Annotated in this window: 813 protein-coding genes, 21 tRNA genes, 9 rRNA genes, 2 other RNA genes, 37 pseudogenes and 2 riboswitches (2 of these 884 cut by a window edge); of the genes and pseudogenes, 382 read left to right on the top strand and 500 right to left on the bottom strand. The window is 58.9% G+C overall.

Annotated elements, in window-relative coordinates:
• The 3 genes from ACYZTL_RS24515 to ACYZTL_RS24505 all read right to left on the bottom strand — a co-directional run.
• Window positions 1-4274 carry the beginning of an amino acid adenylation domain-containing protein gene (locus tag ACYZTL_RS24515; RefSeq protein ID WP_461953893.1) on the bottom strand. Its footprint begins 4969 nt before the window's first position, so 4274 of the gene's 9243 nt are visible here — the first part of the coding sequence; it begins with the start codon at window positions 4272-4274; the stop codon falls past the left edge of the window.
• A 215-nt stretch (window positions 4275-4489) separates the two neighbouring features.
• Complete coding sequence (locus ACYZTL_RS24510) at window positions 4490-5224, bottom strand: thioesterase II family protein (protein ID WP_461953892.1); 735 nt, start codon at window positions 5222-5224, stop codon at window positions 4490-4492.
• A 220-nt stretch (window positions 5225-5444) separates the two neighbouring features.
• Window positions 5445-6617, bottom strand: coding sequence for an MFS transporter (locus ACYZTL_RS24505; protein WP_461953891.1), 1173 nt, complete (start codon window positions 6615-6617; stop codon window positions 5445-5447).
• A 277-nt stretch (window positions 6618-6894) separates the two neighbouring features.
• On the opposite strand from ACYZTL_RS24505, the pseudogene ACYZTL_RS24500 reads away from it, so the two are divergent.
• From ACYZTL_RS24500 to ACYZTL_RS24480, 5 genes and pseudogenes are all read left to right on the top strand, one after another.
• A pseudogene (locus ACYZTL_RS24500) lies at window positions 6895-8111 on the top strand (glycoside hydrolase family 15 protein).
• Between the two features lie 338 nt (window positions 8112-8449).
• Window positions 8450-8839, top strand: coding sequence for a hypothetical protein (locus tag ACYZTL_RS24495; protein ID WP_461953890.1), 390 nt, complete (start codon window positions 8450-8452; stop codon window positions 8837-8839).
• An 11-nt stretch (window positions 8840-8850) separates the two neighbouring features.
• Window positions 8851-9483: pseudogene (locus ACYZTL_RS24490) on the top strand (BRCT domain-containing protein).
• 28 nt (window positions 9484-9511) lie between these two features.
• The gene (locus ACYZTL_RS24485) at window positions 9512-10414 is read left to right on the top strand and encodes an alpha/beta fold hydrolase (protein WP_461953889.1); all 903 of its coding nucleotides are present in this window, start codon (window positions 9512-9514) and stop codon (window positions 10412-10414) included.
• Between the two features lie 62 nt (window positions 10415-10476).
• A complete protein-coding gene (locus ACYZTL_RS24480) occupies window positions 10477-11658 on the top strand; it encodes a PIN-like domain-containing protein (protein WP_461953888.1) in 1182 nt (393 codons plus the stop codon).
• A gap of 22 nt (window positions 11659-11680) precedes the next feature.
• Here ACYZTL_RS24480 and ACYZTL_RS24475 read toward each other — a convergent pair whose 3' ends face one another.
• On the bottom strand, window positions 11681-12640 hold the full coding sequence (locus ACYZTL_RS24475) for a GlxA family transcriptional regulator (protein WP_461953887.1): 960 nt from the start codon (window positions 12638-12640) through the stop codon (window positions 11681-11683).
• A 90-nt stretch (window positions 12641-12730) separates the two neighbouring features.
• On the opposite strand from ACYZTL_RS24475, the gene inhA reads away from it, so the two are divergent.
• Window positions 12731-13426, top strand: coding sequence for an isonitrile hydratase (gene inhA / locus ACYZTL_RS24470; RefSeq protein WP_461954369.1), 696 nt, complete (start codon window positions 12731-12733; stop codon window positions 13424-13426).
• 754 nt (window positions 13427-14180) lie between these two features.
• Here the strand turns inward: inhA and ACYZTL_RS24465 are convergent.
• Window positions 14181-14669 carry an SRPBCC family protein gene (locus ACYZTL_RS24465; protein ID WP_461953886.1) on the bottom strand — a complete coding sequence of 163 codons (489 nt, stop codon included), beginning with the start codon at window positions 14667-14669 and terminating at the stop codon, window positions 14181-14183.
• 199 nt (window positions 14670-14868) lie between these two features.
• Here ACYZTL_RS24465 and ACYZTL_RS24460 point away from each other — a divergent pair, with 199 nt between their 5' ends.
• Entirely contained in the window at window positions 14869-15792 is a 924-nt protein-coding gene (locus ACYZTL_RS24460; protein WP_461953885.1) for an ADP-ribosylglycohydrolase family protein, read from the top strand.
• Between the two features lie 49 nt (window positions 15793-15841).
• Window positions 15842-16243 (top strand): lysozyme inhibitor LprI family protein, encoded by a 402-nt coding sequence (locus ACYZTL_RS24455; protein ID WP_461953884.1) that lies wholly within the window; start codon window positions 15842-15844, stop codon window positions 16241-16243.
• Between the two features lie 138 nt (window positions 16244-16381).
• Here the strand turns inward: ACYZTL_RS24455 and peaD are convergent.
• Window positions 16382-16849 (bottom strand): annotated as a pseudogene (gene peaD, locus ACYZTL_RS24450) (quinohemoprotein amine dehydrogenase subunit beta); the annotation flags it as partial.
• A gap of 277 nt (window positions 16850-17126) precedes the next feature.
• Here peaD and ACYZTL_RS24445 point away from each other — a divergent pair.
• A complete protein-coding gene (locus tag ACYZTL_RS24445; RefSeq protein ID WP_461953883.1) occupies window positions 17127-17483 on the top strand; it encodes a hypothetical protein in 357 nt (118 codons plus the stop codon).
• Between the two features lie 50 nt (window positions 17484-17533).
• Here the strand turns inward: ACYZTL_RS24445 and ACYZTL_RS24440 are convergent, their stop codons facing one another.
• Window positions 17534-17788 (bottom strand): DUF1652 domain-containing protein, encoded by a 255-nt coding sequence (locus ACYZTL_RS24440; RefSeq protein ID WP_461953882.1) that lies wholly within the window; start codon window positions 17786-17788, stop codon window positions 17534-17536.
• A 275-nt stretch (window positions 17789-18063) separates the two neighbouring features.
• Here ACYZTL_RS24440 and ACYZTL_RS24435 point away from each other — a divergent pair.
• A pseudogene (locus ACYZTL_RS24435) lies at window positions 18064-19553 on the top strand (aldehyde dehydrogenase family protein).
• A 146-nt stretch (window positions 19554-19699) separates the two neighbouring features.
• A pseudogene (locus ACYZTL_RS24430) lies at window positions 19700-19858 on the top strand (LysR family transcriptional regulator); the annotation flags it as partial.
• A 12-nt stretch (window positions 19859-19870) separates the two neighbouring features.
• Here ACYZTL_RS24430 and mrdA read toward each other — a convergent pair.
• From mrdA to ACYZTL_RS24400, 6 genes and pseudogenes are all read right to left on the bottom strand, one after another.
• Window positions 19871-21764, bottom strand: a pseudogene (mrdA, locus tag ACYZTL_RS24425) (penicillin-binding protein 2).
• 404 nt (window positions 21765-22168) lie between these two features.
• Window positions 22169-22284 (bottom strand): 5S ribosomal RNA (gene rrf / locus ACYZTL_RS24420).
• Between the two features lie 145 nt (window positions 22285-22429).
• Window positions 22430-25321: ribosomal RNA gene (locus tag ACYZTL_RS24415) — 23S ribosomal RNA — on the bottom strand.
• 236 nt (window positions 25322-25557) lie between these two features.
• Window positions 25558-25633, bottom strand: a tRNA-Ala gene (locus tag ACYZTL_RS24410).
• A gap of 28 nt (window positions 25634-25661) precedes the next feature.
• Window positions 25662-25738, bottom strand: a tRNA-Ile gene (locus ACYZTL_RS24405).
• Window positions 25739-25820: 82 nt separating this feature from the next.
• Window positions 25821-27357 (bottom strand): 16S ribosomal RNA (locus ACYZTL_RS24400).
• The 16S, 23S and 5S rRNA genes sit together here with 2 tRNA genes alongside, the layout of an rRNA operon.
• Before the next feature lie 669 nt (window positions 27358-28026).
• Between ACYZTL_RS24400 and rhtA the strand changes: the two genes are divergently transcribed.
• Both rhtA and ACYZTL_RS24390 read left to right on the top strand, forming a co-directional pair.
• Complete coding sequence (gene rhtA, locus ACYZTL_RS24395; protein ID WP_461953881.1) at window positions 28027-28914, top strand: threonine/homoserine exporter RhtA; 888 nt, start codon at window positions 28027-28029, stop codon at window positions 28912-28914.
• A 169-nt stretch (window positions 28915-29083) separates the two neighbouring features.
• Complete coding sequence (locus ACYZTL_RS24390) at window positions 29084-29365, top strand: hypothetical protein (protein WP_461953880.1); 282 nt, start codon at window positions 29084-29086, stop codon at window positions 29363-29365.
• Between the two features lie 15 nt (window positions 29366-29380).
• Here the strand turns inward: ACYZTL_RS24390 and ACYZTL_RS24385 are convergent, their stop codons facing one another.
• Window positions 29381-29941 carry a TetR/AcrR family transcriptional regulator gene (locus ACYZTL_RS24385; RefSeq protein ID WP_461953879.1) on the bottom strand — a complete coding sequence of 187 codons (561 nt, stop codon included), beginning with the start codon at window positions 29939-29941 and terminating at the stop codon, window positions 29381-29383.
• A 91-nt stretch (window positions 29942-30032) separates the two neighbouring features.
• On the opposite strand from ACYZTL_RS24385, the gene ACYZTL_RS24380 reads away from it, so the two are divergent.
• Together ACYZTL_RS24380 and ACYZTL_RS24375 are read left to right on the top strand one after the other, a co-directional pair.
• Window positions 30033-30761, top strand: a complete 729-nt coding sequence (locus ACYZTL_RS24380; protein ID WP_461953878.1) for an SDR family oxidoreductase — start codon at window positions 30033-30035, stop codon at window positions 30759-30761.
• 36 nt (window positions 30762-30797) lie between these two features.
• Entirely contained in the window at window positions 30798-31388 is a 591-nt protein-coding gene (locus ACYZTL_RS24375; RefSeq protein WP_461953877.1) for a 2-hydroxychromene-2-carboxylate isomerase, read from the top strand.
• Here ACYZTL_RS24375 and ACYZTL_RS24370 read toward each other — a convergent pair.
• A complete protein-coding gene (locus tag ACYZTL_RS24370; protein WP_461953876.1) occupies window positions 31385-32383 on the bottom strand; it encodes a zinc-dependent alcohol dehydrogenase family protein in 999 nt (332 codons plus the stop codon). The genes ACYZTL_RS24375 and ACYZTL_RS24370 overlap by 4 nt on opposite strands.
• 104 nt (window positions 32384-32487) lie before the next feature.
• Here ACYZTL_RS24370 and ACYZTL_RS24365 point away from each other — a divergent pair, with 104 nt between their 5' ends.
• The gene (locus ACYZTL_RS24365) at window positions 32488-33408 is read left to right on the top strand and encodes a LysR family transcriptional regulator (protein WP_461953875.1); all 921 of its coding nucleotides are present in this window, start codon (window positions 32488-32490) and stop codon (window positions 33406-33408) included.
• Here the strand turns inward: ACYZTL_RS24365 and ACYZTL_RS24360 are convergent.
• From ACYZTL_RS24360 to ACYZTL_RS24345, 4 genes are all read right to left on the bottom strand, one after another.
• Window positions 33401-35209: an aminopeptidase P family protein gene (locus ACYZTL_RS24360; protein ID WP_461953874.1), complete on the bottom strand. Its 1809-nt coding sequence runs from the start codon at window positions 35207-35209 to the stop codon at window positions 33401-33403. The two genes, ACYZTL_RS24365 and ACYZTL_RS24360, sit on opposite strands and share 8 nt — an antisense overlap.
• A 64-nt stretch (window positions 35210-35273) precedes the next feature.
• Entirely contained in the window at window positions 35274-36431 is a 1158-nt protein-coding gene (locus ACYZTL_RS24355) for a cysteine desulfurase family protein (RefSeq protein WP_461953873.1), read from the bottom strand.
• A 161-nt stretch (window positions 36432-36592) separates the two neighbouring features.
• On the bottom strand, window positions 36593-37207 hold the full coding sequence (locus ACYZTL_RS24350; protein ID WP_461953872.1) for a LysE family translocator: 615 nt from the start codon (window positions 37205-37207) through the stop codon (window positions 36593-36595).
• Between the two features lie 96 nt (window positions 37208-37303).
• On the bottom strand, window positions 37304-37573 hold the full coding sequence (locus ACYZTL_RS24345; protein WP_461953871.1) for a hypothetical protein: 270 nt from the start codon (window positions 37571-37573) through the stop codon (window positions 37304-37306).
• Window positions 37574-37975: 402 nt separating this feature from the next.
• Here ACYZTL_RS24345 and msuE point away from each other — a divergent pair, with 402 nt between their 5' ends.
• The 4 genes from msuE (at window position 37976) to ACYZTL_RS24325 (ending at window position 42215) form a co-directional block, all read left to right on the top strand.
• Window positions 37976-38539: an FMN reductase gene (msuE, locus tag ACYZTL_RS24340; protein ID WP_461953870.1), complete on the top strand. Its 564-nt coding sequence runs from the start codon at window positions 37976-37978 to the stop codon at window positions 38537-38539.
• Between the two features lie 10 nt (window positions 38540-38549).
• Entirely contained in the window at window positions 38550-39695 is a 1146-nt protein-coding gene (gene ssuD, locus ACYZTL_RS24335) for an FMNH2-dependent alkanesulfonate monooxygenase (protein ID WP_461953869.1), read from the top strand.
• A 207-nt stretch (window positions 39696-39902) separates the two neighbouring features.
• Window positions 39903-41090 (top strand): acyl-CoA dehydrogenase family protein, encoded by a 1188-nt coding sequence (locus ACYZTL_RS24330; RefSeq protein WP_461953868.1) that lies wholly within the window; start codon window positions 39903-39905, stop codon window positions 41088-41090.
• 21 nt (window positions 41091-41111) lie between these two features.
• Window positions 41112-42215, top strand: coding sequence for a sigma-54 interaction domain-containing protein (locus tag ACYZTL_RS24325; RefSeq protein ID WP_461953867.1), 1104 nt, complete (start codon window positions 41112-41114; stop codon window positions 42213-42215).
• On the opposite strand, the gene ACYZTL_RS24320 is transcribed toward ACYZTL_RS24325, so the two are convergent.
• Window positions 42212-42577 (bottom strand): antibiotic biosynthesis monooxygenase, encoded by a 366-nt coding sequence (locus tag ACYZTL_RS24320; RefSeq protein WP_461953866.1) that lies wholly within the window; start codon window positions 42575-42577, stop codon window positions 42212-42214. The two genes, ACYZTL_RS24325 and ACYZTL_RS24320, sit on opposite strands and share 4 nt — an antisense overlap.
• 95 nt (window positions 42578-42672) lie before the next feature.
• Between ACYZTL_RS24320 and soxR the strand changes: the two genes are divergently transcribed.
• Window positions 42673-43128, top strand: coding sequence for a redox-sensitive transcriptional activator SoxR (gene soxR / locus ACYZTL_RS24315; RefSeq protein ID WP_461953865.1), 456 nt, complete (start codon window positions 42673-42675; stop codon window positions 43126-43128).
• Between the two features lie 156 nt (window positions 43129-43284).
• Here soxR and ACYZTL_RS24310 read toward each other — a convergent pair whose 3' ends face one another.
• The 3 genes from ACYZTL_RS24310 to ACYZTL_RS24300 all read right to left on the bottom strand — a co-directional run bounded on the left by ACYZTL_RS24310 (window position 43285) and on the right by ACYZTL_RS24300 (window position 46016).
• The gene (locus ACYZTL_RS24310) at window positions 43285-44055 is read right to left on the bottom strand and encodes a MetQ/NlpA family ABC transporter substrate-binding protein (RefSeq protein ID WP_461953864.1); all 771 of its coding nucleotides are present in this window, start codon (window positions 44053-44055) and stop codon (window positions 43285-43287) included.
• A gap of 78 nt (window positions 44056-44133) precedes the next feature.
• Entirely contained in the window at window positions 44134-44799 is a 666-nt protein-coding gene (locus tag ACYZTL_RS24305) for a methionine ABC transporter permease (protein WP_461953863.1), read from the bottom strand.
• A gap of 2 nt (window positions 44800-44801) precedes the next feature.
• Window positions 44802-46016 carry an SfnB family sulfur acquisition oxidoreductase gene (locus ACYZTL_RS24300; protein WP_461953862.1) on the bottom strand — a complete coding sequence of 405 codons (1215 nt, stop codon included), beginning with the start codon at window positions 46014-46016 and terminating at the stop codon, window positions 44802-44804.
• A gap of 327 nt (window positions 46017-46343) precedes the next feature.
• Here ACYZTL_RS24300 and ACYZTL_RS24295 point away from each other — a divergent pair, with 327 nt between their 5' ends.
• From ACYZTL_RS24295 to ACYZTL_RS24250, 10 genes and pseudogenes are all read left to right on the top strand, one after another.
• Window positions 46344-46802: a VOC family protein gene (locus tag ACYZTL_RS24295; RefSeq protein ID WP_461953861.1), complete on the top strand. Its 459-nt coding sequence runs from the start codon at window positions 46344-46346 to the stop codon at window positions 46800-46802.
• 238 nt (window positions 46803-47040) lie between these two features.
• A pseudogene (locus tag ACYZTL_RS24290) lies at window positions 47041-47916 on the top strand (alpha/beta fold hydrolase).
• Window positions 47917-48259: 343 nt separating this feature from the next.
• On the top strand, window positions 48260-49462 hold the full coding sequence (locus ACYZTL_RS24285; protein WP_461953860.1) for a PepSY-associated TM helix domain-containing protein: 1203 nt from the start codon (window positions 48260-48262) through the stop codon (window positions 49460-49462).
• Window positions 49459-50001, top strand: coding sequence for a thiamine pyrophosphate-binding protein (locus tag ACYZTL_RS24280; RefSeq protein ID WP_461953859.1), 543 nt, complete (start codon window positions 49459-49461; stop codon window positions 49999-50001). The genes ACYZTL_RS24285 and ACYZTL_RS24280 overlap by 4 nt, the downstream gene beginning before the upstream one ends.
• Complete coding sequence (locus tag ACYZTL_RS24275; RefSeq protein WP_008032642.1) at window positions 49998-50327, top strand: hypothetical protein; 330 nt, start codon at window positions 49998-50000, stop codon at window positions 50325-50327. The genes ACYZTL_RS24280 and ACYZTL_RS24275 overlap by 4 nt, the downstream gene beginning before the upstream one ends.
• Window positions 50324-50896, top strand: a complete 573-nt coding sequence (locus ACYZTL_RS24270) for a DUF6162 family protein (protein ID WP_461953858.1) — start codon at window positions 50324-50326, stop codon at window positions 50894-50896. The genes ACYZTL_RS24275 and ACYZTL_RS24270 overlap by 4 nt, the downstream gene beginning before the upstream one ends.
• Before the next feature lie 35 nt (window positions 50897-50931).
• Window positions 50932-51858 carry a metal ABC transporter substrate-binding protein gene (locus tag ACYZTL_RS24265; RefSeq protein WP_461953857.1) on the top strand — a complete coding sequence of 309 codons (927 nt, stop codon included), beginning with the start codon at window positions 50932-50934 and terminating at the stop codon, window positions 51856-51858.
• Window positions 51855-52715 (top strand): metal ABC transporter ATP-binding protein, encoded by an 861-nt coding sequence (locus ACYZTL_RS24260; RefSeq protein WP_461953856.1) that lies wholly within the window; start codon window positions 51855-51857, stop codon window positions 52713-52715. Before ACYZTL_RS24265 ends, ACYZTL_RS24260 begins: the two co-directional genes overlap by 4 nt.
• A complete protein-coding gene (locus ACYZTL_RS24255) occupies window positions 52715-53614 on the top strand; it encodes a metal ABC transporter permease (protein WP_461953855.1) in 900 nt (299 codons plus the stop codon). The genes ACYZTL_RS24260 and ACYZTL_RS24255 overlap by 1 nt, the downstream gene beginning before the upstream one ends.
• Window positions 53615-54517 carry a metal ABC transporter substrate-binding protein gene (locus tag ACYZTL_RS24250; protein ID WP_461953854.1) on the top strand — a complete coding sequence of 301 codons (903 nt, stop codon included), beginning with the start codon at window positions 53615-53617 and terminating at the stop codon, window positions 54515-54517.
• Between the two features lie 196 nt (window positions 54518-54713).
• Here the strand turns inward: ACYZTL_RS24250 and ACYZTL_RS24245 are convergent, their stop codons facing one another.
• The 5 genes from ACYZTL_RS24245 to ACYZTL_RS24225 all read right to left on the bottom strand — a co-directional run bounded on the left by ACYZTL_RS24245 (window position 54714) and on the right by ACYZTL_RS24225 (window position 59223).
• Complete coding sequence (locus tag ACYZTL_RS24245) at window positions 54714-54941, bottom strand: MbtH family protein (protein WP_008033724.1); 228 nt, start codon at window positions 54939-54941, stop codon at window positions 54714-54716.
• An 81-nt stretch (window positions 54942-55022) separates the two neighbouring features.
• Window positions 55023-56435 (bottom strand): diaminobutyrate--2-oxoglutarate transaminase, encoded by a 1413-nt coding sequence (locus tag ACYZTL_RS24240; RefSeq protein WP_461953853.1) that lies wholly within the window; start codon window positions 56433-56435, stop codon window positions 55023-55025.
• Window positions 56436-56512: 77 nt separating this feature from the next.
• On the bottom strand, window positions 56513-56998 hold the full coding sequence (locus ACYZTL_RS24235; protein WP_461953852.1) for a GNAT family N-acetyltransferase: 486 nt from the start codon (window positions 56996-56998) through the stop codon (window positions 56513-56515).
• Between the two features lie 219 nt (window positions 56999-57217).
• Window positions 57218-58543: an ATP-binding protein gene (locus tag ACYZTL_RS24230; RefSeq protein WP_461953851.1), complete on the bottom strand. Its 1326-nt coding sequence runs from the start codon at window positions 58541-58543 to the stop codon at window positions 57218-57220.
• The gene (locus ACYZTL_RS24225) at window positions 58540-59223 is read right to left on the bottom strand and encodes a response regulator (RefSeq protein ID WP_461953850.1); all 684 of its coding nucleotides are present in this window, start codon (window positions 59221-59223) and stop codon (window positions 58540-58542) included. Before ACYZTL_RS24225 ends, ACYZTL_RS24230 begins: the two co-directional genes overlap by 4 nt.
• A gap of 270 nt (window positions 59224-59493) precedes the next feature.
• On the opposite strand from ACYZTL_RS24225, the gene ACYZTL_RS24220 reads away from it, so the two are divergent.
• The 6 genes from ACYZTL_RS24220 (at window position 59494) to dsbG (ending at window position 65766) form a co-directional block, all read left to right on the top strand.
• Window positions 59494-60216, top strand: a complete 723-nt coding sequence (locus ACYZTL_RS24220) for a hypothetical protein (RefSeq protein ID WP_461953849.1) — start codon at window positions 59494-59496, stop codon at window positions 60214-60216.
• A gap of 133 nt (window positions 60217-60349) precedes the next feature.
• A complete protein-coding gene (locus ACYZTL_RS24215; RefSeq protein WP_461953848.1) occupies window positions 60350-61042 on the top strand; it encodes a hypothetical protein in 693 nt (230 codons plus the stop codon).
• 272 nt (window positions 61043-61314) lie between these two features.
• Window positions 61315-62268 (top strand): SEL1-like repeat protein, encoded by a 954-nt coding sequence (locus tag ACYZTL_RS24210; protein ID WP_461953847.1) that lies wholly within the window; start codon window positions 61315-61317, stop codon window positions 62266-62268.
• 149 nt (window positions 62269-62417) lie between these two features.
• Window positions 62418-64154, top strand: coding sequence for a protein-disulfide reductase DsbD (gene dsbD / locus ACYZTL_RS24205; RefSeq protein WP_461953846.1), 1737 nt, complete (start codon window positions 62418-62420; stop codon window positions 64152-64154).
• On the top strand, window positions 64154-65020 hold the full coding sequence (locus ACYZTL_RS24200; protein ID WP_461953845.1) for a TlpA family protein disulfide reductase: 867 nt from the start codon (window positions 64154-64156) through the stop codon (window positions 65018-65020). The genes dsbD and ACYZTL_RS24200 overlap by 1 nt, the downstream gene beginning before the upstream one ends.
• Entirely contained in the window at window positions 64996-65766 is a 771-nt protein-coding gene (gene dsbG / locus ACYZTL_RS24195) for a thiol:disulfide interchange protein DsbG (protein WP_461953844.1), read from the top strand. The genes ACYZTL_RS24200 and dsbG overlap by 25 nt, the downstream gene beginning before the upstream one ends.
• A 139-nt stretch (window positions 65767-65905) precedes the next feature.
• Here dsbG and ACYZTL_RS24190 read toward each other — a convergent pair whose 3' ends face one another.
• Window positions 65906-78919 carry a non-ribosomal peptide synthetase gene (locus tag ACYZTL_RS24190; RefSeq protein ID WP_461953843.1) on the bottom strand — a complete coding sequence of 4338 codons (13014 nt, stop codon included), beginning with the start codon at window positions 78917-78919 and terminating at the stop codon, window positions 65906-65908.
• 409 nt (window positions 78920-79328) lie between these two features.
• On the opposite strand from ACYZTL_RS24190, the gene ACYZTL_RS24185 reads away from it, so the two are divergent.
• Window positions 79329-79877, top strand: coding sequence for an RNA polymerase factor sigma-70 (locus ACYZTL_RS24185; protein ID WP_461953842.1), 549 nt, complete (start codon window positions 79329-79331; stop codon window positions 79875-79877).
• Window positions 79878-79951: 74 nt separating this feature from the next.
• Here ACYZTL_RS24185 and ACYZTL_RS24180 read toward each other — a convergent pair whose 3' ends face one another.
• The 5 genes from ACYZTL_RS24180 to ACYZTL_RS24160 all read right to left on the bottom strand — a co-directional run bounded on the left by ACYZTL_RS24180 (window position 79952) and on the right by ACYZTL_RS24160 (window position 83826).
• Window positions 79952-80746 (bottom strand): IS3 family transposase, encoded by a 795-nt coding sequence (locus ACYZTL_RS24180; RefSeq protein WP_461950135.1) that lies wholly within the window; start codon window positions 80744-80746, stop codon window positions 79952-79954.
• 35 nt (window positions 80747-80781) lie between these two features.
• Complete coding sequence (locus tag ACYZTL_RS24175) at window positions 80782-81078, bottom strand: transposase (protein WP_461951414.1); 297 nt, start codon at window positions 81076-81078, stop codon at window positions 80782-80784.
• A 131-nt stretch (window positions 81079-81209) separates the two neighbouring features.
• Window positions 81210-82214 carry a GNAT family N-acetyltransferase gene (locus tag ACYZTL_RS24170; protein ID WP_461953841.1) on the bottom strand — a complete coding sequence of 335 codons (1005 nt, stop codon included), beginning with the start codon at window positions 82212-82214 and terminating at the stop codon, window positions 81210-81212.
• Between the two features lie 100 nt (window positions 82215-82314).
• The gene (locus ACYZTL_RS24165) at window positions 82315-83109 is read right to left on the bottom strand and encodes a substrate-binding periplasmic protein (protein ID WP_461953840.1); all 795 of its coding nucleotides are present in this window, start codon (window positions 83107-83109) and stop codon (window positions 82315-82317) included.
• Between the two features lie 90 nt (window positions 83110-83199).
• Window positions 83200-83826, bottom strand: a complete 627-nt coding sequence (locus ACYZTL_RS24160) for a TetR/AcrR family transcriptional regulator (protein ID WP_461953839.1) — start codon at window positions 83824-83826, stop codon at window positions 83200-83202.
• A 175-nt stretch (window positions 83827-84001) separates the two neighbouring features.
• Between ACYZTL_RS24160 and ACYZTL_RS24155 the strand changes: the two genes are divergently transcribed.
• From ACYZTL_RS24155 to ppnP, 8 genes are all read left to right on the top strand, one after another.
• Window positions 84002-85792, top strand: a complete 1791-nt coding sequence (locus ACYZTL_RS24155; protein WP_461953838.1) for an acyclic terpene utilization AtuA family protein — start codon at window positions 84002-84004, stop codon at window positions 85790-85792.
• Window positions 85793-85804: 12 nt separating this feature from the next.
• The gene (locus ACYZTL_RS24150) at window positions 85805-86674 is read left to right on the top strand and encodes an SDR family oxidoreductase (RefSeq protein ID WP_461953837.1); all 870 of its coding nucleotides are present in this window, start codon (window positions 85805-85807) and stop codon (window positions 86672-86674) included.
• A gap of 3 nt (window positions 86675-86677) precedes the next feature.
• Window positions 86678-88294, top strand: a complete 1617-nt coding sequence (gene atuC, locus ACYZTL_RS24145; RefSeq protein WP_461953836.1) for a geranyl-CoA carboxylase subunit beta — start codon at window positions 86678-86680, stop codon at window positions 88292-88294.
• A 24-nt stretch (window positions 88295-88318) separates the two neighbouring features.
• Window positions 88319-89476, top strand: a complete 1158-nt coding sequence (atuD, locus tag ACYZTL_RS24140) for a citronellyl-CoA dehydrogenase (RefSeq protein WP_461953835.1) — start codon at window positions 88319-88321, stop codon at window positions 89474-89476.
• Window positions 89473-90270: an enoyl-CoA hydratase/isomerase family protein gene (locus ACYZTL_RS24135; RefSeq protein ID WP_461953834.1), complete on the top strand. Its 798-nt coding sequence runs from the start codon at window positions 89473-89475 to the stop codon at window positions 90268-90270. The genes atuD and ACYZTL_RS24135 overlap by 4 nt, the downstream gene beginning before the upstream one ends.
• Window positions 90271-90401: 131 nt before the next feature.
• Window positions 90402-92363: an acetyl/propionyl/methylcrotonyl-CoA carboxylase subunit alpha gene (locus ACYZTL_RS24130; protein ID WP_461953833.1), complete on the top strand. Its 1962-nt coding sequence runs from the start codon at window positions 90402-90404 to the stop codon at window positions 92361-92363.
• Window positions 92364-92434: 71 nt separating this feature from the next.
• Entirely contained in the window at window positions 92435-92977 is a 543-nt protein-coding gene (locus tag ACYZTL_RS24125; RefSeq protein WP_461953832.1) for a 3'-5' exonuclease, read from the top strand.
• A gap of 69 nt (window positions 92978-93046) precedes the next feature.
• Entirely contained in the window at window positions 93047-93331 is a 285-nt protein-coding gene (ppnP, locus tag ACYZTL_RS24120) for a pyrimidine/purine nucleoside phosphorylase (RefSeq protein ID WP_017339983.1), read from the top strand.
• A gap of 71 nt (window positions 93332-93402) precedes the next feature.
• On the opposite strand, the gene ACYZTL_RS24115 is transcribed toward ppnP, so the two are convergent.
• Window positions 93403-94209, bottom strand: coding sequence for an MOSC domain-containing protein (locus tag ACYZTL_RS24115; RefSeq protein WP_461953831.1), 807 nt, complete (start codon window positions 94207-94209; stop codon window positions 93403-93405).
• A 209-nt stretch (window positions 94210-94418) separates the two neighbouring features.
• Window positions 94419-95354: a chemotaxis protein CheV gene (locus ACYZTL_RS24110; protein ID WP_008030297.1), complete on the bottom strand. Its 936-nt coding sequence runs from the start codon at window positions 95352-95354 to the stop codon at window positions 94419-94421.
• A gap of 464 nt (window positions 95355-95818) precedes the next feature.
• Between ACYZTL_RS24110 and ACYZTL_RS24105 the strand changes: the two genes are divergently transcribed.
• The 3 genes from ACYZTL_RS24105 (at window position 95819) to ACYZTL_RS24095 (ending at window position 98178) form a co-directional block, all read left to right on the top strand.
• Window positions 95819-96289 carry a hypothetical protein gene (locus tag ACYZTL_RS24105; RefSeq protein WP_461953830.1) on the top strand — a complete coding sequence of 157 codons (471 nt, stop codon included), beginning with the start codon at window positions 95819-95821 and terminating at the stop codon, window positions 96287-96289.
• A 339-nt stretch (window positions 96290-96628) separates the two neighbouring features.
• The gene (locus ACYZTL_RS24100; RefSeq protein WP_461953829.1) at window positions 96629-97522 is read left to right on the top strand and encodes a sensor histidine kinase; all 894 of its coding nucleotides are present in this window, start codon (window positions 96629-96631) and stop codon (window positions 97520-97522) included.
• Window positions 97519-98178 (top strand): response regulator, encoded by a 660-nt coding sequence (locus tag ACYZTL_RS24095; protein WP_461953828.1) that lies wholly within the window; start codon window positions 97519-97521, stop codon window positions 98176-98178. Before ACYZTL_RS24100 ends, ACYZTL_RS24095 begins: the two co-directional genes overlap by 4 nt.
• On the opposite strand, the gene yegS is transcribed toward ACYZTL_RS24095, so the two are convergent.
• Complete coding sequence (gene yegS, locus ACYZTL_RS24090; RefSeq protein ID WP_461954368.1) at window positions 98162-99079, bottom strand: lipid kinase YegS; 918 nt, start codon at window positions 99077-99079, stop codon at window positions 98162-98164. The two genes, ACYZTL_RS24095 and yegS, sit on opposite strands and share 17 nt — an antisense overlap.
• Window positions 99080-99305: 226 nt before the next feature.
• On the opposite strand from yegS, the gene ACYZTL_RS24085 reads away from it, so the two are divergent.
• Window positions 99306-99614, top strand: a complete 309-nt coding sequence (locus ACYZTL_RS24085) for a hypothetical protein (protein ID WP_461954367.1) — start codon at window positions 99306-99308, stop codon at window positions 99612-99614.
• A gap of 66 nt (window positions 99615-99680) precedes the next feature.
• Here ACYZTL_RS24085 and ACYZTL_RS24080 read toward each other — a convergent pair whose 3' ends face one another.
• Complete coding sequence (locus tag ACYZTL_RS24080) at window positions 99681-100907, bottom strand: molybdopterin molybdotransferase MoeA (protein WP_461953827.1); 1227 nt, start codon at window positions 100905-100907, stop codon at window positions 99681-99683.
• Entirely contained in the window at window positions 100891-101430 is a 540-nt protein-coding gene (gene moaB / locus ACYZTL_RS24075) for a molybdenum cofactor biosynthesis protein B (protein WP_461953826.1), read from the bottom strand. The genes ACYZTL_RS24080 and moaB overlap by 17 nt, the downstream gene beginning before the upstream one ends.
• An 81-nt stretch (window positions 101431-101511) precedes the next feature.
• On the opposite strand from moaB, the gene mobA reads away from it, so the two are divergent.
• Entirely contained in the window at window positions 101512-102114 is a 603-nt protein-coding gene (gene mobA, locus ACYZTL_RS24070) for a molybdenum cofactor guanylyltransferase MobA (RefSeq protein ID WP_461953825.1), read from the top strand.
• A 78-nt stretch (window positions 102115-102192) separates the two neighbouring features.
• Window positions 102193-102414: a YgdI/YgdR family lipoprotein gene (locus tag ACYZTL_RS24065; RefSeq protein ID WP_461953824.1), complete on the top strand. Its 222-nt coding sequence runs from the start codon at window positions 102193-102195 to the stop codon at window positions 102412-102414.
• A gap of 71 nt (window positions 102415-102485) precedes the next feature.
• Here the strand turns inward: ACYZTL_RS24065 and ACYZTL_RS24060 are convergent, their stop codons facing one another.
• The 3 genes from ACYZTL_RS24060 to ACYZTL_RS24050 all read right to left on the bottom strand — a co-directional run bounded on the left by ACYZTL_RS24060 (window position 102486) and on the right by ACYZTL_RS24050 (window position 104167).
• Window positions 102486-103376 carry a pseudouridine synthase gene (locus tag ACYZTL_RS24060; protein WP_461953823.1) on the bottom strand — a complete coding sequence of 297 codons (891 nt, stop codon included), beginning with the start codon at window positions 103374-103376 and terminating at the stop codon, window positions 102486-102488.
• A 71-nt stretch (window positions 103377-103447) separates the two neighbouring features.
• Window positions 103448-103768, bottom strand: coding sequence for a transcriptional regulator (locus ACYZTL_RS24055; protein WP_461953822.1), 321 nt, complete (start codon window positions 103766-103768; stop codon window positions 103448-103450).
• Between the two features lie 162 nt (window positions 103769-103930).
• Window positions 103931-104167 carry a glutaredoxin family protein gene (locus ACYZTL_RS24050; RefSeq protein WP_461953821.1) on the bottom strand — a complete coding sequence of 79 codons (237 nt, stop codon included), beginning with the start codon at window positions 104165-104167 and terminating at the stop codon, window positions 103931-103933.
• Between the two features lie 202 nt (window positions 104168-104369).
• On the opposite strand from ACYZTL_RS24050, the gene ACYZTL_RS24045 reads away from it, so the two are divergent.
• Window positions 104370-106082, top strand: a complete 1713-nt coding sequence (locus tag ACYZTL_RS24045; protein WP_461953820.1) for a cation:proton antiporter — start codon at window positions 104370-104372, stop codon at window positions 106080-106082.
• A gap of 1 nt (window position 106083) precedes the next feature.
• Here ACYZTL_RS24045 and ACYZTL_RS24040 read toward each other — a convergent pair whose 3' ends face one another.
• Window positions 106084-107292, bottom strand: a complete 1209-nt coding sequence (locus ACYZTL_RS24040) for an ammonium transporter (RefSeq protein ID WP_461953819.1) — start codon at window positions 107290-107292, stop codon at window positions 106084-106086.
• Between the two features lie 305 nt (window positions 107293-107597).
• Between ACYZTL_RS24040 and ACYZTL_RS24035 the strand changes: the two genes are divergently transcribed.
• From ACYZTL_RS24035 to ACYZTL_RS23995, 9 genes are all read left to right on the top strand, one after another.
• Entirely contained in the window at window positions 107598-107912 is a 315-nt protein-coding gene (locus tag ACYZTL_RS24035; RefSeq protein ID WP_461953818.1) for an ElaB/YgaM/YqjD family protein, read from the top strand.
• Window positions 107913-107914: 2 nt separating this feature from the next.
• Entirely contained in the window at window positions 107915-108304 is a 390-nt protein-coding gene (locus ACYZTL_RS24030; RefSeq protein ID WP_461953817.1) for a phage holin family protein, read from the top strand.
• A complete protein-coding gene (locus ACYZTL_RS24025; RefSeq protein WP_461953816.1) occupies window positions 108301-108642 on the top strand; it encodes a hypothetical protein in 342 nt (113 codons plus the stop codon). Before ACYZTL_RS24030 ends, ACYZTL_RS24025 begins: the two co-directional genes overlap by 4 nt.
• A gap of 124 nt (window positions 108643-108766) precedes the next feature.
• Window positions 108767-109930, top strand: a complete 1164-nt coding sequence (locus tag ACYZTL_RS24020; protein WP_461953815.1) for an EAL domain-containing protein — start codon at window positions 108767-108769, stop codon at window positions 109928-109930.
• A gap of 68 nt (window positions 109931-109998) precedes the next feature.
• Window positions 109999-111327: a deoxyguanosinetriphosphate triphosphohydrolase gene (locus tag ACYZTL_RS24015; protein ID WP_461953814.1), complete on the top strand. Its 1329-nt coding sequence runs from the start codon at window positions 109999-110001 to the stop codon at window positions 111325-111327.
• 171 nt (window positions 111328-111498) lie between these two features.
• Window positions 111499-111903 (top strand): response regulator, encoded by a 405-nt coding sequence (locus ACYZTL_RS24010; protein WP_461953813.1) that lies wholly within the window; start codon window positions 111499-111501, stop codon window positions 111901-111903.
• Between the two features lie 243 nt (window positions 111904-112146).
• Complete coding sequence (locus ACYZTL_RS24005; RefSeq protein ID WP_461953812.1) at window positions 112147-112773, top strand: response regulator; 627 nt, start codon at window positions 112147-112149, stop codon at window positions 112771-112773.
• Between the two features lie 8 nt (window positions 112774-112781).
• Window positions 112782-116087: a transporter substrate-binding domain-containing protein gene (locus tag ACYZTL_RS24000; RefSeq protein WP_461953811.1), complete on the top strand. Its 3306-nt coding sequence runs from the start codon at window positions 112782-112784 to the stop codon at window positions 116085-116087.
• A gap of 50 nt (window positions 116088-116137) precedes the next feature.
• Window positions 116138-119137 (top strand): HD domain-containing phosphohydrolase, encoded by a 3000-nt coding sequence (locus ACYZTL_RS23995; RefSeq protein WP_461953810.1) that lies wholly within the window; start codon window positions 116138-116140, stop codon window positions 119135-119137.
• Here ACYZTL_RS23995 and ACYZTL_RS23990 read toward each other — a convergent pair.
• Window positions 119083-119565 (bottom strand): GAF domain-containing protein, encoded by a 483-nt coding sequence (locus ACYZTL_RS23990; RefSeq protein ID WP_461953809.1) that lies wholly within the window; start codon window positions 119563-119565, stop codon window positions 119083-119085. The two genes, ACYZTL_RS23995 and ACYZTL_RS23990, sit on opposite strands and share 55 nt — an antisense overlap.
• Complete coding sequence (locus ACYZTL_RS23985; protein WP_461953808.1) at window positions 119562-120452, bottom strand: ATP-binding protein; 891 nt, start codon at window positions 120450-120452, stop codon at window positions 119562-119564. The genes ACYZTL_RS23990 and ACYZTL_RS23985 overlap by 4 nt, the downstream gene beginning before the upstream one ends.
• A gap of 168 nt (window positions 120453-120620) precedes the next feature.
• Here ACYZTL_RS23985 and ACYZTL_RS23980 point away from each other — a divergent pair, with 168 nt between their 5' ends.
• The gene (locus ACYZTL_RS23980; RefSeq protein ID WP_461953807.1) at window positions 120621-122942 is read left to right on the top strand and encodes a hybrid sensor histidine kinase/response regulator; all 2322 of its coding nucleotides are present in this window, start codon (window positions 120621-120623) and stop codon (window positions 122940-122942) included.
• Here ACYZTL_RS23980 and ACYZTL_RS23975 read toward each other — a convergent pair.
• The 3 genes from ACYZTL_RS23975 to msrB form a co-directional block, all read right to left on the bottom strand.
• On the bottom strand, window positions 122926-123387 hold the full coding sequence (locus ACYZTL_RS23975; protein WP_461953806.1) for a MarR family winged helix-turn-helix transcriptional regulator: 462 nt from the start codon (window positions 123385-123387) through the stop codon (window positions 122926-122928). The genes ACYZTL_RS23980 and ACYZTL_RS23975 overlap by 17 nt on opposite strands.
• Complete coding sequence (locus ACYZTL_RS23970) at window positions 123384-123869, bottom strand: glutathione peroxidase (RefSeq protein WP_461953805.1); 486 nt, start codon at window positions 123867-123869, stop codon at window positions 123384-123386. Before ACYZTL_RS23970 ends, ACYZTL_RS23975 begins: the two co-directional genes overlap by 4 nt.
• Window positions 123870-124064: 195 nt before the next feature.
• A complete protein-coding gene (gene msrB / locus ACYZTL_RS23965) occupies window positions 124065-124460 on the bottom strand; it encodes a peptide-methionine (R)-S-oxide reductase MsrB (RefSeq protein WP_033059242.1) in 396 nt (131 codons plus the stop codon).
• A gap of 225 nt (window positions 124461-124685) precedes the next feature.
• On the opposite strand from msrB, the gene ACYZTL_RS23960 reads away from it, so the two are divergent.
• Both ACYZTL_RS23960 and htpX read left to right on the top strand, forming a co-directional pair.
• Window positions 124686-125897, top strand: a complete 1212-nt coding sequence (locus ACYZTL_RS23960) for a pyridoxal phosphate-dependent aminotransferase (protein ID WP_008030363.1) — start codon at window positions 124686-124688, stop codon at window positions 125895-125897.
• 318 nt (window positions 125898-126215) lie between these two features.
• A complete protein-coding gene (gene htpX / locus ACYZTL_RS23955) occupies window positions 126216-127103 on the top strand; it encodes a protease HtpX (protein ID WP_084321112.1) in 888 nt (295 codons plus the stop codon).
• 200 nt (window positions 127104-127303) lie between these two features.
• Here htpX and ACYZTL_RS23950 read toward each other — a convergent pair whose 3' ends face one another.
• Window positions 127304-127960 (bottom strand): thiopurine S-methyltransferase, encoded by a 657-nt coding sequence (locus ACYZTL_RS23950; RefSeq protein ID WP_461954366.1) that lies wholly within the window; start codon window positions 127958-127960, stop codon window positions 127304-127306.
• A 103-nt stretch (window positions 127961-128063) separates the two neighbouring features.
• Here ACYZTL_RS23950 and ACYZTL_RS23945 point away from each other — a divergent pair, with 103 nt between their 5' ends.
• A complete protein-coding gene (locus ACYZTL_RS23945) occupies window positions 128064-128831 on the top strand; it encodes a DODA-type extradiol aromatic ring-opening family dioxygenase (protein ID WP_461953804.1) in 768 nt (255 codons plus the stop codon).
• Window positions 128832-128861: 30 nt separating this feature from the next.
• Here the strand turns inward: ACYZTL_RS23945 and ACYZTL_RS23940 are convergent, their stop codons facing one another.
• Window positions 128862-129575, bottom strand: a complete 714-nt coding sequence (locus tag ACYZTL_RS23940; RefSeq protein WP_461953803.1) for a UTRA domain-containing protein — start codon at window positions 129573-129575, stop codon at window positions 128862-128864.
• Between the two features lie 350 nt (window positions 129576-129925).
• Between ACYZTL_RS23940 and ACYZTL_RS23935 the strand changes: the two genes are divergently transcribed.
• From ACYZTL_RS23935 to ACYZTL_RS23910, 6 genes are all read left to right on the top strand, one after another.
• The gene (locus ACYZTL_RS23935) at window positions 129926-130990 is read left to right on the top strand and encodes an ABC transporter substrate-binding protein (RefSeq protein ID WP_461953802.1); all 1065 of its coding nucleotides are present in this window, start codon (window positions 129926-129928) and stop codon (window positions 130988-130990) included.
• Between the two features lie 126 nt (window positions 130991-131116).
• A complete protein-coding gene (locus ACYZTL_RS23930; RefSeq protein ID WP_461953801.1) occupies window positions 131117-131923 on the top strand; it encodes an alkaline phosphatase family protein in 807 nt (268 codons plus the stop codon).
• A 5-nt stretch (window positions 131924-131928) separates the two neighbouring features.
• The gene (locus tag ACYZTL_RS23925) at window positions 131929-132765 is read left to right on the top strand and encodes an ABC transporter permease (protein WP_461954365.1); all 837 of its coding nucleotides are present in this window, start codon (window positions 131929-131931) and stop codon (window positions 132763-132765) included.
• The gene (locus ACYZTL_RS23920) at window positions 132752-133552 is read left to right on the top strand and encodes an ABC transporter permease (protein ID WP_461953800.1); all 801 of its coding nucleotides are present in this window, start codon (window positions 132752-132754) and stop codon (window positions 133550-133552) included. Before ACYZTL_RS23925 ends, ACYZTL_RS23920 begins: the two co-directional genes overlap by 14 nt.
• Complete coding sequence (locus ACYZTL_RS23915) at window positions 133549-134538, top strand: ABC transporter ATP-binding protein (protein ID WP_461953799.1); 990 nt, start codon at window positions 133549-133551, stop codon at window positions 134536-134538. Before ACYZTL_RS23920 ends, ACYZTL_RS23915 begins: the two co-directional genes overlap by 4 nt.
• 34 nt (window positions 134539-134572) lie before the next feature.
• Window positions 134573-135226: an HAD family hydrolase gene (locus ACYZTL_RS23910; protein WP_084321105.1), complete on the top strand. Its 654-nt coding sequence runs from the start codon at window positions 134573-134575 to the stop codon at window positions 135224-135226.
• A 114-nt stretch (window positions 135227-135340) separates the two neighbouring features.
• Here the strand turns inward: ACYZTL_RS23910 and ACYZTL_RS23905 are convergent, their stop codons facing one another.
• Complete coding sequence (locus tag ACYZTL_RS23905; protein ID WP_461953798.1) at window positions 135341-136303, bottom strand: zinc-binding dehydrogenase; 963 nt, start codon at window positions 136301-136303, stop codon at window positions 135341-135343.
• 138 nt (window positions 136304-136441) lie between these two features.
• On the opposite strand from ACYZTL_RS23905, the gene ACYZTL_RS23900 reads away from it, so the two are divergent.
• Both ACYZTL_RS23900 and ACYZTL_RS23895 read left to right on the top strand, forming a co-directional pair.
• Window positions 136442-138523, top strand: coding sequence for a carboxy terminal-processing peptidase (locus tag ACYZTL_RS23900; protein WP_461953797.1), 2082 nt, complete (start codon window positions 136442-136444; stop codon window positions 138521-138523).
• Between the two features lie 147 nt (window positions 138524-138670).
• The gene (locus ACYZTL_RS23895; RefSeq protein WP_461953796.1) at window positions 138671-140461 is read left to right on the top strand and encodes a bifunctional diguanylate cyclase/phosphodiesterase; all 1791 of its coding nucleotides are present in this window, start codon (window positions 138671-138673) and stop codon (window positions 140459-140461) included.
• Window positions 140462-140542: 81 nt separating this feature from the next.
• Here ACYZTL_RS23895 and ACYZTL_RS23890 read toward each other — a convergent pair whose 3' ends face one another.
• From ACYZTL_RS23890 to ACYZTL_RS23855, 8 genes are all read right to left on the bottom strand, one after another.
• A complete protein-coding gene (locus ACYZTL_RS23890; RefSeq protein WP_461953795.1) occupies window positions 140543-140869 on the bottom strand; it encodes a hypothetical protein in 327 nt (108 codons plus the stop codon).
• A gap of 341 nt (window positions 140870-141210) precedes the next feature.
• Window positions 141211-141588 (bottom strand): hypothetical protein, encoded by a 378-nt coding sequence (locus ACYZTL_RS23885; RefSeq protein WP_461953794.1) that lies wholly within the window; start codon window positions 141586-141588, stop codon window positions 141211-141213.
• On the bottom strand, window positions 141581-146245 hold the full coding sequence (locus ACYZTL_RS23880) for an RHS repeat-associated core domain-containing protein (RefSeq protein WP_461953793.1): 4665 nt from the start codon (window positions 146243-146245) through the stop codon (window positions 141581-141583). The genes ACYZTL_RS23885 and ACYZTL_RS23880 overlap by 8 nt, the downstream gene beginning before the upstream one ends.
• 238 nt (window positions 146246-146483) lie before the next feature.
• Window positions 146484-146891, bottom strand: coding sequence for an SEL1-like repeat protein (locus ACYZTL_RS23875; RefSeq protein ID WP_461953792.1), 408 nt, complete (start codon window positions 146889-146891; stop codon window positions 146484-146486).
• Window positions 146892-147263, bottom strand: coding sequence for a hypothetical protein (locus tag ACYZTL_RS23870; protein WP_007898892.1), 372 nt, complete (start codon window positions 147261-147263; stop codon window positions 146892-146894).
• Entirely contained in the window at window positions 147260-147601 is a 342-nt protein-coding gene (locus ACYZTL_RS23865) for a helix-turn-helix domain-containing protein (RefSeq protein WP_461953791.1), read from the bottom strand. Before ACYZTL_RS23865 ends, ACYZTL_RS23870 begins: the two co-directional genes overlap by 4 nt.
• 113 nt (window positions 147602-147714) lie before the next feature.
• Complete coding sequence (locus ACYZTL_RS23860; RefSeq protein ID WP_461953790.1) at window positions 147715-148170, bottom strand: YkvA family protein; 456 nt, start codon at window positions 148168-148170, stop codon at window positions 147715-147717.
• 293 nt (window positions 148171-148463) lie between these two features.
• The gene (locus ACYZTL_RS23855) at window positions 148464-149180 is read right to left on the bottom strand and encodes an FKBP-type peptidyl-prolyl cis-trans isomerase (protein WP_461953789.1); all 717 of its coding nucleotides are present in this window, start codon (window positions 149178-149180) and stop codon (window positions 148464-148466) included.
• A gap of 269 nt (window positions 149181-149449) precedes the next feature.
• Between ACYZTL_RS23855 and ACYZTL_RS23850 the strand changes: the two genes are divergently transcribed.
• A complete protein-coding gene (locus tag ACYZTL_RS23850) occupies window positions 149450-151258 on the top strand; it encodes a di-heme-cytochrome C peroxidase (protein ID WP_461953788.1) in 1809 nt (602 codons plus the stop codon).
• Window positions 151259-151287: 29 nt separating this feature from the next.
• On the top strand, window positions 151288-152424 hold the full coding sequence (locus tag ACYZTL_RS23845; protein ID WP_461954364.1) for a catalase family protein: 1137 nt from the start codon (window positions 151288-151290) through the stop codon (window positions 152422-152424).
• Window positions 152425-152653: 229 nt separating this feature from the next.
• On the opposite strand, the gene ACYZTL_RS23840 is transcribed toward ACYZTL_RS23845, so the two are convergent.
• From ACYZTL_RS23840 to ACYZTL_RS23825, 4 genes are all read right to left on the bottom strand, one after another.
• Window positions 152654-152730: transfer RNA gene (locus ACYZTL_RS23840), tRNA-Asp, on the bottom strand.
• A gap of 19 nt (window positions 152731-152749) precedes the next feature.
• Window positions 152750-152825 (bottom strand) — tRNA-Val (locus ACYZTL_RS23835).
• 188 nt (window positions 152826-153013) lie between these two features.
• Window positions 153014-153090: transfer RNA gene (locus ACYZTL_RS23830), tRNA-Asp, on the bottom strand.
• A gap of 19 nt (window positions 153091-153109) precedes the next feature.
• Window positions 153110-153185, bottom strand: a tRNA-Val gene (locus ACYZTL_RS23825).
• 160 nt (window positions 153186-153345) lie between these two features.
• On the opposite strand from ACYZTL_RS23825, the gene rdgC reads away from it, so the two are divergent.
• Window positions 153346-154266, top strand: coding sequence for a recombination-associated protein RdgC (gene rdgC / locus ACYZTL_RS23820; RefSeq protein ID WP_017340046.1), 921 nt, complete (start codon window positions 153346-153348; stop codon window positions 154264-154266).
• Between the two features lie 225 nt (window positions 154267-154491).
• Window positions 154492-154806 (top strand): quaternary ammonium compound efflux SMR transporter SugE, encoded by a 315-nt coding sequence (sugE, locus tag ACYZTL_RS23815; protein WP_461953787.1) that lies wholly within the window; start codon window positions 154492-154494, stop codon window positions 154804-154806.
• 82 nt (window positions 154807-154888) lie between these two features.
• On the opposite strand, the gene ACYZTL_RS23810 is transcribed toward sugE, so the two are convergent.
• The 7 genes from ACYZTL_RS23810 to ACYZTL_RS23780 form a co-directional block, all read right to left on the bottom strand.
• A complete protein-coding gene (locus ACYZTL_RS23810; RefSeq protein WP_461953786.1) occupies window positions 154889-155650 on the bottom strand; it encodes a TenA family transcriptional regulator in 762 nt (253 codons plus the stop codon).
• Between the two features lie 78 nt (window positions 155651-155728).
• The gene (locus ACYZTL_RS23805; protein ID WP_461953785.1) at window positions 155729-158188 is read right to left on the bottom strand and encodes an EAL domain-containing protein; all 2460 of its coding nucleotides are present in this window, start codon (window positions 158186-158188) and stop codon (window positions 155729-155731) included.
• 250 nt (window positions 158189-158438) lie between these two features.
• The gene (locus ACYZTL_RS23800) at window positions 158439-160256 is read right to left on the bottom strand and encodes an ABC transporter ATP-binding protein (RefSeq protein WP_461953784.1); all 1818 of its coding nucleotides are present in this window, start codon (window positions 160254-160256) and stop codon (window positions 158439-158441) included.
• A complete protein-coding gene (locus ACYZTL_RS23795; RefSeq protein ID WP_461954363.1) occupies window positions 160249-160851 on the bottom strand; it encodes a DsbA family protein in 603 nt (200 codons plus the stop codon). The genes ACYZTL_RS23800 and ACYZTL_RS23795 overlap by 8 nt, the downstream gene beginning before the upstream one ends.
• Before the next feature lie 39 nt (window positions 160852-160890).
• A complete protein-coding gene (gene trhO, locus ACYZTL_RS23790; protein WP_461953783.1) occupies window positions 160891-161832 on the bottom strand; it encodes an oxygen-dependent tRNA uridine(34) hydroxylase TrhO in 942 nt (313 codons plus the stop codon).
• Window positions 161833-162117: 285 nt separating this feature from the next.
• Window positions 162118-162417, bottom strand: coding sequence for a BolA family protein (locus tag ACYZTL_RS23785; RefSeq protein ID WP_017340055.1), 300 nt, complete (start codon window positions 162415-162417; stop codon window positions 162118-162120).
• Window positions 162418-162429: 12 nt separating this feature from the next.
• On the bottom strand, window positions 162430-162960 hold the full coding sequence (locus tag ACYZTL_RS23780; RefSeq protein ID WP_461953782.1) for a DUF2059 domain-containing protein: 531 nt from the start codon (window positions 162958-162960) through the stop codon (window positions 162430-162432).
• A 192-nt stretch (window positions 162961-163152) separates the two neighbouring features.
• Between ACYZTL_RS23780 and ACYZTL_RS23775 the strand changes: the two genes are divergently transcribed.
• Window positions 163153-164547: a class II fumarate hydratase gene (locus tag ACYZTL_RS23775; protein WP_461953781.1), complete on the top strand. Its 1395-nt coding sequence runs from the start codon at window positions 163153-163155 to the stop codon at window positions 164545-164547.
• Between the two features lie 152 nt (window positions 164548-164699).
• Here the strand turns inward: ACYZTL_RS23775 and ACYZTL_RS23770 are convergent.
• Window positions 164700-165659, bottom strand: a pseudogene (locus ACYZTL_RS23770) (DMT family transporter).
• Window positions 165660-165859: 200 nt separating this feature from the next.
• Between ACYZTL_RS23770 and ACYZTL_RS23765 the strand changes: the two are divergent.
• A complete protein-coding gene (locus tag ACYZTL_RS23765) occupies window positions 165860-166054 on the top strand; it encodes a DUF6316 family protein (protein WP_145314937.1) in 195 nt (64 codons plus the stop codon).
• A gap of 144 nt (window positions 166055-166198) precedes the next feature.
• On the opposite strand, the gene ACYZTL_RS23760 is transcribed toward ACYZTL_RS23765, so the two are convergent.
• Both ACYZTL_RS23760 and pap read right to left on the bottom strand, forming a co-directional pair.
• Window positions 166199-167383 carry a thiolase family protein gene (locus tag ACYZTL_RS23760; protein ID WP_461953780.1) on the bottom strand — a complete coding sequence of 395 codons (1185 nt, stop codon included), beginning with the start codon at window positions 167381-167383 and terminating at the stop codon, window positions 166199-166201.
• Window positions 167384-167484: 101 nt separating this feature from the next.
• Window positions 167485-169008 (bottom strand): polyphosphate:AMP phosphotransferase, encoded by a 1524-nt coding sequence (gene pap, locus ACYZTL_RS23755; protein WP_461953779.1) that lies wholly within the window; start codon window positions 169006-169008, stop codon window positions 167485-167487.
• 335 nt (window positions 169009-169343) lie between these two features.
• Between pap and mnmC the strand changes: the two genes are divergently transcribed.
• Together mnmC and ACYZTL_RS23745 are read left to right on the top strand one after the other, a co-directional pair.
• The gene (mnmC, locus tag ACYZTL_RS23750) at window positions 169344-171326 is read left to right on the top strand and encodes a bifunctional tRNA (5-methylaminomethyl-2-thiouridine)(34)-methyltransferase MnmC2/FAD-dependent 5-carboxymethylaminomethyl-2-thiouridine(34) oxidoreductase MnmC1 (protein WP_461953778.1); all 1983 of its coding nucleotides are present in this window, start codon (window positions 169344-169346) and stop codon (window positions 171324-171326) included.
• Between the two features lie 337 nt (window positions 171327-171663).
• Entirely contained in the window at window positions 171664-171891 is a 228-nt protein-coding gene (locus tag ACYZTL_RS23745; RefSeq protein ID WP_003199186.1) for a YheU family protein, read from the top strand.
• A 5-nt stretch (window positions 171892-171896) separates the two neighbouring features.
• Here ACYZTL_RS23745 and csrA (ACYZTL_RS23740) read toward each other — a convergent pair whose 3' ends face one another.
• The 3 genes from csrA (ACYZTL_RS23740) to ACYZTL_RS23730 form a co-directional block, all read right to left on the bottom strand.
• Window positions 171897-172082: a carbon storage regulator CsrA gene (gene csrA, locus ACYZTL_RS23740; protein ID WP_461953777.1), complete on the bottom strand. Its 186-nt coding sequence runs from the start codon at window positions 172080-172082 to the stop codon at window positions 171897-171899.
• 142 nt (window positions 172083-172224) lie between these two features.
• A complete protein-coding gene (locus tag ACYZTL_RS23735) occupies window positions 172225-172557 on the bottom strand; it encodes a YnfA family protein (protein WP_084323730.1) in 333 nt (110 codons plus the stop codon).
• A gap of 64 nt (window positions 172558-172621) precedes the next feature.
• A complete protein-coding gene (locus ACYZTL_RS23730; RefSeq protein ID WP_461953776.1) occupies window positions 172622-173437 on the bottom strand; it encodes an SDR family oxidoreductase in 816 nt (271 codons plus the stop codon).
• Between the two features lie 281 nt (window positions 173438-173718).
• Here ACYZTL_RS23730 and ACYZTL_RS23725 point away from each other — a divergent pair, with 281 nt between their 5' ends.
• Window positions 173719-173877 carry a DUF3309 family protein gene (locus tag ACYZTL_RS23725; RefSeq protein ID WP_174602692.1) on the top strand — a complete coding sequence of 53 codons (159 nt, stop codon included), beginning with the start codon at window positions 173719-173721 and terminating at the stop codon, window positions 173875-173877.
• Window positions 173878-173937: 60 nt separating this feature from the next.
• On the opposite strand, the gene ACYZTL_RS23720 is transcribed toward ACYZTL_RS23725, so the two are convergent.
• The 10 genes from ACYZTL_RS23720 to ACYZTL_RS23675 all read right to left on the bottom strand — a co-directional run bounded on the left by ACYZTL_RS23720 (window position 173938) and on the right by ACYZTL_RS23675 (window position 184103).
• Entirely contained in the window at window positions 173938-176031 is a 2094-nt protein-coding gene (locus ACYZTL_RS23720; RefSeq protein ID WP_461953775.1) for an LTA synthase family protein, read from the bottom strand.
• A 772-nt stretch (window positions 176032-176803) separates the two neighbouring features.
• Window positions 176804-177409: an START domain-containing protein gene (locus ACYZTL_RS23715; RefSeq protein ID WP_461953774.1), complete on the bottom strand. Its 606-nt coding sequence runs from the start codon at window positions 177407-177409 to the stop codon at window positions 176804-176806.
• Window positions 177410-177450: 41 nt separating this feature from the next.
• Window positions 177451-177705 carry a YkgJ family cysteine cluster protein gene (locus ACYZTL_RS23710; RefSeq protein WP_207286298.1) on the bottom strand — a complete coding sequence of 85 codons (255 nt, stop codon included), beginning with the start codon at window positions 177703-177705 and terminating at the stop codon, window positions 177451-177453.
• 165 nt (window positions 177706-177870) lie between these two features.
• Window positions 177871-178344, bottom strand: a complete 474-nt coding sequence (locus tag ACYZTL_RS23705; protein WP_461953773.1) for a translation initiation factor 2 — start codon at window positions 178342-178344, stop codon at window positions 177871-177873.
• A gap of 98 nt (window positions 178345-178442) precedes the next feature.
• Window positions 178443-179882: an aminotransferase-like domain-containing protein gene (locus ACYZTL_RS23700; RefSeq protein WP_017340075.1), complete on the bottom strand. Its 1440-nt coding sequence runs from the start codon at window positions 179880-179882 to the stop codon at window positions 178443-178445.
• Window positions 179883-180222: 340 nt separating this feature from the next.
• Window positions 180223-181035 carry an OmpA family protein gene (locus ACYZTL_RS23695; RefSeq protein ID WP_461953772.1) on the bottom strand — a complete coding sequence of 271 codons (813 nt, stop codon included), beginning with the start codon at window positions 181033-181035 and terminating at the stop codon, window positions 180223-180225.
• Window positions 181032-181388: a DUF4398 domain-containing protein gene (locus ACYZTL_RS23690; RefSeq protein ID WP_461953771.1), complete on the bottom strand. Its 357-nt coding sequence runs from the start codon at window positions 181386-181388 to the stop codon at window positions 181032-181034. The genes ACYZTL_RS23695 and ACYZTL_RS23690 overlap by 4 nt, the downstream gene beginning before the upstream one ends.
• A gap of 9 nt (window positions 181389-181397) precedes the next feature.
• Entirely contained in the window at window positions 181398-182225 is an 828-nt protein-coding gene (locus ACYZTL_RS23685; RefSeq protein WP_461953770.1) for a substrate-binding periplasmic protein, read from the bottom strand.
• 198 nt (window positions 182226-182423) lie between these two features.
• On the bottom strand, window positions 182424-183353 hold the full coding sequence (locus ACYZTL_RS23680; RefSeq protein ID WP_461953769.1) for an electron transfer flavoprotein subunit alpha/FixB family protein: 930 nt from the start codon (window positions 183351-183353) through the stop codon (window positions 182424-182426).
• Window positions 183354-184103, bottom strand: coding sequence for an electron transfer flavoprotein subunit beta/FixA family protein (locus ACYZTL_RS23675; protein ID WP_007942046.1), 750 nt, complete (start codon window positions 184101-184103; stop codon window positions 183354-183356).
• Window positions 184104-184650: 547 nt separating this feature from the next.
• Here ACYZTL_RS23675 and ACYZTL_RS23670 point away from each other — a divergent pair.
• Window positions 184651-186315 (top strand): electron transfer flavoprotein-ubiquinone oxidoreductase, encoded by a 1665-nt coding sequence (locus ACYZTL_RS23670; RefSeq protein WP_461953768.1) that lies wholly within the window; start codon window positions 184651-184653, stop codon window positions 186313-186315.
• A 214-nt stretch (window positions 186316-186529) separates the two neighbouring features.
• On the opposite strand, the gene ACYZTL_RS23665 is transcribed toward ACYZTL_RS23670, so the two are convergent.
• A complete protein-coding gene (locus ACYZTL_RS23665) occupies window positions 186530-187012 on the bottom strand; it encodes a GNAT family N-acetyltransferase (protein WP_031319060.1) in 483 nt (160 codons plus the stop codon).
• A 358-nt stretch (window positions 187013-187370) separates the two neighbouring features.
• Between ACYZTL_RS23665 and ACYZTL_RS23660 the strand changes: the two genes are divergently transcribed.
• Entirely contained in the window at window positions 187371-187706 is a 336-nt protein-coding gene (locus ACYZTL_RS23660) for a hypothetical protein (protein WP_461953767.1), read from the top strand.
• A gap of 40 nt (window positions 187707-187746) precedes the next feature.
• On the top strand, window positions 187747-188001 hold the full coding sequence (locus ACYZTL_RS23655; RefSeq protein ID WP_461953766.1) for a hypothetical protein: 255 nt from the start codon (window positions 187747-187749) through the stop codon (window positions 187999-188001).
• 174 nt (window positions 188002-188175) lie between these two features.
• Here ACYZTL_RS23655 and ACYZTL_RS23650 read toward each other — a convergent pair whose 3' ends face one another.
• From ACYZTL_RS23650 to ACYZTL_RS23570, 17 genes are all read right to left on the bottom strand, one after another.
• Window positions 188176-188736, bottom strand: a complete 561-nt coding sequence (locus ACYZTL_RS23650; RefSeq protein ID WP_461953765.1) for a DUF1285 domain-containing protein — start codon at window positions 188734-188736, stop codon at window positions 188176-188178.
• A 16-nt stretch (window positions 188737-188752) separates the two neighbouring features.
• A complete protein-coding gene (locus ACYZTL_RS23645; protein ID WP_461953764.1) occupies window positions 188753-189361 on the bottom strand; it encodes a DUF4823 domain-containing protein in 609 nt (202 codons plus the stop codon).
• A gap of 169 nt (window positions 189362-189530) precedes the next feature.
• On the bottom strand, window positions 189531-190499 hold the full coding sequence (locus ACYZTL_RS23640; protein WP_461953763.1) for a GTP 3',8-cyclase MoaA: 969 nt from the start codon (window positions 190497-190499) through the stop codon (window positions 189531-189533).
• A gap of 139 nt (window positions 190500-190638) precedes the next feature.
• Complete coding sequence (locus ACYZTL_RS23635) at window positions 190639-191277, bottom strand: TetR/AcrR family transcriptional regulator (RefSeq protein ID WP_461953762.1); 639 nt, start codon at window positions 191275-191277, stop codon at window positions 190639-190641.
• A gap of 394 nt (window positions 191278-191671) precedes the next feature.
• The gene (locus ACYZTL_RS23630; protein ID WP_461953761.1) at window positions 191672-192463 is read right to left on the bottom strand and encodes a TatD family hydrolase; all 792 of its coding nucleotides are present in this window, start codon (window positions 192461-192463) and stop codon (window positions 191672-191674) included.
• Between the two features lie 14 nt (window positions 192464-192477).
• Window positions 192478-192834, bottom strand: a complete 357-nt coding sequence (locus ACYZTL_RS23625) for a PilZ domain-containing protein (RefSeq protein WP_461953760.1) — start codon at window positions 192832-192834, stop codon at window positions 192478-192480.
• 32 nt (window positions 192835-192866) lie between these two features.
• Window positions 192867-193853, bottom strand: coding sequence for a DNA polymerase III subunit delta' (locus ACYZTL_RS23620; protein ID WP_461953759.1), 987 nt, complete (start codon window positions 193851-193853; stop codon window positions 192867-192869).
• Window positions 193846-194478 (bottom strand): dTMP kinase, encoded by a 633-nt coding sequence (gene tmk / locus ACYZTL_RS23615; protein ID WP_253430481.1) that lies wholly within the window; start codon window positions 194476-194478, stop codon window positions 193846-193848. Before tmk ends, ACYZTL_RS23620 begins: the two co-directional genes overlap by 8 nt.
• A gap of 19 nt (window positions 194479-194497) precedes the next feature.
• Entirely contained in the window at window positions 194498-195742 is a 1245-nt protein-coding gene (gene mltG / locus ACYZTL_RS23610) for an endolytic transglycosylase MltG (protein WP_461953758.1), read from the bottom strand.
• A 3-nt stretch (window positions 195743-195745) separates the two neighbouring features.
• Window positions 195746-196561, bottom strand: a complete 816-nt coding sequence (gene pabC / locus ACYZTL_RS23605; protein WP_461953757.1) for an aminodeoxychorismate lyase — start codon at window positions 196559-196561, stop codon at window positions 195746-195748.
• Window positions 196561-197805, bottom strand: a complete 1245-nt coding sequence (gene fabF, locus ACYZTL_RS23600; protein ID WP_461953756.1) for a beta-ketoacyl-ACP synthase II — start codon at window positions 197803-197805, stop codon at window positions 196561-196563. Before fabF ends, pabC begins: the two co-directional genes overlap by 1 nt.
• A 108-nt stretch (window positions 197806-197913) precedes the next feature.
• Window positions 197914-198150, bottom strand: coding sequence for an acyl carrier protein (acpP, locus tag ACYZTL_RS23595; protein WP_003442511.1), 237 nt, complete (start codon window positions 198148-198150; stop codon window positions 197914-197916).
• 191 nt (window positions 198151-198341) lie between these two features.
• Window positions 198342-199085 (bottom strand): 3-oxoacyl-ACP reductase FabG, encoded by a 744-nt coding sequence (gene fabG, locus ACYZTL_RS23590; RefSeq protein ID WP_007942004.1) that lies wholly within the window; start codon window positions 199083-199085, stop codon window positions 198342-198344.
• A 17-nt stretch (window positions 199086-199102) separates the two neighbouring features.
• Entirely contained in the window at window positions 199103-200041 is a 939-nt protein-coding gene (fabD, locus tag ACYZTL_RS23585; RefSeq protein ID WP_461953755.1) for an ACP S-malonyltransferase, read from the bottom strand.
• Between the two features lie 125 nt (window positions 200042-200166).
• Window positions 200167-201177: a phosphate acyltransferase PlsX gene (plsX, locus tag ACYZTL_RS23580; protein WP_461953754.1), complete on the bottom strand. Its 1011-nt coding sequence runs from the start codon at window positions 201175-201177 to the stop codon at window positions 200167-200169.
• 4 nt (window positions 201178-201181) lie between these two features.
• Complete coding sequence (rpmF, locus tag ACYZTL_RS23575; protein ID WP_003179396.1) at window positions 201182-201364, bottom strand: 50S ribosomal protein L32; 183 nt, start codon at window positions 201362-201364, stop codon at window positions 201182-201184.
• Between the two features lie 13 nt (window positions 201365-201377).
• Window positions 201378-201905, bottom strand: a complete 528-nt coding sequence (locus ACYZTL_RS23570) for a YceD family protein (protein WP_004371317.1) — start codon at window positions 201903-201905, stop codon at window positions 201378-201380.
• A gap of 105 nt (window positions 201906-202010) precedes the next feature.
• Between ACYZTL_RS23570 and ACYZTL_RS23565 the strand changes: the two genes are divergently transcribed.
• The gene (locus ACYZTL_RS23565; RefSeq protein ID WP_461953753.1) at window positions 202011-202589 is read left to right on the top strand and encodes a Maf family protein; all 579 of its coding nucleotides are present in this window, start codon (window positions 202011-202013) and stop codon (window positions 202587-202589) included.
• 215 nt (window positions 202590-202804) lie between these two features.
• On the opposite strand, the gene sppA is transcribed toward ACYZTL_RS23565, so the two are convergent.
• Genes sppA through rluC form a run of 3 tightly spaced genes read right to left on the bottom strand, consistent with a single transcriptional unit; the run spans window position 202805 to window position 205430 of the window.
• Window positions 202805-203794, bottom strand: coding sequence for a signal peptide peptidase SppA (gene sppA / locus ACYZTL_RS23560; protein WP_461953752.1), 990 nt, complete (start codon window positions 203792-203794; stop codon window positions 202805-202807).
• Between the two features lie 24 nt (window positions 203795-203818).
• The gene (locus tag ACYZTL_RS23555; RefSeq protein WP_461953751.1) at window positions 203819-204481 is read right to left on the bottom strand and encodes an HAD-IA family hydrolase; all 663 of its coding nucleotides are present in this window, start codon (window positions 204479-204481) and stop codon (window positions 203819-203821) included.
• Window positions 204468-205430 carry a 23S rRNA pseudouridine(955/2504/2580) synthase RluC gene (gene rluC, locus ACYZTL_RS23550; protein WP_461953750.1) on the bottom strand — a complete coding sequence of 321 codons (963 nt, stop codon included), beginning with the start codon at window positions 205428-205430 and terminating at the stop codon, window positions 204468-204470. Before rluC ends, ACYZTL_RS23555 begins: the two co-directional genes overlap by 14 nt.
• A gap of 701 nt (window positions 205431-206131) precedes the next feature.
• Here rluC and rne point away from each other — a divergent pair.
• Complete coding sequence (gene rne / locus ACYZTL_RS23545) at window positions 206132-209356, top strand: ribonuclease E (RefSeq protein WP_461953749.1); 3225 nt, start codon at window positions 206132-206134, stop codon at window positions 209354-209356.
• A gap of 295 nt (window positions 209357-209651) precedes the next feature.
• On the opposite strand, the gene murB is transcribed toward rne, so the two are convergent.
• The 8 genes from murB to ACYZTL_RS23505 form a co-directional block, all read right to left on the bottom strand.
• On the bottom strand, window positions 209652-210671 hold the full coding sequence (murB, locus tag ACYZTL_RS23540; RefSeq protein WP_461953748.1) for a UDP-N-acetylmuramate dehydrogenase: 1020 nt from the start codon (window positions 210669-210671) through the stop codon (window positions 209652-209654).
• Window positions 210668-211132 (bottom strand): low molecular weight protein-tyrosine-phosphatase, encoded by a 465-nt coding sequence (locus tag ACYZTL_RS23535; RefSeq protein ID WP_461953747.1) that lies wholly within the window; start codon window positions 211130-211132, stop codon window positions 210668-210670. The genes murB and ACYZTL_RS23535 overlap by 4 nt, the downstream gene beginning before the upstream one ends.
• Window positions 211132-211896, bottom strand: a complete 765-nt coding sequence (gene kdsB, locus ACYZTL_RS23530; RefSeq protein WP_461953746.1) for a 3-deoxy-manno-octulosonate cytidylyltransferase — start codon at window positions 211894-211896, stop codon at window positions 211132-211134. Before kdsB ends, ACYZTL_RS23535 begins: the two co-directional genes overlap by 1 nt.
• A complete protein-coding gene (locus ACYZTL_RS23525) occupies window positions 211893-212078 on the bottom strand; it encodes a Trm112 family protein (protein ID WP_007945752.1) in 186 nt (61 codons plus the stop codon). The genes kdsB and ACYZTL_RS23525 overlap by 4 nt, the downstream gene beginning before the upstream one ends.
• A gap of 25 nt (window positions 212079-212103) precedes the next feature.
• Window positions 212104-213114 (bottom strand): tetraacyldisaccharide 4'-kinase, encoded by a 1011-nt coding sequence (gene lpxK, locus ACYZTL_RS23520; protein ID WP_461953745.1) that lies wholly within the window; start codon window positions 213112-213114, stop codon window positions 212104-212106.
• Window positions 213114-213545 (bottom strand): ExbD/TolR family protein, encoded by a 432-nt coding sequence (locus ACYZTL_RS23515; RefSeq protein ID WP_461953744.1) that lies wholly within the window; start codon window positions 213543-213545, stop codon window positions 213114-213116. Before ACYZTL_RS23515 ends, lpxK begins: the two co-directional genes overlap by 1 nt.
• Window positions 213542-214180 (bottom strand): MotA/TolQ/ExbB proton channel family protein, encoded by a 639-nt coding sequence (locus ACYZTL_RS23510; protein WP_461953743.1) that lies wholly within the window; start codon window positions 214178-214180, stop codon window positions 213542-213544. Before ACYZTL_RS23510 ends, ACYZTL_RS23515 begins: the two co-directional genes overlap by 4 nt.
• Before the next feature lie 98 nt (window positions 214181-214278).
• Window positions 214279-216501: a DNA internalization-related competence protein ComEC/Rec2 gene (locus tag ACYZTL_RS23505; protein ID WP_461953742.1), complete on the bottom strand. Its 2223-nt coding sequence runs from the start codon at window positions 216499-216501 to the stop codon at window positions 214279-214281.
• A 137-nt stretch (window positions 216502-216638) separates the two neighbouring features.
• Between ACYZTL_RS23505 and ACYZTL_RS23500 the strand changes: the two genes are divergently transcribed.
• A complete protein-coding gene (locus ACYZTL_RS23500) occupies window positions 216639-217157 on the top strand; it encodes a DUF2062 domain-containing protein (protein ID WP_461953741.1) in 519 nt (172 codons plus the stop codon).
• A gap of 840 nt (window positions 217158-217997) precedes the next feature.
• Here ACYZTL_RS23500 and ACYZTL_RS23495 read toward each other — a convergent pair.
• The 4 genes from ACYZTL_RS23495 to ACYZTL_RS23480 form a co-directional block, all read right to left on the bottom strand.
• Window positions 217998-218777: an ABC transporter permease gene (locus ACYZTL_RS23495; protein WP_008152390.1), complete on the bottom strand. Its 780-nt coding sequence runs from the start codon at window positions 218775-218777 to the stop codon at window positions 217998-218000.
• Entirely contained in the window at window positions 218774-219706 is a 933-nt protein-coding gene (locus ACYZTL_RS23490) for an ABC transporter ATP-binding protein (RefSeq protein ID WP_461953740.1), read from the bottom strand. The genes ACYZTL_RS23495 and ACYZTL_RS23490 overlap by 4 nt, the downstream gene beginning before the upstream one ends.
• A gap of 133 nt (window positions 219707-219839) precedes the next feature.
• Window positions 219840-220463, bottom strand: coding sequence for a glutathione S-transferase family protein (locus ACYZTL_RS23485; RefSeq protein WP_461953739.1), 624 nt, complete (start codon window positions 220461-220463; stop codon window positions 219840-219842).
• Window positions 220464-220506: 43 nt separating this feature from the next.
• A complete protein-coding gene (locus tag ACYZTL_RS23480) occupies window positions 220507-221166 on the bottom strand; it encodes a transglutaminase-like domain-containing protein (protein WP_461953738.1) in 660 nt (219 codons plus the stop codon).
• Between the two features lie 245 nt (window positions 221167-221411).
• Between ACYZTL_RS23480 and ACYZTL_RS23475 the strand changes: the two genes are divergently transcribed.
• Window positions 221412-223859 (top strand): acyl-CoA dehydrogenase, encoded by a 2448-nt coding sequence (locus ACYZTL_RS23475; protein WP_461953737.1) that lies wholly within the window; start codon window positions 221412-221414, stop codon window positions 223857-223859.
• Window positions 223860-223933: 74 nt separating this feature from the next.
• Window positions 223934-224341, top strand: coding sequence for a PA2817 family protein (locus ACYZTL_RS23470; RefSeq protein ID WP_461953736.1), 408 nt, complete (start codon window positions 223934-223936; stop codon window positions 224339-224341).
• A 156-nt stretch (window positions 224342-224497) separates the two neighbouring features.
• On the opposite strand, the gene ACYZTL_RS23465 is transcribed toward ACYZTL_RS23470, so the two are convergent.
• Entirely contained in the window at window positions 224498-225505 is a 1008-nt protein-coding gene (locus tag ACYZTL_RS23465; protein ID WP_461953735.1) for a LysR family transcriptional regulator, read from the bottom strand.
• A 91-nt stretch (window positions 225506-225596) separates the two neighbouring features.
• Between ACYZTL_RS23465 and ACYZTL_RS23460 the strand changes: the two genes are divergently transcribed.
• The 3 genes from ACYZTL_RS23460 (at window position 225597) to ACYZTL_RS23450 (ending at window position 227728) form a co-directional block, all read left to right on the top strand.
• Window positions 225597-226223: an alanyl-tRNA editing protein gene (locus ACYZTL_RS23460; RefSeq protein ID WP_461953734.1), complete on the top strand. Its 627-nt coding sequence runs from the start codon at window positions 225597-225599 to the stop codon at window positions 226221-226223.
• Window positions 226224-226314: 91 nt separating this feature from the next.
• Window positions 226315-227085 carry a 2OG-Fe(II) oxygenase gene (locus ACYZTL_RS23455; RefSeq protein WP_461953733.1) on the top strand — a complete coding sequence of 257 codons (771 nt, stop codon included), beginning with the start codon at window positions 226315-226317 and terminating at the stop codon, window positions 227083-227085.
• A gap of 1 nt (window position 227086) precedes the next feature.
• Window positions 227087-227728, top strand: coding sequence for a LysE family translocator (locus ACYZTL_RS23450; protein ID WP_461953732.1), 642 nt, complete (start codon window positions 227087-227089; stop codon window positions 227726-227728).
• A gap of 53 nt (window positions 227729-227781) precedes the next feature.
• Here the strand turns inward: ACYZTL_RS23450 and ACYZTL_RS23445 are convergent, their stop codons facing one another.
• From ACYZTL_RS23445 to ACYZTL_RS23425, 5 genes are all read right to left on the bottom strand, one after another.
• Window positions 227782-229143 (bottom strand): MATE family efflux transporter, encoded by a 1362-nt coding sequence (locus tag ACYZTL_RS23445; protein WP_461953731.1) that lies wholly within the window; start codon window positions 229141-229143, stop codon window positions 227782-227784.
• A gap of 173 nt (window positions 229144-229316) precedes the next feature.
• Window positions 229317-229392: transfer RNA gene (locus ACYZTL_RS23440), tRNA-Gly, on the bottom strand.
• A 3-nt stretch (window positions 229393-229395) separates the two neighbouring features.
• Window positions 229396-229471, bottom strand: a tRNA-Glu gene (locus ACYZTL_RS23435).
• 104 nt (window positions 229472-229575) lie between these two features.
• Window positions 229576-229651, bottom strand: a tRNA-Gly gene (locus tag ACYZTL_RS23430).
• 4 nt (window positions 229652-229655) lie between these two features.
• Window positions 229656-229731: transfer RNA gene (locus ACYZTL_RS23425), tRNA-Glu, on the bottom strand.
• 393 nt (window positions 229732-230124) lie between these two features.
• Between ACYZTL_RS23425 and ACYZTL_RS23420 the strand changes: the two genes are divergently transcribed.
• The 3 genes from ACYZTL_RS23420 (at window position 230125) to ACYZTL_RS23410 (ending at window position 232805) form a co-directional block, all read left to right on the top strand.
• On the top strand, window positions 230125-230883 hold the full coding sequence (locus tag ACYZTL_RS23420) for a hypothetical protein (RefSeq protein ID WP_461953730.1): 759 nt from the start codon (window positions 230125-230127) through the stop codon (window positions 230881-230883).
• A gap of 45 nt (window positions 230884-230928) precedes the next feature.
• Window positions 230929-231528 (top strand): hypothetical protein, encoded by a 600-nt coding sequence (locus tag ACYZTL_RS23415; RefSeq protein ID WP_461953729.1) that lies wholly within the window; start codon window positions 230929-230931, stop codon window positions 231526-231528.
• Window positions 231529-231764: 236 nt separating this feature from the next.
• Window positions 231765-232805, top strand: a complete 1041-nt coding sequence (locus ACYZTL_RS23410; protein WP_461954362.1) for an IS110 family RNA-guided transposase — start codon at window positions 231765-231767, stop codon at window positions 232803-232805.
• Between the two features lie 349 nt (window positions 232806-233154).
• On the opposite strand, the gene ACYZTL_RS23405 is transcribed toward ACYZTL_RS23410, so the two are convergent.
• The 4 genes and pseudogenes from ACYZTL_RS23405 to ACYZTL_RS23390 all read right to left on the bottom strand — a co-directional run bounded on the left by ACYZTL_RS23405 (window position 233155) and on the right by ACYZTL_RS23390 (window position 238401).
• The gene (locus tag ACYZTL_RS23405) at window positions 233155-233859 is read right to left on the bottom strand and encodes a methyl-accepting chemotaxis protein (RefSeq protein ID WP_461954361.1); all 705 of its coding nucleotides are present in this window, start codon (window positions 233857-233859) and stop codon (window positions 233155-233157) included.
• A gap of 204 nt (window positions 233860-234063) precedes the next feature.
• Window positions 234064-234240: pseudogene (locus tag ACYZTL_RS23400) on the bottom strand (HAMP domain-containing protein); the annotation flags it as partial.
• A gap of 987 nt (window positions 234241-235227) precedes the next feature.
• Complete coding sequence (locus tag ACYZTL_RS23395; protein WP_461953728.1) at window positions 235228-236610, bottom strand: aminotransferase-like domain-containing protein; 1383 nt, start codon at window positions 236608-236610, stop codon at window positions 235228-235230.
• 1029 nt (window positions 236611-237639) lie between these two features.
• Entirely contained in the window at window positions 237640-238401 is a 762-nt protein-coding gene (locus ACYZTL_RS23390) for an SDR family oxidoreductase (RefSeq protein WP_461953727.1), read from the bottom strand.
• Between the two features lie 236 nt (window positions 238402-238637).
• Between ACYZTL_RS23390 and ACYZTL_RS23385 the strand changes: the two genes are divergently transcribed.
• Window positions 238638-239642: an NADP-dependent oxidoreductase gene (locus ACYZTL_RS23385; protein ID WP_461953726.1), complete on the top strand. Its 1005-nt coding sequence runs from the start codon at window positions 238638-238640 to the stop codon at window positions 239640-239642.
• Window positions 239643-239746: 104 nt separating this feature from the next.
• Here the strand turns inward: ACYZTL_RS23385 and pyrF are convergent, their stop codons facing one another.
• From pyrF to ACYZTL_RS23330, 11 genes are all read right to left on the bottom strand, one after another.
• Window positions 239747-240445, bottom strand: a complete 699-nt coding sequence (gene pyrF, locus ACYZTL_RS23380; protein WP_166675900.1) for an orotidine-5'-phosphate decarboxylase — start codon at window positions 240443-240445, stop codon at window positions 239747-239749.
• A gap of 143 nt (window positions 240446-240588) precedes the next feature.
• Window positions 240589-241644 carry an AI-2E family transporter gene (locus ACYZTL_RS23375; protein ID WP_461953725.1) on the bottom strand — a complete coding sequence of 352 codons (1056 nt, stop codon included), beginning with the start codon at window positions 241642-241644 and terminating at the stop codon, window positions 240589-240591.
• A 69-nt stretch (window positions 241645-241713) separates the two neighbouring features.
• Window positions 241714-242520, bottom strand: a complete 807-nt coding sequence (locus ACYZTL_RS23370) for a DUF4892 domain-containing protein (RefSeq protein WP_461953724.1) — start codon at window positions 242518-242520, stop codon at window positions 241714-241716.
• 8 nt (window positions 242521-242528) lie between these two features.
• A complete protein-coding gene (locus tag ACYZTL_RS23365; protein WP_461953723.1) occupies window positions 242529-243188 on the bottom strand; it encodes a glutathione S-transferase family protein in 660 nt (219 codons plus the stop codon).
• 50 nt (window positions 243189-243238) lie between these two features.
• Entirely contained in the window at window positions 243239-244093 is an 855-nt protein-coding gene (locus ACYZTL_RS23360) for an alpha/beta hydrolase (protein WP_461953722.1), read from the bottom strand.
• On the bottom strand, window positions 244090-244896 hold the full coding sequence (locus ACYZTL_RS23355) for an alpha/beta fold hydrolase (RefSeq protein WP_461953721.1): 807 nt from the start codon (window positions 244894-244896) through the stop codon (window positions 244090-244092). The genes ACYZTL_RS23360 and ACYZTL_RS23355 overlap by 4 nt, the downstream gene beginning before the upstream one ends.
• A 310-nt stretch (window positions 244897-245206) precedes the next feature.
• Window positions 245207-245650 (bottom strand): hotdog fold thioesterase, encoded by a 444-nt coding sequence (locus tag ACYZTL_RS23350; RefSeq protein WP_461953720.1) that lies wholly within the window; start codon window positions 245648-245650, stop codon window positions 245207-245209.
• 32 nt (window positions 245651-245682) lie between these two features.
• Window positions 245683-247350, bottom strand: coding sequence for an AMP-binding protein (locus ACYZTL_RS23345; RefSeq protein WP_461953719.1), 1668 nt, complete (start codon window positions 247348-247350; stop codon window positions 245683-245685).
• A gap of 217 nt (window positions 247351-247567) precedes the next feature.
• Complete coding sequence (gene sixA, locus ACYZTL_RS23340; RefSeq protein WP_461953718.1) at window positions 247568-248020, bottom strand: phosphohistidine phosphatase SixA; 453 nt, start codon at window positions 248018-248020, stop codon at window positions 247568-247570.
• On the bottom strand, window positions 248017-248364 hold the full coding sequence (locus ACYZTL_RS23335; protein ID WP_008029309.1) for a DUF4389 domain-containing protein: 348 nt from the start codon (window positions 248362-248364) through the stop codon (window positions 248017-248019). The genes sixA and ACYZTL_RS23335 overlap by 4 nt, the downstream gene beginning before the upstream one ends.
• A 32-nt stretch (window positions 248365-248396) precedes the next feature.
• Window positions 248397-249422, bottom strand: coding sequence for an NAD(P)H-dependent glycerol-3-phosphate dehydrogenase (locus ACYZTL_RS23330; protein ID WP_461953717.1), 1026 nt, complete (start codon window positions 249420-249422; stop codon window positions 248397-248399).
• Between the two features lie 197 nt (window positions 249423-249619).
• On the opposite strand from ACYZTL_RS23330, the gene ACYZTL_RS23325 reads away from it, so the two are divergent.
• From ACYZTL_RS23325 to ACYZTL_RS23300, 6 genes are all read left to right on the top strand, one after another.
• Complete coding sequence (locus tag ACYZTL_RS23325; protein ID WP_461953716.1) at window positions 249620-251743, top strand: TonB-dependent receptor plug domain-containing protein; 2124 nt, start codon at window positions 249620-249622, stop codon at window positions 251741-251743.
• On the top strand, window positions 251744-252676 hold the full coding sequence (locus ACYZTL_RS23320; protein WP_461953715.1) for an ABC transporter substrate-binding protein: 933 nt from the start codon (window positions 251744-251746) through the stop codon (window positions 252674-252676).
• Window positions 252673-254574 carry an ATP-binding protein gene (locus ACYZTL_RS23315; RefSeq protein ID WP_461953714.1) on the top strand — a complete coding sequence of 634 codons (1902 nt, stop codon included), beginning with the start codon at window positions 252673-252675 and terminating at the stop codon, window positions 254572-254574. Before ACYZTL_RS23320 ends, ACYZTL_RS23315 begins: the two co-directional genes overlap by 4 nt.
• 247 nt (window positions 254575-254821) lie before the next feature.
• Window positions 254822-255337: a 3-hydroxyacyl-[acyl-carrier-protein] dehydratase FabA gene (fabA, locus tag ACYZTL_RS23310; protein WP_003179264.1), complete on the top strand. Its 516-nt coding sequence runs from the start codon at window positions 254822-254824 to the stop codon at window positions 255335-255337.
• 11 nt (window positions 255338-255348) lie between these two features.
• Window positions 255349-256569 (top strand): beta-ketoacyl-ACP synthase I, encoded by a 1221-nt coding sequence (fabB, locus tag ACYZTL_RS23305; protein ID WP_461953713.1) that lies wholly within the window; start codon window positions 255349-255351, stop codon window positions 256567-256569.
• 433 nt (window positions 256570-257002) lie between these two features.
• Window positions 257003-257191: a hypothetical protein gene (locus ACYZTL_RS23300; RefSeq protein ID WP_461953712.1), complete on the top strand. Its 189-nt coding sequence runs from the start codon at window positions 257003-257005 to the stop codon at window positions 257189-257191.
• A gap of 69 nt (window positions 257192-257260) precedes the next feature.
• Here ACYZTL_RS23300 and ACYZTL_RS23295 read toward each other — a convergent pair whose 3' ends face one another.
• From ACYZTL_RS23295 to ACYZTL_RS23250, 10 genes are all read right to left on the bottom strand, one after another.
• On the bottom strand, window positions 257261-258208 hold the full coding sequence (locus tag ACYZTL_RS23295; protein WP_461953711.1) for a hypothetical protein: 948 nt from the start codon (window positions 258206-258208) through the stop codon (window positions 257261-257263).
• 225 nt (window positions 258209-258433) lie between these two features.
• Window positions 258434-258976: a DUF2058 domain-containing protein gene (locus ACYZTL_RS23290; RefSeq protein ID WP_461953710.1), complete on the bottom strand. Its 543-nt coding sequence runs from the start codon at window positions 258974-258976 to the stop codon at window positions 258434-258436.
• Window positions 258977-259004: 28 nt separating this feature from the next.
• Window positions 259005-259838, bottom strand: a complete 834-nt coding sequence (mazG, locus tag ACYZTL_RS23285; RefSeq protein ID WP_461953709.1) for a nucleoside triphosphate pyrophosphohydrolase — start codon at window positions 259836-259838, stop codon at window positions 259005-259007.
• Window positions 259839-259976: 138 nt separating this feature from the next.
• Window positions 259977-262220 (bottom strand): GTP diphosphokinase, encoded by a 2244-nt coding sequence (relA, locus tag ACYZTL_RS23280; protein WP_461953708.1) that lies wholly within the window; start codon window positions 262218-262220, stop codon window positions 259977-259979.
• 124 nt (window positions 262221-262344) lie between these two features.
• Window positions 262345-263697 (bottom strand): 23S rRNA (uracil(1939)-C(5))-methyltransferase RlmD, encoded by a 1353-nt coding sequence (rlmD, locus tag ACYZTL_RS23275; RefSeq protein WP_461953707.1) that lies wholly within the window; start codon window positions 263695-263697, stop codon window positions 262345-262347.
• Window positions 263697-264599 (bottom strand): cysteine synthase CysM, encoded by a 903-nt coding sequence (cysM, locus tag ACYZTL_RS23270; RefSeq protein WP_461953706.1) that lies wholly within the window; start codon window positions 264597-264599, stop codon window positions 263697-263699. Before cysM ends, rlmD begins: the two co-directional genes overlap by 1 nt.
• Window positions 264600-265367: 768 nt before the next feature.
• Window positions 265368-265889: a hypothetical protein gene (locus ACYZTL_RS23265; protein ID WP_461953705.1), complete on the bottom strand. Its 522-nt coding sequence runs from the start codon at window positions 265887-265889 to the stop codon at window positions 265368-265370.
• 63 nt (window positions 265890-265952) lie between these two features.
• Window positions 265953-266969: a PDDEXK nuclease domain-containing protein gene (locus ACYZTL_RS23260; protein WP_461953704.1), complete on the bottom strand. Its 1017-nt coding sequence runs from the start codon at window positions 266967-266969 to the stop codon at window positions 265953-265955.
• 197 nt (window positions 266970-267166) lie between these two features.
• On the bottom strand, window positions 267167-268588 hold the full coding sequence (locus ACYZTL_RS23255) for a histidine kinase sensor domain-containing protein (protein WP_461953703.1): 1422 nt from the start codon (window positions 268586-268588) through the stop codon (window positions 267167-267169).
• Complete coding sequence (locus tag ACYZTL_RS23250; RefSeq protein ID WP_461953702.1) at window positions 268575-269297, bottom strand: response regulator transcription factor; 723 nt, start codon at window positions 269295-269297, stop codon at window positions 268575-268577. Before ACYZTL_RS23250 ends, ACYZTL_RS23255 begins: the two co-directional genes overlap by 14 nt.
• A gap of 214 nt (window positions 269298-269511) precedes the next feature.
• On the opposite strand from ACYZTL_RS23250, the gene ACYZTL_RS23245 reads away from it, so the two are divergent.
• The 4 genes from ACYZTL_RS23245 to ACYZTL_RS23230 all read left to right on the top strand — a co-directional run bounded on the left by ACYZTL_RS23245 (window position 269512) and on the right by ACYZTL_RS23230 (window position 274347).
• On the top strand, window positions 269512-272265 hold the full coding sequence (locus tag ACYZTL_RS23245) for a response regulator (protein ID WP_461953701.1): 2754 nt from the start codon (window positions 269512-269514) through the stop codon (window positions 272263-272265).
• Between the two features lie 173 nt (window positions 272266-272438).
• Window positions 272439-273431: a 2-hydroxyacid dehydrogenase gene (locus ACYZTL_RS23240; RefSeq protein WP_461953700.1), complete on the top strand. Its 993-nt coding sequence runs from the start codon at window positions 272439-272441 to the stop codon at window positions 273429-273431.
• Window positions 273432-273508: 77 nt separating this feature from the next.
• Window positions 273509-273943 (top strand): hypothetical protein, encoded by a 435-nt coding sequence (locus ACYZTL_RS23235; protein ID WP_017340176.1) that lies wholly within the window; start codon window positions 273509-273511, stop codon window positions 273941-273943.
• Window positions 273943-274347: an META domain-containing protein gene (locus ACYZTL_RS23230; RefSeq protein WP_017340177.1), complete on the top strand. Its 405-nt coding sequence runs from the start codon at window positions 273943-273945 to the stop codon at window positions 274345-274347. The genes ACYZTL_RS23235 and ACYZTL_RS23230 overlap by 1 nt, the downstream gene beginning before the upstream one ends.
• Window positions 274348-274523: 176 nt before the next feature.
• Here the strand turns inward: ACYZTL_RS23230 and ACYZTL_RS23225 are convergent, their stop codons facing one another.
• Window positions 274524-274991 (bottom strand): TlpA disulfide reductase family protein, encoded by a 468-nt coding sequence (locus tag ACYZTL_RS23225; RefSeq protein WP_461953699.1) that lies wholly within the window; start codon window positions 274989-274991, stop codon window positions 274524-274526.
• 114 nt (window positions 274992-275105) lie between these two features.
• Here ACYZTL_RS23225 and arsC point away from each other — a divergent pair, with 114 nt between their 5' ends.
• From arsC to ACYZTL_RS23210, 3 genes are read left to right on the top strand one after another with little or no spacing between them, the layout of a single operon-like run.
• The gene (gene arsC / locus ACYZTL_RS23220) at window positions 275106-275459 is read left to right on the top strand and encodes an arsenate reductase (glutaredoxin) (RefSeq protein ID WP_461953698.1); all 354 of its coding nucleotides are present in this window, start codon (window positions 275106-275108) and stop codon (window positions 275457-275459) included.
• Window positions 275456-276052: an NAD(P)H:quinone oxidoreductase gene (wrbA, locus tag ACYZTL_RS23215; protein ID WP_461953697.1), complete on the top strand. Its 597-nt coding sequence runs from the start codon at window positions 275456-275458 to the stop codon at window positions 276050-276052. The genes arsC and wrbA overlap by 4 nt, the downstream gene beginning before the upstream one ends.
• Window position 276053: 1 nt before the next feature.
• Window positions 276054-276482, top strand: a complete 429-nt coding sequence (locus ACYZTL_RS23210; RefSeq protein ID WP_461953696.1) for a DUF2069 domain-containing protein — start codon at window positions 276054-276056, stop codon at window positions 276480-276482.
• Window positions 276483-276564: 82 nt separating this feature from the next.
• Here ACYZTL_RS23210 and ACYZTL_RS23205 read toward each other — a convergent pair whose 3' ends face one another.
• Window positions 276565-277239, bottom strand: a complete 675-nt coding sequence (locus ACYZTL_RS23205; protein WP_461953695.1) for a DNA-3-methyladenine glycosylase I — start codon at window positions 277237-277239, stop codon at window positions 276565-276567.
• 126 nt (window positions 277240-277365) lie between these two features.
• On the bottom strand, window positions 277366-278190 hold the full coding sequence (gene ttcA, locus ACYZTL_RS23200) for a tRNA 2-thiocytidine(32) synthetase TtcA (protein ID WP_461953694.1): 825 nt from the start codon (window positions 278188-278190) through the stop codon (window positions 277366-277368).
• 435 nt (window positions 278191-278625) lie between these two features.
• On the opposite strand from ttcA, the gene ACYZTL_RS23195 reads away from it, so the two are divergent.
• Together ACYZTL_RS23195 and ACYZTL_RS23190 are read left to right on the top strand one after the other, a co-directional pair.
• On the top strand, window positions 278626-279228 hold the full coding sequence (locus ACYZTL_RS23195; protein ID WP_007899096.1) for a Yip1 family protein: 603 nt from the start codon (window positions 278626-278628) through the stop codon (window positions 279226-279228).
• Window positions 279229-279372: 144 nt separating this feature from the next.
• Window positions 279373-279867 carry a SprT family zinc-dependent metalloprotease gene (locus tag ACYZTL_RS23190; RefSeq protein ID WP_461953693.1) on the top strand — a complete coding sequence of 165 codons (495 nt, stop codon included), beginning with the start codon at window positions 279373-279375 and terminating at the stop codon, window positions 279865-279867.
• A gap of 135 nt (window positions 279868-280002) precedes the next feature.
• Here ACYZTL_RS23190 and ACYZTL_RS23185 read toward each other — a convergent pair whose 3' ends face one another.
• Entirely contained in the window at window positions 280003-281184 is a 1182-nt protein-coding gene (locus ACYZTL_RS23185; protein ID WP_461953692.1) for a CaiB/BaiF CoA transferase family protein, read from the bottom strand.
• 145 nt (window positions 281185-281329) lie between these two features.
• Window positions 281330-282664 (bottom strand): dicarboxylate/amino acid:cation symporter, encoded by a 1335-nt coding sequence (locus ACYZTL_RS23180; protein ID WP_461953691.1) that lies wholly within the window; start codon window positions 282662-282664, stop codon window positions 281330-281332.
• Window positions 282665-283001: 337 nt separating this feature from the next.
• Here ACYZTL_RS23180 and ACYZTL_RS23175 point away from each other — a divergent pair, with 337 nt between their 5' ends.
• Window positions 283002-284000, top strand: coding sequence for an AraC family transcriptional regulator (locus tag ACYZTL_RS23175; RefSeq protein WP_461953690.1), 999 nt, complete (start codon window positions 283002-283004; stop codon window positions 283998-284000).
• Between the two features lie 97 nt (window positions 284001-284097).
• Here the strand turns inward: ACYZTL_RS23175 and ACYZTL_RS23170 are convergent, their stop codons facing one another.
• The 3 genes from ACYZTL_RS23170 to ACYZTL_RS23160 all read right to left on the bottom strand — a co-directional run bounded on the left by ACYZTL_RS23170 (window position 284098) and on the right by ACYZTL_RS23160 (window position 286900).
• Window positions 284098-285444 (bottom strand): ATP-binding protein, encoded by a 1347-nt coding sequence (locus ACYZTL_RS23170; protein WP_461953689.1) that lies wholly within the window; start codon window positions 285442-285444, stop codon window positions 284098-284100.
• Window positions 285441-286118 (bottom strand): response regulator, encoded by a 678-nt coding sequence (locus tag ACYZTL_RS23165; protein ID WP_461953688.1) that lies wholly within the window; start codon window positions 286116-286118, stop codon window positions 285441-285443. Before ACYZTL_RS23165 ends, ACYZTL_RS23170 begins: the two co-directional genes overlap by 4 nt.
• 179 nt (window positions 286119-286297) lie before the next feature.
• Window positions 286298-286900 carry a hypothetical protein gene (locus ACYZTL_RS23160; RefSeq protein WP_461953687.1) on the bottom strand — a complete coding sequence of 201 codons (603 nt, stop codon included), beginning with the start codon at window positions 286898-286900 and terminating at the stop codon, window positions 286298-286300.
• A 146-nt stretch (window positions 286901-287046) separates the two neighbouring features.
• On the opposite strand from ACYZTL_RS23160, the gene ACYZTL_RS23155 reads away from it, so the two are divergent.
• Both ACYZTL_RS23155 and ACYZTL_RS23150 read left to right on the top strand, forming a co-directional pair.
• Entirely contained in the window at window positions 287047-287838 is a 792-nt protein-coding gene (locus ACYZTL_RS23155) for a dienelactone hydrolase family protein (protein ID WP_461953686.1), read from the top strand.
• A 223-nt stretch (window positions 287839-288061) separates the two neighbouring features.
• Window positions 288062-288787, top strand: coding sequence for a 4'-phosphopantetheinyl transferase family protein (locus tag ACYZTL_RS23150; RefSeq protein ID WP_461953685.1), 726 nt, complete (start codon window positions 288062-288064; stop codon window positions 288785-288787).
• Between the two features lie 116 nt (window positions 288788-288903).
• Here the strand turns inward: ACYZTL_RS23150 and ACYZTL_RS23145 are convergent, their stop codons facing one another.
• Together ACYZTL_RS23145 and ACYZTL_RS23140 are read right to left on the bottom strand one after the other, a co-directional pair.
• Window positions 288904-290514: an ATP-binding protein gene (locus tag ACYZTL_RS23145; protein WP_461953684.1), complete on the bottom strand. Its 1611-nt coding sequence runs from the start codon at window positions 290512-290514 to the stop codon at window positions 288904-288906.
• A complete protein-coding gene (locus ACYZTL_RS23140) occupies window positions 290511-291233 on the bottom strand; it encodes a response regulator (protein WP_461953683.1) in 723 nt (240 codons plus the stop codon). Before ACYZTL_RS23140 ends, ACYZTL_RS23145 begins: the two co-directional genes overlap by 4 nt.
• A 730-nt stretch (window positions 291234-291963) precedes the next feature.
• Here ACYZTL_RS23140 and ACYZTL_RS23135 point away from each other — a divergent pair.
• Window positions 291964-294858 (top strand): ribonucleoside-diphosphate reductase subunit alpha, encoded by a 2895-nt coding sequence (locus ACYZTL_RS23135; RefSeq protein WP_461953682.1) that lies wholly within the window; start codon window positions 291964-291966, stop codon window positions 294856-294858.
• A gap of 256 nt (window positions 294859-295114) precedes the next feature.
• Here ACYZTL_RS23135 and flgE read toward each other — a convergent pair whose 3' ends face one another.
• From flgE to ACYZTL_RS23105, 6 genes are all read right to left on the bottom strand, one after another.
• Complete coding sequence (gene flgE / locus ACYZTL_RS23130) at window positions 295115-296437, bottom strand: flagellar hook protein FlgE (RefSeq protein WP_461953681.1); 1323 nt, start codon at window positions 296435-296437, stop codon at window positions 295115-295117.
• Between the two features lie 31 nt (window positions 296438-296468).
• Window positions 296469-297191, bottom strand: a complete 723-nt coding sequence (gene flgD / locus ACYZTL_RS23125; RefSeq protein WP_461953680.1) for a flagellar hook assembly protein FlgD — start codon at window positions 297189-297191, stop codon at window positions 296469-296471.
• Between the two features lie 18 nt (window positions 297192-297209).
• A complete protein-coding gene (gene flgC / locus ACYZTL_RS23120) occupies window positions 297210-297653 on the bottom strand; it encodes a flagellar basal body rod protein FlgC (RefSeq protein ID WP_461953679.1) in 444 nt (147 codons plus the stop codon).
• A 3-nt stretch (window positions 297654-297656) separates the two neighbouring features.
• Complete coding sequence (gene flgB, locus ACYZTL_RS23115; protein ID WP_461953678.1) at window positions 297657-298064, bottom strand: flagellar basal body rod protein FlgB; 408 nt, start codon at window positions 298062-298064, stop codon at window positions 297657-297659.
• 339 nt (window positions 298065-298403) lie between these two features.
• Entirely contained in the window at window positions 298404-299231 is an 828-nt protein-coding gene (gene cheR / locus ACYZTL_RS23110; protein ID WP_461953677.1) for a protein-glutamate O-methyltransferase CheR, read from the bottom strand.
• 46 nt (window positions 299232-299277) lie between these two features.
• The gene (locus ACYZTL_RS23105) at window positions 299278-300210 is read right to left on the bottom strand and encodes a chemotaxis protein CheV (RefSeq protein ID WP_461953676.1); all 933 of its coding nucleotides are present in this window, start codon (window positions 300208-300210) and stop codon (window positions 299278-299280) included.
• A gap of 81 nt (window positions 300211-300291) precedes the next feature.
• Here ACYZTL_RS23105 and flgA point away from each other — a divergent pair, with 81 nt between their 5' ends.
• The 4 genes from flgA (at window position 300292) to ACYZTL_RS23085 (ending at window position 302899) form a co-directional block, all read left to right on the top strand.
• Window positions 300292-301053, top strand: coding sequence for a flagellar basal body P-ring formation chaperone FlgA (gene flgA, locus ACYZTL_RS23100; RefSeq protein WP_461953675.1), 762 nt, complete (start codon window positions 300292-300294; stop codon window positions 301051-301053).
• 164 nt (window positions 301054-301217) lie between these two features.
• Window positions 301218-301544, top strand: coding sequence for a flagellar biosynthesis anti-sigma factor FlgM (flgM, locus tag ACYZTL_RS23095; RefSeq protein ID WP_461953674.1), 327 nt, complete (start codon window positions 301218-301220; stop codon window positions 301542-301544).
• A gap of 48 nt (window positions 301545-301592) precedes the next feature.
• Window positions 301593-302060 carry a flagella synthesis protein FlgN gene (locus tag ACYZTL_RS23090; RefSeq protein WP_461953673.1) on the top strand — a complete coding sequence of 156 codons (468 nt, stop codon included), beginning with the start codon at window positions 301593-301595 and terminating at the stop codon, window positions 302058-302060.
• A gap of 92 nt (window positions 302061-302152) precedes the next feature.
• Window positions 302153-302899 carry a flagellar brake protein gene (locus ACYZTL_RS23085; protein WP_461953672.1) on the top strand — a complete coding sequence of 249 codons (747 nt, stop codon included), beginning with the start codon at window positions 302153-302155 and terminating at the stop codon, window positions 302897-302899.
• Between the two features lie 64 nt (window positions 302900-302963).
• Here the strand turns inward: ACYZTL_RS23085 and ACYZTL_RS23080 are convergent, their stop codons facing one another.
• The 4 genes from ACYZTL_RS23080 to ACYZTL_RS23065 form a co-directional block, all read right to left on the bottom strand.
• A complete protein-coding gene (locus ACYZTL_RS23080; RefSeq protein ID WP_461953671.1) occupies window positions 302964-304334 on the bottom strand; it encodes an MFS transporter in 1371 nt (456 codons plus the stop codon).
• Window positions 304335-304404: 70 nt separating this feature from the next.
• Window positions 304405-305646: a glutamine synthetase family protein gene (locus ACYZTL_RS23075; RefSeq protein WP_461954360.1), complete on the bottom strand. Its 1242-nt coding sequence runs from the start codon at window positions 305644-305646 to the stop codon at window positions 304405-304407.
• A gap of 288 nt (window positions 305647-305934) precedes the next feature.
• Window positions 305935-306627 (bottom strand): sensor histidine kinase, encoded by a 693-nt coding sequence (locus tag ACYZTL_RS23070; RefSeq protein WP_461953670.1) that lies wholly within the window; start codon window positions 306625-306627, stop codon window positions 305935-305937.
• Window positions 306624-308228, bottom strand: a complete 1605-nt coding sequence (locus tag ACYZTL_RS23065; protein ID WP_461953669.1) for a response regulator — start codon at window positions 308226-308228, stop codon at window positions 306624-306626. The genes ACYZTL_RS23070 and ACYZTL_RS23065 overlap by 4 nt, the downstream gene beginning before the upstream one ends.
• Before the next feature lie 329 nt (window positions 308229-308557).
• Between ACYZTL_RS23065 and ACYZTL_RS23060 the strand changes: the two genes are divergently transcribed.
• A complete protein-coding gene (locus tag ACYZTL_RS23060) occupies window positions 308558-308752 on the top strand; it encodes a chemotaxis protein CheB (RefSeq protein ID WP_461954359.1) in 195 nt (64 codons plus the stop codon).
• Window positions 308709-309943: pseudogene (locus ACYZTL_RS23055) on the top strand (ATP-binding protein); the annotation flags it as partial. The gene ACYZTL_RS23060 and the pseudogene ACYZTL_RS23055, both read left to right, overlap by 44 nt.
• Window positions 309944-310321: 378 nt before the next feature.
• Here the strand turns inward: ACYZTL_RS23055 and rrf (ACYZTL_RS23050) are convergent.
• The 5 genes from rrf (ACYZTL_RS23050) to ACYZTL_RS23030 all read right to left on the bottom strand — a co-directional run bounded on the left by rrf (ACYZTL_RS23050) (window position 310322) and on the right by ACYZTL_RS23030 (window position 315589).
• Window positions 310322-310437 (bottom strand): 5S ribosomal RNA (gene rrf / locus ACYZTL_RS23050).
• Window positions 310438-310582: 145 nt separating this feature from the next.
• Window positions 310583-313474, bottom strand: a 23S ribosomal RNA gene (locus ACYZTL_RS23045).
• 236 nt (window positions 313475-313710) lie between these two features.
• Window positions 313711-313786: transfer RNA gene (locus ACYZTL_RS23040), tRNA-Ala, on the bottom strand.
• Window positions 313787-313814: 28 nt separating this feature from the next.
• A tRNA-Ile gene (locus tag ACYZTL_RS23035) sits at window positions 313815-313891 on the bottom strand.
• A gap of 161 nt (window positions 313892-314052) precedes the next feature.
• A 16S ribosomal RNA gene (locus ACYZTL_RS23030) occupies window positions 314053-315589 on the bottom strand.
• A 579-nt stretch (window positions 315590-316168) separates the two neighbouring features.
• Between ACYZTL_RS23030 and ACYZTL_RS23025 the strand changes: the two genes are divergently transcribed.
• Window positions 316169-317380, top strand: coding sequence for a tyrosine-type recombinase/integrase (locus ACYZTL_RS23025; RefSeq protein WP_461953668.1), 1212 nt, complete (start codon window positions 316169-316171; stop codon window positions 317378-317380).
• On the opposite strand, the gene ACYZTL_RS23020 is transcribed toward ACYZTL_RS23025, so the two are convergent.
• A complete protein-coding gene (locus ACYZTL_RS23020) occupies window positions 317377-317874 on the bottom strand; it encodes a hypothetical protein (protein ID WP_461953667.1) in 498 nt (165 codons plus the stop codon). The genes ACYZTL_RS23025 and ACYZTL_RS23020 overlap by 4 nt on opposite strands.
• A gap of 158 nt (window positions 317875-318032) precedes the next feature.
• Between ACYZTL_RS23020 and ACYZTL_RS23015 the strand changes: the two genes are divergently transcribed.
• The 10 genes from ACYZTL_RS23015 (at window position 318033) to ACYZTL_RS22970 (ending at window position 326460) form a co-directional block, all read left to right on the top strand.
• On the top strand, window positions 318033-318221 hold the full coding sequence (locus tag ACYZTL_RS23015) for a helix-turn-helix domain-containing protein (RefSeq protein ID WP_461953666.1): 189 nt from the start codon (window positions 318033-318035) through the stop codon (window positions 318219-318221).
• Between the two features lie 27 nt (window positions 318222-318248).
• Window positions 318249-318533, top strand: coding sequence for a helix-turn-helix domain-containing protein (locus ACYZTL_RS23010; protein WP_461953665.1), 285 nt, complete (start codon window positions 318249-318251; stop codon window positions 318531-318533).
• A gap of 58 nt (window positions 318534-318591) precedes the next feature.
• Window positions 318592-319002 carry a hypothetical protein gene (locus ACYZTL_RS23005; protein WP_461953664.1) on the top strand — a complete coding sequence of 137 codons (411 nt, stop codon included), beginning with the start codon at window positions 318592-318594 and terminating at the stop codon, window positions 319000-319002.
• Between the two features lie 596 nt (window positions 319003-319598).
• Window positions 319599-320306 (top strand): hypothetical protein, encoded by a 708-nt coding sequence (locus ACYZTL_RS23000; protein ID WP_461953663.1) that lies wholly within the window; start codon window positions 319599-319601, stop codon window positions 320304-320306.
• A 745-nt stretch (window positions 320307-321051) separates the two neighbouring features.
• A protein-coding gene (locus ACYZTL_RS22995; protein WP_461953662.1) for an IS3 family transposase occupies window positions 321052-322604 on the top strand; the annotation gives its coding sequence in 2 pieces (ribosomal slippage) (window positions 321052-321514 and window positions 321514-322604; 1554 coding nt in all).
• Between the two features lie 621 nt (window positions 322605-323225).
• Window positions 323226-324257 (top strand): IS110 family RNA-guided transposase, encoded by a 1032-nt coding sequence (locus tag ACYZTL_RS22990; protein WP_461953661.1) that lies wholly within the window; start codon window positions 323226-323228, stop codon window positions 324255-324257.
• A 403-nt stretch (window positions 324258-324660) separates the two neighbouring features.
• Window positions 324661-324936: a metal/formaldehyde-sensitive transcriptional repressor gene (locus tag ACYZTL_RS22985; protein ID WP_461953660.1), complete on the top strand. Its 276-nt coding sequence runs from the start codon at window positions 324661-324663 to the stop codon at window positions 324934-324936.
• Window positions 324937-324955: 19 nt separating this feature from the next.
• Complete coding sequence (gene dmeF, locus ACYZTL_RS22980; protein WP_461953659.1) at window positions 324956-325879, top strand: CDF family Co(II)/Ni(II) efflux transporter DmeF; 924 nt, start codon at window positions 324956-324958, stop codon at window positions 325877-325879.
• 39 nt (window positions 325880-325918) lie between these two features.
• Window positions 325919-326275 (top strand): hypothetical protein, encoded by a 357-nt coding sequence (locus ACYZTL_RS22975; protein WP_461953658.1) that lies wholly within the window; start codon window positions 325919-325921, stop codon window positions 326273-326275.
• 2 nt (window positions 326276-326277) lie between these two features.
• Window positions 326278-326460 (top strand): DUF1289 domain-containing protein, encoded by a 183-nt coding sequence (locus ACYZTL_RS22970; protein ID WP_461953657.1) that lies wholly within the window; start codon window positions 326278-326280, stop codon window positions 326458-326460.
• A 92-nt stretch (window positions 326461-326552) separates the two neighbouring features.
• On the opposite strand, the gene ACYZTL_RS22965 is transcribed toward ACYZTL_RS22970, so the two are convergent.
• The 3 genes and pseudogenes from ACYZTL_RS22965 to ACYZTL_RS22955 all read right to left on the bottom strand — a co-directional run bounded on the left by ACYZTL_RS22965 (window position 326553) and on the right by ACYZTL_RS22955 (window position 328578).
• A complete protein-coding gene (locus ACYZTL_RS22965; RefSeq protein ID WP_461953656.1) occupies window positions 326553-327524 on the bottom strand; it encodes a CorA family divalent cation transporter in 972 nt (323 codons plus the stop codon).
• Window positions 327525-327566: 42 nt separating this feature from the next.
• Window positions 327567-327749, bottom strand: a complete 183-nt coding sequence (locus ACYZTL_RS22960; protein WP_461953655.1) for a hypothetical protein — start codon at window positions 327747-327749, stop codon at window positions 327567-327569.
• Between the two features lie 79 nt (window positions 327750-327828).
• Window positions 327829-328578: pseudogene (locus ACYZTL_RS22955) on the bottom strand (MgtC/SapB family protein).
• 744 nt (window positions 328579-329322) lie between these two features.
• On the opposite strand from ACYZTL_RS22955, the gene ACYZTL_RS22950 reads away from it, so the two are divergent.
• The 8 genes and pseudogenes from ACYZTL_RS22950 to ACYZTL_RS22915 all read left to right on the top strand — a co-directional run.
• A complete protein-coding gene (locus tag ACYZTL_RS22950; RefSeq protein WP_461954358.1) occupies window positions 329323-330933 on the top strand; it encodes an ABC transporter permease in 1611 nt (536 codons plus the stop codon).
• A gap of 12 nt (window positions 330934-330945) precedes the next feature.
• Window positions 330946-332250 (top strand): ABC transporter ATP-binding protein, encoded by a 1305-nt coding sequence (locus ACYZTL_RS22945; RefSeq protein WP_461953654.1) that lies wholly within the window; start codon window positions 330946-330948, stop codon window positions 332248-332250.
• Window positions 332251-332334: 84 nt separating this feature from the next.
• Complete coding sequence (locus ACYZTL_RS22940) at window positions 332335-333399, top strand: sensor histidine kinase (protein ID WP_461953653.1); 1065 nt, start codon at window positions 332335-332337, stop codon at window positions 333397-333399.
• A complete protein-coding gene (locus ACYZTL_RS22935; RefSeq protein ID WP_461953652.1) occupies window positions 333399-334043 on the top strand; it encodes a response regulator transcription factor in 645 nt (214 codons plus the stop codon). The genes ACYZTL_RS22940 and ACYZTL_RS22935 overlap by 1 nt, the downstream gene beginning before the upstream one ends.
• Before the next feature lie 112 nt (window positions 334044-334155).
• Window positions 334156-334491 (top strand): chromate resistance protein ChrB domain-containing protein, encoded by a 336-nt coding sequence (locus ACYZTL_RS22930; protein ID WP_461953651.1) that lies wholly within the window; start codon window positions 334156-334158, stop codon window positions 334489-334491.
• Window positions 334492-334827: 336 nt separating this feature from the next.
• Window positions 334828-335046, top strand: coding sequence for a hypothetical protein (locus ACYZTL_RS22925; RefSeq protein ID WP_461953650.1), 219 nt, complete (start codon window positions 334828-334830; stop codon window positions 335044-335046).
• 115 nt (window positions 335047-335161) lie between these two features.
• Window positions 335162-335779 (top strand): recombinase family protein, encoded by a 618-nt coding sequence (locus tag ACYZTL_RS22920; RefSeq protein WP_218424194.1) that lies wholly within the window; start codon window positions 335162-335164, stop codon window positions 335777-335779.
• A gap of 747 nt (window positions 335780-336526) precedes the next feature.
• Window positions 336527-336970: pseudogene (locus ACYZTL_RS22915) on the top strand (transposase); the annotation flags it as partial.
• A gap of 421 nt (window positions 336971-337391) precedes the next feature.
• Here the strand turns inward: ACYZTL_RS22915 and ACYZTL_RS22910 are convergent.
• From ACYZTL_RS22910 to ACYZTL_RS22900, 3 genes and pseudogenes are all read right to left on the bottom strand, one after another.
• Window positions 337392-337955 carry a thioesterase family protein gene (locus ACYZTL_RS22910; protein ID WP_461953649.1) on the bottom strand — a complete coding sequence of 188 codons (564 nt, stop codon included), beginning with the start codon at window positions 337953-337955 and terminating at the stop codon, window positions 337392-337394.
• 24 nt (window positions 337956-337979) lie between these two features.
• Window positions 337980-338843, bottom strand: a complete 864-nt coding sequence (locus tag ACYZTL_RS22905; RefSeq protein ID WP_461953648.1) for a helix-turn-helix domain-containing protein — start codon at window positions 338841-338843, stop codon at window positions 337980-337982.
• Window positions 338844-339211: 368 nt separating this feature from the next.
• Window positions 339212-339544, bottom strand: a pseudogene (locus tag ACYZTL_RS22900) (alpha/beta fold hydrolase); the annotation flags it as partial.
• On the opposite strand from ACYZTL_RS22900, the pseudogene ACYZTL_RS22895 reads away from it, so the two are divergent.
• Window positions 339539-340033, top strand: a pseudogene (locus tag ACYZTL_RS22895) (helix-turn-helix transcriptional regulator); the annotation flags it as partial. The pseudogenes ACYZTL_RS22900 and ACYZTL_RS22895 overlap by 6 nt on opposite strands.
• Window positions 340034-340423: 390 nt before the next feature.
• Window positions 340424-340828, top strand: coding sequence for a DUF6632 domain-containing protein (locus tag ACYZTL_RS22890; RefSeq protein WP_461953647.1), 405 nt, complete (start codon window positions 340424-340426; stop codon window positions 340826-340828).
• 481 nt (window positions 340829-341309) lie between these two features.
• On the opposite strand, the gene ACYZTL_RS22885 is transcribed toward ACYZTL_RS22890, so the two are convergent.
• Window positions 341310-341386 (bottom strand) — tRNA-Arg (locus ACYZTL_RS22885).
• A gap of 292 nt (window positions 341387-341678) precedes the next feature.
• Here ACYZTL_RS22885 and ACYZTL_RS22880 point away from each other — a divergent pair.
• Window positions 341679-341915: a hypothetical protein gene (locus ACYZTL_RS22880; protein ID WP_461953646.1), complete on the top strand. Its 237-nt coding sequence runs from the start codon at window positions 341679-341681 to the stop codon at window positions 341913-341915.
• A 22-nt stretch (window positions 341916-341937) separates the two neighbouring features.
• Window positions 341938-342117 carry a PA3371 family protein gene (locus ACYZTL_RS22875; RefSeq protein ID WP_461953645.1) on the top strand — a complete coding sequence of 60 codons (180 nt, stop codon included), beginning with the start codon at window positions 341938-341940 and terminating at the stop codon, window positions 342115-342117.
• A 40-nt stretch (window positions 342118-342157) separates the two neighbouring features.
• On the opposite strand, the pseudogene ACYZTL_RS22870 reads toward ACYZTL_RS22875, so the two are convergent.
• Together ACYZTL_RS22870 and ACYZTL_RS22865 are read right to left on the bottom strand one after the other, a co-directional pair.
• Window positions 342158-342281: pseudogene (locus ACYZTL_RS22870) on the bottom strand (phosphonate metabolism protein/1,5-bisphosphokinase (PRPP-forming) PhnN); the annotation flags it as partial.
• A 121-nt stretch (window positions 342282-342402) separates the two neighbouring features.
• Complete coding sequence (locus tag ACYZTL_RS22865; RefSeq protein ID WP_461954393.1) at window positions 342403-342591, bottom strand: hypothetical protein; 189 nt, start codon at window positions 342589-342591, stop codon at window positions 342403-342405.
• Between the two features lie 78 nt (window positions 342592-342669).
• Here ACYZTL_RS22865 and ACYZTL_RS22860 point away from each other — a divergent pair, with 78 nt between their 5' ends.
• Window positions 342670-342996 (top strand): Arc family DNA-binding protein, encoded by a 327-nt coding sequence (locus tag ACYZTL_RS22860; protein ID WP_003178899.1) that lies wholly within the window; start codon window positions 342670-342672, stop codon window positions 342994-342996.
• A gap of 99 nt (window positions 342997-343095) precedes the next feature.
• On the opposite strand, the gene mgtE is transcribed toward ACYZTL_RS22860, so the two are convergent.
• Entirely contained in the window at window positions 343096-344538 is a 1443-nt protein-coding gene (gene mgtE / locus ACYZTL_RS22855; RefSeq protein WP_461953644.1) for a magnesium transporter, read from the bottom strand.
• Window positions 344539-344858: 320 nt separating this feature from the next.
• On the opposite strand from mgtE, the gene ACYZTL_RS22850 reads away from it, so the two are divergent.
• Window positions 344859-345341: a cell envelope protein SmpA gene (locus ACYZTL_RS22850; protein ID WP_461953643.1), complete on the top strand. Its 483-nt coding sequence runs from the start codon at window positions 344859-344861 to the stop codon at window positions 345339-345341.
• A gap of 55 nt (window positions 345342-345396) precedes the next feature.
• Here the strand turns inward: ACYZTL_RS22850 and ACYZTL_RS22845 are convergent.
• The 7 genes from ACYZTL_RS22845 to ltaE form a co-directional block, all read right to left on the bottom strand.
• Window positions 345397-345473 (bottom strand) — tRNA-Arg (locus ACYZTL_RS22845).
• A gap of 72 nt (window positions 345474-345545) precedes the next feature.
• Window positions 345546-345622, bottom strand: a tRNA-Arg gene (locus tag ACYZTL_RS22840).
• Window positions 345623-345730: 108 nt separating this feature from the next.
• Window positions 345731-345821, bottom strand: a tRNA-Ser gene (locus ACYZTL_RS22835).
• A 62-nt stretch (window positions 345822-345883) separates the two neighbouring features.
• Window positions 345884-346072, bottom strand: coding sequence for a carbon storage regulator CsrA (gene csrA / locus ACYZTL_RS22830; protein ID WP_002554426.1), 189 nt, complete (start codon window positions 346070-346072; stop codon window positions 345884-345886).
• A 187-nt stretch (window positions 346073-346259) separates the two neighbouring features.
• The gene (locus tag ACYZTL_RS22825; RefSeq protein ID WP_008033100.1) at window positions 346260-347501 is read right to left on the bottom strand and encodes an aspartate kinase; all 1242 of its coding nucleotides are present in this window, start codon (window positions 347499-347501) and stop codon (window positions 346260-346262) included.
• Between the two features lie 91 nt (window positions 347502-347592).
• Entirely contained in the window at window positions 347593-350214 is a 2622-nt protein-coding gene (gene alaS / locus ACYZTL_RS22820; protein ID WP_461953642.1) for an alanine--tRNA ligase, read from the bottom strand.
• A gap of 145 nt (window positions 350215-350359) precedes the next feature.
• Entirely contained in the window at window positions 350360-351364 is a 1005-nt protein-coding gene (ltaE, locus tag ACYZTL_RS22815; protein ID WP_461953641.1) for a low-specificity L-threonine aldolase, read from the bottom strand.
• A 306-nt stretch (window positions 351365-351670) separates the two neighbouring features.
• A riboswitch (FMN riboswitch) is annotated at window positions 351671-351841 on the top strand.
• Window positions 351842-351943: 102 nt separating this feature from the next.
• Here ltaE and ACYZTL_RS22810 point away from each other — a divergent pair.
• On the top strand, window positions 351944-352453 hold the full coding sequence (locus ACYZTL_RS22810; protein ID WP_461953640.1) for a 6,7-dimethyl-8-ribityllumazine synthase: 510 nt from the start codon (window positions 351944-351946) through the stop codon (window positions 352451-352453).
• A gap of 120 nt (window positions 352454-352573) precedes the next feature.
• Here ACYZTL_RS22810 and astE read toward each other — a convergent pair whose 3' ends face one another.
• The 7 genes from astE to ACYZTL_RS22775 all read right to left on the bottom strand — a co-directional run bounded on the left by astE (window position 352574) and on the right by ACYZTL_RS22775 (window position 360411).
• On the bottom strand, window positions 352574-353584 hold the full coding sequence (gene astE, locus ACYZTL_RS22805; RefSeq protein ID WP_461953639.1) for a succinylglutamate desuccinylase: 1011 nt from the start codon (window positions 353582-353584) through the stop codon (window positions 352574-352576).
• A gap of 12 nt (window positions 353585-353596) precedes the next feature.
• The gene (locus ACYZTL_RS22800; RefSeq protein ID WP_008033108.1) at window positions 353597-353884 is read right to left on the bottom strand and encodes a hypothetical protein; all 288 of its coding nucleotides are present in this window, start codon (window positions 353882-353884) and stop codon (window positions 353597-353599) included.
• Window positions 353885-353904: 20 nt separating this feature from the next.
• A complete protein-coding gene (gene astB, locus ACYZTL_RS22795; RefSeq protein WP_461953638.1) occupies window positions 353905-355251 on the bottom strand; it encodes an N-succinylarginine dihydrolase in 1347 nt (448 codons plus the stop codon).
• Window positions 355252-355412: 161 nt separating this feature from the next.
• A complete protein-coding gene (gene astD, locus ACYZTL_RS22790; protein WP_461953637.1) occupies window positions 355413-356879 on the bottom strand; it encodes a succinylglutamate-semialdehyde dehydrogenase in 1467 nt (488 codons plus the stop codon).
• Window positions 356879-357904 carry an arginine N-succinyltransferase gene (gene astA, locus ACYZTL_RS22785; RefSeq protein WP_461953636.1) on the bottom strand — a complete coding sequence of 342 codons (1026 nt, stop codon included), beginning with the start codon at window positions 357902-357904 and terminating at the stop codon, window positions 356879-356881. The genes astD and astA overlap by 1 nt, the downstream gene beginning before the upstream one ends.
• 71 nt (window positions 357905-357975) lie before the next feature.
• Complete coding sequence (gene aruF, locus ACYZTL_RS22780) at window positions 357976-358995, bottom strand: arginine/ornithine succinyltransferase subunit alpha (RefSeq protein WP_461953635.1); 1020 nt, start codon at window positions 358993-358995, stop codon at window positions 357976-357978.
• A gap of 195 nt (window positions 358996-359190) precedes the next feature.
• Window positions 359191-360411 carry an aspartate aminotransferase family protein gene (locus ACYZTL_RS22775; RefSeq protein WP_461953634.1) on the bottom strand — a complete coding sequence of 407 codons (1221 nt, stop codon included), beginning with the start codon at window positions 360409-360411 and terminating at the stop codon, window positions 359191-359193.
• A 287-nt stretch (window positions 360412-360698) separates the two neighbouring features.
• Between ACYZTL_RS22775 and ACYZTL_RS22770 the strand changes: the two genes are divergently transcribed.
• Complete coding sequence (locus ACYZTL_RS22770) at window positions 360699-365399, top strand: dermonecrotic toxin domain-containing protein (RefSeq protein WP_461953633.1); 4701 nt, start codon at window positions 360699-360701, stop codon at window positions 365397-365399.
• 30 nt (window positions 365400-365429) lie between these two features.
• On the opposite strand, the gene ACYZTL_RS22765 is transcribed toward ACYZTL_RS22770, so the two are convergent.
• The 9 genes from ACYZTL_RS22765 to tnpB all read right to left on the bottom strand — a co-directional run bounded on the left by ACYZTL_RS22765 (window position 365430) and on the right by tnpB (window position 372475).
• Window positions 365430-366410: a GlxA family transcriptional regulator gene (locus ACYZTL_RS22765; RefSeq protein WP_461953632.1), complete on the bottom strand. Its 981-nt coding sequence runs from the start codon at window positions 366408-366410 to the stop codon at window positions 365430-365432.
• Between the two features lie 192 nt (window positions 366411-366602).
• Complete coding sequence (locus tag ACYZTL_RS22760) at window positions 366603-367367, bottom strand: ABC transporter ATP-binding protein (protein ID WP_461953631.1); 765 nt, start codon at window positions 367365-367367, stop codon at window positions 366603-366605.
• Between the two features lie 27 nt (window positions 367368-367394).
• A complete protein-coding gene (locus tag ACYZTL_RS22755; protein ID WP_461953630.1) occupies window positions 367395-368507 on the bottom strand; it encodes a M14 family metallopeptidase in 1113 nt (370 codons plus the stop codon).
• Window position 368508: 1 nt separating this feature from the next.
• A complete protein-coding gene (locus ACYZTL_RS22750; protein WP_461953629.1) occupies window positions 368509-369207 on the bottom strand; it encodes an ABC transporter permease in 699 nt (232 codons plus the stop codon).
• Window positions 369204-369893, bottom strand: a complete 690-nt coding sequence (locus ACYZTL_RS22745) for an ABC transporter permease (protein WP_017340229.1) — start codon at window positions 369891-369893, stop codon at window positions 369204-369206. The genes ACYZTL_RS22750 and ACYZTL_RS22745 overlap by 4 nt, the downstream gene beginning before the upstream one ends.
• Before the next feature lie 91 nt (window positions 369894-369984).
• Window positions 369985-370758 (bottom strand): ABC transporter substrate-binding protein, encoded by a 774-nt coding sequence (locus tag ACYZTL_RS22740; protein ID WP_461953628.1) that lies wholly within the window; start codon window positions 370756-370758, stop codon window positions 369985-369987.
• A 681-nt stretch (window positions 370759-371439) separates the two neighbouring features.
• Window positions 371440-371820, bottom strand: coding sequence for a hypothetical protein (locus tag ACYZTL_RS22735; RefSeq protein ID WP_009043509.1), 381 nt, complete (start codon window positions 371818-371820; stop codon window positions 371440-371442).
• A gap of 37 nt (window positions 371821-371857) precedes the next feature.
• Complete coding sequence (locus ACYZTL_RS22730; RefSeq protein ID WP_461953627.1) at window positions 371858-372088, bottom strand: hypothetical protein; 231 nt, start codon at window positions 372086-372088, stop codon at window positions 371858-371860.
• Window positions 372089-372115: 27 nt separating this feature from the next.
• Window positions 372116-372475 carry an IS66 family insertion sequence element accessory protein TnpB gene (gene tnpB, locus ACYZTL_RS22725; RefSeq protein ID WP_461953626.1) on the bottom strand — a complete coding sequence of 120 codons (360 nt, stop codon included), beginning with the start codon at window positions 372473-372475 and terminating at the stop codon, window positions 372116-372118.
• 166 nt (window positions 372476-372641) lie between these two features.
• Here tnpB and ACYZTL_RS22720 point away from each other — a divergent pair, with 166 nt between their 5' ends.
• Window positions 372642-373670, top strand: coding sequence for an IS110 family RNA-guided transposase (locus ACYZTL_RS22720; protein ID WP_461950982.1), 1029 nt, complete (start codon window positions 372642-372644; stop codon window positions 373668-373670).
• Between the two features lie 364 nt (window positions 373671-374034).
• On the opposite strand, the gene acs is transcribed toward ACYZTL_RS22720, so the two are convergent.
• On the bottom strand, window positions 374035-375990 hold the full coding sequence (gene acs / locus ACYZTL_RS22715) for an acetate--CoA ligase (protein WP_461953625.1): 1956 nt from the start codon (window positions 375988-375990) through the stop codon (window positions 374035-374037).
• Window positions 375991-376463: 473 nt separating this feature from the next.
• Here acs and ACYZTL_RS22710 point away from each other — a divergent pair, with 473 nt between their 5' ends.
• The 9 genes from ACYZTL_RS22710 (at window position 376464) to ACYZTL_RS22670 (ending at window position 385765) form a co-directional block, all read left to right on the top strand.
• Window positions 376464-376727, top strand: coding sequence for a DUF2790 domain-containing protein (locus ACYZTL_RS22710; RefSeq protein WP_461953624.1), 264 nt, complete (start codon window positions 376464-376466; stop codon window positions 376725-376727).
• 88 nt (window positions 376728-376815) lie between these two features.
• Window positions 376816-378368, top strand: a protein-coding gene (locus tag ACYZTL_RS22705; RefSeq protein WP_461950368.1) for an IS3 family transposase whose coding sequence is annotated in 2 segments (ribosomal slippage) — window positions 376816-377278 and window positions 377278-378368 — 1554 coding nt in all. Because the reading frame shifts where the segments join, the coding sequence is not laid out codon by codon here.
• A 218-nt stretch (window positions 378369-378586) separates the two neighbouring features.
• The gene (locus ACYZTL_RS22700; RefSeq protein ID WP_461953623.1) at window positions 378587-378844 is read left to right on the top strand and encodes a hypothetical protein; all 258 of its coding nucleotides are present in this window, start codon (window positions 378587-378589) and stop codon (window positions 378842-378844) included.
• Between the two features lie 515 nt (window positions 378845-379359).
• Entirely contained in the window at window positions 379360-380610 is a 1251-nt protein-coding gene (locus ACYZTL_RS22695) for a ribonucleotide-diphosphate reductase subunit beta (protein WP_461953622.1), read from the top strand.
• Between the two features lie 407 nt (window positions 380611-381017).
• Window positions 381018-381551, top strand: coding sequence for a BRO-N domain-containing protein (locus ACYZTL_RS22690; RefSeq protein ID WP_461953621.1), 534 nt, complete (start codon window positions 381018-381020; stop codon window positions 381549-381551).
• A 110-nt stretch (window positions 381552-381661) separates the two neighbouring features.
• A complete protein-coding gene (locus ACYZTL_RS22685) occupies window positions 381662-382375 on the top strand; it encodes an HNH endonuclease (protein WP_461953620.1) in 714 nt (237 codons plus the stop codon).
• Between the two features lie 319 nt (window positions 382376-382694).
• Window positions 382695-383684, top strand: a complete 990-nt coding sequence (locus ACYZTL_RS22680; protein ID WP_461953619.1) for a hypothetical protein — start codon at window positions 382695-382697, stop codon at window positions 383682-383684.
• A 110-nt stretch (window positions 383685-383794) separates the two neighbouring features.
• Window positions 383795-384808, top strand: a complete 1014-nt coding sequence (locus ACYZTL_RS22675; RefSeq protein ID WP_461953618.1) for a response regulator — start codon at window positions 383795-383797, stop codon at window positions 384806-384808.
• A gap of 3 nt (window positions 384809-384811) precedes the next feature.
• Complete coding sequence (locus ACYZTL_RS22670) at window positions 384812-385765, top strand: GGDEF domain-containing protein (RefSeq protein ID WP_461953617.1); 954 nt, start codon at window positions 384812-384814, stop codon at window positions 385763-385765.
• Window positions 385766-385806: 41 nt separating this feature from the next.
• Here ACYZTL_RS22670 and ACYZTL_RS22665 read toward each other — a convergent pair whose 3' ends face one another.
• A complete protein-coding gene (locus ACYZTL_RS22665; RefSeq protein ID WP_461953616.1) occupies window positions 385807-386622 on the bottom strand; it encodes a sulfite exporter TauE/SafE family protein in 816 nt (271 codons plus the stop codon).
• Window positions 386623-386734: 112 nt separating this feature from the next.
• On the opposite strand from ACYZTL_RS22665, the gene ACYZTL_RS22660 reads away from it, so the two are divergent.
• From ACYZTL_RS22660 to ACYZTL_RS22650, 3 genes are all read left to right on the top strand, one after another.
• Complete coding sequence (locus ACYZTL_RS22660; protein WP_461953615.1) at window positions 386735-387502, top strand: AraC family transcriptional regulator; 768 nt, start codon at window positions 386735-386737, stop codon at window positions 387500-387502.
• Window positions 387503-387595: 93 nt separating this feature from the next.
• On the top strand, window positions 387596-387913 hold the full coding sequence (locus tag ACYZTL_RS22655) for a helix-turn-helix domain-containing protein (RefSeq protein WP_461953614.1): 318 nt from the start codon (window positions 387596-387598) through the stop codon (window positions 387911-387913).
• A gap of 141 nt (window positions 387914-388054) precedes the next feature.
• Entirely contained in the window at window positions 388055-388375 is a 321-nt protein-coding gene (locus tag ACYZTL_RS22650; RefSeq protein WP_461953613.1) for a helix-turn-helix domain-containing protein, read from the top strand.
• Between the two features lie 46 nt (window positions 388376-388421).
• Here the strand turns inward: ACYZTL_RS22650 and ACYZTL_RS22645 are convergent, their stop codons facing one another.
• Together ACYZTL_RS22645 and ACYZTL_RS22640 are read right to left on the bottom strand one after the other, a co-directional pair.
• The gene (locus ACYZTL_RS22645) at window positions 388422-389879 is read right to left on the bottom strand and encodes an amidase family protein (RefSeq protein WP_461953612.1); all 1458 of its coding nucleotides are present in this window, start codon (window positions 389877-389879) and stop codon (window positions 388422-388424) included.
• A gap of 212 nt (window positions 389880-390091) precedes the next feature.
• Window positions 390092-391132, bottom strand: a complete 1041-nt coding sequence (locus tag ACYZTL_RS22640; RefSeq protein WP_461953611.1) for an MBL fold metallo-hydrolase — start codon at window positions 391130-391132, stop codon at window positions 390092-390094.
• A gap of 213 nt (window positions 391133-391345) precedes the next feature.
• Between ACYZTL_RS22640 and ACYZTL_RS22635 the strand changes: the two genes are divergently transcribed.
• The gene (locus tag ACYZTL_RS22635) at window positions 391346-391954 is read left to right on the top strand and encodes a TetR/AcrR family transcriptional regulator (RefSeq protein ID WP_461953610.1); all 609 of its coding nucleotides are present in this window, start codon (window positions 391346-391348) and stop codon (window positions 391952-391954) included.
• A gap of 87 nt (window positions 391955-392041) precedes the next feature.
• Here ACYZTL_RS22635 and ACYZTL_RS22630 read toward each other — a convergent pair whose 3' ends face one another.
• Complete coding sequence (locus ACYZTL_RS22630) at window positions 392042-392992, bottom strand: LysR family transcriptional regulator (RefSeq protein WP_461953609.1); 951 nt, start codon at window positions 392990-392992, stop codon at window positions 392042-392044.
• A gap of 15 nt (window positions 392993-393007) precedes the next feature.
• Between ACYZTL_RS22630 and ACYZTL_RS22625 the strand changes: the two genes are divergently transcribed.
• Window positions 393008-393715: a CTP synthase C-terminal region-related (seleno)protein gene (locus ACYZTL_RS22625; RefSeq protein WP_461953608.1), complete on the top strand. Its 708-nt coding sequence runs from the start codon at window positions 393008-393010 to the stop codon at window positions 393713-393715.
• Window positions 393712-394029, top strand: a complete 318-nt coding sequence (locus ACYZTL_RS22620; protein ID WP_461953607.1) for an antibiotic biosynthesis monooxygenase family protein — start codon at window positions 393712-393714, stop codon at window positions 394027-394029. Before ACYZTL_RS22625 ends, ACYZTL_RS22620 begins: the two co-directional genes overlap by 4 nt.
• Window positions 394030-394180: 151 nt before the next feature.
• Here ACYZTL_RS22620 and ACYZTL_RS22615 read toward each other — a convergent pair whose 3' ends face one another.
• Window positions 394181-394507: a DUF2025 family protein gene (locus ACYZTL_RS22615; RefSeq protein WP_461953606.1), complete on the bottom strand. Its 327-nt coding sequence runs from the start codon at window positions 394505-394507 to the stop codon at window positions 394181-394183.
• A 221-nt stretch (window positions 394508-394728) separates the two neighbouring features.
• Here ACYZTL_RS22615 and ACYZTL_RS22610 point away from each other — a divergent pair, with 221 nt between their 5' ends.
• From ACYZTL_RS22610 to ACYZTL_RS22600, 3 genes are all read left to right on the top strand, one after another.
• Window positions 394729-395856 (top strand): glycerophosphodiester phosphodiesterase, encoded by a 1128-nt coding sequence (locus ACYZTL_RS22610; protein ID WP_461953605.1) that lies wholly within the window; start codon window positions 394729-394731, stop codon window positions 395854-395856.
• A 197-nt stretch (window positions 395857-396053) separates the two neighbouring features.
• On the top strand, window positions 396054-396362 hold the full coding sequence (locus ACYZTL_RS22605; protein WP_461953604.1) for a PepSY domain-containing protein: 309 nt from the start codon (window positions 396054-396056) through the stop codon (window positions 396360-396362).
• 158 nt (window positions 396363-396520) lie between these two features.
• Window positions 396521-396826, top strand: a complete 306-nt coding sequence (locus tag ACYZTL_RS22600; RefSeq protein WP_461953603.1) for a PepSY domain-containing protein — start codon at window positions 396521-396523, stop codon at window positions 396824-396826.
• Window positions 396827-396901: 75 nt separating this feature from the next.
• On the opposite strand, the gene ACYZTL_RS22595 is transcribed toward ACYZTL_RS22600, so the two are convergent.
• Window positions 396902-398527 (bottom strand): methyl-accepting chemotaxis protein, encoded by a 1626-nt coding sequence (locus ACYZTL_RS22595; RefSeq protein ID WP_461953602.1) that lies wholly within the window; start codon window positions 398525-398527, stop codon window positions 396902-396904.
• 275 nt (window positions 398528-398802) lie between these two features.
• Between ACYZTL_RS22595 and ACYZTL_RS22590 the strand changes: the two genes are divergently transcribed.
• The 3 genes from ACYZTL_RS22590 (at window position 398803) to ACYZTL_RS22580 (ending at window position 401614) form a co-directional block, all read left to right on the top strand.
• Entirely contained in the window at window positions 398803-399825 is a 1023-nt protein-coding gene (locus ACYZTL_RS22590; RefSeq protein WP_461953601.1) for a transporter, read from the top strand.
• Between the two features lie 203 nt (window positions 399826-400028).
• A complete protein-coding gene (locus ACYZTL_RS22585; RefSeq protein ID WP_461953600.1) occupies window positions 400029-400895 on the top strand; it encodes a hypothetical protein in 867 nt (288 codons plus the stop codon).
• Window positions 400892-401614: a TylF/MycF/NovP-related O-methyltransferase gene (locus ACYZTL_RS22580; protein ID WP_461953599.1), complete on the top strand. Its 723-nt coding sequence runs from the start codon at window positions 400892-400894 to the stop codon at window positions 401612-401614. The genes ACYZTL_RS22585 and ACYZTL_RS22580 overlap by 4 nt, the downstream gene beginning before the upstream one ends.
• A 284-nt stretch (window positions 401615-401898) precedes the next feature.
• Here the strand turns inward: ACYZTL_RS22580 and ACYZTL_RS22575 are convergent, their stop codons facing one another.
• Window positions 401899-402336 carry a multidrug/biocide efflux PACE transporter gene (locus tag ACYZTL_RS22575; protein WP_461953598.1) on the bottom strand — a complete coding sequence of 146 codons (438 nt, stop codon included), beginning with the start codon at window positions 402334-402336 and terminating at the stop codon, window positions 401899-401901.
• An 89-nt stretch (window positions 402337-402425) separates the two neighbouring features.
• Between ACYZTL_RS22575 and ACYZTL_RS22570 the strand changes: the two genes are divergently transcribed.
• Window positions 402426-403280 (top strand): LysR family transcriptional regulator, encoded by an 855-nt coding sequence (locus ACYZTL_RS22570; protein WP_461953597.1) that lies wholly within the window; start codon window positions 402426-402428, stop codon window positions 403278-403280.
• A 46-nt stretch (window positions 403281-403326) separates the two neighbouring features.
• Here the strand turns inward: ACYZTL_RS22570 and ACYZTL_RS22565 are convergent, their stop codons facing one another.
• The 3 genes from ACYZTL_RS22565 to ACYZTL_RS22555 all read right to left on the bottom strand — a co-directional run bounded on the left by ACYZTL_RS22565 (window position 403327) and on the right by ACYZTL_RS22555 (window position 405456).
• Window positions 403327-404562 carry an RNA polymerase sigma factor gene (locus ACYZTL_RS22565; RefSeq protein WP_461953596.1) on the bottom strand — a complete coding sequence of 412 codons (1236 nt, stop codon included), beginning with the start codon at window positions 404560-404562 and terminating at the stop codon, window positions 403327-403329.
• Window positions 404563-404619: 57 nt separating this feature from the next.
• Window positions 404620-404964 carry a YciI family protein gene (locus ACYZTL_RS22560; RefSeq protein ID WP_461953595.1) on the bottom strand — a complete coding sequence of 115 codons (345 nt, stop codon included), beginning with the start codon at window positions 404962-404964 and terminating at the stop codon, window positions 404620-404622.
• Window positions 404965-405030: 66 nt separating this feature from the next.
• Window positions 405031-405456, bottom strand: coding sequence for a YybH family protein (locus ACYZTL_RS22555; RefSeq protein ID WP_461953594.1), 426 nt, complete (start codon window positions 405454-405456; stop codon window positions 405031-405033).
• A 141-nt stretch (window positions 405457-405597) separates the two neighbouring features.
• Between ACYZTL_RS22555 and ACYZTL_RS22550 the strand changes: the two genes are divergently transcribed.
• Together ACYZTL_RS22550 and ACYZTL_RS22545 are read left to right on the top strand one after the other, a co-directional pair.
• Complete coding sequence (locus ACYZTL_RS22550; protein WP_461953593.1) at window positions 405598-406083, top strand: GNAT family N-acetyltransferase; 486 nt, start codon at window positions 405598-405600, stop codon at window positions 406081-406083.
• A gap of 38 nt (window positions 406084-406121) precedes the next feature.
• Window positions 406122-406439: pseudogene (locus tag ACYZTL_RS22545) on the top strand (PNPOx family protein); the annotation flags it as partial.
• A 111-nt stretch (window positions 406440-406550) separates the two neighbouring features.
• On the opposite strand, the gene ACYZTL_RS22540 reads toward ACYZTL_RS22545, so the two are convergent.
• The 8 genes from ACYZTL_RS22540 to ACYZTL_RS22505 all read right to left on the bottom strand — a co-directional run bounded on the left by ACYZTL_RS22540 (window position 406551) and on the right by ACYZTL_RS22505 (window position 416385).
• Entirely contained in the window at window positions 406551-407048 is a 498-nt protein-coding gene (locus tag ACYZTL_RS22540) for a GNAT family N-acetyltransferase (RefSeq protein WP_461953592.1), read from the bottom strand.
• Between the two features lie 406 nt (window positions 407049-407454).
• Window positions 407455-408147 carry a response regulator gene (locus tag ACYZTL_RS22535; protein ID WP_461953591.1) on the bottom strand — a complete coding sequence of 231 codons (693 nt, stop codon included), beginning with the start codon at window positions 408145-408147 and terminating at the stop codon, window positions 407455-407457.
• The gene (locus ACYZTL_RS22530) at window positions 408144-410837 is read right to left on the bottom strand and encodes a DUF4118 domain-containing protein (RefSeq protein WP_461953590.1); all 2694 of its coding nucleotides are present in this window, start codon (window positions 410835-410837) and stop codon (window positions 408144-408146) included. Before ACYZTL_RS22530 ends, ACYZTL_RS22535 begins: the two co-directional genes overlap by 4 nt.
• Before the next feature lie 54 nt (window positions 410838-410891).
• Window positions 410892-412961, bottom strand: a complete 2070-nt coding sequence (gene kdpB, locus ACYZTL_RS22525) for a potassium-transporting ATPase subunit KdpB (protein WP_461953589.1) — start codon at window positions 412959-412961, stop codon at window positions 410892-410894.
• Window positions 412958-413653 (bottom strand): K(+)-transporting ATPase subunit C, encoded by a 696-nt coding sequence (gene kdpC / locus ACYZTL_RS22520; RefSeq protein WP_461953588.1) that lies wholly within the window; start codon window positions 413651-413653, stop codon window positions 412958-412960. Before kdpC ends, kdpB begins: the two co-directional genes overlap by 4 nt.
• A gap of 10 nt (window positions 413654-413663) precedes the next feature.
• Window positions 413664-415370 (bottom strand): potassium-transporting ATPase subunit KdpA, encoded by a 1707-nt coding sequence (gene kdpA / locus ACYZTL_RS22515; protein ID WP_461953587.1) that lies wholly within the window; start codon window positions 415368-415370, stop codon window positions 413664-413666.
• 167 nt (window positions 415371-415537) lie between these two features.
• Entirely contained in the window at window positions 415538-415636 is a 99-nt protein-coding gene (locus tag ACYZTL_RS22510) for a potassium-transporting ATPase subunit F (protein ID WP_461953586.1), read from the bottom strand.
• A gap of 263 nt (window positions 415637-415899) precedes the next feature.
• Complete coding sequence (locus ACYZTL_RS22505) at window positions 415900-416385, bottom strand: GyrI-like domain-containing protein (RefSeq protein ID WP_461953585.1); 486 nt, start codon at window positions 416383-416385, stop codon at window positions 415900-415902.
• 205 nt (window positions 416386-416590) lie between these two features.
• Here ACYZTL_RS22505 and ACYZTL_RS22500 point away from each other — a divergent pair, with 205 nt between their 5' ends.
• Together ACYZTL_RS22500 and ACYZTL_RS22495 are read left to right on the top strand one after the other, a co-directional pair.
• Entirely contained in the window at window positions 416591-417631 is a 1041-nt protein-coding gene (locus tag ACYZTL_RS22500) for a tyrosine-type recombinase/integrase (protein WP_461953584.1), read from the top strand.
• A 35-nt stretch (window positions 417632-417666) separates the two neighbouring features.
• The gene (locus tag ACYZTL_RS22495; protein ID WP_461953583.1) at window positions 417667-417855 is read left to right on the top strand and encodes a hypothetical protein; all 189 of its coding nucleotides are present in this window, start codon (window positions 417667-417669) and stop codon (window positions 417853-417855) included.
• 148 nt (window positions 417856-418003) lie between these two features.
• Here the strand turns inward: ACYZTL_RS22495 and ACYZTL_RS22490 are convergent, their stop codons facing one another.
• The 3 genes from ACYZTL_RS22490 to ACYZTL_RS22480 form a co-directional block, all read right to left on the bottom strand.
• A complete protein-coding gene (locus ACYZTL_RS22490; protein WP_461953582.1) occupies window positions 418004-418405 on the bottom strand; it encodes a hypothetical protein in 402 nt (133 codons plus the stop codon).
• 106 nt (window positions 418406-418511) lie between these two features.
• Entirely contained in the window at window positions 418512-419582 is a 1071-nt protein-coding gene (locus tag ACYZTL_RS22485) for a hypothetical protein (RefSeq protein ID WP_461953581.1), read from the bottom strand.
• Between the two features lie 342 nt (window positions 419583-419924).
• Window positions 419925-420587 (bottom strand): LysE family translocator, encoded by a 663-nt coding sequence (locus ACYZTL_RS22480; RefSeq protein ID WP_461953580.1) that lies wholly within the window; start codon window positions 420585-420587, stop codon window positions 419925-419927.
• Between the two features lie 143 nt (window positions 420588-420730).
• Between ACYZTL_RS22480 and alaC the strand changes: the two genes are divergently transcribed.
• Window positions 420731-421942, top strand: a complete 1212-nt coding sequence (gene alaC / locus ACYZTL_RS22475) for an alanine transaminase (RefSeq protein ID WP_461953579.1) — start codon at window positions 420731-420733, stop codon at window positions 421940-421942.
• A 241-nt stretch (window positions 421943-422183) separates the two neighbouring features.
• Here the strand turns inward: alaC and ACYZTL_RS22470 are convergent, their stop codons facing one another.
• Window positions 422184-423536, bottom strand: coding sequence for a GntP family permease (locus tag ACYZTL_RS22470; RefSeq protein WP_461953578.1), 1353 nt, complete (start codon window positions 423534-423536; stop codon window positions 422184-422186).
• Between the two features lie 79 nt (window positions 423537-423615).
• Window positions 423616-424149 carry a gluconokinase gene (locus tag ACYZTL_RS22465; RefSeq protein ID WP_461953577.1) on the bottom strand — a complete coding sequence of 178 codons (534 nt, stop codon included), beginning with the start codon at window positions 424147-424149 and terminating at the stop codon, window positions 423616-423618.
• On the opposite strand from ACYZTL_RS22465, the gene ACYZTL_RS22460 reads away from it, so the two are divergent.
• From ACYZTL_RS22460 to ACYZTL_RS22450, 3 genes are all read left to right on the top strand, one after another.
• The gene (locus ACYZTL_RS22460; RefSeq protein WP_461953576.1) at window positions 424141-424368 is read left to right on the top strand and encodes a hypothetical protein; all 228 of its coding nucleotides are present in this window, start codon (window positions 424141-424143) and stop codon (window positions 424366-424368) included. The genes ACYZTL_RS22465 and ACYZTL_RS22460 overlap by 9 nt on opposite strands.
• Window positions 424365-425396 carry an HTH-type transcriptional regulator GntR gene (gene gntR / locus ACYZTL_RS22455; RefSeq protein ID WP_461953575.1) on the top strand — a complete coding sequence of 344 codons (1032 nt, stop codon included), beginning with the start codon at window positions 424365-424367 and terminating at the stop codon, window positions 425394-425396. Before ACYZTL_RS22460 ends, gntR begins: the two co-directional genes overlap by 4 nt.
• Window positions 425397-425749: 353 nt before the next feature.
• Window positions 425750-426382: a glutathione S-transferase family protein gene (locus ACYZTL_RS22450; protein ID WP_461953574.1), complete on the top strand. Its 633-nt coding sequence runs from the start codon at window positions 425750-425752 to the stop codon at window positions 426380-426382.
• A gap of 251 nt (window positions 426383-426633) precedes the next feature.
• Here ACYZTL_RS22450 and ACYZTL_RS22445 read toward each other — a convergent pair.
• From ACYZTL_RS22445 to ACYZTL_RS22420, 6 genes and pseudogenes are all read right to left on the bottom strand, one after another.
• A pseudogene (locus ACYZTL_RS22445) lies at window positions 426634-427065 on the bottom strand (methyl-accepting chemotaxis protein); the annotation flags it as partial.
• A 111-nt stretch (window positions 427066-427176) separates the two neighbouring features.
• Window positions 427177-427848: pseudogene (locus ACYZTL_RS22440) on the bottom strand (PAS domain-containing protein); the annotation flags it as partial.
• Between the two features lie 739 nt (window positions 427849-428587).
• Entirely contained in the window at window positions 428588-429601 is a 1014-nt protein-coding gene (locus ACYZTL_RS22435; protein WP_461953573.1) for an ABC transporter substrate-binding protein, read from the bottom strand.
• Window positions 429598-430131 carry a sigma-70 family RNA polymerase sigma factor gene (locus ACYZTL_RS22430; RefSeq protein WP_461953572.1) on the bottom strand — a complete coding sequence of 178 codons (534 nt, stop codon included), beginning with the start codon at window positions 430129-430131 and terminating at the stop codon, window positions 429598-429600. The genes ACYZTL_RS22435 and ACYZTL_RS22430 overlap by 4 nt, the downstream gene beginning before the upstream one ends.
• A 244-nt stretch (window positions 430132-430375) precedes the next feature.
• Entirely contained in the window at window positions 430376-431167 is a 792-nt protein-coding gene (locus ACYZTL_RS22425) for a phosphate/phosphite/phosphonate ABC transporter substrate-binding protein (RefSeq protein ID WP_461953571.1), read from the bottom strand.
• A gap of 151 nt (window positions 431168-431318) precedes the next feature.
• Window positions 431319-432260 (bottom strand): fatty acid desaturase, encoded by a 942-nt coding sequence (locus tag ACYZTL_RS22420; protein ID WP_461953570.1) that lies wholly within the window; start codon window positions 432258-432260, stop codon window positions 431319-431321.
• 423 nt (window positions 432261-432683) lie between these two features.
• Here ACYZTL_RS22420 and ACYZTL_RS22415 point away from each other — a divergent pair, with 423 nt between their 5' ends.
• Window positions 432684-433106: a GNAT family N-acetyltransferase gene (locus ACYZTL_RS22415; protein ID WP_461953569.1), complete on the top strand. Its 423-nt coding sequence runs from the start codon at window positions 432684-432686 to the stop codon at window positions 433104-433106.
• A 52-nt stretch (window positions 433107-433158) separates the two neighbouring features.
• Here ACYZTL_RS22415 and def read toward each other — a convergent pair whose 3' ends face one another.
• From def to ACYZTL_RS22400, 3 genes are all read right to left on the bottom strand, one after another.
• A complete protein-coding gene (gene def, locus ACYZTL_RS22410) occupies window positions 433159-433698 on the bottom strand; it encodes a peptide deformylase (RefSeq protein WP_461953568.1) in 540 nt (179 codons plus the stop codon).
• Entirely contained in the window at window positions 433695-434657 is a 963-nt protein-coding gene (locus ACYZTL_RS22405; protein ID WP_461953567.1) for a YihY/virulence factor BrkB family protein, read from the bottom strand. Before ACYZTL_RS22405 ends, def begins: the two co-directional genes overlap by 4 nt.
• Window positions 434658-434827: 170 nt before the next feature.
• Window positions 434828-435019, bottom strand: coding sequence for a CsbD family protein (locus ACYZTL_RS22400; RefSeq protein WP_461953566.1), 192 nt, complete (start codon window positions 435017-435019; stop codon window positions 434828-434830).
• A gap of 200 nt (window positions 435020-435219) precedes the next feature.
• Between ACYZTL_RS22400 and ACYZTL_RS22395 the strand changes: the two genes are divergently transcribed.
• Window positions 435220-435597: a hypothetical protein gene (locus ACYZTL_RS22395; RefSeq protein ID WP_077047210.1), complete on the top strand. Its 378-nt coding sequence runs from the start codon at window positions 435220-435222 to the stop codon at window positions 435595-435597.
• A 126-nt stretch (window positions 435598-435723) separates the two neighbouring features.
• On the opposite strand, the gene fadD1 is transcribed toward ACYZTL_RS22395, so the two are convergent.
• The gene (gene fadD1, locus ACYZTL_RS22390) at window positions 435724-437424 is read right to left on the bottom strand and encodes a long-chain-fatty-acid--CoA ligase FadD1 (protein WP_461953565.1); all 1701 of its coding nucleotides are present in this window, start codon (window positions 437422-437424) and stop codon (window positions 435724-435726) included.
• Between the two features lie 360 nt (window positions 437425-437784).
• Window positions 437785-439473, bottom strand: a complete 1689-nt coding sequence (gene fadD2, locus ACYZTL_RS22385) for a long-chain-fatty-acid--CoA ligase FadD2 (protein WP_461953564.1) — start codon at window positions 439471-439473, stop codon at window positions 437785-437787.
• Window positions 439474-439699: 226 nt separating this feature from the next.
• Between fadD2 and ACYZTL_RS22380 the strand changes: the two genes are divergently transcribed.
• Window positions 439700-440644 (top strand): lysophospholipase, encoded by a 945-nt coding sequence (locus ACYZTL_RS22380; protein WP_461953563.1) that lies wholly within the window; start codon window positions 439700-439702, stop codon window positions 440642-440644.
• Between the two features lie 41 nt (window positions 440645-440685).
• Complete coding sequence (locus ACYZTL_RS22375) at window positions 440686-441156, top strand: MaoC family dehydratase (RefSeq protein ID WP_461953562.1); 471 nt, start codon at window positions 440686-440688, stop codon at window positions 441154-441156.
• Between the two features lie 153 nt (window positions 441157-441309).
• Here ACYZTL_RS22375 and ACYZTL_RS22370 read toward each other — a convergent pair whose 3' ends face one another.
• From ACYZTL_RS22370 to ACYZTL_RS22355, 4 genes are all read right to left on the bottom strand, one after another.
• Window positions 441310-442167, bottom strand: a complete 858-nt coding sequence (locus tag ACYZTL_RS22370) for an efflux RND transporter periplasmic adaptor subunit (RefSeq protein ID WP_461953561.1) — start codon at window positions 442165-442167, stop codon at window positions 441310-441312.
• A gap of 10 nt (window positions 442168-442177) precedes the next feature.
• On the bottom strand, window positions 442178-442372 hold the full coding sequence (locus ACYZTL_RS22365; protein WP_461953560.1) for a DUF1656 domain-containing protein: 195 nt from the start codon (window positions 442370-442372) through the stop codon (window positions 442178-442180).
• Window positions 442359-444347 (bottom strand): FUSC family protein, encoded by a 1989-nt coding sequence (locus tag ACYZTL_RS22360; RefSeq protein WP_461953559.1) that lies wholly within the window; start codon window positions 444345-444347, stop codon window positions 442359-442361. Before ACYZTL_RS22360 ends, ACYZTL_RS22365 begins: the two co-directional genes overlap by 14 nt.
• Window positions 444348-444542: 195 nt before the next feature.
• Complete coding sequence (locus ACYZTL_RS22355; protein WP_461953558.1) at window positions 444543-445010, bottom strand: ferritin-like domain-containing protein; 468 nt, start codon at window positions 445008-445010, stop codon at window positions 444543-444545.
• Between the two features lie 203 nt (window positions 445011-445213).
• On the opposite strand from ACYZTL_RS22355, the gene ACYZTL_RS22350 reads away from it, so the two are divergent.
• Entirely contained in the window at window positions 445214-445450 is a 237-nt protein-coding gene (locus ACYZTL_RS22350) for a DUF3820 family protein (protein ID WP_003213031.1), read from the top strand.
• Between the two features lie 9 nt (window positions 445451-445459).
• Complete coding sequence (locus ACYZTL_RS22345; RefSeq protein WP_461953557.1) at window positions 445460-446641, top strand: aminotransferase class V-fold PLP-dependent enzyme; 1182 nt, start codon at window positions 445460-445462, stop codon at window positions 446639-446641.
• Between the two features lie 2 nt (window positions 446642-446643).
• Here ACYZTL_RS22345 and ACYZTL_RS22340 read toward each other — a convergent pair whose 3' ends face one another.
• From ACYZTL_RS22340 to zwf, 4 genes are all read right to left on the bottom strand, one after another.
• Window positions 446644-447369: an intradiol ring-cleavage dioxygenase gene (locus ACYZTL_RS22340; protein WP_461953556.1), complete on the bottom strand. Its 726-nt coding sequence runs from the start codon at window positions 447367-447369 to the stop codon at window positions 446644-446646.
• Between the two features lie 342 nt (window positions 447370-447711).
• Window positions 447712-448377 carry a bifunctional 4-hydroxy-2-oxoglutarate aldolase/2-dehydro-3-deoxy-phosphogluconate aldolase gene (locus ACYZTL_RS22335; RefSeq protein ID WP_017340425.1) on the bottom strand — a complete coding sequence of 222 codons (666 nt, stop codon included), beginning with the start codon at window positions 448375-448377 and terminating at the stop codon, window positions 447712-447714.
• 17 nt (window positions 448378-448394) lie between these two features.
• Window positions 448395-449108, bottom strand: coding sequence for a 6-phosphogluconolactonase (gene pgl / locus ACYZTL_RS22330; protein ID WP_461953555.1), 714 nt, complete (start codon window positions 449106-449108; stop codon window positions 448395-448397).
• Window positions 449095-450564 (bottom strand): glucose-6-phosphate dehydrogenase, encoded by a 1470-nt coding sequence (zwf, locus tag ACYZTL_RS22325; protein WP_461953554.1) that lies wholly within the window; start codon window positions 450562-450564, stop codon window positions 449095-449097. Before zwf ends, pgl begins: the two co-directional genes overlap by 14 nt.
• A gap of 242 nt (window positions 450565-450806) precedes the next feature.
• Between zwf and ACYZTL_RS22320 the strand changes: the two genes are divergently transcribed.
• Window positions 450807-451667: a MurR/RpiR family transcriptional regulator gene (locus ACYZTL_RS22320; protein ID WP_214384917.1), complete on the top strand. Its 861-nt coding sequence runs from the start codon at window positions 450807-450809 to the stop codon at window positions 451665-451667.
• A gap of 131 nt (window positions 451668-451798) precedes the next feature.
• Here ACYZTL_RS22320 and ACYZTL_RS22315 read toward each other — a convergent pair whose 3' ends face one another.
• From ACYZTL_RS22315 to edd, 11 genes are all read right to left on the bottom strand, one after another.
• The gene (locus tag ACYZTL_RS22315; protein ID WP_461953553.1) at window positions 451799-452653 is read right to left on the bottom strand and encodes a D-hexose-6-phosphate mutarotase; all 855 of its coding nucleotides are present in this window, start codon (window positions 452651-452653) and stop codon (window positions 451799-451801) included.
• 296 nt (window positions 452654-452949) lie between these two features.
• The gene (locus ACYZTL_RS22310; RefSeq protein ID WP_461953552.1) at window positions 452950-454296 is read right to left on the bottom strand and encodes a carbohydrate porin; all 1347 of its coding nucleotides are present in this window, start codon (window positions 454294-454296) and stop codon (window positions 452950-452952) included.
• A gap of 192 nt (window positions 454297-454488) precedes the next feature.
• Complete coding sequence (locus tag ACYZTL_RS22305; protein ID WP_461953551.1) at window positions 454489-455649, bottom strand: ABC transporter ATP-binding protein; 1161 nt, start codon at window positions 455647-455649, stop codon at window positions 454489-454491.
• A gap of 4 nt (window positions 455650-455653) precedes the next feature.
• The gene (locus ACYZTL_RS22300) at window positions 455654-456499 is read right to left on the bottom strand and encodes a carbohydrate ABC transporter permease (RefSeq protein WP_461953550.1); all 846 of its coding nucleotides are present in this window, start codon (window positions 456497-456499) and stop codon (window positions 455654-455656) included.
• Window positions 456492-457400: a carbohydrate ABC transporter permease gene (locus ACYZTL_RS22295; RefSeq protein WP_461953549.1), complete on the bottom strand. Its 909-nt coding sequence runs from the start codon at window positions 457398-457400 to the stop codon at window positions 456492-456494. The genes ACYZTL_RS22300 and ACYZTL_RS22295 overlap by 8 nt, the downstream gene beginning before the upstream one ends.
• A gap of 157 nt (window positions 457401-457557) precedes the next feature.
• Window positions 457558-458865, bottom strand: coding sequence for an ABC transporter substrate-binding protein (locus ACYZTL_RS22290; protein ID WP_461953548.1), 1308 nt, complete (start codon window positions 458863-458865; stop codon window positions 457558-457560).
• A gap of 117 nt (window positions 458866-458982) precedes the next feature.
• Window positions 458983-460242, bottom strand: coding sequence for a D-mannose isomerase (locus ACYZTL_RS22285; protein ID WP_461953547.1), 1260 nt, complete (start codon window positions 460240-460242; stop codon window positions 458983-458985).
• A gap of 271 nt (window positions 460243-460513) precedes the next feature.
• Window positions 460514-461983, bottom strand: a complete 1470-nt coding sequence (locus ACYZTL_RS22280) for an ATP-binding protein (protein WP_461953546.1) — start codon at window positions 461981-461983, stop codon at window positions 460514-460516.
• Window positions 461973-462704, bottom strand: coding sequence for a response regulator (locus ACYZTL_RS22275; protein WP_123409256.1), 732 nt, complete (start codon window positions 462702-462704; stop codon window positions 461973-461975). The genes ACYZTL_RS22280 and ACYZTL_RS22275 overlap by 11 nt, the downstream gene beginning before the upstream one ends.
• A gap of 192 nt (window positions 462705-462896) precedes the next feature.
• On the bottom strand, window positions 462897-463847 hold the full coding sequence (locus ACYZTL_RS22270) for a glucokinase (protein ID WP_461953545.1): 951 nt from the start codon (window positions 463845-463847) through the stop codon (window positions 462897-462899).
• A complete protein-coding gene (gene edd / locus ACYZTL_RS22265; protein WP_461953544.1) occupies window positions 463844-465670 on the bottom strand; it encodes a phosphogluconate dehydratase in 1827 nt (608 codons plus the stop codon). The genes ACYZTL_RS22270 and edd overlap by 4 nt, the downstream gene beginning before the upstream one ends.
• Before the next feature lie 220 nt (window positions 465671-465890).
• On the opposite strand from edd, the gene gap reads away from it, so the two are divergent.
• The 10 genes and pseudogenes from gap (at window position 465891) to ACYZTL_RS22215 (ending at window position 477002) form a co-directional block, all read left to right on the top strand.
• Entirely contained in the window at window positions 465891-466892 is a 1002-nt protein-coding gene (gene gap / locus ACYZTL_RS22260; RefSeq protein WP_461953543.1) for a type I glyceraldehyde-3-phosphate dehydrogenase, read from the top strand.
• 155 nt (window positions 466893-467047) lie between these two features.
• The gene (locus tag ACYZTL_RS22255) at window positions 467048-467512 is read left to right on the top strand and encodes a methylglyoxal synthase (protein ID WP_461953542.1); all 465 of its coding nucleotides are present in this window, start codon (window positions 467048-467050) and stop codon (window positions 467510-467512) included.
• 77 nt (window positions 467513-467589) lie between these two features.
• A complete protein-coding gene (locus tag ACYZTL_RS22250; RefSeq protein WP_461953541.1) occupies window positions 467590-468108 on the top strand; it encodes an RNA polymerase sigma factor in 519 nt (172 codons plus the stop codon).
• An 82-nt stretch (window positions 468109-468190) separates the two neighbouring features.
• Window positions 468191-469153: a FecR family protein gene (locus ACYZTL_RS22245; protein ID WP_461953540.1), complete on the top strand. Its 963-nt coding sequence runs from the start codon at window positions 468191-468193 to the stop codon at window positions 469151-469153.
• Window positions 469154-469275: 122 nt separating this feature from the next.
• On the top strand, window positions 469276-471864 hold the full coding sequence (locus ACYZTL_RS22240) for a TonB-dependent receptor (RefSeq protein ID WP_461953539.1): 2589 nt from the start codon (window positions 469276-469278) through the stop codon (window positions 471862-471864).
• A gap of 115 nt (window positions 471865-471979) precedes the next feature.
• The gene (locus ACYZTL_RS22235; RefSeq protein WP_461953538.1) at window positions 471980-472582 is read left to right on the top strand and encodes a biliverdin-producing heme oxygenase; all 603 of its coding nucleotides are present in this window, start codon (window positions 471980-471982) and stop codon (window positions 472580-472582) included.
• A gap of 162 nt (window positions 472583-472744) precedes the next feature.
• On the top strand, window positions 472745-473140 hold the full coding sequence (locus tag ACYZTL_RS22230) for a YbaN family protein (RefSeq protein WP_461953537.1): 396 nt from the start codon (window positions 472745-472747) through the stop codon (window positions 473138-473140).
• A gap of 201 nt (window positions 473141-473341) precedes the next feature.
• Window positions 473342-474622: pseudogene (locus ACYZTL_RS22225) on the top strand (methyl-accepting chemotaxis protein); the annotation flags it as partial.
• 102 nt (window positions 474623-474724) lie between these two features.
• Window positions 474725-475480, top strand: coding sequence for a methyl-accepting chemotaxis protein (locus tag ACYZTL_RS22220; RefSeq protein WP_461954357.1), 756 nt, complete (start codon window positions 474725-474727; stop codon window positions 475478-475480).
• A 190-nt stretch (window positions 475481-475670) separates the two neighbouring features.
• Window positions 475671-477002, top strand: a complete 1332-nt coding sequence (locus ACYZTL_RS22215) for a CoA transferase (RefSeq protein WP_461953536.1) — start codon at window positions 475671-475673, stop codon at window positions 477000-477002.
• 136 nt (window positions 477003-477138) lie between these two features.
• Here ACYZTL_RS22215 and ACYZTL_RS22210 read toward each other — a convergent pair whose 3' ends face one another.
• Together ACYZTL_RS22210 and arcD (ACYZTL_RS22205) are read right to left on the bottom strand one after the other, a co-directional pair.
• Window positions 477139-478002 carry a DNA-3-methyladenine glycosylase family protein gene (locus ACYZTL_RS22210; protein ID WP_461953535.1) on the bottom strand — a complete coding sequence of 288 codons (864 nt, stop codon included), beginning with the start codon at window positions 478000-478002 and terminating at the stop codon, window positions 477139-477141.
• Window positions 477999-479426, bottom strand: a complete 1428-nt coding sequence (gene arcD, locus ACYZTL_RS22205) for an arginine-ornithine antiporter (protein WP_461953534.1) — start codon at window positions 479424-479426, stop codon at window positions 477999-478001. The genes ACYZTL_RS22210 and arcD (ACYZTL_RS22205) overlap by 4 nt, the downstream gene beginning before the upstream one ends.
• A 537-nt stretch (window positions 479427-479963) precedes the next feature.
• On the opposite strand from arcD (ACYZTL_RS22205), the gene arcD (ACYZTL_RS22200) reads away from it, so the two are divergent.
• From arcD (ACYZTL_RS22200) to ACYZTL_RS22145, 12 genes are all read left to right on the top strand, one after another.
• Window positions 479964-481391, top strand: a complete 1428-nt coding sequence (gene arcD / locus ACYZTL_RS22200) for an arginine-ornithine antiporter (protein ID WP_461953533.1) — start codon at window positions 479964-479966, stop codon at window positions 481389-481391.
• Between the two features lie 35 nt (window positions 481392-481426).
• Entirely contained in the window at window positions 481427-482683 is a 1257-nt protein-coding gene (arcA, locus tag ACYZTL_RS22195) for an arginine deiminase (RefSeq protein ID WP_461953532.1), read from the top strand.
• Between the two features lie 70 nt (window positions 482684-482753).
• A complete protein-coding gene (locus ACYZTL_RS22190) occupies window positions 482754-483764 on the top strand; it encodes an ornithine carbamoyltransferase (protein ID WP_461953531.1) in 1011 nt (336 codons plus the stop codon).
• Window positions 483765-483949: 185 nt separating this feature from the next.
• On the top strand, window positions 483950-484879 hold the full coding sequence (arcC, locus tag ACYZTL_RS22185) for a carbamate kinase (RefSeq protein WP_461953530.1): 930 nt from the start codon (window positions 483950-483952) through the stop codon (window positions 484877-484879).
• Between the two features lie 12 nt (window positions 484880-484891).
• Window positions 484892-485254: a DUF5064 family protein gene (locus ACYZTL_RS22180; RefSeq protein WP_461953529.1), complete on the top strand. Its 363-nt coding sequence runs from the start codon at window positions 484892-484894 to the stop codon at window positions 485252-485254.
• Window positions 485255-485483: 229 nt separating this feature from the next.
• Window positions 485484-486992, top strand: a complete 1509-nt coding sequence (locus ACYZTL_RS22175; RefSeq protein ID WP_461953528.1) for a sigma-54-dependent transcriptional regulator — start codon at window positions 485484-485486, stop codon at window positions 486990-486992.
• A 441-nt stretch (window positions 486993-487433) separates the two neighbouring features.
• The gene (gene gcvH / locus ACYZTL_RS22170; protein WP_461953527.1) at window positions 487434-487817 is read left to right on the top strand and encodes a glycine cleavage system protein GcvH; all 384 of its coding nucleotides are present in this window, start codon (window positions 487434-487436) and stop codon (window positions 487815-487817) included.
• A gap of 11 nt (window positions 487818-487828) precedes the next feature.
• Window positions 487829-490681: an aminomethyl-transferring glycine dehydrogenase gene (gcvP, locus tag ACYZTL_RS22165; RefSeq protein WP_461953526.1), complete on the top strand. Its 2853-nt coding sequence runs from the start codon at window positions 487829-487831 to the stop codon at window positions 490679-490681.
• Window positions 490682-490865: 184 nt separating this feature from the next.
• The gene (locus tag ACYZTL_RS22160) at window positions 490866-492242 is read left to right on the top strand and encodes an L-serine ammonia-lyase (RefSeq protein ID WP_008027809.1); all 1377 of its coding nucleotides are present in this window, start codon (window positions 490866-490868) and stop codon (window positions 492240-492242) included.
• Window positions 492243-492283: 41 nt separating this feature from the next.
• Window positions 492284-493408, top strand: coding sequence for a glycine cleavage system aminomethyltransferase GcvT (gcvT, locus tag ACYZTL_RS22155; RefSeq protein ID WP_461953525.1), 1125 nt, complete (start codon window positions 492284-492286; stop codon window positions 493406-493408).
• Window positions 493409-493812: 404 nt separating this feature from the next.
• Entirely contained in the window at window positions 493813-494025 is a 213-nt protein-coding gene (locus tag ACYZTL_RS22150) for a cold-shock protein (protein WP_007977299.1), read from the top strand.
• 96 nt (window positions 494026-494121) lie between these two features.
• On the top strand, window positions 494122-494610 hold the full coding sequence (locus tag ACYZTL_RS22145; RefSeq protein ID WP_461953524.1) for an RDD family protein: 489 nt from the start codon (window positions 494122-494124) through the stop codon (window positions 494608-494610).
• A 67-nt stretch (window positions 494611-494677) separates the two neighbouring features.
• On the opposite strand, the gene ACYZTL_RS22140 is transcribed toward ACYZTL_RS22145, so the two are convergent.
• The 20 genes from ACYZTL_RS22140 to ACYZTL_RS22045 all read right to left on the bottom strand — a co-directional run bounded on the left by ACYZTL_RS22140 (window position 494678) and on the right by ACYZTL_RS22045 (window position 510369).
• Entirely contained in the window at window positions 494678-495472 is a 795-nt protein-coding gene (locus tag ACYZTL_RS22140) for an IS3 family transposase (RefSeq protein ID WP_461950135.1), read from the bottom strand.
• Between the two features lie 35 nt (window positions 495473-495507).
• The gene (locus ACYZTL_RS22135; protein WP_461951414.1) at window positions 495508-495804 is read right to left on the bottom strand and encodes a transposase; all 297 of its coding nucleotides are present in this window, start codon (window positions 495802-495804) and stop codon (window positions 495508-495510) included.
• Window positions 495805-495932: 128 nt separating this feature from the next.
• Window positions 495933-496991, bottom strand: coding sequence for a quinolinate synthase NadA (gene nadA / locus ACYZTL_RS22130; protein ID WP_008027802.1), 1059 nt, complete (start codon window positions 496989-496991; stop codon window positions 495933-495935).
• A 273-nt stretch (window positions 496992-497264) separates the two neighbouring features.
• A tRNA-Lys gene (locus tag ACYZTL_RS22125) sits at window positions 497265-497340 on the bottom strand.
• Window positions 497341-497403: 63 nt separating this feature from the next.
• The gene (gene queC / locus ACYZTL_RS22120; RefSeq protein ID WP_461953523.1) at window positions 497404-498096 is read right to left on the bottom strand and encodes a 7-cyano-7-deazaguanine synthase QueC; all 693 of its coding nucleotides are present in this window, start codon (window positions 498094-498096) and stop codon (window positions 497404-497406) included.
• 1 nt (window position 498097) lies between these two features.
• Window positions 498098-498745 carry a 7-carboxy-7-deazaguanine synthase QueE gene (gene queE / locus ACYZTL_RS22115; protein ID WP_046032066.1) on the bottom strand — a complete coding sequence of 216 codons (648 nt, stop codon included), beginning with the start codon at window positions 498743-498745 and terminating at the stop codon, window positions 498098-498100.
• A 165-nt stretch (window positions 498746-498910) separates the two neighbouring features.
• Window positions 498911-499762 carry a tol-pal system protein YbgF gene (ybgF, locus tag ACYZTL_RS22110; RefSeq protein WP_461953522.1) on the bottom strand — a complete coding sequence of 284 codons (852 nt, stop codon included), beginning with the start codon at window positions 499760-499762 and terminating at the stop codon, window positions 498911-498913.
• Between the two features lie 6 nt (window positions 499763-499768).
• The gene (gene pal / locus ACYZTL_RS22105; protein WP_461953521.1) at window positions 499769-500266 is read right to left on the bottom strand and encodes a peptidoglycan-associated lipoprotein Pal; all 498 of its coding nucleotides are present in this window, start codon (window positions 500264-500266) and stop codon (window positions 499769-499771) included.
• A 52-nt stretch (window positions 500267-500318) separates the two neighbouring features.
• Window positions 500319-501599, bottom strand: a complete 1281-nt coding sequence (gene tolB / locus ACYZTL_RS22100; RefSeq protein WP_461954356.1) for a Tol-Pal system beta propeller repeat protein TolB — start codon at window positions 501597-501599, stop codon at window positions 500319-500321.
• 17 nt (window positions 501600-501616) lie between these two features.
• Window positions 501617-502696, bottom strand: coding sequence for a cell envelope integrity protein TolA (gene tolA, locus ACYZTL_RS22095; RefSeq protein ID WP_461953520.1), 1080 nt, complete (start codon window positions 502694-502696; stop codon window positions 501617-501619).
• Window positions 502696-503148, bottom strand: coding sequence for a protein TolR (gene tolR, locus ACYZTL_RS22090; RefSeq protein WP_461954355.1), 453 nt, complete (start codon window positions 503146-503148; stop codon window positions 502696-502698). The genes tolA and tolR overlap by 1 nt, the downstream gene beginning before the upstream one ends.
• Before the next feature lie 23 nt (window positions 503149-503171).
• Complete coding sequence (tolQ, locus tag ACYZTL_RS22085) at window positions 503172-503867, bottom strand: protein TolQ (RefSeq protein WP_461953519.1); 696 nt, start codon at window positions 503865-503867, stop codon at window positions 503172-503174.
• Complete coding sequence (gene ybgC, locus ACYZTL_RS22080) at window positions 503857-504324, bottom strand: tol-pal system-associated acyl-CoA thioesterase (protein ID WP_054044992.1); 468 nt, start codon at window positions 504322-504324, stop codon at window positions 503857-503859. The genes tolQ and ybgC overlap by 11 nt, the downstream gene beginning before the upstream one ends.
• A 127-nt stretch (window positions 504325-504451) precedes the next feature.
• A complete protein-coding gene (gene ruvB / locus ACYZTL_RS22075) occupies window positions 504452-505513 on the bottom strand; it encodes a Holliday junction branch migration DNA helicase RuvB (protein WP_461953518.1) in 1062 nt (353 codons plus the stop codon).
• Complete coding sequence (ruvA, locus tag ACYZTL_RS22070; RefSeq protein ID WP_461953517.1) at window positions 505514-506131, bottom strand: Holliday junction branch migration protein RuvA; 618 nt, start codon at window positions 506129-506131, stop codon at window positions 505514-505516.
• Between the two features lie 115 nt (window positions 506132-506246).
• Window positions 506247-506771 (bottom strand): crossover junction endodeoxyribonuclease RuvC, encoded by a 525-nt coding sequence (gene ruvC / locus ACYZTL_RS22065; RefSeq protein ID WP_461953516.1) that lies wholly within the window; start codon window positions 506769-506771, stop codon window positions 506247-506249.
• Between the two features lie 155 nt (window positions 506772-506926).
• Complete coding sequence (locus ACYZTL_RS22060; RefSeq protein ID WP_461953515.1) at window positions 506927-507673, bottom strand: YebC/PmpR family DNA-binding transcriptional regulator; 747 nt, start codon at window positions 507671-507673, stop codon at window positions 506927-506929.
• 120 nt (window positions 507674-507793) lie between these two features.
• Window positions 507794-509569, bottom strand: a complete 1776-nt coding sequence (gene aspS, locus ACYZTL_RS22055) for an aspartate--tRNA ligase (protein WP_461953514.1) — start codon at window positions 509567-509569, stop codon at window positions 507794-507796.
• Between the two features lie 100 nt (window positions 509570-509669).
• Complete coding sequence (locus ACYZTL_RS22050; RefSeq protein ID WP_010457489.1) at window positions 509670-509891, bottom strand: FmdB family zinc ribbon protein; 222 nt, start codon at window positions 509889-509891, stop codon at window positions 509670-509672.
• Window positions 509892-510030: 139 nt separating this feature from the next.
• Entirely contained in the window at window positions 510031-510369 is a 339-nt protein-coding gene (locus ACYZTL_RS22045) for a ribbon-helix-helix domain-containing protein (protein WP_461953513.1), read from the bottom strand.
• A gap of 585 nt (window positions 510370-510954) precedes the next feature.
• On the opposite strand from ACYZTL_RS22045, the gene ACYZTL_RS22040 reads away from it, so the two are divergent.
• Window positions 510955-511557 (top strand): cold-shock protein, encoded by a 603-nt coding sequence (locus ACYZTL_RS22040; protein WP_461953512.1) that lies wholly within the window; start codon window positions 510955-510957, stop codon window positions 511555-511557.
• Between the two features lie 88 nt (window positions 511558-511645).
• Here the strand turns inward: ACYZTL_RS22040 and ACYZTL_RS22035 are convergent, their stop codons facing one another.
• The 3 genes from ACYZTL_RS22035 to ACYZTL_RS22025 form a co-directional block, all read right to left on the bottom strand.
• Complete coding sequence (locus ACYZTL_RS22035; protein WP_461953511.1) at window positions 511646-511852, bottom strand: SlyX family protein; 207 nt, start codon at window positions 511850-511852, stop codon at window positions 511646-511648.
• Between the two features lie 3 nt (window positions 511853-511855).
• Window positions 511856-512281: an HIT domain-containing protein gene (locus ACYZTL_RS22030; RefSeq protein ID WP_461953510.1), complete on the bottom strand. Its 426-nt coding sequence runs from the start codon at window positions 512279-512281 to the stop codon at window positions 511856-511858.
• Window positions 512282-512788: 507 nt separating this feature from the next.
• Window positions 512789-513022: a hypothetical protein gene (locus tag ACYZTL_RS22025; protein WP_461953509.1), complete on the bottom strand. Its 234-nt coding sequence runs from the start codon at window positions 513020-513022 to the stop codon at window positions 512789-512791.
• 171 nt (window positions 513023-513193) lie between these two features.
• On the opposite strand from ACYZTL_RS22025, the gene ACYZTL_RS22020 reads away from it, so the two are divergent.
• Window positions 513194-514540: an OprD family porin gene (locus ACYZTL_RS22020; RefSeq protein WP_461953508.1), complete on the top strand. Its 1347-nt coding sequence runs from the start codon at window positions 513194-513196 to the stop codon at window positions 514538-514540.
• A gap of 74 nt (window positions 514541-514614) precedes the next feature.
• On the opposite strand, the gene ACYZTL_RS22015 is transcribed toward ACYZTL_RS22020, so the two are convergent.
• Window positions 514615-515457, bottom strand: coding sequence for a mechanosensitive ion channel family protein (locus tag ACYZTL_RS22015; protein ID WP_008029242.1), 843 nt, complete (start codon window positions 515455-515457; stop codon window positions 514615-514617).
• 136 nt (window positions 515458-515593) lie between these two features.
• Window positions 515594-516079, bottom strand: coding sequence for a YajQ family cyclic di-GMP-binding protein (locus ACYZTL_RS22010; RefSeq protein WP_007906601.1), 486 nt, complete (start codon window positions 516077-516079; stop codon window positions 515594-515596).
• Window positions 516080-516219: 140 nt separating this feature from the next.
• Here ACYZTL_RS22010 and ACYZTL_RS22005 point away from each other — a divergent pair, with 140 nt between their 5' ends.
• Genes ACYZTL_RS22005 through ACYZTL_RS21995 form a run of 3 tightly spaced genes read left to right on the top strand, consistent with a single transcriptional unit; the run spans window position 516220 to window position 519803 of the window.
• Complete coding sequence (locus tag ACYZTL_RS22005) at window positions 516220-517137, top strand: putative 2-dehydropantoate 2-reductase (RefSeq protein WP_461953507.1); 918 nt, start codon at window positions 516220-516222, stop codon at window positions 517135-517137.
• A gap of 45 nt (window positions 517138-517182) precedes the next feature.
• The gene (locus ACYZTL_RS22000) at window positions 517183-519219 is read left to right on the top strand and encodes a sensor histidine kinase (RefSeq protein WP_461953506.1); all 2037 of its coding nucleotides are present in this window, start codon (window positions 517183-517185) and stop codon (window positions 519217-519219) included.
• Window positions 519220-519221: 2 nt separating this feature from the next.
• On the top strand, window positions 519222-519803 hold the full coding sequence (locus tag ACYZTL_RS21995) for a cob(I)yrinic acid a,c-diamide adenosyltransferase (RefSeq protein ID WP_461953505.1): 582 nt from the start codon (window positions 519222-519224) through the stop codon (window positions 519801-519803).
• 106 nt (window positions 519804-519909) lie between these two features.
• On the opposite strand, the gene ACYZTL_RS21990 is transcribed toward ACYZTL_RS21995, so the two are convergent.
• The 4 genes from ACYZTL_RS21990 to secA all read right to left on the bottom strand — a co-directional run bounded on the left by ACYZTL_RS21990 (window position 519910) and on the right by secA (window position 525728).
• A complete protein-coding gene (locus tag ACYZTL_RS21990) occupies window positions 519910-520860 on the bottom strand; it encodes a Nudix family hydrolase (RefSeq protein WP_461953504.1) in 951 nt (316 codons plus the stop codon).
• Window positions 520857-521489: a glutathione S-transferase family protein gene (locus tag ACYZTL_RS21985; protein WP_461953503.1), complete on the bottom strand. Its 633-nt coding sequence runs from the start codon at window positions 521487-521489 to the stop codon at window positions 520857-520859. Before ACYZTL_RS21985 ends, ACYZTL_RS21990 begins: the two co-directional genes overlap by 4 nt.
• Window positions 521490-521652: 163 nt before the next feature.
• A complete protein-coding gene (gene argJ / locus ACYZTL_RS21980; protein ID WP_461953502.1) occupies window positions 521653-522870 on the bottom strand; it encodes a bifunctional glutamate N-acetyltransferase/amino-acid acetyltransferase ArgJ in 1218 nt (405 codons plus the stop codon).
• 122 nt (window positions 522871-522992) lie between these two features.
• Window positions 522993-525728, bottom strand: coding sequence for a preprotein translocase subunit SecA (gene secA, locus ACYZTL_RS21975; RefSeq protein ID WP_461953501.1), 2736 nt, complete (start codon window positions 525726-525728; stop codon window positions 522993-522995).
• Between the two features lie 307 nt (window positions 525729-526035).
• Between secA and ACYZTL_RS21970 the strand changes: the two genes are divergently transcribed.
• Entirely contained in the window at window positions 526036-526491 is a 456-nt protein-coding gene (locus ACYZTL_RS21970) for a DUF721 domain-containing protein (RefSeq protein ID WP_461953500.1), read from the top strand.
• 90 nt (window positions 526492-526581) lie between these two features.
• Here the strand turns inward: ACYZTL_RS21970 and ACYZTL_RS21965 are convergent, their stop codons facing one another.
• Window positions 526582-528069, bottom strand: a complete 1488-nt coding sequence (locus ACYZTL_RS21965; protein WP_461953499.1) for a helicase HerA-like domain-containing protein — start codon at window positions 528067-528069, stop codon at window positions 526582-526584.
• A 175-nt stretch (window positions 528070-528244) separates the two neighbouring features.
• On the opposite strand from ACYZTL_RS21965, the pseudogene ACYZTL_RS21960 reads away from it, so the two are divergent.
• From ACYZTL_RS21960 to ACYZTL_RS21935, 6 genes and pseudogenes are all read left to right on the top strand, one after another.
• A pseudogene (locus tag ACYZTL_RS21960) lies at window positions 528245-529276 on the top strand (HAMP domain-containing protein); the annotation flags it as partial.
• 93 nt (window positions 529277-529369) lie between these two features.
• Complete coding sequence (locus ACYZTL_RS21955) at window positions 529370-530134, top strand: methyl-accepting chemotaxis protein (RefSeq protein ID WP_461954354.1); 765 nt, start codon at window positions 529370-529372, stop codon at window positions 530132-530134.
• A gap of 233 nt (window positions 530135-530367) precedes the next feature.
• A complete protein-coding gene (locus ACYZTL_RS21950; RefSeq protein ID WP_461953498.1) occupies window positions 530368-531489 on the top strand; it encodes a glycosyltransferase family 4 protein in 1122 nt (373 codons plus the stop codon).
• A complete protein-coding gene (locus tag ACYZTL_RS21945; protein ID WP_461953497.1) occupies window positions 531482-532258 on the top strand; it encodes a DUF2334 domain-containing protein in 777 nt (258 codons plus the stop codon). Before ACYZTL_RS21950 ends, ACYZTL_RS21945 begins: the two co-directional genes overlap by 8 nt.
• Window positions 532255-533250, top strand: a complete 996-nt coding sequence (locus ACYZTL_RS21940) for a lysylphosphatidylglycerol synthase transmembrane domain-containing protein (RefSeq protein WP_461953496.1) — start codon at window positions 532255-532257, stop codon at window positions 533248-533250. The genes ACYZTL_RS21945 and ACYZTL_RS21940 overlap by 4 nt, the downstream gene beginning before the upstream one ends.
• Before the next feature lie 293 nt (window positions 533251-533543).
• A protein-coding gene (locus tag ACYZTL_RS21935) for an IS3 family transposase (RefSeq protein WP_461950368.1) occupies window positions 533544-535096 on the top strand; the annotation gives its coding sequence in 2 pieces (ribosomal slippage) (window positions 533544-534006 and window positions 534006-535096; 1554 coding nt in all).
• A gap of 688 nt (window positions 535097-535784) precedes the next feature.
• Here ACYZTL_RS21935 and ACYZTL_RS21930 read toward each other — a convergent pair.
• Complete coding sequence (locus tag ACYZTL_RS21930; RefSeq protein WP_461953495.1) at window positions 535785-535976, bottom strand: hypothetical protein; 192 nt, start codon at window positions 535974-535976, stop codon at window positions 535785-535787.
• An 86-nt stretch (window positions 535977-536062) separates the two neighbouring features.
• Window positions 536063-536911, bottom strand: a complete 849-nt coding sequence (gene purU, locus ACYZTL_RS21925; RefSeq protein ID WP_017340494.1) for a formyltetrahydrofolate deformylase — start codon at window positions 536909-536911, stop codon at window positions 536063-536065.
• A gap of 340 nt (window positions 536912-537251) precedes the next feature.
• On the opposite strand from purU, the gene mvaT reads away from it, so the two are divergent.
• Entirely contained in the window at window positions 537252-537629 is a 378-nt protein-coding gene (mvaT, locus tag ACYZTL_RS21920) for a histone-like nucleoid-structuring protein MvaT (protein WP_007933316.1), read from the top strand.
• A 90-nt stretch (window positions 537630-537719) separates the two neighbouring features.
• Here mvaT and sbcB read toward each other — a convergent pair whose 3' ends face one another.
• Window positions 537720-539150 carry an exodeoxyribonuclease I gene (sbcB, locus tag ACYZTL_RS21915; protein WP_461953494.1) on the bottom strand — a complete coding sequence of 477 codons (1431 nt, stop codon included), beginning with the start codon at window positions 539148-539150 and terminating at the stop codon, window positions 537720-537722.
• 184 nt (window positions 539151-539334) lie between these two features.
• Here sbcB and ACYZTL_RS21910 point away from each other — a divergent pair, with 184 nt between their 5' ends.
• Genes ACYZTL_RS21910 through ACYZTL_RS21895 form a run of 4 tightly spaced genes read left to right on the top strand, consistent with a single transcriptional unit; the run spans window position 539335 to window position 543725 of the window.
• Complete coding sequence (locus tag ACYZTL_RS21910; RefSeq protein WP_461953493.1) at window positions 539335-540060, top strand: RDD family protein; 726 nt, start codon at window positions 539335-539337, stop codon at window positions 540058-540060.
• Window positions 540057-541034 carry a stage II sporulation protein M gene (locus tag ACYZTL_RS21905; protein ID WP_461953492.1) on the top strand — a complete coding sequence of 326 codons (978 nt, stop codon included), beginning with the start codon at window positions 540057-540059 and terminating at the stop codon, window positions 541032-541034. Before ACYZTL_RS21910 ends, ACYZTL_RS21905 begins: the two co-directional genes overlap by 4 nt.
• Complete coding sequence (locus tag ACYZTL_RS21900; RefSeq protein WP_461953491.1) at window positions 541021-542565, top strand: DUF4129 domain-containing protein; 1545 nt, start codon at window positions 541021-541023, stop codon at window positions 542563-542565. The genes ACYZTL_RS21905 and ACYZTL_RS21900 overlap by 14 nt, the downstream gene beginning before the upstream one ends.
• A complete protein-coding gene (locus tag ACYZTL_RS21895; protein ID WP_461953490.1) occupies window positions 542562-543725 on the top strand; it encodes a DUF4350 domain-containing protein in 1164 nt (387 codons plus the stop codon). The genes ACYZTL_RS21900 and ACYZTL_RS21895 overlap by 4 nt, the downstream gene beginning before the upstream one ends.
• A 153-nt stretch (window positions 543726-543878) precedes the next feature.
• Here the strand turns inward: ACYZTL_RS21895 and ACYZTL_RS21890 are convergent, their stop codons facing one another.
• Window positions 543879-547202, bottom strand: a complete 3324-nt coding sequence (locus tag ACYZTL_RS21890) for an Ig-like domain-containing protein (RefSeq protein ID WP_461953489.1) — start codon at window positions 547200-547202, stop codon at window positions 543879-543881.
• Between the two features lie 779 nt (window positions 547203-547981).
• Between ACYZTL_RS21890 and ACYZTL_RS21885 the strand changes: the two genes are divergently transcribed.
• From ACYZTL_RS21885 to ACYZTL_RS21875, 3 genes and pseudogenes are all read left to right on the top strand, one after another.
• A complete protein-coding gene (locus ACYZTL_RS21885) occupies window positions 547982-548983 on the top strand; it encodes an AAA family ATPase (protein ID WP_461953488.1) in 1002 nt (333 codons plus the stop codon).
• A 115-nt stretch (window positions 548984-549098) separates the two neighbouring features.
• A complete protein-coding gene (locus tag ACYZTL_RS21880; RefSeq protein ID WP_461953487.1) occupies window positions 549099-550430 on the top strand; it encodes a DUF58 domain-containing protein in 1332 nt (443 codons plus the stop codon).
• A 291-nt stretch (window positions 550431-550721) separates the two neighbouring features.
• Window positions 550722-550940 (top strand): annotated as a pseudogene (locus ACYZTL_RS21875) (DUF6124 family protein); the annotation flags it as partial.
• Between the two features lie 102 nt (window positions 550941-551042).
• On the opposite strand, the gene ACYZTL_RS21870 reads toward ACYZTL_RS21875, so the two are convergent.
• Both ACYZTL_RS21870 and ACYZTL_RS21865 read right to left on the bottom strand, forming a co-directional pair.
• Window positions 551043-551402, bottom strand: coding sequence for a PilZ domain-containing protein (locus ACYZTL_RS21870; RefSeq protein WP_461953486.1), 360 nt, complete (start codon window positions 551400-551402; stop codon window positions 551043-551045).
• A gap of 247 nt (window positions 551403-551649) precedes the next feature.
• Complete coding sequence (locus tag ACYZTL_RS21865; protein WP_461953485.1) at window positions 551650-552024, bottom strand: tetratricopeptide repeat protein; 375 nt, start codon at window positions 552022-552024, stop codon at window positions 551650-551652.
• A 173-nt stretch (window positions 552025-552197) separates the two neighbouring features.
• Here ACYZTL_RS21865 and pyk point away from each other — a divergent pair, with 173 nt between their 5' ends.
• Window positions 552198-553649 (top strand): pyruvate kinase, encoded by a 1452-nt coding sequence (gene pyk / locus ACYZTL_RS21860; protein WP_461953484.1) that lies wholly within the window; start codon window positions 552198-552200, stop codon window positions 553647-553649.
• A 239-nt stretch (window positions 553650-553888) separates the two neighbouring features.
• Window positions 553889-555187: a hypothetical protein gene (locus tag ACYZTL_RS21855; RefSeq protein ID WP_461953483.1), complete on the top strand. Its 1299-nt coding sequence runs from the start codon at window positions 553889-553891 to the stop codon at window positions 555185-555187.
• A 199-nt stretch (window positions 555188-555386) separates the two neighbouring features.
• On the opposite strand, the gene ACYZTL_RS21850 is transcribed toward ACYZTL_RS21855, so the two are convergent.
• From ACYZTL_RS21850 to ACYZTL_RS21840, 3 genes are all read right to left on the bottom strand, one after another.
• Window positions 555387-556136 (bottom strand): enoyl-CoA hydratase-related protein, encoded by a 750-nt coding sequence (locus ACYZTL_RS21850; protein WP_461953482.1) that lies wholly within the window; start codon window positions 556134-556136, stop codon window positions 555387-555389.
• A 146-nt stretch (window positions 556137-556282) separates the two neighbouring features.
• Entirely contained in the window at window positions 556283-557218 is a 936-nt protein-coding gene (locus ACYZTL_RS21845) for an iron-sulfur-binding ferredoxin reductase (RefSeq protein WP_461953481.1), read from the bottom strand.
• The gene (locus ACYZTL_RS21840) at window positions 557211-558317 is read right to left on the bottom strand and encodes a GGDEF domain-containing protein (protein ID WP_461953480.1); all 1107 of its coding nucleotides are present in this window, start codon (window positions 558315-558317) and stop codon (window positions 557211-557213) included. The genes ACYZTL_RS21845 and ACYZTL_RS21840 overlap by 8 nt, the downstream gene beginning before the upstream one ends.
• Before the next feature lie 487 nt (window positions 558318-558804).
• Between ACYZTL_RS21840 and ACYZTL_RS21835 the strand changes: the two genes are divergently transcribed.
• From ACYZTL_RS21835 to ACYZTL_RS21810, 6 genes are all read left to right on the top strand, one after another.
• A complete protein-coding gene (locus tag ACYZTL_RS21835; RefSeq protein ID WP_438662558.1) occupies window positions 558805-560328 on the top strand; it encodes a fumarate hydratase in 1524 nt (507 codons plus the stop codon).
• Window positions 560329-560556: 228 nt separating this feature from the next.
• Window positions 560557-562323, top strand: coding sequence for a sensor histidine kinase (locus ACYZTL_RS21830; RefSeq protein WP_461953479.1), 1767 nt, complete (start codon window positions 560557-560559; stop codon window positions 562321-562323).
• A complete protein-coding gene (locus tag ACYZTL_RS21825; RefSeq protein WP_461953478.1) occupies window positions 562317-563648 on the top strand; it encodes a sigma-54-dependent transcriptional regulator in 1332 nt (443 codons plus the stop codon). The genes ACYZTL_RS21830 and ACYZTL_RS21825 overlap by 7 nt, the downstream gene beginning before the upstream one ends.
• Window positions 563649-563782: 134 nt before the next feature.
• Complete coding sequence (locus ACYZTL_RS21820) at window positions 563783-564811, top strand: IS110 family RNA-guided transposase (protein WP_461950982.1); 1029 nt, start codon at window positions 563783-563785, stop codon at window positions 564809-564811.
• Between the two features lie 445 nt (window positions 564812-565256).
• On the top strand, window positions 565257-566576 hold the full coding sequence (locus ACYZTL_RS21815) for an MFS transporter (protein ID WP_461953477.1): 1320 nt from the start codon (window positions 565257-565259) through the stop codon (window positions 566574-566576).
• 207 nt (window positions 566577-566783) lie between these two features.
• Complete coding sequence (locus ACYZTL_RS21810; RefSeq protein WP_461953476.1) at window positions 566784-567413, top strand: flavin reductase family protein; 630 nt, start codon at window positions 566784-566786, stop codon at window positions 567411-567413.
• Here ACYZTL_RS21810 and ACYZTL_RS21805 read toward each other — a convergent pair whose 3' ends face one another.
• Both ACYZTL_RS21805 and ACYZTL_RS21800 read right to left on the bottom strand, forming a co-directional pair.
• Entirely contained in the window at window positions 567414-567644 is a 231-nt protein-coding gene (locus ACYZTL_RS21805) for a hypothetical protein (RefSeq protein ID WP_461953475.1), read from the bottom strand.
• Window positions 567645-567685: 41 nt separating this feature from the next.
• The gene (locus ACYZTL_RS21800) at window positions 567686-568039 is read right to left on the bottom strand and encodes a putative quinol monooxygenase (protein ID WP_461953474.1); all 354 of its coding nucleotides are present in this window, start codon (window positions 568037-568039) and stop codon (window positions 567686-567688) included.
• Between the two features lie 334 nt (window positions 568040-568373).
• Here ACYZTL_RS21800 and ACYZTL_RS21795 point away from each other — a divergent pair, with 334 nt between their 5' ends.
• Window positions 568374-569303: an AraC family transcriptional regulator gene (locus ACYZTL_RS21795; RefSeq protein ID WP_461953473.1), complete on the top strand. Its 930-nt coding sequence runs from the start codon at window positions 568374-568376 to the stop codon at window positions 569301-569303.
• A 152-nt stretch (window positions 569304-569455) separates the two neighbouring features.
• Here ACYZTL_RS21795 and ACYZTL_RS21790 read toward each other — a convergent pair whose 3' ends face one another.
• The 6 genes from ACYZTL_RS21790 to ACYZTL_RS21765 all read right to left on the bottom strand — a co-directional run bounded on the left by ACYZTL_RS21790 (window position 569456) and on the right by ACYZTL_RS21765 (window position 576902).
• Entirely contained in the window at window positions 569456-570511 is a 1056-nt protein-coding gene (locus tag ACYZTL_RS21790; protein WP_461953472.1) for an ABC transporter ATP-binding protein, read from the bottom strand.
• Between the two features lie 17 nt (window positions 570512-570528).
• Complete coding sequence (locus ACYZTL_RS21785; protein WP_461953471.1) at window positions 570529-571377, bottom strand: ABC transporter permease; 849 nt, start codon at window positions 571375-571377, stop codon at window positions 570529-570531.
• On the bottom strand, window positions 571374-572282 hold the full coding sequence (locus ACYZTL_RS21780) for an ABC transporter permease (RefSeq protein ID WP_461953470.1): 909 nt from the start codon (window positions 572280-572282) through the stop codon (window positions 571374-571376). The genes ACYZTL_RS21785 and ACYZTL_RS21780 overlap by 4 nt, the downstream gene beginning before the upstream one ends.
• A gap of 204 nt (window positions 572283-572486) precedes the next feature.
• Window positions 572487-573590 carry an extracellular solute-binding protein gene (locus ACYZTL_RS21775; protein WP_461953469.1) on the bottom strand — a complete coding sequence of 368 codons (1104 nt, stop codon included), beginning with the start codon at window positions 573588-573590 and terminating at the stop codon, window positions 572487-572489.
• Window positions 573591-573807: 217 nt separating this feature from the next.
• Window positions 573808-575268 (bottom strand): aldehyde dehydrogenase family protein, encoded by a 1461-nt coding sequence (locus ACYZTL_RS21770; RefSeq protein WP_461953468.1) that lies wholly within the window; start codon window positions 575266-575268, stop codon window positions 573808-573810.
• Complete coding sequence (locus ACYZTL_RS21765; RefSeq protein ID WP_461953467.1) at window positions 575265-576902, bottom strand: 5-guanidino-2-oxopentanoate decarboxylase; 1638 nt, start codon at window positions 576900-576902, stop codon at window positions 575265-575267. The genes ACYZTL_RS21770 and ACYZTL_RS21765 overlap by 4 nt, the downstream gene beginning before the upstream one ends.
• A 159-nt stretch (window positions 576903-577061) precedes the next feature.
• Between ACYZTL_RS21765 and ACYZTL_RS21760 the strand changes: the two genes are divergently transcribed.
• A complete protein-coding gene (locus ACYZTL_RS21760) occupies window positions 577062-577943 on the top strand; it encodes a LysR substrate-binding domain-containing protein (protein WP_461953466.1) in 882 nt (293 codons plus the stop codon).
• A 109-nt stretch (window positions 577944-578052) separates the two neighbouring features.
• Here the strand turns inward: ACYZTL_RS21760 and ACYZTL_RS21755 are convergent, their stop codons facing one another.
• Together ACYZTL_RS21755 and ACYZTL_RS21750 are read right to left on the bottom strand one after the other, a co-directional pair.
• Window positions 578053-578667: an NAD(P)-dependent oxidoreductase gene (locus ACYZTL_RS21755; RefSeq protein WP_461953465.1), complete on the bottom strand. Its 615-nt coding sequence runs from the start codon at window positions 578665-578667 to the stop codon at window positions 578053-578055.
• A 213-nt stretch (window positions 578668-578880) separates the two neighbouring features.
• Complete coding sequence (locus tag ACYZTL_RS21750; RefSeq protein WP_461953464.1) at window positions 578881-579759, bottom strand: MBL fold metallo-hydrolase; 879 nt, start codon at window positions 579757-579759, stop codon at window positions 578881-578883.
• Window positions 579760-579968: 209 nt separating this feature from the next.
• On the opposite strand from ACYZTL_RS21750, the gene ACYZTL_RS21745 reads away from it, so the two are divergent.
• Together ACYZTL_RS21745 and ACYZTL_RS21740 are read left to right on the top strand one after the other, a co-directional pair.
• Window positions 579969-580874: a LysR family transcriptional regulator gene (locus tag ACYZTL_RS21745; protein ID WP_461953463.1), complete on the top strand. Its 906-nt coding sequence runs from the start codon at window positions 579969-579971 to the stop codon at window positions 580872-580874.
• A 190-nt stretch (window positions 580875-581064) separates the two neighbouring features.
• The gene (locus ACYZTL_RS21740; protein WP_461953462.1) at window positions 581065-581241 is read left to right on the top strand and encodes a hypothetical protein; all 177 of its coding nucleotides are present in this window, start codon (window positions 581065-581067) and stop codon (window positions 581239-581241) included.
• 9 nt (window positions 581242-581250) lie between these two features.
• Here the strand turns inward: ACYZTL_RS21740 and ACYZTL_RS21735 are convergent, their stop codons facing one another.
• Complete coding sequence (locus ACYZTL_RS21735) at window positions 581251-582147, bottom strand: helix-turn-helix domain-containing protein (protein ID WP_461953461.1); 897 nt, start codon at window positions 582145-582147, stop codon at window positions 581251-581253.
• Between the two features lie 188 nt (window positions 582148-582335).
• On the opposite strand from ACYZTL_RS21735, the gene pobA reads away from it, so the two are divergent.
• Together pobA and ACYZTL_RS21725 are read left to right on the top strand one after the other, a co-directional pair.
• Complete coding sequence (pobA, locus tag ACYZTL_RS21730) at window positions 582336-583520, top strand: 4-hydroxybenzoate 3-monooxygenase (protein WP_461954353.1); 1185 nt, start codon at window positions 582336-582338, stop codon at window positions 583518-583520.
• Between the two features lie 79 nt (window positions 583521-583599).
• Window positions 583600-585117 (top strand): MDR family MFS transporter, encoded by a 1518-nt coding sequence (locus ACYZTL_RS21725; protein ID WP_461953460.1) that lies wholly within the window; start codon window positions 583600-583602, stop codon window positions 585115-585117.
• 87 nt (window positions 585118-585204) lie between these two features.
• Here ACYZTL_RS21725 and ACYZTL_RS21720 read toward each other — a convergent pair whose 3' ends face one another.
• The 4 genes from ACYZTL_RS21720 to ACYZTL_RS21705 all read right to left on the bottom strand — a co-directional run bounded on the left by ACYZTL_RS21720 (window position 585205) and on the right by ACYZTL_RS21705 (window position 589097).
• Entirely contained in the window at window positions 585205-586053 is an 849-nt protein-coding gene (locus ACYZTL_RS21720) for a cache domain-containing protein (RefSeq protein WP_461953459.1), read from the bottom strand.
• Window positions 586054-586172: 119 nt separating this feature from the next.
• Window positions 586173-587048 carry an ATPase gene (locus ACYZTL_RS21715; RefSeq protein ID WP_461953458.1) on the bottom strand — a complete coding sequence of 292 codons (876 nt, stop codon included), beginning with the start codon at window positions 587046-587048 and terminating at the stop codon, window positions 586173-586175.
• A gap of 108 nt (window positions 587049-587156) precedes the next feature.
• A complete protein-coding gene (locus ACYZTL_RS21710) occupies window positions 587157-588149 on the bottom strand; it encodes an NAD-dependent epimerase/dehydratase family protein (RefSeq protein WP_461953457.1) in 993 nt (330 codons plus the stop codon).
• Window positions 588150-588203: 54 nt separating this feature from the next.
• On the bottom strand, window positions 588204-589097 hold the full coding sequence (locus tag ACYZTL_RS21705; RefSeq protein ID WP_461953456.1) for a LysR family transcriptional regulator ArgP: 894 nt from the start codon (window positions 589095-589097) through the stop codon (window positions 588204-588206).
• A gap of 94 nt (window positions 589098-589191) precedes the next feature.
• Between ACYZTL_RS21705 and ACYZTL_RS21700 the strand changes: the two genes are divergently transcribed.
• From ACYZTL_RS21700 to ACYZTL_RS21655, 10 genes are all read left to right on the top strand, one after another.
• Window positions 589192-589593: an ACT domain-containing protein gene (locus tag ACYZTL_RS21700; RefSeq protein ID WP_461953455.1), complete on the top strand. Its 402-nt coding sequence runs from the start codon at window positions 589192-589194 to the stop codon at window positions 589591-589593.
• Between the two features lie 6 nt (window positions 589594-589599).
• On the top strand, window positions 589600-590202 hold the full coding sequence (locus ACYZTL_RS21695) for a LysE/ArgO family amino acid transporter (RefSeq protein WP_461953454.1): 603 nt from the start codon (window positions 589600-589602) through the stop codon (window positions 590200-590202).
• A 225-nt stretch (window positions 590203-590427) separates the two neighbouring features.
• Complete coding sequence (locus tag ACYZTL_RS21690; RefSeq protein WP_149419098.1) at window positions 590428-591024, top strand: superoxide dismutase; 597 nt, start codon at window positions 590428-590430, stop codon at window positions 591022-591024.
• A 464-nt stretch (window positions 591025-591488) separates the two neighbouring features.
• On the top strand, window positions 591489-593486 hold the full coding sequence (locus ACYZTL_RS21685) for a putative bifunctional diguanylate cyclase/phosphodiesterase (protein WP_461953453.1): 1998 nt from the start codon (window positions 591489-591491) through the stop codon (window positions 593484-593486).
• 237 nt (window positions 593487-593723) lie between these two features.
• Window positions 593724-595070, top strand: a complete 1347-nt coding sequence (locus ACYZTL_RS21680; protein ID WP_461953452.1) for an imelysin family protein — start codon at window positions 593724-593726, stop codon at window positions 595068-595070.
• 299 nt (window positions 595071-595369) lie between these two features.
• On the top strand, window positions 595370-596797 hold the full coding sequence (locus ACYZTL_RS21675; RefSeq protein WP_461953451.1) for a di-heme oxidoreductase family protein: 1428 nt from the start codon (window positions 595370-595372) through the stop codon (window positions 596795-596797).
• 27 nt (window positions 596798-596824) lie between these two features.
• Window positions 596825-597889 (top strand): imelysin family protein, encoded by a 1065-nt coding sequence (locus tag ACYZTL_RS21670; protein WP_461953450.1) that lies wholly within the window; start codon window positions 596825-596827, stop codon window positions 597887-597889.
• A gap of 14 nt (window positions 597890-597903) precedes the next feature.
• Window positions 597904-599001, top strand: a complete 1098-nt coding sequence (locus ACYZTL_RS21665; protein WP_461953449.1) for a DUF1513 domain-containing protein — start codon at window positions 597904-597906, stop codon at window positions 598999-599001.
• Window positions 599002-599238: 237 nt separating this feature from the next.
• Window positions 599239-600387 (top strand): efflux RND transporter periplasmic adaptor subunit, encoded by a 1149-nt coding sequence (locus ACYZTL_RS21660; RefSeq protein ID WP_461953448.1) that lies wholly within the window; start codon window positions 599239-599241, stop codon window positions 600385-600387.
• A 13-nt stretch (window positions 600388-600400) separates the two neighbouring features.
• Window positions 600401-603439: a multidrug efflux RND transporter permease subunit gene (locus ACYZTL_RS21655; RefSeq protein ID WP_461953447.1), complete on the top strand. Its 3039-nt coding sequence runs from the start codon at window positions 600401-600403 to the stop codon at window positions 603437-603439.
• Window positions 603440-603549: 110 nt separating this feature from the next.
• Here the strand turns inward: ACYZTL_RS21655 and ACYZTL_RS21650 are convergent, their stop codons facing one another.
• The 5 genes from ACYZTL_RS21650 to colR form a co-directional block, all read right to left on the bottom strand.
• Window positions 603550-603777 carry a hypothetical protein gene (locus tag ACYZTL_RS21650; RefSeq protein ID WP_253431340.1) on the bottom strand — a complete coding sequence of 76 codons (228 nt, stop codon included), beginning with the start codon at window positions 603775-603777 and terminating at the stop codon, window positions 603550-603552.
• Entirely contained in the window at window positions 603774-604493 is a 720-nt protein-coding gene (locus ACYZTL_RS21645; RefSeq protein WP_461953446.1) for a lipopolysaccharide kinase InaA family protein, read from the bottom strand. Before ACYZTL_RS21645 ends, ACYZTL_RS21650 begins: the two co-directional genes overlap by 4 nt.
• Window positions 604494-604497: 4 nt before the next feature.
• A complete protein-coding gene (locus ACYZTL_RS21640; protein ID WP_461954352.1) occupies window positions 604498-605166 on the bottom strand; it encodes a class I SAM-dependent methyltransferase in 669 nt (222 codons plus the stop codon).
• Window positions 605167-605363: 197 nt separating this feature from the next.
• Window positions 605364-606644 carry a sensor histidine kinase gene (locus ACYZTL_RS21635; protein WP_461953445.1) on the bottom strand — a complete coding sequence of 427 codons (1281 nt, stop codon included), beginning with the start codon at window positions 606642-606644 and terminating at the stop codon, window positions 605364-605366.
• Window positions 606634-607317, bottom strand: coding sequence for a two-component system response regulator ColR (gene colR, locus ACYZTL_RS21630; protein WP_008032118.1), 684 nt, complete (start codon window positions 607315-607317; stop codon window positions 606634-606636). Before colR ends, ACYZTL_RS21635 begins: the two co-directional genes overlap by 11 nt.
• 219 nt (window positions 607318-607536) lie before the next feature.
• Here colR and ACYZTL_RS21625 point away from each other — a divergent pair, with 219 nt between their 5' ends.
• Window positions 607537-608280 carry a phosphatase PAP2 family protein gene (locus ACYZTL_RS21625; protein ID WP_461953444.1) on the top strand — a complete coding sequence of 248 codons (744 nt, stop codon included), beginning with the start codon at window positions 607537-607539 and terminating at the stop codon, window positions 608278-608280.
• Between the two features lie 134 nt (window positions 608281-608414).
• Here the strand turns inward: ACYZTL_RS21625 and groL are convergent, their stop codons facing one another.
• From groL to ACYZTL_RS21605, 4 genes are all read right to left on the bottom strand, one after another.
• Window positions 608415-610058 (bottom strand): chaperonin GroEL, encoded by a 1644-nt coding sequence (gene groL, locus ACYZTL_RS21620; protein ID WP_027922861.1) that lies wholly within the window; start codon window positions 610056-610058, stop codon window positions 608415-608417.
• Between the two features lie 49 nt (window positions 610059-610107).
• Window positions 610108-610401, bottom strand: a complete 294-nt coding sequence (locus ACYZTL_RS21615; RefSeq protein WP_007948593.1) for a co-chaperone GroES — start codon at window positions 610399-610401, stop codon at window positions 610108-610110.
• Between the two features lie 247 nt (window positions 610402-610648).
• Window positions 610649-611125, bottom strand: coding sequence for an FxsA family protein (locus ACYZTL_RS21610; RefSeq protein ID WP_461953443.1), 477 nt, complete (start codon window positions 611123-611125; stop codon window positions 610649-610651).
• A gap of 66 nt (window positions 611126-611191) precedes the next feature.
• Complete coding sequence (locus ACYZTL_RS21605; RefSeq protein WP_461953442.1) at window positions 611192-611923, bottom strand: HugZ family pyridoxamine 5'-phosphate oxidase; 732 nt, start codon at window positions 611921-611923, stop codon at window positions 611192-611194.
• 164 nt (window positions 611924-612087) lie between these two features.
• Here ACYZTL_RS21605 and ACYZTL_RS21600 point away from each other — a divergent pair, with 164 nt between their 5' ends.
• Window positions 612088-612846 carry an SDR family oxidoreductase gene (locus ACYZTL_RS21600; protein WP_461953441.1) on the top strand — a complete coding sequence of 253 codons (759 nt, stop codon included), beginning with the start codon at window positions 612088-612090 and terminating at the stop codon, window positions 612844-612846.
• Between the two features lie 110 nt (window positions 612847-612956).
• On the opposite strand, the gene apbC is transcribed toward ACYZTL_RS21600, so the two are convergent.
• Window positions 612957-614051 (bottom strand): iron-sulfur cluster carrier protein ApbC, encoded by a 1095-nt coding sequence (apbC, locus tag ACYZTL_RS21595; RefSeq protein WP_461953440.1) that lies wholly within the window; start codon window positions 614049-614051, stop codon window positions 612957-612959.
• 332 nt (window positions 614052-614383) lie between these two features.
• On the opposite strand from apbC, the gene metG reads away from it, so the two are divergent.
• The 8 genes and pseudogenes from metG (at window position 614384) to ACYZTL_RS21555 (ending at window position 621469) form a co-directional block, all read left to right on the top strand.
• On the top strand, window positions 614384-616435 hold the full coding sequence (gene metG / locus ACYZTL_RS21590) for a methionine--tRNA ligase (protein WP_461953439.1): 2052 nt from the start codon (window positions 614384-614386) through the stop codon (window positions 616433-616435).
• Window positions 616436-616651: 216 nt separating this feature from the next.
• Window positions 616652-617221, top strand: coding sequence for an Rnf-Nqr domain containing protein (locus ACYZTL_RS21585; RefSeq protein ID WP_461953438.1), 570 nt, complete (start codon window positions 616652-616654; stop codon window positions 617219-617221).
• A 17-nt stretch (window positions 617222-617238) separates the two neighbouring features.
• Window positions 617239-617613: pseudogene (gene rsxB, locus ACYZTL_RS21580) on the top strand (electron transport complex subunit RsxB); the annotation flags it as partial.
• Between the two features lie 805 nt (window positions 617614-618418).
• Window positions 618419-619408 carry an RnfABCDGE type electron transport complex subunit D gene (locus ACYZTL_RS21575; protein ID WP_461953437.1) on the top strand — a complete coding sequence of 330 codons (990 nt, stop codon included), beginning with the start codon at window positions 618419-618421 and terminating at the stop codon, window positions 619406-619408.
• A complete protein-coding gene (locus ACYZTL_RS21570; RefSeq protein WP_461953436.1) occupies window positions 619405-620016 on the top strand; it encodes an RnfABCDGE type electron transport complex subunit G in 612 nt (203 codons plus the stop codon). Before ACYZTL_RS21575 ends, ACYZTL_RS21570 begins: the two co-directional genes overlap by 4 nt.
• Window positions 620009-620518, top strand: coding sequence for an Rnf-Nqr domain containing protein (locus ACYZTL_RS21565; protein ID WP_461953435.1), 510 nt, complete (start codon window positions 620009-620011; stop codon window positions 620516-620518). Before ACYZTL_RS21570 ends, ACYZTL_RS21565 begins: the two co-directional genes overlap by 8 nt.
• 25 nt (window positions 620519-620543) lie before the next feature.
• Window positions 620544-621182, top strand: coding sequence for an endonuclease III (gene nth, locus ACYZTL_RS21560; protein ID WP_461953434.1), 639 nt, complete (start codon window positions 620544-620546; stop codon window positions 621180-621182).
• 107 nt (window positions 621183-621289) lie between these two features.
• Window positions 621290-621469, top strand: a complete 180-nt coding sequence (locus ACYZTL_RS21555; protein ID WP_461953433.1) for a PA3496 family putative envelope integrity protein — start codon at window positions 621290-621292, stop codon at window positions 621467-621469.
• Between the two features lie 89 nt (window positions 621470-621558).
• On the opposite strand, the gene ACYZTL_RS21550 is transcribed toward ACYZTL_RS21555, so the two are convergent.
• On the bottom strand, window positions 621559-622185 hold the full coding sequence (locus ACYZTL_RS21550; protein WP_461953432.1) for a response regulator: 627 nt from the start codon (window positions 622183-622185) through the stop codon (window positions 621559-621561).
• Window positions 622186-622670: 485 nt separating this feature from the next.
• Here ACYZTL_RS21550 and ACYZTL_RS21545 point away from each other — a divergent pair, with 485 nt between their 5' ends.
• The gene (locus ACYZTL_RS21545; RefSeq protein WP_461953431.1) at window positions 622671-623279 is read left to right on the top strand and encodes a hypothetical protein; all 609 of its coding nucleotides are present in this window, start codon (window positions 622671-622673) and stop codon (window positions 623277-623279) included.
• Between the two features lie 164 nt (window positions 623280-623443).
• Here the strand turns inward: ACYZTL_RS21545 and ACYZTL_RS21540 are convergent, their stop codons facing one another.
• On the bottom strand, window positions 623444-624661 hold the full coding sequence (locus ACYZTL_RS21540) for an argininosuccinate synthase (protein ID WP_007898502.1): 1218 nt from the start codon (window positions 624659-624661) through the stop codon (window positions 623444-623446).
• 129 nt (window positions 624662-624790) lie between these two features.
• On the bottom strand, window positions 624791-625699 hold the full coding sequence (locus ACYZTL_RS21535; protein ID WP_461953430.1) for a flagellar protein MotY: 909 nt from the start codon (window positions 625697-625699) through the stop codon (window positions 624791-624793).
• Window positions 625700-625858: 159 nt separating this feature from the next.
• Between ACYZTL_RS21535 and pyrC the strand changes: the two genes are divergently transcribed.
• Window positions 625859-626905: a dihydroorotase gene (pyrC, locus tag ACYZTL_RS21530; protein ID WP_461953429.1), complete on the top strand. Its 1047-nt coding sequence runs from the start codon at window positions 625859-625861 to the stop codon at window positions 626903-626905.
• Window positions 626902-627579: a ribonuclease T gene (gene rnt, locus ACYZTL_RS21525; RefSeq protein ID WP_007938919.1), complete on the top strand. Its 678-nt coding sequence runs from the start codon at window positions 626902-626904 to the stop codon at window positions 627577-627579. The genes pyrC and rnt overlap by 4 nt, the downstream gene beginning before the upstream one ends.
• Before the next feature lie 227 nt (window positions 627580-627806).
• Here rnt and ACYZTL_RS21520 read toward each other — a convergent pair whose 3' ends face one another.
• On the bottom strand, window positions 627807-628409 hold the full coding sequence (locus tag ACYZTL_RS21520; RefSeq protein WP_461953428.1) for a peroxiredoxin C: 603 nt from the start codon (window positions 628407-628409) through the stop codon (window positions 627807-627809).
• Window positions 628410-628723: 314 nt separating this feature from the next.
• On the opposite strand from ACYZTL_RS21520, the gene ACYZTL_RS21515 reads away from it, so the two are divergent.
• Window positions 628724-628942 (top strand): bacterioferritin-associated ferredoxin, encoded by a 219-nt coding sequence (locus ACYZTL_RS21515; RefSeq protein ID WP_008032160.1) that lies wholly within the window; start codon window positions 628724-628726, stop codon window positions 628940-628942.
• Window positions 628943-629140: 198 nt separating this feature from the next.
• Window positions 629141-629614: a bacterioferritin gene (gene bfr / locus ACYZTL_RS21510; RefSeq protein WP_008155586.1), complete on the top strand. Its 474-nt coding sequence runs from the start codon at window positions 629141-629143 to the stop codon at window positions 629612-629614.
• A gap of 170 nt (window positions 629615-629784) precedes the next feature.
• Here the strand turns inward: bfr and grxD are convergent, their stop codons facing one another.
• The 3 genes from grxD to ACYZTL_RS21495 form a co-directional block, all read right to left on the bottom strand.
• On the bottom strand, window positions 629785-630126 hold the full coding sequence (gene grxD / locus ACYZTL_RS21505) for a Grx4 family monothiol glutaredoxin (RefSeq protein ID WP_150631199.1): 342 nt from the start codon (window positions 630124-630126) through the stop codon (window positions 629785-629787).
• A 97-nt stretch (window positions 630127-630223) separates the two neighbouring features.
• Complete coding sequence (locus tag ACYZTL_RS21500; protein WP_461953427.1) at window positions 630224-632329, bottom strand: molybdopterin oxidoreductase family protein; 2106 nt, start codon at window positions 632327-632329, stop codon at window positions 630224-630226.
• A gap of 134 nt (window positions 632330-632463) precedes the next feature.
• Window positions 632464-632754, bottom strand: coding sequence for a hypothetical protein (locus tag ACYZTL_RS21495; RefSeq protein ID WP_461953426.1), 291 nt, complete (start codon window positions 632752-632754; stop codon window positions 632464-632466).
• Window positions 632755-633159: 405 nt separating this feature from the next.
• On the opposite strand from ACYZTL_RS21495, the gene argF reads away from it, so the two are divergent.
• Both argF and ACYZTL_RS21485 read left to right on the top strand, forming a co-directional pair.
• A complete protein-coding gene (argF, locus tag ACYZTL_RS21490) occupies window positions 633160-634080 on the top strand; it encodes an ornithine carbamoyltransferase (protein ID WP_461953425.1) in 921 nt (306 codons plus the stop codon).
• A complete protein-coding gene (locus ACYZTL_RS21485) occupies window positions 634077-635186 on the top strand; it encodes an ABC transporter ATP-binding protein (protein WP_461953424.1) in 1110 nt (369 codons plus the stop codon). Before argF ends, ACYZTL_RS21485 begins: the two co-directional genes overlap by 4 nt.
• A 103-nt stretch (window positions 635187-635289) precedes the next feature.
• On the opposite strand, the gene ACYZTL_RS21480 is transcribed toward ACYZTL_RS21485, so the two are convergent.
• Both ACYZTL_RS21480 and ybaK read right to left on the bottom strand, forming a co-directional pair.
• A complete protein-coding gene (locus tag ACYZTL_RS21480) occupies window positions 635290-636072 on the bottom strand; it encodes a PhzF family phenazine biosynthesis protein (RefSeq protein ID WP_461953423.1) in 783 nt (260 codons plus the stop codon).
• Window positions 636073-636087: 15 nt separating this feature from the next.
• Window positions 636088-636558 carry a Cys-tRNA(Pro) deacylase gene (gene ybaK / locus ACYZTL_RS21475; RefSeq protein ID WP_007971306.1) on the bottom strand — a complete coding sequence of 157 codons (471 nt, stop codon included), beginning with the start codon at window positions 636556-636558 and terminating at the stop codon, window positions 636088-636090.
• Between the two features lie 370 nt (window positions 636559-636928).
• Here ybaK and ACYZTL_RS21470 point away from each other — a divergent pair, with 370 nt between their 5' ends.
• From ACYZTL_RS21470 to ACYZTL_RS21420, 11 genes are all read left to right on the top strand, one after another.
• A complete protein-coding gene (locus tag ACYZTL_RS21470; RefSeq protein WP_461953422.1) occupies window positions 636929-637780 on the top strand; it encodes an MIP/aquaporin family protein in 852 nt (283 codons plus the stop codon).
• A 75-nt stretch (window positions 637781-637855) separates the two neighbouring features.
• Window positions 637856-639361, top strand: a complete 1506-nt coding sequence (gene glpK, locus ACYZTL_RS21465) for a glycerol kinase GlpK (protein WP_461953421.1) — start codon at window positions 637856-637858, stop codon at window positions 639359-639361.
• A gap of 95 nt (window positions 639362-639456) precedes the next feature.
• On the top strand, window positions 639457-640212 hold the full coding sequence (locus tag ACYZTL_RS21460) for a DeoR/GlpR family transcriptional regulator (RefSeq protein ID WP_007916700.1): 756 nt from the start codon (window positions 639457-639459) through the stop codon (window positions 640210-640212).
• 330 nt (window positions 640213-640542) lie between these two features.
• The gene (glpD, locus tag ACYZTL_RS21455) at window positions 640543-642081 is read left to right on the top strand and encodes a glycerol-3-phosphate dehydrogenase (RefSeq protein WP_461953420.1); all 1539 of its coding nucleotides are present in this window, start codon (window positions 640543-640545) and stop codon (window positions 642079-642081) included.
• A gap of 449 nt (window positions 642082-642530) precedes the next feature.
• Window positions 642531-643445 (top strand): glutamate/aspartate ABC transporter substrate-binding protein, encoded by a 915-nt coding sequence (locus ACYZTL_RS21450; RefSeq protein ID WP_461953419.1) that lies wholly within the window; start codon window positions 642531-642533, stop codon window positions 643443-643445.
• Between the two features lie 194 nt (window positions 643446-643639).
• On the top strand, window positions 643640-644386 hold the full coding sequence (locus tag ACYZTL_RS21445) for an amino acid ABC transporter permease (protein WP_461953418.1): 747 nt from the start codon (window positions 643640-643642) through the stop codon (window positions 644384-644386).
• Window positions 644386-645057, top strand: a complete 672-nt coding sequence (locus ACYZTL_RS21440) for an amino acid ABC transporter permease (protein ID WP_461953417.1) — start codon at window positions 644386-644388, stop codon at window positions 645055-645057. The genes ACYZTL_RS21445 and ACYZTL_RS21440 overlap by 1 nt, the downstream gene beginning before the upstream one ends.
• Complete coding sequence (locus tag ACYZTL_RS21435; protein WP_461953416.1) at window positions 645054-645788, top strand: amino acid ABC transporter ATP-binding protein; 735 nt, start codon at window positions 645054-645056, stop codon at window positions 645786-645788. The genes ACYZTL_RS21440 and ACYZTL_RS21435 overlap by 4 nt, the downstream gene beginning before the upstream one ends.
• A gap of 217 nt (window positions 645789-646005) precedes the next feature.
• Complete coding sequence (aauS, locus tag ACYZTL_RS21430) at window positions 646006-647907, top strand: two-component sensor histidine kinase AauS (RefSeq protein WP_461953415.1); 1902 nt, start codon at window positions 646006-646008, stop codon at window positions 647905-647907.
• Entirely contained in the window at window positions 647904-649232 is a 1329-nt protein-coding gene (aauR, locus tag ACYZTL_RS21425) for a two-component response regulator AauR (RefSeq protein WP_461953414.1), read from the top strand. The genes aauS and aauR overlap by 4 nt, the downstream gene beginning before the upstream one ends.
• Window positions 649233-649240: 8 nt before the next feature.
• The gene (locus tag ACYZTL_RS21420) at window positions 649241-649570 is read left to right on the top strand and encodes a GlpM family protein (protein WP_461953413.1); all 330 of its coding nucleotides are present in this window, start codon (window positions 649241-649243) and stop codon (window positions 649568-649570) included.
• A gap of 70 nt (window positions 649571-649640) precedes the next feature.
• Here ACYZTL_RS21420 and ACYZTL_RS21415 read toward each other — a convergent pair whose 3' ends face one another.
• The 5 genes from ACYZTL_RS21415 to metE form a co-directional block, all read right to left on the bottom strand.
• A complete protein-coding gene (locus ACYZTL_RS21415; protein WP_461953412.1) occupies window positions 649641-650546 on the bottom strand; it encodes a hypothetical protein in 906 nt (301 codons plus the stop codon).
• A complete protein-coding gene (locus tag ACYZTL_RS21410; RefSeq protein WP_461953411.1) occupies window positions 650543-651238 on the bottom strand; it encodes a hypothetical protein in 696 nt (231 codons plus the stop codon). Before ACYZTL_RS21410 ends, ACYZTL_RS21415 begins: the two co-directional genes overlap by 4 nt.
• Before the next feature lie 99 nt (window positions 651239-651337).
• Window positions 651338-652003 (bottom strand): DsbA family oxidoreductase, encoded by a 666-nt coding sequence (locus tag ACYZTL_RS21405; RefSeq protein ID WP_461953410.1) that lies wholly within the window; start codon window positions 652001-652003, stop codon window positions 651338-651340.
• Between the two features lie 155 nt (window positions 652004-652158).
• Complete coding sequence (locus ACYZTL_RS21400; RefSeq protein ID WP_461953409.1) at window positions 652159-653190, bottom strand: alpha/beta fold hydrolase; 1032 nt, start codon at window positions 653188-653190, stop codon at window positions 652159-652161.
• A 173-nt stretch (window positions 653191-653363) separates the two neighbouring features.
• The gene (gene metE, locus ACYZTL_RS21395) at window positions 653364-655676 is read right to left on the bottom strand and encodes a 5-methyltetrahydropteroyltriglutamate--homocysteine S-methyltransferase (RefSeq protein ID WP_461953408.1); all 2313 of its coding nucleotides are present in this window, start codon (window positions 655674-655676) and stop codon (window positions 653364-653366) included.
• A 109-nt stretch (window positions 655677-655785) separates the two neighbouring features.
• Between metE and metR the strand changes: the two genes are divergently transcribed.
• Window positions 655786-656703 carry a transcriptional regulator MetR gene (metR, locus tag ACYZTL_RS21390; protein WP_461953407.1) on the top strand — a complete coding sequence of 306 codons (918 nt, stop codon included), beginning with the start codon at window positions 655786-655788 and terminating at the stop codon, window positions 656701-656703.
• 142 nt (window positions 656704-656845) lie between these two features.
• Here metR and ACYZTL_RS21385 read toward each other — a convergent pair whose 3' ends face one another.
• The 4 genes from ACYZTL_RS21385 to ACYZTL_RS21370 form a co-directional block, all read right to left on the bottom strand.
• Window positions 656846-657361: a GNAT family N-acetyltransferase gene (locus ACYZTL_RS21385; RefSeq protein WP_461954351.1), complete on the bottom strand. Its 516-nt coding sequence runs from the start codon at window positions 657359-657361 to the stop codon at window positions 656846-656848.
• Between the two features lie 2 nt (window positions 657362-657363).
• A complete protein-coding gene (locus ACYZTL_RS21380) occupies window positions 657364-658002 on the bottom strand; it encodes a LysE family translocator (protein ID WP_461953406.1) in 639 nt (212 codons plus the stop codon).
• A gap of 24 nt (window positions 658003-658026) precedes the next feature.
• Complete coding sequence (locus ACYZTL_RS21375; protein WP_461953405.1) at window positions 658027-658461, bottom strand: NUDIX hydrolase; 435 nt, start codon at window positions 658459-658461, stop codon at window positions 658027-658029.
• A 206-nt stretch (window positions 658462-658667) separates the two neighbouring features.
• Entirely contained in the window at window positions 658668-660038 is a 1371-nt protein-coding gene (locus tag ACYZTL_RS21370) for an HD domain-containing phosphohydrolase (RefSeq protein WP_461953404.1), read from the bottom strand.
• Window positions 660039-660293: 255 nt separating this feature from the next.
• On the opposite strand from ACYZTL_RS21370, the gene ACYZTL_RS21365 reads away from it, so the two are divergent.
• From ACYZTL_RS21365 to ACYZTL_RS21345, 5 genes are read left to right on the top strand one after another with little or no spacing between them, the layout of a single operon-like run.
• On the top strand, window positions 660294-662555 hold the full coding sequence (locus tag ACYZTL_RS21365; RefSeq protein WP_461953403.1) for a GGDEF/EAL domain-containing response regulator: 2262 nt from the start codon (window positions 660294-660296) through the stop codon (window positions 662553-662555).
• Entirely contained in the window at window positions 662552-664426 is a 1875-nt protein-coding gene (locus ACYZTL_RS21360; RefSeq protein WP_461953402.1) for a putative bifunctional diguanylate cyclase/phosphodiesterase, read from the top strand. Before ACYZTL_RS21365 ends, ACYZTL_RS21360 begins: the two co-directional genes overlap by 4 nt.
• A gap of 44 nt (window positions 664427-664470) precedes the next feature.
• Entirely contained in the window at window positions 664471-665430 is a 960-nt protein-coding gene (locus ACYZTL_RS21355) for a cytochrome-c peroxidase (RefSeq protein WP_461953401.1), read from the top strand.
• Window positions 665427-667238: a DAHL domain-containing protein gene (locus tag ACYZTL_RS21350; protein ID WP_461953400.1), complete on the top strand. Its 1812-nt coding sequence runs from the start codon at window positions 665427-665429 to the stop codon at window positions 667236-667238. The genes ACYZTL_RS21355 and ACYZTL_RS21350 overlap by 4 nt, the downstream gene beginning before the upstream one ends.
• The gene (locus tag ACYZTL_RS21345; protein ID WP_461953399.1) at window positions 667235-668638 is read left to right on the top strand and encodes an ATP-binding protein; all 1404 of its coding nucleotides are present in this window, start codon (window positions 667235-667237) and stop codon (window positions 668636-668638) included. The genes ACYZTL_RS21350 and ACYZTL_RS21345 overlap by 4 nt, the downstream gene beginning before the upstream one ends.
• A 161-nt stretch (window positions 668639-668799) precedes the next feature.
• On the opposite strand, the gene ACYZTL_RS21340 is transcribed toward ACYZTL_RS21345, so the two are convergent.
• Both ACYZTL_RS21340 and ACYZTL_RS21335 read right to left on the bottom strand, forming a co-directional pair.
• On the bottom strand, window positions 668800-670125 hold the full coding sequence (locus ACYZTL_RS21340; protein WP_461953398.1) for an APC family permease: 1326 nt from the start codon (window positions 670123-670125) through the stop codon (window positions 668800-668802).
• Window positions 670126-670372: 247 nt separating this feature from the next.
• Window positions 670373-671194, bottom strand: coding sequence for a carbon-nitrogen hydrolase family protein (locus ACYZTL_RS21335; RefSeq protein ID WP_461953397.1), 822 nt, complete (start codon window positions 671192-671194; stop codon window positions 670373-670375).
• Window positions 671195-671320: 126 nt separating this feature from the next.
• On the opposite strand from ACYZTL_RS21335, the gene ACYZTL_RS21330 reads away from it, so the two are divergent.
• The 3 genes and pseudogenes from ACYZTL_RS21330 to ACYZTL_RS21320 all read left to right on the top strand — a co-directional run bounded on the left by ACYZTL_RS21330 (window position 671321) and on the right by ACYZTL_RS21320 (window position 674177).
• The gene (locus tag ACYZTL_RS21330; RefSeq protein WP_008032237.1) at window positions 671321-672121 is read left to right on the top strand and encodes a helix-turn-helix transcriptional regulator; all 801 of its coding nucleotides are present in this window, start codon (window positions 671321-671323) and stop codon (window positions 672119-672121) included.
• A 227-nt stretch (window positions 672122-672348) separates the two neighbouring features.
• Window positions 672349-673089, top strand: a pseudogene (locus ACYZTL_RS21325) (glutamate synthase-related protein); the annotation flags it as partial.
• A 485-nt stretch (window positions 673090-673574) separates the two neighbouring features.
• Entirely contained in the window at window positions 673575-674177 is a 603-nt protein-coding gene (locus tag ACYZTL_RS21320; protein WP_461953396.1) for a hypothetical protein, read from the top strand.
• A 95-nt stretch (window positions 674178-674272) separates the two neighbouring features.
• Here the strand turns inward: ACYZTL_RS21320 and ACYZTL_RS21315 are convergent, their stop codons facing one another.
• Both ACYZTL_RS21315 and ACYZTL_RS21310 read right to left on the bottom strand, forming a co-directional pair.
• Window positions 674273-674422, bottom strand: coding sequence for a type II toxin-antitoxin system prevent-host-death family antitoxin (locus ACYZTL_RS21315; RefSeq protein WP_461953395.1), 150 nt, complete (start codon window positions 674420-674422; stop codon window positions 674273-674275).
• A 186-nt stretch (window positions 674423-674608) separates the two neighbouring features.
• Window positions 674609-675109: an antitoxin Xre/MbcA/ParS toxin-binding domain-containing protein gene (locus ACYZTL_RS21310; protein ID WP_461953394.1), complete on the bottom strand. Its 501-nt coding sequence runs from the start codon at window positions 675107-675109 to the stop codon at window positions 674609-674611.
• Window positions 675110-675287: 178 nt separating this feature from the next.
• Here ACYZTL_RS21310 and istA point away from each other — a divergent pair, with 178 nt between their 5' ends.
• The gene (gene istA, locus ACYZTL_RS21305; RefSeq protein ID WP_461950425.1) at window positions 675288-676787 is read left to right on the top strand and encodes an IS21 family transposase; all 1500 of its coding nucleotides are present in this window, start codon (window positions 675288-675290) and stop codon (window positions 676785-676787) included.
• A complete protein-coding gene (gene istB, locus ACYZTL_RS21300; protein ID WP_461950426.1) occupies window positions 676780-677583 on the top strand; it encodes an IS21-like element helper ATPase IstB in 804 nt (267 codons plus the stop codon). The genes istA and istB overlap by 8 nt, the downstream gene beginning before the upstream one ends.
• A gap of 167 nt (window positions 677584-677750) precedes the next feature.
• Here the strand turns inward: istB and ACYZTL_RS21295 are convergent.
• Window positions 677751-677909, bottom strand: a pseudogene (locus ACYZTL_RS21295) (metal-sensing transcriptional repressor); the annotation flags it as partial.
• Between the two features lie 356 nt (window positions 677910-678265).
• Between ACYZTL_RS21295 and ACYZTL_RS21290 the strand changes: the two are divergent.
• Window positions 678266-679576 carry an MFS transporter gene (locus tag ACYZTL_RS21290; protein ID WP_461953393.1) on the top strand — a complete coding sequence of 437 codons (1311 nt, stop codon included), beginning with the start codon at window positions 678266-678268 and terminating at the stop codon, window positions 679574-679576.
• Window positions 679577-679617: 41 nt separating this feature from the next.
• On the opposite strand, the pseudogene ACYZTL_RS21285 reads toward ACYZTL_RS21290, so the two are convergent.
• The 3 genes and pseudogenes from ACYZTL_RS21285 to ACYZTL_RS21275 form a co-directional block, all read right to left on the bottom strand.
• A pseudogene (locus ACYZTL_RS21285) lies at window positions 679618-680362 on the bottom strand (TraX family protein).
• Entirely contained in the window at window positions 680359-680796 is a 438-nt protein-coding gene (locus ACYZTL_RS21280) for a YqaA family protein (protein ID WP_461953392.1), read from the bottom strand. The pseudogene ACYZTL_RS21285 and the gene ACYZTL_RS21280 overlap by 4 nt, the downstream one beginning before the upstream one ends.
• Before the next feature lie 54 nt (window positions 680797-680850).
• Window positions 680851-681150 (bottom strand): metal-sensing transcriptional repressor, encoded by a 300-nt coding sequence (locus tag ACYZTL_RS21275; RefSeq protein WP_461953391.1) that lies wholly within the window; start codon window positions 681148-681150, stop codon window positions 680851-680853.
• A 512-nt stretch (window positions 681151-681662) separates the two neighbouring features.
• Here ACYZTL_RS21275 and ACYZTL_RS21270 point away from each other — a divergent pair.
• Complete coding sequence (locus ACYZTL_RS21270) at window positions 681663-682400, top strand: HupE/UreJ family protein (RefSeq protein WP_461953390.1); 738 nt, start codon at window positions 681663-681665, stop codon at window positions 682398-682400.
• 12 nt (window positions 682401-682412) lie between these two features.
• The gene (locus ACYZTL_RS21265) at window positions 682413-683078 is read left to right on the top strand and encodes a transmembrane anchor protein (protein ID WP_461953389.1); all 666 of its coding nucleotides are present in this window, start codon (window positions 682413-682415) and stop codon (window positions 683076-683078) included.
• A gap of 434 nt (window positions 683079-683512) precedes the next feature.
• On the opposite strand, the gene arsJ is transcribed toward ACYZTL_RS21265, so the two are convergent.
• From arsJ to ACYZTL_RS21210, 11 genes are all read right to left on the bottom strand, one after another.
• Window positions 683513-684733: an organoarsenical effux MFS transporter ArsJ gene (arsJ, locus tag ACYZTL_RS21260; protein WP_461953388.1), complete on the bottom strand. Its 1221-nt coding sequence runs from the start codon at window positions 684731-684733 to the stop codon at window positions 683513-683515.
• A 9-nt stretch (window positions 684734-684742) separates the two neighbouring features.
• Window positions 684743-685747, bottom strand: coding sequence for an ArsJ-associated glyceraldehyde-3-phosphate dehydrogenase (locus ACYZTL_RS21255; protein ID WP_461953387.1), 1005 nt, complete (start codon window positions 685745-685747; stop codon window positions 684743-684745).
• Between the two features lie 23 nt (window positions 685748-685770).
• Window positions 685771-686283: a cyclin-dependent kinase inhibitor 3 family protein gene (locus tag ACYZTL_RS21250; protein ID WP_461953386.1), complete on the bottom strand. Its 513-nt coding sequence runs from the start codon at window positions 686281-686283 to the stop codon at window positions 685771-685773.
• 12 nt (window positions 686284-686295) lie between these two features.
• Window positions 686296-687012, bottom strand: a complete 717-nt coding sequence (arsH, locus tag ACYZTL_RS21245; protein ID WP_461953385.1) for an arsenical resistance protein ArsH — start codon at window positions 687010-687012, stop codon at window positions 686296-686298.
• Window positions 687005-688078 (bottom strand): ACR3 family arsenite efflux transporter, encoded by a 1074-nt coding sequence (gene arsB / locus ACYZTL_RS21240; RefSeq protein WP_461953384.1) that lies wholly within the window; start codon window positions 688076-688078, stop codon window positions 687005-687007. Before arsB ends, arsH begins: the two co-directional genes overlap by 8 nt.
• Window positions 688079-688095: 17 nt before the next feature.
• On the bottom strand, window positions 688096-688566 hold the full coding sequence (locus ACYZTL_RS21235; RefSeq protein WP_461953383.1) for an arsenate reductase ArsC: 471 nt from the start codon (window positions 688564-688566) through the stop codon (window positions 688096-688098).
• Between the two features lie 42 nt (window positions 688567-688608).
• Complete coding sequence (locus ACYZTL_RS21230; RefSeq protein WP_175375644.1) at window positions 688609-688965, bottom strand: metalloregulator ArsR/SmtB family transcription factor; 357 nt, start codon at window positions 688963-688965, stop codon at window positions 688609-688611.
• A gap of 8 nt (window positions 688966-688973) precedes the next feature.
• Window positions 688974-689387, bottom strand: coding sequence for an arsenate reductase ArsC (locus ACYZTL_RS21225; protein ID WP_461953382.1), 414 nt, complete (start codon window positions 689385-689387; stop codon window positions 688974-688976).
• Window positions 689388-689716: 329 nt separating this feature from the next.
• Window positions 689717-691072, bottom strand: a complete 1356-nt coding sequence (locus ACYZTL_RS21220) for an FAD-dependent oxidoreductase (protein ID WP_461953381.1) — start codon at window positions 691070-691072, stop codon at window positions 689717-689719.
• A 14-nt stretch (window positions 691073-691086) separates the two neighbouring features.
• A complete protein-coding gene (locus tag ACYZTL_RS21215; RefSeq protein WP_461954350.1) occupies window positions 691087-691590 on the bottom strand; it encodes an arsinothricin resistance N-acetyltransferase ArsN1 family A in 504 nt (167 codons plus the stop codon).
• Window positions 691591-691656: 66 nt separating this feature from the next.
• Window positions 691657-692154, bottom strand: a complete 498-nt coding sequence (locus ACYZTL_RS21210) for a MarR family winged helix-turn-helix transcriptional regulator (RefSeq protein ID WP_461953380.1) — start codon at window positions 692152-692154, stop codon at window positions 691657-691659.
• A gap of 122 nt (window positions 692155-692276) precedes the next feature.
• Between ACYZTL_RS21210 and ACYZTL_RS21205 the strand changes: the two genes are divergently transcribed.
• Complete coding sequence (locus ACYZTL_RS21205) at window positions 692277-693497, top strand: MFS transporter (protein WP_461953379.1); 1221 nt, start codon at window positions 692277-692279, stop codon at window positions 693495-693497.
• 106 nt (window positions 693498-693603) lie between these two features.
• Here the strand turns inward: ACYZTL_RS21205 and ACYZTL_RS21200 are convergent, their stop codons facing one another.
• The 4 genes from ACYZTL_RS21200 to ACYZTL_RS21185 all read right to left on the bottom strand — a co-directional run bounded on the left by ACYZTL_RS21200 (window position 693604) and on the right by ACYZTL_RS21185 (window position 699678).
• Window positions 693604-694488, bottom strand: a complete 885-nt coding sequence (locus tag ACYZTL_RS21200) for a hypothetical protein (RefSeq protein ID WP_461953378.1) — start codon at window positions 694486-694488, stop codon at window positions 693604-693606.
• Between the two features lie 368 nt (window positions 694489-694856).
• Window positions 694857-695780, bottom strand: coding sequence for an AAA family ATPase (locus tag ACYZTL_RS21195; RefSeq protein WP_461953377.1), 924 nt, complete (start codon window positions 695778-695780; stop codon window positions 694857-694859).
• On the bottom strand, window positions 695777-697813 hold the full coding sequence (locus ACYZTL_RS21190; RefSeq protein WP_461953376.1) for a site-specific integrase: 2037 nt from the start codon (window positions 697811-697813) through the stop codon (window positions 695777-695779). Before ACYZTL_RS21190 ends, ACYZTL_RS21195 begins: the two co-directional genes overlap by 4 nt.
• A 5-nt stretch (window positions 697814-697818) precedes the next feature.
• A complete protein-coding gene (locus ACYZTL_RS21185) occupies window positions 697819-699678 on the bottom strand; it encodes a hypothetical protein (protein ID WP_461953375.1) in 1860 nt (619 codons plus the stop codon).
• Window positions 699679-700221: 543 nt separating this feature from the next.
• Here ACYZTL_RS21185 and ACYZTL_RS21180 point away from each other — a divergent pair.
• Window positions 700222-701109: pseudogene (locus ACYZTL_RS21180) on the top strand (glutamate synthase-related protein); the annotation flags it as partial.
• A gap of 15 nt (window positions 701110-701124) precedes the next feature.
• On the opposite strand, the gene ACYZTL_RS21175 reads toward ACYZTL_RS21180, so the two are convergent.
• Both ACYZTL_RS21175 and ACYZTL_RS21170 read right to left on the bottom strand, forming a co-directional pair.
• Window positions 701125-702633 (bottom strand): glucosyltransferase domain-containing protein, encoded by a 1509-nt coding sequence (locus ACYZTL_RS21175; protein ID WP_461953374.1) that lies wholly within the window; start codon window positions 702631-702633, stop codon window positions 701125-701127.
• A 1-nt stretch (window position 702634) separates the two neighbouring features.
• Entirely contained in the window at window positions 702635-703576 is a 942-nt protein-coding gene (locus tag ACYZTL_RS21170; protein ID WP_461953373.1) for a glycosyltransferase family 2 protein, read from the bottom strand.
• A gap of 262 nt (window positions 703577-703838) precedes the next feature.
• Here ACYZTL_RS21170 and ACYZTL_RS21165 point away from each other — a divergent pair, with 262 nt between their 5' ends.
• The gene (locus ACYZTL_RS21165) at window positions 703839-704963 is read left to right on the top strand and encodes an OpgC family protein (protein ID WP_461953372.1); all 1125 of its coding nucleotides are present in this window, start codon (window positions 703839-703841) and stop codon (window positions 704961-704963) included.
• 881 nt (window positions 704964-705844) lie between these two features.
• On the opposite strand, the gene ACYZTL_RS21160 is transcribed toward ACYZTL_RS21165, so the two are convergent.
• The 3 genes from ACYZTL_RS21160 to ACYZTL_RS21150 form a co-directional block, all read right to left on the bottom strand.
• Window positions 705845-706951, bottom strand: coding sequence for an NADH:flavin oxidoreductase/NADH oxidase (locus ACYZTL_RS21160; RefSeq protein WP_461953371.1), 1107 nt, complete (start codon window positions 706949-706951; stop codon window positions 705845-705847).
• A 257-nt stretch (window positions 706952-707208) separates the two neighbouring features.
• The gene (gene recJ, locus ACYZTL_RS21155; RefSeq protein ID WP_461953370.1) at window positions 707209-708918 is read right to left on the bottom strand and encodes a single-stranded-DNA-specific exonuclease RecJ; all 1710 of its coding nucleotides are present in this window, start codon (window positions 708916-708918) and stop codon (window positions 707209-707211) included.
• 58 nt (window positions 708919-708976) lie between these two features.
• A complete protein-coding gene (locus ACYZTL_RS21150; RefSeq protein WP_007944886.1) occupies window positions 708977-709519 on the bottom strand; it encodes a YaeQ family protein in 543 nt (180 codons plus the stop codon).
• Between the two features lie 147 nt (window positions 709520-709666).
• Here ACYZTL_RS21150 and ACYZTL_RS21145 point away from each other — a divergent pair, with 147 nt between their 5' ends.
• Entirely contained in the window at window positions 709667-710866 is a 1200-nt protein-coding gene (locus ACYZTL_RS21145) for a CaiB/BaiF CoA transferase family protein (RefSeq protein WP_461953369.1), read from the top strand.
• Window positions 710847-711773, top strand: coding sequence for a TIGR02285 family protein (locus ACYZTL_RS21140; protein WP_461954349.1), 927 nt, complete (start codon window positions 710847-710849; stop codon window positions 711771-711773). The genes ACYZTL_RS21145 and ACYZTL_RS21140 overlap by 20 nt, the downstream gene beginning before the upstream one ends.
• 175 nt (window positions 711774-711948) lie before the next feature.
• Here the strand turns inward: ACYZTL_RS21140 and ACYZTL_RS21135 are convergent, their stop codons facing one another.
• The 10 genes from ACYZTL_RS21135 to ffh form a co-directional block, all read right to left on the bottom strand.
• Window positions 711949-712233, bottom strand: a complete 285-nt coding sequence (locus ACYZTL_RS21135) for a DUF3509 domain-containing protein (protein ID WP_461953368.1) — start codon at window positions 712231-712233, stop codon at window positions 711949-711951.
• A gap of 1072 nt (window positions 712234-713305) precedes the next feature.
• Window positions 713306-714715, bottom strand: a complete 1410-nt coding sequence (gene thrC / locus ACYZTL_RS21130; RefSeq protein ID WP_461953367.1) for a threonine synthase — start codon at window positions 714713-714715, stop codon at window positions 713306-713308.
• A gap of 66 nt (window positions 714716-714781) precedes the next feature.
• Window positions 714782-716086 carry a homoserine dehydrogenase gene (locus ACYZTL_RS21125; RefSeq protein WP_027924910.1) on the bottom strand — a complete coding sequence of 435 codons (1305 nt, stop codon included), beginning with the start codon at window positions 716084-716086 and terminating at the stop codon, window positions 714782-714784.
• Between the two features lie 134 nt (window positions 716087-716220).
• Window positions 716221-716952, bottom strand: a complete 732-nt coding sequence (gene dsbC / locus ACYZTL_RS21120; RefSeq protein WP_214380869.1) for a bifunctional protein-disulfide isomerase/oxidoreductase DsbC — start codon at window positions 716950-716952, stop codon at window positions 716221-716223.
• A 312-nt stretch (window positions 716953-717264) separates the two neighbouring features.
• Window positions 717265-718161, bottom strand: coding sequence for a site-specific tyrosine recombinase XerD (gene xerD, locus ACYZTL_RS21115; RefSeq protein ID WP_008025604.1), 897 nt, complete (start codon window positions 718159-718161; stop codon window positions 717265-717267).
• A 99-nt stretch (window positions 718162-718260) separates the two neighbouring features.
• Entirely contained in the window at window positions 718261-718611 is a 351-nt protein-coding gene (gene rplS / locus ACYZTL_RS21110; RefSeq protein WP_003175895.1) for a 50S ribosomal protein L19, read from the bottom strand.
• A gap of 45 nt (window positions 718612-718656) precedes the next feature.
• Window positions 718657-719409 carry a tRNA (guanosine(37)-N1)-methyltransferase TrmD gene (gene trmD, locus ACYZTL_RS21105; RefSeq protein ID WP_007897583.1) on the bottom strand — a complete coding sequence of 251 codons (753 nt, stop codon included), beginning with the start codon at window positions 719407-719409 and terminating at the stop codon, window positions 718657-718659.
• A 2-nt stretch (window positions 719410-719411) separates the two neighbouring features.
• Window positions 719412-719948: a ribosome maturation factor RimM gene (gene rimM, locus ACYZTL_RS21100; RefSeq protein ID WP_461953366.1), complete on the bottom strand. Its 537-nt coding sequence runs from the start codon at window positions 719946-719948 to the stop codon at window positions 719412-719414.
• Between the two features lie 5 nt (window positions 719949-719953).
• On the bottom strand, window positions 719954-720205 hold the full coding sequence (rpsP, locus tag ACYZTL_RS21095) for a 30S ribosomal protein S16 (protein WP_007944872.1): 252 nt from the start codon (window positions 720203-720205) through the stop codon (window positions 719954-719956).
• Between the two features lie 250 nt (window positions 720206-720455).
• The gene (ffh, locus tag ACYZTL_RS21090) at window positions 720456-721832 is read right to left on the bottom strand and encodes a signal recognition particle protein (RefSeq protein WP_017340267.1); all 1377 of its coding nucleotides are present in this window, start codon (window positions 721830-721832) and stop codon (window positions 720456-720458) included.
• A 195-nt stretch (window positions 721833-722027) separates the two neighbouring features.
• On the opposite strand from ffh, the gene ACYZTL_RS21085 reads away from it, so the two are divergent.
• The 3 genes and pseudogenes from ACYZTL_RS21085 to ACYZTL_RS21075 all read left to right on the top strand — a co-directional run.
• Entirely contained in the window at window positions 722028-722840 is an 813-nt protein-coding gene (locus ACYZTL_RS21085) for a cytochrome C assembly family protein (RefSeq protein WP_461953365.1), read from the top strand.
• 12 nt (window positions 722841-722852) lie between these two features.
• Window positions 722853-724088 (top strand): transporter associated domain-containing protein, encoded by a 1236-nt coding sequence (locus tag ACYZTL_RS21080; protein ID WP_461953364.1) that lies wholly within the window; start codon window positions 722853-722855, stop codon window positions 724086-724088.
• A gap of 328 nt (window positions 724089-724416) precedes the next feature.
• Window positions 724417-724992: pseudogene (locus tag ACYZTL_RS21075) on the top strand (MFS transporter); the annotation flags it as partial.
• A gap of 133 nt (window positions 724993-725125) precedes the next feature.
• On the opposite strand, the gene purT reads toward ACYZTL_RS21075, so the two are convergent.
• The 5 genes and pseudogenes from purT to ACYZTL_RS21050 form a co-directional block, all read right to left on the bottom strand.
• The gene (purT, locus tag ACYZTL_RS21070; protein ID WP_461953363.1) at window positions 725126-726307 is read right to left on the bottom strand and encodes a formate-dependent phosphoribosylglycinamide formyltransferase; all 1182 of its coding nucleotides are present in this window, start codon (window positions 726305-726307) and stop codon (window positions 725126-725128) included.
• A gap of 100 nt (window positions 726308-726407) precedes the next feature.
• Window positions 726408-726551 (bottom strand): annotated as a pseudogene (locus tag ACYZTL_RS21065) (preQ0 transporter); the annotation flags it as partial.
• A gap of 234 nt (window positions 726552-726785) precedes the next feature.
• On the bottom strand, window positions 726786-727001 hold the full coding sequence (locus ACYZTL_RS21060; RefSeq protein ID WP_461953362.1) for a DUF1289 domain-containing protein: 216 nt from the start codon (window positions 726999-727001) through the stop codon (window positions 726786-726788).
• Window positions 726998-727522, bottom strand: a complete 525-nt coding sequence (locus tag ACYZTL_RS21055; RefSeq protein WP_027924900.1) for a gamma carbonic anhydrase family protein — start codon at window positions 727520-727522, stop codon at window positions 726998-727000. Before ACYZTL_RS21055 ends, ACYZTL_RS21060 begins: the two co-directional genes overlap by 4 nt.
• A gap of 53 nt (window positions 727523-727575) precedes the next feature.
• Window positions 727576-728175, bottom strand: coding sequence for a CoA pyrophosphatase (locus ACYZTL_RS21050; protein WP_461953361.1), 600 nt, complete (start codon window positions 728173-728175; stop codon window positions 727576-727578).
• A gap of 146 nt (window positions 728176-728321) precedes the next feature.
• Between ACYZTL_RS21050 and ACYZTL_RS21045 the strand changes: the two genes are divergently transcribed.
• Complete coding sequence (locus tag ACYZTL_RS21045; RefSeq protein WP_461953360.1) at window positions 728322-728873, top strand: NUDIX hydrolase; 552 nt, start codon at window positions 728322-728324, stop codon at window positions 728871-728873.
• Window positions 728874-728969: 96 nt separating this feature from the next.
• Window positions 728970-729473: a L,D-transpeptidase family protein gene (locus tag ACYZTL_RS21040; protein WP_461953359.1), complete on the top strand. Its 504-nt coding sequence runs from the start codon at window positions 728970-728972 to the stop codon at window positions 729471-729473.
• A 372-nt stretch (window positions 729474-729845) separates the two neighbouring features.
• Here the strand turns inward: ACYZTL_RS21040 and ACYZTL_RS21035 are convergent, their stop codons facing one another.
• Window positions 729846-730157, bottom strand: coding sequence for an NGG1p interacting factor NIF3 (locus ACYZTL_RS21035; protein WP_461953358.1), 312 nt, complete (start codon window positions 730155-730157; stop codon window positions 729846-729848).
• A gap of 5 nt (window positions 730158-730162) precedes the next feature.
• Complete coding sequence (gene purL, locus ACYZTL_RS21030; RefSeq protein WP_461953357.1) at window positions 730163-734059, bottom strand: phosphoribosylformylglycinamidine synthase; 3897 nt, start codon at window positions 734057-734059, stop codon at window positions 730163-730165.
• A gap of 274 nt (window positions 734060-734333) precedes the next feature.
• Here purL and mltF point away from each other — a divergent pair, with 274 nt between their 5' ends.
• A complete protein-coding gene (gene mltF / locus ACYZTL_RS21025; RefSeq protein WP_461953356.1) occupies window positions 734334-735794 on the top strand; it encodes a membrane-bound lytic murein transglycosylase MltF in 1461 nt (486 codons plus the stop codon).
• A 98-nt stretch (window positions 735795-735892) separates the two neighbouring features.
• Here the strand turns inward: mltF and pdxJ are convergent, their stop codons facing one another.
• From pdxJ to lptF, 8 genes are all read right to left on the bottom strand, one after another.
• The gene (gene pdxJ / locus ACYZTL_RS21020; RefSeq protein ID WP_192228539.1) at window positions 735893-736639 is read right to left on the bottom strand and encodes a pyridoxine 5'-phosphate synthase; all 747 of its coding nucleotides are present in this window, start codon (window positions 736637-736639) and stop codon (window positions 735893-735895) included.
• 49 nt (window positions 736640-736688) lie between these two features.
• Window positions 736689-737378: a DNA repair protein RecO gene (recO, locus tag ACYZTL_RS21015; RefSeq protein ID WP_461953355.1), complete on the bottom strand. Its 690-nt coding sequence runs from the start codon at window positions 737376-737378 to the stop codon at window positions 736689-736691.
• A 211-nt stretch (window positions 737379-737589) separates the two neighbouring features.
• Complete coding sequence (era, locus tag ACYZTL_RS21010) at window positions 737590-738492, bottom strand: GTPase Era (protein ID WP_008026691.1); 903 nt, start codon at window positions 738490-738492, stop codon at window positions 737590-737592.
• On the bottom strand, window positions 738485-739174 hold the full coding sequence (gene rnc, locus ACYZTL_RS21005; RefSeq protein WP_017340629.1) for a ribonuclease III: 690 nt from the start codon (window positions 739172-739174) through the stop codon (window positions 738485-738487). The genes era and rnc overlap by 8 nt, the downstream gene beginning before the upstream one ends.
• Window positions 739175-739359: 185 nt before the next feature.
• Window positions 739360-740214, bottom strand: a complete 855-nt coding sequence (lepB, locus tag ACYZTL_RS21000) for a signal peptidase I (RefSeq protein WP_461953354.1) — start codon at window positions 740212-740214, stop codon at window positions 739360-739362.
• A gap of 5 nt (window positions 740215-740219) precedes the next feature.
• Complete coding sequence (lepA, locus tag ACYZTL_RS20995; RefSeq protein ID WP_461953353.1) at window positions 740220-742019, bottom strand: translation elongation factor 4; 1800 nt, start codon at window positions 742017-742019, stop codon at window positions 740220-740222.
• 172 nt (window positions 742020-742191) lie between these two features.
• Window positions 742192-743253: an LPS export ABC transporter permease LptG gene (lptG, locus tag ACYZTL_RS20990; protein WP_461953352.1), complete on the bottom strand. Its 1062-nt coding sequence runs from the start codon at window positions 743251-743253 to the stop codon at window positions 742192-742194.
• A complete protein-coding gene (lptF, locus tag ACYZTL_RS20985) occupies window positions 743246-744364 on the bottom strand; it encodes an LPS export ABC transporter permease LptF (RefSeq protein WP_461953351.1) in 1119 nt (372 codons plus the stop codon). The genes lptG and lptF overlap by 8 nt, the downstream gene beginning before the upstream one ends.
• 127 nt (window positions 744365-744491) lie before the next feature.
• Between lptF and ACYZTL_RS20980 the strand changes: the two are divergent.
• The 4 genes and pseudogenes from ACYZTL_RS20980 to ACYZTL_RS20965 form a co-directional block, all read left to right on the top strand.
• A pseudogene (locus ACYZTL_RS20980) lies at window positions 744492-744611 on the top strand (outer membrane lipoprotein carrier protein LolA); the annotation flags it as partial.
• 152 nt (window positions 744612-744763) lie between these two features.
• Entirely contained in the window at window positions 744764-746254 is a 1491-nt protein-coding gene (locus ACYZTL_RS20975) for a leucyl aminopeptidase (RefSeq protein WP_461953350.1), read from the top strand.
• Between the two features lie 148 nt (window positions 746255-746402).
• Complete coding sequence (locus tag ACYZTL_RS20970) at window positions 746403-746831, top strand: DNA polymerase III subunit chi (RefSeq protein WP_461953349.1); 429 nt, start codon at window positions 746403-746405, stop codon at window positions 746829-746831.
• An 8-nt stretch (window positions 746832-746839) separates the two neighbouring features.
• Window positions 746840-747229, top strand: coding sequence for a DNA polymerase III subunit chi (locus ACYZTL_RS20965; RefSeq protein WP_461953348.1), 390 nt, complete (start codon window positions 746840-746842; stop codon window positions 747227-747229).
• An 89-nt stretch (window positions 747230-747318) separates the two neighbouring features.
• On the opposite strand, the pseudogene ACYZTL_RS20960 reads toward ACYZTL_RS20965, so the two are convergent.
• A pseudogene (locus tag ACYZTL_RS20960) lies at window positions 747319-747478 on the bottom strand (transposase); the annotation flags it as partial.
• 216 nt (window positions 747479-747694) lie between these two features.
• Here ACYZTL_RS20960 and ssrA point away from each other — a divergent pair.
• The 3 genes from ssrA to rlmF all read left to right on the top strand — a co-directional run bounded on the left by ssrA (window position 747695) and on the right by rlmF (window position 752753).
• Window positions 747695-748100, top strand: a transfer-messenger RNA (tmRNA) gene (ssrA, locus tag ACYZTL_RS20955).
• 508 nt (window positions 748101-748608) lie between these two features.
• Window positions 748609-751455 carry a valine--tRNA ligase gene (locus tag ACYZTL_RS20950; RefSeq protein ID WP_461953347.1) on the top strand — a complete coding sequence of 949 codons (2847 nt, stop codon included), beginning with the start codon at window positions 748609-748611 and terminating at the stop codon, window positions 751453-751455.
• Between the two features lie 275 nt (window positions 751456-751730).
• Window positions 751731-752753 carry a 23S rRNA (adenine(1618)-N(6))-methyltransferase RlmF gene (rlmF, locus tag ACYZTL_RS20945; RefSeq protein ID WP_461953346.1) on the top strand — a complete coding sequence of 341 codons (1023 nt, stop codon included), beginning with the start codon at window positions 751731-751733 and terminating at the stop codon, window positions 752751-752753.
• A 137-nt stretch (window positions 752754-752890) separates the two neighbouring features.
• On the opposite strand, the gene ACYZTL_RS20940 is transcribed toward rlmF, so the two are convergent.
• On the bottom strand, window positions 752891-753172 hold the full coding sequence (locus tag ACYZTL_RS20940; protein ID WP_007905514.1) for an HU family DNA-binding protein: 282 nt from the start codon (window positions 753170-753172) through the stop codon (window positions 752891-752893).
• A 393-nt stretch (window positions 753173-753565) separates the two neighbouring features.
• Here ACYZTL_RS20940 and yejK point away from each other — a divergent pair, with 393 nt between their 5' ends.
• Window positions 753566-754570, top strand: a complete 1005-nt coding sequence (yejK, locus tag ACYZTL_RS20935) for a nucleoid-associated protein YejK (protein ID WP_461953345.1) — start codon at window positions 753566-753568, stop codon at window positions 754568-754570.
• A complete protein-coding gene (locus tag ACYZTL_RS20930; RefSeq protein ID WP_461953344.1) occupies window positions 754570-754920 on the top strand; it encodes a glutaredoxin family protein in 351 nt (116 codons plus the stop codon). Before yejK ends, ACYZTL_RS20930 begins: the two co-directional genes overlap by 1 nt.
• 128 nt (window positions 754921-755048) lie before the next feature.
• Here ACYZTL_RS20930 and ACYZTL_RS20925 read toward each other — a convergent pair whose 3' ends face one another.
• From ACYZTL_RS20925 to ACYZTL_RS20885, 9 genes are all read right to left on the bottom strand, one after another.
• Window positions 755049-755987 (bottom strand): glutathione S-transferase family protein, encoded by a 939-nt coding sequence (locus ACYZTL_RS20925; RefSeq protein ID WP_461953343.1) that lies wholly within the window; start codon window positions 755985-755987, stop codon window positions 755049-755051.
• A gap of 88 nt (window positions 755988-756075) precedes the next feature.
• Complete coding sequence (locus ACYZTL_RS20920; protein WP_461953342.1) at window positions 756076-756393, bottom strand: GIY-YIG nuclease family protein; 318 nt, start codon at window positions 756391-756393, stop codon at window positions 756076-756078.
• A gap of 39 nt (window positions 756394-756432) precedes the next feature.
• The gene (locus ACYZTL_RS20915) at window positions 756433-756903 is read right to left on the bottom strand and encodes a nuclear transport factor 2 family protein (RefSeq protein ID WP_461953341.1); all 471 of its coding nucleotides are present in this window, start codon (window positions 756901-756903) and stop codon (window positions 756433-756435) included.
• 111 nt (window positions 756904-757014) lie between these two features.
• Entirely contained in the window at window positions 757015-758313 is a 1299-nt protein-coding gene (locus ACYZTL_RS20910) for a CynX/NimT family MFS transporter (protein ID WP_461953340.1), read from the bottom strand.
• On the bottom strand, window positions 758303-758962 hold the full coding sequence (locus ACYZTL_RS20905; protein WP_461953339.1) for a FadR/GntR family transcriptional regulator: 660 nt from the start codon (window positions 758960-758962) through the stop codon (window positions 758303-758305). The genes ACYZTL_RS20910 and ACYZTL_RS20905 overlap by 11 nt, the downstream gene beginning before the upstream one ends.
• Before the next feature lie 279 nt (window positions 758963-759241).
• Window positions 759242-760006: an amino acid ABC transporter ATP-binding protein gene (locus tag ACYZTL_RS20900; protein WP_461953338.1), complete on the bottom strand. Its 765-nt coding sequence runs from the start codon at window positions 760004-760006 to the stop codon at window positions 759242-759244.
• Window positions 760007-760034: 28 nt separating this feature from the next.
• Entirely contained in the window at window positions 760035-761132 is a 1098-nt protein-coding gene (locus tag ACYZTL_RS20895; RefSeq protein WP_461953337.1) for an amino acid ABC transporter permease, read from the bottom strand.
• A gap of 10 nt (window positions 761133-761142) precedes the next feature.
• Window positions 761143-762324 carry an amino acid ABC transporter permease gene (locus ACYZTL_RS20890; RefSeq protein ID WP_461953336.1) on the bottom strand — a complete coding sequence of 394 codons (1182 nt, stop codon included), beginning with the start codon at window positions 762322-762324 and terminating at the stop codon, window positions 761143-761145.
• A 65-nt stretch (window positions 762325-762389) separates the two neighbouring features.
• Window positions 762390-763421, bottom strand: a complete 1032-nt coding sequence (locus tag ACYZTL_RS20885; RefSeq protein WP_461953335.1) for an amino acid ABC transporter substrate-binding protein — start codon at window positions 763419-763421, stop codon at window positions 762390-762392.
• A gap of 467 nt (window positions 763422-763888) precedes the next feature.
• Here ACYZTL_RS20885 and ACYZTL_RS20880 point away from each other — a divergent pair, with 467 nt between their 5' ends.
• The 5 genes from ACYZTL_RS20880 (at window position 763889) to ACYZTL_RS20860 (ending at window position 769388) form a co-directional block, all read left to right on the top strand.
• Window positions 763889-764545: an alpha/beta hydrolase gene (locus tag ACYZTL_RS20880; protein ID WP_461953334.1), complete on the top strand. Its 657-nt coding sequence runs from the start codon at window positions 763889-763891 to the stop codon at window positions 764543-764545.
• 91 nt (window positions 764546-764636) lie between these two features.
• Window positions 764637-766124, top strand: a complete 1488-nt coding sequence (rhlB, locus tag ACYZTL_RS20875) for an ATP-dependent RNA helicase RhlB (protein ID WP_461953333.1) — start codon at window positions 764637-764639, stop codon at window positions 766122-766124.
• A gap of 311 nt (window positions 766125-766435) precedes the next feature.
• A complete protein-coding gene (locus ACYZTL_RS20870) occupies window positions 766436-767383 on the top strand; it encodes an ornithine cyclodeaminase family protein (RefSeq protein ID WP_461953332.1) in 948 nt (315 codons plus the stop codon).
• Between the two features lie 160 nt (window positions 767384-767543).
• Window positions 767544-768671: an NAD(P)/FAD-dependent oxidoreductase gene (locus ACYZTL_RS20865; RefSeq protein WP_461953331.1), complete on the top strand. Its 1128-nt coding sequence runs from the start codon at window positions 767544-767546 to the stop codon at window positions 768669-768671.
• Window positions 768672-768761: 90 nt separating this feature from the next.
• Window positions 768762-769388 carry a helix-turn-helix transcriptional regulator gene (locus tag ACYZTL_RS20860; RefSeq protein WP_461953330.1) on the top strand — a complete coding sequence of 209 codons (627 nt, stop codon included), beginning with the start codon at window positions 768762-768764 and terminating at the stop codon, window positions 769386-769388.
• Between the two features lie 140 nt (window positions 769389-769528).
• Here ACYZTL_RS20860 and hmpA read toward each other — a convergent pair whose 3' ends face one another.
• Window positions 769529-770710, bottom strand: a complete 1182-nt coding sequence (gene hmpA / locus ACYZTL_RS20855) for an NO-inducible flavohemoprotein (RefSeq protein WP_461953329.1) — start codon at window positions 770708-770710, stop codon at window positions 769529-769531.
• A gap of 147 nt (window positions 770711-770857) precedes the next feature.
• Between hmpA and norR the strand changes: the two genes are divergently transcribed.
• From norR to ACYZTL_RS20830, 5 genes are all read left to right on the top strand, one after another.
• Window positions 770858-772408, top strand: coding sequence for a nitric oxide reductase transcriptional regulator NorR (norR, locus tag ACYZTL_RS20850; protein WP_461953328.1), 1551 nt, complete (start codon window positions 770858-770860; stop codon window positions 772406-772408).
• A gap of 269 nt (window positions 772409-772677) precedes the next feature.
• Window positions 772678-773580, top strand: coding sequence for a chemotaxis protein CheW (locus ACYZTL_RS20845; protein WP_461953327.1), 903 nt, complete (start codon window positions 772678-772680; stop codon window positions 773578-773580).
• 26 nt (window positions 773581-773606) lie between these two features.
• Window positions 773607-774065: a GNAT family N-acetyltransferase gene (locus ACYZTL_RS20840; RefSeq protein ID WP_461953326.1), complete on the top strand. Its 459-nt coding sequence runs from the start codon at window positions 773607-773609 to the stop codon at window positions 774063-774065.
• 141 nt (window positions 774066-774206) lie between these two features.
• Window positions 774207-774533, top strand: a complete 327-nt coding sequence (locus tag ACYZTL_RS20835) for a hypothetical protein (RefSeq protein ID WP_461953325.1) — start codon at window positions 774207-774209, stop codon at window positions 774531-774533.
• Between the two features lie 83 nt (window positions 774534-774616).
• A complete protein-coding gene (locus ACYZTL_RS20830) occupies window positions 774617-775366 on the top strand; it encodes a YkgJ family cysteine cluster protein (protein WP_461953324.1) in 750 nt (249 codons plus the stop codon).
• Here ACYZTL_RS20830 and ACYZTL_RS20825 read toward each other — a convergent pair.
• The 3 genes and pseudogenes from ACYZTL_RS20825 to ACYZTL_RS20815 all read right to left on the bottom strand — a co-directional run bounded on the left by ACYZTL_RS20825 (window position 775363) and on the right by ACYZTL_RS20815 (window position 777354).
• Window positions 775363-776469, bottom strand: coding sequence for a methyl-accepting chemotaxis protein (locus tag ACYZTL_RS20825; protein ID WP_461954348.1), 1107 nt, complete (start codon window positions 776467-776469; stop codon window positions 775363-775365). The two genes, ACYZTL_RS20830 and ACYZTL_RS20825, sit on opposite strands and share 4 nt — an antisense overlap.
• Window positions 776470-776664: 195 nt before the next feature.
• Window positions 776665-776946 (bottom strand): annotated as a pseudogene (locus ACYZTL_RS20820) (PAS domain-containing protein); the annotation flags it as partial.
• 150 nt (window positions 776947-777096) lie between these two features.
• On the bottom strand, window positions 777097-777354 hold the full coding sequence (locus ACYZTL_RS20815) for a hypothetical protein (RefSeq protein ID WP_008026610.1): 258 nt from the start codon (window positions 777352-777354) through the stop codon (window positions 777097-777099).
• 290 nt (window positions 777355-777644) lie between these two features.
• Here ACYZTL_RS20815 and ACYZTL_RS20810 point away from each other — a divergent pair, with 290 nt between their 5' ends.
• The 6 genes from ACYZTL_RS20810 (at window position 777645) to ACYZTL_RS20785 (ending at window position 786241) form a co-directional block, all read left to right on the top strand.
• Window positions 777645-778805, top strand: coding sequence for an efflux RND transporter periplasmic adaptor subunit (locus ACYZTL_RS20810; RefSeq protein WP_461953323.1), 1161 nt, complete (start codon window positions 777645-777647; stop codon window positions 778803-778805).
• The gene (locus ACYZTL_RS20805) at window positions 778802-781906 is read left to right on the top strand and encodes a multidrug efflux RND transporter permease subunit (protein WP_461953322.1); all 3105 of its coding nucleotides are present in this window, start codon (window positions 778802-778804) and stop codon (window positions 781904-781906) included. Before ACYZTL_RS20810 ends, ACYZTL_RS20805 begins: the two co-directional genes overlap by 4 nt.
• Before the next feature lie 9 nt (window positions 781907-781915).
• Entirely contained in the window at window positions 781916-782593 is a 678-nt protein-coding gene (locus ACYZTL_RS20800; protein WP_007916978.1) for a heavy metal response regulator transcription factor, read from the top strand.
• Window positions 782583-783947 carry a heavy metal sensor histidine kinase gene (locus tag ACYZTL_RS20795; protein WP_461953321.1) on the top strand — a complete coding sequence of 455 codons (1365 nt, stop codon included), beginning with the start codon at window positions 782583-782585 and terminating at the stop codon, window positions 783945-783947. The genes ACYZTL_RS20800 and ACYZTL_RS20795 overlap by 11 nt, the downstream gene beginning before the upstream one ends.
• Window positions 783948-784153: 206 nt before the next feature.
• Entirely contained in the window at window positions 784154-784378 is a 225-nt protein-coding gene (locus tag ACYZTL_RS20790) for a hypothetical protein (protein ID WP_461953320.1), read from the top strand.
• A 366-nt stretch (window positions 784379-784744) separates the two neighbouring features.
• Window positions 784745-786241 carry a diguanylate cyclase gene (locus ACYZTL_RS20785; RefSeq protein WP_461953319.1) on the top strand — a complete coding sequence of 499 codons (1497 nt, stop codon included), beginning with the start codon at window positions 784745-784747 and terminating at the stop codon, window positions 786239-786241.
• A 149-nt stretch (window positions 786242-786390) separates the two neighbouring features.
• Here the strand turns inward: ACYZTL_RS20785 and lpxC are convergent, their stop codons facing one another.
• The 18 genes from lpxC to rsmI all read right to left on the bottom strand — a co-directional run bounded on the left by lpxC (window position 786391) and on the right by rsmI (window position 805894).
• Entirely contained in the window at window positions 786391-787302 is a 912-nt protein-coding gene (gene lpxC / locus ACYZTL_RS20780; protein WP_017340679.1) for a UDP-3-O-acyl-N-acetylglucosamine deacetylase, read from the bottom strand.
• Between the two features lie 112 nt (window positions 787303-787414).
• The gene (ftsZ, locus tag ACYZTL_RS20775; RefSeq protein WP_017340680.1) at window positions 787415-788608 is read right to left on the bottom strand and encodes a cell division protein FtsZ; all 1194 of its coding nucleotides are present in this window, start codon (window positions 788606-788608) and stop codon (window positions 787415-787417) included.
• A 70-nt stretch (window positions 788609-788678) separates the two neighbouring features.
• A complete protein-coding gene (gene ftsA, locus ACYZTL_RS20770; RefSeq protein WP_461953318.1) occupies window positions 788679-789938 on the bottom strand; it encodes a cell division protein FtsA in 1260 nt (419 codons plus the stop codon).
• Window positions 789939-789953: 15 nt separating this feature from the next.
• Window positions 789954-790823 (bottom strand): cell division protein FtsQ/DivIB, encoded by an 870-nt coding sequence (locus tag ACYZTL_RS20765; RefSeq protein WP_461953317.1) that lies wholly within the window; start codon window positions 790821-790823, stop codon window positions 789954-789956.
• A gap of 4 nt (window positions 790824-790827) precedes the next feature.
• Window positions 790828-791796, bottom strand: coding sequence for a D-alanine--D-alanine ligase (locus ACYZTL_RS20760; RefSeq protein ID WP_461953316.1), 969 nt, complete (start codon window positions 791794-791796; stop codon window positions 790828-790830).
• A complete protein-coding gene (gene murC / locus ACYZTL_RS20755; protein WP_461953315.1) occupies window positions 791793-793253 on the bottom strand; it encodes a UDP-N-acetylmuramate--L-alanine ligase in 1461 nt (486 codons plus the stop codon). Before murC ends, ACYZTL_RS20760 begins: the two co-directional genes overlap by 4 nt.
• Window positions 793246-794316 (bottom strand): undecaprenyldiphospho-muramoylpentapeptide beta-N-acetylglucosaminyltransferase, encoded by a 1071-nt coding sequence (gene murG / locus ACYZTL_RS20750; RefSeq protein ID WP_461953314.1) that lies wholly within the window; start codon window positions 794314-794316, stop codon window positions 793246-793248. Before murG ends, murC begins: the two co-directional genes overlap by 8 nt.
• Entirely contained in the window at window positions 794306-795523 is a 1218-nt protein-coding gene (gene ftsW, locus ACYZTL_RS20745) for a putative lipid II flippase FtsW (protein ID WP_461953313.1), read from the bottom strand. Before ftsW ends, murG begins: the two co-directional genes overlap by 11 nt.
• Complete coding sequence (gene murD / locus ACYZTL_RS20740) at window positions 795520-796866, bottom strand: UDP-N-acetylmuramoyl-L-alanine--D-glutamate ligase (RefSeq protein ID WP_461953312.1); 1347 nt, start codon at window positions 796864-796866, stop codon at window positions 795520-795522. Before murD ends, ftsW begins: the two co-directional genes overlap by 4 nt.
• A 5-nt stretch (window positions 796867-796871) precedes the next feature.
• Entirely contained in the window at window positions 796872-797954 is a 1083-nt protein-coding gene (mraY, locus tag ACYZTL_RS20735) for a phospho-N-acetylmuramoyl-pentapeptide-transferase (RefSeq protein ID WP_008025976.1), read from the bottom strand.
• The gene (locus ACYZTL_RS20730; protein WP_461953311.1) at window positions 797954-799321 is read right to left on the bottom strand and encodes a UDP-N-acetylmuramoyl-tripeptide--D-alanyl-D-alanine ligase; all 1368 of its coding nucleotides are present in this window, start codon (window positions 799319-799321) and stop codon (window positions 797954-797956) included. Before ACYZTL_RS20730 ends, mraY begins: the two co-directional genes overlap by 1 nt.
• Window positions 799314-800777, bottom strand: coding sequence for a UDP-N-acetylmuramoyl-L-alanyl-D-glutamate--2,6-diaminopimelate ligase (locus ACYZTL_RS20725; RefSeq protein WP_461953310.1), 1464 nt, complete (start codon window positions 800775-800777; stop codon window positions 799314-799316). Before ACYZTL_RS20725 ends, ACYZTL_RS20730 begins: the two co-directional genes overlap by 8 nt.
• Window positions 800777-802516: a peptidoglycan D,D-transpeptidase FtsI family protein gene (locus tag ACYZTL_RS20720; RefSeq protein ID WP_461954347.1), complete on the bottom strand. Its 1740-nt coding sequence runs from the start codon at window positions 802514-802516 to the stop codon at window positions 800777-800779. The genes ACYZTL_RS20725 and ACYZTL_RS20720 overlap by 1 nt, the downstream gene beginning before the upstream one ends.
• Window positions 802516-802809 (bottom strand): cell division protein FtsL, encoded by a 294-nt coding sequence (gene ftsL / locus ACYZTL_RS20715; RefSeq protein ID WP_032828607.1) that lies wholly within the window; start codon window positions 802807-802809, stop codon window positions 802516-802518. The genes ACYZTL_RS20720 and ftsL overlap by 1 nt, the downstream gene beginning before the upstream one ends.
• Window positions 802806-803753: a 16S rRNA (cytosine(1402)-N(4))-methyltransferase RsmH gene (gene rsmH / locus ACYZTL_RS20710; protein WP_461953309.1), complete on the bottom strand. Its 948-nt coding sequence runs from the start codon at window positions 803751-803753 to the stop codon at window positions 802806-802808. The genes ftsL and rsmH overlap by 4 nt, the downstream gene beginning before the upstream one ends.
• The gene (mraZ, locus tag ACYZTL_RS20705; protein WP_008025967.1) at window positions 803750-804205 is read right to left on the bottom strand and encodes a division/cell wall cluster transcriptional repressor MraZ; all 456 of its coding nucleotides are present in this window, start codon (window positions 804203-804205) and stop codon (window positions 803750-803752) included. The genes rsmH and mraZ overlap by 4 nt, the downstream gene beginning before the upstream one ends.
• A 354-nt stretch (window positions 804206-804559) precedes the next feature.
• Window positions 804560-804913, bottom strand: an RNA gene (gene rnpB, locus ACYZTL_RS20700) — RNase P RNA component class A.
• Between the two features lie 75 nt (window positions 804914-804988).
• Complete coding sequence (gene rsmI / locus ACYZTL_RS20695; RefSeq protein WP_461953308.1) at window positions 804989-805894, bottom strand: 16S rRNA (cytidine(1402)-2'-O)-methyltransferase; 906 nt, start codon at window positions 805892-805894, stop codon at window positions 804989-804991.
• Window positions 805895-806070: 176 nt separating this feature from the next.
• Between rsmI and ACYZTL_RS20690 the strand changes: the two genes are divergently transcribed.
• From ACYZTL_RS20690 to ACYZTL_RS20675, 4 genes are all read left to right on the top strand, one after another.
• Complete coding sequence (locus ACYZTL_RS20690; RefSeq protein WP_461953307.1) at window positions 806071-807882, top strand: penicillin-binding protein activator; 1812 nt, start codon at window positions 806071-806073, stop codon at window positions 807880-807882.
• A complete protein-coding gene (locus tag ACYZTL_RS20685) occupies window positions 807882-808244 on the top strand; it encodes a YraN family protein (RefSeq protein WP_461953306.1) in 363 nt (120 codons plus the stop codon). Before ACYZTL_RS20690 ends, ACYZTL_RS20685 begins: the two co-directional genes overlap by 1 nt.
• Window positions 808245-808348: 104 nt before the next feature.
• Window positions 808349-808942: a phosphoheptose isomerase gene (locus ACYZTL_RS20680; protein ID WP_008025961.1), complete on the top strand. Its 594-nt coding sequence runs from the start codon at window positions 808349-808351 to the stop codon at window positions 808940-808942.
• Window positions 808939-809517 carry a BON domain-containing protein gene (locus tag ACYZTL_RS20675; RefSeq protein WP_214378574.1) on the top strand — a complete coding sequence of 193 codons (579 nt, stop codon included), beginning with the start codon at window positions 808939-808941 and terminating at the stop codon, window positions 809515-809517. The genes ACYZTL_RS20680 and ACYZTL_RS20675 overlap by 4 nt, the downstream gene beginning before the upstream one ends.
• Window positions 809518-809696: 179 nt before the next feature.
• Here ACYZTL_RS20675 and ACYZTL_RS20670 read toward each other — a convergent pair whose 3' ends face one another.
• The 7 genes from ACYZTL_RS20670 to rplM form a co-directional block, all read right to left on the bottom strand.
• Window positions 809697-810110 (bottom strand): ClpXP protease specificity-enhancing factor, encoded by a 414-nt coding sequence (locus tag ACYZTL_RS20670; protein ID WP_461953305.1) that lies wholly within the window; start codon window positions 810108-810110, stop codon window positions 809697-809699.
• Window positions 810111-810126: 16 nt separating this feature from the next.
• A complete protein-coding gene (locus tag ACYZTL_RS20665; protein ID WP_007905304.1) occupies window positions 810127-810744 on the bottom strand; it encodes a glutathione S-transferase N-terminal domain-containing protein in 618 nt (205 codons plus the stop codon).
• 150 nt (window positions 810745-810894) lie between these two features.
• On the bottom strand, window positions 810895-811677 hold the full coding sequence (locus ACYZTL_RS20660) for a cytochrome c1 (protein WP_461953304.1): 783 nt from the start codon (window positions 811675-811677) through the stop codon (window positions 810895-810897).
• Window positions 811677-812888: a cytochrome b gene (locus tag ACYZTL_RS20655; protein ID WP_461953303.1), complete on the bottom strand. Its 1212-nt coding sequence runs from the start codon at window positions 812886-812888 to the stop codon at window positions 811677-811679. Before ACYZTL_RS20655 ends, ACYZTL_RS20660 begins: the two co-directional genes overlap by 1 nt.
• Entirely contained in the window at window positions 812888-813481 is a 594-nt protein-coding gene (gene petA / locus ACYZTL_RS20650) for a ubiquinol-cytochrome c reductase iron-sulfur subunit (RefSeq protein WP_247292083.1), read from the bottom strand. Before petA ends, ACYZTL_RS20655 begins: the two co-directional genes overlap by 1 nt.
• A 267-nt stretch (window positions 813482-813748) precedes the next feature.
• Window positions 813749-814141 (bottom strand): 30S ribosomal protein S9, encoded by a 393-nt coding sequence (rpsI, locus tag ACYZTL_RS20645; RefSeq protein WP_461953302.1) that lies wholly within the window; start codon window positions 814139-814141, stop codon window positions 813749-813751.
• A 14-nt stretch (window positions 814142-814155) separates the two neighbouring features.
• Entirely contained in the window at window positions 814156-814584 is a 429-nt protein-coding gene (gene rplM, locus ACYZTL_RS20640) for a 50S ribosomal protein L13 (protein WP_007905295.1), read from the bottom strand.
• Window positions 814585-814829: 245 nt separating this feature from the next.
• Between rplM and ACYZTL_RS20635 the strand changes: the two genes are divergently transcribed.
• A complete protein-coding gene (locus ACYZTL_RS20635; protein ID WP_461953301.1) occupies window positions 814830-815870 on the top strand; it encodes an NADP(H)-dependent aldo-keto reductase in 1041 nt (346 codons plus the stop codon).
• A 109-nt stretch (window positions 815871-815979) separates the two neighbouring features.
• On the opposite strand, the gene ACYZTL_RS20630 is transcribed toward ACYZTL_RS20635, so the two are convergent.
• Entirely contained in the window at window positions 815980-817116 is a 1137-nt protein-coding gene (locus ACYZTL_RS20630) for an acyl-CoA dehydrogenase family protein (protein WP_461953300.1), read from the bottom strand.
• Between the two features lie 244 nt (window positions 817117-817360).
• Between ACYZTL_RS20630 and ACYZTL_RS20625 the strand changes: the two genes are divergently transcribed.
• The 5 genes from ACYZTL_RS20625 to ACYZTL_RS20605 all read left to right on the top strand — a co-directional run bounded on the left by ACYZTL_RS20625 (window position 817361) and on the right by ACYZTL_RS20605 (window position 823933).
• Window positions 817361-818257 carry a GlxA family transcriptional regulator gene (locus ACYZTL_RS20625; RefSeq protein WP_461954346.1) on the top strand — a complete coding sequence of 299 codons (897 nt, stop codon included), beginning with the start codon at window positions 817361-817363 and terminating at the stop codon, window positions 818255-818257.
• Between the two features lie 338 nt (window positions 818258-818595).
• On the top strand, window positions 818596-820542 hold the full coding sequence (locus ACYZTL_RS20620; protein ID WP_461953299.1) for a flavin monoamine oxidase family protein: 1947 nt from the start codon (window positions 818596-818598) through the stop codon (window positions 820540-820542).
• 206 nt (window positions 820543-820748) lie between these two features.
• Window positions 820749-821636: a nitrilase family protein gene (locus ACYZTL_RS20615; RefSeq protein WP_461953298.1), complete on the top strand. Its 888-nt coding sequence runs from the start codon at window positions 820749-820751 to the stop codon at window positions 821634-821636.
• A gap of 16 nt (window positions 821637-821652) precedes the next feature.
• A complete protein-coding gene (locus tag ACYZTL_RS20610; RefSeq protein WP_461953297.1) occupies window positions 821653-822864 on the top strand; it encodes a hypothetical protein in 1212 nt (403 codons plus the stop codon).
• A 70-nt stretch (window positions 822865-822934) separates the two neighbouring features.
• Window positions 822935-823933, top strand: a complete 999-nt coding sequence (locus ACYZTL_RS20605) for an asparaginase (protein ID WP_461953296.1) — start codon at window positions 822935-822937, stop codon at window positions 823931-823933.
• Between the two features lie 157 nt (window positions 823934-824090).
• Here ACYZTL_RS20605 and zapE read toward each other — a convergent pair whose 3' ends face one another.
• The 3 genes from zapE to ACYZTL_RS20590 form a co-directional block, all read right to left on the bottom strand.
• Window positions 824091-825185, bottom strand: a complete 1095-nt coding sequence (gene zapE / locus ACYZTL_RS20600) for a cell division protein ZapE (RefSeq protein ID WP_461953295.1) — start codon at window positions 825183-825185, stop codon at window positions 824091-824093.
• Window positions 825186-825275: 90 nt separating this feature from the next.
• A complete protein-coding gene (locus tag ACYZTL_RS20595; RefSeq protein WP_461953294.1) occupies window positions 825276-826631 on the bottom strand; it encodes a tryptophan--tRNA ligase in 1356 nt (451 codons plus the stop codon).
• Between the two features lie 24 nt (window positions 826632-826655).
• On the bottom strand, window positions 826656-827285 hold the full coding sequence (locus ACYZTL_RS20590) for an alpha/beta hydrolase (RefSeq protein ID WP_461953293.1): 630 nt from the start codon (window positions 827283-827285) through the stop codon (window positions 826656-826658).
• 144 nt (window positions 827286-827429) lie between these two features.
• On the opposite strand from ACYZTL_RS20590, the gene ACYZTL_RS20585 reads away from it, so the two are divergent.
• Entirely contained in the window at window positions 827430-827864 is a 435-nt protein-coding gene (locus tag ACYZTL_RS20585; RefSeq protein ID WP_461953292.1) for a Z-ring associated ZapG family protein, read from the top strand.
• Between the two features lie 195 nt (window positions 827865-828059).
• Here the strand turns inward: ACYZTL_RS20585 and ACYZTL_RS20580 are convergent, their stop codons facing one another.
• The 7 genes from ACYZTL_RS20580 to ACYZTL_RS20550 form a co-directional block, all read right to left on the bottom strand.
• Window positions 828060-828788: an OmpA family protein gene (locus ACYZTL_RS20580; RefSeq protein ID WP_461953291.1), complete on the bottom strand. Its 729-nt coding sequence runs from the start codon at window positions 828786-828788 to the stop codon at window positions 828060-828062.
• 101 nt (window positions 828789-828889) lie between these two features.
• Window positions 828890-829531, bottom strand: a complete 642-nt coding sequence (locus ACYZTL_RS20575) for an MBL fold metallo-hydrolase (protein WP_214378588.1) — start codon at window positions 829529-829531, stop codon at window positions 828890-828892.
• Window positions 829532-829616: 85 nt separating this feature from the next.
• Entirely contained in the window at window positions 829617-832355 is a 2739-nt protein-coding gene (locus ACYZTL_RS20570; protein ID WP_461953290.1) for a LuxR C-terminal-related transcriptional regulator, read from the bottom strand.
• Window positions 832356-832530: 175 nt separating this feature from the next.
• Complete coding sequence (locus tag ACYZTL_RS20565; protein ID WP_461953289.1) at window positions 832531-833895, bottom strand: DUF1329 domain-containing protein; 1365 nt, start codon at window positions 833893-833895, stop codon at window positions 832531-832533.
• 26 nt (window positions 833896-833921) lie between these two features.
• Window positions 833922-835784, bottom strand: coding sequence for a DUF1302 domain-containing protein (locus ACYZTL_RS20560; RefSeq protein WP_461953288.1), 1863 nt, complete (start codon window positions 835782-835784; stop codon window positions 833922-833924).
• A gap of 337 nt (window positions 835785-836121) precedes the next feature.
• Window positions 836122-837804: a fatty acid--CoA ligase gene (locus ACYZTL_RS20555; RefSeq protein ID WP_461953287.1), complete on the bottom strand. Its 1683-nt coding sequence runs from the start codon at window positions 837802-837804 to the stop codon at window positions 836122-836124.
• A gap of 250 nt (window positions 837805-838054) precedes the next feature.
• Window positions 838055-838684, bottom strand: coding sequence for a LysE family translocator (locus ACYZTL_RS20550; RefSeq protein WP_461953286.1), 630 nt, complete (start codon window positions 838682-838684; stop codon window positions 838055-838057).
• A 242-nt stretch (window positions 838685-838926) separates the two neighbouring features.
• On the opposite strand from ACYZTL_RS20550, the gene ACYZTL_RS20545 reads away from it, so the two are divergent.
• The 3 genes from ACYZTL_RS20545 to ACYZTL_RS20535 all read left to right on the top strand — a co-directional run bounded on the left by ACYZTL_RS20545 (window position 838927) and on the right by ACYZTL_RS20535 (window position 841773).
• Entirely contained in the window at window positions 838927-839892 is a 966-nt protein-coding gene (locus ACYZTL_RS20545) for a 2-hydroxyacid dehydrogenase (RefSeq protein ID WP_461953285.1), read from the top strand.
• A gap of 33 nt (window positions 839893-839925) precedes the next feature.
• Window positions 839926-840924 (top strand): methyltransferase, encoded by a 999-nt coding sequence (locus ACYZTL_RS20540; protein WP_461953284.1) that lies wholly within the window; start codon window positions 839926-839928, stop codon window positions 840922-840924.
• Between the two features lie 50 nt (window positions 840925-840974).
• Window positions 840975-841100, top strand: a riboswitch (yybP-ykoY riboswitch).
• Window positions 841101-841188: 88 nt separating this feature from the next.
• Window positions 841189-841773, top strand: a complete 585-nt coding sequence (locus tag ACYZTL_RS20535) for a TMEM165/GDT1 family protein (RefSeq protein ID WP_461953283.1) — start codon at window positions 841189-841191, stop codon at window positions 841771-841773.
• Window positions 841774-841951: 178 nt separating this feature from the next.
• Here the strand turns inward: ACYZTL_RS20535 and ACYZTL_RS20530 are convergent, their stop codons facing one another.
• Window positions 841952-842770: a M48 family metallopeptidase gene (locus tag ACYZTL_RS20530; protein WP_461953282.1), complete on the bottom strand. Its 819-nt coding sequence runs from the start codon at window positions 842768-842770 to the stop codon at window positions 841952-841954.
• A 137-nt stretch (window positions 842771-842907) separates the two neighbouring features.
• Between ACYZTL_RS20530 and ACYZTL_RS20525 the strand changes: the two are divergent.
• Together ACYZTL_RS20525 and ACYZTL_RS20520 are read left to right on the top strand one after the other, a co-directional pair.
• Window positions 842908-844329 (top strand): annotated as a pseudogene (locus tag ACYZTL_RS20525) (methyl-accepting chemotaxis protein); the annotation flags it as partial.
• 12 nt (window positions 844330-844341) lie between these two features.
• Window positions 844342-845184: a methyl-accepting chemotaxis protein gene (locus tag ACYZTL_RS20520; protein ID WP_461954345.1), complete on the top strand. Its 843-nt coding sequence runs from the start codon at window positions 844342-844344 to the stop codon at window positions 845182-845184.
• 113 nt (window positions 845185-845297) lie between these two features.
• On the opposite strand, the gene ACYZTL_RS20515 is transcribed toward ACYZTL_RS20520, so the two are convergent.
• Genes ACYZTL_RS20515 through ACYZTL_RS20505 form a run of 3 tightly spaced genes read right to left on the bottom strand, consistent with a single transcriptional unit; the run spans window position 845298 to window position 846412 of the window.
• Window positions 845298-845921, bottom strand: coding sequence for an SOS response-associated peptidase (locus tag ACYZTL_RS20515; RefSeq protein WP_214378623.1), 624 nt, complete (start codon window positions 845919-845921; stop codon window positions 845298-845300).
• Between the two features lie 35 nt (window positions 845922-845956).
• Window positions 845957-846217, bottom strand: a complete 261-nt coding sequence (locus tag ACYZTL_RS20510; protein ID WP_461953281.1) for a putative signal transducing protein — start codon at window positions 846215-846217, stop codon at window positions 845957-845959.
• Window positions 846218-846229: 12 nt separating this feature from the next.
• On the bottom strand, window positions 846230-846412 hold the full coding sequence (locus ACYZTL_RS20505) for a CPXCG motif-containing cysteine-rich protein (RefSeq protein WP_008153387.1): 183 nt from the start codon (window positions 846410-846412) through the stop codon (window positions 846230-846232).
• Between the two features lie 139 nt (window positions 846413-846551).
• Between ACYZTL_RS20505 and ACYZTL_RS20500 the strand changes: the two genes are divergently transcribed.
• Window positions 846552-847718: a 1-acyl-sn-glycerol-3-phosphate acyltransferase gene (locus tag ACYZTL_RS20500; RefSeq protein WP_461953280.1), complete on the top strand. Its 1167-nt coding sequence runs from the start codon at window positions 846552-846554 to the stop codon at window positions 847716-847718.
• A gap of 97 nt (window positions 847719-847815) precedes the next feature.
• On the opposite strand, the gene ACYZTL_RS20495 is transcribed toward ACYZTL_RS20500, so the two are convergent.
• Window positions 847816-848094 carry a hypothetical protein gene (locus ACYZTL_RS20495; RefSeq protein ID WP_461953279.1) on the bottom strand — a complete coding sequence of 93 codons (279 nt, stop codon included), beginning with the start codon at window positions 848092-848094 and terminating at the stop codon, window positions 847816-847818.
• Between the two features lie 194 nt (window positions 848095-848288).
• Between ACYZTL_RS20495 and ACYZTL_RS20490 the strand changes: the two genes are divergently transcribed.
• Window positions 848289-848498 carry a hypothetical protein gene (locus tag ACYZTL_RS20490; protein ID WP_461953278.1) on the top strand — a complete coding sequence of 70 codons (210 nt, stop codon included), beginning with the start codon at window positions 848289-848291 and terminating at the stop codon, window positions 848496-848498.
• A 126-nt stretch (window positions 848499-848624) separates the two neighbouring features.
• On the opposite strand, the gene ACYZTL_RS20485 is transcribed toward ACYZTL_RS20490, so the two are convergent.
• Window positions 848625-849209 carry a YajG family lipoprotein gene (locus ACYZTL_RS20485; RefSeq protein WP_461953277.1) on the bottom strand — a complete coding sequence of 195 codons (585 nt, stop codon included), beginning with the start codon at window positions 849207-849209 and terminating at the stop codon, window positions 848625-848627.
• 206 nt (window positions 849210-849415) lie between these two features.
• Here ACYZTL_RS20485 and ACYZTL_RS20480 point away from each other — a divergent pair, with 206 nt between their 5' ends.
• Both ACYZTL_RS20480 and mqo read left to right on the top strand, forming a co-directional pair.
• Complete coding sequence (locus tag ACYZTL_RS20480; RefSeq protein WP_461953276.1) at window positions 849416-849649, top strand: hypothetical protein; 234 nt, start codon at window positions 849416-849418, stop codon at window positions 849647-849649.
• Window positions 849650-850386: 737 nt separating this feature from the next.
• The gene (gene mqo, locus ACYZTL_RS20475; RefSeq protein ID WP_461953275.1) at window positions 850387-851895 is read left to right on the top strand and encodes a malate dehydrogenase (quinone); all 1509 of its coding nucleotides are present in this window, start codon (window positions 850387-850389) and stop codon (window positions 851893-851895) included.
• A gap of 261 nt (window positions 851896-852156) precedes the next feature.
• Here the strand turns inward: mqo and ACYZTL_RS20470 are convergent, their stop codons facing one another.
• The 4 genes from ACYZTL_RS20470 to ACYZTL_RS20455 all read right to left on the bottom strand — a co-directional run bounded on the left by ACYZTL_RS20470 (window position 852157) and on the right by ACYZTL_RS20455 (window position 854124).
• The gene (locus tag ACYZTL_RS20470; protein WP_461953274.1) at window positions 852157-852444 is read right to left on the bottom strand and encodes a PA4642 family protein; all 288 of its coding nucleotides are present in this window, start codon (window positions 852442-852444) and stop codon (window positions 852157-852159) included.
• Window positions 852445-852507: 63 nt separating this feature from the next.
• On the bottom strand, window positions 852508-852993 hold the full coding sequence (locus ACYZTL_RS20465; RefSeq protein ID WP_461953273.1) for a hypothetical protein: 486 nt from the start codon (window positions 852991-852993) through the stop codon (window positions 852508-852510).
• 95 nt (window positions 852994-853088) lie between these two features.
• The gene (locus tag ACYZTL_RS20460) at window positions 853089-853562 is read right to left on the bottom strand and encodes a WbuC family cupin fold metalloprotein (RefSeq protein ID WP_461953272.1); all 474 of its coding nucleotides are present in this window, start codon (window positions 853560-853562) and stop codon (window positions 853089-853091) included.
• A 4-nt stretch (window positions 853563-853566) separates the two neighbouring features.
• A complete protein-coding gene (locus ACYZTL_RS20455; protein WP_047533108.1) occupies window positions 853567-854124 on the bottom strand; it encodes a hypoxanthine-guanine phosphoribosyltransferase in 558 nt (185 codons plus the stop codon).
• A 172-nt stretch (window positions 854125-854296) separates the two neighbouring features.
• On the opposite strand from ACYZTL_RS20455, the gene upp reads away from it, so the two are divergent.
• Together upp and ACYZTL_RS20445 are read left to right on the top strand one after the other, a co-directional pair.
• A complete protein-coding gene (gene upp / locus ACYZTL_RS20450) occupies window positions 854297-854935 on the top strand; it encodes a uracil phosphoribosyltransferase (RefSeq protein WP_461953271.1) in 639 nt (212 codons plus the stop codon).
• A 2-nt stretch (window positions 854936-854937) separates the two neighbouring features.
• Window positions 854938-856212 (top strand): uracil-xanthine permease family protein, encoded by a 1275-nt coding sequence (locus tag ACYZTL_RS20445; RefSeq protein WP_461953270.1) that lies wholly within the window; start codon window positions 854938-854940, stop codon window positions 856210-856212.
• A gap of 140 nt (window positions 856213-856352) precedes the next feature.
• On the opposite strand, the gene hemH is transcribed toward ACYZTL_RS20445, so the two are convergent.
• Both hemH and ACYZTL_RS20435 read right to left on the bottom strand, forming a co-directional pair.
• Window positions 856353-857375, bottom strand: coding sequence for a ferrochelatase (hemH, locus tag ACYZTL_RS20440; RefSeq protein ID WP_461953269.1), 1023 nt, complete (start codon window positions 857373-857375; stop codon window positions 856353-856355).
• A gap of 13 nt (window positions 857376-857388) precedes the next feature.
• A complete protein-coding gene (locus tag ACYZTL_RS20435; protein ID WP_461953268.1) occupies window positions 857389-858291 on the bottom strand; it encodes a TIGR01777 family oxidoreductase in 903 nt (300 codons plus the stop codon).
• Window positions 858292-858487: 196 nt separating this feature from the next.
• Here ACYZTL_RS20435 and ACYZTL_RS20430 point away from each other — a divergent pair, with 196 nt between their 5' ends.
• From ACYZTL_RS20430 to ACYZTL_RS20400, 7 genes are all read left to right on the top strand, one after another.
• Window positions 858488-859474, top strand: coding sequence for an NAD(P)/FAD-dependent oxidoreductase (locus ACYZTL_RS20430; RefSeq protein ID WP_461953267.1), 987 nt, complete (start codon window positions 858488-858490; stop codon window positions 859472-859474).
• Window positions 859471-859686 carry a TIGR02450 family Trp-rich protein gene (locus ACYZTL_RS20425; protein WP_461953266.1) on the top strand — a complete coding sequence of 72 codons (216 nt, stop codon included), beginning with the start codon at window positions 859471-859473 and terminating at the stop codon, window positions 859684-859686. Before ACYZTL_RS20430 ends, ACYZTL_RS20425 begins: the two co-directional genes overlap by 4 nt.
• Before the next feature lie 216 nt (window positions 859687-859902).
• Window positions 859903-860862 carry a YbgA family protein gene (locus tag ACYZTL_RS20420; protein WP_461953265.1) on the top strand — a complete coding sequence of 320 codons (960 nt, stop codon included), beginning with the start codon at window positions 859903-859905 and terminating at the stop codon, window positions 860860-860862.
• Window positions 860862-861803, top strand: coding sequence for a MerR family transcriptional regulator (locus ACYZTL_RS20415; RefSeq protein ID WP_461953264.1), 942 nt, complete (start codon window positions 860862-860864; stop codon window positions 861801-861803). Before ACYZTL_RS20420 ends, ACYZTL_RS20415 begins: the two co-directional genes overlap by 1 nt.
• 20 nt (window positions 861804-861823) lie before the next feature.
• The gene (phrB, locus tag ACYZTL_RS20410) at window positions 861824-863269 is read left to right on the top strand and encodes a deoxyribodipyrimidine photo-lyase (RefSeq protein ID WP_461953263.1); all 1446 of its coding nucleotides are present in this window, start codon (window positions 861824-861826) and stop codon (window positions 863267-863269) included.
• 78 nt (window positions 863270-863347) lie between these two features.
• Window positions 863348-864130, top strand: coding sequence for an SDR family NAD(P)-dependent oxidoreductase (locus tag ACYZTL_RS20405; protein WP_461953262.1), 783 nt, complete (start codon window positions 863348-863350; stop codon window positions 864128-864130).
• 120 nt (window positions 864131-864250) lie between these two features.
• Complete coding sequence (locus ACYZTL_RS20400) at window positions 864251-864556, top strand: YkgJ family cysteine cluster protein (protein WP_084320418.1); 306 nt, start codon at window positions 864251-864253, stop codon at window positions 864554-864556.
• 144 nt (window positions 864557-864700) lie between these two features.
• Here the strand turns inward: ACYZTL_RS20400 and ACYZTL_RS20395 are convergent, their stop codons facing one another.
• The 6 genes from ACYZTL_RS20395 to hemA all read right to left on the bottom strand — a co-directional run bounded on the left by ACYZTL_RS20395 (window position 864701) and on the right by hemA (window position 870046).
• Window positions 864701-865219, bottom strand: a complete 519-nt coding sequence (locus ACYZTL_RS20395; RefSeq protein WP_461953261.1) for an acyloxyacyl hydrolase — start codon at window positions 865217-865219, stop codon at window positions 864701-864703.
• Between the two features lie 101 nt (window positions 865220-865320).
• Window positions 865321-866112, bottom strand: a complete 792-nt coding sequence (murI, locus tag ACYZTL_RS20390; RefSeq protein WP_461953260.1) for a glutamate racemase — start codon at window positions 866110-866112, stop codon at window positions 865321-865323.
• Complete coding sequence (locus ACYZTL_RS20385) at window positions 866105-866860, bottom strand: molybdopterin-synthase adenylyltransferase MoeB (protein WP_461953259.1); 756 nt, start codon at window positions 866858-866860, stop codon at window positions 866105-866107. Before ACYZTL_RS20385 ends, murI begins: the two co-directional genes overlap by 8 nt.
• On the bottom strand, window positions 866854-867684 hold the full coding sequence (gene prmC, locus ACYZTL_RS20380) for a peptide chain release factor N(5)-glutamine methyltransferase (protein WP_461953258.1): 831 nt from the start codon (window positions 867682-867684) through the stop codon (window positions 866854-866856). Before prmC ends, ACYZTL_RS20385 begins: the two co-directional genes overlap by 7 nt.
• Window positions 867681-868760: a peptide chain release factor 1 gene (prfA, locus tag ACYZTL_RS20375; RefSeq protein ID WP_461953257.1), complete on the bottom strand. Its 1080-nt coding sequence runs from the start codon at window positions 868758-868760 to the stop codon at window positions 867681-867683. The genes prmC and prfA overlap by 4 nt, the downstream gene beginning before the upstream one ends.
• Window positions 868757-870046: a glutamyl-tRNA reductase gene (hemA, locus tag ACYZTL_RS20370; RefSeq protein ID WP_461953256.1), complete on the bottom strand. Its 1290-nt coding sequence runs from the start codon at window positions 870044-870046 to the stop codon at window positions 868757-868759. Before hemA ends, prfA begins: the two co-directional genes overlap by 4 nt.
• A gap of 270 nt (window positions 870047-870316) precedes the next feature.
• On the opposite strand from hemA, the gene ACYZTL_RS20365 reads away from it, so the two are divergent.
• The 8 genes from ACYZTL_RS20365 (at window position 870317) to ychF (ending at window position 877235) form a co-directional block, all read left to right on the top strand.
• Window positions 870317-872041, top strand: a complete 1725-nt coding sequence (locus tag ACYZTL_RS20365) for a tetratricopeptide repeat protein (protein ID WP_461953255.1) — start codon at window positions 870317-870319, stop codon at window positions 872039-872041.
• Between the two features lie 4 nt (window positions 872042-872045).
• Window positions 872046-872663: a lipoprotein insertase outer membrane protein LolB gene (gene lolB, locus ACYZTL_RS20360; protein ID WP_461953254.1), complete on the top strand. Its 618-nt coding sequence runs from the start codon at window positions 872046-872048 to the stop codon at window positions 872661-872663.
• 2 nt (window positions 872664-872665) lie between these two features.
• Window positions 872666-873517: a 4-(cytidine 5'-diphospho)-2-C-methyl-D-erythritol kinase gene (gene ispE / locus ACYZTL_RS20355; RefSeq protein WP_461953253.1), complete on the top strand. Its 852-nt coding sequence runs from the start codon at window positions 872666-872668 to the stop codon at window positions 873515-873517.
• Window positions 873518-873553: 36 nt separating this feature from the next.
• Window positions 873554-873628: transfer RNA gene (locus tag ACYZTL_RS20350), tRNA-Gln, on the top strand.
• A gap of 46 nt (window positions 873629-873674) precedes the next feature.
• Window positions 873675-874616, top strand: a complete 942-nt coding sequence (locus ACYZTL_RS20345; protein ID WP_003208392.1) for a ribose-phosphate pyrophosphokinase — start codon at window positions 873675-873677, stop codon at window positions 874614-874616.
• A gap of 141 nt (window positions 874617-874757) precedes the next feature.
• The gene (locus ACYZTL_RS20340) at window positions 874758-875357 is read left to right on the top strand and encodes a 50S ribosomal protein L25/general stress protein Ctc (RefSeq protein ID WP_018929567.1); all 600 of its coding nucleotides are present in this window, start codon (window positions 874758-874760) and stop codon (window positions 875355-875357) included.
• A gap of 170 nt (window positions 875358-875527) precedes the next feature.
• Window positions 875528-876112 (top strand): aminoacyl-tRNA hydrolase, encoded by a 585-nt coding sequence (gene pth, locus ACYZTL_RS20335; RefSeq protein ID WP_461953252.1) that lies wholly within the window; start codon window positions 875528-875530, stop codon window positions 876110-876112.
• A gap of 22 nt (window positions 876113-876134) precedes the next feature.
• Window positions 876135-877235: a redox-regulated ATPase YchF gene (gene ychF, locus ACYZTL_RS20330; protein ID WP_461953251.1), complete on the top strand. Its 1101-nt coding sequence runs from the start codon at window positions 876135-876137 to the stop codon at window positions 877233-877235.
• A gap of 201 nt (window positions 877236-877436) precedes the next feature.
• Here the strand turns inward: ychF and ACYZTL_RS20325 are convergent, their stop codons facing one another.
• The gene (locus ACYZTL_RS20325) at window positions 877437-878654 is read right to left on the bottom strand and encodes an MFS transporter (RefSeq protein ID WP_461953250.1); all 1218 of its coding nucleotides are present in this window, start codon (window positions 878652-878654) and stop codon (window positions 877437-877439) included.
• A 185-nt stretch (window positions 878655-878839) separates the two neighbouring features.
• Here ACYZTL_RS20325 and ACYZTL_RS20320 point away from each other — a divergent pair, with 185 nt between their 5' ends.
• Window positions 878840-881035, top strand: a complete 2196-nt coding sequence (locus ACYZTL_RS20320; RefSeq protein WP_461953249.1) for a methyl-accepting chemotaxis protein — start codon at window positions 878840-878842, stop codon at window positions 881033-881035.
• Window positions 881036-881151: 116 nt separating this feature from the next.
• Window positions 881152-881228, top strand: a tRNA-Met gene (locus ACYZTL_RS20315).
• A 166-nt stretch (window positions 881229-881394) separates the two neighbouring features.
• On the opposite strand, the gene ACYZTL_RS20310 is transcribed toward ACYZTL_RS20315, so the two are convergent.
• Window positions 881395-882504: a DUF2817 domain-containing protein gene (locus ACYZTL_RS20310; RefSeq protein ID WP_461953248.1), complete on the bottom strand. Its 1110-nt coding sequence runs from the start codon at window positions 882502-882504 to the stop codon at window positions 881395-881397.
• 152 nt (window positions 882505-882656) lie between these two features.
• On the opposite strand from ACYZTL_RS20310, the gene ggt reads away from it, so the two are divergent.
• Complete coding sequence (ggt, locus tag ACYZTL_RS20305; protein WP_461953247.1) at window positions 882657-884489, top strand: gamma-glutamyltransferase; 1833 nt, start codon at window positions 882657-882659, stop codon at window positions 884487-884489.
• An 87-nt stretch (window positions 884490-884576) separates the two neighbouring features.
• Here the strand turns inward: ggt and ddlA are convergent, their stop codons facing one another.
• The 3 genes from ddlA to ACYZTL_RS20290 all read right to left on the bottom strand — a co-directional run bounded on the left by ddlA (window position 884577) and on the right by ACYZTL_RS20290 (window position 886549).
• The gene (ddlA, locus tag ACYZTL_RS20300) at window positions 884577-885671 is read right to left on the bottom strand and encodes a D-alanine--D-alanine ligase (protein ID WP_461953246.1); all 1095 of its coding nucleotides are present in this window, start codon (window positions 885669-885671) and stop codon (window positions 884577-884579) included.
• A gap of 97 nt (window positions 885672-885768) precedes the next feature.
• On the bottom strand, window positions 885769-885981 hold the full coding sequence (locus ACYZTL_RS20295; protein WP_461953245.1) for a helix-turn-helix domain-containing protein: 213 nt from the start codon (window positions 885979-885981) through the stop codon (window positions 885769-885771).
• Window positions 885982-885988: 7 nt separating this feature from the next.
• Window positions 885989-886549: a DUF2975 domain-containing protein gene (locus ACYZTL_RS20290; protein ID WP_461953244.1), complete on the bottom strand. Its 561-nt coding sequence runs from the start codon at window positions 886547-886549 to the stop codon at window positions 885989-885991.
• A 166-nt stretch (window positions 886550-886715) separates the two neighbouring features.
• Here ACYZTL_RS20290 and ACYZTL_RS20285 point away from each other — a divergent pair.
• Window positions 886716-886928: pseudogene (locus ACYZTL_RS20285) on the top strand (AraC family ligand binding domain-containing protein); the annotation flags it as partial.
• Window positions 886928-887053, top strand: a pseudogene (locus ACYZTL_RS20280) (cupin domain-containing protein); the annotation flags it as partial. The pseudogenes ACYZTL_RS20285 and ACYZTL_RS20280, both read left to right, overlap by 1 nt.
• Before the next feature lie 4 nt (window positions 887054-887057).
• Here ACYZTL_RS20280 and ACYZTL_RS20275 read toward each other — a convergent pair.
• The 4 genes and pseudogenes from ACYZTL_RS20275 to ACYZTL_RS20260 form a co-directional block, all read right to left on the bottom strand.
• Window positions 887058-887657, bottom strand: a complete 600-nt coding sequence (locus tag ACYZTL_RS20275) for a flavin reductase family protein (protein WP_461953243.1) — start codon at window positions 887655-887657, stop codon at window positions 887058-887060.
• A 156-nt stretch (window positions 887658-887813) separates the two neighbouring features.
• Window positions 887814-888248: pseudogene (locus ACYZTL_RS20270) on the bottom strand (methyl-accepting chemotaxis protein); the annotation flags it as partial.
• Between the two features lie 153 nt (window positions 888249-888401).
• Window positions 888402-889040, bottom strand: a pseudogene (locus ACYZTL_RS20265) (PAS domain-containing protein); the annotation flags it as partial.
• 219 nt (window positions 889041-889259) lie between these two features.
• Complete coding sequence (locus tag ACYZTL_RS20260) at window positions 889260-890573, bottom strand: MFS transporter (RefSeq protein WP_461953242.1); 1314 nt, start codon at window positions 890571-890573, stop codon at window positions 889260-889262.
• Window positions 890574-890912: 339 nt separating this feature from the next.
• On the opposite strand from ACYZTL_RS20260, the pseudogene ACYZTL_RS20255 reads away from it, so the two are divergent.
• Window positions 890913-892330: pseudogene (locus tag ACYZTL_RS20255) on the top strand (short-chain fatty acid transporter).
• Window positions 892331-892362: 32 nt separating this feature from the next.
• Here ACYZTL_RS20255 and ACYZTL_RS20250 read toward each other — a convergent pair.
• Together ACYZTL_RS20250 and ACYZTL_RS20245 are read right to left on the bottom strand one after the other, a co-directional pair.
• Window positions 892363-892707, bottom strand: a complete 345-nt coding sequence (locus tag ACYZTL_RS20250; RefSeq protein ID WP_461953241.1) for a HepT-like ribonuclease domain-containing protein — start codon at window positions 892705-892707, stop codon at window positions 892363-892365.
• Window positions 892704-892994 carry a nucleotidyltransferase family protein gene (locus tag ACYZTL_RS20245; protein ID WP_461953240.1) on the bottom strand — a complete coding sequence of 97 codons (291 nt, stop codon included), beginning with the start codon at window positions 892992-892994 and terminating at the stop codon, window positions 892704-892706. The genes ACYZTL_RS20250 and ACYZTL_RS20245 overlap by 4 nt, the downstream gene beginning before the upstream one ends.
• A 143-nt stretch (window positions 892995-893137) precedes the next feature.
• Between ACYZTL_RS20245 and ACYZTL_RS20240 the strand changes: the two genes are divergently transcribed.
• Together ACYZTL_RS20240 and ACYZTL_RS20235 are read left to right on the top strand one after the other, a co-directional pair.
• The gene (locus tag ACYZTL_RS20240) at window positions 893138-894310 is read left to right on the top strand and encodes a hypothetical protein (protein ID WP_461953239.1); all 1173 of its coding nucleotides are present in this window, start codon (window positions 893138-893140) and stop codon (window positions 894308-894310) included.
• Between the two features lie 181 nt (window positions 894311-894491).
• On the top strand, window positions 894492-895013 hold the full coding sequence (locus ACYZTL_RS20235; RefSeq protein WP_461954344.1) for an SET domain-containing protein-lysine N-methyltransferase: 522 nt from the start codon (window positions 894492-894494) through the stop codon (window positions 895011-895013).
• Window positions 895014-895019: 6 nt separating this feature from the next.
• Here the strand turns inward: ACYZTL_RS20235 and can are convergent, their stop codons facing one another.
• Window positions 895020-895664 (bottom strand): carbonate dehydratase, encoded by a 645-nt coding sequence (can, locus tag ACYZTL_RS20230; RefSeq protein ID WP_461953238.1) that lies wholly within the window; start codon window positions 895662-895664, stop codon window positions 895020-895022.
• A 168-nt stretch (window positions 895665-895832) separates the two neighbouring features.
• Between can and ACYZTL_RS20225 the strand changes: the two genes are divergently transcribed.
• Window positions 895833-896237 (top strand): serine kinase/phosphatase, encoded by a 405-nt coding sequence (locus ACYZTL_RS20225; RefSeq protein WP_461953237.1) that lies wholly within the window; start codon window positions 895833-895835, stop codon window positions 896235-896237.
• 121 nt (window positions 896238-896358) lie between these two features.
• Here ACYZTL_RS20225 and rimI read toward each other — a convergent pair whose 3' ends face one another.
• Window positions 896359-896811: a ribosomal protein S18-alanine N-acetyltransferase gene (rimI, locus tag ACYZTL_RS20220; protein ID WP_461953236.1), complete on the bottom strand. Its 453-nt coding sequence runs from the start codon at window positions 896809-896811 to the stop codon at window positions 896359-896361.
• Window positions 896804-897544 carry an energy transducer TonB gene (locus ACYZTL_RS20215; RefSeq protein ID WP_461954343.1) on the bottom strand — a complete coding sequence of 247 codons (741 nt, stop codon included), beginning with the start codon at window positions 897542-897544 and terminating at the stop codon, window positions 896804-896806. Before ACYZTL_RS20215 ends, rimI begins: the two co-directional genes overlap by 8 nt.
• Before the next feature lie 238 nt (window positions 897545-897782).
• Here ACYZTL_RS20215 and mksB point away from each other — a divergent pair, with 238 nt between their 5' ends.
• Genes mksB through mksF form a run of 3 tightly spaced genes read left to right on the top strand, consistent with a single transcriptional unit; the run spans window position 897783 to window position 902585 of the window.
• The gene (gene mksB, locus ACYZTL_RS20210) at window positions 897783-899057 is read left to right on the top strand and encodes an Mks condensin complex protein MksB (RefSeq protein WP_461953235.1); all 1275 of its coding nucleotides are present in this window, start codon (window positions 897783-897785) and stop codon (window positions 899055-899057) included.
• Window positions 899047-899748 carry an Mks condensin complex protein MksE gene (mksE, locus tag ACYZTL_RS20205; RefSeq protein WP_461953234.1) on the top strand — a complete coding sequence of 234 codons (702 nt, stop codon included), beginning with the start codon at window positions 899047-899049 and terminating at the stop codon, window positions 899746-899748. The genes mksB and mksE overlap by 11 nt, the downstream gene beginning before the upstream one ends.
• The gene (gene mksF, locus ACYZTL_RS20200; protein WP_461953233.1) at window positions 899745-902585 is read left to right on the top strand and encodes an Mks condensin complex protein MksF; all 2841 of its coding nucleotides are present in this window, start codon (window positions 899745-899747) and stop codon (window positions 902583-902585) included. Before mksE ends, mksF begins: the two co-directional genes overlap by 4 nt.
• Window positions 902586-902791: 206 nt before the next feature.
• Here the strand turns inward: mksF and ACYZTL_RS20195 are convergent, their stop codons facing one another.
• The 14 genes from ACYZTL_RS20195 to ACYZTL_RS20130 form a co-directional block, all read right to left on the bottom strand.
• Window positions 902792-905095, bottom strand: coding sequence for a PqiB family protein (locus ACYZTL_RS20195; RefSeq protein ID WP_461953232.1), 2304 nt, complete (start codon window positions 905093-905095; stop codon window positions 902792-902794).
• Complete coding sequence (locus tag ACYZTL_RS20190; RefSeq protein WP_461953231.1) at window positions 905088-905711, bottom strand: paraquat-inducible protein A; 624 nt, start codon at window positions 905709-905711, stop codon at window positions 905088-905090. The genes ACYZTL_RS20195 and ACYZTL_RS20190 overlap by 8 nt, the downstream gene beginning before the upstream one ends.
• The gene (locus ACYZTL_RS20185) at window positions 905698-906357 is read right to left on the bottom strand and encodes a paraquat-inducible protein A (protein WP_461953230.1); all 660 of its coding nucleotides are present in this window, start codon (window positions 906355-906357) and stop codon (window positions 905698-905700) included. Before ACYZTL_RS20185 ends, ACYZTL_RS20190 begins: the two co-directional genes overlap by 14 nt.
• A gap of 148 nt (window positions 906358-906505) precedes the next feature.
• Window positions 906506-906621: ribosomal RNA gene (rrf, locus tag ACYZTL_RS20180) — 5S ribosomal RNA — on the bottom strand.
• A gap of 160 nt (window positions 906622-906781) precedes the next feature.
• Window positions 906782-909673, bottom strand: a 23S ribosomal RNA gene (locus ACYZTL_RS20175).
• A gap of 236 nt (window positions 909674-909909) precedes the next feature.
• Window positions 909910-909985, bottom strand: a tRNA-Ala gene (locus ACYZTL_RS20170).
• A gap of 28 nt (window positions 909986-910013) precedes the next feature.
• Window positions 910014-910090, bottom strand: a tRNA-Ile gene (locus ACYZTL_RS20165).
• Between the two features lie 161 nt (window positions 910091-910251).
• A 16S ribosomal RNA gene (locus tag ACYZTL_RS20160) occupies window positions 910252-911788 on the bottom strand.
• Between the two features lie 544 nt (window positions 911789-912332).
• A complete protein-coding gene (msrQ, locus tag ACYZTL_RS20155) occupies window positions 912333-912953 on the bottom strand; it encodes a protein-methionine-sulfoxide reductase heme-binding subunit MsrQ (protein WP_461953229.1) in 621 nt (206 codons plus the stop codon).
• Window positions 912953-913966, bottom strand: coding sequence for a protein-methionine-sulfoxide reductase catalytic subunit MsrP (msrP, locus tag ACYZTL_RS20150; RefSeq protein ID WP_461953228.1), 1014 nt, complete (start codon window positions 913964-913966; stop codon window positions 912953-912955). The genes msrQ and msrP overlap by 1 nt, the downstream gene beginning before the upstream one ends.
• 58 nt (window positions 913967-914024) lie before the next feature.
• Window positions 914025-914879 (bottom strand): CDP-diacylglycerol--serine O-phosphatidyltransferase, encoded by an 855-nt coding sequence (gene pssA / locus ACYZTL_RS20145; protein ID WP_084323071.1) that lies wholly within the window; start codon window positions 914877-914879, stop codon window positions 914025-914027.
• A gap of 144 nt (window positions 914880-915023) precedes the next feature.
• Window positions 915024-916040 (bottom strand): ketol-acid reductoisomerase, encoded by a 1017-nt coding sequence (gene ilvC, locus ACYZTL_RS20140; protein WP_007948647.1) that lies wholly within the window; start codon window positions 916038-916040, stop codon window positions 915024-915026.
• A 48-nt stretch (window positions 916041-916088) separates the two neighbouring features.
• On the bottom strand, window positions 916089-916580 hold the full coding sequence (gene ilvN, locus ACYZTL_RS20135) for an acetolactate synthase small subunit (protein WP_003205610.1): 492 nt from the start codon (window positions 916578-916580) through the stop codon (window positions 916089-916091).
• Window positions 916581-916582: 2 nt separating this feature from the next.
• Entirely contained in the window at window positions 916583-918307 is a 1725-nt protein-coding gene (locus tag ACYZTL_RS20130) for an acetolactate synthase 3 large subunit (protein ID WP_461953227.1), read from the bottom strand.
• Window positions 918308-918707: 400 nt separating this feature from the next.
• Between ACYZTL_RS20130 and ACYZTL_RS20125 the strand changes: the two genes are divergently transcribed.
• Window positions 918708-919130, top strand: a complete 423-nt coding sequence (locus ACYZTL_RS20125; protein WP_461953226.1) for a DUF4124 domain-containing protein — start codon at window positions 918708-918710, stop codon at window positions 919128-919130.
• Window positions 919131-919257: 127 nt separating this feature from the next.
• Here the strand turns inward: ACYZTL_RS20125 and ACYZTL_RS20120 are convergent, their stop codons facing one another.
• The 3 genes in view from ACYZTL_RS20120 to mrcB are tightly spaced (at most 16 nt apart) and all read right to left on the bottom strand, a layout consistent with a single transcriptional unit that may run on beyond the window.
• On the bottom strand, window positions 919258-919593 hold the full coding sequence (locus tag ACYZTL_RS20120) for a YqcC family protein (protein WP_461953225.1): 336 nt from the start codon (window positions 919591-919593) through the stop codon (window positions 919258-919260).
• The gene (locus ACYZTL_RS20115; protein ID WP_461953224.1) at window positions 919593-920327 is read right to left on the bottom strand and encodes a tetratricopeptide repeat protein; all 735 of its coding nucleotides are present in this window, start codon (window positions 920325-920327) and stop codon (window positions 919593-919595) included. The genes ACYZTL_RS20120 and ACYZTL_RS20115 overlap by 1 nt, the downstream gene beginning before the upstream one ends.
• Before the next feature lie 16 nt (window positions 920328-920343).
• Window positions 920344-920735, bottom strand: the 3' end of a protein-coding gene (gene mrcB / locus ACYZTL_RS20110) for a penicillin-binding protein 1B (protein ID WP_461953223.1). The gene runs 1933 nt beyond the window's last position; the window shows 392 of its 2325 coding nt (coding positions 1934-2325); its start codon lies off the right edge, out of view; it ends in the stop codon at window positions 920344-920346.

The raw sequence follows: 920735 nt of genomic DNA, 5'->3' as shown, positions 1-920735 counted from the left end.
TGGGCCGGCTTACCGAGGTAACGCAGCAGGCCATAACCCAGGCCTTTGTCGGGGACGGCGCGCAGTTGCTCTTTGATCGTCTTGATCGTGCTCGCCGTTTGCGTGTGAGGTTGCAGGCGCACCGGGAACAGGCTGGTGAACCAGCCCACGGTACGCGTCAGGTCGAGGTCGTCGAACAGGTCTTCACGGCCATGGCCTTCGAGCTGGATCAGTGTCGAGTTGTGCCCGGTCCAACGGCAAATCACCCGCGCCAGCGCGGTCAGCAGCAAGTCATTGACCTGAGTGCGATAGGCCGCCGGGGCTGTTTGCAGCAGTTGCCGCGTCAACCCGGCACCGAGCTTCGATTCGATTTTGTGGCCGTGGCGATGCTGCAAGTTGCCCAGCGGATTTTCACACGGCAGGTCGCGGGCATCGGCGTGTTGCGCCTGCCAGTACGGCAGTTGCTGATCCAGCGTGCGGGCATGCGCTTGCAGGTGTTTGGCCCAGTTTTGATAGGCGCTGGTTTTGTCGGGCAACGTTGCGGCGCTGCCACCCGCCAATTGCGCATAGGCCTGCTGGAGGTCTTCGTGCAGCACCCGCCAGGACACGCCGTCCACCACTAGATGGTGGACCGCCAGCAACAGGCGTTGCGTGCCGTCGTCGAGGCTGACCAGCAGCGCACGCAGCAACGGCCCGTCGGCCAGATCGAGACTGCGTTGTGCTTCGTCGCACAGGGCCGACAACGCCTCGGTCGACGCCGCGTGCCGCTGCCACAGCCCCGCTGTTTCAACCGGCGATCCGTGACACTGCTGCCAGCCATCGACACTCGCGGTAAACCGCAGGCGCAAGGCATCGTGATGGTTGATCACCGCCACCAGCGCGGCTTCAAGTGCTTCAGGGTTCAGCGCCTCGCGCGGCGTCAACAGCAAGGACTGGTTCCAGTGTTGCGGTTGCGCGATGGCTTGTTCGAAGAAGTAGTGTTGCGCCGGGGTCAGGATCACCTCACCGCTGACCGGCCCCTGGTCGATGGCACTGCGATTGTCGAATGCCGCCACCAGCGCGAGGCTGCGCACGGTCTGGTACTGAAACAGGTCGCGTGGGCTGAGACGGATGCCGGCCTGACGGGCGCGGCTCACCACTTGAATGGAGATGATCGAGTCGCCGCCCAGCTCGAAGAAGTTGTCTTCAAGGCCCACGCGCTCCAGACCCAACACGTCCTGCCAGATCTGCGCCAATGCCGTCTGCATGGCATCTTGCGGCGCGACGAACGCTTGTTGCGGTGCCGCGTCCGGTTGCGGCAGGGCCTTGCGGTCCAGTTTGCCGTTGGCGGTCACCGGCAAGGCATCGAGCGGCATCAGGTAGGTCGGCACCATGTATTCCGGCAAGCTATTAAGAAGCCAGCCCTTGAGGGTTTCTGGCCACTGCGCCTCGGCGTTTTCCAGCACCAGGTACGCCACCAGATGCTTGCCGCCCTGCACCAGAACCACCGCCTCGCGCACCAGCGGATGCTGCATCAGGCGGGTTTCGATTTCCCCCAGCTCGATACGCAGACCGCGCAGTTTCACTTGATGGTCGAGGCGACCGAGGTATTCGATCACCCCGTCGGCACGCTGGCGCACACGGTCGCCGGTGCGGTACAAACGCGCGCCGTCATGAAACGGGCACGGCACAAACCGCTCGGCCGTCAGCCCCGGACGACGGAGATAACTGCGCGCCAGACCAGCGCCGCCCAGGTACAACTCCCCCGCCACACCCGCCGGCACCGGCAGCAACTGCGCGTCCAGAACGTGGGTGCGTAAATTGGCAATCGGCCGGCCAATGGGCACGCTGTCGGCACCTTCGTCAACGCACGTCCAGTGGGTCACGTCGATGGCCGCCTCGGTCGGCCCGTACAGATTGAACAGACCGGCACCCGGCAATCTGGCGAACACCTGAAGCTGGGCATCCAGCGGCAGAGCTTCACCGCTGCACGCGATGCGTTTGAGGCTGGTGCAGGCTTCAACGCCCGGCTCGTGGATAAACGCCTGAAGCATCGACGGCACAAAGTGCAAGGTGCTGATGCCGTGTTCGCCGATGAGGCGAATCAACCGCGCCGGTTCGCGATGCGCGCCCGGCGGCGCCACCACCAGACGGGCGCCGGTCATCAGCGGCCAGAAAAATTCCCAGACCGACACGTCGAAACTGAACGGGGTTTTCTGCAACACCGAGTCGCTGCCGTCCAGCCCGTACGCCTGTTGCATCCAGCACAAGCGGTTGACCAGCGCCGCATGGCTGTTGCCGGCGCCCTTGGGTTTGCCGGTGGAACCGGAGGTGTAAATCACATAGGCCAGGTTCAGCGGATTCACCGCCACCGACGGGCAGGTTTCGCTATAACAGTCCAGCCAGTCCTCGTCCTGATCCAGTGCGATGACCTTGATGCCCTCGGTCGGCAGTGTGCCAACCAGGGCGCTCTGGGTCAGCAACACACCAATCGCACTGTCTTCGATCATGTAGGCCAGGCGCTCCGCCGGATACTCCGGATCGAGCGGCACATAGGCGCCGCCGGCCTTGAGAATCGCCAACAGGCCAATGACCATTTCCAGCGAACGCTCGACGGCGATCCCCACCAGCACATCGGGGCCGACACCCTGCTCGCGCAGGTAATGCGCCAACTGATTGGTGCACGCATCGAGTTGTGCGTAAGTGAGCTGACGGCCACCGAACACCAGCGCCGGCGCCTCGGGCGTGCGCAGGGCCTGGGCGTGGATCAATTGATGAACGCATTGCTCGACGGGATAAACTTCGGCGGTGCGGTTCCAGTCGTGCACCAGCACCTGTTGCTCATCCGCCGTCAGCATCGGCAGCTCGCCGACCCGCTGATTCGTATCCACCACCATCGCCTGCAACAGGTGCGTCCAGTGCTGCGCCATGCGCGCGATGGTCGGCGCGTCGAACAGGTCACTGGCGTAGGTCAGCGCGGCGTGCAACTTGCCGCCCTTTTCGTAGGTGTCGAGGGTCAGGTCGAACTGCGTGGTGCGCCCTTCCCACTCGATCGCGCCCAACACCAGGCCGGACGCGGTGCTGATGCTGGACATGTCTGCAACCTGCGGCTGATGGTTGTACATCACCTGGAACAGCGGCGTGTGGCTGAGGCTGCGTTCCAGTTTCAGCGCTTCGACCAGACGCTCGAACGGCAAGTCCTGATGAGCCTGGGCACCGAGGGCGGCTTCCTTGATGGCGCGCAGCAGATCGTCGACGCGGGTGTGACCATCGAGCTGTGTGCGCAGCACTTGGGTGTTGACGAAGAAGCCGATCAGGCCTTCGATTTCGGCACGGTTGCGGTTGGCAATCGGCACGCCGACACGGATGTCGGTCTGCCCGGTGTAGCGATGCAGCAGCGCGTTGAACGCACCGAGCAATAGCATGAACAGGGTGATGTTGTGTTTCTGCGCGGTGATTCGCAGTTGCTCGGCCAGTTGCGTGTCGACGGCGAATTCGTAGCGCGTGCCGCGATAGCTCGGCATCGCCGGGCGCGAGTGATCGGTAGGCAACTCCAGCACCGGGTGTTCGTCGCCGAGTTGCGCTTGCCAGTAATCGAGTTGGCGCGCCTGTTCGCCCGCCTCCAGCCAGCGGCGTTGCCACAAGGCGTAGTCGCTGTACTGAATCGGCAATGGCGCGAGTTGTGGTTGCGTGCCTGCCTCGTAAGCGTCGTAGCAACGGATGAATTCGTCGATCAGCACGTTCATCGACCAACCGTCGGAAACGATGTGGTGCTGGGTCAGCAGCAGGACGTGTTCCTGCTCGGCGAGTTTGAGCAGGGTGACACGCAGCAACGGGCCGACGGACAAATCGAAGGGCAGCACTGATTGTTGCTCGGCCGCCTGAGCGACAGCGCTTTCACGATCCGTGGCCGGCAACGCGCTGAAATCCACATGCTGGATGACCAGCGACGCGCTGGCCGGTACTTGCCGCAAAGTCTCGTCGGCCTGGCGCTGGAATACCGTGCGCAGGGTTTCGTGACGCTCCACCAGGCTGACGAAGGCCTGCTCCAGCGCAGGCAGGCTCAACTGTCCGGTCAGACGCACCGCGCCCGGCAGGTTGTAGGCGCCACTTTGCGCGTCCAGTTGCCAGAGAAACCACATGCGCTGCTGGGCGTACGACAACGCCTGACGATCCTCGGCCTCAACGCCGGCAGGAATCGGGAACCGGGCGAAATCAATGCCTTCCTTTTGCAAGGCCGCAAGGAACATCTGGCGCTTTTCCAGGGGCAACCCGATAAACCGGCGAGCAAGTTTCAAGGAGTCTTCAGCATTCATTTCTAAGCATCCGGATCAGTGGCGGGAAGCACAAAGGCACGTCGTCCCTATAAAACGAATGCAGACCGGAAAAATTAGCGAATGAGAATTTGTAGGAGCGAGCTTGTCTCCGGGCGGCGTTCCGACGATGGAGATCAACGATGACGCTGCAAGCCTGACACTCAGAGGTGTGCTCGGGCTCATCGCGAGCAAGCTCGCTCCTACAGGGTATCGGGTCAGGCAGTGACGGCCATGGCGTGCCGTCGATGGTGAACGTCGAGCTGATCCTTGATCACCCGCAATACCTTGGCTTCGTGCTCATGGATGAAGAAGTGACCGCCAGCCAACATGTCCACGGAAAAGCTGCCGTGGGTTTCCCTGCTCCAGCCGATCAGTTGTTCGGTGGTCGCGCGATCAGCCTTGCCGCCGAGCACGTGCACCGGGCATTTCAGCAGCGGACGCTGGATCGGCTCGAAACGGCCGCACAGCAGGAAGTCTGCGCGCAGGATCGGCAGCGTCAGGCTCATCAGTTCTTCGTTGGCCAGCACTTCTTCGCTGGTGCCATTGAGAGTACGCAGTTGCTCGATCAGTTCGGCATCGGTTTTCGGGTCGGCAAAACCCTGGTCGTAATCAGCCCGCATGGTCGGCGCGGCCGTGCCTGACGCGAACAGCGCCACCGGTTCCGCGCATCCCAGCGAACGAAAGGCATGGGCCATTTCGCAGGCCAGCAACGCACCGAGACTGTGGCCGAACAGCGCGTACGGCGCCTTGAGCGTGGCTTTCTGTTCCTGCGCGAGTTGCAGCGCCAGGCGCCGCATGTCGGTGTGCAACGGCTCGCCGAACCGCGCGCCGCGCCCCGGCAGTTCCACCGGTTGCAACTTGAGCCACTCCGGCAGTTTGCGCCGCCAGCGGCTGTAAACCATGGCGCTCGCGCCTGAATAGGGCAAGCACAGCAATGTCAGCTGGGTCACCGGGCTTACCTCGAAAAGTTGTCTGTAAAGAGAACGGATGAGGTCCGCAGGGAATTAGTTTGACAATGAATTGTGGCGAGGGAGCTTGCTCCCGCTGGGCTGCGAAGCAGCCCCCGATACCAACCGACTCTGTGTGTCAGGTAGCGCTTGGTTGCAGGGTTTACGACGGCTTTGCCGCCGAGCGGGAGCAAGCTCCCTCGCCACAGGTTCGGTGAATGACTTACTTAAGGTGGCGATAACTTTGGATGGCGGAACCGAGCACCACCGCCCCTGCCGCAATCGCCACCCAGAACCCACTGCGCGCCCCGAATGCATCCACCAGCCAACCCGAGCTGGCCGCGCCAATCGCCACGCCAATGCTCACCCCTGTAACCAGCCAAGTCAGGCCTTCGGTGAGTCTGGCGGGTGGCACAATGCGTTCCACCAAGGCCATCGCCACAATCAGCGTCGGCGCAAAAAACAGCCCGGCGACGAATACCGCCAGCGACAACCCGACAATGTTGGTCGCCAACAGCAACGGCAACGTAGTCACCGCCGTCGCCACCCCGCCGTACAGAAACAGGCGCGGCAGCGGCACTTTCGAGCGCAACGCCCCAAACGCCAATCCGGCCAGGCATGAGCCAATCGCATACACCGACAACACAATGCTCGCCGCCGCCGGTTGACCCTGCTGCTGGGCGAAGGCAACGCTGACCACATCCACCACGCCGACAATGGTGCCCATGGCAAGCATCAACAGCATCAGCAACTGAATCTCGCCGGAACGAATGATCGAGCCCTGATGATGTTCTTCATGGGGATGAATCGCCGGCTCGGTGTCCCGTTGCAGGACGAACGCCGTGACGCCAATCGCCAGCATCAGCAACGCCGCCAACGGCCCCGCCTCGGGGAACGCCACCACGCACAAGCCCACCGACAACGGCGGCCCAACGATAAAACAGACTTCGTCGAGCACCGACTCCAGGGCATACGCGGTTTGCAGTTGCGGCTCGCCGCGATAGACCTCGGTCCAGCGTGCCCGCGACATCGCCGACATGCTCGGCATGCAACCGGCCAGCGCGGCGAACACAAACAGCGTCCATTGCGGCGCCTGCAAACGCGTGCACAGCAACACAAGCAACAACGCCCCGCCACCGATCAGTGCCGACACCGGCAAAATCCGGCGTTGCCCGAAACGGTCCACCAGCCGCGAAACCTGCGGCGCGCAAAACGCCGTGGCCAAAGCAAACGTCGCCGCCACCGCGCCGGCCAGTCCGTAGCCGCCTTGCAGCTGCGAGAGCATGGTGATCAGGCCGATGCCGGTCATGGAAATCGGCATGCGCGCGATCATCCCGGCGAGCACAAAGGCTCGACTGCCCGGGGCTTTGAACAGTTCGCGGTAGGGGTTGGCCATGGTTCGGGTCTCGACAAGGGCCTGCAAGTTGCCATAAGGGTGCTTGAGGGGAAAGCGGCTAATTGTTGGTTGAATGTGAAGGCCTTGAAGATCAAAAGATCGCAGCCTTCGGCAGCTCCTACGTTGGAATGCGATCTTCTGTAGGAGCTGCCGAAGGCTGCGATCTTTTGATCTTCTCGCTGAACTCTCCACCGCCCAAACCAGTCTGCTGATTAAGCCCTCATCTCAAGGCGCTAACCTTCCCGCGGCATGAGCCTCTATCCGGAGTTTCGCGGCAATGGCTGATCATCATCCCGAACGACAAAGCGCCATCGACGCCCACGGCATCATTGGCGACATGCGCAGCGCGGCGCTGGTCAACGACAAGGGCAGCGTGGATTTTTTCTGCTGGCCGGAATTCGACAGCCCGTCGATCTTCTGCTCGCTGCTCGACACACCCGAGGCCGGCATTTTCCAACTGTCGCCGGACCTGCCCGACGCCCGTCGCGAGCAAATCTACCTGCCCGACACCAACGTGCTGCAAACCCGCTGGCTCAGCGACAGCGCGGTGGTCGAGGTCACCGACCTGCTGCCGATCGGCGACAGCGAAGATGATCTGCCGGTGCTGATGCGCCGGGTTCGGGTGGTCAGCGGGAACTGCCGGAAACCGAACTCTCGCACCTGTCCGGCCATGGCGGCGCCACGCCGGTGCGCATCGGCAACGGTGCGTACGATCAGGTCCAGCTCGACATCTTTGGCGAGCTGATGGACGCGGTGTACCTGGTCAACAAGTACGGCGACGCCATCTCCCGTGAAGGCTGGAAACACGCGGTGGAAGTGGTCGATCAGGTCTGCGAAACCTGGCAGCAAAAAGATGTCGGCATCTGGGAAATGCGCGGGGAGCAGCATCATTTTCTGCACTCTCGATTGATGTGCTGGGTGGCGCTGGACCGGGCAATTCGCCTCGCCTCAAAACGCTCCCTGCCCGCCCCGTTCGCCCGTTGGGACCAGACCCGTCAGGCGATCTACGCGGACATCTGGGAAAACTTCTGGAACGAAGAGTGCGGGCATTTCGTCCAGCACATCGGCGGCACTGCGCTGGATGGTTCGATGCTGCTGATGCCGTTGGTGCGCTTCGTCAGCGACAAGGATCCGCGCTGGCTCGCGACCCTCGATGCCATCGAAAAAAACCTGGTGCGCGATGGCATGGTTTACCGCTATCGCAATGACGATACCCGGATTGATGGCCTCGATGGCACCGAAGGCGCCTTTGCCGCGTGTTCGTTCTGGTATGTCGAATGTCTGGCCCGGGCCGGTCAGGTGGAAAAGGCGCACCTGGAGTTTGAACAACTGCTGCGGTACGCGAATCCGCTGGGGTTGTATGCCGAAGAATTCGACAGCCATGCGCGGCATCTCGGCAACACACCGCAAGCGCTGACGCACCTGGCGCTGATCAGCGCGGCATGTTTTCTGGACCGGAAACTGAGTGGGGAGAAGAATTACTGGCAGCCTTGAGACCGAGGCGCGCCCTTTCGCGAGCAGGCTCGCTCCCACAGGGTTCAACGATGTTCACACAATAGTGATCACGCTGAAGATCCAATGTGGGAGCGAGCCTGCTCGCGAAAGCGGTATCAGCCAAACACAAGACTTAGGGTTCAACGCAAGGCTAAAAAACCGGTGGGCAATGTAGGTCAAATTCCTACAACCACTAAACAAAACCCGATAACCAACGCACATAAAATCATTCCAACACCCGAAAATACTCTGTTGCCAGTCGTTACATCCCCACCTAACATCGACCCTCAACGGGCACAGCGGAGCTGTCCAACAAAACCCGAATTCAAGGAACCCGAATGACCCAGCGCATCCACCGCAGCATCGACTCCCCGCTCCGCTCAGGCCTGAACCGCGATGAACTGTGGGAAGGCCCCGACAAAGGCCTGATCAAATGCTGGGAAATCGGCCGCCAACGCGCCGCCCGTTTCCCCGAACTCGCCCAACAATGCCTGGCCGGTGAACTACCAGTGCTGGGCTGGAAAGGTGGCGTCAGCCGCAGCCTTAAAAAGCTCGAAAAGTATGGATCACTCAAGTACCTCGCCCAGTGGCAAGGTTTGCGCGGGGAAGATCTGGAGGTTGATTTGGGCGAAGAGCGGGCGTTGACCTGCTCGCGGACCAGGATGGTGGTGACGTTTACGCCGGATCGGGCGAAGTATTTTAATCAGGTAATGGAAACGGAAGCTTAAGGAGAAGGAAGATGGTGGACCTGCATCAGGAGTTTCAGAAAAGCGCTTTTTTCCATAAAGAACGGATAGACCGTCGCTCCGCCGATGCACTGGTGGGCATTGCCGCCGGGCTCGCCGCCGACGGCAAGATCAACCAGCAGGAGGCCGAATTTCTCAAGATATGGATCGAATCCCATCTGACGCATCTTGGTGATCCGGTGGTGAACATCCTCTACTAACGCCTCGCCAGCATGCTGAGCGATGGCGTGCTGGATGCTGAGGAATCCATCGAGCTTCTGGAGATGCTGCACCAATTTACCGGCCTTTCGGTAGGTTCCGGGCAAACCTCAACTGCCCCCACGAGCCTTCCCCTTGATCATCCGGCCCCGCCGTTAAACTGGACCGAACGAGTCTTCCTGTTTACAGGAGTCATGGCCTACGGACCTCGCAAAGAGTGTGAATCGCTGATTGTCGAGCGCGGCGGTTTGATTAGCGGCTCGGTTAGTAAGAAAGTTCACTATCTGGTAGTGGGCAGCATTGGTAACGATCAGTGGCTGCATAGCAGTTATGGAACCAAGATAAAGAAAGCCGTCGAACTTAGAGAAAGCGGTGTACCGATAGCCATTGTCAGTGAAGATCACTGGCAAAGTGTGATGTTCGGATAACACCTCTACCGGTCATCTGGAGCCTCGAATGAACAACGCCCTACAGATCCGATATGCCCAGACCCCAAGCCTGACACTCGCCTACGAACAACACGGCCCCATCACCGGCGATCCTGCCATCCTGCTCCACGGCTTCCCTTACTCACCCCGCGCCTACGACGAAATCGCCCCAACCCTCGCAGCGAAGGGCTACCGGGTTATCGTCCCGTACTTGCGCGGCTACGGCCCTACCCGTTTTAACAGCACTGACACCCTGCGCTCCGGTCAACAAACCGCCCTCGCCCAGGATCTTCTGGACTTGATGGACGCGTTGAGCATCAAACAAGCCGCCCTCTGCGGCTACGACTGGGGCGGTCGGGCTGCTTGCATCGTGGCGGCGCTGTGGCCGGATCGAGTTCGTTGCCTAGTCACTGGCGACGGTTACAACCTTCAGGACATCCCCCGTTCCACCCGGCCGCTGGACCCGGAAACCGAGCATCGCCTCTGGTATCAGTATTACTTCCACACGCCACGGGGCGTAGAAGGCCTGACCGAAAATCGCCGGGACCTATGCGAATTACTCTGGAAATTGTGGTCGCCAACCTGGATACAAGGTTCCGAGCGATACTCGCTTAGCGCGCCGGCCTTCGATAACCCTGACTTCGTCGAGGTCGTGATTCACTCCTACCGCCATCGCTTTATGTATGCCCCCGGCGACCCGGCGCTGGAATGGATCGAGGAAGCACTGACCAGACAACCACCAATCAGCGTACCAGCGATTTCCCTGTGCGGTGCCGACGACGGCGTAGGGCCCGCACCGGAAATCGACGAAGACATCGCCCATTTCACCGGACACTATGAGAGGCGCGTGTTGGCGGGTGTCGGGCACAACATTCCCGAAGAAGCGCCCGAGGCGACCGTCAGAGCATTACTGGATCTGCTGGCACGCTGAAGAGAAACATCCCACCCCACCCGCCTCAATTCATCTCAACCACCAATTTCACAGGAACCACCATGGCAAAAGACACCTCTCCCGAAAATGATAAAGACTCCATCAACTCATACAAGGAGCGATTTTCAAATCCAGAATTAATATTTTCCCGAGACTGGAAAGATGTACATAAATTAAAAAACACCTGCATCGTAACTCTTGACACAAATGTCCTCCTTGCGCCATACAAACTTCGAAAAGAAAGCATAAATGAAATTGAAAAAATATATAAAGAACTAAAAAATCAAAAAAGGATATTTTTATCAAAACAAGCAGCCAGAGAATTCGCTGCAAACAAATCCACTAAATTATCAGAAATACACAACAGCATTTACGACAGAAAAGTAAAGCTGAAACAACTTCCAGAATACCCAATACTTTTCGACCTTCCGGAATACAAGGATCTTCAAAAATCCACTAACGAACTAAAAGAATACATTGAAAAATACAACTCAAACTTAGAATCAATTGGCGACAAGATTAAAAGCTGGGTATGGCACGATCCAGTCGTCCAAATGTACAAATGTACAAATGTACAAATGTACAAAGGTATTTTTTCTCCAGAGGTAGTAGTTGAACATGAACTCACAGATGAAGAGCTGGCTAAAGATTTAATTCGTCGTGAAAAATACAAAATCCCTCCCGGTTATAAGGATGCATCTAAAGACGATAATTCAGAGGGAGACCTTTCTGTCTGGCATACGATTCTTAACTTAGGAAAAAAATACAAAACCGATATGGTTTTTGTTTCCGAAGACCGAAAACCCGACTGGTGGAACCGAAGCAACGGTAACCCGCTCGTACCAAAATATGAACTAATTCACGAATACCAAAATGTAAGCGAAGGCGCAAGCATTCACCTCCTGATACTTTCAGAATTCTTGAAAATTTTTGACGCACCTCAAGAAGTGATCAAGGAAGTACAATCAGAAGAGCAAAAATCCAAAGAAACTCAACACTCAAAAGTGAGTGACGAAATAAACTCAAGAGTACAGAATCTGCTAAAACGCCAAAGCATCATAATCAACTTAAAGATGCAAAACATTACCCGCGCCAACTGTTCACTGTGCAACAACCCCTTCGAATTTGATCTTTACAAAACAAGGATTGAACACATTATGCCTCTTAGCCAAGGAGGATCTAACGAACTCAGCAATCTTTCGTTTATATGCCAAAATTGTAACTCCCATACGGCGACAATTTAGAGAGTCTCCCTTAAATCCAAACTTAACTCACCGAAAACCGCTCGCGATAGGCTTGCGGTGTCACGCCCATGGCGCGCAGGAAACTGCGCCGCAGTGTCTCTTCGCTGCCGAACCCGCACTGCACCGCGACCCGTTTGATCGGCACGCCTGTGTCGCTGAGCAAGCGTCGCGCCGTCTCGACCCGAATCAGTTCGATGGCCCGCGCGGGTGTCTGACCGGTGTCGGCGCGGTAGTGGCGGACGAAGCTGCGTTCGCTCATGCCCGCCTGTAGCGCCAGGGTGGGAATACCCAGATCCATGGTGAGATTTTCGCTGATCCAGGCATGAAGATCGTCAAAACGACTGCCTTCCTTTTGCAGCGACAAGGTCACGCTGAACTGCGACTGGCCGCCCGGCCGTTTCAGAAAAACCACCAATTGCTGCGCCACTTCCAGCGCCATGGTGCGACCGAGGTCAGCTTCGACCATGGCCAGCGCAAGGTCGATGCCGGCAGTGACTCCGGCCGAGGTCCACACCGGGCCGTCATTGATGAAAATCGGATTGGGCTCGACCCGCAGACGTGGATGTCTCTGCGCCAACTGCTCACAACGAGTCCAGTGCGTAACCACCCGACGGCCATCGAGCCAGCCACTGGCCGCCAGCAAAAACGCCCCGGTACACACCGATGACACTCGACGGCATCCCGCCGCATGCTCACGCACCCACGCCACCAGCGCCGCATCCTCCGCCGCCGCGTAAACGCCCCAGCCGCCGGCAATGATCAAGGTGTCGCTGCCCTGCCCGGGCAACGGTTCGGCCAACAGCACCAGCCCCGCCGACGACATCACCGCCCCGCCGCCGCTGGCAATCACCGTCGGCGCGTAAGGCGGCGGCAAACCTTTCTGGCGGGCAATGTCGTTGGCTGAGGCGAATACCTGCAACGGCCCGGTGACGTCGAGTAGTTGCACGTTGGCGAAAGCGAGCACATGAATGGTCTTGGGCATGTCTGGCGTAATTCGTGGGGTAATTGGCGTATGCGCCAAATCCTACGAGCCTAGAGTGAAGCCGTCCACCCACTTCACGAGAAAAACACCATTACGTTGCAGATCGGTTTTCTGTTGTTCCCGCAGGTTCAGCAACTGGACCTGACGGGCCCTTACGACGTGCTGGCCTCACTGCCGGACGTGAAGGTGCATCTGATCTGGAAGGACCTGATGCCAGTCACCGCGAGCACGGGTCTGGTGCTGAAACCCACCGTCACCTTCGACGATTGCCCGGCACTGGATGTGATCTGCATTCCTGGCGGCAGCGGTGTCGGGCCGTTGATGGAGGATGACGAAACGTTGGCGTTCATCAAGGCTCAGGCGGCCCATGCGCGGTATGTCACTTCGGTTTGCACGGGAGCGCTGGTGCTGGGCGCTGCGGGTCTGCTCAAGGGTAAACTCGCCACCACTCACTGGGCATATCACGAATTGCTCGCGCCATTGGGTGCGATCCCGGTGAAGGATCGGGTGGTGCGCGATGGCAATCTGGTGACCGGTGGCGGGATCACCGCGGGCATCGATTTCGCCCTGACCCTGGCCGCTGAATTGTTCGATAAGGACACGGCAGAGCTGGTGCAGTTGCAGCTGGAATATGCTCCGGCGCCGCCGTTTGCTTCGGGCTGCCCTGAGACCGCGCCGGTCAGCGTGCTGGAAAACGCGCGGAAACGGGCTGCCGGGTCGTTGAAATTGCGCTCGGAAATTACCGAGCGTGCTGCGGCGAAGCTCGATCAGGTATCAGTACGCTGATCCATTCCTCGGTGCAGCCAGTGTCCGGCTTCATCGAGGACTTTCCATCGCCCACAAAAAAACCCGCCGAAGCGGGTTTCTCAAGACCATTACGACATCCTGTCAGCAGCCATCCAGGCCTATGGTCGATCATCCGTGATCCTGAGTGCATCCTGCGACTCAGTTGATGGATCCAGACTAAGCCTATTGTTGAAGCGTAAACAGACGACATACCCGCGCTCTGGTGTAAGCCATTGACCATCAAAGCCCCAAATCTGTACGCCGACATGGAATCGAGCCTGTGTGGCGAGGGGATTTATCCCCGTTCGGCTGCGGAGCAGTCGTAAAACCATTCTATGCGGTGTACCTAAAACACCGCAGTTTTCCATTTCGGGGCCGCTTCGCAGCCCAACGGGGATAAATCCCCTCGCCGCACAGTCTCGCTCCCACAAAGAAAATGGTCAGCTTTTCAGCAGACGAAAAAAAACCCGCCGAAGCGGGTTTTTCCCAAGACCATTGTCGACTCCCTGTCGGTAGCGAATCCTTGCTGATGGTCGATCGTCCGTGATCCTGAAGCGCTTCCTGTGCTTCAGTTGATGTAGCCAGATTACGCATCGGATCCAATCCGCAACAGACGACATAGTTACCGCTACGTGTAAGACATTCGCTATACCACCCCTTCCGAAAACCCTTAGACGCGTCAGGTATCGGGCCTGGAAGCCGCGAGTTTCCGGGCCTGCAGCCGCGCTTTAACCAAGGTTCGAACTGACAGCCATTACTCTTTCTGATGCTCGCGAGCCTTGGTGTTGATCTTCAGAAACTCTTCGATGTTGCTCATCTGCTCATCCCAGCCACGGCTGTCCATGCGGAACGCCTTGAGTCGGCGCGTCTGTGGAACGTGATCGAAACCGGACTCGACGACCGTCAGCAATGTGCCTTCCTCCAGGTCCTGAAGTTCGAATTTCACCAGCGTGGTGGGTTCCTGGGAGTAATCGACTTCCGGCTCGACGGCATACGGGTGCCAGCGAAACGAAAAAACCCGCTCCGGCTCGACTCGCTCCACCAGGACATTCCACAACAAATACTCATAACCGGGGTAAGTAATCTGCCCCTGAGTCCACTCACCGGCGACAAAACGCTTGCCCTCCAGTGCCACGCCAAACCACTGCCCGAACGCTTCGGCATTGGCCAGCACACGCCAGACCTGCGAGCGCGGCGCTTTAAGCAGGATCTTCCTTTCGATGCGATCTGATGCTGGGTTCATATGTCACCTCCTGTAATGAACAGTAGGCCTGTAAGACCACATGTCCAACCCTAAAGTTGTATCAATCGGGCTTATCAATCAACCCTGCCTGAAATATTCGGCCGCACATCCGTGCCAAAGTTCGGGGTTGAGAACGAGAGTCAACCGATTGGAACTGCTACCGTTTGCAGGGACGACATTGACCAGACAAGGAAGCTTCATGCAGCCCTCACTCACCGAACGTTATCGCGGCGCCCTGCTGGGCCTGGCCTGCGGTGATGCCGTCGGCACCACTGTCGAGTTCCAGCCACGCGGTTCGTTCAGGCCCCTGACCGACATGGTGGGTGGCGGCCCTTTCAATCTGAAGCCCGGGCAATGGACCGATGACACCTCGATGGCGTTGTGTCTGGCCGAAAGCCTGCTGAGCAAAAACGGCTTCGATGCCGCCGACCAGATGGGCCGCTACCTCAATTGGTGGCAATGGGGTTACCTGAGTTCAACCGGGGAATGCTTCGACATTGGCATGACTGTGCGTGATGCCTTGACCCTGTATCAGGAAACCGGCGAACCCTTCGCAGGTTCAACCGATCCCTACACGGCGGGAAATGGCTCGTTGATGCGGCTGGTGCCGGTGGTTTTGTACTATTTCCCCGACAACGACCACATCAGGACATTTTCCGCGAACAGTTCCCGCACGACCCACGCTGCGCCAGAGGCTATCGAATGTTGTCAGTTGTTCGCTGAGCTGATCTGCAACGCATTACAAGGCGTGGCCAAGGCGGATCTACTCAGCTTGCCGGCCACTTCATTCCTGGAACCCAAAGTCGCGGCCATCGCCCGAGGCGATTACCTCGTTAAACCTGAAAGCGATATCCGGGGCAGCGGTTACTGTGTCGCCTCACTGGAAGCGGCGCTGTGGTGTTTTCATCACACCGACAGTTTCGAAGCCGCCATTCTGAAAGCCGCCAACCTGGGCGATGACGCCGATACCACCGCAGCCATCGTCGGCCAGTTGACTGGGGCTTTTTACGGTGTACAGGCTATCCCCGACCGTTGGTTGAAGAAGTTGCACATGCACGAGGAAATCGAAGCTTGCGCAGATCAATTGCTCAAGGCTTCAACCGCCCCCACCGCAAGCGGATGAGGCTTCGCTAAACTGCACCTCAACTTTTTCTGTCACAGCGAGAATCCCCATGCACTCACGCTTGCTTCTGGCGCTGACGCCGTTGCTGTTCACCACCGTTGCCCATGCCGTCGATTGCGCCAACGCCACCGACCAGGCCACGATGAATCAATGTGCGGCGCAGCAGAACAAGGCGGCGGACAAGGAGTTGAATGCGCTTTACCAGCAGATCACCGCGCGTTTGAAGGGCAGTCCCGACAACCAGAAGCTGTTGGTCGGCGCCCAGCGGGCCTGGATTGGGTTTCGGGACGCCGAGTGCAAGTTTTCCGTGTCAGGGGTTGAGGGCGGGAGTGTTTATCCGTTGATTTACAGCAATTGCATTACGGATCTGACCAAGGCGCGGGTGGGGGCTTTCAAAATTTACTTGAAGTGTCAGGAGGGGGATTTGAGTTGTCCGGTGCCCGGGGTTTGAGGCTTCGGTGATCTTGAGGGCCCCTTCGCGGGCAAGCCTCGCTCCTAGTGGATCTACAGTGTGATCACAATAGTGTGAACATCATCGAACCCTGTAGGAGCGAGCCTGCTCGCGAAGGCGGCTTCTCAGGCGCCGCAACTACCGGACAAATATCTGCGCCGTAGTAATCGCCATATCCCCAACCGGCAATTTGATGCTGCTCACCTGTTTCAGGCTGTCGGCATCAAAAATCGCCACATCGTTAAAGGTCCCCGCCAGGTAAATCTTGCTGCCATCCTTGTTGAAGGAAATGCAGTAGTAGGAATGATCCAGCGTCGCTGCCTGCAGCATTTTCTTTTCCTTTATGTCGTACTTCGCCAGGCGATTCAGCACGCCGAACATCAGGTTCGGGTCCTTCGGCGAGCGCATGCCGCTGAAGTAGATTTCCGTCAGCGGGCCGAAGTCGGTGGTTTCGGTCTTGCCGGTTTTCAGGTCGATGCTGAACAGCCCGTAAAGGTACTCGGCGGTTGCTGGATCCTGCTTCTTGTCCTTGAACTTCGCCGCGGTGTAGAGCAGTGAAAAGTCGTGACGATAAGTCTGCTGGTTCCACACGTAGAGCACATCCGGCGGCGCACCGCAGACGGAGGCAAGAGAAACGTCTGCGATGAGCAAGACACGGAGCGTGCCAGCTTGCCGATTACCTTTTTTATCAAGCGGTTGCGTGAAGTTGACTGTTGTTGGCCCTGTCTGATCGAGAGCGCCTGCGTCTAATATCGCGACAGGTGTTGCAGTCTGAGACAAGCATAGATGCCGGGACCGGAACAGCTCATCGCCCGAAGATTGACGGCAGTCCCCTTCGGGCGCGAAATAGTTGTTCACCAATTGCCAGTCAGGGAGTCACAAAATGGCAAGCATCACTGTCCTGGCGGGGGACTTTCTGCAGGGTGACGGAGAGTACAGAGACGACGTTTTCACCCTGAGAACGTCGCTTCACCCGTGGCCCGGCATCACCCTGCCCATCTCCTCGTTCAAAAGCGTGGAAGTCGCCAACGAGGATTCGATCAACAACATCAAGGACGCCATCGGCTTCGGCGTCGCCGGCGCCATGCTGCTCGGCCCCATCGGCGCGATTGCCGGTTTCATGCTGGCAGGGAAAGAAACCGAAGTGACCTTTCTGGCAACGCTGAAGGACGACAGAAAGCTGCTGGCTGCCGTGGATGGCCACACATTCGACGAGATTTCCCGGAAAATCGCGGCCTGATTGCTCAGCGCGAGCCGCACCGGGTTTCAACGGTGCGGCTTGACGACGGTTCAGATTGAATAGGTGGGATGAATGCTCTTGTGCGCCTCGATCTCCTGGCGCATGTCCGCCACCAGCGTGGCGATGGCATGGGGACTGTCCAGTGTCCATAACGGAACGTGGGTGGCGATCAGGTCCACTTTGCCCGTCATGCAGTCACAGACCCGGATCGTCAGGCACTGGTCTGCCTCCATGTTGCACGTGCACACGGCGGGCAGAAAACTGTGTTCGATGATGTTTTGAATTTCCAGGGTTGAAAGGAACATCGTTACCTCCCTTGCACCACATGTGTTGCCGGATGAATGGTCCGTCATGTCACCCACCGAGCCAGAAAATTCTAATCCTCAATGGTGGGGGTCTCAAGGTCGCAACCCGGTTGTTCGTCGTCTCGGCCACTGTCGCAATTTGCGAAAGAAATCGCGACCACCGTCATTCCATTGCGTCCTGCCATACCCGCCACTCAAGGCCCGGCTTGCGTTTACGGGTACTTGGCACATCCATTGCGGAAGCCTCGTTCTCACGAACAACAAGAGGCCTCGCCATGACGCTCCCCTACCTGCTTCCCGCCACCTCGGCGTTCATCCAGCGCGCCCCGCGCATGCTTATCGGCGGCGACTGGGTCGAGGCCGCCGACGGCCAGACCATGCCCCTGCACAACCCGGCCACCGGCGATGTGCTGTGCGTGGTGCCGCGGGCCACGCCGGAAGACGTTGACCGCGCGGTACTCGCCGCCCGTCAGGCCTTCGATGATTCGGCCTGGACCCGCACCCGCCCCCGGGAGCGGCAGAACCTGCTGTGGAAACTCGCCGACCTGATGGCGCGCGACGCCGAACTGCTCGCGCAACTGGAATGCCTGAACAACGGCAAAAGCGCGGCGGTGGCCCAGGTCATGGACGTGCAGCTGTCCATCGACTTCCTGCGCTACATGGCCGGATGGGCGACCAAGATCGAAGGTTCCAGCGTAGAAGTGTCGTTGCCGTTGATGCCGAACGATCAGTTCCACAGCTTCATTCGTCGCGAAGCGGTGGGCGTGGTCGGCGCCATCGTAGCCTGGAACTTTCCGTTGCTGCTGGCCTGCTGGAAACTCGGCCCGGCCCTGGCTACCGGCTGTACCGTGGTGCTCAAGCCTGCCGACGAAACCCCGCTGACCGCGCTGAAACTCGCCGAACTGGTGCTGGAAGCCGGTTACCCCGAAGGCGTGTTCAACGTGGTCACCGGCACCGGCATCACCGCAGGCGGTGCACTGACCCACAACCCGCTGGTGGACAAGCTGACCTTCACCGGGTCCACCGCCGTGGGCAAGCAGATCGGCAAGATTGCCATGGACTCCATGACCCGGGTCACCCTGGAACTGGGCGGCAAATCGCCGACCATCGTCATGGCCGATGCCGATCTGAAGACCGCCGCCGCGGGCGCCGCCAGTGCGATCTTCTTCAATCAGGGCCAGGTGTGCTGTGCCGGTTCGCGCCTGTATGTGCAGCGCAAGCATTTCGACAATGTGGTGGCGGATATCGCCGACATTGCCAACGCCATGAAGCTCGGCAACGGGCTGGACCCAAGCGTGGAAATGGGGCCGCTGATCTCCGCGCGGCAGCAGGAACGGGTTTATGGGTACATCGAAAAGGGCCGGGAAAGTGGCGCGACCATCGCCTGCGGCGGTGAGCAATTCGGGCCGGGATTCTTCGTCAAACCGACGGTGATCGTCGATGTCGATCAAAAGCACCCGCTGGTGCAGGAAGAGATCTTCGGCCCGGTGCTGGTGGCGATTCCGTTCGATGAAGAGGCCGATGCGTTGCGCATGGCCAATGACAGCCCTTATGGGTTGGGGGCGAGTATCTGGTCGAATGATCTGGCGGCGGTGCACCGGATGATTCCGCGGATCAAGTCCGGCTCGGTGTGGTCAATTGCCACAGCGCCCTGGACCCGGCGCTGCCGTTTGGCGGGTACAAGATGTCGGGGGTTGGGCGTGAGATGGGGTATGCGGCGATTGAGCATTACACGGAGTTGAAGTCGGTGTTGATCAAGTTGTAATTGCGGCGTTCTCTAGGCCGCCTTCGTCGGAACGCCGCCCGGAGCAAGCCCGGCTCCCACAGGAGGGCTGCGTTTACTCGACTTTCTCGGCGCGGGACAGCACCGCGTTAAGCAGCACATCCGTACCCTGCCACACATCTTCGGGTATTTGCGCAGACTACGAAATTGGCTGCCTACCGAGGCATCTGGTGCGAAGGGATGTCGATATCCAGCTGTGGAATCGCGAGCAGAAGATGAGCCAGGCCGAAACCGTGCTCCTCGAAAGCTTCCAGCACATGCTCAGCATTCGTGAGCCTGTGCTATGAAGCTTTGATCAGTTAAACGTGAGGATCGCCAGACGCTTTACTCGGCGTGGCGTATTGCGGTTTCAGGTGGCCCTCCTGATCGAGTAACCAGGCGCCCATGATCTGCCGCACCACAGGGCCGGCGACGCGACCGCCGGCCTCGCCGTTCTCGATCATCACCGAAATCACAATCTTCGGATGCTCGGCCGGTGCAAAACCGACAAACAAGGCGTTGTCGCGGTTACGCTCCAGGGTTTTCGCCCGGTTGTAGCGCTCACCCTGTTTGATCGCGACCACTTGCGCCGTACCACTCTTACCGGCGATCCGGTACTGAGCGCCCTGCGCGGCCGCTCGGGCAATCCCGCGTGCGTCGTGCATCACCATTTGCATGCCGTGGTTGACCTGCTCCCAGTCACGCGGGTCCTTCAACTGGATGTTGGACATCGGATGCTCATCCACCGGCGCAACACCGTCAACGGTCTTGGCCAAGTGCGGTCGGTTCCAGACACCTTTGTTGGCGATCAGCGCAGTGGCTTGAGCCAGCTGCAGCGGTGTGACTTGCATATAACCCTGGCCGATGCCGAGGATCACGGTCTCGCCGGGGAACCATGCCTGACGGCGCGTGGCACGTTTCCAGGCCTGGGATGGCATCAGGCCGGCAGACTCTTCGAACATGTCCAGCGAGACCTTCTCACCGAGGCCGAACATCGCCATGTAGTCGTGCAGGCGATCAATGCCCAGCTTGTGCGCCAGGTCGTAGAAGTAGGTGTCGTTGGAGCGCATGATCGCTGTGTCCATGTCCACCCAGCCATCGCCGCCGTGGTTCCAGTTGCGGTACTTGTGATCGAAGTCCGGTAGCTGGTAATAACCAGGGTCGAAGACCCGGGTCTGCGGCGTGACCACGCCAGCGTCAAGACCGGCGATCGCCACTTCCGGCTTGATGGTCGAGCCCGGAGCATAGAGACCGCGCAGCACACGATTAAACAGCGGCCGGTCGATGGAATCGTGTAGCGCCGCATATTCCTTGAAGCTGATCCCGGTCACGAACAGGTTCGGGTCGAAGCTCGGTTTGCTAACCATGGCCAGGACTTCGCCGGTCGAGGGGTCGAGCGCGACCACGGAACCGCGACGATCACCCAAGGCCTCTTCAGCGGCTTCCTGAAGTTTGACGTCGAGGCTCAGGACGATGTTTTTGCCAGGGATCGGATCGGTGTGCTTGAGCACCCGCAGCACGCGGCCCTGAGCGTTGGTTTCGACTTCCTCGTAACCAACGTGGCCGTGCAACTCTGACTCGTAGAACTTTTCAATCCCGGTCTTGCCGATGGATTGGGTACCTCGGTACTCGACCGTATCCAGGGCTTTGGATTCTTTTTTCGTTGATGCGACCGACGTAGCCGATCGAGTGCGCGAAGTGCGCACCCATCGGGTAGTGACGAACGAATTGCGGCTCGACATCGATCCCGGGCAGGCGGAATTCGTTGACGGCGAGTACTGCGATTTGTTGTTCGCTCAGTTCATAGAACAAGGTGACAGGCACGAATGGGTGGCGTGCCTGCTTCATCGCCTTGTCGAACAGCGTCCTGTCTTCAGCGGGTAGTTGCAGGAGGTTGACCACCTCGTCCAGTTCTTCTTTGACGTCGGAAGCGCGTTCGCGAGTGATGGTCAGGTTGAAACTGGGGCGGTTGTCGGCAAGGACCACACCGTTGCGGTCGTAGATCAGCCCTCGAGTGGGGGTGATCGGCAAGACATGGACGCGATTGTTTTCGGAGATGGTCGAGTGATAGTCAAACTCGACCACCTGCAGTACGTACATGCGCACCACCATTGCGCAGGTAATGGCGACGACGAACAACGCGCAGGCCATCAGCCTTTTGTTGACCAGGCGCGTCTCTTTTTCGTGGTCCTTGATCGGAATCGGCTCAGGCATTTCTGCAGCTGCTCTTTGACTAAAAATGAGGCGCCGATCCGTAGACGTGAAATCAGTCTGTTAAAAAACGAGCTGCACCATACCAAAAACCGTGCGGTCGCTTTAGTGCGATTTCCTCTAACGGTTGTCCTTGATGGCCAAAACAACGGTCGGCGGCGGATTGCCGAGGAACGGCCTTTCGGTGTTCCGGATCTGAAGCAACATGCGGCGATGGCATGTGCGGCGTAGCGAACGCGCGGTTACCGACGTTATCGAAGAGATCGCTGAATACGTTCTACCGAAGTTTCACTAGCTATGGCAGTGAATTCAGGGACAGCTGATGAGGCTGTCCTATTTTTCGTCACTTTCCTGCGGGCAAAACAAAACCCCTACCTGCATACGCAGATAGGGGTTTCGGAATTAAATCTTGACGATGACCTACTCTCACATGGGGAAACCCCACACTACCATCGGCGATGCATCGTTTCACTGCTGAGTTCGGGATGGGATCAGGTGGTTCCAATGCTCTATGGTCGTCAAGAAATTCTTGAGCTGACGCGTCTTTCGACGTTCCAGCGAATTGGGTATGCGATAGTTTGTGTGTTTCTCTCGAACTTTCGGTTCGTTTCGTCTTCACACACCGCAATCTGGTGCCTCTTCAGGTCAGCAAATTGCTTGGGTGTTATATGGTCAAGCCTCACGGGCAATTAGTATTGGTTAGCTCAACGCCTCACAGCGCTTACACACCCAACCTATCAACGTCGTAGTCTTCGACGGCCCTTCAGGGGACTCAAGGTCCCAGTGAGATCTCATCTTGAGGCTAGTTTCCCGCTTAGATGCTTTCAGCGGTTATCTATTCCGAACATAGCTACCCGGCAATGCCACTGGCGTGACAACCGGAACACCAGAGGTTCGTCCACTCCGGTCCTCTCGTACTAGGAGCAGCCCCTCTCAAATCTCAAACGTCCACGGCAGATAGGGACCGAACTGTCTCACGACGTTCTAAACCCAGCTCGCGTACCACTTTAAATGGCGAACAGCCATACCCTTGGGACCGGCTTCAGCCCCAGGATGTGATGAGCCGACATCGAGGTGCCAAACACCGCCGTCGATATGAACTCTTGGGCGGTATCAGCCTGTTATCCCCGGAGTACCTTTTATCCGTTGAGCGATGGCCCTTCCATACAGAACCACCGGATCACTAAGACCTACTTTCGTACCTGCTCGACGTGTCTGTCTCGCAGTCAAGCGCGCTTTTGCCTTTATACTCTACGACCGATTTCCGACCGGTCTGAGCGCACCTTCGTACTCCTCCGTTACTCTTTAGGAGGAGACCGCCCCAGTCAAACTACCCACCATACACTGTCCTCGATCCGGATAACGGACCTGAGTTAGAACCTCAAAGTTGCCAGGGTGGTATTTCAAGGTTGGCTCCACGCGAACTGGCGTCCACGCTTCAAAGCCTCCCACCTATCCTACACAAGCAAATTCAAAGTCCAGTGCAAAGCTATAGTAAAGGTTCACGGGGTCTTTCCGTCTAGCCGCGGATACACTGCATCTTCACAGCGATTTCAATTTCACTGAGTCTCGGGTGGAGACAGCGCCGCCATCGTTACGCCATTCGTGCAGGTCGGAACTTACCCGACAAGGAATTTCGCTACCTTAGGACCGTTATAGTTACGGCCGCCGTTTACCGGGGCTTCGATCAAGAGCTTCGCGTTAGCTAACCCCATCAATTAACCTTCCGGCACCGGGCAGGCGTCACACCCTATACGTCCACTTTCGTGTTTGCAGAGTGCTGTGTTTTTAATAAACAGTCGCAGCGGCCTGGTATCTTCGACCGGCATGAGCTTACGGAGCAAGTCCTTCACCCTCACCGGCGCACCTTCTCCCGAAGTTACGGTGCCATTTTGCCTAGTTCCTTCACCCGAGTTCTCTCAAGCGCCTTGGTATTCTCTACCCAACCACCTGTGTCGGTTTGGGGTACGGTTCCTGGTTACCTGAAGCTTAGAAGCTTTTCTTGGAAGCATGGCATCAACCACTTCGTGTTCTAAAAGAACACTCGTCATCAGCTCTCGGCCTTAGACTCCCGGATTTACCTAAGAGTCCAGCCTACCACCTTAAACTTGGACAACCAACGCCAAGCTGGCCTAGCCTTCTCCGTCCCTCCATCGCAATAACCAGAAGTACAGGAATATTAACCTGTTTTCCATCGACTACGCTTTTCAGCCTCGCCTTAGGGACCGACTAACCCTGCGTCGATTAACGTTGCGCAGGAAACCTTGGTCTTTCGGCGTGGGTGTTTTTCACACCCATTGTCGTTACTCATGTCAGCATTCGCACTTCTGATACCTCCAGCAAGCTTCTCAACTCACCTTCACAGGCTTACAGAACGCTCCTCTACCGCATCACCTAAGTGATACCCGTAGCTTCGGTGTATGGTTTGAGCCCCGTTACATCTTCCGCGCAGGCCGACTCGACTAGTGAGCTATTACGCTTTCTTTAAAGGGTGGCTGCTTCTAAGCCAACCTCCTAGCTGTCTAAGCCTTCCCACATCGTTTCCCACTTAACCATAACTTTGGGACCTTAGCTGACGGTCTGGGTTGTTTCCCTTTTCACGACGGACGTTAGCACCCGCCGTGTGTCTCCCATGCTCGGCACTTGTAGGTATTCGGAGTTTGCATCGGTTTGGTAAGTCGGGATGACCCCCTAGCCGAAACAGTGCTCTACCCCCTACAGTGATACATGAGGCGCTACCTAAATAGCTTTCGAGGAGAACCAGCTATCTCCGAGCTTGATTAGCCTTTCACTCCGATCCACAGGTCATCCGCTAACTTTTCAACGGTAGTCGGTTCGGTCCTCCAGTTAGTGTTACCCAACCTTCAACCTGCCCATGGATAGATCGCCCGGTTTCGGGTCTATTCCCAGCGACTAGACGCCCTATTAAGACTCGCTTTCGCTACGCCTCCCCTATTCGGTTAAGCTCGCCACTGAAAATAAGTCGCTGACCCATTATACAAAAGGTACGCAGTCACCCAACAAAGTGGGCTCCCACTGCTTGTACGCATACGGTTTCAGGATCTATTTCACTCCCCTCTCCGGGGTTCTTTTCGCCTTTCCCTCACGGTACTAGTTCACTATCGGTCAGTCAGTAGTATTTAGCCTTGGAGGATGGTCCCCCCATATTCAGACAAAGTTTCTCGTGCTCCGTCCTACTCGATTTCATGACCAAGAGATTTTCGCGTACAGGGCTATCACCCACTATGGCCGCACTTTCCAGAGCGTTCCGCTAATCTCAAAGCCACTTAAGGGCTAGTCCCCGTTCGCTCGCCACTACTAAGGGAATCTCGGTTGATTTCTTTTCCTCAGGGTACTTAGATGTTTCAGTTCCCCTGGTTCGCTTCTTAAGCCTATGTATTCAGCTTAAGATACCTAACTTATGTTAGGTGGGTTCCCCCATTCAGACATCTCCGGATCAAAGTCTGTTTGCCGACTCCCCGAAGCTTTTCGCAGGCTACCACGTCTTTCATCGCCTCTGACTGCCAAGGCATCCACCGTATGCGCTTCTTCACTTGACCATATAACCCCAAGCAATCTGGTTATACTGTGAAGACGACATTCGCCGAAAATTCGCGATTAAACTCACAAATTTTACCTTAGCCTGAATAAACACCAGTGAAAGTGCTATCCAGTCTATCTTTCTATCACATACCCAAATTTTTAAAGAACGATCTAGCCAAAGACTAGAAATCAACATTCACCATGATCACCATGGAATGCTCATTTCTAAGCTTTCAACAAACAGAAGCAGTAGTGGTGGAGCCAAACGGGATCGAACCGTTGACCTCCTGCGTGCAAGGCAGGCGCTCTCCCAGCTGAGCTATGGCCCCGTATTGCTACAGGTTCCCACACAAAAATTGGTGGGTCTGGGCAGATTCGAACTGCCGACCTCACCCTTATCAGGGGTGCGCTCTAACCAACTGAGCTACAGACCCAATTTCGGGCTGCTTCTTATCGTCTTCTTCAATGAATCAAGCAATTCGTGTGGGAACTTATAGAGCAGCTGATGTCGTCGATTAAGGAGGTGATCCAGCCGCAGGTTCCCCTACGGCTACCTTGTTACGACTTCACCCCAGTCATGAATCACACCGTGGTAACCGTCCTCCCGAAGGTTAGACTAGCTACTTCTGGTGCAACCCACTCCCATGGTGTGACGGGCGGTGTGTACAAGGCCCGGGAACGTATTCACCGCGACATTCTGATTCGCGATTACTAGCGATTCCGACTTCACGCAGTCGAGTTGCAGACTGCGATCCGGACTACGATCGGTTTTATGGGATTAGCTCCACCTCGCGGCTTGGCAACCCTCTGTACCGACCATTGTAGCACGTGTGTAGCCCAGGCCGTAAGGGCCATGATGACTTGACGTCATCCCCACCTTCCTCCGGTTTGTCACCGGCAGTCTCCTTAGAGTGCCCACCATGACGTGCTGGTAACTAAGGACAAGGGTTGCGCTCGTTACGGGACTTAACCCAACATCTCACGACACGAGCTGACGACAGCCATGCAGCACCTGTCTCAATGTTCCCGAAGGCACCAATCCATCTCTGGAAAGTTCATTGGATGTCAAGGCCTGGTAAGGTTCTTCGCGTTGCTTCGAATTAAACCACATGCTCCACCGCTTGTGCGGGCCCCCGTCAATTCATTTGAGTTTTAACCTTGCGGCCGTACTCCCCAGGCGGTCAACTTAATGCGTTAGCTGCGCCACTAAGAGCTCAAGGCTCCCAACGGCTAGTTGACATCGTTTACGGCGTGGACTACCAGGGTATCTAATCCTGTTTGCTCCCCACGCTTTCGCACCTCAGTGTCAGTATCAGTCCAGGTGGTCGCCTTCGCCACTGGTGTTCCTTCCTATATCTACGCATTTCACCGCTACACAGGAAATTCCACCACCCTCTACCATACTCTAGCTTGTCAGTTTTGAATGCAGTTCCCAGGTTGAGCCCGGGGATTTCACATCCAACTTAACAAACCACCTACGCGCGCTTTACGCCCAGTAATTCCGATTAACGCTTGCACCCTCTGTATTACCGCGGCTGCTGGCACAGAGTTAGCCGGTGCTTATTCTGTCGGTAACGTCAAAACACTAACGTATTAGGTTAATGCCCTTCCTCCCAACTTAAAGTGCTTTACAATCCGAAGACCTTCTTCACACACGCGGCATGGCTGGATCAGGCTTTCGCCCATTGTCCAATATTCCCCACTGCTGCCTCCCGTAGGAGTCTGGACCGTGTCTCAGTTCCAGTGTGACTGATCATCCTCTCAGACCAGTTACGGATCGTCGCCTTGGTGAGCCATTACCTCACCAACTAGCTAATCCGACCTAGGCTCATCTGATAGCGCAAGGCCCGAAGGTCCCCTGCTTTCTCCCGTAGGACGTATGCGGTATTAGCGTCCGTTTCCGAGCGTTATCCCCCACTACCAGGCAGATTCCTAGGCATTACTCACCCGTCCGCCGCTCTCAAGAGAAGCAAGCTTCTCTCTACCGCTCGACTTGCATGTGTTAGGCCTGCCGCCAGCGTTCAATCTGAGCCATGATCAAACTCTTCAGTTCAAACATTTTTGGATTTTTAAGAAACCCTAAACTTGGCTCAGCAATCGTTGGTTACATCTTTGATTTCTCGCGGAGTAACTTGTGATGCTGATAATCTTGTTGACTATCAGTCTGACTCCACAAGCACCCACACGAATTGCTTGATTCAGTTGTTAAAGAGCGGTTGGTTAAGATCTTTCGTCTCAACCGAGGCGCGCATTCTACAGCGTCCTCCGTATCTGTCAAGCGGTTATTTTAGAAGTTTTCAAAGTTTCCTTTGCAACTTCAACCACTTGCGCTTCCGATCTCTCGTTAGCGGGAGGCGAATTCTACAGCGTTACTCGCTGCTGTCAACACCTCTTTTTCTCCGCTTTCGACCGAGACGATCGAAACGTCAATAAGGCGAAAACACACTGCCTTACCAACTCCTTCTGGGCTTCGATGATCTGAAGCACCTCGCTGTCGAAAACTGCGTAACTCCTTGTTTACCAAGGAGTTTTCCGTTTCGACTGCGCCGGAAGTGGGGCGAATTATAGACTTCCAGAATCTACCGTCAACCCTTAATTACACTTTTCTATCAGGATGTTCAAAATCACCGCTTATATATAGACGCGCCCGTCTTGAATGCGCAGTATATTGCCCAATACACGAAACAACTCTTTCGCTCCCTGCCTTGGACGATGCCACGCAATGAATGACCAGCCTCGCAGCTTTGCCTCGACCCTGTTCTCGGTGGGCCTGCTATTAATAGCCATGGCGTCGATCCAGTCCGGAGCTTCCCTGGCCAAAAGCATGTTCCCTGTTATCGGCGCTCAAGGAACGACAACCCTGCGATTGATCTTCGCCAGCCTGATCATGATCGTGCTCCTGCGCCCCTGGCGGGCGAAGCTCACCACAAAATCCCTGCGTACCGTTATCGTCTACGGAATGGCGCTGGGCGGTATGAACTTCCTCTTCTATATGTCCTTGCGCACAGTTCCTCTGGGCATCGCGGTAGCGCTGGAGTTCACCGGCCCCTTGGCGGTGGCCATCTATGCCTCGCGTCGCGTGATCGACTTTTTGTGGATCGCCCTGGCGGCGATCGGATTGCTGCTGTTAATACCGACAGGAGCAACAACTGCCAGTATCGATCTGCTCGGCGCAGGCTATGCCTTGGGCGCTGGTGCCTGCTGGGCGTTGTATATCCTCTTCGGCCAGAAGGCCGGCGCCGACAACGGCGTGCAGACTGCCGCACTGGGGGTGATGATCGCCGCGCTGTTCGTCGCGCCTATCGGCATTGTTCATGCTGACGCCGCGCTGCTGACGCCATCGTTGATCCCTGTGGCCATCGGCGTTGCCATCCTCTCCACTGCCTTGCCCTATACGCTGGAGATGGTCGCCCTGACCCGAATGCCGGCCCGCACGTTCGGTACGCTGATGAGTATTGAGCCTGCGTTCGGCGCGCTGTCAGGTTTGCTGTTCCTCCATGAGTTCCTTTCCCTGTCACAGTGGATGGCTATCCTGTGCATCATTCTGGCTTCCGTCGGTGCGACCATGACCATGGGAAGCGCCGCCAAGCCCGTCGTCGCGGCGGATTGATACAGGATTTGACGAAGCTCTGGTATTTACCGCGCATTTAGGCCATGTTTAGGCCCACAACCCAATGTCAGACATGGACTTTTCAGGATAGGGATATCAGAAACGCTTCGAGCAAAAGCGAATGCAGCCAGACCCGGGCACAAAGATCCGGGACGCTTTAAGGACAGCAATGAAACGAATTTTGATACTGATCGCCGTACTTGCAGTTGCGGGCTGCGCGGCGACATCGGAAACCCATACCAAACGTGGCAAAAAAGGGTTGCATGTCAACTGTTCCGGGCTCTCGTCATCCTGGGACAAGTGTTACACCAGCGCCACCAATTCGTGCGCGCCGAAGGGATACAAAGTCATCGCCAAGTCAGGGGATGGCGTGGAGGAACCGGGCGATTATCCATTTGGTCTCAATCCCGCCGGCTATACAAGCCGCAGCATGATCGTCATCTGCAAATAGATTGATACCGTCTCTTCAGGCCCGTGGGCTTGCAATCTGGCGGCCAATCTCATTGTAACTGGACTTCAACACCGTGCGCTGGATCTCTGGAGTGGCCAGCATTCGCGCCACCACCAATGCACCGATGCATTGCGACAGAATGGCCCATGCCAGGCTGTCGCTCTCAAGAATCTGCGCCCAACTCTCCTGAAGCCGACAAATCCATTTCTCCGCCTGCTGGCGAATCAATAAGTCTGAACGGGCAATTTCCGCACCCAATGCCGGTAACGCACAACCGGATTCCGGGTGTTCGACATGGGACATGCTCAGGTAGTGCTTCAGGCAGCGTTCGAGCCTGTCACGGTCCTGGTCGGCCCCCAAGCGTTCCAGACTCTGACACAGCTCTCGCTCGACAATTGAAGCGAAGAGTTCATCCTTCGACGAAAAATGGCTGTAGAACGCTCCGCCACTCAAGCCAATTGCCTTCATCATGGCATCGACACCGACCGTAGAGAAACCGGACTTCTTCGCCGACACCGCACTGCTTTCCAGCAGCTTCTCCCTGGTTTCCAGTTTGTGGCTGGCCGAGTAACGCATTGCCTTTCCCTCAGATTGATCGTCTTGACGCCTGTCAAATCGTAGCATAACGTTCGTTTAGTTAACGATCGTTTAGCAAAGGGATCTACCCATGAATAACAAGAAGGTCGTACTGGTTGTCGGCGCAGGTGATGCCACCGGCGGCGCTATCGCCAAACGTTTTGCGCAAGAAGGTTTCGTTGCCTGTGTCACCCGGCGCAGTGCCGACAAACTCCAGCCGTTGGTGGACGCCATTAACGCTGTTGGCGGTGAAGCCCATGGCTTTGCCTGCGATGCCCGCAAGGAAGAGGACGTGATTGCGCTGGTCGAGCAGATTGAAAGCCAGATCGGCCCCATCGAAGCGTTTGTGTTCAACATCGGCGCCAACGTGCCGTGCAGTATTCTCGAAGAAACCGCGCGCAAGTATTTCAAGATATGGGAAATGGCCTGCTTCTCAGGCTTTCTCAATGCCCGTGAAGTGGCCAAGCGCATGGCCACGCGTCAACGAGGCACTATCCTGTTTACCGGTGCCACCGCCGGCCTGCGTGGCGCAGCAGGTTTTGCGGCATTCGCTGGCGCCAAGCATGGCATTCGTGCGCTGGCCCAGAGCATGGCACGCGAACTGGGACCGATGAACATTCACGTTGCTCACGTCGTCGTCGATGGCGCCATTGATACCGATTTCATTCGCGATACGTTCCCCGAGAAGTATGCGACCAAGGATCAGGACGGCATCCTCAATCCCGAGCACATTGCCGAGAACTATTGGTACTTGCACAGCCAGCCCCGCGACGCCTGGACCTTCGAGCTGGACCTGCGCCCCTGGAGCGAACGCTGGTAAGCCCTCCCCTACAACAATAATCAGAGAGCATCGACCATGAGCAAAACCGTGGAGTTCTACTTCGACCTCGGCAGCCCCGCCACCTACCTGGCTAATACTCAACTGCCGAAAATCTGCGCGCAGACCGACAGTCAGCTGATCTACATTCCGATCCTGCTGGGCGGCATCTTCAAGGCCACCGGCAATGCTTCACCAGCGACCATTCCAGCCAAGGGCCTCTATATGTTTCAGGACCTTGATCGTTATGCCAGACGCTATGGCGTGCCGCTGAAGTTCAATCCGAACTTTCCCATCAATACGCTGATGCTGATGCGCGCGGTCACCGGCATGCAACTACGCCATCCGGAACGCTTCCAGGCCTTCATCGACTGTCTGTTTCATGCGATTTGGGTTGAGGGTCGCAGCCTCGATGACCCGGCGACCGTCGCCTCGGTGCTGGCGCAGAACGGTTTTGATCCCAATGAAGTGCTGGCTCTGACTGCTGATGAAGACGTCAAAGCCGCGCTCAAGGACAACACCGAGAAGGCCGTGCAACGCGGTGTATTCGGCGCACCCAGCATGTTTGTCGATAACCAGTTGTTCTTCGGCCAGGACAGACTGGACTTCGTCCTTGGAGCCCTGCGTTAAATCTCGATGACCAACCGTCCCTGAGCCGCTCCCGAAACGAGCAGCTCATGGGCGGACTCGGCAGTTTCCAGTGTGAACGTCCGGGGATCCATCAACGGCCTCAGCTTGCCCGTCTCAATCAACCGCGCCGCCTCGCGAAGAATCTCCCCGTGATGCTCGCGCCCCACACCGGTGAGCAACGGCAACAACGTGAACACGCCGGAATAGGTTGCCCCGCGAAACGAGAGAGGCGCCAGACTGTGCTGCCCCCAACCGAGGCAACTCAACACATGACCGTGATAAACCCGCGCCGCCTTGAATGAAGCATCGAGGGTTTCACCGCCCACCGTGTCGTAAACGATATCGAAGCCCTCTCCGGCCGTATGCTGCGCTACATAATGCTCGACCGAAGACTGGCGGTAATCAATAAACGTCGCGCCGAAACCTTCGATGATTGCCTGCTGCCGTGCAGAACCTGTAGCAAACACCTGGGCACCAAAGGCGCGGGCAATTTGTACCGCAACATGACCCACACCACCCGCCCCACCGTGAATCAACACCTTCTGGCCTGCTTGTACCCGCGCCCGATCCACCAATCCTTCCCACGCCGTGATCAGCACCAGCGGCAATCCCGCTGCCTCACGCATGCTCAAATTGCCTGGCTTACGCGCCAGCAACCGGGCATCGACCGCTGCGTACTCGGCCAAAGAACCCTGCGCACCGCCAATTCCGGTGGCCATGGCATAAACCTCATCGCCCGGCCGCCATCCGCTGACACCCTCCCCCACAACTTCAACGATACCCGCCAGATCAATGCCCACTGTCGTCGGCAACGGCTGACGCGCATGAGCCGCCTGGCCGGCACGGATTTTCCCGTCCAGCGGATTCACCCCGCTGGCCTTGATCCGGACCAGCACCTGCCCCGCTTCGGGCACCGGCCGTTGAATGGAAGCCAAGCGTAGCGGCGCATTAGCCGAGTCGACAATCAGAGCGCGCATTTCAATTGAGTCCGTCATTTCGCATATTCCCGTCAGAGGTGTCTGTGGGATAAATTTTCCTCCTGTTCACTCATACCGATAAGACGCTATATCGCTATAGTGATCATGCCCGCTTGGCATCAATGAGAAACCCCGTGGATAAACTCAATGCAATGGCGATCTTCGTACGCGTCGTCGAACGCGGCAGCTTTTCTGCCGTTGCCCGAGAGATGCAGACCAGCCAGCCAACCATCAGCAAAGTATTAAAAGCGCTGGAAACCGAACTGGGTGGAAAATTGATCGCCCGCAGCACCCGTCAGCTTTCCCTGACCGATGAAGGTCAGCGCTACTACGACGAATGTCGACAAATCCTAGCGGCCGTCGATGCTGCCGAGCACTGCTTCCAGTCCGGTCGGGAGCGCATTGCCGGTCACTTGCGTATCGGCTCCTCGGTCAGCTTCGGGCGCTTGCAGATTGCCCCGCGCCTGGCGCAATTCCTGAAGCGCCATCCCGGTATCGACATTGACCTGCAACTGAGTGATCAAAACCAGGACCTGGTCCGCGAAGGGCTGGACGTCACGTTCAGAATCGGCGAGCTGAACGACAGCGGCCTGATTGCCCGCCACATCGGCACTACTTATCGCGTGACCGTCGCAGCATCGGACTACCTCAAGCAACACGGAAAACCGCGATCACCGGAAGAACTGAGCGGGCACAATTGCCTGCAGTTCAATCTGTTGAACAGTCAGAATTTATGGGTTTTCGAGAAAAACAATCAACGCCACGAGGTGCGGATCAGGGGCAACGCACAGAGCAATAACTCGGAGGCTATCCGCGAGATGGTGCTGGGAGGACTGGGAATTGCACTGTCGCCGGTGTGGCTGTTCAGCGAGGATCTGAAAGCCGGGCGAGTGACGGCGATTCTGCCGGACTACATTGCGCAGTCGCTGCCGATCCATGCCGTGTCCCCGGCGAATCGTCGCCAATCCGCCAGGGTCAAAGCCTTCGTCGATTACATGAGCCAGGCGCTGCATTCAGCGCCTGAGCTCAGGCCGATCAGATAGCGGCGGTTCGAGTGTTCAACCACTCCAGCGCTGCGCCGTCAAGCAACGGGCTCAAACGTTCGCGCACTTCGGCGTGATAGGCGTTGAACCATTGTTTTTCGTCCGACGTCAGCAGCGACGGCTCGAGGCAGCGGGTGTCGATTGGGCACAGGGTCAGGGTTTCGAATTTCAGGAACTCACCGAATTCGCTCTTGCCCGCTTCACGGTTCAACACCAGGTTCTCGATCCGCACACCCCAGCGGCCCGGACGGTAAGTGCCCGGTTCGATGGAGGTGATCATGCCCGGCTGCATCGCGGTTTGCGGTGCTGCAGCGGCTTGATAGGCAATCACTTGCGGGCCTTCGTGAACGTTGAGGAAGTAGCCGACACCGTGCCCGGTGCCGTGGCCGTAATCGACGCTTTCCGCCCAAATCGGCGCACGGGCGATGGAGTCCAGCAACGGCGACAAAATGCCCCGAGGGAATTGCGCACGGGACAGTGCGATGACGCCTTTGAGCACTCGCGTGCAATCACGCTTCTGCTCGTCGGTCGGCGTACCGACCGGCACCATTCGCGTGATGTCGGTGGTGCCGCCCAAATATTGGCCGCCGGAGTCGATCAGCAACAGACCGTCGCCTTCGATCACCGCGTGCTCTTCTTCGGTGGCGTGGTAATGCGGCATCGCACCATTGGCATTGAACGCGGCAATGGTGTTGAAGCTCAGCGACACATAATCCGGACGACGAGTGCGCGCCGCGGTCAGGTGTTCGTCGATGGTCAGTTCGGTGATGCGCTCGCGGCCCCACGCCGACTCCAGCCAGGCGAAGAATTCGCACAGCGCCGCGCCATCCTGCTCCATGGCCTGACGGATGTGCTCGGCATCGGCCAGGCTTTTTTGCGATTTGGCCAGTGTCGTCGGGTTCAGGCCTTCAACCAGTTTTACGCCGCTGTCCAGGTTGTCCAGCAGACCGGCAGTGACGCGCGCCGGATCGACTTGCAGGCTCGCGCCGCTTGGCACCGCGCGCAAGGCGTCGGCCACTTCGCTGTAGTCGCGCAGGGTTACGCCGTCCTGCTCGAGGATCGCGCGCAACTCGGCGCTGACTTTGCTCAACGCCACGAACAGGGTCGCCTGTTGTTGGCTGATCAGCGCAAAGGAAACAAACACCGGGTTGAACGACACATCGCCGCCGCGCAGGTTGAACAGCCAGGCGATGTCGTCCAGGGTGGCGATGAAATGCCAATCGGCGCCCCGCTCTTTCAACACCTCGCGCAGACTGGCGAGTTTTTCGCCACGGCTGACCGTCGCCTGAGGCGGCAAGTGCTGATAGATCGGCTCGTTCGGCAGTGTCGGGCGATCGCTCCAGACATCGTTCAACAGATCGATGTCGGTACGCAAACGGGCGCCGCGTTCTTCGAGTTTGCCCCCCAGCGTGCGAGCCGAGGCCACGGCCATCACCGCACCGTCCACCGCGACCACGCCGCCTTCAGGGGTTTGCTCGGCCAGCCAGTCCAGCGGCCCGGGCTGACCCGGTTGCAGCTTGACCAGCTCGATGCCGCTGCCGTTGAGTTCCTTGGTCGCTTGTTCCCAATAACGGCTGTCTGCCCAGACGCCGGCGAAATCCGGCGTCACGATCAGCGTGCCGACCGAGCCGTGAAAGCCCGACAGCCATTGCCGCCCTTGCCAGTAACCGGGCAGGTATTCCGACAGGTGCGGGTCGGCCGACGGCACCAGCAGGGCATGAATGCCCTCCCGGCTCATCAGCTCGCGGGTGTGCGCCAGGCGCTCGGGCACCGATCCATTGATCGAAGGCTGCGTACTCATCATCTCTCCTGCTAATCACTTCATCATTGTTGTTGAGCGCCGATCAGCGTCGGCACTTAAGGCGTTATTGCCAAAATGCCGGAGCACTGGCGCAGGCCGCTTTAATCAGGTGTATCGCCTGGTCGATATCCTGCTCGGTGGTAAACCGGCCCAGGCTCAAGCGAATGGTGCGACTCGCCGAACGGGCGTCATGCCCCAGGGCAAGCAGCACGTGGGATGGCGCATTACTGGCGGAGTTGCAGGCCGAGGTCGCGGAAAAGGCGATCGAGGTGCTCAATGCCGCCGAGTTGAACTCGCCTTCGTTGAAGGTCAGGCTCAGGGTATGGGGAATTCGCTGGGTGGCGCTGCCGTTGAGGCGAACGCCTGGAATGCTCAGTAGCTGCTTAAGCAAGCGCTCACGCAGACGCACGATCGTGGCTTTCTCTTCATCGAACAGTTGCGCCGCCAACGCGAAGGCCACGCCCATGGCGGCAATCTGATGAGTCGCCAACGTACCTGAACGCAAACCGCCTTCGTGGCCGCCACCGTGAATCTGCGCCTGCAAACGCTGCTGCGCGCGAAGCCCGACATACAAGGCGCCGATGCCTTTGGGGCCGTAGATTTTGTGCGCCGAAAACGACATCAGGTCCACTGGCAACCGCGCCAGGTCGATTGCCACTTTCCCCGCGCCCTGAGCGGCGTCGACATGGAACAGTGCATCGCGGGCGCGCACCACTTCGCCGATGGCGGCGATGTCATTGACCGTGCCCAGCTCGTTGTTGACCAGCATCAGCGACACCAGAAAGGTGTCTTCGCGCATCGCCTCGCTCACGGCTTGCGGGGTGATCAGACCTTCCTCGTCCGGCACCAGATACGTCACCGCAACACCCGCGTCCTGCAATTGCTTCGCAGTGTCGAGAATCGCCTTGTGTTCGATCTGGCTGGTGATGACATGGCCGCCGGATGTGCCCCGGGCCTGGGACACGCCCTTGAGGGCGAGGTTGTTGGATTCGGTGGCGCCGGAGGTCCAGACGATCTGGTCTGCTTGCGCGCCGACCAGTTCGGCCACCTGCTGCCGCGCCTGCTCGACCGTTTGCCGGGCCTGCTGGCCGAACGCATGGGAGCTGGACGCCGGGTTGCCGAAATTTCCGGAGAAACCCAGACATTCGACCATGACCTGGATGACCCGCTCATCCACCGGCGTGGTGGCGGCGTAGTCGAAATACAACGGACGTTTATTCATAAAAGACTCGCAGAGCTTGTTCCGGGATCAGGTGCTGGAAACCAGTCAACCAGCAATACCTGATCGAATGCGTAATAGAAGTACGACTTCATTGAAAAGTGCGTAGGAACGCTCCTGAAGTCGAGCTTAACAGGCATCGGGCAACCGGATGAAGCAATGCGTCAGCTAAAGCTTTCGAGCAACAACGGATAGAGCGAAACCACCAGCAGCGCGGACATGCCCCAGTTGAACAGGCGCAACCAGCGATGGTCCTTGAGCACGTTGCGCAACAGCGTGCCGCACGCCGCCCAGACACCGACGCTCGGCAGGTTGATCAGGGCGAAGACCGCGGCAATCACGACAACGTTGGTGAAATAGCCCTGCATCGGCGTGTAAGTGCTGATCGCACCGATGGCCATGATCCAGGCCTTGGGGTTGACCCACTGGAACGCCGCGGCGCCGAGGTAACTGATCGGTTTGCTCTCCCCCTGTTCACCGTCGGATACCGGCCCGGAATGCGCGATTTTCCATGCCAGGTACAGCAAATACGCCGCGCCGACGTATCGCAGCACCGTGTAGAGCAACGGATAGGTTTGAAACACTGCACCCAGGCCGAAACCTACTGCCATGACGAGCACAAAGAAGCCGCAGGTAATGCCAAGCATGTGCGGGATGGTGCGGTTAAAGCCGAAGTTCACGCCCGATGCCAGCAACATGGTGTTGTTCGGGCCGGGAGTGATCGAGGTGACGAGGGCAAACAGGGCAAAGCCCAGCAGCAAATCGAGCGAGAGCGTCATGGGTGGCAGTCCATCAGGGTCAGTCAGGTATTGACCCTATCGCACACCCTGCGGGAAACCCATGGACAGTTGCGTGAAACTTCGAGCAGTACAGTCTCAGCTTGGACGGCCGTGAAGCTGAACAGCACGCTCGGCGTTCATCTCGCCTTGCTTATCGAAACTGAAGGACTTCTGCGGTTCGCCGAGCAATTCGGCTTTTTTCGCGTGGTATTCGTCGAAGGACAAGCCGCGACGATTCAACGCCTCCAGCGCCAGTTCCTTGGTTTCTTCAGCGGTGTAAGGCCGCAGTTCCGGGGAAACATGGCTGGCACATCCGGCGAGTACGGAGACCGCAAGCAGCAAGAAAGTGGCAAGTAGAGGTTTCATGGTGTGACGTCCTGACATCTGGGTTCGGGTCAATGAACACAGGCTACCCGCGCCATTCGATGGGCAGAAATCAACGCTTTCGATAGTGGCTATCGACTTTGCCTAATGACGGTCAATCCACATCTTTCATATCTCCGAATGATCTATAAATATTAATTTATGGTCTTTTACGGAATAACAACGAAGCTTTATAACAACGCCATCGCCTTACACAACTGTTGCCCACGCAACTGTTTGCCAGGCAACAGTCATTCAACAAACAGTCCTTTAAATCGAACAGCGCGCTTTCATCAATACGCTGCAAGCCACGGAAAACATGGGCTCGATGGATTGGTACAGCTCTTGCTCAAGCCCTGTGACTACTCACTGCTCGCTGAGCAACTGTTTAAAAAGGAACTGTTCATGTCGCGTCCATTGAAAGTCGTTGCCCTGTCCGGCGGTACCTGGCGGCCGTCCCGCACGTTGGTGCTGACCCAAGCGCTGTTGGCCGAACTGGCTGGGCAATTACCGATCGAGAGCAAGCTGATCGAACTGGGCGACATTGCCCGGCCATTGGGCGCCGCACTGTCACGCCAGGAACTGAGCGCCGACATCGAAGCCGAGCTGCAAGCCATCGAGAACGCCGATTTGCTGATCGTCGCCGCGCCGGTTTATCGCGGTTCCTATCCGGGCCTGCTCAAACACCTTTTCGACCTGATCGATCTAAACGCGCTGATCGATACGCCGGTGCTGCTCGCCGCCACCGGTGGCAGCGAACGGCATGCGCTGGTTCTCGATCATCAGTTGCGCCCACTGTTCAGTTTCTTCCAGGCGCTGACCCTGCCAATCGGCGTCTACGCCACCGAAGCCGATTTCGCCAATTACCAAATAATCAGTGAGCCCTTGAAGGCCCGCATTCGCCTTGCTGCAGAACGCGCCGCGCCGTTGTTCGGCGTGCCCTCCAAAAATCTGCTGAAAATCGCTTAAGGATCTCTTCATGGATGTTTTCTGGTTTCTGCCGACCCACGGCGACGGCCATTATCTGGGCACCACTCAGGGCGCCCGTCCGGTGACCCTCAATTATCTGAAACAAGTGGCCCAGGCCGCCGACAGCCTCGGCTACCACGGCGTGCTGATTCCCACCGGGCGCTCCTGCGAGGATTCGTGGGTGATCGCTTCGGCGCTGGTGCCGTTGACCGAACGCCTGCGCTATCTGGTGGCGATACGTCCGGGCATCATCTCGCCGACGGTCTCGGCGCGCATGGCGGCTACGCTGGATCGACTGTCCAACGGCCGTTTGCTGATCAACGTGGTGACCGGCGGCGATCCGGACGAAAACCGTGGCGACGGCATTTTCCTCGATCACGGCGAACGCTACGAAGTCACCGACGAATTCCTGCAGATCTGGCGCCGTGTGCTGCAAGGCGAAGCGGTGGATTTCGAAGGCAAACATTTGCAGGTGCAGAACGCCAAGGCGCTGTATCCACCGGTGCAGAAACCCTATCCACCGTTGTACTTCGGTGGCTCGTCCGAAGCCGCCCATGAACTGGCCGCCGAACAGGTCGATGTCTACCTGACCTGGGGTGAACCGCCGGCCGCCGTGGCAGAAAAACTCGCCGATGTACGGGAGCGCGCGGCACGCAACGGGCGCACGGTGAAGTTCGGGATTCGCTTGCACGTGATCGTGCGCGAGACCGCCGAAGAGGCTTGGAAAGCCGCGGACAAACTCATCGAACACATCAGCGACGAGACCATCGCCGCCGCGCAGAAGTCGTTCTCGCGTTTCGATTCCGAAGGCCAGCGGCGCATGGCGGCGCTGCATGACGGACGTCGCGACAACCTGGAAATCGCCCCCAACCTCTGGGCCGGTGTCGGCCTGGTGCGCGGCGGTGCCGGGACAGCGCTGGTGGGCGATCCGCAGCAAGTGGCGGCGCGAATCAAGGAATACGCGGATTTGGGGATCGAGAGCTTTATCTTCTCCGGCTATCCGCACCTTGAAGAGGCGTATCGCTTTGCCGAATTGGTGTTCCCGCTGTTGCCTGAACCGTATGCCAGCCTGGCCGGACGCGGCGTCACCAACCTCACCGGGCCGTTTGGCGAAATGATCGCCAATGACGTCCTGCCCACCAAAGCCACGGCCTGACACGAATCTCGAAGGGACAGCGAATACTGTGGCGAGGGAGCTTGCTCCCGCTGGACTGCGCAGCAGTCCGATACAGGCCTGCACGGTTTTTTTGAAGGATCGCGTTAGCCTATTTACGACTGCTGCGCAGCCGAGCGGGAGCAAGCTCCCTCGCCACAAAGGCCGCCCCCCGAAAGGTTTGTATCGAATTTCATGAGGAACCCCCGCGTGACTGCCAAGCCGCAAAGCGCCCTGTTATCCCCCCTGCAAACCGCCCGCCAGTTGGCCGCCGAGTTTGCCTTGACCGCTGTCGAGCGCGATGAACGTGGCGGTACGCCAAAAGCCGAACGCGACGCCCTGCGCCACAGCGGCCTGCTCGCCTTGAGCATTCCAGTCCAGTACGGCGGCCTCGGCGCCAGCTGGAGTGAAACCCTGACCATCGTGCGCGAGTTCGCCAAGGTCGACAGTTCGATTGCCCACGTCTTCGGTTTTCATCACCTGATGCTCGCCACCGTGCGTCTGTTCGCCCGGCCCGAGCAATGGCAGCCGTGGTTCGAACAAACGGCGCGCAAGAACTGGTTCTGGGGTAATGCCCTCAACCCGCTGGACACCCGCACTGTGGTGAAGAAACTCAGTGGCTGGCGCGAGTTTTCCGGCAAGAAAAGTTTCTGCTCCGGTGCCAGCGATTCGGAAATGCTGATCGCCTCGGCGGTGGACGAAAGTGTCGGCGGCAAGCTGTTGATCGCCGCCATTCCCAGTGGCCGTAGCGGCATCACCCTGCACAACGACTGGAACAACATGGGCCAGCGCCAGACCGACAGCGGCAGCGCCACGTTCGAACGGGTGCGGGTCGAGGAATCGGAATTGCTGCTCGACCCGGGCCCGTTGAGCACACCGTTCGCCTGCCTGCGACCATTGATCGCGCAGTTGACGTTCACCCACATGTTCCTCGGCATTGCCGAAGGCGCCTTCGAAGAAGCGCGGCAATACACCCTCACCGAAACCCGCCCATGGCACAAATCCAACGCTCAGGATGTGCGTCAGGATCCGTACGTGCTCGGCCATTACGGTGAATTCTGGGTGGCGCTTGAAGGAGTTCGATTGCTGGTGGAACGCGCTGCCGATCTGCTCGACAAGGCCTGGGCGAAAGGCCCGAACCTCAGCGCCGAAGAGCGCGGACATCTGGCCACGGCCATCGCCACGGCCAAGGTCGCCGCCACCCGCAACGGCCTCGAACTTTGCAGCCGGCTGTTCGAAGTGACCGGCGCGCGTTCGACTCACGCCTCCCTGCGGCTGGACCGCCACTGGCGCAACCTGCGCACGCAAACCCTGCACGACCCGGTGGATTACAAACTCCATGAACTGGGCGATTGGGCACTGAACCAGTCCCTGCCGATTCCGACTTTCTATTCATAGCCCTCTCATGGAGCCTGCCCCATGCAACTGCTGACCTTACCGCCCTCGCCCGCCCTGGCCACCTCGATCCGCGCCACGGCTCAAGTGTTCGAAGACCCGAAATCCCAGGCCTTGCTCGCCCATATCCAACAAGTCGCGCCAAGCGAAGCCAGCGTGCTGATCATTGGCGAAACCGGCACTGGCAAGGAGTTGGTGGCGCGGCATATCCACAACCTCAGCGCCCGTCGCAGCCGGCCGTTCGTGGCGGTGAACTGCGGTGCGTTCTCCGAATCCCTGGTCGAGGCCGAGCTGTTCGGCCACGAAAAAGGCGCCTTCACCGGGGCCTTGAGCGCCAAGGCTGGCTGGTTCGAAGAGGCTGATGGCGGAACGTTGTTCCTCGATGAAATCGGCGATCTGCCGATGGCGATTCAGGTCAAGTTGCTGCGGGTGTTGCAGGAACGCGAAGTGGTGCGACTGGGTTCGCGCAAGAGCATTCCGATCAACGTGCGCGTGCTGGCGGCGACCAACGTGCAACTGGAAAAAGCCATCAACGCCGGGCATTTCCGCGAGGATCTGTATTACCGCCTCGACGTGGTCAGCCTGGAACTGAGCCCGCTGCGTGATCGTCCCGACGACATCCTGCCGCTGACCCGGCACTTCGTCGAATCCTACAGCCAGCGCCTGGGTTACGGCTCCATCACCATCAGCAAAGAGGCCGAACTGAAACTGCGCAGTTACAGTTGGCCGGGCAACATCCGCGAACTGGAAAACGTCATTCATCACACCCTGCTGATCTGCCGAAACGGCGTGATCGAGCGCGACGACCTGCGCCTGTCGAACATGCGCATCGAGCGTCAGGACGACTACCACAGCCACCTCGACGATTCACCGGAAGCCTTGCTTGATCGGGCGTTTCAGAAACTCTTCGAGGAACAGGCCGGTGCGCTGCACGAGAAGGTCGAAGACGCCCTGTTGCGCGCGGCCTACCGCTTCAGTCATTACAACCAGGTGCACACGGCAGCGCTGCTGGGGTTGAGCCGCAACGTGACGCGCACGCGATTGATCAAGATCGGTGAACTGGCGGTGAACAAGCGCCGCCCCACGGAAAACCTGCAGGGCGAGCGCTTGATGCAGCTGTCGATCTAACCCACCAGATTGCAGTGCAACGCGTTGTCGTGGCTGCGTTCCAGGCTGTGTAAAACCTGGAACGAGCCGAACGTCACGGTTTTCGCCTGATGGGCGCGGATCAGTTGCCAGAAATCCTGCTCGCCGCTTTCAAAACTGCGGAACGCGGCCTCCCCTGCCTCGCGAGATTGCCATTGCAGGTAATTGAGCACCCGCTGGCCATCGTCGCTGGGCTGGATACTGGCACTCAGAAATCCGCTGTAGCCTTGGGCCAGGCGTTCGGTTTGCTGCGATAACGCCGTCACCAATGCAGGTTGCTGATGAGGTTCGATCTCGAATTCGATCAATTGGGTGAAGCTGCGATTTTTCTCTGGCGCTTGCATGAAGAGTCCCCACTGACGTGTAAGCCGGATCTTGCGATCCGAAGGCCTGCAGGGTAAAACCTCGAGTTAACTAGAGGTCAAGGGGCAATTTTCAAATGATCACCTCGGAAAATCTGCATAAAGAACTCACTGTCGGCCAATTGGCCGCGCGCAGCGGCGTGGCGGTCACGGCGCTGCATTTTTATGAATCCAAAGGTTTGATCAAAAGCACTCGCAATCAGGGCAACCAGCGGCGTTATCCACGGGAAGTGTTGCGGCGGGTGGCGTTGATCAAAGTGGCGCAGCGGCTGGGGATTCCGCTGGCGGAGATTGGTGAAGCGTTGAAATCCTTGCCGGATAACCGGGCGCCGACGGCGGCGGACTGGAAGGTGCTGTCGGCGCAGTGGAGTCGGGAGCTGGATGAGCGGATCAATCAGCTGACCTTGCTGCGGGACAAGCTCAATGGCTGTATAGGGTGTGGGTGGTTGTCGATGGAGGCGTGTCCGTTGCGCAATTTTGGTGATGTGTTGGGGGAACAGGGGTCGGGGGCGCAGCTGTTGGAATCGAGTTGATCGCATAACTGTGGCGAGGGAGCTTGCTCCCGCTGGGTCGCGAAGCGGCCCCAATCCAGGCTGCGGTGTCCTTTCATGGGAAACCCGTCGTCTGGTATTACGACTGCTGCGCAGCCGAACGGGAGCAAGCTCCCTCGCCACAGTTTATGAGTGAACTTAGAACCCCGGCGCAATCTGCCCTTTATAGCGGCTCAGGATGAACTGCCGCACCTCATCGGAATTCAACGCCTTGGCCAGTTTCTGCAAACCCGGGTCATTGATGTTGTCCGGCCGGGCCACCAGAAACTCGATGTACAGGCTCTTGCCCTTCTCGACGATCAACGCACTGTGGGTGTCGATCCCCGCTTCCAGCGCGTAGTTGGCAAACACGAACGCCAGGTCCACCTGGCTCACCGAACGCGCCAGCAACGCACCTTCCAGTTCACGGATTTTCAGGTGTTTCGGGTTTTCGATGATGTCGCGCTGAGTGGCTAGCGTGTTGCTCGGATCCTTGAGTTTGATCAGCCCGGCTTCGTGCAGCAGCACCAGCGCGCGGCCGGTGTTCACCGGGTCGTTGGGGATGGACACGGTGGCGCCATCCTTCAGCTCGGCGATGTTTTTGATTTTGGTCGAATAGACCCCGAACGGTTCGATGTGCACGCCCACCACCGGCACCAGGTCGGTGTGGCGGGTTTTGTTGTAGTCATCGAGAAACGGCCGGTACTGGTAATAGTTGGCGTCGAGGTTCTTCAACGCCAACTGCTGGTTGGGCTGGATGAAGTCAGTGAAGACCTTGATGTCCAGGTCCACGCCTTCCTTGGCCAGGGTCGGTTTGACGAATTCGAGGATTTCCGCGTGCGGCACCGGCGTGGCGCCGACGGTGAGTTTTTCGTTGGCGTGAACGCTCAACGATACGAGGGCAGCCAGAATGGCCAGGGTCTTTTTCATGGTGTGCTCCTAGGCAGATTGAGTGGCCGTCGTGGGGCGGACGTGGGGCCGTTTTTTTTTAATGGTTGAATCAAATTTTTATCGTCGGCTGTAGCGCGCCACCAATCGGTCGCCGGTCATTTGCAGTGCCTGAACCAGAATCAGTAAAAGCACCACGGTGACCACCATCACGTCGGTCTGAAAACGCTGGTAGCCGTAGCGGATCGCCAGGTCGCCCAGTCCGCCACCGCCAATCACCCCGGCCATCGCCGTGTAATCCACCAGCACGATCGCCGTCACCGTGACCGCCGCCAGCAACCCTCCCCGGGCCTCGGGCAACAAGGTGTGACGGATGATTTGCCAGGTGGTGCCGCCCATGGCCTGGGTCGCTTCCACCACCCCGCGATCGACTTCGCGCAATGCGGTTTCCACCAGCCGCGCGAAGAACGGTGTGCAACCGACCACCAGCGGTGGAATGGTCCCCGGCACGCCCAGCGAGGTGCCGACCAGCAGCGTGGTCAGGGGAATCAGCACGATCAGCAAAATGATGAACGGCAGCGAACGCAGCATGTTCACGATCACCGACAGCACCCGGTAAACGCCGACCGCTTCGTGCAACTGGCGCTTGCCGGTGAGGAACAGCACCACGCCCAGCGGCAACCCTAGCAGCACGGTGAAACCGAGGGCGGCACCGAGCATGCTCAACGTGTCGAGGCAGGCCTGACCGATATCGGCCCAGTAAATGTTTTTGAACAACTCGGCCATGATCAGGACCAGTCGTGGCGCGGCGGTTTGACGCCGTTGAGCAGCCAGTTGCCGACGACGTGGTACTTCCAGCGCACCGGATCATGCAACGTGTGGACACGGGCGTTGCGCCAGTGACGGTCGAAGTTGTGCTTCTTCAGGGTCGAACGGGTGCCGCCGAGTTCGAACAGTTTGTTGCTGGCCTCGATGGCGATTTCGGTGGTCAGTACTTTGGCCTTCGCAACTGCGAGGGACGCTTGGGCGACGTTGTCTTCATCGGGTGCCGGACGTGCCGCATCCAGCGCTCGACCGGCGCGTTCGAGCAAGGCTTCGGCGGCTTCCAGACGAATCTCCAGAGCGCCGACCTGAATGATGGTCAACGGATCTTCGCTGGCCTTTTCCACGCCGGCATCGATCCATGGCCGGGCGAATTGCTGAACGAAGGCGATAGTGTCACGCAGCGCCGCGCGGGCGATCCCAGCGTCGATGGCGGCGGTGGTCAATTGCGCGAACGGGCCGGCCAAGGTCGGGCTTTCATAGGAACGATACGTCGGGAATACATTGAATGCCGGGACGTGCAGGTCCTCGGCCAGCACGGTGCCGCTGGAGGTGGTGCGCTGACCGATGCTGTCCCAGTCGTCGACGATCACCAGCCCTTTGGTGCCGCGGTCGACGAAGGACAACTGGCCCTTCTGTTCTTCATCCAGCGCCAGCACCGCCAGCCAGTGGGCGTAAAGCGAACCGGTGCAATAACCCTTGCGGCCGTTGATCACATGGCCGTCGCCATAACGGCGAATGGTCGCTTGAATGTCCTGCACGTTCTTGCCGCCGGTTTCCGACAGGGCATTGGCGAAGCGATGCCCTTGCAGCGCCAGGCCAAAGAAGTGCGCCTGCTGCTCGGGCGTGCCTTGCAGGCGGATATCTTCCAGCAGGCAATAGTGGTTTTGCGGAATTTGCCCGAGGGACGGATCGGCCGCCGAGATGATCGCGATGACCTGCGCCAGCACCGCGTAAGAGACCTGCGCGCCGCCGAATTCCTTCGGCACGCTGATGCCCCACAAACCGCTGTTGGAATACAGGTCGACGATCTCGGCGGGCACCTCGCGACTGCGGTCGCGCTCGGCGTCCTGTTCCAGCAAGACTGCGGCGACGCGCTCGGCCACGCGTAAGGCCTCGGCTTCATTGGTGATCCGATGGGCGGCCGGCGGGTTGATCGGATAAACGGCAGATTCAGGCATACATGTCTCTCGGCAACAGTGTTTACCGGAGGACATTGCAGCTTCTGTGCCTGAGCGTCCGAGTCCCTGATTTCGGGCTGTTCGGGGCTATTTTGAGGACTTGAAGAGGCGCAACCCGAGCATTCTGCTGCTTTGCTGTTGATTGCTGAACAGTGGCGTTGTTATGCCTTACACCCTGTAGGAGCTGCCGGAGGCTGCGATCTTTTGATCTTGATTTTCGTCGGTCTCGCCGACGCCAGAGTCAAAAGATCGCAGCCTTCGGCAGCTCCTACTATATTTGTACGCTCGCGACATTTTTATCCCATAACAAAATCAGGGAGAACCGTCATGAGCGTCAAACCCATTCCAGAGGGTTATCACAGCATCACCCCGTATCTGGGCATCCAGAAAGCGGCGGAAGCCATCGAGTTCTACAAGAAAGCCTTCGGAGCCACTGAAGTCATGCGCCTGTCCATGCCCGACGGCAGCATCGGCCACGCCGAACTGCGCATCGGCGATTGCCCGATCATGCTTGGCACGCCGTGCGATCAGGGGCCGTTGAGCAATCCGGACACGTCACCGTCCGTGGGCTTGCACCTGTATGTGAACGATGTGGACAAGTCTTATAAGCAGGCAATTGCGGCCGGCGGCACGGTGGTGTCCGAGGTCAAGGATCAGTTTTATGGCGACCGCTCGGGAACCTTGAAGGATCCGTATGGGCATTTGTGGTTTCTGGCCACGCGCAAGGAGGATTTGACCCAGGAGCAGATTGAGCAGCGGGCCAAGGAGATGTTTCAGCAGGGTTGAGATCTTCGGTGCCTGATCTGGCCTCTTCGCGGGCAAGCCCGCTCCCACAGGGTTTTGTGTTGTATGAAAATGTTGCGAACGACACAAAACCTGTGGGAGCGGGCTTGCCCGCGAAGAGGCCATCAGCAACACCACACATCCCTCAAACACACTTCATGAACAAGCCCACCACGCTTTGCGCCTTGCCGTAGCCGCTCAACACTTTCAGGATGCAGGCAACTACAACAAGGAGACCTCCATGTTCGCCGGATTCCTCAAAGACCAGCGCCACGTCAACGGTGTCGACATTGCCTACCGCATCGGCGGCAGCGGCCCGGGCCTGCTGTTGCTGCATGGCCACCCGCAGACCCATGTCATCTGGCACAAGGTCGCCGAACAACTGGCCGAGCACTTCACCGTGATCGCCGCCGACCTGCGCGGTTAGGGCGACAGCGGCAAACCGCCGGCCAACGATCACCACACAAATTATTCCAAACGCGAAATGGCCAGGGACGGTGTCGAGTTGATGAAGTCCCTGGGCTTCGACCAATTCTCGGTGCTGGCCCACGACCGCGGCGCCCGTGTGGCCCATCGCCTGGCGCTGGATCATCCGGCAGCCGTGCAGCGAATGGTACTGCTCGACATCGCCCCCACGCTGTCGATGTACGCGCAAACCAACGAGGCCTTTGCCCGCGCCTACTGGCACTGGTTCTTCCTGATCCGCCCCGCGCCGTTACCGGAAAACCTGATCGAAGCCGACCCCGAATCCTATTTGCGCAGCGTGATGGGCAGTCGCAGTGCCGGACTCAAACCCTTCACCGCCGAAGCGTTTGGCGAATACCTGCGCTGCCTGAAACTGCCGGGCACTGCGCGCGGGATCTGCGAGGATTACCGCGCCAGCGCCAGCATCGACCTGGAGCACGACCGCGCCGACCTCGACGCCGGCCGTCATCTGAATCTGCCATTGCTGGTGTTGTGGGGCGCCGAAGGCACGGTCGGGCGCTGCTTCGAACCGCTCAGGGAATGGCAACAGGTGGCCACCGACGTGCGCGGCAAAGCGCTGCCCGCCGGTCATTACATCGCCGAAGAAGCCCCCGAAATGCTGTTTGCCGAAGCGCTGGCGTTCCTGCGCTGACACCCGCAGCGCACTGCGGGGTTGTCGGTGTAGTCGGGGTCAACGCAAAAAAACTGTGGGAGCGGGCTTGCTCCGGGCGGCGTTCCGACGAAAGCGGTGTGTCAGTCGACATTTTCTTTGACTGACACACCGCTTTCGCGAGCAAGCCCGCTCCCACAAGGTTTTTTCGCTCACGGGAACGCGAAACATTTACTTTCATATCCCGGTTCGGGATTTCTGATTCTCATTCGTCTTATAAAGATGCAGTCGGTTCGCGTAGGCAAAAGCCACGACCGTACTTTTCATGGACCCCACGCTGGGAAGCCCGCAGCAGAGGCCCTCTCATCGATACAAGACTTTAATCATGTCGAAGAAATCCCGTTCAAAACTCTGGTTCCTGGTCCATAGCTGGCTGGCACTGCCCATCTGGTTTTTTGTGCTGATCGTCTGTGTGACCGGCACGCTGGCGGTGATCAGTCAGGAAATCGTCTGGCTGGCCAACCCGCAGATGCGCGCCAGCCAACCCGCCGACGATGCGCCGCTGTTGAGCTATGACCAGCTCATTGCCGCGATCAAGCAGGCCGAACCGCAGATCCTGGTCGAGAGCATCAGCCGACCTGACGAAACGCATTTCGCCCTGGACGTGGAAGTCACCTACCCCGACGGCCGCTCGGTGGTGGTCTACGTCAACCCGTACAGCGGCGTGATCCAGGGCACGGCTCCGCAATTCAACTTCAGGGCCTTTACCCGCGCCTTGCACGGTTGGTGGCTGGTGCCGTTCACCAATGGCTACAGCTGGGGCTGGTACCTGGTGTCGTTTCTCAGCCTGCCGCTGCTGGCTTCGCTGATTACCGGGCTGGTGGTCTACAAGCGCTTCTGGAAAGGTTTCTTCCGGCCGACCCTGCGCATACGTCACGGTGCACGGATTTTCTGGGGCGACTTTCACCGCCTCAGCGGCATCTGGTCGATCTGGTTCATCGCGGTGATTTCCGTTACCAGCACCTGGTTCCTGATCGAAGCGTTCATGTTCGATAACCAGATTACGATTTCCACCGCCCCAGTGGCGCCAGTGGTCCCGCGGGAAAGCGTGCCCCTCACCGCCGATGGCTCGCCAGCGCCGATGATCAGCCTGGAAACGGCGATCCGTGAAGCGAAGGCACGCATTCCCGGCCTCGAAGACAGCTTCATCAGCCTGCCCGCCAATGCCTACAGTTACCTCTCGGTGGGCGGCCGCAGTTGGTATCCGCTGATGTTCCAGACTGCCGAGATCAACCCGTACACCGGCGACGTCGCCGTCACCCGCCTGCTCTCGGACCGCTCGGGCCTGGAGCTGGTGACCGAATCGATGCGTCCGCTGCACACCGGTGATTTCGGCGGGATCTGGATCAAGCTGATCTGGTTCTTCTTCGGCCTGCTCCTGAGCATGATGGTCCTCAGCGGCCTGCTGATCTGGACCAAGCGCACTGCGTTGGCCACCGCTAATGCCCTCAAGCGCAGCAACAAACGTCCTCGCGCTGCCGATGCCGCTCAAGCCACGAGCCGCGCCACCACGGAGGTCAGCCAATGAGCCTGTTCGCCGCCGAAAAACCGGGGTCCAGACTGAGCCGCTTCTGGCACAAATGGCGCTTCCACATCAACGTCCTGCTGTTGCTGGTGCCGCTGGGCTTCATGCCTAAATACTTCGCCGATGCCGCCCTGTTTCGTGGGGACACCGGTCTGGGTGAGCGGGAAATCGGTGAAGTTCAGGTCGGGCCGTGGAGCCTGCGCCTGGCGGAATTCCGCAACGAAGCACCGCGGCTCGATGGCCCGGCCGGCTACATGAAGAGCTTCAATGCGGCGTTGTGCGACAGCTGCCGCGAGCAGGTCAAGGCCACTTATCTGCGTATCGGCAAACCCCGCAGCCTGCGCGCCGCCGGGGTAATTTTCTTTGGCACGCCTTACCGCATGGGCGCGATGCTGCCGATTCCGGAAAAAACCAGGGCCGACGCCGAGCTGTGGATCACCATGGAAGGTTGGGACGGCGCGATGCACCAAGCGTCCATTCCCCTGAGCCAGGCATCCCCCGCCACCCTTGAGTGGCTGAACAAACAAGGAGGCAAACCATGAGCAACGCATTTCGCCCTCTCCACGCTGTTTTGCTGGTGCTATGCGCCGGTTTCAGCGCCAGCGCCCTGGCCCACAACCCGATGTGCGAGTGCAAGGCCATCGACGCCGAGCAGATCCAGTGCACCGGCGGTTTTTCCGACGGCAGCGGCGCACCGGGCGTGACCCTGGATGTGATCGGCTACGACGAAACCATCCTGGTGCCGGGCAAGCTCGGTGCCGACTCCAAACTGACCTTCAAGAAACCCAGTGCCGAGTTCTACGTGCTGTTCGACGCCGGTCCCGGCCACGTCGTCGAGATCGACCAAGCGGACATCCAAGCCCCATGAGTACGCCTACTACGCACGTCGTCCGCCCGGCCGGTGCCGGCCATGAAACCCTGTATGTGCTGCTGTTGTGCCTGATGATCCTGGCGGTCGCCGGCTCGGTGGTCGCCTGGCGCCATGAGTCCCGGGAAACCAGTCACGTCAGCAGCCATCAACTGGATGCCCGCCGCGACCTGAGCGCCTCCGAGCAAGGCATCTATGCCGACCTGCGGGTGACGCTGGACGAGATTCACCTGCTGCGTCAGGAACAGCAAACCCTGCCGACACCTAAAGCCCTCGCCGACGAGGGTTTTGCGCCGTTCGCCCAGGACGCCAGTTCCGTCAGCCGTGGCGCTCATGCCTGGCAATTGCTCGACGCCAAGGGTTACTTCGGTCAGAGCCAGACGCCCTCAGTGGCCGGTTCGTTTCTGATGCGCCTGACCGCTGACGATGATGCCCCGGACATCTGGCTCAACCGTGCCGCCGACCTCAAGGCCCCGACCGACATGGCCGACGCCGCGCTCGAAAGCGCCGGCTGGCAGCAGATCGTCGCGCAATTCGATGCCGGCGTGACCCGCCAGCACCGGCACTGAACCCTCGCCTTCACCCGAGAGAAGACCGCTTTCCCATGCCTATTTCATCTCAACATTCTTTCTTGCGCCCGCTGCTGGTCGGCCTGCTTGCCTTGCTGCTGACGCCACTGGCCAGCGCCGACGAAGCCAAGCGCCTGCGCATCGGCATCACCCTGCACCCTTATTACAGCTACGTGGCCAACATCGTAGGCGACAAGGCCGAAGTGGTGCCGCTGATTCCCGCCGGTTTCAACCCGCATGCCTACGAACCTCGCGCCGAAGACATCAAGCGCATCAGCGGGCTGGACGTGATCGTGCTCAATGGCGTCGGTCATGACGACTTCGCCGACCGTATGATCGCTGCCAGCGAAACGCCGAACGTACCGGTGATCGAAGCCAACGAAAACGTACCGCTGCTGGCCGCCACCGGTGTCGCCGCTCGCGGTGCCGGCAAGGTCGTGAACCCGCACACCTTCCTGTCGATCAGCGCGTCCATCGCCCAGGTCAACAACATCGCCCGGGAATTGGGCAAGCTCGACCCGACGAACGCCAAGACCTACACCCAAAACGCTCGCGCCTACGGCAAACGCCTGCGGCAGATGCGCGCCGACGCCCTGGCGCAACTGACCCAGGCGCCGAATGCCGAACTGCGGGTGGCCACGGTTCACGCAGCTTACGACTACCTGCTGCGTGAATTCGGCCTCGAAGTGACAGCTGTAGTCGAGCCGGCGCATGGCATCGAACCGAGCCCGAGCCAGTTGAAAAAGACCATTGATCAACTGCGCGAACTGGACGTGAAAGTGATCTTCTCGGAGATGGATTTCCCGTCCACCTACGTCGACACCATCCAGCGTGAATCCGGGGTGAAGCTTTACCCGCTGTCACACATTTCCTATGGCGAATACACCGCCGACAAATACGAAAAGGAAATGACCGGCAACCTCAACACCGTGGTCCGGGCGATCCAGGAGTCTGGCGCATGACGGCTAAAGAAATCATCACCCCCAACTCCGAATCCCCTGTGGGAGCGGCGGTGCGACGATTCGACTTGCTCGCGAAGGCGTCCAGCCAGTCAACATCATCTTTAAATGACACACCGCATTCGCGAGCAAGCCCGCTCCCACAAAGTACCGGGCCGACGCTGGATTTTGCGGAGGTCAGCCTGACGCTGGGCCGCACGACGATTCTCGACAAGGTGACCTTCCAGGTCCAGCCCGGCAGCGTGCATGCGCTGGTCGGCCCCAACGGTGGCGGCAAGAGTTCGCTGATCAAGACCCTGCTCGGGCAGATGCCGCATCAGGGTCGCTTGAGCCAGCAATGGCCGGGCGAGCCCGGCAACATCGGCTACGTGCCGCAAGCCCTGGAGTTTGATCGCGGCTTGCCGATGACCGTCGACGATTTCATGGCCGCGATGTGTCAGCGGCGTCCGGCGTTTCTAGGTTTGAGCAAGCATTACGCGGCGGCGATTGGCGAAGCGCTGGAACGGGTCGGCATGCAGGACAAACGCAAACGGCGCATGGGCGCGTTGTCCGGTGGCGAGCGTCAGCGCGTGTTGCTCGCGCAGGGGCTGATTCCGGCGCCGCAGTTGCTGGTGCTCGACGAGCCGATGTCGGCCCTCGATGAGGCGGGCATCCAGGTGTTTGAACGGTTGCTGGGTGACTGGCGCCAGAGCGGGATTACCGTGCTGTGGATCGAGCACGATCTGGAAGCGGTCGGACGTCTGGCGGATCGCGTCACCGGGCTCAATCGCCGGGTGTTGTTCGATGCCACGCCGAAACAGGCACTGACGCCCGAAAGATTGTTGACGCTGTTTTCCACCCATCCACGGAGCGCTGCCTGATGAGTTACGAAGCCATTCGTTTGATGGTTCAGGGTTGGGCATCTTCTGGTTATCTGCCTGAAGCGCTGGCCTACGGATTTGTGGTCAACGCGCTGCTCGCCGGTTTGCTGATCGGCCCGGTGCTGGGCGGTTTGGGGACGCTGGTGGTGGTCAAGCGCTTCGCGTTTTTCTCCGAAGCGGTGGGACACGCGGCATTGACCGGCGTCGCCATCGGCATTCTGCTCGGCGAACCGTACACCGGGCCTTACGGCAGCCTGTTCGGTTACTGCCTGTTGTTTGGCATTTTGCTCAACTACCTGCGCAACCGCACGGGTCTGGCGCCGGATACGTTGATCGGCGTGTTCCTGTCGGTGTCGTTGGCGCTGGGCGCGAGTCTGCTGCTGATTCTGGCGGGCAAAATCAACGTGCACATTCTGGAAAACGTGTTGTTCGGCTCGGTGCTGACGGTCAACGGCAATGACTTGCTGGTATTGGCCATCGTCGGTTCGCTGGTGATGGCGCTGGCCTTGCCGCTGTACAACCGCATCATGCTCGCCAGTTTCAACCCGCAACTGGCGGCGGTGCGTGGTGTGGCGGTGAAGACTCTGGATTACTTGTTCGTGATCCTGGTGACGCTGATCACCGTGGCGGCAGTGAAAGTCATCGGCGCGATTCTGGTCGGCGCCCTGTTGGTGATTCCGGCGGCGGCGGCGCGCTTGCTCAGCCAATCGTTGAAGGGTTTCTTCTGGTGCTCGGTGCTGATCGCTACGGTCAGCACGCTGTGCGGGATCCTTGCGCCGATTGTCTTCGACCTGCCTATCCCGTCCGGCGCCGCGATCATTCTGGTGGCCGGTATCGCCTTCGCCCTCGCCGCCATTGCGCGTGGCGTCGTCCCAAGTCTGAAAGGGAACCTCGGATAAATGTCATTTTCTCTGCGTCAACTGACCCTGGCCGTCGCCCTCTGCGGGCTGGTCAATACCTCGTTTGCGGCGGACAGCGCCAAACCGCTGCATGTGCTGGCGTCCCTGCCGATCACTTACGGTCTGGGCGAAGTGCTGCTCAAGGGCACTAACGTCAATCTTGAACGTGCGGCGCCGGCGAATCTGCCTGGCAGCCGACAGACTGCTTATTTCACCGGGCGGGGTGCGCCGGCATTGGCGAAACTGGCGACCGACGCCGATGCGGTGATCGGCCTGCGTTCGCTGTGGGCGGATGATCCGCTGTACCCGATCTCCCGGCGCAGCAACATACGCATCGTCGAAGTCGATGCCGCGCGCCCGGTGGACGGTGCCCTGCCCGGCATCGCCGTGCAACCGGGCAACAAGGTCGATGGTTTGAACAGTCAGCCGTGGTTTTCCAGCAACAACATGGGGCGCATGGCAGATGTGATGGCGGCGGATCTGGTGCGTCTGGCGCCGGAGGCCAAGCCGAAAATCGAGGCCAACCTGGCAGCGCTCAAGCAGCGCTTGCTCAAGTTCAGTGCCTACAGCGAAGCGCGGCTGGCCAGTGCCGACAACCTGAGCGTGATGAGCCTCAGCGATCACTTTGGCTATCTGATTGGCGGACTCAATCTGGAACTGATCGACCTCGATGCGCGGCCGGATACCGAGTGGACGCCAGAAGCGTTGAAGCAATTGGGCGCGACGCTGAAGGACAATGGCGTGGCGCTGGTGTTGCATCACCGACAGCCGTCGGATGCGGTGAAAGCGGTGATTGCCGAGGCTGGAAGCCGGTTAGTCATTTTGAGTGTGGATGCGGCGGATCCGGTGGCCGAGCTGGAAGGGAATGTGGATTTGGTGATCAAGGGGTTGAGCGGCGCGTGACACGAATCCCTGTGGGAGCGAGCCTGCTCGCGAAGGACGCCAACGATAACGCGTGCTGTCTGAATGAACGCAGTGTCCGGAGGTTTTTCGCGAGCAGGCTCGCTCCTACAAGTCCCCTGCCAGGCGAAAAATCGTCCAGACGCAAAAAAGCCCGCTGACCTTACCGGTTCAGCGGGCTTTTCTTTGCTCGAAAACTTTAGTGAGCCACAGCCGCCTGCTCTTCCATCTTCTTGCGCAGGCTCAACGGACGCATGTCCGTCCAGGTTTCTTCGATGTAAGCCAGGCATTCCTTTTTCAGGCCGCTCTTGCCCACGGTGCGCCAGCCTTCCGGCACGGCTTTGTAGTCGGGCCAGATCGAGTATTGCTCTTCATGGTTGACCACGACCTGAAAGAGGATGTCCTCGCGGTCGAATACTGACGTCATGGTGTCTCTCCATCGCTGTAAGGTGGGCTGCACTGCGTGCGCAGCGGTTATGTAGAAAGAACGTTCCGGGGCCCGGAAAATTTAGAGGCTGGCGGTGGCAGCGGCCATCGCCCGGCCGAAAATCTCCGCGACCCGATCGATTTCCGCGGCGGTGATCACCAGTGGCGGCAGGAAACGCACCACGCCGCCATGACGGCCGCCCAGTTCAAGAATCAGCCCACGCTTGAGGCATTCACGCTGCACCAACGGCGCCAGACGAGCAAAAATCGGCGGGTGCCCCTGAGCATCCAGCGCGCCAGTCGGATCGACCAACTCCACACCCAGCATCAAACCGCGACCGCGAATATCGCCCAGTTGCGGGAAGTCCCGCTGCAAGATGCGCAGGTGTTCGCTCAAGCGGTCGCCCATGGCAGCAGCGTGCTCGCACACCTTGTGTTCGAGCAGATAACGCATCACCGCCGAGCCCGCTGCCATCGCCATTTGATTGCCGCGGAAAGTGCCGGCATGGGCACCCGGCAGCCAGGTGTCGAGCCAGTCGCGATACACCACCACCGCCAGCGGCAGGCTGCCGCCGATGGCTTTGGACATCACCACCACGTCCGGAATGATCCCGGCGTGTTCGAAAGCGAACATCTTGCCGGTGCGAGCAAAACCGCTCTGGATTTCGTCGACGATCAGCGCCACGCCCGCCTTCTCGGTGATGCGCCGCACGCCGCGCAACCAGTCAAGGTCAGCCGGGATCACCCCGCCCTCGCCCTGCACGACTTCCACGATCACCGCGGCTGGCAATTGCACGCCGGCCTCGGGATCGTTCAGCAAATTGTCGAGATAGTTGAGGTTGACCTGCACGCCCTGCGCACCACCGAGACCAAACGGGCAGCGGTAATCGTACGGATACGGCATGAACTGCACGCCGCTGCTGAGTAGCGCGCCCAAGGGGTTTTTCGGCCCCAGGCTGCCCATCAGGCTCAACGCGCCCTGGCTCATGCCGTGATAACCGCCCTGGAACGACAGCACGGTGCTGCGCCCGGTGGCGGTGCGCACCAGTTTCAGCGCGGCTTCCACCGCGTCGGTACCGGTCGGGCCGCAAAACTGGATCTTTGCTTCAGCGGCGAGCGCCGGCGGCAGCAGACCGAACAGGTCCTGGACGAACTGGTCCTTGACCGGGGTGGTCAGGTCGAGGGTGTGCAGCGGCAGTTCATCGGTCAGCACTTGCTGGATCGCTTCGATCACCACCGGATGGTTATGCCCCAGGGCCAGTGTCCCGGCGCCGGCCAGGCAGTCAATGAAACGGCGGCCTTCGACGTCTTCGACATAAATGCCCTTGGCACGCTTGAGGGCCAGGGGAATGCGTCGCGGGTAGCTGCGGGCATTCGATTCCTGCTGACTCTGGCGTGCCAGCAACGGCGATTCGTTGAACTGATACAGCGTCTCGGCCGGCGCCGGAGTGATCCGGGCCGACTGATCTTCCATAAGGCTGGTAGCGACTGACATCTCTCGACCCCTCAATAAGGTTTTCCTGTTCTGGAAACGCATCAGCGCGCCGAGGATTTAGACCCTTGATCAGCTTTCTATGAAGGTGGCGTCAGCGCCTTGTGCATGGGGATGGCGTAGAGCCCGGCGACGGTGAAGGTTTCGGCGCAGGGCTGATAACCCAGATGACGGTAAAAGGCTTCGCTGGTTCGGGTGCTGTTGAGTCGGGCCTTGGCCAAGCCCTTGTCCATCAACCAGCTTTCGAGGTCGTGTACCAGTGCCTGCCCTGCACCGCGCCGGAACCACTCCGGTTGCACGTAACAGAACGCGACCTTGCCACTGACCGCCGCCATCGCAACGCCCACCGGTTTGTCCTGCAACAGAGCGATATTCAGGTACAACCGTGGGTCGCTCAACCACGGCTGAATGTGGTGGACGGTTTTGTTGTGAGTCCAGGTGGCGACGGTTCGCGGGTCGTTGCGGTGGTCGAGCGCACAGCCGACGCGGATCGAACGCTCGACGATCCGGCTGATGATACCGGCGTCGGCGGGGGTTGCCTTGCAGATGAGTAAAGGTGCATCCATGGCGCTGTTACCTCAATCCATTGAGAAAAAGCTGTCGGGGACGATAGCGCTGGTGAGGACAGGAACGCCAATGGAGAGAGGTTACATTTAATGTGCAACACAAAACCAAATGTGGGAGCGGGCTTGCTCGCGAAAGCGGACTGCCAGTCAACATGTATGTTGAATGTTAAATCGCCTTCGCGAGCAAGCCCGCTCCCACATTGGGATTGGGGGTGTTGGTTAGATGGGTTGCAACGGCATGCTCAACTCAACCCGTAACCCATCCGGCCGGCTGTCGAAATGCAGCGTGCAGCCACACCGCTGAACAATCGCCTGAACAATCGCCAGGCCCAGCCCGCAGCCGGTGCTCTGGCCGTTGCGCCAGAAACGTTGGGTCAGGTGCTGCAGATCGTCTTCGGCAATGCCCGGGCCATGGTCGCGCACCACGAACTGTACGCGGTTGCCGGTGGTTTCCAGGCTCAGTTCCACGGGTCCCTCGTTCGGCGTATGCCGCAGGGCGTTGTCCAGCAGATTGCGCAGCGCGGCAATCGACAGCACGGCAGGCATTTGCACCGGCGCGTGGGAGATCTTCGGCGGCACCTTGAATTTGATCCGCTGACGATCACCGCTGGCCGCGTCCTGAATCGCCAGTTTCGCCACTTGCTCGGCGCTGCATTGCACGCCGTCATCGAACGACAGACTGCCTTCGACCCGCGCCAGCAATAGCAATTGTTCAAGGGTGCGGTGCAGGCGGTCGGCGCCCTCTTCAGCCCGGGCCAGAGATTGATCCCGCGCTGCACCGTCGGTCATGCGCGCCACTTGCAGGTGGGTCTTGATCGCCGTCAGCGGGCTGCGCAGTTCGTGGGCCGCGTCACCGGTCAGCCGGCGTTCGCGCTCGATGGTCTTGCCAATGCGCTGAAACAACTGGTTCTGGGTATCCAGCAACGGTTGCAATTCACTGGGCAACGGCTGGATCTGCAAGGGTTCCAGCGAGTCGGCGCTGCGTCGCATCAAGGCATCGCGCATGCGGTTCAGCGGCGCCAGTCCCTGGCCGATGCCCAGCCAGAGCAGGCACAGGCAACCGAGCAACGCCACGCCGACCGGCACCGAGGCCGCCAGCAGGATCGACATGTTCAGCGCTTCACGCTCGATCTGCCGATCAGCGGTGGTGATGCGCAGATCGCCACGGGCCAGAGTAAAGCTTCGCCACGGCGCGCCGTCGATCATCTGGTCGTGGAAGCCCATTTTCTCGGCTTCCAGGGTTTGTTGCGGATCGGTGTGACTGCGGGCGAGGATTTCGCCGCGCAGCGAGCTGACCTGGCACGCCATGCCGCCCGGAATGTTCAGTTGTTCCGCGCTGAAATGGGTGCCCTCGCCCTTGGTCGGCAATGCCGGCAATTGCTCCATCAGGCCAGCGACCATGCGCGCTGACGCCACCAGCCGCTGGTCGAGGGAAAACATCATCTGGTTGCGCAGGTCGCTGAGCATCCAGGCTGCCGCCAGGGCCCAGATCAGCGCAAAAGCAGCGCCGAGTGTCAGGCTCAGGCGCAAACGCAGGCTCATCACTTTTTCAATTCCTCTGCACCATCGGCCGGCCCCAGGCGATAGCCCAGGCCGCGCACGGTTTCGACAATCCCGTTGCCGAGTTTGCGCCGCAGGTGATGGATATGCACGTTGAGGGCGTTGCTTTCCAGTTCGTCGTTGAAACCGTAGACGCTGTCTTTCAATTGCTCAGTGGACAGCACTCGGCCACGGTTATGCAGCAAGGCTTGCAACAGCGACTGTTCGCGACGGGAAAGGTCTATCGGTTGACCGCCGAGCATGGTTTCCCGGCTGCTCGGGTCATACGTCAGCCGGCCGTGTTCGATCAGGTTGACGCTACGCCCCGCCACACGCCGCAATAAGGTGTGCAGGCGTGCGGCGAGTTCGCGCAAGTCGAACGGTTTGAGCAGGTAATCGTCAGCGCCGGCCTGCAAACCATCGACGCGGTCAGTGACCGAATCCCGCGCGGTGAGGATCAGCACCGGGATTTCCAGACCGCTGTGGCGCAGCTGCTGCAACAGCTTCAGACCGTCTTCATCGGGCAGACCGAGGTCGAGCACCATCACGTCGAACTCCGCCACTTTCAGCATCGCCCGGGCTTTTGAGGCCGTGTTGACATGCTCAACCGTCAGTCCCTGAGCGGTCAGGCCGGCAACGATGCCGCTGGCGATCAACTCGTCGTCTTCGCAAACCAATACGTGCATGGGCACTCCATGAGTAAAAATGCGAGTCAAGCAGGTGAGGATTAAGGCGCAATTATGCCAAAGGCAAAGATCAACGAACAGCACGGCTTTTTTCGAGATTCAGACCAAATACATTTACTCCACTTAGTTTCAAACAGAAACACTCAACCACTATAAAAAAACCAATAAGAAAACATACGATGTATCCCACAACACAGCAAACCCACTAACAAAACGGAAGACCTTTTCTCTAGCAATAAAAAAGGTCTCTCAAACCGACAGGAAGCAATAATGTCAAAACTAAATAACTTCGTCGCCGTCGACTGGCGCTCGGGAAGAGATCGCTGTTATTTCTTCTTCAAAGACACCAATACCTACTCACGATACAACAACAGTGAAAACGAGGTTCCAGCTGATCATCCCGCTGCGATAAACCAAGACAACTGGGGGGCATTCCACAAGCACGCAAAAAATTTGCGCTTCGGATTCTCCACGGACCGAATAGTTGGCACCAACAGGCTTGAATGGGACGCTGATATTCTTTGGTTGTTTTACTACGATGAAAGCACACCAATGGTGTGCGAATACGATCAGGATTCAGACGCTCCTGTAAGTTTCACGCCTATCAGCGAATCGATATGGAGCATGCTACTACCCCACTTCGACAATATTATTGCAGGCACCTTCTGGGAACGACCGTTCAGATCCAACGGCGAAACCATCTTCAGGTTCATTTTAAACAATGGCAAATACCTGAACCTTGACTGGCATAGTAAAAAAATTGTCAGCACCGACATCAACGACACAACCTGGCCAGGAATGGGACAGTATGCCGCTTATGCAGACCAATTTATCACCGCGGTACAGATTGATGGCGACCTACTTGATCACAGCTATCTATATATCTTCATGACCGGAGACGTATACCTAAAATACAATATTAGTAGAAAACGTCTGGAAGGCGGGAGTGTAAAAAACGTTGGCGATCACTGGAATGGCTTGATCCGCGGTTGAATTGACTTACATCGTTTGCAGTCCGAGAGCGGTCAATCATCGGTTGATCGCTGCTCTCTGCGCACCTCAGCAATAAAGGCAATACTAAACACTGCATTAAAATTAGAACTTGGAAAACCGAAAGGAATCGAACATGCCAATACTTAAAAATTTTGTTGCAGTTGATTGGCGCTCCGGGAAGGACGCCATTCACTTCTTCTTCAAGGACACCGAAACTTATTCGCGCTTTAATGTCGAAAACAACGAAGTTCCTGGTGGCTACCCCACGTCTGTATACGGCCGATGGGATACCTTCGCCCCGCATGTCAAAGACCTGCGTTTTGGATTTACTGTCACGGGGCTTAACATCGGTATATTTGACACTGATGTAGATGTGTCATACCTATTCTACGCTGACGGTGATACGCCAATGGTTTGCGAATACAATCAGGACACTGACAAAGTCATTTCGAAATCCGCGATCAAACACACACCTTGGTCGCCGATTCTGCCTTACTTTGGAAAAATTGTTGCTGGAACGTGGTGGGAAAGCTATTCATCCACTTTTATCTTCAGATTTATTTTGAACGATGGAAGCTTAATACAATTTGATTACAAAGAAAAAACCCTAAAACGCATAGGTCATTACAGACCGGAATTTGGCCTGGAGCGCTTTAAGGGCCGCATCATTACAGCTGCGCAATATGACCAGACTTTTAACAACAGCCTCTGGTACATTTTCCTGACCAACAATCAGTATGTGGTCTATAACATTTTTCACGGCTATGTGGCCCGTGAGCCACACGACGTGAACGACGGCACTTGGCCGGGACTGCTGCGCAACTGAGACCCGTCGACTCCGCTAGACAGGAATCGAATCGCATGGGCTCGAGATCCGTTTACAGGCGCGGTTAATCATCGGTTAATCGCCGCCCGCCACTGTGCACCTCACCTGCACAGGAATAAGGTTACGCATCGTCTGTTTGTTTTTTGCCCCCCCTTGATCCGAGTATGGAATTTCATCAACGCAATACATATATACCGCACATAGGGGTGCACTGTTCAATAGTCTGGATCGGGCAACAATCAATCCAATCCACCCTAAAACAGGTATTCATCATGTATTCCCATGCAAGCGCTTTAAGCATCCTATTCAATCTCTGTACAACCCTGAACGGACAAGTGTCCCGAATCAAAGACCAGACGAAAGAACCGATCACCAAAGGCTTGGCTTTGTATAACCTCGGCGAGTTTGACCAAGCGAAAGTTTATCTGACGATTGGCGCCACCTCGGGCGACAGTGCCTCGCAATACGCGCTGGGAGAAATAGCAAGGCGTAAGGCAGGTAGCGTGACCGAAGAAGCAAGAAAATGGTATCTACTGGCTGGCGCCCAGGATCACGTTTACGCCCTGTTACGACTGGCAGATGCCGGCTCACTCAAAAAAGCCAAGGAACTGGCACAGGCAAAAGCCGACAAAGGCGATTCTGAAGCCATGCTTGAGTTGTACGAACTGGATCAAAAAATCGAAACATTGAAAAAAGCCGCGGACGCCGGTTCCATGGAGGGCAAGTACATCCTTGCGGTTAAATATGACAAGGACCAAACGCTGATTGCCGACAGTTCATTACGTCGAGCAACCATCGATACACTGTTGCAAACCGCCGCGGTTGCCGGTTTTTCGAAAGCGATCCACTGGTACGCAAACCGTCCCCCTGTCAGCGTGAATCTTCCTGTCAGGCGCCAGTGGATGGAAAAACGCGCAGCGCTCAGTGACGTCAATGGGGTGTTGGAATACGGTTATGCACTCGGCGGTGTATACGCAGATGACGACGGCGTCGATACCCAATACGGAACCACGAAAGACCTGGTCAAAGGTTATGGCTTGATCTGGCTGGTCAGCGAAACCACGCGAGAGTTTCGTCGACACGCCGAAGCGAGTGAGAACCTTGAGGCTATCGCCGAGGATATGACCCCGGTCCAAATCACCGCCGGTAAAGCCTTCGCAAAACAATGGGAGATGTCTCATCCTCCAATGTCCGAATTCAGACTGACTTTCAACGACGTTGCCTGATCCGACCAGGTGACTCTCTCCTTGCCGTACCCGAACTACTACCGTAGTTCCGAACGACACTGATCACGCAGACAGAGGCGCGCGGTTAATCACCGGTTAATCGCCGCCTCCCATTGTGCACCTCATCTGCACAGGGATAAGGCTTACCCATGCGTCGTCTGTTTTTGTTTTTTGTTCTCTTGATCTCGGGTGTGGCCCAGGCAGGGACTAATCCGTTCGATATCAAACCTGAGTTCTTGCCGGTGGAAAAGGCGTTTGTCTTTACGTCCGAGCGCCTCGAATCAGGTGAAACACAGCTCTTTTGGCAGATCACCGACGGTTATTACCTTTATCAGAAACGCCTGAAGTTCGATGGTTTGTCCGCCGACCACCAGCCCGTATTGCCCGAGGGCGAATCTCACAGCGATGAGTTCTTCGGCGAACAGCAGGTTTATCGTCAGGGTCTGGAATTGAAGATTCCGGCCGGCGCAACAGGCCAGATCAAGGTCGGCTTCCAGGGCTGTGCCGATGCAGGCCTGTGTTATCCACCGCAAACCCAGGTGGTGGATCTGGGCGGCAATGCGATCGGATCCTCGACCTACGAAGCACCGGATCAAGCCCTGGCCAGCAGCCTGCAACAACGGGCGCTGGGCTGGAGCCTGCTGGTGTTCTTCGGTTTGGGCCTGCTGCTGGCCTTCACCCCCTGCTCGTTGCCGATGCTGCCGATTCTCGCCGGTTTGATCGTGGGCAGCGGTGCCACGCTCAAACGCGGTTTTGCGCTGGCCACCAGCTACGTCGTGAGCATGGCACTGGTGTATGCGGCGATGGGTGTTGTCGCCGCGCTCCTCGGCGCGAACCTTCAAGCACTGTTACAGAATCCCTGGTTGCTGGGCAGTTTCGCCGCGGTGTTTGTGCTGCTGGCGTTGCCGATGTTCGGTTTCTTCGAGTTGCAACTGCCGGTGGCGGTGCGTGATCGGCTGGAAAACGTTTCGCGCAATCAACGCGGTGGCAGCCTGATCGGCGCGGGTGTACTGGGCGCGTTGTCCGGTTTGCTGGTCGGTCCGTGCATGACCGCCCCGCTGGCGGGCGCCCTGCTCTACATCGCGCAAAGCGGCAATGCGCTGCACGGCGGGTTGATTCTGTTCGCCATGGGCATCGGCATCGGTGTGCCGCTGCTGTTGCTGGTGACTGTCGGTAATCGCTTTCTGCCCAAACCCGGCGCCTGGATGAACCTGCTCAAAGGCGTGTTCGGTTTCTTGTTTCTTGCCACTGCGCTGCTGATGTTGCGGCCGGTGCTGGATGAATCGTTGTGGATCGGTCTGTGCGGTGCGTTGTTGCTGATTGCCGCCTACAGCGCCTGGAAACAGTCGGAAGGCTTCGGGCGCGTCGCGCATCTGTTCGGTGCCAGCTCATTGCTGCTCGGCGTGTGGGGCAGTCTGTTGATGATCGGTGCGGCGGGCGGCAGTGATGACCTGTTGAAACCGCTGCAGGTCTATAGCGCTGCAAATGCGGGCAATGTCGCCCGCCCGGTCGGCCACGACGCCTTCACCACGATCAAGGACCCGGCCGCTCTGCAACGGGAACTCAACGCGGCGCGGACTCAGGGCCAATGGGTGCTGCTGGACTACTACGCCGACTGGTGCGTGTCGTGCAAGGTCATGGAAAAACAGGTCTTCGGCCAACCCCGTGTCCTCGACGCCTTGAGCGATGTGCGCTTGCTACGGTTGGACGTGACCGCCGACAATACCGCCAGCCGCGAACTGCTCGGCCGCTATAAAGTGCCGGGGCCACCGAGTTTTCTGTGGATCGGCGCCGACGGCGAAGAGCGTCGCGGCCAGCGCATCACCGGCGAGGTCGATGCCGACACCTTCCTGCAACGCTGGACCCATACCCGAGACGCCCGTTAATGCTGACTTTTACCCTCGGCACGTTTGCCATCGCGCTTAACCACCTGCTGCTGATCAGCGCCTTGGCGCTGGCGACGTTTGTCGGCTGGCGGGCGGCCAAGCGCGGTGGCGAGAATCCCGAGTCGGCGCTGTTCAGCCTGTTCCTGATCGGCATGCTGGCCGCCCGGATCAGTTTCGTGGCGCTCTACTGGGCGCATTACCGCAATGATCCGTGGCAAGTCATCGACTTGCGCGACGGCGGTTTCCTCGCATTGCCCGGGGTAATCGTGTTGCTGCTCGCCGCGTTGTATCGCGGCTGGCGTCGCCCGGGCTTGCGTCGTCCGTTGGGCTTCGGCGTGGGCAGCGGCCTGGCATTCTGGTTGCTGGCCACCTTCTCGCTGACGATTTACGAACAAGGCACGCGCCTGCCGGAGATTGCCCTGCGCAATGCCGCCGGCGAAACTGTGCAACTGGCGGACTACAAAGGAGGCCCGTTGGTGATCAATCTCTGGGCCACCTGGTGCCCGCCGTGCCGTCGGGAAATGCCGGTACTGGAAAATGCCCAGCAACATCGCCCGGACCTGACCTTTCTGTTCGTCAATCAGGCCGAAAGCATGCAAAGCGTCAGCACCTTTCTGGAAACCCAGGGCCTGAGTCTGTCCAACGTGCTGTTCGACGGCAGTGGCCGGTTGGGCCAGGCCGTCGGTTCGATGGCGTTGCCGACTACGTTGTTCTATAGCCCCGACGGTCGTCTGTTGGGCAGCCACTTGGGCGAGCTGTCAGAAGCCAGCCTGGCTCGCGCCCTGGAAAACTTCGATACCCCGAATCCGGCCACACCTTCCACCTCGTCAAGGAAACTGCCATGCCCCGCCTCCGCCACCTGCTGACGCTGACCCTGGGCGCCGCCCTGCTGCACCTGCCGTCGGTGCAGGCCGCTGAAGAGCTGCCCGAGGCGATCAAAAAGATCGAAGCCAAGGGTGCCAAAATTGTCGGCCAGTTCGACGCACCCGATGGTCTTCGAGGTTATGCCGCGCAGTACCAGAACCGTGGCATGGCACTGTACCTGACACAGGATGGCAAACATGTGTTGTTGGGCAATTTGTACGACGCCGACGGCAATGACCTGAGCAGCGCGCCCTTGCAGAAACTGGTTTACGCGCCGATGGCCAAGGAAGTCTGGGGCAAGATGGAAGCCAGCAACTGGATTGGTGACGGCAACAAGGACGCGCCGCGCGTGGTGTACCTGTTCAGCGATCCCAACTGCCCTTACTGCAACATGTTCTGGGAACAGGCGCGACCATGGGTGAAAGCCGGCAAGGTGCAGTTGCGGCACATCATGGTCGGCATCATTCGTGAGGACAGTCCGGGCAAATCTGCGGCGCTGCTGGCGGCCAAGGATCCGCAGAAAGCCCTGCAAGACCACGAAGGTGCCGGCAAGGCCAGTACACTCAAGGCGCTGAAAGACGTACCGCCGGCGATTCAGGCGAAACTGGCGGCGAACATGACGTTGATGGAAGACCTGGAGTTGCAGGCAACGCCGGCGATTTTCTATATGGACGACAAAGGCGAGTTGCAACAACAGCAAGGCGCGCCTTCGCCGGAGAAGTTGGTGAAGATTCTCGGGCCAAAGTAGTTTCTTTCAGAGGTTTAGTGACCTCAATGACGCCTTCGCGAGCAAGCCCGCTCCCACATTTGACCGTGTCCTCCATGAGTACGCGGTCAAATGTGGGAGCGGGCTTGCTCGCGAAGAGGCCCACACAGACGCCAGAGAATTACAGGCCCTCCAACTCCGCCATCAAGTCATTCAACCGATCCACCTTCTCCTCGGTGATGTCACTTGCGGCCAACCCGTCGATGTACTCCGCCAGTTCCTCCACCGTGCTGCACTCGAACATCGCCCGCAGCGGCACATCCCGTTGCAGGGCTTTTTGCACCCGCGACGCAATCTGCGTCGCCAGCAGCGAATGCCCGCCCAGTTCGAAGAAATTGTCGCGAATCCCCACCTTCTCGACCTTCAACACCTCGGTCCAGATATCCGCCAGAGTCTGCTCAAGTTCATTGCGTGGCGCCTGGTAGTCCTGGCTCTGCAACTGGCCGATCTCCAGCGCCGGCAGTGCCTTGCGATCCAGTTTGCCGTTGGCATTGAGCGGCATCCGCTCCAGCCACAACCAGTGCAGCGGCACCATGTATTCCGGCAGCTCGGCGCGCAGTCGTTGCTTGATGCGCTCCAGTCGCTCGGTCGGATTGAGTGATGAATCAGTCGCGACCAAATAGCCGACCAGATGCTTGCCGTTCACGCCTTCCTGCACCCCGACCGCCGCTTCGCGGACTTCCGGTTGCTCATGCAGACGCGCTTCGATTTCACCCAGTTCGATGCGGTAACCGCGAATCTTCACTTGATGGTCGATGCGGCCAACGTACTCCAGCACGCCATCACTGCGACGGCGGGCCAGGTCGCCGGTGCGATACAAACGATCACCCGGCTCGCCAAACGGATTCGGCACAAACACCTGTGCGGTGCGCAGCGGATCGCTGACATAACCGCGTCCGACACCGGTGCCGGCCACACACAACTCACCGACCGCACCCAACGGCACCAGGTCCAGCGCGCCATCGAGCAGGTACAAACGGTTGTTGTCGGTCGGCGTACCGATCGGCAAATAACTGCCGCGGGTCGAGGCCATGTCGACGCGGAAGAACGCCACGTCGTCCGAGCATTCCGCCGGCCCGTAAGCATTCACCAGCCCGATGTCCGGGTAGCGCAGCAACCACTGATGCGCGAGTTCCGGCGGCATCGCTTCACCCGTCGGCAGCATCCAGCGCAAGCCATCGAGGCTCATGCGTTCCTGGGCGAGCATGCCCTGAATCAGCGAAGGAACGCTTTCCAGCACGGTGATGCCCTGGGCCGACACATGTGCCAGCAAGCCTTGCGGATCGTGGGCGATGGTGTTCGGCACGATGTCCACCCGCGCACCAAACAACGGTGCGGCGAGGAACTGCCAGACCGAAATGTCGAAGCTTTGCGAAGCGGTCTGGGCGATCACATCGGCGTCGCCGAGATTGAGGTACGGCACCTTGCTCAACTGGTTATTGAGCATGCCGCGCTGTTCGACCATCACACCTTTCGGCAGCCCCGTCGAACCCGAGGTAAAGATCACGTAGGCGAGGTTATCCGGGCCGCTGTAGATGCCCGGATTCGCCACCGACACATTGCTCGCCTGAACCTCTTCCCACACCAGCAACTTCGGCCGATTGGCGCAACCGAACTCTTCCAGCAGCGCCACCGCCTGTTCGCGACAGGCCTGCGTGCACACCAGCAACGGCGTACGGCTCAGGTCGATGATCCGGCTCAGACGCTGACTCGGCAGCCCCGGGTCCAGCGGCAGATAACCCGCACCCGCCTTGAAGCTGCCGATAATCATCCCGAGCAGATCGAGGTTACGTTCGGCCAGCAACGCCACCGGTTGATCCAGCCCCACACCCGCCGCGATCAACCCATGGCCGAGACGGTTGCTGCGCTGGTTCAGCTCGACATAACTGTGTTGTTGATCGAGGCAACTGGCGGCGATTCGCTGCGGATGCTCAGCGACCTGCGCTTCAAACAACGCAACGTAGCTCTGCTCCAGTGGGTAATCGTGCGAGCTCTGGTTGCAGCCGTGGATCAGGAAATCCTGTTCCTCGGCACCGAGCAACGGCAAGTCCGCCATGTCGCCGTGGAAGCCTTCAACCAGCGCCAGCAGCAAGCGCTTGAACTCACCCAGCATGCGTTCAACGGTCGACTCGTCGAAATAACGTTGGTCGTAAGACAGGTGCAAGCCCAGGTCATCGCCCGGATAACACACCGCTGTCAGCGGGAAGTTGGTGTGGGTCCGGCCCGAATCCGAGGTCGCGTTGAGGCTCTGCGCACGGTCCAGTACCGAGACTTCCACTGGCGCATTTTCGAAAACGAACAGGCTGTCGAACAGCGGTTGGCCCTTCGGCAACTCGCTGTTTTCCTGAATGCTCACCAGCGGCAGGTATTCGTACTCGCGCAGCTGCATGTTGCTGTCGAGCAAACCGCTGAGCCACTGGCGAACGCTGCAACGCTGGTCGTCCTCGGGCATCTTCACCCGCAGCGCGATGCTGTTGATGAACAGTCCGACGGTGCGCTGCATCTCCGGCATTTCCACCGGGCGCCCGGCCACCGTAACGCCGAACAGCACGTCGCGATCACCGCTCAAACGCCGCAGCACCAAGGCCCACGCCGCTTGGGCGAAGGTGTTGATGGTCAACTGATGGGCCTGCGCCAGTTCACGCAGTTGCGCACCGTCGCGGGCATCGAGTCGGGTGTAGCGGTCGCCGACAATCATCCCGCCGCTGTCACCGGCATGCTCGCGCAGGAACGGTCGGTCGCTCGGGATCGGCGTGGTTCGTTCGAAGCCTTGCAGGTTGGTTTTCCACCACTGTCGAGCCTCGGCCAGGCTCTGGCGTTGCAGCCAGCCGATGTAATCGCGATAACGTGGCGGCACGGCGAGTTGCGCATCCCGACCTTCGCCGAGGGCCATGTAAATTTCGAAGAAATCGTTCATCAGCAGCGAGCGACACCAGGCATCGATCAGGATGTGGTGGTTGCTCATCATGAACCAGTAACGCGCCTCGCCCACGCGGATCAGGCGCAGATGGAACGGCGCCTGGTTAAGCAGATCGAAACCGGCTTCGCGTTCGCTTTTCAGCAATGCTTGCAACTTCGGTTCTTGCTCGGTCTCGGCGATGGCGGTCCAGTCGAGGTATTCGATCGGCGTGCTGCCCGGCTTGTGGATCACCTGCAACATGTCTTCGCCGACGTTCCAGCAGAACGACGCACGCAAGGCTTCATGACGGGCAATCACCGCTTGCCAGGCCTCGGCGAAACGCTGCGGATCGAGCTCGCTGTTGATGCGGTAGCGGTCCTGCATGTAATAGAGGCCGGTGCCCGGTTCCAGCAAGGTGTGCAGCAGCATGCCTTCCTGCATCGGCGTCAACGGGTACACGTCTTCGATGGCGGCGGCCGGAATCGGCAGTGCGTCGAGTTGCGGCTGGGTCAGCTTCGCCAGCGGGAAGTCCGACGGCGTCAGGCCGCCCGCCTCGTCGCGCAGGCAATGCTCGATCAGGCTCTGCAATTCGCCGAGGTAGGCGTCCGCCAGTTCGCTGATGGTTTGCGGATCGTGACGTTCGGCGCTGAAGGTCCAGCGCAGTACCAGTTCACCGCCGTAAACCTGACTGTCGACGCTCAGCTCGTTGGGCAGCGGCGCTTTCGGATCGTGGGCGGCGCCGACGGCTTCATCGAGCGGACGGAACAACGCGTCCGCGCCGAAACTCTGGTCGAACTGGCCGAGGTAGTTGAAGGTGATCGGCGCCACCGGCAACGCAGCCATGGCTTCACGGCACGGGTCATCAGCGAGGTAACGCAGCACGCCATAACCCAGGCCTTTGTGTGGCACGCCGCGCAGTTGTTCCTTGATCGCCTTGATCGACGCGCCCTGCCCGGCGGCTTCTTCGATGTTCTGCGGGGTCAGGCGCAGCGGGTAGGCGCTGGTGAACCAGCCAACGGTACGGGTCAGGTCGATCTCGTCGAACAGCGCCTCGCGACCGTGGCCTTCGAGTTGAATCAACGCCGATGCATGACCGCTCCAACGGCACAGCACGCGGGCCAATGCCGTCAGCAACAGGTCGTTGACCTGCGTGCGATAGGCGCTCGGTGCCCGTTGCAGCAGTTGCCGGGTGTACTCGCTATCGAGGCGCACGCTGATGGTTTGCGCATGACGATTCTGCCGGCCGCCTTCAGGTCGATCACACGGCAATTCGGCGCCCGGCCCGGCCAACTGCGACTGCCACCAGCTCAGCTCTTCACGCAAGGATTCGCTGCCGGCATACGCCTGTAAGCGTGCAGCCCAGTCCTTGAAGGCGCTGGTTTTCGCCGGCAGTTTGACCGACTGTTCAGCCGCCAGTTGGCGATACACCGTTTGCAGATCGTCGAGCAATACGCGCCAGGAAACGCCGTCCACCACCAAGTGATGGATCGCGAAGAACAGCCGTTGCTGGCCTTCGGGACCATCGACCAGCAGCGCACGCATCAACGGCCCCTGTTCGAGATCGAGGCTGCGCTGGGCATCGGCAAACAGCGCCGCGCATTTATCCATCGCCGCCACACGCACTTGCCACAGCACCGGCGCGCCTCCCACCTTCTGGTGCGCCGCCGTCCATTCGCCCGCAGCTTCAGTGAAACGCAGGCGCAAGGCGTCGTGCTGTTCGATCACCGCCAGCAGCGCTTGCTCCAGACGATGAGGCTCCAGCGCAACGGTCGGTTCCAGCAACAACGCCTGGTTCCAGTGCTGACGCTCGGGAAGGTCGGTGTCGAAGAACCAGTGCTGGATCGGCGTCAAACGCGATTCGCCGGTGAGCAAGCCTTGCTCGGCCGTGACCTGCTCCGTGCGGCCCGCCACAGCGGCGAGTGCTTGTACGGTCTGGTGCTGGAACAGGTCACGCGGGCTGAAGTGAATGCCCTGCTGCCGCGCACGGCTGACCACCTGGATCGACAGGATCGAGTCGCCGCCCAGTTCGAAGAAGTTGTCGTTGAGACCAACCTGCGCGACGTTCAGCACTTCGCACCAGGTCTGCGCCAACGTCAGTTCCAGCTCGTTGCTCGGCGCCACATAGTCCTGACGATTCAGCTCGGGGTCCGGTGCCGGCAATGCACGACGGTCGAGTTTGCCGTTGGCGGTCAGCGGCATGCTGGCCAGCAGGATCAGGTGCGCGGGCACCATGTAATCCGGCAATTGCGATTTCAAATGAGCCTTGAGGGTTTCGCGCAGCTCGGCTTGTTGCGTTTCGTCTTGCTCCGCGACGTCGGTGACCCCAGTGCTTGCCACAAAGTACCCGACCAGTTGTTTGCCGCTCGGTGCATCGAGCGCCAGAACCACAGCTTCACGGATCGATTCATGCTCCAGAAGACGGGTTTCGATCTCGCCCAGCTCGATGCGGAAACCGCGAATTTTCACTTGATGGTCGATGCGCCCAAGGTATTCCACCAACCCGTCGGCGCGCTGACGCACCAAGTCGCCGGTGCGATAAATCCGCCCGCCATCGGCCGCAAACGGATTGGCCACAAAGCGCTCCGCCGTGATGCCCGGACGGTCGTGATAACCCTGCGCCAGACCGGCACCGCCGACATACAACTCACCGGTCGCGCCTTGCGGCACCAACGTGAGATCAGCGTCGAGGATGTACGCCACACGCGCACCAATCACGCTGCCGATCGGCACACTGCCCAGCCCTTCTTCAAGCTGTTCCGGCGCGAGACTGGCCAACGGCATGACCACGGTTTCGGTCGGGCCGTAAGCGTTGAAGAACAGGCTCGGTTTGAACGCCGCGCGAATCCGCTGCAAATGTTCGCCCGTCAGCGCTTCACCACCGGTGATGCACATGCGCACCGGCAGGGTTTCGCCTTGAGTCGCCAACCACTGCGCCAGTTGGCTGCCGTAGCTTGGGGTGAAGCCGAGGATGTTGATGTGATGGCGACGGATCAGCCCGCAGATTTCTTCCGCGTCCCACTGGCCTTGAGCGCGCAAGACCACTTGAGCGCCGCTCAACAACGGCACCAGCAGACGTTCGGTCGCGGCGTCGAAGTTGATCGAATAGAAATGCAGCTCACAGTCGTCCGGGCGCATGCCGAAACGCTCGATCACGGCGCGGCAGTGCATGGCGATTTCACCGTGGGACACCACGACGCCTTTCGGCTTGCCGGTGGAGCCCGAGGTGTAAATCAGGTACGCCTGATGTTGCGGCAGGCTGATAAACGGCAGCTCGGTGGCCGGGTAATTGGCCAATTCGGCGGCGTCATCTTCGAGGCACCAGCGACCTACGGTTGCCGGCAGATCACCGAGGGCTTTGAACATCGCCGCATCGCTGAGCAGCAAACCGACGCAGCTGTCTTCGATCATGTAGTGCAGACGATCGAGCGGGTATTCCGGGTCCAGCGGCACGTAGGCGCCGCCCGCCTTGAGGATCGCCAGCAGGCCGATGACCATTTCCAGTGACCGCTCAAGCGCCAGACCGACGCGGACCTGCGGGCCAACACCCCGCTCGCGAAGCATCCAGGCCAGGCGATTGGCGCGGCTGTCGAGCTCGGCGTAACTCAGGGTTTCACCGGTGAACGTCAGCGCCGGCGCATCCTTGCGCACCAGGGCCTGCTCGCTGAACAGGTGATGAATGCACTGATCCAGTCGATGTTCGCCCGGCTCGACGCCGAGGCTGTCGAGCAACCTTTGCTGTTCCGTGGCTTCGAGCAACGGCAGTTCACTGAGGCGCTGTTGCGGATCGGCCAGCAGCGCTTCCAGCAGATTGCGCCAGTGCCCGGCCATGCGCGCAATGCGTGGCTCGTCGAACAGATCGGTGCTGTAAGTCAGGCAGCAACCGAGGCGATGATCGAGGTCGGTGACTTCCAGATTGAGGTCAAATTTGGTCGCGCGCGCATCGTTGGCCAGGTACTCGACGGTCATGCCGGCGAGCGTGCGGCTTTGCTGGAATTCCCAGCGCTGCACGTTGCACATCACCTGGAACAACGGGTTGTACGCGGCGCTGCGTGGCGGCTGCAACGCTTCAACCAAATGATCGAACGGCAAGTCCTGATGGGACTGGCCTTCGATCACGGTGTGACGCACCTGCTCGAACAATTCACCGACCGACATTTGCCCGTCGAGCTGGCAACGCAACACTTGAGTATTGAGGAACGCACCGATCAGCCCTTCGCTTTCCGGACGAATACGGTTGGCTACGGGTGCGCCGATGCGCAGGTCGGTCTGGCCGCTGTAGCGGTAAAGCAGCACAGCCAGCGCGGCGGTCATGGTCATAAACAGGGTCAGACCGTTTTGGGCATTGAAGGCGCGAACCCGTGCGGCGAGGTCGTCGCTCAGGTCGAAACGGAACAGCTCGCCCTGATGGCTTTGCACCGGCGGACGCGGACGGTCAGCAGGCAATTCCAGCAGCGGATGTTCGCGGCCCAGTTGCGCGGTCCAGTAGTCGAGCTGCCGCTGACGCTCGCCGGATTCCAGCCACTGACGCTGCCAGACGCTGTAATCGAGGTATTGCACCGGCAGCGGCGCCAATGGCGATTCGCGGTCATCGACAAACGCTTCGTAGAGCGCGCTGAGCTCCCGGGCGAAAATGTCCATCGCCCAGCCTTCGGTGACGATGTGGTGCAGGGTCAGCACCAGGTAATGTTCGTGCTCGGCGGTCTTGACCAGGCTGGCGCGCAGCAGCGGTCCGGTTTCGAGATCGAAGGGTTTGTGCGCCTCGTCGTCGGCCAGTTGCTGGACCGCCCATTCTCGGCTGTCTGCATCCAGCGCCGAGAAATCCTTCCAGTCCATGCGCATTCCGGTTTCCGGGTGCACTCGCTGTTGCGCCACGCCGTCGACACTCGGGAACGTGGTGCGCAGGGTTTCGTGACGCATGATCAGCGCTTGCAACGCGGTCTCGAAGCGCCCGACATCCAGCACCCCGCGCAACCGCGCCATGCCGCCGACGTTGTAGGCCGGGCTGTCCGGCTCCATCTGCCAGAGGAACCACATGCGCTGCTGGGAATAGGACAGCGGCACCGGTTGGCTGCGGTCGACTTTCTCGATCGGCGGCTGTTGGTTGGTACGACCGCTGGCCTGGATCTGTTGAATCTGCTCGGCGAATGCGCCCAGTTCGCTGTTTTCGAACAAGGCTCGTAGCGGCAACTCGACGTCGCAAGCCTGACGAGTGCGGGAGATGATTTGTGTGGCCAGCAGCGAGTGACCGCCGAGGGCGAAGAAGTCGTCGCGCAGGCCGATCTGCTTCAGGCCCAGCACTTCACGCCAGATCGCGGCGATCTGCTGTTCAAGTTCAGTGACCGGTTCAACGTGTTCGCGCGCTTGCCACTGAGGTTCAGGCAAGGCGCGACGGTCGAGCTTGCCGCTTGGGCTGAGGGGCATTTCGTCGAGACGCATCAGCTGCGCCGGGACCATGTACTCCGGCAGCTCGGCCGCCAGCGCGGTTTTCAGGCGTGCGGTTTGAGTGTCTTCGGATTCGCTGGATTTGGTGGCGGTGTAGTAGCCGACCAATTGCCCGCCGGCCGCAGTTTCACGCACCAGCAGCACGGCTTGCTCGACGCCATCCTGAGCCAGCAGACGCGCTTCGATTTCTTCCGGTTCGACGCGGAAGCCGCGCAGTTTGACCTGCTGATCGAGGCGGCCGAGGTATTCGATCACGCCCTCGGCGGTCCAGCGTGCACGGTCGCCGGTGCGATACAGACGTGCGCCCTGCTCGCCCAGTGGATCGACGACAAAGCGTTCAGCCGTCAGACCCGGACGCCCGAGATAGCCTCGGGCCAGACCGATGCCGCTGATGCACAGCTCACCCGGCACACCGGCCGGCACCGGGTTGAGATCGCTGTCGAGCACGCGGCAGATAGCGTTGCCCAGCGGACGGCCAATCGGCGAGCGTTCGCCATCGACCGTGCTGCAATGCCAATGAGTGACGTTGATCGCGGTTTCGGTCGGGCCATAACGGTTGTGCAGTTGCACGGCCGGCAGTTGCTCCAGCACGCGGTTGCGCAACTCGGCAGGCAAGGCTTCGCCGCCGGAGAACACCCGGCGCAGGCTGGTGCATTCGGCGGTGAGCGGTTCGTCGATGAACAGTGAAAGCAGTGGCGGCACAAAGTGCAGCGTGGTCACGCCGTACTGCTGAACCAGCTGTGCAATGCGGTGCGGATCGCGGTGTTCGCCGGGGCCGGCGATCAGCAAGCTGCTACCTGTGATCAGCGGCCAGAAGCATTCCCACACCGACACGTCGAAACTGATCGGCGCTTTTTGCATCAGCACATCGGTGTCGTTCAGGCGATAGGTGTTCTGCATCCATTGCAGGCGTTCGGCGAGGGCCGCGTGGGTGTTGCCGACGCCCTTCGGCTGGCCGGTGGAGCCGGAGGTGTAAATCACGTAAGCGAGGTTGTCGCCGTGCAGATGCAAACCCGGCGCCTGGCTCGGCCAGTTCTCAAGATGCAGCGCATCCATGGCGATCACGCTGACGCCGTCGCTGGCCGGCAGTCGGTCGAGCAATCGGGTTTGGGTCAGCAGCAATTCCACGCCGCTGTCGCAGAGCATGTACGCCAGGCGTTCGGCCGGATAATCCGGGTCCAGCGGCACGTAGGCTCCGCCGGCCTTGATGATCGCCAACAGGCCGATCAGCAACTGCGGCGAACGCTCGGCGGCGATGGCCACGCAAACGTCCGGGCCGACGCCTTTGTCGCGCAGGTAATGCGCGAGACGGTTGGCTTGGGCGTGCAGTTCGGCGAAGTCCAGACTGCCGCCGTCCCACGTCAATGCGATGCGTTCCGGGGTCAGGCGAGCCTGTTCGTTGAGCAGTTCCGGCAGCCATTGGTTTGCCGGCGTGCACGGTGCGGCGCTCCACGAACGTTGCTGATCGTGCTCGCTCGACGCCAGCAATTGCAGGTCGCCGACGGCAGTGGCCGGCTGCTCGCAGATGGCACGCAGCAGGTTGCTGAAATGCTCGGCCAGTCGCTCGATGGTCGCGGCGTCGAACAGTTCGCTGGCGTAGTCGAAGGACAGGCTCAGACGACCGTTACGGTCTTCTTCGCTGTGCAGTTGCAGGTCGAACTTGGCTTCGCGGCTGTGCCACGGCAGTTCTTCGGCCAACAGTCCAGGCAAGCGACGCAGTGCGCTCAGGTCCCGTTGCTGATGGTTGAACATGACCTGGAACAAGCCTTGTTCGCGGGCTTGCGGGAAGGCTTCCAGCAGTTGTTCGAACGGCAGGTCCTGATAGGCTTGCGCGCCCAAAGCCGCCTGGCGGGTTTGCGCCAGCAGCTCAATGAATGGCAGCCGCGAATCCACCTCGGCACGCAGCACCTGGGTGTTGATGAAAAAGCCGATCAGTCCCTGGGTTTCCAGGCGCGGACGGTTGGCGTTCGGCACGCCGATGCGGATGTCGCGTTGGCCGCTATAGCGATGCAGCAGGCTCTGGAACGTCGCGAGCAACAGCATGAATGAAGTGGATTCGTGGGCCCGGGCAGTCTGGCGAACGGCATCGCTGAGGGTCGCGCCCAACCGTACGGTGTGGCGTGCGGCGCTGTGCAGGTGTTGCACCGAACGCGGGTGATCGGTGGCCAGGCTCAGGGTCGGATGCTCATCGCCCAACTGCGTTTTCCAGTAGGCCAGTTGCCGTTCGCCCTCGCCTTGCGCCAGCCACTGGCGTTGCCAGCTGCCGTAATCGGCGTATTGAGTCGGCAATGGTGCGAGCGCCGCCGTTTGTCCCTGGGACGCGGCAGCGTACAGGCGCGAGAATTCGTCGATCAGCACATTCAGCGACCAGCCATCGGCGATGATGTGGTGCATCGTCACCAGCAATTGGTGATCCTCATCATCGAGGCGCACCAGCGTCACCCACAACAGCGGGCCTTTCTCCAGATCGAACTGGGTGTGCGCTTCGTCCTCGCGGATTTGCTGCGCGCGGACTTCACGCTCGGCGACGGGTAAATCGCTGATGTCGATCCGTTGCAGGTTGAATTCGCCAGCGGCATCGACCTGTTGCAGCGCCACCCCGTCACGTTCGAAGAAGCGTGTGCGCAGGGATTCGTGGCGTTCGATCAGTTGCTGGAAGCTGGCGCGCAAGGCGTCTTCATCCAGTTCACCGCGCAAACGCAAGGCGCCGGGAATGTTGTAGGCGCTGCTTTGCGGGTCGAGCTGCCAGGTGATCCACAGACGGTTTTGCGCGAGGGATTGCGGCAGCGCTTCGCTGCGCGACCGCGTGCTGATCGCGCCTTGGGCCAGGCCGCCGTCCTGTTGTTGCTGCGCGACCGCGGCGGCAAATGCGCCAAGGGTCGGCGCTTCGAACAGCAGGCGCAGGTTCAGCTCCAGACCGAGCTCTTCGCGCAGGCGCGCGACCACTTGAGTGGCGGCGATGGAGTTGCCGCCGAGCAAGAAGAAGTGGTCGTCGGCACTGATCTGTTTCACCTGCAACTGCTCGGACCAGATCTGGCCGATCAGGGTTTGCAGCTCGGAACCCGACTCGGTTTTTGCTTCGTTTGCAGTGGCCGCCGACGGGAACACCGCGTAGCTGTCGAGGCTGCTATCCGCCAGGCGATTGCGGCACGCCGAGCGTTGCAGTTTGCCGCTGGAGGTCTTGGGCAATGCGCCCGGATTGAGCAACACCACCACGCTCGGCGCTTCCTGATACGCCTCGGCCACGGCTTTGCGAATGGCTTTGATCAGCGCCTCGGGCGGCAGGATTTTCTGCACGCTGCGGCTGATTTCCGCAGCGATGCCGATGCCTTCCTGACCGTCGATGTTCACCGCGAACGCAGCGACGCGACCTTTGCGCACCACTTCCACTTCACGCTCGACGGTCTGTTCGATGTCTTGCGGGTACAGGTTGTGACCGCGAACGATCAGCATGTCTTTCAGGCGCCCGGTGATGAACAGTTCACCGTCGCGCAGGAAGCCCAGGTCACCGGTGCGCAGCCAGGTTTTTCCACGGTGTTGCACGAAAGTCTTGGCGCTGGCCTCGGGGTTGCGCCAATAGCCGTGGGCGATGCTCGGCCCGGTGGCCCAGACTTCGCCGACCGCGTTGTCTGCCAGTTCGGTAAGCGCCAATAGGTCGATAATCAGGACCGCGTGATCCGGCTGGCTGATGCCGCAACTCATGATCGCGCTGCCCTCACCCGCCTCCGCACGGTTCTGCGCCAACGCTTGATCGTCCACGCGCACGTTGCCGATGCCTTGGCCACGGGGTGTGCCGGCGACGAACAAGGTGGCTTCCGCCAGTCCATAGGACGCCATGAAACTGTCCGGGGTGAAACCGCGGCTCGCGAACTTCTCGGCGAAACGGTCCAGGGTGTCGAGGCGAATCGGTTCGGAACCGGAATACGCCACGCGCCAACCACTCAGGTCGAGGCGCTCCAGCGCCGATTCGCTGACCCGCTCACTGCACAGTCGATAGGCAAAATCCGGCCCGCCGCTGATGGTGCCGCCGTACTCGCTGATCGCCTCCAGCCAGCGCAACGGCCGGCCAAGGAAGTACGCCGGCGACATCAACACGCACGGCACGCCGCTGAAAATCGGTTGCAACAGACCGCCGATCAAACCCATGTCGTGGTACAGCGGCAGCCAGCTGACGATCACGTCGTCAGGGTTCAGGTCGATGCCGAAACCGTGGCGAATCAGCAGTTCATTGGCCACCAGGTTGCCGTGGCTGACCTGCACACCTTTAGGCAACGCCGTGGAGCCGGAGGTGTATTGCAGGAAGGCAATGTGATCGTCTTTCAGGTTCGGCTCGACCCAACGCTGCGCCAGCGCAGCATCAAGGGTGTCGACGCACAGCAGCGGCGGTGCGCCTTCGATTTGCAGCAAGGCGTCGCGCAGGCCGGCGCTGGTCAATAGCAGACGCGGTTCGGCGTCGCTGATGATCGACAGCAGACGCTCCTGGTGATGACGCTTGGTCGACTCCGGCGGATAAGCCGGCACCGCAATCACGCCCGCATACAGGCAACCAAAAAACGCCGCGACGTAATCCGGACCGCTGGGAAACAACAGTACAGCGCGATCACCAAAATCCGTCTCGGCCTGCAACGCACTGGCAATGGTGCGCGCCCGTTGATCCAGCTCGCGATAACTGAGCACCACCGCCTGATCCGGGATTTCGGCGAGAAAACGCAAGGCCACCCGATCCGGCGTCAGGGCTGCGCGGCGCTGAAGAGCTTGGACCAGTGTGCCAGGTATTTCGAACGCGTCGGTCATGAGGTTTCCTGCCTGAATTCGGCTGTAGGAGCGAGCTTGCTCGCGAAAAAAAGGAGAACGCCGCGGGGTGTCAGGCGCCCATCGCCATCGCCATCGTTGACGACCATCGCGAGCGATCGAGCGTCGACCGGCTGCTCCTACAGGGTTATGAGGATTGCGCTGTTCCATTCACCAATGAGAACGGATGACGTCTTGAAATAATTAGTCGGCAGGCGTGATCGTCAACGGGGGCGGCTGCCTCAGACGTGTGCGACAGCGTGTCGCAGTTCTCACTCTGCACCAATGAGAAGCATTAGTTCTCTTTCTCAATTGACAATCATTATCATCCAGAATAATTTGTCGCTCGATGTGTAGGACGGCTCCTCTTCTCCTGTCGTCCCACGACCCCATTTGCAGCAAGGTGACTTCCATGACGGAACAAGTATCCACAAGCAGGTGCGATTCACCGCTACTTCAGGCATTCGTGGAAAACCGACTGATTCTGGTCAAGATTGCCGCCCGTATTACCGGCTGCCGGTCACGTGCCGAAGATGTGGTTCAGGATGCGTTCTTCCGTCTGCAATCGGCGCCGCAGATCACATCCTCGATCAAGGCTCAGCTCAGTTACCTGTTCCAGATCGTGCGCAACCTGGCGATCGATCACTACCGCAAACAGGCGCTGGAGCAGAAGTATTCGGGGCCTGAAGAGGAAGGGTTGAACGTGGTGATTCAAGGCGCTTCGCCGGAAACCTCGCACATCAACTTCTCGACCCTGGAAAACATCGCCGACGCGTTGACGGAGCTGCCGAGCCGCACCCGCTACGCCTTCGAGATGTACCGCCTGCACGGTGTGCCGCAAAAGGACATCGCCAAGGAGCTCGGTGTTTCGCCGACCCTGGTGAACTTCATGATTCGTGATGCGCTGGTGCATTGCCGCAAGGTGTCGGGCAGTCGCGCGGATACCTTTGTCCGTCGTTGATTGGCATCGTCAGATCAAAAGATCGCAGCCTTCGGTGTAGTGGTTCAGTTTTTTTGCACCACTCCGTAGGAGCATTAAGCCGCCTGCTGCTCAAACAGCGCAGGCGGCAAGTTGTTCGAGGCTGAGTGGCAACGGCGATGGTTGTAGTGCGAGATGAAATCCATCACATCCTTCTCCGCTTCGAAATGATTCTGGTATCCGTTTTCCGGCATCCAATCGTGCTTCAACGTCCTGAAGTAGCGCTCGACTACTGCGTTATCCCAGCAGTTACCTCGACGACTCATGCTCTGAACGATCCGGTTTTCTGCCAAGCACTCAACAAAGCGATCGGCGGTGTATTGGCAGCCCTGATCAGAGTGAAATAGCAGTTCAGGCATCGGACGGCGTAGTGCTACCGCAAGCTTCAGTGCCTTCATAGACAGCTCGGCATCCGCTGTTCGTGAGCAAGCCCATCCCACAATCCTGCGCGAAAACAGGTCCATCACCACTGCCAGGTACAGCCAGCCATGTCCCACTCTGATGTAGGTGATATCACCTGCCCAAAGCGTGTCTGACCGGGCTGGATTGAAACGACGATCAAGTATGTTCGGTGCAACGACAGCTGGCTTCGTGGCCCGGCGATAGTGCGCATAACGTGGCCTGCGCCGCTGTAGGTCAAAGGTCTTGATCAAGGTACGCATTCGATAACGCCCTATAAAAACTCCCTCTTTCCTCAACTCCTTGGATAGCCCGCGAGTACCCAATGCTTCTCGATGCTGCTTATGCAACGCACGAAGTTTACTCCCCAGATCTCCCAAAACTGGTCGCTGCCGCACGGCTTTACGTTTCACGTAATAGCTGCTGCGGGCCAAGCCGAACAAGACACACATACGCCGAATCGACATTGCCCCTCTGATGCCATCAATCACTTGGTTCGACCGAACAGAACCTTTAGATGAGAGGGCAATTGCTTTTTTAGCACTTGGTTCTCGGCTTCAAGTAGCGCCAGTTTCGCCTGGAGCGACTCAATCAGCTCCTGATCCTGTAGGCGAGGAGCTTGCACAATTCCTTCCTGCTCCCGGCGCCAGCGTGAAACCCAGCGGCGTAACGCTGTTGGCCCCACACCTGTAGCCTCACAGGCTTTAGGTATGGAGTAATTCATCTCCACAACCAAGCGAATGGCTTCCGCTTTTTCCTCAGAGGTAACAACCCGATATCCCATGATGCTTCCTTAAATCGACGCTCCTACATCATGGTCCAAAAACGTTCGACCACCACACGGCAGCTCCTACATGGAATGCATAACCCCGTAGGAGCTGCCGAAGGCTGCGATCTTTTAGGTTTAACGCCAAATCAAGACAACACACACCGCTCAAAAAACCGCTCCCGCCCCAGCACCATCAACGCCGCGCGCTTGTGCGGGAAGTCGAACTCTTTCTCGCAGTAAAAACGCTGACCCTGCATATAACCGATCATCTTCGCGTTATCGGCGCGCGGCTCGGCGACCACCCGTTGGGTGCGGGGATCGTCGAGAAACAGGTAATGCGTCAACGCGGATAACCAGCTCGCCACCTTGTGCGGACCGCGATGGTTTTCCTCGCCGACCAACATGTGAATGCCGCGATCGTAATCACCTGCCTCGTAGAACGGCGCGATGCGGTCTTCCTTGGCCCAGTAGGCTTCGAAATAGGCAAACGGCTGATCATCGAAACAGCCGATCAGCGTCACGGTGTGCGGATCGGCTTCGAGTTTGCCCAGGTACTCACGATGCTGTTCGAGGCTGCCCTCTTCCTGCCAGAAACTCGCCACCCGCGCACTGTTTTGCCAGCGGTTGAACCGCGCAAGGTCCAGGTCGATATCCACCGTTCGCAGGGAAATCCACGCGCCCAGCCGTGCATCGAAACGCCGATACACTTCACCGCGTGGCTTCACTGGCCGTAACGGATGACGCTTGCCGCCGCTGACCACCATGCGCTGTGGATAGCTGCCAGTCAGCGACGCCCCCAGCCAAGGCTGCGGTAACTGCCAGAACAACGTGCGCTCGCAGCGATACTGACCGGTGATTTCCGTCGGGATCAGCAATCCACTGAGCAAGGCTTCAACGGGAACTTCAGCGAGGTGCAAGGTCAGGTGCTGGCAGGCCGGATCACGGGCGAACAGCCAATAAGTGGCGGCCCACATTGCCTGAGTGTCGAAGCGCGTCTCGACCCCCACCTGCAAGCCGGACTCACGCGTCAGGCGAAGGGTGATTAGCGGCTGCGCATTCAGGCTCAGACTCAACCGGTTTTCGCTTTCTTCAGCGACAAGGCGACGCCCTGTCGGCAAGGCCAGGGCAGTCAGGTCATTCAGATCGGGCATGGGTCGGGCTCACGGTAATCGTCGACAGTTCAACGATGTGACGTCAGCCAACACGGAAAATTTAAGCAATGCAGGCAGACACGCGATCTGTAACGCGTGTTCAACTGCCCGGAATCGGCACCACTGCGATCTTGTACGGATCGAAAATCTTCAGCATCTGGCCGTTATCGCGCAATCCTTTCAGCAACTTGCCGAATGCCTCGCCGTTGATCGGCGCCTCGGGACGAAGAATGGCGTAGTGGTGATAGACCTGATCAATGCGCTGGGACACCAGCAACTGATCAGCGACCTTCTCGTTGCGCAGCAGGTAATCGAACAGGTAAGAGCGCGTCACCAGGGCAATGTCGGCGCGCCCGCGCAGCACCATTAGCAGATTGCTGTCATGGGAATAGGTCAGTGTGGCGTTGTAGTTTTGTGCGAGGACTTTCGGGTCGGCATTGAAGTTGGCGAATTCATAGTGATAGCCGCTGAACACGGCCAGCCGCTTGCCGGTGAGGTCGGTAAAATAGTTCTGCTTACGGTCCGGCATACGTTGTGCGACAAAAATCTCGGCATCCTCGAGCCCCATGTCGACGCTGGTGTGGGGAATGTCCTTCCAGCCCCAGTCCGGGTTCTCGAAAATCGCCATGTCCACCCGGCCCTGCTTGAAGTCACCGAAGCGTCGCGGAATGGAAGTCGGCACCAGCTCGAACTTATATTCGCTTTGTAACGCATTGAGCGCTTCGACCAGTTGCGGCAACAGGCCGGTGTCGGCACCGGATTCCGGGCGCACGGTATAAGGCGGAAAATGCGCGGCACCGACCCGCACCAGCTGCGCAGCTGGAGACGGCAATACCCACAACGCCGCAAGCGCCGCCAGCAAAAGCCGCGAGGCCATCCTAATTGGCGAAGACATCAGACTCCCACTCCCCAAAAAATACGCATCAATCCAATCAAGCTAGGCGTTTTCCGCCACTTAGCCAGTTTTCTGTTGTCCTGCGCGAAACTATTGTTTTTCTTCCAGCACCAGAATCAACGCCTCATCGGCCAATTGATCGAGGTTCATGCTGCCATCCGCACGATACCAGGTCGTGGTCCAGGACAGCGCACCGGTCAGAAAACGGCGGGTGATGAACACGTCCCCGCGGATGAATCCCGCGTCCTTGGCTTCCCCCAGCACCTTCAGCCAGATGTCTTCATAGATGTCGCGCAGTGCCAGCACCTTTGCCTGGCCGTCTTCGGACAGCGAACGCCATTCATACACCAGCACCGCCATGGCCTCGCCGCTGCCGCCCATGATCGACTGCAATTCGCAGCGAATCAACGCCAGCACGCGCTCGCGCACGTTTTCGGTTTCGGCGATCGCGGCACGCATCAACGCGGTGTTGTAGCGAATGGTTTCCTCCATCACCGCCCGCAGGATCTCGTCCTTGCTTTTGAAGTGATGAAAAATGCTCCCCGACTGTATGCCCACTGCGCCGGCCAGATCGCGTACCGTGGTGCGCTCGAAGCCTTTATTGCGAAAAAGGTGAGCCGCGACTTGCAGCAGTTTGCCACGGGCACTGTCCGGGTCGGTCAACTGGCCGCTGTCAACCAGTTCGCGCATGACCCTCAGGGCTTTTTGCTCATCCACCCGTTCTCTCCTACAGTCGTATTCACCGCTAAAACAGCGGGGTTGCGCGGGCAATTTAAGCTGACAATGGCAACCAAGCAAGCGCTCGGGCAGAAGATATTTCAGTCGTTTACAAACCAAGCGCTTGCTTGGTAGTCTCGATGCACGTCTGTCGGAGGTGGCTATGGAAAGGGCTGTGCCTGGAACGATTCGCATTGGTTGCGCCAGCGCCTTCTGGGGCGACACCTCGACCGCCGCCGCGCAGCTGGTGGAAGGCGGGCATCTGGACTACCTGGTATTCGATTATCTGGCCGAGATCACGATGTCGATCATGGCCGGTGCGCGGATGAAAGATCCACAGGCCGGCTACGCCAGCGACTTCATCGAAGTCCTCAGCCCTCTGCTGGGGCCACTCGCCGAACAGAAAATCCGCGTCATCAGTAACGCGGGTGGCGTCAATCCACACGCCTGCGCCGCCGCGCTGCAAGCGGCTTGCGACAAGGCCGGCGTGCCGCTGAAGATTGCCGTACTGCTGGGCGATGATTTGCAACCGCAGTTCAAACAGCTGAGCAGCCGCGGCCTCCACGAAATGTTCAGCGGCGCCCCTTTGCCGCCGATGTGCGTTTCCACCAACGCCTACCTCGGCGCGCCGGGCATTGTCGAAGCCTTGCGTCTGGGTGCGGACATAGTGATCACCGGGCGCGTGGTCGACAGCGCCGTGGTCAGTGCCGCGCTGGTGCATGAATTCGGCTGGTCCTGGCACGACTACGACAAACTTGCTCAAGCCGCCCTGGCCGGGCACATCATCGAATGCGGCGCCCAGTGCACCGGCGGCAACTTCACCGACTGGCGCGACGTGCCCGATTACGAACACATCGGTTTCCCCATCGTCGAAGTCAGCGCCGACAGCCAGTTCATCGTCAGCAAACCCGAAGGCTCCGGCGGCCTGGTTACACCCCTCACCGTCGGCGAACAAATGCTCTATGAAATCGGCAACCCGCAGGCTTATTTCTTGCCCGACGTGGTTTGCGATTTCACTCACGTCAAACTTCAGCAACAAGGCAGGAACGCGGTTCAGGTGCACGGCGCCAAAGGTTTGCCTCCGACCGATCAGTACAAGGTCAGTGCCACGTATCCGGACGGTTTCCGCTGCACCGCCAGTTGCCTGATCGCCGGGATCGATGCGGTCGACAAGGCCCGTCGTGTCAGCGAAGCGATCATCAACAAGACCTCGGAAATGTTCAGCCAGCGCGGCTGGGCGCCCTACAGCGAAGTCAATATTGAACTGCTCGGCAGCGAGGCGACCTACGGCCCGCATGGCCAGCGCCAGGACAGTCGCGAAGTGGTGATCAAACTCGCCGTGCGCCACCCGAACAAGCAGGCGTTGATCGTGTTCTCCCGGGAAATCGCCCAAGCCGCCACCGGCATGGCGCCAGGGCTGACCGGGATCGTCGGCGGGCGGCCGACGGTGTATCCGCTGATCCGGCTGTTCTCGTTCCTCATCGACAAAAGCGCCTGCACGCTGGACATTGATCTGAACGGTCAGCGTCACCCGTGCGCCCTGCCCGCCCTCGACGCACTCGTCACCGCGGACCTGCCGGTGCCGTTCGACCCACCGAAACCCACCGGCCGCGCCGATGCCAGCGTGGCGCTGATCAAACTGGCGGTCGCGCGCTCCGGTGACAAAGGCAATCACAGCAACATCGGCGTCATGGCCCGCGAGCCGGAGTACCTGCCGTGGATCGCCGAAGCCTTGACCCCGGAAGTGATCGTCGACTGGATGAGCCACGTGCTCGACCCGGTTCACGGCCGCGTCGAGCGCTGGTATCTGCCCGCGACCCACAGCCTTAATTTTCTGCTGGAAAACGCCCTGGGCGGGGGCGGCGTGGCCAGTCTGCGGATCGATCCGCAAGGCAAAGCCTTTGCCCAACAACTGCTGGACATCCAGATTCCGGTGCCTCAGCGCATCGCCGACCAGGTCAACTAGAGGACTGCCGCCGTGGCCTACGATTCGATTTTCAAAGCCGATCTGTTTGCCGGCCAAAACATCATCGTCACCGGTGGCGGCAGCGGCATCGGCCGCTGCACCGCCCATGAACTGGCGGCCCTCGGCGCCCATGTGCTGTTGATCGGGCGCAATGCCGACAAACTGAAATCCGTGACTGCCGAAATTGTCGAGGATGGCGGCAAGGCCGATTGGCAGACCTGCGATATTCGCGACGAAGAAGCGGTCAAGCATCTGGTCAGCGAACTGATCCGCAAGCACGGTCCGATTCATGGACTGGTCAACAATGCCGGCGGCCAATTCCCGTCGGCGTTGGCCTCGATCAATCAGAAGGGTTTCGAAACCGTGATGCGCACCAATCTGGTGGGCGGTTTCCTGATGGCCCGGGAAGTGTTCAATCAATCCATGAGCAAACACGGCGGCGCCATCGTCAACATGCTCGCCGACATGTGGGGCGGCATGCCCGGCATGGGCCACTCGGGCGCGGCGCGCTCGGGCATGGACAACCTGACCAAGACCGCGGCGTTCGAATGGGGTTACGCCGGGGTGCGGGTCAACGCGGTGGCGCCGGGCTGGATCGCCTCCAGCGGCATGGACACTTACGAAGGCGCGTTCAAAGCGGTGATTCCAACCTTGCGCGAGCACGTGCCGCTGAAACGCATCGGCACCGAATCGGAAGTCAGTGCGGCGATCGTTTTCCTGCTCAGCCCGGCCGCGGCGTTTGTCAGCGGCAGCACCTTGCGCATCGACGGTGCCGCCAGCCTTGGCGGTCGGGCATGGCCGATCCACAAGGCGACGAACAGTGAGTCGTACAACGGTTTCCACCGCGCGTACTTACCCGAAGTGCTCAAGGACAAGGAATAAGTCATGCCGGTCATTCAGTCGCAAGTCGACCCGTTCAGCGAACAGTTCGCCCAGAACCGTGCAGCGATGCTGGCCGGTATCGAGCAGGTCCTTCAGCTCGAACAAAACCTGCTGAACAAAGCGACCGAAGCCAAACCGAAGTTCGACAAGCGCGGGCAATTGCTGCCCCGTGAACGCCTCAACCTGTTGCTCGACCCCGGTGCGCCGTTCCTTGAACTGGCAAGCCTGGCCGGCTACAAGTTGCATGACGACAAGGACGGCAGCTCGGCGGGCGGTGGCTTGATCGCCGGGATCGGTTATGTGTCCGGCGTTCGAGTGTTGGTAGTAGCCAACAACAGCGCGATCAAGGGCGGGACCATTTCTCCCAGTGGTTTGAAAAAGTCCCTGCGCCTGCAACAGATCGCCATGGAGAACAAACTGCCGGTGATTACCCTCGCCGAAAGCGGTGGCGCCAACCTTAATTACGCTGCGGAGATTTTCGTCGAAGGCGCACGCTGCTTTGCCAATCAGGCGCGGATGTCGGCCATGGGGTTGCCACAGATCACCGTGGTCCATGGCTCAGCCACGGCAGGTGGCGCGTATCAACCGGGGTTGTCGGATTACGTGGTGGTGGTGCGTGGCAAAGCCAAGCTGTTTCTCGCCGGCCCGCCCTTGCTCAAGGCCGCCACCGGAGAGGTCGCCACCGATGAAGAACTGGGCGGCGCCGAGATGCATGCGCAAACCGCCGGCACCGCTGAATACCTGGCCGAAAACGATGCCGATGGCGTGCGTCAGGTGCGGGAGATTGTCAGGCTGTTGTCATGGAATGATCAGTTGTCCTGGTTACCCGAGCGCCGATGGGAAGAACCGTTGTACCCCATCGATGAACTGCTCGGGCTGATTCCCGATGACCCGAAAAAACCCTACGACGTGCGCGAAATCATCGCGCGAGTTGCCGACGGTTCTAACTTCCTCGAGTTCAAGGGGGAGTTCGATCAACAGACCGTCTGCGGTCATCTGCAGATTCAGGGTCGCGCCTGCGGGTTCATCGGCAACAACGGCCCGATCACGCCCAAAGGCGCGAGCAAGGCTGCGCAGTTCATTCAGCTGTGCGACCAGAGCCGGACGCCGCTGCTGTTCTTCCACAACACCACCGGGTTCATGGTCGGCACCGAGTCGGAGCAACAAGGCGTGATCAAGCACGGCGCCAAGATGATCCAGGCGGTGGCCAACGCCCGGGTGCCGAAATTGACGATTGTTGTCGGTGGTTCCTATGGCGCCGGCAACTATGCGATGTGCGGCCGCGGCCTCGACCCGCGCTTCATCTTCGCCTGGCCCAACAGCCGCACTGCGGTGATGGGCGGCGCTCAGGCCGGCAAAGTCCTGCGGATCGTCACCGAGGCCAAACAGCTCAAGGACGGTCTGGTGCCTGACCCGAAAATGCTCGACATGCTGGAGCAGGTCACCGCGCAGAAACTCGACAGCCAGTCCACCGCGCTGTATGGCAGTGCCAATCTGTGGGACGACGGTTTGATTGATCCCCGGGATACCCGGACCTTGCTCGGTTACTTGCTGGACATCTGTCATGAGGCCGGCGTACGGCCGCTGCAAACCAACAGTTTTGGCGTGGCCCGGTTCTGAACCGGCCAGAGGAGAACAATAAAAATGATCTTCACCCAGGAACACGAAGCACTGCGCCGCACCGTTCGCCAATTCGTCGATCACGAGATCAACCCGCATGTCACGGAGTGGGAAAAGGCCGGGCGTTTTCCGATCCACGACATCTTTCGCAAGGCGGGTGAGCTCGGCTTGTTGGGGATTTCCAAACCAGAAAAATTCGGCGGCATGGGGCTCGACTATAGCTATTCGATCGTCGCCGCCGAAGAGTTCGGCACCATTCATTGTGGCGGGATCCCGATGTCCATCGGCGTGCAGACCGACATGTGCACGCCGGCGCTGGCGCGTTTCGGTTCCGATGAACTACGTGAAGAGTTCCTGCGGCCAGCGATTAGCGGCGAACAGGTCGGTTGCATCGGCGTGTCGGAAGTCGGTGCCGGTTCCGACGTGGCCGGCTTGAAAACCACCGCCCGCAAGGAAGGCGACGACTACGTGATCAACGGCAGCAAGATGTGGATCACCAACTCGCCGAGCGCCGATTTCATCTGCCTGTTGGCCAACACCTCGGATGACAAGCCGCACATTAACAAGTCGCTGATCATGGTGCCGATGAACACCCCCGGCATCAGCCTCAGCTCGAACCTGGACAAGCTCGGCATGCGCAGCTCGGAAACCGCCCAGGTGTTTTTCGACAACGTGCGCGTACCGCAGCGCAACCGCATCGGTCATGAAGGCGCGGGGTTCATGATGCAGATGCTGCAATTCCAGGAGGAACGTCTGTTCGGTGCCGCGAACATGATCAAGGGCCTGGAATACTGCATCGACAGCACCATCGAGTACTGCAAGGAACGCAAAACCTTCGGCAATGCACTGATCGACAATCAGGTCATCCACTTCCGCCTCGCCGAGCTGCAAACCGAAATCGAATGCCTGCGAGCGCTGGTCTATCAGGCCACCGAGCAATACATCAAAGGTCAGGACGTCACGCGTCTGGCGTCGATGGCCAAACTCAAGGCCGGGCGACTGGGTCGCGAAGTCAGCGACAGCTGCCTGCAATATTGGGGCGGCATGGGCTTCATGTGGGACAACCCGGTGGCCCGCGCCTACCGCGATGTGCGACTGGTATCGATTGGCGGTGGAGCGGATGAAATCATGCTGGGGATCATCTGCAAACTCATGGGCATCCTGCCGGGGAAAAAGAAATGAGCACCCTGCCGGTTTGCCAGACGTTATTGCTCGAACCGCATAACGGCGTGTTGCACATCACCCTCAACCGCCCGGAAAGCCGCAATGCCATGAGTTTGCAGATGGTTGCCGAGTTGCGTTCGGTGCTGTCGGCAGTGCGTGATGACCGTGAGATTCGGGCCCTGGTCATTGGCGGTGCCGGCGGGCACTTCTGCGCCGGCGGCGACATCAAGGACATGGCCAATGCCCGCGCCCAAGGACAGTCGGCCTACCGCGATCTGAACCGGGCGTTTGGCGCGCTGTTGCAGGAAGTGCAACACGCGCCGCAAGTGGTGATCACGGTGCTGCAAGGCGCGGTACTCGGCGGTGGATTGGGGCTGGCGTGCGTCAGCGATGTCGCCCTGGCGGATCATCAGGCGCAATTCGGCTTGCCGGAAACCAGCCTCGGCTTGCTGCCCGCGCAGATCGCGCCGTTCGTGGTTCAGCGCATCGGTTTGACCCAGGCTCGACGGCTGGCGCTCACCGCGGCGCGGTTCGATGGCACACAGGCCCGACGCATGGGGCTGGTGCATTTTGTCGAGCATGACGCACAAGCGCTGGCCGAGCGTCTCGACGAAATTCTGGCCCATGTGCTGTGCTGCGCGCCGGAAGCGAATGCGACGACCAAAAAGCTGTTGCTGGCGAGTGCGGGGCAGCCGTCGGACGCGTTGCTGGATGAGGCGGCCGAGTGGTTCAGCGAAGCGGTGACCGGGGCTGAAGGGGTCGAGGGCACGATGGCTTTTGTGCAGAAGCGTAAACCCGGGTGGGCCTCTTAAAAGCTTCGTCGGAACGCCGCCCGGAGCAAGCCCGCTCCCACAGTTGATTTGAGTCGTTCACAACACCCAGTGGGAGCGGGCTTGCTCGCGAAGAGGCCATCACATTCACCGCAAAAACCAGGGAAAAACCCATGCCCGGACTCAGCAAAATCCTGATCGCCAACCGCGGTGAAATCGCCTGTCGCATCCAGCGCACCGCCCAGGCTTTGGGCTACCGCACCGTCGCCATCTTCAGCGACGCCGACGCCGATGCCCTGCACGTACAAATCGCCGACGAAGCCGTCAACATCGGCCCGGCCCCGGTGCAACAATCCTATCTCAACATCCCGGCCATCCTCGACGCCGCCCGCCGCACCGGCGCCGACGCGATCCACCCCGGCTACGGCTTCCTCTCGGAAAACGCCGAGTTCGCCCGTGCCTGCCAAGACGCCGGCGTGACCTTTATCGGCCCCAGCCCCGAAGCCATCGAACTGATGGGCAGCAAGCGCCTGTCGAAACTCGCCATGCTCGACGCCGGTGTGCCGTGTATCAAAGGCTATCAGGGCGCCGGGCAGGATGATGCGACGCTCAGCCGCGAAGCCGAACGCATCGGTTTTCCGCTGATGATCAAGGCCAGTGCCGGCGGTGGCGGACGGGGCATGCGTCTGGTGCACGAGGCCAGTGATTTGCTGGCGCAGATCCGCACCGCACGCTCCGAAGCGCTGCATGGGTTTGGCAACGATGAGCTGATCCTCGAACAAGCGTTGATCGACCCGCGTCATGTCGAGGTTCAACTGTTCGGCGACCAACAGGGCAACCTGATCTACCTTGGCGAACGCGACTGTTCGATCCAGCGCCGCCACCAGAAAGTCATCGAGGAAGCGCCCTGCCCGGTCATGACTGTTGAACTGCGTCAGGCCATGGGCGAAGCAGCGCTCAAGGCCGGGCGCGCGGTGAACTACGTCGGCGCTGGCACCGTGGAATTTCTGCTGGATGCACGCGGACAGTTTTACTTTCTGGAAATGAACACCCGGTTGCAGGTGGAACACCCGGTAACAGAACTGATCACTGGCCTCGATCTGGTGGCCTGGCAACTGCACGTCGCCGAAGGGCTGCCGTTGCCGTTGCGCCAGGAGCAAGTGCAACTCAACGGCCATGCCATGGAAGTGCGCTTGTATGCCGAAGACCCGACCCGGGGGTTTCTGCCGCAAACCGGGCGGATCGCAGCCTGGGAACCGGCATCGCAGGGCGGCGTTCGGATCGATCATGGCCTGATCGAAGGCCAGCAGGTCAGCCCATTCTACGACCCGCTGCTGGGCAAGATCATCGCCCACGGCGCCACCCGTGAAGAAGCCCGGCGCAAGCTGCTGCGGGCGGTGCAGGACAGCGTGCTGCTGGGCCTGGCGAGTAATCAGCGCCTGCTTGCCAACCTGCTGGAGCATTCGCAATTCATCAGCGGCGAGTTCAACACCGGGTTCATCCCGACGTATTTTGCCGACCATCCCTGCCTGCATCCTCACGTACCCGGCGCCGAAAAACTGGCGATTGCTGCCGCGCTGTTCTATCAGGCTTCAGCCCAGGCTCATCCCACCGCGCTGGCCGGTTGGCGCAATAACGCCAGTGTGCCGCTGCACTATCGTATCGGCCTGGAGGATCAGGACTGGCCGGTGCAATTGAACGCGGTGCCGGGCGAGCCTTACCGGATACAAGTCGCCGCGCAGGCCTTCGAACTGAGCGTCATCCAGTGCGACGGACGCTGGGCCACCCTGGACATCGATGGCATCCGCCAGCGTCATGCCTACCGTCTCGACGCCGGGCAACTCTGGCTCTTCACCCGTCCCGGAAGTCTGCGGCTGAAGGATTGCACACAGGCGCTGGTCAGCAGCGAGGCCAGCCCCAGCTCCGGAACGCTCAAGGCGCCGATGGACGGCGCCATCGTCGATGTGCTGGTCACTGAAGGCAGCCCGGTCAGCAAAGGCCAGCTACTGGTGGTGCTGGAAGCCATGAAAATGGAGCATCCGCTGAAATCCGGCATCGACGGCGTGCTCAAACGCTTGCAGGTCAGGGTCGGCGACCAGGTGAAAAATCGTCAGATTTTGTTGGAGGTCGAATAACCCGCTAGGCGGATCCGCCGGGTTTGGCTACGCTCAAGCCCTATCAGGATGCGGATACCAGGAACCCTGCAATGCCTCACTGGCTGGTCATTGATCTGGAAGCCACCACCGATGAAGGGGGTTGGCCGGTTACGGAAATGGAAATCATCGAAATCGGTGCCACGCTGGTGGACCGCCAAGGTCGGGAGCTGGATCATTTCCAGCGCTTCGTGCGCCCGTTGCGCCGGCCCCTGCTCACGCCGTTTTGCCGGGAGCTGACCCGCATCACACAGGCCAATATCGACAGCGCACAGTCGCTGACCGAGGTCTGGCCGGCCTTCGAGCGCTGGCTCGGCCAACATCATTCGCGGCTGGAAGGCTGGGCCAGTTGGGGCGATTACGACCGTAAACAACTGGTCCAGGAATGGCAGCGCCTGCAACTCGACAGCCAACTGAGCCGCGTGCCGCACATGAACCTCAAGCAGCGCTTTGCCAAGGCCCGACGCCTGGAACGCCCGCTGGGACTCAACGGTGCGCTGCAACTGGCGGGCATGCAGTTCACCGGCCAGCAGCACCGGGCGCTGGAGGATGCGCGCAATACAGCGCGTCTATTACCGCTGATTCTGCCCCTCTAGAGAGGTGACGCAGCCAAGAGCCTTGTGCATACTGGCCGGCCCTTTTTAGCCCTTTTCGAGGAATCGCCCATGTTTAAAGTCAACGAGTACTTCGACGGCACCGTCAAGTCGATCGCCTTTGGCACCGCTGAAGGTCCGGCGACCATCGGCGTCATGGCTCCGGGCGAATACGAATTCGGCACCAGCCAGCGTGAAATCATGCACGTGGTGACCGGCGCCCTGACCGTCAAACTGCCGGACAGCACCGACTGGGAAACCTTCGAAGCTGGCAGCCAGTTCAACGTGCCTGCCAACAGCAAGTTCCAGCTGAAAGTGGCCGTCGACACCGCTTACCTGTGCGAATACCGCGGCTAAAACCCCAGGTTTTCACAGCGCAAAAAAAATGCCCGTGTCCTTGGACACGGGCATTTTTCATTCAGGGTCGTTTATTCCAGCACCGTGACCGGCATACCGACTTCAAGTTGGCCATTGCCGTCGTTGACCAGATTCTGGCCGAACATCGCGCCTTCTTCCTGAGCGCGGTATTTCTGCAAGGTCGCGAGCGGTTCACGATCATCGCTGCGTTCGCCGGTTTGCGGATCGATGGTGGTCAGAATGCAGCGTGAACACGGTTTGACCACGCGGAACTCGACATCGCCGATGCGGATACGCTTCCAGCCATCCTCGGCGTACGCCTCACTGCCCTCGATGACCAGATTCGGTCGAAAGCGCAGCATCTCCAGTGGGCGGCCGACTTTCAGCGACAAGTCTTCCAGAGACGCCTGCCCGATCAGCAACAACGGGAAACCATCGGCGAAGGCCACCTGATCGTCATCTTTTCCGTAGCCAGCCTGAGTGGTGCGCGCACGATCCAGCGGTACTTGCACAAGGCGAGTCGGTTTGCCGATGAATTCACTGACCCAGGCCCCCGCCTCGTCACCGGCATCGGGGACGCGCAAAGTGTCATGCCAGATGGTCACGCCACGCAGTTCAGCGTCGCTGGCGGGCAAGGCAATATCGATCGGCGAGTGGCCCGGAGCGCTGAGGGTCAAGCCACCGTCGGCATTCCATAACGCCGACAACTGACTCATCTGCGCCACCGCACGCTGGGTCAGGAAGCGCCCGCTGGCTTCGTCCACCAGCATCCAGCGTCGATCCCCGTCCAGCCCCAGTTTGTCGAGGCTGACCTGTTGCAGGGGCTCGCCCTTGCCGGATTTCAACGGAAAACGATAAAGCGCGCTCAGACGCAGCATGGCCAGCTCCCTGGTGGGCAAAAAACGCCACCCTATACGAGCTTGATCGCCGAATCAAAGACTGAGAACCGGACACGGCATACATACCCTGTGGGAGCGGGCTTGCTCGCGAAGGCGGTGGGACAGTCGACATAAATGTTGAATGTTAAACCGCTTTCGCGAGCAAGCCCGCTCCCACAGTTTGATCGTGGGTAGTCTTTACATCGTTATCAGGCAGGCACTTCATCGAGCATCAGGCGCTGGCGCACCACGTCGACCAGTTTGTCCGGCTGGAATTTGGAGAGGAAGTTGTCGCAACCGACCTTCTTCACCATCGAGTCGTTGAAGCTGCCGGACAGCGACGTGTGCAGCACGACGTAAAGTCCGCGCAGACGCGGATCGTTACGGATCTCGGTGGTCAGGCGATAGCCGTCCATTTCCGGCATTTCTGCATCGGTGAAGATCATCAGCAGTTTGTCGGTCATGTTCACGCCGGTATCGGCCCAACCCTTGAGCATGTTCAGCGCTTTCAAGCCATCGCTGGCAATGTGCATCTTCACGCCCAACTGGCCGAGGGTGTCGCGCAATTGCGAGAGCGCCACATTGGAGTCGTCCACCAGCAGCACTTCGCGGCCACGGGCGCGTTCCAATACCGGATCGTCGAGCTTGTCGCGGGACACCTTGGCGTTGTACGGGACGATTTCGGCCAGGACTTTCTCGACGTCGATGATTTCCACCAACTGATCGTCGACCTTGCTGATGGCGGTCAGGTAATGCTGACGGCCGGCGCTGGTCGGCGGCGGCAGAATGGCTTCCCAGTTCATGTTGACGATGCGGTCCACGCCGCCGACCAGGAACGCCTGCACCGAACGGTTGTACTCGGTGACGATGATTGTACTGGTCGGGCTCGGCACCAGCGGACGCATGCCGATGGCCTGGGACAGGTCAATCACCGGCAACGTCTGGCCACGCAGGTTGACCACACCGCAGACAAACGGATGGCGCTGGGGCATCAAGGTCAGCTTCGGCAGCTGCAACACTTCCTGGACCTTGAAAACGTTGATCGCGAACAATTGCCGCCCAGCCAGCCGGAACATGAGAATCTCCAGGCGATTCTCACCCACCAGTTGCGTGCGTTGGTCTACCGTGTCGAGAATGCCGGCCATCAATGACTCCTGGGCTTGTTCTGATGAATTCACTAAAGAGGGTTATCGGCCGCTTTTTCCGGACCTTGACCCCCGTACAAAATGCCACGCTCAGGCATTGATGTCACATTAACATCATGCTTTACTGCCCCCCCTCGACTTCATCTGCTTCAATCCCTGCGGCGCGACCACGGTTGGGACGTCGGGTTCCCGTGCGTAAGGGATTCCCCTAGTAACAATCAGGCCCAACCTGATATTCGCAATATCCAATAGCCATTAATGTGACACCGTTCTCACTGCATGAATGGAGTCAGGCTTTTGTGTGCGATCGCAGGTCAGTGGCCATCCGCCCTCTCGAATTCTCCCGTCTGCATCCGCGCCGGCCGAAGCGCGATCTCACAACGGGACTGCAACGCCGGGCCCCTGATCGTCTTCGCCGACACACACGACATTCCCTAATTTGACATGACGTTGTGGAGATAAGCATGCCGAACGACCGTAAAGAGTGGGCCAAGCGGCTCCCGGAATTTCTCGTCGAGGCTCAAACGCTCCTGGCCAAATCCGAGGAATGCCTGAGTCATTTGCAACTCATCAGCAATGACAAGGACGCCATCGACTGCATGATGAGCACCCTGCTCAAACTGGCCAGCAAGGCCGATGCCCTCGCGCTACTCGCCGTTTCGGAGTTTTCGCTGCACATTCATGGCCTGCTCAATCATGCCCAGAATCATGTAGACCTGCATGATCAGGCGCTGAGCGCGTTGAAAGACTGTTTCACATTGATGGCGTGGCAGCTCGAACTGATCGATCAAAACACCGGCCAGCTCAGCCTGGATGACAGCGAACAGACATCGCTGATCGAGGCCTTTGCCTTTCAGGTCGGACAAAGCCAGTTTCAGCCACCCGCTCATTCAAAACCGTTCAGCCTCGTTTCTTTTTCGGAACGCCAAGCTTAATTTTCCGGATAACTATGCGATGGCTCGTATTCTTATTGCCATGAAGCCACTCTGTAACTTGAGCACGCTCATGTCGCAATTGAATACCTCATATCTGTTAACGACAGCTCGATACAAATAAACCTCCCTGCCATCAAACTTTTTCCATTGTGGACTGACGTCCAGATCCTTTATTTCCTGACTGTACGGACATATATACCAAACGCGACCAACGGTATCTTAAGTGGTATTATGCCGACCATTAGTTGACGTCAATTAATGGCAGAGTGACTCAGACAGAGGCCCGTCAGTCAAAATGACCGGTCTGCCCGCAGCGAACATCCATTGGCTCGATCCGCTATGTACGCCAGTCTCAAGTCAATCACCATGTGGCCACCCTCCCGAGAAAACGCGCGCCGGTTGACGCTGTTGCTGTGCACCTGCTCGGCGCTCGGCAGTCTGGCAATCTATTGCCTGTCCACTCGACTGCCACTAAGTCTGCTGCTGCTCAATATTGCGGCGCTGGCTTGCGTCCTTGTGCAGCATCGCCTCTCGCGCAAGTCTATAAAGTTCGAACCCCAGGAACTGGCCGACCGATTACTGAAGGTTCAGGAAAACGAACGTCACCGGCTCAGTCGGGAACTGCATGACGATATCGGCCAGTTACTGACCGCGGCAAAACTTCAAAGTGAATGGCTCAAACGCCGAATGCCCGAAGAGCTGCAAGATCAATGCTCTGTGCTCTGCGACACGCTGGAAGAAACCCTGACCAAAGTTCGTGATGTATCGGCCATTCTCAATCCCAGGCAGCTGACCAGCCTTGGGCTGGAAGCCAGCTTGCGTGCGCATTTGCTCAAGACACTGGGCAATACGCCGGTGCACTGGAGCCTTGAGTGCCACTCACGATTGACCGGTATACCGGAAGAAATGGCCGTGGCCGCCTTCCGAATCACCCAGGAAGCGGTGACAAATATTTTGCGCCATGCCGAAGCGAAAAATCTGTTGGTACGCCTGCAACGCCAGCCTCAAGGCCTGACGCTGTTGATCAGCGATGACGGCCTGGGTTTTGCTCCGGCGACAGATCCCGGCCGTGAGGGACAACGTGGAATGGCCGGGATGTCGGAACGGATCGACCAGTTGGGCGGCACCTTGCGCGTGACCAGCGAGCCGGGCAAAGGCACTCAAATCGAAGCTCTCTTCCCGTGGGCGCCACGTGCGCTGGAACGGGCCAGTACGAATAAGGTTATGCATTGACTTGTAACTTACTTCTGGTGGATGACCACTCGCTGATCAGGGCTGGCGTGCGCGCTCTGGTGCTGGATATTCCCGGCTACGCGGTAATCGGTGAGGCCAATGACGGCTCGCAGTTGCTCGATATGGTCGAGCGACTGTCCCCGGACATCGTGCTGCTGGATATTTCCATGAAGGAAACCGGAGGCCTTGAAGCCTTGCAGCGACTCAAACGAGTACGCCCGCAAAGCAAAGTGCTGATCCTGTCGATGCACACCGACCCGGCGATCATCATGCAGGCACTGGAATCCGGCGCCCACGGCTACCTGCTCAAGGACACAACGGCCACCGAACTCGAACATGCGCTGGATGCCCTGCGCAATAACGAGCGCTACCTGAGTCCGGCCATTGCCCATACCGTTATCAATCAGGCGCTGACCCGGAACCAGAAACACCAGCCGGAACCCGTCGACTTGCACAACCTGACGGCGCGCCAGCTGGAAATCCTGCGGCTGATTGTTCGCGGAAAATCCACCCGGGAAATCGCCAACGGCCTGAGCCTGAGCATCAAGACGGTTGAAACCCATCGCTCGCAGGTCATGAAGCGTTTGCAGATCTACGATGTGGCAGGCCTGGTCCTGTTCGCCGTGCGTGAGCAAATCATCAGCCTGGACGATTGATCGCTGCAGGAACACTCAGCAGTGGCGAATTCTCGGGCAAATGCACCCGCAGTGCCGCCGGGCGCGCCGAGAAGCGCAGGCTGTCACCTTCCAGCGGTTCGCCATCAAGGTTGATGTAGAGGCCTTCCGAAACCTTGATCTCGACCCATGGCAAGCGAGCGCGCACAAACATGCTGTCGATGCCGAAGCCATCGGCGAGCAAGCTTTTCAAGGTCCCGACCACTTCCTGCGGCGCAGGCAGAATGCTGATATCCAGCAGACCGTCGTCTGCCAGTGCGTGCGGGCACAGCACATGACCACCGCCCGCCTGGCGGCCATTGCCGATGCCCAATGCCAGCAGCTCGCCACTCCACTGAAAATCCGGGCCATGCAGCTCACCATAAGCCGCATGCAGCTCACTGAAGCGTGACAAACCGGTGAACAGATAAGCCGCACCCCCCAGCACTTTTTTCAAGTCTTCCGAAGTGTTCGCCGTGACCTGGCTACCGAAACCGCCCGTGGCCATGTTCAGGAATACCTGTTCGCCGACCTCGCCCAGATCAATGGCACGCGGTTCGACGTCGAGAAGATTCAAGGCTTGAGCGGGTTCCAGAGGCACACCGGCAGCGCGGGCGAAATCGTTGGCGGTTCCCAGTGGCATCAGCACCAGACTGGCCTGCGTCGAATGCGCCGCCATGGCCTCGGCAATATCGCGCAACGTCCCGTCACCACCGCCGGCGATGAGCCGCGTGTAGCCTGCCGCCAGCGCTTCATCTACCAACCGCTGTGCGTCGCCGGCCTCCCAGGTCAGTCGAACAGCCAACTCCCAGCCTTGTGCGCGCCGTTCGTCGACGGCTGCCCGGACTGCCTCGTTGAGCGCTTGCTTGCCGTGCAGGATCAACAGTGCCTTGCGTTCGCTCATTGTGGTCACTCCCATGATTGAATTCCGTGTGGGAGATGTGACCCCGTCGCGCCCCATAAAAGTCGCAAAAAAATGAATTATTTCAAGTCGAGCGGTATTGAGGTCCTACAAGGCGGGATTTTTTCTTACAAAACGTGAGGAATCGGCTCAATTGACCCCCAACTCTGATTGGTACAACTTGGCGGTACGGTTTATCAGTCATCAGCAGGAACTACAGGGACGTATCATGCAAAACCATGACATCAGGTTACCGGTTACTCCGGTCACACCGCTCGCAGAAAGGCGGGCCAGCTATCAAGCCGAATTCAATAAATGCGCAAAACCCACTGGAGAAGTTGAAATGGAACCTCGTGTCGTTGAACTGGAAACGCACCTCAAGTACATCCGCAGAGACATGGAAGAAGTCCGGGGTGACGTCAAATCCATCAAACACAGACTTGCCTACTCAGCCGGCGGAACAGCCGTGGTTCTCGGGCTTCTGGGATGGATCGCCAACAGCCGTTTTGACCAGTTGGTGGCACTTCTCGCTCGATAAGAAGACGCCATAAACGCAAAACCCGGCTCAATGAACCGGGTTTGTGTGACAGGTGTGCGGCAGGGATCAGCCCAGGACTTCACTCAGCGGGATGAAGCCTACGCTGTCACCTTCAACCAGCGTGCGATCTTCCCGCACTTCGACCAGACCATCGGCCCACGCAGCGCTGCGCAGCACACCCGAGCTCTGATTCTTGTAAATGATTGCCCGGCCGTTCTCCAGACGTCCTCGCAAGTACTCGCGTCGATTGCCTGCCTTGGGCCAGACAAATCCTGCCGGCACCAACACCTTCAAGGGCTCAACGTCTTTTACACCCTGACGGCGCAAGAGATAGGGCCTCGCCAACAAGGCAAAGGTCACGAGGGTCGACGCCGGGTTACCGGGTAACCCGATCACCGGAACCCCACGAAAATGCCCGAACGTCAGCGGCTTGCCCGGTTTGATAGCGAGTTTCCACAACGTGAGCTCGCCCTCTTCCCGCAGGGCAATGCCCAGAAAATCTGCTTCACCTACCGATACACCACCGGTCGCCAGTATCAAGTCGACATCCTTCAACTCGCCGAGGCGAGCACGAGTCGTCTCAAGGTTATCTGGAAGAATGCCGGCGTCGATCACTTCACAGCCCAAACGCTCCAACCAGCTGCAGAGCAACACTCGGTTGCTGTTGTAGATCTGGCCCGGCCCCAGCGCCTGACCCGGCTCAACCAGTTCATCGCCGGTGGAGAGTACCGCAACGCGGACCTTGCGAATCACATCCAGCTCGGCGCATCCCAGTGATGCAGCAAGCCCCTGCTCGATCGGCCCAAGGCGTGTGCCCGCCGCCAGAATCAGCTCACCAACAGTGGCTTCCTGGCCTTGTGGACGGATGTTTTTTCCTGACGTGAGGGCCTCGATGAAACGTACTCGCTCATCCGCCAGGACCTCGGCGTTTTCCTGCATCTCGACACAGTCGGCACCTGCAGGAACAGGCGCACCGGTAAAGATTCGCGCGCAGGTGCCGGGCTTCAAAGGTTCCGGAGCGTTACCTGCAAAAATCTTCTGGCTGACTGACAACGGCTCTCCCGTCCAGTCGGCCATGCGCAAGGCGTACCCGTCCATCGCACTGTTGGGCCACGGCGGCAGATCAAGTGTCGAGACCAGGTCGGCGGCCAACACCCGGCCTTGAACCTGCGCCAACGGCAAGCGTTCACGCTCGGCAATCGGCGTGGCTTCGGCCATTTCCAGCAAGCGCGCCAGAGCCACCTCGACGGCCATCAGGCTGCCTGTCTTGCCTGGCTTACCCGCGGGATTCACAGGGAGCCGCCTGTTTCAGATGAGCAACGAAATTGCACGGGCGGTGCCGGGAATCCAGTTGCTCGGCAAGAATGCCATCCCAGCCTGTGCGCACGGCGTTGGTCGAGCCCGGCAAGCAGCACACCAGCGTGCCGTTGGCGAGACCGGCAAGGGCACGGGATTGAACAGTGGAGGTGCCAATATCCGCCACCGATATCTGGCGAAACAGCTCACCAAAGCCGTCGACCTGTTTGTCCAGCAGGCAGCTCACCGCTTCGGGGGTGCTGTCGCGCCCCGTGAAGCCGGTACCGCCGGTGATCAACACGACCTGCACGACATCGTCGGCAATCCAGTTGGCCACTTGCGCGCGAATTTTGTAGAGGTCATCTTTTAGCAGAACCCGGAAGGCCAGGTTATGTCCGGCAGCGCTCAAGCGGTCAACAAAGACCTGGCCTGACGTGTCGGTTTCCAGGGTACGGGTATCGCTGACCGTCAGCACCGCGATGTTGAGCGGCGCGAAAGGTACATCAGCCTTGGCGTTCATTGGCTCGTCCAGTTGTAGGAGAAACAGCCCGGTGTTATATCACAGCGCCCCCCTTTTTTGCCGCCCCCATGGAGACCTGCCATGACCTTGAATAAACAGTTGTCACCCTGCTCCATTCTGCTCCTGGCAGGTGGTCGCGGCCAACGTATGGGCGGTAAGGACAAAGGGTTGATCGAGTGGCAGGGTGAGCCGCTGATTGCACATCTTCATCGCAAAACCCGCTCGCTGAGCGATGACCTGATCATCTCCTGCAACAGAAACCTGGAAAAGTACGCGCCCTACGCCGACCGGCTGGTCCATGACGACGAAGGTGACTTTCCGGGGCCCTTGGCCGGTATCTGTGCAGGCCTGAAGGCCGCTCGCCATGAATATATGATGGTTTTGCCGTGCGATGTACCGCGCATCGATGCGGCGCTGCTCCACAGCATGCGCGAAGCTGCCAGCCAGCACCCGGACAAACCCATGATGTTGCGTCATGGCGAGCACTGGGAACCGTTGCTCTGCATCATCCCCGTAGCCCTGAGCGAAGCGTTCGAAAGGGCCTGGCAGGACGGCGAACGCAGCCCGGGTCGCTTTATGCGCAAACTGGGCGCTACGGCCCTGCAATGCCCTGACAACGATCCTCGCCTGGCCAATCTCAACACTCCGGAGCTGTTGAGCGCTCACAACACCGTGTCAGATTGACACTAGCCAAGGAACTTGCGCGCGTTGTATACGTCTGACGGTCAGTAACCAAAAGAATTCCTATTCGGAGACACACTCATGACACACCGGACCCTCGCCTCTTTCATGCTCGCACTGGGCCTCGCGACCCTTGCAGGTTGCTCATCGCCTGCTGTGATCACCTTGAATGACGGTCGCGAAATCCAGGCCGTCGACTCGCCAAAATACGACGACGACTCTGGTTTCTATGAGTTCGAGCAACTGGACGGCAAGAAAACCCGCGTCAACAAGGATCAGGTTCGTACCGTTAAAGAGTTGTAATCCTTACGGCGATACCGGATACAGAAAAGCCCGCTTTAAACGCGGGCTTTTTCATGGCTGAAAAACGGCCATCACCATTGCAGGGTGATGGTGCTTTCAAAGTCTCTTTGCTCACCGGTAACCGGGTCCACAAACCGCAGCCCCTGAGCCAGAAGCTTCAACGGGTTGGCATAGTCGTCTTCGACATCCTTGAGCACGTGCGGATAGAACGGGTCATTACAGATACTGGCGCCCAAGGCCGTCATGTGTACCCGCAGCTGATGCTTCTTGCCCGTCACCGGGTAAAGCCCGTAACGCCAGAGATCACCGTTCTTCTCCCTGACTTCGACAGCGGTCTCGGTATTGCTGGCGCCCGGTCCTTCCTGCATGCGGAAGAAAGGCTCGCCATCGATGAGCCGACTCTTGTGAACCAAGGGAAAGGCCCGTTCAGGCAATGCCCTGGCAATGGCTTCGTAGCGTTTTTCGATCTGTCGCGTGGGAAACAACGACTGGTAGGCGGAACGGCTCTGGGGGTTGGCTGAAAACAGCACCAGCCCTGCCGTATGCCGGTCAATGCGATGCAAAGGCACGAGATGCGGGTTATCGAGTCTGCGGATCAACCTCCGTAGCAGCGTCTGCTCTACGTATTCGCCCGCCGGCGTCACTGGCAGAAAATGCGGTTTGTCTGCCACCACCAGATGCTCATCCGCATACAGAATCGACTCGATCGCAGGGATCGGCTTTTCGTCCGGTACTTCCCGAAAGTAGTGAATTCGCAGACCTTCCTTGTAAGCAAGATCAAGGGCAATCGGCACACCTTGCCCGTCAAGGACGCGGCCACGAGCAATTCTGTCCAGCCATTGTTCGCGACCGATGGCACTGAAGTGTTCACACAAGCAATCGAGCACGGTCTGCCACGGCCCAGGCGGCAAGTAGAGTGTGCTGGCCTGGTTGTGTGCAGCAGAAAAAGATGAAGTGGACATACGAACGCTCTAACCCTCAATACAGGGCGGCATTATCCAGCAGTGGCTGGAACGAACCTAGAAGAGAATCCTCAGGCCGGGATCGACTGCGTGCGCGCCGCCGCTTCGGTGAACTCCTTGAGCCAGCGCAACACATCGACCGCTTCCCAGCGCCCCGGATCATAAAGTGCGTACAACAACCCCTGATAGCCCACGACATCTAGCTGCCGGTGATAACCTGCACGCTGGAAGAGTGCTTCGATTTCGGCGAAACAGGTATTGAAATGCAGCTTGTTGAACGGGGTTTTCCCTTCCGTGACCAGGCCGTCCAGACGCAACTCGGTAACGGCGTCACGCACCACGTCCACCGACATCCGGTTCACGCTGTTCTTCAATTGTTCGACATTGACCACGACTCACCCCTCTCACGCCCGGCTTGCCCCTATCCGGATTACAAAAATTGCAAGGGCAGGCTTTTGAATAGCTGTATGCGCATACAGTACCCGAACACGAAGATTTAAGCCAAGGGATCAATCGTAAAGCTCGACCGCCGGGAAGATTGTGACAAAACCCGATCAGCGCAGGAAACTCACCACCTGATCGGCACCGAACGGCCAGCCCAGTTCAGCGCCGGTATCGACTCGCCGTAACACCGGAATACGCAGGCTGTAGGCTTCGAACCATGTTTCGTCCTCAGCGATATCTACCAGCTCCACCAGCAAACCGCGTTCGACGAACTCCATCAGCATGGCTTCCGCCACTTCACAGAGGTGGCACCCAAGGGTGCCGAACAGCTGACATTCAGGAAGCATGAGCGCTCAACCGAAAAATTAAGTGATTATTCTAGGCTTGCCCCGAAAAGCCGTCGAGCCATTGAATCGTCGGCTGGAGCATGATCGGAGCGGCTGCGGTAAAACCCTGACGCACATCAGTCGCCCGGAATGTCTTTTACGCGATGCTCACGGCTTTTTTGCCTCTACGCTGGAGTAGCCAGCGCTTGTCATCGGAGTTTTCGTGTTCGCCAACCTGCTGATCATTCTCGCCTCCTCCCTGGTGGTGATTGCACTGTTCCAGCGCCTGCGCCTGCCACCGGTGCTGGGTTACCTGTGCGTGGGGCTGATGATTGGCCCGACGGCATTCAACTGGATCAATGAAAGTGAAGAGTTGCCCGACCTCGCCGAACTCGGGGTGGTGTTCCTGCTGTTCTCCCTCGGGCTCGAGTTTTCCCTGTCGAAAATGCTCGCATTGCGCAAAGTGGTGTTCAGGCTCGGCAGCCAGCAAGTGCTGGTCACCTCGATACTGCTGGGCAGTTTGCTGATGCTGCTCGGCATGCCGGCTACGCCTGCGCTGTTGCTTGGAGCCGGTCTGTCGCTGTCTTCCACTGCCATTGTCAGCAAGGAACTGGGCAGCCTTGGCGAGATTTTCAGCAGCCACGGCCAGAATGCCATCGCCGTACTGCTGTTCCAGGACGTCGTGGCAGTGTTGCTGTTGACCCTGGTGCCCGTGTTCGCCGGCAGCAGCGATCAGCCTTGGTATTGGGCACTACCCGTGACACTGGGCAAGACCGTTGTGCTCTTTGTCGGCCTGCTGATGGCCAGTCGATGGTTGCTGCCACGGCTGTTCCATGAAGTGGCCGCCGCCCGTTCCGCGGAACTGTTTGTACTGTTGGCGCTGGTGATTGTTTTGCTGACGGCCTGGCTCACTCACTTGCTCGGACTCTCCCCTGCCCTGGGTGCCTTTCTCGCCGGCATGTTGCTGGGAGAAAGCCACTATCGCCATCAGATCGAAGCCGACATCCGCCCGTTCCGCGACATTCTGCTCGGAGTGTTCTTCGTCAGCATTGGCATGCTCATCGACTTGCAGTTGTTCGTCAGCCACGGTTTGTTGATTTTCGGTCTGACCCTGGGGTTGCTGCTTATCAAGGGTTGCGTGGTCGCGCTCTTGGTCAAATGGCGCGGCAGTGATGTTGAAACTGCCTGGCGCAGCGGTCTGGCACTGGCTCAGGGCGGCGAGTTCTGCTTCGCGCTGATGGCGCTGATGCAACAGAACAAACTGATGCCGGCCGACATCGGCGGATTACTGCTGGCTGCGACCTTCTGTTCGATGCTGCTAACGCCGTTGCTGCTGCGCGCAGCGCCCCGCATCGCAACTCGTCTGCACCGCAAGCCCAACGAAGAAGCCAAGCTCGAGGAAATCAGCGCACTCAATGCCGGATTGCACAGCCATGTGGTGATCTGTGGCTACGGTCGCGTGGGTCAGTCGATCGGGCGAGCACTGCGCAATGCGCTGCAGCCCTATATCGCGCTGGACACCGATCCGGTGCGTGTCCAGGAAGCCGCCGTGGGTGAAACCTGTGTGCATTATGGCGACTCACGGCGCGGTGAACTGCTGCTGGCGGTAGGGCTGGCGCGCGCCAGGCTGCTGGTGATTGCCGTGGACCAGGCCGATATCGCGTTACTGATTCTCAAGGAGGCGCGCCGATTAAACTCGACCGTTCCAATTCTGGTACGCACTCGGGACGACAGCCAACTGGCCGAGTTGAAAGCAGCCGGCGCCAGCGAAGTCGTGCCCGAATTACTGGAGTCGAGCCTGATGCTCGCCTCCCACGCGTTGATCATGCTGGGTTTACCCGCGCATCAGGTCCAAGAGCGGGCCGACCAGATACGGCGTGACCGCTATCGCCTGCTGCACGGTTTTTATCCCGGCGCCAACGATGAAGAGAACTGACTCAATCCTGGCTCACAGCGCCGATCTTGTGCACCGAGAGGTCTGCGCCGTAATACTCTTCTTCCTGGCTCAGGCGCAGGCCATGAAGCGCCTTGATCACGCCATACACCGCGAAGCCACCGGCCAGCGCCACGACCACTCCCAGCGTGGTCCCGATCAACTGGCTGATCAGGCTCACGCCGCCCAGACCACCCAATGCACTCTGGCCGAAGATGCCGCAAGCGACTCCGCCCCAGACACCGCACAGGCCATGCAACGGCCAGACACCTAATACATCATCGATGTGCCATTTGCCTTGGGCAGCGGTAAAGCACCAGACAAACATCGCCCCGGCGATGGCGCCCGTCGCCAGCGCACCCACCGGGTGCATCAGATCGGAACCGGCGCAAATCGCCACCAGCCCGGCCAGCGGGCCGTTATGCAGAAAGCCCGGGTCATTGCGCCCGATGATCAGCGCCGCCACGGTGCCGCCGACCATCGCCATCAACGAGTTCACCGCCACCAGCCCGCTGACACCTTGCAAGGTTTGCGCACTCATCACGTTGAAACCGAACCAGCCAACGATCAGGATCCACGACCCCAACGCCAGAAACGGAATGCTCGAAGGAGCAAAAGCCACCAGTTTTCCGTCGCGATAGCGACCTTGTCTTGGCCCGAGCAACAACACCGCCGCCAGTGCCAGCCAGCCGCCCATGGCGTGAACCACCACCGAGCCTGCGAAATCATGGAAACTGGCACCAAAGCGCGCCAGCAACCAGGCTTGCAGGCCAAAGTTGCCGTTCCAGATCATGCCCTCGAAAAACGGATAAATGAACGCTACGATCAACGCTGTCGCACACAACTGCGGCACGAACCGGGCGCGCTCGGCGATGCCCCCGGAAATGATCGCGGGTATCGCTGCCGCAAACGTCAGCAGAAAGAAAAACTTCACCAGGCCATAACCATGATCGGCGTTGATCACCGCCGCCGGTTGCAGAAAGGTCACCCCGTAGGAAATCCAATAGCCTATAAAGAAGTAGGCCAGAGTCGAAATGGCGAAGTCGCTGAGGATCTTCGACAAGGCGTTGACCTGATTCTTTTGTCGAACCGTACCGACTTCGAGAAAGGCAAAACCGGCGTGCATGGCCAAAACCATGACAGCACCAATCAAGATGAACAACGTATTGGAGCTATGGACCAGACTGTCCACAGCGCTTTGCAGATTTTCCATAAAGTTGGCAGACCTGAAGGCTAAAAAGCACCAAAGCAGTTCGCGCAGACAATTCATGCACCAAGTTGCAACCTGCCCGGATCCACACATTGATCCTGATGAGTCGCTTTGGCGCACAAGGCGGGAACCCTTTGCGCGGGTTTTCATTATTTGAGATAAGGTTTTGCTTGTTTCCTGCCCAGCAACAGCGCAATCACGCGGGCTGGCGCACCACGACATAGCAAAAGTTGTACCAGTGATTTGTACTGAACCTTCACGCAAGGCTCATACTCGAACGCAACAGAAGCCACTTACGGAGATCACCCATGGCCAGCATCAAGGCAAAGACTGCTCAAGAAATCCTGATGAACGATTTTCAGACACTGGTCAGCGACACTGAACGGTTGCTGGAACACACCGCAACGTTGGCTGGCGATCAGGCTGATGAGTTGCGGGAGCAAATCCACGACAGTCTGCTGCGTGCACGGGAAACCTTGAAACTGACCGAAGACTCCCTGCACGAACGTGGGAAAGCTGCCGTTACCGCCACCGAAGACTATGTACAGGCCAACCCATGGCAATCGGTCGGGATCGCGGCGGGTGTGGGTTTCCTGATCGGTCTGCTGGCAACCCGGCGCTGATTATGGCGATCGGCGAATCCGGCTCGTCTGCGACGGGCCCAAGCTCCTCACCCCGGCGCGTGGGTGCCGCATTTCTTGGATTGCTGCACAGCCATGTCGAATTGTTCGGCATCGAATTGCAGGAACAAAAAGCCCGCACCGTCAGCCTGTTGCTGTTCGCAGGCCTGGCGCTGGTGTTTGCCTTGCTGTTGCTGGTGGGGTTGTCGACACTGGTGTTGATCCTGTTTTGGGACACCTATCGCCTGCCCGCCATCATCAGTCTCTGCGCGTTCTACACCCTTGCCTGCATCTTCTGCGCGATGCGTTTGAGGGCGGCGATTTTCGATGAATCCTCACCCTTCCATGGCACCCTGGAAGAATTGGCCAATGATCGGGAGCGCCTGCTGCCATGAGCCTTCCTGAACTGCCTCACAACAGCTCGCGCGCGGAAATGCGCAAGGCGTTGATTCGCCTGCGCATGGAAATGTATCGCCAGGAAATTCGCCACGAATCCGCGCATCTGCTGCAACCCTTGCAGCGGGTGCGCGGGATGACGCAAAACCTGCAAGACGGGTTTGGCATCAAGCATGCCCCGCTCTGGGGCATGGCGGCCGTGACCCTGCTGGGCTTTTTGACCGCCAAGGGCGCCAAGAGCGGCGGCTTGAGCAGCCTGACTCGACTGGTACAGCTGGGCACCACACTGGGCCCTTTGATCAAGTTGGTCATGCAAGGCTCTTCGCCGAAACACTAAAGCCAGTATCTGGCTGCATTCTTGCAACATCACCGGTATGACCTCTTTAACGAGAGGTTCATACCTGCGTGCCTTCCCGGCCATCAGGTTTCATCCAAAAAAAAAGACCTACCAAGGAGGCCTCGTGATCGACGGGCAACCGCTCGCCTGCTTTCAACCGTTCATCGATACCGCCACCGGTCGTATCGCCGGCGTCGAAGCATTGGGTCGACTGCGCCAGACCGACGGTCAACTGGCTTCTGTGGGACCGCTGTTTGCTGACCCGCGAACCCCTGCCGTCGCCCTCCGTCGTCTGGATCGCCAGATCCGTGATAACGCCCTGAGCCGTTTGAACGCAGCGCCCGCCGACTGGTTTCTCAGCCTGAACATTTCGCCGCGCTGGATCAGTCGCTTGCGCCCGGACCAGGCGTTGCCGAGCCTCAAGCAATTGGACCGGCACGGCGTCGACCCACGGCGAATCGTTTTCGAAATCACCGAACTGGGTGGCGACATCCAGCGCCTGGCAGACGTGGTAGCGCGATACCGGCAAGCAGGTGCACGGATCGCCATTGATGATTTCGGCGCCGGTTACTCACAGCTCGATCGTGTGCTCGCCCTGCAACCGGACATCCTCAAACTGGATATGCGGCTGTTCCAGGCCGCTGCGTTGGGTGGGCCGAGCAGCGATGTGGTCAAGGCCCTCGCGCAAATGGCGGAAAAAACCGGGTGCTGGATCATTGCCGAAGGGGTGGAAACCGAAGCACAACTGAATTTTGCCCTGGAGTGTGGCTCGCGCTACGTGCAGGGTTTTCTGTTCGCCCGCGCGCAAGTGGACTTCTTTGCCACCGACGCTTTTGTCGAGCGCTTCGCCGAACTGCGTCAGCGCTATGTCCAACAAAAACTGGCTGAACGCGGCCGGCTGATGATGATGCGTCAGCAACTCGCCGAGCTGATGGCGATCCTGCAACCCTGGGCCCAGGCTCACGCGCCGCTCAGTGCCTTGCCACAGCTGGACGCCTTTCCCTGGCTGTTGCGCTTCTATCAATGCGACCGCCACGGCACGCAATTGACGCCGAACCTGGAATGGCGCAACAACGGCTGGGAAGCCGATGATCGCTACCTGGGACACAACTGGTCATGGCGTCCGTACTTCTATCATTTGTTGGCAGAGGGTTGGGATGAGCGCCGGCTGACGCTTTCCAATACTTACCGTGATGCCACCAGCAACCAGTACTGCCTCACTGCCGGACAGTTTTTCAACAACGGCGAGCGACTGCTGCTCATCGATATCGACGCCGCCGGGCTGTAGTTCCGCTTGCAGGCACCGTTGCGAAACGGGAAGCTAGGCGCTCAGTCACCTGACGGAGAGAACCAGCCTTGGATTGGCAAACCCTGCTCACCCGCGAACGCCTCGGAAAGCCTCTGCACAGCCCGGAAGAGCTCGGCCGCAGCCCTTTCCATAAAGACCACGACCGCATCATTTTCTCCGGAGCCTTTCGCCGCCTCGGGCGCAAGACCCAAGTCCATCCCGTCACTAGCAACGATCACATCCACACGCGCCTGACCCACTCACTGGAAGTCAGTTGCGTCGGCCGTTCGCTGGGTATGCGCGTCGGTGAAACCATCCGCAGCGCCCTGCCTGACTGGTGCGAACCCAGCGACCTGGGCATGGTGGTGCAATCGGCTTGCCTGGCCCACGACATTGGCAACCCGCCTTTCGGTCACTCCGGTGAAGACGCGATCCGTCACTGGTTCCAGCAAGCCGCCGGCCGTGGCTGGCTGGAAGCAATGAGTGAAGTCGAACGCAATGACTTCCTCAATTTCGAAGGCAATGCCCAGGGTTTCCGGGTACTCACCCAGCTGGAATATCACCAGTTCGATGGCGGCACCCGGCTGACCTACGCCACGCTGGGTACGTATCTGAAATACCCGTGGACGGCCAAGCACGCCGATTCACTGGGTTACAAGAAGCACAAGTTCGGCTGTTATCAGAGTGAACTGCCGCTGCTGGAGCAGATCGCTCAAAAACTCGGCCTGCCGCAACTTGAGGAACAGCGCTGGGCACGCCATCCGCTGGTGTATTTGATGGAGGCCGCCGATGACATCTGCTACGCGCTGATCGACCTCGAAGATGGCCTGGAAATGGAGTTGCTGGAGTACGCCGAAGTCGAGTCCCTGCTGCTGGACCTGGTGGGCGACGATCTGCCGGAAACCTATCGTCAGCTCGGCCCGCGTGATTCACGTCGGCGCAAACTGGCAATCCTGCGGGGCAAAGCCATCGAGCACCTGACCAACGCCGCAGCCCGTGCCTTTGTCGAGCAACAGGACGCGTTGCTGGCCGGCACGCTGCCTGGAGATTTGGTGGAACACATGCACGGTCCCGCCAAACGCTGCGTCCTGAATGCCAAAGACATGGCGCGCAAAAAGATCTTCCAGGACAAACGCAAGACCCTGCACGAGATCGGCGCCTATACCACGCTGGAAATCCTGCTCAACGCCTTCTGCGGCGCGGCGCTGGAACAGCACAACGGTCGGACGCCGTCCTTCAAGAGCCGTCGCATCCTTGATCTGTTGGGCAACAACGCGCCCGACCCTTATGGTCCGTTACACACTTCGTTCTTGCGCATGATTGATTTCATCGCCGGCATGACCGACAGCTATGCCAGCGAAATGGCGCTGGAAATGACCGGCCGTTCTAGCCACTGATAAAACCTGGCTGATCCGCCATTACGCCATCAGGAATGGCTGATCAGCCCCTGAAAGCCCAAGTGCGTTCAGCATTCGCCGAATTCCCCTACACCTCGCGCCGAGCAAACTGATCGTTTGCTCGCCATTCTCGCGAAATAATGACAGGCCCCTCTGCATGAGAGATTAAGCGTGAGTAATCCAACGTTCGAAGACGATTTGCGCATCCTGCTGGTGGAAGATCATCCCTTTCAACTAAGGGCGACTCAGTACCTGCTTGAAAGTTACGGTTTCACTCAACTGACGACCTCCGACAGTGCCCAAGGGGCCTTGCAACAAATGCTGGCGGCGGTGCAACCGTTTGACATTCTGTTGTGCGATCAATGTTTGCCCGATCTTCCCGGACTGGATCTGGTCAAATTCGCCAGTCATCGAGGAATGATCAGGCAGGCAATACTATTAAGCAGCCTGACGTGTACAGAACTTGACGGGCTTGAGAAAACCGCGAATGCACATGGACTGCCTTTACTTGGCTACTTGATAAAACCATTGAAACAATTCGAATTCAGAAAATTATTGAACTCAATCCAATTATAAAAATGAAGTTCTATACACCCCACCCCGACACTACTTGAAACTTGTGAAATAAAACTTTGAAACACCGACTAACCATCAACAACTCTGCCCGTCCTCATTCAAAACCTAGTTGATTCGTAGCCCCATTCCTTTTCGCTTGTAGGACTATTCCTATATTGCTGCTTGAGGTTCGTCAGTTCATGCGTCCCATCAGGTATCTGAGCTAAGGTGCGCGCTTTATTTGAGCTCGTATGGGATTTGATTATGAACTCCGTTTTTATTGTCGACGATCACCCTGTCATCCGCCTTGCCGTCCGAATGTTGCTGGAGCATGAAGGTTACAAAGTTGTCGGCGAATCCGATAATGGGGTCGATGCCATGCAGATGGTGCGTGAATGTATGCCTGACCTGGTCATTCTCGATATCAGCATTCCAAAACTGGATGGCCTCGAAGTTCTCGCGCGTTTCAACGCAATGAGTACACCGCTGAAAACACTGGTATTGACTGCGCAGTGCCCGACACTGTTCGGTATCCGCTGTATGCAATCTGGCGCGTCAGGTTATGTCTGCAAACAGGAAGACCTCAGTGAGCTGGTCAGCGCCATAAAAGCGGTATTGTCAGGTTACAACTACTTCCCGAGTCAGGCCTTGAATCCAGTCCGTGGTGATGACGTGCGTTGCGCCGAGCTGGAACTGTTCAAGACAGTCAACGATAGGGAATTGATGGTATTGCAACTTTTTGCACAAGGCCGTACCAACAAGGAAATTGCCAAAGGCATGTTTCTAAGTAACAAGACCGTCAGCACCTATAAAAAACGACTTATGCAGAAACTCAAAGCCAAATCCCTGGTTGAACTCATCGAGATGGCAAAACGTAACGCATTAGTGTGAGACACAGGATGCCACCTCGTATAAAGGATTATCTGATTCTCGTGGCCGCAGGTTTATGCCTGAGCACTTCAGTGCCTGCTTCGCAGACTGCCAGCGAACATTTCAGCCTGCTCAGTCGCTCGACTGTCAAGCATCTGGACGTCCAACTGGATCCATCACAACAACAATGGGTAACGAGCAAGCGCGAACTGATCCTGGGCACGTCGGCCCCGGACTATCCTCCTTTTGACCTGACCGTCAGCGGCAAGGACTACGAAGGTTTCACCGCCGATTACGCGGGCATCCTCGGCAAGACCCTCGGTTTGCCGGTCAAGGTCCAGCGCTTTGCGTCCCGCGGGGCTGCCATCAAGGCACTTGAAAAAGGCGAGGTCGATCTGCTCGGCACTGCCAATGGATTTGAAGCTCACAATGCCGATATCGTGCTTTCCACGCCCTACGCCGTGGACCAGCCGGTTCTGGTGACACGGGAAGGAGAAACCCGATCCCTGACCGATGGCCTTGCCGGCTTGCGGCTGAGCATGGTGTATCACTACTTGCCACTGGAGGAAGTCAGGGCCCTGTACCCCAAAGCGACCATTACGTCCTATCCGTCCTACCAGAATGCGATCAATGCAGTGGCCTTTGACCAGGCCGACGTCTTCCTGGGCGACACCATCTCGACCCATTACATGATCAACAAGGGTTACCTGAACAACATCCGCATGGCCAACTTCGGCAAACACGAAGCCCACGGTTTCAGCTTTGCCGTGCACAGGCACAACCCGCAATTGCTCGGGATCATCAATGCCATGCTCATGGCCATCCCCGCCAGCGAACGGCAGAACATCGCCGAGCGCTGGAGTGCCGGCATTGACATTCTTCTCACCGACCAGAAGTTACAACTCACCGACCTTGAGGAACAGTGGCTGGCGCAACATCCGGTTGTGCGCGTGGTGGTCAATGAGGCCCTTGCGCCGTTATCGTTTTTCGACAGCAATGGCAATTTTCGCGGTGCCACCGCAGACCTGCTCGAACTGATCAGATTGCGTACCGGCCTGCGTTTCGACATCCTTCGCAGCCGGAGCGATGACGAGATGATCGAGCAGATAAAGGACAATAAAGCCGACGTGATCGCCGCCCTGCTCCCCAGCGTCGAACGTGATTCAGAGCTGAACTTCACCCGCCCCTATCTACAAAACTCCTTTGTCCTGTTGACTCGCAAAGCCGCCGACAGCCCGGCAAACCTTGAGCAGTTGGCGGGCAAACGCCTGACCATCGCCCAGGGCAACCCACTGGTGGATTACCTGCGCCGCGAGTTCCCGCGGATCAAGTTGATTGAAACACCGGACACGTTCAGCGCCGTGGAGTTGCTCGCCGAAGGCAAGGCAGAAGGTGCGGTGAATTCACTGGTCATCGCCAACTACTTCATTTCATCACGGCTGTTCGAGCACACCCTTCAGATCCGGACCACCATCGGCACCCGGCAGGCCGCGTTTTCCCTGGCGACCGGGCGAGATGCCAAAGAGCTGAACGCCATCCTCAACAAGGCACTCCTGAGCATCGCACCGGAAGAACTGGGCATCATCAACAGCCGCTGGCGTGGCTATTCGGCGTCCTCGCAAAGCACCTGGCGCAACTACCAGCGATTGTTCTATCAGATTGTTATCGGGGCCGGCGTGCTGCTGCTGCTTTCCGCTGCCTGGAACGCTTACATGCGTCGCCAGATCAAGCAGCGTCAAGCGGCCGAGCGCGCACTGAACGATCAATTGACGGAGCGGCGCCAACTGTTCGAGGAGCTGCGCTGCGCGAAGGAGCGCGCCGATGAAGCCAACCGCGCCAAAAGCACGTTTCTGGCGACCATGAGCCATGAGATCCGCACGCCGATGAATGCGGTCATCGGTATGCTCGAACTGACGCTGAAACGCATCGAGAGCAACCATCCAGACCGTCCGGCCATTGACGTGGCATACAACTCGGCCAAGGACTTGCTGGAACTGATCGGCGACATTCTCGACATTGCACGAATCGAATCCGGGCGTATGAGCCTGAGCCCGGAACGTGTGAATCCGAGTGAAATCGTGGGGTCTGTCGTGCGGATCTTCGAGGGCCTGGCTCGTCAGAAAAACCTTGAGCTGCTGCTGGAACTCAACCCGGCCAATCCGGCGATCGATGTCCTGCTGGACCCGATGCGTTTCAAACAGGTGCTGTCGAACCTGGTCAGCAACGCCATCAAATTCACGGAACAGGGCCAGGTCAGGATCACCGTCGAGTTGCTTGCGACGGCAGAACCCGAGCAAGTCCGGATGCTGTTGCAGGTTGAGGACAGCGGCATCGGGATCAGCGAACAGGATCAACGACGACTGTTCGAACCTTTCGCCCAGGCCGATGATACAGGGCAGTCAGGCAGAGGCGGCGCGGGCCTGGGTCTGGTGATCAGCCGAAGTCTGTGCGAAATGATGGGCGGCAGCCTGCAATTGGGCAGCCAGCCGGGAGTCGGCACGCAGGTCCAGGTTTCGCTGCTTCTGCCCACCCTGCCAGTCGAGCAGGTGCCGCCAACCACCGAAACGCCAATCCACACGTCCACTGTGGCCTTGAACATTCTGGTGGTCGACGATCACCCGGCCAATCGCTTGCTGATGTGTCAGCAGCTGGAGTTTCTGGGCCATCGGTTCAGCATTGCCGAGGAGGGTCAGGCAGGCTTGGAGGCGTGGAAAATCGAGCCGTTCGATCTGGTGATTGTCGACTGCAACATGCCGGTCATGAATGGATACGAACTCGCTCGCGCGATCCGCGACCATGAACGGCAATCCGATCGTACCCCCTGCACCGTTCTCGGCTTTACCGCCAACGCACAACCGGAAGAACGACAGCGCTGCAAACAGGCCGGGATGGACGACTGCCTGTTCAAGCCACTGACGCTGACCGCCTTGAGTCAATGGGTGGCAGGCATTGTACCGGTCAACCGCGTTCCCGCCTTCAGCCTGAAAGGGCTGCACTTGTTGACGGGGGGCAACCCGGCATTGGACCTGCGATTGTTGACCGAACTGCTCACCAGCAACCGTCTGGACCGACAAGCGCTGCAAGCGTTATCCCGGTCAAACGACCCGCAGTTGTTTCTCGATATCGCCCATAAAATCAAGGGCGCAGCGCGGATTGTCCAGGCCATCCGTTTGATCGATAGCTGCGAGGCGCTCGAACAGGCCTGCCATCAAGTTTTTCATCATGACAAAGTCGCCGAATGCAGGATGGCCGTAGAACGCGCAATGCTCGAACTGGATCAGGCATTGCAGCAACAAATTGCTCAAAACGACAAAAGCAGAATGATGGTGCCTTAACTATGCTTGGTCGCTGAGCAGTGTGTTAACCATCATGGAGAGACCCCGCAATGCCCAGCCCACTGCGCCCGGTTCAACGGCGGTTTCCCCTGCACGTGCACATCAGTGTGATGTTTACCCTATTGTTGCTGCTGACCGGCGTGGTGCTGGGCATTTTCAACTATCGGCAAACCACGCGGGTGATTCTTTCCAGCAGTGAAAAGCTCTTCGAGCGCATCGAGCAGGACGTCCGGCTGGACCTGCATGCCACCTATGAACCCATCCGTCATCTGTTGAGCCTGCTGGTGTACAACCCGGCGGCGCAGGCTCCCGACCTGGAACAACGCCTGGCGTTGCTCGGCCCCTTCAGCCAGTCGCTCAAGGACAACCCTGACCTGGCCTCGCTGTACCTGGGCTACGACAACGGTGATTTCTTCATGGTTCGCCCCTTGCGAACCGCCGCCCTGACAACCTTGCTCAACGCACCGGACGTCGCGGCTTATCAGGTGTGGAGCATCGAGAGAAGCAGCAGCGACCAGGTGCACTCCCAATCATTGTTTTTCGATCGGGACCTGAACCCGGTCAGCCGTCAGGACAACCCCGACGACACCTACGATCCGCGAACACGTCCCTGGTTTTCCAGTGCCCGCCGCGACAGCGATCAGATCACCACCGAACCCTACCTCTTTTTCTCCACCCACAACGTCGGCACCACCCTGGCCCGCCGCAGCGGTGTGCATGCAGTCATGGGCGCCGACCTGACGCTGGCCGAACTGTCCGAGACCCTGGCCGAACATGTCGTCACCCCCAGTACCGAAATCGTGCTGTTCGATGCCGAAGGCAATGCCATCGCTTACCCCGACAGCAGCAAACTGATCGTCGACGACCAGACCGCCCGCCTGAGCAAGGCCGCCGACCTGAGTCCAGGCCTCGGCGCATTGCTGAACAATCCGCCAGCAGGCAACCGGCTGAAGGCCGCCGGTCGTCAATGGATCGTTGCCCGCAGCCGCATGCAGGAAGGTGGTCCCCAGGGACTGCAACTGGCGCTGCTGGTACCGGAAGACGAATTGCTCGCCGATGCCTACCGCATGCGCTGGCAAGGTGCGTTGATTACGCTGGCCACGTTGCTGTTGTGCCTGCCGCTGGGCTGGCTGACCTCGAGAATTCTGGTCAAACCCCTGCGCGCATTGGTGCAGGAAGCCGATGCCATTCGCAGTTTCAATTTCCACTTCCCGGTTTCCCGCCGCTCGCCGGTGCTCGAAGTCGACCAACTGAGCGTGTCGATGACCCGCATGAAAGATACCCTGGCGAGTTTTTTCCAGATCACCGACAGCCTGAGCGCCGAGACCCGGTTCGCGCCCTTGCTGGAACGAGTATTGTTCGAAACCGTGAAGATCGGCCAGGCCCAGGCCGGTCTGATCTACCTGCGGGAAAATGACGGTGATCGCATGGAGCCTCACGGTCTGGTCATCAACGACATTTCACAGGCATTGCCAGCGTTCGACATTCGCGGCCACGAACTTCAGGACCCACAAAGCCCTGCATGGCTGCGGCAACTGTCGAATGCCGACAATGTGGTGACCAGTCTCGGTTTCGAACAGGCAGGGGATTTGCAGAAAGTGTTGCTGGCAATGGAGTGTCCGCGGGTGCACCTGATCGGTATCCGCCTGCACAATCGTCATAACGAAACCGTGGGCCTGCTGATCCTGTTGCTGGAGGACAGCGGCAACCAAAGCGATCTCGAGAAGCTTCGTCCGGACCGCATTGCGTTCCTTCAGGCCGTGTCCGGTGCGGCCGCCGTGAGTATCGAAAGTCAACGCCTGCAAGCCAAACAGAAACAGTTACTGGACGCCTTCATTCAACTGCTGGCCGGCGCGATTGATGCCAAAAGTCCCTACACCGGCGGTCACTGCCAGCGAGTTCCGGCGCTGACCTTGATGCTCGCCCAGGCTGCCGCGGCCAGTCAGGACCCCGCCTTCAGCGGTTATCAACCCACCGAAGACGAGTGGGAGGCGCTGCATATCGCTGCGTGGCTGCATGACTGCGGCAAGGTCACGACGCCGGAATACGTCGTCGATAAAGCCACGAAGCTGGAAACCCTGAACGACCGCATTCACGAAATCCGCACCCGTTTCGAAGTGCTCAAGCGAGATGCCTGGATCAGCTACTGGCAGGCCGTCGCCCTGGGCGGTGACGAGCAGTGCCTGGCTGAACTGCGCAATGCCACTCTGGCAGGGCTCGACGATGATTTCGCGTTTGTTGCCCGTTGCAATCTGGGTGGCGAGGCAATGGCCGATGCCGATCAGCAACGCCTGCGCAGCCTGGCCCGACGTACCTGGACCCGAACCCTGGACGACCGATTGGGCGTTTCCTGGGAAGAGAACCGGCGCCAGACGCGAACACCGGCGCCAACCCTGCCGGTCAGCGAGCCGCTGCTGGCGGACAAACCCGAGCACCTGTTCGAGCGCGCCGAGAGCGAACTGATTCCGGAAGACAACCCCTGGGGTTTCAAACTCGATGTGCCGCGCTACAAGTACAACCGGGGCGAGCTCTACAACCTGAGCATTGCCCGAGGCACATTGACTCGCGAGGAGCGTTACATCATCAACCACCACATGGTGCAGACGATCCTGATGCTCAGCCACCTGCCCTTCCCCGGCCACCTCGACAACGTCGCGGAAATCGCCGGCGGCCACCACGAAAAAATGGACGGCACCGGTTATCCCAAACAGTTGAAGCGCGAAGAAATGAGCCTGCCGGCGCGGATGATGGCGATTGCCGATATTTTCGAAGCGCTGACCGCCGCTGATCGCCCTTACAAGAAAGCCAAATCCTTGAGCGAAGCGCTGGGCATCATGGCCACCATGTGCCGTGACGCCCACATCGACCCGGAACTGTTCGGGCTGTTCATCAACGCCGAAATCTACCGTCAGTACGCCGATCGATACCTTGATCCACAGCAGATTGACGCGGTGGATCCGTCAGGCCTGCTGGTCAAGGCAGGCCTCAGGCATGATCAGCAATCGGTCAGGCGCAGGAAAATGGCCGCCAGTTTTTCAATGCCGGCTTGATCGTCAGCGGTAAACCGCGCGAGCTTCGGGCTGTCGAGGTCCAACACGCCGATCAGGCGGCCGTCCTTGACCAGTGGCACGACCAGCTCGCTGTTTGAGGCACTGTCGCAGGCGATATGCCCGGGAAAGGCGTGCACGTCTTCGACCAACTGCGTCTGCAACGTCGCCGCCGCCGTGCCGCACACGCCGCGACCGAAGGGGATGCGCACGCAGGCGATTTGCCCCTGGAACGGGCCGAGCACCAGTTCTTCATTACGATTGAGGTAGAAACCGGCCCAGTTCAGGTCATCGAGCTGGTTGTACAGAAACGCGGAAAACTGCGCGGCGTTGGCGATGAAATCCCGCTCGTCCGCCAGCAAGGATTCCAGCTGTGCGTGCAGCATGCCGTAGCCTTCGAGGCCCTGGCCGCTTTTTTGCATATCGATCATGCCTTGTGCTCCAACAGCTTCAGCCCGACCCAGTAGCGGGCAAATTGATAGGCGCAACGTCCGTTGCGATTGCCTCGGCCGGTGGCCCAGCGCACCGCGAGGATGTCCAGTTCTTCGTCACGCTGCCATTTCAGACCGGCCTTGTCGGCCAACTGACCGATCCAGTGCTCGACCACATTGAGGAAATGTTCCTGGGTAAACGGATAAAACGACAGCCACAGACCGAAACGGTCCGACAGCGCGATCTTGTCTTCCACTGCCTCGCTGGGATGCAGTTCGCCGTCGACCCGTTTCCAGTTTTCGTTATCGCTTTCCTTTTCCGGCACCAGATGGCGACGGTTGGAAGTGGCGTACAGCAAAACGTTATCCGGCGCCTGTTCGAGGGAACCATCGAGCACGCTCTTGAATACGCGGTAGTCGCCTTCTCCCGACTCGAACGACAGGTCATCGCAGAACAGCACAAAACGCTGGGGCAGTTTGGCGATCTGTTCGACCACCCGCGGCAAGTCCGCCAGGTGATCGCGCTCGATTTCGATCAACCGCAGACCGGCCTTGGCGTGTTCGGCCAGCAACGCGCGCACCAGCGACGATTTACCGGTACCACGCGCGCCCCAAAGCAATGCATGGTTGGCCGGCATGCCGTCGATGAATTGCTGAGTATTGCGCCCCAATTGCTCCAGTTGCCGATCGACACCGATCAGGTCGGACAGGCGCATGTCGAGGCTGACTTCCAGCGGCAACAGAAAACCACTGCGCCCCTCGCGCTGCCAGCGTGCGGCCAGACATTGCGTCCAGTCGATGGCTTGCCGAGGTGCGGGCAGTAGTGGTTCGATACGGGCCAGAACGGCATCGGCGCGTTCAAGAAAAGCATTCAATCGGGAATCCACGTCTTCTCCTCGGGCACGTTCACAGTAATGATGGCGCTACAGCGACGAAACACGGCGTTCGGTGCCCGGGTCATCCCCTGTTGCACAAGGGCTCGCGAGAACATCAGTATCCATGCATGATCGACTATGCTTGAGCAGCGAAGGGAAACGGAAGTGGTTCAACACCCCATGGATATCAAGTTCACCAACCGGCTGTCCTACAAGCAAGCCCGGCTTACCGTGCTGGTCGGTTTCATTCTGGGCACGCTGCTCAGCCTGCTGCAAATAGGCATCGATTATGCCAGTGAAGACGCCTCCATCAACCGGGAAATACTGTCTTTACTGGAAATCAGCCACAACCCCGCCTCACGCATTGCCTACAACATCGACGCCGAGCTCGCCCAGGAGCTGGCACTGGGCCTGCTGCGTTCACCGGCGATCATTGGCGCGCAATTGATCGACAACAACGGTTCGGTGCTGGCCAGCGTCAAGCGCCCTGGCGTACAGAACGGCTATCGGATGATCAGTGACTTCCTGTTCGGTGCCGACCGAGCGTTCGAAGACCGTCTGTATCTGGATCACTTGCCGAGCGAATCCCTCGGCACGCTGCGTCTGGACGTCGACACCTACTCCTTCGGCAACCGGTTCCTGCGCCGGGCCGAAATCACCCTGCTCAATGGATTCGCCCGCAGCCTGCTCCTGACCGGCATCCTGCTGGCGTTGTTCTACGTGATGCTGACCAAACCGCTGGTGCGAGTCATCCGCGAACTCAGCAGCCGCGACCCGCGCAGCGTCGAACCCACCTGGCTGGAGTACCCGACGGGCCATGAAAACGATGAGATCGGTGTGCTGGTACAGGTTGCAAACCAGCAGTTTGAAAACATCGCCACCGAAATCCAGCAGCGACGCAACGCCGAAAACCGTCTGACCGACTACCTCGGGCAACTGGAAAACATCGTGTCGGCGCGCACCGCAGAGCTCAAGGCGATCAACACCCGGCTCAGCCAGTCCAATCAGGAACTGGAAGTCGCGCGCAGAACGGCCCTGGACATGGCCGAAGCGCGCTCGGCTTTCCTCGCCAACATGAGCCACGAGATCCGCACGCCCCTCAATGGCTTGCTGGGGATGATCGCACTTTCCCTGGACGGCCCGCTGAATGCCGAGCAACAGCAACAACTGTCCATCGCCCATGACTCGGGCAAAGTGCTGGTGGAATTGCTCAACGATATTCTCGACCTGTCGAAATTCGATGCCGGCCAGCTCGAACTCGAACACATTCCGTTCGACCTCGGTTCGCTGATCGAGGACACCGCCAACCTGCTGTCGCAGAACGCAGCGCCAAGCGTCGAACTGACGTGCCTGATCGACCCGGCATTTCCGGCGCTGGTGCTCGGCGACCCGACCCGCGTGCGGCAGATCGTCAGCAACCTCTTGTCCAACGCACTCAAGTTCACCCGATTCGGTCGGGTCGATGTGCGCCTGTCGACATTCGAAGAAGGCGTCAGAATCGAAGTCTGCGACACCGGCATCGGTATCGCCCAGGACGCCCAGCTCAAGATCTTCCAGCCTTTTACCCAGGCTGGCGCCGGCATTACCCGACAATTCGGCGGCACCGGGCTGGGGCTGGCGCTGACCTACAACCTCTGCGAAGCCATGCAGGGGCGCCTCACCATCAGCTCGGAAGTGGGTTTCGGCAGCCAGTTCTGCGCTGATCTGCCGCTGCCCTGCCACACCCGCGTCCTGCCACCGGCGACACTGCGTGGCAAGGTCATCGCGATTACCGCGGCCAGCAGCGGGCTGGCTGAGCTGTTAAAGAGTCTGTTGCCGGGTTGGGGCCTCGATTACCAGCAGCGTTCGATCGATGACTCAATGATCGGTCTGAAGCCCGACATGGTGATCACCGATTGCCCGGAATGCCTGTTTGGTCTGCGCCCCAACTGTACCGCGCCAATTTTGCTGGTGACCGCTTACGGCAGTTTCTTGCCCAGCGAACAAGCCAGCGCCCTGGCGCCTCTCCAACAACAGGCGCGCCCGCTGGCGCGCAATGCGCTGTACCAGACACTGCGGCGAACCCTGCAGCCGGAACTCAATATCCTCAACGATGCCCGACTGGAAGCCCTCTCACCCCAACGGCGTGGACGGGTGCTGCTGGTGGAGGACAACCCGGTGAATCAGTTGGTGGCCAAGGGCATGCTAGGAAAACTCGGCTGCGAGGTGATTGTCGCGGCCCACGGCGGCGAAGCGCTGGATCAGCTGGAATACAGTGAGTTCGATCTGGTGCTGATGGACTGCAACATGCCGGTGATGGACGGCTACGAAGCCAGTCGGCAAATCCGTCGCAGCGGACGCTGGCCGCAGTTGCCCATCGTTGCCCTGACCGCCAACGCCATGTCCGAAGAAAGGGAACGCTGCCGTGCGGCGGGCATGAGCGATTACCTGGCCAAACCGTTCCGACGGGAAGAACTGGCCGCAGTGCTGGATTTATGGATGCCGACTACGACAGTGACCTGATCTGCCCCAACAGGTGATCGAGGCCATCGCGCAAGTCGTTGAGCCGATCCAGATCGACGCCGCTGTCGCACAACAGACGGGCCTTGAGCGGCCCGACCTGATCACGCAACGCCTTGCCGGTTGGCGACAGGCTCAGATGCACCTCACGCTCATCCCGCGCCGAACGTTGGCGCTGAACCAGTTGCAATTGCTCAAGTCGCTTGAGCAGCGGCGTCAACGTGCCGGAGTCCAACGCCAGGCGCTCGCCCAGTGCCTTGACCGTAGGCTGCTCCGGCGCTGCATCCTGCCATTCCCACAACACCAGCATCGCCAGGTATTGCGGATAGGTCAGGCCGAGCTGATCAAGCATCGGCTTGTAAGCGCGGATCACCGCCCGCGAGGCGGCGTACAGCTTGAAGCAGAGCTGGCTGTCGAGCTTCAGGGAATCGACGGACAAGGTGTTCATTTGAGCAGGGCTTCGATCTCGCGGCTCATGTCCTGAGGTTTGGTCGCCGGAGCAAAACGCTTGACCAGCTGGCCGTCCTTGCCGATCAGGAACTTGGTGAAGTTCCACTTGATGCCTTGGGAACCCAGCACACCCGGCGCACGTTTTTTCAACTGCACGAACAGCGGATGAGCGCCGGCGCCGTTGACGTCGATTTTTTTGAACAGCGGGAAACTGACGCCGTAGTTCAGCTCGCAGAACTCGGAAATCGCCCCTTCGTTACCCGGCTCTTGCTTGCCGAACTGGTTGCAGGGAAAACCGAGCACCACCAGCCCCTGGTCCTTGTAGGTCTGCCACAGTTCCTCAAGGCCTTTGTATTGCGGAGTAAAGCCACATTTGCTTGCGGTGTTGACCACCAGCACGGCTTTGCCGGCGAAATCAGCCAGGGTCTTTTGCTCACCCTTGATGGTGGTGCACGGGATGCTCAACAGGTTGTCGCTCATGATTATGGCTCCGGGTTCAGGTAGATGAGCCAAACATAGCGAGCAATTGAATTGTGTGCAATTTAATTAATCGATCGCCTAGCGACTGTAGGAGCGAGCTTGCTCGCGAAGAACTTCAAGACACCGCGTTTATCCTGGATGCACGCGTAATCGTTGATGTTTTTCGCGAGCAAGCTCGCTCCTACAGGGCTCGTATTACGAGCGCGGTACCAGGTCCAGGCACACCGAGTTGATGCAATACCGCAGGCCTGTCGGCGGCGGACCGTCCGGGAACACGTGCCCCAAGTGCGCATCGCATTTGGCGCAGACCACTTCGGTGCGGATCATGCCGTGGCTGACATCGCGGATTTCGACCATGGCGCTGTCGCCGATCGGCGCATAGAAGCTCGGCCAGCCGCAGCCGGAATCAAATTTGGTTTTTGAGTCGAACAGCGGCTCGTTGCAGCAGATGCAGTGGTAAACACCGTCGACCTTGCTGTCGTTGTATTTGCCGGAGAACGGGCGTTCGGTGCCCTTGAGACGGCAAACGTTGTACTGCTCCGGATCGAGCATCGCCCGCCATTCTTCAAGGGTTTTTTCCAACTTTTCCATCATCACACCTCAGCAGTTGAAAAAGCCCGATCTGTACCTTTTCCACGGATCGGGCGGCACGTATGATTGCGCCTCGTCAAACGCCAGTCTGGCAGCCAGACCACGCGCATTCAAACGGATTTATGGGTGCTGCCTCTCAAGGCGTCAGCCTGTGTGAATACGCAGGATTCCCAGTACGGTTGGTCAAACGCCGCCTGGATCGTTCATTTTCGGGAACACATCGCCATGCAGGTCAGCAAATCGAACAAGCTCGCCAACGTCTGCTACGACATTCGCGGCCCAGTGCTCAAGCACGCCAAACGCCTGGAAGAGGAAGGCCATCGCATCCTCAAGCTGAACATCGGCAACCCGGCGCCCTTTGGTTTCGAAGCGCCGGACGAAATTCTCCAGGACGTGATCCGCAACCTGCCGACGGCCCAGGGCTACAGCGACTCCAAGGGCTTGTTCAGCGCGCGTAAAGCTGTCATGCAGTACTACCAGCAGAAGCAGGTAGAAGGCGTCGGCATTGAAGACATTTATCTGGGCAATGGCGTTTCCGAACTGATCGTCATGTCGATGCAGGCCCTGCTCAACAACGGCGACGAAGTGCTGGTGCCGGCTCCCGACTATCCGCTGTGGACCGCTGCCGTGAGTCTGTCGGGCGGCAACCCGGTGCATTACCTGTGCGATGAGCAGGCCAATTGGTGGCCGGACCTGGCGGACATCAAGGCCAAGATCACGCCGAACACCAAGGCGCTGGTGATCATCAACCCGAACAACCCGACCGGCGCGGTGTATTCCAAAGAAGTCCTGCTGGGCATGCTGGAGCTGGCCCGTCAGCACAATCTGGTGGTGTTCTCCGATGAGATCTACGACAAGATTCTGTACGACGATGCCGTGCACATCTGCACCGCCTCGCTGGCGCCGGACCTGCTGTGCCTGACCTTCAACGGCCTGTCCAAGTCCTACCGCGTCGCCGGTTTCCGTTCCGGCTGGATCGCCATTTCCGGTCCGAAACATCACGCGCAAAGCTACATCGAAGGCATCGACATGCTGGCCAACATGCGCCTGTGTGCCAACGTGCCGAGCCAGCACGCGATCCAGACCGCCCTCGGGGGTTATCAGAGCATCAATGACCTGGTGCTGCCGCAAGGGCGCCTGCTGGAACAGCGCAACCGTACCTGGGAACTGCTCAATGACATTCCCGGCGTGAGCTGCGTCAAGCCGATGGGTGCGCTGTATGCGTTCCCGCGCATTGACCCGAAAGTATGCCCGATCCACAACGACGAAAAGTTCGTGCTCGACCTGCTGCTGTCGGAAAAGCTGCTGGTGGTGCAAGGCACCGCCTTCAACTGGCCATGGCCGGACCACTTCCGCGTCGTGACCCTGCCTCGCGTCGATGACCTGGACATGGCCATCGGACGGATCGGCAACTTCCTCAAGTCCTACCGCCAGTAATTGGCTTGGCCTCGTGCGACTTTTTCACGAAAGTCGCACGAGGATGAATTCAGCAACATATCTTTATCCCTCGCCGGACATCCCGGCTTCAATCGTCGACCGACTCTCTGTTTCGCGACCGCGTCCAACAATGACGGGGTTTGCGACGCGAATCGGCTGACAAACGCTTCCCGTATCCACGTCGGAAATGCCCTTCAAGCGGCTAGACTCTTGCTGTAGGACACAGTTTGAAATAGTCACCCGGTTGAATAGCCCGGTGCAGCACCTTATATACCCCGCAGTACGCTACATCTTTAGCAAAAGGAGATTTCTACAACCATGATGCGCATCCTGCTGTTTTTGGCCACTAACCTGGCGGTCGTGCTGATTGCCAGCATCACCCTGAGCCTTTTCGGCTTCAACGGGTTCATGGCGGCCAATGGGGTTGATCTCAACCTCAATCAGCTGCTGATTTTCTGTGCGGTCTTTGGTTTCGCCGGTTCGTTGTTCTCGCTGTTCATCTCCAAGTGGATGGCGAAAATGAGCACCAGCACCCAGATCATTACCCAGCCGCGCACACGTCACGAGCAATGGCTGCTGCAAACGGTCGAGCAACTGTCCCGCGAAGCCGGGATCAAGATGCCGGAAGTCGGGATTTTCCCGGCCTACGAGGCAAACGCCTTCGCCACCGGCTGGAACAAGAACGACGCGCTGGTCGCGGTCAGCCAGGGCCTGCTCGAGCGATTCTCGCCGGATGAAGTGAAAGCCGTTCTGGCCCACGAAATCGGCCACGTGGCCAATGGTGACATGGTCACTCTGGCGCTGATCCAGGGCGTGGTGAACACCTTCGTCATGTTCTTCGCGCGGATCATCGGCAACTTTGTCGACAAGGTGATCTTCAAGAACGAAGAAGGCCAGGGCATTGCCTACTACGTGGCGACCATCTTCGCCGAACTGGTCCTGGGCATTCTCGCCAGCGCCATCGTCATGTGGTTCTCGCGTAAACGCGAATTCCGCGCCGACGAAGCCGGCGCACGCCTCGCGGGCACCAACGCGATGATTGGCGCCCTGCAACGCCTGCGTGCAGAACAAGGCCTGCCGGTGCACATGCCGGACACCCTGAATGCGTTCGGCATCAACGGTGGCATCAAACAAGGGTTCGCCCGCATGTTCATGAGCCACCCGCCGCTGGAAGAGCGCATCGACGCGCTGCGTCGTCGGGGCTGACAGGCTCGGCACCAAAAGAAAAGGCCCGCAGTGATGCGGGCCTTTTTTTGTCTGCTTGATTATTGTGGTGCTCATTCCGGCCCCTTCGCGAGCAAGCCCGCTCCCACATTGGATCTTCAGTGGACACAGGATATGTGTACGACAGAGATCAAATGTGGGAGCGGGCTTGCTCGCGAAGAGGCCGGCACAGCTAACATAAATTACCGACTGGAAACCCGGTATACCCGCTCCTCAAGCCGCGTCACTCCGCTCTCGACAAACTTCCAGCTCTCACCCAGAACATCCTGATCTTCCAGAATCTTCAGAGACCACACAGCCCCAAACAACCGTTGCACTTCATCATCAAGCACGGCAAACGGCGGTCCGTCCATTTGCGCCTGGTCGTAATCCAGCGTGATCAAAAGCCCCAACGAATCCTTTGGCAGAATCCGGTTCAAATGAGCTGCGTATTGCTCGCGCATGGTCGGCGGCAGGGCAATCAGCGCGGCGCGGTCATACAGAGCGGCGCAATCGGCAACATCTCCGGCGGTCAACTCGAAGAAATCACCACACCACAATTCGATCGATCCCGCACGGTAGACCTTGAACGGCCCTTGTTCACTGACGTGCGGATCAAATTGGTGCTCGTCGAAGAAATCCTCAACGGCCTTTTCCGACAGTTCGATCCCCAGGACTTCATGACCCTGGTGCGCCAGCCACAACAAATCCAGACTCTTCCCACACAACGGCACCAGTACGCGCGCGCCCTCCTCCAGACCCAATTGCGGCCAGAAACGCTGCAGATATGGATTCACTTCCGGCAGGTGGAAGCCGATCTGATTCGACTGCCACCGCTTGTGCCAAAACTCCGGCTGCATAAATATCTCCGAAAATTCGATCAAAACACCCTAAAACTTATATTAGATTTAGATCAATGATCTGACTGAAGATGACGCCATCTTAACTCTCAGGAGCTCATTCATGTTGCCCAGCCTGTACATATCCCATGGCTCCCCCATGCTGGCCCTGGAACCCGGCGCCAGCGGACCGGCCCTCGCGCGCATTGCCGCCGAATTGCCGAAACCCAGGGCCATCGTGATTGTTTCCGCACACTGGGAAAGCAATGAGCTGCTGGTCAGCGGCAATCCGCAACCTGAAACCTGGCATGACTTCGGCGGCTTCCCCAAAGCGTTGTTCGAGGTGCAATACCCGGCACCCGGCGATCCACAACTGGCGGCAGAGGTTGTCGAGCTGCTGAATACCGCCGACCTGCCTGCACGCATCGACACCAAACGGCCCTTCGACCATGGCGTATGGGTGCCTTTGTCGTTGATGTATCCGCAGGCCGATATCCCGGTGGTGCAAGTTTCGCTGCCTACACGCGGCGGCCCTGCCCTGCAGACCCGCGTCGGGCACGCACTGAGCAGCCTGCGCGAACAGGGCGTTCTGTTGATCGGCTCCGGCAGCATTACCCACAACCTGCGCGAACTGGACTGGCATGCCGGCCCGGAAAGCGTCGAACCGTGGGCCAGGGTATTCCGCGACTGGATGATCGAAAAACTTCAGGCCAACGACGAAGCCGCGCTGCACGACTATCGTCAGCAAGCTCCGAACGCCGTGCGCAACCACCCAAGTGATGAACATTTGCTGCCGTTGTACTTTGCGCGCGGTGCCGGAGGTACATTCAGCGTGAGCCACCAGGGATTCACCATGGGCGCCCTGGGCATGGACATTTACCGCTTCGGATAATGAAAGAACCCGGACCTGCGGCGGCCAGGCTCAGACCACGTCAACGCCGACATGAATCGCATCGTGCCGCCAAAACTCCAGGTCACAATCGATCAGCCGCTCATGCTGGTCGTAATTGACTCGGGCAATGCGCAACCCCGGGCTCCCCACCGACACCCGTAACGCCGCAGCGGCATCCACCGACAGTGCCGTCGGCACGATCTCGAAGCGCACACGCCCGTAATGCAAGTCGTAATGCCGCGCGTACAGCTCGGTAATCGACTGATTCAAATCAAACTCCAGGATCCCTGGAAAATACTGCGGATTGAGGTAGTGCTCCACGTACAGCACCAGCCGCTCGTCAATCCGCCGCGCCCGGCAGACCTGTATCACGCTCGACAACGCCGGCAACTGCAGCCAGGCACAGACCGCTGCCGACGCCGGCTGCAGCCGCGCCGAAATCACTTCGGTGGACGGCACCCGCCCCTGAGCACTGACCATCGCGTGAAAGTGACTACGCTGCATCAGGTTGTAAGCCAGGCGCGGCGGCGACACGAACCAGCCGCGACGCTCCTCGCGATAAATCTGCCCTTGGGCCTCCAACTGCAGCAACGCTTCGCGCACGGTAATTCGTGTAGTACCGAACAACTCACTGAGCTTGCGCTCCGCCGGTAACTTGCTGCCCGGCGCCAACAGCCCGTGATCGAGCTGTTCCTGAAGAACCTGCCCGATGGCTGTCACCGCTTTGGTTGTCTCGATGCGCATCAACGTTACCTATCTGGACTAGACCAGCACTGTTTCTGGGCGAAGCCGTCATTTGAAACGGCTCCGTCAACTTCCCGCAAGCCTAGGCACTGCACATGACTGACAGATGACAAAGGCGCTGAACGGTTCAACAAAAAGGCTGCAATTTCACGGCCAAGTCCTTTCATATCAGCTCTTTAACCATGGTCTACGCTTACTCCGAAGCCTGAGCGCTGATCTTGTAGAAAATGCAGACGGACCGCTGGTCGACATCAAAATGTCATCAGCGGCGCCTAGATTGGCTCAGGTATTGCTGACCTAGACCAACACCACCGCAATCGCAGCGTTGAAAACGCCCAAAGGAGCTTCGGATGAAAAAGCTTTTCCTGGCATCACTGTTAGGTTCGACCATTGCCATGTGCACTGCCGCCATGGCTGCTGATGATTTGAAAACCCTCGAAGCCGCTGCGAAAGCGGAAGGTGCGGTCAACAGCGTCGGCATGCCCGATGACTGGGCCAACTGGAAAGGCACTTGGGAAGACCTGGCCAAAAACTATGGCCTGAAACACATCGACACCGACATGAGCTCGGCCCAGGAAATCGCCAAGTTCGCCGCTGAAAAAGACAACGCCACCGCCGACATCGGCGACGTCGGCGCTGCGTTCGGTCCGATCGCAGTCAAGCAAGGTGTGACGCAACCTTACAAACCGTCGACCTGGGATCAGGTTCCGGCCTGGGCCAAGGACAAGGACGGCAACTGGGCACTGGCCTACACCGGCACCATCGCGTTCATCGTTAACAAAAAGCTGCTGCACGGCTCGGACGCACCGACCAAATGGGCTGACCTGAAAAACGGCAAATACAAAGTCTCCATCGGTGACGTGAGCACCGCCGCGCAAGCCGCCAACGGCGTACTGGCTGCTGCCCTTGCCAACGGTGGCGATGAGAAGAACCTTCAGCCTGCGCTGTTGCTGTTCGCCGACATTGCCAAACAAGGCCGCCTGTCCATGGCCAACCCGACGATTGCCACCATGGAGAAGGGTGAAATCGAAGTCGGCGTGGTTTGGGACTTCAACGGTCTGAGCTACAAGGCCAAGATGGCAAACCCGGATGACTACACCGTGCTGATTCCATCCGATGGCTCGGTGATTTCCGGTTACACCACCATCATCAACAAGTACGCGAAAAACCCGAACGCCGCCAAGTTGGCTCGCGAATACATCTTCAGTGATGCCGGCCAGATCAACCTGGCGCGCGGTAACGCCCGACCGATCCGCGCCGAACACGTAACACTGCCGGATGAAGTCAAGGCCAAACTGCTGCCTAACGAGCAGTACAAAAAAGTAACGCCGATCAAGGACGCGGATGCGTGGGAGAAGACCTCCAAGGCCCTTCCTCAGAAGTGGCAGGAAGAAGTCATTATCAACATGCAGTAATGCTGCATCCGTAGGAGCTGCCGCAGGCTGCGATCTTTTGACTTGGCTTTTTAAGATCAAGATCAAAAGATCGCAGCCTGCGGCAGCTCCTACACCGTTCAGCTTTGATTTCGGAGTTCCGCCCCTATGAAGCACAACGTCATCCTTGTCGTGCTCGACGGTCTCAATTACGAGGTTGCGCGCCACGCCATGGGGCACCTGCAGGCTTACGTTGGCGCTGGACGCGCGGCGCTCTACAAACTGGAGTGCGAACTGCCGGCCCTGTCTCGCCCGCTGTATGAATGCATCCTGACCGGCGTCACGCCGATCGACAGTGGCATCGTCCACAACAACGTCTCGCGCCTGTCCAACCAGCGCAGCATCTATCACTACGCTACTGACGCCGGACTGAAAACCGCCGCAGCGGCCTATCACTGGGTCAGCGAGCTGTATAACCGTTCGCCGTTCGTGCCCGCCCGTGACCGTCACACCGACAATCCCGATTTACCGATTCAACACGGACATTTCTACTGGAGCGACCATTACCCGGATTCGCACCTGTTCGCCGACGCGGAAAACCTGCGCCTGCGCCATGCGCCCAATTTCCTGCTGGTGCACCCCATGAATATCGACGACGCCGGGCACAAGCACGGCCTCGACACCCCGCAATACCGCAACAGCGCCCGTTCGGCGGACATCATCCTCGCCGACTACCTGCAAGGCTGGCTCGAAGCCGGTTATCAGGTGCTGGTGACCGCCGACCACGGCATGAACAACGATCGCTCCCACAACGGCTTGCTGCCCGAAGAGCGCGAAGTGCCGCTGTTCGTGCTCGGCGATGCCTTCAGTTTCAACGCGAGCGCCGCACCGAAACAGACTGAAATTTGCGGCACCGTTTGCGAACTGCTGGGCGTGGCCCACGACAAACCTGTGTGCCGGGAGCTGCTCAAGTGAATGCCATGACTCGCGGCAAATGGCTGGCGGCGCTTTGCCTGGTGCCCTTCACCCTGTTCTTTATCGTGTTCGAGATCGCCCCGCTCGTCTGGGTGATGATCAACAGCCTGCAATCGGAAGAGTTCGGCTGGGGCCTGGCCAACTTCACCAAGATCTTCAATTCGAAGTTCTATCTGCAGGCGATCCAATACAGCCTCGAGATCAGTTTCTGGTCCAGTGTGTTCGGGATCATCATCGCTGTGCTCGGCGCTTATTCCCTGCGCCGGGTCGACTCGAAGCTACGCAACTTCGTCAACGCCTTCGCCAACATGACCAGCAACTTCGCCGGCGTCCCCTTGGCCTTTGCGTTCATCATCCTGCTGGGTTTCAACGGCAGCATCACCATCATGCTCAAGCAGGCCGGGATCATTCAGGACTTCAACCTGTACTCGAAAACCGGGCTGATCATTCTCTACACCTACTTCCAGATTCCTCTGGGCGTGCTGCTGCTCTACCCGGCATTCGACGCCCTGCGCGAAGACTGGCGCGAGTCCGCCGCGCTGCTCGGCGCCAACGGCTGGCAGTTCTGGCGCCACATCGGTCTGCCGGTGTTGACGCCTGCGCTGCTTGGCACCTTCGTGATCCTGCTGGCCAACGCCCTCGGCGCCTACGCCACGGTGTACGCCCTGACCACTGGTAACTTCAACGTGCTGCCGATCCGGATTGCCGCGATGGTCTCCGGTGATATTTCCCTGGACCCGAACCTGGCCAGTGCCCTGGCCGTGGTGCTGGTGGCGTTGATGACCCTGGTGACCGTCGTGCATCAGCTGCTGTTGAAGAGGAGCTACCATGTCTCGCGCTGAATTGGGGCCCGTCGGTGTCTATCATCGTGTCGTGGTTTATCTGCTGTTTGCCATCCTGTTACTGCCGCTGCTCGGGACGCTGATTTACTCAATCGCCAGCAGTTGGTCGGCGACCATCCTGCCCAGCGGCTTCACCCTCAAATGGTACGTGGCGCTGTGGAGCGATCCGCGCTTTCTCCATGCCTTCGGCCAATCGCTGCTGGTCTGCGTCGGCTCGCTGATCCTGTCGGTGGTGCTGATTCTGCCGCTGCTGTTCGTGGTGCATTACCACTTCCCGAAACTCGATGCGCTGATGAACATCCTGATCCTGCTGCCCTTCGCGGTGCCGCCGGTGGTGTCGTCGGTGGGGCTGTTGCAGCTCTACGGCTCGGGGCCGTTTGCGATGGTCGGCACACCGTGGATTCTGATCGGCTGCTACTTCACCGTGGCGCTGCCATTTATGTACCGGGCGATCACCAACAACCTGCAAGCGATCAACTTGCGCGACCTGATGGACGCCGCCCAACTGCTCGGCGCCAGCACCTGGCAAGCGGCGTTCCTGGTGGTTCTGCCGAACCTGCGCAAGGGTCTGATGGTGGCGTTGCTGCTGTCGTTCTCATTCCTGTTCGGTGAGTTCGTGTTCGCCAACATCCTCGTCGGCACCCGCTACGAAACCCTGCAGGTCTACCTCAACAACATGCGCAACAGCAGCGGCCACTTCACCAGTGCGCTGGTGATTTCCTACTTCTTCTTTGTGCTGGTTCTGACCTGGGCGGCCAATATCTTGAACAAGGACAAAAGCGAATGAGCTATGTCAGCGTCCAACATCTTCAAAAAAATTACGCCGGCACCACGGTATTCAGCGACATCAATTGCGAAATCCAGAAAGGCGAATTCGTTACCCTGCTCGGCCCGTCCGGTTGCGGAAAATCCACGCTGCTGCGCTGCATCGCCGGGCTGACCTCGGTTGATGGCGGCAAGATTTTGCTGGATGGTGTCGATATCGTGCCGTTAAGTCCGCAGAAGCGCGGAATCGGCATGGTGTTCCAGAGTTACGCCCTGTTCCCCAACATGACCGTTGAGCAAAACGTCGCTTTTGGGTTACGCATGCAAAAGGTCAACAGCGACGACAGCCAAAAACGCGTTGCCGAAGTGTTGAAACTGGTGGAGCTGAACGACTTTGCCGCGCGTTATCCGCATCAGTTGTCAGGTGGTCAATGCCAACGTGTCGCCCTCGCGCGCTCGCTAGTGACCCGGCCGCGTTTGTTGTTGCTCGATGAACCGCTGTCTGCACTGGATGCGCGCATTCGCAAGCATTTGCGCGAACAGATCCGTCAGATCCAGCGCGAACTCGGCCTGACCACGATCTTCGTCACACACGATCAGGAAGAAGCGCTGACCATGTCTGACCGGATTTTCCTGATGAATCAGGGAAAGATCGTACAAAGCGGCGACGCGGAAACCCTGTACACCGCGCCGGTGGATGTGTTCGCTGCCGGGTTCATCGGCAACTACAACCTGCTCGACGCCGACAACGCATCGAAATTGCTGCAACGACCGATTACTCATCGCATCGCGATTCGCCCGGAAGCCATCGAACTGAGCCTGAATGGCGAACTCGATGCACAAGTGCGCAGCCACAGTCTGCTGGGCAACGTGATTCGCTACCGGGTCGAGGCCCGGGGCGTGGAGCTGGTGGTGGATGTGCTCAACCGCTCGGCGGCCGATCTGCATCCCGATGGTCAGCGTCTGGCACTTTCCATCGATCCGACGGCCCTGTGTGAGGTAGCCTGATGCCTTTGCTGATGTTGAAGAGAGAACTGCACTGATGGCCCTGGCAATTTTTGATCTGGACGAAACCCTGATCCACGGCGACTGCGCCACCCTCTGGAGCGAGCAGATGGGCCGCCTGGGCTGGGTCGATCCCGAGTCGTTCATGCGTCAGAACAACGAATTGATGGACGCTTACAGCCACGGCAAGCTGCGCATGGAGGATTACATGACCTTCAGCCTCGAGCCGATGATCGGGCGCACGCCCGAAGAGGTCGACCATCTGGTAGGGCCGTGGGTGGAAGATTTCATCGAGCCGATCATCTTCAGCGACGCAACCAAAGCCATCGCCGCGCACCGCAAGGCCGGTGACCGGATTCTGGTGATCTCGGCGTCGGGCACGCACCTGGTCAGGCCGATTGCCGATCGCTTGGGCATCGACGAGATTCTCGGCATCGAGCTGGAAGTGTTGCATGGGGTTTATAGCGGCCACACCGTTGGCACGCTGACCTACCGCGAAGGCAAGATCACGCGCTTGCTGGAATGGCTGGATGCGGAAGAGGAAAACCTGGAAGGCGCGAGTTTTTACTCGGATTCACGCAACGATTTGCCGTTGTTGCTGAAGGTAGATTTCCCACACGTGGTAAACCCTGATCCGGTATTGCTCGAGCACGCCGAAAAAGCCGGCTGGCCCATCCATATCTGGAAGTAACGCAAAACCCTGTAGGAGCGAGCTTGCTCGCGATGGACGTGAACGATGACGCTTGCTGCCAGGTAAAACGCGTCGCCTTCAAATTCATCGCGAGCAAGCTCGCTCCTACAAGGGTCAGGTCAGGCTTTCGTCGATCACCAACACCAACTTCCCCGCCACCTTATTGGTCGCCAACTCGGCAAACGCCGCTTCGGCGTCCTTGATCGGAAAAGTCTTCGCCAACTGCGGGCTCAATCGCCCTTCGGCAAACAGCGGCCAGACATGCTGGCTCAAATCACTGAACAGATCTGCCTTGAACTGATCGTCGCGACTGCGCAAAGTCGAACCCAGCAGCTGCACACGCTTGGCCAGCACCTGGGCCAGATCCAGCTTCGCTTCACGGCCGCCCATCAGGCCGATCAGCACCCAGCGGCCATCGCGGGCCAGCAGTTTCAGGTTCAGTGCGGCGTAGTTGCCGCCGACCGGATCGAGAATCACATCGAACGGACCCAAGTCGCTCAGACTTTCAAGTTCGTCGGTGCGTACCACGCCCCCCTGAGCACCCAGCGCTTCGCAGTAAGCCAGCCGTTCGGCAGAACCGACGCTGACCCAGCACGGGTTGCCAAACGCCTTGCACAGCTGAATGGCAGCTGAACCGATTCCACTTGCTCCGGCGTGCAGAAGAACTTTCTCACCCGGCTTGAGCGCAGCCAATTGAAACAAATTCAACCAAACGGTCGCATAGACTTCGGGTAGCGCTGCCGCCTCGGCCAGGGACAATCCTTCGGGCACCGCCAGCACATGCCGTCCGTCGACAACCACCTCTTCGGCCATCCCCCCCCCGGCCAGCAAGGCGCAGACCCGATCACCGACCTGCCACGACGAGCCAGGGCCGACCTCGCTGATCACCCCGGAACACTCTAGACCCAGTACCTGACTGGCCCCCGGCGGTGGCGGATAAAGTCCCGCCTTCTGTAACAAATCGGCGCGATTGAGGCCCGCTGCCGCCACACGAATGCGAACTTGCCCTACATCACATGTAGGACTGGGCTCTTCAAGCCACTCCACTTGACCTTCCACGCCTTGCAATGCTTTCACAGTGCCTCCATAGTGAGTCTGGACTGAGCCCGAAGCTGTATCGCCGGGCTTTTTGCATTATGCGACCGGCCCTTGTGGAACCGGCGACTTCAAAGACGGCCTAATATGCGTTATCAATTGTCCCCGCGTCGAATCAGCATGAAGCATTTGTTCCCCAGCACCGCCCTCGCCCTATTTATTGGCATCGGCCTGATGCCGATGTCGAGCAATACGTTCGCAGCGAATAGCTGGGACAAGCTTCAGCCTGATCGTGACGAAGTGATCGCCAGCCTGAATGTCGTCGAGTTGCTCAAGCGCCACCACTACAGTAAGCCGCCGCTCGATGACGCGCGCTCCGTGATCATCTACGACAGCTACCTCAAGCTGCTGGATCCGTCGCGCAGCTACTTCATGGCCAGCGACATTGCCGAATTCGACAAGTGGAAAACCCAGTTCGACGACTTCCTCAAAAGCGGCGACCTCAACGCCGGTTTCACCATCTACAAGCGCTACCTGGACCGCGTAAAAGCGCGTCTGGACTTTGCCCTTGCCGAGCTGAACAAGGGCGTCGACAAGATCGACTTCACCGCCAAGGAAACCTTGCTGATCGACCGCAAGGACGCGCCTTGGCTCAAGTCCACCGCAGAGCTCGACGACCTGTGGCGCAAACGCGTCAAGGACGAAGCGCTGCGGATGAAAATTGCCGGCAAGGATTCCAAGCAGATTCAGGAAACCCTGACCAAGCGATACAAGAATCAGCTTGCGCGTCTGGACCAGACCCGTCCGGAAGACATCTTCCAGGCCTACATCAACACCTTCGCCATGTCCTACGACCCGCACACCAATTATCTGTCGCCGGATAACGCGGAGAACTTCGACATCAACATGAGCCTGTCCCTCGAAGGCATCGGCGCCGTGTTGCAGAGCGACAACGATCAGGTGAAAGTCGTGCGTCTGGTGCCTGCCGGCCCGGCCGACAAGACCAAGCAGGTTGCACCGGCCGACAAGATCATCGGCGTTGCCCAAGGCAACAAAGAGATGGTCGACGTGGTCGGCTGGCGCCTGGACGAAGTGGTCAAGCTGATCCGTGGCCCGAAAGGCACCGTGGTGCGCCTGGAAGTCATCCCGGCCAGCAACGCGCCGAACGACCAGACCACCAAGATCGTGCCGATCACCCGCGAAGCGGTAAAGCTTGAAGACCAGGCGGTGAAGAAGTCGGTCCTCAACCTGAAACAGGATGGCAAGGACTACAAGCTCGGCGTCATCGAGATCCCCGCCTTCTATCTGGACTTCAAGGCTTTCCGTGCCGGCGATCCGGACTACAAGAGCACCACGCGCGACGTCAAGAAACTGCTGACCGAGTTGCAGAAAGACAAAGTCGACGGCGTGGTCATCGACTTGCGCAACAACGGCGGCGGCTCCCTGCAGGAAGCCACCGAGTTGACCAGTCTGTTCATCGACAAAGGTCCGACCGTACTCGTGCGTAACGCCGATGGCCGCGTCGATGTGCTTGAAGATGAAAACCCGGGCGCGTTCTACAAAGGCCCGATGGCGCTGCTGGTCAACCGCTTGTCCGCCTCGGCTTCGGAGATTTTTGCCGGCGCCATGCAGGACTACCACCGCGCACTGATCATCGGCGGCCAGACCTTCGGCAAAGGCACCGTGCAGACCATTCAGCCGCTGAACCATGGCGAACTGAAACTGACCCTGGCCAAGTTCTACCGGGTTTCCGGCCAGAGCACCCAGCATCAAGGCGTTCTGCCGGACATCGATTACCCGTCGATCATCGACACCAAGGAAATCGGTGAAAGCGCCCTGCCGGAAGCCATGCCGTGGGACACCATCCGCGCGGCGATCAAGCCGGCGACCGATCCGTTCAAACCGTACATCACCCAGCTCAAATCCGAGCATGACGTGCGCTCGGCCAAGGATGCGGAGTTCGTGTTCATCCGCGACAAACTGGCCCTGGCACAGAAACTGATGGCGGAAAAAACCGTCAGCCTCAATGAAGCCGATCGTCGTGCTCAACACGCCGATATCGAAGCCAAGCAGCTTGCCATGGAGAATCTCCGTCGCAAGGCCAAAGGCGAAGAGCCGCTCAAAGAGCTGAAGAAAGAAGACGAAGACGCCCTCGCGGCCGAGCCGGACAAGACCAAACCAGAAGACGATGCCTACCTGAGCGAGACCGGTCGGATTCTGTTGGACTACCTGAAGCTCAACACCGCGGTGGCCAAGCACTAAGTTGTCACAAGCAAGATGATGGCAATTTAAAGCTGACGCACCCCGTAGCGTCATCAAACAGTCATCATTCTGTCGTGAAATACAGGACTGGGAGCACCTCTTTATCCAAGAGTGCTCCCAGTCCTTTTTTTATCGCCAGAGATCGCCATGACCACTACCGAACAGCTGAGTGCGCTGAGTTCAATACTGACTCAAAGCGGTTTGCACAGCTTGTTCCAGCCGATCATTTCGCTCTCTGAACGACGGATTATCGGCTACGAAGCCCTCAGCCGCGGGCCCTCCAACAGCCCACTGCACTCGCCCATCGCCTTGTTCGCCGTCGCCCGCCAGGCCGGCCGTTTGAACGAACTGGAAATTGCCTGCCGCGAGAGCGCTTGCCGGCGCTTCAATGAACAGCAACTGCCGGGCAAACTCTTTCTCAACGTGTCACCGGAATCCCTGCTCGAAGCGGCCCACCAACCGGGTCGCACCCTGCAACTGTTGCAGGATTTCGGCATACCGCCCAGTCAGGTGATCATCGAACTCACCGAACACACCCCGACCGACGATTTCCAGCTGCTGCAAAACGCGCTGCATCACTATCGGGCGATGGGCTTTTCCATTGCACTGGATGATTTGGGAGCCGGTTATTCGAGCCTGCGCCTGTGGTCCGAGCTGCGGCCTGACTATGTGAAGATCGACCGGCACTTCATCGACGGCATTCATCAGGATGCCCTCAAACGTGAATTCGTCGGATCCATTATGCAAATCGCCAAAGCCTCTCGGGCTCAAGTGATTGCTGAAGGTATCGAGCTGCCAGAGGAACTCGCGGTGTTGACCGAGATGGGCGTCGATCTGGTCCAGGGTTACCTGTTGTGCCGGCCCCAGGAACATCCGCCAAAGGATGCTCGTAGCCTGATGCCCAAGCAGGACAACTCCGCCGTGGCGCTGAACGACGAAGGCAGCGACCTCAGCGACCTTTTGAACGATCAGCCAGCGGTCACGCGGAATACGCCTACTGCGACGGTGCTGGAGGCCTTTCGCCGCCAGGCCAACCTGAACTCGCTGGCGGTGCTCGACGAACACGGCCATCCCTGCGGCATCGTTCACAGGCATTCGCTCTCGGACGCGCTGCTCAAGCCCTTTGCCACCGACCTGTTCGCCCGCAAGCCGATCAGTCGGCTGATGAGTGACGACTTCCTCGCCGTTGAGATGAGCCAGTCGCTGCAACAGGTCAGCCGCCTGATTACCAGCCGCGCCCGCCAACGCATTGAAGAAGACTTCATCATTACCCTGAACGGCGTGTATCTGGGGTTGGGCCGGGTGATCGACGTACTGAAGCTGATTACCGAACTGAAGATTCAGCAAGCCCGCTACGCCAACCCGCTGACCCTGCTGCCGGGCAACGTGCCGATTCAGCAATGCCTGACGCGCCTGCTGCAACAGCAACGCGAGTCGGTGATCTGCTACGTGGACATCGACAGTTTCAAGCCCTTCAACGACATCTACGGCTACGGTCGCGGGGATGAAGTCCTGCTGTGCCTGGCGCAATGTCTGAATGATCGCGTCGACCCTTCCCGCGACTTTGTCGGCCATATCGGCGGTGACGATTTCCTGCTGGTGCTCGGGCCGGAAGACTGGCGCAAACGTTTGAACCAGTTGCTCGATGATTTCCAGAGCCAGTGCCGGCGCTTCTACCGCAGCGAACACCTGGAGGCCGGCTGCTTCATCGCGCCGAACCGCCAGGGTGTGCGGCAGGAGTTTCCGCTGCTGTCACTGTCGATTGGCGTGGTGCATTTACATCCACAGGCCTGCGGACAACTCGATGCGAGCCAGTTGGCGGAAATGGCTTCGCAGGCCAAGCATCACGCGAAGAATGTGCCGGGGTATAGCGTGCACGTGATTGATAGTCTGGCGCCTTCGCGGGCAAGCCCGCTCCCACAGGTTTTGTGTCGTTAGCAATATTCACATTCGACACAAAACCCTGTGGGAGCGAGCTTGCCCGCGAAGAGGCCAGATCAAACACCGCAAATCTTCGAACTAAAGCTCCACTGACCGAGCCTGCAACCGCTGCCTGATCTCTTTCAGCAGGTCACAGCCATCGCGCAACGGAATAGCGCAGAGCAAGGCAAAATCACTGAGGATGAACGACTCGCACTCGATCGAACCGCGCATGCCGAGGTTTTCCAGCACTTGGGTGACGGCTTTGATCCGGAATACAGCGGCGTCGTTCAGCACATACAGCGGGGCTTGGGTGTCGAAGAAGAGCGTCGGCATGTCGTCGCAGTTGCTGGTGAGGGGTTTGAAGCGGTTTTCGGGGTGGGGGGTTGGTTTTTCGTAGGGTGGGTCGGGGGTTAATGTTTTCATTTTTTAGAGACCTCGGAGTTTTGATTTGAAGCTACCAAAGGCCTTTCCTACGGGCTTGGGTGGCAGCCGTACGCGGGAGTAGGAAACTGAGAAACTCCAACTCAGCCACGCCGAAGCGTGTCCCGCGCACAGCCGCCGCGAACGATGTTACGGACACATATTAAGTGCCGCAATCAAACGACAGCGCTGATGCGCTTTGGAGTTCAGGGTTCCTACACCCTGCCACTGCATTTGCAGCGACAGCCAAAGACTATCCATGGATCTCACTCCGCACCAGTTCATGCAAACCGCTAAAACTTGAAGGAAACTTCCGACGACCTTGCCCGGAAATTTCGCCTTTCCTACCCGAACACCACATCAATTCTTTCCACGCTGACTTTCACATATTTCTCATTGAACTGAGGGAATTCGTAGTGAAGCTCAAGATTCATGAAATCTACGAATGACCGAAGAATAGGTCCGTCCAAGTACCCAGAAACAAAGCAGGAAAATCCGCGATCCGTCATCTCAGCTTTTCGATCAGCCCCTTGGGCGAGCATTACGCCGTCGGAGTCAGGTAAAACCAAGTCGAATTCCACGGCATATTGCTTTCCCGCTTCAATCGCAAAGGGGCAGTAGCTCGCAAAGCACTTAACCGTTACACCTTCAACAAGCAATACAACTGCCTCCTCAACGACTTCGTCGATTTCAAGAACTAATGCGTTGTATTTTTTAGTCATTCAAAGGCCTCACTGTTTTGTCTTGAGCGTCACCATTTATTGCCCTCCAAAAGTCTTTCCCGCTTTTTGTATGCAAAGTCGTAATCTCTTGGCTGTTGTTCGTGCCTACGAAGGCAAACTTAGCTTCGCCCCTCCGATTATTGCCAATCAGCTGTAAATAACCCGTTCGAAATTCACCTCTGTATTCGTATTCCGCATGAGTTCCCTGATTCACAACATCTCGGGCTATCTGGAGGTACTCTTCTTTGCTCGTCGCTCCAAATTCGGCACCGTGTTTTTCATAGTGCCCAGTTAGCTTCTCTTCACTACCAAAATCTTGAGGGCGTGATTTCGGACGGGGAGCATCAGGCTCACCCTCCTCAACCTTAGCTCCAGCCGTATCATCCGGCGCCCCGCACCCAGACTTATCCGACTGCGGACAATTCCCGTTCAACCCCAACGGATCAACCCACCCCGTCGGGTTCAGCGCGTATCGGTACTGGTTCAGCCCACCCGCCAACTTCACCGGGTCCGGCGTCAGGTACCGCCCCACCTCCGGATCATAGTACCGATGCCGGTTGTAGTGCAGGCCGCTCTCGGCGTCGAAGTATTGCCCCTGAAACCGCAACGGCTGTTCGAGCTGTTCTCCCCCGCCAAATGCCAGATACGTGACTTTTCCGTAGGCGTTGTACTTCGCCGACCAGACGATTTCGCCGCTGTAATCCGTCAGTTCCTGCGGTGTACCCAGGTGATCGAGCTGGTAGTAAAACGGGCAAGCCTTCCGTGGGCCTTTGCCGTCGAGCAGGGCCAATGGGCGAAAGGTGCCCGGTTCGTAGACGTAGCTGCGGTAGTGCTCGCGGCTGCTTTCGGCGACGAGGTTGTCGCCTTGCCAGAAGAATTCGGTGGTGTGACCGTCGACGGTTTTGGCGATGCGGCGGCCGAAGGCGTCGTAGCGGTAGCTGGCGCAGCGGCCGTCCGGGGTCGTGACGCCGATCATCCGGTGTTGGCAGTCGTAGGCGTATTCGGTGACGAGTGTTTGCCCGGTGCCGCGACGTTCGCGGATCAGGTTACCGAAGGCGTCGTAGTCGTAATGGCGGTCGCCTTGCATGAGCAGGCGGTTGCCTTTGACGGTCGACTGGCCGGGGCGGTCGTGCATCAGCAGGTTGCCGGCCGGGTCGTGGGCGAAGCTTTCCGGCGGGGCGTCGCGGGTGTGACGCACGCGGGTCAGGCGGTTGAGCGGGTCGTAGTGATAGCTGCGCTGGCCGTGTCGGCTGTCGGCGATGGTGGCCAGGTTGCCGTTGACCGCGTAGCTGTAGTGGCGCAGGTACAGCGGTCGGGTTGACTGGTTGATCGCGTGGGCCTGCAACCGCCCCTGTTCGTCGTAGTGGTACTGGCTGGTGAGTTGGCCTTGCTGGCGCTGTTGCTCGCGACCGAAGGTGAATTGGTGAGTGGTGAGCCGCGCGCCGTTGAGGTCGATGGCGGTCAGCCCGCCGCCCTTTTCGTGGTGGTAATCGAGTTTGCTGCCGTCCGGCAGGCGCATCCGGTTGAGCTGGCCGCAGGCGTCGTAGCCATAGCGCAAGGTGCCCCAACCTTGGTGTTCGGTGATCAGCCGATCCTGTGGGTCGTACTCGAATTCCAGCGGATGGTCACAACCGTCATCGACGCTGATCAGTCGGCCGAGGCGGTCGTAGCGATATTCGACCTTGATGCCATCGGGCAGCGTCTTGACCAGCAACCGCCCTGCCGAGTCTCGTTCATAAGCAGTAAGCAATTGCGAACCGTCAGCGCCGAACTCGGTTTTCTCCAGCAGATGGCCGTTGAGGTCGTAGGCATACGCCGTACGTTGGCCATCGAATCCGCTTTCCTGTCGGATCAATCCGTTGGGGGTGTAATCCAGCTGATATTTTTCGCCGGATTCGTTTTCGATTTCCGTGAGTAACAGCTGCGCGTTGTCGTAGCGGTACTTGATATGGGTGCCGTCGGCATTGAGGCGTCGGCTGACCAGATGCAAATCATCGAGGTATTCATAGCGCGTGACGTGGCCGAGTTCGTCGCGTTCGGCGGTGATTTTTCCGTAGGCGTTGTAGCTGAAGGCGCGAGTCGCACCTGTGGGAAGCGTCGTTTGGATCAGTCGTCCGACCGCGTCCCACGCGTACCGGGTGACCGCACCGTGTTCGTCCTGACGGGTAATCTGCCGTCCCAGCACATCGTAGGAAAACCGCCGCTGGCCGCCGTCCGCCAGGGTTTCTTCGAGCAACTGCCCCAAGGCATTCCAGACAAAGGCATGTCGGCTGTTATCCGGGTAACGGATCGACAGCAGCCGACCTTTTTCATCGTAGTGGTAATGGGAGACATGGCCGTCAGGATCGGTCGCCTCGGTGACATCGCCCTGGGTATTGCGCTGATATTTCCAGACGGCCTTGCCGCGGTACTGCGCATGCAGGAAACCGTTGCGGTACTCGTAGGACGTCGGCTCGTCTTCCGGCGGAATCAGCGCGACCAGGCGTCCGACGTCGTCGTAGTGGTATTCGGTGATGGCGCCGAGCGGATCCTGCTCGGCAATCAACCGACCTTGATCGTCGTAGACGTTGAAGTGTTCGCCGCCATCCAGCCCGACCTTGCGCACCAGCCGTGCCCGATCGTCGTGCTGGTAAACCTCTTCGCTGCCATCAATGTTGTGGACGGTGACGCTGCCCTCGTCATCCCAGACATACCGCGCCTCCATCTGTGCAAACGACGCCCAATGTCGGACGCATCGCGCAGCCTTGCCGGACCTTTCCCACTCCCAGAAGAAACTCGCCCCACCGGCCAGTTGCCGCTGCAGGATCACGTGCTGATCGTCGTAGTCGTAGCGCTCGCTGTCGTCGGCGGCGTTGGTCGCTGCGATCAGTCGAGCGCGTTCGTCGTAGCCGTAGCGGACCAGTGTCTGCTCGGTGACCCAAGCCTCGTCCAACGTGTCCGCCGGGACAAACACCTGATAGTCGACAGCGATCAAATGGCGGCGGTCATAGCGCAACAGCAAGGCACGACCGGCGCCATTGTCGAGACGTTTGATGCGGTCCTGGCGGTCGCGGGTGATGCGCAAGCGGTTGTCGTAACCGTCGCTGATCGTTGTCAGGCGACCGTTGATGAAGTGATAAAAACGCGTGTCCTCGCCGGCCTGGGCGAGGATCAGTTCTTCGGGTTCGTCACCGAGAAAAATCGCCGCGCGTGAGAGGCTGTTGTGGATCGCCGGCCGCTCGACAGTCGGCAACGGGAAGGTGGTGCGGCGGTTTTCGTGGTCGATCCAGATCACGCTCTCGCCGTCGATTTCCAGTCGATGCGCAAGGCTGTGACTCCAGCCGTAACCGAGTCCGCAGTCGATCTCGACGGCGCTGGTGCGATAGAGCCGGGTGAAGTCGAAGGGCAGGATGCCGTCCAGCGAACCGTCGGTGAGGGTCAGCAGTTCTTCGCCGGTGACCATCGACACCGGGCATTGGTGGGTGGCGGTGTTGTCGGCGGAATCGGCGCTGTCGCCGTTGGGGTTTTTCGCTTGGGACGGGGCGTCGTCGCGGTGTTCGTTTTGCTTGAGCATGGTGTTGCGTTTGGCGTCCCAACTCAGTTGTATTTGCCCCTTATTGATTCTGGGTACGACGCCGCGTGCGGCAACTTTTTTGTAGTCATCGACATAATTAGTAAACGTGCTGAGAAGATTGAAAGTCGCCTCAACGAAACGCATCGCCAGGTCTGCCAACACCGCTCCGTACTTGAGTCCCCGAGCAGTCAAGTAAGCTTTGGCGACGGGCAAACCAACTCGCGTGAAAGCCAGTGCCGAAGCAATCAGAATGTCGATCAGCACCGCGACGATGACCTGACTGGTCACCGTCGCCGAGTTACCCGCAACCACGCTCGGCGGTAAGGCCAAAAGCCAAATTCCAGCGGTGCGAAACAGTAGGCAAAGTGCAGCCTCATCGCTGGCCAGCAGCATGGCTTTTTCCATCGCGGCAGGTGATTGCTCTGCCAGATCGATTAATCGCTGCGCACTGCTGCCAAGCTGTTCCAGGTGATTGCCTGGATTCTTGAGGATGTCAAAAACAAGGCCCAGACCATCCCAAACGCCAATGATCGCAGCCCAACTTCCCGCAAGCATGCCGTTACCGGCGGCGGCGAAAGCCGACTGCGACCATTGCGGCTTGAACCCTTGCCACTCCTTGCGCAGCCAGTCTTCCAATTGTTGGGTCAGGCCGTCGTAAGACTTGAAAAGGTCATCGACTTGCTTCGGGGTCACCGCGCTGTGGACATGAACGCGGTAGAACTTGCCGGGCTTACCTTTGAACCGTCCTTTGCCGTTTTTATCCAGCATGACGGTCGTCTTTTCACCCCCATCAACGGCAATTACATCAACCTGAATGTTCCCCAGCGGAATGTCGTAAACCGATTCGAACTTGCTCTCGATCTCGAGAATTCCGCCTTCCTGGCATTGAGCGACGCTAGAAAAATGGTCGTCGTTAATGCCGACGACTGTGGTGGTATCCCCAAACTTGAATTGGCGCTCCATATCCATCAGCGACGGCATATCCATCGCCCGACTGACCCCGTCTGCAGCCTGATTGAACCAGCGGTCGAGCTGTTTGCGATAAAGCGACAGTGTGTCTTTGAAACCGTCGAGTTCCTGCTCGATGCGTTCGATGTGGTCCATCAACGCACCGGATGACACGAAGTGAGCTGGAAAATCGGGTCGATCATGAACAATCCCTCGCGCAAAAAATGGGCGCGCGAGACTTTGCTAGGGATCAACCGAGAAAGAAGTCGGGAAAGTAGGATATGGCTGTAGGGCAAATCTCTAAGCAGCGATCACCGAATGACCAGCAGGCTAAAACGCAAACGTGGCGGGAGGTTTCCCTCACGCCACGTTTATTTATCGGACAACTATGGGTTTATTGCGTTGAGTCGCGAGACGCCAACTCTTTGAGCTTGATTTCGGCCAATGGATGGCCCGCTTTCGCGGCGATCCGCCAAAACCGCGCCGCCTCAACCGGATCCGGCGCCTTGCTCGCCGTCCCCGCCAGGCTGATCACGCCCACCTGATACGCCGCCTTGCCGTCGCCCGCCAACGCCGCCAGGCGCAACAATCGGACACCTTCCTCACGAGCCCCAAGCCCAACGCCGCGAAAGGTCAGAATGTGGCCATAGAAGCTTTGAGCGCCGACGTCACCCAAGTTGGCCATGCGTGCGAACTGGCCTTCGAGCCAGCTCCAGCCACGGGGCTGGCGGACGAACCATGGCCAATGAAACAACCTGCGGGCCAACCAGTAACCGGCCCGCGCCTTGAGTCGCAAAAACACTCAGGCCTCGGCCGATTCGGGGTACTCGTACTCGAACACTCGCACCACTTCCGAGGCATGCCAGGACGCAGCAGCGACACCATCGGACGGCCCTGAGAAACGCCCCAGACGCTCGACGCATTCAAAAAACCCGGTGCGCGGCAGGCGACTGGCGCCCTGGCTGATCACCAGCGAACTGCGCAAGGGTTGTTCGGCCCTGGCGTCCAGCGCGGCCAGATGTTCAAGGGCTGCAGTCAAGGTTTGCATGGCCGGCGTCGGGAGCTGCAGACGCTCCAGCAACGCGCGATAAGTCAGCAGATGTCGCTGGCGGCGCGCCTGATCCAGCTCGCCCAGCAACCCGTCCCAATGTTGACGACTGATGCGTACGCTCACGATTCATCCCTCCACCCTGGCACCGTCAATTCCCAGGCCAGACTGCGGCGAATCGCAGCGTCGGGTTGACGCTCGCCACTTTCGATCAAGGCCAGATAAGACGGGCTTATGCCTACCGTGCGGGCAAGCGCCTCGATGGCGATGCCCTTCCCTTCGCGCAAACTGCGTAGTTGATCCAGACCCGGAAGAATCTGGTCGGGTGTTGCCGCGTGACGCACTGTTGCCTCGCGCGGCGGTTGCTCATTGATGCCTGCTGCTTTCAGTAGAGCCTGATACTGAGCCCACGGCAGAACCGCATACTCGGGCTCGCCTTCGCGTGTGATTATCTGAATATCCATGACTTCCCCGTAGGACAACGACACTTAGCGAGTCGGCGCTTTTTCCTAGAAGTGTAATCCTAACAGCGGCCAAGGTCGCGGGGCCATGAATATAGGGATGATCCTGAATCGGCTCAGTTTTTTTTCGGCCCCTGAAGCTGAAGTTGCTCCAGGGTATCGGGCAGTCGCTCGACCACCGCGAGCTTTTCCGGCGCCTGCCGTTTGCGCCAGGCGCGAAACGCATTGAGTTCGTCATCGAGGACTTTCATCAGCCAGGCGAGCACGGCGATGTCATCGAGCATGCCGAACACTGGAATGAAATCCGGAATCGCATCCACCGGACTCAGGAAGTACATCAGGCCCGCCACCACCGAGATCAGCGCTTTCGGACTGATGGCGCGGTACTCGCCACGCCAGTACGCCAGGCACAAAGCCTGCAACAGGCGCAGGTCGTCTTTGAGCTTGCCCAATCGGTTGCCTTGGCTCGCGCCTTTGCTGGCCACCGCGAACAACAGCGCTGGCAATCGTCCACGGGCGAGCAGGCGTCCGGCCAATGGCAGGAAATGAGCGAAATTCCAGGGTGCCTTCATTATTTTTCCCGCTGAAATGTTATCCACACAAATTGTGGATAACCTTGTGAACAGACCTGCATTTCACGGCTGAAAGCCCCGTTTCATATGGGCTTTGCTCAGATCGGGCGTTTTTTACTCACATAAAAAAACCCAAGATTTCATTGACTTGGCGCTCTGGCGCGGTTAGCGCAGGCGTCCTCAATGGCTATGACTCCATCCTACCGCATCCGTTCGCTTTGTTTACCCTCACCAACCGCCAGATGCAACAACGCCCCGCATAAGCGAGGCGTTGTTGTCAGAGCGGACGCTGATTACTTCGCGGCGTCGTCTTGCTTGGATGGATCCTTGATCGCCAGCAGCTCGAGGTCGAATACCAGCACCGAGTTGGCTGGAATCGCCGGGCTTGGGCTTTGGGCGCCGTAAGCCAGTTCGCTAGGGATGAACAGTTTGTACTTCTCGCCAACGTGCATCAGTTGCAGGCCTTCGACCCAACCCGGGATCACACCGCTGACCGGCAGATCGATCGGGCTGCCGCGCTCGACGGAGCTGTCGAAGACGGTACCGTTGGTCAGGGTGCCGGTGTAGTGAACAGTGACTACGTCAGTCGGCTTTGGCTGTGCGCCGTCGGCTTTCTTGACCACTTCAAATTGCAGGCCCGAAGCAGTGGTGGTGACACCGGCTTTCTTGGCGTTGTCTTCGAGGAACTTCTTGCCGGCGGCTGCCGACTCTTCGCTCATTTTGGCCATGCGTTCTTCAGCACGCTTTTGCAGCGCGGCGAAGGCTTCGACCAGTTCTTCGTCCTTCAGCTTCTGTTCTTTCTTGCCGACGGCATCTTCGATGCCCTGGGCTACGGCTTTGGAGTCCAGATCATCCATGCCTTCCTGAGCCAGGCTCTTGCCCATGTTCAGGCCAATCCCGTAGGAAGCTTTTTGCGCCGGGGTTTTCAGCTCTACGCTGGTCTGCGAGTCACAACCCGCGAGTACCAGGCTAACCAGGGCCACCGCCGCCGCCAACCGATGCTGTTTCATGCTATTTCCTTGTTCATGCGCCTAAAGGGCAATCGAATAAAGTCGCGAGCTTATCAGGCGGCCACGACCAATGGCTACCGGCATGAGAGCAGGAAACTTCTGATAAGTTCAGGTGTTTTAACGCATTTCCGGAATCGGATGATGAAGCTTCTGTCATCTTCGCCTCACAGACACAACTGACCTGTCCCACAAAACCTGGCGTAATGGCCACTTGCCGCACATCTGCGGCTGAGGCATAAGAGAGCGTCAAATCGACAAGGATGTTTATCTTGCGCCTCTTTTATCGCTTGCTGGTTCTGATCGTTGCGTTGCTGGGCATGTGCCTGGCCGTGATTCTGTATTACGTCGCCAACCCGAAACTGCCGACCTGGACGCCTGCGCAGCAGGTGCATTACCTCGAGCAGTGGAGCGCGACCGACCGCCAGACCTACTACTTCACGCCTCAGGGTACTCAAGTCAAAGGCTTGCGCTACGACTGGTTCAACGCGCTCGAACTGCCTTTTTCGCAACAGCGATTTGCCGCTCCGGAGTACCTCGCACGCTTCGGATTTCTGGTCGACCCCGGGCAGAAAGCCACGCCGAACAACCCCGGCAACCTGCCCGTGGGCTTTGCCCGTCATCAAAACCCCGGCAACCCGGACCAGTTTCTGGACATCACCTGTGCCGCCTGCCACACCGGCGAATTGCGCTTCAACGGCCAGGCCATCCGCATCGATGGCGGTTCGGCGCAGCATGTCTTGCCGTCCAGCGTTCCTACACTGCGCGGTGGCAGTTTCGGACAGGCATTGGTCGCCAGTCTTGCTTCGACTTACTACAACCCATGGAAATTCGAACGTTTCGCTCGCAACGTGCTGGGCCAGGACTACGACGCCCGGCATCAACAACTGCGTAAAGACTTCAAGACCTCTCTCGACACCTTCCTGAAAGTCGCCTGGAACGACACCCACCGAGGGCTCTACCCGACCGAGGAAGGCCCTGGCCGTACCGACGCGTTCGGGCGTATTGCCAACGCCAGTTTCGGTGACGCGATTTCACCTGCCAATTACCGGGTTGCTAACGCGCCGGTCGATTACCCGCAGCTGTGGGAAATGTGGACCTTCGACTGGGTGCAGTGGAACGGCTCGGCACAGCAACCGATGGCTCGCAATATCGGTGAGGCCCTGGGCGTAGGCGCCACGCTGAACTTCTTCGACAATAACGGGCAGCCACTCAAGGGCGACAACCGTTATCCGTCCAGCGTCCGGGTGCGCGATTTGCACCAGATCGAAGAAACCCTGCAGCGACTCAAACCGCCGGCCTGGCCGGAAGATCTGCTGGGCGCCATCGACAAACCGCTGGCGGCCAAGGGGCGTGCGCTGTTTGCTGAAAACTGTGCTGGCTGCCACGTCCCGCGGACGACCCAGGAAGGTGAGCGCTGGGTCCAGCATTTGCACATGCTGGCCGTCGACGTCATCGGCACCGATCCGACGGCGGCGAACAACATCGCCAACCACCGTTTCGATCTGACCGCCCTGCAATGGGATCCGGCGGAGCTTGCACAGATGGACGTGAAGTTGCACCCCACCCCCAAGGAACCGCTGGACTTGAGCCAACTATCAGTGGCCAAGGGCCTGGCTTACGTCACTGCATTCGTCGAGAACCGCGCTTACCGCGAGACCAAGGTCACAGCGGAGGAAAAGCCAAAGCTCGACGGTTTCGGCCTGCCGATCGGGGTTCGTGAAAAAGTGGCCTACAAGGCTCGGCCACTGTCGGGTGTATGGGCGACGGCGCCGTTTCTGCACAACGGTTCGGTGCAGAGCATTTATCAACTGCTCTCGCCCCAGGATGAACGCGCGACCACCTTCTACAAAGGCACGTTCGACTACGACCCGCGGCACCTGGGCTATCGCACCGAAGCCTTCACCAACGGTTTCCTGTTCGATACGCACATTACCGGCAACCACAACAGCGGCCATGAATTCCGTGCCGGTGAACGCGGCAACGGGGTGATCGGCCGGTTGTTGCAACCCGAGGAGCGCTGGGCGCTGCTGGAGTACCTGAAAGTGCTGGGCGGCCCGCTGGAGGCGCAACTGCCATGATCATGACCCCCTTCAAAAAGGATTTGCCGATGCTCGCCCGGCTCTGGTTGTGGCTGGGGCGCCTGCTCGGCAAAACCCTGCTGATTCTGTTGTGCATCGGCCTGCTTGGCTGGGGGCTGGTCACTGCATGGTATGCCTGGCAGCACCGAGGCCCGGTCTCGGAACTGGAGCAGATTCCGGACGGCGAAGCAGCCATGACCCAGGATGTGATCCAGACCGCCGTGCGGATTGTCGATCAACACCGCGAAAACACCCGCTATTTGCGTGATGCGCACGCCAAGGCCCATGGCTGCGTGAAGGCCGAGGTGCAGGTGTTGCCGGAACTTGCGCAGGACCTGCGCCGCGGTGTCTTCAGCGAACCGGGCAAGCGCTGGCAGGCGACCATGCGCCTGTCCAACGGCAACGCATATCCGCAGTTCGACAGCATGCGTGATGCCCGGGGCATGGCGATCAAACTGTTGGATGTACCGGGCAAGCCGCTACTCGGCGACCGGCAAGAGCAACACGAGCAGGACTTTGTGATGTTCAGCCATCCGAACTTCTTTGTCAGCGATGTCGCCGAGTACCGTCAGAATGTCGCGGCTCAGGCTGACGGAAAAAAGGTCATGGCGTTTTTTCCTGGCTGGGATCCGCGCACCTGGCAGGTCCGTCATTTGTTCATCGCCCTGGCGACGCTGTCCCCGCCACCTGAAAGCCCGACACGTACCACCTATTTTTCGGTATCGCCGTATAAATTCGGTGAGGCCAATGCCAAGTTCCGGGTCATGCCGGATTCGGATAACTGCCCGGCCTACACCTTGCCCAAGCAGAACCAGGATCTGCCGAACTTCCTGCGTAACGCCCTGACCCAACAGTTGTCCACGGATCGGGTGCCGGCGTGTTTTGTATTGCAGATCCAGCGCCAGGATGCGAACAGGTTCATGCCGATCGAAGACACCAGCATCGAGTGGCGCGAGCAGGATGCGCCGTTCGAAACCGTGGCCAGGATCACCCTACCCCCTCAGGACTTCGACACCCCGGCGCAGAATCTGCAATGCGACAACCTGTCGTTCAACCCGTGGTTCGGTCTGGAGGATCATCGCCCCATTGGCGGTATCAACCGGCTGCGCAAAGCCGTGTACGAAGCGATCAGCGACTACCGGCATAGTCGAAACGCCAAGCAATAAGAAGGGATAGAACAACGAATGACTTGTGGCGAGGGAGCTTGCTCCCGCTGGGTCGCGAAGCGGCCCCACTTTCCAACAAAAAGAATGGGACTGCTACGCAGCCCAACGGGAGCAAGCTCCCTCGCCACTGAATGCTTTGTCAGCGAGAAAACCCCAGACAGCAAAAAGCCCGCATAAAGCGGGCTTTTTCCGTGGTGACCTGGCGTTCAGTGTTCCAGGTTACCGAATATGGCGCAGCGGACGGGACTCGAACCCGCGACCCCCGGCGTGACAGGCCGGTATTCTAACCGACTGAACTACCGCTGCGCGTAGCGTTGAAAGTAAATGGTGGGTGATGACGGGATCGAACCGCCGACATTCTGCTTGTAAGGCAGACGCTCTCCCAGCTGAGCTAATCACCCTTTACCTTCGTTGCGGGGCGCATTGTGCCACAGATTTTCATAAGGTGTTGATTTAATTGATAAATAATTCAAAAAAATCTGAAAACCGGTGAAACGATGCATCCAGCAGGAACTTCAGACAGAAAAAAACCCGCGTTAGCGGGCTTTTCCGTGGTGACCTGGCGTTCAGCGTTCCAGGTTACCGAATATGGCGCAGCGGACGGGACTCGAACCCGCGACCCCCGGCGTGACAGGCCGGTATTCTAACCGACTGAACTACCGCTGCGCGTAACACTTTAAGCGAATGGTGGGTGATGACGGGATCGAACCGCCGACATTCTGCTTGTAAGGCAGACGCTCTCCCAGCTGAGCTAATCACCCTTCACTTTCGGTGTGGCGCGCATTCTACGGAGCGACCTCACCTCTGGCAAGCACTTTTTTAAATAATTTTTTCAGGCCTTCCAAAGGCTTAGAGAAGGGTTGGCCTATGGCGCCACGAAGAGAATAATGCCCCACTTTGTATAAAGGAGAGACACGCCCCATGTGGTTCAAAAACCTGCTTATCTATCGCCTGACCCAAGATCTGCCTTTTGATGCCGAGGCGTTGGAAACTGCACTGGCCACCAAACTGGCGCGTCCCTGTGCAAGCCAGGAGTTGACCACCTACGGTTTCGTCGCGCCATTCGGCAAAGGCGAAGATGCACCGCTGGTGCATGTCAGCGGCGACTTCCTGCTGATTTCCGCCCGTAAAGAAGAGCGCATTCTGCCGGGCAGCGTCGTGCGTGACGCGGTGAAGGAAAAGGTCGAAGAGATCGAAGCCGAACAAATGCGCAAGGTCTACAAAAAGGAACGCGACCAGATCAAGGATGAAATCATCCAGGCCTTCCTGCCTCGCGCCTTTATCCGTCGTTCGTCGACCTTCGCAGCGATCGCGCCGAAACAAGGCCTGATTCTGGTCAACTCGGCCAGCCCGAAACGCGCCGAGGACCTGCTGTCCACCCTGCGTGAAGTGATCGGCACGCTGCCGGTACGTCCGCTGACCGTGAAAATGTCCCCGACCGCCACCATGACTGAATGGGTCACTACCCAGAAAGCCGCGGACGATTTCTTCGTGCTGGACGAGTGCGAACTGCGCGACACCCACGAAGATGGCGGTATCGTGCGCTGCAAGCGTCAGGATCTGACCAGCGAAGAAATCCAGCTGCACCTGAGCACTGGCAAAGTGGTCACTCAGCTGTCGCTGGCGTGGCAAGACAAACTGTCTTTTGTCCTCGACGACAAGATGGTGGTCAAGCGCCTGAAGTTCGAGGATCTGCTGCAAGATCAGGCGGAACAGGACGGTGGCGAAGAGGCCCTCGGCCAGCTGGATGCCAGCTTCACCCTGATGATGCTGACTTTCGGCGACTTCCTGCCGGCGCTGGTTGAAGCGTTGGGTGGTGAAGAGACTCCGCAAGGAATTTAAAGCCTTGTGATCTCCAATGTGGTGTTAGTTAAAAACAAAGATCAGGCCATGCGTGCACTGGTAGAAAGAAGATCGGGAAACGGCGGCTCGGCAAGCGACTGAATAAGCGGCCAACTTGATCCCCGATTTAATGATGGGCACTATACTGCGCAACGCGAGGACGACCTCGCGGCTCGATCGAGTCATTAATCTGGGGACGACCCCGTCAATCGATGGAGGTCTCTCATGTCCTGGATCATTCTGTTTTTCGCCGGCCTGTTCGAAGTAGGCTGGGCTGTCGGCCTGAAATACACCGATGGTTTCAGCCGCCCTCTTCCCACCGCGCTGACCGTTGCCGCCATGGCCATCAGCCTTGGTCTGCTCGGCCTTGCCATGAAGGAATTGCCACTGGGCACCGCCTATGCGATCTGGACAGGCGTGGGTGCGGTCGGAACGGTCATCGCCGGGATCATTCTGTTTGGTGAATCCATGGCGTTGTTCAGGCTCGCCAGTGTGGCGTTGATCATTACCGGGTTGATTGGACTGAAAGTCAGCACCTAGCCATTGCCGGTCCATACGAAAAAGCCCGCCCCCCCCCTGGCGATACCGGGGGAGCGGGCTTTTTCAGTGGCGTGAAAACGAATCAGCTTTCAGCCAGCGCCATGCGCTCACGCGCGACCGGAGCCTTGTCCACATGTTCAAGCTGCATGCAGCGTTCCAGGAACAGGAACATGTAGTCGTAGCTTTTGCACACCGCCTGACGCAACTCCGCCTGCAAGGACTGGCTCGGGTTCATTCCTGCCAGCGTGCAAATGATTTCCAGTGCTTCCCACGGATGGGCGTCGTCGCACTGGGCGTGCATCTTCAGCCACTTCATGGCCCGCTTGCGATCTTCCTCGGGGAACGCTGCCGCATAGATACCACTGGAACAGACCAGCGCCGACCACTCACCTGTCGCGCCTTCAATGGCGTAGTTGGTGGCGGCAATGGCAACGATCAGCGAATCCGCCGAACTGGTGTGCCAGCACCAGTGGCTCAAGGCATGAAGCTCAGGGGCAACCTTTTGTGCCTGCAGATCTTCCAGGCTGACACCGTGAGCGCGGCTCCAGTGCACCCAGTAATCGGCGTGGTTCAATTCCACCCGGATGTTGCGCATCAACCAGCGGCGCGCCATGTCCTCGCCCGGATGGTGGGCAAAACGGGTCTTGGTCAGGTTCTGGGCCATATATAACGCGAACTGTTCAACCACCGGCCAACCACCAATCAGGTAGTGACGCATGGTTCTGGCGCTGAGTTTGTTGTCTCGCATGCGCCTGTACAGTTCGTGTTCGACAACCCGGCGTTTACTCTCGCTGCAATCCTGGATCAGTTGCTGAGCCCAGGCGGGATAACTTGCAGCTTCCATGAGGGGTCCGGTTCTGTTGAATGTGTCGATCACTGTCGTGTTCCTTTTGATTGTGATTGTAAGGATCGACAGGAAATTTCAACGAAACGTGCCAGGCGCCTTGAATAACAAGGGTTGTGGCCTGGCAGGACGACTTTGCAGACTATCGCAGGTAAACAGATGCGGGCGCTCAATCACATACCCTTGAGCGTAATCCACCCCGATCTCCAGCAATGCCTGCTCGATCTGAGGTGTCTCAACAAACTCGGCAATAGTACGCTTACCCATGACATGACCGATGTGATTGATCACCTCGACCATGGCGCGGTTAATCGGGTCGTCCAGCATATCCTTTACGAAACTCCCGTCGATCTTCAGGAAGTCTACAGGCAAATGTTTCAAGTACGCGAATGAGGACATTCCGGCACAAAAGTCGTCCAGCGAAAAATAACAACCTAACCCTTTGAGCTCATTAATAAATTTGATTGCACTGCCAAGATTGGAAATTGCACTGGTTTCAGTGATTTCAAAACAAATCATTTCAGGCGGTATGGAGTAAGCAATGAACTGTTGACGCAGGAAGTCCAGGAACTCCTCATCTCCGATAGTTGTGCCTGACAGATTAATCGCACACATCGCCAACGGACCTTTGCGTTCTTCGGCCATGCACTGGGCAATGATCTTGAACACGTTCTGCACGACCCAGCGATCAATGGACGTCATCAGGCCATAACGTTCCGCGGCCGGAATAAAACTGTCGGGCAGAATCATCCGCCCGGCTTCGTCATGCAGGCGCAGCAGAACTTCAATATGCCCGCCGCCCTCTTCAACATGACCCAGGGGCGCGATTTCCTGGGCGTACAGACAGAAGCGGTTTTCTTCCAGCGCCATGTGCAAGCGCTGTACCCAGGCCATCTCGCCAAAGCGCAGAGACAACTCCGAGTCGTCGGCGTGATAGACCTGAACCCGGTTACGGCCCTTTTCCTTGGCCATGTAACAGGCCATATCGGCGGAGCGCAGCGATGTTTCGAGGGTGGTCGGGTGCTGGGTGACATGCACCAGCCCGATGCTCACGGTGGTCACGAACGGCCGGCCCTTCCAGACGAAGTGCAGGTTCTGCACGGTCTGGCGCAGGCCCTCGGCGATTTTCTCCGCCGCTTCCGGCGAACAGTTCTCCAACAGGATGCCAAACTCGTCGCCGCCCAGTCGGGCCAGGGTATCGCCTTCGCGCAAACCCGATTGCAACAGCGCGCAGATATGCCGCAGCAACTCGTCTCCCGCGGCGTGGCCACAGGTATCGTTGACCAGTTTGAACTGGTCCAGATCGAGGAACATCAGGGCATGCCGCCCCGGCTGCCGTGTCAGGTTGTGCAACACCTGTTCCAGGCGATATTCGAATTCGCGGCGGTTGGCGAGACCAGTCAAGGCGTCATGGGTCGCCTGCCAGGACAGATTGGCAATGTATTGCCGCTCCTGGGTCATGTCGTGCAGGACCAGCACGGTGCCGCTGACTTTGCCGGCGTTGCGGATGGGCGCACCGACCAACGTGACCGAAACCGTGCTGCCGTCCAGGCGTTGAATCAGCTTGGAATGTTCGCCGCCGCCGCTGAGTTGACCGCTAAGGATGTGCTCGATCAGCGTAAAGCCGTCGGCCTGAGCGTTTTCGTCCAGCAGATTGAACAACGCTGCCAAGGGCAAACCTGTCGCCTGTTCGGCTTTCCAATGGGTCAACGCCTCGGCAGCCGGGTTCATGTAGGCAATCGCGCCTTCGACATTCGTGGTGATCACCCCGTCGCCGATCGATTGCAAGGTGATCTGCGCCCGGTCTTTTTCCAACTGCAGGGCGTCGGCAAATGCATGGCGCTGCTTGAGCAGTTTGTGCGTACGCATCAGGGCCAGGACAATCAAGCCCAGCGCCGTGGCAAGGTTGGTCACCAGCAGCAGACGAAGGATGACCCGCGAGCCTTCGCCCAAGGCATCGCTAAAGGCCTTCGCCGCCGGCGTCACATCATCGTTGATGACGAAAATCTGATCCTTCCAGTGTTTGATATCGCTCTCTGAGGCCTGGCCGGCGGTGATGTGCTCGTGCATATCCCGCGCGACGTCATCGAGCTTGACCAGATACGCGTCACCCACCATCCAGAGTTCGATGGCTTTTTCGAGGTAGGTGAAGTGGCGGAAATTGAGATACAGCCAGATCAGGCTGGAAGCGTCATCCGGATGGTTGCCACCCTTGAGGATCGCCGCACGTGCCATCTCGATATTCGGCGGTTGATGATCCAGCGCTACACGCAAGTCCTGGCTACCCAGGGGCACGGCAATGGCGTTCTGATACTTATGAAAAATCGCTTCGTCGCCGCTTTCGGCGTAGAGAGTGAGGTAATAGATTGCGTCTTTCTGGCTCTTGGACCACAGGCTTTCACCGGCAACGTAACCACGGACCGCCGAAAGAACATAAAGGCTGACGCCGCCAAGCAAGGCCTGAAACAGCACGACGGCAATAAATGGCCAGACGATGCCCAATAACCGTGGCGTTCCGAGAGTCCGCGTTTGATTCATGAGGTCCCTTGTTTTTGCCTTGCCAGATCAGCATCCAACGTGATCCCTACAGCTAGACTAGGGTGCGTTTTGGATCCCGGCAAGCGGGAAGCCCTTTCTACGGGCCATTGCAGGTAAATAACTGTTCCAGTGAGAGGGCGGCACATACAGCGAGAGACAGTTCCTATGAAAATGTCCCTGTATAGCGCGCTGGCCCACCGTTTTTTCTTGAAACCGTACGCGGACACCTTGTCCATGGGCGATGCGCAGATCAGTGCTGCTGCAAATGCCCATAAAGCTTGGCGTACAAACCACCATCGGCAATCAACTGCTGATGGTCGCCATCCTCGGCAATTTGCCCGCCATCGAACACCAGCACCCGGTCGGCCTGCTTCACGGCCGACAACCGGTGCGCAATGATCAGCGTGGTGCGGTGGCTCAAGAACCGCGCCAGCGCCTGGTGCAGGTTGTATTCGGTGGCGGCATCCAGTGCCGAGGTGGCCTCGTCGAGGATCACCACTTTCGGCTCGGCCAGCACCATCCGGGCAATTGCCAGGCGTTGACGCTGACCGCCGGACAAGCGCACGCCGGAACGCCCGACGATGCTGTCCAGACCATTGGGCAGTTCTCGAACGGTCTGGTGCAACTGCGCAATTTCCAGTGCTTGCCAGCAGGCCTCGTCACTGCGCTCACGGCCCATGGTCAAGTTGGCCCGAACGGTGTCGTTGAACAGCGCCGGATGTTGCAGGACCACGGCAACGTTTTCACGTACGGTTTCCAGACCGATCTCTTGCTGGGTCGAACCGCCGAAGCGAATCGTCCCGGCGAGCGGCGTGTACAAACCGAGCAGCAACTGCACCAGCGTACTTTTGCCGCCCCCGCTGGCGCCGACAATCGCGACTTTTTCACCGGGAGCGATCGACAGGTTCATCTGGTTCAACACCAGCTCGTCGCCGTAACCGAAACTCAAACCCTGGACTTCGATGCCCACGGTCTCACGACCGTTGAACGGGTCTACACCACCCGCGTATTCAGGTTCATCGGCCCTGGCCAGCAGCTCGTTGATCCGCGATAGCGCACCGCCCGCCGCGTAATAGGCGTATTGCAGGTTAAGCAGTTGTTCCACCGGACCGATCATGAACCACAGGTAGCTGAACACCGCGAGCATCTGGCCGATGGACAAGTCGGAGAACAACACCGTGAGCATGGCGGCGGCGCGGAAAATATCGATGCCGAACTGGAACAGCAAACCGCTGGCACGGTTCGATGCATCGGTTTTCCACTGCGAAGTCACCGCGTAATCGCGTACCTCGCGCGCGCGCTGACCGAGGCGCCCGAGGAAAAAGCCCTGACGGTTGCCGGCGCGCACTTCCTGGATGGCATCGAGGGTTTCGGTCAGCGCTTGAGTGAAGCGCGAGGTGCTGTCGTTCTCGAGTTTCTTCAGGTGTTTGACCCGCTTGCCCAGCAGTACCGTGGCGTAGATCACCAACGGGTTGAACAGCATGATCAGCAGCGCCAGCTTCCAGTGCATCCAGATCAGGATGCTCGCCGTACCGACCAGGGTCAGCATGGCCACGAGGAAACGGCTGAGGGTTTCGCCGACGAATTTGTCCAGCGTGTCGAGATCAGTCACCAGGTGAGTGGTGACCGTGCCGCTACCCAGGCTTTCGTATTCGCCCAGCGAGATGCGCTTGAGCCGCTCGATCAGCCGTGTGCGAATACGGTACACGATGTCTTTGGCCAGTGCCGCGAACAACTTTGCCTGCACCACGTTGAATAACAGGGCACCGCAGCGCAGCAACAAGGTCACCAGCAGCATCAGGCCGATGTACCCCGCTGCTTTCTGCCAGCCTTCGGGCAGCGCGTGGTTCATGACCTTCAGCGCGGAGTCGCCATGGCCCAGCAGCACTTCGTCCACCAGCAACGGCAGGAGCAAGGGGATCGGCACGCTGCACAACGTTGCCAGCACGGCAACGCCGTTGGCGATCCACAGGGATTTCTTGTGTTGCAAGGCCAGGCGACGGATTTCCGCCCAGCTCAGACGGTCGACACGTGTAGCGGTTGCGGCGTCGTCAGGCAGGTCATGCACAGGCAGCGCGCTCCAGCCAGCGGCCGAGCAGCGGTGACAGGACGCTGAGAGGTTGATAGCCATTGGTCAACAACGCCAATTGACCATCGCGCTCAGCCAGCAAGGTGGGGAAACCGGCGATGCCGAGGTCCTGCACCCAGGTGAAATCGGCCGCTGTCGCGGCATGTTGATCGGCGCGGTCGAACGCCGCGGCGAACTCGATGCGCGGCAGACCGGCCTGCTCCGCCAGTTCCACCAGCACACTGGCGTGGGTGACGTCGCGGCCCTCTGCGTAAAACGCATGCTGAATCAGACCGAGCAGTTTCCACGCGCAATCCGGCGCCAGGCTGCGCGCCGTCACCAACGCCCGACAGGCGGGCTCGGTGTCGTAGACAAAACCGTCGGGCAACGCGCCTTCGATCTTGAACGGCTGGCCGGTGGCCTCTGTGACCGCCTGCCAATGTTCAAGAATGTAGCGCCGGGTGGTCGGCTCCAACGCCGAACCACTGCCGGTGCGCAAACCACCCACCACCAGATGCAGCTCCACACCCGCCGCCTGCGCCTGTTCGACCAGCGCATTGGCCACCGGCGCAAAGCCCCAGCACCAGGAACACATCGGGTCCATCACATAGAGCAGGCGGCGTGCAGACATGGTTCAAGCCTCGGAAGGGGTTAGCTTGTAGTTGTAGCCGATCGGGTGAGGCATGTTGCGAGCCTTGGCCAGTTCGATCTGCTTCTGCCGATCGATGGCACTGCGACGGGTCTTCTCGCTCAGCTTATCCCAGCAATGCGGGCAGCTGATGCCGGCCACATAGTGCTCGGACGCGCGGTCTTCGACGCTTACCGGCGTACGACAGGCATGACACTGATCGTAGTCGCCTTCGCTGAGGTCGTGACGCACGGTCACGCGGTTGTCGAACACGAAGCAGTCGCCCTGCCACTTGGTTTCTTCCTGCGGCACCTCTTCGAGGTACTTCAGAATGCCGCCCTTGAGGTGATAGACCTCGTCAAAACCCTGGCTGAGCATGTAGCTGGAAGCCTTTTCGCAACGAATGCCGCCGGTGCAGAACATCGCGACTTTCTTGTGCACGGCCGGGTCGAAGTTGGCTTTGATGTAATCGGGGAATTCACGAAAACTGGTGGTCTTCGGGTCGATGGCGCCTTCGAAGGTGCCGATCGAGACTTCGTAGTCATTGCGCGTGTCGATCAGCAGCACTTCCGGATCGCTGATCAGCGCGTTCCAGTTCTCTGGATCAACGTAGGTGCCGACCTTTTTGTTCGGGTCCACGCCTTCGACGCCAAGGGTGACGATTTCTTTCTTGAGTTTGACTTTGGTGCGATAGAACGGCTGCTCGTCGCAGTACGACTCTTTGTGATCGATGTCGTCCATGCGCGGGTCATTCTTGAGCCAGGCCATCAGCCCGTCGATGCCTTCACGGCTGCCGGACACGGTGCCGTTGATGCCTTCTTCGGCGATCAGCAGCGTGCCTTTGATGCCGTTGTCGACCATCGCCTGCAGCAGGGGCTCGCGCAGGTCGACGTAGTTTTCCAGGGTGACGAACTTATACAGTGCCGCCACGACAATCTGTTGTGTCATGGGTGATTCTCCAGGTGGCTACCCTCGTAAGGGGTGAACCGGATTCAAAAAAAACGCGCCGGGTAAGCGGCGCGTTGCGGATTCTAGCAAAAAACATGTGGTTTTAGGACTGGTGATACCTTCCGTGGCGAGGGAGCTTGCTCCCGTTCGACTGCGTAGCAGTCGTAATGCTGGCGACTGCACTCTTTCAGACAGAACGCTGTTGCAGGTTTTGGGACTGCTTCGCAGTCCAGCGGGAGCAAGCACCCTCGCCACAACAGCCCATCAAACCATCAGCCCTTCACATTAATGCTTGCTGCCGCCAGCACAGGTCGGCGAAGCCGGAGCCGCGTCGATCTGTGCCCATTCTTCCGGCGTGTAGGTATGCAGCGCCAACGCATGGAACTCGCCCATCAGCTCGCCGAGCGTGCCGTAGACCTTTTGGTGACGCTTGACGCGGTTGAGCCCTTCGAACTGCTGGCTGACCACCACGGCTTTGTAATGGGTTTGCAACCCACGACTGTGCATATGGCTTTCATCCAGCACTTGCAGGTGCTCGGGCTGTAACAGGCCCAGCGTCGATTCGATGCGTTGTTGCATGGTCATACCCGGCTCCGCTTAAGGCTTTTTCTTGGCAGCAGGAGCTGCGGCGCCGGCTTTAGGGTCCAGCTCGTTGGTCATGTCAGCCAACAGCTTGTTGACCACAGGCACCGCGCTTTCGAGCTTGGCCTGGGTCATCTGAGCCGATTGCTGGGTCAGCTGCGGCATTTTTTCCAGGACTTTCCTGCCCAGTGGCGACTGGTAGAACGCAACCAGGTCTTTGAGCTCGGATTCGCTAAAGTTGGTGGTGTACAGCTTGACCATGTCCGGCTTCAGCTTGTTCCAGCCAATGGCTTGGTCCAGAGCGGCGTTGGCTTTGGCCTGGTAGGTTTCCAGCAAGGCTTTTTTCGATTCAGGGGCTTTGGTCTGTTCAAAGCGCTGAGCGAACATTTGCTGCACTTGCATGTACACCGGAGTGCCCAATTTGTCAGCGTGCGCCAGGGTCAGGAAAGCTTCGGCACTGGCGTTGTGGCTAGCGGTATCGGCAAAAACAGGGCCGCTGGCGCAAACCAGTGCAACCGCGGTACAGATGGCACGAAGACGAGTCATCGAGTTTCCTTTTCTAGCAGGCGAGGTAAAACCCCAAGGGCGTCCATTCTGCGCCTAAAAAACTGTGTCGCTCAACCCCAAGCCTTGTCGGGCCTGATTTAGAGGGGTTGAATGGTCAAAATACAGACCTATGGAACCACGGCCGGCGATCACGGCCTAAACTGCGCTATCAGACTGACAGGAGTGTGCATGATGAGCCGTATCGAAACCGACAGCCTTGGCCAGGTGGAAGTGCCGGATGAGGCCTACTGGGGCGCTCAGACGCAACGCTCACTGATTAACTTCGCCATCGGCAACGAGCGCATGCCGCTGGCGGTGCTGCATGGGCTGGCGCTGATCAAGAAGGCCGCGGCGCGGGTCAATGACCGCAACGGGGACCTGCCCGCCGACATCGCCCGACTGATCGAACAGGCCGCCGACGAAGTGCTCGACGGCAACCATGACGACCAGTTCCCGCTGGTGGTCTGGCAGACCGGCAGCGGCACCCAGAGCAACATGAACGTCAACGAAGTGATCGCCGGGCGTGCCAACGAACTGGCCGGCAACCCGCGCGGCGGCAAGTCGCCGGTACACCCCAACGATCACGTCAATCGCTCGCAGAGTTCCAACGACTGCTTCCCCACCGCGATGCACATCGCCGCCGCCCAGGCCGTGCAGCAACATTTGCTGCCGGCGATCAGCGAACTGTCCGGCGGGTTGGCGGAGTTGTCCGCACGGCACATGAAACTGGTCAAGACCGGTCGCACCCACATGATGGATGCCACGCCGATTACGTTCGGCCAGGAACTCTCGGCGTTCATCGCGCAACTGGACTACGCCGAACGGGCGATCCGCAGCGCCCTGCCGGCCGTGTGTGAACTGGCTCAGGGCGGCACCGCCGTCGGCACCGGGCTGAATTCACCGCACGGTTTTGGCGAAGCCATTGCCTCCGAACTGGCCGCGCTTTCCGGCCTGCCGTTTGTCACCGCACCCAACAAGTTCGCCGCGCTGGCGGGCCATGAGCCGCTGACCACGTTGTCCGGCGCGCTGAAAACCCTTGCCGTAACCCTGATGAAAATCGCCAACGACTTGCGCCTGCTGGGCTCCGGACCGCGTTCCGGTTTTGCCGAAGTGAAATTGCCGGCCAACGAGCCGGGCAGTTCGATCATGCCGGGCAAGGTCAACCCGACCCAGTGCGAAGCGCTGTCGATGCTGGCGTGTCAGGTGCTGGGCAACGACGTTGCCATCGGTTTCGCCGCCAGTCAGGGACACTTGCAACTGAACGTGTTCAAACCGGTGATCATCTATAACCTGCTGCAATCTATCCGCCTGCTGGGCGATGGCTGCAGCAACTTCCAGCAGCATTGCATCGCCGGCCTGGAGCCGGATGCCGAGAAAATGGCTGAACACCTGGAACGTGGGTTGATGCTGGTGACGGCGCTGAACCCGCATATCGGTTATGACAAGTCGGCGGAGATTGCCAAGAAGGCGTACGCAGAAGGGCTGACGTTGCGGGAGGCGGCGTTGCAGTTGGGGTATCTGACGGATGAAGAGTTTGATGCGTGGGTGCGGCCGGAGAATATGCTTGAGGCTGGGGCCAAGGGTTAAGTTTTATAGTGCCTGACAGTCAGTCTTCGCGAGCAAGTCGGATCGCCGCACCGCCGCTCCCACATTTGACCGAGTTCTCACAGAGGAATGCGGTCGAATGTGGGAGCGGCGGTGCGGCGATCCGACTTGCTCGCGAAGAACGATGACACGGTCTAACTGGCCGCCATCCGCACGCGGCGCGCCTTGAGCCCCGCTATCAACGACGGCCCCAACGCCACCAGCGCCGATCCCAGCACCACCAACACCGCCCCGCCATACCCCAGACCATTGATCGTCTCGGCATGCACATACTCCGGCCACAACCAGGCCGCCATGGCCACCGCTGCAAACGTCACCAACGGCGTGATCGCCAGCGTCGCACTCACCCGCGAAGCTTCCCAGTGCGCCAGCGCTTCGGCAAACGCGCCATACGCAATAAGTGTGTTCATGCAGCACGCCAGCAACAGCCAGCCCTGCAGCGGAGTCAGTTTCAACGCTTCCAGCGGATGTACCCACGGCGTCAGCAACAACCCGCAGAACAGATAGATCACCATCATCACCTGCAACGAATTCCACACCGTCAGCAATTGTTTCTGCCCCAGGGCGTAGAACGTCCAGACCGTCGACGCCAACAACACCAGCAGCACGCCCGCCGTGTAATCAGTCAGCGAGGTGAGCAACTCGGCCAGGCGCTGGTTGAAAAACAGCCCGAAACCAATCAGCAACACCAGCAGACCAATCCCCTGCCCCACGCTGAAGCGTTCCTTGAACACAAACAGGCTGGCGATCAGCAACATGATCGGGCCCATCTACACCACCAGTTGCGCGGTGCCGGGGCTGAGCAGGTTCAGGCCCATCAAATACAACACGTAGTTGCCCACCAGACCGAGCACCGCCATCAGCACCAGCCAGCCACCGCGCGGGCCGAGCACTTTGCGACTCGGCAGGCGGCTGGTCGCTGCCAGGTAAATGAACAGGCACCCGCCGGACACCATCAGCCGAAACCAGGTCACCGTGACCGGGTCCATCACCAGCAGCACTTGCTTGAGTTTGATCGGCAGGATTCCCCACAACAACGCGGTCAACAAGGCCAGGAACAGACCATAAACCCAGCGACCGGATGAAATGTGCATGCGTACCCCAAAGCCGGATGGCGAGAATCGTCATTCTAGGCGCAGCGGTGTCTGGCACACAGGGACAGTTGGCGAACGGACGCAAATGAAACGGTGCGGGTCGCAGCAAAAAATTGGCGCTTTGCCGTCGATCGGTTCACCAGGCGCTGTAAGCGGTTCATGCATAAGCTCATTGGATCCCCCACCTTCAGGAGACCGCCATGTATGGCATGCGCGCCCAGGACAACGCCCCCGCCACGCACTTTCGCAGTGACCGCATGTGCCGGGTAAACGGGGAGTTGTATTTCAGCACCCGGGAAAACACGCTGGAGGGGCCGTTTGAAAATCCGGAGGCGGCTGCGCGGGAGATTGAGGCTTACATCGCGCGGATGCAGCTTTTGAGCGCCAGTCGATAGACCGAGGCGCTGCCTTCGTCGGAACGCCGCCCGGAGCAAGCCCGCTCCCACAAATTGACCGCATTCCTATGGGAGAACTCGGTCAAATGTGGGAGCGGGCTTGCTCGCGAAGGCGATGTAACAATCACCACAAACGCTTAAGGCTTAACGCACCGCTTCAAACAACCCGGTCGCGCCCATCCCGCCCCCCACACACATGGTGACAATGCCGTAACGCAAATCCCGTCGCTGCAACTCCCGCACAAGATGCCCGACCTGACGCGACCCGGTCATGCCGAACGGATGACCGATGGAAATCGAGCCGCCATTGACGTTGTATTTCTCGTTATCGATCCCCAACCGGTTGCGGCTGTACAGGCATTGTGAAGCGAACGCTTCGTTGAGTTCCCACAGGTCAATATCGGCAACCTGCAAACCCTTGGCCTTGAGCAACTTCGGCACCGAGAACACCGGGCCGATGCCCATTTCATCCGGTTCGCAACCCGCCACGGTGAAACCGCGGAAGAACGCTTTCGGTTTCAGCCCCAGTTCCAGCGCTTTTTCCAGACTCATCACCAGCGTCATCGAAGCACCATCGGACAGCTGCGACGAGTTGCCAGCCGTGACCGAACCGTCTTCGGCAAACACCGGTTTCAACCCCGCCAGACTTTCCAGCGTGGTGTCCGGGCGATTGCAATCGTCGCGATCGACGATGCCGTCAAGGATCTGCACTTGCCCGGTGGCCTTGTCTTCAACGCGATACTGCACCGCCATCGGCACGATTTCGTCGTCGAACAAACCGCCGGCCTGCGCCTGAGCCGTACGCAGCTGACTTTGCAACGCGTACAGGTCCTGTTCTTCACGGCTGACGCTGTAACGACGGGCGACGATTTCGGCGGTCTGGCCCATGGGGAAGTAGATGCCCGGCACCTGTTCTTTCAGCAGCGGATTGATAAGGTTGTCGGTGTTGACGCTTTTCATCGTCAGGCTGATGGACTCGACGCCACCGGCGACGATGATGTCGCTGCACCCCGAAGCAATCTGGTTGGCCGCGATGGCAATCGCCTGCAAGCCCGACGAGCAGAACCGGTTGAGGGTCATGCCGGCGGTGCCGGTACCCAGGCGCGACAGCACCGCCACGTTGCGACCGATGTTGTAACCCTGGGCGCCTTCGTTGGAGCCGGCACCGACGATGCAATCCTCGACGCTGGCCGGATCGATGCCCGAGCGTGTCAGCAGTGCATTGACGCAGTGAGCCGCCATGTCGTCCGGACGGGTCTGGTTGAACTTGCCGCGAAAGGACTTGGCCAGGCCGGTCCGCACGCTGTCGACGATCACCACTTCACGCATGGCATACCTCATTATTGTTGTTGGTTGAGAGTGGACCGAGCATAAATCCACCCGTTACCGGTCGCGACAATCATTCACCCCGCGTATGCGTCACCATCGGTTCACACCTTCAGTTTTTTCTGTTTTTTCTCGTGCTTGTCGGACTTTTCGAACGCCTCTTCCAGCGCCTGGTTGAGCGTGCGCAAAACCTTGATCCGCGCCCAGCGCTTGTCGTTGGCTTCCACCAGGGTCCAGGGCGAAATTTCGGTGCTGGTGCGGTCGACCATGTCGCCGACCGCGGCCCGGTAGGCATCCCACTTTTCCCGATTGCGCCAGTCATCTTCGGTGATCTTGAAGCGCTTGAAGGGGATCTGCTCGCGCTCTTCGAAGCGCTCCATTTGCGTTTCTTTGTCGATGGCCAGCCAGAACTTGACCACGATCACCCCGGCGTCGGCGATCTGCTCTTCGAAGTCATTGATCTCACTGTAGGCGCGTAACCAGTCGGCCGGGCTGCAAAAGCCTTCGATACGTTCCACCAGCACCCGGCCATACCAGGAGCGGTCAAACACGGTGAATTTTGCCCGTGCCGGAATATATCGCCAGAAACGCCACATGTACGGGTGTGCACGCTCCTCCTCGGTGGGCGCAGCAATGGGCACGATGCTGTACTGACGCGGGTCAAGCGCAGCAGCAACCCGCCGGATCGCCCCACCCTTGCCTGCCGCGTCGTTGCCTTCGAAGACCGCGATCAAGGCGTGGCGGCGCATGCGTTTATCGCGCATCAACCCCGAGAACCGCGCCTGCTCGGTGATCAGTTGCTCTTCGTAATCGTCCTTGTCCAGATGCAGGGTCAGGTCGAGGCTGTCGAGCAGGTTGACCTGATCGACGCTGCTGCCCAAGGGTGCGGCGCTGACTTTATCCGGGTGAATCTTCGGTCTTTTCAAGGCGCCTTGCAGGCCTTCGAGCAGAATCTTGCCGACCACCAGGCTCCGATAGCGCGGGTCCATCCCGGCGATCACATGCCACGGCGCATAGTCGCGGCTGGTGCGGCGCAGAATGCGTTCGCCATATTTCACGAACTTGTCGTACGTCTGCGATTGCTGCCAATCCAGTGGGCTGATGCGCCAACTGTGCAGCGGGTCGTCGGCCAGGGACTTGAGGCGCGCCTTCATTTGTTTCTTTGACAGGTGGAACCAGAACTTGAAGATCAGGGCGCCTTCGTCGCACAACATCTTCTCCAGCCGTTCGGCAGTATTGATGGCTTGATCGAATCGCGGGTCCTTGAACACGCCATGCACCCGGGCCTGCAACATCTGGCTGTACCAGTTACCGAAGAAAATCCCCATGCGGCCCTTGGCCGGGAGCATCCGCCAGTAACGCCAGGCCGGTGGCCGCGCCAGTTCTTCGTCAGTCTGCTGATCGAAGGTGCGGACCTCGATCAGCCGCGGGTCCATCCATTCGTTGAGCAACTTCACCGTCTCGCCTTTGCCGGCGCCTTCGATGCCGTTGATCAAAATGATCACCGGAAAACGCTTTTGCTGCTGAAGTTCGAACTGCGCCTCGAGCAGCGCTTCACGCAACGCCGGCACTTCGGCTTCATAGGTTTCTTTATCGATGACGTGACCGATTTCGGCAGATTCGAACATGGGACGGCTCCTTCCAAGATTGAACAAGACTAGCGGATTGACCTCTCCTGCGTGGGAGAAATCCATTCTTGAGGCGGATATGAATCCTGTGGCGAGGGAGCTTGCTCCCGCTGGACGGCGAAGCCGTCCCCGACATCGGCAAACTCGCATTCTGGTAGTACACAGATATCCAGCATGCGGCTGCTTCGCACCCGCGCGGGAGCAAGCTCCCTCGCCACAAAAGTCCCTCTTCCGACCAGGAAGTTTCGCTGATCCAAATCGGCGAGCCTTGCCATGGATCAAGCACCTCGGTGGCGATCAGCTAGAATGGCCGCCTTGCCGTTGCCGAGCCTGCCATGAAACCTGTATTGCCCCACGCCCAGCTCGACTGGGACGACCAAGGCCTCCCGCGTTCGCGGGTGTTCGATGATGTGTATTTTTCCGACCTGTCCGGGCTGGACGAAACCCGCTACGTCTTCCTTGAACAGAACGCGCTGCGTGAGCGTTTTGCTGCGTTGCCGGTGGGTGGGCGGCTGGTGATTGGCGAGACCGGTTTCGGCACCGGGCTGAATTTCCTGTGCGCCTGGCAGTTGTTCGAAAAACACGCAGTGGCCGGTGCGCGTTTGCACTTTGTCAGTGTCGAAAAGTACCCGCTGAGTGCATCTGATCTGCAACGGGCGCTGGCGTTATGGCCGGAACTCAAGCTGTTTGCCGATCAGTTGCTCGCGCAGTACGTGGCGATCCATCAAGGCTTCCAGCGGCTGGTACTGGATAACGGTCGCGTGACGTTGACCCTGTTGATCGGCGATGCGCTGGAGCAGTTGCCGCAACTGGACGCACAGATCGATGCCTGGTTTCTCGACGGTTTCGCCCCGGCGAAAAACCCCGACATGTGGACCGCCGAACTGTTTGCCGAACTCGCCCGGCTGGCGGCGCCCGGCTCGACCATCAGCACCTTCACCAGCACCGGTTGGGTGCGCCGTTTGCTGAACGCGGCGGGCTTCAAGATGAAGCGCACGCCCGGCATCGGCCACAAATGGGAAATCCTGCGCGGCACGTTCCTCGGCTGGCCTGAAGAAGTGCCAGCGCCCGTCGCGACCAAACCATGGTTTGCACGCCCGACGCCCCTGACCGGCGAACGTCGGGCACTGGTGATCGGCGCCGGCCTGGCCGGTTGCGCCACGGCCGCCAGCCTCGCGGCGCGGGGTTGGCAAGTCAGTCTGCTGGAGCGTCACGATGCGCTGGCGCAGGAAGCTTCGGGCAATCCTCAAGGCGTGCTTTACCTCAAGTTGTCCGCCCACGGCACGGCGTTGTCGCAGTTGATTGTCAGCGGTTTCGGTCACACCCGGCGGTTGCTCGAGCAGTTGCAGCGGGGCGTCGACTGGGACGATTGCGGTGTGCTGCAACTGGCGTTCAATGCCAAGGAAGCCGAACGACAAGCGCAATTGGCGCAGGCGTTTCCCGATGACTTGCTGCACGCACTCGATAGAGAACAGGCCGAGGCGCGTGCCGGTATCGGCCTGCAATGGGGTGGACTGTTTTACCCCGAAGGCGGATGGGTGCATCCGCCGGCGTTGTGCCAACGGCAAGCGAAGCACCCCGACATCCGGATTCTGACGCATCACGATGTACTGGAGCTGCGTCGAACGGAAGGTCACTGGCAAGCCTGGGATGGCGACACGTTGTTGGCGGATGCACCGGTGGTGGTATTGGCCGGCGCTGCCGAGATCAAGCGTTTCCCTTACAGCAGCGAGTTGCCGCTCAAGCGCATTCGCGGACAGATTACCCGACTGCCCCAGACACTTGAGAGCCAACGCCTGAGCACCGTGGTCTGCGCTGAAGGTTATGTCGCCCCGGCACGCTTGGGTGAACACACGCTGGGCGCCAGTTTCGATTTCAACAATGACGATCTGACGCCGACAGCGGCGGAGCATGCCGGCAATTTGCAGATGCTCGAAGAGATTTCAGTGGACCTGGTCGCGCGGCTACGAGCGGCTGCGATGCAGCCAGAGACACTCGAAGGCCGCGCGGCATTTCGCTGCACCAGCCCGGATTACCTGCCGATTGTCGGCCCACTGGCCGACGCTCAGGCGTTCGCCGATGCCTACTGCGCCCTGAGCAAGGATGCCCGTCAGGTTCCAGACATTCCTTGCCCATGGCTGCAGGGTTTGTACGTCAACAGCGGCCACGGTTCCAGAGGGTTGATCACCGCGCCGTTATCTGGCGAATTGCTGGCTGCCTGGCTCGATGATGAACCCTTGCCACTGCCCAGAGCCGTGGCCGAGGCGTGTCATCCGAACCGCTTCGCGTTACGCCGCTTGATTCGAGGCAAGGCCTGAGTCGCAGGAAGCAGGACTTCGACTCGTCCGCCTTCATGGTTTCTTCAGTCAGACGCTTCAACAGGCTGGTTTCACCCTCACGAGCCGCAGCCGACGGCGGAGCGGTTTGTGGATTTGTTGTTTCCGCATAGTCAGGCGGCGGTCTCCTAAATATGTGTCGCCTGAGTTGACGCCTTCGCCGGCAAGCCGGTCTCGCTCCCACGGGGGAATGCGGTCGAATGTGGGAGCGAGACCGGCTTGCCGGCGAAGGCACCAGATCAGGCAACACATCAGCTTGAAGCTAGCCGCAGCCCATCATTCGCCGTAGCATCGCGCCCATTGTTTAGCCGAGGTGCCTATGCTGATTCCCCACGACCAACTTGAAGTCGACACCCTGACCCGCCTGATCGAAGATTTCGTGACCCGTGACGGCACGGACAACGGCGATGACACGCCGCTGGAAACCCGCGTATTGCGGGTTCGCCAGGCGTTGACCAAGGGCCAGGCGCTGATTGTCTTCGACCCGGAAAGCGAGCAGTGCCAGTTGATGCTCAAACACGATGTGCCCAAGCACCTGTTTGACTGACGCCTTCAACGTGCCTTGGTTTTCGCCAGTTTGACCTGGATGCGCTCGTAGACCTCGGCCCGGTGCACGTTGACGCTCCGCGGCGCTTCGACGCCGAAGCGCACAGTGTTGCCGCTGACGGCCACAATACGCACTGAAATGTCGTCGCCGATGGCAATCATTTCCCCCACTACGCGGCTGAGTACAAGCATGGCATTCGTCCTTCAGGGTTATCGAACCCTGACGATGCCCGGCGCGCGGCTAGCGTTCAATGCGATGAAAGCAAATCAGACCCGCCCTACAGCCCAGGACGAACGCCTCTTTCGGAAACGTCCGACAAACTCTGAGATTGCTTCAGGAAGCCGAAAAACGCGGGCCGAACAGGATGACGCTCGCACCGATCACGCACAGCGCCACGCCGATCCAGTCCGAACCCAGCGGCCGAATCCGTTCGACCACCGCCAGCCAGCCAATCGACGCAATGATGTAGATGCCACCGTAGGCGGCATAGGCGCGCCCGGCGTAGGTCGCCTCGACACGGGTCAGCAACAGCGCGAACAACGTCAGGCTGAGCAGTGCCGGCACAACCCACCAGACGCTTTTGCCCTGGCGCAACCACATCCAGAAGGCAAAGCAGCCGGCGATTTCAAGCAGCGCGGCAAGAAAGAACCACAGGTAATTGAGCATGCAAACGTCTCGCGAGGATGACCGATGGCGGTCACCCTAACGACGGCGTTGCCGACGGGCAAGTTCAGCCTGCGGTCTGTTTGGCCTTGGCGCGCATTTTATCGGCCATGACGGTCATCTCATCGTAGAGCAGTTGCGGATTCTTCTGCTTGAGCGCCCACGCCATGCGGCCCTGTTCGTGGGGCAGGATCATGAATTCGCCGGCGGCAATTTGCTGATAGATGTAGTCGGCAATGTCGGTCGCGGTGATCGGCGAGCTTTCCAGCAGTTTGCCGACCTGGGCTTTCATCGCCGGCGTCGGGCCACGGAAGGAGTCCAGCAGGTTGGTCTGGAAGAACGACGGACACACCACGTGCACACCGATTTCCTGATGTGCCAGTTCGATCAGCAGGCTTTCGGACAACGCCACCACGCCGGCCTTCGCCACGTTGTAGTTGCTCATGGCCGGGCCTTGCATCAACGCGGCCATCGACGCGATGTTGATGATCTTGCCTTTGCTTTTTTCCAGCAGCGGCAGGAACGCCTTGCAACCTTTGACCACGCCCATCAGGTTGATCGCGATCTGCCAGTCCCAGTCCTCCAGGGACAGTTCGCTGAAGAACCCGCCCGAGGCGACGCCGGCGTTGTTGACGATGACATCGATGCCGCCGAGTTTCACTTCACAGGCCTGGGCGAAAGCGGTGAGCTGACTGTAATCGCGCACATCACAGCGCTGGATAAAACCATCGCCGCCGGCTTCGCGAACCAGCTTCAAGGTTTCCTGCAGACCGGGCTCGCTGACATCCGACAAGGCCAGCTGCCAGCCTTCACGCGCCCAGCGCAGCGCGATTTCGCGACCCAGGCCCGAGCCCGCGCCAGTGATCATCATGCGATTTTGCATAGCAAACAGCCTTGTTGTTCCGGGGAAGTTGCGTCGAGTGTAGCGAAGGACATCGCCCAACCCACGCTCCATCAGATTGCTGAATGGCCCGAGCAAACCGCGCCAGCGTGCGGATCAACTTACCTCTCTAAAAAGAAATAAGCCTGTCTTCGAAAAACATTAAAAAAAACTTGGAATTTTCTCTCATGCACGACAGTCGGACTTTGTAAGCAGCTTGGGTTTATTTGCATTCCAGCTGAACCTTAAACGCCAGGTAATTCCAGAACACTTCCAACAAGGAAATAGACATGGGCACAATTTTAATCATTATTCTGATCCTCCTGCTGGTAGGCGGCCTGCCGGTCTTCCCACACTCCAGAAGTTGGGGTTATGGCCCGTCGGGTATCATCGGCGTGGTGTTGGTGGTGCTGTTGATCCTGCTGTTACTCGGCAAGATATAAAAAGTTAGAAGGCAAAAAAAAGAGGCCCTTGAAGGGCCTCTTTTTTATTGCGCCGGACACTCAGTCCGGCTTGCCGTCCACCACACCAGCGGTGTTGTCGATGAGGCTTCTGGTCGCCGTCTGAATGAACGATTCGAGTTTCTGTTTAAGGGCCGCTTCGTCAGCCGACGCCGGGATCACTGCACCTTTCGGATTGGCGCCCAGTTCGTATTGATACAGCTTCGCCGGCATATCTTTGGGCAGTACCAACACGCGGTCTGCGGTCAGCAACGCGACGGTCTGATCGCTACCCGACGGTTTGATCACGCCGAAACCCTTGTCGCCTTCCGGCAGGTTCAGCAAATCACGACCCCAGCACTGGTGGACCACATCGCCACCGATACGGCCCATGATGGTCGGCACGATGTCGATCTGGGTGCCTACGGTGTGGTCGACCTGGCCGAACTTGTCCTGAACGCCCGGTCCGATCAGCAGCATCGGTACGTTGAAACGGCCCAAGTCCATTTCAGTGATCTGCTGTTCATTGCCGAAGCCGTGGTCGCCGACGACCACGAACAGGGTTTCCTTGAAGTACGGCTCCTTGCGCGCCTTCTCGAAGAACTGACCCAACGCCCAGTCGGCGTACCGCATGGCGGTCAAGTGTTCGTTGAGGCTGCCACGGTCGGTCACGCGCTCGACCGGCAACGGTGTCGGCAATGCGTATGGCGTGTGGTTGGACAAGGTCTGCAGCAAGGCATAGAACGGTTTTTTGTCCTTGCCGTCGCGGGCCTTCAACTCTTCCAGCCCCCGGTTGAACATGTCCTGGTCGGACACGCCCCAGGTCGGGTCGGAGAACACCGGGTTCACGAAGTCGTTACGCCCGATGAAGTTGGTCATGCCCTGGTTGCTGAAGAAGCCCGACTGATTGTCCCAGGCGAAATCGCCGTTGTAGACATACACGTCGTCGTAGCCACGGGCGCTGAGCAGTTGTGGCAGGCCAGACAGTTTGTGGCTGCCTTCCGGCGTCTGCATCAGGTATTCGAAACCCGGCAGGTTCGGGAAGCAGGCCATGGTGGCGAACATACCCTGGTGGGTGTGCGTGCCGTTGGAGAAGAAGCGGTCGAACAACAGGCCTTCTTTCGACAGTTTGTCGAGGTACGGCGTGATGTTGCCCGGCGCACCCAGGGCGCCGACCGAATGACCGGCCATGCTTTCCATCAGGATGACGACAACGTTCTTGATCGGCAGTGTCTTGTCAGCCGGCGGCGTGTAGTCGCGACGTACCGCTGCGATATCGGCATCCACCAGTTTGTCGTTCGGCATTACCAGCATGTCGCGCACGATTTGCTGCGCTTGCGGCTGCGGCAGCGTGGCCTTCCAGATGTTGTCGCGTTCTTCGGACATCCGGCTCTTGGCCGCCGCGACCAGTTGCAGAGTGCCGTTGAGGCCCAACTGATTGGCGAAGTTCGAGTCGGTGGTGTAGACGTCACCCCAGCGCAGCGGTGGGCCTTGGCGCAGCGTGCCGCGAGCCGCGACCACGCAGACCAGTAAACACACCACAAACACTGCGATGCGCGAATACCACGGGGCGATCTGGCGAGTGCCGATGCTGCCGCCGCTGAACGGACCGCGAGGACGGGTTGCGCGGTCGGCGCCCTTGAACGCCAGCGTCAGGATCAAGGTGCCCACGGCCCAGGCCAGCAGGTAGCGAACCACCGGGAAACCGTACCAGAGCATGCTCATCACGGTTTTCGGGTCTTCCTTCACATACTGGAAGACCAGGCCGTTGAGGCGCTGGTGGAATTCGCGGTAGAAGTCCATCTCCATCAGGCCGAGGAACAACGCGATGCTTGAAGCGATGGTCAGCCAGAAACGGAAGAACCCGCGGGCAGCCATGGCCCGGGCGCTGAACAGGGCCAGCAGCAGCGGAATGCTGAGGTAGACCACCAGGCGCAGGTCGAAACGCAGACCGTTGGCGAACGCTTCGAAAAAGGTCGAGGCCGGGGTGTCGAGGATCATCTCGCGGTTGTAGACCAGCAGCGCCACGCGCAGCAGGCTGAACATGACCATCATGACCAGGGCACACAGCAGCGTGTAGGCCAGATGCGATTTGACGGTCGGTTGCAGCAGGCGACTAGAAGCTCGCTGCTGACTCAGGGCGTCCGGGATTGCCATGTCGTTTTAGGACCCATTGGAAGTTGAAGTTTCAAAAATACAGCTGCGCCCTGCCCTCTGTCGGCCAGTTCTCGGCCCCGGGGTTTGCGCGGTGCGCAAATGTTGCACGATCAACCGCGGCATTGCCATTGATTACTGACCTGCACGGCTGGCGCGGGCAAATTGTCTTGGAGGCTTTGTGAAAATTTCGTGCAACGCATATTCGGAAACACAATAAAGTCCTCCAATCGGTGGTGATGAAGTTGTTCTCGTAGATTGGATACTTGATCGGGGGCATATCCATTTCTGTAGGAGCGAGCTTGCTCGCGAAAAACGTCTGGACACCGTGTTCCTTCAGGCAGCACGCGTTATCGTTGGCGTCCATCGCAGGCAAGCCAGCTCCCACAGGGAAATGCGTACGAGCAAAGAGCCAGGTCGGCTGGCAGGCCGCCTCGGCTGCTGTGGCGGTAGTCGCCCCCTCGAGAGGCCGAGCGCAGGTTCTGCGCAGTGGGCAACCCGGCATGGATGCCGGGTTAGCCGCGCACGGCCATGGATGGCCGATCGCGGCGGGCCCACGGAGCAGGACCGGAGCGAGGGCATGCCGAGCCCTAGCGAGGCACCGAACGAAAGGGGCAAAAGCGCTTGGTTACTTGGCGCTTCTCCAAGTGACCCGCTGTAAAAGCGGAACCAATAGCTGCCGTTACCCCAACAACGGATATGAACACCAATCAAACCCGCCAAAAAAACAAACGCCCCGATCAACTCAGGGCGCTTTATCAAAGGAACGGCGCGATTACTTCTCGGCGCGTTCCTTCAGCGCTTTCAAAGTATTAAACGGCGCATCAACCACAAACTTGTTGGCAATCATCGATGGCACGCTGCCGCCCGGCTCGGTGTGAACCTGATACGTCACTTCGATCTGGTCACCCTTTGGCACGAACTTCCAGAAACCGTCAACCTTGGTGACCCGCACGAAACCCTTTTCTTCAGGAATGTACTTCGGCACGCCTTCCAGTTTGCGCGTCAGGCTACCATCGGCACCTTCGGTGGTCGTCACGTGCAGCACCGAATCACGCGCAGTCACCGGCCATGGGGTATTGAACTGGGTGTAGGTCCAGCTCTGGTCACCTTCGTGCTTGAGCAGCTTCTGCATTTTGCACTCGTGAATCCAGGTGCAGGCGCCTGCTACGTCGTCCTGGAGTGCGCGCAGTTTGGCCACGGTGGTTTTCATCAAGGTCACGCCCTGATAAGCCTTGTAGTCAGAGCCGGCCACTTCACTCAAGGACACCTTGATGCCGTCTTCATTCTTGGCCACCTTCCAGTCTTCGGCCTGTGCGGCGGAAGTCGCCAACACAACCGTCAAACCACACAGCACAGCCATACGATGCAGCGAACCCATAGTCTTATTCCTTGTTGTTGAAGTTCCGTTCGTTGAATACATCACGCAGCCGTCATTTGCTCCCACCAACCCAGCAATCTGATCGCTTCGTCACTGCTGCTTCCGCAGACTTCGACGTCGGCTTCGAACGCCGAACACACAGCAGGACGTTCCGGTTGGCCGAAAATACTGCACAGGTTTTCGGCAGAGAGTTGTACGCATCGTTCTCCGGCGGCTTTGCCATTGGGCATGCCGGGAATCGGTGAACTGATGGAAGGGGCAATGCAACAGGCGCCACAGCCTTCACGGCATTTCATGACGACGAGCTCCTCGCGAAGGGCGATGTGTTAATGGACGGGGCACAGAGTAACCGCTAAAACAGTTGTTTTAAATTACCCGAAGCCGGGTTTTTACGCTTAACCGAACGTGACTGACCAGTCTCCGACAAAGCGTCTGGCGAACGGGTCACTGAGGGGAAGGCATTATCGCTTGAACTCGAATTCCAGCGCGGCGCCTTCAACATCACGGCGCTCTTCGTTACGCAGTTGCAACTTCATTTCGTTGCTGATCAGTCGCCCGTTGAGCTGAAAGGGAGAGCTGCCGGCCTTGTCACCGAACATCTGCGGCAGCACAGCGTCGTGCCGGGGCAACGGAACTGTACCGATTGGCTTCAACTCTTCGGCCATCTCCTGGGGCAGACTCAAATCCAGGTCGACCGAAGGAAGCTGGGTTTTCACGACCTCGCTGGCGGCTTTGGACTTGGAGGCAATCGGTGGACGTTTCTTCACCTTGGCCACGTTTTTTTTGGCCGGTGCGGCGTCCTTGACCGTTGCGGGTTTTTTCGAGGCCGTGCTCGCTGCGGGTTTTTCCGGAACGGAAGCCGCCATGATGCTTTCCGCCTGAAAGGTCATCAACAGGCAGATCGATAGCCAGACGGCGGAAAAAATCGGTTTCATGGACCCAACGGAGCTAACGGCACTATCGGCGGAGTGGCATATGCTCGCTTGTTGGACGCGACATGACAAGCTCGGGCGGGAATTACCCGCCCGTCCCGTCAAATGCCGCCAGCCATCTCCTGGCAAAGTTGCGTGGCGAGCATGCCTAGGGTCATCAAGGCGCGCTCGGCTTCACGATTCCAGGGCGTGCCGCAATTGAGCCGGATGCAGTGATTGAACTGCTCGGTGTTACTGAAAATCAGCCCCGGCGCAATGCTGATGCCTTGTTGCAATGCACGCACGTGCAGTTCTTGTGTGTTGACCCTGCCTGGCAAACTCACCCACAGAATGAAACCGCCGGTCGGCCGGGTCATCTGCGTGCCTTCCGGAAAATACTGCTGCACCGCGAGCTGGAAGGCGCTGAGGTTCTTGCGGTATTCCTGACGGATGTAACGCAGATGCCGGTCGTAACCGCCATTTTCCAGATAAGCCGCAATGCCCATCTGCGTGACGCTGCAGGCGGAATGCGTACTGAAGGTCTGCAGGCGCTGGATTTCCTGCTGGTACTTGCCCGCGATCATCCAGCCGATTCGCACGCCCGGTGACAGGGTCTTGGAGAAGCTTGAGCAATAGATCACCCGATCCAGCCGGTCGTAGGCCTTGAGCGACTTGGTGCGGCCCTGCTCGAACATCAGTTCGCCGTAGATATCGTCTTCGACCACCTGGATATCGAAATCCGAGGCCAGGCGCAGCAGTTGTTTCTGCCGCTCTTCGGGCATGGTGCCACCCAGCGGATTGCTCAGGCGCGTGGTCAGCACCAGCGCCTTGATCGACCATTGATTGGCCGCCAGTTGCAGGGCTTCAAGGCTCATGCCGGTGGCCGGATCGCTGGGAATCTCGATGACTTTGAGGCCCAGCAGATCGGCCAGTTGCAACAAACCGTAATAGGTCGGCGACTCGGCGGCGATCAAGTCGCCCGGCCGGGTCAGCACACGCAGGGACATCTGCAAGGCATCGACGCAGCCGTGGGTGATCACCACTTCGGACGGATCGACCACCACGCCGGCATCGCGCATGCGAATCGCCACTTGGCGGCGCAGCGGCTCGAAACCGGGGCTGAACATGTAGCTGAAGGCACGCGGGCTATGAAAACGGGTGACCTTGGCCAATTGCTGATGCAGCGCCCGCACCGGCAGGTAATCGACACTCGGGACCGCCGCGCCCAAGGGGAACACGCCCTCGCGGCGGGATTCGACCAACACTTGTTGAATGATGCTGCTGCGGGTGACCAGACCGGGACGCTCGACCCGGGCGATGTCCGGGGTCGGCGCAGTCAGGGCCGGCGTCTGGTGCACGTAATAACCCGACTGCGGCCGGGCACGGATCAGCCCCTGATCTTCGAGATTGGCGTAGGCCTGCAACACCGTGGCATGGCTGACGTTGAGCTGCGAGCTCATCTTGCGCACCGAAGGCACGCGCTCCCCCGGTTGATAGACTCCACGGCGGATGTCTTCGGCCAGTTGCTGAGCAATACGTTGGTAGAGCAAGAGATTGGTCATGACGCAGCACTCGATTTCACGGGCATTTTATTCTTGTGCGAAACAATACCGGAACAGTTTAGAAGTGTACTGGGACAGTTGCCACAATAGTCGACCGTACAGTGCAGTGTCAGCAAAAACTGTACTGTTTTTATTGAAAAGCGTGTGGCAGTTGGCAGGCGCAAAAAAACCCGGCGCTGACGGGCAGGCCGGGTTGTAGGAGCTGTGTAGGAGCTGTCGAGTGAAACGAGGCTGCGATCTTTCCTGGCCCACTTGAGTATCAAGAGCAAGATCAAAAGATCGCAGCCTCATTTCATTCGACAGCTCCTACAGGATTTCTGGTGTCGCGATGAAGCAACCGTTAACGGGCGGCGCCGAGCTGGCCTTTTTCGTCGGAGAACACAATTTCCACCCGCCGGTTCTGCGCACGGCCCCGTTCGGAGGCGTTCGCGTCCACCGGGTATTCGTCGCCATACCCTTCGACCTGAATGCGTTTATCGTCGATGCCCAGGTCCATCAGCACATTGGCCACCGATTGCGCACGGTCTCGGGACAGCTTGAGGTTTTCCTGCTTGCCGCCGGTGCTGTCGGCGTAACCTTCAATGCGTACGACGCGTTTGGGGTTGAGCTGCAGGAACTGCACGATCTTCAACACCACGCGGTTCGCCGAGTTTTTCAACTCCGCTTCGCCGGTGTCGAACAGCACATCGCCCAAGGTCATCACCAGACCGCGGTCGGTCTGGGTGGTGGCGAGCGAGACAATCTGTTCTTCGAGCCACTTGCCCTGCTGTTGCACGCTGAGCAACTTCGACTCGCGCAAAGCCAGTTGCAGGCGCTGACGCTCCAGTTCGAGCTTCGCCGCGCGCTCTTCGTTGAGCACCTGATTGGTGTGCTCCCGGGCGATGTCGCTGTAGCGCTGGCTCAGGTAGGCGTAATGCACCACGTCCGAACCGCTGCCCCAGTAGCTGGAAAGGCGATCGGCGCGGGCCAGGGACTCACCGGCGCGAATCACGTCTTTCGGCGCGATTCGCAGCACGTTGGAATCTTCCTTGACCTTCTGGAAGTCGGCACTCGCGTTTTGCAACGCACTCTCGCTGTGCTGGCCGGCGCAGCCATACAGGCTGGCGCAACCTGCCAGGATCAAGCCGCCGATGACGCTGGACTTGAGGCTCATTGGGCATCTCCCACTTGCTTGCGCAGACGAGTGATGCGGGTATTGAGCACGTTCAACTGCTCTTCACTTTTGAGGGTAAGGACCTTGGCTTCGGCCAGACGTGCGTCCAGTTCGGCCTGTTCAGCGCGCATCCGTGCGTGCTTGTAGGATTGATCGGTCATGTCGCCCTGGGCACGGCTGAACTTGTCTTCGGCCAGTTTCAGTTCCGGCACCTCGTCGGCGGTGGCGCCCACGGCTTTGGCTTGTATCAGTGCCTGTTCGGTCAGGCGTATTTGTTCATTCGGCGCCGGATCGGCTGCACAACCCGCCAGAGCCAGAACGGCCAGGGCAGCGAAAAGAGGTCGAATACTCACTAAAAATCCCTACTGTTTTGGGGTGCTGACGGGTTGTTTCTGTTGCTGTTGCTGCGCTTTCCAACGCTCGATGTTGCGTTGCAGCACAGCTTCCGTCAGTCCGGACGCGGGCAATTCTGTCATCTTTTTGGCCAGCTGTCCGCGCAACCACGGATCGTTGCAGGCGGAGTTATGGGAAACCGCGAGGAACAGACCAGGTTTGTCTACCGGCTGTGAACGTGCCACCAGATCGTTGGCCATGCTCAGTGTTTGTGCGGCCGCCATGCCGGAGTAACGTCCCGCGAGAACAAATTCCACCTCGCCCAACAGCAATTTCTGAAAGGCCTGGGTCAGGTTTGGTGTACGCACAAGGGTCAATTGCTGCTCGGCGAACGTACCAAATGCCTGGGTCATTCGAGACTTTTCCGACAACGCGCCGGGATGACCGTGGAGGTCTTGTGTTTCGTTGTAGACCAGAGACGAATCTTTTCGGGTCCAGACCAGGTAATCGTTTTCCAGCAACGGAGGATGGATGTAATCCAGGGTTTCCAGTTCGCTGACCGTCAACGGCGCGTCCGCCAGCATGTCCATGCGCCCGCTGCGCACTTCATCGAGGGCCTGGGAGCGTTTGCCGGCATACAGCAACTCGACCTTGATCCCCAACTCCCCCGCCACTTGCTGCAACAGATCGGCACTGGCGCCGATCAGGTGTTTGGGATTTTGCAGGTCTTGCCACAGGTACGGCGGCGCGTCCGGACTGCCGGTGACCACCAGGCGTTCGCACTTGCCCGCGGCAACGGACAGTGTCGGTAATACCGTCAGGCCCAGCAGTAATGACCAACCGAATACTCGGCGCACGACACTCTCCCACCCAAATCCGTTTAATTCGCCTGTAGGAGCTGTCGAGTGAAACGAGGCTGCGATTTTTTCAGGTCTACTTGAATTAAAAGCAAAAGATCAAAAGATCGCAGCCTCGTTTCACTCGACAGCTCCTACAGAAGAACAAAAAAAAAGCCCGACCAAAAGGTCGGGCTCTTTATAGGTCAAGCCGCTGGATTAGACCAGCTTCTCGAACTCAGGGATGGCTTCGAACAGGTCCGCCACCAGGCCGTAATCGGCCACCTGGAAGATCGGCGCTTCTTCGTCCTTGTTGATCGCAACGATCACTTTGGAGTCTTTCATGCCGGCCAGGTGCTGGATCGCGCCGGAGATACCGACGGCGATGTACAGCTGTGGAGCAACGATCTTGCCGGTCTGACCGACCTGCATGTCGTTGGGTACGAAACCTGCGTCGACCGCGGCGCGAGAAGCACCAACGGCAGCGCCCAGCTTGTCGGCCAAGGCGTACAGGTGTTTGAAGTTGTCGCCGTTCTGCATGCCGCGACCGCCGGAAACGACGATCTTGGCAGCGGTCAGTTCCGGACGATCGGACTTGGCCAGTTCTTCGCCAACGAAGCTCGAAGTACCAGCATCGTGAGCAGCAGCAACCGCTTCAACAGCAGCCGAACCGCCTTCCGCAGCAACCGGGTCGAAACCGGTGGCACGCACGGTGATCACCTTGACCGCAGCGTTCGATTGAACGGTAGCGATGGCGTTACCGGCGTAGATCGGGCGCTTGAAGGTGTCAGCGCTTTCGACCGAGATGATCTCGGAGATCTGGTCAACGTCCAGCTGAGCGGCAACGCGCGGCAGGATGTTTTTGCCGTTGGAGGTCGCGGCAGCCAGGATGTGGCTGTAAGCAGCGCCCAGTTCGACCACCAGCGGCGCAACGTTTTCCGGCAGTTGGTGAGCGTAGGCGGCGTTGTCGGCCACCAGCACTTTAGTCACGCCAGCGATTTTCGCAGCGGCTTCAGCCACGGCGCCAGCGCCCTGACCTGCAACCAGCACGTGGATGTCGCCGCCGATTTTGGCAGCAGCGGCCACGGTGTTCAGTGTGGCCGGGGCCAGCACTTTGTTGTCGTGTTCAGCAATAACCAAGATAGTCATTTAGATTACCTTCGCTTCGTTTTTCAGTTTCTCGACCAGTTCAGCCACCGACTTGACCTTGATACCCGCGCTGCGTGCAGCTGGCGCTTCGACTTTCACGGTCTTGTTGGTGGAGGCGGTGGAAACGCCCAAAGCGTCCGGAGTCAGCACTTCGAGAGGCTTCTTCTTGGCTTTCATGATGTTTGGCAGGGACGCGTAGCGCGGCTCGTTCAAACGCAGGTCGGTGGTGACGATGGCTGGCAGTTTCAGGGAAACCGTCTGTGCGCCGCCGTCGATTTCGCGGGTCACGGCAACGCTGTCGCCGGACACTTCGACTTTCGAAGCGAAGGTGCCCTGACCGTAACCGCTCAATGCAGCGAGCATCTGGCCAGTCTGGTTGTTGTCGCTGTCGATGGCTTGTTTGCCAAGGATCACCAGCTGAGGCTGTTCCTTGTCGACAACAGCTTTCAACAGTTTGGCAACGGCCAGGGAAGTCAGATCTTCAGCGGATTCGACGAGGATGGCGCGGTCGGCACCCAGAGCCAGCGCAGTGCGCAGTTGCTCTTGAGCGGTGGACGGGCCGATGGAGACGACGACGATTTCAGTCGCAACACCTTTCTCTTTCAGGCGTACGGCTTCTTCCACTGCGATTTCGCAGAACGGGTTCATCGACATCTTGACGTTGGCGAGGTCGACGCCGGAATTGTCCGCCTTGACGCGAACCTTGACGTTGTAATCCACAACGCGTTTGACAGCTACAAGAACCTTCATGGATTCCTCGTTACTCTCCGGTGAAAAGAAAGTCGCCTAGGCGAACCTGGCGGTTGATGCTCATCGGGCGCAAGGGCACCTCTAAAAACGCCGGCATACGTGTCAAGTGACCACCGCTCATGATGTTGATGACCGTTCGTCAGTGGTGACCAACAAGTCATTCAATATCGCGGCGTGTAAACTGCGCGCCAACACTGCGCGGCGCATCACCTTGCACTGCCATCGCCCTGTCTTTAGAGGTGCTCTTGAAACCAACAGTCAGCCTACGGCGAGCGCAAAACCGCCCGTATCTTGACCGGAACGCCTATTCCGGTCAATACGGCAAAATAGCCGTTCATAAGCCGCGTGACTTTGATTTCTCTGGCTTTGAGCCAATTCAAACAAACGTTTGTATTGGACGCTGAGAGTGGTGTAGATATAATGCGCCACCCAGAGAGAAAGGTGGTCCATCGATTGTCCTCTTCCTGCATTGCGCAGGATTTCATGGATGCGACACCAAACCTCCAATTAGAAAAAAAACTGTTGAGCCTTGAGTAGGAGATTACCTGTGGAACGCGAATACATGGAATTCGACGTGGTCATCGTCGGTGCCGGCCCCGCTGGTCTTTCCGCCGCCTGCCGCTTGAAGCAGAAGGCTGCTGAAGCCGGTAAGGAAATCAGCGTCTGCGTGGTCGAAAAAGGCTCCGAAGTGGGTGCTCACATCCTGTCCGGTGCCGTGTTCGAACCACGCGCCCTGAACGAATTGTTCCCGGACTGGAAAGAACTCGGCGCCCCGCTGAACACGCCGGTGACTCGCGACGACATCTTCGTTCTCAAGAACGCCGACAGCGCGCAAAAAATTCCTGACCTCTTTGTGCCCAAGACCATGCACAACGAAGGCAACTACATCATCTCCCTGGGCAACCTGTGCCGCTGGCTGGCTCAGCAGGCCGAAAACCTGGGCGTAGAAATCTACCCGGGCTTCGCCGCTCAGGAAGCGCTGATCGACGAAAACGGCGTGGTTCGCGGGATCATCACCGGTGATCTGGGCGTTGACCGCGAAGGTCACCCGAAAGAAGGCCTGTACACCCCGGGCATGGAATTGCGTGGCAAATACACGCTGTTCGCCGAAGGTTGCCGCGGCCACATCGGCAAGCAGTTGATCAAGCGCTTCAACCTCGACAGCGAAGCCGACGCCCAGCACTACGGCATTGGCCTGAAGGAAATCTGGGAAATCGACCCGGCCAAGCATCAACCAGGCCTGGTGGTTCACACCGCCGGCTGGCCGCTGGACATCATGGGCACCGAGAACACTGGCGGTTCGTTCCTTTATCACCTGGAAAACAATCAGGTGGTCGTCGGTCTGATCGTCGATCTTTCCTACAGCAACACCTACCTGTCGCCGTTCGACGAGTTCCAGCGCCTCAAGCATCACCCGGTGCTCAAGCAGTACCTGGAAGGCGGCAAGCGCATCAGCTACGGCGCCCGCGCCATCTGCAAGGGTGGCCTGAACTCGCTGCCGAAAATGGTCTTCAAGGGCGGCGCGCTGATCGGTTGCGACCTCGGCACCCTGAACTTCGCCAAGATCAAAGGCAGCCACACCGCGATGAAGTCCGGCATGCTCGCCGCTGAATCCGTTGCCGAAGCGCTGTTCGCCGAGAAGGACGGCACCGAAGAGCTGACCACTTACGTCGACGCGTTCAAGAAGAGCTGGCTCTACGACGAACTGTTCGCCAGCCGTAACTTCGGCCCGGCGATCCACAAGTTCGGCGCCATCGTCGGCGGTGGTTTCAACTGGCTGGACCAGAACATCTTCGGCGGCAAACTGCCGTTCACCTTGCACGACACCAAGCCGGATTACGCTTGCCTGAAGCTGGCGGTCGACTGCAAGAAGATCGACTACCCGAAACCGGACGGCAAGATCAGTTTCGACAAACTCAGCTCGGTGTTCATCTCGGGGACCAACCATGAAGAAGAGCAGCCTTGCCACCTGAAGTTGACCGACCTGAGCATCCCGATCGCCAAGAACCTGCCGATGTACGATGAACCTGCCCAACGCTACTGCCCGGCCGGCGTGTACGAAGTGGTGACCCAGGAAGATGGCGAGAAGCGCTTCCAGATCAATGCCCAGAACTGCGTTCACTGCAAGACCTGCGACATCAAGGACCCTGCACAGAACATCACCTGGGTGGCACCGGAAGGTGCTGGCGGCCCGACTTATCCGAACATGTAAGTTGAATCGCTGAACAACAAGGCTCCCGAAATGGGGGCCTTTTTGTTGCCCGGGATCCACAATCCAACACAGATCCCCTGTGGGAGCGGGCTTGCTCCCACAATGGTTCTGCGTTGGATCAGGCAGCGCGCTCGTCACCAGCATTACGCTCAAAGTAGCGCTTGCACTCCCCCTCCCGAAGGCTCGGGCCGCGTTCGGACGATCTTTTAAAGATTCAATTGCCCGCGGCAAAATCCCTTAACACCGCCCCATCCATCCGATACCGCACCCACTCCTCCTGTGGCTGCGCACCCAACGATTTATAGAACTCGATCGCCGGCTTGTTCCAGTCCAGCACGCTCCATTCAAACCGTCCGCAATCATTGGCGCAGGCGATTTTCGCCAAGTGCCGCAGCAGGGTTTTACCGGCGCCGCCACCGCGCTGTTCGGGGGTGATGTAGAGGTCTTCCAGGTACAGGCAGTTACTGCCGAGCCAGGTGGAATAACTGAAGAAGAACACGGCGAAACCGATCGGCAAGCCGTCACGCAGGCAGATCAGGCCATGGGCGGTGGCGCCTTCGCTGAACAGGCTGCGTTCGATATCGGCGACGCTGGCAATGACTTCGTGGCGGGCACGCTCGTAATCGGCCAATTCGGTGATGAACCCGAGGATTTGCGGTGCATCGCTGGGGGTCGCCGGGCGGATTTCGATTGTCATGGACGTGCCTTCGTCAGAAGTGGAAAACGCCATACTAAGTCGACGAGCAGTTTGTGGCGAGGGAGCTTGCTCCCGCTGGGTTGCGCAGCAGCCCCAAAACAAGCGACGCGGTCTTTCAGGTAAACAGAGTCATCTGTGACAGGGACTGCTTCGCAGTCCAGCGGGAGCAAGCTCCCTCGCCACAAAAGCTCTTCAGTCGCACATGGGGGTCATGTGTAGGCATTACTCCGGCCAGTCGCGCCGCTTCAGGGTCAAGACGCTGCAGCAGGCCTGAACCGTTCGTCGTTCATCAGGCACCAAACCAAATCGGGGGCGGACCAACATCAGGTAAGGACTCTAATTAAATGGAGACGACACCATGAGCATGTTCCGATTGACCGTCCTCGCTCTCGCTACCCTGCTGTCCTCTGCTGCCTTCGCCGCCACCACCGCCGGTACCGGCCCGACCGACCCGGTCGAAAAACCAAAATCCCCCGCCATCCCAAGTGCACCCGGCAACAACACCAATGGCACGGGCGTCGACAGCAGCCTGCCTCCGTCCACGGGCACCGACCCGCGGATCCAGGGAAACGACGCGGGCCGTCAAGGTGGAATGAACATGCCCGACACCCGGACACCCGATAACGCCGGCACCGGCATCGGCTCGAAAACCACCACCGGTGGCTCGGGTTCCGAAGGTGGCGCCAGCCAATAAATCGCCCACGCGAGCTTTCCACATCCATGAAGAGGTAACCATGAACGTCGATAAAAACCTTGAGAAAGAAGTCCTGACCCGTCTGCTGCACGCCCACCCGAGTGGGCTGGGCAAGGAGGTCCTGGACAACTACCGGGGGGAGAAAGTCGTGGCCAGCACCCTCGCCACGCTGCAGGATCGCGGGTTGATCCAGCAGGGTCATGTGATCTGCAACGAGGCCGGTGAGCACTCGTTGAACTTGCCGATCAAGCTCAGCGCGGCCGGGGTTGAGGCGGCGCGCAAGCTGGATATCTAAACGACTGAAGGCCCCTTCGAGGGCAAGCCCGCTCCCACACCTGACCGAATTCCTCCAGTTAAAACGCAATCAAATGTGGGAGCGGGCTTGCTCGCGAAAGCGGTCTGTCTGGCGCATCAATATTGGATGTGCCGACGCCTTCGCGAGCAAACCCGCTCCCACATTTTGATACCGTTACGGCTCGAGTCCGATGGGGAAGAATAGGCCGCCGCTCCACACGCCGAGCCAACGCTGCCCGTCGATCTCGCGGGTCACCGCCAGCTCTACCAATTGATAAAACACATTGCGGTGAATCAGGGCTTCCAGGTTGGTGCGCACATGCACGTAAGGAGCAGGCTCTTGTGTCACCGGATCGATCACCACGCGGATCGCATGTTCCGCACCGGCCTCGGCGGTTTCATCGACGTTGGTGGTGAAGCGCAAGACCTGGGCTTCACCCTCGCCTTCGACATCCACGGCAATTGCCACAAACGGTGCATCGTCGACCTTGATGCCGACTTTCTCGACCGGGGTAATCAGGAAATAATCATCGCCGTCGCGGCGAATGATGGTGGAGAACAGTTTGACCATCGGCTTGCGCCCGATCGGCGTGCCCAGGTAATACCAGGTGCCGTCGCGGGCGATGCGCATGTCGATGTCGCCGCAGAAGTCGGGGTTCCACAGGTGGACCGGTGGCAAGCCTTTGGTCTTGGGGATTTGCCCCAACAGGTCGTTGGCTTTTTGCGGACCACTCATGGCGTTCTCCTTGGAATTACTGGTCGCTGAGCCCCAACAGGCTACGCGCGTATTGCTCCAGCGGCGGGCCCATCAGGTCTTCTGGCTTTTTGTCGTGGAACGTCAGCAAACCGCCACGACTCTTGATACGCGCAGTATCAATCAAATACTGGGTGCCGGTCTCGATCAACATGATCTGAATCACGCCGGTGTCGATACCGAGGCGATCCACGGCTTCCTGATCAAGCCATTCGTCCGAGTTGCCGATGCGATCATCAGACTTGGCGAAACGGGTATAGAGCAGGTAATGCGCACCGGCCGCACGGGCTTCGCCCATGGCCTGTTCGAGGCCTTCCGGCGCACGTGCGCGGCGGACCATCGGGAAGTATTCGATAAAGCCGTCGAAGGCGACCTCGGCAATCACGTTAGGTCGCGGGTAAACCGCGCTGCCCGGCGGCGCAAAAGCGCCTTGGGCGATATAGACGAACGAGTCCGGCTGAATGCGCAGGTTGTTCACCCGGCGACTATCGCTGTGGTCGAGCAGACCCGCGTCGCTCATGTGGTAGCGAGTCCCTTCAGCCAGATCGCTGACATTCATGCAGCCGCCAAGCGCCAAAACGGCCAGCAGCAAAACCAGGCTACGCATCCTACCCTCCAGAGGCCGGTGACGGAAAACCGGCGAATGGCCATGGGATGCAGCTTCCGCGCCAGCTCATGTTCATCGTCGCCTGATAGATCGCATCGCGGGCAAGCCACGCTCCCACAGGTTTCGCGTTAATCCCTGTGGGAGCGGGCTTGCCCGCGAAGAGGCCGAATCAGCCGCCGATAATCTTCATGACTGTGGCACCACCCGAGAACGCCACTTCCTGCTTGTCACCCAACGCCTTCACCAAAAGTCTCTGCAAGGCAGGCAGCGCCTGATGGCGAGGCTTGTCCAACAGATCACCAATATAGTGACGGTTGCTCGACGACAGGCAGCCATGCAGCCAGCCAGTCGACGACAAGCGCAGTCGCGAGCAGGTGCGGCAGAACGGAACGCTTTCGTTGGCGATCACACCAAAGTAACCCTGCCCCGGAATTTCATAGCGCACCGCGGTGGCATCGACGGGCGCATTGGCCTGAAGATATTCATAGCGATCACCGATCAGGCTCAGCAACTGGTGAAGGCTGACGAACTGTTGCAGAAAAGCGTTGTTGTCACTGGCCAGGTGCCCCATGCGCATCAGCTCAATGAAGCGCAGCTCATAGCCACGCTCCAGACAGTAATCGAGCAGCGGCATCACCTGATCGAGGTTCTGCCCGCGCAACGGCACCATGTTGACCTTGATCTTCATACCGGCGGCGCTGGCCTGGTCCATGCCGTCGAGTACCGTCGCCAGATCACCGCCGCGGGCAATGCTGCGGAATGCACTAGCATCCAGCGTATCGAGGGAAACGTTGATGCGGCGGATGCCGGCGTCGACCAGAAGGGGGAGTTTTTTCGCCAGCAGTTGACCATTGGTGGTCAGGCTGATGTCTTGCAAGCCCATCTGCCCGACGGCGGTCATGAAGGCTTCTAGTTTGGGGCTGACCAGCGGCTCACCGCCGGTAATACGCAGTCGCTCGATGCCGGCGGCTTCGATCAGATACGCCACACCGCGTGCCATGGCTTCGGCCGACAGTTCATCCTGCGCAGCGACCAGCCGCTTGCCGTTGGGCACGCAGTAGGTACACGCGTAGTTGCAGGCGGAGGTCAGGCTGATGCGCAGATTGCGAAAACGCCTGCCTTGACGGTCAACGATCATGATCACTCCGGCACAAGGAAATCGGACGGCGTAAAAACTGACTTACAAATCAAGTTTTAGCAAGTCCCATGCCTGAGTATATTCCTGACGCATTGCGCCATGGTGCGAATATCATGGCGCAATAAGGCAGCTGAATGACTTAGCTGCTGGGGGTGTCACTGTCGCGCTTGCGCTTGTTGCCCATCCGCACGCCGATGTCCATCAGGAACTGGAAGAAACCTTCCTGATCTTCCAGCACATTGCTCCAGAACGGCGAGTGATACAGCGCCACGGCGCCGTGCACCAGCGCCCAGGACGCGCAGTAATGGTAGTAAGGCGGCACGTCTTCGAGTTTGCCTTCGCTGATCCGGCCCTTGATCAGCAGGGTCAGGCGTTCGAAGTTCGAGGCGCGGATCTTGTGCAACTCCTCGACCAACTCCGGCACCTGGTTGCCCTTGACCACCTTTTCTTCAAGGCGATCGAACAAGCGGTAGCGTTGCGGATCGCGCATGCGGAATTCGAAGTAGGCCCGGGACAGGGCTTCCTTGTCCTTGTCGACGTCTGCCGAATGCAACAGCTCGTTCAAATCGCGCTCGTAATCGAGCATCAGGCGCAGATAGATCTCCGCCTTCGATTTGAAGTGCTTGTAAATCGTGCCTTTGCCGATACCGACGGCATCAGCAATCATCTCGACGGTGACACTGTCTTCACCTTGGTCGAGGAACAGCTTGAGCGCGGTATCGAGAATTTCTTGCTCGCGGCGACGAAATTCACGGACCTTACGAGGTTCTTTATGCATAAGAAAAGGTCTGTTGGGGTCAAAATTCGAAGCCGCGTATTATGCCTAACTTGCGGCAAAATGCACGGATCATCCGACCATATCTGTGTTTCTTGATGAATTCTGGCAGGGCCGCCATTTAATGAGAACGCTTCCGAAGCGCACGTATTCCAAAATTGTTTAAAAACCTCGGCCGGCAAACTGGACTCGGCGCAATACTGATCAATACTTCAACTGTCGGCGGGGCATCTCCCCCAAGTGCCGCGCCGATATTGGTACCAACGGACCGCGTACCATTGTTTTACTCCTAATGGTCTTAGCCCGGATTCACCCCCCAGAACCCGGGTTTTTTTTGCCTGCGATTCAGGGGGCATCGCCCCCGTAGGAGCTGCCGAAGGCTGCGATCTTTCCGGCGTTACGCCGACGCCCTGACGTGCGCCAACGGAAACAGCCGCTTGAAATTCTCAGTGGTCTGCTCGGCAAACCGCTCATAGGACTCACCGCGCAACATCGCCAGAAACTCTGCCACTTCCCGCACATACTGCGGCAGGTTCGGCTTGCCGCGATAGGGGATCGGCGCCAGGTACGGCGAGTCGGTTTCCACCAGCAAGCGGTCAGCGGGCACCTTGCTGGCCACGTCACGCAGCGCATCGGCATTGCGGAAGGTGACTATGCCGGACAAGGAGATGTAATACCCCATGTCCAGTGCCGCTTTAGCCATGTCCCAGTCTTCGGTAAAGCAGTGCAGGACGCCGGCCTGAGGCAGCGCGGCCTCACGCAACAGGCTCAAGGTGTCGGCCCGGGCGCCACGGGTGTGAATGATCACTGGCTTACCGGTCTGCTGCGCGGCTTGCAGGTGCAAGCGAAACGATTCCTGCTGCAACTCCGCCGCTTCGGGCTCGTAGTGATAATCCAGGCCGGTTTCACCGATCGCAACCACACGCGGGTGGTTGAGCTCCTGCAACAGCCAATCCAGCGCCGGTGCAGCACCCGGTTGCACATCCAGCGGATGCACACCGACGGAACAGTCGACGTCGTCGTAACGGTCGGCCAGGGCTTTGACGTCAGCCGCGTTGTCGACGCTGACGCCGATGCACAGAAAATGCCCTACCCCGCGCTGTCGGGCCGCATCGAGTGCGGCATCCAGGGAACCGTCGTGGGCGGCGAGGTCGAGGCGATCAAGGTGGCAATGGGAATCTACGAGCATAAAAGGACTGCAACTTACATCGTATGGGTGGGACGGTCGGACTTCAGGGATCCGGCCAGATGGGTTTCAATTCGACTTCGGGCGGTGTCGTCGCCGTCGTTGAACTGCACGCCGACGCCAGCGGCGCGATTGCCTTGAGCGCCTTTGGGCGTGATCCAGGTGACCTTGCCGGCTACCGGGATTTTTTCCGGCTCGTCCATCAGGTTCAGCAGCATGAATACCTCATCGCCCAACTTGTAGCTTTTGTTGGTCGGAATAAACAGGCCACCGTTCTTGATGAACGGCATGTAGGCCGCGTAAAGCACGGACTTGTCCTTGATGGTCAGGGACAAAATGCCATTGCGCGGGCCCGGATTGACGGCTTCATTCATGCTGACCTCCACTGCTGATGTTCAGAGTCTAGTCATTTTTGGCCAGGCAAAGACGCCCATTGCACCAGCAACGCTTCCAGCAACAGCACCCGATTGAGGTTGGCTTTACTCATGACCTTCTGGCGCTGTGCCAGGATCCAGTCCTGAATGTTCAGGACTTTGTCCTGTGCGCTTTTCTGGGCCAGGTACTGAATGACTTTGCGCATATCGGCCAGCCCCAGCCCTGCTTCGTCCTGCGTCAGCTGATAACGCAGGATCAGGCTCGACCAATCGCAGAACCAGTCGAACAGCAGCAACAGCGGAATCGCGTTCCAGCCTTCGGCCAGTTGCGTCGGCGATTGCTGCTGCTTGAGCAACTTCTTGACGCCATCGACCACCAGCGCCCGCTGTTCGCGCACGCCCTGGGCCTGCAAGTTGACGGCAGCCAGCGGCGAACCGGCGGCCAGGGTCAGCAGTTCGATGCGTTCTTCTTCGGAACAGTCCGGCAGTGACTTGGCCAGCCACGCCAGACTCATGGCCTCGCTCGGCAGCGGGCAGGCCTGCTGCACGCAACGGCTCTTGATGGTCGGCAACAGACGGCTGGTCTGATGGCTGACCAGCAGCAGAACCGTATCGCCGGACGGCTCTTCAAGACTTTTGAGCAAGGCGTTGGCAGCGTTGATGTTCATCGACTCGACCGGCTCGATCAATACCACTTTGCGGCCACCCATCTGCGAGGTCTGCACCACGAAGCTGACCAGATCACGCACCTGATCGACCTTGATCGCCTTGTCGGCTTCTTCCGGTTCCAGGATGTAGTTGTCGGGATGACTGCCCGCCTTCAGCAACAGGCAGGATTTGCATTCGCCGCAAGCATCCTGCGCCGTCGGGCGCTGGCACAGCAGGCTGGCCATCAAACGCTCGGCCAGCGCACGCTTGCCGATCCCGGCCGGGCCGTGCAGCAGATAGGCGTGAGCATGTTGCTTGCGACCGGCCAATTGCTGCCAGAGACCGTCCTGCCACGGATAGGCTTCAGCCACGGGTCAACTCCAGCAAACGCGGCAGCAACGCATCCAGCGACTGTTGAACCTGCGCCAGCGGTTGAGCGGCATCGACCAGCACATAACGCGCCGGATCAGCTTCAGCACGCTTGAGAAACGCACTGCGCACGGCGTCGAAAAACGTCCGGCCTTCCAGCTCGAAGCGATCCAGGCGACCGCGAGCGCTGGCGCGAGCCAGACCCACTTCCACCGGCAGATCGAAAATCAATGTCAGGTCCGGGCGCAGATCGCCCTGAACGAACGTTTCCAGCGTCGCGATGCGCTCCAGCGACAAGCCACGACCGCCACCCTGATAGGCATAGGTCGAATCGGTGAAGCGATCACACAACACCACCGCACCACGGGCCAGCGCCGGACGGATCACACCGGCCAGATGCTGGGCGCGCGCGGCAAACACCAGCAACAACTCGGTGTCCGGGTCCATGACTTCATCGACCGGCGCCAACAGCACCTCGCGGATCTTCTCGGCCAAAGGCGTGCCGCCCGGCTCGCGGGTCAGCACCACTTCGATACCGGCGGCGCGCAGGCGCTCGGCCAGGTATTCACGGTTGGTGCTCTTGCCGGCGCCTTCGGGGCCTTCCAGGGTAATAAACAAGCCAGTCACGGGCAGTCCTTAGTCAGAATCATTGCGGGCTTTGCGGCGCGGTTGCATCCGGTTCGGGCACAGGCGCAGCAGCGGGCTCTTGGGCAGGTTCCTGAGCCGGTTCTTGGGTTGCCTCTTGAGTCGGTGGCTGAACCGGCTCTTGCGGCGTCACCGGTGACAAAGCCTCAGGGGCCGTGTCGGGCGAAGCCGCGGGGATCAGCGCCTGTTGATCTGTCGCTTCTGGCGCGGTGACCGGCGCCGGGCTGGAGCGATAATCGGCGCGGCGCTTGAGCTGGAATTCGCGCACCGCATTGTTATGGGCGTCCAGATCATCGGAGAACACATGGCTGCCATCGCCGCGCGCGACAAAATACAGACTGTTGCCGGCCACCGGATTCAACGCTGCGTGGATCGCTTCGCGGCCGACCATCGCAATCGGCGTCGGCGGCAGGCCGGAGATCACGTAGGTATTGTAAGGGGTCGCTTCCTTGAGATGCGCGCGGGTCAACTTGCCGTTGTAACGATCACCGAGGCCGTAGATCACGGTCGGATCAGTCTGCAACAGCATGCCCATTTCCATGCGCCGCACGAACACGCCGGCGATCTGCCCCCGCTCTTGCGGTACGCCAGTTTCCTTTTCCACCAGCGAAGCCATGATCAGCGCTTGATAAGGTTCGGTGTACGGCACGTCCGCCGCGCGCTGCCCCCACTCCCTGGCGAGGACTTCATCGAGGCGGTCGTAGGCTTTTTTCAGCAGCTCGACGTCAGTCATGCCCCGCACGAATCGGTAAGTGTCCGGGAAGAATCGCCCTTCCGGAAAGATCCCGGTGTGACCGAGCTTGTCCATCACTTCGCTATCGCTCAAGCCGTTCAGCGTCTGCTCGAGCTTTTCATCCTTGGCCAGGGCCGCACGAACCTGATGAAAATTCCAGCCTTCGACCAGGGTCAGGCTGTACTGAACCATTTCCCCGCGCTTCCACAGGTCGATCAGGCTTTCAACGGTCATGCCGGGCTGCATGCGGTACTCACCTTTGTGCAGCGGTTGTCCGGCCAGGTTGAAGCGCCAGTACACGCGCAACCAGAAAGCGTCCTTGATGACGCCATCGGCTTCGAGTCGATAGAAAGTGCGGGTGGGTGTCGTGCCTTTGGGCACTTCCAGCAGTTGTTCCTGGGTAATGTTCAGCGGCTGTTCCAGCGCCGAATGGATTTTCCAGGCCGAAGCGCCCAGACATAGCCCTGCCAGAACCAGGCCGGTTTCCAGCAGCAGCAAGAATTTACGTCTCACGTATCAAGCATCCAGTAGCGCGCGGGCAATGGTTTGGAGTTTACGGGTGAGCGGCCCAACCGGCCAGCTCAGTGCTGCGTAGGCGCGCACCGGCCAAACGCCATACACGCTGTTGCAGACAAAGACTTCATCAGCCCATTGCAGTTGTTCGAGGGTGATGTCGGTGATTTGCGTGGGGATTCCCAACGACTCGGCTTGAAACAATAATTCCGCACGCATCACGCCGGCGACACCGCAGCGTTTGAGATCGGCGGTGATCAACACACCGTCGCGCACCATGAACAGATTGCTGAACACGCCTTCGACCACGCGCCCGGCGTGATCGAGCATCAAGCCTTCGGCATGCTCGGTGTCTTGCCATTCGGAGCGGGCAATGACTTGCTCAAGACGGTTCAGATGTTTGAGCCCGGCGAGCAAGGGTTGTCTGGACAGTCGTGTGGTGCAGGGGAAGAGGCGAACGCCCTGCTCTCCATGAACCACAGGATAAGCAGCAGGAGGATTGCCTTGCAGAATGCGTCGGGTCTGGGCCGCAGGATCGGGGGCGTAACCGCGCAAGCTGTCGCCACGAGTGAGGATGAGTTTAAGCACACCCTCACCCAGAACAGCGGCGTAGGTCAGCAGTTCGCTGCGGATCAGCGCGTGATCGGCAGTAATCGCCAGGCGCGAACAGCCATCGGCCAGACGCGACAAATGCCGGTCTAGCAACAGCGGCTGCCCGCCGCGCACGGCGATGGTCTCGAACAGACCATCGCCGTAGGCCAGGCCGCGATCCTTCAGCGACAGAGCGTCAGCCGGCTGACCGTCGACCCAGCTGTCCATCAGCCAGCAAACCGGCGGAACACCAGCGAGCCGTTGGTACCACCAAAACCGAAGGAGTTGGACAGCACCACGTCGATATCCATATTGCGCGCGGTGTGCGGCACGAAATCGAGGTCGCAGCCTTCGTCCGGCTCATCGAGGTTGATGGTCGGCGGCGCCACCTGGCTGTTGATTGCCAGCACACTGAAGATCGCTTCGACCGCGCCCGCCGCACCCAGCAGGTGACCGGTCATGGACTTGGTCGAACTGACCGCCAGCTTGTAGGCGTGATCGCCGAACACCGATTTGATCGCGCAGGCTTCCGCGAGGTCGCCGGCCGAAGTCGACGTGCCGTGGGCGTTGATGTACTGGACTTGATCGCTATTGATCTTCGCATCGCGCAGGGCGTTGGTAATGCAACGTGCAGCGCCTGCACCGTCCGCCGGCGGCGAAGTCATGTGGTAGGCGTCGCCACTGGTGCCGAAGCCGATCAGCTCGGCGTAGATGGTCGCACCACGAGCCTTGGCGTGCTCCAGCTCTTCAAGCACCAGCGCACCGGCACCGTCGGACAACACGAAGCCATCACGGCCCTTGTCCCATGGACGGCTGGCGCGGGTCGGCTCGTCGTTGCGGGTCGACAGTGCGCGGGAGGCACCGAAGCCGCCCATGCCCAATCCGCAAGCCGCCATCTCGGCGCCGCCGGCAATCATCACGTCGGCTTCGTCGTACATGATGTTGCGTGCCGCCATGCCGATGCAGTGCGTACCCGTGGTACACGCAGTGGCGATGGCGTAGTTGGGGCCCTGTGCACCCAGGTGGATCGACAGGAAACCGGAAATCATATTGATGATCGAGCCAGGCACGAAAAACGGAGAGATCCGTCGTGGCCCGGAATCATGCAGCGTGCGGCTGGTTTCTTCGATATTGGTCAGACCGCCAATACCCGAACCCATGGCCACGCCGATGCGCTCACGGTTGGCGTCGGTGACTTCAAGACCTGCGTTACGCACAGCCTGGAAACCGGCTGCCAGACCGTACTGAATGAACAGGTCGAGCTTGCGAGCTTCCTTGACCGACAGGTATTCCTCGACATTGAAGCCCTTTACCGAGCCGCCAAAACGGGTGGAATAGGCAGAAAGGTCGGTGTGTTCGATCAGACCAATGCCACTGCGGCCAGCCAGAATGCCCTGCCAACTGCTCGGCACATCCGTGCCCAGTGGAGACAACATACCCATACCGGTGACTACGACGCGTCTACGCGACACAGCACTCTCCTTTTTCAAATGACGACTTTGCATCAGGCCTAAAGAAAAAACCGCACGCCATGATGGCAGTGCGGTTTTTCCATGACAGCAAGCAACGATTACAAGCTATTAAGCCTGGTGGTTTGTAACGTAATCGATTGCAGCTTGTACAGTAGTGATCTTTTCAGCTTCTTCGTCAGGGATTTCGGTCTCGAATTCCTCTTCCAGAGCCATCACCAGCTCAACGGTGTCAAGGGAGTCGGCACCCAGGTCTTCAACGAAGGAAGCAGTGTTGACCACTTCTTCTTCTTTAACGCCCAGTTGCTCAGCAACGATTTTCTTGACGCGCTCTTCGATGGTGCTCATACCTTGTTTTCACTCCTAATGGACAAATTCAGGCAGCTGGCCAGTGGGTAAGTGTATAGAAAGACTTTTCAGTTTTTCAACTGAAAGCTTCACTCCTCAAACCCGGTGGCCCTCTGTCTATAAATAGATTGCAGCTTTATAACGGATTTTAGACAGCTCGTATGACATTTTTTTGAAGCAGTCCGTCACATTTAACTCATGTACATCCCGCCGTTCACCGGGATTGTAGCCCCAGTAACGTAAGCCGCACCGTCGGATGCAAGAAAAGCGACCACAGACGCGATCTCTTGAGCTTGCCCCAGACGGCCCAGCGGAATTTGCGTCTGCAAGGCTTCACGCTGTGCCTCGGGTAGTTCGCGGGTCATATCGGTGTCGATGAACCCAGGGGCCACCGAGTTTACCGTAATCGAACGCGAACCAACTTCACGCGCCAGTGCGCGGCTGAAACCTTCCAGACCGGCCTTGGCGGCAGCGTAGTTTACTTGGCCTGCGTTGCCCATGGCACCCACAACCGAGCCAATACTGATAATTCGTCCCCAACGGGCTTTGGTCATGCCACGCAAAACGCCCTTGGACAGGCGAAACAGACTGTTCAGATTGGTATCGACGACGTCATGCCATTCGTCATCTTTCATGCGCATCATCAGGTTATCGCGGGTGATACCGGCATTGTTTACCAGGATCGCCGGCGCACCGAACTGCTCCTGGATGCTCGCCAGCACCGCCGCAACGGATTCGTCGCTGGTGACATTGAGCTCCAGGCCAGTGCCTTGAATACCGTTCTCCTTCAGGGTCGCGGCGATGCGTTCGGCACCCGAAGCGGATGTCGCGGTGCCTACAACGATGGCCCCCTGACGACCCAGTTCCAGGGCGATGGCCTGACCAATACCGCGGCTCGCACCGGTGACCAGTGCAACTTTACCTTGCAGACTCATGCAAGCTTCTCCTGATTTCAGGCCAGTGCTGCACGGGCGGCAGCAAAGGCGTCTGGGGTATTGAGGTTGGATGTCGACACGCCTTCGGCGCAGCGTTTGTTCAGGCCGGCCAGCACTTTGCCAGGACCGCATTCGACCAGCTGGGTCGCGCCCTTGGCAGCCAATGCCTGGACCGACTCGACCCAGCGCACAGGCTTATAGAGCTGTTCAAGCAGATCGCGCTTGAGGGTTTCGAGATCAGTCGGCACGTTCGCGCTGACGTTTTGTACCACAGGAATCTGTGGTGCCTGCCAGTCGATCGCAGCAATCGACTCGGCGAAACGTTCTGCCGCCGGACGCATCAGCTCGCAATGGGACGGCACGCTGACCGGCAACGGCATGGCGCGCTTTGCACCACGGGCCTTGCAGCCTTCGATGGCGCGTTCGACCGCAGCCTTGGCACCGGCGATGACGACTTGACCCGGGGAGTTGAAGTTGACCGCGCTGACCACTTCGCCTTGCGCCGCTTCGGCACAGGCTGCCAGTACGTCAGCATCGTCCAGACCGAGGATGGCAGCCATCCCGCCCTGCCCGGCCGGAACGGCTTCCTGCATCAGCTGGCCACGACGCTCTACCAGCTTCACCGCGTCGCCCAGACTCAGGCTACCCGCAGCGACCAGTGCGCTGTATTCGCCCAGGCTATGACCGGCAACGTAAGCCGGACGCGCGCCGCCTTCAGCCAGCCACAGACGCCACAGGGCGATCGAGGCGGTCAGAATCGCCGGCTGGGTTTTATCGGTTTGATTGAGTTGCTCTTCCGGCCCTTGCTGGGTCAGTGCCCACAGGTCGTAACCGAGAGCGTCGGATGCTTCTTTGAATGTTTCGAGGACCACCGGATGTTGCGCGCCCAACTCGGCCAGCATGCCGAGGGACTGCGAACCCTGTCCTGGAAAGACGAATGCGAGGGAAGCAGACATGTAACAAGCCCCTAATGATCTTGTCGTCGGAGAATTGACGTCCCGTTTTGGGGACGCAAGAAACTGACAGTTGGATGGCAAATTGAACTGAGCGGTCACATTTAAGCATTGTCCGACGAAAACGCCTAAAGCAACAAATCCTCCAGGCGCCCGTGAATCCGTTCCGGCAGGTTTTCCTGAATCTCGATCAAGGCACGCTGAATCGCACTCTGCAAGCCCTGAACCCCTGCAGAACCGTGGCTTTTCACCACAATTCCCTGTAAACCCAGGAAGCTTGCACCGTTATGCCGTGCGGGCGCCAGATCCGCTTGCAGGCGCTTCATCAGTGGCAGCGCCATTGCGCCGACTATTTTTGATGCAAAGTTTTTTTTGAACAGGGCTTCGATGCGACCGGAGATCATGGTCGCCAACCCTTCGCTGGACTTGAGCAGGATATTGCCGACGAAGCCGTCACACACCACCACATCCGCCTCGCCCCGGTACAAACCATCACCTTCGACAAAACCGATGTAGTTGATGCCGCGAGCACTCTGCAACAAAGTCGCCGCCAGCTTGACCTGCTGATTGCCCTTGATGTCTTCGGTGCCGATGTTCAGCAACGCGACCCGCGGGCGAACGATGCCGAGGGTTTCCGCTGCGACTGAACCCATCACCGCAAACTGCAGCAGATACTCGGCACTGCAATCGACGTTGGCGCCCAGATCGAGCAACTGGCAATAACCCTTCTGCGTCGGAATCGCCGCGACCATGGCCGGCCGATCAATGCCCGGCAAGGTCTTCAGCACGAACCGCGACAATGCCATCAGCGCGCCGGTGTTGCCGGCGCTGACGCAGGCCTGAACCTTGCCATCACGCAACAACTCGAGCGCCACACGCATCGACGAATCCGGTTTGCCGCGCAAGGCCTGGGCAGGTTTTTCGTCCATGGTGATCACTTCGGATGCCGGAGTAATCGACAGCCGCGAGCGATCCGCAGCCGATTGGCCAGCGATCAATTCTTCAAGAAGGGAGGGTTGACCGACAAGGGTCAGGTGCAGCGAGGGCGTAGCATTCAGGCAAGCGAGGCTGGCCTGAACAATGCTGCGGGGACCGAAGTCCCCGCCCATTGCGTCAATCGCGATGACTTGAGCGGACAAGTGATTACTCGTCAGCGCCCTTGTCGATCACTTTACGGCCACGGTATACGCCTTCTGGCGATACGTGGTGACGCAGGTGAACTTCACCGGTGGTTTTTTCTACAGACAGGGTGCTAGCCTCGAGAGCGTCGTGCGAACGACGCATGTCACGGGCGGAGCGGGATTTTTTGTTCTGCTGAACAGCCATAATTGATTAACTCCTAAACGTTTGGGTCACGCTTTAACTGCGCCAATACACTGAACGGGTTGGACCGCGTTACCTCGTCCTCGCTCGGTTCGGGCTCATCGAGACCCGCCGGCTGCTGGCATTCTTCCGGATGATGAGCAGGCACAATGGGCAAGGCGAGCAGAAGCTCCTCCTCGATCAGTGACTGCAGATCCAAAGGATCTTCGCCCAGTTCCAGCACGTCATAACCTTTCGGCAACGACTGGGTATTCGCACCCTCCTTCACCACAGCATAACTGCATTCGCTGTGGATCGGCAGGGTGACCAGCTCAAGACAACGCTGGCAAACCATTTTGACTTCGGTGTCGATAAAGCTGTGGATTACCACAGACTTACGTTCATCTCGTTCAAAAACGAATTTAGCCTGCACCGTACCGACAGTATCGGAAAGCGGGTCGCAGAGTCTCTCCAAATCGGCCAGCAGCAGTTCACCTTGAAGGGTGGTGCCACGGTCAGCCAATTTGCGCGGGTCAACGTGAGGTGGAATCGGGTCATTCAACATAGGCGCAGCATTATAGGGATGCCCCCGGCCATGTCAAAGGAAATTCAGCCCTGTCCGTCACCTGGAAGCCTCGCTAGAATTCGCGCCTGCCTTCTGGAGATGCGCATGCTGCCTTTATTACTTGCTTCAAGCTCGGTATATCGCCGGGAATTGCTGGCCCGCTTGCAGCTACCGTTCACCTGCAGCTCGCCAGACATCGATGAAAGTCATCGACCGGGAGAGTCCGCCATCGAGCTGGTAAAGCGCCTCGCCAAAGAAAAAGCCCAGGCCCTTGTCGGCAGCCACGCCGCTCACCTGATCATCGGCTCCGATCAGGTCGCAGTGCTCGGCGACCGCATTATCGGCAAACCCCACACCTTCGAAAAGGCCCGTGAACAGTTGCAGGCTTCAAGCGGCGCCAGTGTGACCTTCCTGACCGGCCTCGCCCTGCTCAACAGCCAGACCGGACACTGCCAGGTCGACTGCGTGCCATTCACCGTACACATGCGCACACTCGACACCGCACGCATCGAACGCTACCTGCGCGCAGAACAGCCCTACGATTGCGCAGGCAGCTTCAAGGCCGAAGGATTGGGGGTGAGCCTGTTTCAAAGCACGGAAGGCCCTGACGCCACCAGCCTGATCGGCCTGCCGCTGATTCGCCTGATCGACATGCTGCTGAAGGAAGGCGTGCAAATTCCCTGAACACAAAAAACCGGCCAAAAAGGCTAATGCCAGCCAGTTAAGAGAATTTGTAGGAGCGAGCTTGCTCGCGATGGACTTCAGGACGACGCGTGTATCCAGAGAATACGCGTTATCGTTGGCGCCCATCGCGAGCAAGCTCGCTCCTACAAGAGTCAGCTTTCGCTTAACTGATCGGCATTAGCCAAAAAGGCCGGTTTTTTTATGCTACCTGAAGTTCAGCGCAGCGATGGACCGTGAAACCCCATCCACATCGCCAACTGCTCAGCCACGCTGGCGCCCAGTTTTTTCGAGAAACGATCGAACGGTGATTCCTGAACAGTGAAGTCCACCAGTTCTTTCTCGCCGATGACATCACGCGCCACCGAACTGGCATTACCCAGACCATCGATCAGCCCCAGCGGCAGCGCCTGCTCACCGGACCAGACCAGCCCGGAGAACAACTCCGGATGCTCCTTGTCCTTGAGGCGATCGCCACGACCCTTCTTGACGCTGCTGATGAACTGCTGGTGCGTCGTATCGAGCACGCCCTGCCAGAACCGGGTTTCCTCAGGCTTCTGCGGCTGGAACGGATCAAGGAACGACTTGTGCTCGCCTGACGTGTAGGTCCGACGCTCGACACCCAGCTTCTCCATGGTGCCGACAAACCCGTAACCCGCCGCCGTCACACCAATGGAACCCACCAGACTCGCCTTGTCGGCGTAAATCTGATCCGCCGCACTGGCGATGTAATAAGCACCGGAAGCACCCAGGTCGGAGATCACCGCGTAAACCTTGGTGTCCGGGTGCAAGCCGCGCAACCGGCGAATCTCGTCATAAACGTAACCGGATTGCACCGGACTGCCGCCCGGACTGTTGATACGCAGGATGACACCTTTGACCTTCTCATCTTCGAAGGCCGCACGCAGGCTACCGACGATGTTGTCGGCGCTGGCGGGCTCCTTGTCGGCGATCATGCCCGTCACGTCGATCAGCGCGGTGTAATTGGCGCTACGGGTGGCGGCTTTTTCCATGTCCATCAGCGGCGTGAACAGAATCAGCGCGCCAAACAGATAAACAAAGGTCAGCAGCTTGAAGAAAATCCCCCAACGCCGCGACCGGCGCTGCTCCTGCACACTGGCCAGCAGAGTCTTCTCCAGCAGCTTCCAGCTCTTCTCGTCACCGCTCTCCGCGCTCGCCTTGGCGGGCGCTTTCCATTCGTCGGTCATGACATCTACCCCAGCAAAAATCTATTAGGCCCGCTGACTCAGCCAGGCATGCAATTCTGAAAAATGATCGATGGCCAGTGTCGGTTCGAACAGCTTCAGCGCCTCAATCGATTGCGCACCGTAGCTGACCGCCACCGAATCCATGCCGGCGTTGCGCGCCATCTGCAGATCGAAGGACGAATCGCCGACCATCAATGCCTGCTCCGGACGAACCTCGCAATGGGCGAGAATCTGCTCAAGCATCAACGGATGGGGCTTGCTGGCGGTTTCGTCGGCCGCGCGGGTGATATCGAAATAATCTTCCCAGCCGTGGGCCTTGAGCACCCGATCCAGCCCGCGACGCGCCTTGCCGGTGGCGACCGCCAAGTGATAACCCTCGTCGCGAAACGCCGCCATCGACTCGACCACACCTTCGAACAACGGCGAAGGCACAGCTTCCGAGGCGATGTAGTGATCAGCATAGTGCTGACGGAAAGCCACCAGTTCGTTGTCGCCGATTTCCGGATACAACGTACGAATGGCCTCCGGAAGGCCCAGCCCGATAATGCCTTTGACGGCAAAGTCATCGCACAATTGAAAACCGGAGCGTTCGGAAGCGACATGCATCGCCTCGACAATCCGACCAATGGAATCGGCCAAGGTGCCGTCCCAATCGAAAATCAGCAGTTTGTAATCAGAGGGGTGCACTCAGGCGCTCCACAGTCTTGGCCCACATCTCGTCGACAGGCGCCTGCAACTTCAGCTCGCCGCCATCGGGCAACGGCACGGTCAGCATGTAGGCGTGGAGGAATAGGCGCTTGCCGCCCAAATCCCGAATCTCTTTGCTGAAATCGTCATCGCCGTACTTGGTATCGCCAGCAATGCAGTGCCCGGCGTGCAAGGTATGCACGCGGATCTGGTGGGTGCGGCCGGTGATCGGCTTGGCTTCGATCAGGGTGGCAAAGTCGCCAAAACGACGCAGGACCTTGAACACGGTCACAGACTCCTTGCCCTCTTCCTCGTCGACCTCAACCATACGCTCGCCGGAGCGCAGATTGCTCTTCCCGAGCGACGCACGAACTTGCTTGATCGAGGCCGCCCAGTTACCGCGGACCAGCGCCATATAGCGCTTATCAACGCCATCGCCGCGCAATGCCGTGTGCAAGTGACGCAGCATGCTGCGCTTCTTGGCGATCATCAGCAGACCAGAGGTGTCACGGTCGAGGCGGTGAACCAGTTCGAGCTCCTTGCAATCCGGACGCAACTGACGAAAGGCTTCGATCACCCCGTAAGTCAGGCCGCTGCCGCCATGAACCGCAATGCCGCAAGGCTTGTTGATCACGATCAGTGCCTTGTCTTCGAAGACAATCGAGGCTTCGAGCCGTTGCAGCAGGCCTTGGGCCAGAGGCACCGGTTCGTCGCGCTCGGGCACGCGAACCGGCGGCACGCGCACGATATCGCCCGCCTGCAGCTTGTATTCGGGCTTGATCCGGCCTTTGTTCACTCGCACTTCGCCCTTGCGCAAAATGCGGTAAATCAAAGTCTTGGGCACGCCTTTGAGCCGAGCGAGAAGGAAGTTATCAATACGTTGGCCGGCATATTCCGGCGTGACCTCAAGCAGTTGTACGGCTGGGGTCGAGGGGGCAGTAGTCGTCATGGCGCGGATGATATCAATTTTTTATGGAATTGAAGCACTTAATCATTGCTGCTATAGTCGCGAACGTCGCCAAAAGCGGCCTGGACAGCGGACCAACGGTCAAAAACCGGCCCTGACCAATGCAGTTCACCAGGACGCGAGGCCGTCCTACGGGGCTTTCGCTACGTAACGGTGGAGTTTGCAGGTGTAACGAGCGCAGGTGACATGAGGCCTGAATCACGCCGCAAAGCAGAGTTTTCACTCGCCACGCGAGCCAATATTCACGGCCAGTTCACAAAGTGCAGTCAGCTGCGAATGACCCCGAGCGAACGCTTCGGAAACAACGCCTAAATTAGCCATGATGCGTGACCTCCCCTTTCGGAGCTCACGGTAAATGCCAACCCGCTGCGGATTCTGCGCGCGGCAGCACCCGAATTATCAGGGATACGTGTAGGGTGGAGATGCACAACCGCTGGACTGTGTAGCAATAGGCTTTATCAAGACGCTTCATCTCGTCCACAGCCACTGGTTGATTCCTCCTCCTGACTGAGTGCTTAAGTAGCCACAGCAAGCAGGACGCGTACGTCGCGACGAAGGCCCACATTGGCCGGACATCGCTGGACACGGGAATGGCCAACCACTCCCGACGCACCTGACACCGACCATGAGAAGTCGTGTGTGCCGAACGCCGTTTCCGGCAGCCCGGAAACCGACGGTACTACATGAAAAGAATGCTGATTAACGCAACTCAACCCGAAGAGTTGCGTGTTGCACTGGTAGATGGCCAACGCCTCTACGACCTGGACATCGAATCCGGTGCACGCGAGCAAAAGAAGGCCAACATCTATAAAGGCCGGATTACTCGCATCGAACCAAGCCTTGAGGCTGCCTTTGTCGATTTCGGCTCCGAGCGCCACGGCTTCCTGCCCCTCAAAGAAATCTCCCGCGAATACTTCAAGAAAGCGCCTGAAGGCCGCGTCAACATCAAGGACGTCCTGAGCGAAGGCCAGGAAGTCATCGTTCAGGTCGAAAAAGAAGAACGTGGCAACAAGGGCGCCGCCCTGACCACCTTCATCAGCCTGGCCGGTCGTTACCTGGTACTGATGCCGAACAACCCGCGTGCCGGCGGTATCTCCCGTCGCATCGAAGGTGAAGAGCGCAACGAACTGCGTGAAGCCCTGAACGGCCTGGTTGCCCCGGCCGACATGGGTCTGATCGTGCGCACTGCCGGCCTCGGCCGCAGCAGCGAAGAAATGCAGTGGGACCTCGATTACCTGCTGCAACTCTGGACCGCCATCAAAGAAGCCTCGCTGGATCGCTCCGCGCCATTCCTGATCTACCAGGAAAGCAACGTGATCATCCGCGCCATCCGCGATTACCTGCGCCAGGACATCGGCGAAGTGCTGATCGACAGCGTTGAAGCCCAGGACGAAGCCCTGACCTTCATTCGCCAGGTGATGCCGCAGTACGCCAGCAAGATCAAGCTGTACGAAGACAGCGTTCCGCTGTTCAACCGTTTCCAGATCGAAAGCCAGATCGAGACCGCTTTCCAGCGCGTCGTCGAACTGCCTTCCGGCGGCTCCATCGTCATCGATCCGACCGAAGCCCTGGTGTCCATCGACATCAACTCGGCGCGCGCCACCAAAGGCAGCGATATCGAAGAAACCGCCCTGCAGACCAACCTTGAAGCCGCCGAAGAAATCGCCCGTCAGTTGCGCTTGCGCGACATCGGCGGCCTGATCGTCATCGACTTCATCGACATGACCCCTGCCAAGAACCAGCGCGCCGTGGAAGAGAAAGTCCGCGAATGCCTGGAAGCCGACCGCGCTCGCGTGCAAGTCGGTCGCATCTCGCGCTTCGGCCTGCTGGAAATGTCCCGTCAGCGTCTGCGTCCATCGCTCGGCGAAAGCAGCGGCATCGTTTGCCCGCGTTGCAACGGCACCGGCATCATCCGTGACGTTGAATCGCTGTCGCTGGCGATCCTGCGCCTGATCGAAGAAGAAGCCCTGAAAGACCGCACCGCCGAAGTTCGCGCACAAGTGCCGATTCCGGTTGCAGCCTTCCTGCTCAACGAAAAACGCAACTCGATCACCAAGATCGAACTGCGCACCCGTGCCCGCATCGTCATTCTGCCGAACGATCACCTCGAAACGCCGCACTTCGAAGTTCAGCGTCTGCGTGATGACAGCCCGGAAGCCAGCATCAACCAGTCCAGCTACGAAATCGCCGCTGCCGCTGCCGAAGTCGAAGAAGTCCAGCCAGCCGCCGCGACCCGCACCCTGGTTCGCCAGGAAGCCGCGGTCAAGACCGCTCCGGCCCGCGCCAACGCTCCGGTTCCAACCGAAGTCGTCGCCGCACCGGTTGCTGCGCCGGCCGTCGCACCAGAGCCAAGCCTGTTCAAAGGCCTGGTGAAGTCGCTGGTCAGCCTGTTCGCTACTAAAGAAGAGCCGGCCGCTCCGGTTGTGGTTGAAAAACCAGCGACCACCGAGCGCCCGGCCCGCAACGAAGAGCGTCGCAACGGTCGTCAGCAGAGCCGCAACCGTAACGGTCGCCGCGATGAAGAGCGCAAGCCTCGCGAGGAACGTGCACCGCGTGAAGAACGCGCACCACGTGAGCCACGCGAAGCTCGTGAAGAAACCCCGGCCGTCGCTCGCGAAGAACGCGCTCCACGTGAAGAACGCGCACCGCGCGCACCTCGTGAAGAACGTGCACCGCGCGCACCTCGCGAAGATCGCAAGCCACGTGGCGAGCGTGAAGAACGTGTGCGTGAACTGCGTGAGCCGCTCGACGCCACCGCACCGGCTGCCGCCGCTACCGCTACTGCTGAAGAGCGTCCTGCCCGTCAGCCACGCGAAGAACGTGCGCCACGTCCACCGCGTGAAGAACGTCAACCGCGTGCCGAGCAAGCGGCTGCCGCCGTTGCTGAAGAAGAACTGACTGGCAACGAAGAGCAACTGCAGGAAGACGGTCAGGATGGCGCCGAGGGCGATCGTCCACGCCGCCGCTCCCGTGGTCAGCGTCGTCGCAGCAACCGTCGCGAGCGTCAACGCGATGCCAACGGCAACGTGATCGAAGGTTCGGAAGAATCCGAGTCCGCCGAAGGTAACGAAGGCGCCGAAGGCCGCGAAGCGCCAAGCGCTGCCGATCTGGCCGCTGGCCTGGCTGTTACCGCAGCCGTTGCCAGCACCGTGATCAGCGCTCCGGCCGAAGCACAAGCCAACGAGCAAGCCGAACGCGCCACTGCCGCCACACTGGAAACTGCTCCAGTGGAAGCGCCAGTCGTTGAAGCGACCACGCCTGTAGAAGCAACCGCCGCTCCGGAAATCGAAGTAGCACCGGTTCAAGAAGCACAGCCTCAGGTTGAAGTTGCTGCTGAACCGGCCGTCGTTGCTGAAGCACCTGCCGTGGTTGCAGAACCGGTTGTCGAAACCGTTGCTGAGACCGTGACCGAAACGGTTCGTGAAGTTCGCGAAGAGCAAACCGCGTTCAACTGGGTTGCCGAGCCGGTAACAGTCGAAACTCCAGCGCCAGCCGCTGAAGTAGCGGTTGTCGAGCCAGCGGTTGTGGCTGCTGAACCAGAAGCTGCTCCAGTTGTTGAAGCCCCTGTTGCCGCCGAAGTGGTTGCGCCAGTGGTTGAAGCAGCCCCGGTCAGCGCCCTGACGCCAAGCGGTCGCGCGCCTAACGACCCGCGTGAAGTGCGTCGTCGCAAGCGTGAAGAAGAGCGCCTGCAGAAGGAAGCCGAACTGGCTGCCGCTGCTGCTCCGGCCGCTGTCGAAGTGGCACCGGTTGTTGCTGAAGTCGTCGAGGCTGCTCCTGCCCCGGCTGCTGAAGTTGCTGCCGAGCCAGCTGACTCCGTGATCGACGAAGCACCGCGTTCCGTTCAGGAAGCGGTAGAGCAACACGAGCAAGCCCTGGAAAAAGAGCACGAGCCTAAACCTCTCGTCTGATTCCATCGGCCATTAAAAAGCCCCGTCTGGTAACCCAGGCGGGGCTTTTTTTATGTCAAATTCAACATCACCACGATCCAATGTGGGAGCGTCTAGTTGAAGACCAACGCAGCAGGCACATCCACATCCCACAACACCCCATTCTGCTTCAGCTCGACGCCGTTCTTGATCGCCACAATTTCGGCCAGAAACAAACGCTTGATCGTCAGATAGCTAAGCTAACCCGGCATTAACAAAAAAGCCCTGCACAGTTAATGCTGTGCAGGGCTTTGAGATCAGTCTTGAAAGCGTAGCCTCAATACCGATTCGGCTCCATTTCCAGGTCGACATGGAAACGTTCTGCAATGTCTTTCTGGATACGCTGCGCCAGGTTCAGCAGCTGCAGGCCCGTCGCGGCCCCGTAGTTGACCAGCACCAGCGCCTGCAGCTTATGCACGCCAGCGTCGGCTTCGCGGAAACCTTTCCACCCTGCCCGCTCGATCAGCCAGCCCGCGGCCAGTTTCATCTGCCCGTCGGGCTGCGCGTAGGCCACCAGATCCGGGTATTCACCCTTGAGCTGCGCCACCATCGCGGCCGACACCAACGGATTCTTGAAGAAGCTGCCGGCATTACCGAGCACCGCCGGGTCTGGGAGTTTTTCGTTGCGGATGCTGCAAATCGCCTGGCTGACGTCGGTGGCGGTCGGGTGATCGATGCCTTGCTCGGTCAGGCGCTGACGCACCGGACCGTACTCCAGATGCAGGTGTGCGGCGCGATCCAGGGCGAACCGAACCCGCAGGATCAACCAGCGCCCCGGTTCCTGTTTGAACCGACTGTCGCGGTAAGCGAAGTTGCATTCGGCCAGCGTGAAGTCCCGCAACTCACCTGTCTGGCGATCCAGAGCGGTCAGGCCGGCAAACACGTCCTTGATCTCCACACCATAGGCACCGATGTTCTGCATCGGTGCCGCGCCGACGGTGCCGGGGATCAGGCTGAGGTTTTCCAGACCCGACAACCCCTGCGCCAGCGTATGTTGCACGAACGGATGCCAAGGCTCGCCGGCCTCGGCTTCGATCACGACTTTGCTGCCGTCGTCGCTCAGGATACGAATCCCGCGTGTCGCCATGCGCAGCACCAGCGACTGGATGTCAGCGGTCAGCAGCAGATTGCTGCCACCGCCAATCACCAGCAGCGGCACGTCATGCTCCGCCGCATAAGCCAGCGCCTCACGTACGTCCGCATCACTGCGGGCTTCGGCAAACAACCGGGCTTGAACGTCCACGCCAAAGGTATTGAACGGTTTGAGCGAAACCTGCGGTTGAACCTGCAAACTCATAACCGGCCCTTCAATTCGATCACCAGCAGATCAGTGGCGCGCTCGATCAAATCGAGCACCAGCTCAAAGCCCTGTTCGCCGTCGTGATACGGATCGGGGACTTCATCGATGTCCGACTGGTAACGACGCAGAAACAGGTCCAGCTCAGCCTTGCCCCTGGCCGGTTGCAGGGCCTTGAGGTTGCGCAAGTTGCTGTTGTCCATCGCCAGAATCAGGTCGTAGGTGGCGAAATCGGCGCGGGTCACTTGCTGGGCGCGCTGGGCGGACAGGTCGTAACCGCGCAGCCTGGCCGCCGCCTGGCTGCGTTTGTCCGGCGCCCTGCCGACGTGCCAGTCACCGGTGCCGGCGGAGGCCACTTCAACCTTATCGGCCAGCCCCGCTTCACGCAGTTTATGCCGCAGCACGCCTTCGGCCGTCGGTGAACGACAGATGTTGCCCAGACAGACGAACAAAACCCGCATCAGGCCTCCAGCAGGCGACGAACGCGCTCGAGGTCTTCGACGGTGTCGACACCGGTGGGCGGTGCGATCAATGCGTCGGCAACGTGAATCCGCACGCCGTGCCACAGGGCACGCAGTTGCTCCAGGGATTCGGTGTTTTCCAGCCAGCACGGGCCCCAGCTGACGAAGTCATGCAGGAAACCGGCGCGGTAGGCATAGATGCCGATGTGACGGCGATACGGCACGCCTTCCGGCAGCGCATCGCGACTTTTCGCGAACGCGTCCCGGGCCCACGGCAACGTTGCGCGACTGAATGTCAGCGCCAGGCCATTAAGGTCGCTGACGACCTTGACCACGTTGGGGTTGAACAGGGTTTCAACGTCTTCAATCGGCTCGGCCAATGTGGCCATGCGTGCTTCGGTGTGAGCGGCCAGATTGGCCGCAACCTGATCAATCACGCTTGGCGGGATCAGCGGTTCGTCACCTTGAACGTTGACCACGATGGCGTCAGGCGCCAGACCGAGTTTTGCGGCGACTTCGGCCAGGCGGTCCGTGCCGGAGTTGTGATCTTCGCGGGTCAGCACCACTTCGGCGCCAAACGCGTTGCACGCCTCGACAATGCGCGCATCGTCGGTGGCAACGACCACACGCTCGGCGCTGCTTTTGCTCGCCTGTTCCCAGACGTGCTGGATCATCGGCTTGCCGGCGATCAGCAGCAGCGGTTTACCCGGCAGGCGGGTGGAGGCGTAACGCGATGGAATGACAACGGTAAAGGCTGTGGTCATTTATCCAGACGCTCGTCGGTGGTCAGGGTGCGGGCTTCGGTTTCGAGCATCACCGGGATGCCGTCGCGAATCGGGTACGCTAGGCCGGCGCCCTTGCTGATCAGCTCGGTTTTGTCGGCGCTGAGCTTGAGCGGGCCTTTGCAGACCGGGCAAGCGAGGATGTCGAGCAATTTGGTGTCCATGAGCATTCCCTGGATAAAAACGGATTTAAGGCAAAAGACGAGCCGGCAACAGGCGCATCAGCTGCGTATCGAACCAGGCCACGAAGGCCGGCGATGGCGCAGCATCGACCGCCAGGTACCACCAATCGGCGGCGGCGAAGGCACGGCACTTCACCGCGTCCTTTTCGGTCATCACCAACGGCAATGACGGTGTGAAATTCAAGGCCTGCACGCTGTACTCGGCGTGATCGGCAAAGGCATGCGGAACTGGCTGCCAGTGTAGCGTTTCGAGGGTCGTGAAGAAACGCTGCGGATTACCGATCCCGGCCACGGCGTGCAGCGCCTGGCCTGCGGGAAAATGATCGAGGGGACGGCGTTCGCCGCTCTGCAGATTGACCAGTTCGGTGGGTTGCAGTTGAAAGGCAAAACCGTCCGGGCGGTCATCGGCGGCGCCGTTGTACAGCACCGCGTCAACACTTTGCAGACGCTCGACCGGTTCGCGCAACGGTCCGGCGGGTAGGCAACGTTTATTGCCCAGGCCACGGGCAGCGTCGATCAACACCAGTTCGAGGTCCCGCGCCAGCCGGTAATGTTGCATGCCATCATCAGACAGGATCAGGTCCAGCGGCTCGCTCGCCAGCAGCGCTTTGACGGCGCGGCTGCGGTCCGGGTCGATCATCAACGGAACGCCGGTGCGCTGGACAATCAACAGCGGTTCATCGCCCGCCACATCGGCGCTTTGCTCGGCCTCGACGCGCCACGGCAGTTGCGCCGGTTTAGCACCATAGCCGCGGCTGACCACGCCGACCCGCAAGCCGCTGCGCTGACAATGCTGGATCATCCACAGAATCAGCGGTGTCTTGCCAGTACCGCCCACGGTGATGTTACCGACGACGATCAGCGGCACCGGCGGCTGATAAATCTCGCCCTTACCCGCCAGAAAGCGCTGGCGCTTGTTCGTGACCACGCGCCGGTACAGCCACTCCAGCGGCTGCAACAACTTCAGGGCAGGATGACCGTCGTACCACGCGGCGAGCAAGCGATCGGACATGGCCATCAGGGCGCGGGCGGCGCCGCCTCGACTGTGGTCATGCGCAGGTGACTGAAACCGAGTTTGCCGGCGGCGTCCATGGCGGTGATGACAGACTGATGTTGAGTCTTGCCGTCAGCACTGATGGACAACGGCAGGTTGGTGTCGCCGCTGGACTCTTTCTGCAACGCTTCCATGAGCGTGGTCAGGTCGTTCTTCTGCAAGATCTGATTGTTCACCGAGAACACGCCTTCGGCACTGATGGCGACGTCCAGGTGTTTGACCTGCTGGTCTTCGGCAGGCGAACCGCTGACCGCTTCCGGCAGATCGACGCGCAACTGGGTTTCACGGGTGAAGGTGGTGGTCACGACGAAAAACAGCAGCAGGATAAACACCACGTCGATCAGCGACGCGAGGTTGATGTCCACATTCTCCCGTTGCTTGCGGCGAAATTTCACGCTCTTTTGCCCTCGGACAGGTCCACGTCACGGTCACCCTGCACCACCTCGACCAGTTTGATCGCTTCCTGCTCCATGCCCACCACCAGCTCATCGATCCGGCGTTGCAGGAAACGGTGGAAGAACACCGACGGGATACCGACCATCAGGCCCGCAGCCGTGGTGATCAGCGCCTTGGAAATACCACCGGCCAGCACCGCGGCGTTGGTGGTCATGCCCGAGCCCATGAACGCGCTGAAAATATCGATCATGCCCAGCACCGTGCCCAGCAGGCCCAGCAACGGGGCCATGGCGGCGATGGTGCCCAGTGCATTGATGTAGCGTTCGAGTTCGTGAATCACTCGCGCGGCGGCCTCTTCGATGCACTCCTTCATGATCTCGCGACCGTGTTTGGAGTTGGCCAGGCCCGCCGCCAGAATCTCGCCCAATGGCGAATTGGCACGCAGTTCCTTGAGTTTGTCTTTATTGAGTTGCTTGTCCTTGATCCACACCCAGACCTGCCCGAGCAGATGCTCCGGGGTCACACGGCTGGCTCGCAGGGTCCAGAGACGCTCGGCGACAATCGCCATGGCCGCGATGGAACTCAGAATGATCGGCAGCATCATCCAGCCGCCGGATATGACCAATTCCCACACAGTGACAGTCCCCTCGAAAAAGTGCGCCACTCTAACATAGGGGGTCGGCGCACCGAAGACCGTGATGTCGCATCCGGTCGGGCTTCAGTAACGCGCGATTATGGCGCGGCACGCCAGAAACGCCGTTCCTGACGCATCGTCCACACTGGCTTGAAGCGTCCGAGGTGCAGACGAATGGCGCCCTGCTCGGCGCTGTCATGGGTCGCCATGCCACGTTTTCTGTAGCGGGCCATGACCGTGGGATGCGGGTGACCAAAGGAATTGCCATTGCCGCGCGAGATCAGCACCGCTTTGGGCTGCAACGCGGCGAGCAGCGCCATCGACGATGAACTGCGGCTGCCGTGGTGCGGCGCCTGCAGCCAGTCGGTGGGCACGGCCAGGGGACTGTCGAGCAGGGCTCGTTCGGCTGCGGTGTCGATGTCACCGGTCAATAATATTCGCTCGCCATTGGCTTCAATTTGCAGCACGCAGGACTTTTGATTGCTGTCCGAAGCCAAAGGCCATTGCCAGATCTGAAACCTCACGCCGTCCCAAGTCCATTGCTGACCACTTTCGCAGGCCTCGGCGTGCAATTCGACGGGCAGCGCCTCGGGGTCACCGCTGAGCACGCGCGTCACCGGCAAGCCATGGGTAACCGCTCGCGCACCGCCGGCGTGATCGGCGTCGGCATGGCTGAGCAACATCAGGTCGAGTTCCGCCACGCCCAGTTTGCGCAAGGTGGGCAGCACCACTCGCTCGCCGAGGTCGAAGTCACCGAAGCGCGGGCCAGTGTCATACAACAGTGTGTGATGGCGGGTTCGCACCAGGATCGCCAATCCCTGGCCGACATCCAGCTGCCAGACTTCGGCGATTCCCTCCGGCAGCAGTGGCCGAGGTGGAAAAACCAGCAGCAGTAACAGCGGCCAACCCAATGGGCGCAGCGGTACGCCGCGCGGCATCAACAGCAGAAACGCGCCGAGGGTGCCCAGTGCCCATATCCACAATGGAATTGCCACGGGCACCCACGCGGGCAATTGACCGGCCATCAACCCAAGACCCTTGAACAGCCAATCGATCAGCCCACCCGCCAGCCACAACAATCCCTCGCCCACATAAGGCAGCGGCAACAACAGGGTTCCCAGCAAGGCCGGCGGCAATACCAGCAAACTGATCCAGGGCACCGCCAGCAGATTGGCGACCGGCCCGCTGAGACTGATCGGCAATCCCAGCACCAGCAGCAACGGACCCAGGCCGATCGCGATCAACCATTGAGCGCGGGTCCAGGTTTGCCACCATCGCCAAGGGCCGAGGCGACCGCCGAAGGTGAAAATCAACACTGCCACGGCGGCGAAGGACAACCAGAAACCCGGTTGCAGACTCGCCAGCGGATCCAGCAATAACACCGCGTTGAGCGCCAGCAACAATGGCCACCAGGCGCCGAGATGGCGAAAGCGCAGGCGCCAAAACAGCACCAGACCGATCATCACGCAGGCTCGCCGCACCGGCACTTCGAATCCCGCCAGCAGTCCGTAGCCGAGGGCCGCGGCGAATGCCAGTCCGCACGCCCATGGCAGCCACGGCAAGTGATTCGGCCACATACCGTAGCGAGCCAGCCCGGCGATCAGTAGATACACCACGCCGGCCAGCAACCCGACGTGCTGCCCGGATATCACCAGCAAATGCACGGTGCCGGTGTCTTGCAACACCTGCCAGTCCTCGCGACTGAGCCCGGCACCGTCCCCCAGTACCAGCGCCGTCAGTGCACCGGTTCGTCCTTGGGCATCCACGGCTTGCAAACGCTGGCGGATGCCGTCGCGCCAGGCCCATCGGGCTTCGGCAAGGCGCTGACCATCCTTGACGGTCCCAGTTGCGCCGATGCGTTGCGCCAGCAGCCAGGCGTCGTAATCGAAGGCATGGGGATTGAGCAGCCCGGCGGGACGCTTCAATTTCACTGCCAGCCGCCAGCGTTCCCCGCTGTTGACCGGCGGTCCGTCATACCAGGCCAGACGTATCAGTGACGGCACCTTTGCCTGCCGTGACCGGGCGTCCGCCAATTCGAAACGCACAACCCCTTCATTGTTTTGGGGCAAACCGGTCACCCGGCCTTCGACCCAACGGGTTTCGCCATCAAGATTCGCTGGCAAACGATCATCCAGCGCCCACTGCGCATTCGCGCCGGCCCAACTGAAGCCGAACAGGAAGAACGCCAATGGATAAGTCCTGAACGGCAGCAACATCAGGCCCACGAGTGGCAACAGCATCCACAACCAGACCGGTGGTAACACCGGCAAAAAACGCAGGGCCAGCAGACCCAACGCCAGCGCCATCATCCCTGTGCGCATACGCCCGTCCTTGAGAGTCCCCTTCCCTAGGCATAGCCGGCTCACGGCACGTGCATCGTTATTAATTGTCACAAAGTCTGAATGGGCGGCTCATAGAATCCAGACATACTTGCCGCCTTAACCGACCGAGAAGCCTTATGCCCCGGCGCTTATTCAAACGTTACATGCCAGACCCGACCAGCATCAGGGAACACAAATCCTTACGCTTTCTCGGCACCCTGCTGCATGACCCGAACCTCTGGCACCTCAACCGTCACTCGGTCGCACGGGCGATGGCGGTGGGCATGTTCGCGGCGTTCCTGCCGATTCCGTTGCAGATGTTGGTGGCGGCCATCCTCGCCATCGTCGTGCGCGGCAATATGCCTATTGCGGTCAGTCTGGTCTGGCTGACTAATCCGATCACCATGCCGGCCGTGTTCTTTTGCACGTATCAGACTGGTGCGTGGCTGATGGATGTCCCGACTCGTCATCTGCCCGATGAGTTGACCTGGGAATGGATTAGCGGCGAGCTGTCTACGTTGTGGCAGCCGTTTTTGCTGGGTTCGGTTGTGGTGGGGCTGGTGCTGGGTGCGCTCGCCTATTGCTTGGTGATGATGTATTGGCGGTGGTGGGTGAGTCGGCAGTGGGCTCGGAGGAAGAAGAAGCGGATGTTGTAAATGTTGAAAGGCCTCCCAGCGCGGGAGGCCTTTTTTGTGATGCATGGATCGGGGTACATATCCGTTGCTGCGGTAACGGCGGCTATTGGTTCCGCTTTTACAGCGGGTCACTTGGAAGAGCGCCAAGTAACCAAGCGCCCGCGCCCCTGACGTACGGTGCCTCGCTAGGGCTCGGCATGCCCTCGCTCCGGTCCTGCTCCGTGGGCCCGCCGCCATCGGCCATCCATGGCCGGGGGCGGCTAACCCGGCATCCATGCCGGGTTGCCCACTGCGCAGAACCTGCGCTCGGCCTTCCGACGGGGCAGATCAAGATCAAAAGCAAGATCAAAAGCCAAAGCAAGATCAACAGCCAGAGCCAGAGCCAGAGCCAGAGCCAGAGCCAGAGCTTCATTGAACCTGTAGGAGCGAGCCTGCTCGCGAAAAAACTCCAGACAACACGTTCATTCAGACAGCACGCGTTATCGTTGTCGTCCTTCGCGAGCAGGCTCGCTCCCACAGGGGAATGAGTCAATCTGAGGAGCCAGGCCGGCCGGTAGGCCGCCTCGCGGTGCTGTTGCGGTAGTCGCCCCCTCGAGAGGCCGAGCGCAGGTTCTGCGCAGTGGGCAACCCGGCATGGATGCCGGGTTAGCCGCGCACGGCCAGGGATGGCCGATCGCGGCGGGCCCACGGAGCAGGACCGGAGCGAGGGCATGCCGAGCCCTAGCGAGGCACCGAACGAAAGGGGCAAGAGCGCTTGGTTACTTGGCGCTTCTCCAAGTGACTCGCCGTAAGGGCGAAACCATAAGTCGCCGTTACCGCAGAACCGGATATGTACTCAGACCCAAACCACACAGGGAGAGCTTACGTACGCATCCCCCGCCCACTCACCAGCAACCGCGCACAACCGATATACAACACAACCGTCGCCACCAGCATGAACGTAATCGCCACGCTGATCCGGATATCCGAAACCCCAAGAATCCCGTACCGAAACGCATTGACCATATGCAAAACAGGATTCGCCAACGACACAGTCTGCCAAAACGGCGGCAGCAACGAAATCGAGTAAAACACCCCACCCAGATAAGTCAGCGGCGTCAGCACAAACGTCGGAATGATCGAAATATCATCAAAGTTGCGCGCAAACACGGCGTTGATGAAACCCAGCAACGAGAAGATCGTCGCCGTCAGCACCACCACCAGAATGGTCACGCCCAGGTGATGCACCTGCAACTGGGTGAAGAACAGCGACAGCAGCGTCACGATGAGCCCGACCATCAACCCGCGCAGCACGCCGCCCAGGGTGTAGCCGATCAGAATCGTGTGCGGCGACACCGGCGACACCATCAACTCTTCGATGGAACGCTGGAATTTGCTGCCGAAGAAACTCGACACCACGTTGCCATAGGAGTTGGTGATCACCGACATCATGATCAGCCCCGGCACGATGTATTCCATATAGGTGAAGCCACCCATGTCACCGATCTGCCGACCGATCAGGTTACCGAAAATCACGAAGTACAAAACCATGGTGATGGCCGGCGGCAGCAGCGTCTGCGGCCAGATCCGGGTGAAGCGCTTGACCTCACGGTAAACGATGGTATTGAGGGCGACGAGGTTGGGTTGCAGCTCGGAACTCATACCGCCACCTTCGACAGATTTTTCTCCACCAGGGACACGAACAACTCCTCGAGGCGATTGGTTTTGTTACGCAAGCTCAGCACTTCGATGTTCTGCTGCGCCAGTTGGGTGAACAGCGCGGTGATGCCCATGGACTTGTCGACCTGGACCTCAAGGGTATGACCGTCGAGCAACCGGGTCGGGTAACCCAGCAACTGCGGCGCAACGCTCAGCGTGTTTTTCGTGTCGAGCAGGAAGGTTTCCACATGCAACTGGCCGAGCAGCTGTTTCATGCTGGTGTTCTCGACGATGGTGCCGTGATCGATGATGCCGATGTTGCGGCACAACTGCTCAGCCTCTTCCAGATAGTGCGTGGTGAGGATGATGGTGATGCCTTTCTGGTTCAGTTCGGTGAGGAAGGTCCACATCGAGCGACGCAGTTCGATATCCACCCCCGCTGTCGGTTCATCGAGGATCAGCAGGCGCGGTTCATGAACCAGCGCGCGGGCAATCATCAGTCGACGCTTCATGCCGCCTGACAGCGAACGCGATGGCACATCGCGCTTGTCCCACAGACCGAGCTGAGTCAGGTACTGCTCGGCGCGTTCCTTGGCGATTTTCGGCGGAATGCCGTAGTAACCGGCCTGTGTCACGACGATATCGAAGGTTTTTTCGAACTGGTTGAAGTTGAATTCCTGCGGCACCACGCCGATGGAGCGTTTGAGCGCCGCAGGATTCTTGTCCAGGTCATGACCGAAGATATTCACCGTGCCGCTGGTCTTGTTCACCAGGGTCGAGAGAATGCCGATGGTCGTCGATTTGCCGGCGCCGTTCGGGCCGAGCAAGGCGAAAAAGTCACCTTCGGCGACGTCCAGATCGATACCACTCAGGGCCTGGAAACCGTTGCCGTAGGTTTTGGTTAGCTGCCGGATGGACAGAGCGGAACTCATATCGGATTTACGCACCAAGAAGGGAAGAATGGGATCAATAAGGGCGAGCGGCGGACAATGCAACCGCGGCGCATGAGCGCAATGGTGCTTGTCGCCGCCACACAAGTACAGTCAAGTGTGTCGATAGTGAGTATTAAGTCAACGCGGTCATGACGGCTTTCCTGTACGCCGGACGCTGCTGCAGTCGCGCATACCAGGCTTGCAGATGAGGCTGCGGTGCACGCTCGATCGGCATCTCGAACCATGCATAAATGAAACTGCCGAGGGGAATGTCGCCCATGCCGATTTTATCGCCGGACAAGTACGGTTTGGCCACCAGCGCCTGATCGGCCATCGACAGCAGACCGTCGCATTCCTTGATCGCCGCGTTAATGGCCGGCCAGTCCTGCTTGTCTTCCGGCGTGCGCAAGACGCCCCAGAACACGGTGCGGAACGGGCCGGAAAAACTTGAAGTGGTCCAGCCCATCCATTTGTCGGCAGCGGCGCGGGCCTTCAGATCCGCTGGATACCAAGCGGTGCCGCTGGCGTGAAGGGCCATCAGGTAACGCACAATGGCGTTGGATTCCCACAGCACGAAGCCGTCGTCCTCGATGACCGGCACACGGCCGTTGGGGTTCATCGCGCGGTACTCTGGCGTGTCGACGACACCAAAGGCACCGCCTGCATCGATGGCCTCATAGGCCAGGCCAAGTTCCTCGGCGGCCCACAAAGGTTTTCTGACATTCGACGAGTTTTTCCGACCCCAGATCTTCAGCATGACCGCTTCTTTATGGATGAATGCGCAGGCAGCATACGCCGGATCAGGCTCGACTCAAATCGCTCTGCATGTCACCCAGAAGCGGCGGCAGCTGTTCGCTGAACAGGTGCGGGTAGCACTTTTCCAGGTGCTCGAAAAAGAACGTTTCCGGCACGTCGGTGAACTGGCCATGATCGATCAGGTACTCCATCAATTGCTCGCCGTCGCGATTGAAAGGATGGAAAACACTGTCGTTGATCCCGTCGAACTCCAGCGGCGCAACGTTGAACAGTTCGCAGAGTTTCTGGTTGAACGCCGGCGTGGCTTTGACCCAGCGGCCGTTCAGGTACAGCTCTGTATAACCATGCATGGCGAACACGTCACTCTTGAGCAATTCCAGCAGACGCGGGGTCGACAAATGATTGCGCACATCCGCCAGGCCGATCCGCGCGGGAATCCCGCAATGCCGGGCCGCACCTGCCAGCAGCGTGGCTTTGGGCACGCAATAACTTTCCCCGGCGGCCAGCGCATAACTGCCACGCAAGGTGACTGGATCGCGGCTGAACGTGTAGGGGTTGTAACGCACGGCCTCGCGCACCGCGTAATAGAGATTGATCGCCTGCTCGAGCGGATCGCGACGGATGCCACGATGTTTTTCGGCGAACTCCACCACCGACGGGTGGTCACTATCGATGAAGCGGCCGGGACTCAAATACTCGTGCATGAGAACAATCTCCTGGGGAAGCCACGAGTCTAGCGACAGGTTCAGCACAGAGATAACGACGTTTCGGCCAAACATGGACGCTTAGCCGCCCGCCCAACGAAATGATCTGGCCTGGTGCCAACTGTCCTACAAAACTCATCAGAGGTTTCCCACGAATTCAATCACCTCGCTCCGACGACCCTGTTTTGCGGATGCCGTCTAAGCTCTGAAGGTTGTTTTTGCCCTTGTTTCACGGAGGATTAAATATGCTGCTGTTGTGGATACTGGTTCTGGTTGTCGGGATTGCGTATGTAGCCCACCGCCGTATCGCCCCGCTGCCCGCTCTGTGCATCGTTGCCGTCTACGTGGTGGCGATGGGTGCCTTCAGCCGCGCGCCAGGCTGGTTGCTGCTGGTGCTGTGGGTACTGATCGCAGCTGTCGCGGCACCCTTGTTGCTGCCCGATCTGCGCCGTAAATACTTCAGCGCGCCGCTGTTCAACTGGTTCCAGAAAATCCTGCCGCCGATGTCGGAAACCGAACGCGATGCCATCGACGCCGGCACTGTGTGGTGGGATGGCGAACTGTTCAGCGGGCGCCCGGACTGGGACAAACTGCTGTCCTACCCAAAAGCTCAATTAACCGAAGAGGAACAGGCCTTCATCGATGGCCCGACCGATGAGCTGTGCGCGATGGTCACTGACTGGCAGATCGGGCAAGACATGGACCTGCCTGCCGAAGCCTGGACACACATCAAGGAAAACGGCTTCTTCGCCCTGATCATTCCCAAGGAATACGGCGGCAAAGGTTTTTCTGCCTACGCCCACTCCCAGGTGGCAATGAAACTGGCGACCCGCAGTGGCGACCTCGCGTCCACCGTGATGGTCCCCAACTCCCTCGGCCCGGCCGAGCTGCTGCTGCATTACGGCACCGACGAACAACGCAATTATTACCTGCCACGTCTGGCACGTGGCGATGACATCCCGTGCTTCGCATTGACCGGCCCACTGGCCGGCTCCGATGCCGGCTCGATGCCCGACACCGGGGTGATCTGCAAAGGCGAATGGGAAGGCAAGGAAACCCTCGGTCTGCGCCTGAACTGGGAGAAGCGCTACATCACGCTCGGGCCGGTCGCCACTCTCCTCGGCCTGGCGTTCAAGGCGTATGACCCGGATCACTTGCTGGGCGATGAAGAAGATTTAGGCATCAGCCTCGCGCTGATCCCGACTGACACCGCCGGTGTTGAAATCGGCCGTCGTCACTTGCCGTTGGGCGCAGCCTTCATGAACGGTCCGAACTCCGGCAAGGACGTTTTCATTCCGCTGGACTTCCTCATCGGCGGCCAGGACATGCTTGGCAAAGGCTGGATGATGTTGATGAACTGCCTGTCGGTCGGACGCTCGATTTCGTTGCCTGCCGTCGGCACTGGCGCGGCCAAGTTCACCAGTCTGGTGACCGGTCAGTACGCGCAGATTCGTGAGCAGTTCAACGTGCCGTTGTCGGCGTTCGAGGGCATTCAGGAAGCGATGGCGCGCATCGGCGGCAACACATGGATGATGGACGCGGCGCGGATGCTGACCGCCAACGCGGTGGACCTGGGCGAGAAACCGTCGGTGCTGTCGGCGATTCTCAAGTATCACCTCACCGAACGAGGCCGCGAGTGCATCAGCCACGCCATGGATGTTCATGGCGGCAAGGCGATCATCATGGGGCCGAACAATTACCTGGGTCGCAGCTGGAATGGCGCGCCGATCTTCATCACCGTGGAAGGCGCGAACATCCTCTCGCGCAACCTGATGATCTTCGGCCAGGGGGCAATTCGCTGCCATCCATTCGTCCTGAAAGAAATGTCCCTCGCCGGACGTGAAGACAAGGATCAGGCCCTCACCGAGTTCGATGGCCTGCTGCTCAAACACATCGGTTTTGCCGTGAGCAACGCTGCCAGCACGCTGGTGCTGAACCTTGGTTTCGGTCACTTCGAACATGCCCCGGGAGACAAGCTCAGCCAGGGTTACTTCCGTGCGCTCAATCGTCAGGCGGCTGCGTTCGCCCTGCTCGCCGACTTGAGCATGATGCTGCTCGGCGGCGAACTGAAACGTCGCGAACGCCTGTCGGCGCGTCTGGGGGATGTGCTCAGCAACCTGTACCTCGCTTCCGCCGCGCTCAAGCGTTATCACGACCTTGATTCACCCGGGCACATGGCGCCGCTGTTCACCTGGGCCATGGAAGAAAGCCTTGGCCAGTCGGAACGTGCGCTGGATGAATTGCTGACCAACTTCCCGAACAAGGTATTGGGTTGCCTGTTACGGGTCATCGTGTTCCCGTTTGGTCGTCGACACAAAGGGCCGTCGGACAAACTCGGTGCCGAAGTGGCCGCGGTGATTGGCCGGGCCAAGGGCGATCCGACCCTCGAAGAATTGCTTGGCGGTTGCTTCCGTCCGCAATCGGCCGATGACGCCGTCGGTGCCCTGCAACATGCTTGCGACTTGTTGAACGCGGTGCAGCCAGTGCAGAAAAAACTGCATGTGGCGCTCAAAAGTGGTCAGGTCAAACCGGTTGCCGGGGAAAACGTCATCGATGCCGCGCTGGAGGCTGGCGTGTTGCAGCCGGCGGAAGCGCAAAAACTGCGGGATGCCGAAGTGGCGCGGCGCAAGGTGATCGATGTCGATGATTTCGACAAAGAGGAGCTGGCGCTGGCGACAGGAAAAGTCCGCTGATCCAGCCAGCCATGTAAAAAGGTCCGCGGGAGCTTTATACTCCCGCGCCCGTTTTGCTCTTGAGGACTTATCTCGTGTCCAACGTCGTTGCCGATCATCTCGTCTTGCTTGACCACTTGCGCAGCATCCTGGTCGCCGTGGGTGAGGCCGAACAGGTTCCCGAAGAAAGCCATGCCTTGTTCCTGGAGCGCTTCGACGAACTGCGGGCGTTGCTGCCGGTCGACCCGATCGAAAGCCAATACCTGGGCCAGGACATCCTGTGCCAGGTAATCACCCGTTATCCGCAAATCGCCCACCTGGTCCCGCGCGACCTGCTGTGGTACTTCGCCGGTGACTGCCTGCATTACATGCCCGATGATGAAATCGACTTGTATCAGGCACTGGAAGAACGTCGCTTCGAAGCTGAACAGAACGATGAACCGTTCGACTGGAATCAGGAAAAACAGCTGCTGACGATGTCGAACGATGACAGCAAGCACTGATTGCTGATCAGGAATGCAGAAGGCCCGCACGGTTGAACATGCGGGCCTTTTTTATTATCACAAAGATCAAAAGATCGCAGCCTGCGGCAGCTCCTACATTGGGAATTGCGTTCACCCTGTAGGAGCTGCCGCAGGCTGCGATCTTTTGATTTTGCTTTAAAGCAACCCATCACTCTCGGGCAACTCATACTCCGCCGCGACCTTGCCCAACGCACCGGGCTTACCCGGCTTCCCTGGCTTGCTCAGTGTCGGCTCCCTCTCCAGACATTCCACCAGATAATCGATCAGCACCCGCAGCTTCGGCGGCATGTAACGGGTCGGCGAATGCAGCAGCCACGCGCCGCCGTGGTACGACGCCAGAAACGTCCAGTCCGGCAACACCTGCACAATCAAGCCCTGCTCCAGCGCATAACGCGCGGTGAAGTACGGCAAACTGCCAATTCCGATGTGCTGCAACACCGCCCCGAGTCGCACGCCAGTGTGATTGGCGGCATAACGTCCACGCACACCGACGGTGACAGCCTTGGTGCCTTTCTTGAATTTCCAGCGCGCATCACTCGGCGTTTCGCCCAGGTAAATGCAGCTGTGGTTGAGCAAGTCGTGGGGATGCGTCGGCGTGCCATGCTCTGCCAGGTACTGCGGTGTTGCGCAGAGCAAATGGTCGATGGTCAACAATTGCCGTCCCACCAGCCCGGCCGGTGGACGGTCGGTAATACGAATCGCCAGATCGACGTTGTCATCGATCAAATCCACCTGACGATCTTCGAGTAACAGTTCCACATCCACTTTGGGATAACGCCGCAGAAATTCCGGCATATGCGGATGAATCACGAATCGCCCTACGGCTTTGGGTACGCTGACTCGCACCAGCCCTTCCGCTTCATGGGTGAACTGACCACTGATTTCCATCACCGACTTGGCGGCGCTCACCATCTCCTGGCAGCGCTTGAATACTTCCTCGCCACCGTCGCTCAGCCGCAACTTGCGCGTAGTGCGTTGCAGCAGACGGGTGGCGAGCGCCTTCTCCAGACGCGAAATGCTGCGACTGACCGCCGACGGTGAAGAGCCCAACTGGCGCGCCGCTTCGGAGAAGCTTCCGGTCTCGACAACCTTGACGAAAATCGCCATTTCACCCAGCAACGGCAGTGGAAGATTTATGCTCACGACGCAACAGTCCTTTGATGTTTGAACGGATTATCACGCAATTCCACGCTTCATATAATAAAAAACAGAATCTCTAATGAGGGCATGGAATATGACGCTACGCCTCTTTTTCCATAGTGATGACCTCAAGGCCAATGTGGAAGTACTGGAATGCACGCCTTACGAGAACGAGTTCGCCGTGGAGCTGCGCGCAACACTGTTTCACCCTCAGGGCGGCGGACAGCCGTTTGACACCGGCTGGATCGGCGAAAGCCAGGTGCTGCGCGTGGTGCAGGATCCTGACCGGATCATTCATTTCGTCGACCGCCCGTTGAATCTCGGCATGACCCCGATTCGCGTCGATGAGCCACGTCGTCAGTTCAATACGCGGATGCATTCCGCCGGCCATCTGATCGGCCATTTCGTACAGGCCATGGGCTGGATGCCGATCAAGGCGCATCACTGGCCGGGCGAAGGACGTGTGCAGTTCAAACCGACGGACTCCGCGCAGGAGGTTGATGCCCGAACCGTCGAGTTCGGCATTGAACAGTGGATCGCCCATGACCTGCTGCGTCTGACATCGCTGCGCGAAGGCGCACGGGAAATCGGTTTCGGTGAACTGCCCGCTTACGGCTGTGGCGGCACCCATGTACGGAGCCTGAAGGATTTGGGCGCCGTCACGATCGCTTCTGTTTCACAGAAGAAAGGAACGCTGTCAGTCCACTACAGCGTGGATTGAGCAAGTGGGCGATACCGAACCCGGCATCGCCTGGCGCCGGGGAGCCTGCATTCGCGGGTTCCGTTGACTACCCGATAGATGGACCTGAACCATGATGCTTGACGTCGAGCGTCTCGATGAGACGTGCATAAAAAAACTGGCCAACGAAGAAGTCCTCGCCATCCGGGTCAAAAGCTTCCTGGCCCCGCCGCTGGCGATTCAGATCGGCGACAAGATTCTCGCGCCCGGCTTCGAAGGCTATATCAACGCACCGAGCATCGGTCGTATCGGCATGGCGTTTTACGAAGCGGAAAATCAGCCACTGCTGATCGAGGATTATTTCGAACGCGCCACGCGCAACATCGCGGAATTGCGCAATCGTTGCGCGCCCTATTCGTCTCCGGTCGACACCCTGCGCTGCATGCTCGATGAGTCCTGGCCGGCGGGTGCGCATCTGGAGAACCTCTACGGTCGCAAGATGTACGTCGGGCTGTCCCGGGTGGTGAAACCCGGCGTGTGTTTTTTGGCCCACCACGACATTTTCGCCAAGGACGCTCCGGATAGTTTTCAGGCCAAAAGCCTCGATGCTCAGTTCGCCTGCAATGTTTACCTGAACATGCCCACCGAGGGCGGCGCGCTGCAGATGTGGGACCACGACATTTCCCCGGACCAGTTCGACGAAATGCGCGGCGACAGTTACGGCATCGATCCGGCACTGCTCGGCACTCCAGTCCTGGAAGTCTGTCCCGAGCCTGGTGATTTCATCATGTTCAATTCGCGCTGCATGCACTCGGTAACACCGGGTGTGGCCGATCCGCGCTTGAGCCTTTCATTCTTTGTCGGCTATCGCGGCAATGCTTCACCCCTTACGTTCTGGAGTTGAGATGCAGTATTCGAATTACCTGGGCGAGTTTCTGGCGCTGGCGACTATCCACTTTCTGGCCGTGGTCGCACCCGGGCCGGACTTCGCAGTCACCATCCGCCAGAGCGTGCGTTTCGGTCGAGGGGTGGGAATCTGTACGGCGCTCGGCATCGGTGCGGGCATTTCCGTGCATGTGCTTTACACCCTGCTCGGCGTCGGCGCATTGATGCACACCACGCCCTGGTTATTGACGGTGGCCAAGGTCGTGGGCGGAGCCTACATCCTGTACCTCGGCGTCAGTCTGTTGCGCAGCCAACCCAAATCGGTGCTGGAGGGCGAAAAGGATGCAGACGAACCTATGGTCGAGCAAACGCTGCTGAAGGCGTTCACCACCGGGTTTCTGACCAATGCTACCAACCCCAAGGCCACGCTGTTTTTCCTGGCGATCTTCACCACCCTCATCAGCGCCACGACACCGCTCAGCATTCAGGCGCTTTATGGCGTGTGGATGTGTTTCGTCAATGCGATGTGGTTTGTCATCGTCGCGCTGTTCTTCTCCAGCTCCCGGGTACGTGTGCTGTTCATGCGCATGGGGCATTGGTTCGAACGGACGATGGGAGTGGTACTGATCCTGTTTGCCGGACGACTGATAATGTCCTGGTAAGAATGACCAAAACGCAAAAGGCCCACCGCTCGACATCGGTGGGCCTTTTCGCTTTAGCAGGCGGTTGGCAGTCTGGCTCGACTGCTATGAATAAATCGTCCGCCCATCAAAACCGTTGCCAGCGTCAGCGCCGTAATCAAGCCCAGCCAGACCCCTTGCGGCCCCCATTCCAGTCCAAACGCCAGTCCCGCCCCGAGCGGCACACCGACGCCCCAATAGCAAAAGATCGCCAGCCACATTGGCACTTTTGTGTCCTGCAAACCGCGCAGCGCGCCCGCCGAAAGCATCTGCAACCCATCGGGAAACTGCAATGCCGCGGCGTAAAGCAGAAGCGTCGAGGCCAATGCGGTGACGGCGATGTCCGAGCTATAGAGATTGGCAATCGCTTCATTTCCCAGCAGCAAGATTGCAATCGACACGCTCTGCGCTGCCAGGACGATTACGCACCCTGCCCAGGCAGCCTGCCTGACACCCTTTTGATCTCCGCGACCGAGCGCATGACCGACCCGAACGGTCGTTGCCTCTGCCACCGCGACCGGGATCATGAAACACAACTGCGCCAGGTTGACCGCAATCTGGTGGGCCGCGAGGTAAGTCGAACCCAGGCGGCCGATCAGCAACGAGGTGACAATGAAAAGACTGCCCTGCATCAAAATGGCAATGCCGATGGGCATCCCGGTTTTGAGCAGGTCAACGATGCCGTCACGCCGAGGCGGATCGAATCGGGCAAACAGCTGCAGATGCGCCATACGCGCGCTTCGCCAAAGGTAGAACGCAAAAAGCAATGCTTGCAGCCACATCATGATTGCCGAGGCGATGCCCAAGCCTTGTGCCCCCAACTCGGGAAAGCCCAGCTTGCCGTTAGTCAGCACATAGCCCAAGGGTGCCAACACCAGCAGGCCACCGAGACTGAAAAACATGGTCGGTCGCATCCAGTGCATGCCTTCACAGAGATAGCGCATGCAGAAAAACAGGGTCAATGCGGGACTGCCCCATCGCACCGCGTGCAAAAACGCCTGAGCCCCGGGAATCATGTCCTCGGCGATCCCGGCGGGCGCCAGCAGCGCAGGCGCAAGACTCAGGAAGCCGAACATGAAAAGCCCCATGAACAGCGCCAGCCACAAGGCTTGCCGGAAAATCGGTCCGATTTCGTTTAACCGGTCTGCACCCTGCAAGCGTGCCACTGATGCGGTCAGCGCGATTAATGTGCCAATCGGCACCAGCATCGGCAACCATAGCAACGCGGTCCCCAGCGTCACCGCCGCCAGGGTATCGGTGCCGTGATTACCGGCAATCAGGTTATCTACGAAGGCGACCAATCCAACGCACACATGACCGACGACCAAGGGCAGGGCCAGTATCGCCGTTGCGCGGATTTCGGGGACAGCACGAAGGGATGCGGATTTCTGTGACATTAAAGGGCGTTCCTGAGAGCCAACGAGCTTGTCGTTATCCCAGAATTCTCATGTCCAGGCTGTCAGACCGTTCCGGACTTCGCATTTTCGCTGTAGGAAATTTGTAACAGGAGGGAAAAATCAAAAAATGCACAAACAAAAACGCCGCTCAGTGAGCGGCGTTTTTGTGAAATTGGAGCGGGAAACGAGACTCGAACTCGCGACCCCGACCTTGGCAAGGTCGTGCTCTACCAACTGAGCTATTCCCGCAAATGGCGTCCCCTAGGGGACTCGAACCCCTGTTACCGCCGTGAAAGGGCGGTGTCCTAGGCCACTAGACGAAGGGGACACGCTGCCCGGAACACATGGTGTGTGTTTCGGTGCCCAGACCCGCATCCGAAGACTTGGTTCTGGTTTCACTCAGCCCTGCCCGAAAGCAACGCTGTTTAAAATTGGAGCGGGAAACGAGACTCGAACTCGCGACCCCGACCTTGGCAAGGTCGTGCTCTACCAACTGAGCTATTCCCGCATATTGGCGTCCCCTAGGGGACTCGAACCCCTGTTACCGCCGTGAAAGGGCGGTGTCCTAGGCCACTAGACGAAGGGGACACACGTACAACATTCACTCCCTACCGCGTTTCGCTGTGTGCTTTACGCTGTAAGTGGCGCGCATTCTATGGATGGATTGAGGGGTCGTCAACCCCCAGATATAAATTTATTTAAATCAATGACTTCGCCCTGCTTTGGGCGGTGAATACGGCTTTTTGGCTGCCCGAGGTTTGACGCCTATATTCTGACACCCGCCAAGACGTTATAGTCCACCCACGCAACAGATGATGGCAATGTGCACCTCACGCGCTATTACTTATATAAGCAGCGTTGCGGTCGATACAGACTGAAGAATGTACGATCCAACCCGTCGAGCGGCCCTATGCGCTCCCATGCTAAGCCACTACACTCGCACGCGAACCCCATAAAGAGGTCTTACCGTTGACACCACTCATGATCACCCTGCTAGTCCTGGCCGGGATCGCACTATTGATCGCCATTGGGTACATGAACCATGTGGTGGAAAACAACAAGCTGGAAAAGACCCGTACCAAGGTCGAGCTCAACGACCGCCTGCGTCGCTGCGGCGAACTCACCGAGACCTTTCCCGGCCAGTTGATGACACCGGCTCTCAAGTTGCTGTTGACCCGCCTGGAGCTGAACGTCTGCCAGCGCCTGTTGAACCTCGAAAAATCCAGCGCCAACCTCAAGGTGCGAATCAGTGAACTGAACACCCTGGTTGCCCAGGGTGAATCGATCCCGGTCAACAACCCGCCGGCACCGATCCAGACCGAAGCCAAAGCCAAGGACGTACGCTTCCTGCTCGAAGCCCTGCACGGCCAGATCACCCGCGCGGCACAGGACGGCTTCCTGCCGCCCAACGAAGCCAAACGCTGGATTCGCGAAGTTCGCCACATCCTGGTCCTGCTGCACATCGAATTCTTCAATAACCTCGGCCAGCATTTCCTGCAACAAAACCAGCCTGGCCAGGCTCGCCTGGCATTCGAACGCGGCGTGCAGTACCTGCGTAAACAGCAGGAACCTCAGGTCTACGCCGAACAGCTCGAATACCTGGAAAAGCTCCTGGCCCGCGCCAACGCACAAGTCATGGACAACATTGCGCCGGTTGAAGGCGAAGTGAACCAACTGACCGAAGGCCTCAAAGACGTCGAGGCGGATGCGGACTGGAAGAAGAAAGTTATTTACGACTGATCAGGGAAAGCAGAAGAGCCACCGACAAGGTGGCTTTTTTTTGCGTTGAACTTTATCGGCGAGTACATCCCGGAAAGATTGGTCGGCTGTCAGGCCGTCATCGCAGGCAAGCCAGCTCCCACAGGGTCCGAGGACATCCGCGAAAATCTGGTCGGCTGTCAGGCCGCCTTCGCCGGCAAGCCAGCTCCCACAGGGTCCGAGGACATCCGCGAAAATCTGGTCGACTGTCAGGCCGCCTTCGCAGGCAAGCCAGCTCCCACAGGGTCCGAGGACATCCGCGAAAATCTGGTCGGCTGTCAGGCCGCCTTCGCAGGCAAGCCAGCTCCCACAGGGGCCGAGGACATCCGCGAAAATCTGGTCGGCTGTCAGGCCGCCTTCGCCGGCAAGCCAGCTCCCACAGGGTCCGAGGACATCCGCGAAAATCTGGTCGGCTGTCAGGCCGCCTTCGCCGGCAAGCCAGCTCCCACAGGGTCCGAGGACATCCGCAAAAATCTGGTCGGCTGTCAGGCCGCCTTCGCCGGCAAGCCAGCTCCCACAGGGTCCGGGCACAACACGACAACTTTGTCGGATGTCAGGTCGCCTTCGCGAGCAGGCTCGCTCCCACAATGGGAATGCGACAAACCAGACCACGAGGCCGAGCGTTAGCTCGCCTCGCCTGCTTTTGATCTGCCCGCCCCTTCGGGAGGCTGAGTGGAGGTGTTCATCCGGGGAGTGGCGCGCAGCGCCGTTCGACGCAGTCGAACACGCTGCATGTAGGTCGTCGCGAAGCAGACCGGAGGGCAGTGTCCCCGGATGAATACCGGAGCGAAGGAACGCCGAGCCTAAGCGAGGGGCCGGACGCTGGGGCAAGACTTTTTGGTTCCTTTTGGGGCGTTCCCTCCGTGTCAGTCGATCTGGCCAAGCAGGTCTTTCAGGTCGCGGGGGAAGATGCCCTCGGCCAAGTTCTTTACGAAGAGCGCATCCAGTCGCGGGAAACCTTCCATGCCTTCCTGTGCAAACTACCGCCCAACGTAGTGGTACTGGTGGAAACTGGCCCAGGCGCTCAAGCATGGGCACGGCAGTTACAGGCTCAGGGCAACCTGACGCGAATTCTTCCGGCGCAGCTGGTGGCTAAACATCGCAGCGGTGCAAAAAATGATCGCAATGATGCACTGGCCATATTGCGCGCGGGGCGCGACAGCAAAATTGCGGCAGTCCCCATCAAAAGTGCGGCAGCACTGGCGATGCAGGCACTGCACCGTGCTCGGCAGGGTTATGTGCGTCGGCGCACGGCCATGAGTAATCAGATGCGGGGCTTACTGTTGGAGCATGGTGTTGCCTTGGCGCAGGGCGATGTCGCCATCAGCCAGGCCCTGCCTAGGGTGTTGGAAGATGCCACACAGCCGCTGCCAGACATGTTGCGCGAACTGATCGACGAGCTGCTGGGCGAATGGCGCCAACTGGGCGAGCGGGTCAACGTGCTGACCGGTCGCCTGGAGAGCGCCGCGAACGAGGATAAAACAGCGAGGCGACTGATGACCGTGCGCGGTATTGGCCCGATCATCGCCACAGCGCTTTTGGCCAAGCAAACTGAACCTGAACGCTTTGCCAGTGCACGCCAGTTCGCGGCCTACTTTGGCATGGTGCCTGAGCAGTACAGCAGTGGGCAGAAAGTTCGCCTGGGCAAGATGAGCAAACGAGGCGACAGCTATGTGCGCAGCTTGATGGTTCAAGGTGCGCACGCGGTATTGAGGCATTTGCGCCCCGATTCGGAGCAGCCCGACGATCGCCGGTTGCAACGCTGGCTGAGTCGGCTGGGACGCAAGGAGGCTGCGATACGGCTGGCGAACCGCAACCTGCGAATCGTCTGGGTACTGCTACAGAATGACCTGACTTATCGCCGCCAACCGGCCGATGGCCGGCAGGCGGCGCCAAGTCTCTGATCAACAGCGTTCTGCCACCGGGGTGCCAAGGCACTCCAGCCCCTGCTAGAAAACATTGACCCCAGGTCAGACCGTCGCGGATTGATGCCTGCGCCCTTACCGGCCCTCGAGGCCTGAATGTAATCGGCATACCGCGAGCTCAACCAATGTTGGCCAGAAGCCGAAGACAGCTTCCTCGAACAGGCCTTATACATAGATGCAACCGGGTAGCAGTGTTTGAAAAGCGGGTAGACAGTGGTGGCGAGTCCATACATAAGGGCGAAACCCTAAGCAGCCGTGACCGCAGGAACGGATATGTACACCCACAGCAAGAACCTGGTCGGCTACCAGGCCGCCAAGTTCTCAAGCGTCAAAGCCTGAAATGCCCGACCATCCCCTTCAACTCAACCCCCAACTGCGCCAGCTCGATACTCGAAGCCGCATTCCCCTGCATCGCCAACGAAGACTGATCCGCACTGGCGCGAATACTGGTCACACTGCGGTTGATCTCCTCAGCCACCGAACTCTGCTCCTCCGCAGCCGCCGCGATCTGCTGGTTCATCTGCTGAATCAACGACACCGCCGCCGCAATGCTGCCCAGCGCGCTCTCGGTCTGCAGCGCATCACTGACCGCGAGCTTCACCAACTCGCCACTGCTTTGAATCTGCTGCACCGACGAATGCGCCGCCGACCTCAAGGCGCTGACCAGTCGCTCGATTTCCTCGGTCGATTGCTGGGTCCGCCTGGCCAAGGCCCGCACTTCATCGGCGACCACCGCAAAGCCCCTGCCCTGCTCGCCGGCGCGCGCCGCCTCGATGGCTGCGTTGAGAGCCAACAAGTTGGTCTGCTCGGCCACACTCTTGATGACGCCGAGCACCGTACCGATATTCTGGATTTCCGCACTCAGACTTTCGATGCTCGAACTGGCGGATGACGCCGAGTCCGCCAGTTGCTCGATTCGCGCCATGCTCTGGCGCACCACCGCCTGGCCACTTTCGACCTTGCCGTCCGCCGTCTGTGCGGCCTGGGCAGCCTCTTCCGCGTTACGCGCAACGTCGTGCACGGTAGCCGTCATCTGATTCATGGCCGTAGCGACCTGCTCGGTTTCTTCCTTCTGACTGCTGACTTCAAGATTGGTCTGCTCAGTCACTGCCGACAGCGACTGAGCCGAACTGGCCAACTGTTCGATGCCCGCCTGCAAACCGCTGACAATACTGCTGAGCCCCGCGCCCATCTGCTGCATGGCCTGCATCAATTGGCCGATCTCATCACGACGGGTCACTTCAACAGTCGCACTCAAATCGCCCGCGGCGATCTGCTGAGCGACACGAATCACACTGCGCAGCGGTCCGACGATCAATCGGGTAATCACCCACGCCGCGATCAACCCGACCAGCAAGGCCAAGGCCGACGAGCCGATAATCAGCAACGAGTTCTTCTTCAGCTCGGTCTGCATCGACTGGTCTTCGGCGACATAGGCCTGGTCCACCCGCTCCACTACCTGCGCGGCGCGCTGATGCAACTGCTCGTAGACGGTTTTTTCCTGAGCCAGCAGGCCAGTGTATTCAGCCAGTTTTTCGCTGAAACCACCGATATGCCCGACCACTTCATTGAGGACAGTCAGGTAGCCCTCATCCTTGACTGTGGTTTTCAGTTGCTCGGCCTGAGTCAGCGCCTGATCAGCCTGCTCGATCTTGCCTTGCCCGGCGCTGTCGTCGCCCTTGCGGCTTTGGTCGAGCCGCACGCGTGCTTCGTTCATGGCTTGCAGCATCAGCCGCGATACCTGGCTGACCTGATTGGCCTGCTCGATGAACTGGGAACCGTCCTTGCCTTCGGATTCCTTCAAGGTATAGGCGCCATCATCGGCGAGCCCGGCCTGCAGCACGTCGAGATTATTGGCCACGCTGGAGACCGACCAACTGGCCATTTCCAACGCCAGATCCTTGGCCTGGCTCAGCGAGACGAACTCGTCAAAGGCTTTGCGGTAAGCCCCCAACGACTGCTCGACGTCGCTCATCACGGGAATGTTGGCCGGCGATTGCGCTTTCAGCTGATTCGCCAGAACGACCAGACCATCGACCCCTTCGTGCAAGGCCGTGACAATTTTCGGGTTGCCGTGCAAGGCGTACTCCTGCTCGAGCAGGCGCACCTTGAGCAAGCCACTGTTGAGCGACGACATCTGTTTGAGCCCGTCGAAGCGATGACTGATGGTTTGCAGGGACCACACGCCGATGGCCGCCACCAGGGCTGTCAGCAGTAGCACCAGCACAAACCCGACACCCAGTTTTTTTGCCATACCGAGGTTGGCAAAACGTCCTTGCACGGCCGAAATCATTGCACTTAGTCCCCTGACATAGTCTGTTGACGCAGATTCGCAACGGGCCTGTGTCAACACAAGTCTCTGGCGTCGGAATAATGGCAAAAAGCTACGCCAACGTCGTTTTCAGAACGCTTGAGGTCGATCCGGAGCGGTGGCCTGAAAAAACGCCCGGGCTCGCGGATCACAGGCGCGGGCCACATTGATACGCTGCCAGTCACTGGCCTCACTGGCGGGACTGAATGCCGTCGCGGAAGACAGCAGGACGCCGAAGCGCCGTGCCTGTGTCCGCACGTGATCGTAGTCGGACTTGCGCGACCGCGCCCAGATGAACAAACCGCCGACGGGTTTGCCGAACACCTCCCACTCGGCATCTTCCAGCACCTGCAGTGCGGCCTCCCGGTCATGTCTCAGACGCTGTCGCAGCCGCAGCACCAACTTGCGATAAGCACCGCTGGCCAGCAGGCAGGCCAGCACCGACTCGCAAAACCCTGAAGCGCCCAGACTGCTGATCCTCTTGACCTCAGCCAGTCGCGAAACAACGTCGGCACCGGCCACTACAAAACCGACCCGCAACGAACTGCTGAGGGTTTTGGAGAAGCTGCCGACGTAGATGACGTTGTCATCGGTATCCAGAGCGGCAAGCCGCGTACCGGGGCCACTGTGCAAATCCGCGTAGACGTCGTCTTCAATCACCAGCACGCCATGGGTTTTGGCCAGTTGCAGAACCCGCTGCGCCACCACCGGCGCCAGGTTGCTGCCTGTCGGGTTGTGATAGAAGCTGTTGATGAACAAAGCTCGGGGCTTTTTCTCAAGCAGCAGAGCCTCGAGCACCTCGATGTCAGGCCCACGCGGCGTACGCGGCACTTCAATCATCGAGACACCGTGCAACCTGAGCAGCTCGAACAGCAGGGAATAACCGGGACTTTCGACCACGACGCAATCACCCGGTTTGAGCAAGGTACGCACGATCAGGTCGAGCCCCTGACTGGCCCCTGCTGTCGTCATGATCCGGTTTTCGTCTGCGTTGATATCAAGCAGGCTCAAGCGCTTGATGATTTGTTGACGCAACGCAAGCAGACCCAGCGGCGCGCTGTAGTTGAACAGGCCAGCCATGTCGGTACGGCTGACCTCCCGGACCGCGTAAGTCAGGTCATCCGTCTCGCGCCAGCTTTCGGGGAGCCCGCCACATCCCAGTTTCAGCTCACCCGCGGCGTTGACTGGCTGCAACTCCGCGCCCTCAAACCAGGGTGAATCCGCAGCGGCCAACGTTGGGGCTGCGACAATGAATCCGGCACCATGACGCGACGCCAGCACCCCTTGAGCCACCAGCCGATCGCACGCTTCAACGACGCTGGACTGGCTGAGTAAATTGGTCCGCGCGATTTGCCGTGCAGAAGGCAAACGCGTCCCCGGTACTATGTCGCTCTGTCGCAGCCAGCACGCTAGCGCATCGACGACTTGCTGTACGACCGGCACCAAGGCCTGTCGATCGATTCTCAATTCCATGAGCAAGCAAACTCCTGTTCGTTTGACGGAATCAGTTAATCACAGGCGCGCTCGATGGGCTGTGCGACAACGCCGCCAAAACTTGCGATTCTAACCATTTGAAACACATTGCCGAGTCCTCTCACGAAGCAAAAAAAAACCGCGCAATGAGTGATGCCGTTCACTTAAAAAATGGATGGCGGCCTGATGGTCGATCGTAGTTTTTTACATTCGGTCTGCGGTAGCGGCGGTTGGAGCTGGGGCTGGGGCTGGGGCTGGGGCTGAGTGTACATATCCATTGCTGAGGTAACGGCGGCTATTGGTTCCGCCTTTACGGCGGGTTACTTGGAAAAGCGCCAAGTAACCAAGCGCCAGCGCCCCTGACGTACGGTGCCTCGCCTAGGCTCGGCATGCCCTCGCTCCGGTCCTGCTCCGTGGGCCCGCCGCCATCGGCCATCCATGGCCGGGGCCGGCTACCGCGGCATCCTTGCCGCGCTGCCCACTGCGCAGAACCTCCACTCGGCCTCCCGACGGGGCAGATCAAGATCAAGATCAAAAACCAAAGCCAGAGCCAGAGCCAGAGCCAGAGCAGAGCCAGAGCAGAGCCACTGGAAACTGTAGGAGCGAGCTTGCTCGCGAAAATCATCTGGAGAACGCGTTCATTCAGACAGCACGCGTAATCGTTGGCGTCCATCGCAGGCAAGCCAGCTCCCACAGGGGAACGCGTACACCTGAAATCAGGTCGGCTGGCAGGCCGCCTCGCGGTGCTGTTGCGGTGCCCGCCCCCTCGAGAGGCCGAGCGCAGGTTCTGCGCAGTGGGCAACCCGGCATGGATGCCGGGTTAGCCGCGCACGGCCATGGATGGCCGATCGCGGCGGGCCCACGGAGCAGGACCGGAGCGAGGCACCGAACGAAAGGGGCAAGAGCGCTTTGGTTACTTTCGCCTGGGCCGGCATTCCGGATTTTCGAAAGTGACCCGCCGTCAGGGCGGAACCATTAGCAGCCGTTACCGCAGCAACGGATATGTACACAATCAACAAAAGACGCGATTCAAAACGCCGTAACACCACCATCCACCGCCAGGGAATGACCGGTGGTGAACGCAGCACCGTCGCTGCACAGGTACAGCACTGCACTGGCAATTTCCTCGACCTTGCCGATGCGGCCCACCGGGTGCATGGCGTTGGCGAACTCGCCTTTCTTCGGGTCCGCTTCATAGGCGCGGCGGAACATGTCGGTGTCGATGACCGCCGGGCATACCGCATTCACGCGGATTTTTTTCTTGGCGTATTCGATGGCCGCCGATTTGGTCAGGCCGATTACCGCGTGTTTCGACGCCGCATAAATGCTCATCTTCGGCGCAGCGCCGAGGCCGGCGACCGAAGCGGTATTGACGATCGCGCCACCGCCCTGGGCCAGCAACAACGGCAACTGGTACTTCATGCACAGCCAGACGCCTTTGACGTTAACGCCCATGATCGCGTCGAACTCGTCGACCGTGCCTTCGGCCAGTTTGCCTTTCTCGATCTCGATACCCGCATTGTTGAAGGCGTAGTCGAGGCGGTCGTAGGTATTCACCACCTCGTCCATCAGATTTTTTACATCGCTTTCCACGGTGACATTGCAGCGCACGAAGGTCGCTTCGCCGCCTGCCGTGCGAATCAGCGCCACGGTGCCCTCGCCACCGGCCGTGTCCATGTCGGCCACCACCACTTTCAACCCTTCGGCGGCGAACGCCTGGGCGGTCGCGCGGCCGATACCGTTGGCGGCGCCCGTTACGACAGCGACCTGACCGGAAAACGTCATGCTCATTGTTATGTCCTCGAAGAGAAGAATGCGTGGGTTCGCGTGCGCCCAGTCTAGCCACAGGCGTTACCGCCACGGCAGCACTATCAGAAGGCCGGTTGAGCGCCCATGAGTTGCAGTGATAGAACGGACGGCCTGACTATCACTGCACTGGATCAATGTGCATTCGCCGCATCAGCCAAACTTGCGGCAACAACAATGAAGGTCTATCAACAAGGCTTCATTCATCTTGAGTGCCTGTCATGACTACCCAGACCAATCGCCAGTTCCTGCTCGCCAAACGTCCGGTGGGCGCGGCTACCCGTGAGACTTTCACCTATCAGGAAGTACCGGTCAGCGAACCGGCTGCGGGTCAGATCCTGGTCAAAAACGAATATTTGTCCCTGGACCCGGCCATGCGCGGCTGGATGAACGAAGGCAAGTCCTACATCCCGCCAGTCGGAATCGGCGAGGTCATGCGTGCATTGGGTGTAGGCAAAGTCGTGGCGTCGAACAATCCAGGCTTTGCGGTCGGTGACTACGTCAATGGCGCCCTGGGGGTGCAGGATTACTTCCTTGGCGAGCCGCGCGGTTTCTACAAGGTCGATCCGAAACTGGCACCGCTGCCACGTTATCTGTCCGCGCTGGGCATGACCGGGATGACCGCCTACTTCGCCCTGCTCGATGTCGGTGCACCGAAGGAAGGTGACACCGTGGTGCTGTCAGGCGCGGCCGGGGCGGTAGGCAGCATTGCCGGGCAGATTGCCAGGATCAAGGGCTGCCGTGTGGTCGGCATCGCGGGCGGCGCGGACAAGTGCAAGTTCCTGATCGACGAACTGGGTTTTGACGGCGCCATCGATTACAAGAGCGAAGACGTCGTCGCCGGCCTCAAGCGCGAATGCCCGAAAGGCGTCGACGTTTATTTCGATAACGTCGGCGGCGATATCCTCGACGCGGTGCTGAGCCGCCTGAACATGAAGGCACGGGTGGTGATTTGCGGCGCCATCAGCCAGTACAACAACAAGGAAGCGGTCAAAGGCCCGGCCAACTACCTGTCGCTGCTGGTAAACCGCGCGCGGATGGAGGGCTTTGTAGTGATGGACTACGCCGCGCAGTTCGCCGCTGCCGGGCAGGAAATGGCTGGCTGGATGGCCAAGGGGCAGCTCAAGAGCAAGGAAGACATTGTTGAAGGACTGGAGACATTCCCGGAGACGCTGATGAAGTTGTTCAGCGGCGAGAATTTCGGGAAGTTGGTTCTGAAGGTTTAACGCCAATCTGTAGGAGCCGGCTTGCTGGCGATGGCATCACCGCGGTGATTCAGGTAGACCGCGGTGATGCCATCGCCAGCAAGCCGGCTCCTACAGATTCGGGTTTAAGCGATTTCGGCTACTACGGCCGCCAACGCCTTGGCCGGGTCCGCCGCCTGGCTGATCGGACGGCCGATCACCAGATAATCGGAACCGGCATCCAGCGCCTGGCGCGGGGTCAGGATGCGGCGTTGATCGTCCTGAGCGCTGCCCGCCGGACGAATCCCCGGGGTCACCAGTTGCAACGACGGGTGAGCCGATTTCAAGGCCTGGGCTTCCAGGGCCGAGCACACCAGCCCGTCCATCCCGGCTTTTTCCGCCAGCGCAGCCAGGCGCAGCACCTGTTCCTGCGGTTCGATGTCCAGACCGATGCCGGCCAGATCTTCACGCTCCATGCTGGTCAACACGGTCACGCCAATCAGCAGCGGTTTCGGGCCGGTGCGCTGGTCCAGCACTTCACGGCAGGCTGCCATCATGCGCAGACCGCCGGAGCAATGGACGTTGACCATCCACACGCCCATTTCCGCCGCGGCTTTTACCGCCATGGCGGTGGTGTTCGGGATGTCGTGGAACTTGAGGTCGAGGAACACTTCGAAACCCTTGTCACGCAGGGTGCCGACGATTTCCGATGCGCAACTGGTGAACAGTTCCTTGCCGACTTTGACCCGGCACAGTTTCGGGTCCAACTGATCGGCCAGCTTCAGTGCGGCGTCACGGGTGGGGAAATCCAGGGCGACGATGATAGGAGTCTGGCAGGCGGACATGTGCGGGCTCTCAGGCAGGACGAAATCGGCGCGCATTGTAGCGGAACCAACGCGGCTGCGGGACCCGATGATCGGTAAATCGTCGTCGGCGCTCAGCCAAGACTAGCCCTTTCGCCGATTGTGTCGAGCATCGACAAAAAACCTCAAGGCCGACGATCTTCCACCCGCGCCTGACTCTTGCTCCAGTCGTTCAACAAGCTATACGCCACGGCCAACAACGTCGGCCCGATGAACAGACCGATGAACCCAAACGCAATCAACCCGCCAAACACCCCCAACAGCACGATCACCAACGGCAAATTCCCACCGCGACTGATCAGGTAAGGCTTGAGCACATTGTCGACCCCGCTGATGATGAACGTGCCCCAGATCCCGAGGAACACCGCCATCCCGTACTCGCCCTTCCAGGCCAGCCAGGCGGTCGCCGGTATCCACACCAGCGGCGGCCCCATGGGAATCAGACTGAGCAGGAAGGTGACGATGCCGAGCACCAGCGCGCCAGGCACTCCGGCAATCAGGAACCCGATCAACGCCAGCACCGCTTGAGCCGCCGCCGTCCCGATCACACCGTTCACCACCCGTTGCACCGTACCCGCCACCAGTTCGATGTAATACCCGGCGCGATCACCGATCAACCGCTGCAGCAGCCCATGGACAAACGCCGCCAGGCGCGGACCGTCCCGGTAGAAAAAGAACACGAACACAATGCTCAGCGTCAGCTCGAGAATGCCGCCGCCAATCTGTGCACTGCGCGCCAACAACCAGTTACCGACCTGCCCCAGATAAGGTTTGAGCGACACCATCATCGCCGCGCCTTGCTGGTCGATGCTGTTCCAGATCACCACCAGCCGCCCGCCCACTAAAGGAATGCTGCCCAACCAGGTCGGGGCCTCGGGCAAGCCATCCATCTGCACATCCTTGATGAACGCCGTGGCGTCGCGCACATGGTCCGCCAGGTTGAAACCCAGCCACACCAGCGGCACCGCCACCAGCAACATCCAGCACAGGGTCAGCAATGCCGCCGCCAGGGATTCGCGACCATTGAGCCAACGCGTCAGCAAACGCATCAGCGGCCAACTGGCAAACGCCAGCACCGCGCCCCAGAACAACGCCGACCAGAACGGCGCCATTACCCAGAAGCTCGCGCCAAACAGCACCAGGAGCAGGATTTGCACCAACAGCCGATCGTTATTGATCATCCGTATCTCGAAAAAAGTCAGTCCGCAAAAGAATAGGCGAACGCGACCGGCGCGTCCGCCTGATACAGCTTATCGCAACAGTTCGATGTGCAGGCCAGAGCCTTCGACGCTGCCCGTCTCCATCCGCGCCGACCGTACGCCCTGACTCATTAATGCCTGACGCCAGGCTTCGGCATTCGGCCCGGAAACGCTCACCCGCAGGGTCGTGTCCAGGTTCAGGCCACGCGAGAGCAAGCGCAGCCAGGTCTCGTCGGGCGCAGCGGTCAGTTTCGGGAAGTCGAGCTCGCCGGTGCTTTTGAGCTCTCGCAACAAGGTAGCGGAGGTGGGCAGCAGATCACCCAGCGGTGCGGCAGCGTCGAACTGTTCGACGTGCAGATAGGCTTTGCGATTGCCGCGAGTGATGCTGTACAGCGCCACCAGGGTGTTGTCCTTTGGCGCCGCCAACCGCAACAGCAAATACGCTTGCTGATCGTCAGCGCCATAGAGCTTGGCATTGCCGAAGACTTCATTGGCCCACAGGCTGCTTTCACCGCAATCACGGGCCTGGCACCAGAAAAGCAACTGCGCGTCCTGCTTCTGCAAGGCTTCGCGAGCGGCGGTAAACGCCTCGATGGACGAATGCTCCGATGGCAACTCGTAGGTCACCGAAGTGGTTTGTCCACGGGCGCTGACCTGACCGTCGAAACGCAACTGGCCACTGATCTTGCGGATTGAACCCAGCGGGTAGATCCGTTCGAGTTCGACCGCCGGGCGATAGTCGACGATCTGCGAATCGGCCACGCGCGGCACGATCGGCAGGTCCTGACTGCCCGGCACATCGGCGGCAAACAACAGAGGACTGAAACAACACAGCGCCAGCAGACTGATTGAACGCATGGATAAGTTCATCGGATCAGCATGGCCTGGGCACCCTTGACGACGCTGGCGTCGTCGATGCGTTCTGGCACCAGCAACCCACGCTGCACCGCCGGACGCGCCTCCATACTCGCCATCCAGCGTTGCAAGGCCGTCAAGCCGTCCACGGCGACACCTGACCACTCGTGGCCACGCACCCACGGATAGGTGGCGATATCGGCAATGCTGTAATCGCCGGCCAGAAATTCCACATCTTGCAGGCGCGTATCGAGCACTTCATAGAGCCGACGGGTTTCATGCTGATAGCGGTCGATGGCGCCCTGGAGTTTTTCCGGAAAGTATCGGAAAAACACATTGGCCTGCCCCTGCATCGGGCCGATTCCGCCCATCTGGAACATCAGCCACTGCAAAACTACCGAACGCCCTTTGGGGTCCTTGGGCAGCAGTTTGCCGGTCATTTCAGCGAGGTAAATCAGGATGGCGCCGGATTCGAACACGGCAAAATCGCCGTTGGTGCGGTCGACAATCGCCGGGATCCGGCCATTGGGATTGATCTTGAGGAAGTCCGCGGACTTCTGTTCCTTCTTGTCGAAACTCAAGGCGTGCACCGTGTAGGGCAGGCCGAGTTCCTCGAGCACGATAGAAACCTTGTGGCCATTCGGGGTCGCAGCGGTGTAGAGATCTATCATGGTTGTCTCCCTTTTCAACCCGCCCAGCCTCGACAGTTGCCCGGCGCAAGTCAAGGAACGGCGAAGAACCGATTGAAACAGTCTGCGACAAGGTCGGCACCGCGCTCGTCATTCAAGTGCAAATGATGGCCGCCAGGCAGCTGTTCACGGCTAAAGGGTAGACGCTCCAGCAGCTCGGGATGTTTGGCGAGCATGCCGTCGGCCGCGACGACCAGCAACGCAGGACAGCTGACCCGCTGGACGAAGGCCATGGCCTGTTCGCTGGTCAGACGCAGCGGCGACGGCAGCGTCAGGCGGTTGTCGGTACGCCAGGTGTAGCCGCCCGGCACCGGCATCAAGCCACGCTGGGCCAGCAGTTCTGCGGCTTCGCGGCTGACGGCCACCAGACCTTTCATGCGCGCTTCGATAGCGCGGTCGAGGGTGTTGTAGACCGGTTTGCGTTTCTCCCGCAGATCCAGCTGCGCTTGCAGGGCCATGCCCATGCGCTCGGCGGCATTTTCGCCTTTGTCTGTAGGAGGAATGATGCCGTCGATCAAGGCCAGATGGGTGACACGCTCAGGCAACGACCCGGCAATGATCAACGAAGCGATCGCGCCCATGGAGTGCCCCATCAGCGCAAAACGCTTCAAGCCAAGCTGTTCGGCGACTTGCAGCACGTCATGGGCGTAGTCCCACATCGCGTAACCGGCCCCGGTCGGGCGATGTCCCGAGTGACCGTGACCGGCCATGTCCAGTGCAATGATGCGCAGCCCTTTGAGCTTCGGCGCCAACCGGGCAAAGCTGTTGGCGTTGTCCAGCCAGCCGTGCAAGGCGATTACCGGCAAACCGTCTTCGGGACCGAACAGGTGCGCTGCCAGCTCGATGTGCGGCAGGCTCAGGCGGACTTCTTCGACGACATGGCTCATGCACAATCCTGCTGATGGCGACCGTCCCAGCGGCTGAACAGGTTTTTCAGCAGCAAGGCCGTGTCCTGGGGACGTTCGAGGGGAAACATGTGCCCGCCAGGCATGGTCAGGGATTCGCCCAACGGCATGCGACCGACAGAACTGGCGTGATGACGCATCACCACGCGGCTCTTGTGCCCGCGCACCACTGCCAACGGCACCTTCAACTGCCGAGCGCGACCAGGGCTGGTGTGGGGCACGCCACGGTAGATGCTGATTTCCGTGGCAGGGTCGAAACGCAGGCGCAGTTTGTCGCCGACCTTGTACAAACCGTGTTGCAGGTAAGCGTCAAAACATTCCGGATCGAAGCTGCGGAACAGGGTTTTGCCCGCGAAATAGCGGCGCGCGCTTTCGAGGTCGGCGAACTCTTCCCGACGCCCCAGCGTACGACCCGCCGGAGTCAGTCGGTCAATAAAACCGAAGCGTTTGGCAGCGCGGATCACCCATTGATCGGCGCGGGTCAGCACCGGCGAATCGAGCATCACCACGCCGCGGTACAGCTCGGGACAGCGCAAAGCGGCGTGCAGGTGCAGCACGCCACCGAAGGAATGGCCGACGCCCCACACCGGTTCCGCCTGCTGCTTGAGGTGATGAATCAGCTCGTCCACCAGGTTGTGCCAGTTGTCGTCCGCCGGGAAACGCGGGTCGTGTGCGTGCTGCTCCAGATGCGTCACCTGATACTCGGGCGCCAGCGCCGCGAACAACTTGCCGTAGGTCCCCGAAGGAAAACCATTGGCGTGGGCGAAAAATATCTGCTGCGACATACCGGTCGATCCATCAACGAAAAACAGAACCCGATTGTCCGCAAGCCCACCGCGATCCGCAATGACCGTAACTGCCAGGGAGGATGACAGTCCGGTCAGGACCATGGGCCGTTCAGATATCGGAGAACCTTGTGGCGAGCGAGCTTGTCGGATCGCCGCACCGTCCCGTTCGGCTGCGCAGCAGCCGCAAAACCGGTGAACGCCGTGTGCCAGAAGACGGGGTGTCCAGGGGTCTGCTTCGCAGCCCAGCGGGAGCGAGCTCCCTCGCCACAGGAAATCATTGCCCCGAAAAATGTCGGTCATTCGACAATCAACGGGCCGGCGGATTCTCTCCCAACGGCACCACTGCCATGGTCAACCGCGACACACAACTGGCCTTGCCCTCATCGCTGGTCAGCCGTATATCCCAGACATGGGTCGTACGCCCGATGTGAATCGGCTTGGCCACTGCTGTCACCCGCCCACTGCGCAGCCCCCGCAAATGGTTGGCGTTGATTTCCAGGCCCACGCAGTAAAACTTGCTGGCATCGATGCACAAATAGCTGGCCATGGAGCCGACGGTCTCGGCCAGCACCACCGAAGCACCGCCGTGCAGCAGACCATAAGGCTGGTGCGTGCGGTGGTCGATGACCATGCTCGCGGTCAGGGACTCTTCGTCAACGGCCTCGAAGCGGATATCCAGCACTTCGCCGATGGTGTTTTTCTGGAATGCGTTCAACTGCTCGATGTTGGGAGTGGTGCGCCACAAGCTCATTGCAGACATCCTTTGTTAATTTTGTTCGTGACTCAATCCTGCCACAGCACCGCTTCGCTGCGCTCGCTCCATTCTTCGAACCGGGCACCGTAAGCCGCTTCGATCACGTTGCGCTTGATCTTCAGGGTCGGAGTCAGAAAGCCGTTTTCCACCGCCCAGTTGTCTTTGACCACCACGAGGCGGCGCAGGCGCTCATGTTTGTCGAGGGCGTCGTTGACCTCCTCCAGCAGTTTTTCCAGGCTTGAATGCAGACCGGCGCGCGCGGTTCCGCCCGCGTCCTGCTGTCCGACCGCCGAGAGCACACACAGTCCCAGCGGCGCGCTCAAACCGTCGCCGACCACGCACACCTGTTCGATCCGCGAATGTACCGCCAGGCGGTTTTCGATCGGTGCAGGGGCCACGTATTTGCCTTTGCTGGTCTTGAAAATCTCCTTCAGCCGACCGGTCAGGCGCAGGTTGCCTTCGGCATCTTGCTCGCCCTTGTCACCGGTGCGCAGGAAGCCGTCCTCGGTGATCGTGTCGGCGGTTTTTTCCGGCTCCTTGAAATACCCGAGCATGGTCGCGCCGCTGCGCACCATGACCTCGCCCGATTCAGCGATCCGCACTTCAACCTCCGGGCAAGGCTTGCCGATCCAGCCGGGCTTGTTCTCGCCGGACCGGCCGATGTGGGAATAACCGCAGCTTTCGGTCATGCCGTACACCTCCAGCACGTCCAGCCCGAGCTTTCGATACCACAGCAGCAAGGTCTGTGGCACCGGCGCAGCGCCGGACAGCGCGACGCGCAAGGCGTCCAGCCCAAGCCCGGCAAGCACTTTGTGCCCTACCCGCTTGCCGATGAAGGGCAAACCGAGCAGGAAGTCGAGACGTTTCGCCGGGATCTTGCTGTACACGCCCATCTGGAACTTGGTCCAGATGCGCGGCACGCCGAACAGTGCCGTCGGCCGCGCACGCCGCAAATCGGCAAGAAAAGTATCGAGGCTCTCGGCAAAGAACACGGTTTGCCCGGTATAGATCGACGCCAGTTCAACAAACATTCGTTCGGCAACATGGCACAGCGGCAGGTAGGACAGCAGCCGATCCGACTCATTGAGGCCGAACAATTGCGTGCCGTGGGTGGTGGCGAACCCCAGAGTGCCGAAGCTGTGCATCACGCCTTTGGGCATGCCGGTAGTGCCGGAGGTGTAAATGATGGTCGCCAGTTGGTCGGCGGCAGGTTTGGGGTCGTCCTGGATCGGTGAACACGCTTGCAGGTCGGCCCAGCTGAAATCGAAGCTGCCCGGCGGATGCAGTGGCAGGCTGATGGTCGGCAGGTCGGGGCTCACTCCGCGGGACATGCCGGGCCAGTCATCGAGCTTGCCGATGAACGCCAGCGCCGCTTCGGAGTGGTCGAGTACTTGCGCGACGGTCTCGGCGGTGAGGTTCGGGTACAACGGCACCGAAACGTGCCCGGCCATCCAGATCGCCAGATCGGCGATGATCCAGTGCGCACAGTTTTTCGAGATCAGGGCGATGTGGCTGCCTTGCGGCAATTCCCGCGCCCGCAACCAGTGCGCGGCGCAACGGGCCTGATGGCCGACGTCTTCCCAGGTCAGGGTTTCGACCTGACCGCCGCCCACCGGTTGAACCAGAAAGCGCTGACGGGGATGACGGGCTTCACGCTCGTAAAAAACGTCCAGCGGCAAACGAAAAGTAGCAGACATGCGACTCGCTCCTTTGTTTTTGATCTGGAGCAAGCGTAGTCAACCAAGCAGTTGCTTGGTTGACTATTTCACACAAAGAAACACAACACCGCTGGCCGTTGTAGGAGCGAGCTTGCTCGCGATGGTCGTGAACGATAACGCGTGCATTCAGGATAAACGCGTCATCGTTCACGTCCATCGCGAGCAAGCTCGCTCCTACATCTATGGTTAGGCAGGTTTACGGGTGTTTGATGCTGTTGAGCTTCATCGCCCCCGCGAGTGGCAAATCCCCTTCGAGTTCCGCGAGACCGGCGGTGGCCACCCTTTCCGGGTCCTGAACATGGCCATGCTGCAGATATCCCAGCAAATTGCCCACCAGCGGGTTATGACTGACGAGCAATGCGCGATCCACGGACACCAATTGCTCCGAGACCACTTGTGGGCTGTAGTCGGGGGCCAACCATTCGACGGTGCGAATCTCCGGCGCGAACCCCAGCGTCTCGCGCACCAGTTGCGCGGTCTCCTGCGCACGGCGGTAGGGACTGGCATAAATGGCGGTCAGCTTTTTGTCCATCAGTTCGGCAGCCGTGCGCAACACTTCTTCACGACCGTGTTCTGTCAATGCCCGCTCGGAATCAGGACGTTTGCCGTGTGGCTCGGCTTCACCATGACGCAATACCCAGAGTTTCATAGCTTGGGTTCCTCATCTCGGGCCGGATGCGGCGCAGGTGCCACGACGTGTGGCGCTTCACCTTCCGGCGTACGCGGCGTTGGCCAGTCGGCGAACGGCCAGGGTTTCTGGTCGCTGTGGAACGTGCCGAAACGACCGATCTGCGCCAGGAACTGGCTCAGGCTGTCACCGAAATTCATCAGGCTGGCGCTCGGGGCGCCATAGATCAAACGATAGACCAGTTGCACCAGCACCACGGCGCCGAGGATGAATTGCGCCACCTGCCAGACCAGCAGGAAGACGATCATCCACAACACCCGCAGCAGGATGGATTCGTATTGGGCTTCTGTTTTCGGATCGTTCATGTCTCGCTCTCCTGCTCCTTATGGGAGCGTGCTCAGTTAAAACCACTGGTGGAAATAAAGTCGACATCGGTTTTCGGTTCGCCGCGCATCAACAATTCAATCACCTGATTCAGCGTGCGCCCTTCGAACAGAATCGCGTGCAACCCGGCGACCAGCGGCATGTACACGCCCACTTCCTGGGCCTTGGCCTTGAGCACTTTCAGGGTGTTCACGCCTTCCGCGACTTCGCCCAGCCGCGTCACTGCGTCTTCCAGGCTCAAGCCTTGGCCGAGGGCGAATCCGACCTGGTAGTTGCGGCTTTTCGGCGACGAACAGGTCACGATCAGATCACCCACTCCCGCGAGCCCCAGGAAGGTCATTGGGTTGGCGCCCTGATTCACGGCAAAGCGGGTCATTTCCGCCAACGCTCGGGTAATCAGCATGCTCTTGGTGTTTTCGCCCATGCCCAGCGCCACCGCCATGCCGGCGATGATCGCGTAGACGTTTTTCAGCGCCCCGCCCAACTCCACGCCGAAGCGGTCGGCGCTGGCGTACACGCGAAAGGTGCGACCGTGCAGCGCGGCCTGAACTTGCTGGCAGAGTTCTTCGTCTTCACTGGCAACCACGGTGGCCGTCAGTGCGTGTTCGGCGATTTCACGAGCCAGGTTCGGTCCGGACAGCACGCCGATGCGCGCTCGCGGAGCGATATCTTCGAGGATCTCGCTCATCAGTTTGAAGGTGTGGGCTTCGATGCCTTTGGTCAAGCTCACCAGCATCTTGCCGCTCAAGCGGTCAGCGTGAGGCGCGAGCACCGCGCGCAACGCGCTGGAAGGCAGCGCGACGAAACACAGTTCGCAGGCCTCCAGAGTGGCGAGCAGGTCAGTGACCGCTTCCACGGCCGGAAGAACCTTGATGCCTTTGAGGTAACGCGGGTTCTCGCGATTGACCCGAATGGCCTCGGCCTGTTCGGGGTCTCGCATCCACAAGCGGACCTGATGCCCGTTCTCGGCCAGCAGGTTAGCCACGGCGGTACCAAAACTTCCGCCTCCCAGGACCGCAATCGGGCGCTGTTCAGTCATATGCAATCCGTTAATCCATACCAGTGGCGATGTCGGCATTATACGGAGCGGCCCAGTGGCGGCCAGCCCCCGCGTCAATTACAGGCACTTGTCTGAAGAAGACCAATAAATCCGAGGAAAATGCGGTCATCGTGACTGGAAAAGTCGACCGGCTCGGTTAACATGCTCGCCAGTAAAAGCGCTATCAAGGATGTGTTGTGTCGTTTTACTCTTCTTCACCCCACTCGCCGCTGGTTCTGGCGCTGATCATCAGCCCGCCGTTGCTGGCCGACGACCTGTTTCTCGACAGCGAGCCACTGCCGCACGTGCTGACGGCGACGCGCCTGAAACAGTCGCCGGCCGCGGTGCCGGGGAGCATGACGGTGATCGACGGCGAATTGATCAACGCCAGCGGCGCCCGGGACATCAGCGAGTTGCTGCGGCTGGTGCCGGGAATGATGGTCGGCAACGTCACCGGCAATCAGGCCGCGGTGAATTACCACGGCACCAACGCCAGCCAAGCACGGCGCATGCAGGTATTGATCGACGGCCGCTCGGTGTATCGCGCCGGCCTGGCCACGGTGGACTGGAGTGACATTCCGGTGGCCATGGAAGACATCGAGCGCATCGAAGTCTTCCGCGGTCCGAACACCGTCAGCTATGGCGCCAATGCGCTGATGGCGGTGGTCAACATCATCACCCGCAATCCGGCCGACAGCCAAGGCACGCGGATGAAGGTCACCCGCGGCCAGCGCGGCATCGACGATTTTTACGCCAGTCAGGGCGTGAATTGGGACGGTGGCGACTTGCGCCTGTCGCTGTCCGGCCAGCAGGACGATGGCTTCGACTCAGACCGCAAGGGCGCCGACTACCGCGACAGTCGTCGCCTGAACCGCCTCAACCTCGCCGTCAGCCAGACGCTCAACGAACAGCAAAGCTTCGACTGGCAATTTGATGCCAAGGACGGAAGCAATCAGCGGCCTTATACCTACCGCCCGGTGTTTTCGGGGATTACCGCCGCCGGGAACAATTCCGACGTCGTCGCCAAAGACTACGCCGGCTCCTTGCGTTGGAACCTCGACATCAATCCCGATCACAGCCTTTATATTCAAGGCTCGGCCCAGCGCTGGGATCGTCAGCAGACCTGGCGCGCCTGCGACGCCGAGGTCTCGTTCAGCCCTGAACTGACCGCGCTCTGGCAACTCAACCCGAATTACACCGAACGCCTGGCGCGCAACATCGAGCGCTACGTCGGCCTTGGCGCACCCGCCGGCACGGCGGCAGAGCAAGCGCTGGCCGATCAAGTGCTGGACCAGTGGGGAAACGGCGCCCGGCAAACCCTGTGCGGTGACATTGACCAGAGCACCAAGGAATCGCGCTACGACCTCGAATTGCAGGACACCCTCAGCCTGTCCGACAGTCTGCGACTGGTCAGCGGCCTGAACTATCGTTACGACCGGGCGGATTCCGAAACCTACTTCAACGGCACGCTCGATGACACTACGTGGCGGGCGTTCGGCCAACTCGAGTGGCGAGCGACCGAACACTGGTTGTTGCAGGGCGGTGCGATGTTCGAAGACACGCAATTGACCGGCAACTCGCTGACCCCACGGGTGGCGGTCAACTATCTGATCAATCCGCGCCACGGATTGCGTGCAGTATATTCGGAAGCTATCCGTTCTCCGGACATGTTCGAGAACAACGTCAACTGGAGTTACCAGGTGACCAACCTGCAACCCGCTGCCTACGGCCAGAGCAGCGCCCGTTATTTCGTCAAGACCCGCGGCCCCGGCAACCTCGAGCAGGAACACATGCGCTCAAGGGAGCTGGGCTACAACGGCTTCTTCGCCGAGCGGGGCCTGGCAGTGGACGTGAAGGTGTTCCACGACGAGATCACCGACATGATCAGCGAGCCGTTGCGCAACAATCAGTACATCGCCAGCAACGCCAACAGCTCGCGCTTTACCGGGGCGGAAACCCAGCTCGACTGGCGCCTCGGCAGTGCCGACCGACTGCGCCTGACCTATGCCTACGTCGATGCCCAGGCGAGCAATCCGCTGGATGCGCAACAGACCGCGCGCAACAGCGGCTCCGCCGGTTGGCTGCGCAACTGGGGCCACGGCTGGAACAGCGCACTCTTCTATTATGGTAACGACGCGCTCAACAGCTATCGCTTCGAACGGATCGACACACGCATCGCCAAGCGCATCGGCCTGGGCAAGGCCAGCCTGGATCTGGCCGGCGTGCTCCAGCAACGTCTCGACAATCAACCCACCACTTTCGTTGATAACAACTACGACGAGCGCCGAGTGATGTACTTCAGCGCGGAGCTGGCGTTCTAGATGCTTCGGTGTCCGTCGCGCAAGACGCCAATCCTTGGCCGCCTGCTGGCCGGGTTGTGCCTGGTGTTTGCCGGTTGGCTGGCGAGCCTGTCGGCCAGCGCCGCGGACATTCTGCTGACCGGTGCCGATGACAGCCCCGGCATGCGGGCGTTTGCGACGGCCCTTGGCGAATTGCGCCCTGGCGACACGGTGCGATTCCAGCCTTTGGCCAGTCTGCCGGCACCGGGCAAGTTGCCCGCCAGCCTGCGTTTGATCCTGCTGGATCTGCCCAGCCTCGACTGGCGCCTGCAAGATACCCAGGGCCCGGTAACGTTGGTATTGCGCATCAGTCGCCTGCAAGCCCGTCAGCGCTTGGGTGTCGCCCTGCCCGCTCGTTTGAGCCTGCTCTGGAGCGATCCGCCGCCTGATCGGCAATTACGCCTGGCACAAATCCTGCTTCCTCAGGCCAAACGAGTCGGCGTGCTGTACGACAACCATAGTGAATTCCTCTTGAATGAACTGCGTCAGGCCGCCCAACCGCTTGGTCTTGAGATCGTCACCGAGCGATGGGACAACACCAATGACAGTCGACCGTTACAGACGTTGCTGAGAAACAGCGACGTGTTGCTGGGCCTTGAGGATCCCGACCTGTACAACCCCAAGACCGCGAAAAACCTGCTACTCAGCAGCTACGCGCGGCAAACCGCGCTGATCGGACCCAACGCCGGGTTCGTCAAGGCCGGAAGCCTGACCAGCACCTACAGCGATCAGAGCGACTGGCTGGCGATTCTCGGCGAACTGCTCGACCAACCACCGACCACCTGGCCACGCACGCAATACGCCAATCGCTTCAAAGTCTTGAGTAACCCGCAAGTGGCTCGTTCATTAGGCATTGAACAGATCAATGAAGCGTTTGTCGCAACTCAGTTGGCCGAAGGAGAAAGCCGTCCATGACTTTCCGTCGTCGTTGGGACATCAATACCCGCACCCAGATCATCAGCCTTGGCCCTGCCCTGCTGCTGACCTTGCTGCTGATCAGCTTCTTCACCTTCGTGCGGATCCAGGACCTGCGTCAAGAGCTCAATCACACCGGTCAACTGATTGCCAACCAACTGGCGCCGGCCGCCGAATACGGAGTGATTTCGGGCAACAACGAGGTGCTCGAAAGTCTGCTCAAGGCCACTCTGGCCACGCCCAGTGTGCGCTTTCTGGAAGTGCAGGACAGCGCCAACCGGATTCTGGTGTATGTCGAGCACCCGTCGGAAACCCACTTCCGCTCGCAACAGGTCGAAGTGTTCCAGGCGCCGGTGCGCTTGCAACGGATCGCGCTGCACAATGATTTCTTCCAGGGCAGCAAAGTCGCCAGCACCGCCCCCGCCGAGGATTATCTGGGCCGGGTGATCGTCGGTCTGTCAAATGACGCCTTCAGCAAGCGCCAACAGGAAATCCTGTTCAAGGCCGGCGTCCTGGCGCTGTTCGCCCTGCTGTTTACCTTCCTGATCGCCCGACGCCTGGCCGGCAGTCTGTCGCAGCCGATCCGCGATATCGGCAACGCGGTCAAGGCGATCCAGAGCGGCGACTACAAGACGCCGCTGCCGATTGTCGACGACACCGAACTGGGCGCGCTGTCGCAGCACATCAACAACCTCGCCAGCGGCCTCGAACAGGCCAGCCGTGAACAGCATCAGGCCATGGCGCAGTTGATCCAGACGCGCGAAGAAGCGGAAAAGGCCAACAACGCCAAATCCGATTTCCTGGCAATGATGAGCCACGAACTGCGCACGCCGATGAATGGCGTGCTCGGCATGCTGCAACTGCTGGAAACCACCGAGATGACCGAGGAGCAAGTCGAGTACGCGGCGCTGGCAGCGGAATCCACCGAACACCTGCTCAAAGTCATCAACGACATTCTCGACTTCTCGCGCATCGAGCGCTCGGAACTGGAGCTGGAACACATTCCCTTCAATCTTGCGGACCTGATCGGCAGTTGCGCCCAGTCGTTCCAGCACAGCGCGTTGCAACGCGGGCTCGATCTGGCACTGATGATCCCCGAAGACATGCGTGCATTGCAGGTTCAGGGCGACCCGACGCGGATCCGGCAGATTCTGGTGAACCTGGTGGGCAATGCGCTGAAGTTCACCGAGCAGGGCCGCGTCTCCATCGAACCGCAGTGGCAGTCGCTGGATCACGAATTGTTGTGGTTCACCTGCACCGTGCGCGACAGCGGGATTGGAATCCCGGCCGAAAGCCTGGAGTTGATGTTCAACGCGTTCCAGCAGGCCGACAGCTCTATTTCAAGGCGTTACGGCGGCACCGGGCTGGGACTGCCGATTGCCCGCACCCTGGCGGAACGCATGGGCGGCACCTTGCGCGCCCAGAGTGAGGAAGGTCTCGGCTCGGTATTCACCCTGGAAATCCCGCTGGCGCGGTCTAAACAGATGCTGCCGGTGCTGACGCCGCGCGCACCGACAGGCAGTGGTGATGGCGAAGGCCGCAATGTGCTGCTGGTCGAGGACAACCCGGTCAACCAGACCGTCGTCGAAGCGATGTTGCGCAGCCTGGGCTTTACTGTCAGCGTCGCCACCGACGGCGCTCAGGCAGTACGCAGCGCCGAAAGTCTGATCTTCGAAGCCATTCTGATGGACTGCCGACTGCCGATCATTGATGGCTACGAAGCCACCCGACAGATTCGCCAACTGCCCGGTTGCACCGACCTGCCGATCATTGCGCTGACTGCCAACGCCTTGCAGGGCGACCGTGAAGCCTGTTTATCGGCAGGAATGAACGATTACCTGGCCAAGCCGTTCAAACGCACTGATTTGCAGCAAATTCTGCAGCGATGGGTGCAGTAGTGCAGGCCTTTCGACCATCTGCGACTGGCGTGAAAGGCGAAAGTGCGGCAGTCTTAGGCACCCGAACAGGCCCGAAAAGGGGCTTGAATAAAAATTTCAGTGCACAAGTGTACATTCATGTCCTTGGTGCTGTGACTTTCACCACAACGCAATAGTCTATGAGTAGGCTGCTGATTCGAGGCATGAACGCTTCGATCGGCCGGGAAGATTTGCCCCACCTGCCGCATGGGACTATTGAGGAGCTCGCATGACCAAACAAAACGCCTTTACTCGGGAAGACCTGCTGCGCTGCAGTCGCGGTGAGCTGTTCGGCCCAGGTAACGCGCAACTGCCCGCCCCGAACATGCTGATGGTGGACCGCATCACCCTGATCAGCGAAGAAGGCGGCAAGTACGGCAAGGGTGAATTGGTCGCCGAGCTGGATATCACTCCGGATCTGTGGTTTTTCGCCTGTCACTTCGAAGGTGACCCGGTGATGCCAGGCTGCCTGGGCCTCGACGCCATGTGGCAACTGGTCGGCTTCTTCCTTGGCTGGCAAGGCCTGCCGGGCCGCGGCCGCGCCCTGGGTTCGGGTGAAGTGAAGTTCTTTGGTCAGGTTCTGCCGACCGCGAAGAAAGTGACCTATAACATTCATATCAAGCGCGTCCTCAAAGGCAAGCTGAACCTGGCCATCGCCGATGGTTCGGTGACTGTCGACGGTCGCGAGATCTACACCGCCGAAGGCCTTCGGGTCGGCGTTTTCACCTCCACTGACAACTTCTAAGGGTTATCCGCATGCGCCGCGTCGTTATCACTGGTCTGGGCATCGTTTCGTGCTTGGGCAATGACAAAGAGACCGTCTCCGCTAACCTGCGTGCAAGCCGCCCTGGCATCCGGTTCAACCCGGAATATGCCGAAATGGGTCTGCGTAGCCAGGTTTCCGGCTCCATTGACCTTCCCCTCGAAGAGCTGATCGATCGCAAGATCTATCGCTTCGTCGGCCACGCGGCGGCTTACGCCTACCTGGCCATGAAAGACGCCATCACCGACTCCGGTCTGACCGATGAGCAAGTCTCCAACCCGCGTACCGGCCTGATCGCCGGTTCCGGTGGCGCCTCCACGCTGAACCAGATGGAAGCGCTGGACATCCTGCGCGAGAAAGGCGTGAAACGCGTTGGCCCATACCGCGTCACGCGGACCATGAGCAGCACCGTTTCCGCTTGCCTGGCCACCCCGTTCAAGATCAAGGGCCTGAACTACTCCATCGCTTCTGCCTGCGCCACCAGTGCTCACTGCATCGGTACGGCCATGGAACAGATCCAGATGGGCAAGCAGGACATCGTGTTCGCCGGCGGCGGTGAAGAAGAGCATTGGAGCCAGTCGTTCCTGTTCGACGCCATGGGCGCACTGTCCAGCCAGTACAACGAAACCCCGGAAAAAGCTTCCCGTGCCTACGACGCCAAGCGTGACGGTTTCGTCATCGCCGGCGGTGGCGGCATGGTCGTGGTCGAAGAGCTGGAACACGCTCTGGCCCGCGGCGCGAAGATCTACGCGGAAATCGTTGGCTACGGCGCGACCTCCGACGGCTACGACATGGTCGCCCCAAGCGGCGAAGGCGCCATCCGCTGCATGCAGATGGCCATGTCCACCGTTGACGCACCGATCGACTACCTGAACACCCACGGCACTTCGACTCCGGTCGGCGACATTGCGGAAATGAAAGGTGTGCGTGAAGTGTTCGGCGACAAGGCCCCGGCCATCAGCTCCACCAAGAGCCTGTCCGGTCACTCCCTGGGCGCCGCCGGCGTTCACGAAGCGATCTACTGCATGCTGATGATGGAAGGCAACTTCATGGCGGGTTCCGCCAACATCGACGAACTGGACCCGGAAGTGGCAGACATGCCGATCCTGACCAAGACTCGTGAAGACGTCGCCTTCAACACCGTGATGAGCAATAGCTTCGGCTTCGGTGGCACCAACGCCACATTGGTACTGAAGCGCTGGCAGGGTAAGTAATACCCCGCCGCTACGCTGCACATAAAAACGCCCCGACTGGTTCGGGGCGTTTTTTTTGTGCTCGAAAAAGGGCGGACAACGCAGTCCTTGTGGGAGCGGCGGTGCGACGATTCGACTTGCTCGCGAAGGCGGCTTATCAGGCAACATATCTGTTGAATGTCAGACCGCATTCGCGAGCAAGTCGAATCGTCGCACCGCCGCTCCCACAGGTTTTGTGTTTTGCCTGCAGTTTGTTCTTCGCAAACATGAAGCTTTTGTCATGAAACTCAGAGCCCTGCGACTGAATGTCGCGCATTACGCGGGCTGCAGCACTTTTGCAAAATTCGCAATGGTTCGTTACCAAACTCAGTCATTTACTTAGCAAACTAACAAAACATATAAAAGAGTCCTGCACACGCCTTGCTGCAGATATCACAGAGATTGGAGCTAGCAGATGACTGTAAAAGTAACTGAACGCGACGATTCACATAAATCCCATGAAGGCGTAGCCGCCGGTATCCGAATCTGGGACGTGCACCAACAAGGCATGTTGGTCGGGATGTTCCACTCCGAAACCGACGCCCACAGCTACAAGGCCGAACTGGAACTGCAGGAACATAAGCGAGAGTCCGCGAACGGCTGAGGCGAATCCAGATACTGATTACAGCCTGCTTCAGCCGCCGCGAGCAGGCTGTAGTCGGATCGCACCGCTTTAAGCGACATCAATGGAAACCAGGTAAAGGTTGTTGTCGATCATCTCCGAAGGGACTGCAGCGACGATCTCACCATCCTCTAGCCTCACGAACTCGCACTCTCCGCTGCCCATGCCATCGTTCCTGATCGCAAACTGGATCGAGGACGGGTGACGCTTGAAGTAATTGAAGGGCATGCCGCACGCAATCAGAAAATCAATCTTCGCATCTATGATTTCAATTTCGCTGTCGCGCTCACCCTCTTTCTGTACCACATAATCGAGGCATAAATTAATGCCGAACGGACAACCTGGCACGAGACTGTTTACAAACGTTTGCCTGTAACCGCCAAAATAACTGTGCTCTGCCTGCACACTGCTGAGTTCTTTAACTTTCACCAAAACCTCATCAAACAACTTAAAAACCCAATAGCCGTTCTCAAAGGCAACATGATCTCCAAAATCGATACCGGACACGTACCGTTTTGGCCACATCGACATGAGTGGAGTGTCGACTTCATATTCTTTATTGGTCATCGCCAGTAAATAATTTATAACATCATAGTAACTGCCTTCACCCTCACCGACCTTGATCAGCGCTGCGCAACTTCCTGCGAGCAAAACTATCTTCCCATATTCTTCAACAGGTAGATCTGCCATTAAGGATTTTACGCACGTCGGAACTTTGTTCAGATAAGCGGTTGTCAGTTCATGAAGTTCCTCTTCACTGTCGACTTCGCGCCAGGGAATATTCCAGAAAAACTCGGGTAGGGTGAAGAATAGACAGGCCGCCCCCGGAAATCTCCCACGCGCTGCAAGCGCCGCGATTTCAAGTTTCCGGCGCACATAGGAAACTCGTGCATCCAGTTCACTCGTTACATAATCAGTGATGGACTGCCGTGGGGCGCGCAAATTTGAAAACTGTGGCGTAAACGTCGGCTGACGCAAAGAAGCAATATTTATCAACATTATTATTATCCTTGTAAATTATTTATTAATTGCCAATCCTCCTTAAACAAAAAAAACACTGATCCCGGATAACACGCAGCCGACATCTCGGCGAACAGGCTATCGAGACAAAACAATAAGCGTTATTAATTTTGAAAAAAAGAAAGCCCGAAAGATCGTATCGACACGTTCTTTCGGGCTCAATATATAAATCACGCAAACACTAGTTAATATGTAACAACACAACTACCACATTAAATCATCAGGAATTTGATACGCCGCGTACGGATCGTCTTCAGCAGCCGCTTCTTCAGTCTGCACGTTCAGCTGAACAATGCGCTGTGGATCGCGCTCCTGAATCTTCAGGGCCGCTTCACGGGGAATCACTTCGTAACCGCCGGCATGGTGCACGATCGCCAGCGAACCGTTACTGAGCTTGTTGCGCATCAACGTGTTGACGGAGAGGCGCTTGACCTTCTTGTCGTCGACGAAGTTGTAGTAATCCTCGGTGGCCAGCTTCGGCAGACGCGAGACTTCAATCAATTGCTTGATCTGCGCGGCGCGGGCCTTGGCCTCGGCCTTCTCCTGCTGCTGACGGTTCAGCTCCTGGTCGCGCTTGACCTTTTCGGCCATGGCTTCCTGAGCGGCACGCTGCTGGGAATCATCGAGTTCGATCTGGCCTTTATGGGCCAGACGCTGCTGTTTCTGCTTCTCTTTGCCGACCTGTTTGGCCTGCTTTTGGTTGACCAGCCCTGCCTTTAGCAACTGGTCGCGAAGGGAAATGCTCATGGTGCTTATTTCTCACTTAGGCCACTGCTCAACCGCAGCTGGGCAAATTCTTTTCCTGACGTTTGGCTTCGCCCCACAAGGCGTCCAACTCTTCGAGGGTGCAATCTTCCATGGGACGGTGGGTGTCGCGCAATGCCTGTTCGATAAAACGGAAGCGTCTTTCGAATTTGCTGTTGGCGCCACGCAGTGCGGTTTCCGGATCAACCTTCAAATGCCGCGCCAGATTGACCACGGAAAACAGCAGGTCGCCGACTTCATCGGCAATCGCTACCGAGTCATTGTCGGCCATGGCTTCGAGCACTTCATCGAGCTCTTCGCGGACCTTGTCCAGCACCGGCAAGGCGTCCGGCCAGTCGAAACCGACCTGCCCTGCACGCTTCTGCAACTTGGCTGACCGGGATAACGCCGGCAGCGCGGCGGGCACATCATCGAGCAAGGACAGTTGTTCTGGCGTCGCGGATTTCTCGGCGCGTTCTTCAGCCTTGATCTCTTCCCAGCGCTGCTTGACCTGTTCTTCACTCAGACGCGGAACATCCAGCGGGGCATACAGATCACCGGTCGGAAACACGTGGGGATGACGACGGATCAACTTGCGGGTGATGCTGTCGATGACACTGGCGAATTCGAAGCGCCCTTCTTCCCGGGCCAGTTGGCTGTAATAAACCACCTGGAACAGCAGATCGCCCAATTCACCCTGCAAGTGATCGAAGTCCCCGCGCTCGATGGCGTCGGCGACTTCGTAGGCTTCCTCGAGGGTATGCGGGACGATGGTGGCGTAGGTTTGCTTGATGTCCCACGGGCAACCGAACTGCGGGTCGCGCAGACGGTTCATCAGGTGTAGCAAGTCTTCAAGTGAATACATCGATCAATCTCTGTCCGCTCTGTGTAGGAGCGAGCTTGCTCGCGATGGACGTTAACGATGACGCGTCCTGCCTGGATGAACGCGCCGCTCTCTGATTCTTCGCGAGCAAGCTCGCTCCTACAGTAAAGCGTACCCGTCTTAGGGCGTACGGTTACGCCGGGTTTCGATGATGTTCGGCAACTGGGAAATCCGCCCCAGCAACCGACCCAATGCATCCAGCCCCGGAATCTCGATGGTCAGGGACATCAACGCGGTGTTGTCCTCCTTGTTCGAGCGGGTGTTGACCGCCAGCACGTTGATCCGCTCGTTGAGCAACACTTGCGAGACGTCACGCAGCAAACCGGAACGGTCGTAGGCGCGAATGATGATGTCCACCGGGTAGGTGAGCACCGGCACCGGCCCCCAACTGACCTGGATGATCCGCTCCGGCTCGCGCCCGCCCAGTTGCAGCACCGAGGCGCAGTCCTGACGGTGAATGCTCACGCCACGGCCCTGGGTGATGTAACCGACGATGGCATCGCCCGGCAACGGCTGGCAGCAGCCAGCCATCTGAGTCATGAGGTTGCCGACGCCCTGGATCTGGATGTCGCCGCGCTTGCCCGGTTTGTAGCCGGTGGCCTTGCGCGGAATCAGCTCCAGCTGTTCGTTGCCGCGCTCCGGTTCGACCAGTTGCTGCGCCAGGTTCACCAGTTGCGCCAGGCGCAAATCGCCTGCGCCCAACGCGGCGTACATGTCCTCGGCGGTTTTCATGTTGGCCTTGTCGGCCAGCTTGTCGAAGTCCACCGCTGGCAAGCCAAGGCGACTGAGTTCGCGTTCGAGCAAGGTTTTACCGGCCGCGACGTTCTGATCGCGGGCCTGCAATTTGAACCAGTGAACGATCTTCGCCCGCGCCCGTGAGGTGGTGATGTAACCCAGGTTCGGGTTCAGCCAGTCGCGGCTCGGAGTGCCGTGCTTGCTGGTGATGATCTCGACCTGTTCACCGGTTTGCAGGCTGTAATTGAGCGGTACGATGCGCCCGTTGATCTTCGCGCCACGGCAGTTGTGACCGATTTCGGTGTGCACGCGGTAGGCGAAATCCAGCGGCGTCGCGCCTTTCGGCAAGTCAATGGCGTGACCGTCCGGAGTGAAGATGTACACCCGGTCCGGTTCGATATCGACCCGCAGCTGTTCCGCCAGACCGCCGATATCGCCCAGCTCTTCGTGCCACTCGAGCACCTGACGCAGCCAGGAGATTTTCTCCTCGTAGTGATTGGAGCCGGATTTGACGTCGGTGCCTTTGTAGCGCCAGTGCGCGCAAACGCCCAGCTCGGCTTCTTCGTGCATGGCGTGGGTGCGGATCTGCACTTCCAGCACCTTGCCTTCAGGCCCGATCACCGCAGTGTGCAATGAGCGGTAGCCGTTCTCTTTCGGGTTGGCGATGTAGTCGTCGAATTCTTTCGGGATGTGCCGCCACAAGGTGTGGACGATGCCGAGCGCGGTGTAGCAGTCGCGCATTTCCGGCACCAGCACGCGCACGGCGCGCACGTCGTAGATCTGGCTGAACTCCAGACCCTTGCGCTGCATTTTGCGCCAGATCGAATAGATGTGTTTGGCCCGGCCGCTGATGTCGGCCTCGACGCCAGTGGCCTGCAATTCATTCTTCAGCTGGCTCATCACATCGCTGATGAAGCGCTCGCGATCCAGACGCCGTTCGTGGAGCAACTTGGCGATCTGCTTGTACTGATCGGGTTCGAGGTAACGGAAGGACAAGTCCTCCAGCTCCCACTTGATGTGACCGATACCGAGACGGTGGGCGAGCGGCGCATAGATGTCGAAGACTTCACGGGCCACACGGTTGCGCTTTTCGTCATCGGCGGTTTTCACCGCACGGATCGCGCAGGTGCGTTCGGCCAGTTTGATCAGCGCGACGCGAACATCGTCGACCATGGCCACGAGCATTTTGCGCAGGTTTTCCACCTGCCCCTGAGTGCCCATCACCATGGATTTACGCGGGCTCAGGCTGTCGCTGATCGCCGCCATGCGTTGCACGCCGTCGATGAGTTTGGCCACCACGGGACCAAAGCGCTGGCTGACCGCCGGCAACTGGATCTGGCCTTCGCGCACGCCGCGGTACAGGACCGCGGCGACCAGCGAATCCTGATCGAGTTTGAGGTCGGCGAGGATCTCGGCGATCTCAAGGCCCGTGCGGAAACTGGAGTTTCCTTCGGACCACAAATTCTTCGCCGCATTGGCTTGTTGTTCGGCCTCGCGAGCGTACTCGCAGGCTTCTTTCAAGGCTTCGCGATCCAGTGCCAGATCGACACTGACCGCATGATCGAGCCAAGCCTCGAGATTGATACTGCCGTCGGTGTTGATCGGCTGGTGTGCTCTCACCTGTACCATCTTGCTTTACCTTCCCTACGACGCAGATTCAATGCGTCAAATCGCTGACCTTCGTTGCCGTGGATGCACTCGCGGGGCCAGAACGAGTGCTGCACGGGCGGGTCAGCGGACCAAACGAGCCGTCCTAGCTCGCTTCAAATAACGCCATGGCCTCGACATGTGCCGTCTGAGGAAACATATCGAGAATCCCGGCACGTTTTAACCGGTAGCCCTGCTTGATCAATTCCACCGTGTCGCGCGCCAGAGTTGCAGGGTTGCACGACACATACACCAATCGTTCGGCGCCCAAGGCCTTGAGCTTGCGCACCACCTCGAAAGCACCGTCGCGCGGTGGGTCCAAGAGTACCGCACAAAAGCCTTCGCGCGCCCATTCGGCATCGGTCAAAGGCTGGGACAAATCGGCCTGAAAAAACGTCGCATTATGCAGATTGTTGCTAGCGGCGTTCGCGGCTGCCCGCTCGACCATCGCTTGCACACCTTCGACCGCCACCACCTCACGAACGGCTTTGGCCAGCGGCAAGGCAAAGTTACCCAAACCACAGAATAGATCGAGAACGCGCTCATCCGCTTTCGGCTTCAGCCAGTCCAGCGCCTGGGCGACCATTGCTTCGTTGACCGCCGCATTGACCTGAATGAAATCTCCCGGCCGGTACGCCAGGTTCAAATCCCACTGTTCAAGGCGATAGCCCAACGACTGATCGGCCTCGACAGGTTGCGGTTCGCCCTCTCCATGCAGCCACAATTGAGCTTCATGAAACGAGCAGAAATCCTTGAGGATCGTCATATCGGCGTCGGACAACGGCGCCATGTGCCGCAGCAACACTGCCAGCTTCGAGCCGCTGAACAATTCCACATGCCCCAACGCCTGAGGTTTGCTCAAGCGTCGCAACATCTCCGGCAAGCGGGTCATGATCGGCTGCAAGGGCTGTACCAACACCGGGCATTCGTTGATCGCAACGATGTCCTGACTGCCTGCCGCGCGGAAACCGACTTCGAGTTTTTTCGCCTTCATGTCCCAGCGCACCGCCACCCGGGCACGGCGGCGGTAAGCGAATTCCGGCCCGCTCAAGGGTGCGGCCCACTCTTCGGGTTCGACACCGGCGACCTTGGACAATTGCTCGGCGAGCATGCGCTGTTTCAGGGCGAGTTGTTCACTATGAGGCAGGTGCTGAACACTGCAGCCACCACAGCGACCGGCATGCGGACACGGCGCCGGGCGCCGCAGTTCACTGGCCAGGAACACCCGCTCGGTACGCGCTTCGACCACTTTGCCGTGGGCACCGAGTACGCGCGCCTCGACTTCTTCCCCGGCCAATGCGCCGAGGACAAACCAGGTACGACCTTCGAAAAACGCTATGCCGCGACCGTCATTGGCCAAGCGCTCGATGGTCAGGCGCTGCTTTTTGCCGGTCGGAATTTGCGGGGCCTTGCTGCCGCCGGTGGGCTGGAAGCGCAGGCCTCTCTCGTGCTTGGCCATCAGTTGGGCGCGTCGAAAATGCCGGTCGACAGGTAACGGTCGCCACGGTCACAGATGATCGCGACGATCACCGCGTTTTCGACTTCCTCGGACAGGCGCAGCATCGCTGCCACGGCACCGCCCGAGGACACGCCGCAGAAGATGCCTTCTTCGCGGGCCAGACGACGGGTCACGTCCTCGGCTTCGCTTTGCGCCATGTCGACGATGCGGTCCACGCGCTCGGCCTGATAAATTTTCGGCAGGTATTCCTGCGGCCAGCGACGGATGCCCGGAATCGCCGAGCCTTCCATCGGTTGCAGTCCGATGATCTGCACGCTGTCATTCTGCTCTTTCAAGTAGCGCGACACGCCCATGATGGTGCCGGTGGTGCCCATCGAGCTGACGAAATGAGTGATGGTGCCCTCGGTCTGGCGCCAGATTTCCGGGCCGGTGGTGGTGTAGTGCGCTTCCGGGTTGTCACCGTTGGCGAACTGGTCCAGCACCTTGCCACGGCCTTCGGCTTCCATTCGTTGGGCGAGGTCGCGAGCGCCTTCCATGCCTTCTTCCTGAGTGACCAGAATCAGCTCGGCGCCATAGGCCGTCATCGCGGCTTTGCGCTCGGCGCTGGAGTTGTCCGGCATGATCAGGATCATCTTGTAACCCTTGATCGCGGCGGCCATCGCCAGGGCGATCCCGGTGTTGCCCGAGGTCGCTTCGATCAGCGTATCGCCGACGTGGATCTGCCCGCGCAACTCGGCGCGGGTGATCATCGACAACGCCGGACGGTCCTTGACCGAACCCGCCGGGTTGTTCCCTTCAAGCTTGAGCAAAAGGGTGTTGCTGGTGGCGCCGGGCAGGCGCTGCAAACGGACCAGCGGAGTGTTGCCGACGCAATCGGCGATGGTTGGGTACTGCAAGGTCATGGCGTATTCGCAATCCAGACTGCGGGGGCGCCTATCATACCGGCAAACGTTCGCAGGCCATATCACGCAAAGTGCGGTGCTTATGGCTTATGGGAATAAGGGGCACCATTTGAGCAATCGCTTGATTGCACGCTTCGCCGTACAGACAAGGGCATTAGATAGGTAGGAAAAACTCTTTTTCTCAAAAATATCGGCCTTTAAGAGCGCTTTCGTCGGACGTTTCACTCAAGGTTTGGCGGTTGGCGTGAACTGGTGGGCAAGGTGCTTCATCGATAACCTTTTGTCATACGGAACACGCACTGCGCCCCTACCGCACAACCAACTAACTTCATAGCGAGCGTATCTATGAAAATCCTTATTGCGTTTTCTTTCGCAGGCCTAATCCTTGTGAGTCAGGCTTCTGTAGCATGCATCAGCATTCGTGATACCTACAGCGGCACCGCCCCCGCCAACACCGATGTCATAGCACAAGGGCCCTTTACTATTACGGGTGCAAACGGATGCCGCCAAGCCAACATTTCTTCCACTATTACTGCCGTAGGTACGGGTTCTCCCCCGGATTTATATATTGACAGACTGACGGGTTCAAACTGGACCAAGGTCGCCGGCGATACCGGCAATACTGCCTCAGTGCTTGGCCCTCTGGGGACTTACAGAATCCGCCACTCGAATACACTAACTGTCGACAGACAGTATTCTGGAACCACCCGCTACGGCCGATAGACAACAGTGTACCGGCGCCCAAAAATTTTTCGGGCGCCGGGTGACTCAGACTTGAATACTGACGGACAGATCATTTCTTGTTGAATGGGCAAAATAGGAGAGCGCGTTGATGACTTGATTCGCGCCCAGCAAAGCCCTCATCACCACCTTGAATGACTCTTGATGAGCGTACATAGGCCAAGTACTGGCATATGCTTCGGTATCTCCCAACATCTGATTGAACATCGCGATCGCGTTATATTTGACGTCTTTTTCAGTCTGGTAACCATATTGATCAAAGGCCATATTCCCGGATATGAATTGCCCGGCCACATGCCCGTCTACCAGATCAATCTCATAGAGTTTAGATCCGATTTTCGCGAGCTCATTAGTGCTTATCGACGTAAAATCATATCCTTTAATCAAATCCTTCAACTCGCCAATTAAAGTCTCGCTCGTCAGGTTTAATACCCCAGCAGCGTCTTTGGCATCGGTTATCGTGTGCGCATTGTTTGTTTCGTGCGGATTTTTAATAAAATAGGCATCAGCTTGTTTCGACAAGACAGGCGCTCTTATTATTACGTTCATTGACTATCCTTCTTGAGTCACAGCCACAAGTTGAATATCGCCCCCCCCTAAAAACAATGCTTGTTACGTCAAACCGGCGACATTCAAGGCATAGAATTCATGCAACTTGGCCTGCAGCAATTGTTTGTCGGGAAGTTGGACCTGGTATTCAGCGATCAGCGCTGGCGACAGGCTGCGGTTAAGGGCGTACTCGACCACTTCGTCATCCTTGCTGGCACAGAGAAGTACACCAATGGCAGGGTTTTCGTGGGCCTTGCGCTCACCACGATCCAGCGCCTCCAGATAGAAATTCAGCTTGCCCAGATACTCCGGTTCAAAACGACCGACCTTGAGCTCAATGGCCACCAGGCAGTTGAGCCCCCGGTGAAAGAACAACAGGTCCAGGGCGAAATCCCGGCCGCCAACTTGCAACGGGTATTGGGAGCCGACAAAGCAGAAATCACGGCCAAGCTCGATCAAGAATTCCTTGAGACGCCCCAGCAAGCCACGATGCAGGTCGGCTTCGCCATGGGCACCGGGCAGGTCGAGAAACTCGATCATGTAGGCGTCGCGGAATATCTCAAGTGCTGAGGGGTGGGTTTGTCTCAGCGCTGCGGAGGCTTTGACCGGTTGGGTCATGCTGCGCTCGAACAACGCAGCTTTAAACTGACGCTCCAGCTCGCGCTTTGACCACTTTTCATGAACCGCCATCCGCAGGTAGAACTCGCGCTCTTCCGGGTGTTTGCTTTGGCTGAGGACGATCATGTTATGGGTCCAGGGTAATTGTCTCACCAGCGGTGAGACAATTACGTCGTCCCGATAAGTCTCGTAGAACTGGCGCATGCGGAACAGATTTGGCCGGGTAAACCCACGCAACCCTGGCTGAGTTTGAGCCAGATGCTCAGCCAATTGACTGACGACGGAGTCCCCCCATTCCGCCAGTTCGATCTTGCGACTGATGTAACCACCCACCTGCCAATACAGCTCGATCAGACGTGTATTCACCGCCTGCATGGCCTGCTGCCTGGCGCCGTGAATCAGCGCAAGCACTTCATTGAAACGGTCGTCGGTTGTGTTGTCGGGAACGTGGGGAGCAGTCATGCCTGATTCCTTGAACATGAGTTAAAGCGTGAGCTTAAACCGTCAAGGAAGCTTGAAATGACCGGTGATACCCTTTGGGAAATGTCGTACAGAATCTCGGGAACGCTCTGGCAAAATCAGAGCGGTGGTGACCCGAAGGGCCTCTTCGTCGGAACGCCGCCCGGAGCAAGCCCGCTCCCACAGGGGATTCGGGGTGATCACACTATTTGTGGTTGGCACCGCTCCACTGTGGGAGCGGCGGTGCGGCGTTCCGACTTGCTCGCGAAGGCGTCATCGGCCAACAACCGCATGTTGAGCCGCAACCCTGCCCCAGTGTTCTCCGCCCAAAGCCGCCCGCCCTGCCGCTGCACCGCATTCCTCGCAATGCTCAACCCCAATCCGAATCCGCCATTCCCGGGCCGCGCACCATCAAGTCGAGTGAACGGCGAGAAGATCCGTTCCAGATCCTCTTCAGCCACCCCGCCACCCTCATCTTCAATCCACAAATGCCAATAATCACCATCGCGTCGCCCACCCAGGTGCACAACGCCGCCCTTGGGCGAATGACGAATGGCATTGCGCAGAATGTTTTCCAGCGCCTGCGCCAGGGTATTGAGATTGCCGCGCACCCAGCAGGATGAATCCACCGCACACTGCAACTGGCCCACCGGGCAGCAGCTTTCATAGCAGGCGTTTTCCGTGAGCATTTCCCACAGCGCCTGAATCTGGATTGCTTCGTCGGGCAAGGGTGAGCGCTCGGTGTCGAGCCAGGCCAGTTGCAGCGTGTCTTCGACCAAGCGCTGCATGCCATCGACTTCGCGGCCAATGCGTTCGCGCAGTTGCGTCAGACTTTGCTCGCCCTCGCTGGCCACGCGCAAACGGCTCAATGGCGTGCGCAATTCATGGGACAGGTCACGCAGCAGCTGTTGTTGCAGGGCCACCGTGCTTTGCAGGCGTTCGGACATGTGATCGAACGCGCGGCCCAGCTCACCCAATTCATCGGAACGGTTGGTTGTGTGGCACGACAGCCGCACGCCCAGTTGGTCGGCACGCCAGGCATTGGCCTGCTCGCGCAGTTGATTGAGGGGAACCACCAGTAATCGATACAGCCCGACGCACAGCAGCAGGGTAAACAATCCAGGAATGACGCCATTGGTGATCACGCGCCAGAGCACCCGATAGCGCCCGGGCTTGAACCGCTGGGGCAGTTCGATCACCAGGCTGCCGGCGGACGGGTCGCCGGGAAACGGGATGCGCAGCCAGGGCAGTCGCTTTTTGTGGATCGGCCAGTCCAGGCCGCGCAGGAAAGTCAGGCGCTCGATTTCCCGGTCCGTCAATGGCTGATTGCTCAATGACTGTAAATCACTGCCAATGACGCCCGCCCAGCCCGTTTCACGTTGACGCATCACCTGCAGCCAGGCATCAACGCCCTCGCTCTGGCGCTGCTGCCAAGCCTGTTCGGCTTCGGCGGCATAGCGCGTCAGAGTGCCTCGGGCCTCGTTCGACAGAAACTGGTTGCGCTCTTCCATGTAGCGGCCCCAGGACCAACTCAGCCAGATCATCAGCAGACAGAACGCCACCAGCAGACAGGCGAGTTTCCAGAACAGCGAATGCCTGCCCGGCAGGTCAGACCATTTCATCGGCAGCACTCAAGACATAACCCTTGCCCCAGACCGTGCGCACTTCCCGCTCGGTGTAGCCGATGGCTTTGAGCTTGCGACGGATCTGGCTGATGTGCATGTCGAGGCTGCGGTCGTGGGCCGCGTAACCCCGCTGCAGCACATGCTGATAAAGGAAGGCTTTGCTCAGTACTTCATCGCCGTTGCGGTTGAGCGTGTCCAGCAACCGGTACTCGCTGCGGGTCAGACCGGCGGCGTGCGAGCCAAAGAACACCTCGAAGCGTTCATCGTCGAAATGCAGACTGTCCACCAGCAGGACAACCGGTTCGACTGCCGGCCGACGATCCAGCGCAACGCGCCGCAGGATCGCTTCGATGCGCACGCGCAGTTCCGCCATGCTGAAGGGCTTGGGCAAGTAGTCATCGGCGCCGAGGTGAAAACCGCTGATGCGATCCGCCTCGGCCCCCAGCGCCGACATCAGCACCACCGGGGTGGAGTGGCTCTGGCGCAACTGGGTCAGCACGTTAAGGCCGTTCATGCCCGGGAGCAGAATGTCCATCAGCACTACATCGAAGGCTTGTTCACGGGCAATCGCCAGGCCTTCCTGACCGTTCTGGCACCAGGTCACCTGGAAACCGCTGCGGCCCAGTTGCTCGTGAACATAGGCTCCGAGCACCAGATCGTCTTCGATGGAAAGGATGCGGGGATGGCCGACAGAAATGGGAGCCATAAGTATCTGCAAATAATTCTCAGTTGGCGATTATTCAAGATTGCCTCGCCGGGGGCAACCCAAGGTTTGCCCTCAACGCCAACGCATTGAACGGCCCGACGAATGACGTCATCAATTTTACGAAGATTGCCCGCATGCAAATCGCTACACTGCGCAAGTGGCGCGTGCCGGATGTACGCGCAGGTTCCTAAATGGCTGGATGCAGGAGAGAGGCGTGCTCAAGAAACTGGGAATTAAAGGCCGCGTGCTGTTGCTGACCTTGCTTCCGACCAGCCTGATGGCCCTGGTGCTGGGCGGCTATTTCACCTGGATGCAGCAATCCGACCTGCAGACCCAACTCATGCAGCGCGGCGAAATGATCGCCGAACAGCTCGCACCCCTCGTAGCCCCGGCCATGGGTCACAAGGACACCGAACTGCTGGAACGCATCGCCACCCAATCTCTGGAAACGGCCGACGTGCGCGCGGTGACCTTCCTCGCCCCGAACCGCACGCTACTCGCCCACGCCGGCCCGACCATGCTCAATCAGGCGCCATTGGGCAATGGCTCCCAGATGCTACGCCGCAGCGGCAACGATGCGACGCGTTACCTGCTGCCGGTGTTCGGCAAGCACCGCAATCTGGCCGGCGACCTGATTCCCGAAGAAACCGACCGCCTGCTGGGCTGGGTCGAGCTCGAACTGTCCCACAACGGCATGCTGCTGCGCGGTTATCGCAGCCTGTTCGCCAGCCTGTTGTTGATCGGCGCGGGCCTCGCCGGCGCGGCGCTGCTGGCGTTGCGCATGGGCCGAACCATCAACCGGCCGCTGAGCCTGATCAAGCAAGCGGTGGCGCAACTCAAGGACGGTCATCTGGAAACCCGCCTGCCGCCCCTCGGCAGTCAGGAACTGGATGAACTGGCGTCCGGCATCAACCGCATGGCCGGCACCCTGCAAAACGCCCAGGAAGAATTGCAGCACAGCATCGACCAAGCCACCGAAGACGTGCGCCAGAACCTGGAAACCATCGAAATCCAGAACATCGAGCTGGACCTTGCACGCAAAGAGGCGCTGGAAGCGAGCCGGATCAAATCCGAGTTCCTGGCCAACATGAGCCATGAAATTCGCACGCCGCTCAATGGCATTCTCGGTTTCACCCACCTGCTGCAAAAAAGCGAACTGACCCCGCGCCAGCTCGATTATCTGGGCACCATCGAGAAATCCGCCGACAGTCTGCTGGGGATTATCAACGAGATCCTCGACTTCTCGAAAATCGAGGCCGGCAAGCTGGTACTCGACCATATTCCGTTCAACCTGCGCGATCTGCTCCAGGACACCCTGACCATCCTCGCCCCCGCCGCCCACGCCAAACAGCTGGAGCTGGTGAGCCTGGTGTATCGCGACACGCCGTTGTCGCTGGTCGGCGATCCACTGCGACTCAAGCAGATCCTCACCAACCTGGTGAGCAACGCGATCAAGTTCACCCGCGAAGGCACCATCGTCGCCCGCGCCATGCTCGAAGAAGAACACGATGACAGCGTACAGCTGCGCATCAGCATTCAGGACACCGGCATCGGCCTGTCGAACGAGGACGTGCGGGCGCTGTTCCAGGCCTTTAGCCAGGCTGACAACTCACTGTCCCGGCAACCCGGTGGCACCGGTTTGGGACTGGTGATATCCAAGCGTTTGATCGAACAGATGGGCGGCGAGATCGGCGTCGACAGCACGCCGGGCGAAGGCTCGGAGTTCTGGATCAGCCTGAACCTGCCCAAAACCCGCGACGACGCTGAAGACCTGCCCGGTCCGCCGCTGCTCGGGCATCGCGTCGCCGTGCTGGAAAACCACGAACTGGCCCGTCAGGCGTTGCAGCATCAGCTGGAAGATTGCGGCCTGGAAGTGACACCGTTCAACACCCTGGAAAACCTGACCAATGGCGTGACCGGCGCGCACCAGACCGATCAGGCGATCGATCTCGCCGTGCTCGGCATCACCAGCAACGACATGCCGCCGGAACGCCTGAATCAGCACATCTGGGACCTCGAACACCTCGGCTGCAAAGTGCTGGTGTTGTGCCCGACCACCGAGCAGACGCTGTTTCACCTCTCGGTGCCCAACCCGCACAGCCAGCTCCAGGCCAAACCGGCCTGCACCCGCAAGCTGCGCCGGGCCTTGTCCGATCTGGTCAATCCGCGCCAGCAACGCAGCGACCCCGGCGAACCGGTGTCCAGCCGTGCGCCGAAGGTGCTCTGCGTCGACGATAACCCGGCCAATCTGCTGCTGGTGCAAACCCTGCTTGAAGACCTGGGCGCCAAGGTGCTCGCGGTGGAAAGCGGTTACGCCGCGGTCAAAGCGGTGCAGAGCGAGACCTTTGATCTGGTGCTGATGGACGTGCAGATGCCTGGCATGGACGGACGCCAGAGCACCGAAACCATTCGCCAGTGGGAAAGCGAACGGCATTGCACGCCCCTGCCGATCGTGGCCCTCACCGCCCACGCCATGGCCAACGAAAAACGCGCGCTGCTGCAAAGCGGCATGGACGATTACCTGACCAAGCCGATCAGCGAACGGCAACTGGCGCAGGTGGTGTTGAAGTGGACTGGCCTGGCGCTGCGCAATCAGGGGCCGGAGCGTTCCAGCGACAGCCATGGCGGCAGCCACGAGTTGCAGGTGCTGGATCACGAAGAAGGGTTGCGCCTGGCCGCTGGCAAGGCAGATCTGGCAGCGGACATGCTGGCGATGCTGCTGGCCTCCCTGGAAGCCGACCGCGAAGCGATACGCGTGGCCCGGGAAACCAACGACCACAATGCCTTGATCGAACGGGTGCATCGCCTGCATGGCGCGACCCGTTATTGCGGCGTGCCGCAACTGCGCGCGGCCTGCCAACGCAGCGAAACCCTGCTCAAGCAAGAAGATCCGAAAGCGCCCGGTGCGCTGGAAGACCTCGACCGCGCCATCAATCGCCTGGCGGCTCACGCCCGTATAAATGCGTGATGCGGCGCAATGGCGTTGATCACCATCAGCGCTAAGCTCACCGCAACCTCTGTAGGAGCGAGCTTGCTCGCGAAAAACGTCCATACAATGCGTTCATTCAGACAGCCCGCGTGATCGTTGACGTCCATCGCGAGCAAGCTCGCTCCTACAAAAACCGGGACAAGGAGGAAATCATGCGCACGATTCTTTTCAGCAGCCAGACCTACGACCGCGACAGCTTCCTGAGCGCCGACCTCCCCGCCGGCATCGACCTGCACTTTCAATCAGCACGACTGAGCCTCGATACCGCGGCGCTGGCGGAACATCACGAAGTCGTCTGCGCCTTCATCAATGATGACCTCAGCGCCCCGGTGCTCGAACGCCTCGCCACCGGTGGCACACGCCTGATCGCACTCCGATCGGCCGGTTACAACCATGTCGATCTCGCGGTGGCGAAGCGGCTGGGGTTGTCGGTCGTGCGGGTTCCGGCCTACTCGCCCCATGCAGTGGCCGAGCATGCGGTGGCGTTGATCCTGGCGCTCAACCGGCGCCTGCATCGCGCCTACAACCGCACCCGCGAAGGGGATTTCAGCCTCCACGGGTTGACGGGTTTTGACCTGGTGGGCAAGACCGTCGGTGTGGTCGGCACCGGGCAGATCGGCGCGACCTTCGCGAAAATCATGAACGGTTTCGGCTGTCAGCTACTGGCTTACGATCCCTTTCCCAATCCGCAAGTCGAAGCCCTCGGCGCGCGTTATCTGAGTTTGCCGCAGCTGCTGGCCGAGTCGCAGATCATCAGCCTGCATTGCCCGCTCAACGAACAGAGCAAACACCTCATCAACAGCGAGTCACTGGCGCACATGCAACCCGGCGCCATGCTGATCAACACCGGGCGTGGCGGTCTGGTGGACACGCCGGCGCTGATCGACGCGTTGAAGGATGGCCAACTGGGTTATCTGGGGCTGGACGTGTATGAGGAGGAAGCGCAGCTGTTCTTCGAGGACCGTTCCGATTTGCCGCTGCAGGACGATGTGCTGGCACGCCTGCTGACCTTCCCGAACGTGATCGTCACCGCACACCAGGCCTTCCTGACCCGTGAAGCCCTGGGCGCAATTGCCACGACAACGTTGCAGAACATTGCAGCCTGGGCGGCGGGCAATCTACAAAATCAGGTCGATGCCGGCTGAACCGGATCGAAGGTCATTTCCCCGCGCGGTGCAGCGTCGATGTCCGTGCTAGCATGCCGCGCATATTTGGAGGACCCATGGTCGAACACGATTTCCGCTATAGCCTGATGAACCCGCAACACACCCTCACCGAATGCCGCGCCCTGGTGCCGGGGCGTTATCAAGTCACCGGCAACGGCGGCTCGATTCGCAATAACGACGTGCTGGTTGTGACCCTCAAAGGTGCCAAGGACTTGTCCATGCGCCTGACCGTCGAAACGGTTCGCCACCTGATCAACCCACCCGGCCAATGGGTCGCGGTGGCCAGTGGCCCGGTGTTCGGCGAACTGGCGATCCACACCTGGAAAGTCAATTGCGACAGCTGCGCCAAAGAGCTGAGCTTCGAGTTCGCGGTTGACGCCAAACTGGGCAACAAGGCCGAAAAGCCTGCCGCTACTGCGCGGATTGCCGAGTTGGGCTGGAAGTCGGTCGGCGAGAAGCACCTGTGCCCGAAATGCCAGGAGCCTGCGTGATGAAACGCCTTGCTCTGACCGCGATGGTCGGCGCCAGCCTGCTGGGCTGCGCCGCCGAGCCGGTGCAATTGCAACAAAACCGCAGCTACATTCTGGAATGGATCGGCGAACGCCCGCTGATGGATTACAGCCATCTGACCGTCACCCTCGGTGAAGATGGCCGGGCTTATGGCAATGGCGGCTGTAACCATTGGTTCGCGCCGTACACGCTCGACGGTGACAAGCTGAGCTTCGGCAAGGTCGGCAGCACGCGCAAACTGTGCGCGCCGGCGCTCATGGAACAGGAAAAGCGCTTCCTCCAGGCCCTGGAAAACGTGCAGCGCTGGGATGTTTCGCCGATCGACCAGATGCGTTTCTGGCCGGCCGAAGGCAAACCGCTGCGTTGGTGGCTTGAAGAGGGTTGATAACCCTCTGCTGAATCCAGTGACTTACTGTGGCGAGGGAGCTTGCTCCCGCTGGGCTGCGAAGCAGCCCTAAACCCAGCTACCCCATTTAGTCAGGCACACCGAATACACCGGTTTTGCGATTGCTGCGCAATCGAGCGGGAGCAAGCTCCCTCGCCACAAAAGCCCCTGCGCAATCAGTTAGTCGCCTGCAACGCCTCAAGCTTCGCCATCACTCCCGCCGCCGTCTGCTCGCCCATCAGCTGATCGCGCACCTTGCCCTTGTTATCGATGATGTACGTCACCGGCAACGCCTCGCTGCGCGGCAATTCAAACAGCTCCGCCGGATCAGAAGCCAATACGGTGAACCTGATCCCCAGTTTCTCACTGGCGCTTTTCAGTTCTTCACCCTGCACATTGTCGAAGTTGACCCCGAACACACCGATCTTCTTGTCCTTCAACTGATCGGCCAGCCTGTTCAACTCCGGGATCTCGGTCCGGCAAGGGCCACACCATTCCGCCCAGTAGTTGAGCACCAGCCATTGATTGTCCAGACGTTCGGCACCGACTTTATGGCCGTCCTGATCGATACCATAGTCGTTGCCGCAGCCCCCCAGCATCAGCGCCCCGAAGATCGCCAATGCCGCTGCCAGTCGCCTTGTCATGTCGTGATCCTTGTTCAAAATTGAATGCGCCTGCGACCCATCGCCTCCCAAGGTTCTGGATTCCGCGCTGCACAGTTAGAATAGCCGCCACCTTACGCAAGATGCGACCCGCACATGACCGATCTGACGCTTTATCACAACCCGCGCTGCTCGAAATCCCGCGGTGCGCTCGAACTGCTCGAAGCCCGTGGCCTGACCCCGACCGTGGTCCGCTACCTCGAAACCCCGCTGGACGCCGCGCAACTGCAGAGCCTGCTGAAAAAGCTCGGCCTCAGCGCCCGGCAACTATTGCGCACCGGTGAGGACGAGTACAAAACCCTCAACCTCGCCGACGCCAGCCTGAGCGAGGCGCAATTGATCGCCGCCATCGCCGCGCACCCGAAACTGATGGAGCGGCCGATTCTCGAAGTCGGCGACAAAGCCATCATCGGCCGTCCGCCGGAGAACGTGCTGGAGTTGCTGCCGTGAGCGCGCCGTACATTTTGGTTTTGTATTACAGCCGCAGCGGCTCGACCAATGAAATGGCCCGGCAGATCGCCCGTGGTGTCGAGCAGTCCGGGATGGAAGCGCGCCTGCGCACCGTGCCGGCGATCTCCACCGAGTGCGAAGCGGTGTCGCCGGACATTCCGGACGAAGGCGCGCTGTACGCCAGCCTCGATGACCTGAAGAACTGCGCGGGCCTGGCCCTCGGCAGCCCGACACGCTTCGGCAACATGGCGGCACCGCTCAAGTACTTCCTCGACGGCACCAGCAACCTGTGGCTGACCGGCGCGCTCGTCGGTAAACCGGCCGGTGTATTCACCTCCACCGCGAGTCTGCACGGCGGTCAGGAAACCACGCTGTTGTCGATGATGCTGCCGTTGCTGCACCACGGCATGCTGATCACCGGCCTGCCGTACAGCGAATCCGCGTTGCTGGAAACCCGTGGCGGCGGCACGCCGTACGGTGCCAGTCATCACGCCGGCGCCGACGGCAAACTCGGTTTGAACGAACATGAAGTGGCGCTGTGCCGAGCCTTGGGTCTGCGCCTGGCGAAGACCGCGCAAAAGTTGGTGAACTGACATGGCCAAAAAGCCGAAGGTGCTGCCTTCCATTGAATGGCTCGAACCGCGGGTTCGGGCGATGCGCGTCATCAGTCTGCTGTGCTATTTCGGCCTGGTGGGATTGCTCTGCGCTTATTACCTGGTGGTTGCCGACCTGCATGGCGCGCGGCCGTGGGTGATTCTGCTGATCGAACTGGTTCCGCTACTGTTGTTGGCGCCGGGGATGATCATCGGCAGCGCGCGCGGGCATTCGTGGATGTGTTTTGTGGTGAACCTGTATTTCATCAAGGGCGCATTGGCGGCGTATGACCCGAACCGGCAGGTGTTTGGTTTGCTGGAGATGGGCGCGAGCCTGGCGGTGTTTTGCTCGGCGTTGCTGTATGTGCGGTGGCGGTTTCAGTTGAATCGCAAGTTGGCTGGGGAGGGAGAGATCTCCGCCGCCCGATAAGAAAAGATCGCAGCCTTCGGCAGCTCCTACATGGGATCGCGTAATCCTGTAGGAGCTGCCGAAGGCTGCGATCTTTTTTGCTTCAATGATTGACGGTGTATGCCAGCATCATCGAAATCTGGCTCATCGGCCGCCCGCCACTCTCTTCATGCCACTGGTTGAACACGCCCTGCACCGTCGCCAGATCCCGAAGACTGGTCGGCACCTTGTCGACGATCTTCTGCGCATTCAACGCCGCCACCACGTCATAGCTCGGTACAAACGTGTCCTTGCCGACCATCCGCAAAAATCGCGGTGCCGACAACCCGCCCAATTGATGGCCGCGTTTTTTCAGGCAGGTCCACAACCCGACAATATCGGTCACCGGCCAATCGGCGATGAACGCACCAAAGCTGCCCTGCTCATGCGCCACGTCCAGCACGAACTGCGCATTGCGTGGCACGCTCTTGAGCTTGCCCAGGTGGCGGATGATCCGCGCGTCCTGCATCAGGCGTTCAAGGTGTTCGGCGCTCATCAGCACGACTTTTTCCGGGTCGAACATGAAGAACACTTCTTCGAAGGCCGGCCACTTCGCGTCCACCAGGCTGTGCTTGAGCCCGGCGCGGAACACGCGCAGCGCCATAGTCGAGAGGTAGCGGTCATCGCTGATCTTGCGCAATTGCGCCGCGCTCTTGGGAACGGGCAGATGGGCTTCCAGCTCAGCCGCTGAACCGAAGCGGTTCAGACAGTATTCGTGCAGCCACTTGTAATCGCGCATGCCCTCTCCTGAGGTTAACGAAAAACCTGTGGGAGCGGGCTTGCTCGCGAAGGCGGTGTGTCAGCCAACATAAATGCTGAATGACACACCGCCTTCGCGAGCAAGCCCGCTCCCACACAATTTGTGTCAGAGGTTGACGACATTGACGAACCGCGAAGCTGCGGTTTCGTCGATCTTCAAACTGGTGAAGTCAAACAGATTACGGTCCGCCAGTTGCGACGGCTGCACATTCTGCAAGCTGCGGAAAATGCTTTCGGTGCGGCCCGGCGTCTTGCGCTCCCACTCCTGCAGCATCTCCTTGACCACCTGACGCTGCAGGTTCTCCTGAGAACCGCAGAGGTTGCACGGGATGATCGGGAATTGCTTGAGGTCCGAGTAGGCCTGAATGTCTTTTTCGTTGCAGTAGGCCAGCGGGCGGATCACCACGTTGCGGCCATCGTCGGCGCGCAACTTCGGCGGCATGGCCTTGAGCGAGCCGTTGAAGAACATGTTGAGGAAAAACGTCTCGACGATGTCGTCGCGGTGATGACCGAGGGCCATTTTGGTCGCACCGATTTCATCGGCGAAGGTGTAGAGCGTGCCACGACGCAGACGCGAACACAGCGAGCAGGTGGTCTTGCCTTCGGGGATCAGCTCCTTGACCACCGAGTAGGTGTCTTTCTCGACGATGTGGTACTCGACCCCCAGGGTTTTGAGGTAAGCCGGCAGCACGTCTTCAGGGAAACCCGGCTGCTTCTGGTCCATGTTCACGGCCACGATCTCGAATTTGATCGGCGCGACTTTCTGCAAATGCATCAGCACATCGAGCATGGTGTAGCTGTCCTTGCCACCGGACAGGCAGACCATGACCTTGTCGCCGTCTTCAATCATGTTGAAATCGGCAACAGCCTCACCGGCCTGTCGGCGAAGGCGCTTTTGCAGTTTGTTCTGGTTGACCGTGAGAGTGCCCATGACGCGAAATCCGTGAGGTGTGACGAAAGGCCGGCATTTTACGCAAAAACCCGCCGTCGGCGAATAGCCTGGCAACTGCACTTTATCTGAGCTGAGCATACCCCTGTGGCGAGGGAGCTTGCTCCCGCTCGGCTGCGCAGCAGTCGCAAAAACAGCCGACGCGGCTTGCCTGACACTGCGGGGTGGATGGTTTTGGGGACGCTGCGCGACCCAGCGGGAGCAAGCTCCCTCGCCACAGTAGTTTGCGCAAGTCCCAGCGGCGATTAGCAGGAGGTTTTACAGCGCGATTTGCTCTAAGCCCTGCCACCTGCGTGGTTAAGACCTTCCTATACTGCGAATTAAGGTCGCACACATATCCAGACCTTTCTTACGTGGCCACTTTGGCCTGTAAGCGCTCCACTGGGGGGCGACGGTAAAACAAGAGGAGTGACTGGCATGATCCATCACGTAGTGGGGCTCTTCACCCACCCCGACCAGGAATGGAAAGAAATCCGTGGCGACCAAGAGGAAAGCATCAGCCACATGTACCTGACCCACACGCTGATTCTGGCGGCGATCCCCGCCGTGTCGGCGTTTATCGGCACCACACAGGTCGGCTGGGTCATTGGCAGCCGAGCGCCGGTGATGCTGACGACAGAGAGTGCGCTATGGATGACGATCATGTCGTACCTGGCGATGCTCGGCGGCGTTGCAGTGATGGGCGCGTTCATCCACTGGATGGCGCGCACCTATGACGCCAATCCGAGCCTGGCCCGTTGCGTTGCGTTTGCGACCTATACCGCGACCCCGCTGTTCATTGGCGGCCTCGCGGCGCTGTACCCACACATGTGGCTGGGGATGATCGTCGGGACGGCGGCCATCTGCTACACGGTGTACCTGTTGTATGTGGGGCTACCCACTTTCATGAACATTCCATCAGACGAGGGATTCCTGTTTTCAAGTTCGGTGCTTGCCGTAGGCCTGGTTGTGCTGGTGGCCATTATGGCGTTCACGGTTATTGTCTGGGGACTCGGCGTGGGGCCGGTCTATACGAATTAGTCACATCACTCAAAAACAAGATCTGCCAATACAGGCCGCCGCAGGGCGGCCTTCTAATGTGAGGGTAACAACCACTCGGCGCCTCGGCGATTCGCAAGCCCCCAGGGTTGCGGCATACTCAACGTCTCTGGAGATCCATCAAGCATGCCCGAGCAACTCAATATCCGCGTCGAAGACTGTTTCCAACAAGCCGAATCCTTTTTCAAACGAACCTTCCAACGCCCCGTGGTGAGCCTCAAGCTGCGCGGGCAAAAAGCCGGTGTCGCGCATCTGCACGAGAATCTGCTGCGCTTCAATCCACAGTTGTACCGGGAAAACAGCGAAGACTTCCTCAAGCAGACCGTGGCCCACGAAGTGGCGCACCTGATCGCTCATCAGTTGTTTGGCGATCGCATTCAGCCCCACGGCGAAGAGTGGCAATTGATCATGCGCGGCGTGTACGGACTGCCGCCCAATCGTTGCCACACCTATGACGTCAAGCGTCGCAGCGTGACCCGCTATATCTACAAGTGCCCGTGCGTCGATAGCGATTTCCCGTTTTCGCCGCAGCGCCATGGTCTGGTGCGGCAAGGGCGGCGGTATTTGTGTCGGCGGTGTCGGAGCACGTTGGTGTTCAGTGGGGAGATGCGGGTCGAATAGGTCAGATTTGTGGTGTTATTGCCGGCCTCTTCGCGAGCAAGCCCGCTCCCACAATGGATCTATGTCACACCGAAGATCCCCTGTGGGAGCGGGCTTGCTCCGGGCGGTGTTCCGACGAAGAGGCCGGGGCAGGCGCTAGAGAACCACCTTGGCACGCCGCAACTCGGCAATCCGCTCAGCACTAAACCCCAACTCCCCCAACACCTGATCCGTATGCTGCCCCAGCGCCGCGCCAATATGCTTCGGTTCCGGCAATCCATCTGAAAATTTCAAAGGACACGCCATCTGCGCCTGGCTCGTCCCGTCCTCCCGCGGCACCTCAGTGACCAACTCCCTCGCCTGCAACTGCGGATGCCGAACCGCCTCACCCAATGTCAACACCGGCTCGACACACGCATCCAGCTCGGCAAACAGCGCACACAACTCGGTAAAGTCGTGTTTCTCGAATTCGGTCTTCAGCGCGTCCTTGAGCTTCTTTTGCTGGGCGGGTTGAGGCGACAAGCCCAGGGCCGCCAGCTCCTCCAGTCCCAGCGCCGTGCACAGTTGCTTCATGAAGGCCGGCTCCAGACTGCCCACCGATAACCAGCGGCCATCCCGCGAACAGTAATAATCGTAAAAACTGCCGCCATTGAGCATCTGGTCCTCCCGTCCCGCTTCCTCGCCACAGGCCAGATATCCCGCACCGGCCATGGCATTCAGGCTGAACGCGCAGTCGGTCATGCTCACATCCAGATGCTGCCCCAATCCGGTTTGCTGCCGGGCAATCACCGCTGCCAGCAGGCCTATTACCCCGTGCAACGAGCCACCGGCGACATCCGCCACTTGCATGCCCAAAGGCAACGGCCCGCTCTCGGCGCGGCCGGTGTAGCTCGCCAGCCCCGCCAGCGCCAGGTAATTGATGTCGTGACCGGCGCGGTCCTTGTAGGGACCGGTCTGACCGTAACCGGTGATCGACACGTAGATCAGCTTCGGGTTGATCGCCTTCAACGCTTCATACCCCAGGCCCAGACGCTCCATTACGCCGGGACGGAATTGTTCCAGGACAATGTCGTAGTCCTGCAACAACTGCTTGATCACCTCCAGCGCCTCGGGCTGCTTGAGGTCCAGCGCGAGGCTGCGCTTGTTGCGGTTGAGGTAGGCGTGGCTGGCCGACACGCCCTGGTCATGGGGCGGCAGCACGCGCAGCAGGTCCATGCGGTTCGGCGATTCGATGCGCAACACCTCGGCGCCCATGTCGGCCAGTAACAGCGAGGCAAACGGCCCCGGCAGCAATGTCGAGAAATCCAGAACCTTGAGTGATGCCAGTGGGCCGAGCATGAGCGATCTCCGTAAACGATGCCTCAAGCCTAGGCAGCCGATGGCATTGCAGCAATCACCTGATGTGTCAGCAACTGTGACCGTTACGCTCAAATCGCAGGCATGAAAAAACCCGCCGAAGCGGGTTTTTCCTTTACTGCGAGTGTTACTTGACGTTGCTTGGGGTTGGGCCTTCGGCCACACCCAGGTCGTCTACTTCACGCTCATCGGAGATACCGCGACCGCCGGAAGCCAGCTCGACTTGCAGCTTGTCTTCGTCCAGCTCTTTCACCCACTTGGCCACGACCAGCGTCGCAACAGCATTACCAACGAGGTTGGTCAGCGCACGAGCTTCGGACATGAAGCGGTCGATACCGAGGATCAGCGCCAGGCCGGCAACCGGCAGGTGGCCAACGGCGGACAGGGTGGCGGCCAGCACGATGAAGCCGCTGCCGGTTACGCCCGCAGCACCTTTGGAGGACAGCAACAGCACCAGCAACAGGGTGATCTGGTGGGTGATGTCCATTTGGGTGTCGGTCGCCTGAGCGATGAACACAGCGGCCATGGTCAGGTAGATCGAAGTACCGTCGAGGTTGAACGAGTAACCCGTCGGAATCACCAGACCCACAACGGATTTCTGTGCACCCAGGCGTTCCATCTTGATCAGCATGCGTGGCAAAGCCGATTCTGAAGACGAAGTACCCAGCACGATCAGCAGTTCTTCACGGATGTAGCGAATCAATTTGATCACGCTGAAGCCGTGTGCGCGGCAGATGCCGCCCAGTACGACGAGCACGAACAGGATGCAGGTGATGTAGAAGCAGATCATCAACTGACCGAGCTGTACCAGCGAGCCAACACCGTAAGCACCAATGGTGAAGGCCATGGCGCCGAAGGCACCGACCGGCGCAAGCTTCATGATCATGTTGATGATGTTGAACATCACGTGAGCAAAGCGATCGATAAAGTCCAGCACCGGCTTGCCGTACGCACCCAAGCGATGCAGGGCGAAACCGAAGATCACCGAGAACATCAGAACTTGCAGGATATCGCCGTTGGCGAAAGCGCCGACGATAGTGTTCGGGATCACATTGAGGATAAAGGCGATGATGCTCTGGTCTTTACCGGCCGAGATGAAGCCAGCGATTTTGCTGGTGTCCAGAGTCGTTACGTCGATGTGCATGCCGGCGCCCGGTTGCACGACGTTGACTACGACCAGACCGATCAGCAAGGCAATAGTGGAAACGATTTCGAAGTACAGCAGCGCAAAGCCGCCGGTCTTGCCGACCGATTTCATGTTCTGCATGCCGGCGATACCGCTGACGACCGTACAGAAGATGATTGGCGCGATGACCATTTTGATCAGTTTGATGAACCCGTCACCCAGTGGCTTGAGGGCCACACCGGTCTGCGGGTAGAAGTGACCGAGCAGGATGCCGATGGCGATAGCAACGATCACCTGGAAATACAGGGATTTGTACAGTGGCTGACGAGTCGTCATTGCAAAGTTCCTCAAGAGCGTCCCGCGACAACATCCATCTGTTGTCAACGACACCTCATTTGCGAACCCTCCTGCACTGGAGGGATTTGTTTTGTCGAGCTGCGCAATGGCAGGCATCTGCTCGTTGCATCGCAAGCGGCGTGCCACCTTTGCCGAAACCCCTGCACGCCTTTTGACATCAGGGGTTACAGGTTTAACGTGCCCTTCGCTCACCACAAAACAGTGGCGGATTTCCGCCCATCCGCCGAACCTCGTCCTGCAATTTGGCGGATATCCGCCTTGTTCATTGTCAGACAGCGCGACTACCATCCGTCGTTCACTGACGGACCTGCCTGCCATGCGCGAACGCACTATCGCCAGTCATTTCGCCCGTGCCGCCCTCGGTGGCGCGCGTCGCTTGGGTCATGACTGCTCAGAGCTGTTGCAACAACTCGGCATCAGCCCGGAGTTGCTGGATGAGCCGCGTGCGCGAATCGCGCCTGAACAGTTCACCCGATTGATCCAGGGTTTGTGGCTGACACTCGACGACGAATACCTCGGTTTCGGGCCGGTCCCGAGCAAAACCGGCAGCTTCGCAATGATGTGCCACGCCGTGATTCACTGCCGCAATCTCGATAAGGCGCTGCATCGCGGCTTATTGTTTTATAGCCTGTTCCCCGAGGGCCCCCGGCTGACCCTCACCCGCGAAGACGAAATGATCCGCCTGAGTCTCGACGATTCGCGGTTCCGCGACCCGGACCATTTCCTCACCGAAAGTCAGTTGATGGTCTGGCATCGACTCGGCAGCTGGCTGATCGGCCAGCGCATGCGGCTGGAGCAGGCGACGTTCAGTTACCCAAGGCCCGCGCACGGCGCCGAATATGATTTGCTGTTCCCCTGCCCGATGGAGTTTTCCGCGCCGCAGAGCAGTTTGCTGTTTCACAGTCGCTACCTGAACATGCCGTTGTTGCAGGACGAACGAACCCTCAAGCATTTCCTCGAACGCTCGCCCGCCGACCTGTTGTCGCGCCCCGACGATGGCGACAGTCTGAGCAGTCAGTTGCGCCGCTTGCTCAGCCGCGAAAGCGCACGCTGGCCAGACCTGGAAGCGGTAGCCGCGCACCTGCACATCAGCCCGCAGACGTTGCGTCGGCATTTGCGTGAAGAGGGCTCGAGTTTTCAGGAGTTGAAGGATCAGTTGCGCCGGGACATCGCGATTTATCACCTGGGGCGCGCGGACCTGTCGTTGCAACAGATTGCCGAGCAATTGGGGTTTTCCGAGCCTTCGGCGTTTCATCGGGCGTTCAAGAAGTGGACGGGGCTCACACCCGGCGCCTACCGCGCACAGGAAAATTAAGATCAAAAGATCGCAGCCTTCGGCAGCTCCTACATGGATTGGTGTACGCCTGTAGGAGCTGCCGAAGGCTGCGATCTTGTCCGTCGCGCTGCCGATTTCACACCACCGGAAAATGAATCCGGAACGCCGCGCCGCCCATGGGTGAATCCCCCAACGTCAGCTTCGCGCTGTAGCTCTCGATGATGTCCTTGACCACCGCCAACCCGATCCCCTGCCCCGGATGCTGACGGTCCAGCCGTTCGCCGCGCCGCAGAATCCGCGCGCGCTGATCCGGCGGCACACCCGGCCCGTCGTCCTCAACGCACAACTCGATCCCGCTCAGGGTTTCGCGCACGCTGATGCGCACTTCGCCGAGGCACAGGCGATAGGCGTTCTCAAGCAAGTTGCCCATCATCTCCAGCAAGGCGCCCTGCTCGATCGGCACATAACAGTGTTCCGGCAGATCGAAAGCCACCCGCACGCGCTTGTCGCGGTAGACCTTGTCCAGCGTATCGCAGAGGCTTTGCAGCACCGGCCGCAGCCGCACCTGATGGCGCACCAGACCGCTTTTGCGCAGGCTGGCGCGCTGCAACTGATAGCTGATCTGCTGGCTCATGCGCTCGATCTGGGATTGCAGCACCCAGGCCTGATCACGATCCTCCGGCCGCTGGGCCATGTCCTCACTGACTCCTTGCAACACGGTCAGCGGGGTTTTCAGGCTGTGGGCCAGGTCGTCGAGGGAATCTCGATAACGGCTGCGTTGTTCGCGCTCGCTGTGCAGCAACCGGTTGAGGGAGCCGGTCAGGCGCAGCAGTTCGCGCGGGTGCTGTTCGCTGAGGCTTTCGCGGGTGCCGCTTTCGATTTCATCCAGCTCCTGGCTGAGCCGGCGCAACGCCTGCAAGCCCCAGGTCAGGCCGATCCACAGCAGCGCGAGCAACACCAGCAACGCGGCGCCGAAACCCAGGTAGAGATTTTCCCGCAGGCCTTCGAGGGTGACTTCGTACTCGCGCACCGGTTGCAGGGCGACGATGCTGAACGCCGCGCTTTTGCCGCCGAGCAGTTTGACTTCGACGTCATAGACGAAGAACTCCTGACCGTCAGCTTCGCTGATCCTCGCGAACTCATTACCGCGCCCGTCGTAACGCGGTTTGTAATTGATGTTCTCTTCCCGGGTGCCTTTCGAGCGCCACACCAGGTGGCCTTCGCGGTCATAGATGTAACCGAGCAAACGGCTGTCGGTGAGGTTGAAGCGTTCATCGGGCAACTGCGCCGGCATCTGCAAGCGGTTGCCCTCGACCCGGGCGGCGGAAATCAGCGTGGTGACGTCCGACGCCAGGCGTTGCTCGATGGAATCCTGCAACGCGAGGCTGAACGCGCCCTGCATCGCCGGCAGCAATGCCAGCATGAACAACACCGCCAACAGGGTGGCGGCGAGCATCAAGCGGACACGAAGGGAACGAATCAAGTGCAGCGCTCATTGAACAGGTAGCCGAGGCCACGCACGGTGTCGATCGGCTTGAACCCGGCCGGGCCTTCCAGTTTGCGGCGCAGACGGCCGACCAGCACTTCGATCACGTTCGGATCGCGCTCGTCGTCGTCCGGGTAGAGCTGCTCCATCAAGCGGTCCTTGGCCACCACTTGTTGGTGATGACGCATCAGGTACTCGAGAATCCGGTACTCATACGCGGTCAGTGCCAGCGGCTGTTCGTCGAGGGACGCCTGTTTGCGATTGAGGTCGAGCAGCAGCGGCCCGGCGACAATGGTCGACTGGGTGAAACCGCTGGAGCGACGCAGCAAGGCGTTCAGGCGCGCGTCCAGCTCTTCGAACTGGAACGGCTTGACCACGTAATCGTCGGCGCCGGCGGCGAGGCCTTCGACCTTGTCCTGCCAGTTGCCGCGCGCAGTGAGGATCAGGATCGGAAAGGTCTCGCCCCGGGAGCGCAACTGGCGGATCAGGTCGAGCCCGCCCATGCCCGGCAACCCGAGGTCGATCACCGCCAAGTCATGGTTGAACTGCTCGGTCTGGTACAGCGCCTCTTCAGCGTTGGCCACGGACTCGACCACGTGGCCGCTGTCCGTCAGGCGGGTGTGCAGGTGATGGCGCAACAGCGCTTCATCTTCGACGACCAGCAGTTTCATGACGCTCTCCTACGCAAATCGATATCTCCAACAGCAGTTTCGAACCAACGCAGAACCTGTGGGAGCGAGCCTGCTCGCGATAGCGGTGTGTCAGTCGACATCAATGTCGAATGTGCTGGCCCCATCGCGAGCAGGCTCGCTCCCACAGGGGGTTGCGCTTAACTGCCCGGCAATGCTTGTCAGAAAGCGTAGTTGGCGGACAGGTACGTCTGGGCGCTGCTGGTCAGGTCCAGCGAACCCTGTTTGCTGCCACCGCGCTCGCTCATCTCGGTGCTGGCATTGCTGCGCAGGTAACGGTAACCCAGTTCAACCGAGGTGTTTTGCGAAACCTGTTGCAGCACACCCAACTGGCCGCCGACGGCGTAACCGATGTCGCTGTCGCGGCTGAAGCCTGGGGAATCCTGAGTCAACTTGGTCAGACCGGCCGTGGCGCCGCCAAACAGTTTGGTGCTGCCGCCCACCGGGTAGAACAGATCGTAGCTGCCCAGCAGGTTTTCCTGACGCAGTTTAATGCCATTGTGCGAGCCCGACACATTGTCGTAAGTGGCGTAGTAGCGGCCCTGGCTGTTTTGCTGACCCAGACGCAATCCCCAGGTATTGTCCTTGCCGATCACGCCATCGGCGTTCGGGTTGTTTAGGTTGGTGTTCAGGGCGTTGGACTTTTTGACCTTGTCGCTGGTCTGTCCAAAAGTAAGGCTGGCAAAGTTATCGTCGGCAGCGTGGGCGGCTACGCTTGCACCCATGATGGTGAAAGCCAGCAGCAGTTTCTTGAATGCAGTCATTGGGGAGTTTCCTCATGTGCCATGTGCTTTTCGGGTATGGCGCAAGGTTACTCACCTGGCCCTGAACTCCCCCTGAACGCACTCTGAACCTGAGCTGAACCGAATCGTACCGGCTGTTTTAACGACTTTTTGCAGGAGATCCGACCATGCGCGTATTCCTCGCTTTGCTTTTGCTGGCCTTGAGCGGGCTCAGTCAGGCTGCCATCAAGACCCAGGAAATCCCTTATCAGAGCCCCGACGGCACGAAGCTGATCGGTTATTACGCCTACGACGACGCAATAAAGGGCCCGCGCCCGGGCGTGGTGGTGGTGCATGAATGGTGGGGGCTCAACGACTACACCAAGCGTCGCGCCCGCGATCTGGCCGGTCTGGGCTATAGCGCATTGGCCATCGACATGTATGGCGACGGCAAGAACACCGAGCACCCCAAGGACGCCATGACCTTCATGCAGGCCGCATTGAAAGACAGCGCTGCGTCCAGCGCTCGATTCCAGGCCGGGCTCGATCTGTTGAAGAAACAGGCGCAAACCGACCCGAACAAGGTGGCTGCGATTGGTTATTGCTTTGGCGGCGCGGTGGTACTGAATGCGGCACGTCAGGGCTTGCCGCTGCTGGGCGTTGTGAGTTTTCACGGGGCGCTGGCGACGAAAGCGCCTGCGACGCCGGGCAGCGTGAAGGCGAAAATCCTGGTCGAGCATGGAGCACTGGACAGCATGGTGACGCCGGATAATGTGGCGGCGTTCAAGAGCGAGATGGACAAGGCCGGGGCCGATTATCAATTCGTCAGCCTTGAGGGTGCCAAGCATGGGTTCAGTAACCCGGATGCGGATCGGTTGAGCCATGGCGATCATGGCGGGCCGGATATTGGTTACAACAAGGCGGCGGATGAAAAATCGTGGGCGGACATGCAGGCCTTCTTCAAGAAGATTTTTAGCTGATCCCTGTGGCGAGGGAGCTTTTGTGGCGAGGGGATTTATCCCCGTTGGGCTGCGAAGCGGCCCCAAAACCTGCAACCGCATTTCAGCAGGAAAATGCGTTTGTCGGGTTTACGACTGCTGCGCAGCCGAACGGGGATAAATCCCCTCACCACAGATAAATCCCCTCGCCACAAAAGCCCACTGCTACTACCCAGCTTCAAGGCAACCCGGCAAAATGCCCGACATGAATTCCCTCCCCGCCCTGCCCGCTTGCTGCACCCCGCTCGATGCCCATTGGCCGCTGCCGTTTGTGCTGCCCGATACGGTGTTGCTGAGCACCCAATTCGACACCTCGCAACTGGCCATCGATGATTTCCAGCGCAGCGCCATCGAGCCTCCCGCGACTATCCAGCGCTCAGTCGCCAAGCGTCAGGCAGAGTTTCTGGCCGGGCGGATTTGCGCGCGGGCCGCACTGCAACAGCTGGAAGGGCTGAATGTCGTCCCGGCCATCGGCGACGACCGCGCGCCGGTCTGGCCGGCGCACATCAGCGGCTCGATCACCCACAGCACCGGCCGGGCGGCAGCGATTGTCGCGCAGAAAACCCACTGGCGCGGCTTGGGCATGGACCTGGAAAACCTGCTCAACCCTGAACGGGCGGAACGCCTGGCCGGGGAAATTCTTACGCCAGCGGAATTACAGCGCATGACCGCCGGACCTCGCGATCAACTGGCGATGCTGGTGACGCTGACGTTTTCGGTGAAGGAAAGTCTGTTCAAGGCGCTTTACCCGATCGTTCAGCAACGCTTTTATTTTGAACATGCCGAAGTGCTGGAATGGAGCGAGGCTGGTGAGGTGCGGTTGCGGTTGCTGACCGATTTGTCCGGTGAATGGCAAAAGGGTACGGAGCTGGATGCGCAGTTTGGGATGATGGATGGGCAGTTGTTGAGTCTGGTCAGTATCAAGGCCTGAGGATTTTCGGTGTTTGGGAGGGCCACTTCGCGAGCAAGCCCGCTCCCACATTGGAATGCATTTCAAATGTGGGAGCGGGCTTGCTCGCGAAGGCGATAGACCAGACAACGAAGATCTCAGCGCTTCTCCTGATTCCGTGGCCAACTCAGGCTAAAGCAAGCCCCGCCCAAACTCTTGCTCTTGCTGATCAACGCCCGCCCGTCGTGCCAATGGATGATCCGCCGCACGATCGACAAGCCCAACCCATGCCCGCCCGACGCGCGGGTCCTGCTGTCATCCAGTCGCAGGAATGGCGTAAAGATTTTCTCCCACGCCGATTCGGGAACGCCCGGCCCGTCGTCTTCTATATCCACCCGACACCGCTGCTGCCCCACCTGATAACTGACGGTCACCCGCGATTGCGCATGACGCATGGCGTTGCTCACCAGGTTCTGAATCGCCCGGTGTAAATAGCGCGGCTCGGCTTCGACCCAGGCGTCGTCACAATCGGCCGCCGACAGGCACAAGCCGCGCTGCACCGTGACATCGGCGCGCAGTGGCGCCAACTCCTCGATCACCTGATTGACCAGCGCATCCAGATCGATGCGCTGGAAATTCAGCGCCGGCGAACCCTGTTCCAGCCGCGCGTAGGTGAGCATCTCGTCCACCAGCCGGTCGAGATCCTCGATGTCGTGGTCCATGCCTTCGCAATATTTCTCCAGGGCCTGAGGCGTGGTGGCCGAGCCGATCATCTCAAGGCCAAAACGCAGGCGCGCCACCGGCGTGCGCAACTCGTGGGAGACCGCACGCACCAGCTCGCGCTGGATCGCCAGCAACTGCTGCAAGTGTTCGGCCATGCCGTTGAACGCCGACGCCAGACGCCCGACCGAATCCGCCCCGCGTGCCGGCACGCGGGTTTCCAGGCTGCCTTTGGCAATGCGCGTGGCGGCTGCTTCGAGGCCTCGCAAACGGCGCTCCAGTTGCCGTACCAGCAAATAGACGATCAAGCCGATCAGGCTCAAACCGAGGGCCGCGATCAGCACCAACCATTCCGGCGGGTAAGGATTCATCTGGTACAGCGGACCGATTTCCAGCACCCACGGCGTGCCGACCATGCCGGCAAACACCCGGATCGAATCGCCCTCCTTGCCCAGCGCCATCACCGTGTCGCCTTCGGCCACGCGGCGGCTCTGGTCTTCATCCATGTCAGCCTGATCGATCGTGACCAGCCGCAGATCGAAACCGAAGCTCTTCTCTTCCTTTATCTGCGCAAGACGCTTGGGTTGCTCGGCCACTGGTACGCGCACCAGTTCGTCGGCGAGCAGGTAAATCGTCGCCCGGGCCAGTTGCTCGCTGATCTGCTGCACCTCGCCGGTCAGCACCAACTGTTCCTTGTCGCTGACCAGTCGATACACCTTCGCCGCATGGGGGCCGGTTTGTTCCACCAGTGCCTGGCCGCGCAGCACGCGGGTGCGCTGGGTCAGATCGAGGTCGGTCTGGGCGAAGGTTTTCAGCGCCAGCGGAATCCCGAGCAAACGCTCCCACACTAGCAAGGCGCGGTGACGCTGGGTTTCGTTCATGGGTTGCAGGTTGTCGGCCATCAGCGAAAACGTGCCATGGGCCAGGCGCTCACGGTATTGCTCGCTGCGCACCTGGTTGAGCATGTGCAACGCCAGCACGCCGAGCACCGCCACCAGAATCAGGGCCGCGCACATGCCGCCATAGATGCGCAGGAAGATCGAATTCACAGCGACGGGTCTACGCAGGCTTCAGGCACGAACAGGTAGCCTTTGCTGCGGATGGTCTTGATCAGCCGCGGATGGTCCGGGTCGTCGCCGATCTTCGGCCGGATGCGCGAAATGCGCACGTCGATGGAGCGGTCCTGACCGTCATAGCCGATGCCGCGCAGCGCGGTGAAAATCTCTTCGCGGGACAGGATTCGTCCGGCGTTGGCCACCAGCAGCCACAGCAGATCGAACTCGGCGCTGGTCAATTCGATGCCGTTGTCCTGCAGCCAGGCTTCACGCAAGGCGTTGTCGACCACCAGCGGACCGAACTGCAGACGCCGCAATTTTTCCGGGACCGGTTCAGGCGCTTCACTGCGTCGCAGTAACGCCTGGATGCGCGCCAGCAGCAAGCGCGGGCGCACCGGTTTGCACACGTAGTCGTCGGCGCCCAAGTCGAGACCCAGGATCTGATCGGTGTCGTCGGTGCGGGCGGTGAGCATCAGGATCGGGCCGTCGAACTTGTCGCGGACCTTGCGACAAATGCTCAGGCCATCTTCGCCCGGCAGCATCAGGTCGAGGATCACCAGGTCCGGCTTCTCATTGATGATGCGGGCTGCGGCCAAGGCGCCATTGCCCTCGATCGACACCCGCAGGCCATTGGCTTCCAGGTAATCGCGGGTCAGTTCGGCCAGACGCTGGTCGTCTTCCACAATCAATACCTGCCAGGCTTCTTGCTCCACGGTGACCTCTGCTTGCCAACACTTATAAGGAAGGATCCACCCGTCTTTTTGTAATGATTGGGGAGGATAAGAATGCGTATGCACCGGCCGATTGTATAAACGCCACTCGTCCAGAACACAAGCCGGCAAATGCGTTCGGACACGCCGTTTTTTTGTGATAGGGTTCGCGCCCTTAAAAATCCGAATGACTGTTTTCGATCACTGAAAATCAGTGAAAAACGGTCCGCTCCAGCTAGGTCGCGGCCTACACGCCCGTTCCATCTTTCACGCACAATTTACGCACAGGTTTATCCACAGGTAGTACGTTGCAACCCCCCCTAAAACGCATTATCTTGTAGCACGGCGCTAAAAAAACCCTACATGTAGGGTTTTTGCTCAAAAGCCCAACCACATTTAAGACCAGAAACTCAAGCGCTTTATTGCCTGTTTATGGTTGAACCCAGCGTGATTTTACAAGCCAAAACCGCTCCTGCGGAGGGCACCGTTTTATCAGGTCGGTACGGCCAGAACGGTACGGGTGTTGCAGTCATTACTGTCACCCGGAATGGAATCCGGTTACGAGCCCAGGCCCGCGACCAAAGACTTCGGCAAGGACGCGGCATCATTAGCCTTTTTCCTACTGTCCCGAAGTTGTTATGCCCGACGCTCGTCGGTTGTAGTGCTTCAGGACAGAACGGTGGGCACCGTGACGGTGCCCAAACAAACATAGAGAATGTGGAGACAACCCCTAATGCAAACCGACACAACTCGCGAGAACCCGCAGGGCACCTTGCCGCAGGCCGCTGATTCGAATTCGGATCTGTCCGCCACCGCGCCTGGCCAGCTGCGCGTGATCAAGCGTAATGGCACTGTCGTTCCTTACACCGAAGACAAGATCACCGTCGCGATCACCAAAGCGTTTCTCGCAGTTGAGGGCGGCACCGCTGCCGCTTCGTCGCGAATCCATGACACCGTTGCCCGCCTGACCGAACAGGTCACCGCGACCTTCAAGCGTCGCATGCCGTCGGGTGGCACCATCCACATCGAAGAAATCCAGGACCAGGTTGAACTGGCCCTGATGCGTGCCGGCGAGCAGAAAGTGGCTCGCGACTACGTGATCTACCGCGACGGTCGTTCGAAGCAACGCGCTGCCCACGCCCCGGCAGAAGAAGCGGTCAACGCTCACCCGTCGATCCGCATCACCCGCGCCGATGGCACCTTTGCACCGCTGGACATGGGTCGTCTGAACACCATCGTTACCGAAGCGTGCGAAGGCCTGGAAGAAGTCGACGGCGACCTGATCCAGCGCGAAACCCTGAAAAACCTGTACGACGGCGTAGCACTGACTGACGTCAACACCGCCCTGGTGATGACCGCCCGTACCTTGGTCGAGCGTGAGCCGAACTACTCGTTCGTGACCGCCCGCCTGCTGATGGACACCCTGCGTGCCGAAGGCCTGGGCTTCCTTGGCGTCGCCGACAGCGCCACTCACCACGAAATGGTCGACCTGTACGCCAAGGCGCTGCCTGCGTACATCGCCAAAGGTATCGAATTCGAATTGCTGAACCCGGTCCTGGCCACCTTCGACCTGGAAAAACTCGGCAAGGCGATCAACCACGAGCGCGATCAGCAGTTCACGTACCTGGGCCTGCAAACCCTGTACGACCGTTACTTCATCCACAAGGACGGTATCCGCTTCGAACTGCCGCAGATCTTCTTCATGCGCGTGGCCATGGGCCTGGCGATCGAAGAGAAGCAGAAAGAAGACCGTGCGATCGAGTTCTACAACCTGTTGTCGTCCTTCGACTACATGTCCTCGACCCCGACCCTGTTCAACGCCGGCACCCTGCGTCCACAGCTGTCGAGCTGCTACCTGACCACCGTGCCGGATGACCTGTCGGGCATTTACCACGCGATCCACGACAACGCCATGTTGTCGAAATTTGCTGGCGGCCTGGGCAACGACTGGACTCCGGTTCGTGCGCTGGGTTCGTACATCAAGGGCACCAACGGCAAATCCCAGGGCGTCGTGCCGTTCCTGAAAGTAGTGAACGACACCGCCGTCGCCGTTAACCAGGGTGGCAAGCGCAAGGGCGCTGTCTGTGCCTACCTGGAAACCTGGCACATGGACATCGAAGAGTTCATCGAACTGCGCAAGAACACCGGTGATGATCGTCGTCGTACCCACGACATGAACACCGCCAACTGGATCCCTGACCTGTTCATGAAGCGCGTCTTCGATGACGGCAAATGGACCTTGTTCTCGCCATCCGAAGTACCGGATCTGCACGACCTGACCGGCAAGGCTTTCGAAGAGCGTTACGAGTACTACGAAGCCCTGTCCGAGTACCCGGGCAAGATCAAGCTGTTCAAGACCATCCAGGCCAAAGACCTGTGGCGCAAAATGCTGTCCATGCTGTTTGAAACCGGCCACCCATGGCTGACCTTCAAAGACCCGTGCAACCTGCGCAGCCCGCAGCAGCACGTCGGCGTGGTCCACAGCTCGAACCTGTGCACCGAGATCACCTTGAACACCAACAAGGACGAGATCGCCGTTTGCAACCTGGGCTCGATCAACCTGCCGAACCACATCGTCAACGGCAAGCTGGACACCGCCAAGCTGGAACGCACCGTGAACACCGCCGTGCGCATGCTCGATAACGTGATCGACATCAACTACTACTCGGTGCCACAAGCGAAGAACTCCAACTTCAAACACCGTCCGGTCGGCCTGGGCATCATGGGCTTCCAGGACGCTCTGTACCTGCAGCACATTCCTTACGGTTCAGACGCGGCTGTCGAGTTCGCCGACAAGTCGATGGAAGCGGTCAGCTACTACGCGATCCAGGCGTCCTGCGACCTGGCCGACGAGCGCGGCGCGTACGAGACGTTCCAGGGTTCGCTGTGGTCCAAGGGCATCCTGCCGCTGGATTCGCAACAGATCCTGATCGAGCAACGTGGCCAGAAGTACATCGACGTTGACCTGAACGAATCCCTGGACTGGGCACCGGTTCGCGCCCGTGTACAGAAAGGCATTCGTAACTCCAACATCATGGCCATCGCACCGACCGCGACCATCGCCAACATCACCGGCGTCTCGCAGTCGATCGAACCGACCTACCAGAACCTCTATGTGAAATCGAACCTGTCGGGCGAATTCACCGTGATCAACCCGTACCTGGTTCGCGACCTGAAGGCTCGCGGTCTGTGGGACGCGGTCATGATTAACGACCTGAAGTACTACGACGGTTCGGTGCAGCAGATCGAGCGCATCCCGCAAGAACTCAAAGAGCTCTACGCGACCGCGTTCGAAGTGGACACCAAATGGATCGTCGACGCGGCCAGCCGTCGTCAGAAGTGGATCGACCAGGCTCAGTCGCTGAACCTTTACATCGCCGGCGCATCGGGCAAAAAACTGGACGTGACCTACCGCATGGCCTGGTACCGTGGTTTGAAAACCACTTACTACCTCCGTGCCCTGGCCGCGACCAGCACCGAGAAGTCGACCATCAACACCGGCAAGCTGAACGCTGTTTCCAGCGGCGGCAACCACGGTGAAGATTCGGTTCTGGCGGCTCCTGCCGGTCCAGCTCCAGTGCCGAAGGCTTGCGCCATCGACGAGCCGGATTGCGAAGCTTGCCAATAAGCTGAGCCGGTAGGCGCTGAAAGGCGCTTACCCGAAAACCCCCGATCGGTCCTCTGGATTGGTCGGGGGTTTTCTTTTGCCCCTTTCAGATCAAAAGATCGCAGCCTCGTTTCACTCGACAGCTCCTACAAGGGATCGCATCTCAAGGTAGGAGCTGTCGAGTGAAACGAGGCTGCGATCTTTTGATCTGTATCTGACAGCCACAAAAAAAACCCTCTTGCGAGGGGTTCTTTGTGCAGCAATCAGCCAACCAGCATCAAGTCATCTGAATGATGGTCTGCATGATGGTGCTCTGGGTCGAGATGGTCTTGGCGTTCGCCTGGTAGTTGCTCTGCGCCTTGATCAGGTCGACCAGTTCGCTGGTCAGGTTGACGTTGGACTCTTCCAGAGAGTTGGAGTGGATCTCGCCCAAGGTACCAGTGTTCGGAGCATCGTAACCCGGGATACCCGACGAGTAGGTTTCTTTCCAACTGGTGCCGCCTACAGGCTGCAAACCTTGTTCGTTGGTGAAGCTGGCGAGCGAGATCTGGCCGATAGCCTTGGTCTGGCTGTTGCTGAAGTTGGCGAGCATCACACCGCTGGTGTCGATGGTCAGGTTGGTGATCTGGCCCGTGGCGTAACCGTTCTGCGTAGGAATCGAACGCGCGGTGTCGGCGTTGAACTGCGTGGTATTGCTCATGGAGACGGTCACACCGGCCGGGTCGGCGGCGGCGCCGTTGGCTGCCCACACGCCATTGGTCACCTTACCGGGAATCCAGCCGGTGACCTTCAGGTCAGGGCTGACGATCGGCACCGGGAGGGCTGGAGTGGTCACCGAAACCAGCTTGCCCGAGGTGTCGAACACCATGGTCGAAGCGACCGGTGGGGAAGCTGCAAGAGTAGGGTCGCTGCCATCCGGATTGCGACCATCGATCAGCGTGTAGGTATCCCAGGTGTTCGCGCCAGTCTTGACCATGTATTGATCCATGGTGTGCTGGTTACCCTGAGTGTCGTAAATCGGGGTGCTGAACTGCTTGGTAAAAGTATCCGACTTCGCCGGGTCGAACTTGTTGGCGGGAAGTGTCTGGTCGATGATCGGCGCCGTGGAATTCAGGTTGATCGTCGACGAAACCATGGTGGTGGTTTTCGGTGCCAGGTTCGAGGTGTCGATGCGCAGGTCGGTCAACACACCGTTGACGATCTTGCCATTGGCATCCACACCGTAACCCTGCAGACGCGCAGAGCCATCGGTGTTGGTGACGTAACCGTCCTTGTCGACCTTGAACGTACCGGCACGGGTGTAGGACATTGAGCCGTTGCTGTTCAGCACGAAGAAGCCGGAACCGTTGATACCCATGTCCAGCACGTTGCCGGTGTTGTTGACGTCACCCTGGGTGAACTGCTGGGAAACGTTGGCCAGGCGCACGCCGTTACCGACGGTCTTGCTGCCGGAACCCAGCTTGGTGGCCGAGTAAACGTCTTCGAATTCCGTACGGGACGATTTGAAACCGGTGGTCGCAACGTTGGCGATGTTGTTGCCGGTCACGTCCAGTTGTTTGTTGGCTGCATAGAGACCGCTAAGGCCGATATTGAAAGACATATTCCACTCCTTTGTGCCGTGTTAGTCGGCTCTACATACCAATGGTTTGTACTTTGGACAGGGCGATGCTGCCCGCCCCGGCGAGGTTGAGCATCAACTCACCGCCGGTCTGGCTGATGGTCACGCTGTTGACGGTCGCCGGCAGGTACGTCACCAGCGAAGTCGCCTTGCCGTCGTAGGTCGCGGTGGCGCCAAAGGTGTATGTACCCGCCTTGGCCACTTCGCCTGCATCGTTCTTGCCGTCCCAGATGAAGCTGGCGTTGCCGGCTTTCTGGCTGCCCAGGTCGATGGTGCGGATGACCTTGCCATCGGCATCAGTGACCTTGAGCTTGACCGGGTCGGCCGACGCGGGTACGGCGATTGTCCCGTTGAAGCTCTTGGCGGTATCGACCACGGCCTTGTCGCCCGGCGCGATGACCGAACGCCCCACCAGCGACGAAGCCTGCAAGGCCTGGGACGAGTTGTAGTTGCTGGCCAGGCCACTCACGGTGGTGTTGAGCGTGGTGATGCCTTCCAGACTGCTGAACTGCGCCAACTGAGCAACGAACTCGCTGTTGTCCTGCGGTTCCAGCGGGTTCTGGTTCTTCAGCTGTGTCACCAGCAGTTGCATGAACGCGTCCTTGCCCAGGGACTTTTTGCCGGTGGCGCTGTTCGTCGCGGACGTCAGGCCGTCGGCACTGGCGCTGGTCTTGACCGAAGAGTTGGCCAGGATGTCTTTGAGGCTAATGCCGCTGGTGGTATCGGTAACACTCATCTGAGTCGCCCCTTATCATCACTGACCGAGGGTCAGGACCTTCTGCATCATGGTTTTGGCGGTGTTCATCATTTCGGCGTTGGTCTGGAACGAACGGCTCGCGGAAATCATGTCGGCCATTTCTTCGACCACGTTGACGTTCGGGTAGTAGACGTAACCCTTGGCGTCAGCCGCCGGATGGTTCGGTTCGTAGCGGGCTTCCAGGCTGCTCTGGTCTTCGACCACGCCCAGCACCTGCACGCCCTGGCCTGCGGCGTCCTGGTTCTGGAACAGCGAATCGCTGCCGCCGCTCTGGCCACCCTGGAACATGGTGGCGAACACCGGGTGACGGGCGCGGTAGGTCTGGTCGATGCTCGACGAAACGGTTTCGGCGTTGGCGATGTTACTGGCGACGGTGTTCAGGCGAGTGGTCTGGGCACTCATGCCGCTACCGGCGATATTGAAAACACTGGCTAGAGACATGACTTACTCTCCACGCAGGGCGGATATCAGCCCTTTGAATTTGCTGTTGAGCAGGGTGAAGCTGGCCTGGAAGTTGACCGCGTTTTCCGCGTAGTTCGACTGTTCCAGCTGAGCGTCCACGGTGTTCTGGTCGATCGACGGTTGCATCGGCGTGCGATACAGCAGCGACTCGTCACCATTGCCCAGGCCTTCTGCTTCGATATGACGGCTGTTGGTCATGTTCAAGGCGAAAGTGCCGTTTTTGGTTTTCTCGCTCTGCTCGGCGAGCACTTTCGAGAAGTCCAGATCCCGAGCCTTGTAGTTCGGGGTGTCGGCGTTGGTAATGTTGTTGGCCAGAACTTCGGCACGCTGAGCGCGGAAGCCCAGGGCTTGTTCGTGGATACCGAGCGCTTTATCGAAGCTGATGCTCATGTCGGGAAACCTTCGGGTGACCTGATTTTTCGTACGATGAACTTAGCAAGCGGCGTGCCAATTCAGAAAACCCCATAAACCGGGGCTTTGCGGGCAGGGGCAATGCGGCAATGCCAGAAAAGCGGCAACGGGTTTCCGCCGCCTGCCGCTTTTCTGCCGCTTTCCTGAATCGCGCGCCGCCCCTGTAGGAGCTGCCGCAGGCCGCGATCTTTTGATCCTGTTTTTCAAGATCAAGATCAAAAGATCGCAGCCTGCGGCAGCTCCTACGTGATGCAAAAGCGGCAGGCATAAAAAAGGGAGCCCTGAAGGACTCCCGTTTTTATGCCTGCCGCTTTTGCATCACTTCGCCTGGTAAATAATCCCCGGGCTGCACTGGACCATCTGGTAATGATCCGGCAAACCGTTCAGCGCTTCCGATGCGCCAAGGAACAGATAACCGCCCGGCTTCAGCGTGCTGTGGATGCGCAACAGGATGTCCTTCTTCACCTCGGCGGAGAAGTAGATCAGTACGTTGCGGCAGAACACGATGTCGAACTTGCCAAGGCTCGCGTAGCTGTCCAGCAGGTTGAAGGAGCGAAACTCCACCCGGCTCTTGATCGGCGCCTTGATGGCCCAGCGCCCCGGCCCTTTTGGGTCGAAGTAACGCTGCAGGCGCTCGGGCGACAGACCGCGGCCGATGGCCAGGCTGTCGTACTCGCCGGTCTTGCAGTTGGTCAGCATGGTACCGGACAAATCAGTGGCGACGATCTGCACGCCCATCTTCAACTGGCCCATGTTGACCCGCTCGAACTCGTCGATGGACATCGACAGCGAATACGGCTCCTGCCCCGACGAGCAGGCCGCCGACCAGATCCGCAGACGCTGGCCGGGAGCTGCCTTGATGGACTCGGGCAGCACCTTGTTCTTCAAGACTTCAAACGGATATGTGTCACGAAACCACAGGGTTTCGTTGGTCGTCATGGCATCCACCACCATCTCGCGCAAACCGCTGCGCGGCTGGGTCTGGATGCGCTGGACCAGCTCACCCAGGGACTTGATGCCTTGCTGTTCCATCAGTTTGTTGAGACGGCTCGAGACCAGGTACTGCTTGTTTTCACCGAGCAAAATGCCACAGGCTTTTTCCAGGAAGACCCGGAACTGTTCGAAATCCAAATTACCCGTAGACAATGATGCCGCCTCTTAAATCGTGTTAACCGCCAGGGGCAGAAGGCCCCTAGCTGATGTCTGCTGCTTTGATCCGGTCGACTACCCGGGATGCCAGGTCATCAGGACGGAATTTGGCCAGGAAGTCATCGGCACCGACTTTCTTGACCATCGCCTGATTGAACACACCCGACAACGAAGTATGCAGGATGATATGAAGCTTTTGCATGCGAGGGTCGTTGCGGATTTCGGCCGTCAGGGTGTACCCGTCCATTTCCGGCATCTCGATGTCGGAAATCATCATCAGGAACTCTTCTTCCGGCTTCTTGCCCTCGTCGACCAGTTTGCGCAGGTAATCCAGCGCTTGCCGACCGTCGTTCAACGCCTCCACTTCAACACCGATCGTTTGCAGGCAGCGCGTGACCTGCTTGCGCGCCACCGACGAGTCATCGACCGTCAGTACCCGCAGCGACAGCGCCTTGTGCTGCGTCTCGACATCGACCACGCCGACGGAAATCGCTTCCGGTGTCGGCGCCACTTCAGCCAGGACCTTCTCGACGTCGATGATTTCGACTAACTGATTGTCGACCCGAGTCACAGCCGTCAAGTAATGATCGCGCCCGGTGCCCTTGGGAGGCGGATGAATCTCCTCCCAGTTCATGTTGACGATGCGTTCCACCGAGCGCACCAGGAAACCCTGGGTCTTGGTGTTGTACTCCGTGATGATCACGAAGGGATTGCTTTGATCTTTAAGCGCCCCGGAACCGGTCGCCATTGCCAGATCAAGGATCGGAATGGTCGCTCCCCGGATATTTGCTACACCGCACACGACAGGACTGGACTTGGGCATCAGGGTCAGCTTGGGGCATTGCAGCACCTCACGAACCTTGAACACGTTGATCCCATACAGCTGCTGGCCGTCAAGACGGAACAACAACAGCTCCAGGCGATTCTGCCCTACCAGTTGCGTGCGCTGGTTTACCGAATCCATTACACCAGCCATGCCCAGACTCCTACACCAACGCTAAGTGTGTTGCGACGCACATTCATCACTAAACGGCACGGCGCTTGCTTTTTAACCCTTATGAACACAGAACTGACATTTTTTCGACGCCTGACATCACCCTTCCGCAGATTGCTCTGTGCGATGTCGGCCGTTTGCCTGTTCAACGCTGGCAACCCTGCCCTTGCTGACGCGGTTACCTTGCCTGACATGCTTATCGGCGTCACCCAGGGCTTTCTTGAATTCACCGTTGAAGACTATTTGGCGACCAGTCAAACGGAAGGTCGCTACGAAATCCAGGTCAACCAGCTCGATCCGCGACTGCGCATGCCCATGTGCGACAAGGAATTGACAGCCAGCCTCGAGAGCCCGGCCAAGCCGCTGGGCCGGGTTACGGTCAAGGTTCGCTGTGAGGGAAGCTCCCCCTGGACGGTCTTCGTACCCGCTCAAGTCCGCCTGTTTCGCGACGTCGTGACCACCACCCGGCCCCTGCGCCGCACCGACATTGTCGAGCCCGCTGACGTGCTCTTGCGCGAACGCGATATCAGCCTGATCAACCAGGGTTACCTGACGACCCTCGACCAGGCGATCGGCCAGCGACTTACCCGACCAATGGTCGCCGATCAGGTGATTACCCTCGTTCACCTCGAACAGGCGGAAGTCATTCGCAAAGGCGATCAGGTCGTGATCACCGCCCGCAGTGGTACGCTCAGCGTGCGAATGCCCGGCGAAGCGTTGTCCAACGGCGGTATGAGCGAGCAGATTCGCGTGAAAAACCTCAATTCCAGGCGGGTCATCAAGGCGCAAGTCACCGCGCCGGGCCAGGTGGAAGTGTCTATGTGAGATCCCTGTTCTGAAGATGTGGCGTTGCCTGAGGCTGTTCCCTAAACTGTGCCGCATGCGGAAGAAGTGCTGGCGCATGCAGGCTCATTGATAAATGGGTCTAAAGTTTTCACAGGGATAGCCGAAAACATGGCAAGCGTCCAAATACTCAGAGGTTTTTTACCATGGTCATCGATTTCAGCCGTTTTAACAGTTCCTCGTCACTTACGGGCAGTACACGTACCAGCGCTGCCAAGGAAACCGCCGAAGCCGGCAAATCCGCGCCGCTGAATACCCCGGCCGAACAGGCCAGTACCGTCAAAAGCGGGGAATCGGTACACCTCAGCCATGAGGCTCAACAGTTGCAACAGGTCACTGACAAGCTGCGCGATCAGCCTGCCGTCGACAAAGCCCGCGTGGCCGAGTTGAAAGCAGCGATTGCCGATGGCAGCTACAAAGTCGACAGCAGCCGTGTAGCCAGCAAACTGCTCAACTTCGAAGCCCAGCGCTAGGCCACGGCCCGCGCCAGGCTTTTGGACGCTTAAACCCCAAGGCCAGCCATGCACGACACTAATTTACTGCAACTGATCACCGACGACTTTGCTCCAGCGCAACACTTGCTGGAGTTACTGCAAACCGAGTCCCTCGCCTTGCACGGTCGTGACATGCCTCTGCTGGAAGAAATTCTGGCGCAGAAACAGGCATTGATCATTCAGCTCGAACAGCATGGCCGCAAGCGCAGTGAAATCCTCGCCAGTCTCAATCTGCCGGTCAATCGCAACGGTCTGGAGCAACTGGCCAGCCATTCGAGCATTGGCGAAGAGTTGCTGGCGCAGAGCGATGTACTGACCGATCTTCTGGCTCAATGCCAGGCGGCGAACGGCAATAATGGCCAGTCGATCCTGGTCCAGCAGGCTGCCACGGCCAATCAGTTGAAAATCCTCACCGGCGGCGAACCGCCGGCACTTTATGATGCCCGCGGATCAACCGCCAAGCTTGCGAAGCCGCGCCCGCTCAGTCAGGCTTGAGCCTGCAAATGACCACGCCCTATCAAGACTCGCAACATGCTGGCAATATGCTGGCCAGCCGTAGTCATATTTTGTCTGGAGATTGATGAACCGTGTCCAATGCCTTAAACGCGGAAGATGCCCCGCAGCCACCCAAGGTGCTTACCACGCCTTTGGAAATCTCCGGCAACCTGCGCCAACTGCAAGACAGCCATGACCCGCTGATCATCACGTTCCATGAGCGCACTCAGCGCTTCCAGAGCTATCTGGTGGACGTGAACCGTGAAAGTCGCACCATCGCGCTCGACGAAATGATCCCGCGTGACGGCGAACGCTTCCTGCTGGCCGGCGAACCGTTCAGGGTCGAAGGCTTTCACGAAGGCGTGCGCATTGCCTGGGAAAGCAACGGTCAATTGACCATCGACGAATCCGGTGACAGTCGCTGCTATCGCGGCCCCCTGCCGGATGAAGTGGTCTATCACCAGCGCCGCAATGCCTTCCGCGCAGCCTTGAAGCTGGCGCAACTGGTCAACGTCGATCTGGACGGTGAAAAGCTCAAGGCACCGATCAGCGGCAAGTTGCTGGATATTTCCGCCACCGGCTGCAAGTTGCGCTTCGACGGCGACATTACCGGCAGCCTGCAACTGGGTCAGGTCTACGACCGCTTCGCCGCCGCCCTGCCCTTCGGCAAAATGACGGCACCGGTCGAACTGCGCTACCTGCACTTCGAAGAAAGAATCTCCACCACCTTCGCCGGCATACGCTTTCATAACATGAGCGGATTGGTGCAACGTCAGGTCGAACGGTTCGTCTATCAGCTTCAGCGTGAAGCACGGCGCTTCGACAAAGACGACATGTAATACGAGCGTCAATAAAAAACGGGCAGTCCCTTGCGGTGACTGCCCGTTTTTTATGCCTCCGGTTTTAAGGCCTGGCTTCGGTGAAGCTTTGCTCGCGCCCCGTGTCAGGATCTTCTGGAGGCGACGTTTTTTCTGTCTCCGCCTCCGGCTCAGGACTTGGCTCAGGGTTGATCGGGTTGTGCATCTGATCCTGCACCACTTGTTCATCGACCCGTGGATCAAGGCAAGCCACCAGCGGCGAACTCGACATGCTGTCCGGCATGGCGACGTGATGCAGCGGCGCGTCGTCCACCTGATGCAGGTTGGTCACCGCTTTCGGGCGGATTCGCCACACCAGCACCAACGCGAAGAAACTGAAGAAGGCATAGAGCATCTGGCTGCCGAACATCTTCATCAGCACCCCGGCGACCAACGGCCCGATACTGGCGCCGACGCCGTAGGTCACCAGCAACATGGCCGTCAGTGACACTCGCCGATCAGCCTCGACGTGGTCATTGGAAAACGCGACCGCCAGTGGATACAGGCAGAATTTCACCAGCGAGCAGATAAAACCGGTGACGAACAACACCTGCAGCGGCGCCTGCTGCATGATCGCCAGCGGCAATGCGGCAACCGCCAGCACCAGTGCAAAACAGCGGATCAGCAGTGCCCGGTCATAACGGTCGGACAACCAGCCCAACGGCCACTGCACCAGCAGGCCGGCAAAAATGCAGCTACCCATGAACAGACCGACCTGCTCCGTGGACAACCCTTGCTGCGAGGCATACAGCGGCGCCAGACCGTAGAACGAACCGATGATCAGTCCCGCCCCCAGCACCGTACTCAACGACTGCGGTACGCGTTTGATGAAGAATCGCGGCTCCATCGGCGCGGGGTGGAGCGCCGCCGGGTGAATCCGCCGGGTCAGGGCCACCGGCACCAGGCACAGGGCAAAGCACAGGGCGACCAGCATCAACAGCTCCAGACCGAGCGCCGGGTGCATGACCAGAATCAGTTGACCCAGCACCAGCCCCAGATAGGACGCGATCATGTAACCGCTGAACACCGTCCCGCGTTGCGAGGCTTCGGCCTGCTCATTGAGCCAGCTTTCGATGACCATGTACTGGCACATCATGCCGAGGCCGACGATGACCCGAAGGAATATCCAGGCAGGCAACCAGTCCACCAGACCATGGCCCAGCACCGCCGCGCCGACAATCCCGGCGCAGGCCGAATAGGCCCGGATATGCCCGACCCGGGCAATCAACCGGTGACCGATCTTGCCGCCCAGCACCAGGCCGAAATAGTTGGCCGCCATCAACGCACCGACCCACAGGCTGTCGACATGGTCGGCCGCCAGGCGCAAGCCCAGGTAAGTACTCAGCAAGCCCGAGCCGATCAACATCATCAGCGAGGCAAAATACAGCGCTCGAAAGGGTTTCCAGATTTGGCGCATCGGCGTTCCGAGCGGCTCCTTGCGGTGAGAAACGGGCTATCCGAAAAGATAGCCCGAAGACGAAGGTTCGTCAGGCCTGGGCGGCTAAAACACGGCGCTCCCAGGGCGTAATTTCATCATAGAAGCTGGTCAACTCCATGGTCTTCGAAGCGACGTAGCCTTCGATGAACTCCTTGCCAAACAGTTCCTTCGCCAATTGGCTACGTTTCAGACGTTCGAGAGCGGCATGCAAGGTACACGGCAACGAAAGATTATCCGGCACCTCGAATTCACCCTGGATCGCTGCGCTTGGCTCCAGCTCGTTTTCAATACCGTACAGCCCCGCCGCCAGGCTCGCGGCAATCGCCAGATACGGGTTGGCATCCGCCCCCGGCAAGCGGTTCTCGACCCGACGAGCGGCCGGCGAACTGGCCGGAATACGCAAACCGGCCGCACGATTGTCGTGGGACCAGCAGGCATTATTCGGTGACGCGAACGGATGGCACAAGCGCTGATAAGAGTTCACGCTCGGCGCAAACAACGCAGTGAAATCCGCCATCCCGGCCTGCTGGCCACCGATAAAGTGACGGAAGGTGGCTGTCGGCTCACCGGCCGCGTCGCTGAACACGTTACGCCCGCTGCCGATCTCGACGATGCTCTGGTGAATGTGCATCGAACTGCCCGGTGTGTGCGCCAGCGGCTTGGCCATGCAGACCACGGTGAGGCCGTGCTTGAGCGCGACTTCCTTGAGCAGATGCTTGAACAGGAGCGTCTGATCGGCCAGCAGCAGCGGATCGCCGTGCAGCAGATTGATCTCGAACTGGCTGACGCCCATCTCGTGCATGAACGTATCGCGAGGCAGACCCAGAGCCGCCATGCATTCGTAGACTTCGCTGAAGAACGGGCGCAGACCGTTGTTGGAGCTGACGCTGAATGCCGAATGGCCAGCCTCGCGCCGACCGTCCAGGCCCAGCGGCGGCTGGAAGGGTTGTGTCGGGTCGGTATTGGGTGCGAAGACAAAGAATTCCAGTTCGGTCGCCACCACCGGCGCCAAGCCGAGTGCCGCGTAGCGCGCGATGACGGCCTTGAGTTGGCCGCGGGTCGACAGACGGGAGCTTTCGCCGGTCAGCTCGTCGGCATCGCAAATGGCGAAGGCTCGTGGTTGCTGGCTCCAGGGCAGGCGGTGAATCTGCGCAGGATCGGGCACCAGCGCCAGGTCGCCGTCATCGCTGCCGTAAAAACGCGCTGGCGGATATCCGCCCATGATGCATTGCAGCAGCACACCCCGCGCCATCTGCAAACGCCGCCCCTCGAGAAACCCCTCGGCCGTCATGACCTTGCCACGGGGCACGCCGTTCAGGTCCGGCGTAACACATTCAATCTCATCAATGCCCGTCAGTCGCTGCGCGAGTGAACGTTGGCCATCGGTAGTCATGACGCAATCCTTTGTTGTTGTGCAAGCCGCGAACGGCGACCGTACAAAATAGGCTCCGCCTGTTCGGAATATCAAGCACTGCACACAAAAATGTAGGAGCTGCCGAAGGCTGCGATCTTTGATCTTCCGGTGCCATGCTCGAAAATCAAAAGATCGTCCGAACGCGGCCCGAGCCTTCGGCAGCTCCTACGGGAGGTAAAGGCTGAACACGCCGCCGCCCAACGAGCCGCCATTGCTGATTTCGGTGCGTCCACCGATGCCGTTGCGCTGATGCAACGCGGCAATCCGCCCGGCGAAATACAGACCCAGGCCGGTGCTGCCGCTGCTGTGGTTGATGCCCTGCACGTAATCGGCCTGACGCTCGATCATCTGCGCCGGATAGCCGTCGCCATCATCGTTGATCGTCAGCACCAGTTGCCCGGCCTCATCGCTGACGCTGATCAACACCGCGTGGCGGGCGTAACGGATGGCGTTGTTGATGCAATTGCCCAACACCGAGGCAATCAACTCCCGGTCGAAGAAACCCAGCGGGCTCAATGGGTCCACTTCATAAGTCGCCATGATGCCGCGGCTGGCGAACACGTCTTGATGGCAGGCCAGTTGCGCTTCGATGAAGTCATCCAGTTCATGGTAGGCCGGTTGCAACGGCATCTGATTGACACCGAGTTTGTACAGCCCCAGCAACTGCACGAGCATGCCGTTGAGGTGGGCAAACTCGAATTCGATCACGCCCTGCTCCGGGGTATGCCGCGCCGGGTCGGGCAAGCGCGCCAGCCATTGGCTGTGGGCCTGCATCAACATCGCCAGCGAGTTCTTCATGTCGTGCACGGTGGAGGCAATCACCGTGGAGAAATCCAGTGCCGGGTCGTTTTGGGTCATGCGCCGAACGCCTTGATTTTCAGTTTCTGATAACGCGCATTCCGCGCGTCGGTGTCGGGCATCAGGCCGACCGTTTTCAGGCAGGCCCGACATTCTTCAAGTTCCGCCGACGGCACGCTAGTGTCGGTGCCGTGCAGCAGCGACTGCGCCATGTTCAGCGCGATACTGATGTTTTTCGGTTGCAGCGCCAGGGCTTTGCGGAACACCGCCCGCGCCTCCACCAGGTTGCCCGTCTTGTACACCCGCACGCCTTGACGGTTGAGCTCCGCCGCATCGTTGCCGGAGTTGAGGATGGTTGGGTCGTCGGTCAGCTTGGCGATGCCCTTCATCACCGTCGGATCATCGCCGTAGATTTCTGCGCAGTTTTTCAGCATCGAAGCACCGGCGTCGGCCTGCCCGAGCATTTGCAACTGCTTGGCCACCAACAGCGCCGCTTCGGCACTCATGAACTGCTCCATGCCATCGAGGCGCAACATGGCTTGCTCGGTGAGTTTCTCCGCGGTTTCGGCATCGTTGAGCAGCAGGCTGGTGGCCTTCATCAGCCGCGCACGAATCTGCAGGCCCGGGTCAGACGGGTTTTCCTTGGCCACGGCACTCAGCGTGGTGTTGATCTCCAGCCGCGTGCGGGTATCCAGGCCTTTTTCGCTGCCCTTGCTGATTAAGGCATGGGCCAGACCGAGATTGCTTTCCGCGTCCTTGAAGCGTGACTGGGCGCCCTGGCTGACCGCCTGTCGATAAGCCTTGGACGCCGTGTCGAAATCTTCGTTGGCCATCGCCAACTTGCCCAGCAGCGCTTGCCGGCGCACGGCCAGCGGCGACAGACGAATGGCCTCTTCCAACACCTGCTGCGCGGCCTTGCTGTCGCCTTCTGCGACCAGCACATCCGCCATGCCGTCGTACAGCGCCGGCATCATCGGGAACACTTTCAGGGCTTTTTCGTAGACGCCTTTGGCCTGACTGACCTGACCGCGCTTGAACAGCAACTTGCCCAACCCGGCAAACGCCCACGGCAAAGGCCGATCGGCAATGATGCCGTCGTAGAGTCGCTCCAGCGCCTCATTCTGATTCAAGTCACGCAAGGCATCGGCGCGGTAGCGCAGGCACAGCGGCGAATAGCGGATGTCCTGTTTGCACAGCGCGATGCAGGCGTTGAGCACTTCGACCGGTTTACCGCGATCGAGGGCCTGCAGGATCGGCTTGAGCAACGTCTTGCGCTGCTCCAGACGCTCAAGGCGCTGGGCCAGGCCGGAGCGATTGAACGGTTTGGTCAGGTAAGCATCGGGCTCGTGTTCCAGGGCGCTGAGCACCATCGCCTGACTGGTCTCGGCGGTGACCATCACAAACACGGCTTCATGGCTGATCAGCTTCTCGACCATCAGGTCTTCGAGCACCTGCTGACCATTCTTCTTGCCGTCGCCGAGGTGGAAATCCTGCAGGATGAAATCGTAAGACTTCTGAGAACACATGCGCAGCGCCTGCTCGCCGGTGTCGGCGGTGTCCACGTCCTTGACGCCCAGCTCTCGCAGCATGGAACGGACCGAACTGCGGAAATCGGAGAAATCATCGACGATCAGAAAACGCTTTTGGTGATACGACAGCATCGAAGATTTCCAGGCAATGTTAAGAAGAAGGTCATGACTGTCCGGGTTATCGGCCAGCAGGCCCATTCACTTGAAGAAATGGGAATGCATTTGCGCAGTTGGAGTCGAAATTTCAGAGGGATGCGAATGCGGGCTAAATATTTGAAGGCGTTACTGAAAAACGGGATTATCCTGATTTATTGCGCCGCGTCTGCTACCCGTTTCAGATCCAGACGCTCCCGGCGTTGGCAAAGGCAGGAATCGACCCGGATGCCGGTCCTGCAGGTCACCGAAACGGTGTCCATCGAGAAAACCGGGTGTACGTCATTTCACCCGCGCAACGCCTGTCGATGAATGATGGCTTTCTTGAGGTCAGTACCAGCGAAACACGGGAGTCCCGTCACGCCTCGATCGACCTGTTCTTCCGCGACCTGGCGGATGCACACCGGGAAAGAGCCTTCTGTCTGGTGCTGTCGGGCACCGGCTCCAATGGTGCCGTCGGTCGACATCACCCATCGCCTGCATTACGACAACCTGGCCGGTGACGCGGCGCTGGTTTCGGATCGCTGAACATGATCGAGCGCAAAGTCAGCAGTACCGACAACCACTGGTACATCGCCTGCCTGCTGCCTTATCGCTCCTGCGAAGACCATATCGACGGCACCGTGCTGACTTCCATCGACATCACCAAGCGTCGAGCGGCTGAAGAAGAGTTGCGCCTGGGCGAAGAGCGCATGCGCCTGGTGGCCGAAAGCACCCGCGACTACGCGATCATCACCCTCGATGAACAGGGCGTGATCACCAGTTGGAACAAAGGCGCGGAGTTGATTTTCGGCTACAACAAGGCCGAGGCCGAGGGGGCTTACTACGACTTTATTTTTTCCCCTGAAGACCGCGCGGCGGGCATACCGGAAAACGAGCTGCTGGCGGTGCGCACCCATGGTCGCAACGACGATGAACGCTGGCATCTGCACAAGGATGGCAGCCGCTTCTTCTGCAGCGGCAAAGTAACCCTGCTCAGCGGCGACCACCTCAAGGGCTACGTGAAAATTGCCCGTGACCTGACCGGCCAAAAACGCCAGCACGAAGAACAGCGCCAGGAACTGGCCGAGACTCGCAACACCAATAACCTCAAGGATGAGTTCTTCGCGGTCATGTCCCATGAACTCAAGCATCCGCTGAACCTGATCCAGCTCAACGCAGAACTGCTGCGGCGCTTGCCAGTGACCAAGTCGCAGGCTCCGGCGGCCAAGGCGGTGAACACCATTTGCGACGCGGTCACCAGCCAGGTGCGGATCATCGACGATCTGCTGGATGTCGCTCGGGTCCGTACCGGCAAGCTCAAGCTGCAACCGGTCGCCATCGATCTCAGTAGTGTGCTGCGCGATATCCACACCGTCGTGCTCAATGACCAGCACGACGTCACGGTCGAACTGCTGGTGCCAGCCGGCGCGTTAATGATCCAGGCCGACCCGACGCGACTGGAGCAAATCATCTGGAACCTGGTGAACAATGCACTGAAATTCACCCCGGCCATGGGTCGCGTGCAATTGATTGCCAGCCAGGCCGGAGGCATGGTGCGACTCGACATCAAACACAACGGTGCCGGCATTGCCCCGGAAAACCTCGATCATGTGTTTGACCTGTTCGGTCAGGCGGAAAAGCAACATGTCACCCACAACAGTGAAGGGCTCGGGATTGGTTTGTCACTGGTCCGCCAGTTGGCCGAAGCGCAATGAGGCGCCGATCCGTAGACGTGAAATCAGTCTGTTAAAAAACGAGCTGCACCATACTAAAAACCGTGCGGTCGCTTTAGTGCGATTTCCTCTAACGGTTGTCCTTGATGGCCAAAACAACGGTCGGCGGCGGATTGCCGAGGAACGGCCTTTCGGTGCTCCGGATCTGAAGCAACATGCGGCGATGGCATGTGCGGCGTAGCGAACGCGCGGTTACCGACGTTATCGAAGAGATCGCTGAATACGTTCTACCGAAGTTTCACTAGCTATGGCAGTGAATTCAGGGACAGCTGATGAGGCTGTCCTATTTTTCGTCACTTTCCTGCGGGCAAAACAAAACCCCTACCTGCATACGCAGATAGGGGTTTCGGAATTTAATCTTGACGATGACCTACTCTCACATGGGGAAACCCCACACTACCATCGGCGATGCATCGTTTCACTGCTGAGTTCGGGATGGGATCAGGTGGTTCCAATGCTCTATGGTCGTCAAGAAATTCTTGAGCTGACGCGTCTTTCGACGTTCCAGCGAATTGGGTATGCGATAGTTTGTGTGTTTCTCTCGAACTTTCGGTTCGTTTCGTCTTCACACACCGCAATCTGGTGCCTCTTCAGGTCAGCAAATTGCTTGGGTGTTATATGGTCAAGCCTCACGGGCAATTAGTATTGGTTAGCTCAACGCCTCACAGCGCTTACACACCCAACCTATCAACGTCGTAGTCTTCGACGGCCCTTCAGGGGACTCAAGGTCCCAGTGAGATCTCATCTTGAGGCTAGTTTCCCGCTTAGATGCTTTCAGCGGTTATCTATTCCGAACATAGCTACCCGGCAATGCCACTGGCGTGACAACCGGAACACCAGAGGTTCGTCCACTCCGGTCCTCTCGTACTAGGAGCAGCCCCTCTCAAATCTCAAACGTCCACGGCAGATAGGGACCGAACTGTCTCACGACGTTCTAAACCCAGCTCGCGTACCACTTTAAATGGCGAACAGCCATACCCTTGGGACCGGCTTCAGCCCCAGGATGTGATGAGCCGACATCGAGGTGCCAAACACCGCCGTCGATATGAACTCTTGGGCGGTATCAGCCTGTTATCCCCGGAGTACCTTTTATCCGTTGAGCGATGGCCCTTCCATACAGAACCACCGGATCACTAAGACCTACTTTCGTACCTGCTCGACGTGTCTGTCTCGCAGTCAAGCGCGCTTTTGCCTTTATACTCTACGACCGATTTCCGACCGGTCTGAGCGCACCTTCGTACTCCTCCGTTACTCTTTAGGAGGAGACCGCCCCAGTCAAACTACCCACCATACACTGTCCTCGATCCGGATAACGGACCTGAGTTAGAACCTCAAAGTTGCCAGGGTGGTATTTCAAGGTTGGCTCCACGCGAACTGGCGTCCACGCTTCAAAGCCTCCCACCTATCCTACACAAGCAAATTCAAAGTCCAGTGCAAAGCTATAGTAAAGGTTCACGGGGTCTTTCCGTCTAGCCGCGGATACACTGCATCTTCACAGCGATTTCAATTTCACTGAGTCTCGGGTGGAGACAGCGCCGCCATCGTTACGCCATTCGTGCAGGTCGGAACTTACCCGACAAGGAATTTCGCTACCTTAGGACCGTTATAGTTACGGCCGCCGTTTACCGGGGCTTCGATCAAGAGCTTCGCGTTAGCTAACCCCATCAATTAACCTTCCGGCACCGGGCAGGCGTCACACCCTATACGTCCACTTTCGTGTTTGCAGAGTGCTGTGTTTTTAATAAACAGTCGCAGCGGCCTGGTATCTTCGACCGGCATGAGCTTACGGAGCAAGTCCTTCACCCTCACCGGCGCACCTTCTCCCGAAGTTACGGTGCCATTTTGCCTAGTTCCTTCACCCGAGTTCTCTCAAGCGCCTTGGTATTCTCTACCCAACCACCTGTGTCGGTTTGGGGTACGGTTCCTGGTTACCTGAAGCTTAGAAGCTTTTCTTGGAAGCATGGCATCAACCACTTCGTGTTCTAAAAGAACACTCGTCATCAGCTCTCGGCCTTAGACTCCCGGATTTACCTAAGAGTCCAGCCTACCACCTTAAACTTGGACAACCAACGCCAAGCTGGCCTAGCCTTCTCCGTCCCTCCATCGCAATAACCAGAAGTACAGGAATATTAACCTGTTTTCCATCGACTACGCTTTTCAGCCTCGCCTTAGGGACCGACTAACCCTGCGTCGATTAACGTTGCGCAGGAAACCTTGGTCTTTCGGCGTGGGTGTTTTTCACACCCATTGTCGTTACTCATGTCAGCATTCGCACTTCTGATACCTCCAGCAAGCTTCTCAACTCACCTTCACAGGCTTACAGAACGCTCCTCTACCGCATCACCTAAGTGATACCCGTAGCTTCGGTGTATGGTTTGAGCCCCGTTACATCTTCCGCGCAGGCCGACTCGACTAGTGAGCTATTACGCTTTCTTTAAAGGGTGGCTGCTTCTAAGCCAACCTCCTAGCTGTCTAAGCCTTCCCACATCGTTTCCCACTTAACCATAACTTTGGGACCTTAGCTGACGGTCTGGGTTGTTTCCCTTTTCACGACGGACGTTAGCACCCGCCGTGTGTCTCCCATGCTCGGCACTTGTAGGTATTCGGAGTTTGCATCGGTTTGGTAAGTCGGGATGACCCCCTAGCCGAAACAGTGCTCTACCCCCTACAGTGATACATGAGGCGCTACCTAAATAGCTTTCGAGGAGAACCAGCTATCTCCGAGCTTGATTAGCCTTTCACTCCGATCCACAGGTCATCCGCTAACTTTTCAACGGTAGTCGGTTCGGTCCTCCAGTTAGTGTTACCCAACCTTCAACCTGCCCATGGATAGATCGCCCGGTTTCGGGTCTATTCCCAGCGACTAGACGCCCTATTAAGACTCGCTTTCGCTACGCCTCCCCTATTCGGTTAAGCTCGCCACTGAAAATAAGTCGCTGACCCATTATACAAAAGGTACGCAGTCACCCAACAAAGTGGGCTCCCACTGCTTGTACGCATACGGTTTCAGGATCTATTTCACTCCCCTCTCCGGGGTTCTTTTCGCCTTTCCCTCACGGTACTAGTTCACTATCGGTCAGTCAGTAGTATTTAGCCTTGGAGGATGGTCCCCCCATATTCAGACAAAGTTTCTCGTGCTCCGTCCTACTCGATTTCATGACCAAGAGATTTTCGCGTACAGGGCTATCACCCACTATGGCCGCACTTTCCAGAGCGTTCCGCTAATCTCAAAGCCACTTAAGGGCTAGTCCCCGTTCGCTCGCCACTACTAAGGGAATCTCGGTTGATTTCTTTTCCTCAGGGTACTTAGATGTTTCAGTTCCCCTGGTTCGCTTCTTAAGCCTATGTATTCAGCTTAAGATACCTAACTTATGTTAGGTGGGTTCCCCCATTCAGACATCTCCGGATCAAAGTCTGTTTGCCGACTCCCCGAAGCTTTTCGCAGGCTACCACGTCTTTCATCGCCTCTGACTGCCAAGGCATCCACCGTATGCGCTTCTTCACTTGACCATATAACCCCAAGCAATCTGGTTATACTGTGAAGACGACATTCGCCGAAAATTCGCGATTAAACTCACAAATTTTACCTTAGCCTGAATAAACACCAGTGAAAGTGCTATCCAGTCTATCTTTCTATCACATACCCAAATTTTTAAAGAACGATCTAGCCAAAGACTAGAAATCAACATTCACCATGATCACCATGGAATGCTCATTTCTAAGCTTTCAACAAACAGAAGCAGTAGTGGTGGAGCCAAACGGGATCGAACCGTTGACCTCCTGCGTGCAAGGCAGGCGCTCTCCCAGCTGAGCTATGGCCCCGTATTGCTACAGGTTCCCACACAAAAATTGGTGGGTCTGGGCAGATTCGAACTGCCGACCTCACCCTTATCAGGGGTGCGCTCTAACCAACTGAGCTACAGACCCAATTTTGAGCTATCAGGCCGACCTCACCCTGCTCTTTACCACAAAGCATGGGGTGCGCTCTAACCAACCAAGCTACAACCCGTCAGGGCTGCTTCTTATCGTCTTCTTCAATGAATCAAGCAATTCGTGTGGGAACTTATGGAGCAGCTGATGTCGTCGATTAAGGAGGTGATCCAGCCGCAGGTTCCCCTACGGCTACCTTGTTACGACTTCACCCCAGTCATGAATCACACCGTGGTAACCGTCCTCCCGAAGGTTAGACTAGCTACTTCTGGTGCAACCCACTCCCATGGTGTGACGGGCGGTGTGTACAAGGCCCGGGAACGTATTCACCGCGACATTCTGATTCGCGATTACTAGCGATTCCGACTTCACGCAGTCGAGTTGCAGACTGCGATCCGGACTACGATCGGTTTTATGGGATTAGCTCCACCTCGCGGCTTGGCAACCCTCTGTACCGACCATTGTAGCACGTGTGTAGCCCAGGCCGTAAGGGCCATGATGACTTGACGTCATCCCCACCTTCCTCCGGTTTGTCACCGGCAGTCTCCTTAGAGTGCCCACCATGACGTGCTGGTAACTAAGGACAAGGGTTGCGCTCGTTACGGGACTTAACCCAACATCTCACGACACGAGCTGACGACAGCCATGCAGCACCTGTCTCAATGTTCCCGAAGGCACCAATCCATCTCTGGAAAGTTCATTGGATGTCAAGGCCTGGTAAGGTTCTTCGCGTTGCTTCGAATTAAACCACATGCTCCACCGCTTGTGCGGGCCCCCGTCAATTCATTTGAGTTTTAACCTTGCGGCCGTACTCCCCAGGCGGTCAACTTAATGCGTTAGCTGCGCCACTAAGAGCTCAAGGCTCCCAACGGCTAGTTGACATCGTTTACGGCGTGGACTACCAGGGTATCTAATCCTGTTTGCTCCCCACGCTTTCGCACCTCAGTGTCAGTATCAGTCCAGGTGGTCGCCTTCGCCACTGGTGTTCCTTCCTATATCTACGCATTTCACCGCTACACAGGAAATTCCACCACCCTCTACCATACTCTAGCTTGTCAGTTTTGAATGCAGTTCCCAGGTTGAGCCCGGGGATTTCACATCCAACTTAACAAACCACCTACGCGCGCTTTACGCCCAGTAATTCCGATTAACGCTTGCACCCTCTGTATTACCGCGGCTGCTGGCACAGAGTTAGCCGGTGCTTATTCTGTCGGTAACGTCAAAACACTAACGTATTAGGTTAATGCCCTTCCTCCCAACTTAAAGTGCTTTACAATCCGAAGACCTTCTTCACACACGCGGCATGGCTGGATCAGGCTTTCGCCCATTGTCCAATATTCCCCACTGCTGCCTCCCGTAGGAGTCTGGACCGTGTCTCAGTTCCAGTGTGACTGATCATCCTCTCAGACCAGTTACGGATCGTCGCCTTGGTGAGCCATTACCTCACCAACTAGCTAATCCGACCTAGGCTCATCTGATAGCGCAAGGCCCGAAGGTCCCCTGCTTTCTCCCGTAGGACGTATGCGGTATTAGCGTCCGTTTCCGAGCGTTATCCCCCACTACCAGGCAGATTCCTAGGCATTACTCACCCGTCCGCCGCTCTCAAGAGAAGCAAGCTTCTCTCTACCGCTCGACTTGCATGTGTTAGGCCTGCCGCCAGCGTTCAATCTGAGCCATGATCAAACTCTTCAGTTCAAACATCTTTGGGTTTTTAAGAAACCCTAAACTTGGCTCAGCAATCGTTGGTTACATCTTTGATTTCTCGCGGAGTAACTTGTGATGCTGATAATCTTGTTGACTATCAGTCTGACTCCACAAGCACCCACACGAATTGCTTGATTCAGTTGTTAAAGAGCGGCTGGTTAAGATCTTTCGTCTCAACCGAGGTGCGCATTCTACAGAAGCCACCAAGTACGTCAAGCAATTAAATCAAGAATTTGAAATTTTATTCTTAGCTTTCAAATACTTGATTCCCACCCTTCTATAACCGCCTTTGCGATCGGTTACGGCTACGTAACACCCAGCAAACCAAGGGGATGCTTGATTTTTTGGATATCACGAAGATCGGCGAGCAGTAAAGAAGGGGGAGAACAACAAAATATGGTGTCCCAGGGCAGGTTCGAACTGCCAACCTTCCCCTTAGGAGGGTCAATTTTACAACCGGCCCGCATGGCCAAACCCAATAAACACGGGACTTTCCGTCCGGTTGCGTCCGTGAAAACGGCACCGTATAGTACTTTTTGCTGCCACGGTGCTGTCACGGAGCTTTATTACTTGAAAACGAAGATCACCCAGAAGCTCATCAACAGCTTGCCTACCGAGCCGAAGGCGTACCGGGTGCATGATACCGCGCAGCCGGGACTGTTCATTCGCGTGCTGCCGAGTGGGCACAAGTCCTACATGGTTACGTGGGGCCGCAACAAGAATGCCACCCTCGGCCGCGTAGGTGTGGTGACACTCGATCAGGCTCGCACCGAGGCTGCTCAGTACCTGGCTGATGCTCACGCTCATGGGGAGCCGCTGGCCATAACTCAGGGAAGAAAAGGCGCTACCCTCCCCACCCTGCGCGAGTTCATCGACGACACCTATATGCCCTGGTTCAAGATCCAACATAAAGGGTATGAGAAAACTCAGCACACGCTCGACAACAACTTCGACGGGATCATGTCTCAGCGACTCGACTCAATCACCGGCCGCGACCTGGAACACATCCGCACCGGATGGATGCAGTCAGGCAATAAGCCGTCGACGGTCAATCGTAAAATGGGCTCGATCAGCGGCCTCTTCAGCAGAGCTATTGAGTGGGAGTACATCAGCGCCCACCCGATGGAGAAGCTCAAAGCGATCAAGGTCGACTCCATGGGTCTGGTCCGGTATCTAAATGCCGATGAAAGCAAGCGCCTGCGTGAAGCGCTGGACGCGCGCCAGGACGAAGCGCGGGCCGAGCGCGAAACGGCGAACAAGTGGCGAGCAGACCGCGGCAAAGAGCAGATGCCAAGTTTGCTGCAGGTACCCTTCACTGATCACTTGAAGCCCATGGTGCTGGTATCACTGAATACCGGGATGAGGCGTGGCGAGCTATTTAACCTGAAATGGTCGGCAGTGAACTTCCAAACGAAGACGATCACCGTCGCCGGAGCCACCAGCAAAACAAGCGACACGCGGCATATCCCGATGAACAAGGAAACCGTCAGCGCGCTGAAAGACTGGAAAAAACAGGCCGCGAATTCCCTGTACGTTTTCCCGAGCCAGGATGGTGGCCGCCTCGAGGATGTTAAAAGCGCCTGGCTCAACCTCCTGGAGCGAGCGAAGATCGAAGGCTTCCGTTGGCACGATATGCGCCACGACTTCGCATCACGGCTGGTAGTGGCCGGAGTTCCGCTCAACACGATACGGGATTTGCTTGGGCACGCAGATATCAAGATGACGCTTAGATATGCTCACTTGGCGCCGGACACGAAGGCCGCAGCGGTGGAGCTAATTTAATGCGGGGGTTTGAAAGGAACAATTGTTCTACTGTCTCTGTTTTCTTCAACATGCTCTAAAAGAGAGTCCCAGTATCTCCCAATGATCTCTCTATCAAGAGCGCCTACACCCTCGATCTCCCAGTCAGTGGACAACGATGTAGAAGCGCTATGCAAAAAGACAGCCGACGACTTTATCGTCTCCCAGATACGCTGCTCCTCATATGTCAGCAGCGTTGGAAAGCGATGGCACATATTGATGAACCTCACGCTTTCGTCGGTCGACCAAACGTCTGAAAGAATAGACCCAAGCGCATAGTTGTTCATCTTACCGTCGTCGAAATAGGGCACATCAGTATTGTATGCGACCTCTTCAATTGCAGCCTCGACAACCCCGGTAATCGACTGGCGACGTATCCGCGAAATCAGCTCGATCATCATCTTAACCTTTGGGTCAAGACGCAAAGTTAAAGCCTCCGTCTTCCGAGGCCCCTGCCCAGACTTGTTCTTTGCCATTTCGTTACCACCCGGTTCGATTTTCTAACCAAATCTTACCTTTTGCGTCCAACGAAGTCCATGAACCCACAACGAACCAATGATTGTAGTTGACGTGCACAATTCGGAACAATAGGATCTCCACCCCAATTACTTTCGATGGGCATCTGGAGAAACCTATGGAACAAGCCTCACTCTCGGTGGGCGTTGAGGAAGCGGGACGGATTCTCGGAATCTCTCGCTCGGCCACCTACGAGTTTATTGCCAAGGGCGAAATCAAAACTTTCAAGATCGGCCGTCGTCGCCTGGTGCTCATGTCCGAGCTGAAGGCATTTATCGAACGCACCGCGAAGGAGAACGCCCGGTGACAGTCCGCATCATCGGCCTGAGCCGTGATGTCCTCCGCACAGTTAGCTCCCGGCCAGCATCCGCTTGGTGGAACTGACATATCTGCCCTGTCTTGGCGCCCCACCAGTGGAGTTGATCAACGCCCTCAACAAACGCCGGTGCAATCAAACGCGGCTGCGCATTACTTGGACATTGTCCACACGCCGCCCACTATCCATCACCTGACGCGCCAGGGGTGGGGATTCAGGACCCGGTGGTGCTATCAAGCTGCAAGGCGTGCCCGGCGACCGCACCGCGTCGGGCTCTATGTCCTGACCCAGGAGAACGATTAATCCAACAGCTGAGATGCGATCTCAAATCGTTTCTTAGCGCCTGCCTGCGAGTTTCTGAATGGCCTCATGGAAGCAGAAACGGAAATACAAGGTTGACTTTGGCGGCGGCCGAGTATTGGCGCTGCCTTATCGGATGTTGGTCCTTCCTGCATTCGACAACCTGACGCCGAAAGCGATAGCGGTGCTCATTAAGTTAGCCAAGAACTACAACGGCTCAAACAATGGTGATCTGTCGTGCACGGCACAGATGATGGCCAAGGGTAGGCCTATGGATGCAAAGACGCTTGCGTCTGCCCTGCAGGAGCTTATAGAGGCCGGGTTGATCGTTCGTACCCGCGAGTACCGGAAAGGACGTGAAAAGGGGATGGCGCGCTGTGCGCTGTATGCAGTCACTTGGGCGGCCATCGATGAATGCCCAGGAAAGGATCTTGAGGTCAAACCCGGGCCGCCCACCTTCAAGTTCGACTGATTTTGATTTTTTCGGTGGGATTTTTTCCGGTTGCTACTGGGATTTTTTCCCAGTCATGAAAATTGATCTGTACGGTTGAGTCCGGTTGCGTATGGCGTACGACCACCTACTGGGATTTTTTCCCAGTGGTTTTGCCGAAAACTACGGCCTGCAGCCGAGGGCAGTAAACGGAAAAAATCCCAGTCTTATTAAATTACCACCACCAGGTTTACCAATATGGGTATCAAAGTCATCAAGCAGACACGTTGCCCTTACCGTTATGCAGGCAGATGCAGACGCGCCGGTGGCGTGACTTTCCTTGTCCTGGACTTCCTTCTTTGGACGCGAATAGGGATGTGTCGACCGTGTGCTGTCGAAGTTCGTCCGGACCTGATTTATCTGACCGATAAGGCAATTCACCAAAAGCATACCTAAAAGAAACGCACCATAAGAAACTTGGCAACTCACGAATGAAGTCAGATTGACGATAAAACACCATTACAGTCGGGCCCCATATAGCACTGGCTGCGGAGTTCCTGGGTGCCTCAGTGCTGATCACCCTCAAGGAGAAAACTGGAATCTGACGCGGTTCGAATTTAGAACCATTGAACTGCGAATTGACCGCGCGCACCGAGGAGACGACCGGAAGCGAACGGCCAGAAGCGGACGGTGGGTTCGCGGTATCGATAACGAATTTTCCAATTGATTTAGGTTCCAAAATGGGCAGAGCCAAGGAAAAGAACTCGACAGAGGACTACCGTTCCCTCGACATTCGGGCGCTACACCGTGCCGGGCTGCTGCGCACTGGCTTTGCTTGCAACTGGATGTGGAAGCGCAGTGGTGAATTGGTCGGGACAATCAGCATCGGCGTCGAAAGTCTGACCCGTCTGCGCCTGCGGTATCGATTGACAACGAATGGAGAATCCGAGTCGAAGGATTACCCCGTCCCGATCACCTGGACACCCTGCCACTTAGGGGGCAATCGAGCGTGGTTTCTGTGTCCCTGTTGTGGCCGGCGAGTCGCCAAGCTGTACCTGAGCCGCGTGTTCGCCTGCCGTCACTGTCTGCACCTCAACTACGAGAGCCAGCAGGCCAACAAGCGCGACCGTGCCGCAGATCATTCGTGGAAGCTGCGCAGCGCCCTAGGCTGCCCCGAAGGTTTCCTAACCTTTCCTGCCGAATACATTCCAAAGCCGAAGGGCATGCACTGGCGGACCTTCGAGCAAAAGGTGGAACAGCTCAAGCGTGTAGACGCCGCCGCCTGGGCCGATGCCGGGCCTATGCGAGAAAGCATCGAACGCTGGCTGGAACATGGCCACTGGTGATTGAGAAGCTCAAATTCAAAGCAGCGCACCTGTCATACCGAAACGGGAGGTCAGAACGGTTGACTGGCTAGGGGCAGACCTACCCTTCCTATTCTGATCACTCTCCAATTCCTTCCGAGCTGAGCTGAGCTCGCAAACGGATCAAATAAAAAACTGATACCTGTATCACTTTGCCTACTTCAGACTTACTGCAACGGAAAAGCCTTCCCACCCGCCCCTACAAATCACTTATTTCAGCGCCATTGAATCCCTATTGCGCGTAACACTTTAAGTGCACCTAAAAAACAACACTGCGATGGGGATGTGACAACGCCCCTGATAGGGTCGCCCCAATGAGTGAATCACCCAAAATTTCCCAGCGCGACAATAAAAAAACATCGCAATCGGGAGCCCGCATAAAACTAACCCCCCAGAGCCGAATACTCCCGTGCTGATCGCCGGCTTTCAAAAAGAAACTGGAGCAAACGTGGTCCCAATCCAAAACCATTGAGCTGTTTCAGCAATCGTCACAAAGCGATTGGTGATTTCTGCCCCCCCCTGAGGGACGTGAAAAACTCATACTTTCTTAACCAGTACGAGCGTGGACCTTCGCCAGGCGGCCAAGTGAACGGGCCAGTCTATTAGCAAAAATTGGCTTGGTACTGACCATCGTTTACACCTGGCTTGACCACCCCCGGTGTCAGGATAGTTGTCGCCTCTCCGGTTTTTCCTAAAAAAGCATATCGGGGGCGGAAAGAGACTGGTCGTGCCGTACTATTCACCTGAACGCAGAGCCGCATTACTCAAGATGCTGCTTCCCCCACTGAACCTGTCGATGGCCGAGGTTTCCCGGCGCGAAGGGGTCAGCGAAATGTCTTTGTCCAACTGGCGCAAGCAGCTCAGTTCTGAAGGAAGTGCAGTGTCCGAAAACAAGCAATCGGCTCAGAACTGGTCAGCCGAAACCAAGTTTGCTGTCGTCCTTGAAGCGGCCGGTTTGTCCGAGATCGACCTGGGCGAGTATTGCCGCCGCAAAGGCCTTTACCCCGAGCAAATCACTGCCTGGCGACAAGCCTTCATCACCGGCCAGAAATCGGAAAAGGCCCAGCAAAAAGAAGATCGGGAGCAGTCTCGCAAAGATAAGAAACGCATCCAGGAACTTGAGCGCGAACTGCGCCGCAAAGACAAGGCGCTCGCTGAAACAGCGGCGTTGTTGGTGCTGCGAAAAAAGCTCAACGACTACTGGGGGACCGACAACGAGGACAACTGACGTCTTTGCCAGAACGGCAGTTACTCGTGGACTGGCTGAGCAACGCGGTCGCGGCGGGAGCCAGAAAAATCAGGGCCTGCCTGGAAATCGGTCTATCGCTGCGGACTTTGCAACGGTGGACTGAAACAGACGTTATCCAGGCCGATGCCCGAACGACTGTCACACGGCCAACGCCGCGAAATGCACTAAACGAGGCTGAGCGACAGACCATTGTGACGCTGTGCAACAGCCTGGAGTACGCCCATCTGCCGCCGAGCCAGATCGTGCCGCGCCTGGCCGATCAAGGGCGCTATCTGGCGTCGGAGGCAACGTTTTATCACGTCTTGCGTGCGGCGGGTCAACAGCAGCATCGAGGTCGTAGCCAGCGCCCCAGGCGGCACGCGGCCCCAACGACGCATGCGGCTGAAGCGCCCAATCAGGTGTGGTCATGGGACATCACGTATCTGCCGTCGCCGATACGCGGCAAGTATTACTACCTCTATCTGATCGAGGATATTTACAGCCGCAAGGCCGTGGGCTGGGAGGTCTACGACGCGGAAAGCGGCGAGAAAGCCGCCGCGCTGCTGCAACGCAGCGTGATCGGCGAGCAGTGTTTACACGAACCGCTGGTGCTGCACTCGGACAACGGAGCGCCGATGAAATCGGTGACGCTGTTGAGCAAGATGTACGAACTGGGCATCACGCCCTCGCGGGGCCGACCGCGGGTGAGCAACGACAATCCCTACTCGGAGTCGCTGTTTAGAACACTGAAGTACTGCCCGCAATGGCCGCAGCATGGCTTTGCCAGTCTGGACGCCGCACGAGCTTGGGTGAGGGATTTCATGCGCTGGTACAACAACGAACACCGGCATAGCCGTATCCGGTTCGTCACACCGGCTGAGCGGCATCGAGGACTGGACCATCAGGTCTTGGCCCGGCGACATGAGCTGTACGAACGAGCCAAAGAGAAAAAGCCGGAACGGTGGTCGGGTTGCACACGTAACTGGGAGCCGATCGGCACCGTGCTGTTGAACCCGGATCGAGAGCAACAGGTCGAGAAAAGAGCGGCATAGTTAGACGGTTGACGCGACAACTACCTTGAAAAACGCCGACCAATACGGGGCAGTTTGTGCGAGACGTACAACCACACTCCCTTAAGCATCCTGTATGACTTCTCGCTTCCATCGAGGAGAAACTGGCCTTGAAGTGGTTCGATTTCAGAACCAATGAAGTGATTCAGCAATCGCGCCAAAAGGAAATTGATGACATCTGAAAGCCTTAGGCAAGAGTTTTGATGATTTTCGGACCAGTACGCGCGCGGCGCGCGCGTAGATCACCACCAGGTAGTTTGTCCACTGAAAAGCCAACCGTGGCCGTCCTATTTGGGTCAAATAAAGCACTGCCGATATAACCCTTCGTGAGAGGCAGCAACCGGCGGAGGCTGTGTAAAAACGTTTTTCAGCGCGATTGGAGCCCAGTGTTGGACTGAAAATCGCGTTTCTACGCAAAATCCAGATCGGCTCTGAGCAGCCGATAATTTTCAGATTTCGCATAGACTCGCAAACTTCAATTTTGACGAAGCGTTTTTACACACTCTGGGCCATAAGCAATGGGATGGACTCCTCCTCACTTCGGCATCTTGAGTGCCAGACTGAAGGTGCGAACCACAGTCAATAGTGAGAAGGAGTCCACACATGAAGCTTATGCGCATTGGGGTCGACCTGGCGAAGAACGTGTTTCAGATTCACGGTGTGGATCGTCATGAGCAGCCCATCTGGCGGCAGCGTTTACCTCGCGATCGCTGGCTTCAAACGGTGCTGGAGAAGATCGAGCCCGGCTGTGAGATCGGCATGGAAAGTTGTAGCGGTGCGCACCATTGGGCGCGGCAGCTACAGGCGCGCGGATTTCAGGTGAGGCTGATCGCGCCTCAGTTCGTCAAACCGTACGTCAAGAGCAACAAGAACGACGCCAACGATGCCGAGGCAATCTGTGAGGCGATGAGCCGCCCCAGCATGCGCTTCGTCGCCGTCAAGACCATCGAACAACAGGATATCCAGGCGACGCATCGCATCCGGGCCGGCTTAATCGAACAGCGGACGGCCAAAGCCAATCAGATTCGTGGGCTGATCGCCGAGTACGGCCTCGTTGCGCTGAAGGAATTACTGATGCTGCGTCGCGCAATACCGTGCTGGCTAGAAGATGCCGATAATGGTTTGACGGCACGCTTTCGTCGTCTGCTGAACGGCTTGTGGGAAGACCTGCGCGCACTTGATGAGCGCGTGAGTGAACTCGATAGCGAGATATCAGCGATCGCGGCAAGTGACCCAGCGGCTGCCCGTCTGCAACAGCTGCGTGGCGTCGGTCCGATGATTGCCACCGCACTTGTTGCGGCCATCGGTGACGCCAGTCAGTTTGCCAATGGCCGACAACTGGCCGCCTCGCTAGGGTTGACGCCAAAGCAACACAGCTCTGGCGGCAAGGATCGACTGCTTGGCATCAGCAAGCGTGAAGATGCTTATCTGCGAACGTTGATGGTCCACGGTGCGCGGTCGGCACTGCGTACAGCCAAGTCCAAAGAGGATCGACTCAGCCAGTGGGTCGTCCGCTTAGCCGAGCGCTCACATCCCAATGTGGCCGCTATCGCACTAGCGAACAAAACTGCACGCATGGCCTGGGCGATGCTGCGCAACGGCACTGATTACCAACCGAATCGGGCAGCGGCCTGACCCATTCATCCAAGGTGAAGCACCTCTACACCACGATTGCGAAGCAACCCGAGCAATGGCAACCGGTCGAACCGGCGTCGGCAAAACCCTTTAATGTCCAGGTGCGTAAAGCACGGAAAAGCGATTGGGAGCTGACGCGCGAATAGCCCATCATGGCCCGCATCAAAACGATGCTGCATCTAGAGGCCGAATATACGTGCGCAATCGGCACGGGCGCCAAAGCAAAGGAGGCTTGCAACGAGGAGGAGTCCATATACGGACATTCCCAGCCCCTCGTCCAACCTCATGCATGAGGCCTCTTTTTCCAGTCGATAACTTGTGGAAGCCTATCCGTCGAACGGCCCTTGCATAGGGGTAGCGGTTATACCTATTATGAAACCAATATAGGTAAGGGGGGTATCCCATGGGTCATATCGCAGCCAACAAAGACGATCTTCTCAAGCGCGTCAAACGCATCGCCGGACAAATCCAGGCCGTTGAACGGGCACTGGAATCAGATCTCGATTGCGCCAAAACACTGCACCTTGTCGCCGCCACCCGCGGAGCCATCAACGGATTGATGGAAGAAATCATTGAGGACCACGCCCGGGAGCACGTCGCGAACCCGACACTCAGTGAAGAAGAGCGCAACAAGGGCGTTGAAGAGCTTCTTGAAGCCATTCGCCGTTATTCCAAGTGAAGAATGCAGGTATAGGCTCATGAGCAGCACCAATATCAACATTAACCACGTACACGATCACGTGTTCCTTGGCTCAGCGCACGACGAAAATGCCAAGCGCACGCTTTGGGTCGTGGCGCTGACGGTGGTGATGATGGTTGGCGAGATCACCGCCGGCTACATCACCGGCTCGATGGCGTTACTTGCCGATGGCTTTCACATGGCGACCCATGCCGGCGCATTGGGCATCGCGGCGGCCGCTTACGGATACGCAAAACGCCACGCTTTCAGCCAGCGCTTCAGCTTCGGTACCGGAAAGGTTGGAGACTTGGGCGGGTTCGCCTCAGCGCTGATTCTCGGCATGGTCTCGCTGTCAATTGGCGTTGAGTCTGTCATGCGCCTCTTGCAGCCAACGGAAGTTCAGTTCGGCACCGCTACGCTCATCGCGATTGTTGGTTTAATCGTTAACATCGTCAGTGCCCTGCTGCTGGGCCACGGGCACAGTCATGGGCACGATCATGATGATCATGGCCATGCCCATCACGGGAACGACAACAATCTGAAATCGGCCTACGTCCATGTCATCGCAGACGCGCTGACTTCGGTTCTGGCCATTGCTGCACTGCTCGCCGGCCGGTATCTCGGTTGGGTGTGGCTGGACCCGGTCATGGGCATTGTCGGCGCCATCGTTATCGCGCGTTGGGCATGGACCTTGATGGGGGTCACCGCAGGTGTACTGCTGGATCAGACAGATGCGCACGTTGCCGAGGAAATCCGCGAACTAGTTGAGAAACCGGGGGATGCCACCATCACGGACTTGCACGTCTGGCGGGTTGGACCGCAAGCCCATGCGGCCATCGTCAGCGTCCTTGGTGAGGCCACTGCGAACGCCGACAGCATTCGAGAACGTCTCAAGACGGTTCACGAAGTCAGCCATCTGACGGTCGAGTTTCGACCGGCCTGATTCAGCGCCTCGCCTCCATTGTCTCCAAAGGAACCCGTAATGCCCCCAGGCAAACGTGAACTGGCGCGGATCGAACGCAGGTTGATTACCACGCTCACCGAAGCGTGCGAAACAGCAAAAGGTGAAATCAAAGGCTTTGCCTGGCTCACCCACACCGCTGACTTGAACGCGCTAGTTGAAACACTGAAGATCACCTGGGTGTTCGAAACCATGGCCGACAAAAAACTCGCTCAGGCCAACGCGAAGGTGCGCATCTTTGAGCTGGCGGCCATCGCGTTGAACGAGGCAAACATCGACCTGGGTCCATCAGACCACACTATCCGCTTCGACTCTGAGGAGGAGTGTCAACGCACTCACGGTGGCGATTGGCAAAAGCGCCTGGCCACAGGTTATTGACGATGGCTAAAGAAGTCGAAAATCCATGCATCTCGGTTTGCCAGCTGAGTGGTGATCTGTGTGTGAGTTGCGGGCGAAGCAAGGAAGACATCAGGAAGTGGAAACGCATGAAGCGGCCTGAAAAAATGGCCGCTGTGCAAAGGGCGAATGTGTGCTTGAAAGGACTGAAGAAAGCACACGGATAACCATTGTAGCGAAGGGCGTTGACAACCAACGTGAAGGCCGGCAGAAACTGCCGTCGGCTCAAATCTCTCGACGCACCAGTGAGCATTCTCAATTAGCGCAGCCAGCCCTTGCGCTTGATGTAAACCAGTGGAAGAACCGCAGCCGAAAGTGTCAGTCCCATCGAATAGATGAAGCCGTGCTCCCACGAAAGCTCTGGCATCACCGCGAAGTTCATGCCGTAGAACGTGCCGACCAGTGTGGGCGGCAGGAAAACAGCCGTAATGATGGTGAACACTTTGACGATTTGGTTCTGTTTTATGTTGAGAATGTTCGTCACGGCGTTTTGCAGGTACCGTACCTTCTCGTGTTCGAAGTAGGCATGCTCCTTGACTCCAGCAACGTCGGCGGTGAGCTCATTCACCAGACCCTGCAAATCCGCTTCGGTTGCGTTATCCACCTCACTGCTTAGGTAGCGCACTGCGCGTGCAAGGGATAACTGTGCCTCAATACAGAGAGAAATCAGTTCTTCCTTGTCGTTGAGAGCGCGCATTGTTTCAATCAAGTCCGGTACCCCCAACTCCTTGCCACTCGCGTTGTAGCCATCGGATATTTCGGAGATTTCCTCAGCACTTTTTTCCAGCTCGTCGGCAATACGGTCGATGACAGCGTCAGCACCGTCATTGGCCATCTGCAGTAACACCCGCAACATTGCTTTCGGGCTCTGGGTGTTGGCAGGTTTGCGGCGCAGGCGTTGCAGGGCGATATCAAAGGGGCGGAAGTCTGCGTCATCGCAGAGAATCGCTACCACCTGCTCACCCAAGACGAAGGTCACACCTCCAAAATGCGGGGCTCCGGTCGCATCCAGCGCGAGCAGTTTGGCACGCATATACAGAAAGTGACCGTCCTCGACGACACTACTGTTTTTTGGGGCGGTTTCGATGCCAAAACGCTGCTGCAGACTCGCGCTTTCTTCGGCTGTCGGTGCGTTTACCTCAAGCCAAACGACGTCACGATCATGCTCCGATTGCGGCAGTCCCTGAGCGATAGAAAGTGTTGCGTGATTCTTGATAATGCTGCGGATCATGTTTGATTACTCGAATGCTGGCCGGTAGATGGGCAACTGCCCTTACTTGGTCTCTGGCTTGAGCTCGCTATGGGAAGGCGAGGTTGATGATGTCGTGGTTTCCTGATCCGCTGGCTGCATGTAATGCACAGCCGTCATGACTATTGCGAGCAGCAGGTACAACACGATCACCGCAACGATCACTTCGTTCTCAAGGCTGGTGCGGTTTGGCGGCTTCTTTTTCATGGCAAGCTCCTGGGTTCTTCTCTACGAGAGGGGAAAATAGAAAGACCGGCGAATGAGTTCATAGTGTCTCCGGTGAGTGCTAAAGCCGAAGGAGATACGTATATCGGCAGAGTGATTGCTCGTCTTGCTGATTGCTGTTGAACAACTGCCAACGTACGGAGCTCACGCCTTTTTCCAGGCTCACCATGCTAGCCAACTGCTCCAGTTGGCTTGGACTTGCAGGCGTGCCAACCAGTTCAGCGCGCACTTCGAGTTTGTCCGGGTTGGCCAAGTCTTCACTGTGCGGTGATTGCAAACGTAGGGCGCTACCGTTAAAACCATGCAGAACCAGGGTGGCGCACATGCACTTCGTCCTCGGCCCTGCAGACGATGTTGAAGGTGAAGCGCTGGTCGACTTCCACGGCTGCGGCTGCGCCCTGGCGGTTTATGCGCTGGGCGGCCTCGCGCAACAGGATGTTGGCGCAGAGCACTACCAGAGTACCGATGGCAGCCTCCAACATATGCCCCATACCGGACAGGATGCCTATCGCAGCAGAGCACCAGAGAGTGGCTGCGGTATTGAGACCGCGTACATTGAGACCCTCGCGCATGATCACGTCGGCACCAAGAAAACCAATACCGGAAACGACTTGCGCGGCGATTCGCGCGGCGCCGGAGTTGTCGCCCTGCGAGGTGAGCAGCGACATCATGACGAACAAAGCCGCCCGGTTGAAACCAGAGCATTGGTGCGCAATCCAGCCAGGCGCTGGCGGAGTTGACGTTCGGCACCCACCAGGGCGCCTAGTGCGAGCGCGACGGTCACGCGCAGAAAGAAGACTTTCCAATCCATAATTTACTTCCATACCGACGATTGTTCGCAGAGCGAACAGAGTTACGGGGATGGATCGCGAAAGGCATGAGCGAAACCCACAGACACGCTTAAGCACTCGCGTGCATGCGTTGGGGAAAGCTCAGGGGAAAATGGAGGGTCGAATCCCAGGTCGGGAACGAAATACCACTATCCGCCGTAGTACGGCAAGACAGTGGCAGAGAAGGACTCTGCTGAACTAGCTCGCCGCTTTAGCCTGTCGTGATCGACTGGGGCAACTGTCCAAGACTGGTCTCCTGTGTGGACTAAAAAAGCGGGGCGAAGGTAATTTTTTTCACTGGAGAAGTCAAACGTTCGATTCCTCGGGTGTCAGCAAAGTCCCCCACCCTGTCCGGCGTAAGGAATACGGCTATACCAAGGTATAGTTTTTCGCCCTTTTGCGTTGTAGCGAACACCGCTGTCAGTCCCTAACCTAGCCCTGTCTTCGCGTTCGACTGTGACACTCTCGCAGCGGTCGCACATTGATATTTCCACGCCCCGTTCATGCGGTCCGTCTATCGACCGCAGGTCAGGTTGCGCGAGCATTCCGGCCTCGGCTTGGGGGCTATGACGAGGTGAATCATGCGTCTTCCATCTGCAGCGCCCATTGCCAGATCCCTTACCCAAGGCTCGCTACCGCGTACTGGCTCATCCTGGTGGGCCGACATCGGCTTTTTTATCCTGTTGGCGCTGGGGGCAATACTGATCGTTCACGGTGTCGAGCAAATGAGCCAATCGCTGACGGTGCTCGATTCGGCGCCCGTGACATTGGAACTCGCCCACTTACCCGAATACGCCTTGCGCACAACCATGCGCATGTTCGTGGCCCTGGCCGCTTCGCTGGTGTTCACTCTAGTGATTGCCACCTTGGCGGCCAAGAGCCGCAAGGCCGAGCTGATTATCCTGCCAGCGCTGGACATCCTGCAGTCGGTGCCGGTGCTGGGGTTTCTGACCTTCACCGTGAGCTTCTTCATGGGCCTGTTCCCCGGCGGCCAGTTGGGGGTGGAGTGCGCGGCAATCTTCGCCATTTTTACCAGCCAGGCGTGGAACATGACGTTCAGCTTCTATCAGTCGCTGCGGACGGTGCCCAACGATCTGCATGAAGTGAGCCGCCAGTTCAACTTCTCGGCGTGGCACCGCTTCGTACGGCTGGAGTTACCGTTCGCCATGCCAGGGTTGGTATGGAACATGATGATGTCGATGTCCGGTGGCTGGTTTTTCGTGGTGGCATCCGAGGCCATTACCGTCGGCGACACCACAGTCAACCTGCCCGGTATTGGTTCGTGGTTGGCCCTGGCGATTGCCCAGAAAGACATGGCCGCCATCGCCTGGGCGGTGGCGACCATGGCGGTGGTGATTCTGGCCTACGATCAGTTGCTGTTCCGCCCCATCGTCGCGTGGGCCGACAAGTTTCGTTTCGAGCAGACTGCATCGCAAAAGCGTCCGCGCTCCTGGGTGTACGACCTGGTCAGGGCCACCCGGCTGGTACCGGTTCTGATGCGCGGGTGTGCGAACATCAAGAGCGTCTTAATGCTGGTGAGCATGCCAAAGCTTGGCCCGCTGTTGAAACTCACGCCCAGCGCCCGTTTTAGCCGTGCTACCGACCTGATCTGGCTGGGTCTGGTATTGGCTGCCTGTGCCGTCGGTAGTTTGTATCTGGCGCGTTTCATTGGCACCACCCTGGGCCTGGAGGACGTGCTTGGTGCCTTTGGCCTTGGGCTCACTACCATGACACGGGTCGCAGTGCTGATCGTTATCGCCAGCGTGATCTGGGTGCCCATCGGCGTGTGGATCGGTTTGAACCCGGTATGGGCAGAGCGCTTGCAACCCATGGCGCAGTTTCTCGCTGCGTTTCCGGCCAACGTCTTGTTCCCGTTCGCCGTGATCGCCATCGTCGGTTTGGAGCTCAACGCGGATATCTGGTTGTCGCCGCTGATGGTGCTGGGCACCCAGTGGTACATCCTGTTCAACGTAATCGCCGGCGCCAGCGCGTTGCCCACCGATCTGCGCGAAGCCGCGCGGATGTTTGACATGCGAGGGTGGCAGTGGTGGCGCCAAGTCGCCTTGCCGGGAATCTTCCCCTATTACGTGACTGGTGCGCTCACTGCCGCTGGCGGTTCGTGGAACGCCAGCATCGTGGCTGAAGCAGTGTCCTGGGGAGATGAACATTTGCAGGCATACGGGCTGGGCTCTTTTATCGCCCAGGCTACCGAAGCAGGGGATTTCCCGCGCGTGGCGTTGGGCATTGTGGTGATGTCGCTGTTTGTCGTCAGTTTCAACCGCTTGTTGTGGCGCCCTTTGTACCGTTATGCCGAACGCCGTCTGCGTCTTGATTGAGGAGTGAATCACATGAATGTCATGAAGAAGCGTTGCCTGGTGGATGTGCGGGAAGTACGGCATGTATATGGCACTCCCGGCGGGACCGAACGCCTGGTACTGGACAATGTCGCCATGCGCTTGAACGACGGCGAGATCGTCGGGCTGTTGGGGCGCTCAGGCTCTGGCAAATCAACCTTGCTGCGCTCCATTGCCGGCCTGATTTCGCCCACCTCAGGCGTGGTGGATTTCCCTGCCGGCCCTCACGGTTTGCCCAGTTCGGTCAGCATGGTGTTCCAGAGCTTTGCGCTATTCCCCTGGCTGACCGTGCTGCAAAATGTCGAAGTGGGCCTGGAGGCGCGTAATGTGCCTGCACCTGAGCGACGCAAGCGGGCATTGGCTGCCATCGATCTGATCGGCCTCGACGGTTTCGAAAGTGCCTACCCCAAGGAACTGTCCGGCGGTATGCGCCAGCGCGTCGGTCTGGCCCGCGCTTTGGTAGTCGACCCTAATGTGTTGCTGATGGACGAGCCGTTCTCGGCGCTGGACGTACTGACTGCCGAAACCCTGCGTACCGACCTGCTGGATCTCTGGTGCGAGGGGCGGATGCCAATCAAGTCGATCTTGATGGTCACTCACAACATTGAAGAAGCTGTGCTGATGTGTGATCGCATCTTGTTGTTCTCTTCCAACCCAGGGCGGGTGGTGAGTGAAATCGTGGTAGACCTGGCACAGCCTCGTAACCGCCTGGACCCGGCGTTCCAGGCTTTGGTCGAGCACATTTACGTGCAGATGACTGGGGGCGGCGAGGTGGATGCGCAACGTCAGGGGCTGTTCCCTGGGATGGGGGTGGGCATGGTCCTGCCGCTGGTGTCGACCAACGCTTTGGCCGGATTGATCGAGGCGGTGAATGCGCATCCTTATGATGGTCGTGCCGACTTGCCAGCGCTGGCCAGTACGCTGCACTACTCCGCCGATGAGTTGTTCCCGATTGCCGAAGTACTGCAACTGTTGCGCTTTGCAGAACTGCAGGGTGGCGACATCCAGCTGCTGCCGGCCGCTCGCAGTTACGCCAGATCCGATGTTGATGGGCGTAAGCAACTGTTCGCCCAGCATCTGCTCAGTTACGTACCCCTGGTCGCTCATGTGCGCCGGGTGCTGGACGATCGCTCCACCCGCACCGCGCCCGCCCGGCGGTTTCGTGACCAGTTGGAAGACTTCATGTCCGAACAAGATGCTGTCGCTACCCTGGACTGTGTCACACAATGGGGGCGTTATGCTGAGCTGTACGCTTACGACGAAGTGGCCGACCTGTTCAGTCTGGACAACCCGTCCTGAGTCAACAAGCGCTCTGTAACCTGGAGCGCGTCGCCGTCCTGTAGATGGTAGAAATGTCAGTCGACGGCGCCGACAGGAGGAGCGATGCGAGAGAAAAACAGAGTGGAAAGGGCCAAACTGGCGATTCGCCTGACGTTACTGCTTGGGCTGGCGCTGGGCATCACTGTGGCCGACACCGTCACCGACCTGGAAATTGCAGCGGGGGTGTTCCAGATCATGGTGGTGCTCATCGCCGTGAGTTTTTTGCCATCGTGTGGGGTGCTCGGCGTCGCGGCCATCTGCATGGTGTTGACGATTGTCAGTTACTGGCTCACGCCCTCCGGTGACGCCGAGGCGGGGTTGATCAACTGTTTGATCAGCCTCGCCGTCATTGCCTGTACCACTTACCTGGCGTTACGCATGTCTGCGGCGATTCGTGCCGTGCATCAGGCCCGCGAGCACTTGGCCCACATCGCCCGGATGAATATGCTCGGTGAACTCACAGCCTCTATTGCCCACGAAGTGAATCAGCCGCTGGCGGCAATCGCCACCAGCGGCAACGCTTGCCTGCGTTGGATGGCGGCGCAACCAGCAAACCTTCCCAAGGCCCGGCAGGCGGTGGAGAGGATTATCGCCGATACCCATCGCGCCAGCGAAATCATTGCCCGGGTACGCGGCATGGCCCAGCGTCAACCGCCGACCAAACAGTGGTTGAATGTCACAGACACGGTGACTGGCATCCTGCAGCTGTTGCGCAGCGAGTTGGACCAGCAAGGCATCACGTTGCGGTTGCATATTAACGAGGGGCTGCCGCCAATGTTGGCAGACCAGGTACAAATCCAGCAGGTGTTGTTGAACCTGGCCATGAATGCTGTGGACGCCATGCGCGATGTCGACCCCGATCGGCGTACTTTGGAATTGCATGTCGAACACGGTCCACGCGATCAATTGCACTTCTCGATCTGCGACCAAGGCAGTGGCTTGGCCCAGGAGGATTGCGAGCGGGTCTTCGATGCCTTCTACACCACTAAGCACGACGGCATGGGCATCGGGCTGGCTATCAGCCGCTCTATCATCGAAGCCCATGACGGGCGTATCTGGGCCTGCGTCAACCCGCAGCTCGGTGCTACCTTCCACTTCACCTTACCCTGCGGCTACAAGGAAAATTGATGACAGACCCTGTCGTTCTGGCCCAAGTCGAATCCATGGTTTACGTCGTCGACGACGACGTCTCGGTACGCGCCTCACTGGAAGACCTGCTGGCTTCGGTCGGGTTGACCAGCATGACGTTCGGTTCCACTCGCGAATTCGTCGAGGCCCGACGTCCGGACGTACCCGGCTGCCTGATCCTGGATGTGCGCATGCCGGGCATGAGCGGGCTGGACTTTCAGGACGAAATGCTGCGTTCCGGGATCTTGCTGCCGGTGATATTCATCACTGCCCATGGCGACATCCCCATGTCGGTGAGGGCCATGAAAGCCGGTGCTCTAGAGTTTTTGACCAAGCCGTTTCGCGAGCAGGACCTTCTTGACGCCATTGAACGGGGTCTGCGCAATGACCGCGAAAGGCGTGAGGCGGTCGCGGTATTGGCTGATTTGCACGGCCGCCATGCTAGCCTCTCCAAAGGTGAGCGTGATGTTATGAATCTGGTGGTAACCGGGCTTTTGAATAAACAAGTTGCCGCAAGGCTGGGAGTCAGCGAAGTCACGGTGAAAGTACGACGCGGCGCCTTGATGCGTAAGATGAAAGCCAACTCCCTGGCCGAACTGGTCAAGTTGTCCGAACGTCTTAAGGAGGGGGGCGCTAGGTTCTGACAAGATAAGTAGCTAACGAAATCCAGCCTGGCACTGGGCTTTTCTCTTTTCAGTGGCCCCCCTGGCTGGAACTGGCCGAGCTGCTGCTCCCTTTCCCGTCAGTGGCGCTACCATGATCGGCGACGGTATTCATGAGGACGCCTTGGCGCACCTGGTGTACCTGAACGCGGTGCGCGAGTTCCTCGTCGGCCGTGATGTCGGTGGGCTGAAATGGACCGTTTCAGTGCGCGTGGGCGGACCGTCGTCGCCCCTGGTGGCCGTGCGCTCGCGACGAGCCGGCCTTGCAGAAACTGGCGCTGATAGTGCGCGGAGCCGACACCTCAAGCTCGATCTCACGCCACAGTCGGCAGGGCTGTATGCCATTTCGCTGGGACTGTCGCAAACCTTTGCCAATGACCACGACATGCTGCGCCAGGGTCTAGTCATGTACGACGCCCTGTATGCCTGATGCAAGGGCTGTCAGGGCGAGTCGCATAACTGGTCTCCGCAGATGTGATACGCCGGCCACGCGCTGCCAACCACACAACACTGCCTGGACTTCAGGATTGAATCTCCGCTTCTGGCCGGTACATACCTGCCAGGACTGGCCGCTTTGGGTCATTCACTGCCGGTCATGTTTGCTAAGGGGGCGGGTCAAATCCGACGCAGATGGCTGGTTAGGTCGAATGCAAATGGGTGGTCAAGTCAGTGTAATTGCCCAGGCGTCAGCGGATCTGGAGAAGTGGCTCGAGCCAGCGGCGAGTTCAGCTAGTCTTCTCGCACCAGTTACTCAAGGACGATACCCATGTCAGATAACTCTGAAGCCAACATAGCCACAGCAGACGCACTCACACTGGTCCTGCACAACCAGCACGCCATATGTGCGGCCATTGAGGAGGTGACCAAGTGGCTTTCTGAGAATGGGGTGGGGAGCGTTGCCGCTAACGCAATTGCGGCCATGGAAACGCTGGACCGGAATGCTCAAGACATCACAGGCGCCATCATGCGACTAAGGCAGTTATAGGTATGCCTTGGCTGATACGCGCGCGTTTAAATTTATTTGCCCTTGCCGCTTGATAAGTGACACTCATAGTGCAACAGTATTAGTAGAACACCCTAACTGATACGGAAGGCACATCATGTTCATCCGCGCATATCTCCGAGCATCCACCGAAGAACAAGACGCCAGTCGCGCCCAAGCCTCGCTTGACCAGTTCGCCAGCGAACATAACAAGGTCATCGCGAGCGTGTATTTGGAGAATGCCAGCGGCGCCTCCGCAGACCGGCCCGAGTTGCTGCGTCTGCTCAAAGATGCGCGTAAGGGTGACGTGCTGCTGGTGGAGTCGATAGACCGGCTCTCCCGCCTACCGGTGGAGGACTGGCAGAAGCTCAAGGCCACGATTGACTCCAAGGGCCTGCGCATCGTCGCGCTCGATCTACCGACCAGTCACCAGGGTATGCAGGACACGAAGGGCGACGAGTTCACCGGGCGGATGCTTGGTGCTATCAACTCTATGCTGGTGGAAATGATGGCCGCCATTGCGCGCAAGGATTACGAGCAACGCCGCGAGCGTCAGGCCCAGGGTATCGAGAAAGCCAAAGCTGCCGGTAAGTATCAGGGCCGGCCGATTGATGAAGATCTGCACAAACGCGTTACGGAACTGCTCGGTGCAGGCCTTGGCATCCGCGCAACAGCCAGGCACGCCAACTGCTCAACCACCACAGTCCTCAGGATCAGGGACTTGGCCAGCGCCTAAAGGCACCAATAAAAAGGCTTTTGCGGCCACTTGTCGCGACCTAAAAGCCGGCACTGCGCTGGCAGCTCCGATCTGCGTTGGCGATATGACAACACAACCAATGGAGTCACCCCTCAAGCGGATCACTCACAATTTCCCAGCGCGACGAAAAAACACCGTCCCAGTTGGGGAACCCGCATAGCACTCACTCCGGAGTGCCTAAGGGCCGTCGTGCCGATCACTTTCAAAAAAAGCTTGAGCATGACATGGTTCGAATCCAGAACCATTGAGCTGTTTTCAGCAGTCGCTACAGAGAAATCTATGATTTCGGAGCCCCTAAAGGGCAAGAAGATTTCATAGTTTCTTGAACAGTACGCGCGTGGATCATCGCCAGGCGGCCAGTCTATGGCATAGCCGATTGGACTGGCCGGCCTATTACCAAAAAACTGGTTTGGTGCTGACCGTCGTTTACATCCAGATTGAACCAATGCACTCCGATAGAAGGCCCGGTAGAGAGCGATCAGTTGCAGCCCTTCTCGACAGACAGCAACCGGCCCAGAGTGTGTAAAAATGCCTCCGCGAACCCTTGCTATGATTTCTGAGGATTTCATCGCCAGGATCACCCATGAAGCGCTTTATCCAAGGTGAACATCGAGGCCAAAGCATCTTCCTTAATCCTGCGTTGCTGCCTGCTTTAAGGGTGGCCGGATGAGCGTGGAACGGGTGGCCGGATCACCGTGGAATCAGTGGCCGGATGGCCGTGGAATCCGCATCAATAACGATGCCTTTATCTATGACACGGCAAAAAACGAATACATTTGTCCCGCTGGAGAGGTGCTGATCTGGCGCTATACCAACGTTGAAAAAGGCCTGACGTTACACCGTTACTGGAGTTCGAAATGCCGGGGCTGCGCAATGAAATCGCAGTGCACACCGAGCACGGAACGACGAGTTCGACGCTGGGAGCATAAAGCCGTATTGGAGGAAATGCAGCTTCGACTGAGCAAAGCACCGGAGATGATGCGAGTCCGAAAACGGACGGTTGAGCATCCCTTCGGGACGCTCAAACAATGGATGGGCGCGACACACTTCCTGACCCGAAAGCTTAACGGGGTGAGTGCAGAGATGAGCCTGAATGTGCTCGCCTACAACCTGAAAAGGGTCATAAAAATCATCGGCACCACTGGCTTGATGAAAGCGTTAACGGCGTAAAAACCGGTCTATTTACACCAGCCAAAGGGCTTTAAGAGGTTGCTAAGCCGTTTTAACTGTTCCAGAAAACGTCGTGACCTTGATCAGCTTGCGAAACGTGAGAGCGGTCTCCTAGCGTCGATATAGAAAACCCAATCTGACGTTTTTACACACTCTGGGCCAGAAGCAGCCGTTTGCGAAGGACCGAAGAGACCTATAACGGACGGTGGTCACCACATAGAATTGGCCAACCATAGGCCGCAGGCACATATGAGTCAGAAGCTGCTCAGTTTGCAGAGCTAGCTAGTGCATTCGAACTGCATCGTCAGCCCACATTTCTGAGATTCGCCTACCTTACGGTCCAGCCTGCAGCTGTTACTCCTGTTAATCGTTGCGGCTTGCCTGGCTCTAGCTCAAGAAAGCCTAAACAGGTTCTGGGCGGTCAGGTGCCGGTGGCCATGGCTGGTTGCTCTTCCTCCTCGCGCAGGGCTTGGCTCATGCTGTCGCAGCTCTGGTGCCATTCCTGCACCCAGCGCGGCAGTGCCGGCGAGACGGGACTCTGACCCAGGGCTAGGGCGAAATCCTTTGGATCGAGGGTGCCGCTGGGCGTCTTGAACAACCCGCGTACCAGTACTACGCCGAGCACCCGCTCGTGGCGCACGAAACGATGCTCGATGAAGGTCCACTTGCCTTCCCAGCCCAGCACCCGGCTATGCACGTCAAAGCGCTGGAAGGGCTTGAGGTCGCGGCGGAACTTGGCCAGCGCATCGCCGACGATCGGCAGCGCCCGATGCTTCAAGGCTACACGTGCCGCCCCCGTGCGCAGGACGAAATCCATCCGCGCCACGTCGGCCAAGGTCAGATAGCGCCCGTTGTTGACATGCCCATTGAAGTCCAGATCGTTGGGCAGCACGGTCATGCGTAGACTGCTGCTGGCCAGCGGGTCGACGCTCTTGCGCCAGTAAACGGTGAGCAGCATCCAGATCAGGCGGAACCACAGGTTCATGGGGTATCTCCGGTCGCAGGGTAGTCAGGCGTTCGGCAGCAGTTGCTGCATGAAGCGTTCAGTGGCGTCGTCCGCCGGGAAGTAGGACTCCAGGCGCAGTTGCTCCAGGCCTGCATCCAGCGGCGCGCCAAGGGTGGTAAGGGTCGTGAAGAAGCGAAGGTCGCTGGCGCCCTTGCGAAAGTGGGTCATCAGTACCGGGTTGTCCAGCTGGCTCGCATCCAGCACCGGCCAGTACGGCGGCATGCCAGGGAAGTGGCTGACTTCCTCGAGCAGCCGCGCGGTCTGCTCGTCGCCACCACAGCGCAGGGCCTCGGCTTTCAGGCGCTGGATAAGGAAGGCGGCAATCTCCTGCCAGTTGACCACATAGGGGCGCACGCCCTGGGGATGCAGCAACAGCTTGATCAGGTTGGGATGGCCGTCTGGGCTGAGCGTTGCCTGTGGCGGCTGGCCGTCCAGCAGGACTGCGAAAAAGCGCTCTCCCGCCTGGTTGGTGCGTAGCTGATTCCAGCGGCTGTCGATCAGCGCTGCTGGGTAGGGCTCCTGTTTCGCCAGCAACAGGTCGATGGCCTGGCGCACGAAGCGCGAGGCCGGGTGGTCGAGCGGGCTTTCCCGGTAAACCGGGGCAAAGCCGGCGGCTATAAGTAGCGCATTTCGCTCGTGCAGTGGCATGTCGAGGGTGGCTGCGAGCTGCAGGGCCATCTGCCGACTGGGCTGCGAACGCCCGCATTCGAGAAAGCTGATATGCCGCTGCGAGGTGCCGGACACTTCGGCGAACGCCAGCTGGCTGAGGCCGCGACGTTGCCGCCAGGCCTTCAGCAGCGGCCCAAAGGGCTCGCGCTGGCGAGTGGCGGCGCGGGCACTTGCGGTCTCGGTGGGAAGCGTATTCATCGGAAGCGCCTGTGTAGACATGGCCGGAGTGGCAACGCAGTGGAAACAGGCCTTCTTTTTACCGGGGGCAGATACCCCCCGCAATTACATTGGAGGTAATAACAGGATGTGCGCTCTGATGAGCGTCGCGAAGAATCTGATTCGCCGCACATCTATCGGCATAAGAGAGGTGGCCGAGCGTGCAGACTGGCGCAATCAGTGCGGGGCTCAGCCGGTACATGGGCCTGCCGCCGAATCACCATGCAAAAAGTGGCGCGCCCTAACGGCGCGCCACTTCCGACTTTATCGTGATCGTGCTTTGCGCGAACTGCTCATACCACGCTTTTGGTGTTTTGCGAGCCGCGTAACCACGCTGCATCAGCCAAGGTCTAAAGGTTGTCCTGAGTCTTTTGGACCGCCTGGATAATGACCTTGGCCACTTCAGCCGGGCGAGACTGCTGCGGCACATGACTGGCTTCGATTTCGGTACGTGCGCCGATTTTCTTGGCGAATGCACGCTGCAAATCGGGCTGGATCATCCGATCTTCGCGGGCGACAACAAACCAGCTCGGCTTATTCTTCCAGGCCGCTGCAGTGGTTTTATCATCGAATGCAGATGCACGGATCGGCCCTTGTGTCGCTGCCATGACAGCGGCTTGCTCAGGAGGAAGGTCCTGAGCAAAGCCGGTGGCCATGCCTTTTGGCGTCATGTATAGATACCCGAACTGGCAGTACCAGGTCGACTGGCTGCCAACGCTTACGAACGACTAGATGGCAGTGGCTACTTCCGGGGACTCGATGGCGATGCCCTTCCACCTGAGCAACGCCTACTTGCGGCAGCGTTGGCATGGCCGGCACTGCGCTCTGAGCGCCCCTGGCGATCGGCCTTGAACGAAAATGAAGCGGCGAAGCTATTGCTCGGCGAAGCCGCTCAAGGGCGTTTCGACTCCCGGGCCTGCCATACGGTCATCGCTACAGCTCGCGGCGAGAACGCTGTAGCGCCATGCAGAATTTATAGCAGTCCACTGACCGACCGTGAGACGCAAATCCTGCAGCGCATCAGCATGGGGGGTAGCAATAAAGAGGTGGCCCGCCAGCTCTGCATCAGCCCGAGTACGGTGCGCACCCATGTCGAAAGTGTGTTCCGCAAATTGCAGTGCACCACCCGTGCTACCGCGACACTAAAAGCGCTAACCCAAGGGTTCATATAAACATTAGATGGGGATACCGGCGGCAATGATGCACAGCCATAGATCGCATGCGTCGCCTTCAGACTCGTAGATATACGAAAGCTGCTGATGACGACAGTCAGCTTTGGGTCGACTTCTGCCCTTCATGACAGGCAGAAATCGGCCAGAAGCACTCGGTGGACGGAGCGATAGCAAATGAGTAGCTATGCTGGGTCTACTGCCGGAACTGATTGAGCAGATTGGGCTTTCCGTCCATGGTGTATAAACCCCTTCAGCGGTCACCCGACTGTCACAATGCCCGGCCTAGTCAGGGATAGACGACAGAACAAGGAATGTTATCCACCAAGCCCGTGAAGGCGTTATCACCCCACTTGGGGTCTATTTAGAGTTAGGCCCAAAGAGGAGTCCGCCATGACCGTAGTCGATCGCCTCAGGTATTTGCGCGTCGTTCTAGTTTTGGCTGGCCTCGCGTGCCTTGCTCTCTACCCACTTATGTTGTTCTGGCCGTCCGGCTGGGCCTGGCACGTCGGTCACTCGGACTACCCGATGATGATCGTTGGCATCTACGCCACACTTGGCGTGTTCTTGATCCTGGCCGCACGTGATCCATTAGCTAATCTGAGCCTAATCTGGTTCACCGTGTGGTCTAGCGCCGTACACGGAGGAATCATGGCCGTCCAGGCGGTCACCCAGCCGGGGCAAATGGGGCACTTGGCAGGTGACGTGCCGGCGCTCTTCATCGTGGCGGTTGCCTTGGCCATCTTGACGCCCCGCTCGCAATTGGCCGCTCGGCCCCGGACACACAATGGGGCCTAAGAGCAGGTTTGACAGTCAGGATCGAGACGAAAATCGCGTTTCTACGCAAATTTTTGGTCTGCTGATCAACCAACGCCGACAGATTTTACGTAGCAACGCAGTCTTCAAGACTGTGCCCGCGTTTTTTCACAGCCTGGGGCGTTTTCTGCCTGCGTACTGGCCAGATCGAATGCGAATGGATGGGCAAGTCTGTGCAACTGCCTAGCGACTTCAACCAGACCTATCAGCTGCTGCAACGCGCCTATCAATCGACCCAAGCGAGGATTGAAGGAGCCGAGTTGATCCGCACCGGGGTCCTGGGTTCGTTGCAGGCTCACACCCATCATACTGGTGGATGGGTAATCTTCGCCCCGAAAATGTTTGGAATAAAAAGCCCCGCCCGAGCATAGCCCGGCGGGGCTTTCTTTTGCCTGCTGCTGCCACCCTGCTGTCACAGCTAAACCGATCTGTCAGGTAAAAGTCTTGAGAGGCCCGAATTATATGGTGTCCCAGGGCAGGTTCGAACTGCCAACCTTCCCCTTAGGAGGGGGATGCTCTATCCAATTGAGCTACTGAGACACATGTCGCCCGCGAGAAAACGCGGTGCGGGGGACGGCGTGCATGTTAACGGGCGGGTCTGCTTTTGTCATGTCGTCCTTAGCGCTTTTTAAGTGTAGGCAGGCGCCCATCGACGGCGAGGGATTTGTTTACCGTGCAAATTGCATCAGCGCAAAAAGCCATCATTGCAAATTGCAATGACTGCATTTCTCTGAAATGTCCTAATTTGTTGTTTTTAAAGGATTTAATAGACGCTAGACTCTTGGCACGTCGGCTGCTTCTCTGCTCTCAAAGAACAACGGAGGCCAGCCTCATGAACAGCGCCCTTTTACTCTTCTCGAACGCAATCGCTCTGGCGGTTCTGCTGGGTTTTCATTTTGCCCCCGAGAGCGGCGCAAAGCCGGTCGTCCAACGCATGCCCCATTACCTCCAGGTACAGAGAGCGCCGCAATTGGTGGTGCTGAGCGATCAGCATGGCTCTGCCGGTAAAGAAGTGAGTCAGGAGAATATCCTGCTAACGGCACAGTCTTCCGAACGCCTGGTATTTTGAACACCCTCATCAGGAGCACAGCATGTCCAAATCAGCCGCAGGATTTTTCATCCTAGCCCTACTCAGCGGCATTCTTTATTTGTCACTGGCCCAGGATTCGGTTGTCACCCTGCCCCTGATTGCCTGCGGTGTTTTCAGCGCACTGTTCGTGCTGGCGCTGATCGCTGGCCGCAAGATCAAGTTTGATCCCGTCTTGCGTTAATTAGCAGCAGATTCAACAGATGGGCAACACAGCGCGAAGTCGCCCTCGTAATCACCCGCCGCTCCACTTCGCAGCGTTGAGCCTTCAGAGGCTTTCCAGCCTCAATGAGACTGCACTTGCCGGCCCCGGAGCGGCCCCAACAAGCAAATCAGTCTGCCATCCATCCTGAAATAGCTCCCCATGACGTGGTTGCCACTAGTAAATCGGCCATTTGCCACTATCCTATACAAGGCAAGGAATCGTGATCGACCCCGCATAACATGAACCTTCAGGCGTCTTCGGACATTACCTGTCGGGGCAACAGGACGCGACCAGCAATACGGACAGGTCAAACTTTTCAAACCAGTCCGCATTTCTGATAATTGGTGTTGGCATAACGCCGGTATCCAGCTCAATATTTGTCACAGAATTGACGCCAATGAACTGGCTGCTTTGAGGCATGATGCGAGCCCCTATCAATTCCAGGTTGAACATTTGGCCAGAGTCCTTGTCCTATCAGACATCGTGCGGCCAATCCCGAGAACCGCTCCCCTGAACTAACCGGTTAAATATATGCGCCCATTGAAACAGGCAATTTATTCCAGCCGTACGGCTGACAAGTTCGTCGTACGTCTGCCAGACGGAATGCGTGAACGCATTGCCGAGGTGGCTCGCAATCATCATCGCAGCATGAACTCCGAAATCATTGCGCGCCTTGAGCAGAGTCTTATTCAGGAAGGCGCACTGGGCGAAGAGTTGAGCATGCGCCTGGACAGCCCGGAGCTGTCACTGCACGAACGCGAACTGCTGCAACGCTTCCGCCAACTTTCCCATCGTCAGCAAAACGCACTTGTTTCGCTGATTGCCCATGACGCCGAGATGGCCGCAGACGCCTCCTGATTCATCCGAAAGCTCAAGCCAGCATAATCGCTGGCTTTTTTTTGCCTGAAATTCGAGCACAAAAAAACCCGCCGATTGGCGGGTTTTGATTGTCTGGCTTCAGAGCAGGAAGATCGTCGCCAGCCCAAGGAATATAAAGAAGCCGCCGCTGTCGGTCATCGCCGTGATCATCACACTGGCGCCCATCGCCGGGTCACGCCCCATCTTCGCCAGGGTCATAGGGATCAAGACTCCCATCAACGCCGCCAGCAACAGGTTAAGCGTCATGGCGGCGGTCATCACCACGCCAAGCGACCAGCTGCCGTACAGCATGTAGGCGACCATACCGATCACGCCGCCCCATACCAGGCCATTGATCAGGCCTACGGCCAATTCCTTGCGCATCAGGCGCGAGGTGTTGCCGGTGCTCACCTGGTCCAGCGCCATGGCGCGAACGATCATGGTGATGGTCTGGTTGCCCGAGTTGCCACCGATACCCGCTACGATCGGCATCAATGCCGCCAGCGCCACCAGCTTCTCGATCGAACCTTCGAACAAACCGATCACGCGGGAGGCAATGAACGCGGTGATCAGGTTCACCGCCAGCCAGGCCCAGCGGTTACGCAGGGATTTCCAGACCGACGCGAAAATATCTTCCTCTTCACGCAGACCCGCCATGTTGAGAACTTCGTTTTCGCTCTCTTCACGAATCAGGTCGACCATTTCATCGATGGTCAGACGGCCGATCAGCTTGCCGTTCTTGTCGACCACAGGCGCCGAGATCAAGTCGTAACGTTCGAACGCCTGTGCGGCATCGTAGGCATCTTCGTCCGGGTGAAAACTCACCGGATCGCTGGCCATGACTTCCGAAACCTGTTTTTCCGGGTCGTTGACCAACAGGCGCTTGATCGGCAACACGCCCTTGAGCACACCGTCGTAATCGACCACAAACAGTTTGTCAGTGTGGCCCGGCAGCTCCTTGAGCCGACGCAGGTAGCGCAAAACCACCTCAAGACTGACATCCTCACGGATCGTCACCATCTCGAAGTCCATCAGCGCACCGACCTGCTCCTCGTCATAGGACAACGCGGAGCGAACGCGCTCACGCTGTTGACCATCGAGGGTTTCCATCAGCTCGTGGACGACGTCTCGCGGCAGCTCGGAAGCCAGGTCAGCCAGTTCGTCGGCATCCATGTCCTTGGCCGCGGCCAGGAGCTCGTGATCGTCCATGTCGGCGATCAGGGTTTCACGAACCGAGTCGGAGACTTCGAGCAGGATGTCGCCGTCGCGATCAGCCTTGACCAATTGCCAGAGCGTCAGACGATCGTCCAGCGGCAAGGCTTCAAGAATGTAGGCGACGTCGGCGGAGTGCAGGTCATCGAGCTTGCGTTGCAGCTCGACGAGGTTTTGCCGGTGAACCAGGTTCTCGACCCGGTCATGATGCGGACCTTCCTGGCGGTGAGTCAGGTCTTCGACCACCCGCTGACGCTGCAACAGCTCAACGACTTGAGCGAGGCGGTCCTGCAGGCTTTCTTGCGTTTTCTTTACTTCAACTTCGGACATAGGCGAACTCCACTCCCAGCAGCGGGGCACGCCGGAAGGATCAATCAGTCAATTCATGATTGGAAAAACGGTTTACTGAGTTACTACTGGGTAAGTCCATGGAGGTATTCCACAAGCCCCGGCGGGGCTGACGGGCGCAATGATACACCGCCCGACGGTTTTAAACGTTAAAAAATCTCGGCTGAAACAAGCGCTTGCGAGACAAAGCTGAGCGCCATACTGATCCATGAAAATGCGACGACTCATTCTGAAAAGAAAACACACCAGCGCTGAAAAATGTAACGGCTACCCTTGAGTCAGACCGTCATGGAGGACGTTTGATGCTATTGAATGCACAGTTTTTTTTGCTGATCACCCTGCTCTGCCTGCCGCTCGAGGCATTTGCTACTACCGTTCACCGCTGCGAGGCAGCCAACGGCCGCATTACCTTCACCACGTTGAGTTGCGGGACCGGTGAGAGTCTTTCACTCCAGGATGTGCGCACCTTCACACCCGGCAGCACGGTAGTCCTTATGCCGGAAGCGGACACACGCGAAACATCAGGTATGAAAAACAAAAGGAGGGAGCCGACGGTCGTCGGCCAGACCGAGGACAAATGTGGGAACGTGATCAACGCGCGGGAGCGACGGGAAGCGATCATCAATCAACGGGTGGTTGCCGGCATGAGCCAGCAGGATGTCGAAAGCGCGCTCGGCAAACCCGACAAGGTCACTGTTCGCAATTCGACCACGAGCTATCGTTACGATTTCAAGCGAGGTCGTAGCGCACAAGTTGAGTTTGATGAGAAAGGGTGTACCAAGTGAAAAGCCAAATCCCAGACGGCAAAAAGCCCGCGTTAAACGCGGGCTTTTTGGTGTTTGGTGCACTCGACAGGATTCGAACCTGTGACCGCTCGGTTCGTAGCCGAGTACTCTATCCAGCTGAGCTACGAGTGCAATTTGTGTTTTTAGACCAGATCACAACTGGTTGAAACAGAGTAGCTCACATTACTGCAAACAACTCTTAAATGGTGCACTCGACAGGATTCGAACCTGTGACCGCTCGGTTCGTAGCCGAGTACTCTATCCAGCTGAGCTACGAGTGCATTTGTTGCCGCGCATTATAGGCCGTTAAATCTTTTTGTAAAGCGCTTTTTTCTAGTAATTTCAACAACTTACCGAAGAAGCCAGATTACAACGTACTACGCAAATAATGGCGGAGAACGGGGGATTCGAACCCCCGACACCCTTTTGAGGTGTACTCCCTTAGCAGGGGAGCGCCTTCGGCCACTCGGCCAGCTCTCCGCAACACGGGGCGTATATTAACCAGCTTCTTCCCCGTTTGCAAACATAAAAAACGATAAAAATTAATGGCTTGGTTCTTCGTCCTTCTCTTTCTTTATACGCAGGTAAATTTCCTCACGGTGGACCGCAACCTCTTTCGGGGCGTTGACACCGATACGCACTTGATTTCCTTTAACGCCGAGCACGGTCACGGTGATTTCGCCATCACCAATAATCAGGCTTTCTGCGCACCGACGAGTCAGAATCAGCATACCTTTCTCCTCACGCATTTCATTTCAGGGACAACAGTCTGCAAAAAAAAGGCACTCGACCTACAACCTGAACGATCGCAGCCCTACATGCCTGAGTATTGACTAGCGCGGGCAAAAGAACAGCTTCAGGCCGCACCATTCAAAAAAACAAAAGGGCGCGGTCAGACCGCGCCCTTCAGCAAACGCATCACTCGCCCGTGCGGGCCGGCGCGTCCAGTTCGAAAGCCGTGTGCAGGGCGCGCACAGCCAGTTCCAGGTACTTCTCTTCGATCACCACGGAGACTTTGATTTCCGAGGTCGAGATCATCTGGATGTTAATGCTTTCTTTCGCCAGGGATTCGAACATGCGGCTGGCCACACCTGCGTGGGAGCGCATGCCGACACCGACGATCGAGACCTTGGCGATCTTGATGTCACCAACGACTTCACGGGCACCGATCTCGCGAGCGGTGTTTTCCAGCACGGTTTGCGCGGCCTGGAAGTCATTGCGATGCACGGTGAAGGTGAAGTCGGTGGTGTTATCGTGCGCAACGTTCTGCACGATCATGTCGACTTCGATGTTCGCGGCGCTGATCGGGCCGAGAATCTTGAATGCAACGCCCGGGGTGTCTGGCACGCCACGGATGGTCAGCTTGGCTTCATCGCGATTGAAAGCGATGCCGGAAATGATCGGCTGTTCCATGGTTTCCTCTTCATCAATAGTAATGAGGGTGCCCGGACCCTCCTTGAAGCTGTGCAGTACGCGCAGCGGAACGTTGTACTTGCCGGCGAACTCGACCGCACGGATCTGCAACACCTTGGAACCGAGGCTGGCCATTTCCAGCATCTCTTCGAAGGTAATCTTGTCCAGGCGCTGAGCCACGGACACCACACGCGGGTCGGTGGTGTAGACACCGTCGACGTCGGTGTAGATCTGGCATTCGTCAGCCTTCAAGGCTGCCGCCAGCGCCACGCCGGTGGTGTCGGAACCGCCACGACCGAGGGTGGTGATGTTGCCGTGCTCGTCGACGCCCTGGAAACCGGCGACAACCACCACGCGACCTGCTTTCAGATCACCGCGAATCTTCTGGTCATCAATCTGCAAGATACGCGCTTTATTGTGCGCGCTGTCCGTCAGAATCCGCACCTGGTTGCCGGTGTAGGACACCGCTGGCACACCGCGTTTGATCAGCGCCATGGCCAACAAGGCAATCGTCACCTGCTCACCGGTGGAAACGATCACATCCAGTTCACGCGGAACCGGTTGGCCGTCGCCACTGATTTGCTTGGCCAGATCGATCAGACGGTTGGTTTCGCCGCTCATTGCAGACAGCACAACCACCAGGTCATCGCCGGCATCGCGGAATTTCTTAACCTTGTCGGCGACCTGCTCGATTCTCTCGACAGTGCCGACCGAGGTGCCTCCAAATTTCTGTACGATCAAAGCCATTTCAAAGCCGCCTCTGCCCATGAAGGGCGCCCAAATTATCACTCAAACAGCGTTCCGGCCCGCCACTAGACTGCGGGCCGGGCACACTGCCTTATAAACCCTGCTCTACAAATGGAACGGTCAGGGCCAATGCTGCATCCAGTGCGCCAGCGTCAGTACCACCGCCCTGCGCCATGTCCGGACGACCACCGCCCTTCCCGCCCACTGCCGCAGCGGCTTGCTTCATCAAATCACCGGCTTTGAGTTGGCCAGTCAGGTCTTTGGTTACGCCTGCAACCAGAACGACCTTTTCCTCATGGACACTGCCGAGCAGGATCACTGCGCGGCCGAGTTTGTTTTTCAGTTGATCGACCAGCGCCAGCAGCGCCTTGCCGTCCTGACCGTCCAGACGCACGGCCAGCACTTTCACGCCGTTGACGTCCAGAGCAGAGGCCGACAGATCGTCGCCCGCCGCACTGGCAGCCTTGGCTTGCAACTGCTCGAGTTGCTTCTCCAGCAGACGGTTGCGCTCCAGCACAGCTGACAGCTTGTCGATCAGGTTGTCGCGGCTGCCCTTGACCAGGTTGGCCGCTTCCTTGAGTTGTTCTTCGGCAGCGTTCAAGTATGCCAGCGCTGCGGCGCCGGTGACCGCTTCGATACGACGCACGCCAGAGGCCACACCGCCTTCGCTGATGATTTTCAGCAGGCCGATGTCGCCGGTACGGTTGGCGTGGATGCCACCGCACAGCTCGACGGAGAAATCGCCCATGCTCAGCACGCGCACGTTGTCGCCGTATTTCTCGCCGAACAGCGCCATGGCGCCTTTTTGCTTGGCGGTTTCGATATCGGTTTCTTCGGTTTCAACTTCGGAGTTCTTGCGAATTTCGGCGTTGACGATGTCTTCCAGCGCTTTCAGTTGTTCAGGCTTGATGGCTTCGAAGTGGCTGAAGTCGAAGCGCAGGCGCTGACTGTCGACCAGCGAGCCTTTCTGCTGAACGTGATCGCCCAGCACCTGACGCAATGCGGCGTGCAGCAAGTGAGTCGCGGAGTGGTTCAGCGAAGTGGCGTGACGTACGTCGGCATCCACCTGCGCCTGAACTGGCGAGCCAACGATCAGACTGCCCGAGTCCAGCACACCGTGGTGCAGGAACGCACCGCCGGTCTTGGTGGTGTCGCGCACATCGAAGCGCGCAGCGCCAGCCTGGAGGAAGCCGCAATCACCAATCTGACCACCGGATTCCGCATAGAACGGCGTCTGGTTAAGAACAACCACGCCCTCTTCGCCTTCATTCAACACGTCGACCGATTGGCCGTCTTTATAGAGAGCAACGATTTTTGCCGAACCGCTGTGAGCGGTGTAGCCGGTGAACTCGGTGTCGACATCAACCTTGACCAGGCTGTTGTAGTCCAGGCCGAAGGAGCTGGCGGAACGAGCACGGACGCGCTGGGCTTCCATTTCGCGCTCGAAGCCTTCTTCGTCGATGGTCAGGCTGCGCTCGCGAGCGATGTCGCCGGTCAGGTCCATCGGGAAACCGTAGGTGTCGTAGAGTTTGAACACCACGTCGCCCGGTACCACGTCGCCTTTGAGTTCGGCCAGATCCTGCTCGAGGATTTTCAGGCCGTGCTCCAGGGTCTTGGAGAACTGCTCTTCTTCGGCTTTCAGCACGCGTTCGATGTGCGCCTGCTGGGATTTCAGCTCAGGGAAAGCTTCGCCCATTTCGGCGACCAGGGCCGCAACGATCTGGTAGAAGAAGCTGCCCTTGGCGCCCAGTTTGTTGCCGTGACGGCAGGCGCGACGGATGATCCGGCGCAGCACGTAGCCGCGGCCTTCGTTGGACGGCAGCACGCCGTCGGCAATCAGGAAGCCGCAGGAACGAATGTGGTCAGCCACGACTTTCAGGGAAGCCTGGGCGTCGTTGGTGCAACCGATGGCCTTGGCCGATGCGCTCAGCAGGCTCTGGAACAGGTCGATTTCATAGTTCGAGTGAACGTGCTGCAGCACGGCACTGATCCGCTCCAGGCCCATGCCGGTGTCGACCGACGGTGCTGGCAGCGGGTGCAACACGCCATCGGCGGTGCGGTTGAACTGCATGAACACGTTGTTCCAGATTTCGATGTAACGGTCGCCGTCTTCTTCCGGCGAGCCCGGTGGGCCGCCCCAGATGTCGGCGCCGTGATCGTAGAAAATCTCGGTGCAAGGACCGCACGGGCCAGTATCGCCCATGGTCCAGAAATTGTCGGAAGCGTATGGCGCGCCCTTGTTGTCGCCGATGCGAACCATGCGCTCGGCCGGAACCCCGATTTCCTTGGTCCAGATGTCGTACGCCTCGTCATCGCTGGCGTAGACAGTGACCCAGAGCTTTTCTTTCGGCAGGTTCAGCCACTTGTCGGAGGTCAGGAAGTTCCAGGCGTAGGTGATCGCGTCGCGCTTGAAGTAATCACCGAAGCTGAAGTTACCCAGCATTTCGAAGAAGGTGTGGTGACGGGCGGTATAACCGACGTTTTCCAGGTCGTTGTGCTTGCCGCCGGCGCGCACGCATTTCTGGCTGCTGACGGCGCGGGTGTACGCGCGCTTTTCCTGGCCCAGGAAGCAGTCCTTGAACTGGTTCATCCCCGCGTTAGTGAACAGCAGGGTTGGGTCGTTGCCCGGAATCAAAGAGCTGGAGGCTACACGGGTGTGGCCTTGCTCTTCGAAGAAGCGAAGGAAGGCTTCACGGATTTCTGCGCTTTTCATTAGGTTCTTCCACGGAGGCTGCGGCCAAAGGCCTGTGCGAAACGTCAACAGACGAAGCGACGGCAAAGGGCCGCATTATATCGGCCCTGCGCGCGGGGTACAGCGTGTTTATCGATAGAAACGGTCAATTGGACGGCTAACGCTGTCAGTTGCGCGAAAACTCGACGAATGTCGCGATGACTTGCTCGATTTGCGCGCGGCTGACGTCCATGTGCGTGACCATTCTAAGGCGGCCTGCGGCGCTGAGCTTGATCCCGCGCTCAGCGGCAAAGGCCTTGATCGCTTCGGCCTTGTCGCCCATCTGTACGTAAACCATGTTGGTCTGGACTGGTTCGACGTCGTAACCGGCGTTACGGAGTCCGTCCGCCAGAAATAGCGCGTTGGCATGGTCGTCGGCCAGACGCTGGACATTGTTATCCAGCGCGTACAAACCCGCCGCCGCCAGAAGACCCGCCTGCCGCATGCCGCCACCGACCATTTTGCGCAGTCGACGCGCCTTGCCGATCAACTCGACCGAGCCGCACAACACCGAGCCAATCGGCGCGCCCAGGCCTTTGGACAAGCAAACCGACACCGAATCGAAATGCCGGGTGATCTCGCGGGCATCAACGCCCAGTTTCACCGATGCGTTGTACAGCCGCGCGCCGTCCAGGTGCAGGGCCAGACCGTGTTCACGGGTGAAGCTGCGAGCCCGGGCCAGATACTCGAGCGGCAAAACCTTACCCTGCATGGTGTTTTCCAGCGCCAGCAAACGGGTACGGGCGAAATGGAAGTCGTCCGGCTTGATCGCCGCCGCTACCTGGGCCAGATCCAGCGAACCGTCGGCCTGCACTTCCAGCGGTTGAGGCTGGATCGAACCGAGCACTGCCGCACCGCCACCTTCGTACTTATAGGTGTGGGCCTGTTGGCCGACGATGTATTCGTCTCCACGCTCACAGTGCGCCATCAAGCCCAGCAAATTGCTCATGGTGCCCGTCGGCACGAACAGCGCCGCAGCAAAACCCAACCGATTGGCAAGCTCGGCTTCCAGATGATTGACCGTCGGATCTTCGCCGTAGACGTCATCACCGGTGGCCGCCTTGGCCATCGCGTCGAGCATCCCTGAGGTCGGTTGAGTGACGGTGTCGCTGCGAAGATCGATAACGCTCATGAATCTGGCCTCGGTAAGCAGGGGAAAATCCCGTTCAGTAATGGAGTTACTGCGGTCATGACGACGAATAATCAACCCTTGGACGAGGAAAAGACGTTTAGTACCTGGAAAAAACGCAATCCATGTGGGAGCGGGCTTGCTCCGGGCGGCGTTCCGACGAAGGCGCCGGCACATTCAACATTTTTGGCGACTGACACACCGCTTTCGCGAGCAAGCCCGCTCCCACAGGGTTCCGCGTCGACGCTGGCCATGCACCAGCAGAAAATATGTGTTAAAAACGCTCCGCCGCCAGACAATCTGACGGCAAAACGTTCTCAGGGCGGGGTGCAACTCCCCACCGGCGGTAATTGCGCGCAATGCGCATAGCCCGCGAGCGCTTGGCGACAGCACGGCTTCGGCGGTGACTGGCGACAAGGTCAGCAGACCCGGTGTGATCCCGGGGCCGACGGTCATAGTCCGGATGAAGAGAGAACGGGATTGGCGCCAAAGGGCCGTCCGCGGGCATTCGTGCGAGCGTGCGCACCCTTAAATCCCATTCGATTCATATGCCCTGTTTTTTACATAAACAGGAGTCAGAACATGCAACCCACCGCAATCGATAGCAAAAGCAAACACCATCAGGGCGAGCGCGTTGCGTTCATCCAGGCCTGCTGGCACAAGGAAATCGTTGATCAGAGCCGTAAAGGCTTTGTCGCCGAGATGATTGCTCAGGGTTATCAGGAGTCCGACATCGATTTCTTCGAAGTCGGCGGCGCCTTTGAAATGCCCCTGCACGCCAAGTTGCTGGCCAAGACCGGCCGTTATGCCGGTATTGTCGCGGCAGCCCTGGTGGTGGACGGCGGGATCTACCGTCACGAGTTCGTCGCCCAGTCTGTGGTTAGTGGCCTGATGCAGGTTCAATTGGAAACCGAAGTGCCGGTGTTCTCGGTGTCCCTGACCCCGCACCACTTCCATGCCGGTGAAGAGCACCAGAAGTTCTTCTTCGAGCATTTCGTGCATAAAGGTCAGGAAGCGGCGAAGACCTGTGCGGATACGCTGCACAAGATGCGTGCGTTGCGCCGCACCGAGCCGCGTGCCTTAGCCGTCTAAACACCGGACATAACTGTGGGAGCTAGCCTGCTGGCGATAGCGGAGTATCAGTCGACAACCAGGGTGACTGACACATTGCAATCGCTAGCAGGCTAGCTCCCACATTGGTTTACGGTGGATTCAGGCCAGGTTGTCGTCGGTGGTCGGCACGATCAGGATGCCGGCGCGCAGGCCGTTCTTGACCTTGGGGTTCGGGAAGATGATCCGGGCGCCCTCTTCCTCGATGATCCAGCGGGTCTGGGCGATGTCTTCGGCCAGCAGATAACCCACTTCCAGTTCCGAAAAGTTTTCGATGTCCGCCGGCAGGTTCAGGCGGAAGCTGTCGCTGTGCTTGATGATTTCCCGCGCCACGCTGAACAGCTGCAAACCGTCCAGTGCCTCTTCCGTCAGTTCCGGCTCGGTGCCTTCGATGATCTGTTTGAGGCGCGTTTCCAACAGGGAGACGTTGACGCCATCGTTCTGCCCGAACGGCCGTGCCTTGCCCAACTCCAGGGTGAAAGACTCGGCGCCGAGCTTGTCGTAGGTGTAGGAGCTGAAAACGATGGACGGTTTGTTCTGCAACAGCACCGCCTCCATGCCGGCGGCGCGCAGGCGGGCCAGCTCCTGACGGGAATGCTGGCGACCTTCTTTCCACGGATAAAGGGCGAATTGCTCGATTTTCGAGCCACGAATCGCCGTGTGCAGGTCGTAATGCAGACGTTCACGATCCGGCAGGCTGAAGAAACTCGCCGCCAGCCGTTCCAGTTCACAGGCGCGCAGGGATTCGGAGCCGCTGGTTTGTTCGTGACGGCCGTTGAACAGCCGGTTGACGTCCTGCTCGATGAAGCGCTCACCCTTGCGAATCGCTTCCGGGTTGCCGAACAGGAACAGAATGCGTGCGCGCGGCTTCAAGTCGCCGCGAGCGATGTCGTGCAACAGGCGATCAAGCAACTCGATCGGCGCTGTTTCGTTGCCATGGATCCCCGCCGACAGCAGCAGGTCCAGGCCGTTGTCGCGAACTTCAGGTGGCCGGACTTCCAGCGCACCTTCGCTCAACCAGCGCATCCGCACGCCTTCGACAGTCAGTTGAGTCTTCTCCGCCGGTTCGCGGCCGGCGAGGGTCAGTTCAAGCAGTTTGCCGAGGGCGAGCATAGAGCGGTTTCCTTAGTGGTCGTGTGCGCAATCCGGGCCGTGCACGTGGTCTTCGTCGCCGACTTCAGCCGGTTCCATTTCCAGTTGCAGACTTACCAGATTAGTCGCCAATGGGCGCAGCAGCAGGTTGGCGTATTCAGCGTCACCTTCTTCGACGTCCACGCCGATCAGCAGTTGGCCGCGGCCGTCGTGCTGAATCCACAGCTCTTTGCCTTGCCAAATGACCGCGACGCGGGTGCAGGAAGTTTCCAGTTGCGTGCCGTCGGTGTCTTCAAGGATCAGCTGCAGGGTATCGCTCATGTGTTTTACGCTCTCGACGTTCAATTGATCTGGAATGGATAAACCGCGCCCAGTTTAAGGATTTGCGTCAGTTCATCCAGTGCCGTCCGGCACTCAAGCAACAATTGCGGGTCCGCGAGATCGGTTTCGGCCATGCGGTCGCGGTAGTGCTTGTCGACCCATTCGGTCAGCGTGCCGTACAACGGTGCGGTCATGATAACCCCTTGGTTGACAGCCGCCAGTTCGGTTTCGTTGAGGGCGACGCGCAAGCGCAGGCACGCCGGGCCACCGCCGTTCTGCATGCTTTGCTTGAGGTCGAAGACTTTGACTTCGCGGATCAGGCCGCCAGAGCTGGTCAAACCTTGCAGGTATTGCCAGACGCGCTCGTTGCCACGGCATTCTTCCGGCACGATCAACAGCATCGAGCCATCAGGACGCGACAGCAGTTGACTGTTGAACAGGTAGGAACGCACCGCGTCTTCCACACTGACCGCAGAACGCGGTACGCAAATCGACTGAAATTTCCCGCCGACTTTGGCGAGTTTGCTTTGCAGCTCGGCCAGCATCTGGTCGGTGTCGAGGAACGCGTCCTCGTGATAGAACAGCACTTCGCCATTACCCACCGCGATCACGTCGTTGTGGAACACGCCCTGATCGATCACCAACGGGTTCTGCTGGGCGTAGACCACGCCATCGTCGCTCAAGCCGTGCAGACGGGCAACCGCTTGCGAGGCTTCGAGGGTCTGGCGCGCCGGGTACTTCTGCGGCGCCGGGTAGCGGGTGTCGAACGCGCTGCGACCGAACACAAAGAACTCGACGCCGGCTTCGCCGTATTCACGGCAGAAACGGGTGTGGTTGGCCGCGCCTTCGTCACCGAACTGCGCCACCGCCGGCAACGCGGCGTGGTGAGCGAAGTGCTTCTGGTCAGCGAACATCGCGCCCAGCACACGGCTGGTGGTCGGGTGTTCGATGCTGCGGTGGTATTTGCAGTTGAGGTTGGCGGCGGTGAAATGCACGCGGCCATCCGCGGTGTCGGCACTCGGGCTGACCGTGGCGGCGTTGGCCACCCACATGCTCGACGCCGAGCAGTTGGCAACCAGCAGCGGCATCGCGTCTTTGGCTGCACGCTCGATCACTTGCGCGTCGGTGCCGTTGAAACCCAGGCGGCGCAAAGCGGCGACGTCAGGACGCTCTTGTGGCGCCAGTACGCCTTGCTGAAAGCCCATTTCCATCAACGCTTTCATTTTCGCCAAGCCTTGCAGCGCGGCTTCCTTCGGGTTCGAAGATTGCTGGCTGTTGCTCTGGGACGCGACGTTGCCGTAGGACAGGCCGCCGTAGTTATGGGTCGGCCCCACTAGACCGTCAAAATTGACTTCATAGGATTTCATCAGCGAGGCTCCACGAGAATCTGTTGTTATAGGCTTCAGTAACTAGATTTGAGACCGAGGCGTGGCCATCGCCAGCAGGCTGGCTCCCACAGTGATCGGGTCGTACACAAAATGTGTGAACACCACCGAACCTGTGGGAGCCAGCCTGCTGGCGATGGGCATCACGCCATTTTCACGCCGGGCGTGAGGGCCGCTGGCAACGTCAGGCTCGGCGTTTCCAGCGACGCCACCGGGTACGCGCAGTAATCTGCCGCGTAGTAGGCGCTGGCGCGATGGTTGCCCGAGGCGCCGACGCCGCCGAAGGGTGCGCTGCTCGCGGCACCGGTCAGCTGTTTGTTCCAGTTGACGATACCGGCGCGGCTTTCCAGCCAGAACTGCTGATAACGCGCTTCGGAGTCCGACAGAAGACCGGCCGCCAGGCCATAGTCGGTGTCGTTGGCTTCAGCGATCGCCGCTTCAAAATCAGCGTAGCGGATCACTTGCAGCAGCGGGCCGAACAGCTCTTCGTCAGGACGATCGGCCACTGCGGTCACGTCCAGAATGCCAGGGGTCAACAAGGCAGCTTGCGCCTGAGGCTGAGTCATTTCCAGCAATGCCACGGCACCGTTGGCCAACAAATGCTCTTGGGCATCCATCAGCGCTTTTGCCGCGCCAAGGGAGATTACCGAGCCCATGAACGGCGCCGGTTGCTGATCGAAGGCACCGACGTCAATCGTCGAGCTGACCGCCACCAGACGCGCCAACAGCGTATCGCCCCAGGCGCCTTGCGGCACCAGCAAGCGCCGAGCACAGGTGCAACGCTGACCAGCAGAGATGAATGCCGACTGGATGATGGTGTAAACGGCCGCATCGAGGTCCGCGACTTCATCGACCACCAACGGGTTATTACCACCCATCTCCAGCGCGAGGATCTTGTCCGGACGACCGGCGAATTGCTGGTGCAGGTGATTGCCGGTGCGGCTCGAACCGGTGAAGAACAGGCCGTCGATGCCCGGGTTCGCCGCCAGGGCGATGCCGGTTTCACGTGCGCCTTGCAGCAGGTTCAACACGCCTGCCGGCAGGCCGGCTTCGATCCAGCACTTGACCGTCAGTTCGGCGACTTTCGGCGTCAGTTCGCTCGGCTTGAACAGCACGCTGTTACCCGCCAGCAGCGCCGGTACGATGTGACCGTTGGGCAAGTGGCCCGGGAAATTGTAAGGCCCGAACACCGCCACCACACCGTGTGGCTTGTGGCGCAACACGGCGGTGGCGTCGCCCAGCGGGCCGCTCTTCTCGCCGGTGCGTTCGCGGTAGCTTTGCACCGAGATCGCAATCTTGTTGACCATGCTGGTCACTTCAGTCGCCGCTTCCCACAGCGGTTTACCGGTTTCTTCACCGATGCAGCGCGCCAGTTCGTCAGCGTTGGTTTTCAGCGCGGCAGCAAAGGCTTCCAGCACCGAGATGCGCTCTTCCAAAGTACGACGGGCCCAACCCGGAAACGCCTGACGCGCAGCCTGCACGGCGGATTCAACCTGAGCGGCGGTAGCGCCCTCGCCGGCCCACAGCACTTGCTGGGTCACCGGGTTCAGCGACTGGAAGGCTTCGCCCTGACCGGCCAGCCATTCACCTGCGATGTATAGCGAATTCATTACTTCGACTCCCGAGCAGCAGACAACGGAACGGCGCGCACTTGATCGCCGGCGTTGAGTTGAAGACGTTTGGCGGTCAGCGGATCGACAACCAAAGTACCGGCGGCGAAGCGGGCTGGCGCGGCAGTCATCCGGCAGTCTTCGCGCTTGCGGTTGTGAATCAGGAAAGGCGTGGCGTCGTCACCCGGCGTGCCAATGGCCAACACCAGCGCCTGGCTGTCGCGCACGGCGCGGATCTTGACGGTTTCGCACTCCACCGCAGGGCCGGCGTCGAAGATGTCGACGTAGCCCTGATAGCTGAAACCTTCACTCTTGAGCATCGACAGCGCCGGCTCGGTGTCCGGGTGAACCTGGCCGATCACGTTGCGCGCATCCGGCGACAGGAAGCAGGTGTACAGCGGGAATTTCGGCATCAGTTCGGCGATGAACGCCTTGTTGCCCACGCCGGTCAGGTAATCGGCCTGGCTGAATTCCATCTTGAAGAAGTGCCGACCCAGGCTTTCCCAGAATGGCGAACGCCCGGCTTCGTCAGACACACCGCGCATCTCGGCGATGATCTTGTTGCCGAACAGCTGCGGGAACTCGGCGATGAACAGCATCCGCGCCTTGGCCAGCAGGCGACCGTTGAGGCCCGTGCGGTAATCGGCGTGCAGGAACAGCGAGCACAATTCAGAGTTGCCGGTCAGGTCGTTGGCCAGGAACAGTGTCGGGATTTCGCGATAGATGTTCAGCTCTTGCGAGGCACTGACGGTCAGACCAACGCGGAAGTTGTACCAGGGCTCACGCAGGCCGACGGCGCCGGCGATGGCGGAAATGCCCACCACGCGACCGTCGTCGTCTTCGAGCACGAACAGGTAATCCGCATCGCCCCGCCCGGCTTCGCCGCGGAAGGTCTTCTCGGCCCAGCCGACCCGGTGGGCCAGACGTTCTTCGTTGGCCGGCAAGGTGGTCAGGCCGGTGCCGGTGCTGCGGGCCAGGTCGATCAGAGCGGGTAAATCGCTGCTGCGTACGGGACGAACGATCATGCTATCTCCTCAAACGGGCCGCTTGCGCCACCCGCGAAACACTTGCTGCTGTCCAGGTTGACAAGCAGGCGTTAAACCGCCACCAGGCGCACGCTCGCACCTTCACCGACGCCCAAGGCTTCGGCTGTTTCCAGATCCAGAGTCACGGGTTTGCCCGGCGCGTAATCGAGCTCGAGCAATACGGCGCGGTAATCCTGCAACTGGGCGTTGGCCACCAGGTACTGACGACCGGCGCCTTTGACCGGTTCGCCGATTTTCACCGGAACCACACGGCTCTGGGCGATCGAACGGATCCCCGAAACACGCGCATGCAGGGTCGGGCCGCCGTCGAAAATGTCGATGTAGTGATCGGTCTCGAAGCCTTCGCGCATCAGGATGTCGAAGGTGATCTGCGCCCGTGGATGCACCTGGCCCATCGCTTCTTGCGCGGAGTCCGGCAGCAGCGGCACGTAGATCGGGTAATGCGGCATCAGCTCGGCGAGGAATGTCCGGCTCTTCAGACCGCACAGACGCTCGGCTTCGGCGTAGTTAAGGTCGAAGAAGTTGCGACCGATGGCATCCCAGAACGGCGAGTCGCCGTTTTCGTCGCTGTAACCGACGATCTCGGTCACCACGGAATCGGCAAAGCGCTCCGGATGGCTGGCCACGAACAGCAAGCGACCACGAGAGTTGAGCTCGGCCCAAGGCGAACCCACCAGCTCGCGCTGCACGTAGAAACTGGTCAGCAAACTGTTGCCGGTCAGGTCGTGGCACTGGGAGAGCACGTGAATCTTGTTATGAATCTTCAGCTCGCGGGAAGCGTGCACGAAGGTTTCATTGCGGAAGCTGTAGAACGGCTCCGAATAACCGGCCGACGCAACGATGGCAGAACAGCCCACCAGTTTGCCGGTGGCGGAGTCTTCGAGAACGAAGAAATAGCTCTCTTCACCGTTGAAGCTGACTTCGGCGGCGAACGAAGCTTCGCTCGCGGCGATCTTGTCGCTCAGGCGCTCAACGTCATCCGGCAAGGAAGTGACACCAATCGGGCTGTCCGCAGCCAGACGCTGTACCTCGCCCAGATCAGCCATTTGCGCGGGGCGCATCACCAGCATGGTGTCACTCCTTTCTCGAAACTCTTTTGGGGGAAATAAGCCGAACCCTTGTAGGAGCGAGCTTGCTCGCGATGGTGGGTCAGCCACATTGGTGTCGACTGACACTCCATCGCGAGCAAGCTCGCTCCTACAGAAGAGCGGGTCCGGCATAAAAATTGGGTTCGACGCCTGAAAGGTCAGGCGTCGAAGGGTCTATCAGGCTTGCGTCAGTTTTGCCGCAGCACGCTCGAAGCGGTCCAGACCTTCATTGATGTCCGCATCTTCCACCACCAGGCTTGGGGCGAAACGCACCACGTCCGGGCCGGCTTGCAACACCATCAGGCCTTCACGCTCGGCGGCGTTGAAGATGTCCTTGGCCTTGCCCTTCCAGGCATCGCTCAGCACGCAGCCGATCAACAGGCCCATGCCACGAACCTGGGTGAACAGGCCGTATTTCTCGCCGATCTGTTCCAGGCGAGCCTTGAACTTGTCGTGCTTGGCGTTGACGCCGGCCAGCACTTCAGGGGTGTTGATCACATCAATCACCGCCTCGGCGACTGCGCACGCCAACGGGTTGCCGCCGTACGTGGTGCCGTGGGTGCCGACGACCAGGTGTTTAGCCAGGTCTTCAGTGGTCAGCATCGCCGCGATCGGGAAACCGCCGCCCAGGCTCTTGGCGCTGGTCAGGATGTCCGGAATCACGCCGTATTGTTGATAGGCGAACAGCTTGCCGGTGCGGCCCATGCCGGTTTGCACTTCGTCGAAAATCAGCAGCGCGTTGTGCGCGGTGCACAGGTCACGGGCGCCTTGCAGGTAGTCGAGTTCGGCCGGGATAACACCGCTCTCGCCCTGGATCGGCTCAAGGACCACGGCGCAGGTCTTGTCGGAAATGGCGGCTTTCAGCGCGGCCAGATCGTTGTATGGCACGTGGGTGATGCCGGTGATTTTCGGACCGAAACCATCGGAGTACTTCGACTGGCCACCAACGTTTACGGTGAACAGGGTACGGCCGTGGAAGCTGTTGAGCGCGGCGATGATTTCGTACTTCTCGCTACCGAATCGATCGAAACCGACACGACGGGCCAGCTTGAACGCGGCCTCGTTGGCTTCGGCGCCGGAGTTGCAGAAGAACGCACGCTCGGCAAAGGTCGCGTCGATCAGCTTATGCGCCAGGCGCAGGGCCGGCTCATTGGTGAACACGTTGGACACGTGCCACAGCTTGTTCGCTTGCTCGGTCAATGCACCGACCAGCGCAGGATGTGCGTGGCCCAATACGTTAACGGCAATCCCGCCGGCGAAGTCGATCAGCTCGCGGCCAGACTGGTCCCAGACGCGGGAACCGGCGCCACGCACAGGAATGAAAGCGGCAGGCGAGTAGTTGGGAACCATTACCTGGTCGAAATCGGCGCGTTCTACCGCAGCGTGCTCAACGGACATCGGAGTCTCCTGAAAAGGAACACTCGCCTGAAACTGGCGAGCTTGGTGAGGATTGTAAGGACAGTTTTCAGCCCGGCCTTGCCGCCAAGCGACAACTTCTTATAGCGCAAACCCCGGTTTTTCCCGGGTTTACGGCAATGCGACAAATAGGGTCGCAAAGGCGCAGTTTAAACCGGCGGCGCAGTTTATAGGCGGGGTTGTAGAGCGGTGCGGTAAATATGTACCGCACGCAGTCCTTCATCGTCTGTTTTGCTGGGGTTCTATCCGATCGCTAAAGGACTAGCGCAATGAATCAGCAAGAACCCGAACCTACTGCTCCGCCGGACGCTCACTTCCATCACGCGCTCAACAATCTGCCCGACTGGCTGTTAAAAGCCTCGCCTGCTACGCGCAATGCGCTAAAAAGCGCGCGACTACAAATGCCGGACTGGCACACCCGCGCAACCCGCCAACACCACCAGTCAGTGAAAAGGGTCAGCGAGGAGCACTGGACACAGCGCAATCATCTGGAAGCGCGGTTGTCGAGACTGCAAAACGCCCGGGACTTTGCCGAATCGCTGCTCACTGCAGCACTGAAAACCCGCTTTGGTCTTGAGCTGGACGTCAAGACCACCTTCCTGCGCCTGTACATTCCTCAGAACATCCCATGGTTTCCGATCAAGTCCGGTGCCACGCGCACCTGGACGGTATCGCTGCTCGATGCCGCGCTGCATAACTTTCAGGACGCGGAAACCAAAGCCGACGCCTACGAGTCCGCCTCGACGTTCATCACTCAGCCCTCACCCACCGGGCAGTTCGACACGCTGCCCGCGATCAAGCGCCGCCTCTCTATTCAGGACTTCACCCGGCTGTGTCGGGAACTGGATATCGGCGGCCAATACGAGGCTTACCTGAAAGGATTTCTCGGGCTGAACCAGCCGGTGGCCGGCGCGGTACTGGAATCGAACGTTGTCAGTACACACAAAGCCGCCTTTCGAGTCGCGCTGGAACAGGCGGATATGCGGGGAGACCTGCCGATCGACTTGCTGCTGGATTTTCGGGAAGGCCCCGAAGGCATGCAGCAGGATAATCAACTGCTGCACGGTCATGACTTGAAGATCATGTCCTCATTGCTGACCGGCATAGTGGTGTTCGCGCCCGACCTTGAACGCTCGCGGCAGGCAACGCCGATCCTCGTCTACATCCCCGACGATCCGGAGCATCCGCTCAAACACTATCCCGACTCATTGACGTTCATCAAAGACCTGACCCGCAAACTACGCTCTCCCGCTTATCAGGCGTTCTTCAGCCGATTTGTCGATCATCAGGAACGAGGGCATTTTTTTGCCGACCTGTCCCGGCGCCTGAGCACCGTGACCTGGCATGAACGCCAGCACGGCGATCCGCTGCCCAGTTGGCGAGACACCCCCATCGACAAACCCAACCTGCAGTTCTCGGTGACCCCGATCAAGACCGGCCTGTGGACTCACCTTTACCAACGGCAAGTGAACAAGATCCTCAATGACGCACGCACCCTGGCCGTTTCCACCGCCAGTGCCGACCGTGCTGCACGTTGGGCACTGTGGGATGCGTTCAGTAAAGTGGCGACCACGATTCTCGAGGTCGCAGCGTTCGTGGCCCTGCCCTTTATCCCGTTTCTGGGTGAGCTGATGCTGGCCTACATGGCCTACCAGGTACTCGACGAAACCTTCGAAGGCATTGTCGACTGGGCCGAAGGCCTGAAGACTGAAGCCTTCGGACACGTGATGACCCTCGTTGAATCGGTGGTGCAACTCGGGACATTCGCAGTGGGCGGCGCCCTGGCGGCCGGTGCATTCAGCCGCTTGATGTCCAGCGAAGCCGTGGCGCTGTTCTCCACGCTCAAACCGGTCGAAACCGTCGCAGGCAAAACCCGCTACTGGAAACCGGACCTCGCGCCTTACGAGCAGTCTGTCGATTTGCCGAAAACCGCCACGCCCGATCAGCTCGGCTTGTATCAGCACAACGGCAAAACGCTGCTGCGCCTGGAGGACAAGCTCTATGCCGTCAAACCCGATAGCGAAACCGGTCGCTTCCAGATTGAGCATCCGGACCGCGCCGATGTTTATAAACCGCCGCTGCGGCACAACCGGCATGGCGCCTGGCAGACAACACTGGATCAACCCTTGACGTGGGACCGGGACACCGTGATGCGCCGCCTCGGGCACAGTGTCGAATCGTTCAGCAGCGCCGAACGCGAGCAAATCCTGAGCATCAGCGGTTTTCACGACAATGTATTGCGCGAGACCCATATCGAGCACCAGCGCCCGCCATCGTTGCTGACCGACACCATCAAGCGCTACACAATTGATCGCGATATTCAGGCGCTGACTGAGCAGCCCGAGCACCCCGACCACTATCAAGCGCTGAACCAGCGCCTGTCGCTGTTCGAATCCCGCTACCGCGAACTGGAAAAAACCGATGATCGTCAGGTTCTGCTGTTGCAGGGTGAAGTCCGGGGCCTGCCAACAGACATCGCGCAAGAACTGGTGGACAACGCTTCCGGCTCCGAGCTGCTGCAACTGCACGACGGACGCGTTCCGCAACGCCTGAAAGATGTGGCCGTCAAAGCCATGGAAGCGGTACGTGTCGCCAGGGCTTATGAAGGTTTCTTTCTCGATGGCATGGACACGGCGGACACTCACCGACTGGCCTTGCACAGCCTCGAATCGATGCCCGGCTGGCCGGCCGGACTGCGTATCGAAGTCAGGGAGTTTTCCGAGACCGGGTCATTGCGCGACAGCATTGGACCGAACGAGGCGTCGATCCTCAGAACACTGATGCACGCGGACGACGGCACTTATCAGGTGCATGGCGACAGCGAGCCAGCCGTCGATTTTTATCACGCCCTGCTACAGGCGCTGCCGGAGACAGAGCGAACGGCGCTGGGGTTTTCTGCCGAAGACGCCAAAGCGTTCAAACGGCGCATCGCCGAGCAGGCGATCAATCAACCGGAATTGCGCACGCTGTTCGCCAAAAATCCGCTTCGAAAACCCTTTTACGATCCGACCACCATGCGCTTGCCCGGTGGCACGGAAGGTTACCGCCGAAGTCATGGCCAGACGCCAACACTCAATGACCGGGTTCGCGAGGTTTATCCCGGCCTGGATGCGGAAGAGCTGCGCTCCGTGGTCTCCGATCTCCAACGCCACCCCGATGGTCCGCGGACAGAACTTCCACGCCTGGGCCGTGAACTCGACCAGTTGCATCAGGATCTGGACCGCTGGGTCAGCGATGCCCCTACCGTCCACCCTGAAACCGGGCTCACGTTGAGTGACGTGGAACAACAGGTAGCGCAACACAATCGCCGATTGCTGGCTCAGGAAATCCAGGACAGTTGGCGGCGCCAGACCGTGCGGGACTTCGACGCGCCGGATGGCACCTACCGCTATGTGCTGCGATTTACCGAGCCTGTCCCGGGAGACCTGCCGCACCTGACGGCAGACTTCAGCCATGTTTCAGTGCTCGTACTCGAGGGCAATCATGCCGTGCATGGCGTCACCGGTTTCCTGCAGCAATTCACCGGACTCAGTCGACTGGAGTTGCGCCGCTTCTCCCTGAATTCACTTCCCGAAGTGATCGGGCAAATGGCACATCTTGAGGCACTGATACTCAGCGATTGCGCGATCAATATCGATGCCGTCGCCTGGTCAAAGCTGTCATCAATGAAAAAACTGATGATGCTGGATCTCTACCGGAATCCGATCGAAGGGGCGCCTCGGATCGATTCAATGCCAGCACTCATTCATCTGGACCTGAGCGAAACCGGACTGACCGATATTCCCGGCGGCGCCTTGCAGCACACGCGTCTCAACACCCTCTTGCTGATGAACAACAACATCAGCGAGTTGCCTGCCGAACTGTTCGAGAGCCCCGTGTATGAAAAGCGCGGCGTGCATCTTGCTGACAACCCGCTCAACGACCAGGCACGCGACCTGATCAAGCAGTATTACTTCGAGACTTCGTACGATCTGGATGTATCGGCGCCCGAGGCGGATGTTCAACGTGTCAACGCGCTGTATCCAAACCTGGAAATCGAACAGGCGAGCGACTTCGTCTACGAATTGCCCGGCACATTGGCAGAGGGCCGAGCCGAACTGGCAAAGCTGGAAGCAGAACTCACTCAATTGAGCAATGACCTCTCCGCCTGGACGACTGACGTGCCGGCCCGGCACCCGCTGACGGGTGAACCGTTCACGGCCGAGCAATTGTCAATCGAGCACGCCAACCGCGACGAATTCAAGCAAGCGCTGGAGCGCTGCTGGCGTCATGAGTCCGAACTGGATGATTTCAATGATTCGCTTCAGCCAACGTTTGAACTGTTCATCACTGAACCGATCAATGGAGAATTGCCTGCCCTCAATGCCGACTTCGGCCATGTGTCCACGCTGGAGATGCGAAGTGTCGGTGGCGTGACTCGCATTGGGCAATTCCTGCAATCTTTCCCCAACCTGCAAACCCTGCGCCTGCGCGAGTTTCATCTGGGCGACATGCCCGACGCCGTGTTCAAGATGGGCCGGCTGCGCTCACTGTCACTGCCACAATGCCGCATCGGTTTGTCAGCGGAATCGGCAAACGCGCTGGCCGGCATGGAGCATCTCGACTACCTCGACCTGGGTTACAACCCACTGGGGCATACACCTGATCTGAGGCAGATGCCGGACCTGTCGACCGTTCTGCTCAACGACACCGGCATTACCGAAATACCGCCCGGACTACTTCAACTGGCGGAACTGGACTGGGCCGACCTCAGCATGAATGCCATCACCGAAATCCCCAGCGACCTGATGGAACTGCCAGTGGAAACGGCGGAAAACATCACCTTGCGCGGCAACCCGCTTTCCGAGGAAAGCCTGGGACAGCTGATCGACTATTACGAACGCACCCGTGTGGACTTTGGGGTGGAAGAGGTGATCAACCGGGGTGAAATGGACATTTCGACGTCCGAAGGGTCCGAAATCGAGGCTTAGTCCGGCGCTCGACTTGTGGCGTGGGGAGCTTCACCCACGCTCGGACGACACCGACGACAACTCGAACGGGCTGCTGCTGCGCCGCTGATTGCGATCTTCCCGCGGCGTGGCGCCGAAGAAGTTGCGGTAGGCGCTGGAGAAATGTGGTCCCGAAGAGAAGCCACACGACAGGCCGATCTGGATGATCGACTTGCTGGTTTGCATCAACATCTGCCGGGCCTTGTTCAGGCGCAACTCCAGGTAGTACTGGCTCGGCACACGGTTGAGGTATTGCTTGAAGATCCGTTCCAGTTGCCGACGGGACACGCACACGTGCTGGGCGATTTCGTCGGTGGTCAGCGGTTCCTCGATGTTGGCTTCCATCAGCAACACCGCTTGGGTGAGCTTCGGATGACTGGAGCCGAGGCGATTCTGCAGCGGGATACGCTGGCGTTCGCCGCCTTCACGAATGCGCTCGACCACCAGTTCTTCGGATACGGCGCCAGCGAGTTCGGCGCCGTGGTCACGGGCCAGCACTGCCAGCAGCAAGTCGAGAACCGACAGGCCGCCGCACGCGGTCAGGCGATCGCGATCCCAGTCGAACAGATGACTGGTGGCGATGACTTTCGGGAAACGTTCGGCGAAATCGTCCTGCCAGCGCCAGTGCACGGCAGCGCGATAACCGTCGAGCAAACCGAGCTGCGCCAACGGGTAAACACCGGCCGACAAACCACCGATCACGCAACCGGCTCGCACCAATTGTTTCAACGCGCTGCTGAGCGCCGGCGCGAGTGTGGTCGGCGGCTCATCGGCGAGCAGGAACAGTTTCTGGAAGTTTTCGAGCTTGCCGGCCCACGGGTCACCCGGCAATTGCCAGGCGCCTTCGGTCGGCGGTTCGGCCTGCAAGAACGACAGTTCGTAGACCACGTCCGGATGCACACGCTGGGCAACACGCAAGGCCTCCTCAGCCAGCGCAAGCGTCAGTGCTTTAGTGCTGGGCCAAATCAGGAAACCAATTCGATGGGCAGTCATGGCGGGCAATCCGAAACGAAAACAGTGATGAAGGCATGGGCCAATGCTAGCCCGTAAATGAACGCAAGTCCCCCTGTAGGAGCTGTCGAGTGAAACGAGGCTGCGATCTTTTGACATTGATTGTTCAAATCAAAAGATCGCAGCCTCGTTTCACTCGACAGCTCCTACAGGGGTGCACAACGGCAGTCCTGATTACTTCAGGCTGCCCGAGAGGAATTGTTGCAGACGCTCGGACTGTGGATTGACCAGCACCTCACGCGGGTTGCCGCTTTCTTCGACGACACCTTTGTGCAGGAACACCAACTGGTTCGACACTTCACGGGCGAAGCCCATTTCGTGGGTCACCACCACCATGGTCCGGCCTTCGAGGGCCAAGGCCTGCATCACTTTCAGCACGTCGCCGACCAGTTCCGGGTCGAGGGCCGAGGTCGGTTCGTCGAACAGCATCACCTCAGGCTCCATCGCCAGCGCACGGGCAATCGCTACGCGCTGCTGCTCGCCACCGGACATGTGGCCCGGGTAAGCGTCTTTACGATGTGCCACACCGACCTTGTTCAGGTAGTGCTCGGCTTTCTCGCGGGCTTCGGCCTTGGACATGCCAAGCACGTGGACCGGCGCTTCCATGATGTTTTCCAGCGCGGTCATGTGCGACCACAGATTGAAATGCTGGAACACCATCGACAGGCGCGAACGCATGCGTTGCAGCTGTTTCGGGTCGGCGGCTTTCAGCGCGCCGTCCTTGCTGGCCACCAGTTTCAGCTCTTCATTGTTGAGCAGAATCTTGCCCGCGTGCGGCTGCTCCAGCAGGTTGATGCAGCGCAGGAAAGTACTTTTGCCGGAGCCACTGGAGCCGATGATGCTGATCACATCGCCAGCCGCCGCTTTCAGGGACACGCCCTTGAGCACTTCGTGACTGCCATAGCGTTTATGCAGGTCTTGGACTTCAAGTTTGTACATGCGGTCGGTTCTCACAAAAACAGTCAGTCAGTCGTTGAGCAAGCGCCCGTGACGTAGCGCTTCGCGCCCCGCCACCTTGGCCAGCCAGAAACCGGGTTGGGCATAACGCAGCCGTTCAATGGCAAACAGCACCCCGGACGTACCAGCACACACCGTGCTGACCCGATCCGATAACGGATCGATCACTTCGAAAATCTCGTCGCCGGCTTCGATCCACTCACCGGGTTTACGCAAAAAACTCACCACGCCAGGATGCGGTGCGAACAGCATTTCGGTGCCTTCGAACGGCATGCCTTCGCAGGCGTCCTGCGCAGGTTTCGGCCATTCGCCGCTGATCAAACCCTGCTCGGCGAGGAACGCGAGAATGCCTTCAGCGTAAGCCTCGGCGTCAGCGCGACCGGTGTCAGACTGACCACCTAATTCAATGGTAGTCGCCAGGCAGGCCAGCGGAATCTGCGCGTCCGGAAACTGACGCGACAGACGCAGCCACGGCAGCGAGCAAGCCTCGTCGAAAGAACTGCCGCCGGAATCTTCCGCCAGCAGGCCCACTTTCACATTCAGGTGCGCGGCGAGCGAACGCCATTGCGGCCAGTGTTGCGGCAAGGCGTACATGTGCAACGCGGCTTCGCAATCGCAGTGCAGATCCAGCACCACATCGGCGGTGCAGGCATGGCTGAGCAAAACGCGCTGCATGCCTTGCAACTGGCTCGCGGCCGGTGGCAATGCGGCCAAAGCATCGCTCATGGCCTGGCGGATCAAGCGGATGTTGGCGTGCGGATCATCACCCAGATGCCCGTCCAGCGCAGCGGCCACAGGCTCACTTAGCTCGACGAAATCACGGTTGAAATTCTTGCCGCTGCCCGCTTCGAAACGCCCTTGATGACTGCCTTGCAGCAGTTGACCGAGGCCCAGTGGATTGGCCACCGGCACCAGCTCGATCACACCGTTGAGCAGGCCTTGGGCTTCGAGTTCGGCCAGGCGCTTTTTCAGCTCCCAGGCCGTGCGCATGCCCGGCAATTCGTCGGCGTGCAGGCTGGCCTGAATGTAAGCCTTGCGCTCGCCAGTGCCGAAACGGAACACCGAAACCTGGCGTTCGCTGCCCAGGTGGCTCCACGGCAATACATGATCGATGCGTTCCATATCAGTGCTTCCGCGGGGCCAGGTAGCCCAGCCAACGGCGCTCGGCCAGTTTGAACAGCTTCACCAGCATGAAGGTCAGGCACAGGTAGAACACGCCCGCCGTGATGTACGCTTCGAACGGCAAGTAGAACTGGGCGTTGACCGTGCGAGCGGCACCAGTGATGTCGATCAGGGTCACGATGGACGCCAGACTGGTGGTCTGCAGCATCATGATCACTTCGTTGCTGTACTGCGGCAGCGCCCGGCGCAGGGCCGATGGCAGCAGGATGCGCTTGTACATCTTGAAGCGCGACATGCCCATCGCCTTGGCCGCTTCGATCTCACCGTTCGGCGTAGCGCGCAGGCTGCCGGCGATGATTTCCGCGGTGTAGGCGCTGGTGTTGATCGCGAACGCCAGGCACGCACAGAACGTTGCGCTGGACAGCCACGGCCACAAGAAGCTTTCACGCACCGCTTCGAATTGCGCCAGACCGTAGTAGATCAAAAACAGCTGCACCAGCATCGGCGTGCCGCGGATCACGTAGGTGAAGAGCCACGCGCTCATGTTGACGGCGGCGTTCTTCGAGACGCGCATCAGGCCCAGCGGCAAGGCCGCCAGCAGACCGAAAAACAGCGACAGCGCGAGCAATTTGAGGGTGGTCAGCAGGCCGCCGAAGTACAGCGGCAGGGCCTCCCAAATGACGTTGTAGTCGAAGATCATAGATCAGCCGCCCTTACGCCTACCGAGTAGCGCTTCTCAAGGTGACGCAATGCCAGCAACGAGACACTGGTGATCACCAGGTACATCGCCGCCACTGCGAGGAAGAAGGTGAAAGGCTCGCGGGTGGCATCTGCCGCCTGCTTGGCCTTGAACATCATGTCTTGCAGACCCACCACCGAAATCAACGCGGTGGCCTTGGTCAATACCAGCCAGTTGTTGGTGAAGCCCGGAATCGCCAGGCGAATCATCTGCGGCACCAACACCCGGAAGAACACCTGAAAACTGCTCATGCCGTACGCCATGCCGGCTTCTGCCTGACCCTTCGGGATCGCCATGAATGCGCCACGGAAGGTTTCCGACAGGTACGCACCGAAGATGAAGCCCAGGGTGCCGATACCGGCGGCCAAGGGGTTCAGGTCGATGTAATCGTCATAGCCCAGCATCGGAGCGACGCGGTTGAGCAGGTCCTGACCACCGTAGAAAATCAGCAGGATCAGCACCAGGTCGGGAATCCCGCGGATCACCGTGGAATACAGATCGCCCAGCCAGGCCAGCCAGCGCACCGGGGAAAGACGCAGCGCAACGCCGATCAGACCCAGCAGGATGGCCAGGGCCATGGACGACAAGGCGAGCTGAAGCGTCAGCCATGCGCCATCGAGGATGACAGCCCCGTAGCCTTTCAACATGATTCAGGTCCTCGAAAGTTGGGATGAAAAAATGGCGCAAACCTCAGAGATCCTGTTGCTTGCGCCATTTCGGACTTGTCGCCGGGACGTGTTACTTGCCGTAGATATCGAAGGCGAAGTATTTGTCCTGGATTTGCTTGTATTTGCCGTTCTCGCGAATGGCGGCGATCGCGGTGTTGATCTTGTCTTTCAGCGCGTCACCCTTGCGAACCGCGATACCCACGCCGTCGCCGAAGTATTTGACGTCGGTGAAGGCCGGGCCAACAAAAGCAAAACCTTTACCGGCGTCGGTTTTCAGGAAACCGTCATCCAGCAGCGTAGCGTCTGCCACGGTGCCGTCGAGGCGACCGGCAGCGACGTCGAGGTAGATTTCGTTCTGCGAACCGTACGGCTTGACCTCTGCACCCAGCGGGGCCAGGACTTCGCGGGCGAAACGCTCGTGGATCGAACCACGTTGCACGCCGATGTTCTTGCCCTTCAGCTCGGTCAGGCCTTCGCTGACTTGAGTGCCGGCCTTCATGACCAGGCGGGCCGGGGTGTTGTAATACTTGTTGGTGAAGTCCACGGACTTCTTGCGATCTTCAGTGATCGACATGGACGACAGGATCGCGTCGATCTTGCGCACTTTGAGTGCCGGGATCAGACCGTCGAACTCTTGCTCGACCCACACGCACTTGACCTTCATCTCTTCGCACAGAGCGTTGCCGATGTCGTAGTCGAAACCAACGATGCTGCCGTCCGGCGCTTTGGAAGCGAACGGAGGGTAAGCCGCTTCGATACCAACTTTCAGAGGCTTTTCATCGGCGAAGGTTGGCAGGGACAGCACGGACAGTGCCAGGGCGCCAAGCAGCACGAGTTTCTTCATCTTGGGACTCCATCGGTAAAGGGCTAAAACGGCAGAGTGAGCGACAGCCCAATATGCGAATGAGTGGAACCGGAAAGCGTTGCTGCGTCCTACAGTGCATGTGCGAATTTTCAACACAGGCAACGACGAGCGAGTGATCGGCATTCTAACGACAGGCCCGAAGCCGATATTTCTTCAATGCGACAACAAATTACAGAAGCACCGAGAAAGCCGCTCGAGCACGTTGACAGCCTTGCAATTTCATGCAAGAGCAAAAGACAGTGAACCGATCTATATTGCAAATTGCGGGCCTATTATTGGCAAAGCCTTCTAATCCGGCAAGCGTAGCGTGGGTTCTTATTTCTGGCGGGTCATATTGCTGCGCTGATGCGGGGGTTTGCGTTTCCCATCGCCCCGGATCGGATTGAGCGGTTACACATTCAGTTACTTGAAGGGTGGCGGGTAACAGCGGGAAATGGCCTACGGATGAAGCCGATAATTATTGGCAGTTGTTTAGTTGGTGCCTGACAGGACGCCTTCGCGAGCAGGCTCGCTCTACATTTGGATTTGAGTCGGGCACAAATTCCATATTCGCCGGAGATTCGTAAGCGCTCCATAAACCCCACCTGCACATGAAGCGCCGATTCAAGGATGCTGAGCCTCCATTTCTCGCTCGGATCGACCGATCCGCCGGACGGTCTGTTAGTCGTTACGTGTCTGTTCAAGCCGCTTATCAAGCTCGCTTGGCGGCAAGTTCGGCGTCGAGTGAAGCGTCAGCCAGACGGCCCGCAGAATGTTGATCGCGGCCATGTTCAGGTGTTGTTCGGCGGCGTGCAGGGCCAGTTCGGCTGCCAGGCGCTTGTCGGCAGCACTGAGGTGCGCCGTTTTGTGGGTCATGTCCGCATCGACGTTGGCCAACAGCCCCTGGAGTTCCTGCACCGCCTGATCCGATGCCTGACGCATGTCCGCCAGCAGGCGGCTGGCTTCGGCAGGCGTCATGGCCAAGGCGCGGACGCTGCGAAAAGTCAGGCGGGCGGGCAAGGTGGCCAAACTGAAACCCGTCGAAATTAACTTGCCAATCATACGAACAACTCCTGTAAACGAGTGTTTCAGCAGCGTATCAGAGTAAATCGCAAAAAAATGTCTGCTCATCGCTTGCCAGAATCAACTCTCCGCCTCTTTTTGGCATCAAGCGTCTGATCGTCGTCAGAACCCTCGAACGATGCGCCCATAGACGCTCGATCTGCTCATCCTTGGCAGACATTTCCTTGTCCTTCGAAAACATCTGCTCATGCAGCGACAGAAAAAGCTGTTTCAGCAAAATAGGGTCGTCAGGAAGGGTTTCGGGCACGGAAATCATGCCGTGGATTATACCGGCTCAGGTGACGAAGCGTGGTGTCAGCACCTTGTGAGGTTGATTGCCCCAGAGGTCGATTCCCTCCAGTAGGAGGTTCAACTCCCGCACCGTCAGCTCGATGGCTTTGTCATCCGCATCCGGCTTGGTCTTGAAGCGCTCAGCCTCCAGGCGCTTGAGCCACAAACAGAAGCCGTTGCGGTGCCAATACAGAATTTTCACTTGGTTGCGCGTGCGATTGAGGAAGACAAACAACACCGGGTCGAACACCGCGACCTTGATATCCAACTCGACCAAAGCCGCCAGGCCATTGATGGATTTCCGGAAATCGACCGGTTTGGGGTAGAGGTAAACGGCTTTGACCTTGGGGTCGGGACGCATCATGGGCTGGCACCAGAAAAATTGGGAGCACAGCATCGACGAGCTATCGGTTCATTTGAAGGTGTAGTTTGTGGAGCGGTTACGGAGATTCACTAATGAAATGGCTACCCCCACCGCCCCCTGTGATCGCCCACTAACCTTCACAGGGGGCTCATCGGAGATCATTGCCATGAACAACGTAGCTATCGCCGCCATCGACCTGGGAAAACATACCTTTCACCTGCATGCGCAAGATGATCGCGGCCATGAGCTTTACCGTAAAAAATTTACGCGGGTGGCGCTCACGCAGCACCTCGCAAATCTCGCGCCCTGCACCGTCGTGATGGAAGCCTGTGGCGGCGCCCACTTCATGGCGCAAGAGGTCGCCAGGCTCGGGCATACACCCAAGCTCATTGCCCCTCATCTGGTGCGTCCTTACGTAAAAAGCAACAAAAACGACTTCGCTGATGCCGAAGCGATCTGCGAGGCGGCGACCCGGCCCACGATGCGTTTTGTACCACCCAAAACCCAAGCCCAGCAGGCGCTGGCCATGGCCAATTCGCTACGTGAGTCGTTCATTAAAGACCGCACGGCGACCGTCAATCGGATTCACGCCGCCCTGCTGGAGGTGGGCGTCAGTCTCGCCGCCGGCTTCAAAGCCATCAAAGAGCTTCCAGCGTTGCTTGAGGTGAGTTCATTTTCTGAACGCATCAAGAAAAATCTGATGCTGCTGCATGGGCACTTCAATTACCTGGATGGGCAGGTCAAAGCGCTGGATAAAGACGTGGAATGCCAGGCCGCTGAAGATGATCTGGCGGCGCGTTTGATGACCATGCCGTGTGTCGGCCCGATCACCTCCAGCGCCCTGGCTGCCGAGCTCGGTGATGGCAAGCAGTTCAAATGCGGGCGCGGCTATGCGGCCTCCATCGGATTGGTGCCCAAACAACATTCCACGGGCGACAAAACCGTGCTGCTGGGTATCAGCAAACGTGGCGATCGAAACCAGCGACGCCTGCTCATCCAGTGCGCCCGCGTGTACTTGATACAGCTGGATCGACAAAAAGGCGCTTTGGCGGACTGGGTCCGCCAGCTCTTGGCGTCCCGCCATCACTCCAACCTTGTGGTCTGTGCGTTGGCCAACAAGCTGGCCCGAATCGCTTGGGCGATTGCAGCCCACCACACTGAATTCGATGCGGGGCCAGCCGCGATGAACGCCTGACCCCGCTGTCACCCGAGCACCACCCACCTGGTTTTGCGATGCTGGATAACTGATGACGTGAACGGCCAACCGGCCTGACGACAACCCTGGGCTCCTACACGGCTGAAAGGCCGTTCCACTAATTAGGGTCGTTGGGCATCGATTCTCATCGAGGCGCGGGGACACCCCCCCACTCAGACGCCGGATAGATGAAAGCAAGCCAAACACGTATCAAAAACAGTATTGCAGAAAAGGGGGTAACCATAGATGTAGGAGCGAGCCTGCTCGCGAAGAGGCCAGAACAGACAACACAAAAACCTCAGGCAATAAAAAGCCCCACCAGACTCAACACCTGGCAGGGCTTCGATGACTCAAGAATCGCTACTTACGCAACATTCATCGTCTTATGCGTATCAATCAAATGCTGCACCACACCCGGATCCGCCAGGGTCGAAATATCCCCCAACCCATCATATTCAGCGGTCGCAATCTTGCGCAGAATCCGGCGCATGATCTTGCCCGAACGGGTCTTCGGCAGCCCCGGCGCCCACTGAATCACATCCGGCGAAGCAATCGGGCCGATCTCTTTACGCACCCAATTCTTCAGTTCCAGGCGCAACTGCTCGCTCGTCTCTTCGCCAGCGATCAGGGTGACGTAGACATAAATGCCCTGCCCCTTGATGTCGTGCGGCACACCGACCACGGCCGCCTCGGCGACTTTCGGGTGCGCAACCATCGCGCTCTCGATCTCGGCGGTGCCCATGCGGTGGCCGGACACGTTGAGCACGTCATCCACGCGCCCGGTGATCCAGTAGTAACCGTCCTCGTCACGACGCGCACCGTCACCGGTGAAGTACATGCCACGGAAGGTCTTGAAGTAGGTGTCGACGAAGCGATCATGGTCGCCATACAGCGTGCGCGCCTGGCCTGGCCACGAATCGAGAATCACCAGGTTGCCCTCGGCAACGCCTTCGAGGATGTTGCCCAGGTTATCCACCAGTGCCGGCACCACACCGAAGAACGGTCGTGCCGCCGAACCCGGCTTGAGGCCGTGAGCGCCCGGCAGCGGGCTCATCATGTTGCCGCCGGTTTCGGTCTGCCACCAGGTATCGACGATCGGGCAACGGGATTGACCGACGTTCTTGTAGTACCAATCCCACGCTTCCGGGTTGATCGGCTCACCGACCGAACCCAGCAGACGCAGGCTGCTGCCGTCAGCGCCTTCAACAGCGGCTTTGCCCGACGCCATCATCGCGCGGATCGCGGTGGGCGCGGTGTAGAGGATGTTGACCTTGTGCTTGTCGACGATCTTCGCCACCCGAGTGATGTCCGGATAGTTCGGCACGCCTTCGAACAGCACGGTGGTCGCGCCGTTGGCCAGCGGGCCGTAGACGATGTAAGTGTGGCCGGTGACCCAGCCGACGTCGGCGGTGCACCAGTAGATTTCGCCCGGGCGGTAGTCGAACACGCGCTCATGGGTCATCGCGGCGTAAAGCAGATAACCGCCGGTGGTGTGTTGCACGCCCTTCGGCTTGCCGGTGGAACCCGAGGTGTAAAGGATGAACAGCGCTTCTTCAGCGCCCATCTCTTTCGGCGCGCAGACACTGCCCGCCACTTTCATCAGGTCTTCAAACCAGATGTCGCGATGCTGGTTCCACTTGATGTCGCCACCGGTGCGTTTGCACACGATGACTTTCTGGATGCTGCTGGTTTCCGGGTTGGTCAGCGCGTCGTCGACATTGGACTTGAGCGGGATTTTCTTGCCGGCACGAATGCCTTCGTCAGCGGTGATCACCACTTTCGAGCGGCAGTCGATGATGCGACCGGCCAGGGCTTCCGGCGAGAAACCACCGAACACCACCGAGTGAATCGCGCCGATCCGGGCGCAGGCCAGCATGGCGACCACGGCTTCGGGGATCATCGGCATATAGATAGTCACCACGTCGCCGCGATGCACATCCTGGCCGCGCAAGGCGTTGGCGAACTTGCAGACTTGTTCATGCAGCTCGCGGTAGGTGATGTTGCGGCTCTCGGAAGGGTCATCCCCTTCCCAAATGATTGCGACTTGATCGCCGCGCTCGGCCAGATGACGGTCGAGGCAGTTGTAGGAAACGTTCAGCGTGCCGTCGGCGAACCATTTGATGTCGACATGGTGATCGTCGAAGGACGTCTGCTTCACCGTGGTGAAAGGCTTGATCCAGTCGAGGCGCTTGGCTTGCTCGCGCCAGAAGCCGTCAGGGTTGACGACCGACTGCTGGTACATGGCTTTGTAGGTTGCCTCGTCGGTCAGCGTGTTGGCCGCTACCTCGGGACGAACGGGATACAGAGAAGCCGCACTCATCTTTCTTACCTCGGTGGAATAGTTATTTTTGTATGACCACGTTGTAGCCGGGCCGGCCCTATAGAACCATTCGACGATGGTAGTAACAAGCACCTAAAAAATGTCGTGAATACCTGAAAACACGCTCAATCCCGGTTATTTCCGCCCCCTGTAGGAGCTGCCGAAGGCTGCGATCTTTTGATTTTAAAATCACCAAAGATCAAAAGATCGCAGCCTTCGGCAGCTCCTACGTCGAGCGCGAACATGCGGCTTTTCGGGGATTGTTACGAAATCTGTCAAAGGTGTTTATCAAAACCCCACCTATATGAATGCAACCCCCACGCCTAAAATCAGCCTCGCCAACAAGGCAAACCCTGATTAACCAAGTTGCAGCCCCCACGAAGGCAGTTAATCAAAAAACCGGTAACCCAGTTCCACACGCAACCCCAAAACGGTTGCGTGCCCCCACTCGACCTCTAAAAGGTAAAACTGAAATGAAAGCTTTATTAGTTCTGGCCCTCTCCAGCCTGTGCGCAACCGCCATGGCAGACGAGGTCCCGACTGATGTCGCACAGCAACAACCAGCCATCGAGGAATACACTTACTCCACTCACCTGGACATCGCCAAAGTTGTCTCCATGAGTGAAATCCCCAATGTGTGCGAAGTTGTCCCCATGAAAATGGAATACGACGACTCCAAAGGCCAACGCCACATTCTGCGCTACAGCGTCATGGGTAACGGCTGCTCCAACAGCTAATCACCCGCACTTCCCCCCGGTGTCAGGATAGTTGTCGCCTCTCCGGTTTTTCCTAAAAAAGCATATCGGGGGCGGAAAGAGACTGGTCGTGCCGTACTATTCACCTGAACGCAGAGCCGCATTACTCAAGATGCTGCTTCCCCCACTGAACCTGTCGATGGCCGAGGTTTCCCGGCGCGAAGGGGTCAGCGAAATGTCTTTGTCCAACTGGCGCAAGCAGCTCAGTTCTGAAGGAAGTGCAGTGTCCGAAAACAAGCAATCGGCTCAGAACTGGTCAGCCGAAACCAAGTTTGCTGTCGTCCTTGAAGCGGCCGGTTTGTCCGAGATCGACCTGGGCGAGTATTGCCGCCGCAAAGGCCTTTACCCCGAGCAAATCACTGCCTGGCGACAAGCCTTCATCACCGGCCAGAAATCGGAAAAGGCCCAGCAAAAAGAAGATCGGGAGCAGTCTCGCAAAGATAAGAAACGCATCCAGGAACTTGAGCGCGAACTGCGCCGCAAAGACAAGGCGCTCGCTGAAACAGCGGCGTTGTTGGTGCTGCGAAAAAAGCTCAACGACTACTGGGGGACCGACAACGAGGACAACTGACGTCTTTGCCAGAACGGCAGTTACTCGTGGACTGGCTGAGCAACGCGGTCGCGGCGGGAGCCAGAAAAATCAGGGCCTGCCTGGAAATCGGTCTATCGCTGCGGACTTTGCAACGGTGGACTGAAACAGACGTTATCCAGGCCGATGCCCGAACGACTGTCACACGGCCAACGCCGCGAAATGCACTAAACGAGGCTGAGCGACAGACCATTGTGACGCTGTGCAACAGCCTGGAGTACGCCCATCTGCCGCCGAGCCAGATCGTGCCGCGCCTGGCCGATCAAGGGCGCTATCTGGCGTCGGAGGCAACGTTTTATCGCGTCTTGCGTGCGGCGGGTCAACAGCAGCATCGAGGTCGTAGCCAGCGCCCCAGGCGGCACGCGGCCCCAACGACGCATGCGGCTGAAGCGCCCAATCAGGTGTGGTCATGGGACATCACGTATCTGCCGTCGCCGATACGCGGCAAGTATTACTACCTCTATCTGATCGAGGATATTTACAGCCGCAAGGCCGTGGGCTGGGAGGTCTACGACGCGGAAAGCGGCGAGAAAGCCGCCGCGCTGCTGCAACGCAGCGTGATCGGCGAGCAGTGTTTACACGAACCGCTGGTGCTGCACTCGGACAACGGAGCGCCGATGAAATCGGTGACGCTGTTGAGCAAGATGTACGAACTGGGCATCACGCCCTCGCGGGGCCGACCGCGGGTGAGCAACGACAATCCCTACTCGGAGTCGCTGTTTAGAACACTGAAGTACTGCCCGCAATGGCCGCAGCATGGCTTTGCCAGTCTGGACGCCGCACGAGCTTGGGTGAGGGATTTCATGCGCTGGTACAACAACGAACACCGGCATAGCCGTATCCGGTTCGTCACACCGGCTGAGCGGCATCGAGGACTGGACCATCAGGTCTTGGCCCGGCGACATGAGCTGTACGAACGAGCCAAAGAGAAAAAGCCGGAACGGTGGTCGGGTTGCACACGTAACTGGGAGCCGATCGGCACCGTGCTGTTGAACCCGGATCGAGAGCAACAGGTCGAGAAAAGAGCGGCATAGTTAGACGGTTGACGCGACAACTACCTTGAAAAACGCCGCTTCCCTCTTAACGGTTCGACCCACCCGCCCGCGATTCAAGGCAGATGAAGCGCCGAACCGAATAGATCGACGCATACGATAGCTTTAAGCGTTTATTTGCGCTTTTTAATCAAATTTGTCGGCGTAGTATGAATTCCACACCAAGGCACACAACGCCAAACGAACCTGGAGCAACGACCATGAAAACCAAACTGATTCTCGCCCTGACCCTGTCTGTCCTGGCCGCCAACACCTTCGCAGCCGACGGTTACGACCACACCGGCTCGGCCTCCTTCGCCGCCGATGGCGCCGATCACATCGGTGCAGGCAAACTCGCTTCCGATGGTTTTGATCACACTGGCGCCGCCAAAGTCGCTGCTGACGGCTCCGATCACACAGGTGCAGCCAAAGTCGCCGCCGATGGTGCAGATCACGTCGGTGCAGCTCGCCTCAGCTGATCATCGAGCGTGACTTTACAGCCCGACTTCGGCCGGGCTTAGTTGTGTCTGGAGCCATCGAAAACCGACTCAAAACACAACATGTAGTGAAAAACGCGGTTTTTTGGCTGTTTTTTGAACAAAAAAATTACCCGCTAAAATTTATGAAAAAAAATCTGCACCCGCGACCTCCAGCCAAAGCCCTGTAAACCCTCGCTCCGACCGAAAAACCCTCCTTCTCGACCGCTCCATGCGCGGATTCGCCCCACCACGGCCGCAAAAATTTCCCTATAATGCCGGCTTAAACGGGCCTGCAATATTCCCTTACAGGGATGACAGCCAGTCCGAAGCCCAGGCCGAAGTCTTCACCGACTACAGCGCCGTCAGCGGCTCTCGGAACCCCGTACAAAATTATGTTTATTTGCCTGCGTGTACCGCTGCAAAAAACGCTATCCAACGCGGCCAGACCGGTCGTGTGAAAAAAACCAATCAGTTTTCACACGGGCATCTGGCCCTCACGCAGGAGACGACACGTCATGCTGAGCTGGGACGAATTCGACAAAGAAGACAGCGGCGAGACCGTGGTAAAAGGCGCCAACGCCGGCCACGCGACTGAAGCCAACATGGACCGCCTCGACACCGCTGGTGGTGTTGCCGCTCAAGAAGCTCGCGCTGTAACCGCGTCCGACTCCGCCGCCATCGCTCGCGCCAAGGCTGCCCTGGACAACCTCGACATCGCCGAAGGCCTCGCCGAACTTGAAGGCACCTCCGCCCGCGTCGCCGTCGACGAAAAGCGCATGATCAACTGCCGCGCCGACCTCAACCAACTCGTACCCTTCAAGTACGACTGGGCCTGGCAGAAATACCTGGACGGCTGCGCAAACCACTGGATGCCGCAAGAAGTCAACATGACCGCCGACATCGCCCTCTGGAAAGACCCGGAAGGCCTGACCGACGACGAGCGCCGCATCGTCATGCGCAACCTCGGCTTCTTCTCCACCGCCGACTCCCTGGTTGCCAACAACCTCGTCCTGGCCGTGTACCGCCTGATCACCAACCCGGAATGCCGCCAGTACATCCTGCGCCAGGCCTTCGAAGAGGCGATCCACACCCACGCCTACCAGTACTGCATCGAATCGCTGGCCATGGATGAAGGCGAGATCTTCAACATGTACCACGAGATCCCATCGGTCGCGAAAAAAGCCACCTGGGGCCTCAAATACACCCGCTCGATCTCCGATCCGAAGTTCGAAACCGGCACCGTCGAAACCGACAAAGAGCTGCTGCGCAACCTGATCGCTTACTACTGCGTTCTGGAAGGCATCTTCTTCTACTGCGGCTTCACCCAAATCCTCTCCATGGGCCGCCGCAACAAAATGACCGGCGTCGCCGAGCAGTTCCAATACATCCTGCGCGACGAATCCATGCACCTGAACTTCGGCATCGACGTGATCAACCAGATCAAAATCGAAAACCCGCACTTGTGGGATGCTGAGATGAAGGAAGAGGCTTCGCAGATGATTCTGCAAGGCACTCAACTCGAAATCGAATACGCCCGCGACACCATGCCGCGCGGTGTACTGGGTATGAACGCCGCGATGATGGAGGACTACCTCAAATTCATCGCCAACCGTCGCCTGTCGCAGATCGGTTTGAAGGAAGAATACCCAGGGACGACTAACCCGTTCCCTTGGATGAGCGAGATTATGGACTTGAAGAAAGAGAAGAATTTCTTTGAGACTCGGGTTATTGAGTATCAGACTGGTGGGGCGTTGAGCTGGGATTGATTCCCGAACTCGCCGTGATTTGACGATGTAAATCGACAAATCGAAATACTAAAAGCCCCGATCTGATCGGGGCTTTTTATTGGGTAGGAAAACTCTTACTGGTCTCGACGCTCACCGCTAAAACTCCTACAGCAAATCCAGATCCTTCTGCATTGATGAAAAATTAAAGCACTTCTAAGCTCCATTGCAGGTGCCTAAGAAACGCCCAACGTAGAAGCTACTCAATCACACAGTGATCGCGCATGTCTCAAAGACATACGCACGACCTTGTGTTTGAAGAGAATGCTTGTTGGGATTTCCTTAAGTCCTCTACGTCGGGTTTTGCCCCTCTCAAAATTCATACGTAGAGGTAATGGATATGCCGACACAAAGACCACTCCACTCTTCCTCCGTCTCGGAGGTCGGTCATGCCTGACCCGTTCATTCCAACGCGTTTCACACGCCACAACCTCCACCTCCACGCCCTCCTTCTAGAAAACCAACCATGGTTCTGTGCCCGCGATCTCGGTCGCCTAATGGGTTTCCATCTGAGTGATCGCGTGGTCAGCAAACTGGATGAGGATCAGCGGCATACGTTGTTGATTGACTACAACGGCCAACCTGAACAGCGGTTGATGCTCAGTGAGTCCGGCGCGTATGCGTTGTTGGTGTATCACTACGCGCCGGGGAATCGGTTGCTGCGTGAATGGTTGACTCATCAAGTGGTGCCGGCATTGCGCGATGCGGGGCAATCGAAGAATTCGGATCGGCCGATGTTGAGTTTGTTGGACTGGCCTGAGATGTCTCTAAGTCTGCTGCATTGGCAGGATGAAGGCTGGATTCGGTTGCGAGATATGCCTTATGTGTTGCTAGGTCGCACACGCCGGCGCGTGCCAGCGGTTAAGCCTTGGTGGCGGAAGGCTTTGGATGCGCTTCAGTCTTCAAAGCATTCAGTGGGTTAGCCTTCGTAGGATCGACTGAAAGAAGCGTCGATGTTTTCTGTAGGAATTTTCGTAGACAGCTGTGATGGCCACTCAGTATCGTCCGAGGGTTTTCAACCCTCGGCGATTGTATGGATACGGAAAAGAGCAACAGCGATTGGAGTGACGTAGAGATTCAGGCTGCGGTCGATGCCTATCTCAATATGCTGTCACGCGAGCAGGCCGGTCTGAAATTCATTAAGACTGAGGAAAATCGCATCCTGCGCGAGGGAGCCTTAGCCGGTCGGACTAAAGGATCGGTGGAGTTTCGGATGCAAAACATCTCTACCGTTTTGGTCGAGTTGGGTCGGGATCGCATTAAAGGATACAAACCTGCCAAGAATGTCGGCGCTAATGTTGCGCGCAGCATTCGACAAGCGCTCAACGCTCCAGTCACTTTGACACCTGAGGATTTTGCCCCGACGGCGGACGAGGCAACACTGGAGAAACGAGCTGCCAAACTTGAGCGGCAACCGCTTAAAGATGTGCCAAAAGGAATTGAGAGACCCGAGCAGACGCAGTCCAGCGGAAAATCTTATGTTCGCGATCCCGAGGTAAGAGCTTGGGTTCGCCAGCAGGCTGAAGGTAGATGCGAAGGCTGTGGCGAGCCAGCTCCTTTTGAAAAGGATGGCCGGCCGTTTCTTGAGGTTCATCACGTTAAGCATTTGGCGCAGGAAGGTTCGGATCGTCCGAGCAATGCTGTGGCCTTGTGCCCGAACTGTCATCGGCGTTGTCACCATTCGAGCGACAGGGAAGAATTCACTGCTTCGCTTTATGAGAAGGTAGAACGGTTGGAAACCGAGTAATTGGGCTAAATGAGATCTGTGGCGAGGGGGTTTACCCCCGTTCGGCTGCGGAGCAGTCGCCAAGCGAACAACTCATTATTTCTGGCTTACCGCGCTTGCTGGTTTTGGGGCCGCTTCGCGACCCAACGGGGATAAATCCCCTCGCCACAGGTTGGATGCCGGGCTTGGTTGATGAGGTAATGTTGGGATTCGCGAGCAGGCTCGCTCCCACAGGTTTGGTGTGCTGCCGCTGGTTTTGCGGTGTGTTGAAAACAGTCAGTGCAACCCGCCCCGCCTCCCGCTATTAATACCCTTCCCCACTCAAGGACCCGAGCCTGCCATGAAATTCGACCTCGCCTACTGCCTCAGCCTCGACGACAAGTTGTCGATCTATGACGTGCGCGATTTGAATTTCGACGAGACGATGGAGTTCGATTCCGCCAAGGAACACTTCCAATGCCCCAATGACGCATGCAGGGCGGCGTTCGATGCGGCGAATGTGTTGACGACGTTCAACGCCAAGAACGTGAATTACGTTCGCACCCCGCACTTCAAGAACACGCCGAGCACTAGGCATGTGGCGGATTGTCCTTATGTCAGTCTCAAGGCGCCCACGTCGGGTGTGGACGCGGACGGTGCGGAAACGGATGACAGTCGCGAGGAACATTTCCCGTCGGAGTTGTTGCTGACTCGGCGTCAGTATGTGCGTAAGCCGTCGAACCCGGCGCTGGCGGCGGATGTGGAGCGGGACGATCCGAAACCTCTTTCAAAGCTCAACGATACCGAGCACCCAAGCCACGAATCCGCGCCGGACAAGACAAGTATCTTCGCCCACCCGGTGGAGTGTTTCGTGTCGAACTTCGAGGACAAGGACCTGCTCAAGCGCATGCCGCTGAAGATTGGCGAGCACACGGCGCCTTATGGGTCGTTCTTCAAGAAGATCGAATACCTGACGGACAACAAGGGGCTGATTTACTGGGGCAAGATCAAGGAGATCAAAGATTACACGCAGAGCTTTCGCATCGATTTCGAGCAGAAGGTCTGGTTCAAGCAGGCGGATGAGGCGAAGAAGAAGCCTTATTCGGTCAACGTTTACCTGAGCAAGAAGTTGATCGAGAACTACCGCAAGCGCAAAGCGTTTCTGGAAGAGATCAAGCATGCCATCGACAGTGAAGCGGAGTTGTATTGCTTCTTTTATGGCGTGGCGCCGGAGTTGAAGCAGGTGCCGAGCAAGAAAAACCCCGAGCAGACGTTCGGGGTGTTCAGTGCGAATATCGAGAACCTGGATCACTTCATTATTCGGGAAGCGCCAGGGTTGGTGGGCAAATAGTCATCGGTTCATCATGCTGGATGTCGCTTTTAATAAAACCCTGTTCATTAGGTGGGCTTTACAACCTTATGGCATGATGCCGGTAATCATTTCCCTGATATCCAACACCGATGAGCGCCCTGGCTGTGTCCGTGATTCCCCTACTGGTATGTGACGACTCCAATATGGCCCGTAAGCAAGTGTTACGGGCACTGCCGGCGGACTGGCCGGTTTCGGTCACCGAGGCCACTGATGGTCGCCAGGCAATGGAGGCCATACGCCGGGGTTTGGGACAGGTGGTGCTGCTCGACCTGACCATGCCCCAGATGGATGGCTATCAGGTATTGAGCGCCTTGCGCGCCGAAGGATTGAAGGCGCACGTCATCGTGATCTCCGGTGACGTTCAGGAAGAAGCGATACGCCGCGTGCGTGAGCTGGGCGCGCTGGCGTTCCTGAAAAAGCCTTTCGACGAAAACGAGTTGCGCCAGACACTCAGTCAGCTGGGGCTACTGACAGCACCCGGCCAAGCGTCGCTGGGGAGTCGGGTGGCAGCGAACACGGTCATCAGTTTTCACGATGTGTTCCGCGAAACGGTCAACGTTGCCATCGGCCGGGCGGCCGCCCTGATCGCCAAGGTGTTGGGCGTCTTTGTGCAGTTGCCCGTACCAAACGTGAACATCCTCGAAGTCGGCGAGTTGCACATGGCGCTGACCGATGCCAGCAGCTGCGAGCGACTCACAGCCATCTGCCAGGGTTTTATCGGCAGTGGCATCGCCGGCGAAGCCCTGTTGATGTTTCACGACTCGGAAATCGCCGACATAGCGAAGTTGATGCAGCGCCAGAGCACCGATTATTCGGATCTGGAAATGCTGCTGGACCTCTCCAGCGTTCTGATCGGTGCTTGCCTGAGCAGCATTGCCGAACAGATCGATGTGGTGTTTTCTCAGGGCCACCCGCAGATTCTCGGTCAACACGCGGCCATCGATGAGCTGATCCGGGTCAACCGCAAGCACTGGAAAAAGACCCTGGCGGTGGAGATCAGCTACAGCCTGGAAGGGCATGATATTCGTTTCGACCTTTTGTTGTTGTTCACGGAAGACTCAATCGAGCGGTTGACCCACAAACTCGCCTACTTGATGAACTGAGCCATGAACGATCCTATTGATCTGAACGAGTTTCACTGGTTGCTGGCGATCGTCCAGAGCATCGACGTCGGTGTGGTGGTGCTCGACCGCGACTACCGCGTGCAGGTCTGGAACACCTTCATGGAGAACCGCTCCGGGGTGCAGCCCAAGGACGCTCACAATCAGAATGTCTTCAGTCTGTTTCCCGAAATCGACCGCCAATGGTTCAGCCGCAAAGTGGAAAGCGTCGCTACCCTGGGCACGCCAGCGTTCACTGTCTGGGAGCAGCGTCCATATTTGGTGCGGTTCAAGAACTACCAGCCGATCACCGGCCAGGAAGAGTTCATGTACCAGAACACCACGCTGTTACCGCTGCGCTCCACCGACAGCAAAATTAACCATATCTGCCTGGTGATCTATGACGTCACCGACGTCGCCACCAACCGGCATCAACTCCAGACCGCCAACGCGCAACTGCAGAAACTCTCCAGTACCGATCGGCTGACGGGCCTGTACAACCGCGGTCATTGGGAAGAAAGCCTGAAAGGCGCCTATGCCCGGCACCAGCGCTATGGTAATGCCACTAGCCTTGTGATGTTCGATATCGACCACTTCAAGCGGGTCAACGACACCTATGGTCACCAGGCGGGTGACAAGGTCATCGAGCAAGTCGCCAGGCTGGTCCGCGAGCATGTGCGCGATACCGATGTGGCCGGGCGTTATGGCGGTGAAGAGTTCGGAGTGGTGCTTTCAGACACCGACAAGACCAGTGCAGCGGTTTTCGCCGAGCGTCTGCGCAAGGCCGTTGAAGGGCTGGAAGTGCTGCACAACGGACAGAGCATCCGTTTCACTATCAGCCTGGGGGTGGCCGACCTGAGTCAGCCCTCGACCAACTACGCCGACCTGATCGCCTGGGCGGACCAGGCGCTGTATGCGTCGAAGAAGGCCGGGCGCAATCGGGTGACGGTTTATGAATAGATAAAGAGTGGTTCATGAAGGTTCTCGAGAGGTCTGTGCCGTTATTTAACCCACACTCCAAACATCACTAAAAGCAGCAAACCCATGTAAACCCGCGCATGCACCCGATCCGGTATCCGCCCGATCCACGGCGTGGCCAGCCGAATCCCCACCAGCGACCCAACCGTCAGTACCGCAAACGCCAGCACATCCACATAACCAACAAACCACGCCCCCAGATCAAACTCGGAAAATCCCGCCATCGCCATGTAAGTCAGCGTCCCGGTCAACGCCACGGGCAGACTCAGCGGATTAGCCATGGACGTGGCTTGGGACATGCTGAGGCCACAACGTCTTAGCAACGGCACGGTCATGACGCTACCGCCCACGCCGAGAAACGTGGCGATAGCGCCGATTCCTACGCCGCCCCCGGACACTTCCGCCCTCCCCAATCGCCGTGGGATTCCATTACCAGCGTGCGTAAGAAACCCACGTCTGAACAAGCAATCCACAATGGTCACGCCCAGGTAGGCAATGAACGCATACCGAATCACCTCACCACTCACCCACATCGCCGCCACCGCTCCGACCACCGCCCCCAATCCAATGAACCCACCCAACGGCCACAGGTAATGGCGAATCAGATTACCCGCGCGGTGATGTTTTCCGGTGGCGACCAACGCGTTGACGATCATCACGCAAGTCGAGGTGGCGACGGCGATGTGCATCGCCGATTGGCCAATCGGGTCGTCTGCACCGTGGCTGGCCATGAGCATGCGGTACAGCAATGGCACGACGACGAAGCCGCCGCCGAAGCCGAACAGCACGGCGGTGACGCCGGTCATGCAGCCGAAGAGTGTCAGCAGGAGATAGAACATTGCGCGTCGTCCGTTGGTTGAGAGCGGTCGACGATAGAGCGATGCGACTTGGCCTGCTTCAGCAAGTCAGCCAATAATGTTTGCGTTTACGCCAACTGCTGGAAGCCGCTCGATGCGCAATGTTTCGATTGATGTGCTGGATGACACGCCACGGCCGGTGGTGGCGATCGGTACGGATTATTCCTACGGTCATGTGCTGCCCCGTCATACGCACCGACGGGCGCAGTTGCTGTACGGCGCTACCGGGGTGATGCAGGTCAGCACGCACTACGGTAATTGGGTGGTGCCGCCACAGCGGGCAGTGTGGATTCCGGCGGGAGTGGCGCATGAGGTGTTGATGCTGGGGGTGAGCACGCGGAGTTTGTACATCGAACCGGCGGCGGTTGATTTGGGGAGTCGTTGTCAGGTGATCAGCGTTTCGCCGTTGATGCGGCATTTGCTGATGGAGGCGGTGGAGATTCCACTGGCGTACGACGAGGCCGGGCGTGATGGGGCGTTGATCGACTTGCTGCTGCACGAACTGGCGCGCAGTGCTCACTTGCCGTTGCACATTCCGCTGCCCGTCGATGCGCGGTTGCTCGGGTTGTGCCAGGGCTTTTTGCAGCGGCCCGATGCGCATCAGTCGTCGCAGCAATGGGCGGATCAGTTGCATGTCAGTCTGCGCACGTTCAATCGCCTGTTTCGCCAACAGACCGACCTGAGTTTCAGCCAATGGCGGCAGCGCGCTTGCGTGGTTTTGGCGCTCGCGCGGCTGGCGGTGGGTGAGCCGGTGACGCGGATTGCGCTGGATTTCGGCTATGACAGCCCAGCGGCATTTTCGACGATGTTTCGCCGTGTGTTGGGTCAGGCGCCGTCCGTCTGGTTGGAAGGAGCGAAATAGCAAAAATCAAAAAATGAGTTTGATCCGGGCGCAAAACAACTGTACAAAAACACAGTAAATTTTGAATCAGCACTCTCGAACCCGGAGAACACCATGGCCTCTTATGCGATGAAAATCACCCTGGAACGTATCGCCCTCTTCCAATTCACCCCCGTCCATTGCGCCCAGGCCCGGGCGATGTTGGGTTGGAGTGTTGATGAGCTTTCCCGGGAGTCTGGCGTTTCGGTCGACGCGATTGAGCGATTTGAGGCCAAGCGAGATGTGTCGGATGAAAACCGGTTGGCGTTGGCGTATCGGTTTGAGTCGGAGGGGTTGGTGTTCTTTCCGGGGTTTGCGCCGGGGCGGGGGATGAGTGTTAAAGGGTCTGCGTCGAATGCCGTGGGGCGGGCGGATTTTGCGATGGTTGAGTGAGAGGAATCATCGATTGACGATTATCCCCATATAGGTATATTTCACGATCCTCATCAAAAGCGTGACAGATCGAAAGCAGTGGTTTTTTTGTAGGAGCCTGGCTCCTACAGGCGGCGCAAGATCACGCAAAAGGATCAAACAATGATTGAAATCGAAGAAAGCAGCGGGAACGTCTATGAAGACCTCTCGACGCCCAACGCCAATGAAATGCGCGTCAAATCCCAACTGGCCGCAAAAATTGGCGAGATCATCAAGGCTCGCCATTTGACTCAGGTTCAAGCGTCCGAAATCCTGGGCCTGTCTCAACCCAAACTTTCTGAAATGCTGCGTGGAAAGTTTCGCGGCATCAGTGAAGCAAAGATGATGGAATGCCTTTCCCTGCTTGGGCGAGACGTGCAGATCGTGGTCAAGTCAGCCCCCCGATCGAGAAAAGAGGGGCGAATTGAGGTGGTTTTCGCCTGAAGCGTGAGGCCTGGCAAGCACCGCCCAGACCTGCACCGATCAACCACTATGGCTTGAACGCAGGCGTCCGCCGCGCATGGGACACTTGTTCATACCCGTAGGCCAATGCCAGTAGATTGGCCTCGCTCCAGCGCGGTCCATAGAAGAAGATCGATGTCGGCACACCGTCATCGGCGATGCCGGTAGGCACCATGATGCCGGGGTATCCCGCCAGCGGCACGACGTTCATGGCAGGCGATTCGACATCCGAGACGATGGCATCCAGTTGATACACTACCAGCCATTGGTCGATGGCAGCAGCGTTTTCACTTTGAATTTTCTGCCAGAGCTGATTGTAGGTTTGCTCGTCGAAGACGACTTTGCTGGCCGCTATCAACGTGTCTTGATTGAAACCTTCAACGTTTGGAGCATTGAACAATAGAAGGTCTTCCAGTGTGAAGGCAGGAATGCCAGTGCGAGTCGCCAGGTAACGAGGCAGGTCACGCTTGATCCCCATGTGAAACGCGTCGTCTACCCGTTCCGACAATGGATCACTCAGTTCCACGGGTATCAACGTTGCACCTGCAGCCTGCATGAGCTCCAACGCTTGAGAAAACTGAGGGTCGCTGAGGAGCGGCAAATTGCTGCGATCGAATTTGGCGGGGTATCCGATTCGCTGCCCTACCAGTGCGTTCGGACGCAACAGAGCGGTGTAGTCCGTTTTATCCAGATCATGGGGTTTGTTCACCGGGTCGGCGGGATCGCTACCTGTCATGGCATTCAACAAGAGTGCCGCCTCGCGAACCGTGCGTGCCATGGGGCCGGGTGTATCCAGTTTTTGCGTCACGGGGATGATGCCGCTTCGGCTTAACAGACCTACCGTAGGTTTGATGCCCACCACACCATTGAGGGACGCCGGGCAGATAATCGAGCCAGAGGTTTCCGTTCCGACGGCAAGAGGGGCAAACCCTGCAGCCGTGGCAGCAGCGGAACCTGAACTGGAACCGCATGGATCACCACTCAATACGTGGGGATTTTTGGTTTGCCCGCCGCGCCCGCTCCAGCCGCTGGGGAGGGTCGGGTCGCGAAAGTTGGCCCACTCACTGAGATTGGTTTTTCCGAGAATCACCGCGCCGGCCACCCGGAGACGTTGCACGACGAAGGCATCCTGCGCGGCGGGTCGCCCGACCATGGCCAGCGACCCCGCGCTGGTCTGCATCTGGTCGGAGGTATCGATGTTGTCCTTGAGCAATACCGGAATGCCATGCAGAGGCCCGCGGATGTAACCTGCTTTCCGTTCCCGGTCCAGGGACTCGGCCATGGCCAACGCATCAGGGTTGAGTTCGATGATTGCGTTGATCGTCGGTCCTTGTTTATCCAGCGCTGCAATCCGCTGTTGCAGGTGCTGCACGAGCCCGACGGCGCTCAACTGATTGCGATCCATCCGCTGACTGAGTTCATCGACACTTAGATATTCCAGCCTTGTTTCGCGTACAGGCGAAGCGGCACTTAACGTTACTTCCATGTGAATTAGATCCTTTTTGACTGATTCCTGTAGGAGCGAGCTTGCTCGCGATGGACGTAAAGGCGACGCGTTTATTCAGGAATTACGCGTTATCGTTAACGTCCATCGCGAGCAAGCTCGCTCCTACTTCCAGCCTACAGAGGCTGCTGGAAAAGTCGGTCATCACTTATCGCTGGATCACGTATGAATATTCGCGTTCATCTGTAGCCAGTTCAGCTAAAACTCTGTTGATACACCTGCTGCTCCACCTCATACCACCACGCACTGCCCCGCTGCGGGTACATCACATTGAATGCCTCACCCATTTGCGGCGTGGTAATTGACACACTGCGTTCCCAGGCCAATGCCAGAATCCGGTCAAACGGTTCGTACCAGGCGTGCATCGACAGATCGAAGGTGCCGTTGTGAATCGGCAGTAACCAGCGGCCTTTCAGGTCGATGTGCGCTTGCAGGGTTTGTTCCGGCTGCATGTGAACGTGCGGCCACTCAACGTTGTAGGCACCGGTTTCCATCAGTGTCAGGTCGAACGGGCCGTAGTGTTCGCCGATGCGTTTGAAACCGTCGAAGTAGCCGCTGTCACCGCTGAAGAAGATCCGCGTGTCGCCGTCGATCATCACCCACGAAGCCCACAACGTGCTGTTGCCATCGAACAGGCCACGGCCGGAAAAGTGTTGCGACGGTGTGGCGACGAACTGGATGCCGGCGACTTCGGTGCCCTGCCACCAGTCCAGTTGCCGCACTTTGCTGGCGTCGATGCCCCATTTGATCAGGGTGTCGCCGACGCCCAGCGGGGTGAGGAAGTATTTGGCCTTTTCCGCCAGTTTGAGCACAGCCTGGTAATCGAGGTGGTCGTAGTGATCGTGGGACAGGATCACCGCTTCAATCGGTGGTAATTCTTCAAGGCTGATCGGCGGCTGGTGAAAGCGCTTCGGGCCTGCCCATTGCACCGGCGAAGCGCGCTCGGCGAAGACCGGGTCGGTGATCCAGAATTTGTCCCGCAGTTTCAGCAATACGGTGGAATGGCCCAGGCGATAGACGCTGTGGTTGGGCGCGGCGATCAGCGCATCACGGGGCAGGCGTTGCACCGGAACAACAGCGCTCGGCCGGGTGCTGCGCGGTTTGTGGAAGATCATGTTCCACATGATGCGCAGCATTTTGCGCAAGCCTTCGCGTTGCACGGGCGCATGGTTTCGGAAATGCCCTTCTGCCTGACGGGAAGCTTCAGGCGCAGAGGCGTTAGTGGAATTGGCCATGACGGAATGACTCCAGGAAACCGCACGATTCGCAGTTTCTGCTTTAAGACGATAAATGGCCAAGGCACGCACGCATCAGCCGAACACTCAATTTTTGACTGCGCAGGACTAACAAAACATTACACTGCACAGTGTAGTTTCTAGGTTGCATCAAAGCCGATCACAAGTAAACTGCCGAGTGTAATTCCTGACTTCTTCTGACGAAGCGTACTTATGACAGCTCCACAGCGCCTGACCGACCGAAAACGCGAAGCGATCATTCAAGCGGCGATTGCCGAATTCCGTGCCAACGGTTTCGACATCACCAGCATGGACAAGATCGCCGCCACCGCTGGCGTGTCGAAGCGCACGGTGTACAACCACTTCCCCAGCAAGGAAGAGTTGTTCGCCGAAATCCTCAATCAATTATGGGCGCGGGTGACGGCCGAACAGGAAATATCCTACCGCCCTGATCTACCTCTTCGGGACCAGATGAGCCGGATGCTGCTGGCGAAATTGCAGATCATGGGCGATGACAATTTTCTCGACCTGGCGCGGGTGGCCATCGCGGCCACCATCCATTCCCCCGAACGCGCGCAGAACATGGTCGCGCGAATGGGCGAGCGTGAAGAATGTTTGACCGTGTGGATTCGCGCCGCTCAGGCCGATGGGCGATTGAAGCCGGTCGATCCGGAGTTTACCGCCCAACAGCTTCAGGGAATGCTCAAATCCTTTGCCTTCTGGCCGCAGATTTCCATGGGGCTGCCCGGCCTTTCCCCCGAGATGCAGGCCACTGTCGTGGAGTCGGCGCTGGACATGTTCCTGGCCTGCTATCAGCTCTAGATCAAGCACTTATTCCCACTGGAATAAATGACAATGTCCGCCGTTTGACCGATGAACGGTAGCTCTGAAAAAACACGGTAATGTGTTTCAGAATGAATCTGGCAGTTTCAACGCCCGCCCCAACTCATCAAACAACGTCACCACCGAGCGCAACGCACGACAGTCCGGACGGGTCAGCAACCACAGCGCGGTGTCGTAACCGTGCAACGGCTCGCTCAGCGGTTGCAGCCCGTCGCCAATCAGAAAGTCCGGCAATGCCGCAACCCCCAACCCGGCCCGCACCAGTTCGGTGACCGACAACATGCTGTTGCAGCGATAACCCGGTGTGACACCGGGTAACTGCTGACGGCGCCACGCGACAGTGGGGTGATCGGGGAGGAAGTCGTCCGGGGCGATCCAGGTGAGCGACGCCAGGTCTGCGGCATTCACCGATTTCAAATACGCCGGGCTGGCACAGACGCGATAGGACACCTGCGCCAGACATCGGCCCACCAAGTGTTCGGGCGGGTTCCGGGTCAGGCGCAAGGCGATGTCCGCGTCCCGGCGGCCGAGGTTGGCGAAGTCGTTGGACGTGCTCAACTCGAGGGTCAGCGCGGGATAGCCGGGCATGAACTGCGCCAGCGCCGGCACCAACAAACCTTGCAGGACCGAATCGGTGCAGGTCAGGCGCACGGTGCCGCTGATGACTTCACCGCCCTGCTCCACGCCGATGCGCGCCGCCTCCAGCGCTTGTTCGGCGCGCTCGGCCTGTTCGGCCAGTGTCTGCGCCAGGCTGGTCGGCAAGTAGCCGGCGCGGCTCTTTTCGAACAGTTGCTGACCCATTGCGGCTTCCAGTCGGCGCACGGCGCGGAACACGGTCGAGACGTCGACCTTCATCAGCGCCGACGCCCGGGCCAGCGAGCCGCCGCGCACCAGCGCGAGGATCAGGGCCAGGTCGGGGTAATCCAGTCGATAGTGCGTCGCTGCATTGATCACTTGGGGTAACGCCAATATTGAGTGCGTGAACGCCAATCTATAGTGGACTCCAGGAATCAACAAGCGTCGAGAGCACTCATGGAAAACACCGCCATCCGCATCGCCCTGATCGGCGATTACGACCCGCAAGTCACCGCCCACCAGGCGATCCCCGTCGCCCTCGGCATGGCTGCCGAACACACCGGACTGGACGTGCAGTTCCAGTGGCTGGCCACCGACTGCATCAACGACGACACGCCGCTGGAAGACTTCGACGGCTTCTGGTGTGTGCCGGCCAGCCCTTACCGCGACATGGACGGCGCGCTGCGAGCGATACGTTTTGCCCGCGAACAACAGCGACCTTTCCTCGGAACGTGCGGTGGTTTTCAACACGCCGTACTTGAATACGCCCGCAACGTTCTGGGTTGGCAAGATGCCGAGCACGGCGAGACATCACCCGATGCGACGCGAGCGCTGCTCACGCCGCTGACCTGTGAGCGGGTGGAAGTCATCGACAGCATTCATCTGGTTGAAGGCTCGTTGATCGCCAGGGCGTACGAAAGCGCCGAGATTCGTGAAGGCTATCGCTGCCGTTACGGTGTGAATCCCGAGTTTGAACGGGCGTTATTGAGCCAACAGCTGTGCGCTGTCGGACACGATTCTTCAGGGGACTTGCGAGTGGTGGAATTGCATGGGCATCCGTTCTTTGTCGCCACGCTGTTTCAACCGGAACGTGCCGCGCTCAAAGGTCGGTTGCCGCCGCTGGTCAGTGCGTTGATCGACGCGTGTGTGAGGCAGAAGTCATGATTGCCCGGACGCCTGTTGCGCCGTATTACGCGGTGATTTTCACTTCCCTGCGCACCGAGGGCGATCAGGGTTACGCCGAGGCCGCCGAGCGTATGGTTGAACTGGCGCGCGAGCAGCCTGGATTTCTGGGTGTTGAATCGGCGCGGGGCGAGGATGGGCTCGGGATTACGGTGTCCTATTGGGACAGTGAGGCGGCGATTCTGGCGTGGAAACATCATCCCGAGCACAGCGCGATTCGTGAGCGTGGGCGTTCGACCTGGTATTCGGCGTGTCATACGCGGGTGTGCAGGGTTGAGCGGGCCTATGGGTTTTAGCAGTAGATGATGTGGTGTTCTTCAGGCCGCCTTCGCGAGCAAGCCCGCTCCCACATTTGATCCCCGGCCGACCACAGATTATGTGTGCACAGAAGATCCAGTGTGGGAGCGGGCTTGCTCGCGAAGAGGCCAGCACAAACACCACAAACTATCAGCCCCGCACCAGACTCCGCACCGCCGAAATCTCCGGCACTTCCCGCCGATTCATATACACCCGCAACGGCTCGGTAATGTTGATCCGGTCATCAATGTGCTGATCCAGCAACAACTGAATCAGCTCGCGCTTAAGCGTCATGGCCTGCTCCGGCCCCGGTGCCCAGACAAATTCACTCGCAGGAATAATGCCGTCATCCGCCACGTCCATGCCGAAGGAATCTTCGCTGAAACGCACAATGTACTGGCCGGTTTTGCGATTGAGGCCGACGAAACCTTTGAGCTGGTCGGCGGCCTGGCAGATGAGCTGGGAAGTGATGCGCATGATAAACCTCACACAAGTGATCGATGGTTTACACGCAGGGCAAGATGAAGGGCGTTCCCTCTGCCGGGGAAACTGCCGGAGCCAAGAGTACTGCAAAGAACCGCACAAAAGCGCTGAAAAAATCTGCTTTAAACACGTTTATGTCGGTCTCGCGATAGCACAAGCGGCGCGCAGTTGTTAAAAGTGAGATCTTTGAAACACTCTGCGAAAGGATCTCGACCATGACTGTTACTTTCACCAAGAGCGCCCTGCTGCTGAGCGTGCTGCTCGGCCTCGGCCAGGCGCAGGCCGCCAGCGAGCCAGGCCCTGCCTCACTGGCAACACGCTCGGGCATCCCGCATCCGGCGGTGATTGCCCACCGTGGCGCCTCCTTCGATGCGCCGGAATCCACCGTCGCCGCCTACAAACTGGCGCGCGACCTCGGTGCCGACTACCTGGAAATGGACCTGCAACGCAGCAAGGACGGCGTGCTGTTTGCCCTGCACGACAACAACCTGCAACGCACTACCGACGTCGCCAGCAAATTCCCTGAGCGCAAGGACAGCCCGGCCAACGCGTTCACGATCGCCGAACTCAAAACCCTCGATGCCGGTAGCTGGTTCAACACTGCGTACCCGGATCGCGCGCGTCCTTCCTACGCGGGTCTGAAAATCCTGACCCTCGACGAAATCATCGACATTGCCCAAGGCAACCCGCTGCACAAGCCCGGCCTGTACATCGAAACCAAAGAGCCCAAGCAATTTCCCGGCATCGAGCGCGACCTCAAGGATAAATTGCAGGATCGCGGCTGGCTGAGTCCGGCCGGTTCCAAACTGGCGAAAAGCTATCTGGCGGTCGGCCAGGGCACAGGCAAGGTGGTGCTGCAAACCTTCGAGAAGAGCAGCCTCGAACTGCTGGAAAAAGAAATGCCGCAGGTGCCGAAGATCCTGCTGTTGTGGGTCGGCGAAGGCAGCATCGAGCCCAAGTCCAAAGTGACGTTCGCCGAGTCTGGCGACAAGGATAAAGCCACGTACTACGCCAAACAGGAACCGAAGGACAAAGCCGAATTCCAGCAATGGGTCGAGTACGCCAAGGCCCAGGGCGCGATCGGCACCGGGCCGTCTGCCGCGCTGACCAAGGGCGGCGATCAGAGCTACTCAGACCTGGTGAAACCGTGGATGAACCAGTACACCCACGATCAGGGTTTGTTGGTGCACGTCTACACCGTCGATGATCCGGTGGATTACCAGAAAGTCATGGACGCTGGCGTCGATGGCATCTTTACCAACCGCGCCAGCGAACTGCTGAAGTTCTACAAACGCCCGGCGGCGGGCACCGTTGCGCAGTTGTTGCAGAACAACGGGTATTGATCCAGGACCGAGGCGACCCGTTCGCGGGCAAGCCACGCTCCCACAGGTCCGCATCAATCCTGTGGGAGCGGCGGTGCGACGATTCGACTTGCCCGCGAAGCTTTTGCAAACGACGCGGTTCCGGGAATTTAAGGATGAATTAAGTTGCCACATTTAATCTGGCGCCACTTAAACAGCTCACCCAAGGAATGAACTTCATGAAGACTTTGACTGCCCTGTTCACCGCTGCTGCCCTGACCCTCACCGCTGGCCTGGCCCAGGCGAATGATGTTCCTGTCGATCAGATCCCTCAGTTGGTCAAAGATAAAAAGATCAAGCCGCTGGAAGAACTGAACCAGATCGTATTGAAGTTGCACCCGGGTGCCACGATTACAGACAGCGACCTGGACAACCACTTCAACAACTACGAGTACGAAGTCGAACTGAAAGATGCCAAAGGCATTGAATGGGACGTGGACTTGAACGCCGCCACCGGCGAAGTCCTGAAAAACAAGCAAGACGACTGATGCCCAAACAACAAAGCCGCACGATTTTCGGATCGTGCGGCTTTTTTGCGTCTGAGCGTTTGTAAGACTTTGATTCCGGTTCAGGAATTTTAAGGGTGAGTTAAGTTGCCGCGATTAAGTTGACCTCGCGCCATTAACTCATCCAAGGAATGAACCTCATGAAAACACTGACTGCTTTGTTCGCCGCTGCCACCCTGACCCTCACTGCCGGTTTGGCCCAGGCGAATGAAAACGATGTGCTGCTGCACCATATTCCTCAGTTGCTCAAGGAAGGCAAGATCAAGCCGCTGGAAGAATTGAACGAGGTCGCACTGAAGCTGCATCCGGGTTCGAGGATTACCAAAACCCAACTGGAACATCGCCTCGACGGTTACATCTATGAAGTCGACCTGATTGACGCCAATAAGGACGAGAAAAACGTGGACCTGTTAGCCGCGACCGGCAAGGTCCTGAACAACAAATAAGGCCAACCGACGCTCCCCGCAAAGCCGCACGATTTGATCATCGTGCGGCTTTTTTGTGCGCGCGCCCGGCCGAAGTCAGGCGCTGAGGCGTGCCGTCACCTCATTCAGTTGCCCCGACAACCCATGCAGGTTGTGACTGGCCGCTTCGGTGCGCTGCACGTTGTCCAGGTTGGTACTGGCGATGCTGGTGATTTCGGTGAGGTTGCGCGAGATGTCTTCGGCGACCGAGGTCTGCTCTTCGGCAGCGGTGGCGATCTGGCGGTTCATGTCGCGGATGGCTTCCACGGCGAGGGTGATGCGCTCCAGCATGGCACCGGCCTGAGTCACCTGTTCGACGCTTTCTTCACTGCGCGACTGACCGCTTTCTATCGCCTGGGCCGCGTCCACCGCACCGGTTTGCACGGTCTGGATGATCTGGTTGATCTCGATGATCGACGCCGCCGTGCGCTGGGCCAGGCTGCGCACTTCATCGGCCACCACCGCGAAACCGCGCCCGGCTTCACCGGCACGGGCGGCTTCGATGGCCGCGTTGAGCGCCAGCAAATTGGTCTGCTCGGCGATGCCGCGAATCACTTCCAGCACTTTGCCGATGCGGCCGCTGTCGGTTTCCAACTGTCGAATGACCGTCGCGGTGTTGGCGATTTCGCCGCGCATGCGGGTGATGGTGTGGATGGTGCCCTGCATGACTTTTTCGCCTTGCTGGGCGGACTGGTCGGCGTCATCCGCCGCACGCGCGGCATCGGCGGCGTGGCGCGCGACTTCCTGCGCGGTGGCGGACATTTCGTTCATCGCTGTGGCCACCTGGTCGGTGCGGTTGAACTGCTCGTTGGTGCCGCTGGCCATGAGGCCGGCGATCGCTTTCAGCTCACCGCTGGCGCCGTCCAGATCCTTGGCACTTACCTGCAAGCGGCTGAAGGTGTCGGCGAGGAAATCGCGCAGCGTGTTGGCCGCGGTCGCCAGTTTGCCCAGCTCATCCTGCCGGGTGCTGGCCACGCGTTCGGCAAATTTGCCCTGGCTGAGTTGCGCCACGTAGTCGATCAGCTTGCGAATCGGCTCGACCAGGTTGCGGTTGACCAGCCACAGGCTCAACAGGCCGATCAATAGACCCGAAGCGAGCATCACGATGATCCCCAGCAACACGGTGCGATCGGCGCTGGCGCTGATCAGCTTCGACTTCTCAGTGCCCTGTTTGCGCAATTCACTGACCAGTTCGCTCAGCTGATCACTGGTCGCCCGGTCCACGCCCTTGACCGCAGTGTCGCCCGCGGTTGAATCGGCACCGGCCGCCAAGTAGGCATCACGGCCCTTTTGGTAGGCCGCGCCTAACACGCGGTGTTCGTCACGCAGGCGTTCGATGCGGGTCTTGAGTTGCGGCTCGATGCCCTTCTGCCCGGCCAGTTCGCCGAGGATGCCCTGCACATCGCGCTGACGGTCTTCGAACTGCTTCCAGTACTTGTCCAGGTCCGCCGGTTGCTTCCCGCGCAGCAGGACGTTTTTCCATTCCTGGACCTGCGCCTTGAATTGCAGGTTGGCTTCATCGATCAATTGCGAAGTATGCAACGGACCTTCAATCAGATTCGCGTAGCTCTGAACGCCGCTGGACAGAAAGTGAAAGCAGGCCAAAGCGATCAACAACATCGCCAACAGGCTGCCGCTCAGCAGGGCGAGAATTTGCGCTCTCAAAGACTGTTGCAAAAACATCGGAAGGTACTCATGACAGGAATGAGGCACGCCTTGGGTGAGGCGTGAAAGTAGTCCGGACATCCCTGTCTGCGGCGTTGGCTGGTGGCCGAAGGCGCGCAACTTAACTTAAGCGTCATCGGCATACCAGAGCGCTTCTTGAAGAGAATCCGACCATCGGTAAAGCAAACGTTTGCGTTATCTAATCGTCACAAAAATGTCATCACGTTTTGCGATGATGCGGTTCAAGTGAACCTGTGAAACCCGCGACAGGCGCCTCCTCACAGCGAGACCAAATGAACCACAGCATCGACCAAAGCCATCGCGACCCGGACCTGTTCGGTCTGCTGTACGGTTTCAGTTTTCGCCCCGGCGAACGTGGTCGCGAGCTCGATTCGGCCATGGCGTTGCGGTGCCTGCAGCAACAGGACGACAGCGACGAGTTTCTCTGGCTGCACCTGAACCTCGCCCACGCCGCGTGCGAGCGCTGGATGAAAAGTCATCTGGAATTGCCCGACGAGTTTTTCGAAGCCTTGCATGAAGGCTCGCGTTCGACGCGCATCGAGCATGTCGATTCGGCGTTGCTGGCGGTGGTCAACGATGTGGTGTTCAACCTCAGCAGCATGGTGTCGTCGGATGTGTCGACGCTGTGGGTGTGCGCCCGCAGTCGGCTGATCATCAGCGCACGCCTGCAACCGCTGCACTCTGTGGACAAGTTGCGTTCGTCGGTGAAGGCCGGTGAACGCTTTCGTTCGCCGCTGGAATTGCTGGTGCATTTGCTGCGCGACCAGGGTGAGGTGCTAACGCAGATCGTGCGCAAGACCAGCCTCAGTGTCGATCAGATCGAAGATGAGTTGCTGTCCTCGCGGCTGTCGACCAACCGCGCGGAGCTGGGCGCCAATCGCCGGGTGCTGGTGCGCCTGCAACGATTGCTGGCGCTGGAGCCGGGCTCGTTGCTGCGCCTGCTCAACCGTCCGCCGCAGTGGTTGCAAAAGGAAGACGTGAAGGAACTGCGCAAGTCCACCGAGGAGTTTGCGCTGATCATCAACGACCTCACGGCGCTGGGTGAACGGATCAAACTGTTGCAGGAAGAGATTGCCGCCAACCTCAACGAACAGAGCAACCGCACGCTGTTCACCCTGACGGTGGTGACGGTGCTGGCGTTGCCGATCAACATCATTGCCGGTTTCTTTGGCATGAACGTGGGTGGGGTGCCGCTATCCGAGGATCCGGAAGGGTTCTGGATTCTGGTGGCGCTGGTGGCTACGTTTACGGTGATTGCGGGGCGTTGGGCGTTTCGTAAGCGCCAGGATTATTAAGATCAAAAGATCGCAGCCTTCGGCAGCTCCTACGCAAGGCATCCCGGCCCGTTCCTGAGCCGGGATTTTTTTGTCCGGACAATGCTTTTCGTCGAAAATTCAGGGGATTGCGCTTTTATTGATCCACCTTCCGCCGGATTGCACTTCAGTTTGCTAACGTGTGGCCGACTCTTAATAGACTCGATGCATTCAGGAGTGGAATCGTGAATCTGTACATCAATCAGCTTCAACAGAAAGCTGACTTCAAAGAAGCCATCTACGCCGGCGACATCTTCCTGAACACACAACTGCGCACCGCCAAAGAGCTGTGTGCGTTCGCCCAGGAAAGCATCACCGCTGCCTTCGACGGCGAAACCAACCACCAGGCGCTGCACACGCTGATGCCGGTGGAAGAATTCGTGGTACTGGTGACACGCCTCAAGGGCCAGTTCACCAACAGTCAGCGCGCCAAAGAGCTGATTCGCAGCTTCACCGAAGAGATCGGTGCAGCCCCCGAAGAATTCATCTTCGACGTACCGCGTATCCGCGTCGTGCCGAACTACGACTACCTGCATGCGGGCGTCAGCTATGCCTACAAGCCGCATCGCGATACCTGGTACGGCGGCGTCGATTGCCAGATCAATACCTGGATGCCGGTCTACACGATCCAGCCTGACCAGACCATGATGATCAACCCGACCTACTTCGATGCCCCGGTGAAAAACACTTCGGCGCAATGGAGCCTGTCGGACTGGATTGACGTACAACGTCAACGCGCCAAGGACAACGTCAAGGAAGAGGCACGCCAGCACCCGGTGCCCACCGAAGCGATCAACACCGCGTCCGAAATACGCATCGCCGGCAACACCGCCGAGATGCTGATTTTTTCGGGGTCACACCTGCACGGCACGGTGCCCAACTACACGCAACAAACCCGCTTCAGCGTGGATTTCCGCCTGATGCACCTCGACGACCTCAAGCACAAGCGCGGCGCGATCAACGTCGACAGCGCGTGCCCTGACGTCGGCGCCGGTTTCAAAGACTACTTCCACGCCCACGACTTCTCGAATTTCCAAGGAATCCAGCAATGACCAAGCGTCGCATCACGCCCGCCGAGGCCCAGTACAACGAAACCCGTGCCAACGTTCTGAAACGGGTCGACGCCGAGTACGTGGCCGACGCGCCGTACGTCTTCGCCAACCGCATCGGCGTAACCGCTGCGCTGTCGCGTATGGAACTGTTCAAGAAAGTCGCTGAAGTACCGGGCGCGATCATCGAGTGCGGCGTGTACAAGGGCAACTCGCTGATGCTGTACATGCACTTGTCGATGATTCTCGAACCGTACGCGATCAACCGTTCGATCGTCGGCTTCGACACCTTCGAAGGCTTCCAGAGCATCGACAAGAAAGAAGACCCGGCCGACGTCAACGAGACCATGTTCTCCGACACCGACCAGTCGCTGATCCAGGACATGATCGACGCCAACGACCTGCTGCGTCCGGTGAACCGCATTCCACGTTGCGAACTGGTCAAGGGCGACATCGTCAAGACCGTGCCGGAGTGGGTCAAGACCCGTCCTGACCTGGTCGTGGCCATGCTGATCCTCGACACCGACCTGTACGAATCGACCAAAGTCGCGCTGGAAACCTTCCTGCCGTACATGCCAAAAGGCGCGATCGTGGTGCTGGACGAAGTCGCTTACCGCAACTTCCCGGGCGAAACCAAAGCGTTGCGTGAAGTGCTCGACCTGAACAAGATCGAACTCAAGCGTTTGCCGTTTGATAGCTGCGTAGGTTATTTCCACGTTTAACAAAAAACCTGCTCTGTTCTTGGGGTAGAGCAGGTTCTTGAATATGAAAAATATCCAATGTGGGAAGGGCCGGGCGACGTTCGCTTGCTCGCGAAAGCGGTGTGTCAGTCACCATTGATGTTGAATGATTAACCGCTTTCGCGAGCAAGCCCGCTCCCACAGAGGCGTCGGGCGGGATGTTTTTGTAAGCAGGCTTTCAGGATCAAAAGATCGCAGCCTCCGGCAGCTCCTACAGGGATCGTATTTCAACTGTAGGAGCTGCCGGAGGCTGCGATCTTTTGCTTTTATCCTTCACAAGCCTGGCGCATGAGGACCCGCTCCCGCAACACGTCATACGCCCAGTGGTAAACGTAGGTGTACGGCAGGAAAAACAGCAACACACCGATGTCCAGCAGGAATGCCTGCCACAGGCTGACCTTCAGCCACCAGGCAATCAGCGGCACGCCCACCGCCACCAGTCCGCCTTCAAACAGCAGCGCATGGACCACTCGCAGCCAAGCGTTGCGCACCAGGTCGAAACGCTCGAGCAGGCGATCGAAAATCCCGTTGAACACCACGTTCCAGGCCAGCGCCAGCGCCGCGATCACCACCGTGACGACGCCCATGTCGAGCATCGGTTTGTCCATGATCCACGCCAGCAACGGGGTGCAGATCACGATGGCCAGCAGCTCGAAGCCGATGGCCTGAAAAATACGTTCAGTGATGGATTTTTGGATGTTCATGAGCAGAACTCCTGAGTGACTGTGGTTGCCATGATCCACGCTCGCAACGATACTTCATAACCAATAACCATCGACCAAGGCGATAGTTCATGGCCTCCCAGGAAGTGTTGCAGGCGTTTGTGCAGGCGGCGACCCAAGGCTCGTTTTCCGCAGCGGCGCGCAAGCTGGGCCGCAGTCAGTCGACCATCAGCGCGGCGGTGGCGAGCCTGGAAATTGATCTGGATCTGATCCTGTTCGATCGCAGCAGCCGCAAGCCGACCCTGACACCGGCCGGGCATGTGATGTTGCAGCGGGCCGAGGAAATCCTCGCGGCGACCAGCCGTCTGGAAATGACCGCCAGCCAGTTGGCTCAGGGGGTTGAACCGAAGCTGACCGTGGCGATTTCCGACACCTATCAATCCGACCGCTTCGAAGCGGCGCTCAGTGCGTTCGAACAGCGATACCCAGACCTGGAACTCGAATGCCTGATCGCCGAATGCGATGACCTGGTGGCGCTGGTGCAAAGCGGTCGGGCGCATGTGGCGTTCGCCGAGCAGCAAGAAAGTTACCCGCCGGATCTGGTCAGCTCGACGGTGGCAGAGCGTACGGAAATTGCCTTGTTCGTGTCCCGCGAGCATCCGTTGGCAGCGCTGGCGGGCGTCGATCAGGAAATGTTGCAACAGCACCGGGAGTTGCGTCTGGCGACGATCGTCAATCCGTATGAAAGCCGCGCCAAGGGGCGCGTCTGGTCGGCACCGAGTTATTTGATGCTGCTGGAAATGGCTCAGGGCGGATTCGGTTGGGCGCCGTTGCCGCGATGGCTGGTGGGGCGGTTTGGCGCCGGGACGTTGCAGGAGTTGAATGTGCGCGGGTGGCCGAAACCGTTGTTCGTCGATGCACTGTGGTCGCGGCTGCATCCGCCGGGGCCGGCGGGGAGTTGGTTGTTGGGCAAGATGCTGGAATAGCGGTGCGGCCATTCGACTTGCTCGCGAAGAGGCCCGCCAGATCACATCACTTTAACGCCCTGATCCGAGCCTCGATAAACCGCCGCTCCGGCACCTGCTGCGTCAATTCCAGCGCCCGCTCAAACGCCGCCCGCGCCTCGTCCACCCGTCCCAACTGCCGACAAAACTCCGCTCGCGCTGAATGCGCCAGGTGGTAATCCTGCAATTCCCCGCGTGCCAGAATTCCTTCAATCAACGTCAACCCCGCCAACGGTCCATCCCGTCTGGATATCGCCGCCGCACGGTTCAACTCGATCACCGGCGAAGGCACGGCCGCCAACAGGACGTCATACAGCCCCACAATCTGCAGCCAGTCGGTCTCCCCCGCCGTCGGCGCTTCGGCATGCACCGCCGCAATCGCCGCTTGCAGGCAGTAAGGTCCGAATCGCCGCGTACTCAGCGCCCGCTCGATCAGCGCGCAACCTTCGGCAATCAACCCGGCATCCCACAGTGAACGGTCCTGCTCATCCAGCAGGATCAGCTCACCACTCGGCGACGTTCGCGCCGGACGCCGTGACTCATGCAGCAGCATCAGCGCCAGCAGGCCCATCACTTCGGGCTCGGGCAGTAATTCCATCAGCAAACGTCCGAGGCGGATCGCCTCGCGGGTCAGGTCTTCCCGGGTCAGCTCGGTGCCGATGGACGCCGAGTAACCTTCGTTGAACACCAGGTAAATCACTCGCAGCACGCTGTCGAGTCGCTCGGGCAGTTCCGCCAGGGTCGGTACTTGATAGGGGATTTTCGCGTCGCGGATTTTCGCTTTGGCCCGCACGATGCGCTGGGCAATGGTCGCCGGTGCCGAGAGAAACGCCCGGGCGATTTCTTCGGTGGTCAGGTCGCAGACTTCGCGCAATGTCAGCGGCACTTGAGCATCCGCCGCCAGGGCCGGGTGACAGCAGGTGAAGATCAGGCGCAAGCGATCGTCTTCCACGTCCTCGTCACTCCAGTCGGCCTGCTCCAGCGCCTCCAGTTGAGCGATCAACATCGGCCGGGACGCGGCAAACCGCGCACGGCGCCGCAACACGTCGATGGCCTTGAAGCGCCCGGTGGACACCAGCCACGCCCGTGGATTGTCCGGCACACCGTCGCGCTGCCAGCGCTCGACCGCGATAAAAAAAGCCTCGTGCAAGGCCTCTTCGGCGAGATCGAAATCGCCGAGCAAACGGATCAGGGTCGCCAGGATCCGCCGCGACTCTTCGCGGTAAACCTGCTCGACCCTAGCCTTGACCGACACCCCGGGCATCAGTCCTGCGTGCCTACGGTCACCAGCGTTACCATGGAATCTCCTTGCTTGTGATAGTTAGGGATTCAACTCGCGAACAGGTCGCACCTCGACACAACCCACCCTGGCTGCAGGAATGTTGCCGGCGACCTGGAGGGCTTCATTGAGGTCTTTGGCGTCGATCAGGTAGAACCCGGCCAACTGCTCCTTGGTTTCGGCGAACGGGCCGTCGGTGATCGACATTTTGCCGTTGCGCATGCGCACGGTGGTGGCGGTCTGCACCGACTCCAGCGCCTCGGCCGCGAGCATCCGGCCGCTGCCCTGGATCGATTCGGCGTAGGCCATGCACTCGGCGTCCCGGGGGCTTTCGGGCAGTGAGTGCAACTCCTGTTCGTTGCTGTAGACCAGGCATAAATACTTCATGGGGCTCTCCGATCGAACTGATCAACTATGGCTGCAGTTTGGCGTTTTGGCGCTGCTTCCCGACGATCAGGGTTCCAGGTTGAACAGCGTGGTGCCGCTCATCATGTCGAACGGCGCAGACCAGTGTTCGTGAACGATGCGCCATTGCCCGGCCTCGCGCCGGTAGCAGGCGGTCACGCGCATCCAGCAGGCCTGGGTTTCGCCTTTGTCGTTGGTGCCGCCGCAATGGGCCAGCCAGTGGGCGAAGGCGATGTGCTCATCCGCCACGATGTTCATGTGGTCGAAGTCAAACGTGTGCGTGCCCTGGCACATTTCCATACACTCCAGCCAATGTGCACGGTAGGCGGCCTTGCCGCGGATTTGCAGGGATTTGACCGCGTCGTAGGAGACGATGTCATCGCCATACAGGGCCATGATTTTTTCGACATCCTTGGCGATGACCGCCTGGCGATAGGTGTCGATCAGGGTCTGGATTTCGTGTGTCGCCGTCATGGTGGTTCTCCGTGGTTTTTGTTGTGAAGACACCCTTAGTCGTCCGGCAAGACGCCAGATCGACAGTCAAATTAAAAATAATCCTTGGACGCAAACTCGCTAGAATCCCACGCTCATTTCTGTTGGAAAAAGGACACTCCAGTGACATCCCGACTCGTGCCTTACGAAACCCTGAACACGCGCCAGCGCCAGCAGGTCGAGGCCATCGAAGTTCACAAAGAACAGATCAAGTTCTCCGGCGACATCCATGGTGCGTTGCACACCTTGTTGTCCAAACCGGGCCCCGGCGTCAAAGGATTTGCCCTGCTGGTCGATGACATCCCCGTTGCCTTCCTGCTGCTCAAACGCCCACCGGCGCTGCCCGCCTGGGCCGATGAACACAGCGCCACCCTGCATGCGTTGCAAGTCGACCAGCGTCATCAGGGCAAAGGTTATGGCAAGGCTTGTTTGCAAGCCCTGCCCGACATCGCGCGTCAGGCGTTTGCGGAAATAAAAGCGCTGGAGTTGTCGGTGGATGCGGACAACGAGGCGGCCATCGCGCTGTATGCAAAGTTCGGCTGGGTCGACAGCGGCGAAGCGTATAAGGGCCGGATCGGTTACGAACGGCGCATGTGTCTGATTTTCTGAGGTGGTTATGCTCAACAGCCTCGAAGCACTGGAAGCGATTGTTCATCATCCCGGGGATCGGCGAGACGTTGCGGGTCAACGGCACGGTGCAGATCAGCAATGAGCCGGGGTTGCCGGAAAGCTTCGCGGTCAACGGCAAACCGGCGCGCACGGTAATGCTGGTGACGGTGGAGGCGGCGTTTTTCCACTGCTCGAAAGCGATTGTGCGTTCGGATTTGTGGAACCCCGAGAAGCACCTGGATCGCTCGGCGCTGCCGACGGCGGGGGCGTTTCACAAGCGGTTGAATGGTGGGGAGTTTGATGCGCAGGCGTATGACCGGGAAGCACCGGCGAGGGTGCAGGACAGCCTCTACTGAAAATCACGGACTAAATGTAGGAGCTGCCGAAGGCTGCGATCCTTTGATCTTGCTTTTGGAAGATCAAGATCAAAGGATCGCAGCCTTCGGCAGCTCCTACGGGAGATCGGTTTACAGGTCCAAAATCATCTCATGCCAAGCCATCCCGCCATGATCCGAAGCGGAAGGCTTGACGTAGACAAACCCGAACCCGGCATACAGCGGAATATGCCGCTCTTTGCACATCAGGTTGATGCTGGTCTTGCCCAGTGCACGCATCCGCTCGATGAACTCGCCCATCAGACGTTTCGCCAGGCCCTGCCCCTGATAATCGGGATGCACCACTACCGACATGATCACCACGTGCGGGCCGGCCGGGTCGTGGCCGATCAGTTCCTTGAACGCCTCGTCCGACATCTCGACCTGAAACGCCGCCCCGGAGTTGATGAAACCGGCTACAACGCCGTCCACGTCGGCGACGATGAAACCTTCAGGCCAGGTGGCGATGCGGGTGGCGATTTTTTCCCGGGTGGCGGCTTCGTCGCCTTCGTAGGCAACGGTTTCGATGGCGAAACAGCGGTCCAGATCAGCAGGCAGGACGTTTCGGATGACGGGGTTCGACGAGTTCATGGCAGAACAGCAACCTTGGGGCAAGTGAGATGACAGAGTATCGCTCGCCGATTCTAACAATACTTGCCGGTCCTCGAACCTCCGAAACCCGGTACTCGTATGAAGTGCATAGGGTTCAAGGACGGCGCCGTAAAGCTTTCATATAACCGCTACCCAATGCCCCGGGTTCGTATTATCTATCTGTGCCTCGACGATTGAAGACGCCCAGCCACGGCAGGTTGAGCGCTTCTCGTCCCACCCACAGGACTGTGATCATGAGCACGACTCAAATCGGCTTACTTGTGTTGTTCAGCATTAGCTCGTTCGGCTTCATCACGCTGTACATCGATTTCCTGCACGAGCGCCGAATCAAGAAAGACAAGTGAGCGGCACAAGGCCGGGCGCTGCAACCAGCGCCTGCCCTTCCCTACAGCCCCATCAAGCGATAACCCACCTGCAATTCCGTGATGAAATGCTGCGGCTGGGCGGCATCTGCTTCCAGTTTTTGTCGCAGGTGCGCCATGTGTACCCGCAGGTAATGAGCACGATCGACGTAATCCAGCCCCCACACTTCCAGCAGTAACTGGCGATGGGTCATGACCCGGCCTTGTCCACGGATCAGCGCGCAAAGCAGGCGATACTCGATGGGCGTCAGATGGACCGATTGGTCCTCGCGCCGGACCTCGTGCGTGGCCAGGTCCACTTCGATCATGCCGAACGTCACCTTGCTGGTGACAGCGGCGGTCCCGTTCTGCACATGTCGACGCAACTGGGCGCGGATGCGCGCGAGCAACTCGGGCACGCCGAAGGGTTTGACCAGGTAATCGTCGGCGCCCGCATCCAGTGCCGCCACTTTTTCCTCTTCACGATCACGGGCCGACAGCACCAGAATCGGCACCGTCATCCAGCCCCGCAGCTCGCTGATCAATTGTTTGCCGTCACCGTCGGGCAAGCCCAGATCGACAATCACCAGATCCGGTTGACGGCTGGCGGCGTGGATCAGGGCGCGTTTGACGTTGTCGGCTTCGAACACCTGAAAACCTTCATCCTGCAGCGCGATACCGACGAAACGGCGGATGTTGGCCTCGTCCTCGACAATGAGGATGCGTGCACTGGTCATAGCGATTCCATGGAAGGCGGGTGACCCGCCGGTAGAGTGATGACAAAGCGGATACCCGAGGTGGCCTGGGGTTGAGCCTCGATCGTTGCGCCATGGGCCTGGACAATGCGTTTTGCCAACGCCAGCCCAAGGCCGATACCGGCCACGGCCGACTCCTGCTGACCCCGCGTGAACGGTTCGAACAAGCTCTGAGGTGTGCTGCCCCGAGGACAACCGGGACCGGCGTCGATCACCTCCAGCACAATGCTGTCTTCCTCTTGTCGGGCCGCCACCTGCACCAGCGTTCCGGCCGGGGTGTACTTGGCGGCGTTGTCCAGAAGGTTGACCAGCACGCGCTCGATCAACAGCGCATCGACTTCCACCAACGGCAACTGCGGCGACAGCGCGGTGCGCACGACATGCCGCGCCAACGGTTCACGCAGTTGACGCAAAGCGCTGCCGACGATTTCCTCCAGCGAGTGCCATTGCCGGTTCAGGCGCACACCGCGTTCCTGCATCCGGGCCATGTCCAACAGGTTTTCGATCAACCGCTGCATGGAACTGGCCTGATCGCGGATGCCGCCCAGCAACTGCGTCAGTGCTCCGGGCGGCGCATGGGGTGCCGCCGCATCTGCCGCGCCGATAATGGTGGTCAGCGGTGTGCGCAGGTCATGAGAGATCGCGGCCAGCAGCGTATTGCGCATGCGCTCGCCCTCCATCTGCACCAGGGTGCTCTGCGCCACTTCGACGAAATGCACCCGCTCCAGCGCGATCGCCAGTTGGCTCATGCACGCTTCGAGCAAACGCTGTTCTTCAGGCTCGTTCAATCGCTCGGGTTCAGCCAGTTCGAGTACCAACACCCCGCGTACGCGCATGGGCGCCTTCAACGGCAAATAGCGGCCTTGAGCGGCCGCCAGCGTATCGGTGCCCTGACCCGCGGGTTGGCCGTGGTCGTAAACCCATTGGGCAATGCTTTCATCGATCGCAAATGTACCGGCGCCACTGGAATGGACACTGTCTATAGCGTCCGGAAGTGCCAGCCCGCCCCGCGCTTCAAACACGCCGCTGAAGGTGCGCAGCGCCACCTCCGTGATCTGTTCCACCGTCAGCGCCGCCGACAGGTCGCGAGCCAGCCTTGCCAATGACGTCGCGCGCCGCTCACGGCCGGCAGCGGTGCGAGCCTCATGACGCAAGCGGGCCGTCAGTTGACCGGTGATCAACGCAATACCCAGCATCAGGGCGAAGGTAAAGAAATATTGGGTGTCATTGACCGTGAACGACCAGCGTGGCTGGACGAAGAAGAAATCAAAACACAGCACCGCCAGCATCGCCGCCCAGACACCCGGCCCGCGCCCGAAACGCAGAGAGACCAACACCACCGTGAGCAAAAACAGCATGACCACGTTGGCCAGATCAAACACCTGCAACAACAAGGCTGCCACCGCCGTGGCGGCAAAACAGGCCAGGCTGGCCCACAGGTACGCCGCAGCCCTGCTCGGCGGCAACGCTGCATCCGTGTTCACCGCAACCGCAAACACGACGGGCAACGGGCCATGAGCGATGACAATCTGGTCGATCTCGGGGTGACGACGGCTGATACGGTCACTGATCGACTGATGCCAGAACTGCCAGACCTTGCGCGGATAATGCCCGAGCACCAGGCGGTTGGCGTTATGTTCACGGGCAAACGCCACCAGAGTTTCGGCCACGTCCATGCCTGACAGCGTGGCCGTGTCGGCACCGAACTCAGCGGCCAGTGCCAGGGTTTTCATGGCGGCGGCATAGCGGTTCGCGCCGGCTTCACGGTGCTGAACCGAAGGCACATGGACGACTATCCAGTCCGCCTCGAGTTTTTGTGCCAGACGCGCCGCTTCACGAACCAGACGTTCATCCGAAGGGTATCCTGCCACGCCGACCAGAAGACGCTCGCGCGCGGGCCAAAGGGTGTTGATGGACCGCTCGCGGCGATAGTCGCGCATCTGTGCATCGACTCGATCGGCGGTACGCCGCAGCGCCAGTTCGCGCAAGGCCAGCAAGTTGCCTTTGCGAAAGAAATGCCGGGACGCGCGCTCGGCCTGGGGCGGCAGGTAGACCTTGCCGTCCTTGAGACGGCGTAGCAAGTCATCGGGTGGCAGGTCGATCACCACCACTTCATGGGCAGCGTCGAACAGATGATCGGGCACGGTCTCGCGCACCCGGATGCCGATGATCCCGCTGACGATATCGTTGAGACTTTCCAGATGCTGGACATTGAGGGTGGTCCAGACGTCGATGCCGGCGCGCAGCAGTTCTTCGACATCCTGCCAGCGTTTGGGGTGACGCGAACCGGGAATGTTGCTGTGGGCCAGTTCATCCACCAGCAGCACCGCCGGACGTCGCGCCAGCGCGGCATCCAGATCGAACTCGCTGAGGGCACACTCGCGATGCACCACGCTGTAGCGCGGCAGCAGTTCCAGACCGGTGAGCAGTTCAGCGGTTTCCCGGCGGCCATGGGTTTCGACCACGCCAGCCACCAGGTCACGGCCCTGAGTCACTTCGCGTTGGGCCGCGATGAGCATGGCACAGGTTTTCCCCACCCCGGCATTGGAGCCGAAATAGATGCGCAATTTCCCGCGCAGGGCGGCCTGTTCGTCTTGTTGCAGCTTCTCCAGCAGCGCGTCGGGATCAGGGCGGCCGTCACGTGAAGCGGTGAACGTATCAGTTACGAGCATGGCAATCCTTTTGAACTGCACGGCGCCACACAGGGCGCCGCGCAGTCAGTCCTTTCAAACCAGGCCAAGCCCGGCCAACAGCATGTCGATCACCTTGATCCCCACGAATGGCACCAGCACGCCACCCAGCCCATAGATCAGCAGGTTGCGATTGAGCAACGCCGCGGCGCCGATGGCTCGGTAGGTCACACCCTTCAGCGCCAGCGGGATCAGAAACACGATGATCAGGGCATTGAAGATCACCGCGCTGAGAATCGCCGAATTCGGGCTGCTCAAGTGCATCACGTTCAGGGCACCCAGTTGCGGATAGGTCGCGACAAATGCGGCCGGTACGATAGCAAAATACTTGGCCACATCGTTGGCCACGCTGAAGGTGGTTAACGCGCCGCGCGTCATGAGCATCTGCTTGCCGACTTCAACCACCTCGATCAGCTTGGTCGGGTTGCTGTCCAGATCGACCATGTTGCCCGCTTCCTTGGCGGCCTGAGTCCCACTGTTCATGGCCACGGCCACGTCCGCCTGGGCCAGTGCCGGCGCATCGTTGGTGCCATCTCCCGTCATCGCCACCAGCTTGCCCTGCGCCTGGTAGTCGCGGATCAGTTGCAGCTTGTCTTCCGGCCGGGCCTCGGCCAGAAAGTCGTCAACACCGGCTTCCACGGCAATCGCTGCCGCCGTCAGGCGGTTGTCGCCGGTGATCATGACCGTCTTGATCCCCATGCGCCGCAGTTCGGCAAAGCGCTCCTTGATGCCGCCCTTGACCACGTCCTTGAGCTCGACCACGCCCAAGGCCTTTTCACCCTCGCACACGACCAGGGGCGTACTGCCACGGCGCGAGACTTCATCGACCTTGCTCTGCAATGCCGACGGGAAGCTGCCGCCCAGCGCCTCGATGTGCTGGCGAATGGCATCTGCCGCGCCCTTGCGGATGCGCCGGCCACCGGCCAGATCGACGCCGCTCATGCGGGTTTGCGCGGTGAAATGCACGAAGCTCGCCCCCAGGGCATTGAGGTCCCGCGCCCGCAGGTCGAACTTCTGCTTGGCGAGCACCACGATACTGCGTCCTTCCGGCGTTTCGTCGGCCAGCGAGGCCAACTGCCCGGCGTCCGCCAGTTCCGATTCCTTGACTCCCGGCGCTGGCAGAAAACTGCTGGCCTGGCGATTACCCAAGGTAATGGTGCCGGTCTTGTCCAGCAGCAGGACATCAACGTCACCCGCCGCTTCCACCGCCCGCCCGGAAGTGGCAATGACATTGGCCGACATCATCCGGCTCATGCCCGCCACACCTATCGCCGACAGCAGGCCACCAATGGTCGTGGGGATCAGACAGACCAGCAGCGCCACCAGCACCGTTGCGCTGACTACGTCGCCGCCGCTCATGATCACCGCCATCATCGAGTACGGGCCCAGCGTCACGATCACCAGCAGAAACAGAAACGTCAGGCCCACCAGCAGAATGGTCAGCGCGACTTCGTTGGGTGTCTTCTGGCGCTTCGCGGATTCGACCATGGAAATCATGCGATCCAGAAACGACTCGCCGGGATTGACGCTGATACGCACCACCAGCCAGTCCGACAGCACTTTTGTGCCCCCGGTGACCGATGAAAAGTCGCCGCCCGCCTCGCGAATCACCGGCGCCGACTCTCCGGTGATCGCGCTTTCATCCACCGACGCCACACCTTCGATCACCACACCATCGAGGGGCACCAGATCGCCCGCCTCGATCAACACCACCGCGTCCTTGAGCAGTTCGCTGGAAGGCACTGGCCTCCAGGCGGAACCGTGTCGGGGTTGCTGCAACAGCTTGGCCAGGGTCTGGCGCTTCATCCCGCGCAGGCTGGCTGCCTGGGCCCGACTGCGCCCCTCGGCCAGGGCTTCGGCGAAGTTGGCAAACAGCACGGTGAACCACAGCCACAACGTGATGCTGAGAATGAAACCACTGGGGGCTTCGCCCTCGCCGCCCAGTGATTGAAGCCACAACAGCGTGGTGAGAATGCTGCCCAGGTACACCACGAACATTACCGGGTTCTTCCACTGCGCCTGGGGTAGCAATTTCCTGAAAGCATCCAGGCACGCCGTGAGCAACAACCCACGGTCAAACAAAGGCAAACGAACTTGCTTACTCATGGTTGTTTCTCTTGTTCACTGGCCGCAAGGGATGGCTGATGCGCAGGCGTCAAAGCATCCAGCGCGAGGTTGAGTTGCAGCACATTGACCCGGGGCTCGCCGAGCAAACCAAAGGTGCGTTGCTCAGTGTGGGCATTCACCAGCTTCAGCAGATCGGCTTCCGGCAGGTGACGCAGGCGTGCGACGCGCGACGCCTGAATCTGTGCGTTGGCCACCGAGATGTGCGGGTCCAGCCCTGACGCCGACGAGGTGACCGCATCCACCGGCACCTGGGCATCTGCTGCCAGACCGTTCTGCCGGCGGTAGGCTTCGACGCGCATGGCCACGGCGTCGATCAACTTCTGGCTGGTAGGGCCAAGGTTGCTGGCGCCACTGGAACCTGCGTTATACGGCTGTACCACGCTCTTGCTCGGGTCCAGTGGGTCAGCGCCGAGGGTCATGCTCGGACGCCCCTGAAAATACTCGGGGCGAGTGAAATGCTGGCCGATCACCGCCGAACCGATCACCAACCCGTCCCGTTCAACCAGACTGCCCCGGGCCTGATAGGGGAACAGCACGTTAGCCACCAGCGTGGTGAACAACGGATACACCAGCCCGGTCAGCAACATGAAGAACGCCGCCGAAATCAGCACCGGGCGCAAAAGGCCGACAAACAGAAATTGCACCTTGGTTTGTGTTTGTACTTGAGTCATCACATCCCCCTCACTTGTAGGTCTGGCCGGACAGCAACTGCAGTTGCTCGACCAGCGGGCCGAGCGCGAGCGCCGGCAGGAAAGTCAGGCCGCCCACCACCAACACCACGAACACCACCAGAAACATGAACAGCGGCGTGGCGGTCGGGATGGTGCCGGCACCGGCCGGGATGTTCTTTTTCATCGCCAGGGAACCGGCGACCGCGAGCATCGGCAGCATCGTGAAGAAACGTCCGAGCAACATGGCAAGACCGATGGTGGTGTTGAAGAACGGCGTATTGGCATTCAACCCGGCGAACGCCGAACCGTTGTTGGCTGTGCCCGAGGTGTAGGCATACAGCACCTCGCTGAAGCCATGAGGTCCCTGGTTGTTGAGGCTATTGAGGGTGTCGGGCCAGAGTGCCGCCAGGGCGGTGAAGCCGAGAATGCAGATGGGGTGCGCCAGCACCGAGAGCATGACCAGCTTGATCTCCCGTGCCTCAATCTTCTTGCCGAGGAATTCGGGGCTGCGACCGATCATCATGCCCACCAGAAACACCGTCAGCAGCGCGTACTGGATCAGGTTGATAAAACCCACGCCGTCGCCACCGAACACACAATTGAGCATCATCTGCGCCAGCGGTACGAAGCCGCCCATGGGCGTCAGCGAGTCATGCATGGCGTTCACCGAGCCGGTGGTTGCGCCGGTGGTGGTGGTCACGAACAGGCTGGTGTCGGCAATCCCGAAGCGCAATTCCTTGCCTTCCATGTTGCCGCCACTCTGGGTGGCCGACAGCACTTGATCCGCGCCCACCCGAGTCAACAGCGGGTTGCCACTTTGTTCGGCGGTGTAAACGATGCTCAGAAAGCCGACGAACATCACCAGGAACGTGCCAAAGAACACCCAGCCCTGACGCCGACGCATCAGCATGCTGCCGAAGGTGTACGTCAGCGCTGACGGGATCAGCAGCATGCTGAGGATATGCAGCATGTTCGTCAGCGGGGTCGGGTTCTCGAACGGGTGGGCGGCGTTCATGCTGAAAAAACCGCCACCGTTGGTGCCGATGTGCTTGATCGACTCGAAGCTCGCCACCGCGCCGACGATCAATTGCTGCTGCGCGCCTTCCAGCGTGGTCGCAAGGGCCTGGGAGTTCAGGGTTTGTGGCATGCCTTGCCAGACATAAACCAGCGCCATGCCAAAACACAGTGGCAGCATCACCCGGTACAGGGTGCGAGTGAAATCCACCCAGTAGTTTCCGATGTCAGCGGAGTTCGAACGGCTGAGGCCGCGAATGAATCCCGCGGCGGCCACAACGCCCGCTGTTGCGCCGACAAACATCAGGAAGGTGATAACCGCCATCTGGCTGAAATTGGACAGGCTGGTTTCACCTGAATAAGCCTGCCAGTTGGTATTGGTGATAAAAGACGCAGCGGTATTGAACGCCAGATCCGGTGTTTGCGCGCTCAGCCCCAAGGGGTTGAGCGGCATGAAACCTTGCAGGCGCAACACGATGTAACCCAGCAACATCATTGCCGCGTTCGACAGCAACAGGGCCGAGCCGTAACGTGCCCAGCCCATGGTTTCAGTCGAATCGATCCCCAACAAACGATAAGTGGCGCGCTCCGCCAAGGCATGGTTTCGCCCGGTGAATACCAGCGTCAGCCACTTCCCCATCAAGACGGCGAGCCCGGTCATCAACCCGAGAATCACCGCAAATTCCAGCATAGTGCTCAACATGTCGATGCTCCGTTCAAATCTTGCCCATGGCGACGATGACCATGGCTGTCGCAGCAAAAAACACCACGCTAACCCCCATGAAAATCAGGTCGTACATTGCCGGTTTCCTTTCTCAAGACCGCCCTGGCGGGCGAATAAAAACGCCTGTGCCGCAATGACTGCGGCCATCAGAACTTCTCTGCATGGATAGGGGCGTAACCCAGGTAGGCAAACAACAGGGCGGCGCACAGGCCGCTGGCGATGTAAATGAACTCGAGTGTTAACAAGACAGCTCCCCCTGACAAAACGAAAGGACACCCGCAATCGGGTCCCGGCAGAGCGCGTCAGAGCAAAAAACGCACTGAATACGCGCTCTAATCTGCGCTGTGCAGGTTAAGTGAGGGGGTATCAAGGACAGACACTGATTGGGGGCTGCGGTATTAAGACGGCGTATAGATCGAGCGAAACGGGCGGTAGGCGGGAGGCAATGCGAGGGGGCAACGACAGTCACGAACGGGCACTGTGAAGTGCCCGTTCCAGGCTTGGTTCACTACGATTTGAGGGGCAGCCAGATTTCCAGCACACCGGTGTTGAGCTTCGGGTTGAAGTCTTCGCTGTAGCGTTCGAATTCCGGGGCGTCCGCCGCCTCTTTACCGGACTGCGGCAACCAGGTTTTCCAGATGTACTGAAACGTCGCGGGCAACTGGTCCAACGAGCCCTTATGCTCGAACACCGCGTAATGCTGGGGTTGAACCTCAACCCAGCGGTACTTCTCGGGCAGGTCGTCGAGTTTGTCGATCTCGACGCCGGCGATGTATTCGAAGCCGCCCTTGCCATCCGGATTGCAGCAGATGCCGTAGGTTACTTCGCTTTTTTGACCGGGAATTTTACCGATTTCGGGGATAAATTTATCCCAAAGGTCCGGAATCCCCTTGGTTGTGTCTGCGGTAAATCGTCCACCAAGCCCTGCAATGAGCAGAAAGTGCCCGTGTTCAAAACGTGGCTCGGCCGGTTTTACGCCTGATTGCTCATCCATGACTCAACTCCTGAGACGAAAAAAGTGGGTTCGGCTGGGAGTATAGAAGCTAAAACTCATCCCAAGCGATTGAAATACAAGGCTGTAAGCCAGCAAATACGCGGGCTTTAGCCGTTTTATCGGTACAAGCAATTACAAGTAAATCTAGTGGTAGCTAGCTTTGAACAGTGGTAGAAATTTCTTAGTTACCACGAGGCTCGCCGCCATGAGCAAGCATAACCTCACCGACCTGAACGTAAGGAATGCCACATGCCCGGACGGGCAGAAGATCAAGAAGTATCACGACGGCGGTGGCCTTTATCTGTGGTGCATGGCGGATGGGGCGCGCTGCTGGCGCTACCGCTATTACCTCGACGGCAGGGAACGCGGCATGGCGCTGGGAACGTACCCCAAAGTCAGCCTAGCCGACGCCCGCAAGGCCGTCGAGGTACAGCGCGCCATCCTGCAAACCGGCACCGACCCGGCGAAGGAAAAGAAGAAAGCCAAGCAAGCCGACAAGCTGGCGAAGGATGATTCCTTTGAGGCGTTGGCCAAGGAGTGGTACGAAACCCGCTCACACACATGGTCAACTAAATATGCCGCTGACGAATGGGCGCGTCTGGAACAGTACGTGTTCCCAGCCCTCGGCAAGCTGCCGGTGAAAGGCATCGAAGCCCCTGATCTGATCGCCGTACTGCGCAAAGTGCAAGCGAGCGGTGCCAACTCGTCAGCCTTCCGCGTGCTCTCAACCGTTCGGCAGATCCTCGACTTAGCGATCAACAGCGGGCGGTTGGCACACAATATCGCCATCGGTCATGAGGGTGCGTTAAAGGTTCACAAACCTAAAAACCGCGCGCACGTCGGTGCAAAAGAATTCCCCGATTTGGTTAAAGCGATTGCCACTTACGATCAGATCGGCACTCGCGAAGTCATGCTCGCTCTGCAATTGATCACGTTGGTTTTTACTCGCGCCAATGAATTGCTCCAAGCGGAATGGTCGGAATTCGATTTCGATAGATTGCTGTGGGAAGTCCCCGCCTCCCGCATGAAAATGGAAAAAGAACTGCTGGTGCCGTTAGCACCACAAGTAGTGGCTATTTTAAAAGAATTAAAAGCCATGAACCCGAACAGTAAATTTATTCTACCGGGGCGCGGCGGGAAAAAAGGGCTTTCCGCCAACGCGCTGTTAAGTGCATTGGATTCGCTCGGTTATGGCAAAAAACAAACCGTACACGGCTTCCGACACATCGCCTCTACGATCCTTTGAGCGAACAGGTCTGCGACCACCAGCGCGGATACGTCATGACTCAAATGCGGATTAAACAAATCATACCCATCAGCGACCAAGTCGAAGGCGCAACAGCCGCAATGGCTCAGCAGCCGAAGACGCGAGCCATCGGGCAGCGGTATGATTTGGACAGCCTTGCGTTCGTCGGTGCCGTCGAGAATCGCCTTGGCGATTTGCAGGCGGATGGCGGTATTGAGGGATAAGGTAGGCATGGCGGGGCACTCCGCTTTAGCCAGCATTTATAAAGCACGGCCATGACCATGCGTGCGCCCGGCAAGTTGGGGGATTAAATCGGCGCACCCTTGAGTTTAGTCCATACACTGCGAACGGCTTTATATTAGCGATAAATGGTTAATTGAAATATTCATCCACATAAGCTCGCTCTGCTTCTGTAATTCCACGGTTTTCCGCTAGGTATATGTTTGCGATTGTCTGGAGTGATTCTTGGTGGTGTGAGGCATCAGAGGCGTCGCAGCCGCTCATGTATAATTGGCTTTGGGTTGATAGCCATATCAAGTCAACTGCCGTGATTAAAACAAGTGGGCCAGAATCAGGAGAAATTATTGGATAGTTTAGATATGTAACGCCTACACCAGAGCTTGAGTGTAATTTAAATTTTTCAAGAATTTGTTCATTTCCAGATTTTCGCTCATCACGGCTTTTATCCAAGGTTTCACTTCGGCCATGGCCGCGTCCAGCATTCCAGCCAACGACGCCAGCAACAACTATCAATACTAGTGCGAGAAACTCCATTGGCACTCCTTGCTTAGCAGGCTCTATGCCTGAAAGCCTAACGTTTAGGTTGAGGGGCGGACTTGAGCCCGCCCCAGTGAGCGAAGCGAACGACTTGAACCGTTTGTTATGAGTTTTTCACACTCTTGATTAAATTGCCTATTTGCTCAAAGCCATCAAAAGTGCTGGGCAGCTTTTCAGGATCAGAAAGAATCCCGCTAAATATTAAATTTTCAAATTTCTCCAGTGCCCCGGAGTCTTGTTTTTTTATTTCTAAAAAGTATCCAGCATAACTCTGAATAAACTGGCAAAGCGTCTGCCTTAATTCAAGCTGCATGATTTGTGCTTTTACCGATCTATGGTTGATCAGAATGATTCTGAAGAAATAAATTAAAATTAGCTCAATGGAAATCAATGGTATTAGAATGATTAGATGGTTGGCAGTGAAGGATTTTCCGCCATATATCTCGCTTGCGGCGAATACAATTTCAGCAATAAGGGGTGAGAGGATGAGAAACCCCATACCTATTAATGACCAAAATAACCCGAATGATTCTTTGGTTTTTTTCTCGGCTAGATCAGAGAACCCTTTGTATAGCCCAACAAAATTAAAGCCAATTTTATATTCGTCGAGTTTGTCTTTTAGTGCATCTGTTATGGTCTTTTTTTGTTCGATTTCTTCGTCCCATTGATTTTTAAGTTTTTCGGCTTCAGCTTTTCTCTGTTCGAAATCTTTGAAGACGCCAATATTTGCGTCATTAATAAACTCTTTAGCTATATTGGCGGGCATTATGTATGAGGCGTAAATAATTTGAGACCTAACGTTATCTTCCATTTCAGCATTATCATGCTCAATCCTATTCCTAATTGATCGCAACTCCATGCTAAGTTCTTTTCCGGGGCCTACCAGAAAGTCGAATTCGCAAAGAAACCTATAGGACATTGAGTAGATATTATCAATGTCTGCTGGCTTTTGTGGATCAAAATCCCCTAGCCATTGAATAAATTGACCGCCTATATTCTTAATATTAAAGCTGCACCGATCGTCCCATTCTTCAGGTGATTTGTGGATATATCCAATTATCTCTCTTGATAAAGATAGCCGTTTGGCTCTTGCTTTGTCGTCAACATGAGCAGCTCTGGCTTTACGTAGGAAATCAGCCAAAACCTTAGAGTTATCTTCATTTCCGAAAAACATTGCTACTCCATTTTTGCGAAGGGCGCATAACTACTATTAGCCGCTATGGCGTGTCGTACCTTGTTGTCCTGTAAATCCCTGTCTAGCTTAGAGGTGGTCGCGGCAAACGCTACCTATTTGCCATTAGCCTGTCCACCGGCAGCTCGGGACACCCGGAACTGCCGAATCTGCGTCCCGACAGATTTCGACCTGCGGCAAACGACAAGGGCCTGCATCGCTGCAAGCCATCGTGGTAGACACTCGTGGTAAGCACTAAATGACCGACGGTATAAAACTATAAAATTCAATAAGTTAAGTCGATAGCAGCTCTGCGAGTATAGAAGCCAAACCCGATTCGCCCAATTACAGTGCATGCAACGCCTCGACGGCGCCCGCACCCACAAACTCATTATAGCCCGATAGAATCACGTACACCGCGAAATAGCAGAAGATCGCCGCCGATGCCATGTAGGAATAACGCAAAAGCTTGTCGCCCAAAAGTTTGCCGCCATGACTCGCCGCGAAGCACAGACCTACGCACCAGAGCACACCGGCGCAGAGAAAACCGCCGAGAAACAGCGCCGAACTGAGGCCGCCACCGCCACCGGAACGCGCGATCAGTGTGCCGCCCACCGCGGCAAACCAGAGAATCGCGCTGGGCGACGACATGGCGAGAAAGATCCCACGAAAGAATTCTTTGCGGTGGGAGTTGTGACCGACTTCGGTGGTCTGGGCCAATACCGCCTCGTGGTGAATCGCCGAATGGATCATCTTCGCCGCGAAGTACACCAGCAACGCCGAACCGCCGACCCACAGTACCCAACGCACGGTTTCGTATTGAAGCAATACGGTCATGCCGGCCAGCGCCAGCACGGCGTAAATCAGATCACCGACGCACGTCCCCAACCCCAGCGCAAAGCCTTGAAAATAGCCGCGCTGCATCGCCAGGGTAATCATCGCGATATTGGCCACGCCGATGTCCAGGCACAGTGAAAGGCTCAGTAAGAAGCCACTGCTAAATTCCATCGACCGATTTCCTTCGGAAAAAATTGTTTACGTTGAGGCTGGACAGTTTGCCACACCTGCCCTTACATTCCGCCACAGGTCACCGCAGTGACCAGCGTCGCTCGGACGGTTCCGGGCGCTTACGTAATCCGAGGCACCATTCAATGGCCGAACAAGGTTCGCCGCGCCGCTTTGCGCGCATAGATCGACTCCCCCCTTACGTTTTCAACATCACCGCCGAGCTGAAGATGGCCGCCCGTCGTCGTGGCGAAGACATCATCGACTTGAGCATGGGCAACCCCGACGGCCCGACGCCGCCGCACATTGTCGAAAAACTCGTCACCGTCGCCCAGCGCGAAGACACCCACGGTTACTCCACGTCCAAGGGCATTCCGCGTCTGCGCCGGGCGATTTCCAACTGGTACAAGGAACGCTACGAGGTCGATATCGACCCGGAAAGCGAAGCCATCGTGACCATCGGTTCCAAGGAAGGCCTGGCGCATTTGATGCTCGCCACCCTGGACCAGGGCGACACGGTCCTGGTGCCGAACCCGAGCTACCCGATCCACATTTACGGTGCCGTGATTGCCGGCGCCCAGGTGCGTTCGGTGCCGCTGATTCCGGGCGTGGACTTCTTCGCTGAACTGGAACGGGCGATTCGCGGCTCGATCCCGAAACCGAAAATGATGATCCTCGGCTTCCCGTCCAACCCGACCGCGCAGTGCGTGGAGCTGGACTTCTTCGAGCGGGTGATCGCCCTCGCCAAGCAGTACGACGTACTGGTGGTGCATGACCTGGCCTACGCCGACATCGTCTACGACGGCTGGAAAGCCCCGTCGATCATGCAGGTGCCAGGCGCCAAGGACATCGCGGTGGAGTTTTTCACCCTGTCCAAAAGCTACAACATGGCGGGCTGGCGGATCGGCTTCATGGTCGGCAACCCGGAACTGGTCAACGCCCTGGCGCGGATCAAGAGTTACCACGACTACGGCACCTTCACCCCACTGCAAGTTGCGGCGATTGCGGCGCTGGAAGGCGATCAGCAGTGCGTGAAAGACATCGCCGAGCAGTATCGGCAGCGACGCAATGTGCTGGTCAAAGGCCTGCATGAACTGGGCTGGATGGTGGAAAACCCGAAAGCGTCGATGTATGTCTGGGCGAAGATCCCCGAGGCGTATGCGCACCTGGGTTCGCTGGAGTTCGCCAAGAAACTGCTGGCCGAAGCCAAGGTGTGCGTGTCGCCGGGCGTGGGGTTCGGTGAGTATGGGGATGATCATGTGCGCTTCGCGCTGATCGAAAACCAGGACCGGATTCGTCAGGCCGTGCGCGGGATTCGCGGGATGTTCAGGGCGGATGGGCTAGTCAGCAAATCCTGACGCCTGACACATAACACTGTGGGAATCACACTACTGTGGCGAGGGAGCTTGCTCCCGCTGGGCTGCGAAGCGGCCCCAAACCAGGCACCGCTGTTCTTCAGGTAGAACGCGTTTACCGGATTTACGACTGCTTCGCAGCCGAGCGGGAGCAAGCTCCCTCGCCACAAGAAGTGCACTCCCACAGTGTTCTCGCCCACAAAAAAACCGCATCTTGCGGTTTTTTTGTGTCTGACGAATGTGCTTAAACGAACAACGACAACAGCAGGATAAAGCCCAACCCCACCACAGACAGGATGGTTTCCATCGCCGTCCAGGTCTTGAAGGTTTCTGCCACGGTCATGTTGAAGTACTGCTTCACCAGCCAGAAACCGGCATCATTGACGTGAGACAGGATCAACGAACCGGCACCGGTGGCCAGCACCAGCAACTCACGGTTCACGCCCGGAATCATCCCCACCACCGGCACCACAATGCCTGCGCCGGTAATGGTCGCCACGGTCGCCGAACCGGTGGCAATACGGATCACCGCCGCCACCAGCCACGCCAGAAGGATTGGCGAGATCTGCGCGGCCACCGCCATGTTGCCGATGACATTACCAACGCCGCTGGTCACCAGCATTTGCTTGAAACCACCACCGGCACCAATGATCAGGATGATCGCGGCGGTTGGCGCGAGGCTCGCATCCAGCCATTTGAGCATCTGGTTGGAACCGATGCCCTGCTTGTAGCCGAAGGTATACAGCGACAGCAGCAACGCCAGCAGCAGTGCCGAGATCGGGTGACCGATCAGGTCCATGAAGGTGCGGAAGAAGTTGCCGTCCGGCAGCACCACATCGGCAAAGGTCTTGAGCAACATCAGGAAAACCGGCGACAGCACGGTGATCAGGGTGATGGCGAAGCTCGGGAGATCCGCAGAATCGTTCTCACGCGCCAGTTGATCCACCAGTTCCTGGTTCGGATGGCCGGGAATGTATTTGGCAATGAAAGTGCCGTAGATCGGGCCGGCGATAATGGCGGTCGGCAGCGCAACGATCAGGCCGTAGAGAATGGTCTTGCCAATGTCGGCACCGAATACGCCGATGGCCAGCAGCGGGCCCGGGTGCGGTGGCACCAGACCGTGCACGGCGGACAGGCCGGCCAGCAGTGGGATACCGATCTTGATGATCGACACGCCGGTACGCCGGGCGACGATGAACACCAGCGGAATCAGCAGCACAAAACCGATTTCGAAGAACAGCGGAATGCCGACCAGGAACGCGGCGAACATCATCGCCCACTGCACCTTGTCCTTGCCGAACGCGCGAATCAGGGTCTGGGCAATTTGATCCGCCCCGCCCGACTCGGCCATCATTTTGCCGAGCATGGTGCCCAGCGCCAGGATGATCCCGACAAAACCGAGCACCCCACCGAAGCCGTCCTGGAACGCTTTGATGATGGTGCCGATCGGCATGCCGGAGGTCAGCCCGAGGAAGGCTGCGGCGATGATCAGGGCAATGAACGGGTGAAACTTGAACTTGGTGATCAGGACAATAAGCCCGATCACCGTGACCACTGCATCGAGCAGCAGGAACGTCTCGTGGGACATGCCAAACATTAGGGGTGTCTCCTGGTTGTTGTTATTAAAGCGGGTAATTCGATAGCCGTAAGGACAGCGCTATCTCTTCAAGAAAAAATTAACCGGCGCGTTTCAAGCCGTGTTCCAGCCACCAGGCATGCGCCTGTTTCGCCAGTTGATCGACGCTGTGGTTCGACGCGTCGAGGGCCAGGGTCAGCGGTTCGCCAACGGGGGATTCAAGGGTGGCGAACTGGCTGTCGATCAACGTCGACGGCATGAAGTGACCCGCCCGATGGGAGACACGATCGGCGGCCACTTCAGGCGTGAGTTCAAGGAACACGAAGCCCAGGCCCGGCAAGGCGCTGCGCAGACGTTCGCGGTAAATGTGTTTGAGGGCCGAGCAGGTCAGCACCGGGCGCTCGCCCGTGGCATCGACGCGGCGCAGTTCATCGCACAGGCTGTCGAGCCAGCCGGCGCGGTCGTCGTCGTTCAGGGGAATGCCTGCGCTCATCTTTTCTATATTGGCGGCAGGGTGAAAAGTGTCGCCTTCAATGGCCGTCGCGCCGCTGAGCTCGCACAAGGCTTCGCTGACGCACGTCTTGCCGCAACCGGCAACGCCCATGATGACCAGGGCGGTGATGGGATGATTCATGTAACACCTCAGCGCGCAGACAGCGCTACCTTTGAAAGCTATGACACTCGTTCAAAAGCAGAAGTTGCCGACGCCTTCTTGTCATTTTTGTGGGTTGCAGCATGTTCGTTCCCGACGCCGAAAAGCGAGGTTCAGGCAAAACTCGCTAACGCATTTGCAGCCGCTTCGGGACAGCGCTACCTTAGTGCCTTGAATTTTGTTTGGCAAGCCGCCCGATGACCTCCCCTAAAAACGATAAAAATACTCGAACCACTGGCCGTCCTACTCTGAATGAAGTTGCCCGACTGGCCGGCGTCAGCCCGATTACCGCCTCCCGCGCCTTGCGCGGCGTCAGCACTGTGGCCACCGAACTGGTGGAAAAAGTCCAGAAAGCGGCGCTTGAACTCAACTACGTGGTCAACCCCGCGGCCCGCGCGTTAGCCTCGGCCCAGAGCCATTCCGTCGTGGTGTTGGTGCCGTCGCTGTCCAACTTGCTGTTCATCGACACGCTGGAAGCCATTCATCAGGTTTTGCGTCCCAAGGGCTTCGAAGTGCTGATCGGCAACTTCCATTACTCGCGTGATGAAGAAGAAAACCTGCTGCGCAATTACATGGCCTATCAGCCGCGCGGCTTGCTGTTGACCGGGTTTGATCGCACCGAAAGTTCGCGACGGATGATTGAGGCGAGCAATATTCCCTGCGTGTACATGATGGAACTGGACAGTGGCGCCGGGCTCAATTGTGTCGGTTTCTCGCAGCTCGCCGCCGGCGAAACGGCGGCGGAGCATTTGCTCTCACGCGGTCGCAAACGCCTTTCTTACATTGGCGCGCAACTGGATCAACGCACGTTGCTGCGCGGCGAAGGGTTCCGCAAAGCCCTGCAAAAGGCCGGTCGGTATGACCCGGATCTGGAAGTACTGACCCCGCGCGCGTCCTCCGTCGGTCTGGGTGGCGAGCTGTTCCTGCAACTGATCGCCAGTCACCCCGATGTCGATGCAATCTTCTTCGGCAACGACGACCTGGCGCAGGGCGCACTGCTTGAAGCGATGCGCTGCGGAATCAAAATCCCCGAACAAGTGGCGATCCTCGGTTTCAACGACCTGCCGGCCTCGGCCCACATGGTCCCGCGCCTGAGCAGCATCAGCACCCCGCGCGAGGCGATTGGCCGGCGTGCGGCGGAGCAGATGCTGACCTTGATGGCGGGCAACACGGTGGTGAAGCCGGTGCAGGACATGGGGTTTGAGTTGAAGGTGCGCGAGAGTACCTAAGCACGACACTTCACCCTTGTGGCGAGGGGATTTAGCGAAACGTCGCACCGCCCCGTTGGGTTGCGAAGCAGCCCTGAAATCAGGCAACGAAATCTGTCTGATAGACAACGTAGTCAGGATGGGGGCTGCTTCGCAACCCAACGGGGCGGTGCGACGTTTCGCTAAATCCCCTCGCCACAGGTCAGCTACGCAGCATCAGTGCACCAACAAGCGGCGCATCACTCATACCGTGGGTTTTCAACTAACCTTGATTATGTCTCTCAACTTCAGCGCTGCCCGACCCCGCTTGAGTCGCACAGTAGCCGACACGCTGTTAGATTCCCGAAGCGTCGAATCGCTAAAGGAGTGGCTCAATGGAACATGCACTGAAAATTCTCGGTAAAGCCTCATCCATCAACGTCAGAAAAGTCCTTTGGACCTGCGACGAACTGGGCCTTTCCTACGAGCGTGAGGACTGGGGCAGCGGGTTCGCATCAACCCACAGCCCGGAATTTACCCGGCTCAACCCCAACGCGCAGGTGCCAGTGATCGTCGATGAGGCCGGCGTGCTGTGGGAATCCAACACCATCTGCCGCTATCTGGCCGGCAAACACCCGCATGCGGATCTGCTGCCGCACGAACCGGCGGCGCGTGCTCGGATTGAGCAATGGATGGACTGGCAAGCCACCGATCTCAACACCTCCTGGAGCTACGCGTTTACGGCGCTGGTGCGCAAAGATCCGGAGTTCCAGGACGCGCATCGCATTGCCACCGGCCTGCGCGACTGGAATCAGAAGATGAGCATTCTTGAGCATCAACTTGCGACCACCAAAGCCTATGTCGCCGGACCACGGTTCACGCTGGCCGACATTGTCATCGGACTGTCCGTCAACCGCTGGCTGATGACCCCGATGGATCGACCCGATTTCCCCGCCATCGACGATTATTTCCAACGGTTGGCACAACGCCCGGGATTCCTGAAACATGGCTGCAACGGCCTGCCTTGAAGCCATGCCTGCTTCGGTTGGTCAGCGCTAATAAACACTGCGCAGTTGCTTTTGTAGGAGCACGGCTTGCCGATCAGTTAAGCGAATTTTGTAGGAGCGAGCTTGCTCGCGATGGACGCCAACGATAACGCGTATTCTCTGAATACACGCGTCGTCCTGAAGTCCATCGCGAGCAAGCTCGCTCCTACAAGAGTCAGCTTTCGCTTAACTGATCGGCATTACGGCAAGCCGTGCTCCTGCAAGTCTGCATTTCAGTTCAACTGCAACGTTGAGTTGAACTGGCTGATCGCATCCACGACATGCCGCGACCCCTGCTGAATTTCCAGAATCACCTCCCCCGCCTCATTCGCCAGTTCCACCCCAAGACCGGTCCGGCTCAAACTCGACTGCATGCTCGACACCGCGCTCAATGACAAATCATGGTTCTTGCGCACCACGTCGACGATCTCCAGCGTCGCCTGACTGGTGCGCGCGGCGAGGCTGCGAACCTCATCGGCGACGACTGCGAACCCACGCCCGTGCTCCCCGGCCCGGGCCGCTTCGATCGCCGCGTTGAGCGCCAGCAGGTTGGTCTGATCGGCAATGCCGCGAATGGTCTGGACGATGGTGCCGATGATGTCGGACTGTTTGCTGACCGCGTCGATGCTCAACGCCGCCTCGTTCAAATCCCTGGAAATGTCCTGGATGATCTGCACCGTTTGCTGCACCACCTGCGATCCCTTCTGCGCACAGGCGTCGTTCTGGACCGAGGTGCTGTGGGCCGATTCGGCAGCGGATTGCAGGGTGGTCACCTGATTCGTGATGTCGCTGGCGAACTTGACCACTTTGTACAGCTGGCCCTTGGTGTCGAACAACGGGTTGTAGGACGCTTCAAGGAAAAGGGTATGGCCGTGTTTATCTTTGCGCTCAAAACGGCGCGAGTGATATTCGCCGCGATTCAGTGAGGCCCAGAACACTTTGTAAGCCTGGGATTCGACTTCGGCGCGGGGGCAAAACAGACTGTGGTGCTGACCGACGACTTCTTTTAGCGAGTAATGGGTAGTCTTCAGAAAGTTTTCATTGGCAGTGATTACATGGCCTTCGGGGGTAAATTCGATCACCGCCATGGAACGACCGATCGCCGCGAGCATGCTTTCGCTTTCGTGTTCCTTGTAGACCCTGGCAGAAATGTCCGTGGCTACTTTGATCACGCTTTTTACCTGGCGGTCGGGGCCGAAAACCGGCATGTAACTGGCTTCGAGCCAGATCTCCTTGCCCCGCTTGTTCAAGCGCAGGAAGGTGCCGCTGACCGGTTCGCCACGGGCCAGGTCACGCCACAATCTGGCGTAGTCTTCGCTGCGATAAAACGCTTCTTCGCAAAAGATCCGGTGATGTTTGCCACGCACGTCTTCGACGCTGTAACCCGTGGCGGCGCAAAAGTTTTCGTTGGCATCGAGGATGATGCCTTCAGGGGTGAACTCAATCATCGCCATCGAACGGCTGACGGCGGCCAACTTGGCGTTGGCCTCGGTCAGCGCGTAACTGTAGCGCTCGATTTCCAGCAGGTCAGCCTTGTGATGTCGGTTAAACATGGTCGTGTCACCCTAAGCGCGGTCATTTGATTGATGAAAGTTCTTCGGTCTTTCAACGTTCCATGGAACTGGCACACGCACTCCTCCACAGGAGGAATGGTCAGGTGATCGATGATGTTGAATCGGAGAGTCCATGTGGCAACGCTCTTATCAAGACATCCGTCTCTTGATAGCCCGGGACCGGGCCAACCCTGATGTTTTCATAAGTAACTCCCTTTACCGAACAGCTCCCTGTTGCTCAGCGCCGGTGCCTTGGGTTGCGCACTCTTGAGCCTCGGCCCCTCATATTGTGACCGACTTAGTTAACTACGTCACAGCATAGACAGTCGCGCCAGTCTTGCAAGGCCACTATTATGCTATCACCGAGGACAAAATCGGTTCAGCTCGACCCGATTCATTCAGCCAGCATGCCCAACAACGCCTGCACCGCCGCCGAGGATGGTTTCAGGAGAGGGTTGATTCTCGACCAGTCGGGATGGCGGCGTTGGCTGCTGAATCTTTGTAAGCCATGAGACCATTCGCGAGCAAGCCCGCTCCCACAAGGTTCCAGGGTGTGAACACTATCTGCCACACACCGGAGATCCCTGTGGGAGCGGGCTTGCCCGCGATGACATTCTTCCAGGCGCTGAAGAAATTACAGACTCGAACTCACTTTGGTAGCCACTTCACCCGGCACCCACCCCTTCCACACCTGCGGCTGGTCACGCAAAAACGCTTCCGCGACCTGACGCGGTTGCTGGCGCTTTTCGCTCATCCGGGCAAGGGTCTCGTTCAGCAGACCGATCGGAAAATCGACTTTCTCGAAGAACGCCACCAAATCCGGATACTGCGTCTTGAACGGTGCGGACACGCCGATGGCCAGGCTCGCCGGCATCGAGCGCGTGCCTTTAGGGTTCGGGTTATTGGCATCGGCCAGGGTCTTCCAGGCTTCGGCGTCAAACGGCGGCTCGTCGAGTTTCACCAGTTTGAAACGGCCTAACAGCGGCGTCGGCGACCAGTAGTAGAACAACACCGGCTTGCCTCGGCGGATCGACGAGGCGACCTCGGCATCCAGCGCCGCGCCGGAGCCGGTGCGGAAGTTGACGAAGCTGGTGGTCAGGTCATAGGCCTTGAGTTTCTGACTGTTGACGATTTCCGAGGTCCAGCCGGTCGGGCTGTTGAGGAAGCGTCCGCGGCTCGGGTCTTCGGGGTCGCGGAACACATCCTTGTAGCGCGCCAGGTCGGCGACGGATTTCAGCTCGGGAGCCAGCGGTTTGATGCCGCGCTCCGGGTCGCCCTTGATCACGTACTCCGGCACCCACCAGCCCTCGGTGGCGCCTTTGACAGTATCGCCCAAACCGAACACTTTCCCTTCCGCGGCGGCTTTGACCCAGGCCGGACTGCGCCCGGCCCACTCTTCGCCAATCACCTGGATGTCGTTCTTGGCCAACGCGGCTTCGAGGGTGACGGTGCTGCCTGGCAAGGTATCGGTCGGGTAGCCGTAACCTTTTTCGACGATCAACCGCAGGATCTCGGTGATCAGGCTACCGCTTTCCCAAGTGATGTCACCGAAGTGGATCGGTGCGGTTTTTTCTGCGGCGGGAACATGGCTGGCCACGAGGCTCAGGGCGAGCAGCGAACTGCCGAGCAGGGTTTTGATCGTTTTCATGCGGACCTCTGGTGCAAGGGTTCATTGGCGCTGTGCTGGGCGCACAACGCTTGGGAGCGGGTCATGTAGACGCTGACCGAGCGTTGGGAAATGCCCAGCTCGGCAGCGATTTGCGGGTAAGTCAGGCCATCGATTCGCGATAACAGGAACGTCGCCCGAACCTTGCCCGGCAAGCGTTCCAGCGTTCGGTCGAGGCCGTGCAACGCCTGGGTCAGTTGCAGCAGTTCCTCGGGTGAACTCGCTTGCGGCTGATCGAGGTGTTGCAGTTGATCGAGGTGCTGACGTTCAAGATCACGGCGACGCCAGAGCTGATAGATCAGCCGGTGGGCGATGGTGGTGAGCAAGGCACGAGGCTCGCGAATCGGGGTCAGGCCCGGGGATTCGAGCAGTTGCGCGAAGGTTTCGGCGGCGATGTCTTCGACGCTGGGACTGGCCCCCAGATGCCGTCGCAACCGTGCGCACAGCCAGGGGTAATGGGCGCGGAACAATCCGCCCACGTCATTGCGATGGGAAAAGTCGGTGCCGGACATAGAGGCTCCAAGGGTTAGGGTCGCTGAATGTCCGGTGGTCCGGTGAAGCGAATCCTAGCAAGGAGCCTTATTCATTAATAATACTTAAAAAGCATTTTTATATTCGATTATGGAATTTTTATTTGATGGTGATCGTGCGATCGCCTTCGCGGGCAAGCCCGCTCCCACAGGTTCTATGTCGATTATCAATTTCGTGATCGACACAAAACCTGTGGGAGCGGGCTTGCCCGCGAAAAATCTTCAGTCAACGCAGGCGCCCAAACCCCAACACCTCGGCTTCTTGCTGATAGTCGAGAACAATTTGATAGTCGCTCTCACTTGCTGGCAACACCTCCTGCAAACCAAGGACTTCAGCCACATCAGGCAACTCCCGCAACGCCTCGTTCATCACCTGCCGCAGCGCCTCAACCTGTTCATCGCTAACAGTCGCAGCCGTGATGTACGGCAAGGTCGGGCTGAACGCACTACGCACCACCACTCGCAACCCCGCCACTTCCTCTTCGGCGTGGCGCGCGAGGTAGGCGAAGGTCACGCTGTCGATGGCCGCCAAATCGGCCTGGTCTTCACGCAGCCAGCGCAGGCTCTCGCGGTGGCTGCCGCTGATACCGACACTGGCGAAGAACTGCCCGTCGCGGTGCAGCGGCGCCAGTCGCTGACGCAGCAAATTCTTACCGCTGTTGGAGTCTTCGCCGTTGATCACACCACGGCTGCCAAAAAACGCAGGCAAGGTCCGGCGTGGATCATCGGCGCGACTCAACAAAAGACTGCAATGGTTGCCGCCGGTGCTGTCCGGCAGTTCGTAGCGAGGCCGGCCGATGACCCGAACCTGACCGCGTAATGCGGTCATCAGCGGATAGCCGCAGGTTTGGGTCAGCAGCAAGTGCGGGGACAGCCACAGCTCCATCAGCGCCAGCCCTTCGGCGTTGCGGCGGGTGGCGCCCAGACGCTCGAGGATTTGCGCCAACCAGCGCTCATTGGCCTGATGGATCGGTTCGGGGGCGACGTACATCAGTAATTCAGCGATGTCTTGAATCATCAAAATCTTCCCATACAACAAAACTCCACTGTGGGAGCGGCGGTGCGGCGATCCGACTTGCTCGCGAAGGCGGAGTGTCATTCAACATTGATGTCGTCTGACACTCCGCCTTCGCGAGCAAGCCCGCTCCCACAGGGGAATGCATTCGCAATCAGTGGAATGGGTGTTTCGGGCTGTCGATCGCCTTTATCCCATTCTCGCGCCACAACTGGCCATAACCCTGCACCAGAAACCCGCCGCTGCGCGCCAGCCACTGCTCGCGGCGCGCGTGATAGGCGCGGGGCAAGTCGTACCAGGGCAACCCCGGCAAGTCGTGATGCACCAGATGAAAGTTGAGGTTCAGGAACAGCCAGCGCCACGGCCAGGCAGCTTCATTGAGTACCGTGCGTTGCTCGGGTTGCGCATGGGGTCGGTGTTCGTAGTAAGAGCGAATCATCGCAATCGACAGCGCCGGCACACTGATCAGCAACAGGTAATGCCACACCGGCAGCACGCTGTAACGGGCGATGAACAGCAACATCAGCAGGGTCAGCGCGCCGTGGGTCAGCCACATCAACCAGGCCTGCCGCTCACCCGCTTTCAGACGTTGCAGTTCTTCCCGCGCCAGCGCCAGCAACGCCAGCGGTGCACCGAGGATGAAGCGCCCGAGCACGGTTTTGTTCAGCCAGTGCAGGCTCTGTTCGAACAGTGAACGACCCTGCCACTGCTCGGCGCTCAGGTAGCGGCTTTCCGGATCGATACCAGGCAGGGTCAGGTCTTCGTCGCGGTGATGCAGCAAGTGGCTGTCGCGATACAAGGTGTAGGGATACCAGACGGCGAACGGTGCGTAGCCGAGGATTTTGTTCAGGCTGGTCCAGCGCGTGGGATGCCCGTGCAGCAATTCGTGCTGCACCGACAACCAGAGCACCACCAATGGAATCAACAACAGCGTGCTCCACCACAAACCCAGTCGGGCACTGCCCAGCACAAGGCTGAACCAGCCGGCATACACGCCGATCAGCAGCAACCAGGTCGGCCACTCGGTGCGAGCGGTCAGGCGTTGGCGCAGGGTTTCGATTTCTTCTCGGTGGGCGTTATCGAAGTAATGGGGCATGGCGTTGCTCAGATCGGGGACCAGTCCCCTTCTGTGCAATGAAGCCGGGAAATCTTGCAGATTATTTGGTTATTTCTTCTAAACGCGTGTGGCGAGGGAGCTTGCTCCCGCTGGACTGCGTAGCAGTCCCTTTGAAGGGCCGCTTCGCGCCCCAGCGGGAGCAAGCTCCCTCGCCACAGGTTCACTGTCAGGCTCGGTTGCTGGGGGGATCAATGCCCGAACACATCCACCTTCTTGGCCTTCTTGTCCGCGCGTTTTTCATCGGCGGTTTTCGCCGGTTTCTTCTTTGCCGCTTTTTTTGAATCCATGCCTTTGGCCATGATACGTACTCCACTCATACGGGATGTGAGATCAGGTATACACCTATCGCCGGGCGCGCGTTCTTTTATAATCGCGCACTTTGCGCACACACAGACCCCACCCATGTCCGACACCCAGTACACCTTGCTCGCCGAGCCGCTATGGCCCTTGATGAACAAGTTTTATCGTGCCCACCAATCGTCGATGAAAGCGGTGCGTGACGCTCAATTGTGGGTCGCCAGGCGCGACGAGATCATTGGCGCCCTGTGTTTGCGCCCGGTCTCGGGCGGACACTGGCTGACCGGTTTGTTCGTCGATCCGGCGTGCCGCGAACAAGGGATTGCGGCGGCGTTGATCGCCGAAGCGGTGAAAGGTCTGGAACAACCGGTGTGGCTGTTCTGTCATCCGGACTTGCGCGGTTTTTATGAACGACGCGGTTTTACCTTCGATCCGACCATGCCTTACGCCATGGTCGAACGGTTGAGCCGTTATGCGCGCAGTAAACCGATGATTGCGATGGGTCTGGAACCGGTCAGGCAGACATGAAGATCAAATGTGGGAGCGGGCTTGCTCGCTCCCACAGGGTTTTGTGGTGAGGTCAATCGTCGGCGTTGGGATCGAGATCCGGGAACATCACTTCGGTAAACCCGAATTTACTGAAGTCGGTAATCCGCGACGGGTACAACCGGCCGATCAGGTGATCGCATTCGTGCTGCACCACGCGGGCATGGAAGCCCTCGGCAATGCGCACGACCGGCTCGCCCTTGGGGTCGAAACCTTCATAACGAATCTGCCGGTAACGATCCACAGCGCCACGCAGGCCGGGCACCGACAGGCAGCCTTCAAAACCCTCTTCCATCACCGGGCTCAACGGCGTGATCAGCGGATTGATCAGAATGGTCTGCGGCACTGCTTCGGCATCCGGATAGCGCTCGCTGTGCTCGAAACCGAAGATCACCAGTTGCAGGTCCACCCCGATCTGCGGCGCCGCCAGGCCGACCCCGCCGACGCTTTCCATGGTCTGGAACATGTCGTCGATCAGTTGCCACAACTGCGGGCTGTCGAACATTTCGGCCGGGACCGGCGGCGCAACACGCAGCAGGCGCTCGTCGCCCATTTTCAGGATTTCACGGATCATTTGATGACTTCGTCAGTGGGTGGTTTGATCGAGTGATCCCGGCCCAGCCCGGAAACGTGGTGTTTCTCTTCATGGACAGGACCATGCTCGCCGGGGACCTTTTCGCCGGGGGCCTTGCCTTCGGTCGACATGTGTTCGATCACCGCATTCATTTCCGCGCCGAGCAACAGCACCGCTGCGGAAATATAGAAGTACAGCAACAACACGATGATCGCGCCGATACTGCCATACATGGCGTTGTAGTTGGCGAACTCCTTGACGTACAGACCGAAACCCACAGACGCGAGGATCCACACCACCACGGCCAGCACCGAACCCGGCGTGATAAAGCGGAACTCCTGTTTGACGTCGGGCATGACGTAATAAATCAGCGCCACGGCCACCATCAGCAGAATCACCACCACCGGCCAGCGGGCGATGGTCCACAGCGTGACGATGAAGTATTCGAGGCCGACTTGCGCAGCGATCCAGGTCATCACCTGCGGCCCGAGCACCATCAGTGCAGCAGCGATCAGCAACATGCCGGCGATGCCGACGGTGTAGATGATCGACAGCGGAAAACGCTTCCACGCCGGGCGGCCTTCGACCACGTCATAAGCAGCGTTCATCGCGCTCATCATCAGCCGCACACCGGCAGACGCCGTCCACAGGGCGATCACGATACCGACCGACAGCAAGCCACCCTTGGCTTGCTGGAGCTGGTCGATCACCGGGTTCACCTGCTCCAGCGCCTGGGGCGGCAGGACCAGTTCCGATTGCAGGCGCAGCCAGGAGAAGAAGTCCGGCAGGTGCAGGAAGCCGATCAGGGCGATCAGAAAAAGAATGAAGGGAAACAACGAAAACAGCATCTGGTAGGCCAGAGCCGAGGCATAGGTCGACATCTCGTCGTCGACGAACTCGGTGACCGTGCGCACCATCACACGGTGGATGGGTAAACCTTTCATGTCCGGGAAAATCATGAGCGTCTCCTTTCGCCGCAAATCGGTTGAAGTCGTGGCGACTCAAGGGCCGTTTTCTACATCAAAGTAGCTTAATTGGCGAATTTGTAACAATTTCCGTGTGCGAGTTCAGGCTGACACAAAAACGGCCATCCGTGGATGGCCGTTTCTGATATTCACCAAAGGCCAAATCAAGCTCTGTCGACGCCTTTTTTGATCGCGTCCTTGGCTTTACCCACTGCTTGCTGAGCTTCGCCTTTCCTTTCCTGCAGTTTGCCTTCGACTTGCAGTTTGGGGTTGTCAGTCGCTTTGCCAACGCCTTGCTTGACGTTGCCGACGGCTTCGTTAGCCATGCCTTTTACTTTATCGCCAGTGCTGCTCATGGTGTTTCTCCTGTGAACAAATCAATGAGAAAAGTCGTTACACAAGGATTGACCGGAGGCGTTTGCGCGGAGTTTCATTTATTTTCACCGCGACATTTCATCGTTCCGTGCAGGTTGGGCTTTATGTTTGCCGACCAACCCCCGAGAATGCGCAACGTATTCAGGCCATGGCGCTGAAGATCCAATCCCGTAGGAATGTTATGAAACTCGATAAAAAGCAGGCCATTGCCCGCAGAAACCAGGAACTCGGCGGTGCTGTGCTTGGCGTCAACAACTGCCACTTCACCGAATTGAACCGCAACCGCAACATCTGGTGGTTCGATATCCCGGTGGCGCGTCTGGCCATTGGTCAGTACGAATGGATTCACCTGCTGATGCACACACCGGACACCGACGAACTGCTGCACCTGAAGGTGCCGACGGTGTTCCTGCGCGAGAAGCTCGAAGGGCTGGTGGTGCGCAACCAGGGCAAGCGCAAGGCTGCGTTGAGCCTGGAACTGAGTGCAGACAAGGATTCGTACTTGCAGGACATGCGCCCGGCGGGCACCAACGTCAATTTCGCGCCGTTCCGCCAGTAACAGCAAAAGATCGCAGCCTGCGGCAGCTCCTACAGAGGAATACGATCCATGTAGGAGCTGCCGCAGGCTGCGATCTTTTGATCTTGCTTCAACAAAAAGCCCCGCATCTGCGGGGCTTTTTGTTTGTTACGCGTCTACTTTCTTCGCGTTGATCTTCTTCAGCTCTTCATCCCGCAACTCACGGCGCAAGATCTTGCCGACGTTGGTGGTCGGCAGTGCATCGCGGAACTCCACAGAGCGCGGAACCTTGTAGCCCGTGACGTTCGCACGCATGTGCTCCATCACCTGTTCCTTGGTCAGCGTCACACCTGGTTTGGCGACGATGAAAATCTTGATCGCCTCGCCCGACTTCTCGTCCGGCACGCCGATGGCCGCGCATTGCAATACGCCCGGCAGGGTCGCGAGCACGTCTTCGAGCTCATTCGGATACACGTTGAAACCGGACACCAGGATCATGTCTTTCTTGCGATCGACGATGCGCATGTAGCCGTCAGGCTGGATCAGCGCGATGTCACCGGTCTTCAACCAGCCTTCGCTGTCGAGCATTTCATCGGTGGCTTCCTGGCGCTGCCAGTAGCCCTTCATCACCTGCGGACCTTTCACACACAGCTCGCCGACCTCGCCCAACGGCTGCTCCACGCCGGCATCGTCGATGACTTTGCACAGGGTCGACGGAACCGGGATACCGATGGTGCCGATCTGGATGTGCTGGATCGGGTTCACCGTCGCCACCGGGCTGGTTTCGGTCATGCCGTAACCTTCGCAGATGGCGCAACCGGTGACCGCTTTCCAGCGCTCGGCCGCAGCCAGTTGCAGGGCCATGCCGCCGGACAGGGTGACTTTCAGCGCCGAGAAATCCAGTTTGCGGAAACCTTCGTTGTTGCACAGGGCAACGAACAGCGTGTTCAGGCCGACAAAACCGCTGAACTTCCACTTCGACAGCTCCTTGACCATCGCCGGCAAGTCGCGCGGGTTGCTGATCAGGATGTTGTGGTTGCCGATCAGCATCATCGCCATGCAATGAAAGGTGAACGCATAGATGTGGTACAGCGGCAGCGGCGTGATCAGGATCTCGCAGCCTTCGTTGAGGTTGGAGCCCATCAGCGCCTTGCACTGCAGCATGTTGGCGACGAGGTTGCGATGGGTCAGCATTGCGCCCTTCGCCACGCCGGTGGTGCCGCCGGTGTATTGCAGCACCGCCACGTCGCTGCCGGCCGGGTTGGCTTCAGCCACTGGCTGGCCATGGCCCTTGCGCAACACGTCGTTGAACTTGATGGCTTTGGGCAAGTGATACGCCGGGACCATCTTCTTCACGTATTTGATGACGCTGTTGATCAGCAGACGCTTGAGCGGCGGCAACAGGTCAGCCACTTCGGTGACGATGACATGCTTGACGCCGGTTTTCGGCACGACGGTCTCGGCCAGATGCGCCATGTTGGCCAGGCACACCAGGGCTTTGGCGCCGGAGTCGTTGAACTGGTGTTCCATTTCCCGCGCGGTGTAGAGCGGGTTGGTATTGACCACGATCAGCCCGGCGCGAATGGCACCGAACACAACGACCGGGTACTGCAAGACGTTGGGCAACTGCACGGCGATTCGATCGCCCGGCTGCAAGTCGGTATGCTGTTGCAGGTAAGCGGCAAAGGCACCGGACAATTCGTACAGTTCACCGTAGGTAATTGTCTTGCCCAGGTTACTGAATGCCGGTTTGTCGGCGAAGCGTTGGCAGGACTGTTTCAACACTGCCTGAATATTCGGATACTCGTCCGGATTGATGTCGGCAGCAATCCCGGCCGGGTATTTATCCTTCCAGAAGTCTTCGATCATGGAAGCCCACTCCTCAGCAACGCGAATTCAAATATCGCATTTGATGCGATTATTATTGGTGTTTTATTGTTGGTGAGTCTGGCTTTTACAGAAGGCCTAGATGTCACAAAACGCGCCGAGAGTAGCAGCTTTGACAAGGGCCTACTAGAGCCAAAAGTGTCCTACAAAGTCACATTTGTGACTCAAGAATTACAAGCGGTCATTTTAGAGCAAAAATTCTATAAAGCCCTGAAAGCCCCGTAAATTGGGCCATCAAAGTAAAAGATCGCAGCCTTCGGCAGCTCCTACGGAGGAATGCGATCCCCTGTAGGAGCTGCCGAAGGCTGCGATCTTTTGAGACCGCCCAGATCTACAATCTGATCAGGCAATATCCCGCAACTCCCGCCGCAGAATCTTGCCCACCGGCGTCATCGGCAACGACTCACGCAACACAATGTGCTTGGGCACTTTGTACGCCGTGAAGTTTTCCTTGCAGTAGGCCTTCAGCTCTTCAAGGCTGACCCCCGACTCACGCGCCACCACAAACAACTTCACCGCCTCGCCCGAACGTTCGTCCGGCACACCGATGACTGCGCAGTTGGCGACTTTCGGGTGAGCCATCACCACGTCTTCGATCTCGTTCGGGTACACGTTGAAACCCGAGACAATGATCATGTCTTTCTTGCGATCGACGATGCGCACAAAGCCGTCCGGGTCGATCACCGCGATGTCGCCGGACTTGAACCAGCCTTCGGCATCCAGCACTTCGGCGGTGGCTTCGGGTTTCTGCCAATAGCCCTTCATGATCTGTGGGCCCTTGATGCACAGTTCGCCGCGCTCACCCATCGGCTGCTCGACGCCTTCATCGTTGATGACTTTCAACGTGGTGCCCGGCACCGGCAGGCCGACCGTACCGATCCGTGACTTGTTGCCGTACGGGTTGGTGCACGCCACCGGCGAGGTTTCGGTCAGGCCGTAGCCTTCAGTGATGCGGCACCCGGTCAGTTGCTCCCAGCGCTCGGCGGTGGCCTTGACCAGCGCGGTGCCACCGGAGTTGGTGAGCTTGAGGCTGGAGAAATCCAGGGTCTTGAAATCCGGATGGTCCATCAACGCGACGAACAGGGTGTTAAGCCCCAGTAAACACGAGAACCGCCAGTTCTTCAGTTCCTTGATGAAACCGCCAATGTCCCGTGGATTGGTAATCAGCACGTTGTGGTTGCCGGTCACCATCATGCACATGCAGTTCGCGGTGAAGGCATATATGTGGTACAGCGGCAGCGGCGCGATCATCACTTCCTGGCCTTCGCGCAGCAGCGGCTGGCCATCGTTGCCGAACTGCCCCAGGCAAGCCCGCGCCTGCTGCATGTTGGCCACCAGGTTGCCGTGGGTCAGCATCGCGCCCTTGGCCAGGCCGGTGGTGCCGCCGGTGTATTGCAGCACGGCGATATCGTTGAGACTGGCGTTCAGCGGCTTGATGCCCAGGCCCCGGCCCAGACGCAACGCGCTCTTGAAGGAAATGGCCTGCGGCAAGGAATAGTCCGGAACCATTTTCTTGACCTTGCGCACCAGGGTGTTGACCAGCCAGCCCTTGGCGGCGGGCATCATGTCGCCCATCTTCGCTTCGATCAGGTACTGGAGGTCGGTGTCGGGCAGCACTTCCTGGACCTTCTGTCCGAAGATGTTCAGGTAGACCAGCGCCCGGGCACCGGAATCCTTGAACTGATGACGCATCTCCCGCGCGGTGTACAGCGGGTTGGTGTTGACCACGATCAGCCCGGCGCGCAACGCACCAAACACGGCAATCGGGTATTGCAGGACGTTGGGCATCTGCACCGCGATGCGATCCCCGGGTTCCAGGTCGGTGTGGGCTTGCAGGTAACCGGCGAATGCGGCGCTGTAGCGTTCCAGTTCGGCGTAGGTCAGGGTCACGCCCATGTTGCTGAAGGCCGGGCGGTCCGCAAATTTCTTGCAGGAACGCTCGAACACCTCGATCACCGACTTGTAGGCCCCTTGATCGATGTCCAGGGGCACGCCGGCCGGGCGTTTGTCATTCCAGAAATCAGGTTGCATTGTTCTTGTCCTCTTTACCTGAACCTATCCGGGGGCCGCTTTCTGCTGTCTTGAAAACAAAAAGTAAAAAGCGGAGCTTCACGGACACTAGCAGCTATGGCGAAACAGGCAAATATGCCAACGGGCGACATTGACCGTGTGAATCTTGGTGCCGTGGCTTGGCCTGATCAGACGGCACGCGAAGGATGCGCTATACAATGCACCGAGCCCATGCAAAGGAATCGCCATGATCCACGACACCTTCTGGCTGACCGCGAGTGACCGCAGCCGCCTCTTCGTCAACCAGTGGCTGCCCGCCGCGCCGTTGAAAGCGGTGATCCTGCTGGCCCACGGCATGGCCGAGCACAGCGGCCGCTACGCGCGCCTGGCCGAAAAATGCTGCGAACAGGGCTACGGCGTTTACGCACCTGACCTACGTGGACATGGCAAAACTGCCGAAAACGGGACACTCGGTCATTTCGCCGATGACGATGGTTGGTGCAAGGTGGTCGGCGACCTGGCCAGCCTCAATCAGCACATCGGCCAGCAACATCCCGGCGTGCCGATCGTGCTGCTCGGCCACAGCATGGGCAGTTACATCGCCCAGGCTTATCTGCTGCATCACAGCGCCAGCCTGCACGGCGCTGTGCTCAGCGGTTCGAACTTCCAGCCCGTGGCGCTTTATCGCGCGGCCCGGCAGATCGCCCGCCTCGAACGATTGCGCCAGGGACCGAAGGGGCGCAGCGCGCTGATCGAATGGCTGTCGTTCGGCTCGTTCAACAAGGCCTTTAAACCGGCACGCACACCATTCGACTGGCTCAGCCGCGACCCGGCCGAAGTCGACCTGTATGCCAATGACCCGCTCTGCGGCTTTCGCTGCACCAATCAGCTATGGATCGATTTGCTCGGTGGCTTGCAGCAAATCAGCAAAGCGTCCAATCTCGCTCAGCTTGATCCGGGCCTGCCGCTGCTGGTGATTGGCGGTGAATGTGATCCGGTGAGTGAAGGCAAGCGTCTGAAAGATCTGGCCGATGCGCTACGCGCCGCTGGCAGCCAGAGCCTGCAACTGACGATTTACCCGCAGGCACGGCATGAACTGTTCAACGAGAGCAATCGCGATGAAGTGACGGCCGACGTGCTGAGCTGGATCGCTCAAGCCCTGAGCCACCGCCGCCCACCCCGAGCCGAATAGTTTTTTTGTGGTTTTTTTATTTGTCACAGGAATTGAAACCGATGACCCAGGTTACCAACACCCCTTACGAAGCCCTTGAAGTCGGGCAGACCGCCAGCTACAGCAAGACGGTCGAAGAGCGCGACATTCAACTGTTCGCCGCGATGTCCGGTGACCACAACCCGGTGCACCTGGACGCCGAGTTCGCCGCTGGCACCATGTTCAAGGAGCGTATCGCTCACGGCATGTTCAGCGGCGCACTGATTAGCGCAGCCGTTGCCTGCGAGTTGCCTGGGCCGGGCACCATTTACATCGGTCAGCAGATGAGCTTTCAGAAGCCGGTGAAAATTGGCGATACGTTGACCGTGCGTCTGGAAGTACTCGAGAAGCTGCCAAAGTTTCGGGTGCGCATTGCCACGCGCGTGTTCAACCAGCGTGATGAGTTGGTCGTAGATGGCGAGGCGGAGATTCTGGCGCCGCGCAAGCAGCAGACCGTGACGTTGCCGACGCTGCCGACGATCAGCATCGGCTGAGCCACCGCTCCCCTGTGGCGAGGGAGCTTGCTCCCGCTCGGCTGCGAAGCAGTCGTAAACAACGTCACCGCGGTTGACCAGATTAATCACGGTGCCTGATTTTGGGGGTGCTTCGCACCCCAGCGGGAGCAAGCTCCCTCGCCACAGTGACCTCTACCGCTCCTGCACCTGCACACTCGCCGTCATCCCCGAACTCAAATTGATCCCCTCGGGCACCTTGTCCAGTTTGATCCGCACCGGAATCCGCTGCGCCAGCCTCACCCAGTTGAACGTCGGCTCCACCTCCGCCAGCAATTGCCCATCCGGCGTGGTGTTGCGATCGGTAATCCCGCGACTGACGCTTTCCACATGCCCTTGCAGCGCCTCACCCGCACTCATCAACCAGACCTTCACCGGGTCGCCGACACGAATCCGCGGCAGTTTGGTTTCTTCGAAATACGCCTGCACATAGAACGTCGAATCGTCGATCAGCGCCATCACCGCTTGCCCGGCATTTACGTAATTGCCTTGGGCCAGACGCAAGTTAGTGATGTGGCCGCTGCGTGGCGCACGAACCTGGCTTCGGGCGAGGTTGAGTTCGGCCACCTTGGCTTCGGCCTGGGCTTCGCGCAGTTCGCCACGGGCGATGCCGGCGTTGATTTGCGCGTTCTCACGCAGCTCGGCACTGATCGCCTGCGGGCCGAGGGCAGCGCGGCGACTGGCTTCGTGCTCGCGCAGATTGAGTTGTTGCTGACGGGTTTGCACCACCGCTTGCGCCTTCTCCAGCGCAGCTTCGAACCGGTCGCGGTCAATGCTCAGCAACAGGTCGCCGGCCTTCACCGGCTGGTTATCGAACGCCTTGAGTTCACGCACCCAGCCCGATACGTCCGGGGCGATCACCACCACATCGGCGCGAATCCGCGCATCCCGCGTCCACGGCGTGAGCATGTAGTACTGCCACAAATGGAAACCGGCAAAAATCGCCACCGCCACCAGGCACAGGGTGACCGCGACACGTACGGATGTACGCATGTTCAACTCCTTATAAAGGTCCGAGGACGACGGTGAACAGGGTCAATACACAGACGTACAAGGCGCAATCGAATAACGCTTCGTGCCAGATCCAGCGGCCGGCCGGGGTCAGGCGCAAGCCTGCGGTGACGAGCAGCGCCAGCAGCACATAAATCAGAAACGGACTGAGCAGCACGCCGCCCACCGACCATTCACGCAAGCCCATGGCTTTGCTCCTGTTGACGGCACCACGCGCGCCAGCTGTTCTGCAATTGCAGCACGGCGCCCTGGGCCAGTTTCACCGGGTCGCTGGGCGGCAACGCGTACAAGGTTTTCAAGAATTCTTCGCTGGGTTGTTCCAGGGCATCGGCACAACGACCGCTCGGGCCTTGTTCGAGGACTTTTTCCAGCGCCTCAAGATAGCGTCGCTGCGGCGCACTGACCGGCACCTGCGCCGCCGCCAGGCTCAAGCGCAAATGCAGCAGTTCGTCGCCGATGTCCAGACCGAGCAAGCCGTCATCCCAACGACTGCGCGCCGGCTCCGGCAGTTCCGGATAGTGCCGCGCCAGTTGCAGCAAACGGTCGGCCATACGCCCGCCGAACCAGCTTTCGGCACCGGGCAGATTGCGCCGGGTCAGGCGCACCAGGTCGTCGAGGGTCGCCGCCAGCAAACGCCGACCGTGCCAGGCCGGGTTGCGCAGGATCAGCAAGTGAAACGCCAACACGGCGGCACCTACGCCCATCACCATGGCTTGAGCGCTGTTGAGGAACGTCGCGACGTCGAACTTCATCGCATTGAGCGGCGAGACCAGAACGATGAAGACCATGCAGAACGCAGTGGCCGTGGCGCCGATCTGCGGCTTGGCCATGCCCAGCGCGCCCAGAAACAACGGCACGCCCATGCCCATGCAGAGCAACTCGAAACCGCTCCATTGCGGCAGCAGAATCTGCCCGACGATAAACGCTGCCGGGATCGCCAGAAAAATCCCGCGCATAAAACTCATGCCGATCTGCGCGCCGTTTTCGCGACTGGCGAACAGGCTGCACACCACGCAGGTCAGCACCAATGCGCCTGAGGCGGCGGGCCAGGCAGTCGCCAGCCAGAAACACGACACCACCAGAAACGCCAAGGCACTGCGCGCCCCGAAGACCAGCGCCAATGACAGGTCGCGGTGCGGTGTCAGGGTGCGTGGAGGATCGACGGTTTCCTTGCCCTCCTCCACCGCGGTCAACGCGGCGGTTGCCGCCATCGCGGTGTCCATCAGCAGGGTGAAACGGACCAGGCAATAACTCTGCGCGGAGCTGATCTGCGGGTCATGGCTGGCGTCGAGCAAGCGCGGTCGCAAGGCTTGCAACGTCGCGGCATCCGGGCTGGCGAGTGCTTGTTGAACCTCGGTCATCCACGGCGTCAACTGTTCGGCTTCCTGCGGTTCCAACTGCTTCCACTGACGGCGCACCGAACGGGCGATGCGCAGCAGCATCAACAGTTTCTGGCTGAGTCCGCTGATGCCCCGCGCACGTTGCCGACCGAGCCCGCCTTCGAACCAGGCATGCTCGCGCTGGGCATCCACGGCGACGATCCGACCAAGGATTTCCAGCAGCCCCTGGCGCGCCTGACCATCGCCGGCCAATGTTGCGCGCGCGGCATTCATCCCGCTCTGCCACGCGGCTCGCGCCTGATCCGCCAGTTGCCGCTCGACCCGCATCGGCCACAGCAACGCACTGGCGGCGGTGGCGCAGAGAATGCCCAGACAGATTTCCGTGCAGCGCGCCACGGCTTGATCGAACACTGTCAGCGGATGGGTAATGGCCGGCAACGCGATGATCGCCACGGTGTAACCGGCCAGCACAAACGAATAGGACCAGGCACTGCGCAGCAAGGTCGAACTTGCCGTACACAGCCCGAGCCACAACGCCAATGCCAAAAGAAACAACCACGGCGTCTGTGCGAACAGGCTTATGAACACCACCGACATGATCGTTCCGATCAGCGTCCCCAACACACGCGCCAAGCCCTTTTGCACCACCATCCCGGACAACGGCTGAGCGACGATGAACGCCGTCATCAACGCCCAGGCCGGTTGCTCCAGTCCCCAGCGCAATGCCAGCCACAGCGCGAGGCCACCGCCTAGCAGGGTCTTGATCGCGAACTGCAGGGCGCGGCGGTCGGGCGCGAATAAAGCCTGCACAGTGATAGGCACGAATAGCACTCTTGAAAGAACGATTTAACGGTAGGAGCTGCCGGAGGCTGCGATCTTTTGATCTTGCTGTTCGGCGAACTCTATACCGTCAAAAGATCGCAGCCTTCGGCAGCTCCTACAAGGGGTGATTTCAGCTTAATTGCCAGGCACAAAAAAACGCCAGACTGGCTGGCGTTTTTGACAGGCCTTGCGCGCTTACGAGCGTGCGCGAGCCTGGTTACGCAGGGCTTTCACCTGATCGTGATTACGTTGGGCGCCGTGATACTGACGTTCAACCAGGTCACGAATGCCCACCAGGCTGTGCTTGTTGATTTTTTCCATGGCGTCTTTGTAAGCCTTCAGCGCATGGTCTTCACCGCGTTCGGCTTCGTTCAGCACGGCTTCTTCGTCCTTGCCGGTAAACATGGCTTTCACGTCGACCCAGCGACGATGCAGGTCACCGCTGACGCTGGTGGAGGTTTCCGGATCGCCACCCATCGAACGCACGGCTGCTTGCAGTTCCGAGGCCGCAGTGGCGCAGTCGGCGGAGCGGGTGATGAACAGCGTTTTCAGCTCTGGATGTTTGATGTCTTCAGCGCAGGTCTTGAACCCTTCCTGACCGTCTTTACTGGTTTCAATCAGGTCGTTGAGTACAGAGATCGCTTCTTTATTCATGTCGGCCATTTTCAATTCCTCACGGGTTGATGAAAGATGCAATAGCTATTGCACCCTGCATGCCAGCTTTGAATTGATAATTTATTTCTTATATTTCAATGGTTTAACTTTTATTCCGAAATCTGTATCCGCTTTTTTTGCATGATCTGTCATTTGGCCTGCATGCAGAATGCCTGTATTTTCCAAGACTGTTGAATCAAGACGACTGATTGATGAACCCTGAAAAACTCGAACTGCTGATTACCCGCGAAATGCCCTTCGGCAAATACAAGGGCCGCATCATTGCCGACCTGCCCGGTCCTTACCTTAACTGGTTCGCTCGTGAAGGCTTCCCCCATGGCGAGTTGGGCGGCTTGCTGGCTCTGATGCAGGAAATCGATCACAACGGTTTGTCAGAGCTGCTTGAACCGCTGCGCGCCAAACATGGCAAACCCGCCCCTCGCCATTGAGCTGTCCCCATGCCCGACAACACCCGCCGCGCCCGTGATGAAATATTTTGGCAAACCTTTGCCGACCGCTATCCCGTTGAACCCGGCCCGGTGAATCTGGAAAACGGTTACTTCGGGCGCATGTCGCGCACGGTGGTCGAGGAATACCAACGCAACATCGAACTCATCAACCGCAGCAACTCGGTCTATGTACGCCAGCGTTTCGAACAGGGCGAAAACCTTGCGATCCTTGCCCAGCTCGCCGACCTGATTGGCGTGACTGTCGAATCCGTTGCCTTCACCCGCAACGCCTCGGACGGCTTGCAATCGCTGATCCGCAATTACAATCGCCTGCAGCCGGGCGATCAGCTGCTGATCTGCGATCTGGAGTACGACACGGTCAAAGGCGCCATGCGCTGGCTCGCGCGCCATCGTGGCGTGGAAGTGATCGAGATAGAACATGCGCACCCCGCCAGTTTCGACAGTCTGCTGGCCACCTATCGCGACGCCTTCGTGCGTTATCCAAAGCTCAAGCTGATGGCGCTCACCCACGTCACTCACCGCACCGGGCTGGTGATGCCAGTGAAGGCGATCGCTTCTGCCGCCAAGGAATACGGTATTGATGTGGTCCTCGACGGCGCCCATGCCCTGGGTCAGATCGAATTCAAACTCGATGACCTCGGCGTCGCATTCGCCGGTTTCAACCTGCACAAGTGGATCGGCGCGCCGCTGACCCTGGGCTTCATCCATATCGCTCCGGAGCGCCTGGCCGACATCGACCCGGACATGGGCGAAATGCATTTCCCGGTCACCGACATTCGCGCCCGCACGCCCTACAGCACACCCAACATCCCGGCGCTGCTGACACTGCCTTTGGTGTTCGAGGAGCATCGGGCGATGGGCGGTTCTGCCGCCAAGGGTGCACGGCTCAATTACCTGCGTAACCGTTGGGTTAGGGCCGTGCGTGACTCGCCGGGCATCGACGTCATGACCCCGGATGACCCTCGGCTGTACTGCGGCATTACGTCGATGCGTTTTACCCGACAGGTCGACCAGCAAGCGATGGTCGAGCGGCTGCTCAAGGACTACAACCTGTTTACCGTGATGCGCAGCGGTGCAGCGTCTGGCCTGTGCATCCGCATTACGCCGGGGCTGACCACCACCGCAGCGGACATGGATGCGCTGAGCGAAGCACTGAACGAGCTGCGCTGACCTCATACGGTGTACTTGTCAAAGTCCTCGGGTTTGATCTGCGAGGAAGCCGCAAACGTGTCGATGCCGATGCTCATGTGCCCGAAAAAGCCGTCTTCTTTCGAGTCCCGGCTGAGGGTGTGAACGGTCAGTGTCGACGCTTCACCGCCCATGGTTTCAAAGAGCATGTCCTGATCGTTGGTCAGCGGTGCGACGGTTCGGCCGCTGTACTGCCGGGAGTTGAGCACCGAACGTGAAGCCACTTCGGGAAAGTAAAGCTGACCTACCCAGGCGACGTGACGTTCTTCCAGATAGTTGTTGCCGGCCGTCACGCGTACAGCGACGTGGATGTGCAGCGCGCGCCCGGCATAGAAACCCGGGTAGATCGTGGTAAAGCGCACGATGCCTTTCTGGTCCGTGAACTGGCCGCCGCGCAGGTAGGTATCATCGTCGGTACGCGGGATCGCGCCGATATTGTCGGCGTCGACTTCCTTGTCCGGGTCGATCTTGCTCCAGCCCGAATACGCACCACGCGCATTGCAATGCCAGATATCGACGATGGCACCGGTGACCGGCTGAGCGGTCATCGCATCGACGATCGTCAGTTTCAGCACCAGGGGAATGCCGTCCATGCCTTCGCTGATGTTTCGTCTGATCAGTTTCGGGTTTCGAAAATACGGGCCGGCGATCTGTTCGGGTGAAAGCAGGTAAGCCGGTTGTGCGGATGTAACTGAAGTGTTGTCGTCCATGACATTCTCTCTTCCATAAGATGAACGCAGGTTAACGCCGGACGAGCGGTGAGATGCGGTAACTATGTATCGCGTGATGTCCTGTCTCTAATGCCACCTGGTAAAGAGACCGTGCGAGCGATGAGTGATCTGTGGCGAGGGAGCTTGCTCCCGCTGGGCCACGAAGTGGCCCCAAAAAGGGGACTGCTGCGCAGTCCAGCGGGAGCAAGCTCCCTCGCCACAGGTTCAGTGTCAGTCTTGACTGAATGCCACCGGTTTTTCTTTGGGCAAAAAAAAACGGTGCACCGACCAAGCGCACCGTAAAGCCGTAGAACACACAACGAAGTGTCAGGTAAAAACAGATCAGTCCAGCAGCGCCAAGGCCTCGGCGGTGCATTCCTGAATGCGGGCCCAGTCGCCGTTCTTGATCCACTCCGGATCAAGCATCCAGCTACCGCCCACGCACATCACGTTTTTCAACGCCATGTAGCTCTTGATGTTGGCCGGGCTGACGCCGCCGGTCGGGCAGAATTTCACTTCGCCGAACGGGCCGCCCAGGGCTTTGATTGCCGCGACGCCGCCACTGACTTCCGCCGGGAACAGCTTGAAGCGGCGATAACCCAGACCATAGCCTTCCATAATGCCCGATGCATTGCTGATGCCTGGCAACAGCGGAATCGGGCTGTCGACACTGGCTTCGAGCAAATCACGGGTGATGCCCGGCGTGACGATGAACTGCGAACCCGCCGCTTCAGCGGCGGCCAGCATGTGGCGATCGAGCACGGTGCCGGCACCGGTCACCAGTTCCGGACGCTGCTCGCGCAGGATCTGGATGGCCTTGAGGCCGAACTGCGAACGCAGGGTCACTTCCAGGGCTGTCAGGCCACCGGCGGCGAGGGCGTCGGCCAGCGGCAGCACGTCCTGTTCGCGAGCGATGGTGATCACCGGCAGAATCCGCGCCTTGGCGCAGAGACTGTCGATCAGGGCAACTTTGTCCGCCATGGAAACGGTCGGGGATGGGGTTGTCATAGCGGCTGTTCCTTGGCTTATGGGCACCAGTAAATCTCTAACGTAGGTTGCAGAAACGCGCGAATCGGCATGGCGGCGACATCGTCACCGGCCAATGCGGCACTCAAGGTGGTCAGCTTGGACTGACCGGAAATCGATAGAACTTTATGTTTGGCCGAAGCCAGCAGCGCGCGACTCATGGTCAGGCGCTGATGCGGCACGGTTGGCGCCAGCATCGGGTAGCAATGACGTTTGCCGTCGACTTTCAAGGCGTCGGTCAGGTTCGGGCTGTTCGGGAACAGCGACGCGGTGTGACCGTCATCGCCCATGCCGAGGATCAGCACGTCAATCGCCGGCAGCTCGGCGAGCAAGCGATCAGCCTGTTCGGCCGCTTGCTCCAGGTTTGCGGTGGCGCTGTACAGACTCAGGAACTGAGCCTTGGCCGCCGGGCCTTGCAACAGATAACGCTTGAGCAGACCGGCATTGCTGTCGGCATGTTCAACTGGCACCCAGCGCTCGTCCGCCAGGCTGACCACCACGTTCGACCAGTCCAGCGTCTGCTTGGCCAGGTGCTGAAAAAACGCCACCGGACTGCGTCCGCCGGACACCACCAGCGTGGCCGTGCCTCGAGCATCAATCGCCTCGCTCAGTTGCCTGGCCACTTGCAGTGCCAAGCCTTCGGCCAGCAGCACCGGGCTTTTGAACGCATGGGCGCTGACGCCCTGCGGCAGTTGCAAATTAGATATCGCCATACCAAGACCTCCCATCCCGCGTGATCAGAGCAATGGAGCTCATCGGTCCCCAGGACCCGGCCGCGTACGGCTTGGGCGCATCACCGGATTTTTTCCACCCGGCGATCAACTGGTCACACCACTTCCACGCGGCTTCGATTTCATCTTTACGGACAAACAGGTTCTGATTGCCACGCATCACTTCCAGCAACAACCGCTCGTAGGCATCGGGAATCCGTGCGCTGCGCCAGGTGTCGGAAAAATTCAGCTGCAACGGACCGCTGCGCAGCTGCATGCCCTTGTCCAGGCCTTGCTCCTTGGTCATCACGCGCAAGGAAATGCCTTCGTCCGGTTGCAGGCGGATAATCAGCTTGTTGCTGATCTGCAGGCGCTGCTCCGGGGCGAAGATGTAGTGCGACGGTTCCTTGAAATGGATGACAATCTGCGACAGCTTCTGTGGCATGCGTTTGCCGGTGCGCAGATAAAACGGCACGCCGGCCCAGCGCCAGTTGCGGATGTCGGCACGCAGGGCGACGAAGGTTTCGGTGTCGCTCTGGGTGTTGGAATTCGGTTCTTCCAGGTAACCCGGCACCGGTTTGCCTTCGCTGTAACCGGCAATGTACTGGCCGCGCACCACCTGAGTGGTCAGGCCTTCCGGGCTGATCGGCGCCAGCGCCTTGAGCACTTTGACTTTCTCGTCGCGGATGCTGTCGGCGGACAGGTCGGCCGGTGGGTCCATGGCGATCAGGCAAAGCAGTTGCAGCAGGTGATTCTGGATCATGTCCCGCAACTGACCGGCCTTGTCGAAGTAGCCCCAGCGGCCTTCGATCCCGACCTTCTCGGCCACGGTGATTTCCACGTGGGAGATGTAATTCTGGTTCCACTGGGTTTCGAACAGGCTGTTGGCGAAACGCAGGGCGATGAGGTTTTGAACGGTCTCTTTGCCCAGGTAGTGGTCGATGCGGTACGTGCGATTCTCCGGGAAGAACTGCGCCACGGCGTCGTTGACCTTGCGCGAGGATTCCAGATCGGAACCGATGGGTTTTTCCAGCACTACGCGGGTGTTTTCGGTCAGGCCGACCTTCGCCAGGTTCTCGCAGATCGCACCGTAAACAGCGGCCGGCGTGGCGAAGTAGGCGATCACTCGCTGCGCACTGCCGGCCATTTCGGCCAGGGCCACATAGTCTTCGGACTTGAGGAAGTCGACGTGCAGATAACTCAAACGGGCCAGAAAGCGTTCGAGCACCGCTTCATCCAGCTCTTTGGCACCCACGTAGCGGCGCAGCTCGGAAGCGATGAACGCCAGATGCTCCTGCTCGCTGCCGGGCTCACGGGCCAGCGCGATGATTCGCGTGTCCTCGTGCAACAGGCCTGCGCCATCGAGTTGATAGAGGGCAGGAAACAGCTTGCGCAAGGCCAGATCGCCGAGGGCGCCGAACAAGGCAAAGGTGCACGGTTCAACCGTAATCGAAGGCATGATGTTTGTTCTTTTATCAAGTTAAGCTACAAATACCTTTTTTCAAGGCATCGCTCAAGAGAAAATGTAGTAATAACCACAACATTTTCGCAAAATACAGATTCCGAGTGGTGGTCAGTCGGAGCCATCAGTAGGATAGGCCACCGCTTGGGGCCGCATCAAAGGCCCAATTTGCATAGCAACACCCTTATTTGCATTGCAGAGCACTCTTGTAGGCGAACCTAGGAAACCATATGGACCGCGTGCGAAATTTACTGGAACAGATCCAGAATCGCCTTGAAGACCTGAACAAGGCGGAACGCAAAGTCGCCGAAGTGATCCTGCTCAACCCACAGCAGGCCACCCGGTTCAGCATCGCCGCCCTCGCCCAGGCCTCCAAGGTCAGCGAGCCGACGGTGAACCGTTTCTGCCGTTCGTTCGGCGTCAGTGGCTACCCGGAACTCAAGCTTCAACTGGCCCAGAGCCTGGCCAGCGGCGCGGCGTATGTCAGCCGTGCGGTCGAGGCCGACGACAATCCGGAAGCCTATACCAAGAAGATTTTCGGCAGCGCCATCGCGTCGTTGGACAGTGCCTTGCAGGCGCTGGACCCGAGCCTGATCAGCCGCGCCGTCGACCTGTTGATTCAGGCCCGGCAGATCCACTTCTTCGGCCTCGGCGCCTCGGCCCCGGTGGCGCTGGATGCGCAGCACAAATTCTTCCGCTTCAACCTGGCCGTCACCGCCCATGCCGATGTGCTGATGCAGCGCATGATCGCTTCGGTGGCCCACACCGGCGAGTTGTTCGTGATCATCTCCTACACCGGCCGCACCCGCGAACTGGTGGAAGTGGCGCGTATCGCCCGGGAAAACGGCGCTTCGGTGCTTGGTCTGACAGCGGAAGGTTCGCCGCTGGCCAAGGCCAGTACCCTGAGCCTGAACATTCCGCTGCCGGAAGACACCGACATCTATATGCCGATGACGTCGCGGATCATTCAGTTGACGGTGCTGGATGTGTTGGCGACCGGGATGACCTTGCGTCGCGGGGTGGATTTCCAGCCGCATTTGCGCAAGATCAAGGAGAGCCTGAATGCGAGCCGGTATCCGGTGGGGGATGAGTTTAATTAATCGGGCTTGAGTGGGTTGTCGCCTGTTTAGCCGCCTTCGCGAGCAAGCCCGCTCCCACATTTGGAATGCATTCCCCTGTGGGAGCGGGCTTGCTCGCGAAGGGGCCAGCACAGGCACCGCATGACCCTAGCCTAAACACCCACCCTCGCCTGCAAACTCAAATGCGCCTTCTGCCCCGGTTCCAGACTCAGGCTATCCGTCCCGCCACTCGCCGCCTCGACACACACAAACTCACAAACCTCATTCCAGCTCACCCCCAGCAATGGCCGTGAGCCTGGATGCCAGACCACTGTGTCCGCATCGTCACCCGTATCAATGCACAACTCCCGCTGCCAGGCGTGGTCTTTGAGCTGCAATTCGCCGTCATGCTGGAACACGCGCTGACAGCCACCCTCCACCCGTAACTCGCCTTGCTGCTGGCAAACCTGACGGTTCAACTGGTCATAACCTTGCGCACCGTCGAGCCCAGACAGCGCTATCTCGCCGACATCACCGATACGCCAATAGGCATGCAACGCCTGACTCAACTGGCACGGCAGGCTGTCATGATGCTCGGTGCTCAGGCGCAACTCCATGCGTTCGCCAAGGTGGGCATGCAGGTCCACTTGCCAGTCACACAACTGCAGTTGCCAGTGCAGGTGCACGCCCTCTTCGTCATGACTGCTGTCGAGCAGTTTCCAGTCCAGCAACCGCGCCCAGCCATGAGACGGCCAGGCGTTTTCGCTCGGATGGCGGCCGTACCACGGCCAACACACCGGCACGCCGCCACGAATCGCGCCGACATGCGGCCACTTCGCCGCGCACCAGAGCCAGGGTTTCTGTCCCTTGGGCTGGAAGTGCAGCAACTGCGCGCCCTGACGACTGAACACCGCCTGACACAGCGGATGATCGATCACCAGCACGTCGCGCATCTGATAGCGCTCCCACGCAAACACCGGACGTTCGCGCAAGGATTTGAAGAAGCGTTGTAGCGGATGCTCATGCATGTGCCACGGTCCTGAAAATCATGGGTGTACTCGTCTATCCAAACAGCTCGCATAGTGCTTTTTGTGGCGAGGGAGCTTGCTCCCGCTGGGCTGCGAAGCGGCCCTAAAACAGCCACCGCAATTCTCCAGACAAACCGCGTTCATCGGACTTGGGGCCGCTGCGCAGCCCAGCGGGAGCAAGCTCCCTCGCCACAATTGCGCCAGACATGACATTCCTTGTAAGCCCCCAAAAAAAAGCGGACAGCCTGGGCTGTCCGCAAAAATGCGCACATGGAGAGGAGCTTATCGCAACAGCGTTAGAACACCGACTGAATTTTCAGGCCGGCGACCAGCGCGTTGTCGACTTCATCCACACCGCCCGGGTGAGTGATGTATTGCAGGTTAGGACGCACGGTCAGCCAATTGGTGACGTGGAAGCCGTAGTTGATCTCGTAGTTGTACTCGGTGTCACGCAGTGGCGAGAACAGCGGATCTTCGTACTCGGTGACACCATTGGAGGCGTTGACCAACTCGGCATTTTTCTTCACGTCATCGTTGACATGGATACGGGCAAAACCGATACCGACGTCATCTTTTGGACGCGCATCGAACGGACCTTTGTACACAAACATCAGCGACTGGTAGTTGTCGACGATGTTGGTGTCCTTGTCGTGGAACGTGGCGTTGGCCGAAACGGTCAGACCGCGGCTCTTGTCACCGTTGTGGTCGGTCAACTGTTGCTGCGCCACGAACCAGTAGCCGGACTTGCTGCTGTGGCTGCGGTAAGCGTTGCCGCTGGTGGCCGCATCATTGCCGTTGTCGTCTTCACGAACGTCATCGGCGCTGGCCGTGCTTTTGTAGTAACCGACACGGTATTCGCCGGGCAGATTGTTCGGGTTAGGCAACCAGACCAGTTCGACCGGCAACACGGTGCCTTCAGTACCACTGCCGCTGAGCTTGAAGCCGTTACCGTGCTCCAGTTGCGTCGGGTTCTGGTTGTAGGCGCCGATCTGCGCATAGAACTCAGGCGAGATGTTGTACTTCACGCGGATCGCGGCCTGGCTGATCGGCCAGTTGTACCAGATGTTGGTCGCCCAGTTACCCACTTGGGAACCGCAGAACGCCAGGTTCTGGAACTCGCAAGGGAAGGTGTTGAAGTCTTCGCCTTCGCCGAAGTAACCGGCCTTGACGTCCAGTTTACCGTCGAGGAACTGGTGCTTGATCCACAACTGGGTCAGACGGACCATGTGACCACGACCGTAGACTTCCTGGGAAGAACTCAAGGTGCCGGCACGCGGGTCGCCGACACGGTCATTGGAGATGTTCTCGCCATTACGATTGGTTAGCTGGATCTTCGCCTGGGTGTTATCCCAGCCCCACAACTTTTGCAGGTCCAGCGCCACGCCCAGGCCGAACTGGTCGGCGTAACGCGCAGTCTTGTCATTGTTGTAGCCGCCGTGGAGGTTGCCGCCCACTTCACCGACGTAGTCCATCTTGATGTCGATACCCTGCTCGATCAGCCGGGTCCGCTCGCCACCCCAATCGCCGGTCATCCATTCGGAATCGGCGCTGAACGCGTCAGCCGCGTGCACACTGCCGGCCAGCATCATTGCCGCAATCGCTGACAACTGGCAGACAAGCTGAGCGTTGTTGTTCTTCTTCATCCCTACATCCTCGTTTTATTGTTATTAACTGTTTTTATCTAACGCGGTTTACATCCCCTGCGGGAGCGGGCTTTTGTGGCGAGGGGATTTATCCCCGTTGGGTCGCGAAGCGGCCCTAAGAATGGGACTGCTGCGCAGTCCAACGGGGATAAATCCCCTCGCCACAAAGGCCGGCTCCTACAGTTTTGATCTTCAGCGGCCTTTGAATTGGGTCACGTTGGCGTTGTGAACTTCGGTTTTTGGCAGACCCGCCACCCCCAGACGCTCCCCGGTCTTGGCATCAAAAAGCAGCACTTTCGATGGATCGAATTGCAGGGTCAGGGTCTCGCCCACGGCCGGTGCAACGTCCGGCGCCAAACGGCAGCAGACCTTGGTTTCATTCAGGTTCACGAATACCAGCGTGTCCGGACCGGTCGGTTCGGTGACCTGCACTTCCGCGCGAATGGTCGGCAAACCGTTCGGCTCGCTGCCCGCCAGTACGATCTGTTCCGGGCGCATGCCGAGGATCACTTCGCGGTCTTCGAGCCCGGCGTCCTGCATGCCCAACGGCAATTCGCAGCGCGCCTGACCGCTGTCGAGCAGCGCCACCAGACGACCGTCCTTGCGCTGCAAACGCAGGGGGATGAAGTTCATCGGCGGCGAACCGATGAAGCTCGCCACGAACAGGTTGGCCGGGTTGTTGTAGATGTCTTTCGGCGTGCCGAACTGCTGAATGATCCCGTCCTTCATCACCGCCACTTTGTCGCCCAGGGTCATCGCTTCGATCTGGTCGTGGGTCACATAGACCGTGGTGGTTTTCAGGCGCTGGTGCATCAGTTTCATTTCGGTGCGCATCTCGACGCGCAGCTTGGCGTCGAGGTTGGAGAGCGGTTCGTCGAACAGATAAATCTTCGGCCGCCGCGCCAGGGCACGGCCCATCGCCACACGCTGTTGCTGACCACCGGAGAGCTGGCCGGGCTTGCGGCTGAGCAGGTGCTCGATCTGCAACAACTTGGAGACGCGAGCGACTTCTTCGTCGATTTCCGCGGTCGGCATTTTGCGAATCTTCAGGCCGAACGCGATGTTGTCGCGCACGCTCATGGTCGGGTACAGCGCGTAGGACTGGAACACCATGGCGATGTCGCGATCTTTCGGGCTCATGCCGCTGATGTCTGCGTCATCCACCAGGATCGCGCCGCCGCTGATGTTTTCCAGACCGGCGATGCAGTTCATCAAGGTGGATTTGCCGCAGCCCGATGGGCCGACCAGGATCAGGAATTCACCGTCATCGATCTTCAGTTCGATGTTTTTCAGGGTGTCCGGCAAACCGGCGCCGTAGGTCTTGTTGACGTTGCGTAATTCGAGAGTTGCCATGTTTCTACCCCTTGACCGCGCCGGACGTCAGCCCACGCAGGAAATACTTGCCAGCGAATATGTAGACCAGCAGTGTCGGCAGCCCGGCGATCATCGCGGCAGCCATATCAACGTTGTATTCCTTGGCCCCGGTGCTGGTGTTGACCAGGTTGTTCAGGGCCACGGTAATTGGCTGGGCATCGCCACTGGCGAAGACCACGCCGAACAGGAAGTCATTCCAGATCTGGGTGAACTGCCAGATCAGGCAGACCATCACGATCGGGATCGACATCGGCAGCAGGATCTTCCAGAAAATCGTGAAGAAGCCCGCGCCATCAAGACGTGCAGCCTTGACCAGCGCATCCGGAATGCTCACGTAGTAGTTGCGGAAGAACAGCGTGGTGAACGCCAGGCCGTAGACCACGTGCACCAGCACCAGGCCGGTGGTGGTGTTCGCCAGGCCGAATTTGCCGAGGGTGAACGAGGCTGGCAGCAGCACGGTCTGAAACGGCAGGAAGCAGCCAAACAGCAGCAGGCCGAAGAACAGCTGCGAGCCACGGAAGCGCCACATCGACAGCACGTAGCCGTTCATTGCACCGATGAAGGTGGAGATCAAAACCGCTGGCACGGTGATTTTCACCGAGTTCCAGAAGTAGCCGCCCACCACGTCCCAAGCCTTGATCCAGCCGATGCCGTCGATCACGGTCGGCCAGCTCAGCAGGTTGCCGGTGCGAATGTCTTCCGGAGATTTGAAACTGGTCAGCAGCATCACCACCAGCGGGATCAGGTACACCGCAGCGGCCAACAGCAAGGTGGCGTAGATCGCAATGCGGCTGAAACTCAGCGTCGGTTTTCCGAGTTGATTAGTCATGGCGTTTGCCTCGCAGCTCGGAGTACAGGTACGGCACGAGGATGGTCAGCACGGCACCGAGCATCAGCATGGCGCTGGCCGAACCAATGCCCATCTGGCCACGGCTGAAAGTGAAGGAATACATGAACATCGCCGGCAGGTCGGACGAGTAACCGGGACCGCCCGCCGTCATCGCGGCTACCAGGTCGAAGCTCTTGATCGCGATGTGCGCGAGGATCATGAAGGCGCTGAAAAACACCGGGCGCAGGCTCGGCAGAACGATCTTCAGGTAGATGGTCGGCAGGCTCGCACCGTCGACTTGCGCGGCACGGATGATCGATTGATCGACACCACGAAGGCCCGCCAGGAACATCGCCATCACAAACCCGGAGGCTTGCCACACGGCAGCGATCACCAGGCAGTAAACCACGCGATCCTGATCCACCAGCCAGTCGAGACGGAAGCCTTCCCAGCCCCAGTCACGCAGCATTTTGTCCAGGCCCAGGCCTGGGTTGAGCAGCCATTTCCACGCCGTACCGGTGACGATCATCGAGAGCGCCATCGGGTACAGATAGACGGTGCGGATGAAGCCTTCCTTGCGAATGCGCTGATCCAGCAGCACCGCGAGGAACACGCCCAATACCAGGCTGATACCGATGAACATGCCGCCGAACACCGCGAGGTTCTTGCTCGCGACCCACCAGCGATCGTTGTCCATCAGGCGCATGTATTGCTGCAGACCGACCCACTTGTAGCTCGGCATGAAGCTGGAATTGGTGAAGGACAGTACGAATGTCCAGATGATGTAACCGTAGAAACCAACCAACACGATGAGCATGCTTGGCGCGAGTACCAACTTGGGTAACCAGCGTTGCAGCGCATCGAACGGTGAGGCTTTGCTGAAAACCGCCACAGAGCTCATCGGGATAATCCAGGTTTAGAGAAATGAAATCGACACGCTGATCCCTGGTGGGAGCGGGCTTGCTCGCGAAGGCGGTGTTTGAGTCGACATCAATGTTGAATGTCAGACCGCTTTCGCGAGCAACCCCGCTCCCACAGGGATTACTCAGTGCCGGGGATTACTGGGCGGCTTTGACAGCCGAGGCCAGTTGGGCGCTGGCCTTGGCCGGGTCAGCGTTCTTGTCGTTCATGAAGTTGGTGACCACGTCGAAGATCGCGCCTTGCACAGCCAGGGAAGTGGCCATGTTGTGCGCCATGCTCGGTTGCAGACCGCCGGTCTTCTCGTCCGCCAGGAAGTCCTTGGCGGAGGTTTGAGCGCAGGCGTCGAAACCGAGCTTGTCCATCTCGTTCAGCATGTCGGTACGGACCGGGATCGAACCCTTGTTGATGCTGAAGACTTTCTGGAAGTCTGTGCCCAGAGCAACCTTGGCCAAGTCCTGCTGAGCGGCGATGTCGCCCTTGCGATCAGCTTTCAACTTGAATACAGCCATCGAGTCGATGTTGTAGGTGAAGGCTTTTTCGGTGCCCGGGAACGGCACGCACTGGTAATCCTTACCAGCAACTTTCTTCGCTGCGGTCCATTCGCTTTTCGCCCAGTCGCCCATCATCTGCATGCCGGCCTTGCCGTTGATGACCTCGGCGGCAGCGATGTTCCAGTCACGACCGGCGCGGTTCGGGTCCATGTAGCCGGTGAGTTTTTTCAGCTCGGTGAACGACTGGGTCATCTCAGGCCCGGAGAGGGTTTTCTGATCCAGGTCTACCAGGGCTTTTTTGTAACCGTCGGCGCCCATGACCGAGAGCACCACGTCTTCAAACACGGTGCTGTCCTGCCAAGGCTGGCCACCGTGGGCGAGCGCGATGAAGCCGGCGGCTTTGAGCTTGTCGCCGGCGGCGTAGAATTCTTCGAGGGTGGTCGGGGCTTTGTCGATCCCGGCTTTCTTGAACACTTCCGGGTTGATCCACAGCCAGTTGACGCGGTGAATGTTCACCGGCACGGCGACGTAATCGCCTTCGTATTTCACGGTGTCGGAGACTTTCTTGATCAGCAGGCTGTCCCAGTTTTCCGATTTGGAAACGTCTTTCAGCGCATCGGTGCTGAGCAGGCCAGTGCTGCCCCACTCCTGGATGTCCGGCCCCTTGATCTGGGCAACGCCCGGCGGGTTACCGGCGACGGCGCGGCTTTTCAGTACGGTCATGGCGGTGGAACCGCCACCCCCGGCGACTGCGCCGTCCTTCCAGGTGAAGCCGTCTTTTTCGACTTGAGCCTTGAGGACATCGACCGCTGCTTTTTCACCACCTGACGTCCACCAGTGAACGACTTCCACTGAACCTTTGGAATCGGCGGCAAGGGCACTGAGGGGAAATGCACTGAGGGGAAGCAGCGACGCGAGAGAAATGACAGTGGCGAGGCGAGAAATCGCATTCATCTGGAAGTACCTTTCTTGTTGTTATGCATGCAAGTCTGGTGCTTGCGCTGCATAAGATTTTAAACAGGAGTCGTCCCTTCGCAGGTAACGAAGGGACGCGTGAATGTCACCGCATGGTTACATGGAACCGCTCTGGGACAACCTCGCCAAGGCACTGGCCATGCTCGGCGCCAGCGGCAGGCGCGGAATCAGCACGGCTTGCCAGGCGTGATAAAGATCAGGTTTTCCGCCCCAGATATCGGCGCTCGGCTGGTTCTGCGGATTGAGCTCATGGTGCCAACTGCCACCTTCGCGATCGATGAAATGACTGTCACAAAATTCCCAGAACAGTCGGTACCAGGTTTCGTATTGCGCCTCGCCCGTGCGTTTGAGCAGCGCGCTGGCGACGGCGCTGGCTTCGCAATGGGTCCAGTGCAAACGATGGCGAACCACCGCGCGGTTGCCCCAATCGAGGGTGTAGACAATCCCGGGCAGCCCGTCGACATCCCAGCCGTGACGGCAGTTGTGCTCGAAGAGTTTTTGCGCGTCGGTGACGAGCCAGCCCGGCGCCAGCATCCCGGCCTGCACCCGCGCGGCTTCGAGGTGCAGCAACAGCCGCGCCCATTCGAAGCCGTGGCCCGGCGTGGTGCCGTAAGGGCGAAAACCGTCGGCCGGGTTGTCGTGGTTGTAATCGCGCAACGGCTGCCAGTCGCGGTCGAAATGTTCGACCACCCGGTAATCGTTGGTGGCGGCGTGACCATGGATCACACGCTCGACAATGCGTTGCGCGCGGCACAACCAGCGATTGTCTTCAGTGACATCGGCCAGGGCGAGGAAGGCTTCGGTGGCGTGCATGTTGCTGTTGGCGCCGCGATAGCGCTCTTCTTCACTCCAGTCGCGGTTGAAGGATTCGCGCATCGCGCCCTCCTCCTCGCTCCAGAAATGCGTGTCGATGATGTTGATCGCGTCATCAAGCAAGGCTTGTGCGCCGGGTCGTTGCGCGACCACGGCGGAACTGGCGGCCAGGGCGACGAACGCGTGCAAGTAAGCCGCTTTGCCAGTGTTGCCGTCGCGGTGTTCGGGGGCGGCGAACCAGCCACCGTGTTCGGCATCCTTCAATGGGCCGCTAAGTGCCTGGACGCCATGATCCACCAGCTCGGCGAAACCCGGCAGCCCCTGGATGTGCGCCATGGCAAAGCTGTGGGTCATGCGCGCGGTGTTCATGGTTTCAGCGTGGGCGTTGGCCGGGAGACGGCCCTTTTCATCAAGGTTGCCGAAACCGTCAGGGAGTTTCGATGCCTTGGCAAACGCCAGCAGGCGCAGGCCTTCGGCGGCGAGCCATTGCTGATGGGCCGGTGCGTTCAGCCAACTGCTGAAGGCGGGTTGGAAGGTGTCCATGGGGTGCCTTTTTTGTTGTTATGACTGCGGGCAGTCTAAACAACGGGCGGTGGCGGGCTTGTAACGAAGGGGGCGAGCTATGTCACCGATCTGTGACATTCACACAGATATTGCGGCGAGTGATCACCTGTGGCGAGGGGATTCATCCCCGTTGGGTGGCGAAGCCGCCCCAAAAAATTCAACTGCGACCAAGTGCCATGGTTGGGAGGGCCGCTTCGCAGCCCAACGGGGATAAATCCCCTCGCCACAGATAAATCCCCTCGCCACAGGATTAATCAACACTGCGGGGCAACTGCAACGTCACCCGCAACCCGCCTTCACGCAGATTCTGCAGGCTGACTTCGCCGCCATGGCTATGCGCAATGTTGCGGGCAATCCCCAACCCCAACCCATATCCCTGCTGCTGCCCGGCCAGCCGGAAGTGCGGCTCGAACACCTGCTCCAGCCGCTGCTCCGGCACACCCGGCCCTTCGTCATCGACATGCAGGACAAATGCGTTCTCGTCATCATCGATATGCAGATGCGCGTTCTGTCCGTACTTCAAGGCGTTGTCGATCAGGTTGCCGATGCAGCGCTTGAGCGCCAGCGGTTTGCCCGGATACGCCGCCAGCGCCCGGCCCTGCTGGGTCACACGACCATTGCCGGTGGGCGCCAGATACGGCTCCACCAGGCAATCGAGCACATGATTGAGGTCCACCGGCTCGATGTTTTCGTGGATGTCGGTGTCTTTTACGCATTGCAGTGCGCCCTTGACCAACAGCTCCAGCTCATCCAGATCGCGTCCGAACTTGGCTTGCAGCTTTTCGTCTTCGAGCAATTCGACACGCAGTCGCAAGCGGGTAATCGGCGTACGCAAATCATGGGAAATCGCGCTGAACAACTGGCTGCGTTCAGTCAGGTAACGGCTAATGCGTTCACGCATGGCATTGAACGCGCGGCCCACTTCAACCACTTCACTGCCACCGCCCTCCGCCACCGGCTCGACTTCCGCACCGAGGGACATGTCCCGCGCCGCCCGCGCCAGACGTTTGAGCGGCCGGCTCTGCCAGTGCACCAGCAGGCCGATGAACAACAGCAAAAACCCGCTGGTGAGGACTATGAACCAGACTTGCTGCGCCGGCAGACCTTGCTCTTCAAGGCTGGTATAGGGCTCGGGCAACAGCGAGGCGATGTACAACCACTCGCCCGGCGCCATCTGGATTTGCGTGACCAGCACCGGCGGATTCACCGGTTCGAGCGTCAACGCGTAATGCGCCCAGGAGCGTGGCAACTCATCGAGTTTCAGGCCACCGTTGAAAATCCGCAGGTCTTCGGGACTCACGAACGTCACCGAAATATCCGTGTCCTGACCGAGCGACTGGCGCAGCACTTCATCCACCGCTTTGAGCACCGCCTCTTTGCGCGGGGTGATCGGCAGCACGTCCATCCCGAGGGGTTTGTCGTTCAGGGTCACCACAAAACGGGTGCCGCCCATGCTGCGCAACTGGTCGAGCACCAGCGGCCTGAACGCGACCGGCAACGAGCGAAAGTAACTGACGCTGGCGGTCATCGAATGGGCGAGGCTGCGGGCGCTGGTGACCAGGCCTTCAAGCTGTGTGGCGCGCAGTTGCGAGACCCAGATCACGCTCGACAGCGCCTGAGCGAACAGCACCGCCAGCAGGGTCAGCAACAACATCCGCCCGAGCAGCGAACGTGGCACTGGCACCTTTGCCGCGAGCTTGCGGAAAAACTCAGTGACCATTGCTGGCAACCACATTAGCTGCCAGTTGGTAGCCACTGCCGCGCACGGTGCGGATCAGCCGTGGCGGTTTTTCGGTATCGCGCAGGCGTTGACGCAAACGGCTGACCGCCATATCGACGATGCGATCCAGCGGCATCAGATCGCGGCCACGGGTGGCGTTGCCGATAGTGTCGCGATCGAGGATTTCCTGCGGGTGATCGAGGAACAGTTTCAGCAGGGCGAAATCGGCGCCGGAGAGAATCACTTCCTCGCCGTCGATGTGGAACAGCCGATGGCTGACCATGTCCAGCCGCCAGTCATCGAAGGCCAGCACTTCGCTGCCGGAACGTTCCTGACCGAACTGCGCGCGGCGCAACAAGGCTTTGATCCGCGCCTGCAATTCACGGGGACTGAAGGGTTTGCCGAGGTAGTCGTCGGCGCCCAGTTCCAGACCGATGACCCGATCGGCTTCGTCGGAGCTGGCGGTGAGCATGATGATCGGCACCTGCGCCTGACGCGGGTGCTGGCGAATCCAGCGGCAGAGGCTGAAGCCATCTTCGTCCGGCAGCATCACGTCGAGGATCACCAGATCGCTCGGCGCGTCGTTCATGGCCTGCCGGAAACCGGCGCCGTCGGGCGTGGTACGCACCTGGAAACCCGCGCGGGTCAGGTAGGTGTCCAGCAACTCGCGTATCTCTTGATCGTCATCGACCAACAAAATCGACTTGTTGACTGAGCTCACGGGGCGGCGTCCTTGTTGTTTGAATTGGGCGGATTATGCCTTAAGCACCGATTTTACAAACACCACAGAAACAATGTGGGAGCGGCGGTGCGACGATTCGACTTGCTCGCGAAAGCGGTGTGTCAGTCAACGAATGTGTTGAATGTAAAACCGTCTTCGCGAGCAAGCCCGCTCCCACATTTTGATCGCATTTCAGGCCTGATCCAGGGCCACACCTGCACCCACCAACCCGGAATACGGCGCCGTCACCAGCCACACCGGTATCCCCTTGAAGTAATCGCTCATGCAGCCCTTGTCGGCAAAACACCGCGCGAAACCGCTTTCAAGGAAGAAATCGGCAAACCGCGGAATCACTCCGCCGACGATGAACACACCACCTCGCGCACCAGTGGTCAGCACGTTGTTGCCGGCCACGCGGCCGAGCCAGCAGCAGAATTGCTCCAGCACTTCCAGCGCAATCGGATCACCCGCCAAACCGGCCGCCGTAATGGCTTCCGGCGTTTCGAGCACAGGCGTGTGACCGTCCACCGCGCAGATCGCCCGATAAACCCGCGGCAAACCGCTGCCGCTCAACGCCGTTTCAGCGCTGACATGCCCGATCTCGTTGAATATGTGCTGCCACAACTGTGTTTCCCGCGGGCTGCTCAACGGTAAATCGACGTGACCGCCCTCGCCCGGCAACGCAGCGAAACGGCCTTCACCCAAGTCGAGCAACGTGCCAACGCCCAGGCCGGTGCCCGGACCAATCACGACCGCCGGACGCAACGGCTCCGGCGTGCCTTCGCAAACCACGCGGAATTCGCCCGGTTGCAAACGGGTCATGCCCAGCGCCATCGCCGAGAAGTCGTTGACCAGCAGCAGTTGATCCACCTGCAGGGTCTGGCAAAACGCCTTGCGGCTTAAGCGCCAGTGATTGTTGGTGAACTTGAATTCATCACCGCTCACCGGGCCGGCCACCGACAGGCACACCGAACCGATCGAACCCAACGCCAGACCGAGCCCGCTCAGGTAGACGCTGATGGCTTCTTCCGGGCTGGCATGATCCGCCGTCGCCAGCACCTGGACCGATTCCAGCTGCTGGTTTTTCCACAACGCGAAACGTGCGTTGGTCCCACCGATGTCACCGACCAAAGCCAGTTTCAATTAAGCGTCTCCAGGGCAGAAGTAAAGGCGCTGGCGCCCTGCTCTGCGGAGCTGAAGGCCATGCGCATGAAACCAAACAGCTCGCGACCGCTGCCAATGTTGTTGCCCAACAGGCCTTTGGCAGGTTCGCGCGCGGCGAATTCGTCGGCGTCCACCTTAAGCTCCAGGGTGCCTTTGACGCCATCGACGCGGATGATATCGCCCTCTTGCACCCGTGCCAAAGCGCCGCCCACATACGCTTCGGGACTGACGTGAATCGCCGCCGGGATTTTCCCCGACGCACCGGACATGCGCCCGTCGGTGACCAGCGCGACTTTGAAGCCGCGATCCTGTAGCACGCCAAGGAACGGCGTCATCTTGTGCAGTTCCGGCATGCCATTGGAGCGCGGGCCCTGGAAGCGCATCACCGCGACAAAATCTTTCTCCAGCAAACCGGCCTTGAACGCGTCGGCCAGATCCTGTTGATCCTGGAACACCATCGCTGGCGCTTCGACGACCTGGTTTTCCAGCGCGACGGCGGAAACCTTCATCACGCCACGACCGAGGTTGCCTTCCATCACGCGCAAACCGCCCTCCGGCGAGAACGCGCGCGCCACCGGACGCAGGATGTTTTCGTCGAGGCTTTCGATCGGGCCTTCGCGCCAGACCAGTTCGCCGTTATCGAGGAACGGTTCTTTGGTATAGCGGCTCAGGCCGTGGCCGAGCACGGTGTTGACGTTTTCGTGGAGCAGCCCGGCTTCCAGCAGTTCGCGGATCAGGAACGACATGCCGCCCGCGGCCTGGAAGTGGTTGATGTCGGCTTTGCCGTTCGGGTAGACGTGGCTCAGGGTCGGCACGACTTCGGAGAGGTCGGCCATATCCTGCCAGGTCAGTTGAATGCCCGCCGCCATGGCGATGGCCGGCATGTGCAACGTGTGGTTGGTCGAACCGCCGGTGGCGTGCAGCGCCACGATCGAGTTGACCAGCGAGCGCTCGTCGACGATTTCGCCGATCGGCATGAAGTCGCCGTTCTGCTTGGTCAGGCGCGTGACCTGATGTGCCGCTTCGCGAGTCAGGGCATCGCGCAGTGGTGTGTTCGGGTTGACGAAAGAGGCGCCCGGCAAGTGCAGGCCCATGACTTCCATCAGCAACTGGTTGGTGTTGGCGGTGCCGTAAAAAGTGCAGGTGCCGGGGCTGTGGTAGGACTTCATTTCCGATTCCAGCAGCTCTTCGCGCGAGGCCTTGCCTTCGGCGTAGCGTTGACGCACATCGGCTTTCTGCTTGTTGGAAATGCCCGAGACCATTGGTCCGCCCGGCACGAAAATCGTCGGCAGATGACCGAAACGCAACGCGCCCATCATCAGGCCCGGCACGATCTTGTCGCAGATGCCAAGCATCAGCGCGCCGTCGAACATGTTGTGGGAAAGGGCAACAGCGGTGGACAGCGCGATCACTTCACGGCTCGGCAGGCTCAGTTCCATGCCCGGCTCGCCCTGGGTCACGCCATCGCACATGGCTGGGGTGCCGCCGGCGAACTGGCCAACGGAGCCGATCTCGCGCAGGGCTTTTTTGATCAGCTCAGGGAAGACTTCGTACGGCTGGTGCGCCGAGAGCATGTCGTTATATGACGAAACAATCGCGATGTTGGCGGAGTTCATCATTCGCAGGCTGTTCTTGTCTTCGGTGCCGCAACCGGCCACGCCATGGGCGAAGTTGGCGCATTGCAGCTTGCCGCGCATCGGACCGTCGCTGGCCGCACCGCGAATGAGCGCAAGGTAAGCCTCGCGTGTTGCACGGCTGCGGGCGATAAGCCGTTCGGTGACCTCAAGGACGCGGGGATGCATGTTTAGAACTCCAGGCTAACGGATGTGGCGACCTGATTGTCTATGCTGAACAAGAGCCGTTGTCGATGGGATGACAGACGGTTTTCCTGATCGGTCGGACCAGTTGATTCAGGTCACTCGTTGTAGATCGAACAAAATATTGCCATTAAAAAGGCTTGTTTTCTATTTTTATGCGAATAATCTTGTAATTCCAACAACAAAACGACGGCGACCCTGTTAAATGACTCTTCGAATCGCAATCAATGGTTTTGGCCGTATTGGCCGCAACGTCCTGCGTGCACTGTATACCCAAGGCTATCGCCAGGATCTGCAGATCGTGGCCATCAACGATCTGGGCGACAGCTCGATCAACGCTCATCTGCTCAAGTACGACACCGTTCACGGCACGTTCGATGCCGATGTCCAGCACGATCAGGAAAGCCTGACCGTCAATGGCGACCGTATTTCCGTCAGCGCCATTCGTAACCCGGCCGACCTGCCCTGGGCCGCGGAAAAGATTGATGTCGTATTCGAATGCACCGGTCTGTTCACCGACCGGGCCAAAGCCGCTGCGCATATTACGGCCGGCGCGCGCAAAGTGATCATCTCGGCCCCGGCCAAAGGCGCCGACGCCACTGTGGTTTATGGGGTGAACCACGACATTCTGCGCCAGTCCCACCAGATTATTTCCAACGCGTCGTGCACCACTAACTGCCTGGCTCCGGTAGCCCAGGTGCTGCACCGCGAGTTGGGCATCGAAAGCGGTTTGATGACCACGATTCACGCCTACACCAACGACCAGCACCTGACTGACGTCTACCACACCGACCCGTACCGCGCCCGCTCCGCCACCCAGAACATGATCCCGAGCAAGACCGGCGCCGCCGAAGCGGTCGGCCTGGTGCTGCCGGAACTGGCGGGCAAACTGACCGGCATGGCGGTGCGCGTTCCGGTGATCAACGTCTCGCTGGTGGACCTGACCGTGCAGCTGAAACGAGAAGCGAGCGCCGATGAAGTGAATGCGCTGCTCAAAGAAGCCAGCCAGCATTCGAAGATTCTCGGTTACAACACCCTGCCGCTGGTCTCCAGTGACTTCAACCACAACCCGCTGTCGTCGATCTTCGACGCCAACCACACCAAATCCAGCGGCAAGCTGCTCAAGGTACTGGCCTGGTACGACAACGAATGGGGCTTCTCCAACCGCATGCTCGATAACTGCCTGGCACTGTGCAACGCCGAGTAAGCGAAGCTTACGAGTAGGAGCTGCCGAAGGCTGCGATCTTTTGATCTTGAACTTGATCTTCTCGGGATCGCTAAAAAACAAAGATCAAAAGATTGCAGCCTTCGGCAGCTCCTACAGGTATTCGCGTCGTGCATTAAGCCTTGGAGCAACAGCTCATGATCGGAATCAGCTTTACGCAAAAGACCGTGGCGGCGCGCAAGCGTATCGCCCTGGTCGCCCATGACCACTGCAAAGTGTTTTTGCTGGACTGGGCCGAGCGGCACAAAGACAAGCTCGCGCAACATGAACTGGTCGCCACCGGCACGACGGGGCTGTTGTTGCAACAACGCCTTGGCCTGCCGGTGGAGAGCATGATCAGCGGCCCGTTGGGCGGCGACCAGCAACTCGGCGCGCAAATCGCCGAGCAGCGCGTCGACATGCTGGTGTTCTTCTGGGACCCGTTCGAACCGCAGCCTCACGATCCGGATATCAAAGCGTTGCTGCGGGTCGCTGCGGTCTGGAACATTCCCGTCGCCTGTAACGAATGCAGCGCCGACTACCTGCTCAGCAGCCCGTTGATGGATCAGGCGCACTCACATCGCATCCCTGACTACGCGACTTATCTGTTGGGCCGGGCATAAACCTTCACAATTCAATCCTTGACCACTCGAGCGGATGATAAGCATTATCATTCGCTCGAAATGGATCAGGTCCTCCCGTGAGTCAATCGCGCTTCAATCACGTCTTCATCGCTCAGCGGGTTTCTTTGCTGCGCACGTTGGAGCGGATGGTCAACAATCACAGCACCGCCGAAGACCTCCTGCAGGAAACCTACCTGCGCGTGACCCGTGCGCTCAGCGAACGGACCATCGATCATCTTGAACCCTTCGTTTTCCAGACCGCCCGCAATCTGGCGCTGGACCATCTGCGTGCGCGGCGCATTCAGTCCCGCACGATGCTCGACGACGTCCCGCCAGACGTGCTGGAAAGCATCGCCGCCCCTGCCAGCAGTGCCGAGGACGCCGCCCATGCCGAACAACTGCTGGAGCGTTTGAACGTGAGCCTCGGTGAACTCAGTGCCCGTCAGCAACAGATCTTCATCCTCAGTCGTCTGCACGGGCACAGCTATCTGGAGATTTCCGAGAAGCTCGGCGTGTCGTTGAGCACCGTGCAAAAGGAGTTGAAGCTGATCATGGCCATCTGCATCGGTGTCGCCGAGCGGGTAAACGGCGACTGAGCACACAAGGCTTTGCTACCCTTGCCCACTTTCAAGCTTCACTAAAAAAACAGCCGTGCAAAGACACTGCCGAGGACACACCGTGACGGACACCCACCGTTCCCCTCCGCCCTCCCCGGCGCGGGACGCCGCAAGCACGATGGACCAGGCTCTGGACTGGTTGATCGTCATGGGCAGTCCGAGCGAGGAACAGACTCGCCAGTTCCACGAATGGCTGAATGCCGATCCTTTGCATGCGCAAGCGTTCGCCAAGGCGCAGGCAATCTGGGATGGCCCACAAGTCGCGCAATGTGCGCAAAACCTGGCCGCCCTGCCACCTGAAGTGAGCGTGCTGTCGCGCCTGCGTCCGCACTGGAAACCGCTGGCCACCGCTGCCGTGCTGATTCTCGGTTTGTTCAGCTTCAGCAATTTGCCGATGCGCCTTCAGGCCGATCACTTGACCGTGGTCGGTGAACGTCAGCGCCTGCAACTGGAAGACGGCTCGAAGGTCCTGCTCAATACCAATTCGGCGTTCTCCAGCACCATCAATGATCAAAGGCGTGTCGCCCGTTTGTATCAGGGCGAGGCGTTTTTCGAAGTGCCGGCCCATCTCGGCCAGCCATTGGAAATCGATGCCGGCCCGGTGAAGGCCAGCGTGCACGATACGGCGTTCGCGGTGCGTTACCTCGATGGCGTGGCGCAGGTGCGGGTGCAGCGTGGCGATGTCGATCTGGCAACCCGTGACGACGCACGGATCCGCTTGTCCGCCGGCGAGAGCATCAGCATCGGCCCCAACGGTTTCGACCGGCCCGCCAAGCTCGATGCCGCGACCGACCTGGCCTGGGTCCAGGGCCGGCTGGTGTTCGAGAACTGCCCGCTGAGTCAGGTGCTGGCCGAGCTGCGGCGCTACTATCCGGGCTGGATCATTAACAACAACGAGCAGTTGGCGGACGTCGCCGTGACCGGCAACTACCGTCTCGATCAGCCGCTGGACGTGGTCCGTTCGCTGGCGCACATCACCTCGGCACAGCTCCAGGAATTTCCGGCGCTGGTGATCCTGAACTAAATGAGAATTATTTTTACTCGATAGCTGAAGCTCGTACGTCTCGTTATAGCCAATGCAATTGATTCGCATCTCTGAATGCCAATCAGCACCTATAAAGATTCGTGCGACACGGAGCGCTATCGATGTCCTCTCGCCTTACCCGCCACTCTTCCTCACCGTCCCGCGCACTCTCGCTGTTGACCGCCGCCATCCTGATGGCCGGCAGCGCGCCGCTCATGGCCGCCACCGCCGTCGAGCAGCCGGCGCGCAACATGGGCGATTACGCGTTCGCCATCCCGCAACAGTCGCTGGTCTCGGCACTCAATGCCTTCACGGCGGTGACGGGCTGGCAGGTCGGTTTGCCGGCCGAACTGGCGCAAGGCGTGGCCTCGCCGGGTGCGCGCGGGTCCTTGTCGCCGGAGAAAGCCCTGGATCGCCTGTTGGTGGGGACCAACCTGAGCTATCGCAAACTGGGCAACAACAACATCGTCCTCGAGAAGCGCCTGAGCAGCGGCGCCCTCAACCTGCAACAGGTGACCATCAGCGCCACCCGCCAGGAACAAAGCATTGAAAGCGTGCCGGGCACTGTTACCGTTCACACCCGCGAAGAGCTGGACCGCAACAACGTCAACACCATCAAGAACCTGGTGCGCTACGAACCGGGTGTTTCGGTGGGCGGCGCCGGTCAACGCGGCGGGATCAGCGGCTATAACATCCGCGGTATCGACGGTGACCGGATCCTGACCCAGGTCGACGGCGTCGAAGTGCCGAACGATTTCTTCAACGGCCCCTACGCCAAAACCCAACGCAACTACGTCGACCCGGAAATCATCAAACGCGTCGAAATCCTCCGCGGCCCGGCCTCGGTGCTCTACGGCAGCAACGCCATCGGCGGCGCGGTCAGCTATTTCACCCTCGACCCGGACGACATCATCAAGCCCGGCAAAGACGTCGGCGCTCGCCTGAAAACCGGTTACAGCTCCGCCGACGAGAGCTGGCTGAAGTCCGCCACCGTGGCCGGCCGCGCCGATCAGTTCGATGGCCTTCTGCATTACAGCCAGCGCGACGGTCATGAAACCGAATCCTACGGCAGCAACAACGGCACCGGCCTTGCGCGCACCGCCGCCAACCCGGAAGACGTGCGCACTTCCAACGTGCTGGCCAAGATTGGCTGGAACTACAACGAAGATTCACGCCTGGGCCTGACCTACGAAAAGTACAAGGATGATCGCGACACCGATCAGAAAAGTGCCTACGGCGGTCCGTACGACGCAGGCAAGCCTATTAATCCAAGCCTCCTGCCCGGCGGCATGTACCAGTGGCGCACCGGTAACGACACCGTCACTCGCGAGCGCTTCGGCCTGGAACACAGCTTCGCCCTCGACAGCCTGCTGGTGGACAACGTCAAGTGGAGCCTGAACCATCAGGTGGCCAAGACCGACCAGAGCACCGAAGAGTTCTACTACCCGTTCTCACGCAAAGTGCTGCGGACCCGGGAAACCCTTTACGAAGAAAAGCAGTGGGTGTTCGACGCACAACTGGACAAGGCTTTCAGCATCGCCGACACCGAGCACCTGCTGACCTACGGCACCACGATCAAGCAGCAAAAAGTTACCGGCTCGCGTAGTGGCAACGGCACTTGCCTCGCAGTCTTTGGCAGTTGCCGGACCGTGGGGGCCGTCAGCCCAGCCGACGTACTGAAAAAATCCAGCGACTTCCCGGATCCGACCGTCAACACCTACAGCCTGTTCGCCCAGGATCAGATCAGTTGGGACAAATGGACCTTCCTGCCGGGCCTGCGCTACGACTACACCGAGCTCAAGCCGCACATCACCCAGGAATTCATGAACACCGTGGCGGCCGATGGTCGTGGCACCGTCAGTGACGACACCAAGACCTGGCACCGCGTGTCGCCGAAATTCGGCCTGACCTACGCCCTGACCGACCACTACACCTGGTACGGTCAGTACGCCGAAGGTTTCCGCACCCCGACGGCCAAGGCGTTGTTCGGGCGCTTCGAGAACACCACCACTGATTATCGCGTGAAACCGAATCCGAACCTCGAGCCGGAAACCAGCAAAGGCTTCGAGACCGGGCTGCGCGGTCAATTCGAATCGGGTTCCTTCGATATGGCCGTGTTCTATAACAAGTACCGCGACTTCATCGAAGAGGACGCTATCACCCCCGGTTACAGCGAGCTGACCTTCCAGAGTGCCAACATCAAGCACGCCACCATCAAGGGCGCAGAGGTCAAGGGACGTCTGAACCTAGACGTGTTCGGCGCGCCACAAGGGCTGTATACCCAGGGCTCGGTTGCCTACGCCTACGGTCGCAACAACGACAACGGCGAACCGATCAACAGCGTCAACCCGCTGACCGGCGTGTTCGGCCTCGGTTACGACCAGGATAACTACGGCGGTTTGCTCAGCTGGACGCTGGTGAAAAAGAAAGATCGCGTCGACAACAGCAACTTCAAGTCGCCGGACGGCGTCAGCAGCCAGTTCAAGACGCCGGGCTTCGGCGTGCTGGACCTGACCGGTTTCTACAAAGTGACCGACGACGTGACCGTCAGCGCCGGGCTCTACAACCTGACCGACAAAAAGTACTGGTTGTGGGATGACGTGCGCGGTTACGACGGCGTCGGCGAGGCTTCGGTCATCAGCCCGGCCAACCTTGATCGCTTGACTCAGCCAGGTCGCAACGTTGCGGTCAATCTGGTCTGGGACATCTGATCCTGCCCACCTCGCTGCGCGGTTTTTATAGAACCGCACAGTGAGGTTTTTTTTACGCTCAGGCGTCTTCTTGTTCGTCTCGTTATCAAGCGCCTCTTTTCTTCAAGGACTTCTCATGACTACCCAGGACACTGCTCAACGCCCGGCTTTGCATTCGCAACGTTTGAACCAGATCACCAACGAGCCACACACCAAACTCGATGCGCTGGTCAAAGCTCACGCGCCGTTCGAAACCCAAGCCAGTTTCGCCCGCTTCGTGGTTGCGCAGTATTTGTTCCAGTCGGAACTGGTGGGGCTGTACAACGATGCCGAACTGATCGCCATCGTTCCCGATCTGCCGGCGCGCTGCCGTGCCGAAGCGGTCAAGGCTGATCTGGTCGATCTGGAAACCGAAGTGCCGGCTCCTGTCGCCGGAGCCGTATGTCACCCGACTAAAGCCGAAGCGCTGGGCTGGCTGTTTGTTTCCGAAGGCTCGAAGCTTGGCGCGGCGTTCCTGATCAAGCGCGCAGTCGGCTTGGGCCTGAGCGAAACCTTCGGCGCCCGTCACCTCGGCGAACCGGCTGGTGGCCGCGCTGAAGGCTGGAAAAGCTTCGTCAAAACCCTGGATGGTCTGGAGCTCACTGCGCAGGAAGAAGCCGAGCTGGATAAAGGCGCAATCGCTGCGTTCAACCGCTTTACTGTTCTGTTGGAACAGGCCTACGCCACTGAACCAGCCTGACCGAACACATCCCACTGTGGGAGCGGGCTTGCCCGCGATGGCGGTTTAACATCCAACAAAGATGCTGAATGTTATATCGCTTTCGCGGGCAAGCCCGCTCCCACAAGGACTGAGCCTGTACGCAGAATCCCATCAACCCTCCCGGTCGTATTTCCAACACCCATGCCTCACCCAGCCACCTCGAAACTCATCCATATCCTGTTCGGTGCACTCGCCTACATCAGCCTCGCCATCGGCCTGATCGCCATCGTCGTGCCGGGCTTGCCGACCACCGAGTTCATCCTGCTGGCTGCCTGGGCCGCGACCAAGAGCTCGCCACGCCTGAGTGCCTGGCTGGAAAACCACCGATTGTTCGGTCCGATCCTCTACAACTGGCGCAACGGCAAGATCGTCGCGCGTCGCGCCAAGGTCAGCGCCACCGTCAGCATGCTGCTGTGCGCCGCACTGATGCTGGTCGTGCTCGATCACGGATGGCCGGTTTACCTCGCCATCGCCGGCATGAGCCTGGGCAATCTGTGGATCTGGTCGCGACCGGAATCATTGCCACAGCCCTCCTGAAACACACCGCGATTTATCCCCGTTTTACCGCGCTTTTCGGCACATTTTTCCGCGCAAACGTTCAACCATGACCGTTCGTCGGAGCCACCATCATGCATCCTCGCCCCACGCCGATGGGCAGTGAATGGCGCCGAATGGACTTGGCGAACCGGGTCGACCTCGACTCACAGCCAACACCTCATTCATTCGCGAGTTCGTCCTATGTTCGACTCTCTGTCCATCCGCCTGAAAATCGTTTTGCTCTCCGGTCTCTGCCTGCTGGGCGTGGTCGTCCTGATCGTCAGCATGAACTTCTACCAGGCCAACCAGAACGATGAACTGGTCAGCGCCTCCAGCAGCAAAATGCTCACGGACAGCGTGCAGGACCTGCTTCAGGCCAAGGCCGCCGAGCAGGCGGTACGGGTGCAGAAGACGTTCGGCGAAAGCCTGCTGGTGGTGACCGCCCTGGCGGACCAGATCAAGGACATGCGCACCTTGGCCGCCAAGCGCTCGCTTGAGGCCGGTGCCCTGCGCGAAGAGTTGAACCAGAGCCTGAAAACCGCGTTCGAGCGCAACAGCAAAGTGTTGGGAATCTGGCTGGCGTTCGAACCCAACGGGCTGGACGGCAAGGACAGCGAGTTCGCCAATGATGCCGCTCGCCAGTCCAACGAAGCCGGTCGTTTCGCCAGTTACTGGAGCCGCGCCGCTGGCACCGCGCTCAACACGATCATGATCGAAGCCGACATGACCAAAACCACTTTGAGCCTCAGCGGCACCCCTTACAACAGTTGGTACACCTGCCCTCGCGACAGCAAGCGCACCTGCCTGCTGGACCCGTATGCCGACACCGTCGGCGGCAAGGAAATACTGATGACCACCATTTCCGTACCGCTGCTGGTGGACGGTAAATCCATCGGCGTGGTCGGCGTGGACATCGCCCTCGACGCCCTTCAGGCAGCGGCTGTCGATTCCCAGCGTGATCTGTTCAACAGCGCCGGGCACATGCTGATTGTCTCTGGCAGCGGCGTGCTTGCCGGTTACAGTGTCGACGCGAGCAAGGTCGGCAAAAGTATCGGCGACACCCTGGGCGCAGAGGGCAAGGATGTCCTGCAATTACTCAGCGGTGGCGCACCTAAAATCCTCGAACAAGGCGACTTGATCCGTGCCGTTTACCCGGTCAGCCCGATCAGCGATTCCAAAGCCTGGGGCGTGGTGATCGACCTGCCGAAACAAGTGCTGCTGGCCGATTCGGTGAAGCTGCAAGCGGTACTCGATGACGCCCAGCAAAGCGGCACGATCAAAGCGGTGCTGGTGGCCGTCGCTGCCGGCCTCGTCGGTCTGTTGCTGATCTGGCTCACCGCATCGGGCGTAACCCGGCCGATCAACAGCGTGGCCGAGATGCTCAAGGCGATTGCCAGCGGCGACGGCGACCTGACGCAGCGTCTGCACTACAGCAAGAAAGATGAACTCGGCGAACTGGTCAGCTGGTTCAACCGCTTCCTCGACAAGCTGCAACCGACCATCGCGCAGATCAAAAAGAGCATCACCGACGCCCGCGGCACCGCCGACCAGTCTTCTGAAATCGCCCGCCAGACCAGCGAAGGCATGCAGGTGCAGTTCCGCGAAATCGACCAGGTCGCCACCGCGTCCAACGAAATGAGCGCCACCGCCCACGATGTCGCCAACAGCGCCTCGAGCGCGGCAAACGCGGCCAAAGGTGCGGATCAATCGGCCCGCGATGGCATGTCGATCATCGAACGCAGCACCCGTGACATCAATCAACTGGCCGACGAAGTCAGCAAGGCTGTGACCGAAGTCGAAGCATTGGCGGTCAACAGCGAGCAGATCGGTTCGGTGCTGGAAGTCATTCGCAGCATCGCCGAACAGACCAACTTGCTGGCGCTCAACGCTGCCATCGAAGCGGCCCGAGCCGGGGAAAGCGGTCGCGGCTTTGCGGTAGTGGCCGACGAAGTGCGCAACCTGGCCAAACGCACCCAGGATTCGGTGGAAGAAATCCGCCACGTCATCGAACGCATCCAGACCGGCACCCGCGGCGTGGTCGCCACCATGCATTCGAGCCAGACCCAGGCCCACAGCAACGCCGGGCAGATCCAGCAAGCCGTGCAAGCCTTGAGCAAAATCAGCGACGCGGTCACCGTGATCAGCGACATGAACCTGCAAATCGCCAGCGCCGCCGAACAGCAAAGCGCCGTGGCCGAAGAGGTCAACCGCAACGTCTCGGCGATCCGCACCGTCACCGAAACCCTGACCGGCCAGGCCACCGAATCGGCGCAGATCAGCAGCCAGCTCAATTCCCTGACCACCCACCAGATGAAATTGATGGATCAGTTCCGGGTGTAGAGAACCCTCACAAATCCCTGTGGGAGCGGGCTTGCTCGCGAAGGCGATGTCACATTCAGCAGAGATGTTGCTTGACACACCGCTTTCGTCGGAACGCCGCCCGGAGCAAGCCCGCTCCCACAGGGGGGGATTTCATCCGGCCGGCCTGTGTTTTGAACTATGCTCGGGCTCTCGTTCCGGAGGGCCTTCGATGACTGATTTACTCACGTCCATTCAAGCCGCACTTGGCTTGCCCCGCACCCCGATTCCGTTCACCTCGAGCGGCGCCCTGCCCTCGGCGTTTGCCGTCACCGACCTGGCCTGCGCCAGCATCGCCGCCGCCGGCCAGGCTGCCAGCGAATGGCTGCAGCAGCAGACCGGTCGCTTGCCCAGCCTTGAAGTCGACCGGCGCCTCGCGTCTTTCTGGTTCGCGACGTCGATCCGTCCCGTGGGCTGGAGCGTTCCGCCGCTGTGGGACCCGGTTGCCGGCGACTACCCGACCCACGACGGCTGGATCCGCCTGCACACCAACGCACCTCATCATCGTGCCGCCGCCGAAAGCGTGCTCGGCGCCTGTGCCGACCACGCCGCCGTGGCGAGCAAGGTTGCGCAATGGGCGAAAAGTGATCTGGAACAGGCCGTGGTCGACGCCGGTGGCTGCGCCGCCGAAATGCGCACATGGGAACAATGGCAAACCCATCCCCAAGGCCAGGCCGTGAACGCCGAGCCGTTGATTCAGTTCAGCGCCGGCAACCCTCAACAGCCAAAATCGTGGAAAGGTTCGGTGGCGCGACCGCTGGCCGGGATCAAGGTGCTGGACCTCACACGCGTGCTTGCGGGCCCCATCGCCAGTCGTTTTCTCGCTGGCCTCGGCGCCGATGTCTTGCGTATCGACCCACCGACCTGGAACGAACCGGGCGTGGTGCCGGAAGTCATGTTGGGCAAACGCTGCGCGCGGTTGGACCTGCACGACAAAGACGATCGAACGTTGTTCGAAAGCCTGCTGAAGGATGCCGATATCTTGCTCCACGGCTACCGCGCCAACGCTTTGGAAAGGTTGGGTTACGGTGTCGCAGAGCGTCAAACACTGGCGCCGGGCCTGATTGATGTGTGCCTCAACGCCTACGGCTGGAGCGGTCCATGGCAGAACCGTCGCGGCTTCGACAGCCTGGTGCAGATGAGCAGCGGAATTGCCGAAGCGGGGATGCAGTGGAAGAAAGCGGACAAGCCGACGCCGTTGCCGGTGCAGGCGCTTGATCACGCCACCGGGTACTTGATGGCGGCTGCGGCGATCACGCTGTTGGGACGGGGAGGTTCGGCGCGATTGTCGTTGGCGCGGACGGCGAAGTTGTTGATCGAGGGTGGCGCCGGGACGGAAGAACCGTTGCGGGATGAAGACGCCAGCGATCAGGGCCTGTTGGTTGAGCAGACGTCATGGGGGCCGGCGCATCGGCTTCACGTTCCACTGAAGATTACGGGGACTCCGTTGCAGTGGGCGATTCCGGCTTCTGAATTGGGTTCACATCGCGCGCAATGGTGGTGACCTACCGGCCTCTTCGCGGGCAAGCCCGCTCCCACAGATTTTGTGTCGGACGCCGGTAATGAGCACGACGCTAAACCTGTGGGAGCGGGCTTGCCCGCGAAGGCGTCGGAATTGTCACCAAAAATCCCGGATCAGTTCAGTCAGACCGGCTCAATGATGTCCAAAGAACCTGCGCCGCATACCCGCGCCACGGCCGCCAGGCTTCAGCGCGGGACTGAAGCTGCCGAGCCGTCACCCGCGCACCTTCAATCGCCGCCAACGCCTTGATCAACCCCACATCACCACCCGGAAACGCATCCATCTCCCGCAACTGCCGCAACGCAATGTACTGCGCCGTCCAGTCGCCAATTCCGTGCAATGCCAGCAACCGCGTCACACCGCCCTCACGCCCCGGTTCAAACAACAACGGATCATCAAGCAACGCCTGAGCCACACCCGACAACGTACGGCCACGACTTTTCGGCATGCCCAACGTCGCCAGATCCGCCTCTGCCAAATCACCAGTCTCAGGAAAAACATGGGTGACACCGGGTAAAACAGATGCCAGAGGCTGCCCATACTGCGCCACCAGTTTCCCCGCCAGCCGGATCGCCGCGCCCACCGTAATCTGCTGACCCAACACCGCACGAATCGCCAGTTCCAGACCGTCCCACGCCCCCGGAACCCGCAACCCCGGCCGCTCGGCAATCAACCGCGCCATCAACGGATCAGTCTTCAACTGTCGATGGATCGTCGGCAGGTCCGCATCCAGATCAAACATCCGCCGTAACCGTGCAACGATCTCCGGCACCGCCGCCGAGTCAGGAAAATCCAGCGTCACTTCCAGTGCATCGCCCGCCCCGGGCCTGATCGAAAACGTACCGTGAACACCCTTCAACCCGATGCTGCGCGAATACACACCATCGACCACCGTCTCTATCCCGACCACGGCCCGCGCCGACAAAAAACCCAGCATCGCCGGCCAGTCATAGGGCGGCTGATACTCCAGCAATAACCTCACAGCGACAGAAAACCGCTGTACAACCCATACGCCGCCAGCCCCGCGCCGCTGATGACAGCGGTAAAAATCCCTTTCTCGATAAGCGTAAACAGCGGCTCACCCTGCTCATGTTTGGCCTTGGCGAACAAGATCACCCCCGGTGCATACAGCAACGCTGACAGCAGCAAATACTTCACCCCGCCGGCGTACAACAGCCACACCGCATAACTCAGCGCGATGCCGCCAATCAGCAAGTCCTTGGTCCGTTCCGCCGACGCGTGTTCGTAGGTTTCACCCCGCCCGCTCAACAACACCGCATAGGCGGCGGACCAAAGGTATGGCACCAGAATCATCGAGGACGCGAGGTAAATCAGGCTGGTGTATGTCCCGGCGGAAAACAGCGTGATCAGCAGGAAGATCTGGATCATCACGTTGGTCAGCCACAGCGCGTTGACCGGCACATGGTTGGCGTTTTCCTTTTTCAGGAAGGCCGGCATGGTTTTGTCTTTCGCCGTGGCGAAGAGGATCTCGGCGCAGAGCAGTGCCCAGGACAACAGCGCACCGAGCAGCGAAATCGCCAGGCCAATGCTGATCAACAACGCGCCCCACGGCCCGACGATGTGTTCCAGCACGGCCGCCAGCGACGGGTTCTGCAGGTTGGCCAGTTCCGGCTGACTCATGATCCCCAGCGACAACACATTCACCAGCACCAACAGCGCCAGCACGCCGAGAAAACCGATGACCGTCGCCCGCCCGACATCGGAACGTTTCTCCGCCCGCGCCGAATACACACTGGCGCCTTCGATGCCGATGAACACAAACACGGTCACCAGCATCATGTTGCGCACCTGATCCATCACGCCGACGAAATTCGGGTTGCTGCGGCCCCAGATGTCACGGGTAAAAATGTCGGCCTTGAACGCCACGGCGGCGATGACGATGAACATGATCAGCGGCACGATCTTGGCCACGGTAGTCACTTGATTGATGAACGCAGCCTCCTTGATCCCGCGCATCACCAGAAAATGCACGGCCCACAGCAACACCGACGCGCAGCCTATGGCGATGGGCGTATTGCCCTCGCCAAACACCGGAAAGAAATAACCGAGGGTGCTGAACAGCAACACGAAGTAACCGACGTTGCCCAGCCAGGCGCTGATCCAGTAACCCCAGGCCGAAGAGAATCCCATGTAGTCACCGAACCCTGCCTTGGCGTAGGCGTACACCCCGGAATCCAGCTCGGGTTTGCGATTGGCCAGCGTCTGGAACACGAAGGCCAGCGTCAGCATGCCCACGGCAGTGATGGCCCAACCGATCAATATCGCACCGGCATCGGCTTGGGCCGCCATGTTCTGCGGCAAGGAAAAAATCCCGCCGCCAATCATTGATCCCACCACCAGCGCGATCAGCGCACTCAAGCGAAGCTTTTGCGTCGGTTGCGACATTCTGCGTCCCCTTTTTTTCCCTGCACTGAACCTGTGGCGAGGGAGCTTGCTCCCGCTGACTGCGCAGCAGTCCCTCTTTTGGGGCCGCTTCGCGACCCAGCGGGACGGTGCGGCGATCCGACAAGCTCCCTCGCCACAAATGGATAATTTTAACTAAATGGATAATGAATCTTAACGTTTATTAAGTAATGGCGAATAACGCCTTTTATTTATAGCCGATACTTCTATGGCTACAGCCGGTAACAGCAATTTTGTGTGTTGACCCTAATAAATCAATTCCATACTGAAACAGTCATCAAAAATTTGCGAAAATCGAAAAACGAACTAGCTTAAAAACTCCAAGCAATACGAGTTATTTCTTTTTGATCTGGCTGAGGCCTCTGGATTGGGCTTCTCCGGCAATTCCGTTATGCCCGCTAAAGATTCACAAGTCTGTCATTAACAATGGAATGTGCCCATGCTCTGATCTATGTCAGCTGATTGTATTGTTAACAGAATTAATCTGTTGTCTCTCTTCTCCTGCACTGGAGTCATGCAATGTCTGAATCCCCCGGAAAACTGAAACTCGGCGCACTTGTTGCATTGGTTGTCGGCTCAATGATTGGTGGCGGGATCTTCTCTTTGCCCCAGAACATGGCCGCCAGTGCCGACGTCGGCGCCGTGCTGATCGGTTGGGCTATCACCGCCGTCGGCATGCTGACGCTGGCCTTCGTCTTTCAAACCCTTGCCAATCGAAAGCCTGATCTGGACGGCGGTGTCTACGCCTACGCCAAGGCTGGTTTCGGTGACTACATGGGTTTCTCGTCCGCTTGGGGTTACTGGATCAGCGCGTGGCTGGGCAACGTCGGTTACTTCGTTCTTCTGTTCAGCACCCTCGGTTACTTTTTCCCGATATTCGGCGAAGGCAACACCGTTGCCGCTGTAATTGGCGCTTCAGTGCTGCTCTGGGGCGTGCACTTCCTCGTACTGCGCGGGATCAAGGAAGCGGCGTTCATCAACCTGGTGACCACCGTCGCCAAGGTCGTGCCGCTGCTGCTGTTCGTCCTGATCGCGATTTTCGCCTTCAAGCTCGACATCTTCACCGCTGACATCTGGGGCGTGAAAAACCCGGATCTGGGCAGCGTGATGAACCAGGTGCGCAGGATGATGCTGGTTACCGTGTGGGTGTTCATCGGCATCGAAGGTGCGAGCATTTTCTCGGCTCGGGCGGAAAAACGCAGCGATGTGGGTAAAGCCACGGTGATCGGCTTCATCACCGTGCTGCTGTTTCTGGTGCTGGTGAACGTGCTGTCGCTGGGCATCATGACCCAACCGGAACTGGCCAAACTGCAGAACCCGTCGATGGCCGCCGTGCTGGAGCACGTGGTCGGTCATTGGGGCGCGGTGTTGATCAGCGTCGGCCTCATCATCTCCCTGCTCGGTGCGTTGCTGTCGTGGGTGCTGCTGTGCGCGGAGATCATGTTCGCCGCCGCCAAGGACCACACCATGCCGGCCTTCCTGCGCAAGGAAAACGCCAACCACGTGCCGGTCAACGCCTTGTGGCTGACCAACGCCATGGTGCAGTTGTTCCTCATCATCACGCTGTTTTCGGCCAGCACTTACCTGTCGCTGATCTACCTCGCCACCTCGATGATTCTGGTGCCTTACCTGTGGTCGGCGGCTTACGCGCTGCTGCTGGCAGTACGCGGCGAGAGCTATGAAAACGCCGTGGCCGAACGCAAGAAGGACCTGTTCATCGGCGGTGTCGCGTCGATTTACGCGGTCTGGCTGATCTATGCCGGCGGGGTCAAATACCTGCTGCTGTCCGCGCTGCTGTATGCGCCGGGCGCAATCCTGTTCATCAAGGCCAAGCTTGAAGTCAACAAACCGGTTTTCACCAACGTCGAGAAGCTGATTTTCGCCGCAGTCGTCGTGGGCGCCCTGGTGGCGGCTTACGGGCTGTATGACGGTTTCCTGACCCTGTAACACCTGATTGAGTTGTCATCTGGAGGATCACTGTAATGAGCACGGAAAAAGTTAAGTACGGCGTACATTCCGAAGCCGGCAAACTGCGCAAAGTCATGGTTTGCTCCCCCGGCCTGGCCCACCAGCGGCTGACCCCGAACAACTGCGACGAGCTGCTTTTCGATGATGTGCTGTGGGTCGCACAGGCCAAGCGTGACCATTTCGACTTCGTCACCAAAATGCGTGAACGCAACATCGACGTGCTGGAAATGCACAACCTGCTGACCGACATCGTCGCGATTCCCGAAGCGCTGGACTGGATTCTGGAACGCAAGGTCACCGCCAATTCGGTCGGCCTCGGCCTGATCAATGAAGTCGGTTCGTGGCTTCGCAGTCTGGAGCCGCGCAAGATCGCCGAGTTCCTGATTGGCGGCGTGTCCGCCGATGACCTGCCGGACAGTTTCGGCGGCAAGACCATTCAGATGTTCCGCGATTTCCTCGGCCACTCCAGCTTCATTCTGCCGCCGCTGCCCAACACCCAGTTCACCCGCGACACCACCTGCTGGATCTACGGTGGCGTGACCCTGAACCCGATGTACTGGCCGGCGCGTCGTCAGGAAACCTTGCTGACCACGGCGATCTACAAATTCCACCCGCAATTCACCAACGCCGACTTCCAGATCTGGTACGGCGATCCGGACCAGGAACACGGCAGTTCCACCCTTGAAGGCGGCGACGTCATGCCGATCGGCAACGGTGTGGTGCTGATCGGCATGGGCGAACGCTCGTCCCGCCAGGCCATCGGCCAACTGGCGGTGAACCTGTTCAAGAACAAAGCCGTCGAAAAAATCATCGTCGCCGGCCTGCCGAAGTCCCGCGCCGCCATGCACCTGGACACCGTGTTCAGCTTCTGCGACCGCGACCTGGTGACGATCTTCCCGGAAGTGGTGAATCAAATCGTCGCCTTCACCCTGCACCCGGACGAAAGCAAGCCGGGCAACATCGACATCCGCCGCGAAGAAAGCAACTTCCTCGACACCGTGGCCAAGGCCCTCAACCTCAAAGCGTTGCGCGTGGTGGAAACCGGCGGCAACAGCTTCGCCGCCGAACGCGAGCAATGGGACGACGGCAACAACGTGGTGGCCGTGGAGCCCGGCGTGGTGATCGGTTATGACCGCAACACCTACACCAACACCCTGCTGCGCAAGGCCGGTATCGAAGTCATCACCATCACCGCCGGTGAATTGGGACGCGGCCGTGGCGGCGGCCACTGCATGACCTGCCCGATCATTCGCGACCCTATCGACTATTAATTCCTGAGCCCTGCTTCACGTTTATCACGCGTGAAGCAGGCGGATAACCGAAACCCAAGGAGATCCAATCATGGCTTTCAATATGCGCAACCGCAGCCTGCTCTCGCTGATGCACCACACCACTCGCGAGCTGCATTACCTGCTGGATTTGTCCCGCGACCTCAAACGCGCCAAATATACCGGCACCGAGCAACAGCACCTCAAAGGCAGGAACATTGCACTGATCTTCGAAAAGACCTCGACCCGCACCCGTTGCGCCTTCGAAGTCGCGGCCCATGACCAGGGCGCCCACGTCACCTACATCGACCCGGTGTCGTCGCAGATCGGCCACAAGGAAAGCATGAAAGACACTGCCCGCGTGCTGGGGCGGATGTTCGATGCCATCGAGTACCGTGGCTTCGAACAGGAAATCGTTGAAGAGCTGGCCAAGTTCGCCGGCGTGCCAGTGTTCAACGGCCTGACCGCTGAATTCCACCCGACGCAAATGATCGCCGACACCCTGACCATGCGCGAACACAGCGACAAACCGCTGCATGACATCAGCTATGCCTACCTCGGCGACGCCCGCTACAACATGGGCAACTCGCTGCTGATGATCGGCGCCAAACTGGGCATGGACGTGCGCATCGCCGCGCCGAAAGCGCTGTGGCCACACGCCGATTTCATCGCCCAGTGCAAAGCCTTCGCCGAAGACAGCGGCGCGCGCATCACTATCACTGAGGACCCGAAAGAAGCGGTCAAGGGCGTGGACTTCATTCACACCGACATCTGGGTGTCGATGGGTGAGCCGGTGGAAGCGTGGGACGAACGCATCGAGCAACTGCTGCCGTATCAGGTCAACGCCCAAATGATGAAAGCCTCGGGCAACCCGCGCGTGAAATTCATGCACTGCCTGCCGGCGTTCCACAACAGCGAAACCAAGGTCGGCAAGGACATCGCCGCGCGGTATCCGCACCTGGCCAATGGCGTCGAGGTGACTGAAGAAGTCTTCGAATCGCCGGCCAACATCGCCTTCGAGCAAGCGGAAAACCGCATGCACACCATCAAGGCGATTCTGGTGGCGGCGCTGGCGGATATCTAACGGCTCGCCCGGCCGCTCCTGCAGGAACACGGACCCTGTGGGAGCTGGCTTGCCTGCGATGGCATCACCTCGGTCTATCAGTTACACCGAGGCGATGCCATCGCAGGCAAGCCAGCTCCCACATTGACCGAGTTTCAACAGGAGACCGGGTTGCCTACAACCTCTCTGCTTGAAAGGACTGCATTATGCGTATCGTCGTTGCTCTGGGCGGTAACGCCCTGCTCCGTCGTGGTGAACCCATGACCGCGGACAATCAACGCGCCAACATCCGGATCGCCACCGAACAAATCGCCAAGATCCATGCCGGCAATGAACTGGTCATCGCCCACGGCAATGGTCCGCAGGTCGGCCTGCTGTCGCTGCAAGCGGCGGCGTACACCTCGGTTTCGCCTTACCCGCTGGACGTGCTCGGCGCCGAAACCGAAGGCATGATCGGCTACATCATCGAACAGGAACTGGGCAACCTGCTGGACTTCGAAGTGCCCTTCGCCACCCTCCTGACCCAGGTCGAAGTCGACGCCAACGACCCGGCGTTCCAGAACCCGACCAAACCCATCGGCCCGGTGTATGCCAAGGCCGAAGCGGAAAAACTCGCCGCCGAAAAAGGCTGGGCGATTGCCCCTGACGGCGACAAGTTCCGTCGTGTGGTGGCCAGCCCGAGACCGAAACGCATCTTCGAAATTCGCCCGATCAAATGGCTGCTGGAAAAAGGCAGCATCGTGATCTGTGCCGGCGGCGGCGGCATCCCGACGATGTACGGCCCCCACGGCAAACTGCAAGGCGTGGAAGCGGTGATCGACAAGGACCTGTGCTCGGCGCTGCTGGCCGAACAGCTGGAAAGCGATCTGCTGGTGATCGCCACCGACGTCAATGCTGCCTTCATCGATTTCGGCAAACCGACCCAGAAAGCCATCGCCCAGGCGCACCCGGACGACATGGAAAAACTCGGTTTCGCCGCCGGCTCCATGGGGCCCAAGGTTCAGGCAGCCTGTGAGTTCGCGCGCCATACTGGAAAAGTCGCGGTGATCGGTTCACTCTCGGACATCGAGGCGATCGTCCAGGGCAAGGCCGGTACGCGTATCAGCACGGCGAAAGCTGGCATAACTTATTTATAAGGAGAACCGTCAATGGCAACGTTCGAGCCCGGTCACTTGCACATCGAGCGCCACGCGCTGAACAAGGACGATGTCAGCTACAACGTGCACATCGACTATGAAGTTACGCAGGATCCCAAAGAGGGCAAAGGGATGCTGTTCACGATGCACGGAATGATTCAGGGCAAGGAGGTCAATGAACCCTTCTTCCTGCCCAAGGATCAGGCCTACAACTTCGCCAGCAACGTGACGAAAATCGCCGAGAAATACGGCATACCGAAGGCACTGAGCAGCATCGGTTCGATCCACAAGCACTACGATGCGATGTTCGAAGATGTGCGGGTGCAACTGAACATGAAATCCGGCGACCCGGTAAAACCCGAACACCTGGAATAAATTAATTCTGTGCGAACGCAGTACCTGTGGGAGCGGGCTTGCTCGCGAAGGCGGCCTGACAGTCGACATTGATAGTGACTGATACTCCGCCTTCGCGAGCAAGTCGAATCGTCGCACCGCCGCTCCCACATGGGTTCGGCGTTGCGTTGAAGTCCTGCGCAGGATTTCACCATTCGCCCGCCCCAAGGCATACTTGCCACCTCCCGCACTCCAGAACCAAAATCGCCCCATGCGTATCCACGTCAGTTTCATCGACCGCGTCGGCATTACCCAGGAAGTCCTGGCCTTGCTCGGTGGGCGCAATCTCAATCTGGATGCGGTGGAAATGGTTCCGCCCAACGTCTACATCGACGCCCCGACCCTCAGTCCGCAAGTGCTCGAAGAGCTGCACGATGCGTTGCTCAGCGTGCGTGGTGTGCAAGCGATGACGGTGGTCGATATCCTTCCCGGTCAGCGCCGGCACTTGCAGCTCGATGCATTGCTCGCCGCCATGACCGATCCGGTGTTGGCACTGGACAGCGCCGGCAAGGTGCTGCTGGCGAACCCGGCACTGATCGCCCTGTACGGGCGTGAACCGGCCGGTGAAAGTGTGGCGGATCTGTTTGCCGACCCCGCCCTGCTCGACACCCTGCTGGAACACGGCTTTCGCTTGCCATTGCGCGAGATCACCGTCAACGGCCAGACCCTGTTGCTGGACGCCACGCCGATCACCGACGCCGGCGCGCTGCTGACGTTGTATCAACCGAACCGCATCGGCGAACGCCTCTCGGCACTGCACCACGACCATGCCGAAGGGTTCGACGCGTTGCTCGGCGAATCCCCGGCGATTCGCACCCTCAAGGCCCGTGCCCAACGTGTAGCGGCGCTTGATGCGCCCTTGTTGATCCAGGGCGAAACCGGCACCGGCAAAGAACTGGTGGCCCGCGCCTGTCACGCCATCAGCACGCGGCACAGTTCGCCATTCCTGGCGCTGAACTGCGCGGCATTGCCGGAGAACCTCGCCGAAAGCGAACTGTTCGGCTATGCACCCGGCGCCTTCACCGGCGCGCAACGGGGCGGCAAACCGGGGCTGATGGAACTGGCGAATCAGGGCACGGTATTTCTCGATGAAATCGGCGAAATGTCGCCGTACTTGCAAGCGAAGTTGCTGCGTTTCTTGAACGATGGCAGCTTCCGGCGTGTGGGCGGCGATCGCGAGGTCAAGGTCAACGTGCGCATCCTCAGCGCCACGCACCGCGATCTGGAAAAAATGGTCAGTGAAGGCACATTCCGCGAAGACCTGTTCTATCGCCTCAACGTCCTGAACGTCGAAGTCCCGCCGCTGCGCGAACGTGGTCAGGACATTTTGCTGCTGGCCCGTTATTTCATGCAGCAGGCCTGTGCGCAGATTCAGCGACCGATGTGTCGTCTGGCACCGGGCACTTACCCGGCGCTGCTGGGTAACCGTTGGCCAGGCAACGTGCGGCAACTGCAGAACGTGATCTTCCGCGCCGCCGCGATTTGCGAAAGCAGCCTGGTGGACATCGGCGACCTCGACATTGCCGGCACCTCCGTGGCCCGCCAGAGCGACAGCGAAGTCGACAGCCTGGAACAGGCGATGGAAGAGTTTGAAAAAACCTTGCTGGAAAAACTCTACGTCAGCTATCCCTCGACCCGGCAACTGGCCAGTCGCCTGCAGACCTCCCACACCGCGATTGCCCATCGGTTGCGCAAGTACGGCATTCCGAATAAGCCCTGAACGTCTATTCGGCCGTACGCTTACCGTAGGAGCTGCCGAAGGCTGCGATCTTTTGACTTTGCTTTTGTATTGCCTGGGACAAGATCGCAGCCTTCGGCAGCTCCTACGGTCCGGGTTTCCAATTCACACCTAGCTAACCTGTTTTAAAAGCGACCTCCATCTGTACTGAAAGCGCTACAGCGGAACGATTTCGCTACACCCATCCCCGATCACCGCTGTGCAAGGCTTTGATCCACCTAGGCTTTTTTCTTTGCTTCAAGGTGTAGCGATTTCGCTACAGCCATGAAATTCCTGCGCCCCGACAAAACACCCAAGTCATTGTTTTATAACAATAAAATAACATTGGCCGCGTTTTTGCTAAGTAACCGCCCATAAAGCAGGGCTTTTGCCCAAGCATTCAATCGCGTCCACCAGACGAGTCTGGCCCCCTTAGGAGTTTCCATGAGCGAGTTGCGTTTTACTGAAGATCACGAATGGCTGCGCACCGAAGCTGATGGCACCGTCACCGTCGGCATCACCGCTTTTGCGCAGGACGCCCTGGGCGATGTGGTTTTCGTACAACTGCCTGAGCTGCAGTCCTACGACAAAGGCACAGAAGCCGCCACCGTGGAATCGGTAAAAGCCGCCAGCGGCGTGTACATGCCACTCGATGGCGAAGTACTTGAAGTCAACCCGGCGCTGGACAGCAGCCCGGAGCTGGTCAACGAAGATCCGCTGGGTGAAGGCTGGTTCTTCCGCTTCCAGCCAACCGATGCCTCGGCTGTCGCCACACTGCTGGATCAGGACGCCTACGACCGTCTGATCAAAGCCAACGCCGAAGCCTGAGGAGCGCGAACATGACTCAAGTAAACCTTACGACCACCAACGAATTCATCGCGCGCCACATCGGCCCGCGCGCCGGCGACGAGCAAGCGATGCTCAACAGCCTCGGTTTCGACTCGCTGGAAGCCCTGAGCGCCAGCGTCATTCCGGACAGCATCAAAGGCACCAGCGTGCTGGGCATGGACGATGGCCTGAGCGAAGCCGACGCACTGGCGTTGATCAAAGGCATCGCGGCCAAGAACCAACTGTTCAAGACTTACATCGGCCAGGGCTACTACGGCACTCACACGCCGTCGCCGATCCTGCGCAACCTGCTGGAAAACCCGGCCTGGTACACCGCTTACACCCCGTACCAGCCAGAAATTTCCCAGGGCCGTCTCGAAGCGCTGCTGAACTTCCAGACGCTGATCAGCGACCTCACCGGCCTGCCAATCGCCAACGCCTCGCTGCTGGATGAAGCCACCGCCGCTGCCGAAGCCATGACCTTCTGCAAACGCCTGAGCAAGAACAAAGGCAGCCACGCGTTCTTCGCGTCCGTGCACTGCCACCCGCAAACCCTCGACGTGCTGCGCACCCGTGCCGAGCCGTTGGGCATCGACGTAGTCGTTGGCGACGAGCTTGAACTGACTGACGTGACGCCGTTCTTCGGCGCCCTGCTGCAATACCCGGCCAGTAACGGTGACCTGTTCGATTACCGCGCACTGACCGAACGCTTCCACGCTGCCAATGCACTGGTTGCCGTCGCCGCAGACCTGCTGGCCCTGACCGTGCTGACCCCGCCGGGCGAATTCGGCGCCGACGTGGCCATCGGCAGCGCGCAACGCTTCGGCGTACCGCTGGGCTTCGGTGGCCCGCACGCGGCTTACTTCTCTACCAAAGATGCATTCAAGCGCGACATGCCGGGCCGTCTGGTCGGTGTCTCCGTGGACCGTTTCGGCAAGCCGGCCCTGCGCCTGGCCATGCAGACTCGCGAGCAACATATCCGCCGCGAAAAAGCCACCAGCAACATCTGCACCGCACAGGTTCTGTTGGCCAACATCGCCAGCATGTACGCCGTGTATCACGGCCCGAAAGGCCTGACACAGATTGCCAACCGCATTCATCACCTGACCGCGATCCTGGCAAAAGGCTTGAGCGCACTGGGCCTGACCGTCGAACAAACCAGCTTCTTCGACACCCTGACCCTGAACACCGGCGCCAACACTGCCAAACTGCACGACAAGGCGCGTGCACAGCAGATCAACCTGCGCGTAGTTGATGGCGAGCGTCTGGGCCTGTCCCTCGACGAAACCACTTCGCAAGCTGATGTGGAAACCCTGTGGGCCTTGCTGGCCGACGGCAAAACACTGCCGGACTTCGCCGCCATCGCCGCTTCGGTTGCTAGCGCCATCCCGGCCGCTCTGGTGCGTCAATCGCCAATCCTCAGCCACCCGGTGTTCAACCGCTACCACTCGGAAACCGAGCTGATGCGCTACCTGCGCAAGCTCGCCGACAAGGACCTGGCCCTGGATCGCACCATGATCCCGCTGGGTTCGTGCACCATGAAACTCAACGCCGCCAGCGAAATGATCCCGGTGACCTGGGCTGAATTCGGTGCCCTGCACCCGTTCGCACCGGCCGAACAAAGCGCCGGTTACCAGCAACTGACCGACGAACTGGAAGCGATGCTCTGCGCCGCCACCGGTTACGACTCGATCTCCCTGCAACCGAACGCCGGTTCGCAAGGTGAATACGCCGGTCTGCTGGCGATTCGCGCTTATCACCAGAGCCGTGGCGAAGACCGTCGCGACATCTGCCTGATTCCGTCCTCCGCCCACGGCACCAACCCGGCCACCGCCAACATGGCTGGCATGCGTGTGGTCGTAACGGCTTGCGATGCCCGCGGCAACGTCGACATCGAAGACCTGCGCGCCAAAGCCATCGAGCACCGCGAACACCTCGCAGCGCTGATGATCACCTACCCGTCGACCCACGGCGTGTTCGAAGAAGGCATCCGCGAAATCTGCGGCATCATTCATGACAACGGCGGCCAGGTGTACATCGACGGCGCCAACATGAACGCGATGGTCGGTCTCTGCGCACCGGGCAAATTCGGCGGCGACGTGTCCCACCTGAACCTGCACAAAACTTTCTGCATCCCTCACGGCGGTGGCGGCCCGGGTGTCGGCCCGATCGGCGTCAAGTCGCACCTGACCCCGTTCCTGCCGGGCCACGCCCAGATGGAGCGCAAGGAAGGCGCGGTCTGCGCGGCACCGTTCGGCAGCGCGAGCATTCTGCCGATCACCTGGATGTACATTCGAATGATGGGTGGCGCGGGCCTGAAACGTGCTTCGCAACTGGCGATCCTCAATGCCAACTACATTTCCCGTCGCCTCGAAGAGCACTATCCAGTGCTGTACACCGGCAGCAATGGTCTGGTGGCGCACGAATGCATCCTCGACCTGCGTCCATTGAAAGACAGCAGCGGCATCAGCGTCGATGACGTCGCCAAGCGCCTGATCGACTTCGGTTTCCACGCCCCGACCATGTCGTTCCCGGTGGCTGGCACGCTGATGATCGAGCCAACCGAAAGCGAATCCAAGGAAGAACTGGACCGCTTCTGCGACGCCATGATCCGCATCCGCGAAGAAATCCGCGCGGTGGAAAACGGCACCCTGGACAAGGACGATAACCCGCTGAAAAACGCTCCGCACACCGCACAGGAAATCGTTGGCGAGTGGACGCATCCGTACAGCCGCGAGCAAGCGGTGTATCCGGTCGCGTCGCTGATCGAAGGCAAGTACTGGCCGCCGGTCGGTCGCGTCGACAACGTCTTCGGCGATCGCAACCTGGTTTGCGCCTGCCCGTCGATCGAAAGCTACGCTTAAAGCAATGAGGGGGCGGGTTCGCTCGCCCCACTCAAGAACACCGCATCCCCCTGTAGGAGCTGCCGCAGGCTGCGATCTTTTGATCTTCATCAAAAGCAAGATCAAAAGATCGCAGCCTGCGGCAGCTCCTACACAAAGCATCTCCCGTGATATTGCATCTATAAAAAGAAACCGGAGAACAACCATGTCGTTAAGCGTGTTCGACCTGTTCAAGATTGGCATCGGCCCCTCCAGCTCCCACACCGTCGGCCCGATGCGTGCTGCTGCGCGTTTCGTCGAAGGTTTGCGCCGTGAAGGGCTGCTGGCCGCCACCACCTGCGTCAAAGTCGAGCTCTACGGCTCACTCGGCGCCACCGGAAAAGGACACGGCAGCGACAAGGCCGTACTGCTCGGCCTGGAAGGCGAACATCCGGACACCGTGAACACCGAAACCGTCGCCGCCCGTCTGCAAGACATTCGTGGCAACGGTCGCTTGAACCTGCTCGGCGAACACAGCATTGCGTTCAACGAGAAAGAACACCTGGCGATGATCCGCAAACCGTTGGCCTATCACCCCAACGGCATGATTTTTCGCGCGTTCGACGCAGCGGGTCTGCAGATCCGCAGCCGCGAGTACTATTCGGTCGGCGGTGGTTTCGTGGTCGATGAAGATGCGGCCGGCGCCGACCGTATCGTCGAAGACGCCACGCCCCTGACCTTCCCGTTCAAAAGCGCCAAGGACCTGCTCGGACATTGCACCACTTACGGCCTGTCCATCAGCCAGGTGATGCTGACCAACGAAAGTGCCTGGCGCCCTGAAGCGGAAACCCGCGCCGGCCTGCTGAAGATCTGGCAAGTGATGCAGGACTGCGTCGACGCCGGTTGCCGTAACGAAGGCATCCTGCCCGGCGGTTTGAAGGTCAAACGGCGAGCGGCAGCGCTGCATCGGCAACTGTGCAAGAACCCGGAATCGTCGTTGCGCGATCCGCTGTCGGTGCTGGACTGGGTCAATCTGTACGCCCTGGCGGTCAACGAAGAAAACGCCAACGGCGGACGCGTGGTCACCGCGCCTACCAACGGTGCGGCGGGCATCGTCCCGGCGGTTTTGCATTACTACATGCGCTTCATCCCCGGCGCCAACGAAGACGGCGTCGTACGTTTTCTGCTGACGGCCGCCGCCATCGGCATTCTCTACAAGGAAAATGCTTCGATCTCCGGCGCTGAAGTCGGCTGTCAGGGTGAAGTCGGCGTGGCCTGCTCCATGGCGGCAGGCGCCTTGTGCGAAGTACTGGGCGGCACCGTGCAGCAAGTGGAAAACGCCGCCGAAATCGGCATGGAACACAACCTCGGCCTGACCTGCGACCCGATCGGCGGGCTGGTGCAAGTGCCTTGCATCGAACGCAACGCCATGGGCTCGGTGAAAGCCATCAATGCGGTGCGCATGGCCCTGCGCGGCGACGGTCAACACTTCGTCTCCCTCGACAAAGTCATCCGTACCATGCGCCAGACCGGCGCCGACATGAAAAGCAAATACAAGGAAACCGCCCGTGGCGGTTTGGCGGTCAACATTATCGAGTGCTGATGCGCGCTCATTGCATCTGCACACTTTTTCAGGAGCTGGATATGTCCACCGAACAACTGTTGAAAACCCCGTTGCACGCACTGCACATCGAACTCGGCGCCCGTATGGTGCCGTTTGCCGGCTACGACATGCCGGTGCAATACCCGCTGGGCGTGATGAAAGAGCACCAGCACACCCGTGATCAGGCCGGGCTGTTCGATGTCTCGCACATGGGCCAGATCCGCCTGACCGGCGCCAATGCCGCCAAGGCCCTGGAAACCCTGGTGCCGGTGGACATCATCGACCTGCCAGTGGGCATGCAGCGTTACGCGATGTTCACCAACCAGACCGGTGGCATCCTCGACGACCTGATGGTCGCCAACCTTGGTAGTGACGAACTGTTCCTGGTGGTCAACGCGGCTTGCAAGGATCAGGACCTGGCGCACCTGCGTCAGCACATCGCTGATCAGTGCACCATTGAGCCGCTGTTCGAAGAACGCGCATTGCTGGCCCTGCAAGGTCCGGCGGCCGTCACCGTGCTTGCGCGCCTGGCGCCGGAAGTGGCCAAGATGACTTTCATGCAGTTCGCTCGTGTGAAACTGCTGGGTGTGGACTGCTTTGTCAGCCGCTCGGGTTACACGGGTGAAGACGGTTTCGAAATTTCCGTGCCGGCCACTGATGCCGAAGCCCTGGCTCGTGCCCTCCTGGCCGAACCGGAAGTCGCGGCCATCGGCCTCGGCGCCCGCGATTCACTGCGCCTGGAAGCCGGTCTGTGCCTCTATGGCCACGACATGAACACAGAGACCTCCCCGATCGAAGCCAGCCTGTTGTGGGCCATCTCCAAGCCTCGTCGTGCCGATGGCGCGCGGGCCGGCGGCTTCCCTGGCGCTGAAACCGTGTTCGCCCAGCAACAAGCCGGTGTCAGCCGCAAGCGCGTAGGCCTGTTGCCGCAGGAACGCACACCGGTGCGCGAGGGTGCAGAAATCGTCAACGAAGCAGGCGACATCATCGGCACGGTTTGCAGCGGCGGGTTCGGCCCGACCCTGGGCGGTCCGTTGGCCATGGGTTACCTCGACAGCGCTTACATCGCCATCGACACACCGGTCTTCGCAATCGTTCGTGGGAAAAAGGTGCCATTGCTTGTAAGCAAAATGCCATTTGTGCCACAACGCTACTATCGTGGCTGATTGACTGTTTCTATAAGTAACGCGATTGCGTTAACAGTGCACTAATGTGTAACGCAATCGCCATAAAATAGTGCATGTCTTTGGCTCTAAGCTTCGTTTATGAACTTTGCTTATAACGATCGAAAACAATTGAACACCGCCATCGCATAAGCCAGCACTAGTTGGCGCGCGAATGCCACCAACGCGAGCAAAACCGGGCCTCTCACAGGGCTTGTTTTTTCTCCCGTAGTTGGCGTAGAGTTTGTTCACTGTGTTTGCATGGGTCGCTTGGAATCGTGACCTGGGCAGTAGCCTACAAGTTAGCTACATCCCGTTCGACGTCTTCTTACTCTCCTGCAACCAGCCCCAGTACTCTTTCATGAGAAGGAGGCTGTCATTAATTTTTGCGTCAAAGGAAATAAGAAATGTCCCAACGTCAGAGCGGTACCGTCAAGTGGTTTAACGACGAGAAAGGTTTTGGTTTTATCACTCCAGAAAGCGGTCCGGATCTGTTCGTGCATTTCCGCGCTATTCAGGGCAACGGCTTCAAGAGCCTGAAAGAAGGCCAGAAAGTGACCTTCATCGCTGTGCAAGGCCAGAAAGGCATGCAGGCTGACGAAGTTCAAGCAGAAGCCTAACCTTCTGTAACGAAAAAGCCCCTGATGCTGACATCAGGGGCTTTTTTGTGCGCGTAAATCCGTAAAATGGCTTCTTTTTTCGCCGAGAACCCTGCCATGTCGAAACACCTGCTCAAACCACAGGGCGACTTTCCCGCCGCGACCCTGGGTCGTCGCCTGGCAGCGATGTTTTATGACTTCCTGTTGTGCACCGCCCTGCTGATCGTCACCAGCGGCGTTTACAAGATGATTCAGATGGCGATCCTCGGCGAGGACAAAATGCGTACCCTGACCGAAGCCGGCGCGCTGGACGGCGACCCGTTGTTGTCGACGGTGCTGTTGTTCGTGCTGTTCGGCTTCTTCGCCAAATTCTGGACCTGGTCCGGCCAGACCCTGGGCATGCAGGTGTGGTGTATCCGCGTGCAAAACGCTGACGGCTCATCCATCAGCCTGTGGCAAGCGCTGCTGCGGTTCGTCGTATCGATCGCATCCTTGCTGTGTGTGGGCCTGGGGTTTATCTGGTCGCTGTTCGATAAACAGAAACGCAGCTGGCATGACATGTATTCCAATACTCAGCTTGTGCGCATTCCGAAGAAGACCAAATAACGGCCACAAAAAAGATCGCAGCCTGCGGTGTAGTGGTTCAGTTTTTTTGCACCACTCCGTAGGAGCATTAAGCCGCCTGCTGCTCAAACAGCGCAGGCGGCAAGTTGTTCGAGGCTGAGTGGCAACGGCGATGGTTGTAGTGCGAGATGAAATCCATCACATCCTTCTCCGCTTCGAAATGATTCTGGTATCCGTTTTCCGGCATCCAATCGTGCTTCAACGTCCTGAAGTAGCGCTCGACTACTGCGTTATCCCAGCAGTTACCTCGACGACTCATGCTCTGAACGATCCGGTTTTCTGCCAAGCACTCAACAAAGCGATCGGCGGTGTATTGGCAGCCCTGATCAGAGTGAAATAGCAGTTCAGGCATCGGACGGCGTAGTGCTACCGCAAGCTTCAGTGCCTTCATAGACAGCTCGGCATCCGCTGTTCGTGAGCAAGCCCATCCCACAATCCTGCGCGAAAACAGGTCCATCACCACTGCCAGGTACAGCCAGCCATGTCCCACTCTGATGTAGGTGATATCACCTGCCCAAAGCGTGTCTGACCGGGCTGGATTGAAACGACGATCAAGTATGTTCGGTGCAACGACAGCTGGCTTCGTGGCCCGGCGATAGTGCGCATAACGTGGCCTGCGCCGCTGTAGGTCAAAGGTCTTGATCAAGGTACGCATTCGATAACGCCCTATAAAAACTCCCTCTTTCCTCAACTCCTTGGATAGCCCGCGAGTACCCAATGCTTCTCGATGCTGCTTATGCAACGCACGAAGTTTACTCCCCAGATCTCCCAAAACTGGTCGCTGCCGCACGGCTTTACGTTTCACGTAATAGCTGCTGCGGGCCAAGCCGAACAAGACACACATACGCCGAATCGACATTGCCCCTCTGATGCCATCAATCACTTGGTTCGACCGAACAGAACCTTTAGATGAGAGGGCAATTGCTTTTTTAGCACTTGGTTCTCGGCTTCAAGTAGCGCCAGTTTCGCCTGGAGCGACTCAATCAGCTCCTGATCCTGTAGGCGAGGAGCTTGCACAATTCCTTCCTGCTCCCGGCGCCAGCGTGAAACCCAGCGGCGTAACGCTGTTGGCCCCACACCTGTAGCCTCACAGGCTTTAGGTATGGAGTAATTCATCTCCACAACCAAGCGAATGGCTTCCGCTTTTTCCTCAGAGGTAACAACCCGATATCCCATGATGCTTCCTTAAATCGACGCTCCTACATCATGGTCCAAAAACGTTCGACCACCACACGGCAGCTCCTACAGGGTTTTGTATTCCCCTTGTAGGAGCTGCCGCAGGCTGCGATCTTTTGATTTTTCTTTTAAGCGTTCCCGGCCAGTTTCATCCGCGCAGCCTGAGTGAAGTCGAGCATGCGCTTGAGCGGGCGAATCGCCTGAGGAATCAACGCAGGATCGACAAAGATCTCGTTCGCCCCCTCTTTCAAGGCCTTCAGCGTTCGCTCAAGCGTATTCATCGCCATCCACGGGCAATGTGCGCAACTGCGGCACGCCGCGCCGTTACCCGCCGTAGGCGCCTCGATGAAGACCTTGTCCGGGCATAGCTGCTGCATCTTGTAGAAGATGCCGCGGTCAGTAGCGACGATCAGCGTCTTGTTCGGCAGGCTTTGTGCCGCAGCGATCAACTGACTGGTGGAACCGACGGCATCCGCCAGTTCGATCACCGAGGTCGGCGACTCCGGATGCACCAGGATTGCCGCATCCGGATACAGCGCCTTCATGTCTTCGAGCTGCTTGGACTTGAACTCCTCGTGAACGATGCAGGCACCGTCCCATAGCAGCATGTCGGCACCGGTCTGGCGCTGGATGTAGGTGCCCAGGTGTTTGTCCGGGCCCCAGATGATCGTCTCGCCGTTATCCATCAGGCTTTCAACGATTTCCAGCGCACAGCTTGAAGTCACGACCCAGTCCGCCCGGGCTTTGACCGCTGCCGAGGTATTGGCATACACCACAACGGTGCGTTCCGGGTGCTGATCGCAGAACGCCGAAAACTCATCCACCGGGCACCCCAGATCCAGCGAGCAGGTCGCTTCCAGCGTCGGCATCAGCACGCGTTTTTCAGGGTTGAGGATTTTCGCGGTTTCACCCATGAACTTCACGCCGGCGACCACCACGGTCTTGGCCGGGTGAGCATTGCCGAAGCGGGCCATCTCCAGCGAGTCGGAGACACAGCCACCGGTTTCTTCAGCCAAGGCTTGAATGACCGGATCACAATAAAAGTGGGCAACCAGCACCGCGTCCTGAGCCTTGAGCTCGGCGGCGATGGCAGCACGGTAATAGGCCTCCTCCTCGACCGTCAGCGGCTTGGGCTGCTTGGCGTCGAGGTGGGCTTGAACCAGAAGGCGTTCGGAAATCTGCGTCATGTTCGCAAGACCTGCAGGCGCATTCGCGCGAAAGTCGAGTATACACCCGGCTCCGGACCCTTCAGGGTACCGCCGGGAAAGTGAGTATTCATCAGGCACGGACAGCGTTGAAGCTGCGCAAGGCTACAGAATATCCCGTGGATGCAAAAGATGATTCTGACCTGTGTCATGCGGTGCCGCCCCGAACCGGGCCGACCTTAAATCGCGGGCAAAAAAAAATCCGGAAATCCTCACTTGCGTGGGCCTTCCAGACTTTTAAAATTGCTACAAAAATGGTGGGTCGTGTGGGATTCGAACCTACGACCAATTGGTTAAAAGCCAACTGCTCTACCAACTGAGCTAACGACCCGCTGTGTGGTGGCGCGTATAATACTGATTTTTAAAGGTTATTCAACACCTTATTTGAAATAAATCAGAAATAAGGTGTTGGATCGCTGATTCCGGCGGTCGCGAAGCCTTCCGCACGCAGTCTGCAGCTGTCGCATTTGCCGCATGCACGACCATTATCGTCCGCCTGATAGCAGGAAACGGTCAGGCCGTAATCAACGCCCAGCTTCACACCCGCCTCGACGATTTGCGCCTTGCTGAGGTTTTGCAGTGGCGCCTGGATACGGAAACCATTGCCTTCTACACCAGCCTTTGTTGCCAGGTTGGCCATGCGCTCGAAGGACTCGATGAACTCGGGGCGGCAATCTGGATAACCGGAGTAATCCACCGCGTTGACACCGATGAAAATGTCACGCGCGCCGAGTACTTCGGCCCAGCCGAGGGCGAGAGACAGAAACACCGTGTTGCGCGCCGGCACGTAAGTCACCGGAATGCCTTCGCCAGCCTCTTCCGGCACGTCGATGCTGCTGTCGGTCAGTGCCGAGCCACCGATACCGTTCAGGTTCAGACCGATCACCTTGTGTTCGACTACACCCAAATCCCGGGCAACACGCTCGGCGGCGTGCAATTCGGCATGTGACCGCTGACCGTAGTCGAAGCTCATGGTGTAGCAGCTGTAGCCTTCAGCACGGGCCATGGCCACGACGGTCGCCGAATCCAGGCCGCCGGACAGCAAAATGACCGCACGTTTTTCAGCAGTGTTCAGTGGTTCCGTCATATCAGCGCCCCGGCTCGTCATTCCAAAGATATTTATGCAGCTGCAATTGCAGACGTACTGGCAGGTTGTCCGCCACCACCCAGTCCGCCAGATCCCGAGCATTCAGATCATGGTGACTTGGCGAGAACAGCACTTCACCGGCACGCCGGTCCAGACCGTACTGAATCAGCTTCGACACGGCCCAGTCGTAGTCTTCCCGCGAGCAGATGACAAATTTCACCTGATCGTTGGGCGTAAGCAGTTCGATGTTCTCGTAGCGGTTGCGATGTGCTTCCTTCGAACCCGGGGTTTTCAGGTCGACAACGCGACTGACCCGTGAATCTACCGCCGAGATATCCAGTGCACCACTGGTTTCCAGTGACACTTCGTAACCGGCGTCGCACAACTGCTTGAGCAATGGGATGGCGTTGGGTTGTGCCAGCGGCTCGCCGCCGGTGACACAGACGTAACGCGGGCGGAAACCGGCCACTTGCTCGAGGATGTCGTCGAGCGGACGAATAGTGCCGCCGGTAAACGCGTAGGCGCTGTCGCAGTATTGGCAACGCAATGGGCAACCGGTCAGGCGCACAAAAACAGTGGGCAGCCCGGCGGTCCGCGTTTCACCCTGCAACGAGTAGAAAACTTCGGTGATTCTCAATGTGTCTTGCATAGTCGCCACGGGCGTAACAGCTAAACAGGCTGTCCGCCTCCGTCAGGCACTTCAAGGAACCCCGCCAATGCGCAGGTCCCAAAAAGCGTGTTTCATAAAAAGGGCGTGAATTCTAACGAAAAAACCCGCGACAAGCGCGGGTTTCTTCGAAACGGTTCAGGCAGCTTACATGCGCTGCAGATCGCGTTGGGCCAGCTGAGCGGCGGAAGTGCCCGGATATTGGGACACAACCTGCTGCAGAATGCCTTTGACCTTGTCGGGATGACCGAGGCGGCGCTCTACATCAGCCAGCTTGTACAGCGAGTCAGGCACTTTGTTGTGCTTTGGGTACAGCTGCGAAACCTTGGCAAATGCCTGACCTGCACCTTGCAGATCGCCTTTGGCCAGGTTCACTTCGCCCAGCCAGTACTGGGCGTTGCCCGCGTACTGGCTGTTCGGGTATTTGCGCAGGAAAGCGGCAAAAGCCTGGCTGGCCTTGTCGAAATCCTTGGCCTTGATCAGGTCAAAGGCTGCATCGTAATACAGTTTTTCCTTCGCCGGATCCGCCGGCTCGCTACCCGCGGCAGGCGATTGAGTGGAAGTGGCAGCGGCTGGCGCCCCCGCACCTGCGCCAGCTGCTGCACCGGGGGAGTTCAAATCGCCACCGGTGGAAGAATTCTCAGGAGTTGCGGCTGTTGCAACGCCGGTTCCTATGCGCCGATCAAGATCCTGATATCGCTCCAGGTTTTCCTGCTTCATGCGCGCTACATCGTTTTGCAGAACTTCGATGATGCCTTGTTGGCGCGAGATCTGCTCCTGCATCGATTGCAGTTGATTGAACAGCTCGCCCTGTGCCGAGACAGGGGCCGAAACCCCTCCCCCGGCATAGGCGCCGTTCGTACCGTAACCCGCAGGCGGATAACTGCTCCCGCTATTGTTATAGCCGGAGTCATTATCGACCACAGGAACCGCAGCCCACACCGCAAGCGGTGCGAGACTGAGAGCCAAAACAGTTACAGCACGACGGCACGTTCGCATGACGAATTACTTACGCAGTTCGACGCGACGGTTTTGAGCCCAGGACTGCTCGTCGTTGCCGGTAGCAACTGGACGCTCTTCGCCGTAGGAAACCAGTTCAGCCTGAGCTGGGGAAACACCTTGCAGTACCAGGTAGCGTTGAACGGCTTTCGCACGACGCTCGCCCAGTGCCATGTTGTACTCACGAGTACCACGTTCGTCGGTGTTGCCTTCCAGAACAACGCGAGCGCCGTTTGCTTTCAGGTCTTTGGCGTGAACGTCCAGGGAGCGCATGGCTTCTGGCTTCAGGTCCGAGCTGTCGTATTCGAAGTAGAAGGTGGTGATTGCGCGCAGAGCAGCTTCTTCGCTCAGGGAGCCATCAACGGCACCAGTGTTAGCGCCGTAACCAGCGTTTGGATCAACAGCGCCTTCACCGGCATTGTCGCCGCCTTTGGACGAGCAACCTACAGCTACAGCCATGGCCAGAGCCAGCGCAGCAAATTTACCAAACTTCAGCATTTCCATCGTGAAACTCCTAATGAACCCCAATGTGTTAAGTACAACGTGTAGCGCCGCGTCAGTTCAGGTAAGGGGACCAGGACGGTTCTCTGACTTCGCCTTGTGCGGTAGGAAGCGGGAGCCTCACGCGTCCATTAATGGACACGAGCATCAAGACTCCCCGGCCCTGCTGGCGGGTGGCGTAGATTACCATGGTGCCGTTGGGCGCAACAGTAGGCGACTCGTCCAGAGTGCTATCAGTGAGGATTTTTACGCTTCCACGCTGCAAATCCTGGGCCGCCACCTTGAAATTAGTGAAGCCATCCTGGCGGTGAATCATCACCAGGGTCTTTTCATCAGCCGAAAGCTTCGGGTTGGCGTTGTAGTTACCGATAAAGGTCACACGCTCCGCACCGCCGCCACCCACGCTGGTTTTGTAGATCTGTGGCTTGCCGCCACGGTCTGACGTGAAGTAGATGGTCGAACCATCCTTACCCCAGAACGGTTCGGTGTTGATGCCGGGACCGTTGGTGACGCGAGTGATCTGACGCGAACCCAGGTTCATCACATAAATGTCCGGGTTACCGTCTTTCGACAGCACGAACGCCAGGCGATTGCCATCCGGCGACCAGGCAGGCGCACCATTCAGGCCTTCGAAGTTGGTGATCTGCTCACGGCGACCGGTGTCGATGTTCTGCATGAAAATACGCGGACGCTTCTGCTCGAACGACACATAAGCGATGCGCTTGCCATCCGGTGCGAAACGCGGCGACAGGATCGGCTCGCGCGATTGCAGCAGGGTCACGGCGCGGGCGCCGTCATAGTCCGAACGTTGCAGCGTGTAGCGCGTGTTCTTCTCGGAGAAACGCTCTGCAGTCACGTACAGCAGACGAGTCGAGAACGCACCTTTGATACCGGTGAGTTTTTCGAACGACTGGTCCGCAATGTAGTGCGACATGTCGCGCAGTTGATCAACGCTGCCCGACACGCTGCCGGTCAGCACTTGCTGCTCGGTAGCGACGTTGAACAAAGCGTATTGAACCTGCAGGCGACCGCCCGCCGGGGCAATGCTGCCGACCATGACGTACTGGGCGCCCAGCGCCTTGAAGTCACGGTAGATGATTTCGCTGGCCTGGCTCGGCTGGCTGATCATGTTCTGCTTTGGAATCGGCGAGTAGTAACCCGAGTTACGCAGGTCGTTCCCGATGATTTCGGCCATGTCGTCCGGCAGCACGCTGCCGCCCTGGTTGCCAAACGGTACGACGGCGATCGGCGTTGCCCGATCGCTGCCGCTGGTGACCAGAATGTTTTTTTCATCTGCTGCCGCTATCCCTGCCATGCAGCAGATCACGACCAGCATTCCTCGAAGAAGGTTTCTCACAAGGCTAGATCCTCAGGTGTGAATGTCATCTTGAATGAACGATACGGGGCGAAATCGCCCGGCTTCATTCCCTGCATTTCTGTCAAACGTCCAATATTCTTCACCGCCGCGACAGCCGAAGCGTCAAACGGACCGTCGCCACTGGACTTGGACACGCTGACCGAAGTCACCGTACCGTCCGGCAACATGCCGATTTGCAACACGACCGTCATGCCTTTGCGTGCCGAAGGTGGACGAGCCCAGCCTTCCGCTGCACGCGCACGAATCAGGTCATCGAAACTGCCGGCGACTTCGTCACCCTGCTCATCCGCCAAGGCCTGCTGGCGCTGCGGCGTGTCGGAAAGCAAATCTGCCAGGGCCTGAGCCTTTTTCTCTTCGGCGGATTTACGTGCCGCTTCCTGCGATTTTTTCTTCGCAGCATCGGCAGCAGCTTTCTTCTTCGCGTCTTCGGCGACTTTCTTCTTCGCCTCTTCAGCTTCAGATTTCTTCTTGGCGTCTTCCGCGGCTTTCTTCTTCGCGTCTTCGACGATCTTTTTCTTGGCTTCTTCAGCGGCCGCTTTCTTGGCCTCTTCTTCAGCCGCTTTCTTGGCTTCTTCTTCAGACTTCTTCTTGGCTATATCAGCCAATTGTTTCTCTTCAGCCTTTTTGGCTTCGGCGGTCTTCTTCGCTTCATCGGCTTTCTTGGCTTCATCAGCCTTTTTTGCCTCTTCCGCTTTCTTCGTCTCGTCGGCCTTCTTGGATTCTTCGGCTTTTTGAGCCGCGTCTTCCTTCTTTTGTTCCGCAGCCTTGATCGCTTCCTGCTCGATCAACTTCTGTTCCATCTGTTCGACTTCGGTCTGGCGCGCGGCGGATTTCTTCGCCTCACCCGCAATCTTCTGATTGGTCTGGGTGGTCGCCTGACTTTTCGATTTCAGCTGGTACAGGGTTGCCTGGACAATCGGCTTGGCCGGCGGCAGCTCCGGTGTGAAGGCAAAACTGACGAACAGCATGCCGAATACCAGCACGTGCAAGACAATCGCCCAGACACTAGGCCAGAAGTAGCTTTCCGAGGCTGTTGGCTCTCGCATTTGCTGCATCAGGGTGCCTCGGTAATCAAGCCAACATTACCGACCCCGGCTTTCTGCAATCCGCCCATGGCACCCATCACGGAACCGTAATCGACGGTCTTGTCGCCGCGAATGAACACCTGAGTACGTTTGCCGCCTTCAGTACCGGCGCGAATGATCTTGGTCACGGCGCTAGTCATTTGCGGCAAGGTCATGGCCTTGTCCTGCTGCTTATCGGTGTCGACTTCGCTGCCAAGGTTCCAGTAGTAGGTCTTGTCAGCCTTGATCGAAATGGTCAGGACCTGGGTGTTGTTGTCCTGCGGCAAGGCTTCGCTGGAAACCTTGGGCAGATCAACTTTCACGCCCTGATTGAGCATCGGCGCGGTCACCATGAAGATGACCAGCAGTACCAGCATCACGTCGATGTAAGGCACCACGTTCATCTCGGCGACCGGCTTGCGCTTTTTGCGAGCTCGAGCGATTAAAGCCATTGGAAATTACCTGCTTATTCTTCGCTGGTGTGCACTTTGCGGTGCAGGATCGCCTGGAATTCATCGGCGAAGGTGTAGTAACGACTGGTCAGCGTTTCGCTGCGAGCGGCAAAACGGTTGTAAGCGATAACGGCCGGGATGGCGGCGAACAGACCGATCGCGGTAGCAATCAGTGCCTCGGCGATACCTGGAGCCACAGTGGCCAGGGTCGCTTGCTGGGCAGATGCCAGACCACGGAAGGAGTTCATGATGCCCCAGACCGTACCGAACAGACCGATGTACGGGCTGACGGAACCGACGGTGGCGAGGAACGGCAGGCTCTGCTCGAGCTTTTCTTCTTCGCGGGAAATGGCGACGCGCATGGCGCGGGCCACGCCTTCCATAACCGCTTCCGGGTCAACGCCTGGCTGCTGCCGCAGACGAGAGAATTCCTTGAAGCCGGCGCGGAAGATCTGCTCGACGCCCGAATCCGGATCAGGGTTGCTGCCGGCCTGACGGTACAGCTTGGACAGATCGATACCCGACCAGAAGCGCTCTTCAAAGCTCTCCAGGGCACGTCGACCGGCGCGCAGCAAGTTGCTGCGCTGAAAGATCATGATCCATGAGGTCACCGATGCGGCTACCAGGATCAGCATTACCAGTTGCACCACGATACTGGCATTGCTGACCAGGCTCCACATGGAGGAATGGTCGACGACGTTAGCTTCCACGCTTTATCTCCTGCTTTGAGTGTGTACCCGCGCCGCTCACGTCGGCAAAGGCCGCACGTAGAGCTTCGGGAATGGCCCGGGGTTTCAAACTGTTAGTGCGCACACAGGCCACCAAAAACTGCCCTTCGCAGAGCAGCGCATTATCCGTGGCTCGCCTGACCTGCTGTTTGAAGCGCAGGCTGACACGGTTCAATTCGATTACTTCAGCGCTTACCAGCAGTTCGTCGTCCAGTCGCGCCGGCGCGTGATAACGCGCTTCGCTGGAATGCACGACAAACAACAGGTCCTCTCCTGCCAGCTGGGATTGGGCAAAGCCCAGCTCCCGGAGCCGCTCGGTTCGAGCCCGTTCCATAAACTTGAGGTAATTAACGTAATACACGATGCCGCCCGCATCGGTGTCCTCGTAATAAACGCGACAACGATGTGCGAACGGCTCAAGCCCGTTTTGCGCGCGCATACTCTAGTGCTTACTCCTCAGGTTGCCAATCCGGCCAGGCAACTGTTTTTCATTGATTCACGGCTTTCCGGCAAAACCACGGTCCTAGGACCGCACAATGCCCGAAAATTCTGCCCGCAAATGTTAATTAATCGTCCACGGCATCAAGGAACTCGTCTACCACGGGCATTTCGCCCATTCGTGACGGAATATTTAAACCGAAGTGCAGATAGGCGTGACGAGTGACGACCCGCCCGCGCGGTGTGCGCATGATGTAGCCCTGCTGGATCAGGTACGGCTCCAGCACGTCTTCGATGGTGTGGCGCTCTTCACTGATCGCGGCGGCCAGGCTGTCCACGCCGACCGGCCCACCGTCGAACTTCTCGATCATGGTCAACAGCAGACGTCGATCCTGGTGGTCGAAACCACGTTCGTCGACATCCAGCAGATTCAAGGCAAGATCGGCAATCGGTTTGGTGATGTGACCCTTGGCGCGAACTTCAGCGAAATCACGCACCCGGCGCAGCAAGCGGTTGGCAATCCGCGGCGTACCACGGGCACGGCGAGCGATTTCGAAGGCGCCTTCCGGGTCCAGCGGCAAGCCGAGGATGGTCGCCGAACGGCTGACAATCGTTGCCAGATCAGCCGTGCTGTAAAACTCGAGACGCTGGACGATCCCGAAACGGTCGCGCAACGGATTGGTCAGCATGCCGGCGCGAGTCGTCGCCCCCACCAGCGTGAAGGGCGGCAAATCCAGTTTGATCGAACGCGCAGCCGGCCCTTCACCAATCATGATGTCGAGCTGGAAATCTTCCATGGCCGGGTACAGCACTTCTTCGACAATCGGCGACAGCCGATGGATTTCGTCGATGAACAGGACGTCGTGAGGCTCGAGGTTGGTCAGCAGCGCAGCCAGGTCACCGGGACGCTCAAGGACCGGGCCGGAGGTGCTTTTGATCGACACGCCCATTTCCTGGGCGATGATGTTGGCCAGGGTGGTTTTACCCAGGCCCGGCGGGCCGAAGATCAGCGTGTGATCCAGGGATTCGTTACGTCCACGGGCCGCCTGGATGAACAACTCCATTTGCTCGCGAACGGTCGGCTGACCAATGTATTCGGCCAGACTGACAGGACGAATCGCCCGGTCCTGGACTTCCTCGCGGTCGCGAGGGCCAGGCGTGGCGGTTATCAGACGATCAGCTTCAATCACTTAGATCATCCCCTTCAGGGCACGACGAATCATGTCTTCACTGCTCAAACCTTTCTCCTTGATCGCGGAAATCGCCTTGCTGGCTTCCTGCGGTTTGTAGCCCAGGGAGATCAGCGCGCTGACCGCGTCATTTTCGGCGGTAGCGACCGGATGCAGCGCATCTGGCCCGCCCGGCTGGTTTGGCACCAGGGCAAACATCGCCGGTGCGGTTTCCCAGGCCTTGAAGCGATCCTTGAGTTCCACCAACAAACGCTCGGCCGTCTTCTTGCCCACGCCAGGCACCTTGGTCAGCGCCGAGGTGTCCTGGGATTGCACGCAACGTACCAGCTCATCGACTTCCAGACTCGACATCAAGGCCAGCGCCAATTTCGGCCCGACACCATTGAGACGAATCAACTCGCGAAAAAAGTCTCGCTCACGCTTGCTGGCGAAGCCATAGAGTAACTGCGCGTCTTCGCGTACGACCAAATGGGTGTGCAGCGTCAGCGGCTCACCGACCGACGGCAAGCGATACAGCGTGGTCATGGGCACTTCAAGCTCATACCCCAGACCGTTTACATCCAGAATCAGGTGCGGCGGCTGCTTCTCAGCCAGAGTGCCGCGCAAGCGTCCAATCACGTTTCAGATCCTTGAGCGTTGGCCAGACCTGTGCTGGCGACTGACAGAACAAGGGTTTTGCGCCGACAACACAGGCGCAAAACCCTCATTCCGTAAAAAATGACTGCTGATGCTATCAGAGACGCAGGCGTCCGCCACGACTGCGTGCCGTGCCCAAGCCATGTGGCAGCAGGCTGGAACGGGTGTGAGCATGGCATATGGCAATCGCCAAAGCGTCCGAGGCGTCGATTTGCGGCTTGCTGGTCAGTTTCAGCATGTGCATGACCATCATCTGCACCTGCTCTTTATTGGCGGCGCCGGTCCCGGTCACGGCCTGTTTGACCTGGGTGGCGGTGTATTCGGCGATTTCCAGATTTTCTTCGGCGCCGGCAACGATTGCCGCACCGCGGGCCTGGCCGAGTTTCAACGCGGAGTCGGCGTTGCGCGCCATGAAGACCTTTTCGATGCCCATGGTGACCGGGCCGTAGGTCTGGATGACTTCCCGCACGCTGCGATAGACGATTTGCAAACGCTCATGCAGTTCGCCGGAACCGGTGCGAATGCAGCCCGACGCGACGTACACGCAACCACGCCCGGTATCGCGTACCACGCCATAACCGGTAATGCGCGAACCGGGGTCTATACCAAGAATTAAAGTCATAACGCCTGCAGAAAGAGATCGCGTTGGCTGAGGATAACTGTGTAGGAGCTGCCGAAGGCTGCGATCTTTACAATAAAAAGCCAAAAATCAAAAGATCGCAGGCTTCGCCAGCTCCTACAGGGGCCAGGTGAAGGCTGCGATCTTTTACAAATGCATCAACCAAGCTGTGCGGCGACTGACTCGGGGATGTCGGCATTGGAGTAAACGTTCTGCACATCATCCAGGTCTTCAAGCATGTCGATCAGCTTGAGGACTTTCTCGGCGCCTTCCAGATCCAGTTCGGCGCTGGTGGTCGGCAGCATGACGACTTCCGCATCATCACCTTTGAAGCCGGCAGCTTCCAGTGCGTTACGCACGGAGTAGAAACCGGCGAACGAGGTGAACACGTCGATGGAGCCGTCTTCGTTGGTGACCACGTCATCGGCGTCGGCTTCCATGGCCGCTTCGATCAGGGCGTCTTCATCAACGCCCGGCGCGAAGGAAATCTGCCCCTTGCGCTCGAACAGGTAGGCGACGGAACCGTCGGTACCCAGATTGCCGCCGCACTTGCTGAACGCATGGCGAACAGCCGCTGCGGTGCGGTTACGGTTATCGGTCATGCACTCGACCATCACCGCCACGCCACCCGGGCCGTAACCTTCGTAGCTCAGCTCGACCATGTCGTCGGTGTCGGCAGCACCGGCGCCGCGCGCCACGGCGCGATCGATGATGTCGCGACTCATGTTCGCGCCCAGGGCTTTATCCAGCGCCAGGCGCAAGCGCGGATTGGAACCCGGATCACCGCCGCCCTGGCGGGCTGCAACGGTCAGTTCACGAATCCACTTGGTGAAAATCTTGCCCTTCTTGGCATCCTGACGTTCTTTGCGGTGCTTGATGTTCGCCCACTTGGAATGACCCGCCATAACTCGCTCCGAATTCACTTTTGAAACATTGCCCGCCACGCGAATTGCGTCGGCCAGCAAATAAAAATCTCGACCTAAAGAAAAGGCGCATCCCGGAAGGATGCGCCTTTGCGGTCAGCCTTACTCTGCCTTTGGCGTTTCGCGCAGACGAATGTGCAGTTCGCGCAATGCCTTGGCATCTACAACACCCGGCGCCTGAGTCATGACGCATGCTGCGCTCTGGGTTTTCGGGAAGGCAATCACTTCACGGATCGACTGGGCACCGGTCATCAGCATCACCAGACGGTCCAGACCGAAGGCCAGGCCACCGTGCGGCGGTGCGCCGTATTTCAGGGCGTCGAGCAGGAAGCCGAACTTCTCTTCCTGTTCAGCTTCGCTGATACCCAGCAGACGGAATACCGACTGTTGCATTTCCTTGCGGTGGATACGGATCGAACCGCCACCCAGCTCGGTGCCGTTCAGGACCATGTCGTAGGCACGGGACAAAGCGGTCGCCGGGTTGGCTTCCAGTTCTTCCGGTGTGCACTTCGGCGCGGTGAACGGGTGGTGCAAGGCGGTGAAGCTACCGTCGTCGTTCTCTTCGAACATCGGGAAGTCGACGACCCACATCGGCGCCCACTTGCAGGTCAGCAGGTCCAGGTCGTTGCCGACCTTGATCCGCAGCGCGCCCAGGGCTTCGCTGACGATCTTGGCCTTGTCGGCACCGAAGAACACGATGTCGCCGTCAACCGCGCCTACGCGATCAAGGATCACATTGAGGTTGGCTTCCGGGATATTTTTGACAATAGGCGATTGCAGCCCCTCGACGCCCTTCGCGCGCTCGTTGACCTTGATGTACGCCAGGCCCTTGGCACCATAGATGCTGACGAACTTGGTGTAGTCGTCGATCTGCTTGCGCGGCATGCTCGCCGCGCCAGGAACGCGCAGGGCGGCGATACGGCACTTCGGATCGTTGGCAGGACCGCTGAAGACCTTGAAGTCGACTTCTTTCAGTTGATCGGCAACGTCCACCAGTTCCAGCGGGTTGCGCAAGTCTGGCTTGTCGGAACCGTAACGACGCATGGCCTCTTCAAAGGTCATGTGCGGGAACTCACCGAACTCCAGATCCAGCACTTCCTTGAACAGGTTGCGGATCATGCCTTCGGTCAGGCCCATGATGTCTTTTTCATCGAGGAAGCTGGTTTCGATGTCGATCTGGGTGAATTCAGGCTGACGGTCGGCACGCAGGTCTTCGTCGCGGAAGCACTTGGCGATCTGGTAGTAACGGTCGAAGCCGGCCACCATCAGCAACTGCTTGAACAACTGCGGAGATTGCGGCAACGCGAAGAAGGAACCGGCGTGAGTACGGCTAGGCACCAGGTAGTCGCGAGCACCTTCAGGGGTGGCGCGAGTCAGGATCGGCGTCTCGACGTCGAGGAAGCCGTTCTCGTCCAGGTAGCGACGGATGCTGGTGGTCATGCGCGAACGCAGACGCAGTTTCTCGAGCATTTCCGGGCGACGCAGGTCGATGAAGCGATAACGCAGGCGGGTTTCTTCGCCGACGTCAGAGAACTCGTTGAGCGGGAACGGCGGGGTTTCCGCTTCGTTCAGGACTTCCAGCTCATAGCCCAGCACTTCGATCATGCCCGACGCCATGTTGGCGTTGCCGGCACCGGCCGGACGCAGGCGGACCTTGCCGGTCACTTTCACCACGTATTCGCTGCGCACGCGGTCGGCGGCGGCGAAGGTTTCAGCGCGATCCGGGTCGAACACCACCTGGGCCAGACCGTCACGATCACGGATATCGAGGAAAATCACCCCACCGTGGTCACGGCGACGGTGAACCCATCCGCAAAGGGTAATTTCCTGGCCTTCCAGGCTTTCGTTCAGTTGGCCGCAATAATGGCTGCGCATCATGGTAGTGGTTTCACTTCTCGTAATTCGAAATTCGGTTGGAGGCCTTGCACTCGGGATGATGCAAGAGCTCGCACGTGTCGTTCAACTCAGGTTCCAGACCCTAGTCGGCTTTGTCGCCGCCGGCCAGGTTCTTCTTGGAACCGGTCTTGAAATCGGTTTCGTACCAGCCGGTGCCGCTGAGGCGGAAGCCCGGCATGGACAGCATCTTTTTAAGCTCTGGCGCCTGGCAGGCAGGGCAGTCGACCAGCGGTGCTGCGCTGATCTTTTGAATGGCTTCCAACTGATGACCACAGGAAGCACATTGATAGTCGTACATCGGCATGGGGGTTGTCTCGGCGATCAGATTGCTACCGCACACGCTGGGTTTTGCGGCAAAGAGCGGGATTATATCCATTAAATGCAGCCTGTGCAGCCGTAAGACTGCACAGACCGACACTCGACGCTTTGCGCTGCCACGGGGGCTACGCCATGACGCCGCAACGCTCCTCCTTCAGGCTGTGCACAACGCAGACAACCCGCACCAGCCCGCTGAAATTCTTCACCCCGCCGTGCCGCAGATGCACTTCGCGATCCACATGGGACAGCAGGGCACTGACCGAGCAGCAATTGATCCTGGCCATCTCCCCCAAAATATCCCAATAAACCTGTTCAAGCCGCAAACAGGTGGCAAAGCCATTCAAACGTATCGACCGGGATAATGGCCGAGCCAGGCCCATGTCGAACTCACTGACAAACGGATCGATCCTTACATCCTTGAACGGACCCACCCTCCCCTCGTTTAACCTGCTTTCATAAACCATCCGTTGACACTCCTTTGCCATCCCTGGTTTCTATAAGAGCTATGTTGCAGGCCTTATAAAAGCGCAGGCGCAAAGTTATATCCAGATGACTTTATGACCATCATCGTAGGATAAGCCAACAACTGAAGGCAGATCATGGAGACCGTCCTAGTCAGGACAATGTCTTACGCAATCGGGTGAAAAATCATTCGACGCCCCCCTAAAGGGTAATGCTGTTCACTTAAGCGCAGGTGCCCACAGATTTCTTGCCCGCCTGAATATTTTTTTAAGTGAACAGCATTGCCCCTAAAGGCAATGAATTTCATCCGACAGGTGCAGGACCACTCTAGCAAGCCTGTCGCGCAACCGCAGTCCGGATTGCCCCCCGCGACCTGCGACAAATCGCCCCCGATGCACCGCTGGACTCCCTGATTTGAGTAGCTGCAAGCTTTGCTGTTAAATAGACAGTGTGTCGCTGGCGCCTATTTTTTCGGGCGCTGCGCATAGGCTGATACCGGGTGCGTGCCCAACGCCTCTTATAGTTCTGAAGCGAACCGCGCCCCATCAGCTCTTCCTTGTGATCCGTCTTAACGTGAGTTAATCAAAATGTTGAAAATCGTCCACCTGCTAATGGGCGCAGCAGCCCTGCTGCTGTCCTTCATCCCTAGCCTGCGATCCGAAGCTGTTCCTTACCTGCAACAACCCGATGCGCTGTACCTGGCCTTTTTCGGCCTGCTCAACCTCACCCTCGCACCTGTCATTCCCTACTGGAACAAAGGTCCGCGTCATCAACTGCAAAACCTGGTCAGCGCCCTGCTGGCTCTGACTGTTGTTCTGCAAACGCTGACGCTGCTCGCGCCGATGCCTGTCATCGCCGATCAACCTGCCGTTCTGTTCAGCCTGGTGGCTGCCCTGATCGCCGTTCTTCTGCACCTGGCCATCAGCTTCTACAAATCCTCACCGGCCACCGCTTCGCCAAGCTATGACATGAGCAACCGCGATACCGGCACCGTCAAGTGGTTCAACACCTCCAAAGGCTTCGGCTTCATTTCCCGTGATTCCGGCGATGATATTTTCGTGCATTTCCGGGCCATTCGTGGCGAAGGCCATCGCGTTCTGGTCGAAGGCCAGCGCGTGGAGTTCTCCGTCATGAATCGCGACAAGGGCCTGCAAGCCGAAGACGTCATCGCCGCGCTGCCGCGACGCTGATTCAAGGCTAAAAAAAAACCGCGAGCAGCCTGGCTGTTCGCGGTTTTTTTATTGCCTTTTTTAAACAAAAAGCCTTGAAACAAAAAACTCAGTAATGTGGCGGCGGCGCTTCTTCTTCAAAGGTTTCGAACTGACCGGCCATTTCCTCCTGCCGCTTGAGCAGGGCAGCCATTTGCAGTTGCAGACGCTCCACTGAGCGCTGCTGCGTCGCCAGCACATCGCTCAATGCCTGGATGGTGTCATCCTGAAACGCCAGCTGGCTCTCCAGATCGGTAACGCGTTCTTCCAGGCTCATGATTCAACCCTCCAGAAACGTGAAATCTTCGGTCAACACCAGGCGCAGCCGCTCGCGAATGACCGCGATCTGCTCCGCCGTGTACGGTTTGGCCGGGTGTTTGCCCCACACCGGCGCGGGCCAGGCGGCGTCCTCGCGTTTGCGCACAATCACGTGCATGTGCAACTGACTGACAACGTTACCCAGGGCTGCGACATTCAGCTTGTCTGCATCGAACGAATCCTTGAGCATTTCCGCCAGCGCGGTCGTTTCCTGCCACAGCTGCCGCTGATCGGTAACATCCAACTGAAATATCTCGCTGATATCGTCGCGACGCGGTACCAGGATGAACCACGGGTAGTTCGAATCATTGGACAACAGCAACCGGCTGAGTGGGAAATCTCCGATCGGTAACGTGTCTTGTTGAAGTCGTGGATCTAAAGCGAACACTGCGCGCACTCCCGGCTACTCATCATTTTCAGCTTAGCGCCCATCCCGAGAGACAGCGCACCAAGCGACAGGACGGCAGCATACCTGCGAACGTCTCCGGCTTCACGACGAACCACTGTCGAAGCGCGGCCATCATCGACAAACCGCAATGAGAGCGCCCTGACATGAGACATTTTCCGCGGGAGCGCACCATTACAGAACCGCTAACCACGCAAAAAAATACCAGAATGACCGAAAACCCAGGTCTGCTCACATTCCCCAACAGGCCGCGCTGTATGAATTCAGTACAGCGAATAAGATTTTTTGCGCCAAAATCGCACACTACGTCTACGCTGAGTGCGTCGGGCATCCGCCAATTACTCACTGTTGGGGTGAACCGGTAACGTTTTTGCGTGTCGCGCAGTCGGCCAGGGAGGTTCAACACGATGCTAACCATGGCGTCAAGCCCCATTAAAAGGTGCTTGTAACCCCCGGTTTTATGAGATTTTTACGGTAGCTGGCAGGCATTCAGAAAAAAAACCAGCGAAACTCTGATTTGTGCACGCTTGTTGCATTCACACTCACATCGCCTTCAGAGACGTCCGCTGGAAGTGGAAGCCTCAAGGCAATAAAAACAGTGGCAGGGTTGCCCGATGGAGATTCAATCGTTTCACCAAGGACTCTTTTTACCGATGCTCGCTCCTTGGAAAACAGCGCTGACGCTGTCATTCCTATTGCATTGGGGCTGTAAATTTGCGACATCTACCAAGCCGTTTGCGACAGGGTCGTAAAGAAGTCGAAAGGTTAGATGTGCAAGTATCGCCAACATGGTCAGCGTGATATAACTTTGCGCCGACTCAAAAAAGAAAGAGCCGCCCAGATAATAAAACAGGTGGGACGGCAGTACTCTTAAAACCAAAGGAGCAAATCACGATGCGCGTGATGAAGTGGAGCATGATCGCACTGGCAGTTGCAGCAGCAGCCAGTACTCAAATGGCTACGGCCGCACCTTTCGTAAGTGACCAGGCTGAAGCCAAGGGTTTTGTTGAAGACAGCTCGTTGAACTTGCTGGTTCGCAACTACTACTTCAACCGTGACAACAAAGACGGCGGCCGCGACGTCAAAGACTGGACTCAAGGTCTTTGGGGCACCTACAACTCCGGTTACACCCAGGGTCTTGTTGGCGTTGGTGTTGATGCATTCGGCTACCTGGCCATCAAACTGGATGGCGGCGATGGCACTTCCGGTTCGGGCAACATGAGCCGTAGCGACACCGTCAACGCCAACGGTGGCCGCGACGTCAACGACAGCCAGGGTAAAGCCGGCGCAGCCGTTAAATTCCGCGTATCCAAAACCGAGCTGAAATTCGGCGACATGTCGCCAAGCACTGCTCCAGTGTTTGCTGTTGGCGGTTCCCGTATCCTTCCTCAAGTTGCCAGCGGTTTCCAACTGCAGAGCAGCGAAGTCAAAGACCTTGACCTCGAAGCCGGTCACTTCTACTCGGGTTCCAGCCAGGACAAAAACGCCCGTGACGGCGACCTGTGGGCAAACTATGCTGGCGAGAAAGCCAACAGCATGGACTATTTCGGTGGCAAGTACGGCATTACCGATAACCTTTCCGCATCGCTGTATGGCGCCAAGCTGGAAGACATCTGGAACCAGTACTACGCCAACGTGAACCTCACCACTCCATTTGGTGGTGACACGTCGCTGAACACTGACTTCAACATCTATCGCACCACCGACACCGGTGACGCGAAAGCCGGTGACATCAGCAACACGGCCTACTCGCTGGCCACTGCTCTCTCGTTCCTGAAAGCACACACCATCACCCTGGCCTTCCAAAAGGTTAATGGCGATACCCCGTTCGACTACGTCGGTATCGGCAAGAACAACCGTGGCGGCGACTCGATCTTCCTCGCCAACTCCATCCAGTACTCTGACTTCAACGCCCCTGGTGAGAAGTCTGCCCAGGTTCGTTACGACCTGAAAATGGCTGAGTACGGCGTTCCAGGTCTGAGCTTCATGACCCGTTACGTGAAAGGTTGGGACATCGACGGCACCAAAACCCCAGCAAACAGCGCTTACACCGGTTTCTATGGTGAAGACGGCAAGCACAACGAAACCAACTTCGAAGCCAAGTACGTTGTTCAGTCTGGCCCGGCAAAAGATCTGTCCGTCCGCTTCCGTCAAGCTTGGCACTTTGCTAACGCCGACGAAGGTGAAGGCGACGTGAAAGAGTTCCGTGTGATCGTCGACTACCCGCTGTCGATTTTGTAATCGCATCCAGTTAGTTTGCGGTAACAAATAAAAAGGCCCATCTTCGGATGGGCCTTTTTTGTTGCCTGTGTTGCTTACTGCACTGCTGATTCCTGAACCACTCGAATCACCCGCTGTGGAAACGGGATATCGATACCGGCCGTTTTCAACCGGTCCCGCGATTGTTCGTTAAACATGAACATCACATCCCAGTAATCCGCCGTCTTCACCCACACTCGCAGGGAAACAGTAATGGAACTGTCGCCCAGGGTAGAAATGACCGCCTGCGGAGCCGGCTCAGCCAAAATGCGCTCATCCTTGGCCAGATCAAGCAACACTTCACGGGCCTTCTGCAAGTCCGCTTCGTAATCCACACCCACATCGAACACGACCTTGCGGGTCGGCTGACGATTAGTGTTGGTGATGATGCCGTTCGACAGGTTGCCGTTAGGCACGATGATGGTTTTGTTATCGCCGGTGCGCAGCACGGTGTGGAAGATCTGAATGCTGTCGACAGTGCCGGCCACCCCTTGAGCTTCGATCCAGTCACCAATACGGAACGGACGGAACAGCAGAATCAGCACGCCACCGGCGAAGTTCGCCAGGCTGCCCTGCAACGCCAGACCAATTGCCAGACCCGCCGCACCGATTGCCGCAACGAAGGAAGTCGTTTCCACGCCGATCATCGAGGCCACGCTGACGATCAGCAAAATCTTGAGAATAATGTTCGCCAGGCTGCTGATGAACCCTTGCAGCGCCAGGTCGGCGTTACGCAGCGCGATCAGACCGCCCAGTTTCTGCGTCACTTTATTGATCAGCCACCAACCGATGGCCAGTGTGATGATCGCCAGCAGCACACGGCTGCCGTATTCCATGATCATCGGAATCCAGGCTTGGGACGCCTTGACCAGGTTGTCCACTTCAGCATTCAAGTCCATCTACGTTCTCCTGATTTCCGGCTACCCGGCACGCGAAAAAATAAGCGGCAGAAAGGCTGCTCCCTTCCGGGGACAGCCTTTCTGCCGCTGCTTGGGCCTCGGACGCCGAAAACGCCGAGAGGTTCCCACTGAACAATCAGTCGCGGAAGTTGTTGAACTGCAGCGGCATGTCGAACGTCTTGGCGCGCAGGGCCGCGATGGCTTCCTGCAAATCGTCACGCTTCTTGCCGGTGATGCGCACTTGCTCGCCCTGAATGGCCGCTTGAACCTTCAACTTGGCGTCCTTGACGTGAGCGACGATTTTCTTCGCCAGCTCTTTGTCGATGCCTTCCTTGAGGACGGCTTCCTGCTTCATCAGCTTGCCCGACGCGTAGGCATCCTTGACTTCAAGGCACTGCACGTCGATTTTGCGCTTGACCAGCGCCAGCTTGAGGATCTCAATCATCGCTTCGAGCTGGAAATCGGCTTCAGCGGTCAGGTTGACGGTCAGGTCCTTTTCCTTGAACTCGAAGGTGCCTTTGCCTTTCAGGTCATAACGACGATCGAGTTCCTTGACGGCGTTCTCGACCGCGTTGGTGACTTCGTGTTTGTCCAGTTCGGATACCACGTCGAACGACGGCATGTAATCTCTCCAATAAAGGGCGCGCTCGATCAAGATGGAGCACGCCTGGCTTGCGGTTAAAATCCGCGCTGATTATAACGGGTCTTTCCCATCATTCACTGCGAGCCTCCGATGAGCGCCTTAAACAGAGCAAAAAGCTGATGTCCACGACCTGGCATGTTTTGGGCGCCGGCAGCCTCGGCACCTTATGGGCCACGCGTCTGGCGCGGGCCGGGGTGCCGGTCAGGCTGATTGTGCGGGATGCGGCGCGTTTACAGTCTTATCAGTCAGCGGGCGGTCTGACGCTGGTGGAGCACGGCGAAGCAAAAACCTGGGACATACCCGGCGAGACGGCCGACAGCGACGAGCCGATCAATCGCCTGCTGGTGGCCTGCAAAGCCTACGATGCCGAGCAGGCCGTGGCCCGACTGGCACCGCGACTGGCGCCTGGCGCCGAGCTGATCCTGTTGCAGAACGGCCTCGGCAGTCAGGACGCTGTCGCCGCGCAGATTCCGCAGGCGCGCTGCATTTATGCGTCGAGCACCGAAGGCGCGTTTCGCGATGGCGACTGGCGCGCAGTGTTCGCCGGTCACGGTTACACCTGGCTGGGGGATGCCGGACATCCCGTGGCGCCAATCTTGCTGGATGACGTGAGTGCCGCCGGCATCCCCCACGAATGGAGCACTGACATTCTCACAAGGCTGTGGCGCAAACTGGCGCTCAACTGTGCGATCAATCCGCTGACGGTGCTGCACGATTGCCGCAACGGCGGCTTGCAAGACCATCACTGCGAAGTCGCCACCCTCTGCGGTGAATTGACCGAGTTGCTTGAACGCTGCGGCCAGCCGGCAGCGGCCGAGGACCTCCAGCAGGAAGTCGAGCGGGTGATTCACGCCACAGCAGCCAATTTCTCCTCGATGTATCAGGACGTCGCGAATCGGCGCCGAACCGAAATCAGCTACCTGTTGGGCTACGTCTGCAAAATTGCCTCGCGACATCAGCTGAACCTTCCGCACCTCAACCAGTTGCAACAGCGGCTGATTACCCATCTGCACAGCCTTGGATTGCCCAGCGACTGAGCAGCGGCTACGCTGGCCACTTGTTCCTTTTCAGCGATAAAACTGATGCCATTGCGCGAGCGCCTTGAAAACCTTCCGGTCGGCCAGAAACTGCTGGCTGCCCTGCTGGTGCTATTGACCACCGTTTTGCTGGTTGCCAACCTGACCTTCATCAGCGCCGCGTACTACATTTCCCAGGAAAGCATGGCGCCCCAGGCCTTGCAAACCATTGGCCGGCTGGTGTCCAACCCGAGCCTGGTGTCCGAAGCACTGGCATCGCCACAAAGCGCGCAACGCCTGCTCAATGAACTCAACAGTTACTCACCTTTGCGCGCAGCGGCGCTGTATAACGGCAAGGGTGAACGACTGGCGCAGTTGCAACAGAGTGATCATCTGAACCTGCCGGAGCGCTTCCGCCACATCGAATCCTGGCAAGCCACTGAATTTCGCAGCAATCAGCTGATCACCCTGCCCCGCCCCGGCACTGCGCCCGGCCACTTGTTACTGGTCGCCAGCAGCGAGTTGCCAATGGCCTTCTACACCGGGACTTTGACCGCCAGCCTCGGCATCCTGATTTTCAGTGTGCTGTTGTGGCTGGTGATCGCCCGGCAGATCAAACACCTGATAACGCGGCCGATCCATCAGTTGGAAGAACTGTCCCGGCAAGTGACCCGGGAAGAGAACTACGCCCTGCGCGCTTCCCGCGGCAACCACGACGAAATCGGCAGTCTGGCCGAGGCCTTCAACACCATGCTCTCGCGGATCGAGGCGCGGGAGCAGCAACTCAAACGCGCGCGTGACGATTCTCAGGCCGCTTACGATCAGGCCCAGGGCCTGGCCGAAGAAACCCGTCACACCAACCGCAAACTGGAACTCGAAGTCCAGGTGCGCAGCAAGATCGAGAAGAAACTCACCGGGTTTCAGAACTACCTCAACAGCATCATCGACTCCATGCCATCAGCGCTGATCGCCCTCGACGAGCAGCTCTACGTGACGCAATGGAATCAGGAGGCCAGCGCCCTCTCCGGCACGCGGCTGGACGAAGCGCTGAATCAGCCGATCTTCCTCGCCTTCGAACCGCTCAAGCCATTTCTGCCGCAGCTCAAACAAACCGTCGAGCAACACACAGTGGCGAAGATCGAGCGCGTGACCTGGTTCAAGGACGATGAGCCCAAGCAATACGCCCTGACGTTTTACCCGCTGATGGGCGGCGCCGGGCGTGGCGTGGTGATCCGAATCGACGACATTACCCAGCGCCTGTCCCTGGAAGAAATGATGGTGCAGTCGGAAAAAATGCTCTCGGTCGGTGGCCTCGCCGCCGGCATGGCCCATGAGATCAACAACCCGTTGGGCGCGATCCTGCATAACGTGCAGAACATTCGCCGGCGCCTGTCCCCCGAGCTGCCGAAAAACCTCGAACAGGCCGAACAGATCGGCATCGAGCTGGACACGGTCAACGAGTACCTGAAAGCGCGTGAAGTGCCGCAGTTACTCGACGGCATTCAGCAGGCGGGCGCACGGGCAGCGAAGATCGTGACCCACATGCTCAGTTTCAGCCGCCGCAGCACCCGGCAAATGGCCCCGTGCGATCTACCGGCGCTGATCGATCAGGCCGTGGAAATCGCCGGCAACGATTTCGACCTGGCGATCGGCTTCGACTTCAAGGGTCAGGCGATCATTCGCCAGTTCGATCCGACGCTGGGCCCAGTGCCCGGCACCGCCAACGAACTTGAACAAGTGCTGCTCAACCTACTGAAAAACGCCGCGCAAGCCATTCACCAGCGCGAAGATGACCGTGAGCCGGGGCGAATCATTCTTCGCACGAAGCTGAATCCACCGTGGGCGGAAATCCAGGTCGAGGACAACGGCATCGGCATGAGCGAGAGCGTGCGCAAACGCACCTTCGAGCCGTTCTTCACCACCAAGGAAATCGGTCAGGGCACCGGGCTTGGGCTGTCGGTCTCGTATTTCATCATCACCAACAACCACAAAGGTCAGATGGAAGTGCAATCGACCCTGGGCCAAGGCACCTGTTTCACTTTGCGTCTGCCGTTGGCGAGCAGCCCGCTCGTCTCTCAAGAACTCAATCAGCTATCGAGGTAACCATGGGCTTTCGCTTGTCGAAGATTTACACCCGAACCGGCGACAAAGGCGAAACCGGGCTGGGCGACGGCCGCCGTGTGCCCAAGGACCACCCGCGGATCGAGGCCATTGGTGAAGTCGATACGTTGAACAGTCAGGTCGGTGTGCTGTTGGCCGGGCTGGCGGCGGAAAGTGGTGAGTATCCGGGTTTGAACGAAGTGATCGAGGTGTTGGCACCTTGTCAGCATCGGCTGTTCGATCTGGGTGGAGAGCTGGCGATGCCGGTGTATCAGGCGCTGAACGCGGCAGAAATTGAACGCCTGGAAGCGGCGATTGATGTGTGGAATGAAGAACTGGGGCCGCTGGAGAATTTTATTCTGCCGGGCGGTTCCGCGCTGATTGCCCAGGCTCATGTGTGCAGAAGTCTGGCGCGCAGTGCCGAGCGGCGGTGTCAGCATTTGAATGCGATTGAACCGTTGGCCGGGGTTGGGTTGGCGTATATCAATCGGTTGTCGGATTTGTTGTTTGTGGTGGCGCGGTTGATTGCGAAGCGTCAGGGGGTTGCGGAGATTCTTTGGCAGCCGGCGGTGAAGCCTCAGGATTGATCGGCGCCTGTAAGGCCCCCTTCGCGAGCAAGCCCGCTCCCACATTGGAACTGCGGCGTACACAAATCAAATGTGGGAGCGGGCTTGCTCGCGAAGAGGCCAGTAGTTACACCAAAGAATCAGGCCAGAACGCCCGAATCCCTGCCACACCTTGGGCGCCCGCCTCCCAGGCCTTCTGCTGCTCAGCCGGGCCAACGCCACCCAGCAAGAACACCGGTTTGCTGAACCCCTCGATCAATACCGAAGCCTGCTCCCAACCCAACGGCTGAGCCCCCGGGTGCGTCAAGGTCGGCTGCACCGGCGACAAGGTCACAAAGTCCACGCCCATCTGCTCCGCCAGCGCCAGTTCTTCAGCGTTATGGCAGGACGCCGCCAGCCAGCGCGACGCCGGCAGCGGACGGCCGGCAGCCGCGTATTTGCGCAGTTGTGCCGAGGTGATGTGCCAACCGGCCGACGGGAAATCGCCCAGCCACTCGAACGGCCCCTTGATCATCAACTGCGCCTTGCCGGCACACAGCCCCGCCGCATCCACCGCCAGGTCGCGGTATTTCGGGTCGTAGCCGTTGGGCGCCCGCAGCTGGATCAGCTTGATACCGCCTGCGATGGCTTTCTGAATTCCACGCAGCAGGGCCGGGGTTTCCAGGTCTTCGGGGGTAATCAGGTACTGCGCAGGCAACCGTGCGGCTGCAACGATCGGCTGATTGGCTGCCGGAAATTCATAGCTCGGCAGATCACGCGGCGCGACCCACTCCAAAGGCTGGCCTTCGGCACCGTGTGGTTCGCCGGTAAAGGCCGAGACTTCCCAGACATCCAGCAACACTTGCTTGTCCGGGTAGTCATGACGGACCTTGATCAATGGTCGTGCAGCGTTGACCACAATCCCCAACTCTTCGTGAAGCTCGCGAGCCAACGCGGTTTCGACTGCCTCATCGGCCTCGACCTTGCCACCGGGAAACTCCCACAGGCCGCCCTGATGCTGAGTGTCGGCACGACGCGCGATAAGAATTTTGCCAACGCTGTCACGGATAACAGCGGCGGCCACGTGTACTCGTTTCACTGCCCGACCTCCTCCAGACCTGCCTTTTGCCAGGCCTTGAAGGCTGGCCATTGGTAGATCGTTTCGACGTAGGCCTCATCCACCGCCGGCAACTTCACCTGATAGGTGCGCAGACGAACGGCAATTGGCGCGAAGAAGGCATCAGCCAGGGTCGCGCCGCCAAACAGGAACGGACCGGTTTCGGTCGCGGTTTCGCGGCACTCGGCCCACAACGCCAGCATGCGTTCGATGTCCGCCTGGACGTCAGCCGGCGTCGGCGACAGCGGTGCGTCGCGGCTCAGATCGAACGGCATGTTGCCACGCATGGCGAAGAACCCGGCGTGCATCTGCGCGCACGCCGAACGTGCCTGGGCGCGGGCGGCGACGTCTTTGGGCCAGAGGCCGGCGTCAGGGAATTGTTCGGCCAGGTACTCGGCAATCGCCAGGGAATCGGCGATGGTGCCGTGTACGGATTTCAGCAGCGGGACTTTACCGGTCGGCGAATGCTTGAGCAGACGTTCACGGGTGTCCGGCTGGTTCAGCTTGATGAGCTCTTCGGTGTATGGAGCGCCGGCAAGATCGAGGGCCAGTGCGCCGCGCAGGGACCAGGAGGAAAGCAGTTTGTCGCCGATGATCAGGTGGAGGCTCATGTTCGGGACCTTTTGATGAGGGAAACAGGCCAGAATTTTTAGTGTCTGGTAGTCCGCCTTCGCGAGCAAGTCGGATCGCCGCACCGCCGCTCCCACAGGGGATTGTGATGTACACAAATCCAATGTGGGAGCGGGCTTGCTCGCGAATGGCGACGACTCGGTCTTAAGTACGGTACTCGGCGTTGATCTTCACGTATTCGTGGGACAGGTCAGTGGTCCAGATGGTTTCGCTGCACTCGCCGCGACCCAGTTCGATACGGATGGTGATCTCTTCCTGCTGCATCACCGCCGCGCCCTGGGCTTCGGTGTAGGTCGATGCGCGGGCGCCACGGCTGGCGATGCACACGTCACCTAGGAACACGTCGATTTTGCTCACGTCCAGGTTTGGCACGCCGGCACGGCCGACGGCGGCAAGGATGCGGCCCCAGTTCGGGTCGGACGCGAACAGTGCGGTCTTGATCAACGGCGAGTGAGCCACGGTGTAACCGACGTCCAGGCATTCCTGGTGATTGCCGCCGCCGTTGACTTCAACGGTGACGAACTTGGTCGCGCCTTCGCCGTCGCGAACGATGGCCTGGGCCACGTCCATGCACACTTCGAATACGGCCTGCTTGAGCTTGGCGAACATTTCACCGCTCGCGGAGGTGATTTCCGGCAGCGCGGCCTGACCGGTGGCGATCAGCATGCAGCAGTCGTTGGTCGAGGTGTCGCCGTCGATGGTGATGCGGTTGAATGACTTGTTGGCGCCATCCAGCAACAGGTTTTGCAAAACATCGCGGGAGACTTTGGCGTCGGTGGCGATGTAGCCGAGCATGGTGGCCATGTTCGGACGGATCATGCCCGCGCCTTTGCTGATACCGGTGACGGTGATGGTCACGCCGTCATGCTGAAACTGGCGGCTGGCACCCTTTGGCAGGGTGTCAGTGGTCATGATGCCGGTGGCGGCGGCTTCCCAATTGTTCACCGACAGATCGTCGAGAGCGGCTTGCAGTGCGCCTTCGATCTTCTCGACCGGCAGTGGTTCGCCGATCACACCGGTGGAGTACGGCAGCACCAGACTGGCATCGACGCCGGTCAATTCAGCCAGTTTTGCGCAAGTGCGCTCGGCGGCGGCCAGGCCCGGTTCGCCGGTGCCGGCGTTGGCATTGCCGGTGTTGGTCAGCAGGTAACGCACCGGACCTTGCACGCGCTGCTTGGCCAGGATCACCGGCGCGGCGCAAAAAGCGTTCAGGGTGAACACGCCCGCGACGGTGGAACCTTCGGCACAGCGCATGACCACGACATCCTTGCGCCCAGGGCGCTTGATACCGGCCGAGGCGATACCGAGTTCAAAACCGGCAACCGGGTGCAACGTTGGCAAAGGACCAAGACCAACAGCCATGAATGCGCTCCTTAATAAATGATGTCAGCACCGCTTTCAGGAAGAACGGTGGTGTAAATGGCAAAACGCCGCGACGGCTGATGCCGGTCGCGGCGCGGGTATTTCAGCGTATGAAACGGGTTTTACTGGATCTGCCCGTGGCAATGCTTGAATTTCTTGCCCGAACCGCAGTAGCACAGTTCGTTACGGCCCAGCTTCTGTTCGTTGCGTACCGGGGCGACGGCGAGGGCTACATCAACCTCTTCACCGAGCAGTTCCGGTTGCTCGAGACCAGGCGCTTCGTCGTGCTGGAACTGCATGCGCGCCGCCAGTGCTTCGGCTTCCTGGCGCAGGCGTTGTTCTTCTTCGATCGGGTCTTCGCGGCGAACCTGGACGTGCGACAGCACACGAATCGAGTCGCGCTTGATCGAATCCAGCAGCTCGGAGAACAGCGTGAACGACTCGCGCTTGTACTCTTGCTTCGGGTTCTTCTGGGCGTAGCCACGCAAGTGGATGCCGTGACGCAAGTGGTCCATGGTCGACAGGTGATCTTTCCACAGGTCGTCCAGCACGCGCAGAACGATTTGCTTCTCGAAGGTGCGCAGCGCATCGGCGCCGGCCTGGTCTTCTTTCTCGTTGTACGCTGCAATCAGCTCCTGCATCAGTTTCTCGCGCAGGGTTTCTTCGTACAGGTGATCGTCTTCGTCGAGCCATTGCTGGATCGGCAGTGCCACACCGAAGTCGCTCTGCAACGCCGCTTCCAGACCGGCCACGTCCCACTGCTCAGGCAGCGATTGCGGTGGAATGTGTGCGCTGACGGTCGCGTTGAGTACGTCCTGACGGAAGTCGGCGATGGTTTCACCGATGTTGTCGGCGGCCAGCAACGTGTTACGCATGTGATAGATCACTTTACGCTGTTCGTTGTTGACGTCGTCGAACTCGAGCAGTTGCTTGCGGATATCGAAGTTGCGACCTTCAACCTTGCGCTGGGCCTTCTCGATGGCGTTGGTCACCATGCGGTGCTCGATCGCTTCACCGGACTGCATGCCCAGGGCTTTCATGAAGTTCTTCACCCGGTCAGAGGCGAAGATGCGCATCAGGCTGTCTTCCAGCGACAGGTAGAAACGGCTGGAACCGGCGTCACCCTGACGACCGGCACGACCACGCAGCTGGTTGTCGATACGGCGCGATTCGTGACGTTCGGACGCGATCACCTGCAAGCCACCCGACTCGAGCACTTGCTGGTGGCGTTTCTGCCAGTCGGCCTTGATCTGGGCAATCTGCTCCGGCGTTGGATCTTCCAGGGACGCGACTTCCACTTCCCAGTTGCCGCCCAACAGGATGTCGGTACCACGACCGGCCATGTTGGTGGCGATGGTCAGTGCACCCGGGCGACCGGCCTGGGCAATGATCTCGGCTTCTTTTTCGTGGAACTTGGCGTTCAGAACCTTGTGCTCGATGCCTTCCTTCTGCAGCAGCGCAGACATGTGTTCGGAAGTTTCGATGGTTGCAGTACCCACCAGCACCGGACGGCCGTGAGTCATGCACTCCTTGATGTCGTTGATGATCGCCGCGTATTTCTCTTCGGCGGTCAGGAACACCAGGTCGTTGTAGTCTTTACGCGCCAACGGCTTGTTAGGCGGGATGACCATGACCTGCAGGCCGTAGATCTGGTGGAATTCGAACGCTTCGGTGTCCGCGGTACCGGTCATGCCGGACAGCTTGTTGTACAGACGGAAGTAGTTCTGGAACGTGGTCGAGGCCAGTGTCTGGCTTTCGGCCTGGATGTTCAGGTTTTCCTTGGCTTCGATGGCCTGGTGCAGGCCTTCGGACAAACGGCGACCCGGCATGGTACGACCGGTGTGTTCGTCGACTAGGACGACCTGACCGTCCTGCACGATGTATTCAACGTTGCGATTGAACAGCTTGTGGGCGCGCAGGCCGGCATAAACGTGGGTCAGCAGGCCCAGGTTGTGCGCCGAATACAGGCTCTCGCCTTCAGCCAGCAGGCCAACGCGGGTCAGCATGTCTTCGATGAACTGGTGACCGGCTTCGTTGAGTTCGACCTGACGGGTCTTCTCGTCGACGGTGTAATGGCCGGCCTTGGTGACTTCGCCTTCGACTTCTTCGACGTGCAATTGCAGCTGCGGGATCAGTTTGTTGATCTCGATGTACAGCTTCGAGCTGTCCTCGGCCTGACCGGAAATGATCAGCGGAGTACGGGCTTCGTCGATGAGGATGGAGTCGACTTCGTCGATCACGGCAAAGTTGAGTTCGCGCTGGAATTTTTCTTCCATGCTGAACGCCATGTTGTCGCGCAGGTAGTCGAAACCGAATTCGTTGTTGGTGCCGTAGGTAATGTCGGCGGCGTAGGCCTGACGTTTCTCTTCCGGCGGCTGGAATGGCGTGACCACACCGACCGACATGCCGAGGAATTCGTAGAGCGGACGCATCCAGTTGGCGTCACGGCGGGCCAGGTAGTCGTTCACGGTAACAACGTGCACGCCTTTGCCGGACAGCGCGTTGAGGTAAACGCCCAGTGTGGCCACCAGGGTCTTGCCTTCACCGGTACGCATTTCCGCGATCATGCCTTCATGCAAGGTCATGCCGCCGATCAGCTGGACATCGAAGTGGCGCATACCCATGACGCGCTTGCCGGCTTCGCGGGCGACCGCAAAGGCTTCTGGCAGCAGCTTGTCGAGGGTTTCCCCTTTGGCGATGCGGGCCTTGAACTCATCTGTCTTGGCACGCAATTGATCGTCCGAAAGGGCCACCATTTGCTCTTCGAAGGCATTGACGAGTTGCACCGTCTTGAGCATGCGTTTGACTTCACGCTCGTTCTTGCTTCCAAAAAGTTTCTTTAACAAAGGCGCAAACATATCGGCAGGATCTTCCACACTAAAGGGATGGAGGGCGGCCCCGTGAGTCGCCCGTGCAGCCCTCATGGCCGCATGCGAACGAGCATTCTACCCGGAAACGATGGTGAGGAAAGTGGCGTTGTTCCACGATGCATGCACTGCGTTGTAACGGGGCTCACTTAAAATAAGGGCTTTTTGATGAACTTCAAGCCAGTTACGGCAGAAGTTACTTGTTGATTTAATGGGTAAAGCGCGCGCAAAGCAATGGGTCGGGCGCATCCAGTGCTTTCTGCTACCATGGCGGCTCTGTTACTTCAGGTGTCTGATCATGGCATTTCGCCCTCTCACGGCCAGAGCACCCGCCGTTCTGCTTCGCGAAGCCAAGCCGCTCAAAGCCATCTTTGGCCACGCTCAACGCCTGGGTCATTTACAACGTCTGCTGGAAAGCCAATTGCAGCCGGCCGCCCGCGAGCATTGCCATGTGGCGTCGTGGCGCGAAGGCAGTTTGCTGCTGATTGTCACCGATGGTCATTGGGCAACGCGTCTGCGTTATCAACAGAAGCGTCTGCAACGGCAGTTACAGATGTTTGATGAATTCGCCAGCCTGACCCGGATTCTGTTCAAGGTGCAGCCACCGACCGTTCAGCAAGGGGCGGCGGGGCATACCATCAGTTTGTCCACCGATGCTGGCGCGACCATTCAGGCTACGGCTGAGGGGATCAGCGATCCGAATCTGCGAGCAGCGCTGGAGCGGTTGGCGGCTCACGCCAAACCCAAGGTTTAAAAGCAAGATCAAAAGATCGCAGCCTTCGGCAGCTCCTACAGGTGTACACATTCCAATGTAGGAGCTGCCGCAGGCTGCGATCTTTTGCTTTTAGCGACGTTTGTTGCCACCGAGTAGCGAGCCCATCAACCCGCGCACCAACTGCCGCCCCAACTGATTGGCCGCCTGTCGCATCGCCGATTTCAGTGCCTGCCCTGCGGCCGTGCCGAGAAATTCCCCGGCCTTGTCGGTGAAGCTCGGCTCCTCCGGCGCAGCCTTGCCCGGCGCTGTTTCGGCTTCTGGCGCCAACCCTTTGCGGCCCATCAACACCTCATAGGCCGACTCACGATCAACCGGTTTGTCATACCGCCCCTTGAACGGCGAGCCGGCGATCAGCACCGTGCGCTCGGTTTCGCTCAGCGGCCCGATCCGCGATTGCGGCGGTGCGACGAGGACACGCTGGACCATCTCCGGCGTGCCCTTGTCCTGCAACGTGCCGACCAGCGCTTCGCCAATCCCCAGTTCAGTCAACACCGACAAGGCATCGAACGCCGGATTAGGCCGGAAGCCCTCAGCCACGGCCCGAAGGGATTTCTGTTCCTTGGCAGTGAACGCGCGCAAACCATGCTGAACGCGCAAGCCGAGCTGCGCCAGCACGTCATCCGGCAAATCGCCCGGCGACTGGGTAACGAAATACACGCCCACGCCTTTCGAGCGAATCAGCCGCACCACTTGCTCCAGACGTTCCTGCAACGCCTTGGGTGTATCGGCAAACAATAAATGCGCTTCATCGAAAAACAGCGCCAGCAGCGGTTTGTCGGCATCGCCACGCTCCGGCAGTTGCTCGAACAGTTCGGCCAGCAGCCACAAAAGGAACGTCGCGTAGACCTTTGGCGCTTCGTGCACCAGACGGCTGGCATCCAGCAAGTGAATGCGCCCGCGACCGTCGGCGGTTGGCTGCAGAATGTCTTCGAGTTGCAGCGCCGGCTCGCCAAACAACGCTTCGGCGCCCTGTTGTTCCAGAATCGCCAACCGCCGCAACAGCGCCTGACTCGACCCCGTAGTCATCAGCGCGGCGTCGTCCCCCAGCAATTCGGGGTGGTCACGCAGGTGATTGAGCAGCGCCTTAAGATCCTTCAGATCCAGCAGCAGCAAGCCTTCGCGGTCCGCGACCTTGAACGCGGCGTATAACGCCGACTGCTGACTGTCAGTCAACTCCAGCAGGGCGCCAATCAATAACGGTCCCATTTCGCTCAAGGTGGTGCGCAATGGATGACCGGACTGACCGTGAATGTCCCACAGGGTGACCGGATATGCCTGAGGCGTGTGATTCAACCAGGGCATCCCGGCGATTCGCTCGGCAATTTTGCCTTGAGGGTTGCCGGCCGCGCCGAGACCGCACAGGTCACCTTTGATATCCGCCGCAAACACGGCCACGCCGGCATCGCTGAACGCTTCGGCCATTCGTTGCAAGGTGACGGTCTTGCCGGTCCCGGTAGCGCCCGCGACCAGACCGTGACGGTTCGCCAGGCGCATGGCCTGGGCGATCGGCTGCCCCGCGAGATCGGCACCGATAACAAGTTGCAATGAATCAGGCATTTGGTCACCCATGGTTAATCTTTATTCCTGCACGGCCGATACAAAAGACTGAAAAGCGTCGGTAATCCCCCCAAGGAGAGGACGGAGATATCCGCTTTGTTTTCAAGACCGCCCACTGTGCGTTTCTTTATAAAAGCACGCCTTGGGCATTAAGACCTTAGCGGAACCCCACGCCATGAACAAAAATCTGCGCTTCAGCCACAAAATCCTGCTTGCCGCCGCCCTCATCGTCATTGCCGCGTTCGCCTCGTTCACGCTGTACAACGACTATTTGCAGCGCAACGCCATTCGCGAGGACCTGGACAACTACCTGCAAGAAATGGGCAACGTGACAGCCAACAATATCCGGACCTGGCTGACCGGCCGCAGTCTGCTGGTCGAAAACCTCTCACAAAACGTCGCGCTGAACGCCGACATCGGCAACGTCACCAAGCTGCTGGACCAGAAGGCGGTGACGTCGACCTTCATGGGCGCCTATCTGGGCAACAAGGATGGCACCTTCATCATCCGCCCCGACAGCAAAATGCCGGATGGCTATGACCCGCGCGCCCGTCCCTGGTACAAGAGTGCCCAAAGCACCAGCGGCCCGGCACTGACCGAACCCTACATCGATCTGGCCTCCGGCCAACTGGTCATCTCCATCGTCAATAGCGTCCTCAAGGACGGTCAGAACATCGGCGTGGTTGGCGGCGACCTGAGCCTGCAAGTGATCGCTGACAGCCTGAATGCGCTGGACTTCGGCGGTATGGGTTATGCGTTCCTGATCAGCGCCGACGGCAAGATTCTGGTGCACCCGGACAAAGCGCTGGTGATGAAATCCCTGGCCGAGGCGTACCCGAAAAACACACCGCGCATCAGCAGCGATTTCAGTGAAATAGAAGTCGATGGCAAAACCCGCATCGTCACTTTCACCCCGATCAAAGGCCTGTCTTCCGTCAACTGGTACATCGGTCTGTCGGTGGATAAAGACAAAGCCTTCTCGAAGCTCAGCGAATTCCGCGCCTCGGCGGTGGTTGCGACCGTCATCGCGGTCGCGATCATCATCGCCCTGCTGGGCATGTTGATCCGCTTCCTGATCCAGCCGCTGCACGTAATGACCCGCGCGATGGCCGACATCGCCGACGGCGAAGGCGACCTGACCAAACGCCTGACGATCCAGAACAACGACGAATTCGGCACCCTCGGCACCGCGTTCAACCGCTTCGTGGAGCGCGTTCACACCTCGATCCGCGAAGTCTCTTCGGCCACCGGGCAGGTCAACGAAGTGGCGCTGCGTGTGGTCGCGGCTTCCAACTCGTCGATGTACAACTCCGATCAGCAAGCCTCGCGCACCAGCAGCGTCGCCGCCGCGATCAACCAGCTCGGCGCCGCGGCCCAGGAAATTGCGCGCAACGCCGCCCAGGCGTCGAGTCAGGCCAGCGATGCCCGCAGCCTGGCCGAAGACGGCCAGCAAGTGGTGGATCGCAGCATTGTTGCGATGAACCAGCTGTCGAGCATGCTCAGCGCTTCGAGCACCAACATCGAATCGCTGAACAGCAAAACCGTGAACATCGGACAGATTCTCGAAGTGATCACCAGCATTTCCCAGCAAACCAATCTGCTGGCGCTCAACGCTGCGATCGAAGCGGCCCGTGCCGGTGAAGCCGGGCGTGGTTTTGCCGTGGTGGCCGATGAGGTACGCAACCTGGCACACCGCACGCAGGAATCGGCGCAGCAGGTGCAGACCATGATCGAGGAGCTGCAAGTCGGCGCCCGCGAATCCGTCAGCACCATGAGCGACAGCCAGCGTCACAGTCAGGACAGCGTGGAAATCGCCAACCTGGCGGGCGAGCGTCTGAACAGCGTGACCTTGCGGATTGGCGAAATCGACGGGATGAACCAGTCGGTGGCCACGGCGACCGAGGAACAGACGGCGGTGGTCGAGTCGATCAATGTCGACATTACCGAGATCAACACGCTGAACCAGGAAGGGGTGGAAAACCTGCAATCGACGTTGCGGGCGTGTTCGGACCTGGAACAGCAGGCTTCGCGTCTTAAACAATTGGTGGGCAGTTTCCGTATCTAGTATTTCCCGGACCTGTGGCGAGGGAGCTTGCTCCCGCTGGGTCGCGAAGCGAGCCCAAAATTCTGTAGGTGTGTCAGATCTAGCTCACCGACTGAATTACGACTGCTTCGCAGCCGAGCGGGAGCAAGCTCCCTCGCAACACAACGGTCCAAAGTCCAGGCTTCCCCACAAAACCCCAACCGAACATCTATCCTTCATAAAGGTCAACCAAGGGAGAACAACGGACCGGAGGAATGCTCATCGTGCATATCGCTGACATAACCATGTTCTACGCCCCTGCCAGCGGTGGCGTTCGCACTTATCTGGATGCAAAACACCGTCGCCTGGGATTCAAGTCGGGCATTCGCCACAGTCTGCTGATCCCTGGGTCACACCTGAGTGAACAGGATGGCGTTTTCACCGTCCCAGCTCCCGCCCTGCCCTTCGGCAAGGGCTATCGTTTCCCTCTCCGTCTCGCGCCATGGCGCAATGTCCTGCAGGATTTGCAGCCCGATCTGATTGAAGTCGGCGATCCTTACCTCACGGCTTGGGCGGCGCTCGATGCCCGCCGCCAACTCGATGTGCCGGTGATCGGCTTTTATCACTCCGACCTGCCGCTGCTGGTCAGCAACCGCATGGGCAACTGGGTCACCCCCAATGTCGAAGCCTATGTCAGCAAGCTCTACGGTAATTTCGACCGAGTGCTGGCGCCGAGCCGGATCATGGCCGACAAATTGATCAGCCTCGGTGTGAAGAACGTTTTCGTACAACCGCTGGGTGTCGACCTGCACACCTTCCATCCCGATGCCCGAGACCCGGGCCTGCGCGCTGAATTGGGCATCGATGAAAATACCCATCTGCTGATTTTCGCCGGGCGCGGCTCCAAGGAAAAAAACCTGCCGGTGTTGCTCGACTGCATGAAACACCTGGGCCGACGCTATCACCTGCTGCTGGTGGGTTCGTCGATGCCGGCGGTGGTGCCGGACAACGTGACCGTGGTCGATGAGTTCTGCCCGGCGGCGCAAGTCGCAAGACTGATGGCCAGTGCCGATGCACTGGTGCATGCCGGCGATCAGGAAACCTTCGGCCTGGTGATCCTCGAAGCCATGGCTTGCGGCATTCCGGTGGTGGCCGTGGCAGCCGGGTCCTTTCAGGAAATCATCAGCGCAGAATGCGGCCTGCTTTGCGCGCCGAACAACTCACTGGCGATGGCCAACGCCGTACGGGAGCTGTTCGGTTCGGGCAGTGCCGTTTTGGGCCAACAGGCCCGCAGTCATGTCGAGCGACATTATTCCTGGGACATGGTGGTCAACAGCCTGCTGGGCCATTATCACGCCGTCCTCGGCAACCAATGGCCGCTGATCGCCAATGGCTGAACCCATGAACGCGCCCAGCCTGTTACTGGTGTTGCACGACGTCGCGCCGCAAACCTGGGCCGATTACCAACCCTTTGTCGAAGCCGTCGACGCCCTGTGCGAAGTGCCGATGACCTGGCTGGTGGTGCCGGATTTCCACAGACACAACGATCTGGAAGCCCATCCGGGATTTCGGCGTCTGCTCGCCAGCCGTGTCGCCCGAGGCGACGAACTGGCATTGCACGGCTATTTTCATTGCGATGAAAGCCCGACGCCCCACACCCCACGAGACTGGTTCATGCGCCGCCTCTATACCCACGAAGGCGAGTTTTACAACCTTTCCCGGGAAGACGCTCTGGCCCGACTGCGGGCCGGCATTGAAGTGTTCCATCGCTACCACTGGCCGCTGGAGGGTTTTGTCGCCCCTGCGTGGTTGATGAGCGAAGGGACGCGCCAGGCCTTGCGCCAGTTACCCCTGAGTTACACCAGCGATCCGCAGCACCTGTATCGTCTGCCGGATTTCACCCCGGTCGACGCGCCGGGATTGGTCTGGAGTGCGCGCAGTGCCTGGCGTCGGGGTTTGTCGAAGCTGGTCAGCGATCAGCGCGAACACCGCTGGCATCAGGCTCCGGTGATTCGTCTGGGGTTGCACCCAGTGGACATGCGCCACCCATTCTCACGCAATTATTGGCTGCAAACCCTCAAGCGCCTGCTCGACGAGGGCCGCGTGCCAATGACCAAGGCGCGGTGGCTGGCGCTGCACAACGACCGTGCCGGTCGCGCCGCATGAGCCGCGGGATTCTGCTGTTTGTCGCACTGCTCGCTGCGGTGCTGATTCCTCTGTTGCTCGGCGGTAACCAGACCTGGTCGCGACTGCAGGGTTTTCCATTGACCTGGCTGTTGATCATGTTCGGCATGATCCTGCTGTGCTGGGTGCTGAACACGATGCGCTTGCGTCTGTTGCTGGGTGATCAGCGCGATAAGGTCAGCCCGGTCAAAAGCCTTGGCGTGGTGATGGCGGCCGAGTTCGCCTACTGCGCCACACCGGGTGGCAGCGGCGGACCGCTGACGATCATGGCACTGCTGGCACGCAACGGCGTGCGCCCGGCACGGGGTAGCGCGGTTTTCGCCATGGATCAACTGAGCGATCTGCTGTTCTTTCTCTGCGCGTTAAGCGGGATTCTGATTTATGCGCTGTTCCAGCACCTGAGCGAACGTATGGAATGGTTGCTGATTGTCAGCGCCGTGTCGATGTTCGGTGGGTTGCTCAGTTGCGTGGTGATCGCGTGCTACCACCGACTGCTGATTCGCCTAAGTGGGCGCCTGCTCGTTCGTCTTAATGTCAAAGGCAGCACGCGAATGCGTTGGGCTCGAAAACTCCTGCATTTTCTGGCGGCATTCACTGACACGCTGAAGTTGCCCTTTCAGACACTGATCAAAGTATTTGCCCTGACCTGTGTGCATTGGGTGCTGCGGTACAGTGTGCTGTATCTGGCGTTGCGCGGGCTTGGCGCGGATTTGCAGTGGGCCTGGAGTTTTCTGATTCAGATGCTTTCGCTGAGCGCGGGGCAATTCAGCCTGTTGCCGGGCGGCGCCGGTGCGGCGGAATTGACCTCGGCCGCGTTGCTGGCGCCCATGGTGGGGAAATCCACGGCGGCGGCGGCGATTCTGATTTGGCGGGCGGTGACTTATTACTTTTATCTGGTGGTGGGGGGGCCGGTGTTTTTGTTGATGCTTGGGCGGCCGCTGTTGAAGAAGTTGATGAGGTTTAGGCAGGTTTAGTTTTTTTGATCGGGTGCATATCCGTTTCTGCGGTAACAGCGGCTTATGGTTCCGCTTTTACAGCGGGTCACTTTGGAAAAGCCCCAAAGTAACCAAAGGGCTCTTGCCCCTTTCGTTCGGTGCCTCGCTAGGGCTCGGCATGCCCTCGCTCCGGTCCTGCTCCGTGGGCCCGCCGCGATCGGCCATCCATGGCCGTGCGCGGCTAACCCGGCATCCATCCCCCGGTGTCAGGATAGTTGTCGCCTCTCCGGTTTTTCCTAAAAAAGCATATCGGGGGCGGAAAGAGACTGGTCGTGCCGTACTATTCACCTGAACGCAGAGCCGCATTACTCAAGATGCTGCTTCCCCCACTGAACCTGTCGATGGCCGAGGTTTCCCGGCGCGAAGGGGTCAGCGAAATGTCTTTGTCCAACTGGCGCAAGCAGCTCAGTTCTGAAGGAAGTGCAGTGTCCGAAAACAAGCAATCGGCTCAGAACTGGTCAGCCGAAACCAAGTTTGCTGTCGTCCTTGAAGCGGCCGGTTTGTCCGAGATCGACCTGGGCGAGTATTGCCGCCGCAAAGGCCTTTACCCCGAGCAAATCACTGCCTGGCGACAAGCCTTCATCACCGGCCAGAAATCGGAAAAGGCCCAGCAAAAAGAAGATCGGGAGCAGTCTCGCAAAGATAAGAAACGCATCCAGGAACTTGAGCGCGAACTGCGCCGCAAAGACAAGGCGCTCGCTGAAACAGCGGCGTTGTTGGTGCTGCGAAAAAAGCTCAACGACTACTGGGGGACCGACAACGAGGACAACTGACGTCTTTGCCAGAACGGCAGTTACTCGTGGACTGGCTGAGCAACGCGGTCGCGGCGGGAGCCAGAAAAATCAGGGCCTGCCTGGAAATCGGTCTATCGCTGCGGACTTTGCAACGGTGGACTGAAACAGACGTTATCCAGGCCGATGCCCGAACGACTGTCACACGGCCAACGCCGCGAAATGCACTAAACGAGGCTGAGCGACAGACCATTGTGACGCTGTGCAACAGCCTGGAGTACGCCCATCTGCCGCCGAGCCAGATCGTGCCGCGCCTGGCCGATCAAGGGCGCTATCTGGCGTCGGAGGCAACGTTTTATCGCGTCTTGCGTGCGGCGGGTCAACAGCAGCATCGAGGTCGTAGCCAGCGCCCCAGGCGGCACGCGGCCCCAACGACGCATGCGGCTGAAGCGCCCAATCAGGTGTGGTCATGGGACATCACGTATCTGCCGTCGCCGATACGCGGCAAGTATTACTACCTCTATCTGATCGAGGATATTTACAGCCGCAAGGCCGTGGGCTGGGAGGTCTACGACGCGGAAAGCGGCGAGAAAGCCGCCGCGCTGCTGCAACGCAGCGTGATCGGCGAGCAGTGTTTACACGAACCGCTGGTGCTGCACTCGGACAACGGAGCGCCGATGAAATCGGTGACGCTGTTGAGCAAGATGTACGAACTGGGCATCACGCCCTCGCGGGGCCGACCGCGGGTGAGCAACGACAATCCCTACTCGGAGTCGCTGTTTAGAACACTGAAGTACTGCCCGCAATGGCCGCAGCATGGCTTTGCCAGTCTGGACGCCGCACGAGCTTGGGTGAGGGATTTCATGCGCTGGTACAACAACGAACACCGGCATAGCCGTATCCGGTTCGTCACACCGGCTGAGCGGCATCGAGGACTGGACCATCAGGTCTTGGCCCGGCGACATGAGCTGTACGAACGAGCCAAAGAGAAAAAGCCGGAACGGTGGTCGGGTTGCACACGTAACTGGGAGCCGATCGGCACCGTGCTGTTGAACCCGGATCGAGAGCAACAGGTCGAGAAAAGAGCGGCATAGTTAGACGGTTGACGCGACAACTACCTTGAAAAACGCCGCCATGCCGGGTTGCCCACTGCGCAGAACCTGCGCTCAGCCTCTCGAGGGGGCGTGTACCGCAAAAGCAAATCGAGGCGGCCTGCGGGCCGACCTGGGCATCAAGCGGGCGCGCTTCGCTGATTTGATCGTTCACATAATCTGAATTGGCAATGAGTACCTGTGGGAGCGGCGGTGCGACGATTCGACTTGCTCGCGAAGAGGCCGTGTCAGTCGACATACATGCTGAATGTCAGTCCGTCTTCGCGAGCAAGTCGAATCGTCGCACCGCCGCTCCCACATTGGATATCTGTTGGGCATGGCATTGGTGTTCACCGTCCACCGCCGATGACCTGGCCGGACTAAACGTAAGGTCGGCTATCAGGCCGCCTCGCTTTTGCTGTTGCGGTGAGCGCCCCCTCGAGAGGCCGAGCGCAGGTTCTGCGCAGTGGGCAACCCGGCATGGATGCCGGGTTAGCCGCGCACGGCCAGGGATGGCCGATCGCGGCGGGCCCACGGAGCAGGACCGGAGCGAGGCACCGAACGAAAGGGGCAAAAGCGCTTTGGTTACTTTCGCGCTTTTCGAAAGTGACTCGCCGTAAGGGCGAAACCAAAAGCCGCCGTTACCGAAGAAACGGATATGTACACAATCAAAGCGCCCGCACGCCAAACCTCAAGGTCGCTTCACCGGCAATCCAGCTCCTTCAGGCTCAGAATCCGGATTCAACTGCTCCCACAACTCCACCGCCCCCGGAAACTCCGTGCCATCTTCAGGACTCAAGTCATCCGGATCATAACGGCTCAAACACCCCTCCCCCAACGTCGCGGGAGCCTTGGAAACAGCTTTGTCGAGCGGATCGGCCATGGTCAAATCCTCAGTGCAGAAACGGCGAAGGGCCTGAAGCGATTGAACGCCCAGGCCCTTCGAATTTCAACCATGTCGTGCGGGTATCAGAACACCACGGTTTTGTTGCCATGCACCAGCACCCGGTCTTCCAGGTGATAACGCAGACCACGGGCCAGCACCATCTTCTCGACGTCACGACCGAAACGCACCATGTCTTCGATGCTGTCGCTGTGGCTGACACGCACAACGTCTTGCTCGATGATCGGGCCGGCGTCCAGCTCTTCAGTCACATAGTGGCACGTCGCACCGATCAGCTTCACCCCACGCAGGGAAGCCTGGTGATAGGGTTTGGCGCCGACGAACGACGGCAGGAAGCTGTGGTGAATGTTGATGACTTTGTGGGCATATTCACTGCACAACTCGGGCGGCAGGATTTGCATGTAACGGGCAAGTACCACCACTTCGGCTTCGTGCTGTTTGACCAGGCGCGAGACTTCGGCGAACGCCGGTTCTTTATCCTGTGGATTGACCGGCACGTGGTAGTAAGGAATACCGTGCCATTCGACCATGCTGCGCAAATCGTCATGGTTGGAAATCACGCAGGAAATTTCGCAGTCCAGTTCATCGCTGTGCCAGCGGTGCAGCAAGTCAGCCAGGCAATGAGACTCGCGGCTGGCCATCAATACCACGCGCTTTTTCTGCGCGGTATCGGTGATGCGCCAGTTCATCGAGAACTCTTCGGCAATCGGCGCGAACGCTTCGCGGAAGGCTTCGATACCGAAAGGCAGCGAATCGGCACGAATTTCGTGACGCATGAAGAACCAGCCACTGAGATTGTCCGAGTGGTGGCTCGCTTCAGTGATCCAACCGTTATGTGACGCCAGAAAGTTACTGACTTTAGCAACGATGCCGACGCGGTCCGGGCAAGCAATCACCAGCCGAAAAGTGCGCATGAGGGGGAAACTCCAGAACTTCGCAAAGGCCGCCATTCTAGCGATTGCGCGGAAAAACTGCAGTATAGATGACACCTTGCGTTGTGCCAGGGCGGCTGGCACAAGCGTTGAAAGCGCCCGCTCACCCGCGCAATGGTGCTCTTGTTGCCAATCTTCAACTGCTCAATTGTGAATATCTGTGATACCCGCGCCACACTACTTAACTGCACATCCAGTTTGTGCCCTATTCACCACAACTAATTTAAATAAACCCCGGTTAAATGTTTACTTGATGAAACACCCTGACTATTATTGCCGCACTGTCCCCTGCCATCCAGCGCCCTAACATAAGGTAGTCCCCATGTCCTTGATCAACGAATATCGTGCCACCGAAGAAGCTATCAAAGAGCTGCAAGCCCGTTTGAAGAACCTGTCCCAAGACGACAAACTGCAAACCGAGCTGGAATTCGAAGGCAAACTGCGCACCCTGATGGGCGAATACTCCAAGTCCCTGCGTGACATCATCGCGCTGTTGGATCCAGAATCCAAAACCAAAGCTCCACGCGGCGGCGCAGTAAAAACTACTGGCACCAAGCGCGCTCGCAAAGTTAAACAATACAAAAACCCGCACAACGGCGAAGTCATCGAAACCAAAGGTGGCAACCACAAAACTCTGAAAGAGTGGAAAGCCAAGTGGGGCGGTGACGTGGTTGAAGGCTGGGCTACCCTGCTGGGCTAAGCCGCAACGCTTTTCGTCGCGACAAAAAAGAACGCCAGCAAACGCTGGCGTTTTTTTATGCCCGGTATTCAGAGCCGGGCACTTTCATTTTCAAAGATTCAAACGTATGCGCAATGCCTGGACATAATTGCTCCACTCGTTGAGCACGTTTTGCTGGAACGGCGTCGCAGTAATGTTCAAGTGGGCCGCGGCCTCTACAAAAGTTTCCAGCGTATTGGGTGCTCCCCACTCGGGATCTGACAAACGTTGCTGACAGAATATTCGCCAACGATCTTGCTCCTCGAAATTCAACGTATCGGGAAAGTTACGTGCTCGATATCGAAACAATAATTCGGGCAAACGTTCATCATCGAAAGGCCAGTGTTCCTTTGCTAATTGCGCCGGGTCAGCCGCTCGGACTTGCTCACAAAGGCGCCGATCCCGATCACCAATAAAACCATCGTATAACTGTTGCTCGGGGTCCTGGCTCTGGGTGAAATCTTCGCTGGCATAAATGGCCTGAACTTTATCTCGCCAAACTTGTTGTGCGTCACTTAACCGCAGCGCACGCTCCTGATAAAGCGCCATATCCAGACCCAGGCGTTGCTGATCATCGGGACGAAGTACCGACAGCGGCGCCACCACCGGGCATTTGTTGATATGGATAAGCTTGAGTGGCACCGGCAACTCGCCCTCGGCCAGGTCGTCGCGACGGGTATACAAGCGCTGGCGCAAGGTGTCGGCGTCCAGATCAAGCAAGCCCTGCGGGTCCAGGTGCAGATCACACACAATCAACGCATTCTTGTTGCGCGGGTGCCAGGCCAGCGGCAGCACCACGCCGACATAACTGCGCGCCGCCGAAAAGCGCCCGGAAATGTGCACCATCGGCTGCAACAGCCGAATCTGATCCATCACCTTTTGTTTACCGCGCAACTGAAACAGCCAGTCGTACAGCTTCGGCTGTTTTTCCCGAATCAAACGGGCCAGCGCGATAGTCGCGCGAACGTCCGACAGCGCTTCGTGGGCATTGCCGTGGTCAATGCCATTGGCTGCGGTCAGGCGTTCGAGTTTGAGCGTGACCCGGCCCTCGTCATCCTTCGGCCAGACGATGCCATCCGGACGCAAGGCATACGCCGCGCGCACCACATCGATCAGGTCCCAGCGGCTGTTACCGCCCTGCCACTCGCGCGCGTAGGGGTCGAAAAAGTTGCGGTACAGACTGTAACGAGTCATCTCGTCGTCGAAACGCAAGGTGTTGTAACCCGCGCCACAGGTGCCGGGCGCCGCCAGTTGGGCATGCACCCGGGTCATGAAGTCAGCTTCGCTCAGACCGTGCTCGGTCAATTGGCCGGGCGTGATGCCCGTGATCGTGCAGGCCGCCGGATGCGGCAGGATGTCCTCACTGGGCTGGCAGTAAAGGTTGACCGGCTCGTCTATTTCATTGAGATCGAAATCCGTGCGAAGCCCCGCCACTTGCAGCGGACGGTCGCAACGGGGGTTGATGCCGGTGGTTTCATAGTCGTACCAGAAGATCGAGGTCACGGGCTATTCCTGAACTGAAGATCGGCGAAGTCTAGGCGTTTGCATCCCGCCCCGGCCAGTAATCCTGCATTCAATCATCTCTGGCCATGCACCGTGCAATACATAGTTATGTCGTTTTCCCCCAAGAGACTGCTAGCATCGGCCGGACAGAGAATCCCGATCAGGCCTCATCATCAGGTTGCCCATGCTCGAGACCACAGCACTGCCAAGGAAAGCGACGCTGGCCCCGCCACTGGATACGCGGTATCAGGTTGAAACGCCGGAAGGCATCGACTTGCCACTGCGCCCGGCCGGGTTGATGGTCCGTGCACTGGCGTTCTCCATCGACCTCGGACTGCGCGGGTTGATTCTGGGTCTGCTGTTTATCGTCCTCGCGTTTCTGGGAAAACTCGGCGCCGGGCTGGGCTCGATCCTGCTGTTCGGGGTGAGCTGGTGGTACATGGTGCTGTTCGAAGTGCTCAATCAGGGGCGCTCGCCGGGCAAGCAATGGATGGGCCTGCGGGTGGTGCAGGACGATGGCACGCCGATCGGCTGGTCCGCTTCGCTGTTGCGCAACCTGCTGCGGTTTGTCGACCTGTTGCCATTCGGCTATTTCCTCGGCGTCATCAGTTGCCTGCAACACCCCAGTTTCAAACGCCTCGGCGACTTGGCCGCCGGCACGCTGGTGATCTACCGCGAACAGCCGCTCACCCGACCGCAACTGCCTGACGCCGAGCCACGGCGCCCGTCGTTCGCCCTGACGCTGCCCGAGCAACGCGCCATCCTCGGGTTTGCCGAACGCCAGGGCGAACTCTCCGAAGCGCGGGTCACCGAACTCGCCACCATCCTCGCGCAACCGTTGAAGGTTTCACCGCCACGCGCCGTGGCGGAACTCAACGGCATCGCCCGCGGCTTGTTGGGCCCCGCATGAAGCAAAGTCTTTTCGAGAATCGCCACAAGGCTGAATGGGTGCAATTTTCCCTCATGCTCGACAGACTGGAGCGGAACAAGGACACCTCACGGCTCGCCAGTTTCCCGAAAGATTATCGAAGGCTCTGCCAGCATCTGGCCCTGGCTCGGGAGCGCGGTTACAGCAGTTTTCTGATCGACTCGTTGCAGCAACAGGTGCTGCGCGGGCACCAGCAGCTTTATCGGCATCGCAGCCGACTGGGAGCCAATGTGCTGGGGTTCATCCTCGCTGATTTCCCACGACTGGTGCGCGAACAGTGGCGTTTCGTGCTCGCCGCCAGCCTGATGTTTTTCGGCAGCCTGATCGGCTTTGCGTTGCTGGTGTATCTGTTCCCGGATCTGGTCTACAACCTGATCCCGGCCGAACAGGTCAGCGAAATGCAAGGCATGTACGACCCTGTCGCCGGTCACCTTGGACGCTCGGCGGAACGGGCGGCCAGTGAAGACTGGGTGATGTTCGGTTTCTACATCATGCACAACATCGGCATTGCCTTTCAGACCTTTGCCAGCGGTTTGCTGTTTGGCCTGGGCAGCGCGTTTTTCCTGTTCTTCAACGGTTTGATGATCGGCGCGGTGGCCGGGCACCTGACGCAGATCGGCTACGGGCAAACCTTCTGGTCATTCGTGATCGGCCACGGCGCCTTCGAACTCAGCGCCATTGCCTTGGCGGGTGCCGCTGGCCTGCAACTGGGTTGGGCCTTGATTGCACCGGGACGACAGCCACGCGCCGAAGCCTTGAGAATCGCTGCGCGCAAGAGTGTGCTGCTGATTTGCGGGGTCATGCTGTTTCTGCTGATTGCAGCGTTTATCGAAGCCTACTGGTCGTCAATGACTGGACCTGCGCCGATGACCAAATATCTGGTCGGCGCGACGCTGTGGTTTTTGGTCGCGATGTATCTGCTGTTTGCCGGACGGACCCGCCATGCGCCTGAGTGACGCGACCGTGGTGATCCGCCCTCGCACCACCTGGGAAGCCATGGACCTGGGCGTGCTGTTGAGCCAGCGGCACCGACGCCTGCTGATGACCAGTTGGGCCTTCGTGACCCTGCCGGTTTTCGCCCTGCTCACCTTGCTGCTGTGGGATTCCCCCTCCCTCGCCGCGTTCATCTTCTGGTGGCTGAAGCCCGCGTTCGAACGCCTGCCTCTGTACATCCTGTCCAAAGCGATGTTCGGTGAAACGCCCACGCTGAAACAAGCGCTGCGCCAATGGCCACGCCTGCTCAAGCCACAAATGCTGGCCAGCCTGACCTGGCGACGCTTGAGCCTGAGTCGCAGTTTCCTGTTGCCGGTGGTGCAACTCGAAGGCCTGAATGGTCTGGCACGACAACAGCGCTTGCAGGTGCTGTTGCAACGCGACGGCGGTGCAGCGCGCTGGCTGACGATCATTGGCGTACATCTGGAAAGTGCGTTGTGGATCGGCCTGATGGTGCTGTTCTACCTGCTCCTGCCGCAACAGGTCGAACTCGACTGGAGCTGGCAGACATTGCTGTCCGTCGCCACACAAGACTGGCGCTGGCTGGAGCACCTGACCAATACGTTTTACGTGTTGGTGCTGGTGGTTTGGGAACCGATCTACGTGGCCTGCGGCTTCAGTCTTTACCTGAACCGGCGCACGGTGCTGGAGGCCTGGGATATCGAACTGGTGTTCCGTCGCCTGCGCCAACGCTTGAGCAGCGCCGCCGTCACCTTGCTGTTGGCGGCATTCCTGCTGATGCCAACCGGGCAAAACGTCTGGGCCGCCGAGCCAGCCATCTCCCCCGACAGTCCGCGTCTGCTGGACCAGTCACTGACCAGCCAGGCATCCCGTGACAGCATCAAGGCGATCCTCGATCAGCCGCCGTTCAAGAATAAGGAAACCGTCACGCGCTATCGTTTTGGCGAGGACAAGCCATCCGCCGAAACCTCTGGCGACGGCAAAGCCCCCGAATGGCTGAAGGCCCTGCTCAAGTTGCTGGATAACCAGCGCTTCGGTGCATTGGCGACCTTGATTGAAGGGCTGTTGTGGTGCGCTGTCATCGGCGCGATCGGTTTGTTGATCTGGCGTTACCGGGAGTGGTTGCAGGCCTTCGTCAGTCGTCGACCGGCGTTGAAGCGTAAAGTCGCACGGCCGTTACCGCAGCAGGCATTCGGCCTGGACCTGAACCGCGAGACCCTGCCCGACGACATTGCCGCCAGCGCCGAAAGCCTCTGGCAATCCAACCCTCGCGAGGCGCTCGGGTTACTCTATCGCGCCCTGCTCAGTCACTTGCTGCACGATTACAACATGGCGCTCAAACCCGCCGACACCGAAGGCCAGGTGCTGGAACGCGTCGAGCAACTGCAACAACCCGCCCTGTTGGCCTTCAGCAAAAACCTGACCGGGCACTGGCAGAACATGGCCTACGGGCATCGCCTGCCACCGGCGCATTTGCAACAGGAACTGTGTGACGGCTGGCGGACCTTGTTCGGTCCGGGGGCGACGCATTGAACCGGCGATTGTGGCTGGTGGCCGGGGTGTTCATCGCCGTACTGTTGGGCGCGTTGAGTCTTTATCTGTACGCCAGGGCGACGCCCTATCAGGCAGAAATCGATCACGGTCCGTCGCCCGAAGCCCAGGCCAACCCTTATCTGGCCGCCGAGCATTTCCTGCGCAAGCAGGGTCTGACCGTCAGCCATGCCAACAGCCTCGACATCCTGCCCACGCTGGAACCTCGGCAACGCAGCCTGTTGTTGCTCGGTGACCGCTCCAGCATGACCCCGCGCCAGATCGATCAAGTGCTGAACTGGACCCGCGCCGGCGGGCGTTTTTTATTCATCGCCGAGTCGTTATGGGATGACAAACTGGGCCAGAGCAATGACCTGTTGCTCGACCGGGTCCAGGTGCACCAGTCATTGAGCAAAGACCTCAAGGACCCGCCGCCCGACATCGGCAAGGATCCCTACCCCAAACTGACCAAACTGTACCTTGAGGACGAAGACGCGCCGGCCTACGCCACCTTCGATACCGCGTTCCATCTCGAAGACCCGAAAAATCTCGCCCAAGCCTGGGCCAACAGCGGCAAGGCCACGCACATGATGCAGCTGAACCACGGGCTCGGTTCGATCATCGTGGTCACCGACGCCGACCTGTGGAAAACCCCGGCCATCAATCAGTACGACAACGCCTGGCTGCTCTGGTACCTGACCGTGGACACGAACGTGACCCTGCTGTTCAACACCGACCACGACAGCCTGCTGACCTTGTTGCTGCGCTATTTCCCCCAGGCGCTGGTCGCCCTCATCGCCCTGATCGGCCTGGGTCTCTGGCATGTCGGCGTGCGCCATGGCCCGTTGATCGAACCCGCCCCGAGAGCCCGTCGGCAACTCCACGAGCACCTGCGTGCCAGCGCCGATTTCATGTGGCGCCGCACCGGTCAAGCCAGCCTGTTGCAAGCCTTGCAGCAAGACATCCTGCACCGGGTGCGGCGCCGTCATCCCGGCTTTGAACAACTCGGCGTCGCCGAACAGTGGCTGGTGCTCGCACGCCTGACCGGCCAACCCACACGCGCAATCAGCCAGGCCATGAGCCCGCGACCGAAGCAACGGCTGTCCAGCGTTGAATTCAGCCGTCAGGTCGCCCACCTGCAAACCTTGAGGAACGCCTTATGATCCGGTACTTGGAAAAGGTTACATAGCCGTGATTTTAGAAACAGACACTTAGAAGCTCATGCGCTTTAGGGTCGATCTAATGCCCTAACTGGTCAGAGCAGACAGAAGGGCCTCAAAACCTATGAGGCCCTCATCGCTAAAGTAAGTTGAAACTCAGCGGAAGGTGATCGGCACCGTCACGGTTTTGCCGAAGGCCGACTTGATGGTCACCGTCGGGCTAGGCGACGGGCCACTGCCGGTGGTCGTCACCGCTATCTGCCAGCGCGCGCCTGTTGGCGTAAGCGTCAGGGTGGCGGTGCCAAGGTTCAGCGGACCGGATGTGGTCGTGGCAGTCGCCGTGATGGTATTGCCCGTGCCACGCGAGGTGGTGCCGGACAGGACCCAGTAGTAGCGGCTTTTGCTGCGGGCGGTGACTGTAGCGCTGGTGACGATCAGGTTCTCGACGACCGCTGCCGAGACCGCCACGGACACCGTCGCCGGAGCCGACTCCGCGCCCTTGGCATCGCTGGCCTGATAGGTAAAGGTCGCGGTGAACGGCGCGGGGACCGTGGCCGGTGGTGTGTAGATCACGCGCAGACCATCGGTGCTGACCGTGCCCTTGCCGGAGCCCGGTTGCGCCAGACCCACCACTTTGAGTGGCAGGTCACCGTCAGGGTCGGTGTCGTTGGCCAGCACATTGATGGGCAGCGGTTGGCCGTTGTTGCTGATGGCGCTGTCGGGGTTGGCAATCGGTTTTTTGTTTTCGCCTTCGTTATTGTCACGTTTATCGCCAGTGCGGAAGGTCGGCAGCGCAGCGGAGTTGACGTAGGTAACACCGTCCCAGCCGGGTATGGGCGTTGGCATCAATTGGAACTGGCCCGGATGCTCGACATCCCAGCGCAGCAGCATGGATGTGTCCTCGTGCTGGGTGTTGTGGCAGTGCTCCATGTAGGTCCCAGCGAATTCGCGGAAGCGGATCGCTATGTCCACATCCACTGAACTGTCGATGCCCTCGCCGATGAGATAGACGTCCTTGCGCGCCCATTTTTCCCATTCCGGCGGCGCCTTGCCGTCACGGTTGAGGACGATGCCTTCTTCGAAATGCACGTGCACCGGGTGGCTCCAGCCGTTGCCGCCGTTCCTGATTTTCCACACTTCCAGGGTGCCGTCGCCGGAGAACCCGGCGGGGGTGGGGCCGGTGGCCAGTTGCGGAGCGGCGCTGATCCGGCGTGGGTCCATGGGGAAGCCTGGACCACCATCGGTCTTGATGGTCCAGGGTTGTTCGTCGGTGCCGTCGGAGCGGCCAAAGATGAACTCGCGATGCCGCGCCACCTTCAGTTTGGCCTGCACCGTCGGGTCGTCACGGTTAAGGGGCAGCGGAATCATGGTTTTACCTGCCGCCTTACCCGGCTTGGCGGGTTCGAAGTCGGCGGGGTTCATGCTCACGTCCTGGCCGGAATAAGGCTGGACCAGCAGTTGCAGGAACTTGCCCACCACCGGGTCGCCGTTGTCCCATTCCAGCCCTTTGCTGCCCAGCTTGAGCACCGCTTTGTACTTCCCGGACAGTACATCGGCCAGGCTCAGCGGTTCATCCTCCGGACCCTTGCCGTTCTGGTGCTCCATCAGGTTGACGAAGTACAGCTTGTCGCCGGTCTTGATCCCGTTTTTCGCGAAGTTGACGATGATGTCAAAACGCTCGGAAATGCCCATGGTCGGCAGGATGGCGTTGTGGTCTTGCGTGTCGCCGTCGGCGTCCAGGTCCATGCTGCCATCGAACGGCACGGCGTGTTCCATGAGGTTGCCGTCGTTGGCGATCAAGTGGAACGGCACGCGGGTATAGGACAGGCCGGAACCTGCCGGGCCGGGGAATTCGCCGCCGGTGCCGGCGATTTCACGCACCAGCGCGATCCTGAAGAAGCGTGACACCGAGCTATTGAGGATGCGGAAGCGATAGCTGCGCGCGCGCACTTTCAGGCGCGGCTGGTACTGCCAGTTGACCAGGATCTGATCGCCAAGGAAGCCGTCGGTGTTGAACGGGTTGAACCACAGTTGGCCGTTCTTATCCCAGGCCGTGTCGGCCACCATCAGGTTGACGTCGTAGTCGCGGTTGCCCCAGGGCAGCGCCGAACCGCTGGGCAGGCGCAGGTTGACGCCGTCCTGTAGCGCTTCGTTGCCACGGTCCAGGGCGCTGTAGTAGTTCATCATCGCCGCGTTGCCCTTGTAGACGTTCTGCGCGGTGAAATCGAGCATGTGGTCGTGGAACCAGTGGGTGCTCATGGTTTCGCGCCAGTCGCCACGGATCTTGATGCTGCCGTTGCTGCACGTCTTGAGGCCCGGAGTGGCGTCGTTGACGAACAGGGTTTCGCCCGGGGCGCAGGGGAACGCCGCGCGCGGATCTTCAGCCTTGGTGTTGATGGTGTCGTAACCGGCCAACTGGATCGGCCAGCGATAGTCGTAGTACTGCCCCGGAAAGAAAAACGCATTGGCAAAGCCATCGCTTTCGGCCGGGGAGTGGCCGTTGTGTTCGTGGCTGCTGAGGGTGTGCAGACCAAACCCCATGTTGGCCGACGGATCGATCGGCAGGGCGTCGTAGTGACGCACCAGCACCGGTTGACCGTACCGCACCATCAACAGTTTTGGCGGAAAGGTGCCGTCGAAGGTCCATAGCGCCTTGTGGTTCTGCACCGGCATGTTGGGGTGAAAACGGGTATAGATGCCTTTGGTGGTGCCCGTTATGATCGGGGTGTCCGAGGTCTGGTTGTAGAGCCCGCCAGGCCCGAACTCACCGACGGCGTAGTTGTGCAACTGTCGGCGGTCGCGCATGCCGCCGTTGAGCCTGGCGCCCGCTTGCGCGGTTTTGAAGGCGACCTGCGGGTAGAACTCGTTCCAGCGCTGGTGCGACCAACCCTTTCCTGGCGGACGACCCTCGGCCGGCGAACCGACCGGATGGCGGTTGAGGAAGGCTTCGATCTGCGCTTTCCACGGGTTGCGGTCCAGCACGTTGGAAAACTGTGACGGAAACGGGTACAGCCCCGGCTGGCGCATGAAGGCTTCCAGAGCCGCGGCCGAAGGGCCGCTGCGGGCGATGTTGTTCGGGTCCTGCTCGGGCGCCGGGCCGACGGTCGGAACCGGGAAGGTCAGGGGCGGCGCTGGCAGTGTCGGGTCGAGTTTTTCCGTGCCGAATTCTTCGAGCAACAGCAGTTGATGAGTGTACGGCAGGGCCCCGAACAATGGGCTGGGCTTGCCGTTGGTGGGGATTTTGAATGATGTTTGCAGGTTTGGAGGCAGCACGTTATCGGCCAGTGGCGTGTTCCGGTCACCGAACACACCGTTGGGCAGGGCAATCGCGCCCTGGTTGGCGGGTGGCAAGGTCAGCAAGGCATCCAGCGCGGCCTTGGGGTCGGCCGGGGGATTGGTAAACGCCGAGGGGTCCGTCGGTGGTGGCGGGCCGAAATCATCCAGCGGTGCGGCGTTGGCGGTGGTCAGGGTAAGGAGCATCGCACAGGGCAGGCTTGACCTGAGCAGCAAGGCGAAGGAGCTGCATGGTGGTGTCGCGCGTTTCATTTTTCACCCCTCGCATCATGCCGAATCTGGCGAGTCCCGCCGTCTCCATGATGTTCGGGACGACAGCTGTTGCGGGTACCAGGGGGAGGGGTGCAACTAATGAGCCATTACCATAGGGCGAAGAAAAAGCTCAAATTAATTAACAAGCTGGCTTTGAGTGTTTTAAGCGAGAGAAAGGGGGAGTGGGGAATATTCCACAAATTAGGTGGTAACGCCCGGTTGGGTGGGTGAAGTACCCCATTTACGGAAATAGTAGCGGCCCTATTTCACCGACCGCTTTTGGTAGGGGCTGCTTGCCCTAAGGCGACATGGATTTAACGGGTCTAGAAGGGCTGCTTTTGGCTGTGGATTCAACCGGTCGATGCAACACAACTAAATTCTGTGTAAGCAGAAGGCGTGTTGCAGCAGGATCAACACCTTCAAACCCAAGTGCACCCAGGTCGAGTTCATGGACGAAAGCTCGACCACTCAAACTGGGTTTTCTTCGGTAACGTAATCGATTCTGAGATCGCATGCCCTCTGACCGTCATAGACTAACCTTCACCTCTGACAAACGCTCAAATGAGGGGGTTGCCATGGGATTGCAATGAGGCAGATTGACAGTCACTCACTCGTTCCACGCATAAAAAATACGTGAAAAAAAGTTAGATTAGGTAAGTAACTGATTTATGGAAGATAAAACACATGTAACAGTTAACAAGGCTCCGGAACTTATGAGTGAACAGATCGAGCCCGGTGCACCCAGCCACGCCGCGCAACAACGCCAGCGCGCCAGTCAGTTGGCCCAGGCGGTTCGGGCAGAATTGCAAAAAGCCGTGATCGGCCAAAACACGGTCATCGACGATGTACTCACCGCGCTGATTGCCGGCGGCCATGTGCTGCTCGAAGGCGTGCCGGGGTTGGGCAAAACCTTGTTGGTGCGCGCCCTCGCCCGCTGCTTCGGCGGCGAATTCGCGCGTATTCAGTTCACCCCGGACCTGATGCCCAGCGACGTCACCGGACACGCGGTGTACGACCTGCAAACCGAGCAATTCAAACTGCGTAAAGGTCCGTTGTTTACCAACCTTTTGCTCGCCGACGAAATCAACCGCGCCCCGGCGAAAACCCAGGCGGCGTTGCTCGAAGCCATGCAGGAACGCCAGGTCACCCTCGAAGGCCGCGCCCTGCCCATCGCCCAACCGTTCATGGTGCTTGCCACGCAAAACCCCATCGAACAGGAGGGTACGTATCCCCTGCCGGAAGCCGAACTGGATCGCTTCATGCTCAAGGTGCGCATGGATTACCCCGACGCCGATCAGGAGTTGGACATGGTCCGTCAGGTCAGCCGCTCGACCCGGGCCGACATGCTCGACGTGCAGCCACTACGGACTGTGTTGCAAGCCAAGGACGTATTGGTTTTACAACGCATCGCCAGTGATCTGCCGCTGGACGATCAGGTCCTCGATTACGCCGTTCGCCTGGCGCGCACCACCCGTAGCTGGCCCGGCCTGACGCTCGGCGCCGGGCCTCGAGCGTCCATCGCGTTGGTGCGCTGCGCTCGGGCGCGCGCCTTGTTGCGCGGCGGCGAATTCGTGATACCGGATGACATAAAGGGATGCGCACTGGCGGTGTTGCGCCATCGTGTGCGCATTGCGCCGGAGCTGGATATCGAAGGGTTGGAGGTCGATCAGGTGTTGCAGCAACTGCTCGATCAAGTACCGGCGCCGCGGTTGTGAACATCGTCTCCAGGAGAAAAGATCGCAGCCTTCGGCAGCTCCTACGGGGGTGCGCGTTCGACGTAGGAGCTGCCGAAGGCTGCGATCTTTTGACCTGCCTGCACGGTGCCAAATCATGAAACCCTCACGCCTGCTACTGACCTGGCTCGCCGTGCTGCTGGCCATCGGCATCGTGCTGGGCGCATTGCGAGCGCTGGAGTTCGCCGTTCCATCAACACTGTTGTCGATCAACTGGGGATTGTTGCTGGCACTACTGGCCCTGGCGATGCTCGACGCTGTCCGGCTCAAACGCCTGCCGTCGCCCCGTGTGAAACGACACATGCCCGGTAGCCTGGCGCTTGGTCGTTGGGGTGAAGTGCGAATAGAGATTGAGCATGACTTCACCCAGCCACTGACTATCCGACTTTTCGACCACGTACCCGACGGCCTGAACTTCGAAAACCTTCCCCTGTCAGTCGAGCTTCAACCAGACCAGCACACCCGGATCGGCTATCGCCTGCGTCCACTCAAGCGCGGCCACTTCACCTTCGAACACTGCGAAATCAACCTGCCGAGCCCCTTGGGCCTGTGGTCCGACAAACGCCTGCTCAACGTGCCCGACCACACCCGCGTGTACCCCGACTTCGCCCGCCTCTACGGCGGCCAACTGCTGGCGGTGGACAATTGGCTCAGCCAGCTCGGCGTGCGCCAGCGGCAACGACGCGGCCTGGGCCTGGAGTTTCATCAGCTGCGGGAATTCCGCGAAGGCGACAGCCTGCGCCAGATCGACTGGAAAGCCACCGCCCGCCAACGCACGCCGATTGCCCGGGAGTACCAGGACGAACGCGACCAGCAGATCATTTTCATGCTCGACTGCGGTCGACGCATGCGCAGTCAGGATGGTGAGCTGGCGCATTTTGATCACGCGTTGAATGCATGCCTGTTGCTGAGCTACATAGCGTTGCGCCAGGGCGATGCGGTGGGGTTCAGCACCTTTGCGGTCGAGCAACCGCGCTATCTCGCCCCCGTGAAAGGTGCCGGTCAACTCAACGTTTTGCTCAACACGGTCTACGACCTGAACAGCACCCAACGTAGCGCCGACTATCAAGCCGCCGCGACTCAACTGCTGGCCCGGCAAAAACGCCGCTCGCTGGTGGTGCTGGTGACCAACCTGCGGGACGAAGACGATGAGGAACTGCTGACTGCCGTCAAACGCCTGAGCAAGCAGCATCGGGTGCTGGTCGCGAGCCTGCGCGAAGACGTACTCGACAGTTTGCGTCAGACAACGGTGCAAACGTTGTCAGACGCATTGGTTTACTGCGGGACGGTGGATTTCCTGAATGCGCGGGCCGAACTGCATGAACGGCTGAACGTTCACGGCGTGCCGGTGCTGGATACAAGCCCCCATGAGCTGGGCGCCGCGCTGGTGACCCGCTACCTGGAATGGAAGAAAGCCGGGGTGTTTTGACGTCACCGAACCCTGTAGGAGCGAGCACGCTCGCGATGGTCGAGAGAACGCTGCGGGGTATCAGACTCCCAGCGTTATCGTTGACGTCCATCGCGAGCGTGCTCGCTCCTACAGAGCTTGCGTCTTTGCCTACAGATCAACCAGAATCCGCCGGCTTGTGCGCCTTGGGCTCGCCACGTAACTTGATCCGCGTCGCTGATTTCCAGCGATCGGGTTTAGTCGCCCGGGTGGGATACGGCTCATTGAAGGGATAAAACGCAAATGTCCAACTCCACACCGAATCCCCCCGTACGCGGCATGTCGATGTTCACCGTCGACCCCAATGCCGACCCCAGATCCATCGCCATCCAGGCGTTCGAAACCTTTTGCTCCGTCAACGACCTCTTGCTCGACCTGGCCGACAGCCTCGACGACAAGGCGCGGCATATGGCCGTGGCGATTTATCAGTTGAGTGAGTTGGGGTTGTTGCTGGTGGAGAAGTCGCTTGATAACGAGCGGGTGGTTAGCTAGTCGTATCAGCAAGATCAAAAGATCGCAGCCTTCGGCAGCTCCTACAGGGTGAACACCGTCCCCAACGTAGGAGCTGCCGAAGGCTGCGATCTTTTGCTTTTATCAGGCCGAAGCCGGCAACGACTGAAAACTGAAGTACTGCTTCAACGCCTCCACCAATTGCTCATACTCCGGCGGCGTCCGTTGCAGGCTGAACCCGGCGTCGTAATGGTGAGGGGTTGCGTCTTCATGGCACCACAGGCAGCAGGCCCTGATATCAATGATCTGCTGGCAGCCATCGGCCATGGGGATTTTCAGGCGCAAATCGAAATCCGCGCCGATCATGATGGGCAACTGACTAATGAGCATCAGCCCGTGTTCAGAGACGTTGCCCAGGAAGCCAATCGGTTTGTCGGTGACACTGTTGAACACTCTCAGAAAATACGGCAGTTGATGCCGCTCGATCCGGCGGTCTGTGGACATGCGCAATTCGCCCAGCAAGGCCCTTAAGCAGGGCCGCACTAATGCTTCGGAACGGGCCTGCCTGTATGAAACGTGAGCCAGGCAATGGGCGCGCTCTCCCCGATCCCGGTGCGACAGTCCATAAAGCCGCTGTCGCTTACTCCTGCCGATCACAGGTGTTACGTCGGTTTAGAAACAGGATTCTAAACCGGTTATTCGACTATAGCTCACCACCGCCGGTGAGCCAGCCGTTGAACGACTGCTGCAATCAGAACCGGGTCGGACGCACCGCCGTCGAGCTGCGCAGCGGGTAATGACCCAGCGACTGCAAGGTTTCCAGACGGGCCTGGGCGCGGTAGGCGTATTCGCTTTGCGGGTACGAAGCCAAGATGAACTGGTAGGTCTGCGCCGCATCGACAAACAGTTTCTGCCGTTCCAGACACAAACCGCGCAGCATCGACACTTCCGGCCACACATAAGGCCGTGCGCGGCTGGCGCGTTCGACTTTGGACAGTTCGAGCGTCACCTGGTCGCAATTGCCACGCTCATAGGCGCTGTAGGCATTATTCAAATGATGGTTCATCGAAAAACGGGTGCAGCCCACAACACTGAGGGCAAGAATGGTTATGAGCACGAATCGCATGGGGGTTCTCCTGTCTTGAGCTCTTTATCGACCCGTGAGCAAAAATCTTCAGGCTGCCTGCAACCAAAAGTATTCGGTTAAAGAAACAAACGAATAAGTAGTGCGAATGAACAATGACTACAACCGGAGAGCATAGTAGCCTCACTCAGCGCTTGAACTCAGGAGTCCTTTGCATGTCCGTCCGTCGTACCAAAATCGTCGCTACCCTTGGCCCGGCCAGTAACTCGCCGGAAGTTCTCGAACAGCTGATTCTGGCTGGCCTGGACGTCGCCCGCCTGAACTTCTCCCACGGCACCCCCGACGAGCACAAGGCTCGCGCGAAGCTGGTGCGTGACCTCGCTGCCAAGCACGGCCGCTTCGTTGCCCTGCTGGGCGACCTGCAAGGCCCGAAAATCCGTATCGCCAAATTCGCCAACAAGAAGATCGAGCTGAAGATCGGTGATCAATTCACCTTCTCCACCAGCCATCCTCTGACCGAAGGCAACCAGCAAGTGGTCGGCATCGACTACCCGGATCTGGTCAAGGACTGCGGCGTGGGCGACGAGTTGCTGCTCGACGATGGTCGCGTGGTGATGCGCGTCGATACCGCCACTGCCACCGAACTCAACTGCACCGTGATCATCGGCGGCCCGCTGTCCGACCATAAAGGCATCAACCGTCGCGGCGGCGGCCTGACGGCTCCAGCCCTGACTGAAAAAGACAAGGCCGACATCAAGCTCGCTGCGGAAATGGAAGTCGACTACCTCGCCGTGTCCTTCCCACGTGATGCCGCCGACATGGAATACGCCCGTCAACTGCGCGACGAAGCCGGCGGCACTGCCTGGCTGGTGGCGAAGATTGAACGCGCCGAAGCCGTGGCCGACGACGACACCCTCGACGCACTGATCAATGCCTCCGACGCTGTCATGGTGGCGCGTGGCGATCTGGGCGTGGAAATCGGCGACGCCGAACTGGTGGGCATTCAGAAGAAGATCATTCTGCACGCACGCCGCCACAACAAGGCGGTGATCGTTGCGACCCAGATGATGGAGTCGATGATCCAGAACCCGATGCCGACCCGCGCCGAAGTGTCCGACGTGGCCAACGCCGTGCTCGACTACACCGACGCCGTGATGCTCTCGGCCGAGAGTGCTGCCGGTCTGTACCCGCTGGAAGCGGTGCAAGCGATGGCGCGCATCTGTGTCGGCGCTGAAAAGCACCCGACCAGCAAGACCTCCAGCCACCGCATCGGCAAAGAGTTCCAGCGCTGTGACGAGAGCATTGCGCTGGCGACCATGTACACCGCCAACCACTTCCCGGGCGTGAAGGCCATCATCGCGTTGACCGAAAGCGGCTATACCCCGCTGATCATGTCGCGTATCCGTTCTTCGGTACCGATCTACGCGTTCACCCCACACCGCGAAGCTCAGGCGCGCGCCGCGATGTTCCGTGGCGTGTACACCATTCCGTTCGATCCAGCTTCGCTGGCGCCAAACGAAGTCAGCCAGGCGGCAATCGACGAACTGGTCAAGCGTGGCGTGGTGGAAAAAGGCGACTGGGTCATCTTGACCAAAGGCGACAGCTACCACACCACCGGCGGCACCAACGGGATGAAGATCCTGCACGTTGGCGACCCGATGGTCTGAGTGATCGGTTGTAAAACAAAAGCCCCGCCATGTGAATGGCGGGGCTTTTTTTCGTATATAGATCAGCTAATTCGGTAACAACCTGTCAGATCTGACAGTAGACAGCCTTCTGCGTCCTTCGCCTAATACGGTTGGCCTCTCGCCGAATATCAGTCATCAAGGCGTGTCCTCTTTGACTGAAGTAGTCCTTCGTTCACCGCGCCTGGGGCTCACCGTTGTTTTACTGAAGGAATATTAAAATGACCACATCCCCACAGCTTGCCCCAGGCGAACTCGATTCAGGTTTCGCGAATGCCGGAATACTGATACTCAACTATCCCGGTTTTTCTGTTGTTAACGGTCAATGTGTCGCAGAAGGCCACCAAGGCAAAATCTACATCCTCGGTGGCAGCTGGGATCAAAACAGCCACGTCGCCGAACATATAAGCATTACTTGCGTTTTGCCCGATGGAACATTCGATTTCGGATTCGGGACACACGGTACTGCGCATATAAAGTTACCCAATGAAGACCTGTCCACATCACCCATCCAGATCTTTTTTGTGACCGGCCAGGGAGAAGACCTGATTCTTGTATCTGTGGGTTACAACCCCTTGGGACAAGGTGCGGTAACGGAAGCCCAGTTACTGATTCGGCTAACCGGTGACGGCGCACTGGACAAGCGATTCGGCGTCGATGGATTCATGGTTCTCAAATTGCCCTTTGATGCCGACACGCGGCAGCCGGTAGCGGCAAACGCCGTGAAGTTCGCTACGTCTGCAAATAGCAGAGTCTGTTTGATTGGCGGCATGATCTACCTCATATCGAGTGGTATTGATCCGGCGCTTGGATTTGTTGTTGGTGTGGTGTCGCGCTTCAGTATCGACGGAACCGTGGACCCGACATTCGGTAACAAGGGGCATGCAACCCTTGCTGGAGTGCTCGGCGTCCGTCACTCGTTCAACGGTATTGTCGTTCAGAATGGAACAATTACTGTTTGTGGATGGGCAGGCACCGGGGCACTGATCGCGCGCTTCAATATCGACGGGAGTGTCGACGCCAGTTTTGCTGGCAGCGGGTACAAACAACTATTCGGGCCGAGCTTTCAATTCCAGTCTGTTGTAGTCCTGCCTGATGGCCGGACAGTGGCAGCCGGCTTTGGATTTCCCCAGCGCCGGGGTTTACTGGCGGTTTACACACCTACGGGCCAGATTGACCGGAAATTTAATAACGGCGCCCACATTGAGGAATCGTTTAACCCGCCTCAGCAAGTCATATTTTTAAGCGTGAAGGTCGACGACAACAAAATCTTCGCTTCGGGCAGATACTTCGTCGGTTCAACCCCGAAATTCGTTACCGCGAAATACCTGGACGATGGGCAGCGCGATCCGGCGTTTGGAAACGGCCAGGGTTATGCCATTACCGACGTACCCGGGCACACCGCCCTCGCGAACGGGATGAGTTTGCAGGCCGATAAAAAAATACTGCTGGTAGGTAACGATTTGGGCTCCGTCTACAGCAAAGCTGCGATCGTCACTCGTCTTCTGAATAACGTCTAGCGGCTGGAAAAACAAAGCCCCGCCAGGTGAATGGCGGGGCTTTTTGATTCCCGATCCAGAAGATGGGTTGTTCGGGCGGGCCTCTTCGCGAGCAAGCCCGCTCCCACAGGGATTGCACGTGCCCACAAATTCTTGGCTAGACTCAAAACCCTGTGGGAGCGGGCTTGCTCGCGAAGGGGCCCGCCCGGCCACCGCAAATTCAATGTCTGTTGATAAACCCCGACAACGCCGCAACCGCTTCCGGCGAGCGCAGCCGTTGGGTAAACAACGCGCCCTCTTCTTCTATCACCTTGCGCAACTGCTCCCGGTCCGGGGCTTTCATCAACTGCTTGCTGATGCGCACCGCCTCCGGTGGCAGTGACTCAAACCGCAATGCCATCTCCCGCGCCTTGGCCAATGCGGCTTCGCCACTGCCCAGGGCTTCGGTCGCGATGCCCCACTGCGCAGCCTGTTCACCGCTGAAGCCTTCACCGAGCAGCAACAGCTCCGCCGCTTTGGCGTGCCCAAGCAATCGAGGCAGGAGCAGGCTGGAACCGAACTCCGGGCAGAGCCCGAGATTGACGAAGGGCATGCGCAATCGCGCATCCCGGCTGACATACACCAGATCGCAATGCAGCAGCATCGTCGTGCCGATTCCCACGGCAGCGCCAGCCACGGCGGCGATCACCGGTTTGCGGCATTCGAGCAGGGTCAACATGAACTGGAACACCGGGCTGTCGAGGTTGCTCGGTGGTTGCTGCAGGAAGTCGGCGATGTCGTTGCCGGCGGTGAAGCATTCGGCGGAACCGGTGATCAGCACGGCATTGATTTCGGGGTCGGTGTCAGCCTGTTTCAGCGCTTCGGCCAGATGGCTGTACATGGCGCGGGTCAGGGCGTTTTTCTTGTCGGGGCGGTTCAAACGCAGGGTCAGCAGGCCGCGTTCGCGTTGCTGCAGAATGGCTTCGGTCATGGCGTGTCCTGATCTGAGAGGATCCAGTGTGGCGAGCGAGCTTGCTCCGGGCGGCGATCCGACGCTGGGCTGCGCAGCGGCCCCAAAAGCTTGTGAGCGCTTCGCACTCAAGCGCGAGCAAGCTCCCTCGCCACAAAAGTCAGCGCTCAACCGCGGGGCAGGAAGACGTCGGCCAGCAGTTGATTGCGCGGCAGTCCCGCCAGGTACAGGCGCCGGGCAAAAGCGTCGACGCTGTCGGGAGACCCGCAGAGTAAGGCCTGGGTTTGCCGGGAAACAAGCCGCAGTTGCGCCAAAGCCGCGGGCAACTCGGTCGGTGTCCACAGTTCGATGCTGAGGTTCGGGCGGCTGGCAGCCATGGCTTGCAGGGGCTTGGCCAGATAATGCTCATCGGCATCATGGGCGAGGTGAATCACGCGGATGGCGCCTTGGTGATCCTGACGCAAGGCTTCGCGCAAGACGCCAAACAACGGCCCCAGCCCCGTCCCGGCAGCCATCAACCACAGCGGCCGGGTGTGCCAGTCGGCGTCGTAATGCAGCGCGCCGCCACGCAGCTCGCCGAGACGCAGCGGGTCGCCGATCTTCAACTGACGCGCGGCATCACTGAATTCGCCGGGGTGACGACAATCAAGGTGGAATTCCAGAAACCGGTCTTCTTCCGGCAGACTGGCCAGCGAATAAGGCCGCGCCACGTTGCCAGCCCACAAGACCAGATGCTGACCGGCGCTGTAGCGTAACGGGCGTTGTGGCGTCAGGCGCAGGCGCAACACGCTGCTGCTCAACCAATCGACGGCGGCGACCTCGGCCGGACGTCCGTCCTGTTGCGGGTCGAAGGTGTGCACCTGCAAATCCTCGACCACCTGACACTGGCACGCCAGGCGCCAGCCTTGCTGACGCTGGTCTGCGCTCAGGGCATCGGGCCGGCTGTCGCTCGGCAATCCTTGCGTACATTGCACCAGGCACGCATGACAACTGCCGGCGCGACAACTGTAAGGAACGGACACACCGTTTTGATTCAACGCGTCCAGCAGGTTGCTGCCAAGCGCCACCGACCATTGACGATCGCCGACCCGCAACTCAGGCATCAACGTTCTCCCACGCCGCCGCGCAACGATTGCGGCCGTCGCGCTTGGCGCGATAGAGCGCCTGATCGGCACGCTGCAAGGCGTCGTCGAGATCGTCGCCCAGCTCCAGCAGCGTCATGCCCGCCGACAGGCTGAGGTTGCCCACCTTCAAGCCGATCAACTCGACGTCGGTAAAGGCAATCCGCAACCGCTCGCAGCAAGACGTCAGGCGTTCAGGGCCGCAATCGGGCAGCAGCACCACGAACTCTTCGCCGCCATATCGGGCCAGCACGTCCCCCTCACGCAAACAGGCGCTGGCCACACCGGCGAAAGCTTGCAGCACCTGATCGCCGGCGGCGTGGCCGTGCACATCGTTGATGCGTTTGAAATGATCAAGGTCGATCAGCGCCAGGCCATGCACGACACCGAGTTCCATGGCGTTGAGCTCGCGTGAGGCCAGACGCAGGAAATGCCGGCGGTTGAACAGCCCGGTCAATTCGTCTGTCGCCACCAGGTCTTCAAGCTGACGCATCATCCCGCGCAGGGTGTCCTGATGCGCCTGCAAGGCGAACCGGCGCTGACGCATCCGTTGGCGGGAGGCCTGGACGTGACGTGCATAAAGCTCCAGCCAGACCAGCACGATAAACAGCACGCACACCTGCAACGCAGCCAGCGCCGGGTCGGCCAACTGGAAGTTGTAACCCTCCCACAGCGTGATCGCGCTGAAACTGAAAAACACCAGCAACGCGCACCGCACAAAGGCAATACGCGACAGATGAAACAGCCCGAACAGCAGAATCAGAACGTAGAACACCAGAAACGCGCCGCGTGCCTCATCCAGATTGGCGACCAGCCAGGTTTGCCAACCCAGTCCCAGTAACACTTGCGCTTCGGTCAGGCTGGAGTCGGAAAACCGCAGATTCCAGCCGCTGTAAAACAACGCGAACAACGTCGCCTGACTGATGACCACCAGCGCGCTGCCGACGGCGACGTTGGCCAGGGGTTCATCGTAATGGCCGGTGAAAAACGCCAGCCACAGCAGCAGTAAGGCCAGGGCGTAGGTGCCGGCTGCAAGGGCAAAACGTTTGAGCAACAGGCGCTGGATGGCGTTATGGGTCAATCGTTGACTCACCGTGCGAATGGAGGCTGATTGAGTGTCCTACTCTACAGACCGAATGCCACTTTAGTGGTGTGTCTGACAAATGACCATTGAATTTTCAAAGCGTAAAACTGGCGTCAATGCCATGACCCCGATGAACCGATTACCTGTGGCGAGGGGATTTATCTGTGATGAAAGGATTTATCTGTGGCGAGGGGATTTATCCCCGTTGGGTGGCGAAGCCGCCCCGAAAGCTGCACCTCGGTGCGTCAGGTATACCGCGTGTGTCGGATTGGCGACTGCTTCGCAGTCGAACGGGGATAAATCCCCTCGCCACTAGATTGACTGCCGGCGCGTGTGCCCGCCTGCGAGGCGCGTTATACTGCCGCGCCTTTTTAGCGTCGCGCCAGCATGCCCGGCGTGCCTTGAAAGGTGCTTGCAACCGACCGATGCACCCAAGCTGCAAGCACCTTATTGAATGTTCCCGTCTTTTAGAGGAGCGCGACTCATGACCGTGATCAAGCAAGACGACCTGATTCAGAGCGTTGCCGACGCCCTGCAATTCATTTCCTATTACCACCCCGTGGATTTCATCCAGGCGATGCACGAAGCCTACCTGCGCGAAGAATCGCCAGCGGCCCGTGACTCGATGGCGCAAATCCTGATCAACTCGCGCATGTGCGCCACCGGCCACCGCCCGATCTGCCAGGACACCGGTATCGTCACCGTCTTCGTCCGCGTGGGTATGGACGTGCGTTGGGATGGCGCCACCATGGGCCTGGACGACATGATCAACGAAGGCGTGCGCCGGGCTTACAACCTGCCGGAAAACGTCCTGCGTGCCTCGATCCTCGCCGACCCGGCGGGCGCTCGTAAAAACACCAAGGACAACACCCCGGCCGTTATCCACTACTCCATCGTTCCGGGTAACACCGTGGAAGTGGACGTGGCGGCCAAGGGCGGCGGTTCCGAGAACAAGTCGAAAATGGCCATGCTCAACCCGTCCGACTCGATCGTCGACTGGGTATTGAAGACCGTTCCGACCATGGGCGCCGGCTGGTGCCCACCGGGCATGCTCGGCATCGGCATCGGCGGCACCGCCGAGAAAGCCGCGGTCATGGCCAAGGAAGTGTTGATGGAATCCATCGACATTCACGAGCTGAAGAAGCGCGGCCCGTCCAACCGTATCGAAGAGATGCGTCTGGAGCTGTTCGAGAAGGTCAACCAACTGGGCATCGGTGCCCAGGGCCTGGGCGGCCTGACCACCGTGCTCGACGTGAAGATCATGGATTACCCGACCCACGCCGCTTCGTTGCCGGTGTGCATGATCCCGAACTGCGCCGCCACCCGCCACGCGCACTTCGTGCTCGACGGTTCCGGCCCGGCCTCGCTGGAAGCGCCACCGCTGGACGCCTACCCGGAAATCGTCTGGGAAGCCGGCCCGTCGGCCCGTCGCGTCAACCTCGACACCCTGACCCCGGAAGACGTGCAGAGCTGGAAGCCGGGCGAAACCGTCCTGCTCAACGGCAAGATGCTCACCGGTCGCGACGCCGCGCACAAGCGCATGGTCGAGATGCTGAACAAGGGTGAAACCTTGCCGGTGGACCTGAAAGGTCGCTTCATCTACTACGTCGGCCCGGTTGATCCGGTGCGCGAAGAAGTGGTGGGCCCTGCCGGTCCGACCACTGCAACGCGGATGGACAAGTTCACCCGTCAGATCCTCGAGCAAACCGGCCTGCTGGGCATGATCGGCAAATCCGAACGCGGCCCGACCGCAATCGACGCGATCAAGGACCACAAGGCCGTTTACCTGATGGCAGTCGGCGGCGCGGCTTACCTGGTGGCGCAAGCGATCAAGAAATCCCGTGTCGTTGCGTTCGCTGAACTGGGCATGGAAGCGATCTACGAGTTCGACGTCAAGGACATGCCAGTCACCGTTGCCGTTGATAGCAAGGGTGAATCGGTACACATCACCGGTCCTGCCATCTGGCAGCAAAAGATCAGTGAAAGCCTGGCGGTAGAAGTGCAGTAAGCGCTTCGACTGACAAAACGAAGGTGACAGGAGCAACCCTGTCACCTTTTTTGTTGCTCACGCGGAACATTGTAGGAGCGAGCTTGCTCGCGAAAAACGTCCGGACAACACGTTTATCCAGACAACCCGCGTTATCGTTCACGACCATCGCGAGCAAGCTCGCTCCTACAAGGACAGGTTGCTCATGTTATGGTGCCGGCCCTCCGTAAACATTGTGTAATGCCCGGCATGTCTGAGTCTTCTCGCACCCTGCGCCTGACGCTGTACACCTTTCTTATCCTCGCCGGTGCAGCCCTCGCCGCCACGCTGGCCATGCGTCACGCCGAGCGTCAGGCCCTGGTCGAAGACGCCGCCCGCGCCAATCAGCAACTGGGCTTGTACGCCACCTCCCTGCACACCCTGATCGAACGCTACCGCGCCCTCCCCGCCGTGCTCGCCCTCGATCCGCAATTGCGTTCGGCGCTCAACGGGCCGGTCACCGCCGAACAGCAGGACGCGTTGAACCGCAAACTGGAAAAAATCAACGGCGCCGCCGAGTCCTCGACCCTGGAACTGCTCGATCACACCGGCCTCGCCGTGGCGGCGAGCAACTGGCGTTTGCCCAGCAGTTACGTCGGCCACAACTACGGTTTTCGTCCCTACTTCAGCCAGACCCGAACCCAGGGCACCGGGCGCTTTTATGCGGTGGGCGTGACCAGCGGCATTCCCGGTTACTTCCTGTCCAGCGCCGTCACCGATGACGCTGGCCGGTTTCTCGGCGCGATGGTGGTGAAACTCGAATTTCCGGAACTGGAACGCGAATGGCGTCAGGGCAGCGACACGCTGCTGGTCAGCGACGCACGCGGAATCATCTTCATCGCCAATCAGCCGGGCTGGCGCTATCGCCAATTGAAACCATTAAGCGACAGCGATCACGCCGAGCTCAAGGCCACCCGCCAATACGACAAGCAACCGCTGACGCTGCTGGACTATCAATCGCTGCGCCGCTTCGACGACAACAGTGAACTGGCGCGGGTCGATGGCCCGGACGGCAAAGCGGATTACCTGTGGGAATCCCTGCCGCTGACCGCCGAAGGCTGGACGCTGCACCTGCTGCGCCGCCCGCAGGTCGCGTTTGAAGACAGCCGCAACGCCGCGCTCGCCGCTGCCGGCCTGTGGCTGACGCTGGTGTTTCTGCTGCTGTTCCTCAACCAGCGCTGGCGTCTGGCGAAAATGCGCCAGCGCAGTCGCGAAGAGCTCGAGCAACTGGTGGAAGAACGCACCCGCGACCTGCGCACGGCTCAGGACGGCCTGGTGCAATCGGCCAAACTCGCGGCCCTCGGCCAGATGTCGGCGGCGCTGGCCCATGAAATCAATCAACCGCTGACCGCGCAGCGCATGCAGTTGGCGACCTTGCGCCTGCTGCTCGATCACGGCCGGGTCGACGACGCCTACAAGGCGCTCAAACCGGTGGATGACATGCTGACGCGCATGGCCGCCCTCACCGGCCACCTGAAAACCTTCGCCCGCAAAAGCCCCAGCGGCTTGCGCGAGCGTCTGGATTTGGCTTCGGTGGTGGACCAATCGTTGCAACTGCTCGACACGCGTCTTCGTGATGAACAGGTCAGCACTGTGCTGCACCTGACCCGTCCGGCGTGGGTGCGGGGTGATGCGATCCGGCTGGAACAGGTGCTGATCAATTTGCTGCGCAATGCGCTGGATGCGATGCAGGATAAACCCTGCAAACGCCTGGAAGTCCGCCTCGAAGCCGACGAAAAGCTCTGGCGTCTGAGCGTCATCGACAACGGCAGCGGCATCGCCGAAGAAAACCTGGCGAAGGTCTTCGATCCCTTTTTCACCACCAAACCGGTGGGCGATGGCCTGGGCATCGGTCTGGCCGTATCCTTCGCCATCGTTCACGAATCGGGCGGACGCCTGAGCGCCGATAATCACGCCAACGGCGCGGTGTTCACATTCACCCTGCCCATCGATCCGGAGGCGCCTGGCGCATGCTGAATTCAGTGATGGTGGTCGACGACGAAAGCAGCATCCGCAGCGCCGTCGAACAATGGCTGAGTCTGTCGGGTTTCGAGGTGCAGCTGTTTAGCCGCGCCGATGAATGCCTGGCGCAACTGCCGGCGCATTACCCCGGCGTGATCCTCAGCGACGTGCGCATGCCCGGCATGACCGGGCTGGAACTGCTGGCCGAAGTTCAGCGCCGCGATGCCGACTTGCCGGTGATTCTGCTGACCGGCCATGGCGACGTGCCGATGGCCGTCGATGCGATGCGCGATGGCGCTTACGATTTCCTCGAAAAACCTTTCAGCCCGGAAACCCTGCTCGGCAGCCTGCGCCGTGCGCTGGACAAGCGCCGACTGGTGCTGGAAAACCGCGCCCTGCATGAGCAGGCGGACAACCGCGCCAAACTCGACGCGACATTGCTCGGCGTGTCCCGTGGTTTGCAGACGCTGCGCCGGCAAGTACTGGACCTGGCGGCGTTGCCGGTCAACGTATTGATCCGCGGTGAAACCGGCAGCGGCAAGGAGCTGGTTGCCCGTTGCCTGCATGACTTCGGACCACGCGCCGACAAGCCGTTTGTCGCGCTCAACTGCGCAGCGATTCCCGAGCAGTTGTTCGAAGCCGAGCTGTTCGGCCACGAGAGCGGTGCGTTCACCGGCGCTCAGGGCAAACGTATCGGCAAGCTCGAATACGCCGATGGCGGCACGCTGTTTCTCGATGAAATCGAAAGCATGCCGCTGGCCCAGCAGGTGAAATTGTTGCGGGTGTTGCAGGAACAGAAGCTTGAGCGGTTGGGTTCCAACCAGAGCATTCGCGTGGATCTGCGGATCATCGCTGCGACCAAACCGGACTTGCTGGACGAGGCGCGGGCCGGGCGTTTTCGCGAGGATCTGGCCTATCGGCTGAACGTCGCCGAGTTGCGCTTGCCGCCGTTGCGTGAGCGCCGCGAAGACATTCCGTTGTTGTTCGAATCGTTTGCGCATCAAGCTGCCGAGCGGTTGGGCCGGACGTTTCCACCGCTGACCGGCCCGCAGTTGAGCCATTTGCTGAGCCACGACTGGCCCGGCAATGTGCGCGAACTGGCGAACGTGGCCGAACGTCAGGTGCTGGGGCTGGGTGAACCTGCGCCCGAGGGCGTCGATCCGGGGCAATCGCTGGCGGCGCAGCAGGAAGCGTTTGAAGCGCATTGCCTGCGCGCGGCGTTGACCCGGCACAAGGGCGATGTGAAGGCGGTGCTTGAAGAGCTGCAACTGCCGCGTCGCACGTTCAATGAAAAGATGCAGCGGCATGGGTTGACGCGTGAGATGTTCCTCGGTGAATGACCGTTAAGATCAAAAGATCGCAGGCTTCGCCAGCTCCTACGGGTGTACGCCAATCCACTAATGAAATGGCTACCCCCACCGCCCCCTGTGATCGCCCACTAACCTTCACAGGGGGCTCATCGGAGATCATTGCCATGAACAACGTAGCTATCGCCGCCATCGACCTGGGAAAACATACCTTTCACCTGCATGCGCAAGATGATCGCGGCCATGAGCTTTACCGTAAAAAATTTACGCGGGTGGCGCTCACGCAGCACCTCGCAAATCTCGCGCCCTGCACCGTCGTGATGGAAGCCTGTGGCGGCGCCCACTTCATGGCGCAAGAGGTCGCCAGGCTCGGGCATACACCCAAGCTCATTGCCCCTCATCTGGTGCGTCCTTACGTAAAAAGCAACAAAAACGACTTCGCTGATGCCGAAGCGATCTGCGAGGCGGCGACCCGGCCCACGATGCGTTTTGTACCACCCAAAACCCAAGCCCAGCAGGCGCTGGCCATGGCCAATTCGCTACGTGAGTCGTTCATTAAAGACCGCACGGCGACCGTCAATCGGATTCACGCCGCCCTGCTGGAGGTGGGCGTCAGTCTCGCCGCCGGCTTCAAAGCCATCAAAGAGCTTCCAGCGTTGCTTGAGGTGAGTTCATTTTCTGAACGCATCAAGAAAAATCTGATGCTGCTGCATGGGCACTTCAATTACCTGGATGGGCAGGTCAAAGCGCTGGATAAAGACGTGGAATGCCAGGCCGCTGAAGATGATCTGGCGGCGCGTTTGATGACCATGCCGTGTGTCGGCCCGATCACCTCCAGCGCCCTGGCTGCCGAGCTCGGTGATGGCAAGCAGTTCAAATGCGGGCGCGGCTATGCGGCCTCCATCGGATTGGTGCCCAAACAACATTCCACGGGCGACAAAACCGTGCTGCTGGGTATCAGCAAACGTGGCGATCGAAACCAGCGACGCCTGCTCATCCAGTGCGCCCGCGTGTACTTGATACAGCTGGATCGACAAAAAGGCGCTTTGGCGGACTGGGTCCGCCAGCTCTTGGCGTCCCGCCATCACTCCAACCTTGTGGTCTGTGCGTTGGCCAACAAGCTGGCCCGAATCGCTTGGGCGATTGCAGCCCACCACACTGAATTCGATGCGGGGCCAGCCGCGATGAACGCCTGACCCCGCTGTCACCCGAGCACCACCCACCTGGTTTTGCGATGCTGGATAACTGATGACGTGAACGGCCAACCGGCCTGACGACAACCCTGGGCTCCTACACGGCTGAAAGGCCGTTCCACTAATTAGGGTCGTTGGGCATCGATTCTCATCGAGGCGCGGGGACACCCCCCCACTCAGACGCCGGATAGATGAAAGCAAGCCAAACACGTATCAAAAACAGTATTGCAGAAAAGGGGGTAACCATAGATGTAGGAGCTGCCGAAGGCTGCGATCTTTTCGGCGATTTCCTGCTCACCACCTTCTGATTGATAAGCGGATTTCCGCTCACAAAACCCTCTTACCCCCTCTAAACCGGCCCTCCCTCGATTGGCACACCTTCTGCTATAGCCCCAGCAGGCTGCGTTTTAACGCGCTCCACAAAAACAATTAAACGAAGGATCCTTCAATGGATAACTCCAACGCCCTGCCCCTTGGGTCGGCTGCCGTGCCGGTCAAAGAAAGAACCACCGCCAGTCGCATCAAATCTATTTTCAGCGGCTCGGTCGGCAACATGGTCGAGTGGTACGACTGGTACGTCTACGCCGCCTTCTCCCTGTACTTCGCCAAAGCCTTCTTCCCCAAAGGCGACACCACCGCACAACTGCTGAACACCGCCGCGATCTTCGCCGTGGGCTTCCTGATGCGCCCGATCGGCGGCTGGCTGATGGGCCTCTACGCCGACAAGGCCGGTCGCAAGAAAGCGCTGATGGCTTCGGTGTACCTGATGTGTTTCGGCTCGCTGGTAATCGCTCTGAGCCCGGGTTATGAAACCATTGGCATCGGCGCACCGATCCTGCTGATTTTCGCCCGTCTGCTGCAAGGTCTGTCGGTCGGTGGCGAGTACGGCACCTCGGCAACCTACCTCAGCGAGATGGCGACCAAGGACCGTCGCGGTTTCTTCTCCAGCTTCCAGTACGTGACCCTGATCTCCGGCCAGCTCATTGCTTTGGGCGTGCTGATCGTGCTGCAAAACATCCTGACCACCGAAGAGCTGTACGCCTGGGGCTGGCGCATTCCGTTCGCCATCGGCGCGCTGTGTGCGGTGGTCGCGCTGTACCTGCGTCGCGGGATGGAAGAAACCGAGTCATTCACCAAGAAAGAGAAGGCCAAGGAAAGCGCCATGCGCACCTTGATGCGCCATCCGAAGGAACTGATGACCGTGGTCGGCCTGACCATGGGCGGCACCCTGGCGTTCTACACCTACACCACGTACATGCAGAAATACCTGGTGAACACCGTCGGCATGAGCATCTCCGACTCCACCACCATTTCCGCTGCAACGCTGTTCCTGTTCATGTGCCTGCAACCGATCATCGGCGGGCTGTCGGATAAAGTCGGTCGTCGGCCGATCCTGATTGCCTTCGGCATCCTCGGCACGCTGTTCACCGTGCCGATCCTGACCACCCTGCACACCATCCAGTCGTGGTGGGGCGCGTTCTTCCTGATCATGGCGGCGCTGATCATCGTCAGCGGCTACACCTCGATCAACGCGGTGGTGAAAGCCGAACTGTTCCCGACCGAGATTCGCGCGCTAGGCGTTGGTCTGCCATACGCGCTGACCGTGTCGATCTTCGGTGGCACCGCTGAATACATCGCGCTGTGGTTCAAGAGCATCGGCATGGAAACCGGTTACTACTGGTATGTCACCGCGTGCATTGCCGTGTCGTTGCTGGTGTACATCACCATGAAAGACACCCGCAAGCATTCGCGGATCGAGACGGACTAATCTCGTCAGCGAAACAAAAAATGGGGCAGACCTTACCGGGTCTGCCCCATTTTTTTATGTCGACACCGCCCACTAGGAGCGAGCTTGCTCGCGATGGACGACAACGATAACGTGGGCCGCCTGAAGGAACGCGTTGTCCAAACGTTTTTCGCGAGCGAGCTCGCTCCTACAGAACGCCACCCGAACAATGCCCCAGGAAACCGCGCCATGCCCGACGACATCCACTTCTACGAACCCGCCAACGGCCACGGCCTGCCGCATGATCCGTTCAACGCCATCGTCGGCCCGCGCCCCATCGGCTGGATTTCTTCGCAGGATGCCAACGGTCGCCTGAACCTGGCGCCCTACAGTTTCTTCAACGCGTTCAACTACATTCCGCCGATCATTGGATTTTCCAGCGTCGGACGCAAAGACAGCCTGAACAACATCGAGCAGACCGGCGAGTTCGCCTGGAACCTGGCGACCCGGCCGCTGGCCGAGCAGATGAACCAGAGCTGCGCGATGGTCGGGCCGGAGGTCAACGAGTTCGAACTGTCCGGGCTGACGCCCGTAGCGTCGAAAATCATTCAAGTGCCACGCGTCGCCGAAAGCCCGGTGTCCTTCGAGTGCAAGGTCACGCAGATCATTCAGTTGCAGCGGGCCGACGGCAACGTGGTGCCGAGCTGGCTGATTCTCGGCGAAGTGGTGGCCGTGCACATTGCCAAATGGCTGCTGAAGGACGGCGTGTACGACACCGCCGCGGCAGAACCGATTTTGCGCGGCGGCGGGCCAGCGGACTATTTTCAGCTGGGCCCGGAGGCATTGTTCAAGATGTTCCGCCCGGGAGCGGTCAAGTAATTACCAGAGCAGGTCGGCGTCTTCTTTGACGTCTTTAAGGCGAGTCAGCTCTTTGGCGGCAGCCAAATCGGCCTCATTGGCGGTCTTGAAGAGTTGCCCTTCAAGAACCTTGTGAAAGCGTGGTGCCCCTGAACCACCCAGGGCTTTGACGGCAATCGCGGCGTGGTAACCGCCCTCGCCCGGTACTACAGCGGAAACAGCTTCGAAATGTTCAAAGGCTTTGCGTGCCATGTCGCGGATCCTGGCTGATTGAGAATTGCGCCATTAAACCCTCAACCTGCCATTTTGTGTACCCACGACTGGGTCTGGCCCAGCGCCTGGACGGCCGACACCTCTTTGAAGGTATGAAAATCGAGGCTGTTGACCACCAGTTCCTGCACCAGCTCGGCGAAAACGTCCATGGCCGGGGTGCTGAAGTAAGCGGTCATGGCTTGCTGATGGGTCCAGAAACCGGACACCAGCCACAACTCGGGATCGCATTGCGAATGCTGCAGGGAAAAACTCAGGCAGCCAGGCGCGGTGCGCGACGGTTCGATCAAGGCGCTCAGGCGCGCACCGAGTTCCGCCGAACGCCCGGCGCGGGCGCGGACAAAGGCCATATGACTGACGGGGATCTGCGTAGACATGTTCAACCCTCCCAAGTACTCGAGTGGCAGCCGTGGGACGGGCTGCGACAGGATCCAAGGTTAAGCGCCCGCACGCCTCCCCGTTAGTCGATTCCTGCCGGCTTGTTGCACAATCCTGCGAGACTGCATTCCGTACCTGTAACAATGTGTGACTCCTGTCGCCGAGCTGAAAGACGAGATTCAAGCAAGTTTTCCCTGCCATGGACTGCCGTAGCAGCGCACCTCTTCAACCCCGTGCAGAATCAGGCAAGCTTTTCGCAGGATGTGTCTACCGCTGTGCCTTGCACAAATTTAAGCTCAGCTCATTCCCACTGCTTCGCCGAGGATGCCCTGCATGTCGTCGCTCGATCACTTTCAAGCCCCGCTGGACGCCGACATGGAGAAACAACGCGCGGAACTGGCGGCCATCATCCGCCGCAACACCACGGAGGATGGCAATTATGCGACCGCCGTCGGATCGCTGTTCCTGGGTAAACACAGCCAGTCCCATGACTTCGCCCCGGTGCTGGCGCAACCGGCGTTGTGCATCATGGCGCAGGGGCGCAAAGAGGTCAGGCTGGCCGACGAATACTTCAATTACGATCCGCTGAATTACCTGGTGGTGTCGGTCTCCATGCCCCTGAGCGGGCGAATAGTGAACGTCACGTCTGAAGAACCGATCCTCGCGGTACGGCTGGACATCGACCCGGCGGAAATCACCGCGCTGATCGCCGACGCCGGCCCGCTCGGCGTACCGACCCGCCCTACCGGTCGCGGTTTGTATGTCGAACGGATCGACACGGCAATGCTTGACGCAGTGCTGCGCCTGGCGCGATTGCTGGACACACCGAAAGACATCGCCATGCTCGCGCCGCTGATTCGTCGGGAGATTCTCTATCGGTTGCTGCGCAGTCAGCAGGGCTATCGGCTGTATGAAATTGCCATCGCCAACAGCCAGAGCCACCGCATCAGCCAGGCGATCAAATGGCTCAACGGCAATTACGAGCAGCCGCTGCGCATTGACGATCTGGCGAAAGAAGTGAATTTGAGCGTGTCGACGCTGCATCACCGGTTCAAGGCGATGACGGCGATGAGTCCGTTGCAGTATCAGAAGCAGTTGCGCTTGCAGGAAGCGCGGCGGTTGATGCTGGCGGAAGGGCTGGAAGCGTCGGCGGCGGGGTATCGGGTGGGGTATGAAAGCCCGTCGCAGTTCAGCCGGGAGTACAGCCGGTTGTTCGGGGCGCCGCCGCTGCGGGATTTGGCGCGGTTAAGGTTGACGGTCTGATCTGATTTTTGCGGTGCTGCGACTGACGCTTTCGCGAGCAGGCTCGCTCCCACAGTTGATCGGCGGTGTTCACAATGTTGTGTTCACAGACGATCCAATGTGGGAGCGAGCCTGCTCGCGAAGAGGCCAGTCCAGTCAACCCACCTCTAGGATCAGGCGCCGAGTACGCGGCAAGCCTCAGCCGGAAGGGTCACCGACACCGGATTGCCAATGCTCAACCCAAACCCCTGACTCGGCGTGCTCAACGCCGTAAACGACACGCCCGAACACTCCACGGTCGTCTCGATCGTCGCACCGATATCCCGCACGAACGTCACCTTGCCCAGCAACCGGTTCCCCGCCGTCGCCTGCGGGTGCGACAATTGCAGGTCTTCAGGGCGGATCAACATTTTCACCCTCTCGCCGACCACGATGCTGCTGCAGATCGGCACTTCCAGCGCATCGCCACCGGGCAAGCCCACCTTGCCGTTACCCAGCGCCGTGGCCGGGAAGATGTTGCCCGAGCCGATGAAGTCCGCGACGAATTCGTTCGCCGGATGACGATAAATCTCGATCGGCGTGCCGACCTGCTGCACCCGATGCTCACCCAGCACGACAACGATATCGGCCATGGTCATCGCCTCACGCTGGTCGTGAGTCACCATGATGGTGGTGATGTTCAGGCGCTGTTGCAGTTGACGAATTTCCACCTGCATCGACTCGCGCAGCTTGGCATCCAGCGCAGACAGCGGTTCGTCCAGCAGAAGGATTTTCGGGTGGTTGGCAATCGCTCGGGCAATCGCCACGCGCTGACGTTGGCCGCCCGACAGTTTCGCCACCGGGCGATCAATCATTTCCTTTAACTGAATCAGTTCCAGCAACTCCACGACCCGCGCCTGCTGATCCGCCTTGCTGACCCCGCGCAGTTTCAGCGGATAGGCGATGTTCTCCCCCACGGTCATGTGCGGGAACAGCGCCAGGGATTGAAACACCATGCCGAAATTGCGCTGATGCGCCGGGGTGTGGCCGATGTCTTCACCGTCCAGGCGAATCTCGCCGCCGGTCAGGGTTTCGAGCCCGGCGATCATCCGCAGCAGCGTGGTTTTGCCACAACCCGAAGGGCCGAGAAAACACACCAGTTTGCCCTCGGGCAAATGCAGGTTCACATCCTTTACCGCGCAGGCCGAGCCGTAATGTTTCTCGACGTTTTCCAGAATCAGACCAGACATATGAAGCACCTCAAGAATCAGAACGAAACGCCACCTTCACCGACCAGCTTCTCCAGCGCCCAGATCAGGACGAAGTCGATCAGCACGATCAGCACGGCAAACGAAAATACGGTGGGGTCGAGTGACGATACGGTGCGGCTGTACATCCAGATCGGCACGGTCATCACGTCGATGGTGTAGAGGAAATAGGTCACGGTGAATTCGTTGAACGAGACGATGAACGCCAGCAGCATCCCCGCCAGAATCCCCGATTTCATCAGCGGCACCACCACATCGACAATCGCCCGCGTTGGCGAAGCACCGAGCATTTGCGCGGCCTCTTCGACTTCGCTGCCGATGGAAAGCATTGCCGCGGTGCAGTTTTTCACCACGAACGGCAGCGCCAGAATCACGTGGGCAATCACCAGCCGCGAGGTGGTCATCTGGAACGGCAGGCTGTCGAACACCAGCAGCAACGCCAGGCCCAGCACCACCATCGGAAACACCAAGGGCAGCGACATCAATTGCAACGCCACGGCTTTGCCGCGGAACTCGCAACGGGTCAGCGCGTAGGCTGCCGGCACTGCGATGATCGTGGCGAAGATCATGGTCAGGCACGCGACCATCAGGCTGGTGGACATGGCTTTGCCGAGGCTCAGCACATCGCTGGCATCCGGCGACACGAAGGTGTGCCAGGCAGCCTTGTACCATTGCAGGCTGTAGCTGCTCGGCGGGAAGTCGAGGTTAGACGCACCGCTGAACGACATGACGATCATGGTCAGGATCGGCAGCACCGCCAACAGCAGAATGAAGCCCGAGAGGATGCCGGCAAATTTGCCGGTATCGCCCGGCAACAGTGAGTGACGCTTCTTGATCACAGCGCTCATTGCGAAGCCTCCAGCATGCGCCGACGACGGCCGGTGATGTATTCGGACAAGGTCATGATGGCGAGCGTGGTGACGATCAGCACCACACCGGCGGCGGACGCGGCGGGCCAGTTCATCAGCGGGGCGATCTGGTCATGCACCATCACCGCCAGCATCGGCACGCGCCGGCCACCGAGCAGCAAAGGCACCACGAAACTGCTGGCGTTGTAGGCGAATACCAACGTCGCGCCGGTAATGATCCCCGGAAAACTCATCGGCAACACCACCTGACGGAACACCTGCAAACGACTGGCGCCGAGGGTGGCGGCGGCCTCTTCGTAGGTGCGGGCGACGCCGCGCATGGCGCTGGCAATCGGCAACACGGCCAACGGGAACGCGGTTTGCACCAGGCCCATCAACACGCCGTTCTGGTTGTACAGCAGCATGATCGGTCGCTTGATCAGGCCCAGGCCCATCAGTGCCTGATTGAGCATGCCGCCCGGGCCGAGAATCACCAGCCAGCCGTAGCTTTGCAGCAGCAGGTTGACCAGCAATGGCAGCAGCACCGCGGCGAGGAAGATCCTGCGCACAAACGGCGAAGTCAGGCGCGACATGGTGTAGGCCACCGGGATCGCCAGCACGACGGCGATCACCGCGCTGATCAGCGCCAGGCGCAAGGTCAGCAGCAAGGATTTGAGGTAATACGGTTCCAGCAACTGGGCGTAGCTGGCCAGGCTGAACCCGGTCCATTCCGCGCCTTTGGTGCCCACGCTCATGCGCAGCACCAGCAGGCTGGCGGCAATCAGCACGCCGAGAAACAGCATCGACGGCGAGAGGAAAAACCAGGCGCGCGCCGTCGGCGAAACACCCCGGTTGGCGCGCACTGGGGCGACACTCACCGGATGGGTCAGAGGTTGGTGTTCCATAGAAAGGGTCTCGTCAATGGAAAGCAGCAAGACTGAGATAAGGCAAAAACCTGTGGCGAGGGAGCTTGCTCCCGCTGGGTCGCGAAGCGCCCCTAATCATTCAACGCGCCTGTTCAGATACAACGCGGTGTCAGGTTTTGCGGCTGCTACGCAGCCGAGCGGGAGCAAGCTCCCTCGCCACAATGGATCTTCAGACCTCAAAAATCAGGAAGAAAAGATTTCCGTGTAACGACGAATCCATTGGTCATGCACGGTGGCCAGGAAGGCGTTGTCGTGCATGATTGCTTTCTCGGCGATCTGATCCGGCGTGAGGATGTACGGGCTCTTGCGCGCTTCGGCGGAGATGATCGCCTTGGCGTTGACCGGGCCGTTGTAGATGTCTTCAGCCATCTTGCCCTGCACCAGCGGGTCCAGAGAGTGGTTGATGAAGGCGTAGGTCAGGTCGGTATCGCCCGGACGATTCTTCGGCATCACCGAGAGCATCAGGTCGGTGTAGAAACCTTCCTTCATGCCAAACGTGGCGCCCAGGCCGTAGGCCGGATCGCGGATCTGTTTCGGGAAGAAGGCCGGCGCGTACAGGCCGCCCATGTCCAGGGAACCGGTGCGGAACAGCTCGGCGATCTGGTTCGGGTTTTCACCCAGGGTCACCACACGACTCTTCAGCTCGGCGAGTTTCTTGAAGCCAGGCTCGATGTTGTGCTCGTCACCACCGGCCAGTTTGGCGGCGATGATGATCAGGTCCATGGCCTCGGTCCAGTTCGGCGGCGGCAGGAAGATGTTCGGCGACAGGTCCGCGTCCCACAGGGCGGCGTAACTGTCCGGCGCTTCCTTGATGGAGCGGGTGCTGTAGACCAGGCTGTTGCACCAGAGCAGGTAACCGATCCCGTGCCCATTGGCGCCGGTGCGGTATTTTTCCGGTACATCGACCAGGTTGGGGATGCGGTTGAGGTCGGGTTTTTCCAGCAGGTTGGCGGCGGCCAGACCTTCGGCGCCGACGCCGGCCAGGGTGATGATGTCGTATTGCGGACGATCACCGCCGGCCTTGAGTTTGGCGACCATTTCCGAGGTACTGCCGGTGCGGTCAGCGATGACCTTGCAGCCGTACTTGTCTTCGAACGTTGCCGCGATATTGCGCAGCGCAGCCAGGCCGGTGTCATCGGACCAGGTCAGCAAGCGCAGGGTCTTGCCCTGGAAACGGGTGTCACTGGCATTGGCCTTGACGAAGGGCAAGCTCATGGCCGCCGCTGCCACCGAGGCCACGCCCACGGTTTTGATGAATTGACGTCTGTTCAGATCGTGCTCGCCCATTACGGACTCCCTTTGTTTTTTTAAGTATGAGGTTGGTCGCAACCGTTGCATCCGCGCGGCCAGATCTGCGTAAACCCTCGTATTCAAAGGGCTTGAGCTGAGCCGGCGGTTTCATCCTGAGGTCGTGCAAAACACCTGACTATCGAAAAAAATTCATTGAAGCCATGACGCCAGCGCATGCCTCCTTTCAAGGCATGCGCTCACCTTTTTCGTGCCGTCAAACGGCGCGAATCACGTGTTTGATTTCCTGGAAAGCCTGCAAGCCCCACGGCCCCAATTCGCGGCCAATGCTGCTCTGCTTGTAACCACCCCAGGCGGTCTGCGGGAAGATCACTTGCGGCGCGTTGATCCACACAAGCCCCGCCTGCAAAGCGTTGGCGACCCGATCGGCGGCCTCGGCGTCGCGCGTTACAACGCTGGCCACCAGGCCGAACTGGCTGTCGTTGGCCAGGGCAATCGCCTCGGCTTCGGACGCAAAACTGCGCACGCAGATCACCGGGCCGAAAATCTCTTCACACCACAACGCACTGTCGAGGGGCACTTCGGTGAAAATGGTCGGCTGCAAAAAATAACCGCGCGGCAAATCTGCGGGGCGATTGCCGCCGCAAATCAGTCTGGCGCCCGCACTCAAACCACGATCGATGTGGCCGAGCACGCGTTGGTATTGCGCCTGATTGACCAGCGCGCCCATTTCCACGTTCGGGTCGAACGGGTCGGCCACGCGAATGGCTTCGGCGCGCGCCTTCAGGCGCAGGAGGAATTCGTCGGCCAGTTCATCGGCGACCAGCACGCGGCTGGTGGCGGAACACATTTGCCCGGCGTTGAAGAACCCACCGCCACAGGCCACTTCCACGGCCAGTTCGATGTCGGCATCGGCCAGCACCAGCAGCGAGGATTTTCCGCCGAGTTCCAGGCTCACGCCCTTCACGGTTTCGGCGGCACGTTGCATCACTTGCACACCGACCGCGTTGCTGCCGGTGAAGGAAATCTTGGCGATGCGCGGGTCCGCCGAGAGCGGCGCGCCTACTGCCAGACCGGTGCCGCAGACCACGTTGAACACGCCCTTCGGCAACCCGGCCTCAGCGATGATCGCCGCCAGTTCCAGCTCCGGCAGCGGCGTCACTTCGGAAGGCTTGAGCACCACGCAGCAACCAGCGGCCAGGGCCGGGGCGAGTTTCCAGGCGGTGGTGACCATCGGAAAATTCCACGGCACGATCAGGCCGACCACACCGCACGGCTCACGGCGCACGCGGGCGCTGAAGTCGTCTGTGGGCAACTCGACGTTGCTGTCCTGTTTCGCGTCGAGGCCTTCGGCCAGACCGGCGTAATACTCGAACGTAGCGATCACGTCATCGACGTCGATGGCCGCTTCGAACAGCGGCTTGCCGTTGTTGCTCGACTGCAACTGCATCAACGGCTCGCGACCGGCCTGCACGCCTGCGGCGATGTTGCGCAGGATCGCGCCACGCTCGGCGCCGGTGGTTTGCGACCAGGCCTTGAAGGCTTCGGTCGCCGCGTTCACGGCCAGTTCGACAGCCTCAGCATCACCGCCATTCACAGTGGTCAGCAACGCTTCGGTAGCCGGATTGATCACGCGCAGATGTTCGCTGCCAGCCGACCATTTACCGTCAATGAACAGACCGTCGAGGGTGGTTGGTAAAATCGCAGAGAAATTCATTTCGACACCGCCTTCATCCACGACGTCTGATCAATTTCAATCAGGGTCGGGCCTTGGCGATCGGCAGCGCAACGCAGTGCATGGCGCAGTTGATCGACACCGCAGACCGCTTCAGCCGCGCAGCCCAGCGCCTTGGCGACACCGATGAAGTCCGGGGTGTAGATGTCCACGCCGACCGGTTCGATGGCGCGGTTGACCATGTATTTCTTGATCTCTTCGTAGCCCTGGTTGTTCCACAGCAGGACGATCACCGGGGTGCGCGCTTCAACGGCGCTGGCCAGTTCCGGCAGGGTGAATTGCAGGCCGCCGTCACCGATCAGGCACACCACCGGAGGGCGCGCGCCATTTTCAACGCTGCCGCCGAGCCAGGCGCCAATCGCCGCCGGCAAGGCGTAACCGAGGGTGCCGTAACCGGTGGACGAGTTGAACCAGCGGCGCGGACGCTCCGGGTTGAAGGTCAGGTTGCCGGTGTACACCGGTTGGGTCGAATCGCCGACGAACACGGCGTCCGGCAATTCGTGCAAAACGGTTTCGAGGAAGCGGGTCTGCGCCAGTGTCGGCGCGTCCCAGGTGGCGGCGAGGTCTTCGCGCAGACGTGCGGCACGGACCTGGCCCCAATCGTTGCGGCGCTCGGCCAGCGACTTGTGGGACAGCGCGCTCAACAAGGCTTGGGCCGCGTAGCGCGAGTCGGCCACCAGGGCGATTTTCGGCGGGTAGTTGCGCACGGTCTGGTCAGGGTCGATGTCCACGCGCAGCAGCACGCCGGGAATCTCGAAACCGCCGGCGAAAGTGACGTCGTAATCGGTCTCGGCCAGTTCGGTGCCGATCGCCAGGACTACGTCGGCTTCAGCTACCAGCGCGCGGGTTGCGACCAGGCTTTGGGTCGAACCGATCAGCAGCGGATGGCTGGATTCAAGCATGCCTTTGGCGTTGATGGTCAGCGCTACCGGCGCGTCGAGCAGTTCGGCCAGTTCAGTCAATTCAGCGGCGGCATCAATGGCGCCGCCACCGGCGAGAATCAGTGGGCGTTTGGCACCGGCGAGCAGGTCGGTCATACGGCTGATCGCGCTCGGCGAAGCACCGGCGCGGTCGATGTTGACCGGCAGGCTGCCGAGCAGGTCATCGGCTTCTTCGACGAGGACGTCCAGCGGAATTTCGATGTGCACCGGACGTGGACGACCGGCCTGGAACAGGGCGAAGGCGCGGGCCAATACGCCCGGCAACTCGGACGCCGACATCAAGGTGTGGGAGAACGCCGCCACGCCACCCACCAGTGCGCTCTGGTTCGGCAGTTCGTGGAGCTTGCCGCGACCGCCGCCCAACTGGCTGCGCGATTGCACGCTGGAGATCACCAGCATCGGGATCGAATCGGCGTAGGCCTGACCCATGGCGGTGGTGATGTTGGTCATGCCCGGGCCGGTGATGATGAAGCACACACCCGGTTTGCCGCTGGTGCGTGCATAACCGTCGGCCATGAAACCGGCACCCTGTTCGTGACGCGGAGTAACGTGGTTGATGCTCGAACGGGCCAGCCCGCGATACAGCTCCACGGTGTGAACCCCGGGAATGCCGAACACCTGCTCAACCCCGTAGTCTTCGAGTAACTTGACCAATACTTCGCCGCACGTCGCCATGTCTTTTGCCTTTTTGTTCGTTTGAGACGCCGGACCTGCGCAGTGTTTATGATGAGTGGGCAGGTCCAGGGATGGCCTCATTGGAACGGGCGACACGTAGCCGCAACAATGGATAAAAAGTCATACTAGCCATGTCCTCACGTCATACCTTGGATCCCAATGAAACGATTGCCTCCCCTGCCGGCGCTGCACACTTTTCTGATCACCGCGCAGTGCTGCAACTTCACCCGTGCGGCCGAACAGTTGTTCATCACCCAGGGCGCGGTGAGTCGGCAGATCGCCGGGCTGGAAGAACATCTGGGTTATGAGCTGTTCATTCGCCAGGCCCGAGGCCTGGACCTGACGGCCGAAGGACGGGAGTGGCTGCCACGGGTGCAGCAGATTTTCGGCTTGATCGACGAGGCGGTGGAGCAGATCGGCGAGAAGCGCGAAACCCTGCAACTCAAGGCACCAACCTGTGTGATGCGCTGGTTGTTGCCGCGTCTTTTGCAGTGGCAACGGGAGCGCCCGGACGTGCCGGTGGAGCTGACCACCACGGTCAAGCACGGCGTGGATTTTCATCGTGAGCAGTTCGATGCGGCGGTGATGTATGGCGCGCCGCCGGACAGTGCGCTGACGTCTTATCTGCTGTTCGATGAGCAACTGACGCCCGTGTGTTCACGACCGATGATGGAAGGCCCGACGGCATTGCAGACACCGGCGGATCTGCAACAGCACTTGCTGCTGCACCCGACAAGGGATGAGCGCGACTGGAATGCCTGGCTGAAAGCGGCGAATCTTCAATTGAGCAACGTCAGCAAAGGCCAGCATTTCGAAACGCTGGACCTGGCGATGTCGATGGCGTCTCAAGGGACGGGCGTCGCGATTGGGGACTGGTCGTTGATTGGCGATGATCTCAGCGCCGGGCGGCTGGTCATGCCGTTTGAATTGAAGGTTAAGACGGGGTTGGCGTATTACCTGGTGTTCCCGGAGAAACCCGGGCCTTCGCCGAAATTGCGCGAGTTGATGGGGTGGTTGGTGGAGCAGGCTCAATCACGTTGAGCCAAATCCTGTAGGAGCTGCCGCAGGCTGCGATCTTTTGATCTTGACTCATTGAAAATCAAAAGATCGCAGCCTTCGGCAGCTCCTACACAGTTGTGGTGTTCCTGGATTAAAACCCGACAGTAAACCGCTGACGGGAGTGCTTCGGCGTCTCCACTTCATCCAGCATCGCAATCGCATAATCGGCGAACGTAATCCAGCTGCGCCCCGCCCCGCTCACCAGCAAATCATCCTTGCCGAGCCGAAACGTACCCGTGCGCTCACCTTCGACAAACTCCGCCGACGGCGACAAAAAAGTCCAGTCCAGTTCCTTTTCCTGACGCAGGTTTTCAAGAAACAACGCACCGGCGCTGGCCTCTGCCTTGTATTCCCCCGGGAAGCCTTCGCTGTCGATCACCCGAGTACCGTCCGGCAACAACAGCGAACCGGCACCGCCCACCACCAACAAGCGTTTCACCCCGGCCTGTTTCACCGGCCCGATGACGGCGCTGGCAGGAAGGGTCGCGAAGTGCGCGGCGCTGATCACCACATCATGACCCGAGATCGCCACTCGCAACGCTTGGGCATCAAGGGCATCGACACGCTTGCTGACCACCCCGGCACGCTGGCCGATTTTCGACGTATCGCGGGCAATGGCCGTAACGCTATGACCGCGACGCAGGGCTTCTTCCAACAGTTGGCTGCCGGCACGACCGGTGGCACCGATGATTGCGATGTTGCTCATGACATTCTCCAGTTGGCTTGGGTGTATCTGAGGTAATCGGGTTAATGTGGCAAAGGTGCTTTTTGTGGCGAGGGAGCTTGCTCCCGCTGGAGTGCGAAGCGCTCCCCTGCATCACTCAGGCACACCGCATTCTCAGGTTTTACGACTGCTTCGCAGCCGAGCGGGAGCAAGCTCCCTCGCCACAAAAGCTGCTTCAGTGTCAGGTACGGCGGGTTACCACTTCATCTCACCCTTGGCGACTTTGGCGCTCAGTTCCAGCGAGCTTTCTTCGCCCAGTGTCGGGAAACGTTTTTTCATTGCGGCGATCAGCGCAGTGGCGTCTTCGGCCTTGGCGGTTGCTTCGTCGAAGGCCTTGATGTAATCGGCGGTGAACTGCACGGCAGCCAGGGAGCGGGCGCTTTCACCGAGGTAATGACCCGGCACGATGGTGTTCGGTTTCAGGGTTTCAATGCTGTGCAGCGTAGCCAACCAATCGGCGTGGGATTGCTCGGTTTGGGTGTCGGCCATCCACACGTGAATGTTTTCCGCGACGACCACGCCACCGACCACTGCCTTGATCGACGGGATCCACACAAAGGTGCGATCCGGTTGCTTGCCCTCAAGCCCCACCACCTGCAACTTCTGCCCTTCGAGCATCAGGCTGTCGCCCTTGAGCACGCCCGGCACGAGGGTTCTGGCCGGTACGTCGGCGCCCATTTTCGGGCCCCAGAACGCCAGTTTGCCGTCGACGGTTTTCTTGATGTGATCCACCGTCGGTTGCGAGGCGAGCACTTTGGCGTTGGGGAATGCAGCGGTCAGGGTGTCGAGGCCGAAGTAGTAATCCGGGTCACCGTGGCTGATGTAGATGGTGGTCAGTTGCTTGCCACTGGCGCGGATTTTTTCCACCACCTGCTCGGCCTGGGATTTGCCGAACTGCGCGTCCACCAAAATCGCGTCTTTCTCGCCGCTGACCAAAACCGAAGTCACCGGGAAGATCGCCTTGTCGCCCGGATTGTAGACATCCAGCGTCAACGTCGATGCCGCCGCGTGGGCCGCGAAACCGAGGGTGGCCGTGGCCAGCAAAATGCGCTTGAGGGAAGTGAAACCGATCATCTGTTGCTCCGTTGGTTGTCGACGCCTTTTGTAGGAGCGAGCTTGCTCGCGATGGACTTCAACACGCCGCGTTTAACCGGTAAGCACGCGTTATCGTTAACGACCATCGCGAGCAAGCTCGCTCCTACAATTGGACAGAGCTTAGTTGCCTTATTCATTACAAAAAATGCGATGCTGGAACATAGTTTGTTTCTGAAAGCGGGCAAATCATGGATCGTCTACAAGCAATGCGGGTGTTCGTCACGGTGGTCGACCTCGGCAGCCAGTCGGCCGCCGCCGATCATCTGGAGCTGTCACGGCCGGTGGTTTCGCGGTATCTGGCGGAGCTGGAAGACTGGGTCGGCGCGCGCCTGATGCACCGCACCACGCGCAAGTTGAGCCTGACTGCCGCCGGCAGCGAGATCCTGCCACGGTGTCGGCAGATGCTCGACCTGTCTTCGGACATGCAGGCCGCCGTCAGCGAACCCGACGATGCACCGCGCGGCCTGTTGCGGATCAGCGTCAGCACCTCGTTCGGCCAGGCGCAATTGGCGGATGCCATGGCCGCCTATGTCAAACGTTACCCCGGCGTCAGCATCGACCTGCAGATGCTCGACCGCACGGTAAACCTGGTGGATGAGCGCATCGATCTGGCGATTCGCACCAGCAATGACCTGGACCCGAACCTGATCGCGCGGCGGCTGACGGTCTGCCGCTCGGTGGTCTGCGCCGCCCCCGCTTACCTGCAAGAGCATCCGGCACCGACGCAGGTCGAAGACCTGAGCCAGCACAACTGCCTGACCCATTCCTATTTCGGCAAAAGCCTGTGGCATTTCGAACAGAACGGCGAACCGGTCTCGGTGCCGGTGCAGGGCAACATCAGCGCCAATGAAGCCAGTACGCTGCTGCGCGCGACGATGGCCGGCGCCGGGGTGTCGATGCTGCCGAGTTATCAGGCGGGTGTGCATATCCACAGCGGCGAACTGATCCGCCTGTTGCCCCAGGCCGAACCGCGTCAGATGAACATCTACGCGGTGTACGCCTCCCGCAAGCACATGCCCGCGGCGCTGCGCAGCCTGCTGGATTTTCTGGTGGTGAGATTTCCGGAAGAACCGGAATGGGATATCGGGCTTTAAAAGGTGTTGCCAACTCCAGGATTTGGAATGCATTACCCTGTAGGAGCTGCCGAAGGCTGCGATCTTTTGATCTTATCGGCGCCACTGAAGATCAAAATCAAGATCAAAAGATCGCAGCCTTCGGCAGCTCCTACACAACTGACCTATGCTCAAAGGAATACCCAAGGGTATTCGTTCAGAGGTCAACGCGATGAACACCAAAACAAGAAGATACCTCGCGATTTTCATCACCTGCGCGGCCTCGCTGGCGTTGTATGGCACGGCGGCGTGGCGCGTCGAGCAGTTACGGCAACTGCCCCGTGAATACGCGAGCTGTAACTTCGAGCGTTGCATCCCCCACAACGCAACCCTCAACGCCCTTCGGTAACGAAGGGGATCAGGCCTCGTTGTCCTGATCGACCTTCAAGCGGTCGCGAAAAGCCTTCGGCGAGATCCCCACCCGGCGTCGGAACAGGCGCGTGAAGTTGGTTGGATCGGAAAACCCCAACACGTCGGACATTTCGTAAATGGTCATGCTGGTGTAGGTCAGCAAGCGCTTGGCCTCCAGCAATTGCCGCTCGTGCATGATCTGCAACGCCGGTTGCCCCGCCAGTTCACGGCAGGTGCCGTTGAGGTGCGACACCGAAATCCCCAGCCGATGCGCCAGGTCTTCGACCTTGACGTGCTGACGATAGGTCTCTTCCACCAGCTGGATAAACCCGTTCAGGTATTCCCGCGCGCGCTGCGGACGCTGACTGGCAGAGCGACGCTGAAGCGCCTGACGGCTGACCCACACCATGATTACGCTGACCAGCGAATGCATGAGCATTTCCCGGGCCGGTTGATGGCCGGTGTATTCGTTTTGCAAAGCAGAAAACAGACTGTTGAGGTACTCACCGTCATTGCCGGCCAGATAACTGTCGGCCTGGGCCAGGGCATTCACCGAGTTGCCCAGTTGCGCCTGAAGATGGGCGATCAGCGGCGCGGCCAGGGTCACGACAAACCCTTCGACATCCTCCGAAAAACGATAACCGTGCACCGATAACGGCGGTAAAACCAGGATGGCCGGTTCGCTCAGCTGCGTACGTTTGCCTTCGATTTCAAGCTCTGCCTGACCTTTGAACACGAAGAGCAACTGGCACAAATCGGCGTGGCGATGGGGTTTGATTTCCCATTGGTGTTCGCGGCTGCGTTTGGAAATGGTTTCGCAATGCAACAAGTCCGGGGTCGGCCAGTCGAGGCTTTCACCGTAGAGCTTGAACACCGGTATCGAAGGCAGGTCAGGCTTGTTCATAACTTCAATCCAGGCCTAGGGAGGTGACGGGCGATAATCGCACCGATTGGCAGAATGTACAGCTATCGGCTCAGTTTTCACCTTCAATTGACAGACCCGCAAGTGAAAAATGCAAGCACTCGATCCATAAAAATAATTCACCGACCCTGGTCGCGTGGAGCTTGCGAGTCATAAAAACAATGAAAACGCTGAAAACCCAAATCGCCATCATCGGTGCCGGTCCCTCCGGATTGCTGCTCGGCCAATTGCTGCACAACGCCGGTATCGACACCCTTATCCTCGAACGCCAGACCCCGGACTATGTGCTCGGCCGAATCCGTGCCGGTGTACTCGAACAAGGCATGGTAGAGCTGCTGCGTCAGGCCGGCGTCGGCCGGCGCATGGACGCCGAAGGCCTGGTTCACGGCGGCTTCGAACTGGCCCTCGACGGGCGTCGGGTGCACATTGATCTGCAGGCCCTGACCGGGGGCAAAACCGTGATGATTTACGGGCAGACCGAGGTCACCCGTGACTTGATGGCCGCTCGTCGGGAGGCCGGCGCGCAGACGGTTTACGAAGCCGGCAACGTCGTACCCCACGGCATGAAAACCGATGAAGCGTTTGTAACGTTTGATAAGGACGGCGAAACCTGGCGGCTCGATTGCGACTACATCGCCGGTTGCGACGGTTTCCATGGCGTGGCACGGCAATCGATTCCCGCCGAATGCCTGAAGGTGTTCGAACGGGTTTATCCGTTCGGCTGGCTGGGGATTCTCGCCGACACGCCACCGGTTCACGATGAACTGGTCTACGCCCGCCACGAACGCGGTTTTGCCCTGTGCAGCATGCGTTCGGCAACCCGCACCCGTTATTACCTGCAGGTCCCGGCTTCGGATCAGGTCGAGGACTGGTCCGATCAGCGCTTCTGGGATGAGCTCAAATCCCGTCTGCCGGCTGCGCTGGACGAGTCGCTGGTGACCGGGCCGTCCATCGAAAAAAGCATCGCGCCGCTGCGCAGTTTCGTGGTCGAACCGATGCAGTACGGGCGGATGTTTCTGGTCGGCGACGCCGCGCACATCGTGCCGCCCACCGGCGCCAAAGGCCTGAACCTGGCGGCCAGCGATGTGAGTACGCTGTTCAACATCCTGCTGAAGGTTTACCGCGAAGGCCGGGTCGATTTGCTGGAGAAATACTCCGAGGTCTGCCTGCGCCGGGTCTGGAAAGCCGAGCGGTTTTCCTGGTGGATGACCTCGATGCTGCATCGCTTTGACGATCACGATGGATTCAGCCAGCGCATCAGCGAGTCGGAGCTGGACTACTTCGTCGGCTCTGAAGCGGGTCGAAAAACCATTGCGGAAAATTACGTCGGGCTTCCTTATGAGGCTATCGAATAGCTTCCTACCGACTTACACTGGCGAGCATCCCCGCTCGCCCTTGCCTCTTGCGGGACCCTCACTGCCCGCAGGTTCTCCCGTGACCAATCTCAACCAGCCTGAAACGCCCAAACCGGCCATTCGCAGCGTGTTGATCGCCCTGATGCTGGCGATTTTTCTCGGCGCGCTGGACCAGACCATCGTCGCCGTATCGATGCCGGCCATTTCGGCGCAGTTCAAGGATGTCAGCCTGCTGGCGTGGGTGATTTCCGGCTACATGGTGGCGATGACCGTGGCAGTGCCGATCTACGGCAAACTGGGCGACCTGTACGGTCGGCGCAAGTTGATGCTGTTCGGCATGGGGCTGTTCACGATGGCTTCGTTCTTCTGCGGCATGGCGCAAAGCATGGAGCAACTGGTGCTGGCGCGGATTGTTCAGGGCATTGGTGCCGGCGGGATGATTTCGGTCAGCCAAGCGATCATCGGCGACATCGTGCCGCCTCGCGAACGCGGTCGCTATCAAGGTTATTTCAGCAGCATGTACGCGGTGGCCAGCGTGGCCGGCCCGGTGCTCGGCGGTTACATGACCGAATACCTGTCGTGGCGCTGGGTGTTCCTGATCAACCTGCCACTGGGTCTGGGCGCGTGGCTGGTGGCCAATCGCACGCTGGTGGGTCTGCCCGTGCCGCAGCGCAAGCCGATCATCGATTACCTCGGCACGCTGCTGATGATCATCGGTCTGACGGCCTTGCTGCTCGGCATTACTCAGGTCGGCCAGGGCCATTCGTGGCGTAGCGCTGAGGTGTTGGGTTTACTGAGTTGTGCGGTGGTTGTTCTGGCGTTGTTCGTCCGGCATGAGCGCCGTGCGCGGGAGCCGTTGCTGCCCATGCACCTGTTCGCCAACCGCAATGCGATCCTGTGCTGGTGCACGATTTTCTTCACCAGTTTCCAGTCGATCTCGCTGATTGTGCTGATGCCGTTGCGCTTCCAGAGTGTGACGGGCGCCGGAGCTGACAGTGCCGCACTGCACCTGTTGCCACTGGCCATCGGTTTGCCGATCGGTGCGTATTTCGCCGGGCGCCGGACCTCGGTGACCGGGCGCTACAAACCGATGATCCTGACGGGCGCCATTCTCATGCCAATCTCGATTCTCGGTATGGCGTTCAGCCCGCCACAGACGGTGGTACTCAGCAGTCTGTTCATGGTGCTCAGCGGGATCGCCTCCGGTATGCAGTTCCCGACGTCATTGGTCGGGACGCAGAACTCGGTGGAACAACGGGACATCGGCGTGGCGACCAGCACCACTAATCTGTTCCGCTCCTTGGGCGGCGCGGTGGGCGTGGCATTGATGTCGGCGTTGTTGCTGGCGTTGCTGCAAGATTCGAGTTTCGCCCACCTGGCCGGCTCGACGCTGATTGCCGAGGGCAGCTCGGGAAATGTCTTGCTGGACGGTTTGAATGCCGCAGCGGGGGATGCGCAGGACGCCTTGCGTGCAGAATTGCAGCTGACCTTCCGGTACTTGTTGATGGTGAGTGCGGCGGTGTCGCTACTGGGGTTGGCGGCGGCTATTGCGATGCCAAACCGGGTGTTGCGGGGGCGGGAAGACAAGGTTCGCTAACAGCGAAAGATCGCTGCCTGCGGCAGCTCCTACAAGGGTGTACGCATTCCACTGTAGGAGCTGCCGCAGGCTGCGATCTTTTGATCTTCAAGGGCTGTAATACCCCACAGCCACCAAAAAATGCCCGACCTTCTTCAGGTACGCATGCTTGTCCTCGACCTTCCCGGTCACCGGATTTTTCCACCGATATTCGTATTCGCCATAATCCTGTTTAGCCATCAACGCCAGGATCGGCTCACCCACGGGTTTGCCTTCAGGGTCCTTGATCTTGCCGAAATCGGCATTGATCAACCGCAGGTTGGTGCCGTGAGCGACATAGCGCCGAGTATCCAGGTCGACGGCGAACACATACAGGTCATCCTGCAAATAACCGCCCTTGAGTGAATTGATGGCGGTGAGCGTGCCCTTCTCGTCCTTGGCCAGATCGGTCGCCGCTTTGTTCAGCAACGCCATCGCCTGTTCCGCCGACGCCCGTGGCAGGTAGTAACCCACCGCCAGAATGCGCTGGCCTATCCTTTGGTAGAACACATGCTTGCGCTCGACCTTGCCGTCTGACCAGTTCTGCCAGCGATATTCCGCCTGCTGGATGCCATTGCCCTCGGGCACTTTCAACGCATCCTTGAAGGCTTTCTGCAAATCCGGCCCGAGCACGTCAGACACATCACGCCCGATCAACGCCGACGACGGCCCGCCGCTGGCGAGCATCACGCCTTTGGTATCGAGCACAAACACGTAGCGATCCTTGTCGACAAACTCGCCCTGACGACTGAAGGCCGCGAATGCCTTGTCACCGTTGTCGTGGTAGTAGGCTAGGGCTTTTTCCAGCAAGGCGATGGCGGCCTGGCTGTCGTCCTTTTCAGTACCGGCGGCTTGAGCCTGGCCCAGACACAGCAACAGCATCCCGCCCAACAGGGCCAACCTGTGCAAAAACCCCATTGCGCATCCCTCGTTCTTGTCGGTGTTTCAAGAGCGTAGACGGCAATGGGGCATGTATGGATATTCAGCGAACTGCAGTTTGCAAAAGGGTATTGCAGCGGATTACCGAGCCTTCACACTCACGGCCTGGCCCGCAACTGCTGCTGCAAATTCTGAATCTGCGCCTGCAAAGTGTTGATGTTGCGGGTGACCTGGCCACGGAAAGCATCGAACTCGGCGGTGTTGGACGAGGCTGGCGCGGTGGCCGGGCGGTTATCCTGCTCGCTCTTGAGCACGATCATGTCTTGCTCCAGACGCTCGATGGCGGCGCTCGGGTTGCCTTGTTTCTTCAGCGCGACGATGTCGGCGCCGAGGCTTTTCAGTTGTGCGTCGAATTTGTCAGTGTCCGCTGGGGCACTTTTCAGCGCGGCCAGTTCGCTGCTCAAGGCTTTGACCTGGGCCTGCAATTGCGTGTTGGCGGTCTGGTGCTCAATGTTCTGGGCGGTGGCTTGCAACAGGCGCTTGTCCAGATCGGTGGTTTGCGCGGTCATCTGCGCCAGACGCTTGTCCAGGTCCGAGGTCTGGCCGACAACGCCTTGTTGCTGCTTGCTCTGATCCTGGAGTTTGCTTTCCAGCTGCCTGATTTGCAGTTTCAGCGCTTCGCTGTCGCTGGTGACGTTGGTCTGGCTGGCGACGACCTTGCCGGAAATGTCCTGCAAGCGCCCCGCCGCTTCCTCACTGATACGCGCGAAGCTTTCCTGGGTCGCCACCAGTTGCTGTTCCATCAGCGAGATCTGCTGAAAGCTCCACCAGGCAAGGCCCGCGAACGCAAAAAACAAGGCGCCGACCAGTGCCCACAACGGGCCGGTGCTGGCAGCCTTGACCCTGACCGCCGGCGGTGTACGCGAATGCACCGTGGTGCGCGTGGTGGTCGGAAAATCATCGTCGTCGAGAATGTCGGCACGCAGGCTCGGTACATCGTCGAAGTCGTCGTTGGCATCGTTACGCATGGACATTGAGGCAACCTTTGTGGAACGCGGTGATGGCTTGATGCGGCGCAGTATAAACCCGTCAGCCGCACCGATTGACCCTGAACCTCACTCTCCGTTCAGTAACGGGATTTGTCAGTGAATATCCTGGGCCTTCCACCAGCCGCAGAATTCATCGAGGGCGGTCCAGAGACTGACTTTCGGATCGTAGTCCAGATAATGCCGCGCGCGGCTAATGTCCAGGGTGAAATTTTTGTTCATCACCTGCATGCCCAAGCGCGACAGGGTTGGCTCGGGGCGACCCGGCCACAGCTTGCACACGCCCTCGTTGAGCGCCGCCATAGTGTAGGCCAGGCCGTAGGAACGGTAGCGGGTCACTTGTGGGACATCCATCTTGCGCATGACGTAATTGACCACGTCCCACAACGGAATCGGCGTGCCGTTGCTGATGTTGTACACCTTGCCCAACGCCGATCCGCTGGCCAGCAAACTGCTGAGCAGCGCTTCATTGAGGTTTTGCACGCTGGTGAAATCGACCTTGTTCAGACCGTTGCCGACAATGGCCAGCCGACCCTTGCGTTGCATCGTGAGCAGACGCGGGAAGATACTCATGTCGCCAGCACCGGTCACGAAGCGCGGGCGCAGGGCCAGGGTTTCGAGGCCGAATTCCTGGGCACCGAAGACCTTTTGCTCGGCCAGGTATCTGGTCGCGGCATAGGGGTGTTTGAAGCGCTTGGGGACCTGTTCTTCGGTCAATCCGAGGTGATCGCGGCCATCGAAGTAGATCGACGGCGAGGACAAATGCACCAGCCGCCGGACACGCTGCTTCAGGCAGGCTTCGACCACGTTTTCGGTGACCTGCACATTGCCTTGATGAAAGTCCTGATAACGTCCCCACGCGCCGACAGCCCCGGCGCAATGCACCACGGCTTCGACGTCGGAACACAGGTCGCGCGCCAGTTCCGGGTCGCTCAAGTCGCCCTGAATGAACTCGGCGCCTCGGCGCACCAGGTGTTCGACGCCTTCGGCCCGGCGACCGTTGACCCGTACATCCAGGCCTTGCTCCAGGGCAAAACGCGCAAAGCGTCCGCCGATGAAGCCGCTTGCGCCGGTGACCAGAATCTTCATGTAGTGCTCCGAATATTTCGTTTTGCGTAGTGCGTGAGGTCTTGACGCTGCCGGTCAGTGCAACGGCACCAGCCATTTCTTCGACGATCGCACCAATTGATCGGTCAGCAACCCCAACAACTGACCGCCATTGCGCCAATGATGCCAGTACAGCGGCACATCGATGGGCTTATCTGGCAACAGCTCGCGCAAAACCCCTCGTTCCAGTTGATCGCGCACCTGCAATTCAGGCACCAGGCCCCAGCCAAGACCGGCTTCGGACAGGCGAATGAAACCTTCGGATGACGGGCATAGATGGTGTTCGAAACCGCCGTCTACGCCGAGGGAAGCGAGGTAGCGATGCTGTAGGAAATCGTCCGGCCCGAAGACCAGCGCCGGTGTTTTCGACAACTGATCGGCGCGAACGCCTTGCGGAAAATGCCGGGCGATGAATGCCGGGCTGGCCAACGCGCGATAACGCATGGCGCCCAACAGCACGCTGCGCGCCCCGGCCACCGGACGTTCGCTGGCACAGACACACGCCGCCACTTCGCCTGCGCGCATGCGTTTGAGGCCGACGGTCTGGTCCTCGACCACCAGATCGAGCAGCAGGTGATGCTCGGCGCAAAAGTCACCCACCGCCTCGGCCCACCAGGTGGCGAGGCTGTCGGCGTTCAGGGCAATACGCAGACGTTCCGGCAGGCCTTCTTCATCCAGCGCCGGGACCAGCGTTTGCAGGTCCCGCTCCAGCAAGCGCACCTGCTGCACATGGTTGAGCAGGCGCCGACCGATTTCCGTCGGGGCCGGCGGCGTGACCCGCACCAGCACCGGTTGGCCGACCCGCGCTTCCAGCAGTTTGATGCGCTGGGATATCGCCGATTGTGACAAGCCGAGCACTTGGGCGGCGCGTTCGAAACCGGCCTGTTCGACCACAGCGGCCAGTGCAGAAAGCAATTTATAGTCGAACATCAGTTTTCCTAATGAGCGATCAGCATGATTGGTTTTTCTTATACAGGTTAGCAGCGGAGAATGCCCGCAAGAACTCTTGAACAAGGATCACGACATGGCTGGCGAAACTTCATTGGCAACGCTTCTACGCAGCATGAGCCCGCAACTCAACGCTGGCGAGTATGTGTTCTGCACGTTGCGCGACGGTCAATTGCCGTCGGGTCTTGAGATCGTCGGCAGCTTTCGCGAGCAGGAAGGTCTGACGGTGATTCTGGAACGTTCCCACGCTGAACAGGCTGGTTTCAGTTTCGACTACGTCGCTGCCTGGATCACCCTGAACGTGCACTCGGCGCTGGAAGCCGTCGGCCTGACGGCCGCATTTGCCACGGCTCTGGGCCAGGCCGGGATCAGTTGCAACGTGATTGCCGGTTATTACCACGACCATTTATTCGTCGGCCAGGCCGATGCCGAACGTGCCCTGCAAGTGTTGCGGGACCTGGCAGCGAACGCGGAGTAAGACCTTATGTGGCAAAGTTATGTAAACGGCCTGTTGGTGGCCGCGGGGCTGATCATGGCGATCGGTACTCAGAACGCGTTTGTGCTGGCCCAGAGCTTGCGACGTGAACATCATCTGCCGGTGGCGGCGCTGTGCGTGACGTTCGATGCGTTGCTGGTGGCGGCCGGTGTTTTCGGTCTGGCGACCGTGCTGGCACAAAATCCGACATTGCTGGCCATCGCTCGCTGGGGTGGTGCACTGTTTCTGCTGTGGTACGGCAGCCTGGCGCTGCGTCGGGCCTGTTCGAAGCAAAGCCTGCAACAGGGTGAAAACCAGACAGTACGGTCACTGCGCGCGGTGATGCTCAGCGCCCTGGCGGTGACCTTGCTCAACCCGCACGTTTATCTGGATACCGTTTTGTTGATCGGCTCCCTTGGCGCGCAACAAACCGAGCCTGGTGCTTATGTCGTGGGCGCGGCCAGTGCATCGTTGCTGTGGTTTTTCACGCTGGCCCTCGGTGCCGCATGGCTGGCGCCGTGGCTGGCTCGGCCAAGTACCTGGCGAATCCTTGATTTGTTGGTGGCCGTCATGATGTTCACCGTAGCCGGCCAATTGATCATCGCTTCCTGATATTCCAAAAGGCTAAGGGGATGCCCTCACTAAATGGCGATCCGTCATTTAGTGAGGGCATCCCCTTGAACCTCTATTCCACACAGTTGTTGCGTGGTTATGCCGCACCCCCGGTGCTATGATCCGATCCGATGCGCCGCAAAGAGTACAAACTCCCCGGCGCTTGTCTGGCCGCCCGTGATCGGCCTTGCGACCACCGCAACTGACCTGATTAGGAGAATCATCATGGCTTTCGAACTGCCGCCGCTGCCCTACGCACACGATGCCCTGCAGCCACACATTTCCAAGGAAACCCTGGAATACCACCACGACAAGCACCACAACACCTACGTCGTGAACCTGAACAACCTGGTGCCAGGCACCGAGTTCGAAGGCAAGACTCTGGAAGAAATCGTCAAGTCTTCCTCCGGCGGTATCTTCAACAACGCCGCTCAGGTCTGGAACCACACTTTCTACTGGAACTGCCTGGCGCCAAACGCCGGCGGTCAACCAACCGGCGCACTGGCTGAAGCCATCAACGCTTCTTTCGGTTCGTTCGACAAGTTCAAAGAAGAATTCAGCAAAACCTCCATCGGCACCTTCGGTTCCGGTTGGGGCTGGCTGGTGAAAAAGGCTGACGGTTCCCTGGCCCTGGCCAGCACCATCGGCGCCGGCAACCCGCTGACCAGCGGCGACACCCCGCTGCTGACCTGCGACGTCTGGGAACACGCTTACTACATCGACTACCGCAACCTGCGTCCGAAGTACGTCGAAGCGTTCTGGAACCTGGTCAACTGGAAATTCGTGGCTGAGCAGTTCGAAGGCAAAACCTTCACCGCTTAAGCTCGACGCCAGTCAAGAAACCCGGCTTATGCCGGGTTTTTTTTGCCTTTTAAAACCCCTACAGAATTTGCGTACAACCGCAAGAAATTGGTCGGCTGTCAGGCCGCCTTCGTAGGCAAGCCAGCTCCCACACAAAGGCCGATTTCCCACAATGAAACCAGCCTTCAACCCCTTGCCCCAACGCCACAGCCGTCTAACATCAACCAAATGGAAAATATGTCCAAATCCCCCTCAAGTTGAAGGACTCGACTACCGACACAGTACTAATAGGGCAAATACTCCAGGCAACAGCATTTCGGCCAACCCACAGGCAAATCACCCTGTGCTTGATTGTCCCTTTGACTGCCATCACGGGATTGCCAATACTCATGGCAACTTGATGCTACCTGCACGGAACAAGGAATGAGTCTTTGAAGCTGGAACTCAAGAACAGCTTGTCGGTTAAGTTGCTCCGGGTTGTGCTCATGTCGGCATTGATCGTCGGCGTGGTCTTGAGCTGCGCCCAGATCGTTTTCGATGCCTATAAAACACGCCAGGCCGTGGCCAGCGATGCCCAGCGCATCCTCGACATGTTCCGCGACCCCTCGACCCAGGCCGTCTACAGCCTGGACCGGGAGATGGGCATGCAGGTAATCGAAGGCCTGTTTCAGGACGACGCTGTGCGCCAGGCCTCCATCGGCCATCCCAATGAAGCCATGCTCGCGCAAAAAAACCGCGACTTGCAGCAATCCAACAGTCGTTGGCTGACCGACCTCATCCTCGGCAAGGAACGCACCTTCACCACCCAACTGGTGGGGCGTGGCCCGTACAGCGAGTACTACGGCGACCTGAGCATCACCCTCGACACCGCCACTTACGGTGAAGGATTCATCGTCAGTTCGGTGATCATCTTCATTTCCGGCGTGTTGCGCGCCATGGCCATGGGGCTGGTGCTGTATCTGGTTTATCACTGGCTGCTGACCAAACCGCTGTCGCGGATCATCGAGCACCTGACCGAAATCAACCCGGACCGCCCCAGCGAACACAAGATTCCGCAGCTCAGGGGTCACGAAAAAAACGAACTGGGCATCTGGATCAACACCGCCAACCAGCTACTCGAGTCCATCGAACGCAACACGCACCTGCGCCACGAAGCGGAAAACAGCCTGCTGCGCATGGCCCAGTACGATTTCCTCACCGGTCTGCCGAACCGTCAGCAATTACAGCAGCAACTGGACAAGATCCTCGTCGACGCCGGCAGGTTGCAACGGCGGGTTGCGGTGCTATGTGTCGGCCTCGATGACTTCAAAGGCATCAACGAACAGTTCAGCTACCAGACCGGCGACCAGTTGCTGCTGGCCCTGGCCGATCGCCTGCGAGCCCACAGTGGTCGTCTCGGCGCTCTCGCCCGTCTTGGCGGCGACCAGTTCGCCCTGGTTCAGGCCGATATCGAACAACCTTATGAAGCGGCCGAACTGGCCCAAAGCATTCTCGATGACCTCGAAGCGGCGTTCGCCCTCGATCATCAGGAGATTCGCCTGCGCGCCACCATCGGCATCACCCTGTTTCCCGAGGACGGTGACAGCACCGAGAAGCTGCTGCAAAAGGCCGAGCAGACCATGACCCTGGCCAAGACGCGCTCGCGCAACCGTTATCAGTTCTATATCGCCAGTGTCGACACGGAAATGCGCCGCCGTCGCGAGCTGGAAAAAGACCTGCGCGATGCCCTGGCCCGAGACCAGTTCTACCTTGTCTACCAACCGCAGATCAGCTACCGCGATCATCGGGTAGTCGGCGTCGAAGCGTTGATTCGCTGGCAGCATCCCGAGCATGGGCTGGTGCCGCCAGACCTGTTCATCCCGTTGGCCGAGCAGAACGGCACCATCATCGCCATCGGCGAATGGGTGCTGGATCAGGCCTGCAAACAATTGCGCGACTGGCATGACCAGGGTTTCACCGATCTGCGCATGGCCGTGAACCTGTCGACCGTACAGCTGCACCACGCCGAACTGCCGCGGGTGGTCAACAACCTGCTGCAGATGTACCGTCTGCCACCCCGCAGCCTGGAGCTGGAAGTCACCGAAACCGGCCTGATGGAAGACATCAGCACCGCCGCCCAGCACCTGCTGAGTCTGCGTCGCTCCGGCGCGCTGATCGCCATCGACGACTTCGGCACCGGATACTCATCGCTCAGTTATCTGAAAAGCCTGCCGCTGGACAAGATCAAGATCGACAAGAGCTTCGTTCAGGACCTGCTCGATGACGACGACGACGCGACCATCGTTCGGGCCATCATCCAGCTGGGCAAGAGCCTGGGCATGCAGGTCATTGCCGAGGGCGTGGAAACCGCCGAGCAAGAGGCCTACATCATTTCTGAAGGCTGCCATGAAGGTCAGGGCTACTTCTACAGTAAACCGCTGCCGGCGCGAGAACTGGGCGCCTACCTGAAGCAGGCCCAGCGCAGCAGTGCCGCGATTTTGTAAAAACCCAAAGATCGCAGCCTCGTTTCACTCGACAGCTCCTACAGAAGCACGCGGTCCAATGTAGGAGCTGTCGAGTGAAACGAGGCTGCGATCTTTTGATCTGCGGCACAATCACTGTCTGAATAAGAAATATTTACAAGCACAACCCTTTACACATAATGCGAAAGATTTGCATTATGTCGCAGTTTTGCGCGCTCGCTGCGCCATTCCACCCCCTCTCGAAGCAGGATGTTCGCCATGATTCGTATGCCTCTGGCTACCGCCAGTCTGTTGGCCATCGCTATTTCCCTCGCCGGTTGTGGCGAAGGCAAAGACAAAGCTGCCGCACCAGCGCCTACTCCAGCCACCACCACCGCGCCGGCCGCGGCTGTTGCGCCTGCCGCTGAAGCTAAAGTCGACGAAGCCGCTGCCAAAGCCGTTGTCGCGCATTACGCCGACATGGTTTTCGCCGTTTACAGCGATGCCGAATCCACCGCGAAAACCCTGCAAACCGCCGTCGACGCCTTCCTCGCCAAGCCGAACGCCAACACCCTGAAAGCCGCCAAGGCTGCCTGGATCGCTGCTCGCGTTCCTTACCTGCAGAGCGAAGTGTTCCGCTTCGGCAATACCATCATCGACGACTGGGAAGGTCAGGTGAACGCCTGGCCACTGGACGAAGGCCTGATCGACTACGTCGACAAATCCTACGAACACGCACTGGGTAACCCGGGCGCCACGGCCAACATCATCGCCAACACCCAGGTTCAGGTCGGCGAAGACAAGATCGACGTGAAAGCCATCACCCCGGAAAAACTCGCCAGCCTGAACGAGCTGGGCGGTGCCGAGGCCAACGTCGCCACCGGCTACCACGCCATCGAATTCCTGCTCTGGGGCCAGGACCTGAACGGCACCGGCCCTGGCGCCGGCAACCGTCCGGCTTCGGACTACCTGGAAGGCAAAAGCGGCACCGGCGGTCACAACGATCGTCGTCGTGCTTACCTGAAATCCGTGACCCAGCTGCTGGTCAGCGACCTGGAAGAAATGGTCGGTAACTGGAAGCCGAACGTGGCCGACAACTACCGCGCCACCCTGGAAGCGGAACCGGCTGAATCCGGCCTGCGCAAAATGCTGTTCGGCATGGGCAGCCTGTCCCTGGGCGAACTGGCGGGCGAGCGCATGAAGGTTTCCCTGGAAGCCAACTCCCCGGAAGACGAACACGACTGCTTCAGCGACAACACCCACAACTCGCAGTTCTACGATGCCAAAGGCGTTCGTAACGTGTACCTGGGCGAATACACCCGCGTCGACGGCAGCAAAATGACCGGCGCCAGCCTGTCGTCCCTGGTGGTCAAGGCCGACCCGGCTGCCGACACCGCGCTGAAGGCCGACCTGGCTGCGACCGAAGCCAGGATGCAGGTCATCGTCGATCACGCCAACAAGGGTGAGCACTACGACCAACTGATCGCCGCCGGTAACACCGCAGGCAACCAGATCGTCCGTGACGCCATCGCTTCCCTGGTCAAGCAGACCGGTTCGATTGAAGCGGCCGCTGGCAAACTGGGTATCAGCGACCTGAACCCGGACAACGCTGATCACGAGTTCTGATCAACGCTGGCTGAATAAAAAGGCGACCTTCGGGTCGCCTTTTTCATGCCTGCCTGAATGCATTCCCTGTGGGAGCGGGCTTGCTCGCGAAGGCGGTGTGTCATTCAACATTGATGTCGACTGACACACCGCCTTCGCGAGCAAGCCCGCTCCCACATTGGACGGTGCTGAATCAGTGAACGCGGTGACAATTCTGGAAAACCCTGCCCCACATCAACCAAACGATAATTCCTCTTATTCAATCCCCCCTGCCCTGTTAGACTTTGCGCCCTTGTTTTGCTCGTCTTGCAGGATGTCTGATGCCCTCGCTGCTTCTTCGCTTGTCCGCACTGTTTCTGGCCCTGGGCCTGAGTGCCTGCGATGACACCCCGCGTTTTACCAAAGCCGAACCCGGTGAAGCCCGGTCCGGTGGCAGCGCGACCGTGCGCAAGACCGATCAGAACGCCTTCTCCCTGCCCTCCGCCAACCTGCCGCCCTCCCGGCGCGTGGACTTCAGCGTCGGCAACAGTTTCTTCCGCAACCCCTGGGTGATCGCCCCGTCGACCACCACCGCCCGGGACGGCCTCGGCCCGTTGCTCAACACCAACGCCTGCCAGAATTGCCACATCAAGGACGGCCGCGGTCATCCGCCCATGCCTGATGCGGCGAATGCCGTGTCGATGCTGGTGCGTCTGTCGATACCCGATGCGCCGGCCTACGCGAAAGTCATCGAACAGCTCGGTGTCGTCCCGGAGCCGGTCTACGGCGGGCAATTCCAGGACATGGCCATCCCCGGTGTACTCCCGGAAGGCAAGGTGCGGGTCGACTACACGCCGGTGCCGGTCCGCTTCAAGGACGGCAGCGAGATCGAGTTGCGCAAACCGAGCCTGAACATCACCCAGCTGGGTTACGGCCCGATGCACCCTGACACCCGTTTCTCTGCCCGCATCGCTCCGCCGATGATTGGCCTCGGCTTGCTCGAAGCAATCCCCGAGGAGGCAATCCTGGCCAACGCCGACGCACAGGCAAAAGAAAAAAACGGCATCACCGGGCGCCCGAACCGGGTCTGGGATGACGCCCAACAGAAAACCGTCCTCGGACGATTTGGCTGGAAAGCCGGGCAGCCGAACCTCAATCAGCAAAACGTTCACGCGTTTTCAGGTGATATGGGTCTCACGACCAGTCTGCGACCGTTTGACGACTGCACCGACGCGCAAACCGGGTGCAAGCAGGCCTCCAACGGCAACGGCCCCGAGGGCGAGCCGGAAGTCAGCGACAATATCCTGCGACTGGTGCTGTTCTACAGCCGCAACCTCGCCGTACCGGCCCGACGCGATGTCGGCACGCCTGAAGTGCTGGCCGGCAAGAACCTGTTTTTCCAGGCCGGCTGCCAATCCTGTCACACGCCGAAATACACCACCGCCGCCAACGCGGCAGAACCTGAACTGGCCAATCAAGTGATTCGCCCCTACACCGATCTGCTGCTGCATGACATGGGCGACGGACTGGCCGACAACCGTACTGAATTCCAGGCCAGTGGCCGCGACTGGCGCACCCCGCCGTTGTGGGGCATCGGCCTGACGCAGGCGGTCAGTGGCCATACCCAGTTCTTGCATGATGGCCGCGCCCGCAATCTGCTCGAAGCCGTGCTCTGGCATGGCGGCGAGGCTGCAGCTGCGCGCCAACAGGTTTTGTCTTTCAACGCCGAGCAGCGCGCAGCGTTGCTGGCGTTTTTGAATTCCCTTTAATACGCGTTAAATCAGCGGGAGCCTCACATGTTCCGTCCCAAGTTGTTGTTCACCAGCCTTGCCGCCCTCGCCCTCGGCGCCTGCTCGCCGCAGGACCCGCAGGCCGTCACGTCGGCGGCTATCGCCAAGTCGGTGATCCTGCCGACCTACACGCGCTGGGTTGAAGCCGACCGCCAGTTGGCTGTCAGCGCACTGGCCTATTGCGAAGGCAAGGAAAACCTCGACACCGCCCGCGCCGACTTCCTGCACGCGCAGAAAGCCTGGGCCGAGCTGCAACCGCTGCTGATCGGGCCGTTGGCTGAAGGCAATCGCGCCTGGCAGGTGCAGTTCTGGCCGGACAAGAAAAACCTTGTCGGCCGTCAGGTCGAGCAACTGGTCACCGCCCAGCCGCAGATCGATGCCGCAGAGTTGGCCAAGTCCAGCGTTGTGGTTCAAGGCCTCTCCGCCTACGAATACATCCTGTTCGACAGCAAGCCGGACGTGGCCAACGACGCGCAAAAAGCCAAGTACTGCCCGCTGCTGAAAGCGATTGGCGAGCGCCAGAAACTGTTGGCCGAAGAGATCCTGAAAAGCTGGAACAACACCGACGGCATGCTCGCGCAGATGAGCAAGTTTCCGAACCAGCGCTACGCCGATTCCCACGAAGCCATCGCCGATCTGCTGCGCGTGCAAGTCACCGCTCTGGACAGCCTGAAGAAAAAACTCGGCACGCCGATGGGCCGTCAGAGCAAGGGCGTGCCGCAACCGTTCCAGGCCGATGCGTGGCGCAGCCAGTCGTCCCTGACCGGCCTCGAAGCCAGCATCGCCGCCGCCAAGACAGTGTGGGAAGGCGTCGACAACAAAGGCTTGCGCGGTCTGTTGCCGAGCGAGCAGAAGCCGCTGGCCGACAAGATCGACGCCGCTTACGCCGCGTCCCTGAAACTGTTCGCCAGCAACCAGCGTTCGCTGACTGAAATGCTCAACGACGACGCCGGTCGCCAACAACTCAACGACATCTACGACAGCCTCAACGTCGTCCATCGCCTGCACGAAGGCGAACTGGCCAAGGCGCTGGGCATCCAACTGGGCTTCAACGCCAACGACGGTGACTGATGAGGGTGAGTGCCATGCTGCGACGACAGGCTCTGACGTTAGGTAGTTTGCTGCTGGGAGCAGTGACACTGGGCGGCTGGACGCTGTTCAAGCAAAAGGACAAGAGCCCGCTGTTGCTCTCGGCGCGGGACGATACTGACGGCAAGCATTACGCCGTCGGTTATCGGCTGGACGGTACACGGGTGTTCGCCACCCGGGTCGGCCAGCGTTGCCACGACATCATCAATCACCCGACGCTGCCGATTGCGCTATTTGTCGCTCGTCGCCCAGGCACCGAGAGCTACCTGATCGACCTGCGCGACGGCACGCTGTTGCAAACCGTGGCCTCGCAGCCGAACCGGCATTTCTACGGTCACGCGGTGATTCACCGGAGCGGTGACTGGCTGTACGCCACCGAGAACGACACGTCCGATCCGGGTCGCGGCTTGCTCGGTGTGTATAAGTTTGAAGGCGAGCGCCTCGTGCACAGCGGCGAAATTTCCACCCACGGCATCGGCCCGCATCAGGTGTCGTGGATGCCCGATGGCGAAACCCTGGTGGTGGCCAACGGCGGCATTCGCACCGAGGCGGAAAGCCGGGTCGAGATGAACCTCAACGCCATGGAACCGAGCCTGGTGCTGATGCAGCGCGATGGCACGTTGCTGAGCAAGGAAACCCTGGCCCAACAGATGAACAGCGTGCGGCATCTGGGGATCGCCAGCGACGGCACCATCGTCGCCGGTCAGCAATTCATGGGCCCCTCCCACGAATCTTCGGAACTGTTGGCAATCAAGCGACCCGGCCAACCGTTCGTGGCGTTCCCGGTGCCCGAGCATCAGCTGCAGGCGATGGGGCATTACACCGCCAGCGTCGCGGTACACAGTGACTTGCGGCTGGTCGCGTTGACCGCGCCACGGGGCAACCGCTTTTTCATCTGGGACCTGGACAGCGGTGAAGTGCGCCTGGATGCGCCACTTCCCGATTGCGCCGGGGTCGGTGCGGTGGCTGACGGCTTTGCCGTGACGTCGGGTCAAGGACGCTGCCGTTACTACGATTGCCGCCAGACAGATCTTGTTGCAAAACCGCTGGAGCTGCCGGCGGGGCTTTGGGACAACCACCTGCATCTCATCTGACGCCACTCCCCAGTGGTGGATTTACCTGTGGCGAGGGAGCTTGCTCCCGCTGGGCTGCGCAGCGGCCCTAAAAAATGGGACTGCTACGCAGTCCAGCGGGAGCAAGCTCCCTCGCCACACCTTTTGTGTTCGCCGCATTTGCATACTCGCCTGTAAAAAGTGGCAGTTGGAATACCCCTTCCACTCAGAGTAATGTGCCCGCCTGTCTCACCTGATTTTCTCCAAGGAACTGGAAATATGCTGCGTCGCCGCATGCTGATCATGTTGGGTGTTGTTCTGCTGATCGTGCTGGTCCTGGCCGGTTACAAAGCCTTCTCCATCTACACGATGATGCAAGGCTTCTCCGCGCCGAAACCGCCGATAAGCGTTGCCGTGGCCACTGCCACCGAGCAGCCATGGCAGGCGCGTCTGCCGACTGTCGGCACGCTCAAGGCACTGCAAGGCGTGGATCTGAGCCTTGAGACCGACGGCACCGTCATCGATTTGCAGTTCGAGTCAGGGCAGAGGGTCAAGGCCGGTCAACCCCTCCTGCGCCTCGACAGCGCCGTGGAAAGTGCCTTGCTGGAAACCGCCCAGGCCGACCTCGGGCTGGCCCAGCTCGATTACGGTCGCGGTAGCCAACTGGTGGGCAGCCAGGCCATTTCCAAAGGCGAATTCGACCGACTTTCGGCTGTGCTGAAAAAGAGTAAAGCCACGGTCAATCAACTCAAGGCTGCGCTCGGCAAAAAAAGCATCGTTGCGCCCTTCAGCGGGACCATCGGCATTCGTCAGGTGGACGTTGGCGACTATCTTGCCAGCGGCACCATGATTGCCACCCTGCAAGACCTCAGCAGTCTCTACGTCGACTTTTTCGTGCCCGAACAGTCGGTGCCGAAGATCGCCATCGGCCAGCCGGTTGAAATCATCGTCGCGGCCTACCCGGCGCAGACCTTCCCCGGCACCATCAGCGCGATCAATCCGAAACTCGAGAACAGCACGCGCAACATGCAGGTCCGCGCGACCCTGGCCAACCCCGACGGCAAACTGTTGCCGGGGATGTTCGCCAGCCTGCAGGTGATGTTGCCCGACCCGCAGCCGCGCATCGTCGTGCCGGAAAGCGCGATCACGTACACGCTGTACGGCAACTCGCTGTACGTCGTCGCACAGAAAAAAACCGAAGACGGCAAGCTGGAAAAAGACGACAAGGGTGAGCCGATCCTGATCGCCGAACGCCGTTTCATCGAAACCGGCGAACGCCGCGACGGTGTGGTGATGATTACCAAAGGTGTGCAGAACGGCGAGAAAGTGGTCACCGCCGGCCAGATCAAACTGGACAACGGCGCGCACATTGCGATCAGCGACGACAAGACTTTAGCCGAGCAGAACAGCCCGCCAGGCGCGGACTGATCAAGGAATCCCCATGGCTTTTACTGACCCGTTCATCCGCCGCCCGGTGCTCGCCTCCGTGGTCAGCCTGTTGATTGTGCTGCTGGGCCTCCAGGCCTGGAGCAAGCTGCCGCTGCGCCAGTATCCGCAAATGGAAAACGCCCTGATCACGGTGACCACCGCGTACCCCGGGGCCAACGCCGAAACCATCCAGGGCTACATCACCCAACCGATGCAACAGAGCCTGGCGAGCGCCGAGGGCATCGACTACATGACCTCGGTCAGTCGCCAGAACTTCTCGGTGATCTCGATCTACGCGCGCATCGGTTCCAACAGCGACCGCTTGTTCACCGAGCTGCTGGCCAAGGCCAACGAGGTGAAAAACCAGCTGCCTCAGGATGCCGAAGACCCGGTACTGAGCAAGGAAGCCGCCGACGCCTCGGCGCTGATGTACATCAGTTTCTTCAGCAAGGAACTGAGCAACCCGCAGATCACCGACTACCTGTCGCGGGTGATTCAGCCCAAACTGGCGACCCTGCCGGGCATGGCCGAAGCCGAGATTCTCGGCAACCAGGTGTTCGCCATGCGCCTGTGGCTCGACCCGATGAAGCTCGCCGGTTTCGGCCTGAGCGCCAGCGACGTGACCGATGCCGTGCGCAAGTACAACTTCCTTTCCGCCGCTGGCGAAGTGAAAGGCGAGTACGTGGTCACCAGTATCAACGCCAACACCGAGCTCAAATCCGCCGAAGCCTTCGCCGCGATTCCACTCAAGGTCGATGGCGACAGCCGCGTGCTGCTCAGCGATGTCGCGCGGGTTGAAATGGGCGCGGAGAACTACGACACCATCAGCTCCTTCGGTGGCACGCCCTCGGTGTACATCGGCATCAAGGCCACGCCCGGCGCCAACCCGCTGGACGTGATCAAGGAAGTGCGCAAAATCATGCCGGACCTGGAAGCCCAGCTACCGCCGAACCTCAAGGGTGAAATTGCCTACGACGCCACGTTGTTCATTCAGGCCTCGATCGACGAAGTGGTGAAAACCCTGTTTGAAGCGGTGCTCATCGTGATTGTGGTGGTGTTCCTGTTCCTCGGGGCGCTGCGCTCGGTAGTGATCCCGGTGGTGACGATTCCGCTGTCGATGATCGGTGTGATGTTCTTCATGCAGATGATGGGCTACTCGATCAACCTGTTGACCCTGCTGGCGATGGTGTTGGCCATCGGCCTGGTGGTGGACGACGCCATCGTGGTGGTGGAAAACATTCACCGTCACATTGAAGAAGGCAAGACGCCACTGGACGCGGCCATCGAGGGCGCCCGGGAAATCGCCATGCCGGTGGTCTCGATGACCATCACTCTGGCGGCGGTCTATGCGCCGATCGGTTTCCTCACCGGCCTCACGGGGGCGCTGTTCAAGGAGTTCGCCCTGACTCTGGCCGGGGCGGTGGTGATCTCCGGCATCGTCGCCCTGACCCTGTCACCGATGATGTGCGCCTTTTTGCTGCGCCACGACGAAAACCCCAGCGGCCTGGCCCATCGTCTGGACCTGATTTTCGAAGGCCTCAAGCGCCGCTACCAGCGCATGCTGCACGGCACACTCAACACGCGCCCGGTGGTGCTGGTGTTCGCGGTGATCGTGCTGTGCCTGATTCCGGTGTTGCTCATCTTCACCAAATCGGAGCTGGCACCGGACGAGGATCAGGGCATCATTTTCATGCTGGCCAACGCCCCGCAGCCGACCAACCTGGATTACCTGAACACCTATACCGACGAGTTCGTCACCATTTTCAAGGCGTTTCCCGAGTACTATTCCTCGTTCCAGATCAACGGTTTCAACGGCGTGCAATCGGGGATCGGCGGCTTTCTGCTGAAACCATGGAACGACCGCGACCGCACGCAAATGCAGATCCTGCCCGAGGTGCAGAGCAAACTGGAAAGCATTCCAGGGTTGCAGATTTTCGGCTTCAACCTGCCTTCCCTGCCGGGTACTGGCGAGGGGCTGCCGTTTCAATTCGTCGTCAATACTGCCAACGATTACGAGTCGCTGCTGCAAGTGATGGACCGGGTGAAAAAACGCGCGATGGAGTCCGGCAAGTTCGCCTTCGTCGACGTCGACCTGGCGTTCGACAAGCCCGAAGTCGTGGTGGATATCGATCGCGCCAAAGCCGCGCAGATGGGTGTGTCGATGCAGGATCTCGGCGGAACACTGGCGACGTTGCTGGGTGAGGCGGAAATCAACCGTTTCACCATTGAAGGCCGTAGCTACAAAGTGATTGCCCAGGTCGAACGGCCGTTCCGGGACAACCCCGACTGGCTGAACAACTATTACGTGAAAAACACCAAGGGAGAACTGCTGGCCCTGTCGACCCTGATCACCGTGTCCGACCGGGCGCGCCCGCGGCAGTTGAATCAGTTCCAGCAACTCAACTCGGCGATCCTGTCCGGGGTTCCGCTGGTGAGCATGGGTGAAGCCCTCGACGCTGTGCGTCAGATTGCCCGGGAAGAGGCGCCGGTGGGATTTGCCGTCGACTATGCCGGGGCATCGCGGCAGTACGTTCAGGAAGGCAGCGCGCTGTGGGTGACGTTTGCCCTGGCTCTGGCGATTATTTTCCTGGTGCTGGCGGCTCAGTTCGAAAGTTTCCGCGATCCGCTGGTGATTCTGGTGACGGTGCCGCTGTCGATCTGTGGCGCGTTGATCCCGCTGTTCCTCGGCTGGTCGAGCATGAACATCTACACCCAGGTCGGGCTGGTGACGCTGATCGGGCTGATCAGCAAGCACGGGATCCTGATCGTCGAATTCGCCAACCAGCTGCGCAAGGAAAAAGGCCTGACGCCGCGCGAGGCGGTTGAGGAAGCAGCGGCTATACGCCTGCGCCCGGTGTTGATGACCACCGCAGCAATGGTGTTCGGCATGGTGCCGCTGATCATTGCCACGGGGGCGGGCGCTGTCAGCCGGTTCGACATCGGCACGGTGATCGCCACGGGGATGTCGATCGGGACGCTGTTTACGTTGTTCGTGTTGCCGTGCGTGTACACCCTGTTGGCAAAACCCGACCAACCTAAAGAACACACATAACCCCCTGTGGGAGCAAGCCCGCTCCCACAAGGGGTTGGTGCAAGACTTGAGTCAGCGTGCACAAAAAAGGCCTCGCATTTGCGAGGCCTTTTATTTGGGCTTCAATCTGGTCAACTCTGCGGCCTCAGTCCTTGAGAAAGTCCGAACATGAACAGCAGTAAATCATGATCGGGTTGGGTTGCAACGGTTGCTTTGGCAACCCGCGGCATCGGACAACGCGCGTCCCCGTTCACTGAACTGAGGACTTGCGTGCGGGGCTGCTCCCAAGCCGCCACCGCCAGTGAAGCAACTGCCAAGGCTCCTATCAAGAACAAACCTCGTGCAATTTCGAGTTTCATTGCTTTAAACCTTTGATAGCGCTGCCAAACGCCATCTCATAAAGGTAGACGAGTTTCTTCCAGTCCGTCGTGCTGAACGACGAGTGGCGACGCAATTGCTTCAGGTCATGGGACGCGGCGAGACGGGCGGTCAAACGCCGACGGCATTTCTCCAGATCGATCAACGCAACGTCGACTTTCGCCGCCTCGCCCTCACCGGTAATCCGGACGAAGACGTGCTTGATGTAGAGGCAACTGTGCTGCCACCGCCCCTTGTGCATGCGCGCCAGGTTATCGGCCAGCTCCTTCAGCACACGATCGTGCACCGCCTCACCATGGCGCTCGCGACCACCACCTGCGTACCAGTGCTCGATTTCCTCGAAACCGTCCAGTGCCTTGGTCACCAGCAATGCGCGCCACTTGTGAACAGGATCGCGTTGCGCACCACAGAAAACGATTTCCGGAACACCCACGCCGATCAGACTCAACCCGATGAGCGCGTCCCGTTCGCGCAGCACCGTCGGCCGACCGAACGGGTGCAGCCAGCTGCGGTAGACATGCCCGGTCTGACGCTTGGCGTAGTACAGCTGTCCATCATTGCTCTTGACGCGTTGCACGCCACTTTCACCACCGCGACGAACGTTGGGCTCTTCAACCCATTCGCCGCGCTGGCTCCAGAAATAGTCGAAGCGATCCTTGGAAGCGATATCCGTATCTGCTGCGTATTGCACTGCCATCCTGTTACCTCTTGCGTAATACATAAACCCGCCACATGGCATAGAGCGGGATAAAGTCCAGTCGTTCCTGAATACGGAACCCCGCCTGCTCAAATTCCTTTTCGACCGTAGCAGCCGGTAACACAAAACGATTTTGGTAACCTGCATGCCCACGTTTTTCTTCAAGCCGCTTACGTCTCCAGGCTTTGAAATTGCCGTCGACCCATAACGAAAGGATCACGCTGTCACGGCTGACACGCTCGAACTCACGCAGAATGGCCAGTCGATGCTCGGCCTCACCAATGTGGTGCAGCAAACGCATGCAGAAAATGCTGTCGACGGCGTTATCAGGCAAAGCGATGTCGAATGCAGAAGTGTGCAAGGGTTGTACCCTTTTCACGACTTCGGCGGGCTGCGCTTGCAGAGCGATCTTGAGCATGGATTCGGAGTTGTCTGCACCGATAATCACGCGGTTGGATTTTTCCGCCAGCAAAGGCCAGAAACGTCCCGCACCACAGGGTAAATCGATGACCAGGCCGGGCTCGCCAGCCAACGTCAGTGCCTTGCGTACCAGTTGCTCGTCACGCCAATGGGACAGTCGACGGCCGAGGCCGTCCTTATGTTTTCGCAGGTATTTCTGAGCGTGTTGATCGTCGTACTTTTCGGAAAAATCGAGTTTGATCGGGCCGGCCATCATCAAGGACTCCTGAGCGTTTGATGACAACCACGATAGGTAGCGCCGTGTCAGCGTCAGGTCATGCCTTTGTGAAAAAATCGTCATGTAAAACCCCGAGCTATTTCGAGGTTTTACAGGGCGACAACGATGGCTGAGGGCCACCAAGGATAAGATCGCCGTAGGAGCTGCCGAAGGCTGCGATCTTTTGGGCCTAATCAAATATCCAGCTGACCCAACTCCACCTGAAAACGACAGCCATGGGGGTCCATGTTGGTCAGGCTGACGCTCCATCCCTGGTTTTCACAGATCCGCTGCACCAGCGACAGACCAAGCCCCAGGCCTTCGCCGCGTTTCTCGTTACCCCGCACGAAAGGCTCGAACATCGCTTCGCGCTTCTCTTCGGGAATGCCCACACCACTGTCTTCGACCATGAAACCCGATGACGTCAGAGTCAAGCGGATGAAGCCCCGTTCGGTGTAATGCAGCGCATTGCGCAACAGGTTGCCCATGACCGCATGCAGAAGGGTGGCGTTGTAGCAGGTGCTGGCCGGATTGCCCGGTTCGAACATCAGCGACAACCCTTTGGCCTCGATCGGTTCGCGCCACAGGTTGAGCAGCGCGTCGGCGACCTGGGCCAGCGATTGTTGCGGCGCCACGCCGACGTCTTCACGCTGGGCCCGGGCCAGCATCAGAAAGGTTTGCACCAGTTCACGCATCTCTTCGCAGGCACGGGCGATTCGCTCGACCTGAGCCCGTCCGCGCTGGTCGATGCCGGGGTTTTCCAGCAGCAGTTCACAGGAACTGGCCAGTACCATCAACGGGGTGCGCAATTCGTGACTGACGTCACTGGTGAACAAGCGCTCCCGGGTCAATGCCTGGCGCAGGCGCCCAAGGGTGGCGTCGAAGGCCACGGCCAGTTCGCCCACTTCATCGGCGGCATAGTCCGGTGCCAGCGGTGGCGCCAGCCCCAGCAACTGGTCGCGGTGGCGTACCTGACGAGCCAGCCGCACCACGGGCGCCATCACTTTGCGCGCCAGGATCCAGCCGAGGAATACCGCCAACGCCAGACTCAGGACGAAACCCACCAGCACCACGGCGAACAACACCCGCTCGCGCTCTTCGAAATCACTCTGGTCCTGCAGCAGCACATATCGCCGGCCATCGACGACTTCGACCATCGCGTGATAGGACAGCTGCTCCCGGAACACTTCGTGGAAACCCGGTTCGAGATGGCGCAGATCCTTGGGCAACTCGAAGTCGCCCGGCCCACCGCTGAAATAGAACAGCTGGTCCGGCTCGGGGCGGTGACTCCAGTCCGTGACACTGTCCATCAGCAGCAGGCGTTGCAAGTCACCGCCGAGGCCTGCCGAAATCAGTTTTTCTTCCACCAGGTGCACGGTCGCGACAATGCCCATGGCAAAAGCCCCGGCGACCAGTGCGCTCATCAGCGCAAAGGCGATGATGATCCGTTGAGCGAGGCTCTGTTTAAACTCCATCACGGCCCTCGGCCAAGCGATATCCCACACCGTGCACGGTTTGCAGCAAAGGCTTGGCGAACGGTTTGTCGATCACCTGACGCAATTGGTGGACGTGGCTGCGCAGGCTGTCGCTGTCCGGGCAATCATCGCCCCACAGGGCCTCTTCGAGAATTTCCCGGCGCAGGACGTGCGGGCTTTTCTGCATCAGCACGGCCAGCAACTTCAGGCCCACCGGGTTGAGTTTCAGCAAGCGACCTTCGCGGGTGACTTCCAGGGTATCGAGGTCGTAGCTCAGGTCGCCGACCTGCAAGGTGCGACGACCGCCGCCCTGTGCCCGACGCATCACCGCTTCGATCCGCGCGGCCAGTTCAGACAGGGCAAAGGGTTTGATCAGGTAGTCATCGGCGCCGGACTTGAAGCCTTGCAGGCGGTCGTCCAGTTGATCGCGGGCCGTGAGCATGATCACCGGCGTGTCGCGGCGGGCGTCTTCACGCAGGCGTTTGCACAGGGTGTAGCCGTCGATGCCGGGCAACATGATGTCGAGCACGATCAAATCGTAGTGCTCGGTGGCCGCCAGGTGCAGGCCTGACAAACCGTCCTGCGCGCAATCCACGGTGTAGCCCTTGAGCCCCAGGTAATCGGCCAGATTGGCCAGGATATCGCGGTTGTCTTCAACCAACAGAATGCGCATGGGCACCTCCTCCGTACACAGTAACGGCCGTCTTGGCCCGCGCAGCTTAAGGCCTGGCGTGGCGCAGGGCTAGGACTGTGTGCAGTTGAAAACTCTGCCAATAAACTTGTCGAGTCCTTAACGACTTTTTCACTATCGATTCACACAGAGGCGACACAACCGGGCTCACACTCCGCGCGGCTGCGCTCTCAAGAACATTTGACCGACCAAGGAACTGCCATGGTTTCGACCCCTGCCCGCCCCGCCTCTCGCCCGCTCAATTTCTGGGTGTGCCTGGGTGTTCCCGCCGTTGCGGCGATCATTCTGGTGCTGCTCGAACTGACGTCCCTGGACATGGACCTGGCCCGGTTGTTCTATGACCCGGCGGCCGGGGACTTCATCGGGCGCCACAGTTACTTCCTCGAAAACATCCTGCATGACCGCGCCAAGCAAGTAGTCATCGCTTTCTCGGTGTTCGCCATCTTCGGTTTCATCGGTGCCTTTTTCATCGACAGGCTCAAACCGTTCAAACGGGAACTGGGCTGCCTGGTGCTGTCCCTGGGACTGTCGACATCCTTTGTCACGCCGGTCAAAGCGGTGACGGCGGTTCAATGCCCGTGGAGTCTGGAGCAATTCGGCGGTCATGAAACCTACAGCGAACTGCTCAGCCCGCGCCCACCCACCGACAAACCCGGCCGTTGCTGGCCCGGCGGGCATGCCGCGACCGGTTTCACGCTGTTTGCGTTGTTCTTTGTGCTGCGGGACCGGCGTCCGCGTCTGGCGCGTAAAGCCTTTATCTTTGCCTTCGCGCTGGGCACGGTGTTTTCCGTGAGCCGGATGATGCAGGGGGCACACTTCTTCTCGCACAACGTGTGGACGGCGATTTTCTGCTGGGTGATTTGTCTGGGGTCGTATTACTACATCCTGTATCGACCGGCGTTGAAGGCTGACCGAGTAACCAGAGCAGAACCGGTTAGCGCCTGAGACACAGATCAAAAATGTGGGAGCAAGCCCGCTCCCACATTTGACCGATGCGGCCTCTCGATCGGGTAAATCCAGGCAATAAAAAACCCCGCCTGCTTTCGCAGGCGGGGTTTTTTGTACGGGGTAAGGCTGGCTTACATCATGCCGCCCATGCCGCCCATACCGCCCATGTCTGGCATGCCGCCGCCAGCTGGTGCGTCGTCCTTGATCTCGGCGATCATGGCTTCGGTGGTGATCATCAGGCTGGCAATCGACGAAGCCGCTTGCAGAGCCGAACGAGTCACTTTGGCCGGGTCCAGGATACCCATTTCGATCATGTCGCCGTATTCGCCGGTGGCAGCGTTGTAACCGTAGTTACCCGAACCCTGCTTGACCTTGTCGACAACTACGCTTGGCTCGTCGCCGGAGTTGGCAACGATCTGGCGCAGTGGCGCTTCAACAGCGCGACGCAGCAACTGGATGCCAACGTTCTGGTCATCGTTGTCGCCTTTCAGCTCGGAGATTGCCTGCAGAGCGCGAACCAGTGCCACGCCGCCGCCAGGTACCACGCCTTCTTCAACGGCTGCACGGGTAGCGTGCAGGGCGTCTTCAACGCGGGCTTTCTTCTCTTTCATTTCAACTTCGGAACCAGCGCCAACCTTGATCACTGCAACGCCGCCGGACAGCTTGGCCAGACGCTCTTGCAGTTTTTCACGGTCGTAGTCGGACGAAGTGTCGGCCACTTGCTGACGGATCTGCAGAACGCGAGCCTGGATGTCAGCCTCAACGCCGGCACCGTCGATCACGGTGGTGTTTTCTTTGGACAGGATCACGCGCTTGGCATTACCCAGGTGTTCCAGGGTAGTGCTTTCCAGGCTCAGACCGATCTCTTCGGAGATAACGGTACCGCCAGTCAGGACAGCGATGTCCTGCAGCATGGCCTTGCGACGGTCGCCGAAGCCTGGAGCCTTGACGGCTGCGACTTTAACGATGCCACGCATGTTGTTCACAACCAGAGTCGCCAGGGCTTCGCCTTCAACGTCTTCGGCCACGATCAGCAGTGGACGGCCGGCTTTGGCAACGGCTTCCAGCACTGGCAGCATTTCGCGGATGTTCGAGATCTTTTTGTCGACCAGCAGGATCAGCGGACCGTCGAGCTCGGCAGTCATGGTCTCTGGCTTGTTGACGAAGTACGGGGACAGGTAGCCACGGTCGAACTGCATGCCTTCAACAACCGACAGTTCGTTTTCCAGGCCCGAGCCTTCTTCAACGGTGATCACGCCTTCTTTACCGACTTTTTCCATGGCTTCGGCAATGATGTCGCCGATGGAGTTGTCGGAGTTGGCCGAGATGGTGCCGACCTGAGCGATGGCCTTGGTGTCAGCGCAAGGCTTGGACAGGGCTTTCAGCTCTTTGACGATCGCGATGGTCGCTTTGTCGATACCGCGCTTGAGGTCCATCGGGTTCATGCCGGCAGCGACGGCTTTCAGGCCTTCGTTGACGATCGACTGAGCCAGAACGGTAGCGGTGGTGGTGCCGTCGCCTGCGTCATCGTTGGCACGGGAGGCAACGTCTTTGACCAGCTGCGCGCCCATGTTTTCGAAGCGGTCTTTCAGCTCGATTTCTTTGGCAACGGACACGCCGTCCTTGGTGATGGTCGGAGCGCCGAAGCTCTTCTCGATGATCACGTTACGGCCTTTAGGGCCCAGGGTCGCTTTTACCGCGTCAGCCAGGACGTTGACACCGGCGAGCATTTTCTTGCGGGCGGAATCGCCGAATTTAACTTCTTTAGCAGCCATGATCGATATTCCTTAAATACTTTGTAGTAACGGGAAAATGAGCGGGGAATCAGCCTTCGACAACAGCGAGGATTTCACTCTCGCCGATAACCAGCAGGTCTTCGCCGTCAACTTTCACGGTGTTGCTGCCGGAGTAAGGGCCGAACACAACCTTGTCACCCACTTTCACGGACAGCGCACGCACTTCACCGTTGTCCAGAACTTTGCCTGGGCCTACGGCGAGAACTTCGCCCTGGTTTGGCTTTTCAGCAGCCGAACCTGGCAGGACGATACCGCCAGCGGTTTTCTTTTCTTCTTCGCTGCGACGGACGACGACGCGGTCATGCAGAGGACGAAGCTTCATTGTCGATCTCTCCTAATTGTGGTTTTCATCGGCCGGTGTAGTCCCGGCGGGTTTAACAAATCCGGCGGTGCCGGGTGCGGTTCGTCGAGCGAACCGCGGAAGTCTGTCTGGCGTGATCGCCAGAAACCTTGCGGTGACCGTTACATAAGGGCGCATAAGCTTATTACAAGGGCGGGGATCGAAATTTTTTACATCAATGCCCCGAAAACGAACACGGCACCCGAAGGTGCCGTGCAGGTGGAACGATTTACTTGGTATCCCGGTGTTCGAACTCGCCTTCGATCACGTCGGGCTCACGGCCCAGCGGCTCGCGGGGAACAGGACCACCACGTGGCTGAAGATCATCGGCGAACGCACGCTGACGGATTGCCGCCTCTTCGGCGCGCTGGCGCATTTTATTGGCCAGCAACCGACGGGAGATCGGCAGCAACATGATCAGACCCAGCACGTCAGTGACGAAGCCCGGCAGGATCAACAGACCACCGGCCAGAGCCAGCATCAGGCCTTCGAGCATGGTCTGGGCTGGCTGCTCGCCGCGGTTCAGGCTTTCACGCGCACGCAACGCAGTGGCCAGGCCGGCGATACGCAGCACGAACACGCCGAGCATCGAGCCGAGAATGACCAGCAGCAGGGCCGGGAAAAACCCGATCGCCCCGCTCACCTTGACGAATACGAACAGCTCCAACACCGGAAACAGTACAAAGAGCAATAAAAAAGGGCGCATCAAATGGTTCCTCAACGCAAGAATGCCTTGCCAGTCTTCCCTAAATGACGTCGCCATTGCGTGAATTCAAGCGTCAGCCACTTCATTTTTCGGCCAATGCTCGGCGTGAGCCAGGAAAACCAAGGCTTCGCGGACTTGTGTCGGCGTATTACATGGCGCTTGAAACGGTAGCCAGTAGAGTCCCTGACCGATGCGCAGGTGCATGCCTTCAGTGTCGATCCCGGCCAATTGCGCTGGCTCGGTTTTCGGCAGGCCGGCGAGTTCGACATAGTGGGCGATGGCTTTGGCGTGATCGGCATTCATGTGCTCGACCATGCTCACTTCCGCCTTGCCCGCGAAGGGATTGGCCAGTGTCAGCTGATCGACCCAGTGAATCGCGCCGAAGCCACCGATGTAACGGTGACGCACTGACTTGAGCACCCAGAAATCGAAATCGTGGGCCTTGTGGTAGCTCTGCGAGTCCGGGAAATAGCGGTAGTAGCGCTCGGCTGCCGCTTCGATAGCGGCCTCGTCCTCGAGCTTTTCTGCTTCGGCGAGGTAGGTCAGGCGACCAACGGCTTGCACGTCTTCAGCCTCGCGCTCACCCACAAACAGTGAGCATTTCGGGTCTTTTTGCAGGTTATGGGTGTGCTGGGCGATGCGGCTGATCAGGATCAGCGGCCGGCCCTGCCCGTCCAGGCAATACGGGACCACGGAGCCAAACGGGAAACCGGGCATCGCCTTGGAATGCGTCGAAAGCACTCCACGGTATTCCTTGAGAAGCAATTCTCGTGCATTCTTGGCCGCTTCAGCGCTCAATTTATGACTCCTTTTATAGAATTCGTCTAAAAAACGGACAGGCGACTGGTGAAAGTTCCAGCCCGCCATTGGGGCAGTTCTCGTGTGCAACCAGGCCACATTCGGTGCAGATCGAGAGATTCGCTTGAAGGAAGACCACTCCAACCTATTACCGGGGCATATGAATGAAAATCACTGACAAAGTAATCATTATCACCGGCGGTTGCCAAGGCTTAGGCCGTTCGATGGCCGAGTATTTCGCCGACAAAGGCGCGAAGCTTGCGTTGGTTGACCTGAATCAGGAAAAGCTCGACGACGCCGTTGCCGCGTGCAAGGCCAAGGGTGTCGAGGCTCGCGCCTACCTGTGTAACGTCGCCGATGAAGAGCAAGTGACGCACATGGTTGCCCAGGTGGCCGAGGATTTCGGCGCGATTCATGGCCTGATCAATAACGCCGGGATCCTGCGCGACGGCCTGCTACTCAAGGTCAAGGACGGTGAAATCACCAAGATGAGCCTGGCTCAATGGCAGGCGGTGATCGACGTCAACCTGACCGGCGTGTTCCTGTGCACCCGTGAAGTCGCGGCGAAAATGGTCGAACTGAACACCAGCGGCGCGATCATCAATATCTCGTCGATCTCCCGTGCCGGCAACGTCGGTCAGACCAACTACTCCGCCGCCAAGGCCGGTGTCGCGGCGGCGACCGTGACCTGGGCGAAGGAACTGGCGCGCTATGGCATTCGCGTGGCGGGTATTGCGCCCGGTTTTATCGAAACCGAGATGACGTTGGGCATGAAGCCTGAAGCGCTGGACAAGATAACGTCCGTGATTCCGCTCAAGCGCATGGGCAAACCGGAAGAGATCGCCCTTTCGGCGGCGTACATTTTCGAGAATGACTACTACACCGGTCGGATTCTGGAAATGGATGGCGGGTTGCGGATCTAAAGCAAGATCACAAGATCGCAGCCTCGCTTCGCTCGACAGCTCCTACATGGATTGGCTTACACCTGTAGGAGCTGTCGAGCGAAGCGAGGCTGCGATCTTTTTTCATAGAATCAATCGTCGCTGATGGTGATGTTTGGCATCGCCGGCGATACCGCTTCCTGCAACACGATTCGCGCGCCGACGTGGCGGGCGAGTTCCTGATACACCATCGCAATCTGGCTGTCCGGCTCGGCGATCACCGTTGGCTTGCCGCCATCGGCCTGCTCGCGAATGACCATCGACAGTGGCAACGACGCCAGCAGTTCGACGCCGTATTGATTGGCCAGCTTCACGCCACCGCCCTCACCGAACAGATGCTCGGCATGCCCGCAGTTCGAGCAGATGTGCACGGCCATGTTTTCCACCACGCCCAGTACCGGGATGTTGACCTTGCGGAACATCTCCACGCCTTTGCGCGCGTCCAGCAACGCCAGGTCTTGCGGAGTGGTGACGATGACGGCACCGGCCACCGGGACTTTCTGCGCCAGGGTCAGCTGGATGTCGCCGGTGCCTGGCGGCATGTCGATGACCAGGTAATCCAGATCGCCCCACGCCGTTTGTGTCACCAGTTGCAGCAACGCGCCGGAGACCATCGGCCCGCGCCAGACCATCGGGGTGTTGTCGTCGGTCAGGAATGCCATGGACATCACTTCGACGCCATGGGACTCGATCGGCACGAACCACTTCTGATCCTTGACCTTTGGTCGGGTGCCTTCAGGAATGCCGAACATGATGCCCTGACTCGGACCGTAGATGTCCGCGTCAAGGATCCCGACCTTGGCGCCTTCGCGGGCCAGGGCCAACGCGAGGTTGGCGGCGGTGGTGGATTTGCCCACGCCCCCCTTGCCGGACGCCACGGCCACGACGTTCTTGACGTTGGCCAGCCCCGGAATCTGTGCCTGCGCCTTGTGCGCGGCGATCACACTGGTGATATCAACACGGGCGCCGGTAACGCCGTCGAGGCCTTCGATGGCCATTTGCAGCATCTGCGCCCAGCCACTTTTGAACAGGCCGGCGGCGTAACCCAACTCCAGCTGGACGCTGACGCGATCACCCTGGATGTCGATGTTGCGCACGCACCCGGCGCTGACCGGGTCCTGGTTCAGGTAAGGGTCGGTGTACTGGCGAAGGACGGCTTCCACCGCTGCGCGATTGACGGCGCTCATGGGCAACTCCGATAGCAAGACTGGAAAATCAGGCGGGTATCCTAACCGTTCTACGTCATAGACGGCATGCCCGCCGATGATTTGTGGCAAACACATCCCTGTGGCGAGGGAGCTTGCTCCCGCTCGACTGCGCAGCAGTCGTAATCAAGCTGACACGTTCCTTCTGTCGGAACCGGGTTGTAGGGTTTGGGGTGGCTTCGCCACCCAGCGGGAGCAAGCTCCCTCGCCACAGTTTTGGCAGGCGATGCATCCGGAAACAGGCACACGGGGTGAAAAATATGCGCCGGCGCTTTATAGTGGCCGACCTCCGTTTCATCAAGTAGCCGAGCCCCATGTCCGAGCCACGCAAGATCCTCGTCACCAGCGCCCTGCCCTATGCCAATGGTTCGATCCATCTTGGCCACATGCTGGAATACATCCAGACCGATATGTGGGTGCGTTTCCAGAAGCATCGCGGCAATCAATGCATTTATGTCTGCGCCGACGACGCCCACGGTTCGGCCATCATGCTGCGCGCGGAAAAGGAAGGCATCACCCCGGAACAACTGATCGCCAACGTCCAGGCTGAACACAGCGCCGACTTTGCCGAGTTCCTGGTGGACTTCGACAACTTCCACTCCACTCACGCCGAAGAAAACCGTGAGCTGTCGAGCCAGATCTACCTGAAGCTGCGCGACGCCGGGCACATCGCCCAGCGCTCGATCACTCAGTATTTCGACCCGGAAAAGAAAATGTTCCTGGCCGACCGCTTCATCAAGGGCACCTGCCCGAAATGCGGCACCGAAGACCAGTACGGCGACAACTGCGAAAAATGCGGTGCAACTTATGCACCGACCGACCTGAAGGATCCGAAGTCGGCGATCTCCGGCGCCACCCCGGTGCTCAAGGATTCCCAGCACTTCTTCTTCAAGCTGCCGGACTTCCAGGAAATGCTGCAAGCCTGGACCCGCAGCGGCACCCTGCAAGACGCCGTCGCCAACAAGATCGCCGAATGGCTGGATGCCGGCCTACAACAGTGGGACATCTCCCGCGATGCGCCGTACTTCGGTTTCGAAATTCCAGGCGAGCCAGGCAAGTACTTCTACGTTTGGCTGGACGCGCCGATCGGCTACATGGCCAGCTTCAAGAACCTGTGCAACCGTACGCCGGAGCTGGATTTCGATGCGTTCTGGGGCAAGGACTCCACGGCCGAGCTGTACCACTTCATCGGCAAGGACATCGTCAACTTCCACGCCCTGTTCTGGCCAGCGATGCTCGAAGGCGCCGGTTACCGTAAACCGACCGGCATCAACGTGCACGGCTACCTGACCGTCAACGGCCAGAAAATGTCCAAGTCCCGTGGCACCTTCATCAAGGCCCGGACCTACCTCGACCACCTGTCGCCGGAATACCTGCGCTACTACTACGCGGCCAAGCTGGGCCGTGGCGTCGATGACCTCGACCTGAACCTCGAAGACTTCGTGCAGAAGGTCAACTCCGACCTGGTCGGCAAAGTCGTCAACATCGCCAGCCGTTGTGCCGGTTTCATCCAAAAAGGCAATGCCGGTGTGCTGGTGGCGGGTAACGCCGCGCCGGAACTGACCGAAGCCTTCCTCGCCGCAGCACCAAGCATCGCCGAGGCCTACGAGGCTCGCGACTTTGCCCGTGCCATGCGCGAGATCATGGGCCTGGCCGACCGCGCCAACGCCTGGATCGCCGACAAGGCGCCGTGGTCGCTGAACAAACAGGAAGGCAAGCACGACGAAGTCCAGGCCATCTGCGCCCTGGGCATCAACCTGTTCCGCCAGTTGGTGATTTTCCTCAAGCCTGTGCTTCCGTTGCTGGCCGCCGATGCCGAGGCGTTCCTGAACGTCGCGCCGCTGACCTGGGACGACCACGCGACCTTGCTCAGCAACCACCAGTTGAACGAGTTCAAACCGCTGATGACCCGTATCGACCCGGTGAAAGTGCAAGCCATGACCGACGCTTCGAAAGAAGACCTGACCGCCAGCCAGACCGACACCGGCGAAGCGGCACCTGCCGGCAACGGCGAACTGGCCAAGGATCCACTGTCGCCGGAGATCGAGTTCGATACGTTTGCCGCAGTCGACCTGCGCGTCGCGCTGATCCTCAAGGCCGAAGCCGTGGAAGGTGCTGACAAACTGCTGCGCCTGACCCTCGACATCGGTGATGAGCAACGCAACGTGTTTTCCGGAATCAAGAGCGCTTATCCGGATCCGTCCAAGCTCGATGGTCGCCTGACCATGATGATCGCCAACCTCAAGCCACGGAAAATGAAGTTCGGTATCTCCGAAGGCATGGTGATGGCTGCCGGCCCTGGCGGTGAAGAAATCTACCTGCTCAGCCCCGACAGCGGTGCCAAGCCGGGTCAGCGCATCAAGTAAGGTTCTGCGGTAAACCGATCCCACAGTCGTGCCCGGCGCGACTGTGGGATTTTCATGTCTGGCCCATAATGTCTCTGAAGTCGGGCTTCACCTTGTAGGAGCTGCCGCAGGCTGCGATCTTTTGATCTTAAAAACGCAAGATCAAAAGATCGCAGCCTGCGGCAGCTCCTACAGAGTTATCCAGCAACCAGCAATAATGTGTGGATACTGACGATCATGACCGAGATTGTTCTTACGCTTATCAGCGCTGCCCTGATCAACAACTTCGTGTTGCACTGGCCGCTGGGCGTCGATCCGCTACTGAGCGCCGAGCGCCGTCAGGTGCATGCGCTGGGCATCGCGACGACGTGCCTGATGCTGATCGTCGGCATGCTCGGTCATGCCCTCTACCACTGGCTGCTGGTGCCGCTGGGCTTGAGTTCGTTGGGTTTGTTCGTGTTTTTACCACTGAGCGTTTTGCTGATCGCGCCGCTGCTGACACTGCTGCCGAAGCTATTTTCAACGCTTTCGTTCGAAGGTCTCTGGCCATTGCTTCTCGGCAATGCCGGCGTCCTGGGGCTGGCGCTGATCAATGTGCGGGACGACAAGGGATTTTTCCACGCCACAGCCCTGAGCCTCGGCGGCGGGCTGGGCTTCTGGCTGGTGCTGAGTCTGTTCTGCGACTTGCGCCAGCGCACCCTCGACAACGATGTTCCCCTGCCCTTTCGCGGCCTGCCGATCGACCTGATCGGCGCCGGACTGATCGCAGTGGTTTTTCTCGGATTCAGCGGACTGATCAAAACATGAGTCTGATTCAACTCATCGACGCCCTTTTGCCGCAGACCCAGTGCGGCAAGTGTGGCCACCCCGGATGCAAGCCGTACGCCGAGGGCATCGCAAGCGGCGAGCCGATCAACAAGTGCCCGCCCGGTGGCAGCGAAACCATCTCGGCACTGGCCGATTTGCTGAAAGTGCCGGTGCTGGAACTGGATGTCAGCCGCGGTTCGGCCCCGGCGCAACTTGCCTACATCCGCGAGGCCGAGTGCATCGGCTGCACCAAATGCATTCAGGCCTGTCCGGTAGACGCCATCGTCGGCGCGGCGAAATTGATGCACACGGTGATCATCGACGAATGCACCGGTTGCGACCTCTGTGTGGCGCCCTGCCCGGTGGATTGCATCGAGATGCGGCCGTTGCCGCTGGCCACCGTATTACCGATTGTCGGAGGCCTGGCGTTCAGCCCTGAAGAACAACAAGCCCGTGCCGCCAAACGCAATCACGCACGGCGCCGTTTTGAACAGCGCAATGCGCGCTTGCGCCGTGAGGAAGAACAGAAACTCGCCGAGCGTCAGGCCCGGGCACATCGCGCGGTGCAGCACACTGAAGTGACGACGCTCGACCCGGTTCAGGCCGCGCTGGAAAGGGTCCGCGCGCAAAAAGCAGCTAATGCCGATGCAGCGCTGAAGAAAGCCAAGGTCGATCTGGCAATGAGCCGGGCGCAACTGAACAAGTCGCTCAAGGCGTTCGGGCATCCGCCGACTTTCGAACAGCAATCGCAACTGATTGTCCTGCAACAGCAGTTCGAAGCGGCCGAACAAGCTTTGGCGCAGTTGGAAAGCAGCGCACCGCCCGCCGCTGCGCCCACTGCTCCAGTGAAGGACGCCGAGTTGAAACGGGCGAAAATCCAGTTAGCCATGCGCCGCGCCGAACTCAAGAAAGCCCAAACCAGCGAAGCGCCAGCCGAGCAGATCGAAGCCTTGGAACGCGCACTCGGCGACGCCGAAAAAGCCCTCCACGTCGCCGAGGCTGCGAGCGAACAACCTTTACCTGACCTGGCGCGCGTTGAAAAACGCCCCATCGACAGCCAGCTTCGCCAGTTGAAAACCGAATTGGCCTACGCTCGTGCCGACGTCAGCAAACTCGAACGGCGCACCGACACCCCCGCCGAGTTAATGGACAAGGCGCGCGCTCGTCTGCAGGAAGCCGAGCGTCAGGTGGATGCCTATGTCGCCCCTTGAATCGGTCGACGAGCGCCTGCAGCAGGCCATGAAGCTGGTGTTGCTGGCCACCGTGCCGGGAATGCTGGTGTTGTTCTGGTTGTATGGCTGGGGCGTTTTGATCAACCTGATTCTGGCCGGCTTGACCGCGTTGGCCGTTGAAGCGGCAGTGTTGCAACTGCGCAAGCGGGAGCTCAAACCCACCTTGAGCGACGGCAGCGCGCTGGTCAGTGCGACGTTGCTGGCTTTGGCCTTGCCACCGTATTGCCCGTGGTGGCTGACAGTCTGTGCCGCGGCGTTCGCGCTGTTCGGCAAACAGCTGTATGGCGGAGTCGGAAAAAATCCGTTCAACCCGGCGATGCTTGGTTTTGCCCTGGTGCTGGTGACGTTTCCCCAGCAGATGACCCATTGGCCGTCGTCCCACGGCATGGACCTGCTCGGCGGTTTGCAGCAGGTGTTCGGTTTCAGCCTCAGCCAGACGCCGGATGCCTGGGTCCAGGCCACGGCGCTGGACAGCTTGCGAATCAACAAAAGCCTGACCATGGACGAACTCTTCGCTGGCAATCCGGCCTTCGGCCACTTCGGCGCGCGCGGTGTGGAATGGGTCAACCTGGCCTTTCTGGCGGGCGGCGTGTTTCTGCTGCAACGGCGGGTGTTCAGCTGGCATGCGCCGGTCGGCATGCTTGCCAGCCTGTTCGTCATCAGCCTGCTGTGCTGGAACGGGTCGGGTTCCGATTCCCATGGCTCGCCACTGTTTCATCTGCTCACCGGCGCGAGCATGCTGGGTGCATTCTTTATCGTCACAGAACCGGTGTCCGGCGCAAAAAGCCCTGGCGCCCGACTGTTGTTCGGCGCGGGTGTGGGGCTGCTGACTTACCTGATTCGTACGTGGGGCGGTTATCCGGACGGCGTGGCGTTTGCGGTGCTGCTGATGAACCTCTGCGTGCCGGCACTGGACCGGTTTGTCGCGTCGAGACAGGAGCGTGCTACGCCATGAGCCGAGTGTCGAGCGTAGTGATTCTGGTGCTGCTGGCTGGCCTGGGGACTGGCGCGACTTACCTTGTGCAGCAGAGCAGCGCGCCACGCATTGCGACCGAACAGCGGCTGATCGACAGCCGTAATCTGCTGGACCTGCTGCCCGCTGACAGTTACGACAATCAACCGCTGGAACAACCGTTGCGCCTCGACGATGCCGTGTTGACCAACAGCACATTGCAAGGCGGCTACCTGGCAACCAAGGCCGGCCAACCCAGTATCGTTTTGTTGCGCAGTCAGGCATTGGGTTATGCGGGCAGCATCGACTTGTTGATCGCCATCGGCGCAAACGGCAAGTTGGTGGGCGTCAAAACCCTCAAGCAATCCGAGACTCCGGGGCTGGGCGCTCGAATCGCCGACTGGCCGAATGCCTGGCTCAATGACTTTGCCGGCAAGTCGCGAAGCGAACCGGCCGACAATGGCTGGGCGTTGAAAAAGGATCAGGGCCAGTTCGATCAGATCGCAGGCGCGACCATCACTTCAAGAGCCGTTATCAACGCTATCCACGACGCCTTGCGCTACTTCGATGAACATCGGCAACAGTTGACCGGGAACAGTCCCCATGAATAAGTCATCGACGCTGCAGAATTCGCTGATGCTCGCGCCGCTGATCGGCGCCACCGACTCATGGATGACCGCGCTGGGCCTGTGGTTGATGTTTATTGTGGTGATCAGTGCTTACGGCGTCGGCATGGCGGCCCTGCGACCACGACTTGTCCCGTCTGCCCGATTGTTTGCCGGCATTTTGCTGGCTGCCACACTGACCAGTTGTGCGGAAATGGCCGCACAAGTCTGGTCACTCAAATGGCACCAGCAGGTGGGAATCTATGCCGGACTGATCGCCTTGCAATGTGTCGTTCTTGACCACACGGGCTTTTTCCAGAACCCATTGCGGGATCGTCTTCGCCTGTGTGGCCTGTTCGGCGCGCTGATGGTGGGCTTGGCCCTGCTGCGCGAACTCATCGGCAATGGAGGCCTGCACCTGGCCACTCTGGTCCCAGGTGGATTCATTCTGTTGGGGCTGGTGATCGCTGCCTGGCAGGCCTGGCCTCGCCCGAATCCCTCACACTGACCGCTTTCGAGGAAACGCACTGCCCATGAATGCTGCAAAACGTCTGGAAATTTTCCGCAGGCTGCATGAAGACAACCCGGAACCGAAGACCGAACTGGCCTACTCCTCGCCCTTCGAATTGCTGATTTCCGTAATTCTCTCAGCGCAATCGACCGATGTCGGCGTGAACAAGGCCACTGCCAGGCTCTATCCGGTGGCGAATACGCCGGCCTCCATCTATGCCTTGGGTGTCGAAGGATTATCGGAATACATCAAGACCATCGGCTTGTTCAACAGCAAGGCAAAAAACGTAATCGAGACCTGTCGCTTGCTGGTGGAACGCCATGGAGGCGAAGTACCACAGACCCGCGAGGAGCTGGAAGCGCTACCCGGCGTGGGCCGCAAAACCGCCAACGTGGTGCTCAATACAGCCTTCCGCCAACTGACCATGGCCGTGGACACCCACATTTTCCGGGTCAGTAACCGTACCGGCATTGCGCCGGGTAAAAACGTGGTCGAGGTCGAGAAAAAACTGATGAAGTTTGTGCCCAAGGAATATCTGCTCGATTCCCACCACTGGCTGATTCTTCACGGACGTTACGTCTGCCTGGCCCGCAAGCCCCGTTGTGGCAGTTGCCGGATCGAAGACCTGTGCGAATACAAGCACAAGACTTCGGACGATTGAGGCGCTATTAGGTTTTTTGATTTACCGATTGAAAAAATCTTTTTTACCCGCAGAGCGATTATCGCTATAAGGAGCGCCAAAGGCAGTCTTCGCCTGGAGCTAACCTTATGAGTACTGGCAAAGAGCAATTGGACGTAGAAGAAGACTTCACACCCGTTGAGGCCGATGACGCGGAACCGGTGGTTGAAGTGGCAAAGACCAACCTGAACAAACGCCGCACGATCGACAACCTGCTGGAGGAGCGCCGACTGCAAAAACAGTTGGCCGATTACGATTTTGACCTATGACACCTGAAAGCCTCCCGAAACGGAGGCTTTTTTTTAAGTGCGAAACCTCGAAAACGCCCATTTACCAAGCCCCGTGAGCGCTGGTGCATTCACACCAGGCCATTGCGTTGAGCCAGTTCGATCAAGTCCACCAGGGATCGCGCATTGAGTTTCAACAACAGGCGAGTCTTGTAAGTACTGACGGTTTTATTACTGAGGAACATTCCATCGGCAATTTCCTTATTGGTCTTGCCTCGGGCCAACTGTTGCAAAACCATCATTTCTCGCCCTGACAGACGATCCACCATATCGGCTTCACTGGCGTTCCCCAGACTGGAACGCACTGTATGCAAGGCTTGATTGGGAAAATAACTATAGCCTGACAATACAGCCTTTATTGCACTGAGCAACTCAGTGAGATCCTGTTGCTTGCAAACATATCCGGCAGCACCAGACTGCATGCAACGCATCGAAAAATGTCCAGGCGCCTGAGAAGTCAATATCAGTACTTTCATTGGCATTGCTGTCGAGACGAGGCGCGCAATGACTTCCAGTCCATCCAGCTTCGGTATTCCTATATCCAGAATGACAATATCCGGCATATGTTCACGAGCCAGTTGTAATGCATCCACGCCATTATCTGTTTCTGCAATGACTTCGTAGCCATGACGTTCCATCAGCATACGTACCGCAAGACGAATGACGGGGTGATCATCCACGATCAGCACTTTATTCATGGGCAAGTCCAATTTTCGCTGTTCGAATTTTTAGAGCCCGCACAATAGCCTAGTCGTTTCACCCATGGCATGCCGCCCCCCCCGGCCACCTGCACCGAGAGACATTCCCTACAAACAACGCGGATTTTTCTTACAAGAAATCTTCGAGACCAGCGCGTCGAAAACTTTATTTGCTTTATGACATCCAACTCTCCAACAATTTTTTGTATCAATTTACAAAAAGAAAACCAAAACAACAAATTGATAACGGTGATCCGACGTGACCCTACAGTTGAGCTACTCTTCACGAAAAGCGGAACTTCAGGGCTTGCACGACGCCCTGAAAGAAACACACATAAAACCTTACAGCAAAAGGACCCCAATAATCCAACCAGCATAAAACAGATATAGGCTAACTATAAATCAACAGCTAATATCAATACTGCACAACCAAACCATTACCCATTAACCAAATGAGAAAAGATAAACTTATATGAGTACAAAACATGATCAAACTAAAACAAAGAATCACCAACCCCATGACAGTCATCGCAATATTCGCAACACTGTCTGAAGCATCGGCAGCGGTTTCTCTGCCCTTCCTCGACAACAAGGAGCGAGAGATCTATATCTGGTTTTTGATCAGCTTTCCTTTTTATTTGCTTCTTCTGTTCTTTGCCACACTCAACTTCAATTATCGATCGCTCTATGCACCGTCCGATTTTGAGAAAGGAAAGCATTTCATAAAAGTCATGGACAATGCCGAGCGTCCGGATGTTGCTCAAGGCATGCATGGCGAGAACGGCGTACGGGAAAACCTCTCGGTCCAGCACTACATCGAGTTGCCCGAGCGACTGAAGGATTTGCACATCATTGATGCGCGATGGATGAACAGAAAAATGGAATTCCGCGAGCTACTGGAAAGGATTCGGTTACCCAAGGGAGATTCGACACAAGCAGTCGTGTTTCTCACCAGTGCCGAATCAGAGAATTTACTGAAAGAAAGCGCGCTCAAATTTTTCAGGCACGTAAAGAATCGCAGCGGCGCACCGTTTTGCATTGCTTACAATGTGAGCTCACGCGACGTGACGGTCATTGATCAACTCGCCAACTGACACACAAGGTCAGTCGCTTTTCAGGATCAATGGAGAGAAGCAGGCGGGAATAGCGTTTACAAAACAAGAAAGATGAATCGCAATGTCAGAAAGAAAACCCCTATTTTCAAATTTGTGGCCTTGTCGAAAACAAGGCCACAAATTCCATCAAGGCGTTAGAAACTTCAGAAAAGCTTCCGCCCCTTGTTCGCCGCGATACGCATGCGCAGGGCGTTCAGCTTGATGAAGCCGGCCGCATCCGCCTGGTTGTAGGCGCCGCCATCTTCTTCAAATGTCGCAATATTGGCGTCGAACAACGATTCGTCGGACTTGCGGCCAGTGACGATCACGTTGCCCTTGTACAGCTTCAGGCGCACAACGCCGTTCACGTGTGCCTGGGAAGCATCGATCATCTGTTGCAGCATCAGACGCTCAGGGCTCCACCAGTAACCTGTGTAGATCAGGCTGGCGTATTTAGGCATCAACTCGTCTTTGAGGTGAGCCACTTCGCGGTCCAGGGTGATCGATTCGATCGCACGGTGAGCGCGCAGCATGATGGTGCCGCCCGGGGTTTCGTAGCAACCACGGGACTTCATGCCCACGTAACGGTTCTCGACGATGTCGAGGCGGCCGATACCGTGCTCGCCACCGATACGGTTCAGGGTCGCCAGCACGGTGGCCGGGGTCATTTCGACGCCGTCCAGTGCAACGATGTCGCCGTTGCGGTAGGTCAGTTCCAGGTACTGCGCCTTGTCAGGAGCCTTCTCCGGGGAGACGGTCCATTTCCACATGTCTTCTTCGTGCTCGGTCCAGGTGTCTTCCAGCACGCCGCCTTCATAGGAGATGTGCAGCAAGTTGGCATCCATCGAGTACGGGGATTTTTTCTTGCCGTGACGCTCGATCGGGATGTTGTGCTTTTCAGCGTAATCCATCAGCTTTTCACGGGACAGCAGGTCCCATTCGCGCCACGGTGCAATCACTTTTACACCTGGCTTCAGGGCGTAGGCGCCCAGTTCGAAACGAACCTGGTCGTTGCCTTTGCCGGTGGCGCCGTGGGAAATGGCGTCAGCGCCGGTTTCGTTGGCGATTTCGATCAGGCGCTTGGCGATCAACGGACGAGCGATGGAAGTACCCAGCAGGTACTCGCCTTCGTAAACGGTGTTGGCGCGGAACATCGGGAAAACGAAATCGCGCACGAATTCTTCGCGCAGATCGTCGATGTAGATCTCTTTCACGCCCATGGCCTGAGCCTTGGCGCGTGCAGGTTCGACCTCTTCGCCCTGACCCAGGTCAGCGGTGAAGGTCACGACTTCACAGTTATAAGTATCCTGCAGCCACTTGAGGATCACCGAAGTGTCCAGGCCGCCGGAATACGCCAGAACGACCTTGTTTACGTCCGCCATGCCATCACTCCACGGGGTTCTACGGAAAGCCGTCAAGTCTACCGCTCATGCAGGGTAATTTACAGAGGCGCGACAGCTTATGACGACGAAGCGACAGATTATGTCGAGCGGGCGACGATAACAACCGGTTCAGGACGTCTTCGCGGCGCTCGCCGACACCGTGACCTGAGGCGCCGGCTGCTCGGTGGGCGCGACCCGTGCGAGGTGCACGTTGACCCGACGGTTCTTCGCCCGATTGACCGCATTGGTGTTGGGTGCCAACGGATAACGCTCGCCGTGAAAGCGCACAGTAATCTGCGATTCCTGAAGACCGTTGGCCTTGAAGAACTCCATGACCGCCAGAGCCCGACGCCGCGAAAGGTCTCGATTGGCCAGGCGGTTGCCGCTGTTGTCGGAGTGGCCGTCGAGCTCGATGTGATTGACCGTCGGATCGGCCTTCATGAACTCCAGCATCACCTGCAGCTGAGCCTTGGCCTGCGCGTCGAGATCCAGGCCGTCGCCGGGAAAGCCGATCTGCGTTTGTTTGACCTGCTCGAAATTCTTCGGCAGCAGTTTCGCCACGCAGCCCTGATAATCGTTGAACGCCTTGCTGAACTTGACCGGCAACAGGCGCACTTCCGACACCCGGCCATCGCCCGAATAATGTCGAACGAGCGGGCTGCGCCCATCCATCAGACCGCTGATCAAGCGCCCGGCCTGAACTTGCGAGCTGTTGAACAGCACATTGCCGCTGCCGATCTGCACGGAACCGAGATTGATGTCGCCACGCCCTGGCTGCCAGGGTGCAGCGGCCGCCAACAAGGTCGCCGAGCCGCCGCCGACCATCGAGTTGTAGGCTTTCAGACGAAACGTCGCCTGCTCGCCAGCGCGACGCACGAACTCACCCGAACCGAAATCGGTGATCGGTTGAGTCAGGCGGCACTCGAACTTGTCCCCTTCGACCGTCCACTCGATGCTCTCCAGACGGGTCTGGAAAGTGAGCGCCATCGCGGGAAGGCTGGCAAACACACTGAGCAAGGCTAAATAACGCTGGCGCACGGGAGGCTCCACTGGCTTCTACAACAAAAAGACCGACACACATATGTTTACGGCATACCTGTTGGATATCGGAAGCTTCCCGCAAAACTTGATAGCGAGTGCCTGAGAGAGTCTTTTCCGGTAGCATTCCCTTCAGTTTGACCCGCCTGGAATCCCCTCATGTCCGACCGCCTGACCCTGCTGCGTCCCGACGACTGGCATATTCATCTTCGCGATGGAGCCGTGTTGACCAATACCGTTGCGGATGTCGCGCGCACCTTTGGTCGCGCCATCATCATGCCCAACCTGGTACCTCCGGTGCGTAACGCCGCTGAAGCCGACGGCTATCGCCAGCGGATTCTCGCTGCACGTCCGGCCGGCAGCCGTTTCGAACCGTTGATGGTGCTTTACCTGACCGACCGCACCCAGCCCGAAGAAATTCGTGAGGCCAAGGCCAGCGGTTTCATTCACGCCGCCAAGTTGTACCCGGCCGGAGCGACCACCAACTCGGACTCTGGCGTCACCAGCATCGACAAGATCTTCCCTGCACTTGAGGCCATGGCCGAAATCGGGATGCCTTTGTTGGTTCACGGTGAAGTCACCCGTGGCGATGTCGACGTGTTCGACCGCGAAAAATTCTTCATCGATGAGCATATGCGTCGTGTGGTCGAACGTTTCCCGACGCTCAAAGTGGTGTTCGAACACATCACCACCGCGGACGCCGTGCAGTTCGTCAACGAGGCTTCGGCCAACGTTGGCGCGACCATCACCGCGCATCACTTGCTGTACAACCGCAACCACATGCTGGTTGGCGGGATTCGGCCGCACTTCTATTGCCTGCCGATTCTCAAGCGCAATACGCACCAGGAAGCCTTGCTCGACGCCGCCACCAGCGGCAGCGACAAGTTCTTCCTCGGCACTGACTCGGCGCCACACGCCCAGCACGCCAAGGAAGCCGCTTGCGGTTGCGCCGGTTGCTACACCGCGTATGCGGCGATCGAGATGTACGCCGAAGCGTTCGAACAGCGCAATGCGCTGGACAAGCTCGAAGCCTTCGCCAGCCTTAACGGCCCGCGCTTCTATGGCCTGCCGGTGAACACCGATCGCATCACCCTGGTCCGCGAGGAGTGGACCGCCCCAACCAGCCTGCCATTTGGCGAGCTGACCGTTATCCCGCTGCGCGCCGGTGAAAAACTGCGCTGGCGCCTGCTGGAGGAACACGCGTGAGTGAAGACCATTTCGACGACGAACAGGACGGTCAAGGCGGCGGAGGTGGTCCACGCCACCCGATGGCAGCTCGATTCCGTGGATACCTGCCAGTCGTTGTCGACGTTGAAACCGGTGGTTTCAACTCTGCCACTGACGCCTTGCTGGAAATAGCCGCTACCACCATCGCCATGGATGAAAAGGGTTTTGTATACCCTGATCACACCTACTTCTTCCGCGTCGAGCCTTTTGAAGGCGCCAACATCGAAGCGGCAGCGCTGGAGTTCACCGGGATCAAACTCGATCACCCGCTGCGCATGGCGGTGAGTGAAGAAGCGGCGCTGACCGATATCTTCCGTGGCATCCGCAAGGCGTTGAAAGCCAACGGCTGCAAGCGGGCGATCCTGGTCGGGCACAACAGCAGTTTCGATCTGGGCTTCCTGAACGCGGCGGTTGCGCGCCTGGACATGAAGCGCAACCCGTTCCATCCGTTCTCCAGCTTCGACACGGCAACCCTCGCCGGCCTGGCCTACGGTCAAACCGTGCTGGCGAAAGCCTGTCAGGCCGCCGATATCGACTTCGACGGTCGCGAGGCCCACTCGGCTCGCTACGACACCGAAAAGACGGCGGAGCTGTTCTGCGGCATCGTCAATCGCTGGAAGCAAATGGGCGGCTGGGAAGACTACAACGACTGATCCGTTGCTGTTCTTGTGGCGAGGGAGCTTGCTCCCGCTGGACTGCGCAGCAGTCCCCTTCTTCTTAGGGATAAGGGGGGCCGCTTCGCTGCCCAGCGGGAGCAAGCTCCCTCGCCACAGGTTCAGTGTCGCGTTCCAGTGAGCAGCATTGGTTTCGTCGTCGGGTTTTATCCCGCCCACAAAAAAACCGGCCTCAACGGCCGGTTTTTTTATGCCTCGAACGCGCCTTACAGGGCAGCAGCGTTCTCGGTCAGGTAAGCCGCGACGCCTTCGGTCGAAGCGGTCATGCCTTTGTCGCCTTTTTTCCAGTTGGCAGGGCAGACTTCGCCGTGCTCTTCGTGGAATTGCAGAGCGTCGACCAGACGGATCAGCTCTTCGATGTTACGGCCCAGTGGCAGGTCGTTGATGATCTGCGAACGAACAACGCCTTTGTCGTCGATCAGGAATGCGCCACGGAAAGCCACGCCGCCTTCGGATTCAACGTCGTAGGCCTTGGCGATTTCGTGCTTCATGTCGGCAGCCATGGTGTAGCGAACTTCGCCGATGCCACCATTGTTCACCGGGGTGTTGCGCCAGGCGTTGTGAGTGAAGTGCGAGTCGATCGAAACGGCGACCACTTCAACGTTGCGTGCCTTGAAGTCGGACATGCGGTTGTCCAGAGCGATCAGCTCGGATGGGCAAACGAAAGTGAAGTCCAGTGGGTAGAAGAACACCAGGCCGTATTTGCCTTTGATAGCCGACGACAGGGTGAAGCTGTCGACGATTTCGCCATTGCCGAGTACGGCCGGTACGGTGAAGTCAGGGGCTTGCTTGCCTACGAGTACGCTCATTGAATATCTCCTGGTGTAAAAACGTGAAGTTCCGGGTTTGCGCCAGCCTGCCACCCTCAGGCGACAGCCCTGTGACACCCACCCGCTTCATAAGGACCGGCCATCATACACTGCGTTTTTGAGCTGTCCTCAACGGTTTTTCGCCGGCAGGTTAAATTGCTGCCGCCGCAGTTACTGGCAGATTGCCCAGAAGAAAACCGTTCGTCAGTCACGGCGCCTTATAACGCAAAGTTTTCAGAAACCACTTTGACAATCATTCTCGTTAACATTAAGATCCATCGCAATTGAGTCACAACCAGCGACGGTTCTCACTTATGTATGTCTGCCTCTGCACTGGCGTCACCGACGGACAAATCCGCGAAGCAATCTATGAAGGATGCTGCAGCTACAAGGAAGTCCGTCAGGCTACCGGCGTAGCCAGCCAATGCGGCAAATGCGCCTGCCTTGCCAAGGAAGTGGTGCGTGAAACCCTGACCAAATTGCAAACAGCCCAGGCTGCAATTCCTTTCCCTGTAGAATTTACTGCCGCGTAAATACCCTATTCCAAAGAACCGGACTTCATGTCCGGTTTTTTTATGCCTGAAATCAATTGGTTACGCTCTAGACGCGGAACACAAACATTCTTATTCCGATTAATTTTCACTTAAGTTTCAATAACTTAGGTTTGACACTGTTAGTTGTGCGGCTCAAACTCAGCTTTATAGACGGCTAATACAGGGCAGGACCCCATCATGAAAGGCGACGTTACAGTCATCCAGCATCTCAACAAGATCCTTGCCAATGAGCTGGTCGCGATCAATCAATATTTTCTGCATGCGCGCATGTATGAAGATTGGGGTCTGAACAAGCTCGGCAAGCACGAATACCACGAGTCCATCGACGAGATGAAACACGCGGACAAGCTGATCAAGCGCATCCTGTTCCTGGAAGGCCTGCCAAACGTGCAGGACCTGGGCAAGCTGCAGATCGGCGAACACACCCAGGAAATGCTTGAGTGCGACCTGCGTATCGAACGTACCGGCCACGCTGACCTGAAAGTCGCGATTGCTCATTGCGAGACTGTTGGCGATTTCGGAAGCCGTGAACTGCTTGAAGACATTCTCGAATCCGAAGAAGAACATATCGACTGGCTGGAAACCCAGCTGGGCCTGATCGATAAAGTCGGTCTTGAGAACTATCTGCAATCGCAGATGGGCGAAGAGTAGGAGCTGCCGAAGGCTGCGATCTTGGCGATTGCAGCGGCAACATTGCAGTAACTTCTTAAGTGAATAAAAAGCCCCGCTCCTCTTTCGAGGGGCGGGGCTTTTTAGTTGCTGAAGATCAAATGATCGCAGCCTCGTTTCACTCGACAGCTCCTACAGGGGAGCCAATCGTCTTAGGCTTCGGACTTGGTCGCAGCAGCCGCTTCAACAGCCGCTTTGATGGTGCTTTGCAGCGAACCGTCTGCAGCCATCTCGGTCATGATGTCGCTACCGCCGACCAGCTCACCACCGACCCACAGTTGTGGGAAAGTTGGCCAGTTGGCGTATTTTGGCAGGTTGGCGCGGATTTCCGGGTTCTGCAGGATGTCCACGTACGCAAACTTTTCACCACATGCCATCACGGCCTGCGCGGCTTTCGCGGAGAAGCCACACTGCGGGGCATTCGGCGAACCTTTCATGTAAAGCAGAATGGTGTTGTTAGCAATCTGCTCTTTAATCGTTTCGATGATATCCATGGAGCACCTCGGCTGAACTTTCCGACTCAAGGGTCGGCACGGTGGCGCATTGTAACGGAAACCCAAGCGCCATGCTCGGTCTCCCCGACAGACTCAGTCACGCTGCCGCCACGGTCACCGGCACACCGTTCAACGCCGCATTCCCCGACAACTCATCGAGCTGACACTCGTCGGTCAGGTCATTGGCGCTGGAACCCGGCTGGCCGCTGGCAATCGTCATCTGCACGCCGGGCCGCGCATGACCCCATCCGTGCGGCAGGCTGACCACGCCTTTCATCATATCCAGACTGCCCTGCACTTCCACTTCGATCATGCCGACCCGGGAACTGACCCGCACCCGCTGCCCATCGCTGAGCCCGCGGCTGGCGAGGTCGTCAGGATGCATCAGCAATTGATGACGCGGCTTGCCCTTCACCAGTCGGTGATAGTTGTGCATCCACGAGTTATTGCTGCGCACGTGACGACGGCCAATCATCAGCAGCTCATCGGCGGCCGGTGCTTGCAGCGCGGCGAAGCGAGCCAGGTCGGCAAGAATGGCCGTGGGGGCGGCCTGGACGCGTTGGTCAGCGGTTTTAAGGCGCGGAGCAAGGTTGGATTTCAGCGCACCAAGATCGACACCATGTGGATGATCGAACAACGTCGCCAGCGACAACTGATGCTCCGAGGCATCGCCATACAAGCCCATCCGCAAACCACGATCAATCATCTGTGCGGGTGGAATCGTCGGTTTCAGTTCCTTGCCGGTCTTCGCGGCAAAGGCCTTGGCCAGCCCGACGAAAATTTCCCAGTCGTGCAGCGCGCCTTCCGGTTTGGCCAGGATCGCGCGATTGAACCGGGTGACGTTGCGCACCGCGAACATGTTGAAGGTGGTGTCGTAATGATCGTTTTCCAGGGCCGATGTCGAGGGCAGAATCAGATCGGCGTAGCGCGTGGTTTCGTTGATGTACAGGTCGACACTGACCATGAACTCCAACCCGTCCAGCGCCTGTTCGAGTTGTCGGCCATTGGGCGTCGACAGCACCGGATTGCCGGCCACGGTGATCAGCGCGCGAACCTGCCCTTCCCCTTCGGTGAGCATCTCTTCGGCCAGCGCCGACACCGGCAACTCGCCGCTGTATTCCGGACGCCCGGACACGCGGCTCTGCCACAGGTTGAAATGCCCGCCCGACGTGGACGCCACCAGGTCCACCGCCGGCTCGGTGCATAACGCGCCGCCCACACGGTCGAGGTTGCCGGTGACCAGGTTGATCAGTTGCACCACCCAATGGCACAACGTACCGAACGCCTGGGTCGAGACACCCATGCGGCCGTAGCAGACCGCTGTCGGTGCCGCCGAGAAGTCCCGGGCCAGTTGGCGAATCTGCTCGGCCGGCACGGCGCACAGCGGGCTCATGGCCTCGGCAGTGAAACTGGCGACCGCCTCGCGCACCTCATCCAGACCGTCCACCGGCAGATGGCTGTCGCAGGTCAGGCCTTCGGCGAACAAGGTATTGAGCAGCCCGAACAACAGCGCCGCATCGCCACCGGGACGCACGAACAGATGCTGATCGGCCATCGCCGCCGTTTCGCTGCGGCGCGGGTCGACCACCACCACTTTGCCGCCCCGGGCCTGAATCGCCTTCAGGCGTTTTTCCACATCCGGCACAGTCATGATGCTGCCGTTGGAGGCCAGCGGATTGCCGCCGAGAATCAGCATGAAATCGGTGTGATCAATGTCCGGGATCGGCAACAACAAACCGTGGCCATACATCAAATGGCTGGTCAGGTGATGGGGTAACTGATCGACCGACGTCGCGGAGAACCGGTTGCGGGTTTTCAACAGCCCAAGGAAATAATTGCTGTGGGTCATCAGCCCGTAGTTGTGCACGCTGGGGTTGCCTTGATAAACCGCCACCGCGTTCTGCCCGTGCCGCGCCTGAATCCCGGCCAGGCGTTCGGCGACAAGGTTGAAGGCGTCGTCCCATTCGATAGGCTGCCATTCGCTGCCGACTCGCAGCATCGGCTGACGCAGACGGTCCGGATCGTTTTGTATGTCTTGCAGGGCGACAGCCTTGGGGCAGATGTGCCCGCGACTGAACGTATCCTGGGCGTCGCCCTTGATCGAGGTGATCTGCACATTGCCATCGGTCTCGGTGGTCTCGATGGTCAGGCCGCAGATGGCTTCACACAGGTGGCAGGCACGGTGATGGAGAGTCTTGGTCATGGCCAGTCTCTGTTTTGTTCTGGGCGGGCAATATCGGCCGCGGGATCAAAACTATGGCCCGTGCCCCGCCGCTGCGCCAGCGACGTTCGTCTTGTGAATCGGCGACCATCAGGCCAGCCGATGACCGCCCGGGATCAGTTCGGCGGAAGCCTCGGCGGCGCCTGCAACTGGATCTCCTGAATGGTTTCGATCTGCTCGTGGGCGACATGCACGCCCGTGAGTTCGCCGATCATTCGCCAGTGCTCGTCGAGCCCTGCGCTGACGGTGGCCATGCGATCGATCATCCGTCGGCCAGCGGCCTTGGTGACTTCGTCGTTGCTTCGCATGAGCTCGAAGGACATCGAGGTCATGGAAGCCGTGAGATGCGTCAGTGAGCGGGCCGTGAGGCCGAGTAGTTCCATGAGTTGCTGTTCTTTCGATTCCATTCCGAAGGCTTCCTGCGTCATTCGTGACATAGTTATAACCCAGCACATTGCATTAGCAAGTGTTTCAGACAAGGCACATTGCCATCAACGGTGTAGAGCAATGGGCCAGAAACCGACCGCCGCAGCGCCATCCCCGCCCCGCTTGATTGCAAAGCCCCGCGAGCCCGGTGTACAAATGACGGGCTGCTGTCAGGAAACCGGCTTCATACGCGCTACTGCAATCACCCCGTAGCCCTTCTGAAATCCCCTAAACACCGTAGCCTATTGGAAAAACGCGACATTTAATGTCAAGATCGCGCCTTCCCTATTTCGTCGCCCCGTGCGGCTTACGCCGCAGGTCTCGCCCGTTTTTCAATTAAACAAGGCTTTGAGTATCTGCGGTCTGTTGCAAAAAGGTAGTCAATGATGAGCGCAAGGCACTTTCTCTCCCTGATGGATTGCACGCCCGAAGAGCTGGTCAGCGTGATCCGTCGAGGCGTTGAGCTCAAAGACCTGCGTAACCGCGGCGTACTGTTCGAGCCTCTGAAAAACCGCGTGCTCGGGATGATTTTCGAGAAGTCCTCGACCCGCACCCGTATCTCGTTCGAAGCCGGCATGATCCAGCTCGGCGGCCAGGCGATCTTCCTGTCGCCGCGCGACACGCAACTGGGCCGTGGCGAGCCGATCGGCGACTGCGCCATCGTTATGTCGAGCATGCTCGACGCGGTGATGATCCGTACCTTTGCCCACAGCACCCTGACCGAATTCGCCGCCAACTCCCGCGTGCCGGTGATCAACGGCCTGTCCGATGACCTGCACCCGTGTCAGTTGCTGGCCGACATGCAAACCTTCCTCGAACATCGCGGCTCGATCCAGGGCAAGACCGTGGCCTGGATCGGCGATGGCAACAACATGTGCAACAGCTATATAGAAGCGGCGATCCAGTTCGACTTCCAGCTTCGCATCGCTTGCCCTGAAGGCTATGAACCCAACCCTGAATTCGTGGCCAAGGCCGGTGATCGGGTAACCATCGTTCGCGATCCGAAGGATGCCGTGCGCGGCGCACATCTGGTGAGCACCGACGTCTGGACCTCCATGGGCCAGGAAGAAGAAACCGCCAAGCGCCTGAAGCTGTTCTCGCCGTTCCAGGTCAACCGCGCGCTGCTGGATCTGGCCGCCGAGGACGTGCTGTTCATGCATTGCCTGCCGGCCCACCGTGGTGAGGAAATCAGCCTCGACCTGCTCGATGACCCGCGCTCCGTCGCCTGGGATCAAGCGGAAAACCGCCTCCACGCACAAAAGGCCCTGCTCGAGTTTCTCGTCGAGCCGGCGTATCACCACGCATGAGTCAGCCACTCCTGCTAAACCTGCGCAACCTCGCCTGCGGTTATCAAGACCAGCGTGTCGTGCAGAACCTCAACCTGCATTTGAATGCCGGCGACATCGGTTGCCTGCTTGGCTCTTCAGGCTGCGGCAAAACCACGACCCTGCGGGCGATTGCCGGTTTTGAACCGGTGCACGAAGGTGAAATCACCCTCGCGGGAGAGACGATCTCCAGCGCCGGTTTCACCCTCGCCCCGGAGAAACGCCGGATCGGCATGGTGTTCCAGGATTACGCCCTGTTTCCGCATTTGAGCGTGGCCGAGAACATCGCGTTCGGGATTCGCAAGCACCCGCAAAAGGACCGCGTTACCGAAGAGCTGCTGGAACTGGTCAACCTGAAAAACCTCGGCAAACGCTTTCCGCACGAGCTTTCCGGTGGTCAGCAACAGCGTGTCGCATTGGCCCGCGCCCTGGCGCCGGAACCGCAATTGCTGCTGCTGGATGAACCGTTTTCCAACCTCGACGGCGAACTGCGGCGCAAGCTCAGCCACGAAGTGCGCGACATCCTCAAGGCCCGTGGCACCAGCGCGATTCTGGTGACCCACGACCAGGAAGAAGCCTTTGCGGTCAGCGATCATGTGGGGGTTTTCAAGGAAGGTCGCCTGGAACAGTGGGACACGCCCTACAACCTCTATCACGAACCGCTGACGCCGTATGTGGCCAGTTTCATTGGCCAGGGTTACTTCATTCGCGGTCAGTTGAGCAGCCCGGAATCGGTGCAGACCGAGTTGGGTCAATTGCGCGGCAATCGTGCTTACACCTGGCCGGTTGGGGGCGCCGTGGACGTATTGTTGCGCCCGGACGATATCGTTTATGCACCGGACAGCGATTTGAAGGCGCGGATTGTCGGCAAATCGTTCCAGGGTGCGTCGACTCTGTATCGCTTGCAGATGCCCACCGGGGCCCTGCTGGAATCGATTTTCCCGAGCCATGCTGATCATCAGATCGGTGCGGAAGTTGGCATTCGGGTTGCCGCTGAACATCTGGTCTTGTTCCAGGCATCCGGCAGCACGGCGGCACAGATTCCGGCGGTTGAGTCCGGGGTCAGGCGTTACAGCAACGCTCACTGACGAAAGATCAAAAGATCGCAGCCTTCGGCAGCTCCTACAGGAGCACGCGTTCCATGTAGGAGCTGCCGAAGGCTCGGGCCGCGTTCGGACGATCTTTTGCTTCCTAACCCAGCATCAGCGTTCCGCTCGCAACGAGCGTCGCATTCCCGCCAATCTTCACCCGATCCCCTTCCAGCCGGCAGAACAACTCCCCGCCGCGTTTCGAACACTGATACGCCGTCAGACTCGACTTGCCCAAACGTTTCGACCAGTACGGAATCAGGCTGCAATGGGTCGATCCGGTCACCGGATCTTCATTGATACCAATCGCCGGCGCGAAGTACCGCGACACAAAATCATGCTTGCTGCCCTTGGCGGTAACGATAGCGCCCGGCCACGGCAGTTTGGCCAAGGCGACCATGTCGGGCTGACAATCGAGCACGGCCTGCTCCGACTCCAACACCACGAACAATTCATTTGAACCCAGCACATCGACGACTTCGACACCCAGGGCGCGTTCGACATCCAGTGTCACGCCCACTTCAGACGGTACGATTGCCGGGAAATCCAGCCATAGCCGCTCACCTTCGCGACTCACGCTCAACGAGCCGGATTTGCAGATGAAGTCCAGTCGCTCGACAGGTTCTTGATAGATTTCAAACAAAACATACGCGCTGGCCAGGGTGGCATGCCCACACAAAGGCACTTCGGTAGTCGGGGTAAACCAGCGGATGTGCCAGCCCTGCCCTTCACGCACCACAAAAGCGGTTTCGGCAAGGTTGTGCTCGGCGGCAATCTTCTGCATCAACTCATCGGCGAGCCAGGCATCGAGGCGATAGACCATCGCCGGGTTGCCACTGAACGGCTGATCACTGAACGCATCGACCTGATGAAATTCAAGCTGCATAACCTTCTCCCTGATTCAGGCGCGGCCGATATCGGCGAACTTGGCCTGGGTGTGTTCGGCCAGTACCGCGGGGGCCAGTTCCACTTCAAGACCCCGTCGACCGGCACTGACAAAAATGCTGGCGAAGGGCTGAGCCGAATTGTCGATAAAGGTGCGAAGACGCTTTTTCTGCCCCAGCGGGCTGATGCCACCTAATAGATAACCCGTCGAACGTTGCGCGGCGGCCGGGTCGGCCATTTCGACTTTTTTCACGCCGGCCGCATGAGCGAGGCCCTTCAAGTCCAGACTTCCGACGACCGGCACCACAGCCACCAGCAATTCCCCTTTCTCGCTGGCCGCCAGCAACGTCTTGAACACCTGCGCCGGGTCCAGACCCAGTTTTTCCGCGGCTTCCAGCCCATAGGACGCAGCCTTCGGATCATGTTCGTAACTGTGCACGCGATGTTCGGCACGAACTTTTTTCAACAAATCCAATGCGGGGGTCATGACAGCTCCAGACTGGGCGGCAGAGAAAAATACTGCGCTCGATTCTAGGTCATTGACTGCCAAAAGGCTCTATCACGCCTACGTTTCCACCGCGTTGTGCGGGTTATTACCGTTCGTCAGAGTTCGCCTCGCTGGCAAAACAAAACGATCATTCATGTGACTAATAGTTGCGATGTGACTGATAGTTCACTTTCGACCTTTGACAGCAGTGTTTCTTGTCTATATTTTTTCGAATCTGAATAATGTACGAAACGTCCTACCGCAGCACCCTGCAGTAAGCCAGGAACAGGATGGGGATCCTGCCCTGGTGAAAATCGCGCTTTGGCCATGACGAAAAAAGCGCCAGACAACAAAAACAAAGAGGTTTTCAATGACAACTGCTTTACAACAACCGTCGCTCTCCAGCCAATGCATGGCTGAGTTTCTGGGTACTGCACTGCTGATCTTTTTTGGTACCGGTTGCGTGGCCGCGCTCAAGGTCGCGGGTGCCAGCTTTGGCTTGTGGGAAATCAGCATCATCTGGGGCGTCGGCGTGAGCATGGCGATCTACTTGACCGCCGGGGTTTCGGGGGCTCATCTGAACCCTGCCGTCAGCATCGCCTTGAGCATTTTCGCCGACTTCGAGAAGCGCAAACTGCCGTTCTATATTCTTGCCCAGGTGGCTGGCGCGTTCTGCGGTGCCTTGTTGGTTTACACGCTGTACAGCAATCTCTTCTTCGATTACGAACAAACTCACCATATGGTTCGTGGCACCCAAGCCAGCCTCGAACTGGCTTCGGTGTTCTCAACGTTCCCCAATCCGGTCTTGTCCACCGCCCAGGCGTTCCTTGTTGAAGTGATCATCACCGCGATCCTGATGGGCGTGATCATGTCCCTGACCGACGACAACAACGGTCTGCCGAACGGGCCAATGGCACCGCTGCTGATCGGCCTGCTGATTGCGGTGATTGGCAGCTCGATGGGGCCGCTGACCGGCTTTGCAATGAACCCGGCGCGGGACTTCGGACCGAAACTGATGACTTTCTTCGCGGGCTGGGGTGAAATTTCCTTCACCGGTGGGCGCGATATCCCGTACTTCCTGATTCCGGTTTTTGCACCGATTGTCGGTGCCTGCCTCGGTGCTGCAGCGTATCGCGGGCTGATTGCCCGCCATCTGCCCAGCGCCATACCTGCTACAAAGGAAGCAACACCGGCCATTGACGGCAAACCAAGAACTTCTTGATACCGTAGGCGCGTGATCCTGCCCATTTGATCGCGCGCCTGACTTCACTCCCTTATTTCGTCCAAGGCAATCGACATGACCGACATTCAGAATAAGAACTACATCATTGCCCTCGATCAGGGTACGACCAGCTCCCGCGCGATCATTTTCGACCGCGACGCGAACGTGGTCTGCACCGCCCAGCGCGAATTCGCCCAGCATTACCCACAAGCCGGTTGGGTCGAACACGACCCGATGGAAATCTTCGCCACCCAAAGCGCCGTGATGGTCGAGGCCCTGGCGCAGGCCGGTCTGCATCACGACCAGGTGGCCGCCATCGGCATCACCAACCAGCGTGAAACCACCGTGGTCTGGGACAAGACCACCGGCCGCCCGATCTACAACGCGATCGTCTGGCAGTGCCGCCGCAGCACCGAGATCTGCCAGCAGCTCAAACGTGACGGCCACGAGCAATACATCAGCGACACCACCGGCCTGGTCACCGACCCGTACTTCTCCGGCACCAAACTCAAGTGGATCCTCGACAACGTCGAAGGCAGCCGTGAGCGTGCGCGCAAAGGCGAGCTGCTGTTCGGCACCGTCGACAGCTGGCTGATCTGGAAATTTACCGGCGGCAAGGTGCATGTCACCGACTACACCAACGCCTCGCGCACCATGCTCTTCAACATCCACACATTGCAGTGGGACGCGAAGATGCTGGAGGTGCTGGATATTCCGCGCGAGATGCTGCCGGAAGTTAAGTCCTCGTCGGAAATCTACGGCCATACCAAAAGCGGCATCGCCATTGGCGGTATCGCCGGCGACCAGCAGGCCGCCCTGTTCGGGCAGATGTGCGTCGAGCCAGGTCAGGCGAAAAACACCTACGGCACTGGCTGCTTCCTGCTGATGAACACTGGCGACAAAGCCGTGAAGTCCAAGCACGGCATGCTGACCACCATCGCATGCGGCCCGCGCGGCGAAGTGGCCTACGCGCTGGAAGGCGCGGTGTTCAACGGTGGTTCAACCGTTCAGTGGCTGCGTGACGAACTGAAGATCATCAACGACGCCCACGACACCGAATATTTCGCCAACAAGGTCAAGGACAGCAACGGCGTCTACCTGGTGCCGGCCTTCACCGGTCTGGGCGCTCCGTACTGGGACCCGTATGCCCGTGGCGCCCTGTTCGGCCTGACCCGCGGCGTACGCGTGGATCACATTATTCGTGCAGCGCTGGAGTCGATTGCCTACCAGACACGCGACGTGCTCGACGCCATGCAACAGGATTCCGGCGAACGCCTGAAAGCCCTGCGCGTGGATGGCGGTGCAGTGGCGAACAACTTCCTGATGCAGTTCCAGGCCGACATTCTCGGTACTCGGGTCGAGCGTCCGCAAATGCGCGAAACCACCGCACTCGGCGCGGCTTACCTCGCCGGCCTGGCGTGTGGCTTCTGGGGCAGCCTGGAAGAGCTGCGCGGCAAGGCCGTTATCGAACGCGAATTCGAACCGACGCTGGACGAAACCGCGAAGGAAAAACTCTACGCCGGCTGGAAAAAAGCGGTCAGCCGCACTCGTGATTGGGAACCTCATGAAGGCGCTGAATAAGCCAACGTAAGTACTCGTATCTGCATGTAACTGGTAGGGAGCAGATTCCTGCGGCATCATGGGCAAATTTTGCACGGCAGCCCAAAGGAAGCCCCATGAATCTGCCTCCCCGTCAGCAGCAAATCCTCGAACTGGTCCGCGAACGCGGCTATGTCAGCATCGAGGAAATGGCCACGCTGTTCGTCGTTACCCCGCAGACCATCCGCCGCGACATCAATCAGCTCGCGGAAGCCAATTTGTTGCGTCGCTACCATGGCGGCGCAGCCTACGATTCCAGTGTCGAAAACACCGCCTACGCCATGCGCGCCGATCAGATGCGCGATGAAAAGCAGCGTATCGGCGAAGCCATTGCTGCACAGATTCCCGATCATGCCTCGTTGTTTATCAACATCGGCACGACAACGGAATCGATTGCCCGGGCGCTGCTCAACCACAACCACCTGAAGATCATCACCAACAACCTGCACGTGGCTTCGATGCTCAGCGCCAAGGACGACTTCGACGTGCTGCTGACCGGCGGCAATGTGCGGCGTGACGGGGGTGTGGTCGGTCAGGCGAGTGTCGACTTCATTAACCAGTTCAAGGTCGATTTTGCGTTGGTTGGCATTAGCGGTATCGATGAAGACGGCAGCCTGCTGGACTTCGATTATCAGGAAGTGCGGGTGTCGCAAGCGATCATTGCCAATGCCCGACAGGTGATTCTCGCGGCGGACTCCAGCAAATTCGGGCGCAATGCCATGATTCGTTTGGGACCGATCAGTTTGATCGATTGCCTGGTGACGGATCAGCAGCCTGTGCCGGCGTTGGCGCAGTTGTTGAGTCAGCACAAGATTCGACTCGAAGTGGTTTAACCCTTTCGAAATCAGCGCGCTCCTCTGTGGCGAGGGAGCTTGCTCCCGCTCGGCTGCGCAGCAGACGCATATCAGACTATAAGTTTTTCCTGGAAAACCGCGTTCGCCGGTTTTAGGGCTGCTTCGCAGCCCAACGGGAGCAAGCTCCCTCGCCACAAAGGCACACCAATCGCCGTTTAATGTTCGAAAATTTTCCTTTACCCGCCCTTCGATCAGTATTTTCAATCGAAGTTGACTGGCTGCGCGCGGCTTTATGGGCTACCATTTTCGCAAATGAACATTCATGTTCGAATTCCAATACCGAAAATCAAAAGAGCCCGAGGCCAGCCGATGCCCACTTCTACCTTGCCTACGCCCCCTCTCGCTGAGGTCTACGACATTGCCGTCATCGGTGGCGGGATCAATGGCGTGGGGATCGCAGCGGATGCCGCCGGCCGCGGTCTCTCGGTATTCCTTTGTGAAAAGGACGATCTGGCCAGCCATACCTCGTCGGCCAGCAGCAAGCTGATCCACGGCGGCCTGCGCTACCTCGAACATTACGAATTCCGCTTGGTGCGCGAAGCCCTCGCCGAGCGTGAAGTGCTGCTGGCCAAGGCACCGCACATCGTCAAGCAAATGCGCTTCGTGCTTCCGCACCGCCCGCACCTGCGTCCCGCGTGGATGATCCGCGCCGGCCTGTTCCTTTATGACAACCTGGGCAAACGAGAAAAACTGGAAGGTTCGAAAAGCCTGAAGTTCGGCCCGGACAGCCCACTGAAAAGCGAAATCACCAAAGGCTTCGAGTACTCCGATTGCTGGGTCGACGATGCTCGCCTGGTGGTACTGAACGCCATGGCCGCCCGCGAGAAAGGCGCCCACGTTCACACCCAGACCCGTTGCGTCAGCGCTCGTCGCTCCAAAGGCCTGTGGCATCTGAACCTGGAACGCGCCGACGGCAGCCTGTTTTCGATTCGCGCCAAGGCACTGGTGAATGCGGCCGGTCCGTGGGTCGCCAAGTTCATTCGTGACGACCTGAAGATGGAATCGCCGTACGGCATCCGCCTGATCCAGGGCAGTCACCTGATCGTGCCGAAGCTGTACGAAGGCGAACACGCGCACATTCTGCAAAACGAAGATCAGCGCATCGTGTTCACCATCCCGTACCTGAACCACTTCACCCTGATCGGCACCACCGACCGCGAATACACCGGCGATCCGGCGAAGGTGGCGATTACCGAAGGTGAAACCGATTACCTGTTGAAAGTGGTCAACGCCCACTTCAAAAAGCAGATCAGCCGCGACGACATCCTGCACAGCTATTCCGGTGTTCGTCCGCTGTGCAACGACGAATCCGACAATCCGTCGGCCGTCACCCGCGACTACACCCTGGCCTTGTCGGGCACTGGAGAAGAAGCGCCATTGCTGTCGGTATTCGGTGGCAAGCTGACCACCTACCGCAAACTGGCCGAGTCGGCGCTGGCACAACTGGCGCCGTACTTCACGCACATCAAGCCGAGCTGGACCGCCACGGCGACCCTGCCGGGCGGCGAAGACATGACCACCCCGCAAGCGCTGAGCTCGCGCATTCGTGACCAGTTCGACTGGGTGCCGACTGAAATCGCCCGCCGTTGGGCCACCACCTACGGCAGCCGCACCTGGCGCATGCTCGAAGGCGTGCAGAACCTCGGCGATCTGGGTGAACACATTGGCGGCGGTCTCTACAGCCGCGAAGTCGATTACCTGTGCCGCGAAGAATGGGCAACTACGGCGCACGACATTCTGTGGCGCCGCAGCAAGCTCGGTTTGTTCACCAAGGCGGCCGAGCAACAGAAACTCGCGGAATACCTGAGCAAGGTCGAGCAGAACCGCAGCAAGATCGAAGCGGCCTGATCGGGAATCCGGTTAAGAAAAAGCCCCTGAATCTCAGAATTCAGGGGCTTTTTGCATTCTGAGTTACACCACAACTCCTGTGGGAGCGGGCTTGCTCGCGAAAGCGGTATGTCAGCCAACATCAATGTGGCTGAAAGGCCGCCTTCGCGAGCAAGCCCGCTCCCACAGGGGAATGTGTTCACAGCCGAGGATTGCATTCGGTTTTCCGAACGCGACCTGCCGGTTGATTCGGTTAACCGGATTTCTGATTGACATAAATCACATCAAAAATAATATATATCGTTATAAATCAATATGTTGACCCGTCACACCTAGCCTGGCACGAGTCATGCTCTACACTCTTGGACGAATGTAGTGTCGTGCCCACCCTTCAGGTGCCGCCACGCATCCGAAGCACGAAAAGGGCCGATGAACTGGCTCCATATAAAAACAATGTCGAGGAAAATTTGATGCGCATCGTTCCCCATATCCTGGGCGCAGCCATTGCTGCCGCTCTGATTACCACTCCAGTTTTCGCTGCCGAACTCACCGGCACACTGAAGAAGATCAAAGAGTCCGGTGTCATCACCCTCGGGCATCGTGACGCTTCCATTCCGTTTTCCTACATCGCGGACGCGTCCGGCAAACCGGTTGGCTACTCCCACGATATCCAGCTGAAAATCGTTGAAGCCATCAAGAAAGACCTGGACATGCCGAACCTACAGGTCAAATACAACCTGGTGACCTCGCAAACCCGTATCCCGCTGGTGCAGAACGGCACCGTGGACGTCGAGTGCGGCTCCACCACCAACAACGTAGAACGTCAGCAGCAAGTTGACTTCTCCGTCGGCATTTTCGAAATCGGCACCAAGCTGCTGGCCAAGAAAGATTCGCCGTACAAAGACTTCGCCGATCTGAAAGGCAAGAACGTCGTGACCACCGCCGGCACCACGTCCGAGCGTATCCTCAAGTCGATGAACGCCGACAAGCAGATGGGCATGAACGTTATCTCTGCCAAAGACCATGGCGAGTCTTTCAACATGCTGGAATCGGGTCGCGCCGTTGCCTTCATGATGGACGATGCCTTGCTGGCCGGTGAAATGGCCAAGGCCAAGCAGCCGACTGCCTGGGCCGTAACGGGCACTGCACAGTCCTACGAAATCTACGGCTGCATGGTCCGCAAGGGCGACGAGCCGTTCAAGAAGGCTGTGGATGACGCGATCGTCGCCACCTACAAGTCCGGTGAGATCAACAAGATCTACGAAAAATGGTTCATGCAGCCAATCCCGCCTAAAGGCCTGAACCTGATGTTCCCGATGAGCGACGAGCTCAAGGCTCTGATCGCCAATCCGACCGATAAAGCGGCTGACGACAAGAAGTCCTGATTTCTGACTAACCTTACCTCCTGCAAGGGCCGCTGCCCTTCCAGGAGGTTGTCACTCCCTGCTGGCATTTTTGGAAACACTCGAACCGGTGGCTGTCGAGCCGCTCGTGTGTGCCTGACCGTCAAGGTTAGGGCGGGAACGGAGCTTCCCCAGGCGGGCACTTGTACATCGATCGAATCCGAGGGGAGACCCTAATGAATTACAACTGGGACTGGGGCGTGTTCTTCAAGTCCACCGGTGTGGGCAGCGAGATTTATTTCGACTGGTACCTCTCCGGTTTGGGCTGGACCATCGCCATCGCCATCGTGGCCTGGATCATCGCCCTGACGCTGGGCTCGATTCTGGGCGTCATGCGCACCGTACCAAATCGCATCGTATCGGGCATCGCGACCTGCTACGTCGAACTCTTTCGTAACGTGCCGCTGCTGGTTCAGCTGTTCATCTGGTACTTCCTGGTGCCCGACCTGCTGCCGCAAAACCTGCAGGACTGGTACAAGCAGGACCTGAACCCGACCACCTCGGCTTTCCTCAGCGTTGTTGTCTGCCTCGGCCTGTTCACCACCGCTCGCGTTTGCGAACAAGTGCGCACCGGTATCCAGGCGCTGCCCAAAGGCCAGGAATCCGCCGCTCGCGCCATGGGCTTCAAGCTGCCGCAGATCTACTGGAACGTGCTGCTGCCCCAGGCTTACCGGATCATCATTCCGCCGCTCACTTCGGAATTCTTGAACGTGTTCAAGAACACCTCCGTCGCCTCGCTGATTGGTTTGATGGAGCTACTCGCACAGACCAAGCAAACCGCTGAGTTCTCCGCGAACCTGTTCGAAGCCTTTACCCTGGCGACGCTGATCTACTTCACCCTGAACATGAGCCTGATGCTGCTGATGCGTATGGTCGAGAAGAAAGTCGCCGTGCCGGGCCTGATCTCCGTAGGGGGTAAATGATGGAATTCGACTTCTCGGGCATCATCCCGTCCCTGCCGGGCTTGTGGAACGGCATGGTCATGACCCTGCAACTGATGGCGCTGGGCGTTGCCGGCGGGATCATCCTCGGCACGATCCTCGCGCTGATGCGCCTGTCCCACAGCAAACTGCTGTCGAACATTGCCGGCGCCTACGTCAACTATTTCCGCTCGATCCCGCTGCTGCTGGTCATTACCTGGTTCTACCTGGCGGTGCCGTTCGTGCTGCGCTGGATCACCGGCGAAGACACTCCGATCGGCGCGTTCACTTCGTGCATCGTGGCGTTCATGATGTTTGAAGCGGCGTACTTCTGCGAAATCGTCCGCGCCGGCGTTCAGTCCATTCCCAAGGGTCAGATGGGCGCTGCCCAGGCCCTGGGCATGAATTACGGCCAGATGATGCGTTTGATCATCCTGCCGCAAGCGTTCCGCAAGATGACCCCGCTGCTGCTGCAACAGAGCATCATCCTGTTTCAGGATACCTCGCTGGTCTACGCGGTCGGTCTGGTGGACTTCCTCAACGCCTCGCGTGCCAGTGGCGACATCATCGGTCGCTCCAATGAGTTCCTGATCTTCGCAGGTCTCACGTACTTCACAATCAGCTTTGCCGCCTCGCTGCTGGTCAAGCGTCTGCAAAAAAGGTTTGCCGTATGATCTCTATCAAGAATGTCAACAAGTGGTATGGCGACTTCCAGGTACTGACTGACTGCAGCACCGAGGTCAAAAAAGGCGAAGTGATCGTGGTTTGCGGCCCGTCCGGCTCCGGCAAATCCACCCTGATCAAATGCGTCAACGCGCTGGAACCGTTCCAGAAAGGCGACGTGGTGGTCGATGGCACGTCCATCGCCGACCCGAAGACCAACCTGCCGAAACTGCGTTCGCGCGTCGGCATGGTGTTCCAGCATTTCGAACTGTTCCCGCACCTGACCATCACCGAAAACCTGACCATCGCGCAGATCAAGGTGTTGGGCCGCAGCAAGGAAGAAGCCACCAAGAAAGGCCTGCAACTGCTTGAGCGTGTCGGCCTTTCGGCGCACGCCCACAAGCATCCGGGCCAGCTCTCCGGTGGTCAGCAACAGCGCGTGGCGATTGCCCGTGCGCTGGCGATGGACCCGATCGTCATGCTGTTCGACGAACCGACCTCGGCGCTCGACCCTGAGATGGTCAACGAAGTGCTCGACGTGATGGTGCAACTGGCCCACGAAGGCATGACCATGATGTGCGTAACCCACGAAATGGGCTTCGCCCGTAAAGTGGCGGATCGGGTGATCTTCATGGACCAGGGCAAGATCATCGAAGACTGCCAGAAAGAGGAATTCTTCGGCGACATCAGTGCCCGCGCCGACCGTACCCAGCACTTCCTCAACAAGATTCTGCAGCACTAAAACGGTACTGGTTTTCCCTTGTGGCGAGGGAGCTTGCTCCCGCTGGGTCGCGCAGCGGCCCCAAAACCTGCAAATGCATGTATCTGACACACCGCATTTACCGGTTTTACGACTGCTTCGCAGCCGAGCGGGAGCAAGCTCCCTCGCCACAAGTTTCGTGTTCGACTGGAAACCAGAGCAAGCCCGTTGCCAAGCTGGTTGACCCAAGGCATCTGTGATGAAATGCGACACCACTCTCTATCGCGCCGCGCCGCCATCACTCGCCGTGAAACCCCGTCTGATTCGTCATCTGTTCCTGCCGCCGCTGATCATCGCCCTGATGATCGGATTGGGTTACGTCGGCTTCTGGGTCAGTGAACACTACGGGATCCGCAGCCTCAGCGAGAACGGCCAGCGTCAGCTTGAACTGCACGCTCGCGCTGTCGAGAGCGAGATCAGCAAGTACACCTATCTGCCCAGCCTGCTGGAACTTGAATCCAGTGTGTCCAGGCTGATGGCCGACCCGTCGCCGGAACACCGGCAAACGGTCAATGAATACCTCGAAGGCCTGAACCGGCGCAGCCGCAGTCGGGCCATCTACGTGATGGACACTACCGGCCGCGTCATGGCCACTAGCAACTGGCGCGATGTCGACAGTTACCTCGGTGAAGACCTGTCCTTCCGCGCCTACTTCCAGAACGCCGTTCGCGGCGAGCCGGGGCGCTTTTATGGCATCGGCAGCACCAGCGGCGAACCCGGTTATTACCTGGCCCATGGCCTGGAAGAACACGGCAAGATCATCGGCGTCGCCGTGGTCAAAGTCCGCCTCGAAGCGATGGAAGAACGCTGGCAACGGGCGCGCCTGGAAGCCTTCGTCAGCGATGAAAACGGCATCATCATTCTGTCCAGCGATCCGGCGCGACGGCTCAAATCAGTGGTTCCGTTAAGCGACGAAACCAAAGAAAAACTCGCGCGCAGCCTTCAGTACTACTGGTTTCCGCTAAACGAACTGCAACCGCTGGCCCGGGAAAAACTGGCCGAAGGCGAGGAAAAGCTGACCTTCCCGGCCAACAGCGAAGTGGAGTCCGACCAGGAGAACATCAGCTACCTCTCGCAAACCCGGCCCTTGAGCGACACCCCGTGGAATTTCACCCTGCTCACGCCGTTGCAGGATTTGCGCCGCGAAGCGATCAATCAGGGGATTCTGGTCGCCGTGGCGTTTGCCCTCGTGGCGTTCCTGCTGATCGCCTGGAACGAGCGCCGCAAGGTGATCGCCACCCGCCTCGCCGCCCGGGAAGCCCTGCAGGAAGCCAACAATCAACTGGAGCGTCGGATTACCGAACGCACCACCGACCTGCGCGCCAGCAACGAACGGCTCAAGGGCCAGATCCGCGAACGCCGTCAGGCCGAAGAGACCTTGCGCCGGGCCCAGGATGAACTGGTGCAGGCCGGCAAACTCGCGGCCATCGGCCAGATGTCCACCAGCATCGCCCACGAATTGAACCAGCCACTGGCCGCGCTGCGCACCTTGTCCGGCAACACCGTGCGCTTTCTGGAGCGTGGCCAGCTGGACGTGGCCAGCACCAACCTCAAGACCATCAACGACCTGATCGACCGCATGGGCCGGATCACCGCCAGCCTGCGTTCCTTCGCCCGACGGGGTGACGACAAGGGCCAAGCCTGCCTCGGCAAAGCGGTCGACGCTGCTCTGCAACTGCTCGGTGGGCGAGTCGAAAGTGTTCATCTGCAATTGCATCGCGAATTCGCCGATGTGCAGGTGCAGATCGACCAGACACGCCTGGAGCAGATTCTGGTCAACCTGATCGGCAACGCCCTCGACGCCATGCAAGCCCAACCCTTGCCGGAGCTGTGGCTCGAAGGCGAGGAGTTCGACGGCAAATATCGCCTGCGGGTACGCGACAACGGTCACGGCATCGACGCCGAAGCGCGCAAGCATCTGTTCGAACCGTTCTTCACCACCAAACCCGGCGAGCAGGGCCTGGGCCTCGGCCTGACTTTGTCCGCCAGCCTTGCCGCCGCGACGGGCGGACATTTGGGTGTCGAACACCCAGCCAGCGGTGGTACCACCTTCGTCCTCAGTTTACCGTTGGTAAGCCCTACTCCTGCCGAGCCAATATGAACAACGACCTTAGTGTGCTGATCGTCGAAGACGACCCCCATGTGCTGCTCGGCTGCCAACAGGCGCTGACCCTGGAAGACATTCCCTGCGTCGGCGTGGGCAGCGCCGAAGAAGCGCTGGAGCGGGTCGGCGACAACTTTGCCGGCATTGTCATCAGCGACATCCGTCTGCCGGGCATTGATGGCCTCGAACTGCTGACCCGGCTCAAGGCTCGCGATCGCAGCCTGCCGGTGGTGTTGATTACCGGTCACGGCGACATCTCCATGGCCGTCGGTGCGATGCAAAAAGGCGCCTATGACTTCATGGAGAAACCCTTCTCCCCGGAACGGCTGGTGGATGTTGCACGGCGCGCGCTGGAGCAACGCAGCCTGGCGCGGGAAGTCTCTTCGTTGCGCCGGCAACTGGCGGAGCGGGATTCTCTGGAAGGACGGATCATCGGCCGCTCACCAGCGATGCAGAACCTGCGGGAACTGATCGCCAATGTCGCCGACACCTCGGCCAATGTGCTGATCGAAGGCGAGACCGGCACCGGTAAAGAACTGGTTGCGCGTTGCCTGCACGATTTCAGTCGGCGGCACACCAAGCAGTTCGTTGCGCTGAACTGTGGCGGTCTGCCGGAAAACCTGTTCGAAAGCGAAATCTTCGGCCACGAAGCCAACGCGTTCACCGGTGCCGGCAAGCGGCGGATCGGCAAGATCGAACACGCCGACGGCGGTACGCTGTTCCTCGACGAAGTGGAAAGCATGCCGCTGCCGTTGCAGATCAAACTGCTGCGGGTGTTGCAGGAACGCACCCTCGAACGCCTCGGCTCGAACCAGAGTGTGGCGGTGGATTGCCGGGTGATCGCGGCGACCAAGTCCGACCTCGACGAGTCGAGCAAGGCGGGTGAGTTTCGCAGCGACCTGTATTACCGCCTGAACGTGGTGACCCTGGAATTGCCGCCGCTGCGCGAACGTCGCGAAGACATCCTGCAACTGTTCGAACATTTCCTGCAGCAGTCATCACTGCGCTTCGACCGTACCGCGCCGGATCTGGACAACCAGACCCTGTCGAACCTAATGAGCCATGACTGGCCGGGCAACGTGCGCGAACTGCGCAACGTCGCCGAGCGTTTTGCCCTCGGTCTGCCGGCCTTCAAGAAATCCGGCGCCAGCGGCAGCAATCAGGGCCTGGCCTTCGCCGAAGCGGTGGAAGCCTTCGAACGCAACCTGCTCGGCGACGCCTTGCAACGTAGCGGCGGCAACCTGACCCAGGCCAGCCTGGAATTGGGGATGGCCAAGACCACCCTGTTCGACAAAGTGAAGAAGTACGGGCTGGCCCACTGATGGACCTGATGCTCAAAGCAACCCTGGGCGCAGCGGTGGTGTTGATCCTCGCTGCGCTGGCCAAGACCAGAAACTACTACATCGCCGGACTGGTGCCGCTGTTTCCGACCTTTGCGCTGATAGCGCATTACATCGTCGGCAAAGGGCGCTCGCTGGATGATTTGAAGACCACCATCGTGTTTGGCATGTGGTCGATCATTCCGTACTTCATCTACCTGGCGACGTTGTATTTGATGGTGGATCGTATGCGGCTGGAGGCTTCACTCGCCGTCGCGGCGGTGGCGTGGTTGATGGCGGCGACGGTGTTGGTCAGCGTGTGGGTGCGCTTTCAAGCCTGACCACAATCCCCCTGTGGGAGCCTGTGGTGAGGGGATAAATCCCCTCACCACAGGCTCCCACAGAGTGATGTTACCGCCCGTAAACCTTTTCAAGCTGCGCCTGTGTCAGCGCATCCTCGAACGGCACCGGCACTGATTTCACCGCGCCGTAGAGGTTGCGATACCGCCAGTAGCTGCCATTGTTGGCCAACTGATAACCGCGCTCGACCACGCGCTGGCCATCAAGCACATACCGCAAGGTTTCCTGAGCGGCCTCCGGCGGTGCCGGTTGCATCAGATCGGTGGCCAGCACGCGCATGGACTCGTCGATGCACTCGTCGAGCACAGCCGTGACCTTCGCCAGATCCAGGCTGCCGTCGTCAATGCATTGCTTGCCGCAACGCCGAATCGGCTGGCTCGTCACTTCGATGCGCATGCGGTACAGCGCCGAACCGGCAATGTCCTGGACCTGCACCTGATTGACCAGCACAAAACTGCCGCGATCGGGAGTGAGCATCAGCTTCGGTTCGATCACCAGACGCGCAGTGACTTGCCCCTCCCCTTGCTTCAGCCCGGCTATTTGCGACGCCTGTTGATAGCGCTGTTGCAGACGTTCCTGCAACGGCACACCGGCGAGCAGGTCGGCCATCGGACGCGAATCCTTGAGGGCAATCTTTTCCGCATCACGCTGCAAGCTGCCGCTGCCCATCTGGGTGTTGATCAGGCTCGCCACGAGCAGACCGGCCAGCCCGGCGGCATTGGAACTGGCCACCAGATTATGACTCGACGAAGCTGCCTTCTGCGCCGCCTCGGCGTCAATCACCGTGCTGGCACCGACAAACGCCTGCGGTAGCTGCATGTCCACTTTCAGCCCATGAGCCTGGACGTAAGACGCGGCACTCTGCGATTTGAAACCGGCCTCGGGCGCCGGTTTCTGCGCACAGCCAGCCAGCATCAACAGGGCCAGTGCACTGGCCACCCTGATCGGCCGCTTCATTGTTCGAACGGCGTGATCATTTGCTGACGGCTATTGTCCATGGCCTGGTAGAAGGCATTGGACAGGTTGGTGTACGTCGGCTCATCCCACTCGCCCTGGGCCGCTTGCACTGCAGCAAAGGGTTTGAACCACAGCAGTTTGTTGTCGACCAGATCGACCACCATGCCCTGCCCGCTCACCTGCGCCATCGGAACGCTGGTCGGCACGAATCCGTAGTAGCTGCGGGTAGCGCCGGTGGCGAAGACATTCACCAGCAATAGTCGATCGACGCCGTAAGCGCCCTTGATCGGCGCCAAGTCACGGCCCATGTAGCCTTCACGAAAACTGGTTTGCTTATAGACGTTCAGGTCAACCGGCTCGTTGATCCGCTTGACCTTGTACCCCTTCGCTTGCAGCTTGGCGACGATGACATCCGGCAAGGTATTCAGGTCGCGCACTTGCCATTTTTCGACGTTGTCGCTGAGCTTGCTGTTGACGCCCCGATTGATCGCGTAATCGAGCATCCCCTGTTGACCGGTCAGCGCCAGCACCGGCGCCGGCACCACAGTGATGGCAACGCCGATGGTCGGCTCTTTGGCATCCCAGAATTGTTTGTCCAGGGGAACAGGCGGTTGGATGTGGGCGCAGCCGGTAAGAGTCAGGCAGGCGAGCAAGGTGAGCGCTGCCCACGTGCGAAAAGCGTGAAGTGTCATGAATCAAATCCCTATGATTGAAATCGTTGCCGTCTATATCGGCAGCAACGGCTAACACCATAGTGGCACATTGATACTTTTTTTTACAGCGGACAGAAATCAGCTGACGGTGCCGCCCTTCGCTTCACTCATGATCTGCCGAATCGCCGCGACAAAGGTTTCCACCGGCTGCCCGCCGCTGACCGCGTACTGCCCGTTGAAGACAACGGTCGGCACCGAATTGACGCCACGGGACAGCCACAACTGCTCTTCCTCACGCACCTCGTTGGCGAACTCCTCCGACCCAAGGATCGCCTCTGCCCGCTGACGGTCCAGGCCAACGCTTTGCGCGATCTGCGCCAACTGACCGTGGTCGGAAGGATTGCCGCCGTCTGTGAAAAAAGCCTTGAACAGCGCCTCCTTCAGATTGAACTGCAACCCCTCCAGTCCCGCCCAGTACAGCAATCGGTGAGCATCGAAGGTGTTGTAGATGCGGCTGTTGCCATCGATGCGAAAGGCAAAACCGACTTCGGCGCCGCGTGCGCGGATCATTTCGCGGTTCTGTTGCGATTGCTCCGGGGTCGAACCGTATTTCTCGGTGATGTGTTCGGTGATGTTCTGCCCTTCGGGGCCCATCTTCGGGTTCAGCTCGAACGGCTGGAAACGGATTTCGGCCTGGACCTCATCGCCCAACACATCCAGGGCCTGGGTCAGGCCGTACAGGCCAACGACGCACCAGGGGCAGGAAACGTCGCTGACGAAATCGATTTTAAGGGGGGCACTCATCACACACCTCGCAGGCTGAACACAGGCCGGAAAAGGATGAACGATACACCTGTGGAAGCGGGATTGTGTGAGTCCGCGGTGTACGTCTGCAAGAGATAGGTCAGCTATTAGGCCGCCTTCGCGGGCAAGCCACGCTCCCACAGGAAATGAGGGTGTTACAGAAGGTTGTGTTCGACCACAGGATCAATCTGCGCCCAATGCGAAGTGTCCTCGCGGTGAGCCTGCAAATAAGGCAACACGGCGGCGAGCAACGGTGCTTTGAAAGCCTCCTGAAAACGATGGGCCAACCCGGGAATCAGCTTCAACTGACTACCGTGAATATGCGCCGCCAAATGCACCCCGTGCATCACTGGCAACAGCGGATCCGCGGTGCCGTGCACCACCAGCGTCGGCACGCGCAACTGATTGAGCATCGCCACCCGACTCGGCTCCGCGAGGATCGCCATGATCTGGCGCTTCACGCCCTCGGGGTTGAACGCGCGGTCATAGGACTGCGCCGCCTGATGCAGCAGTGCCTGCCGATCATCGCTCACTGTCGGGCTACCCAACGCCGCCAACAAATCAGCCTGCTGCTCCAGCGCCACTTCACGATTCGGGGCACCCCGGCGCGACAGCAACTGCACCAGCGCCGCACTCGGCGCCGGCAAGCCTTCGGCACCGGAACTGGTCATGATCAGCGTCAGGCTCTCGACCCGCTGCGGCGCCATGGCCGCCATATGCTGGGCGATCATCCCGCCCATGCTCGCGCCCAACACGTGGAATTGATCGACGTGCAACGCATCCATCAAACCCAGCGCATCGTCGGCCATGTCCGTCAGGGAATACGGCGCCGCAACCGGCAAACCGAGTTTGTAGCGCAGCACTTCGAAGGTCAGGTTGGCGTCGACTGGCGCCTGTCGCCAGGAGGACAGGCCGACATCGCGATTGTCATATCGAATCACCCGAAAGCCTTGCTGGCACAGCGCGACCACCACCTCGTCCGGCCAGTGAATCAACTGCCCGCCCAGCCCCATCACCAGCAGCAGTGCCGGATCCGAGGTACGGCCGATGCTCTGGTACGCCAGGCTCACCTGCGCCAGATCGACGTGCTCGGTCGGAACATTCACATCACAACGAGAGGCCGCCAGGGACGGCAGGCTGAACAATGCGCCCAGAAAAATGACCGCTGATAAAAACAAAGCACGCATGAAAAAACACCAAAACGCAGAACCCCAGTAGAGCGCGAGTCTGATGAAGTTTGATCAAGCGCGCTGCCACAGTTACGTGACAGTTTGATGAAGAGTGCTGAACGGTCATATTCGAGACTGTGTTGCCTGCTTCGACTTGCTCGCGAAGGCGCCAGAATGGGCGCCGCGGAACTTTAGGCCAACTGACTACGCAACTGCCGCGCCGCCGCCACCATGTTGACCAACGCGGCTTCGGTTTCCGGCCACGCGCGGGTTTTCAAACCGCAATCCGGATTGACCCACAACCGCTCCGCCGGAATCCGCTTCACCGCTTTGCTCATCAACTTGACCATCTCCGCCGTGTCCGGCACCCGTGGCGAGTGAATGTCATAGACGCCCGGCCCGATATCGTTCGGGTAATCGAACGCTTCAAAGGCCTCCAGCAATTCCATGTCCGAGCGCGAGGTTTCGATAGTGATCACGTCCGCATCCATCGCCGCTATGGACTCGATCACGTCGTTGAATTCGCTGTAGCACATGTGGGTGTGGATCTGGGTTTCGTCGCGCACACCGGAAGCACTCAAGCGGAACGCTTCCACCGCCCAGTCCAGGTATTCCTGCCATTGCGCCCGACGCAGCGGCAAACCTTCGCGAAACGCCGCTTCGTCGATCTGCACGATCTTGATGCCGGCGTTTTCCAGGTCCACCACTTCGTCGCGCAGGGCCAACGCCAGTTGCTGCGCCTGGATTTTTCGCGAGACATCTTCACGGGGGAACGACCACATCAGCATGGTCACGGGACCGGTGAGCATGCCTTTCATGACCTTGTCGGTCAGGCTTTGCGCATAGGTGATCCAGTCGACGGTCATGGCGTTCGGACGGCTGAGGTCACCGTAGATAATCGCCGGTTTGACGCAGCGCGAACCGTAGCTCTGCACCCAGCCGAACCGGGTGAAGACATAACCCTCAAGCTGCTCGGCAAAGTACTCGACCATGTCGTTGCGTTCGGCCTCCCCGTGTACCAGCACGTCCAGGCCCAGGCGTTCCTGGACTTGCACGGCGTGGCGGATTTCGCTGTGCATGGCGTCGGTGTAATCGTTGGCCGACAGCTTGCCTTGCTTGAACGCCTGACGCGCCAGACGGATCGAACCGGTCTGCGGGAACGAGCCGATGGTGGTGGTCGGGAACGTCGGCAGTTTCAACCGCGCACGCTGTTGCTCGATGCGTTTGGCAAACGGCGAATGGCGTTGGCTGTCGGCTGCACCGATGGCCGCGATGCGCGCCTGCACGTCGGCTTTGTGAATGCGTGGCGACTCGGCGCGGCTGGCCTGAATCGCACGGCTCTCGGCCAGGGCGGCTTGCACCTTGGGCGATTGCGGGTCGTTAAGGGCATCGCGCAGCACAGCGATTTCGCCACACTTCTGCACGGCGAACGCCAGCCAGCTTTTCAGTTCCGGGTCGAGCTTGTCTTCACGCTCCAGGTCCACCGGGCTGTGCAGCAGCGAGCAGGAACTGCTGACCCACAGGTTGTCGCCAAAGCGTTCTTGGGCCGATTGCAGTTGCGCAAGGACTTGCTCCAGTTCGCAGCGCCAGACATTGCGGCCGTTGACCAGGCCCACCGAAAGAATCTTGTAGGTCGGCAGGCGATCGAGCACCTGGCCGAGCTGGTCCGGCGCCCGCACCGCGTCGATGTGCAGGCCTTGTACCGGCAGGCTGACCGCCAGACCGAGGTTGTCTTCCAGACCGCTGAAGTAGGTCGCCACCAGTTTTTTCAGCGGCGAGTATTGAAGGATGTGGTAAGCGCGTTCGAACGCATTTTTCCAGGCTTGTGGCAGGTCGAGGGTCAGGATCGGCTCGTCGATTTGCACCCATTCAACGCCTTGCGCGGCGAGGCGACCGAGGATTTCGCCGTAGATCGGCAGCAGGCGCTCCAGCAGGTCGAGCTTGTCGAAGTCGTTGCCTTTGGCCTTGCCCTGCCACAAGTACGTCAGCGGGCCGATGATGACGGGTTTGACGTTGTGGCCGAGGTCCTTGGCTTCTTCAACTTCGTCGAACAGCTGTTCCCAGCTCAGCTTGAACTGCTGGTCAGCGCCGAATTCCGGGACCAGGTAGTGGTAGTTGGTGTCGAACCACTTGGTCAATTCCTGGGCGTATTGCGCCTTGTCGTGATCGCCGCCGCAGCAGGTTGCCGTGGCGCCACGGGCCATGGCGAACAACGTGTCCAGCGTCGGCAGGCCATTGGCATTTTTGGCGCTGTCGAAACGCTCGGGGATCACACCGAAGGTCAGGGAATGGGTCAACACCTGGTCGTACCAGGCGAAATCGCCGACCGGTAGCAGGTCGATGCCGGCGTCTTTCTGCAATTGCCAATGGGTGGCGCGCAGTTGGCAGCCGACGCTTTTCAGCGCGTCCTGATCGAGATCGCCCTTCCAGTAGGATTCGAGGGCTTTTTTCAGTTCACGGTCCGCGCCGATGCGTGGAAAACCAAGTGTGTGGGCCAGAGCCATGGTGAATTTCTCCCTGTAAAAGATGGCGCTATTGTCGACAGCCAACCAAACATGAGGCAAACTCAACCTTTTCGTGTTGATCACAAGTTTTCCTCATGGAGCCCCGCCGGTGCTTGAAATCCGTCACCTGAAGACCCTGCACGCCTTGCGCGAAGCCGACAGCCTGGTCGATGCCGCCGACCGTCTGCACCTGACGCAATCGGCCCTGTCTCACCAGTTCAAGGAGCTTGAGGAACGACTGGGGATGCCGCTGTTCGTGCGCAAGACCAAACCGGTGCGTTTCACCAGCGCCGGTTTGCGCCTGCTGCAACTGGCCGACGCCACCCTGCCGTTGCTGCGCGGCGCCGAGCGCGATATCGCGCGGCTGGCCGGTGGCACCGCGGGGCGTTTGCACATGGCGATCGAGTGCCACAGTTGCTTCCAGTGGCTGATGCCGACCATCGACCAGTTCCGCGATGCCTGGCCGGAAGTCGAGCTGGACCTGGCGTCGGGTTTCTCTTTCGCTCCGTTGCCGGCCCTGGCCCGTGGCGATCTGGATCTGGTGGTGACCTCCGATCCGCTGGAAATCGCCGGCATCACGTATGTGCCGCTGTTCACTTATGAAGCGATGCTCGCGGTGGCCAACCAGCATCGTTTGGCGAGCAAGGCGTATATCGTGCCGGAAGATTTGCTGACCGAGACCTTGATCACTTACCCGGTGGAGCGTGATCGGCTGGACATCTTCACCCGCTTCCTTGAGCCGGCCGACATCGAACCAGCCCAGGTCCGCACCTCGGAATTGACGGTGATGATGATGCAACTGGTGGCCAGCGGCCGCGGCGTGTGCGGCATGCCACACTGGGCGCTGCATGAATACAGCTCACGGGGGTATGTGAAGGCCAAGCGGCTGGGCGAGAAAGGGTTGTTTGCGACGTTGTACGCGGGGATTCGCGCGGACATGCTGGATGCGCCGTACATGCGTGATTTTCTGCTGACGGCGAAGGACACGTCGTTTTCTACGCTGGATGGGGTCAGCGCCGTTCGATAGCCGACACGGTCCCTGTGGCGAGGGGACTTGTCCCCGTTGGGCTGCGAAGCGGCCCTAGAACCTGCGAGCGCGGTTTACCTGAAAGAATGCCAGGGAGCGCTTCGCACTCCAACGGGGACAAGTCCCCTCGCCACAGAAGCTGTCATCCCTCAGAGTCTGAGGAGATCTCGCGCCACATGTGGATCTTGTCGAAGTAGTCTTCGCCCACCCGCACCGCCATCGGCTCCAGGCCGAACTGGATGAAGCCGCATCGCTGATAAAGGTTGAACGCCGCTTCGTTGCCCGCGGTGACGGTCAGCTGGATCAGCCTAAGCCCCTGATGGGCCTGCGCCTCGGCCAACGCCGCCTGCACCAATTGATAACCGAGCCCGCGCTGGCGGACCTGGCCGGACACGTACATGCCAAACAGCGTCGCCTTGTGCCGGGCCTTTTCACGAGGTTCGAAGGCAAGGCCGACGATGCCTGCCAATTGCCCTTCCTCAAATGCGCCGAACACCACATCCTGCTTGCTGGTCAGGCGCGACTCCCACCAGCCCAGCGGCATCGTGGCGCGCTCGCGCACACTCGAGGTAAACGCCTGGGGGTGCAAGTCATAGGCTTCGAGCATCAACGCCCGATAGTCCAGGGCATGACTGGCATCAAGCCGCTCAATCCACATGTTCACGCCGCCCTTCGTTGCTCAAGCATCAGCCGCACCGCCAGCGCCGACAGCACGAACCCCATGAAATAGCGTTGCACCGCCAGCCAGGTCGGGTTGTTGACGAACCAGGACGCGATGCCTGCCGCAAACACCGCGATCAACAAGTTGACGCAGAAACTGACGCTGATCTGGGTCAAACCGAGAACGACGCTCTGGGTGAACACCGAGCCATGCTCAGGCGTGATGAACTGCGGAAACACCGACAGGTAAAACACGGCGATTTTCGGGTTCAGGGCACTGGTCAGAAAACCCATGGTGATCAGTTTGCGCGACGAGTCCGGCGGCAACTGCTGAGCCTCGAACGGCGACCGCGCCCCCGGTTTGACCGCCTGCCAGGCCAGCCATATCAGGTACAGCGCACCGGCCCACTTCAACACTTCATAGGCCATCGGCACCGCCAGGAACACCGCCGTCAAACCCGCCGCCGCGGCGAACAGGTGCACGAAGAATCCGGCGACCACACCGAGCAACGAGGTCACTCCCGCCTTGCGGCCCTGGCAGATCGAGCGGGAGATCAGGTAGATCATGTTCGGCCCCGGCGTCAGTACCATCAGCAACGCGGCAGCAGCGAAAATCAACAAGTCTTGAAGCGGAATCATGGGCAATCCTTGGTCCGTGAATAATCAGGCGATCGCGGTCAGCGAGGCTCGATAAAACGGCAGGATCAGGTCCCGTGTCAATGGCGCCAGCGTGACATCACCGTCGGTCGTCGGATCAATCCAGCGCACCTCTTCGATCTCCGCTGCCGGGGACACGTCTGAATCAATCGTCAGTTGAAAGAGTTCGGCCTGTACGATAAATCCCGGCTCATTAGCGGCCGGTGCCGAGAATTGCCCCAGATAGATGGCGTGCGCCGGATCAATGACCAGTCCCAGCTCTTCATCCAGTTCACGGGCCAGCGCGATGGCCGGTTGTTCATGGGCCTCGATCTTGCCGCCCGGTTGCATGAAGGCCTCGGTGCCGCGCTTGCGAACCAGCAGGGTACGACCGTCGGGACCGATCAACAGGGCGGCGGCGATGTGGATGAGTCGGGGTGAAGCGGTGGCTGAAAGCGTCATGGATGAGGATGAGCCTTGGTTAAAAGGCGCAAGGATCACATGATTGTCGGGACGTCGTCACGCCGATAAAAATCTTTGCGGAGCACCGCCCCCCCCTGTGGGAGCGGGCTTGCTCGCGAAAGCGGTGTGTCAGGCAACAAAGATGTCGACTGACACTCCCTCTTCGCGATCAAGTCGGATCGCCGCACCGCCGCTCCCACATGGGATCAGCGCGAGAACTGGGAAATCTGACCGGCTTCTGGAATCGCTTCTTCGGGCACCTTCACAAAAATGCTGTATTTCCCCCCCTCCATGGCTTCGAAAGCGATCAATTTCTCCACCAGCGGCCGGTTCAACACCTTGCCGGCATTGAGCAGCAGCATGCCGTTGTCGGCATTGAGGTTACGCGCCAGGATCATCCCCGCAGCCAATTCCCGGGTGGTAATGACCTTGACCGTCGGATCGGCCAGAGAAACATCGCTCAGGTAGGCGGCACACACCTGAATGAAATCCTCCACCATCCCGGGGTCGTAGAGTTTTCCGGCATAACTGCGGATATACACCAGTGCCTCATCACTGTTCATCTGCCGTTCCAGGATCAACCCGCGCTGCAACTCGATGAAATCCACCGCCATTTTCAACAGCCGGGAACCGAACGGTATCGCCTTGCCCTTGAGCCGGTCGGGGAAACCGCTGCCATCCCAACGCTCCTGATGATGAAGAATCAGACGAGCGGCATCCTTCATCGGGTCGAGCGTCATCAACAGCGATTCGCTCTGCTTCGGGTAATTGCGATAACGCTCACGATCATTGTGGTGCAACAGGTCCGCGGGGGCGGTCATCATGCTGTCGGTCCAGCTCAGCTTGCCGATGTTGTAAAGCGCCGCCGCCATGCTCAGGTCGCGACTGCTGACTTCATCCAGCCCATGGTGCGTGCAGTACACCCGCACCAGCTCGATGATTTGGCGATTTGTCTGTTTAGCCGGCGGCATGCGCAGGTTGGCCAGCAGCGAGAACATCTCGGTGCCGGTGACGTAGCTGTGCTTGAGCTCTTCGTAGGCCAGGTCGAGCATGTCGGCGGTCTGCTGCAGTTCAGCGGTGCGGGAGGCGACGCGTTTGTCCAGCTCGATGTTGAGCAGCTTCAATTCCTCGTTCCGATCCCACGTCTCCTGCACCAGACGCAACCGCTCAAGCTCGGAATGCTGATACGCGAGTGATTGTCGCAATGTCAGCAGCAATTCCCCATCGTGCCAGGGCTTGCTGATGTAACGGTGAATCTGCCCGTCATTGATGGCTTTGATAATGGCTGACGGATCGGCATAACCGGTCAGCATGATCCGGACGGTATCGGGATAACGCTCGTGGATACGGGCCAGCAGCGTGGCACCGTCCATGTTGGGCATGCGTATATCGCTCATTACCAGGTTGATGGGCACTTTCGCCATGATTTGCAGGGCTTCGGCGCCGCTGGTGGCCAGCAGCACGTCGTAGGGCTGGCCGCGTAACAGGCGACCCAGGCTATTGAGGATGGACTCCTCATCATCGACCAGCAGCACCTTGGGTTTAGGGGTGGACGTCGCTGGGAGTGGCTCTTCCATGGCATTACCTCAGGCGAAAACAGGTACAGCGTCAAGTCGGGACCCGGCAAACATCCCCTATTGCCTGGTCCTGACCTACAGGCTAGATGATTTTCGACCCGTCACTGTAATGATTCGTTTCCAGTTGCGCGAAGTCTGATCCGGGCGTCTATGCTCACGTCACTCGGATCCATAATCTGTACGTTCGGCCAAGTGGTCAGGGAAAAGGATGCCCCTTATGAACACTGCGCACCAAACCGCTGTCGGGCCAGGGACATGGCGATGAATACGCTACTGGCGCGGACCAACCGGCGGATTCTTATTGTCGACGACACCGCTTCGATCCATGAGGACTTCAACAAGATCCTCAGCCCGCCATCGTCCGATGACGACAACCTGACCCGTGCTGAACTCGCCCTGTTCGGCACGGCGACGGCCACACTGCAGAGTTTCGTACTCGATTCGGCATTCCAGGGCCTTGAAGCGCTGAACAAGGTCGAAACCGCATTGGCCAACGACCTGCCCTACGCGATGGCGTTCATCGACATGCGCATGCCTCCGGGCTGGGACGGCCTGGAAACCATCGAACGGCTGTGGCAAGTCGACCCCAAGCTGCAAGTGGCACTGTGCACGGCCTATTCCGACTATTCCTGGGAAGACATCGACGAACGCCTGGAGCTCGGTGACCGTCTGCTGATTCTCAAGAAACCGTTCGATGCCATCGAAATCCGCCAGATGGCCAGCGCGCTGACCGCCAAGTGGCAAATGACCGAAGATGCAAAGCTGAAGATGTCGCTGCTGGAACAAGCCGTCGAGGAGCGCACCCGGGAACTGTCCGATGCCAACATCATTGTGCAGAACAGCCCGACCATTCTGTATCGATTGCGGGGCGAGCCGTCGTTTCCGTTGATGTACATCTCCCACAACATCACCAAGTACGGTCATGTCGCAGCGAAACTGGTGGCCTCGGCCAATTGGGCCCGGGAGTTGATTCATCCCGACGATCAAGCGAAGGTCGACACCGCCATGGCCCAAGTGCTGGACCGCCATGCCGCAGGCGCCTCCATCGAATTCCGGATGCGCACCGGCGCGGGTGACTGGCGCTGGGTGGAAAACCGCTATATCCCGGTACGAGACGACGAAGGCCGTCTGCTGGAAGTCGAAGGCATCATCATCGACGTCACCGAACGCAAACTGGCCGAGGAGAAAATCTCCCTGCTGGCACGCACCGACGGACTGACCGGACTGGCCAACCGCGCGACGCTGATCGAGCGGCTGCACCAGGCCTTCGCGGCCGCACGTCGCGGCGCGACCCCGTTTGCCATGTTTTACCTGGACCTGGACCACTTCAAACGCATCAACGACACCCTCGGCCACCCGGTGGGCGACCTGTTGCTGCAAGAGGTTGCACGCCGCATCAAGACCTGCGTGCGGGAAAACGATGTGGTCGCCCGCCTCGGCGGCGACGAGTTCGCAATCCTGCAGCTGGACGTCGGCGACCCGACCCACTCCGCTGCCCTCGCCGCCAAAGTCCGCGATGCGCTGGTGCAGCCCTACTCCCTGGCCGGCAACGATGTACGAGTGTCGGTCAGCATCGGCATCAGCAGTTACAACCCGATCACCACCAGCGCCGACGGCCTGTTGACCCAGGCTGACATGGCGCTCTATCGCTCCAAGGAAAAGGGCCGCAACCAGTACCACTTCCACTCCGACGAGATCAATCAGGAGGTGGTCGAGCGCATGACCATTGCCAGCGAGTTGAGAGCGGCCATCGCACACAATGAACTCGAACTGCATTACTGGCCGGAAGTCGACTTGAGCACCGGCAAGATCCTCGGAATGGAAGCCCAGGTCACCTGGAATCACCCCGAGCGCGGTTTGCTGGACGCCCCCGCGTTCCTGCCCGCCGCCGAAAAGACCGGCACGATCATCGCCCTCGGTCATTGGGTGCTGGATCAAGCCTGCCGGCAGATGCGCCAGTGGCGTGATGAAGGTGTCGCGCCACCGGTGATTGCGATCAAGCTGTCCCTGGCCCAGCTCAAGAGTGGCCCCGAGCTGATCTATGACGTGCTGCGCACCACCGCGCGCTGGGAGCTCTGCGCCGGGGACCTGCGGTTCGACGTCACCGAAGCGACGCTGGCCCAGACCAAATGGACCCACAACGACGTATTGCCACGCTTGCGTGATCTGGGAGTGAAGATCGCCATCGACGACTTTGGCACCGAGTATTCGTCGTTCGATTACCTCAAGACTTACCAGGTCAATCACCTGAAACTCGCCCAAGCCTTCATCGACACAGCCGCTCGCGATCCGTCCAGCGCCAATACCTTGCGCGCCATCATCAACTTCGCTCGGGATGTCGGCATCGGCATCATCGCCGAAGGTGTCGAAACCCAGGAGCAACGCAGTTCACTGATGGCCACCGGGTCACCGATGAACGCCCAGGGTTATTACTTCAGTAAAGCCGTCAGCAGCCAACAGGCAGCCGAGTTGCTGAAAGCCGGGAGCATCATGCCGTCCACGGAGGACAAAGGATGAAAGTGCCTTTTGTGCGGACCAACCGGCGCATCCTGATCGTCGACGACACGCCTTCGATTCATGAGGATTTTCGCAAGATCCTCGGCGCCGAATCGGAAGGCGAACAGAGCCTGGCCGGCACGGAAGCGGTTCTGTTTGGCACGCCGCAGATTGATCGGCTGACGTTTCAGCTCGACTCGGCCTATCAGGGTCAGGAAGCCCTCGAACTGGTCAAACGCGCACTGGCCGAAGGTCGCCCCTATGCCATGGCGTTCACCGACATGCGCATGCCGCCCGGCTGGGACGGGCTGGAGACCATCGAACAACTGTGGCAGGCAGATCCGCACCTGCAAATTGCTTTGTGCTCTGCGTATTCGGATTACACCTGGGAAGCCATGGCCGCACGGCTGGAATTCGGCGACCAGATGCTGGTGCTGAAAAAACCTTTCGACAGCCTGGAAATCCGCCAGATGGCCAGCGCCCTGACCTGGAAGTGGCAGATGGCGCAGGATGCGGCGATGAAGGTGCTGAGCCTGGAGCAAACCATCGAAGCGCGGGTTCACGAATTGCTCAAGGTGTCTCATTTGTTGCAGTACGACGTGTTGACCGAGTTGCCCAACAGCACGTTGCTGGGTGACCGGTTGAACCAGTCGCTTGCGTTGTCGCGACGCCATGACAAGCAACTGGCGGTGATGTTTCTGGGGCTTGATCGCTTCAAGCGCATCAACAATGCCCTCGGCCATCCGGCCGGTGACGAGATGCTCAAACAGGTCAGCCGCAATCTGGTGGACGCCGTGCGCGAGTCAGATTCGGTATTTCGCTATGGCTCCGACGAATTCGTGGTGATCCTCGCCGATATCCGCCACCCCCAGCAGACCAAGGGCATCGCCGAAAAACTCTTGAACGCCATTCGCGCCCCCCTGCATATCGCCGGGCACGACCTGAGCGTGACCGCGAGCCTGGGCATCAGCGTTTACCCTAATGATGGTTTCGACGCCGTCGAATTGATCAAGAAAGCCGAAACCGCGATGCGCAACATCAAGGAAAGCGGCCCGAACGATTTCAGTTTTTTCATCGACGAAATGAACCAGCGCGCCCGGGATCAGCAAAGCATCGAGACCGGCATTCGCCTGGCGCTGGAGCGCAATGAATTTGTCCTGCATTACCAACCCAAACTGGACCTGGGCAGCGGCAAGGTGGTCGGCGCCGAGGCGTTGATTCGCTGGCAAAAACCGGGACACGGGTTGGTCTACCCATCGGATTTCATCAGTGTGGCCGAAGACAGCGGCCTGATCGTACCGTTGAGTAAATGGGTGCTGGCCGAGGCCTGCCGACAAGCCTGCGCCTGGCAGGCCGCCGGGCTGCCGAAGATCTGTATGTCGGTGAACATGTCGGCCATCGATTTCCGTCAACGCGACTTTGTCGACGGCATCGAGCTGATACTCAAACAAACAGGCCTGGAGCCGGCATTGCTGGAGCTGGAAATCACCGAAGGTGTGTTGATGCAAAACATCGAGAGCACCGTCACCGCCCTGAACCGACTCAAGGTCATGGGCATTCGGCTGGCCATTGATGACTTCGGCACCGGCTATTCCAGCCTCAGCTACTTGCGGCGCTTTCCCATCGACGTGCTGAAAATCGACCAGTCGTTCATTCGCTGTTTGAGCACCGACAGCAATGACGCCGCCCTGGTCAGTGCCATTATCAGCCTGGGCCGCAGCCTCAAGCTGAACATCATCGCCGAAGGGGTGGAAACCCTTGAACAACTGAATTTCCTCAAGGCTCATCAATGCGAAGAAGGCCAGGGTTACTACTTCAGCAAAGCCGTCGAACCGGACGCCTTCGCCCGCTACCTTGAGTCTGTGAAACCTGCTCCATTTACCGCCACGTGAACGATGTGCAACGACACACAGGCCATCCGCCAGGGAATCATCAGATGTCGCCATCCATTCACCGCCTGCTGCTGGTGTTGCTGCTCGGATTCTGTCTGAGCGCGGGCGCCGCGCCGCTGGATGAACCGCTCAAACCGCTGCCCCCGGTGCCACAGCAAAACCCGCTGCGGGTCGAACTCGGTCGCCAGTTGTTCAATGAACCGCGCCTGTCGGTCAACACCACGCGGTCCTGCGCCAGTTGTCATCATCTGGAAAAAGGTGGTGACGATAACCAGGCATTTTCCATCGGCTTCAACGGCGTGCCAGTGACGATCAACACCCCCAGCGTGTTCAACGCCACCCTGAATTTCAGGCAGTTCTGGAACGGCCGCGCCGACACTCTGGAAACCCAGATCCATGAAGTGGTGAAGAGCCCCAGCGAAATGGGCAGCAACTGGGACCATGTGGTGGAGGTACTGTCGGCCGACCCGGGTTACCGCAGCGCATTTGGCAACGCCTACCCGAACGGCGTGACCATGAACAATGTACAAAACGCCCTGGCCACCTACGAACGTACACTGCTCAGTCGCAATTCACGGTTTGATCAATACCTGCTAGGGGACACCGACATCCTCACGGCCGAGGAAAAGTACGGTTACCAACGCTTCAAGGACTATGGCTGCATCGCCTGCCATCAAGGCGTGAACATCGGCGGCAACATGTTCCAGAAGTTCGGTGTCATGGGCGATTACTTCAAGGTTCGCGGCAACCCGACCGACACCGACCTGGGGCGATATCTGGTGACCAAGGATGAAGAGGACCGCAACGTGTTCAAGGTACCGAGCCTGCGCAATGTTGCGGTGACCGCACCGTATTTTCACGACGGTTCGGCCAACACCCTCGAAGAGGCGGTGGACGTGATGTTCAAGTTCCAGCTTGGTCGCATTCCTTCCACCAAGGACAAAACCCTGATCATCAGTTTTCTCAAGACCCTGACCGGTGAATGGGAGGGCAAACCCTTATGAAAATGTCCCACCGTCGCAGCCTCGCACTGCTGAGCGCTGCCGCTTTGTTGCTGGCCTCAACGCTGCTGTTTCTGTATCTCAAATCGAATTCGAACCAGACATCGACCTACGCTGAATCCCGTGACCTGATCCGTCGGATCAAACAGCTCAACGCGCAATGGGAAACCGAGATTCTCAAGGCCAGGATCGCCACCCACCACAACTACGATCCGCTGGTCACGCCGTTGACCGAGATGACGCAGCAGTGGGAGCAGTTCGACACCATGGAATCGAACCACGGTCGCAACGACTCGCCGATCTGGCGCGCCAGCCGTGATGCGTACCTGACCGCCATCCAGGAAAAGACCCGGCTGGTGGAGCAGTTCAAATCCCACAACGCTGTGCTGCGCAACTCACTGGCGTTCCTGCCCACCGCCGAGGACGACATTCAGGGGCTAATGGCTCAGGTGGTTGATGGCGACAAACTGCAACTGCAGAACATCGCTACCGACACCTACGATTTGCTGTTCAGTTGCCTGGAATTCGCCCAGGTCACCTCCGCCGACAAGGCCGCCGACATTCTGGTCGGACTGAACAAGCTTGAGGTGAACAAGTCGCGCCTGCCCGAGCAGTTTCACAGCCCGATCGATATTCTGAGCAACCACATTTCACTGATTCTGCGGGAACAACCGCTGGTCAACCGCTTGCTGGAAAACATCGAAGCAATTCCCGTGGCCGAACGCCTGGACGACATCACCAGCCTGTTGAACAAGGACCAGCAACAGGCCGATGCGATCGAGCAGCGCTATCACCTCTTTATGTTGGTGTTCTCAGTACTGCTGGTCCTGCTGTTGGTGTACCTGGCCATTCACCTGATGCGCAGTTTCACCACCATCAATCGCGTCAACAAGGCCCTGAAAACCGCCAATGACGAACTGGAGCTGCGGGTGGAAGAACGCACCCGCGAACTCAAGGACACCCAGAGCGAACTGCTCGCCACCGCACGCCAGGCCGGCATGGCAGAGATCGCCACCAATGTGTTGCACAACGTCGGCAACGTGCTTAACAGCGTCAACATCTCGGCCGATCTGGTCAGCCGCAAACTGCGCGCCAGCAAGGCCCAGGGGCTGGGCAAGGCGATGCAACTGATTAACCAACACCCCGGTGATCTCGGCACCTTCCTGACCCAGGACGAGAAAGGCAAGCTGCTGCCCGGTTACCTCAATCAACTGGTGGAGGCCATCGCCCTCGAACAACAAGGCATGACCGACGAACTCGCGCAGTTGAGCAAAAGTGTCGACCACATCAAGGACATCGTCGCCACCCAGCAATCCTACGCGGGTGCCAACAGCCTGATGGAGCCGCTGCACATCAGCGAATTGCTCGAGGACGCCCTGCGCATGAATGCCGGCGCGCTGACCCGGCATCACGTCACAGTGGTCAAGGAGTACGGCGAGGTGCCGCAGGTCATGGGTGACAAGCACCGCTTGCTGCTGATCCTGATCAACCTGATCAGCAATGCCAAATACGCCATGTCCGACCTCAGCAACCGCCCGCGGCAGATGACCCTCGGGGTCAAAATCGTCGACGACACGACGCTGCAAGTCAGCGTCAAGGATGACGGTGAAGGCATCGCCCCGGAAAACATGACGCGCATCTTTGCCCACGGCTTTACCACGCGCAAGGAAGGTCACGGCTTCGGCCTACACAGCTGCGCCCTGGCCGCCATCGAAATGAACGGCCACCTCACCGCCCACAGCGACGGGCCGGGCAAGGGCGCGCAGTTCACCCTGCAGATCCCGCTGAAAACCGTCATGGAGAACGCATGAGCGAACAGTCGAACCGGCGCATTCTGCTGATCGACGACACACCGTCCATTCATGAGGATTTCCGCAAGATCCTTGTGCCGGCTCCGCAGACCGTCGAGCTGGACGAGATGGAAGCGGCGCTGTTTGGCAGTGAAATGAAACCCACCCGCGCCCTGTTCGAGCTCGATTCGGCGTATGGCGGGCAAGAGGGCCTCGGCAAGCTCAAGAAAGCCTTGCAGGAAAACCGCCCCTACGCGCTGGCCTTCGTCGACATGCGCATGCCGGAGGGATGGGACGGCGCGCAAACCATCGAGCATTTGTGGCAGGAAGCCCCGCGCCTGCAAGTGGTGGTGTGCACCGCGTATTCCGACTATTCGTGGGATGAACTGCTGGACCGGTTGCAGGCCCATGACCGGCTGCTGATTCTGAAAAAACCGTTCGACAACATTGAAGTCCAGCAGATGGCCAACACCCTGTTGACCAAATGGGACATGACCGAACGGGCCTTTGTACAAATGAGCCATCTGGAGCATCTGGTGGATCAACGCACGACCCAGTTCAAACAGGCCAGCGAGGCGTTGCAACGGGAAATCGACGAGCGCAAACAGCTAGAGTCACAGCTGGTGCAATCGGAAAAACTCGCTTCACTGGGGCAACTGGCGGCCGGCGTCGCCCATGAAATCAACAACCCCATCGGCTTCATTTCCTCCAACCTCGGCACCCTGGACGGTTATTTCAAGCAGCTGCAGGAAATGCTCGACGCCTATCGAGACGCGGAAGAGGCGATGGGTTCCAGCGAGCTGGTCGAGCGTTTGCAACAGCTTCGCGACCGGATCGAGCTGGAATTCCTGCGCGACGACATACCGCTGCTGATCAAGGAATCCAAGGACGGCATCAACCGCGTCGGGCAGATCGTCAGAGACCTGAAGGACTTCTCGCGGGCGGACTCCAACCAGGAATGGCAATGGGCGAATCTGCAACAAGGCATCGATTCGACGCTGAACATCGTGGCCAATGAGCTGAAGTACAAGGCCGATGTGGTGAAGGACTATCAGGCGCTGCCCGACATCGAATGCCTGCCGTCGCAAATCAACCAGGTGTTCATGAACCTGATCGTCAACGCGTCGCAGGCCATCGGCCCGGAACGCGGCACCCTCACCCTGCGCACCGGGTCTGAAGGGGAAACCGTATGGATCGAAGTCGCCGACACCGGCACCGGCATCCCGCCGGACATCCTGCAGAAAATTTTCGACCCGTTCTTCACCACCAAACCGGTGGGCCAGGGGACAGGGCTGGGGTTGTCCCTGTCCTATGGCATCGTGAAGAAACATCAGGGGGATATTTCGGTAGTGAGTGAAGTCGGCAAAGGAAGCACATTCCGCGTCGAATTGCCTATTCACCAATCAAAACCCGCAGCCTGAACACAACTCCAAATGTGGGAGCGGGCCTTTGTGGCGAGGGAGCTTGCTCCCGCTGGGTCGCGAAGCGGCCCCAAAAGTTTGCGACTGCTTCGCAGCCGAGCGGGAGCAAGCTCCCTCGCCACAAAGGCTCGCTCCTACAGGGTTCTTCAGCAGTCAGGTGGTTATGTGGCTTCCTGAAAATCCATCTCCGGTGGCTGACGACGGAATCCGCCCGTCAGCACCGCCAGGTACACCACACCAATCGCCAGCCAGCTCAGCCCCAGATAAATCGCCAGGTGATCGAGGCTGACCATCAGCCACAAGTCCGCCGCCAGACCGATGAACGGAAACAACAGGAACAGCACGAACTCACGCAGCCCCTTCTTCTCGCCGCCGATCCAGTAGTGAAAGATCACCGACAGGTTCACCAGACTGAACGCCAGGAACGCGCCGAAGTTGATGAACGAGGTCGAGGTGGTGACGTCCAGTTTCAGCGCCAGCAACGCCACGACTGCGCACAGCAGGATGCTGTTGATCGGCGTGCCAAAGCGTTCGTGCAAGGTGCCGAAAAACGATTTCGGCAGCACACCGTCACGGCCCATGGCATACAGCAGCCGTGAGCCACTGGCCTGAGCCGACAGACCCGAAGCGAACTGCCCCACGATCAGACCGATCAGGAAGATCGACACGAACAGGTCGCCCCCGATGTTGCGGGCAATTTCATAGGCCGCCGAGTCGACGCTGTCGAACTGGAACGACGGATGCGCAATCTGCACGAAGTACGACACGCTGACGAAAATCAGTCCGCCGATCAGGGTAATCAGCATGATCGCCCGCGGGATGGTGCGGCGCGGGTCGCGGGTTTCCTCGGTCAGGGTGCTGACCGCGTCGAAACCGAGGAACGAGTAACAGGCGATGGCCGCACCGCTCATGATCAGTGGCATCTGCATGTCACCGTTAAAGAACGGTTTGACTGACCACAACGGTGTGCTGGCATCACCGCCGACGTAGTGGATGCACAGCGCAACGAAGGCGATCAGCACCAGAAACTGCACCAGCATCAACAAAGCGTTGATGCCATTGGCCAGTTTCAGGCCGACGATGTTGATCGCGCTGGTGATGCCGATGAACGTCAGCACCCAGACCCACTGCGGCACCGCCGGGAACGCGGAGTTGAGATACGCCGCGCCAATCAGCCAGATCGCCATCGGCAGGAACAGGTAGTCGAGCAGCACCGCCCAACCGGCGATGAAACCGAGTTTCGGGCTGATCGCCTTGCGCACGTAACTGTAAGCCGAGCCGGCCACGGGAAACGCCGAAGCCATTCGGCCGTAGCTCATGGCGGTGAAGAACATCGCCACCAGCGCCGCGAGGTACGCGGCCGGCACCATGCCGGCGGTGGATTGAGCGAGGATGCCAAAGGTGCCGAGCACAATGATCGGCGTCATATAGGCGATGCCAAACAGCACCACCGCCCCCAGTGAAAGGGTTCGTTGCAAACGAGCCATGAGCGACTACTCCGAATTTTATTGGATTTATGGCAGAGCCGAGTTCGGCGCAAATTACGGGTGTTGCGTTTGTTGTTCTGGGTGAATCGTCAAACAGGTGTGTCGTCTGTCAGGGCCTCTTCGCGAGCAAGTCGAATCGTCGCACCGCCGCTCCCACATTCGACCGAGTTGTTTCAGGACGATGCGATCAAAATGTGGGAGCGGGCTTGCCCGCGAAGACGTCAGCCCGAGCGACACAGAATCCGGATCAATTCTTGGGAATCAGCAACTCCCGAAGCCCGGAAGCATGCTCAACAAACTCCCCCGGCAACTTCAGCCGCTGATCATCCAGATACCGATAATCCTGCCGCGCCGCTTCCAGCTGACTGAAATCCAGCTCAACCGCAAACTGCCCCTCATCTCGTCCAGCCTCAAACAACAGCGTGCCCAGCGGATTCACCAGCGCACTGCCACCGGCAAACAACAACCCGCCATCGCCCTCTTCCACCCGGTTGACCATCAGCGCAAACGCCTGGTTTTCCTGGGCACGGGCCATGATGGCGGTGCGGTGCGTCGGGCCGTATGGGTCCATGTTGCCGTTGGTGACGATCAGCAGTTCGGCGCCCAGTTGTGCCAGGGCGCGGGCGGTTTCCGGGAACTCGATGTCGTAGCAAATCAGCAGGCCAACCCGCACGCCGTTCCACAGGCACGTGGCGTAGCGATCGCCTGGCTCGTAAACACCGCGATCCGACGCCCACAGGTGCGTCTTGCGGTATTTCAACGCGATGCCTTCCGGGGTAATCAGCAGCGTGGTGTTGAAAAAGCGACCGTTGTCGTTCTCGGCCGTCCCGATCACCACGGCGATGTTGCGCTCACGGGCAGCGGCGACGATCGCGCTGACGGTGGGGCCGTTCAGCGGTTCGGCAACTGCCGCCACCGTCTCGGCCGACGGGAAGCCCATCAAGTGGCTTTCCGGAAACATGATCAACTGCGTGTCGGCCGCGCAGGCAGCAATCGCCGCCAGTGCGCGTTCGAGGTTGTAAGCCGTGTCGTTGTCACGGCCCGCCAATTGGGCGAGTTCGACCTTCATGGGTAGTCCTTGTTCTAGTGGCCGGGCGGTAGAAAGATTGCCCGGTCGGTGTCTGTGCGCCAGTATGCGCAGCAAGCAACCGGCCAGGGAATCACGCGGCCGGGGTAACCCGATAGGGGTAGACCCATGACACTCTCGTTAGACGACATCGCCTGGCACCGTTCGGTCGGGCAACTGATCGACGCCCTGGACAAGCCCAATTTCTGGACGCAGCTTGTCCGGTTATTGGATCAATACGTGACCTTCGACAGCTGGGTGGCATTGCTTTTCAGCGCCGACCAGCACCCGCAAGTGTTCGCTGAATGCCCGGGCGAAGATGGCAGCCCCGATCAGTTGTTCCAGGATTACCTGCGCGGTTTGTACCTGCTCGACCCGTTCTACATCGCCTGCCGCGAGCAGTCGCGCACCGGGCTCTATCGCCTGTCGGAAGTGGCGCCGGAGCATTTCGAGCTGACCGAGTATTACCAGCGCTACTTTCGTCTGAATGTGGTGGCCGACGAAATCCAGTTCAATTGCCAGCTTGAAGGTGACCGTACGCTGTGCCTGTCACTGGGCAGCAAACAGCGTTTCAGCGGTCAGCAGATTGCCTTGCTGTCGTTGATCCAGCCTTGGGTGCTCGGTCTGTTGCGCCAGCGCCTGCCTTACGAAATCAACGAAGTCGTGGCCCTCGCGCCGGCGCCGGTCCAGGGTGACTGGCGGGTACAGCTGGAGGCCTCGGTGCAGCAACTCAAAGGTGCGCAACTGACCGCTCGCGAGCTGGATGTCGGACGTTTGATGCTCAGCGGTTGCTCCAGTAAAGAAATCGCCCGTAAGCTGGAAATCTCTGTTGAAACCGTGAAAGTCCATAAGAAACACATGTACAGCAAGCTGGGGATCAAGTCCCAGTCCGAGCTGTTTTCGATTTTTCTCCAGGCGCAGAATGCCTGAAAATCGCTGCAGCGCCGCAAATCTCTGTGGTGAGGTTTTTTGTGGCGAGGGAGCTTGCTCCCGCTGGACCGCGAAGCGGTCCCCCTACAGACACCGCGTGCAGTCAGACAGAATCCGTCAGCAGGTTTTGCGACTGCTACGCAGCCGAGCGGGAGCAAGCTCCCTCGCCACAAAAGCAAGATGCAGCATTGCCAAACAATGACCGAGTCCGAACCCAAGGAAACCGTATGAGCCTGTCACTCCTGAGCCGCTACGCCTTCTTTGCCGCTTGCGTGATCTTCACCCTCGCCAGCCTGCCCTTCCTGGAACACGACTGGCTCTGGCCGATCACCGCCGTCACCGGCGTGCTCAGCCTGATCGGCCTGTTCGATCTGCTGCAAAGCCCCCACGCGGTGCGACGCAACTACCCGATCCTCGGCAATATTCGCTATCTGGTGGAGGGTATTCGTCCGGAAATCCGCCAGTACCTGCTCGAATCCGACAGCGACGCCCTGCCCTTCTCCCGGGCCCAGCGTTCGCTGGTCTATTCCCGCGCCAAGAATGAAAGTGCCGACAAACCCTTCGGCACGTTGATCGACGTGTATCAGTCGGGTTTCGAATTTATCGGCCACTCCATGCGCCCGGCACCGTTGAGCGATCCGAGCAGTTTCCGCACCATCGTCGGTGGCCCGCAGTGCTCTCAGCCGTACTCGGCATCGGTGTTCAACATCTCGGCCATGAGCTTCGGCTCCCTCAGCGCCAACGCCATTCGCGCGTTGAATCAGGGCGCCAAGCTCGGCAACTTTGCCCACGACACGGGTGAAGGCAGCATCAGCGCCTACCACCGGGAAAACGGCGGTGACCTGACCTGGGAACTCGGCAGCGGCTACTTCGGTTGCCGCACCGCAGACGGGCGCTTCGACCCGGAACGCTTCGCCGCACAAGCGCAGACGCCGCAGGTGCGGATGATCGAAATCAAGATGTCCCAAAAGTTATATGGTCGATTTGTTGACCTTCAGCTTTTTGCCAATGCAAAGCTCACCAACGCATTTAGATCAGCCATCTCGACGCCGTTGCGATTGGTTACACCCTTCATGAAAGGTCAACTCTGTTAGGGATACGCAAACCAAATGTGTTGATCTTCTGCCTCCGACACTTCCACCGACTGTTACTTCGTAGTACCACGGCCTTTCCCACGAAACCCAATGAATACACACGAGAACTCCGACAACGATACCGGTGACAGCTGGCCGTTCTTATCAGAACGCATTAGCGGACTGAATTCGACTTTCACTCCATGCACTGTTGGCATGAGGCTCACTGATGACTCTGGAGGAACACCAGAAGCGCAAAGGCCTACGCCGCATCAATGGCGGACTCATGCCTCCAAGATATCGTCCCTCCGACCTTCAGTATGCAGGCTTATGGCCGACGTATTTCTATAGTCATCAACGCTCTCACGGACTCCTTCAACATGGATAAACGCGCCCCATCGGATGTTTTTCTTTCGAACACAGTCACCGCAGCTGACTACCATGCTTTCAAACGAGCAAAGGACAAGGAAAGCATTGCTGATTTCGTCTACCAAAGATTTCAGGAGCGCTATCTCAAGCCCTTCGAATCTAAAGAGCATAAGCACGGCTTTGCGATGATGGCGTGTGGGTGCCTCATGGTTGAAGCGTTGCAATCTTTCTGGACTGGGTCTGCAAAGTCAGGACTAAGCGGCCCTGCCTTCAGCGACTTCTTCGACCGCGTGGAGCGCTTTGCGGGTCTGCGCGAACACAGCAGGCATTTTTACAAACACGTCAGGTGCGGCATCATGCACCAGGGTGAAACCACAGGAGGATGGCGGATCCGTAGGGATGCATCGCAATTATTCGACTCGGAACATTTGGTGGTTGATGCCACCCTATTCCTATCCGCGCTTGAAGAATCCCTACGCGACTATTGCGACCTGCTAAAAGCGTCGGACTGGGACAGCGAGGTATGGAGCCGCCTACTGATGAAAATGCGCTTTGTATGCGAGGGCACATTGGTACAAAAGGAATATCTAGAGCTACCGGCATTGACACAGTAGTGAGCCCGGACTATCTGGCCGATGCTGACTCGCCCGAAAAGCAGCTCTACAACCGAAATGCGGCGTGCATTCTCAGGTCTATGCACTACGGGTTTTCAAGCTGATTCCTTTCCCGCCTCAACACCTATCAGCTTGCACATCGCTACACCGTTTTTGGTTATGACAACGATGTGGCCTTGCTCAACCAGTGCAAGCAACCGACGGAGGCGTCTGCGAGCTTGGCAGCAACTTATGACGGTAAGCATTGGTATTGCACCTCTGTGCTATTGGTTCTGAGTGTGAGGCTCAATTTCTGCCCGACCTGGGCTCTCTGCGGGCAACTCTGAAAATCGAGAAAAATCAGATCGGGAGCCAACGTAGATTACGAGCGTGCTCTTCAAGATTGGGATAATTGGCCATCACTAATCTCGGGGCGGGCACCTCCATGTTGATCACACTCCCACGCCATATTCGAGCCGTTTCAGTAGTGTGTGGACTGCCAGACACCCTTCTTCTGTCCCTAGCATTTCATAAGGCCGCCTTCCACTCAGACCAATGCACTCCTGCTGAACCCAACGCACTGCGTCAGCTCCGAAGAACGACAATATTGAATCCACGGTTCGTACGTAGCTACTGATGTAGTGCCCATCACCGATTTGCGGCTCGATCTGCTCCATGTGGCTCCCGTGGCCATGCAGGTCGCACCGAGTCAGCATCCAACCGTCAAGCATGATCAATTTACCTGCCTTGCCACACAGCTCGCACACGCAACCGGAAGCCAGTTCGCAGATATCAAGAATCTGACAGACATTCTCTCCACCACCTCTCTGGTAGATCCGGAGGAGTCCGAATTTCTCTTTCACCTGCGTGATTTTCACATCGCTTTTCTCCATTTCGGCGTAACGCTGGATTTGCCTCAAGCTCCCTTCGATGAGATCCGTCCAGCCATCCATACACTCAAAACCGAATACCTCCTGTGCGGAGGCGTCTGCCCGAAAAAGCAAAGTCCCGTAGGGTGTTGCCGCTGACCGAAAACTGACCCAGTAAAGGCTGTTCTGCCGACTGAAAACTGACCCAGGTGTTCAACTGCTTCTGCTCGCTTTCCGAGCAGGAGAACACAGGGTGATCAGCATGGAAATGTTGGGGAAAATTCGGCGGATGTACTTTCGCGACAAGCTGTCGCTGCATCAGATAGCCAAGCGTACCGGGCTGTCGAGAAACACCATCCGAAAATGGGTCAGAGCGCCCGAAGCAACTCAGCCGGCGTACCAGCGGTGCGCAGCCTTCAACAAACTCAGTCCATTTCACCAGACGCTGGAGCAGGCGCTCAAGGCCGATTCGTTTCGGGCAAAGCACAACCGCAGGAGCGCCAAAGCGCTCCTTGAGCTGATCAAGGCCGAGGGTTACGACGGCGGCTACAGCCAGCTCACCGCCTTCATTCGCTCGTGGCGCGGTGAGCAAGGCAAATCCTTACGTGCCTTTGTACCGTTGACGTTCGCACTCGGTGAGGCTTTTCAATTCGACTGGAGCGAAGAAGGTCTGCTGATTGGCGGCCTGTTCCGACGCATCCAGGTCTCCCACATGAAGCTGTGCGCCAGTCGCGCATTTTGGTTGGTTGCGTATCCCAGCCAAGGCCACGAGATGTTGTTCGATGCCCATACCCGCTCGTTTGGCGCGTTAGGTGGGGTGCCGCGTCGCGGCATCTACGACAACATGAAGACCGCTGTCGACAAGGTCAACAAGGGCAAGGGCCGCACGGTCAATGCCCGGTTTGCCGTGATGTGCGCGCACTACCTGTTCGACCCGGACTTCTGCAACGTGGCCTCCGGCTGGGAAAAAGGTATCGTTGAAAAGAACGTCCAAGACAGCCGACGGCGCATCTGGCTCGATGCTCAAAACTGCATGTTCCACACCTTCGAGGAACTGAATGCTTGGCTCGGCCAACGCTGCCGTGCGCTCTGGGACGAGCTGGTGCACCCGCAGTACAACGGGCTGACAGTGGCGGACGTCCTGGAGCTGGAACGCGCTGAATTGATGCCGATGCCGACCGCCTTTGATGGTTACGTCGAGCGCACCGTGCGGGTCTCCAGCACCTGCCTGATCAGCGTGGCGCGAAATCGCTACTCGGTGCCGTGTGAGCGGGTCGGCCAGTGGGTCAGCAGCCGTCTGTATCCTTCGCGGATTGTAGTCATCGCCGATGAAACGACGATTGCCAGTCACAAGCGCCTCTTTGATCGAGACCAGGTCAGCTTCGACTGGCAGCACTACATCCCGCTCATCGAACGCAAGCCCGGAGCGCTGCGCAATGGCGCTCCGTTTGCTGATCTGCCGAAGCCGTTGCAACTGCTAAAACGCGGTCTGAGGCGTCACACCAACGGTGATCGAATCATGACGCAGGTACTGGCGGCTGTTCCCATCGCCGGGCTCGATGCCGTGTTGGTGGCTGTGGAGTTGGTACTTGAATCAGGCAGCTTGAGCGCTGACCACATCCTGAATGTCCTGGCTCGACTGACATCGACAGCAGCCCCTCCGTCCGCCGAAACCAGCCTTCAACTCAAGATAGCGCCTGTCGCCAATACGGCACGCTACGACCGGCTCCGTACCACCGATGAGGAGACTCGCAATGCGTGATCTTATGGCGGAACTCAAAGAACTGCGTCTGCATGGCATGGCCAGCGCCTGGGAAGAACTGGCTTCCCAAGGAGAGGCCTCAACGACCTCGTCGAAATGGCTGCTCGAACATCTGCTTCAACAAGAACATGCAGATCGTGCCGTACGGTCTGTGAATCATCAGATGCACATGGCCAAACTCCCCATGCATCGTGATTTGGCCGGCTTCGACTTCAGCGCTTCCAGCGCTGACGCCCGCCTGGTCAGGGATCTGTCCAACCTGGAGTTCACCGATACCGCGCAAAATGTCGTGTTCATCGGCGGGCCTGGAACAGGCAAAACACACCTCGCCACCGCCTTGGCCGTGTCCGGGATCACGACGCATCACAAACGCGTGCGCTTCTACTCCACGGTGGATCTGGTCAATTTACTGGAGCGCGAAAAGTACGACGGCAAGGCAGGCCGAATCGCTCAAGGGCTGCTTCGCACAGACCTGGTGATACTCGATGAACTGGGGTATTTGCCCTTCAGCCAGAGCGGTGGTGCCCTGTTATTTCACTTGCTGTCCAAGCTGTACGAGCACACCAGCGTGGTCATCACGACCAACCTCAGCTTCTCGGAATGGTCGAGCGTGTTTGGCGACGCCAAGATGACCACGGCGTTGCTAGATCGGCTGACACACCACTGCCACATCGTCGAAACGGGCAACGAGTCCTACCGCCTGCAACACAGCAGCTTGGTCGCCCAGACGAAGATCAAATCACGTGAACGAAAGCGCAAGGACGATGATGGTGCCGAGGACGATGAGCCGTTTTGATCTGCACCAAGATACCCTGCCGCATGCCTGCATGCGGTGGGGCTTGATGCCTCGTCCACTGGGACACGACTGCTAAGCTTATCCACAATTGCTGATGCAAAAATCAGCAATCCGCCCTGGGTCAAATTTCAATCGGCAGGGTGGGTCAGTTTTCAATCAGCGCCGACAATCAGCCCATTGATAGCGCCACGGGTCGAAGCGACCAAAAGCAAGGTTTTTGAGCAATCATCATCAGAGTCGAGTGCTCGCTCAATCGCCTGGATTTGCCCAGCGATTCGCTTTACGCGCTTGAGAAGATTGTCTTTGCTCGATCTCACATGCCCCATACCATACCCCCCCTACCTATAATGAAAGTATGATCACACGTTCCAACTAGCCATACAAGCCAGGGAGGGAATACATCCGACCGGCAGCGTCGCAGCATTTGAATGCTGCAATCGAAACATTGAGCCCGTCGCCTCGCCGTGCAGAACCAATACAAGCCGGCGGGCGGGCCCGCACTTCAGTAATTCGATAGGCGTAGCGCCTATTTCTTGAGCTGCCATGGACTATGATTTAGGATCGAACCGTATCCCCCCAGGGGGGATATTCGCATTGAACAGAGGCGAAATCAGCTGATTGCGTCCCTTCGTGAAAAATTAGGTAACCGCCTGGTCATGCACTTCGCCACCTGAGATCTTCCATGCTGAAAATCCTAGCCAACCGAACCTACCGTCATCTCTTTCTCGCCCAAGTAATCGCGCTCGTAGGGACTGGACTCGCCACTGTCGCGCTGAGCCTGCTGGCGTTCGACCTTGCGGGCGCCCAAGCAGGTGCTGTTCTCGGCACAGCGCTGGCGATCAAAATGACGGCCTACATTGGCGTTGCACCAATCGCGGCGGCTTTTGCTGAACGTCTACCCCGTCGAGCGATGCTGGTCTCGCTGGATCTGGTGCGAGCACTGGTCGCGCTCGCTCTGCCGTTTGTGACGGAAGTCTGGCAGATCTACGTGCTGATTTTTGTTCTCCAGTCAGCCTCGGCGGCGTTCACCCCGACATTTCAGGCAACCATTCCAGACATCCTGCCGGATGAAGACGACTACACCCGCGCCTTGTCGCTATCACGTCTCGCCTATGATCTTGAAAGTGTCGCCAGCCCTATGCTCGCCGCCGCGTTGCTGACCGTTATCAGCTTCCATAACCTGTTCGCCGGCACTGTCATCGGTTTCCTCGCTTCAGCGGTCCTGGTCGCCACAGTGGTGCTGCCAAAGGCGAAGCCGACGCCACAACGCAGCATCTACGAACGAACTACCCGTGGCATGCGCATATTCCTGGCCACCCCTCGCCTACGGGGGCTGCTGGCTCTTAATCTGACAGTAGCTGCTGCCAGTGCCATGGTCATCGTCAATACGGTGGTGCTGGTGCAGTCGCGCTTCGCTCTGCCTCAGAGTTCTACGGCATTGGCGCTGGCCGCGTTTGGTGGTGGCTCCATGATCGCGGCCCTGGTCTTGCCACGCCTGTTGAAAAACATCAAAGACCGAACGGCGATGCTGTTTGGTGGAGGAATATTGGTCGTAGGCTTGGCCGTTGGTATCAACCTGACCACCTACAATTTCCTGTTGCCGCTTTGGATGGTGCTCGGCGTGGGCTATTCCCTAGCGCAGACTCCCAGCGGTCGGCTGTTGCGTCGCTCGGCACATGCCGAAGATCGCCCGGCGTTGTTTGCCGCACAATTTGCTCTATCCCACGCCTGCTGGTTGATTACCTACCCATTGGCGGGATGGCTGGGTGCAAACATCAGCCTCACGGCGTCGTTTGTTGGGCTCGCTGTCGCGGCAGGTAGCGCACTGGTGGTCAGCATTGTGATCTGGCGTCCTGCTCATGACCAAGAGTCGATCAAACACACCCATGAAAACCTGCCGGACGATCACACACACCTCGACGGCCAGGATGGCGTCGATCACGAACACCCATACGTGATCGATGATCAGCATCGCCGATGGCCCCACAGATGATCGTAAGTTCCTAAGATTTACTAAAGCTGGTTGTCGGGCATTCAGACCAGGAACCGTAGGGCTTGCAGAGCGGCAAGGTGCACCGGATAGAACCAGTAACCCCATTGCCGCACCGGCCAGACCTTAAAGGTAAACGTCTGGCGCAGAATCCAGAGTCCGATAAGGGGAGCAGCGAACGCAGTGCTCAAAGCCAGCAATGAATAGACTTCCAAGTCCAGCGCCCTTGTCACGATGCTACTGCGGGTATTGCTCAAAAGGCATAGAGCCGCTGGCAGCAACCAAAGAACACCGGGGCTCTTGATCGCTAGCAAGACCGCCGCTGGAACGAGTGCTCCGTAGAGGCCATACATCAGTGAATCATCCAGCATGCAGGCAACTGCGGCGGCAATCGACGCGGTAGCACCACTCAACAGTGGTGCGATGCTGCCATCCCCAGGCAATCACCAATCCCAGTGCCAAGGTAACCAACACATTGAGTGATCCCGAGGTGCTGATGTAGCGATAAGGCACTTCTGAAATGCCGGCGAATAACAGCATCAAGGCGAGGTATCGACCGTTCGCGGCAGTCAGCAATTCGCCCGATTTCGAACGCGCTACGTTGGCCGCAATGGCGACACAGAACATCGGAACAGAGAGTCGTCCCGGAATGAACAGATTGCTCATCTCCGGCCACAATAAGCGTAGGTGGTCGCTGACCATAGTCAGCATCGCCAGCCACTTGATCAGATCCAGGCTGCTGCTTCGGCTCTTGAACGAGGAGTGCTGGGTTACATAAGCAGTCGTCATGCCCACCCCAGTGTGACTGCGGTCAGCACGAGATAACGCACTCCCTTGGCTAGGGTAACGATCAGCAGGAAACTCCAGAATGGCTCGCGCATGAATCCAGCGACGACCGTTAGCGGATCGCCAATGATGGGCACCCAACTAAGCAGTAATGACCAGCGCCCGTAGCGCAGATAGGACTGCTGGGCTTTTTCGAGCTTGCTCTCGCTCACGGGGAACCATCGATTGTGGCGGAATCGCTCAATGGAGCGGCCCAGAATCCAGTTCAGTGCAGAGCCAAGAACGTTGCCGAAGGTGGCGACCGCCAAGAGCGTTGAAGCAACGTATTTGTCGGAGAGCAACATCCCGACCAACACGGCTTCAGACTGCATGGGCAATAACGTGGCGGCACCGAATGCTGCTAGGAACAGACCCACGTAGCTGGTGAGTTCAAACACCGGACGTCGCCTTATGCGTTCAGGCCGATCCAGCCGTGGATGGGCATGTCAGACCTAGAGGTACTTGGTGATTTGCTTGAAGGCTTCCAGTGGTGCGCGCTCGCCATTGTTCAACGCCGAGACGGTGTCCTCCAAGCAGTGATCAATGTGATCCTGGATGAGCGTGCGCTTGGCTTGGCACACCGCTTTTTCAACGGCATGCAGCTGCTGGGCGATGTCCACGCACTGACGACCCTCTTCGATCATGGTGATGATGCCGCGTAAATGGCCGTCCGCCCGTTTGAGGCGTTTAATGATCGCATCGTGACTTTGGTGGGTGTGGGGGTGGCTGTGTTCGTGTTCGTGCTCACTCATGACTTGAGCCTCAGGCCTCAATGAATTACGCTGGCATCCTATCCCCCCTAGGAGGATGGGTCAAACGCATCAAAGCCCTACAAAACGAGTTGAAACCCGAACGCTATGTTCAGCAGAACACTGACAACGACGGTGGTAATCGCGCTTGCTCTCGCCATGTTTGTGGCCTGGGCCGGGCATACCTATACGTTGTCAGTGATATCGAAACAGCCGGCCTGGGAGATTGCGCAAGACGCTCATCACTCTCATGAAGAGCAAGCCGAGATGTCGTGTGCGAGCTGTTCGGATCACTATCACTCCCCTTTGACCCCTGACCACCAGCACGAAACGCCACAGCTCAGTTCTGTGTTGACTTTGTCTGCGCAGCCGAAGCTGTCCATGCGACTCGAAGCCCCGTCCTATTCCGTTCCTCGTCCGCCGATTTTCTTGATCGAGCGTCCACCCCGTCCTTCGTTCGCATCCTGACCATGGCCGCACTGCGGCCTTTGATCCCCGCAACGTAGGATTGATCTATGCATTCGCATTCGATGAGCGGCGTTGACGCATTTACTGCGCCTTCGCGTCGCCTGCTACTGCTGTTGTTTTTATTTGTCGCGGCACTTTTCCTCGCAATGCCCGAGGCGATGGCTCATGCCGTCGCGGAAGGTGACAAGGGGTTCATCCAAGAAAGCTCCGGCGTCATGTTGTTGCCCTTCATATACATGGGCGCCAAGCACATGATGACGGGCTACGACCACCTGCTGTTTCTGTTCGGAGTGATCTTCTTTCTCTACCGCCTGAAAGACGTGGGGCTCTACGTCACGCTATTCGCTGTAGGCCACTCTGTCACGCTGCTGCTGGGCGTGCTGACCGAGATCAGCATCAGCTCCTACATCATCGACGCCATCATTGGTTTCTCGGTGGTGTACAAGGCGCTCGACAACCTAGGCGCGTTCCAACGCTGGTTCGGTTTCCAACCTAATACCAAGGTGGCCACGCTGATCTTCGGCCTGCTCCATGGGTTCGGTCTGGCTACCAAGATCCAGGAGTACGAAATCTCGCCTGACGGCCTGATTCCGAACCTCATCGCCTTTAACGTCGGTGTCGAGATCGGCCAATTGCTGGCCCTCAGCGCGATTCTCATTCTGATGGGGTATTGGCGGCGCACCGGCAGTTTCTGGCGCCACGCCTATACCGCCAACGTCGCCATGATGAGTGCCGGTTTCCTCCTGATGGGTTACCAGATCACCGGACTGTTTGTCTCCGCGTAAGGAATTCTGACCATGTTCAATACTCCGCTTCCAACTGTTAATGAATTGCCCAGCACTCGCAAACTGGTGCGCTCGACTGTCATTGCACTGCTGACTGCGGTCGGCCTGCTGGTAACAGTGGTCATGCCTTCGGAATACGCCGTTGACCCTACGGGTGTGGGCCGCGCACTGGGTCTGACCCAGATGGGCGAATTGAAGATAATCCTTGCCCAAGAGGCGTTGGCGGATGCCGCGCCACCGCAACCGGCAACTCCAGCTCCAGCTCCAGCTCCAGCTCCAGCTCCAGCTCCGCAGATTGCGCAAGTCCAACCTACTGCGAAACCTCCTGCCCAGCCGGTGGCGACACCTGACCCTGCTTTGAAGACGGATCAAATGACCGTCACGCTCAAGCCAGGTGAAGGGACAGAGATCAAACTGGAAGTGCTGAAGAACAAAACTGTTAGCTATGAATGGACAGCGGTTGGTGGGCCTGTGAACTACGACACGCATGGCGAGCCTTACAACGGTGAAAAGGGTTACTTCCACAGCTACAACAAGGGCAAGCAGGTCAAAAATGATAAAGGCGAATTCACCGCTATTTTTGACGGCACCCACGGTTGGTTTTGGCGTAATCGCAGCAACAACGACGTGACCATCTCACTGAAAACCACCGGCGATTACTTGAGCGTCAAACAGTAATCCGAAGCGGCGTCGGCTGTTCACTGCCGAAAATGCGGCGCACATCCTGAACACAGACCATTTATTTCATCCATTTTTTAAGAGTCTTCCCATGAAAACCCCAACCACTCTGATTCGTTCGACGGTCCTGATCTGCTTCCTAGGCCTGATGACGGCATGCGGCGGCGGTGAGAAAGGCGCAAGCTCCGATAGCGCTGAGCACGGCCACTCGCACGAGTAACACCCTGAACAAAACAAGGCAGCATTTGCGGCCTTGTTTGTTTCTATATCTCTCCTGTGTGCCCAACTCTATCACTCGGTTCAGCGGCAGCTTGAAGTATTAAGATTGCTGTTGGCGTTACTCATCAAAAAGGCGAACGGGCGTTGCCTCTCACGCTTGCCTGCCTTGCCTCGAATGCTCTGCTAGCAAAGTTGCAACCGTCCTCAGAGCGATTTCAGATCGCCTTGGCATGCCTCGGTAGCGCGATAGAAATCAGTGCTGCGAGCAGAACGAATGCGCTCGATATCCACAAGCACGCGTCCAGCCCATACACCTGATAAACCCAGCCGGACAGCACCGTGCCGATCAGCCGTCCCATGGCGTTGGACATGTAATAAAAACCCACATCCAGCGACACGCCATCTTCCTTGGCGTAGGACACGATCAGGTAGCTGTGCAGCGACGAATTCACCGCGAACAACGCGCCAAAGACCATTAATCCACCCAACAGCACCGCCTGTTGCGACAGCTCGGTGTTCAGCCCGAGAGCGATTGCCGCAGGCAGCCCCGCCAGTGCAATGGCCCACAGAAATGCCGCCCGACCATCCGGTACGTGGCCGCGTTTCTTGCCAGTGATGTTGGGCGCAAACGACTGCACGATGCCGTAGCCAATCACCCAGGCCGCCAGGAAGCCACCCACCTTCCAGAAGTCCCAACCGAAGACACTGCTCAGGTACACCGGCAAGGCCACCACAAACCAGACATCGCGGGCACCGAACAGGAACATCCGCGCCGCCGAGAGGATATTGATCGCCCGGCTTTTGGAAAGGATGTCGCGAAACTTGGGCTTGGCTTTCGCTTTGCCCAGGTCCTTCTTCAGCAGCATCAAGCTGCTGATCCAGATCAGCGCCAGAACACCCGCCATGGCCAGCAATGCACCTTTGAAGCCGATCAGTGCCAGCAAGGCTCCGCCGAGAAAAAAGCCGACTCCCTTGAGTGCGTTCTTCGAGCCGGTGAGGATCGCCACCCACTGGTAGAGCTTGCCCTGCTGCCCATCCGGAACCAGAAGCTTGATGGAGCTTTTGGCACTCATCTTGTTCAGGTCTTTGGCAATCCCCGACAACGCCTGAGCCCCCATCACCCATGGAATGGTTAGCCAAGCCACAGGAACGGTCAGCATCAGCAGCGCCGCGACCTGGAGGCCCAGCCCGATGTTCATGGTTCGGTTCAGACCCAGCCGGGCGCCGAGATAGCCACCCACTAAATTGGTGATCACACCGAAGAGTTCGTAAAACAGAAACAATGCCGCGATTTGAAGCGGGCTGTAGCCCAACGCGTGAAAGTGCAGCACCACCAACATGCGCAGCGCGCCGTCGGTGAGGGTGAAGGCCCAATAGTTGCCCGTCACGAGCAGGTACTGCCGCACTTCCGGAGCGAGGGCTGACAACGCTTTCATGACCGCTCCTTAGACTGCCAGACCGACCATTTTGGCCAGTTCGACGGTGCGGTTGGCATAGCCCCATTCGTTGTCGTACCAGGCATAGAGTTTGACCTGGGTGCCGTTGATGACCATGGTCGACAGCGCATCGATGATCGATGAGCGCGGATCGGTACGGTAGTCGATGGACACCAGTGGACGCTCCTCGAAACCGAGGATGTCTTTCAGCTCATTCTCGGAAGCGTCCTTGAGGAACTGATTCACCTCTTCAACAGTGGTGGCACGCTCGACCTCGAAGACACAATCGGTCAGCGAAGCGTTGGCCAGCGGTACGCGTACGGCGTGACCATTCAGGCGCCCACGCAGCTCCGGGAAGATTTCGGCAATGGCGGTGGCCGATCCGGTACTGGTTGGGATCAGGCTCATGCCGGAGGCACGCGCACGGCGCAGATCCTTGTGTGGCTGATCGAGGATGCTTTGGGTGTTGGTCAGGTCGTGGATGGTGGTGATCGAACCGTGACGAATGCCCAGCTTTTCGTGGATGACTTTCACCACTGGCGCTAGACAGTTGGTGGTGCACGAAGCGGCGGTAACGATGCGATGTTCAGCCGCATTGAACAGCTGATGGTTGACGCCCATGACGACGTTCAACGCCCCTTTTTCCTTCACCGGAGCGCAAACCACCACACGCTTAACGCCCTGATCCAGGTAGGCCTGCAAGACCGCCACGGTTTTCATCTTGCCGCTGGCTTCGATCACCAGATCGCAACCCGACCAGTCGGTGTCGGCAATCGCTTTGTTCGCGGTCACCTTGATGTGCTTGCCGCCAATCACCACCTGATCGCCTTCAGCGCTGGCTTCGTTGTGCCAACGACCATGCACGGAGTCGAAGTTGATCAGGTGCGCATGGGTGATTGCATCACCAGCCGGATCGTTAATCTGTACGAACTCAAACTCAGGCCAGTTCCAGGCTGCTCGCAGAGCGAGGCGACCGATCCGACCGAAACCATTGATACCAACTTTGATAGTCATGTTGTTGTGCTCTGTATCTGTTGTCAGAGGGAGTTCGACAGGGTGTCGAACTGACCGATGTATTCGACATGGGCAGGATGCTGGATAGCGCGTGGACGCAACGACTGAACATCGCGGATGGCATCGCTGAATGGCACACCGCTTTCGATCAGCAGTTGAGCGGCAACCAAACCGGTACGCCCTGAGCCACCTTTGCAATGGATGGCGATGGTTTTCCCCTCGGTCAGCAATTGCTTGAGACGCGGATGATGCTGTTCCCACGCAGCCTTGAATGCTTCGCCAGGCGCTTGGTCATCGTCCACAGGCAGGTGAAACCACTCGATGCCAAGCATTTGGCATTCTTCGGGCAGCAGGCCGATTTCGTTTTGGAGCAACTCTTCGGTCGGCATCAGCGTCAGCAGCGCCGATGCGCCTGCATCCTTGAGGGTTTGCAATGCCTCGAAGGGCTTGGTGCCCTTCGTGCCTGGGCACGGGGTGAAGATCAACTGACCATCGAACTGTGCCAACGGCAGTACGGAATATGGGTGTTGTGACAAGGTAAAAAATCCTCAGATGGAGCGCTGATTGACACGTTTCATGAGTTCTTCCGCCGATTCCTTACGCTCGGAATAACGGTCGACTAGATAGTCCTGACGGTCGCGAAGCAGCAGCGTGAACTTCACCAACTCTTCCATCACATCAACGACGCGGTCATAAAACGGGGAAGGTTTCATCCGGCCGTTATCGTCGAATTCCATATAGGCCTTCGGTACAGAGGACTGGTTGGGGATGGTGAACATGCGCATCCAGCGGCCCAGCACTCGCAGCTGATTGACCACGTTGAACGACTGCGAACCACCACAGACCTGCATGACTGCGAGGGTTTTGCCTTGGGTCGGGCGAACCGCACCCATGGACAGTGGCACCCAGTCAATCTGCGCCTTGAACACTGCACTCATATTTCCGTGACGCTCTGGAGAGCACCAGACCTGTCCCTCGGACCACAGCACCAGGTCGCGCAGTTCCTTCACGCGTGGATGATCGTCGGGAGCATCATCTGGCAGCGGCAAACCGGAGGGATTGAAAATCCGCGTCTCGGCGCCGAAGTGCTCCAGCAGCCGAGCAGCTTCTTCTACCAGCAGACGGCTGAAGGAGCGCTCTCGGGTCGATCCGTACAGCAACAAAATGCGCGGCTTGTGGATGGAGGTCTTTTCGATACCGAGCTTGTCAGTCGATGGGAGATCAACCAGTTCGGTTTCGAGTTGGGGGATATGGTCATCAAACATAGTCTTTGTCCTGCGCAACAGCGCTCTTGGGTTCATCGAACCAGCGGCGTTTCAGCCACAGGGCCACACCGACCAGGGAAATCAGTACCGGTACTTCCACCAACGGACCAATTACCGTGGCGAAGGCGACTGGGGACGCAAGGCCGAAAGTGGCAATGGCGACGGCAATCGCCAGTTCGAAGTTGTTGCTAGCGGCTGTGAAAGCCAGCGCGGTAGTACGTGGGTAATCAGCCTTGAGCAGCCTGCCCATCCAGAAGCTGATGAAGAACATCACCACGAAGTAGATTGTCAGAGGGATCGCGATGCGCAATACATCCAATGGCAATTGCAGCACCACGTCACCCTTGAGGCTGAACATGGCCACGATGGTCAACAGCAATGCCACCAGTGTCAGCGGGCTGATCTTGGGAATGAAGTGTTCCTGAAACCAGACGGCTCCTTTACGTGCGATGAGGATCTTGCGGGTCAGGAAGCCTGCTAGGAATGGCACACCCAGGTAGATCAGCACCGACTGGGCAATGCTGACAAAGCTGGTCTCGATCACATTGCCTTCCAGGCCAAACAGCGGCGGCAACAGCCCGAGGAAAACCCAGGCATACACACTGAAAAACAGGATCTGGAAGATGCTGTTGAATGCCACCAACCCGGCGACGTACTGATTGTTGCCGCCGGCGATCTGATTCCAGACAAGCACCATTGCTATGCAGCGCGCCAAACCGATCAGGATAAGGCCCGTCATGTATTCCGGTTGGTCTCGAAGGAAAATGATCGCCAGTGCGAACATCAACACCGGGCCGATGACCCAGTTCTGGACCAAAGACAAAATGAGAATGCGTTTGTCCTTGAAGACCTCCGGCAGTTCCTCATAACGAACCTTGGCCAGCGGCGGATACATCATCACGATCAAACCGATAGCGATGGGAATGTTCGTTGTGCCCACAGAAAGACTGTTGAGCCACTGAGGCCAGCCTTCGAACAGACTCCCCAAACCAATGCCCAGGGCCATGGCGAGAAAAATCCATAACGTCAGGTAACGGTCCAGGAATGAAAGACGGCTTTTACTCATGATCATTGCTCCTGTGCTTACAGCGTGCCAATCAGGGCCAGCTCTGCCTTGAGCTGTTCGGCGCTCAGTTGGGAAAGCGGCAATGCCAGGAACGCTTCAATACGCGTTTTGATCTGCTTCAAGGTGGCTTCAAAAGCTGCCTCGATGTCTTCTGGAGTCCCGTGGTATTCCGAAGGGTCAGCCAGCCCCCAGTGGGCCTTGGTGGCTGGTCCAAAAAATACCGGGCAAGCTTCACCGGCAGCCTTGTCGCACACCGTGATGACGAAATCGGGAGCCAGGTTTACATGGACATCGCTGGACTTACTGAACAGCCCGGTCGTCGAAATACCAGCTTTTTCCAGCGTCTTGAGACTCAGCGGATGCACCTCACCTTTGGGCTGACTGCCAGCGCTGTAGGCTTTCATGCCTTCCGGTGCCAAGTGATTGAAGACCGCTTCACAAAGGATGCTGCGGCAGCTGTTAGCAGTGCAGAGGAACAGGATTTTCATCTAGCGATCTCGTATTCGAAGGCGGAATCAGAAGATCCAGCTTTAACAGCACACGGCTGCACGTTCAGGACGGTCACCCATTTCATCAAGCCGTTTGGCATCGGGGCTCAACCAGTGCTTGTTGCTTTCCAGCACCGTGGTCAGCACTTGATGAACCCAATCCGGCAGATTGGGGTGCAGTCGGTAATAAACCCATTGGCCTTGCCGACGGTCCGACAACAGGCCGCAAGTCCGTAGTTGTGCGAGGTGCCTGGAGATTTTTGGCTGACTCTCGTTCAACGCGCAGGTCAGCTCGCAAACACATAGCTCTCCTTCGCGGGTGATGAGCAACATCGTGCGCACCCGAGTGTCGTCAGCCAGGCATTTGAAAACAGTGGTCGGAGTCAGATGGTCTGCCATATCGGTTCTCAGTGTTTGTTTTTGACCAAGACGAACATCTTGATGCGCTCATGAATTTCGTGAAGGGTGTGGCGGAAGGCATCGGGTTTGGTGCTGGTCACCGGGTCCTCAAAACTCCAGGCCAACGCCTCACCAGCTCCAGGTAGCGACAGGCATTCGGCTGCGGCCTTATCGCACAAGGTGATGACGTAATCGAAACGCTCACCTCGGAATTCGTCTATCGACTTGCTGCGTAAGCCTTCGCTGCTCACACCAATGTGCGAGAGGGCCTCAAAGGTACGCGGATCGACCTGAGTCGGAGTTGTGCCGGCACTGAATGCCTCAAAATGCTCTGAGTCGGTATGTCTCAACAACGCTTGGGCCAACTGGGAGCGTGCAGCATTGGCGGTGCAGACGAACAGGACACGGGCTTTGCTGGTCATTGTGAAGCCTCAGCTCATATACGGTATTACGAATATATGATTTTCCGCATGCGAGGTAAAGGGTAAACGGTAGATTAATCCATCAAAGCGACTGAATTTCACTGAGCAGCTTCAGCCAAGGTCCTATATTAAGGCACTAGCCAAGCAAGGCGCTTGCAGGGACTCTGCCAATATCTGCGGCTGCGTATATATGGTTTTCATAATAAATCTGTCACTTATACAGAAGTAGGTTGCACCTGGATTCGAGGACTACCTGGACATGCAGAAGAAATGGAAAGGCCGCCCTTCGAACCCGCCCCGTCGTCAAAGGCGGGTTTGGTTGCTGCACGCTAGGCTTTGCAACAACCTGGCGAGGAGCGAGGTACGACTTCAGGACTGTCCCCTCCAGCACCGCAACAGGTCGCCGGACTTGCCGAAGCTTTCAAGCGATCATCGACGTCATCGAAATCCGAGTTGCATACGCCGGTCTCCGGAAGGACCAACTCAACCCTTTTCGCTGCGTCCCAATCGCCTGCCAATGCCGCAACGACAGACCGAACCTGCTCATACCCCGTCATCAATAAGAACGTAGGCGCCCGGCCATAACTCTTCATCCCCACAACGAACAAACCTTCCTCGGGATGGGCCAGCTCTACCGCACCATGGGGCCTGACCGTACCGCAACTGTGCTCGTTGGGATCAATCATTGGAGCAAGCAGCACTGGGCTTTGAGTTGCGGGATCAAGTGAGACACGTAGCTCAGCAAGCAGGCTCAGGTCTGGGCGGAATCCAGTCGATACAATGATTTCGTCTACCGGTGGAAGTAACTGCTCTGCCGCCTTCACGACCAGCCCTTGGCCATCGCCAACAACCTGATCGATAGCGACGTTTTTGAACAACTCGATCACACCGTCATTGAGCAACTGGCGAATCTTCAGGCCGAGCTTTCCGCGCTCTTCCAACTGATCATTCGCACCACCTCCCAGAATGCGCTCAAGGGAATGACCCCGGATCGCCCAAAGCACTTTGGTTTGCGGTGCCTCTTGATTTAGCCGCACCAGATCCTGGAGAGCGTTGAATGCGGAGTGACCACCACCTACCACCAGCACTCGTTTGTTCGCATAACGCTTGCGGGCACGACCCAGCACCTCCGGAATGCCATATGCAATGTGTGCTGCATGCTCGTTCTCACCCAAGGCTGGGATGCCATGGGCGCCCATCCAGTTTGGCGTCAGGTAGGTGCCCGAGGAATCAATGACGGCGCTGGCCAGCACATCCTGTTCACCTGCTGGCCCTGCAACACGCAGCAAGAAAGGAGCTGTCGATCTGCCCTGGGTCTTCATCACATCTTGACCGACGCGGGTGACTGCCAGAACACGGCTATGGAGCTGCAAGTGACGCTTGACCTGTTCGATGTCTGCGAGAGGTCGAACAAATCGATCCAGCAGTTCACGACCTGTTGGATACTCGTTTTCCTGTGGTGGAGTCCAACCTTCGGCCAACAGAAGCTTGGCCGCCTCCTTGTCCACGTTGAACTGCCATGGAGAGAACATCTTCACATGCGCCCATTCTTCAATACTGGACCCAGCTTTCGGACCGGCTTCCAGAATCAGTGGAGTGATGCCTCTGGCCAGCAAATGGACAGCGGCGGCGAGACCCACCGGGCCTGCTCCAATAATGGCGACGGGAAGATGACTATTTTCCATGATTGAATCCTTCTTCAGGCTGGCTGATTGACCGGAAACAGGCGCTCGACAATAGCGCAGTCGAGCCAACGGCCTTCCAGACAGGCGTGCTTTTCATACACGCCCACTTGGCGGAAACCACAGGCTTCGCACAATGCGAGGCTGGCGTGATTGAAGGTAAAAATGCGTGAAAGGACTTTCCAGAATCCGCGAACTTCGGCTTCTTTCAGCAATGACTGAAGCAACTGTTTGCAGAGCCCCTGGCCGCGAACACTGCGATCCAGGTAAATGGAGAAATCCGCAATGCCGTCGTAACAGGCACGGGCGCGATAACTACTGAGCCCAGCCCATCCAACAACCTGATCGGCCTCATTGACCATGACCAATACTGGATAACGTTCCATTGCGTTGATGCGATCAAGCATGTCTGCCGGACTGCGAGGAGCCGTTTCAAACGTAGAACTACGCTCCTCAATCCCTTGGTTGTAGATGGCAGCTATAGAAACGGTATCTTTGGCTTCAGCTAAACGAACTTGCATTGTTGGCATTCCATTACGTTGGTAGTAACAACATTTTTGGCAAAAAAAGGGAAAACTCTCCCTTTTTCAATCCTCGCTTTTCACAGCTGGACAGCACTCGCTCACAAGCCCGCAACGAATCTCCGTGGCCCGCGTAATTTGCCTAAGCAAACTCAACGCTCCCTGCCTGGCTTCAGGCGAGAGGTTCTCGATCATCGCTCGCTCCTCGGCAATCAGGTCAGCCCTGATTTTCTCGTACAACTCACGTCCAGCATCCGTGGCCTGGATTCGCACGGCTCGCCGATCTTCATCATCCTCGACACGGGACACGTACCCTTTGCGCTCCAGGGTATCGATCACTCGACTCGCCGTGCTCTTGTCCAAAAACATTTCTTCCGCCAAGACCTGAAGGCGCAGTGGGCCCCTTTTGACCAGGGTTTCGACGGCGTAGCACTGTGTGACAGACACGTCGTAACAGCAGATCCGGTCACGATCACGGAACTGATAGACGCGAACAAGCTGGTTCAAAGCCTCGTACAAGTCCTCGGAATCCTGGGTTAAATGATCGTTTTTACGCTTTGTCATAACCGTCACAAATTAGTTGTTAGCTGCAACAATAATCCTCGTATTTTGGAATCGTCAACACCGATCTTCAGGTTGACGCTCCCCAGTGGATGAAGCTAGCTTGTTGTTACTGACAACTAAAAATGAGCGTGCCGGTCGTGACACTTCCAGAGCAGATTCATCCCCCGATCAATCGCTCCAGACTCGTATGGGGGATGGGCTTCACTCAGATTCTTGCTTGGGCGTCGACCTATTACTTGCCCGCAGTGCTTGCGGCTCCGATAGCTAAAGAAACCGGGTGGTCCATCACCGGCGTGGTAGGTGGCTTGTCCTGGGGGCTTCTGGTAGCGGGAGCTTCCTCACCGGCAGTGGGTCGTCAGATTGATCGCCATGGTGGACGCTCAGTCCTGGCCACCAGCTCAATACTGCTGGCTCTCGGCATCTTATTGATGGGACTGGCGGGCAACATTGCCACTTACTACTTCGCCTGGACCTTGATCGGCGTCGCCATGGCGGCGGGGTTATACGATGCAGCATTCTCAACGCTAGGGCGTCTTTTCGGCGAAGGGGCTCGAACGTCGATTACCGGATTGACCCTGCTAGGCGGGTTCGCCAGCACCATCGGTTGGCCGATGATAGCGGGACTGGAGAGTTGGATCGGCTGGAGGAGCGCCTGTTTCGCCATCGCAGCAGCTCACCTGCTAATCGGGCTCCCTATTCACGCTTTGTTGATTCCTGGAAGCACAAAACAACCGCCTCATCCCGTCACAACCGAGTCACCCGGTGCGTCCAAGCCTCGCCCTAATATCACCAATCACCTGTTCTTGTTGATTGGCGCCATGCTGACGATTCTGGCGCTGGTGGTATCAGGCATCTCAGTACACCTGCTGAATGTCCTAAAGCAGTTGGGGATCGCGACTGCTGTGGCTTTGGCCATCGGTATGGTGATTGGCCCCTCGCAAGTCGCGGCACGGGTGGCAGAGTTTTCCATCGGCAGAAATCTCCACCCGACTTGGTCCGCACGAGCGGGGGTATTACTTTGTTTGATCGGACTTGGGCTGCTGATCTCAGGCCTACCCTGGTTGGCCTTCGTGGCGATTGCACTTTACGGAGCAGGTAACGGCATCCTCACCATCGCTCGCGGCACTCTTCCATTGGCGCTGTTTGGACCTCAAGGATATGGCATACGAATGGGACTGCTCGCAAGACCGGTACTTGTCGCCCAAGCCTGTGGCCCCATCGCCGCAGCTTTCATTTTGGAACTCTGTGGAGCATCGGTGCTCCTTGGTGTGATGTGCGGCTGTTTGTTGATGTGCTTCATCGCCAGCTGGCGTTTGCCAGCAACTCAAAATCCCGTTGAGTGATGTTGCTTGGGAGGCACAGAGTTAATGATGTGTTCTTCGACCGGTTGAGTACATGGTCGAAAGCCGCCGGTCATGACTGACTCTCTGAAGTTGGTTAACCATAAAATCAGCGAGACGCGTCTGGTTCAAAAAAACGCGTGACTGTAGCCAATACTTGCCCGGACAGGTGCGTATCAATTTCCTGTTTCATAAACGGTGTTAGCACAGGCAACCAAGCTTCCATTTTTGTGCGAATAACGGTTCGTATGTACATATACGTAGTTTTCATATCGCTATGACCAAGTTGGATACGAAGCTGCTCGTGAATATCATGCGCATAAGCAAGACTAGGAGAAAGACCATTAGCCTTAAAGTAGTTATACACAACATAAGAAGCATATGTGTGACGCATAAAATGTGGAGTAATGCGCCGCCCAAGTTTTTTCGACGCTGAGCGAAACGCCTCCCAAATATCGAATTTATTTACTTCCTTACCATGCTTATTCAGCCAGAGCGGTACATCGAGCTGGCCCTTGTGTTTCTCCCGATACAAATCGACTCTGACTCTTCTAACCGTAGTTATATACCCTTCATGGAGTACAGCTAAAGCTTCGGTAAGAACGATGCATTTAAGCTTACGCTTCCGCCCTTTCGGGATGTATACCAACTCCTGAAATTTACGGCTCTTTTCTCTAAGTTCAGGATAACGTAACCATTGAGGATTTAGGCGATTAGCGCCAATCGGAAGTTGAGTGATCCCGCCAACTCGCAGCCCAGTGGTGACCATCATATATGCAATTTTTTCAAAAACTGGATCTATGTCACTCAGCGCATCGGAAAAGGTTTTGAACTCCGAACTATTTACAATTTTCTCTTTATAGTCAGATACTACCGCTACACTATCCAAACCCGGATCAACATCAGCTGCCCACGACGCCCTAAAAGACCCTCCCGTGCCTTGCCCTCCGCTATCAGAGTTGCGCACAACCTTATGTTTTGCAGGGAACTGCATTAGCGTAGGTATACTTTGAGAGTCACACCACTCGTAGAAGCCTCTCCAGGTTCGATAATAAACATTCAGCGATTCTGCCTCGACTCCACGCCCCCTCAGGGAACGACGCAGCGCTTCAAGGTGTACCTCATAGGTTACCTCATCAAACCCAAGTCATAGATCCGCGCAGTAATCCAACCATATCTTCATATGACTGTAGACATTCTCTAATGTTTGCTTTTCCCGGCGCCCTCCTCTTTTCATAGGAGAATTACGTTGATATATCAAAAATTTAACTAAAGGAAAGGAAAGCTTACCAGCAACATGAGGTATCTGTACCCCATCCTCGGCTCTTACAAATTCTAAATACATGATCCTACCCCAAACCACTATCGCACCATCACAATTTCATCGAACAGTTCCAAGCTATCAAATAATTCTGGATATTCAATGGACTCGTACATTGAAGAAATTACCTCAGGCGGTACGCGTTTGGCGCCTACTCTACTCGCATTCCGTTGCAACGCTACATCCAATGACACTCGGAACACTACTGCAATACAACGTACGTCTTTATATGAATTGGCTACATTCAGAACCTCATAGCGGTCCGATTTAGTAATGTTGCAAGCGTCGAAGATAACAGGCAATCGATTGGAAGCCTGTAGTGCGAGTGCCCAAGTAGTCTTACCGCTACCAGGCACTCCAATAGTCAGGTATAGATTTTTTTCCAATGGCCTAGCCAGCACTATTCTAAGCTCGTTAATAGCACTCACCCATGCCTTGGTTCGACTCAGCGAATCGTTGCCGGTAGCAATCCGGTCTGGTGACAGGACTAACGGTTTGTGGGTGAATGGAATGTACGGCCCGCTTCTTATAGGCTCAACATTCAAGCGCCCCTCTAAGGACCTGATCCGTCCCTCCAGTATTTCGTTCTTTTCTCTCGCTTGGGTGAGCTGCCCCTCCATCCGAGCTTTGATAAGGCCAAGTTGCTCCGCACTTTCAACAAGCGTGTGATTTTCAATCAATGCATTTCGCAATTTATCACTATCAGACAACTGCTCGCCATTGGCACCCTCGCGCCCAGCGTTCAGAGAAAGGTTAAATTTTTTAACCTCATCACCCAATTTCTTCCAACGAAGCCGAAGTTTATCATCGGGCGTTTTTATATGGCCGTAAAAGTACTTTCTATCGACACCAGATTCGGTGGCCAGTTGCCTAACCGACATTTTTTTACCTGAACGGAGGCAAACAGCACGAAGACGTTCAATGCTCTGTTCAGCTCGTGCAAGCCTCAACCAGCTGTCACTCATCTTATCTGCTCCAAAAGCGGCGTATATTCCGCTACAAACTCTTTCGCAGACTTCAGCAAATGCAGGTTCTGTGAGTAACCCTCAGAGTCCGCTCCATGGATAAGCTCTCGATAAAACTCAAGCGATTGCTCAAGACTGCTGGACTCACATTCTGTCAGCAAGCAATGATCACATTTTGCGCCTACGCATTTACTTGGCGAAGGAAGCCCCATCGATGCGACATCACCGCCAATGCCTCCAGACTTCGCAATCAACTGTGAGCACGGCTTTTGGTCAGTATCATCAGGATTGAGTACGCAGATAACGAAAGGAGTCAGCAAAAAGTGCATCGAACCGTGAAGAGCACGCTCCCGCAGATATTCTTCTATCGACGCACCTAACCTATCACCCGTCAACCCTTCAAAAATAGGTTCTGCTTTTACTCCAGCCATGAGCCGGTCACCCGAAACACCCGCAACTTTTCCCGATTGCAGTGCACGACTGATGCTCTTAACCAGTTTCAACGACTGCTCGACCAATACCTCTTGACGAGCAGACCTAATAAGTGGGTTATTTCGAAAATACATTTCAGTCATGCTAAGTTTTTTATGCGAGAACAGCTTCATTACAAGCAACGGCCCTAATACGGGACTATTCAGTGCAAACCAACCTGCGATGGTCTTTCTAAACTGATGTGGATGAGGCCGATAATCGATACCGCTATCCGTACAAAAATCCTGGATGTAATTGATGATACTCTGATGAGATACCGGACCCGTTACATGATCACTTTTTTCATTATTCTGAAGCGGAGCAACAAGAAAATCCTCACGACGATTCCTGCGCCCCAACACCTCAAGAAGTTTAACTGCACGGAATGTTATTTCCGGCACGGGCAAGGTGATTTTTTGCCCAACGACATACTCTGCACTTGTCTTCTGTATTGTCACCTTCATTCGATAGAAGTTTTCCACGCCAATGCGATAGTCTTGAGCACAGCAACCGACTTTCAGATTACGTAACTCCCGCGCACGCATCCCTGTGGTGAACAGAATAATCAGGACCGCAGCCCGTCTAATATACGAAAATGACTTTTCCGCAACCTTGCGCTCCATCCGATAACCAAATTTAGACTCATCGGAAGGCGCGGCGCGACGGACAAACTCAATTGCAAATGGGAGCCCTTCCCCTAATTGCTCCAGCGTAATACCGCGTTCCATACACTCTTTAAGTACTCGACCACGGCTTACGGTACTTCCACTTTGCTTGTCAACTATACCTTCGTACACGACCTCATAAAATTTCATTAGGGCGTCGGCATGAGCTTCGATATATTCCACTGCTTGCTTGGCCATAGGAAATGCAAAATCCAAAGGAATGGGCAACCAACCACGCGGATCATCATCACCATCCTCATCATCGCCATTAGTATCTGAAGCCGAATTCGGACTCTTGACGAGTAAGTCCCCTATGTTTTTACCGTCAAGTGGATCACAAGCCAATCTTAAACAAGCTGGAAGATAATCATCAGAATATGATAATTTCCACCATTCAGACAAAAAGCGAAATTTGTCCAACTTAGTATTATCATGCCATGATGTCGCCGCAACAGAATTAAATATATCTTTTAACTCTTCCGGTTGAAGATCACTGGGCAGCTTAAAATAACCATTTGGGTTAGCAGCAACCAAATATTCGCGAGAAATCAACCAGCGTATTAACTGCTTCGCGCCATACAAAATATTGTGCGCCGTTCTATATGAGCGCTCAACCCTGGCGTTAAACCCTATCAGTACGAATGCAACAAGCTTTAGCAGCAGTCTTATTGGTAGATACTCACGACCTGTATGACCGATCAGCGAATCAAAAAAAAGCCGGTCGACTCCAACTTTACGAAAGTCCCAGACATCACTACCAAAAATTTCCGACTCGCAAACTTTTCGAGTTGCATACAACTCGGATGTTTTATCCAATTCAATCCAACGAGCCTCAACGATGTCAATTTCTTCTCCATCCTGCTCATGGTTTGGTTTCGATAAAAAATATGGGCCCACTGAAATCAACTCCGTACAATGATTTTAGGAAGATGGATGCTTCCAGCACGCGCTCGCTGCCATGCTTCTTCGACTTGGTCCTGGTCAGACCAGCCATTCAGCACGTCATAAGCACGGGCAATTTTTCTGCCAAACTCCGCTTCCCAGGCATCGCGTGGCATCGATTCGCGAAAGTCCTCATATTGCAGAATACGCATGGCAATCCTAGGTAAGTGCACCTTGAAGACCCTGCTTTGAGTGCACCCCAAGCACATATCATATTCACCACATTCCGTACCTTCCTCGACATATGCTCCCTCGTAGTCTGGATGGATAGGATCAGCACAAGCGGTGTATATGCCAGGCCGCCCTTCTGACTGATGAAGTTCATCCCGAACGCCCCGAAATTTTCTCGCTTCCGCAACCATTTCAGTTTGCAAGGTAAAAATGCCTAAATCGATGATGTCCTTTGACTTACCAAGCGACATGTAACTGGCCAGAGTTGTATCAAAACTTGCGTGGTGTAATGCCCCCTGCAACTGACTCACAAGTTCTTGGGAATTTTGGCACTCCTTAATAGCTTTCAAAAGCTCTTTAGCGGTGTAAACCTTTCTAAAACGTCGACTATCCAATGAAGTAATTCGTTTTTTTTGAAGTTCCCCATCGTTGCCGAATTGCATATCCCAGATTTCATTCTTTGAAAGAAACGCTCTCGCCGCCTCAAAAAAAACGTCATGCTCATAGTAATCATAAACGCCTTTCTTATTCTGGCTTTTGTACAACCACAAATTGTACTTTAATTTATCATCAGCCAACTCAGACAATGGCTCTGTATACCAAAGCAAAAATTTTAGTACGGGGTAAATCCCCTCATCCGAAATTTCCACCCAAAAATCTTCGATTCCATAAAGAAGTTTTCCTTTTCCGCGAAACTTCATCCCTCGAAGTCGGCACTTCATCGGATCGAAGGGGTCCTTCCAGTCTAAAGGGGAGACTAATTTACCGCCGACCTCATACGTTCTCTTCCACGTACAAGCGGTTTCCTTGTTAGCACCGGAGCATATGATAAAAAACAGAAAAAAAGGAAATAGAGTCTCGCGGCTCGGAATTTGTTTTTTATCCAACTCGCTCGATAATATGAAGTCAGTCGAACCACCTAAACAAGCAACCGTACTAGGTTCATCTAAAACCCCATTTAAGATACCGGGGTAATGACCAGCATTTTGATTCATAATGTTATCAATATCAGCAGTTGCCGCTACGACCAACTGATACATCACTGCATCGCTGTAAGGAGGCAACTGATCGGGAGCATCCGACTTGTAGACTGGCACTGCGAATTTTACCGGAAACTCCGTAGTACCCATCAACGATTCTAGAATTTTACAAAAGCGCCTAAACACTACAGACTTGTATCTGCTATCCTGCCCCACGAAACGCAAACTATTTCGCCAACGACAAAGCAGTTGAAAATTTAAATCCTCGAAACTATCGAGTGCTATACTTTCATCCCTACAATACTGAAAAAATGCACCAATACTGTATCTGCCATAGGATGCTTCCGGATGTGAGATACGTCGACTCAAACACATCGTCTTAAGACCACGCGCAAGCGCTCTTACTGCCCACGGATATTGCTCTCTAAATTCAGAATAAAAAAACCGAAATTTGTTCTCTCCCTTTATTGATAATTCTTTTTCGGTCGCCATTTGGGCATCTAGAGTAAGCGAAACGACCTTTCCTTTCGCCTTACCGTTCTGTGGTCGCCACCTGAATACATTGGAAAATGGAAATAGACCATCCTCGTCTCTGAAGTCAAATCTTTGCTGTGACTGCTCCAGCAGCAACTCCTGTTCGACATCAGGTTTAATGCGTTTACGACCCATCAGAATATCCACTACAAAATCTAGGTAGCAACCTACGAGCAGGCGACTACCTGAGCAGAGCACTCAAAAACTTTTCGTTAGTTTCTAGCAACCACACTCACACACAAGCCATAAAGCTTGTTATCACGGGAGTTGGCATAATCAAGGCGGGGATTTAGCTATTTTTTCATCGAGAGCCTCATAAAAGGAAATTTCTATTTACCAATTACCATCCATCTTGGCGCCAACTAAATCACGATTTCAATGGCCACGCCACTGTTTATTCCGCTGACACACAAACTCAAAAAATACCTATCCCAATCAACAACTTATAAAAATAATTACAACACCTTCAACACTAATTAATTGAATATTATATATCCCCAATCAACTATTCAGGCGCAGATCAAAGTACGGGCGGGCCACAACACTCGACATAGTCAAAGCGTTGGACGGTCGTTAGGCAGGGAACGTATTCATGACTGATCCAGCGTGACCACCAAACAATCCTCATGGATTGGACATAGCGATCTCTGGGTCAACACCTTTCAGCCTTCTAACTTTTTATCCCAAGGCGCCAAACCCGGCCATGGCGGCATCCTGCCCAAGCACAAAGTCACCAAGGAAATCGCCGAAACCCGTGGCATCCTGATGGGCGAAGACTGCATCTCGCCGTCGCGGCACAGTGCGTTTTCCACACCGATCGAACTGATGCACTTCATCCAGCAACTGCGTGAACTGTCCGGCGGTAAACCGGTGGGCTTCAAGTTCTGTCTCGGCCACCCATGGGAATTCATGGGCATCGCCAAGGCCATGCTGGAAACCGGCATCCTCCCGGACTTCATCGTCGTCGATGGCAAGGAAGGTGGCACCGGTGCGGCGCCTGTGGAATTCACCGACCACATCGGCGTACCGATGCGCGAAGGTTTGCTGTTCGTGCACAACACGCTGGTGGGCCTGAACCTGCGGGACAAGATCAAACTCGGCGCCAGCGGCAAGATCGTCAGCGCCTTCGACATTGCCAGCGTGTTGGCCATCGGTGCCGACTGGGCCAACTCGGCGCGCGGTTTCATGTTCGCCATCGGTTGCATCCAGTCGCAGTCGTGCCACACCAACAAATGCCCGACCGGCGTCGCCACCCAGGACACCCTGCGCCAGCGCGCACTCGTCGTTCCGGACAAGGCCCAGCGCGTGTTCAACTTCCACCGCAACACCCTCAAGGCGCTGGCGGAAATGCTCGCCGCCGCCGGCCTCGATCATCCGTCGCAGTTGTCCGCCAAGCACCTGGTGCGGCGCATGTCGGCGACCGAGATCAAGCTGTTCTCGCAGCTGCATGTGTTCTTGAAACCGGGTGAGTTGCTGACCGGTGAAGTCAGTGGCGAGTTCTACTCGCGCATGTGGCAGATGGCGCGGGCGGACAGCTTCGAGCCTGATGAGCCGGTCGCAGCCTGAGGGCAAACGGGCGGTTCACCAACGAAGCGCCTTGATCGGGGCCGGTTCTATCATGACGATGAAACCGTAATCACCCAGCAGGTAAATCCGGTAGAACGGGCGCTCCAGCAGCGCCGGATACCCCTGATAACCCACCCGCGTCGCATTGCGGCGCTCCTTCTCCGCGACGACGTTGGTGATGCCCACTTTCGGCAAGTTTTCGGCCAGCATGAAAAAGTCGATGTTCAGCAGATAGTGCAGCACCGGCATCTGCTTGAACGAACCCGCGGCGCCCAGCAGCCAGTGATCGGAATACGTCACCGACATGTAAATCCGCTTGGCCTCGCGCAGTTGCCGATGAGTCGCGATGTCGTGTTCAAGGCTCATGAGTGCACTGGAAGCGAACGCTTTCTGCACCGTCAGTACCCGGCCGTAGGCGTACGACAACGACAGCATCGCCAGCAATGGCACCACCAGCAACAGCGGCAGCCGTTCATGGATCCGCGCCAGCGCCAGGTGGCTCAAGTAGAACAACAACACCAGCAGCACGGCGAAACCCATCAAGGTCCGGGCGCCCTCGTTGAAGTCGCGGAAAAACAGCGCGATGCCCGACACCAGCAGCGTCACGATCGGCAAGCTCAGCAAACACAGCAGGCCGATCAAGCCTTTCTTCGGTCCGTTGTCCTGACGCTCCAGCACCTTCAGCCCTACCTGGACAGCGCCGGCCATGGCACACAGCAACAGCGCGGCGAACACCCAGGCGAATCCGCCGTGAAACAGCAGCACGACTTTCTCCAGCACCCTGCCGATGTTGACGTGCAATTGCAGCAGCGGCGCGGCGGCCCAGTTCAACAACAACGCACGATCCTGACTCATGAACGCCACGGCACTGACGCAATACATCAGCCAGCCCATAGTGACCTGCGCCAGTTTCCAGCCGATCAACCCGCACAGCTGCGGCCAGGCCAATCGGTCATTCACGCCTCTGAGCAGTTCCAGGCAACACAAGCCCAGAAACACATTCAGGCTGATCTGATAGAGCCCCAGCGCCAGTGCAATCAGCAACGCTGACACCAGCCATAGTCGACTGCGCGAAGGGTGACGAAAGGTGATCGCATAAATCACCGCCACCAGGCTCAAAGCCATGGCGGGACCGTCATATTGATAGGACAGGTTCTGCAGAAAAAACGGGTTGTACCAAAGTGGCAACGGCACCAGGCAACAGGCAATCGTCGGCTGTGGATAGTAGTGAAACGTCAGCCGGGTCAATGCCGAGGCCATCGCCAGCGTGGCGATCAAGAGAGGCAACGGAAAGATGTTCGGCGCCGCGTTACTGAACGTCAGCAGGTTGTAGAACAGCTGGGTAAACAAGCGTCCCTGTTCCGCCCAGGCCATGCCGGCCGACAGCGAACGCCAGTTGTCATCAATGTACGGGTAGTCCGCGAGAATCAGCGGCACGACATATAGCAACGTCGCGAGCAGAAAAAACAGCCAGACCTGGCGTGGCCCGAGTTCTTTACCGAGGAAATCGCTAAACCGGCCCATGCTAAAGCCCGAGCCGGTCTTTACCGCCGACGATGTCTCTCACCACATAGCGCGGCCGATGCTTGGCTTCGATGTAGATCCGCCCGACGTACTCGCCGAGAATGCCGATACCGATCAACTGCACGCCGCCGAGAAACAGAATGGCCGTCATCAACGACGGGTAACCGGGGACGTTGTTGCCGAAGAAAATCTTGTCCAGGACCATGTACACCGCGTAAAGCACCGCGAAAATCGAAATGCCGCCGCCGATGTACGTCCACAAGCGCAACGGAACGGTGCTGAACGACGTCACGCCTTCGAGGGCCAGGTTCCAGAGTTTCCAGCCATTGAACTTGCTGGCACCGGCCACCCTCCCGGCACGCTCGTATTCGACCACCGCCGTGTTGAACCCGGCCCACGACAGCACGCCCTTCATGAACAACTGGTGCTCGGGCAGTGCGCGGATGACGTTGACCACCTTGCGATCCATCAACCGGAAATCGCCAACGTTTTCCTCTATCCGGGTGTACGAGATACGATTCAGCACACGGTAGAACAGCGATGCCGTGTGGCGTTTCAGGTAACCATCGGCGCCACGATTGCGGCGTTTGGCGAGCACCACATCCGCGCCTTTCTGCCATTCATCAATCAACAGCGGAATGACGCTGATCGGGTCCTGCAGATCGACATCCATGGGAATCACCGCGTCGCCGGTCGCATATTCCAGGCCGGCGAACAGTGCCGGCTCCTTGCCGAAGTTGCGCGAAAAGTTGATCAGCAGCACGAGATCATCGACCTGCGCCAGCGCTTTGGCCTGCTCTGCCGTGCCATCGGTACTGCCATCGTTGATGAACACGATCTCGACCTCGCTGCCGCCAAGCCTCAACTCGCGGCGCACCGCCTGGTAAAACAGGCCGATCGCCTGCTCTTCGTTGAACACCGGAACGATCAGCGAAACCTTCACATCTCACGCTCCTGAACAATGCCGTGTAACTGCTCGACAGAGGCCGTCCGCCGTCGTTCTTGCGCGCCATTGCCCCGCCAGACCGGTGGGCAGATTCGTACAGCCAGCTTAGGTCAAGGTAGGCATTTGAGACATTCAGTAATATCGGGATTTTGCAATTACCCACGAATCACGCCACCCTGCGCGCCGCCGATGTGCGGCGCGCAACCTGTGGCGCCTCCGTTCACTTCTTAATTCAACACCCGTTCACGAGCCTGCTGTCATGACGTTTGAACGCGATCACCGAATCGACTTTTTTCGAGGCCTGGCGCTGATCTTTATCTTTTGGGATCACGTGCCTCACAACCCCCTCGGTCAAATCACCCCGCGTAACTTCGGTTTCAGCGATGCCGCCGAAATCTTCGTGTTTCTGGCCGGTTATGCGGCGGTCCTGGCTTACGGCAAAATCCTTCAGCGCGATGGTTATCTGATCGCCTGCGTTAAGATCCTGCGCCGCGCCTGGGTGCTCTACGTGGTGCATATTTTCCTGCTGGCGATGTTGATGGGCATCGTGTTCTTCGCCAACAGTCACGTGGAAACCCGGGATCTGGTGGAGGAAATGGGCATGCACCATTTCATCACCAACCCTCAGCAAGCCTTGGTGGATGAACTGCTGCTGCGCTTCAAACCGAACCTCATGGACCCGCTGCCGCTGTACATCGTGTTGCTGGCCGGTTTACCGCTGGTGTTGCCGATGCTGGTGCGCAAGGCCTGGGCGGTGGTGGCGGTGTCGTTGACCGTGTACCTGCTGGCGCCGTGGTTCGGCTGGAACCTGGCGGCGATCAAAGACGGCGTGTGGTACTTCAACCCGGTCGTCTGGCAACTGTTGTTTGTACTCGGTGGTGCCGCTGCGACTCACGGGCAGCGGCCACGGTTACCCGAGACTCGTCCGCTGCGGTGTCAGCCATTGTTTATCAGTGCGTTGGTGTATGTGGTTATCACCGGTGTGATTACGGTCTCGTGGCGATGGCCGGAAATTCATGATGCGATGATGCCGGGCTGGCTGAGTAACCTGGTGTACCCGATCAGCAAGACCGACCTGTCGCCGGTGCGGTTGCTGCACTTTCTGGCGCTGGCGTACGTCACTGCGAAACTGTTGCCGGACACTGGCTGGACGCAAAACTGGCTGGCGCGGCAATGCTGTCGCATGGGGCGTTACTCGCTGGAGATTTTCTGCCTCGGCGTGTTGTTGGCGCCCTTGGCGGACATGATCAACGCGTTGACCGATGATGCGTTTGCCATGCAGGTATTTACTGCGCTGGTGGGGGCCGGGTTGATGGTGTTGCTGGGGGTTTGGCTGGATTTCAACAAGCGCTTGAATCGTCCGCAGCAGGTTGTGATTGTCTGAAACCCAAAAGCCTGCAGTTGGGGTACATATCCGTTTCTTCGGTCACGGCGGCTATTGGTTTCGCCCTTACGGCGAGTCACTTGGAAGAGCCCCAAGTAACCAAGGGCTTTTGCCCCTGTCGTTCGGTGCCTCGCTGGGGCTCGGCATGCCCTCGCTCCGGTCCTGCTCCGTGGGCCCGCCGCGATCGGCCATCCTTGGCCGTGCGCGGCTAACCCGGCATCCATGCCGGGTTGCCCACTGCGCAGAACCTGCACTCGGCCTCTCGAGGGGGCGTGTACCGCAACAGCAAAAACGAGGCGGCCTCTGGGCCGACCTGGGCATCAAGCGGGCGCGCTTCGCTGACTTGATCGTTCACATAATCTGAATTTGCAAATGAGTACCTGTGGGAGCGGGCTTGCTCGCGAAGAGGCCGTGTCAGTCGACATCAATGTTGAATGTGAGTCCGCCTTCGCGAGCAAGTCGAATCGTCGCACCGCCGCTCCCACAGTGGATTTTTGTTGGGCATGACATTGGTGTTCAACGCTCACCACCGATGCCTGGCCAGACTAAACATCAGGTCGGCTATCAGACCGCCTCGCGCGTTCTTGATCTGGCTTTTGATCTTCTTGCCCCCTCGAGAGGCCGAGCGCAGGTTCTGCGCAGTGGGCAACCCGGCATGGATGCCGGGTTAGCCGCGCACGGCCAGGGATGGCCGATCGCGGCGGGCCCACGGAGCAGGACCGGAGCGAGGGCATGCCGAGCCTAGGCGAGGCACCGAACGAAAGGGGCAAAAGCGCTTTGGTTACTTTCGCGCTTTTCGAAAGTGACTCGCCGTAAGGGCGAAACCAATAGCCGCCGTGACCGCAGCAACGGATATGTACTCCAACTCCAACTCCAAAAACTCAATCACGCAAATCCGACTCATGAATCGGCTGATCCCGATGCGTCGCACGCTGATACTGCGCCGGCCAGATGGCTTTGTTCCCTCCAAGGTCATCATCTGCATGCAACGGCCAGTACGGATCACGCAGCAACTCACGGGCAAGAAAGATGATATCTGCCTGACAGGTGCGCAGAATGTGCTCGGCTTGAGCCGGCTCGGTAATCATGCCCACCGTGCCAGTCGCCATGCCTGACTCCTTGCGCACACGCTCGGCAAAACGGGTCTGATAACCGGGTCCGGTAGGAATTTCGGCATTGGCCGCTGTGCCGCCCGAAGAGACATCAATCAGATCCACGCCCAAACCCTTGAGCCGTCGCGCCAGTTCAACAGTTTCATCCGGATTCCAGCCGTCCTCCACCCAATCGGTAGCCGACACACGCACAAACACCGGCAACTCCTCTGGCCACACCGCCCGCACCGCTTCGGTGACTTGCAACACCAACCGAATCCGGTTTTCGAACGAGCCACCATACTGATCGCGCCGCTGATTGCTCAACGGCGAAAGAAACTGGTGCAACAGATAACCGTGGGCAGCGTGGACTTCGACAACTTTGAAACCGGCGGTCAGTGCACGTTTCGCCGAGTCGACGAACGCTTGAATGACCTCGGCGATCTGGCCCTCATCGAGCTGCTTCGGTGGTGTGTGCTGCGGGTCGAACGCAATCGGTGAAGGACCGACGGGTGTCCAGCCGCCGTCTTCCGGTTTGACGCTACCGTGCTTGCCAATCCACGGCCGATGGGTGCTGGCCTTGCGCCCGGCATGGGCCAACTGAATGCCGGCGACAGCCCCTTGGGCGGCGATGAAGCGCGTGATGCGTTGCAGGGGTTCGATCTGTTCGTCATGCCACAAACCGAGGTCTTCCGCGGTGATGCGTCCATCGGCAGTGACGGCCGTGGCTTCAGTAAAAATCAAACCGGCCCCGCCAACCGCACGACTGCCAAGGTGGACAAGATGCCAGTCATTGGCCAGGCCATCGACGCTGGAATACTGGCACATCGGGGACACCGCGATGCGGTTGAGCAGGGTCAATTGGCGAAGGGTATAGGGTTCAAGCAGCAGACTCATGGGGCACCTCTCGAATCAGTGGGCAGGCTCCAGGGTTCTGTTTGAAAAGTCGACGAGTGACAGGAAATAAAGGTGCAGCACCCGCCCCCGCGGGCAAAAAATTCGACAAGACGTCACAAGGATTATCAAGCAGTGCTTAGAGCCTAGTCGACAATGGGGGATCTCGGCGGGTTCAAGAAAAGATCGCAGCCTTCGGCAGCTCCTACAGGGTACGTCGATCCCCGTAAGAGCTGCCGAAGGCTGCGATCTTTTAGGCGTTATCGCGGTTCGATGTGGGCAATCATCAGCTGGACCGTCTCATTCCCGCGAAACTCGTTAAGGTCGAGCTTGTAAGCCAATTCGACCCATTTGATCGTCGGGTTCGGCCAGATATCGCGGTCGATGCCAAAAGCGATGCCGTCCAGCTTCACCGAACCACATTCGCTTCTCAGCACCACTTTGAGGTGCCGCTCGCCGACCACTCGTTGTTCGACCAACTGGAACACCCCGTGAAACAACGGCTCCGGAAAGTTCTGCCCCCACGGCCCGGCATGACGCAGTGCACGGGCCAGTTCGAGGTGAAACTCCTCGACCGCCAGCGTCCCGTCCGACAGCAGACGCCCGGTCAGGTCTTCCTCACGCAATTGCCTGCGCACTACAGCGTCAAAGGCTTCGGCGAACAACGGAAAGTTCGCTTCCGGCAAGGTCAATCCGGCCGCCATGGCGTGGCCGCCGTACTTGCTGATCAGGTTTGGATGCTGCGCCGCCACCACGCTCAAGGCGTCGCGAATATGAAACCCCTGGACCGAACGCCCCGAGCCCTTGAGCATGCCATCGCCCGCGTCGGCAAAGGCAATCGTCGGACGGAAATAACGCTCTTTCATACGCGAGGCGAGGATGCCGATGACACCCTGGTGCCACTCGGGATCGAACAGGCACAGGCCAAACGGCATCGACTCAACCGACAAATCCTTGAGCTGGGCCAGCGCCTCGCGCTGCATGCCTTGCTCGATGGATTTGCGATCCTGGTTCATGCCATCGAGCTGAACGGCCATTTCCCGGGCGAGTCCGGCATCGTCGGTGAGCAGGCATTCGATGCCCAGGCTCATGTCATCCAGCCGCCCTGCCGCGTTCAAACGCGGGCCGACAATGAACCCCAGATCAGTTGAGGTAATGCGCGTGTGGTCGCGCTTGGCGACTTCGAGGATCGCCTTGACCCCCGGCCGCGCGCGTCCGGCGCGAATTCGCTCCAGGCCTTGATGTACGAGAATCCGGTTGTTGGCGTCCAGCGGCACCACGTCGGCGACGCTGCCCAGTGCCACCAGATCCAGCAACTCACCGATGTTCGGCTGCGGCTTGCTCTCATACCAGCCGAGGCTGCGCAAACGCGCGCGCAATGCCATCAGCACGTAGAAAATCACCCCGACACCGGCCAAAGCCTTGCTCGGAAACCCGCAACCCGGTTGATTGGGATTGACGATGGCATCGGCCAACGGCAGTTCATCGCCGGGCAAGTGGTGGTCGGTGACCAGCACCTGAAGACCCGCCTTTTTCGCCGCCGCCACGCCTTCGACGCTGGAGATGCCGTTGTCCACGGTGATCAGCAGCTGCGGCGTACGGGTCAGCGCCACTTCGACGATTTCCGGTGTCAGGCCGTAGCCATACTCGAAACGGTTCGGCACCAGATAGTCGACATGCGCCGCGCCCAACAGGCGCAAGCCCAGCATGCCGACGGTACTGGCCGTCGCGCCGTCAGCGTCGAAGTCGCCGACGATCAGAATCCGCTGGCGCTGCTCCAGCGCCGTCACCAGCAAATCCACCGCGGCATCAATGCCTTTTAGCTGCTGGAACGGAATCAGCCGCGCCAGGCTCTTGTCCAGTTCAGCCTCGGACTGCACGCCCCGCGCCGCATACAGGCGGGTAAGCAGCGGCGGCAGATCACCGAGGAATGGCAGGGTGTCGGGCAACAGGCGAGGTTCGATGCGCATGGGGTGACAGGTGCTTCTCTTGAATACGTAGGATAAAACCGAATGACGCGGTGAAAAATCAGCCGCGTTCGCCGCTCAACCACTGCAACTGGACTTCGTGCTGACCACGGTCGTCGGTGACGAAAATCGTCCCTTCGCTGATCATCACGTCCCACTTGATAACGCGCGGCATGTCTTTGGCCAAGGTTTCCAGGACTTCCTGTGGCACAGCAGCGATGTGCACGTTTTTCAGGTTCTTGATCGCCGGGATCACTTTGGTTTCCCACACGCGCAGGCTGCCATAGGCCAGCAGGCTGGTGCGCTCGGTACGACGCGAGCACCAGGTCAGGCGATCGGCGTCTGGCTGACCGACTTCGATCCAGTGCAGGACACGGTCGTCCAGGCTCTTTTCCCACAGGGCGGGTTCATCCACGTCTGACAGACCACGGCCAAACGACAGCTGCTCGTTGTACCAGAAGGCGTAGGCCAGCAGTCGCACAGTCATGCGCTCTTCGGTTTCCGAAGGGTGACGGGCGATGGTCTGCTTCACCGTCTCGTAAACGCTGCGGTCGAGGTCGGTGAGGTTCAGTTCAAACTTGTAGGTCGTGGACGGCTGGGCCATGAACGGGCTTCTTGATACGTGGAAAGGCGGCAAGTCTAACCGATGCGGCAGGCAATCAACGAATTCGCGACCATCAACCTTGAGCGACTGACTGCGGGCTGTGCTAAAACGCTCTATCAGCCAAGCCTTTGTCCTACAGGATCCAGCATGCCGTTCACCGCCAAGCCACTCTCAGGTCTTAAAGTCATTGAATTGGGCACCTTGATCGCCGGGCCGTTTGCCTCGCGCATCTGCGGCGAATTCGGTGCCGAAGTGATCAAGATCGAATCCCCCGACGGCGGCGACCCGTTGCGCAAATGGCGCAAGTTGTATGAAGGCACTTCGTTGTGGTGGTTCGTTCAGGCGCGCAACAAGAAGTCCCTGACCCTGAACCTGAAACACCCGGACGGCCTGGCGATCCTGAAAAAGCTGCTCGGTGAAGCGGACATCCTGATCGAGAATTTTCGCCCCGGCGTGCTGGAAAAGCTTGGCTTGGGCTGGGAAGTCTTGCACGCACTGAACCCGAAACTGGTGATGGTGCGCCTCTCGGGGTTCGGCCAGACCGGGCCAATGAAGGATCAGCCGGGCTTTGGCGCCGTCGGCGAATCCATGGGCGGCCTGCGCTACATCACCGGTTTCGAGGATCGGCCACCGGTGCGCACCGGGATTTCCATCGGCGACTCGATTGCCGCGCTCTGGGGCGTGATCGGCGCGCTGATGGCCTTGCGTCATCGCGAAGTCAACGGCGGTCAGGGTCAAGTGGTGGATGTGGCGCTGTACGAAGCGATCTTCGCCATGATGGAAAGCATGGTCCCGGAGTTCGACGTGTTCGGCTTCATCCGCGAGCGCACCGGCAACATCATGCCGGGCATCACGCCCTCCTCGATCCACACCAGCGCTGATGGTAAACATGTGCAGATCGGCGCCAACGGCGATGCGATTTTCAAACGTTTCATGCTGATCATCGGCCGCGAAGACCTGGCCAACGACCCGACGCTGGCCAGCAACGACGGGCGTGACAGCCGTCGCGACGAGATTTATGGGGTGATTGATCGCTGGGTCAATTCGCTGCCGCTCGACGCCATCATCGAGCAGTTGAATCAGGCCGACGTTCCCGCCAGCCGGATCTTCAGTGCCGAAGACATGTTCAATGATCCGCAGTACCTGGCGCGGGAAATGTTCCTCAAAGCGAAGCTGCCGGACGGTAAAGATTTCAAGATGCCGGGAATCGTGCCGAAACTCTCAGAGACACCCGGCAGTTCGCAATGGGTCGGGCCGCAGTTGGGCGAACATAATGCGCAGGTACTCAACGATCTTGGCTATGACAAGGAACAGATCGCAAAGCTGCGTGAAGACGGAGCTATTTAAGCTGAAGCGCCTGCTTTCAACATCACTCCACCACTCCCGCGTCTGGCGGGTGGCGGCGGCTTGCGCGCTATTGGCAGGGCCGGTTTCGCCAGTCTGGGCGCAACCGAAGGAAACGCTGATCTGGTTGCTGCGAGATCTACCACCCACGATTATCTTCGAGGGGCCGAAAAAAGATCAGGGGATCATCGATCAAATGTTGCCGCAGCTGATCGCCGGTATGCCGCAATACCAGCACACGCTGATGCGGGTGAACCGGGCACGCGCCCTGCAAATGCTCCACGAAGAACCGTTTACATGCGACCCCTCGTTGCTCAAGACCAAGGAGCGCGAACAGTGGATTTCATTTTCTGTTCCAGCGTTCCGCGCTGTCAGCAATGGACTCGTCGTCCGGCAGGGAGATCGACCGGTGCTGGAACCTTTTCTGATTGAGGGAGAAGTCGATCTGGCGGCGCTGCTGAAAAGCAGCAGTAATAAAGTCGGCGTGGTTGCCGAGCGCAGTTACGGTGAAGTGGTCGACGCCCTTCTGCGGCAGGCACCGGAAGGCGCCCTGACGCCTCATTACGGCACCGATGCCCTTGGCAGTCTGCTGCAGATGCAGCGCCTGGGCCGATTGCAGGTGGTCTTGGGTTACTGGCCAGAGATCCGCTATCAGGCCAGTCAAAAACTCATCACGGACGACCAGCTGGAGTTTTATCCGATCAAGGGCACCGGCAAGTACCTGTCCGGGCACATCGGTTGTTCGGACACGCCTCAGGGCCGGCAGGCGACCAGCGAGATCAACCAACTGCTGCGCAACCTGTCCCGCGATCACCTGGATTCGTTGTATGCAGACTGGCTGGATCCGGCGCGCGGCAGCGACTACCTGAAGGAAACCAAGGCGTTTTTTGAGCATCAGGCCGGGCAATGACAAATCGCGGGCAAAAAGAAACCCCGAGAAGTGGGGAGACGACTCGGGGTTAAACGTGGCCTACATAAAGGCCAGTAACAGCACGACTACAAGCACCGGAGCACAATGCTTGATCCTGCTGTTACATGGTCTGACTGACCTTGGCCAAGGAAGGTTCCCACAAAACTAAATTCAATTACCGCCGACCCAGGACCTTGTCTTGTGCAGCATTGCGCAACGCCGCGATGACGCAGGGTTCCAGGCGTCCTTCGGCAATCATCAGATCGCGGTGCAAACCGTCGACCACATCCGTGAGCAGACGTTTGTTGGTCAACTGAGCCTGATTGAACTCCCGTTCGACCACGATCGCGCCAGTCGCGCTCTTCAATGTCACCAGGCATTCGCCATGGGCGCCCGACGGGGTCAACGTCACCTGGTACGGGCTCAGAGCCTCACCGAGCAATAGACTGATACTTTCCATCTCGATCACCACTCAATAGTCCGAAAATGAAGTGCCTGGGGCGTGTCTACAATAAGTGACCACCGGCCCGAGAAGAAAGTTCTGGATTCCAGTTGCAGACGCATTGGCGTCTCTGGTTGATAGAGCATGCATGGCGCAGATGACAGGTTTGTGTATGGGCTTATGCGGCGGTGGGGATTTGGATTGGAGATGGGATTGGAGATGGGATTGGGATTGGGATTGGGATTGGGTGAATATCCGTTTCTTCGGTAATGGCTGCTATTGGTTTCGCCCTTACGGCGAGTCACTTGGAAAAGCGCCAAGTAACCAAGCGCTTTTGCCCCTTTCGTTCGGTGCCTCGCTAGTGCTCGGCATGCCCTCGCTCCGGTCCTGCTCCGTGGGCCCGCCGCGATCGGCCATCCATGGCCGTGCGCGGCTAACCCGGCATCCATGCCGGGTTGCCCACTACGCAGAACCTGCGCTCGGCCTCTCGAGGGGGCGTATACCTCAAAAGCCAAATCAAAAGCCAAGGCGAGGCGAGGCGGCCTGATAGCCGACCTGACGTCTAGTCCGGTCATGTCATCGGCGGTGGACGGTAAACACCAATGCCATGCCCAACAGATATCCAATGTGGGAGCGGGCTTGCTCGCGAAAGCGGTGGGTCAGTCGCCATAAATGTTGCCTGACCCACCGCTTTCGCGAGCAAGCCCGCTCCCACAGGGAATCCGCGTCAGAGCCCAGAGTGTGTGCACGGCCCAATCAGCGAAGCGCGCCCGCTTGATGCCCCGGTCGGCCCAGAGGCCGCCTCGCTTTTGCTTTTGCGGTGCACGCCCCCTCGAGAGGCCGAGCGCAGGTTCTGCGCAGTGGGCAACCCGGCATGGATGCCGGGTTAGCCGCGCACGGCCATGGATGACCGATCGCGGCGGGCCCACGGAGCAGGACCGGAGCGAGGGCATGGCGAGCCTTAGCGAGCCACCGAACGAAAGGGGCAAAAGCGCTTGGTTACTTGGCGCTTTTCCAAGTGACCCGCTGTAAAAGCGGAACCATAGGTGGCCGTTACCGCAGAAACGGATATGTAAACCAAACTACCCGGTTACAGCGGCTTACCACGATTCCCATGCTGACTGACAAACGCTTGCACAGCCTTGAGGTCATTCGGCAACACGGTGCAACGCTCATCCCGCTCAAACAGATCAGCCAGGTGCACAGGCAGTTCCAGCGCTTTACCGACGCCAGCCTTCTCCACCGCATCCGGGAACTTGACCGGGTGCGCAGTGCCGAGAATCACCATCGGAATATCCAGACTACGACGGCATTCCCGCGCAGCCTTCACGCCGATAGCAGTGTGCGGATCCAGCAACTCACCCGTCTGCTCATAGACTTCAGCGATGGTTTCGCAGGTTTGCGCATCATCCACGGCCAGCGAATCAAACAGCTTGCGAGCTTCGGTCCAACGCTCCTGTTCAACGCTGAAACCGCCGCCCAGCTTGAACGAATCCATCAAACCGGCAATTGCCGCACCGTTACGACCGTGCAGGTCAAACAGCAGACGTTCGAAGTTCGACGACACCATGATGTCCATCGACGGCGACAGCGTGGCGTGCAGGGTTTCCTTGACGTACTGATTGCCGCTCATGAAGCGGTGCAGGATGTCGTTGCGGTTGGTGGCGACGATCAACTGGTTGATCGGCAGGCCCATGTTCCGCGCCAGGTAGCCGGCGAAGATGTCGCCGAAGTTGCCGGTCGGCACCGAGAACGACACCGAACGCGCCGGGCCGCCCAACTGCAGGGCTGCGTGGAAGTAGTAAACGATCTGGGCCATGATCCGCGCCCAGTTGATCGAGTTCACCGCTACCAGACGCGTGCCCTTGAGGAAACTCTGATCAGCGAAGCTCGCCTTGACCATTTCCTGGCAGTCATCGAAGTTGCCTTCGATGGCGATGTTGTGGATGTTCTCGCCGAAGATAGTGGTCATCTGGCGACGCTGCACTTCGGACACACGGTTGTGCGGGTGCAGGATGAAGATGTCGACGTTTTCGCAGTGCTTGCAGCCTTCGATGGCAGCCGAACCGGTATCACCGGAGGTGGCGCCGACAATCACCACGCGCTCACCGCGTTTTTCCAGCACATAGTCGAGCAAACGACCGAGCAGTTGCAGGGCGAAATCCTTGAACGCCAGGGTCGGGCCATGGAACAGCTCCAGCACCCATTCGTTACCGTTCAGTTGACGCAACGGTGCCACGGCGTTGTGCGAGAACACGCCGTAAGTCTCTTCCAGAATCTTTTTGAAATCGGCATCAGGAATGCTGCCGGTGACGAACGGGCGCATCACCCGGAAGGCCAGCTCGTGATACGGCAAACCGGCCCAGGAAGCGATTTCTTCCTGGGTGAAACGTGGCAGGTTTTCCGGGACGTACAGACCGCCGTCGGTGGCGAGACCGGCCAGCAGGACGTCTTCGAAATTCAGGGCCGGTGCCTGGCCGCGGGTACTGATATAACGCATGACTGGCTCCAATAGACAGTGTTCGCAAACCCGGGCCCGCACGCAGGCCCGGTGAACGATAACGGCTTAGTTCAGGTGCTCGACGCGGATCCGTACGACCGGACCGACCACGCCTGTCAGGGCTTCGAGGGCGGCGATCGCGTCGTTCATGTGCTGTTCCAGCACACGGTGAGTCAGCAGGATCATCGGCACCAGACCGTCATGCTCTTCGACTTCTTTCTGCATGATCGATTCGATGTTGATGCCGCGCTCCGACAGGATACTCGCGACCTGAGCCAGCACGCCCGGATGGTCCTTGGCCTGAATGCGCAGGTAGTAAGCGCTTTCGCAGGCTTCGATCGGCAGGATCGGATGCGCCGACAGCGAATCCGGCTGGAAGGCCAGATGCGGTACGCGGTTTTCCGGATCGGAGGTCATGGCGCGAACCACGTCCACCAGGTCAGCGATCACCGACGAAGCGGTCGGCTCCATGCCGGCGCCGGCGCCGTAGAACAGGGTCGAACCGGCAGCGTCACCGTTGACCATCACCGCGTTCATCACGCCGTTGACGTTGGCGATCAGACGATCAGCCGGGATCAGCGTCGGGTGCACCCGCAACTCGATGCCAGCCGCAGTGCTGCGAGCGACGCCCAGGTGCTTGATGCGATAGCCCAGCGCTTCGGCGTAATTTACGTCAGCGGTGGTCAGCTTGGTGATGCCTTCGGTGTAAGCCTTGTCGAATTGCAGCGGAATGCCGAACGCGATGGAGGCCAGGATCGTCAGCTTGTGGGCTGCGTCGATGCCTTCAACGTCGAAGGTCGGATCGGCTTCGGCGTAACCCAGGGCTTGCGCCTCGGCGAGTACGTCTTCGAAGGTGCGACCCTTCTCGCGCATCTCGGTGAGGATGAAGTTGCCGGTGCCGTTGATGATGCCGGCGACCCAGTTGATGCGGTTGGCCGACAGGCCTTCACGGATCGCCTTGATCACCGGAATGCCACCGGCCACAGCCGCTTCGAATGCCACGATCACGCCTTTCTCGCGAGCCTTGGCAAAAATTTCATTACCGTGAACGGCAATCAGTGCCTTGTTCGCGGTGACCACATGCTTGCCATTCTCGATGGCCTTGAGTACCAGCTCGCGGGCAACGGTGTAGCCGCCCATCAGCTCTATAACGATGTCGATCTCAGGGTTCGTGGCCACTTCGAAGACATCGTTGGTAATCGCAATACCGGTCGTTTGGAACTGAGGCTTTGGCGTGCGCATGGCAATTTGTGCCACTTCGATACCACGCCCGGCACGACGAGCAATTTCCTCGGCGTTGCGCTGAAGTACGTTGAAGGTACCGCCACCGACGGTCCCTAACCCACAGATGCCTACTTTGACCGGTTTCACTGTGAACTCCCCATGAAACGGCCGACTCAAGGCCGGCCGTGAAAACAGCCGCGTGCTCGCGGCTCTCTATTAATGGCCCGGCAAATGTTGCCGCCGGACCATGATCGTCAAAGGCTGGCCGTGACGATGCGAATTTACTTCGCGCCCAGCGCCAGTTTGGCGACTTGTGGCGCAGGCTGGTAGCCCGGAATGACCTGACCGTCAGCCAAAACGATGGCCGGTGTGCCGTTCACGCCGATCGACTGGCCGAGAGCGAACTGTTTGGAAACCGGGTTATCGCACTTGGCGGCCTTGATTTCCTTGCCGTCGACCATTTTGTCCATGGCCGCTTTCTTGTCTTTCGAGCACCAGACTGCTTGCAGCTGTTCGTCACCCGGCGAGCCCAGGCCCTGGCGCGGGAACGCGACGTAACGCACTTCAATGCCGCGCTTGTTCAGCTCAGGCACTTCCGCGTGCAGTTTGTGGCAGTACGGGCAGGTGGTGTCGGTGAACACAGTGATGTGCGATTTGGTTTCGCCAATGGCCGGGTAAACCACGGTTTCCGCGACCGGAATCTCGTTGACCAGCTTGGAAATGCCAAGGCGTTCGGCCTTCTCGGTCAGGTTGACCGGTTTGCCGTCCTTGAGCTGGAACATGTAGCCCTGAACCACGTACTGGCCGTCGGCGCTGGCGTAAAGCACGCGGCTGCCCTTGAGCTTGACTTCGTACAGGCCGGGCAACGGACTGGCGGTGATGCTTTCTACCGGCACTTCGAGCTGGAGGTTTTCCAGGCTTTTACGGATGGCTTTGTCGGCCGCGTCATCGGCGACGGCAAAGGTGCTGACCAACGCAATGGCTGCGGCGGCGAAAATCTGGGTCAGACGCATGAGAACTCCTGAAGGCGGACAAATGGGACGATCAGAACGCCCGTGCCGAAACACCGGGTCATAACCGCCCATCGTGCAAACCGGCAAAGCCTACCACATAAGGCCAGTGGGGCCGAATGCGCCTGTCGCAAGACACCCCGCGACGCACATCATTGTGGCGAGGGAGCTTGCTCCCGCTCGACTGCGCAGCAGTCGCAAACCAGGCACTTCGATTTTCCTGATTGACGGCAGTGTGTGGTTTTGGGGCCGCTGCGCGACCCAGCGGGAGCAAGCTCCCTCGCCACAGAGGTCATTGTTTATCCATAAGGGACGTTAGCCGCGCGGGTGGTGTTTGGCGTGCAGGTCCTGCAAACGCGCCCGGGCGACGTGGGTGTAGATCTGGGTGGTCGACAAATCGCTGTGGCCGAGCAGCATTTGCACCACCCGCAAATCGGCGCCGTGGTTGAGCAAATGCGTAGCGAAGGCATGGCGCAAGGTGTGTGGCGACAGCGACTTGCCGATCCCGGCAACCTTGGCCTGGTGCTTGATCCGGTGCCAGAAGGTCTGGCGAGTCATCTGCTCGCCGCGCTGGCTGGGAAACAGCACATCGCTGGGACGCCCGCCGAGCAGTTCGCCACGGGCGTCGCGCATGTAACGCTCGACCCAGACAATCGCCTCCTCACCCATCGGTACCAGGCGCTCCTTGCTGCCCTTGCCCATCACTCGCAGTACGCCCTGACGCAGGTTGACCTGCTCCAGTGTCAGGCTGATCAGTTCCGTCACCCGCAGGCCGCAGGCGTAAAGCACTTCGAGCATGGCGCGGTCCCGCTGACCGATGGCTTCGCTCAAGTCGGGCGCCTTCAGCAACGCCTCCACATCTGCTTCCGACAAGGATTTAGGCAACGGCCTACCGAGCTGAGGCATATCGACGCGTAACGTCGGATCGACCGCGATCAACTTTTCCCGCAGCAAATAGCGATAGAAACCACGCACGCCGGAGAGAAATCGTGCGGTTGAGCGAGGTTTGTAGTTTTGCTCCAGACGCCAGGCCAAGTGATCGAGGATCAATTCGCGGCCGGCGTTGATCAACTCCAGCCCCTTCTCCTGCAACCAGCCGTTGAACAAGGCCAGGTCACTGCGATAGGCATCGCGGGTGTTATCGGAAAGACCTTTCTCCAGCCACAGCGCGTCGAGAAACTGGTCTATCAAAGGATGATCGATGGCGGGCATAAAGGCTCAGGCAGGACCGACAGTACGGCCAAGGAAGATAAATCGCAGGCAACAAAAAAGCAGCCCGTAGGCTGCTTTTTTCTGCATCGGAAGCTGGACTTAAGCCAGTTTTTCCTTGATGCGAGCTGCTTTACCGGACAGGTCACGCAGGTAGTACAGCTTGGCTTTACGTACGTCACCGCGACGTTTAACGGCCATGCTGTCGATTTGCGGGCTGTAGGTCTGGAAAGTACGCTCTACGCCAACACCGTTGGAGATTTTACGAACGGTGAAAGCACTGTTTACGCCGCGGTTACGCTTGGCGATAACAACACCTTCGAACGCTTGCAGACGCGAACGGTCGCCTTCCTTCACTTTCACCTGAACGACAATGGTGTCGCCCGGGGCAAAGGTAGGGATCTCTTTGGTCATCTGCTCTGCTTCGAGTGCAAGGATGATTTTGTTAGTCATGCTGTGCTCCTAAGGTAAATCAACGGACTTACCATCGATACGTTGTTAACTATCGTCCCGCTCGCGGATGTATTCCTCGAGCAGCTTCTTCTCTTCTCCAGAAAGCGAGCGGCTTTCCAGAAGATCGGCGCGTCGTTCAAAGGTCCTACCAAGGGACTGCTGTAAACGCCAACGCCGGATGTGCGCGTGATTGCCACTTAGCAATACGTCGGGAACACGCTGATCCGCATACACCTCCGGTCGGGTGTAGTGCGGGCAATCCAGCAAACCATCCGTAAAGGAATCTTCCTCGGCGGAGTCCGCATGCCCTAAAGCTCCAGGCAGCAGTCGTGTAACCGCATCGATCAGGACCATCGCCGGCAGCTCGCCGCCAGACAGTACATAGTCGCCAATCGACCACTCTTCATCGACATGAGCATCAATAAAACGCTCGTCAATGCCTTCATAGCGGCCGGCAATCAGGATCAATGCATCCAGATTCGCCAACTCGCGTACCGCCGACTGAGTCAGTTGACGGCCTTGGGGGGACAGGTAAATCACCTTCGCCGCCTCCCCGGCTGCTGCCTTGGCCTGAACCAGAGCATCTTCCAGGGGCTTGATCTTCATCACCATGCCCGGACCACCGCCAAATGGGCGATCATCCACAGTGTGATGTCGATCCGTCGTGTAGTCTCGCGGGTTCCAACAGGTGAGCTGCAAGAGCCCCTGTTTCACCGCCCGACTGGTGATGCCGTACTCGCTGATGGCGGAGAACATCTCGGGAAACAAACTGATCACTTCTACGCGCAAGTTAGCCACGCTTAGAAGTCCGCATCCCAATCCACCTTCATCTCGCCTGCGACCAGGTCGACGGCCAACACGCATTGCTCCGTATAGGGCAACAGGCGTTCGCGATCATCCAGGCTGCCAGCGCAAGGCTTGACCACCATTACATCATTGGCGCCGGTTTCCAGAAGATGATCGATTTTCCCGAGCAATTGCCCGAGTTGATCAATAACCTTCAGACCTTCCAGCTGGTACCAGTAGTACTCGCCGTCGGTCAATTCAGGGAACAGATTGCGCGGCACGCAGATCTCATAACCGGCCAGAAGACGCGCTTCTTCACGATCATCGAGACCCTTGAGCTTTGCGACCAGGAACTTGTCGCTCCCACGTCCACTGACCAGCTCGACCTGTTTCACATTGCCTTCGCGCTTGAGCGTCCAGGTTTTGTACTGCAACAGGTTTTCAGTCGGATCAGTAAAGGAATAAACCTTCACTTCGCCGCGAACGCCATGAACAGAATAAATCTTGCCGATAACGATCAAATCATCAGCAATAGCAGGCGCCGCGCTCATATTGCTCAGGCCGCAGCCTTAGCAGCGTCCTTCAACAACTGAGCAACACGCTCAGAAGGTTGTGCACCAACGCTCAGCCAGTAGGCTACGCGCTCTTGGTTCACGGACAGACGAACTTCTTGACCACGAGCAACAGGGTTGAAGAAACCAACCTGTTCCTTGTGCGAACCGTCGCGCGGGTTGCGGCTGTCGGTTACGGTCAAGTGGTAAAACGGGCGCTTTTTGGAGCCGCCAAGGGCAAGACGGATTGTTAGCATGTGAACATCGTTCCTGTAGTCGGTGCTGCAAATCTAAAGGCACAGCGGGCATAGGTGCCCGAAAGGCCGCATATTCTAAGGAATATCCGGACTTTTGCAAATGACTTTTTCCGGCGGCCTATCGGACGCCATCCAGATTTGCTATAGAGCCGTCGTTGAAAACGGCCAGTCAGCTCCCGCCAAGTGCGGGTTTGCTGGAGATCCCGCATCCCTGCGGGTCTGCGCCGACATCACTGCCGGCGCGGATTCTTTACATTTTCGGCATGCCGCCGCCGGGCAACATACCGCCCATGCCGCGCATCATTTTGGCCATTCCGCCTTTCGCGGAGAACTTCTTCATCATCTTCTGCATCTGCTTGTGCTGCTTGATCAAGCGACCGATGTCCTGCACCTGGGTGCCGGAGCCCATGGCGATCCGGCGCTTGCGCGAACCGCTGATCAGCTCAGGGTCGCGGCGCTCGGCCGGGGTCATGGAATTGATGATGGCTTCCATCTGCTTGAATTGTTTCTCTGCCGCGCCCTGGGCGTTGCCCATCTGCGCCAGGTTCACGCCGCCGATGTTCGGCAGTTTGTCCATGAGGCCGCCGAGGCCGCCCATGTTCTTCATCTGTTGCAGCTGATCGCGGAAGTCTTCGAGGTCGAAACCCTTGCCCTTCTTCAGCTTCTTGGCCAGCTTGTCGGCCTTGTCCTTGTCGAGGGTCGCTTCGGCCTGTTCGATCAGGCTGAGCACGTCGCCCATGCCGAGGATGCGCGATGCGATACGCTCAGGGTGGAACGGTTCGAGCGCTTCGCTCTTCTCGCCCATACCGATGAACTTGATCGGCTTGCCGGTGATGGCGCGCACCGACAGGGCGGCACCGCCACGGGCGTCGCCGTCGACCTTGGTCAGGATCACACCGGTCAGCGGCAGCGCATCGCCGAAGGCCTTGGCCGTGTTGGCGGCGTCCTGACCGGTCATGGCGTCAACCACGAACAGCGTTTCGACCGGGTTGATCGCGGCGTGCAACGCCTTGATCTCGCCCATCATCTCTTCGTCGATGTGCAGACGACCGGCGGTATCGACGATGACCACATCAATAAACTTAAGCTTTGCTTCTTTTATAGCCGCTTGCGCGATCTCGACCGGCTTCTGGCTCAGGTCGGACGGGAAGAAGGTAACGCCGACTTCACCCGCGAGCATTTCCAGCTGCTTGATCGCTGCCGGACGGTAGACGTCCGCGGACACGACCATGACCGACTTCTTCTTGCGCTCTTTAAGGAAGCGCGCAAGTTTGCCGGCGGTGGTGGTTTTACCAGCGCCCTGCAAACCGGCCATCAGCACGACGGCTGGCGGAACGGCGCTCAGGTTGAGGTCTTCGTTGGCCGCGCCCATCAGGCTTTCGAGTTCGGCCTGGACGATCTTCACGAAGGCCTGGCCCGGCGTCAGGCTGCGCGACACCTCGGTGCCGACGGCGCGTTCCTTGACCGAATTGACGAAGTCCTTCACCACCGGCAAGGCGACGTCGGCTTCGAGCAACGCCATGCGCACTTCGCGCAGGGTGTCTTTGATGTTGTCCTCGGTCAGCTTGGCCTTGCCGGTGACATGGCGCAGCGTCTGCGAGAGACGGTCGGTTAAGTTTTCAAACATTGCGCGATCCTTTCAGGCCCTGTGTAGACCGGGATAATGGCGGCCCAGACCGGAATCAACATGTGCTCGGCGAGCCTGCGGCGTGGGCAGGTCGCGGATTATAGCGAAGACTGCGACTGGCGGACACCTCGCACTTTCGTGGCGTGTGGGTTCTATGCCAAACTCAGCGCCTTTCGGGCTTGCCTAACAGGATTTATGCTCCCCTTGTCACCCAGTTTGCTGACCACACTCGCCGCCGCCTGCTTATATGCCGCTGCGACCCTCTATCAGGGCACTCGTCTGGCCTCCGGCGCCAAGGCGAACAAGCGCCTGCTGGTTACGCTCGGCGTGCTGGCCGTCCTGGCCCATAGCGCCAGCCTGTTCACCCATCTGCTGACGCCAATCGGCTTGGGCCTGGACTTCTTCAGTGCCGCCAGCCTGATTGCCGCGGCGGTCATCGCCCTGACGCTGCTGGCCTGCTCGCGGATCCCGGTGGAAAACCTGCTTATATTGCTGTTCCCGCTGGGCGCCGCGACCGTGTTGCTGGCGCAGCTCGCCCCGGCCGGTACGGTGCAGATCATTGATGAAGAGCCAGGCATCCTCGCGCACATCCTGCTGTCGATCCTTGCTTACGGCATGTTCACCATTGCGATGTTCCAGGCCTTGCTGCTGCTGGTTCAGGACCATCAGCTCAAGCACAAGCACCCGTCCGGACTGATCAAGAACTTCCCGCCGCTGCAAACCATGGAAAGCCTGCTGTTCGGTTTCCTTTGGGCCGGCTGGACCCTGTTGTCGCTTTCGCTGCTTTCCGGCTGGCTGTTCGTCGACAACCTGTTCGCCCAGCACCTGGTGCACAAAACCCTGCTGGCGTGCCTGGCCTGGATCGTCTTCAGTGTGCTGCTCTGGGGTCGTAACCGCCTCGGCTGGCGCGGACACAAGGCCATTCGCTGGACCCTCGCCGGTTTCTGCCTGCTGATGCTGGCGTATTTCGGCAGCAAGCTGGTTCGTGAATACATCCTGCACATCTGACGGGCGGCATTAATGGACGACTTGCCCATAGGGCCGATGCTCGCAGTAGTGGCCCTGTTGATTTTATGGTCGGGGCTGTTTACCGCCATCGAGGTGGCGCAGCAGCACTTGCTGGCTCAACGCACTGCCTCGCGTGCCAGCGACAAGCCGGTGGCGAAACTGAGTTTTCCGCTCAACAGCCTGATTTTCTGTAACACCCTGTGCCGCGTGCTGGTGGTGGTCATCAGCACCTTGCTGGCGATTTTCACCTGGGCCGAAAATGGGCCATGGGCGGCTTTCCTCGGCGCTGGCGTGATTCTGCTGGTATTCGCCGACTACCTGCCGCGCACCCTCGCCGCCCGCTACCCCGACGCGATCCTGGCCCTGGGCAACACCTTGCTCGGCGTGCCGCTGAAAATCATCTACCCGGCCGCCTGGCTGCTTGACGGCGTCAGCCAGTTGCTGATGAGACCGTTTGCCCGCAAAGCCAACGTGGTGCAGCAAAGCGAAGACGAGACGCCGAATGATCGGCGCGACGACCTGGAACACCCTGTCTCTCGCCCGCACCCGGTGTCGGGCATCCACGCGCTGGACAACATCACGGTCAACGACATTCTGGTGCCGCGCAGTGACGTCGACGGGATCAACCTGGACGACTCGATCGAAGAAATCCTCGAACAGCTTCGTGCCAATCGGCGCACGCGCCTGCCGGTTTTCCACAGCGACATCAATCAGGTCGAGGCGGTGCTCAACACCCGGCAGATCCGCCATCTGTTGCCCGATGGCCACCTGACTCGCGAAGCGCTGCTGGCAGCGTGTCACGATCCCTACTTCGTGCCGGAAAGCACCCCGCTGCAGCTGCAACTGCTGAATTTCCACAAGCAGCAGCGGCGCCTGGGCATGGTGGTCGACGAGTACGGCGAAGTGCTGGGCATCGTCACCCTGGAAGACATTCTCGAAGAAATCGTCGGCGAATTCGAAAGCCAGCACAGCCTGGATAACCCGCACATCCATCCGCAGGCCGATGGACGACTGGTGATCGATGGTGCGGCGTCGATACGCGACCTGAACAAAAGTCTCGGCTGGCACTTGCCCAGCGATGGCCCGAAAACCCTTAACGGGCTGGTAACCGAGGCGCTGGAGACGATTCCGGAGAGTGCGGTGTGCCTGAAGATCGGGCGCTATCGGCTGGAGATTCTGGAGACGGAAGACAATCGCGTGACGCGCGTGCTGATCTGGCACACCAGTTCAGTTCCAGCAGTCATCTAAAGCTTGGCGCCCCCTGTGGCGAGGGAGCTTGCTCCCGCTGGGCTGCGAAGCAGACCCAATCACAGACGCCGCAATTATCCTGCTAGCACTCATTCAGCCATTTTGCGGCCGCTGCGCGCCCGAGCGGGAGCAAGCTCCCTCGCCACAAAAGCCATCGCCAGCGCTGGCCACTTGTTCGATCGTTAGCCACCTTCCTATAATCGATCCCGCTTACCCAGGCCCCGCCCCACCCCCGTGCTACCCGCACTCCGCTTCAAACCCACATCCCTGGGTGTTCGACCATAATAATTCGCTCCACTGGGGCACATGACTGTCAGGGATAACCGCACCAATGCTGTTGGGGGCCGGTTCGATGGTGGTGTGCTACGCGCTGTTCTACATCTCGACGGTGTTTTCGCTGAGTTATGGCGTGTCGACGCTCGGCTACACCCGCGAAACCTTCCTCGCCCTGCTGTGCTTCGACGTGCTGTTCATGGCCGCCGCCACACCGTTATCGGCCTGGGCCAGTGACCGTTATGGACGTAAACCGGTGCTGATCATCGGTGGCGTGCTGGCGATTCTGTCCGGGTTCTTGATGGAGCCGCTGATGACCCAGGGTTCGACCTGGGGCGTGGCGCTGTTTCTGTGCATCGAGCTGTTTCTGATGGGCGTGACGTTTGCGCCGATGGGTGCGTTGCTGGCGGAGCTGTTTCCGACGCATGTGCGCTATACCGGCGCGTCAGCGGCCTACAACCTGGGCGGTATTGTCGGAGCCTCGGCGGCGCCGTTCTTCGCGCAGAAGCTGGTGGCGGTGGGCGGTCTGAGTTATGTCGGCGGGTACGTGTCGGGGGCGGCGGTGCTGAGTTTGATTGCAGTGCTGTGCCTGAAGGAGACGCGGCATAACGATTTGAATCGGGTGGCATAAAGCAAAGTCAAAAGCTTCGTCGGAGCGCCGCCCGGAGCGAGCCCGCTCCCACATTAGATTTGGGTGCACACAACATCTGTGTTCACATCGATCAAATGTGGGAGCGGGCTTGCTCGCGAAGGTCGCGACTCGGTTACAGCTCTACAACAACAGCCTGAGAAGCACGGGTCGCTTTAGCCCGGGCCGCTTCAATCGATTCATCCCGCGCCAGCGCCACACCCATCCGCCGCTGGCCATTCACCTCAGGCTTGCCGAACAGACGCAACGCCGTATCCGGCTCGCTCAACGCAGCACCCAGGTTGGCGAATGCGGTCTGGGTCGACTGCCCTTCCACCAGAATCACCGCCGAAGCCGATGGGCCGAACTGACGAATCAAAGGAATCGGCAAGCCCAGAATGGCCCGCGCGTGCAGCGCGAACTGCGACAGGTCCTGAGAAATCAGGGTCACCAAACCGGTGTCATGCGGGCGCGGCGACACTTCGCTGAACCACACCTGATCGCCTTTGATGAACAGCTCGACACCAAACAGACCACGACCGCCCAAGGCTTCAGTAACCGCTTTGGCTACGCGCTCGGATTCCGCCAGCGCAACCGGGCTCATGGCTTGCGGCTGCCAGGATTCCTGGTAGTCGCCCTTCTCCTGACGGTGACCGACCGGCGCGCAGAAGGTGGTGCCGCCGACGTGACGCACGGTCAGCAGGGTTATTTCGTAGTCGAAGTCGATGAAACCTTCGATGATCACGCGACCTTTACCGGCGCGGCCGCCTTCCTGGGCGTAATCCCACGCGGTTTTCACGTCATCGGCGCTGCGCAGCAGGCTCTGGCCTTTGCCCGACGAACTCATGACCGGCTTGACCACGCACGGGAAACCCAAGTCCTGAACGGCCTTGCTGTAGTCCTCGAAGGTATCGGCGAAGTGGTACGGCGAGGTCGGAAGGTCCAGCTCTTCAGCGGCCAGGCGACGGATGCCTTCACGGTTCATGGTCAGTTGCGCGGCGCGTGCAGTCGGGATCACGGTGAAGCCTTCGGCTTCCAGTTCGACCAGGGTCGCGGTGGCGATGGCTTCGATTTCCGGCACGATGAAATGCGGCTTCTCGGCTTCGATCACCGCACGCAGGGCAGCGCCGTCGAGCATGTTGATCACGTGGCTGCGATGGGCCACTTGCATGGCCGGCGCGTTGGCGTAGCGATCCACGGCAATCACTTCAACGCCCAGGCGCTGCAGCTCGATCACCACTTCCTTGCCCAACTCGCCACAGCCACACATCAATACGCGGGTCGCGGTTGGCGACAATGGAGTTCCGATACGGGTCATCTCAGGTCCTCAAAGGAGCGGATCATCGAGGGATGCAACGCCACGCGCGCTTCCCATGGGGAGAAAGCGCGGCATTTTACATGAACCGCAGGGTTTGGCTTCAGCCGGCGACGGCCTGTTTGCACAGGCGCCACGCCATGATCAGCCACACAGCCGTGACACCGGCGAACTTCGAACCCATGGCGGTGAGGATCACGGCCGGGGTGAAGGCGTCGATCATGCCGAAGAAGATGAAGGCGATCAGGAAGAGCATGTGGCGCGGGAATACCTGTCAATTTGGCGCACAGATTACTTTATCTTTAGCTCACAAATAACCTGTGGCGAGGGAGCTTGCTCCCGCTGGGCTGCGAAGCGGCCCCAAAATCAGAGCATGGGGTGTCAGATAAAACAGGACCTGTCAGTTTTGGGCTGCTTCGCAGCCAGCGGGAGCAAGCTCCCTCGCCACAAAAACCTCATCAACCACAAAAACTCACAAGGCTCAGGAATCGGATTTGGAAGGCAGCATCCAAATCAACCCACTCGATTTCGCCCGCTCATGACACAACCCCAACACCTTGCGCCGCTCTTCGTTGTCCATCCGACTCCAGCGCGTGATCTCTTCCACCGTGCGCTGACACCCGGTGCAAATGTCATCGTCGTCCAGCGCACAGATATTCACGCAGGGCGATCGCACCGGACGTTCAGGCGTGTTCATTCTTCCTGCTCTGCCAGATCGCGGGCATAACGCTGCGAGTTATGCACATAGTGCGCAGCGCTGGCCTCGAGCATCTTCTTTTGTGGCTCGGTCAGCTCACGAACAACCTTGCCCGGCGAGCCCATGACCAGCGAACCGTCCGGAATTTCCTTACCTTCGCCGATCAGCGAGTTGGCGCCGATGATGCAGTTCTTGCCGATCTTCGCACCGTTGAGGATCACCGCGTTGATGCCGATCAGGCTGTAATCGCCGACGGTGCAGCCATGAAGCATGGCGTTGTGGCCGATGGTCACGCCAGTGCCGATGGTCAGCGGATAGCCCATGTCGGTGTGCATCACGGTACCGTCCTGGACGTTGCTGTTCTTGCCGATCAGGATCAATTCGTTGTCGCCGCGCAGTACCGCGTTGAACCAGACGTTGGCGCCCTCTTCCAGTTTGACCTTGCCCACCAGCACGGCATTGGGTGCTACCCAGCTCTGCGGATGGGTCTCGACACGGGCGTCGCCCAGGCGGTATTTCATCGTGTTGTCCTCAGGCTCAGGCAGCCGTGATTCACGCCATACGAACGATGGCTTCAGGTGTTGATAAAACTCTTGGGAGGCTGGTGCAGGCTGATTTTGGCGTCATAGAGCAGGTTGATCAACTCGACGATCATGATCGCCGTCAGGCCCCAGATCTTGTATTCGCCATAACGATAACTCGGCACATACCAGCTGTGCCCCTGGTAATCGATGCGATGGGTATGTTCGCGCGGGTCCTTGCGGAAGAACTCCAGGGGCACGCTGAACACGGCGGCGATCTCGGCATCGTTGGCCCGGTACTCGACGAAATCCGGAATCACGCCGACATAAGGCGTGACCTTGATGCCGTGCAGGGAGATCAGTGGACTCAGCGGGCCGATGACTTCGACCAGCCCCGGCGGCAGGCCGATTTCTTCTTCGGCTTCGCGCAGCGCGGTGAAAATCAGGTCCGGGTCTTCAGGATCCCGTCGTCCGCCAGGGAAGGCGACTTCACCGCCATGGGTCGAGAGCCCGCTGGCGCGCAGGGTGAGAACCAGTTCCGGTTCATCACTGCGAGTGATGGGCACCAGTACCGCGGCCTCAGGGAAACGCTTGTCGGTTTCCAGTGTGCGTGGGGTGTGGTTGCTTACTCGATGCAGTAGCTCGTCCAGCATGAGTCTTCTCGTTTTATTCGCTACTTCGCATCATGCACCAATCACACCGACCGCCCAACCCCCGAACTGCCGCGTGTCGCGAAACGACAACTTGCCGACAGACACCGCCGCACGCCAAGATAGGCGCAGCATTCAGGAACCCAAGCATGAAATTTTGCAGTCAGTGCGGCAACCCGGTGACACAACGCATTCCGGAAGGTGATTCGCGTCTGCGTTTTGTCTGTGACAGCTGTCACGCGATTCACTACCAGAACCCCAATATCGTCGCCGGCTGCGTGGCGACCTGGGGCTCGAAAGTGTTGCTGTGCCGACGCGCCATCGAGCCACGGCTCGGTTACTGGACCCTGCCCGCCGGTTTCATGGAGAACGGCGAAACCATCGAGCAGGCGGCCATTCGCGAAACAGCTGAAGAAGCCTGCGCGCGGGTGCGCAACCTGAGCATCTATACGTTGATCGACGTGCCGCACATCAGTCAGGTGCATGTGTTCTTTCGCGCGGAGCTGGCGGACCTGGATTTTTCCGCCGGCCCGGAGAGCCTGGAAGTGGCACTTTTCGACGAAGCCGACATCCCGTGGTCCGACCTGGCTTTCCGCACGGTGGGCCGTACTTTAGAATGCTTCTTCGCTGACCGGCGGACTGAGGTCTACCCCGTGCGGTCCGAGTCGATCCCGCCGCTTGCTCAGCCTGCCATTACTTGATTTCAGTTTCGGGATTTTCGCAGACGTTAAAAGATCGCAGCCTGCGGCAGCTCCTACAATAAAATAGCCGCGACACCTTTCAGGGATATCGTTTCAATGCGCTGGTTGCTTGCCGTGTTTTGCTTGTCGTTCGTTGCCATGTCACAGGCTTCCGTTGCGGAAACCCTGGACGGCAAAGTCATCGAAAAAGTCCTGGTTCTCAAGTCCACCCACCAATTGCAATTGATCAACGACGGCAAGCCGCTCAAGACCTATCGCATTTCCCTGGGCAAACGCCCCAAGGGGCCGAAACTGATGGAGGGCGACAAACGCACGCCTGAAGGTTTCTATTGGCTGGACTGGCGCAAGGTCAGCGATAAATTCAACCTGGCGATGCACATCTCCTACCCGAACATCAGCGACTCCGCGCGCGCGCGGCGCGAAGGCGTCGAGCCCGGCGGCATGATCATGATCCACGGAACGCCGGACACCGAAGACACCCCTGAGGACCTGTTCCACACTCTGGACTGGACCGACGGCTGCATCGCCATGCGCAATATGGACATGCGTGAAATCTGGAACCTGGTGCCGGACGGCACGATGATCGAAATCCGCCCGTAACCCCCTGGACTGTGAGAGACCTTTGTGGCGAGGGGGTTTAGCGAAACGTCGCACCGCCCCGTTCGGCTGCGAAGCAGTCGCAAAACGGGGGGCGTCTGGCATCTGTTGATTGGCGACAAGGCAGCGCGTTTGAATGATGCGCTGGAGGCGTTGGTCAACCGTAGTGAGATGAGTGCCAAGGTTTAGATCTTCGGCGCCTGACAGTCCGCTTTCGCGAGCAAGCCCGCTCCCACACTTGCTCCGTGAACGACACAGAATCAGTGTGAGAGCGGGCTTGCTCGCGAAGAGGCCTTCCGAACACCGCAAATCCAGGGCAATAAAAAACCCGCTGAAATCACTTCAGCGGGTTTCTCATTTCAACGATCTGGAAGATCAAAAATCCTCCAACCGCCACACCTCATAAGCCGGTGTCTCGTAGGGATGGCTCTGTTTCAGAGCCGCCACCACCGAGCGAATCAACTCATCCGCCACCACCAGCTCAACCTTCCATTCCTCAACCTGTTCGACCTGCCCTGCTTCGCCAATGAACGCCTGACTGCCCTCCAGTGGACGAAACTGACCCTGGCCCAACACCTGCCACGCGCAGTGATCATAAGCCCCGATCCGCCCACCACCGGCAGCGAATACGGCGCTCTTGACCACCTCGACATGGCTGCCCGGAACAAAAAAGCTGAGCTTGTACACGACGCTTAGTTAACCCACACGCGAGCGTTACGGAACATACGCATCCAAGGTGCGTCTTCGTTCCAGTCTTCCGAACGCCAGGAGTTCTGCACGGCGCGGAACACACGCTCCGGGTGCGGCATCATGATCGTTACGCGACCGTCGCGGCTGGTCAAACCGGTGATCCCGCGCGGCGAGCCGTTCGGGTTGGCCGGGTAGCTTTCGGTGACCTTGCCGTGGTTATCGACGAAACGCATCGCCACGCAACCCGACAGATCGGCTTCCAGCAACGCTTCCTCACTTTCGAACTCGGCATGACCTTCACCGTGTGCGATGGCGATCGGCATGCGCGAACCGGCCATGCCTTGCAGGAAGATCGAGTTCGACTCCTGGACCTGAACCATTGCCACACGGGCTTCGAACTGCTCGGAACGGTTACGCACGAAGTGCGGCCAGAACTCGCTGCCCGGGATCAGCTCGTGCAGGTTGGACATCATCTGGCAACCGTTGCACACGCCGAGGGTGAAGCTGTCGTTGCGTTCAAAGAAGCCCTGGAAGGCATCGCGAGCACGGCTGTTGAACAGCGCGGACTTGGCCCAGCCTTCGCCGGCACCCAACACGTCGCCGTAGGAGAAACCGCCGCAGGCCACCAGGCCTTTGAACTCGTTCAGGTCGACACGGCCGGCCAGAATGTCACTCATGTGCACGTCGATCGCGTTGAAACCGGCGCGGTCGAACGCGGCCGCCATTTCCACCTGACCGTTGACGCCCTGCTCACGCAGCACGGCAACCTGTGGACGGATGCCTTTCTTGATGTAAGGCGCGGCGACGTCCTGGTTGACGTCGTAGCTCAGCTTGACGCTCAGGCCCGGGTTGTCTTCTTCCAGCAGCACGTCGAACTCTTGTTCGGCGCAGTCGGCGTTATCGCGCAGACGCTGAATCTGGTAGCTGGTTTCAGCCCACTGACGTTGCAGCAGACGACGCTGACCTTCGAAGACAGTGTCACCGTTAAAGGTGATGTTGATCTCGCCGTTGTTCATCGGCTGACCGATCACCGACACGCAGTCGCCCAGGCCCGCAGCGCTGAACTGCGCGAGGATGTCCGGGGTGGCGTCCTGACGAACCTGAATAACGGCGCCCAGTTCTTCGTTGAACAGGATCGCGGCGATGTCGGCAGAAGTTTCCGCCAGACCGTCGAGGTTCAGGCTCAGACCGCAGTGGCCGGCGAAGGCCATTTCCACAACGCTGGTCAACAAACCACCGTCGGAACGGTCGTGGTAAGCCAGCAGGTGACCGTCGGCGTTGAGGCCCTGGATCACGGCGAAGAAGGCCTTGAGGTCTTCGGAATCGTCAACGTCCGGCGCTTGCGAGCCGAGCTTGCCATGAACCTGGGCCAGGATCGAGGCGCCCATGCGGTTCTGGCCACGGCCCAGATCGATCAGGACCAGGTCGGTGGTGCCTTTGTCCATGCGCAGTTCCGGGGTCAGGGTCTGACGGATGTCAGCCACTGGCGCGAAACCGGTCACGATCAGGGACATTGGCGAGGTGACCGTCTTGTCTTCGCCGTTGTCGTTCCAGCGCGTGGCCATGGACATGGAGTCCTTGCCCACCGGAATGGTGATGCCCAGCTCAGGGCACAGTTCCATGCCGACCGCTTTCACGGTGTCGTACAGACGCGCGTCTTCACCCGGGTGGCCGGCGGCGGACATCCAGTTCGCCGACAGTTTGATGTCGGAGATCTTGTTGATGCGCGAAGCGGCGATGTTGGTCAGGGTTTCGCCGATGGCCATGCGGCCCGACGCCGGAGCGTCCAGCAGTGCCAGCGGAGTACGCTCGCCCATGGCCATGGCTTCACCGGTGTAGACGTCGAAGCTGGTGGCGGTGACGGCAACGTCGGCCACCGGAACCTGCCACGGGCCGACCATCTGGTCACGAGCCACAAGGCCGGTGATGGTGCGGTCGCCGATGGTGATCAGGAAGCTTTTGCTCGCCACGGCCGGGTGATGCAGAACGCGTTCGACGCAGTCTGCAATTTCCAGCGTCGACGGATCGAAATCGTCGCCCAGTTCATTTTCACGAACGGCCGAACGGTGCATGCGCGGGGCTTTGCCCAGCAGCACTTCCAGCGGCATGTCCACCGGGCTGTTGCCGAAGTGGCTGTCGGTGACAGTCAGCTGTGGCTCGGCAGTGGCTTCGCCGACCACGGCAAACGGGCAACGCTCACGTTCGCAGATCGCCTGGAAGCGTTCAAAGTCAGCCGGGCCGACCGCCAGAACGTAACGTTCCTGGGATTCGTTACTCCAGATTTCGTGCGGGGCCATGCCCGGCTCGTCGTTTGGAATGTTGCGCAGTTCGAAGCGACCGCCACGGTTGCCGTCGTTGACCAGTTCCGGGAAGGCGTTGGACAGACCGCCCGCACCCACGTCGTGGATGAAGCTGATCGGGTTTTTGTCGCCCAACTGCCAGCAACGGTCGATGACTTCCTGGCAGCGACGTTCCATTTCCGGGTTTTCGCGCTGTACGGAGGCGAAGTCCAGGTCAGCCGAGCTGGTGCCGGTGGCCATGGAGGAAGCTGCGCCGCCGCCCAAACCGATCAACATCGCCGGGCCGCCGAGCACGATCAGCTTGGAGCCGACGGTGATTTCGCCTTTCTGTACGTGTTCGGCACGGATGTTACCCATGCCGCCAGCCAGCATGATCGGCTTGTGGTAACCGCGAACTTCGTCGCCACGCGGGGTGGTGATCGACTGTTCGAAGGTACGGAAATAACCGGTCAGGGCCGGACGGCCGAATTCGTTGTTGAACGCGGCGCCACCCAGTGGGCCTTCGATCATGATGTCCAGCGCCGTGACGATGCGCTCAGGCTTGCCGTACGGCACTTCCCACGGCTGTTCGAAGCCAGGGATTTGCAGGTTCGATACGGTGAAACCGGTCAGGCCAGCCTTTGGCTTGGCGCCGCGACCGGTAGCGCCTTCGTCGCGAATCTCGCCACCGGAACCGGTGGACGCACCCGGGAACGGGGCAATCGCGGTCGGGTGGTTGTGGGTCTCGACCTTCATCAGGATGTGCACCGGTTCCTGCACCGCGCCGTACTGGCGGGTTTCAGGGTCCGGGAAGAAACGGCCGGCGACGTTACCGACGATCACCGAAGCGTTGTCCTTATAAGCGGACAGAACGCCTTCGCTGTGCATCTGGTAGGTGTTCTTGATCATGCCGAACAGGCTTTTTTCCTGGCTCTGACCGTCGATGTCCCAACTGGCGTTGAAGATCTTGTGACGGCAGTGCTCGGAGTTCGCCTGAGCGAACATCATCAGTTCGATGTCGTGGGGGTTGCGCTTCAAACCAACGAAGGCGTTGACCAGGTAGTCGATCTCGTCTTCGGCCAGGGCCAGGCCCAGCTCGGTGTTGGCTTTTTCCAGCGCAGCGCGGCCGCCACCCAGGACGTCGATCGCGGTCAGCGGTTTCGGCTCGGCGTGGCTGAACAGGCCGGCGGCCTGTTCGAGGTTGCCCAATACGATCTGGGTCATGCGGTCGTGCAGCGCATCGGAGATCAGCTGCGCGTCGGCGTCGCTGAACTGGCCGGCCACGTAGAACGCGATGCCGCGCTCCAGGCGCTGGATCTTGCTCAGGCCGCAATTGCGAGCGATGTCGCTGGCTTTACTGGACCACGGCGAGATGGTGCCGAAACGCGGCAACACCAGGAACAGGCGACCGGTCGGCTCTTGTACCGGAACGCTTGGACCGTACTTCAGAAGGCGCGCGAGCACCTGCTGTTCGTCGCCGGTCAGGACGCCGGTAACTTCGGCGAAGTGAGCGAATTCAGCATACAAGCCACTGACAGCCGGAACCTTCTGGCTCAGTTGCTCAAGGAGTTTGCTGTGGCGAAAGGCAGAAAGGGCAGGAGCGCCGCGCAGGATCAACATCTTCGGGACAGCCTCGGGAAGGGGTGTGCTTTGAGGCCGTGCATTCTAGCCTAAACCGCCCGCGACAGCACCCGAAACGGTACGCACGGCCGTACCCGAACGTCGGGCCAGGTATTTGCGCCTGAAACAGCGGTTCGCCGGGGGTTATTTTTACTGTCATAAATTGTCGTTCCGGCCCATTCCTGCGGGCTCCAGAGCGGTTTCCAACTCCCTAGCAGACAAGGCCTTCGCTGTCGAGATATGGCGCTCGTGGTCCTTTGCGTATACTGCGCAAATGTTTTCCCCAACGGCTTTGCGTCCGCGGTACGCCAAATGGCTGATCGCAACCGGACTCTTCCTGATGCTCAGTGGCTGTGTTGATAAACCCAACACGCTGGAGCGCGTAAAGGAGGATGGCGTGCTGCGGGTGGTTACCCGAAACAGCCCCGCCACCTACTTTCAGGATCGCAACGGTGAAACCGGCTTCGAATACGAGCTGGTGAAGCGCTTCGCCGACGATCTGGGGGTCGAACTCAAGATCGAAACCGCCGACAACCTCGACGACCTGTTCAATCAGGTGGGCAAGCCCAACGGGCCGGTGATCGCTGCGGCCGGCCTGGTCAGCAGCGAAGCGCGCAAGAAGCAGGTGCGGTTTTCCCACTCCTACCTGGAAGTCACCCCGCAGATCATCTATCGCAACGGCCAATCGCGGCCGACCGATCCAAAAGATCTGGTCGGCAAGAAGATCATGGTGCTAAAGGGCAGCACCCACGCCGAGCAATTGGCCCAGCTGAAACGGAAATTTCCCGGCATCGAATACGAAGAGTCCGACGCGGTTGAAGTCGTCGATCTGCTGCGCATGGTGGATGAAGGACAGATCGATCTGACGTTGGTCGACTCCAACGAAGTGGCGATGAACCAGGTTTACTTCACCAACATTCGGGTCGCCTTTGACCTCGGCGACGCCAGCAACCAGAGCTGGGCGGTGGCGGCCGGCGACGACAACAGCCTGCTTAACGAGATCAACGACTATCTCGACAAGGTCAAGAAAAACGGCACCTTGCAACGCCTGAAAGATCGTTATTACGGGCACGTCGATGTGCTTGGCTACATGGGTGCCACCACCTTCGCCCAGCACTTGCAGCAACGGCTGCCCAAGTACGAGCATCACTTCAAGGCCTATGCCAAGCAAGAGAAAGTCGACTGGCGCCTGCTGGCGGCGGTCGGTTATCAGGAATCCCTCTGGCAACCGACTGTCACGTCGAAGACCGGCGTCCGCGGCCTGATGATGCTGACCCAGAACACCGCGCAGGCCATGGGCGTGTCCAATCGCCTGGACCCCAAACAAAGCATCATGGGCGGCGCCAAGTACCTGGCCTACATGAAGGAACAGCTCGACGAATCGATCCAGGAACCGGACCGCACCTGGTTTGCACTGGCGGCCTACAACGTCGGCAGCGGTCACCTGGACGACGCGCGCAAACTGGCGGCCAAGGAAGGACTGAACCCGGACAAGTGGCTGGACGTGAAGAAGATCCTGCCGCGCCTGTCGCAGAAACAGTGGTACAGCAAGACGCGCTACGGCTACGCCCGGGGCGGCGAGCCGGTGCATTTCGTGGCGAACATTCGTCGCTACTACGACATCCTGACGTGGGTGACGCAGCCGCAGCTTGAGGGTAATCAGGTTGCCGAAGGCAATCTGCATGTGCCGGGGGTCGACAAGACCAAACCGAGCCAGGAAACCCCGCAGCTTTAAAACAAAAGATCGTCCGAACGCGGCCCGAACCTTCGGCAGCTCCTACAAGATTATGTGTACACCCTGTAGGAGCTGCCGAAGGCTGCGATCTTTTGATCTTAGCCTTTCAAAGCTGCGGCCAGGATCAAAGCTTTCATCTCCGAAACAGCTGACTTGAACCCGACAAACAACGCATGCGCCACCAACGCATGGCCGATGTTCAGTTCGTTGATGCCCTTGATCGCCGCGACCGCTTCGACGTTGTGATAATGCAAACCGTGGCCGGCATTGACGATCAGCCCCTGGGCCAGGCCAAACGCCACGCCATCCGCCACACGCTTTAGCTCTTCAGCCACGTCCGTCGGCGTCTCGGCGTCCGCATAACGACCGGTATGCAATTCAATCGCCGGGGCGCCGACGCGGCGGGACGCTTCGATCTGCCGCTCGTCTGCATCAATGAACAGTGACACTTCGCAACCGATCTTCGCAAGGCGATCCACCGCTGCCTTGATCCGCGCTTCCTGCCCCGCCACGTCCAGGCCGCCTTCGGTGGTCAGCTCCTGACGGGTTTCCGGGACCAGGCAAATGTGCGCCGGACGGATGCGCTCGGCGAACGCCATCATTTCTTCGGTGACGCCCATTTCGAAGTTCATGCGGGTTTGCAGCACATCCTTGAGCACCAGCACGTCACGTTCCTGGATGTGCCGACGGTCTTCGCGAAGGTGCACGGTGATGCCGTCAGCGCCCGCCTCTTCCGCGTCCAGTGCGGCCTTGACCGGATCGGGATAGCGAGTGCCCCGAGCCTGACGCAGGGTGGCAACGTGGTCGATGTTCACGCCAAGAAGAATGCGGTTGCTGGTGGTCACGGAAGCGCTCCAGAAGAAGAGAAAGTTCGGTGCACAGCATACGGGGTGATCAGGGCTTGCGAAACAACTCGCGACTGACCAAGGGACGACCGCCCAAGTGAACGGCCAATGCCTGGCGCATCAAACGCTTGGCGGCGGACAACGCGCCGGGGGCTGACCAGTCGGCGTCGGCCATGGCCAGCAACTCGGTGCCGTTGAACAGACCGGGTTGCAGCAGGTAGACCTGTTCCAGACCGGCGTCCACTTGCAAACGGTAGAGACCGTTCGGGGCGATGGGTTCGCCGTGGATGTCGGTAGTCAGGGCGAAGCCGTAACCGAGATCGTCGAGCAAGCGCCATTCGAAGGAACGCAGCAACGGCTCCAGCGGACGGCCTTCGGCCAGCGCAAGCAAAGTCGCGGCGTAGTGATCGAAGACAGCGGGATGGGGATCTTCCGACGGCAGCAGGCGAATCAGCAACTCATTGAGGTAAAGACCGCTGAACAGCGCTTCGCCGTTGAGCCAGGTGGAAACGCCGGCACTTTCCATGCGGCCGACATTCTTCAACTCCCCCCGCCCCCGAAACTCGACTTCCAGCGGTACGAACGGCCGCGCGAGCGTCCCCGCCTTGCCCCGCGCACTGCGCAACACCGCCCGCAGCCGACCTTGCGGCGTGAGGAAATCCACCAGCGCGCTGCTTTCGCGGTAGGCGCGGGAGTGGAGGACGTAGGCGGGTTGGCCGGGAGGCGGGCTGGTTGACATCAGTTTCCGAATCTCAGGAGATCCACTGTGGAGAGGGAGCTTGCTCCCGCTGGGCTGCGAAGCGCCCCCAAAACCATGCACCTCAGTGTTTCAGGTAAAACGCGATGGCAGAGTTTACGACTGCTTCGCCCGAGCGCGGACCGGCCGGCGGGAGCAAGCTCCCTCGCCACAAAAGCCCGCTCCCACAGTGGATCGATGTGCTGACGGGCGATTACAGGTCGCCGTAACCCAGCGAACGCAAGGCGCGCTCGTCGTCGGACCAGCCGCCCTTAACCTTGACCCAAAGGTTGAGCATGATCTTGGAGTCGAACAGCAGCTCCATGTCCTTGCGCGCCTCGGTGCCGATGCGCTTGATGCGCTCGCCCTTGTCGCCAATGATGATTTTCTTCTGGCCATCGCGCTCGACGAGGATCAAGGCATGGATGTGCAGGGTTTTGCCCTGCTGCTTGAATTCTTCGATTTCCACAGTGATCTGGTACGGCAGCTCGGCACCCAGCTGGCGCATGATCTTCTCGCGCACCAGTTCGGCGGCGAGGAAGCGGCTGCTGCGGTCGGTGATCTGGTCTTCCGGGAAGAAGTGATCGTTTTCCGGCAGGTGCTCGGCGATCACACGCTCCAGCGTGTCGAGGTTGTGCCCGTGCTGCGCCGAGATCGGCATGATCTGCGCGTTCGGCAGCTGTTCCTGCAACCACGTCAGGTGCGGCATCAGCTCGGCTTTGTCTTCGATACGGTCGGTCTTGTTCAGCGCCACGATCAGCGGGCCGGTCACGTACTGGACGCGCTCGAGGACCATCTGGTCTTCGTCGGTCCACTTGGTGCGGTCAACCACGAAGATCACCACGTCGACGTCTTTCAACGCCGCCGAAGCGGTTTTGTTCATGTAGCGGTTCAAGGCCTTTTCGCCGCCCTTGTGCATGCCCGGGGTGTCGACGTAGATCGCCTGGACGGCGCCTTCGGTCTTGATGCCCAGCATGTTGTGGCGGGTGGTTTGCGGCTTGCGCGAGGTGATCGCCAGCTTCTGGCCGAGGATGTGGTTCAGCAGCGTGGACTTGCCCACGTTGGGACGGCCGACGATGGCAACATAGCCACAGCGTGTTGCGGTTGAATCAGTCATTGCCATTCTCCACACCCAGGGCAATCAGTGCTGCGGCGGCCGCTACCTGTTCGGCAATACGACGACTCACACCCTGACCTCGGCTTTTTTCGTTCAATAAGGTGATTTCACATTCGACGAAGAACGTCCGGCAATGCGGCTCACCCTGGATATCCACCACTTCGTAACGCGGCAGCTCACAACCACGCGATTGCAGAAATTCCTGCAAGCGGGTTTTTGGATCTTTGTTGGTGTCGACCAGCGTCAGGCCTTCGAACTCTCCGGCCAGCCAGGCCAGCACGCGCTCGCGCGCCACGTCCATGCCGGCGTCCAGATAGATCGCACCGATCAGCGCTTCCAGGGCATCGGCCAGAATCGACTCGCGACGGAAACCGCCGCTTTTCAACTCGCCGGAACCCAGACGCAGGTATTCGCCCAGATCGAAACCGCGGGCCAGTACGGCCAGGGTCTCACCTTTCACCAGGCGTGCGCGCAATCGCGACAACTGGCCTTCGCGGGCCAGCGGGAAGCGATCGAACAGCGCCTCGCCAGCGACGAAGTTGAGGATGGCATCACCGAGGAACTCCAGACGTTCGTTGTTGCGTCCGGCAAAGCTGCGGTGAGTCAGGGCCAGGACCATCAGTTCCTGATCCTTGAAGGTGTAGCCGAGCTGACGCTCTAGACGGCTTAAGGAGACGCTCACGGTTTACCCACGCTGAGTTCGTGGCTGAATTCCACCGCCATCGCCGTGGTGCGGCGCAGGCTTGGGACAATTAACGCTGTGTTCAAAAATTACGTCCTGAATATCATTGTTTTCATGCCTCTGGTGCCCGATTGTGCCGGTTCCAGAAATGCATTCGGCGCTGTGTTCAACAGCGCCGTGTGTGATTACTTGATCAGGCCAACCCGCGAGAAATTCGGCAGGTGACTGAGTTTCGGTTCCGGCCAGCTCATCCAGACTGCGAAGGCCTTGCCGACAATATTCTTGTCGGGAACCATGCCCAGCAGATCCTTGGGAATGCTCGGATCATCCCAGTAGCGACTGTCGTTCGAATTGTCGCGGTTGTCGCCCATCATGAAGTAGTGTCCGGCAGGCACGGTCCACGTATGGTCCGGCGATGCGCGATAGCGGGTCATTTCCTTGCGGATCAGGTGCTCGGCGACGCCGAGTTTTTCCTTGTAGAGCTCGGCGCTGCCCAGCGTACCCGGCTCGGAACCGATCAGTTGCTCGGCGATCGACTCACCGTTGACGAACAGACGCTTGTCGGCGGTGTAACGAATCTGGTCGCCCGGCAGGCCGACTACACGCTTGATGTAGTTGACGTTCGGATCGCTCGGGTAGCGGAACACCATCACATCGCCGCGCTGCGGATCACCGACCTCGATGACTTTTTTGTCGATCACCGGCAGACGGATCCCGTAAGAAAATTTGTTCACCAGAATGAAGTCGCCAACATCCAGGGTCGGTTTCATCGAGCCGGAAGGGATCTGGAACGGCTCCAACAGGAACGAACGCAGGACCAGCACGATGAACAACACCGGGAAGAACGACTTGCCGTATTCGACCAGCAACGGCTCTTTGTTCAGTTTTTCGACCACCACCCCATCAGGCTGGCTGACGCTGCCCTGATAGGAGGCAATGGCGGCACGCCGACGCGGCGCCAGGAAAACCAGATCGAGCAACGCCAACAGGCCGCAGACGAACACGGCGATGACCAGCAACAGCGGGAAATTTAGTGACATAGGACCTAACTATCCAACCTGAGCACTGCAAGGAAGGCTTCTTGTGGAATTTCCACGTTGCCGACTTGCTTCATGCGTTTCTTACCGGCCTTCTGCTTTTCCAACAGCTTGCGCTTACGGCTAACGTCACCGCCGTAGCACTTGGCCAATACGTTCTTTCTGAGTGCCTTGACCGAAGTCCGCGCAATGATCTGCCCGCCGATGGCGGCCTGGATCGCAACGTCGAACATCTGCCGTGGAATCAGTTCTTTCATCTTCTCGGTCAACTGGCGACCTTTGTAGTGCGCATTATCGCGGTGCACGATCAGCGCCAGGGCGTCGACCTTGTCACCGTTGATCAGCACATCCAGTTTCACCAGATTAGCCGACTGATAACGATCGAAATGGTAATCCAGCGAAGCATAGCCGCGGCTGGTGGATTTCAGTCGGTCGAAGAAGTCCAGGACCACTTCGTTCATCGGCAAATCGTAGGTCACCTGGACCTGAGTACCGAGGAACAGCATGTCGTGCTGCACGCCACGCTTCTCGATGCACAGGGTAATAACGTTGCCCAGGTGCTCTTGCGGCACAAGGATATTGGCCCGCACGATCGGCTCACGCATGTCTTCGATCGAAGACAGGTCTGGAAGCTTCGACGGGTTATCGACGTAAATCGTTTCGCCGGTTTTCAGCAACAGCTCGAAAATTACCGTCGGCGCCGTGGTGATCAGGTCCAGGTCGTACTCGCGCTCCAGGCGCTCCTGAATGATTTCCATGTGCAGCATGCCGAGGAACCCGCAACGGAAGCCGAAGCCCAGGGCGTCGGAGCTTTCCGGGGTGTACTGCAGGGACGAATCGTTGAGCGTGAGCTTTTGCAGGGCTTCGCGGAAATCTTCGAAGTCGTCGGAGCTGACCGGGAACAGACCGGCGTAGACCTGTGGCTGAATGCGCTTGAAGCCGGGCAGCACGTCAACGTCCGGTGTGGAGCTCAAGGTCAGGGTGTCACCGACCGGTGCACCGTGAATGTCCTTGATACCGGCAATGATGAAGCCCACTTCGCCGGCCTTCAGGTCAGTGGTAGCGGTGTGTTTCGGGTTGAAGACACCGACGCTGTCCACCAGGTGGATCTTGCCGGTGGACTTGACCAGAATCTTGTCGCCCTTCTTCACACGACCGTGGCGCACGCGCACCAGGGAAACGACGCCCAGGTAGTTGTCGAACCAGGAGTCGATGATCAATGCCTGCAGCGGATCTTCATAGTTGCCGGTTGGCGCAGGAATGGTCTGCACCAGGCGCTCGAGCACTTCGTCGACGCCCAGACCGGTCTTGGCACTGCACTCGACCGCGTCGGTAGCGTCAATGCCGATGATTTTTTCGATTTCTTCTTTGACACGGTCCGGATCGGCCTGTGGCAGGTCGATCTTGTTCAGGACCGGCATCACTTCCAGGCCCTGCTCGATGGCCGTGTAGCAGTTGGCAACCGATTGCGCTTCTACGCCCTGACCGGCATCGACCACCAGCAACGCACCTTCACAGGCCGCCAGCGACCGGCTGACTTCGTAGGTGAAGTCAACGTGGCCCGGGGTGTCAATGAAGTTCAACTGGTACTTGATGCCGTCGCGAGCGGTGTAATACAGGGTGACGCTGTGGGCCTTGATGGTGATCCCGCGTTCACGTTCCAGGTCCATGGAGTCCAGCACCTGGGCTTCCATTTCGCGCTCGGCAAGGCCGCCGCACATCTGGATGAAGCGATCGGCCAGCGTCGACTTGCCATGGTCAATGTGGGCGATGATGGAGAAATTGCGGATATGACTCAAATCACTCACGGATCAACACTCAAAAAGGCTGCAGGCATAGCCCGCCGAAAAATAGCCGGGAATTGTACCTGATCCACGGCGCAAGCGTCACGTTCGCAGGTCAGACGGCACCTACAAAAAACGCCCCGGTCTTGCGACAGGGGCGTTTTTTATCAGCGACGAAGTCGGGAAATACCCGATATCAACCGGCCCGGCGCAGTAACCAGACCCCGGCCAGGGCGCACACACCCGCCGGTACCAACACCGCAAACAGCGGCGAGAAACCGAACACCAGGCTCGAAGGCCCCAGCAGATCCTGGACGATGCGGAAGGTGAAACCTACCAGCACGCCAGTGAATACCCGCTGACCGAGGGTGACCGAACGCAGCGGACCGAAGATGAAGGAGATCGCCATCAGTACCAGGGCGGCAGTGACCAGCGGCTGCAACACCTTGACCCAAAATGCCAACCAGTAACGGCCATTGTTCAGCCCCTGATCCGCCAGGTAGTGGATGTAGCCCCACAGACCGGTGATCGACAGCGAATCCGGCGACATCACCACGGTGCTGAGCAACTGCGGGCTCAGCGCCACGTTCCAGCGCTCTACCGGTGCCATCACCACTTCAGTGCTCTTGTCATGGAACAGCGTGGTCGTGACATCGCTCAACTGCCAGTGATCCTTGTCGAACTCCGCGCGCTTGGCGAAGCTCGAGGACAGCATGTGACGCTGATCGTCGAAGCGATAACGGGTCACGCCGTACAGCAGACCGTTGGGCTGCACCGAGTTGACGTGGATGAACTCGTCACCCTGACGGTGCCACAGGCCATGCTTGGCGCTTTGCGCATCGCCACTGCCCTGAGCCAGCGAGCGATTGGCCTGCGCCGTGCTTTCGGTTGCCGGCGCGATGTACTCGCCGATCAACAGACCGACCAGCATCAGCACCAACATCGGCTTCATCACCGCCCAGACGATCCGCCCAACCGACACGCCTGCTGCGCGCATGATGGTCAGTTCGCTGTGGCTGGCCAGACTGCCGAGGCCGATCAGGCAACCGATCAGCGCCGCCATCGGTAACATGTCGTAGAGACGGCGCGGCGCCGTCAGCAGGACGTAACTCAACACATCGACCAGGGTGTAGGTGTCGCTGACCTCACCCATCTCGTCGATGAAGGCAAACAGTGTCGCCAGGCCGAGAATGATCCCCAATACCGCCAGGATCGCGATGAAAACGCTGCTGCCGATGTAGCGATCGAGCTTAACCACGGGCCACCTCCAGCGCGGCGCGGCGACTTGCCCGCTTCAACTGCAAGGGTTCCCAATAGAGCAGGCCCAGACCGATGACCAGGAAAATCCCATGAACCCACCACAGGCCCAACGCAGGCGGGATCTTGCCCTTTTCGAGGGCGCCGCGAGCGGCAATCAGGATGCTCAGGTAAGCCATATAAAGAAGAATTGCCGGCAGCAGCTTGAGGAAACGGCCCTGGCGCGGATTGACCCGCGACAGCGGCACCGCCATCAAGGTCACGATGAAGACCAGCAACGGCAACGACAAACGCCATTGCAGTTCGGTGCGGGAACGGAGGTCGTCGCTACCGAGCAAGGAGCTGGTGGGCATTGCATCACGGTCGGTGACTTCGTCGCTGACGTCCGGTTTAGGCAGCAATACGCCGTACTCTTCGTACTTGATTGCACGGTAGTCGGCCTGTCCCGGGTTGCCGTCGTAGCGATAGCCATTGTCGAGAATCAGGTAGCGGTTACCGTCGGGGCGGATTTCCTGACGGCCCTTCTCGGCCACCAGCACGGAAATCCCGCGATCCTTCTTGTCGGACGAGACGTTCTTTTGCGAAATGAACACGCTGCCGAGTTGGATGCGGTCATCCGACAACGTCTCGGTGTAGGTCACCCGGGTTCCGTCACGCAGAGCCTGGAAGCGACCCGGCTCGAGGGTATCGAACTCGGTCAGGGCGTCCTGCTTGTTCAGCAGCAACTGGAACTGATTGGCGCCTTGTGGCGCCAGGCTCAGGCTCAGCCAGGCCACCACCAGCGCAACCAGCGTGGCCGGAAACAGCGTCATGGTGAACAGACGTTGCTGGCTCATGCCGGTGGCAGACAGCACCGTCATTTCGCTTTCAAGGTACAGGCGACCGTAAGCCAGCAGAATCCCGAGGAACAGGCCCAGCGGCAGGATCAGCTGCAAAAAGCCCGGCAGACGAAAGCCCATGATCAGGAACAGAGAGCCCGGATCGAGAAGACCGGCAGCCGCCTGGGCGAGGTATTTGATGAAGCGCCCGCTCATGATGATGACCAGCAGCACGGCGCTGACGGCGCTCAAGGTCAACAGGACTTCGCGGGACAGATAACGGAAGACAATCAAACCAGACACTCCAGGGTTGTCAGGCTAAGGCGGCCAAACAAGCAAACATATCAGGCAGCCCGCAAGACAGAGCCGCCGAAAAAAGTTGGCGCATTATCCTGTGATTGGGTGCGCCTGTCACTGCGCAATGCGCTGGCGCGGGAGTGTAGGAGCGAGCTTGCTCGCGATGGTCGTTAACGATAACGCGGGAAGCCTGACACCCTGCGGCGGTCTCAGGTTCTTCGCGAGCAAGCTCGCTCCTACAATCGTTCAGCCTAGGGTTGTCAGGCTCGGGGCCCGAGGTTCAAACTGCGCCCTTTGTCGCAAGCCGTGACTTGCGCCTTTCTACTTATTTGTAAGCAGGCTCGAAAGAATGCCGTCGAGCCCTTGCGTGTTGACTATCAATTCAGGGACCCGGACATGGAACTGGTTGTAAAAAGCGTTAACCCAGAAACGTTGAAAACCGCCACGCTGGTGGTCGCCGTCGGCGAAGGCCGCAAGCTCGGTGCCGTTGCCAAACAACTCGACGAACTGAGCGGCGGCGCGATCAGCGCTGTGCTCAAGCGCGGTGACCTGGCTGGCAAGATCGGCCAGAGCCTGCTGCTGCACAGCCTGCCGAACCTGAAAGCCGAACGCGTGCTGCTCGTGGGCGTGGGCAAGGACGAAGAACTGGGCGACCGTCCGTTCCGCAAAATCATTGCCGGCGTCGTCAACACCCTTAAAGGCCTGGGCGGCAGCGATGCCGTGCTGGCGCTGGACGAAGTCGTGGTCAAGGGTCGCGACAGCTACGGCAAAACCCGTCTGCTGGCGGAAACCCTGGTGGACGGCGAATACTCCTTCGAGCAGTTCAAAAGCCAGAAAGCCGAACCTCGCGCCCTGAAGAAAGTCACTCTGGTGACCATCAAGGCCGCCCAGGCTGAAGTCGAGCGCGCCGTGGCACACGCTACTGCTATCGCCAAAGGCATGGCGTTTACCCGCGACCTGGGCAACCTGCCGCCGAACATCTGCCACCCGACGTTCCTCGGCGAACAAGCGAAGAACCTCGGTAAAGAATTCAAAACCCTGACAGTCGAAGTCCTTGATGAGAAGAAGATCAAGGAACTGGGCATGGGCTCGTTCTACGCCGTTGGCCAGGGCAGCGCCCAGCCGCCGCGCCTGATCGTCATGCAGTACAACGGTGGCAAGAAATCCGAGAAGCCGTACGCGCTGGTCGGCAAAGGCATCACCTTCGACACCGGCGGCATCAGCCTGAAGCCGGGCGCCGGCATGGATGAAATGAAGTACGACATGGGCGGCGCCGCCAGCGTCTTCGGCACCCTGCGCGCCGTGCTCGAACTGAAACTGCCGATCAATCTGGTGTGCATCCTGGCCTGCGCCGAGAACATGCCGAGCGGCAACGCTTCGCGCCCGGGCGACATCGTCACCACCATGAGCGGCCAGACCGTGGAAATCCTCAACACCGACGCCGAAGGCCGTCTGGTGCTGTGCGACGCACTGACCTACTCCGAGCGCTTCAAGCCACAAGCCGTGATCGACATCGCGACCCTGACCGGCGCCTGCGTGGTTGCACTGGGTTCCCACACCTCGGGCCTGCTCGGCAACAACGACGAACTGATCGGCCAACTGCTGAGCGCCGGCAAGGCTGCCGACGACCGCGCCTGGCAACTGCCGCTGTTCGATGAGTACCAGGAACAGCTCGACAGCCCGTTCGCCGACATCGCCAACATCGGCGGCCCAAAAGCCGGCACCATCACCGCCGCCTGCTTCCTGTCGCGCTTCACCAAGAACCTGAACTGGGCGCACCTGGACATCGCCGGCACGGCCTGGACCAGCGGCGGCAAGGAAAAGGGCGCCACTGGCCGTCCGGTTCCCCTGCTGACCCAATACCTGCTGGACCGCGCCAAAGCTTAACCCTGTAGGAGCGAGCTTGCTCGCGAAGGTGGTCAACGATGACGCGGGGAACCAGCATAAAACGCGGCGTCTTTGAGTTTCTCGCGAGCAAGCTCGCTCCTACAATTCCCAGGGTAGTTCTATAGCCGCCCCGGGCTCAGGAACCGCAATGACCAAAGTCGACTTCTATATCCTGCCCAGCGCCGATCCTTCGGCGCGGCTGGATTTCGCCTGCAAGCTCACCGAAAAAGCCTGGCGCATGGGCCACCGCATCTACCTGCATTGCAGCGATGCAGTCCAGCGCGACGATCTCGATGCACGCCTGTGGGCCTTTAAGGGTGAAAGCTTCGTGCCCCACGGCCCCGCTGAAAGCGAGCCTGACGGTTTGATCGTGCTCGGTCTCGGCGATGACAGCGGTCAACATCAGGATCTGCTGGTCAACCTTGACCTGAAAGTCCCGGCCTTTGCCAACAAGTTCGCCCGGGTGGCGGAAGTGGTGGTGGAAGATCCGACAATTCGTGCGGCGGCGCGGGAGAGTTTCCGCTTCTACCGCGAACAGGGCTATCCTCTGCAAGATCACCGTTTACAGCGACTCTGAGCATTCCGATGGACACTCCAAAACCGCCGCAAAAGTCCGCGCTCCTGCTGGACGACCTCGAGTCGATCCGCCAATTGCTCGGCGATGACAACCTGCAACCGCCCCTGCTGACCGATACGGTCGAGGACGGAGACCAGGAACAGATTCCGATGCTGTTCGACACGGTCAGCGCCAGCCAGCCAACCGTCGAACCGACACCACCCGCCGCTGCCACCCCGTCAGCCGCCACCCCCGACAAGAACCCCGACGACCTGCTGCACCTGGACAGCGAGCTGCGCGCCGCCGCGCAATTGATCATGCAAGACGTGATCGACGACTTCGCCCCGCACATCGAAACCGAAATCAAACGCCGCCTCAGCGCACGGCTGGAACGGTTGTTGAGCCAGTACAACGACTGAACTACCTGTGGGAGATTCTATATTTGGCCCCCCCCCAAATATGGAATCTGTCTATCAATACTGGCATTCCTGATCGCGCACGATTGGGGGACCTGCAAAATTCCGCTCGCCAGTTCGCCTTTTTCCAATAGGCGGCAGAAGTTGAGTATCGCCGTTTCATCGGAAATTCCGATCCAGGTGCAACCCCAAAAACCGGCGCAGAATGGTGTTCTCGTAAAGTGCATCTTCCACCGCCGGGTCGCTGCTTCCCGTATTGAAGTGGGTATTTCACCAATCTGAAAGTCTATTTCAGAACTTCCTTTGGAAAATACCCCCCCACACAACAATTCTAATTAATAGTTTATTTCTCCGAGCAATTACCGTACCCACCAACTAAATACTTTCAAAAAACGCTCAACCCACCACAAATAAACCTGTTGATTATTTATATAAGCTTTCTTATATTTGCCCTGCCTTAGCGCACTTGGGGCCGATTAGGATTCGACGTCGGTAACAAAACTCTAGGGGCATGCCGAGTGGGTAACAGCACTCGTAAATCCACTGTTGCATACTTAATAGTTGCCAAATTTGCCAACTACGGTGCTCCTGCAATGAACGCTTCCTCCTTCGAGGAAAAGATCTACGCTTAAGCACTTCTGGCTGCCTCGGCGCCAGCAATCATTAGGGGATTTCTGTAAACCCGACCTGATTGTCATACAGAACAGAATCGCCGCGTAGTGTGCTGTGGACGTAACGGCTAAATATTACACAGCTCGCCCCAAGCACCCTGCCCCTCGGGTGGCGACGGGTTAACTTAATTGAACTGGCTAAGCATGTAGAACCGACAGCGGAGTACTGGCGGACGGGGGTTCAAATCCCCCCGGCTCCACCAAATGAAGTAAGTACTTCACCCGTTTGCTGACAAAACGTCATTGGCAGCAAAACAGGTCACCTGGAGAGGTGACCGCCAGGTCATCAGAAGTGATGACCGATTTAAAGCCATCCTCAGGGGTGGCTTTTTTTTTGGTTTTTTACGGCATTCGAGATACCACAGAAAAACAAGTACCCCGATTTGATTAATAATGTGTGCGCGAGCAAAAACATCAACAAACAGACATACTTACGCCCGATACAATTAATTACTTTTTCTTTCTTTGGAGGGATTGTCTGCCGTCTCGATCAAGCCTGATGGCGACACTCTAAAGCCCCATCTGACGCCCGGAGCTATCTGCCTTCTTTCCAGTGGTTGATGTCAAAAGGACGTTCCTACAACCCCCCTCGCCGCAAAAGCGGGTTCGCACATTCGCTCTGCGCCTGTCCGCCCTCGCTCGCCCTGCGCCCCATGCCCCGCTATACTCGTCGGCTTTTCCTGAATTAATGCCAATAGGGTCCCGCCGCGCATGGATAAGACCTACCAGCCGCACGCCATTGAAACTTCCTGGTACAACACCTGGGAGTCAGAGAATTACTTCGCCCCGCAAGGCGCGGGCGAGTCCTACACCATCATGATCCCGCCGCCGAACGTCACCGGCAGCCTGCACATGGGTCACGGCTTCAACAACGCGATAATGGATGCCCTGATCCGTTTCCGCCGCATGCAGGGTCGCAACACCCTGTGGCAGCCGGGTACCGACCACGCTGGTATCGCCACGCAGATGCTGGTGGAGCGTCAACTCGAAGCCAAAGGCCAGAGCCGTCACGACCTGGGCCGCGAGAAATTCCTTGAGAAGATCTGGGAATGGAAAGATGAGTCCGGCGGCAACATCAGCCGTCAGATCCGCCGTCTCGGCTCGTCCGTGGACTGGGGCCGCGAGCGCTTCACCATGGACGACGGCCTCTCGGAAGCCGTTAAAGAAGCGTTCGTGCGCCTGCACGAAGACGGCCTGATCTATCGCGGCAAGCGTCTGGTCAACTGGGACACCAAGTTGCACACGGCGATTTCCGACCTCGAAGTGGAAAACCACGACGAGAAAGGTTTCCTGTGGAACCTGAAGTACCCGCTGGCCGATGGCGCCAAGACCGCTGAAGGCAGTGACTACCTGATCGTCGCGACCACTCGCCCGGAAACCATGCTCGGCGATGCCGCCGTCGCGGTTAACCCGAACGATGAACGCTACAAAGCCCTGATCGGCAAATTTGTCGAGCTGCCGCTGGTCGGCCGCCGCATTCCGATCATCGCCGACGATTACTGCGATCCAGAATTCGGCACCGGCTGCGTGAAAATCACCCCGGCCCACGATTTCAACGACTACGAAGTCGGCAAGCGCCACAACCTGCCGCTGCTGAACATCTTCGACAAGAACGCCAATGTCCTGCCAGCCTGCCAGGTGTTCAACCTCGACGGCACGCTCAACGAAAGCATCGACGGCAAGATCCCGGCTGAATACATCGGCCTCGACCGCTTCGAAGCGCGCAAGCAGATCGTTGCTGCGTTCGACGCTGCCGACCTCTTGGTCAGCGTCAACGATCACGCGCTGAAAGTGCCGAAAGGCGACCGTTCCGGCACGATCATCGAGCCGTGGCTGACCGACCAGTGGTACGTGTCCACTAAGCCGTTGGCCGAGCCTGCGATTGCCGCCGTTGAAGACGGTCGCATCCAGTTCGTGCCGAAGCAATACGAAAACATGTATTTCTCGTGGATGCGCGACATCCAGGATTGGTGCATCAGCCGTCAGCTGTGGTGGGGCCACCGGATTCCGGCCTGGTACGACGAGTCGGGCAAAGTCTACGTCGGTCGCGACGAAGCCGAAGTGCGCGCCAAGCACAACCTCGGCCCGGACGTTGCGCTGCAACAGGACAACGACGTTCTCGATACCTGGTTCAGTTCTGGGCTGTGGACCTTCTCGACACTCGGATGGCCTGAGCAGACCGAATTCCTGAAGAAATTCCACTCCACCGACGTGCTGGTCACCGGTTTCGACATCATTTTCTTCTGGGTCGCCCGGATGATTATGCTCACCATGCATTTGGTGAAAAACGAAGACGGCACGCCGCAGGTTCCGTTCAAGACCGTTTACGTTCACGGTCTGGTGCGAGATGGCCAGGGCCAGAAGATGTCCAAGTCCAAGGGCAACGTCCTTGACCCGCTGGACATCATCGACGGCATCGAACTGGAAGACCTGGTGCAGAAGCGCACCTCCGGCATGATGCAGCCGAAACTGGCGAAGAAGATCGAGAAGCAGACCCGCGACGAGTTCGCCGACGGCATCGCCAGCTACGGCACCGACGCCCTGCGCTTCACCTTCTGCTCGCTGGCCTCCACCGGTCGCGACATCAAGTTCGACATGGGCCGCGTCGAAGGCTATCGCAACTTCTGCAACAAGATCTGGAACGCCGCGCGTTATGTTCTGGACAAGGGCGAAGACTGCGGCCAGAACGGCGAAGCCTACGAGCTGTCCCTGGCGGATCGCTGGATCATCTCGCAGTTGCAACGCACCGAAGCCGAAGTGACCCGTCAACTCGACCAGTTCCGCTTCGACCTCGCGGCACAAGCCTTGTACGAGTTCATCTGGAACCAGTATTGCGACTGGTACCTGGAACTGTCCAAGCCTGTGCTGTGGGACGAAAACGCGCCGGTTGAACGTCAGCGCGGCACTCGCCGTACGCTGGTTCGCGTACTGGAAGTCGCGCTGCGCCTGGCGCATCCGTTCATGCCGTTCATCACCGAAGAAATCTGGCAGCGCATCGCGCCGCTGGCCGGTATCGAAGGCAAGACGATCATGCTGCAGCCTTGGCCAGTGGCCAATGAAGAGCGCATCGATCCGGCCGCCGAGAACGATATCGAGTGGCTCAAGGAACTGATGCTCGGCACGCGCAACATCCGTGGCGAAATGAACATTGGTCCAGGCAAGCCGCTGAACCTGTTCCTGAAAAACGTCAGTGCCGAAGATCAGCGTCGTCTTACCGAAAACGAAGCACTGCTGAAGAAGCTGGCTCGTCTCGAATCCATCACCGTACTGGCTGCCGGCGAAGAAGCTCCGCTGTCTGCCACCGCGCTGGTGGGTGAGATGGAAGTGCTGGTGCCAATGGCCGGTCTGATCGACAAGGACGCCGAACTGGCACGTCTGGACAAGGAAATCCTGCGTTTGCAGGGCGAAGTCCAGCGCGTGGGTGGCAAGCTGTCCAACGCCGGTTTCGTCGACAAGGCCCCGGCCGAAGTCATTGAGAAAGAGCGCGCCAAACTGGCTGAAGCCGAACAGGCTTTGGGCAAGCTGGCCGAGCAGCATGCGCGGATTGCCAGTTTGTAACGGCAGATCGCAATGAAAAAGGGAGGCCCGCAACGGCCTCCCTTTTTTGTGCCCGCCACATTCTCCCAAACACCACAAATCCCCTGTGGGAGCGGGCTTGCTCCGGGCGGCGTTCCGACGAAGGCGGTGTGTCAGTCAGCATTGAAGTTGACTGACACACCGCTTTCGTCGGAACGCCGCCCGGAGCAAGCCCGCTCCCACAGGTATTGCGTTCACAAGGCCGGGATGTGGGACAATACCCGCCACTTTCAGCCATACCCGAATCGACCACGCCCATGACCGCCCCCCGCACACCCAAACCTGCGCGCAAGAAGCCTGACTCCGCCACCCCGGCCAAAGCCGTGGAACCGCGTGAAAAGGCCAGCCTGCACCCGCGCAATCGCCATCAGGGTCGCTACGACTTCCCGGCGCTGATCAAAACCACGCCGGAACTGGCGAAGTTCGTGATCATCAACCCGTACGGCAAGGAAAGCATCGACTTCGCCAGCCCGGACGCGGTGCGGGTGTTCAACCGGGCGCTGCTCAAGTCGTTCTATGGCATCGCCCACTGGGACATTCCGGCGGATTACCTCTGCCCGCCGGTGCCGGGCCGTGCCGATTACGTGCACTTCCTCGCCGATCTACTGGCCAGCGTCAACGACGGCGAAATCCCACGCGGTGCGCCGGTCAAGGTGCTCGATATCGGCATGGGCGCCAACTGCGTCTATCCGTTGATCGGTTACAGCGACTACCGCTGGCACTTCCTCGGCTCGGAAATCGACCCGACAGCCGTGGCCGCCGCCAAAGCCATCGTGCAGTCCAACGGGCTGAACAAAGCTATCCAGTTGCGCCAGCAAAGCAATCCCAAGCACATCCTGCTGGGCTTGCTCGAACCGGGCGAGCGCTTTGACCTGACCATGTGCAACCCACCGTTCCACGCGTCGATGGACGAAGCCACCAAGGGCAGCGAGCGCAAATGGCGCGCACTGGGCCGCGCCGACCCGAAACGCAAACTGCCGGTGCTGAACTTTGGCGGGCAATCCGCTGAGTTGTGGTGTGAAGGCGGCGAAGCCCGTTTCGTGACGCAACTGATCGCCGAGAGCGCGCACTTCCAGCACAAAGTGCTGTGGTTCAGCACCCTGGTCTCGAAAGCCTCAAACCTGCCGGCGATTCAGACGGCGCTGAAAAAGGCTGGCGTACTGGAAAGCCAGGTGGTGGAAATGTCCCAAGGCCAGAAGCAAAGCCGCTTCGTCGCCTGGACCTTCCAGACCAAGTCCGAGCAGCAGGTCTGGCGCGAGCGCTGGGCACGCAAAAGCTGAGTAAAGTCTGGTACACCACGCATTTGTGAGTTGTGAAGATCAAATGTGGGAGCGGTGTTTGCGGGTCAGTCGCCAAATCGCAGGCACAAAAAAGCCGTGCCCGGATCACTCCGGAGCACGGCTTTTTTTACTGCGTCTTACTTGTTAACAGCGTCGGTCAGGCCTTTGGCCACAACCAGCTTGATAACTTTCTTGGCAGCGATTTCGATGGCAGCGCCAGTCGAAGGGTTACGGCCGGTACGGGCAGGACGCTCGGTCACTTTCAGTTTGCCGATACCTGGCAGAGTGATTTCGCCGCCGTTTTCCAGCTGATCGGCAACGATTTGGCCCAGTTGGTCCAGAGCGTTACGCGCGGTGGTTTTTGGCGCGTCGATAGCTTCAGCGATGTCGGCGATCAGTTGGTCTTTAGTAAGAGCCATGTAGTGTTCCTTCCCTATCAAATTCATATGGATTGCAGAGTGCAGTGTCAGCCATCGAGCCCGATCTTCTGGATCTGGCACCCTCGGCCAATAACCACGGGATCGGGGTTATAGATACCGAAATCAGGGTTTGGTTCGACCTGACAAATGCTGAATGCACGCTTAACGCAGTGACTTCGCGTAAGACCGGGCAAAACTAGCACAGAGACGGGGAAATATCCGCCTCTAGCTACCCATTTGGTCAGCTTTATTGCTCTAAAACAGGAAAAATCTGCATAAGCACTGCCGCACGCCTGCGAATTGCCCTTCGCACCGCGCCAAAACCAATGGTTGCGGTACACTTGGCACTTTTTGGGGAGCACGCCCTCCTCTCTTCAATCAGCCGAGAAGCCCATGCCGATCCGTCATTGCATCGTCCACCTGATCGACAAAAAACCCGACGGCACGCCCGCAGTTCTCCACGCTCGTGACTCGGAGCTGGCCGAGTCGAGCGCCATCGAGAACATGCTTGCCGACCTCAACGAGAGCTACAACGCCAAACAAGGCAAGGCGTGGGGGTTCTTCCATGCCGAGTCCGGGGCGCATCCGTTCAGCGGCTGGCTGAAGGAATACCTCGAGGGCGGCAAGGATTTCACGGCGTTCAGCCGTGTGGCAGTGGAACACCTGCAGAAGCTGATGGAAGAGTCGAACCTCTCTGTGGGCGGCCACGTGCTGTTTGCGCATTATCAGCAGGGCATGACCGATTACCTGGCGATCGCCCTGCTGCACCACAGTGAAGGCGTTGCAGTGACCGATCAGCTGGACGTGACCCCGTCCCGCCACCTCGACCTGGGCCAATTGCACCTGGCGGCCCGGATCAACGTCTCCGAATGGCAGAACAACAAGCAGTCCAAGCAGTACATTTCGTTCATCAAAGGCAAGAACGGCAAAAAGGTTTCGGAGTATTTCCGCGACTTCATCGGCTGCCAGGAAGGTGTCGACGGCCCGGGCGAAACCCGGACCCTGCTCAAGGCCTTCAGCGACTTCGTCGAAAGCGAAGACTTGCCGGAAGAGTCCGCCCGCGAGAAAACCAAGACCCTGGTGGATTACGCCAGCAGCCAGGCAAAAATGGGCGAACCCATGGGCCTGGAAGAGCTCTCGGGGCTGATCGACGAAGAACGCCCGAAAGCCTTCTACGATCACATCCGCAACAAGGACTACGGCTTGTCGCCCGAGATCCCGGCGGACAAACGCACCCTGAACCAGTTCCGTCGCTTCACCGGCCGCGCTGAAGGGTTGTCGATCAGCTTCGAAGCGCACCTGCTGGGCTCGAAGATCGAATACGACGAAGAGGCCGGGACGCTGATCATCAAAGGCCTGCCCACTCAGCTGACTGACCAGCTCAAGCGACGCAACTGATGCTCGGCAGCGTACTGAAGAAATGCCTGCTGATCCTGCTGGTGGTCGTGGTCTATCAGAACTGGGGCAAGATCGAGCGGGTGTTCAACCCCTCGCAGGTGGTGTCCGAACAGACCCAGGCCAAGGCCAATGTCGTGCTCTACGCCACCGAGTGGTGTGGTTACTGCAAACTGACGCGGCGCTTTCTCGATCAGAAAGGCATTCCGTACAAGGAATTCGATATCGAAAAAGATGCCGAGGCGCGCAAGGCGTATGAGGCGTTGGGTGGTGGCGGCATTCCGATCATCGATGTGAACGGGACGTTGATTCGCGGGTATGACCCGGACCAGATTCTTGCCGCCCTGAAATAACTGATCAGAGTCACACAATCCTTGTGGCGAGGGAGCTTGCTCCCGCTGGACTGCGTAGCAGGCCCAACTATTTTGTGAGCGCTGCGCACTCAAGCGGGAGCAAGCTCCCTCGCCACAGGTGTGTGTGTTTATCCGCGTTTTTCGATACGGAAACCAAACCGCGGAAAGTGCACATGCACCACGCCGCCCCGCTCGTCTTCTCGACGCAGAATCAATTCTTCGCTCCCGGCAAACAACAACTCCCCGGCCACCGGATCAACACCGTAATCGGTCGCGGCGATGACCACCTGCTGACCCGCCTCAAAACCATTCGGTTCATCAAACTGCTCATCCGGCAATGCCGCCGGCGTCGCATTGCGCGCCACTTCCAGCGCCTCTTCGGCGGACATCTCGCTGGACGCGCCGTGACCGAAACCCATCACCCGCCCGAACCATGCCGATACCGCCGGATAAGCATCAACCAATGGTGCGGTCACCGGCGTCGCCTTGAGGAACCAAAGACAATGAGCCAGGGCGAAGTCGGCAATCGACGGCTCGCCGAACAGGAAATCGCCCTGCTCACGCTGAAGCTGCTGCTCCAGGCGCGCCATGATCGTCGGCCATTGATGCCGCGCTTGCTCGGCCGACAACTTTGTAGCGCTGCCACCACTGAACAACCCGGCGCGATCAGCGAGGAATGCCTTGATCGCTTCCGGCGGCAGATGGCCGAAACGCACCGCGATCGATTCTGGCTGAAACACCAGACCGACAGCATGCTGGAACACCACCGAATCGGCCCACGCGGCGAAGGTCGCGGCGATCATTTCCTGACCTTCCGGGAAGAACGCCGGCAAGGCTTTTTCCTGCTCCAGTCGACGGGCGATCAACGAGGTGTCGCAATAGATGTCCGCGCCAATCTGCAACACCGGGGTTCTGCGGTAACCGCCGGTCAAGGCTGTCAGATCGGGTTTTGGCATCACCGGCGAGATCTTCACCGAGCGCCAGGACAACCCCTTGAAGCCCAGCAGCAGGCGAGCCTTTTCGGCGAAAGGGGACGTCGGGTAATGATGAAGAATCAACTCGGACATGCTCGGCTCCGCCGCACGGAAAAGGAAACCGCAGCTTAGCGCGCAATCCGCAGGCAGCCTACAGATCTGCCTGATGGGAATTGATCACTCAGATTGATAAGCCCGCAGCAAAGGTTGCCACCAGGCATTCCTTGGCGCTTTTCTTGAGTTTTTTGATCAGCCGTTCCTGACGCAACGCTTCGCTTTTGTCGCGGCAGACTTCGGTGTAGACCAGTGCCATGGCCGGGCTGGAGAGAAAGAAGCGTGCGCCTTTGCCGCTTTGGTGTTTGGCGAAGCGGCGTACGGGATCGTCGCTGATCCCGCAGTAAAGCGAGCCATTGGCCGCGCGAACGAGGTAGACGAACCAGGGTTTGCTGACCGGCATCGGTTCGGCGGCAATGAGGGAAGATTCGCTCGGGGTGTTCACGTGACGATCAAGGCTTGTAGGAAACAAGCCGCGATCTTATCAGCGACTGGCCTGGAATGCCTTCAGCCCCTTCAAGGCCTGAGCGCGAACGGCGTTTCTCACCAGCGGCGTCCAGCCCAGCAGCAGCCCCTTGAAACCCAGCGCCTGACGCGACCAGGTCCACAGATCGAAGCTGTCGTGATGCTCGCAGATCTTGCCGTCGCGAAAAACGAAACGGGCCTGAATGTCGTTGACCACGGTGTTGCCGGTCTGGCTGAACAGGTACGTCGCCACCCAATGCGCGCCGCCACTGCGTTCATCGCTGCGCACGTTGTCGAACGTCAGGGAAAAATCCTTGGCCCGGGTCGTGAGCATGCGCCACATGTCGCCGGCATCACGGCCACGCAGTTCGCCGAACGCCGGATCGCTGAACACCACGTCGTCGGTGTAGCAGGCGGCCATGGCGTCGGCATCCAACCGCTGGAAGGCTTGGTAGAACTGGGTGATCAATGCGCTGTGGGCATCACTCATGGGCAGGCTCCTTGGGGTTGCAAAGTCGCTTCGAAAGATTGCCTGCACGATAGTCAACAAACGCGCGGAACACTATCGGCATTCTTGGGCCGAATACCGACAGTGCTGGTGTCAGACCTTTTCGCTTTCGACCTGGACGTACAGCGAACGCCCGGCGCCGAGACCGGCGATGATTGCACCGAGGCCGATCACCCCGAAAATCCAGCCTATGGCGTTCCAGCCGCCGGTCCAGTCGTGCACGATGCCGACCGCAAACGGCCCCATCGACGCCAGGGTGTAACCGAAGCCCTGGGCCATGCTCGACAGGTTGGCCGCGACATGCGAGTCCCGCGAGCGCAGCACGATCAGGGTCAGCGCCAGACTGAACGTACCGCCCTGCCCCAGACCGAGCAGAATCGCCCAGCCCCACAAGCCTTCGATCGGTGCGTAGAGGCAACCGAACAGACCGCCGAGCGTCAACACCATGACGATGACGATCGCCAGACGCTGATCCTTGCCGCGAGTCGCCAACCACGGCGCGGCCAGTGAACTGGCCAGTTGGACAATGACCGAACCCGACAGCACCAGCCCGGCCTGGGTCGGTGTCAGCCCGCGGCCGATCAGGATCGACGGCAACCAGCCGAACACGATGTACGCCAGCGACGATTGCAGGCCCATGTACAAGGTCACTTGCCAGGCCAACGGGTCACGCAACAGACCGCGAACCCGGTAGGCAACGTGATGCGCGCCATGTTTCTGGCCGACTTGCGGCAACCAGAACATTGCCGCCACCAGCGCCGGAATCACCCAGAAGCCGAGGCCCAACGCCCAGCTCTTGTCGAAGTGTTCGCTCAACGGCACGGTCGCGCCCGCCGCCATCGCCGCGCCCAGACACAAGGCCATGGTGTAGACGCCGGTCATGGTGCCCGCGTGTTTCGCGAAGTCGCGCTTGACGATGCCCGGCAACAACACGCCGATGACACCGATGCTTGCGCCTGCCAGCACGCTGCCGGAAAACAGGCCGATTTCACCGAACGAACTGCGCAGAATGATGCCGCCAGCCAGGGTCAGAAGGATGCCCAGCACCACCCGTTCCGCGCCGAAGCGCCGCGCCAGAATCGGCGCCAGCGGCGCAAACAAACCCAGACAAAGCACCGGCAACGTGGTCAGCAAACCAGCCTGCGCCGCCGACAACCCGAGGTTTTTCGACACCTCGCTGAGCATCGGCGCCATGCTCGATAGCGCCGGACGCAAGTTCAGTGCGACCAGTATCAAGCCCAGCAACAACAGCCACGGCCGACGCAGGATCGGGCGGCTTTGCTGGACCTGTTCATCATCGGCCTCGGCGTCGATCAACAGCTCTTCGAGTTCTGCCGTGCGCTTGGCTAGAGCGTTGTGACTGGACATGGCGTTCTCGGTTTCAAGGCTCATTGATCAACTGCCTCGACAAGGCTTTGGCCCGTTCCGGGTCGCGTCGCTCGACGGCATCGAGCAGTTCGATGTGCAGGTCGAACACTTCCTGGCGGCGCGGGGTGATATTCAAGGTCTGGCGCAACTGCGCGCCGACGATGCTGGAGAAATAGCGATACAACTCACTGAGGGTGGGGTTGTGCGCGGCGTCCACCAAACGGCGGTGGAACACCAGATCGCAGGCGATGTAGGTGTCGAGATCACCGTGATAGTGACTGCCGCTGACGCCCAGTGCCTCGCGCAGCTCTTTCAAATCCTCTTCGGTACGACGCAGCGCCGCCAGACCAATGGCTTCGACTTCAAGGATGTGACGGGTTTCCCGGGCCTGTTCAAGGGAGCAGCGGGATAACGCTTTCATGGTGTCGAGCGGATCAATCACTGCCCGCAAATAGCTGCCGTCGCCCTGACGGATTTCGATCAACCCGGAAAACGCCAATACGCGCATGGCTTCGCGGACGGTATTGCGGCTGATGCCCAGTTCTGCGGACAGTTCAGGTTCTGTGGGCAAGCGTTGATCAACAGCCCAGACGCCTTCGGTGATGCGCAGGCGAAGTTGATCCAGGGCCTGATCGACCAGGGAGCGTTTAACTAATGGAGAAATGTCTGACATAAGGCTCGCCTTTTCATCCAATCATAGGATGAATTTTCTGACATGTTAGTCAGCTTAACCCGACAGGACAACTGCGAAGGTGAGGCAATTACAGAAATTGTGGCGAGGGAGCTTGCTCCCGCTTGAGTGCGCAGCGCTCAAAATAGTCAATCGCTGCCAAAACCTTGGGGCCGCTGCGCAGCCCAACGGGAGCAAGCTCCATCGCCACAGGAAGGTTTAAATTTCAGGCAAAAATAAACCCGGAACACTGTCCGGGTTTATTTCACTACCTGACTTCGATCAATGCAGGATCTGGCTCAGGAACAGTTTCGTACGCTCATTCTGCGGATTATCGAAGAAGTCGTTCGGTGCAGCCTGCTCAACGATTTCACCCTTGTCCATGAAGATCACGCGGTTGGCCACGGTGCGGGCGAAGCCCATTTCGTGGGTCACGCAGAGCATGGTCATGCCGTCTTCGGCCAGGCCGATCATGGTGTCCAGAACCTCTTTCACCATCTCCGGGTCGAGTGCCGAAGTCGGTTCGTCGAACAACATGATTTTCGGTTTCATGCACAAGGCACGGGCAATCGCCACACGCTGTTGCTGACCGCCGGACAGTTGCCCCGGGAATTTATGCGCCTGCTCCGGAATGCGTACGCGCTCCAGGTAATGCATGGCGATTTCTTCGGCCTGGCGCTTGGGCATCTTGCGCACCCACATCGGCGCCAGGGTGCAGTTCTGCAGGATGGTCAGGTGGGGGAACAGGTTGAAGTGCTGGAACACCATGCCGACTTCACGGCGGACCGATTCGATCTGCTTGAGGTCGTTGGTCAGTTCCACGCCATCGACCACGATGCGGCCCTGCTGGTGTTCTTCCAGACGGTTGAGGCAGCGGATGGTGGTGGATTTACCGGAACCCGACGGGCCGCACAGGACGATACGCTCGCCCTGTTTAACGTTCAGGTTGATGTCTTTCAACACGTGGAACTGGCCATACCACTTGTTCACGCCCTGCATCTGAATAATGCCTTCAGGGCTCACTGTCTTTTTGATTGCTTCGCTCATCACAAAACTTCCTAAATTAGGTACTGCTTTAGCGCTTGTGGCCTGTGTCCAGCTTACGTTCCAAATGCATGGAATAGCGGGACATACCAAAACAGAAAATCCAGAACACCAGGGCCGCGAACACATAGCCTTCGGTGGCCATGCCCAACCATTTCGGGTCGGCGGCGGCTTGTTTGACGCTGTTAAGCAGGTCGAACAGGCCGATGATGATCACCAGGCTCGTGTCCTTGAACAGCGCAATGAAGGTGTTGACGATGCCCGGGATCACCAGCTTCAGGGCTTGCGGCAGAATCACCAGGCCCATGCTGCGCCAGTAGCCCAGGCCCATCGCGGCGGCGGCTTCGTACTGACCTTTTGGAATCGCTTGCAGACCGCCCCGCACCACTTCGGCGACATAGGCCGACTGGAACAGGATCACGCCGATCAGCGCCCGCAGCAGCTTGTCGAAGTTCATGCCTTCAGGCAGGAACAACGGCAGCATCACCGAGGACATGAACAGCACCGTGATCAACGGCACGCCGCGCCAGAACTCGATGAAGGTCACGCAGACCACTCGAATCGCCGGCATGTTCGAACGACGGCCCAGCGCCAGCACAATCCCCAGCGGCAGAGCGCCGGCAATACCGACGGTGGCGATTACCAGGGTCAGCATCAGGCCGCCCCACTGGCTGGTCGCCACTTGGGTCAGGCCGAAAACGCCGCCATGCAACAGGCACCAGGCAATGATCGGGTACAGCACCAGGAAGCTCAGGCCATACACGGCTTTACGGTGAAAGCGCGAGATGAACAGCGGTGCCACGCCAACGACCGCCAGCCACACGGTCAGGTCCACACGCCAGCGCAGTTCCGGCGGGTAGTAGCCGTACATGAACTGGCCGATACGCTGCTGGATGAACACCCAGCAGGCGCCCTCCTTCGTGCAGTCGGCGCGGGTGGTGCCGACCCAGTTGGCGTCGATGATTGCCCATTCCAGGATCGGCGGAACCACCAGGTAAATCAGGTAGAACGCGAACAGGGTCAGCAGGGTGTTGAGCCAGCTGGAGAACATGTTCGCGCGCATCCACGCCATCGGCCCGAAGACTTTGCTCGGTGGCGGCATGTCAGGTTTGAAAGTATGAGTACTCATGCGCTTTTCCTTACCGCTCGATCAGCGCAATGCGCTTGTTGTACCAGTTCATCAGCAGGGAAATGCTGATACTGATCGCCAGGTACACGCTCATGGTGATCGCAATCACCTCGATCGCTTGCCCGGTCTGGTTCAGCACCGTACCGGCGAACAACGAAACCATTTCCGGGTAACCGATACCGGCCGCCAGCGAAGAGTTTTTCGCCAGGTTCAGGTATTGGCTGGTCAGCGGTGGAATGATCACGCGCAGGGCTTGCGGGATGATCACTTTGCGCAGGGTCGGACCGTTACGCAGGCCAAGGGAGTGCGCCGCTTCGGTCTGGCCGTGGCTGACCGACTTGATGCCCGAACGCACGATCTCGGCGATGAACGCCGCGGTGTACACAGTCAGGGCCAGGGTCAGCGCCAGCAGTTCCGGGATAAGCACCCAGCCACCGACGAAGTTGAAGCCCTTGAGTTCCGGCATTTCCCAGTGCACAGGTGCGCCGAAGATCAGCGCGCACAGTGCCGGGATCACCAGGAACAGCGCCAGGCCGGTCCAGAACTTGTGGAACGGAACACCGGTGGCTTCGAAACGCTTGTTGGCCCAGCGGGTCATCAGCACGATGGCGACGATGGCCACGACGATGCTCACCACAAACGGCCAGAAACCTTCTGCCGTCAATGCGGCCGGCATGTTCAGGCCGCGGCTGCTGACGAAGAAGGTGTCGCCGAAGTTGTGGCTATTGCGTGGCCCCGGCATGGTCAGGAACACCGCGAAGTACCAGAACAGGATTTGCAGCAGCGGCGGAATGTTGCGGAAGACTTCCACATAAACAGTCGCCAGCTTGGCGATGATCCAGTTCTTCGACAGCCGTGACACGCCGACGATGAACCCGAGGATCGTCGCCAGGATCACGCCGATGAAGGTCACCAGCAGCGTGTTGAGCAGGCCGATGACAAACACCCGGGCATAGCTGTCCGATTCGGTGTAGTCGATCAGGTGTTGAGCGATGCCGAAACCGGCACTGCGCTCCAGAAAGTCGAAACCGGAGGTAATGCCCCGGTGTTGAAGGTTGGTCTGCGTATTGTCGAACAGATACCAGCCCATCGAGACCACCGCCACAATGGTGATGATCTGAAATAGCCACGCACGCACTTTGGGATCGCTGAGGCTGAGCCTCTGCTTTGGTGCGCCGATTGAATTTTGCATGAAGTGCCCCGGATGTAATGGAACAGAACATCACCCGGCGGTTGGCCCACCGGGTGATAGAACCATCAGCGCACTGGTGGTGCGTATTGAATGCCGCCGTTGTTCCACAGGGCGTTCAGCCCGCGGTCGATTTCCAGCGGAGTGCTCTTGCCGAGGTTTTTCTCGAACACTTCGCCGTAGTTGCCGACTTGCTTGACGATCTGTACGACCCAGTCTTTCTTCACTTTCAGGTCTTTGCCGTATTCACCGTCGGTGCCCAGCAGACGAGCGACGTCCGGGTTCTTGGTGCCTTTGGCTTCAGCTTCGACGTTTTTCGAAGTGACGCCTGCTTCTTCGGCGTTGAGCATGGCGTAGCCAACCCAGCGCACGATGGCCAGCCACTCGTCGTCGCCATTACGTACGACCGGGCCCAGTGGCTCCTTGGAAATGGTTTCCGGCAGAACGACGTAGTCCTTCGGCGAAGCCAGCTTGCTGCGCTGGGCGAACAGCTGGGATTTGTCGGAAGTCAGTACGTCGCAACGACCGGATTCCAGCGACTTGGCGCTTTCGTCGGAGGTGTCGAAGGTGATCGGGGTGTACTTCAGGTTGTTGCCGCGGAAGTAGTCGGAAACGTTCAGCTCGGTGGTAGTACCGGCCTGGATGCAGATGGTTGCACCGTCCAGCTCTTTGGCACTTTTAACGCCCAGCTTGTTGTTTACCAGAAAGCCGATGCCGTCGTAGTAAGTGATGAAGCCAGGGAATTTCAGACCCATGCCCGAATCACGGGAGCTGGTCATGGTGGTGTTGCGCGACAGGATGTCAATTTCGCCAGACTGCAGCGCGGTGAAGCGCTCTTTGGCGTTCAACTGACTGAACTTGACCTTGGTTGCGTCGCCGAATACGGCAGCGGCCACAGCGCGGCAGTAATCAGCATCGATACCCACGATCTTGCCGGTGGAGTCCGGAACCGAGAAACCCGGCAGGCCATCACTGACGCCGCACTGTACAAAACCTTTCTTCTGTACTGCATCCAGGGTTGCACCCGCCTGAGCGAACCCGCTGACACCGAGCACTGCGGCTGCAGTCACGATGGCCAGGGTGGATTTCAACATCTTCATTCAAACCTCCAGTTTTGCTTTTGTTGTGTCGGAGCTTGAGTCCAGTCGCACCCTTATGAGGCGTAGTTGACCCGTGTTGGCTTTTTTTGGGGTCAACCGACGTAGGACCTGCGCTATGAGTCTAGTAGGAGAAAATCCACAACATGGACCACTCACTTCTAACCAATCCGCCGAACGGGCTGTAGCCCTTTCACGTCCGCGAAGCCCGTAGCGGCCATTGGCGAACATCCATCACCGGATTTTTTGCTATCCCACCACGAACAATGGCCTGATAGTGTTACCGACAGGCGTGGGATTTTCGTACAGGCTTTCCTATAGCAAAGCCCGTACCAGACCGCTCGCCAAAGCACTTAAGAAACAGGTCAATAGCAAAACTTGTAGCCTTGCGACATCTTCGTAACTGATCAACCTGACGCGCACTCACATCACGCACTCAATGAGAGCGCACGCACACATTTGGAGCAGCCATGACCGAGCCCTTGATTCTTCAACCCGTCAAGCCCGCAGACGCCTGCGTTATCTGGCTGCACGGCTTGGGCGCCGACCGCTATGACTTCCTGCCAGTGGCCGAAGCCCTGCAGGAAACCCTGTTGAGCACCCGCTTCGTGTTGCCGCAAGCACCGACCCGGGCGGTGACCATTAATGGCGGTTACGAGATGCCAAGCTGGTACGACATATTGGCCATGAGCCCGGCGCGCGCGATCAGCCGCGAGCAGCTTGAGGCGTCGGCAGACAGAGTCATTGAATTGATCGAAGTGCAGCGCGCCAGCGGAATAGACGCCTCGCGGATTTACCTGGCAGGTTTTTCCCAGGGCGGCGCCGTGGTGTTACACACCGCGTTTCTGAAATGGCAGGGGCCATTGGGTGGCGTACTTGCCCTCTCTACTTATGCACCGACTTTCAGTGACGAACTGCAGCTTTCCGCCAGCCAGCAACGCATTCCGGTGCTGTCGTTGCACGGTCAGTACGATGACGTGGTGCAAAACGCCATGGGTCGCACCGCCTACGAGTATTTAAAGCAGCATGGTGTCACCGTGACATGGCAGGAATACCCAATGGGTCACGAAGTGTTACCCGAGGAAATTCGCGACATCGGCGTCTGGCTCGCCGAGCGCTTGCGTTAACGGCTCAAGCGAAAAACCGCCCATTGATCCCTCCCACTACGCCGCGCCTGATTCTTGCATTACACTGGCCGGCACTTAACCAATTGATGAGATGACCGTGCTCAAAGCACTCAAGAAAATGTTCGGTAAAAGCGAGGCTGAGCAGCTCGCGCCAGCCTCCAGCGCTCCGTCTCACACCCCCAGCCACCGCACCGACGGTAATCAGCCTGGCCGGACCGCCCCCGTAGCGGCACCGAAACACGCGCCGAAGGCCCCATCGGTTACTCCCGCCGCACCGCCCATTGCCGCTGAAGCGCCGCAAACCGAAGCTCCGAAACCGGCAAAACCGCGTCGCGAGCCCAAGCCAAAAGCGCCGGTCATTCCCTGGAAACTCGAAGATTTCGTTGTCGAGCCACAGGAAGGCAAAACCCGTTTCCACGATTTCAAACTCGCCCCGGAACTGATGCACGCCATCCAGGACCTCGGCTTCCCGTATTGCACGCCGATTCAGGCTCAGGTGCTGGGCTTCACCCTCGCCGGCAAAGACGCCATCGGTCGCGCCCAGACCGGCACCGGCAAAACCGCTGCCTTCCTGATTTCGATCATCACCCAGCTGCTGCAAACCCCGCCGCCGAAAGAGCGCTATATGGGTGAGCCACGGGCGCTGATCATCGCGCCGACCCGTGAACTGGTGGTGCAGATCGCCAAGGACGCCGCCGACCTGACCAAATACACCGGCCTCAACGTCATGACGTTCGTTGGCGGCATGGACTTCGACAAGCAGCTCAAGCACCTCGAAGCGCGTCATTGCGACATCCTTGTCGCGACCCCGGGCCGCCTGCTCGATTTCAACCAGCGCGGCGACGTGCACCTGGACATGGTCGAAGTGATGGTCCTGGACGAAGCCGACCGCATGCTCGACATGGGCTTCATCCCGCAAGTACGCCAGATCATTCGCCAGACACCGCCAAAGAACGAGCGTCAGACGCTGCTGTTCTCCGCGACCTTCACCGAAGACGTGATGAACCTCGCCAAGCAATGGACCACCGACCCGTCGATCGTCGAGATCGAGTCGCAGAACGTGGCCAGCGAAAACGTCGAGCAGCACATCTACGCGGTGGCCGGTGCCGACAAATACAAACTGCTCTACAACCTGGTCAACGACAACGGTTGGGAACGGGTGATGGTCTTCGCCAACCGCAAGGATGAAGTGCGTCGCATCGAAGAACGCCTGGTGCGCGATGGCGTCAACGCCGCGCAACTGTCCGGCGACGTGCCGCAACACAAGCGCATCAAAACCCTCGAAGGCTTCCGCGAAGGCAAGATCCGCGTGTTGGTGGCTACCGACGTGGCCGGTCGCGGCATTCACATCGACGGCATCAGCCACGTGATCAACTTCACCCTGCCGGAAGTCCCGGACGACTACGTGCACCGTATCGGCCGTACCGGTCGTGCTGGCGCCGATGGTGTGTCCATCAGTTTTGCCGGGGAAGACGACTCCTACCAGCTACCGTCCATCGAGGCGCTGCTGGGTCGCAAGATCAGCTGTGAAACGCCACCGACGCACCTGCTGCGGGCGGTTGAGCGCAAGCGTCCGTAACACTAGGTCGCAATAAAGAGGCGCAGCCGGCAACGGACTGCGCTTTTTTTTCGCCCGGTTTTTTTCAACAGGAGTGTCGAAAACACACTGTAGGAGCGAGCTTGCTCCGGGCGGCGTTCCGACGATGGTCGTGAACGATAACGCGCAAAACCAGATACCCCTTGGCGCCCTAGAGTTTTTCGCGAGCGGGCTCGCTCCTACAGGATGGAATGCGGTGTAAACCTATTTCAGCAGTAAACAAGGAGCTTGCCTCACATAACAAAAAGTCCATAATAGACAAATTAGTTTACTTTCAGCTCCCGGAGCCGACCATGTCCAGCACGCCTTATGTGATCACCCAACCCCAGGCCCGCGAACTGTTGGCACAGGTCGACGTGCCGCAGATCCTGCGCAAGCTGTTCCGCGACCTGGCCACCGGGCAGGCGGTGCAACCGGCGCAGCAACTGGTGGAATTTCCCAAGGGTGCCGGCGATTTCATTAACTACCTGGGTGTGCTGGCCGAAGATGGGGTTTACGGGGTCAAGACGTCGCCCTACATCGTGCGCGAACAAGGCCCGCTGGTGACCGCGTGGACCTTGCTGATGTCGATGCAGACCGGCGAGCCGCTACTGCTGTGCGATGCCGGCGAACTGACCACCGCGCGCACCGCGGCGACCACCGCTGTCGCCGTCGACGCCCTCGCCCCGCTGAATGCAAAACGTCTGGCGATCATCGGCAGTGGCAAGGTTGCGCTGGCGCACCTGCATTACGTCAAAGGCCTGCGCGACTGGCAAGGCATCAACCTTTACTCGCCGAACCTGAGCGACCTCAGTCCTGAAGCGCTGGCACAGATCAAAAGCCTCGATCCACGCCTGACCCTTGTCGACAATCGCGACGCAGCCGTTCAGGACGCCGACGTGATCATGCTCTGCACTTCCTCCGCGGGACCTGTGATCGACCCGTCCAGCCTGAGCAAACCAGCACTGATCACCTCCATCAGCACCAACGCGCCACGGGCCCACGAAGTGCCGCCGCAGAGCCTCAATGACATGCAGGTGTTCTGCGACTATCGTCTGACCACCCCGGGATCGGCGGGCGAAATGCTGATTGCCGGTGAGCAACATGGCTGGGACAAGCGCTTGATTGTCGGCGACCTGCCCGATCTGCTGAGCGAAAAAGTCCAGCGCCCCGGTTATGACCGTCACGTGTTCTTCCGCTCCATCGGCCTGGGCCTGGAAGACATCGCGCTGGCCAATGCCATTTACCGACTACACCCCTGACACCACAACCCCTTGTAGGAGCTGTCGAGTGAAACGAGGCTGCGATCTTTTGACTTTGCTTTTAAAAGGCAAGATCAAAAGATCGCAGCCTCGTTTCACTCGACAGCTCCTACAGGGGGGCACCGACACCATTGGCATTTGCGCTCGACAGGAGACGTTCATGAGCCAGGCAGACTTCATCATCATCGGCGGCGGGATAGCCGGCGCTTCCACCGGTTTCTGGCTGTCGCAGCACGCCCGCGTGATTGTGCTCGAACGCGAATCCCATCCGGCCTATCACTCCACCGGACGTTCGGCCGCGCTATTCACCGCTGCTTATGGAACACCGCAAGTCCGGGCGCTGACCCAGGCCAGCCGCGATTTCTTCGACGCCCCTCCCGCCGGTTTCTGCGAACACCCGCTGCTGACCCCGCGCGGCGAGATGACCGTGGATTTCACCGGCGATCCAGTCGAGCTGAACAATCAATACCTCAGCGCCAAAGCCACGGTGCCCGAGATGCAACGGCTAAGCGCCGACGAAGCCTGCACGCGCCTGCCTATCCTGCGCCGGGAAAAAGTCCACGGCGCGATCTACGACCCGACCGCCAGCGACATCGACACCGACGCCTTGCACCAGGGTTACCTGCGCGGCATCCGGCGCAATAAAGGTGAAGTGCACACCGACAGCGAAGTCCTGAGCCTGACCCGCGATGCCGAAGGCCTGTGGCAGGTTCAAACCAACGGCCAGACCTTCAGCGCCCCGGTCATCATCAACGCCGCCGGTGCCTGGGCCGACAAGATCGGCGAACTGGCCGGCGCCCGACCGCTGGGCCTGCAACCGAAGCGCCGCGCGGCGTTCATCTTTGCCGGGCCCGAGGGCGTGGACATCCACCATTGGCCGATGCTGGTCAGCCTCGACGAGTCGTTCTACATGAAGCCCGACGCCGGCATGTTCCTCGGCTCACCGGCCAACGCCGACCCGGTGGAACCGCACGACGTGCAGCCCGAAGAACTGGACATCGCCATGGGCATCTACCAAATCGAAGAAGCCACCACCCTCACCATCCGCCGTCCGACCCGCACCTGGGCCGGCCTGCGCAGCTTCGTGTCCGATGGCGATTTGCTGTCCGGTTTCGATCTGCAGGTGCCCGGCTTGTTCTGGGTGGCAGCGCAAGGCGGTTACGGCATCCAGACCTCGCCCGCCATGGGCCAGGCCAGCGCCGCACTGGTGCGCGGCGAAGCCTTGCCCGAGCAACTCACGCGTTTCGGTCTGGATGCCGGGATGCTCTCCCCCGCTCGCCTGGGCTGATCCGCGTTCTCAGGTGACGTGCCAACACGATTGCGGCAAACTTCCAGCGCCCTTTTTGCAGGGCGCTGACGCTGCCTGGAGCTCCACTGAATGAACGCACCTGTAAAAGACCCGGCCCTGGACAACTTCCGAGCGATTGCCGATGCCATCGCCACGTTGTTCTTCCCCCACGCCGAGGTGGTGCTGCACGATCTGCGCACACAGACGGTCGACTACATCGCCAACAACCTGTCGAAACGGGAAGTGGGTGACGACTCCGCGCTGGAGGACATGCTCAGCGATGACATCAGCGAACGAAACATCGGTCCGTACGAAAAACTCAATTGGGATGGTCAGAAGATTCGCAGCCTGAGCAGCGTCCTGCGCGACAGCGACGGTCATCCACTGGCCGTGCTGTGCATCAATCTGAATATTTCGCTGTTCGAAAATGCCAAGGCAGCACTGGACCTGTTCCTGTCGCCGAGCAAGCTGATTCCGCAACCCGATTCACTGTTTCGCGATGACTGGCAGGAGCGCATCAACACCTTCCTCCACGGCTGGCTGCGCGAACGTCAACTGAGCCTGAACCTGCTGACCCGCGACCACAAACGCGAACTGGTGCTGGCCCTGCACGCCGAAGGCGCCTTCAAGGGCAAAAGCGCCTCCAACTATGTGGCGAACGTGCTGAACATGGGACGGGCGACGGTGTACAAGCATTTGAAGGAATTGAAGGGCTGAGGGACGCTGAATTATTTTGTGGCGAGGGAGCTTGCGCCCGCTGGGTCGCGAAGCGGCCCCAAAGATGGGACTGCTGCGCCCGAGCGCGGACCGGTCCGCGGGAGCAAGCTCCCTCGCCACAGATCACCCGGCTGTAGCGATTATTCCAATGCCGAAGCCGGGCCGAAGAACTCGTAACGACTTTGCTTCTCCGGCACACCCAATGCTTTCAGGTGACGCTTCACCGCCGCCATGAAGCCTTTTGGCCCCAGGAAGTAGGCATCCAGATCGCGTTGCTGCGGCAACCACTCGCCCAGTTGCTCCTGACTCAACAACCCGACCTTGTGCGCCGCCGGGCTCACGCCGTCATCTTCGTTGTAGCAATAGAAGCGCTTGAGTTGCGGGTGACGCTCGGCCAATCCATCAATCCAGTCACGGAAGGCGTGAACGCTGCCGTTGCGTGCGCAGTGGATGAAGTGCACCGGCCGTTTGGTTTTCAACGCTGCTTCGAGCATGGCCAGGGTCGGGGTGATACCGACGCCGCCACTGATCAGCACCAACGGTTTGTCGCTGTCGGTCAGGATGAACTCACCCGATGGCGGGAACAGCTGAATACTGGCGCCGACATGCAGTTGATCGTGCAGATGGTTTGAGGCACGACCGCCCGCCTCACGTTTGACACTGATGCGGTACTGGCCTTTGTTCGCCAGGGCCGACAGCGAATAGTTACGACGAATCTCTTCACCATCGAGGATCAGTTTCATACCGATGTACTGGCCGGGTTCGGCGGCAAGGATCGGGCCTTTGTCAGCCGGCTCGAAGTAGAACGAAATGATTTCCGCGCTTTCCTCGACCTTGGCCGCGACGATGAATTCCCGCGCCCCGCGCCAGCCGCCTGGTGCCTGCTCTTTCTGGTCGTAGATGCTGGTTTCGGCACCGATCAGGATCTCGGCCAATTGACCGTAGGCTGCACCCCAGGCGTTCATCACTTCCGGCGTGGCGATCTCGTCACCCAGCACCTCGGAAATCGCCCGCAACAGGCAGGTGCCGACAATCGGGTAGTGTTCCGGGAGGATTTGCAGGGCCACGTGCTTGTTGATGATCTTGGCCACCAGGTCGCCCAACTGGTCGAGCTGGTCGATGTGGCGCGCATACATCAACACGCCGTTCGCCAGGGCGCGGGGTTGATCGCCGCTCGCCTGGTGAGCCTGGTTGAACAGCGGGCGGACCTCCGGGTATTCGGAGAGCATCATGCGGTAGAAATGCGTGATCAATGCTTCGCCTCCGCTTTCCAGCAACGGCACGGTGGATTTGACGATTGCACGATCTTGAACGCTAAGCATAAGGTGACTCCTAGTTTTCTAACTGGTCGCCCTATCCTTATCAGTTTCCATGCCATTTATTTAATTGTTTAAAATCAACAAGTTAAAAACATTATAGTCATAACGACACAGCCTGACTTATAGTCATCTCGACTACATGGAGTCACTATGACTGCAAAATCCCTGCTCACAACGTTGCTTCCCCTGGTCTCGGACCTGTCCCGCGAACTCCCCGAAGGCGAGCGCTATCGGCGCCTGCTCGAAGCCATGCGTGCCCTGCTCCCCTGCGACGCCGCCGCACTGTTGCGCCTCGATGGTGAATGGCTGGTGCCGCTGGCTGTGGACGGGTTGAGCACCGACACCCTCGGCCGACGCTTCAAGGTCAGCGAACACCCGCGCTTCGAAGCGCTGCTCAGCAGTCCCGGCCCGACCCGTTTTGCCGCCGACAGCGACCTGCCCGACCCTTACGACGGGCTGGTCGATGGTCTCCATGAACATCTTGAAGTCCATGACTGCATAGGCTGCCCGCTGTTTGTCGACGAGCGCCCGTGGGGCTTGCTGACCCTCGATGCGCTCGACCCGGAGCGCTTCGAACCGATCGAACTGGACGCCCTGCAAGCCTTCGCCAGCCTCGCCGCCGCCACGGTCAATGCCGCCGAGCGCATCGAACGGCTGGCCAATCGTGTCGAAGACGAACATCAGCGCGCCGAGGTTTACCGTCAGGCCAGCGGTCAGCAGAACCGCGAGATGATCGGCCAGAGCAAGGCCCACAAACGGCTGGTGGAAGAAATCAGCCTGGTGGGCGGCAGCGACCTGACCGTGTTGATCACCGGGGAAACCGGGGTCGGCAAGGAACTGGTGGCCCAGGCGATTCACGCCGCCTCGCCCCGGGCCGACAAGCCGATCATCAGCCTCAACTGCGCCGCGCTGCCGGACACGCTGGTGGAAAGCGAACTGTTCGGCCATGTGCGCGGCGCCTTTACCGGAGCGACCAGCGATCGCCGTGGCAAGTTCGAACTGGCCAATGGCGGCACGCTGTTTCTCGATGAAGTCGGCGAGCTGTCGCTGACCGTGCAGGCCAAATTGCTGCGCGTGCTGCAAAGCGGTCAGCTGCAGCGGCTGGGTTCGGACAAGGAACATCAGGTCGACGTGCGACTCATCGCAGCGACCAATCGCGACCTCGCCGAAGAAGTGCGCAGTGGCCGTTACCGTGCCGATTTCTATCACCGTTTAAGCGTTTACCCGCTGCTGGTGCCGGCCCTGCGGGATCGCGGGCGGGATGTGCTGCTGCTCAGCGGTTTCTTCCTGGAGCAGAACCGCTCACGCATGGGCCTCAACAGCCTGCGCCTGAACAGCGATGCCCAGGCCGCGTTGCTCGCGTATGACTGGCCGGGTAACGTGCGAGAGCTGGAGCACTTGATTGGTCGCAGCGCGTTGAAAGCGCTGGGTAACTGCAAGGAACGGCCGAAGATTCTAAGCTTGAGTGCGGCGGATCTGGACTTGCCCAATGGCGGCGTAGAAGTGGTGGCCGAACAACCGGCTGCGGCTCCTGTGGCGTTGGTGTCGGGGGATTTGCGTGAGGCGACAGAAAGTTACCAACGGCAATTGATCAGCGCTTGCCTGGAGCGACACCATAACAACTGGGCTAGCGCGGCGCGGGAGCTGGGGCTGGATCGGGCGAATCTTGGGCGGATGGCCAAGCGATTGGGTTTGAAGTAGTACCCCTTGTGGCGAGGGAGCTTGCTCCCGCCGGCCGATCCGCGCTCGGGCGAAGCAGTCGAAAAATGGTAATGCCTGATAGAGGGAGGTGCCAGATTTGGGAGCGCTTCGCACTCCAGCGGGAGCAAGCTCCCTCGCCACAGGGGCTCACTGTTTGACCGCCGAAAGGTATTTGGCCTAAAGCCTGACCCCAACAAGTCGATAACCCGGCATCGATAGCTTTTGGCGACTTTCCATTCGCCCATCACCTTTTTCCACAGAAGGTATTTATGTCCTCCACCAAAGCCCGCGCAGACTCACTTTCGCTTCTGCTGTTTACCTTGCGCAGTGGCAAGCTGATGGCGATCAACCTGCTCAAAGTCAGTGAAATCATCCCCTGCCCGCCGCTGACCAGGCTGCCGGAGTCGCACCCCAACGTCAAAGGCATCGCCACCCTGCGCGGCGCGTCGTTGTCGGTGATCGACCTCAGCCGCGCCATTGGCGAGCGGCCACTGGAAGACCCTAACGGTGGTTGCCTGATCGTCACCGACGTCAGCCGCTCCAAGCAGGGCCTGCACGTTCAGGCCGTGAGCAAGATCGTCCATTGCCTGACTACCGACATCCGTCCACCGCCCTTCGGCTCTGGCGGCGTGCGTTCGTACATTACCGGTGTGACCTCGGTCGACGGCACGCTGGTGCAGGTGCTGGACATTGAAAAAGTCATCCACGGCATCGCCCCGGTGCAGATCGAAATGGCCCCGACCGAACTGAGCATGGAAGACGCCGAAGTACTGGGCAATGCGCGGATTCTGGTGGTCGACGACAGTCAGGTCGCGTTGCAACAATCGGTGCACACCCTGCGCAACCTTGGCCTGCAATGCCACACCGCGCGCAGCGCCAAGGAAGCCATCGACTGCCTGTTGGACCTGCAAGGCACCGCCCAGCAGATCAACCTGATCGTCTCGGACATCGAAATGTCGGAGATGGACGGCTACGCCTTCACCCGCACCTTGCGCGAAACCCCGGATTTCTCGCACCTGTATGTGCTGCTGCACACCTCGCTGGACAGCGCGATGAACAGCGAAAAGGCACGCCTTGCCGGGGCCAATGCAGTGCTGACCAAGTTCTCCTCGCCGGAGCTGACCAAGTGCCTGATCGAAGCGGCCAAGGCGGTCGCCGAACAAGGTCATTGAGTTTGGCCGAGGCCTTTTGTTTTCTGATGCGGCGCAACCTGGCTGAGGTTGCGCCCGCAATCACCTGGCCTCAGGGAATCGTCCTCAGCGAATATCGCCCCGAATTGGCAGAAGACGTTCATCGCCTGATGGCGCTGGGTTACCTGGAGGGTGGCGGTCGCGTGCCGGCGCTGGATACCTGGCAACAGCGATTCGAAACCGATCCCGAGTACGATCCTTCACTGTGCTTCATCGCTCTGGATACCGACGGTATCGTTGGCGTGTGCCAGTGCTGGACGAGTGCCTACATCAAGAATCTGGTGGTGCACCCGCGCGCTCAGGGACGGGGTTTGGGTCGGGCATTGCTGTTGAATGCGTTCAATGTGTTTCAGCACCGCCGCGAAGGGTTTGTGGATTTGAAGGTGCTGGAAGACAACGTTCGGGCGCAGCGGTTGTATGAAAGTGCCGGGATGTATGTGGTCCGCCGGGAGCAGGTGCCGGCCTGACCCACCGCTTTCGCGAGCAAGCCCGCTCCCACAGGTGATCACCGTACCTGTGGGAGCGGGCTTGCTCGCGAAGAGGCCGACACATTCAACCTCATACCGTCAGGCATACTCGGTCCATACATGCCCAAGGATGCCTGAACTATGAAAGCGACCACCCTCACCTTCCTCTGCCTCACCACCCTCGCCACCCAAACCCAAGCCTCCAGTCCTGAAGCCTGGGCCGCCTTCGACAAAGCCATGCTCGCCAGTTGCATCAAGGCCAGCGGCCTGCAAGACGCCTTCCCCGTTGGCAAAGCCGCACAGTTCGACGACCGTGTCGACTACACCGCCGTGCTCCTGCAAGGCCGATACCCTCAAAAACACATGAAAGGCCAGCAAGGCACCGAGCTGTGCCTCTACAACAAAAAAAGCAAAACCGCCTACGTGACCGAATGGGACTCCATTCGCCTACCCGCCAAATCTCAATGAATGGCGCATAACTTGCTTCGACGCACACCTTCGCGGTGGCATTCTGTCGCCGTTTCGAGCCCAGACAGGCGACTGATCCTTCGATGAATACGACGTTTTCCTGCGTAGGTTGTGGCAAATGCTGCCATGACCATCACGTGCCCCTGACCCTGACAGAAGCCCGGATGTGGGCGGCCGACGGCGGCCAGGTGATCGTGCTGGTGGAAGGTTTCCTGGTCAATGGCCTGGGTTTGCCGGTGCAGCAACGCGAACATGCCAAACGCCGTTCGGTGGTGGTTCAAAGCGGCGCCACCGATGCCTGCGTGGCAATCACGTTTGCGGCGTACAACGTCGGGCCCTGCCGGAATCTTGACGAAGACAACCTCTGCAGCATCTACGAGCGCCGGCCGCTGGTGTGCCGTATCTATCCGATGGAAATCAATCCACACATTCCACTCAACAAGGCGATCAAGGACTGTCCGCCTGAGTCGTGGGAAAAAGGCCCGGAGCTGATCGTTGGCGGTGAACTGGCCGATCAGGAACTCGAAGGACTTATCCAGCGCTCCCGTCAGGCGGATCGCGATGACATCCGCACCAAGGATGCGATCTGCGCGTTGCTGGGGATTCGGACTACAGCGCTCAAGGGTGATGGATTCACCGCGTATCTACCGGACATGACCGCGTTTGCCACGGTCATTGATCAGGTGGCGCAACAACCGCTGACGGGTTCGGGCAGTGACTGGCAGTTCCACGTGTCCGGCGACGACATCGCCGGGCAAGTGCTGGCGGCCGGCGCAGAGGTGACCTCCGAGACGCCGCTCAACTACGCGTTCATTTCGTTGCGCGCGGCTTAACGGCGTTCTCGCCAGAACTCCTGCGCCAACTGCCGCAAATCCCCCGCCAGCTCCGCCACGTCCTCGGAGTTGGTCTGGCTTTGCCGGCCCTCGCTCACCGTGACTTCGCAGGCGGAGCGAATGCTGCTGATGTTGCGGTTGATGTCTTCGCTAACGGTGCTCTGCTCTTCCACCGCCGAGGCAATTTGCAGGCTCATTTCGGTGATCTGGTTGACCCGCCGACTGATTGTGTCCAGCGCGTCGGCGGCGCGTCGGGCCTGGTCGACGCTGTTTTGCACCTGCTCACTGCTTTGCTGCATCACCACCACCGCGTCCCGCGTGCCGTTTTGCAGGGTGCTGATCATGCGCTGAATCTCGTTGGTCGATTGCTGGGTGCGCTGGGCCAGGCCCCGCACTTCGTCGGCCACCACCGCAAACCCGCGCCCGGCATCCCCGGCGCGCGCCGCCTCGATGGCCGCGTTGAGGGCCAGCAGATTGGTTTGCTCAGCGATGCTGCGAATCACTTCCAACACTCCGGTAATCTCGCTGCTGTGCCCTTCCAACTGATGAATCACCTCGGTGGCGTGCGCCAGTTCCTCGGCCAGACGCAAGACTGCCTGGCGACTCTCGCTCACCAGCTGATGACCTTCGCGGGTTTCGCTGCCGGCCAGATCGGCCGCCTGGGACGCTTGCTGCGCATGGCTGGCGACCTGAGCCACGCTGGCGGACATCTGATGAATCGCCGCCGCCACCTGATCGGTTTCAGCCTGCTGGCCCAGCGTGCTGCTATGACTGCTTTGCAAGTGGTCGACCAGTTCCGCCGCATGCCCGGCCAGGCGCTGCGACGCATCGTCGATGCGCCCCACCACCGCGCCGGTCTGAGCCTCGAGCATCTGCAGGGCAAACTCGATCTGACCGAACTGATCCCGGCGACCGGTGTAAATAGCCTGACTCAACGGGTTGTCGGCAATCTGCCGGGCGCGCTCGGTCAACGCCTTCAGTGGGCGCAACATCACTCCGGTTCCGAGCGCCGCCAAACCACTGCCCACGACAAACGCCAGTACTCCGAAAACCGCTGACGAAGGGTTCAGCCACGCCTCGACGCCCACCACGCAGGCCAACATCGCGCTGAACAGCGCCGCCACTTTCAAACCCGGTGCGAGCACAGGCAGACGCTGCAACAGCGGCACCCGACCGTCGCGAAGGTGTGTATAGGCTGTTTCCGCGGCTTCGATCTGCCGCGCCGAGGGCCGGGTCCGGACCGACTGATATTCCACGGTCTGACCGTTCTGCGTCACCGGCGTGGCATAGGCGCTCACCCAATAGTGATCGCCATTCTTGCAGCGATTCTTCACCAGCCCCATCCACGAACGGCCACTTTTGAGGGTCTGCCACATATGCGCGAAAGCCGCCGCCGGCATGTCCGGGTGACGCAGCAGGTTGTGCGTCGAGCCCAGCAATTCCTCGCGGCTGTATCCGCAGATTTTGATGAGGTCGTCGTTGGCGTAGGTAATCGCGCTGGTCAGATCAGTGGTCGAGAGGATGTTCGCATCAGCTGCAACGTCGACATTACGGCCGGTCACCGGGAGGTTGATCTTCATGGAAAGCGCGCTCGTTGTAGGGAAGAGTCGGCAGGGCTGCTGACTCTAAGCGCACTGATTCCGCAAACGTTGATCTGGCTCAGGATATGAGCACTTAGCCATCACCGCGATTGAAACCGCGGTCGATGGCCAATGGCGAGGGGTGGAAACTCAGCGCTTGCCCATCGAACGACGGGTGCCGGGAGGCGCTGCGCCGGGGGTCTTGGTGTGGCCGTTCTTGGCGCCGTTCTTGTACCACGGCTGGCTGGCGGTTTTCGCGGCAGCCAATTCACCCGGCTTGAACGGGAACTTGAACGCCGGGATCGCGGCTTTGGTTTCGCTGTCTGCGCTGGAGTCGACGCTGTCTGGCAGGTCAGCCTGGTCGTCGCTCAAGGCGTCGGCAACCGGCGGTTGTGTCGGGGAAGTCATGAAAGCTCCGGGTGATGCAATAGAGTCGGGCCCGGTCAGCGAGCCGCGAAAGGCGGCAGTATACCTTTCCAGGGCCCACTGTAGGAGCGAGCTTGCTCGCGAAAAACGTCCAGGCACCGCGTTCATCCAGACAGCCCGCGTTATCGTTTACGTCCATCGCGAGCAAGCTCGCTCCTACAAACTGACAGCGCCGTCAGTTAGCAGTCACCTTCCTGACCGGCGAACAGGTTTATAAAGGGAGGTATAACCCTGACCAAACTCCGTCCATCCAGCCCCGGCGCCCCACTCGCATGCGAATTCAAAAAAAAACCGCCTTGATCGCCGCCCTTCTGATTGTCCTGGCAGCGCTGGGCGTGTGGTACGCCACCAAACCCGTGACGGCCAAACTCGCCGCGCCCACGGCGATTCCGGTTCGGGTGGTGAACGTCGCCGAAAAAGACGTCCCTCGCTACGTCAGCGGCATCGGCGCGGTATTGTCCCTGCACAGCGTGGTGGTACGCCCGCAGATCGACGGCATCCTCACCAAAATTCTGGTCAAGGAAGGCCAACTGGTCAGCAAAGGTGACTTGCTCGCCACCATCGATGACCGTTCGATCCGCGCCAGCCTCGACCAGGCTCGCGCGCAACTCGGCGAAAGCCAGGCGCAGTTGCAAGTGGCGCTGGTGAACCTCAAGCGCTACAAACTGCTGAGCGTCGACGATGGCGTGTCCAAGCAGACCTACGATCAACAACAAGCGCTGGTCAACCAACTCAAGGCCACCGCCCAAGGCAATCAGGCTTCGATTGATGCCGCGCAAGTGCAGCTTTCCTACACACAGATTCGCTCCCCGGTCACCGGTCGCGTCGGTATTCGCACGGTGGACGAAGGCAACTTCCTGCGCATGACCGACACCCAAGGCTTGTTCACCGTGACGCAGATCGACCCGATCGCCGTGGAGTTTTCCCTGCCGCAGCAGATGCTGCCGACCCTGCAAGGCCTGATCAACGATCCGCAACACGCACAAGTGAAGGCCTACATCGGCGCCGACACCGACGGCGAAACCGGCAACCTGCTGGGCGAGGGTCACCTGACCCTGATCGACAACCAGATCAATGCCAACACCGGCACCATCCGCGCCAAGGCCGAATTCAACAACCCCGGGCAGAAACTCTGGCCGGGCCTGCTGGTGACCGTAAAGATTCAGACAGCATTGGATAAAGACGCGCTGGTGGTGCCGCCCACCGTCGTACAACGTGGCCTCGATCAACACTTCGTGTACCGGGTCAAGGGTGACAAGGTTGAAACCGTCCAGGTGCAGATGGTCTATCAAGGCAGCGGCCAGGACATCATCAAAGGCGTGAAACCGGGCGACGTGCTGGTCAGCGACGGCCAATCAAGGCTCAAACCCGGCTCGACCGTGCAGGTACTGACCGAGCCACCGCAAGTGGTCCAGTCGGAGTCGAAGCCATGAAGGGCCACGGCTCGGTTTCGGCGTGGTGCATCGATCACCCGGTGGCGACGATCCTGCTGACGTTTGCCCTGGTGTTACTCGGCGTCATCGCCTTCCCACGCCTGCCGATTGCACCGCTGCCGGAAGCCGAATTCCCGACTATTCAAGTGGCCGCGCAACTCCCCGGCGCCAGCCCGGAAACCATGGCGTCGTCCGTGGCCACGCCGCTCGAAGTGCAATTCAGCGCCATCCCCGGCGTGACCCAGATGACCTCGAGCAGCGCCCTCGGCTCGACCAACCTGACCCTGCAATTCACCCTCGACAAAAGCATCGACACCGCCGCGCAGGAAGTGCAGGCCGCAATCAACACTGCCGCCGGCAAACTGCCCAAGGACATGCCGAACCTGCCGACGTGGCGCAAGGTCAACCCGGCCGATAGCCCGGTGCTGATTCTGAGCATCAACTCGACCCTGATGCCCGGCCCCGAACTCAGCGATCTGGTGGAAACCCTGCTGTCCCGTCAGATCAGTCAGATCGACGGCGTAGGCCAGATCAACATCACCGGTCAGCAACGTCCGGCGATTCGCGTTCAGGCTTCGGCGGACAAACTCGCGGCCATCGGCCTGACGCTGGCGGACATTCGTCTGGCCATTCAGCAGACCAGCCTCAACCTGGCCAAAGGTGCGTTGTACGGCGAGTCGAGCATCTCGACGCTGTCGACCAACGATCAGTTATTCCATCCCGAGGAATACAGCCAACTCATCGTTTCCTACAAGGACGGTGCGCCGGTTCACCTGAAGGATGTGGCGAAAGTCGTCAATGGTTCGGAAGACGCCTACGTGCAGGCCTGGGCCGGTGACAAGCCCGGGGTGAACCTGGTGATTTTCCGGCAACCGGGCGCCAACATTGTCGAGACCGTGGATCGCATTCAGGCTGCCCTGCCTGGCCTCGAAGCCATGCTGCCGGCCTCGGTGCAGGTCAAAGTGCTGGTTGACCGGACCCAGACTATCCGCGCCTCGCTGCATGAAGTGGAAATCACCTTGCTGATCGCGATCATGCTGGTGGTGGCGGTGATGGCGCTGTTCCTGCGCCAATGGTCGGCGACGCTGATCGTGTCAGCCGTATTGGGCGTTTCGCTGGTCGCCAGTTTCGCCCTGATGTACATCATGGGTTTCAGCCTGAACAACCTGACACTGGTGGCCATCGTGGTGGCCGTGGGGTTTGTGGTCGACGATGCGATTGTGGTGGTGGAAAACATTCACCGTCACCTGGAGGCCGGTGACGGCATGCGCGAAGCGGCGATCAAGGGCGCCGGCGAGATTGGTTTCACCGTGGTCTCGATCAGTTTTTCGCTGGTGGCGGCGTTCATTCCGCTGCTGTTCATGGGCGGCGTGGTCGGGCGACTGTTCAAGGAGTTCGCCCTGACGGCCACTTCTACCATCATGATTTCGGTAGTGGTGTCGCTGACGTTGGCGCCCACGCTTGCGGCTCTGTTCATGCGTGCACCGGTGCATCATGCCCACAGCAAACCCACGTTCGGCGAACGCTTGCTGGCAGGCTATGAAAAAGGCCTGCGCCGCGCCCTCGCCCATCAGAAATTGATGATCGGTGTGTTTGGATTGTCTCTCGTTCTGGCCATCGCCGGTTACATCTTCATTCCGAAAGGTTTCTTCCCGGTCCAGGACACCGGTTTCGTCCTCGGCACCACCGAAGCCGCCGCCGACATTTCCTACGGCGACATGGTGAAAAAACACCTGGCGATGGCCGAAATCGTCGCCGCAGATCCGGCGGTCGCGGCGTTTTCCCACTCCGTGGGTGTGTCCGGCAGTAACCAGACCATCGCCAACGGCCGCTTCTGGATCTCCCTGAAAAAACGCGGCGACCGCGACGTCTCGGCCAGCCAGTTCATCGACCGGATCCGTCCGCAACTGATGAAAGTCCCGGGCATCGTGCTGTACTTGCGCGCCGGTCAGGACATCAATCTCAGCTCCGGCCCGAGCCGCGCGCAGTACCAATACGTGCTCAAAAGCAACGACGGCGCGACCCTCAGCACCTGGACCCAGCGCCTGACGGAAAAACTGCGCGCCAACCCGGCGTTCCGCGACATTTCCAACGACCTGCAACTGGGCGGCAGCATCACGCACATCAACATCGACCGCAGCGCCGCCGCGCGTTTCGGCCTGACCGCCAGTGATGTCGACGAAGCGCTGTACGATGCGTTCGGTCAGCGCCAGATCAACGAATTCCAGACCCAGATCAACCAGTACAACGTGATTCTGGAGCTGGACACCCAGCAACGCGGCAAGGCCGAAAGCCTCAACTATTTCTACCTGCGCTCACCCCTGAGCGGGGAAATGGTGCCGCTGTCGGCGCTGGCGAAATTCGATGCGCCGACGGTGGGTCCATTGTCGATTGCCCACGACGGCATGTTCCCGGCCGCCAACCTGTCGTTCAACCTGGCACCCGGCGTGGCACTGGGCGATGCCGTCATCATGCTCAACCAGGCCAAGGCCGACATCGGCATGCCGGCGGCCATGAGCGGCAACTTCCAGGGCGCGGCCCAGGCGTTCCAGAGCTCATTGGCCAGCCAGCCGTGGCTGATTCTGGCGGCGCTGGTGGCGGTGTACATCATTCTCGGCGTGCTCTACGAGAGCTTCGTCCACCCGCTGACCATCATCTCGACGCTGCCATCAGCGGGGCTCGGCGCGGTGATCATGCTGTGGATCTGCGGGCAGGATTTTTCGATCATGGCGCTGATCGGGTTGGTGCTGTTGATCGGGATCGTGAAGAAGAACGGCATCCTGATGATCGACTTTGCCCTGGAAGCACAGCGCAAGGGTGGCCTGCCACCGGAAGAAGCGATTTACCAGGCCTGCATCACCCGGTTCCGGCCGATCATCATGACCACCCTCGCTGCCTTGCTCGGCGCACTGCCACTGATGCTCGGATACGGCACTGGCGCCGAGTTGCGCCAGCCATTGGGGATTGCAGTCGTCGGCGGCTTGCTGGTGAGCCAGGCGCTGACGCTGTTCACCACTCCGGTCATATACTTGTGGCTTGAGCGGCTATTCCATCAGCCCAAAAAACCAGCGCCCGTACCGGTGCTGGCGACCACAGACTGAGGCGGGGTCATGCGCGTTCTGATTATCGAAGACGAAGAAAAAACCGCGGATTATCTGCATCGCGGCCTGACGGAACAGGGTTACACCGTGGACCTGGCGCGGGACGGCGTTGAAGGCCTGCACCTGGCGCTGGAAAGTGACTACGCGGTGATCGTCCTCGACGTCATGCTGCCGGGCCTCGATGGCTTCGGTGTACTGCGCGCCTTGCGTGCGCGCAAGCAAACCCCGGTGATCATGCTCACCGCCCGCGAGCGTGTCGAAGACCGGATCAAAGGCCTGCGCGACGGCGCCGACGATTACCTCGGCAAACCGTTTTCTTTCCTTGAACTGGTGGCGCGCCTGCAAGCGCTGACCCGGCGCAGCGGCGGACATGAACCGGTGCAAGTGAGCATCGCCGACCTGTGGATCGATTTGATCAGCCGCAAGGCCACCCGTGCCGGCACGCGCCTGGACCTGACCGCCAAGGAGTTCTCGTTGCTCAGCGTGCTGGCCCGCCGGCAAGGTGAAATCCTCTCCAAAACGGCGATTGCCGAAATGGTCTGGGACATCAATTTCGACAGCGACGCCAACGTCGTCGAAGTCGCGATCAAACGCCTGCGCGCCAAACTCGACGGGCCGTTCGACGAGAAACTGCTGCACACGATCCGTGGCATGGGTTATGTGCTGGAGAGCCGTGGTGTCCAGTAATTCGATTGCGCTGCGTCTCAGTGGAATGTTCACGCTGGTGGCGCTTTTGGTGTTTCTGTTGATCGGCTGGGCGCTGTATCAACAGGTCGACAAGGGCTTGGGCTTGCTACCCGAAGCCGAGTTGGAAGCGCGTTACAGCGTGCTCGAATCCACCGTCGGCCGTTACGGCACGCCGGAGCATTGGGTGAAGATCAACAACAAGCTCAAGCTGCTGGGTGAAGAAGACAAACGCATCAGTTTCTGGATCATCAGTGGCGATCCGCACTACGAATACGGCAACCTGACGCCGCAAATCCGCGCCTTCGCCGAAGGACCGCTGGGCATGCGGGATTTGCAGTTGCCGGATCAGCCTTATCCGCTGAAAGTGCTGGTCAGCCAGTTCCCGGCCAAGGATCAACGACCGCCGTTGCGCTTCATGATCGGCATCGACACCGAGACGTTTTTCCAGACCCAGCATCATCTGCTGATCGCGCTGATCAGCCTGGCGATTGTCGGTGTGCTGTTGGCCTCGGCACTCGGGTATTGGGTGGCGCGGATCGGTCTCAAGCCGTTGATCAAGTTGTCTCAGGAAGCCCAGCGACTGACGCCGCCGTTGCGTTCCGGGCGCTTGCGCCTGTCGTCGCTGCCGCCTGAACTCAATCAGTTCGTCAACTCGTTCAACTCCACGCTGGAGCGGGTCGAACAGGCCTACTCGCGGCTTGAGTCGTTCAATGCCGACGTCGCTCATGAACTGCGTTCACCGCTGACCAATTTGATCGGCCAGACGCAGGTGGCGTTGACGCGCGGACGTTCGGCTGAACACTACTTCGAAGTACTGCAATCGAACCTTGAAGAGCTGGAGCGGTTACGTTCGATCATCAACGACATGCTGTTTCTTGCCAGCGCGGATCAGGGCAGCAAGGCCACCAAACTGACGTCCACCTCGCTGGCCGATGAAGTGGCGACGACCCTGGAGTATCTCGATTTCATCCTCGAAGACGCACAGGTGCAGGTGCAGGTCAGTGGTGATGCGCAGGTGCGGATCGAGATCGCGCATTTGCGTCGGGCGCTGATCAACCTGCTCAGTAACGCAGTGCAGCACACCGAGCCTGGGCAAGTGATTCAGGTGCGGATTGAGGTCGAGGAGCATCAGGTCAGCATCGGCGTCGCCAATCCAGGATCGCCGATTGCCAGCGAGCACTTGTCGCGGTTGTTCGAACGCTTCTACCGGGTCGATGCGTCGCGCAGCAACAGTGGCAACAACCACGGTTTGGGGTTGGCGATCGTCAAGGCAATTGCGCTGATGCACGGCGGCGATGTGTTTGTGCGCAGTGATCACGGCATGAATACGTTCGGCATCCACCTCCCGGTTTGACGGGTCTCAAAAGATCAAAAGATCAAAAGATCGCAGCCTTCGGCAGCTCCTACGGTTGGAATGCGTTCCCCTGTAGGAGCTGCCGAAGGCTGCGATCTTTACTTCTACCGCAACAGTCCTTTCTTGAATTGGCTCTGTTTCCCATCGGCCAGGATCCTTATCTTGGCGCCACCAAACAGCACTTGCCAAGCAAGAAGGTTTTAAAGATGTCCAACACTATGGGTATTGCCAGCGCTTTCGTTTTGTCCTCTTTGTTCCTCTCCCCGTTCGCTGTCGCTGAAGAGTCGCAGACCTTCGTCGCGCACAAGGCAGCGCGGGCCGCAGCGTTCGAAGAGTATCAGAGCGAAATGACGGCCAAGGCTCAGGACGCTGCGCAAACCCCTCAAGCGTCGACCACTCAGGCCCAGCCACGGGTCGAGAAAGATAGCTGAGCACCCGATCACTCTGTTTCCCTCGACACTTTTCATAGGCTCTTCCTTATGAAAAGTTGTCTTCAAAGCCGCTGCTGTCAGCGGCTTTTTTTCGTCACTGCGTCGACTGTTCATTGCAGCCGCTGCAACGATTAACCTACTCGTGGGTAGATGCCTGGCGGACCAGGACACGGATGAATACCCGGTGATCGTCGACTACCCGCTCAATGTCTTCTAAGCTTCAATAAGCAAAAGGCCAGCACGTTTTGCTGGCCTTTTTTTTTGTACGGGATTTATACAGGCGCGGTGAACGCACCGGTTTCTGGAACTCTGCCCGATTCTTGCAAAAAGAACCTTCATAACGCCTTATTAGCAGAAGTCAGAACCATGAGTGTGAGCAGTGCGATATCTCTCCTTCCGATCCGTTCGACGCGATCGGAACGGCTTCTGGTTCTCAGCAGTTTGCTGTTGGTGATTGCCATCCTGAGCATCGTAGCCTTCTTGCTGATCCGTGAACGCGCCAATGCTGAACTGTCGGCCACTCGCTCAGCCTCCAATATCGTGCAATTGATCGACGCTGACGTGCTGCGCAATGTCGAACTCTATGATCTGTCCTTGCTCGGTTTGATCGCCGCCTCGCAACGTGAAGACCTGAAGGCCGTATCCCCGACCATCCGCCATTTGGCCTTGTTCGACCGCGCCACCGCAGCGCCGTACAAGGGCGACATTTTGTTGCTCGACAAACAGGGCAACGTGATCGCCGACTCGGGCTCGGTGGAACCCAGAAAAGGCAACTTTGCCGACCGCGAGTACTTCCAGTCCCATGTAAACAATCGCGACCCGAGCATGTTCATCAGCCGCCCCTTCCGTTCCAGACTGGCCGAGCATGAGTGGCGCATCAGTTTCAGTCGCCGGGTCAGCGGCACGCAGGGCGAATTCCTCGGGGTGGCCGAAGCGGCCATGCGTTTGAGTTACTTCGATCAGTTGTTCAATAGTTTGAGTATCGGTCGTGACAGCTCGGTCAACCTGATCAGCACGGACGGAATTCTTCTGGCCCAGGAACCTCGCCTGGCCGAAGAGATGATCGGCAAGGACTTCAGCAGCCGCCCCAACTTCCAGCGCATCCTCAAAGAAGGCAACGGTAGTTTCACCGGTGTTTCGAGCCGCTTCCAGGATGAACGCCTGTACACCTTCTCAAGAGTGGGCAATTTACCGTTGATCGTCATCGTTGCCCTGTCCAGTGATGAGGTGTTTGCGTCGTGGAAGCGCACAGCGGTGGTGGTCAGCCTTGCGACCATCGCGCTGTGCGTCAGCCTGCTCTGGCTGACCTGGCTGTTCAGCCGGGAACTGCGCCTGCGCCACACCGCCGAGCAGGAACTGGCGCAACTGGCCGCCACCGATGCCTTGACCGGCGTGGCCAATCGCCGAACGCTGGATCAGACCCTGCGCCATGAGTGGTTTCGCGCCCAACGGTCGGGCAAACCGCTGTCGGTGCTGATGATCGACGCCGATCACTTCAAGGCCTTCAATGATCAACATGGTCACCAGGCCGGCGACGATGCGCTACGCGCACTGGCCAAGGTGATCGCCGAGAACGTGCGGCGACCGGCGGATCTGGTCGCCCGGTACGGTGGAGAGGAATTTTCGGTGGTCCTGGCGGAAACGGACAGCGCGGGGGCGCAGCAGATTGCCGAACACATCCGCGTTGCAGTGGAGCAACTGCCGATTTTGGCGGGCGTTGAATCGCCGATGACGGTCAGTATCGGCATCAGCACCTGGACCACGATCACCGATGGCGGCCTTGAGCAGTTGCTGTTTGCAGCGGACAAGGCGCTGTATCAGGCGAAGGAAAGTGGGCGGAATCAGGTGGTTAGCGCGGATTGAAAGCAAGATCAAAAGATCGCAGCCTGCGGCAGCTCCTACAGTCGAAATGCGTTTCATGTAGGAGCTGCCGCAGGCTGCGATCTTTTGATTTTCAGGCATAAAAAAAGGCCACCCGAAGGCAGCCTTTAAAAACTAGAGAGGTTTTTTGCTTACACCGCCGCAACCGGACGCATGTAAGAGATCGGTGCAGTGCTGGCGTCTTCGAAAGTCACGACTTCCCAAGCATCTGTCTGCTCAATCAACTTGCGCAGCAGCTGGTTGTTCAATGCATGTCCGGACTTGAAGCCCTTGAACTCACCAATCAGGCTATTGCCCAGCAGGTAGAGGTCACCAATTGCATCGAGGATCTTGTGCTTCACGAATTCGTCTTCATAGCGAAGGCCGTCTTCGTTCAGTACACCATCCGCGTCGACCACAATAGCGTTTTCAACGCTGCCGCCGAGTGCGAGGTTGTGCTTGCGCAGGTACTCGATGTCACTCATGAAACCAAAGGTACGGGCGCGGCTGACTTCTTTTACGAACGAAGTGCTGGAAAAATCCACGCTTGCACTTTGTGTGCGGTTACGGAAAACCGGGTGATCGAAATCGATCTCGAAACTCACCTTGAAGCCTTCGAAAGGGACGAAAGTGGCGCGCTTGTCGCCGTCTTCCACTGTCACTTCCCGCAGGATCCGGATGAACTTCTTCGGTGCGTCCTGTTCTTCCAGGCCGGCCGATTGAATCAGGAATACGAAAGGTCCAGCGCTACCATCCATGATCGGGACTTCGGACGCGGAGAGCTCGACGTAGGCGTTATCGATGCCCAGGCCAGCCATGGCCGAGAGCAAGTGCTCCACCGTATCCACTTTGGTGTCACCACTGACCAGCGTGGTCGACATCGTGGTTTCACCAACGTTTTCCGCGCGGGCAGGAATCTGCACCACAGGGTCGAGATCGGCACGACAAAACACAATGCCGGTGTCGATAGGTGCGGGCTTGAGGGTCAGGTATACCTTCTCCCCGGAGTGCAGGCCTACACCTGTGGCACGGATAATATTTTTCAGTGTGCGTTGTTTAATCATGGCTTGGGCCGCTTCAGCGCAAATTGCGAACTGGTATCAACAAAGGCTGGCGATGATAGCAGACCAGACCTTTGCTGAACACCAATCACCTTCATAGCCCTGATACATTCCATTAATCGGCCTGACGACGCAGGAAAGCCGGGATGTCCAGGTAGTCCAGATCATCCTGTGGATTCATCTTCGCGGCAGTCGCAGCACCGGCCTGAGCCTGGTTGCGCATGACGGTCGGACGGTCCAGATCACGGTAGTTCACCGCTGGCGCTTCCTGACGAGCGGGAGCCGATTGTTGCGGCTGCGACGCCATGGAGGTGTGAACGGTGTTGTCGATGACCTTCACAGGCTTCTCGATTTTCGCGCCCAGACCTGTGGCAACCACAGTCACGTGCAGCTCATCGCGCATGTCCGGATCGATAACGGTACCGACCTTGACCATCGCGTGCTCGGAAGCGAAGGCTTCGATGATGCTACCCACGTCGGAGTACTCACCCAGGGACAGGTCAGGACCGGCGGTGATGTTCACCAGGATGCCGCGTGCACCTTGCAGGTTCACGTCTTCGAGCAACGGGTTGCGAATGGCCGCTTCGGTGGCCTCGCGTGCACGGTTCGGACCGCTGGCGCAGCCAGTGCCCATCATCGCCATGCCCATTTCGCTCATCACGGTACGTACGTCGGCAAAGTCGACGTTGATCATGCCCGGACGCTTGATGATGTCGGAGATACCGCGAACGGCACCGGCCAGTACATCGTCAGCCTTGGCGAAAGCCGACAGCAGGCTGGCGTCTTTGCCGAGGATGGTCAGCAGCTTCTCGTTGGGAATGGTGATCAACGAGTCGACGCTTTCGGACAGCAGACGAATACCTTCGTCGGCGATCTGCATGCGCTTGCGACCTTCGAACGGGAACGGACGGGTCACCACCGCAACGGTGAGGATCCCCATTTCCTTGGCCACTTCAGCAATGATCGGCGCAGCACCGGTACCGGTGCCACCGCCCATGCCGGTGGTGATGAACACCATGTTGGTGCCCTGCAGGACTTCGGCAATGCGCTCACGGTCTTCGAGAGCGGCCTGACGACCTACTTCAGGGTTGGCGCCAGCGCCGAGACCTTTGGTCACGCCGGTGCCCAGTTGCAGGATGGTCCGCGCGCCAATGCTCTTCAGCGCCTGGGCATCAGTGTTGGCGCAGATGAACTCAACGCCTTCAATGTTGCTCTTGACCATGTGATTGACAGCGTTGCCGCCGCCTCCGCCAACACCGATAACTTTAATGACCGGGCTTGCGGGGATGTTGTCTACGAGTTCGAACATTTTCCCTCTCCTTTGATTCTCTAGTTTTTTCGCCTACTGCCTGTATCTACAACGGTGCTGCGGTAATTCTTCAGAAGTTGCCTTGTACCCAGCTCTTGATGCGATCGATCAAGGCGGCTTTCGGTTCTTCATTGCTGTAGCTGTCGCGGCTGCTGATGCCCGAGAACGAAATCCCGTCGGACTGCTTTTGCAGGCCGTACATCAACAGGCCGACGCCGGTGGAATAAATCGGGTTGCGCACCACGTCGTCGAGGCCCTTGACGCCATGGGGCACGCCCAGGCGGACCGGCATGTGGAAGATCTCTTCGGCCAGTTCGACCGCGCCTTCCATCTTCGAAGTACCACCGGTCAGCACGATGCCGGCCGGGATCAGGTCTTCGTAGCCGCTGCGACGCAGTTCGGCCTGGATCAGCGTGAACAGCTCGTCGTAACGCGGCTCGACCACTTCGGCCAGGGCCTGGCGGGACAGCTCGCGCGGTGGACGGTCGCCAACGCTTGGCACCTTGATGGTTTCACCGGCACCGGCCAGTTTGGCCAGGGCGCAGGCGTAGCGAATCTTGATTTCTTCGGCGTACTGGGTCGGGGTGCGCAACGCCATGGCGATGTCGTTGGTCACCTGATCGCCCGCAATCGGGATCACTGCGGTGTGACGGATCGCGCCTTCGGTGAAGATCGCGATGTCGGTAGTGCCGCCGCCGATGTCCACCAGGCACACGCCCAGCTCTTTCTCGTCGTCGGTCAGCACCGAGTACGCGGAGGCCAGTTGCTCGAGAATGATGTCGTCGATTTCCAGACCGCAGCGACGCACGCATTTTTCAATGTTCTGTGCGGCGTTGACGGCGCAGGTGACCACGTGAACCTTGGCTTCCAGACGTACTCCGGACATGCCCAGGGGCTCGCGAACGCCTTCCTGGTTATCGATCACGTAATCCTGCGGCAGGGTGTGCAGCACGCGCTGGTCAGCCGGGATCGCCACGGCCTGGGCCGCGTCGAGGACGCGCTCAAGGTCGGCGGAGCTGACTTCGCGATCACGAATCGCCACGATGCCGTGAGAGTTCAGGCTGCGGATGTGATTGCCCGCCACGCCAACGAACGCCGAGTGGATCCGGCAACCGGCCATCAACTGCGCTTCTTCGATCGCACGCTGGATCGACTGCACGGTGGACTCGATGTTCACCACCACACCTTTCTTCAGGCCGCGGGACGGATGAGTGCCGATCCCGACGATTTCCAGCGTGCCGTCGTCCGCGACCTCGCCTACCAGCGCCACCACCTTGGAGGTGCCGATATCGAGACCGACGATCATTTTGCCGCTTTGCACGTTTGCCATGGGTCCTGCCTCTCTTTAATTCTTCGCGACAGCGGGTTGGGCCATCGTGGGCGCTACAGGTTCCCGCCAGCCAACAGCGAGGCCGTTGGCGTAGCGCAGATCGATGCGCGCAATGTTCGTAATCTGTTCTTTAAGCGTCTTGTCATAGATGGCAATGAAGCGGCGCATCCTTTCCACCAGTTTGCCGCGGCCCAGCAGCAGTTCGATCCCCGGGCCCGAACTGCCGGCACCGGTGGTCAGGAACCAGCTGCCCCGTTCACGCAACTCCAGGCGTGCAATCGAGAAGCCCAACGGCCTGAGCATCTGGCTCAGTACCTGGTATTGCTGCATCACTTGCTGCTGAGCCCGTTGTGGGCCGAACAGCTGTGGCAAGTGTTCGTAGTTCGCCAGCTCACGCGGGGTGAACGCCTGACCCTGGTTGTTCAACAGCGATTCATCGCCCCAACGGGCCACCGGCAGTTGTTCTTCCAGGCGGATCACCACTTGATCCGGCCATACCCGACGCACTTCGGCGTGGGCAATCCATGGCATCTGTTCCAGCTCGGTGCGCATGCTCGCCAGGTCGATGGTGAAGAAGCTCGACGCCACGTACGGGGCGATCCGCTGCTGCACCGCTTGCTGGCTGATGTAACTCAGGTCGCCCTGCACCGCGACCTTGGTGATCGGCCGGTCGGCGTACGGCAGCAATCGCTGTGCGCCTTCGTAAGTGCCAAACCCCAGCGCCACCAATATCACTGGCCAGAACAAGGCTTTGAGAAAACCAAAATTGGCTTTCGGCAGGCGCGCGGACATCGGCTCTTTGGCCACCATTCGGCTGGCACCCCGTGGCACCGGCTTGCGGCCGGGTGCTGGTGGGGGCTGATGTCTTAGCTGTGCGCCCTGCATGGTCTTAACCTCGCGGCTCTTCGTTGCCGGCAACACTCGCCGCCAAAATTGCCAGGACCAACTGCTGGAAATCCAGACCGGCAGCACGGGCCGCCATCGGCACCAAACTGTGATCGGTCATGCCCGGTGCGGTGTTGACTTCGAGGAACCAGAACTGCCCGTCGGCGTCCTGCATCACGTCTGCCCTGCCCCAACCGGCGATACCCAGCGCCTCACAGGCTTTCGCCGTGAGGTCCATCAGTTCTTTTTCCTTGGTGCTGTCGAGGCCGCACGGAATCCGGTACTGGGTATCGGAGGCCAGGTACTTGGCGTCGTAGTCGTAGAAACTGTGCGTCGTGCCCAGGGCAATCGGTGGCAACACCTGGTCACGCAGGGTGGCGATGGTGAACTCCGGACCTTGAATCCATTGCTCGACCAACACTTGCGAATCGTAGGTACTGGCCGCTTTCCAGGCGTCGATCAACTCCGACGCGGACGTCACTTTGGCCATCCCGATACTTGAACCTTCATGGGCCGGTTTGACGATCAAAGGGAAGCCCAGTTCCGTCGCCGCCGAAATACAATCGGCCTCGGAACTCAGCACCGCGTGGCGTGGCGTCGGAATGCCGAGGCTGTGCCAGACCTGCTTGGTGCGCAGCTTGTCCATGGCCAGTGCCGAGGCCAGAATGCCGCTGCCGGTATACGGAATGCCCAGGCATTCCAGCAGGCCTTGCATGCTGCCGTCTTCACCGCCACGACCGTGGAGGATGACGAAGGCGCGGTCGATTTTTTCGTTGAGCAAACGCTGCAACAGGTCATCGCCCACGTCGAGGCCGAACGCGTCCACGCCGGCGCTTTGCAGCGCTGCGAGAACCGCGTTACCCGACTTCAGGGACACCTCGCGCTCGGCACTCTTGCCGCCGAACAGCACGGCGACGCGGCCGAAGTCTTTCGGCGCGATTGTGGAGACGAGGTTGGCGTAAGCAGCAGTCATTTCAACTTCCCCACACTTGGCGCAACAACGGCGCCAGCGAACAACGGACTTTTCAACAGTTTCGGTGCGAGACCGCCGATATCACCGGCGCCCTGGCACAGCAGGATGTCGCCGGCACGCAGCAGCGGCTTGACCACCGGCGCGAGGTCGACACCGCGCTCGATGTAGATCGGATCAAGCTGACCGCGCTGACGGATGCTGTTGCACAACTTGCGGCTGTCAGCGCCCGGGATCGGCTCTTCGCCCGCTGGATAGACTTCCATCAACAGCAGGACGTTGGCGTCGGCCAGTACATTGACGAAATCGTCGTACAGGTCGCGGGTGCGGCTGTAACGGTGCGGCTGGTAGACCATCACCAGGCGGCGCTCCGGCCAGCCACCGCGCACGGCTTTGATCACGGCGGCAACTTCGGTCGGGTGGTGACCGTAGTCATCGACCAGCATTACGCTGCCGTCTTCGACCGGCAGTTCGCCATAGACCTGGAAGCGTCGGCCGACACCCTGGAACCCGGACAGGCCCTGGACGATGGCTTCGTCGCTGACGCCTTCGTCGGTGGCGATGCAGATGGTGGCCAGCGCGTTCAGCACGTTGTGGTTGCCCGGCATGTTCACCGAGACTTCCAGCGGCTCGCGGTCAGGACGCAGCACAGTGAAGAAGGTCTGCATGCCCTGCTGACGCACATTGATCGCGCGCACGTCGCAGTCATCACCGAAGCCATAAGTGACGGTCGGACGTTTGACCTGCGGAAGAATTTCACGCACCACCGGGTCGTCCAGGCACACCACGGCCAGTCCGTAGAACGGCAGGTTGTGCAGGAACTCGACGAAGGTTTTCTTCAGTTTGTTGAAGTCACCGTCGTAGGTCGCCATGTGGTCGGCGTCGATGTTGGTGACCACGGCCACCAGCGGCTGCAAGTGCAGGAAACTGGCGTCGCTTTCATCGGCCTCGGCGATCAGGTAACGGCTGGTGCCGAGCTGGGCATTGGTGCCCGCAGCATTCAGACGGCCACCGATGACGAATGTCGGGTCCAGGCCTCCGGCGGCGAACACCGAAGCGATCAGGCTGGTGGTGGTGGTTTTGCCGTGCGTACCGGCGACGGCGATGCCGTGGCGATAGCGCATCAGCTCGGCCAGCATCTCGGCGCGCGGCACCACTGGAATACGGCGTTCCAGCGCAGTGGCGACTTCCGGATTGGAAGTGTTCACGGCACTCGACACCACCAGCACGTCGGCGGCGGCAGCGTTTTCGGCGCGGTGGCCGATGAAAATCTGCGCGCCGAAAGACTCGAGACGTTCGGTCACCGGCGAAGCTTTCAGGTCGGAACCGGACACTTCATAGCCCAGGTTCAGCAACACTTCGGCGATCCCGCACATGCCCACGCCGCCGATACCGACGAAGTGGATGCGACGGATGCGGCGCATTTCCGGTTGCGGCATGGCTTTCTGATTCTCAACCATGGGCCACCTCCAGGCAGGTATCGACCACGTTACGGGTCGCATCGGGTTTGGCCAGGCGGCGTGCCGCAGTGGCCATGTCGGTGAGTCGTTGTGGTTGCATCAGGACCTCTGTCAGGCGTGCGGCCAGATCCGCTGCGCCAGTCGTTCTTTGCGGCATCAGGAAGGCAGCGCCTTCACGGGCCAAATAATCGGCGTTGCGGGTCTGGTGATCGTCGATCGCGTGGGGCAAAGGCACCAGCATCGAGGGCAGACCGGCGGCGGCCAGTTCACTGATGGTCAACGCGCCTGCGCGGCACACCACCAGGTCGGCCCAGCCATAGGCGTGGGCCATGTCTTTGATGAAAGGCTGCACTTGCGCCTCGACGCCAGCCGCGCGATAGCGCTCTGCAGTCACTTCATCGTGGTTTTTGCCGGCCTGATGGAACACTTCCGGGCGCAGGTCGGGGGCGACGTGCGACAGGGCTTCAGGCAGCAATTTGTTCAACGGTTCTGCGCCCAGGCTTCCGCCCAGGATCAGCAAACGCGCCTTGCGACCGGCCAGGGCTGGTCGCGGTGTGTCGAGGAACAGCTCGGTGCGCACCGGGTTACCGGTGGTCCGGCGGCTGTCCGACAGGGTAAAGGTGTCGGGGAACGCTTCACAGACTCGGGCGGCCAACGGCACCAGCAACCGATTGGCGGTACCGGCCACGGCGTTCTGTTCGTGAACGATCACCGGCACGCCGGCCAGTTTGGCTGCAACGCCGCCAGGGCCGGTCACATAACCACCGAAGCCAACCACGCACACCGGCCGCAGCTGGCGAATGATCGCCCGCGCCTGCCAGATCGATTTGAGCAACATCAACGGCGCCTTGAGCAGGGACAATTTGCCCTTGCCGCGCAGACCGCTGGCGTTGATCCGGTGCAGCTCGATACCGGCCATCGGCACCAGATCGTTCTCGATGCCACGCGGCGTCCCGAGCCAATGCACGGTGTAACCGCGCGCCTGGAATTCGCGAGCACAGGCCAGCGCCGGGAACACGTGGCCACCGGTGCCGCCCGCCATGATCAAAACGTTAGCGCCCATGGGTCGACTCCTCGGCGAAGTCGCTCTCATGAAACTCCATCTCTTCGCTGCCGAGGTGGGTTCGACTCTCCCACTCGATGCGCAGCAACAAGCCGAGACAGGCACAGCAGATCACCAACGAACTGCCGCCATAACTGAGGAACGGCAGGGTCAGGCCCTTGGTCGGCAGCAGGCCGACGTTCACCCCGATATTGATCAGGAACTGACCGATCCACAGGAACGACAAGCCGTACGCGATGTAGGCAGCGAAAAACTGCTTGGCTTTCTCGGCCCAATAACCGATGTACATGCCACGAACACAAACGAAGACGAACAGCGCCACGGTGCACAGGGAACCCACGGCCCCCAGCTCTTCGGCCAGGACCGAGAACACGAAGTCGGTGTGGGCTTCCGGCAGATAGAACTGTTTCTGCACGCTGTTGCCCAGGCCCACGCCCAGCCATTCGCCGCGACCAAACGCGATCAATGCCTGCGACAACTGATAACCGGCACCGAACTGGTCGGCCCACGGATCGGCAAAGTTGGTCAGACGCGCCATTCGATACGGCTGCACTTGAATCAGCAACACCACCGCCGCGACCGCCAGAACCACCATCAAGGAAAAACGGAACAGCCCGACCCCGCCGAGGAACAGCATCGCCGCAGCCGCCCCCATCATCACGACGGTGGCACCGAAGTCCGGTTCCATCAGCAACAGGCCCGCCATCGGCAGCAGCACGATGAACGGCTTGAAGAAGCCCATCCAGCTTTCACGCACTTCTTTCTGGCGACGCACCAGATACCCGGCGAGGTAGATCACCACGAACACCTTGGCGATCTCGGAAGGCTGAACGTTGAAGAAACTGAAACCGATCCAGCGCATCGACCCGTTCACTTCACGACCGATCCCCGGAATGATCACCATCACCAGCAAACCGAACGCACCAATCAGCATCAGCCAGCCCAGGCGTTGCCAGGTAGCGATCGGAATCATCATGGTGACGATGCAGGCACCCAGGCCCAGCACTACGTAAATCAGGTGGCGAATCATGTAGTACAGGGCACTGCCCGACTGCACGGCCGCCACTTCGGTCGAGGCCGAGGCAATCATGACCAACCCGAGGCCGAGCAAGGCCAGGCAACCGGCGAGCATTGGGAAATCGAGGTCGATTCCGCGCCCGGTAATGAGCGGCGAAGGGTACGGCTTGATGATGTTAAGCAGGCTCATGCCAGATCCTCCACGGCGCGGACGAACTGGTGACCACGGTCTTCGTAATTCTTGAACATGTCGAAACTGGCGCAGGCCGGAGACAACAGCACCACGTCGCCCGGTTGCGCAGCGGCGCGGCATTGCTCCACCGCTTCGATCAGCGAACCGGCGCGGATCAGCGGCACGGCATCGCCAATGGCTTCACCGATCTTGTCGGAGTCGCGGCCCATCAGGATCACGGCGCGGCAATTGGACGCCACCGGATCACGCAGATCATTGAACTCGGCGCCCTTGCCGTCGCCGCCAGCGATCAGCACGACCTTGCCGTCGATGTCCGCGCCCAGACCTTCGATGGCCGCCAGTGCGGCGCCAACGTTGGTGGCTTTGGAATCGTTGTAGTAGCTCACGCCGTCCAGGTCACGGACCCACTGGCAGCGATGTTCGAGACCGGCGAACGTGCGCAGGCTCGACAGCATGGCGTCGAATGGCAGGCCGACCGCGTGGCCCAAGGCCAATGCCGCCAGGGCGTTGGACTGGTTGTGGGCACCGCGAATTTTCAACTCGCGCACCGGCATCAGGTTCTGGAATTCGAAGGCCAGGTATTTCTCGCCGTCCTCTTCCCGGATACCAAAAGCCTTGAAATCGGGTTTGCTCAAACCGAAGGTCCAGCAAGGCTGGCCCTCACCCATCAACGGACGGCTAAGGGCATCCTGACGGTTAACCACGAACTGTCTGGCGCCACGGAAGATCCGGTGCTTGGCCAGGTGATAGGCCGGCAGACCGCTGTAGCGGTCCATGTGGTCTTCACTGACGTTGAGCACGGTCGCCACTTCGGCGTTGAGTTGGTCGGTGGTTTCGAGCTGGAAGCTCGACAGTTCCATCACGTACAGCTCGACGTCATCGCTGAGCAGGTCCAGCGCCGGGGTGCCAAGGTTGCCACCGACGGCGACACGCTTGCCGGCCGCAGCCGCCATCTCGCCCACCAGGGTGGTCACGGTGCTTTTCGCATTGGAACCGCTGATGGCCACAATCGGCGCCTTCGCGTTACGCGCGAACAGCTCGATGTCGCCGGACAATTTCACGCCACGGGCAGCAGCGGCCTGCAGGGCCGGGGTCGCCAGCGCCAGGCCGGGGCTCACGTAGAGCTCATCGGCACGGCACAGGAATTCGACGTCCAGCTCGCCACAACGCACTTCCACGTGCGGATAGTCACGCTTGAGCGTGGCCAGTTCCGGTGGATTGTCCCGCGTATCGGCGACGGCAAACGACGTGCCCCGGTTCGCCAGGAAGCGAACCAGGGACATGCCGCTCTTGCCGAGGCCGACAACGATGCGGAAGTGGTCAGAAGCGATCAGAGACACTCTTTCTACCTCAGCTTCAGGGTGGCAAGGCCGATCAGCACGAGAATCACGGTGATGATCCAGAAACGGACAATCACGCGCGGCTCGGGCCAGCCCTTGAGTTCAAAGTGGTGGTGAATCGGCGCCATGCGGAACACACGGCGACCGGTCAACTTAAAGGAAGCAACCTGAATGACCACCGACAGGGTTTCCATCACGAACACACCGCCCATGATGAACAGGACGATTTCCTGACGGACGATCACCGCGATGGTGCCCAGGGCCGCGCCCAGCGCCAGTGCGCCGACGTCGCCCATGAAGACTTGTGCCGGATAGGTGTTGAACCAGAGGAAGCCGAGGCCCGCACCGATCAACGCACCGCAGAACACGATCAGTTCGCCTGCGCCCGGTACATACGGGATCAGCAGGTATTCGGCGAATTTCACGTTACCCGACAGGTAGCAGAAAATCCCCAGGCCGCCGCCGACCATCACGGTCGGCATGATCGCCAGGCCGTCGAGGCCGTCGGTCAGGTTGACCGCGTTGCTCGAGCCGACGATCACGAAATAGGTCAGGACGATGAAGCCGGCACCCAGCGGAATGCTGTAGTCCTTGAGCATCGGCAGGATCAGGGTGGTTTCGACCGGTGTCGCGGCGGTCATATAGAGGAAGATCGCCGCGCCCAGGCCGAACACCGACTGCCAGAAATACTTCCAGCGGCTCGGCAGGCCTTTAGAGTTTTTCTCGATCACCTTGCGATAGTCATCGACCCAGCCGATGGCACCGAACAGCAGCGTCACCAGCAACACGGTCCAGACATAGCGGTTGCTCAGGTCAGCCCAAAGCAAGGTGCTGACGCCGATGGACGACAGGATCAGCGCGCCACCCATGGTTGGCGTGCCGGATTTGGACAAGTGCGATTGTGGGCCGTCGTTACGAACGGACTGACCGATCTGACGGTTCTGCAACGTGCGGATCATCCACGGGCCATAGCACAGCGACAGGACCAGCGCGGTCAGCACACCGAGAATCCCGCGCAGGGTCAGGTACTGGAAGACCGCGAAGCCTTTGTAGAACTGTTGCAGGTACTCCGCTAACAGCAGCAGCATCAATGTTTCTCCAGACTGGACCCGCACAAAGCGGCGACGATGTTTTCCATCGCAGCGCTGCGCGAGCCCTTGATCAAAATGGTGGTGTTTGTGTCTTGTTCGGCGCCGAGGGCCTTGATCAATTCAGCTTGGGTGCTGAAGTGAAGAGCCTGCTCGCCGAAAGCCTTCACGGCGTGGGTCATCATTGGCCCGACCGCGTAAAGTGCGGAAACCTTGCCACGGGCATACTCGCCCACGTCGCGGTGCCCCTGCTCCGCCCAATTGCCCAACTCGCCAATATCTCCGAGCACCAAAACGGTGCGACCGGAAAAGCCGGCGAGTATATCAACGGCGGCGCACATGGAGGTGGGGTTCGCGTTGTAAGTGTCATCAATCACGCGCATGCCATTGCTGGCCAGTTGCGCAACGGTGCGACCCTTGACCGGCTGCACCGCGCCAAGGCCGGTGGCGATGCCGAACAACGACACGCCCAGGGCGTGCGCGGCAGCGGCGGCAGCCATGGCATTGGCGACGTTATGGGTGCCGAGCAGGTTCAGCTGAACGCGCTCCACACCGTCCGGGCTGTGCAGGTTGAAGGCCGGGCAACCGCGAGCGTCGCGGTCCAGGTCGCTGGCGTAGAAGTCGGCGCTGACGTTGCTCAGGGCGAAGGTCAGGACTTTGCGACCGGCGGCGCGGGTCTTCCAGATCTCGAATGCCTTGTCGTCAAGATTGAGCACAGCGACGCCATCGGCCGCCAGCCCTTCAATAATCTCGCCTTTGGCTTCAACGATTTTTTCCGGCCCGCCGAACTCGCCGACGTGGGCGGTTCCGGCGTTGTTGAGCACGGCCACGTGGGGTTTGGTCATGCCGACGGTGTAGGCGATTTCGCCAAGACGCGAAGCACCCAGTTCAATCACGGCAGCGGTGTGTTCCGGCGCGAGTTCGAGCAAGGTCAGCGGCACGCCGAGGTCATTGTTCAGGTTGCCGCGGGTCGCCAGCACCGGACCGCGCGTGCGCAGGATGCTCGCGAGCATTTCCTTGACCGTGGTCTTGCCGCTGGAACCGGTGATGGCCGCAACCGGATGGGTAAACGCTGCGCGATTCATCGCACCCAGTTGACCCAGCGCCTGACGGGTGTCCTTGACCAGCATTTGCGGCAGCGCGCTGTCGGTGACTTCGCGTTCGACGAAGGCACCCACGGCGCCTTTGTTCGCCACGTCGTTCAGATAGTCATGGCCGTCGAAGCGCGGACCGGTCAGGGCAATAAAGAGCTGGCCCGGTTTGATTGCGCGGCTGTCGATGCTGACGCCATCGAACGTGGCATCGGCCGCGATCAATTGTGCATTCAGTGCGCCGGCCAGCTCGCTCAGTTTCAAGGCTTTAAGCATGAGCCACCTCCCACGCGGTCAAGGCATGATCGGCTTCGACCAGATCCGAGAAGTCATGGCGATGGCCGTTGATTTCCTGATAGTCCTCGTGACCTTTACCGGCCAGGACAATCACGTCATCCACCGAAGCGCCGGCGATCAACTGCGCAATCGCCTGACCACGGCCGGCGACGAAGCTGACCTTATCCACATCGGTGAAACCGGCGCGGATGTCGTCGAAGATCACGGCCGGGTCTTCGGTACGCGGGTTGTCATCGGTGACCAGCACGCCATCGGCCAGACGCTCGACCACTTCCGCCATCAGCGGACGCTTGCCGCGATCGCGATCACCACCGCAACCGAACAGGCACAGCAACCGGCCCTTGGCGTGCGGACGCAGGGCCATCAATACTTTTTCCAGCGCATCCGGGGTGTGGGCGTAATCGACCACCACCAACGGCTGAGTGCCACCGCCAAGACGCTGCATGCGTCCGGCCGGGCCTTCGAGTTTGGGCAGGACCTTGAGGATTTCGTCCAGCGCGTAGTCGAGGCCTAGCAAAGCGCCGATCGCGGCCAACACGTTGCTCAGGTTGAAGCGACCGAGCAAGGTGCTGCGCAGGTGGTGCTCGCCCTGCGGCGTGACCAACGTGGCGCGCACGCCTTCGTCATTGAACTGCGCTTCGCGGCAATACAGGTAGGCGCTGCTGTCGAGCAGGCTGTAGGTGATCAACCGCGATTCGCGTTTTTCGGCAGCCAGTTGCCGGCCGAAATCGTCGTCGAGGTTCACCACCCGGCATTTCAGATTGTCCCAGGCAAACAGCCTGGCCTTGGCTTCGCCGTAGGCCTGCATGGTGCCGTGGTAATCCAGGTGATCGCGGGACAGGTTGGTCATCACCGCCACATCGAACGCCAACGCGGTGACGCGCCCTTGGTCCAGACCGTGGGAAGACACTTCCATGGCCACGGCTTTGGCGCCGGCCTTTTTCAGGTCAGCCAGGGTCGCTTGCACGGCGATCGGGTTCGGCGTGGTGTGCAGGCCGCTTTCCAGCGCGCCGTAGAAACCGGAGCCCAATGTGCCGACGATGCCACAGTGTTGGCCGAGCAAATCCAGCGCTTGCGCAACCAGCTGGGTCACGCTGGTTTTGCCGTTGGTGCCGGTCACGCCGACCAGATTCACGTGGCGGCTCGGTTCACCGTAAAAACGCCCGGCAATGTCCGACAGTTGCGCCGCCAGGCCTTTGACCGGAATCAGCGGCACGTCAGTGATCGGCAGCACGGTCGCGCCTTCGACTTCATAAGCCACTGCCGCGGCGCCGCGCTGCAAGGCGTCGGTGATGTGCGCGCGACCGTCAAACTTGCCGCCGGGGACAGCAAGAAACAGATCACCTGCCCGTACGTTACGGCTATCCAGTGCCAATTCGCGGATCAACAGATCGCGGCCGGCGTGGGCGAAAATTTTGTTCAGACTCAGAGACATCAGCCGCGCCCTCCATTGGCTTTCAGCGGAACGACCGGTGTTGCGTTGGCCTGTTGCACCGGCGGCAGGTTGTCCGGCGTGACGTTCATCAGGCGCAAGGTCCCGGACATCACTTTGCTGAACACCGGCGCCGATACCAGGCCACCGAAGTAGCCGGCTTTGGTCGGTTCATCGATCACTACCACAATGGCGTATCGCGGATCGCTCATCGGGCCGAAGCCTGCGAACAGCGAACGGTAGGAATTCTCGGCATAGCCTTTGGTGCCGACCGACGTTTTACGCGCCGTACCGGACTTGCCGCCGACGTGATACGCCGGCACCTGCGCACGGAATACACCGCGCGGGGCTTCGATCACTTGTTGCAACATGGTCTGCATGGTTTTCGCCACGGCTTCCGGCAGCACTTGCGTGGTTTGCGGCGCCTTGTCGGTCTTGATCAGGGTCAGCGGCGCGAGGCGACCGTTGTTGGCCAGGGCCGAGAAGGCGTGAACCAACTGGATCGCGGTCACGGAAATACCGTAGCCGTAGGACAACGTGGCGGTTTCAGCCTTGCGCCATTCGCGGTAGTTCGGCAGGTTGCCCACGCGCTCGCCCGGGAAGCCGAGGCCGGTGTCCTGGCCGAGGCCGACTTTCTGTGCCAGGCGGAAAATGGTTTCGCCGCCGATATCGAACGCGACTTTACTCATGCCGACGTTACTGGAGTTGATCAGGATGCCGGTCAGGTCGAGTACCGGACCTTCGGTCTTGGATACGTCCTTGATGGTGTACTTGCCAATCTGCAAGCTGCCCGGGTACACCTCAACGGTGTCGGTCGGTTTCCAGCGACCGGTTTCAATCGCGGCGCTCATGGAAATCGCTTTCATGGTCGAACCCGGTTCGAACACGTCGATCATCGCGCGGTTACGCATCATCGCCGGTTGCAGGTTGCGACGGTTGTTCGGGTTGTAGGTCGGCTGGTTGACCATGGCGAGGATCTCGCCGGTCTTCACGTCCATGATCACCAGGCTGCCGGCCTTGGCGCCGTTCTCGATGATCGCGTTGCGCAGCTCGCGGTTGGCCAGGTATTGCAGACGCAGGTCAATGGACAACGCCAAGGGCTTGCCGGCCTTGGCGTTTTTGGTCACCTGAACATCTTTGATAAGTCGACCGCGCCGGTCCTTGATGACCTGCCGCTTGCCGGGGACCCCGGCCAGCCATTCGTCATAAGCCAGCTCGACACCTTCACGACCGTGGTCATCGATGTCGGTAAAGCCGACCATGTGCGCCGTCACTTCACCAGCCGGGTAGAAACGGCGGAATTCTTCGATGCCGTAGACGCCCGGTACTTTCAGGTCGAGCACGGACTGGCCCTGCTCAGGCGTCAGCCCGCGCACCAGATAAATGAATTCTTTGTTGGCCTGGGCTTCGAGACGTTCGGTCAGGGCTTTTGGATCCTGTCCCAACGCGGCCGCCAATGCAGGCCACTTCTCTTTGGCCAGCTGCATTTCTTTCGCGTTGGCCCAGAGGGTAGTGACCGGTGTACTGACAGCCAAAGGCTCGCCGTTACGGTCGGTGATCAGACCACGGTGAGCCGGAATCGGAATGTGACGAACGCTGCGGGCATCGCCCTGGCCTTTCAGGAAGGCACGGTCGACTACTTGCAGGTCAATGATACGCCAGCAAATCGCCGCGACCATGACGCCGAGCAAACCCAGCACCAGGCGAAAACGCCATGGAAACAGTGCGCCTTCGAGTTTCATCATGGCGCCACCATCTGCACGTCGGCGGCACCAGGAATGTGCATTTTCAGTTGTTCGGTTGCCAGCACTTCGATGCGGCTATGCGCAGTCCACGTACTTTGCTCCAGGATCAACCGGCCCCATTCCGCCTGCGCCTTGTCGCGCACGCTCAACTCGTTGTACAGCGAGTTCAACAGTTGGCGGTTCCAGTGAGCGCTGTACGACACGCCGATGGCCGACACGAGCACGCCAACAAACAGCAGCAGCATGAAAAAGCTTCCGCCGGGCAGTGGCTTGGCGAAAAGCTTGCTCACCGCAGCTTCTCCGCCACGCGCATGACGGCGCTACGGGAACGTGGGTTGGCTTTGAGTTCGGCCTCGGAGGCGGACTGCGCTTTGCCATGGACTTTGACTTTCGGTTCGAAAGCGACGTGACGGACCGGCAGGTTGCGCGGCAGGTTGTCGGCTTCGCCTTTCACCAGCTTGCGCATGAACAATTTGACGATGCGGTCTTCCAGCGAATGGAAACTGATGACCACCAGACGGCCGCCGATTTCCAGGCATTCCAGCGCGGCTTCGAGGCCGGCTTCCAGATCGCCCAGTTCGTTGTTGACGTGGATACGCAGGCCCTGGAACGCACGGGTCGCCGGGTTCTTGCCCTTTTCCCACGCGGGGTTGGCGACTTTCAGGACTTCAGCGAGATCACCAGTGCGCTCAAACGGCTTGATGTCGCGACGCTCGGCCACGGCACGGGCCATGCGGCCGGAGAAACGTTCTTCGCCATATTCCTTGAACACCCGGGCGATTTCTTCCACCGGCGCGGTATTGACGAATTCGGCCGCGCTGATCCCGCGGGACGGGTCCATGCGCATGTCCAGCGGACCATCGTTGAGGAAACTGAAGCCGCGTTCAGGGTCGTCGAGCTGCGGCGAAGAAACGCCCAGATCGAGCAAAACGCCGCTGACCTTGCCGGCCAGACCGCGCTCGGCCACTTCCGAACCGAGCTCGGCAAAGCTGCGCTGCACAACGACAAAGCGGCCGTCTTCGGCCGCTAGCGTCTGCCCGGTGGCAATCGCTTGAGGATCCTTGTCGAATCCGAGCAACCGACCCTCTGGACCGAGCTGGCTGAGGATCAGCCGGCTGTGCCCGCCGCGACCGAACGTGCCGTCCAGATAGCAGCCATCAGGGCGTACGGCGAGAGCCTCGACGGCTTCGTCAAGCAGTACGGTGATGTGGTTAAAGCCGCTATCAATAGTCACAGGATCAAATCACGCAGTTCATCAGGCATGGCGCCCGGTTGTTGAATAGCAGCCAGGTCAGCGGCAGAAACCGCATCCCAGGCATCCTCGTCCCACAATTGGAACTTGTTCAGTTGGCCTACCAGCATCGCGCGCTTATCCAGCCGGGCATATTCACGAAGACGCGGCGGAACCAGAAAACGACCACTGCCATCGAGTTCGAGGTCGACGGCATTACCAATCAGTAAACGTTGCAGGCGGCGGTTCTCTTCGCGAAGCGAAGGCAGTGCGCGCAGTTTGGTTTCAATAATTTCCCACTCATCGAGGGGGTAAACACACAAACACGGATCAACGGCATCAATTGTGACGATTAACTGACCGGAACTACGCGAAACGAGCTCGTCACGGTACCGGCTCGGCATGGCGAGACGGCCCTTTGCATCGAGACTGATAGCGTTAGCTCCGCGAAACACGTCAGCGTTTCTCCAAATATTAGCGTTTTGCGTTCAAAAAACCCACTTCATGCCACTTTCCGCCACTTGCGCACACTATAGGAATGCGGCCACCGCACCGTCAAGGCGCGGATTAAAGGAAAACCCTTACAGAACTGAGATTTAGGAGCGTATTAGGAGGGGTAACGAGAATCCGGGGAATGAATCTGTCCAATAACTTGAATCAGCACTGAAGGCTGCGTTCAGAAGTTAAAGTAATTTGTTAAGAGTAAGATTTTTTCGGTATTACAAAAGAGAATATGCGATGGATTGTGCAAGGAGGGAAACTGCCATTACGAGCGCCCTGTTCATCATTCAAACAGGGAGGAAAAAAAGGTGGAGAGTCGATCTGTAAGCCGGGTTCTGTCTTGAACAGTCATTCGTCTACGATGGCCATCACTGGACATCTTTAGCAACCTACCCGGTCCCAGCGCGGGCCACGCCTTGGGACCCTATTTGGTCTTGCTCCAAGTGGGGTTTACCTAGCCACGAACTGTTGCCAGACGTGCGGTGCGCTCTTACCGCACCTTTTCACCCTTACCGGCGCCGAAGCGCTTAGGCGGTTATTTTCTGTGGCACTTTCCGTAGGCTCACGCCTCCCAGGCATTACCTGGCACTTCGCCCTATGGAGCCCGGACTTTCCTCCCCCCCCTAATTTTCATAGAGGGCAGCGACTGTCCGATCGACTCTCCGCCGCGAAGGTTAACGGCAGAGCGCCCGAAGAACAAGCGCTAAACGCCTGAAGCCACTCCAGCACGTCGGGTTTTACTCGCCCTTCTGTTTATCCAGCGCGACCTGATACAGAACATTCTTGCGCTCGCCGGTAATCTGCGCCGCCAATGCTGCGGCACGCTTGAGCGGCATTTCTTCGAGCAACAGGTTGAGGATGCGCATGGCTTCACTGCTGACAGCGTCCTCGGTTTCGGGGGCCGACCAACCCGCCACCAACACCACGCATTCACCGCGCTGCTGATTGCTGTCCGACTCGACGAACTCACGCAGCTCGGCCAATGGCAGGCCTTTCAGGGTTTCGAAGGTTTTGGTCAGTTCCCGCGCCAGCAACGCCGGACGCTCGGGACCAAAGACCAGTTCCATGTCTTGCAGGCATTCAAGAATGCGGTGCGGAGCCTCGTAGAAAATCAGCGTGCGCGGCTCTTCTTTTACCAGCTCCAGTCGAGCACGCCGCCCAACAGCCTTGGCCGGCAGGAAGCCTTCGAAGATAAAACGATCCGACGGCAGACCCGCCGCCGACAACGCCGCGATCAATGCACAGGCACCCGGAACCGGCACCACGTTGATCCCCGCCGCGCGGGCCTGACGCACCAGGTGATAACCCGGATCGGAAATCAGCGGCGTGCCGGCATCGGAGATCAGCGCCACATCGTCGCCGGCGAGCAGGCGGGTAATGAAGCGGCTACCTTCATCCCGTTCGTTGTGTTCATGGCAGGCCGCCAGCGGCGTGGGGATGCCGAAGTGCTGCATCAACCGTTGGGAGTGACGCGTGTCTTCGGCGGCGATCAATGCCACTTCGCGCAGGATCTTCAGCGCGCGCGCACTGATGTCGTCCAGGTTGCCGATGGGCGTCGCCACCACATAAAGCGAGCCAGCAGCGGAATTCAAAGCACCTGGAGCAGTCAAAGCGCACACCTCATGATCGGTAAAAGCCGCCATTGTAGCGCGTAGCGATGTTTCCGATACGCGCAAGCAAGCCCGGTTTGTTCAAGCTTTTGTGCAGTGCTGCAACATTTGCACGAGCTAAATTGATCGATTCACGCCAGTAACATCGCGCCCCGGCCAGTGCTTGGGTACAATTCCACGCTTATTTGATCGAGTATCAGGAACACTACATGATCGCTTGCCTGCGGCTGTTCACTGCCCTCTGCCTCGCTGCCTTGCTGGCGGCTTGCGCCAGCTCGCCCTCTTCCAGCCTTGGCGAACTTCCACGGACCCCGGATGCCAGCATCGAGCAACTGCTCGATCAGGCCGCCAAAAGCAAAACGCCGGAGCAAGCCGCGCTGCTTCGCCTGAGTGCGGCAGACCTGGCTTATCGCCAGGGCAATGCCGGACAGTCCGCGCAAATCCTGCAACAAGTGCCGGTCGAACAGCTCAAGCCTGGCCAACAGGTGTTCGCCAGCACCCTGGCGGCTGAATTGGCCATGGTGCGCAATCAGCCAAAAGCAGCGCTGACTGCCTTGAGCCACCCGAGCCTGCAACGCTTGGGCGAATTGCCTGACGAGCAACAGGTTCGCACCGGCACCGTGCATGCCCGCGCCCTTGAGGCCGATGGCCAGACCCTCGCGGCCGCACGGGAGCGTATTTTCATCGCGCCGATGCTGAGCGGTGAAGCGGCAAGCAAAAACCACGAAGCGATCTGGACCCTGATCGCCTCACTGCCAACCGATCAACTGCAGCCGACCACCAACGACGACCTCGGTGGCTGGATGGGCCTGGCGCTGGCCGTGAAAACCGCCGGCACTGTGGAGCAGCAGCAAGCCGCGATCGACAACTGGCGCGCCCAGAACCCTAAACACCCGGCCGCCATCCAGCTGCCGCTGCCATTGACCAAACTCAAGGAACTGGCCAGTCAGCCCCTGAGCAAAATCGCCCTGCTGCTGCCGCAAGACGGCCCGCTGGCATCGGTTGGCAAAGCGCTTCGCGAAGGTTTCATGGCCGCTCACTACCAGGCTCAACAAGCCGGTCAGAAGCCGCCAGCCATCGAGTTCTACGACAGCTCGCGCCTGACTTCCCTCGACGAGTTCTATCGCAAGGCCCAGGCCGATGGCGTGCAACTGGTCATCGGCCCGCTGGAGAAGCCGCTGGTCAAACAGCTCAGCGCTCGTCCGCAACTGCCAATCACAACCCTGGCACTGAATTACAGCGAAGGCGAACAAGGCCCGGCGCAGTTGTTCCAGTTCGGTCTAGCCGCTGAAGACGAAGCTCGCGAAGTATCCCGCCGCGCTCGCGCCGACGGCCTGCATCGCGCTGCCATCATGGTGCCGAAAGGCGAATGGGGCGACCGCGTACTGAGAGCGTTCAGCCAGGATTGGCAAGCCAACGGCGGCAGCATCGTTGCCACCGAACGGGTTGACCAGCCAGTGCAATTGGCCCAGCAGATTGCCGACATGTTCCAGCTGCGCCAGAGCGAAGGCCGCGCCAAGAGCCTGCAAAGCACGGTTGGCTCGCAGGTCGCCGCCCAGCCTTCGCGTCGCCAGGACATCGAGTTCATCTTCCTGGCCGCCACGCCTCAGCAAGCCCAGCAAATCAAACCGACCCTGAACTTCCAATACGCAGGTGACGTACCGGTTTACGCCACGTCCCACGTGTTCAGTGCCAGCGGCGACGTCAACCAGTACAACGACATGAACGGCATTCGCTTTTGCGAAACTCCGTGGTTGCTGGATGCCAACGACCCACTGCGCAAGCAAGTGACCGCGCAGTGGCCACAAGCCGGCGGTAGCCTGGGTCGCCTGTATGCAATGGGCGTCGACGCCTACCGCCTGGCTCCACGCCTGGGGCAACTCAAGGCCTTGCCGGACAGTCGCATCGAAGGTCAATCGGGCAGCCTGGGCATGACTCAGAACCAGCGCGTCGTGCGTCAGTTGCCGTGGGCAGAGTTCGTCAACGGCCAGGTTCAACGCCTGCCGGATACCCCGCGCTGATGCCTGACAGGTCACGCCAGCAAAGCGGTAAAGATGCCGAGCGCCATGCGCTCGAGCACCTTCAGCAACAAGGTCTGCGCCTGCTGGCGCAGAACTGGTTGTGTAAACGCGGCGAGCTTGATCTGGTCATGCTTGATGGCGATACAGTAGTATTCGTTGAAGTTCGCTACAGAAAAAACACTCAATGGGGTGGCGCGCTCGATAGCATCGATGGGCGCAAACGGCAGAAACTGATTTTTGCCGCGCAGTATTTTCTTCAGCGCGAGTCACGCTGGGCCAATTCCCCTTGCCGTTTCGACGTGGTCGCCATCGACAGCAACCACGATCAGTTGAACTGGCTGCAGAATGCCTTCGACAGCTGATCGCGAGCGCCCCGAAACGGACACTTTCACCCAACAATTTTGCTCTTTGCTTTGCGGGCTGCACATTCATGTGCCGAGTAGCCGCGCTAATTAAGGTCACACAGATGGACATGCAATCCCGAATTCGCCAGCTTTTTCAGGCCAGTATCGACACCAAGCAAATGGCGATGGACGTACTTGCACCGCACATCGAGCAAGCCAGCCAGGTGATGGTCAACGCCCTGCTCAATGAGGGCAAAATGCTTTCCTGTGGCAACGGCGGTTCCGCTGGCGACGCTCAGCACTTCTCGTCCGAGCTGCTCAACCGCTTCGAACGCGAGCGCCCGAGCCTGCCGGCCATCGCGCTGACCACCGATAGTTCGACGATCACCTCGATCGCCAACGACTACAGCTACAACGAAATTTTCTCCAAGCAAATCCGCGCGCTCGGCCAGCCGGGCGACGTATTGCTGGCGATTTCCACCAGTGGCAACTCGGCAAACATAATTCAAGCGATTCAGGCCGCACATGATCGCGAAATGATTGTCGTAGCATTGACCGGTCGCGATGGCGGCGGCATGGCGTCGCTGCTATTGCCCGAGGACGTCGAGATTCGCGTACCGGCCAACGTCACCGCACGTATTCAGGAAGTCCACCTGCTGGCGATCCATTGCCTTTGCGACTTGATCGACAGCCAACTGTTCGGGAGTGAAGAATGACCCCTAATCGCCTAGGCCTTCTGGCCTTGACCCTGTGCCTTGGCATCAGCGGCTGCACCTCGGTGGTTAACGCCAGCCGTGAAGCGCCGATCGATGATGACCGCGGCACGCGCACCTTAGGCAGCAAGATCGACGACTCTCTGATCGACACCAAGGTGGGTGTGAACATCGCCAAGGCCGATCCGGCCCTGGACAACGATTCGCACATCGTCGTCACCAGCTTCAACGGCGTCGTGCTGCTCGCCGGCCAAACCCCACGCGCAGATCTCAAGGCCAAGGCCGAACAGGCTGCCGCCGCAGTCCAGCGCGTGAAAACGGTGCACAACGAACTGCAGGTGCTGCCACCCTCCGGTTTCCTTGCCCGCCAGAACGACACCTGGCTGACCTCCAAGATCAAGACCCAGATGCTCACCGATAAGAACATCCCGGGTTCACGCATCAAGGTTGTCACTGAGAACGGCATCGTTTACTTGCTGGGCCTGCTGACCAAACAGGAAGCGGCTCAGGCGACTAATCTGGTGCAGGGTGTTTCCGGCGTGCAGAAGATTGTGAAGTTGTTTGAGTACATCGACTGATAAACGCATGCCGGCGATGGCGACCCTTGAGATCACCATCGACCTGTAGGAGCTGCCGCAGGCTGCGATCTTTTGATCTTGAAAAACAAAGTCAAAAGATCGCAGCCTTCGGCAGCTCCTACGCCGTTTGAAAGTGGTGAAGTAATAAAAAAGGCGATCCTTTCGGATCGCCTTTTTTACTACTTCACCACTTTCAAACTGGGTCGACCGCTGGGACGCGGCGGCTCACTGTCCGGTGGCGGAAGCTCATCATCCGGCTCGATCTCTTCCTCGTCTTCCATAGGCGATTCCAGATCAAACACCATGCCCTGACCGTTCTCCCGGGCGTAAATGCCCAGGATCGATGCGATAGGCACGTACAGCGTGTGCGGCACGCCACCGAAGCGCCCTTCGAAGCTGACGGCTTCGTTGTCCATGTGCAAATGACGCACGGCGGCCGGCGATACGTTCAGGACAATCTGTCCGTCACTGGCGAAACCTTGCGGCACCTGCACCGACGGATACTCGGAATTGACCAGCATGTGCGGGGTGCAATCGTTGTCCACAATCCACTCGTAGAGCGCGCGGACCAGATAAGGTCGACTGGAGTTCATAGCGGCTCCTTAAGCCTTAGCGCATATCGCGCTCGACACCAGACAGACTCGCCTGGAAAGCCTCACGCGCAAACGAGCGCTCCATATAATCAAGCAGCGGCTTGGCAGGCCGCGGCAGTTCAATACCCAGAATCGGCAAGCGCCAGAGTATTGGCAGTAGGCAGCAATCCACCAGACTTTGTTCCTCACTGAGGAAAAACGGCTTGTCGGCGAACAGCGGCGACACGCCAGTCAGGCTTTCGCGCAGCTCTTTACGAGCCACCACGCGGGCTGCTTCCTTGGTCCGCGAATCCAGGATCAGATCCACCAGACCACACCAGTCACGCTGAATACGATGAATCAGCAAACGGCTGTTGGCACGCGCCACTGGATAAACCGGCAGTAAAGGCGGATGCGGGTAACGCTCATCCAGATATTCCATCACCACGGTCGACTCCCACAACGCCAGGTCACGATCGACCAGGGTGGGCAGGCTTCCGTAAGGGTTCACTTCAATCAGTTTAGGCGGCTGGCGACCAGCTTCCACGTAAATGATCTCTGCGCTGACACCCTTCTCTGCAAGTACGATGCGCACTCGGTGGGAATAGTGGTCGGCGGGGTCGGAGTAACAGGCCAACCGATTGGTCACGCCCATGGCGGTCCTCCTCGCTTGTTGAAATTATAGGAAGCGGAAAAACGCGCGCGCCCAGAGGGCGCCTCCCGTAACGCCTGGATGACCAGGCTCGTTACACCTTCAGAGACGCCCTTGGGCGCGCGCGATTAACAGCAATTGCTTGAAACTTTATCAGTGCACATCTTTCCAGTATTCGCGCTTCAGCAGATAAGCGAATACGAAGAAGAACGCCAGGTACAGCAAGACGTAGGTACCGATGCGCTGATGCTGCAGCTTAACCGGGTTAGCCGAGTAAGCGAGGAAGGTTACCAGATTCTTGACCTTCTCATCGAACTGCTCTTCGGTCAGAGCACCGCTCTTCGGCACGATGGTCAGCTGATCGCACGCTTCATGAGTCAGCGCGGTACCGGTCAGCGGATCATATTGCTTCTTGCCGTCTTCGACGATCTGGACCTGTTTGCAACCGACGACCTGACGACCTTGCAGGCCCACCAGTACGTTTGGCATGCCCACGTTCGGGAAGACCTTGTTGTTCACGCCCCAAGGGCGCGACGGGTCTTCGTAGAACGACTTCAGGTAACCGTAGAGCCAGTCCGTACCGCGAACACGAGCCACCAGGGTCAGGTCGGGTGGCGCAGCACCGAACCAGGTCTTGGCGTCAGCCGGCTGCATGCCGATGCTCATGTGGTCGCCGATCTTGGCGCCGGTGAACACCAGCTTCGACAGCATCAGATCCTGAGGAATGCCCAGATCATCGGCAACACGCTCGTAGCGCTGGAACTTGGCGCTGTGGCAGCCCATGCAATAGTTGGCGAATGTACGCGCGCCGTCCTGCATGGCGGCCTTGTCGGAAACGTCGATGTTGACCTTTTCCAGTTCAGGACCACCGTGTTCAGCCGCGAAGGACAGTACAGGCAAAGCAGCAAGAATCAGTACAGCAAATAGCTTTTTCATCAGCCAGTCACCCTTTCCGGAACCGGTTTTGTCTTCTCGAGCCTGGTGTAGAAAGGCATCAGAATGAAGTAGGCGAAGTACAGGAACGTACACACCTGCGACAGCAACGTACGCTCAGGGGTTGGGGCCAGTACGCCCAGCACACCCAGGATCACGAACGAGATGCAGAACACCCAAAGCCAGATCTTGCTCAACCAGCCCTTGTAGCGCATCGACTTGACCGGGCTACGGTCCAGCCATGGCAGGACGAACAGCACTGCGATGGCCGCGCCCATGGCGATAACGCCCAGGAGCTTGTCCGGAATCGCCCGCAGAATCGCGTAGAACGGGGTGAAGTACCAAACCGGAGCGATGTGCTCTGGCGTCTTGAACGCGTTCGCCACTTCAAAGTTCGGCTTCTCGAGGAAGTAGCCGCCCATTTCCGGGAAGAAGAACACGATCGAGCAGAAGATGAACAGGAACACCACCACGCCGACGATATCTTTCACGGTGTAGTACGGGTGAAAAGGAATGCCGTCCAGCGGTACGCCGTTTTCGTCTTTGTGTTTCTTGATGTCCACGCCGTCCGGGTTGTTCGAGCCGACTTCGTGCAGCGCCAGAATGTGCAGCACCACCAGACCGAGGATCACGATCGGCAGGGCAACAACGTGCAAGGCGAAGAAGCGGTTCAGGGTAATACCGGAAATCAGGTAGTCACCACGGATCCACTGGGTCAGGTCGTTACCGATGACCGGGATCGCACCGAACAGCGAGATGATCACCTGCGCGCCCCAGTAGGACATCTGGCCCCACGGCAGCAGATAACCCATGAAGGCTTCCGCCATCAGTGCCAGGTAGATCAGCATGCCGAAGACCCACACCAGCTCACGCGGTTTCTGGTACGAACCGTAGAGCAAGCCACGGAACATGTGCAGATAGACCACGATGAAGAACGCCGAAGCGCCGGTGGAGTGCAGCAGACGCAGGATCGAGCCGTACTCGACGTCGCGCATGATGTATTCGACGGAGGCGAATGCTTCTTCCGCCGACGGGTTGTAGCTCATGGTCAGCCAGACACCGGTGACGATCTGGTTGACCAGAACGAGCAGCGCCAGGGAGCCAAAGAAATAGAAGAAGTTGAAGTTCTTCGGGGCGTAGTACTTGCTGAGATGGTCTTCCCACATTTTGGTGGCGGGAAAGCGCGCATCAACCCAATCCATGAACTTGCTCATCACGCTTTCTCCGTATCGACGCCAATGACAATGATCTCATCGGTCTCATAGGAATGCGGGGGAACTGGCAGGTTCAAAGGCGCGGGTTGCGACTTGTAGACGCGGCCAGCCAAATCGTAGTGGGAACCGTGGCAAGGGCAGAAATAACCACCTACCCAATCCTTGCCCAGATCCGCAGGCGCCACTTCCGGACGGAAGGTCGGCGAGCAACCGAGGTGCGTGCAGATACCGATCAGCAGCAGAACCTCTGGTTTGATCGAACGCGTTTCCGGGTCGACATAGGTCGGTTGTGTCGAGTTCTTGGAGGTCGGGTCAGCTAGCTGGCCCTCGATCTTTTTCAGATTTCCCAGGATTTCCTCGGTACGGCGGACGATAAACACCGGCTGACCGCGCCACTCAGCAATCATCTGCTGGCCTGGCTCGATTTTGCTGACATTCACTTTCACCGGTGCACCTGCGGCTTTCGCCTTGGCACTGGGAAACCATGACCCCACGAACGGGACCGCAGCCCCCACCGCTCCTGCAGCACCCACCACGGATGTGGCTGCTACCAAGAAGCGACGCCGGCCTGCATTCACGCCGTCATTGCTCATTCAGTCCTCTCCCATCAGCTTTGTGGCCTGTTAAATCAGGCATCTACTAAGTAAAACAATGTACTTATAAAAATTTTGCCGAATGGTAATGAAAAGCCCCAATCCTGACAAGGTAATTACCGAAGGGCTCCACCGCCAAGCCTTGTAGTATAGGGGCTCTACGGCTGTGGCAAGTTGTCACAGAGCAATTCTTTGATAAATCGCGCCCATAAAAAAACGCCCAGCTCCGTGAGGAAACTGGGCGTTCTTTTTGAACGAGAAAGCGAATTAACGCTTCGAGTACTGCGGACGCTTACGCGCTTTACGCAGACCGACTTTCTTACGTTCAACTTCACGAGCGTCGCGAGTAACGAAGCCAGCTTTGCGCAGAGCGCCACGCAGGGATTCGTCGTAGTCCATCAGAGCGCGAGTGATACCGTGGCGGATTGCGCCAGCTTGACCACTTACACCACCGCCGATCACGGTGACGTAGATGTCGAACTTCTCGACAGTCTCAGTCAATTCCAGCGGCTGACGAACTACCATGCGGGCAGTTTCGCGGCCGAAGAAATTATCCAGCGAACGGTTGTTGATGGAGATGTTACCAGTGCCCGGACGCAGGAAAACGCGTGCGGTTGCGGTCTTGCGACGGCCAGTGCCGTAATTTTGAGTCGCCGACATAATGAACTATTCCGTTAAAACTTCAGTTCTTGGGGCTGCTGAGCAGTATGAGGGTGTACAGCGCCCGCATAGACTTTCAGCTTACGATACATGTCGCGACCCAGCGGGTTCTTAGGCAGCATGCCTTTGACCGCGGTCTCGATCACGCGCTCAGGGGCTTTAGCGATCAGCTTTTCGAAGTTGATCGACTTGATGCCGCCCGGGAAACCGGAGTGGGAGTAGTAGATTTTGTCGGTGGTTTTAGCACCGGTTACACGAATCTGCTCGGCATTGATAACGACGATGTAATCGCCGGTGTCAACGTGAGGAGTGTACTCAGCTTTATGCTTGCCACGCAGACGGCTCGCGATTTCGGTGGCCAGACGACCCAGGGTCTGACCTGCAGCGTCGACGACAAACCAGTCGCGCTGTACTGTTTCCGGTTTAGCAGTAAAAGTTTTCATTCTTTATAGCCTCAGGGGCCGCCCTGTAAATTAGACGGCGGATCTTACTGAATAGTGCGTACTTTGACAAGTCAAAGGCAGCCGGATACAGACGCTTTCGGGGGCTCGGGTCGGCGCGTCCGTTCAACGGCAAGATTCTTCGGCGGCGGCGCATCACTTCCACTGCAGAAAGAGGTGCGCAATTATGCAGATTGCGAAAAATATTTCAACCTGCTTTTATGATTGTTTTGCCCAAGGAGCACCCGATGGACTATCGCCAGCTAGGCCGAACCAATCTGAACGTGAGCGCCATCTGCCTCGGAACCATGACCTGGGGCGAGCAAAACAGCGAGGCTGAAGCCTTCGCACAGATTGAACGGGCCAAAAGCGCCGGGATCAATTTCATCGACACCGCCGAGATGTACCCGGTGCCGCCGAAGGCCGACACTTACGCCACCACCGAGCGCTACATCGGCAATTACTTCAAAAGCCGCGGCGATCGCGCCGACTGGATACTGGCCAGCAAGATCGCCGGTCCCGGCAACACCATCGACTACATCCGCGACAAAAACCTGCGCCACAACCGCCAGCACATCACCGAAGCGGTAGATGCGAGTCTCAAGCGCCTGCAAACCGATTACATCGACCTCTATCAGTTGCACTGGCCGGAGCGCAGCACCAACTTCTTTGGTCAACTGGGTTACAAACACAAAATCGAAGCCAACCTGACGCCACTCGAGGACACCCTCGAAGCACTGGACGAACAGGTCAAGGCCGGCAAGATCCGCCACATCGGCCTGTCCAACGAAACGCCGTGGGGTACCATGCGTTTCCTGGCGCTGGCCGAAGCTCGTGGCTGGCCGCGCGCGGTGTCGATCCAGAACCCGTACAACCTGCTCAACCGCAGCTTCGAAGTCGGCCTGGCGGAAATCGCCATCCGCGAACAGTGCGGCCTGCTCGCCTATTCGCCGCTGGCGTTCGGTTTTCTGTCGGGCAAATACGAAGGTGGCGCGCGTCCGCCGAAGGGTCGCCTGAGCCTCTACAGCCGCTTCAGCCGCTATTTCAACCCACAGTCGGAAGCGGCGTGCAGCCGTTATGTGGCTCTGGCCCGTGAGCACGGCCTGGATCCGGCGCAAATGGCGTTGGCGTTTGTGACGCAGCAGCCGTTCGTGACCAGCAACATCATTGGCGCGACGACGCTGGAACAGCTGGACAGCAACATTGCCAGCTTCGAGCTTAAACTTTCCGATGAAGTGTTGGAGGGGATTGAGACGATTCACAAGGATCACCCGAATCCTGCTCCTTAATTTGCAGTGAACTTGAAAAGATCGCAGCCTGCGGCAGCTCCTACATTTGACTGGTGTACACCCTGTAGGAGCTGCCGCAGGCTGCGATCTTTTCAGCCATCACAGAGATTCAAAGCGACCGCGCAATAATCTCCTTCATGATTTCATTGGTGCCGGCATAAATCCGCTGCACCCGCGCATCCGCCCATGCCCGGGCGATCGGGTATTCCCACATGAACCCATAGCCGCCATGCAGCTGCACGCACTCGTCGAGCACCTTGCACTGCAGGTCCGTGCCCCAATACTTGGCCATCGCCGCCGTCGGCACATCAAGTTTGCCTTGCAGGTGCAACTCCAGACAGCGATCGACGAAGACCCGGCCAATCTGAATTTCAGTCGCCATTTCCGCCAATTTGAATCGTGTGTTCTGGAAGTCGGCAATCGCCTTGCCGAACGCCTTGCGTTCTCGGGTGTACTCTAACGTCCATTGCAGCGCAGCCTCAGCCGATGCCAGTCCGCCAACAGCGACCGTCAGACGCTCCTGCGGCAATTCCTGCATCAGATACGCAAAGCCCATCCCGGCCTGCCCCAGCAGGTTCTCTTTCGGCACACGAACATCCTGGAAGAACAGCTCCGAGGTGTCCTGTGCCTTCATGCCGACTTTTTCCAGACGCTTGCCCTTGGCGAAGCCAAGCGTGTTGGCCTCGACCAGAAACAGACTGGTGCCCTTCGCGCCCGCCTTCGGATCGGTCTTGGCCACGACAATCACCAGGTCCGCGAGATAGCCGTTGGTGATAAAGGTCTTCGAACCATTGATCACGTATTCGTCGCCATCGAGCACCGCAGTGGTTTTCACCCCTTGCAGGTCGGAACCGGCGCCCGGCTCGGTCATGGCAATTGCAGTGACCATCTCGCCAGACACCAGTTTTGGCAGGTATTTGTGTTTCAGCGTTTCACTGCCGTAATGCAGGATGTACGGCGCAACGATGTCGGAATGCAGAGAAAAACCGATCCCGGTCAGCCCCAGACGACCCACCTCTTCGATCACCACCGCACTGTAGAGAAAGTCCGCCCCCAACCCACCGTACTCTTCCGGCAGGTGCGAACAGAGCATTCCCGCCTCCCCCGCCTTGTTCCAGAGTTGGCGGTCGATATAGCCTTGCTTTTCCCACTGGCCATGAAACGGCACAGCCTCTTTTTCGAGGAAGGTTCTTACGCTGTCGCGAAAAAGTTCGTGCTCGGGACTGAACAAGGTTCTGGGGATCATGCGGCACCTGTCGTTATTGTTAGAAGGAATTGACCTTCAGAGACTAAGCCGCACATCCGATACAGGACACTGGACACATCAGACAAAAAATAAGACGATCCAGCCGTCTGGTGACCACTTTCCCCTATAAGAATAAAGTTGAATTATGTCTAACCAAGTCTCCACGCCCTTGCGGCGCGTCAGCATCCTGGCTATCGACCGGGTTTTCGCTTCCACCCTCATGCAGGCCAAGGATTTCTTCCACCTGGCCAGCCTGCGCTATGGCAAACAACTGGGCCAGGGCCTGACACCGGCGTTCGAAACGCGGCTGGTCAGCCCCGACGGCAAACCGGTGAACAGCTTCAGCGATGTGATCATGCCGGTGGACGGAGGCCTGGAAAATACCGATGTCATTATCCTCCCGGCGTTCTGGGACGATTTCGAAACCCTTTGCCAACGTTACCCACAGGTCCTGCCGTGGCTGCGCCAGCAACATGCTCGCGGCGCGGTACTCTGCGGCGAGGCCACGGGGGTGTTCTGGCTCGCCGAAGCCGGGTTGCTCGATGGCAAGGAAGCGACCACCTACTGGCGCTTCTTCAACGCGTTTGCCGAGCGTTTCCCGAGGGTTCACCTCAATCAGGACAAGCACCTGACCGACGCTGACAACCTGTATTGCGCCGGCGGCACTACCTCGGCGTGCGACCTCTACATCTACCTGATCGAGCGCTTCTGCGGCGCCCACGTAGCCCAGGCCGTGGCCCGCGACATTCTCTATGAAGTGCAACGCAGCTATTCGCCGGGGCGCATTGGTTTCGGTGGGCAGAAGCTGCACCAGGACGTGATCATCCTGCAAATCCAGCACTGGCTCGAAGAGCACTTCGCCGACAAGTTTCGCTTCGAAGACGTCGCTCGCGAGCACGGCATGAGCATCCGCAACTTCATGCGCCGCTTCCAGACAGCCACCGGCGACAAGCCGCTGCATTACCTGCAACGCCTGCGCATCGAAACGGCAAAGGGTCTGCTGTCCGGCAGTCGCAAAAGCATCAAGACCATCAGTTATGAGGTCGGTTACGACGATGCGAGCTTCTTTGCGCGGCTGTTCCGCCAGCATACGGAATTGTCCCCGAACCAGTATCGGCAGCAGTTTCAACAAGCGGCGTAACCCTGGATCCGGAAGGTGTTTCCTGCCGAATAAAAAGACCTGCCATGCATAATGCCTACTTGTAGGAGCGAGCTTGCTCCCGGCGGTGTTCCGACGATGGACTTCAGGACGACGCGTGTATCCAGAGAATACGCGTTATCGTTGGCGTCCATCGCGAGCAAGCTCGCTCCTACAGGAGTCAATTTTCGCTTAACTGATCAGCATTACCTGTCGTGCAGGTCTTTTTTCCCACGATAAAAAACGAATGAAGAGTATCTGCGAGCCCAGTTTGACGGCTAGGCGCCGATCGCCCGGAACCTCAACATCTTCCCTGCAAACACCATCAGGGAAGATCATCAGTGACTATCGGATCAAGCTACGACTACCCGCCATACCTGCCCCGGGAAAATGCCCCAAAAAAGCACTCGGAGAAAAGCAAGTGGGCCGCCCGTTTCCCCAACCCACCCGATTTGTGCTTCGACTATCGAGCACTAGTTGAACAGGAAAGCGGCATCTCCAGGGCAACTGATCCGCAGCACAGGATTTGTATCATCGGCGCCGGAGTCACCGGACTGACTGCGGCCAGAGAACTGTATCGCTGCGGATTCACCCATATCTCCCTCATCGAACAATCCACGCGCATCGGCGGCAGGCACCTGACCGTTACGGGAAGCCCACACTCCACACAAAGCCATACCCCGTTTGAAATGGGCGCCATGCGCATGCCCTTCTTCAACCGGGCGGACGAGTCGCCGACAGAAGGTCGATCGCTGATGGCCTACTACACCAAGGCATTTGATCTGGCGTTTTCGGATTTCCCCAACCCCGGTAGCCAATGGGTCCGTTCGACCGGCATTTATCTTCGAGAGGGCCGCCTGGACGGCGGGCCGACGCCGCACATGTTGATATGGACCAACGTCGATGGCGTGACTCCACCTCCAGGCGAAGATCTGCAAAAGGTCTACGCCAAGTGGAAAGCCTTTTCCGATCGCATGACCCTGCACGTTGCACAGGTGTACGCCAGCCAGGAATGGGAAGCCATATGGGGCGCCATCGTCGAAAAATACGAGAGCGTTTCGTTCCGTGACCTGGTCCGCATGCCGACGCTGGAAGCCTTGGATGAACGCTCGCCCGGGGACTTTGGCGGTTTGGGAATGTCCGCAGAAGAGTCCGCGATTTTCTACGCGATCGGCATCGGTGACGGTAGCTGGGGTGCGTTCTACGACGTCTGCTGCCTTTACCCGCTACGCACAGCCATCTTCGGATTCAGTAGCCGGTTGCAACTGATCCACGGTCGGGTGGATGCAAAGGGCGATCCCCTGCCCTCACCCTACCTGCACGCCGAAGCTGTTCATGATTGCGCCGGGCTCAGTTTCGCCAGACCCCGCTACATCGGGCTCGCCGCTTTGGACGAATGCCTGTTGTTCATGAAAACCGACGAAACCAGAAAATCCGTCTACGAACACAGCCGCGAAACAAATACCGGTCTCCTGACCGACTCTTCAGTCACCTGCCTTAAAAAACTGAACAACCAGAAGATTCGCGTTTATTTCAATTGGAAGTACAGCCAACCCGAGCAAACCCAGGAGCACTTTGAAGACTTCGATTCAGTCATCATGACCCTACCCTCCTGGCTGATTGAAACGCGCATCAAGCTCGAAAACTTCACCGAGGAAATGCTGCCCTTCGACACGATCAATGCCTATAAAACCGCGCACTGGGAAACCAGTTGCAAGGTCTTCGCACCGTTGAAAAAATCATTTCTTTCGGAAAACATCAGCATCCCGCAAGCCATTGTCACCGACAGTTTCATCCATGACGTCTACACCTACCGCTACAACGATCACTACAGCTACGACTGCATTTTGCTGAGTTACACATGGGAGGACGATGCCACCAAGCTTGCCTCCTACAGCGACAAGGAACTGGTGGCCAAGTGCGCCGAGGAGCTGGATCGCATCCTCATGAACTGCACCAACATTCAGCAGAAAATCTCACCGTACATTGGCCTTGAACAAGCCGTCGTCCAGCGCTGGATGACCGATAAAAATGCGCTGGGTTGTGCAAAGTTATACCGGCCGGGCACCTACTACGATGCCGTGAGCCTGATGAAATACAACCGGGATTTCGCGCATATCTCCGGCCTGTATTTTTCCGGTGAATCATTTTCTGTCGATGCTGGCTGGACGGAGCCCTGCTTTCGAGGGGCTGTCGATGCCGTCATTCATATTTGCAACAAAACCGCCGCGAGCTTCAATGGTGGTTTCTCCATGAATGACTATCCGCACTACCGACTGAAAGCCTGACAGCCCCATTCCAGAGCCATGCACCCGGTGCATTGGCTCTCACTCTCTGCCTCCCTGGCAAACCGATTCAACCCTTACTCACCCCATCTTCGGAAACGGACTACAGCCGTACCGGAAGCCGCCGACTTTCGCCCCTCTGCCATTTCAACTCTTAATAAACACGCAATTAAACGACGTGAATAACAATAAAAAAGAGGTCATCGGTAATGAGCGATCCAACAAGCCCTGTTCGTGTAGCAGTCGTGCAATTCGACCCGCAAGTGGGGACCGAGAAATGTGCAGATAACCTGCGTTGCAGCCTGGAATTAGCCCTGGAAGCGGTCAACGGCGGGGCGAATCTCATCGTCCTGCCTGAGCTTTCCAATACCGGTTATTTCTTCAGCAACAGGCAGGATGCCTTTGCCCATGCGGAGTCCGTTCCCGACGGGCCGAGCGTGCAGCTCTGGATGGACTTTGCACGACAACACAAGGTTTATCTTGTAGCCGGCTTGACCGAGCGCGACGGCATGCGCCTCTTCAACACCGGCGTTCTGGTCGGGCCTGACGGCTTTATCGGCAAGTACCGAAAAGCTCATTTGTGGAACCTGGAGAAACTCTGGTTTACCCCCGGCGATCTGGGCTTTCCGGTTTTCGATACACCGATCGGCCGCATCGGTTTGTTGATCTGCTGGGACATCTGGTTTCCGGAAGTGCCGCGAATTCTGAGCCAGCAAGGTGCCGACATCATTTGCAGCCTGAACAACTGGGTCTGGACGCCGCCGCCGCTCTTCGACGACGCCGGCAAGTGCATGGCGTCCTACCTGACGATGACAGCGGCGCACGTAAACAATGTGTTTATCGCGGCGGCCAGCCGGATCGGCGAAGAGCGAGGCGCGCGTTACCTGGGCTGCTCGCTGATCGCCGGCACCAACGGCTGGCCGATTGGCGCGGTGGCTTCTGCAGACAAACAGGAGATCCTGTTCGCTGACATCGACCTGACCAGTTCCCGCAGTGCGCCGATCTGGAACGACTTGAACGATCTGCATCGCGATCGTCGAGCCGATCTCTACGATCAGATGCTCGGTTACACCCAGCACCCTTGTCTGCCGCGCTGATAAGGGGTCATGACCGATGGAATCCACCACTGAAAAAAACCTGCCTGATCGTCTCACCGCGAGATCATCACTGGACATCGCCATCCTCTTGCTGATGCTCGGCACGGCATTGCTGATCATCTGGCTGTCATTCACCCACCGTTCCGCCTGGGCCGCCCATTGGCCCGACTATCGTCATCTGCTTTCGAACCTCCCCGAACCGAGCGCGTGGTTGCGCTGGGTGTTGGGGGATATCAGCGAAGTGGCGTTCTACAAACACGAGTTCGCCTCCATCGGGTTGTTGGCGGGCGCGTATCTGGCCTACCGGGCGAACCGCACCGGGAAAGCCTGGCAAGGCTTTGCCATCTCCTATGGCAGCGGATTGTGGCCGTGGCTGGTGACCAGTTCGTTGCTTGGGCTGGTGCTAAGCAATCTGCTTTGGGGCTGGACGGTGGCTGCCGACAGTTGGCAACCGACGTTTGCCGCATTCGTTTCATTGCCGGCAGCCATGGTGTTGATGTTCGGTAGAGGCTGGAAGGTCACGATCAACGGCGCAATCCTGGGGGCGGTACTTGTTACGCCGATGTGTTTGCTGATGGTCAATTACGTGTGCAACCCACTGAAATTGCCAGTGGTGATTGGCAATGTCTCGGGCATGGCGGTCGCCAGCGTGTTTGCCTTTCTGTTGTGCCGTTACCTGCCGAGCCTGGTGAAATCCGACGCCAGTGAGAAGCCGTCCAGTCCAGCGCCCGAAACCGCCATCACCAAAGCACCGGACTATGGTGTCGTCTGGAGCCTGCGCCGGGTGTTGGCTGACTTTTCGGAAGCGCCGTTCTATGGCAATGAGTGGGCCAGCCTTGGTCTGATACTGGGTGCTCTGCTGGCGTTCACGCTGAATCCGTTGAGTCCGGTTTACGGCTCGGCCTTGCTGCCACAACTGATCGCTGCGCAGGCGCTGACTTCGGCATTGGGCGTGGTGATCTGGCGCCGACAATGGATGTCGCATGGCTGGTATCCCACCTATGTTCCGTTGGTGTCCGTGGTGCCGGCGGCGGTTCTGACGTACGGCGGCAGCTGGCCGGTCATCGTCATCAGCGCACTGCTCGGCGCCTTGATTGCACCGCCTCTGGCCTGCGCGATTGCCAAACGGTTGCCGCCCGACATGCATGGCTTCATCGGTAATGTGCTGTCGATGGCCATCAGCACGCTGCTGATCATTCCGTTTATCGGTTTTCTGATAGCCGGCTGACGCACTTCGCCATTCGGTTGTACCTCGAACGGGGTACAGCCGACTCCTTCACACTCAAGCGAGGTATCACATGGACTTGCCCAAACTGGCCATAGCCGCACTTGGCGGTACTGTGAGCATGCAAGCCAGAAACGCCGATGAAGGCATTATCCCGACAGTCAGTGGCGAAACGCTGCTAGCCTCCGTTCCGGAGTTGACGTTGCTGGCCGAGGTGACGATTGAAACCCTCGGACTGCTGCCCAGTGCCTCACTGGATTTCGAGTTTCTGCTCAGCGTGCTTTCCTGGGCGAACTTCCAGATCAAGCAAGGCGCCGCGGGTGTCGTCATCATTCAGGGCACCGACACGCTGGAAGAGACCGCCACATTTTTTGACTATCTGTGGAACCACGACGCTCCGCTGGTCCTGGCGGGCGCCATGCGTTCGGCAGGCCAGGCCGGGGCTGATGGTCCGGCAAATCTGCTGGATGCCTGCCGGGTGGCGCTGGCGTCCAGCAGCCGTCAGCGCGGTGTTCAGGTGGCCATGAACGGGCAGATTCACTCGGCAAGTGCCGTGCGCAAAACCGATTCATTGGCGTTGCAGGCATTTTCTTCTCCCATCGTGGGTCCAGCGGGTCTGTTGGTTGAGGACACCGTTCGCTATCTACGCCCGGTGCCTCTGCGCAAAGTCCTGCCATTGCCTTTTCAAACCACACAGAGGATTGCGCTTCTGGAGGCATCGCTATCTGCCGACAGCCTGTTATTGGAAAGTATCCTGGCGCTGGGCTATGACGGGCTGGTAATCGCGGGTTTCGGTGCGGGGCATGTTTCCGGTAGCTGGGCTGAAAGTATCGAAACAATCGCCCGGAAGATTCCCGTCATCGTTGCCACCCGGACGGGCTCCGGCTCGACGGCTCGCTCAACTTACGGCTTCAAGGGCGGCGAGATTGACCTGACGCGCAGAGGCGCTGCGATGGCGGGGTTTCTGTGTCCACGCAAAGCCAGGATTCTGCTGTGGCTGTTGGTGGGTTGCCAGCGACAAGATGATCTGGACAGCTACCTTCAAGCAACCTGGCAGATAACCCACCTGTAGGAGCGAGCTTGCTCGCGATGATCGTCAACGATGACGCGTGAAACCTGACACCCAGTGGTGCTCTTGGGTTCATCGCGAGCAAGCTCGCTCCTACAGGGGATCTACGGCGCACAAAAAAAGGGTCTGCAATGCAGACCCTTTTTACATTCCGAGATTCCTACGGCTTATGCGCCCGTGACAGGAATTCGTGCGATTGCATTTCCAGCAAACGGCTGAGGGTGCGCTGGAACTCGAAGTTCAGGCGACCGCCGGTGTAGAGATCCTTGAGCTCGACTTCAGCGGAAATGATCAGCTTCACGTTTCGGTCGTAGAACTCGTCGACCATGTTGATGAAGCGTCGGGCGATGTCGTCAGTGGTGACGCTCATCTGCTCGACACCGCTGAGCAGCACGGCGTGGAAGATCTTGCCCAGTTCGATGTAATCGTTCTGGCTGCGCGGGCCATCGCACAGTTCGCGGAAGTCGAACCAGGCCACATCATCGCAGGTGCGCAACGCACGGATTGCGCGGTTTTCGATCATCAGCACGTCGTTTTCGACCGCTGCTGTGCATTCCGGCGTCAGCGCGCGGAAGCTTTTGCGCAGGCTTTCGTGGGACGCTTCGTCGAGCGGGAAGTGGAACAGCTCCGCTTGCTCAAGGTGACGCAGGCGATAATCGACACCGCTGTCGACGTTGACGATCTCGGTGTTCTGCTTGATCAGCGCAATGGCCGGCAGGAAACGCGCACGTTGCAGGCCGTCCTTGTACAGGCCGTCCGGCACGATGTTCGAGGTGGCGACCAGGGTCACGCCGTTCTTGAACAGCTCTTCCATCAACGTACCGAGGATCATCGCGTCGGTAATGTCGGAGACGAAGAATTCATCGAAACAGATCACTCGCGACTCGTCGGAGAAACGCTTGGCGATGATGGTCAGCGGGTTTTTCTCGCCGCCGAGGGTTTTCATTTCTTCGTGCACACGCTTCATGAAGCGGTGGAAGTGCGTGCGGGTCTTTTCCTTGAACGGCAGCGCTTCGAAGAAGGTATCGACCAGGTAAGTCTTGCCGCGACCCACGCCGCCCCAGAAGTACAGGCCCTTGACCGGCGCCTGTTCTTTCTTGCCAAACAGTTTGCCGAGCAGGCCCGGTTTGTTCTGCGAGGCTGCGACCAGATCGTCGTACAGGCGCTGCAAATGGCGCACGGCGGTTTCCTGCGCGGCGTCATGGAAGAATTCCGGGCGTTTCAGATCAGCTTGATATCGTTCTAGGGGCGTCATAATTCGTTAGCAAGGCAACAAAAACGGGCCGTCACTGTAGCGACGGCCCGTGGGAATGGCAATCGGCCCTTGGTCGGGCCGCGCCGTTGATTATTCCTGAACCGGCGTCAGCGCAATCCGCAGGGCGTCGATGGCGACGTCGCGAGCAGCACTGTCGGCGAAGGCCGGGCTATCGGCAACGCACTCGCCTTCCAGCCAGACGCTGAAGCTCAAGTCTTCACTGCGCACGTCCAATGGCTGGCCCGCTTGCAGTTGCTTGGTCACCTGACCGGCGGTTTTGCCGTCGGCGAAGTTGCGCGACAGCAGCAATTGCTCGCCATCGGCCGCCAGCAGACGGAAGCGGAAACTGCCGTCGTCTTCGCGGAAGCTGACAAAACGCGCAGCTTTCGCGGCTTTCTTCTTGGTGGTCACCGCAACCTGGGTCTGGGCGACGAAAGAACGCAGGCCGACCGCTTCACGCAGTTCGTTGAGGAATGGCGTCGCCACGGCACGGGCCTTTTTGGCGCCGATTTGCAGGATGTCTTCCAGATCAGCCGGGCGTTCGATCAGTTGGTAATAACGCTCGCGGGACTCGCCCAGCTCGCTGTCGAGCAGCTGGAACAGACGATTCTTCGCCTCGCCCCAACCAATGCCCTGCAACAGTTCGCTACGGAACTCGTCGGACTGCGCCGGGGTGGCGAAAGCCTGGAACAAGGTGAACAGGTGCGAATTGTCTGGATCTTTCGCTTCGCCCGGGGCGCGGGAGTCGGTGACGATCCGCGAAATCGCGTCTTTCATCTCTTTGGCGCTGCTGAACAACGGGATGGTGTTGTCGTAGCTTTTCGACATCTTGCGACCGTCGAGGCCTGGCAGCGTGGCGACGCTTTCTTCGATCAGCGCTTCGGGCATGGTGAAGAACTCTTTGCCCTGGCCAAACAGGTGGTTGAAGCGCTGGCCGATGTCGCGGGCCATTTCCACGTGCTGGATCTGGTCACGACCGACCGGGACCTTGTGCGCGTTGAACATCAGAATGTCCGCGGCCATCAGCACCGGGTAGCTATACAGGCCCATGGTGATGCCGGCATCCGGGTCTTCGCCGGTTTCGACGTTCTTGTCCACCGAGGCCTTGTAGGCGTGTGCGCGGTTGAGCAGGCCCTTGGCGGCAACGCAGGTCAGCAGCCAGGTCAGCTCGGGGATTTCCGGGATGTCGGACTGGCGATAGAACGTCACGCGGTCCACATCGAGGCCACCGGCCAGCCAGGTCGCGGCGATTTCCAGACGCGAGCGCTGGATGCGCAGCGGGTCATCGCATTTGATCAGGGCATGGTAGTCGGCCAGGAAGTAGAACGAATCGGCATTGCTGTCGCGGCTGGCAAGGATCGCCGGGCGGATGGCGCCGGCGTAGTTGCCCAGGTGCGGCGTGCCGGTGGTGGTAATGCCGGTGAGAATACGGGTACGAGTCGTCATGGGTAATCGCTTGTCAGACTGCAATCAATTCGAAAGACGCGGCAGGATCAGATCCTTGAGATCGGTCAGCTTGCCATGAAAAAAGTGTCCGCATTCTGCCACTTTCAGCAGCTCATGGGGGCGCTCGAGTTTCGAGGACCAGTCGTAGACGGCTTGCGGGTCGATGACTTCGTCGGTTTCCGGCTGGATCAGGGTCAACGGGCAGTTGACCGGCAACAGGTCGTAACCATTGAGCCGGGTGACAGCGGCGGCCACCATGAACAAATGCTCAAGCTGTTCGCCCTTCGCTTCCAGGCGTCCGCCGAGACTTGCTGCAACAAAACCGCCGAAGGAAAAACCGAACAGGGTCAGAGGCAAATCAGGATGTTTCGCCCGCAGCCATTCGGCCGCCGCTTGAGCATCGTCGACTTCGCCGGAGCCCATGTCGTGTGTGCCTTCGCTGGCACCGACGCCACGGTAATTGAAACGCAAGGTAATCAAACCGGCGTCGCGCGCGGTGCGCTGCAGGGTCGAGACCACTTTGTTGAGCATGGTGCCGCCCTGCACCGGGTTCGGATGGCAGATCAGCGCGATGCCGCGAGGCGCTTCGTTATCCAGATACAGTGCTTCCAGTTGACCGACCGGGCCATCAATGACTACAGGGGTTTCGCGCATAAGCAAGGAAGGAACTCCGTGACCTCGAATCGGGTCGACTCGTCTAGCAATTTGTCTGTGCGAGTGTATTGCGAGTGAATCGCGGTATACAGCGCAGGTTCGAGCCGTTAACGTAAAGCAAAGCCGTTTATAGAGGAAGGACTCGTGGAACACTCGCTCTTAGTTTGGTTGTTGCCGACTCTTGCCCTGGTTGTGGGTGTCGCCGTTGGATTCCTGATCGCTCGCCTGGTGCCGAACGCCGCGCCGAGCAGCACACAACGTCAGCTGGATGACATTCAGGAACGTTTCGACAGTTATCAGAACGAGGTGGTTACTCACTTCAACAGCACTGCAACCCTGGTCAAGAAACTGACTCAGAGCTATCAGGAAGTGCAGGATCATCTCGCCGAGGGTGCCAACCGCCTGGCCCTGGACGAGCAGACCCGCCAACGCCTGCTGGCCTCGCTGCACGCCGACACGGTAGCGGCCCCACGGGAACGCCTGACGCCACCGCGCAATCAGGAACCGCCTCGCGACTACGCCCCAAAAGCCCCGAACGCGCCGGGCATGCTCGATGAGCATTACGGCCTGAAGAAGTAATCAGGTTTCGCGCGATACCAAAAAGCCCCTGTAGGAGCTGTCGAGTGTAACGAGGCTGCGATCTTTTGATCTTGCTTTAAAAAATCAAAAGATCGCAGCCTCGTTACACTCGACAGCTCCTACCGGAATACAAAAAACCGCCCGATCTGTTGAGGATCGGGCGGTTTTTTTTACGCCTGGGGTTCAGTCAGGCGATTATGGGTACTGCTGAACCGTACCCTGCTGCTGGCCGCCATACTGCTGGCCCGGAATTGCCTTGAGGTTGACCTCGACCCGACGGTTCTGCGCCCGGCCATTGACGTCACCGTTGCTGGCAACCGGGTTATCCGGGCCGGCACCGCGCGCCGACAGGTTGGCACCGCTCACCCCCTGGGAGGTCAGGTAAGTTGCCACGCTCTGAGCGCGACGCTGGGACAGGTCCATGTTGTGCTGACGGCTGCCGGTGCTGTCGGTGTAGCCGACGATCTCGATCTGGTTCTGACTGAATTCCTTGAGCGAACCTGCAAGGTTGTTCAGCGGCTGATAGAAACTTGAGGCGATGTTCGCCGAATCGGTGGCGAACGTGATGCTGCCCGGCATGATCAGCTTGATCTGATCACCTTGGCGCTGCACTTCAACACCTGTGTTGGCCATGCTGGCGCGCAATTTTTTCTCTTGCTGGTCCGCGTAATAACCGTAACCGGCAGCGGAAGCGCCCACCACGGCGGCGCCAATCAGCGCACCCTTGCCCCGGTTATCGTGGCTGATAGCAGCACCTGCGAGCGCGCCGGCCAGTGCACCGAGGCCACCGTACTTCGCGGTTTTGCTCATGCCCTCGGAACCACCGTCGGCCTGGCCCTGGTTGTCGTAAGGGTTAGGCGAGGCGCAGCCAGACAGCAAGGCCACAGCCGTAGCGACAATAATCAAACGCTGCTTGGTGAACATGAAGAGCTCCTACTTTCTGCATTCTGTGGTGCAACGGACCAAGGCATGGGCCTTTGCGGGTGTTGGATCACTTCGGGCGAAGAAAATTCCATCGGTCACCGTCAAGCCCGCACAAAAGGGTTGTCGCGCATTTCATCGCCCAGACGCGTGTCCGGACCATGCCCGGTCACCACTGTCGCGTCTTCATCAAGGGTATACAGGCGCTGCTTGATCGAACGCACGATGGTCGCCTGATCGCCACCCCACAAATCGGTGCGCCCTACCCCGCGACGAAACAGCGTGTCACCGGCTATCAACAGCTTAGCCTCTGAAAACCAAAAGCTCATGGAACCCGGCGTATGACCTGGCGTGTGCAATGCCACGCCGCAGCCGCAGGCCAGTTCTTCATCATCGGCCAACCACCGATCGGGGGATGGAACCGGGGTATAAGGCACACCGAACATCTGGCATTGCATCTCCAGATTGTCCCAGAGGAACTGATCTTCCTTGTGCAGGTGCAAGGTTGCGCCGGTTTTTTCCTTCAACTGACCGGAAGCCAGGAAATGATCCAGGTGCGCGTGAGTGTGGATGATACTGACCACCTTCAGGCCCAGAGCGTCGAGCCGAGCCAGGATCAGCTCGTGATTGCCGCCCGGATCGACCACGATGGCCTTTTTCGTGACCGGATCGCCGATGATCGTGCAGTTGCACTGCAAAGGGCCGACGGGGAAGGTTTCGCGGATGAGGGTCGGTTTCTGGGACATCGGGCATGCTCGATAAACAGGGTCGGGGGATTTTCGCACATATTCGCATCCCGCCCTTTACCGCCATGTGTTTCGACAAACGACGTCAGCCCAACACCCCCAACGCCTTCGCCCGCGCCACCGCCTGTGTGCGCCGCTCAACCCCGAGTTTGCTGTTGATGTGACTGGCATGGGTCTTAACCGTGTGCAGGGAAATGAACAGCTGATCGCTGATTTCCTGATTCGAACAGCCTTGGGCTATGAGTTTCAGAACCGACAGTTCGCGGGAGCTGAGCTGTTCGCAGGCTTGTGAGGGCTCCGGGGCAATGCGCGCAGCGACAATGGGGAGCCGTTCTGAAAGGCTCTGTGAAACCGCAGCTTTCGCGCAGTTCTGGAGTTGCTCGCGAAGCCAGTCGGGGTATTTGCTCAACAAGCCATCAAAAGGCTGCAGCACGCCGCCGCTGGCCGCTTCCAGGGACTGAACGAAGGCTTGTCGGGCTTCAGGCTCACGGTTGTGCGCAAGGAGCAGTTCGGTTTTCTGCGTCAGAGCCATCACACTGAGCAACTGCCGATCGGTTTGCTGACCATGCTCAAGCAACGCATTCAATCGCCCCTCGGCCAGCATCGGCTGCGCCTGAATGACCTCCAGCAAGGCTTGCTGCAACTCGATATGCAGCGGCAGTTGCGGATGGAATTCCGGGGGCGCCGCCGGCTGTTCGCCGTTGTAGGTCTGGCCCAGTCGCGCGAGCCAGGCTTCCGCCAGATCGGTACGCCCCTGAGCCAGCCAGAGTTCGCATTTGACCAAGGTGATCATCGCCAGATAGTAGATCGGCGGTACGTCCCAGATGTGCATCAGTCGTTCGGCTTCTGCGAGTTCGGCGAAGGCCTTGGCGAATTCGCCGCTGCTGCCTTCGAGCCTGGCGATCACGCAATGGCCGATCAATACGCTGATGTCGCGACAGGCGCGGGCTTCAGTCAACCCCGCCTGCAAGCGCACCCGCGCAGCCTGCGGTTGCAGACGCAGGGCCAGCAGAAACCCCTCGTACAAGGTCAGCCGGGCGCGTACGGCATAGAGCCGTTGCGGCGACAATCCTTGCAGACGTTGCAGCCCCTGGCGGACTTCATCCAGTGAACGCAGGATCTCCCCTCGCGCCTGCAACGCCCGGGCGCGATCGTAATGGGCCAACGCTTCGAACAATGGATTGCCCACCCGTTGCGCCAGCTCCAGAGAATCACGGTTCAGGCCGCGTGCCCGCCATAAGTCGCCGTCGGCAATCGCCAGGTTGGACAGGGTTGAAAGGCACATCAGGCGCTGGCCGTAACGCTTGGACGGAAGACTCTCCAGCGCTTCGGTGCAATACAGCAGCGTCAACTCGCGATTGCCACGACCGCGGGCGATGATCCCGCTCAAGGCAAGCCATTGCGCCAGCATGGACTTCTGCGCAGTGGCCGACGGCGCCGGCAGGAAGCGGCTCAGGTGACTGGCCAGCTCCTCGGCGGCATCCAGCTGACAGGCAAGCCCCAACGCCCAGCTGTAGAGCACGATCAAACGTGGCGTGCTGATCAGCAGGCTGTCGGGCAAGTCCATTTTCCAGCGCAACAACATGCCGACGTTCTGTTCGGCCAGCAGTTGTTCTTCGGAAAGGTTCTGCACCAGGTTTGCCGCCACGTCCAGGTGCCCGGCGCGCAACGCCTGCTCCACCGCTTCATCCAGAAAGCCCTTGGCGTTGAACCAGCGACAGGCGCGCAGGTGCAGGCTGGCTGCCGGCACCATCGCCGGAGAAGTCGGCCGGGTACGCAGCAGGTCGGAAAACAGGTGGTGATAACGAAACCAATGGCCATGTTCGTCCAGCGGCACCAGGAACACTTGATGCGCGAGCAGAAACCCCAGGATCTCGGCACTGTCATGCGCCTCGCGAACGGCGTCGCACAGCTCGCTGCAAAAACGCTCCTGAGACGCTGTGTCATACAGAAATGACTGCACCTCGGCCGGCAGGCAATCGATGACTTCTTCAAGCAGGTAATCGCGAATCAGCCCTTCCCCGCCATGCAAGGACTGGGGCAATGCGCCTTCGGAGCCGGCTTCGGAAGCCGCCAGCAACCAGAAACGCAAGCCAGCGACCCAGCCCTCGCTGCGCTGGATCAGACTCTCCAGCGCTTCGCCGCGCAAGGACGTGCTATGTCGATCGAGCAGGGTCACGGCTTCGTCGTGGGTCAGGCGCAAATCCTGCTCATGCAACTCGAGCAATTGCCGTGACAGGCGCAGACGTGCCAGATGCCAGTCCGGACGCTGGCGACTGGTGACCATCACCAGCAAGCCGTCGGGAAGATGATTGAGGAAAAATTGCAGGCAACGATCGAGCACCGGGCCCTGGACCAGATGGTAGTCATCGAGTACCAGCAGCAGTGGTGCCGTCGGCAACAAATGCACGGCCAACTCGTCGAGCAAACCGTCAAGCCATTCTTCGAAGGCAAACGGCTGATGCCGCTGACGCATTTTCAACAGGCCCAGGGACTGCCGGCCCAACTGCGGAAAAAAGTCCTGAAGGCCTTCGAGCAACCGCTCGAGAAAACGGCCGGGATCGTTGTCTCGCGGACTCAACCCCAGCCACAGACTTTGCCAGTGAGCTGGCAGCCCCTGACAGAACTCTACTGCCAGCGAACTCTTGCCAAACCCCGCCGGTGCGCTGACCAGCAACAGCCTGCCACCGAGGCCGGCACTCAGGCGCTCGCATAAACGAGGCCGCAGCACGTGCCCGTCAGGCAGCGGTGGCCGAAAGAAACGACCGTCCAGTGTCGCGACGGCAACGCTTGCAGGGCCCGGGGGTGGGGACAGATCAGTCATGGCCGGCTCTTGTTTGAATTGCTGTTGGCGGCGTCGCAGATGTCCGCAGACTAGCGGTAAACGAAGAGGTATTGAAGGTTGTTGCTACAAATGGCTACAAAAAGTCTACGAACAAAAAAAAAGCCCCGAACCAGTCGGGGCTTCTTTCGAGGATGCGGCCTCTGTTCAGGGCAGGTTAACGAACCCCGGTCTGACGCAATGCCGCCGGTGTGAAGTCGCTGGTGGTGGCAGTGAAACCGAAGTTATATGCCGATTTCTCTTCGTTCTTCATACCCAGTGCCAGGTAACGGCCGGACTGCAAGTCGTACAGGGCTTCCAGGGTGTACCACGGCACTTGAACGTTGTAGTAGTTCTGGGAGTGAGCTTCCGCCACACGCCAGAGTTGATTGCGACCATCGTAGTGATCGATGACCGCTGCTTGCCAGGTGTCTTCATCGATGTAGAAGTCACGCTTGGCGTAGATGTGGCGCTGACCTTCCTTCAGCGTGGCGACCACATGCCAGACCCGACGCAGTTCATAGCGAGCCAGGTCCTGGTTGATGTGACCGGCCTTGATGATGTCGTCGTACTTCAGCTTCGGATCGTCGAGCTTGTAGCTGTCGGAGGCGATGTACATCTCTTTCTTGCCTTCGAGCTTCCAGTCGTAACGATCCGGTGCACCGTTGTACATGTCCAGGTTGTCGGAGGTACGCAGGCCGTCCGCCGCAGTACCCGGCCCGTCATAGGACACTTGCGGTGCGCGACGCACACGACGCTGACCGGCGTTGTAGACCCACGCCGAACGCGGTTCTGCCACCTGATCGAGGGTTTCGTGCACCAGCAGCACACCACCGGCCAGGCGTGCCGGCGCGGTCACTTCCTGCTTGAAGTAGAACAGGATGTTGCCCGGGTTCGCCGGATCCCAATCCTTCATCTTGTCGCGGAATACGAACTGGTCCTGGAAGTACACCAGGCTGTACGAGCCGTTCGGCTGCGGCGTGGCCTGGGTGATCAGACGGGTCACGCTGCCACCGCGATAGCGGGTGATGTGGTTCCAGATAACCTCGACGCCGCTCTTTGGAATCGGGAACGGTACGGCTGTCTCGAAGTTTTTCAGCCCGTTGCCGCCGGACACCAGCTCCGTGGCAGTGGCGTTTTTCTTGATGGAAGCAAACACGTCATCCGGCACGGTTGCACCACGATGGGACGGGTAGACCGGCATCTTGAAAGATTCCGGGTAACGCTTGAACATCGCGTACTGGCCCGGAGCGAGCTTGTCCTTGTACTGGTCGACGTTCTGCGCCGTGATGGTGAACAGCGGTTTTTCACTGGCGTACGGGTCGGCCAGGAAACCTTTGCCGTCGACGCTGCCAGCGTTTTTCGCCATCGGCTTCCAGGCTGGAATCGAACCGTCGGCATTGCCGGCCATCTCGGCGCCCATCGGTGTCAGGCTCTTGCCCAGCTTGTCCGCTTCGGCCGCAGGGACCGCAGCCATCACGCTGGTCGCCAGCAGCGAAAACCCCAGGAGACCGGCGTGGAACAGACTCTTTGTTATTTTCATATGTGTTCGTCCTGAAAATACAGTGCTTAGAAGTTCACGCCGAGGCTGAGCGCAACGAAGTCACGATCATCCACGGTGGTGTAATCGCCACCAAAGAAGTTGGTGTAGGCCAGGCTCGCGGTGTAGGTGTTCTGGTACTCGGCATCGAGACCCAGGCTGACCGCCTTGCGACCTTCTTCGAAGTTGCCACCAGGGCCAGGCGAGTAACCGCTCACGTCATGGGACCAGGCTACGTTGGGCTTGAGGTTCACACCGGCGAAGACATCCGGGTATTCCCAGATGGCGCGACCGCGATAGCCCCAGGAAGTGGAGGTGGTAAAACCGTCGTTGTTGCAGTTGGTGGTGCGATTGCTGGCATCTGTGCCGGCACCAGCACCAGCAATGGTGCCGCTGTTGAGCGTGGTACAAAAACCATTAGGCAATTCACCTGGACCGAAGACGGGATCACGACCATAACGAGCTTCAGATCGACTTTCCAGACCGCCGACGTATGTAACACCGATTTCACCGACCAGAGTCAGACGACTCGCGCCCATGATCTGATCCAGAAAGTGGGTGAATGTTGTCTGGAACTGGGTGATTTCCTTACGACGATAACCATGCAGATCCTGGCCCGGAGAGCCCCGCAAAACAGAGGCGTTGCCGAAACCGGGAATGGGTGTAACACCGGCAAAAAGAATATCGGTGGAGTTCAACTGAACCGGAGCATTTGGCCGGTAGCTCAACTCACCGCTCCATGCCGTGCCGGTAGGCAAGGTGGTGGAAAAGCTCAAGCCATACAGGCGAATATCTTCCGGATACTCGACAAAGTAGTTGGAGTTACCCGCCACAACCAACGGCCGCGCGCTAGCCAAAGGTCCCAACGGGACGCTGTAGTAAAACTGTCTTGCGCCTTGAGCACTGAAAATGGGTGCGCGGCTATGGTAATTCATGAAGTACGCACCGAACTCGGTGTCCAGCGGCTCGAAGTTATAGTGCATGGCCACGCCGAATTGACCACTGTCACGAGCATCACGGTCTGGACCGCGCTTAACCAGAACACCCTCTTCGTTAACGTTCACCCCAAGCGCAGTCAAAGTAGGAATTGCCAGGGGGTTAATCGTCGAACGTTTGTTGAGAACGCGCAGATTGTTGTCGCAACCATCAGCAATGATGTCCGGCTGCGAGAAGAAAGTCCCGCAGTTATCGGTAACCGTCTGGTCCCACTCTAGCTGATAGAAGGCCTCAGCCGACAGGTTGTCGGTCAGGGTCTGGGACACATAGAACATGTTGACCGGAATCAGGCCTTCCTTGACCTCGGCACCTGGACGGCGGAATGCCGACACGTCGATCGGGTTGATCGCGTTGATACCGCCACCGATAAAGGTACTTTCACCCCAGCTCACTACCTGCTTGCCCAGACGCACGGAACCTGGCTGATCGGCAATGGCATAGTTGTGGTAGACGAAGGCGTCGAGAATCTGCCCACCGGCGGACTTGGCGCCTTCCTTGCGGTTTTCATCGCTGATGTCCTTGAACAGACGACTTTCGTCCTTGAGTTCAAAGTCATACCAGTATTTGCCACGGACAAAGACACCGGTATCGCCGTACTTCAGTTCCAGGTCGTGGATACCCTTGAAGATTTTCGAAAACGTTTCCCCGCGCTTGAAGTTCAAGTGACCGTCGTCAGAGGTTTGCGACAACCCCTTGCCGCCGTTGTTGACCCCGATCAAATCTCTGTTGGGTTTGGCAGTAGACCAACTGGCACCAACGGAAAGGGACGAGTCGAAGCTGCCTTCGATTTCACCAACGTTGAAACTGACGCCGAATGCGGGCCCGGCGAGCGTAGAGGCAAGACTGACGGCCAGAGGCAGTTTTGCCCGGCGCCAGAACTGGTTTACTGATGTCATCGACGCTACTCCATGTGCATTATTTTTATGGCAGTGAGTACTTTTAAAAACGCTGTGGTTGACCGGGAGCCAAGGCTTCCCGAAGTCACTCCAAAGTTGCATCGCCCCGTTTTGTGCGTGTGCCCCGTTCTTAAAAATCCTTGAGCGGACTATAGCCAGCAGGTAGTACAGCTTGATCCCTCTAAAGTGTGATTTGCAGCTGCCGGCCACTCTGGAACAGTCCTTTCGCCAGGCCGACATCTGTCGGCACGGGAAGCATGGCTCAAAATTCGGATTTCACAAGCCAAGCGCTTGCTTGGTGGGGCTGGCGTGCCTTTTCGGGCACGCCGGAAGACGCTTAAAGCGTCGAAAGGAAGGTGCTGTTGTTGGCTTGCCATTCGGTGATGTCGACGCGAATGCGCTTCTTGTCGAGCTTTCCGACGCTGGTCTTGGGAATTTCAGTAACAAGGGCGATCTGGCTCGGGATGGCCCACTTGCTCAGGTGCCCCTGTTCCACAAACGGCTTGAGGTGTTCCTTGAGTTCTTTCGCCCCAATTGCATGGCCCTCGCGGACCACCAGCAAGGCAAACGGCCGCTCGCCCCACTGTGGATCGGCAATGCCCACCACTGCTACTTCGCGTACCGCTGGATGGCGACTGATCAGGTCTTCGAGGTCCAGGGAGGAGATCCACTCGCCGCCGGTCTTGATCACATCCTTGATCCGGTCGCGAATGTCGATCACGCCCATGCTGTCCAGCGTCGCCACGTCTCCGGTGTGCAGCCAGCCGCCGGCCCAGAGCTCGGCGCCCTTCTGCGGTTCATTGAAATAACCTTCGGTGAGCCACGGCGCACGCAACACCAGTTCGCCCTGGGTTTCGCCATCGGCGGGGAGGAAGTTGCCGTCGGTGTCGACGATCGCTGCCTCGACCAAGGGCCCCGGTACACCGGCCTTGATCCGATACGTGGTGCGTTCGTCTTCGGTGCCGGCCATCAGCTCATCGTTGAGGTGCGCGCACGAGATCAGCGGCCCGGTTTCCGACATGCCGTAAGCGGCGGTCAGCTGAATGCCCTTGGCCTTGGCGGCTTCGTACAGCGTACGATTCAACGCGCTGCCGCCGATCACGATTTTCCAGCCACCGAAATCCGTGCTTTGCGCAGCCTTGGCGTTGAGGACCATTTGCAGGATGGTCGGTACGCAGTGCGAGAAAGTGACCTTTTCCTTGCGCCACAGCTCCACCAGATATTCCGGATCGTAGCGCCCCGGATAAACCTGCTTGAGCCCGAGCATTGTCGCCACATATGGCAACCCCCAAGCGTGCACGTGGAACATCGGGGTGATCGGCATGTACACGTCGTTGGTGCCCAGCAACCGCACGCTGTCGATGGCGCCCATGATGGTCGACACGCCCATGGTGTGCAGCACCAATTGCCGATGGGTGAAGTACACACCTTTGGGATTGCCGGTGGTGCCGGTGGTATAGAACGTGGTCGCGACCGAGTTCTCGTCGAAGTCCTGGAAGTCGTACTGCGTGCTCGCGGCCGCCAGCAACTGCTCGTACTCACCGACGAGGTTCGGCAAATCAGCGGTTTTCTCCGGCAGGTCGGTCAACAGCAGCGTTTTCTCCACCGTGGTCAGATGACCGGCAATCGCGTTGTACAGCCCGACGAACTCGCTGTTGACCAGCACGAAGCGGTCCTCGGCGTGGTTCATGGTGTAAAGGATCTGTTCCGGCGACAGGCGCACGTTGATGGTGTGGATCACCGCGCCGATCATCGGAATGGCGAACATGCACTCCAGATAACGATGGCTGTCCCAGTCCATTACCGCCACGGTATCACCGGCCTTGACGCCGGCCGCCGTCAGTACGTTGGCCAGGCGTGCGACCCGTTCGATCAGGGTCGGGTAGCTATAGCGCAACTGGTCGCGGTAAATGATCTCGCGGGTTTTCTCATAGCGCGCGCCAGACATCATCAGCCGTTTGATCAGCAACGGGTACTGGTAAGCGCCTTCGGCTGGGGGGATAACGCGAGTCTGCATCATAAGAATCCCTTTTCTGACTGCACGGTCGTGACTGAAAGTAAGCACTCTAGTGCCCTTCCATGACAACCAAATCAGCCGAAGGAATGATTTGCAACATTCAGCAAATGCTAGCGTTGCGCCAGCATCAAACGGTCATCCGGACATGTAGGAGCTGCCGAAGGCTGCGATCTTTTGATCCTTGGCTGTATAGAAATCGCTAAAGATCAACAGATCGCAGCCTTCGGCAGCTCCTACAGGGTTCCGCGCTTGATCAATGCATCTCGGTAAACGCGAGTTTTACGCCGATGGCGATCAGCACCGCGCCCATGGTCCGGTCGAACCAGTGGCCCATGCGGGCGAAACCGGCGCGTACGCGCTGCTGGCTGAACAGCATCGCCACCAGGCAAAACCACACAGCCGTCGCGGCCGCGAGGTAAACCCCGTAACCCGCCTGCACCGCCAACGGCGTATGCGGATTGATCACCACGGTGAACAACGACAGGAAGAACAGCGTGGCTTTCGGGTTCAGACCGTTGGTCACGAACCCCGAGGTGAAGGCGCCGCGAGCGGTGCGCTCACCCGCTTCCTTGTGCAGATCGTCAGCCGCAGGTGGGGCCGGTTGCGCACGCAGAGCCTTGAAGCCGATGTACAACAGGTAAGCGGCGGCGGCCCATTTCAAGGCGTTGAACAGCACGATCGACTGGGACACGATCAGGCCGATGCCGAGCAGCGAATAGCCGACGTGCAGGAAAATCGCCGTGCCGACGCCCAGCGCGGTCCAGGTGCCGGCACGACGACCGTGGGTCACGCTCTCACGCACCACCACGGCAAAGTCCGGGCCGGGGCTGGCGACGGCCAGCAAATGAATGAGGGCAACGGTCAAGAACTCTGTCCAGTACATGGGGGCTCCTCTGGGGGCAGATTGGTCGAATTGAAACTTTCAGGCTGGCATGTCCTTTGTGGGAGCGGGCTTGCCCGCGAAAGCGGAGTGTCAGTCGCCATAATTGTTGCCTGACACGCCGTCTTCGCGAGCAAGCCCGCTCCCACAGGTTTTGCGCCTGGCCTGTAGCAAGTAACGATTTGTTTCTATCTGATAGGCTCGGCAGATTACGCCTTCAGTTCAATGCACAAAAGGTACAGTTGATGACGAACCCTCGCCGCGCCGTTTTCCTCGACCATCCATCGCTGGACCTCGGCGATCTCGATCTCAGCCCCTTGCGTGATTGTTTTGACGATTTGCAGCTGTTCGCGCAGACCACGCCCGAACAGGTGATCGAGCGTCTCAAGGGCGCGACCGTCGCCATCAGTAACAAAATCCTGATCGACGCGGCGGCCATTGCCGCCAGTCCCGAGCTGAAGCTGATCCTGATCACCGCCACTGGCACCAATAACGTCGACCTCGCCGCCGCCCGCGCCCATGGCGTGACCGTCTGTAACTGCCAGGGCTATGGCACGCCGTCGGTGGCGCAGCACACGATCATGTTGCTGCTCAATCTGGCAACACGCCTCGCCGATTACCAGAAAGCGGTCGGCGAAGGTCGCTGGCAACAAGCGAAACAGTTCTGCCTGCTGGATTTCCCGATCGTCGAACTGGAAGGTAAAACCCTGGGCCTGCTCGGTCACGGCGAGCTGGGTGGCGCGGTCGCACGACTGGCCGAAGCCTTCGGCATGCGCGTGTTGCTCGGGCAGATTCCGGGGCGCCCGGCCCGGGCGGACCGTTTGCCGCTGAATGAGCTGCTGCCGCAGATCGATGCGCTGACCCTGCATTGCCCGCTCAACGAACACACCCGTCACTTCATCGGCGCCCGCGAACTGGCCTCGATGAAACCGGGCGCCTTCGTGGTCAATACCGCCCGTGGTGGCTTGATCGACGAACAGGCGCTGGCCGATGCCTTGCGTAACGGCCACCTGGGCGGCGCCGCCACCGACGTGCTGAGCGTCGAACCACCGACCGCCGGCAATCCGTTACTCGCCGCCGACATTCCACGCTTGATCGTTACGCCGCACAACGCCTGGGGCAGTCGCGAGGCGCGGCAGCGGATCGTTGGCCAATTGACCGAAAACGCTCAGGGATACTTCAGCGGTAAAGCGTTGCGGGTCGTCAGTTGATAGACTGCGGCACTTTTTTTCAGGGAGCAGGTTATGGATCCGCGCAGTGAAGTACTGCTTCGTCAGGCCGAGTTATTCCAGGGTTCGGTGTTGCTGGCCGGTTTGCCCGCCGATGATTTGCTCGGGCGCCTGCCCGACGCCCATGGCTGGTGCTGGCACGCCGGCGACCAGGCCGCGCTGGACGCTCGCTTCGTTGAGCGCAGCCATTTCGGCGTGACCGTACCCGAGAGCGAGTTCGACACCGCAGTGGTGTTTCTGCCCAAATCCAAAGACCTCACCGACTACATCCTCAACGCCCTCGGCTCGCGCCTGGCCGGGCGTGAACTGTATCTGGTGGGTGAAAAACGCAGCGGCATCGAAGGCGCGGCCAAGCAGCTCAACCCGTTCGGCAAACCGCGCAAGCTCGACAGCGCGCGTCATTGCCAGCTCTGGCAGGTCACCGTGGCCAATGCGCCAGCGGCCAAATCGCTGGAAAGTCTGGCTCAGACCTATGAGTTGCCGCTGGCCGAAGGTCCGTTGAAAGTCATCAGCCTGCCGGGCGTGTTCAGCCACGGTCGCCTGGATCGCGGCAGTGCGTTGTTGCTGGAGCATCTGGATAAATTGCCGAGCGGTCATTTGCTGGACTTCGGCTGCGGCGCCGGTGTTTTGGGTGCGGCGGTCAAGCGTCGTTACCCGCACAATCAGGTCACGTTGCTCGACGTGGATGCTTTTGCCGCTGCCAGTAGTCGCCTGACGCTGGCCGCCAATGGTCTGGAAGCCGAGGTAATTACCGGTGACGGCATCGATGCAGCGCCGATGGGTTTGAGTGCGATTCTGAGCAACCCGCCGTTCCATGTCGGTGTACACACAGACTATTTCGCAACCGAGAACTTGCTGCGAAAAGCGGCAAAACATCTGAAAAACGGCGGCGAACTGCGTCTGGTTGCGAACAGTTTCCTCAAGTATCAGCCGCTGATCGAAGAGCACCTCGGCGTATGCGCGATCAAGGCCGAAGGTCAGGGTTTCCGAATCTACCGGGCCAAACGCGGTTAGAACTTTTTTCAAAAAAGAGGCTTGCCCAATCGGATTTGCCTAGGCAGAATCCGCTCCGTCCTAGGGGAGTAGTCTCCCACGAGCGCCATGCTCGTCCGGCATACGTCAACATACTTGGTCCTCAGACCATGGCGTATGCGACCCAAGCATCCGCATCAGACGGATCGCCAGGGTTTGACAAGACCTATGACACGAACACCTTACCCGGGGCGGGAAGGCTGTACGTGTCATAGCCGTGTCGACCCGCCCCTTAGGAAAACCCTGATGCTGGATTCACTACTCGTTCCCACCGCAATCGTTGCCTTGGCCGAAATCGGCGACAAGACGCAACTGCTCGCGCTCATTCTCGCTGCCCGCTTTCGCAAACCGTGGCCGATCATTGCCGGCATCGTCGCCGCGACCCTGGCCAACCACGCGGCAGCCGGTGCGGTAGGCGCCTGGGTTGGCAGTTTCTTCTCGGATGCGATGTTGCACTGGATTCTCGCCGCGAGCTTTACCGCAACGGCGTTGTGGACCCTGGTGCCGGACAAGATGGATGACGACGAAGCCAGCACCGCCCGCAAGTTCGGGCCGTTCCTGACCACGCTGATCGCGTTCTTCCTCGCGGAAATCGGCGACAAGACCCAGATCGCAACCGTGATGCTTGCGGCGCAATACCCGGAACTGTGGCTGGTGATCATCGGCACCACCGCCGGTATGTTGATTGCCAACGTGCCGGTGGTGCTGGCGGGTAACTTTGCGGCGGACAAACTGCCCTTGACGTTGATCCGTCGCCTGGCGGCTTCGGCGTTCTTCGTCCTGGCGGTTGTCGCGGTGTACAAGGCGATGCAGAGCAGTGGGTGGGTGTAACCCATTCGCTCGGCTGAGATGATACTTGCTCCCGCTCGGCTGCGCAGCAGTCGTTAACCCTGTATCCACGTTCTCATTGAAGGAATGCGGATGCTGATTTTAGGGTTGCTGTGCAACCCAGCGGGAGCAAGCTCCCTCGCCACAAAGGTTGAGTCGGCTCAGTTTTTGTTGATGCCAATCAGGATTTCGGCGCTTTCTCGTACAACGGCATCACCTTCGGAATCGCCGCCTGCAACGAAGCAATCCGGCTGGACGACGCCGGGTGAGTGCTCATGAACTCTGGCGGTGAACCTTCCGATGCCTTGCTCATCTTGTTCCACAAGGTGATCGCGGCGTTCGGATTGTAACCGGCGCGGGCCGCCAGTTCCAGGCCGATCAGGTCTGCCTCGTTTTCGTTGGCGCGGCTGTTGGGCAACGTCATGCCATAGTTGGCCACGGTGTCTGCCAGCGCCAGGCTGTCCTGACCAAGACCGAACAAGGCACCGGCGCCCTGCTTGGCCATTTCGATGCCGTACGCCTTGGACATCGCTTCACGACCATGCTCGCGCAGGGCGTGGGCAATTTCATGGCCCATGATCGCGGCGATTTCATCGTCGGTGAGTTTCAGGCTGTCGATCAGCCCGGTGTAGAAAATGATCTTGCCGCCAGGCCCGCAGTTGGCGTTGAGCTCGTCGCTCTTGATCAGGTTGACTTCCCATTTCCACTGGGCCGAATCCGGACGGAAAATCGGCGCCTGGGCAATCAGTCGATTGGCGATCGTCTGGATGCGTTTGGCATCGTTACTGGTCTTGTCCAGCACACCCTTGTTACTCGCCTCGCCAACAGTCTTTTGATAAGACTGGGCGTACATCTGGTTGACCTCGTCCGTGGACAACATGCTGAACATGTACTGTTTACGCTCCACGCCCACGGCACCACCGCTGGTGGTGTTGACCGACTGACAACCGGCGAGCAGCAGACCCGCGCTCAGAGCACACAAAACCAATCGCTTGTTCATCAAAAAACTCCGTGAAAACATGCTGGGTATCCTAGGCGGGGAAAAGTATCGGCGCCAGATACAACAGACATACAGACGCATATTTCGGATAAAGCTCTCATCGCCGTAGAAAAAAAATTCACATAACCTCCCCCGCCATGGCCAGCACGGCCCGCAATGATTCATTTGCGACATCAAACACTCCAAAACAGCCATTTCGCCCCGCCCCGCTCATGACCATCGCCCCCCTGCCGATACAGCACCGCAGATGTCCTCTTGCGTGCGGAGCACCCATGAAATTCAAGTCGATCCAGTTTTCCGTGGCGGCCCTGGCCGGCGCCATCGTTTTAAGCGTCGTGGCGGCGCTGGTGCTGTACGCGCTGTTTTCCGGTGCACGGACCCAAGACATGGTTCAAGAGCGGACCCAAGCACAATTCGAACAAGTCATCGAACAGCGCCTCACCTCCCTGGCGCAAACCCAAGTCAGCCAGATCCAGCGCGAACTTGAAGCGCCCCTGCTGATTGCCGGCGGACTGGTGCGGGTCAACGCGTTGATCGGCACGCCGGGCGCAGACGGCCAGCCGCAGCTGAGCCTGAGCCGTGAGCAATTGATCAGTCTGACCAAGGAAAACGTCGCCAAAAATCCGAAAATCCTCGGCACCTACATTGGCTGGGAGAAAAACGCCCTCGACCACAACGACGCGGCCTACGTCGACACCAAGGTCGTGGGTATCGACGCCAGTAACGGACGCTTTCTGCCGTGGTGGTTCCGCAACGAAGACGGCAGCCTGGGCCTGGACAAACTGGTGGACGTCGACGACCAGAAAACCCTGTCCACCGGCGTGCGCGCCAGCGAGTACTACCTGTGCTCGAAAGAAACCAAAAAATCCTGCGTGATCGATCCGGCCCCCTACAAGGTCGGCGACAAGATCGTCATGCTCGCCTCCTTTATTGAACCGATCATGCTCGACGGCCAGTTCCAGGGCATCGTCGGCGCCGACCTGTCGGTGAACTTCATTCAGGAAATGCTCCTGGGCGCGAACCAGAAATTGTACAACGGCTCGGGCGTCATGGCCCTGATCGGCGGCAACGGCCGGATCGTGGCCTACACCAAGGACCCGAGCAAATTCGGCGAGAAGGTCAGTGACATCCTCGACAGCCAGCAGATCGCCAACATGGCCAATCTCAAGCGCGGCGAAGTGACCTACACCGTCGACAAGGCCCAGGGCCGGATCGAGCTGTACTTGCCATTCGGCATCGGCCAGACCGACGCGCGCTGGACCCTGATGCTGCAACTGCCGCTGAACGCGGTGATGGCCGACCTGCAAAAACTCCAGGCCGACCTCGACACACAGCGCAAATCCGACACCTTCGGCATGGCCATGGTCGGCCTGCTGATTGCCGGTATCGGCTTGCTGGTGATCTGGCTGGTAGGTCACGGCATTGCCCGGCCGCTTAAACAGATGGTCGCCATGCTCGACGACATTGCCAAAGGTGAAGGCGACCTGACTCGCCGTCTGACCAGTGATCGCGCGGACGAACTGGGCTCGATCGCCAAAGGCTTCAACACTTTCCTGGCCAAGTTGCAGGCGATGATCACTCAGGTCGTGACGTCGGTGCAGAGCGTCAGCGATTCGTCGGAACACACTGCCGACATCGCCATCCGCACCAACATTGGCGTGCAGAAGCAAATGGTCGAGATCGATCAGGTGGCCACGGCGGTGCATGAAATGACCGCCACTGCCCAAGACGTGGCGCGTAACGCAACCCAGGCAGCGCAAGCGGCCAGCCATGCGGATCAGGCGGCGGCTCAGGGCAAACAGATCGTGCGGGATACGTCGAATTCGATCGGTGTGCTGGCGGTGGAAATCGGCAAGGCTGTCGGCGTTGTGCAAACCCTGGCCAAGGACAGCGAGAACATCAACGCGATCCTCACCGCCATTCGCGGCATTGCCGAACAGACCAACCTGCTGGCCTTGAACGCCGCCATTGAAGCGGCACGCGCCGGTGAACAGGGCCGTGGCTTTGCGGTGGTGGCCGATGAAGTGCGCAACCTGGCACAGAAAACCCAGAAGGCCACTGAAGAAATCCAGACCATGATCCAGCAGCTGCAACAAGGCACGCGCGATGTGGTGCGGGTGATGGAAGACAGCCAGAACCGTACCGATGAAAGTGTGCAGCATGCGGCGAAAGCGGCCGAAGCGCTGGATGCGATCACTCAGGCGGTGTCGGTGATCAATGACATGAACACGCAGATTGCCAGTGCGGCCGAGGAACAGAGCGCGGTGGCGGATGACATCAACCGTAACGTGATCAACATTGGGCAAGTGGCCAATGAAGTGGCCGGTGGGGCGGATGAGTCGAGCGCGGCGAGTGCGGATTTGACCAAGCTGGCGGAACAGCAGCGGCGGTTGATCAATCAGTTCAAGGTTTAAGGTTTAAGAGCAAGATCAAAAGATCGCAGCCTTCGGCAGCTCCTACAGGGTAAGGGTGTACGCCAACCTAATGTAGGAGCTGCCGCAGGCTGCGATCTTTTCGATGACACCACTTAACCCGGGGTCAAACACTCCGGCCCATTCAACTTCGGATCATTCACCAGATTCGCCAACACCCGCTCGCGCAACGCCGCGGGTTCACTGGCCAGCAACCCCTGCAGCACATGCAACGGCGTCTCGGGATCAAGCCAGGCTTCCTGCCCCGCCGCATCCAGTATCAACGGCCGACGCTGACTCGCCGCCGGCTGCGTAATCACTGCCGTGCTCAACCACACCTGCTCCTGCACCGGGTAGGCTTCCCAGATCGCCGCAAAAAACAGCGTCGAGCCCTCCCCCGGCGTCAGCCAATAAGGCCGCTTGCGCGTCGTGCCGCGCCATTCGTAAAAACCGTTGGCCGGCAGCAGACACCGGCGCTCGCGCAGGGCCTGACGGAACATCGGTTGCTCGGCCACGGTTTCGGCCCGGGCATGGGCCGGCGTGCGGGACAGATCGGTCAGCCACGGCGGCGTCAAGCCCCAGCGTGCGCGGGCCAGTTCACGCTGGCCGTCAGCGACGGCACGCAGCATCAACACCGAATCGTTTGGGGAAATATTCCACTGGGCCTGCTGATCGGCGGGAAAGCCAGGCAGGGCCGCGAAGGCGGGGTTCCAGCGAAACAGGGCATAACGTCCACACATGGGGCAACACGACTCTTGATAAAACGAACGCCAGCCTAACAGACCAGCGTGCCGGGAAAGCTTTCCGGTTCATCGCCGGGCAGCGGCAGCGCGGCATTGTACGCGGCGATCAACTCACGGGCGTACTCGGCCTGGTCGTTATCTACCGACAAGCCCAGCAGGCCGAAGATCGGCAATTCGCCGGTGCCGCCGAGCAAATCGCGGCCAACCAGATGCGCCTCGACGCCCTCGCTGGCCAACATGCTTTGCAGCAACTCGCCTTCCATCAGGTTTTCCGGTTCATAGATTCGCTGCATGGAGCGCCCCTTTCATTCGTTTTCGCTGTGAACTTCAAGCAACCATTCCTGACCATCAGTCTGCAGGACAAACGTGATGGGGCGGCAACACACCGGACAGTCCTCGATATAGGTCTGATCGCCGCCAGACAAATCCAGCACGGCCTCGGCCTCCTCACCACAATACGGACACTCGTAGCGCTCGGTTTCCAGCATCGCGGTCTCCAGGGTGACTTGTGCGTATAATCGCCGGTCTATTTGCAGGGCTATTTTTGTCTGGCTACTTTTTCAGACCGTGCCCCGTTGGTTTTCGATCAAAACCTTTACTTACCCTAGCCGTTTCTAACAAGAGAGCATGATGGGCGAATTCGATGCCATCCGACCTTACGACGACAGCGAAGTCCCAGCGGTGCTGGCACGGTTGCTCGGTGACAAGGCGTTTCTAGATATCCTCACCCACTTCCGCTTCCCGCGTTTCGCCGGTGCCTTCGGCTGGATGCTCAAACCTCTTATAGCTCATCGGTTGCGCCGTGAGTTCGCCGGCATCAATTCGGTGGCCACGCTGCAGGACAAAGTCGAGTACTACGTCGACCACACCATCGAACGCGCCACGGACGGTGTGACGTACACCGGTGTCGAGCAGTTCAAGTCCGGCAGTGCCTACCTGTTCATCGCCAACCACCGCGACATCGTGATGGACCCGGCCTTCGTCAACTATGCCGTGTATCACGCCGGCCTGCCGACACCGCGCATCGCGATTGGCGACAACCTGCTGCAGAAACCCTTCGTCAGCGACCTGATGCGCCTGAACAAGAGCTTCATCGTGCACCGTTCGATCAGCGGTCGCAGGGAAAAAATGGCGGCTTATCAACTGCTGTCGGCCTACATCAACCACTCGATCCGCAACGATTGCGCCTCGATCTGGATCGCTCAGGCCGAAGGCCGGGCGAAGGACGGCGACGACCGTACCGAGTCGGCGATCCTCAAGATGTTCCACATGAGCCGCAAGGACGAGCCGTTCGGCGAAGTCATCCGCTCGCTGAACGTCACCCCGGTGTCGATCAGCTACGAATACGACCCGTGCGATCAGGCCAAGGCCCGCGAGCTCTACATTCGCGCTACCACCGGCAGCTACACCAAAGTACCGGGCGAGGACGACGCCAGCATCGCGAAGGGCATTACCGGCTACAAGGGCCGTGTCCACGTGAACTTTGCCGCGCCGATCACCGAGCTGTTCGAAGACACCAAGCAATTGGCGATCGAAATGGACAAGCAGATCCTCGGCGGTTACCGCTTGTTCCCGGTGCATTACCTGGCCTACGCACAGTGGAAAGACGCCGATCCGCAGTTGCAGGTGCCGAGCGCCACGCAAGTGTTTGCAGCCGATGAGCTGGCCAAGGCCCGGGAAGAATGGCAACAGCGTCTGGACGCCTGCCCTGAAGAGCATCGCCCCTTCCTGGTGCTGCAATACGCCACGCCGGTGCGCAATCAGTACCGGGTGAAAGCCGGGTTGGCGCTGTAGGTTTTTACAGCAAGATCAAAAGATCGCAGCCTTCGGCAGCTCCTACATGAGATCGGTGTAGGAGCTGCCGAAGGCTGCGATCTTTTGCTTTAAGGGGTCAAACGCGCGTGCTAATCCACGACACCAGCAACGCCAACCCCAGGCAGGCAAAACCGAAACAATAGAAAAACCGGTTCATGCGCAAGGTCGCCCAATCCAGCATGGGCTCTTCACTGGGACGGCTCTGACGCTGCGCTGCCAGACTGGCCAGCGCACGTTGTTCGCGGCGACGCGTAGCGTGCAGCAACCAGCCGCCCGGGAAGGCAAACAGCAAGGCCAGCAGGTTGATCAATTTGGCGGGATGGGCAGTAAACAGCGTCATCAAATGCAGCGACATCACAAACCTCAGACAAAACAGGTGTGGCAGACGCCGGACCGACGACCGCGGCGCGGATTCTACCGAAAGCCGCTCTTCCTGCCCGTCGTTTACGACAAACAACTCACCATTTGGCAGATTCCTGTCCTGCGTCACGGCTTCGTCATCTGAATGCGCCAGTCTCTCGGCCCATCAAAAACGACAAGGAAACCGTCATGCTGCACGCCGAAAACCAGGATCGCCTCTACCTCATCGCTCAAAGCGACGAACAACAAGCTTTGGTCGGCAGCCTTGCCTTCAACGTTCAGGATCGCCATTGGCTGGTGTATTGCGCACTGGGCGGGCATCAACATGCGGATTTGCCGGAGGCGGATTTGCTGACGGGTGTGAGTGTGCTGGATTTTTATTCGCAAGCCGCTGCCTGACGGTACGCCGTCCCCTGTAGGAGCTGCCGAAGGCTGCGATCTTTTGATTTTGACCTTCGACAGCTCCAAACCTGAAAAAGCAAGATCAAAAGATCGCAGCCTTCGGCAGCTCCTACGGGGCTCGCATTACTCGCCGAGAATCTGACCCACTGTCGGGTCCTTGAACAGGCGCGTCAACGCGTCGCTCAACACATCGCTGACCAGCTTGGTGTTGGTTTCCTGATTCGGCGCCATGCCGAAACGCTGATCCAGCGACGCACCGTAACGACCGCTGTAGCGGCGGTTGGCGTTCTGTACGTCGGAGCGGAAGGTCGCGCCAATGGTCGCCTCGGTCACGTACATGCCTTCCTTCGGCGACTGGTACTTCAGCTCGTCCAGGGTCACGGTCAATTGCGGTGCATTCAACGCATTGGACGTCGGGGTAAAGCCCAGCAGGCGCACGGCCGCTTCGGCCTGGGCCTGCAACTTCGGCAGGATCTGCGCGCCCTGCACCGTGATCGCACTGGTCTCCGGATACAGACCGCCACGGGTGCCCAGGGTTGGCGACCGACGACCGTCCACCACACGCACCACCACTGGCTGACCATGGCCGACCGGTGCCAGCTGAGTCGTCAGCTTCGGTTCCGGGTTCAGTTGTTGCGGGCTGTGGGCGCAGCCAACCAGGGTCAAACTGGTCACAGTGATCAAACCGAACAACAGGCGTTGCAACATGCTCTTCTCTCCAGAATCAGGCACAAACAGGCCGGCAGTATAGCGGTGCGCCATCGTCGCTAACCAGCGCCTCGCAGTGAATACTGAAATGTCTGACAAACCCTTGGGAAACCGGTTCCTGTCACACAGATGTCACCGCCCATACACCTGTATGTCACGGCGTTCTGACAAACTTCACGGCAGTCACCCCCTCAAGGTACTTTGCCATGCGCCACCTGATCTCGCTGTTCGCTCCACGCCCGTTGCATCGCTGCTTCGCCCTGCTCGACCGCAACGGTCATTGCCAGGCATTCAAGCAGTGCAGCCTGCAACCGATGGGCGATGGCTGGGTCGAAATCGAAGAAATCCGCCTCAACTGGCTGCACCATCCCCTGCCCGCCAGTGCCCGTGTCAGCCAGCACCAACCGCGCGCGCGCGCGCAACAGCTGTCGGCCATCTGACCAGACGCCTAATAAAAGTCATTAAACACGCCCATTTCCCTGCGTTTCTTAGATACAATCTCCCCCCGATTATAAGGACGTCTCCTGATCGGGCCTCGCAGCATCGTCAATGCTTCGGTATTGGCACCCCGCACCGCCCACAGAGAGCCGCCCACACAGATCGAGTGAAGCTGGCGCGCTTGCTGTTCCTTGAGCAAAACCCCCACTTTTCGCGAATCTGCAGAGCTGTCATTACGCTCGGTCACTGAGCTGTTTGCCCGTTTTGCCTGTCATGTACCCCATGGCGGCAATCCATCCGGGCACGGTGCCAGGCTGGGGCAGCCCTTTTTTGAGGTTCACGTCTTCAAAAGAGCGTGAAAAAAACGGGTTTTCACAACTTCACAAGAGTGTGGCGAGCAAATGAATAGTTTTGCGTCTGAATATGCACCATTAGCGTCTGGAACAGCCCAACGACACAGGACCGAGTATTCCTTGAACACCGGAGCCTGAAGCCTGTCCGCTACGGATTTGGTTGCACAAACGGATGTCTCGACCATAAGTCGAATTGCCAGTCGCGCGTTGAAATGAGTTCATAGACCTCATTGACCCGACCGGTAGCGTCCGTCGAAGTTGCGATAAATTGCGAAGATTCGGACATGGCGACACTGCCACGAGGACCTGGGGCATCACTGACTCGCCCCGGAACGCCTGGCAGCCATGCCGACAATTTGGTGCTGCAGATTTTGGAGACGCGTTAAATGGCGCATAACGAAGCAGTCGACGTAGTACTGGTTGGGGCCGGCATCATGAGTGCCACCCTCGCCGTACTGCTCAAAGAGCTCGACCCCGCGATCAAGCTGGAAGTCGTCGAGCTGATGGATTCCGGTGCCGCGGAGAGTTCGAACCCGTGGAACAACGCCGGTACCGGTCACGCCGGGCTGTGTGAGCTCAATTACACGCCGCAGGCCGCCGACGGCACCGTCGACATCAAGAAAGCCGTGCACATCAACACCCAGTTCGAGGTGTCGAAGCAGTTCTGGTCGTACCTGACCAAAAAAGGCACCTTCGGCTCGTGCAAAACCTTCATCAGCCCGGTGCCACACCTGAGCTACGTGCAGGGCGACAGCGGCGTATCCTTCCTCAAGGAACGCTTCAACGTGCTGAGCAAGCACCACGCCTTTGCCGATATGGAATACACCGAAGACAAGGCAAAAATGGCGGACTGGATGCCATTGATGATGCCTGGTCGTCCGGCTGACGAAGTCATCGCCGCCACCCGCGTGATGAACGGCACCGACGTCAACTTCGGCGCCCTGACCAACCAGTTGCTCAAGCACCTGACCAGCGCACCCGATGCCCAGGTCAAGTACTGCAAGCGCGTGACCGGCCTGAAACGCAACAACGGCGGCTGGACCGTCAGCATCAAGGACGTCAACAGCGGCAACTCCCGTGAAGTCGACGCGAAGTTCGTCTTCCTTGGCGCGGGCGGTGCGGCATTGCCGTTGCTGCAGGCCTCCGGCATCGAAGAAAGCAAAGGCTTCGGTGGCTTCCCGATCAGCGGCCAGTGGCTGCGTTGCGACAACCCGGAAGTGGTCAAACACCACCAGGCCAAGGTGTACAGCCAGGCTGCCGTGGGTTCGCCACCGATGTCCGTGCCGCACCTGGACACCCGCGTGGTCGATGGCAAGAAGTCCCTGCTGTTCGGACCTTACGCCGGTTTCACCACCAAGTTCCTCAAGCACGGCTCCTTCATGGACCTGCCGATGTCGGTTCGCGCCGGCAACATCGGCCCGATGCTGGCCGTGGCGAAAAACAACATGGACCTGACCAAGTACCTGGTCAGCGAAGTGATGCAGTCGATGGAGCAACGCCTGGAGTCCCTGCGTCGTTTCTACCCTGAAGCGAAAGCCGAAGACTGGCGCCTGGAAGTGGCCGGCCAACGGGTGCAGATCATCAAGAAAGACCCGAAAAAGGGCGGCGTTCTGCAGTTCGGCACCGAACTGGTCGCGGCCAAAGACGGTTCCCTTGCTGCACTGCTCGGCGCTTCGCCAGGCGCTTCGGTGACCGTTTCGATCATGCTGGAGCTGATCGAAAAATGCTTCCCGACCAAAGCGTCCGGCGAATGGGCTGCCAAACTGGCGGAAATCTTCCCGGCCCGGGAAAAGGTTCTGGAAACCGATGCTGCGCTGTATCGCAAGATCAACACGCAGAACAACATCGCGCTGGAACTGGTTGAAGAAAGCAGCGAGACCCCAAGCTACGCTTGATCGTCGCGCATAAAAAACGCCCCGTTCTCATTGAGAGCGGGGCGTTTTTTTTGGCCGGTGAAACCAATATTGCTGGCTCACTTTATTTTGTGGCGAGGGGATTTATCGGAATGCCGCACCACCCCGTTCGGCTGCGCAGCAGTCGCAAATCTTTTGAATGCGGTTTGCCTGACGCACCATGCAAGCAGGTTTTGGGGCCGCTTCGCAGCCCAACGGGGATAAATCCCCTCGCCACAGGTATTCGGTTCACTTCGGATACGATCAGCCGCGAGCCTTGTCAATCAGCTCGATGTACTCGGCGGCATTGCGCTGATCCTTGATCACCGCGACGAAATCATTGCCGTGCTCATCCTTGCCGTTCAAATCCAGACCGGCTTCAACGAAGAACGTCAGAAAACGCTCGAAGTCGTCGATGCGCAGGCCACGGTAAGCCTTGATCAGTTTGTGCAGGGACGGCGAAGTGGCGTCGACCGGTTCGAAATCGAGAAACAACTTGATCTGCTCATCGCCGATCTCGTCACCAATCACTTGTTTCTTATCTTTACGCATTGCCGACTCCAGCTCGCAGACATTTCACGGGGCGGGCAGTTTACCCCTCACTGGCCGCCGGGCTCAACGCGGACGAACGGCTCCGGTGTGCAGGTCAGCCCAGACATGACCATTGGCGTAGCTGAGGAACTGGCAATACACCATGTCATTGCGCAACAAGTCGATCACCACGCGGTACTGCGCCATCGGATAAAACAGCGTCAGGGTTTTGCTCTTGTCGTCGTAGATCGGCTTTTTCAGGCTTTTGCTTTCGCCATCGAAGTTGACCAGCACCTGATTGATGGTCGCACCCTTGTTCAAGGATTTGCCCTTGAGGCGGATCAGCAGCGGAGACGTCACCGGGATCGGCTGTTGGGTGGACTGGCGCTGACTGCCGACCACTACCGAATATTCGGTGACCTGCAGCAGTTGTTGCTGCTCGGGTTCGGCGTCACGCAGGGTCAGATCGTCAGGCGGCAGAAACTGCGCGTGCATCGGTGCCGGCGCGGCGGCCAGAGGCAGGCTGAGGGTCAGCAACAGGGCGGCGCAGCTGCGGATCAAAAGGCTCATGACGGGCTCCGGAGGGCGGGGCCGAGCACTTTAGCATGGGCACACACGAAACAATGTGGGAGCGGGCTTGCTCGCTCCCACAGGGATTGTGCACATCAATCGAACTGAGCGCGCATCCATGCCTGATAGTCGGCCACGCCCGGCTCGCCTTCACGCGGCGCCCAATGAGCAAGCTCACCTTCGCCCACGGGGCGATACGGACCCGCCTTGCACTCGAACATCAGGCTGTCGGCTTCCAACACCACCAGGCCATGGAACACGCCGGTTGGCAAGTCAACACCCACACAGTCGCCACCAGCCTGCAGGATTTGTTTGCGCACCACCACGCCGGCCTCATCGAAAATCAGCACGCCAAGCCGCCCTTTGAGGACCAACAAGGTTTCAGCCTTGTTCTCCCCCAGATGCCGATGAGGCGGGATGTACGTGGACGGCTGCAATCCCACCGCCATGCGATGGCAAGCCTCTTCCATCTGGTGGAAATTGTGGTGCTGGCGACCCCGCGGGCTGGCTGCCGCTTTCTCGGCAAGCTCAGTGAACAGTGTTTGATCAAGAAAGCTCGGCGCGGCCATGTGCTTACATCCCTTTAACAGCAAAAATCCCGTTTGCGTTACGCCAGTAGCCTTTGTAGTCCATGCCGTAACCGAAGATGTAACGGTCAATGCACGGCAAACCGACGAAATCGGCTTTGAGGTCCGGGCGAGCCTTGCGGTCGTGGTCCTTGTCGATCAGCACGGCGGTGTGCACCTTGCGCGCGCCAGCGTGTTTGCAGAAGTCGATGATCGCGCCCAGGGTGTGACCTTCGTCGAGGATGTCGTCGATGATCAGCACGTCACGGTCGATAAACGACACTTCCGGCTTGGCTTTCCAGAACAATTCGCCGCCGCTGGTTTCGTTGCGATAGCGGGTGGCGTGCAGGTAGGACGCTTCCAGCGGGAAATGCAGATGGGTGAGCAGCTTGCCGGCGAAAATCAGGCCGCCGTTCATCACACAGAACACCACCGGATTGCTGTCCGCCAGTTGTTCGTTGATGTGTGCACCGACGCGGGCGATGGCCGCCTCGACTTCAGCTTCGGTGTACAGGCAGTCAGCCTCTCGCATGATTTGACGGATATGCTCGAGATCAGCGGACATGGCGCTCTCCAGGGGGGTGGGGGGTGACTAAGTCAGGAAAAGCGGGCAAAGGTACGCATCCCGCTCGGCCAGATCAAGCGTTTGTGGACTAACGTACTCTATGTCTATAGGACAACACCCTCGGATAGATTAATCTACGCCGGTTTTTTTGCCCGCCGCCGGAGCCGTTCCCATGCCCATCCTCGAGATCCGCCATCCGCTGATCCGTCATAAACTTGGCCTAATGCGCCGCGCAGACATCAGCACCAAGAATTTCCGTGAGCTCGCTCAGGAAGTCGGCGCCCTTTTGACCTATGAAGCCACCAAAGACCTGCCGCTGGAATCCTACGACATCGAAGGTTGGTGCGGCACCGTGTCGGTCGAGAAAATCGCCGGCAAGAAAATTACCGTAGTGCCAATCCTGCGCGCTGGTATCGGCATGCTCGAAGGCGTGCTCAGCCTGATCCCGGGCGCCAAAGTCAGCGCCGTGGGCGTAGCTCGCAACGAAGAAACGCTGCAGGCCCACACCTACCTGGAAAAACTGGTTCCGGAAATCAACGAACGCCTGGCGATGATTATCGACCCGATGCTCGCCACCGGTAATTCCATGGTCGCCACCATCGACCTGCTGAAAAAAGCCGGTTGCCGCGACATCCGCGCCATGGTGCTGGTCGCCGCGCCAGAAGGCATCGCCGCAGTGGAGAAGGCTCACCCGGACGTGACCATCTACACCGCTTCCATTGACGAAAAACTGAACGAACACGGTTACATCATCCCGGGCCTGGGCGATGCCGGTGACAAAATTTTCGGCACCAAGCAGAAGGACGCGTGACCATGCAACAAGAGTTCAACGACCCGCTCTGGCGCACAGTGCTGTCCGGCGCACAGATGCTGTTCGTGGCGTTCGGCGCGCTGGTGCTGATGCCGCTGATTACCGGCCTCGACCCGAACGTGGCGCTGTTTACCGCAGGTCTGGGAACGATTCTGTTCCAGATCGTCACCGGGCGTCAGGTGCCGGTGTTCCTCGCGTCGAGCTTCGCCTTCATTACCCCGATCATTCTCGCCAAGGGCCAGTTCGGCCTCGCGGCGACCATGGGCGGCGTGATGGCGGCGGGTTTCGTCTACACCTTCCTCGGCCTTGCCGTGAAGATCAAAGGCACCGGTTTCATCGACCGTTTGCTGCCACCGGTGGTGATTGGTCCGGTGATCATTTCGATCGGCCTGGCCATGGCGCCGATCGCCGCCAACATGGCGATGGGCAAGGCCGGCGACGGCACTGAACTGATCCATTACCAAACAGCTATGATGATCTCGATGCCGGCGCTGCTGACCACCCTGATCGTCGCCGTGTTCGGCAAAGGCATTTTCCGCCTGGTGCCGATCATCTCCGGCGTGCTGGTGGGTTTTGCGATGGCGTTCTATTTCGGCGTGGTTGATACGGCGAAGATTGCCGCTGCACCGTGGTTCGCGATCCCGAACTTCACCGCGCCGGAATTCAACTGGCAGGCGATTCTGTTCATCGTTCCGGTAGCCCTGGCTCCAGCCATCGAACACATCGGCGGCGTGATCGCTGTCGGTAGCGTGACCGGTCGCGACTACCTGAAAAAGCCCGGCCTGCACCGCACCCTGCTCGGCGATGGCATTGCCACCACCGCAGCCGGTCTGTTCGGCGGTCCACCCAACACCACGTACGCCGAAGTGACGGGCGCGGTGATGCTGACCAAGAACTACAACCCGAAAATCATGACCTGGGCGGCGATCTTCGCCATCAGCCTGGCGTTCATCGGCAAGTTCGGCGCGCTGCTGCAAAGCATTCCGGTGCCGGTGATGGGCGGGATTCTGTGCCTGTTGTTCGGTTCGATTGCTGCGGTGGGGATGAACACGCTGATTCGCCACAAGATCGACCTGGGCGAAGCGCGCAATCTGGTGATTGTGTCGGTGACGCTGGTGTTCGGGATTGGCGGTGTGCTGGTGGGCACCGGCACCGGTCCGGACGACTTCGGCCTCAAAGGCATCGCGCTGTGCGCGGTGGTGGCGATTGGGCTGAACCTGTTGCTGCCAGGGAATGACAGCTGGAAGCACAAGAAGGCGAATGAGCCGTTGTTGTAACGGGCGACTCAATTCCCTGTGGCGAGGGAGCTTGCTCCCGCTGGGTTGCGAAGCGACCCCGAAATCCTCGCAGTCAATGCAGATTTTGTGAGTGCTGCGCACTCAAGCGGGAGCAAGCTCCCTCGCCACAGTTTGTGTTTCTACAATGCCAACGGCGCTCGCTCACACAGTGTACTCAACGCCCGCGCCCACTGTGGATCATCATTGAGACACGGCACCAGCACCAATTCCTCTCCCCCCGCTTCGCGGAACAGTTCCTTCCCACGATCACCGATTTCCTCAAGCGTCTCGATGCAATCGGCAACGAACGCCGGGCACATCACCAGCACCTTCTTCACGCCCATTCCTGCCAACTCATCGAGGCGCGCTTCGGTGTAGGGCTCGATCCATTTCGCCCGACCCAATCGCGACTGAAACGACACCGACCACTTGCCGTCCGGCAAGCCCATGCGCTTGGCGAACTCCTTTGCGGTGCGCAGGCACTGGCCGCGATAGCAGGTCGCAACCACTTCCGGCGGCGCACCGGCACAGCAATCGCCGCCCCCTTCAAAACGGTGGCCGGGGTTGAGCTTCTTCAGATGCCGTTCCGGCAAGCCATGGAAGCTCAGCAGCAAGTGATCGAAATCCTGCTCCAGATAAGGCTTGGCGCTGGTCACCAACGCATCGATGTATTCCGGCTGATCGTAGAACGGCTCGAGAATCGAGAACTGCACGTCGAGTTGCTTCTCCCGCACGACCCGCCTGGCTTCCTCGATCACCGTGGTCACGGTGCTGTCGGCGAACTGTGGATAAAGCGGCGCGAGGGTGATTTTCTTGTGGCCCTGGGCAGCGAGCTGCACCAGTTTCGCTTCTATCGACGGCTCACCGTAACGCATTGCCAGTTCTACCGGCCCGTGGGTCCACTGTGTGGTCATGGCCTGTTGCAAGCGACGGCTGAGCACCACCAGCGGCGAACCCTCTTCCCACCAGATCGAGGCGTAGGCGTGGGCCGATTGCTCCGGGCGTTTGATCAGGATCAGCGAGACCAGCAAACGCCGCACCGGCCATGGCAGGTCGATCACGTAAGGGTCCATCAGAAATTGATTGAGGTAGCTGCGCACATCCGCCACCGAGGTGGAGGCAGGTGAACCCAGGTTGACCAGAAGCAACGCGTGATCGGTCATGCAACGTCCTATTTCAAAGGCGGCTGGACAAGTCGTCCAGGGCCGCGCGCAAATCAGTGAACTGGAATGTGAAACCCGCTTTCTGCAGGCGCGCCGGTACGGCTTTCTGGCCGCCCAGCAACAGCAATGACAACTCGCCCAGACACACCTTCAATGCCAGCGCCGGCATGGGCATGAATGCCGGGCGATGCAGCACGCTGCCTAGTGTCGTGGCAAACTCACGATTGCGCACCGGCTTGGGCGCGCAGGCATTATAAGGACCGCTGACGTCTTTCTGATGCAGAAGAAAATCAATCACGGCGATTTGATCGTTGATATGGATCCACGGCATCCACTGCCGACCATCGCCAAGAGCCCCGCCCAGCCCCAGTTTGAACGGCAACAACAGCCGCGACAAAAAGCCGCCCTCGGCGGACAACACCAACCCCGTGCGAATCAGGATCACGCGAATGCCCAAGGCCTCGGCGCGCTGCGCGGTTTCCTCCCAGGCAATGCACAACTGACTGGCGAAATCGTCGATGACGGGTGGAGATTCTTCAGTCAATTCCCGCTCGCCACCATCGCCGTACCAGCCTATAGCGGAGCCAGAGATCAATACCTGCGGTTTCTGCTCACGGGTTTCGAGCCAGGCCAGCAAGGTTTCGGTCAGGGTGATGCGACTGCTCCAGAGCAAGGCTTTGCGCCGGGACGTCCATGGCCGGTCGGCAATCGGTGCACCCGCCAGGTTGATGATCGCGTCCACCGGTTCTTGCCCGAGGTCTTCCAACCGCACGATGCCGCGAACCTTTGCACCGCAGATTTTTGCGACTTTTTCAGGCGTCCGACTCAATACTGTCAGACGATGTCCCTGGCTCAACCAGTGTTGGCAGAGTTGACGTCCTATCAAACCAGTACCGCCGGTCAGCAATATGTGCATGACTTCTTCCTCGCGTGGCGTTTTACCCTGTTCACTAGTCTATTTTTATAAGCAGGGATCTTTGATATCGGGCAGGCTCTGTTGTTAACAATAGGCCAAGCCGTCAGAAGGAGAACGATAAAAGTTATACCAAAAAACATTATTGTACAGGTTTCAACCACGGCGTAGTCTGTACAGAAAGGTAAACGAGGCCCCTATGACTGTACCTATCGCAATCATCGGCACCGGCATCGCCGGTCTCTCAGCCGCCCAAGCCCTTGCGGACACCGGGCATGTCGTTCAACTTTTCGATAAAAGCCGCGGCAGTGGCGGACGCATGTCGAGCAAGCGCAGCGATGCGGGTGCTCTGGACATGGGCGCGCAATATTTCACTGCCCGCGATCGCCGCTTCGTCACGGAAGTCCAGCGCTGGCAAGCCAAAGGCTGGGTCGCCGAGTGGACGCCGCAGCTCTACACCTTCCACGGTGGCCAGCTCAATCTGTCGCCGGACGAACAGACGCGCTGGGTCGGCACGCCGCGCATGAGCGCCATTACCCGCGGCCTTCTCGGCGATTCTGAAGTGCATTTCGCCTGCCGCATCACCGAGGTCTATCGGGGTGAAGAGCACTGGCATCTACAGGACGCCGAGGGTTTCACCCATGGCCCGTTCAGTCATGTCATCGTCGCCACGCCGGCGCCACAGGCGACCGCATTGCTGGCCTCCGCGCCGAAGCTCGCCGGTGCCGCCGCCGGGGTAAAAATGGACCCGACGTGGGCGGTCGCACTGGCCTTCGATACACCGCTGGATACCCCCATGGAAGGCTGCTTCGTGCAGGACAGCCCGCTCGACTGGCTGGCCCGCAACCGCAGCAAACCGGGGCGTGACAACACGATGGACACGTGGGTGCTGCACGCCACGAGTGCCTGGAGCCGGCAACATATCGACCTGCCCAAGGAAGCCGTGATCGAGCAATTGCATGGTGCGTTCGCCGAACTGCTCCACAGCGCGATGCCGGCGCCCACGTTCAGCCTCGCCCACCGCTGGCTCTACGCCCGCCCCGCCAGCAGCCACGAATGGGGCACCCTGGCCGATGCCGATCTGGGCCTTTACGCCTGTGGCGACTGGTGCCTGTCCGGCCGCGTCGAAGGTGCATGGCTCAGCGGTCAGGAAGCCGCCCGCCGTCTGCACGAACATCTGCAGTGAACCGCATCAATCCGAGCAAATTGCTGCTGTCGAAATGGACAGCAGCCCACCCGCAAAACCGCGAAAAACATTTTCTGGTCACCGAAGTGTTCTGCGATGAGGAAGGCTCCGTGCTGGATGTCGAATTGCAGGCGGTGCTGACTAAACGCGGTGAACACCTCACGTGGCAAACCCTGAAAAACAGCGAAGCCTGGCTAGCAGGGTGGAAATAGATCCCTGTAGGAGCGAGCTTGCTCGCGATAAACGTGAGATCGCCGAGGGGTGTCAGGTTTACAGCATTATCGTTGACGTCCATCGCGAGCAAGCTCGCTCCTACAGGGCGACAGAAAACCTATACAAACAATTTGACTTGTACACCTTTGCACCTATGATGAAGTTATGTTGTACAGAATGAACAATCTGTACAGGTTCAGATTCGAGGTGCTCCGATGCCCCCTGCCAGCGCGAAACCGAAAATCGCCATCAGCGCCTGCCTGATGGGCGCCGAGGTGCGCTTCAACGGCGGGCACAAGGAATCGCGGCTGTGCAGCCGCACCCTCACTGAATATTTCGATTTCGTCCCGGTATGTCCAGAGGTCGCGATCGGTCTCGGCATCCCTCGACAACCGATCCGGCTGATCGGCGATGTTGAACACCCCCAAGCCGTCGGCACCATTGACCCCGAACTCAATGTCACCCGGCCGCTGGCCGATTACGGCGAGAAAATGGCCGTCGAACTGGGCGATATCTGCGGCTACATCTTCATGCAGAAATCACCGTCGTGCGGCCTGGATCGGGTCAAGGTCTACCACGCCAACGGTGTCCCCGTGGACGGCGGTGGCCGCGGCATCTTTGCCCGGGTTTTCTGTGCCCGGCACCCGGATCTGCCGGTGGAAGAAGAGGGTCGGCTCAACGATCCGGTGCTGCGGGAAAACTTCCTCACCCGCGTGTTCGCCTACAGCGCCTGGCAGCAGTTGCTGCGCAACGGTCTGACCCGTCGCGGACTCACCGAATTTCACTCGCGCTACAAATACTTGCTGATGGCCCACAACCCGGTGCAATACAAAGCCCTGGGCAATCTGTTGGGCAACATGGGCCAGACCGATCCCGGTGAACTCGGCCCACGCTATTTCAGCGAACTGATGGCGGCCTTGAAAAAATGCGCCACGCGCCGCACCCATACCAATGTTCTGCAACACCTCAGTGGTTACCTCAAACAGGTCATCAGCGCTGAAGACAAACAGGAAGTGCAGCACATCATTGGCCAGTACCGGCACGGCATCGTGCCGCTGGTGGTGCCGTTGACGCTGCTCAAGCACTACTTTCGCCAACACCCGGATCCGTACATTGCGCAACAGGTCTACCTGCAACCGCACCCGGAAAACCTCAGCCTGCGAAACGCGATCTAATGAAAACCCTGCTCGACACCCGTTTCGGCGAAGACTCCGGCGCCGACTTCAAAAAAGCCCTCGACGAGGGCTGGCTGCCGATTCGCGAAGTGGCCCGGCAGACCGGCGTCAACGCCGTCACCTTGCGTGCCTGGGAACGGCGCTATGGCCTGATCGTGCCGCAACGCACACCTAAAGGGCATCGGCTGTTCAGCGCCGAACACGTAAAACGCATTTTGACGATCCTCACCTGGCTCAATCGCGGCGTGGCCGTCAGCCAGGTCAAACAACTGCTCGACACGCCCCAGGCCTTTACCGGACCGGTCGAAAACGACTGGCAGATTCTGTGCACTACATTGCTGCAAGCGGTCGCGAATCTAAACGAACGCACCCTCGATGACACAGTCAACCAGGCGATGGCCTTGTATCCGCCGCGGACCTTGTGCGAACACTTGCTGATGCCGTTGCTGGCCGAGCTGGAACAACGCTGGCAAGGCCAGTTTGGTGCGCAGATGGAGCGCGTATTTTTTTACTCCTGGTTACGCAGCAAATTCGGCGCGCGCATCTACCATAACAACCGTCAGTTGCGCACCGCGCCGCTGCTGTTGATCAATCAATCGGACCTGCCACTGGAACCGCATCTGTGGCTCACCGCGTGGCTGATCAGCAGCGCCGATTGCCCGGTGGAAGTATTCGATTGGCCACTGCCGGCGGGCGAACTCGCGCTGGCGGTCGATCACCTGCAAGCCCGTGGCGTACTGCTGTATTCCAGCAAAGCCATGAATCTGTCGCAGCTACCGAAACTTTTGAATGGCGTCAGTTGCCCAAAAATGATCGCAGGACCAACGGTGTGCATACACCACGCCGAGTTGTCCGCAAGAACTGCAGAAATCGCTGATCTGTTCCTGGCTGAAGACCCGTTATCGGCTCACCAGGATCTGGTTCAGCGCGGGCTTGTTTAATGATGGGTGCGGACAAAAACATGCAATTGATCTGGCTGCGCAGCGACTTGCGCCTACATGACAATACTGCCCTCTCGGCCGCTGCAGCCCGTGGCCCGAGCGTGGCGGTGTATCTGCTGAGCCCGGAGCAATGGCAGGCGCATGACGACGCGCCGTGCAAAGTCGATTTCTGGCTGCGCAACCTGAGCGCATTGAGCCGCGCGCTGGACGAACTGAACATTCCCCTGCTGATCCGCACCGCCTCTCGCTGGGACCAAGCACCGAAAGTGCTGCTCGATCTTTGCCAGCAATTGAACATCGACGCGGTGCACGTCAACGAGGAATACGGCATTCACGAAAGTCGTCGTGACGTGGGAGTGGCCGACCTGCTGAACAGTAGCGGCATCACCTTCCACAGCTACCTCGACCAGTTGCTGTTCAAACCTGGCACCGTGCTGACCAAAACCGGCACTTACTTCCAGGTCTTCAGCCAGTTCCGCAGGGTCTGCTACGACCGTCTGCACAGCTCATTGCCGAGCCTGGTGAACGCGCCAATGGCGCAGTCGCGGCTGAACATCGACAGCGATGAAATACCCGCAAATATCCAGGGCTTCGAAACGCCCAGCAAAACCTTGCGCACCCTCTGGCCCGCCGGCGAAGCCGAGGCTCGACGCCGCCTCGACACCTTCGCCGACGCCCAGATCGACTACTACAAAAACGAGCGCGACTTCCCGGCCAAACCTGGCACCAGCCAGCTCTCGGCCTACCTCGCTGCCGGCGTCATTTCCCCGCGCCAGTGCTTGCACGCCGCACTGCAAAGCAATCAGGGCGAATTCGAAAGCGGCAAGGTCGGCGCTGTCACCTGGATCAACGAATTGCTGTGGCGCGAGTTCTACAAACACATTCTGGTGGGTTATCCGCGCGTCTCGCGCCACCGCGCCTTCCGCCCGGAAACCGAAGCGCTGGCCTGGCGCGACGCTCCGCAGGAACTGCTGGCCTGGCAACAAGCGCGCACGGGTTTACCGATCATCGACGCGGCGATGCGCCAACTGCTCGAAACCGGCTGGATGCACAACCGCCTGCGCATGGTGGTGGCGATGTTCCTGACCAAGAACCTGCTGATCGACTGGCGCGAAGGCGAACGGTTTTTCATGCGGCACCTGATTGATGGCGACCTCGCGGCGAATAACGGCGGCTGGCAGTGGAGTTCGTCCACCGGCACCGATTCGGCGCCCTGGTTCCGCATTTTCAACCCGTTGAGCCAGTCGGAAAAATTCGATAGCGAAGGCCTGTTCATCAAGCACTGGCTGCCAGAGCTGGCCAGGCTGAATAAAAAGGACGTGCACAACCCGGCGAACCTTGGCGGCTTGTTCGGGGTGGCAGGTTATCCGTTGCCAATCGTCAATATAAGTACGAGTCGCACGCGCGCGTTGGCTGCGTTCAAAAACCTGCCATCACGACAGAACGCGGGAGAGGGTGATGAGTGACTGCGATGCAAGGACTCTGTTTGATGAATATTTACCCGTATGGGATCGGGCGATTGCCTGGTTGAAAAGGAGAATGGGATGAGTTTTACACCTCCACGACGATATTGGTTGACCGGCGCCGGCAACGGTATTGGCGCCGCGCTGGCCGAGGAAATACTGAAATCAGGCGCGCAACTGGCCGTCAGTTCACGCTCGGTTGCCCCCCTGAAAATTCTGGCCCAACGCTATCCCGGGCAAGTGCTGGTGATGGCCGGTGATCTGACCAACAGCCAGACCGTACGCGAAATCGGCGAGCAAATCGCTCACTTCTGGGGTTCGCTGGATACAGTCATTCTCAACGCAGGTACGTGCGAATACGTCGACGCCCAACAGCTCGACTCATCGATCATCGAGCATGTCGTGCGCACAAATCTGCTGGCGAGCAGTTACTGCATCGAAGCTGCCCTGCCCCTGTTGCGAGCCGGTATCGCGCCGCATCTGGCGGGCATCGCCAGCTCGGTGACTTACCTGCCGCTGCCACGGGCCGAAGCGCGGGGCGCGTCGAAGCCAGGGCTGCGTTATCTGTTCGAGAGGTCACGCATCGAGTTGGCGCCGGAAGGCATCGAAGTCACCGTGGTCAGCCCTGGGGTTGTCAATTCGCCAATGACGGCGATAAACGATGTACCGGTTTCACTCAACTGGCCGGTGGGCAAAGCCGCGCGACACGTCTTCACTGAACTCGAGCATCGTCCACTGGAGATCGCTTTCCCGGCCCTGTTCATGGCAGAGCTCTGGCCACTGCCGAAAATGTCCAGTCGGGTGCAGCTCGCCATCGGCAAACGCATGGTCCGCAGGAATCCACCGATCAGGGATGTGCCCTGAACATGACCTGACTCCGGGACTGTCCAGCGCGTCACTTCGGTTGCTGCTGGCCAGGCCTCCTGGCCGGGCGCCCGTCAGGCCTTTCACACAGCGCCGACCGACTGACTTACACTGCGCGCCATGAAGACCATTCCCCACACACAAATCGCCGAGCCGGCGGTCACCTGCTCGACCTGCGCAGCCTGCTGCTGCCAGCTCGAAGTCATGCTGATCACCGACACGGGTGTGCCCGAACGTTTTATCGATACCGATGATTGGGGCGGGGAAGTCATGCTGCGTCTGGACGACGGCTGGTGCGCTGCGCTGGATCGCAACAGCATGATGTGCACGATCTACGAGAAACGCCCGCTGATCTGCCGGGAATTCGAGATGGGTGCACCGGAGTGCATCGATGAACGCCAGGGGATTACCACGGCGTATCGCTGATCAGCATTAATGCAGTCAGACACTGAACCTGTGGCGAGGGAGCTTGCTCCCGCGGACCGGTCCGCGCTCGGGCGCAGCAGTCCCTTTTTTGGGGCCGCTTCGCGACCCAGCGGGAGCAAGCTCCCTCGCCACAATTTTTGAGTGTTACAACGGCATCGTGTAGTGCAGCGCGTAACTCTCTACACCATCGTTCGGGCTGCTGAGCCCGGCATTGGAATAGTGCGTTGCACGAATCCCGACTTCATGCCCGCCGGCAAAGCGCAGACCAAAGCCGAACCGGTCTTCGAACTGAAAGGCATTGCCGAGGTTGTTGTTTTCGACTTCGGTATTGGCGAACAACGCCACGCCAACCCCCAACTCCAGGTAGGGTTTGACGGTCTGCCCGGCAAACTCGTATACAAACACCGGCGAGAACGACAGGCTGTGGTTGCTGGAGGTCTTGTCGCCTTCCCAATAGGTGTAGGCACCGCTCCAGTAACCAGTCAAACGACCGACATCACTCTGCAACCAACTCTTGTCCCAATCGAATTGCATGCCCAGTCGATAGGTCATGGTCGACTCGCTGGTCTCGCCGACCGCGAACTCCACGCCTGCCGCCTGTGCGGTAAAACTTTGCCCCATCAGTGCGGCCGCAATCGCGGCCAAGCAGAATACTCGCGTCATAGAAACATCCTTTTTCGAACGATTTCGTATGTTTTTTTTGTTGCTCACCGCTATAGAAGTCGACGCTTGATCAGAAGTTCACCCCAATTATTCGTTTGTGTTTACCTCTTGAAGCTTTGCACAACGCCAGCGGTATTCCACAGGATCGGCAAGATATTTCTGAAATGCTCCGGATCGGCACTCGTCCAGAATTGCGCAGCACGTGCAGGCCCCTCGGCGAGCAATTCACGCTCGACCAACAGGCGCTGAAGTTGCCGCGCTACAGCGGCGCCGGTGTCAATCAAACTGATGTCATCCGGGATCATCTGCTTAAGCAACGGCTTTAGGAAGGGATAATGCGTGCAGCCGAGAATTATCGTGTCGCACCCGGCGCCGAGCAATGGTTCGACATACCTGGCGAGCAACTGACGCAGGGTAGGACTGTGCAGATCGCCGTTTTCAATCAGCTCCACCAGGCCGGGGCACGGCTGCGTGATCACCCGCACATCGGTGGCGAAGCGGTCGAGTAGCGCGGCGAATTTGGCACTCTGCAAGGTGCCGGTGGTGGCGAGCACGCCGACCACACCGCTGCGGGTCGCGGCTGCAGCCGGCTTGACCGCAGGCTCCATGCCGACGATGGGCCACTCGGGATAGTCGCGCCGCAAGTCGGCAACACCGGCGACCGTCGCCGTGTTGCAGGCCAGCACCAGGGCCTTGGCGCCCTGCTGCTGAAAAAAACCGGCCATCACGCTGCAACGATGACGAATGAATTCCGGGGTTTTCTCGCCGTAGGGAACATTTCCGCAATCGGCGACGTACAGCAGCGATTCGTTGGGCAGCAAACGCTGGATCTCGGCCAGCACCGACAGCCCACCGACGCCGGAGTCGAACACGCCAATCGGCGCTTCACGCATGTTTCGGCCCACAGACGCTGCAGCCCGGATCACGCTTGACCCGCAACTCACGGAAACGCGAACCCAGGGCATCAATCAACAACAACCGTCCCACCAGCGGCTCGCCGAAACCCACCAGCAGTTTCATCGCCTCCAGCGCCTGGAGACTGCCGACCAGCCCAACCAATGGACCGACGACGCCGGCTTCACTGCACGTCAGTTCAGCTTCGCTGCCGTGCCCATACAAACAGTGGTAGCACGGACTTTCCGGACGTCGCGGGTCGAACACCGACAATTGCCCTTCGAGACGAATCGCCGCGCCACTGACCAGTGGCTTGTCGCCGGCCACGCACGCGGCGTTGACCGCTTCGCGGGTAGAGAAATTGTCGGAGCAGTCCAGCACCAGATCCACGGCGGCAACTGCTGCCGCCAAAGAATCTTCGTCCAGCGCCGTGCGATGGGCGACTAACGTGATCTCGGGGTTGATTGCGCTAAGGCGACGGATCGCCGAATCAACCTTGGTGAGGCCAACGCTGTCGGTGTCGTGAACGATCTGGCGTTGCAGGTTGGTCAGGTCGACGGTGTCGAAGTCCGCCAGATGCAGCTCACCGACACCGGCGGCGGCGAGATACAGCGCAACCGGCGAACCGAGCCCGCCGAGACCGACGATCAACACGCGGCTTTCTTTCAGTCGCAACTGCCCGTCGATGTCGACGTGCTGCAACAGAATCTGCCGACTGTAGCGCAGCAATTCCTGATCATTCAGCACGGCAGGCGCCCCAGGCTGATCCGTTGGTGGCCGCCCAGATCGGTGCGGCTGTGAATCTCTTCAAAGCCGCGGGTCTGCAGCAAATCGCGCACGGCCCCGGCTTGATCGTAACCGTGTTCGAGCATCAGCCAGCCGCCCGTTTCCAGGTAATCCGGCGCCCGGTCGACGATCAGACGCAAGTCGTCGAGCCCGTCGATACCGGCGACCAACGCGCTCGCCGGTTCGAAACGCACATCGCCTTCCACAAGATGCGGATCGGTCGATGCAATGTAAGGCGGATTGCTGATGATTAGCTGAAAACGCTGACCTTGCAGCGCACTGAACCAGTGGCTGCTCAGCACGGTGGCATTGTTCAGGTGCAGGCGCTGACGATTGCGTTCGGCCAGGGCCACGGCTTCGAGCACGCGATCCACGGCGGTCACTTCCCACGCCGGGCGTTCGCTGGCCAGAGCCAAGGCGATGGCGCCGCTGCCGGTGCCGAGATCGAGGACTTTGGCAGGTGTGGCCGGCAACAATTCCAGCGCGGCCTCCACCAGCAATTCGGTATCCGGACGCGGGATCAGCGTGTGTGGCGCGACTTCCAGATCGAGTTTCCAGAAACCTTGCTGGCCGAGAATGTACGCCACCGGCTCGCCGCCACGACGGCGTTGCAGGTAGTCGGCAAACTTCAGCGCGGCGTCGCTCGGAACGATGCGCTCCGGCCAGGTGTGCAGAAAACTGCGGGACTTGCCCAACGCCGCGGCCAGCAGTAATTCGGCGTCCAGACGCGCCGTCGGCGAGTCGGGCAAATCAGCGGCGCGCAATAGACTGGCAATGATCGTCATTCGATGGCCGCCAGTTGGTCAGCTTGATATTCCGCCAGCAACGGCTCGATCACCGCATCGACACCGCCCGCGAGAATTTCATCGAGGGAATACAGTGTCAGGTTGACCCGGTGATCGGTGACCCGGCCCTGGGCAAAGTTGTAGGTGCGGATCCGCTCCGAGCGATCCCCCGAACCCACCAGCAATTTACGCTCGCTGGCGATGGCATTGGCGGCGGCGCTGGTCTGCTGGTCGTTGAGCTTGGCCGACAGCCAGGACATCGCCCGGGCGCGGTTCTTGTGCTGGGAACGTTCTTCCTGGCACTCGACAACGATACCGGACGGCAAGTGCGTAATGCGGATCGCCGAGTCGGTCTTGTTGACGTGCTGACCACCGGCACCGGAAGAACGATACGTGTCGACCCGCAAATCCGCCGGGTTGATCTCGATCGCTTCCTGCTCGTCCGGCTCGGGCAACACTGCCACGGTGCAGGCCGAGGTGTGGATGCGGCCCTGGGATTCAGTGGCCGGAACCCGTTGCACGCGGTGCGCGCCGGATTCGAATTTCAGCTTGCCGTAGACGTTGTCGCCTTCAACCCGCGCGATGACTTCTTTATAGCCACCGTGTTCGCCGATGTTCTCCGAAAGGATTTCCACCCGCCAGCCGCGACGCTCGGCGTAACGCGAATACATGCGGAACAGGTCGCCGGAGAAAATCGCCGCCTCGTCCCCGCCGGTGCCGGCGCGGATTTCGAGGAACACGTTGCGCCCGTCGTTCGGGTCCTTGGGCAGCAGCAGGCGTTGCAGGCTGGCTTCGATTTCGATCAGTTGTTCTTTGGCTTCGCGGACTTCTTCCACGGCCATTTCGCGCATGTCCGGGTCGCTGTCCTTGAGCAACGCCTGGGCGCCTTCGAGGTCGCTTTGCACTTTGAGCAACTGTTTATAGGTGTCGACGATCGGCTCGACTTCCGCGTATTCCTTGGAATAGGCGCGAAATTTGGTCTGATCGGAAATGACCTCGCCGTCGCCAAGCAAGGCGGTCAATTCCTCGAAACGGTCCTGGAGGATGTCCAGCTTATTGAGCAGTGACGCTTTCATTGCGGTTTTTTATCCGAAAAGCTATCCGATGAGCCCTCACCGAGGGCAAAGAGTTCCTGGGCCATGGCCAGTGCGTCGAGGCGACCTTCGGCAGAGAGCTTTTTCAATTGCACGCTGGGTGCGTGCAAGAGTTTGTTGGTCAAGCCACGCGCCAATTGCACCAGCACGTCTTCGGCGTTGCTGCCGTTGGCCAGCATCCGTTGGGCCTTCTGCAATTCTTCGTCACGCAGGCGCTCGCTTTGTTGACGATAGGCCTTGAGCACATCCACCGCCGCCAGTTCGCGCAGGCGGATCATGAAATCTTCGGCGCCCACCGAAACCATCTCTTCCGCCGCTTGCGCAGCGCCCTGACGGCTCTTGAGGTTTTCGGCGACCACTTCGTGGAGATCGTCGACGCTATAAAGGTAAACGTCGTCCAACTCGCCGACTTCAGGCTCGATATCGCGCGGTACGGCGATGTCCACCATGAAGATCGGCTTGTGCTTGCGCAGCTTCAGTGCACTTTCCACCGCGCCTTTACCGAGGATCGGCAACTGGCTGGCGGTGGAACTGATGACGATGTCGCTGCGCACCAGTTCGGCCGGAATGTCCGAGAGCAAAACGGCATGGGCGCCAAACTGCTCGGCCAGCGTGCTCGCGCGTTCCAGGGTGCGGTTGGCGACGACGATGCGTTTTACGCCCAGCTCATGCAGATGGCGGGCGACCAGGGTGATGGTCTCGCCAGCGCCGATCAGCAAGGCCTGGCTGCGTTGCAGGTCGCTGAAAATCTGTTTCGCCAGGCTGACCGCGGCAAACGCCACGGACACCGGGTTCTCGCCGATGGCGGTATCGGTGCGCACTTGCTTGGCCGCATTGAACGTCGCCTGAAACAGACGCCCGAGCAGCGGACCGATGGTGCCAGCCTCGCGGGCCACGGCGTAGCACGATTTCATCTGGCCGAGAATCTGCGGTTCGCCCAACACCAGCGAATCGAGCCCGGAGGCGACCCGCATCATGTGACGAACTGCCGCATCATCTTCGTGCACATAAGCGCACGCGCGCAGCTCGTCGAGGCTCAAATGGTGATAATCGGCGAGCCAGCGCAGCACAATGTCAGCCGAAAGGTGATCCTGTTCTATATAGAGTTCACTGCGATTGCAGGTGGAAAGGATCGCAGCTTCGCGGCTGTCGGTGAGTCGGCAGAGCTGCTGCAAGGCCTCCACCAGCTGCTCAGGGGTAAAGGCCACGCGCTCGCGGACGTCTACTGAAGCAGTCTTGTGGTTAATACCGAGTGCAAGGAAGGCCATTCAAGGTCGCTGATGGTGACGTGAAGCCGGCAATTGTCCTACTTCGACAGAGCCAGAACAACTACCGCTGACTATTGTCCTGGTAGCTTGCGCTGATAAAGGCTTTCCGTAGGAGCGAGCTTGCTCGCGAAAAACGTGAGGTTAATGCGTTTATTCAGGTAGCTCGCGTTATCGTTAACGACCATCGCGAGCAAGCTCGCTCCCACATTATGTTTGGCCGAACGCTTGTGTCATGATGATCCGACCGCAGGTTAGTCGTCCTCTTCCTATATGAATAGATCTTCCGCGTTGCTCCTCGCTTTTGTCTTCCTCAGCGGCTGCCAGGCCTTGGCACCCGTTTCACCGGACGGTACGCCGTCGGTCGAAGACAGCACTCCGGCCCCTGAAAAGCCCAAGGTTTACAGCTCATTCAGTGAAGAAACCGTCTTCAGCCTGTTGAGCGCGGAACTGGCTGGCCAGCGCAATCGTTTCGACATTGCGCTGGACAACTACGTGACCCAGGCGATCAATACCCAGGATCCGGGCATCTCCGAGCGGGCGTTCCGCATCGCCGAGTACTTGGGCGCCGACCAGGCGGCCCTCGACACCGCGCTGATCTGGGCGAAAAACGCCCCGGACGACCTCGAGGCGCAACGGGCCGCCGCCGTGCAACTGGCGCGAGCCGGGCGCTATGACGACTCCATGGCTTATATGGAGAAAGTCCTGCAAGGCAAGGGCGACACGCATTTCGACTTCCTCGCCTTGTCCGCGGCCGATACCGATCAGGAAACCCGCAACGGCCTGATGAAAAGTTTTGACCGTTTGCTGCAACGCCATCCGCAAAACAGCCAGCTGCTTTTCGGCAAGGCCTTGTTGATGCAACAGGACGGCGACAGCAAAGGCGCGCTGGCCTTGCTGGAAAACAATCCGCCGGACGACGGTGAAATCGCCCCGATTCTGCTGCGCGCACGCCTGCTGCAAACCCTTGATCGCGGCGACGAAGCGTTGCCGCTGCTGCAAAAAAGCATCAAGAAGTACCCGGACGACAAACGCCTGCGCCTGACTTACGCGCGCATGCTGGTTGAACAGGACCGCATGGACGACGCCAAGGCCGAGTTCTCGAGCCTGGTTCAGCAGTACCCGGAAGATGACGAACTGCGATATTCCCTGGCGCTGGTGTGCCTGGAAGGCAAGGCATGGGACGAGGCCAAGGGTTACCTCGAAGACCTGATCGCCCGGGAAAGCCATGTCGACTCGGCCCATCTGAACCTCGGGCGCATCGCTGAAGAGCGCAACGATCCCCAGGGCGCACTGATCGAATACGCCCAGGTTGGCCCGGGTAACGACTACCTGCCGGCGCAATTGCGTCAGACCGACATCCTGATAAACAACGGCAAGACCGCCGAAGCGCAAAGCCGCCTGGCGACCGAGCGCGATGAGCAGCCCGACTACGCGATTCAGCTGTATCTGATCGAAGCCGAAACCCTGTCCGCCAATAAACAGGGGGACAAGGCGTGGAATGTTCTGCACAAAGCCTTGCAGCAATACCCGGACGATCTGAATCTGCTGTACACCCGCGCCATGCAGGCGGAAAAACGCAATGACCTGGCACAGATGGAAAAAGACCTGCGCCTGATCATAAAGCGCGACCCGGACAACGCGATGGCGCTGAACGCCCTCGGCTACACCCTGTCCGACCGCACGACGCGTTACGCTGAAGCCAAGGCCCTGATCGAACAGGCGCACCAGATCACCCCGGAAGACCCGGCGGTACTCGACAGCCTCGGCTGGGTGAATTTCCGTCTGGGCAATCTCGATGAAGCCGAGCGATATCTGCGCCTGGCACTGGATCGCTTCCCCGATCAGGAAGTCGCGGCTCACCTGGGTGAAGTCCTGTGGGCCAATGGCAAACAACGGGAAGCCAAGCAAATCTGGGGCAAGTTCCTCAAGGCACAACCCGACAGCCCAATCCTGCGCGGCACCATCAAGCGCCTGACCGGATCAGAGACTCTTTAAAATCATGTTTTTGCGCCACCTCATCGTTTTCAGTTTTATCGCCCTGCTCGCCGGTTGCGCGGGCTTCGGCGCCCGCGAATCGGTTCAGGGTCAGGGCGACGCCGGTCTGTGGCGCGCTCACAAAGAGCAACTGACCAGCCTCGACGGCTGGCAGATCAACGGCAAGATCGGTATTCGAGCGCCAAAAGACTCGGGCAGCGGCACGCTGTTCTGGTTGCAGCGCCAGTCGTATTACGACATTCGCCTTTCGGGCCCTCTGGGTCGCGGCGCCGCACGCCTGACCGGACACCCCGGAAAGGTCTCGCTGGAAGTCGCCAATCAGGGACGCTATGAAGCGCCGACGCCGGAAGTGCTGCTTGAAGAACAGCTCGGCTGGAAACTGCCGGTGTCGCATCTGGCCTGGTGGGTCCGCGGGCTCCCGGCGCCGGACAGCAAAAGTCGCCTGACACTGGATGCCGACAGCCGCCTGGCCAATCTGGATCAGGATGGCTGGCAAGTCGAATACCTGAGTTATGCCGAGCAAAACGGCTATTGGCTGCCCGAGCGGATCAAACTGCATGGCGCCGACCTTGACGTCACACTGGTGATCAAGGAATGGCAACCTCGAAAACTGGGGCAATGAACATGACGGCCCCACGCTTGACGCTACCCTCCCCGGCCAAACTCAATCTGATGCTGCACATCCTCGGCCGCCGTGAAGACGGTTATCACGAGTTGCAGACGATTTTTCAGTTTCTCGACTACGGCGATGAAATTACTTTTGCCGTGCGTGACGACGGTGTGATTCAACTGCACACCGAATTCGAGGGTGTGCCGCACGACAGCAATCTGATTGTTCGAGCCGCAAAAAAACTTCAGGAGCAATCCGGTTGTTCGCTTGGCATCGACATCTGGATCGAAAAAATTCTACCCATGGGCGGTGGCATCGGTGGCGGCAGTTCAAATGCCGCGACGACTTTGCTCGGCTTGAATCATCTCTGGCAACTGGACTGGAATGAGGATCGGCTGGCCGCACTGGGCCTGACGCTGGGGGCCGACGTCCCTGTTTTCGTGCGTGGCCACGCGGCTTTCGCAGAGGGTGTCGGGGAAAAACTCACCCCTGTAGACCCCGAAGAACCGTGGTATCTCGTGCTTGTGCCGCAAGTATCTGTAAGTACAGCAGAAATTTTTTCAGATCCGTTGTTGACACGTAACTCTTCTCCCATTAAAGTGCGCCCCGTTCCCAAGGGAAACAGTCGAAATGACTGCTTACCGGTGGTAGCAAGGCGTTATCCAGATGTACGTAACGCATTGGATTTGTTAGGTAAATTTACCGAAGCAAAACTCACCGGAACTGGAAGTTGTGTGTTTGGGGGCTTCCCAAGCAAAGCTGAAGCTGATAAAGTCTCGGCCCTTCTTACAGAGACCCTTACAGGGTTTGTAGCAAAAGGAAGCAACGTTTCGATGTTGCATCGCAAGCTGCAAAGTCTGCTCTAAAGGAACCGATTACTGGGTAATCGTTGCAACAGATACAGGGGCGTCGCCAAGCGGTAAGGCAGCAGGTTTTGATCCTGCCATGCGTTGGTTCGAATCCAGCCGCCCCTGCCATTTTCTAATACTCATCCAGGTTACCCTCAGCCTTCAGGTACTGCGCGTGTCCAAGATGATGGTCTTTACGGGGAACGCTAACCCCGATCTGGCTCGGCGTGTCGTACGTCAGCTGCATATCCCTCTCGGTGACATCTCTGTCGGTAAATTCTCCGACGGCGAAATTACAGCCGAGATCAATGAAAACGTCCGCGGTAAAGATGTCTTCATTATTCAGCCGACTTGCGCTCCGACCAACGATAACCTGATGGAACTGGTAGTGATGGCTGATGCCTTCCGCCGCTCCTCGGCTACTCGTATCACTGCTGTTATTCCTTACTTTGGTTATGCCCGTCAGGATCGCCGTCCGCGTTCCGCACGTGTGGCTATCAGCGCGAAAGTCGTTGCTGACATGCTTACCGTAGTCGGCATCGACCGTGTTCTCACGGTTGATCTGCATGCTGACCAAATCCAGGGTTTCTTCGATATTCCGGTAGATAACATCTACGGCTCCCCGGTTCTGGTGGATGACATTGAAGATCAGCGCTTCGAAAACCTGATGATCGTGTCCCCGGACATTGGCGGCGTCGTGCGTGCACGTGCCGTTGCCAAATCCCTGGGCGTGGATCTCGGGATCATCGACAAACGCCGTGAGAAAGCCAATCACTCTGAAGTGATGCATATCATCGGTGATGTCGAAGGGCGTACCTGTATTCTGGTCGATGACATGGTCGATACCGCCGGCACTCTGTGCCACGCGGCCAAGGCCCTGAAAGAGCATGGCGCTGCCAAGGTTTTCGCCTACTGCACACACCCTGTGCTGTCCGGTCGGGCGATCGAAAACATTGAAAATTCCATGCTGGACGAACTGGTGGTGACCAACACCATCCCGTTGTCCGCTGCTGCTCAAGCCTGCTCGCGTATCCGCCAACTGGATATCGCGCCGGTTGTTGCCGAAGCGGTCCGCCGCATCAGCAATGAAGAATCGATCAGCGCGATGTTCCGCTAAGGGCCCTGCCCTTCTCGAACATCTCGTTGACGAAAAGCGCCCCGCCCCGGCATTCCTGTCGGGGCGGGGCTTTTTTGCCCATATCGCCTTTAGCGCTGGTCGCAAACGCTGGGGCGAATGTGGTTATTTTGGAGATACAACATGAACGATTTTACTCTGAATGCTGAAGTGCGTTCCGACCTGGGGAAAGGTGCGAGCCGCCGCCTGCGTCGTCTCGCAAGCCTGGTTCCAGCTGTAGTTTACGGTGGCGAAAAAGCCCCTGAATCCATCAGCATGCTGGCTAAAGAAGTTGCCAAACTGCTCGAAAACGAAGCGGCTTACAGCCACATCATCGAGCTGAACGTTGGCGGCACCAAGCAAAACGTAATCATCAAAGCTCTGCAACGTCACCCGGCCAAAGGCCACGTGATGCACGCTGACTTCGTACGCGTAGTAGCTGGCCAGAAACTGACCGCTATCGTTCCAGTGCACTTCATCAACGAAGCTGCTCCTGTGAAGAAAGGCGGCGAAATTTCGCACGTCGTTGCTGAAATCGAAGTTTCCTGCCTGCCGAAAGACCTGCCTGAATTCATCGAAGTTGACCTGGCTAACGCCGAAGTCGGCTCGATCATTCACCTGTCCGACATCAGCGCTCCTAAAGGCGTTGAATTTGTTGCTCTGGCTCACGGTAACGACCTGGCTGTTGCCAACGTTCACGCTCCACGTGTTGCTCCAGAAGCTGCAGAAGGCGCTGCAGAGTAATTTTACTCTGTACGCCGGAGTGAGCAGGTAACATCGCGGACTGGAACGTAGCGAGAAAGCGGGCGAGAACGCGGAGTTTACATAATGGTAAATGAGCACTTGTCGTCCACTTTCGCCGCACACCCAGATTGCGGCGATGTTATCCACCTCTCCAAGGAAGGGCCCCTATCGTGAATGCCATCAAACTGATCGTTGGCCTGGGAAATCCAGGCGCTGAATACGAACAGACCCGGCATAACGCAGGGGCCCTTTTTGTTGAGCGCATCGCGAACGCACAAGGCGTGAACCTTGTGGCGGATCGCAAATATTTCGGCCTGACCGGGCGCTATTCGCATCAGGGTCAGGATGTTCGTCTGCTGATACCCACCACTTACATGAACCGCAGCGGCCAGGCCGTAGCGGCTCTTGCCGGTTTCTTCCGCATCAAGCCCGAAGAAATCCTGGTGGCGCATGACGAACTCGACCTGCCTCCGGGCGTTGCCAAACTCAAACAGGGCGGCGGCCATGGCGGTCACAACGGGTTGCGCGACATCATCGCGCAACTGGGCAATCAGAATACCTTCTACCGCTTGCGGCTTGGCATTGGCCACCCGGGCGTAGCCAGTATGGTTTCAAATTTCGTCCTGGGTCGTGCGCCACGCGCCGAACAGGAAAAACTCGATGCCAGCATCGACTTTGCCCTCGGCGTGCTGCCGGATATCCTCGCCGGGGAATGGAACCGCGCGATGAAAAACCTGCACAGCCAGAAGGCCTGACTCTTATCCGAGGGGAAACACCATGGGATTCAATTGCGGCATCGTCGGCCTGCCTAACGTCGGCAAGTCCACCCTGTTCAACGCCCTGACCAAATCCGGGATCGCGGCCGAGAACTTCCCCTTCTGCACCATCGAGCCGAACACCGGTATCGTGCCGATGCCGGATTCGCGTCTGGAAGCCTTGGCGACCATCGTCAATCCAAAGCGCATCCTGCCGACCACCATGGAATTCGTCGACATCGCGGGCCTCGTTGCCGGCGCCTCGAAAGGTGAAGGCCTGGGCAACAAATTCCTCGCCAACATCCGCGAGACCGATGCCATCGCCCACGTGGTCCGCTGCTTCGAAGACGAGAACGTGATTCACGTCTCCAACAGCGTCGACCCGAAACGCGACATCGAAATCATCGACCTGGAACTGATCTTCGCCGACCTCGACAGCTGCGAAAAGCAACTGCAGAAAGTCGCCCGCAACGCCAAGGGTGGTGACAAGGACGCCATTGTCCAGAAGGGTCTGCTGGAGCAATTGATCGCTCACTTCACCCTCGGCAAGCCTGCGCGCACGCTGATGAAGAACATGGGCGCCGACGACAAAGCGGTGATTCGTGGCTTCCACCTGCTGACCACCAAACCGGTCATGTACATCGCCAACGTCGCTGAAGACGGCTTCGAGAACAACCCGCTGCTGGACATCGTCAAAGCCATCGCCGAAGAAGAAGGCGCCATGGTGGTTCCGGTCTGCAACAAGATCGAAGCCGAAATCGCCGAACTGGAAGACGGCGAAGAGAAAGACATGTTCCTTGAAGCCCTGGGTCTCGAAGAGCCTGGCCTGAATCGCGTGATCCGCGCCGGCTACGAAATGCTGCACCTGCAGACCTACTTCACCGCCGGTGTCGAAGAAGTCCGCGCCTGGACCGTCCGCGTCGGTGCCACCGCACCACAAGCCGCCGGCGTGATCCACACCGACTTCGAAAAAGGCTTCATCCGCGCCGAAGTCATCGCCTACGACGACTTCATCCAGTACAAGGGCGAAGCCGGCACCAAAGAAGCCGGCAAATGGCGTCTGGAAGGCAAGGACTACATCGTGAAAGACGGCGACGTGATGCACTTCCGTTTCAACGTCTAAGTTATTCAGGACGAAGCACCCGCCCAAGAAAAAGCCGCGTTTGATATGCGGCTTTTTTGTGCCTGAAATAAATCACCCGCCACACCACCGTTAAATGTGGGAGCGGGCTTGCTCGCGAAGACGGTGTGTCAGCTGACAACAATGTAGCTGACACACCGTCTTCGCGAGCAAGCCCGCTCCCACAGGGGAAATTGTGTGGGATCAGGCTTTTTTGGTTCTTGGCAGCAAGATCGCCAACACACCCAACAACGGCAGGAACGAACACAGGAAATACACGTATTCGATGCCGTGAATGTCCGCGAGATGCCCCAGCAGTGCCGCGCCAATCCCGCCGAAACCAAACATCAGCCCAAAGAACACCCCGGCAATCATCCCTACATTGCCCGGCACCAACTCCTGGGCGTACACCACGATGGCCGAGAACGCAGAGGCCAGGATGAAACCGATCACCACGCTGAGAATGCTGGTCCAGAACAAATCAACGTGCGGCAAAATCAAGGTGAACGGCGCCACGCCCAGGATCGAAAACCAGATCACCGCCTTACGCCCGATCTTGTCGCCGATTGGTCCGCCGAAGAATGTCCCTGCCGCTACCGCCCCCAGAAACAGGAACAAATGCAGCTGCGAACTGGCCACCGACAGGTCGAATTTCTCGATCAGGTAGAAGGTGAAGTAACTGGTGAAACTGGCCATGTAGAAATACTTGGAGAACACCAGCAACCCGAGCACCACCAGCGCACTGATTACGCGGCTCTTCGACAACCGATGAGTAGCGACCTGACCTTGCTTGAGCTTGAACAAGCTCAAGTGGTTGGCGTACCAGCGGCTGATCCGGTAGAGCACGAACAACGCAAACACCGCGAACAATCCGAACCACGCCACATGGCCCTGACCAAACGGAATGATGATCGCCGCTGCCAGTAATGGACCGAAGGCGGAGCCCGCGTTACCGCCGACCTGGAAAGTCGATTGCGCCAGGCCAAATCGCCCGCCCGAGGCCAGTCGCGCCACGCGAGACGCTTCCGGGTGAAAGGTCGACGAGCCGATGCCAATCAACCCCGCCGCCAGCAAAATCAATGGAAAGGTGCCGACCACCGACATCATCAAAATGCCGATCAATGTGCACACCGTCCCGGCCGGAAGCAGCCAGGGTTTGGGATGGCGATCCGTGTAATAACCGACCCACGGCTGCAACAGCGAAGCCGTCAACTGAAAGGTCAGAGTGATCAGGCCGACCTGGGTGAAGGTCAGCCCGTAGTTGGCCTTGAGCATCGGGTAGATTGACGGCAGCACTGACTGAATCAGGTCGTTGATTAAATGCGCCAGCGCCACGGCGCCGATGATGCGCATAACCAGTGGGCTGCTTTGTGAAGTCGCGGACGTCGGCGGTGTGCCGGTCCGGGCATTGCTGATTGCCATGGGAATTTCCGTACAGCAGATGGGTGCACACGGGCAGGTGCGTCAATGTGCCATTTTTTAGTGCAGAAGCGCCATCCCCTTAGCCTGCTAACGACTTCAAAAATTAAGGTAATAGCGCAACGCCATGGTCTGAATCTTGCCTTGCTAATCCCCTTCAACGCGGCCCTTTACAAAGGGGACCGAGAATGGGAAGTTTCGCTACAGAGTCGGCCTACAGAGCTGACGGGGGTGAACTTTCGAGGCCTTTAAAAAGGGCACGAGTCGCGGTCGCAACGACCTCGACGCACGCAATTGGTGCGTGGTGTCCAGAGGAGTCATGGGGCATGCAGGCTTTTTTATCTCCGGGGATCGGGTTGTTGGGGCGTTTCGGTTTCGCCCGAAAATTTCAGCTGTTGTTTCTGCTGTTTATCCTGCCGCTCGCGGGCAGCCTGCTGATGATCGGTCAGGACTATCGCGCCAAACTGAACCTGATCTCCGGCGAGCGTGCCGGGGTCCGGCAACTGCTCGCGCTGGATGCGCTGGATAACCTGCTCGCCGCCCAGCGTGACCGCGCCGCGCGCTGGCGTGCCACCGAGACCACCCGCCAGCCGACACCGGCCACTCTCGCGGCGATGGCTGCGTTCGATGCCGTTCAGCCGGCGGTCGCCCAAGCCACCACGGACCTTGGCAACACGTTGCAAACCGAAGGCGCCGAGGGCGAAACCCTGGCCCGCTATCAAGCCCTGCAAACCGCGATCAACGACCTCGACTCGAAAAGCCTGAGCAGCGTTGGCTGGTGGCCGGACGGTTACGATCGCTTCACCAATGCCTTGAGCGCTCTGCAAGCCTTGCGCGAACAGATCGCCATGGACAATCGTCTGACGCTGGCACCGTGGCTGGAAACCTACCTGCTGACGCAGATCTCCACGCAACACGCGCCGGACCTGATCGAACGGGTCGGCCGTCTCGCCAGCGTCGGTCAGGCGTCGGTGGTGTCGGGTCAGTTCACCCTGCAAAGCCGTCTGCAATTGCGCGACCTGCGCAGCCGCATCGGCGACGCCCGCGAACAGCTTGTCAAAACCGCTGGCCTGCTGGAAGCGCGTCTGCCCAGCGCCTTGCAGACCTGGGCCGGTCAATACCATGACAGCCTCAAGCACCTCGACGCCGAGTTGAAAGTCCTCGATGACGGCGTGTTTGGCGGCAGCATCAAACTCAAACCCGAGGAATTCGAACGCAATCTGGACGCCCTGCTCACCGACCTCGCTTCGTTGCGTCAGCAATCGTTGGTCTCGCTGGATCAGCGTCTGGATTACTATCACGGCTCGGCGATTCGCCAGTTCATTGTGGTGGCGGCGATCTTTGGTTGCCTGCTGCTGGCCGCGCTGTACCTGTTCATCTGTTTGCAGGCTTCTATTCGCCGTAGCGCCAGCGGCATCACGCTGCTGGCCGAAGCCTTGCGCGACGGCAATCTGAGCCTGCAAGTGCCGGTTGAGGGCCGCGACGAACTGGCAGCGATCAGCACCGCGCTCAACGTCGCGGTGGTGCAACTGCGCAATAGTCTATTGGGGGTCGATCACGAAACCTTGCAACTGAGTAACGCGGTGCGCACGCTGAATCACCATTCCAGTGGCGCCTTGGGCGAGGTCGAAGCGCAGCAACTGCAGATCAGTCAGATCGCGGCGGCGGCAACGCAATTGGCCGCCACTTCCCTAGGGGTTGCCCAGAGCTGCGAACAGGCTTCCGGCAGCGCTCAGCACACCCGGCGCATTGCAGCCGACAGCAGCCGTGACAGCCAACGCACCACAGCGAGTATCCAACAGCTCAATCAGCGTTTGAACGACACGGCAGCGGCACTCGGACGGGTCAGCGAACAAGGTCAGCAGATTCAGTTGGTGGTCGACACCATTCGCGGGGTCGCCGAGCAGACCAACCTGTTGGCGCTCAACGCGGCCATCGAAGCCGCTCGTGCCGGTGAACAGGGTCGTGGCTTTGCGGTTGTGGCCGATGAAGTGCGCAGCCTGTCGCAGCGCACCCAATCGTCCACCGCGCAGATCGCCAACACCGTCGACAGTTTGCGTAACACGGTGAACGAAGCCGTCAGCCTGATGGAAGCCGCCTGCGGCCAGGCGCAATCCGATGCGCAAGCGGTCACCGGCCTCGGCGAGCGACTGGGGGAAATCGCCAGCGCCGTGCAAAGCGTCACCGACACCCTGGCGCAGATCGCCACGGCAGTCGACGAGCAAGCGACCACTGCCGACGAAGTCAGCGGCAACATCCAGCAAGTCGATCAGGCCGCAGTGCGCTTGCTCGAAGGGGCGCGGGCGGTGAATCAGGCTGCAGACACCTTGAGCCAGGGCAGCAAGGCCCTGAGTGCCAATACCGGGAGATTCCAGCTCGGTTGACGCCCTCCCCCGGTCCGGTTTTTCGGCTCAGGTGGATAAGCGGTTGAAAGCGTAGAGAAATATTTTAGATTTATGCTTGACGCATCTGCATTACCGGTGAATAATGCGCGCCACTTGGCTACATAGCTCAGTTGGTTAGAGCATAGCATTCATAATGCTGGGGTCCGGGGTTCAAGTCCCTGTGTAGCCACCAAGTACTAAAAACGGCTTACCGAAAGGTAGGCCGTTTTTTTATGCCTCCTGTAAGAGCGAGCTTGCTCGCGATGGACTCAAGAGCCCCGCGTTTAAGCAGTAAACACGCATAATCGTTGACGACCATCGTCGGAACGCCGCCCGGAGCAAGCTCGCTCCTACATGCCTCAGCAGCGAACTGTCGCCAACGCAGACAGTGCCCGCTCCCATATCTGCCAAGTACGCAACCAGACCATCGCCTGCCAGTCGCTATCGGCGGGATAAAACTGCTCCAGCAGATTCAGTTTGATTTCACGCCCTACCGCCTCACTCGGATTGCCGTGTTGATGCAGCCAGTGGTCGTCGCGCAAATGACGATGAACCTCTGCCCCCGGATACGTCCCGCACTCGATCACGAATGGCATCAGTCGCACCTGCGGCAGCGCATCGATCAGCGCCTGCGAGGTGTAGCCGGTCGCCGTCGCGGCCACGCCGGTTTCGCTCAGCGTGTTGGCGCCGGTCAGCAACGTGTAGAGCCACGGTCCGTAGATAGCCTGCGCATCCTGCAACGCTGGATAAGCGGACTCTGTGATGGTCAGCAACATCGGATGGCCGTACTCCCCGGCACCGGTGTGCAAGTCGAAGCACATCGCGACATCGGCGTGAGCAACATGCTTTTGAAGGATCTGGTGCAACGTTCGGTTCGACCAGCTCGGCGCCCACCCGCCGTAAAACAAGCCGTCGGGATGACTGTGCTGCCCACCCTCGACAATCGACATCACCGCCGGCCAGCCGTGTTCGCGGATCTGCTGGTCGAGCAACGCATCGGCGCGATCACGCTCGGGGCCTGTCAACTCAGTGCAGGCATAGATTTCATGCAGCGCGGCATAAGCCTGATTGTCCGGTAGCGGACGTTCGAAGTTCAGGTGATTGCGGTTGAGGTCGATGTTGTCTTCGTTGACCCGACGCAACCACGCCGTGCCCCAGGGATTGATCAGATGGACAAACACCACGGCGACATCGGCCGGCAGTGAACGCTTGCCCAACTCCTGCATCCACTTGATCTGACAGCCCGAACCATAGAAGCCTTCGACCCCGTGAGTGCCGCTCAGCGCGATCAGCAAGCGCTTGGCGCCCGGATCACCGAGCACCGCCACATCGGTGCTCAAAGGCTCACCAAACGGCCCTTTGAGCGGGTGCGGATACTCGGTCAGCGTCGCGCCGGCCGCGATCGCCGCCGCCAGAAATTGTTCACGCTGGGCGCCATAGCTTGGCTGTGAGGGAAAGTCGGTCTGCATGTCTGCCTCTTGTTGATCTTCTGACTCGTCTGCTGCCCTTGACCCTACAGAAAATCCGTCAATGGATGAAGGACAAAAACGTCCCGTGATTTGCGTCACTGACTGTCGGCCGATAAAGTCCCCTGATCTTTCCCACGGACGGAGTGCCCCGCGTGTTTTCAGCCTTTCACTGGAATCGCTATCGCCTGTCAGCCCTTTCGCTGATTGCCAGCGCATTAACCCTCGCTGCGTGCAACGCTCCGCCCGCTTCAACGTTGCCGCTCGCACCGGAAACTGCCTCGGGCTTTCGCACCGACCTGCAATCCCGGCATGCCTCGAAACACATGGCGGCAGCAGCCAACCCACTCGCGGCCGAAGCCGGACGCGCGATGCTGCGTCAGGGCGGTTCGGCGATTGATGCCGCCATTGCGATGCAAGCGGTGCTGACGCTGGTCGAGCCGCAATCCTCGGGTATCGGCGGTGGTGCGTTGATCGTGCTCTGGGACGGCAAAACCGTGCGCACTTACGACGGTCGCGAAACCGCACCGGCCGGTGCCACCGAGAAACTATTCCTGCAGGCCGACGGCAAACCGATGCCGTTCACTCAGGCGCAGATTGGTGGTCGTTCCGTGGGCACGCCCGGCGTGTTGCGGGCGCTTGAACTGGCCCATCGGAAACACGGGCGCCTGCCATGGGCGCAGCTGTTCGAGCCGGCGATCAGACTCGCGGAGCAAGGTTTTCCCATCTCGCCACGCCTGCATCAGTTGATTGCTTCGGATTCGTCCATGCAACGTTCACCAGACATGATGGCGTATTTCCGGAACGCCGATGGCAGCCCGAAAGCCGTCGGCACGCCACTGAAAAACCCGGCGCTGGCCGCCGTGTTCAAACGCATCGCCAAGGAAGGTCCCGACGCGCTGTACAAAGGCCCCATCGCGCAGGAAATCGTCACCAGGGTTCAGGGCCACGCCAACCCCGGCCGCCTGTCGCTGAACGACCTCAACGGCTACTCCGCCAAGGAACGTGCGCCGCTGTGCACTGATTACAAACGCTGGCAGGTCTGCGGGATGCCGCCACCGTCATCGGGCGGAATCGCTGTGGCGCAGATCCTCGGCACCTTGCAGGCACTGGAAACCCGCGACCCGCGTTTCGCTCTGGCCCCCTTGAAACCGGTCGAGAGCAACCGACCCGCAGGCATCGAGCCGGCCCCTGAAGCCGTGCACCTGATCTCCGAAGCCGAACGTCTCGCTTACGCCGACCGCGCGCTGTACGTCGCCGATAGCGACTTCGTGCCGGTCCCCGTCAAAGGTCTGGTGGACCCGACTTATCTGGCCAGCCGCGCCGCCCTGATTGGCGATCGCAGCATGGGCGTGGCCAAACCCGGTACGCCGCCGGGGATTCAGGTCGCCTACGCGCCGGACCGTTCGCCGCTGCGCATTTCCACCTCGCAAGTGGTGACGGTCGATGACCAGGGCGGTGCAGTGTCAATGACCACCACGGTCGAATCCGCGTTCGGCTCACACCTGATGGTTCAGGGATTTCTGCTCAACAACCAGATGACCGACTTCTCGTTCATCCCCGAAGAAAACGGGCAGAAAGTCGCCAACCGCGTCGAACCCGGCAAACGCCCGCGCTCGTCCATGGCGCCCACCCTGATCTTCGACCGCCAGAGCGGCGAATTCCTCGCCACCCTCGGCTCCCCCGGCGGCTCGCAAATCATTGAATACGTCGCAAAATCCACCATCGGCCTGCTCGACTGGAACCTCGACCCGCAAACCGCCATCAACCTGCCCAACTTCGGCAGCCGCAACGGCCCGACCGAGCTGGAGCAGGGGCAATTCAGTGCGGAGACGATTCAGGCGTTGAAGGACAACGGGCACAGCGTGACCGAGATCGACATGACCAGCGGTACTCAGGCGATTGTCCGGATCAAGGATGCTCAGGGAAAAGCATCGCTGGCGGGTGGGGCGGATCCGCGGCGCGAGGGGGAAGCATTGGGGGATTGAGTCATACGAATGAAGAAGATCCCGAAGGCTGGCAAAACCAGCCTCCGAGGCATGTCGCGACCTCAATTACCCGTTTTGGCATGCGGACTAGCGAGAAATCTTCAACGCCTGCCGCGCCTTGTGTTTCTCCAGCGCCAGTTCGATCAAACGGCTGACCAGCTCGCTGTAGGTCATGCCGGTGGCCTGCCACAGTTTGGGGTACATGCTGATGCGGGTGAAACCGGGCAGCGAGTTGATCTCGTTGATCAGCACTTCGCCGCTGTCGGTCAGGAACACATCGACCCGCGCCAGACCGGAACAGCCCAACACCTGAAACGCCTCGACGGCCAGGGCCCGAATGCGCTCGCTGGCTTCGCTGCTGATGTGAGCCGGAACCACCACTTCAGCAGCCTGTGCGTCGATGTACTTGCTGTCGTAGGAATAGAACCCGCTGCGGATGACGATTTCGCCACAGCCGCTGGCGATGGCGTCTTCGTTGCCGAGCACCGCGCATTCGATCTCACGGCCTCTGACGGCGGATTCGACCAGCACTTTCTCATCGAAACCCAGGGCCAGTTCAACCGCCGCCCGGTATTCGGCCTCATCGTTGACCTTGCTCACGCCCACCGACGAGCCCTGGTTCGCCGGTTTGACGAACAGCGGCAGGCCGAGCTTCCCCTGGACCTCGGCGAATTCGGTGCGCGCTGCGGTGGCGCGGTTCAGGGTCACGAACGGTGTGACCGCCAACCCGGCATCACGCAGCAGGCGTTTGCTGATGTCCTTGTCCATGCACACCGCCGACCCCAGCACGTCGGAGCCGACAAACGGCAAATCAGCCATGCGCAGCAACCCTTGCAGGCAACCGTCCTCACCCAGGGTGCCGTGGACGATCGGGAAGATCACATCGACGTGGTCCAGCAGTTCCTGACTCGAGATTTCCACCAGTTGCTGAGTGGCCTTGCCCGGCACCACGGCGAGTTCGCGGTTGGACTGATTGAGGGCGATCAACGTCGGGTTTTCCTGGTTGAGCAGGAAGTTCGACGGGTCGTTGAGGTGCCAGTGACCCTGCTTGTCGATACCGATCAGCACCGGTTCGAAGCGCGACCGATCCAGCGCATCAACGATGTTTTTCGCCGATTGCAGCGACACTTCATGTTCAGCCGAACGGCCACCAAAAATAATGCCTACCCGCAGTTTGCTCATTCAGAACTCCTCAACGATTGGCCACCAGATGCGCACTGAACAACAAGTAGCAAGTGCAGGAAAAACGATCCACCGAGATACTACCGGGCGCTTACTTTTACTCGACGTCAGGCACATGGATCAACAGGTCACCCGGCTGACAATTCAGATGCTTGCAAATCGCGTCCAGCGTTGCCAGTCGCAATCCCTTGACCTTGCCCTGCTTCAACAACGAAAGGTTCGCTTCGGTAATACCGATAGCCGCAGCGAGGTCTTTGGATTTGACTTTACGCATGGCGAGCATCACGTCCAGCTGAATGACAATTGACATAGAAATCTCAAACGAAAGTGCGGTTTTCGGAGTCCACTTCACTGGCTTGCTTGAGAATACGCGCGATGATCGAAATACACGCAGCCAGGAACAACGCGACAAAGGTCGGCGCCGTGACGCTGAGGGTAATCAGCCGTTCACCGGTCGGCAAATTCATCGTCACCCAGACGCTGAGCAATGGCTCGCACAGGAAATCGAGTAACACCCAGAGTGCCACGGCCCTCCCCACCAAACCCAGATGAACAGCTCCCGAACTGGCAAAGTACTCGCCGCGCGAATAGCACTGGAACAGTCGACGCAAGTGCCCCAACCCATAGGCCAGCGCCAGTAACGGGACGCTCGACAACACAATGCCACCCAACACTTGCCACCATGGGAACAACATCGCTTGATCGGTGACATGTGAGAGCTGGCGATCGGTCAGCGCAAAACCGAGCCCCCATCCATCCTTGGCGGCCAGAAAAGGAAAGAGCCAGAGCACACTGTTGATCGCCAGCATTGCGACGATAAGACAAAGAGTCACAGCAGCCATGCGCTGGCTCAATTGAGCGAGACGATTGGAAGTCACGGCACTACCTCACAGGAATGGATGTGGGTACAACCTAAATCACAAATTATCGCAAAACAATAATTAATTACCGTAATACACATATAGAAACCCATCCGCCCGCACACAATCAGCCCTTAGGCTAATGTTCCAACTCCTGACTCAATACACATCGGGCACCATCGCAATGGCTAACAAAATTCTTCACAACGACTGGTTCCACCGCGCGCCCGATGTCGCCGGGCTACAGCGTTTCGAAGCTTTTTTTGCCGGCCATGGCTACGACCTGCACCGCCACGACACCTACGCCATCGGTCATACCCTCGCCGGCGTGCAGAGTTTTCAGTACCGCGGCGGTTGGCGCCACAGCCTGCCCGGCGGGACGATGGTGCTATGTCCAAGGGTTTCGAGCACAAACCGTTCGCCGAGCAGGAGGTCAAGCTCCTGCTGATCGATCCCAGAGGCGTGCTGAACACCGGCAACAAAGGGGGTGAGCGCACCGCTGAAAATGATCTCTGGGTGTGAACGTTTACGGCTGCAAGACTTGACCAGCCACCGGATCACCGATTTTCAGGAAATGCCCGCCCGCCACATGGTGCAAGGTGCGCAATGCATCGTGTCCCTCGAAGTGCCAGCGACCGTCGCTGAATACGCGCTCGTCCGCCTGGGCGGCGATCACTTCGGCCAGAAACAGATCGTACTGTTGGTGGTTGTTGGGTTCCGGCAACAATCGGCATTCCAGCCAGGCCACGCAGCCTTCGAGCATCGGCGCGTCGATCAACTCGCCGTTGAAGGTCTGCAAGTCATAGGTCTGGAATTTGTCCCGGCCCTGGTCCTGAGCCAGTTCCAGGCCCGACGTCGATCCAACGGTCTGCACGATATCGGCCTGGGCGGCGCAGGGCACGTTCAGGACGAATGTGCCCGACGCTTCCAGCAGTTGCCGGGTCCAGGTGGACTTGTCCAGCACCACGGCAATTTTAGGCGGTTCGAAATCCAGCGGCATGGCCCAGGCCGCTGCCATGATGTTGCGCTGCCCGTCATGGGCCGCGCTGACCAGCACGGTCGGCCCATGATTGAGCAGACGATAAGCCTTGGACAAGGGAACCGGGCAGCGGTGGGAAGCGCTCATGGGCATCTGCTCCTGGGAAAAGAGCCGATTGTAGCGATATCCCGCGACAGGGAGTTCGAACAGACGAAAAGATCGCAGCCTGCGGCAGTTCCTACATTGGAATGGCGTACACCCTGTAGGAGCTGCCGCAGGCTGCGATCTTTTAAAGGCTAGCCATCAACTCGATAGCTGATTGGCAAACTGCCCCACCGCATTCACCACTTTCTGCGCGCCGTCCTGAATCTCGACGATCACCGTGCCCGCCTCCGCCGCCAGCGCCAGCCCCTGTTCGGCCTGGAGCTTGCCGTCAGTCATCAGGGACACCGCGTTACGCGCCATCTCCTGGTTCTTGCGCACCACCAGGACAATTTCATCGGTGGCCTGACTGGTGCGCGAAGCCAGTTGCCGCACCTCGTCCGCTACCACGGCAAAACCGCGTCCCTGTTCACCGGCCCGGGCCGCTTCGATGGCCGCGTTGAGCGCCAGCAGGTTGGTCTGTTCGGCAATGCCACTGATGGTTTTGACGATGGTGCCGATCACCAGCGATTGCTCGTTCAGCGCTTCGATGCCGTCGCCGGCGGTTTGCATGTGTTTGGCCAGATCGCGCATTACGTTCACCGCCTGAGTCACCACGGCCGTGCCGCGCTGGGCGCTTTGATCGGTTTGCTGCGAGGTGCCGTAGGCAATGTTGGCCGCTTCGGAGGCAGCTTGTTCCTGGTTGACCTGATCGGTGATCACCGTGGCGAATTTCACCACTTTGTAGAGCCTGTTGTTGGCGTCGATCACCGGATTGTAGGACGCCTCCAGCCAGACTGTACGCCCGTGGCTGTCGACACGCTTGAAGCGGCCGGCCACGAACTCACCGGCATTCAGGCGACGCCAGAAGTCTTGATACTCGGGGCTGTTGTACTCCTGCGCTTCGCAGAAGGTGCGGTGATGTTTGCCCTTGATCTGCGCCATGCTGTAACCCATGCCATTGAGGAATCGGTCATTGGCTGTGAGCACGTTGCCATTGAGCTCGAACTCGATCACCGCCGTCGAGCGCACCAATGCACCGATCAGGTTCTCGTGCTCACGGGAGGCCTTGATGGTGCGGGTCAGGTCGCTGGAACAAATCGAAAAATGCTTGATCCGCCCGTCCGCGGAACGCACTGGCTGCACGATCGAGCGCAACCAGGCTTCCTGGCCATCGCCACGCAACAGGCGCACTGCACCGGCGAAGTGCTCGCCACGGGTCAGCGCAGCCTTGAAACGGTGGTGGAATTCATCGGACTTTACGTGGGGCGGCACGATGTCTTCGATCGGGCGATCGATCAGGTCGTGGCCCTTGTAGAGCATCTCGCTGATGAAATTCTGGTTGGCCGACTGAATCCGCCCATCAGGATCAACGGTCAGGACCAGCATCTCGCTTTCCAGACTTTCTTTCACTTGCTGAAGGCTGGAGAGTTCTTCGCGAAGAGCCGACAACTCTTGCTTCAAGCGTTTGTTGAACATGGGAAAGCACCGATGGGCAGGGATAGAAAGCGGCATACAGCCTAGCCATCGGCCTTGGGAATATTTTCTGAAGAGTGATTCAGGGTTGCCCTGCAAAAATAGTTGTCATGTGCGCCGCGCCACCTTCAATCAGATGGCGCCAGCGGCCGGACAAGTGCCTGTTCTCGGCATGCGCGCGCCGAAATACAGTGCGCTGCTCACACCCACCGCCCCCATCACGGTGCAGAAGATCACGCAGATCCACGGACTCCACGGCATCAGACCGATCAGCAACAGCGGTGTGGTACTCGCCCACGCGGCGTAGGCAATGTTGTACGTGAAGGAAATCCCCGAAACGCGAATCCGCGCCGGGAACAGGCTGACCATGACCGAAGGCACCGCGCCGACCACGCCGCAACCGAGGCCCGCAATCGCGTACGCCAGACCGATCCAACTGCCGCCGATAATCAGACTGGTGTATAGCACGCCGATGCCCAGCGGCAGCAGCAGGCTATACAGCATCACCGTGCGCCAGGCGCCGATGCGGTCGACCAGCAACCCGGCGAGCACGCAGCCGATGTTCAGGAACACGATGCCCAACGCACTCAGGGCGAAGGTGTGGCTGGCGGTCATGCCGAAGGTTTTCTGCATCATGGTCGGGGTGATGACCACAAACACCACCACCGCCGATGTCAGCACGCAGGTGAGAATCATCGCAGGCAAAATTGCCAGGCGATGTTCACGCAAGACCGTGCGCAATGGCAGTTCGACTGCGGCATCACGCTTGGCCTGCATCGCCATGAACACCGGGGTTTCGCTCAGCCAGCGGCGTAGCCAGACACCTATCACGCCAAATACGCCCCCCAGCAGGAACGGGTAACGCCACGCGTAATCGAGGATTTCCGCCGGTGTGAATGCCTGCGCCAGAAAGGTCGCCGTCAGAGCCCCGATCAAGTAACCAAAGGTCAGTCCCGCTTGCAGGAAACCGAGCGCGTAACCACGGTGCGCGACCGGTGCGTGCTCAGCGACGAAGACCCAGGCGCTCGGCACTTCGCCGCCCACGGCCGCGCCTTGCAAAACCCTCAGGGCCAACAGCAGCAGCGGCGCGAAATAGCCGATCTGGGCATAGGTCGGCATGATGCCGATCAGCAGGCACGGCAGCGCCATCATCAGAATGCTCAGGCTGAAGACTTTCTTGCGCCCCAACCGGTCGGCGAAATGCGCCATCAAGATCCCGCCCAACGGCCTCGCCAGATAACCGGTGACAAAAATCCCGAAGCTTTGCAGCAGGCGCAGCCATTCGGGCATTTCCGGCGGAAAGAACAGCTGGCTGAGGGTCAGGGCGAAAAACACGAAAATGATAAAATCGTAGATTTCCAGCGCACCGCCGAGGGCCGCGAGGCCGAGGGTCTTGTAGTCCGAGCGGCTGAACGGTGCCGGGCGCGAATCGTTATGGGCAGTCATCAAAAGAACTCTGGCGTAGGCAAAAAACCAAGGCGCCCATGGTCTACGCAAACGCGCCAGCGGACAACCCGTTAGACCATCGTCTCGGCCTGGCGAAACTTCGTCACAAAACTTGACCGATTGATTTACTGTTGGCACCTGTCCAGACGGGCCTTTGGAGCCAATGCCGATCAAAAACTGTAGGAGCGAGCTTGCTCGCGATGGTCGATAACAATAACGCAGTGTTTACAGGCAAAACGCGGCGCTCTTGAGTCCATCGCGAGCAAGCTCGCTCCTACAACGGCATTAGGCCTCTGCGGCCTTGAAGACCATAACAAACATAAAAATCGAGGTACTCCCGTGGCTGCTGATATCGAAGATACCCGCTCTGCCCGCTTTGCCCTGCGCTGTTCGAGTTTTGCCGAACGCTGGTTTCCCGATTCCTGGGTGTTCGCGGCACTGGCGGTGATTATCGTCGCCGTGGCCACCCTGTTCATGGGCGCCAAACCCACCGACGCGGCCATGGCGTTCGGTGACGGATTCTGGAGCCTGATCCCGTTCACCATGCAGATGGCGTTCGTGGTGATCGGCGGTTATGTGGTCGCCAGTTCGCCCCCCGCCGTGAAGCTGATCGACCGCCTGGTGCGAATCCCGAAGAACGGTCGTTCCGCCGTGGCGTGGGTGGCGCTGATTTCCATGGTCGCGTCGCTGTTGAACTGGGGCCTGTCGCTGGTGTTCGGCGGCTTGCTGGTGCGCGCCCTCGCCCGCCGCACCGATCTGAAAATGGATTACCGCGCGGCCGGCGCCGCTGCGTACCTGGGTCTTGGCGCCGTGTGGGCCTTGGGCCTATCGTCGTCCGCCGCGCAACTGCAGGCCAACCCGGCCAGCCTGCCACCGTCGATTCTGTCGATCACCGGGGTGATTCCTTTCACACAAACGATTTTCTCTGGCAGTCCGGGGTGATGTTGCTGGCGCTGATCGTGATCTCACTGATCATTGCCTACGCCACCGCACCCGGCCCGAACTCGGCCCGCGATGCCAAAGCCTGCGGCATCGATCCGAGTTTCAATCTGCCACCGCTGCAACCGCGCACTCGTCCCGGCGAATGGCTGGAACATAGCCCGCTGTTGACGATTTTGCTGGTGCTGCTGGCGGCCGGATGGCTGTTCCACGAATTCTCGACCAAACCGGTGATCAGTGCGATTTCAGGGCTGAACACCTACAACTTCCTGTTCATCATGCTCGGCGCCCTGCTGCACTGGCGCCCCCGCAGTTTCCTTGATGCCGTATCCCGCGCGGTGCCGACCACCACCGGCGTACTGATCCAGTTTCCGTTGTACGGCTCGATCGCCGCGCTGATGACCACGGTCAAAGGCACTGACGCGCAGACTCTGGCTCACCACATCTCGACCTTTTTCGTACAAATCGCGTCCCACGACACCTACGCGCTGCTGATGGGCGTGTACTCGGCGATCCTTGGGTTCTTCATTCCGTCGGGCGGCGGCAAGTGGATCATCGAAGCGCCGTACGTGATGCAAGTGGCCACCGACCTGAACTACCACCTGGGCTGGGCCGTGCAGATCTACAACGCCGCCGAAGCCTTGCCGAACCTGATCAACCCGTTCTACATGCTGCCATTGCTGGGCGTGCTGGGGTTGAAGGCTCGGGACTTGATCGGGTTTTCGTTCGTGCAACTGCTGGTGCACACGCCGCTGGTGCTGTTTCTGCTGTGGGCGTTGGGGACGACGCTGACGTATACGGCGCCGGTGATGCCGTAACACACGTGATTGCACCTGCTGCGCAGGTGCAATCACGCTTGATCGGTGGGTAACACCTTCAGAAGTTCAGGCAAAGCGGCTTGGACCGTATCCCACACCACTTCAAGATTGATATCGAAGTAGCCATGAGCAATGCGATTGCGCATACCGCGCATGCTGCGCCAAGGCACTTGAGGGTTCTGCGTGGCGTACTCGGCGTAGCGATCCATGATTTTGGTCGCGGCCTCTCCAATAATGATGAGGCTCATGATGACCGCTTGTTGGGTTCGTTTGTCGTCGAAGAACTCTTCTTTACTCAAACCATCGACAAAGATCAGCGCATCCCCCGCGGCCTGACGCATATGGTCTAGGTAGTCGTCGAGACGGTTATCGGTCATACGGGACGAGCCTGCTCAAGCACCTGCTGGCGAAACTTCACTGGAAGATCGCCGGGCGTCAGCAGATCTACACTTACTCCCAACAAATCCTCAAGTTCGACCTGAAGGCCGCCAAGATCAAAAAGCGTGGCACCTGGCAGCGCATCCACCAGCAAATCAAGGTCACTGCCCTCTTTATCCGTCCCGAGCAGTGCCGAACCGAACACACGGGGATTTGCTGTACGAAAACGGCCGACAACCTCACGAACGGCAATTCGTTGTAGGTCAAGCGCAATCGAGGGCTTCATAATTCACCTTTATTCAGTGCAGTATTGCGCCAGTCTAGCAGTGCTTGAGTGAGGGAAGCACTGCGCCACTTGTATCCCGACCTGTCACATCCCACTGTATCCGCCTCCGCTTCGGGGGCCCACACGCTGAAAAGGATCTGAGCATGTTCAAACTCGCAGGACTCACCCTCGCTGCCCTCACCCTGAGCGCCGTCGCCCACGCCGATGCCGATCTGAAGCTGGGCAGCACCGAGCGCGTTACCCGGCTGTTCGCCTACCCCAACAACTGCAACGTGATCTGCTTTCGCAACTGGACGCTGGAGCAAACCGTCGAGCATTACCTGACACAGAGCGTGCAACGCGATGGCTACAGCGACGCGAAGGTGCAGGTCAAAACCGATAACGATCAGCTCTATGCCGCCATCACCGGGGTGCCCAAAGGCTATGAAAAGCCGTTGGCGGCGCTGCTCGATGCCGGCGATCTGGCCTACACCGGCGCCAGCAAGCTGAATGCCGACGGCAAGTGGGCTTATAGCTGGTATCTGTTCCTGCCGCTGGGCATGGCCCTGGAGAACCGTAAAAGCGTCGAGTTGCTGCACTTTCCTCCGGATTACTCCCTGACTCAAGCCCAGGACTACCTGGAGTCCAAGACCACCGATCGTTGGGCCACGCTGCTGACTGTCAACGGCATCCCTGCCGATCAGACGCCGGGGTATCAGACCATCATCGACATCGCGCCGATTGCCGCGCCATCCAACGCCGGCAAGGATCTGGAAGGGGTTTACGACTACTTCAAGGACTACCAGACCACCATGGTCAAGGAAGTCAGCCAGAACGCCAGTGGTGTCGCGCTGCCGATGGTCGCTTTCGGCGCGCCGGTGCGTAACTGGATCAAGCAGCAATACGGGCCGACCGTCAACGTGCTGGGCCTGGCAACCATCAGTCCGAAGGACGGGGTGAAAGTGCCGGTGTTGGGTTCCAACCACCCGAGCTACATCTGGTACGCCGCCGACCCGGCCAGCTACACCGGTAAAGATCCCCAGGCCCAGGCCGATGCGGCGGGCCTGAAAGTCATGGGCCAGGACTTGAGTGCCGCGTGCTGGCAGGCCGCCATGGGCCGCGACCCGGAAAGCAATCCAGACGTTGAACTGAAAAGTTGCACCCAAACCTGGCAGGTGGCCCAGGCAGAAAAAACCTGCGAGCTGTTCTACACCTCGATCCGCAACCTGACGCCCGGGCAAGCCACGGCCAAGTGCGCGACGACACCGATCAAGTCTCAACTCAAACAGCTTAAAGTCCCGGCGCCTGTGACCGCGACGCCAGCTCCACATTTGTAAGAGGCTGAACAGTGTTCCTGCGTTAGCCTTGGCTGACGTGGGAACGCGCGGTTTTCCTCTGTCAGTTATGACAGTAGACCAGTTGTTTTTTTTGCGAGAGTCTTGAGGCGTACCCATGTGCTGCAGGGCTGACAGGATGTCAGCTGACGGAGGTCGCAGCACCCTGCCGACAAGGATTGTTATGAGAGCCCACGCCGATCAAGGAATCTCCCCGCCATCCAATGGCATCTATCCCTTTGCAGAATTGCCCCTTCGTCTTGGATTCCCGTCCACGGACAACTTTCAAACCCTCTACAACGCTCAAGGGGAGGCAACAGCTGTCGCAGCCCTGCGCGAATTCCCTCGCCTCAGCCGGATGTGCCGGTTTTCCGGGCATCTGCTGCCTTATCGCTGCCGACATACCCGACAACTGGCGCCGGGCATCCATGTCTACGATCCGCGCTTCTGCAGCCTGCTCAACCATGCCTGCGACCCCAATACCTTTCTCGACATGAAAGATCTGTGGGTATGGGCACTGAAAGACATCAAAAAAGGCGATCGACTGACGATGGATTTCGCCGCGACGGAGGATAAGTTACAGCGGCAGTTTGCCTGCCGCTGTGGTTGTCCCTGCTGCCGTGGCTGGATCTACGGCTACGACGAACCGCCCAATGCCAAAGGCCAGCTGTTTTTTCAACACTGGCGTCGACGAAGCCTGAGCTGAAAGCTTTTACAACGTCTCGACCGGACGCAAACGGTACTGCGCCGGCAACTGCTCGAAACCACTGATGGTGGCGTTCAGGCTTTTCCAGCGACCGTCCTTGATGCCGTATATGCAGCCGTGAATCGACAGTTTCTGTCCGCGGTGCCAGGCATTTTGCACAATGCTGGTGTGCCCGACGTTGGCCACTTGCTGGATCACGTTGAGCTCGCAGAGACGGTCGACCCGCTCTTCTTCGGTCGGCAACTTGGCGAGTTCTTCGCGCTTTTCATAATAAAGATCGCGAATCGAGCGCAACCAGCCGTCGATCAGGCCCAACTGGCGATCCTGCATCGACGCACGCACGCCGCCGCAGCCATAGTGGCCGGTGACGAGGATGTGTTTGACCTTGAGCACGTCAACCGCGTACTGAATCACCGACAGGCAGTTGAGGTCGGTGTGCAGCACCACGTTGGCCACGTTGCGGTGGACGAACAGGTCACCGGGCAGCATGCCAACAATCTCGTTCGCCGGTACACGGGCGTCGGAGCAGCCGATCCACAGGAATTCCGGCGTTTGCTGACGGGCCAGTTTGGCGAAGAAATCAGGATCTTCTTTGGTGATCGCGTCAGCCCAGCGCTCGTTGTTATCAATCAGATCTTGTAAGTCGTTCATGCAATGAAGCCTCGAGAATGATGCGCTGCTTTGACAGACAACCGTCCGCCGGGGTCACGCGCGAGATGCAGATTGCCGCTGATGCATACTACCTGCACTCCATGCCGGTGGAATTCCGAGGAGCCCAGTGGGTCCATATTAGTAAGGCCTACAGTATGAGGAATTGCCATGACTGATTCACGACGTCCGTACGATGCGGTGCAACCCGAGCCCATCGACGACAACGAAGACCGCATGGGTTCGGTGAATGAGCTGGATTTCGACGAGGAAGAACCCAGCGCCAAAATAGGCGATGAATTGACGGAAAACGAGCGCGAGCGACTAATGCCGCGGGGGCGCGTGCGTGAAGCCGGCATGACCGGCGCCTCGACCGCTGACCATGAATCCACCGACGACGACATGAGCCCGGAAACATTGATCCGTGAAGACGGTGCGCGGGACGCCCATGAGGCGGGTGAAGGTGGCCAGGCCGATTGGGTTTTGAGCATTGTCGATGAAGATGACATCGGGGGGGGTAATGGCCTGGATGAAGAGGAATTGGCGCGGCGGGATCCGATGGATGGGAATCGGTGATCTATCTGACTGACCGGATTTTTCCGTGTAGGAGCTGCCGAAGGCTGCGATCTTTTGATCTTTTATAGTCGCAGCACATAAAGATCAAAAGATCGCAGCCTTCGGCAGCTCCTACAGGGGCTTAGTCGACCAAGGTGCAGGCCATGACCACGGCATCTTCGCGCCCACCCACCGCCGGATAATAATCCCGACGCCGTCCAATCTCGTTAAACCCATACCGCTCATACAACCGAAACGCCGAGCGATTGCTGTCGCGCACTTCCAGAAAACATTCCCGCGCCTCAGCCTTGTAGGCAATCGCCATCAGGTGTTCCAGTAGCGTCAACCCAAGTCCACGCCCCTGATTTTCCGGTTTGACGGTGATGTTCAGCAGGTGCGCTTCATCAAGAATGATCTGCACCACGCCGTGCCCGACCTGCTGCTGCCCTTCAAACATCAGCCAAATCTGGTACTTGCCCAGCCCATCGATAAATATGCCGCGGGTCCAGGGATGGCTGTACGCCGCGAATTCAATTTTCAGTACAGCGTCCAGGTCCGCCTCGGTCATCGGGCGAAACGATACAGCGTCACTCATTCGATTCTTTCCAGCGCGCCATCAGCCGACGCATGGCTTGCCAGACATCAGCCTTACGCTGTGGCTCTTCCATTAATAATTCCAGACCCGGCAGGGCCCAGACCGAGCCCAGGCCTTCGACCTGGAGTTCACGGTTGAAGGATTCAGCATTCGCCTCGCCGGCGAAACGCACCGCCGGCAGGCCGATCAGCCACACGCAGACGCACGGTGCGTCTTCGAGTCGGGCCGAGAGAAAGCCTTGCACGAAGTCGCGCGCCGCTTCCGGGCCTTGATCCATCGTGCCCCGGGTCAACAGCGGCCAGCGCACCGGTTCGCCGATAATCTGCGGGCTGTCCGGCAGACCGGCGGCGCGCAGCATGTCCTTCAGCAGCAGATACGCGGGATCGCGAGTCTGGAAGGTTTCGCCTGTGGGTAACTCCACCAGCAGCAGGCAGCGACCGGCGCGCAGCAATTGCAGGGCGAAACGCGGTGGCGGCACGATCGGCGCCTTGACCGCGACCGGCGCGACCTCTTCTTCAACCTTGGCGTTTGTGCGCGTACTGGCCAACGATGGCCGTGGCACCTCGATCTTCACCCGTTCGGCGGGTTTGACCACAGGTTCTACGGGCATCTCAGCCACAGGCGACCGCGCGATTGGAGCGACGACCAAAGGCTCGGGCATCTCCAGCAGCTCGGGCCGCGAAGGCGCGGCAAAGGGCAACTCGGTGCGCGGCAGCCAGTTGACCACCTGCATGGCGGTCAAATAGGCGCGACGACGGGACTCGATTAGCAAAGGTCGGCCACTTGTGGATAACTAAAGTGCGTTGATTCTACCGCCCTTCGCCGAAGATCGCCCGCGCTGTTGATCGATAGACTTCACCGATAGTCTTTCCACCTATGAAAAATGGCGACAGCCCGTCCCGAGAGTGAATCGCATCGGTCCCGATGCAGTACAATCGCGGCTTTTAATCGCCAACCAGCCGGCCATTCCGATGATCGAACCCAAGCGCGTCTTGCGCGCCCTCGCTGAACACTGGGCACTTCTGGAGCCACTGTGCGAGCACTTCGACCAAGGCACACTGAGCCTCAACGAACTGCGCACGCAACTGGCCGCCCAGCAACTCGACAGTACGCCGCAGGACATCACCAGCCTGCTGGACGTGTGGATTCGCCTCGACATTCTGGTTCCCGTGGCGAAAAGCCCGAACCGTTTCGAGCTCAACGCACAGATCCACGACTTTCTCGCATACCTGCGCCGTGAGCACCGTCTGGGCCTGTGCCTGGAAATCGAAGCCTATCTGCGCCACCTCGAACGCCTGGCCGGTTACATCCAGGACGCCTTCGACATTCGCGATGGCAACGACCTGGCGCGTCAGTTGCGTCTGCTCGACATGCGCGTGCGCGATGTGCTGAAGAAGCTCGCCAACGACGAACAGGCCCTGGTGGCCGTCGCCGAACGCGCCAAGACCAGCGACCGGCAGATTCCGTTGCGTCAGCGTTACGCCGAAGTGCTGGCGACCTGGGACGAATACGTCGAGCCGATGATTCAGTTGGTAAATGCCGACGGCGCCTTCGAACAAGGCGTGCGCAAGGTCGAGAATGTACTGCTGAAGATGCTCACCGAGCAGCAACGCCTCGGCCACCTGGTCGATGACGACATGCTGCTGCGCACCCACGCGCGCATCCTCGAAATGCAGACCAGCGCCCAGCTAACCCTGCGTCATGCCCGCGAATTACTGCTGCCACTGCGTGAAGAAGCTCGCCGTCACAACGCCGTGACCCGTGGCGCTGCGCTGGCCCTCGCGGCCATCCGTCGCAAAGGCATCGATGCGGTGCCGCAAGCGGCAATGCCGATGTTCACCCGGCCGCAAAGCACCTTCCTCGGCAGCGCCAGTCAGGTCGAAGCCTATGTGTACGCACTGGCCCGATTCGAGCCGAAACCGGCGCGTTTCCCCAAGGCGCACAAGGCCCAGAAAGGCGAAGCACCGCGCGCGCCACGCACCGTTCGCGAAATGCTTGAACGCTGCGAAGACGCCCTGCCGATGCCGGACCTGATGACCTGGTTGCTGGAGCAGGAACCGGACGGCGCCACCGACGAATTGCTCTACTGGTTCTCGCGCCTGTCGCGTGAGAAACGCTTCAAACGCGAGCGTCTGGAACGCCGCGATTACCACACTCATGAGCATCAGGTCAGCCTGCGCTCCTTCGCCCTGCTCTCGGCCCACGACACCGCCGAGGATTCTGCGAGCACTCCATATGCATCTTGATCTATCCGAACTGTCCCAATTGGCGCCGATCTTTCGCGAGCTGTTCAAGGGCTATCACGTCAGCCGCCGCGATCCGGAGCTGTACGCGCAACTGTCGAACTTCCAGGACCAATACCGCACGCTGTTCAAGGCGCTGGGCTTTGAACTGGTCTGCGACACCCGGGGCTTTTACTACTTCGTACCGGACCTCGCTGCGGCGGCGGTGAACAAGACCGCGCAGCGTCTGGCGCTGTTCACCTTCATCCTCGTCGAGCATCTGGCGGATCAGGGCCGTGACCCGATCGCCGTGCTCGATGGCGGCAGCCTTGGTCGCGACGAATTGCCGTCGTTGCTGGAAAAGTACCGCGACCTGTTCATCCAGGCGGAAGTGCAGACAGTCGAAGAACTCGAAGAAAAAATCATGCGACGCATGACTCAGCTCGGTTTTGCGGGTGAAGAAAACGGCATCTATCGTTTCCTGCCGCCGATGCACCGCTTCCTCGATGTTTGCCTGTCGGTTCAGCAGGACCGTGATCTGGCCGCCAGCCTGCACAGCGTGCTGCCGCTGCCAGCTCCGGTGCTGATCGACGACGACAGCGACGAAAATCTGCTGCAAACCGATGACCCGCTAGACCTCAGTGACTTCGCAGAAGAAAGCGAAGAAGACGCCCTGGCCCGCGCCATTGCCGAAGAACAGGAGACCGACGCATGAGCAAGGAACGCTACGGCATTCGCCGCTTTGCCCTTTTGAACACTGCCGGATACAGCCTTGGCCTGTTCCCGTTGGAAGAGCCGCTGTCGGTCTACGGCGCGAACAACCTCGGTAAATCCGCGTCGATCAACGCGCTGCAATTCCCGATTCTGGCGCGCATGTCGGACATGAGTTTCGGCAAGTACAGCCTGGAACAATCCCGTCGCTTCTACTTCGCCTCGGACACCAGTTACATTCTGGTGGAAGTCTCGCTGCCCCATGGTCCGCATGTGATCGGCGTGGTCGGGCGCGGCCCGGGCGGTGGGTTCGGTCACCAGTTCTTTGCCTACGCTGGCAAACTGGATCTGGCTCATTACCAGAAAAACGATACCTGCCTGCGCCAGAAAGAGCTGTTCACCAACCTTGAGCGCGAAGGCCTGAAAGCCTACGAACTCAAGCCGGATGAACTGCGTCGTTTGCTGGTCGGCGGCCACACTTCGATCCCGCTGGACCTGACCCTGATTCCGCTGCGTTCTACCAGCGAGCAGAGCCTGAAGACCTTCCGCGCGCTATTCATCAACCTGCTGCACATGCGCGAAATCACCGCGGCCAAGCTCAAGCAGCTATTCCTCGATGCGTTCGAACACAGCCTGCGTTCCGGCAGCGTCGATTACATCGCCGCGTGCGAAGAAGCGTTCCGCGATGTACGACGCATGGAGCAGGACTACAACTCGCTGGTCACCGCCGGCCCGTTGGTTGAAGCGCTCGCAGCAGGTGTTACCCAGCGCAATATTCTGCGCGGCAAACTGCACCGCATCTCGCCGCTGCTCGACTCACTGCTCGGCACCTGGTCGGACTACGCCAGTGCGCGCAAGGAAGAGCTGACGATTCAGGCCGAGCACTACCGCAACGAACAGGACGCGCTGCAAAACGATCAGCGCGGAGGTACTCAGGAACTGATGCGCCTGGAGCGGGAAATCACCGGCATCCAGCGCTGGCTCGGCGAACTGTCTGCGCTGAAGAATCGCTTCGCGCTGGTCGATGACGTCAAGGTGCTCGAGCAGCAACTGCTCGCGTCCAAGGACGCTCACGATGAACTGGCGGGTGCGTTGGCGCAGTCGCGGCAGTTCTCTGCCGAAGACCTGGAAGAACGTCTGCGGGATCTGGAAAAACGCCTGAAGTCGGTGAAGCAGCAACTCGATCATGCCGACAACAACAGCTACGCGCGCTTGCGTGAAGAGTTCTCGCAACAGGATGTCGAGCGCCTGATGCGCCTGTTCAACAGCGCGCTGTTCAGCCTGCCGCTGGGTGAACACGGGATTACGCTGGACGAGGACGGTCAGTGGGTTAAATCCATGGAGCTGATCCTCGATGGCTTCAAAGGCGAGCGCTTTGAAGTGCCGGGCCTGTCCATCGACCTCTCGCACATCGAGCCTCCAGCGTTGCAGGCTCTGGCCGACCGCGCGGCATTGCGCGACCAGAAAGAGCGGCTGGAAAAAGAACTCAAGCAACTGAAAACCCAGCAAGCCGTGGCAGCCGACCGCGCCGCGAGCAAAACCCAGACCGAAGCGCTGTACCAGCAAGTGCTGGATGCGCAGAAAGCACTGGAAGATTTCCGTCGCTCGCAAACCCTGAGCGCCGAGGAAGGCGACAAGCTTGAGCAACTGGCGCAGATGGAAGCGGCGCAGGACGAATTGAAGCGCTCCAGTGACGCCTTCACCGAACGCGTCCAGCAACTGTCGGCCAAACTGCAACTCGTCGGCCGGCAGATCGGCGACATGGAAGCCAAGCAACGCACCCTCGACGACGCCCTGCGCCGCCGCCAGCTGCTGCCGGCAGACCTGCCGTTCGGCACGCCGTTCATGGACCCGATCGACGATTCCATGGACAACTTGCTGCCGCTGCTCAACGACTATCAGGACAGCTGGCAGGGCTTGTTGCGCAGCGACGGTCAGATCGACGCGCTGTACGCTCAGGTGCGCCTCAAAGGCGTGGCCAAGTTCGACAGCGAAGACGATATGGAGCGCCGTCTGCAACTGCTGATCAACGCGTATGCGCACCGCACCGACGAAGCGCTGACCCTCGGCAAGGCGCGCCGTGCGGCAGTCACCGACATCGCCCGGACCCTGCGCAACATCCGTAGCGACTACGACAGCCTCGAACACCAATTGGCGCTGTTCAACCGCGAGATCAACAAGCGCCAGGTCTCCAACCTGCAGAGCTTCCGTATCGTCCTCGCGCCGAACAAGGAAGCGTTGAAACACATCGACCAGATCATCCACAGCGCCGGTCAGTACGAAGAAGGCGAAACCCTCTCCGTGTTCGACCTGAGCCAAAGCGCCGATCAGGACAACAAGAACGAGGAGGCCAAGGAATACCTGGCACGGCTGGTGGCGGCGAACCACAACCAGCTTGGTCTCAAGGACTTGTTCGAACTGGCGTTCGAGATCACCAAGGTCAACGGCCAGCCGGTTATCCACACCGACATCGACGGCGCCGCGTCCAACGGCACGACGATGACCATCAAGGCGCTGACCAACATGTACTTGTTGCTGCACTTGATGGACCGCGACCAGGCCGGACGCGTGCGCCTGCCGTACTACCTCGACGAGGCCGCGGACATTGACGAGAAGAACCAGGCAGCACTGCTGGAAACCAGTCTGCAACTGGGCTTCGTGCCAATTCTGGCCAGTGTGAAGCCGCAGGTTTGCGCCAGTGTTGCGATTGACCTGGAAGGTGGTAGCGGGCCGAACGGGATCTACATTGATGAAGCGGACTGGAAGTACATCCGTCGTCATGATGAGGTGAAGGCTGTGGTTAATGTTGAAGCGGATGAGCCGGAGTTGGATGCGGTCTGATTTGCGTTAAATCGAAGGCAATAAAAAAGGCCGCGATCCAAATGGATCGCGGCCTTTTTCATGGTCATGTCTTTTAGGCTTTCAGTGCATTTGAGGGCCTCTTCGCGGGCAAGCCCGCTCCCACATTTGATCGCGTCCTCATGAAAGAACGCGGTCACTGTGGGAGCGGGCTTGCCCGCGAAGGCGGCGTTCCAGACACCATTGAATTACTTGCCGAGCGATATCTTCGGCGCCCAGGTCAGCCATTCATCTTCAAACTTGTCGAACAACGGGAACGTCTGCTCAGGCCGTGCCGGACCGCCCATGCGATCACCGTCCGGCGTGGCGAAGGCAATGCCACCCTGAATCAGCGTCTCCAGCGATTCGGTGCGTACCGTCGCACCCTTGAACAAACCGTAGTCGAAACCAAAACCGCTGGTGTTCCAGAAACGTGAGCCGCTGCGCACCAATGGCGCGTACTTCGGTTCGATCAGAATGTGCACCAGAACACGGTCAGCGGCCTGGCCTAGTTCATAACCCGTCACCTTACCCACGGTGACCTCGCGATACGTCACCGGCACACCGGTTTTCAACGATCCACGGCGAGCGGCACTCAGGACCAGGCTTAAACCGGCTTCCTGTTTGATGGCCTCCGGCGGATTGGCCAGGGCCACGAAGTTTTTCTGCGGACCAAGGTTCTTCGCTGCTGGCTGCACTTCGATGTACTGGCCAGTCACCAGGGTTTCGAGGTTCGAGGTTTTGATCAGACCCAGCTCGGGTTTGACCACCCAGAACTGACTGCCTTCCCGGGCAATGCGCTCAGGCACTTCGGTGATCCGCGCGGTGAGCAGCACCGATTGCAGGTCATCGCTGAGGTCGACGTCTTCAATCTTGCCGACATCCAGGCCTTTGAATTTCACAGGAGTGCCGCTGCGCAAGCCATCAGCGCGATCGACCTTGATCGTGACCACGGTGCCTTTCTGATTGGCCTCGTCATGGCTGGCGAACAGACGGAAACGCGGAATGCGTTTTTGCAAAGGCGCTTTGGCTTGCGGGGTTTCGAAGGCAATACCGCCGGCCATCAGGCTTTGCAGCGACTCACTTTTGACCTGGATTCCACCGGTCAGTCCACCCGTGAGCGTAATACCACTGGCGTTCCAGAAACGGGTCGAGGCATTAACAAGCCCTTCGTATTCCTTCTCGATGTGCACGCCGATCACCAATTGTTTCTTGGTGCGCGAGAACTGATAGCTCTGTACCGAACCGACCTTGACCTGCTTGTAGAGGATCGGGCTGCCGACCTCCAGTGAACCCAGGTTCTCGGTGAACAACACCAGGTGCAAGCCCGGCGATCGCAAGTCCAGTGGCGGCGCCTTGGCCCGTGCCACATATTCGCGTTGCGGCGCTGCGCCTTTATCGCCGGGACGCACGGCGATGTAGTTACCTTTGACCAGCGCCTCGAGCCCCGTGATACCCGCGAGGGAGATCGACGGTTTGACCACCCAGAACTGAGTGCCCTCGACCAGATATTCTTCGGCCAGTGGATCAAGGGTCAATTCGGCAGTCGCACTAGACAAATCAGGATCGACCTTCAGCGCTTTCAGATTGCCAACCTGAATGCCTTTGTACATCACCGGCGTGCGACCGGCCTGTAAACCTTCGAAATCGCTGAGTTTGACCTTGACTCGAATGCCGGCCGCGGCCGCATCAAAGTCTTCGTAGAGACGGAACGGCAGGCTCGGATCGGTGGGCGGGCTATCCTTGCGGTTTTCCGGTGTGGCGAATGCGATACCGCCGGCGACGATGCTGGCCAGGGATTCGCTGCGCACTTTCACGCCGGACAGGTTAGCGTCGATGCTGATGCCGCTGGCATTCCAGAAACGGGTGTGTTTGCGTACCAGCTTGGCGTAGGTGGGCTCGATGAACACTTTGAGCTCAACGGTGCTTTGGTCTTCGGACAACAGGTAGCTTTTGATCTGGCCAACCCTGATCTGCTTGTAGAACACCGGGCTGCCACGGTTCAGCGAGCCGAGGCGATCAGCCTTGATGGTCAGGTGCAGACCGGGTTGGGCGTCGGACAGCGGCGGCTCTTCGGCCAACGCCTTGAACTTGCGCGTGGGCTCACCTTCACCCGGACTGATCGCGACATAGTTACCGGAGACCAGGGTTTCCAGCCCTGTGATACCGGCCAGGGTCACGCTCGGTTTGACGAGCCAGAAGCGCGTGCTGGTGCGCAGGTATTGCTCCACGTCCTTGTTCATCTCGACGGTGGCAATCACTCCTTTGGAGGCGCCTTCGTCGTCGAGCGTGAGGGTTTTCACCTTGCCGACCGACATGCCTTTGTAAACGACTTCAGTCTTGTTGGCCTGAATGCCCTCACCACTTTCGAAACGCACCTGAATCTCGATGCCGGTTTCGGTGTAGGCACGCCAGCCGAGCCAGCCACCAATGATCAGGGCGATCAGGGGCAACACCCAAATGGCGGACCAGTTCGAGGCGGGTCGGGTTTTCGCTGCAGGCAAATCAGTCATGGTCGTCGTCCGACTCCGTGTTATCCCAAATCAGTCGGGGATCGAAAGTTACTGCGGCAAGCATCGTCAGAATCACCACACTGGCGAAAGCGATGGCGCCAAGATTGGCTTCGACGCTGGCAAGCCGTCCAAAATTCACGACCGCCACGAGGATGGCGATCACAAAAATATCGAGCATCGACCAGCGGCCGATGAACTCGATAAAGCGGTACATCCAGATACGTTGGCGTGCCGAAAGCGGCTGACGGCGCTGCACTGAAAACAGCAGCAATGCGATGCCCACGAGCTTGAACGTTGGTACCAGGATACTGGCGATAAAAACCACGGCGGCGATTGGAATCATGCCGTGTTGAACCAGTTGGATCACACCGGACATGATGGTGCTGGGATCACCGTGACCGAGAGAGCGGACAGTCATGATCGGCAGCACGTTGGCCGGAATGTAGAGAATCGCCGCCGTGACCAGCAACGCCCAAGTACGAACGAGGCTATTCGGTCGGCGGGCATGAACCAGCGCACCACAGCGGGTGCAGACCTGCTCGTCGGCGTCAGCGTCCTGCTTGTTCAACTCATGGCATTCGGTACAAATCAGAATGCCTGCATCAATCGCCCGCATGGGCATCCTCTCCTGATAAAGCCTGCCAGATCTGATGAGGTGACATCACAACCTCCAGCCAAACCTGAACCAACAACAAACCGATAAAGCACGCCAAGCCGAGACCGATAGTCATTGCTGCCATATCTGCCAGTTTGACGATCGCCACCAGAACGCCCATGAGGTAAACCTCTAGCATCCCCCAATCTCGTAGATGGTGATAAATCCGATAAAGCAGTAACCCGTAACTACGGCCAATATCAAAACGAATACTCAGCAGCACGGCCAGTTGGCAGAGCAGCTTGAGTAGCGGGATTCCCATGCTGCACAGAAAGACGATGACCGAAACACTTTGCATCCCGGTATCGAACAGGCCGACAACGCCGGTCCAGACAGTGTCTTGTGACGACTGCCCGAGTAGATTGAGCTGCATGATGGGTAAAAAGTTCGCCGGGATGTACAACAACAGCGCGGCGATAACCAAGGCGAGACTGCGTTGTACAACATTGTGCCGATGAGCATAGAGCTCGTAGCCACAGCGCGGACACAGGGCTTTCTCGCCATGGGCGAGCTTGGGCTTACGCATCAGCAAGTCGCACTCGTGGCACGCCACCAAGTCGTCCAGCGGTAATTCTGACAGCCCGGAGGCGTCAACCGGATCTGGCATAAAGGCTCTGACTCCGAAAAAGTTCGATATATTCTAGTGTCATGAGTCGAAAATAACTGTGCAAATTTGTGCTGGACGGGATCTGGCTTTTATTCCGGGCAAAACAAAACCCCTACCTGCATACGCAGATAGGGGTTTCGGAATTTAATCTTGACGATGACCTACTCTCACATGGGGAAACCCCACACTACCATCGGCGATGCATCGTTTCACTGCTGAGTTCGGGATGGGATCAGGTGGTTCCAATGCTCTATGGTCGTCAAGAAATTCTTGAGCTGACGCGTCTTTCGACGTTCCAGCGAATTGGGTATGCGATAGTTTGTGTGTTTTTACTCGAACTTTCGGTTCGTTTCGTCTTCACACACCGCAATCTGGTGCCTCTTCTGCTTTTCAGCTCAAAGCATGCAAATTGCTTGGGTGTTATATGGTCAAGCCTCACGGGCAATTAGTATTGGTTAGCTCAACGCCTCACAGCGCTTACACACCCAACCTATCAACGTCGTAGTCTTCGACGGCCCTTCAGGGGACTCAAGGTCCCAGTGAGATCTCATCTTGAGGCTAGTTTCCCGCTTAGATGCTTTCAGCGGTTATCTATTCCGAACATAGCTACCCGGCAATGCCACTGGCGTGACAACCGGAACACCAGAGGTTCGTCCACTCCGGTCCTCTCGTACTAGGAGCAGCCCCTCTCAAATCTCAAACGTCCACGGCAGATAGGGACCGAACTGTCTCACGACGTTCTAAACCCAGCTCGCGTACCACTTTAAATGGCGAACAGCCATACCCTTGGGACCGGCTTCAGCCCCAGGATGTGATGAGCCGACATCGAGGTGCCAAACACCGCCGTCGATATGAACTCTTGGGCGGTATCAGCCTGTTATCCCCGGAGTACCTTTTATCCGTTGAGCGATGGCCCTTCCATACAGAACCACCGGATCACTAAGACCTACTTTCGTACCTGCTCGACGTGTCTGTCTCGCAGTCAAGCGCGCTTTTGCCTTTATACTCTACGACCGATTTCCGACCGGTCTGAGCGCACCTTCGTACTCCTCCGTTACTCTTTAGGAGGAGACCGCCCCAGTCAAACTACCCACCATACACTGTCCTCGATCCGGATAACGGACCTGAGTTAGAACCTCAAAGTTGCCAGGGTGGTATTTCAAGGTTGGCTCCACGCGAACTGGCGTCCACGCTTCAAAGCCTCCCACCTATCCTACACAAGCAAATTCAAAGTCCAGTGCAAAGCTATAGTAAAGGTTCACGGGGTCTTTCCGTCTAGCCGCGGATACACTGCATCTTCACAGCGATTTCAATTTCACTGAGTCTCGGGTGGAGACAGCGCCGCCATCGTTACGCCATTCGTGCAGGTCGGAACTTACCCGACAAGGAATTTCGCTACCTTAGGACCGTTATAGTTACGGCCGCCGTTTACCGGGGCTTCGATCAAGAGCTTCGCGTTAGCTAACCCCATCAATTAACCTTCCGGCACCGGGCAGGCGTCACACCCTATACGTCCACTTTCGTGTTTGCAGAGTGCTGTGTTTTTAATAAACAGTCGCAGCGGCCTGGTATCTTCGACCGGCATGAGCTTACGGAGCAAGTCCTTCACCCTCACCGGCGCACCTTCTCCCGAAGTTACGGTGCCATTTTGCCTAGTTCCTTCACCCGAGTTCTCTCAAGCGCCTTGGTATTCTCTACCCAACCACCTGTGTCGGTTTGGGGTACGGTTCCTGGTTACCTGAAGCTTAGAAGCTTTTCTTGGAAGCATGGCATCAACCACTTCGTGTTCTAAAAGAACACTCGTCATCAGCTCTCGGCCTTAGACTCCCGGATTTACCTAAGAGTCCAGCCTACCACCTTAAACTTGGACAACCAACGCCAAGCTGGCCTAGCCTTCTCCGTCCCTCCATCGCAATAACCAGAAGTACAGGAATATTAACCTGTTTTCCATCGACTACGCTTTTCAGCCTCGCCTTAGGGACCGACTAACCCTGCGTCGATTAACGTTGCGCAGGAAACCTTGGTCTTTCGGCGTGGGTGTTTTTCACACCCATTGTCGTTACTCATGTCAGCATTCGCACTTCTGATACCTCCAGCAAGCTTCTCAACTCACCTTCACAGGCTTACAGAACGCTCCTCTACCGCATCACCTAAGTGATACCCGTAGCTTCGGTGTATGGTTTGAGCCCCGTTACATCTTCCGCGCAGGCCGACTCGACTAGTGAGCTATTACGCTTTCTTTAAAGGGTGGCTGCTTCTAAGCCAACCTCCTAGCTGTCTAAGCCTTCCCACATCGTTTCCCACTTAACCATAACTTTGGGACCTTAGCTGACGGTCTGGGTTGTTTCCCTTTTCACGACGGACGTTAGCACCCGCCGTGTGTCTCCCATGCTCGGCACTTGTAGGTATTCGGAGTTTGCATCGGTTTGGTAAGTCGGGATGACCCCCTAGCCGAAACAGTGCTCTACCCCCTACAGTGATACATGAGGCGCTACCTAAATAGCTTTCGAGGAGAACCAGCTATCTCCGAGCTTGATTAGCCTTTCACTCCGATCCACAGGTCATCCGCTAACTTTTCAACGGTAGTCGGTTCGGTCCTCCAGTTAGTGTTACCCAACCTTCAACCTGCCCATGGATAGATCGCCCGGTTTCGGGTCTATTCCCAGCGACTAGACGCCCTATTAAGACTCGCTTTCGCTACGCCTCCCCTATTCGGTTAAGCTCGCCACTGAAAATAAGTCGCTGACCCATTATACAAAAGGTACGCAGTCACCCAACAAAGTGGGCTCCCACTGCTTGTACGCATACGGTTTCAGGATCTATTTCACTCCCCTCTCCGGGGTTCTTTTCGCCTTTCCCTCACGGTACTAGTTCACTATCGGTCAGTCAGTAGTATTTAGCCTTGGAGGATGGTCCCCCCATATTCAGACAAAGTTTCTCGTGCTCCGTCCTACTCGATTTCATGACCAAGAGATTTTCGCGTACAGGGCTATCACCCACTATGGCCGCACTTTCCAGAGCGTTCCGCTAATCTCAAAGCCACTTAAGGGCTAGTCCCCGTTCGCTCGCCACTACTAAGGGAATCTCGGTTGATTTCTTTTCCTCAGGGTACTTAGATGTTTCAGTTCCCCTGGTTCGCTTCTTAAGCCTATGTATTCAGCTTAAGATACCTAACTTATGTTAGGTGGGTTCCCCCATTCAGACATCTCCGGATCAAAGTCTGTTTGCCGACTCCCCGAAGCTTTTCGCAGGCTACCACGTCTTTCATCGCCTCTGACTGCCAAGGCATCCACCGTATGCGCTTCTTCACTTGACCATATAACCCCAAGCAATCTGGTTATACTGTGAAGACGACATTCGCCGAAAATTCGCGATTAAACTCACAAATTTTACCTTAGCCTGAATAAACACCAGTGAAAGTGCTATCCAGTCTATCTTTCTATCACATACCCAAATTTTTAAAGAACGATCTAGCCAAAGACTAGAAATCAACATTCACCATGATCACCATGGAATGCTCATTTCTAAGCTTTCAACAAACAGAAGCAGTAGTGGTGGAGCCAAACGGGATCGAACCGTTGACCTCCTGCGTGCAAGGCAGGCGCTCTCCCAGCTGAGCTATGGCCCCGTATTGCTACAGGTTCCCACACAAAAATTGGTGGGTCTGGGCAGATTCGAACTGCCGACCTCACCCTTATCAGGGGTGCGCTCTAACCAACTGAGCTACAGACCCAATTTTGAGCTATCAGGCCGACCTCACCCTGCTCTTTACCACAAAGCATGGGGTGCGCTCTAACCAACCAAGCTACAACCCGTCAGGGCTGCTTCTTATCGTCTTCTTCAATGAATCAAGCAATTCGTGTGGGAACTTATGGAGCAGCTGATGTCGTCGATTAAGGAGGTGATCCAGCCGCAGGTTCCCCTACGGCTACCTTGTTACGACTTCACCCCAGTCATGAATCACACCGTGGTAACCGTCCTCCCGAAGGTTAGACTAGCTACTTCTGGTGCAACCCACTCCCATGGTGTGACGGGCGGTGTGTACAAGGCCCGGGAACGTATTCACCGCGACATTCTGATTCGCGATTACTAGCGATTCCGACTTCACGCAGTCGAGTTGCAGACTGCGATCCGGACTACGATCGGTTTTATGGGATTAGCTCCACCTCGCGGCTTGGCAACCCTCTGTACCGACCATTGTAGCACGTGTGTAGCCCAGGCCGTAAGGGCCATGATGACTTGACGTCATCCCCACCTTCCTCCGGTTTGTCACCGGCAGTCTCCTTAGAGTGCCCACCATGACGTGCTGGTAACTAAGGACAAGGGTTGCGCTCGTTACGGGACTTAACCCAACATCTCACGACACGAGCTGACGACAGCCATGCAGCACCTGTCTCAATGTTCCCGAAGGCACCAATCCATCTCTGGAAAGTTCATTGGATGTCAAGGCCTGGTAAGGTTCTTCGCGTTGCTTCGAATTAAACCACATGCTCCACCGCTTGTGCGGGCCCCCGTCAATTCATTTGAGTTTTAACCTTGCGGCCGTACTCCCCAGGCGGTCAACTTAATGCGTTAGCTGCGCCACTAAGAGCTCAAGGCTCCCAACGGCTAGTTGACATCGTTTACGGCGTGGACTACCAGGGTATCTAATCCTGTTTGCTCCCCACGCTTTCGCACCTCAGTGTCAGTATCAGTCCAGGTGGTCGCCTTCGCCACTGGTGTTCCTTCCTATATCTACGCATTTCACCGCTACACAGGAAATTCCACCACCCTCTACCATACTCTAGCTTGTCAGTTTTGAATGCAGTTCCCAGGTTGAGCCCGGGGATTTCACATCCAACTTAACAAACCACCTACGCGCGCTTTACGCCCAGTAATTCCGATTAACGCTTGCACCCTCTGTATTACCGCGGCTGCTGGCACAGAGTTAGCCGGTGCTTATTCTGTCGGTAACGTCAAAACACTAACGTATTAGGTTAATGCCCTTCCTCCCAACTTAAAGTGCTTTACAATCCGAAGACCTTCTTCACACACGCGGCATGGCTGGATCAGGCTTTCGCCCATTGTCCAATATTCCCCACTGCTGCCTCCCGTAGGAGTCTGGACCGTGTCTCAGTTCCAGTGTGACTGATCATCCTCTCAGACCAGTTACGGATCGTCGCCTTGGTGAGCCATTACCTCACCAACTAGCTAATCCGACCTAGGCTCATCTGATAGCGCAAGGCCCGAAGGTCCCCTGCTTTCTCCCGTAGGACGTATGCGGTATTAGCGTCCGTTTCCGAGCGTTATCCCCCACTACCAGGCAGATTCCTAGGCATTACTCACCCGTCCGCCGCTCTCAAGAGAAGCAAGCTTCTCTCTACCGCTCGACTTGCATGTGTTAGGCCTGCCGCCAGCGTTCAATCTGAGCCATGATCAAACTCTTCAGTTCAAACATCTTTGGGTTTTTAAGAAACCCTAAACTTGGCTCAGCAATCGTTGGTTACATCTTTGATTTCTCGCGGAGTAACTTGTGATGCTGATAATCTTGTTGACTATCAGTCTGACTCCACAAGCACCCACACGAATTGCTTGATTCAGTTGTTAAAGAGCGGTTGGTTAAGATCTTTCGTCTCAACCGAGGCGCGCATTCTACAGCGTCCTCTGTATCTGTCAAGCGGTTATTTTCAGAAGTTTTCAAAGTTTCCTTTGCAACTTCAACCACTTGCGCTTCCGATCTCTCGTTAGCGGGAGGCGAATTCTACAGCGTTACTCGCTGCTGTCAACACCTCTTTTTCTCCGCTTTCGACCGAGACGATCGAAACGTCAATAAGGCGAAAACACACTGCCTTACCAACTCCTTCTGGGCTTCGATGATCTGAAGCAACTCACTGTCGAAAACTGCGTAACTCTTTGTTTACCAAGGAGTTTTCCGTTTCGACTGCGCCGGAAGTGGGGCGAATTATAGACTTCCAGAATCTGCCGTCAACCCTTAATTACACTTTTCTTTCAGCAGATGACTTTTTAGCGGTTAAACGTGGAATTCGGCGGGTTACAGGTGGCAAGCGCAGCACTAATAGCAACACCCCTATAGAGGCATAGACCGCCCACTCCTTTAGATCAGCTCGCACAATCCACAACATATGCAGCAATCCGAGCCCGAGAGCGACATAGACCAGTCGATGCAACTTCTTCCAGCGAGATCCCAAACGCCGCTGACTGTAGCGATTGGAGGTCAACGCCAACGCCAACAAACAAAGGAATCCCAGCGCCCCGACAATAATGTACGGCCGCTTGCGCAACTCGACACCCAGCTGGGACCAATCGAAACCAAGAATGAACGCCGTATATCCGCTCAAATGCAGAACAACGTAAGCGAAGCACCACAACCCCAGTTGCCGACGGACAGCAATCCACCCCGCCCAACCGGTGAGTTTCTGCAAAGGCGCCATGCTCAAACTAATAAGCAACAGCACAAGCGTCCCCAGCCCCAACCGATCAACCAGTACCTTGCCCGGATCTGGCCCCAGCACATCCGCCCAAGCCTGATAGAGCCAAAGCAACGGCCATACTGCCGCTGCGATAAAGACACCCACTCGCCACAACGGATATCGCATCAGTAGTTCTTCCGCAGATCGAGCCCTGTATATAAAGAAGCGACTTCTTCCGAGTAGCCGTTGAACATCTGAGTGTCGCGGACATTGGGCTTGAACAGACCGCTCGGCAATCGCCGCTCCCGAGCCTGCGTCCAGCGTGGATGGTCGACTGTCGGGTTCACGTTGGCATAGAAGCCGTACTCGTCCGCAGCAATGCTCTGCCAGGTAGTTTTCGGCTGTTCGCTGACCAGACTGATCCGCACGATGGATTTGATGCTCTTGAAGCCATACTTCCACGGCACCACCAAACGCAGAGGCGCGCCGTTCTGGTTAGGCAACTCGCGCCCATACATGCCCACCGCAAGAATGGCCAACGGGTTCATCGCCTCATCGAGTCTTAGCCCTTCTACATAAGGCCAGTCGATCAAGGCAAAACCAGAGCGCTGCCCCGGCATGGTTTTAGGATCCTGCAGAGTTTCGAAGCGAATGAACCTGGCCCTGGAGGTCGGCTCTACTTCCTTGAGCAAGGCCGATAGGGGAAAACCAATCCACGGGATGACCATCGACCAGGCCTCCACGCAGCGAAGACGATAAATACGCTCCTCCAACTGGTAGGGCTTCATGAAGTCTTCCAGCGCATAGCGACCCGGCTTGCCCACCTCCCCGTCCACCACCACGCTCCAGGGTTCAGTTTTCAGCGCACCAGCGTTGGCCGCCGGATCACCTTTGTCGGTGCCGAACTCATAGAAGTTGTTGTAGTGGGTCGCATCCTTGAATGGCGTGATCGCTTCATCCTTGACGTTGATCGCTCCCCACTTGGTAGAAGGAAGTTTCTCGGCAAACCAGGAAGGCGCCTTGCCAGGCTCGACATCCGGATAGCGCGCGGCATCGTCCGCGCTGACCCAGCTCGGCAAGCTGCTCACAGCCAAACCGGCAACGGCAGCACCCAGTACATTTCGACGAGATAGATAGAGGGATTCAGGCGTAACATCCGACTCACGGCAGTCAGACGTCTTGGGGACTTTGATCAGCATGGCAACTCCGCAGCACTGGAGGACAGATGCACCAATAGACTGCGGAGTATGAGGGAAATTACGTGTTTTTGTGCCGGCGAAGACGTAACAGATATTGAATCGGACCAGATGCTGCATAGGCGAGGAAAACCAGCAGCAGGATGCGCGGCGGATCGCTGAACACAACGGCGAAGACCAATACGACAGCAAGGATCGCCACGAAAGGTACACGCCCTTTCAGGTCCAGCTCCTTGAAGCTGTTGTACTTGATGTTGCTGACCATCAGCATGCCGGCGGCCGCGACCATTAGCGCTACCAGGAAAGACATCTTGGAGCCCTGGATGCCGTAATCGCTGAATGCCCAGACAATACCTGCAACCACACCTGCTGCTGCCGGACTGGCCAAGCCGATGAAGTAGCGCTTGTCGGCAGTGCCGACCTGGGTGTTGAAGCGAGCCAGACGCAGTGCAGCGCCAGCGACATAAATGAAGGCGACCATCCAGCCGACCTTGCCCATGTCGCCCAAGGCCCAACCAAATGCCAGCAATGCCGGTGCGACACCAAAGGCGACCATATCCGACAGCGAGTCATACTCGGCACCGAAGGCACTTTGCGTGTTGGTCATCCGGGCAACACGACCGTCAAGACCGTCGAGCACCATGGCAACGAAAATCGCAATCGCGGCAAACGCAAAATACTTGCTCGCGCCAATCGCATCACCGGCACTCAAGGCACTCTGGGCACTCATCGAATTGATGATGGAGTAAAACCCTGCGAACAGGTTCGCAGTGGTGAACAGATTCGGCAGAAGATAGATACCACGATGCCGGACTTTACGACCTTCAGCGTCATGCCCTTCTTCGATGTGCTCATCGATGGGCAGCAGGCTTTCGGCGTCAGAAGCCTGGTTTGGCTCTTCGGGACGTTCGCTCATGGACATTACCTTGCAACGGGGTGGAAAGTTTCGACAGGTGTCTGGGACGAGGGTTCGGCCGCAAACGATGCAGCTTTATACCAGAACCGGCGTCCCAAACGAAAAAACGCGGCCTAGGCCGCGTTTTCCGTACAAGTGCGCGACTTAGTTTTTGGCTTTGTCGACGATCTTGTTGGCACCGATCCACGGCATCATGGAGCGAAGTTGCTCGCCGATGATTTCGATACCGTGAGCGGCGTTGTTACGACGCTTGGCGGTCATCGAAGGATAGCCGGTTGCGCCTTCGCTGATGAACATCTTGGCGTATTCGCCGTCCTGAATACGTTTCAGGGCGTTGCGCATGGCCTGACGGGATTCGGCGTTGATCACTTCCGGACCGGTCACGTACTCGCCGTACTCGGCGTTGTTGGAGATCGAGTAGTTCATGTTGGCGATACCGCCTTCGTACATGAGGTCAACGATCAGCTTCAGTTCGTGCAGGCATTCGAAGTAGGCCATTTCCGGCGCGTAGCCAGCTTCAACCAGGGTTTCGAAACCGGCTTTGACCAGTTCAACAGTACCGCCACACAGAACGGCTTGTTCGCCGAACAGGTCGGTTTCGGTCTCGTCCTTGAAGGTGGTTTCGATGATGCCGGTGCGACCGCCACCCACGCCAGCAGCGTAGGACAGTGCAACGTTTTTGGCGTTGCCGGATGCGTCCTGGTAGATAGCGATCAGGTCAGGGATACCGCCGCCTTTCACGAACTCGGAACGTACGGTGTGGCCCGGTGCTTTCGGCGCGATCATGATCACGTCGAGGTCTGCGCGCGGAACAACCTGGTTGTAGTGGATCGCAAAACCGTGGGAGAAGGCCAGGGTGGCGCCTTTCTTGATGTTCGGCTCGATTTCGTTTTTGTACAGGGCGGACTGGAACTCGTCCGGGGTCAGGATCATGACCAGGTCGGCAGCAGCAACAGCGGAAGCAACGTCAGTCACTTTCAGGCCGTGAGCTTCTGCTTTGGCAACAGTCGCCGAACCTTTACGCAGGCCAACAGTGACATCAACGCCGGAGTCTTTCAGGTTGCACGCTTGAGCGTGGCCCTGGGAACCGTAACCGATGATGGCAACTTTCTTGCCCTGGATGATCGACAGGTCGCAGTCTTTTTCGTAATAAACTTTCATGAAATTCCCCTATATATCCAGGCCGTTCAGGCCATTCGCTAATTTGGTTTAGATGCTGAGTACTTTGTCGCCGCGGGCGATACCGGTTACGCCGCTACGGACGGTTTCCAGGATCGACGCGGTGCCAATGGACTGAATGAAGCTGTCGAGCTTGTCGCTGGTACCGGTCAATTGAACGGTATACACGCTAGCGCTGACATCGACGATCTGCCCACGGTAAATATCGGTGGTGCGCTTGATCTCGGCGCGCTGGGCGCCAGTGGCCTTGACCTTGACCAGCATCAGTTCGCGCTCGATATGAGCACTTTCCGACAGGTCGACCAGTTTGACCACTTCAATCAGCTTGTTCAGGTTCTTGGTGATCTGCTCGATGATCTCATCGTGGCCCACCGTGGTCAGCGTCAGACGCGACAGGGTCGGGTCTTCCGTCGGCGCCACGGTCAGGCTTTCGATGTTGTAGTTGCGCTGCGAGAACAGGCCGACTACACGAGACAGAGCGCCAGGTTCGTTTTCCAGAAGCAAGGAAATAATGTGCCGCATGATTAAGTACGCTCCGTCTTGCTCAGCCACATATCGCGCATGGAGCCGTCTTTGATCTGCATCGGGTAGACGTGCTCGCTGGTGTCGACCGAAATATCGATGACCACCAGGCGATCTTTCATGGCGAACGCCTCTTCCATCTTCGACTTCAAATCTTTCGATTCGGTGATGCGCACGCCGACGTGACCATAGGCCTCGGCCAGCTTGACGAAGTCAGGCAGCGATTCCATGTAGGAGTGCGAGTGGCGGCTGCCGTAACTCATGTCTTGCCACTGGCGAACCATACCCAGAACACCGTTGTTCAGGATGACGATCTTGACCGGCAAACCGTACTGCAGGCAGGTCGACAATTCCTGAATGTTCATCTGGATACTGCCCTCGCCTGTCACGCAGACGACGTCGGCATCCGGAAAGCTCAACTTGATGCCCATGGCCGCCGGAAAACCGAAGCCCATGGTGCCCAGGCCACCGGAGTTGATCCAGCGGTTCGGCTTGTTGAACTTGTAGTACTGCGCCGCGAACATTTGGTGCTGACCCACGTCGGAGGCGACAAAGGCATCGCCCTTGGTCACTTCGCACAGGGTTTCGATCACGGTCTGCGGCTTGATGACGCTACCGTCGCCTTTGTCGTAAGGGAACAGGCCGCGATCACCGCGCCATTCATCAACCTGCTTCCACCAGCTGGCAACGGACTCCTTGTTCGGGGTCTCGCCGATTTCCTTAAGAATCGCGACCATCTCGGTCAGGACGCTCTCGACCGGACCGACGATAGGTACGTCGGCCTTGATGGTCTTGGAGATCGAAGCCGGGTCGATGTCGATGTGAATGATCTTGGCGTTCGGGCAGAACTTCGCCGGGCCGTTGATCACGCGATCGTCGAAACGCGCGCCGACTGCGAGGATCACGTCAGCATGGTGCATCGCCAGGTTAGCGGTGTAGCTGCCGTGCATGCCGAGCATGCCGATGAACTGACGGTCGGTGCCAGGGTAGGCACCCAAGCCCATCAGGGTATTGGTCACTGGCAGGTTGAGCATCTTCGCCAACTCGGTTAGCGGCGCGGAGCCACCACCGAGAATCACGCCACCGCCTGCGTACATAACGGGACGCTTGGCCGCCAGGAGCATTTCTGCTGCCTTGCGGATTTGCCCGGAGTGGCCGCGAACGGCCGGGCTGTAGGAACGCAGCTTGGCTTTTTTCGGGAAGATGTATTCGTACTTCTCGGCCGGGTTGGTCATGTCTTTCGGGATATCGACAACGACCGGACCAGGGCGACCGGATTGCGCCAGGTAGAACGCTTTCTTCATGACTTCCGGGATTTCCGAGGCGTGCTTGATCATGAAGCTGTGCTTCACGATCGGCCGGGAGATACCGATCATGTCGGTTTCCTGGAACGCATCGGTGCCTACCATGGTGCTAGGCACCTGGCCGGAAATGACCACCATCGGAATGGAGTCCATGTAGGCCGTGGCAATACCGGTGATGGCGTTGGTTGCGCCCGGGCCGGAAGTCACCAGTACCACGCCGGCTTTACCGGTGGCACGGGCATAGCCGTCAGCCATATGGGTCGCAGCCTGCTCGTGACGAACCAGGATGTGGGTTACTTCCGGTTCTTTGAACAGGGCATCGTAGACATGAAGAAGAGCACCACCCGGGTACCCGTAGATATATTTGACGCCTTCGTCACGCAAAAAGCGGACGAGCATCTCACCGCCAGATAAAAGCTCCACGTTGTTCACCTCTAAAACGCCAGAATACCGCCCACATGAAAGAGGACGGGTCTTAATAGGTTTACTTCTCGGCAGAGCATGAGCGACGGTGGTCGCCGACTACGTCAGCACTGACTGAGCAAGTATTGGGATCGTCCCAAGTGTTGCGGGCTTTTCCCACCCAGCGCGAGGTAACGCGTTGCGGGTGTAACAGGTCGGCGCGGATGTGCGCCTCATGATCTGCCGAGTGGGTCTGCTTCTGGCAGTCCCTCTACAGCGGACTTTGGATTCTTCTGTTTCGTCCCCTGCAAGTCAAGTCGTCAATGTGCTTTATTGAAGTAAGCACATGAGAAAGCAAGAAAAAACCGCGAAACAGCGACTGTGTTAGCTTCAATTGCGCAACCCACTACAAGGAAATGGCATGCGAACGTTTTTCCTGACCGCCAGCCTGCTGATGGGCATCAGCCCTGTGTCCATGGCTGCACAGATTTACACATGGGTCGATGAGCGGGGCGTTACCCACTTCGATGCGCAACCACCCCAGGGCCGGGAAGCCACGACCGTGGTCACGCCCTCCCCCTCTGCGAGCAAGCCGGCTACGCTGCCACGCAGTAATGCCATCGGTGACCAACAGGCCATCGATAAGACCGTGAAAAAACAGGTCGCCGAGCAGCAAGCCCAACTGAAGGTGTTCTGCGAGCAGGCGCGGACGAACCTGGCTCAACTGCAGAACAATCCGCGATTACGGGAGGATGTCGAGGGTGAGATGCGCCGCCTGACTGACGAGCAACGTCAGGACCGCACCGCCGAAGCACAGCGACAGATCGCAGAAAACTGCCAGTAATCATATGCCGGAGCCTGTAGGAGCTGTCGAGTGAAACGAGGCTGCGATCTTTTGACGTTGCTATCAAAAAACAAAATCAAAAGATCGCAGTCTCGTTTCACTCGACAGCTCCTACAGAGATCGAGGGTCAGCGAGAGGCGGTGATTAGCTGGTCGAACTCTTTCAGCAGCACCTGCAACTGCTTATCCCTGCCCTGAACATTGCGGGCGGCGAAGACCATTTCGGCCATCTCCTGAATGCCCGAGGCATTGGGCAGCGGTAAATCCTGCTCCAGGATTGTTTTCATGCGCGGCAGGAAAATCCATTGCAACCACTGCTCGAAATCCAGCGTATCGACCGAAAAGGGTTCGACACTGGACAGCGCTTCGGCGGAGGGCGAGACATCGTCCCACCATCCCTGAACGCGCAGCTCACGCTCAATCAACAGCAACTGCTCGGCAATCTTCGGAAAGCGTGCGTCCATCACGACGTAACCCTGGCCTTTTGACGGGCCAGTGATGCACCTGCGGAATCACCCTGTTTCTCACGAGCTTGCGCGATCAATTCCCACAGGCTGGCCTGAAGCGCCGGACGACCGTTGGCGAAGGTCAGACCACGACGAGCGAACTGTTCGGCTTGGGCTGCATCGCCTTGAGCCATGCGCACCTGAGCCAGACGATAAAGCACTTGTGGCTCACGCGGCGCAACACGTTGGGCGCGCTCGAGACTGGAAGAGGCACCGTTAAGGTCACCACCGGCCTGTTGCTGCTGTGCGGTGGTCAGCAACGCCAACACCGGACCGTCCAGTTGCTCATCGGCGGACAGGCCACCGGCGCTCGAGGAAGGAGTCCCGCTCGGCGTCGACGGCATGCTGTAGCTGCCCTGATTGATCGGCGCCGACTGAACCGGCGAGGTGTCGATCGGCCCCGGAGTAATCGGGCCAGGGGTAATCGGCGAGGTGCTGATCGGTGCCGACGTCACTGCACCACCACCCGGCACCATCACCACGACGCCGGTATCACCTTGCGGAATTTCCTGGGCCCGGGATTGCACAGGACGTTTAACCGTCGTCTGACGATAACCGCCATTCGCCGACACCCGTTCACTGTTGGAAACGGCGCTGCCGGAATCTACAACCGGAATCGAACCGCGCTGTACGCTGGAGCAACCGCTGAGCAAAGCCACGGCGGCAACCGCTGGAATCAACCACTTGTTCACTTGAAATCCTCTTTGCTTAATTCATCCAGCCCTTGACCCAATCCATCACCGTTTCGCCGGAAGCAGGGCTTTCGCCACCGCAAGCGGCGCCAGGAGGCGGTTCGCTGCCGCGAATATACGGCATCTGCACGGCGCCTGGGCAGTTGGCATCAGAGCCTTGTCCGGTATGTGAATCGACCCAGGCCTGAACCACATTGTCCGGCTGCGGCATGTCCAATGGCAACGGATCGGCCTTGCGCATGAAACTGGTCCAGACCTGCAACGCGCCAGTGGCGCCAGTGAACGGTGTCTTGCCGTTATCGTCGCGACCCAGCCACACCACCGCCAGCAAGTCCTGACTGAAACCGGCGAACCAGCTGTCTCGCGAATCGTTACTGGTACCGGTCTTGCCGGCCAGCGTCAGGGTTT

The organism is Pseudomonas sp. LB3P81, assembly GCF_054897965.1.
This window is presented reverse-complemented; position numbering and strand designations above follow the sequence as displayed.

Excerpts from the sequence above, each read along its gene's own strand:
- ACYZTL_RS24505 (WP_461953891.1), bottom strand. The coding sequence starts at position 6,617 with ATGGCCAACCCCTACCGCGAACTGTTCAAAGCCCCGGGCAGTCGAGCC.
- ACYZTL_RS24495 (WP_461953890.1), top strand. The coding sequence starts at position 8,450 with ATGACCCAGCGCATCCACCGCAGCATCGACTCCCCGCTCCGCTCAGGC.
- ACYZTL_RS24485 (WP_461953889.1), top strand. The coding sequence starts at position 9,512 with ATGAACAACGCCCTACAGATCCGATATGCCCAGACCCCAAGCCTGACA.
- ACYZTL_RS24480 (WP_461953888.1), top strand. The coding sequence starts at position 10,477 with ATGGCAAAAGACACCTCTCCCGAAAATGATAAAGACTCCATCAACTCA.
- ACYZTL_RS24475 (WP_461953887.1), bottom strand. The coding sequence starts at position 12,640 with ATGCCCAAGACCATTCATGTGCTCGCTTTCGCCAACGTGCAACTACTC.
- ACYZTL_RS24465 (WP_461953886.1), bottom strand. The coding sequence starts at position 14,669 with ATGAACCCAGCATCAGATCGCATCGAAAGGAAGATCCTGCTTAAAGCG.
- ACYZTL_RS24460 (WP_461953885.1), top strand. The coding sequence starts at position 14,869 with ATGCAGCCCTCACTCACCGAACGTTATCGCGGCGCCCTGCTGGGCCTG.
- ACYZTL_RS24455 (WP_461953884.1), top strand. The coding sequence starts at position 15,842 with ATGCACTCACGCTTGCTTCTGGCGCTGACGCCGTTGCTGTTCACCACC.
- ACYZTL_RS24445 (WP_461953883.1), top strand. The coding sequence starts at position 17,127 with ATGGCAAGCATCACTGTCCTGGCGGGGGACTTTCTGCAGGGTGACGGA.
- ACYZTL_RS24440 (WP_461953882.1), bottom strand. The coding sequence starts at position 17,788 with ATGTTCCTTTCAACCCTGGAAATTCAAAACATCATCGAACACAGTTTT.
- rhtA (WP_461953881.1), top strand. The coding sequence starts at position 28,027 with ATGAATGACCAGCCTCGCAGCTTTGCCTCGACCCTGTTCTCGGTGGGC.
- ACYZTL_RS24390 (WP_461953880.1), top strand. The coding sequence starts at position 29,084 with ATGAAACGAATTTTGATACTGATCGCCGTACTTGCAGTTGCGGGCTGC.
- ACYZTL_RS24385 (WP_461953879.1), bottom strand. The coding sequence starts at position 29,941 with ATGCGTTACTCGGCCAGCCACAAACTGGAAACCAGGGAGAAGCTGCTG.
- ACYZTL_RS24380 (WP_461953878.1), top strand. The coding sequence starts at position 30,033 with ATGAATAACAAGAAGGTCGTACTGGTTGTCGGCGCAGGTGATGCCACC.
- ACYZTL_RS24375 (WP_461953877.1), top strand. The coding sequence starts at position 30,798 with ATGAGCAAAACCGTGGAGTTCTACTTCGACCTCGGCAGCCCCGCCACC.
- ACYZTL_RS24370 (WP_461953876.1), bottom strand. The coding sequence starts at position 32,383 with ATGACGGACTCAATTGAAATGCGCGCTCTGATTGTCGACTCGGCTAAT.
- ACYZTL_RS24365 (WP_461953875.1), top strand. The coding sequence starts at position 32,488 with ATGAGAAACCCCGTGGATAAACTCAATGCAATGGCGATCTTCGTACGC.
- ACYZTL_RS24360 (WP_461953874.1), bottom strand. The coding sequence starts at position 35,209 with ATGAGTACGCAGCCTTCGATCAATGGATCGGTGCCCGAGCGCCTGGCG.
- ACYZTL_RS24355 (WP_461953873.1), bottom strand. The coding sequence starts at position 36,431 with ATGAATAAACGTCCGTTGTATTTCGACTACGCCGCCACCACGCCGGTG.
- ACYZTL_RS24350 (WP_461953872.1), bottom strand. The coding sequence starts at position 37,207 with ATGACGCTCTCGCTCGATTTGCTGCTGGGCTTTGCCCTGTTTGCCCTC.
- ACYZTL_RS24345 (WP_461953871.1), bottom strand. The coding sequence starts at position 37,573 with ATGAAACCTCTACTTGCCACTTTCTTGCTGCTTGCGGTCTCCGTACTC.
- msuE (WP_461953870.1), top strand. The coding sequence starts at position 37,976 with ATGTCGCGTCCATTGAAAGTCGTTGCCCTGTCCGGCGGTACCTGGCGG.
- ssuD (WP_461953869.1), top strand. The coding sequence starts at position 38,550 with ATGGATGTTTTCTGGTTTCTGCCGACCCACGGCGACGGCCATTATCTG.
- ACYZTL_RS24325 (WP_461953867.1), top strand. The coding sequence starts at position 41,112 with ATGCAACTGCTGACCTTACCGCCCTCGCCCGCCCTGGCCACCTCGATC.
- ACYZTL_RS24320 (WP_461953866.1), bottom strand. The coding sequence starts at position 42,577 with ATGCAAGCGCCAGAGAAAAATCGCAGCTTCACCCAATTGATCGAATTC.
- soxR (WP_461953865.1), top strand. The coding sequence starts at position 42,673 with ATGATCACCTCGGAAAATCTGCATAAAGAACTCACTGTCGGCCAATTG.
- ACYZTL_RS24310 (WP_461953864.1), bottom strand. The coding sequence starts at position 44,055 with ATGAAAAAGACCCTGGCCATTCTGGCTGCCCTCGTATCGTTGAGCGTT.
- ACYZTL_RS24305 (WP_461953863.1), bottom strand. The coding sequence starts at position 44,799 with ATGGCCGAGTTGTTCAAAAACATTTACTGGGCCGATATCGGTCAGGCC.
- ACYZTL_RS24300 (WP_461953862.1), bottom strand. The coding sequence starts at position 46,016 with ATGCCTGAATCTGCCGTTTATCCGATCAACCCGCCGGCCGCCCATCGG.
- ACYZTL_RS24295 (WP_461953861.1), top strand. The coding sequence starts at position 46,344 with ATGAGCGTCAAACCCATTCCAGAGGGTTATCACAGCATCACCCCGTAT.
- ACYZTL_RS24285 (WP_461953860.1), top strand. The coding sequence starts at position 48,260 with ATGTCGAAGAAATCCCGTTCAAAACTCTGGTTCCTGGTCCATAGCTGG.
- ACYZTL_RS24280 (WP_461953859.1), top strand. The coding sequence starts at position 49,459 with ATGAGCCTGTTCGCCGCCGAAAAACCGGGGTCCAGACTGAGCCGCTTC.
- ACYZTL_RS24275 (WP_008032642.1), top strand. The coding sequence starts at position 49,998 with ATGAGCAACGCATTTCGCCCTCTCCACGCTGTTTTGCTGGTGCTATGC.
- ACYZTL_RS24270 (WP_461953858.1), top strand. The coding sequence starts at position 50,324 with ATGAGTACGCCTACTACGCACGTCGTCCGCCCGGCCGGTGCCGGCCAT.
- ACYZTL_RS24265 (WP_461953857.1), top strand. The coding sequence starts at position 50,932 with ATGCCTATTTCATCTCAACATTCTTTCTTGCGCCCGCTGCTGGTCGGC.
- ACYZTL_RS24260 (WP_461953856.1), top strand. The coding sequence starts at position 51,855 with ATGACGGCTAAAGAAATCATCACCCCCAACTCCGAATCCCCTGTGGGA.
- ACYZTL_RS24255 (WP_461953855.1), top strand. The coding sequence starts at position 52,715 with ATGAGTTACGAAGCCATTCGTTTGATGGTTCAGGGTTGGGCATCTTCT.
- ACYZTL_RS24250 (WP_461953854.1), top strand. The coding sequence starts at position 53,615 with ATGTCATTTTCTCTGCGTCAACTGACCCTGGCCGTCGCCCTCTGCGGG.
- ACYZTL_RS24245 (WP_008033724.1), bottom strand. The coding sequence starts at position 54,941 with ATGACGTCAGTATTCGACCGCGAGGACATCCTCTTTCAGGTCGTGGTC.
- ACYZTL_RS24240 (WP_461953853.1), bottom strand. The coding sequence starts at position 56,435 with ATGTCAGTCGCTACCAGCCTTATGGAAGATCAGTCGGCCCGGATCACT.
- ACYZTL_RS24235 (WP_461953852.1), bottom strand. The coding sequence starts at position 56,998 with ATGGATGCACCTTTACTCATCTGCAAGGCAACCCCCGCCGACGCCGGT.
- ACYZTL_RS24225 (WP_461953850.1), bottom strand. The coding sequence starts at position 59,223 with ATGCACGTATTGGTTTGCGAAGACGACGAGTTGATCGCCAGCGGCATC.
- ACYZTL_RS24220 (WP_461953849.1), top strand. The coding sequence starts at position 59,494 with ATGTCAAAACTAAATAACTTCGTCGCCGTCGACTGGCGCTCGGGAAGA.
- ACYZTL_RS24215 (WP_461953848.1), top strand. The coding sequence starts at position 60,350 with ATGCCAATACTTAAAAATTTTGTTGCAGTTGATTGGCGCTCCGGGAAG.
- ACYZTL_RS24210 (WP_461953847.1), top strand. The coding sequence starts at position 61,315 with ATGTATTCCCATGCAAGCGCTTTAAGCATCCTATTCAATCTCTGTACA.
- dsbD (WP_461953846.1), top strand. The coding sequence starts at position 62,418 with ATGCGTCGTCTGTTTTTGTTTTTTGTTCTCTTGATCTCGGGTGTGGCC.
- ACYZTL_RS24200 (WP_461953845.1), top strand. The coding sequence starts at position 64,154 with ATGCTGACTTTTACCCTCGGCACGTTTGCCATCGCGCTTAACCACCTG.
- dsbG (WP_461953844.1), top strand. The coding sequence starts at position 64,996 with ATGCCCCGCCTCCGCCACCTGCTGACGCTGACCCTGGGCGCCGCCCTG.
- ACYZTL_RS24190 (WP_461953843.1), bottom strand. The coding sequence starts at position 78,919 with ATGACCGACGCGTTCGAAATACCTGGCACACTGGTCCAAGCTCTTCAG.
- ACYZTL_RS24185 (WP_461953842.1), top strand. The coding sequence starts at position 79,329 with ATGACGGAACAAGTATCCACAAGCAGGTGCGATTCACCGCTACTTCAG.
- ACYZTL_RS24180 (WP_461950135.1), bottom strand. The coding sequence starts at position 80,746 with ATGTGTGTCTTGTTCGGCTTGGCCCGCAGCAGCTATTACGTGAAACGT.
- ACYZTL_RS24175 (WP_461951414.1), bottom strand. The coding sequence starts at position 81,078 with ATGGGATATCGGGTTGTTACCTCTGAGGAAAAAGCGGAAGCCATTCGC.
- ACYZTL_RS24170 (WP_461953841.1), bottom strand. The coding sequence starts at position 82,214 with ATGCCCGATCTGAATGACCTGACTGCCCTGGCCTTGCCGACAGGGCGT.
- ACYZTL_RS24165 (WP_461953840.1), bottom strand. The coding sequence starts at position 83,109 with ATGTCTTCGCCAATTAGGATGGCCTCGCGGCTTTTGCTGGCGGCGCTT.
- atuC (WP_461953836.1), top strand. The coding sequence starts at position 86,678 with ATGCCGGTCATTCAGTCGCAAGTCGACCCGTTCAGCGAACAGTTCGCC.
- atuD (WP_461953835.1), top strand. The coding sequence starts at position 88,319 with ATGATCTTCACCCAGGAACACGAAGCACTGCGCCGCACCGTTCGCCAA.
- ACYZTL_RS24135 (WP_461953834.1), top strand. The coding sequence starts at position 89,473 with ATGAGCACCCTGCCGGTTTGCCAGACGTTATTGCTCGAACCGCATAAC.
- ACYZTL_RS24130 (WP_461953833.1), top strand. The coding sequence starts at position 90,402 with ATGCCCGGACTCAGCAAAATCCTGATCGCCAACCGCGGTGAAATCGCC.
- ACYZTL_RS24125 (WP_461953832.1), top strand. The coding sequence starts at position 92,435 with ATGCCTCACTGGCTGGTCATTGATCTGGAAGCCACCACCGATGAAGGG.
- ppnP (WP_017339983.1), top strand. The coding sequence starts at position 93,047 with ATGTTTAAAGTCAACGAGTACTTCGACGGCACCGTCAAGTCGATCGCC.
- ACYZTL_RS24115 (WP_461953831.1), bottom strand. The coding sequence starts at position 94,209 with ATGCTGCGTCTGAGCGCGCTTTATCGTTTTCCGTTGAAATCCGGCAAG.
- ACYZTL_RS24110 (WP_008030297.1), bottom strand. The coding sequence starts at position 95,354 with ATGGCCGGCATTCTCGACACGGTAGACCAACGCACGCAACTGGTGGGT.
- ACYZTL_RS24105 (WP_461953830.1), top strand. The coding sequence starts at position 95,819 with ATGCCGAACGACCGTAAAGAGTGGGCCAAGCGGCTCCCGGAATTTCTC.
- ACYZTL_RS24100 (WP_461953829.1), top strand. The coding sequence starts at position 96,629 with ATGTACGCCAGTCTCAAGTCAATCACCATGTGGCCACCCTCCCGAGAA.
- yegS (WP_461954368.1), bottom strand. The coding sequence starts at position 99,079 with ATGAGCGAACGCAAGGCACTGTTGATCCTGCACGGCAAGCAAGCGCTC.
- ACYZTL_RS24085 (WP_461954367.1), top strand. The coding sequence starts at position 99,306 with ATGCAAAACCATGACATCAGGTTACCGGTTACTCCGGTCACACCGCTC.
- moaB (WP_461953826.1), bottom strand. The coding sequence starts at position 101,430 with ATGAACGCCAAGGCTGATGTACCTTTCGCGCCGCTCAACATCGCGGTG.
- mobA (WP_461953825.1), top strand. The coding sequence starts at position 101,512 with ATGACCTTGAATAAACAGTTGTCACCCTGCTCCATTCTGCTCCTGGCA.
- ACYZTL_RS24065 (WP_461953824.1), top strand. The coding sequence starts at position 102,193 with ATGACACACCGGACCCTCGCCTCTTTCATGCTCGCACTGGGCCTCGCG.
- ACYZTL_RS24060 (WP_461953823.1), bottom strand. The coding sequence starts at position 103,376 with ATGTCCACTTCATCTTTTTCTGCTGCACACAACCAGGCCAGCACACTC.
- ACYZTL_RS24050 (WP_461953821.1), bottom strand. The coding sequence starts at position 104,167 with ATGCTTCCTGAATGTCAGCTGTTCGGCACCCTTGGGTGCCACCTCTGT.
- ACYZTL_RS24040 (WP_461953819.1), bottom strand. The coding sequence starts at position 107,292 with ATGGAAAATCTGCAAAGCGCTGTGGACAGTCTGGTCCATAGCTCCAAT.
- ACYZTL_RS24035 (WP_461953818.1), top strand. The coding sequence starts at position 107,598 with ATGGCCAGCATCAAGGCAAAGACTGCTCAAGAAATCCTGATGAACGAT.
- ACYZTL_RS24030 (WP_461953817.1), top strand. The coding sequence starts at position 107,915 with ATGGCGATCGGCGAATCCGGCTCGTCTGCGACGGGCCCAAGCTCCTCA.
- ACYZTL_RS24025 (WP_461953816.1), top strand. The coding sequence starts at position 108,301 with ATGAGCCTTCCTGAACTGCCTCACAACAGCTCGCGCGCGGAAATGCGC.
- ACYZTL_RS24005 (WP_461953812.1), top strand. The coding sequence starts at position 112,147 with ATGAACTCCGTTTTTATTGTCGACGATCACCCTGTCATCCGCCTTGCC.
- ACYZTL_RS24000 (WP_461953811.1), top strand. The coding sequence starts at position 112,782 with ATGCCACCTCGTATAAAGGATTATCTGATTCTCGTGGCCGCAGGTTTA.
- ACYZTL_RS23995 (WP_461953810.1), top strand. The coding sequence starts at position 116,138 with ATGCCCAGCCCACTGCGCCCGGTTCAACGGCGGTTTCCCCTGCACGTG.
- ACYZTL_RS23990 (WP_461953809.1), bottom strand. The coding sequence starts at position 119,565 with ATGATCGATATGCAAAAAAGCGGCCAGGGCCTCGAAGGCTACGGCATG.
- ACYZTL_RS23980 (WP_461953807.1), top strand. The coding sequence starts at position 120,621 with ATGGATATCAAGTTCACCAACCGGCTGTCCTACAAGCAAGCCCGGCTT.
- ACYZTL_RS23975 (WP_461953806.1), bottom strand. The coding sequence starts at position 123,387 with ATGAACACCTTGTCCGTCGATTCCCTGAAGCTCGACAGCCAGCTCTGC.
- ACYZTL_RS23970 (WP_461953805.1), bottom strand. The coding sequence starts at position 123,869 with ATGAGCGACAACCTGTTGAGCATCCCGTGCACCACCATCAAGGGTGAG.
- msrB (WP_033059242.1), bottom strand. The coding sequence starts at position 124,460 with ATGGAAAAGTTGGAAAAAACCCTTGAAGAATGGCGGGCGATGCTCGAT.
- ACYZTL_RS23960 (WP_008030363.1), top strand. The coding sequence starts at position 124,686 with ATGCAGGTCAGCAAATCGAACAAGCTCGCCAACGTCTGCTACGACATT.
- htpX (WP_084321112.1), top strand. The coding sequence starts at position 126,216 with ATGATGCGCATCCTGCTGTTTTTGGCCACTAACCTGGCGGTCGTGCTG.
- ACYZTL_RS23950 (WP_461954366.1), bottom strand. The coding sequence starts at position 127,960 with ATGCAGCCGGAGTTTTGGCACAAGCGGTGGCAGTCGAATCAGATCGGC.
- ACYZTL_RS23945 (WP_461953804.1), top strand. The coding sequence starts at position 128,064 with ATGTTGCCCAGCCTGTACATATCCCATGGCTCCCCCATGCTGGCCCTG.
- ACYZTL_RS23940 (WP_461953803.1), bottom strand. The coding sequence starts at position 129,575 with ATGCGCATCGAGACAACCAAAGCGGTGACAGCCATCGGGCAGGTTCTT.
- ACYZTL_RS23935 (WP_461953802.1), top strand. The coding sequence starts at position 129,926 with ATGAAAAAGCTTTTCCTGGCATCACTGTTAGGTTCGACCATTGCCATG.
- ACYZTL_RS23930 (WP_461953801.1), top strand. The coding sequence starts at position 131,117 with ATGAAGCACAACGTCATCCTTGTCGTGCTCGACGGTCTCAATTACGAG.
- ACYZTL_RS23925 (WP_461954365.1), top strand. The coding sequence starts at position 131,929 with ATGACTCGCGGCAAATGGCTGGCGGCGCTTTGCCTGGTGCCCTTCACC.
- ACYZTL_RS23920 (WP_461953800.1), top strand. The coding sequence starts at position 132,752 with ATGTCTCGCGCTGAATTGGGGCCCGTCGGTGTCTATCATCGTGTCGTG.
- ACYZTL_RS23915 (WP_461953799.1), top strand. The coding sequence starts at position 133,549 with ATGAGCTATGTCAGCGTCCAACATCTTCAAAAAAATTACGCCGGCACC.
- ACYZTL_RS23910 (WP_084321105.1), top strand. The coding sequence starts at position 134,573 with ATGGCCCTGGCAATTTTTGATCTGGACGAAACCCTGATCCACGGCGAC.
- ACYZTL_RS23900 (WP_461953797.1), top strand. The coding sequence starts at position 136,442 with ATGAAGCATTTGTTCCCCAGCACCGCCCTCGCCCTATTTATTGGCATC.
- ACYZTL_RS23895 (WP_461953796.1), top strand. The coding sequence starts at position 138,671 with ATGACCACTACCGAACAGCTGAGTGCGCTGAGTTCAATACTGACTCAA.
- ACYZTL_RS23890 (WP_461953795.1), bottom strand. The coding sequence starts at position 140,869 with ATGAAAACATTAACCCCCGACCCACCCTACGAAAAACCAACCCCCCAC.
- ACYZTL_RS23885 (WP_461953794.1), bottom strand. The coding sequence starts at position 141,588 with ATGACTAAAAAATACAACGCATTAGTTCTTGAAATCGACGAAGTCGTT.
- ACYZTL_RS23880 (WP_461953793.1), bottom strand. The coding sequence starts at position 146,245 with ATGGACCACATCGAACGCATCGAGCAGGAACTCGACGGTTTCAAAGAC.
- ACYZTL_RS23865 (WP_461953791.1), bottom strand. The coding sequence starts at position 147,601 with ATGGATATTCAGATAATCACACGCGAAGGCGAGCCCGAGTATGCGGTT.
- ACYZTL_RS23860 (WP_461953790.1), bottom strand. The coding sequence starts at position 148,170 with ATGAAGGCACCCTGGAATTTCGCTCATTTCCTGCCATTGGCCGGACGC.
- ACYZTL_RS23855 (WP_461953789.1), bottom strand. The coding sequence starts at position 149,180 with ATGAAACAGCATCGGTTGGCGGCGGCGGTGGCCCTGGTTAGCCTGGTA.
- ACYZTL_RS23845 (WP_461954364.1), top strand. The coding sequence starts at position 151,288 with ATGCTCGCCCGGCTCTGGTTGTGGCTGGGGCGCCTGCTCGGCAAAACC.
- rdgC (WP_017340046.1), top strand. The coding sequence starts at position 153,346 with ATGTGGTTCAAAAACCTGCTTATCTATCGCCTGACCCAAGATCTGCCT.
- sugE (WP_461953787.1), top strand. The coding sequence starts at position 154,492 with ATGTCCTGGATCATTCTGTTTTTCGCCGGCCTGTTCGAAGTAGGCTGG.
- ACYZTL_RS23810 (WP_461953786.1), bottom strand. The coding sequence starts at position 155,650 with ATGGAAGCTGCAAGTTATCCCGCCTGGGCTCAGCAACTGATCCAGGAT.
- ACYZTL_RS23805 (WP_461953785.1), bottom strand. The coding sequence starts at position 158,188 with ATGAATCAAACGCGGACTCTCGGAACGCCACGGTTATTGGGCATCGTC.
- ACYZTL_RS23795 (WP_461954363.1), bottom strand. The coding sequence starts at position 160,851 with ATGTGTTCCTGGTGCTGGGGCTTTGCGCCGGTGGCCAATGCGCTGGTC.
- trhO (WP_461953783.1), bottom strand. The coding sequence starts at position 161,832 with ATGACACAACAGATTGTCGTGGCGGCACTGTATAAGTTCGTCACCCTG.
- ACYZTL_RS23785 (WP_017340055.1), bottom strand. The coding sequence starts at position 162,417 with ATGACCATGCAACAACGCATCGAATCGACGCTGGGCCTGTTACAGCCC.
- ACYZTL_RS23780 (WP_461953782.1), bottom strand. The coding sequence starts at position 162,960 with ATGACTCGTCTTCGTGCCATCTGTACCGCGGTTGCACTGGTTTGCGCC.
- ACYZTL_RS23775 (WP_461953781.1), top strand. The coding sequence starts at position 163,153 with ATGAGCCGTATCGAAACCGACAGCCTTGGCCAGGTGGAAGTGCCGGAT.
- ACYZTL_RS23765 (WP_145314937.1), top strand. The coding sequence starts at position 165,860 with ATGTATGGCATGCGCGCCCAGGACAACGCCCCCGCCACGCACTTTCGC.
- ACYZTL_RS23760 (WP_461953780.1), bottom strand. The coding sequence starts at position 167,383 with ATGCGTGAAGTGGTGATCGTCGACAGCGTGCGGACCGGCCTGGCCAAG.
- pap (WP_461953779.1), bottom strand. The coding sequence starts at position 169,008 with ATGTTCGAATCTGCCGAAATCGGTCACGTCATCGATAAAGAAACCTAT.
- mnmC (WP_461953778.1), top strand. The coding sequence starts at position 169,344 with ATGAAACCTGTATTGCCCCACGCCCAGCTCGACTGGGACGACCAAGGC.
- ACYZTL_RS23745 (WP_003199186.1), top strand. The coding sequence starts at position 171,664 with ATGCTGATTCCCCACGACCAACTTGAAGTCGACACCCTGACCCGCCTG.
- csrA (WP_461953777.1), bottom strand. The coding sequence starts at position 172,082 with ATGCTTGTACTCAGCCGCGTAGTGGGGGAAATGATTGCCATCGGCGAC.
- ACYZTL_RS23735 (WP_084323730.1), bottom strand. The coding sequence starts at position 172,557 with ATGCTCAATTACCTGTGGTTCTTTCTTGCCGCGCTGCTTGAAATCGCC.
- ACYZTL_RS23730 (WP_461953776.1), bottom strand. The coding sequence starts at position 173,437 with ATGCAAAATCGCATGATGATCACTGGCGCGGGCTCGGGCCTGGGTCGC.
- ACYZTL_RS23720 (WP_461953775.1), bottom strand. The coding sequence starts at position 176,031 with ATGGCAATCCCGGACGCCCTGAGTCAGCAGCGAGCTTCTAGTCGCCTG.
- ACYZTL_RS23715 (WP_461953774.1), bottom strand. The coding sequence starts at position 177,409 with ATGGGTTCGCTGCATCGTATGGCTGTGCTGTGTGGTTTGACGGTTGTG.
- ACYZTL_RS23710 (WP_207286298.1), bottom strand. The coding sequence starts at position 177,705 with ATGAAATGCCGTGAAGGCTGTGGCGCCTGTTGCATTGCCCCTTCCATC.
- ACYZTL_RS23705 (WP_461953773.1), bottom strand. The coding sequence starts at position 178,344 with ATGAAACCGATTTTTTCCGCCGTCTGGCTATCGATCTGCCTGTTGATG.
- ACYZTL_RS23700 (WP_017340075.1), bottom strand. The coding sequence starts at position 179,882 with ATGACCAATCTCTTGCTCTACCAACGTATTGCTCAGCAACTGGCCGAA.
- ACYZTL_RS23695 (WP_461953772.1), bottom strand. The coding sequence starts at position 181,035 with ATGAGCCTCAAGTCCAGCGTCATCGGCGGCTTGATCCTGGCAGGTTGC.
- ACYZTL_RS23680 (WP_461953769.1), bottom strand. The coding sequence starts at position 183,353 with ATGACTATCTTGGTTATTGCTGAACACGACAACAAAGTGCTGGCCCCG.
- ACYZTL_RS23675 (WP_007942046.1), bottom strand. The coding sequence starts at position 184,103 with ATGAAGGTTCTTGTAGCTGTCAAACGCGTTGTGGATTACAACGTCAAG.
- ACYZTL_RS23665 (WP_031319060.1), bottom strand. The coding sequence starts at position 187,012 with ATGACAATCGAAATCCGCCCGGCGACCCCCAGCGATGCACCGCAAATC.
- ACYZTL_RS23660 (WP_461953767.1), top strand. The coding sequence starts at position 187,371 with ATGAGCATGTTCCGATTGACCGTCCTCGCTCTCGCTACCCTGCTGTCC.
- ACYZTL_RS23655 (WP_461953766.1), top strand. The coding sequence starts at position 187,747 with ATGAACGTCGATAAAAACCTTGAGAAAGAAGTCCTGACCCGTCTGCTG.
- ACYZTL_RS23650 (WP_461953765.1), bottom strand. The coding sequence starts at position 188,736 with ATGAGTGGTCCGCAAAAAGCCAACGACCTGTTGGGGCAAATCCCCAAG.
- ACYZTL_RS23645 (WP_461953764.1), bottom strand. The coding sequence starts at position 189,361 with ATGCGTAGCCTGGTTTTGCTGCTGGCCGTTTTGGCGCTTGGCGGCTGC.
- ACYZTL_RS23640 (WP_461953763.1), bottom strand. The coding sequence starts at position 190,499 with ATGATCGTTGACCGTCAAGGCAGGCGTTTTCGCAATCTGCGCATCAGC.
- ACYZTL_RS23635 (WP_461953762.1), bottom strand. The coding sequence starts at position 191,277 with ATGCATAAAGAACCTCGTAAGGTCCGTGAATTTCGTCGCCGCGAGCAA.
- ACYZTL_RS23630 (WP_461953761.1), bottom strand. The coding sequence starts at position 192,463 with ATGCTCGTAGATTCCCATTGCCACCTTGATCGCCTCGACCTCGCCGCC.
- ACYZTL_RS23625 (WP_461953760.1), bottom strand. The coding sequence starts at position 192,834 with ATGAATGAAGCCGTCAATCCGGGCCCGCGCAATGGCATTTTGTCCCTG.
- pabC (WP_461953757.1), bottom strand. The coding sequence starts at position 196,561 with ATGGACAGCTGGGTCGACGGTCAGCCGGCTGACGCTCTGTCGCTGAAG.
- acpP (WP_003442511.1), bottom strand. The coding sequence starts at position 198,150 with ATGAGCACCATCGAAGAGCGCGTCAAGAAAATCGTTGCTGAGCAACTG.
- fabG (WP_007942004.1), bottom strand. The coding sequence starts at position 199,085 with ATGAGTCTGCAAGGTAAAGTTGCACTGGTCACCGGTGCGAGCCGCGGT.
- fabD (WP_461953755.1), bottom strand. The coding sequence starts at position 200,041 with ATGTCTGCTTCCCTCGCATTCGTCTTTCCAGGACAGGGTTCGCAGTCC.
- rpmF (WP_003179396.1), bottom strand. The coding sequence starts at position 201,364 with ATGGCTGTTCAGCAGAACAAAAAATCCCGCTCCGCCCGTGACATGCGT.
- ACYZTL_RS23570 (WP_004371317.1), bottom strand. The coding sequence starts at position 201,905 with ATGTTGAATGACCCGATTCCACCTCACGTTGACCCGCGCAAATTGGCT.
- ACYZTL_RS23565 (WP_461953753.1), top strand. The coding sequence starts at position 202,011 with ATGCTGCCTTTATTACTTGCTTCAAGCTCGGTATATCGCCGGGAATTG.
- sppA (WP_461953752.1), bottom strand. The coding sequence starts at position 203,794 with ATGACCGACGAATGGAAAGCGCCCGCCAAGGCGAGCGCGGAGAGCGGT.
- rluC (WP_461953750.1), bottom strand. The coding sequence starts at position 205,430 with ATGACGACTACTGCCCCCTCGACCCCAGCCGTACAACTGCTTGAGGTC.
- rne (WP_461953749.1), top strand. The coding sequence starts at position 206,132 with ATGAAAAGAATGCTGATTAACGCAACTCAACCCGAAGAGTTGCGTGTT.
- murB (WP_461953748.1), bottom strand. The coding sequence starts at position 210,671 with ATGAGTTTGCAGGTTCAACCGCAGGTTTCGCTCAAACCGTTCAATACC.
- ACYZTL_RS23535 (WP_461953747.1), bottom strand. The coding sequence starts at position 211,132 with ATGCGGGTTTTGTTCGTCTGTCTGGGCAACATCTGTCGTTCACCGACG.
- kdsB (WP_461953746.1), bottom strand. The coding sequence starts at position 211,896 with ATGACCACAGCCTTTACCGTTGTCATTCCATCGCGTTACGCCTCCACC.
- ACYZTL_RS23525 (WP_007945752.1), bottom strand. The coding sequence starts at position 212,078 with ATGGACACCAAATTGCTCGACATCCTCGCTTGCCCGGTCTGCAAAGGC.
- lpxK (WP_461953745.1), bottom strand. The coding sequence starts at position 213,114 with ATGGCCATGTCCGATCGCTTGCTCGCCGCGTGGTACGACGGTCATCCT.
- ACYZTL_RS23505 (WP_461953742.1), bottom strand. The coding sequence starts at position 216,501 with ATGCGCACAGGGATGATGGCGCTGGCGTTGGGTCTGCTGGCCCTGCGT.
- ACYZTL_RS23500 (WP_461953741.1), top strand. The coding sequence starts at position 216,639 with ATGCCCCGGCGCTTATTCAAACGTTACATGCCAGACCCGACCAGCATC.
- ACYZTL_RS23495 (WP_008152390.1), bottom strand. The coding sequence starts at position 218,777 with ATGAGTTCCGAGCTGCAACCCAACCTCGTCGCCCTCAATACCATCGTT.
- ACYZTL_RS23490 (WP_461953740.1), bottom strand. The coding sequence starts at position 219,706 with ATGAGTTCCGCTCTGTCCATCCGGCAGCTAACCAAAACCTACGGCAAC.
- ACYZTL_RS23485 (WP_461953739.1), bottom strand. The coding sequence starts at position 220,463 with ATGCTGAAGATCTGGGGTCGGAAAAACTCGTCGAATGTCAGAAAACCT.
- ACYZTL_RS23480 (WP_461953738.1), bottom strand. The coding sequence starts at position 221,166 with ATGCACGAGTATTTGAGTCCCGGCCGCTTCATCGATAGTGACCACCCG.
- ACYZTL_RS23475 (WP_461953737.1), top strand. The coding sequence starts at position 221,412 with ATGCTGCTGTTGTGGATACTGGTTCTGGTTGTCGGGATTGCGTATGTA.
- ACYZTL_RS23460 (WP_461953734.1), top strand. The coding sequence starts at position 225,597 with ATGACGCTACGCCTCTTTTTCCATAGTGATGACCTCAAGGCCAATGTG.
- ACYZTL_RS23455 (WP_461953733.1), top strand. The coding sequence starts at position 226,315 with ATGATGCTTGACGTCGAGCGTCTCGATGAGACGTGCATAAAAAAACTG.
- ACYZTL_RS23450 (WP_461953732.1), top strand. The coding sequence starts at position 227,087 with ATGCAGTATTCGAATTACCTGGGCGAGTTTCTGGCGCTGGCGACTATC.
- ACYZTL_RS23445 (WP_461953731.1), bottom strand. The coding sequence starts at position 229,143 with ATGTCACAGAAATCCGCATCCCTTCGTGCTGTCCCCGAAATCCGCGCA.
- ACYZTL_RS23420 (WP_461953730.1), top strand. The coding sequence starts at position 230,125 with ATGATCACCCTGCTAGTCCTGGCCGGGATCGCACTATTGATCGCCATT.
- ACYZTL_RS23405 (WP_461954361.1), bottom strand. The coding sequence starts at position 233,859 with ATGACGGCTACCGTGCACGACGTTGCGCGTAACGCGGAAGAGGCTGCC.
- ACYZTL_RS23395 (WP_461953728.1), bottom strand. The coding sequence starts at position 236,610 with ATGGAATTGAGAATCGATCGACAGGCCTTGGTGCCGGTCGTACAGCAA.
- ACYZTL_RS23390 (WP_461953727.1), bottom strand. The coding sequence starts at position 238,401 with ATGAGCATGACGTTTTCCGGTCAGGTCGCTGTCGTAACGGGCGCCGCC.
- ACYZTL_RS23385 (WP_461953726.1), top strand. The coding sequence starts at position 238,638 with ATGACTACCCAGACCAATCGCCAGTTCCTGCTCGCCAAACGTCCGGTG.
- pyrF (WP_166675900.1), bottom strand. The coding sequence starts at position 240,445 with ATGTCCGCCTGCCAGACTCCTATCATCGTCGCCCTGGATTTCCCCACC.
- ACYZTL_RS23375 (WP_461953725.1), bottom strand. The coding sequence starts at position 241,644 with ATGATCAATAACGATCGGCTGTTGGTGCAAATCCTGCTCCTGGTGCTG.
- ACYZTL_RS23370 (WP_461953724.1), bottom strand. The coding sequence starts at position 242,520 with ATGCGTTCAATCAGTCTGCTGGCGCTGTGTTGTTTCAGTCCTCTGTTG.
- ACYZTL_RS23365 (WP_461953723.1), bottom strand. The coding sequence starts at position 243,188 with ATGATAGATCTCTACACCGCTGCGACCCCGAATGGCCACAAGGTTTCT.
- ACYZTL_RS23360 (WP_461953722.1), bottom strand. The coding sequence starts at position 244,093 with ATGAGCCATGTCGTCGAAGAAGTCCGCCTGAGCCTGCCGCACATCGAG.
- ACYZTL_RS23355 (WP_461953721.1), bottom strand. The coding sequence starts at position 244,896 with ATGTCGCAGCAGATATTTTTCGCCCACGCCAATGGTTTTCCTTCGGGG.
- ACYZTL_RS23350 (WP_461953720.1), bottom strand. The coding sequence starts at position 245,650 with ATGAGCTTGTGGCGCACCACTCCCAACATCGAGCAGTTGAACGCATTC.
- ACYZTL_RS23345 (WP_461953719.1), bottom strand. The coding sequence starts at position 247,350 with ATGTCTGCTACTTTTCGTTTGCCGCTGGACGTTTTTTACGAGCGTGAA.
- sixA (WP_461953718.1), bottom strand. The coding sequence starts at position 248,020 with ATGAAACTCTGGGTATTGCGTCATGGTGAAGCCGAGCCACACGGCAAA.
- ACYZTL_RS23335 (WP_008029309.1), bottom strand. The coding sequence starts at position 248,364 with ATGAACGATCCGAAAACAGAAGCCCAATACGAATCCATCCTGCTGCGG.
- ACYZTL_RS23330 (WP_461953717.1), bottom strand. The coding sequence starts at position 249,422 with ATGACTGAACAGCGCCCGATTGCGGTCCTGGGAGGCGGAAGTTTTGGT.
- ACYZTL_RS23320 (WP_461953715.1), top strand. The coding sequence starts at position 251,744 with ATGCTTCGGTGTCCGTCGCGCAAGACGCCAATCCTTGGCCGCCTGCTG.
- ACYZTL_RS23315 (WP_461953714.1), top strand. The coding sequence starts at position 252,673 with ATGACTTTCCGTCGTCGTTGGGACATCAATACCCGCACCCAGATCATC.
- fabA (WP_003179264.1), top strand. The coding sequence starts at position 254,822 with ATGACCAAACAAAACGCCTTTACTCGGGAAGACCTGCTGCGCTGCAGT.
- fabB (WP_461953713.1), top strand. The coding sequence starts at position 255,349 with ATGCGCCGCGTCGTTATCACTGGTCTGGGCATCGTTTCGTGCTTGGGC.
- ACYZTL_RS23300 (WP_461953712.1), top strand. The coding sequence starts at position 257,003 with ATGACTGTAAAAGTAACTGAACGCGACGATTCACATAAATCCCATGAA.
- ACYZTL_RS23295 (WP_461953711.1), bottom strand. The coding sequence starts at position 258,208 with ATGTTGATAAATATTGCTTCTTTGCGTCAGCCGACGTTTACGCCACAG.
- ACYZTL_RS23290 (WP_461953710.1), bottom strand. The coding sequence starts at position 258,976 with ATGAGCATTTCCCTTCGCGACCAGTTGCTAAAGGCAGGGCTGGTCAAC.
- mazG (WP_461953709.1), bottom strand. The coding sequence starts at position 259,838 with ATGTATTCACTTGAAGACTTGCTACACCTGATGAACCGTCTGCGCGAC.
- relA (WP_461953708.1), bottom strand. The coding sequence starts at position 262,220 with ATGGTACAGGTGAGAGCACACCAGCCGATCAACACCGACGGCAGTATC.
- rlmD (WP_461953707.1), bottom strand. The coding sequence starts at position 263,697 with ATGGCCAAGCACGAGAGAGGCCTGCGCTTCCAGCCCACCGGCGGCAGC.
- cysM (WP_461953706.1), bottom strand. The coding sequence starts at position 264,599 with ATGACCTTGCAGTACCCAACCATCGCCGATTGCGTCGGCAACACTCCG.
- ACYZTL_RS23265 (WP_461953705.1), bottom strand. The coding sequence starts at position 265,889 with ATGAACGTAATAATAAGAGCGCCTGTCTTGTCGAAACAAGCTGATGCC.
- ACYZTL_RS23260 (WP_461953704.1), bottom strand. The coding sequence starts at position 266,969 with ATGACTGCTCCCCACGTTCCCGACAACACAACCGACGACCGTTTCAAT.
- ACYZTL_RS23255 (WP_461953703.1), bottom strand. The coding sequence starts at position 268,588 with ATGAAATGGTCTGACCTGCCGGGCAGGCATTCGCTGTTCTGGAAACTC.
- ACYZTL_RS23250 (WP_461953702.1), bottom strand. The coding sequence starts at position 269,297 with ATGGCTCCCATTTCTGTCGGCCATCCCCGCATCCTTTCCATCGAAGAC.
- ACYZTL_RS23240 (WP_461953700.1), top strand. The coding sequence starts at position 272,439 with ATGCGCACGATTCTTTTCAGCAGCCAGACCTACGACCGCGACAGCTTC.
- ACYZTL_RS23235 (WP_017340176.1), top strand. The coding sequence starts at position 273,509 with ATGGTCGAACACGATTTCCGCTATAGCCTGATGAACCCGCAACACACC.
- ACYZTL_RS23230 (WP_017340177.1), top strand. The coding sequence starts at position 273,943 with ATGAAACGCCTTGCTCTGACCGCGATGGTCGGCGCCAGCCTGCTGGGC.
- ACYZTL_RS23225 (WP_461953699.1), bottom strand. The coding sequence starts at position 274,991 with ATGACAAGGCGACTGGCAGCGGCATTGGCGATCTTCGGGGCGCTGATG.
- arsC (WP_461953698.1), top strand. The coding sequence starts at position 275,106 with ATGACCGATCTGACGCTTTATCACAACCCGCGCTGCTCGAAATCCCGC.
- ACYZTL_RS23210 (WP_461953696.1), top strand. The coding sequence starts at position 276,054 with ATGGCCAAAAAGCCGAAGGTGCTGCCTTCCATTGAATGGCTCGAACCG.
- ACYZTL_RS23205 (WP_461953695.1), bottom strand. The coding sequence starts at position 277,239 with ATGCGCGATTACAAGTGGCTGCACGAATACTGTCTGAACCGCTTCGGT.
- ttcA (WP_461953694.1), bottom strand. The coding sequence starts at position 278,190 with ATGGGCACTCTCACGGTCAACCAGAACAAACTGCAAAAGCGCCTTCGC.
- ACYZTL_RS23195 (WP_007899096.1), top strand. The coding sequence starts at position 278,626 with ATGATCCATCACGTAGTGGGGCTCTTCACCCACCCCGACCAGGAATGG.
- ACYZTL_RS23190 (WP_461953693.1), top strand. The coding sequence starts at position 279,373 with ATGCCCGAGCAACTCAATATCCGCGTCGAAGACTGTTTCCAACAAGCC.
- ACYZTL_RS23185 (WP_461953692.1), bottom strand. The coding sequence starts at position 281,184 with ATGCTCGGCCCACTGGCATCACTCAAGGTTCTGGATTTCTCGACATTG.
- ACYZTL_RS23180 (WP_461953691.1), bottom strand. The coding sequence starts at position 282,664 with ATGACGACTCGTCAGCCACTGTACAAATCCCTGTATTTCCAGGTGATC.
- ACYZTL_RS23175 (WP_461953690.1), top strand. The coding sequence starts at position 283,002 with ATGCGCGAACGCACTATCGCCAGTCATTTCGCCCGTGCCGCCCTCGGT.
- ACYZTL_RS23165 (WP_461953688.1), bottom strand. The coding sequence starts at position 286,118 with ATGAAACTGCTGGTCGTCGAAGATGAAGCGCTGTTGCGCCATCACCTG.
- ACYZTL_RS23160 (WP_461953687.1), bottom strand. The coding sequence starts at position 286,900 with ATGACTGCATTCAAGAAACTGCTGCTGGCTTTCACCATCATGGGTGCA.
- ACYZTL_RS23155 (WP_461953686.1), top strand. The coding sequence starts at position 287,047 with ATGCGCGTATTCCTCGCTTTGCTTTTGCTGGCCTTGAGCGGGCTCAGT.
- ACYZTL_RS23150 (WP_461953685.1), top strand. The coding sequence starts at position 288,062 with ATGAATTCCCTCCCCGCCCTGCCCGCTTGCTGCACCCCGCTCGATGCC.
- ACYZTL_RS23135 (WP_461953682.1), top strand. The coding sequence starts at position 291,964 with ATGCAAACCGACACAACTCGCGAGAACCCGCAGGGCACCTTGCCGCAG.
- flgE (WP_461953681.1), bottom strand. The coding sequence starts at position 296,437 with ATGTCTTTCAATATCGGCCTTAGCGGTCTCTATGCAGCCAACAAACAA.
- flgD (WP_461953680.1), bottom strand. The coding sequence starts at position 297,191 with ATGAGTGTTACCGATACCACCAGCGGCATTAGCCTCAAAGACATCCTG.
- flgC (WP_461953679.1), bottom strand. The coding sequence starts at position 297,653 with ATGTCTCTAGCCAGTGTTTTCAATATCGCCGGTAGCGGCATGAGTGCC.
- flgB (WP_461953678.1), bottom strand. The coding sequence starts at position 298,064 with ATGAGCATCAGCTTCGATAAAGCGCTCGGTATCCACGAACAAGCCCTG.
- ACYZTL_RS23105 (WP_461953676.1), bottom strand. The coding sequence starts at position 300,210 with ATGGCTGGTGTAATGGATTCGGTAAACCAGCGCACGCAACTGGTAGGG.
- flgA (WP_461953675.1), top strand. The coding sequence starts at position 300,292 with ATGAACACAGAACTGACATTTTTTCGACGCCTGACATCACCCTTCCGC.
- flgM (WP_461953674.1), top strand. The coding sequence starts at position 301,218 with ATGGTCATCGATTTCAGCCGTTTTAACAGTTCCTCGTCACTTACGGGC.
- ACYZTL_RS23090 (WP_461953673.1), top strand. The coding sequence starts at position 301,593 with ATGCACGACACTAATTTACTGCAACTGATCACCGACGACTTTGCTCCA.
- ACYZTL_RS23080 (WP_461953671.1), bottom strand. The coding sequence starts at position 304,334 with ATGCGCCAAATCTGGAAACCCTTTCGAGCGCTGTATTTTGCCTCGCTG.
- ACYZTL_RS23075 (WP_461954360.1), bottom strand. The coding sequence starts at position 305,646 with ATGACGGCCGAGGGGTTTCTCGAGGGGCGGCGTTTGCAGATGGCGCGG.
- ACYZTL_RS23070 (WP_461953670.1), bottom strand. The coding sequence starts at position 306,627 with ATGACCCAAAACGACCCGGCACTGGATTTCTCCACGGTGATTGCCTCC.
- ACYZTL_RS23065 (WP_461953669.1), bottom strand. The coding sequence starts at position 308,228 with ATGCTGTCGTATCACCAAAAGCGTTTTCTGATCGTCGATGATTTCTCC.
- ACYZTL_RS23060 (WP_461954359.1), top strand. The coding sequence starts at position 308,558 with ATGAATGATGGCTTTCTTGAGGTCAGTACCAGCGAAACACGGGAGTCC.
- ACYZTL_RS23020 (WP_461953667.1), bottom strand. The coding sequence starts at position 317,874 with ATGGCAAAGAACAAGTCTGGGCAGGGGCCTCGGAAGACGGAGGCTTTA.
- ACYZTL_RS23015 (WP_461953666.1), top strand. The coding sequence starts at position 318,033 with ATGGAACAAGCCTCACTCTCGGTGGGCGTTGAGGAAGCGGGACGGATT.
- ACYZTL_RS23010 (WP_461953665.1), top strand. The coding sequence starts at position 318,249 with ATGTCCTCCGCACAGTTAGCTCCCGGCCAGCATCCGCTTGGTGGAACT.
- ACYZTL_RS23005 (WP_461953664.1), top strand. The coding sequence starts at position 318,592 with ATGGCCTCATGGAAGCAGAAACGGAAATACAAGGTTGACTTTGGCGGC.
- ACYZTL_RS22990 (WP_461953661.1), top strand. The coding sequence starts at position 323,226 with ATGAAGCTTATGCGCATTGGGGTCGACCTGGCGAAGAACGTGTTTCAG.
- ACYZTL_RS22985 (WP_461953660.1), top strand. The coding sequence starts at position 324,661 with ATGGGTCATATCGCAGCCAACAAAGACGATCTTCTCAAGCGCGTCAAA.
- dmeF (WP_461953659.1), top strand. The coding sequence starts at position 324,956 with ATGAGCAGCACCAATATCAACATTAACCACGTACACGATCACGTGTTC.
- ACYZTL_RS22975 (WP_461953658.1), top strand. The coding sequence starts at position 325,919 with ATGCCCCCAGGCAAACGTGAACTGGCGCGGATCGAACGCAGGTTGATT.
- ACYZTL_RS22970 (WP_461953657.1), top strand. The coding sequence starts at position 326,278 with ATGGCTAAAGAAGTCGAAAATCCATGCATCTCGGTTTGCCAGCTGAGT.
- ACYZTL_RS22965 (WP_461953656.1), bottom strand. The coding sequence starts at position 327,524 with ATGATCCGCAGCATTATCAAGAATCACGCAACACTTTCTATCGCTCAG.
- ACYZTL_RS22960 (WP_461953655.1), bottom strand. The coding sequence starts at position 327,749 with ATGAAAAAGAAGCCGCCAAACCGCACCAGCCTTGAGAACGAAGTGATC.
- ACYZTL_RS22950 (WP_461954358.1), top strand. The coding sequence starts at position 329,323 with ATGAGCCAATCGCTGACGGTGCTCGATTCGGCGCCCGTGACATTGGAA.
- ACYZTL_RS22945 (WP_461953654.1), top strand. The coding sequence starts at position 330,946 with ATGAATGTCATGAAGAAGCGTTGCCTGGTGGATGTGCGGGAAGTACGG.
- ACYZTL_RS22940 (WP_461953653.1), top strand. The coding sequence starts at position 332,335 with ATGCGAGAGAAAAACAGAGTGGAAAGGGCCAAACTGGCGATTCGCCTG.
- ACYZTL_RS22935 (WP_461953652.1), top strand. The coding sequence starts at position 333,399 with ATGACAGACCCTGTCGTTCTGGCCCAAGTCGAATCCATGGTTTACGTC.
- ACYZTL_RS22930 (WP_461953651.1), top strand. The coding sequence starts at position 334,156 with ATGATCGGCGACGGTATTCATGAGGACGCCTTGGCGCACCTGGTGTAC.
- ACYZTL_RS22925 (WP_461953650.1), top strand. The coding sequence starts at position 334,828 with ATGTCAGATAACTCTGAAGCCAACATAGCCACAGCAGACGCACTCACA.
- ACYZTL_RS22920 (WP_218424194.1), top strand. The coding sequence starts at position 335,162 with ATGTTCATCCGCGCATATCTCCGAGCATCCACCGAAGAACAAGACGCC.
- ACYZTL_RS22910 (WP_461953649.1), bottom strand. The coding sequence starts at position 337,955 with ATGAACCTGTGGTTCCGCCTGATCTGGATGCTGCTCACCGTTTACTGG.
- ACYZTL_RS22905 (WP_461953648.1), bottom strand. The coding sequence starts at position 338,843 with ATGAATACGCTTCCCACCGAGACCGCAAGTGCCCGCGCCGCCACTCGC.
- ACYZTL_RS22890 (WP_461953647.1), top strand. The coding sequence starts at position 340,424 with ATGACCGTAGTCGATCGCCTCAGGTATTTGCGCGTCGTTCTAGTTTTG.
- ACYZTL_RS22880 (WP_461953646.1), top strand. The coding sequence starts at position 341,679 with ATGAACAGCGCCCTTTTACTCTTCTCGAACGCAATCGCTCTGGCGGTT.
- ACYZTL_RS22875 (WP_461953645.1), top strand. The coding sequence starts at position 341,938 with ATGTCCAAATCAGCCGCAGGATTTTTCATCCTAGCCCTACTCAGCGGC.
- ACYZTL_RS22865 (WP_461954393.1), bottom strand. The coding sequence starts at position 342,591 with ATGTTCAACCTGGAATTGATAGGGGCTCGCATCATGCCTCAAAGCAGC.
- ACYZTL_RS22860 (WP_003178899.1), top strand. The coding sequence starts at position 342,670 with ATGCGCCCATTGAAACAGGCAATTTATTCCAGCCGTACGGCTGACAAG.
- mgtE (WP_461953644.1), bottom strand. The coding sequence starts at position 344,538 with ATGTCCGAAGTTGAAGTAAAGAAAACGCAAGAAAGCCTGCAGGACCGC.
- ACYZTL_RS22850 (WP_461953643.1), top strand. The coding sequence starts at position 344,859 with ATGCTATTGAATGCACAGTTTTTTTTGCTGATCACCCTGCTCTGCCTG.
- csrA (WP_002554426.1), bottom strand. The coding sequence starts at position 346,072 with ATGCTGATTCTGACTCGTCGGTGCGCAGAAAGCCTGATTATTGGTGAT.
- ACYZTL_RS22825 (WP_008033100.1), bottom strand. The coding sequence starts at position 347,501 with ATGGCTTTGATCGTACAGAAATTTGGAGGCACCTCGGTCGGCACTGTC.
- alaS (WP_461953642.1), bottom strand. The coding sequence starts at position 350,214 with ATGAAAAGCGCAGAAATCCGTGAAGCCTTCCTTCGCTTCTTCGAAGAG.
- ltaE (WP_461953641.1), bottom strand. The coding sequence starts at position 351,364 with ATGAGCGTTATCGATCTTCGCAGCGACACCGTCACTCAACCGACCTCA.
- ACYZTL_RS22810 (WP_461953640.1), top strand. The coding sequence starts at position 351,944 with ATGCAACCCACCGCAATCGATAGCAAAAGCAAACACCATCAGGGCGAG.
- astE (WP_461953639.1), bottom strand. The coding sequence starts at position 353,584 with ATGCTCGCCCTCGGCAAACTGCTTGAACTGACCCTCGCCGGCCGCGAA.
- ACYZTL_RS22800 (WP_008033108.1), bottom strand. The coding sequence starts at position 353,884 with ATGAGCGATACCCTGCAGCTGATCCTTGAAGACACCGACGGCACGCAA.
- astB (WP_461953638.1), bottom strand. The coding sequence starts at position 355,251 with ATGAAATCCTATGAAGTCAATTTTGACGGTCTAGTGGGGCCGACCCAT.
- astD (WP_461953637.1), bottom strand. The coding sequence starts at position 356,879 with ATGAATTCGCTATACATCGCAGGTGAATGGCTGGCCGGTCAGGGCGAA.
- astA (WP_461953636.1), bottom strand. The coding sequence starts at position 357,904 with ATGATCGTTCGTCCCGTACGCAGCAGCGATTTACCCGCTCTGATCGAC.
- aruF (WP_461953635.1), bottom strand. The coding sequence starts at position 358,995 with ATGCTGGTGATGCGCCCCGCGCAAATGGCTGATCTGGGCGAGGTACAG.
- ACYZTL_RS22775 (WP_461953634.1), bottom strand. The coding sequence starts at position 360,411 with ATGTCCGTTGAGCACGCTGCGGTAGAACGCGCCGATTTCGACCAGGTA.
- ACYZTL_RS22770 (WP_461953633.1), top strand. The coding sequence starts at position 360,699 with ATGAATCAGCAAGAACCCGAACCTACTGCTCCGCCGGACGCTCACTTC.
- ACYZTL_RS22765 (WP_461953632.1), bottom strand. The coding sequence starts at position 366,410 with ATGACTGCCCATCGAATTGGTTTCCTGATTTGGCCCAGCACTAAAGCA.
- ACYZTL_RS22760 (WP_461953631.1), bottom strand. The coding sequence starts at position 367,367 with ATGTACAAACTTGAAGTCCAAGACCTGCATAAACGCTATGGCAGTCAC.
- ACYZTL_RS22755 (WP_461953630.1), bottom strand. The coding sequence starts at position 368,507 with ATGGAACGCATCGATCATGTATTGCCGTGGAGCCACCTGGGCAGCGAA.
- ACYZTL_RS22750 (WP_461953629.1), bottom strand. The coding sequence starts at position 369,207 with ATGATCTTCGACTACAACGTCATTTGGGAGGCCCTGCCGCTGTACTTC.
- ACYZTL_RS22745 (WP_017340229.1), bottom strand. The coding sequence starts at position 369,893 with ATGTTGAAAGGCTACGGGGCTGTCATCCTCGATGGCGCATGGCTGACG.
- ACYZTL_RS22740 (WP_461953628.1), bottom strand. The coding sequence starts at position 370,758 with ATGAAGAAACTCGTGCTGCTTGGCGCCCTGGCACTGTCCGTGCTGTCC.
- ACYZTL_RS22735 (WP_009043509.1), bottom strand. The coding sequence starts at position 371,820 with ATGATTGGCAAGTTAATTTCGACGGGTTTCAGTTTGGCCACCTTGCCC.
- tnpB (WP_461953626.1), bottom strand. The coding sequence starts at position 372,475 with ATGATGCGTCCCGACCCCAAGGTCAAAGCCGTTTACCTCTACCCCAAA.
- ACYZTL_RS22720 (WP_461950982.1), top strand. The coding sequence starts at position 372,642 with ATGAACAACGTAGCTATCGCCGCCATCGACCTGGGAAAACATACCTTT.
- acs (WP_461953625.1), bottom strand. The coding sequence starts at position 375,990 with ATGAGTGCGGCTTCTCTGTATCCCGTTCGTCCCGAGGTAGCGGCCAAC.
- ACYZTL_RS22710 (WP_461953624.1), top strand. The coding sequence starts at position 376,464 with ATGAAAGCTTTATTAGTTCTGGCCCTCTCCAGCCTGTGCGCAACCGCC.
- ACYZTL_RS22700 (WP_461953623.1), top strand. The coding sequence starts at position 378,587 with ATGAAAACCAAACTGATTCTCGCCCTGACCCTGTCTGTCCTGGCCGCC.
- ACYZTL_RS22695 (WP_461953622.1), top strand. The coding sequence starts at position 379,360 with ATGCTGAGCTGGGACGAATTCGACAAAGAAGACAGCGGCGAGACCGTG.
- ACYZTL_RS22690 (WP_461953621.1), top strand. The coding sequence starts at position 381,018 with ATGCCTGACCCGTTCATTCCAACGCGTTTCACACGCCACAACCTCCAC.
- ACYZTL_RS22685 (WP_461953620.1), top strand. The coding sequence starts at position 381,662 with ATGGATACGGAAAAGAGCAACAGCGATTGGAGTGACGTAGAGATTCAG.
- ACYZTL_RS22680 (WP_461953619.1), top strand. The coding sequence starts at position 382,695 with ATGAAATTCGACCTCGCCTACTGCCTCAGCCTCGACGACAAGTTGTCG.
- ACYZTL_RS22675 (WP_461953618.1), top strand. The coding sequence starts at position 383,795 with ATGAGCGCCCTGGCTGTGTCCGTGATTCCCCTACTGGTATGTGACGAC.
- ACYZTL_RS22670 (WP_461953617.1), top strand. The coding sequence starts at position 384,812 with ATGAACGATCCTATTGATCTGAACGAGTTTCACTGGTTGCTGGCGATC.
- ACYZTL_RS22665 (WP_461953616.1), bottom strand. The coding sequence starts at position 386,622 with ATGTTCTATCTCCTGCTGACACTCTTCGGCTGCATGACCGGCGTCACC.
- ACYZTL_RS22660 (WP_461953615.1), top strand. The coding sequence starts at position 386,735 with ATGCGCAATGTTTCGATTGATGTGCTGGATGACACGCCACGGCCGGTG.
- ACYZTL_RS22655 (WP_461953614.1), top strand. The coding sequence starts at position 387,596 with ATGGCCTCTTATGCGATGAAAATCACCCTGGAACGTATCGCCCTCTTC.
- ACYZTL_RS22650 (WP_461953613.1), top strand. The coding sequence starts at position 388,055 with ATGATTGAAATCGAAGAAAGCAGCGGGAACGTCTATGAAGACCTCTCG.
- ACYZTL_RS22645 (WP_461953612.1), bottom strand. The coding sequence starts at position 389,879 with ATGGAAGTAACGTTAAGTGCCGCTTCGCCTGTACGCGAAACAAGGCTG.
- ACYZTL_RS22640 (WP_461953611.1), bottom strand. The coding sequence starts at position 391,132 with ATGGCCAATTCCACTAACGCCTCTGCGCCTGAAGCTTCCCGTCAGGCA.
- ACYZTL_RS22635 (WP_461953610.1), top strand. The coding sequence starts at position 391,346 with ATGACAGCTCCACAGCGCCTGACCGACCGAAAACGCGAAGCGATCATT.
- ACYZTL_RS22625 (WP_461953608.1), top strand. The coding sequence starts at position 393,008 with ATGGAAAACACCGCCATCCGCATCGCCCTGATCGGCGATTACGACCCG.
- ACYZTL_RS22620 (WP_461953607.1), top strand. The coding sequence starts at position 393,712 with ATGATTGCCCGGACGCCTGTTGCGCCGTATTACGCGGTGATTTTCACT.
- ACYZTL_RS22615 (WP_461953606.1), bottom strand. The coding sequence starts at position 394,507 with ATGCGCATCACTTCCCAGCTCATCTGCCAGGCCGCCGACCAGCTCAAA.
- ACYZTL_RS22610 (WP_461953605.1), top strand. The coding sequence starts at position 394,729 with ATGACTGTTACTTTCACCAAGAGCGCCCTGCTGCTGAGCGTGCTGCTC.
- ACYZTL_RS22605 (WP_461953604.1), top strand. The coding sequence starts at position 396,054 with ATGAAGACTTTGACTGCCCTGTTCACCGCTGCTGCCCTGACCCTCACC.
- ACYZTL_RS22600 (WP_461953603.1), top strand. The coding sequence starts at position 396,521 with ATGAAAACACTGACTGCTTTGTTCGCCGCTGCCACCCTGACCCTCACT.
- ACYZTL_RS22595 (WP_461953602.1), bottom strand. The coding sequence starts at position 398,527 with ATGTTTTTGCAACAGTCTTTGAGAGCGCAAATTCTCGCCCTGCTGAGC.
- ACYZTL_RS22590 (WP_461953601.1), top strand. The coding sequence starts at position 398,803 with ATGAACCACAGCATCGACCAAAGCCATCGCGACCCGGACCTGTTCGGT.
- ACYZTL_RS22580 (WP_461953599.1), top strand. The coding sequence starts at position 400,892 with ATGACCAAGCGTCGCATCACGCCCGCCGAGGCCCAGTACAACGAAACC.
- ACYZTL_RS22575 (WP_461953598.1), bottom strand. The coding sequence starts at position 402,336 with ATGAACATCCAAAAATCCATCACTGAACGTATTTTTCAGGCCATCGGC.
- ACYZTL_RS22570 (WP_461953597.1), top strand. The coding sequence starts at position 402,426 with ATGGCCTCCCAGGAAGTGTTGCAGGCGTTTGTGCAGGCGGCGACCCAA.
- ACYZTL_RS22565 (WP_461953596.1), bottom strand. The coding sequence starts at position 404,562 with ATGCCCGGGGTGTCGGTCAAGGCTAGGGTCGAGCAGGTTTACCGCGAA.
- ACYZTL_RS22560 (WP_461953595.1), bottom strand. The coding sequence starts at position 404,964 with ATGAAGTATTTATGCCTGGTCTACAGCAACGAACAGGAGTTGCACTCA.
- ACYZTL_RS22555 (WP_461953594.1), bottom strand. The coding sequence starts at position 405,456 with ATGACGGCGACACACGAAATCCAGACCCTGATCGACACCTATCGCCAG.
- ACYZTL_RS22540 (WP_461953592.1), bottom strand. The coding sequence starts at position 407,048 with ATGAACTCGTCGAACCCCGTCATCCGAAACGTCCTGCCTGCTGATCTG.
- ACYZTL_RS22535 (WP_461953591.1), bottom strand. The coding sequence starts at position 408,147 with ATGACCAGTGCACGCATCCTCATTGTCGAGGACGAGGCCAACATCCGC.
- ACYZTL_RS22530 (WP_461953590.1), bottom strand. The coding sequence starts at position 410,837 with ATGCTCGTAACTGATACGTTCACCGCTTCACGTGACGGCCGCCCTGAT.
- kdpB (WP_461953589.1), bottom strand. The coding sequence starts at position 412,961 with ATGAGTAAGCAAGTTCGTTTGCCTTTGTTTGACCGTGGGTTGTTGCTC.
- kdpC (WP_461953588.1), bottom strand. The coding sequence starts at position 413,653 with ATGACTCAAGTACAAACACAAACCAAGGTGCAATTTCTGTTTGTCGGC.
- kdpA (WP_461953587.1), bottom strand. The coding sequence starts at position 415,370 with ATGTTGAGCACTATGCTGGAATTTGCGGTGATTCTCGGGTTGATGACC.
- ACYZTL_RS22505 (WP_461953585.1), bottom strand. The coding sequence starts at position 416,385 with ATGGATGAGCAATCAGGCGTAAAACCGGCCGAGCCACGTTTTGAACAC.
- ACYZTL_RS22500 (WP_461953584.1), top strand. The coding sequence starts at position 416,591 with ATGAGCAAGCATAACCTCACCGACCTGAACGTAAGGAATGCCACATGC.
- ACYZTL_RS22495 (WP_461953583.1), top strand. The coding sequence starts at position 417,667 with ATGACTCAAATGCGGATTAAACAAATCATACCCATCAGCGACCAAGTC.
- ACYZTL_RS22490 (WP_461953582.1), bottom strand. The coding sequence starts at position 418,405 with ATGGAGTTTCTCGCACTAGTATTGATAGTTGTTGCTGGCGTCGTTGGC.
- ACYZTL_RS22485 (WP_461953581.1), bottom strand. The coding sequence starts at position 419,582 with ATGTTTTTCGGAAATGAAGATAACTCTAAGGTTTTGGCTGATTTCCTA.
- ACYZTL_RS22480 (WP_461953580.1), bottom strand. The coding sequence starts at position 420,587 with ATGGAATTTAGCAGTGGCTTCTTACTGAGCCTTTCACTGTGCCTGGAC.
- alaC (WP_461953579.1), top strand. The coding sequence starts at position 420,731 with ATGGCCGAACAAGGTTCGCCGCGCCGCTTTGCGCGCATAGATCGACTC.
- ACYZTL_RS22470 (WP_461953578.1), bottom strand. The coding sequence starts at position 423,536 with ATGTTTGGCATGTCCCACGAGACGTTCCTGCTGCTCGATGCAGTGGTC.
- ACYZTL_RS22460 (WP_461953576.1), top strand. The coding sequence starts at position 424,141 with ATGATTCATGTAACACCTCAGCGCGCAGACAGCGCTACCTTTGAAAGC.
- ACYZTL_RS22465 (WP_461953577.1), bottom strand. The coding sequence starts at position 424,149 with ATGAATCATCCCATCACCGCCCTGGTCATCATGGGCGTTGCCGGTTGC.
- gntR (WP_461953575.1), top strand. The coding sequence starts at position 424,365 with ATGACCTCCCCTAAAAACGATAAAAATACTCGAACCACTGGCCGTCCT.
- ACYZTL_RS22450 (WP_461953574.1), top strand. The coding sequence starts at position 425,750 with ATGGAACATGCACTGAAAATTCTCGGTAAAGCCTCATCCATCAACGTC.
- ACYZTL_RS22435 (WP_461953573.1), bottom strand. The coding sequence starts at position 429,601 with ATGAAAACGATCAAAACCCTGCTCGGCAGTTCGCTGCTCGCCCTGAGC.
- ACYZTL_RS22430 (WP_461953572.1), bottom strand. The coding sequence starts at position 430,131 with ATGTCCGGCACCGACTTTTCCCATCGCAATGACGTGGGCGGATTGTTC.
- ACYZTL_RS22425 (WP_461953571.1), bottom strand. The coding sequence starts at position 431,167 with ATGATTCAAGACATCGCTGAATTACTGATGTACGTCGCCCCCGAACCG.
- ACYZTL_RS22420 (WP_461953570.1), bottom strand. The coding sequence starts at position 432,260 with ATGCCCCATTACTTCGATAACGCCCACCGAGAAGAAATCGAAACCCTG.
- ACYZTL_RS22415 (WP_461953569.1), top strand. The coding sequence starts at position 432,684 with ATGTCCGACACCCAGTACACCTTGCTCGCCGAGCCGCTATGGCCCTTG.
- def (WP_461953568.1), bottom strand. The coding sequence starts at position 433,698 with ATGATCCGTGAAATCCTGAAAATGGGCGACGAGCGCCTGCTGCGTGTT.
- ACYZTL_RS22405 (WP_461953567.1), bottom strand. The coding sequence starts at position 434,657 with ATGATTTTCCCGGACATGAAAGGTTTACCCATCCACCGTGTGATGGTG.
- ACYZTL_RS22400 (WP_461953566.1), bottom strand. The coding sequence starts at position 435,019 with ATGAGCAGCACTGGCGATAAAGTAAAAGGCATGGCTAACGAAGCCGTC.
- ACYZTL_RS22395 (WP_077047210.1), top strand. The coding sequence starts at position 435,220 with ATGAAACTCGATAAAAAGCAGGCCATTGCCCGCAGAAACCAGGAACTC.
- fadD1 (WP_461953565.1), bottom strand. The coding sequence starts at position 437,424 with ATGATCGAAGACTTCTGGAAGGATAAATACCCGGCCGGGATTGCTGCC.
- fadD2 (WP_461953564.1), bottom strand. The coding sequence starts at position 439,473 with ATGCAACCTGATTTCTGGAATGACAAACGCCCGGCCGGCGTGCCCCTG.
- ACYZTL_RS22380 (WP_461953563.1), top strand. The coding sequence starts at position 439,700 with ATGATCCACGACACCTTCTGGCTGACCGCGAGTGACCGCAGCCGCCTC.
- ACYZTL_RS22375 (WP_461953562.1), top strand. The coding sequence starts at position 440,686 with ATGACCCAGGTTACCAACACCCCTTACGAAGCCCTTGAAGTCGGGCAG.
- ACYZTL_RS22370 (WP_461953561.1), bottom strand. The coding sequence starts at position 442,167 with ATGCGTACATCCGTACGTGTCGCGGTCACCCTGTGCCTGGTGGCGGTG.
- ACYZTL_RS22365 (WP_461953560.1), bottom strand. The coding sequence starts at position 442,372 with ATGGGCTTGCGTGAATGGTCGGTGGGCGGCGTGCTGCTCAGTCCGTTT.
- ACYZTL_RS22355 (WP_461953558.1), bottom strand. The coding sequence starts at position 445,010 with ATGGCCGACATGAATAAAGAAGCGATCTCTGTACTCAACGACCTGATT.
- ACYZTL_RS22350 (WP_003213031.1), top strand. The coding sequence starts at position 445,214 with ATGAACCCTGAAAAACTCGAACTGCTGATTACCCGCGAAATGCCCTTC.
- ACYZTL_RS22345 (WP_461953557.1), top strand. The coding sequence starts at position 445,460 with ATGCCCGACAACACCCGCCGCGCCCGTGATGAAATATTTTGGCAAACC.
- ACYZTL_RS22340 (WP_461953556.1), bottom strand. The coding sequence starts at position 447,369 with ATGGACGACAACACTTCAGTTACATCCGCACAACCGGCTTACCTGCTT.
- ACYZTL_RS22335 (WP_017340425.1), bottom strand. The coding sequence starts at position 448,377 with ATGACAACCCCATCCCCGACCGTTTCCATGGCGGACAAAGTTGCCCTG.
- pgl (WP_461953555.1), bottom strand. The coding sequence starts at position 449,108 with ATGGCGATATCTAATTTGCAACTGCCGCAGGGCGTCAGCGCCCATGCG.
- zwf (WP_461953554.1), bottom strand. The coding sequence starts at position 450,564 with ATGCCTTCGATTACGGTTGAACCGTGCACCTTTGCCTTGTTCGGCGCC.
- ACYZTL_RS22315 (WP_461953553.1), bottom strand. The coding sequence starts at position 452,653 with ATGCATGAGCATCCGCTACAACGCTTCTTCAAATCCTTGCGCGAACGT.
- ACYZTL_RS22310 (WP_461953552.1), bottom strand. The coding sequence starts at position 454,296 with ATGAAGAAGAACAACAACGCTCAGCTTGTCTGCCAGTTGTCAGCGATT.
- ACYZTL_RS22305 (WP_461953551.1), bottom strand. The coding sequence starts at position 455,649 with ATGGCAACTCTCGAATTACGCAACGTCAACAAGACCTACGGCGCCGGT.
- ACYZTL_RS22300 (WP_461953550.1), bottom strand. The coding sequence starts at position 456,499 with ATGACTAATCAACTCGGAAAACCGACGCTGAGTTTCAGCCGCATTGCG.
- ACYZTL_RS22295 (WP_461953549.1), bottom strand. The coding sequence starts at position 457,400 with ATGAGCTCTGTGGCGGTTTTCAGCAAAGCCTCACCGTTCGATGCGCTG.
- ACYZTL_RS22290 (WP_461953548.1), bottom strand. The coding sequence starts at position 458,865 with ATGAATGCGATTTCTCGCCTCGCCACTGTCATTTCTCTCGCGTCGCTG.
- ACYZTL_RS22285 (WP_461953547.1), bottom strand. The coding sequence starts at position 460,242 with ATGGACACCTTCCAACCCGCCTTCAGCAGTTGGCTGAACGCACCGGCC.
- ACYZTL_RS22280 (WP_461953546.1), bottom strand. The coding sequence starts at position 461,983 with ATGGTCACTGAGTTTTTCCGCAAGCTCGCGGCAAAGGTGCCAGTGCCA.
- edd (WP_461953544.1), bottom strand. The coding sequence starts at position 465,670 with ATGCATCCCCGCGTCCTTGAGGTCACCGAACGGCTTATCGCCCGCAGC.
- gap (WP_461953543.1), top strand. The coding sequence starts at position 465,891 with ATGACTCTTCGAATCGCAATCAATGGTTTTGGCCGTATTGGCCGCAAC.
- ACYZTL_RS22255 (WP_461953542.1), top strand. The coding sequence starts at position 467,048 with ATGATCGGAATCAGCTTTACGCAAAAGACCGTGGCGGCGCGCAAGCGT.
- ACYZTL_RS22240 (WP_461953539.1), top strand. The coding sequence starts at position 469,276 with ATGTCCTCTCGCCTTACCCGCCACTCTTCCTCACCGTCCCGCGCACTC.
- ACYZTL_RS22235 (WP_461953538.1), top strand. The coding sequence starts at position 471,980 with ATGACTACCCAGGACACTGCTCAACGCCCGGCTTTGCATTCGCAACGT.
- ACYZTL_RS22230 (WP_461953537.1), top strand. The coding sequence starts at position 472,745 with ATGCCTCACCCAGCCACCTCGAAACTCATCCATATCCTGTTCGGTGCA.
- ACYZTL_RS22220 (WP_461954357.1), top strand. The coding sequence starts at position 474,725 with ATGCAGGTGCAGTTCCGCGAAATCGACCAGGTCGCCACCGCGTCCAAC.
- ACYZTL_RS22215 (WP_461953536.1), top strand. The coding sequence starts at position 475,671 with ATGACTGATTTACTCACGTCCATTCAAGCCGCACTTGGCTTGCCCCGC.
- arcD (WP_461953534.1), bottom strand. The coding sequence starts at position 479,426 with ATGTCGCAACCGACGCAAAAGCTTCGCTTGAGTGCGCTGATCGCGCTG.
- arcD (WP_461953533.1), top strand. The coding sequence starts at position 479,964 with ATGTCTGAATCCCCCGGAAAACTGAAACTCGGCGCACTTGTTGCATTG.
- arcA (WP_461953532.1), top strand. The coding sequence starts at position 481,427 with ATGAGCACGGAAAAAGTTAAGTACGGCGTACATTCCGAAGCCGGCAAA.
- ACYZTL_RS22190 (WP_461953531.1), top strand. The coding sequence starts at position 482,754 with ATGGCTTTCAATATGCGCAACCGCAGCCTGCTCTCGCTGATGCACCAC.
- arcC (WP_461953530.1), top strand. The coding sequence starts at position 483,950 with ATGCGTATCGTCGTTGCTCTGGGCGGTAACGCCCTGCTCCGTCGTGGT.
- ACYZTL_RS22180 (WP_461953529.1), top strand. The coding sequence starts at position 484,892 with ATGGCAACGTTCGAGCCCGGTCACTTGCACATCGAGCGCCACGCGCTG.
- ACYZTL_RS22175 (WP_461953528.1), top strand. The coding sequence starts at position 485,484 with ATGCGTATCCACGTCAGTTTCATCGACCGCGTCGGCATTACCCAGGAA.
- gcvH (WP_461953527.1), top strand. The coding sequence starts at position 487,434 with ATGAGCGAGTTGCGTTTTACTGAAGATCACGAATGGCTGCGCACCGAA.
- gcvP (WP_461953526.1), top strand. The coding sequence starts at position 487,829 with ATGACTCAAGTAAACCTTACGACCACCAACGAATTCATCGCGCGCCAC.
- ACYZTL_RS22160 (WP_008027809.1), top strand. The coding sequence starts at position 490,866 with ATGTCGTTAAGCGTGTTCGACCTGTTCAAGATTGGCATCGGCCCCTCC.
- gcvT (WP_461953525.1), top strand. The coding sequence starts at position 492,284 with ATGTCCACCGAACAACTGTTGAAAACCCCGTTGCACGCACTGCACATC.
- ACYZTL_RS22150 (WP_007977299.1), top strand. The coding sequence starts at position 493,813 with ATGTCCCAACGTCAGAGCGGTACCGTCAAGTGGTTTAACGACGAGAAA.
- ACYZTL_RS22145 (WP_461953524.1), top strand. The coding sequence starts at position 494,122 with ATGTCGAAACACCTGCTCAAACCACAGGGCGACTTTCCCGCCGCGACC.
- ACYZTL_RS22140 (WP_461950135.1), bottom strand. The coding sequence starts at position 495,472 with ATGTGTGTCTTGTTCGGCTTGGCCCGCAGCAGCTATTACGTGAAACGT.
- ACYZTL_RS22135 (WP_461951414.1), bottom strand. The coding sequence starts at position 495,804 with ATGGGATATCGGGTTGTTACCTCTGAGGAAAAAGCGGAAGCCATTCGC.
- nadA (WP_008027802.1), bottom strand. The coding sequence starts at position 496,991 with ATGACGCAGATTTCCGAACGCCTTCTGGTTCAAGCCCACCTCGACGCC.
- queC (WP_461953523.1), bottom strand. The coding sequence starts at position 498,096 with ATGACGGAACCACTGAACACTGCTGAAAAACGTGCGGTCATTTTGCTG.
- queE (WP_046032066.1), bottom strand. The coding sequence starts at position 498,745 with ATGCAAGACACATTGAGAATCACCGAAGTTTTCTACTCGTTGCAGGGT.
- ybgF (WP_461953522.1), bottom strand. The coding sequence starts at position 499,762 with ATGCGAACGTGCCGTCGTGCTGTAACTGTTTTGGCTCTCAGTCTCGCA.
- pal (WP_461953521.1), bottom strand. The coding sequence starts at position 500,266 with ATGGAAATGCTGAAGTTTGGTAAATTTGCTGCGCTGGCTCTGGCCATG.
- tolB (WP_461954356.1), bottom strand. The coding sequence starts at position 501,599 with ATGCTGGTCGTGATCTGCTGCATGGCAGGGATAGCGGCAGCAGATGAA.
- tolA (WP_461953520.1), bottom strand. The coding sequence starts at position 502,696 with ATGCAGCAAATGCGAGAGCCAACAGCCTCGGAAAGCTACTTCTGGCCT.
- ybgC (WP_054044992.1), bottom strand. The coding sequence starts at position 504,324 with ATGCGCGCGCAAAACGGGCTTGAGCCGTTCGCACATCGTTGTCGCGTT.
- ruvC (WP_461953516.1), bottom strand. The coding sequence starts at position 506,771 with ATGACTTTAATTCTTGGTATAGACCCCGGTTCGCGCATTACCGGTTAT.
- ACYZTL_RS22060 (WP_461953515.1), bottom strand. The coding sequence starts at position 507,673 with ATGGCGGGTCATTCCAAGTGGGCGAACATCAAGCACCGCAAAGAACGT.
- aspS (WP_461953514.1), bottom strand. The coding sequence starts at position 509,569 with ATGATGCGCAGCCATTATTGCGGCCAACTGAACGAAAGCCTGGAAGGC.
- ACYZTL_RS22050 (WP_010457489.1), bottom strand. The coding sequence starts at position 509,891 with ATGCCGATGTACGACTATCAATGTGCTTCCTGTGGTCATCAGTTGGAA.
- ACYZTL_RS22045 (WP_461953513.1), bottom strand. The coding sequence starts at position 510,369 with ATGGTTTATGAAAGCAGGTTAAACGAGGGGAGGGTGGGTCCGTTCAAG.
- ACYZTL_RS22040 (WP_461953512.1), top strand. The coding sequence starts at position 510,955 with ATGTTGAAAATCGTCCACCTGCTAATGGGCGCAGCAGCCCTGCTGCTG.
- ACYZTL_RS22035 (WP_461953511.1), bottom strand. The coding sequence starts at position 511,852 with ATGAGCCTGGAAGAACGCGTTACCGATCTGGAGAGCCAGCTGGCGTTT.
- ACYZTL_RS22025 (WP_461953509.1), bottom strand. The coding sequence starts at position 513,022 with ATGTCGCAAATTTACAGCCCCAATGCAATAGGAATGACAGCGTCAGCG.
- ACYZTL_RS22020 (WP_461953508.1), top strand. The coding sequence starts at position 513,194 with ATGCGCGTGATGAAGTGGAGCATGATCGCACTGGCAGTTGCAGCAGCA.
- ACYZTL_RS22015 (WP_008029242.1), bottom strand. The coding sequence starts at position 515,457 with ATGGACTTGAATGCTGAAGTGGACAACCTGGTCAAGGCGTCCCAAGCC.
- ACYZTL_RS22010 (WP_007906601.1), bottom strand. The coding sequence starts at position 516,079 with ATGCCGTCGTTCGACGTGGTATCCGAACTGGACAAACACGAAGTCACC.
- ACYZTL_RS22005 (WP_461953507.1), top strand. The coding sequence starts at position 516,220 with ATGTCCACGACCTGGCATGTTTTGGGCGCCGGCAGCCTCGGCACCTTA.
- ACYZTL_RS22000 (WP_461953506.1), top strand. The coding sequence starts at position 517,183 with ATGCCATTGCGCGAGCGCCTTGAAAACCTTCCGGTCGGCCAGAAACTG.
- ACYZTL_RS21995 (WP_461953505.1), top strand. The coding sequence starts at position 519,222 with ATGGGCTTTCGCTTGTCGAAGATTTACACCCGAACCGGCGACAAAGGC.
- ACYZTL_RS21985 (WP_461953503.1), bottom strand. The coding sequence starts at position 521,489 with ATGAGCCTCCACCTGATCATCGGCGACAAACTGCTTTCCTCCTGGTCC.
- argJ (WP_461953502.1), bottom strand. The coding sequence starts at position 522,870 with ATGGCTGTTGGTCTTGGTCCTTTGCCAACGTTGCACCCGGTTGCCGGT.
- secA (WP_461953501.1), bottom strand. The coding sequence starts at position 525,728 with ATGTTTGCGCCTTTGTTAAAGAAACTTTTTGGAAGCAAGAACGAGCGT.
- ACYZTL_RS21970 (WP_461953500.1), top strand. The coding sequence starts at position 526,036 with ATGGCATTTCGCCCTCTCACGGCCAGAGCACCCGCCGTTCTGCTTCGC.
- ACYZTL_RS21965 (WP_461953499.1), bottom strand. The coding sequence starts at position 528,069 with ATGCCTGATTCATTGCAACTTGTTATCGGTGCCGATCTCGCGGGGCAG.
- ACYZTL_RS21955 (WP_461954354.1), top strand. The coding sequence starts at position 529,370 with ATGTACAACTCCGATCAGCAAGCCTCGCGCACCAGCAGCGTCGCCGCC.
- ACYZTL_RS21950 (WP_461953498.1), top strand. The coding sequence starts at position 530,368 with ATGCTCATCGTGCATATCGCTGACATAACCATGTTCTACGCCCCTGCC.
- ACYZTL_RS21945 (WP_461953497.1), top strand. The coding sequence starts at position 531,482 with ATGGCTGAACCCATGAACGCGCCCAGCCTGTTACTGGTGTTGCACGAC.
- ACYZTL_RS21940 (WP_461953496.1), top strand. The coding sequence starts at position 532,255 with ATGAGCCGCGGGATTCTGCTGTTTGTCGCACTGCTCGCTGCGGTGCTG.
- ACYZTL_RS21930 (WP_461953495.1), bottom strand. The coding sequence starts at position 535,976 with ATGGCCGATCCGCTCGACAAAGCTGTTTCCAAGGCTCCCGCGACGTTG.
- purU (WP_017340494.1), bottom strand. The coding sequence starts at position 536,911 with ATGCGCACTTTTCGGCTGGTGATTGCTTGCCCGGACCGCGTCGGCATC.
- mvaT (WP_007933316.1), top strand. The coding sequence starts at position 537,252 with ATGTCCTTGATCAACGAATATCGTGCCACCGAAGAAGCTATCAAAGAG.
- ACYZTL_RS21910 (WP_461953493.1), top strand. The coding sequence starts at position 539,335 with ATGCTCGAGACCACAGCACTGCCAAGGAAAGCGACGCTGGCCCCGCCA.
- ACYZTL_RS21905 (WP_461953492.1), top strand. The coding sequence starts at position 540,057 with ATGAAGCAAAGTCTTTTCGAGAATCGCCACAAGGCTGAATGGGTGCAA.
- ACYZTL_RS21900 (WP_461953491.1), top strand. The coding sequence starts at position 541,021 with ATGCGCCTGAGTGACGCGACCGTGGTGATCCGCCCTCGCACCACCTGG.
- ACYZTL_RS21890 (WP_461953489.1), bottom strand. The coding sequence starts at position 547,202 with ATGCTCCTTACCCTGACCACCGCCAACGCCGCACCGCTGGATGATTTC.
- ACYZTL_RS21885 (WP_461953488.1), top strand. The coding sequence starts at position 547,982 with ATGAGTGAACAGATCGAGCCCGGTGCACCCAGCCACGCCGCGCAACAA.
- ACYZTL_RS21880 (WP_461953487.1), top strand. The coding sequence starts at position 549,099 with ATGAAACCCTCACGCCTGCTACTGACCTGGCTCGCCGTGCTGCTGGCC.
- ACYZTL_RS21870 (WP_461953486.1), bottom strand. The coding sequence starts at position 551,402 with ATGTCCACAGACCGCCGGATCGAGCGGCATCAACTGCCGTATTTTCTG.
- ACYZTL_RS21865 (WP_461953485.1), bottom strand. The coding sequence starts at position 552,024 with ATGCGATTCGTGCTCATAACCATTCTTGCCCTCAGTGTTGTGGGCTGC.
- pyk (WP_461953484.1), top strand. The coding sequence starts at position 552,198 with ATGTCCGTCCGTCGTACCAAAATCGTCGCTACCCTTGGCCCGGCCAGT.
- ACYZTL_RS21855 (WP_461953483.1), top strand. The coding sequence starts at position 553,889 with ATGACCACATCCCCACAGCTTGCCCCAGGCGAACTCGATTCAGGTTTC.
- ACYZTL_RS21850 (WP_461953482.1), bottom strand. The coding sequence starts at position 556,136 with ATGACCGAAGCCATTCTGCAGCAACGCGAACGCGGCCTGCTGACCCTG.
- ACYZTL_RS21845 (WP_461953481.1), bottom strand. The coding sequence starts at position 557,218 with ATGCCTGAGTTGCGGGTCGGCGATCGTCAATGGTCGGTGGCGCTTGGC.
- ACYZTL_RS21835 (WP_438662558.1), top strand. The coding sequence starts at position 558,805 with ATGACCGTGATCAAGCAAGACGACCTGATTCAGAGCGTTGCCGACGCC.
- ACYZTL_RS21830 (WP_461953479.1), top strand. The coding sequence starts at position 560,557 with ATGTCTGAGTCTTCTCGCACCCTGCGCCTGACGCTGTACACCTTTCTT.
- ACYZTL_RS21825 (WP_461953478.1), top strand. The coding sequence starts at position 562,317 with ATGCTGAATTCAGTGATGGTGGTCGACGACGAAAGCAGCATCCGCAGC.
- ACYZTL_RS21820 (WP_461950982.1), top strand. The coding sequence starts at position 563,783 with ATGAACAACGTAGCTATCGCCGCCATCGACCTGGGAAAACATACCTTT.
- ACYZTL_RS21815 (WP_461953477.1), top strand. The coding sequence starts at position 565,257 with ATGGATAACTCCAACGCCCTGCCCCTTGGGTCGGCTGCCGTGCCGGTC.
- ACYZTL_RS21810 (WP_461953476.1), top strand. The coding sequence starts at position 566,784 with ATGCCCGACGACATCCACTTCTACGAACCCGCCAACGGCCACGGCCTG.
- ACYZTL_RS21805 (WP_461953475.1), bottom strand. The coding sequence starts at position 567,644 with ATGGCACGCAAAGCCTTTGAACATTTCGAAGCTGTTTCCGCTGTAGTA.
- ACYZTL_RS21800 (WP_461953474.1), bottom strand. The coding sequence starts at position 568,039 with ATGTCTACGCAGATCCCCGTCAGTCATATGGCCTTTGTCCGCGCCCGC.
- ACYZTL_RS21795 (WP_461953473.1), top strand. The coding sequence starts at position 568,374 with ATGTCGTCGCTCGATCACTTTCAAGCCCCGCTGGACGCCGACATGGAG.
- ACYZTL_RS21790 (WP_461953472.1), bottom strand. The coding sequence starts at position 570,511 with ATGTCTGGTCTGATTCTGGAAAACGTCGAGAAACATTACGGCTCGGCC.
- ACYZTL_RS21785 (WP_461953471.1), bottom strand. The coding sequence starts at position 571,377 with ATGAGCGCTGTGATCAAGAAGCGTCACTCACTGTTGCCGGGCGATACC.
- ACYZTL_RS21780 (WP_461953470.1), bottom strand. The coding sequence starts at position 572,282 with ATGGAACACCAACCTCTGACCCATCCGGTGAGTGTCGCCCCAGTGCGC.
- ACYZTL_RS21775 (WP_461953469.1), bottom strand. The coding sequence starts at position 573,590 with ATGGGCGAGCACGATCTGAACAGACGTCAATTCATCAAAACCGTGGGC.
- ACYZTL_RS21770 (WP_461953468.1), bottom strand. The coding sequence starts at position 575,268 with ATGAATTTCTCTGCGATTTTACCAACCACCCTCGACGGTCTGTTCATT.
- ACYZTL_RS21765 (WP_461953467.1), bottom strand. The coding sequence starts at position 576,902 with ATGGCGACGTGCGGCGAAGTATTGGTCAAGTTACTCGAAGACTACGGG.
- ACYZTL_RS21760 (WP_461953466.1), top strand. The coding sequence starts at position 577,062 with ATGAAACGATTGCCTCCCCTGCCGGCGCTGCACACTTTTCTGATCACC.
- ACYZTL_RS21755 (WP_461953465.1), bottom strand. The coding sequence starts at position 578,667 with ATGAGCAACATCGCAATCATCGGTGCCACCGGTCGTGCCGGCAGCCAA.
- ACYZTL_RS21750 (WP_461953464.1), bottom strand. The coding sequence starts at position 579,759 with ATGATCGGTTTCACTTCCCTCAAGCGCATTTTGCTGGCCACGGCCACC.
- ACYZTL_RS21745 (WP_461953463.1), top strand. The coding sequence starts at position 579,969 with ATGGATCGTCTACAAGCAATGCGGGTGTTCGTCACGGTGGTCGACCTC.
- ACYZTL_RS21740 (WP_461953462.1), top strand. The coding sequence starts at position 581,065 with ATGAACACCAAAACAAGAAGATACCTCGCGATTTTCATCACCTGCGCG.
- ACYZTL_RS21735 (WP_461953461.1), bottom strand. The coding sequence starts at position 582,147 with ATGAACAAGCCTGACCTGCCTTCGATACCGGTGTTCAAGCTCTACGGT.
- ACYZTL_RS21720 (WP_461953459.1), bottom strand. The coding sequence starts at position 586,053 with ATGGGGTTTTTGCACAGGTTGGCCCTGTTGGGCGGGATGCTGTTGCTG.
- ACYZTL_RS21715 (WP_461953458.1), bottom strand. The coding sequence starts at position 587,048 with ATGTCCATGCGTAACGATGCCAACGACGACTTCGACGATGTACCGAGC.
- ACYZTL_RS21710 (WP_461953457.1), bottom strand. The coding sequence starts at position 588,149 with ATGAAGATTCTGGTCACCGGCGCAAGCGGCTTCATCGGCGGACGCTTT.
- ACYZTL_RS21705 (WP_461953456.1), bottom strand. The coding sequence starts at position 589,097 with ATGTTCGACTATAAATTGCTTTCTGCACTGGCCGCTGTGGTCGAACAG.
- ACYZTL_RS21700 (WP_461953455.1), top strand. The coding sequence starts at position 589,192 with ATGGCTGGCGAAACTTCATTGGCAACGCTTCTACGCAGCATGAGCCCG.
- ACYZTL_RS21695 (WP_461953454.1), top strand. The coding sequence starts at position 589,600 with ATGTGGCAAAGTTATGTAAACGGCCTGTTGGTGGCCGCGGGGCTGATC.
- ACYZTL_RS21690 (WP_149419098.1), top strand. The coding sequence starts at position 590,428 with ATGGCTTTCGAACTGCCGCCGCTGCCCTACGCACACGATGCCCTGCAG.
- ACYZTL_RS21685 (WP_461953453.1), top strand. The coding sequence starts at position 591,489 with ATGTCGGCATTGATCGTCGGCGTGGTCTTGAGCTGCGCCCAGATCGTT.
- ACYZTL_RS21680 (WP_461953452.1), top strand. The coding sequence starts at position 593,724 with ATGATTCGTATGCCTCTGGCTACCGCCAGTCTGTTGGCCATCGCTATT.
- ACYZTL_RS21675 (WP_461953451.1), top strand. The coding sequence starts at position 595,370 with ATGCCCTCGCTGCTTCTTCGCTTGTCCGCACTGTTTCTGGCCCTGGGC.
- ACYZTL_RS21670 (WP_461953450.1), top strand. The coding sequence starts at position 596,825 with ATGTTCCGTCCCAAGTTGTTGTTCACCAGCCTTGCCGCCCTCGCCCTC.
- ACYZTL_RS21665 (WP_461953449.1), top strand. The coding sequence starts at position 597,904 with ATGCTGCGACGACAGGCTCTGACGTTAGGTAGTTTGCTGCTGGGAGCA.
- ACYZTL_RS21660 (WP_461953448.1), top strand. The coding sequence starts at position 599,239 with ATGCTGCGTCGCCGCATGCTGATCATGTTGGGTGTTGTTCTGCTGATC.
- ACYZTL_RS21655 (WP_461953447.1), top strand. The coding sequence starts at position 600,401 with ATGGCTTTTACTGACCCGTTCATCCGCCGCCCGGTGCTCGCCTCCGTG.
- ACYZTL_RS21650 (WP_253431340.1), bottom strand. The coding sequence starts at position 603,777 with ATGAAACTCGAAATTGCACGAGGTTTGTTCTTGATAGGAGCCTTGGCA.
- ACYZTL_RS21645 (WP_461953446.1), bottom strand. The coding sequence starts at position 604,493 with ATGGCAGTGCAATACGCAGCAGATACGGATATCGCTTCCAAGGATCGC.
- ACYZTL_RS21640 (WP_461954352.1), bottom strand. The coding sequence starts at position 605,166 with ATGGCCGGCCCGATCAAACTCGATTTTTCCGAAAAGTACGACGATCAA.
- ACYZTL_RS21635 (WP_461953445.1), bottom strand. The coding sequence starts at position 606,644 with ATGGAGTTTAAACAGAGCCTCGCTCAACGGATCATCATCGCCTTTGCG.
- colR (WP_008032118.1), bottom strand. The coding sequence starts at position 607,317 with ATGCGCATTCTGTTGGTTGAAGACAACCGCGATATCCTGGCCAATCTG.
- ACYZTL_RS21625 (WP_461953444.1), top strand. The coding sequence starts at position 607,537 with ATGGTTTCGACCCCTGCCCGCCCCGCCTCTCGCCCGCTCAATTTCTGG.
- groL (WP_027922861.1), bottom strand. The coding sequence starts at position 610,058 with ATGGCTGCTAAAGAAGTTAAATTCGGCGATTCCGCCCGCAAGAAAATG.
- ACYZTL_RS21615 (WP_007948593.1), bottom strand. The coding sequence starts at position 610,401 with ATGAAGCTTCGTCCTCTGCATGACCGCGTCGTCGTCCGTCGCAGCGAA.
- ACYZTL_RS21610 (WP_461953443.1), bottom strand. The coding sequence starts at position 611,125 with ATGCGCCCTTTTTTATTGCTCTTTGTACTGTTTCCGGTGTTGGAGCTG.
- ACYZTL_RS21600 (WP_461953441.1), top strand. The coding sequence starts at position 612,088 with ATGAAAATCACTGACAAAGTAATCATTATCACCGGCGGTTGCCAAGGC.
- apbC (WP_461953440.1), bottom strand. The coding sequence starts at position 614,051 with ATGAGCGCCGTCAATCGCGCAGCGGTGGAAGCCGTCCTTCGCCAGTAC.
- metG (WP_461953439.1), top strand. The coding sequence starts at position 614,384 with ATGTCCGAGCCACGCAAGATCCTCGTCACCAGCGCCCTGCCCTATGCC.
- ACYZTL_RS21585 (WP_461953438.1), top strand. The coding sequence starts at position 616,652 with ATGACCGAGATTGTTCTTACGCTTATCAGCGCTGCCCTGATCAACAAC.
- ACYZTL_RS21575 (WP_461953437.1), top strand. The coding sequence starts at position 618,419 with ATGTCGCCCCTTGAATCGGTCGACGAGCGCCTGCAGCAGGCCATGAAG.
- ACYZTL_RS21570 (WP_461953436.1), top strand. The coding sequence starts at position 619,405 with ATGAGCCGAGTGTCGAGCGTAGTGATTCTGGTGCTGCTGGCTGGCCTG.
- ACYZTL_RS21565 (WP_461953435.1), top strand. The coding sequence starts at position 620,009 with ATGAATAAGTCATCGACGCTGCAGAATTCGCTGATGCTCGCGCCGCTG.
- nth (WP_461953434.1), top strand. The coding sequence starts at position 620,544 with ATGAATGCTGCAAAACGTCTGGAAATTTTCCGCAGGCTGCATGAAGAC.
- ACYZTL_RS21555 (WP_461953433.1), top strand. The coding sequence starts at position 621,290 with ATGAGTACTGGCAAAGAGCAATTGGACGTAGAAGAAGACTTCACACCC.
- ACYZTL_RS21550 (WP_461953432.1), bottom strand. The coding sequence starts at position 622,185 with ATGAATAAAGTGCTGATCGTGGATGATCACCCCGTCATTCGTCTTGCG.
- ACYZTL_RS21545 (WP_461953431.1), top strand. The coding sequence starts at position 622,671 with ATGATCAAACTAAAACAAAGAATCACCAACCCCATGACAGTCATCGCA.
- ACYZTL_RS21540 (WP_007898502.1), bottom strand. The coding sequence starts at position 624,661 with ATGGCGGACGTAAACAAGGTCGTTCTGGCGTATTCCGGCGGCCTGGAC.
- pyrC (WP_461953429.1), top strand. The coding sequence starts at position 625,859 with ATGTCCGACCGCCTGACCCTGCTGCGTCCCGACGACTGGCATATTCAT.
- ACYZTL_RS21520 (WP_461953428.1), bottom strand. The coding sequence starts at position 628,409 with ATGAGCGTACTCGTAGGCAAGCAAGCCCCTGACTTCACCGTACCGGCC.
- ACYZTL_RS21515 (WP_008032160.1), top strand. The coding sequence starts at position 628,724 with ATGTATGTCTGCCTCTGCACTGGCGTCACCGACGGACAAATCCGCGAA.
- bfr (WP_008155586.1), top strand. The coding sequence starts at position 629,141 with ATGAAAGGCGACGTTACAGTCATCCAGCATCTCAACAAGATCCTTGCC.
- grxD (WP_150631199.1), bottom strand. The coding sequence starts at position 630,126 with ATGGATATCATCGAAACGATTAAAGAGCAGATTGCTAACAACACCATT.
- ACYZTL_RS21500 (WP_461953427.1), bottom strand. The coding sequence starts at position 632,329 with ATGACCAAGACTCTCCATCACCGTGCCTGCCACCTGTGTGAAGCCATC.
- ACYZTL_RS21495 (WP_461953426.1), bottom strand. The coding sequence starts at position 632,754 with ATGGAATCGAAAGAACAGCAACTCATGGAACTACTCGGCCTCACGGCC.
- argF (WP_461953425.1), top strand. The coding sequence starts at position 633,160 with ATGAGCGCAAGGCACTTTCTCTCCCTGATGGATTGCACGCCCGAAGAG.
- ACYZTL_RS21485 (WP_461953424.1), top strand. The coding sequence starts at position 634,077 with ATGAGTCAGCCACTCCTGCTAAACCTGCGCAACCTCGCCTGCGGTTAT.
- ACYZTL_RS21480 (WP_461953423.1), bottom strand. The coding sequence starts at position 636,072 with ATGCAGCTTGAATTTCATCAGGTCGATGCGTTCAGTGATCAGCCGTTC.
- ybaK (WP_007971306.1), bottom strand. The coding sequence starts at position 636,558 with ATGACCCCCGCATTGGATTTGTTGAAAAAAGTTCGTGCCGAACATCGC.
- ACYZTL_RS21470 (WP_461953422.1), top strand. The coding sequence starts at position 636,929 with ATGACAACTGCTTTACAACAACCGTCGCTCTCCAGCCAATGCATGGCT.
- glpK (WP_461953421.1), top strand. The coding sequence starts at position 637,856 with ATGACCGACATTCAGAATAAGAACTACATCATTGCCCTCGATCAGGGT.
- ACYZTL_RS21460 (WP_007916700.1), top strand. The coding sequence starts at position 639,457 with ATGAATCTGCCTCCCCGTCAGCAGCAAATCCTCGAACTGGTCCGCGAA.
- glpD (WP_461953420.1), top strand. The coding sequence starts at position 640,543 with ATGCCCACTTCTACCTTGCCTACGCCCCCTCTCGCTGAGGTCTACGAC.
- ACYZTL_RS21450 (WP_461953419.1), top strand. The coding sequence starts at position 642,531 with ATGCGCATCGTTCCCCATATCCTGGGCGCAGCCATTGCTGCCGCTCTG.
- ACYZTL_RS21445 (WP_461953418.1), top strand. The coding sequence starts at position 643,640 with ATGAATTACAACTGGGACTGGGGCGTGTTCTTCAAGTCCACCGGTGTG.
- ACYZTL_RS21440 (WP_461953417.1), top strand. The coding sequence starts at position 644,386 with ATGGAATTCGACTTCTCGGGCATCATCCCGTCCCTGCCGGGCTTGTGG.
- ACYZTL_RS21435 (WP_461953416.1), top strand. The coding sequence starts at position 645,054 with ATGATCTCTATCAAGAATGTCAACAAGTGGTATGGCGACTTCCAGGTA.
- aauS (WP_461953415.1), top strand. The coding sequence starts at position 646,006 with ATGAAATGCGACACCACTCTCTATCGCGCCGCGCCGCCATCACTCGCC.
- aauR (WP_461953414.1), top strand. The coding sequence starts at position 647,904 with ATGAACAACGACCTTAGTGTGCTGATCGTCGAAGACGACCCCCATGTG.
- ACYZTL_RS21420 (WP_461953413.1), top strand. The coding sequence starts at position 649,241 with ATGCTCAAAGCAACCCTGGGCGCAGCGGTGGTGTTGATCCTCGCTGCG.
- ACYZTL_RS21415 (WP_461953412.1), bottom strand. The coding sequence starts at position 650,546 with ATGAAGCGGCCGATCAGGGTGGCCAGTGCACTGGCCCTGTTGATGCTG.
- ACYZTL_RS21410 (WP_461953411.1), bottom strand. The coding sequence starts at position 651,238 with ATGACACTTCACGCTTTTCGCACGTGGGCAGCGCTCACCTTGCTCGCC.
- ACYZTL_RS21405 (WP_461953410.1), bottom strand. The coding sequence starts at position 652,003 with ATGAGTGCCCCCCTTAAAATCGATTTCGTCAGCGACGTTTCCTGCCCC.
- ACYZTL_RS21400 (WP_461953409.1), bottom strand. The coding sequence starts at position 653,190 with ATGCGTGCTTTGTTTTTATCAGCGGTCATTTTTCTGGGCGCATTGTTC.
- metE (WP_461953408.1), bottom strand. The coding sequence starts at position 655,676 with ATGGCTCTGGCCCACACACTTGGTTTTCCACGCATCGGCGCGGACCGT.
- ACYZTL_RS21385 (WP_461954351.1), bottom strand. The coding sequence starts at position 657,361 with ATGTGGATTGAGCGGCTTGATGCCAGTCATGCCCTGGACTATCGGGCG.
- ACYZTL_RS21380 (WP_461953406.1), bottom strand. The coding sequence starts at position 658,002 with ATGATTCCGCTTCAAGACTTGTTGATTTTCGCTGCTGCCGCGTTGCTG.
- ACYZTL_RS21375 (WP_461953405.1), bottom strand. The coding sequence starts at position 658,461 with ATGACGCTTTCAGCCACCGCTTCACCCCGACTCATCCACATCGCCGCC.
- ACYZTL_RS21370 (WP_461953404.1), bottom strand. The coding sequence starts at position 660,038 with ATGGAAGAGCCACTCCCAGCGACGTCCACCCCTAAACCCAAGGTGCTG.
- ACYZTL_RS21365 (WP_461953403.1), top strand. The coding sequence starts at position 660,294 with ATGGCGATGAATACGCTACTGGCGCGGACCAACCGGCGGATTCTTATT.
- ACYZTL_RS21360 (WP_461953402.1), top strand. The coding sequence starts at position 662,552 with ATGAAAGTGCCTTTTGTGCGGACCAACCGGCGCATCCTGATCGTCGAC.
- ACYZTL_RS21355 (WP_461953401.1), top strand. The coding sequence starts at position 664,471 with ATGTCGCCATCCATTCACCGCCTGCTGCTGGTGTTGCTGCTCGGATTC.
- ACYZTL_RS21350 (WP_461953400.1), top strand. The coding sequence starts at position 665,427 with ATGAAAATGTCCCACCGTCGCAGCCTCGCACTGCTGAGCGCTGCCGCT.
- ACYZTL_RS21345 (WP_461953399.1), top strand. The coding sequence starts at position 667,235 with ATGAGCGAACAGTCGAACCGGCGCATTCTGCTGATCGACGACACACCG.
- ACYZTL_RS21340 (WP_461953398.1), bottom strand. The coding sequence starts at position 670,125 with ATGGCTCGTTTGCAACGAACCCTTTCACTGGGGGCGGTGGTGCTGTTT.
- ACYZTL_RS21335 (WP_461953397.1), bottom strand. The coding sequence starts at position 671,194 with ATGAAGGTCGAACTCGCCCAATTGGCGGGCCGTGACAACGACACGGCT.
- ACYZTL_RS21330 (WP_008032237.1), top strand. The coding sequence starts at position 671,321 with ATGACACTCTCGTTAGACGACATCGCCTGGCACCGTTCGGTCGGGCAA.
- ACYZTL_RS21320 (WP_461953396.1), top strand. The coding sequence starts at position 673,575 with ATGGATAAACGCGCCCCATCGGATGTTTTTCTTTCGAACACAGTCACC.
- ACYZTL_RS21315 (WP_461953395.1), bottom strand. The coding sequence starts at position 674,422 with ATGCTTACCGTCATAAGTTGCTGCCAAGCTCGCAGACGCCTCCGTCGG.
- ACYZTL_RS21310 (WP_461953394.1), bottom strand. The coding sequence starts at position 675,109 with ATGGATGGCTGGACGGATCTCATCGAAGGGAGCTTGAGGCAAATCCAG.
- istA (WP_461950425.1), top strand. The coding sequence starts at position 675,288 with ATGGAAATGTTGGGGAAAATTCGGCGGATGTACTTTCGCGACAAGCTG.
- istB (WP_461950426.1), top strand. The coding sequence starts at position 676,780 with ATGCGTGATCTTATGGCGGAACTCAAAGAACTGCGTCTGCATGGCATG.
- ACYZTL_RS21290 (WP_461953393.1), top strand. The coding sequence starts at position 678,266 with ATGCTGAAAATCCTAGCCAACCGAACCTACCGTCATCTCTTTCTCGCC.
- ACYZTL_RS21275 (WP_461953391.1), bottom strand. The coding sequence starts at position 681,150 with ATGAGTGAGCACGAACACGAACACAGCCACCCCCACACCCACCAAAGT.
- ACYZTL_RS21270 (WP_461953390.1), top strand. The coding sequence starts at position 681,663 with ATGCATTCGCATTCGATGAGCGGCGTTGACGCATTTACTGCGCCTTCG.
- ACYZTL_RS21265 (WP_461953389.1), top strand. The coding sequence starts at position 682,413 with ATGTTCAATACTCCGCTTCCAACTGTTAATGAATTGCCCAGCACTCGC.
- arsJ (WP_461953388.1), bottom strand. The coding sequence starts at position 684,733 with ATGAAAGCGTTGTCAGCCCTCGCTCCGGAAGTGCGGCAGTACCTGCTC.
- ACYZTL_RS21255 (WP_461953387.1), bottom strand. The coding sequence starts at position 685,747 with ATGACTATCAAAGTTGGTATCAATGGTTTCGGTCGGATCGGTCGCCTC.
- arsH (WP_461953385.1), bottom strand. The coding sequence starts at position 687,012 with ATGTTTGATGACCATATCCCCCAACTCGAAACCGAACTGGTTGATCTC.
- arsB (WP_461953384.1), bottom strand. The coding sequence starts at position 688,078 with ATGAGTAAAAGCCGTCTTTCATTCCTGGACCGTTACCTGACGTTATGG.
- ACYZTL_RS21235 (WP_461953383.1), bottom strand. The coding sequence starts at position 688,566 with ATGAAAATCCTGTTCCTCTGCACTGCTAACAGCTGCCGCAGCATCCTT.
- ACYZTL_RS21230 (WP_175375644.1), bottom strand. The coding sequence starts at position 688,965 with ATGGCAGACCATCTGACTCCGACCACTGTTTTCAAATGCCTGGCTGAC.
- ACYZTL_RS21225 (WP_461953382.1), bottom strand. The coding sequence starts at position 689,387 with ATGACCAGCAAAGCCCGTGTCCTGTTCGTCTGCACCGCCAATGCTGCA.
- ACYZTL_RS21220 (WP_461953381.1), bottom strand. The coding sequence starts at position 691,072 with ATGGAAAATAGTCATCTTCCCGTCGCCATTATTGGAGCAGGCCCGGTG.
- ACYZTL_RS21215 (WP_461954350.1), bottom strand. The coding sequence starts at position 691,590 with ATGCAAGTTCGTTTAGCTGAAGCCAAAGATACCGTTTCTATAGCTGCC.
- ACYZTL_RS21210 (WP_461953380.1), bottom strand. The coding sequence starts at position 692,154 with ATGACAAAGCGTAAAAACGATCATTTAACCCAGGATTCCGAGGACTTG.
- ACYZTL_RS21205 (WP_461953379.1), top strand. The coding sequence starts at position 692,277 with ATGAGCGTGCCGGTCGTGACACTTCCAGAGCAGATTCATCCCCCGATC.
- ACYZTL_RS21200 (WP_461953378.1), bottom strand. The coding sequence starts at position 694,488 with ATGCAGTTCCCTGCAAAACATAAGGTTGTGCGCAACTCTGATAGCGGA.
- ACYZTL_RS21195 (WP_461953377.1), bottom strand. The coding sequence starts at position 695,780 with ATGAGTGACAGCTGGTTGAGGCTTGCACGAGCTGAACAGAGCATTGAA.
- ACYZTL_RS21185 (WP_461953375.1), bottom strand. The coding sequence starts at position 699,678 with ATGGGTCGTAAACGCATTAAACCTGATGTCGAACAGGAGTTGCTGCTG.
- ACYZTL_RS21175 (WP_461953374.1), bottom strand. The coding sequence starts at position 702,633 with ATGGGCCGGTTTAGCGATTTCCTCGGTAAAGAACTCGGGCCACGCCAG.
- ACYZTL_RS21165 (WP_461953372.1), top strand. The coding sequence starts at position 703,839 with ATGACGTTTGAACGCGATCACCGAATCGACTTTTTTCGAGGCCTGGCG.
- ACYZTL_RS21160 (WP_461953371.1), bottom strand. The coding sequence starts at position 706,951 with ATGAGTCTGCTGCTTGAACCCTATACCCTTCGCCAATTGACCCTGCTC.
- recJ (WP_461953370.1), bottom strand. The coding sequence starts at position 708,918 with ATGCGCATCGAACCTCGCCTGTTGCCCGACACCCTGCCATTCCTCGGT.
- ACYZTL_RS21150 (WP_007944886.1), bottom strand. The coding sequence starts at position 709,519 with ATGGCCCAGCCGTCCACGACCTACAAGTTTGAACTGAACCTCACCGAC.
- ACYZTL_RS21145 (WP_461953369.1), top strand. The coding sequence starts at position 709,667 with ATGCCGTTCACCGCCAAGCCACTCTCAGGTCTTAAAGTCATTGAATTG.
- ACYZTL_RS21135 (WP_461953368.1), bottom strand. The coding sequence starts at position 712,233 with ATGGAAAGTATCAGTCTATTGCTCGGTGAGGCTCTGAGCCCGTACCAG.
- thrC (WP_461953367.1), bottom strand. The coding sequence starts at position 714,715 with ATGCGTTATATCAGTACCCGCGGCCAGGCACCGGCCCTGAATTTCGAA.
- dsbC (WP_214380869.1), bottom strand. The coding sequence starts at position 716,952 with ATGCGTCTGACCCAGATTTTCGCCGCCGCAGCCATTGCGTTGGTCAGC.
- xerD (WP_008025604.1), bottom strand. The coding sequence starts at position 718,161 with ATGCCCGCCATCGATCATCCTTTGATAGACCAGTTTCTCGACGCGCTG.
- rplS (WP_003175895.1), bottom strand. The coding sequence starts at position 718,611 with ATGACTAACAAAATCATCCTTGCACTCGAAGCAGAGCAGATGACCAAA.
- rimM (WP_461953366.1), bottom strand. The coding sequence starts at position 719,948 with ATGAGCGCGGCGCCTGCTATTGCTGATGATTTGATCGTTATCGGCAAG.
- rpsP (WP_007944872.1), bottom strand. The coding sequence starts at position 720,205 with ATGCTAACAATCCGTCTTGCCCTTGGCGGCTCCAAAAAGCGCCCGTTT.
- ffh (WP_017340267.1), bottom strand. The coding sequence starts at position 721,832 with ATGTTTGAAAACTTAACCGACCGTCTCTCGCAGACGCTGCGCCATGTC.
- ACYZTL_RS21085 (WP_461953365.1), top strand. The coding sequence starts at position 722,028 with ATGCTCCCCTTGTCACCCAGTTTGCTGACCACACTCGCCGCCGCCTGC.
- ACYZTL_RS21080 (WP_461953364.1), top strand. The coding sequence starts at position 722,853 with ATGGACGACTTGCCCATAGGGCCGATGCTCGCAGTAGTGGCCCTGTTG.
- purT (WP_461953363.1), bottom strand. The coding sequence starts at position 726,307 with ATGACCCGTATCGGAACTCCATTGTCGCCAACCGCGACCCGCGTATTG.
- ACYZTL_RS21060 (WP_461953362.1), bottom strand. The coding sequence starts at position 727,001 with ATGAACACGCCTGAACGTCCGGTGCGATCGCCCTGCGTGAATATCTGT.
- ACYZTL_RS21055 (WP_027924900.1), bottom strand. The coding sequence starts at position 727,522 with ATGAAATACCGCCTGGGCGACGCCCGTGTCGAGACCCATCCGCAGAGC.
- ACYZTL_RS21050 (WP_461953361.1), bottom strand. The coding sequence starts at position 728,175 with ATGCTGGACGAGCTACTGCATCGAGTAAGCAACCACACCCCACGCACA.
- ACYZTL_RS21045 (WP_461953360.1), top strand. The coding sequence starts at position 728,322 with ATGAAATTTTGCAGTCAGTGCGGCAACCCGGTGACACAACGCATTCCG.
- ACYZTL_RS21040 (WP_461953359.1), top strand. The coding sequence starts at position 728,970 with ATGCGCTGGTTGCTTGCCGTGTTTTGCTTGTCGTTCGTTGCCATGTCA.
- purL (WP_461953357.1), bottom strand. The coding sequence starts at position 734,059 with ATGTTGATCCTGCGCGGCGCTCCTGCCCTTTCTGCCTTTCGCCACAGC.
- mltF (WP_461953356.1), top strand. The coding sequence starts at position 734,334 with ATGTTTTCCCCAACGGCTTTGCGTCCGCGGTACGCCAAATGGCTGATC.
- recO (WP_461953355.1), bottom strand. The coding sequence starts at position 737,378 with ATGTCAACCAGCCCGCCTCCCGGCCAACCCGCCTACGTCCTCCACTCC.
- era (WP_008026691.1), bottom strand. The coding sequence starts at position 738,492 with ATGACTGATTCAACCGCAACACGCTGTGGCTATGTTGCCATCGTCGGC.
- lepB (WP_461953354.1), bottom strand. The coding sequence starts at position 740,214 with ATGTCACTAAATTTCCCGCTGTTGCTGGTCATCGCCGTGTTCGTCTGC.
- ACYZTL_RS20975 (WP_461953350.1), top strand. The coding sequence starts at position 744,764 with ATGGAACTGGTTGTAAAAAGCGTTAACCCAGAAACGTTGAAAACCGCC.
- ACYZTL_RS20970 (WP_461953349.1), top strand. The coding sequence starts at position 746,403 with ATGACCAAAGTCGACTTCTATATCCTGCCCAGCGCCGATCCTTCGGCG.
- ACYZTL_RS20965 (WP_461953348.1), top strand. The coding sequence starts at position 746,840 with ATGGACACTCCAAAACCGCCGCAAAAGTCCGCGCTCCTGCTGGACGAC.
- ACYZTL_RS20950 (WP_461953347.1), top strand. The coding sequence starts at position 748,609 with ATGGATAAGACCTACCAGCCGCACGCCATTGAAACTTCCTGGTACAAC.
- rlmF (WP_461953346.1), top strand. The coding sequence starts at position 751,731 with ATGACCGCCCCCCGCACACCCAAACCTGCGCGCAAGAAGCCTGACTCC.
- ACYZTL_RS20940 (WP_007905514.1), bottom strand. The coding sequence starts at position 753,172 with ATGGCTCTTACTAAAGACCAACTGATCGCCGACATCGCTGAAGCTATC.
- yejK (WP_461953345.1), top strand. The coding sequence starts at position 753,566 with ATGCCGATCCGTCATTGCATCGTCCACCTGATCGACAAAAAACCCGAC.
- ACYZTL_RS20930 (WP_461953344.1), top strand. The coding sequence starts at position 754,570 with ATGCTCGGCAGCGTACTGAAGAAATGCCTGCTGATCCTGCTGGTGGTC.
- ACYZTL_RS20925 (WP_461953343.1), bottom strand. The coding sequence starts at position 755,987 with ATGTCCGAGTTGATTCTTCATCATTACCCGACGTCCCCTTTCGCCGAA.
- ACYZTL_RS20915 (WP_461953341.1), bottom strand. The coding sequence starts at position 756,903 with ATGAGTGATGCCCACAGCGCATTGATCACCCAGTTCTACCAAGCCTTC.
- ACYZTL_RS20910 (WP_461953340.1), bottom strand. The coding sequence starts at position 758,313 with ATGAGCCTTGAAACCGAGAACGCCATGTCCAGTCACAACGCTCTAGCC.
- ACYZTL_RS20905 (WP_461953339.1), bottom strand. The coding sequence starts at position 758,962 with ATGTCAGACATTTCTCCATTAGTTAAACGCTCCCTGGTCGATCAGGCC.
- ACYZTL_RS20900 (WP_461953338.1), bottom strand. The coding sequence starts at position 760,006 with ATGAGCGAAGCAATCAAAAAGACAGTGAGCCCTGAAGGCATTATTCAG.
- ACYZTL_RS20895 (WP_461953337.1), bottom strand. The coding sequence starts at position 761,132 with ATGAGTACTCATACTTTCAAACCTGACATGCCGCCACCGAGCAAAGTC.
- ACYZTL_RS20890 (WP_461953336.1), bottom strand. The coding sequence starts at position 762,324 with ATGCAAAATTCAATCGGCGCACCAAAGCAGAGGCTCAGCCTCAGCGAT.
- ACYZTL_RS20885 (WP_461953335.1), bottom strand. The coding sequence starts at position 763,421 with ATGAAGATGTTGAAATCCACCCTGGCCATCGTGACTGCAGCCGCAGTG.
- ACYZTL_RS20880 (WP_461953334.1), top strand. The coding sequence starts at position 763,889 with ATGACCGAGCCCTTGATTCTTCAACCCGTCAAGCCCGCAGACGCCTGC.
- rhlB (WP_461953333.1), top strand. The coding sequence starts at position 764,637 with ATGACCGTGCTCAAAGCACTCAAGAAAATGTTCGGTAAAAGCGAGGCT.
- ACYZTL_RS20870 (WP_461953332.1), top strand. The coding sequence starts at position 766,436 with ATGTCCAGCACGCCTTATGTGATCACCCAACCCCAGGCCCGCGAACTG.
- ACYZTL_RS20865 (WP_461953331.1), top strand. The coding sequence starts at position 767,544 with ATGAGCCAGGCAGACTTCATCATCATCGGCGGCGGGATAGCCGGCGCT.
- ACYZTL_RS20860 (WP_461953330.1), top strand. The coding sequence starts at position 768,762 with ATGAACGCACCTGTAAAAGACCCGGCCCTGGACAACTTCCGAGCGATT.
- hmpA (WP_461953329.1), bottom strand. The coding sequence starts at position 770,710 with ATGCTTAGCGTTCAAGATCGTGCAATCGTCAAATCCACCGTGCCGTTG.
- norR (WP_461953328.1), top strand. The coding sequence starts at position 770,858 with ATGACTGCAAAATCCCTGCTCACAACGTTGCTTCCCCTGGTCTCGGAC.
- ACYZTL_RS20845 (WP_461953327.1), top strand. The coding sequence starts at position 772,678 with ATGTCCTCCACCAAAGCCCGCGCAGACTCACTTTCGCTTCTGCTGTTT.
- ACYZTL_RS20840 (WP_461953326.1), top strand. The coding sequence starts at position 773,607 with ATGCGGCGCAACCTGGCTGAGGTTGCGCCCGCAATCACCTGGCCTCAG.
- ACYZTL_RS20835 (WP_461953325.1), top strand. The coding sequence starts at position 774,207 with ATGAAAGCGACCACCCTCACCTTCCTCTGCCTCACCACCCTCGCCACC.
- ACYZTL_RS20830 (WP_461953324.1), top strand. The coding sequence starts at position 774,617 with ATGAATACGACGTTTTCCTGCGTAGGTTGTGGCAAATGCTGCCATGAC.
- ACYZTL_RS20825 (WP_461954348.1), bottom strand. The coding sequence starts at position 776,469 with ATGTTGGCCTGCGTGGTGGGCGTCGAGGCGTGGCTGAACCCTTCGTCA.
- ACYZTL_RS20815 (WP_008026610.1), bottom strand. The coding sequence starts at position 777,354 with ATGACTTCCCCGACACAACCGCCGGTTGCCGACGCCTTGAGCGACGAC.
- ACYZTL_RS20810 (WP_461953323.1), top strand. The coding sequence starts at position 777,645 with ATGCGAATTCAAAAAAAAACCGCCTTGATCGCCGCCCTTCTGATTGTC.
- ACYZTL_RS20805 (WP_461953322.1), top strand. The coding sequence starts at position 778,802 with ATGAAGGGCCACGGCTCGGTTTCGGCGTGGTGCATCGATCACCCGGTG.
- ACYZTL_RS20800 (WP_007916978.1), top strand. The coding sequence starts at position 781,916 with ATGCGCGTTCTGATTATCGAAGACGAAGAAAAAACCGCGGATTATCTG.
- ACYZTL_RS20790 (WP_461953320.1), top strand. The coding sequence starts at position 784,154 with ATGTCCAACACTATGGGTATTGCCAGCGCTTTCGTTTTGTCCTCTTTG.
- ACYZTL_RS20785 (WP_461953319.1), top strand. The coding sequence starts at position 784,745 with ATGAGTGTGAGCAGTGCGATATCTCTCCTTCCGATCCGTTCGACGCGA.
- lpxC (WP_017340679.1), bottom strand. The coding sequence starts at position 787,302 with ATGATTAAACAACGCACACTGAAAAATATTATCCGTGCCACAGGTGTA.
- ftsZ (WP_017340680.1), bottom strand. The coding sequence starts at position 788,608 with ATGTTCGAACTCGTAGACAACATCCCCGCAAGCCCGGTCATTAAAGTT.
- ftsA (WP_461953318.1), bottom strand. The coding sequence starts at position 789,938 with ATGGCAAACGTGCAAAGCGGCAAAATGATCGTCGGTCTCGATATCGGC.
- ACYZTL_RS20765 (WP_461953317.1), bottom strand. The coding sequence starts at position 790,823 with ATGCAGGGCGCACAGCTAAGACATCAGCCCCCACCAGCACCCGGCCGC.
- ACYZTL_RS20760 (WP_461953316.1), bottom strand. The coding sequence starts at position 791,796 with ATGACTGCTGCTTACGCCAACCTCGTCTCCACAATCGCGCCGAAAGAC.
- murC (WP_461953315.1), bottom strand. The coding sequence starts at position 793,253 with ATGGTTGAGAATCAGAAAGCCATGCCGCAACCGGAAATGCGCCGCATC.
- murG (WP_461953314.1), bottom strand. The coding sequence starts at position 794,316 with ATGGGCGCTAACGTTTTGATCATGGCGGGCGGCACCGGTGGCCACGTG.
- ftsW (WP_461953313.1), bottom strand. The coding sequence starts at position 795,523 with ATGAGCCTGCTTAACATCATCAAGCCGTACCCTTCGCCGCTCATTACC.
- mraY (WP_008025976.1), bottom strand. The coding sequence starts at position 797,954 with ATGCTGCTGCTGTTAGCGGAGTACCTGCAACAGTTCTACAAAGGCTTC.
- ACYZTL_RS20730 (WP_461953311.1), bottom strand. The coding sequence starts at position 799,321 with ATGCTTAAAGCCTTGAAACTGAGCGAGCTGGCCGGCGCACTGAATGCA.
- ACYZTL_RS20725 (WP_461953310.1), bottom strand. The coding sequence starts at position 800,777 with ATGTCTCTGAGTCTGAACAAAATTTTCGCCCACGCCGGCCGCGATCTG.
- ACYZTL_RS20720 (WP_461954347.1), bottom strand. The coding sequence starts at position 802,516 with ATGAAACTCGAAGGCGCACTGTTTCCATGGCGTTTTCGCCTGGTGCTG.
- rsmI (WP_461953308.1), bottom strand. The coding sequence starts at position 805,894 with ATGGCGGCTTTTACCGATCATGAGGTGTGCGCTTTGACTGCTCCAGGT.
- ACYZTL_RS20690 (WP_461953307.1), top strand. The coding sequence starts at position 806,071 with ATGATCGCTTGCCTGCGGCTGTTCACTGCCCTCTGCCTCGCTGCCTTG.
- ACYZTL_RS20685 (WP_461953306.1), top strand. The coding sequence starts at position 807,882 with ATGCCTGACAGGTCACGCCAGCAAAGCGGTAAAGATGCCGAGCGCCAT.
- ACYZTL_RS20680 (WP_008025961.1), top strand. The coding sequence starts at position 808,349 with ATGGACATGCAATCCCGAATTCGCCAGCTTTTTCAGGCCAGTATCGAC.
- ACYZTL_RS20675 (WP_214378574.1), top strand. The coding sequence starts at position 808,939 with ATGACCCCTAATCGCCTAGGCCTTCTGGCCTTGACCCTGTGCCTTGGC.
- ACYZTL_RS20670 (WP_461953305.1), bottom strand. The coding sequence starts at position 810,110 with ATGAACTCCAGTCGACCTTATCTGGTCCGCGCGCTCTACGAGTGGATT.
- ACYZTL_RS20665 (WP_007905304.1), bottom strand. The coding sequence starts at position 810,744 with ATGGGCGTGACCAATCGGTTGGCCTGTTACTCCGACCCCGCCGACCAC.
- ACYZTL_RS20660 (WP_461953304.1), bottom strand. The coding sequence starts at position 811,677 with ATGAAAAAGCTATTTGCTGTACTGATTCTTGCTGCTTTGCCTGTACTG.
- ACYZTL_RS20655 (WP_461953303.1), bottom strand. The coding sequence starts at position 812,888 with ATGAGCAAGTTCATGGATTGGGTTGATGCGCGCTTTCCCGCCACCAAA.
- petA (WP_247292083.1), bottom strand. The coding sequence starts at position 813,481 with ATGAGCAATGACGGCGTGAATGCAGGCCGGCGTCGCTTCTTGGTAGCA.
- rpsI (WP_461953302.1), bottom strand. The coding sequence starts at position 814,141 with ATGTCGGCGACTCAAAATTACGGCACTGGCCGTCGCAAGACCGCAACC.
- rplM (WP_007905295.1), bottom strand. The coding sequence starts at position 814,584 with ATGAAAACTTTTACTGCTAAACCGGAAACAGTACAGCGCGACTGGTTT.
- ACYZTL_RS20635 (WP_461953301.1), top strand. The coding sequence starts at position 814,830 with ATGGACTATCGCCAGCTAGGCCGAACCAATCTGAACGTGAGCGCCATC.
- ACYZTL_RS20630 (WP_461953300.1), bottom strand. The coding sequence starts at position 817,116 with ATGATCCCCAGAACCTTGTTCAGTCCCGAGCACGAACTTTTTCGCGAC.
- ACYZTL_RS20615 (WP_461953298.1), top strand. The coding sequence starts at position 820,749 with ATGAGCGATCCAACAAGCCCTGTTCGTGTAGCAGTCGTGCAATTCGAC.
- ACYZTL_RS20610 (WP_461953297.1), top strand. The coding sequence starts at position 821,653 with ATGGAATCCACCACTGAAAAAAACCTGCCTGATCGTCTCACCGCGAGA.
- ACYZTL_RS20605 (WP_461953296.1), top strand. The coding sequence starts at position 822,935 with ATGGACTTGCCCAAACTGGCCATAGCCGCACTTGGCGGTACTGTGAGC.
- zapE (WP_461953295.1), bottom strand. The coding sequence starts at position 825,185 with ATGACGCCCCTAGAACGATATCAAGCTGATCTGAAACGCCCGGAATTC.
- ACYZTL_RS20595 (WP_461953294.1), bottom strand. The coding sequence starts at position 826,631 with ATGACGACTCGTACCCGTATTCTCACCGGCATTACCACCACCGGCACG.
- ACYZTL_RS20590 (WP_461953293.1), bottom strand. The coding sequence starts at position 827,285 with ATGCGCGAAACCCCTGTAGTCATTGATGGCCCGGTCGGTCAACTGGAA.
- ACYZTL_RS20580 (WP_461953291.1), bottom strand. The coding sequence starts at position 828,788 with ATGTTCACCAAGCAGCGTTTGATTATTGTCGCTACGGCTGTGGCCTTG.
- ACYZTL_RS20575 (WP_214378588.1), bottom strand. The coding sequence starts at position 829,531 with ATGTCCCAGAAACCGACCCTCATCCGCGAAACCTTCCCCGTCGGCCCT.
- ACYZTL_RS20570 (WP_461953290.1), bottom strand. The coding sequence starts at position 832,355 with ATGACTGATCTGTCCCCACCCCCGGGCCCTGCAAGCGTTGCCGTCGCG.
- ACYZTL_RS20565 (WP_461953289.1), bottom strand. The coding sequence starts at position 833,895 with ATGAAAATAACAAAGAGTCTGTTCCACGCCGGTCTCCTGGGGTTTTCG.
- ACYZTL_RS20560 (WP_461953288.1), bottom strand. The coding sequence starts at position 835,784 with ATGACATCAGTAAACCAGTTCTGGCGCCGGGCAAAACTGCCTCTGGCC.
- ACYZTL_RS20555 (WP_461953287.1), bottom strand. The coding sequence starts at position 837,804 with ATGATGCAGACTCGCGTTATCCCCCCAGCCGAAGGCGCTTACCAGTAC.
- ACYZTL_RS20550 (WP_461953286.1), bottom strand. The coding sequence starts at position 838,684 with ATGTACTGGACAGAGTTCTTGACCGTTGCCCTCATTCATTTGCTGGCC.
- ACYZTL_RS20545 (WP_461953285.1), top strand. The coding sequence starts at position 838,927 with ATGACGAACCCTCGCCGCGCCGTTTTCCTCGACCATCCATCGCTGGAC.
- ACYZTL_RS20540 (WP_461953284.1), top strand. The coding sequence starts at position 839,926 with ATGGATCCGCGCAGTGAAGTACTGCTTCGTCAGGCCGAGTTATTCCAG.
- ACYZTL_RS20535 (WP_461953283.1), top strand. The coding sequence starts at position 841,189 with ATGCTGGATTCACTACTCGTTCCCACCGCAATCGTTGCCTTGGCCGAA.
- ACYZTL_RS20530 (WP_461953282.1), bottom strand. The coding sequence starts at position 842,770 with ATGAACAAGCGATTGGTTTTGTGTGCTCTGAGCGCGGGTCTGCTGCTC.
- ACYZTL_RS20520 (WP_461954345.1), top strand. The coding sequence starts at position 844,342 with ATGATCACTCAGGTCGTGACGTCGGTGCAGAGCGTCAGCGATTCGTCG.
- ACYZTL_RS20515 (WP_214378623.1), bottom strand. The coding sequence starts at position 845,921 with ATGTGTGGACGTTATGCCCTGTTTCGCTGGAACCCCGCCTTCGCGGCC.
- ACYZTL_RS20510 (WP_461953281.1), bottom strand. The coding sequence starts at position 846,217 with ATGCAGCGAATCTATGAACCGGAAAACCTGATGGAAGGCGAGTTGCTG.
- ACYZTL_RS20505 (WP_008153387.1), bottom strand. The coding sequence starts at position 846,412 with ATGCTGGAAACCGAGCGCTACGAGTGTCCGTATTGTGGTGAGGAGGCC.
- ACYZTL_RS20500 (WP_461953280.1), top strand. The coding sequence starts at position 846,552 with ATGATGGGCGAATTCGATGCCATCCGACCTTACGACGACAGCGAAGTC.
- ACYZTL_RS20495 (WP_461953279.1), bottom strand. The coding sequence starts at position 848,094 with ATGTCGCTGCATTTGATGACGCTGTTTACTGCCCATCCCGCCAAATTG.
- ACYZTL_RS20490 (WP_461953278.1), top strand. The coding sequence starts at position 848,289 with ATGCTGCACGCCGAAAACCAGGATCGCCTCTACCTCATCGCTCAAAGC.
- ACYZTL_RS20485 (WP_461953277.1), bottom strand. The coding sequence starts at position 849,209 with ATGTTGCAACGCCTGTTGTTCGGTTTGATCACTGTGACCAGTTTGACC.
- ACYZTL_RS20480 (WP_461953276.1), top strand. The coding sequence starts at position 849,416 with ATGCGCCACCTGATCTCGCTGTTCGCTCCACGCCCGTTGCATCGCTGC.
- mqo (WP_461953275.1), top strand. The coding sequence starts at position 850,387 with ATGGCGCATAACGAAGCAGTCGACGTAGTACTGGTTGGGGCCGGCATC.
- ACYZTL_RS20470 (WP_461953274.1), bottom strand. The coding sequence starts at position 852,444 with ATGCGTAAAGATAAGAAACAAGTGATTGGTGACGAGATCGGCGATGAG.
- ACYZTL_RS20465 (WP_461953273.1), bottom strand. The coding sequence starts at position 852,993 with ATGAGCCTTTTGATCCGCAGCTGCGCCGCCCTGTTGCTGACCCTCAGC.
- ACYZTL_RS20460 (WP_461953272.1), bottom strand. The coding sequence starts at position 853,562 with ATGGCCGCGCCGAGCTTTCTTGATCAAACACTGTTCACTGAGCTTGCC.
- ACYZTL_RS20455 (WP_047533108.1), bottom strand. The coding sequence starts at position 854,124 with ATGTCCGCTGATCTCGAGCATATCCGTCAAATCATGCGAGAGGCTGAC.
- upp (WP_461953271.1), top strand. The coding sequence starts at position 854,297 with ATGCCCATCCTCGAGATCCGCCATCCGCTGATCCGTCATAAACTTGGC.
- ACYZTL_RS20445 (WP_461953270.1), top strand. The coding sequence starts at position 854,938 with ATGCAACAAGAGTTCAACGACCCGCTCTGGCGCACAGTGCTGTCCGGC.
- hemH (WP_461953269.1), bottom strand. The coding sequence starts at position 857,375 with ATGACCGATCACGCGTTGCTTCTGGTCAACCTGGGTTCACCTGCCTCC.
- ACYZTL_RS20435 (WP_461953268.1), bottom strand. The coding sequence starts at position 858,291 with ATGCACATATTGCTGACCGGCGGTACTGGTTTGATAGGACGTCAACTC.
- ACYZTL_RS20430 (WP_461953267.1), top strand. The coding sequence starts at position 858,488 with ATGACTGTACCTATCGCAATCATCGGCACCGGCATCGCCGGTCTCTCA.
- ACYZTL_RS20420 (WP_461953265.1), top strand. The coding sequence starts at position 859,903 with ATGCCCCCTGCCAGCGCGAAACCGAAAATCGCCATCAGCGCCTGCCTG.
- ACYZTL_RS20415 (WP_461953264.1), top strand. The coding sequence starts at position 860,862 with ATGAAAACCCTGCTCGACACCCGTTTCGGCGAAGACTCCGGCGCCGAC.
- phrB (WP_461953263.1), top strand. The coding sequence starts at position 861,824 with ATGCAATTGATCTGGCTGCGCAGCGACTTGCGCCTACATGACAATACT.
- ACYZTL_RS20405 (WP_461953262.1), top strand. The coding sequence starts at position 863,348 with ATGAGTTTTACACCTCCACGACGATATTGGTTGACCGGCGCCGGCAAC.
- ACYZTL_RS20400 (WP_084320418.1), top strand. The coding sequence starts at position 864,251 with ATGAAGACCATTCCCCACACACAAATCGCCGAGCCGGCGGTCACCTGC.
- ACYZTL_RS20395 (WP_461953261.1), bottom strand. The coding sequence starts at position 865,219 with ATGACGCGAGTATTCTGCTTGGCCGCGATTGCGGCCGCACTGATGGGG.
- murI (WP_461953260.1), bottom strand. The coding sequence starts at position 866,112 with ATGCGTGAAGCGCCGATTGGCGTGTTCGACTCCGGCGTCGGTGGGCTG.
- prmC (WP_461953258.1), bottom strand. The coding sequence starts at position 867,684 with ATGACGATCATTGCCAGTCTATTGCGCGCCGCTGATTTGCCCGACTCG.
- prfA (WP_461953257.1), bottom strand. The coding sequence starts at position 868,760 with ATGAAAGCGTCACTGCTCAATAAGCTGGACATCCTCCAGGACCGTTTC.
- hemA (WP_461953256.1), bottom strand. The coding sequence starts at position 870,046 with ATGGCCTTCCTTGCACTCGGTATTAACCACAAGACTGCTTCAGTAGAC.
- ACYZTL_RS20365 (WP_461953255.1), top strand. The coding sequence starts at position 870,317 with ATGAATAGATCTTCCGCGTTGCTCCTCGCTTTTGTCTTCCTCAGCGGC.
- lolB (WP_461953254.1), top strand. The coding sequence starts at position 872,046 with ATGTTTTTGCGCCACCTCATCGTTTTCAGTTTTATCGCCCTGCTCGCC.
- ispE (WP_461953253.1), top strand. The coding sequence starts at position 872,666 with ATGACGGCCCCACGCTTGACGCTACCCTCCCCGGCCAAACTCAATCTG.
- ACYZTL_RS20340 (WP_018929567.1), top strand. The coding sequence starts at position 874,758 with ATGAACGATTTTACTCTGAATGCTGAAGTGCGTTCCGACCTGGGGAAA.
- ychF (WP_461953251.1), top strand. The coding sequence starts at position 876,135 with ATGGGATTCAATTGCGGCATCGTCGGCCTGCCTAACGTCGGCAAGTCC.
- ACYZTL_RS20325 (WP_461953250.1), bottom strand. The coding sequence starts at position 878,654 with ATGGCAATCAGCAATGCCCGGACCGGCACACCGCCGACGTCCGCGACT.
- ACYZTL_RS20320 (WP_461953249.1), top strand. The coding sequence starts at position 878,840 with ATGGGAAGTTTCGCTACAGAGTCGGCCTACAGAGCTGACGGGGGTGAA.
- ACYZTL_RS20310 (WP_461953248.1), bottom strand. The coding sequence starts at position 882,504 with ATGCAGACCGACTTTCCCTCACAGCCAAGCTATGGCGCCCAGCGTGAA.
- ddlA (WP_461953246.1), bottom strand. The coding sequence starts at position 885,671 with ATGAGCAAACTGCGGGTAGGCATTATTTTTGGTGGCCGTTCGGCTGAA.
- ACYZTL_RS20295 (WP_461953245.1), bottom strand. The coding sequence starts at position 885,981 with ATGTCAATTGTCATTCAGCTGGACGTGATGCTCGCCATGCGTAAAGTC.
- ACYZTL_RS20275 (WP_461953243.1), bottom strand. The coding sequence starts at position 887,657 with ATGAGCGCTTCCCACCGCTGCCCGGTTCCCTTGTCCAAGGCTTATCGT.
- ACYZTL_RS20260 (WP_461953242.1), bottom strand. The coding sequence starts at position 890,573 with ATGACTGCCCATAACGATTCGCGCCCGGCACCGTTCAGCCGCTCGGAC.
- ACYZTL_RS20250 (WP_461953241.1), bottom strand. The coding sequence starts at position 892,707 with ATGACCGATAACCGTCTCGACGACTACCTAGACCATATGCGTCAGGCC.
- ACYZTL_RS20245 (WP_461953240.1), bottom strand. The coding sequence starts at position 892,994 with ATGAAGCCCTCGATTGCGCTTGACCTACAACGAATTGCCGTTCGTGAG.
- ACYZTL_RS20240 (WP_461953239.1), top strand. The coding sequence starts at position 893,138 with ATGTTCAAACTCGCAGGACTCACCCTCGCTGCCCTCACCCTGAGCGCC.
- ACYZTL_RS20235 (WP_461954344.1), top strand. The coding sequence starts at position 894,492 with ATGAGAGCCCACGCCGATCAAGGAATCTCCCCGCCATCCAATGGCATC.
- can (WP_461953238.1), bottom strand. The coding sequence starts at position 895,664 with ATGAACGACTTACAAGATCTGATTGATAACAACGAGCGCTGGGCTGAC.
- ACYZTL_RS20225 (WP_461953237.1), top strand. The coding sequence starts at position 895,833 with ATGACTGATTCACGACGTCCGTACGATGCGGTGCAACCCGAGCCCATC.
- rimI (WP_461953236.1), bottom strand. The coding sequence starts at position 896,811 with ATGAGTGACGCTGTATCGTTTCGCCCGATGACCGAGGCGGACCTGGAC.
- ACYZTL_RS20215 (WP_461954343.1), bottom strand. The coding sequence starts at position 897,544 with ATGCAGGTGGTCAACTGGCTGCCGCGCACCGAGTTGCCCTTTGCCGCG.
- mksB (WP_461953235.1), top strand. The coding sequence starts at position 897,783 with ATGATCGAACCCAAGCGCGTCTTGCGCGCCCTCGCTGAACACTGGGCA.
- mksE (WP_461953234.1), top strand. The coding sequence starts at position 899,047 with ATGCATCTTGATCTATCCGAACTGTCCCAATTGGCGCCGATCTTTCGC.
- mksF (WP_461953233.1), top strand. The coding sequence starts at position 899,745 with ATGAGCAAGGAACGCTACGGCATTCGCCGCTTTGCCCTTTTGAACACT.
- ACYZTL_RS20195 (WP_461953232.1), bottom strand. The coding sequence starts at position 905,095 with ATGACTGATTTGCCTGCAGCGAAAACCCGACCCGCCTCGAACTGGTCC.
- ACYZTL_RS20190 (WP_461953231.1), bottom strand. The coding sequence starts at position 905,711 with ATGCGGGCGATTGATGCAGGCATTCTGATTTGTACCGAATGCCATGAG.
- ACYZTL_RS20185 (WP_461953230.1), bottom strand. The coding sequence starts at position 906,357 with ATGCCAGATCCGGTTGACGCCTCCGGGCTGTCAGAATTACCGCTGGAC.
- msrQ (WP_461953229.1), bottom strand. The coding sequence starts at position 912,953 with ATGCGATATCCGTTGTGGCGAGTGGGTGTCTTTATCGCAGCGGCAGTA.
- msrP (WP_461953228.1), bottom strand. The coding sequence starts at position 913,966 with ATGCTGATCAAAGTCCCCAAGACGTCTGACTGCCGTGAGTCGGATGTT.
- pssA (WP_084323071.1), bottom strand. The coding sequence starts at position 914,879 with ATGAGCGAACGTCCCGAAGAGCCAAACCAGGCTTCTGACGCCGAAAGC.
- ilvC (WP_007948647.1), bottom strand. The coding sequence starts at position 916,040 with ATGAAAGTTTATTACGAAAAAGACTGCGACCTGTCGATCATCCAGGGC.
- ilvN (WP_003205610.1), bottom strand. The coding sequence starts at position 916,580 with ATGCGGCACATTATTTCCTTGCTTCTGGAAAACGAACCTGGCGCTCTG.
- ACYZTL_RS20125 (WP_461953226.1), top strand. The coding sequence starts at position 918,708 with ATGCGAACGTTTTTCCTGACCGCCAGCCTGCTGATGGGCATCAGCCCT.
- ACYZTL_RS20120 (WP_461953225.1), bottom strand. The coding sequence starts at position 919,593 with ATGGACGCACGCTTTCCGAAGATTGCCGAGCAGTTGCTGTTGATTGAG.